Consider the following 674,315-nt stretch of genomic DNA (forward strand, 5'->3'; position numbering starts at 1 on the left):
AATGCCAGGTGATAGAGATATAGAAAGAAAAATTAGGTCTGCTATTAGATGGAATGCTGCTATGATGGTACAAAGAGCTTCAAGAAAGAAATTGGAGCTAGGAGGTCATATTGCTTCATTTCAATCTTCTGCCACATTATATGATGTAGGATTCAATCACTTTTTTAGAGCTCCAAATGAAAAAGATGGTGGAGATTTAGTTTTTTATCAAGGACATATTGCTCCTGGTATTTATGCAAGAAGTTTTGTTGAGGGAAGACTAAGTGAAGAACAGATGGATAACTTTAGACAAGAAGCCTTAAGCGAAGGACTATCATCTTATCCCCATCCTAAACTTATGCCTGAATACTGGCAATTTCCAACGGTTTCTATGGGTCTTGGCCCAATACAAGCAATTTATCAAGCTAGATTTTTAAAGTATTTAACTGACAGAGGTATAAAAGATTGTAGTGAACAAAAAGTATATTGTTATATGGGTGATGGTGAATGTGATGAACCAGAATCATTAGGTGCAATAGGACTTGCAGGACGTGAAGGTTTAGATAACTTAGTATTTGTTATTAACTGTAACCTACAAAGACTAGATGGTCCAGTAAGAGGAAATGGTAAAATCATTCAAGAGCTTGAAGGTAACTTTAGAGGTAATGGCTGGAGAGTTGTAAAAGTTATTTGGGGAAAACAATGGGATGAGTTATTAAGAAAAGACACATCAGGAAAACTTCTTCAACTTATGGAAGAAACGGTTGATGGTGAGTACCAAAACTTCAAACAAAAAGGTGGAGCTTACACAAGAGAAAACTTCTTTAATAAGTACCCTGAAACTGCAAAATTAGTTGAGAATATGTCAGATGATGAGATTTTTGCTTTAAACAGAGGTGGACATGACCCACTAAAAGTTTATGCAGCTTATAAAGCAGCACAAATAACTAAAGATAGACCAACTGTAATCTTAGCTAAAACTGTAAAAGGTTATGGATTAGGTGAAGCTGCTGAGGGTAAAAATATTGCTCACCAAGTTAAAAAAGTTGATATTGATTCTTTAAGACAATTTAGAGATAGATTTAGAATTCCTGTAACAGATGAAGAGTTAGAACAATTCCCTTACTATAAGTTCCCAGAAGATTCTGCTGAAATGAAATATATGAAAGAAAGAAGAGAAGAGTTACATGGTTATCTTCCACAAAGAAAAAGTAAATTTTCACAAAAGCTTGAGCTACCTGAATTAAGTGCTTATGATGCTGTATTAAAAGGTAGTGGAGATAGAGAAATTTCTACAACTATGGCCTTTGTTAGAATCTTAAATGTATTAGTTAAAAATAAAAAGATTGGTAAAAGAATTGTTCCTATTGTTCCTGATGAAGCAAGAACATTTGGTATGGAAGGTATGTTTAGACAAATTGGTATTTACTCAAATGAAGGTCAAAAATATATACCTCAAGATAGAGATCAAGTTGCATATTATAAAGAAGATAAAAAAGGACAAGTACTTCAAGAAGGTATTAATGAATTAGGAGCTATGGGTTCTTGGATTGCAGCTGCAACTTCATACTCAGTTAATGATTGTCCAATGATTCCATTTTATATTTTCTATTCAATGTTTGGATTCCAAAGAACTGGTGACATTTGTTGGGCAGCAGGAGATCAAATGGCAAGAGGTTTCCTAATTGGTGGAACATCAGGTAGAACTACACTTAATGGTGAAGGTCTACAGCATGAAGATGGACATTCACATATTATTGCAAATACTATTCCAAATTGTATTTCTTATGACCCTACTTTTGGTTATGAGCTTGCAGTTATTGTTCAAGATGGTATGGAGAGAATGTATGGGGAAAAACAAGAAGATATTTATTACTACATTACAACACTAAATGAAAACTATAAACAACCTGCAATAATTGAAGGTGCTGAAGAGGGTATTATCAAAGGTATTTATAAGTTAAAAACTGTTGAAGCAAAAGAGAATTTCAAAGTTAAACTATTAGGTTCAGGTTCAATTTTTCAACAAGTATTAAGTGCTGCTGATGTACTAGCAAATGAGTATGGAATTTCATCAGAGATTTACTCAGTTACTTCTTATAATGAACTAACAAGAGAAGCTCAAAATATTGAAAGAGATAATCTACTTGATATTGAAGGTACAAACAAAACAGCTTATGTTGATGAAGTACTAGGAAGTGACGATGAAAATATTATTATCTCTGCTACTGATTATATGAAAGCATACTCAGAGCAAATTGCTCCATTTGTAAAAGGTCACTTTAAAGCACTTGGAACAGATGGTTTTGGTAGATCTGATTCTAGAGGGAACTTAAGAAAATTCTTTGAAGTTGATTCTGACTTTATTGTATTTACAACATTAGCTCAACTTGCAAATGCAGGAAAAATTGAAAAATCAGTTGTATCAGAAGCTATGAAAAAATTCAATATTGATGCAAATAAAATCAATCCATTAAAAGCATAAGGAGTAAATTATGGGAAAATTAATTGATATATTTATTCCAGATTTAGGTGGTGACACTGATGTTGATTTAATCGACATTATGGTTGAAGTTGGAGATACAGTTGAAGAAGAAGATGGACTTATCACACTTGAAACTGAAAAAGCCTCTATGGATGTGCCTACTACTCACGGAGGTCTTGTAAAAGAGATTTTAGTTAAAGTTGGAGATAAAGTAAACTCTGGCGATTTAATAGCTAAAGTTGAAGTTGAAGAAGAATCGTCTACTACTGATGAAGAAAAAGATGAAACTTCTACTGAAAAAGAAAAGAAACAAGAAAACATTCAAGAAGAATCTTCTGAAAATAAAACTGAATCAAAACTTGGTATAGAAGAAGCAGAAAATGAACTAAAAGCAGTTAGTGCAGCAGGAGCTGAAATCTCTTGTCAATTTGTAAATGAGCAAACAATTTGTACAGTAATTGAAAATGTTTATATTCCTGATTTAGGTGATGATAAAGATGTTGACCTAATTGAAGTTATGGTTGAAGTTGGTGAAACAGTTGCAACAGAGTATGGTCTTGTAACACTAGAAACTGAAAAAGCCTCTATGGAAGTGCCAGCGCCTCATGGTGGTGAGGTATTAGAAATTTTTGTAGAACCAGGGATGAAAGTTAACACTGGCGATTTAATTTGTAAAATGACAAAAACAGTTGTAATGGAATCTAAAGTTCCAACTTCTACTAAAAAACCAGAAGAAACAAAGGTTGAAGAGCCTAAAAAACCAGTTACTGTTCAAGAAGTAGCAGCAAAATCAGCACCAGAGCCTAAAGCTGTACTAACTGAAAAGTCAAAGAAAGTTTATGCTTCTCCATCTGTTAGAAAAGTAGCTAGAGAGTTTGGAGTTGATTTAAGTTATGTTAAGGGAAGTGGTAGAAAAGGAAGAATTCTTAAAGATGATATAAAAGCTTATGTAAAAGAGCAGTTATCAAAACCAGCAGTTGCAGCAGCTTCTACGGGGTCTGGACTTGGCTTTAACTTCCCAGAGCAAAAAGACATAGACTTCTCGCAATTTGGCGAAATCGAAACAGTAGAGTTAAATAGAATTCAAAAAATCTCAGGACCTACTCTACATAGAAACTGGGTTTCAATGCCTCATGTAACTCAGTTTGATGAAGCTGATATTACAGAAATGGAAGATTTTAGAAAAACTCAAAATGCACTTGCAGATGGATTTAAGTTATCTCCACTTGTATTTGTAATTAAAGCTGTAACTAAAGCACTAGAAATCCATCCTAAATTCAACTCAACATTGAGTCTTGATGGGCAAAGCTTAATTATGAAAAAATACTTTAACATTGGTGTTGCTGTTGATACACCAAATGGTTTGGTAGTTCCTGTTATAAAAGATGCCAATAAAAAAGGCTTTAAAGATTTAGCAATTGAACTAAAAGAACTTTCTGCTAAAGCTAGAGATGGAAAACTTAAAGCTACTGATATGCAAGGGGCTTGTTTTACAATCTCATCTTTAGGTGGAATTGGTGGAACTAAATTCACTCCTATTATCAATGCTCCTGAAGTAGCAATTTTAGGATTATCGAAATCTGAAATAAAACCTGTTTGGGATGGCGAAGACTTTAAACCTAGACTAATGTTACCATTATCTCTGTCTTATGATCACAAAGTAATTGATGGTGCAGATGGTGCAAGATTTACTACAACACTTTCTAATCTTCTAAAAGATATTAGATTGTTAAGTCTATAAGGATATAAAATGAGTAAAATTGTAGATATTTTAATTCCAGATTTAGGCGGCGATACTGATGTTGATTTAATCGACATCATGGTTGAAGTAGGAGACACAGTTGAAGAAGAAGATGGACTTATTACCTTAGAGACTGAAAAAGCCTCTATGGATGTTCCAACTACACATAGTGGAATTGTAAAAGAAATTTTAGTAAAAGTTGGAGATAAAGTAAACTCTGGTGATTTAATAGCTAAAGTTGAAGTTGAAGAAGCCTCTTCTTCTACTGAAGAAAAAACTACTCCAAAAGAGGTTCAAGAAGAGACTCCTCCTACTATAGAAAAAGAAAAAAGTGAAGTAGCTATATCTTCTGATGCAAATGAAATAAAAGCAGATGTTGTAGTACTTGGAGCTGGTCCTGGTGGATATTCAGCTGCATTTAGATGTGCTGATTTAGGCTTAGATACAGTCTTAATAGAAAGACACCCTACTTTAGGTGGAGTTTGTTTAAATGTTGGATGTATTCCTTCAAAAGCTTTATTACATGTAGCAAAAGTTATAGATGAAGCAAAACATATTGAACATGCAGGTATTAAGTTTTCAAAACCAGAGATTGATTTACCAAGTGTTGCAGCTTATAAAAGTGGTATAGTAAAAAAACTTACTGATGGACTAACTTCTATGGCTAAGATGAGAAAAGTAAAAGTTGTTCAAGGTAATGCTAAGTTTATTGATGACAAAAATATCTTTGTTGAACATACAGATGTTGAAGGTAAACAAACAAAAGTTTCTTTTGATTCTTGTATTATCGCAGCAGGTTCACAAAGCTCTAAAATGTCATTTATTCCCCATGAAGACCCAAGAATTTGGGACTCAACAAATGCCTTAGAAGTAAAAGAAGTTCCTAAAAAACTACTTGTAATGGGTGGAGGAATTATTGGACTTGAAATGGCAACAGTTTATCAAAGACTAGGTTCTCAAATTGATGTTGTTATAAGAGGACCTCAGGTGATGACAGGAACTGATAAAGATATTGTCAAAGTCTATACAAAAGCAAATGAGAAAAACTTTAACTTTATGTTTAAGACTCAAACACAATCTATTATTCCTAAAAAAGAAGGTATCTATGTGGAGTTTAAAGGTGAAAATGCACCTGAACCTCAAACATATGATGCAGTTTTAGTTGCTATGGGAAGAACTCCAAATGGACTAAAAATCGGTCTTGAAAATACTGGTGTTGAAGTGGATGAAAAAGGCTTTATCAAAGTTGATAATCAACTAAAAACTAAAGTACCTCATATACATGCTATTGGTGATATTATTGGTGGTCCTATGCTTGCACATAAAGCTGTTCATGAAGGACATGTTGCTGCTGAAGTTATTGCTGGACATAAAGTCTTTTTTGAACCAAAACAAATTCCTGGTATTGCTTATACTTTTCCAGAAATAGCAACAGCTGGTATGAGTGAGATTGAAGCTAAAGAAGCTGGAATAAACTATGAAGTTTCTTCTTTCCCTTGGTCGGCTTCAGGAAGAGCCTTAGCAGCAGATGTAGCTAGTTCTGGACTTACAAAACTTATTTTTGACAAAGATACAGATCAGTTGATTGGTGGAGCGATTGTTGGAGATAATGCAGGTGAATTACTTGGTGAAATTTCACTAGCACTTGAGATGGATTGTGATGCAGAAGATATAGCACTTACAATTCATGCCCATCCTACTTTACATGAATCAGTTGGAATGGCAGCTGAGATTTTTGAAGGTACTATTACAGACCTACCAAATGCAAAAGCTAAGAAGAAATAATCTTCTTAGCTTAAGTTTATAATTTATTTTTTAGAGTACTACTGCTCTTCTCCACTTAAACACTCACCTTGGAATGTAGAAATTCCATAATCTAAGTTTGCTACTGATTTAAAACCTAAATCAAGCATAATTCTTTGACAATATGCTGATCTACTTCCACTTAAACAGTAAACAACAACAGGTGTGTCTTTTTGATCATCTACTTGCTCTAAAGCTTGATAAAATGCTGTAGTAGGAACTAAATAATCAGTACCTTTGATTCTTTGACTTACCCACTCCATCCACTCTCTTGTATCAATAAGGTTGAATTTTACAAAACCTAAATCTCTTGCTTCAAGTAGTGACTCTAATTCTACTGCATTTACTTCTTGTTTTTCTAAAAGTTTTTCACATTCTTCTTTTGTAAGACCTCTTGAATGAGTAGCAATAGCATCGTGCATTTGCTCTTCTTGTGCAGCTTCTTGTGCAAATTCGGGAGTACAGAAAATACCACAGTGACAACTTCCACTTGTAGGTATTTCTTTTTCTAAAGCTGGTGTACATGGGCATAATCGGTTGTTGGCAGCTTTTTGCTCTTCTTTTGTTTCACCAACAACCATAAAACATGGACAATATCTTTTTCCATAAATCATTTTGTTTCTTGTAAGACCCATTTGAATTGACTCATTTACCTCATCATTTGGGTTATACCTAAAATCAAATCTCTCAACTACTTTATCAGTAAACTGTTTTGTAAGTTCAAGTTGTGTTTGATACTCTTCGCTTTCTATATCAATCTTTTTTATCATTTATAAATCCTAGTTTGTATTTAATAATGACATCTTAATATAATATCACTTAACCTCTATAAACTCTTTGAAAATTTCTGATATATCATTATGTGAAAAAGCATTTATATTTTTCGCTTCTGAGAAATCTATAAGTTTTTTTGTTCTTACTTCATCAAGTTCATTTATAGTTTTATATCCCATATACCAATTTGGAAAATATCTTTTAGAATCTTCTTCTTCTATCACTTCTACTAAAGAGTCATGTCTAGAGTCATTTTTGATTTTCTCAAAAATTGCTAAGACATCCTCTTTTTTACCTTCTAAACACTGTAAAAAACTTCTACCTTTTAATATCAATAAGCCAGTAACATTTTTCTTACTATTATTTTGTCTAGCCTTTAAAAGTAGCTCTTCAAGCTCTTCATCAGAAAATCTAACAACAGCTCTGCTTAAATACATAATTCTATACATAACTATACCTTTAAACTTTTATAAGTAATTATATCATACAAAGAAGATACTGTTTTTTTACTTTTATGGTTATTTATAACTTTTTGTTTTTAAAATATTTTAATTTTTGAACTAAGTGGAAGCTAGTTATAATTTGTTAGCTGGACTATGGTCGTGGTGTTGTTATAATATTTGAGTTTCAAACTAAGTGGAAGCTAGTTATAATTTGTTAGCCTACAGTTAAATTGGTAGGAGTTGGTTCTAAGTGTTTCAAACTAAGTGGAAGCTAGTTATAATTTGTTAGTGAAAAAGAAAAACTAGATAAAGTTTGTTCTTATTAGTTTCAAACTAAGTGGAAGCTAATTATAATTTATTAGCAAATCACCTGACTCTTTAATAGGTGATTTGATTGAAGTTTCAAACTAAGTGGAAGCTAGTTATAATTTGTTAGATACTTATTTTATAACTCAACAATAATATATAAAAGTTTCAAACTAAGTGGAAGCTAGTTATAATTTGTTAGTTGAAACTGAATCAACATTTTACAAACATGATTTCACGTTTCAAACTAAGTGGAAGCTAGTTATAATTTGTTAGTATTAACTAAATAACCAGTACCATCACCTTTCACGGTTTCAAACTAAGTGGAAGCTAGTTATAATTTGTTAGGAATTTTTAGAAGTACCTATAATTAACTTACTAGGGTTTCAAACTAAGTGGAAGCTAGTTATAATTTGTTAGCATGGCTATTATAGCCTATGGTTCTACTATCAACGTTTCAAACTAAGTGGAAGCTAGTTATAATTTGTTAGAAGTTCAGCAGTATCTTACTTGGATGTAGCTACAGCGTTTCAAACTAAGTGGAAGCTAGTTATAATTTGTTAGTTTGTAATATTCCTAGAAGTAAAAACAGTGTTGTTTGGTTTCAAACTAAGTGGAAGCTAGTTATAATTTGTTAGGAAGCTTATTCAGTTGCATTCAATATTACATCAGAGTTTCAAACTAAGTGGAAGCTAGTTATAATTTGTTAGTTCATCCCTTCTGTTTCAATGGATAACGGTGTTGCAGTTTCAAACTAAGTGGAAGCTAGTTATAATTTGTTAGTTCATCCCTTCTGTTTCAATGGATAACGGTGTTGCAGTTTCAAACTAAGTGGAAGCTAGTTATAATTTGTTAGATATACTCTGTTGTCTTTTTCTTCTGATAGTTGTTTGTTTCAAACTAAGTGGAAGCTAGTTATAATTTGTTAGAGCATTTTTTTTGCCCTTTTCATGGGCTTTTAAACTGTTTATTAAACTTATTTTTTCGTAAATAAAAAAAGTTTAAAAAAACTTGCTATTTGTGGAAAATATGATATAATAACAATCTAACAAATTATAACTAGATTTCACCTCTGGTTGAAATCATTATGACGGATAAATACAAATGAAGTGGGTCATCTGGATTTTCCATACCCATCCGTCATCTATTTTTTAAAACCTATCATTACAAAAATTTAGATATTCACATTGGATGCACTTTGATTCATTTGCATCACTATTTGGTAAAATATCATTTCTTACTATTTTTTCTATACTTTTAATTATTTCAAAAAAATCTTTTTTATGTTTATATGTTATATCTATTTTATGAAACTTCATATTATTTGAGTAGACTATAAATGCTTTTGTGAACTTTTTTTGATACTCTTCTTCTAAAAGTAAACCATATCCTACTAATTGCAAAACATGAGAATAGCTTGGTTTCTTTTCAATATGTTTAAACTCTATAGGAATAATTTCATCATCACATAAAAAAGCTAAATCAACTTTTCCACAGATATTTAAATCACCATCTTCAAAATACTTATCTGATATTATCTCATTAAAATCAATATTAAACTTTTTAAATTTTCTTGATTTTAGCATCTCATTTTGTAAATCATGATATTCATTTCCCAAAGAGACTTGTCTTGGAAATATTGGCTTTATATTTGTAAGAAGATTATAGTAAACTATTCTAGGACAAAACTTATATTGTCTTATTAGATTTATAGGTATCATACTATTTCAAAACTTTCAGGATGAGAAAAATCCTCGTTGTCATATCCAAAACTATCATTTAAATCTTTATCTAATGTCACATTTACAATAAAAGCTTTATCTGTTTCTATCTGACAATATTTTTTAAAAAGTTCTTTTATAACTCTTTTTTCACTAGGAAGTACATAACCCCAAAATACAGATTTTTGTATAGATACTAAACCTAAATCTTTTAGTTCATCAAAAAACTTATTTCTTTTTTTTGTTTCACTTATGTCATAACCTACTATTATTTGTGTATACATACTACCACCTAAATATATATGATTTATATTTATTTTGGGAACAAAAATATCCTGATACTTTATATACTTGACGTTGAATAATACTTTCTAAAGTTAATTTTCTATGATTGTATTTATACTTTTTACTTAATGTTTTTAAAATATTTGTAGCTAATTCTTTTTTGATTTTATCAAAGTTTTCAGCTTTTGTTTTTGATAGTTTACTTCTTAGTTTTATAACATTTCTATCTACAACAAAGCTTCTATACTCTTCCATTATATCTAGAATCAATGATGGTTTTGCACTTCTTACACTATGAAGTACTCCATAGTATGGCTCCAAGCCTGCATTTATACAAGCTTTATAAATAAAGTTAAAAAGTATTGCATATCCATAGTTTAAAGCTATATTTGTTATCTCTTCACTATGTCTTTTTGTTCTGTATTTAAAACTACGGGGAAGTAGTTCCATAGATTTTAAATACTCAAAATAATAACTAGCACTAACTCCTTCAATACCTAAAATAAAATCTTTTGAAATATCTTTTTTATTTTTTAATTGAGAAATTGATTTATCAAACTTTTCAATAACATTATGTTTAAATTCATTTTCAAAACCTCTACTACTATAAAGTAAAGTTGCTCTTTGATTTTTCAACTTTCCTATTATTAAAGTTCTTGCAAGTTCTAAGCCCTCTATTAATTCACATTTCTCAAATTGGTATTTTCTTACCATTACTGATTTATGTTCGTATAGCGTATGTAATGCAGAAAAAGAGTTAAAAGTATTGAAAAATATTTTTATTCCTCTTTGAGAACAAGAGTTTATCAAATCACTAGAAAGTGATATACCACGGGATAATACTTGAATAGTTTTTATCCTATTTAAAGCTATTTCATTTTTGATACTTCCATCTTGTTTTATTGTTAGTCTTTGAGACTTTAATCCTAAAAACATTCCGTAATTATTTACTATAATATGCTTCATTATAGTTTACTTATAATATCATCTGCTTTTATTCTCATCTTACTAAAAGCAAATACTTTTTTGCCAAGGTCTTTTAGACTTGCACCTATGGGATATACTTCCTTTTCATCTATGATTATAAATCTATCGTGAAAGTTTTTTGATATTTTTACACTTAGATTATTGTACTGATTATTATACTTTTTTATATCTAGTGTTAGTTTTTTACTTATGTTAGTTGTATATATTTGTATAGATATATTTTGATTTTGAGATAGTAAAGTTAATATAGACTCATCTATATAATTATCTATGATACGTATAGATTTATTTGCACTTTTTACCAAATCATTTAAAAAAACATAAGCATCAAAAATCTCTCCATCATAAAATATACCTTGCTTTACTTCTAATGTTTTATTTGATATTTGGGATTTTATATCTTGAATATCTTTTTCAAGACTGAAAAGTCTTTGTTCTGTTATTTTGTGAGTATTTAAAACATAACCATCTTGAATATATGTTCTCAAAATTTTTGTTGCCCATTGTCTAAACTTTGTTGCTTTTAAAGAATTTACTCTATATCCAACAGATATAACAACATCAAGATTATAATAATCTACTTGGTAAATTTTACCATCATTTCCAGTTGTTGCATTTTTTGCAACAACTGAGTTTTTATCAAGTTCATTTTCTTTAAATATATTTCTTAAATGTCTTGATATTACAGACTTATCCCTATCAAAAAGTTCACAAAGTTGTTTTTGTGATAACCATATAGTCTCACTATCAACTGATATATTTAACTCTAACTCACCGTTGTTGTAGATAACTGTATTTGGCATTTTAGTCCTTAATATTATTTAGGATTATTTGTTTTTTATCTTTTGTTATAGCTGCTTTATATTGAAGTGTTATTGTTTTTGAGTTGTTGTCTATAAGTGTTGCTTTTGCTTTTAGTCCATCTCGTATAGAACCCAAAAAACTATTTAGTTTTAAGTCTTTATTTTCTAAATAGTTCTCTAAAAAAGATTTAAATACTTCATCTTTATCACCATCAAAAACAGTTATCTTAGTAAAATCTATATCAACAAAACTTTGTTTTATAAAAGTAGCTTGGATAGTACATCTTTTTGATTCACTTACTAAATACTTAAGATTTAATAAGTATTTACTTACATCATCAATATCAATATTATCAACTTCATAAACAGGTTTACTATTTTCATCTATCAATAAACAATCCAACAAATCAGCAACTTTTAAAGGTATAGTATTTTTTGTAAAATAAGGAATAGGTTTTATATCGCCATTTATGATATAGTTTTTTGTTGCTATATCTTTATTTCCTAGTACTTGCCAAGTGTTTTTTCTTTTTATTCTAAACTTTGCACTTCCTAGTATTGGTAGAGTATATTTGTGTCTTTTCTTAGCTCTTTTTCTTCGCTGTCTATTTTCTTCTTTTTGTTTAGAATCAAACATATCTTTTAAAAGTTGGTTTAATACTTCACTATTTAAAAAAGTTTTACCATCTTCATTTGTCTTAAAAAGATTTTCACACTCTTGAAGTTTTTTATATACTGCTTTGTATAGTCTCTGGCTAAAGTAAGGGATGTTTTTGATTATACTAAATTCTTTTAGTTTTGTTTGTTTATCATCAAAAAATATAGTTTGTATTTCTTTTCTTGAACTTACATATTGAAGTTTGTCAAGAAATTTTAGACTAGATAATTCAGTTTTATTTTTAGTTACAAATAGCTCATATAAAGTATTTGATACTTTTTGTACATCTATTTTATAAACTCTTTTCTCTTCTAATTCTTCAAAAGAGTTTAGATATATTTTCTTAGCATTTTTAGTATCAAATAATAGTGAATACTCTATAAGCTTATCTATGTCTTTTTTATTGTTTTTATTTGTGATATGTTTATATTGTTCACTATAAATCGTATCATCAAAAAGTTTATATGAACCTAACTCTTTTGTAGGAGAGTTAATAAAGGTCTTTTTTTTAGAAAGGTTGTTTATACCTGATTCACTCAAATAAATATCATCAAAATCAAAAAATGGCACTAGTGAGTCAATATTCTCTTTTTTCTTATCTGCTCTACCTTTTATCGTAGAGTTTGCTAAATAAAATACTACCATAGCATCTATACAGTGTGAGTGGCTGTCTTGTTTCTCTTTTTTTTCTAACTCTGATTTATCTTGAGCAAGTATATTTCTAGTGCTTCTTACTAGTTGGTTATCTATAGTTTTACTATCTACTTCTATATCTTTAAAGCTAGTTCCAAACTTTTTAGATAGTTTTTCATAGATAAATCTTGCTAATCTTTTTTGAGTACCATTTGAAAAAGTTTTTATTTTATCTCTTCGAACTAATTCAAAAGCTTTTTTGAATTCTTCACTATCTCTTAAAAACAGTGCATATCTTAGTGCTATTTGCTGGTGTAGTTTTAGGTTATCAAAGTTTGTGAAGTTATCTATATTTATACTTTCTATTCCTGTTTTTATGATAGCTTTTATCTCTTCAAGTGTTTTTTTACCAAATACTTTTTCAAGATGCTTTTTATGTATCTTCTCTAAAGTATAATCTTGATTAGCTTTTATCTTTTGGTTACCTTCCACAGAACAATAAATCATATTCGCTTTTGAGTTATACACTCCTTTACTTTGAGGCAAGATATGATCCCAATCACCTTTATCAAATGTTTTTCCACTATATGGACATATATCTACATTTAGCTTATCTTTATTCTCTCTTTTATATTTTTTTATAGATGAATCATTTGCCCTTTTTATAGTATTTAAATTTTCTTCAAACTCAAATCTATTTTGTTCTAGCAATATCTCTAATTTTTCTATATTTTTTATATCACTATCATCTATATTTTCACTTATCTCAAAGGCAAGTCTATCTAGCATCATATCAAGCATACCATCTATTGGTTTTGCCACATCTGATAGTAGTCTTTTTCCTATTGTTAAACTCTCATCACTTCTTAGGGCATTTTCTATTGTACAGTGTTTGCAAGTTTTATTAAAGCCACCTAAATCTTTAAAAAGTATTTCATAAGTTTGTTTGAAAATATTTATCACTCTTTTTAGATTAAATTCATCTACACTTTCTATCTCATCTAAATAAGTGTTTTTATCTTTTAGTATCTGTTTTAATTCTAAGAAGTTTTTGTTTATATTTTTTACTATTAGTTTTATATCTTTATCATCCACACATTTCTCATCTTTAAAACAAGCTTCGATAATATGATAAAAACTATTTTGGTATTTTTTAGCTTCATCACTTACTCTTTTTAATGCAGTTTGTAAACCTTTTGTAGCTTTTATATTTTCTAAAAATTCATCAGATTCTTCACTTGAGAAGCTGTAAGAGTATATAGGTTTTAGTAAGATATGCTTTGCATTATTTTTATATGGTGTATTTGTATTACACTTTACAAAGATAGAGTTTGATTCTTCGTAGATACCTTTGTGTATTTTTTCTTCTTCTTTATAGTATTTTATAGCTATATCTTTTAAGCTATTATAAGCTTTTATCCCAAATACTTTTTGAAAGCAAACTATACTATCTATAGTTCCTTTTTCAAACTTTGCTTTATGTTTAAATACATTTCTAGGATTTAGTTCTCTTGTCGTTATTTCACTTGTAGAATCTAGTATTCTTTGGAGATATTTAGAATAAGTAAAGTCTTCTTTTATCTGTTTATTGCCTGATACTACTTTTGTTTTTATTAGCTTCTCTTTTTCAAATACGCCCTCATTTGAAGATATGAGAAGATTTGAAAACTCTGATTTTGAAAGTAGATAATCAATAGTTTTTCTTAGCTCATCAGTTATTAGCTCAGGCTTTATAAGCATAGAGTTACACTTATACGTATCACGGTTGTTCATATCTTCATAAGGTGGGATAGTAAGCTTTGGATTAGTAGTTATTAAAAAATCTTTTATATTTGGCTGAGTATCTAATATTTCAAATAACTCTTTTTTTTGCTTTTTTTCTTTGTCACTTTTATAATGAAATGCTTTAAAATATCTTTGCACTTTTTGCTCTAACTTTAAAGTATCTAATTTATCATCAAACTTTTGATTAAAATATTTTCTTAAAACTCTTAACTGAAAGTTCGAGATATTTCCTATAAGGTTAAAAAATTGTTCTTTTGAATATTCATAAATAAAATCAAAATCTCTTTGTATTTCAGTTTTTATTTCATCAAGATATTTAACTCTTGGTTTACTTCCTGTGTCTAACTCTTTTAAAATATTTGAAAGCAAATCCCTAAGGAGTATCAAATCTTTTTTTATAATACTTGAAAATGAGTTTTGAAACTCTTTATAAAATTCTACTTTTTTCTTTTTCGTTTCTGTATTTATTTTTTTATTTATACTATATATAAACTCTTTTAATTCATCTAAATTTTCAAAAGAACTTATTTTATTTTCAAAATCCTCTTTTGAAATTAATCCTTTAAGTTCTTCAAAATAATTATTTATAAATTTGACTGTTTCATCATTTAGTTTTTCAAAATCTGTAGATGTTGAAATAAAAGTATATCCTCTATTATTCAAAAGTCCTAAAATTAGTTCTTGTTGTTTTTGAGTGTATTTTGATAAGTCAATAAATTCTTCTAAAAGTCTCTTTGCTAATTTTCTTCTTTTGTAGTTTCTATCTTTATGACGATTTTCTCTTCTACTCTTTTTTGAAAAGTTTATATTATCTACTATAATATTTGCAGCTTTTTTATTTTCTATATTATCAGCATTACTCTTTACTATAAAAACACCATTATTCTTTGCACCCATATCTATTGAAATACTTAACTTACTCAAAACAACACCTTTAAAATTTAGTAAATTATATCTAAAAAATTATTTAAAAAAAACTCATTAAGTCACCTTATTTTATACAAACTTCTCATCCTCTTCAAAAAATGTATCATATACCATATATAGTATTCCTACAAATATAAAAAGTTCCATTTTTTATCCTTTTTGAATATTTATAAAAAGTCTACTATACTTACTAGACAATTTAATGTCCGTTTTTATACTAGGAAAAACTTATGAAAAAACATGATTATGATAAGATACTTTTTAGACTAACTTCCATTTGGCAACGCCTACGTGAAGGGGAAATATTAAGTGTAAAAGACTTAGCCAAAGAGTACAATGTATCTACAAAAACCATACAACGTGACTTCAATGAACGCTTAGCTTCAAAGCTACCTATTGAAAAAAGTGGACATAAGTGGAAGGTGAAAGAAGGTCATAGTATTGATAAAAACTTAAGCTTTGAAGAGGACTTGGTTTTAGATATATTAAAAGAGTTGTCTTTATCTATGGGAAATACCTTTAGTTCTAGTACAAATAAACTATTTTCTAAAATACAAAACAGACATGAAACACCTATTTTTTCTAAAATAGAAATAGAAGATATTAGTAATAAAACAGAAATCATAAAAGACATACAAGAAAGTATCAAAAATAAAACACAAATCCAATTTCAATACAAAAATAAATATAGATTTATTGAACCTTATAAAATCACTACCTTTGATGGATACTGGTATCTTTATGGAAATGATATTTTAACAAATAGACTTAAAACCTTTTATATAAAAGATATTGAGTCTTTAAACTCTACAGACAAAACATATAAAGAAAACCCAAATGCTATTGAGAAACTAAAACTTGCAATAAATGTCTGGTTTGAACCAAATGAAGATCTATTTCAAATAAGACTTCTAGTAAAAAAAGAAATCTCTAAATATTTTGTTAGAAGACCTCTTAACTCTTCTCAAATTATTACAAAAAAGTATAATGATGAATCTATTGAAATACTCTTAGATATTACAAGTGAAAATGAGATTTTATTTGAACTAAAAAAGTGGCAACCCCATCTTTTAGTAATAGAACCAAAATCACTAGCTAAAAAAATTCTTATTATAAATAGAGAATTTTTAGACAATCAGTTGGAACTTTTGATTTAAAAATACGAATTTACTATAATAAAAAAAGAAAATATGATAAAATAATTAAAAAACATCTAAAAGAAGATTTCATGAGTAATATAAATAATTATTTTATAAAGTTAAGGCCAACAATTTCATTATTGTTAATTTTTCTTATTTCTACAGTTATAATAACTACACTATTACTGCAGTATCATTTCTCAAAAGACTTAGCATTTAAAGCAACAAATGACAAGTTTAAAGAAATGTCAGAAAAAATAGACCTAAAAGTGAAATCATTAGATAAAAGAAATAATGATATTATATCTACATTTGAGATTTTTGATGAAATAAAAATAACACCAGAAAAAGACTTAAGGCATCCTCTTTTAGCTTTATTTACAACAACCTTAAAAAATAACACTCATATATATGCTTTATACACTGGAAATAAAAATGGAGACTTTTACGAGGTAATAAATCTAGATATAGACGAAAGCTTAAGAAAAAAATATAAAGTATCAAAACAAATAAAATGGCTTGTTGTAAAAATATACAAAGAAAAAAATCAAAGAATAAAATATGAAGAGTTCCTTGATGAAGAATTAAATCAATTAAAAAGTTCAAGACATGTAGCTTCTTACAATCCATCTCTTAGGCCTTGGTTTAAGGAAGCTTTAAAAAGTGACATAATTATAAAAACCAAACCTTACATGTATACAAATCTAGAAGCAAAGGGAATAACTTATGCAAAAGCGATTGAAAATACAAATTTAGTTTTTGGGATTGATGTATCTTTGAAAAGTATGAATAATTATCTAAAAAAGCAGTCCTTATCAAATATAGATCAAATCTTTTTATTTAAAAAAGGTGGAGAGATTTCATCTTATGTAAACTTTAAAAATAAAAAAAATGATATTTCAGTCATGCCATACAGTGAAATCACTAAAAAAGCAAAAATCAATCTTAAAAAACACAATTTTATGATGAAAATAGATAATCAAGATTATTTTGTTCATATCTCACAAATCAAGTCTATTTATAAAGTAAAAGATTACCTTGCGATTTTAACTCCTGTAGATACTATTATTCAACCTTATCTTGATAAAATTTATTCATCATTTTTTATCACTATTCTAATCTTAACATTTACTATTCCATTAATTTACTACTCTACTAGAGTTCTAGTTATTCCAGTGCAAGCTCTGATGAAAGAGAACGATAAAATTTCAAAAAGAGACTTTGATAATGTATCACATGTAAATACAAGAATCAAAGAATTTAAAGAACTGTCAATATCATTAGTTCAAATGGCTAACTCAATAAAAAGTTATCAAGAAAAACAAAAAGAATTAATGGACTCATTTATCAAATTAATTGCAAGTGCTATTGATGCAAAATCAAAATATACAGGTGGGCACTGTGAGAGGGTTCCTATTCTAACAAATTTACTAGCAAATGCTGCTTCTGAGAGCAAAGGTTCTATATTTAAAGATTTTGAGCTTAAAACTAAGGAAGAAAAAAGAGAATTAAACATCGCTGCATGGCTTCATGATTGTGGAAAGGTAACTACACCTGAGTATGTTGTAGATAAGGCTACAAAACTTGAAACTATATACAATAGAATCCATGAAATACGTACAAGATTTGAAGTTATATACAGAGATAAAACAATTGAAATGTATAAAAATATATTAAATGGAGCAAATCAAGAAGAAGAAAAAGATAAGTTGCAAAAAGAATATATTAAATTACAAGAAGAGTTCAAAAAAATTGCTGATGCAAATATTGGTGGTGAATTTATGAAAGATGAGGATATTGAAGAGATTAAAAATATTGCTTCAAGAACTTGGATTAAATATTTTGATGACACAATTGGATTATCAAAAGAAGAAGAACAAAGACTATCAAAAAATAAAGAATTTGAGCCAAAACAAGAAAAACTTCTAGATGATAAAAATGAGCATATTATAAAAAGAGAACATTTTAATCATGAAGAATACAATAAATATAAGTTTAAAATTGATGTACCAAAAGATTTATACAATTTAGGGGAAGTTTATAATTTAACTATAAAAAAAGGAACTCTTACAAAAGAGGAACGATTCAAAATAAATGAACATATGATTATGTCAATTATTATGCTTGAACAACTTCCATTTCCAAATAACTTAAAAAAAGTACCAGAATATGCTGGTGCTCATCATGAAACACTCATAGGTACAGGTTATCCAAGAAAACTTACTAAAAAAGATATGTCAATACCAGCTAGAATTATGGCAATTGCAGATATATTTGAAGCATTAACTGCATCAGATAGACCATATAAAGAAGCAAAAACATTATCGCAATCAATTAAGATACTGAGTTTTATGGTAAAAGATAAACATATTGATGAAGACATATTCAAACTATTTCTAACATCTGGTGTATATAAAGAGTATGCAGAAAAATTTTTAAAAGAAGAACAAATTGATGAAGTTGATATTTCTTTATATATTAAGAGTTAAAACACTTTAGGATTACAAATAGAGTTTTCAACTAAAGACAAAAACTCTTTTCTTGATATATTTTTTGCTCCAAGTGATTCAAGGTGTAAGCTTGGAACTTGGCAATCTATCAGTTTAAAGCCACTTTTTTTAAGTCTTTGAACCAGATAAAACAAAGCAACTTTTGAAGCATCACTTTTTTTAGCAAACATTGATTCACCACAAAATATATTTCCTATATTTATTCCATAACCTCCACCTACTAACTCTCCGTCAAAATAAGCCTCAAAGGAGTGAGCGAAGTTCATATCATGTAGTTTTATATAAGCCTCTACTACCTCATCTAAAATCCAAGTACCCTCTTTATGTTTTCTTGCATTTGCGCACTCTATAATTGTTTGTTCAAAATTCTTATCAAATTTTATTTCATAGATATTTTTGCTTATAGTTTTAGCTAAACTTCTAGAGACTTTAAACTCATCTAATTCTAGTACCATTCTAGGGTTTGGAGACCACCATAATATTGGGTCATTTTGATTATACCAAGGGAATATTCCTTTTGTATATGCTGTGATTATTCTATTTGGATTTAAGTCACCACCATAGGCAATTAGTCCTTCATCATTGCAATACAAAGGGTCAGGAAAGTTAAAAGAGTATTTATCCAAGGGGTATATATTTAGATTCAAAAGTAACCTTCATTTTTGAAGATTATAACAAATAAGTAAAGGAAGTAAAATAAAGTAGGAAAGCCTACTTTATTTATTTTATAAATTTGAGATATAAGTAGCTAATGCGTCAATTTCAGCATCAGTTTTAGTAGCAACTTGTCCAGTCATAACACCTTTCATAGCTCCACCATAAGTTCCATTTTTATATCCATTTAAAGCATCAAGAACTTGTTGTTTATCCCATCCTTTAATAATTTGAGATTTACCTAAAGCAGCTTTTTCACCATTTTGTCCATGACAAGCAGCACATGAAGCAAATAAAGCTTGACCATTTACAGCAGGTTTTGCTTCTTCTTTTTCTTTAGTCATAGAATCAACCATAGCAGCAGCTTCTTTACTTACATTATTAACAACTTCTTTAGTCTTTTCAACTGTATCATTTACAACTTCTTTAGTTTTAGTAACTGTATCTTCAACAACTTTTGGTGTATCTTCAGCTACTTTTGAAGCAGCAGTTGAAACTGATTTAGAAATATCTTCAGCAGCTTTTGTTACAGTATTTTTAACTTCATCAGCAGCTTTTACAACAACTTCTTTTGTTGTAGGTTCAGCTTTTACTTCTTCTGTTTTTACTTCAACAGGTGCTTGAACCTCTTGTTTTACTTCAACACTCGCAGTTGTTTCTTCTTTTTTTTCTTCAGTACAACCTGTAAATAATAACACAGCTACAGCTGAACTTAATAAAATGTTCTTCATGTTTTAAATCCTTTTGATTAATAATTTTTTATTTTACTTTATTTTTGCTAAATAAGCACTAAATTTTTGAAAGTATACTTGCGTATTGTATACTAATTGTGTTAATACTCAAAATGTTTTTATCTAAATAGATATTTAATCATCATATCTTGTATTCTATTAGCTTGGGCAATAGCATACATTCCAGCTTCCATTGCAATTTTTAATCTATTTAAATTCATAACTTCTTTAGCATAATCTACATCTCTAATAGTAGATTCACTAGCTCTAAGGTTTGTTTCCATTGTCATCATATATCGAATAGATGATTCTAATTGATTTTGAGTAGAACCAAAGTCGGACCTAAATGAATTTAAAGTATTTAAAGATTCATCTAAAACACTCATATTTGTAGCTGCTACATCTGCTGTTAAAGCACCCTCACCTAAATTTTTTAAAGCTGTTAGATTTAAACCTGTGCTATTTGATCTAACCCCATTTAGTTTTATAATATCACTTGCACTCTCACCTATTTGAAAAGAGAGCTCATTTGAAAGGGCATTATCATTACTTCCTTGTTGCAGTAAAGAGATTCCATTATAGTTAGTTTGTGAAGCAATATTATCAAGTTGTTCTATATATTTAACAATATCTTTTCGTATAGCTTCTCTACCATCATCAGAAGTTGTTGCTGTTCTTGCTTGAATAAGTTTAGATTTGATTATATCTATTATATTTGATTGCTCATTCATTGCTTTATCTGCAATTTGAGTTAAAGCTATTGCAGAGTTTGCATTTTCAATACTTTGTTTTACTGAATTTGCTTGTGTTCTTAAGTTATCTGCTATTGCTAGACCTGAGGGATCATCACTTGCACTATTTATTCTAAGTCCACTTGATAATCTTTCTAAAGATTTCTGATAAAGATTACTTGTAGTATTATAATTTTCATATGCTATATAAGCTGATATGTTAGTATTTAATCTCATAGTAAACTCCTTTCAAAAAATCTTTAATTAGCTAGTTTTACAAATTGTATTACTAATTATCTCATTTTTTCTTTTAAACAATTCTTAAATTTAGTTTAATTTATTTTTAGAGTTTAAAAAAAGCCACTTGTTAAAGTGGCTTATATTCGAATGTAAAATCTTCTTTATAATCAATCTTAACTTGTCCGCCTTTTTTAAGCTTACCAAATAAAATCTCATCTGTAAGTACATTTTTGATTTTTTCAGAAATAACTCTATTAAGTGGTCTTGCACCCATTGCTTTGTCATAACCTAATAATGCTAACTCTTTTTTAGCTTTAGCTGTAATAGAAATTTTGATATTCTTATCAGTTAAGGCCTCTTCTAAGTCTTCTATAAACTTACCTGCAACTTTTGCAACAACATCTGAACTAAGAGCTGCAAAAGATACAATATTATCAAGTCTATTTCTAAACTCAGGAGCAAAGAATTTATTGATGGCTTTATTCTCATTTAACCCATCATCTTTTGCAAATCCCATAACATTAGCTTCTGTTGCACCTAAGTTTGATGTCATTATTAAAATCACATTTTGGAAGTCCGCTTTATTTCCTGAGTTATCAGTAAGCTCGGCATTATCCATAACTTGAAGTAAAATAGACATTAAGTCAGGATGAGCTTTTTCAATCTCATCAAGTAAAAGTACTGTATGAGGATGTTTTCTAATAGCCTCTGTTAAAAGTCCACCTTGTTCAAAACCAACATATCCAGCAGGAGCACCAATAAGTCTTGAAATTGTATGAGCTTCCATATATTCACTCATATCAAATCTCTCAAAATGTACACCTAATTGATTTGATAACTCTTTTGCAACTTCTGTTTTACCAACACCAGTAGGTCCAGTAAAAAGAAAAGATCCAATAGGTTTTTTATCAAGCCCAAGACCTGCTTTATTTCTTTTAATTGATTGAGTAATTGCAGAAATTGCATCATCTTGTCCAAATACTCTTTTTTGCATATTTTTCTCTAAAGACTTTAATAAAGTTAAATCAGACTTAGTAGCACTTCTAGCTGGAATATGAGCCATTTTTGAAACTGTAAGCTCTATATCTTTTGCTGATACTGTAAGATTGTTTTTAGTTTTTGTTTTACTAGTAGCTAAACCAATCTTCTTTGAAGCTCCAACCTCATCAATAACATCAATAGCACAATCAGGTAAGAATCTATCTGTAATATACTTTTTACTAAGCTCTACAGCACTTTCAATAGCACCTTTTGAGTACTTAATACCATGAAACTCTTCATACTTAGACTTTAAGCCTTCTAAAATAGTGATAGCATCTTCAACAGATGGCTCTTCAACATCTACTTTAGCAAACCTTCTACTTAATGCTTTATCTTTTGAGAAATCATTTCTAAACTCAGCAAAAGTAGTAGCTCCTATACATCTTAGTTTTCCATTTGCTAGCATTGGTTTTAAGATATTTGAAGCATCCATAGCAGATCCTCCAACACTTCCAGCTCCTACTATTGTATGAATTTCATCAATAAATAAAATTGCATTTGGAACTTTTACTACTTCTTTTAAAAGTGATTTTAATTTTTTCTCAAAATCCCCTCTGTATTTTGTCCCTGCAATCATAGAACCCATATCAAGTGAAAATACTTTTGCATTATTTAAAAACTCAGGTACTTTCTCATTTGCGATTTCTAAAGCTAATCCCTCAGCAATTGCAGTTTTACCAACACCTGGTTCACCAACTAAAATAGGATTATTCTTCTTTCTTCTCGAAAGTATTTCAACAACTCTTGAAATCTCTTTTTCTCTTCCAATTACAGGGTCAATCTCACCTTTTTTTGCAAGTTCCACTAACTCTGTTGAGTTTTGATCTAATACTTTATTCTCTTTTTCTTCACCAACTTTAGAATCTTCCATATCTTCATCTAATTCTTTATGAGAGATTTCTTCAAGTATATCTACTTTTTGAATTCCTGATTTTTTTAATAAATAAGAAGAATAAGACTTCTCATCTTTTAAAAGTGCCACAAACATATCTTCTACATTTGCTTTTTGTTTCCCACTTGTTTGAGTATGTGCTACCATATACTCAATTGTTGATGTTAAAGATACAGTCTCAATTGGCTCATCTTCAATACCCTCTGGTAAAACAGGTGTATTTTCATCTATATACTTTTTAGTATCATCAAATAGTTTATTTGAGTCAACACCTAAGTCAATAAATAGATTTTCAATAGTCTCATCATGTAGTAACATTAAAAAAATATGTTCACTTGTTAAATATTCATGTTTACTACTTTTTGCATAGCTTACTGCTTGTGCAAAAATGTTTCTTAATTCATTACTTATCATTTTTCTACTCTTCTTCCATAACAGCTTTTAAAGGAAAGCCCTTTTCTCTTGCCATTGTTTTTACTTGTGCAACTTTTGTTGCAGCAATTTCATGAGTATAAACTCCACAAACTTCCTTACCTTTATTATGTATATTTATCATAATACTTGATGCTTCATCAACAGACTTTCTAAAAACCTTTACTAATACATCTATAACAAAGTCCATTGTTGAGTAATCATCATTTAAAAGTAAGACCTTAAACTTTTTTGGTTCTTCTAAATCTAATTCATCATCTAATTCTATTTCTATTTCGTTACTCACTTCAAACCTTTTCTGTGATAAAATATAATTTATTTTAAAATACATAAATTATACCAAAAAGAAAATTATATGCTAAAACAAAAAGATTATTATAAAAACAAAACAATATTTGTAACTGCTACAAATACAGATGTAGGAAAAACCTATGCAAGTGAAAAACTTTTAAGACACTTTGCAAAGTTAGGTTTAAAAGTAGGATATTTCAAACCCTGTGAAACAGGAGTAGTTGACTCTCCACTTGATGGAACTAAAATGTTAAATTTAGTAAAACAGTTAAATAAAGACTTTGAAGTAACTATAAATGATATAGTTCCCTATCAATTTAAACTACCAGCTGCTCCTTATGTGTCAAAAGGAAATACTACTATAGATATAGAGTTTTTAAAACAAAAACAAAAACAGCTTCAAGAAATGTGTGATGTTCTAATCATAGAAGGAGCAGGAGGACTTATGGTTCCCATTGAAAAAGATATTTTTATTATTGATTTAATAAAAGAGTTTCAAGCTCAAGCTTTTTTAATAACTCCATCAAAGCTAGGATGTATAAATGATACCCTACTTTCAATTCAAGCTTTAGAAGCTAAAAACATTGATTTTGAGTTCTTTATAAATTTATATGAAGATAAAGATAGTTTTGATGAAGTTTCACTTCCATTTTTAAAAGAGTATTTTAGTGAAATAAACTATCTAAATGACCTTTAGATTTTTTATTTAAAATTATGAGAAAAACTGATTTTTTTACAAAAAATTTCAAAATTTGTAAAATTTTAGTTTTTTTCAAACTTTTATTTATAGTTAAAACCTAGCCTTTTCATACACTTTTTATACATTTTTAGCACCTTGAAGTACCATAAATACCTACTTTTATTATAATTCTAAATCTAATCTTAAATAAAATTGCTATTTTAAATAATATGAAAACAATTCATTTTAAATGCTGTATAACTTTCTCGTTCGTTTTTAATAAGCTATAATCAGTGAGCTTAAAAACAAGAAGCAAATACAAAAGCACAAAACAATATAGAAAGGTAAAGCAAGATGACTTCTGCAATAGATTTATCTAAATTAACGGCAAATGATGACTTAACACCAGTTCTTGGTGGACACTGGCCAGGTATTCAAATATACTACCCGCCAATTAAGTTTAATCCATTAGACGGAACATACGAGAGTATGGAGCAAGCAAAGCTTAGATTACAAAAACATGCTTATAAAACAAAAGCACATACTGTACTTTTTGACTTAGAAGATGGTTGTAGACAAAAAGCTATGTCAAGAGAGTTATTAATTCAAGAACTTCCAAAGTTCCCAGAGAGAAACTTTCAAATAGCAATCAGAATCAACCCATTTAGAACAGATGAGTATGAAGAAGATTTAAAGATGTTAAAACAAATCCACAAATATGTTGATGTAATCGTTTTAGCTAAAGCTGGAGAAGTTTATGGTTCAGCTGAAATTAGAGACTTATCTTCTTGGTTAGTATCTATTGGAAGTAACTTAACAATTCAACCAATTATTGAGCACCCTAAATCACTTCAAATTGCTGATAGATTAATGGAGCACTCAACAGTTAAACACGTTGTATTTGGTATTCATGACTTCTCAAAAGCAATGGCATATAAAATTACTCCTACTGGATGGATTAATGAATTAGAGACTTTCTTTAATATGTTAACTATGGAAGCAAGAGTAAAAGGTACAGGTGTAATTGGTGGAGTTGAAGTAATGTTAACACCACACTCTTTACCTGACAATTGTTTAGAGAAAAAAGATATTAGAAGATGGTTAGATTTACATGGTGATGAGGCTTCAAGACAAGTTTATGCTCATGCTAAAAAAGAGTGCGCAATGGGTCTTACAGGTAAGCAAGTAATTACTCCTAATCATATTAATGTATGTAAAGTTGCATTTACACCATCTCCAAAAGAGATTGCTAAAGATGTATCTATCTTAAAAGCTGCTATTGAAGCAGATGCACTATTATCTGGTGCAATTAGATATGAAGGTGAGATGTTAGATCCACCAATGTTTGGTAAGTCATTACAAAACTTATTAAGAGCATATGCATTAAGAGCATTACCAAAAGAAGATGAGTTATTTGCATTAACTGTATTAAACAGAATGCCAATTCATACATTTAAAGAAAACTGGCCATATGGTCAAATCTAATAAGGAGTTATAATATGAGTTCAAATATCAAAATTGAAATACCTGAATTTTTAAATATCGGTGTTGCTTGTACATCTGCTCATGTAGGTACAGCAAAAGAAAACAGCACTGCTATGATTATCGAAGATGATAAGTTAGGTACTGATGAAATTTCATATAAAGATTTAGCACAAAAATCTGACCAAATTTGTAACTTCTTACAAGGTTTAGGTTTTGAAGCTAGAGATAGAGTATTAGTTTGTTTAAAGAACTCACTTGCATACCCTATTTCTTTCTTTGGTGCTATTAAAGCGGGAATTATTGCAGTTCCAACTTCAACGCTTTTATCAGGTTCTGAAGTAAAATATCTTGCAGAAGATTCACAAGCAAGAGCTATTGTATTAAGTGCTACTATGTATGAAAATTTAACTCCATACTTAGAAAACTTAGATAACCTAAAAACAATTATTGTTGCAGGTATTGATAGTGTTGATGAATTAAAAGTACCAAAAGGAATGAATGTTTACGCTTTAACTGAAATTTTAGAGCAAACAGATACAACTCCTAATCACTATAAGTCAAAATCTGGTGAACCAGCATACTTAGTATATACATCAGGTACAACTGGTTATCCAAAGGGTGTTTTACACTCTCATAGATCACTTGTAGGTAGAACTCCTGCAACTGAGTTTTGGTTTGACTTTAAAGAGAATGATAGAATCATGCACTCTGGTAAATTCAACTGGACTTATGTTTTAGGTTCAGCATTAATGGATCCATTATTCAATGGTCATACTGTTATTGCTTATGAAGGTGCAAATGAAGCTGGAACATGGGTTGAATTAATTAAAAAACATAAATGTACTATCTTTATTGGAGTACCTACAATCTATAGACAAATTATTCAAAAGACTGATTTCACAGCTGAAGATTGTCCATCATTAAGATATTGTATGTCTGCTGGTGAACACTTATCTGATGAGATGATTGGTCTTTGGAGAGAAAGATTTAAGCAAGATATTTTTGAAGCTATTGGTATGTCTGAGTGTTCATACTATATTTCACACTCTAAAAACAACCCAATTAGACCTGGTTCTGCTGGATTCGTTCAACCTGGACACACTGTAAAACTACTTGATCCTGATACTTTAGAAGAAGTAGAAGATGGAACTGAAGGTATGATTTGTATTGGTGAAGATGATCCAGGATTATTCTTAGAGTACTGGCAACTAGAAGAAGAGACTAGAAAAGCTAGACATAATGGATGGTTCTTTACTGGTGATTATGCTAAGAAAGATGAAGATGGATATATCTGGTTCATTGGTAGAAAAGATGATATTATCAATACTATGGGATTCAGAGTATCTCCACATGAGATTGAAAGAGTTGTAAAAACTAATAACGATGTAGCTGATTGTGTTGCATTTGGTTTAGATATTGCTAAAGATAAAACACTTGTTGCAATTGCAGTAATTGGACATGAAACTTTATCAGAAGAAAAAGAAGCTGAAATTTTAAAATTTGCTCAAGATAATCTAGCTAAATATAAAGCACCTAAGTTTATTTTTGGATTAAGTGATTACCCAAGAACTAAAAATGGTAAGGTTTTAAGAAAGCAATTAGTTAAAAACTTACATGATCAGTATCATGCAAAAGAGACTGGTGAAGAAGTTGTTGAGTACAAAGCTAGAAGATCTATGTTATTTGTACCATCATATAATAAACACAATGTTGAAAAAGCAAAATCTGTATTAGCAGATACTGTAATTTTTGATCTTGAAGCTATCTTACCAGAACAAAGAGAAGCAGGTAGACAAACAATTAGTACTGTTTACAAAGAGCAAGGTTGCAAGTTTGGTGAATCTGAGAGAGTTCTTAGAATCAACAACTTAGGAAGCGAAGATATTGCAAAAGATTTAGAATTAGCAAAAGAAATTGAATTAGATGCTTTATTATTCTCAAAAATTGAAACAGCAGAGCAAGTAAACGAAGCTGTTAAATTAATTGAAGAAGTAAATCCTAATTTAACACTTATGATTATGATTGAAACACCTTTAGCTGTATTAAATATCCAAGAGATTTGCGCAGCAAGTCCTAAGGTTGCAGTTGTAGTTGCAGGTTCAAATAAATTAGCTAATAGACTTCAAATTGATATCAAAAAAGGTTCTAAGGCGATGTTTAACTACCTATCGCAAATTGCACTTGCTGCAAAAGCATATGGTAAGATTGTTATTGATGGACCACACTTTGATGTTCATGATGAGTTTGCTTGTGAAGATTCAACAAAAGATGCCTTTAACTTAGGATTTGATGGTAAGTCTTTAATCCACCCAATCCAAATTGAATACATCAATGATATCTTTACTCCAAAACAAAAAGAAGTTGAAGATTATGAAACAATGATTGCTTCATATGAAGAAGCTAAAAAAGATGGTAAAGAAGTAATTATGCACAACAATAAACTTGTTGATGGTCCAAGAATTAAATGGGCTAGAAAAATGATTGCTTTATATGAAACATACAAATCATTAGGTCAAAACCTATTTGGTAAATAAGGAGATATAAGTGTCTAAAATTAACGTTGGAAACTTTTTCGAAGATTTTTCAATCGGTCAAAAAATAATACACCCACTTCCAAGAACAGTAAGTGAAGGTGATGTATCTTTATACATCGCTTTTACTGGTTCTAGATTTGCTTTACACTCTTCTGATGTAGTAGCAAATGAAATGGGATATGAAAAAAGACCTATTGATGATACACTAAACTTTCACTTAACTTTTGGTAAGTCAGTGCAAGATATTTCATTAAATGCAATTGCTAACTTAGGTTATGCAGAGATTTCTTTCCCAAATCCAGTTTATATTGGAGATACTGTTTCAATGACTTCAACAGTTATTGGATTAAAAGAAAACTCAAATGGAAAATCTGGAGTTGTTTATGTTCACTCTATTGGTGTAAACCAAAATGGAGCTGAAGTATTAAACTTCAAAAGATGGGTAATGGTTCATAAGAAAGATAAGGAGACTTTAACTGGTATTAAAGAAATCCCTACTTTTGCTGAATCTACTCCAATCTTAGATGAGATTAACCTGCCAGAAATCAAGTGCGTAGACACTGATGCTACTGGTGGAAAATTCTTCTTTGAAGATTATGAAAAAGGTGAAAGATTAAATCACCCAGAAGGTATTACAATTGATAATAGTGACCATACTTTAGCAACTAAGTTATACCAAAACAATGCAAAAGTACACTTCAATGACCATATGATGAAATCTACTCCAATGGGAGAAAGATTAATGTATGGCGGAATTGTAATTTCAATGGCAAGAGCTATTTCATTTAATGGTTTACAAAACGCTCAATGGATGTATGCTATTAACTCTGGAGCTCATGCAAACCCAACTTACGCTGGTGATACTATCTATGCTTACACAGAAGTTTTAGATACTATTGATCATAAAAGAGATGATATTGGATTATTAAGATTAAGAACGATTGCTGTTAAAAATCAGAAATCTTCTGAAATTGAAAATCCAAAAGGTGAAGATGGTAAGTACTTAAAAAATGTAGTACTTGATTTAGATTACACTGTAATCATCCCAAAGAAAAAAACAAAAAAATAAATTTAATTTAAAAAAAGGAAGGAAATTATAATGACACACCCAAACGAAGCACTATTTGAATCTGGTAAATCTTTACCAATTATCCCAACTTGTGAGCACTTTGCAGGTAGCGAGAAACTTATTTTAAAAGGTTTCGAAATGCAAAAGAAACTTGGACCTGTTTTTGATATCACTTGTGATTGTGAAGATGGAGCAGAAACTGGTAAAGAAGTTGAGCATGCTGAAATGATCGTTAGAGTTGTTAACTCTGATGCTAACCCATATGCAATGGCAGGAACTAGAATTCACGATGCTGCACACCCAGATTGGAGACAAGATGTTGATATTTTAGTTCCTGGTGCTGGTGAAAAATTAGCATATATTACATTACCTAAATCAACTTCTTATGAAGATGCTAAAATGCAAATTGAGTATATTCAAGAAGTAGCTGCTAAAGCTGGTATTAAAAGAGAGATTCCAATTCATATCTTAATTGAAACTCATGGAGCATTACAAGATGTAGAAAAAACTGCTACATTACCATGGTTACAAGTATTAGACTTCGGTTTAATGGACTTTGTATCTGGATACCAAGGAGCAATTCCTGCGATTAACATGAGAAGCCCAGGTCAATTTGATCACAGATTAATTGGAGCTGCAAAAGCTAAAGTTGCACAAGCTGCAATCCAAAACCATGTTATTCCAGCACACAACGTAACACTTGATCTTAAAAATCCATACCAAACTTTCAAAGATGCTGAGAGAGCTAGAAACGAGTTCGGATTCATGAGAATGTGGTCAATTTACCCAACACAAGTTCAAGCAATCGTTGATGCTATGAAACCAGACTTCACTGAATTAGAAGCTGCACAAAACATCTTATTAAAAGCGCAAGATGCTGAGTGGGGACCAATCCAGTATGATGGTGAGTTACACGATAGAGCAACTTACAGATACTTCTGGGAATTAGTACAAAGAGCTCATTTCTCTGGTGCTAAATTAATGGACGAAGTTAATACAAGATTCTTCGCTTAATAACTTACAAATAATCTAAGGCTTTTGCCTTAGATTAACTTCTTATATATTACTTAATTTTTTTTCTTATAAAACAAACCCTTTTTTTACTTAATAATCTTTAGTTAAAATATCAATTATTTATATAGCTGTTAAGAGTTAACACTTTTTGAAAATAAAATTGTTAAGATTTTATGAAAAAAGATTTTTTTCATAATTACATAGGTATAATAATTACAATTTCTAAAGAAAAGGGAACAAATGAGCGTTATTACAGAACAAGATATTATTGATAGTGTTGCAGGAGCATGTCAATATATTTCATATTATCACCCAACTGATTTCGTAGAGGGAATGGTTGAGGCTTATGAAAAAGAACAATCTGAATCAGCAAAAAATGCTATCGGACAAATTTTAATTAACTCAAAAATGTGTGCAATGGGTCATAGACCTTTATGTCAAGATACTGGATCAATCAACATTTTTGTAAAAGTTGGTTTAAATGCTAAACTTGATATTTCAAGAGAATTAGAAGATATTTTAAATGACGGTGTAGCTAAGGGTTATACTGATCCAGATAATACTTTAAGGTTCTCAGTAGTTTCTGACCCAGCAGGTGAAAGAAAAAATACTAAAAACAATACTCCAGCAGTTATTCACATGAGTGTAGATAACTCTGATAAAATTGATATTACAGTAGCTGCTAAAGGTGGTGGTTCTGAGAACAAATCTAAATTTGCAGTATTAAATCCATCTGATTCAATCTATGACTGGGTTATGGAAAATGTAAGAAATATGGGTGCAGGATGGTGTCCTCCTGGTATCTTAGGAATTGGAATTGGTGGTAACCCAGAGAAATCTATGTTATTAGCAAAAGAATCATTAATGGATCACGTTGATATTCATGAATTAAAAGAAAGAGGTCCTCAAAATGCTCTTGAAGAGTTAAGACTTAAACTTTATGAAGATATTAACAAAATTGGTATTGGAGCTCAAGGTTTAGGTGGTGTTACTACTGTTTTAGATGTTAAAATCTTAGACTACCCATGTCACGCTGCTTCTTTACCAGTTGCTATGATTCCAAACTGTGCTGCTACTAGACATATTCACTTCGAATTAGATGGTAATGGTGCTGCTAAATTTGAAAAGCCTGATTTAGATATCTGGCCAGACTTAGAAATCCCTATGGATACAGTAAAAAAAGTAAACATTGAAGATTTAACAAAAGAGAACTTATCTCAATTTAAATCAGGTGATACTTTATTATTATCTGGAAAAATCTTAACAGCAAGAGATGCAGCTCACAAAAAAATCGTTGAGTACAAAAATGCTGGTAAAGAACTTCCAAATGGTGTTGATTTAAAAGATAGATTTATCTATTACGTAGGTCCAGTAGATCCAGTAAGAGATGAAAAAGTAGGACCAGCAGGACCAACTACATCTACAAGAATGGATAAATTTACTAAAGACATGATGGAAATTGGTATCATGGGTATGATTGGTAAAGCTGAAAGAAAACAACCAACAATTGATTTAATTAAAGAGTACAAATCTATGTACCTAATTGCAACTGGTGGTGCAGCTTACTTAATATCTCAATCAATTAAAGATGCTAAAGTTATAGCATTTGAAGAAATGGGTATGGAAGCTATTTACGAATTTGAAGTAAAAGACATGCCTGTTACTGTTGCGGTCGACACTGAGGGTGTATCTATTCACACTACAGGTCCTGCAAAATGGAGAACTATTTAATTACGAAGGCTTTTGCCTTTGTAATTAATACTTCTTTTTTCTAACCTTTTTGAAATAATACTCCCTCCTAAAATAATCCTTATACAAAAAAACTAAGTTTTAACTTTGACTTTAAGAAGATAGATTTATGCTATATTCTTATTCAACAAAAAAAGATTGATATATTTATAGGAAAACTCAATATGTTATTAGAAGATTTAAAAGATTATTTAGGATTTGCTGTTGCTGGAAATTTTGCTAACCACTTAGGAGAAGCTGGGGAAGCTGATGAATTTTCAGTTATTAAAACAGAAGAAAAAGATGCTCCAAAAGGAATGTTCCCTTTTTATATTAAAGGTCATGATTCATTTTTAGGAACTTATCCTATTTGTGATGAAGTAATTTATACTCATGGTAGAGAAAAAGACAATTTACAAGTAGAAGCAGAAGTTGCTCTTATTTGCGATTTTGTTTATGAAGATGGAAAAGTAAAAGATATTATTCCTAAATATTTTTCTGCTTTTAATGATTGCTCTATTAGAATTCAAGATGGAAATAAACTAAGTACGAAAAAAAACTGGGGAGAGAATACAAAAGGTATTTCTCAAGATATTATTGAAATTGATAATTTTACAGAAGAAGGCATTCTAAATAGATACCATATTGCATCTTTTATAAAAAGAGATGGTATTGTACATGACTATGGAACTACAAGTGCTGTAAAATCATATAGTTATTTCTTTAATCAACTAAAAGATTGGATGATAGATAAACTAAATACGCAAGAAGATTGTGGTCCACTTGAAGAATTAACACAATTCTTAGATGTAGCAGCTAAAGATGCAAAAGGTATTTTAATAGCTGCTGGCGCTACAGCTTACGCAGACTTTGGAAAGAAAAACTTCTTAGAAAAAGGTGATGAAATATTTGTTTATATTTATGACGCTCACTTCCACTCATTTGATGATATGTACAATGATATGTGTGGAATGGATACTTTCTTAAGTAAGTGTTCTAAGCTTCACCAAGTAGTTCAATAAAGTATAAAAGGATTTACTCCTTTTATACTTATTTTCTTAAAACTTTAGTATTTACAACAGCTATATTATTTAAGCATCCAAATAACTCACCTGTTATATCTTCAACCTCTTTTGCTTTTTGTTTAAGATCTTCATTGCTGGCTTTATTTGCATTTAAATCCATAAACTCTTGCATTAAAATATGGAAGTTCTCTTTTTTAGTTTTAAGTTCTCTCCATTGTGTTGAAGTAGTATAGGGCATGTTTTTTGATTCACTTTCTATAATCCATTTACCTAATTCTGTTTGCTCATTTCTTACTATATCGATATTACTATAAGTATTTAACTGCTTATAATACTCTTTTTTTAGATTAATATTATTGTTTTTGTATTTTGATATTAATTGAATTAAATCAATATCATCAACCATATCATAATATTTTTCATTAATTTTTGTTTTCTTAGTAATTCCAAGTAGTCTTGATGAAAGCTGTGCTACTTCATTTGATAATTGACCTATATTAGCAGAAGTTGCAGCATTTTCTTGTGTCATTCTATCAAGATTGGCAACTGCATTATTTACTTGAATCATACCAGTTTCTTGCTCTTTTATAGCTCCACTTACATTATCGATTATATTCTTAGTATCCACAATTTTTGAAGACAATTCATCATAACCTTTTATCATATTATTGGCAATACTTTTACCTTCATTTGACTTTTGTGTAGCATCTTCTACTAGGGCTTTAATCTCATTTGCAGCCTCAGCACTTCTACTTGCAAGATTTCTTACTTCTTGTGCAACTACTGCAAAGCCTTTTCCTGCTTCACCAGCTGTTGCAGCTTCTACTGCAGCATTAAGTGAAAGAATATTTGTTTGGAATGCAATTTTATCAATAACACTTATTGCTTCATTTATTGCTGTTACTTTATCATTTATTTCATCCATAGAATTAGCAGTTTTATTTGCTAATTCATTTCCTGTTTTTGCTGTGTTATTTAACTCATCTGAAATATTAAGCATACTTACCACATCTTTACTGCTTGATTGCATATTACTTGTGATTTGTTCAATTGATGCTGCTGTTTCTTCTAAGGAAGCAGCTTGTTCATTAGCACTAGTAGATAAATTTTGAGAAGACTGACTTAATGTAATAGTATTTGACTCTAACTCTTTTCCAGCATTTGTAATCATTGCAATTAATTGAGAAATAGATTGTCCTAGTAAAACTGAACCTGCAAATAATGTACCAAAATCACCATATAAACCATCTTTTTCATTTTCATCTAGTCGTGTATCATAAGAACCTTTTGCATACCCATCTAAAACTTTATTTATATTAGCAACTTTATTGCTTGTATTTGAAATCATCTCATTAATACTTACTCTTAAAGACTCCACCTCATCAGTTGCACCATGCTGTTTTATTTGATACTGTAAGAAACCATTTGAAGTTTTAGTAGCTATATCAGATAGTTCACTTACAACTTTTCTATCTTGCTCAATAATATCTTTGATTTTAATAATTTGTTCATTCATATCACGAGTCATTAAAGCAAACTCATCTGAGCCTTTTACTTCCATAGGTTTTAAATAGTCTTTTTGTCTAATGACATATAAAAAAAAGTATTCCAATCCTTGTTTAAACTCTCTAAGAGAACTTACAATTTTTTTTGTCATTAAGAATACCGATGTAAATACAAGAACTAACACAAGTATTATAAGAGCTATTATCAAATAGAAGCCTTTATTAATATCTGCAACAATTAATGTAATAGTATTTTTCAATTTATTTACTATATCTAACTCTAAATCTCTTAATTTTTCTATTCTTTTAAAAGATACTTCATCCCACTTTTTTATATCAGCACCATAAATATTTTTTGTTAGTTTTTCTAATGAATTTAACGCTCTTGTATCATCTACATATATATATTCGTCAATTTGTGTAATTGTTTGTTCTTGATTTCTCAAAGCTTGAATTTCAGAAGCCATTAATAAATAAGAATCAAAAACCCTTTGAATTTTTTTGATAAGTTTTTTTTCAACTTTTGTAAGGCCTTTTACTCTTTTATATGCTTTTAGTTTTCTAATAATAGATACATGCTGTTGCTCAAACTTTTTATAATAAGTTCTATCTCCTCTTAAAACATAGTTTTTAAAGTTATGAATAAGACCACCATATCCAGCTAACTCTCTTATTTGAGTAAGTAAAGCATCTTTTTCGTTTTTAATACTTACAAGTTCTCTAAATTTTTCAACTTGTATATTTTCACTTGTCTCTAAAAATTCTTCTAGCTTTTTTATATCTTCATCAAAAGCTACTTTTTTAAAATTATCCAAATAGGTATTTTGAGAAGCCACAAGAGCACCAAATTTAAAACCATTTTCACTAGAAACAGAAGCTATTTCAAATATTTCTCGTAAAACTAAAGACTCTTTATATGCTTTATCTTTTGCATTTGCTAAAGAAACAAGACCTTCAGAATATTTTGTTAGTTTTGCATTATTTGAAAAACTAACCAACTCATCTAAAAATACTAAAAGTTTTCTAATTAAAGAGTTGTAATAGTCTTGAGTTTTTGTAGCATCTATTTGATTTTCTTTTACCTTATTTCTTAATTCATTTAAAGTGCCTAAATCTTTTTTTAATTTTAACAAATTCTCATCTATTTTGAAACTAAATTTTGTAGAGTTAAATTTCTGTAAAAACTTATTGAAATCCTCTAAACTACTTTTACTTTTTTGTTTTTGTACTTCTAACTCACTTTTAAAACTATTTCCATATGAAGATATATATACTAAAGAATAATATCTCTCTTTTTGAAAGTCATCTAGTAAAGTGCTTACTTTAATATTAAAATCCAAATACTCTTGTGTTGTAAGAATTGACATTTTTGTACTATACTCTTTTTGAAGTATTATCAAAGATAAAACAATAATACTAATTATAGGTAGAACTAATATAAGTAAAATTTTGTTTTGAAGTTTTAGCTTGTTCATTATGTCTCCATGATAAATTTTTTGTACTATAGTATAAACTTTATCAATAGATATTTAACAGTTATTTTTTGTAACCGCATTGTAATCATGGGATTATTAGTAAGTTATTTATTATTAAGTAAGTATTTTTAAGATTTTTTATAACTGTAAATATAACATTCAGAACTTATTATTAAATTGTAGTATTAATTAGGTATTTTAAGAAACAAAAAAGAGTTAAACTCTTTTTTGTATTATAGGTCAACTAAAGCTTTAAACTTAACTCCACATCTTCCTATATTATTAACATTAACATGATTTCTTTCATTGATTTTATCATCTTCAATAAACTGATACTTTACTTCTAAAATAACAGGTGTCGTTTTACTTGGTACTTCATATGTATCGTAATATTCACAAAATAATGCACTTTCACAAGATGAAATCATAGGAGGAAAACCTTCTTTTACAGTTTCCACATCTATTTCAAACTCTTCTATTTCACTTTGACCTTTATCAAGTGGTGTTGCACACTTTTGAACAAGTTCAGCATGTTCTTTTTTCGCAAAACAAATAGTTGCTTTTTTACTTTTATTTATATTTGCTAATGAGTCTTTAGGAGTTCCATCATCTTTTTGTCCAATAGCCACTAAAACTAAAGCAGGATTAGATGATATAGGAATAAAATATGAGAATGGTGCACAGTTTAAAACACCGTTTTCATCTTCTGTAACAATCCAAGCAATTGGTCTTGGAACAACAGTTCCAGACATTATTTTGTATCTATTTAAGTCGTTTACATCTTTATAATCTAAAATCATTTACTTCCCTTGTTTTTCTTTTGAATATACAAGATTATAGCTAAAGATTTAGATTAACAAAAAAATTAGTTGCTATTTTTCAGACTTAATAAATCTATGTTTCTAAAAGTTATTTATTATAAAAATATATGAGTTTTGTTTATTTTATAAGGGTAGTGATATTTTAAAATTTGCACCTTTATAAACTTGCTCTTCTAATACAAACTCTTCATTTTCTACAGTTAAAATACCATTTGAGTGCTTTTCAACAATCTGTTTTGTCATATAAAGGCCAATTCCTGTGCCACTTTTTTCACCTTTAGTAGTGAAATGAGCTTTAAATATATCATCTTTTATATTATCAGGGATTCCCCCTGCACTATCTTTTATACTAATGTATGCGTAAGTATCATCACTATAAATATCAATAACAATAAATCTTTTTGCTTCATCAATATCTAGTAATGCATCCCTTGCATTATTTAAGATATTTAAAGTTGCTTGTAATAGCTCATTTTTAATTGCTTTAATTCTTACACTATTATAGTTTTCAACAATTGTTATATAACTATTTTTCATAGAAGCACTAATTAAAGAAAGATTTTTTTCAAGTAAATCAGTTAAATCAAACTCTTCTATAGTTTTATTCTCATTAAAAAAATTTCTGAAATCTTCTATTGTATCTGATAAATGTTTTGTAGTATCTACAATTTTTGAAAAGTCTTTTTTAAGATCGTTTTTCTCCAAGATATCAAACTCCATTTTCAAAGAGTTTCCACTAGCTATTGTAGAGATAGTACTTAAAGGCTGTCTCCATTGGTGGGCAATGTTTCCAATCATCTCACCCATTGAAGCCATTTTGGATTGACTATAGAGTAATTGATCTTTTTTTCTATTTTTTTTAACTTCTTCTTTAAATCTATTTTTTAATTTATCATTTAACTCTTCAAGTTCTTTTGTTTTTTCTTCTACCTTAAACTCTAAAGTTGCATTTATATTTTTCAAAGCATTTTTTTGATTTTCAATTCTTAGTTTATGTCTATTAAATAACTGATTTAACTTTAAAGAGACAAAATAAGAGATTATTAAAGCAATTATTAAAAAGATCAATACTATTTTAATAGTCTCTTTTATACTTTGTTCAGTCTTTTGCTTATCAACTCCAATGATTTTTTCAATATTCTCATTAATATTATCTATGTTCACTGCTACGCTAATTAACCAATCCCAATGTTTAACATAATTTAGAATATAAAGTTTATAACTATTATTATCTATTTTTTTCCAAATAAATTTGTACTTTTCATTTGATAAACCGACTTTTGATTTTTTTATAAACTCACTAATTGATTCTATTACTTCTTTATTTTTTTCATAAAGTAAAAAACTTCTATTTGTATAAGTATCTTTTCTTGAGTGTTGCAATATTCTTAAATCATTATCTAGAGTAAAGATATATCCATTATCATTAATACTCATCAAATCTAATCTTTTTTTAACTTCATTTTTAGCAATTGAGATATACTCTTTTAAATCAATGCTATAACCAACTACAATGTTTAATTTAGGAAAATCTTTTATATATGAAACCCTAAAGTTATCTTCAGTACTTGAATTGGATTCATTACTTGTATAAAGGATAAAACCTTCACTCTTTTTTTTCATTAATCCATTGAATTTTTTTAGATAATCTTTATTTGTATAGATTGGGTCACCTAAATCTCTATCATAACTAAGTTCAAGAAATTTAGTATTATCTTTGTATGTATAAACAAAATATTTGCCATTATCATTTGATTTTATTTGACTGAGTGATTTTAAAAGCTCTATTTGAATTGAACTTTGAAGAAGTTTATCTTGATTATATAGTCTATTTAAAATTCTATTTGCAAAATCAATTTTTGATTTTACATTATCTTTTATAACATTTAAAGAACTAGCTTTTTTAAATTTTATATATGAGTTAACTGACTCGACTATAGTAAAGATTCTTTGTTCTTCTTTATCTAAAAAATCCTCTTTTAATTTATTATAATCAGTTTCAAATTTTGAGTTGGCTTTTTCTATATGAATAAAAGTAATAATAGATGCTGTTAATATAATAAACACCATTGGTATTATATATATTAAACCAGTAAAATGTTTTTCTTTAAACATCTCTTATCTTAAATCTTAAATTCTTGCTCTACTTGCTTTGCTAAAAGTTCACCTTTTACACTAAGAGATGAATCTAGAACATACTCATCTTTTTTCAAATTTTTAAGTAATTTTTTTCCCTCTTTTAGGGAAAAAAGTCCACTATTTTCAAGCTTTAAAACTACATCATTTAAAGACTCATCATTATCTTTTTTTAGAATACCTAAAAGTAAAACTTTTTCATTTATATCCATGTTTTAATCCTATTAAAATATAGAGCAAATAGCATAAACGCAAGCCCTAGAACAACGGTTATTATAGCAAGAGAAGTTAAAGTTGCCATTAATCCAATAAACATAGTAGTTATTATGCATGCAATCATAAAAAACATGTCATTATATGAAATTACTCTACCTAGGTACTCATCATCACATTTTTCTTGTAAAAGAGCATAAGTTATAGACCATAAAACTGTCGTAAACAGTCCCGTCATAAATACAAATATCAATGACACATAAAAGTTATGCTGAGTTAATCCCCACAGAATAATAGCTATACCTTGAATTATTAACAAATAGTGTATATTTGTTTTATTTACATACTTTGATATAAAAAATGGTCCGATCATTAAAGCAAATGCTCTAACTGCATTTGAAATTCCTATAGCTAAAGGAACTGCAATTACATACTTATATTCATTTTTAGCAAGTAGTGTTACCAATGTGTCAAAAGATGTAAGACCAACACTTGCATGTAAGAAAATCAAGTGCATAATTTTCGGATTTTCTTTAATATAGAAAAAACCATCTTTTATTAAAGCAAATATTTTATGCTTAATTTCACTTTGTTTTACATCAAATTCTATTCTTAAAAGTACTAAAAGAGCTACTAAAAAAAATCCTGCATCTATAATAAAAGCTGTTTTTACACCCACATAATTAACTACAATTCCACTAACTCCCATACCTGCTGAGTAAGCAAAAGACCAAATTATTGAGTGAACCTCGTTTGCTTTTTGTAAGGCAGGTCCTTTTACTAATTTTGCCAGTAAAGACATTTCTGTTGAGAAAAACATTGAAGCACAACTCATTCTAATAAATATAAATATTAAAAGAAGCCATATTTGACTTTTGTCATCAATAAGTAAAAAACAAAGTGTCATTAATAGCTCAACACTTAAAAGTGCTACCATTAAGTTTTTCAGTTTAAATCTATCTATAATAGCCCCTGAAAAAGGAGCTATTAATACAGCTGGTAAAAAATGCATTGCTGTAACAACTGCAATTGCAAGTTCTGAAGATCCAAATTGCACAAGCATCGTATAAATAGCTACATTTGAAAACCAAGCTCCAAAATATGCTATTAACTGAACTACTGATAAATCTCTTATTACCTTATGTTTTGAAAATAACTCACGATAGTTCAATTTGAATTAATACCTCTTGATACATAGCAGAAAAAGAGTCTTCATCCTCTTTATTAGGTGTTAGGTAGTTTACATACTTATTTCCTGCATAAAAAAAGGCACAATTTTCTTTTATATCAACACTTGTTTTTACTTTAAACTGTGAGTTTCCATATTTAGAAGATATTTTCACTTCATTTCCATCTCCAAAACCAACACTTGGATGAAGATATACATGATTGTCATTATTAAACTGTGAGTTTAATGAGTTTTTACTTTTTGCAGTTATTAAATAAAAATTATCATCTGTTTTATTTTTATATAAAGGCTCTACTTCAAGTTCTTCTATAAACTCAAATGTGTCAAATTTTTCATATTCAACATTATGATTTTCATAATAATCAAGAACTTCATCTTCATTTTTTAAAGGTTCATATGAAAATTTTTCTATTAAGTACTTAGCCAAATCATACTCACTAATAGTTTCTTTCGATGCTTCATTTACAACTTCAGATATGGCTATAAATTCATGTCCATAAGATAGTCTAATATCTTTTTTACATAAGAAGTCACTTGAAGGAATAATCAAATTTGCATACTCACAAGTTTCATTATATGTAGTCCCAAAGTAAACTACAAAACTCTTTTTAAGTCCATCAATAACTGCTTGTGTATTTGGTGCAGATACTACGGGATTTGCACCTTGTATAAATACTAAATCATAAGATCCAAAATCAAGTGAAGCTACTGATACTTTTTTATTTTTACCTTTGTGTGCAAATTGTTTCTCATATCCATAATTTGAATCACTTAGATACCAAACTCCACCAGCTTCTTGTTTATGAATACCTAAAAACATTGCAAAACCATCAATTGCTCTCATTATTTGAGCACCCTCAAAATACTTTTGTACTCCAAGACCTAATACCATTGATACTTTTTTACCTTCGATAATGTCAAATAGTTTATAAGCATCATCTAAAGCAACTCCTGTTGTTGCTTCATAAGATACCAAAGGTCTATTTTTTGAAATATCAAAAAACCAATCATGCCCTTCACTATTTTCCTCAAGATACTCTTCATCATCTAATCTATTCATAAAAGTAAGTCTTGTTAAATATAAAGCTAACTCATGGTCTGTTTTAGGATTTAGTTGTAAATGAAGCTCTGATTTTTTAGCAATATCTGTTTTAATAGGATCTATTGTAATAAATGTTTTATCTTTTACTAAATTATACATATGAGAAGAAGTTTGAGTAAAGTTTCTACCCCATACAATAATTACATCAGAATCTATTAAATCTTGAATTGGTGGATTTTGAACACTGCCTCTATTAGCTTCAATTCCAGCACCTCCGCCTCCATCACATAAGCTTCCTTTTGTTAAAACTGCTCCATGCTTAGCAAAAAAGTTTTTAGGGGCACTTTGCATTACACCTAAGTTTCCACTTCCCTTATAAAACAAAGTAGAATTAGCATCTGTTGTTTTTAATTTTTCTTCTAAAATATTTAAAGACTCTTCTAAAGAAATATCAGCCCCTTCATATTTTGATGTTTGTAAATTGTCTTGTTTTAATAAACTTGCAAAGTTTACACATAATTTTCCATTTGTTACACTATTTTCTTTTGAACCTTTTATTACGCCATCAGTACTTTTTGCTTGACATGTATCAAAACAATCTAATGGACAGGCTATTTTTTTATCTAAACTCAATTTTTACTAACCTTGAAAATGTTTTTACCTTATCTACAATAAGCTCAACTTTATATGATGAAATATGAGAGGAATCAGCCACTGAATATATTTTATTTATTTTTATATTTGCTTCTTTCCCATCTAAAAATATCTTTTTATTTTTTATAGTATCAATACTTGAAATTGGTACAAAAAACTCTAATTTACCCTTTGATAAATCTTGAGCTTCATATAAAAGTGTTCCAGGATTAACATAATCCCCTTTTTTTACTGCGATATTAGATATATAATTTGATTTTTCAATCAACCTTTTTTTTGAAATAGTATCTTTTAAACCCTCTATTTTTATAATAATATCAGCTTTTGAGGATTTAAGATTTACTACTTTTAACTTTTGTGAGTCTTTTTCAAAAGCTGGTTTTGAAGATACTCTACTTAATCTTTCATAATTTTTTTGTTCTATATTTATCATTTCATTTATATATGAAAGTTTATTTCTTGATTGTTCTAAATCTATTTTATTTATATTTGAATCAATTTGTACAATCAATGAATTATTTGCTTTTTTCCCTTCAATATCTTCATTTGCATATATAACTTTTCCAGAAACTGAAGATTTTATTTTATAACTTTGAACTGGTTGTAGTTTTGCATAATATTCACTTGCAAAAACTGCTCCAATCAAAAACATACTTATCAACACTGCTTTCATTTATAATCCTTTATATCAATTGTTTTTAAATACTTGATAATATCTTTTTTTAGTATCTCAATATCTTCTTTATTCTCTTCAACACTAAATATAAACTCATTTAGTTTTTTATCTTTATTTATATAAACACTTAAAACTTTTAAAAGTTCACTTGAAGTCTTAGATGATTTAACTTTTTTTATTAAAGGTATATCATCAAGTTTTCTTGATTTTTTTAAATTTATAACATAATAATATAAACCTAATGTTAATAGTGTTGTAATAATACCTAAAGAAAAATATAAAATATTATTGCTTATTGAACTTTTTTCAACAACTTTTACAATTTGTTTTTTTTCTACACTCTTTGGGGCTTTTTCTAAATTTGGTCTTATGTTATTTTGAAGATTCTTATTTTTTAAAATTTCTATATTAAAGCTTTTACTTATCTTTTTTATAATCTCTTTTTTATTTTTATCAAAATATAAAATTTCAAAAGAAGGTATATTATAAGAGTCATTTGAAATTATAGTATAACTCTTTTCATAAAAGCCTTCATATTTACCATCTATATATTTTGTTTCAACCTTTGCTTTATTAGAATATATTTTTGCATTTGGAATATCAAAATCAAAATCTTTTATATCATCAAAATTCCCATTCCCCGAAATTTTAATAGTATAATTCACAGCATCTAAGGCATTTACACTTTTTTTATCTACACTTGCTTTTATATCAAAACTACCAACTAAGTCTACATTTTCAGGTAAAGGCTTTACTTGAAATTTTAAAGTATTTGAATAAATCTTTTTATTTGAGACACTATTTGTAAAAAAGCTCATGCTATTTCTTGAATTATCTACATATTGAGCGTCAATTCTTAAAGGCTCAATTGTAAGCTCACCACTTTTTTGAGGAAAAAGTAAAAACTTTAATTCTGTAACTATATAATCATCATCTTCATAATTCTTTTGATAATCAAGTTTTTTATACCAAAAACCTTTGAAGTTTGGATTTATAAAGGCTAGGTCAATTATTTGCATTTGTGATTTATATTTAAATTTTAACACTAATTCAAAAGTTTCTGATACATATAAATCATTTTTATTTGAAACTATTTCAAAATCAAAAATACCTGATTTACTTTTTTTAGGTATCCCTAAAACTATTTTTTTCTCTTTAGTCTCATAATCTTTACCATCAACACTAAATTTTAATGAAGGGAAAATAAAATCATCTACAGGATAAAAAGAGTAAGCTCTTTTTATTTTCTTTGTAATTGTTGAATTTATAATTGAAGTAGAACTAGAATTTGAAATAGTTGAAACTTTTTGCCCTGCTATCTCATCTATTTTAGGAAACTTTATATCTTCACCTTGAAGCTCCAAACTAAAAGTAAAAGCTTCATTTTTTATTGCAGTGTTTGGTAAATCTAGCTTTACATTTGCAAAAACACTTGAAAGAAATAAAAAAAACAGAATTATAAATCTAATTTTTTTCATGCTTAGAACTCCAATGTTCCTTCAATAGCAAAGTTTGCTCTTGAATCTAATTCAGCGTGTGATAATACAGCTACTTGTAGACCAAATTTTTCATATATTTCAGATATTCTTTTTCTAAGTGATGGATCAACTACCATTGCAACTTTACTATAACCTTTAGCCTCTATTTGCTCAATTAAATCTTTTGTATGAGTCACAAGATTATTTATTTCAGCAATTGATAACATAAGCTGTGTAGCACCGTGTTGGTCTTGTAGTTTTCCTATAAACTGCTGTTCTAATTCAGGCTTGATGGTAACAATATGTAAAATCCCATCATTATCCACGTACTTTTGAGTAATTAGTCTATAAAGTTTTGATCTTACATGCTCAAGTAAAACATCTGGTGCTTTAGTAAATTCTGCAATATCTGCAATAGCTTCAATAATTGTCAACATATCAACAATGGGTATCTTCTCATGAAGTAAATCTTTACTTACTTTTAATAAAGTACCATATGATGTGACTTTCATAGCTTCCTCAACTACTATTGGGAAATCTTTTTTTAACCTGTCGATAATATCAACAATATCTTGTCTTGTGATAATATCTTCAGCGTGCTTTTTAATAATCTCTGAAATATGAGTTGAAATAATTGTTGGCGCATCTACAACTGTAAAACCTTTCATTAAAGCTTCTTCTTTTAAATCTTGTGAAATCCAAGTTGCATCAAGATTAAATACAGGCTCTTTAACTTTTAAACCTCTAAGTTTTTCTGTACCCAATCCACCCATTGCAAGAAGTTTATCAGTCTCTACTCTACCTTTAACTAAAGGAATCCTTTTTAAATATAATTGATACTCATTTGGACCAATACTAGCATCATCAGATATCCTGATTTGAGGAATTATAAAACCTAATTCTCCTGCTATTGTTTTTCTAATTGCTTTAATTTTATCCAGTAATTCTGAGTTTCCTTGAACTAATTGAAGAAGTCTAATTCCAAGCTTTAACTCTAAAACTTCCATTTTCATAATAGTTTCAATATTTTGCTCTTCATTTGCAGCTGCTGCTTGTTTTTTCTTTTCTTTTATAGTTTCAATGTCATCAGTTATTTTTGTTTTAGACTTTGCAGCTTCTTCTGGTTGTGTTTTAAAGAATCTTGTAATAGCATTGTCTTGTTCATTTTCAATCATACTTATCGTATAACCTATAAATATCATCATAGCACCCATAACAACTAAAATACCAGTAGGGAAACCAGGAACAAAACCAAAAAGAATCATACCGATACCAACCAATACTAAAGCTTTTGAGTCTTTAACAAGTTGCATAACTGATTGATTTGCAAACTTATCTTCATCCATATTAGATCGCGTAATAATAATAGCAGTTGCAGTTGATAAAATAAGTGCTGGAATTTGAGCTACTAAACCATCACCAATAGTTAAAATTGTATAAATCTCACCGCTTTCACTAACTGTCATATCATGTTGAAAAAGACCTATTAATAATCCACCAATTAAATTTACTAAAGTAATAATAATACCAGCTACGGCATCACCTTTTACAAATTTAGATGACCCATCCATAGCTCCATAAAAGTTTGCTTCTGATATTAATGATTTTCTTCTTTCTTGTGCTTGTACATCGTCAATAAAACCTGCATTTAAATCAGCATCAATTGCCATTTGCTTACCAGGCATTGAATCAAGATTAAATCTTGCTGTAACCTCAGCAACTCTTGTAGCACCTTTAGTTACAACCATAAAGTTAATAAGTACTAAAATGATAAATACAATAATACCAATTACCATATTTCCACCAACAACAAACTCACCAAAAGCCGAAATAATAGAACTTACAGCATCAGGACCATTATGTCCCTCACTTAAAATAGATCTTGTAGTTGCAATATTTAAGGACAGCCTAAATAGTGCTAATATAAGTATAATTGTTGGAAAAGTTGTTAAGTCTGAGGGTTTATGTATATATAATGAGATTAATAAAATAAGTAATGACAAAGACAAAGATATTACTAAAAAGAAATCTAATATCCCCTTTGAAAGGGGAACAATAATAATTACTAATATAGATACAAATAATGCAACTACAAATAAATCTTTCGAGAATATCTTTCTTATGTTCATTTACGACTTTAACTTTTAATTTAAATAATTATCTAATAAAATTAACTAATGATAATTCATTAGTCTTATTTATTGTTGAATATAAAGCTGTGAAAGTTAACTCTAAAGCTTTAGCTTCAACAGCAACTTTTGCTAAATCAGCTGCTGCAATTTCTTGAAACATAATATCATATTGTGTAATTTTTGCAGAAATTTTCTCTTCTGAAATTTCAAATACTCTGTTTCTTCCACCAAGTTCTGCATGGGCAACGTTTACTGCATCATAAGCACTATTTATACTATCTAGTCCTTCTGTTAAAGCAGCATCAGCAACTGCATCACTTACAGGATTTCCATCTGAATCAACTTTATTCAAAGCATTTACGACATTATCTATTTCATCAAATATATTTGTTTTTGCTTCAAACTTAGTTCCATCTACATTTGGTGTAGTAATTTGATATGGATACTTAGCAGCATTAGCTCCAGCGTTTGGAGTAACCGTTAACTCATCAGTTGTAGCATTTCCATTAAAATCATATCTAACTAACTTTGTAGGAGCAGTCGTAGAATCTGGCTTCCACTCAAAGCCATCTTGGTCAACTATTCTTTGAGATGTTGAGAACTCTAAAGTATCTGCTTTTGTTGCAGTATCTGTAGAATACATCATCATATCAAAACCATTTACACCTTTTTGTCTATATGATCCCTCATCAACTGCAATTTTCCTTAAGTGATTATCTCCATTGTAGCTAACTTCACCAGTTGTAGGATCTTGTGTAAAAGAAGCAATTGAAGAATCTGAACCTGAAAATAAATATTCTCCATCAATTTTTGTATTGGCTAAATCCAAGATATTTTGCTTAACTCCGGCAACACTAACTGCAATTGCTTTTTTACCCTCATCTGTTGTTGTATCTGTATTAGCTTTTAAAAGCTCACTTTTTACTTGCTCTAACAAGTTTTTTATTTCAGCAATAGCTGAATCAGATACATTGTTATGAACAGTTGTTTTATTTAGCTGATCTTGAATTCCTTCAAAAGTTTTTATTTTATCTTCAACAAAAATTTGTCTAGTAAATAAAACAGCATCATCACTACCATTGTCAATTTTTTTACCTGTACTTGATTGATAAGATATTCTTTGTTGTTCAGCATTTAATCTATCTAATCTATGTAATGTTACTTCTGTTTGATTAATCATTGTAATACCTTTCTGAACATTTGTATAATATCATTGAAATTATACCGTTCTTGTGTACCTTGAGTTAGAAACTCTCTTATTTGCTCTTTTTTAGCCATGGCATTATCTAATTCTGGATCCATTCCAGGTTTATATGCACCTACTCTAACTAAAACTTCATTCTCTTTTATTAATGATAATACTCTTTTTAACTTTAAAAAGCCATTATAATGCTCTTTATCAACTACTTTGTCCATTACCCTAGAAGCTGATTTTAGAAGATTTATAGGAGGATAAAAACCTTGCTCGGTTAATTCTCTTGTAAGAACAATATGCCCATCTAAAATAGATCTACTTTGATCAGCAATTGGGTCATTCATATCATCCCCATCTACAAGAACTGTAAAAAATGCAGTTAATGAGCCTTTATCATTATTACCTGCACGCTCCATTAATTGTGGTAAAAGTGCAAATACTGACGGTGGATAACCTCTACTTACAGGAGGTTCACCTGTACTTAAACCTATCTCTCTTTGAGCCATAGCAAATCTAGTAACTGAGTCCATCATAAGTAAAACATCATGACCCTTATCTCTAAAAAATTCTGCAATTGCCATAGCAGTGAAAGCTCCGTATTTTCTCATAAGTGCTGACTCATCAGAAGTTGCTGCAATAATAACAGTGTTTTCTAGATTATTATCAAGATTATAGTGAATAAACTCAGGTATTTCACGACCCCGTTCACCAATAAGTGCTACTACTTTTATTTGTGCTTCACAACCTTTTACAATCATTCCCATAAGTGTTGATTTACCAACACCAGAACCTGCAAAAATACCTACTTTTTGACCTTTTCCTGATGTTAACATTGAGTCAATAGATTTTACACCTGTAGAAAATCTTTCATCAATTATTCCCCTATCAAGTGGAGCCATTGATAGTTTATTTATTGCAGATGTTTCATGTAAATCTTTTATTTTTCCCTTATCATCAATTGGATCACCTAAGGCATTTACAACTCTTCCTAAAAGCCCATATCCACACTTTACTGACAGACCTTCTTTTTGTAAATAAACCTTATCATGTATTCTAAAACCATCAATAAATGAAAATGGAACTATTGTAAAATCACTTCCATTTATAGAAGCAATCATTCCTAAAACTGTGTATAAATGTTGAACTGATTCAATCTTTACAATATCACCAACAGCAACTTCCAAACCAGTTGCTGTAACTGTTGTACTAGAAATGTTTTTAATTCTTCCAAAGGCAACTGATAAATCACTTGATTCAATATTACTAATTAACTTATCTAAATCCATTACATCTCATCACACATTTTTTTATATAAACTATCAACTGAACCCTCTACTTCTTTACATCTTGTAATATACTCTTGTTTTTTTGCTTTATTATTTTGTAAATCATATATATTGATTAAATCATAATAAATCTTTACCTCATCATTTGCTTTTATTCTTCTTGTATTTTCTAAACCTTCAAGCAAATAATCCTTTGATTTATCTATATTATTTTTATCTTCTTCTAATTTAGAAAGAGCCATTTCAACAAATGGTGAGTATATATAAGCTTTTATTTCTTTTTGCTTTTTATAAAGTTTATTTAAAATATCTATTGCTTCATCTTTTTTAGAGTGTTTTAAAAGATAAAAATAGTAATCATAATAAAAATCAACTATTAAAGGATTAGATTCATTTTTCTTTACATAATCTTCATTTCTACTAGTATAAGAGAAAAACTTATCTAAAGCTAAACTATCATTTTGAAGTTTAATGATTTTATATCTAGTCAAAAACTCTTGTGCTAAAACACCTTTATTATTTACCATTTCTACTTTTGCAGAAAAATCTAATGCTTCATCATAAAGATTTAAAGCTAATGCCATTTTTTCTAAATATAAATATATATTTGCATCTCTACTTGTATTAAATGTACTTTTAATTTGGTCATATGCTCTTTCATAAGGTACATCTATTAAACACTCAAAAAATTTATACTTAACACTATCATCTTCAATTAATCTTTCTAAAGTAGAGTTTCTCGATGTTTTTAGTGCATCATTTAAAGCAAAACATTTATCTTCATTTAAAAGCATTTTTATTCTATCTATATTAACTTCATCAAAAATTGCATTCATTGATTCATATCCAAATCTTTTTGCAATTGTATTTGAAATAGTTTTATAAATTTTCTTTTTTCTTAATATATCATCAAATCTTTTTGCTTCTTTTTCATTAATTAGCTCTTGAAGTAATGCTTTTTGTTGCATTGATTCAGAATTTTCATACTTTTGAGAAATAACAGTAGTTTTCAAAATATTCTGTCTCATTAAAATTTCATCTATATACATTTTAGATTTTTGCAAATAAGCACCTTGTGAATAGTCATTAATAATATCAGTATATAAAGCTTTTGCTTTTTCTAAATAGTAATTAGTTCTATCATACATAAGCATATATGTATTTGCAAGCTTAAATTTAAAGTCTTCAATTGACTCTTCTTTTGTAGTTCTATTTAATAACTCTTTTAAAATATTCGCTGCATGTTCTGGCATTCCAGCTTTTATTAGTTTATTTATTTTTCTATTTGCTAAGTATGAATCATTTGCATAAAAGTCAATATTGTTTTTAAGTACTTGCGATATTAATTCATTTGCTTTTTCATAATCTTCTGTAAATATATATAAATCAAATAGCTCATTTGCAACAATTGTTGCAACTTCTTTATCTTTAGTTTTAGCTAAAATTTCATATAAAATCCTAATAGCCATTTTTGGTTCTTGCTGATATTTATAAACCTTAGCTAAAGCTATTTTACCTCTTGTTTTTATAATTTTATCATTAAAGTTATTTACTATAATTTCTGCAAAATATTTAGCATCTTTTGACCTATTTGATTCAAGTTTTAAATCAACTAAAAGTTCATAAGCTTTTGGTAAATCATACTCATTGATTTGCGCTGAGTTAATAGCTTTTTCCAAAACCTTTGCAGCATCAACTATAAACCTTTTTGACTCTTTTTTTAGAGACAATTCACTGTATATAATAATAATATCTGAGTTTAAAACCTTTAATCTATTTTTGTCTTTAAAACTTTTTATTTGGGCATAAGCTTCATCAATTTTTCCATCTTTTGCTAATTGTCTTGCATTTTGTATCAAATCAAAACCATCACTAATTTCTTGTTTTCTTTGCTCTGATATTTGAGCCCCAGAAGAGTTTATAAAACTGTAATAAAAATCTTTTTTTGCATATAGGAAATTTATGAATAAGAAAACTATAATTAAAAATTTCAAAATCTACCTTTTATTCTTTTTTAGTTCATATACATATGAGAAAATTTCTGCCAATGTTTTATAAAATTCACTTGGAACTTGCTGGTCTACCTCTATTTGGTCAAACAATGCTCTTGCTAATGCAGGATTTTCAATAATTGGAATATCATTCTCTTTTGCAATATCTTTTATTTTTATAGCTAAAAAATCGATACCCTTAGCTATCATTTTTGGTGCAGCATCAACACTATTATCATATTTCATTGCTATTGCGTAATGAGTGGGATTTGTAATTACAACATCCGCATCAGGAACATCTGACATCATTCTTTTTTGTGCCATTTGCATTTGTATTCTTCTAATACGCCCTTTAACTTGAGGATCACCATCCATATTTTTAAATTCATCTTTTATCTCTTGTTTACTCATTTTAAGAGACTTAATATAATAATGTCTTGTAAAATAAAAATCAATTATAGCAAAAATAATTATAATAAGTAATATAGCTGCTAGAAAATAGCCCGTTAACTCTATCATAGTATTTATGGTACCCTTCGTTTCTTGATCCATCATCGCAAGCATCATTTCACCTGTAAAAAGGAAAAGTACTACCATTACAGCCATAATAATTATTAGTTTTAATGTTAACTTAAAAGCTTCTATGACCTTTTTTAAACCAAATACATTTTTCATTCCCTTAATTGGGTCTAATTTTTGCAAATCTAATTTTATTGGTGTTACAATCATTCCAAACTGCACCCAATTAAAAATTAAAGCTAAAACAAAAACCAAAATAAAAATAGGTGCTAAAGCTTTAAATGTTGCCATTGTTACAGAATAAGTTAAGGAGTAAAATATTGTATTATCCATTTCTTGACCAATTAAGTTATAACAATACATCATTAGTTTTTTTATTTCAAACATTGCAGATGATGAAAAAAATAATAAATATAAAGACCCAAAGAAAAGTATAGCAGCCCCTGTTACTTCCATGGACTTAGCAACATTACCTTCATTTTTAGCATCTTCTATTTTTTTGGGTGTGGGTTCTTCGGTTTTTTCGTCTTCATCAGCCATTATACTATCCTACTTATTGAAACTTTGAGAGGAAATATTCTGTAAATGTTTCTGTAAATACTTCCATTCCAAACATTAAAAATAAAAAAATTAAACCAAATTTCATTTGAAATGTAATAACAAAAGGTGAAAATGCTGGCATAGATTTTGTTCCATAACCATAATATAAATCCATAATAAAACCAATAAAAAACAAAGGTAAAGCAAAAGCAAAAGCAAAGGCAAACATTCTTTTTATTTCATCAATTGCTAGTTGAATGCCATCATAGGAGAATATATCAAAAGAACCTAAATGAATCATAGAAAAACTTTTAACTAGCATTACTATGGTCATTTCATACATTCCTGTTTGAAAAAACAGTGCAATAATTATCCAATACAAAAGCTTTGATACTAAACCTTCCTGAGAACCCGTAGAGGGGTCAAACATCATAGCCATTGATAAAGCAGTAGAATATCCAACAAAGTCACCAATAATTTTAACAGCAGCAAACATAATTTGGAATAATAAAGAGGCAATAGCTCCCAGTGTTATTTCAGATATAAGTCCTATTATAAAAGTTTCTTGATTAATTGCAGTTGTAATATCTACAACTGGAAATAAAAATACTGTCATATAAAAAGCAAAGGCTATTCTAATTCTAACACTTACAGCGGCATCACCAAATATTGGCATAAATGCAACAAAGGCTAAAATTCTTGCAAGAAGTAGTAGAAATTCATAGACTACATTTTCATTTAGTAAAGAGAGAAAGGCTTCCATTAATTACTACATATAATCTAAGTTTTTATCATCAGTTTTGTTATTTTCTCTTGCTTCTAGTATACTTCTAGTATCTGAATTATTGTTTTGTGAACCTTTATTTTCTTCACTATTACCTTGATTAGATGATGAGTTATCGCTATTTTCATTTGAGTTAAAATCTAAATTAAAACTTGACTCTTCACTAAATGTCTTGCTTAAGGCATTTTTTAAGCCATTTTGACTATCAATAAAGGCTTCAAGAGTGGAGTTATTTGAAATATTCATACTAATATTAATACCATTGTCTTTATCACTTTTCATAATAATTGCAATAGTTCCTAAGTTTGAAGGATTTAAATTAATTCTAAAAGCCGTCACAGGAGGTTTATAATTTTCATACATTTGTCTTGCAACATCTGACATCATTGTAGACATTTGTTGTTTTGCACCGATAATTCTAGCTTGTATACTTTGAGCTAAAGATGGATTAACATTAACAGTAACCTCTTCAATTTTTTCTGTTGAAGTAGATGCTGTATTTACTAAGGTTTCTGTTGCTTTTACAGTATTTGTACTTTCTATATTTCTGTTTATTATATTTTTTATTTCATCTTGTTTAACGCTATTACTCATAGCCAGTCTATCTAAAAAGCTTCTTCTATCTGTATAAGCTTTATCTTCAAGTTTTATTTCTTGTTTATTACTTACTTCAACTTCAACTTTTTGGGCATCTAAATCAAGCTTTTTAGCTGCTTCTTTTACGTCTTCTGTACTTTGAGCATTTTTAACTTGATTTATGGCATCAGCTTTATTTGCTAATGAGCTTTTATTTGCGTTACTTCTTTGTGAACTTAAATAAATATTTGTTAAAAAATCTTTTGAGTCATTACTATTTTTAACAGCAGATGTTGAATCATTTTTTTGTACTTCTACATTTGTTTTTACATCATTTACTGTTTTCTTTTCATCTATTTTCTTACTATCTTCAACTAATTTATCAAGTAAAGATTTTTCTTCTTTTTTGTCCTCTGTTTTTATACTACTAGCTGACTCAAGCTCTTTTTTTGAAATATTTACAGTTTGCTCACTAGTTTTAGAATCAATTGAAGCTAATTCTTTTGCAACTTTTTCATTTTTCACCTCTGATACTTGAGGTGATGATACTTGTTCTTTATTTGTATTATTAGTATTTTCATTTTTGATAATATTTGAAGTTTCATTTGAGCCTTTGCTCTCTTTTACTTCTTTATTGTCATTTATATTAAGATTATTTGTATTTTTAGTTTTTTCAGGATCTAAAATCTCTTTAGGATTTGAAGTATTAAGATCTTTTTTATCTATTACTTCATTTTTAGACTCTGTTGTTTTTAAAGAAGTTTCGATTTTTTCAGTTTTAACTGGAGCAACTGAATCTTCTAGATTATTAACTTTTGTATTTCTATCATTCTTTACTAAAGCTTCATTTTGTGTTTGCTTTTCACTTTTACTAGTTTGAACTAAAGAAGGTTCTTGCGTATTTTGCTCAACTTTTGCATTTACATTTGTATTTTCTTTCGTAGGTTTCTTTTCAATTACAGAAGTTTCTTCTTTTTTGTCATCATTATCAATTTTTATTTTCTTATCTGAAGTTTTACTCTCTTCTTCTATTGCCTTATTACTTAAAATAGAATTATCAACTTTGCTAGAGTCTTTTTTCTCTTCTAAAGATTTATCTTTAGTCGTATTCTCTTTTACTTCTGTTTTATCTAAGTCTTTATTTTCAAGATCTGTTTTTATTTTATTTTCTACTAAAGGCTCAGTTTTATGATTTTTAGCATCTATTATTTTAGTATCTGTATTAGTGTTTTTCTCATTAGTTGTAATGTTAGATGAACTTTTACTAGCATCTTTTTCATTTGAAGAAGTCTCTTTCTCATCTTTGTTAGAGATATTTAAAACAGCATCTTTTTTCTCTTCATTTTTATTTACACTCTTATTTTCAATTTCTTTACTATTTGTTTTAGTCTCATCTAAAGACTTATTTGAAATTTCTTTATTTTCAGTTAATTTTTTTTCATCAGTACTAGTAGTTTCTTTATCAGTTTTTATTTCTTTTTTAGACTCATTTTTTGCTTCCACAATTAATCTATCAAGAAGTGAACTTTGTTTTACTGAATTAATAGGAGAAGGACTAGCATTATTTTTTGAAACATCTTCAGTTGAAGTATCTTTTACATTGTTTTTTGTATTATCACTAGCTAAATCTGAGCTTTTTATATTTGATTGTTTTAAATCTATATCTTTTTGTGATTTATTATTTTCTTGAGTTGTATTATCTAAGTTTTTTTCACTAGTTTTAACTTCTTTTTTTATTTCTTCAGAATTAGTTGATTTATTAACATTACTTTCATTTTGGATGTTTTGCTCTTTTGTGGAAAGTGCAGTTTTATTTTCATTTGAAACTGCTTGTTTCTCTTCTTTCATTCCACTTAACATAGAATCAAAAAGTGAAGCACCCTCTTTTTTTTCACCCTTTGTAGTAGTTTTACTACTAGATGAAGTTTCATTTATACTAGTTTGTTTTGTTAAGAAATCAACTTGTTTACTCATAATCTATGCTTTCAATATATCTAATGTTTTTGTATCAATATTTTTGTGTGTATTAAATGCAGCTACATTTGATTCGTAAGATCTCATTGCTTCAATCATATTAACCATTTCAATAACAGGATTAATATCGGGATAAGCTACATAACCTTCTTCATTAGCATCAGGATGTTGTGGTTCAAATCTCATAACAGGTTTTGCATCTGACTCAACAATAGATTTAACACCTACACCTCTTAAAGCTACTTCTGTTTGATCTTTTGGACTCATTTTATCCAAAGATGAAGCACTGTTATCTTTTGCATTAGTTTTACCAAGTAATATATCTTCAAAAACTACTTCTTGTTTTTTATAAGGTCCACCTTCTTCTGTATGCGTAGTTTTTGCATTTGCTATATTTGCACTTGTAATATTTATTCTTGTTCTTTGAGCACTCATACCAGAAGCTGCTACATCATATCCATCAAAAAAACCCATTGCTAACTCCTAATTATATTTGCATTCTCATAACTTCTTTATATGCATTTAAAGCTTTATTTTTAACTTCTAATCCAAGTTTCATAGAAAGTTCAGCTTCTTCTATTTGTTGTACTGCATGTTGAAGATTTGTTACTTTACCACTTGCTATTTCATCCATAGCTTTATAACCTTGCATTTGTTCTTTATTTACCTCAGAAACAGCATCATTTAACATATTTGAAAAAGTAGAATCTTTTTTATTATCTAAATTTATATTATCTTTTAGTGTTAGTGGATTTATTGAGTCTGCTATTGAAGATATTTTCATCCATTATCCTTTAGCTTGCATTTTGTTTTTCAGCTTTTTCTTCAGCTTTTACTATATCTTGAACATTTAGCTCATTTAACATAGCATCTATTTTTTCTTCATTATAGTTAAAATCAAGTTCTGCTTTTCTATCATCTAAACTAAATAATGAGATTATTAATGAAAGCATCATATTACTGATACCTTTTAAAATTACTGTTACACCTATTATACCTAAAATCATCTCATAAGGCGTAAATAGTTCTGCATTTACTACAAAAAATATTACAGTTGCAAAGAATCCAGTGGCTATATATAATCTAAAGATACCACTGTTTATAACATTTTGAGAAAATCTTTCTACAACCATGTTACTCTTTTTTCTTTAACAATAAAAAAAGTACAATATTTTGTGTGTTCTTGCACTTCAAACAGCCTTTAGTGAATATTTTTTAATAAATAATCAATTATCACCTGCAGTTGTCTTGTAGAATCATCTTGAACAAACTCTTTTGTAAAGAGTTTTCTTAATCTTCCAGTTGTTGATATATTAGCAGATGTTGAAACGTTACCTATGTATTTTACCATAAAATCTTCGCTTAGTCTATTTTTTTTTGCCAAATTAATAAGGGAATTTACAATAGTATTTCCTATCTGGTAGCTCTTAGTATGGTTAAAACATAACATAAGCTTACTTTTATCATTGGATAGCATTTTTATAAGTGAATACACATCTGTAAGGGCACTAGGATCAGTAGTTGTAATAGCTAAAATATTATCAGAAATTGATAGAAATTCTTTTACATAATCATTTAATCCTGCACCTGTATCTACAAGTACTATATCAAATTTATTTAAGTCAATAACATCTTGAACTATTCGTGAAAATATAAAAGAGTTAGAATGATTTGAATATTGAAAACCACTCTTTCCCGCTATTAAATATAAATCTTCATAATCAGTTTTTAAAATAACTTCATCTAAACTTTTCATACCATCAATATAATCAAAAAGTGTCACTTTTGGTTTTAAGTTTAGTAGTACTTGCATATTAGCTAAACCTATATCTGCATCAATTACCGCTACTTTAAAACCTCTTTTTGATAATAAAAAAGCTATATTTGCTGTAAAGGTTGATTTTCCAACACCACCTTTTCCTGATGTTATAGTTACTAGTTTTGTTTTAGATTTATAATTGCCTCTAACTTTATTTGTTAGATTTACAAGCTTACTTGCTTGAGATGAAATCGCATCAAACAAGTCTATCTCCTAACACATTCATTATTCATAAAACAATCAATTAAAAAAGAGCTATCAGAAACAACTAAATCATCTGGTACATTTTGTCCAATTGAAAAATAAGTTATTGATTTTTTTGTTTTATGTGAAAATGAAATTAGATTACCAAAACTTTTTGTTTCATCAAGTTTTGTGAAAGTTAAATAATCAATATTAAGCCTTGAATAATTAGCATATATTTCAAGTAAATCACTTTGTTTAACATTTGCAGGCATTACTAATATTTTCTCAATTGGTAATTCTTCAACTTTCTTTTGATAATCATTAATCATCTCAATTTTATCAACGTCATATTGGCTAGATCCAGCTGTATCTATAAATATATAATTACAATCTTTTAATCTTAAAAGTGCCTCTGATAAATCCTCTGGCTTTTTTACAATCTCTAAAGGAAGTCTCATAATATTAGTATATGCTTGCAATTGCTCAATAGCACCTACTCTAAATGAGTCTAACGTAACAATCCCTACTTTATAACTTTGACCTAATTTATAAGCATATCTAGCAGCTAATTTTGAAATAGTTGTAGTTTTTCCAACGCCTGTTGGTCCTACCATCATAATAATCTTTCTTTGATGTTTTCTTAATGGCATTTCATATTTTACAGGGATGATTCTTCTAAGAATTAATTTAAAAAAATCATTTACTTTTTTAGGATTTGATTTTAAAGAAATAGGCAATTGCTTAATTGTCTTTTTCATAATTGTATATGTCATTTCTTGATCAAACTCATTTTTCTCAAAAAGATTATAAATATCTACAAATTCATGGGGAATTGTTAAATCATATAGCTGACTTTTAGGGTTCCATAAAGATTTTTGAACAAGCTCTAACTTCTCTTGCATTTTTGTAATCTCTTCTTTAAAATCATATACATGTGTATTAATTGGTGTTGAGTCTTGTTTATATTGTTTTGTAACTACTGATTTTTTATAAGGCATGTTATTTTTTTTGTCTTCATCCTCTAAAGCAACAACAACCTCATACATATTTTTACCTGCATCATGAGCATTGGCAATTTTTTTAGTTGATATTACAATTGCTTCTTCACCACACTCATCTTGAGCAGCTCGTAGTGCAGCTGTAGGTGTTTCTCCTAAGAAAGAGAGCATATTCATTTTAATCTTCCATCTTTATAGATTTTTTCAATTGTACCATCAGCCTTTTTTATTCTGATAAAATCATTGTTCTCATAAATAATTTTACCTTTTTTTTCTATTTCCAGTGCACCAAATTTGAATGTCACACTTTGTTTTTTATAAGTTTTTACATTTTTTTGACAAAGAATTGAACCATCATTTATATAATGTTTAGTTACATACTCATTCTCATTTATATCTTTTAAAGTTAAAGGAATACAAGATTTTCTTACTTTATTAACATTAACCAATCTTAGTTTTGATTTGGATAGTTTTTCCTCATAAGCAAATGATTCTTTTGCTATAAGAACCGTTAATGCATAAGAGTGAATTGACAAAAGTATAATCAATAAACTATGCTTTAACATCGAAGATTTGTCCTCCATTTACAACTGTTATTTCATCAACTAAATCACTATACATTTGCTTAATTGGTAAAACGATTGAAGCTAATTTTTTATTTAATTCATAAAGTTCTTTCAAATCATCTTCTAGAGCATCAACTTGATCTCTATAAATATTTACATCAACTCCCTCTTTCATTTCAGAAATCAATTCACGATTTAAATCTGATTTTAAAGAAGCAATTTCATTTATCAAATCATGTTTATGGTCATTTCTTTCAAGAAGAGCTTCATTTTTACCCGCTTTTATATCTGTGATATCTTGCTTAATTGATTCTTTTAATTCATTAACAAGTTTTGTCATATTATTTACTACATCATTAACCATAATTTATCCTTGCTTGTTATTTCTTGATAAAAATTCATAAAGCATATTACTTATTCCCAAACTTCCGGTTGAATTATCTGAAACAGCTTGTGTATACATACCTTTTATAATATCAGAACCAGCACCTTCACCAGCTACTTTTGTTGATTTCAAAGATATATCCATAATTTGCTTTAAAAAAAATGCTTCAAACTCGTCACTTACTTTTTTTAATTGTTCTTCTTCTAACTTATCTGTTTTAATATTATCAAATTTTTTTGTATTATTAATCATAGACATATTTACTAAGTTATTACTATTAATATCCATTATTCCAACCTATCAAAGAAATTTTCTTCACTTAAAATATCATCTTGTGCTTCTTGAGCAAAGAATCTCATTTCTACTCTTCTATTATCTGCTGAAAGTTCACTTTTCGGATGAAATGAGGAGTAAGCAGATACTTTTAAAATTGATGGATCAATTCTATTTTTAATAAGCTCTTTTACAACAGAAATAGATCTTAATGCTGATATATCCCATCCATCCCTTGGTATTTCACTATTGTTTAAATTATTTCTATCTGTATGCCCTATAATTTCTATATTAAAAGTTTGAGGCATTGTTCTAATAACTCTTGCAATTTTTGCAACAAAGTTTTTAGCTGCTGGATTTGTTAAATCATACTCACCTGGGTTAAACATAATAGTTGAGGGAATATCTAAAGTAAATTCATTTTTCCCTTTTTCTATATTTACTTCTTGAAGTTCTGTTGTTGAATTCGAATTTATTTCTTGTACAATTTGAGACATCTCTTCCGCTGCATTTTCAGCTGCACTTTCACTAGAACCATCACTATCATCATCTTCAGATGTACTTTGAGCATTATCATGTTTTTCAGTTTGTGTTTCTACAGAAGTTGTAGTATCAATAAAACCCATTGCTTTTTTCATTACCTCAAAATACTCTTCAACTTTCTTTTTATCCATTACTGCCATAGATAAAAGAAGAATAAAGAATGTTAAAAGTAATGACATAAGGTCACCAAATTGAACTAGCCAACCTGGTAAACACTTAGGACACTCTGGACATTTATTCTTTCCCATTTATTTTCTACTCTTCCACTTCTGTTAAAATCGCATTTAACTGCATTTTGATATTACCTATTGATTCCTCAGCAGCAATCATTGTAGTACCTTTTATAATTACTTCACAAGCAACCATTTCTTTATTATGTTTTTGTTCTAATTTACTTTCAAAAATACCTGCAATTAATGTTCCAACTAAAGCCCCATACATTGTAGTAAGTAAGGCAACGGCCATAGCTGGACCAACAGCAGCTGGATCTGAAAGGTTTGCAAGCATAGCAACAAGACCAACAAGTGTTCCAATCATACCCATTGCTCCTGCTGTTCCACCAATATTTCCAAAAATACCAATCATTGTCTTATGTCTTTTTTCCATATGCTCTAATTTATATTCAAGTAAAGGCTCTAAAACTTCTGGCTTTGTACCATCAACTAAAAGTTGAAAACCTTCTTTGAAAAAAGGGTTTGTTTCTTCCATAACTTTTTGTTCAATCTGCATTACACCATGTTTTTTAATCTCAGTAGCATAAAATATGATTTTTTCAACTAACTCAGGTAAGGGTTCTACAGGAACTTCATTTATTGCAACTTTCATTGAAGCACCAACTCTTTTTAAATCACTTGCTTCAAACTGTCCTGCTGTAACGGCAATTGTTCCACCAAATACGATAACAACAGAAGGTACATCAAGATAAGGTCCAAAACCAACTCCACCTAAAATAATAGCTAAGGCAACTAAACCCCATCCACCACCAAACCCAGCTAAGGTACTTTTATCCATAACTTACATCCCTATGTGACTTAATCTTAAGTCTTCATTTCCAATTTTTTTGATTTTTAAACCAAATTTTCCTTCAACTATAACAGCTTCACCTTCACCAATCTTAACACCATTTACTAAAACTTCTAAAGGCTCATTTACCATTTGTTCAAGTTCAATAATTTCACCAACGTCCCATTTTAAAATATCTTTCAATAAAACAATCTTAGTACCAAGTCTTACACTTAATTTTAATTTTACATCATATAATAATTCTAAATTTTTTGGTGGCTTAAAAGAGCTATCCATACTTGAACTTGAGGGTGAAGGAGTAGCTTGCGGTGCACTTTGAGGTGCTTGATCTTGAACAGGAGCTGTATCTCCAACAATAGTAGAGAAGAAAGGAAGTATAATTTCATCAAAATTTACAATTATTGGTAATTTCTCATCACCTAAAGATACTACAAACTCATGACTATTTTGTTTTGCTTCTAAAACATCAAGTTCAACTATCTTTGAACCTACAACTTCAGCTTTTATTGATTCAACATCTCCAAAACCTTGTGCATTAACAGCAGTACAAAAACTTCCACAAATATTTGATATTATTTCATTTACAGCATCGGTAATCTCATCATCAATATGCTCTTTTAAATCACCCATTCCACCCAGCATTAAGTATTCAAATTTTGTAGCACTTATTGTTGGTACATAAAAAAAGCAAGTTGAAGAGATGGCTTTAAAGTCAAATTTTACTTGTGCTTCTATAAACTGTGAAGATTCATAGTTCTCTATTGATAAAGGGTTTACTGTTTCAACTTGTGAACTATTTGATAATAACTGCTCCAGCGTATTTGCAAGTTCATCTTTGAATATATTTGATAAATCTGATGCCAATTAAACTAACCTTATTTTTTATTTTGTGTTTCTTCTAGTTGTTGAAGGATGTATGCTTTTACTTTCATCATATCTTCCGTAGGATATTTATATTCAGCATCACCTTTAGTAATTTTTACAAAAAAGTCTTTTGAATTCTTGTTATACCCAAATTTTACATTATCTAAAATTACTTCATTTGCTTGTATTTCTTGTTTACTACCAAGTGTTTTTTTATACTCTTCATCTTGAATTAGCTTACTTTTTTCACTCGTTTCGTTTACTTTTTCAACTTTTTCAATATTATTTAGTTTTGCATTATCTATTTCAGCGACTCTACCAAGTTCCATACTAGACTCCTTGAAAGATACTATTTTTAAATATTATAGCAGAAAAAAATTTAAATAATTAGTTGTATAAAAAGTTTTATGTATAAATTATAAAGATTCTAAATATTCATCAAAGCCAATAAGTTTAAAGTCAATAAGGGCATCTTTATAAGCCTGCGTAATATATTGCTTTGCACTTGAAATCTTAAGTTCTTGAATTAGCTGTACAGCCGTTAAAAAGTCTGCATCCTTATCATTCAAAATTGCTTTAATTAATGAAATTTGAATTGAAGCGTCATTATATCTTCCTGCTTCAAGTAAACCAGCAACTAAAAGATACATCGTATACTTATCCTCAAGTTTATACTCTTTTTGCAAATACTCAATTGTTTTGATAGTCTCATCAGGTTTACCCAAATGCAAATCACTTAAAGCCTTAGTTCGAAGATAAGATGGAGACTTTTTACCCACGATTGTTAAATCAGCTTTTTTCATTAAGCCAATTGCTTTTAAAATATCAATATAATATTTTGTGATAATAAGTGGACCTTCTAAAAAATTATTATTAAGAGTTAAAGGAACACTATCTTGTAATCTAGAGAAATACTTATAATTACTCTCATTTTCATTTCTATAGACTAACCTCATTAAATATGTCAAAGGGTCTTTAAAGTGTTTTGATAATAAAGGATGATCTATTGTATGTTCATTATTTTTTAGCTTTTCTAAATAGTCTAAAGCCTTAGAAAAAATAGTGTTTTTATAAGATAATGCTTCTTTTTCAAACTTATATTCTTCATTTATAAATAGTTTATACACTTTTTTAGCAAAATAGTTATAAGTTCCTTCTTTTGATCTTATTATTGCATCAATATAATCTTGATCTTTTAGTTTTTTTCCTAATTTATTTGCTGTTATAAGAGTCATTACAGCATATAATTTATTACCAGGATTTAACTTAAAAGCTTTTTGAAAATGCTTATGAGCATTAAAATAATCTTGAATATGTGTGTACGATAATGCTAAATTATAATATATGTAAGACTTAGTATCTGTGGCTAAAAGTTTTTTTAGTTTAACCACTCTTATTATAGGATCTTCTTTTATAATACTTAAAAATTTATTGTTATACTCTACCATTTCTTCTAAAGAGTCTAGATTACCTTGTGAATTAAAAATAAAGCCTTTTGAACTATCATAAATAATCTCTTGAGAATCTGAAAAAATAAATGGTGCGAAATAGAATAAAAAACTATAATTTCGATCATCATCAAATTTCAATACAAAATCTAAATAGTCTTTTGCTGTGTATTTATTTTCATTAAAAAATATTTCTAATGGTAAATCTTGATTGGCTTTAAAAATAGATTTTCTTTCTTGTATTAAATCCAAATTCTCTCTTAATCTTTCAATATTATTAGATTTTAAATCTATAAAAACTCTAAACCAAAGAATATGATTTAATCTATTAGGATTCAAAGTATTATTTTGAGCTTTTTCTAAAAGAATATTTGCTTTTTCATAATCTTTTAATTTTATATATAAAAGAGCTTTTTTTAAATCCATTGCATAATCCATTGCATTTAAAATTTTTAAAGCACTTTTGTACTCTTTTAATATTATATAAGTATCAGCAAGCATTCTTTTTGAATGTTCAGTTAAATCCTTATATTTCCTTGCAATTTTTACAATAGTGTCTAAGTACTTATTATCTTTTGAAATTTGATATAAATAATAACAAGCTGACATATATGAATAAGTATTAGTATTAGAAGCTGTTTTATTTTCATAAATACTATTTAAATAAACAATTGCTTTATCAATAGCACCTAATTTATAATAAGCAATTCCAATATTTAGTTTTGATGGTATTTCTATTATAGGAGAAGTTCTTTCAAGAATTTCTATAGCTTTTTTATATTCACCTTTTCCTAAAAAAAGCACTGCTTTATTAAACTCAACTTGTATAGCTAAGTTCTCTTGTGTTTTTTTTAATTTATCATATTGAAAAAGTATCTCTGGTTGAGACTCTATTAACTCATTTTTAGCATATAAAGTACTATTAAAAATAGCAAATACTAATACTATTTTATATACTAAAATATTTGTTAATTTATTTTTTCTAAACCATTGTGTTAACTTGTGCATATAACTCTTCATTTCTACTTTCAAGTTCATCAACTCTATGTCTTAGATTCATATTTTCAAGTCTTGCTTCTTGTAAATCATCCCTTGCAACTTGAAGATTATCATGACTATTTGATAATGTGTTTGAACTAATTTTTGCTTGTTTTTCATATCTATCAACTATTTTTTGCAACTTACTAATTTCTTCTTCTAACAAATTCTTTTCTTCATTTACTTTTCGATACAAAGACTTGTATACATTAGCACTTGAGAAAAAATATAATAATAAGATTCCAATAATTGTAATTAATAAAAAATTTTCCAAAACTATCCTACGCAATTTAAGTAAAGTAGTATAATACTACTTCACTTATTATCTTTTTAAGTTGATTAATGTGTTTAATAACTGATCTGAAGTTGTGATTGATTTAGCATTTGCTTCAAAGGCTCTTTGGAATACCATAAGATTTACTAAACTTTCACTTAAATCAGCTGTACTAAGTTCTAAAGTTTTACCTTCAACTTTTGCAGTTTTGTCATTATTTAAGTTATAAATAGGCTCACCTGACTCATTTGTCTTAGCAAGTAAGTTATCACCTGATGGATTTAAGCCTCTATTATTATTAAATAAAGCAATTGCTACTTGACCAATTGCAAAATCAGCTCCATCTTGTTTCATCATAATAAGACCAGTACTATCAACTGAGAACTCACCAAAGGCTGAATCTGAAATACCTAAAGTATCAAGTCTTAATTGTAATGAACCTTTTGTAGCAGTTTGATCTACTTTATTTATAAGTTCAATAAACTCAGCACCGGCACCTTGTCTTCCACTGTAATCATTATTTTTATCAAGTGGAGTATATACAGCTGTTAGGTTTGCACCAGCTGTATCTGTAGTATGATCATCAGCAATTTTCATAGAACCTGTAAATTCTACATCATAATTTTCATTTAATGTTTCAATTACTAAGTGTCCATTTACATTTTTTGCAACTATATGATCAGGTAAGTTATTTGTTACTGTTGATGTAGTACCATCCTCTGATGAATAAGTAATTCTTGAACTATCATTAATAGCTGCAACAATATCATCTATTGATGTAACACCATCTAAGTGAATATTTAAAGCATTTGGAGGAGTTGCACCATCATTTGGAATTGGTACACTTTGACCTAACTCTTTATCATAGATTGTAATACCATATGTAAAGTCTTTTGTAACACTCCCATCTTTTGCCAATGATAAATCACTAGTAGTATAAACATCTCTTTGCTTACCAGTAATAAGTTTAGATAAAGCATCTTTTGATGACTCTAGTGCTCCAATACCTTCACCTTTTTTAGCTGCAATTGTTGTTAAATAATTACCTTGTACTGTTGTGTTACCTGAACTCTCACCCACTTCTGATATTGTAAACTCTTGTCCTGGTATAAGTGATTTAATCTGTATTATACCTTTTGACATTTGGTATAAATCATGAGAATTTGGACTTAATGTATCATCTAATTCTAATACATCATTATTTGTTCCTCCACCCTCATCTGATATATGTGCTACTAAGCCTGGTACTTCATCAGAAATCTTATTTGCTAAACCTTTATATGTCTCAATTCTACTTGCTATCATATTTAAAGTATCTTTTTGTGCACTTGTTAGAGCATCAATTTCTGCATCTGTTGGAGGTGATGATAATGTTCCTGTTGCAGGTAAACTATAATCTGCTAGGTATGCATCTCCAAATGGTGTATTTGCAGCTGCATCTACATAAAAGTCTTTAATCCATTGTTCAGTTGCTGTTGTTGATATATATGTTTGTGATTTTTTTACACCATCTATAAATACATATATTTCTTCACCCTCTTTACTTACTAGTGAGTCTGCATCTGATGTTTTAAAGTTAATATGTGATACTTGTGCTGTTGATGTTGCTGATGCTCCATCTGGCTCTTCTGATAATCTTTGTAGCCACGTAGCATAATCTTTTATTGCAGCTTCAATATCTGATACTTTTGCAGATTTACTTTTATATCCTGCTCCGTCAAATACTGTTTCTGAGTCACCCTTTGCTGTTTGAGTATAATCAGTGGCTTTTGCTGTAATTGTTTCTACATATGTACTATGTTTTATGATTTTTGATGATAAAAGTTTAGTATAATCATTTGTAAATACATTTACATTTGGATTTGTACTTGTTACATCTTTTTGTGGATCAATTGAAGTCATCATCCAACCTTGAACTTCATTTCCTGCTGAATCTTGAAGGGTTCCATTATCACCCATTCTGAAGTTTCCGGCTCTTGTATAGAAGTTCTCAGTTGTTCCTGTTGCTCTTGTATTTGCAACTGTAAAGAAACCCTCACCACTTAAGGCCATATCGTAATCAACACCTGTTAATTTTAGGTTACCTTGTGTGTATAGTTTCTCTGCATCTAATATCTTTGAACCTTTACCAATTCTATCTTGGTACATTTGGTCTGCAAATGATATTCTTGATGACTTAAATCCGATTGTATTTACATTGGCAATATTATTTGATTCATTGTCTAATGCTTGTTGTTGTGAAGATAGTCCAGATATCCCCGTCCATAGTGCGCCAATCATGATTTATCCTTTTTATAAAAATGGTGAACAAAATGTTCACATATTAATACTTTAAAAAGTACTAATATGTAAATATTAATAGCTATTATTTCCTAAGATTAATAGCTGTTTTTAATAACTCATCAGATGTAGTTATTGACTTTGAATTTGCCTCAAATGCTTTTTGATAAGTTAATAAATTAGTCATAGTGTCAGCATTATCTGTATTACTAACTTCTAATGAGTCTTTATGTAAAGTATTAATTTTTCCTGCATACTGTGGTTCTCCTGCTTCTAAACCACTTTTATACAAGTTATTTCCTTGAGGTTCCAAGCCTTGATCATTTCTAAAAAAAGCTGTTTGAACCTTACCTACTACAAACTTATTGTCTCCATCAGATAAATAAATAATACCCTCATCTATACTAATAGAACCAAAAGTATATTCTGAAAGATTTAAATTTGCTAACTTCATTTGTATATCATTAACCTGTAATGCTTCTTGATTTTGTAAGTTTATAGTGCTAGTTATTTCAATAAACTCAGAACCAGCTGCTTCAACAGCTGCTTTTAATGCATCTCTAGCACTTATTACAATTCCATAACCTGTACCTAAACTTTGATTTTGAATTTGATTAATAGAAGCTGCTTTATCATTTACAGCTACATCATATATAGCTATTTCTTTTGCTGGTATCATAGATTCTACAGTAACTTTTCCAATTGTAGTATCTACATAAGAATTCATACCTTGAATACTAGATATTTTATCTGCAAATAATCTCATAGTAGTATCAATATCCGTGTCAAATTGTTGTCTTACTTCTCTATTGTTAATATTAACTTTAATGAAATCGTTTTCATTATTTAATTCTGATAAATAACTACTAAAATCCAAACTTGTGATTTGATTTTGAGAAAGAGTCGCTTCCTGTGTTGATACTGATCTATATAAATCTAATTTATCTTTATAATCAGTAATTAAAGCTTCAATATCAACTACTTTTGAACTAGCTCTCTTAAAACCTTCTCCACTAATTCCACTAGTTTGGGCAGTATTTGAATAGTCACCAATTCGTGCATTTATTGTTTGAATAAAATTTTCATTACCAATATTTTCACTTGCAACAAAATTTGAATGAACTTTGCCTAACTGAATATAATCAGGATTAGTTGTTATTACTTGGGGTTCTTGTGGAATTAAACCTTGAACTTTTAGTCCATCTGGTGTTTGTAATAAGCCATCAGCCCCTAACTGAAAATTTCCAGCTCTTGAATAGTAAAGTTCATTATTTTGGGGGTCATTTACCATAAAATAACCCTTACCCTCAATACCTATGTCTAAACTATGACCTGTTGGTTTAATATCACCTTGTTGGAATCTTTTAAATACTTGCTCAATTTGGACACCACTACCAGTACCATTTTTGTACATTAAATCTTCAAATCTAACATCGTTAGCCTTATATCCAACAGTATTAGTATTTGAAGAATTATTTGATTCAGCTGTTAAAGCTTTTTCATATGTATTTAAGCCAGAATATCCATTCCAAAGTCCACCAATCATAATTTATCCTTAGAATATTTTAGTTAAATTAGAAAATGGTATGGAAGTTAATTGATCAGAGAATACTGGCGTTGTAGCTCCTGCTAACTCATATTTATGATCTGTTATTTCTTCATTATTTTTATCAAGAATAACAAGTTTTCCATCTCTTACTAAAGGAAGGCCTGGCTCTTGTAATACTATTTTATTATCAGTAACATTTCCGTCATTATCTAAAATCTCACCTTTAACATTATAATTAACTAAAGTATCAGATGATTCATCATCAGCAGCAGTTAATTTAACCCTGTCTTCATAATATAATATTTGTTGAGCTTTTACCTGCACTTGACCATCAACTGTTTCAACAGACCTTACAGTATAAGCTTTAGTTATTCCATTTTCGCCAATATTACCATCTTCTACATTTTTTCCTATAACATTAGCAGCATTTGATAATGCAGTTTGTGCATAAGAAGTCTGCAATGAAGCCATAGCTTTTACCATTTCTTGATTTGTACTAATAGTTGACATTTGCATTTGAGAAGCCAACATTTGTTTTGAATCCATAGGTTTTGTAGGATCTTGTAGCTTTAATTCTTGAATCATTAGTTTTAAAAAGTCGTCATTCGTTAATTCATCATTACTAACAGAAGAAGTATAGGCATTTCCATCAACACCTGTACTTGTATTTACTTGAACATTATCAACAGCCATAATATAACTCCTATACTAAATTTTCATCAAAGAAGTATCTAACAACATTGTCTGAATCCATTGCATCTTGAACCCTTACAGCCAACTTATCATCAATTACAATAATATCACCTGTACCAATAATTCTTTGATTTACATATATATCTCCACCAGCTCCCGCTAGCTTGTCCAATGAAATTATGTCTCCATCACCTAGTTTTAAAAACTCAGCAATAGTAATATTAGAATTCCCTAACATTACATCAACAGTAATTTCCGTATCAACTAATATATCATAATCTCTTTCACTTATTTCCATAACCAAACTTTTATAAAAAATATTATTCTATATACATTATAACATAAAATTTTGAGAAATTAAATAGCAGGCAATGTTTAATTAAATAACAGTATCTAGGGTCTCTAGCATTGAAGCAACTTTTGCTTCTATATTTCCATCAAAGTTACCCAAATCACTAGCAATTACTACTCCACCAGCAGCAACATTAGCATCTTCTCTTAATTCTATATAAGGTTCAAGTGCTAATTGATCTTTTAAAAGTTGATAATCTTTTGGATTTAAATGAATCTGAACCTTTGAAGCAGTTTTAATTTTATCAAGTAAATGAGAAATTGTTTGTTTTGCAATTTTAGCTGAATTCTCTCCAACCTCAATACTAATTATTTTTTGTGCAATTGAAATAGAAGTTTTTAAAAGCTTTGATTCCATTTGAAAAGTTGCTTGTTCAAAAAAAGCAGCATAATGCTTTAAATCTTTTATTGCTTGTACAACTTGAGTATCAATATCTCTACCTTGAACCCCACCATTTTCAATACTATTAACTTTTTGTGAAATTTGATTAATTTGTGCTGCAAGATTTCTTACTTCACTTAATACAGGATCAATATGACCATTTAATTCTCTTGTATCTAACACTGCTTGCCTTGTAGGAGCTGGTTCTTCTTGTACATTATTTGAACCATTTACAAAATTACCTAATTCGTACTTTTGAACTTCACCACTTCCATTTAAAACTTTTGCATTTGATCGAACATTATTGCTTGCCATTATTCATCCATTTCTCTATCAATGATTCCATCTTCAATCATTTTTTGTGCAACATCAAGCATCTTTCTTTGAGAAGCTTCAATATCTTTAATTTTAACTTTATTAAGCATCTCAAACTCTTCTTTAAATCTATCTCTAGCTCTTTGAGACATTGCACCTGTAATTTTCTCCATGTCTTCATCTGGAGCATTTTTCATAGCAACAGCTACATCTCCTGTATCTACATTTTGTAAAATCTTCATTACATATTCAGTTTCAAGATTTAATAAATCTTCAAATACAAACATATTTTCCTTAATTTTAGTTGCTAAAGAAGTATCTACACCATTGATATTCTTTAGAATATCTTGTGATTTTGGACCTAATCTATTTAACATATCAGCAACAACTTTTACACCACCAACATCAACAATAGAAGAAAGTAATGATTCAAGCTTTTTCTCAAGTACAACAGAAATAGTTCTTACAACATCTGGTGAAACATCTTTTATTGTTGCCATTTGCATAGTAACTTTAACTCTTACTTCTTCTTCAAGTTGCATTAAAACTTCAGCTGATTTAGGAGCATCCATATGTGATAAAATTACAGCTATCGTATGAGGTGACTCATCTTTAATAAAATCTGATAATTGTTTTGGATTAATAGCATCTAAATAAGAAAACGACTGAGAAGCTAACTGTAATCTTGATAGTTTTGCTAATACTTCATCAGCTTCACCTTTTCCAAGTGATTTATATAAAATATCTCTAGCAAAATCATAACCACCAGAACTAATAAAACCTTTTGTTCTTGTATATAAATGAAACTCTTCTAAAATAGCTAAGGATGTTTCTTTATCAATAGAGTTTATTTGAGTAATTGCAGTTGAAATATCTTCTACTGTATCTTTGGGTAAGTGTTGAAATATCTTTACAGTTGCCTCTTCTCCAATCAAAACAAAGAATCTAGCAACCTTGTCTTTCATAGACATACCTTTTAAAACTTCATGTAAGTTACTATTCGCTTCTGCCATTATTTCTTACCTTTTAAATTTGCATCACCTTCTGATAATAAAAGTTCAATCATGGATGCCATTTCAGCTGGATTATTATTTACTTCTTTATCTAGCTCTTCAACTAAAACTTCATATTTTGCAGCTGATTCTTCATCTAAGCCTTCAATATTATTTAATATCTGACTTTTGATTTTACTTTTTAATCTTCCCTTAGCTGATTCCCTATCAAATTGATCTCCATAATCTCCCAACATATCATCAACAAGATTTTCATCATCTACTTCATCTTTTTTCTTAGTAGTACCATCACCTAAGATCACAACTTCATGGTTTACAATAAATTTTTTATAGAATATAAATAATAAAACAGCTGCTATTAAGTACTGAATATACTCACTAAACTCTTTAAGTATAGTTTTAACCATAGCTAAAGTATTTAATGAAGATGTTGAAGAGTCAACTTCTATTGGATTACCATTTTCATCAAGCTGTACACCGTTTGCTGAAATTGGTTTAACTCCAATAAATTTAAAGTCTCTTACAGTAACCTTATCTCCTCTTTTACTATCATATCCAACAGTGTCCTGAACAATTGATTCAATTGAAGCTAAAAATTCTTCTTTGTTTTCAACATCATTTAATACAGTTGAATCAAAAGTAACCCCAGCTGTAATTCTATTGATTCTTGAATAGTTATTATCTTTTTGTTTTATTATCTTTTTAGAGATCTCATAATTTGTAACAGTATTTGTTCCTTCACTATTTGATTGTGAGTTCCCATTACCAGCTGCACCACCTGGAGTCTGTATATTATTATCAACTCCAGCTGCTCCACCCGCTCCACCTGCTGTACCTTGTGATGAAGATATATTTTCTATTACTTGTTGTGATCGTATAGTTCCTTCTGGATCATAAATCTCTTCTTGAATATCTTGCATAATAAAATCAAGTGAAACTGAAACTTTTGCAACAACTCTACCATGTCCCACAAAAGGTTCTAATAATTCAACTATCTTTTTTTCATAATCATCTTCAATTTTCTTTTTATATTTTGATTGTGAATATGACTTTTGCGTAGCCATATCATCTTTAGATTTCTGAAGTAAACTTCCATCTTGATCAATTAACTTGATATTATCATGAGTTAAATCAGGAACGGCTGATGCTATAAAGTTTTTGATACCATCAATTTGCTTTTGAGTTAAAAAAACACCAGGCTTTAAAGATAAAACTGCTGATGCAGTTGGAAGTGTTTTTCTTTCTGTAAAAATAGTGTCTTTAGGAATAGCTATTTTTACACTTGCTCTTAATACACCAGTTAAAGACTCTAGTGATCTTGAAAGTTCACCTTCAAGTGCTCTTAAATACTTTACTTTATTCTCAAAATTAGTTGTACCCAATGATGACTTTTCAAAAATTTCCCATCCTACATGCTTACTAGTTGAGGCTTCACTTGTCACAAGTTTAATTTTTGCAATATTGATAAACTCTTTTGAGGTTTTTAATGTAAGATTATTACCTGAACCAATAACACTAAAAGCAATTCCTGAAGCCTCAAGCTCATCACTAGCTAACATCACTTGTGATTTTGTTAAATTTGAAGCAATTGTATAGTTTAGTTTTTTATCTTCAGCTTTAATATTTGAATAAACCAATAGACCAATCAATAATATAAATAAAAGAGAAAATCCCCCAATAATAACTGCTCTTTGAGCAGCATTTAAATTATTTATAAATTTTAGAAGTTGATCCATATATTATTTATCCTGATTAATTTTTAGCTGATGATTCAATAACTGATCTAAATAGTCTCGAATCTTTTTTAATTGCTGCTTGCAATGCGTCAAAAATTACTTTATTTTTTGACATTTCACTCATTTGAGTATCTAAGTTTACATTATTTCCATCATTTTGTTCTTCTAAACCTTTTACTTGAACTAATCTAGGATTAGGAATATTAGAATTATGATTTATACTTGGTAAATGCTGACCACTTGTTTGAGCTAAAGCTAATCTAGGCTCTTTTTTTTGACTTGCTAGTTCATCTTCAAAAACTAATTCTTTAGTTTTATAATTTGGGGTATTTATATTAGCAAGATTACTTGATATTACTTTTTGTCTCTCACCCCTAAAGTTTAAATGTGCAAAGAGTGTGTTTGTTACGCTACTTGCTTCCATTATCTAGTATTGTTCCCTATTTTATCAATTAATTTAGAGTTTATTTCATCAATAGTTGAAATTGCCTTTTGAGATTGTTCAAACCTTCTATGAGCATCAATTAGTTCAACCATCGCTGTAACTGAATTTACATTTGATTTTTCAATTGCTCCTTGCTCTAAAAGGCCATCATTATTTTCAAACAATAAAACCTCATTTTCATCTTTAAGTTTATAAGTATTATTGCCTATTTTCTGAAGATTTGTATATGGAATTTGTGCAACACCTATATTGTTTTCAAAACCCTCTTCTAAAAGAACTGGTTCATTATCAGTATTAAGTACATTATTTCCATTTGAATCAACTATAAAACCATCAAAAACTTTAAAGGCACCATCTCTACTATAAACAATGTCTCCATTTTGATTTTGTATTTTAAAAAAGGTATCTGGTTGGTTTAATGCAAAATCTAAATTATTTCCAGTTGGAGCTATTGGTCCCATTTCGCCATTTATATATTTTGCATCAATTTTTGGAATATTATTTGTAACTTCATTAATTTTTGTTGGAACAAAGCCTTCATTTTTTGATCTTTGAAGGTAATGATTAAAAGTAGTTTCTGTTGTTCCTTCTTGTTTAAATCCATTTGTATTAACATTTGCTAAGTTATTACTTATTTGATCTAATCTATTTATTTGATTGACCATAGATGCAGCAAGAGGGTATGTTCCTTGATTCATTAAATGTCCTTACTTCCCAAACTCTTCAATTAATTTATCTAAATCTTCACCAATTAATACTTCACCTTGATCACCATGAATATGTTTTGCAACTGCAATTTCTTGTTCAGTGTAATCATCTTCAAATAAATTGTTAAGATATAATGAAAGCTTTCTAATAACAGACATAACTCTTTCAATTTTTTGTCTATTAATATCATTAAACTGCATAAGCTCCATAGCTTCAAAGATTTTCATATCTTCTTCATTCATTATAGTTTTCATAGCTTCTAAACTTTTATTTACTTCTTCAACTTTTTGAACATGTTGTTTAAAAACTTCTATATTTGGAAATTTTGCATTTAATGATTTTAATAACTTATCTTGAGAAACTAAAAAATCTTCAATATCAGAAACTTTAGTTCTAAATTCATTATTATTATCTAAACCAAGACTTAATACATCAAAAATTTGAGAAACTTTCTCTTCTGAGTCATTTGCTACTTGGTTTAATTGATTTACAACTTTTGTATCTTTTTCAGCAGGTAATGGTATCACACCTTCATTTATTTTTGTATCTGTCCAATCTTGCACAATTTTTTCTGCACTCACTTCTTCTTTCTTAGGTTCAGATTTTTGTGTTACCGCATCTACACTAGGAGCATCTTCTGTAATTCCATCGATTTGAGATAATAAATCATCTATATCGTCAGATGAAGCTTGCTCATTTGAAGTATTTAGTTCCAAGTCATCTAAAATATCATCTGTTTTCACTTCTTCATCTACTTCATCGTTTATGTCAAAATCTTTTAATAAAGCATCAATATCATCATTATCTACAGTTACATTAGGAGTTTCAATATCTTTTGTTTCTTCTATATCTTTTACTTCGGGAACAGAAGGCTCTTCTTGAACTGTTTCAATTTTTTCTTCATTTTGTGTTTGAGAAATTAATTCATCAATTTCACTTGTATCAACTACTTCAGTTGATTCTTCTGATGATTTAGATGTTTCTTCATCGGAAATGTCAAGTCCATTCATCAATGCTTCAATTTCTTCTTGACTCATACTCATAATAATGCCTTATTAACTTATTTTTTTAATACCCCATCAAGCTTCTCTTTTAAAACTTCTGCATTGAATGGTTTTACAATATAATTATTCACTCCAGCTTTTAAAGCTGTAATAACTTCACCCTTACCACCTTCTGTTGTAATCATGATAATAGGAGTCTTTTGATGAGCACCTTCTGCTCTAACTTTTTTTACTAAATCTAAACCATTCATATTAGGCATATTCCAGTCAGTTAAAATAACATCGTAGTTAGACTCACCTAATAGTTTCCAAGCTTTAACACCATCTTCAGCCTCATCAAAATCATCTTTTGCGTAACCTAACTGCATTACAACATTACCAATAATTCTCCTCATAGTAGAACTATCATCAACTATTAGAATTCTCATCATACTACCCTTTAATCTTTATTAATATTCAATTATTGAATATTATATATAATTTGTTTTAAATATCCACTTAATCTAAACTGATAAATAACTATATAGATTTATCTTTTTTTAATTGTTCTTAAAATATAATAAATATAATCTAAAACTCTCAAAGGAAATTCAATGATAAGAGGACTTTACACTGCTGCAACAGGTATGAATTCTATGCAACATCAAATTGATGTTACTTCAAACAATATTGCAAACGTAAATTCAACAGGTTTTAAACAAGATAGAGCTGAATTTCAAGATTTAATTTATGAAACTTTAAACTACACAGCAGGTCAAACTTCACAAACAACTCTAAATCCAACTGGTATTGATGTTGGTTTAGGTGTAAGAATTTCTGGTATTCAAAAAAACTTTACAGAAGGTGACTTAAAACTTACTTCAAATCCTTTAGATATAGCTATAGAAGGAAATGGTTTCTTTCAAATAACTCTGCCAAGTGGAGAGACTGCATATACAAGAAATGGTACATTTAAACTTAATGCTGAGGGAACTGTTGTAAATGGTAATGGCTACCCACTTTCACCACAAATAGTGGTACCTGATAATGTTACTAAATTAACTGTAGGGAAAGATGGAACAGTTACAGCAACAAATCCTCAAACAGAAGAAATAGTAAATTTAGGGCAAATTGAAATTGCTGATTTTATTAATCCAGCAGGATTAGCTCCTATGGGTGAGTCTTTGTTTAGAGAAACAGAAGCCTCAGGTGCAGTTTTAACAGGAAATCCAACTACAGAGCAGTTTGGTAATACTAGACAAGGTATGATTGAGTTATCAAACGTTAAACTTGTAAACGAGATGGTAGATTTAATTACAGCTCAAAGAGCATATGAAGCAAATTCTAAGGCAATTACAACTACTGATGGTATGCTTGATACTGTTAATAGGTTAAAAAGATAGGTAACTAAATAAAATATGGATTTAAATGAATTAAAAAAACTTCGAGAAGAAAAATTTTTAGCTCATAAAAGAAAAAAAAGAGAGTATTACTTAAAAAATAAAGCAAAGAAAAAAAGAGAAGTTATTGATTATGAAAATGAATTAAATGACTTAAACTTTGCAAGTAAAATAAAAGAAATTGCAAAAGTACAAAAAGCTCATGTTGATGATAGAAAAGAGCTTATAGTAGCAAAAATCAATGAATACAAAGACAAGAAAAAAGAGTATTACGAAGAGAATAAAGAAAAAAGATTAGAATACGATAAAGAATATAGAGAAAAGAAAAAAGAAGAATTAAGAGAATATAGACGTCAATATTATCAAAAGAATAAAGAGAAAATATTAGCTAGGCAAAAAGAAAAAAGAAAATATCCCAAAAAGAGTGACTAATGGCAGAAGAACAAAAAGAAGAAGAGTTAGAATTAACGCTAGAAGAGACAGACTCTTCGGGGATAATAATGCAACACAAGATGATGATAATTCAAGTAATGAGTCAAATAAAGAAGAATCATCTGATGAAGAACCAAGCTTTAAAAAGAAAAAAGATGATAATAAAATCAAAAAAATACTTTTTGGAGTAATTGGCTTTTTAGTTTTAGTACTTATAATTGGTCTTATACTTTTCTTAATGGGCTTTTTTGACCCAGAAGAAATAAAAGAAGAAATGCCTGCTAAAACATCAACACAAAAACAAATTGTTCAGCCTCAGAATGAATATAAATTTAGCTTAAAAGACGTAAATACTGATAATCTAAATAAAGAACTTTCAAGACTTACAAATAAAGATATCTTAGCTAAAAAAGAACAAGACAAAATAGAACAACAAAAGCAGATGCTAGAGAAAGAAAAAGAAGAATATAAAGAAAAACTTTCTCAACAAGAAGAAGAACTAACAAAAGAAAAAGAACTACTTCAAGCAAAAAAAGAAAAACTTGAAACTCAAAAAAATGAACTTGAACTTTTAAAAGAGCAAGCAAAGTCTTTAAAAGAAGAAATGTTAAGAGAAAAAGAAATACTTGAAGTTGAAAGAGAAAAATTAATTCTTGCTCAAATGGAAATAGAAAATACTATTAAACATGAAGAGAACAAAAAAGAACAAGAGATGTCAAAACAAACACCATCAAAGGAAATAATAACTACATCTGATGAACAAATGTACACAAATACAAATGAATCTATTGATACAAAGTTTGTAAATCTAATTAATGTGGCAAAAATAAAAGGTGAGCTATTTAAAGAGTATTTAGACAAAGTTCTAGCTATTCATAATGATGTATTATTATGTAGAGATGATTTCAATAATATTGAAGTGTATTTTGGACCATTTGACAACAATAACCAAAGAAGCGAAGTATTTAATAAGTTAAATAATAGTGATTTTTCAAATGCTTATGAAGTTGAATTAACAAGAGAAGAGTTTGATAAAAGATGTAATTATTAGTAAACTCTTATGAGTTTTCTAATATTACAAAAGCCTCTTGTACATTTATAATTTTATTTTTAATGTCCACATTTAAAATATATTTATCAAACAAATGTGGCAATAGAAAGGTTTTAGGTAATTCTTTTTTCACTAATTCATCAGATGTTTTAATCTCAAGATAATCACTTGAAGGATACCTATGAACTTCAACTACAACACCTAACTCTAATCCATTTTCAACTATCTTACAATCCATTAAATCAAACCAAAAATGTTCATTTTCTTCTAGTTTGCAGTTTTGTCTTGTTTGTTCAAAAGTTGAGTATAGTTCTTGATTAGTAAGTTTTTTTGCAAGTTCAACATCTTCATAGTTCTCAAATTGCACAAGTTCTCTATTAGAATTATACTCTTTTATAACTAGCGATGTTTTTTTATTTGTAATAAATTCTGAACCTTTTTTAAATTGTTCAGGGAAATCTGAGTCAATGAAAAGTCTTAAATGACCTTTCAGACCCACAGCTTTTCCAAGCTTAGCTACGTAAATTTTATCATTCATAGAAAACTACTTAGATACCACTTGAATTTTATAAGAAATGCCATCTTTTGCTTTGCAACCATTTGCCATAGTTTTTAAAGCATTAATCATATTCCCATTCTTACCAATTAGTTTACCAATATCAACGCTATTAGCTACAATTGTTATTTCTGCAAATGTATCATCAATCATCTCTTTATAAACCTTAATATCATTAGGTTCACTAACAATTAATTTTGCATAGTTTTCTATAAATTTAGTAATCATTACTTATCTCAATAAATTATTTAGCTGCTAATTTTTTAACTTTTTCAGATGGCTTAGCACCAACACTTAACCAATAGTTATATCTTTCTTCATCTAATTTTAATACTTTTGGCTCAGCTACTGGGTTAAAGTATCCAATTGATTCAATCCATCCTGAATCTCTTCTTTTTCTTGAGTCTGTTACAACGATTCTGTAAAATGGTTTCTTGTTTCTACCCATTCTAGTTAATCTAATTACTGTCATGTTATTTTCCTTTAATTTGTTTACTATTATAGTATTGAATTCTGAACTCCAAAAAGTTCACAGCTCAATACTATTAAGTGTGTTGTTATTTTGGTATTTTTGGCATCCCGCCAGGTCCCATTTGAGACATCATATTTTGAAGGCCTTTCATTCCACCTTTTGATGAAAGTTTTTTAGCCATTTTTGAAGCATTTTTAAATTGTTTCAAAATTTTATTTATTTGCATTTCTGTTAAACCAGAACCTTTTGCAATTCTTTTCTTTCTAGAAGCATTCATTAAACTTGGTTGCTCTCTCTCTTTTGGAGTCATTGAAGCAATTAAAGCTTTAATTCTTTTAATTTCATCAGAGTTTTCAAAATCCATATCTTTTAATGGTCCAGCCATTTGAGAAAGTCCTGGAATCATTCCAATAATAGATTTCATTGAACCTAATTTGCTCATCATAGAAAGTTGATCTAAGAAATCATTAAAGTTAAACTCACCTTTTTTAATTTTCTTAGTTACTTCTTTTGCTTTTTTCTCATCAATTACAGCAGATGTTTTTTCAGCTAAACCTTCAATATCTCCTGCACCCATTAATCTAGATACAATTCTATCAGGAATAAATACTTCAAGGTCTGGCATTTTTTCACCAATACCAACAAATCTTAATGGAATTCCTACTTGATGTGCAATAGATAAAGCAACTCCACCTTTTGTATCTCCATCATATTTAGAAAGAATTACACCATCAATTCCAATTTTCTCTTTAAATGTAGTTGCTGTTTTAGTTGCATCATGTCCTGTTAATGAATCAGCTACATAGAAAATTTCATCCACTTTAATAGAGTCTCTAACTTCTTTTAATTGAAGCATTAACTCTTCATCAATTGCAAGTCTACCAGCTGTATCTACTAATAATACATCATAATGTTCAGCTTTTGCTTTTTCTTGTGCTGCAATTGCAATTTTCACTGGATCTTTTTCATTGTCATCAAAGTAAATATCAACTTCAACCTGCTCAGCAATTTGTTTTAATTGCTCTACGGCTGCTAATCTTTGTAAGTCAGCTGCTGCTACTAAAACTTTTTTCTTTCTTTGTTTTAAATAGTTTGCTAATTTACCTGTAGTTGTAGTTTTACCTGACCCCTGAAGTCCTGTCATTAAAATCGTTGTTGGAGGAGTATTTGAGAATACAAAACCTTGGTTACCATCAGTAGTTAAAAGTTTTGTTAATTCATCTTTTAAAGCATTTAAGAAAGAGTCCTGCCCTATTCCATTTTTCTTTGTTTCTAATTCAACAGCAGTAATTAACTCTTTTGTAGTCTTATGATGTACATCAGATTTTAATAAAGATTTTCTTAGTTCTGTTACTGCTTTTTTTAATGAGGCAGCATCATCTTTATGTCTTATTTTATTAACTGCACTTCTTATTGAACCGGTTATTGAATCAAACAAAACGAAACTCCATGATTTTAAATTTTGTGGATTATACTTATTAAATACTTCAAGTAAGGTTAAAGAAGGTGTAAATTAAGTTTTTTTTCAGAAATAATATTGACGATATTTATTTTAAAAGCCCATATATAGGGCTTTTATTTATATGTATAAAATCATACAAGCTTAATTTTTAATTAAACTCATACACATTGAATTCTCTAGGCTCTCTAGCTTCAAATTCGTAGTCTAAAATTTTAGTCTTTTTTGAATGAAGTAATACTCTATTAATATTAGGTGCTACTTTTCCATAAACTGCATCACCAATGATAGGTAAACCAACAGAGTTTAAATGAACTCTAATTTGATGTGTTCTACCTGATTCAATTACTACTTTAACTTTTGACTTTCTTCCTTCTACTAACATTGGATAAATAGTTGTTTTTGCAGGCTTACCTTTTTTAGTATCAATCTTAGATTTAGCACTACCTTTTCTTTCTCTTGTAGTTAAAATTGGTTTATCAATTTCAATCTCATCAACCACTCTACCCTCAACTATTGCAACATACTCTTTGTAAACTCTATTTGCTGCAAACTCTTTAATAGCTTTTACTCTAAACTCTTCTGTTTTTGCAAACATCATTACACCTGATGTCTCTTTATCAAGTCTGTTTAAAAGTATTGCATCTTTAAATTTCTTTGATACTTCATCTGCTGTTAAGAATGCAGGTTTATCAACAGCAATGATATTATCATCTTGAAAAAGTACTTTTACTTCATTTGGTAATTTAACACTAAATTTTGTATCAGTGCTAATCTCACCTCTTGCTATCATTACTTTTTTACCCTCAGCTCTTACTAAACCCTTATCTATTAAATCTTTTGCTTTTGAATTAGACATGTTTTCTTGTTTTGCTAATACTTTATATGCTTTATCATAAGTTGCCATTTATTTCCTTTATTATAGGTTCTAATGAACCTATTTTTGTTAATTGTGATTTTTCTAAAGTATCTAATTTATATAAATACTCACCTAATTGTTCATTTTCAATTAAATAGTAGTTCTCTACACACTCAAAAAGTGGTTTTTGATTAAATATATTCTGACCACTTATTATTTTACATGAAAAATATGCAGGCTCAATTGGGTTATGTCCTCCAATTTTTTCAAAAGCACCACCTAATACAACAGTATCTGATATTGCAAAAATTTCATTTAAGATACCCATTTTATCTATGAGTATTATATCTGATTCAAAATTCTGCTTTGTAGAAAACTTATGATATGAAATATCACTATTTTCAACAAACTCTTTTATTAGTAAATCTACTTTTTCAAATCTCTCTGGATGTCTTGGAACTATTAAAAGTTTCCCAAAAGATTTTTTATAAGCATTTAATACTAACTCTTCTTCTTTTTCATGTGTACTTGCTGCTGTTATAACATTTGAATCTAATTTATCAAAAATGTTTTCAACTTTTGGAAGTTGAGCTAATTTAATATTACCTATAACTTCCACATTTTTTGCACCTAAACTTTCCAACCTTTTTTTATCAACTTGGCTTTGTGCAAATACTTTATCAATATTTTCAAAAACCTTTTTATAAAAAAATGATAATTTCTTATATGAATTATAAGACCTATCTGAGATTCTCGCATTTATTAAAAAAGTCTTTGCACCTTTTGCTTTTGCACACAAAAACAACATATACCAAAGTTCAGCTTCCATAACAACTAAAACCTTTTGTTTATTTACCCAAAATGGTAAAAAAATCTCAAAAGGTAAATACCTTACATTTGAAGTAGATTTTTCTGCTTCTTCATAACCTGTATTTGTAATTACTGAAACATTAGCAAGAGTGCTAAATTCATCAAGTAAAGGTTTAATTGCTTTTGTTTCTCCCATAGAACATGAGTGAAACCACACACCATTTTCTTTAAACTTTTTATTACTCTTCAAAAAAAATTTTGCTGGAATTGCTTCTTTATATTTTGTAGTTCTTGATTTATAAATTAAATAAGGTAGTGCAAGTATATATATTACAAAAAGTAATATGTAATAGAATATACTAAAAAGGCTCAAAATTAAGCCTCTTCAGTTTCATCTTCTTTATATAGAATTCTTCCACAGTGTGGACAGTTGATAATCTCTTCTGACTTTATTACTTCTGCATATGTCTTATCATTGATTTTCATATAACATCCATAACAAGCTTGTTTTTTTACAGGAACTACAGCTGAGTCTTTTGCCCATCTTTTAATTTTTTCATAGAAAGTTAAAATTTTATTATCAAATTTCTCTAATAATTCACTTCTTTCTTGGTAAACTACATTTCTTTCTTTATTAATTTCTTCAATTGTATTATCAACAGCTAATTGAATATCTTTAATAGATTCTTCTTCTTCAGCAAGATTTTCTTGAAGTTCTTTTAATGTTTCTTCTTTAGCGCTTGCTAAAGTATCAAGTCTTTCAATCTCTTCATTTGCAAATGAAATTTGTTCTTTTGCTATTTCTTCTTCTAACTGTAAAGCTTTTAACTCTTTTTCAGTTTGAATGTCTTTATTTTTCTTAGCAATATCTTCTAATTTAGACTTTAACTCTGCTAAATGGATATTGTTTTTTGTTCTTTTAGATTTGATTTCATCAATTTCTAAATAAATGTCATTTATTGATTTTTTAATTGACTCTGCTGTTTCAATAAATGTTGCTAATTTTGCCTTTTCATTTTCGATTTTAGGCTCAAACATACTAATTGCTTTATCAAACTTTGATAACTTGATTAGATCCTGTAAATACTTATTCAACCGTTTCTCCTTGTTTAAAAAACTCAAATGGATTTTTTGAAGCTGTTATTATAGCTTTTAATTCATTTTTTTTCAAATATTCTGAAAGTAGCGACTCTAAAAGCTCACTAAAAAATCTTTCACTCTCATAATGCCTTATATCAATTAAAGAAATTCCTCTTGCTTTTGCTTCCATTGCATCATGATATTTTATATCACCTGTTAAGAAACAATCAGCTTGAACTTCTCCCAATAAAGACATTCCTGCCCCTGTAACAATAGCAACTTTTTTAATTTCATCACTACATTTAACTGCTTTTGTTGTTTTTAGATTTAGTTTTGCAGATACATACTTTACTAAATCTTCAAATTTCATATTTACATTTGAATATGAAATAAACTCTTCACTATTTAAAATATCAAAACCTAAAACTTCATTTATTACATATTTGTTTAAATGTGTTTTATCAATATTTGTATGCATTGAAATCAAAGCAATATCTTTTTTAATCAATTGCTTTAAAATCTTAGTTGTATACGAGTCATAATTAACTCTTTTAAGTCCTGAAAAAATCAATGGATGATGTGTGATTATTAAACTATTTTCTTCTATTTGATCAACTAAAGCTTCATCTAAATCAATACTAATATGTACTTCTTTAATTTCATCTTCCATTGAACCAACTAATAAACCTGAATTATCCCATTTTTCTTGAAGCTCAAAAGGAGATAGTTCATTTAAATAGTTATAAATATCTTTTACTTTCAAATCCAAGCCTTATGCAAATAGTTCTGGTTTTGTTTCTTTTAGATCAGCCAAAGCTTTTTTAGCCGACTCACTTCCCACTTTTTCTAATCTTTGAACTTCTTGTTCTTTATATAAAACAGCACAACCTTGTGCTAATTCTCTAACTTTTAAGATATAGTTTTGTCTTTCAGTAACAGAAATAGCTTTTCTTGCATCTAAAGTATTAAAAGCATGCGAAGCTATCATACATTGATCATAAGCTGGAAGAGGAAGCCCTGCTTCTAAACAAGATTTACACTCATTAAATGCATCATCAAAGTGTCTAAATAACATATCAGTATTAGCTACTTCAAAGTTATATTTAGAAAATTCATATTCATCTTCTTTATGAACATCAGCATAAGTTGTAATACCATGAGCATTTTCATTCCATACAATATCAAATACTGAATCAACACCTTGTAAATACATAGCAAGTCTTTCAGTTCCATATGTAATTTCAACAGCAACTGGATCACAAGGAAGACCTCCTACTTGTTGGAAGTAAGTAAATTGAGTAACTTCCATACCATCAAGCCATACTTCCCATCCAAGACCCCAAGCTCCAAGAGTTGGTGATTCCCAGTTATCTTCAACAAATCTAATATCATGTTTAGATAGATCTAAACCTAAGTACTCTAAAGATTGTAAATATAAATCTTGAATATTGTCTGGACTTGGTTTAATTAAAGTTTGAAACTGATAATAAGCTCCAAGTCTGTTTGGATTTTCACCATATCTTCCATCAGTTGGTCTTCTACTTGGTGCAACATATGCAGTTGACCAAGGAGTTGAGTCTAAACTTCTTAAAATTGTTGCTGGATGAAATGTACCAGCACCTGCTGGAATATCATAAGGTTGAACAATATTACAACCTTGATTAGCCCAGAACTCTTGTAATTTTAATAGAATTTGTGAAAATGTAACCATTAATTTATTTCCTACTTGTAAATTTTCAAAACCATAGATCTAACAATAATTAAATAAATCTGTTTTATTACATCCATGCTTTTGATTGTTTATTTTTAGTATTTTAAAAGAAGTAGACTAGATATCAAGGGTGATGTCTTTAGGATAAATAGTCTAGTTCATAAAGTGTAAGATTATATCAAAATGTTTCTAATAGTTTTATAATCTTTGATGTTTTAAGTTTTTTCCAAGATTCAAATCTATAAAAAGTCAAGGAATCGTTTTCAAAAATAAATTTAGACATACTCTTTGATGAGTCTTCAATCTTAATAGCTTTTACATAGTCATAATACTTAATTAATTCATCAATTTTTGAACTTGTAGAAATAACCACAGTTGGTATCATAAAAGCATCACTTAAATGCATTGTTGCAGTATGAGTTGTCACCATACAATCCACACATGATACTATATAAGTCAAGTCTTGAAAAGTTTGTGAATCTCTATTAAGATTAACTAATCTATCATCTTTAAATTTTGAATCAATATTTAAAGTTGTCACTATCAAATAATCTTCATTTTTCTTAAGTAATTCTTTCAATATTTTAACAGCAAACTCTTGAGGAATACTCTTTTTAGGATCAGCTGAATAAGGATGATATAAAAGAAGTTTACCTTTTCTTTTTAATTTTGTAAGTTTAAGTTTCAACTCATCTTTTACATTAACTTTTTCGATATTAATTTGATTATACTTATCATATTTACTTATCTTATTAAAATCAATTCCGAACTTATATAACCAAGCATCTATATGATTTAACTCACTATAATAACTTGTATTTTTGCTAACCATACTATTATCAACAAAATAATCATAAGTACAAAATCTTTTAACATTTAAACTTAAGGGATGAACTTTGTTTATAAAGTCTTGATTTAAATATATTTGTTTATCCCTTGAGAAGTAAGTATTATTTGAAGCATTTAAATATACATCAAGTATAACCTCATCATAAACTTCTTTTAACTTATTGTAAAAGATTCTAAGTGCTGTGCAAGAACATATCATTTGCCCTATAGTATGACCTAAACTTCCTATAAAAGCTACATTTATCTTTGATTTTTTAATAGTTAATTGTTTAAATAAATCTACTTTTTGATTATCTTGTAAAAAACTTTCAACATTTGATTTATCATTTATAAAAAACTCACTACTATCTTGTTTATATTTTGCATAGTTTAGATGTTCATTTTCATTTGAAATACCAAGCTCAATTGGAAAATCTTCCAATTGTCTTATTTTATCTTCTTTTAAAAGTCGCGCATGATATAGTTTTGCATCTACATTTTTAAAAACTGTTTTTAAATCTTCAAAATCATCATATGTTGTGATATATGCTGTTTCATTATTTAAATCAGATGGCATTTTAAATTTAAAATACTTTACTAAAGTGCCATCTGTTGTTTTAACATTGATATTTTGAGTTACTCTAAAAAAAACCATTTATGTAAAAACTATACCTCTTCAGTGTTTTCTACTCTTAACATTGTTAAGTAAGGTAGTTTTCCTGGTAGTTGAATCTTATTAGTATTTCCACTATGAACAGAGTCTAATTCTTTATTTGTTTCAGTTAAAATTTTATTAAAATTCACATAGTAAATACCATTTTCATTTTTATAAATTTTACCTATTTCATTTTCACACTCTTCAATAACTGCACCTCTTGGTGCAAAAATCTCTACATCATTACCCGGGTAAATTTTGTATTTACACATAAAGTGATTTTCATCTTCAGTTACTAGTCCACTTACTTCATAAGAACCTGTTGATAGAGCATACTCGTGATTTTGTGTAGTTGTTTTTTCAAATGGTCTATGAACTAAATAAGCATCAGTAAAGCCTCTGTTTTTAGTAGTGTGTAGTTCTCTTTGATACTTTTCTGCTTTAAATTCACCTGCATAATAATCATCAATAGCTTCTCTATATGCATTAGCTGTAACTGCGGCATAATAAGGTGATTTTGTTCTACCCTCAATCTTAAGTGAGTCAACTGCACCTGAATCTAATATTTCTTGAATATGTGAAGCTAAGTTCATATCTTTTGAATTAAAGATATAAGTTCCAACACCTGGTTCTTCTTCTAATCTAAATAATGTATTTTGGTTTGTACTTTCTGCATATAATGTATATTCAAATCTACAGTCATTTGCACATGAACCTCTATTTGGAACCCTACCACTTTGAACTGCTGATACTAAACATCTTCCAGAATATGCAAAACACATAGAACCATGTACAAAAATCTCAATCTCCATATCAGGTAAATGCTCTTTGATTTGTTTAACATCTTTAAGAGAAATTTCTCTTGCTACAACAATTCTTTTTACACCTAAGTCCCAGAATACTTTTGCATCTAAATAGTTAAGTACATTTGCTTGTGTTGATAAGTGAACATCAATATCAGGAGCAATTTCTCTACAAAGTTTAACAACTCCTGGTGCTGCTACGATAAAACCATCTGGTTTTACTTCTGCCATTTTTTCAATATGTTTTGTAAGTAAATCTATTTGATTATTAAAAGGAAAACCATTGATTGTTGCATATACTTTTTTGCCTCTTGCATGTGCATAATCAATTCCCTCTTTAAATGTTTCAAATGTAAACTCTTTTCCAGCTCTAATTCTTAAACTAAAATGACTAACACCTGCATAAACAGCATCAGCACCATAGTTAATAGCAATTTTTAATTTTTCTAAATTCCCTGCGGGGGAAAGTAGCTCTACTTTTTCGCTCATAAAAATCCTTTAATAATATTTATCAATTGTATATATTTTCTAAAATCTGGAATTATATCGAATTTTGCCATAAATATAAATTTAAAATTAAATTTAAGGAAAGCTTTTAAAAGCTTTCCCATTCATCAGTAGTTGAAGACTTAGATAGGTTTGAGGATGTATGTTTTTTTGTTTCATTTTTAACTTGTTTATTAGTAGGCTTTTCTATTTTTACATCATTTTCTTTTTTAATTTGATCTAAACAAGAGAATACTTTTTTCATAGAAATTTCTAAATTTGTAGCTATGTCTTTTAATCTATCATTATTTGTAGAATCACTTGCATTTACATCTACATATTCCTGAACGAATGAATGAACTTTTTCGTGTTCTTCTTTTAAATTACTCCAATTTGTTGTTTTTGTAAAGCTCTTAGCTTTTGATTCAACATCATTTATCCACTTACCAAACTTACACTCACTTGAAGTTTTTACCTTCCATGAACTCTTTGTATTTCCTACTTTTTCAAAATTTTCATTTTTGAATTTAATATGATCATTTTTTAATTCAGAAATTTTATATACTAAGTCAATATCTGAAATCTCTTCATTTGAATACTCATTAAATTGAGCTCTTTTTGCAACTTTTAATAAATTATCAGACAAAGAGCTTACTTCAACAGCTAAGTTACTTATAGTAGTTGCTGAGTTTGCATTTTCTTGTGTTGCTTTATCTAAATCATTTATAGTATCATTTATTTGAACAATCCCTTGTTCTTCTTCACTACTTGATTGAGTAACTTCTTGTATTAACTTAATTGTTTCATTAACTTTTTCATTTAAATTACCATATCCACTAATCATATTATTAGCAATGTCTTTACCTTCATTGGCTTTTGCTGTAGCTTTTTCAACTATCTGCTTAATCTCTTTTGCAGCATCAGCACTTCTATTTGCTAAATTTCTCACTTCTTGAGCTACTACGGCAAATCCTTTACCTGCTTCACCTGCAGTTGCTGCTTCTACTGCTGCATTTAGTGAAAGAATATTTGTTTGGAAGGCTATTTGATCAATTATAGTAATTGCTTCATTTATAGAATTTACTTGCTCATCAATTTCATCCATTGATTTAGTAGTCTGTGATGCTAAACTCTCACCTTGAGAAGATGAATCTTTAAGTTGAGTAGCTAAAATAGACATTTGATTTACTTTTTCTACATTTGATTTAATAATAGAAGTTATTTGCTCAACAGCTGCTGCTGTTTCTTCTAAAGATGCTGCTTGTTGATTTGCAGAAGTTGAAAGACTTGATGCACTTGTTGATAAAACCTTAGTATCGTTATTTAACTTTTTACCACTTGCAGTAATCATTGATAAAAACTCAGAAACACTTCTTCCAATTAGCGCTGTACTTGAATCAATAGAAGCAATAATTCCATTTGTACTACTTGATTCACTATTTGATAGGGCTTTAAAGTTTGAATTTCCATACTCAATTAAAACATTATTTAGCTTTACTAAATTATCATTTGTTCTATCAATCATAGTATTAATAGAATCTCTTAATTTCATAATTTGTGGATTTGAAGAGTTTTGTTCAATTTTATAAACATAAAAACCATTGTTTACTTTAGTAATAACATCATCAACTTCTTCAATTACCTTTGAATCTTCTTTTGATTGATCAATCAATTTTCTAATGTATTTATTAAAGCTTCCTACTAGTTTTCCAAATTCATCTTTTGAGTCAAGTTTAATTTCTTCATTTTTACTATTTACATCACTCATTTTTAAAATAGCTTCATTTAAATTATTGATTGGATTTACAATTGCTCTTCTTACAAAATATGAGTAAATTAAGTACATAATAACTATTGCAATTAAAGAGAAAATCACAATATTTCTAATAATCTCACTTATCTCTGAGTCTGTTTTCTCTTGCATTCTTATAATATCAGCTTCAATATCATCCACATAAGCACCAGTTCCTATTACCCATCCCCAAGGCTCAAAAAGTTGAACATATGAGAATTTCTCTTGAGGTTTATCAAAGCCTGGTTTTGGCCAAAGATAAGGAACTAAACCACCCTCTTTATTTTTCTTAGAAATTTTTACAAACTCTTGGAAAAAGAATTTTCCATTTTTATCTTTTAAGTTTGTTAAATCTTTTCCATTTAAAGCTGGTTTTATTGGGTGCATTATCATTTTTGAAGAGCTATCATTTATCCAAAAATATCCATTTTTACCATATCTCATTTTATTTATAGTGTTTAAAGCTTCTTGTTTTATTTTTGAAGAAACATCATCAACATAAGCCCCAGTTCCTACTACCCAATTAAAAGGTTTAAAAAGCTTTACATAAGAAACTTTTGGCTGTGGTTTTTCAAAACCTGGTTTTGGCCATACATAATCTACAAAACCATCTCCATTTGTTTTAGCAACACTAGCAAACTCTTTAAATATTTGTTTTCCACCTTTATCTTTATAAGAGTATAGGTTCTTACCATTTAATTGGGGTTTTATAGGATGCATCACAATAAGAGCATCAGTGTCATTTATCCAAAAATATCCATTTTTACCATATCTTGATTCTTCAACTATTGTTTTTAATCTAAGTTTTAACTCTTCATTTGAAAGTGTATTTTTATGTCTTTTGTATTCTGCATTTAAAATTGAGAAAATAAAATTTGTTTGCTCTTTTAAGTGGTCTTGAACCTCTAGTTTAATTCTATCAATTGAAGTCCTTTTATGATAAGCGTTTACTGTTTTCATTGCTAATGAAACATAGTTTTTAAGCTCTTCTTCTTTTTTAGAAAATGCTTCTTGCTTATACTCTTCCATATTCTGTTTAGAAAATTTACTTATTGAATAAATAGATTCAATAGCAACAACACTTGAAACAACTAAAATAGTAAATAATGCAAGCATTAAAAGCTTTGCTTTTATTGTTAAATTTGAAAACATAAACAACCCTTGAAATTAAACTAGTTTATAATAGCCTCTAAAATAATAAAATGTCAAGTTTATCTATATGTTATTCTAGTGTATTTTCAAAGTCTTTTACAATAGATTCATCTATTTTATTATTTTTTGCCATCTCGTACATTATTTCAATAGCTTTTTCATGCGAGTACTCATTCCTATATACTTTTTTACTTATTAAGGCATCATAAATAATTGCACATTGAAGTATTCTATCTTTTAAGCTTAAATCTTTAGCTTCATATAAGTAAGGATAACCAGAACCATCGATTCTTTCTTGAACTTTGCTTGCCCAAATGCTAATATCATTAAAGCCTATAATATTGCATAAAAACTTTCTATTGTAGTAAGGATATGCTTTTACTAATTCATACTCTTCTTCATCTAATTTATCTTTTTTATTTAATATATTTGATGGAATTATAAATTTACCAATTTTACTTAATGAAGCTGTTATTAAAAGACTCATTTTATCTTTGTATTCAAAGGCATAATAATCAATAACTTTTTCTAAAATAATTAAAAGTTTTGTATCTTTTGATTCTATTTTTTCAAAAATTGATGTGATTTCTAAAAGTTCATCATAAGATAAAACTTTTGAATAATCTAAAAGGTTTGAGAATATATAAAACAGTATCTCATTCTCATTTTGTAAATCTAACCAAAAGCTTGAGCTTTTACTGTAAGATAAGAAGTGATTTGAAAATTCTTCTTTAAATAAAATATTTGAATTTTTTTCACAAAATTCTTTGATATTATTGATGTTTTCTATACTATTATTTGATAAATCAAAATTAATGTCTAAACTACTTACAAAAGATATAATTTGTGAAAAAAGTGGTATTTTCTCATTCTTTAATCCATAAAAACCACTTCCGTCTATTCTTTCATGGGAATACTTTAATATATCATTATTTTGTGTTAAAAAAGGAAGTCTATTTGCATACTCTTGTGATAGTTCACAAGACTCTTTTGAAAGTTTTTTTCTTTCATATAAACCAATATTTGCACTTAAACAATATGCACATAAATCAAACTTTTGTTCATTTGAAAAATTCAGCTCATTTGCAATTTTCAAACTAATATAAGCAACTCTTTTTGAGTGCCCTAAAGATATATTAAAATACTCTTTTGATGTATAATCAATAGCATTTGAAATTGATAATAAAAAGTTATTTAAATTAAAAACTATTTGTGTTTTTTTATCCATGTAAAATATTCCTAGAGTTTATTTATAAAGGTAGAAAAAAGACTCAAAAGAGTCTTTTTTAATAATCAAGAAGTTCAGATATAGCTTCAACTGAAGTATCATGCATATCTAAATCAAGATGTGGTGCACCCTTAACTTCAATTAGTTTAACTGATAAACCTTTATCTTTTGCTAATTTGTAAAAGTTTCTTGTAACTTCTGGTTTTGATATTTTATCTTCAGTTCCATAAATAAGTAAAATATTTGTATCTTTTGATATCTTATCAATTACATCGATAGCTGAAATAAGATTTTTTTCTTTTGATACCTCATGAATATCATATCTTCCACCAGCTAAAGCAATATTATCAATCAAATCAGGATATAAACCAGTAATAGTTGTACCTAACATAGCCCCTGCTGAATGACCTATGAAGTTAACTGTTTGGGCCTTATACTTTTGCTTTAAAGCTTTTACAACTTCCGCTACAAATCTAACATAATCTTCTTTTGCTGCTAAATTTTTTATTTTATCATTATCTAAACTAGGAAAATTATTTGTTGTTGAGTTTGAATACCCAGGAAGAGCTACTGCTACAGTAGTATAATCTGTAATCATATTTAAACTCTCAGCAAAAGGTGCATATCTTCCAAGAGTATTTGTTCCTCTATCCCAAGTACCATGTACTATTATATTTAAAGAATCACTATCTTCTGTCTCTACAGATGATAACTGTAAACACTCATTTTGAACATAAATATAATCTTCACCTTTTGAAGTACAATTACTTTCATTTGCATATAACACTGATGTGAAAAGTGTAATTAAAAAACCAACTTTAAAAAACTTAATATAATTCATAATAAACTCCTTTTAATTTAATAAGCAATTATGCCAACATAACCATCTACTTGTCTTTCGATAAGTTCAACAATACCTGCTTGAACATATTCAAGATCTTCTATAAAATCATCTTGCGTCCATTTCATAGTTTCCATTGTATTTTTACATACAATAAACTCTACATCGTACTCCATTAAAGAGTTAATTCTTGATAGTGTTTTCTTATCATAATCTTTTTTTAAAGCTCTAACACCATTACCATAAGCAATAACTACAACCTTTAAAGATTCACTTGGATACTCTTTTAATATATTATAAATAGTACTCAGATTATGATTTACTTTTTTTAACTCTGAATCATAAAGCTGAATAGCAACTTTTCTTGGATTATCAAAACTAGGCTTTGGCTCACTAAAAGTTGATTGAGCATATGCAAATATACTTAAAAATATAACTAATAAAACTTTTTTCATAACTTTCCTTTTATACTTTTTGAACTGGCATATCTTTTTGAATAATACCACTTTTTATAATTTTACAATACAAACCTCTACAATCTTTTACAACTACTGGAAGTTTATTGTCAAAAACTACTAGGTGATTACAAATTGTACACTTTTGTGTAACTTCGATAATACTATCACCTATTTTAAATTGTGTTCCTATATCATAATCATGGGGATTAAAATCAAATAAAATATTCTCCCCTAAACTTCCTTCTTGTAATACTATGCTATTTTTTGAAGCTATTTCATACGAAGGTAAACCTACAATCATTACAGTACTATTTAAATCTTTATTTGCAAATTTGTCAAATTCAATTCCATAATCTTTTATAAGGTTTAAATTACCCACCTTAGGTCTAGGAGAACCACTTTGACCTTTTTTTGCGCTAAAAGTATTTATTACTTTACCTATAGTCATTATAGATTTTCCTTTAAAATTTCAATAAAATCTTTTTTAACCCATGCTCCTGGATATGTATTTAAAAGTACTCCATCTTGTGTTAAAACAAAAAATGTAGGCGTCATTCCTTTAAACTTTTTCTTTAAATTAAAAGGAAGAGTTACAAAATCTACATCAACTTCTAAGAAAATATAATCATCATTGATTTTTTCTTGAATTTCTTCTAAGTCTAAAACTTCTCTTTTCATTTTTTTACAAAAATAACAACTTTGAGAAGTTGCATATACTAAGAAATGTTTACCTTGTTCTTGGGCTTCTTTTAATAACTCTTTTTCATTATATTTTTTATCTAAGACTTTTATTTTTTGAGGAGTACTTTTTAATCTATTTTCTTTATATTCCATAAAAAAATATGCTAAATTTACAGCCTCTTCATCACTAATACTCATAGGCTCTTTTTTCTTATAATATTTTAATACATGAGCATCACAAATACTATTATTTATATCAGGATTAGCTAAATACTCTTTTAAATACTCTTCAATTTCTATAACTCTCATCTCAGGGTCACTTGGATCACCGATTTTTCTAGAACTTTCCATGATAGCCCATGCTAGCATATTAACTGTAGGCATTTCAAGATTTAAAAGTTCATTATTTCTTTGGAAATAGTTTTCTTTTAATTTAGAAAAAGATATATAACCCTTATGACAACTTGCACATTTGTTATCAAATATTTCTTTGCCTTCATTATAGTCTGCATTTAAAAATGTAATCATCAATAAAAATGATAATAAAAATTTCATATTTTTTCCTCTTTTGATTTAATAAACCACTTATTAAAAGAGACTTATTAAATCAAAAAAAGTATAAAGAAAAATCTTTATACTTTTATGAATTAAATAATACCCGGATTACCTTTTATACCTACGATATCAGGAGTATCAACTTTTAGATTTTGTATATGCTTAACATTCTTTAGATATGTTTCCACAGTTTCCCATACAGGTTCACCTGGTGATTTAGCACCAACAGTAGACCATCCTGCAACAGAATAATTTTTACTTGGATCTAATTTAGCTCCATTTCTAGTAAGTTGAATTTCAGAAATTCTTTCACCCATTTTTGCAGTTGGATTAATTTTGTATGAAATACCACCAGTTCTTACCATATCTCCACCTTGTTGATAGAATGGATCTTCATTAAATAAGTTATCAGCAACATCTTCTAGAATAAGCTTAATATCTTTTCCTGAAATATCTCTTCTATAAGTTTCTGGATATGTCATAGCTGTTTGAGTCATTAAATCATCAAAAGTAATAGCTTGACCAGGCATTACAGATGTCCCCCATCTAAATCCAGGAGATAAAGAAATTTCAGCATCCTTTACTTCCATTAAAGCATCACAAATAATTTGATCCCACGAACCATTGAAATTCCCTCTTCTAAATAGAGTTTCATCAGTAGTTGCAATCTCTCTTGTTAATTCTTTTAAATAAGGTGCTCTAACATCTTCAATGTATTTTTTCATTTGTTTATCTTCTGGAATTAAATCTGAGAAGATAGGAAGTAATGTAAATTTAAAGTCTTTGATTTTTCCATTTTGAATATCTAAATCAAGTACATTTAAGAATTTACCATTTGACCCAGCATTACAAACATAAGTTGTTCCTGCTTCATTTTTAACAGGATAAGCCTCAGGAACACCGTCATGTGTGTGTCCACCCATAATAAAGTCAATTCCAGTTACAACTTCAGCCATTTTCTTATCAGTATCATAACCATTATGAGAAAGTACAATCACGGCATCAGGTTTTTCTTCTTCTCTTACCTCATCCACTAACTCTTGCATTCCCTCATCATTAATTCCAAATGTCCAATCAGGAATAAATCTTTGTGGGTTAGCAATAGTAGTATAAGGGAAGGCTTGTCCTATAATAGCAACTCTTGCATTACCCATTTTTTTAATTGTATATGGTTTAAATGCATGACCTGTGTCTTCATCGTAAGCCTCAGCTCCATCAAAAAGAGCATCTTCTTTTACTTTTACATTTTGAGCTAAAAATTCTGCATCTAATAGTTTTACATTTTCAAGTACTTCTTCAGCTTTATATGTAAACTCCCAGTGTCCAACTGCAACATCAACACCAAGTAAATTCATAGCACCAACCATATCTTTACCTCTTGTATATAAAGCTGTTGCACTTCCTTGCCAAGTATCTCCACCATCTAATAATAAAGATTTATCTTCACCAAATGATTTTGATAAGAAATCAACTACAGTTTTTATTTGAGAAAAACCACCTGTTCTTCCCATAGCTTTAGCATGCTTTTCAAAGTTTACACAAGAGTATGCATATTCTAATCTTTTATTCCCTTTAATACCATAATAATCAAGAAGCTTTTCACCTACAATATGAGGTGGCTTACCATAGTTACCATAAAATCCTAAGTTAACACTTGGTTCTCTAAAGTATACAGGTAATAATTGGGCATGTGAATCTGTCATATGCATTAATCTTGCATTACCAAATGGCTTTAATTTGTAGTAATCTTCTAATTTGTTTGTATCAGTCATTCTTGTATGAGAATTAGCAAATACAGGAGCAGCTCCTAGCATTGCCATCATATATACAAATTCTCTTCTGCTTAATTTACTCATAAAATTACCTTTTTATATTATTTTCCTGAACCTACTACTGTAAATCCAAATGATGTCCAAGCTTGCATACCACCTCTGTAGTATTTAATTTTTTCAGCAGGATATCCCATATTTAATAGTGAATATTTAACATTTTTAACCATAGCAGGTGTTTGTCCACACCAATATCCATTACAATAAGCAATAATTGTTTTAGCTTCTGAAAAATCAAGTGTACCGTCATCTTTTTCAACAACACCCATTTCATCTTCCATCATTTCAATTGCTGTTTCTTTACTATTAAAGTTTGTAAAAGGAACATTTACAGAACCAGGTATTCTTAGTTTTGCATGCCAACCTGGCTTTCTTGAATCCATAATTAAAATTGAATCATCTTTTTGAGCTTTTTTCATATATTCAATAAATTCTAATTCTCCAACTGTTTCAACACCGTCAGCTATAATCATTGGTTGAGGAGCACCTCTATTTGTTGTATTATATAATTCAGAAATTATATTTCCAGGAGTTTGGTTTCTCATTAAAGTAAATTTTTCACCATTTAAGTTCATTTCAATAGATTTAACACCCTTTGAAATAGGTACAAATTTAGAAGTTTCACCCTCTGCAAATGAACCTGTTGTACACAAAGCAGTAATTGCTGTTGTTAATAATGCTTTTTTAAAAAACTTCATTTTATCCTCCAAATTTTTATTAATTAATAATATTTTTTCTTTACTACGACTAAAAAAAGCCAAGATATAAAATCTTGACTCAAAAAACACTGTTTTTAACTATTTATTAATATTTATATCCCGCACCAGGTTGTGCTAACTTCCAAGTTGATTTTGCTTCATGAGCTTGTTGTAAAGCTCTAATTGCAAACTTACAAGCTCTATGAGCTGCGAAATTTGTTTCTAAAACTGTTTTAGATTTTTTACCTTTAAAAGTTTTAGGATTAACCTCTTTTGCACCTGTTTTAATTGCTTCTTCAACAGCTACAATAATTCCTGAGTTATTAACACCTAATCTTCTAAATTCTAATCCCTCTTTTTGAGAAATAGTATTATATTTTTTTGCAGTTGCAATTACATTTTTAATACCATTTTTTTCAACGCTACAAACTTTTTCAATGTCAATTTTTGAAGCCATTTCAGGAGCTGAAGGAGTCTTTGCACAAGCACTAATAGCAAATGCAGCTGTTAAAGCTAATGATAAATTTAATAATCTTTTCATAATAATCCCTTCTTACTTTCTAATATCTGGGCCATCAACTGGCATTCCATTTGACATATAAGCCATAAAGTATAATAACTCTTTCATTTCTTTTGATTCAGTTCCTGGAGGTACTTGACCTTGATCTTTTACACATCCTGCCATTCTTCTTTCTAAAGTTCCTAAACCATCATTAGAAGGACTTGCTGCGCCCCATTTTAATCTATAAACTGGGAAGTGAGATGTTTGACCTAATAATTGAGATAAACTCTCATTTCTAACTCTTTGCCCTGCTCCTTGAACATGACAAGTTGCACAAGAAAGTTTTAAGTAACCTTTTTGAGAATAGTAATACTCTTTTCCTCTTTCATAAGCATCAGCTGCTGCTTTACTATCAATTTGAATATTTACTTTTTTTTCTGAATCTCTTGATTCATTTGCAAAATAAGCTTGCAAGTGAGCCATTTTACCTTTTTTTGTTTTCCAAGGCTTTTCTCCATTATCTTTAAGACAAGTATTTACAGCAGAAGTTAAAGATACAACTTCTTTTTTCTTATCATCAAAATATGGATAATCTCCAACTACATCTGGGTTAGGAAAACAGTTTTTAAATGATTTACCATTTGCAAAAGGTTTATTATATAACTCTTCTCCATTCTCTAAAAACTCTTCATATGGAGGAAATTCATTTATCTCTTCATATGAAACTTTTCCATTTTTAGAAAAAGCATAGTTTCCTTTAGAGAAGTCTTCATGCTTTAGACCACTTATGATGTTATTTTTTAATTCATCATCAGTTGAATACGGGAAAAATGTATTTTTATTTCCATAAGGATCTTTGAACTTTGCTTCAAAATAATCAATTAAAGCAAGTCTATCTTTTTCAGCTTGAGCATTAAAATCAGCTGCATTTAAAGCACATGATGTAAGTGCTACGAACGCAGTTGTTTTAGCAATTTTTAATAACATAATCTCTCCTTAGGTTTAGTAAGTTACTTTTAAAGTAACTTACTATTTAATCTTACTTGAATCAGTTCTTGAGTCACCTTTTAAATCTACCCAAGAAATCTCAACTTTATCACCTTTTTTAGCACCAACTGCATCTGCATTAAACTTAAATTTTAAGTATGGATTTTTAGATAAGAATTGAGAAGTTGAAGCTTCAAATACGATCTTATCATTTACTTTTGCAGTTAAATAAGTGATGAAATTAGCTTCTTTTTTTGCTCTTTCTGCTTCTTGGTAACTTAACATTGCATGTTTAGCCATAGCTTTAACAGTTACAACACCTTTTTTTAATTTTGCTTTAATTCTAGTTTTACCAGCCATTTTTATTCCTTTTTTATTTCTTTTTTTCTTTTAGCTTTTAAATTTTTTTAGTAGTTGGGGTTAAATCAACCTCCACATCCACCAATTGTAACTTTTACTAATTTTGAATCTGCGTATAATTTTCCATTTTCTTCAACAACTGCTGTTACAGTTCCTGTTTTAGCCATTTTGATTCTAATTGAATAATCAATAATTCCACCTTGTGGTACTGTAAATACAGCTACTGCACTTTCTGGGTTTGCATCTTGGAATACAGCTACTTTAGAACCAGCTAGTTTTGAAGAAACAGTAACAGGAATAACTGCACCATTTTCAGCAATATCAGGAGCTTTTAATTTTACCTTACCTTTAGTAGTAGCCGACGTACCAAAGATTTCATTCATAGCTTCATCAACTTTTGTTGCAGTCCAAGCTTTAGGTTTTGTTTCTCTAAAGTTAACAGCACTTAAAGTTGAAGGTGCCATTGATAATGCTAATGCTCCTAATCCGAATCCTAAAAAATTTCTTCTATTCATAATTTATTCCTTTTCTTTATTTAATTGTTTTTAAAAATGCTACAACAGCTTTAATTTCACTATCACTTAACCATCCATTTTTACCAAATGCAGGCATTGCAGAAATTGGGTTTGTTGTATATGGGTCATAAACCTTGTCATATAAAGCCTCATCCGGCCAGTATTGTAAAGCTTGAAGTTCTGGTCCCATACTTCCTGGTCCATCAACATTCATACCTTTTATTCCATGACATGCAAGACAATTACCTTTATTTTTTGTCATAAAGATTTCTTTACCTTGCTTAATTAAAGCGTCATTTGCTACTGCACCAGTAAAACAAACTGTACTAAGAGCTGATGCAATTAGTAGTTTTTTAACTATCTTCATTCCTTACCCCTTTATTTGCTTGCGTTGATCATATAATCAACAACTTTTTTGAACTCTTCATCAGATAAATGCATAGCACCACCTTTAGGAGGCATTGCGTTTATACCTTTGATACTATTATTATACACTGCTTCTTTGCCTTTTGCAAGTACAGAAGCCCATGCTTCTTTATCACCAACAACAGGAGCACCTATTACTTTATTTCCATGACAAGCAGCACAAGAAGTCTCATAAGCTTGTTTAGCTTTTGGATCAGCTACACTACCTTTTTGTTCTGGAAGTTTCCAGAATCTTTCAGTAGATGCAGGTGGTTCAAAATCACTTAATTCATTTTTAATTCTAAGAACAGGAACTTTACCTTTGATACAATCTTTCATACATCTAGTACCAGTACCATAGTTTTTAGGATCACTTAAAAATGCTCTCATGTTCTCAACTGCTTGCTTAGGATCTTTAGTATTCACATTTGGATAAAAACCATCTTCATTTGGCATTTTGATTTTTAAGAATTTTTCTCTATCAAGCACATACTCTTCATCTAACTCTTCGCCATCAATCTCAATACCATTTTCCATTAATAAATATGCTGTAATTGCATAAACTTCACTATTAGTTAATGATTTTGGATGATTAAATGGCATAGCATCTTTTATATACCAAAAAAGTGTACTTGCATATGGCCAATATGTTCCAATAACCTTAGAAGGACCTTCAGGACTTGGGTTTTCATCTGCCGGGTTTAATAATTGTTTACTTAAAGAGGCAGTTGATGCTTCACCAATAGATAAAGGAGGATAACCTTTTCCACCAGCAGCAAACTCACCATGACACATTGTACATTGTGATTCATATAATTCAATACCTAATTCAACAGAACCTTCAGCTTTTTTTGCTTTTCCATTTTCTAATACAGGTTTTCCATGTTTCATGTCATATTCAGGAAGTCCTGTTCCATCTGGCATAACATCAGTATTCCATACAGCTAATTCACTTTTTGTAGCAGTTCTGAAATGATTGAAGTTTTTAACTTTTTGTGTGTTTACATGATAAGATGTATATTTACCATCTTTTACTTCATATTTTATAGCTCCATCTACAACTTTTTCACTTGCAAACGATGACGTTAATAATGCAGAAGCAGCTATTAAACCTAATAAAGTCTTTTTAAGCTTTGTGTTTTCTAATGTGAACATTATTAACCTCCCCTTTAGAATTAACTTCCCAAGTTACCATACCGTTTCTGTGGTAGATATTTTCAACACCAACAACAGATGTTTCTTGATCAATTGTAGGTTGTACATTTCCTGTATCATCAACAGCTCTACTTGTTAATAATATAGGTTTTCCATCCCACTTATAAATATAACTAAATCTAGTCCATGCTTTTGGTAAAACTAAACCTTTTAAGCTAGCTTCAACCCAGTTATCTCCACCATCAAGTGAGATATCAACATGTTTAATTGTTCCCTGACCAGACCAAGCAATACCTTGAATTTCAACCATATCACCTTTTTTAAGATTAGTCCATGGCTTCTCAGGACATGGAGAAGTGATAACTGAGTTTACTTCATTTATCCAGAAGAACTGTATAGCTTTTCCTGACTTTTGAAGCATTGTATATTTTGATGTTTCTTCTTTTGCATGCCATGGTTTATCAGAAAACTCTAATCTTCTTAACCATTTAGTATTTAAGTTACCTTCCCAACCTGGTACTAATAATCTTAAAGGATATCCTTGCTCAGCCCTTAAAGCTTCACCATTTTGTCCCCATACAAGCATTGCATCATCTAAAGCTTTTTCCACAGGTATAGTTCTAGGATTTGTAGCATTATCACTACCTTCTGCTAACATCCATAAGGCATCTTTTTCTAAACCAATATCTTCAAGAACAGTTTTAAGCATTACACCTGTCCATTCAGCTTGACTCATCATACCTTTCATAAATTGTAAATTATTAAATTGAGGTCCTCTCCATCCTGTACTTCCATTTGCAGGACACTCAATAAAGTAAATTCTACTTTCACTTGGGTATTTTTTTATATCATCTAAAGTTAAAACAACTTCTTTTTTAACTTTACCATGAATCATTAATCTAAATTCTTTAGGATCAACGTGTGCTGTACCACCATGGTTTCTAGTAAAGAATAAACCATTAGGAACTATAATTCCATCTAATTCATGAAGCGGACACATAGATACAGTTGCGTATTTATCACCTGAAGATAAAAGTTCAGTAGTTCTTCTAACAACATTATGTTCATAAGGAGATGGTACTCCATATGGATATTTATCAGTTTTGTCACCAAGCTTTATTCCCCAAGGGGCTTCATTCATAATAGCTGGATCATCTGCTCTTGCTTCAACAGGACCTAAAACACTAGCAGCTGCAATAGCACCAGCTGAATATGCTGTTTTTCTAAAAAAATCTCTTCTACTTAGTTTCTCATTTGAAACGTCTAAAGCTTTTTCAGAATTCTTACTTGCTTTCGTCATCATTCCTCCTTCTATAATATTGGTATTTTCATTATACCAAGACAAACATTCCAATTATAGGTTGCCATGTCTTAATTAAAACTAAATATCTAAATATAAAAAATTCTTATACATAGATATAACCAGCCTATTATTACTATATCATATAGTTATCATAACTAAGATTTATTATAAAATCAATAATAGCATATAAATAGCTGTAAATACTAGTTTTTACAAGATTAAACAGAATTTTTTATATTTATGATAATTTTCATTTATTAATAGTTGTATAAAAAATATTTTTAGAAAAATAAATAATATTTTATAATTTGAGAATTTTTGTAACATTTTAAGATTTATTAGATTAGAAACCTTAAAATCTGAATATCTATTCAGGTTTTAAGATGACATTAATAAATGTAATTTATATAAAGTTGACTGGTAAAATAAAAGTTATTTTAATAAGTTCTTAGCAAATTTAACTGCTTCTTCTGTTATCTTTTCACCACTAATCATTCTTGATATTTCATTTATTCTACCTTGATTATCAAGTTTTTTTACCAGTGATTTTCCATCTTTTTTATCCACCAAAAAGTGTTGATTTGAAGAAGATGTAAGTTGGGGCTGATGAGAAATTGCAAAAATTTGATAAGATTTTGCAAGTTTTGTAAGTACCTTTGAGATTGCTTCACTCTCTTTTCCACTTAGATTAGCATCAATTTCATCTAAAAATAAAACTCCATTATCTACAATATCAAATTCACTCATAGAAGTAAGTAAAGCTAGCCTCAATCTATTAAATTCACCTGAACTTATCGTCTCTAGGCTAACTCCTGCAAGTTCAAATTTTATTAAATCAACCCCAGTTTTATCTAGTTCTTTTTCTTCAAATAAGATTTTTGCATTGTTTAAATATAAATCTTTTAAATATTTATTGATTTTCTCTTCTAGTAGTAAACTTACTTTTTTTCTACTATCACTTAAATCAAGAGCTAGTACTTTAATACTGTTTTGTAATTCATCTTGTTTTTTGATAAGTTTAGTTTTTTCAAAACTTATGTTTTCATAGGATTCCAACTCTTTTATTTTTTCTTCTTTATATTCTAAACACTCTTTTATAGAGCCAAATCTTTTTTGTAAAGAAGCTAGTTTTTCTATTCTATCTAATACATTTTCTATATCTATATCTTCTAACTCGTATAAAGAGTCATTAAACTTTTCAAAAATATTAGTTAATTCATTCATAGTATCATCAAAGAAACTACTGTCAACTTCTAAAAGTTCTAATGCATTATTAACAGCTGAATTGTAATTTAAAACTAAAGAGGCATCTTTTATAGCATCTTCAAGTTTATCTTTTTTTGCAAGCTTTTTTTTAATTTCATTCAAGTCATCATATTCTTCAATCTTGGGATTAATTGATTCTATTTTATCAATCTCGAATTTTGCAAACTCTTTTAAATCTTCAAGTTTTGATTCATCACTATAAATTTTTTCTAGTTTAAGATTTACTTCTTTTAACTCTTTATACAAAGAATCAAATTTTTCTTTTTTATTTATAAAATCTTTATCTTTTTTAATGGCTAAAGTATCTAAAAAGTTGATTAATTTAGTACTTTGGAAATCACTAGTATCTTTTAGATTTAAATGCTTTATTAGTTTTGAACTAAACTCATTAAGTTTCTTTTTTGAGATTGTTTGATTGTTTAGAAAAAATCTAACTTTTTCTTTTTTAATAGTTTTTATAACTATATCATCCTCAATAGAAATATCAAAAGCTTCATTTTTTATATTTGAATTTGTAAGTGTAACTTCACCTAATTTTGATTTTACATCACTTAAAGAAAAAAGTGAAAGTATTGCTTCCATCAAAATAGATTTACCAGCTCCACTTGGACCTGTAAATACATTTAAGCCATTTTGAAAATTAAGCTCAACCTTCTCAAAAGATAAACAATTTTCTAAGTAAACTCTATCAATCATTAGTTACCCCATCTTAACTTTTCATTTAATACATCAAAATAGTTTCGCTCTGTTCTATGAATAAGTCTTGCATTGTCTTGTGCAATCTTTATTTTAATAGAATCATTTTGTCCGATTTCATAAATATCTTGACCATCTACAATAATAACTGCACCTTGATTATCTGAAATAGTAAACTCAATTTCAAAATCAGCGGGCATTACTAATGGTCTTTGAGTTAAAGAGTGAGGAGCAACAGGTGTTATAATAAAAGCTTCTGTTAATGGATATACTAAAGGACCTCCAGCTGAAAGATTATAAGCAGTAGAGCCTGTTGGAGTAGAGATAATAACTCCATCCCCATAATAAGAATTAAAAGGTTTACCATCAATTTTTGCATCAATAGAAATCATTGAAGAAATAGATTTTCTTGAGATAACAATATCATTAAAAGCTACAAAACTATTTAAATTTAAATTACCTTCTATCATCATTCTATTATCAATTCTATAATTTTCTTTTTTGAAGTTAGTTAAAAAATTTTCTAATTCATCCATATTAATATCTGTTAAAAAACCTAATGTACCTAAGTTTATACCCAATATTGGAATATTATGTTTAAAAGATCTTCTTACAACTGATAAAAGAGTACCATCTCCACCAACAGAAACAAGAAAATCAACTTTATTACATAAGCTATTTAAACTAAATCCATCAAAATCAATCATTTTTGCCGAATTGTATTCTAGATAAGTTTCAATTCCTATATCATTAAATATTCTTTTTATTTCTAAGTATTCTTCTTTTAGTTCAGGACTTGAAGGTCTTAAAACTACTCCAGCACTTTTTACATTTTCTAATAAATTAAGACTTTTTTTTAATTTCAATTTTTATCCTAACAAAGATATATTTTTAGGATTTTATCATAATTATATTATGAAGAGTATTATAATTACAAATTGCAATATTTTTATTGGTATTTTTAGTATATAAAAAAAGGGAAGTATGAAAACATACTCCCCTTTTTATTTTTGATAGAATTAACTAATTAGTTAATATTATCCATTTCTTTTAGAAATAATTTCTTCAGAAACATTTTTTGGAACTTCAGCATAGTTATCGAAAAGCATACCGTAAGTTGCTCTACCTTGAGTCATAGATCTTAAGTCAGTAGAGTATCCGAACATTTCAGATAATGGAACCATTGCAGTAACTAGTTTAACACCAGCTCTTTCATCCATAGACTGAACTTGTCCTCTTCTTTTGTTACAATCACCGATAACATCTCCCATATATTCTTCAGGAGTTTCGATTTCAACTTTCATCATTGGCTCTAAGATTATAGGTTGAGCAGCAGCTGTTCTACAACCTTCTTTGAATCCCATAGAAGCAGCTAATTTAAATGCCATCTCAGATGAATCTACATCATGGTAAGAACCATCATATAATGTAACTTCAATATTAACCATTGGGTAACCAGCTAAGATACCACCAGCCATAGCTTCTTCACAACCTTTTTGAACTGCAGGGATATATTCTTTTGGAACAGATCCACCTTTAATTGCATTGTGGAATTTGAAGTTATCTTCTGAATCAGCAGGTAATGGATTAATGTCTAAGTATACGTGACCATATTGACCTTTACCACCAGATTGTTTAGCATATTTGTACTCGTTTTTAACAGGATTCTTAATAGTCTCTCTGTATGCAACTTGTGGAGCACCAACTTCAGCTTCAACTTTAAATTCTCTTTTCATTCTATCAACAAGAATTTCTAAGTGTAACTCACCCATTCCTGAAATAATAGTTTGTCCAGATTCTTCATCAGTATTAACTCTGAATGATGGATCTTCCTCTGCTAATTTACCTAATGCGATACCCATTTTTTCTTGGTCAGCTTTAGTTTTTGGCTCAACTGCAACAGAAATAACTGGCTCTGGGAATTCCATTCTCTCTAAGATTACTGGATCTTTATCAGATGCTAATGTATCACCAGTGATAGTTGACTTAAGACCAACTACTGCACCAATTTCACCTGCGTATAATTGAGAAACTTCTTCTCTATTATTTGCATGCATTTGAAGTAATCTTCCGATTCTTTCTTTTTTCATTTTTGTTGAGTTCATTACGTAAGTACCAGACTCTAATTGTCCTCTATATACTCTTGTAAATGTTAATTGACCAACAAATGGGTCAGTCATAATTTTGAATGCTAATGCTGCAACTTCACCTTCATCAGTAGAAGGAACGATAACAGCTTCACCATCTTGAGTTTCACCATTAATATCAGCAACCTCAGTTGGTGCAGGTAAATACATAGCAACAGCGTCAAGTAAAGTTTGAACACCTTTGTTTTTAAATGCAGTACCACAAGTCATTGGAGTAATTGTCATATTTAAACAAGCAGCTTTTAAACCAGCTACGATTTCATCTTCTGATAATTCACCCTCTTCGAAGTATTTTTCCATTAACTCTTCAGAAGACTCAGCAGCAGCTTCAATCATCTTTTCTCTATATTCTTCAGCTTGGTCTAATAAGTCAGCAGGAATTTCTTCTACATGGTAGTTAGAACCCATAGCAGCATCTTGATCCCATACGATAGCTTTCATTTGTACTAAATCAACTACACCTTGGAAATCTTCTTCAGCACCAATAGGAAGTTGAATTGGAATAGGATTAGCTTTTAATCTCTCAGCTACTTGCTTCTCAACATTAAAGAAATCAGCACCAGTTCTATCCATTTTGTTAACAAAAATCATTCTTGGTACTTTATATTTGTTAGCTTGTCTCCAAACTGTTTCAGATTGTGGTTGAACTCCACCTACTGAACAAAATACAGCTACAGCACCATCTAAAACTCTCATAGATCTTTCAACTTCAATAGTAAAGTCAACGTGACCTGGTGTGTCAATGATGTTAATTTGTAAATCTTCTTTAGACTTTGGGTGAGTCCAGTGACAAGTTGTCGCAGCAGAAGTAATAGTAATACCTCTTTCTTGCTCTTGTTCCATCCAGTCCATAGTTGCAGCACCATCATGAACCTCACCGATTTTGTGAGATACACCAGTATAGAATAAAATTCTTTCTGTAGTTGTTGTTTTACCAGCATCAATGTGAGCAGCAATACCGATATTTCTAACTCTATTAAGAGGTGTTTTTCTTGCCATCTTAAATTTTCCTTTTAAGTTTTAATAGTTTTTGTAATTTTATCCAAATTACAATAAAAAAAAAGGGCGTAAAACACCCTTTTTTATATAGAAAATGATTTATTACAGATTGATTACCATCTGTAGTGAGCAAATGCTTTATTAGCTTCTGCCATTCTATGCATATCTTCTTTTTTCTTGAAAGATGATCCTCTTTCATTAGCAGCTTCGAATAATTCGTTTGCTAATCTTTCAACCATAGTTCTTTCATTTCTTTTTCTTGATGCTTCAACTAACCATCTTAATGCTAAAGTTTGTCTTCTTACAGCTCTAACTTCTACAGGTACTTGGTATGTAGCTCCACCAACTCTTCTAGATTTAACTTCTAAAAGTGGCTTAACATTTTCGATTGCTTTTTCAAATAATTCAATACCAGATTCTTCACCTCTAGCATCTAAATTTGCAATTGCACCGTACATGATTTTTTGTGCTGTAGATTTTTTACCATCTAACATAACTGTATTGATAAACTTAGTGATCACTTTACTATTGTAGATAGGATCAGCCATTACTTCTCTAACTGGAGCTTTTCTTCTTCTCATTCTTCTATCCTTCTACTTATTTCTTTGGCTTTTTAGTACCATATTTAGATCTTGCAACAGTTCTGTTTGCAACACCAGCAGTATCTAAAGCACCTCTAACAACGTGATACTTAACACCAGGTAAATCCTTAACTCTTCCCCCTCTAACTAATACGATAGAGTGTTCTTGTAAGTTGTGACCCTCACCACCGATGTATGAAATAACTTCAAATCCAGTAGTTAATCTAACTTTTGCAACTTTTCTTAAAGCCGAGTTTGGTTTCTTTGGAGTTGTAGTATATACTCTAGTACATACACCTCTTCTTTGTGGACATTTGTCTAATGCTGGTGATTTTGATTTTTTAATCACCTTTTTTCGCTCTTTTCTAACAAGCTGGTTAATAGTAGGCATTCTTTCCCTTTGTTTAAATTGGTTTGAGCAATTAAAGCAATGCTCATGCTTCTCGTGCTAATCAACATACTGTTGAAACGATACTACCATTCTAGGAAACCGTTGAGTTTTCTAAAAAAGTAGGGGATTATACTGAATTTAAACTTAATTATAGTTTAGGTTAGTTTTTTATAGTTTTTGAAGAATCATATTAAATGAATTTGCAAAGTTTTGTGAATCTTTTTGACCAAAAGGCTTAGGGCCTTTTGTTATCTCTCCACTATCTCTTACTTCTTGCATTAGATTTCTCATTGCTAGATAGTGCTTTATGTTATCTTGTGTATATAGTTCACCTCTGTGATCTATTGCTTTTGCATTTTTACTAATAGTTCTATCTGCAAGAGGAATATCAGCAGTGATAACTAAATCATTTTCTTTTAATAGTTCCACAATTTTGTTATCTGCTTCATCTGCTCCTTCATCAACTATTAGATATTTAATATATGATGATTTACCTATATTTATTTTTTTATTTGCTATTACATAAGTGTCTAACTTCTTTTTTTCAATAGCTCTTAAAACAATAGGTTTTAAAATATTAGGAAAAGCATCACCATCAATAAATAAAGTCATTATAAAATCTCTTGCACTCTTCCTACCTGCCCATCTTGTAATCTAACTTTTATTCCATGGGGATGAGAAGGTGAGTTTGTCAAAATATTTTTTACAATACCTTGTGTTAGCTTTCCACTTCTTTGATCTTGTTTTAAAACAATATTAACTTTTTGTCCTTGTTTTATAGAAAATCTTTTTTTTGGATCGTTCATAAATTTAAGCCTTGAAACTTAATGCTTGTTTTGCAAAATCTTTGCCATAGAAAAATATGATTTTGTATGATAAAGATACTTTTACATTTTTTTCATCAGTAATATCAATAAGATTAAAACTAAAACCTTCGTCAGCATTATTTTTACTTCTTACTTTTATTTCTACTGGTTTTAAAGTTCTCATCATATTATCAATATTCTTTTTCTCTTTTGGTTTTACAGTAGATAAGTATTTTTCATCTTTATCCATATTTTTTAAATAGTTGTGAAGTAAAAGCTTTGTATCTTTATAAATTGCTTTACTCCAAGAAACTTTTCCTTTAGAGAAATGATAAACATTACTTTTATTTAAAAGTGGGAAAGTAGCCTCTTTTTTAATATCATCAAGAAGTTGCAAGAAGAAATTTATTCCACCAATTGAGTCTGAATATTTTGTAAGAAGTTCATTGATTTGTTTTTTCTCTTCTATACTTAAATCTTTAAAATTCATTTATTACCTTATTTTTTTCGTAAGTATATCTAAATCTCGAAACTTTTCTACATGTATTGCTTTTTTTTAATTCTGTCTTACTTTTATGTGTTACAATTTTATTATAAATACTTTCCAAAGATTCTATTATGAAAAAACATTTTTTAGAACAATCTCTTATATTTTTTAGTGTAACAAAATGGGTTTTACTATCATCAGCTATTGGTGTGATTATTGGTGCAATAATTACTTTCTTTTTAAATATCATACATAGTGCAAATACTCAAGGTGAACTTCTTCCCTTTCCTTCTTACTATTTATTGCCATTTGGTTTAATGTTAACTATTTTTTTAGTAAAAAAATTTGCCCCCGATGCAAAAGGTCATGGTACAGAAAAAGTTATTGAAGCTGTACATAAAAAAGATGGTTTAATGGATGTAAAAGTTATGCCTATTAAACTTTTTGCCACAGTTATTACAATTTTTACAGGAGGTTCTGTAGGAAAAGAAGGTCCAGGTGCTCAAATAGGAGCTGGTGCTGCTTCTTTTATATCTCAACTTGTGAAATTCTCCGCAAGAGATAGAAAAAAACTTGTAATATGTGGTATTAGTGCCGGTTTTGCTTCTGTATTTGGAACACCAATTTCAGGTGCTATTTTTGGGGTTGAAGTTTTAATTATTGGTATTATAATGTATGATGTATTATTACCCTCATTTATTGCTGGATTTGCAGCCTATACAACAGCTAAACTTTTAGGTATTAATTATACTTACTATCATATGGAGTTTTCAAATGCTATTCCTTTTGATATTGTCTTAATGCTTCAAGTAATAATAGCAGGTCTATTTTTTGGACTAATCTCTTATTTTATGATTGTTACTTTAAAAAATACAGAAATTCAAATAAAAAAAATCAAGCTTAATGTCTATTTGAAGGCATTTCTAGCAGGTACGTTCTTGGTAGTTCTATCTTTTTTTATTGGTGATAAATATTTTGGACTAGGACTTGATACAATCTCTACACTTTTTTATAGTGATCCAAATATGGCAAATGATATACCATGGTACTCATTTATTGCAAAAACAATATATACATCTGTAACCTTAGGTGCAGGAGGAAGTGGAGGAGTTATTACCCCTATTTTTTATGTGGGAGCAACTAGTGGGCAGTTTTTTGGAACTTTAATAGGTGATAACATTGCTTTATTTGCAGCTCTTGGGCTTACAAGTGTTTTAGCAGGAACTACAAATGCTCCAATAGCAGCAACGATTATGGCAGTTGAACTTTTTGGAATAGAGATAGCTCACTATGCAGCAATTAGTGCAATTATTACATTTTTGATTACAGGACATAGAAGTGTATTCCAATCTCAAATTCTAAATATGAAAAAATCTGATATGCTAAATATTGATTATGGAGATAATGTAGATAAAAGCAGTGTAGAGTTATCAGATAAGAACAAAGAGAAGATGAAAAGTTTTTTAAAAAAAGTTAGATTTAAACAGAAGAAATAAGTTTATTTAATACAAACCTTATTTCTTCCACTCTCTTTTGCTTCATATAAAGCATCATCAGCCCTTGAAAAGATAGACTCATAACTTTCATCAGGTTGATAATAAGATGAAATACCCATACTAAAAGTGATATTTATATCATCTTCACATATATTCTTAAAAGGTTTTTTTTCTTGAAATTCTTTTAATCTATAAGCAAACTCTTCTGCTTGAACTATATTTGTACAAGGTAAAATAAAAGCAAACTCTTCCCCACCTATTCTACAGAAGGTATCTTCTTGTCTTTTTAGTTTTTTACATAGTTTTACTATTTCTATTAGAACCTTATCTCCTATTAAATGTCCATAAGTATCATTTACCTTTTTAAACCAATCAACATCTAAGATTAAGATAGATAAATCTAATTTATGCCTGATTGACTTTTTAAACTCTATTTTTGCCTGCTGAACAAAATATCTTCTATTATTTGCCTTTGTTAAATAATCAGTAATTGATTGTTTTTTTAGTTTATCTTTTAATTGTTGAAGCTCAGTAATATCAGTAGATAAACCAATTAAAGACATAAAATCATCCCCTTGCATTTTAAAAGGAATTTTCTTACTCCAATAGTGTCTTTCATTTCCTTCATCATCAAAATACAGTTCTTCTTGACTTTTTGATTTATTTGATTCAAAAACTTTTTTATCCATTTCCCAGAAACTCTCAGCAACATCTTTGTTTAAAACTTCTATATCTTTTTTACCTATTATATAATCAGCCTCGTAACCAAAAAGATTAGCCACTTTAGAATTTACATATTTGAATTTTCTATTTTCATCTTTCATATAAATATACGCATCTACATTATCTAAAATAGTATTTAAGAGTTTTGTTTTCTCTTCAAGTTCTAATTCAAGTTTTTTTCTTTGAGTAATATCTGTTGAAATACCACACATTCCAATAATATTACCCTCTTTGTTATACAAAGGCTTTTTTACGGTCCAATAGATTCTCTCTTCTTTTGTCTCTTTTATATAATTAATTTCTTCTTTTTCAATAATTTTTCCATCTACTAAAACTTCTGAATCATTTTTCTTTAATTCATTTGACATATTTAAATCAAAAAAAGAAGTATCATCTTTTCCTATAACCTCATCTAAAGATTTTTCAAATAAGGATAAAACTAGACTATTTGCAAAGGTATATTTTCCATATAAATCTTTAGTATAAACATAAGCACCTGTTTCATTAATAAGAGTTTTAAAAGATTCTAATTCAATACTTAATTTATTATTTTCTTCTTTACAGTCCATAAGTATTCCTTTTCTTATTACATTTTATTATAAATCAAATAAAAAACTCTTATCGATATGAAGATTTTGAACTTTTTATATCTACATTATAAAAACCGTTATTAGATAAAAAAATCTTAATTTCTTTATCTATAAATCTATTTTTAGGTCCTCTTATAATCTCAATAATAGCTGGAGTATTTTCAATATTTTTATTGAAATCAAATTCAAAATAAGGAATAAGGTTTCCGCAAACTGCACGAAACATCATATTTGACAAATTATTCTTAAAAATAAACTCTTCGTTTTCTTTATCATCTATTATAATTGGATTATGAATAAGCCTTACTTCTTTTTCCTCTTCAAAAAGTTCATTTTTTGATTTTGCAGCAAGATTGTTTATATTTGATATTACTTCTTTACAAATTTCTTTAAACTTTGTACTTTGAAAATCTATATCATTTTCAATATTTTCTAAAGGTTTAAAGATTACATCAATTTGTTCTTCTTGTAAGTTCTCATCATATAAAACTTCTGTTGTATGAACTAAATTGTTTGTTTTAAAATAATCTGAGTTAAAACCAATCGCAACACCATAACCATCATTTGCATATGCTCTCCATTGACTTAACAAATCACTTCCTTGAGAAAAAGAAGCTATGTAGACACTTGGTAATTGCTTATTAAAAATATCTTCAAAGGCTTTATATTTAGAGAAGTTATCTTTATTTCTTACTCTTTCTAATTTACTATTTACCTTATCGTTTATCCAGTGTATTTCCTTGTAATCATTTAGATTATAAACAGAACTTAACCATAATTTCTTATTTTGAATAATTGCACGAAAGGCTTCCACATGACAGTAGTGATATATAATCTTTCCCATTTCAACTCCTATTTGAGCTAGTATAGAATTATATATTAACTAAATTTAGATTAGTTTCAAGCCATTTGATTTTAGTTCATATATTGTTGGTGCTAGCTTTTCAATGAAACTTTTATGATGAGATACAATTACCATAGATTTATTTATAGAGTTTAACAGTTCAATAATTTTTTGCTCTGAGCTACTATCTAAAGCATTAGTAGGTTCATCTAAAAGTAGTATTTTTGGTTTTGTTATCAAAATACCAGCAATAGCTACGATTTTTTGTTCTCCTCCACTTAAGTCATAAATTATTCTATCTTTTAGATGAACTATATTTAACTGCTCTAAAATTACTAATGCCTTAGTGTATGCCTCTTCTTTTTTTTCGCCCCTACATCTAAGATTAAACATTACATCTTCTATTACAGTAGGACAAAGAAAAAAATCACTAACATCTTGAGGAAGATAACCTATATCACTTCTAAATCTTTCATACTCTTTTTTAGAACTAATTTTATTATGAAATAAGTGAAGTTCACCTTCATAGTTTGACTCTAATCCTGCTATTATTTTAAGAAGGGAGCTTTTCCCTGCTCCATTTGAGCCAATAATTGCTACTTTTTGCTCATGTCCTACATCTAAGTTTATATTAGAAAATAGATGTTTCGTATCATTTTTATAGCTTATATTTTTTAAATTAAATGAACAACTCATAAATTACCTTTATTAAAATTATGGAAAAAGTTACGACAATTAAATAGTAATCTTTTATATTTAATGAAAAATCATCATTTAAAAAAATCTCTCCATTAAAGCCTCTATATATAAAAGTCTGTTTTAAAGCATAAGACTTTCTAATTGCTTTTACAAACAATAAACCCAAGATATTACCAAATGTCTCATATGTAAATAAAGAAGTATTTGCCTTAAACCCTCTTGCTTTTAAACTGTTTTTTATTAAAACAAAATCTGTTGATAAAAACTCTATCATTTTCAAAGTAAAATAAGTAGTAGCAACTAAACTCTTAGGCAATTTTAAAATACTTAAAGCTCTTACTATATCATAGCCCTTTGAACTAAAAAATAAACTCAGATTAAAAAGAATTATAGCATTTGCTCTTATATAAATATTTAGTGCATCTTCAAAGGAACTGCTATACAACAAAGTTAAAAAAAGTATAAATATAAAAAGATTTAAAAAAAGTAGTTTTTTGAATATATAGAGTAAATTATCTTTATTTATAAAAAGTAAGAAAATAAGAGGAATTATAAAATATACTTCGAAATAAGAAAAACTTACCAAAAGTGAATAAAAAAATGCACAAACCAAAGATATTGCTGGATTGAAAATACTCACATTAGCTCTTTTTTACTCTTTTTAAAAATGTAAAGATTCCAATAATCACAATTAAAGCAAAGACTATTTTGAAAAACTCAAAGTATGATAATCTCTCTTCTAAAAGCTTAATTTGTAGTTTCAAGTTTTTATTCTCTTCTTGAAGTTTTTGTAATTGATTATTTTCATATCTTTTTTTAGGTTTTATTACTTTTTGTATATCTTTTAATATAGCATGCCCAGAGCCTGCATCAACACTTAAAATAAAAGAGTTATAATTTACTGTGGTTTCAAACTCACCTTTTGTATTAGTTTTATCTTCAATAACCAATTTATCATCTTTTATAATTCTTATCTTACATTTTTGACAAGCATTGCCATTTGCAAAATATGAATTTACATAAAGCTTATTATCTTCAAAATTTGTAAATACATTTAATTTATGGGCATAAATACTACTTATAAATATAAACAAAATACATATAATTCTCATCATACATTGGCCTCTTTTAAAAGTTTTGGAATTGATTTTTTAATATAAAGAAGTAAAAATAGTGTGATTAATCCTTCCAAAATTATAGCAGGAATATTTGCTATTATTAAAGAGTAAGAGGCTATTAAGTATTCATCTTTTGCAAAATATAAAACCAAGGCTAATAATATTACACTAAAAGCAATACCTAAACTTCCATATAAAAAAAATCTAATTTTTTCATTAATTTTTTTAAAAAAGCTTAGTTTATTTAAAAGATAAACTAAAAATGCTGGAAGTGCCATAATAATTATATTTGCTCCTAAAGAAGTTAAACCTCCATATCCTAAAAGTAAGGCTTGTAATAACAAAGCAATAGCAAGACTTAAAAAAACTGCCTTTCCTAAAAATAATCCTATCACACCTATTAAAAGCAAATGTATTTGAGTTGGGCCTAATGGAATATGAATAAAAGATGCGATAAAAAATAAAGCACTCATTGCTGCAACTAAAGATATATTTTCACTTTTAATACTCTTTATAGAGTAAGCACATAAAGCTAAACTTACTACACCTAAAGTACTTGCAACTTCTATACTTAATACTCCATCTGATATATGCATCTTAAATCCTAAATTCTATTTTATTAATATGTTTTTACCCACATTAATGCACCATTTTCGATAGGATACATTTTACCATTAAACTCTTTTTGTCCTTCTTCAATCAGCGCAGCAAATCCCCACCAACCTTTTTGATTCATAACAAAGCTAAATTCACCATTTGAATTTGTTTTAACAACTTGTGTAATATGTGAATCACTAGGAGCTTTTAGTCCTAAAGTATTATAAAATTCTACTTCAACTTCAACATTTGATACAGGTTTACCATCAACTAAAACTTTTCCTGTAAAAATATTTCCAGTATATAAAGCAAATGGTTTTACCATAGGAACAATTTCATATTTTAATCCAATTGGTTCATCCCAGCCCTCTTCTAATCCATAAGCACTTACAATCACTTTTGGAACATGAGAAATAAACTTACCCTCCGCTGGTTCAAAATAAGGTTTAGGAACTGTAAAAAACTTATATACACCTGGTTTTTTTACACTATAGTTCGTACTCCATGCTTTTTCACCAAATAGTTTTATCTCTTTTAAATCTAAAGGATTATTTTTAGTATTTAAGTAAATTCCCTCTGGTTTCTCCATATTCATACCTGTTTGTTCAAAAGGATGAATAAACATAGCTTCAATTTTCAGATTTGCTTCATTTTTATTTTTGATAGTATCTGTATTTGGCAACATTGTAAGAAAATGTGCATTTGAAACTATTGCAAAACAAAAAAGTAAGATTAGGTTTTTCATATATACTCCTATAGTTTTTGTGAATTTTATCTTAAGATTTTTACTGTAAAATAAATTTTAATATTTCTTATATACTTTTGGAACTAAAAATGAAAAATTGTATTTATTGTAATAGTAGTAAACTATACTATCTTAAAAATGAACATATAAAGTGTGCTTCATGCAAAAAGAAGTTTTCACTAAAAAAATACAAACGCGAGTTGAAACTTATTGACTCTTTTTGTGAAAATAAAACAGCATTAGAAACTTCTAAAAACTTAAAACTAAACTATATAACTGTTTCTAAGAAGTTTATGTTATATAGAAAACATATAACCAATTTATTAGATAATGAATATATAAAAAGAAAAGATAATAAATATGAATTTGATGAGTATATATACATAAAAAACAATAATTTAAAAGCAGCACAAAACTTTTTGACATTTAATTATAATGGCTACATTTATAACATTATGCTTCCTTCACTAAGTAAATTTGTAAGTTCCAATAATAAAGATTTATCAAACTTTATAAAATTTAACAAAATTACAAAACTAGAAAGCTCAAATAGTATGATAAATGATTTTTGGAATTTTCTTGAGATTTTTTTGAAAAAATACAAAGGATTAAATAGTGAAAATTTTGTTTTGTATTTAAAAGAGTGTGAGTTTAAATTTAACTATTCTAAAAAAACTCAAGAAGAAATTCTTCTTAAGCTTTTGGCATAACCTTAATAGGAACAACTTGAATTTCTTCCATATTCCATACACCATTTTTAACATATGGTTCATTTACTAACCACTCATCAAATTCATCTTCATCTTCAAAATTTGTAACTACAGATGAACCAACCATTTTATCATCTTCTATTAATGCACAAGCAGATACTATCTTTCCCTCAGCCATTAATTTTTGAGTTTCCTCAACATGAGTAGGTCTTGACTCCATTCTTTTTTCTAAAGCATCTTCATAATCATAAGCGATAATTAAATATTGCATCTTTATCCTTTTTTCTTGATATAAAATTTTAACCAAATAAAATTAAACAATAGTTACAAGGGTATCAAAATAATAACCTTGCACAAAATCACAATCTAAGCTCTTAATCATATCATAATCATATTTTGATTCAACGCCTTCTATAATTGAATATTGCCCATTTAATTTGATTGTTTTTAAAATACCATTTAAATAGTGTATATAATTTTCATTTGAGTTTATTTGTTTGATAAAAGACTTATCTATTTTAATATATTTACTATTATTCATCATAAAAAAAGAAAACATTGAACCATCTTGAGCAAAGTCATCTAATGCTGTATCTATAGACTTCTTTTTTAGCCATAATGAAAAGTTTTTCATAATAGTTGCACTTGTTTCATCATCACTTCCATTTTCTGTAATTTCTACAACTAAGTTTGTTTTATGTTCTAATAAAAAACTCTCCCAAAATTGTTGTTGTTCGCAAGTTACAAAAATATCTGCATCAAAATTTAGAAAAAGCTTACTTTTGAAATCAAAATTTTCAACTTGTAATTGTTTATTTCTTTTCTCAAGTTCAAAAAAAAGTTTATTATTATGGTGAAGTTTTTTGAAAATATCTTCTGTACTTATAACATCATTGTTTATGTCAAATTTTGACAATGCCTCATAACCATATATTTCTAAACTATCTTTATACAAAATAGGTTCATATTTTGTATAGTAGTTTGCGTTTAATATTAATTGTTTAAATTCTATACTATTCATAAATGAATAATAACTAACTAATGCTTATATAAAATTGATAATTACTATTAGTATTGATTAAATAAGATTAAGTGCAAAAATGAAACTTGTAGGGTATATGATTACATTCATGTATCTAAAAATATTAGACATTTGTATATTTAGGGGCATTACTTCTTCAAGAGTAGAGCCATTTAATAATTTTTTCATCATTGATAATTTAAAAGTTATATCTAAAAACTTAATTATCAAAATTGAACTCATCCAAAATCCAAAATTATTTAAATAAAAACATAAAAACATTGTATAAAAGAAAGTAACATGCATAGAAAAGTATAAAAATATATTTTGTTTAAATAAGTAAAAATTGTTTAAAATCAATCCATGTAAAGTATCAGCTTTTTGCCATTTTGATTCAAAAAACTCTAGTAGTATAAATACTGTAAGTAGTAATAAGTATTCCATATTTAAGTGTTAAACAATAAGGCTAAGCCTTATTGTTCGTTAGGTTGTGAAAATTTAATTTTCTTATCTTTATAAAGTCCTGTTCCAACGGGGATAGTTCTACCAATTACAACATTCTCTTTTAAGTCTTCTAGCATATCCATTTTAGCTGAAATTGCAGCTTCTGTTAATACTTTTGTAGTTTCCTGGAAAGATGCTGCTGAGATAATAGAATCAGATGTAACAGCTGCTCTTGTAATACCAAGTAATAATGGTTCTGCAATAGCTGGCTCTCCACCAAGTTTAATAATTCTTTCATTCTCAATTTTAAATCTTTTCTTAGAAATCATATCACCAATAATAAACTTAGTATCTCCACCATCAAGTATAGATACCTGTCTTAACATTTGAGATGTAATAACCTCAATATGTTTATCAGCAATATTTACCCCTTGAGATCTATATACTTGTTGTACTTCTGATACAATAAAGTAATGTAATGCTTTTTCACCTAAAATTCTTAATACATCATGAGGAGATGTTTGACCATCTGTTAATGCCTCACCAGCATGTACAAACTCACCTTCATGTACTAAGATTTGCTTAGATTTTTCAACTAAGAATTCACCTTTATTACCATTTTCATCAGTAATAATTATTCTTTGTTTATTTCTAAGTGGCTTACCAAATGAAACTATACCATCAAATGATGCAAGTACTGCAATATTCTTAGGTCTTCTAGCCTCAAATAACTCAGATACTCTTGGAAGACCCCCAGTAATATCTTTCGATTTTTGAGTTGCTTTTGGTGTTTTACCAATAATATCAGCTACATTAACTTTTTGTCCCTCAGATACATTGATAGATGTTTTAGGATCTAATTGATATCTAATTAACTCTTTATCTTCTGTTGCTAAGATAACAGTTGGTTTATATCCACTTGGAATATACTCATTTACAACTAACTTAGAAGTACCTGTTAACTCATCAAATTGCTCAGAAACTGTTACACCTGGAATAATATCTTCAAATGTAATAGTACCTTCTTTTTCAGCAATTGATGGATTTGAATATGGATCCCACTCAGCGATTACAACTTGTTCTTCACTTTCTGGTACTGCGATAACTGATTCTTTTTCAACTTCTACATCATCATTTAATTCAACTTTTGAACCTCTAGCAACATAGTGTCTTAATGCTTCTCTACCTTCACCATCAACGATTACAGCAAATAAACCTTTTTCATCAACTTTGTCACCAGCTTTAATATCATGTCTTCTTTCTAAATAGTCACCAGTTAATTTATAGTATTTAACAACACCTTTTGCACCTGTTACAATCTTAGAAGTAATAGGAGCTCCATCTGCAACTCTTAATTCAGAAGCGAATGGAATTCTGTTTGGAACATTCCAACCATCTTTAATCATTTCAACAACTGACTCATTAGCTTCAACTTCAACACCATCTGTATATGGTAAATATAATTTACCTTCAATCTTACCAGATACACCAGCAAGCTCATTTGGTTTTGCAACGTCGTTCTTTCTTAAGTAATATTTCTTATCTTCACTTCCATTAGAGATAGTTAAAATAACCTCTTCGTGAATAGTTTCAACAGTAACATTACCTTTGAATGGCGCGTTTATTTTTGGTTCAACTAATAAAATACCTGCATTTCTTCTGTTCGCAACGATATTTTTATTTTCACTATTTTTATAAGTTCTGATGTTATAGTATCTAATGAAACCTTCTTTATCAGCTCTTAATTCTCTTTCTGTTTGTGTAGCAGATGCAGTACCACCAACGTGGAATGTTCTAAGTGTAAGCTGTGTTCCTGGCTCACCAATAGACTGTGCTGCAACAACACCAACAGCTTCACCTGGAGTAGCTTTTCTTTGCTCACCAAGGTTAAGACCATAACATTTAGAACATAAACCATGTTCTACTTTACAAGTTAAAGGTGTTCTAATTACTACTGATTTTACTTCAGCTTCTGCAACAACTTTTGCATTTTCTTCAGTAATTAATGTTCCTTCTGTAAATAAAATCTCATTAGAGATAGGATCAATAATATCTTCAGCAATAACTCTACCAGTGATTCTTTCTTCTAATGATTCAATTAATTCATTACCAAAAGAAATATCTGTAATTTCAATACCCTCATGAGTTCCACAATCTTCAATTGTGATTCTTACATTTTGAGATACATCAATTAGTTTTCTTGTTAAGTAACCTGCATTGGCAGTTTTTAAAGCTGTATCCGCAAGACCTTTTCTAGCACCGTGAGTAGAAATAAAGTACTCAAGTACGTTTAGACCTTCTCTAAAGTTCGAAATAATTGGCGTTTCAATAATAGAACCATCTGGCTTAGCCATAAGACCCCTCATACCCGAAAGCTGTCTAATCTGTGCAGCAGAACCTCTTGCCCCAGAATCGGCCATCATATAAATAGAGTTAAATCCATCTTTATCTTGCTCAACTAAATTCATCATTTCAGAACCAAGTTTATTATTTACTTCTGTCCAAATATCAATAATCTTATTATATCTTTCTTGCTCAGTTAATAAACCTTGTGCAAACTGCTTTTGAACTTCAATAACTTCTTTTTTAGAAGAAGCAATATGACCTTCTTTTGTTTCAGGAACTCTAATATCATCAATAGATACAGAAATACCAGCATCAGTTGCATATCTGAAACCTAAGTTCTTTAAGTTATCTAAGAATCTAGGAGTTACTTCATAACCACCATGCTTATAAATATAGTCTACTAAAGTACCGATATCTTTTTTCTTTAAAATTTTATTCCATAATGAAACAGGAACAAAATCAGGTAAGATTTCGTGAACAATTAATCTACCAACAGTAGTATGAATAACTTTATCATCAATCTTAGTTCTAATTTTTGCATGTAAATTAACTTGAGCCATATCTAAAGCAATTTTAGCTTCATTTACATCTGTAAATAATTTATGCTCACCTTTTACACCATCTTTTTCTAATGATAGGTAGTAAATACCTAAAATCATATCTTGTGATGGTACAGCAATAGCTCTACCTGATGCTGGTAAAAGGATGTTCATTGAAGACATCATTAAAATTTTAGCTTCTGCAACTGCTTCTTGTGATAATGGAACGTGTACGGCCATTTGGTCACCATCGAAGTCGGCATTAAATGCAGCACAAACTAATGGATGTAACTGAATAGCTTTTCCATCAATTAATACTGGGTGGAAAGCTTGAATTGATAATTTGTGAAGAGTTGGTGCTCTGTTTAGCATAACAGGATACTCATCAACAATCTCATTTAAACATTCCCAAACTTCATTAGTTTCAGACTCAATTAATCTCTTTGCAGATTTTAATGTAGTTGCATAACCTTTTTCTTCTAACTTAGCCATTAAGTGTGGTTTAAATAACTCTAAAGCCATTTTTTTAGGAATACCACACTGGTCCATATTTAAAGTAGGTCCAACAACAATTACAGATCTACCTGAGAAGTCAACCCTTTTACCAAGTAAGTTCTGTCTAAATCTACCTTGCTTACCTTTAATAATCTCAGATAAAGATTTTAATGGTCTTTTATTTGCACCCTTAACAGCATTTGCAGTTTTACCATTATCAAATAAAGCATCAACTGCTTCTTGAAGCATTCTTTTTTCATTTCTAATAATAATTTCAGGTGCATCAAGTTCTGTAAGTCTTTTAAGTCTGTTATTTCTGTTAATAACTCTTCTATATAAGTCATTAACATCAGAAACTGCAAATTTACCACCATCTAAAGATACTAATGGTCTTAAATCTGGTGGAAGTACTGGTAACTGAGTTAACATCATCCATTCAGGTCTATTTCCAGAGTTAATAAAGTTTTCAACAACTTTAAGTCTTTTAATAATAGTTTTTCTTTTTGCTTCTGATTTAGTTGCAGACATTTCTTCTTTTAACTTAGTTAATAATTCAAATAAGTCTAAAGTTTCTAGTAAATCTCTTACAACTTGTCCACCCATATCAGCTTCAAAACCAGTATGTTCAAATAAATCAGAAATAGTTCTATATTGTTCTTCATTTAAAATATCAAATTTTGATACTTTTTTAGTTTTCTCATTATCATAATAAGCATCACCTGGCTCACTTACAATATATGCTTCGTAATATAATACTCTTTCTAAATCTTTTAGTTTTACACCTAATAAAGTACCTATTCTTGTAGGTAATGATGAAACCATCCAAATGTGTGCAACAGGAGAAACTAAGTCAATATGACCCATTCTGTGTCTTCTAACTTTCGATGATGTTACTTCAACACCACATTTCTCACAAACTACACCTTTGTATCTCATTTTTTTGTATTTACCACAAAGACACTCATAGTCTTTTACAGGTCCAAAAATCTTAGCACAAAATAATCCATCTCTTTCAGGTTTAAGTGTTCTATAGTTAATAGTTTCAGGTTTCTTTACTTCACCAGAAGACCATGCAAGAATTTTTTCAGGACTAGCAAGTCTTAATTGAAAGGCCGAAAAGTCAGTCGGTCTTTCTAATTCTTTTATTTCAATTGGTTCTAAAATTTTTTCATTATTGCTCATCGTTTTCTACCTCGTCAAATATCTCAACATCTAAACCTAAAGCTTTTAACTCTTTCGTTAATACGAAGAATGTTTCAGGTACACCCGAACTTGGAACATTTTCACCATTAGCGATTGCTCTATATGCTCTTGTTCTACCTTCAACATCATCTGATTTAGTTGTAAGCATCTCTTTAAGAACATTTGTAGCTCCATATGCTTCAAGAGCCCAAACTTCCATTTCCCCAAATCTCTGACCACCAAATAGTGCTTTACCACCAACAGGCTGTTGTGTTACAAGTGAGTAAGGTCCTGTAGATCTTGCGTGAACTTTTTCATCAACTAAGTGATGTAGTTTTAGCATATACATATAACCAACATTAACTCTCTCATTCATAGCAGTACCTGTTTTACCATCATAAAGTCTAGTTTTACCATCAGTATCAATTTTAGCTAATTCAAAAAGTTTTACAAACTCTTCTTCTTTAACACCATCAAATACCTGTGTAGCAAATCTTACACCCTTAGTCCAGTCTTGACCATATTTAATAAGATCTTCATCTGATAATGAATCCATAAATTCTTTACCATTCATAAGCTTAGCAACAGATGCAATTTCACTCATTTTTGCTCTTAACTCAGTTACAAATTCTGCTTTTTTGTTTTCAAACATTTCTTGAATTTGAGCACCAAGCTTCATACCAACTAAACCTAAGTGAACTTCTAGGATCTGACCAATATTCATCCTTGAAGGTACCCCTAGTGGGTTAAGAATTACATCAACAGTAGATCCATCTTTCATATAAGGCATATCAACTTGAGGAACGATATTAGAAACAATACCTTTATTACCGTGTCTTCCGGCCATTTTATCCCCAACCTTGATTTTTCTCTTAGTTGCAATATAAACTTTAACTTGTTTAATTACACCTGAAGGTAAAATATCATCATGCTCTAATACTTGAAGTTTTTCTTCATGTTCATCTCTTAATTGAGCTTTTTGCTTAATAAAGTAATCTTTAATTTCATTGTATTTCTTCTCAACTTCATTTGAATAAGAAGCAACAACTTTTTTCATAGCAAATCTGTTAACATTAGTTAAAATTTCAAAAGGAATTTTTTCACCTTTTTTATAAGTAACCTCTTCAACTTCAACATCTTTAGCTAATTCTGATTTAGATAATAAATCATTGATTTTTAAGATTTCTTCTCTATCTAGCATTAATAGCTTATCATGATGTTTAATATCTAATTCTGCTTTTTCTGCTTCAATCTCAGCTACTGCTCTTTCATCTTTTTCGTATCCTTTTTTAGTGAATACTTTAACGTCAACAACAGTTCCTTCCATAGAAGTAGGAGTTAATAATGATTTGTTAATAACATGCCCAGCTTTTTCTCCAAAGATAGCTCTTAAAAGTCTTTCTTCAGGAGTTGGTTTGATTTCACCTTTTGGAGTTACTTTACCAACTAAAATCATACCTGGCTTAACAAATGTACCAACTTTAACAATACCTGATCCATCTAAGTGAGAAATTGATTCTTCTTTAACACCTGGTAAGTCTCTAGTAATTTCTTCATTACCATGCTTAAGCTCTCTACATTCAACATCTTTTTCATAAATATGAACAGAAGTAAATGCATCTTCTTTAATTAATCTCTCAGAAAGAACAATCGCATCCTCATAGTTATATCCATTCCATGGCATAAAGGCAACACAAGCATTAACACCAACTGCTAACTCACCATTGTCCATAGAAGGACCATCAGCAATAACTTGTCCTTTTTCAACAATATCACCCTCTTTTATGCCAATTCTTTGACCAAATGAAGTATTATTATTTGTTCTAACATTTTTATTTACTGTATAGTGATCAATAAAGGCACCGTTTTCATCTTCACCTCTAACGTAGATATTCTTAGCATCAGCTTTTTCAATAACTCCGCCTCTATCAGCTTTAATAGCTTCCCATGCGTCTCTTGCAACTGTTTTTTCTAAACCAGTTCCAACAACAGGAGCATTAGGTTTTAATAATGGAACAGCTTGTCTCATCATATTCGATCCCATTAAGGCTCTATTGGCATCATCATGCTCTAAGAATGGAATTAAAGATGCAGCAACACCCATAACCATTTGAGAAGAAATATCAATTAAATCAACTTTACTTCTTTCAACTAATAAAATTTCTCCATCTTGTCTAGCTTCAATTAGAGGTTCAACAATTTTTCCATTTTCATCAACTTTAGTTGATCCAGGAGCAATTACTAGTCCCTCTTCTTGAGTTGCTGTATAGTACTTAATTTCATCAGTTATTTGACCATCTTTAACAGTCTTATATGGTGCTTCAATAAATCCTAAATCATTAACTTTAGAGAAAGTTGATAAAGTATTAATAAGACCAATATTTTGACCCTCTGGAGTTTCAACTGGACAAATTCTACCATAGTGAGTTGGGTGAACATCTCTTACTTCAAATCCAGCTCTTTCTTTTACTAAACCACCTTCACCAAGTGCAGAAAGTCTTCTTTTATGAGTAACTTCTGATAATGGGTTAGTTTGATCCATAAATTGAGATAACTGACCAGATGTAAAGAATTCAGTAATAGTTGATGTAATCATTTTAGAGTTAACTAAATCATGAGGCATAATATCTTCTAATGTACCTGATAAAGTAGTCATTTTATCTCTAATAGCTTTTTGCATTTTAATTAAACCAGAATGCATTTCATTTGCTAATAATTCACCAATTGCTCTAATTCTTCTGTTACCTAAGTGATCTCTATCATCAATATGACCATGACCAGATTTAACTTTTACTAAATATTGAACTGTTTTAATAACATCTTCATAAGTTAAAGTCGTTACATATTCAGGAACATTAACACCTAACTTGTGGTTCATTTTCATTCTACCAACTTTAGTTAAGTCATATCTTTCTGGATCAAAGAATAGTTTTTTAACAAATTCTTTTGCAGCTTCTTTAGTTACAGGCTCACCTGGTCTCATAACTTTATAGATTCTAATTGCTGATAAATCATTTTCATCATCAATTTCTTCTGTTTGTTTTAATAATTTTAATGATTCAGCATCAGCTTTAAATGCATTGATAATAGAATCATCAACACCTGTTGCTAAGTCATTTGCGATATCAAAATTTTCAAAACCTAAATCTAAAAGTTTTTTTAATTTAATTTCATCTAAATTAGTTAAAGCATCAAATAACACTTCGCCAGATTCAGGATCAAATATAGTAGATGCAGTTGATCTATCCATTAGTAATTCAATTGGATATTCAACTAGTTTTAAACCACCTTCTTCTAAAGCTTTTGCTTTTCTAGCAGTAAGCCTTTTACCAGCAGCTAATATTAAATTACCTTTTTCATCTTTTAAATCAAATTCAACTCTTCCTGTGAAATCTTCAGGATTAAATTCTGTTAAGAATTTATTGTTTTTGATTTTAACATTTAATATAGGATAGAAAAGTTTGATAATATCTTCTTTAGAGTAACCTAATGCTCTAAATAAAATTGTTACAGGAACTTTTCTTCTTTTATTAATTCTTACATATAATACATCTTTTGCATCATACTCAAAATATAACCACGAACCTCTATCAGGAATAATTTGACCTGTATAGATTAGTTTGTTATCAGATGTATTTGATTCTTCTTCTTTAAAGATAACACCTGGTGATCTGTGTAATTGGTTAACAACTACTCTTTCAACACCATTTACAATAAAAGAAGTTCTATCTGTCATTAATGGAATTTCTCTGATGAATAAAGATTGTTCTTTCATATCTTTAACACCAATTTTTTCACCTGTCTTCTCGTCTAAGTCCCATAAAGTTAATCTAATATTGATTTTTAAAGGAATAGAGTAAGTAAGACCTCTTACCATTGATTCTCTAACATCGTATTTAGGTTTACCTACATCAGAACCAAGATAGTCTAATGTAATCCTATTTTGTGCATCATGAATTGGGAAAATAGATTTGAATACTTTTTCTATACCAGCATCAGCTCTTTCTTCTTGTCCAATCATTAAAAATGAATCATATGAATTTTGTTGTAATTGTAGTAGATTTGGAATTTCAATTTGTTGTGGATTTTTTGCAAAATCAACTCTAAGTCTATTACCAGATTTTAAAGAGTTTAACATTGTCGGCCTTGTTATAAAATTTGGTTTAGTTTTAAGCTTTTTGTATAAAGCACAAAAGCATCCATAAAGGATAGGGTTAAAATTTGAGTAAATTCTAACCTTAGCCTTCAAAGATGCTAATCTTTACACAAGGCCGTCGCCTTGTGTAACGTGTGTAAGATAGGGAGGAGAATTATGCTAATTCTACAGTAGCTCCAGCACCTTCTAATTCAGCTTTTGCAGCTTCAGCGTCATCTTTAGAAACACCTTCTTTTACTTTAGCACCAGCTTCTTCAGCCATTGCTTTTGCTTCTTTTAATCCAAGACCAGTTAACGCTCTAATTACTTTAATTACGTTAATTTTCTTAGCTCCAGCATCTTTAATGATAACATCAAACTCAGTTTGTTCTTCAGCAGCTTCAGCAGCAGCTCCACCAGCAGCACCAGCTACAGCAACAGGCTGTGCAGATACTCCAAATTTTTCTTCGAATTCTTTTACTAATTCAGATAACTCTAATACAGATAAACCAGAGATGTATTCTAATACGTCTTCTTTAGAAATTGCCATTTCGTTATTCCTTAATTTTTTTTATTTTATTTTATATTTATTAATTGCTTAAGTTATTAAGCAGCCTCTTCTTCTTTTTTCTTTGCAAGAGCATCAAGCCCAATAGTAAAGTTCTGAACTGGAGCCATCCAAGTAGCAGCAAGCATACCAAGAAGTTCATCTCTAGATGGTAATTTAGCGAATGCCATAACCGTAGCAAGATCAGCGATCTCACCTTCAATGATACCAGATTTAATTTCGAACTTATCTTTATTAGCAGTAGCGAACTTATCAGCAACTTTACAAGCAGAAATTTGATCTTCAGACCATAAGAAAATGTTATTTCCAGTTAACTCGATATCACCAAGTTCTGCATTTTTAACAGAAACAGCAGCTAAAGTATTTTTAGCAACCTGAACTTTAACACCATTTTCTCTAGCATCGATTCTTAAACTTTCTAATTCTTTGTGTGATACACCGTTAAAATCACAAACTACGATAGCTTGAGACTCTTTGAATTCACCAGTTAAGAAATCAATTATTTCTGATTTTTGTTGTTTAGTCATTTATATATCTCCTTCCAAAACATCCAACTTCAGCAGGTTTTACAAGATACTGGAGTAGTATCTAACCGGCTATCTTCAGTTTTTAATGTAGTGCTTTGAATAACACTCAAAAATATTGATTTGATATCAACACTTTTGAATGTTTATATTAAATAAGGAAAAAATCCTTATTTAATGTCCATTAACTCACTTGTGTCCATTTTAATTGATGGAGACATTGTTAATGATACAGCTGCATTAGTAAAGTATCTACCTTTTGCAGATGCTGGTTTTGCTTTATTGATTGCACTAACAAATGCTTCAATATTTTCTTTTATAGCTTCTGTTGAGAAAGAAATCTTTCCAACTGCTGCTTGCATGTTACCTTTTTTATCAACTCTATATGATACTTGTCCACCTTTAGCATCATTAACAGCTTTTGTAACATCCATAGTTACTGTTCCAGTTTTAGGGTTAGGCATTAAACCTTTTGGTCCTAAGATTCTACCTAGTTTACCAACTAATCCCATACAATCAGGAGTTGCAATTAATACATCAAAATCAATGTTTCCAGCTTGAACAGATTCTACTAAATCATCGTTACCAACAATATCAGCACCTGCAGCTTTTGCTTCATCAACTTTAGCACCCTTAGCGAATACTGCAACTCTTACAGTTTTACCAGTACCATTAGGAAGTACAACAGCACCTCTAATCATTTGGTCAGCATGTCTTGGATCTACATTTAAGTTTAATGCAACTTCAACTGATTCATCAAATTTAGCAGATTTTAATTCTTTTAATAAGTCACAAGCTTCTGCTAAAGCATAGTTTTTTTCTTCAATTTTTTCTGATAATGATTTATATCTTTTTGAAATTTTTGCCATTTTATTCTCCGCAATATTTTATTTTGCTACCGCCTTTTTAAGTCCGGTGGTAAGACTTTTTAAAGAAACTAAAGCTTATGCTTCAGTTTCAATACCCATAGATCTAGCTGAACCTGCAACAATTTTAGCTGCTTGCTCTCTATCGTCTGTATTTAAATCAGCGATTTTCATATCAACGATTTCTAAAACTTGTTCTTTAGTTAACTTTGCAATTTTGTTTTTTAAAGGGTTATCAGAACCTTTTTTAACACCAGAAACTTTTTTAATTAAATCTGTCATTGGTGGTTGCTTAGTTACAAATGTGAAACTTTTATCTGAATAAACTGTGATTTCAACAGGAATGTTAAATCCACCTTTATCTTTTGTCTTTTCATTGAATGCTTTACAGAATTCCATGATATTGATACCTCTTTGACCTAATGCAGGTCCAACTGGTGGTGATGGGTTTGCTGCACCAGCAGGTATTTGTAATTTAAGTGTACCTTCTACTTTTTTAGCCATGCTATTCCTTTTTAAAAATTGATTATAATGTATTTAGGCATTAGGCAAGAAAACTATTAAAGAAGCTAGTTTTTTTGCCTAATGCCTAATAAATTATATTATGCTACTCTTTCTACTTGTGTATAAGAGATTTCAACGGGTGTATTTCTTCCAAATATTGAAACATTAAGTTTTAAAATTCCAGAAGCCATATCAAAGTCTTCTACTATACCATTAAAGTTAGCAAATGGACCTTCATTAATTCTTACCATTTCACCTTCATCAAAAGAAACTTTTGGTTTAGCAGCAGCTCTATTTTGAACTTTTTCTAAAATCATATTAATATCTTTATCAGATAAAGGAGTAGGTTTTTTTGATTCACCAATAAACCTTCCAACTCTAGGCATTGATTGAATTCTATGCCATAATGCAGTGTCTAAATCAATTTTAGCAAATGCATATGCAGGATAAAGTGGTCTTTCAACTATATTTTTTTTACCTTTTTTGATTTCTATTAAATCTTCTGTAGGTACTAAAACTTCAGCAATTTTACCATCATTCATCTCTTCAGATAATTGTTCTAATGCTCTTTTTACAGATAACTCACTCCCTGAGTAAGTTTGTATTGCATACCACTTTTGTGCCATATTCTATTATCCTTAATTCATTATTGATGATAAGCTTAAAGACATAACTGTGTCAATTAATGCTAAAAATAGTGAAATTACAGTTACTACAATAAATACAGATAAATATGCAGATCTAATTTGCTCTTTAATAGGAAATATAACTTTTGAAAGTTCTTCTTTTGCATTCTTGTAATAGTTTTTTAATTTGTTCACAATTGACTCCAGATTTGATGATAATAAGCTTGTAAATTCTTTTAAAAGGAGTCTAAACTTCTTTTAAAAAAATTTAAATGGCAGGCCAGGAGGGACTCGAACCCACAACCGTCGGATTTGGAATCCGGCGCTCTACCATTGGAGCTACTGACCTGTAAGTCAAGGCTTGTCTCCAAGCCTTGATATAAAGTCTTACGACTTAAGTTTTATTTCTTTGTGTAAAGTGTGTTTTTTTAATCTAGGACTATATTTCTTAGTCTCAAACTTTTCAGTATGAGTCTTAGGGTTTTTTGTCGTTGTGTAGTTAATATCACCACATTCTTGACATTTTAATCCGATTTTGATTCTAACTCCGTTTGCCATTAATCAACCTTACTCGATGATTTCAGCAACAACACCAGCACCAACAGTTCTACCACCTTCTCTAATAGCGAACTTAGTTCCCTTATCAAGAGCAATTGGAGCAACAAGTGTAACAGTCATTTCTACATTATCACCTGGCATAACCATTTCAGTACCTTCTGGTAAAGCACAAGAACCAGTTACGTCTGTTGTTCTTACATAAAATTGTGGTCTGTATCCTGAGAAGAATGGAGTGTGTCTACCACCTTCCTCTTTAGATAAGATATATACCTCACCTTTAAATACAGTATGTGGAGTAATAGATCCTGGCTTAACAAGAACTTGTCCTCTTTGTACGTCTTCTTTTTTAATACCTCTTAAAAGAATACCTGCATTATCACCAGCTTCAGCGTAATCCATTTCTTTTCTGAACATTTCAATACCTGTAACTGTAGTAGTTTGAGTATCTTTTAATCCAACGATTTCAATAGTATCACCTAATCTAACAGTACCTTGGTTAATAGCACCAGTTACAACTGTACCTCTACCTGCAATTGAGAATACATCTTCAACAGGCATTAAGTAATCTTTATCAGTAGATCTTTCTGGAGTTGGAATATAAGCATCAACTTCAGCCATTAAGTTATAAATCTTTTCAGACCATTCACCAGCTGTACCAGCTTTAGCTTCTTCTAATGCTTGGAATGCAGAACCTGCAACGATTGGAGTATCATCACCTGGGAAGTCATACTCAGAAAGTAATTCTCTTACTTCCATTTCAACTAATTCTAACATTTCTTCTTTATCTTCGTCATCTAATTGATCTTCTTTGTTTAAGAATACAACGATGTATGGAACACCAACTTGCTTAGATAATAAGATATGCTCTCTTGTTTGAGCCATTGGTCCATCAGTTGAAGCAATAACTAAAATAGCACCATCCATTTGTGCAGCACCTGTAATCATGTTCTTAACATAATCGGCGTGACCTGGACAATCTACGTGAGCGTAGTGTCTAGTTTCAGTTTCATACTCAACGTGAGAAGTAGCAATAGTAATTCCTCTTTCTCTTTCCTCTGGAGCATTATCAATTTGATCATAATCCATTGTAGCTTGACCATTCTTAAGCCCTAAACACATAGTGATAGCTGCTGTTAATGTAGTTTTACCGTGGTCAACGTGACCAATAGTACCGATATTTACGTGCGGTTTCGATCTTTCGAATTTTTCTTTTGCCATAAAATTCCCCTTCTAAATTTGTGGTTATAGCCCTCTGAGTAGATAAGCCCATTAGCTTCTCTATTCAGAGGGGATTACTATTATTTGTTTTGTGACGTGTATTATATTTAAAAAATACTAAAATTTAACTTTAATGGGAGTGTTTTATGTATAGAGTTATAAAAAATATGTGCTTATAACTCAGCTCCCAGTAAACAATAAAATAAATGGAGCGGGAGACGAGACTCGAACTCGCGACAATCTGCTTGGAAGGCAGAGGCTCTAGCCAACTGAGCTACTCCCGCATCATTTAAGTGGTGGTGAGGGAAGGATTCGAACCTTCGAAGCCGTAGGCGGCGGATTTACAATCCGCAGGATTTGACCACTCTCCAACCTCACCGATAAAAAAATTATTGTTCTGGTCAAGCGCTGGTCTTCAAGACTTACGCACGACAATTATTAAAAAATGGAGCTGGTGAAGGGACTTGAACCCCCGACCTGCTGATTACAAATCAGCTGCTCTAGCCAACTGAGCTACACCAGCGCCAATAAATTTGAATGGTGGTTCGAGGCAGAATCGAACTGCCGACACAAGGATTTTCAATCCTTTGCTCTACCGACTGAGCTATCGAACCCTCTCAAATTGGAGTGAAAGTATACACATTAGTTTATTAATTTTCCCTTAAAGTAAAAACCAATCTTTTAAATTCTTCTCCTCTTTGCTTGTATGAGTTAAATTGATCCAAAGAGGCAGCCGATGGAGACAGCATTGCAAGGCTTTTTTGATTATGTGATTTATCTATTAATTTTACTGCGTTTTCTAAAATTTTACATTCATATGCAGTTAAGTTGTATTCATTTGATAAAGAAACTAGTTTATTTGTATTGCTTCCTATTGCATAAATTGTAATATTATACTCTTTAATATGCTCAAAAAGTGGTTTTAAATCAGCTCCTTTATCGTCTCCACCCAAAATTAAATGGATTTTTTCTTCTTTATAAGGTCTAAGAGCATTTATAGTTGCATCAACATTTGTAGCTTTACTATCATCTATCCATAATCTATTATGATTATCTTTAAACTCTTCTACTTTATGCTTGTCTACAATATATGTATTTATATTTTCATAATCAATTACATCAAAAAGAATCTTTTTAGAACATAATGCCAATAAAGCATCTAATAAAAAAGGTTCTTTAAATTTTATCTTTGATTTGTCAATATTGAATTTATCACATAAATCATCACTGTTCTTATATGTAATTAACTTAGCATCAGTTTTTATATATGAGTATTCTTCTGGAATTATCGCTATTTCACCCTCACCCATCATTGATATTGGTTTTAATTTTGCATTTTTGTACTCTTCAAATGAACCATGCCATGAAATATGATCCTCTGATATTGGAAGAAGTAAATATAGATTTGGTTTTGCTTTATTTGTATAATGAAAAGTAAAAGAAGATGTCTCTAGAATCCATATGGCACTATCAAGTGGAAGTTTTGATGTTGGAGTACCTATGTTACCCCCACATACACTATTTTTTTCTTTAAGTATATGTTGACACATTTGTGTTGTAGTTGTTTTTCCATTTGTTCCACTTATCCAAATCGAAAAGGGCATACTCTCACTAAATAAATCATAATCACTTATAATATTTTTAGAGTTTTTAATCATCTCATTATGAGGTGGAATACCTGGACTTACAACTGTTAATTCACTACTTTGTTTATCATAATGATGAAAATCACTTTCATCATATAATAAAGCATTTGGGAACTTTTCTTTAATTGCTTGGGCTGTTAAGCCCTTGCCTAATACTCTTATTTCTTTTTGATAATCCATGCTCTACCTAATTTTTAAACTCATTAATGCAAAAAGATTTGTCATAAAAGATATAATCCAAAATCTAACAATGATTTTATTTTCTTTCCAGCCCTTTTCCTCAAAATGATGATGAATAGGTGCCATTAAAAAAACTCTTTTTTGTCTTAATTTATATGACCCAACTTGTAAAATTACAGATACTGTTTCTAGTACAAAAATAAACCCTATTAGTAATAATAGTATTTCTGATTTAGCAACTATTGCCATATATCCCATAAATGCTCCAATAGGAAGAGAACCGCTATCACCCATGAATACTTGTGCAGGATGAGAGTTAAACCATAAGAATGCTATTAGAGCTCCTGAAATTGCTGCACCCATTACAGCTAGTTCTCCTGCAATTTGAATATTTGGAAGAAGTAAATAGCCTGCAATTATTGCATGACCTGTAACATATACCAAAGCAGATAGTGTAAAAAATGCCATAATAGAAGGAACTGTAGCCAAACCATCTAATCCGTCCGTTAAATTAACAGCATTAGAAGTAGCAACTAATACCAATACCCAAAAGCCTAAAGAGAATATCCCCATATCAAATAAAGGAAGTTTATAAAATGGTGTATATAAAGTTGTAGTATGTTCATAAAAATATAGAACAAGAATTACTATCATTGCACTTAATATTTGAAGCAGTAACTTACCTTTAGCACTTAATCCTGCATCATTTTTGTCATTTGATATTTTTGAATAATCATCTTGAATACCAATAAGTGAAAATAAAGCAATTGTTAAAAGTCCACCAACAATATAAAAGTTATTTAATTTAGCTGTTAATATAGTTGCAACAATAGTAGCAATAATAAATACAATGCCACCCATAGTAGGTGTTCCTACTTTCACTTTATGTGAATCAGGTGCTAAATCATAAATAGGTTGAGATGCTTTTTTTGATTTAGCCCAAGCGATAAATTTAGGCATTAAATACATTGTAAGCAAAAAAGCAATAAAAAAACTAATACCAGCTCTTACTGATATATATTGAAAGATATTAATATCTAGGTGTCTGTAAAACCAATAAAACAATTTAAACCTTCATTTTGTATTAAAATAGATGATATGTTTTCAGCAAACATATTCCTATATTTTGATATAATCCATGCGATTATATTATATTATAGTTTTTAAAAGGTTTAAACAATGGCAAATAAGACAATTCTAGTAATTACTGATGGTATTGGTCACAATGATTCTAATGACTTCAATGCTTTCTCAAATGCACATACTCCTACTTACGATTATTTATTTGAAAATACACCATTTTCGTATATTCATACATATGGTAAACACGTAGGATTACCTGATGGACAAATGGGAAATTCAGAAGTTGGACATATGACAATTGGAAGTGGTAGAACTTTATATCAAGATTTAGTAAAAATCAATATTGCATTAGAAGAGAATACTTTAAAAGATAATAGTGTATTAAAAGATACATTAGATAAATCAAATGATATACATTTAGTAGGACTTTTAAGTGATGGCGGAGTTCACTCTCATATTGAACATATTATAGGCATGGCAAAAATTGCAAAGTCTAATAATAAAAAAGTATTTATTCATATAATCACTGATGGTAGAGACGTTGCACCTGATTGTGCTAATAAATATGTACAAGAAATAATAGATATTTGTGATGAAGATATCAATATAGCAACAATTTCTGGAAGATATTACTCTATGGATAGAGACCAAAGATGGGATAGAGTTCAAAAAGGTCATGATGCAATTGCTCTTGGTTTACCAAAAACAAATAAGTCTCCTACTGATTATGTAAATGATTCATACAAAGAAGATATATATGATGAGTTTTTAATTCCATGTGCTTTTGAAGGATATAATGGTTTGAAAGAAAATGATGGAATTATTTTCTGTAATTTTAGAAGTGATAGAATGAGAGAATTATCATCTGCACTTGGTGATGAAAATTTTTCTGCCTTTCCAAGATTTGCGAATAAATTAAATCTTGCAACAATGACACAATATGATAAGAACCTGCCATTACCTGTACTATTTCCAAAAGAAGCACCGAAAAATACTTTAGCAGAAGTTATTTCAAATGCAGGATTAAAGCAACTTCACACAGCAGAAACAGAAAAATATGCGCATGTTACGTTTTTCTTTAATGGTGGAGTTGAAGAACCATTATTAAATGAAAGTAGAGTTTTAATACCTTCTCCAAGTGTTGCAACTTATGATTTACAACCTGAAATGAGTGCTCCGCAAGTAGGAGAGGCTGTAATAAAGGCTATGGATGAGGATACAGACTTTATTGTTGTAAACTTTGCAAATGGTGATATGGTTGGACATACAGGAGTTTTTGAAGCTGGTATAAAAGCTGTTGAAGCTGTAGATAAAGAATTAGGTCTTATTTTAGAAAAAGCAAAACAAAAAGATTATAATCTTGTATTAACATCAGATCATGGTAACTGTGAAATGATGAGAGATGAAGATGGAAATACTTTAACAAATCATACAGTAGGAGATGTTTTTTGTTTTGTTGTTGCAAAAGAAGTAAAAAAAGTAAAAAATGGTAGTTTAAATAATATAGCACCAACCGTTTTAAAACTTATGAATTTAGAAATTCCTGAAGAAATGGATGAGGCATTAGTTTAATTTACTATGTACAAGCTTGATATTAAAAAACTAAAAATTTCTAATAATGATAATATCTTAGTAGATATATCTTTTAATATTAATAGCTCGACTGCCTTAATTGGAGAGAGTGGAAGTGGAAAGTCTTTAACTTTAAAAAGCTTACTAAATCTACTTCCAGACTCTTTAAACTTAAAAAAAGATATAAATAGCAATTTTACTTTAAATAGCGAAACTATAGGATTAATTCCACAAAACCCATTTACTTCTCTATCGCCTATGACAAAAATCTCTAAGCAATTTTTTTGCTCAAAAAAGAAACAACAAGACCTTTTAAAGTTGGTTGATTTAAATGATGAAGTTTTAAATAAATTTCCTAGTCAATTAAGTGGAGGTCAAATTCAAAGAGTTATAATTGCAATTGCCTTGAGTAAAGATATAAAACTATTACTACTTGATGAGCCAACTACAGCTTTAGATGTAAAAAATAAAGAAAATATAATAAAGTTAGTTGATCAGTTAGTAAAAAGATTAAATATACTTATACTTTTTGTTACTCATGATATAGAATCAATAAAAGACTTATGTGAAAATATAGTCATAATAAATAAAGGAAGAATAGTTGAAAAAGGTTCAACAAAAGAAATTTTAAATAAGCCAAACAATGACTATACTAAAAAATTAATTGATTCAAATTTTAAAAATAAGGATTTCAGGAAATAAATATGATTAAATATATATTTGCTTTCTTCGTAATAGTAGGATTAGCAACATTAGGTTGGCTATATACTTTATATGATGAAATAAAACACGATGTTGACAAAGTTATTAATTACAATCCAAAGCAAAGTACACAATTTTATGATAAAGATGGAAGATTAATAGCAAATATATTCAAAGGTGAAAACAGAGAATATGTAAACTATGATGATATACCTGCAAGAATTATTGAAGGATTGATTGCAATTGAAGATACTCAATTTTTTGAGCATCATGGAGTAAACCTTGATGCCATATCAAGAGCAATGATTAAAAATATTAAAGCAGGTGGGTATGTTGAAGGAGCTAGTACTCTTACTCAACAACTTGTGAAAATGTTAGTTTTATCAAGAGAAAAGAAGTTAATTAGAAAAATTAAAGAAGCCCTACTTTCAATTAGACTTGAAACAATGCTTACTAAAGAAGAAATTTTAGAAAGATACTTAAATAATGTATACTTTGGTCATGGATACTATGGTATTAAAACAGCTGCAAAAGGTTATTTCAAAAAAGATTTATATGAATTAACTTTAAAAGAAATGAGTATTTTAGTGGGACTTCCTAGAGCTCCTAGTTTTTATGATCCTACAAAAAATTTAAAGATTTCATTAGCAAGAGCAAATCAAGTTATTACAAGATTAAATACATTAGGTTGGATAAATAAAGAACAATATGAAAGATCAATAAAAGAAACACCAAAAGTTTATAGTCAAACTCTAACGAAAAATAAAGCTCCATATATTATTGACTATGTCTTAAAACTTTTAAAAGATGATGTTCCTGATATTCAATATGGTGGTTATAATATAAAACTTACTATTGATTTAGATGCACAAGATATTGCAAAAGAAGCTTTAAATAAAGCATATGAAAAAGCGTTAGAAAGAGATGAAGCTTATAGAAAAAAAGAAAAAGATTTAGATAATGATTACTATATAAAAAAGCTAAATGGTGCATTAGTTTCAATTGATAGTAGTACTGGAAAGATTTTAGCTTTAGTTGGTGGAATTGATTATAAAACATCTATGTTTAATAGAGCTGTGCAAGCAAGAAGGCAACCTGGTTCTGCTATTAAGCCTTTTCTTTATCAAACTGCTTTAAATGAAGGATTAAATCCGGCATCAAAATTAGTTGATATTTCAAGAACATATGATTATAAAGATGCAAACGGTAATGATAAAAAATGGCAACCAAAAAATTATGGAGGAAGATTTAAAGGCTTTATTAATTTAAGAGATTCTCTTGTTCAATCAAGAAATCTATCAACAGTTAATCTTGTGACAGATACAGGTACTGGTGTAATGTATCAAGCATTAGAAGATTATGGTTTTAAAGGAATGCCAAATGACTTATCAATTACACTTGGTTCAATGTCTGTATCTCCTTTACAATTAAGTGAATATTTTAGTGCTTTTGCAAATCATGGAACTATCGTAAAACCTTATATTATTGAATCTATTACAAATAGAGATGGCGAAAAAGTTACTTTTGAACCTCAAACAAGAGAATTAAACTCACCTGAACAAACTTATCTTATTACATCAATATTAAATGATGTAGTAAAAAAAGGGACAGGAAGAGGAGCACAAGTTGATGGAATTGAGCTTGCAGGTAAAACAGGAACAACAAATGACAATGTTGATGCGTGGTTCTGTGGATATTCACCATCAATTCAAACTATAGTATGGTTTGGGAAAGATGACAATACTCCAATGAGAAGAAGTGAAACAGGAGGAAAAACTCCAACGCCAGCTTTTGCACATTTTTATAAAGAATATTTAAAAATACATCCTGAAATTCCAAGAAGATTTGAGAAACCTGCAAATGTTTATCAATCAAAAATCAATGGTAAATTAGAATACTATACAGACAAATCTCCATTACCGGAAATAGAAGTAAATATTATTCCTGAAGATCCCCAACAAGAAGTAATAGAGTTTTAAAACTTTATTACTTAATTTTCAATTAGTAACTTCTAATATATTTAACATAAAAAAAGGCAAGTTCAAATGAACTTGCCTTTTTTATTATACTGAAGTTATAATTAACAAGAGTAAGTTGATTTAAATTCAAATGCAGTTGGTCTAGACTCGTCTGGCCAAACTTGTGTTTCAAATTTATAGTGTTGGTATGTATCTACCATTTCTTGAGTAAATACAGGTTTTAAGAAATCATTATCTCTAATTAATGCTTCTAAAGAACCTCTTAAAGTATGAGGCATTTGAGGTATTTCTCTTTCTCTAATTTCATCTAATGGCATTTCAAATAAATCTTCATCCATTGGACCAATAGGCTCAACTTTGTTTGCTATTCCATCAAGACCAGCCATTAACATAGCAGCAAATGCTAAATAAGGACAAGCTGTAGAATCTGGGAATCTCATTTCAATTCTAGTTGCTTTTTCACCAGCTCCATAAGGAACTCTACAAGAAGCAGATCTGTTTTGAGATGAGTAAGTTAAGATTGAAGGAGCTTCAAATCCTGGAATTAATCTTTTGTAAGAGTTTGTTGATGGGTTAGTAAACGCAGCAACTGCACGAGCGTGTTTAAAGATTCCACCTACATAATGTCTCGCCATTTCAGAAAGGTTACCATATTCACCTTCTGTATAGAATAAGTTTTTACCATCTTTCCAAATTGATTGATGTACGTGCATACCATTTCCATTATCACCAAATAATGGCTTAGGCATAAATGTACAAGATTTACCATTTAAATGTGCAACCATTTTACAAACGTATTTATATTTTTGTACATTATCAGCAGCTTCAATTAAATCTCCAAATACGATACCAATTTCACCTTGAGCTTGTGCAACTTCGTGGTGTCCTAAAACAACCTCTAATCCTACTTGCTCTAATACTAGCATCATTTCAGCTCTTAAATCAACCATTGAATCTGTTGGTTGAACTGGGAAATAACCACCTTTAGTTCCTGGTCTATGACCCATGTTTCCTAATTCATAATCAGTTGAAGACGCCCATTCACCCTCTTCTGAATCAACTTTAAAGTATGACTCATTAATATTATCAACAATTTTTACATCATCAAAGATAAAGAATTCATTTTCAGGTCCAAAGTATGCAACATCACCAACACCAGACTCACTTAAATGAGTTAATGCTTTTTTAGCAATAGATCTTGGACATTTTTCATACATATCACCCTTATAAATGTCATAAACATCACAAATTACAATGATTGTAGAATCAGCTGTAAATGGATCTAAGAAAGCAGTTTCAACATCTGGCTTTAAAATCATATCCGATTTATTAATTGGTTGCCATGCATCAACAGATGAACCATCAAAAGGCATACCTAATTCTAATTGGTCTTCAGTAACAGCACTCATCATATATGAAATGTGATGCCACATTCCCTTCATATCTGAAAATCTAAAATCTACAAATTTTACTTCATTTTCTTCACAATATTTAAAAAACTCTTCAGTATTGTTTACAAACTTACCCATAGTTTTAACTCCTTGAAATAATTAATGTAAATATTGTATCAAAAATAAAAAAAACTAAGATAAAAATACTGTATAAAAAATATACAATAGTATAAAATATTATACTTTTTTACAAATATACTTTAAAATGCTACTTCAATTTTATCTCTGTTACTGAAGTACATACACTTTGAATAACCAATTTTCTTAGCAAGACTAGTTACATCATCATATGCAAAACCAATTTGATCAACATTATGTGCATCAGATGAGAAAGTAATAGGTATATCTAACTCAAAGGCCAACTCTAGTAATTCCTTTGAAGGGTAAGGTTGTTCAATTGGTTTTCTCAGACCTGCACTATTTATTTCAATAACCATATTTGATTGTTTAATTTGCTTCATTGCATCATAAGCTATTGATTTAATATCTTTATTAGGTAAAAACTTAAATACTTTTATTAAATCTAAATGTCCTACTATGTCAAACTTTCCACATTTAGCAAGTAACCTCACTGCTTCAAAATAATCAATCCAAATATCATCAATATTTTTCTTTTTATATTTTCCAATAAACTCTGGATTATCAAAGCCCCAAGGTTCATTACCATCTGTATCTTTTTTTGATTCTAAAAAATGAATAGAACCTATTAAGTAATCAACTTTTGCATTTAGAACTTCATCAAGCATCGGGATATTTTGCATGAAATCTACTTCATATCCTAATAGAATATTTATATCTTTTTCATACTTTTTTTTAAAATGAAGAATAGTACTTTCATAGAATTCTTTATAGTCAATTGCCATTCTATATTTAGGATCAAAATCCATTGGTGCATGATCAGTAAAACCATATACATCAATTTCTAGTTCAATTGCTTTTTTTATATACTCTTCTACAGTTCCATTTGCATGATTACAAAGAATAGTATGATTATGTAAATCAACTCTCATTAGCTTAATATTCCTGCACCATTAATAGCTGTACTTCTATCTTTTGCATATACTCTTTGACCATTTAAAATATCATATTTCCAAATTGGGGCTTGTGCTTTAAAATCTTCAACAAATTCATCAATCATCTCTAAGGCAACTCTTCTTTTTGGAGAACAAACAGCTGCAATATATGAACTTTCGTGATTTAATACATCACCTTTTGAGTGTGCCATTAATACAACTGCGTTTTTTTCATTTGCTTTTTTTTGCCATGCTTCAAACCATGACTTTAAAATTGGTTCATAAATATCAAAAGACAAACCATCTATACTATTTTCATCTCTTACAACACCTACAAAGGTAATAATAGCTCCATAATTTGATTCTTTAAACTCATTAAACCATTTAGCATTAATGTCATTTACATTTAATGCCCCTTCACATAAAATAAGTTTGTCATCCATTTTTCATCCTCCACAAACAGGAGGTAATAAAGAGATCTTATCTCCATCATTTAAACTTACATCTTTACTTGACACTAATGTATCATTAATCGCAACTGCGCATGTTTCTAACCAAGTAGATACTTGCTCATCATTTTTTAATATATCACTTAATTGCGAAAGATTATTTATATCAAGTTCTAGTGAGTCTTTATTAATAGGTCCTAAAAATTCTACCTTTACCACTTTAACCCCTTTTTACATATTTTTGAGTATTATATCAAATTAAATTTAATAATAGGATGACTAAAATCAAATGATATTTGCAAAAATTGATTTCATAAATCTATTACCTTTTAATATTTATATAAAAAAAAATATTAAATCTAATCAAATTAAATCTATAATAAATTATAAAAAATCATATCCTTCTGCTATAAATAAAAAATTTAAAAAAAGAAAAGTTGACGCTGCTTTTATTTCTTCAATTGCTTCTAGAAATGAAAAAAGATTTAACCTTGGAATTGTGGCAAAAGATGAAGTACTATCAGTTTTATTAGTTCCAGGAGAGTATGAAAAAGATTATCAAAGTGATACATCAAATGCACTTGCAAAAGTTTTAGAACTTAAGGGGAAAGTAATTATTGGAGATAAAGCTTTAAAATATTATCACAATAATGAAAGTAAAGACTTTATTGATTTAGCAAAAACATGGAAAGATAAATATAATTTACCCTTTGTTTTTGCAGTTTTATGCTTTAACTCAAATAAAAAACTACTTACAAAAATTACAAAAAACTTTGACAAAAGAAAAATAAAAATACCTCAATATATTTTAAAAGAGTATGCAAAAAGAAGTGGTATCTCAACAAGTAATATTTTAGATTATTTAGATAAAATAGATTATGAATTAAATATAAAAGAAAAAAGAGCACTAAAACTCTTTTTAAAATTAACAAAACAAAAAGGTTTATAAATGGATGTATTAGATACTGTCATACTAGGTATCATTGAAGGATTAACGGAATTCTTGCCAATCTCATCAACAGGTCACTTGATTGTAGCAAGTGAATTTTTAGGCTTAGAGCAGTCAAACGTAAATAAAGCTTTTGAAGTTATTATACAATTTGCAGCAATTTTAGCCGTAATTTTAAATTACCCATCAAAGTTTACATTTTCACATATTAGTTTATGGACAAAAGTCTTTATATCATTTTTACCAATAGCAACAATTGGGTTTATATTTGCAGATCAAGTAAAAGCAATGTTTTCAATTGAAATAGTAGCTTGGATGTTTATAATAGGTGGTATTGTTTTCTTAATAGTAGAAAAATTCTACGATGAAAATGAAACACATACTCATGATGTAGAAGACGTAACTTATAAACAAGCTATGTGGATTGGTATTGCACAAATATTTGCTTTAATACCAGGTACAAGTAGAGCAGGATCATCTATTATTGGTGCTATGTTAGTAAAATTAAATAGAAAAACAAGTGCTGAATTTTCATTTCTATTAGCCTTTCCTGTTATGTGTGCTACAACAGGTTATGACTTATTAAAACATCATGAAGAACTATTTGCAGCAGGCAATATACTAAATTTAGTTGTAGGCTTTGTAGTTTCATTTATAGTTGCATACCTAGCAATAAAGCTTTTTATTAAGTTTTTAGAAAACTTCACTTTTGTTGCTTTTGGTATTTATAGAATTGTATTTGGGTTAATTCTTTTAGCTATTTTTGTATAATATCTTTAACAATATTTTCCACAGCATTAGGCTTAATTGAATATTTAAGTCTTTTGCTTATCTCTTTTATATCTATGTCATTTAGAACTTTTAAAAACTCTTTTTCATTTAAATCATCTTCATTACAAATGTAAGCCATTTTTTTAGATTCTAAATCCTTTGCATTAAAATATTGATGATTTGCAGCTGCATATTTATAAGGTACAAAGTATGCAGGAAGATTATTAGCACACATTTCCCAAAGTGTTGAAGCCCCTGCTCTACTTATTACAAAATCTGCTTCATTCATTTTTGAAATTATATCTCTAGTAAAATCAAAAACATCTACATTCAAATCATTTTTTTCATAAAACTCTTTTACTCTTTTGTAATCATTTTTACCAGTTTGATGAATTACTTTTATTCCTCTGTTAATTAATAAGGGTGTTAATTTTAAGGCGAAGTCATTTATTGCAATAGCACCTTGAGAACCACCAAAAAATGCAATAGTTTTAACTTCATCTCTAATTCTTGCTTTATGAAAAAATTCATGAGATACTGGATAATCTTTTATTGGTGAGAAATCATGAAAAGAAGAATAAACAGTACTTGCAAATTTTGAAGTTATTTCATTTAATTTACCCATTTTAGAATTTTGTTCATGAATAAAAAGTTTGCAAAAAGGTTTAAAAATTGAAGCAAAAGTAGCAGATGCAGCTGAAAAACCACCTACAGATATAACTTTTGAAATATTATATTTATAATAAATTCCTAAACAATAAAATGTCTTTTTTAAGATATTAAATAAAGATAAAAATTTTCCTATACCTTTTTTATTTACAACACCTTTTGTATCTAAAAATACTTTCTTATCTATTCTATTATCATTCTCAAACCAAAGTTTATCTTGTCCATTTGTTGAACCAATAAATATAATATTGAAACCTTTTTGATAAAGTTCTTCAATAAAAGCATCTGCTACTTTTAGGTGACCTCCAGTACCACCTCCTGTAACCACTATATATTTACTCATTTATTTTTTACCTTTCTTTTTTTAATATCTTCTTTTTCAACAACTCTACTAATTGACAAAACAAGCCCCATAGCTAAACAAATAGCAAGCATTGATGAACCTCCATAGGAAAGGAAAGGAACAGCAATACCTTTAATTGGAATCATTCCTGAAATTCCATAAGAATTAATCAAAAATGCAATTATAATCATAAGTGCAACACCTAAAGTAAATAAATGATAAATTGGATTTCTTACACGTCTACTTATTTTAAAAATTCTCCAAACAATAATAAACATTAAGGTCACCAATATAAGTAAACCTACTAATCCTATCTCTTCAGTCATTCCAGCTAATACGAAGTCTGTGTGAACCTCAGATAAAAAACCAAGTTTCAAATCACCATTAGATATACCTTGACCAAAAAATCCACCATTATGCATAGCATTTAATGAGTGAGACACTTGATATGGTTCTGGTAATTCATCAATTCGTAAATACTTCTCTGCCCAAGAAGGCATTACAGATAAAATACCATCTTGTACCATTGCCCACCAAGAATAAATCCTTTGGATTCGATGGGGTGCAGCTAATATAAGTCCAATAAGTCCCATCAATGCAACTCCACCTAAAACTACAAAAATTTTAAAAGATCTATTAGCAAAGATAAGAAGAACAACTAATATAACTCCAAGTAAAACAACTTGTCCTAAGTCTTTTTGTAGAAAAGCAACTATAAACACAACAATGAAAAATGTTAAAAAATAAGGAGCTAAAAGTAAAGCTTCATCTTTTAATCCTATCTTTCTTGGTTGATCTATTACTTTTCTATGAAAAGACCATGACAAAAAGTATATAAAACCAATTTTAAAAAACTCTACAGGAGATAGAGAAAATCCAGGTAATCTTATCCATCTATTAGCTCCACCAGATGCTGTTACCATGGAAGCTGGCAAAATTGGCATTATAGCCATTAAAATAAAAAAACTTATGAATAGTGTCATACCAACTTTATTGATTAATTTATCAGGGTCTATTAATGAGCATCCCCACATTAATAAAATTCCAATAACTCCTACAAATGCTTGCCTAATAAAAAAATGAAATTGATTATATCCATAATACTCAACTGTATAAATAGTCAAAGAATATGAAAATACAATACTTGTAACAATCAATAAAGACACTAAAATGAAAAGTGGATAATCTGCATTAACATTATTAATTTTTTTTTGTCGTGATTTAATATTTATTTTGTTAGAATACATACTCTATTATATAACATTATGGATAAATATGTCTTCAAACAATACCGAAAAAATTAATAAAACAAAAAAAATTGCAATTTTATTTATGCTAATCTTTTTCTTTTTATTAATACTTCTAATATCAGTATCAAAAACGATTTCTGACTATAGAAGATTACCAACTTTACAAAGTGAAAAAAAAGAATTATCTGTAAGAGGAGATATAATAAGTGCTGACAATTTTAAAATTGCTTCATCAAAAAAATTATATAAAGCATCAGTTGATACTAGGCACTTAGCAAAAGATAAAAAAGAACTTTTTTTACAATTATTCTCAATTTATAGTGGAATACCATATACAAAATTAAAATTAAAATTAGAAAATGACAAAACACCTGGTTATTTAGTTTTATCATATAATATTGATTCAAGAACAGCTAAAAACTTAAAGGAATTAGCTTTTAAGTTAAGAAAACTTGATGTATTTGTTTCAAGAAAAGTAAGAGGTGGAAAAGTTTTAAGAGGACTTAGTATTGTAGAAAGTGGAGAAAAAAGACTTTTTTCATATGAGGATACCTTAACACCAGTAATTGGTTACGTAAGAAAATATGAGAGTGAAAAAGGTAAAACAAGAGTTAAAGGAATAAAAGGCCTTGAAAGAAGTTATAACAAAGTATTAAATGAATCAAAAGATGGAATATTAAAAGGTAATAGAGATGTACTTTCATATATATCCTTTGATAATAATTCAGTTATTAGAAAAAGAATAGATGGAGCAACATTAAAATTAAATATTCCCTTAAAACTTCAAAAAAATATTGAATTAACCCTTGATTTACATAAGGAAAAGTTAAGTGCTGATGAAATAATTGTATCTGTAGTTGAAAGTAAAACAGGAAAAGTTTTAACTCTTGCTTCATCAAATAGATTTAATCCAGAAAATATCAAACAAAGTGATATTCCCTCATTAAATGTAAATGCCATTGAATACCAATTTGAACCAGGTTCAATTTTAAAACCCATATCAATAGCACTTGTAATGGATAAAGGAAGAATAAAAAAAGATGAACTTCTTTTTGCACATAATACAAAAGGTAAGCCAAATAAAAAAGGTGAATATCCAAAAGGAAGATATAAACTTGGCAAATACACTATTAAAGATGATCACAGGTTTAAAAAACACTATTTAAGCCTTGATGATATTATGATATTTTCATCAAATATCGGTACTTTAAAGTATGCACAAAGATTAACAGGACCTGAGTTTTACAATGGACTTAAAAAATTTGGTATTACAAAGGAAACAGGTATCGATTTACCGTATGAGAGAGAAGGTGTTATGCCAAAAGTTTGGCAATTTGCAGCAGGAGATGACAAAGGAGAAGATAATGTATTTAAAGCAACAGTATCTTATGGTCAAGGAATGACTTCAACATTTATGCAAATGATAAAAGCATATACTGTTTTTCAGAATGATGGATTTATGATTACTCCTAGAATCGTAGATTATTTGAGTCATGATGGGAATAAATATAAACCTTACAATAAAGAACCAGAAAAAGTAATATCTAAAAAAACTGCAAATGAAATTAAAAGACTATTAATAAAAACAGTTGAAGAAGGAACAGGTAGGTCTGCACAAATTGATGGTTTAACAGTTGCGGGGAAAACGGGAACTGCCCAAATAGCAAGAAGAGGTAAATATCTTAAAAAATATATATCATCATTTTTTGGTTTTGTGGAAGATGGAAATAATGCATATACAATTGGCGTTACTGTAATTAATCCTAATTCTACAGGAAGATACTGGTACTATTACTACGCTTCACAATCAGCTGTACCTGTATTTAAAGAGGTAACTAAAAATTTAATTAAATTAAACTATCTTACACCAAAAAACGATATAATTTCAGATAAAAAATAAAAGGATAAAAATGTTTGGTTTTGGATCAAAAGAACTTAAAAAATATGAATATACACAAGAAGAATTAGCAAAATTTAACTATGCAAAAGTAAGTACTGAAAATGGTACTATTTGGTTAAAATTATTTAATGAAGAGACACCAAATACAGTTGCAAATTTTGCTACATTAGCAAATGATGGTTTTTATAATAATTTAAATTTTCACAGAGTAATTGATAACTTTATGGCACAAGGTGGATGCCCAGAAGGTACTGGTACTGGTGGTCCAGACTGGGCAATAGAGTGTGAAACATCAGCAGAAAAACAAGTACATAACAAAGGAAGCTTATCAATGGCCCATGCAGGACCAAATACAGGTGGAAGTCAATTCTTTATTTGTTTTGTTCCTTGTCCTCATTTAGATGGAAGACATACAGTATTTGGAGGAATTGAAGAAAATGATGCAAATAGTTTTGCAACTCTTGACTCAATCCATCAAGGTGATAAAATTGTTTCTATTGAAATTCTAGAAATAAGAGATTAATACTTATCATAAAAGAAACTAGAGCTAAGCTCTAGTTTCATCACTATCATCCTCATAATCTTCTTCAAAACCTTCATTACTCTCTTCTGCATATATTGCAATAAGTTCATCAAAACAAAGTAATAGTTCAGCATTATTTGGAAAATTAAACCAATATACATCTTGTTTACCTGTACTAATATATTTAATATATTCTGTTCTTAATGCATCATAATTATCATCTGTAGCAACAAACTCTAATTCTCGTTCTTCTAAAACTAAATAAATCAATTTCATTTCAACCCCTTTATTAAATTAGAACATTATAAAAATAAATGATGACTTTTTAGTTACAAAAATTATAAACTATAGAATTACCGTAATATAAACATGCTCTAGGAGCGAAGAGATATAGAAGAGAAGAGTTCTTAGAGCGATGGTACAGTTGCATGTAAAGTAAATAAGAAAGTAATAGGAAGAAGAATAAAAGAATATGTAAAATAAAAATAGAAGAATGGGGGCTAAAAAATTCAGCTAAAAAAAAGCTTCTATCTAAAGGAACTTTAGAGAAGTTCAAATAGATAAAAGCTTAATAAATATACTCAAGAGCTGGCAGCGGCCTACGTTTCCACAAGTGAAACCTGCAGTATTATCAGCGATGAAGTGCTTGACTTCCAGGTTCGGAATGGGGCTGGGTATTTCCACTTCTCTGTAACCACCAGCAATATGAGTATAAAAAGTTCTAAATAAACTCTTTATACTCACATTAGGTAATGAGTGTAAAGATAATGTTAAAGTCTTAATGAATGAAACAATTCACACATTTATCAAGTATGCATATACTTAATAAGATAGTAAACCAAGAAATATATTAAAAAAAGCCAAACGATCTATTAGTACTAGTCAGCTAAACGTCTTACAACGCTTACACACCTAGCCTATCAACCAGCTAGTCTTGCTGGGATCTTCAGGGAAAGTTCATCTTGAAGTTGGCTTCGAGCTTAGATGCTTTCAGCTCTTATCACATCCGTACATAGCTACCCAACGATGCCCTTGGCAGAACAATTGGTACACTAGTGGTACGTTCATCCCGGTCCTCTCGTACTAGGGACAAATCTCCTCAACTTTCCTACGCCCACGGAAGATAGGGACCGAACTGTCTCACGACGTTCTGAACCCAGCTCGCGTACCGCTTTAAATGGCGAACAGCCATACCCTTGGGACCTGCTCCAGCCCCAGGATGCGATGAGCCGACATCGAGGTGCCAAACCTCCCCGTCGATGTGAGCTCTTGGGGGAGATCAGCCTGTTATCCCCGGCGTACCTTTTATCCTTTGAGCGATGGCCCTTCCACACAGAACCACCGGATCACTATGACCGACTTTCGTCTCTGTTCGACTTGTATGTCTCACAGTCAAGCTAGTTTATGCCATTATACTCAACTGGCGATTTCCATCCGCCATGAACTAACCTTTGTAAGCCTCCGTTACTTTTTAGGAGGCGACCGCCCCAGTCAAACTACCCACCAGACATTGTCCTAGTAGAGGATAACTCTACGTAGTTAGTAACTCAAATATTCAAGGGTGGTATCTCAAGGATGGCTCATCATATACTGGCGTCTATGAATCAAAGCCTCCCACCTATCCTGCACAAGAATATCCAAGCTACAGTGTCAAGCTGTAGTAAAGGTGCACGGGGTCTTTCCGTCTTTCCGCGGGTAGGAGGAATTTTCACCTCCACTACAATTTCACTGGATCCCTGGTTGAGACAGCTCCCATCTCGTTACGCCATTCATGCAGGTCGGTATTTAACCGACAAGGAATTTCGCTACCTTAGGACCGTTATAGTTACGGCCGCCGTTTACTCGGGCTTCGATCAAATGCTTCGATAAATCTAACATCATCAATTAACCTTCGAGCACCGGGCAGGCGTCACACCTTATACATCCACTTACGTGTTAGCAAAGTGCTGTGTTTTTGGTAAACAGTCGGGAGGGACTCTTTGTTGCAACCTCTTTAGCTTTCGAGAGTAAATCTCTATACCAAAGTAGGCACACCTTATACCGAAGATACGGTGCTAGTTTGCAGAGTTCCTTAACCAGGGTTCTTCCACGCGCCTTAGAATACTCATCCCACCCACCTGTGTCGGTTTACGGTACGGGCAACAAATAATATACTTAGTGGCTTTTCTTGGCACGACAGTATCATCGATTCTCTATCTCCTCCGAAGAGTGTCAAGAGCCTGTAAGATCTCGGCCTAATGTAACCCGGATTTGCCTAAGTTACAGCCTACGTCCTTCGACCCACTATTCCATCAGTGAGCTCGATTAACTCTATGCGTCCCCACATCGCGCTTATTTGTTGGTATTGAAATATTAATCAATTTGCCATCGTCTACCCCTCTCGGACTCGACTTAGGTCCCGACTAACCCTACGATGACGAGCATCGCGTAGGAAACCTTGGGTTTTCGGCGAAGAGGATTCTCACCTCTTTTATCGCTACTCATGCCTGCATGCTCACTTCTATCCGCTCCAGCGCTCCTTGCCGGTACACCTTCAACGCTGAATAGAACGCTCTCCTACCACTCAGATAAATCTGAGTCTAAAGCTTCGGTGCATATCTTAGCCCCGTTATATTTTCCGCGCAGAATCACTAGACCAGTGAGCTGTTACGCTTTCTTTAAAGGATGGCTGCTTCTAAGCCAACCTCCTGGTTGTCACAGTAACTCCACATCGTTTTCCACTTAGATATGACTTTGGGACCTTAGCTGTTAGTCTGGGTTGTTCCCCTCTCGACATAGGATTTTATCACCCTACGCCTGACTCCTGTGATTACACATATAGTATTCATAGTTTGATAGGGTTTGGTACCGCGGTAAGCAGCCCTAGCCCATTCAGTGCTCTACCCCTATATGCTACTACACAAGGCTATACCTAAATATATTTCGGAGAGAACCAGCTATCACGAAGTTTGATTGGCCTTTCACCCCTATCCACAAGTCATCCGAGGACTTTTCAACGCCCACCGGTTCGGTCCTCCACTGGCTCTTACACCAGCTTCAACCTGCTCATGGATAGATCACTTCGTTTCGGGTCTGCAGCATCTGACTAATTCGCCCTATTAAGACTCGCTTTCGCTACGGCTTCGTACTTGACTTAACCTTGCCAGACACCACAACTCGCAGGCTCATTATGCAAAAGGCAGTCCGTCACCCTGATAAATCATAGGGCTCCGAATGATTGTAAGCTAATGGTTTCAGGTTCTATTTCACTCTCCTCACTGGAGTACTTTTCACCTTTCCCTCACGGTACTTGTTCACTATCGATCTGTAAGTAGTATTTAGGATTAGAGGGTGGTCCCCCTAGATTCAGTCAAAATATCACGTGTTCCGACCTACTCAGGATACCAATAAAGTCATTGAAGATTTTAAGTACAGGAGTATCACCTTCTATGCTATAGCTTTCCAACTATTTCCTCTATCTTCTTTGATCTTATATCTTGGTCCTACAACCCCCTATGCAAGCATAGGGTTTGTCCTAATCCGCGTTCGCTCGCCGCTACTAACGGAATCTCATTTGATTTCTCTTCCTCCGGTTACTGAGATGTTTCACTTCACCGGGTTCGCCCACTTTGCAGTGTAATATATATCTCTATATACTGGGTTGTCCCATTCGGAAATCTACGGATCAAAACTTCTTGACAGTTCCCCGTAGCTTATCGCAGTCTAGTACGTCCTTCATCGCCTCTTACAGTCTAGGCATCCACCATTAGCCCTTAATAGCTTATTTTTTATGTTGATAAAGTAATTTACATTACTTCACCGTTTGAATAATTATTCCTTGGCTACTATCTTATTAAATATATTACTATATTCAATAAAAAAGTTGTGTTTTAAAAATTGTTTCTTATTTTAGTTCATATTTAAACTTTCATTTAAATATTCGCTAGAAAAATTTTAAGACTTTAACATTATGTTTTTAAATATCATATCCTTTATTTCTAAAGAACATTTTGGTTATTAAAACCAAATATAAATTCAATTCTTATTGAACTTATATTTAGTTTTCAAATGGTGGAGAATAGCGGGATCGAACCGCTGACCTCCTGCGTGCAAGGCAGGCGCTCTCCCAGCTGAGCTAATTCCCCATCTGTTTTAATCTTTAAAAGTTAATTTCAAATAGATATAAATGGTGGGCCTACCAGGACTTGAACCTGGGACCTCACGATTATCAGTCGAGCGCTCTAGCCAGCTGAGCTATAGGCCCATTATTACCTATCTTTTAAAGTAATCTTTATAAACCGAATATAGAAAAGGTCGATATTCCCTTTTTTTACTAACTTTGTTAGTTTCTGAGATAAGAATCGAATCTTATCTCTTTCTCTGAAAGGAGGTGATCCAACCGCAGGTTCTCCTACGGTTACCTTGTTACGACTTCACCCCAGTTACTGAATCCACTGTGGAGGGTAGCTACTTTAGCATTCCCGCTTCGAATGAGTTCAATTCCCATGGTGTGACGGGCGGTGAGTACAAGACCCGGGAACGTATTCACCGTAGCATTGCTGATCTACGATTACTAGCGATTCCAACTTCAAGTAGTCGAGTTGCAGACTACTATCCGAACTGGGAGATATTTTTGAGATTTGCTCCACGTCACCGTATCGCTGCTCTTTGTATACCCCATTGTAGCACGTGTGTAGCCCTGGACGTAAGGGCCATGATGACTTGACGTCGTCCTCACCTTCCTCCTGGTTACCCAGGCAGTCTCGTTAGAGTTCTCAGCCGAACTGTTAGCAACTAACGACGAGGGTTGCGCTCGTTGCGGGACTTAACCCAACATCTCACGACACGAGCTGACGACAGCCGTGCAGCACCTGTATATAAGCTTCTGCAAGCAGACACCTCATAATCTCTTATAAGTTCTTACTATGTCAAGTCCAGGTAAGGTTCTTCGCGTATCGTCGAATTAAACCACATGCTCCACCGCTTGTGCGGGTCCCCGTCTATTCCTTTGAGTTTTAATCTTGCGACCGTACTCCCCAGGCGGTACACTTAATGTGTTTACTGCATTACTGCAAGGTCTAGCCTCACAACAACTAGTGTACATCGTTTAGGGCGTGGACTACCAGGGTATCTAATCCTGTTTGCTCCCCACGCTTTCGCGTCTCAGCGTCAATAATGTTCCAGTAGATCGCCTTCGCAATCGGTATTCCTTCTGATCTCTACGGATTTTACCCCTACACCAGAAATTCCATCTACCTCTCCCATATTCTAGGTTAACAGTTTTCAAAGCAGTTCTATGGTTGAGCCATAGGATTTCACTTCAAACTTATTAACCCGCCTACACGCTCTTTACGCCCAGTGATTCCGAGTAACGCTTGCGCCCTCCGTATTACCGCGGCTGCTGGCACGGAGTTAGCCGGCGCTTATTCATATAGTACCGTCATTATCTTCCTATATAAAAGGAGTTTACGCACCGAAATGTGTCATCCTCCACGCGGCGTTGCTGCATCAGGGTTTCCCCCATTGTGCAATATTCCCCACTGCTGCCTCCCGTAGGAGTCTGGACCGTGTCTCAGTTCCAGTGTGACTGATCATCCTCTCAAACCAGTTAGGCGTCATTGTCTTGGTGAGCCATTACCTCACCAACTAACTGATACCGTACAGGCCGATCCTAGAGCTATAAATATTTCCCTTGCAGACTTTTGTCTTAAAGGCATATAGAGTCTTAGCATTCGTTTCCAAATGTTATCCTCTTCTCTAGGGCACATTACCTATATATTACTCACCCGTGCGCCACTTAGCTGACAGTTATAGCAAGCTATAACCCGTTCTCGTTCGACTTGCATGTGTTAAGCACGCCGCCAGCGTTCACTCTGAGCCAGGATCAAACTCTCCATAAATGAAGTATTTGAAACTGACAATTTTTGTATTAAATTACAAAATTATCACTCAAAATGCTTTTTACTTTCGTAAAAAACTTAAATAGACAAGAATTGTATTTCTTGTTTTTTATATCGTTTATTCTATATTCGGTTTATAAAAATTACTTCTTATTAACCTTCTGTTTTTAAAGATCATAATCTCTTTTAGAACTTCTTGTCGTTCCTCTGAAATTGGATGGGAATTATAGACAAATATCTCTCGCTTGTCAAGCGATTTTTCTTATTAATAGCTTAAATTTTGGAATTTGTTGACTCCTCGCCTATTTTTATTACTTTTTGCTAACATTCACTACTTTTATATTGTATTTAATATCTTTACATATGAAGTTTCTTTTTTAATTTCTATTTCTTTTGTTTCATTTTTAATATTTGTTAGTATAATCTTACAGTCTTCATCTAATTTGTATGAGTTTTCATCATTAGAGAGTTTTGTATAAATATATCCATTGTAATCAAATGATAGTTGACCTAGTGAGCTTGTATCATTGCAAGTAAGATTTACAGATTTTATATCAAAGTTTTTTGTAAGAAGTGTATATTTACTCGTATCATCACTTTCAACACATGAGTTAGAGTTATAAATATATTTTTTTGACAAGGGATCTTTTAAACTTTCAGTTTTATTTGGATGGCCTTGCATATTTTTATCAGAATAAATAGCATAATATATTCCACCAATATTTTTATTACATCTAAAAAATTTTAAAGTCCATCTTTTTTTATACCATTTATCTTCATTGTTAATTTTTTTAGAATTGATTAAAGCTTTGTATCTCAAATACTTAAGTTGAAGCTCTAACTTTTTAGATATTTCATCTAATTTGTTTTCACTAATTTTGTTTAATTTAAAAGAAGAATAAAGAATTGATATTAAAACAATAACTAATATTAGCTCTAAAAGTGTAAAACTATTTTTTTTCATAAAGATACAATTGTATTAATTCTTTATTATAATAAGAAATAGAAATTACATTTTTATAATTATCATACTTTCTTTTTAATAAATAGTAATCATTTGATTTTTCTATACCATAATACTTTAATCTTAATTGCAGTCTCTCATCATATACATTTACTTTTTTAATTCTATATTTTTTAAGTTCAGCTGCAATCTCTTTTGCAAAGTGGTATTTATATGCAAAATGTTTCTTTTCATTTGGTAAAAATAAATATAATGGTTTATTCACTACTGTTAAAACGCAATTAATCACTAACATAGATAAAACAATAATTGCTCCAATATAATGTTTTTTTCTAAATATTGAGAGTCTTATTCTATAAGAGTGATAAAACATTTTTAACATAAAGGGAATAGATATTACTACGTAAGGTGCAAAATCTTCAATATATACTCTTTGCCTAAAAGAAAACAATAATGATACTAATAATGCTGTTGTAGTTATATACCAAACAAAATTTCTTTTATTTTTTATCCCTGCTCTATATATTGTATAAATAAAATAAATAAATACTAAAGGTGAAAAAATAGTTGCATAAATAGCAAAAGTATCTAAAAAGTAGCCCTTTGGTTTACCATCCGTTTCAAAACCATAAATATACATAGATAATGAAAATAAAAAAAGTGATATATAAATAGTTTTTTTGTCTTTTTCTTTTAAAGAATAAAAAAACAATGCTAAAAAAAAGATAGCAAAAGAATTGTCAATAAATACAAGTAAAAATAATAGCCAATGAGGGTGAGCTTTATTTCTTTCATATAGATAGATATATAACAAGGTAAAGAAAAGAACAATAATTGCACTATTTACGAGTAAAGAGGCACTTAAAACCCCAGGAAGAATCATAAAAATAAGTATTGATAAGAATTGATCTTTTTTGTATTTAAAATAATTATTCGTTAATTCATACATTAAGAGAATACTTAATGTATAAAAAATGATAAAAGGTAATCTAAGTGCAATGTCATTTTGTCCAAATATATAAATTGAACTATTGGTAATATAAGATAAAACTGAGCTATTTTCAAAAACATTTAGCGCTTCTTTATATGAAATACTTAATGTATTTGAAACATAAACTAATATAACTACTAAAAAAGATAGAATTAAGTAGAATAAATAGTCATATTTTATATTTGTCATACTTTACAACTTTAAAAAGTTATCCAATATTTCATATCCATATTCACTCATTATTGATTCAGGATGAAACTGTACTCCATAAATTTGTTTATCTTTAATTTCTAAGGACATAATCTCATCATCATCTAAACTAACTGATGTTGGTATAATTATACTTGGCATTGAATCTTTTTTAACTGTTAAAGAATGGTATCTTGTTTGAGTAAATTCTTTTGGAATATCTTTAAAAATTTTTGAGTTATTGATAACTTTTATTCTTGATGTTTTTCCATGCATCATATTTTTAGCTTTTATTACTTCTGCACCAAAAACTTGTGCGATACTTTGATGTCCAAGACAAATACCAAAAATAGGTGTCTTTTCTGCAAAATGTTTAATCACATCTAAACATACCCCTGCTTCGTTTGGAGTAGCAGGACCAGGAGATAGAATTATTTTTTCAGGATTTAATTTTTCAATTTCATCTACTGTAAATTCGTCATTTCTAATTACTTTTAAATCAGCACCTAACTCTAAACAATATTGAACTATATTATAAGTAAAAGAGTCATAGTTATCTATCATTAATACCATATATTATTTACCTCTGTTTATATCACAAATGATATATTTAAATTATTGAAGTAATTATATCAATAAAATTGTTTTTTTTTATTAAAGCATCTTATTCTTAATTTGATAATCATTCTTACTATTAAGTTAAATGAAAGTTTTACTTCATTATAATTTCGATAACAATTATCAGTATAGTAAAAATAAAAAGGAAAATTATGTTAAAAAAATTAGCATTAACTGCTGTAGTATTAGGAAGTTCACTACTTGCAAGTTCAGAAGTAAACGTATACTCACACAGACATTATGATACAGACAAACAATTATTTAAAATGTTTGAAGATAAAACTGGAATTAAAGTAAATGTAGTAAAAGCAAAAGCTTCAGCTTTAATCAAAAGAATGGAAAGTGAAGGTGCTAAATCACCTGCTGATGTATTAATTACTGTTGATGCTGGAAGACTATATCAAGCAAAACAAAAAGATTTATTACAATCAATTAAGTCAAATTATTTAACAACAAACATCCCTGAAAAATTAAGAGATACAGACAATAAATGGTTTGCATTAACAAAAAGATCAAGAGTTGCAGTATATAGAATTGGTTCAGATGTAGAAAATCAATTAAAAACTTATGAAGACTTAGCAGATCCTAAATTTAAGGGTCAAATTATGGTTAGATCTTCAAATAATATCTACAACCAGTCTTTAATGGCGGCAATGATTGCACATCATGGAGAAGAAAAAGCTTTAGATTGGGCAAAAGGTGTAGTTGCAAATATGGCAAAAGCTCCAAAAGGTAATGATAGATACCAAGTTAAAGCTGTAGCAAATGGTATTGGTTCAATTGCAATTGCAAATACTTATTACATTGGTAAAATGGTAGATAATAAAGATGCTTCTCAAAGAGAATCAGTAAAGAAAGTTAAAATTTTCTTCCCAGAATTTAAAAATGGTGGAACGCATATAAATGTATCTGGTGCAGGAGTGGCTAAATATTCTCCAAATAAAGAAAATGCAATTAAATTTATTGAATTTATGGCATCAAAAGAAGCTCAAGAATTATTTGCAAAAGGAAACTACGAGTACCCTGTATTAGCAGGTGTAAAAAGTTCTGATTTAGTTTCATCTTGGGGTCAGTTTAAAGATGATACAATCTCGATTAACACTTTAGGTGAAAATAACGCAGCTGCTATCAAAGTATTTGATAAAGCAGGATGGAAGTAACAATAATTGATAAATAGTTTTTCAAAATTAAAAATAAGTAGTGTTTTTTTAACACTACTTATTAGTGCACCAGCAATCATAATATTCTTATATCTTTTTTCAGGCTCAAGTGACAATTGGCAGCATTTAAAAGATACTCTATTATTTGAATATATTTTTAATACTTTATATATTATGTTTGGTGTTGCAATTCTTACTGGATTGATAGGCTTTACAACAGCTTACCTAACTTCATTATATACATTTACATTTTCAAGATTTTTTCATTATGCACTGATACTACCCTTTGCAATTCCTACTTATATAATGGCATTTATATACGGAGGTATGTTTGATATAACTGGAAGTGTGACTACTTTTATACTGGATCTTTTCGATACATCATTAAATGAAGTTTATTTCTTTGATATCATGTCAATTGAAGGGGCTATTATAATTATGTCTTTAGTTTTATACCCTTATGTATACTTGATTTGTAAAACATATTTATCTTTCGAATCTGCTTCTATTATTGATGCTGCAAAAACATTTAACTTATCTTCATGGCAAATTTTAAAAAAAGTAATACTACCTGTATCTAGACCTGCAATTGTTGCAGGAGTTACACTAGCTGTGATGGAAGCTATTGCTGATTTTGGAGTTATGGACTACTTTGGTGTAAGTACATTTGTAACAGGAATATTTAGAGCTTGGTTTGGAATGGGTTCTGTTGAAGATGCTGCAAAACTTGCTAGTATTCTAATGACTTTTGTATTTATTATAATTGTACTTGAAAGACTTCAAAGAAGAAATAAAGTATATAAAAGTTCTGGAAAAGACTTTAAACCTATTGATAAAATAAAACTAAGTGGTGGAAAAAATGTAGCTGCTGTTATTGTTTGTTTTATTCCATTTTTCTTAGGGTTTTTATTACCTTTTATTCAATTATGTTATTGGTTTTTATTATCATATGAAGAGATTATTGATGAAGACTTTATGACTTTATTATATCAAACTTTGACATTAGCAATATCATCGGCATTTATTATTACAGGATTAGCATTACTTTTTGTTTATAACGTAAGATTAAATGGTGATAAAACTTCATCTTCATTAAATCAAATAGTAAAAATGGGATATTCAATTCCTGGTGCTGTTGTTGGTGTTGGTATTTTATCATTTTTTGCAGTTCTTGATAAATATGTTTTTGATATTTTTTCTGAAACTTTCATTATTTCTGGAACTATAATAGCTGTGATATTTGGTTACTGCGTGAGGTTTTTAGCCATATCAATTAATAACTTTGAATCAGCTTTTTCAAGAATACCAACGTCTTATGACGATGCCGCTAAAATTTTAAATATAGGTGATAAGAAAACCTTTTTTAAGATTTATGTACCCTTACTAAAAAATGCTTCTTTTTCTGCATTTATAGTAATATTTATTGAGGTTATAAAAGAACTTCCTCTTACTATGATTTTAAGACCTTTTAACTATGATACATTAGCAGTTAGAGCCTTAGAATTAACACAACAAGCACAAATAGTAGAATCATCAGTACCTTCTATGTTTATTATAATTATAGGTATAATTTCAGTTATTCTACTAGCAAGAAATATGAATAAGGTATAAAATGGTTAGTGTAAATAATTTTTCAATCTCCTTTGGTGATACAAAAATAGTTGAGAATATAAATTTTGAAGTACAAAAAGGAGAGATTGTAACTCTTCTTGGAAAAAGTGGTTGTGGTAAGACTACAATATTAAGAGCAATTGCTGGTTTACAAAAAGAACATGATGGTGAAATTTGTATAGGTAATACTTGTGTCTCTTCAAAAGATGTCTATGAAAAAAATAGAGAAGTAGGATATATTTTTCAGGATTATGCACTATTTCCACACTTAAATGTCGAAGAAAATATTGCATTTGCTTTAGATAAGCTATCTAAAAAAGATAGAGAAGCAAAAGTTCAAAAGCTTTTAAATCAATTTGACATAGTTGATCATAGGAAAAAACAGATTCATCAATTATCTGGTGGACAACAACAAAGAGTAGCAATTGCAAGAGCAATGGCAAATAATCCTAAAATACTTTTGCTTGATGAACCTTTTGCAAATCTTGATTCCCAACTTAGATATAAAACAAAAATGTGGGTTAAAAACCTAATAAAGAAATATGAATTAAGTGCTATTCTTGTTACCCATGACAAAAAAGAAGCTTTAAGTATTTCTGATAAAATTGGTATTATTAATAATAAAAAAATGATTCAATTTGATACAGCAAAAAATATGTATAATAATCCTAAAAACTTCTATATTGCAAATTTCTTATCTGAAATAAATATTATTCCAGATACTTTATTAAAAGACTTAGATGTTAAAACAAATGAAAACCAAATTGCAATTGCTTATACTAAAGACTGTAAACTAAGCACGGAGAATAACAGTATTGAAATAGAGATTATTGATTATTCTTACTATGGTGAAAACTATGAAGTTATATATAAATTAAAAAACTTTGAACATGAACAAAACTTGCATTCTCAAGTAGAAAACATAGAGAGTATAATTGATAAAACTTTATTTCTTAATATATCAAAAGATGATATAAAAATAATAGAAAAATAGTATTAATCAAAACACTAGGATAATTTAATATATTTTATGTATAATTGACTTATGAAACTAAAAAAAGTCATTTTATTATTAATAATTCTTTACTCTCATTCTTTTTGTCAAAACTTACAAAAAGTCAATCTACAATTAGATTGGCTACATCAATTTCAATTTGCTGGATATTACATGGCAAAAGAAAAAGGTTTTTATAAACAAAATGGCCTAGATGTAAATATAAAAGAGTTCACCAGTCAAACTAATCTTATTGATGATACAATAAAAAATAAAGCTACTTATGCCATAGGGAAATCATCATTGATTATTGAAAGACTAAAAGGAAAAGAAATAAGCCTTTTAGCGGCAATCTACCAAAATTCTCCAATGGTTTTAATCACAAGAAAAGATACTGGAATAAATAATATTGAAGACTTAATAAACAAAAAAGTAATGCTCACAAATGATGCAAGGGATACTGCAAATATAATATCTATGATTAAATCACAGGGAGTAAAAAGTAATAAAATAAATTTTATACCCCACTCTTTTAATTTAGATGATCTAATAAATAAAAATACTGATGCAATGGCTTGCTATTTATCAAATGAGCCCTATATTCTAGCAGAAAAAAATATTGAATATAATATATTTAATCCTGCTAATTATGGTTTTGATTTCTATGGTGGTATTCTATTTACATCAACAAATGAACTAAAAACTAATCCAAATAGAGTAAAAAACTTTTTTGATGCCACAATAAAAGGCTGGACCTATGCTTTTGAAAATATTGAAGAAACTGCAAATGTTATCTTTGATAACTATAATACTCAAAATAAAACTCTTGAATCTATAATATATGAAGCTAGAGTATTAAAAAAACTCTCAAAGTTTGAAGAGGGATTATTAGGTAATATTAACATAGAAAAAATTGATGAAATAAAAAGACTATACCTATTACTAGAACTTACAAAAAATAGTAAACTTGATGTAGATACTTTTATCTATGATAAAAATAGAATACTATTTAATGACTATGAAAAAAACTTTATAAAAAACAACTCTTTTACACTCCTTGTTAATGATTCTAATATTCCATTCTCATTTAATAAAAAGAATAAAATTGAAGGCTTAGAAATTGATTTTTGGAATCTTATTGCTCAAAAATTAAATACTAATTTTAATATCAGTGAAAAACCAAAAAATGAAGAAATTCTAAAAAATATAAAAACCTTTGATATAAAACTAGAATTTAATTATAAAAATAAAGAATTCTCTACAAAACCTTTGAGTAAGGTAAAGTTAGCTATTGCAACAATGAATGACAAAAACTATATATCAGACCTAAATGTTTTAAAAAATGAAACAATAGCAGTTATCAACAATAGTTTCTTATTTGAGAAACTTAAAACAGAATATTTAGAAGTTAAATTTGTACATATAAAGAGTATAAAAGAAGGTGTTCAACTACTTGAGAGGAATGCTATTTTTGGTCTAATAGATAATGTCTTATCTCTATCACATACAATCATTCAAAACAATTACAATAACATAAAAATAGCTGGAACATTAGATTACAAAACGAATATAAGACTGTCAACTATTGAGAAGAACAAAGATGTCATTCCTATTTTAAATAAAATTATTGACAAAATAAATGAAGATGAAAAAAGAAATATCATAAATAAGTATCAACTAATAGTATACCAAGAAGTAAAAGATTATTCATGGCTTTATAAATATGTAATTCCTCTACTTATTGTGATTCTTTTTACTATATATATAAATAATAAAATGAGAAAAGAGATAAAAAAAAGAAAGATAGCAGAAAATACTCTTTTAGATTACGCTAATAAAGACAGTTTAACAAAAGTTATAAATCGAAGAAAAATTGAAAAAATCCTTTCAAATTTAATAAAGAGAACAAAAGAACATGATTCTATATTTTCAATTATTTTTATTGATATCGATGATTTCAAATCTATAAATGATACTTTAGGTCACTTAACAGGAGATAAGATTTTAGTACAAGTTTCTAAAATAGTTAGTTCACATATTAGAAAAGATGATGTTTTTGGTAGATGGGGCGGAGAAGAATTTATAATAATTCTACCAAATACCTCAGCCTTAGATGCTAAAAAGAGTGCGAATCATCTAAAAGAACTAATTGAAAATAAAAATTTTGGAATAAACAGAAAAGTAACTGCTAGTTTTGGGATAACACAATTCATAGAAAATGATACAAAGAAGGACTTAGTTTTAAGAGCTGATGAAGCCATGTATTATGTAAAGAAAAATGGTAAAAATAATACTAAAATTCTTTAAAAGATAGGTATTACCTATCTTTTAAAGTTGAAACTTTTTGATGAATTCATCATCAATATCTAAAATTCCCCTTTGTCTTAAAGAATCAATTACTTCTTTTGAACAATCAACATCATCAGGCCATCTTCTTTTGAAGTTGTCAAATGAGTTTTTATTTGTTCCATCTAAACACAATGTATTTGAATCTATATATAAATCTCTATTTGAATCTATATTGTTTACAACTCTCCATACTAACATGTATGGATTTTCAACATCATTTTGATTTGCTTCATCAATTATAATTAAAATTTTAATATTTTCATATAAAGGCTTTAAAGCTTCAAATACTTCTTTTTGATTTCTTTTTTTATCTACGGTAATAACAGTAACTGGATTTTTAGTATTTGTATAATACTGCTTAAGATTTTTAACCTCATTAGTAATATCTCTCATCTTAGATAATAATTCTAAATCATCAAGAATAGTAATCCCTAATTCATCTATTTCATCACCCGTACAATCAAGTCCTAATTTACCACCAACTGCGAATTTTGGTGATGAATGATCAAGTGCATCAACTACACCTTTTGAAACCATTAAATCATCTATATCAATTCTATTTAAGATATGCTCAATTACAGCATCATGATCTGTTAAATCAGGTGCATCTTCATTTACAAAAATTGCATGTTTTACAAAAGACATCTGCCCTACTCCCCAAAATGCATGCATCATTTGAGTTGCATGTCCAGGATATAAAGTTTTAATCTTTGCTAGAATTAAGTTATGAAAAACTCCATTTTCTGGCATATAATAATCTATTAAATCAGGTGCTGTAGTTTTAAGTAATGGTAAGAATATTCTTTCAGTTGCATGCCCCATATACTTATCTTCTAAAGGTGGTTTACCAACAACCGTTGCTAAATATGTAGGCTCTTTCTTATGAGTAATAGCAGTTACTTCCATAAAAGGATAATCTTCTTCTAAAGTATAATATCCTGTATGATCTCCAAAAGGTCCTTCAATTCTAGAAGTGGAAGTATCAACAAAACCTTCAATAATAAAGTCATTATCTCTTGGTACATATATGTCATTTGTGATAGATTTTACTAGTTGTGCATTTTTATTTTTTACAAAACCATATAACATTAACTCAAAAATACCAATAGGAAGTGGTGCTTGACCACACCAAATATACATAGGATCCCCACCAATACCAATAGAAACAGGCATTTTTTTTCCAGCTTTTTTATATTCATGGAAGAAATGATTTGAGTCTTTATGAATTTGCCAATGTAAACCTAATGTATTATCTTCATATACTTGAAGTCTATACATACCTAAGTTTTTCATTTCACCATCTAATGAAGTAGTATATACCTGCCCCATTGTAATAAATGGTCCACCATCTTGCTCCCACGTTGTTAAAACTGGTAAATCAGATAATTTTGCATCAGAACCTAATTTTATAACTTGCTGACACTCACCCTTTCCTCTATTTTTCTTAGGAATTGTATTTTTTAATGCAAATAATTTCCCGAAAGTTGATAGTTTTTCACTAAATGTTGTTGGTGGTTTCATTTTAAGCAGTGATTCTATCTCACTACCTATCTTATCACCATCACCTATAAAGAGTTTTACAGCTTTTTCATTACAGAAAACATTCATTAAAACTGGTATGTCAAACTTTTTATTCTTCTTTTTATCTACAACATTTGTAAATAATAAAGCCTTAGAATCTTCTTTTTTCACTTCAACATATGCTATATGAGGTACTTCTAAATAAATATCTAATTCATCATCAATAACTCTTAACAAATCATGTTTTTTTAATAGTTCAATTGCTTCTTTCATAATTTTCCCAAATAACCTTATAATTAGTATAAATCTTATATCATTTTATCAATAAAAAATAGTTTATAATAGAGGTTTTATATATGATTTATAATTTTGATGAACAAATAGATAGAAAAAACACAAATTGCGAAAAACATGATGCTTTAAAAAAAGTTTTTGGACATGAGGATTTACAAGCCTTGTGGGTTGCTGATATGGACTTTAAAACTCCTTGCTTTATTAATGATAAAATAATCGAAGCTGCAAAAAACTCAGTATATGGATATAGTTTTGCAAGTGATGATTTTTATAATTCAATTATTAACTGGCAAAAAAATGAACACAATTGGGAAATAAATAAAGATGAAATATTTGTAGTAAATGGTGTTGTTCCTGCTTATAGTGCTTGTATTGAAGCATTTTGTCCAAATAAAAAGGATGAAGTTATTGTTCAAACTCCTGTTTATCCACCTCTATTCAATTGTGTAACAGCAAATAATAGAAAAGTAGTTGTAAATGAGCTTAAAAATGACAATGGTTACTATACTATGGATTTAGATGATTTAAAATCTAAGATTACTGAAAATACAAAAGTCTTATGTCTTTGCTCACCCCATAATCCAGTAGGAAGAGTTTGGAGTAAAGAAGAGCTAGAGAGTTTAGCTGAAATTTGTATACAAAATAACATAACAATAATTTCAGATGAGATACATGCAGATATTACTTTCAAAAAATTTACTCCACTAGCATCTATTAGTGAAAAAGTAGCAAATATCACAATAACTCTAAATAGTGCAGGAAAAACATTTAATATTGCAGGACTAAATACTTCTTATGCTATATCAAAAAATAATATATTATTAGGAAAATTCAAAAAAATAGCAAGAAAAAGACAAATAAGTTCTGTAAATTTCTTTGGGTATATAGCAACACAAGCTGCTTATGAGAATGGTTCTTCTTATGTAAAACAATTAAAAGAGTATATTCAAAAAAATATTGATTTTACTGATGAGTATTTAAAACAAAATAATTCAAAAATTAAATTCTTCAAGCCAGAGGCTACTTACCTTTTATGGTTAAACTTTGAAGAGTATAAACTTTCACATAATGAAATAAAAGAAAAGTTACTAAGACAATCAAAAGTTGCATTAAATGATGGTGTATCGTTTGGTAGCAATGCAAAACAGCACTTCAGAATCAACTTAGCCCTTAGCAAAGAGCCTTTACAGCAGGCTTTAGAAAAAATCTGTTACTCTTTTTAACATTTTTGTGAGATAAAGTATTACCTTTTTTCTCACAATGTAGATTAAATTTTTTCTATAAGCTAAAAAACTTTATTACTATTTTAAATTACAGTACAATCTTTAAATAATATTAATAAATAGGATTTAACATGTCAACAGAACTTGTTCTTGCATCTGTAATTTTTGTTGCAATTGGTTTAATTCTTGTAGCTGTATTTACTCTTACAAGATTTATTGGACCTAGAAATGAAAATGCGGTTCTTAAAAACAGTGTTTACGAAAGTGGTGTATCTAATCCAGTGGGAAATACAAACATTAGATTTTCTGTTAAATTCTATTTAATAGCCATTTCATTTTTATTATTTGATGTGGAAATCATTTTTATGTTCCCTTGGGCAGTTAATGTTGCCGAACTTGGTGTTACAGGTTTAATTAAAATGTTCATTTTTATTGGACTTTTATTCTTAGGTTTAATTTATATGTATAAGAAAAAGGCATTATCATGGGATTAGGAGCAGAATCGAAATTAGGTGATTCAATTGTAACAACAAAATTAGATCACGCAGTAAACTGGGGAAGATCATACTCTTTATGGCCAATGGCATTTGGTACTGCATGTTGTGGTATTGAGTTTATGTCAGTAGCAGCTGCAAAATATGATCTTTCAAGATTTGGTGCAGAAGTTGTTAGGTTTTCACCAAGACAAGCAGACTTACTTATTGTTGCAGGGACTATTTCATATAAACAAGCCCCTATTTTAAAGAAAATCTATGAGCAGATGTGTGAACCTAAATGGGTAATTTCAATGGGCGCATGTGCATGTTCTGGTGGTTTTTATGATAACTATACAACAGTTCAAGGAATTGATGAAATTATTCCAGTTGATGAATATGTAGCAGGTTGTCCTCCAAGACCAGAAGCTGTTCTTGATTCAATTATGAGAATTCAAGAAAAAGCAAATGATGAATCTGTATTAAAAGATAGAGTCAAAGAGTATAAAGGATTTTTAGATGCTTAAATGTGATATGCTAATTGATTCAAATGATATTTTATCAACTATTTCAAAACTTAAAAATGAAGATAACTACACTTTACTTCTTGATGTAACTGCAATTGATTATTTAAAATATCCTGATGTTATTCCATCTAGATTTGCAGTTGTATATATATTAAGAGACTCTACTTTTAAAAAACAAATAAGTGTAAAAGCCTATGTAAATGATGATACTTTAGAAGTTCAAAGTATTACTTCACTATATGAAGCTGCTAATTGGGGTGAACGAGAAACATATGACCAATATGGTATAAAATTTACAGGACATCCAAACTTAAAAAGAATTTTAAACCATCATCAATTTATAGGGCATCCTTTAAGAAAAGATTATCCAGTTACAAAAGGGCAAATCTGTACTGAAACTGAAAGTTTAATGGACGAAATGTTACCCAGACTTCATGCAAAAGGTTATAGTGACTCAGAAATAAATGATCTAATGATGCTAAATATTGGACCTTCACACCCTGCTTCACACGGTACAATTAGAAACTTTGTAGCAATGGAAGGTGAAACAATTACTACTTGTGTAACTGAAATTGGTTATTTACATAGAGGTTTTGAAAAATCTTGTGAAACTCATACTTACTCACAAGTAATCCCATATACAGATAGACTTAATTACTGTAGTGCAATTTTAAATAACATTGGATTTTCAAAAGCTGTTGAAGAGATGTTAAATATTGATATAACTCCTAGAGCTAAGACTATTAGAGTTGTTATTGGTGAGTTAAGTAGGATTATTGATCATTTAGTATGTAATGCTGCAAATATGGTTGATTTAGGTGGTCTTACTAACTTCTGGTATTTATTTGCTCCAAGAGATGACGCTTATGATTTACTTTCAAAACTTACAGGGGCTAGACTTACAAATTCATATACAAGAATTGGTGGTTTAGAGTTTGATTTATATGATGGTTTTGAAGAAGATTTAAATCAAGTATTAAAAAATGTAGAGATTGCTATTGATGATGCATTAAGCTTAATAGCAAAAAATAGAATATTCCATGATAGAACACAAGATGTGGGAGTTATAAAACCAGACTTTGCAATAAGTGCAGGAGTATCTGGTCCAAATTTAAGATCAACTGGTATAGCACACGACTTAAGAAAAGACAAACCTTACTATGGTTATGAAAACTATGACTTTGATGTTGTAGTAGGAAGTCATGGAGATGTATACGACAGAATGATGTGTAGATTTGAAGAAATGACTCAAAGTATTAGAATTATCAAACAAGCTATGAAAGAACTTCCAGATGGTCCTTTAAATGTAGATCATCAAGGAATCATACTTCCTGATAAAAAAGATGTTTATGGAAATATTGAAGGTTTAATGAACCAATTTAAACTTACTTTTGAGGGTATTAAAGTTCCAAAAGGTGAATATTATGGTTCAACTGAAGCTGGAAATGGTGAGCTTGGATTTTTTATAGTTAGTGATGGAACTGGTAGTTCATATAAAGTAAAATGTAGACCTCCATGTTTTTATTCACTTGGTGCTTATGCAAAAATTGTTGAAGGTACAATGTTGGCTGATGCAATTGTAACAATGGCTAGTATGAACTTTATTGCAGGGGAGTTTGATAGATAATGAGTAAATTTAAATATACAGATGAAAATGAAAAAGAGTTTCAAAGATTACTTAAAAAATATCCTAATTCTGATGCTATGATGCTTCCAGGACTTTGGTTAGTACAAGAACAAGAAGGCTGGGTTAGTCCTGATGCTATGATTTTTATGGCTGATAGACTTGGTAAATCTCCTGTAGAAGTACATAGTTTTGCAACTTTTTATACAATGTTTAATTTAAAACCAATTGGAACATATCATATTGAATTATGTAAAACTCTTTCATGTATGCTTATGGGTGCTCACGAGCTTAAAAAATTTATAAAAGAAACAATTGGAATAGAACCTGGACAAACAAGCGAAGATGGAAAGTTTCATTTTAGTGAAGTAGAATGTCAAGGTGCTTGTGGTGGAGCACCTATGATTGCTTTAAATAATGAATATCATGAAAAAATGAGCGTTGAAAAACTAAAAAATATTATACAGGAGTGTAAAAATGAGTGCTGATGATATGATAGTAAAAATCGTAAGTAAAAATTTTGATATTCCTGATTCTCATAAATTAGAAGTTGCATTAAAAAATGGAAGATATGAATCAATAGATAAATTATTTTCAATGAGTCCAGATGAAGTAACGGAAGAAGTTTGCAAAAGTGGTCTAAGAGGAAAAGGTGGAGGTGGAGCACTGTGTGGTCCAAAATGGAAGCTAATGCCACCTGTTGATGATAGACCAAGATACTTAATAGCAAATGGAGATGAGAGTGAACCTGGAACTTTTAAAGATAGACAAATCTTTGAGTATGATCCACATCTATTAATAGAAGGTATTATCTGTTCATCTTATGCTATTGGAGCGCATGACTGTTATATTTATATTAGAGGTGAATATAAATTCTTTATTGACAGATTAAATGCTGCCATTGAAGAAGCATATGAAGCAGGTATTATAGGTTCTAAAGTTATGAATAAATATGACTATAGAATGGATATAACAGTTCATAGAGGTGGAGGTGCTTATATTTGTGGAGAGAAATCTGCACTTATAGAGTCAATTGAAGGTAAGAGAGGTCATCCAAGACTAAAACCACATGGTAAAGAGTGTGAATGGTTCTTTGGAAATCCAGCAACTGTAAATAATGTAGAAACTATTGCTTCTGTTCCTAATATTGTATTAAATGGCTATGAGTCATATACAAAATATGGAACGGAAAAAGCACCAGGAACTATGTTATTTGCCATGAGTGGTCCAGTTAAAAACCCAGGGGTTTATGAACTAGCTTACGGAAATAAAATGATAGATGTAATAAATAAGATAGGAGGAGGACTTCAAGATGGATTAGAGCTAAAAGCTGTAATTCCAGGAGGAGCTTCATGTCCTATCTTAACTGCACAGGAGGTTGAGAAGGCATATTTAGATTATGAATCAATGTGGGATATTGGTTCAACCTTAGGTACTGGAGGAATGATGATTATTCCACAGGGAGTATCTATGGTTGATGTTGCTAAAAACTTAATTGAGTTTTATCATCATGAGTCTTGTGGACAATGTACACCTTGTAGAGAAGGTTGTGGATGGATAGATAAAATTATCAAAAAGATTTTAGATGGTGAAGGTTCAAACGAAGATTTATCAACAATACTTGATGTGTGTGATACAATGAATGGAAAAACAATCTGTGTATTTGCACCAGCAGTTAAAGATATAATAAAAAGTATTGTTGAGAAATTCGGACATGAGTTTGAAGCACATTTTAAAAATTAAAAACAAAAAAATTAAGTCAATTTATTAAAGGAGAAATTAATGGCAAAAAATACTATGACACTTACTGATAATAGAAATGGTGATAAGTATGAATACAATATTATAGATGGGACAAGAGGACCAAGCGTTGTTGATATTTCAACTTTTTATAAAGATTCTGGAATGTTTACTTATGATCCAGGATACACATCAACTGCTTCTTGTGAATCTAAAATCACATTTATTGACGGTGAGAATTCAGAGTTAAGATATAGAGGTTATGAAATTACAGAATTAGCTGGAAAGCACTCATACCTTGATGTTTGTCACTTATTAATGATGGGAAGATTACCATCTGAAGCTGAATCAAAAAACTTTGATTTAGAGATTAGACATAGATCATTCTTAAATGAAGGTTTAATTAAAATTTTTGCTGGTTTCCCAGATGGAGCACATCCAATGGCAACAATGGGTGCAGCAACTATGGCATTATCAACTTTCTATAAAGACCACTTAAACTTAGAAGATGAAGAAGAATTCAAAACTATGAGAAGAAGAATCTTAGCTAAAATACCTACTATTGCAGCTATGGCTTATAGAAAATCAATAGGAACTCCTCTAATTTACCCAGATGTAAATAGATATTTCACTGAAAACTTCTTATATATGTTAAGAGCTTATCCAGGTGGAAATATGAAGTACTTAGGTGATGGACAAAATGAAGAAATCAAACAAGTTGAAGTTGATGCTTTAGATGCAATTTTAACTTTACATGCTGATCATGAACAAAATGCTTCTACTACTACAGTTAGAAATGTTGGTTCAACAGAGGCTCACCCTTATGTATCTATTGCATCTGGTATTGCAGCTTTATGGGGTTCTGCTCATGGTGGTGCAAATGAAAAAGTAATGGATCAATTAAAATTAATTGGTGATGTTAAAAATGTACCAACTTACATTGCAAAAGCTAAAGATAGAAACGATCCATTTAGATTAATGGGATTCGGACATAGAGTTTATAAAAATAGAGATCCAAGAGCTGAAGTATTAAAAGGTCTTCAAGATAAACTAAAAGAAGAGTTAAACTTAGACTCTAAATTATTAGATGTAGCAGCAGCTGTTGAAAAAGCAGCATTAAATGATGATTACTTCAAAGATAGAGGTCTTTACCCAAATATTGACTTCTATTCAGGTGTAATTTTAACTGCACTTAAAATTCCAGTAGAAATGTTTACTCCAATTTTTGTTATAGGAAGAATTCCAGGTTGGATTTCTCAATGGTCTGAGTTAAAACAAGATCCTAAACATAAAATTGCTAGACCAAGACAATTATATACAGGAAACTAATAGTTAAACTATTAAAAAATAAACACAAAGTGTAAGGGGATAATACTCATGAGTGAAATGATAGAAATTACAGTCAATGGTGCCCAAATGCAAGCTTCCAAGGGAAGCTTGTTAATTGATAAATTATTGGATGAGAATATTCACATACCTCATTTTTGTTATCACCAAGCACTTGGTAAAGATGGCAACTGTAGGATGTGTATGGTTGAAATCGAAGGTCAAAAAAGACCTCAGATTGCCTGTGACACTCCTGTAAAAGATGGAATGGTTGTAAGAACAAAAGGTGAGAATATTGAAAAAGTTAGACGAGATATTCTAGAACTTGAACTTATAAATCACCCTATTGACTGTCCTACTTGTGATCAAGCAGGAGAGTGCAAACTTCAAGATTACTATATGGAATCAGGATTCTATGAATCAAGAATAAATGTAGATAATAAAAATAAGCATAGAAAAAGAGTTGACTTAGGCTCAAATGTAATGCTTGATGAAGAAAGATGTGTACTTTGTACTAGATGTGTTAGATTTTGTAAAGATATTACTAAAACTGGTGAGTTAGGAGTAATAGATAGATCTGACCACTCAACTATTGGTATATTTCCTGGTCGTCCCCTATCAAATCCATATGCAATGAATGTAGTAGACTTATGTCCTGTTGGAGCATTAACTTCAAAGGACTTTAGATTTAAACAAAGAGTTTGGTTCTTAGAAACTTTTAATGCAATTTGTAATGGATGTTCAAAAGGGTGTAATATCTATGTAGATCATAGAAAAGAGAAATATGAAGATGATAAGATCTACAGATTTAGACCAAGAGTAAATAAAAATGTAAATGGTTGGTTTATATGTGATGAAGGAAGATTATCTTATCACAATGAAAATCAAAATAGATTTGAAACACCACTTTTAAATAAAGAGTCATCAAATCTAAGTAATACAATTACAAACTTATTTAAAGAGTTATCAACATCAAAAAGTACTCTTTTTGTATTAAGTGCAAATCTTTCTTATGAAGAAATGTCAAACATCAATAACTTAGCTTCAAAAATAAATGCTAATGTTTCAGGATATGACCCAGATACATATGATGAAAACTTCAAAGATGATTATCTAAAAACAAATGATAGAACTGCTAATAGAGCCTCTTTCAAAGAAATAGGTATAGATGAAACAGAAGAATTTTTCAATAAATCTTTAAAAGAATCTAGCACAGTTGTAATAATAGATAATCACTACTTTGAAAATAGAAGTGAACTATTAAAAGATAAAAAAGTTGTATCTTTATATAGTCATCATTGTTTAACTATAAGTTATTCAAATATAGCTATTCCTATTGCATCATTTTATGAAAAAAGTGGTACATATATTAACTGTGAGGGTGTGAAACAAAAAGTCATTTCACAAATGAATAAAAATGAACCTATGGAAACAGTTACTTCTGTAATTGAGCATTTAAAAGAAATGATTTCAAAAGGAACGCTATGAGTAGTATAACAATAACAATGATAAATATATCCATAGCATCACTACTTGCTGTAGGTTTAACTCCACTTTTTGTATGGTGGGAAAGAAGAATATCTGGACTTATGCAAGATAGAACTGGTCCAAATAGATGTAATATAGGTCCTTTAAGACTTGGTGGTCTTATTCAAAGTTTTGCAGATATGCTAAAACTTATCTTTAAAGAAGACTTTACTCCATCACATATAAAATATAAGTTTTTCTTCTCTATTGCACCTGCAATTGTATTTTTCTGTTCTTTTTTAACATTTGCAACTATACCCTTTGCTGATGTTTTAATAATAGATGGAGAGTCACATATTATGTCAGCTATTCCAAATGAACTAGGTATCATGTGGTTTTTAGCTTTTGCTGGACTATCAATTTATGGAATAATTCTTGGGGGATATGCTTCTCAAAATAAATATGGACTTTTAGGTTCTATTAGAGCAAGTGCACAGGTTATTTCTTATGAAGTTGCTTTAACTTTAGCCGTAGTGTCTATGGTTATTTCATATGGTTCAATTCATTTAACTGATATTGTAAATGCACAAGCTGGAACTTTCCTTGGTGTGATTCCAATGTGGGGTATTTTTATTCAACCGCTTGCTGCTATTATTTTTATAGTATGTGCTTTTGCTGAAACAAATAGAGCTCCTTTTGATATAGCTGAGGGTGAATCTGAAATTGTTGCAGGTTATCATACTGAGTATTCGGCTATGAGATTTGGACTTTTTCAAGTTGGTGAATATGCTGCGATGTCTGCTTCATCAGCTATTATTGTAACTTTATTTTTTGGTGGTTATCAAATTCCTTGGCTTGATACACAAACTATACATAGTAATATAAACTATGTAATAGCAGCTATTATGATTTTACTTCCAATAAAGATATTTATCTTTACAAAATGGATGAAGAAAAACAATAAAACAGTTGGTATGGGTGATAAAAGAAGAGAAAAAGAAACAAAAATTTTAACTATTGCCTTTTGGTCTATTTGTTTAATCATACTTGGTCTTTTAGCAATATTCTTAATCACAGGTCTTGGAACAAATGGAATAAATATTGTTACAGCAATTTTACAAATTGGAACATTCTTAGTTAAATTTTTCTTAGTTGCCTTTTTATATATTTGGGTTAGATGGACAGTTTTAAGGTTTAGATATGACCAATTACAAATGTTAGGATGGAAAGTTTTAATTCCATTAGCACTTTTAAATGTAATCTTAACTGCAACTTTTATAGTAGTAGGAAGTTAAAATGGGAATCAAAGTAGTAAAAAGACATGGTAAGTCGTTTAAAGACAGGCTATATTTACCTGCTATTGCAGGAGGAATGAAAACAACACTTAGACACTTCACTAAAAATTTAAAAGATATAGACAACTTAAAAACTATGCAATATCCTGAAGTTCAACCTGATGATTTAACTGAAAGATATAGAGGTGTTCATAGACTTACAAAATGGGAAGATGAAAGTGAAAAATGTGTTGCTTGTTATATGTGTGCAACAGCATGTCCTGCTGAGTGTATATTTATAGATGCAGAAGAAAGATTTGATGATAAAGCTGAAAAGAGACCAAAAGAGTTTAAGATTGATCTTTTAGAGTGTGTATTTTGTGGATATTGTGTTGAAGCTTGTCCTTGTGATGCCATTAGAATGGATACAGGAATTTTTTCTTTTACAGGTTCTAAAAGAGAAGATTTTGTTTTAGATAAAAAAGCTTTAATGAAAAATGAAAGAGCAAAGGACTTAAGTGATGATTGATTTAGTATTTATTGGCTTATCATTGTTAGCTATATTAGGTGCAGTTGCTATGATAGTTTATGCAAATCCTATGTATAGTGCACTAGGAGTTCTAATCTCGATGTTAAGTGTTGCAGGATTATTTGCACTTTTAAATGCAACTTTTTTATTTTTAGTTCAAATAATAGTTTATGCAGGTGCTATTATGACTCTGATTCTATTTATTTTAATGTTCTTAAATATTAAAGAAGAAGACCTACCAAAAGAGCCTAAAAAATTCCAAAACATAGCAATTGGTGCAGTAATTATGGTTCCTTTAAACTATTTAATTATAAGTGCTGTAGCAAAACTTCCAAAAAAAGATTTAGGTATTTCAGATACTGATTTTGGAGATATAAAACCAATTGGTATTCAACTTTTTGATAATTGGTTAGTTGCCTTTGAACTTATTTCAATTTTACTTCTAATAGCTTTAATTGGTTCAGTAGTATTAGCTAAAAAAAGAAAATCAAAAGTTCACAATGAGATTAACTCACAAGGAGAGGAATCATGATTTCATTAACATCTTATGCCTTTGTATCAATGATGCTTTTCTCACTTGGTGTGATTGGAGTTATTGCAAGAAGAAATGTATTTGTAATTTATATGTCAATTGAAATGATGCTAAATGGAGTAAATCTATTCTTAGTTACATTTGCTAGGTATCATTTTGATATGGATCCACAAATTATCACAATAATGGTTATTGCAATTGCAGCTGCTGAAGCTGCTATTTTCTTATCTGTAATAATTCTTTTATATAGATCAAGAAAATCTCTTGATTCTGATATATTTAATACCTTATCACAAGGAGAGAAGTCATGAGTACATCACTTTTAGTATGGATTATATTATCTCCTTTATTAGGTTCAATATTACTTGGTGCTTTATATTTTTATCATATAAAAAGAAAGCCTATTTCAGAACTAACTTTTAGTTTAATTGGATGTATAACGCCTTTTATCTCATTTTTAATCACATTAACACTGTTCTTACAAATGAAAGAAGAAGGTATCACTTTTTCACAGCATTTATTTACTTGGTTAAATATTGATAAACTGAACATCGATATGGCTCTATTAGGTGATAACTTATCTATTTTCATGTCAATGTTTGTAACTTTTGTAGGATGGTTAATTCATATTTATGCAATAGGATATATGAGAGGTGACAATGGCTTTGGTAAATTCTTCGCATATTTCAATCTTTTCTTAGCATCAATGCTTATTTTAGTTTTAGCAGATAATCCAATTATTCTATTTATTGGATGGGAAGGTGTTGGAGTTTGTTCATACCTTTTAATCAAATTCTACTATGGTAAAAAAGAAAATGTTATTGCAGCAAATAAAGCTTTTATAGTAAATAGAGTTGGAGATTTTGGTTTCTTACTTGGTGTTGTAACACTATTTTTTGCTTTAGGTGGAGTTGATTTATCTTTTGCTTCTTTAGAAAGTAATATTTCAAATGCTTCAAGTGAAATGTTAGTGTTATCAGGCTTTTTATTATTTGTAGGAGCTATGGGTAAATCAGCACAAATCCCTTTATATGTTTGGCTTCCAGATGCTATGGCAGGACCTACACCAATTTCTGCATTAATTCACGCAGCAACTATGGTAACAGCTGGTGTATATATGGTTGCAAGATTCCACTTTATATATGTGGGAACTGAAGAAATAGGTTTATTTATAGCTTATATTGGTGCATTTTCAGCCCTACTTGCTGCAATAATTGCTACAAGACAAACAGATATTAAGAAAATTCTTGCTTATTCAACTATGAGTCAATTAGGATATATGTTTATAGCTGTTGGTCTTGGTTTTTATTCAGCTGGTTTATTTCATGTATTTACACATGCTTTCTTTAAAGCAATGCTATTTATGGGTGCAGGTGGTATTATAATAGCCCTTCATCATAAACAAAATATTTTTGAAATAGCACAACATAGAGCCCAACTTCCGATTATCAAATTTACTTTTCTAATTGGGGTTATTGCAATTTCAGGTATACCTTTCTTCTCAGGATTCTTCTCAAAAGATGCAATTTTAGCAGCTGCATTCCAAGAAGGTCAATATCTAATTTGGCTTATTGCTTTAGGAACAGCTTTCTTAACAGCATTTTATATGTTTAGAATGTACTTCATAGTTTTTGTAGCCCCTACTAAACATAAAGTTGAATACGTTTATACATCTAAAACTATAACTATACCACTTCTTCTACTTGCAGTTGGAGCCGTTTTTGCAGGATACTTAAACTTAGCTCCTATTTTTGGAGGAGAAGCACAAGTTGACTCTTGGCTTAGTCAATTAAATTCTAAAACAATTCATATGAGTCATGCAGTTGAATGGATACTGATTGTCTTATCTGTTGCAGTTGCTGTTGGTGGAATTTTTGTTGCATACAAAAAATATGCAAACTTTGATGTGGAAAAACCAGAAGAAGAAATTGGTCTTATTGGTAATAAATTCTATGTTGATGAAATATACGATACTGTTTTTGTAAAAACATCAAAAAAGCTATCTGTATTTATTGATAAAGTTTTAGATGATAAAATCATTGATGGCTTTATCATGAATTCATCTAAAACATTTATAAATATAGGTAAAAAAGTTGCAATGATACAAAATGCAAACGTAAGATTTTATGCAGTGTTTATGCTAGTTGGTATGACATGCGTATTTATCTATTTAATTAATACACTAGGATTATAGTATGAGTTCAGATATTCTTTCATTTATTATATTTTTACCTGCTGTTGTTGCATTTGGATTAATGCTTACAACAAGAGATGTTAATACAATTAGAAATATCGCATTTTTAACTACTACTGTTATTCTAGCTTTAGTTTTAAAAATCTATATTGAGTTTGAACCAAGTGCTGGTATGCAATTTGTTACAAATGTTCCTTGGATTTCTACATATGGTATAAACTATTATATTGGTTTAGATGGTTTCTCACTTACTATTTTGATGATGATTGCTATCTTAGTTCCTACTTCTTATCTTCTTTTATGGGAAGGTAAAACAAAAGGTTACTGGATTAATATGCTATTAGTTCAAACAGGTGTAACAGGAACTCTACTTTCACTTGATGTTGTACTTTTCTATTTCTTTTGGGAAATCATGTTATTACCTGTATTTTTACTTATAGGTCAATATGGATTTGGAAATAAAGTATTTACAACTATAAAAGTGACTGTTTATACTATGGTTGGTTCACTTTTAATGTTTATTGCCATTTTATATCTAGGTGTTGCATACTATAATGAGTTTGGATTTTGGTCTTTTGCATATGATGAACTAACAAAAATTACAACTCTAGGATATAGCGAAAAGGTTTGGTTATTTTTAGGTTTCCTTGCTGCATTTGCTATTAAAATTCCTATTTTTCCTCTTCATACTTGGATTATGGAAACATACAAAAATGCTCCAACTGGTGCAGTATTTTTATTATCTTCGATTATGGCAAAACTTGGTGTTTATGCAATTGTAAGATTTATGATTCCAATTTTCCCAGATATTTATGTTGAATTTTCAGCTTGGTTTGTAGCTATTGGTCTATTTGGTTTAATCTATTTTGGTATAGCTGCACTTATGCAAGATGATATAAAAAGAATGTTTGCATATTCATCAGCATCACACTTAAGCTTTATAGCTGCTGGTATTTTTTCACTTAATGAATATGGAATTAATGGAGCACTTTATTTAATAATTGCTCATGCAATTGCAACAGGTGCCTTATTTTTACTTATTGGATTACTCCAAGAAGAAACAGGCTTTAAAACTATTAAAGATTTAGGTGGTATTGCTAAACAAGCACCGATTTTTACATTTATTTTTGCCATTATGCTTTTTGCAAATGTAGGACTTCCAGGAACAAATGGTTTTGTATCAGAACTTTTAATTATATTTGGTATTTATGAGTTTAATCATACATTAGGATATATCTCAGCACTAACAGTAATAATTGGGGCTTCATATATGTTATGGATGTTTCAAAGAGCAATTTTGCAAGATAGACCTGAGGGTTCAGCTACTGTAAAAATGAGAGATTTAAAAATCAAAGAGATTGTTGGACTTGCACCTTGGGTATTTTTAGTATTTCTAATGGGGTTTTATCCTGAAATATTCATGGATAAGTTTGAGCCAACAGTTACTCACTACTTAAATGACATATTACAAATTGGAGCAACAAAATGAGTCAATTTATCTATTTAATCCCAGCATTAACAGTATTACTTGGTGCATTGACACTAATGATAATGAGTATGTATGAAAAATATTCAGTTAAAAACTTTATAGTTGTTGCTTCTATATTTTTGATTGTTGCTTTAGGTTTTTCTTTAGCAGATTTAGGAACTTTATATAAAGCACAACCTTATAATGAGCTTTTTTATAATACTTTAGTTTTTGATTCATTCTCAAACTTTTTTAATATTTTGCTAATTTCAGGAACACTTTTAACACTACTTATTGGTGAGCACTACTTCCAACATAGGTCATACTTTAAAGGTGAATTTTTCTGTATTTTACTTTTTGCATTATTTGGAATGATGTTATTAGGACACTCAAATGAGCTTATTACTGCTTATGTAGCTTTAGAAGTAGCATCATTTTCTGTATACATTATGGTTGGATACAACAGCGATGATTCAAAAAGAGTTGAAGCGATTTTCAAGTATTTAGTTTTAGGCTCATTTATTGGAGCATTTTACTTATTAGGTTTAGTTTTAGTATATGGAGCAACTGCAAGTACAAACTTAAATGAAATAGCAACATTTATTGCAAGTGCAAGTGATGAGAATATGGTTTTAGTATATATTGGACTTACTCTTATTTTATTTACATTTTTATTTAAAATTGCAGCATTTCCTTTTCAATCATGGGTTCTTGATGTTTATAGAGGTGCACCAATGGTTATTACTGCGTATATGGCATCTACGTTTAAAATTGCCATATTCTCATTTTTTCTAAGAGCATTTTTACAACATCTTGGATTTACTATTGATTTTTGGGATACTATATTATCTGTGATTATTGTATTTACATTAGTTTTTGGTACATGGTTGGCAGTTACTCAACAAATAATAAAAAAAATGTTAGCAGCATCTTCTATAGTGCACACAGGTTACTTACTTTTAGCATTTATTGCATTAAGCTATAAAGATGGTGAAATCATCAACATTGATTCAGCATATGCAACAATGTTTTATTTAATTGCTTATTTATTATCTGCACTTGGTGCATTTGGTTTAGCATCTCATATTATTTCAGAAACAAATGTAAGAGTAACATATGATGATTTCAAAGGTTTAGCAAAAGAGAGACCTTTCTTAGCTGCAATGATGACTATCTTCTTATTTTCACTTGCTGGAATACCATCAACAATAGGATTTATTGGTAAATTTTACGTATTCACAGAAGCGATTCATGCAGGATATGTAGGTCTCACTATCTTAGCAGTTATTGCAACAATAGTTTCAGTTTACTACTATTTCAAACTAATTGCAATGATGTATTTTTACCCAACAAAGCAAGAATGTGTTTCAAAAGAGTTCAATGATAAAAGGGTTTCAACATATGCAATTGCATTTGTTGCAATCTTGACTGTTTTAGGTGGAATTGGTTCTGCTATTGTATTCTTTATACCTGCAATGAACATTGATCAAATTATTACATTAGCACAAACAGCAGTACAGTCATTGTTTATAAAATAGTTGTATCATATAGTAACAAGACAAATTAAATTGATTTTCTAAGTAAAAATTAATTTACACCTCTCAAGAGCCCTTTTATTGGGCTCGGTATACACCTCAAAACTTTTATCATAAAAATATCATTCAAATATGCTGTATCGTATCTAATCAAAAAACAAGAGCCCTTTAGCTATTATATTGCTATTATTCATATAATCTAAATCACAAGAAAGGATAGGAAATGAGTGACCTAATAGAAGGTTATTTAGGTAAAACGGTTGAGGGAAGAAAGAGTAGATTACCTGCGAAGCTTGATTATCTTCAAAGTGCGACAGGATTATTCTTAGCATTATTCATGTGGGCTCACATGTTATTAGTATCTTCGATATTAATTTCAGAAGACTTCATGTACACAGTAACAAAGCTTTTAGAGGCTAGTTTCATTTTTGAGGGTGGAAACCCATTATTAGTAACAATTGCAGCTGCTGTAATTTTTGTTGTATTTATTGCACACGCAGGTTTAGGTATGAGAAAGTTACCTGGTAACTTTAAACAGTACCAAGTTATGAAAGCTCACGCTAAACATATGAATCACGATGATACAAAATTATGGTTTACACAAGCAGGAACAGGTTTTGCTATGTTCTTCTTAGGTTCTGTACACTTATATATCATCATGACTAACTCTGCTGATATTGGACCTTACGCTTCTGCTGATAGAATCTGGTCTGAGTGGATGTGGCCATTATATATTTTACTTTTATTAGCTGTTGAATTACACGGAACAATTGGTCTTTACAGACTATGTGTAAAATGGGGATGGTTTGACGGAGACAACCCAAGAGAAAACAGAGTAAAACTTAAAAAAGTTAAATGGGGATTAACTGTATTCTTCTTAGTGTTAGGATTTGCTTCACTTGCAGCTTACATGAAAATTGGTATTGATCAAGTTAACAACAATAATGTTGGTAACAAATATCAACCAACTGCAAAAGTAATGGAATACAAAATGCCAAATAAAACTATTGGAGGAATTGCGTAATGAAAATTAATTACTGTGATGCGTTAGTAATTGGTGGTGGTCTAGCTGGTCTTAGAGCTGCTGTTGCTGCACAAAAGAAAGGATTAAACGCTATTGTTTTATCTTTAGTTCCAGTTAAAAGATCACACTCAGCTGCTGCTCAAGGTGGTATGCAAGCTTCATTAGGTAACTCGAAAATGTCTGACGGAGACAATGAAGATTTACACTTTGCTGATACTGTAAAAGGTTCTGACTGGGGATGTGACCAAGAAGTTGCAAGAATGTTCGTACATACTGCACCAAAAGCTATTAGAGAATTAGCTTCATGGGGTGTGCCTTGGTCTAGGGTTGAATCTGGAACAAGAGAAGCAGTTATCAATGCAAAGAAAACTACTATTACTGAAGAAGAAGATAGACATGGTCTAATTACTTCAAGAGATTTTGGTGGTACTAAAAAATGGAGAACATGTTATACAGCTGATGCAACTGGACATACAATGTTATTTGGTGTTGCAAATGAAGCTTTAAAGCATGACGTTGATATTAGAGATAGAAAAGAAGCATTATCATTAATCCATGAAGATGGAAGATGTTATGGTGCTGTAGTTAGAGATTTAATTACTGGTGAATTAGAAGCTTACGTTTCAAAAGGAACTTGTATTGCAACTGGTGGATACGGAAGAGTATTTAGACAAACAACAAATGCAGTTATCTGTGAAGGTACTGGTGCAGCTATTGCTTTAGAAACTGGTATTGCAACATTATCAAATATGGAAGCTGTACAGTTCCACCCAACTCCAATTGTTCCATCTGGTATTTTATTAACAGAAGGATGTAGAGGTGATGGTGGTATATTAAGAGATGTTGATGGTCATAGATTTATGCCAGATTACGAGCCAGAGAAAAAAGAACTTGCTTCAAGAGACGTTGTTTCTAGAAGAATGATTGAGCACATCAGAAATGGTAAAGGTGTTCCTTCTCCATATGGTGAGCATGTATGGTTAGATATTTCTATTCTTGGTAGAGAGCATATTGAAAAGAACTTAAGAGATGTACAAGAAATTTGTCAAATCTTTAATGGTATTGATCCTGCTGATGAGGGTAAAAAAGGTTGGGCTCCAGTTAGACCAATGCAACATTACTCTATGGGTGGAATTAGAACTAAACCAACTGGTGAAGCAACAAGATTAAATGGTTTATTTGCTTGTGGTGAAGCTTCATGTTGGGATATGCATGGATTTAACAGACTTGGTGGAAACTCAGTATCTGAAACAGTTGTTGCTGGTATGATTATTGGTAATTACTTTGCTGATTATTGTTTAGAAAACGATGTTACTATTCCTACTTCTACTGTTCAAAAGTTCATTGATGAGCAAGATGCTTACTTAGAAGAAATCCTTTCTTACACTGGAAATGAAGACATCTTTAGAATTAAAAGAAGAATGCAAGATATTATGGATGACCAAGTTGGTATCTTTAGATCTGGTGAGCCATTAAAAGCAGCAGTTGAAGAATTAAAAGAGCTATTAGCAAAAACTAAACAAATTACTGTTAAATCTAAAGAAAGAGCTGGTAACCCAGAATTAGAAGAAGCTTATAGAGTTCCTAAAATGCTTAAGGTAGCACTTTGTGTTGCTAAGGGTGCTAGAGATAGAACTGAATCTAGAGGGGCACACTATAGAGAAGATTATCTAAAAAGAGATGATGCTAACTGGATGAATAGAACATTATGTTCATGGCCAAATCCTGATGAATTAGAACCAACTATTGAATATGCTGATTTAGATATTATGAAAATGGAAATGCCTCCAGCATTTAGAGGTTATGGTGCTAAGGGTATGATTATTGAAAATGAGCTTTCTATTAAGAGACAAGAAGAAGTTGACTCTATTACTGAAAAACTAGAAGCTGAAGGTAAAGATAGACATGAGATTCAAGATGCCTTAATGCCTTTTGATTTACCAATGAACTATAAAGAGAAAAATGAAAGAGCAGGAGACAAATAATGAGCGTTGAAAAAGGTAGAGAAATAACTATATCAGTTCTTAAATTTAATCCAAGAAGTAAGGTTTCAAAACCTCACTTCGTAGACTATAAATTAGAAGAGACTCCAGGTATGACTCTTTTCATTGCATTAACAAAAATTAGAGAAGAGCATGACCCAGATTTATCATTTGACTTCGTATGTAGAGCTGGTATTTGTGGTTCTTGTGGTATGGTAGTAAATGGTAAACCTGCACTTGCTTGTAGAACACTAATTGCTAACTATCCAACTGGAAAAATCCAATTAATGCCAATGCCTGCATTTGAACTTATCAAAGATTTATCTGTAAACACTGGTAAATGGATGGATGCAATGTCTAAGAGAGTTCAATCTTGGATTGTTGATAATGGTGAAGAAGTTGATATTGCAAAAATGGAAGAAAGAATTGAGCCAGAAGTAGCAAATGAAACTTTCGAACTTGATAGATGTATCGAATGTGGTATTTGTGTTGCTTCTTGTGGTACAAAACTTATGAGACCAGACTTCGTAGGACCTGTTGGATTAAACAGAGTTGCTAGATTTGAAGTTGACCCTCATGATAAGAGAACTGCTGAAGATTTCTATGAGTTAATCGGTGATGATGATGGTATCTTTGGTTGTATGTCTTTAATGGCGTGTGAAGACCATTGTCCAAAACACTTACCATTACAAAATAAAATTGCTTACTTAAGAAGAAAACTAGTAGCATTAAGATAATAACAAAAGAGGATTACCTCTTTTGTTTTATTCATTATATAAGTAGAAAAAGTTAAGTATCAATTTCATTTGATATTTAACTTTTTGTATTTTAGGGAGATATATAATGAGCTTAGCAAATGACTACTTTTTACTTTATCATGGTATTACGTTTGAACAAAATTTAAATGTAGAACCAATTGATACTTTAATAGATGAAGAAACTTTTAGTATTTATGCCTTAATTTTAAGTGCATCAAGAAAAGAGTATGAGAGATTTATTAAATTAAAATCTTTTGAGAAACTATGTAATAAATTAAATGTGGCAACACCACAAAATATAAGTGAATTAAACCACTTACAACACAATATAGTTGAAAATATTCAAGAGAATAAAGAAAAATCATATATTGATGTACTTCACAACTCTTTTGAACACTTAAATAATAATGGTATTATAAATCAAGAAAACTACACTAAACTTAGTTCATTATTTGATTATCAAGAGCTTGATATTGATGATAGTGATTCAAGCTATAGTGATGAAGATGAGCTTGAATATAAATCAACATTTATAGAGCTTAAATCATCTCTTGAAGAGTTTATTAATGAATTAAAAAATGAAAATTCAAATGATGAGATTAATAATGAACTAGATGAATGTAAAAACTACTTAAATAATCAGAAATTCTCTATTGGTATTACAGGTGTAATGAACGCTGGTAAATCTACTATGTTAAATGCACTTATGGGAAGAGAAATTCTAGGAAGTGCAGTAGTTCCAGAAACTGCAAACTTAACTATTGTAAAACACAATCCTACAGAAAATGCAAAAGTATTTTATTGGAATAAAAATGAATGGTCTAGAATAGAAAGTTCTGCTGCTGAGTTAGACTCTATGAAAGATTATGTAAATGAAACAAATAGAATCTTTGGTGATTCTTTAAAAGACTATATAAAAGAAGAGTCAAGATATGATGAAGTTGATATAAATGATTTATCAAGTTATACATCAGCAGAAGCTAGTGGAAAGAAATGTAATCTTGTAAAATATGTTGAATTAGGTTCAAATTTAGAGTTTTTATCAGATGGTATAGAAATAGTTGATACTCCAGGACTTGATGATCCAGTTATTCAAAGAGAAGAGATTACAAAAGAGTATATTTCAGCATGTGATATGATGCTTCACCTAATGAATGTATCTCAAAGTGCAACTTTAAAAGATGTAGAATTTATTATTGATGCCCTACTTTATCAAAATATTTCAAAACTTTTAATAGTTATTACAAGAGCTGATACAGTTTCAAAAGAACAACTTCAAGAAGTTATTGAATATACAAAATCATCTATAAAAAGACAGCTAAAAGCTCAAAACAAAGATTCACAGCTAGACTACATACTAAAAACTATCAAGTTTATACCAATTTCAGGAAAAATGGCTTTACTTCATAGAACAGGTAGAGAACAAGAAGCTTTAGATGCTGGATTTACTATTGAAGATACTGGAATTTTAGAAATTGAAGACTACTTAAAAGAGACACTTTTTGGTTCAAACTCACAAAAAAGTGAGTTAATTGTACAATCTTCTAAAACTCAATTAGCAAGAACTATAGAAAAACAAACAAATGCTTTAAATTACGAGATGAAACTTTTATCAAAATCCAAGGAAGAGCTAAATAAAGAACTTGAAGATTTCAATAAGAAAAAAGCTGTAAATGAAAGAATTTTTACTGCAATGAAAGAAGATATCAACTTTTATAAAAATGATTCAAAAAACTATATTGATTCCCTTGAAACATTTTTACAAAGTGAGCTTATAGATTTACAAACTGTAATAAAACAAAGAGTTATTTCAGATGTGAGATACTCTTTTGAAAAGTTTAGAAAAAAACCTGAAAACTCAAGAATTAAAGTAATTGTTGAAACAGCAATCAAAGATGGAATTATTGATGTAATTAGAGATTATAGATATAAATTTATCAAAAAATCTCAAACTATTGGTGAACAATGTGAGCAGAAATATCATGATTTTGGTTTTTCAATAGGTCACAAAAATGATAACTTTGATGCAAGAGGATTTTTTCAAGATGACTTTAAAACAGGTTTCTTAACATCAAATAATGAAGTTTTAGTAAATCAAATAACTCAAGCTGTATCAAAAGCAAAAGAGAAAAAGCTAAATGAACTAGATAGACAAATAGAAGGTTTTATAAAAGGACAATTTAAAGCAATAGAAGAAGATATAAAATCTAAAGCAAAAAAAGTTTCTACTTTATTAGTTGAATCATTTTTTGAAACACTAAATGCTCCATTAAAAGCCTTTGAGCAAAAGCTTGAAAATGATGAAAAAATTCTACAAAATCAAATTGAATCATTTGAACAAAACAATGAAAATAGAGCTGAACAATCAATTGAAATTCATAAGAAGATAAAAAAACTAGATAATATTTTATCTAATGTAAAAGGACTACACTAATGAGTAAAGCAATAAATATATTAGATAACTTTATTAATGAATTTAAAGATACTTATACAAAAAAAGAAGTAGTTTATGAAAGTGGTTTAGTTGGTGATATAAAGAAAGTTCAAGACAAACTACTAAATGAAAAGTTTTTACCATCAAGACAACTAGAAGGTATTTTAAAAAAACAAATTAGAAGAGCAAGATACCCAATGGAAGTAGCTATTACTGGTCAATTTTCAGCAGGTAAATCAACTTTCTTAAATGCCCTACTTTCTAGAAATATCTTACCAACTGGTATTACACCTGTTACATCAAAGGTAAATTTTATTAACTATGGTGAAGAGTATAAATTAAAAATCACATATTACTCAGGTGCTCATGAATATGCTCCTATTGAAGCTATTGCTGATTTTACAGATCAAAGACAAGACGAGATGCAAGATATAAAATATCTTACACTTTATGCTCCTATGGATATTTTAAAAGAAATCTCTTTTGTTGATACACCAGGTCTTAACTCTCAGTCTCAAAGTGATACAGATACAACAAGAAAAGTTTTAAGAGATGTAGGTGGTATTATTTGGCTTACATTAATTGATAATGCAGGAAAGAAATCAGAAGCTGACATTTTAGATGAATACATGGCTCACTTTAAAGATAAAACTTTATGTGTATTAAATCAAAAAGATAAATTTTCTCAAGAACAAATTGAAACAACTACAAACTATGTAAAAGAAAAGTTTGCAAAATACTTTGCTCAAGTAACTCCAATTTCAGCAAAAATGGCACTTGACTCAAGAGCACATCATAAATCAGTACTTATTGAAAACAGTGTTGAGAAAGTTTTAAAAGAGTTCAAAACTGAACTAAATGAAAATTTAGATTGTACTTCACTTGAGTTTTTTAGACAAAGATATGATGAGTTTCAAAAACAAATAAAAGAGATTAAGTACCAAGATATTACTTCAAATATGAAGCTTTTACATGATTCAAATATTCAAGAAGTTTTAGACTTTATTGAGCATACTATAAGACCAAAAGCTCAAGAATCAAAAGAGTATGCAATTAAAAAAGATTTAAAAGGTATTTGTGATATTTTAATCAAAGAGTATCAAACTATTATTGGGGTATATGATGCCTTAAGTAATATACTAAAAGATTGTGAAAATGATGTTGTAGAAGCCTTAGATAATATTCATAAGAAATACTCAAAAGAACTATTTACTATTTATAACTCATTAGAAACTATTATGGAAAAAATGGCTCATGAAACATATAAAAATATCAAAAGAAAAAAAGCTTACAGATTTGAAGAGTCACAAGGTGGCTTCTTAAAATCTGAGAAAATTGAAAAAATTGAGTATGAAACATATTGGATTGATGCAGATAATATTTATAAAAATCTATTCTACGATGATCAAAAAATAGATAAAATGTTTAAAAGGTCAATCAAACTTTTAAAAAATATAGAATTAAACACAGATGAAGCATTTAGAGAGGTTTACAGAACTATAAAAAGCGAAGTAGCTAAATGGCAAGAGCCTTATGAACTTATCAGAAAACATAGAGAAATAGCTTCTGATTTAGAGTTCTCAAACACTAGACATTTTGCTGCTAAAGTATATGAAAATGTATTAAGATCATACCATAGAGCAATTTTAGAAAATATCTCTGCTTTAAGAAAGAAATTTGCTTATTTTAACGGTGCTTTTCATACTCTTATATTCAAACTACTCAAGCAACAATTGCTCATTTTGAACAGCAAATACAAGAATCAGAAGACCTTTATAAAAAAGAACCTACTAGATTTGCTATTCAACATCCAAGAGAAGATCAAATACTTACAAAGTTAAAAGCAAACTTTGGATTTGAAAAGATTGAAGACTTTTTAACTTCAAAAAGAAACTATTTATATAAAATTGTGAAATACTCAAAAGAGCAGTATTTAGAAATAAATGAAGATAGAATCAAGTTTGTAAGAAATAAAGAAAATGAATATCACGAAAAAATAAATCACTTAGAAAAAATAAAAGAAGAAATCTAATCTTCTTTTATTAAAACTTCAAAGAGTAAATTACTCTTTCCCCTCTTATCTCATCGTAAGCTGTTTTTTCAAGTTTAAAGCCAAGTGAACTTAAGGCCTTATGTGAAGATAGATTATCTTTTGCAGCAGCAGCTATGGCTCTTTTCTGTCCAAGACCTTTTATCTGCTCTATTTGCTCTAATCCAATTTCTTTTGCATAGCCTTTACCCCAAGATTTTTCTTCTAAAATAAAGCCTATTTCATAATCTTGTTCATCCAAATAATCACAAGATAAGATACCAGCTAAACCTATTATACTTTGCTTCTCTTTTTCTATTAATACTGAAAGTCCAGTATTTTTGTCAAAATTTCCTTTATTTTTTAAAAACTCTTTTGTTTCTTCTTTTGAAAAACCTGATGAACCAAAAGTATTTTCTACTACCTTAGTATTTGAAAATATTTTTTCATGTAAAATATCAAAATCTTCTACTCTCATAGTTCTTAAAATTAATCTTTTTGTATTTAGTATTTCCATTATTTCTATTTTTTCCTTTAATCTAATGAATTATAACAAATAGTTTTAATATAATACTTCAATGAAATATTTACAACACTACCCAGCAAACCTACAAGAACAGATAAAAACTCTTCTTGAACAAAACAAACTTGATAAATACATAAAATCAAAATACCCAACAGCTCATACAGTCAAATCTGACAAAGCCTTATATGAATATGTAAATGAACTAAAAAACCAATACTTCAAAAAATACCAAATCTCAAAAGTTTTATATGATGGAAAAATAAATGTAATAAATAATGCTTTAGGCATGCATACTTTTGTATCAAGAGTTCAAGGCAATAAACTAAAAGCAAAAAATGAAATAAGAGTTGCGACTTTATTTAAAAATACACCTGAAAAATTTTTGGAAATGATTGTAGTTCATGAATTAGCTCATTTAAAACAAAAAGAGCATGATAAAGCTTTTTATAATTTATGTACATTTATGATGGAAGATTATCACCAAGTGGAGTTTGATTTAAGAGTCTATCTTTTATATATGGATAGGTTTGGGAAGCTTTACTAAGAAAATTAAATAGAAGGAAAACCTTCTATTTATCTAATTCTACTGTGTTTAAATAGTCTTTAAATGTAGCTTGACCTAAGTTATCAGTTTTATAAGCACTTACTAAATCAGAAATAAAATCAACTACTTTTGTAGCTTCTACTTTTACGCCTGCTTTATGTGCTATTCTACTTCCTTTTTCACCTTCTAAGTGACCACCAAGAAGTACATCATAACCTTCAACTCTATTTCCATCTTCATCTCTAACTTTAGTTCCAACTAAACCTATATCAGAAATTTGTGGTTGAGAACAACCATTTCCACATCCTGAAATAGCAATCATTACAGCTTCATTGAAATCTGGGTTTTTCTCTTCAAGTTCAACTACAACTTTTTTAGCATATTCTTTAGTTTCAGTAATACCAAACTTACAGAACTCTCTTCCTGTACATGATTGAAGTCTTGCTCTAAATACTGATGGTGCATATGGATAGCCAAGTGCATCAAATTCGTCTGCTAAATTTTGAGCAACTTCATCTTTTACACCATATACAATAAAGTTTTGAGTAGAAGTTAAAGCAATACCACCTGCATTATATTTTTTACAAATGTCAGCCATAGCTTTGAAGTCAACACCTGCAACTCTACCTGAGTTTGTAGCAAATCCGACAAATGATTCACCTTCATTTTTAGCCTTATGAATTCCAAACTGATGTCTATCTTCCATAGGAGTAATTTTTGGTTCAACTAAACCTTCTTGTAAAGAGTATCCAAGTTTTGACTCAATTTCTGCTACAAACTTTTCTAATCCCCACTCATTAACTAAGTGTCTAACTCTTGCTTTGTTTCTGTTATGTCTGTTTCCATTATCTCTAAAAATTTCAGCACATACAATAGCCACATCTTTAACTTGCTCAGGTTTTACATATCTATTTGCTCTATATGCAATTTGCTTAGATTTTGAAAGTCCACCTGCAAGTGTTAAGTCAAATAAAACTTCGCCATTTTCATCTTTAAATGCAGTAAACGCTACATCTTGAATCTCATGAGCTGCTGCATGAGTAGAACATCCTGAAACACCAATTTTATATTTTCTTGGGAAGTTACAGAATCTATCTTCATTTTCATCAAAATAAGTATCAACTTCTTTTGCGATAATACTTGCATCTATAATCTCATTTGGATCAATTCCACCAAGAGGTGAAGTCATAATAGGTCTTGGTCCATCACCTGATGCCATTCTTGATGTTAAACCAACAGAATCTAATAGTTCAAAAATTGCAGGAATGTCTTTGATTTCTATAAAGTGAAACTGTACATTTTGTCTATCTGTAAAATCAACTAAACCTTGTGCATAGTCTTGACCGATTTTAGCCATTACATCTAATTGCTCAGTTGTCATTTTTGCATCTGTTAATTTAATTCTTTTCATAAAGTATGCTTTATCTTCTGTACCCTCAGCATTAATATGTGGATACATACCATACCATTTTAAAAGTCCAATGTATTCATCTTTTAAAGGTACACCTTCTTTTGCTTGTTTAAACATATCATCTACTACTCTTAAAGGGTTTCTTGAAGCCTTTAACTGCTCTAAAGCTGATAACTCTTTTTCTGCCATATTATTCTCCTGAATTAAATATCTATTAACTTAATATATCAAAATTTATTGTCATTATAGCTACTTTTTCTAAAAATGTCATTAATATTAATCTTGATTAATTTAATAAAGTATATCCAAAAAGCTATTTTTATAGTATTTATAGAAAGTATTTATATATGATTAATATTGTCAAGTATGACTTTTTTAGGATTTTTATTAATACTTACGATGAAAAAGAGTTTTGCAATTTATAATTTGAATTTAAGGAAGTCTCTTTAAATAGGCTCTTGTAAGTAGTAAAGTCACTTTAAGTTTACTTTCAGCTATATTCATAGATTTATAGTTTATAATTTTACTAAATAAAGCTCTTATTTTATATTAATATGGAGATTAAAATTGTCAATTGTATTTTTAGATAAATATATTGATGGTTACATGATAGAAGATCCTATCATTGAAACTATATATGACATAGTTTTTAATGTAAAAAGAAAAAACTATGACGGTGCATATAAGCTTATGCAACAACACCAAATATCTTTTGAAAACATAGTATCACGAACACAAAAATTAAAACTACATGACCTTACAGAATTTGCAGACTATGTAATAAAATATCTTAAATAAAAAAGAAATAAAATGAAAATTGAAAAAACATTGTCTAATATATTAGATAAAAATAGTATACAAATCAGTAATAATGTGTTCTGTTCAAAGTTTCTATTTGAACTTGATTTAGAAACTAAACTTATTCCAAATAGTTATTATGATTATCCATTTTTAATAATTGATGATTTTTTATCTAAAGAAGAGTATCTTTTAATAAATTATGACCTAATAAATAGTTTTGACTATGAAAAGGCAAAGTTAAAAACACTAGATACTTATCCAAGTAGAGAATTAAATGAAAATATTAGAAAGACAAATATTTATAAACTAAAAAAAAGTCATTTAGAAATATACAATAAAAAATTCAAACAACATCAAGCACAAATAGAAGATTATTTTAAGTTATGTTTAACGAGTTTTTCAAAACTACAAGTATTAGAGTATTTAAAGGATTCTTTTTACTCTATGCATAGTGATGATTCAAGTATGATTTATGAAAATAAAAAACTAATTGCATTTAAACCCGTAGCAAGAAATAGAAAACTTTCAAGCGTTCTTTTTACTACATCTTATAGTGAAGAAATACATGATAACATGAGTTTTAAAGCAGGAGAATTGGTATTTAATTTTTTATTCGATAAAAATGGTGATAATATTACTATCAAACCTAAAGCTGGTCAGATGATTATATTTCCAAGTAATCCAATATTTTGTCATGAAGTAAAAAAAGTAGAAGATGGTAGAAGAATATCTTTAGTTCAATGGCATGATGCAATTTTAAATTAAAGTAGAAATTATGAGTGTTAATTTTAATATAAGCCCACAAATAAAAGTTCTAATTGAACAAATTGTATTTTTGATTAAAATAAAAGGGGATTATCAAAGTGCTGCAAATATTATGTTAGAAAACAATATCGACTTAAGCACTTTAATAGGTTGTACATATAAACTAAAAGATAGAGAACTTGCTATACTAACAGATAAAATTCTATTGAGTAAGTAAAAATTTACTTACTCTCTTAACTCGCTAAGCCTTTTTAATAAGTACTCTAACTCAGCTCTTTTTTCAGTTCTTTCATGAACTTTTTCTTCAATAAAATCAACAACATTTTTATGAAGTTTTAATTTTGAAAGTTTGTTAATATTTGTAATTCCACCTGGATTTAAAACATTCACTTCCAAAATTTTATCACCAATCATATCAAGTCCTGCAAAGAAAATACCATCAGAAGCTAATTTTTTACCCACTTTTGCACAAATTTTCTTTTGTGATTCTGTAAGTGTATATTTGTGAGCTGTTCCTCCTGTTTGGATGTTTGCTCTATGTTCACCATCTGCTGGTTTTCTATGATAAGCTCCAATTGCTTTTCCATCAAGCATAATAACTCTTACATCACCATCTTCTGCTCCATGAATATACTCTTGTAAAATTACATAGTTTTCACCTGAATCATCAATATAAAAATCAAGCAAAGAGTTAATATTTGATGTGGCATTTTTTTCTAATACGATAACTCCTCTTCCACCTGAACCATCAAGAGGTTTTAATATCATCTTTTCTTCTTCTGATTCTTCAATGATTTTCTTTATGTATTTTTTACTTCCAGATACATGAGTTTTAGGAAGATATGTATTTGATGGGTCATGAAAAGTTGTAGTATAAAGTTTATTATTTGCTTTTCTAATACCATCAATATCATTTATTATTAATGTCTCATTTTTCACAGAATCTAAGAAGTTGAAAACCAATGGTGAAATTGGAGGATCCTTTCTTATCATAATACAATCAAAAGCATGTAAAGCTGTAAGCTTAATATCATAAGTAATTTTTTTATAAAAAGCTGTTGCTGATTCTGGTATTTTACCTTCAATTTTAAGGTTTTTTGCAAAACCATGAACAATATTATTTCTTACAGTTAAATCAAATGTATATAAAACAGAGACTTTATGTCCTCTTTGCATACACTCTTTTATAACTGCTAGAGTTGAACTTTTTAGAGGCTCTATATTAGCCCAGTTTTCAATAATAAATGCAATATGCACTTTAATATCCTTATTTTAAATTCGTAAGGATATTATACTATAAATAAAAGTTTTTTTTGCAATATTTTTTCTACAAATGAGTTAAAAAACCCATTTGTAATTTTACTTAGTAGCTTAATGTAGTGTAGTTTGAGTCAAGTAATGAAGCTGCAACCTTTGGTGGTTTAGCAACTGTAATTCCATTTAATAATACATCTTCTTTTAGATTTGCATTTGGTAAATAAAGTGGGCAAACTTGAACTTGTGCACCTTTTTTCATAATAGCTTGTAACATCATTTTTGGTGATTTATTCATTGGTTTTAAAACTGTACTTTTTTTACCTTTTACAGCTAAATCCCCAGCACTTGAACAAAGAGTCATTTTTACTTCTTTTTCTTGTTTTAAAGTCATCATTGATAAAACCATTGCCATTTGCTGTGTTTGTGCATCTTTTGATGTTAAAATTACATTTAAACCTTTTGTATCATTTGCAAATAAATTTGCACCCATTAAAAACATACTCGCTATTAAAGCAACTAATAATCTTTTCATTTAAACTCCTTAAAAATTGTGATTTCATTATATAGTCTAAAACTTATTTTATAATTAAAAATGATTTTATAAATATAATTTTAACTTATAATAAAATAGAAATATATACATTGTTTCTGATAAATAAACTAATAGAAATCCTTTTTTGACTATAATACAAATAAATTAGCTATTAAGAGTAATAAATGCAACTAACACAACAACAACTAGAAGAGTTTAATGAAAATGGTTTTTTAATCATTGAAAACTTCGCAGATGAAAAACTTTGTGATGAGATTTTAGAAAAAGCAAAAGAGCACTTAATCTCAAAACAAGCTCCTATTGAAACAGAGCAAGAGTATATGCAAGTAAGTGATGAAAATATCACTGTTAGAAGACTAAGACAAGTTTATGATAGAGAAGATATTTTCAAAGAGTGGATGACAAATAAAGAAATAAGACCAGTTTTAAAACAAGTACTAAATGACACACCTGTTTTAACACTAGCCCACCATAACTCAATCATGACAAAACTTCCCCATGAAAGTACTAGAACTTATTGGCATCAAGATAGAAGATACTGGCATTTTGAGGGAGATAACTTAGTATCTGTATGGCTAAGTTTAGGTGATGAGTTCTTAGATAATGGTTTATTAGAATTTATTCCCAGAAGTCACAAAATAAAATTTTGTAAAGATTGTTTTGATGAGAACTCAAACTTTTTAGATGAACATGAAGAAAATAAAAAAATCATTGCTAATAAAACTCATAAAAATCTAAAAAAAGGTGATGTTGTACTTTTTCACTGTAAAACACTTCACCATGCAAGTAAAAATAAAACAGATGAAGCAAAAATATCTTTTGTATATACTGTAAGAGCTCAAAGCAATAAACCTTTAAAAGATACTAGAAGTGACTTCAAGGAAGTTGTACTTGACTAATCAATTAACAACTTTAATACAAGAAAAAACAAAACTTAGTTCAAAATCAATCTCAAATATAATCAACCTTCTTGAAGAAGGTTGTACTATTCCATTTATTGCACGATATAGAAAAGATTTTACAGGTGGTGCTACAGATGAAGAGTTAAGAATTTTTGAAGAAACTTACAACTATTCATTAAAACTACTAAATAGAAAAGAAGAGATTTCAAATCTTCTAAAAGAAAAAAATTTCCTTAGTGAAAAAGTAGAAAAACAAATAAAAGAAGCCATTACACTTCAAGCCTTAGAAGATATATATACACCTTTTAAAGATAAAAAATCTTCAAGAACAAGTGCTGCAATAGAAAATGGCTTAGAACCTTTAGCAAATATAATCCAATGTCTAAAATACACAAAAGAAGAGATAGAACAAAAAGCAAAACAATTTCAAAATAAAACTATAAAATCAACTAATGATGCAATACAAGGTGCAAAAGACATAATAGCCCAAAGATACGCAGATGATTTTAAATCAAAAGAGATTATTAGAAACATCATTTCAAACTGGGGAAACTTAGAAATAAAAGAAGCAAAAGAGTTTGATAAAAATGGTGTTTATTCAAGTTTTGCAGGTCAAAATGAAAAAATAAAATATATCAAATCACATAGAACTCTTGCTATTTTAAGAGCTGTAAGCGAAAAACAGCTAAGCATAAAAGTAGATATTGATGAAAAACATATATTAGAAAATATCAAAAAATACAAAATCCCATCATGGGCAAACAGTTCAAAAGACATAGTTTTTGAAGCCTATAAAGATGGTCTTAAAAGACTTCTTCTTCCAACTTTAAAAAGAGAAGCAATAGCAAACTTAAAAGAAAAAGCAAACAAGGAAGCCATTGAGCTTTTTGGAAAAAACCTAAAAGAACTGCTTCAAACAGCACCACTTATAAATCAAGTAATATTAGGTATGGACCCAGGATTTAAAACAGGTTGTAAGTTAGCAGTGATAGACAAAAACGGACAATACCTAGACTCAAATGTAATCTATCCAACAAAACCAAAAGAGGATATAAAGAACTCTTCAAAAGTAGTACTTGAACTAATAAAAAAGCATAACATCACTGCAATAGCCATAGGAAATGGAACAGCATCAAGGGAAACAGCCTCTTTTATAGCTAATCTTATAAAAGAAAATAGCTTAGATATAAACTATGCAATAGTTAGTGAAATAGGTGCAAGTGTATACTCTGCATCTAAAATAGCAATAGAAGAATACCCAAATCTTGATGTTACAATAAGAGGAGCTATCTCAATAGCCCAAAGACTTAGAGACCCAATGGCAGCACTTGTAAAAATCGACCCAAAATCACTAGGAATAGGACAATATCAACACGATGTAAATCAAAAAGAGTTAGCTATAAAGCTAGAAAATACAACAGTTGATTTAGTAAATAAAGTAGGTGTTGATTTAAACTCAGCTTCATATAAACTACTCTCTTTTATCTCAGGTATTAGTGAAAAACTAGCAAAAAACATAGTAGAACATAGAGAAAAAATCACAAAGTTTACAAGTAAAAAAGAACTTTTAAAAGTAAAAGGTATAGGTGAAAAAGCATATATCCAAGCAGTAGGATTTTTAAGAATAAAAGATGGAAAGTCTATACTAGATAATACAGCAATTCACCCAGAAGATTATGAGCTAGTAAAAAAGCTACAAACTTCATATAAAGTAGAAGAGATACTAGATACACAAATACAACAAATATCAAAAGAGCTAAACACAACGCCACTAAAACTAAAAGATATAATAGAAGAGCTTAAAAAACCAGGCTTTGATATAAGAGAAAACTTCAACCAAGTACAGTTTGCAAGTGATGTATGCTCAATAGAAGAGTTAAAAGAAGGCTTTGTCTTAAGTGGAATAGTAAGAAACATCACAGACTTCGGAGCATTTGTAGATATAGGACTAAAAAATGATGCCCTACTTCATATCTCACAAATAAGCAATAAAAGAATTAATCACCCAAGTGAAGTTTTAAGTATCAATCAAAACTTAGAGAAAATAAAAGTTATAAGTGTTGATTTACAGAAACAAAGAGTTGGATTATCATTAAAAATATGAGTTTTAATAATTATATTATTGATATTAATGTATTATATTAAAAATTATTTCGTTAGGAAGCCATGAAAAAATTTATAAATTATATTTTAACTTTTGTAACTATTATTGCAGGTTTAGCAACAATTGCAGGTCTTTACTTACAGTTTTATGAAACGAAACCCATTCTTGAAATAAAAACTATATCAAAAGATAATCTTACAAGACTACCATCAATTGAAGGATTAAATGCAAAATATAATTATAAAGACAAGGAAGTTAAATCCCTATGGAAGCTTCATTATGTTATCACTAATATAGGTAATGAAATAATAATCGGTGAAGGAAGTAAAAAAAATATTATAAAAGAAAATATCTCTTTTGAATTAAATAATAAATTTAAAATCTTAGAAATAGAGAATAGAAATAATAAGCTACCTTTTAAAATGAAAATTTCAAATAATAATATATATGTATCTTTTTTACAGTGGAAACCAAAAGAATCAATTGAAATAATTGTATACGTTGAACAATTAGAAGAAAAATCAGATCCTCAATTAATTACAAATGACAGAGAAATTATAAATTCTGAAATTACATACAATACATTAGAAATAGAGAAATTAAATACCGAAACTTCACTATATTCAAAGTTACCACAACCTCTTCAAACAGCTATATGGTGGTTTTCAATTTTCATGTATGGGCTATTTTTACTTATAATGCCTTTAATTTGGTTAAGTGAATTATATAAAAAAATAAAGTATAAAACTTGGTTAAAATCAAATACAACATATCAAGAATGGATAGATACATTAATTCAAGAAGGTGCATTGAGTAAATATACAGAACCACTTACACTTCCTAGTAAATTATGGGAGCGTTACCCATATGATAAACCGATACTACCAGACAATGATTTCAAAAGTTTAACTTGGGGTGTATTAATATTATCTATATTCTGTTTAATACCTTTACTTTTTATGATATGATTCATTCCATATTTTTTTAAACTTAATATTTGAACTTAAAAACTAGAGATAAATCTCTAGTTTTTAAATGCAATAGCATCCACTTCAACTAAAACATTTTTAGGTAAAGTTCTTACGGCTACTGTAGCTCTTGCTGGTGCGTCATCTGCACCGAAGTATTCTGCATAGATTTCATTAAATGCTACAAAGTTATCCATATCAGATAAGTAACAAGTAGTTTTTAAAACATTGTCAAAAGAAGAATTTGCTTCTTCTAATACTGCTTTTAAATTTTCCATAACTTGTCTAGTTTGTGCTTGTACATCATCTTCTCCAACTAATTCCATAGTTTTTGGGTCTAATGGAATTTGTCCTGATAAAAATACTAGCTTTTCAAATGCTGTTGCTTGATTATATGGTCCAATTGCTGATGGAGCGTCATTAGTTGATATTATAGTTTTCATTTATTTCCTTTATAATTTAAAAAAGTATTATACAATATCTATCTTTCAATTGGGAAAAACAGCTCAAAATCTCTTTTTATATGACACAGTGTTTGATGATTTGCAAGTTTAAAACCTTGGTACTCTAAAGATGCCATAACTACTGCTTTTGAATAAGCAAGTACTGTTTCATCTTCTAAGTACTCTTCTATTTTAACCCACTTTGCATCAACTATCTCTTCTGTATCTTGTATATTTATCTCAAAAGATAGTGGTTTTGCTAAACAAAGTACATACAAGTTTGATTTGTGAAATTGATGGGGATAAAAATGTCCTAATGATATTATAGACTCAAACTCTACATGGATTCCAGTCTCTTCTAAAACCTCTCTTACACAAGCGGTAGAAATCATCTCACAATTATCTATGTGCCCACCTGGAAGTTTAAAGCCTATAGTTGAAATTTTCTCTTTTATAACTAAAAGTTCTTTCTTATCATTTATCACAACTGCACCTACTCCTAAAGTATGATTTGCAGATGTTGGCACTATAGCATTTTCTTTTAGTCTCTTTACGACTAAGATATAATCTTCATCACATGAATGAAAGAAAAAACCTTTTTTTGTTGTAATTGGAATAAAATCAGATCTTTTTATATCTATATATATCCAAATTAAATTTCTTTTATTTATTGTTTCTTCTATTAGAAAATCAAGATTTAACTCAAACTCTTCTTTAGAGTTTGGTAAATCTTTTGCATCAATTGTTATTCCATTATATGGATCAAGAACAGTAGTAAAACAAGCTATTTTTTCAACGCTAGAGTTATTCATATTATCACCTTTTCAATGATAATATGATAACTAAAATGTAATTAAATCTATTAAAGAATATGCAATTACAAGCATTAAAATACCAATAAGAATATCAAGTATTTTCCAAGTAATTGGTTTTTTAAATAAAGGTATTAAAGCTCTTGCTCCAAAACCTAAAAGTGTAAACCAAAAAGCAGAAGCACTAACAGCTCCTAGTAGAAAGTATACTTTCATACTATCTTCTACATTTGCTCCAATTCCACCTATTAGAAGAACTGTATCAAGATATGTATGAGGATTTAAGAAAGTAAAAACTAAAAGCATAGTTATTACTTTTTTTAAAGGATTTGTTTTTATTTCATCATCAATTTTCATGCTTTCATTTTTAAAAGCAGATTTAAAAGATAAAAGTGCATAAACACTTAAAAAAACTATTCCTATTATAGCAATTGAGTTGATTAAAAGTTGATTACCTTTTATAAAAAAGCCAAGTCCTAAAACACCTGCTGAGATAAGTAAAACATCAGAGATTACACAAATTAAAACAGCTACCCATACATACTGTCTTAAAAGTCCAAGTTTTAATACATAGGCATTTTGAGCTCCTATTGCAACTATTAAAGAGATAGTTACAATAAAGCCCTTTAGATATATATCAAGCACCCCAGTAACCTTTTGCAAGGTTAACTATACCACTTACTATAAACTGAACTGCAATAGCTCCAACTATTAAACCCATAAGTTTTGTAATAATATTTTGTCCTGTAAGACCTAAATATTTTTTGATATAAATTGAGTTTTTTAAAATAATATAAAATAAAGCTGCATTTACTAAAAAGGCTAAGGCAATTGATACTAAATCCAAAAAAGTTTCAGCTTGGTGCTTAAAAATGATAATTGTAGTAAAAAGACCTGTACCAAAAGCAATTGGAATTCCAATAGGAATAATTGCTAATTCTTCATCATTTTTTTCTTCTTCTTTACTATTATCATTATTTTTAGGTTTTGATGGTCCACTAACCATAGAAATAGCCATAAGAATAAGAACTAATCCACCCATAACTTTAAGTGAGTTTTCATCAATCCCAAATAGTTTTAGTATAGCTTCACCAAATAGTATTACCACAAAAAATGCGATTATAATAGTAAGTGTTGATTTATACGCAACAGTTGACACTTGCGTTTTTGTAATATTTGTACTCAATAAAGATAGTGCGATTGCACTAATCCCTATTGGGTCCATAATAGCAAAGAATGTTATTGATTGTTGTAAGAAAGTAGAAATGAATTCCAATTAACTCATCCCGCCTTTTGCTTGCATTCTCTTCTCTAATCTATGTCCTACATAACTTAAAGTTGAAGTTATACATAAATAAAGAAGTGCTATAACTATCCATGTTTCAAAGGGAGAAAAAGTGTTAGCAACAATTTCTTTACCAACTTTAGTTAAGTCTGTAATAGCAATAACAGATACTAAAGATGAGTCTTTTATAAGTGCAATCATTTCACCAACTAATGTTGGTAAAGCTCTTTTAAAAGCTTGAGGTAAGATAATATATCTCATAGCTTGATATTTAGAAATACCAAGTGAATTAGCAGCTTCTAACTGCCCTTTATCTATTGATTGAATTGCCCCTCTTAAAATCTCCGCCATATAAGCACCAAAGAAAATACCAAGTGATAATACACCTGCTACAAATCTATCAAGCTCAAAAATATTCGCAACTATAAAATAGAATAGGAATATTTGAACAAGTAAAGGTGTACCCCTAACAATAGTAATATAAACGGACGCAATATCTCTTAAAAATACAAGAGGTGATAACTTCATCATTGCTACAACAATACCAATTACAAAAGTAAGTATTGCAGCTAAAAATGAGATTTTTAGTGTTACCCAAAGTCCATTTAAAATAGGTCCTGCTTTTGTTTCAGTTTTTGAAGCAATATAATCATATTGATATACATCATTTCCAACTTCATAATCAAATAAAAAACTACTATCTAAATTTTTAAGTTCTACTTTGTCATCACCGTCAATGTAGTACTTGCCATCTTCCAATACTAGTTTTCCATCTATAGGAGCTTCAACATTTATTGTTTGCTCATAAGCAAAATACTTAGGAACAGAGTTCCACTTCCATACATAATTCATATTAGCTGCTGCTAAATAGAAAAAGTATCCTACTGCTAGATAAAATGCTAGGGCGATTAAATGCCCTAGATTTTTATTTTGTGTCCACGATTCTTTTCTTGCCATTTATTATTGAACTCTTTTTAACCAGTCAGTATCTTTAAGCCACTTTTGGTTTAATTTGTTGTAGAAATCTACTACTTTGTCTTCTTTCACTTGTCTTAAGAAATTGTTTAACCAGTTTAAGAAATCTGGGTCACCTTTTCTAATAGCCCACCCTAATGGCTCATAAGTTAAAGGTGTATCAAGGTGAACTAATCTTCCTTTACCTTTATCACTCATAAATAAAATATTGTAAGGTTGGTCATAAACGATTGCATCAGCTTTTCCATTTAAAACTTCACTAGCAGCATCTGCTTCTGTTTCAAATGTAATAATCTTTGCATTTTTAAAGAATTTTCTAGTTGCAACTTCACCTGTAACTCCAAGTTTAGTAACTACTGTATACTCAGGTTTATCTAAATCTTTTGCAGATTTAATCTTCCCTTGTAACTCTTTTTTCATCATAATTGTTTGACCTACAACAACGTATGGGTCAGCAAAATTGATTTTTAAGTTTCTTTGTTGAGTAATAGTCATACCTGACATAATAATATCACATTTACCAGTTACAAGTGCAGCAATAATACCATCCCATGCAGTTGGCTTAAGACTTAACTTAACACCCATTTCTTTAGCCATTCTCTTAGCCATATCTACATCATAACCTATGATTCTACCTCTTTTATCTTTCATCTCAAAAGGCATATATCCAGGCTCTAAACAAACTTGTAATTCCCCTCTTTGTAAAATCTGATTTAACGTAGATTTCTTCCATAGATTAATATCATCAGCAAATGAACTAACACTTGCAAATGCACTGATTGCAAATATTGCAACTAACAATTTTTTTATACTTTTCATCTTATCTCTCTCCTTAATTTAAGATTGACTTACTGTACTCTTTGAAGCCATTTTGTATCTACAAACCATTTTTGATATAGTTTTTCATGTAAATTTACTACTTTATCCTCTTTAATTTGTCTTAGAAAGTTATTTAACCAGTTTAAAAAGTCTGGGTCACCTTTTCTAATAGCAAATGCTAAAGGCTCATAAGTTAAAGGTTTATCCATATGAACTAACTTATCTTTACCTTTACCATCCATAAACACTGTATTGTATGGTTGGTCATTTACAAATGCTGCTGCTCTTCCACTTAAAACTTCTGATACAGCTTCACTTTCTGTTTCAAATGTAACAACTTTCGCATTTTTGAAAAACTTTCTTGCAGCAATTTCTCCTGTTTGACCTAAAACAGCAGTGATTGTGTACTTTTCATTATCTAGGTCTTTAGAAGTTTTAATCTCATTTTGATATTGTTTATTTAATAAAATAGTTTGCCCCACAACGATGTATGGGTCTGAAAAGTTAATCTTTAAGTTTCTTTGTTGAGTAATAGTCATACCTGAAATGATGATGTCATATTTATTTGTAAGTAATCCAGCAATAATTCCATCAAATGCTGTTTCTTCTATTTTTAGTTTTACACCCATTGCTTTGGCCATTGCTTTTGCAATATCAACATCATAACCTATAATTCTTCCTCTTTTATCTTTCATTTCAAAAGGCATATAACCAGGCTCTAAGGCAACAACTAGCTCACCTTTTTGAACTATCTTGTTTAATGTTGATTTTTTCCAAAGGTTTATATCATCTGCAAAAACAGATGTTGATACTACTAATAAAAATAAAGCTACAATCTTTTTTATCATTCTTTTTTCTTTCCTATTTTTTAATTTCTAATTTTTATATTTTTAGTGAACTAAGATTTCATTTAAGAACTTTTTAGCTCTTGGAGATTCTGGGTTATTGAAGAACTCATCAGGAGTATTCTCTTCTACGATTATTCCCTCATCCATAAATACAATTCTATCACCTACTTCTTTTGCAAAACCCATTTCATGAGTTACACAAACAAGTGTAAAGTTCTCTTTTGCTAAGTCTTTCATAACAGATAATACATCCCCAATTGTCTCTGGGTCTAAGGCTGATGTAGGTTCATCAAATAATATTACTTTTGGTTTCATTGCTAAACTTCTTGCAATTGCAACTCTTTGTTTCTGTCCACCTGATAAATCAGCTGGATAAGAGTGGGCTTTGTGTTCAAGTTTTACTTTTTCAAGTAATCCCATAGCTACTTTTGAAACTTCTGCTTTAGACATGTTTTTTACAAGTGTTGGTGCAATTGTAATATTTTCTAAAATTGTTAAATGTGGAAATAAATTGAAGTGTTGGAATACCATTCCCACTTCACTTCTAATCTCTTTTAGATTCTTTTTACTAGCATGAATATCAATATCATCCACTATAATTTCACCTGAATCTATCTCTTCAAGTCCATTTATACATCTAATTAAAGTTGATTTACCAGATCCTGAAGGACCACAAACCACAACAATTTCACCTTGTTTTACATTAAAATTAATTTTTTTTAAAACATGGAAATCATCATAGTATTTATCGATATTTGTCATTGAAATTATATTATCACTCATATACTCTCTCTTTTTTGATTGAAGCTTAAATATTACTGAAAATAGTTTTAAAGTTACATTAACTGTTTATTATATGTAAATTTTATACCATTTATATAAATAAATTGTATATAAAGTGATATAATCTCACTTTTATTTTTTAGGAGATTTTATGACTAAATCAAAACTTTATGAATATAGAGCAGATTTATTACTTTTAACAGTTGCTATTGCTTGGGGTGTAACTTTTTTAATGGTTCAAGAAGCCATAAATACTACACCTGTTTACGCTTTTTTATTTTTTAGATTTGCACTTGCTTCACTTTTAATGTTTATTATTGCTTATAAATTTTTGAAAGAAACAAATACTCAAACTGTAGTTTTTGGTATTACTTTAGGACTTATACTTTTTTCAGCTTTTGCCACACAAACCTTTGGGCTTAGTTTTACAAAAAGTTCAATTGTAGCTTTTATTACAGGGCTTAATGTAATATGTGTTCCTTTCTTGGCTTATTTTATATTTAAAGACCATGTAAGAAAAAATGTATTTGTCGCTTCACTTATAGCAGTTGTGGGTTTATATTTACTTACTATGAGTGGAACGTTAACTCTTGGGATTGGTGAATTTCTTACTTTAATTTGTGCTGTATTATTTGCTTTACATATTATCTTTACTGGAAAGTTTTCAGTAAAAGTAAATGTGTTTGTTTTAGTACTAGTGCAGTTTACAACAGTTGCTATTTTATCACTTATATTTTCACTGTGTTTAGATGATAAAACATTTGATTTACCATATGACTATAACTTTTTTAAAGCTGTAATTGTAACAGCTGTGTTTGCAACAGTTTATGCTTTTTTAATTCAAACATATATGCAACAGTTTACAACAGCTACAAAGACAGCTGTAATTTTTACAATGGAGCCTGTAAGTGCTGCTGTGTATGGATATTTTGCAGGTGGAGAGATACTTACACAAATTCAAATTTTTGGAGCAGTGTTAATTTTAGTAGCAACTTTAGTTGCAGAGTTACGATTTAGGAAAATAAACAAATAATATTTATGCTCTTTTAATGCGATACTTATTTGCTACTATCTTAAATATAAAAATTTAAGGAGTAGCAAGTGAGTAAGTTCTTATATATTACTGACCAAGAAGAGTATCACGAACATAGTTTTATTGGCCCTTTATTTGAAAAATATTTAAATAAACACTTTGAGATTGATATTGTTTATTTTTCAAAGTTCACAACAGAATTTGAAGTAAAAAATGAAAATAAATTAATTCTTCCAAATAAGTTTAAAAAAAATCCAATTGAAGAGTTAGAAAAAAATGGCTACAAATTAGAGCAATATGAAGTAGTAGCTGTTAGAAATGACACAGAAATACTAAAAGATGCACTAAAATTTAGAAAAACTGGCAATTTCAAATTGGCTTTTAGACTATCTTTTCCAAAAAGAATTGCTAAAATTCAAACTGATGAAGCAAATAAAAAAGTTAACTTTTTAGATGTAATAAACAATAAAATCAAAACATTTACAGAAACTTCACTTATCAATGAATGTGATATTTTCCTTCCAACATCAATTCAAATGAAAAATGACTATTTCAAAGATGTAAAAACAAGAACTTTTGTAATTCCATCTGCAATAGACCCTGATGTTTTAAGAGAAAATATTCAACATGAAGGCATTGAAAAGAGATTTTTCTACGCTGGAACACTTGATAAATTAAGAGAGTTTGAGACTATACTAGATGCTTTTAGTGAGTTAAGTGATGGAACATATAAACTTATGATTTCTACAAAAGACCCTGAGTATGCAAAAGACTTAATATCAAAATATAAAGATATAGAAGATCATATTGAAATTTATAATGCAAAAACAAAAGGTGAACTTTTAGAATTAATCGCAAAAGCTGATATAGGAATAGGACTACTTCCTGAAATTTCACTATTTAACTCATCAACACCTATGAAAGTACTTGATTATTATTCATCAGCTGTACCATGTATTATGTCAAAAAATGAAAATAACAGCTCAATTTTTGAAGATGATAAAAGTGCTTGGTTTAGTAACTTTACTAAAAAAGATATAAAAGAAAAACTTGATTATATTTTAGGACTAAACAAAGATGAAGTAGCACAAGTGGGAGTAAATGGTCAAAAAAGATTACTTGATGTAAGAAACTACGAAAGAATTGCAGCTGACTTTGCCCATCAACTAAATATTTTATAAGAAGAAGCAAGAGTTAAACTCTTACTTCTTATTCTCACTATAATATTATTAAAAATTAAATCTTATACCAAACGATACTGTATTTAATAAATCATGCTTTAAATCTGCATTATTCGTAGAAGTAGTTGAAAGTTCTGCTTTATGTCCCATATATGCTAATGTATAGTTTAAAACTAAGTCTGTGCTATTTGACATAGGATATAGTATTCCTGCATTTGCTCCTACTATATATGAGCTTGATTTTGTATCATTATTTAAAGTATTTATTGGGGCTTTATTCCATTTAAGTTCTGAGTAGCCTAATATTGCTCCTACATATGGTGTAAAGTTTTTATTTTCAAACTTATATTTTGATTGCAAATATATATTATTTAAATCTACATCATCACTTGAAACCAGTTGATAGTTTACTGACAAATCTATATTTTTACTATACTCATATCCAAACTCTAGGTTTACACTTTCAGAACTACTATCTTGTTCTTCTATTAAGCTTACTGTTCCTGCTGTATCTTTTTTATCATTATTTATATGAGTAAAACCATATTGAATAGATGCAAATAGATTCTTTTCAGAACTATTTGCACTTAAACTTGTAACTAAAAGTGTTGAAGATATTGTGCTTATTAATATTTTTTTCATAAAATTATCCTACTTTCTTACTATATGTGCTTTACCACTATTTAGGCAAACTTTTTTCTCACCATTTACATTATGATAAGTTGTCACAAGTGTTCCTGCTTCATCATTTACTATTTTATCTCCACTATACAATGTCACATAAGTATCAAAGTCATTTGAGCTTGGACTTGCTACACAAGAAACATTTATATCTACTATTGCGTTTTTAAAAGATGAAGAACTTCCTCCACCTCCTCCACAAGCAGTGAACCCTAAGGCTACTGCTATTAGTAATACTATTGAATATATCTTTTTCATACTTTTATCCTTACTCAATCTCTAAGCTACCATCTAGTGGCGTTGTTGTTTTTATATATAAGTTTCCATCATCGTCTTCAGTAATTGTAACTTCATTTCCTGCTTGGAATGGTGTATTTGAAGATACTGTATTATCTACATCATCTTGCTCACCTGTTGACAAGTTAACTCTTACGAATTTAGTTGTAGTTTCACCTGTTGTATTAGTTGATACAACTGCTTTATATACATATCCATCTTTTTTTACTTCTGATGTTGTTTCTACATTTCCATCTTTATCTGATTCTACATTTGAACCCTCTATTGATGAACTTGCTGTTGATGTTTTACCTTCTAAAGTATTTTCTACTACATGAGTTACCGAACCATCACTATTTAGTCTAAGTTTTACTGTTCCACTATTTGTACTTGAAGATGATTCAATATTTCCTTCACCATCTACATTTGTAGTTGAACTTTTACCTTGTGTTTTCATAGAAGCACTTTTACCATCTTTTGTTTCAATTGTTGACTGAGAAGTACCATCCGTATTTAGATATACATTTACTATCTTTTCTGCAAGTTCTATAACACTTTTTACACTTTCTTGAGAGACAATATTTTCAACAAGACCTTTTATAGTATCTGCAAATGTTGATTGTGTTTTTGACTCTTGTCCATCTTTTGTAGTTGTTACTTCTACTTTTGTATCTGTTTGAGTTGCACTTACAAAGCTATTATTGTTTTCTTCTTCTATTTTATTTTGAAGAACAGTTATAATAAACTCTTTTGTTTCAGTAACTTTATTTTCACCATCACCATGAGTAATTGTTGCGGTAAATGTTACTGTCTTATCTGATGAAGAATCTCTTATTACATCACCTTCTTGAGTAATAACATCTGTATTAGAACTACTCCAAATAATAGTTGAACCATTTGCACCTTTTAGAGGTAGTGGTTTTAGTAAGTTATAAACAACATTATTCTTATCAATATTTTTATCTAATATTGAAGTAAGAGTTAATAATTCTTTATCTTTTTGAACAATCTGTTCACTTGAACTTTCATTTTTAAGAACTGTTACTTTAAACTCTTTTTTAACTTCACCTATAAATACAGTGATTGTAACTTCTTTATCTTCATCATTTGGTCTTGTTATATATCCTGAGTATGGAGATATTACGGATTCATCTGAACTTGTCCACTGAATATTTTTATTTAAAAACATTGTTGAAAGATTTAAAGAACTTGTAATTTGAGATTTTAAACTATTCTCTTTTTTTATTATATCAAATGAAATTTTTTCTAAAATCTCTTCATCTGATAAAGTATCTGCCAATACTGTTACTAAGAACTCTTTTTTACTACTAAACTCATCTTTTTTAATAAGTGCAGTAATTAAAAGTGTTGTATTATTTTCACTTTTTGTAACAACACCATTTGTATCAATAATCTCTTCTTTTGTGCTTGACCATGTAATCGAAGCCTCACACACACTTGCAATTGTATTAACTAATTCTAAGTTACTTGTAATTGCATCTTGAGAATTATTATCTTTCTTAATATTATCAAATGTTAATGCTGTTTTTGTATTTTCTACACAAAGTGAAGCATTTGCAGCTTTGATATTAATATTAAAGCTTTCTTTATATTCTAAACCTTCAATATCTTTTACCACAACTGTAACTGTTGTTATTCCTGCGTTATTTCCTGTGACTGTATATTTTAACTGTGCATTTGTATCTGACAGTTTTGAAACTTCTATACTATCATTAGCTAAAAGATTTTCATTTGAACTACTTGCTATTAAACTTGTAATCTCAACATCATCCCAAATATCAAACTCAATTGTTTTTACAATCTCATCTGCACTTTGATCATGTGAAATATCACCAATATTTGAAATAGTTGGTGCATCATTTACATTTGTAAGTGAGTATGTAAATATTTTTGTTGTACTTTTCCCATCAATTGTTGAAGTTAAAGTAATAGTTACATTTCCATTTGCATTTTTCTTTGGAACTACTATTAGTTTTCCATCTCTTATATAAGCTGTTGCTATATTTTCATCTGATGAAGTTACAGTGTATGTTGCAGTACTTGCATCTGAGTCTATATCAGAAGTAGCTAAAGAAATAACTAATCCTTCCCCATCTTCAACTTGTGTTTGATTATTTAAAGTTGTTGTTATTTCAGGTGCATCATCAACTGCTGTTATACTTACATTTATAGTTTTATCTACACTATATCCATTTCCATCTGATAGTGTTACTACAAAGAAATCTTTACCATTATAGTTTGCCCTTGGAGTATAAGTAATAGTTGTATCACTTATAGAAATAGTTCCATTACTTGGGGCTGTTTTTTGTGAAGCTACAACTGTATCTTTATCTTCATCTGTATATGTAAATGACATATCTTTTGATGTATCTTCATTTGTAGTTATTAACTCATCAATTGTAATTTTTGGATCATCATTAACATCATTTATATTAATTGTTAAAGATTGAGTATCACTTAGAGTTGAGCCACCATTATCTGTAACTACTACATCAATACTATATGAAGATTTCATCTCATAATTTGCTGCAGTTTTAAAAGTGATTACACCTGTTTTTGAATCAATATTAAAGGCTTTAGCATCAGTTCCATCAATAGAATAAGTTAATACTTGTCCATCATTTACATCTGTTGCATCTATATCTATAACTGCTGTTTGATTTTCATCTACAGCTACTGTTGCTGTTGGATTAGAATCATTATTTGTGATAATTGGAGCAGCGTTATCTACTGTTGTAAATTTCCATATTGTTTTATTACTAATACCTTCATAGAAGTTACCATCTACATCTTTTAAAGTTGTTTTATCAATGATTACATAATAAGCAGTATTTAATTCTAGTTTTGTTTCTTTATTTATTGCAACTACTGTATTTGTAAGTTTGTTTTCTTCAGTAGGTTTTTCTATAGTAATCTTATCTGATGTTATAGCTATAGTTTCAACTACACTATCATCTGATGATTTATGAATTACTATATTTCCTATATTACCTTCTACTTCTTCATTTTTTATTACTTCTTCACTAAATTCTAGTTTTAAAGCAGAGTCTAACTCAACTCCTGTAGCTCCTTTACTTGGTGTATATTTTACTACACTTGGGAAGATAGTAATTGTCTTTTGAATTGCTTTTGTATTATCATTTCCTGCTTTATCTGTAAATGTTTTTTCATTTACATTTATAGTGATTTGAGAAGTACTTTTGTCATCTATTGTAAGTTTTACTGTATATTCCTTACTATTTGATTCACTTTGAGCAAAGTCACTTAAGCTACCTGCATTTATGCTTATATTTTCTACAGTAAAGTTATCACTCTCTTCTGAAAGAGTAAATGTTAAGTCTATTACTTCACCATTTATTGCTACAGTTTTTGATGTAGAAATTGAGATACTTGGAACTTGCGTATCTATTGAAATAGTTTTTTGACTTGCCTTTGTATTATCATTTCCTACTGCATCTTTAAACTTAGCTGCTGCTACATCTATTGTTCCATCTGTTATTGAGTTTTCACTTGGTGTAAATGTTGCTGTATAAACTTTACCTTCTCCTGAGAAGTTAGTTAATACTCCACCACTTACTACTACATCAGCTACTGCAAAGTCTGTACTGTTTTCAGAAAGTGTAAATGTAACTGTAGCACTTTCACCTGCTTTTAATACTTCTTTATTTGAAGTAATTACAATACTTGGAACTTGCGTATCTATTGAAATAGTTTTTTGACTTGCCTTTGTATTATCATTTCCTACTGCATCTTTAAACTTAGCTGCTGCTACATCTATTGTTCCATCTGTTATTGAGTTTTCACTTGGTGTAAATGTTGCTGTATAAACTTTACCTTCTCCTGAGAAGTTAGTTAATACTCCACCACTTACTACTACATCAGCTACTGCAAAGTCTGTACTGTTTTCAGAAAGTGTAAATGTAACTGTAGCACTTTCACCTGCTTTTAATACTTCTTTATTTGAAGTAATTACAATACTTGGAACTTGCGTATCTATTGAAATAGTTTTTTGACTTGCCTTTGTATTACCATTTCCTACTGGATCTGTAAACTTAGCTGCTGAAACATCTATTGTTCCATCTGTTATTGAGTTTTCACTTGGTGTAAATGTTGCTGTATAAACTTTACCTTCTCCTGAGAAGTTAGTTAATACTCCACCACTTACTACTATATCAGCTACTGCAAAATTTGTACTGTTTTCAGAAAGTGTAAATGTAACTGTAGCACTTTCACCTGCTTTTAATACTTCTTTATTTGAAGTAATTACAATACTTGGAACTTGAGTATCTATTGAGATAGTTTTTTGACTTGCCTTTGTATTATCATTTCCTACTGCATCTTTAAACTTAGCTGCTGCTACATCTATTGTTCCATCTGTTATTGAGTTTTCACTTGGTGTAAATGTTGCTGTATAAACTTTACCTTCTCCTGAGAAGTTAGTTAATACTCCACCACTTACTACTACATCAGCTACTGCAAAGTCTGTACTGTTTTCAGAAAGTGTAAATGTAACTGTAGCACTTTCACCTGCTTTTAATACTTCTTTATTTGAAGTAATTACAATACTTGGAACTTGAGTATCTATTGAAATAGTTTTTTGACTTGCCTTTGTATTATCATTTCCAACTGCATCTTTAAACTTAGCTGCTGCTACATCTATTGTTCCATCTGTTATTGAGTTTTCACTTGGTGTAAATGTTGCCGTATAAACTTTACCTTCTCCTGAGAAGTTAGTTAAGTTTCCACCACTTACTACTATATCAGCTACTGCAAAGTCTGTACTGTTTTCTGAAAGTGTAAATGTTACTGTTGCACTTTCACCTTTCTTCAATGCATCTTTATTTGAAGTAATTACAATACTTGGAACTATATTATCTAAAGTATATCTCTCACCTGTTGTAAAGTTATCAATTCCAGCTCCACCTATTGGTACACCATTTGAATTTTTAACACTATTGTCATCTACAAATTTAACACCCACAGAACCATTATATAAAGCTAAATCACCACCTGATACTGTTACTTCATATCCAATACTAAATCTAGTTACATTTGTAATAGTTGCTGTTGTATTTCCTACTACTTCAAAATCTGCTATTGTGGCATCATTTTCTTGTGGGATATTAGAATCTATATAAACAAAGAATAATAGACTATCACTATTTGTAGTTTCTGAAGCTTGTTCATCTCTTTTTATACTTGTGATTTCTGGTGCATCTAGGATTGAAATTTCAAAACTATTACTTGCACTTACTGTACCATCATTAGTAGTTATACTTATTTTTGATACACCTGAGAAATCTTTATTAGGCTTATATTTACCTATATTAAATGCATTTGTTAAAGCTTGAGCACTTCCCTTGACAGTAATATTACTATCTTCTATACCATCACCTTCTATGAACTCTAAGTTTTCTGTTCCTATAGTTACTAATCCATTTGTAACTGTAATTGTAGCTGTTTGAATATCACCATCTACATCTATTACTTTAAAATCTTGAGGAAGAGCAGGAGCATAGAAATCTTCATAGATTACAATTTCATTTGTAGGAACTGAAATTGTTGGTGCATCATTTGTATTATTTACTGTGATTGTAAAGTTATGTTCTACCTCATTTACTCCATCACTTAAAACAAGACTTACATTATGTTCACCTACATCTGCATTCGTTGGTGTTCCATTTAAAGAGTTTAATTTAAATTTATAAATTGCTCTTTCAGTTCTATCTGAAACATAAATTTCATTATTCCAAAATGCAATACCTTGAACACCACTAAAAGGATTAGATAAATCTTTACCAGCTACTGTTTTAACTTTACCTGTTGGGTCAATCATTCTTATTCTATGATTACCTCTATCAGATACAAAAATAGAACCTTCATTATTTATTCTAAGATATAATGGATTTTTTAATAGTGCATCTCTTGCATTGCCATTGTCTCCTGAGAAACCAGAAGTATTATAAGTTCCCATTACATTAAGCCATTTACTGCTATCTGTAATATCTATTTTTTCTACAACATGATTACTTACTCTCGTGAAATAAATATAACCATTATAATAATCTATACCCCAAGGATAATATAATCCTGTCTTAAAGTCTGTTATATTTCCATCTGGTGTAACCTTTTTAATGATTCCTGCATTTGAATAAATAACTGCATACATATTTCCATCATCATCGAAAGTCACATCTGAAACACCTGCATCATTTGAACCATCACCAAAAACTGCGTAAGTTGTGATTATATTAGTAGTTAAATCAATTTTTCTTACCCTATCATCACTCTTATCACTAATATATAAAGCATTCTTATAATATTTAACTCCCCAAATTTTGTCAAAAAGAGCATCTTTTGCTAAACCATCATCACCAAAACCATTTATTCCAATACTTTTTTCTGAACCTGCAAATATTGTTGTATTACCGTTTATATCTCTTTTATATACAACATTTTGATTTGGCGAGACATAATATAAGTTACCTTTATCATCAAAATCCATACCATAAATATTATATACATCTTCTTCATTTCCAATATCTGAACTAACAAGAGAAGGGTTTGTATTTAAACTCAACCAAGATGGAAGAGAAGTACCATCTTTTACACTCCAAGTTAAATAATCACCTTGAGCATCACTTGCACTTAAATCATAACTATAAGATTCATCTTCATTTACACTTGTAAGTTCTTCACTTGTTATTTTAGGAGCTTTTGGTTTTACTGTAATTGTAAAGTCATGCTCTACTTCATTTATACCATCACTTAAAATAAGTGTTATATTATGTTCCCCTACATCATTAATAGTTGGTGTTCCTGATAAACTTGGAGGTGAAATATTAAACTTTTTAATGGCATTATTTCCTGTATCTGCTATGTATAAATTGTCATTTTCATCTAAAAAGATTCCAGAAGGAGAAGATAAGCCAGTATCTAATATAGTAATTAAATTTGTACCATCAAACTTTTTAATAGCATTATTTCCTGTATCAGCTATATATAAATTACTATTACGATCTATTGCTAAATCTAAAGGAGAATTTAAACCATCATTTACAACAGTAGTAAGCATTTGACCATCAAACTTTTTAATAGTACTACTTCCCGTGTCTGCTATATATAAATCATAATTATCAAAAACTAACGCTGTAGGAGAAGATAATCCTTCATTTATTATAGTATGTGTTTGATATTGAGATGAAATGTCTTTTATAGCATTATTTCCAGTGTCAGCAACTAGAATCATTCCAAAGTTGGTGGCGGCTAGTCCTGTTGGAGAAGATAGCCCGTCATTTACTAAAGGTTCAACACCTTCAACAGTCGACCATTTAATAGAGTTATTATTAGTATCTGATATATAAAATCGACCATAATCTATTAATAAACCTTGTGGTGAATTAAAATTAGGATGATTAAATAAAGTTTGAAGTTGTAAACCATCAAATTCTTTTACTTGATTGTTTCCTGAATCTAAAATATATAGTCTATTCTCAAATATAGATATTTTAGATGGTGCATTTAGTCCACTATCTACGATAGTTGATACAGAATTTTGATTTAGTCTTAACCACGATGGAAGAGAAGTACCATCTTTCACACTCCAAGTTAAAGTATCATCTTGTTCATCTGTAGCACTAAAAATATACTTATAAGCTTCATCTTCATTTACACTTACAACTGGCTCACTAGTTACTTTAGGAGCTTTTGCTTTTACTGTAATTGTGAAGCTATGTTCAACTTCATTTACGCCATCATCTAAAACTAAACTTATATTATGTTCACCTAAATCTGCATTTGTTGGAGTTCCTATAAGTTTAGTAACGGCTGAATCTACTTTTCTTATTGAATGAGTAAAAGAATCTGATATATAAATATTTCCATCATTATCAATTGCTAGTCCAGAAGGCTGATATAGTTTGGCACTTGTTGCATTTAGTCCATCTCCAGTATCACCACTTATTCCCATTATACCTGCAACTGTAGTTATAATACCAGTATTTACATCTACTTTTCTTACAACATAATTTTTTTGATCAGCTACATATATATTTCCTTTATCATCTAGTGTAATTGAAACAGGTGTGTTAAGCTTAGCATTTGTAGCAAGGTCTCCATCTCCACTAGCTCCACTTATACCAAGAGTACCTGCAACCGTAGTGATTATACCTGTTTCAGCATCTACTTTTCTAATAGCATGATTTAAGTAATCTGCTATATAAATATTTCCAATATTGTCTATTGCTAACTTATATGGAAGACTCAGTTTGGCATTTGTAGCAAGACTACCATCTCCACTAGTTCCACTTACGCCAAAAGTACCTGCGATAGTAGAAATAGTACCAGTGTTCACAGTTACTTTTCTAATAACATGATTATTACTATCTGCTATATAAATATTTCCAATATCATCTACAATTAATCCTGTTGGAGCTGTTAACTTAGCACTTAAAGCACTACCTCCATCTCCACTAGAACCTCTTTCGCCAAAAGTACCAGCAACAGTATTTATAATTCCAGTATTTATATCTATTTTTCTAATAGCATGATTACCCTTGTCAGCAATATAAATATTTCCATTACTATCTATATCTATTTCCATTGGAAAATTTAGTTTTGCATTTATAGCAAGCTCCCCATCTCCACTAGTTCCACTTATTCCAAGAGTACCTGCAATAGTAGTTATTATTCCTGTATTAGCATCGACTTTTCTGATAGCATGATTAGCAGTATCTACTACATAGATATTTCCAGAAGAATCTACCTTCACACCTTTGGGAGCAAATAGTTTTGCATTTACAGCAAGTTCACCATCTCCACTTGTTCCTGCATTACTGACACCTAGTGTTCCTGCTACAGTATTTATCTTAGATATAGTAGATAAACTCAACCAATTAGGAAGAGTAGTACCATCTTTTACACGCCAGTTTAAATCATCTCCATCAACATCATTTCCTTTAAGGCTATAACTATATTCACTATCCTCATCAGCACTTATTACTGCTTCATCTTTAAATTCTGGAATATTATCATTTACATTTGAAATATCAACAGTAAGTGTTTTATCAAAAGTTAAGCCAGCAATATCTGTAGTTCTTACACAAATACTATAAGATGACTTACTTTCGTAGTCAAATACTGTATTAGCTTTTAGTTCATCTCCATTTATAGCAAAGTTTGTATCATCAACTCCACCACAAAAACTGTATGTAAATGTATCTTCTACATCGACATCTGTAGAATTAAGTAAGCCTATCGTTATATCACTTGCACTGTTTTCAACTATACTATTTGATGAAAGACTTATGTCAGTTGGCATGTCATTTACATTATTTACTGTGATTGTAAAGTTATGTTCAACTTCATTTACCCCATCACTTAAAATAAGATTTACAGTATGTTCACCTACATCTTCATTTTTTGGTGTTCCTGTAAGTTGTATAGGAGGAGTTATTTTTCTAATGTTATATGTATAAGTTGTATCTCCCATTAAAGATGAAACTGCAGATTGAGTGTTTGTAATATAAAGGTTTCCATCTTTATCAAAAACGCTATTAATTGGAATATAAAAAGTTGCGCTTGAGAGTGCTCCATTGTTCATACCTGTTGTTGTAGGTGAACCCGAATATGTAGAAACAACTCCTAGTTGCGTAATTTTTCTAATTGTATGATTGTTTTTATCCACAACAAAAAGATTGTCATTTATATCTATAGAGATACTCCAAGGAAATTTAAACTTTGCACTTGTTGATTCCCCATCATCTGAACCAAAACTTCCTGATACCCCTGCAAATGTACTTGCAACTCCATTTTGAGTTACCTTTCTAATTATATGATAATTATATGAAGGAATATAAAGGTTATCATTACTATCTAATGCAATGTTTTGAGGATAATAAACTCTAGTATCAGTTATTCCTGCCGTTCCATCTCCAATAAGTGTTGTTACAACACCTTCTTGTGTTATTTTTCTAATTCTATGATTGCTTCTATCTGCTACATATATGTTATCATTTTTATCTATTGCTAATCCATGAGGATAATTAAACTTTGCTAATTCTCCTGTAGCATCATTAAAGCCAGAAATACTTCCTGCAAAAACGCTTATTATACCAGATGGTGTAATCTTTTTGATTTTATGTTCAGAACTATCTGAAACATAAATATTGTCTGAACTATCTATTGTTAAACCAACTATCTTAGTAAAAGAGCTATCACCCCCTACAAAAGTTGTAACAACTCCATTAGGTGTAATCTTTACTATTGAATCTTGAGTATCATTCGTTGTAAAAATATTACCATTACTATCAGTAGCCATCTCAATATAAGTAGATTTTGTACTTAAATAATGTGAACTAAAAGTAGAAACAGTTGGTGCTGTATTATTAAAACTTAGCCAAGTAGGTAACGATGTATTCTCTTTCACACTCCAGTTTAAATCATCCCCTTGCCCATCAACTCCTGTAAGTGTGTAGAGATATTCACTATCCTCATCTACACTTGTCACTGCTTCACTTGTAACTACTGGGGCTAAGCTATTTACAGTTATTTGAAAATTATGTTCAACCTCATTTGTTCCATCACTTAATATAAGGTTTACATCATGTACACCTACATCATCTTTTGTTGGAGTTCCGGTTAGTAGTTTATAAACATTTGATATCTTTCTTATTCTATTATTTAAAATATCTGCTACATAGGTATTACCACTAGAATCAACTGCAACTGAATAAGGATTTTTAAATGAAGCAACTGTAGCATTTCCATCAGTTGAACCACCAAGTCCACTTCCTGCTAGAGTTGTAACATTTCCATCACTTGTTATCTTTCTAATTTTATCATTTCCAAAATCTGCTACATAGACATTACCACTAGAATCAACTGCAACTCCTGAAGGTTTATTAAATGAAGCAGTTGCTCCAACTCCATCAGCAAAAGCAGCATCTCCACTTCCTGCTAAAGTTGTAACATTTCCATTTGTGTCAATCTTTCTTATTCTATGATTTAAAGTATCTGCTACATAAACATTACCACTAGAATCAACTGCAACTCCTGAAGGGCTTTTAAATGAAGCATTTGTTCCAAGACCATCAGCAAAAGTAGCATATCCATTTCCTGCTAGAGTTGTAACAGTTCCATCTGGGCTTATTTTTCTAATTCGATTATTGCTGTAATCTGCTACATAAACATTGCCACTAGAATCAACTGCAATCCCATCAGGATTTTGAAATGAAGCATTTGCTCCAACTCCATCACGAAAAAAGCCATATCCACTTCCCGCTAAAGTTGTAACATTTCCATCTGGACTTATTTTTCTAATTTTATGATTGAAGTTATCAGATACATAAACATTACCACTAGAGTCAACTGCAAGTTGGTTAGGATAATTAAATGAAGCAGCTTCTCCAAGACCATCAGCAAAAGCAGCATTTCCACTTCCTGCTAGAGTTGTAACATTTCCATCACTTGTTATCTTTCTAATTTTATGATTAGAAGAATCAGATACATAGACATTCCCATTAGAATCAACTGCAACTCCATAAGGAAAAGAAAATGAAGCAGTTATTGCACTTCCATCAGATGAACCATTACTTCCACTTCCTGCAAAAGTTGATACTATAGTTTCATGGTTTAAAGTAAGCCAATTGGGTAAACTAGTTCCATCTTTCAGTTTCCATGTTAATTCATCACCATCCTCATCACTTCCTATAAATTCATAACTATAAGCCGTGTTTTCATTTACACTTATTACTGGTTCACTTGTAATTGTTGGACTAGCGGCAAAAACACTTTGAGCTATGAAGAGTATCAATAATGATACAAAACTTTTTAATCTAAAAAATTCCATACACTCTCCCTGATATGTACTTTATTCATTTCCCTTATCTCCCTTTAGGCTAATATTTTTATTTATTAAATAATAAAAGAAACTTTTGGCAACTTCTGGCAATTTAGTTTAAAATAAGGTTTTAGTAATTTAATTATGTGATTTTAAAAGTAGATAACTATATGATAATTAATAGTAAACATATGAGTTTAGGTAATAATGATAGAAAAAATTAATAAGACTCTAAAATATATCCATATTTAAAAGATGATTTTATAAAGCCTTTTGTAGTTTTTTTTCTCACTCTTTTGGCTATAGTAAAAAGAGCATCTAGTGAAAACTGCTCCGTACAATAAATATGATTATGTATATCCTCATAGGATACTGGTTGGTTGATTTTTAAGACAAGAGCATTAATAAAAGCATTTTCATTTTTTGAAAGCTCTATTTTTTGATTTGCTAAAAATAAAGCTTTTTTATCTATGTTCCATTTATAATCATCGATTAGCTTGATATATTTATCTTGTGTTAAATTTTCTACAGCTTGAAATAACACTTGTTTTAGCTGTTCCATCTTTACTGGTTTTACTAAATAGCTCACAAGATTCAAAGGAACTACTTTTAATAAATCTTCTGTATTTGTATGTGCAGAAAATAAAATTAGTTGCGTATTTTTATCCGTCTTTCTAATCTCTTCTACAAGTTCCACTCCACTAAAATGAGGCATGTTTATATCAGTAAAAACTATACTAGGATTATGCTCTTTATAAATTCTTAATCCTTCAAGTCCATTACAAGCCTTATAAACTGTATCACAAAATAAAGATACATATTTTTCAAATCTATTTAATAAAGAGATTTCATCTTCTACAATTAATATTGAAATATTTTTCATCATTTACACCTTATATTATGATGCTAAATTTAGCACCATCTTTTGTATTTTCCACATTTAAAGAACCATTCATGCTATTTTCTATAATACTTTTAGATATGTAAAGTCCCAATCCTGTACCTTCAAACTGATGTTTTGTTGTAAAATATGGTTCAAATATTTTAGATATTATCTCCTCTTTGATACCATCTGCATTATCTTCTATACTTAAAACTACTTTGTTATTTAGTTTTTTAGAAATTATTTTTATAGTTTTACTCTTTTTTTCTTTCAAAGCATATATTGCATTTGATATTATTGAAATCAAAACTTGTGTATATTCTTCTTTTAAACCAAATAGCTTATCTTCTTTACTTACATCTACTATAATCTCTATATCATTTTTATAAAGAGTATTTCCTAATATAATCAAAGCTTTATCCACTGATTGAAAGATATAAAACTCTTTACTTGTTTTATTTGGTTTAAAATATGTCAGAAAATCTTCTACTGTTTGAGACATATGCTCTATGTTTTCATCTATATGATTCAACTCTTCTTCTAAGTCTCTATCTTTAAGTTTACCAAGAAGCTTTTTTTCTCTTAAAATAGCAGATGAAAAACTAATAGTAGATAAAGGCTGTCTCCACTGATGAGCAATATTTGCAACCATTTCTCCCATATCTGCCATCTTTGTTTTTTGATATAATAACAACTGAGACAATTGCTTTTCTTCTTGCATTACTTTAAACTTATATGAAACTAAATATGAAAGAATCAGTGCTTCTATTAATATACCTATGCCTATACCTCGTGATGATACATAGTTGAAATCCACAATTCCCATATAAAATAAAATACCATATACACTAAAAAATATATAGAAAACATGTGCAGCTAAAAAGATTTTTATAATTTTATTACCTTTTAAATATATAGATATACTTATCCACATAAATACAACAAGAATGTAATTTAACAATAAAGATAGAAGTTGTATGGAGTGATTAAGATTAATAAATCCATAAATAACATTTATTAAAAATACTGCAATCACACTATTTAAAAACCAATGTTCTGTTTTATATTTTGATTTAGTATCAAAAATAGTTTGAACAAAAAGAGCTAAAAAAACAGGTACTAACATCAAAGCAAAATTAAATCTAGCAGAGACCACTCCATATATTTGAAAATAGTGTGCCAAAGAACCATACATATAAAATATCCAAACAGTAGCAGAAACTAAATATAAAGAGTAATACAAATACTCTTTATATTGTGATGAAATGAATATAAGAAAATTATATATAGCTAAAGAAAGTAATAAACCAACAAACAAGACTCCATCAATTTTTTGATATATTAAAAATTGACTTGATTCTTTCTGGCTTCTTATTGAAAAATTATAAAAATGATAAGCATAAGTTTTTTGATTTATATATATTATTTTTGTTTGTTTAGGATTTAATAAAAACTCATAAATAGAATCAGCACCATTTATATTCATTTTATCTTTTGGAAAACGTTTATTCATTTCTTTAGTATTTAAAAGATTGTTTTTAGCATCTACTTCAAAATACTTTATACTTGCATGGGCATATGCTAGTTCTTGATGTAAAAAAAGTTTTTGTGTAGTATTGGTATTATTAAAAAGTTTTATTCTAAGCCAGCTATTCGTAACCTTTACTCCTAGACTATCAGCATTTTTACCTTTTGAAAATTCAATAGATTTTAAATCTTCAAATTTTAATTTTCTAGTACTATCTATAAAATAATCTACTTCAAAATTTGTTATATTTGAGCTATTTGAATTTATAATAACTGTTGCATTTGCCATACAAACTAATACAAATAAACAATATATTATAATTCTCATACATCTCTTTTTATTTTTATTATAACATAGTTATTTGTTATTTATAAAGTTATTAATTTGATTTGGGACCTTTAGGGTTGTTGATTCATGTATTTTATACAAAATTTAAATATCTTATAAGAAGAAAGAGTTAAACTCTTTCTTCTAAGTTTTTTTAAAAGATTGTCTCTATTGCCTTTTCTTTAACAATACTTTTGACTATTTTTCCATGTTCGTTTATAGGAAATTTATTAAAGATTACTATAGCTTGGGGTCTATATGAACCAAGGTTTTCAATTGCATAATTCATCAAATCTTTATCTGTAATATTTGAGTCAACTTTGTTAACAATAGCACAAACAGGAACATCCTGATGTATTTGATGATTTAGTGAAAAAGCAAAGGCATCAACTACCTCATCATGTTTTAACATTACTTTCTCAATTTGTGATGGATATATATTGATACCATTTAATATCATCATATTATCACTTCTACCTAGAATTATTAAGTGACTACCTTCAGTAAGCATTCCTAAATCTCCTGGGAAGAACCATTCATCTTTAAAAGCTTTATTTGTAGATTCTGAGTCATTTATATATCCATCTACTAACATATTACTTCTAATTTTTATTTCACCTATTTTATTAGGATCTAAATCATTCCCTTCTTTATCAACAACTTTTAAATCTACCTCTTTAATAGGAAAACCAACTGTATCTTCATGTTCAAAAACTTCTTCAGCTTTACATAAACTAACTGTTCCAACTTCATTAATTCCATATCTTACATATATATTTTTTGTTATACTTTTATATATTCTTTCTCTTAAAGACATAGATACTTTTGAGCCATCTATTACAAGTGCTCTTATATAAGGAAAAACTAGACCCTCAAACTTTTCTTGATTTATTATATTTAGCAACTGTTCAATATGAAATACTGTCATATACATAACAGAGATTTTAAACTCTTTATATAATAAAAACACATCTAAAGGATACTTAGTTAATACGCAACTAGAAGCTGATAACAATGCTTGTATATATAAAACTTTTGATGAATAATAACTTATATTAACCAAAGAATGAGCTACATCATCTTTTGAATTATTTAACCAATCTAATGAAGCTTTTGCCCTTTGAAGTTGTTGAAAATGACTTACTGGAATTATTTTACTTTTACCTGTTGTTCCTGAACCTACAATATAAATCCAAGGGCTTTTTGGATTTTTACAATAATTATCATATTCTTCACTACATTCTAATATAAAATTTTCTTGTGAGACTACAGTATATATATTTTCCTTTTTATTATCATCAGTTAAAATACTTTTTATTTTCAAGGTATCTATTAATTCATCACGTTGAGTTTGAGTAAGACTTTTTAATGATATTAGAGTTGCTCCTATCTTTGAAAGAGCAAACATAACTATTAATTCTGCATATTCGTCTTTACATTCAGAACCAATAATATCTCCTGTTAAAATATCGTTCTCATTTAAAAATATAGAAAAGTTATCTATATGTTTTTTTAATTCCTTATAGCTAATTATGCTATCTCCATAATAAACCGCTTCCTTGTTGGAATATTTTGAAGCTTGTAGTTTTACTATATCATATAAGTTTGTCATTTCATTCATTAATTTTTAATCCTAATTTCTCTTTAACATTACTTGGCTTTGCAATTTCTCTACTTAATTGTTCAGTTATATTTACTAATCTTTGAACTAGTAGTTTATTACTTGCTAAAATCTTTTTTTCATTATCATAATAGATATTATCTTCTATTCCTACTCTTACATTACCTCCTGCAACAATTGATGCAATATTAATTGGTAACTGAAATTGTCCAAGTCCTCCAGCAGACCAAATTGAGTTCTTAGGTAATGATGTATAAATATGGGCTAAGTCTTTTATTGTTCCAGAAGCTGTGTTTAAATTACCGAGTAAAATATTGAAATATTTTACTCCGTCTATTATTTCATATCTTTCTAAATATTTAGCAAGATTTATCATACCTGCATCAAATATTTCCAATTCAGGTTTAATATTTTTTTCTTTCATTTTAAATGCTAATTCAGTAACAGTATCAATATCATTAATACTTGCACCAGAGATAAAATTTAATGACCCTAATGTTAGGCTTGCCATATCAGGCTTTCCTAAACCTATTATATCAAGAACCTCTGATCTTTCTTCAATTGATTGACCATTTCGCCCTGAAGTAGTTGCACAACATATTAATTCAGGTCTTTCTTTTTTTATCCTACTAATAATTTCTTCATAATATCTAGCATCATTTGTCATTACTCCATCTTTATCTCTTGCATGAATATGAACAATTGAAGCTCCCAAATCATGAACTAATATAGCATCATTTACTATTTCTTCAATAGAAACTGGAACATACTTATTCAAAGACTTATTAGGTACAATACCTGTTAACGCTACATTTATAATAAGTGGTTGATATGGCGTTATAGGATAAGATTCATTTTCTTTTTTATACTCTTCTTTAAATTTCTCCTTTTTATCTTTAGCTTTCATATATTCATCTAAATTCATTTCCAAAGTGGTCCAATAATCAACATCGTTTTCTCCAAAAGAAATAAGCTTTTTAATTTTTCCTATTTCTTTGTATTCAAAATGCTTTTTATACCAAACTATAGTTTCTTTTCTATCTGAATTTGTAATAACTGATTTTATGCCTTTTTTATACATAACTTCTAGTCTTTTTAATTGTAGTGCTTTACCAATTCCACTACCTAAATATTCAGGTAGAACCACTAATAATGTAGTTTTTCCCTGCTTTTCATTTAAAATTTTATAACCTGATAAGCCAACTATTTTATTCTCTACTTTAGCCACATAATAACACTCAAAATCAAAATCTTCCATTTCAACAGATGGTATATGATGCATATTCCAATATCTTAAAATATTTAAGAACTCTTTTCTTTGACAAGTATTTGCCTTTTCTATATAAAAATCCAAGTTTACTCCCAAATCATTTTAAACAAAATTTACTTTTTCTATTTTATCAAAAGGACTATACTCACTATAAAAAATATTCTGCGAGTCAATAACTATTAATGCATCAACTTTACTATTTAAAAGTAAAGCATTACATCTTGAAATAAAACTATTATCATAAAAATAAACTTCATCATTTCGTTCATTTAAAGTTATTGATTGAGTTACTAAATAACAGTTGTAGCCTTTTTTTACATACTCTTCATGTTTAAGTTTAGCATTAGAATAAATATTATCATCATTACCTATAAAAATTTCTATTGGAATTCTACCTTCATCACTAATATAATTATCTAAATATTTTCCTAAACTATTTTTTGATATTTCTCCTGCACCTAAAGCTGGTGCATAATTAACTTCATTTATTATTGTTTCAGTTTTATGCCAAGGTTTAGAAATATCCTCAGTAATAATATCAACACCTGCTACATCTAATTCAAATAAATTTGCAGCTTGTATTGCAATATCAATATTATCTTTATGAATAATACTTGTTACATCTTCATCAATACCGCCATCTTCAGTTGTTTCTATTTCTCTCAAAGCAATAAAAAGTCCTTTTTTAGGTATGGAGTTTAGATTAAATCCATTTTGTTCTAAAACACTCAAAGCATAATCATCTTTAAAGAATGAATATTTTTGTTCCCAAAAAAACCTATTACTTTCTTTTTCATTTTCCATATCTATCAAAGTTTCTATACTGTTTACACCATCTGCATAAACTCCTATTGGTAATCTTTTCACAGCATATAAAAGTTTATTATTAGATATAAATACCCTGTGACATACTCCTCTTACTTGTTTCTCTACAATAACTTTTTTACTAATTGATAATGAATAGGCTTTATTAAAAGCATTAAAAAGCTGTTCTTTATTGTAAATATTTACACTTACGCCCTCACCTCTTTCCATATCAATAGGCTTTATAACTACAGGATAAGATATTTGGCTTGCGATAGATAATGCCTGTTCGTGATTGTTTGCAAAGCCATGTATAGGAGCAGGAAGATTTGCCGTTTTTAACATATTTGCAGAAATTACTTTATTTGCTGATATGTTCTGTCCCATAGCACTATCAGAAGAGGTACTACTTCTATCAAATTTTTTACCTTTACTTCCCCATCCAAGCTGGTAAATCCCACTTCCCAAATGAAGATATGGTATATTTTTTCTAAATACTTCTTTAAAAAAAACAACTCTATAACTACCTTGAGGCATAGTGTTTAAAATAGGTTTTAAAAGTTCCTCTGCACAACGATTTATAATAAAATCCATGTTTTCAAAAGTTAGTTCAATATTTAACATTTGGTATAAATATTTAAAAGAATTATTTAAAATATTTATATAATGCTCTAATGGTATTTGATCTATGTAACTTAATCTTAATTGAATATTATAACTATTTTCATCTTCTTCAATTCTACATAGTTCCGAATTATCATAAACAGGTATTTGTACAATATGACAAAATCTTTCAATCAAAAGAATCGCTCTTTGACACATAGAATATATATTATTCTCACTATTTAGATGGCATGTTTCAATATCAAAAACTTTACGAAGCCACCTATCTAATAAATCAAAACTAGTTATATCTATTTTTTCAAGTTTAACAGTAAACTTTTTAGTGTTTCTTAATAGCTTTTTATATATTTCTTCTTTTATTTCATTTAAATTAATTTTTCCTAAATCAGTTCTTGGTATTTTACTTAAAAAAACTATTTCATAGGGAGAACTAAATTTTAATTTACTGGAACAAAAGTTTAATAGCTCAGCAGTGGTTATTTTACTTGGTGAACTAACTTCAACACCGCAAATAGGAATATCTTGTAAGTTTTCATCTTTTAAAGAAATACAAAAAGCATCATTGACTAATTCATGTTCTAAAAGTCTATTTTCTATTAAAGAAGGATGGATATTTATACCATTTACAATCATCATTCGATCAGATCGACCATGATGAATAAGTTCATTAGATTCATTAATCATTCCTATATCTCCAGGATAAAACCAACCATCATTAAAATACTTATTAGTATTAACTTCATCATTTAAATAACTACTTATCATTCCAAAACTTTTAACTCTTATATGTCCAATAGTATTAAGAGGTAATTTATTGTTATTTTCATCAACTATTTGAACTTTTACATTGTTTAGAATAGATCCTACAGTTTTCTCAGTTTTATAAACTGCCTTAGGCTTTGCTGAGCTAATTCCACCAAGCTCATTAGTTCCATAAGTTATATATAAATTTTTACTTAAATGCTTTTTAATTCTCTTTTTCAAATCTTCACTAATTGATGAGCCACCTAAAGATAACACTTTTAAAAAAGATAGATGTTCTTTATTATTATCACTTATCTTTGCTAAGATATTTTCTATGTGATATACACTTGTGTGAAGAACGTTTATTTTATACTTTTTACAATGATTTACAAAATCAAAAACTTCATCTTCAAATATAAAATAACTTCCACCTACAAATAAAGTAGCTAAAAATCTAATCTTTGTACTATTAAAATTCATTTTAATTAAAGATGCAACTATATCGCTTTCAGATATGCTTGTTGATTCTTTAGAAATTTCAATTCTTTTTAATTCTAAAGATTGACTTACCTCAAAAAGTTTAGGTTTTCCTGTTGTTCCTGAACCAACAATTACTTGCCAAATTGAAGATGGCTCAACTGAATAGTCTTTTGATATTTTTTTGCAATTAATAAAATCTTCATATTTTATACTTATTAATTCAAGTTCATCAATCGTACTTAGTGTACTATCTGTTAAAAAATATTTTGCATTGCTTTGTTCAACTAATTCTTCTACTTGTTTATTATTAAATTCTTTAGGCAAACTTATAAAAGTAAGCCCCATTTGTGCAGATGACAACATAGCTAGAATAGTTAAATATTCATCATTAAAACTGTGAAAAACTATATCACCTTTTATTACCCCTTTAGAATCAAGATAAAAACTTAACTTTGAAACATCATTATATAATTGTTGATAACTTATAGAATTAGACTTATAATAAACTGCTGTTTTATTAGGTTTTTTATTTAGTTGAATTTTTATAATATCTACTAGGTTAATGGGCATAAGAGAACTCTTTTTAATTATTTTATCATAAAGTAGTATAATCTACATCTAATAAGTATAAAGAAAATTAATAAATTAATTGTATAATTTAAGTATGAATAAGAAAACATCAAAAAATAACAATCCCGTGGCTTTCATAACTGGTTCTAGTAAAGGTATCGGTCTAGAGATTGCAAAAAAGCTTGCAAAAAAAAACTTTAATATTATACTTAATGGAAGAACAGATTCTAAATATTTAAAAAAAGCAAGACAAGACATATTATCAGAATCAAATGTTGATGTACTTTGTTTACCTTTTGATATTTCAGATGTTTCACTGCATCAAGTAATGGTAAAAAAGATAATAGACAAATTTGGAAGAATTGATTGTCTTATTAATAATGCAGGTATTTCAGTTGACAAAAGAGGTGATATACTAAATGTCACTACAAAATCCTTTGATAAATTAATTTCATCAAACCTAAAATCACATTTTTTCTTAACTCAAAATATTGTAGAACATATGATAAAAAGTGATTCAAAAAACTTTAAAAGTATTATAAATATTTCATCTTCAAATGCTCAAGCAGCATCAATAAATAGAGCAGAATATTGCATATCAAAGTCAGCAATTGAAATGATGGGTAAGTTATTTGCAGTTCGTTTAGCTAAAGAAAATATAAATGTTTATAATATACTTCCAGGGCTTATAAAAACGGATATGACAAAACCTGTAAAAAAGAAGTATAACAAGCTTCTAAAAAAAGGTTTCTCTCCAATTAATAGATGGGGAAAACCAAAAGATATTGCAAAAGTTGTATCTTTTATAGCAAGAGGTAAAATGTCATTTGTAACAGGTGAATCAATTCATATAGATGGGGGATTACTAATCCCTAGGTATTAGTAAGTGATAAAAAATAATGATAAAAAATAATATAGAAGACAATTTATCAAAATTATTTGATAAACTATTTATCAATTGCAAAGAGAGTATCTCAAATAATATTGCAATTATAAATGATGATAGAACAATTACCTATTCACAACTAGATGATATATTAAACCACGTAATAACTAATTTAAATAATTTGAAACTAGATTCAAATGATACAATAGCTTTAAGAATAAATAACCCTTTAATGTTATTTGTCTTTTATCTATCTTTACTAAAGATGAAAATATCTCATATTATAGTTAACCCAAATGTAACTTATGATTTACAAGAAAAAGAACTTAATATAATTAAAACATCAGTTATAATCCAAGATTTTATAGATGATAGAGATCTTACTAAAACAGTATTTATTAATGAACATTTAGGTTTTTCTATTTCTGAAAATGATTTTAAAGTTAAAAAAAATATTAAATCAGAATTAGATAAAAATATAGCTTTTATTTTTTATGGTTCAGGAACAACTAATAATCCAAAAAAAATACCAATAACTTGGTATTCATTCGCAGAACAAGTAAAAAGAGACTCAAGTTTTATTGATTTTAACAAAGGTGAAAAATATTACACTTGGACAGAGTTATACTATAATACCCCTAAAAGAAGACTATTTAGTATGCTCTTAGAAGGATTGACAATTTATATCCCAAGTAAAAAACCAGAGGATATTGTATCTTTTTGTTTAAAACATAATATAAATCATTTAGCTTTAACAACTTCTCAATCTAAAATCATGTTATCAAATATCTTGTCTTCAAATAAAGAAAGTTTTTTGAATAAATTTTCAACATTAAAGTCATTAGTAGTATCTAGTTCAATTATCAATGAAAACTTAAGAAAAAATATTCTTAAATACATTACTAAAAATCTTTATATAGGCTATGGCTGCAATGAAATAGGTGAAGTTACAATCTTAAAACCTAATGAAATAAATCAATATAAACATAGCGTTGGTAAACCATTAGAAGGTATTGAGTTGAAAGTTTTTGATGATAACTATAATATTATAGAACATGAAGAGGTAGGTAATATCGGTATAAAATCTAATCATATGATTAATGCTTACTATCAAAATGAATATGCAACTAGTATTTCATTTAAAAATGGTTTTTATTTTCCTTTTGACTTAGGTTTAAAAAAAGATGATTCAACATTAATATTTCATTCTAGAAAAGATGATTTAATAATATTCTCAGGTGTAAATATTTATCCAAAAGAAATAGAAGAAGTATTAGAGAAACATCCATCAGTATTAGAAGTATCAGTTTTTTCTCTAAAAAGTGAAGATGAAGAAGAGTATCCATTTGCAGCTGTTGTTTTAAAAACTCATAGTACAGAAGAAGATTTGATAAATTGGGCTAAAAAATATCTAGGATGGAAAGTTCCAATGAAAATATTCTTTTTTGATAAACTTCCTAAAAACACTTCAGGTAAAATATTAAAAAGAGAAATTATAAAAACAATCTTTTCATAATTTCAAGAATGAAGCCTAAAAGCTCCATCCTGCTTGAAATATAATTCTACTATTTCTTTCTTTTTCAGTTGTTACATCTTTACTATTTGCTTTCCATGCAACTTGTAATTTTGCAAAGTAGTCTTTATAATTTAAATAATATCCTAAACCAACATCTTGTAATGACTCCCTTGATACAGAAATAGAATTATTATCATCATTTGATATAAATGCATTTGCATAGTCATAGAAGATACCAACTCTACTTGAAATACCATTTGTAGTAGGAAGTGTGTATTTTAATTCAGCATTAAAAACATAACCATTTTCAGCACTAAATTCTCCAGATGGATATAACTTAACCCCATCAGTTCCACCTAAAGACAAATCTTCTGTACCATCTAAGTTTTTATCTGATAAAGCATATTGCATATTTAATCTAGTATCTAGAGTAACTTTGGGAGTTAATTCTAAAACATTTGATAAATTTAAATTAACTTTTGAATAATTACCTTCTGTATCAACTCCAGCCTTGTTTGTGCTCTTATCAGAAGCCTCATCAAAACTTAAATTTCCATATGTAAAGTTAAAACCTACTTCTGAAACACTATTTAGCCCATAGGCTAAATAGTTTTTATCATAAGCCAGTCCTAAATTAATTGATTTTATACTTCTTGGATTGATTTTAGTACCTGAAAATTCATCATTTAAATCTTTATGTGAAACATCCATTGATGCATATAAATTTTCTAATCTTGTTCTTTTAATTGGATAAGTTAAGTTTAAATTAGTAGTTTTAGAATCTCCTGTATATACATCATCTGCTACACCAGATAGTTTAACTAAAGAATAAGTCGTATGAGAATAAGAAACTTCACCTCTTAAACCATTTGGCATTAAGGGCATGCTATAAGCTAATCTTCCATTTTTTAAATCAAACCCATTTGTAGTTAATCCAGTAAAAGACAATTTATCTCCTATTTTAAAAGGAGAGTTTGCATTTAAACCTACAATAAATCTGTTTTTACCGGTATTTTTACCACCTGTGTTATCAACTACAATATAACCATCAAATGCCTTGCTAGCTTGTGTTTGCATATCAAAATCAGAAGTTGCTACTTTCTTACCAGGCATAACATCTGCTTGTGTTACTACTACACCTGGAGTGTCATTTATAATCAGCATAACTCTTTCAAGAGTATCTGTTGATATAATATCACCCCTATTTTTTGCATCATCAAGCATTGCTTGAACAACTTCATCTTTTACTAATGAGTTATTATTTAATAAAAACTCTCCATAATTACCTTCAATAATAGCAATTTCAAGTACATTTTTACTTGCTTTTAAATCTTGTACAGGTACATAAGCTCTTGCAACAAAATAACCTTTTGATCTATAATATCTTGTAATTTTAGCTGTAAGTTCACTAATTTGTGTGAAAGTCAAATTTTTATTAGCATAATCTTTCGTTAAGTCTTGTAACTCTTCACTTTTAATATTCTCATTACCACTAAAACTAAAACCATTTATAAGTACTTTCTTCCCACTATCAGCCATAGGTGCTTTATATGTCTTAGTTTCAAACTGAGGAATTTCAATTTTCTCTTTTTTTATATTTGGAACTTTTGTATCTTTTTCTATATCTGAAATATTTGGTACATTAGCACCAAGTAAAATACTTGATGCTAAAAGTGATACTGATGCTATTTTTAAACTTGTGTTTTTCATATTTTTTATTCCTCTATCCTATTTTTCACTATCTTTTACTAAAAATGTTTTATTACCTACAACAAAGAATACTTGATCTACACCTTCAGGTAAACTAACTCCTCCGTTAACTAATTCAACTATTGAGTTATTTGAAAGAGGAACTTTTACATCTGGATTTACAGGTGCATCATTAGCAACATTGTTATTTGTTTGTTTTTGTTTTATTTGAGTTAAAGTAATTAGTTCAGTAACTAACTGCTCTAATTCTGGTTTTGAAACAATATTTGTATCAATGTTAATTTTTACCTCAGGAGCATTTGGAGGTGTAACAGCTATAAACTCTGGTGCTTTTGGAATAATAACATATTTATCATTATCTTCATTATATGTAATATTATAATTTGAAGCTTCTACTCCATTCCCTAAATATATATCATAACTACCTGTAGCTTCACCTTCTTCTCTACTTAAAGTTCCAGTTACATCACTTAAAGAATCTGTTGAAGCTAAACCTAAACCTTTTGATGAATCAACAAATACATCTAAATCCACTTCTGGATTTCCAAAGATTTTTGACTTAGAGTCAGCTACAATAGTAATATCTCTTAGATTAATATCTGCACTTGTACTTGCTGTTGTATTTACTATATTATAGTTCCCTGCATCTTCTCCACTTTTCCCTAGACTTGATACTGTAACTGCTTTATCTTCACCTACATTTTTATCTGTAAAATATGAACTTCCACTAAAGCTTACTGAATCCTCTCCTATTACTCCACTTGAAGAAAGTGTTGTACTCGCATTGATCCCACCATCATATATCTTATCTTGTGCTACTGCGCTTACTGTGATATCTTTTGCTGTGATTGTTGCTGTTGTATTTGCCGTATTATTTGTAATATTATAGTTCCCTGCATCTTCTCCACTTTTTCCTAGACTTGATACTGTAACTGTTTTATCTTCACCTACATTTTTATCTGTAAAATATGAACTTCCACTAAAGCTTACTGAATCCTCTCCTATTACTCCACTTGAAGAAAGTGTTGTACTTGCATTGATCCCACCATCATATACCTTATCTTGTGCTACTGCGCTTACTGTGATATCTTTTGCTGTGATTGTTGCTGTTGTATTTGCCGTATTATTTGTAATATTATAGTTCCCTGCATCTTCTCCACTTTTTCCTAGACTTGATACTGTAACTGTTTTATCTTCACCTACATTTTTATCTGTAAAATATGAACTTCCACTAAAGCTTACTGAATCCTCTCCTATTACTCCACTTGAAGAAAGTGTTGTACTCGCATTGATCCCACCATCATATATCTTATCTTGTGCTACTGCGCTTACTGTGATATCTTTTGCTGTGATTGTTGCTGTTACATTTCCTGAATCAGTTAAACTATAGTTACTTGAATCTTCACCATTTAATGCAAAATTTAAACTTACAGTTTTATCTTCACCTACATTTTTATCAGCAAAATTTGCATTTGAAGTAAATGACACAGAATCTTCACCTAAAACTCCTGATAAACTTCCTTCATTACTTAAGCTTGCATTAGTTGTTGCATCATATGTTTTATTAGAAGCAATAATTCCAGATACACTTAATTCTTTTTTAGTAATTGATAATTCACCTGTTTGCTCACTATTATCTTCAAATGCATACCCTAGAGCATTTGATAATCCGCTATTATAAGTTACATCATAATCACCAACAACTCTATATCCTGAGCTTGAAACACTACCAGACTCTGTAGTAAATGAAGCAGTTCCTGTTGCACCTAATTCATCAGCTGTATCACCATTTACAAAACCACTATATGAAGCCGAATATTCAGTTGGTACACTCTGTCCATATGTTACTTCTTGTTCTTCAGCAGATACTTTTAAAATAGGTTGTTCTCTATAAATAGCATATGTATCTTCACCTAAAGAAGCAGTAAAGTTACTAGCACTTTCATCACTGTTGTATCTTGAATTACCCTTTGATATAATATTAGATAAACCTAAACTTCCTTCTATACTACCTGAGAAAAGTTTAACTCTTGAATCTTCTCCAGCTGTTATAGTAGAGTTATTATTAATTACAATGTTTCCACCAGTTTTTGTACCAGCTGAACTATCTTTACCTGCATTTAATACTATTGCATTTGAGTAGCCTAATGTAGTTTCAATATTACTATCAACTGTAATGTCTCCAGTTTTTGTTGCAATATCAATTGTACCACTTGCAGATATTCCTTCTGTTGAAGAGATTGTTTTAATATTTAATGCTTTAGTATTTAATAAGTTCACACTGCTTGCTGAACTTACAGCTAATTCATTTAAATTATGACCAGCTGTAGGTGCTAAATTATATGTAGTATTATTTCCTATTAACTCTAAAGAATTTGCAGTAATTGTTCCAGTAGCACTAACAGTTGAATTAGCTGTTTTTGTCTCAACTAATATATCTTCTGCATTTAAATCGCCATTAATATTTACAGTTCCTGATGTATAAGATTGATTACCTTTTGTTGAAATTCCATCCAATGATATAGAACCATCTTCTCCATTATCAAATGAACCTTGATTATAAGAGTCAACAATTAAAGTATTAAGTTGATTAGTCCCTGATGTTGTACTACTAACAATACTTACATCACCTGCATTATGAGAATAATAATCGCTTAATTCATGAGTAGTTCCATCACTAGTATTAAAGTCATCATTTCCAGTGTTTGTTGAAGTATTAATATTTAAAGTTAAGTCCTCTTTTGTAGCTGATAATCCACCATCTATTGTTACATCACCTGCACTTGCATTTTGTTTATTGTTTGTATCACTCCATGTATCAATTTGAACACTGTTTGCAAGCTGAACATCACCAGTTAAAGATATATCAGCTTGGTTTGTGTATAAATTTCCATGAAGAGTAATCGTCTTACCATTATAAGTTTGTGTACCATTTTCATCATTATGAGTTGTATAAACACCAGGTAGTGAAATATCTCCTGCTTGAGCGTCTTCCCCACCAGCTGTATTTATATTTATAGATTTAGTAGATAAATTACTTTTATAATATGTATCCGAAAGTACTACATTTCCACCATTTTTACCGACTGCTGTTGTAGAAGTATCAAATGTAGTATCACCCCAAGTATATGTTTGAAGATTTCTACCAGAAAAAATAATATCACCTGCATCTGCAACATTACCTTGCTCTGTGTCAATTGTAAAATTACTTGTTTGAATTCTTGTATCACCAGTTGATTTAAAATCTCCATTTAAATAAATATTTCTATATAAATAGATATAGCCATCATTTGTATCTGTACTTCCCTTAGAAGTTAAAGTAAGATTTTTTAAGAAACTTCCAGCATTATTTGATAGCTCACTATTTAGTAAAATATAATTTCCACTTGAATCACTCGAACTTGAATCTATTAATAATGAGTTTGCATCCTCACCTACACTTGATATTGTTCCATAAGTATCAATACGTCCAGAGTTACCAGTTGAAGTGCTATTTGACATATCATCAGCATTACTATCGATATTAATAGACCGCATCAATTCAATTCCACTTGAACCATAAAGATTTATACTTCCACCATTTGTTAAAATATCACCATCTAATGTAAGTTTTGAACCTCTAACGTAATAATTTCCTGTACTCAAACTATTTCCACTGAATCCATCAGTTGATTTTGTACCAATTTGAATATTTCTACTATATGCAGTAAAATTAAAACTTTTGTTTCCATTGCTTAATTTAACTTTATCTGAATCTAAAATAATACGTGAACCATCATCTACTATATTTAAAGCATCTCCATTTGCATAATCTACATTTATAGATTGAGCTTTATTTGAGCTTTGTAATGTAATATTAGTATCATCAAAATGATTTTCACTTAATTCATGAATACTTACATTACCACCTGAATATAAATCAACAGATAATGTATCGTTTTGGCTATCATATGAACCTTTTTCGATTTGAATATCATAACCATCATTACCTATACCTTGATTTACATCACTTGAATAATTAGTAAAACTCACTGTTCCTGCAGTAATTTGTTTTACTGGATTTTCTGAATCATATAAGTTTTGAGCTTTGATACTTGAGTTATTACCTGAACTAATAGTTGCTGTGAAATTAGATTTTCCAGTATTTATAGAATCTTCACCAAAAATTATATCTCCATTATATGAAACTATAGAAAGTGATTTTGAGCTACCACTATTATTTGATTTATCATAACTAGTTCCAAGGTTAGTTCCTGTACTATTATTAAAGTTTTCTCCATCTGTACTACCAGATATTGTACTTACAAGTAAGTCTTCACCCGTTGTAGTTAGATTAAAAAAGTCTCCATTTGAAGACAATACACTATGTTGACCTGCTTGATTTCCATATCCACTAAAAGTTAAAGAAGAATAATCACTATTTGCAAGATATGAACTTCCTCCATTATTGAACAATATTAAACTATTTTCACTATCTACTTCAAGAGGATTTGTTATGGTACCAATATTTGTTCCTCTAAGATAAATTGAATTTGCTCCAGAAACTTCACTTATATTATCAAATTTTGCAGAATCAGAACTTACAATATTTGTAGCATACAAAGAGAACGAGGGAGAGTAATAATTTTTTGTAAGCATTGCATTATTTTCTAATTCTATATTTGAAGCTGTTAAAGATACAGATGTTGGGAATACAGATTTTACAGTTTCACTAAATGCATAATTGTTAGAATCATCACCTTTCGTGATTACTCCATCTGTTTGAACTAACATATTTCCATTTGTTACATTTGCTAAAACATGACCTGCACCAGTACTATTTGCATCATCCATTATATTTATACTTTGAGTACCTGTTGTAGAAGAACTAACAGTTAAATCAATACTTCTAAATATCTGCTTATTTATTTCACTTAGATATGTATTACCTAATGTATTTGTAATATTTAAAGTTCTACCATAAGAGTTTATTCTATATGATGAACTTTCTTCTCTATTATTTCTCCCAGCAGTTTGTGAACCTTGAATTTTTATAGGATTTAAAGATGTTCCTATCTCACCTTTTGCTATTAGTCTAACATCAGAAGGAGTTACTATATCAGCAATTGAACTATCAGTACTTCCACCTATTATTGAACCATTTGCAGAAGACAATATTAAATCATCTTGTGAACTTATTTGGTAATAGTAATATCTATTTCCACTGTTGAAATATCTATAATAGTTATCTATATAAAGTTGTGATTTATTTAAACTATAAGTTGGACTATCAGTAGCAGCTGAGTTATCTGCAAGTGTAATATCATCATTTACTTTAATATCTATATTACCAGCACCTACATCAATAAAACTTCCTGTAGACATTGTAAACTTTTCACCTGAAGCAGTTACAGTATCATAAGTTCCACTTACACTTCCTACATAAAAATTACCATCATTTGTAGAGATACTACCTTCTGCTCCAAAGTTTATATCACCTGTATTATTAGAATCAATGTCTGCATTTAATACTACATTTAATCTTCCACTTGTTGAAGATATTGATTTATTAATATTAATATCTTTATTTGCTTTTAAAGTAAGAGTAGTAGCGCTTGAACCAGTTTTTTCAATAGTATCATTGATAGTAATATTACCATCATCTTCTCCAGTACTAGCACCTGTAGCAGTCGTTGTATCAAGTGTAACATTTGTAGTATTTAAAGCTGTAGAAATAGTATCACCTGAAATAGATGTACCACTTGTACTATCAGAACCAGAAGAAGTAACTTCTATATTAACTGGATCTATAAGCCATGTACCAGTTTTACCCTCTTTTGATTTTGTAGAAATTTTTATATCTTCATCAATATTTACTTCTTTACCTGATGTTTCAATAAACCCACCATCAGTTGAAGTATTAGACTCAGCTTTTATTTCACCTGAAATATTTGCTGTCCCACCATGAGCAAACATTTCAACCTTACCAAATAAATCATCAACTGAATTAGCTTCTACAACTCCTGTATTATTTACAACACCCTTTAACAGCTCATTTACAGCATTAGTTGTAAAGTATACTTCTCCTCCATCAGCAATAACTGCACCAGAATTTTCTACGAGTGCATCAAGAACACCCTTGTTTACTTTTAAATTTACTAATGAATTACCATTTAAATTAACTCTATAATCACTAGCACCAACTAAATGCACTTTTCCTCTAACAGCTTTTATTGAACCTGCATTTTTTACTTCATTTGAAGCTAAAACTACAGAACCACTGTTTGATACTTCTATTGTTCCTAAGTTAATTACAGATTCAGAAGAAGCGTTTTTAAAGTCATAATTACCTAAATTAAAATCCTCATCAGATAATTCAGCAGTAGTTGCTAAAAGTCCTGCTGTATTAACTTTTGCATTTTTGCTAAATAAAATTCCATTAGAGTTCAAAATCCAAACTTGACCATTTGCATTTAATGCTCCATCAATAACTGATTTTTCATTACCAACAACCCTATTTAAAGTTATTGATGATGCATTTGGTTGTTTGAAGTTTACAGTTTCATTTGATTTAATAGAAAAATCTTGCCAATTTATAGTAGCTTTATTTGAGCTTTGGGTAATATCAGTAACCGCCCCATTTTGAGAAATATTTGCATTTCCTGAAGTTACTACACCCCCACTAGGTGCAGCGAAACTAAGAGTTGCTCCTCCTAGGAATGCTGATACAATCAAAGATATTTTCCCACCTTTTAATATCCTAAACCTAGATTTATAATCTACAAGTCTTTTCATAAAGAGTCCTTTTTAATATACACAATTATATTATTTTATCTTAAAAAAGGATTTTTTACAAGTTATTTATTGTATAACTAGATTATTTTCATACTTTTTAATAAAACTAGTTTGTTCTAAATAATAAATACATTATTTCTCCCAAGAAATTAAAGCCCACTGCACAAACTCTTCTTTTTGTTTTTTTTCTATATCTAAAGTATCATAGTAATTTTCAAGTCTTTTTATTTCATCTTCACTTAGTCCATCGATACTCCATGAAACTGACTCTATAAACTTCTCTTTTGAAGTATAAATACTACTTCTTCCTTCGCTTTGTATGAAATTTACTGAGGCATTTATTCCCATTTGATATAAGACATTTAGTACATAAATATAATCTGGTTTTTTGATTATTTTTCGCTGCATTACATCTAGTATTTCATCTGATACAAATGAGCCACCTTTTTTATAAGAAATTATTACTTTTTTATTTGCTTTATTATTTAGTTTTGTTAAAGCTTCTTTCATATCTTTTACTTCCATTGACCTTGAAGCTATTACTAAATCTGCATTTGGTATATCATCCCATGAGTCGTACCAAGATTTATTTATAGTTTTTATATTTGATATATTATTCTCTTTTGCATTTTGTTTTAAAATCTCAAGCATACCTGATGAATAATCCAAACAGTAAACCTCATCAAGTTTTGATGAAAGCCTCAAAGATAAGTTTCCAACACCACATCCCACATCAAGTAAGCTATTTATTCCTTCTAAATCAAGTTTTTCTAAAAACTGTTCATTATAAATCGACTTATGTACCCTTTTATTCATAGAAGGTGCCTTTTCATCCCACGCTTCTTTTCCTTTAGCCTTAAAAGATGTAAGTTCTTTTTGTTTTACATACAATTCATTAAAATCTATATCTTCATAATTCATATTTTTCCTTTGAAACAGAATATCAAATAATAAATTAAGAGAAAATATACTATATTGCAACTAAGTTGCAGTTAATAAATATTTAAATATGATTCCAATTATTATTATCTTAAAGGAATTAAAATGAAAAAAATATTTATAATTGCATTTCTTGCAATTTTTTCTATACTAAATGCCAATAATCTTAAAATTGTTGGTCCACTAGAAATTAAAGGTTTAGAACCAAATAAAGCAGGTTATATTTTTTCAAGACTTCAAATAGGTGAAAACCTAATCACAATTGATGAAAAAGGTGAATTAAAACCAGCACTTGCAACAAACTGGCAAGCATCAAAAGATGGATTAACTTGGACATTTAAAATAAGAGAAGATGTTAAGTTCCATGATGACACAAAATTAGATGCAAACATTGTAGCTTTTAATCTAAATAGAGACTCTATTTTAAAAAAAAGTATTCTAAGATATTTACCAATTGAAAAAATAGAAGCTTCAGAAAAATATGAGCTAAAAATAAAACTAAGCTCAAAAGTAAATATACTTCCTGCATATTTTGTACACTATAGCACACTAATTTTAAGTAAAAATTCATTTGATGAAAAAAAGAAAGTTACAAAATTCATAGGAACAGGTGCCTTTGAAATCACAAGTATGACAGCTCCGTTATCTATAAAAGCAAAAAGATTTGCTCCTTGGTGGGGAAAAACAAATGAAGTAGAACAAATCACATACAATGCAGTTGGAAAAAATGAAACAAGAGCTTTAATGATAAAATCAGGAAATGCAGATATTGCATTTTCAATTCTTCCTATTTCACTTAAATCTCTTAAAAAAAGAAAAGATTTAGATATTCAAACAGTAAAGATTTTCAGAACTAGAAAACTAAAAGTAAATGCAGGAGATGAAATACTTAAAGACTTAAATGTAAGAAAAGCTGTAAGTTATGCCATAAATAGAAAAGCAATAGCAAAAGCAATTTTACAAAATGAGTCATTAGCAGCAACACAGATGTTTCCACCAGAGCTTGCTTCTTGGTACAATAAAGATATTGAACCTTTAAATTTCAATATTAAAAAAGCAAAACAACTTCTTGCAAAAAGTAACTGGCAAGAAAAAGATGATGGTTTTGTTTATAAAGATTCAAAAAAATTACAACTTGAACTTATCACTTATCCAAACTGGCCAGAGCTTCCTATTATTTCAACTGCTATTCAAAATCAGTTAAAACAAGTGGGAATTGATTTAAAAGTCTCAGTTACAAATGCCTCTGAAGTGGTTAGAAGACATAAAGACAACTCTTTACAACTTGCACTTATTTCAAAAAACTTTACTTTAATACCAAATCCTTTAGGTGTGATTTTACAAGCTTATGGAAAAGGTGGAAATGACTGGGGTTCTATGAACTGGGAAAATAAAGAGATGTTTAAAAACCTTCACTCTTTATATGAAAATGAAAACCTAGCATTACAAAAGAATATTAGTAAAATTCTAAATGAAGAGTTACCAGCTATACCTGTAACATGGTCAAGCTTAACTGTTGTTTCAAGTAAAAAAATCAAAAATTTAAAAGTTGATTCTTTTGAAATTTCTTATAACTTAACTGATATAAAATTTAAATAAAGGAAAAACTTGGAAAAAATCTTTTTAAAAAGAGCCTTCCAAGTTGTAATAATAGCCTTAATCTCAAGTAGTATTGGATTTTTAATGATGCATTTACTACCAGGGGATATGGCTATGAGAATTGCAGCAGGAAGATATGGACCTGATGGTATAACAGCAGAAATAGCACAAAGTGTAAGAGATGAACTTGGATTAAATAGACCCTTATATGAACAGTACTTTCTTTCTATTTACAACTTCTTAAAACTTGATTTAGGTTATTCTCTTGTTAGTGGTGAAAGTGTTGATAAAGAGCTAAAAATACAATTGGGTTATTCACTTTTATTAACACTTAGTACTTTTATAGTTTCACTGATAATTGCCGTACCTTTAGGTATTTATACAGCTACTACTAAAAATAGATTTGTAAATATAATTGTGATGTATGTATCTATAATTATTAAAGCTATTCCTCCTTTTGTTTTAGGATTGCTTCTTATTTTAGTTTTTAGTATTTGGTTTAATATTCTGCCACCAGCTGGTTTTGATAGTTGGAAGAATTTTATACTTCCATCTTTAACACTTGCTTTAGGTTTAGCAGCAGTATCAAATAGGTTGATAAATGATTCAATGAAAGATGTACAAAATTCATCATATTTTAAATATGGAAGATATAAAGGCTTATCAAAAAGCACAACTATAAAAAGACATGGAATAAAAAATGCTTTGATTCCACTGTTATCTTTTCTAGCTTTACAATCAGTTTACTTAATTGAAGGTGTAGTTGTAGTTGAAACTATATTTGCTTTTCCAGGAATAGGTCATGCTTTAGTTCATGCAATAGTAGCAAGAGATATACCTATGATTCAAGGAACAGTTTTGATTATGGGACTTCTATTTGTATTAATCAATCTTTTAGTGGATATTTTGTCTTATATTTTAGATCCAAGACTAAAGGAGAAAAACTATGCAAAATAGTAAAAAAAGCTTATATATAGGCTCGTTTATATTAATACTATTAGCCTCATTTTCAATTGTCTCACAAATGATTTACAATTATGAAAGTGATCAACAAGATTTAATGAATACTTTTGCAAGTCCTAGTCTAAGTCATCTTTTAGGAACAGACCAATATGGAAGAGATGTGTTAATCAGAATAGCACAAGCCACACAATTGTCTTTTTTCTTAGCTTTTATTACAACAATAACAGCTTTAGTTCCAGGAGTTATATTAGGTATATTAGCTGCTTATAAAGGAGGAATTATAGATAAACTTTTAGGCTTTTTATGTGATGTATTATTAGCTCTGCCAGGTTTACTTTTAGTACTTATCTTTCTAGCATTTTCTCCTGGGAACTTACTATTTTTATATTTAGGACTAGCCCTTACTCTTTGGATAGAGTTTTTTAAAGTAAGTAGAGCCAAAACTAAATCACTTTTAGTTGAACCATATGTTGAAGCTACTAAGTCACTAGGATTTAGCTTTTCTTATATTTTAAAAAAACTTATCTTACCAAAACTACTTCCTTTAGTTTTTACTATTAGTACTTTTTCTATGAGTACTGCTATTATCGCGATTTCCTCACTTAGTGCAATTAGCGTAGGGCTTAGACCTCCTACAGCTGAACTTGGAAGTATGATAGTTGAAGTTTTACCTTATTATGAAGAAGAGCCTTTTTTAGTATTACTTCCTTCACTAATAATATTTTTAATAGTTTTAAGCTTACAACTTATGTCAAAAAGGAGTGAAGATGTCTAAGCATATAATCATAAAAAACTTATCTGTTTCCTCAAAAGATAAAATCCTAGTTGACAATATAAACTTAGAAATAAGTACAAAGAAACCTTTGGTTCTATTAGGAGAATCAGGCTCAGGTAAATCTCTTATTATAGATGCCCTGATGGGTATATTACCAAAAGAGCTAAAAGTAAAAGGTGAGATATTTCTAAATGATATTGACTTACTAAAACTTAATAAAAAACAAAGACAAGAACTTTGGGGAAAAGAAATAGCTTTACTACCACAAGAACCGTGGAGAGCTTTAGACCCAACTATGAAAATAAAAGAACAAGTAAAAGAAGTAAGAGATTTTGTATATCAAGATAAACAAAGTACAAAACGTGTACAAAAAGAGCTAGAAGATGTAAGCCTTGAAGCATTTGAAGATTCATACCCTTTTGAACTTTCAGGAGGAATGTGCCAAAGATTAACTATTGCAATAACACATTGTCAAGAAGCTAAAGTAATTTTAGTTGATGAACCAACAAAAGGTTTAGATAAAGAGCTTTGTGACCAAGTTTGCCAAAAACTTCAAACTCATATAAAAGAGAATAAACTTTTATTTGTAATTACCCATGATTTAGAAATAGCTAAAAGCATTAAAGGTTCTCTTGGAATCATGCTTGATGGGAAATTAATTGAGTACAATACAACAAAAGAAATCTTTGAAAATCCAAAAGAAGAGTATACAAAAGAACTTATAAGTTCAGATGCAGGATTTTGGCAAATAGAAAAAACTATTCCTAAAGATAATCTTATAGTAAAAATAGATAACTTGTCTAAAAACTTTGGAGAAAATCAACTTTTCAAAAATCTCTCTTTTGAAATAAGCAAAGGAGAAATAGTTGCAATTATAGGTAAAAGTGGAAGTGGTAAAAGTTCTCTTGGAAATATAATCCTAGAAAATATAAAAGCATCAAGCGGGAATATAATAAAAAACAATAAATATAAAAAGATTCAATTTCAAAAGATTTATCAAGATCCGCCAAGTGCTTTTTTACCTGAACAGATTTTAAAAGATGGCTTTGATGATTTATTAAAACTTTATGATATTAGTAAAGAAAAGTTAGATGAATATTTAAAAGATTTTAATTTATCAGAAGATTTATTACAAAGAAAGCCAGATGAAATTTCAGGAGGAGAACTACAAAGATTATCAATAATTAGAGTATTACTTTTAAATCCTATTTTTATCTTTGCTGATGAAATAAGTTCACGACTTGACCCTATTTCACAAAAAGAAGTTCTATTTTTATTAAAAAAAATAGTTGAAAGAGACTCTTTATGTGTTTTACTTGTAACACATGATATTCAAATAGCTAAAAAACTATCAAATAAAATCATTGATATTGAAGCTTATAAATAAAGAAGATTTATCTTCTTTATTTTAAAAACTCTCTTATATTTTCAGCCACCATTTCAAGTAGTCTAGTTCTAGCTTCAATACTTGCCCAACCAATATGAGGAGTAAGTAATAATCTTTGTTTATTTTTTACTTTTAGAAGTGGATTATCTTCAAGTATTGGTTCTTTTGAAACTACATCTATTCCTGCATAAATCTCTTTTTCATCTAAAATTTTTGCTAAATCTTTTTCATTTATGATACCACCTCTTCCAAGGTTTAATAAAATTGCTTTATCTTTCATCTTTGACATATTTTCATAGTTTAGTAAATCTTGTGTATTTTCATTTAAAGGACAATGAATAGAGATAATATCACTTGTACTTAAAAGCTCATCTAACTCAACTCTTTTATACTCACTATTTGAGTTTTTTCCAGAAGTTGAATAATAAACTACTTCACAATCAAAAGCCTTCGCTTTTTTAGCAAAATTTCTTCCAATATCCCCAAGACCAATAACCCCTACTCTTTTATTATCAAGTTCATAAAAAGGTTTATCTATATGAGTAAAGATTGGTGACTTTTGCCAGTTGCCATTATCCACATATGATTTATAATAATCAAGTTTTGTAACAAAATGAAAAATCATAGAAAAAGCAACTTGAGCAACAGAGGAACTTGAATAACCTGCTACATTTTTAACAGCTATGTTTTTTTGTTTTGCGTATTGTAAATCTACATTATTCATACCAGTTGCAGTTATACAAATAAGTTTCATAGATGAATCATCCATATGAGAGCTATTTATAACTACTTTATTAGTAAGAACAATATCAACATCTTTTACTCTATCTTGTGTTTGTTCTTCACTTGTCATATCATAAACTATTAGTTCACCAAACTGCTCAAATATAGATACATCTACATCATTTCCAAGTGTTGCTCTATCTAATATTGCTATTTTCATGTTTTTCCTTTATATTTTTTACAAATCCTATCTTTTTTTGACTAATTAGTCAAGTAAATCTATATAAAAAAAGCTTGACACAATGCCAAGCTTTAGATTAATCTTTTTTTACCCATACCTTGAAGTTCCAAGCAGGAGAGATAATATCTCCCTTTTCATTTTTTATAGCTTCATACTCTCTTTGTTCTTGTAAATCCCATGTCGAAAAGTCTATTTCTTTAAGATAAGCATCTGCTTCTCCCTCAAAATCCACCTCAGATAAATACATCTTATCCACATAGTCAAATAGTGATTCATATATATTTGCTCCACCTATGATAAACAGCTCTTCTTCACCTGATTCTCTTGCTTTATCGAAGGCTTCTTGCACATTGTTAAAAGTGTGAACACCCTCATGAGAAAAATCCCCTCTTGTTAAAACAAGTGAAGTTCTATTTGGAAGTGGTTTTCCAATACTTTCAAAAGTCTTTCTTCCCATTAAGATATGATGACCTGATGTGATAGCTTTAAAGTTTTTAAAATCTTCACTTATATGCCATAACATTTGATTATCAAGACCAATTTCCCAGTTTTTACCATATGCTACAATCATTGAAATTTTCATCTTTTATCCTTATACTGCCATTACAGCTTTTATTGATTCGTGAGATTCATACCCAACTAGTTCAAAATCTTCCATTTTAAAATCTTCTATGTTTTTCACATCTGGATTAATTTTCATAGTTGGTTTCTCATAAGGCTCTCTACTTAACTGTAAGTTCACTTGTTCATAGTGATTAGAGTATATATGAGCATCCCCAAAAGTATGTACAAAATCCCCTACTTCTAAATCACAAACTTGTGCAATCATCATAGTAAGTAAAGCATAAGAAGCAATATTAAAAGGAACTCCTAAAAATACATCTGCACTTCTTTGGTATAACTGACAAGATAATTTTCCGTCTGCCACATAAAACTGGAAAAAAGTATGACATGGTGGTAAAGCCATTTTTTCTAATTCACCTACATTCCAAGCTGATAGAATCATTCTTCTTGAATCAGGGTTTGTTTTGATTTGATTTATAAGTTCAGATAACTGGTCAATAGCTTTTCCATCAGTACCCATCCATGATCTCCATTGAGCACCATATACAGGTCCAAGCTCTTTAATAGTGTCAGTATTTACATATCCTAGGTCTTTACCTTGAGCATCTGCATTTGCTGTCCATACTGTTTTTTTACCTATTAAGTTAGAAGCTTTATCTCCATAATGAATTTCAGCAAGTCTTCTCTCATCAGTACTACCCTCAATAAACCATAAAAGCTCAGAAATAATTGCTTTTAAAAATGTCTTTTTTGTAGTTACAAGTGGGAAGCCCTCACTTAAATCAAATCTCATTTGATAACCAAATACAGAAGTAGTTCCTGTACCTGTTCTATCTTCTTTTTTAACACCCTTATCTAAAATATGTTGCAATAAATCTAAATACTGTTTCAATTACTTTCCTTCTTAAAATACTCATACAAATATAAGTATTGTCTTAGTTCTTTTAAACTTTCATACTGCAAACCTTGCTCTATCCATTGTTTTATTTCACTTGGAATTTTAATAGGCTCTAATAACTCTTGTTTTTTGTTTTGTGAAAGCTTTTTATGTTCGTATAATAGTGATAAATGGCTTAATATCGAACTAATCCCTAAATCACGAATTTGTGCTATTTCTTCTAGTGTTTTTTCATTTTCAATTAACTCCAAAGTTTCCAAATAAGTCTTTGTTAACTTCTTTGAAGGAGCTTTATTTTCTATCTCTTCTTTGTTTTCTTCTTTTATTTTTTGACAAGCTTCTAAAAAAGCATTTCCATACTTTTCAAATCTTACTTTTCCAACTCCATTTATTTCAAGGAACTCTTCTTTTGTGATAGGAAGTTTTTGACTTAACTCTTTTAAAGTTTTATCCCCAAAAATCACATAAGCAGGAACTTCATTTTCATTTGCTATTTCTCTTCGCAGAGTTTTAAACTCCTCAAAAACCTTATCATCAAAGCTTAGTTCTAAGTCTTCCTCTTCTTGTTTTACTAAAAGTCCAAGCTTATCACTATCTATGAAAAGTTTCTCTTTTCCTTTTAGTATTTTCATACCCAAATCTGAAATTTTCAAAGCTCTAAACTCACCTAATTCTAAAGCTTGTATGTCTATAAGCTTATCACAAATAGCTATCCATTCATTTTTACTTTTTTGTGATCCAATATTATAAACACTTAACTTATCATGACCAAACTCTAAAAGCTTTTGATTTTTTGAACCTCTTAAAACATCAACTATGTGATTTATTCCAAATCTTTGTTCACATCTAAAAATAGCTGAGAGTAGTTTTTGAGCATCCACACTTACATCAACTTGTTCAACCTCGCCTTTTGTACAGTTATCACATAAAGTTTCACAACTAGGTATTTCATCTTCAAAATATGAAGCTATGATTTTATGCCTACAATTATTTGAAACACAATATCTATACATAAACTCTAATTTTTCTAAAGATGTAGATTTATACCCATCATCAATAGCTTCTTCGATTTGTATTTTTCTTTTTACCTCATCAGCCTTTGAATAAAGTAAATATACATAAGACATATCGCCATCTCTTCCTGCACGACCTATTTCTTGATAGTAATTTTCCAAAGTTTTAGGCATAGAAGTATGTACTACAAATCTAATATTTGATTTATCAATTCCCATACCAAAAGCAATAGTAGCAACAACTATATCAACTCTTTCATATACAAAATCTTCAAAAACTCTATTTTTCACATCTACACTAAGTCCTGCATGATAAGCTGCTGCTTTATAGTTTTCATCACATAAAAACTTAGCAATACCCTCAGCCTCTTTTCTAGTAAAAGTATAGATTATTCCACACATTCCCCTATGAGTTTTTAGGAAATTTAATATTTGTCTTTTTCCATTTGAAACTCTTGGTTCTACTTTTATATCAAGATTATCTCTTTTTGTTTTTGCTCTAAAATGTTTTGGATTATTTAGTCTTAGACTATTTGCTATATCAGCTTCTACTTTTTTTGTAGCAGTTGCAGTAAATGCACATATAGAAGTATCAGGAAAAAACTGTTTTAATCTATCAAGATTTCTATACTCAGCTCTAAACTCATGTCCCCAAGCAGATACACAGTGAGCTTCATCTATTACGAAGTAGTTTATATTTATTCTTTGAAGAACACCTACAAACTCATTTGAAGTAAATCTCTCAGGAGCTACATATAAAAACTTTAACTCCCCTTGCAAAAGCTTTTGTAAAGTAAAACTGTTTTCATCACTACTTTGAAGAGAACTAATCATCTCAGCACTTATATTTAAATCATTAAGAGCTTTTACTTGGTCTTGCATAAGAGCAATCAAAGGAGAGATTACAATTGTAACTCCTTGCATAAGTAAAGTTGGAAGTTGATAACAAAGTGATTTTCCACCACCTGTTGGCAAAATAGTTAAAACATCTTGCCCACCTATAATAGTATCAACAACATCTTCTTGAAATGACCTAAAACTTTCATGTCCAAATATATCTTTTAGTACTTCATATTTACTATTCATTACTTAACTTTTAAAAGATTAAGATAATTATGCAATTGTTCTATACATATATCATAGTATTTAGAATCAGATGATTTTTTGGCAGTTGTTAAGCCACCTTGAATTGTGGCTAAGATGAACATTCCCACAGCTTTTGTATCAGTATCTTTTTTTATCTCACCATTTTCCACAGCTCTATCTAGTGCTGCTTGGAAGATTGCTTCAAATTTAAAGTATGATTTTTCTAAGGCTTTTTTAAAGTCTTCATCTTGATTTGATAATTCATGTACAAGATTATTTAATCTACATCCATAAATGAAATTATATAAAGGTTTGTTTCTTAGTACAGACATGATGGCTTCTATCATATTCTCTTCACTTTCTAAAATAACTCCATATTTTTTTTGAATATATTCATCAACATGAACTTCAATTATTGCTAGAATCAGCTCTTTTTTTGATTTGAAAAAGTGATACATACTTCCTTTATTCATTGAAGCTTTTTTAAGTATTTTATCTACAGATGTTGCATGATATCCATTTTGAAAAATCTCTTCAAAGGCTACTTTTAATAACTTATCTCTACTATTCATTTTTTTCCTTTATTTACTTAAGGCTACTTTTATACCTAAACCTATCAATACCACACCAACAATTCTATCAAACCATACTCCAAAGGAATTAAAGAAAGTTCTTACTTTTTTATGACTTAAAAATAGTGAAAGAAACACAAACCAAATAATACTTGCAATCATACAAAATATTCCATATATAGCTTGTATATACATAGGTGTATCTATGCTTATAACTACTGTAAACATTGATAAGAAAAATAGTGTTGCTTTAGGATTTAAAGCATTGCATAAAAACCCCATACTAAAGGATTTAAAATCACTTATATTCTCTTTTTGTTTTGAACTATCATCTTGTAAGTTCATACCTTTTGATCTTAAACTCATAATCCCAAGATAAATTAAATAAGCAGCACCTAAATACTTCACAATATTAAATAAAACAATTGATTTTGAAATAATAAGCCCTATACCTAATAAAGTATAAACTACATGAACAGAAACACCAAGTCCTATTCCAATACTTGAAACAATAGATGCTCTTTTTCCATAACTAACACTTTGTTTTAAAATCATCGCAAAATCAGGACCAGGTGATAGCAATGCTATAAATAAAGCAGCAGCTAGTATTAAAAACTCATTTACATATAAAGAATAATCAATCAATTTAATTCCTTCTTTGCCCTGATTTTGGATCACTTACTTCTTTTTGTAAGTCTAAACTTAGATTATGATAGAAAAGCTCTCCATAATCTGTAGTTCTATTTATAGTCTCATATGCTTGTTTTATATCATTGTTATATTTTAAAGCTTCTTGTAATATCTTTATAATTTTTACAGATTCCAAAAAGTTCACATGAGAAGGAGCTTCTATGGGTGAGCTATAATACTTGTGCATTCTTTCAACTAAGTTCTTATTTCTGATTTCTATAAATACAGATTCAATTGGTGATTTAAAGAAAAGTATCTTTTGCTTTACATTTATAGATATATATGTTGTTTCCATTCCATAAATTTTTCTTGAAAAACTATCAAATAAGAAAAGCTTTTTATTATAGTTATTGTTAAATAACTCATATATAAGTTCTAATATTTTGATTTTTTCTTCTTTTGTATAGAAGTTTCCAATACTTGCAAAACAAAATGATAAAACAGACTTAATTGAATACCATTCAGTAGTATCATAATCATATCTTAGCATCTGCTCAATTCTTCTTTGTTTTAACTCTTCAATATCTTTTGATGTTTTTGTTCTGTACACTTCTTGTACAGCAGTATCTCTATACATAGGTCCTGGAAACTGTGCTTGAATAACAAATCTTCTATTTTTTTCAACTTCCATGATATATTTTAACCTACCATAATAGTCTTCATCTATTATTCTAACTTCTTTTTGAGGTATTTGTGTTATTGATTTTAAAAACTCCTCATCAACACAACCATCCTCCCATATATAATCTGGGTACCTAAAAATCTGACAAATTTTCTCTTTTACATCATTACTTGGTTCAACTTCTGTTAAATTATCAATCCACGATGTAACAGTCCTTCTATCCTTATTGATTAAAGATGCAAACTTAGATATACTTAAATTTGATCTTTTGAATATCTCTATAAACTTATCTATTGAGTTTTTATAATTCATTTACATTCCTTAGAATTAACTTTATCTAATATTGTACCATTTTAAAGCATAAGAACAAATATTGTACATTTAATATATATTTTAAAAAAAGTTGTGTTTTCTCTTACAAAAATCATACACTGTGCATATGTCTAAATCATGTATAATAATACTCAATTCAAATTAAAGGATGTGTATGAGCGCAGGAAAAAAATTTAGAGAAGCACTTAAGGAAGAGTCTCCTTTACAAATCGTAGGAACAATTAATGCATACCAAGCATTACAAGCTACAAAAGTAGGACATAAGGCAATTTACCTTTCAGGTGGAGGAATTGCAAATGCATCTTACGGTTTACCAGATTTAGGTATGACTATGATTGAGGACGTATGTATTGACATTAGAAGAATTACTTCTATTTGTGATACTCCTGTTATCGTAGATGCTGATACTGGTTGGGGACACGCATTCAACGTTGCTAGAACTGTTAAAGAATTTATCAGATCTGGTGCAGCTGGACTTCACATTGAAGATCAAGTTGCTGCAAAAAGATGTGGACACAGACCTAATAAAGAGTTAGTTTCTACTGAAGAAATGTGTGACAGAATTAGAGCTGCGGTTGATGCAAAAATGCAATTAGACCCAGATTTCTATATCATCGCTAGAACTGATGCACACGCTTCTGAAGGGCAACAAGCTGCAATCGACAGAGCATTAGCTTACGTTGAAGCTGGAGCAGATGCAATTTTCGCTGAAGCAATCCATACATTAAAAGAGTACAAAGAGTTTACTGATAAAATGGATGTTCCAGTATTAGCAAACATTACTGAATTTGGTGCAACTCCAATGTTCACAACTGAAGAATTAGCAGAAGTTGGTATTGACATGGTTCTTTACCCATTATCAGCATTCAGAGCAATGAACAAAGCTGCATTAAACGTATACCAAGAGTTAAAAGACAAAGGAACTCAAGAAGGTGTATTAGATACTATGCAAACAAGAATGGAGCTTTACGATATGTTAGGTTACCATGATTATGAGCAAAAAATGGACGCACTATTTTCAAAAGGTAAAGCTAAGTAATTAGCTTCGCCTTGTAAAACAAAAAAAGCACGAATATAAAATTTTAATTAAAACACAAAGTTTAAGGAGAGAGAAATGAGTGGTTTAGCAGGTGTTACAGCAGGTCAATCATCAATTTGTACATGTGGATTAGGTAATGGTCTTAACTATAGAGGTTATGATATCGCAGATTTAGCATTAAAAGCAGACTTCGAAGAGGTTGCATTTTTATTATTAAATGGTGAATTACCAACTAAAAAAGAATTAAAAGCATTCCAAAATAAAATTATTGAAGCTAGACAACTTCCAGCTGCAGTAAAAGAGGTATTAAGAGCATTACCAGCTTCTTCTCACCCAATGGATATCATGAAAACTGCAACTGCAGCTTACGGATGTGTATTCCCAGAAGCTGAAGATTTTTCTGATCAAATGGATAAAATCACTATGTTACTTGGAGCATTTCCATCGTTCTTAGTTTACTGGCACCACTGGCATGTAAATGGTAAAGAGATTGAATTAGCTTCAGAAGAGCAAACTATGGCTGGTTTCATTGTTGAAAGATTAAAAGAGAAAAAACCTTTTGATGTTGAAGTTAAAGCAATGAACGCAATGTTAACTTTATATGCAGAGCATGAATTCAATGCATCTACATTTGCAAACAGAATTACTGCTTCTACATTATCAGACATCTACTCTTGTATGACTACTGGTATTGGTACATTAAAAGGTCACTTACATGGTGGAGCTAATGAAGTAGCAATTAAATTCGTATTAGGATTTGATGATGTTGATCACGCATTAAAATCTGTAGATGAATTATTCGCTAAAAAAGAAAAAATTATGGGATTCGGGCACAGAGTATATAGAGAAGTAGATCCAAGATCTCCTATCGGATTCGAATTAGCTAAAGAGTTAAAAGAATTAGAAACTTCTGACCCTAAATTATTTGATATTGCAAAAGCAGTAAGAGATAAGGTTAAAGCTGAAAAAGGTTTACCTGATAATATCGACTTCTTCGGTGGATTAATTTACCACTATATGCAAATAGAAAGATTATACTATACGCCATTATTCATTATGTCAAGAGCTGCTGGATGGGCTGCTCACGCATTTGAACAAAGAGCGAATAACAGAATTATCAGACCAAGTTCAGAGTATACTGGACCTGAGCCTAGAGATTTCGTAGCATTAGAAGATAGAGCTTAATTCTTTCTTCTTTTTTTAAAAAAGCACAAGAAACATAAAAAACTTACATAAAAAAATTAAAATAGCCTCTTTATAGAGGCTATTACAACACAAGTGCCACATACAGTGGATAAATTACAATAAAAAATTTAGCACTGTTTGGAAACATAAATTGAACTAAAGTTCATAAAAAATTTAAGAATGGATATAAATAATGACAAACGAAAAATATCTTAAAAACCTTGATGGTGTAGATGGTGTTAAGTACTATGATGTTAAAGCAGCAGTAGAAGACATTACTCCTGGTTCATTTGAAAAACTTAACTATACTTCAAGAGTTTTAGCTGAAAACTTAATTAGAAAGTGTCCTAGTGCAGACTTAAAAGACTCATTAGTACAATTAATTGAAAAAAGAACTGATAAAGATTTCCCTTGGTTCCCATCAAGAGTTATTTGTCACGATATCTTAGGATTAACTGCATTTGTTGATTTAGCAGGATTAAGAGAAGCAGTAGCTTCTAAAGGTGGTAACCCTGATAAAGTTAACCCTGTTGTTCCAACACAATTAATCGTTGACCACTCATTAGCTGTAGAGTGTGGTGGATATGATCCAGATGCTTTCCAAAAAAATAGAGATATAGAAGATAGAAGAAATGCAGATAGATTCCACTTTATTAACTGGACTAAAGAAGCATTTAACAACGTTGATGTTATTCCTCCAGGAAACGGTATTATGCACCAAATCAACTTAGAGAAAATGTCTCCAGTTGTTCACTTAGATGATGGTGTTGCAAGTCCAGATACATTAGTTGGTACTGACTCACATACTCCTCACGTTGATGCACTTGGTGTTATTGCTGTTGGTGTTGGTGGATTAGAAGCAGAAAATGTAATGTTAGGTAACCCTTCTTATATGAGAGTTCCTGAAATTATTGGTGTTGAGATTGTGGGTGAGAGAGCACCTGGAATTACTGCAACTGATATTGCACTTTCTATGACTTCATTCTTAAGAGAAAACAATGTTATTTCTGCTTACTTAGAGTTCTTCGGTGAAGGTATTAAATACCTTAACTTAGGCGATAGAGCTACTATTGCAAATATGACTCCTGAATATGGTGCATCTGCTGGTATGTTCGCTATTGATGAGCAAACTATTTCTTACTTAAAAGTAACAGGTAGAGAAGCAAAACAAGTTGAATTAGTAGAAGCTTATGCTAAAGCAAATGGTTTATGGGCTGATCAATTTGAAGGTGCTACATATGCTAGAACTATTCAATTTGACTTATCAAAAGTAACTAGATCATTAGCAGGTCCTTCTAAACCTCATAAATTAGTTCCAACTTCAACTTTAAAAGAAGAAGGTATTGTAAAAGAGTGGACTCAAGAAGGTGATTTAATTCCTGATGGTGGTATCTTAATTGCTGCTATTACTTCATGTACAAATACTTCAAATCCTAGAAACGTAATTGCTGCTGGACTTTTAGCTAAAAAAGCAAACGAGCTTGGACTACAAAGAAAACCATGGGTTAAGTCTTCATTAGCACCAGGTTCAAAAGTAATTGAAGTTTACTTAAAAGATGCTGGATTATTACCTGAAATGGAAAAACTAGGATTTGGTGTAGTTGGTTTTGCTTGTACTACTTGTAATGGTATGTCAGGTGCATTAGATGAAAAAATCCAACAAGAAGTTATAGATAGAGATATTTATTCTACTGCTGTATTATCTGGAAACAGAAACTTTGATGGAAGAATTCACCCATACGTAAAAGAAGCATTCTTAGCATCTCCTGCATTAGTTATTGCATATGCATTAGCTGGTACTGTAAGATTTGATATTGAAAATGACTCTTTAGGTAAAGATGCAAATGGTAATGACATTAAATTAGCTGACTTATGGCCATCTGATGAAGAAATTGATGCTGTTGAAAAAGAGTGTGTTAGACCTGAAATGTATAATGATATTTATGATCCAATGTTCGCAAGAGATGGATTATCAAGTGTTAAAGTAGATCCATTCTACAAATGGAATACTAACTCTACATATATTAATAAGCCTCCATACTGGGAAGATGAATATATGCAAATGCCAGCATTAAAAGGTTTAAGACCATTAGGTGTATTCCCTGATAATATCACTACTGATCACTTATCTCCATCAAATGCTATCTTACCTGATTCTGCTTCTGGTGAATATTGTATTTCTAAAGGTCTTCCAATTCCTGACCTTAACTCTTATGCTACACATAGAGGGGATCATAATACAGCTTCAAGAGCAACATTAGCAAATCCAAAATTATTTAACGAAATGGTTAAAGATGAAAATGGAAATGTTAAACAAGGTTCACTAACTAAAATCATGCCAGAGGGTACTGAGTCTAGAATGTGGGAAGCTATTGAAGAGTATAACAATAGAAAACAACCATTAATTATCGTTGCTGGTACTAACTATGGTCAAGGAAGTTCTAGAGACTGGGCTGCAAAAGGTGTTAGACTTGCAGGTGTTGAAGTTCTTATTGCTGAATCAATTGAGAGAATTCACAGAACTAACTTAGTTGGAATGGGTGTATTACCATTACAATTCAAAGAAGGTGATACTAGACATACTTACGCTATTGATGGTTCTGAGACTTTTGATATCGAAGGTGAAATCACTCCTAGATGTGACTTAGATGTTGTTATGACAAGAGCAAATGGTGAAGTTGTTAAATTCTCAGTATTATGTAGATTAGATACTTCTGCTGAAGTTGAAGTTTACAAAAATGGTGGTATTTTACAAAAATTCGCTAAAGATGTTGTTGCTGAAACTAAGTAATAAATCTTAATATTTTAGGGGCTTTTGCCCTTAAAATATTTGTTAAAGAAATCAAAGATTTTTTTAATAAATATTTTTTCTAATAGGAACAAATAAAACTGACTCGTCAGTTTCTTTAGAGTTTTGTTTCTTTTAGTGAAAATTAATTTTTCACGATAAAAAGAAATCATAAAATAATAGGTCCCTTTTTAAATGGGACATTTTAAAAGGAGAATATTATTATGGCTTACAAACCACAATTTAAAGTAAAAGCAACATATATGAGAGGTGGTACTTCAAAAGGTACTTTCTTTAATATTGCAGACCTTCCAAAAGAAGCTCAAGAAGATGGAAGAAAAAGAGACAAACTATTACAAAGAATTGTAGGTTCTCCTGATATTTATAAAAAACAAATGGATGGAATGGGTGGAGCTTCTTCATCTACTTCAAAAGCTATCTTAGTTGGGAAATCTGATGTTCCAAATCATGATGTAGATTACTACTTCTGTCAAGTTGCTATTGACAAAGATTTTGTTGATATGAGTGGAAACTGTGGTAACTTAAGTTCAGCAGTTGGTCCTTTTGCTATTAAAGAAGGTTTAGTTGATAATGTACCCCAAAATGGTGTATGTTGTGTAAGAATTTGGCAAGCAAATATCAAAAAAACTATTCTTTGTTATGTAACAATGGAAGATGGAATGGTTAAAGAAATGGGTGACTATGAAATTGATGGTGTTGCTTTCCCTGCTGAAGAGATTGTACTAGAGTTTGTTGAGCCAGTTGACCCAAGTGAAGAGTTATTCCCTACTGGAAACTTAGTAGATGACTTAGAAGTTGAAGGTATTGGTACACTTAAAGCTACTATGATTACAGCAGGAATTCCAACAGTATTTGTAAATGCTGATGAAATCGGATATAAAGGAACTGAGCTTCAAGGTGATATTAATTCTGATACAGCAGCTTTAGAAAAGTTTGAAAAAATCAGAATTGCAGGTGCTTTAAAAATGGGTGTTATGAAAGATGCAAGTGATGCATTAACTCAACAACACACTCCAAAAATTGCATTTGTATCTCCTGCTCAAGACTTTATTACATCTTCTGGTAAAGAAGTAAAAGCAAGTGAGATGGACTTACATGTAAGAGCCTTATCTATGCAACAATTACACCATGCTATGATGGGAACAGCTTCTGTTGCTATTGGTGTTGCAGGTTCTATTCCAGGAACTTTAGTTAATTTAGCTGCTGGTGGTGGAGAAAAAGATACTGTAACATTTGGTCATCCAAGTGGTGCTATTAAAGTTGGTGCTACAATTACTAAAGATGGTGATAAACTTACAGTTCAAAAAGCTTCTATGAGTAGAAGTGCTAGAATTATTATGGATGGAAATGTTCACGTTCCAGCTGGAACTATGGACGTATAACCTAAATACTTTAAAGTAAAAAGAGAATAGCTGGAATAAGATTCCAAGCTATTCTCTTTTTTATTAGTAAAAATTTTAATCACATAAAAGTGGTATTTGTATTTTAAACTCTTCACCTTTATATTTATTTCCTTCATATTCATACTCTACGGTTTTATTTGATAAACTACCATTAAAATGTTTTTTAATGATTTCATTTGACATATAAAGACCAAGTCCTGTACCTTGACTTTGATGTTTTGTAGTAAAATATGGTTCATATATTTTCTCAGAGATTTCACTAGGTATACCCCCTGCATTATCAGTAACTATTAATACTAGATTATCATCAACTACAGATGATTTTATAATTATAAATTTATTTGTGTCTCTTAATGACATTTTAGATATCAAAGCATCTTTTGCATTGTTAATAATATTTATAACAACCTGCATGAGTTCAAATTTGAAACCCAAAACTTTTATACTTTTTAAATCTAAAACCAACTGTATATTACTAGATTTATATGAAGACTCAAATATAACCAAATTCTCTTTTATAAGTTCATCTATATAAAACTCTTCTACTTCATTATTTGGATTGAAAAAGTTTCTAAATTTATCTATTATTGATGATAAATAATTGATATTATTTAAAAGCTTTTCTAAATTTACTTGTGCTTTTTCTTTGTTTAATTTATCTAATTGTATTTGCATACTCATAGAAGAAGATATTACACTCATGATTGTTAGAGGCTGTCTCCATTGGTGAGCAATATTTCCAATCATTTCACCCATAGAGGCTAATTTTGATTGTTGATATAACATTCTTTCTTTTTCTTGATTTTGTTTTTCTAATAAAACTAAATCATTTATATCTGTATGAAAACCAATAAACCTACTTGCCTTATCATCTGAATCATAAAATAGTTTTCCTCTAATTTTTATCCATTTATATGTATTGTTTTTACATTTAAATCTATACTCTGTTTCAAATAAATCAGACTTTTGATTTATATGTTCTTTTAGTTCACTTAGTGTCTTTTTATAATCTTTTTTATGAATACTTCTTTGCCAAAAACTATTATAAGCTATGTCATCATCTAAATCATAATCTAACATAGTTTTAAAGCGTGGAGAATAAAATACTTTTTTATTTTTTAAATCCACATCCCATAAACCATCTTGAACTCCATCAATTGCCCTAGAATATTGCTCTTTTACATCCCTTAGTTCAGAAATAATGTCGTTTAATTCATACGCAAAACTATCAAACTCTAAAACATTTGTATTTTTATACTCTATATCTTTTTGGTCTTTAACTTTATTTGCATAATCAACAAGTTGGCTAAAAGGTTTGATAATAAATTTATTAGATAGATAATATAAAAGAATAAAACAAAAAATAACAAAAAATACTAATAAAAAAGCTTGTTGGATAAAATTGTCTTTTAGAACTTCAAAAGTACTATTTTTCTTTTCATATATAATTTCTAATTTATCAGTATCATATATCTCATAAGGAATACTAGAATATATTTTATCTTGCTTTACAAATATATCTTTTTTTGTAAACTTACTTAAATCAATGTTTTTTTGATTATTCGTAGAAGCAATTAATCCTTTATCAAAATATACATATATATCAAGAAGTTTTGCTCTTGTTTTTATATTCTCTAAAAAACTAAAGTTATCATTTAAAACTTTTGCCCCATAAACTTTAGCTTTAACTCTCCCTGTTAATTCATCAATAATACTATCTTTACTTATCATTAGAATAATATCTTTATTTTCAATCTTTACTCTAATAATTCTATTGTTTATTGATGAGTCCATTTGTTTGATTTTTTCAATTATTAACTTTGAGTCAAATAAAGATGTACTATAATCATAAAATATTCCATCCATCTTGAAAAAAAGTAAATCTACTGTGTCCACATAAGATAAGGTTTCAAGTTTATATATAACCTCATCTTGATTTTCTAAATGGGAAATACTTTTAAACTCATTCGTTACACTTGAAACTATCTCTTGTAAATTTTTTTGTTCATTTTCAATAATTAACTTTGTGATATTATAGGTTTGATTAAAGTAATCACTAATATTTTTATCCACTACTTTTTGTGTATTCATATAACTTGAAAAAAGTACAGCAGTAGTTAATATAATAAAAAATAGTAATAGTAATAAACTATTAATTATAGATAAGGAAAGCTTTTTATTTTGCATTATCTTGTGTATACCTAAAAGCTCTTTGTTCAAGCTCTTCTAATTTCTCTTTTGCAATTCCCTTTTCTACAAGGGCAAAATCTCCTGAAAAAATTGTAGGTACTTTTTGCTTGTCACCTTCTAAATCAAGTTTTATTGCCTCTGCCATTGCTACGCCATTATCATCATTCATTCTCATAACTGTAATGTCCATATATCCATCTTGAATAGCTTGAAGTTCACTACTTCCTCCACCCCATCCATTTACTAATATTTTTCCTACTAAATCTTTTTGTTTAAGTGCTTCTATTACACCTAATGCAATATCAGTAGAACACGCATATATAAACTTAATATCATCATCTTGTTTTAGCAAATCAAGTGTTGCAAGTTTAGCTTTTTCTTTACTTGTATTTGTAAAGTATTCATGAACTACTTTTAAATCTGAGTTCTTAGAAACATAATCAATAAACTTTGTTCCTCTCATATAACTTACATAACCATTTGCTGTATATAAAACAGCATACTTACCAACACCTTTTGTCTTTTTGATATAATAATCAGCTAGCATTTGACTGCCTATCATATGATCAAAACCTACATATAAAAAAGGTTGACTTTTCTGCCATTTTCTAAGGGGTGTTGTTATGTTTTGTAAAATTAGTTTTGGTTTTTCACGACTTATAATTCGCTCAATAAATTTAGCATGTTTACTTGCATCTAATACAAATACTAAATAATCAGTATTATCTTTTATAGCCTTTAAGAGTAGTTTAGATTGAACCCTAGTTTCCACATGAGGTTTAGTAAAGTGAAGAACTAATTCATAATCTATACCTAATTCATCAAGTCTTTTTTCAAAAGAGACTTTACTTTTCATCCAATAATCAGTTAATTGTTTACCCGGATATACTAAAACTATCTTTACTTTTTTATTTTGTTGTTTTATTTTGAGGGCATCTTTTTGTATTTGTTTTATAAAGTCTGTTGTTATTTGTTCTTGATTAGTGAACTTAATATACTCATCTATGTCAAAGTATTTTGAATTTTCTGCATTTAGAAAACTGATAGTGCACATCAAAAGAATCAATTTGATAATGGATTTTTTCATTGTTTACCCTTATATTATAAGTTTAAAATACAATTATTATACCATAACAAATTAATTCTTTTAATATTAATAAATAGCTTTTACTTAACTAATTTAGATATTTCTTTAAATACTGGATTTTTAGCATTTAGTGTTAATTCAAATAAAATTGATTCATATGTAGTTGGAATAACACCTGCTTGAATTAATCTTTGAATTGCTACATCAGTATCATTTTGTTTTCTTGAAGTTACACAATCAGTAACTAGTATTGGTTGAAGTCCCGCTTCTAATAAATCAATACAAGTTTGTAATACACATACATGTGTTTCAATTCCTGCAACAATTACATTTTTCTTTCCACTGTTTTTAATAGCTTCCATTGTTGGTTCATTTTTACAACAAGAAAATGTTGTTTTTTCAAAATGAGGATAATCAACTACTAACTCTTTTAAAGAAGGTATTGTCTCACCTATTCCTTTTTTGTACTGTTCATTTACTATAAAAGGAACTTCTAATACTTTTAAACCCTTAATTAAAGTAATTAATTTTTTTTTAATCTCTTCATTATTCGTTACGTGAGGAAATAGCTTTTCTTGTACATCTACTAAACAAAATAGTGTATCTTCTACATTTATTCTCATATATCACTCCTTAATATATTAATATAAATATGATACTAAAATTATTATTTAATTTTCTTGGAAAATATTGCTTTTTTGAAAGTTTTTGAAGTTATGACAAAAGAGAAACTCTTTTGTCAAATAAGGCAGTTTTTAAGCTTTTTTAACAAACTCTTGTTTAAGTTTAATAGCTCCAACACCTGGAACTTTACAGTCAATATTATGACCGTCATTACCCTCAACTAATCTTATACCTTTTACTTTAGTACCAACTTTAATACCTGATGAGCTACCTTTTACTTTTAAGTCTTTGATAACAGTAACATCATCCCCATCTTCTAAAATAGCACCATTGGCATCTTTTACGATAAGTTTATCTTCATCTTCTTCTAATGATGCATCTTTTGACCATTCATGGGCACATTCTGGACATATATATAAATCCATATCTTCGTAAGTATATTCGCTCCCACATTTTGGGCAGTTTGGTAAATTTTCCATGTTTTCCTTTTCTTGTTAAATTGGGTTTTTATTTAAATGCTATTTCTTCTGCTCTTTTAAGAAGCTCTTTTGCTCCCTTTTCAATAAAGCTTTGGGCTATTTTCTTTCCTATTTCTTTATAGTTTTCAATTGGTTCAATTACTTCTTCTTCTATTCTTTCACTAGCATCTGGCATACCAACTATTGCTTGGAACTTGATGTTTTTGCCATCTTCTAAAATAGTAGCTTTTGAACCAATTGGTACTTGACAACCACCTTCTAATACTCTTACAAAATCTCTTTCAACTGTTGATTCAATATAAGCATTTTCATCATTTAAAACAGATAATAAGTCTACTAATTCTTTATTATCAAGTGTTTCAATACCTAATGTTGCTTGTCCCATTGATGGAATCATTAAATCTGTAGATATTGGAGTAAAGTAGTTTACTTCATCTTCAATTTGAAGCTTTTGTACACCAGTTGCTGCTAAAATAATTGCATCATATTCACCAGCTTTAAGCTTTGCAATTCTTGTATTGATATTTCCTCTTAAGTCTTTAAGTTCAATATCAGGTCTTAGCATTTTAATTTCCATTCTTCTTCTAAGACTAGTAGTTCCTATAACAGCCCCATTAGGTAAAGCTTCAATACTCTCATATTTTTCACTTAAAAAAGCATCTCTTGGATCAAACCTTTTTGTAAGTGCTGCTAATACAAATCCATCTTCAAACACAACAGGAACATCTTTTAAACTGTGAACTGCAATATCTGCTTCTTTATTTAATAGTGCTATTTCTAATTCTTTTGTAAATAAACCTTTTCCACCAATTTTTGCTAAAGGTACATCTAAAATCTTGTCTGCTTTAGTTGAAAATGTTTTTAACTCAATTTGCATATCTGGATAGTGTTTATTTAGTTCTGCTTTTATATATTCACTTTGCCATAGTGCTAATTTACTTTGTCTTGTTGCGATTACTAGTTTTTTCATATTTACTTCCCTAATGTTTGATATTTTTCTTTTGTACTATCTTTTTTACCATTTACAAAAATAGTTGGTGTTCCTTGAACCATCACATCTTCACCCATATTTATATCTTTTTGGATATTTGCTTTTTTTAGCTCTTCTAATGTGATATTTGTTTTAAGTTCTTTATTAAAAGCTTCTAATATTTTATTTGTATCAGTTGATTTTGAATCAAAATATTTATCCCAATCAATCTCATAAACTTTTAATTCTAAATCTTTTATGTTTTTATGTTTTGCTACTTCCATAATTTGAGATAATGGTCCTGCTGCTGGATGTATTCTAAGTAATGGAAAATGGTAATAGTATAAAGCAATATTATCACTATTTTTATTCACATAGTTTATTACATCTGGTACATAGTCCATACAAAAAGGACATAAAGGATCAGAGAAAATCACTATTTTATCTTTTGCATTATGATTACCTGCAATTAATCTATCTTCTTGATAATACTCTTTTGTTAAAGTTGGAGCAACTAAACTTTTTAAAGATTTACCTGTTTTTAAATCTAATAAATCTAAGGATACATACTTTCCATTTGTAAAAACAATATCTTTAACATCTACTACTTTTGAAGTATCTTTAGATGTTGGTATTTGTGCTTGTACATTTAAAATATATCCATACCAATCTTCTAAAGGCATTTGTTTTTTTAAACTAACTTCTACATTTAGAACTTCTACATTAGGATTTAATCCAAGTCTATTTTTTTCAAACTCAATAACTTCTTCGTCATTAATATTTGCAAAAGCCAGTGTACTACATAAACCTAACAGACCTAAAACTTTTAATGCTTGCTTCATATCTCTCCTTTAACTTCTTGATTTAACAGTTATTTTCTTTACATCTAAAAGCTCTTTTGCTCTATTTAACATAGGAGAGTTTAGTATATCATTTAACTGTAACTCTTTTTGTGATGGCTTAGGGTCAGATACCTTTTGCATATCTGCCACACAACCAGAGCCAACTTCAACATCTTCAAGCATAGAACCAGAATCATTTGAGTTGTTTTGTAATGAAGAGTTAGGCTCTTCTTTTACTTGATTATTACTAGGTTTAGGTGTTTTTTCTAAGACCTTGCGGGCCGGCTCCTTTGTAAAATCTAGCTCAATTTCATTTCCAAAAACATCTTGAGCAAATGTTCTTATTAGTCCAAAGTGTTTATATAAAAACTTTCTATCATCACCTTGGGCTCTTGAGATTATATATAGTTTATTATTTTCATGACCATTGAAAATAAAGTTCTTTTCAAAACATTCACCTAAAGTATAATCCCTATCATAAACTTTTTGAGTTAATTTAGCATATAACTCATTTACCACTGGCTCTTCTTGAACTTCTTCTTCAAAAGGAACAGCTTCTACTTCCATATTTGGATTTACAGCTACTTGTTGTTCAATTGTTTCCATATGAATTTCATTTGAGGTATTTGCATTTATAGGCTCAGTTTTAGGTTTTGTATCTTCTATATTTTGAGGTATTGTTTGCTCAAAAGGATTTGAATCAACAAGATTTGAAACTGCTTCATTTTGAGTTACTTGAGGCTCTGCAGGTTTAGCTATAACTTCTTCATTAATACTTTGTGTTTGCTCACTTGGCTTTTGTTCTTGAGTGCTTGCAATAGGAGCACTTGTTGGTAAATCATCAAATGGCGTTGGATAAGATACAGTCTCAATTGCATCAGTAATACCTAAATCAACAATATCAGTTACACTATTAGCATATGCTATATCTTGTATTGTTGGCTCTTCTATCTTAGTTTCAGGTTCATTTTCAAATGGATTATCATTTGGCGTTTGATTTTGTTGTATTTGTGACTGAATAGTTTGCTCAACTTTTTGAACCACATCTTCTACACTTTGTGGTTTTGAAGCTGGAACTTCTTGTGTAAGTGAAGTAGGATTAACTTCTTCTATTTGCACTTGAGGAGCTTCAACTATTTCTTGTGGTTTTACTTCTTGCACTACTGATTGTTGAACCTCTTCAACTTTTGGTGTTTTTATTTCTTCAATCTTTAGAGAAGGTGTTTGAACTGTTTGTTTTACACCTTGATTAACTTGTGGGTCTTCTTTTTCTTTTACTTTTTGAACTTGGTCAATAATTTCATCAATTGTTCTAATATCAACAGCTTCAATCATTTTCATTAAAGTCAAAATAAGTACAAAACCACCATCAGAATTCATAGCTAAAAGATGTTTTGCATCACTTAATATTCTAAAAAATCTATCAAATAAAAGCAAATCAAATCTTGAATCTTTTTCTAACATTCTATGTTTTAAATAAATAGTCATTTCATCACAAACCTGTGATACTTCATAGTTTTCAAGCTCTTTTACAATAGCTGTAATATCACCTTTATTTAAAACTACTTGGAAGATTGTATCCATAACCTCAGGGTCAATAAGTCCTAACATATCAACAACTGCTGTAGTACTTACTCTTCCTCTTGAAAAAATTATAGCTTGGTCAAGCATAGTTAAGGTATCTCTTAAACTTCCTTGTCCACTTCTAGCTAAAATCTCTAAAGCTTCGCTTTCAAAATCAATTCCCTCTTCATTTAAAATATGTGATAAATGATGAATTACATCAGAATTTGAGATTTTATTAAATCTAAAGTGCTGAGTTCTTGAAAGAATAGTAGCAGGAAGTTTTAAAGGATCTGTTGTTGCTAAAATAAATTTTACAAAACCAGGAGGTTCTTCTAAAGTCTTAAGTAAAGCATTAAAAGCTTGAGTAGTAAGCATATGAACTTCATCGATAATAAATACTTTAAATCTAGCACTACTTGGTTTATATTTAGTATGCTCAATTAAATCTTTTATATCATCAATACCTCTATTTGAAGCTGCATCCATTTCTATAATATCTAAGTGTCTTGAAGAGTTTGCACTTTTACAGTTATCACAAACTTCACATGGTTTTGAAGTAGGACCTTCACTACATAAAAGAGCTTTTGCCATAATTCTAGCAGTACTTGTTTTACCACTTCCTCTAAGACCACTAAATAAGTAAGCATGAGATAGTCTATTTGAATCCAATGCCAAAGATAGTGTTTGTGAAACTGTACTTTGCCCTACTAAATCTTCAAATCTGTGCGGTCTATACTTTAAAGCTAAAACTCTTTTTTCTACTGATTCACTCATACTTCACATTTCCTTACCATTATTTCATCTTGTTTTTCATACTCTTTAAAAATCATATTCACCATATTTATATTTAATTCACCTGTATAACAAATGGATATTTTCAAATCTCCTAAATTAGTATGTCCTTTTTGCGAACTTAAACTAATTAGTCTACTTGCTATAGCCTCTCCTGTTTGTATTAAGTTTACACCCTCACCCATAATACTTTTTATAGCTTGGGATACCAATGGATAATGTGTACAACCTAAAACAATAGTATCAACACCATTGTCTTTCATAGGAAGAAGCCAATTTTTTAACATCTCATTTGTGTCATTATGTAAAACTCTTCCTTTTTCAATCTGCTCAACTAAACCAGGACACTCTTGCTCAAAAAGTTTTACTTCTTTATTGCGTGAAAGATTATCAACTAAAGTTTGATACTTATCACCTTTTAGTGTTGCAGGAGTAGCTAAAACTCCTACATTTAAACTTTTTGTATTTTGTATAGCTGGTTTAATTCCAGGTTCTGTTCCTATTACGATTAAAAAAGGAAAGTTTTCTCTTATTTGTTTTATAGCAGCAGAAGTTGCAGTGTTACAAGCGACAATCAAAACCTCTATCTTATGCTCTTTTATAAAATAGTTTGTAAGTTCAATACATCTTTGAAGGATTTGTTCATGGCTTTTTACCCCATAAGGAGCATGGGCTGTATCAGCAATATAAAAAATATCAGCACCATTAAAAACATCTTTGATAGCATTTACAACAGTAAGACCACCAAGTCCAGAATCAAATACACCTACTTTCAACTTTTGCCTTTTATAAATTTATGGGATTATACCTAAAAAGGTCAAAAAAGTAGATGAAAACAATTAGGGTATTTTTATAATAAAAATGTTAAAACTAATAAATCTTTTAAATAATATCTAAATAAAGGCTCGTCTTGTTTTTTCATTTTCATCCCTATGAAGCATTTTTAAATAATGATACAAAAAAAGTAATAATAGGAACACTACCACCACCTAGATTTTGTAATAAAGAGTTTAAAATAAATGATGTTGATTTCTGTTATGGTTCACAAGATGGACTTTTATGGAAATGCTTAGACAAAATATTTGAACTAAATTTGCTTTATAACAATACCCAAGAAGCAGTAAAACAAAGAAAAGAGTTTTTGATAAAAAAGAAAATTGGTATCTGTGATATTGTTGATTCATGTAAAAGAGAAAAAATTGATGCAAGTGATTTAGGAATGAGTGAAGTTAAACTTCGTGATATTCTAGGATATATCAAAAAATATAAAAACATAGAAACTCTAATATTCACAGGTGGAAATAGCAAAAATGGTCCTGAGTATTTTTTAAGAAAAATATTAAAAGATCAAAACATCAAGTATGAATTAATCTCAAAAGAAATACCAAAAATTCATAGTTTTTTCTATGATAATAGACTTATAAAAACCATAAGTTTAACATCACCCTCAAATGCTGCAAATAGATTCATAGGCTCAAATACCTTATATAAAAAAAGAAAACTTGAAGATAAAAACTACACAACTTTTGATTTTAGAGTTGAACAGTATGAAAAAGTATTTAAAGATAAAATTTGACATAAAAAAAGCAGAAAAGAAAACTTTTCTGCTTTTGAATTGAAGTTATAAATTTTTAACTAGAAAGCTTCTACAATAGAACCTTCATATTTTGAAGCAATAAAGTTTTTAATTTCTGTTGAGTTTAATACTTCATTTAAAGCTTTAATAGCTTCGCTGTTTTCATTCCCTTGCTTAACTACTATAATATTTGCATATGGAGAGTCTTTTGGCTCTATAATTAAAGCATCTTTCATAGGATTTAAATTAGCAGCTAAAGCATAGTTTGTATTAATAATAGCACCATCTACTTCATCTAAAACTCTTGGTAATTGAGGAGCATCTAACTCTTTGATTTTTAAGTTTTTAGGATTATCTTTAATATCTAAAGCTGTTTTAAACTGAACATCATTAAATGTTAATAAACCTTTTTTCTCTAAAATATCTAAAGCTCTACTCTCATTTGTTGGGTCATTTGGAACAGCAATTGTAGCACCATCTTGTAATTCATCTAAGTTTTTTAACTTATTTGAGTAAAGTCCCATTGGCTCTAAGTGTACATTTACAGTTTTAACTAATTTTGTGTTTTTACTTTTGTTAAATTCAATTAAGTATGGTTCATGTTGGAAGAAGTTAGCATCTAACTCACCCTCATCAACTGCAATATTTGGAGTTACATAATCAGTAAACTCAACAATTTGTAAATCATAACCTTTAGCTTTTAATAAAGGTTGAGCTATTTCTAAAATCTCAGAGTGAGGAACAGGAGTAGCTCCAACTTTAATAACCTTTGACTCTACTTTCTTCTCTTCTTTTGAATCTGTACAAGCTACTAATCCTAAAGCAACTGCTACAGTAAGTAGTAATTTTAATAAATTTTTTAACATATATTTTCCTTTCTATTTGTTTATTTTTTTGTAATTTTGTATAAATAATCCCCTGCACTTTGACAAGCTTGAACAAGTGCAATAAGAATAATAACCGTGTAAATCATAGTATCAGTTTGGAATCTATAGTAACCATATTTAATAGCTACATCTCCTAAACCTCCACCACCAACAGCTCCTGCCATAGCAGAAAAACCAATAACTGTAATAAGTGTTAAAGTAATAGCTGAAATAATACTTGGTAATGCTTCTACTAGCATCACTTTAAATATGATTTGAGTATCACTTGCACCAAAAGACTTAGCAGCTTCAATTACACCTCTATCCACTTCTTTGAATGCACTTTCAATCAATCTTGCAATAAAAGGAGCAGCACCAATTGTAAGAGGAATAATTGCAGCTGTTGTTCCAATACTTTTTCCAATTAAAAATTTTGTTAAAGGAAATAAAACAATCATCAAAATAATAAAAGGAAATGATCTTAAAGTGTTAATTACAACATCTAAAACAGCATAAACTTTTAAATTTTCTCTTAATCCACCTTTTGAAGTAAAAATAAGAATAATTGCTAAAAAAAATCCAATAACAACAGCTAAAAAAGTAGATACAAATGACATATATACAGTTTCACCAAGTGCAGGTAATAAAATATTAAACATTATAAAACCTCCCATACAATATCATGTTCTTTAATATAGTTTGTAACTACTTGTCTATCTTCATCTTTAATATTAATAACCATGTTTCCAACAATATGAGAATTAATCTCTTCAAGTTTTCCCCATACGATATTAAAATCCATATCTAGCTCTCTAGCCATTTTTGTTATAAATGACTGATAAGCATTATCTTTAGGGAAATACAATTTAATATTTACCCCATCATTAGGAACAACTTCTGTTTCTCCTAAAAAGTCTTTCATTTTTTCATCAGGTTTTAAAAACAACTCTTCTGTGTCATCAAAACCTATAATATTTCCATGCTCTAAAAGCAAAGCTTTTTGAGCTATTTGTTTTACAACTTCCATTTCGTGAGTTACTAAAACTATAGTAATATTTAGTTTTTCATTTATCTCTTTTAATAGATTTAAAATTGATGTAGTTGTATTTGGATCAAGTGCTGATGTTGCTTCATCACTAAGCAAAACATCTGGATTCAAAGTCAAAGCTCTTGCAATTGCTACTCTTTGTTTTTGTCCTCCACTTAGTTGATTAGGATAAGCATTAAGCTTTTGATCTAAACCAACTAAAGCTAATAACTCTTTTACTTTTTTTGAAATTTCTTCTTTACTATATCCCCAAAGTTGCATTGGTAGTGCAACATTTTCGAAAACAGTTTTTCTTTGAATTAGTGAAAAATGCTGAAATATCATTCCAATATTTTTTCTAAATTCTCTTAACTGCTGTTTATTTAAAGATTTTATTTCTTTGTTATTAACTCTTAACGAACCATCACTATAATCTTCAAGTCCATTAATACATCTAAGAAGTGTAGATTTTCCAGCACCACTGTGTCCTACAATGGCAAACATCTCACCTTTTTTAATATCTATAGAAATATCATTTAAAACTTTTACATCACCATAGTATTTATTTAAATTCTCTATAGTTATCATGATAAATCCTTCATTAAGTGATGGAATAGTAGTAAAATTTGAATAAAATATGTGTTAAATATAGAATAAAAATAAAATTTTTTTGAAATTAATTGTAATTTTGTGTAGTTTAAATTTGACTAGTTTTGTATAGTTTATTATTTTGAATAAAAGAGTTAAACTCTTTTATTCATTCATTCCTGCAAAAAACTCTTCATTGTCTTTTGTCTTTTTCATTTTTGAATATAAGAATTTAAGTGCTTCAACTTCATCCATAGATGCAATTGCATTTCTTAAAATCCATGTTTTTTGTAAGATTTCTGGAGTAAGAAGCAACTCTTCTTTTCTAGTACCAGATTTAGTAATATCAAGAGCAGGATATACTCTTTTATTTGCAGCATCTCTACTTAATACAACTTCACTATTACCTGTTCCTTTGAACTCTTCAAAAATAACTTCGTCCATTTTTGAACCAGTTTCAATTAATGCTGTTGAAATAATAGTTAAAGAACCACCCTCTTCAATATTTCTTGCTGCACCAAAGAATCTTTTTGGTTTATGTAAAGCATTTGCATCAACACCACCTGAAAGTACTTTTCCAGAACTTGGTGTAACTGTATTGTAAGCTCTTGCTAGTCTTGTAATAGAATCAAGTAAAATAACTACATCTTTTTTCATCTCTACAAGTCTTTTTGCTTTTTCAATAACAATTTCAGCAACTCGTACATGATTGTGTGCCGGTAAATCAAAAGTAGAACTATATACTTCACCTTTTACACTTCTTTGCATATCTGTAACTTCTTCAGGTCTTTCATCAATTAAAAGAACCATTAAAGATACTTCTGGGTGATTTTTTGTAATACCGTGAGCTAATTCTTTTAAAAGTTCAGTTTTACCAGTTTTTGGAGGTGCAACGATAAGACCTCTTTGACCTTTACCCATTGGAGCAAATAAATCAAGCATTCTACCTGTCATTCTAGTAGATTCATACTCAAATTTAAATTTGTCAGTTGAATATAAAGGTGTTAAGTTATCAAATAATGGTCTATTTTTTGATGCTTTGATAGGTAAGTAGTTAATTGCTTCAATCTTTAATAAAGCATTGTACTTTTCACTCTCTTTGTTTGGAGGTCTTACTTGACCTGTAACAATATCACCTGTTCTTAATGCAAATTTTCTAATTTGTGTAGCACTTACATAAGAATCATTTGATGTATCTGAAAAGTTTCCATCAATTGCTCTTAAGAATCCAAATCCACCCTCTTTAATCTCTAAAATACCTGTGAATAAAATAAATCCACCTGCATCAATTTGATTTTTTAGAATTGAGAACATTAAATCTTGTCTTTTTAATTCTTGGGGGTTTTCTACGTCTAGTTCTTTTGCGATATTTAAAAGTTCTTCTAAAGGAAGTTCCCTTAATTGTTCAATTTTATACCCTTCAACAGGTATATGTGTTCTAGTTTTCCTAGTATTTTTTGTTTTACTTTGAGTTTTAGACTCTTCCATGAGTAATCTTAACCTTTTTTGATTTTTACATATTTTATGTATGTAGTTTTTTGTAGTTTTCGTAGTTTGAAAGTAATAGTGTAATTGTAGTGTTAATTTAAAAAAAAGTCAATAAATTGATTTTTGAAGGTAAAATAAAGGTGCAAATGCACCTTTATTTAATAAAATATATTCAATTATATATTATAAGTCACCCTCGTGCTTACCTAAGTACTCAGCAACACCATCAGTGTTTGGCTTCATACCTTCGTCACCTTTGTTCCATCCAGCAGGACAAACTTCACCGTGCTCATTAGTAAATAACATTGTGTCAACCATTCTGATCATCTCATCAATGTTTCTACCTAATGGTAAGTCATTAATTACTGCGTGTCTTACTGTTCCATCTTTGTCAATTAAGAAAGAACCTCTTAAAGCAACTGAATCTCCGAATAATACATCGAAATCTCTAGAAATTTGTTTAGATAAGTCTGCAACTAATGGGTACTTGATTCTTCCAATTCCACCATTTTCTACAGGAGTTTCTCTCCAAGCAAAGTGAGAGAATTGTGAGTCAACAGAAACACCAATTACATTGATACCTCTTGAAGAAAACTCTTCAATTCTTTTAGAGAATGCAATAATCTCAGAAGGACAAACAAAAGTAAAGTCTAATGGGTAGAAGAATAATACCGCACCATTTTCACCGATGTTCTCATATAAGTTAAAATCTTCAACAATTTGTCCGTCTGCAAGTACAGCTGTAGCTGTAAAATCTGGAGCTTTTTTAGTTACTAACATATTTAATTCCTTTAATAATATTTATTTTGTAGTGTAATTATACATCAAATTTTTATAAATTAAGCTACAAGTTTCCTTAAATTTAAAAATTTGTAAATTTTTATCTTAAGATAATTTTTATCCTCAATATAACTATATTATATATGTATAAAAACAAAAGCTTTTTTATCTCAATAATCATTATCATTTTAAGTTTGAAAAATGCCTAGTGTTACCATAACTACTACATCTCTAGTATCAATTGATAATTTTTATTTTTTAAAGTTAATTTTATATTTACTGTGATAAAGTTTTACTAAATTTATTATAGGAGATTTACTATGGCAGTAAAAATTACTGATATTTGTATTAGCTGTGACGCATGTTTAGATGAGTGTCCAGTAGAAGCAATTGTTGATAACGATGATAACCCAACTGGTGAAGATGTATATTACGTATACGCTGATAAATGTGTTGAGTGTGTAGACCACAATGATGCACCAGCATGTGCTGATGCATGTCCAACTGAGGGATGTATTGTATGGGATGAAGCTGGTTCTGGTTCTATTGAAAAAGAAGACAGAGGTGAAGCTGGAACTCCTGTAGTAGAAGACTAATTTTTAGTTTTTAACTATATACAAACACTATAAAAGGTAAGTAGTTTTTTTAACTACTTGCCTTTTTTTATTTTTTTAGGTATAATCCGCGACTTAAAAAAATATTGAGGGATATACAAATATGGAACAAACACTATCAATCATCAAACCTGACGCGGTAGCTAAAAATGTTGTAGGTAAAATCTTAGACAGATTTGAATCAAACGGATTAAGAATAGCAGCAACTAAAAAAATTCAATTAAGCAAAGCTGATGCAGAAGCATTCTACGCAGTACACGCTGAAAGACCATTTTTTGGTGAATTAGTTGAATTCATGATTTCTGGACCAGTTGTAGTAACTGTTTTAGAAGGTGAAGATGCAATGACTAAAAATAGAGACTTAATGGGTGCTACAAATCCTAAAGAAGCAGCAGCTGGAACAATCAGAGCAGATTTTGCAGAATCAATTGATGCTAATGCAGTTCATGGTTCAGATTCATTAGAAAATGCAGCAAATGAAATTAAATTCTTCTTCTCTGACAGAGAAATTTGTTAATAAATAAGTAAATTTTATAATTTAACATGAAAATAGAATTTAAGAAAGTACCTCAAAACCCTAAAGAATTCAGCTCTTCGCTTGATTCAGTAGAAATTGAAGGTACTTTTTGTAAAATATCGCAATCGTTAGTAAAAATTGATGCTGTATTAAAAGGTAATACTCAAATCAATTGTTGCAGATGTGGTATCACAGATACTATTGCTTTAAATGAAGATGCAAATTTTTTATTAAGCGATGGTATTTATAAAGAAGATTCTAAATCGGAAGATTTAGTAATCGAAATAGACAATAATACAATTGACTTTGATGAAATTATTCAAAGTGAATTAGAATCAATTAAAAGTGATTACTATCTATGTGAAAATTGTTCACATGACGATAGTGAATTTCAAAAAGAATTTTAAGGAGAAAAAAATGGCAGTACCAAAGAGAAGAGTATCTCATACTAGAGCAGCGAAAAGAAGAACTCACTATAAAATAACTTTAAAAAAACCAGTTAAAGATAGTGATGGATCTTGGAAAATGCCTCATTCGGTTAACCCAAACACTGGTGAATACAAAAGCTAATGTTGAAGATCGCAATAGATGCAATGGGTGGGGACTTCGGTCCTGAACCTATTATTCAAGGCCTTGTTGCAGCTTTAAAACAAAATAATAACTTCACTGCAATTGCAGTTGGTAAAAAAGATGAAATAGAACCTTTATTACCAAAACAATTTCAATCAAGAGTTGAAATATTAGATACAGATGATGTAATTAGTATGCACGACTCTGCTACAGATGCACTTAAAAGAAAAGATTCTACAATTTATAAAGCTATTGAATTAGTAAGAGACCAAAAAGCTGATGCTGTTGTTTCTGCTGGACACTCAGGTGCTTCAATGTCATTAGCAACACTTAGAATCGGAAGAATAAAAGGTGTATCAAGACCTGCTATAGCAACACTTATGCCAACTAGTGAAAACCAAAATACTTTAGTATTAGACGTTGGAGCTAATGTTGATAGTGATGCAAAAAACTTATTCGAATTTGCCATTATGGGACAAGTATATGCACAAGATGTATTACAGCTTGATGAACCAATTGTTGGTTTATTATCTAATGGTGAAGAAGAAAGCAAAGGTAATGAAGTTACCAAAGAAGCTTATAAACTTATATCAAGAGTTCCAAATTTTGCAGGTAATGTAGAAGGTAGTGATATCTTCAAAGGAACAGTTGATGTTGTTGTTTGTGATGGTTTTGTAGGAAATATCTTACTTAAAACAGCCGAAGGTGTTGCAGATACTATCGGACAAATCATCAAAAAGAATTTAAAAAGATCTCTAATTTCAATTGCTGGTGCAGTTCTAATGAGAAAAGTATTCAAAAACTTAAAAGTTAGAGTTGACTATGCGGAATATGGTGGAGCACCTTTACTTGGTGTAAAAGCACCTGTAATTATTGCTCATGGAAAATCAAATCCTAAAGCAATTCAAAATGCAATATTCCAAGCAATCAATGCAGCTAGCTCAAACTTAAATAGTCATATTGAAGAGAGATTATCACAGTATAGTAATTAATTTAGATATAATAACTATACTTTTATTTAAGGATATGTAAATGGCATATGCAGCTTTTAGATCTATTGGAGCATATATACCTCCAAAGATTATGACAAATGCAGATTTTGAAAAAATTATTGATACTAGTGATGAGTGGATAACAAAAAGAACTGGTATTAAAGAAAGAAGAATTTCTGAAGAAAATGAAGCTTCATCTGATTTAGGAGCAAAAGCGGCGGAAGTTGCTATTGAAAGATCAGGAATTGCAAAAGAAGATATCGACATGGTAATCTGTGCTACTGTAACTCCTGATTATTTATGTATGCCTTCAACGGCTTGTTTAATCGCATCAAAATTAGATTTACCTCCTGTTCAAGCTTTTGATATTAGTGCAGCGTGTACAGGATTTGTATATGCCGTATCTATAGCAAAAGCATTTATTGAATCAGGAATGAAAAAAAATGTTCTAATCATAGGTGCAGAGACTTATACATCAATTTTAGATTATACTGATAGAGGTACTTGTTTTATCTTTGGAGATGGAGCAGGAGCTGCAATAATATCAGCAACAGATGACAAAAGCGAAGCAATCGTAGATGTTAACTGTTCAAGTGATGGAAATTATGATGATTTAATCAAAACTCCAGGTGGAGGAAGTAAACATCCATGTTCACAAGAAGTAGTTGAGCAAAAAATGGCGTGTATTAGAATGAAAGGAAATGAAACTTTCAAACTAGCAGTTAAAACTTTAACAGCAGATGTTGAAGTAATGATGGAAAAACACAATATTAAAAATGATGATATCGACCATTTTATTCCTCATCAAGCTAATTACAGAATTATAAGTGCAGTTGGAAAAGCTTTAGGACTAAATGATGAGCAAACGGTTATTACTGTAGATAAATATGGTAATACATCAGCTGCATCAATTCCAATGGCTATGAACTATGCTTATGAACAAGGAAAAATCAAAAAAGGTGATAACATCTTATTTGATGCTTTTGGAGCAGGACTTACTTGGGGAAGTGCTTATTTCCCATTTGCACCAAAACAATAAAAATAGATAAAAGGCAAAAGCCTTTTTATCTACTACAAATTCACAAAATATTTAATTTACATTAAATCTCTTACTTATCTTTAATCTTATAAATACTGAACTAAAGCCATATAAAAAATCGTTCCTGAAAAAATAGAAACTAAATAGTTTTTAAAAACTATATGTAAAACTGCAGTAAAAGTAATGCCACCTATTTCTTTTAAACCATAAGGTACAAGGGAAAAATTTACATCTTTTACAGAATATACTATTAAGATAGTCATAATAACAGCAGGAAAAAACTTCTCAATAAACACCACATATGAAGGAAGTTCATTTTTTCTAAAGAATAAAAAAGGAAATACCCTTGTAAAGAAGTTTACAACTGCCATAATAGCAATAGCTATGTATATTTCAATTCCACTCATTGCTCTATCTTTCTTCTAAATGTAAACATTAAAATAAGTGCAATTACAATTGAAACAATTAACATTTTATCACTTGGTATAAATATAAGTGAAAAAAGTGAAGCTAAAGCTCCAACTATAAAAGGCATAGCATTTTGTAAGTTTTTGTACTGTTCTATACATAAAACTACAAAAAGTGCTGTTAATGAAAACTCCAAGCCAGCTGTATTAAACTTAATGTTTGAGCCAATAATAGCTCCTAAAGTACAGCCTACAAACCAATAAGATTGATTAAAAGCTGTTAAAAAAAAGTAATACCATCTTTTCTTTAATTGCTCATCATCTTTTATTGTAGTTAATAAGGCATATGTTTCATCAGTTAAACCAAAAATTAAATAAGGTTTTAGCTTTCCTGTTTTTTTAAATCTTTTTAGTAAAGATAAGCCATAAAAAGATTGTCTAATATTTATAAACCATGTAGCTATTGCAATATCTACAAAACCTGCTTTTGCATTAAAAAAGTTTATTGCTACAAACTGTAATGCCCCTGCATAAATAAAAAGGGACATTATAGGAGCTAAATACCAAGGATAATCAAAAGATACTAAAAGTAAACCAAATGCAAAACCTAAAACTGCATATCCCATCATAACAGGTATTGAGACTTTAAATGCAGTTTTTATCTCTTTTTCATATTTCAATACTTATACCACCTACTTATCAAACTTTTTATTATTTGGATTGTTCTTAAAGATATTCATTGATTTTTCTTTTGGATCTTTATTAAACTTATCAACAGTTGCTACTGAGTTTATATATAAAATTGACTCATCAACTACAATTTGGAAAACACTATGAAGAGGAACTTTTACAACGGCTCCAAAATTTTCACTTCCAAAACCTGCTTCAAAACTAATATAGTTTTCTGTTATTTCAATAGTTGTATATGTGTAGTTACTTAATATGAAAAGAGAAAACTTCTGTAGTTGTTCCTTAATTGCACTTGGTAGTTCAGGAGAAAACTCAATTGGTTCAATGTTTGCTGTTATTGAGAATTCCTGATCTTTTTCTAAAAGAAACTCGATTGTTTCAAATACTTGTTTCTTCACTAAGTTTTTATAATTTACATCTTCTATTATGTTATTTATCATCTTATTAATATCCATTTCAAAATTTTAGTGGTATTATAACCTATGAAACGAATATTTTTGCTTATTTTAATACTTTATAATATTACTTTTGCTTATGAATTCAAATTAAATAAAGACGATATTAAATATATACAAGAGTCAAAGAAACAGTCATTTATAGTTAATAGATTGAAGAAGTACCAATCTTTAAAAAAGAAAGTTGTAGATTATACTTTAATTAGAAAACTATCCCATGTAAACTCGTTTTTAAATAAAATATTACCTAAACATGATATAAATGCAAATTCATCTATTGATTATTGGGCAACACCGAAAGAGTTTTTAATTCAAGGTCATGGTGATTGTGAAGATTATGTAATAAGCAAGTATTTTACCCTTCTTGAACTTGGCATAAAAAAACAAAATCTCTATTTTGCAGTTGTAAAAGTAAAAGGTGAGAGAGATTATCATATGGTCTTACTTTATATTGAAGATAAAAAGAAAAGTCCTTTAGTTTTAGACAATCTAAGTTTTAAAGTTATTCCTTTCAATAAAAGAAAAAAATTAATCCCTAAATTTGCTTTTAATGAAATTGACTCATATAAATTTACAAAAAATGGATTTACTCAAAAAGTAAAAATAAATTGGGGAAAAGAAAATAAATTTGAAAAACTACTTAAAAGAGTTTATGAAAAAAATGAGTAGTTCTCAATCGCATCAAAACCTATCATAGCATTCATTAAGGCTAGTTTTTCACACTTTTGAAGCATTTTTATACTTATATCTTTTTCCTGTAGTTTTCCCTCTTCTATAAGTCTTGTTCTTGTTGTACCTTCAAGTAATGGCTTTTTAGGTGTTAGCCATTTATTATCATAAAATATTGCGATATTTGCTATTGAGGTATCACTTATAAAACCATCTTTTATAATTATGATTTCATCATAATTCTCTTTTTTTGTATATAATTCATCTAAGCTTTTTCTATTTAGATACTTTTTTGAATACTCAATATTTTCATCATATACTAATTTAAAAGTTTTTATATCTCTTTTTTTATATTCAAAATAGTTTACTTCCAAAATTCCTGTTTCATCATAAATTAATTTACATCTTAATAGTTTATTTGAAATAGGATAAACATACTCACTTAAATTTATGTTTAAACCTACAGTTTTTGCAATTCGTTTTTGATGATACTCTAAATTAAAAACTTCATAATCATCACATTTTATAGTTTCAAAATACACATTTTCTTCTTTTATAGTCAATTTAAATTTAAAAGATATAATATCAAAACTTTATTTTAAGGCTTCTCATGCAAAAGAAATATCAAAAGATTATTGATAGTTTTAAAGATTTTGATAATACATATAAATATGCTTATATTGGTATTCCAAAAGGTTTTGGAGGTTTAAAAGAGCCCTACTTTGGAACACTTCAAAAATTTAAAAAACTATATCCTGATTTTAAAGCAAAAAATAAAATACCAACAGTTTTATTTTTACATGGTTCTGCTGGTTTAAATAAAGGAGTGATTTATAGAAAATGGATAGTTGAAAAAGCAAATTTTATTTTCTTTTGTCCTAACTCATTTAAAGTAAAGAACAGACCAATCTATGAAACACCAACAAAACTAAAAAACTATGAAAAAGTACATAAATTTAGACAAGCAGAAATACACTACAACCTACAGAAACTTCAGAATATAAGTTTTATAGATATAAACAATATTTTTCTTATGGGCAATTCTGAGGGTGGTTTGGCTGCTGCTTCCTTTAAAGGTAGAGAATTTAAAGGAAGAATTATTACTGCTTACTCTTGTGAAAACTCATACTACTCAAAAAATTTTGAAATAGGTGCAAATAAATATGAGCCATTTTTAAATATAATAGGAACTCATGATGAATATTTTTCAAATGATGCAAGTCCTACAAAAGAGTATAAAGTAGATGGACATTGTACAAAAGCCCTTAGAAAACATAAAAATGCAAAGGTTATAATATTACCTCAAACTAAACATGATATTACTTCTAATGTCTATGTAAAAGATGACATTATAAGCTTTTTAAGACTTTGGAGCAAAGAAGCCTAAAGGCTTCTTCTATTTTACAAAAACTTGGGCTACATCTTTTGCATATTGTAACTCTGTTGTAATTCCCACACAAGAACAGTTTATTTCTGATAAAACATATTTATCAGTTCCATCTTCATTGTAATCTAAGATATAATCCATCGTCCAAAGCAGTGGATAGTTTTGCCCTCTTAAATATGGTTTTAAAACTTCTAAACCTTCTGTAGTTAAATCAACAACATCTTTCCATTTTGCTTCACTTGGTGACTCGTACTTGTATTTTGCACCTGAAAAAAGTGTAGCTGAAAACTGTCCATCTTGTGGCTTTTTATGAACAACAGATATTGGCTTATCATTTACAAGTAAAACTCTAATTTCACCTTCATTAATTCTTTCTAAATATCTACAACCAACAAAGCCTACTTTATCTTGAAAATACTCAGCATATTCACTATCATCCTCAAAGTTTTTTTCAAATTTTGAAATAAATTCATGAATATCATCAAAAAAGAACTTTTCATTATTTACAGCTTCTGTTGAAATAATAGAACCATCATCTTGTTGTCGTACAAGATAAACACCCTCACCTGTTGAACCATAGTTTGTTTTTAAAACCCTAATTCCATGTTTTTTTAAATCTGCTGGGAACTTTGAAGCAAAATCAGAGAAATCATGATAAAAATAAGACTCATCATCTCCTAAAACAGTACCTTTTAGTTTTGAAAGAATATCTTTAAAATCAAGGTTAATCATAACATCAGGGTGAGTATGAATTTCAACTCCACTATCTCCTAAAGCTTTTAAGAACTGAAAATACTCATCGACTTGCTTTAAATTACCAGGGTTAATTCTTGAAATAACAGCATGTGCATTCTCTTTTAAATACTCTAACAATTGATATTTTTTATTTGGCTTAAAAAATACAATCTCTGTTTTAAAAGATGTTTCTTCTTCAATGGCTCTTAAAATTGGCTTTGTATCAGGTCTAAATCCATCAAAACCTTTATCACTACCTTTTTGATACTCTATAATAAAAACTGTATCTGCTTTTTTCATTTAAACATCCTATTTGAAATATTAAATAGAATAATAAAATTATTTGATTACATTAAAGTTACAATTTTAAAAAGGCAAATATATCTTATCAATCAGCTCTTCATACTCTAAATTGGCATTTGAGTCACAAGTAATACCCCCACCACTTTTATAGAATTGTTTATTATTTTCATCTTCTTCTATAAACCTAATCATTACTGAACTATCAAAACTCTCCCCATCATATACTCCAAATATTCCTGTATAAAAGTCTCTATCATAATCTTCAATATGATTTAAAAGTTCAATTGTTTTTTTCTTTGGAGTTCCTGTAATTGAACCTGCTGGTAGCATTGAAGTTATAATTGTTCCTAGATTTTTTTGCCAATCATCTTCTAATTGTCCAGAAATTTTTGAGCTTACTTGTAAAAGCTTTTTATCTCCTGCATTAATTTTATCAATATATCTAAATTTATCCACTCTTACTTTTGAAGCAACCATACCTAAATCATTTCTAAGTAAATCTACAACCATAGTATGCTCTGCCATTTCTTTTACATCACCTAAGATTTTAGCTTGAGCATTTAGAACTTTTGAATCAATAGTTCCTTTCATTGGATAAGTATAGATTTTATTTTTTTTAATTTTTACAAATCTTTCAGGAGAAAAACATACAAAATTATCATTTTCATTTTTATATCTAAGCTTAAATTTTGCATCAACTTTTTCATAAATTTCATCTAAAGAAAAAGATGTTTCTATTTTTGTTTTAGCAGTAAGGTTTTGTAAATATGTATTTCCTTTTTTTATCTCTTCTTGAAGGAAATCAAACTTTTTTTTATATTCAGCAAAAGAAATAGGATATTTTTTTACATAAGTTTTATGTGTTGAAGTAGAGTTCTTTTTTGAGTTTATATCAAACTTTATATCTTTAGGTAGCTTATTAAGTTTTTCACAGTAAAACTTAGAAAAATCATATGAGACTATAAAGAAAAATGGCTCGTTTAACGAGCCATATTTATTTATTTCTTCTTCTATTAATTTCTTGTTCAAATTATGTTTTTTATTGTAAAACTAATTTTTTTAGGGCAGCCATTCTAATAGCAACACCATTTGTAACTTGTTCTAATACTTTATTTCTAGGGTCTTTTAGCATTTCATCTGAAATATCAACATTTCTATTTACAGGACCTGGATGTAATAATAAAATATCTCTATCACCCATCACTTCACTTGTAATACAAAAGTCTTTTGCATATTCATTTAAAGATTCAAAATATACTTGATTATGTCTTTCAAGTTGAGTTCTTAAACTCATAATAATATCAACATTATCAATCACATCATTTAAACTTGTGTAAGTTTTGAAATCATCACCTTCATATCTAAAACATTCAGGAGATACAAAAGAAACATCAATTCCAAATTTTGGTAATAATCTTTTATTTGATCCAGCAACTCTTGAAGTTCTTACATCTCCAACAATTGCAATACTTTTACCATCAGTTTGACCATCAAAATGCTCATAAATTGTAAACATATCAAGTAGTGCTTGTGTAGGATGAGCGTGTTTTCCATCACCTGCATTTAAGATAGGACACTCTACATAATCTTTTAGTTTATCAGGAAGTCCACACTCTGAATGTCTGATGATTAAAGCATCTGGTTTCATTGCATTTATATTTGCAACAGTATCAAAAATAGTTTCACCTTTTGAAGTTGATGAAGTTCCAACATCAAGTGATACTACCTCAGCACCAAGCCTTTTTGCTGCTATTTCAAAAGAACTTCTTGTTCTAGTTGAGTTCTCAAAAAATAGAGTAACAATAATCTTCCCTTTTAAAACCTCATTATATTCAAACTTTAAAAACTCTCTTGCGTCGTCAAATAAACTAACTATCTCTTCTTTAGAAAAATCTGAAGTTCTAATCAAATGCTGCATTTTTTCCCTTTAATTTTAGTTTTTATTTTACCCAAAATGACTTTAAAGAAAAAACAACTTCACCAAAAACAGTTGTTAATATATGGTTTAAATTTTTTAGATATAATCTTTTTTAATTTATAAAGTATTTAGGAAAAGAAATGTTAGAACAATTAGATAAAGATTATGTACTTCAAACTTATGCAAGAAACTATGTAAACTTCAAAAAAGGTATAAATGCAACTTTATTTGATGAAAATAATAAAGATTATATAGATTTCACATCAGGTATTGGAGTAGTTTCTGTTGGTCATGGTAATAAAGAAGTAGCAGATGCTATTTATAAACAAGTAAGTAATATTACACATATATCAAACCTTTATGCTATTGAACCACAGGCAAAATTAGGTGAAAAAATTGCAAAACTTTCAGGTATGGATGTTGCAACATTTTTTGCAAATAGTGGTGCAGAAGCAAATGAGGGAGCTATTAAACTTGCTAGAAAATATGGTGAAACTAAATTTGAAAATAAAAGATATAAAGTTATCACTTTAGAGCACTCATTTCATGGAAGAACTATTACAACTGTAAAAGCTACAGGTCAAAGCTCTATGCATTCACCTAACTTTTCACCTTATCCAGATGGTTTTTCATATGATAATAAAATTGAAGATATTTATAAGTCAATTGATGAGGAAACAGTTGCTGTTATGATTGAACTTGTTCAAGGTGAAGGTGGAGTTCAGCCTTTTGATAAAGAAGAGATTCAAAAACTAGCAAAATACTTAAAACAAAAAGACATTTTACTTATCATTGATGAAGTACAAACAGGTGCATATAGAACTGGTGAATTTTTAGCTACGAATCTTTATGAGATTGAACCAGATATTATCACTATGGCAAAAGGTTTAGGTGGTGGTGTTCCAATTGGAGCAGTTGTTACAACACATAAAGACTTATTTACATATGGTGATCATGGTTCTACTTTTGGAGGGAACTATTTAAGTACTGCTGCATCATTAAAAGTTTTAGAAATTTTAGATAACTATAAAGACTCAGGAAAACTTGATGAAACAATCATTTATTTCCAAAATAGATTAAACAAAGTTTATGAAGCAAATAAAGAGATATTTACAGGAAGTGTTGGATTAGGACTTATGAGAGGTCTTAGAGTAAAAGATGCAGATACATTAACTGAAATTATAAAAGCGTCTTTAAATGAAGGTTTACTTATTTTAAAAGCAGGAAAAAATACACTAAGAATGTTACCTGTTCTAACTATATCAAAAGAAGAGATTGATGAAGGTTTTAAAAGGCTAGAAAATGCACTTTCAAAAATCAAATAAAATTAAACTACTTTTATGTAGTTTAATTAGTGTAAACCTTTTTGCAAATACTAATTTGGATGAAAGTATTTTATCTGATAGTAGAAAAAAAACTTTTGATTTAGAAAAAGAACAAGCTAAAGAAGATAGCTCAAAACTAAAAAAAGATTGGATAAACCAAGTTATTTTTAAATATACAAAAAATTTAGGTGATGAGTATAAAAGTGAAACTTCTTCAATACGAATTGATCAGCCTATTTTTCAAAGTGGTGGGATTTATCAAGCTATAAAATATGCTAACTCAACACATGATTATGCAAATCTTCAAATACAACAAGAAAGAAAAAATTTAATAAAAGATGCATATAACCTACTTTTTCAAATCAAAAAACTTGATTTAAATATCCAAAAAACAAAACTATCTTTAGCAAATGCAAAAATAGATGTTCAAAGAAAAAAAGAACAAGTTTTAAATGGATTTTTAGATAGTTCATTTTTAGATAATGCACTACTTACTTTAAATAGTTCAAAACATACATTGGTTGATTTAAAATACCAAAAGCAAGAACTTATAAATAGTTTTGAAAACATCGCTTCTGGAAAATACAATAACTTTGAACTTCCAAAATTTGAATTTATTTCTAAAGAAGAGTATTTAGAAAAAAATATAGAACTAGAAAAAGCAAAAGCTTCTATTAAAAAAGATAAAAACTATTCACATATGACTATGGCTAGATATTTACCTAGTGTAAATGTGTACTATAACTATTCTAAAACACACTATTCTGATGGAAAACCAAATGCTGAACAAACCAATGATCAAACATATGGATTATATATTACTATGCCACTTGACTCAAGAGCATTAAATGACATTGAAAGTAAAAGAATTGAATATTTAAAATCTAAACTAAATCTAAAAAATAAGATTGATGACGAAAAAAGTTTTTTTAAAACAAAACTAGATAAACTTAGTATGCTAGAAGACAGATTAAAAATTACTAGTGAAGATTTAAGCCTATATGACTCTATTTTAGAGATTATAAAAGAAGAAAAAGAGGCACAGATTAAAACGCAAAGTGATTATGATACACTTAAGAATTCTAGAGATATTAAACTTTTAGATGCACAAGTATATAAAATTGACAAACAAATAATTTTATTGGAGCTATACTCAAAAGTTTACTAAATAAAAAGGAAGTATATGAAAAAAATCAATAATATCACATATTGGATCATAATACTTCCTATCATTGCAGTACTTTTAACTTCTAGTATTTTAACTTATGAATTTATTTCTTATGAAAATAAAGAGTTTAAAGAAGAAATAGAAAACATTCAAACAAATTATGCAGAAGAAATTAAAAAAACAATAAAAAATAGAGTAAATAGGACTATTAAACTTATTGAAACTCAAACTAAACTAAATACCATTGAAGAAAAAAACAATATTAAGAATATCGTTAATATTGGATATAAAACAATCAAACAGATATATCTACAAAATGAATCAAAATCAAAAGAAGAAATTCTTAATCTGATAATTAAAAGTTTAGACCCTCAAAGATTTTACTCAAATGCTAGTGGCTACTTTTTTATAATCGATTTAAATGATAAAGTTATTATGCAACCTCAAACTCCATCACATGTAGGAAAAACTCTTTCAAATCTACAAGATAAAGAAGGAAAATACTTCATAAAAGAGTTTAAAGAAATTGTAACAACAAAAAAAGAGGGTTTTACAACATGGCATTGGAAAAAACCTAAAACAAACAGAATTGAGAAAAAACTTGGATATGTAAAACTATTTGAGCCTTTAGGTATTTACATAGGAACAGCAAAATATATTGAAGATATTGATAAGAAAATACAAAATCAAGTTCTTAGAATTATAGATACTGTAAGTTATGGAAAAGATGAGTATCTATTTGTTGTTAATCAACACGGAACAACCTTATCTCATATAAATAAGTCTTTTATTAATAAAAAGATAGAAACACTTTCAGAGATTGAACAAAATGTTATTAAAAATATCTTAGAAAAAGGCGCTATTGAAGGTGGTTCATTTTTAGGATATACACCTACTAGCCATAATATCTCAAAAAAACTATCAAAAAAAATCTCTTTTGTAAAAAAAGTTCCAAAGTTAAACTGGGTAATAGGTACAGGACAATACACTACAAAAATTCAAGAGCAAATACAAAAGAAAAAGCTTAATTTAGAAAAAGAAGTAAAAGATGCAAAATATAAAATTATAATTATTTCAGCAGCTATTAGTTTAATTTTAATAATTATATTAGTATTGATATCAAGAAGAATAGACTCACAATTTAAAAAATATGAAAATGAATTGAAACAAAATAATAAGGAATTAAAAAAACTAAACGAGTCTTTAGAAATGCAAGTAAAAGAGCAAGTTTTAAAAATAAGAAAAACAGATGATATGTTAAACCAACAATCAAGATTGGCTTCAATGGGTGAAATGATAGGAAATATAGCTCATCAATGGAGACAGCCACTATCAACAATAAGTACAATTGCTTCTGGTACAAAACTTGAAGATGAACTAAACTTAATGAACAAAGAGAAGCTTTATAAAAATCTAGACTTGATAGTTTCAAATACCCAACACTTATCTAATACAATTGAAGATTTTAGGAACTTCTTTAAAAAAGACAAAGCAAGAGTAAACTTTAATTTAAAAAATACAATTGAAAAAGTTATCAGTTTAATTTCTGCTAGTTTAAAAAATAAAGAGATACATATAGAACTTGATATTGATGATAGTATTGAGCTTTATACTTTAGAAAATGAACTAACTCAAGCTATTTTAAATATCTTAAATAACTCTAAAGATGCTTTATTAGAAAAAGATTTTGACTATAAGATTATTAATATAAAAGCTTTTACTAAAAATGATAAAACATATATTGAAATTTATGATAATGGTGGAGGAATAAAAGATAATATTATAAACAAAATCTTTGAGCCATATTTTACAACAAAATTTCAAGCACAAGGAACGGGAATAGGTTTATATATGACAAGAACAATCATTGTAAATCATATGAAAGGTAAACTCTTAGCTAAAAATATTCAAATAGAAGCTAAAAATAAAAAGTATAAAGCTGCTTTAATACAAATTATATTAGATAAGTAAAAGAGTTAAACTCTTTTACTTACTATTTATTTTTGAAATTTAAATAGTACTCAATTTCAGATGGTGTTAAAATCTTAATAGTATTTGTACTTCCTGGCATTCCTACAGGATAACCTACCGTTGCTACATAAGTCTCACTTTTATCCAATAAACCTTTTGCATCAAGTTCTTTAAGCATTTTTTGGAACATTTTTGAAGCTTGTGCTTCTTTTATTGTACCAATTGGTTTTACACCCCAAATTGCTGTTAAGGCTGATAATATCTTCTTTTTATGAGTAAATGCATAAATAGGAGTTCTTGGTCTATACCTTGACATTTTTATTGCTGATTTACCTGAACTTGTAAGGGCTAAAATACCTCTTGCTCCTAAATCATCAGCAAGTTTTGTAACTGTTGCTTGAATAACATCAAAATGATCTAAATAATCAAATTTTGCTTGTTTATCAAAGTTATAAATATCTTCTGTTCTTGCAATAATATTACTCATAGTATCAACAACATTAATTGGATCTTCTCCAACTGCACTCTCTTCACTTAACATAACAACATCAGTTCCATCAAGTACTGCATTTGCTACATCTGAGATTTCGGCTCTTGTTGCTCTTTCGTTATGAGTCATAGATAGAAGCATTTGTGTTGCTGTAATTACAGGCATTCCAACATTATTTGCTTTTTTAATAAGCATTTTTTGAATAGTTGGTACATCATAATAAGGAACTTCAATACCTAAATCTCCCCTTGCAACCATAAGTCCATCTGATTCTTCAATAATCTCATCAATATTTTCAACTGCATCAAACTTCTCAATCTTTGCTATTAATTTACCTCTGTAGCCATTTAGAAGTTTTCTTGCTTTTTTCATATCCTTTGCATTTTGAACAAATGAAATTGCAAAGTAATCAACTTGGTTTTCAACACCCCAAGCAATATCTTTTTCATCTTTTTTTGTAATTACATCAATATCAATAACTGTATTTGGAAAGTTTACACCCTTTCTTGATGATAAAATACCATGATTTTCGATTTTTGCTTGAACCTCATCACCAGTTTGGATAACCTTTGCTCTAATTGTTCCATCATATAAATAGATATATTCATCTACTTTTACTTTACTTAAAATATCAGGATAATTAATAGATACTATATATTTTTTATCAGCTTGTTTATACCCTACTATTTCATCTTTTAAGAAAGTTATTACATCACCTCTATGTAATTCAAAAGGTTCTTTTAAATCTCCAATTCTAACTTTTGGACCTGAAATATCTTGTAAAACACCAACTGTTTTATTTAAGTTTTTCATTGCTGTTCTAATATTATCAAGTGTTTCTTTATGATACTCATGACTTCCATGAGAAAAGTTTAATCTAAACATGTTTGCACCTGCTTTTATTAAACCTTCAATTGTTTCAATACTATGGCTTGATGGCCCTAATGTTGCCAAAATTTTTGTTCTTTTATCCACAGTTTCTCCTTTTTTTAATGCAAATATTATAGCACAAATATATTACATATTAATTACGATTTTTAACACAATTATTTCACACTACTTATGTTAAAATGTTAAGACTTAAAAATAAAGGTTTTGAAATGAAATATTTTAACTTAAAAACTTTTGTATCATCAATAGCAGCAGTAGCTATTCTAACTGGATGTACATCAGGTTCAACAGGAAATCAAACAATTGACAATAATCAAAGAGCTATTATTGGTACAACAATAGGTGCTTTAGCTGGTATTGCTTTAGGAAACAATGTTGGGGGTGGAAGTAAAAGTAGGAATAAAACAATTGGCGCTTTAGCAGGAGCTGCTATTGGTGGATATGTTGGATACAGAATGGATCAGCAAGCAAAAGAAGTAGCTGATAGCTTAAATACAACAGTAAACAATGACCCAAATGCAGTACTTGATCCAAGCCAAGACTTAATTGTATCACATACAGACAACTACGTAAAGATTATCTTTAGAGATGATATGATGTTTGCTACAAACTCTGCAAACCCAACACCAAGTGCTACAAGTAAAATTGCAAAAGTAAATGGTGTTTTACAAAAATATCCAAACACTATAGTTCAAGTAGTAGGACATACGGATAGTAGAGGAAGCTACGAATATAATAAAACTCTTTCTGAAAAAAGAGCTTCAAATGTAGGAAATACTATTTATAGCGCAGGAATAAAAAACCAGATTTTCTCAAAAGGTTGTTCTTATGACAAACCAGTAGCACCAAATACAAATGAAACAAATATGGCTTTAAATAGAAGAGTAGAAGTATACCTTTATGCAAATGCAAATGCGGTAGTTGATACTTGTAAATAGAAGATTTTTTCTTCTATTTATAATCATTTCACCTTCCATTTCTTCTTCAAATAAACTTTTAGATACAATTGCTTTATGATAAGATTTAATGAATATTTTAACGACTGGCTATATGGAAATAATGGCTACTATGCAAACTATAAACAAATAGGAAAAGAAGGGGATTTTTATACTTCGGTTTCTACAAGTTCTTTTTTTGGTGGAACAATTGCTAAAAGACTAATTGATTCTATTGAAAAAAATATCCTTCCTAAAAATACAACCTTAGTTGAAGTTGGTGCCCATCATGGCTACTTACTTGCTGATATAATTCAGTTTATTTATACTTTAAAACCAAAGCTTCTCGAAACCCTAAATTTTGCAATTGTTGAAAGATTTGAAAATCTACAAGAACAGCAAAAGAACTACTTAAAAGACTCATTTGGTGATGTTATAAAAATCAAACACTACAATGATATCAGTGAAGTAAAATTAAACAATGCCTTTATTGTAGCAAATGAGATTTTTGATGCCTTTGGATGTGATTTAGTTTATACAAATAAAGATGGTATTTTACAAAATGCCTATGTAAATGAGCATAAAATTGAGTTTAAAGATTGCCAAGACGTAGAACTAATTGAGCATTGTAAAAAATATAGTATTGAAAAAGGTGAGGTTTGTTTAAACTATAAAGAGTTTGTTCAAACTATTTGTAAAAATATAAGCTCTTTTGAGTTTTTAACATTTGATTATGGGGATAGATATCCTAGAAATGACTTTTCTACAAGAATATATGAAAGTCATAATGTTTATCCTATCTTTGATGAAGAGATTCACTTAAAAAAATTATTTAAGAAAAGTGACATCACTTACGATGTACATTTCAACTATCTAAAAGACCTATTTTTACAAGAAAATGTAAAAGATGTAAAGTTTAACACTCAACTAAAATCACTTGTTGACTTTGGAATTTTGGATTTATTAGAAATTTTAAAAGCAAATGTTGATGAAAACACTTATTTAAGAGAGACTCAAAAAGTCAAGATACTACTTGAACCAACAGGAATGGGAGATAGATTCAAAACTCTTAGCATAATAAAGTAGATTATATTATACTTTATTATGTCAATAAGTTACAGTTTTTATTCATTGATACATTTTTTCACATTTTTCACATTTTGTAAAATCATAATTTGTTATAATTTCGTATGAAAACCTATAATTATAAAATAGATGATTCTTTTTGTAAAGAAGAAATTGACTTTGAACAATTTAAAAACCATTGTAATATTTTAGTACAAGTTTTTTGTGGACAAAACAAAAAAAATTATAAACAAACACTTGATTATATAAAAGAAAAAATTCCAAATGCAATTTGTATAGGTAGTAGCTCAGATGGTGAGATTTATAAAGAAGAGGTTTTAACAAATTCAATTGTTGTATCTATTAGCATCTTTGAGACAACTTCAATAAAAGCTAGCTTTAGTGAACTTGAAGACTCATATGAAAAAGGTGTTAGTCTAGCAAAAGATCTAATCAGTAAAAACACTAAACTTTTGATACTTTTTACAAACTCTTTAAATATAAATGCAGAAGAGTTTCTAAAAGGTGTAAATAGTATTTCAAAAGATGTGATTATCTGTGGTGCGATGGCTGCTGATAATGGCAATTATAAAAATACTTATATTTCTTTAGATAATAACATATATCAAAATAGTGCTGTGGGAGTATCCCTAAATTCTGATAATCTTGAAGTTAAAAATGATTTTAGATTTAATTGGTCTTGTATTGGAGTAGAACATGAAATAACAAAAGCTTTAGACAATAAAGTTTACGAAATAAACAACTTAAAAGTATGTGATTTTTATAAAAAATACTTAGGTGATGATATTTTAGAATCACTACCTGAGAGTGCAACAACTTTTCCTTTACTTATAAAAACAAATAAAAACCTAACAGCAAGAGCCTTAATGAAAATAAATAAAGATGGAAGTTTTCAGTATACAGGTAATTTTAAAAATAAAGATAAAATCAAATTTGGATTTGGAAATGCTGAAGTAATCTTAAAAAAGCCAATAGTAGCAGATGAAAAAAGATTTGCAAATAGTGAAAGTTTTTTTATTTATTCTTGTTTAGCAAGAAGAAGATATATGCCTAATCTTATTTTTAATGAAAACAAAGCCTATGCAAACATAGCTTCTACAAGTGGTTTTTTTGGGAATGGAGAGTTTTTTTATAAAGACGGAAGTACACAGCTTTTGAATCAAACATTTACAGTAGTATCGCTAAGTGAAAACCAAGAAAACTCAAAAAAAAGTTTCCCTTTAGAGCTTGAACAAAGTAACCTAGATGACTTCTATACAAGAAACATAAAAACCTTAACTCATTTAATAGAAGCATCATCAAAGGATTATGATGAGCAATCTACAAAACTAGAAGTAGAAAAAATAAACTCTCAAATGCTTCTAACATCACAAAAGATTTTTTTAAGACATGCAGTTCATGAAACTAATACTCCCTTATCTGTAATAATGAGTAATATTGAGCTTTTCGAGATGCAACATGGGAAAAATACATATTTATCAACAATTGAAGTTGCCTTAAAAAATGTCTTTAATATCTATGATGACTTAAGTTACCTAGTAAAAAAAGATCAAGTTTTATACCCTAAAAAGAAAATTGATTTAGTAGATTTTATTAGATCAAGAATTGATTTTTTCTCCCAATCGGCTAATCAAATAGGTTCAACTATTAAATTTTTCAGCCAAAAAGAGTCGATTATTTTTAATTTTAATGAAACAAAACTTCAAAGAATAGTAGATAATAATCTAACTAATGCTATAAAATACACAGAGGAAAACTCAAATATTTATATATCATTAAAAAAAGAGAATAAAAACTATGCCTTAACAATTTCAAGTTGTTCTCAATATATTCAATATCCAGAAAAGATATTTAAAGAATATTATAGAGAAACTTCTACGAAAAAAGGTTTTGGTTTAGGACTAAGTTTAGTCAAAAGGATTTGTGACGAAGAAAATATAACTATTAAAATTGATTCAAATGAGTATTTTACTTCATTTAGATATCTTTTTAATGAAAGAGAAATTATATGAGAATTTTATTATTAGAAGATGATGTAATGCTAAATAGAGCAATTACTGAGTTTTTACAATCAAGAAAATATGAAGTTAGAACTGCAAGAGATGGGAATAACTGTCTTAGAATATTAGATATGGAAGAATTTGACTTATTAATATTAGATATTAATGTACCAGATATTAATGGTTTTGAAGTTTTAGAGTTTTTACATAAAAGAAACAAAGTAATTCCAACTATTTATATTTCGGCACTTATTGATATTGAAGATATTTCAAGGGCATTTGAGCTTGGTTGTTATGATTACCTAAAAAAACCTTTTCATCTAAAAGAGCTATCTCTTAGAATTGATAAAATTAGTCAAGCTAAAATATTACCCCAAAAAGATAAAAAATTGTCAGATTCATATAGTTTTAATCCAAATACTTTAACTCTTTTGTATAATAACGAAGTTCAAAGTTTGACAAAAAGACAAATACAAATTATTCAACTTCTAACAAAGTTTAAAAACTCAGTAGTAAACTATGATATGTTTAGAGAGTTTGTTTGGAACGATGAAATTGATAATGCCACTATTAGAGCAGAAGTTAATAGAGTCAAAAAATCTTTAAAAGAAGATTTTATTACAAATGTTAGAGGTCTTGGATATATGATTGAATATGAGAAAGAAAAGGTTTAATATGAATTTAATAGTAAATGGTGAAACAAAGAATTTTGATGAAAACTCAAGCTTACAAGATATTATTACATCATTAAAGATTGAAGATAAAGTTATGGCAGCGGCTGTGAATATGGAAATTGTAAAAAAAGACAATTGGAGTAGTTTTAAGCCAAAAGATGATGATAAAATTGAATTATTGCAATTTGTTGGTGGTGGGTGATTTTTAATGAGTAAAGAAAAAGGAGATTTTGCTGAAAAAAAAGCACTTAGTTTCCTTGAAGATAGAGGTTTTAAAATAATTGAGCAAAACTTCTATGCAAAAAAGCTAGGAGAGATAGATATTATTTGTAAAAAAGATAATGTCTACCACTTCTGTGAAGTAAAATCAGCCCCTGATTATGAAACTGCTATAAATAATATCCACAAAAGTAAACTCTCAAAACTAAAAAGAAGTATAGATTATTATATACAAACTAAAAAAATAAACCCAATATTTTGTATTGATGCAATAATAGTTTGCGATGAGCAAATAGAACACCTAGAAAATATCACTTTGTAAAAAAAATAAACAGTTTTATCTTGTTAAAAAATATACTTTAGGATAAAATATATACATGGAATCAATACTATTTATACTATTTTTATCACTAGCAATCTCATCAATATTAAACATTATTTTAAAAAAATATGAAATTTCTCATATTATTGGATATATAATTACAGGTATAATAATTACCTCTATTTTTAACCTAAGCAAGAACCATAATCTAGATGCCTTAAACCTAATAGCAGAGTTTGGTATAGTATTTTTAATGTTTACTATTGGACTTGAAATGTCAGTAAATAAACTAAAAAAAATAAAAGAGCTCTTATTTGTAAATGGTTTTTTTCAAGTAGCTATTAGTGCTGTTTTAATCTTTGTCATAGCAAAGTTAGTATTTTCTATTGATACGGTATCAGCTATTATAGTGTCCCTTGCTTTTTCTTTATCTTCAACTGCTATTGTCTTAACATACTTAAAACAATCAAAGGATATTTACACTCCTTATGGAGAAAAAACAACAGCTATTTTAATTTTTCAAGACTTAGCTGTGATACCTATACTTTTGCTTATAAGTTTTTTATCAAATGATACTTTAGAACTGCAAGATATTATTCTAAAAACTACTTTAGCAGCTATTGCTATTATAGTTTTTATGTTTACTATTGGTAAAAAAATTGTAAATTGGCTACTACAGTTTTCAACAAAAGCAAGACTTGAAGAGCTATTTATAGGTTCAGTTTTATCTATAGTTTTTGGAGCTTCTATTTTAGCTCATGAATTAGGATTTACTTATTCCCTTGGAGCATTTATTGCAGGTATGATTATAGCTGAGACAAAATATCATATAAAAGTTGAATCAGATATTGCTTCATATAAAGACCTTTTACTAGGAACTTTTTTCTTTACAGTTGGTACGAAAATAGATATTATTTATCTTTTTGAAAATATTGTATATATAGTTCTAGTTTTTATAGCTATTCTTTTATTAAAAGCTATTGTAATTTACTTCTTAATTAGAAGAAAATCAAATAAAAATGACTCAGTAAAAGCAGCTCTTGCCCTATGTCAAGTAGGTGAGTTCTCATTTGCAGTTTTTGCTTTAGCTTCTGCAAATGGAATTTTAGATGAAAACTTAAGTAAATTTTTAATATTAGTTACAGTTTTATCTATGATAATAACTCCATTTATTGTAAACAATATATACAAAATAGCATCATTTTTTGCACAAGAATATTTTGAATCTGATAATATTACACCAATTGATAAAAAGAACCACATAATAGTTTGTGGATACTCTGCACTTGGAAAAAGAGTTGCTAGTAAACTAAATGAAAAAGAAATACCTTTTGTAATAATTACAGATAATTTAAGACATGTATTAAATGCAAGGAAAAGTGGATATATGGCATACTTTGGGCACTTAGAAAAGGTACAAGTTTTAGAATCACTAAAAGCTGATGAAGCTTCTAGTATTATCATCACATTAGATAATCTAGAAAAGAAAAGATTGATTTGTGATGCGATTTTAAAGTATAAAGCAAACTCAAATATAGTTTTAAAAATCAATAATTTTAATGAAAAAAAAGAGTTTGAAGATTTAGATATTGATAATTTTGTTCACGCTCACAATAAAATCGCCTCACTTCTTGTAAAAAAGAGTTTATAGGCTATTTGCCTTTAAACTCTTTAGTATTAGTATCTTCAACAACCTTTAAAGCTATCTTATTTGTTTGCTCTGCGATTGTTTTTGTTTCTGTAGCAATTGCTGCATTTTTTTGCGTTTGACTATCTAACATATTAATAGCATCATTAACTTGCTCAACTCCTGTTTTTTGTTCACTTGAAGCTGAGGCTACATCTTTTATTAGCTCTATTGTTTCTGTAATACTACTATTTAAATCACTATAACCTTTAATCATATTCTCAGAGATATGTTTACCTTCATTTGCTTTAGAAGTGGCATTTTCAACTATTGATTTTATTTCATTTGCAGCTTCTGCACTTCTACTTGCTAGATTTCTAACTTCTTGGGCAACTACTGCAAAGCCTTTCCCAGCTTCACCTGCTGTTGCTGCTTCTACTGCTGCATTAAGTGACAAGATATTTGTTTGGAAAGCAATTTGATCAATTACTAAAATTGCTTCACTTATTGATTGAACTTGCTCATTTATCTCATCCATTGCTAAAGTTGTACTAGTAGCTAAGTTTTCACCCTCTTTTACAGAACTTGTAAGTTGATTTGTTTTGCTACTCATTTCATTTACTTTTTGAGTATTTGTAGTTACTAAACTTGTGATTTCCTCTAAGGCTGCTGCTGTTTGTTCTAATGAAGCTGCTGCTTCATTTGAACTTGTATTTAAAGAATCAACATTACTTAAAAGTTTTTGCGAGCCATTTTGAAGAGTAAGACCATTATTTTTATTCTCAAGTAGCATTCCTGTAATTGAATCACCTAAATCATTAATTCCATCAATTAAACTTGCCAACTCACCTCTTAAGTCTTTTTTGTCAACTTGTTTTAAATAATTATAGTTTGCATATTCGCCTAAAATCTCTAAAATATTATTGATATTATTATCAAGATTTATAAGCATTGTATTAATTAAATCTTTTAGTTCATTTAAACCTTTATTAGAAGAGTTTGAGTTTATTCTTTGGGATAAATCCCCTGAATTTACACTATTAATAACTGTACTTGCATCACTTATTAAGCTTTTTTCCTCTTCTAAACTTTTTTGAGTTAATTCGATATTTTCATTTACAGCTTTTGCCATTAATCCTATTTCATCATTTGATTTAACTTCTAAAAGTTTTATATCCTCTGTCTTTTTATTTACATAATCGAAGAAGCTTAATAAAGAGTTTTGGAACTGCTCTAAAGGTTTTAAAACTAAGGCATTAAAGAAATATAAAGTTACTAAAGCAACTAAAACAATAATAATTAGAGAAAGCACTGATATTATTAATCTTAACTCATGAGCAGGGGCTAAGGCTTCTTCTTCATCAATTTCGGCAATAATTGCCCACTTTGTAGTATCAAAGATATCAATTGTAGATGAAAGACTTAAAACATCTATTCCTCTATAATCAGTAATAATATCTTGAAAGTCTTTATTTTCTAAAGCATTTTGTACAGATGGAGTTTTTATTTCCCAAATACCAATAGTACTTCCAAGGTTTTGAACAACATCATTTTTTATATCTTTTATAAATCTTGAATTGTTTCTCATTTTATAATCACTACCAACTAAATAAACTTCACCACTATTTCCTAATCCTGCTTGTTTAAATTTACCTTCAAAGTTCATAATAGCATTGATGTTATCAACTGGCATTTGAAATATTAAAACACCTTTTTTTACATCATCTACAAAAATTGGTGTTGCAATAAATGAAGCTGCTGCATTATAACTTGGCTCATAAGGTGCGAAATCTTCAAATGCTAAGTCACCTTCTGATAGGTTTAAAGCTTTTTTATAAGCTTTTGCAATACCTGTATTTGAGTAAACACCTGATTTTAAATTTGTAGCAAAATCTTTTTCTTTAAAATCTGTATAAATTAAATTTCCTTTTAAATCAACCATAAAGATATCATATAAAGCAAATTCATTTAAATACTTATCGTAAGTTAAGTGATACTTTTTATGGGCTTTCATATATGAAGAATCAAAGGCTTCATCATAAATAAGTGAATTTTTTTCACCTAATTTTTCTTTATTATTAGTAATAAAAATATATTGAGCAATTAAAGCACTATCTAGTGAGGGTACATATGAAGAAGTACTTCTTCTATTTTGTGAATTTGGTACATCATAATTTACACTATTTAAATAGTTTGCTTCAAAATCATTTTGTAATGATTTTTTGATACTTTGAGTATCTAAATCTATTTCATCACTAAGTTTATAAAAACCGTCTTCAAACTCTAAAAATGCCTCTTGAGTAGATTTGGAGTTTGCAAGTGAAATAAGTAGTGATTTTAATGAATTAAAATAATTATTAATTTCACTTGCTTTAGTTGTTTCAATTGACTTAAGCTTGTTGTACTCAGCTTCTAGTAAAGCTTCTGTTGATTTATTTACAGATAAAACAGTAATAAAAACTCCAAGTATCAGTAGTCCAATAACTGATACTAAAGTAAGTTTTATCTTTATTGACATGTTCTTAAACATATGCTCTCCTTTAATGCTTTCATTATATCTACATATTGTAGCACAAAGGTATCACAAATTTTATAACACTACTTATTTATTACTTTTTTTGAAAATAAAAGCAATAGAACTCCAAAAGAAACAATAGCTGCTGTTAAATAAAGAGCATAATTATAATTACCTGTTAGTTGCGTTAAGCTTACTGCATATAAAGGTGCTGTAACTTGCCCTATTCCATAAGCTGTAGTTAATGCACCCATCAGCATTACAGGGTTTTTCTTTGCTAATTGTCCTCCTAAATTCATAAATAATGCAACTAGTCCAACAAAAGTTCCTCCATACAATACCCCACAAAAAAGGTTTAAATACATATTACTTGTAAGTGTAGGAATTAAAATACCAACAACTTGTAGACTCATTGCAAGTATTATTATATTTACACTTCCATACTTATAAGCTAATCTCATCCAAATAATAGAAGATGGAATTCCAGCAAGACCCACTAAAAGCCAAGACAAAGCTGCGACATCTTCTAATCCTTCAATTGATTTTAAAATAGTTGGTAAGAAAGTTCCTTGAACAACAAAACCAACTCCCTCTGTAAAATAAGCAGCAATTAAAATAACCACAAAAGGTGAGAATATAGCTTTATTAAAAGGGTGTTTTTCATTATTACTTGCTACTTTTTTATCAAAAGATAAAATATATAAAGGATAAAAACAAACAAGAGCGGCACTTAAAGTCAAAATAATCCAAGAGTTTTCCCAAGAAGAGTAAGATAAAACATATCTACTTATAATATCCGAGCTAGCTAGGGCTATACCAATACCAGAAAAGTATATTCCCATTGCTTTTGTTTTATCTTCAAAATTAAGCTTTACCATAACAATAGCAGCACCAACAATCAAAGCCATTGCTGCTGCAAAACCTGCAATTATTCTTGATATAAACCATAAGATTTCATTTGTAGTAATTCCTAAAATAATTGTGGTTAAGATACATAGAACAATCCCTATTCTAAAGTACTTTACTTTTGTATCTATATCTTTTATAAAAATTGCAAATATTGCTCCACTTAAATACCCCACATAATTTACAGAAGCCAAGATTCCAGAGAAAGTTAAAGTCAAAGCTTCATCTTCAAGCATCGCAGGAAGCAAAGAAGTATAAGAAAATCTTGCAACTCCAACACCTATAAAAAGTCCTATAATTCCAGCAAGTAAAATATTAAAATTGCTATTTTTATCAAGTAAATTAATCTTCATTTTTTTCTATTTCCTTTTGATACGCTTTTGGAGTTATTGCAAATACTTTTTTAAATACATTTGTTAAATGACTTTGATCATAGAAGCCAACTTCTAAAGCAGCCTTACTTATATCAAAACCATCAGCTATAAGTTTTTTTGCTCTATGCACTCTTTTATTTACTATATAAGCATTTGCAGATAAACCAAAATCTTGATTACAAACTCTTATAATATGATAAGGGCTATAGCCTAACTCGTTTGAAATTTTTGAAAGTGTTAGTTTTGAAGAGATATTATTTTCAATATACTCTTTGAAATCTTTTGCAATTTGAGTTGTATTATCCATTTTTACAACTTCACTTTTTTTACAATACATAGTGAATATCTCTTTAAAAAAATCTAATAATAAAAGCTCTTTTTTGATACTTTCATTTGAAGAGTTTAAAAATTCAAAAAGTGCAAAAAAACTATCTAAATACCTTTTTTTGACAATTTTATTAGGTAAAAGCAGAGTATCTTCTGTTTTATAAGTTAGTTTCTGTAAATTCATATACCATGATCTATCTATATAAATAACATAATAGTCTTCGTTAAAATCGCTACTTATTGAATAATGTACTTCATTTGGATTTATTACAACTAAAGTATTTTCATCTAATATTGTTTCTTTTTCATTTATAACTATTTTAGCTGTTCCTTTTTTCAAGGCTAAAAAGCATATTAGATTATGATAATGTTTTTGAGAACACTCATGAAAACTTCTTGAGTATTTTAGTTCTAAGTAGTCTAAATCTTTGATTTTTAATATTTTGTTATTCATGGTAAAGATAATACATAATAGTTTGTTAAAAGTCTTGTAAAATATTGCTCTTTATTAGAAAGATGAATGTAATGAGCGATACATTCATCTTTTTAAATGACGTATATAAAATTAGTAAAAAAAGTATAACAAGACAAAATAGCATTAAACTAGCATCTAAATTATTCATTAATTATTCAACTATTTTTTATGGTTTTTTAGATAACATAAATAAACACTTATGGAGAATTTTTTGTATTCAAAAGAACTACTTTCAATTAAAAAATCAAATAGATTTAGAACACGAGATATCTTCAATGAAAACTTAATTGATTTAGCTTCAAATGACTATTTAGGTCTAGCTTCCAATGTAAATATTTTTCAAAATGCTTATGAAAGAGTACTTAAACAAAAGTACTATTCACCCAAAGCTTCTATGCTTGTAAATGGTTACAACCCTATTCATAAAGAGTTTGAAGAGAAGCTTTGTGAAGTAAATAAATTTGAAGCAGCTGTTTGCGTAGGTTCTGGATTTTTAGCAAATATTTCCATGATAGAAGCACTTTGTAGAAAAAATGATACTTTATTTATTGACGATGACTATCATGCAAGTGGTATTTTAGCTACTAAACTTCTAAAAGATGAACAAGTTATTGTATTTAATCATAATGATGAAAAAGACTTAGAGGAAAAACTAAAAGCTTGTGAAAGAAAAGGTAGAAAAATAATCGCCATTGAGGGTGTTTACTCAATGGGTGGAGATCTTGCAAAAGAAGAGATATTCCATATAGCAAAAAAATACGACAGCCTACTAATTGTAGATGAAGCTCACAGTTCAGGTGTTTTAGGAGATAGTTTATTGGGAATTTTTGATTACTATAAAATTAAACCTAATAAGCATCATATCAAAATGGGCACACTAGGAAAAGCCTATGGTTCATATGGAGCTTATATCTTAGCTTCAAAAGAAATTATTGAGTTTTTACAAAATAGAGCTAAGCCTATTATTTACTCTACTGCACCATCACTTTTTGATATGGCAATGGGCTTAGAATCTTTACACTTTATTGTAAACAATAAAAAAGCACTAAAAGAAAAAATAAATAAAAATCTGAAAATAGTTGAAGAAATTTTAAATATCGCATCTGAAAGTTTAATTATTCCAATTGAAATTGCAGATAATAAAAAAGTTAAAGAGATTCAAAAAGAAGTTGAAAAAAAAGGCTTTGTAGTTGGAGCAATTAGGCAACCAACTGTAAAAATAGCCATTATTAGACTTATAGCAAAAATAGATATAGAAGAAGATGATTTAAGAGATGTATGTAAATTAATAAAGGAACTTATGTGAAAATAGCAACTTTATTAAGTTTTCTTTTACATTTTCAAGTGAAGTTGAAATAATAAAAAAATAATAGATAAGAGTAAATAAAATGATTTTAAAACAATTAATAAAAGGTCACAAAAGCTTTCAAGAAAGTAAGGTTCCAAAGTGGCAAGAAGAACTAAATGAATTAGTTCTAAATGGACAAAAACCAGAAGTATTATTTGTGGGTTGTTCAGATAGCAGATTAACACCTGATTTAATGTTAAATACAAAACCAGGTGATATGTTTATTTTAAGAAATGTAGGTAATTTTATTCCTCCATTTAGACATGATGAGGATTTCCATGGAAGTGCTGCTGCTATTGAGTATGCAGTTGCTGTTCTTGGAGTAAAACACATAATAGTATGTGGTCACACTCACTGTGGAGCTTGTAAAAGCTTATATGAATATGATCAAATTCCTGATACGACTTCATTGGTTCATGTTAAAACTTGGCTAAAACTTGGTATGGCTGCAAAAGAAAAAACTTTAGCTGATAAAAAGTTTAATACCCAAGAAGAGATGTATAGAATAACAGAGAGAAACTCTATAAAACATCAATTAAAAAATCTTTTAACTTATCCTGATGTAAAAAAGAAAGTTGAAGATAAAACACTACAAATTCATGGTTGGCACTATGATGTACAAAATGGTGAAATTGATTATTTAGATGAAAAAGAGAATCAATTTAAACCATTAAGTGAAATGAAAATAGAAGAATAGGAAAAGATATGAGTGAAACTGAAGTTAGGAAACTACCAAAGAAAACTGTTATTATAATTAGTATAATTGTAGCTCTTGCAATTGCAATATTTTTTGTACTAAAAGATTTAAAAGAGAAAAAAATGACTGAAATACTTGCTACTTTAGGACACAAAAATATAAATAGTATGGAAGTGATTAATAAATTAAGGGTAGAAGATACTAAGACTAGATATAAAAGTACAGTATATAAAGTAAGATTCTTTGATGGTAATCTAAATAAAACTTGTATTGGTTTTATTCATATTGGAAGACATAAAGAGTTAACTAAAGATTTAGATTGTAAATAGGAAAATTATGAGTATTATTGAAAAATTAGAAAATGGGCAAAGACTAAGCTATGAAGATGGTGTAGAACTTTTTGATTTAGACTTATTTACTTTAGCTCATTATGCAAACAAAATAAGAGAAGAAAAGCACGGTAAAAAAACATATTTTAATATTAATAGACACATAAATCCAACAAATGTATGTAAAGATGTTTGTCAATTCTGTGCCTATAGTGCAAGTAGAAAAAATCCAAATCAATGGACAATGAGTCATGAAGAGATTTTGGATATTGTTAAAAACTCTTCAAAGAATGATATTAAAGAAGTTCATATTGTATCAGCACATAATCCAGATACAGGCTTACAATGGTATATGGATGTTTTTAGAAAAATTAAAGAAAATTATCCTTCAATACATGTAAAAGCCTTAACAGCAGCAGAAATACACTTCTTAAGTAAAGAGTATGATGTATCTTATGAAGATTTAATTTCTATGATGAAAGAGCATGGAATTGATTCAATGCCAGGTGGCGGTGCTGAGATTTTTGATGAAAAAGTGCGAAAAAAAATCTGTGGTGGAAAAGTTAAATCTGATGAATGGCTACAAATTCACAGACTTTGGCATAAAGCAGGAATGCAAAGTAATGCTACTATGTTATTTGGTCATGTAGAATCAAGAGAACATAGAATTGATCACATGATAAGACTAAGAGACTTGCAAGATGAAACAGGTGGTTTCAATGCCTTTATTCCTTTAGTATATCAAACAGAAAACAATTACTTAAAAGTTGAAGAGCCATTAACTGGTCAAGAGATTTTAAAAACTTATGCAATTGCTAGAATTATGCTTGATAATATTTCAAATATCAAAGCATATTGGGCAACATCAACGGTAAAACTTGCACTAATAGCTCAAGAATTTGGAGCAAATGATGTTGATGGAACAATTGAAAAAGAATCAATTCAAAGTGCTGCTGGTGCTTCAAGTGCAGGAGGAGTTGCTTTAAAAGAGTTTGTAGAGCTAATCCAAAATACAGGATTTACACCTGTTGAAAGAGATTCTATTTATAATGAATTAAAGGTTTGGAATTAACCTTTAATTCTTTTTATTTCTATTAATATCTTTAGATTATTGAGGTTGATTAAATTGAATATTAAACTCAATATCTAAATTACCCTCTTCATTTTTTATCATACTTATTGGATAAGAAATACTAATTGAATATAACTCATTATTTATCATATCAATTAAATCAAAAAACTCTTTAGGTGTAGCTACTTCAATATTAACCAAATAGTTGAATACAGTAACTTTCTTATTTTGACTTGATTGAAATTTAACTATTGCATTTTCGGGCATTAAAATCTTTAATTGTTCAGTTACTCTTGAAATAGGAAAAAACTCATCTACAATATACCTACTATTGTATTTTTTATAGTTTATATCTTCTAAATCAAGTAAGTCTTTAGCCATAACTGTACCATCAACGAAATATTTCTTATCTTTTGAGTCCAATTCCACTTCTATTGTTTCATAAAGTGAGCCAAGTTCTGGTTGAAGAGACTTTATAAAAGTATCATCTTTTATAAACTTAGCTCTTAGAAGTAAAGCATCTCCATCTACAACCATTTCACTTAATACTACATCATAAGGAATTGAATCAAAAATAGCTTTTATTCTTTTTATAATTCTGTCATTTTTATTGACATGATCTGGAAGTTTAACTTCACTTCTTAGATTTTTCTCTGTTTTAGTTTCTTGAGTTTTGTTTTGTGATACTTCATCAAATAAAAGATAAACTCCATAAAAAGATAAAGCAAAAAATAGCACAATAAGAATAGTAAAGTAATTACCTTTCTTCTCTTTTTTTCTTGGACTTATAAAGCTTTGTTTTTGATGTTTATCTTTTGATAATTCAAAAATCTCTTCATCAATATTTATTGGTTGATAATCTATTGTAAGTAGTAGCTCATTACTTAAATTATCAATTTGTTCTTGGCTCAATTGCTTTAAAGTATAAAGAATAGTAATTTTATCAATAAATGTTTGTGATTCTTTCTCATAAAACTCATTTAAATTATTGTGAATAATTTCACTTAACTCTAAATAATAAATTTCATCAAAAAGCTTTTGTCCTACTACATCATCATCATAAAAATGTGTTTTTTTAACACTATCAAAATTTGGTAGTTCAACTGTTTTACTGTAAACAATCTTTGATTTGTCATCAAGTATTAATATAAATGCCTTATTATTGAATAAAAAAATTAGAAGTTGATTCTTACATACTTTTTGTTCAATATGTAAATTCAAAATATGAAAAGCAGAATAGATATAATCAATCCCTGTTTTCTCAAAATAGTGTTCTGTCTCAAAAAGAGTAGATTTTAAAACAGCAATATCATAGTCATTATTAAAATGTGCTATTTCACAATCATTTGGTTTTTTACTTGATTTAGGAATTAATTTTGTTGTATCACTAATAAGTAAAGTAGAGATATAAGTTACGGGTGTTTGTTTCTGAGATGCATTAATTTTATGAGCAATTTCATGGGATAATATCTCATCTTTAACTAAAAAAACTGAATTATTCGCTTCACTTATCTGCTCATCATCTAGCTTTTTATAATCTAGTTTTAATTGAGTATCATATTTAATTGCATTAATATATAAAGACTCTTTACTAAACATATATTTCCTATTTAAACTATTTAATTGAATGAACCATTAGTTTTTCTTTAATAAAATCTTTTGCTTCATCTATTTGTAAGTTACTAATATCATAAGGTTCTGACATATAAAAATCTATTTTACCAAAAGGCTTAGGTAAAACAAACTTATCCCAAGAATCAAACTGCCAATACTTACTTGGTTTTGAGTTTAAAACTACAACTTTAGAACCACTTTTTTGAGCAATGGCTACAACACCATTTGCTACAGAAAATCTAGGTCCTCTTGGACCATCAGGAGTAATAGCCACGTCGCTTCCTGATTTAATTTCCTTAATTGTACTAATTAAAACTTTAGCTGCACCTTTAGAAGAAGAACCTCTTATGGCTTCTATTCCTAAAAGTGAAAAAGTTTTTGATAGAATTTCTCCATCTTTATTTAAACTAATCATACCTTTTACTACTTTATTAGCTCTTTGGGCTTTGTAGTTAAAAGGTTGACTTAGCAAATCTCCATGCCACATAACAAAAATATAAGCTTCATCATCTAACTTTGGATGATGATAAACTTTTTTGTTTGTAGCATAGATTAATCTAACTAAAAAATATAAAAAATATGGTAATATTTTTAGTTTAAAGAAAAGCTTCATTAGGCTATTACTTCACCCTTTAAAGCTGTTCTTGTTACATCTGTTACTTTAACATCCACAAATTTACCAAGTAAATCATCACTACCTTTTGCAAATACTTGAAGATAGTTATCAGTATAACCAGAAATCTCACCATTTGGTTTTAATGACTCAACTAAAATATTTACAGTTGAACCAATAAGCTTAGGCATTTCTTGTTCAAGATGTCTTTTATGAAGTTCAATTAACTCAGTTAATCTTGCACTTCCAATTTCATCAGGAATTTCTTGTTCTTTTAGCTCTAATGCTGCTGTTTCAGGTCTAGGTGAGTATTTAAAATTGAATACTTGATCAAAGCCTACTTTTCTAACTACATCTAAAGTATCTTGATAGTCTTCATCTGTTTCACCAGGAAATGCAACAATAATATCAGTTGTAATTCTAAGGTTTGGAACTAACTCTCTCATTTTAGCTGCTCTATTTAAGAACCACTCTTTTGTGTATCCTCTTTTCATAGCTCTTAAAATTGAAGTTGAACCACTTTGTAATGGCATATGAATACATCTAGAGATCTTTTCATTTTTTGCAAACTCTTCAATAAACTCATCATCCATATGTAAAGGGTGAGGAGATGTAAATCTAATTCTTTTTAATTTCTCAATTTTTGAAACATCTTGTAAAAGTTTTGTAAAAGAGTACTTAGGTCTTTTATCTGAAAATCTTCTACCATAAGAGTTTACATTTTGACCTAAAAGCATAACTTCAACTGCACCTTCATCAACTGCATTTTGAACTTGCTTTACAATCATTTCAGGTGGAATAGAAATCTCTTCACCTCTTGTATTAGGAACAATACAGTAAGTACACTTTTTATCACAACCAACTGAGATATTTACACTAGCTCTATATTTGTTTGTTTTTGCAGCAGCAAATTCATACATTGACTCATCATTGTCAATAGCAATTTCAACTGCACCTTTTACATCAACAACGTCTTTTATCTTAGAGATGTTTCTAGCACCAACAACAAAATCTACATATGGTGCTCTTTTAATGATGTCTTTACCTAAATGACTTGCCGTACATCCACAAACACCAATTTTAGCTCCATCTTTTTTCTTTTTATTGAATTGACCTATTTCAGAAAAAAGTTTTTGTACTGGCTTTTCTCTTACTGAACATGTGTTAATGATAATTAAATCAGCATCTTCAATTTGCTCAGTTTGAGTGTAATCTTTATGCTTTTCTAATTCAGATGCAATATGTTGACTATCAGTGTCATTCATCTGACAGCCTAAAGTTTGAATAAATAATTTTTTGTTTGAACTCATTTTGCTAAACTACTTTCTATTAAAGTGCATGAACCTCATACATATATTCTTCATCAGCTAAACCGTATTTAACTTCTCTAAAATATACATTTAAGCCTTCATCTTCTAAAGCATCTACTAATGCCATCATATCTTTGTGAGAATTATCTCTATCAAAATAGAAAATTTTTTCACCCTCTTTTTGTAATTCTTCTTTAATCTTATCTAATTGTACTTTTTTGGGTTTTTCATTTAACTCGTTTCTAGCAAATAATAATTCCATTTATTAAGCCCTTTTCTTTTTTAATCTAACTATACATTTTATCTTAAAATTGCTTTAATTTGTATAAAAGAAGTTTTAGATATAATATCTGCCTACATTACATTGGAAATCAAAACAAATCATTTCAATGTCAACATAAAAAAGGTTATTAATGGACAAAATAATAGATATTTTAGATTCAATTGCCTATGAAAAAGGCTTAAAAATTGAAGATGTTGAAAATGCTTTAAAAGAAGCATTAATCAAAACTGCCCAAAAAATGGTAGATGAAACATTAGTCTTTGATGCAAATATCGATAGAGAAAATAAAAAGTTAGAACTTTCACAAAAAATTGAAGTTGTACCTGATGGGGATAATAGAACTTTAGGTTTAGGTGAAGATGAATGGGGAAATAAACTTAACCCTGAAAACTTTATTGAACTAAGCGAAGCAAAAGAGATTGATCAAGATTTAGAAGTAGGTGATACAGTAGATTACGACCTTGAATTTGAAAATATGGGAAGAAATGCAGCTACGATTTTACATAACAATTTTGAATATAGAATTCAAAGATTTATTGAAGAGAATTTAGTTAGTAAATATAAAAGTAAAATAGGAAGAATCATCTCTGGAACTGTAACTAGAGTAGATAGAGCTGAAAATACATTTATCGAAATTGGTGAAGTTAAAGGTATGCTTGCTAGAAAAAGTAGAATTAAGGGTGAATCTTTCAGAATTGGTGATACAATTAAAGCAGTTGTAAAAGCTGTAAATATTGATAAAACTAATGGTTTAATTATTGAAATTTCAAGAACAAGCCCTAAATTCTTAGAGTCATTATTAAAACTTGAAGTTCCAGAACTTAAAGATGAAAAAATCTCTATTGAAGCAAGTGCTAGAATCCCAGGTTCAAGAGCTAAAATTGCACTTTTAACTACTGATCCACAAATTGATCCTATTGGTTCTGTTGTTGGTGTAAAAGGTGTTAGAATTAGTGCTGTATCTCAACAATTAAATGGCGAAAACATTGATTGTGTTGAATTCTCAACAGTTCCTGAAATGTTCTTATCAAGAGCATTATCTCCAGCTATTATATCATCTGTTAAGATTGATAAAGCTCCTGAGGGGAATGAAAAAGGTAAAGCAACTGTTACAATTCCAAGTGATCAAAAATCTAAAGCAATTGGAAAAGCTGGTTTAAATATTAGATTAGCTTCGATGCTTACAAAATATGATATTGAGTTAATTGAAGTTGAGGGTAAAACACCTACTTCATCTATGGATTCAAATCATAATGAAGAAAAAACAAGAGATACTTCATCTTTAGAAGCACTATTTAAATAACATGAAAACTATAAATATATTTGATTCAGTAAAGAAGAAAAAAGTTCCATTTGAAGCTATCAAGAAAAATCAAGTAAAAATATATGTGTGTGGGCCAACAGTTTATGATGACTCACACTTAGGTCATGCAAGAAGTGCAATTGCCTTTGATTTACTTCATAGGATGTTTAAAATAAACAACTATGAAGTAACAATGACAAAAAACTTTACTGATATTGATGATAAAATCATAAAAAAAATGTACGAAACTTCTAGAACACTTGAAGATATTACTACTTCTTATATCAACGCTTACAAAAACGACATGAAAGCTTTAAATGTATTAGATAATACTTTAGAGCCAAAAGCAACACAAAATCTTGAAATTATGAAAGATATGATTAATAACCTAATGTCTAAAGATGTTGCTTATAAAACTAGCGATGGTATATATTTTGATACATCAAAAGATGAAACTTATGGTTCTATTTCTTCAATGGCTAGTGATGAAAACTCTCAATCAAGAGTAGAAACAAATACTGAAAAAAGAAACCCTTCTGATTTTGCCTTATGGAAATTTGCTAAAGAAAATGATGTAAGTTTTGAAGCTTCTTTTGGTTTGGGTCGTCCAGGATGGCATATTGAGTGTTCTGCTATGATAAAAGAGCATTTAGCTTATGAAGATGGTGATTATCAAATTGATATTCATGGAGGAGGAGCTGATTTACTATTTCCTCACCATGAAAATGAAGCCGCTCAAACTAGATGTGATTCAAAACAGCATTTAGCAAAATACTGGATGCATAATGGTTTTGTAAATATCAATGGTGAAAAAATGAGTAAGTCACTTGGTAATTCATTTTTCTTAAAAGATATTTTAAAATCATACTCAGGTGAAGTTGTAAGATTCTATCTTATTACAGCACACTACAGAGCAAACTTTAATTTCAATGAAGAGGATTTAATAGCTTCTAAAAAAAGATTAGACAAGTTTTATAGAGTTAAAAAAAGAGTTTATGGTGGAGGAAAATCTGCTGTAAACAAAGATTTTAAAGCTGCAATTATTGAAGCTTTAAATGATGATTTAAACACTTCAAAAGCTCTTTCAGTTATAGATGAATTTATCAATAATGCGAATGAAAGACTAAATGAAAACCCAAAAGATAAGGCTTTTAAAAAAGAACTAGTAGCATCTTTAGAATTTATTGAAGAAGCTTTAGGTTTTGGAGGAAGTGACGCCTATGAGTATTTCCAATTTGGAATTGATGAGCAAACAAAAAATAAAATTGAAGAACTTATTTCAAAAAGAACTGAAGCTAAAAAAGCTAAAGATTTTGAAACAGCAGATAAAGTAAGAGATGAATTATCAGCTATGAGTATCAACTTAATGGACACACCAAATGGTGTTGTTTGGGAAAAACAATAGAGCCTAACTTAATTTAGGCTTTATTTCTTAATTTAAATCAACTTCTTAATTATTATCTTAATATTAGATTTTTTCAATATAATATATGTACTTACAAATTATAAAGGAAATATAAAATGACAAGTAAATTAAATAAAACTGTATTTTTTATATCTTCTGCTTTGATTATTACTTTAGCACTTTTTGCTTCTGTTTTTCCAAAAGTAGCAGATAGTTTTTTTAAAGCTTTACAATCTGTAATAGTAGAAAATGGTAGTTGGTTTTATGTACTAACTGTAGCTATTATCTTAATAACTGTTGCTTTTTTAGCTTTTTCAAAATATGGAGACATTAAACTAGGGCCTGATCACTCAACATCTGATTATACGAATTTATCTTGGTTTGCTATGCTTTTCTCAGCAGGTATGGGTATTGGTTTAATGTTTTTTGGTGTAGCAGAACCTGTAATGCACTTTTTAAATCCACCTGTTGGAGATGGAAGTACCGTTGAGGCTGCAAGAGAAGCTATGAGAATTACATTCTTTCACTGGGGATTACATGCTTGGGCTATATATGCAATTGTTGCAATTATTTTAGCCTTCTTTAGTTATAGACATAATCTACCACTTACTTTAAGATCTGCACTTTATCCAATTATAGGGGATAAAATTTATGGACCTATTGGACATGCTGTTGATATTTTTGCAGTTATTGGAACATTATTTGGAGTTGCTACATCTCTTGGATATGGTGTTTTGCAAGTAAATACTGGATTAAACTACTTATGGGATGTGCCTGTTAGCCCTACTGTTCAAGTAATATTAATTCTTGGAGTAACTGCACTTGCAACATTATCTGTAACTACAGGACTGGATAAAGGTATCAAAAGATTATCTGAATTAAATCTTTTATTAGCTGTAGGACTTTTACTATTTATTTTAGTAGTTGGACCAACTGTATTTTTACTTCAAGCTTATGTACAAAACATAGGTTCATATGCCTCAAATATTTTAAGTAGTACTTTTAATCTATTTGCCTATGAAAAAACTGATTGGATTGGAGGATGGACTATTCTTTACTGGGCTTGGTGGATATCATGGTCACCATTTGTAGGTCTGTTTATTGCTAGAATTTCTAGAGGTAGAACAATTAGAGAGTTTACACTGGGTGTTTTATTAGTTCCAACTGGATTTACTTTAATGTGGATGACATTCTTTGGAAATTCAGCTATTAATCTAATTCTAGCTGATGGAATTACACAACTTGGAACAACTGTATCAAATGATGTTACTGTTGCACTATTTGCATTTTTAGAGAACTTTCCTTTTGCTGCTTTTACTTCTGTGATTGCAACAATTATGGTTATTGTATTCTTTGTTACATCATCGGATTCAGGTTCAATGGTAATTGATATGCTTTGTTCAAACGGTAATGATAATACTCCAATTTGGCAAAGAGTTTATTGGGCTGTAGGAGAAGGTGTAGTAGCATCTGTTTTAATCCTTGCTGGAGGCTTAGCTGCCTTGCAGACCATGACCATTGCTAGTGCTTTACCATTTAGTATTGTCTTACTAGTTGCAACTTATGGACTTATAAAAGCATTAAGACTTGATATTGCAAAAAAAGAGAGTTTACAATACTCTACAACTATGGCATCATCAACAACTAATTCAGAAGACTGGGATAAAAGACTTAATAATATTGTAAACTATCCAACTAAAAAGAATGTTAGAAGATTCTTAGAAAAAGTTGTAAAACCAGCTATGGAAGATGTTGCAAAAGTATTAAGAAAAAATGAGTTTGATGTAGAAGTAAAAATGAATGAAACTAACGATACTGTAAGTTTAGTTGTAAACCTTGGAGAAGAGACTAATTTTGGTGAAAATAAAAACTTCTTATATGAAGTAAAAAATATATCAAGAATTAAGCCTGCTTTTGTAAATGAAGATAAAAGTGAAGAAGAAAGAGCAGAGGATGAATTATACTTTTGTGCAATTGTTCACTTAATTGAAGGTGGACAAGACTATGACATTATGGCTTGGGAGAAAGATAGTATTAGAAGTGATATTGTTGATCAATACGAAAAACATATGCACTTTATGCACTTAATTAACTAAAAATAAAAGAGGATTCTTCCTCTTTTATAAACTCTTTTTTAATAACTCTGGCATCTTTTGTGCTATTTGCTTAAAATCATATTTAAAACTTTTTACTACAACTTTATATAAGTCATGGTTTTCATACTTTTTATGCCACTTATCTTCTTTATTTTCATAAAGATTATAATATTCAAATCGCAAACGTAATGCTTCTTTTAATAAATTCTCCATAGTAACATATAAAAAAAAAGGGGAAGAGGTAAAACCTCTTCCCCTTTTAGATTTATAAAAACTTATACTTATCTAGCGTATGCAGAATCAGTAACGTTTTTAGTATCAACAATGTAAGGAACTAAAGCCATGTGTCTAGCTCTTTTGATTGCTTTCTCTACCATTTCTTGAGAGTTTTTAGAGTTTCCAGTAAGTCTTCTAGGCATAATTTTACCTCTTTCAGACATAGAAATCTTTAATAAATCTGTGTTTTTGTAATCAATGAAATCAACTTTCATTTCAGTGTATTTACAATATTTTTTTCCGTATTTTCTTCTTTCAGCCATTTTATAATCCTTTTTTTCTAGAACGGTATTTCATCTTCGTCTATATCTATTTCAGGTATTTTTTGTTCAGGCATTTGTTGTGCTTGATTGTTCATACCACCATAGTTGTTTTGCGTATTACTATTTTGAGAATTCATATTATTGTATTGATTTGCAGCTGGTTGATTATACGATCCACCTTGTGGATTATAACCTTGGTTGTCCCCAGATGTGTTATTCATTGAATCACTCTTAGAATCTAACATTTTCATAGTGTCAACTCTTAAAGAGTGTCTATTTCTGTTAGTTCCATCCTGAGCAGTCCATTGTTCAAATACAAGTCTTCCCTCTAATAAAACTTTAGAACCTTTTCTTAGGTATTGATTAGCAACTTCAGCTGATCTACCAAAAATATTAAAATCTAAAAAACAAACTTCATCTTTTTGTTCACCCGTAGATGTTTTATATTTATATGAAGTTGCAATAGCAGATTTAGCAATAGCTGCACCTGAAGGTAAATATCTTAGTTCAATATCTCTAGTAAGATTTCCAACCATAATTACTTTGTTATACATAAGTAGTTCCTGTCTTTATTTTATTAGTTAGCTTTTTTAGCTGCCTCGTCGCTCATTTTAGTCCATGCAGCGATTTCTTTTTTGTTTTCATATTTAATGAAAATAAATCTAATGATGTTTTCGTTGAACTTGTAGTTTCTTTCAAGTTCTTTGATACTTGTAGGCTCACCTTTGAAGTAAATTACAAAGTAATAACCTCTTTTGTTTCCTTCAATTTCGTAAGCTAATTGCTTAGTTCCCATATCGTCACAAGATACAACTTCTCCACCATTTTTAGCAATATTTGCTTTTACAGTTTCAATTTGAGCTTGAGTCTCTTCTTCAGTTAAAGTAGGTTTAACAATAAACATTGTTTCGTAATGTTTTAATTTTGACATCTATTTTTCTCCTTATAGTGTTTGCCGGTATCTTTACATTTCCTAATATCAGCAAGGATGAATTTTTGTAAAGTCCGTGATTTTATCTAAATAAAACTGTAAACTTTCTTAGAGTTGCTTGTAAATACAAGTTTTGATTAGTGATTTTTGAAGTTTTAAAATCTAGTTCAATATCTAGTAGATATTCCATCATATCAGCAAAGACTTCTGGCTTAATATTTATTGCTAATTTTGATTTCTTTTCCCAAATATTTTTTGGAGGAACAAAACCTAATATCTCTTTTGGATTTGGAGCACCCATTGTTCTAGCATATGAACTTATCATAAATAATTGTTGTACATAAGAAGTTACTTGTGATAAAAGATATATCTCATTTACACCCTCTTCTAATAAAAGTTGTAAATCATCACTTATATCTTTTCCTTGAATTAAATCATTTAAAAAGTCTTCAAAAGATACATCACCTATTCCAAAACAGTGGCTATTTATTATATTTGAAGTAATTTTTACATCTAATACAGCAAGTTTTTTTAAATCATTCATACATAAAGATAAATCATTTTTATGCATAAAAAATAGATGATTTAAAGCAGAAACTTCATAGTTTATACCCAAAGTCCTAGCTTCATTTTCTAAAATTTTTACAGCTTCATGATTTGCAGGAGAGAACATTCTAATACTAACTGAATTTGTTTTATCACTAAAGTAAGTTCCCATAGTTTTAAATTCGCTATCTCCTAAACATGAGAAGATAACTGTACTGTTACTATTTGTATTACAAGCTTCTATAAGCTCCATGATTTCTTTTTTAGGTCTTTTTTTATCTAATTTTATTAAAAGTATATTATTGTCAGAAAATAGTGAAGATTGCAAAAGCTTATCTTTTGCATATTTGAAATCGTAATCATCAAAATATAGTTTTTCTACGTCTTCTTTACTACCATGTAATGCTAATATTTTAGAAGCATAATATTCAACTAAAAAAGTTGATTGACCAAAAAACATATAAGCATTAAATTTTTTATTCTGTTTTAAATGATTATCAAATTCGTTTCTATACATAAAATATATCATATCCTAAGTATACTTTCAATAAAATTGTGTCACTACAAAAAAGGCTTTAAATGTACGAAATTACTATTCCCTTACTGGGATTTGATGAAACTAAAAATGTAAAATTAGAAAAACTAGATGATTATTTTTCAACATTGATTCTTGATAAAGAGAATTTAATCAATTTTACAATAGTAAATATTAAGTATTTACAACATGCCGCTTTTGATTTTAATATTGAAGATGAAATCTTAGAAAAAATGCATATTAGAGCAAGAGAAGATTTTGATATATATTTTTCTGTAGTACTTCAAGATCCTATTGAAAAATCAATAGTAAATCTTGTAGCACCTATCTTAATAAACAAAAGACACAACTTAATAGGTCAATATATTATAAAAGATAAAATACCTAAACTTTTTACAAATTTAAGAGAGTAAATTAATACTTAATTGAAGCAATTATTTGTTTTGTAAGAACATTAGCTTCTTTTATTTTCACTCTTAATTTAGAATATAAAATCTGTCCTTTATAGTTTTCTAAAGTAACTTTCATTCCCTTAGCCTTATCATAACAAACAGCCTTATTCCTTTCAATATCAATAACTTTTACTTTTATTTCTGTTCCAATATTTTTTTCTGCCCATCTAGCATACTTTCTATCTTCAAAATCCCAAACAAGTTTATCAACTTCACGCTCTCTTGTAGAGATATACTCACAAATCTCATCTATGTTTTCAGGAGTATTCTTACTTTTTAGCATTCTATGTAATACTAAATCTGAATACCTTCTAATAGGACTAGTAAAATGAGAATATGACTTAAAGCCTAAACCAAAGTGCCCTAAATTTCTAGAGCTATATTTTGCTTGTGTTTGTGCATGAATAATAAGCTCATCAATCTCTTCACTTAATACACTATGAGAGGCTTTATCTTGAATATGAGTAATTGTATCATGCACATCACTTTTAAGTTTTACTTTAACACCTAAGATATTTACATCATCTACTAATTGAGATATGGCTTTAAAAGGTGGTTCTTCATGTATTCTAAAAATTCCAATGCTATTTACTTTTTTACTAGCTTGAATATTTGCTAAAAGCATACACTCTTCTATCAATTGATGTGAAGCTGTTGATTCTTCTTCATCTATACCAAAAAGCTGTCCATTTTTAAGCTTTAGTCTAAATTCGCTTGTTCTAAAGTCATATCCTTTTTCAAGTCTTTTTGCTCTAAAACTTTTAGTTACATCATACAAAGGTAGTAAGTAATTAAAAATTTCTTTCTCTATATTATTATACTGATCAAGATGTCCTTCTAAAACCCTATCAATTCTTCCATATGAAAACTTCTTATGAGAGTTAATAATAGCTTCAAAAAGTTCTGCTTTTTTTACATCTTTATTCTCTAAATCTAAATGCATTTTAAAAACATAAGAGTACCTATCAACTCCTTCTTTTAATGAACACATATCTTCACTTAATTCATTTGGAAGCATAGGTAAAACTTTGCCAGGAAGATATACAGAAGTTGATTTTTTAAAGGCTAACTTATCAAGTTCACTGCCCTCTTTTACAAAATATGAAACATCAGCAATTGCTACATATAAAATTGCATCTTTTTCATCATAATAGATAGCATCATCATGGTCTTTTGCACTATTTGGATCTATTGTACAAAAAGGTAAATCTCTTAAATCAACTCTTTGTTTTTCATCATCCATAATAGCATTCACTTCTAAAGGTTTTTCAAGTCTTACTGTCTCATTATAAAGATGTAAAGATATAAATTCGTCAACTTTTGGATCTTTTATATTTCCAATGTTTTTTATTAAATCCAATGTTTTATTATCTACTAATAAAACATCCCCTTCTTCATATTTTGAAGCACCTTTGTTTTCAAGTTCTATATTCTCTTTTATTGTATAAAATTTTTTATCTTTTATATAAAGAAGGACTTCTCCATCTTTACCATCTAATACTCTTAATACTTTTGCTTTGACTTTACTTCTAGGATTAAATACTCTTTTTGCTAAAACGAAATCTCCATCATAAGCACCTGATAAGTGCTCAAAATCTAAACTTATATCTTTGTGCTCGTTAGATAAGTCTTTTAATCTTGCTCTTTTGTTTTGTAGCTTTATAAAACCTACTTTATATTTAGAGTTTAATAGATATTTATCATCTTGCTTTAGTATAATCTCTTCTTCTATAAGCTCTTCTAGCTTAATCATTTCATCAGTAGTAAAATCATCTTTATTTTGTAATATTTTTTTAAATATTGAACTATACAATTTATAGCTTCCTTATTTTTTCTAAGTTTTTAATATGTAGTTTATCTAAATTTCTTTTGAATTATTGTTATTTAATGTTATTAAGATGTAATTATTTAGACTAATTAGTCAATTTTAACTACTTTTCCTAAACTTTCAGTTTTTTTTGATATAATTACAAAAATTTTTACTGAGGGTTAAGTAATGGCATTAAATGTATACTACGACAAAGATTGTAATATTGAATTAGTTAAATCAAAAAAAGTAGCAATGATTGGTTTTGGATCACAAGGTCACGCACACGCAGAAAACTTAAGAGATTCTGGTGTTGAAGTTGTTGTTGGTTTAAGAAAAAATGGTTCTTCATGGGCTAAAGCTGAAGCTAAAGGTTTCGCTGTTAAAACTGTTGCTGAAGCAACTGCTGAAGCTGATATCGTAATGATTCTTTTACCAGATGAAAATCAAGCTGATATCTATGCAAACGAAATTAAGCCTAACTTAAAAGCTGATGCTACATTAGCATTTGGACACGGGTTTAACATTCACTATGGAAGAATTGCACCAGAAGCATCTAACGATGTAATTATGGTTGCTCCAAAAGCTCCAGGTCACACTGTAAGATCTGAGTTTGTTAAAGGTGGGGGAATTCCTGATCTTATCGCTATTCACCAAGATGCTTCTGGTTCTGCTTTAGAATTAGCTAAGTCTTACGCATCAGCTGTAGGTGGTGGAAGAACTGGTATTATTGAAACTACTTTCAAAGACGAAACTGAAACTGATTTATTCGGTGAGCAAGCTGTATTATGTGGTGGAGCTACTGCATTAGTTCAAGCTGGATTCGAAACATTAACTGACGCTGGTTATGATCCAATGATGGCTTACTTCGAGTGTTTACATGAGTTAAAATTAATCGTTGACTTAATGTATGAAGGTGGAATCGCTGATATGAGATATTCTATTTCTAACACTGCAGAGTACGGTGATTATATTGCTGGTAAAAGAATCATCAATGATGAGTCTAAAGCAGCTATGAAAGAATTATTAACTGAAATTCAAGATGGTAGATTTGCAAAAGACTTCATCTTAGAAGGTCAAGCTGGTTACCCAAGAATGAACGCTGAGAGAAAGAACTCTAGAGCTTCTAAAATTGAGCAAACTGGTGCACAATTAAGATCTATGATGCCTTGGATTGCATCTAACAAAATCGTAGACTTAGACAAAAACTAATCTAATTTAAGGAAGATTTATCTTCCTTAAATACTTTCTTCCATGACTAAAAAAACAAGAAAAAAATCACCCAAAAAAACTAAAAAAAACGGTTCTATATCAAAAGTAAAACTAATAAATATATTTTTATTAGTATTTTTATTTGCATTTATAGCTTCAGCGCTTAGCTACTTTATTATGCAAAATGAAAAAAAAGATACTCCTAAAAATATTGTAGAAGAAAAAAGTGTTAAACAATTTCAAGAAAAAAAACTTGATGAGTTTTTTAAACTAGAAGAAAACCCAAAAGATGCCTTTGAAGAGTACACACAAGAGTTTAATAAAGACCACATAGATAAACCAATAAAAACTATTAAAGAAGAGATTAAAAAGAAACAAGAAGAAATAGTTACAATAGAAGAAAAGCCTTTAATCAAAGAAGTGATAAAGGAAGAAAAAAAAGATGACAAATCGCAGTTCTTAAAAAAATCTTTATATAAATATGATGGTGTAAGTAAACCTAAAATAGTAATTATGATTGATGATGTAAGTTCAACTAGACAAAAAAAAGCTATTTTAGATATAGGATATAAAGTAAATATGGCCTTTTTACCACCAACAAAGGGTCATCCAAACTCAGCGAAACTTGCTCAAGACTTACCTTTTCATATGATTCATTTTCCTATGCAAGCTTCAAGTAAATTTAAAGGTCCAGAAAAAAATACCTTAAAAATAACTCACTCTTACGAACATATAGAACAAAGAGTTAAAGACTTAAGAAAATGGTATCCAAATGCAGTTTTTACTAACAATCATACAGGTTCAGTATTTACACAAAATGAAGAAGCTATGGATAAACTATTTAGAGCTTTAAAAAAGTATAACTTTATCTTTGTAGATAGTAGAACAACAGCAAAATCAGTTGCTAAAAAAATGGCTAAAAAATATAATATGCCTTATATTGTAAGAAACACTTTTATAGATAATAAAAAAGAGTATGCTTATATTCAAAACCAACTAAAAAAAGCTATTAAAATAGCTAAAAAGAGAGGTTATGCCATAGCTATTGGGCATCCTCACCATATGACTATAAAAGTTTTAAGAGAATCAAAACACCTACTTAAAGGACTAGAGCCAATTTTTGTAAACGAATTGCCTTATTTATAAAATATTGATATAATAACTTACTTTATTATAGTGAGTTATTTATGATTAAAACCATTGATTTAAAAATCCCCCAACTTGAAAATATGAAAAAGTATCCAGAAAATCTTTTTTATATAGGAAATACCCAACTTATTCAAACCCCTATGGTTTCCATAGTAGGTACACGAAAACCAAATTCTTACACTAAAGAGTTTACACATAAACTATCATCAAAGTTATCTTTACATGGTATAACTATTGTAAGTGGTGCTGCTATGGGTGTAGATGCTATTGCTCATAAAGCTTGTCAAGAGTATAGAACAATTGCAGTTGTTGTAACTTACAACAACAAACTTAAATATACAACAACAAACTTAAATATACAAAGGTAAATTTAAATGCATACTTACAGTTTGAGAAAATCTTATAATTCAAGATTTATGATTACTACACATTATTTTCAGAAATTATACAAATTAAATGAAATAGTTGAAATAAAAGATAAAGAGTATTTTAACAAAGAAGAATATGGTTATTTATATATTTTTCCACAATTTAAACTATTCATTCCATGTAAAGAAATTTTGAACAAGTTTTATCTTTCAGATAAATTTATTGAAAAGATGTTATTTTCAGCAAGAATAGAAGAAGTAATTGATTCTTATACATTTTTAAATATAAATCCTACTAATGAAAATACTTGTAATAAAATGCACAGATCTAGTAATATACTTAAGTTAATTTGCAATAAAAATATAAGTAAAGAAGCAATTAAATTTTTATCGAGAATACTTTTTGATAAAAGGATAAAAGAGATGTATAATTATCATTACTTTCAAAAAGTTATAAATCCAAATGAGCAAATAAAAAGCTATTTCCCTTACATAGGAACATTAATGATCCATGCAAATATCTTAACATATGATAATATCCATATTGTAGAAAATTTTACTACAACTATTCCAAATTATTTTTCCCATATACTTTATGCTACAAATAAAAACACACAGATAAGTGCATATAAAACTATAGAACTAGAACACTATTATAGCAATTATATTACAAATGATAAATATGAAACTTTTCATAAAAAAGTTATAGAATCACTTTCAAATAATTACAGTTTTAAACTAATTTCTTATGCTATAGATCAAAATATATTAGACTATTCAACTACACTAATTTACGATAAATCAAGTTATTGTATTTACTTTTCTTATTCATTAATTGAATATAAACAAGAAAGAATTTTAATTATTTATTTTTCAAATGAAGATTATTTGAATAGGAATTATATATTTAGAAACTTTAATATTAATGATGCTGATGAATTTATTAAAAAAATAAGTCATTTAATTAATAAAGGTCAAACTAATTATGATGAAATTAAAAAATATGTAAAAGAATATTATGACGTAAATTTTTATCCATTTAACATCCCTCTAAGCTTTTTTTTCACAGATCGATATAAAGTACAAGATTTAATAGAATATCTTACAAATTTTTTGAATAATGATTTCCAAAAAAACATTAACTATTTTACTTTATATAGAAACTATAAATATGAAGATAAAGATTTTTACTAAAACTTAAATATCTTGAAGATATTAGAAGAATTATTTATACCTCTAACATCATTAAATCTGTTCATAAACAGTTTAGAAAGCTTACAAAAACTAAATGAAAATAGTTTGCTTAAGCTTTTGTATATGACATACAGAATGCTTATGCCCATTTGAAACTGGTCCTTAACTATTTTATAGTTGGCAATATTTTTGAAGGTAGAATAGATGAATCTTTAAACTTAAGACTTAAAAAGTGGTTTTAGCTGTTCAAAAAGTCCTAAGGGTTTAAAAGAATCTCTAAATTCTACTTCTTGAACACTATTTGGAACAAATTACATATCTGAATAAAGGTTATAAATCCAATAAGTAAGATTTTCTAATTTTATTCCAAAATTTAGAGGTTGAGAGAGACTTTAAAGAATTTTGTGTCCTATTTAACGTTGAGATATTAACCATCTTGAAAGTAATTATATGGTGACTTTTGGTTATCCTATCTTAATTTAGAATTCTAAACTTTTAATATAAATTTATCTCTTTTCTATATCTTAACACGAATACCTTTACTTTTAATACTAAAAAAAAGATATGTAATTACTGTTTTTTTAAACACTTAATAATAATTACCTCGTTTATGATTCTATTTTTTCGGCACGAATAATTAATTCAGGAAAGATTTTATTTAATTCTTGAAAATAATCCTCTCTTAATAATAAATCACATCCTTCAAGTGTAGCAATATTTGAATCGTGACCTACAAATGAAGCTCCATTACCTATTAAATCTTTTCTCCATTGTCTAAATTCTAATACAACTTCATTATTTTCATTTATTGCTCTTAATCCTTTGTTAAAATTATCAAGTTTTAACAAAAATTCTTTTATAAAATAACTATTAAACCACAGAATATGAGTTGTTTCAATACTATTCATCAAAGTACATAAACCTACTAAATTCATTTCATTTCTACAAAAGTCATTATTCCAAATATTATTTGATGTTTGATTACAAAATAATCGGTTTATATCTATTGCATGGGGTATAATTCCCTCAAAAAGAATAGATTGCCCTTTTCTTCCTATGTCATGAGAGTCTTTAATTATTTCTCTTTCAAACCTTGCAATTCTTACAAAGTTTTCTTCTACATTAAATTCTTTAATAAAACCCTCTTGAATTTCAGATGGTTTTTTAATATTAGGTCTGTCAATTACAGAATTTTGACTAGCTAAGATACTTTTAATATCGATGCTAACATCTTCTTCAAAAACAACTGAATCTTTATAGTTATCAAACAAAAATTTATTTACTTCTTCAAAAATGATATTTTCAACTAGAATATTAGTAGATAACATTTTATAAATAGGATTAGAAAATACATCATCTAATATATAGCCTTTTTCTTCAATATTTATTTTAATATTGTTAATGACTTCATCTGTATCTATTCCTATATCCTTTAGATATATAATATATTTATGATTTAAAACCATATTTTCTACTCTATCAAATTTAAACATTTTCAATTCTTTTTAATAATTCTTCTAAAATATTTTTTATATATAAATTCTCAAAATTTTGTAATTCTATAATATCATCTTTAAAATTTTGGAAAAAACTTAAATCATCTTCAATTTGTATTAGAAATAGTTCTAATAAACTAGCAATTGAAATATGTGGAAAGTATTTAAGATTATGTAAATACCATTTTATAGGTTTGATTAATAAATCTTTGTTATAGTTAAATATGTAGTTTATGGCAAAAATTATTTCTTTTTGTACTAAAGAATCCAAGTATGTCATTTTAGTTAATATCATTGCTATAGCAAATTCATTATCATTCATATTTTTTAATTCTTTATCTTTCACTTCTTTCCATTTAAATTCACTTTCATTTGGTAGCCTATATTCTACTTGTTCAAATCCAGTTTTATACATAGATAAGACTTCTTCTTTATTTATACCTGCATATTCAAAAGCAATAATTAAATTTGCAGTAGATTTAGCACCATAACCAAAATTTGAAAAGATTTTAAATAAACATTTTGCTAATACATTTAAAATTTCATTTTCATCTATAGCTATAGCATCTTTTAAAGCTTCTTTATTAATAAATTGTCTATACCAACCATCTTTAGAATAAATAAAGATATTAACCAAAAGAAAAATTTTTGTATTATTTTGTATGTCTAATTTATTAATTAATTTTCTTATATTTTCAAAATAAGTTTCTCCTCTTGGAAGTCTTTTATGAATTAAAGAAATTAAGACTTTCTTAATAGTTGAGCTTTCATTATTTTCTTTTAAGAAATGAAATAAATAGTTTAAATCCTTATCTGATAAATCATCCTTATTCTCATAATATTCAATAATATTATCAGTTGTTTTCTCGGTTGAAGAAAAGGTATCAATGCTAAATTGTTTATTTATTGTTTCACTTAAACTATCTTTTGAATAAGATAAAAAATCATTTCTATTTTCTATTTCTTTTATATGTATAGATATATTTAAAATATTTTTTAGCACTTCTATTTTTTTACTTGTTTTTTCAGTTAATTTATCATAAAAATTATTTAAATCTCTGGATAAAATATTTATTAATGATTGCTTAGCTAACTTTTCATCTGTTTGAATAATGTTGTAAATATTATCTACAAAACTATTTATATAGCTATTCTTACAATTTGTTGGAGATAATTTATGTAGAAAATTTAAAATTATGTGATCAATCTTATTGGTATTATATTTAATATAATCTACAAACATAAAGTCTAGTTTCCAAAAGTTAGGACGATTTAACAGCTGATTTAATAAGTACATAGAAGAAAGTTTACTATCAACTTTTAAAAATTCTTCAAACCATTCTGTAGTCAACCAACAAGTATTTTTACCATCATCTGTATGTTTCATTACTGCGTCAGTTAAATATTTTAATTTTTTTGCATATTTTTTTGCAAATTTGTGTTCAATATTATTTATACTATTTAAAGGTTCAATTATTTCTTCTAATGTCCTATCTTTATGAAAAGTATAACTAGTTATTAAAGTAACTGCATCATATAACTCTTTTTTTGCATCATTTATCTCACCAATATTAGATAAAAGAATTGATTTCTTTAACTTATAATCAAGATGGTAATTATAATTCTCACTTCTACCTTCATCTATTTTTCTATAAAGTTCTAAAACATATTCCTTATTATCATCATTTAAATAATTAAACAATATATCCATTAACATTCCATAGGGTAGTACACCACCTTGACTCCCTTTGATATAAGTCATTGTTCCAAAAGAAATTATTTCTAAACATTCAATTATTTCTTTCCAAACAGCAGGAATACGAACATAAGATAAAGCTCTTTCAATACTTTTCTTCATCAAAAAACTTTGATTTCTTGTTAAATCACATGCTCTTGGGGTTCCTTTAAATGGCTCAACATCACTTGCTAAAAATTTGAGTTTTTCTAAAACTTCATTACTTAATGTTTCATTATCTACATTATTAACTAATTCATTTTCAATAATACAGATATCTATTTCAAAATGTATCCAGTTATAAAAGAAATTATAATAAGGGATAGTTTCTTTGAAAGATTTTAATCTTCCTATATCGTGTATACCATATTTATTGATAGTAGAAAAGAAATTTTCTACTATTCCTTCTTGATAATGATTTTGAATAAAATCTAAATTTAAATCATCAAGTTCTATTTCTGAATTAGGGGAAAGTAATCTATCATTTACATTTATCTCTATAAGAACTTTATTAATTAAATTAGGATCTATAGAATATAAATTAGCTACTTCATTGATTTTTTCAATTCCTAATTTAAAATAAATCTCTTCGATTAAAATATTTAAGAATTCAGAATAATTAGGTGTAAATATGTTGTCTTTATTTTCTTTAATAAAGTCATCAATATTATTTAATGAGATTATATAGCATATATAGTATTTGAATTTTTCTAGTTCAATACTTCCATCAAAAAAGTTTTCTATTAAATTCCAATCAATTGGATAATCATAATTATCTAAAATATAAAATGCTTTTGCAGTGATTGAATAACTGAAGTTTTGTTCTCCATCAAAAAATAGCATTTCATATGCTCTATTAAAGCCATAGATTAAACCTACTGCCTCAAAGTATAACTCAAAGTTTTCTAAAAATTCACTATTATAATCTTCTGATATAGTAGTATAAATAGTTCTGTTTATTTCACTAAGATAAACAAATAAAGACCAGTCTAAAGTTTCTTTTGCAATATATAAAAAGTTATCATAATTTATTTTGATAATATCTTCTGAATAACCATTATATAGACTCTTTGTGAGAAAATCTACAGAAGCATATGTTTTTACCTTTTTAAATTTTTTTAATTTAATATAATATTTTAACAAATGTCTATAAGATTTTGCATGTTCATAAAAGTCTTGTTCTTTTAACCATTTAGCGATTACTTTATATATTTCATCTATATTTGCATTTGCTTTAAGCTTTTCAACATTAAATCTCCTAAAACTATCATGGTATAGTTTTATCCCACCCCTTGAAATGTTTTCAGCTATAACTGGAGATAAAATTTTTAAATTATCCTCTAAATGATGAGTAAAAGTAATGATTTCACTTAATTCAGTTCTTGTAACTGAAAACTCTAAACATGCTAATACTTCAGATGTAATATTATTATTAATTTGCTCTGATAAATATTCATAGTAAGATTTTAAATTAAACTCATATTGTGGTAGAGCTTCAATTGCTTCAAGGCTACTTCCTTGAACTAATAAAGTTTTAATAATATATGTCAAATAAAGTGGATTTCCCTCACTTTTTTCAAAAATATATTCTGATAATGACTTAGTATCTATTAAGCCATCTTCTAATAAGTATTTATCCATCAATTCAATAGTGTCATCTATATTCCACTTAGGAATTTTCTCTTCTATATAACTAAAACTTTCTACTAAAGTACGAATTTCATTTACAGGCTGAGAACCTAGAATAATAGAAATATTTTTAGAAATATTTATTTGTGAGATAAAATCAATTATTTTTGTTTTTTCTTGAGATAAAGTAACAGAATTTTTTAATACTCTATCTATATGGTCTAAGCCATCTATTATTATGATTAATTCTTCATCTATATGTGATAAAAGTATATTTAATTCATTTAAGTCTGATGCAAATAATTTATCTTTAACTTCTTTTAAATTAGGAAATTCTTTTATTATATCTGCAATAAGGTTACCAAAGAATACATCTGATGTAACTCTTTTTTCATAAAAGCTTTCATCCTCTGTACTAGTAAAACAATAATGTCTAATAACTTTTTTAGAAGTATCACTTAAATGTTCAATAAAGTTAGTTAAAAACCAAGATTTCCCACTTCCTGGTTCTCCAATTAGTAGTGTTTTATTATTCTCGATAACTTTAGTATAAAAAGAAGAAAACTTATCAAGACTTTTTATATTTTTTGTTTGGTCTATTTCGAATTTCTGTTTAATATTTCCAAAATCTGTTTTAACTCTCAAATCAATTAGTATATCTTCTAATGATTTTTCAGATGAGCTAGCTCTATATTCTCCAATTTTTTTTGCAAATCTTTCTAAAAAATCAACAATGTAAATATCTTCATTGGGGTAAACACCTATTCCTAGTCTTTCTGCTTGTTTAAGTAAAATATTTTCTAAATCACTTGGATTTGATATATTTAGGCTAGCTTTCGGTAATTCTATTTCTATAATAAGTTCATCACAAAATTTTTTAAAATCATCTCTTTCAACACTATTTTCTCGTACATATCTTTTTAGGCTATCCCATCTATTAAATTTTTCAGGGTTTTCTTCCCATAATACATCTAAATCAATTTTGAAAAGTTTTGTTGTAAAATTGGAAAATGATGATTTGCCATCAGATAAAGGAGCTAATACTTTTTTTATGTTATCTTCTGTTGGTTCATCCCAAGCTAAACATAATCTAAATTCACTTTTATCTGAATTCAGTTGTTGCCATGAGTTATAAAGTTCATAAATAGCTAATTTGTAATTGCTATCATTTGAAAAATCATCTTTTGCTAACTCTTTTGCTGTAGTTTCATTACTATATTTAATTTGTTTTCTTTGAATATAAGTTCCACTTGTTATTACTAAATCATCAAACCTATCATTATCAATATGCTTTTTATCAATAGAAAATATACTATCTTTATTTCCTTTCAAAAGTTCATCTAAAATGAAATAAATTGTTAATAAATCTTGGTAAGCATAACCTTCATGTGCAGTATTTAAACTCAAAACAGACCTTTTATAAAATATTAATTTGTATTATAACTAAAAAGCAAATATTACTGAATGTTCCACAAAGTGCACTTTTTGAACATACTCCAAAACTTCAAGTTTCTTTGAGAAAAGCTTTTCATTAGTAAAATGCTCTAAAAGTAAGAGATTATAGAGTGTTAGACTTCATTGACATAACCTATTTACTGCTAAGATTGTTAGAGTTTTGAGTTGTTTTAAAATGATAGACACCTCTCTTTTCTAACTTATCAACAAAAAAATGAACACCTAAAAATTCTTTTTTCATTGACAATTCTTCTCCTTCTGGAATATCATTGTCATCTTGTAAATAATCTTCAAATTCTATATTATAATTTGGAAATATTTTATTTATTTTTTCAAGTTCATTTTTCCCAATAACATTTTGATTTCGCTTTGAGTATTTATTTGGATACAAAAGATTAAACGAAGATGATAATTTCCAATGGTCACATATTCGATGTTCATTGTAATATTTGTAGTGTCTATTGTATATATTCGTCAAACAGACAAAATCAACTCTATCAAATTCACTATGTGATATAAAACTATTATCAGTGAAGAATCCACTGTATCCAAAAAGATAATTTCTCCATGTATGCATATCAACAGTATCATCGCAACATACAACTAGAATATTTATACTTGTCAAAGAAGAGTCCTCAACTTTTGATTGCGTAGATATTAAAAAATCTTTTAATATATTATCAAGATTTTTCTTTTCAATAAAATCAAATTTATCTTTTAATATTTCTTTAATAGCTTCTTCCAGATTATTTTTATCTTTTAAAGAAGGTGCTCTATTTATAAAAGATATTTCGATTGTATTTTTATCTTTTTTATTGTAAACATAACTAGGACATTTAACTTCAATATTATATTGTACGCAGTCTTTTTTAATTGTAAAATCTACATCCTTTGGCGGAGTTATTTTATTTTCATAGATAAATTCAAAATTATCATTTAAAAATTCATTCATTACTGTTAGTTCACAGGCAGTTTGAATATATTGCAATTCATTAAACTTGTTATTTATTTGTAATTTTTTTAACAAGCCATTCATCTTTTTTGAAGAAATTTTTTGATTCAACCTTTGAATAATATCTCTTACACCTTTAATATAATAATCATAATTAATACTTATTTTTCTAAGATAATGTTCCTCTTGTTTTATACTCTTTAGTTGTTCATAAAAATCTAATTGCATTTATATCCTAATAACCGTAGTGAAAGACGATGTAAGCCTAATGACACTTCAAAGTATTTTCTAACTCAACATATTTAAAATAAATTCTTTATCAGATTTTTATTATTTTTTCAATTAATAATATTTTGTTTAGAAATACAATATTTTTTTCAATTTCATTAATTGACATAATTATCTTTTGTCTATATGATCAGAATGAAAGTTACTTAACCCAAATCATTTACAGATACACCTATTTGAACAAATAGCGGTCTTAATTCTTCTTTTGTTAATGGCCATTTTTTTATTAAAGTAGACCTTTTATTAATTATCATATAATAGATGAAAAATATTATAGGTTGTGAATTTAAAAAGGTTTTATTAAACGTTTTTTTTACTAGTTTTTTATATTCTTCATAACTAGATATGTCAATTGAGTTATTATTAAATTCTTCTGCAAAAGAGTCCATAATAAAATAATTATATTTTTCAGAAATAGTTACTTCTTTACCTATTGTCTTTTCTAATAATAGTGTTAGTTTTTGTAAGGAATTAAAAGCAGCAATTTCATTCATTTGTTTATTCACTTCTTCAAAATAATCATCAGTTGCTTCTAAAAAAGCCATACTTTTAGCTACAACTCTTTTAACCTTTGCATCAGGATCAAAACTTGGTTTATAGACTCTACTATGAGAGAGTTCACTATATGCATGTTGAAGTAGAGTTCTTACTTGAACTTCACATGTTGTACCTTTAGGTATTATAACATTATTGTATTCAATATCCAAGTTTGCTGTTAATATATAATGCATTGATTGATAGTCAAATGCTAATGGTTCATCAAGTCTTTCCTTTTCGAAATCTCTATCTTTTGAGCAAACCCATCTTGAATCTGATTTTGTAATTATATCATCGAGAATATGAATTTCACTATTCAATAATAAAACAAAACGAATACCTACTTTATCAGTAATTTCAAGATATGGATTTTTATAGTTTTTGTTTCTATAGTAAGCTTTTGCAATTAAAGATAGCGTATCTTTTATTCTAACTTTTGGTTCTATTTGAAAACTTAAATTATTTGCTTTTGCTTTTACTTTTATTTCTTTTAGTATAAAACTACCCCAATTAAAATAAAGTTCAGACTCTTCTTCATATTTTTTTATAAACTCTTGTTCCGTCACTTATCAAGTCCACTAATTTTACCTGCAATTTCAATACTTGTAATAAATTTATTATCTCTTTCAAATTCATCAATTATTTGTACATTCTCATCAAACGCTTCAGAAGGAGCTGAAATTTTTACTTTATTTGAGAATGTTACTTTTCTAATACGAAGTTTTGATTTAATATCAGTTATATCTTTTGTAATTGTTCTATTAAAATCTTCTTTTCCTACAACATTTTGTAAATGATTATTGAACTCATTTCTTTTGATATCTTCTGCAATGTATTGATCTGCAAACTCAGTTACGTTTATAGTTGCAGATTCAGATTTTAAATATGAATATAAATGGGTATGCATATCTAAAGTATCTTCTTCATCAAAATTGTTATCTATAAACTTTTTTGCCTCATGATAGAATTTACTTGTAAGATATTTATCTGTATGTGAGATCTTACATCCTAAAAATCTATCATAAAAGTAGAGTGCCATTCCATTCTCTTCTGATCTAGACATATTAAAATCATAAACAAATGCACGCAAATCATTATTTGTCTCAGATTCCATAAATATACCAATTTTATATAACTTTTGTTGAGGAGTTAATAATAAGTCTCTAACGTACGTAATTGTATTATTGTTTGATTTTTGAAATCCACCTTGAAGCTCAGCTTTAATAATTGCGACATATTTATTTTCATCTAAACTTGTAACTCCATCAATTACAACAACAATTCCACCTGGCAAATTTCTTGCAGTTTGTGCTCTTGCCAAGTTGTTAGCTATGTTGGCTGATTTCTCAATAAAATTATTTTGAGAATTGTTCTCTAAAATGCTTTTAATATGACTGTATACTGAATTATCTTCTTTATTTTCAATATCCATCTCAATTGATTTAGAATCTTTACCAACAGCTTCTATTATTCTCGTAGCTAACTCTTCTTTTCCATCATCATCTAAGTTTGTTAGTGCAGTTGATATATTTGGTGTTACAATTTCTCTTTGTTCATTTCTTTGAAATATCTCATGTGTAATAATTCTATCTATATTCAAATTTGTAAATTCATGTAGTGGCATACTCATCCTTAAATTTATTTTGTTTATTTTCTAAATATTTTTTCCATTTATCACTTTTACCAAAAATATTTTTATCAAATTTACTTATTAGGTTATCATCTAAGTATTTAATTGGCAAATGCTCAAAAAACTCAAAGTGTTCTAGTAAAGATTTAAATTTTTTTCTTCCTATTTTACTTAAGCAATGATATGCAAGTAAAGTAAGTTCTGATTTTGAGAATAAAGACCTAAAAAGATAAACATATTTTTTAGATTTAAAATCTTGATTATTATCTTCTTCATCTTTAATGAATTTTAAAATTTGATATATGAAGCCATAATAATTGCTAATTTTATCCTCATAATAATTATAAAATTTTTCATATTGTGCTTCTTTAGAAAATAAGTTTAACTTTGTATAAGATTTACATATATCATGAAGTTGTCTTATTGTATCTCTATCTTTTGAATCTTCATTTCTTTCAAGTTCTATGAAGTTGTCAATAAATTTAACCATAAATTTATTATCTACATATTTAGAAACATTAAATTTTTTTAATGATAAATTTAATACAATTGAATTATGAACATCTATCATTTTAAAAAATGTATTTTCAAATATCTGAAGTTTTGCTGATTCACTTTGATCTTGTAAAGCACGAGAAGAAGCTCTAATTTCTTTTCTAGTTTCACTTAATTCTTGAGTTTGAATTTTAATTGTGGTTAAAAGAGCTATAAGACTTAAAAAAGCTAAAAGTGGATTAAGTGATCCACCTACAAAATCTCCAAATGTACCCCAATCACCTTGGTTAGAAGATAATTTATAGAATCCAAACTTAGAAAAATATAATATTAGAACAATTAAAATCATTATTCCGGCAATTATAATATATCTTTTAAAAGGGCTTTTTATTTCTTTAACTTGTTCATCTTGACTATTCATATATACCTACATTGACTTTTTTAATAATAGAATAATATTATAAAATAATTAAATTTGTATTAAAGTTGATTCTTGAATATATAAAGGCAATTAAATAAACATTTTTTAGGTGTATATTTTAAAAATTTTATTGTGCCAAACAATGATCCCAAAATAACTATATTAAAATTTATAGTAATAGTTAATTATTAGTAGTACTTATGTATAAAGATTTATATTTTTTTAAATTTTTACCAAGTCTGTCATTGTTTTATTAGAAAATAGTGTCAATGAAAAAGGATTATTTATGTGTAATTTTATATAGGATGATGTCGAAAAATTAGTTAGAACTATATAATGCGCAGATAGAACATAAAGAGTTAAGTATAAAGTACCCCTATGCTGATTTTATATTAATTAGAATATTTGAAGACTTAGCAGATATTGTACAACAATATAATGGTTTCACAGATAGACATTTACTAACTTATGGAGAATTAGGAGAAATGTTTGCAGAAATAGTTATGGACTTAAAATGCATAAATCTAATACTGAAAGTGCAGAGGAAAAAATAGAAGATGTACCAACTGTGTACCAAATAGAATTTCATATATAATAGTATAAAACTTTATTTATTCTAAAGTATCCTAAAGTAGGGTGTTTTAAAATTTTTTACTATTCGTTATATATAAAATAGCCTAAAATAAATAACTTACACAAAAATTGATATAAAGATAACTTAAAATAACAAGTTCAACAACCTATTATATTTGGCAATCTTTAGCTTTAGGATAGAAATATGCAGAACTACCATAAGTGATTGCAAATACTATAAGACTTATTATTGAGTTACTAGTAAATAATTGTGTAATAGTTACTGCAACTGCTGCTAATGAAAAAATGATAACTAACTTGATTATAAACCCATAGGGTGTGCATTGTCCTAGCATTTAAACCTCTTATATGTTTTTAATGAAGTATAGCAGAATATTCTTCAGTAAATAACTGTATTGCTGGAAAACTTAAGCTTCACAAATAGTTCTTTTATTATGGAGAAATACACTACTTTACATTCCTTCAAATATATGAGATAAATAGTAAATTCAACATAAAGGATTTATTATGAATGTAGGTTATGCAAGAGTTTCAACTTCAAGCCAAAATCTTGAGAATCAAATTGATCAACTCAAGAGTTCAGGCTGTGAAAAGTTCTTCTCAGAAAAAAGATCAGAAAAGAATGAATCAGATCGTGAACAGTTTAATATTATGATGGATTTTGTAAGGGAAGGAGATGTACTTTATATTACAAAACTTGACAGACTAGCAAGGTCTGTAATAGACCTTCCTAATATTGCAAAGTTTTTAGAGAGCAAAGATGTAAATCTTAGAGTATTACATCAAAATATTGATACAACATCTCCAGCAGGTAGATTATTATTTACAATGTTAGGTGCTATTGCAGAATTTGAACGTGATTTAATAAATGAACGTGTTAGAGAAGGAATTGAAGCTGCAAAGAAAAAAGCTGTTCAATTTGGTAGAAAAGCTATTCTTAGTACTAAAGAAAGGAATATTATATACAAACAGCGTGAAAAAAGAAAACCTGTTGCATTCTGTCCAAGATTTTTCATGTAGCACATAATACAATCTATAGAGCAATCAAAGATCTAGCTAAAAAGAAGTAGTCAATTTGACTACTTCCATATGTTCAAAATTTCAAGTCTTTTTGGGAAAAGCTTTATATTACAAAAACTGCTCAAAAAGTAAGAAATTAAGGAATAGACTGCTCAGAATTTTGTGTCCTATTTTCTGTTGATAGATCAGTTTAATTTTAGATGCAAAAGTTAAGTAAATTTACATATTAAATCTCTTTCAGTTTAAAAAAATAGTTTCTTGTCTTAAAAAGTCTTTGTAGATTTGCTTTTGAAATATTAATATTATTTCTTTTGAAATATTTTTTGGCATTCTCAATCTCTTCTTTTGTAATCATATCTCCAAAAGCAGAATATCTAGGAGTTGTATCATTAACTAAAGTATCATACCAAAATGATAAATATTTAATTTCTTTTACCATATCCCAATATGTTAATTGATTCTTGTTAATAAAACTTTTAAAATTTTTTGGATAATTATCAAAAATATCCATTATTAATCCAAATAAAGCAAAAAGTTCTTGATTATTTAATCGATTAAAAACTGGTGGTGATATTTTAATATGTTCAGCTAATTTATTTTTTAAAATTTTAAATAATGGATTCTTATTTACAAAATATGAGTGTTTTCTTAAAAGTATTAATTTTGTAATTTGTATTATTGTTATAAAAAACACAAAAGAGTATACCCATCTATCTTCAAATTTTATATAACCTTTTTTTAAAATATTCATTAATTTGTTTTGAGCATTTATCCCGTTTATTAAATCTCTTTTTAAAATTTGTATTTTTGATTTTCTCAAATCAAATCCACATTTATGACAATATAGAAAACTTTTTTTATTCTGATACATTTTAGTAAGAGAAACTTTACTATTACATTCAGGACATACATCGTATAAAAAGCAATTATGTTTTGCACAAACTGTAATAAATATTAATTTCCAAGTTTGTCTAAAATAAGGAATTTTATCTTTTTTAAGGCATATTGGACAAAACTTCATATTTGAAATAAACATTTTATTGGTTGCATTTACTATTTCATCTTCATATAAATATCCTGTATATTTACCTAAGGTTAAAGATGAAATATCAATTTTATTTCTTGTTTTTTTTGTAAATATTTTAATTAAATCATTATTTAATGCAACATCTAGATCACGCTTGAATATATCTCTATATTCTAATCCAAAATGAGTATTTAAAAACGTTTGAGGGTGAATATAGTGTAAATAAGAAGTTCTTGCAAACCATGACAAAAAGCTTTCATCATGCAATACACTAGGAATAATTAAAAAAAACTTGTCTTTTAAACTTGCCGGTTTTAGGTTTTTACTTATCATTCATAAAATAATTTACTATTTTTATCTGCTTTCTCTAAAGATCTAAATTTACATTTTTTAATTTCTTCTAATGTAATAGTCTCACTTTTCGTTCTTATTGCATATATTGCAGCTTCTTTTAATAATTCTGATATATCCCCAATATATCCTTGTGATATTTCTAAAAGTTCCTTAATTAAACTAGCATTTACAGAAGATTGTTTTTTCAATGGAAAAGATGAAATGAATGTTGAAACTAAATTAATTAGCTCTTTATTTTCTTTCCATCTAGGCAAGAAAACTGGTCGAAATCTACTAATAATCTGTTCATCAGTACTTAAAGCTCTTAATGCATCTTTTATGCCTGATAATACGATTGGAATTTTAAGAGTATTACTTAAATTCTTAATGGCATTCATTATTTGTTTTTGTCTTGCAACAGAGCCACTTAATATATTATGTATCTCATCTATTATTACCATTTCAACATTAAGTATTTTTAAGTAATGTTCTACCAAATGTTGTTTTCTTGAAATTGACATTCCATCGTTAAATGGAGCATCAATTATATGTAGTATTTCACTATATAATCTACTCTCACTTGGTTCTGCAGGAGCAACTACATAAAGTATAGGTATACCTATTGCATTATAGTCATTTAAGAATTTTTCTTTTATTTTCTTATTATCTTTTTCATAGTTATCATATGGGGGATATTTATTAATAAATTCTTCTAATAATGTTGTTTTTCCATTAGTAGATGCCCCAACTAATAGAATACTCGAAATTCGACTTTTATCTTTTTCATACTTTTTTAAATCCTCTAGAATATTAAATATTTCTTGTGCTTTAGGATAATTAACCCATTTATTCTTTTTAATATATTTAATTCTCTCTTCATCTGTTTCATTTAGAAGGGATTGAGCTCTTGGTTTTAAATTTATCTTTACCATATTTAATTTTCCGTAATATCATAAATCTGAATATCTTTATAAAGTTCATCAGTGTTTTCAGTATCTATTTCACTATATTTATCATTGAGTTTTTCATTATTTTTAGAAACCATCTCTTTTATTTTTTTTGATTTGTTTTTGTATTTTTTTAGATGTGCTTTATGCGTTGATTCTATATTATCTTCAATTTCATATAATTTTTCGTAAGCATCAAAAATATCATCTTCATTATAATTTCTAATTTTTTGCTCTTTTAAATATTTTTTTACTGCATAAAGATCCCACAAAGTCATTGCAGGTGCTGATATTTTTCGGTAAGGTACTTCAAAATATTCTTTTAATTCTGAATCATAAAAATATATTCTCTGAATATTCATAGGATCTCTTTTTATTTTATGACTTACTCTTCTATTTTCATCATTTTTAATTCCTATCCAGTGTCTTAAAACATCAGAATAATATGTAACTCCATCAATTGTAATACCATCCTTTTGAACTGTTCTCATTACAGTGGGTAATAAAGATATCTTAACATCTTCGATATTATCTAAAACAGGAGGTAAACCTACACCTGGATTTTCATCATTACCTATAATTCCTTTTAAATATTTTTGTTCAGGAGTCATACATATTTCACTGTGATACTTTTTATGGTAAATATTTACAATATAGTGTAATAACCAAGTAGTAAATTCTTCAATTGTATATGATGCATGTTTATCAGAGTCATAATCTCCTTTTTCAGCAATGTCAGAAAATGTAGTTCCGGGAAGATTATGAATATCTCCATTATGAGTTTTAAACGCTCTTTCAATATGTGGGCCAAATTGTGGTCTGCCAACTGGTCTTTTTTGAAGAGAGATACTATACTCATCACATACTCTTTGCATATCTTCACAAACTAAATCAGGACCATTATCAACGCCAATTATACGTGGTATTCCAAATATTTCCCACTCTCCTTCAACACCATATTTTTTTAATAAATTATCTTTTTTTGTAAAAATATTAAACATACATTGAGATACATTATAAAAAGCTGGACCTAAGAAAGACACATATACACCAACTACCATTCGAGAATAAACATCTATTGCCATTGTTAAAGTAGGACGACCCAAAGGTTTACGATATATACGATCAACTAATCTTATATCAAGTGGTGTATGATCAATTTGAACAAAATCAAAAGGGAATTTACCTGCAGGGAATTTACCATCATAATTTTTAAATTGCTCTTGTGCTTTCTTATATCCATCTCTTCGTTTTACAACTTTTTTAGGCTCAATCTGAGATATTCTATATCTAATTGTATTTCTATGTGGTGCTTTAAGATTTTCATGTCTGCAGGCAAGATAAATTTTATTATAAACTCTATTAAAACTATATCTTTGTTGATTTAAATAGACATTTTCTAAAATATCATTAATAATTTCATCAACTTTTGCATCTAATCTATTTCCTTTTTTCCCTCTTTTTGCAGTTCCTGAAACTAAAGAACTAACTTCTCCAGTTTGCTCATAACGTTTAATCCAATTATATAAAGTAACATAACTATATCCATGCTCTTTTGCAATTTTTTCAACATCATTTTTTGTTCTACTTACAAAAACCAAATCTTTTATAATATCTTCCCGTCTTAATGCCTCTGCCCACTCTTCACGAGAATAACTATCAATATATCTGTTCTTATGAGTCTCTACAACATTAGATTGTAAATCATCTATAGAAACTACAAAAACATCATGGGTGTATATATTTTGAATTTTTAAGCTTTTAAAGTCTACAGTTTTTAATACTTTCCACTGTTCACCCATGTAATTAACAATTGAGCCTGATTTTAAATCTATTTTTCCCATATATCACTTCCTGTTTTAATTACCACTTTGTTTGTTATTTTTTCATCAAGATCTAGAAGATAAGTATTAATAAAAAGATAATTCCATATATAAGGTAGATATTGTAACTGTTCCATTTTATTGTTACTCAATTGAGGTAATAATTGTTCTACAGTAATATCATTATTTAAATTTTTAAGGGTGTTTTCTATTTGTGAATATTTTTCTTCATCTTCTTGAAGGTATGCAAAGTTATATAAAAAGTTTAAATTGTCTAAATAGATACTATCTATATCTTCATCTGTTGCTATTTCAAGTTCTATATCTATTTGTTCAGAAAAATATGTAATTAAAAAATCAAGTTTTTCTTTTAGCTCAATATCATCTCTTATATTATTTGCATATTTAACTTCAAAATATTTTTGTGTATTATCATAATATGTCACCAAACAATCCGGTGTATATCTATAACTAATTCCATCTTTATATTCATAATTAATTCTTAGAGGTTGTTCCTCATAGCTTAGAACTTCATCATCAAATTCTAGTGTCATATAAAAATCTCTTTCTAGGATTGATTCATATGCAATTTGTTTATTGTTCTTAAAGCTCTTAAAATGTCCAGTTGATGAAATATAGCTTTTTTTAATTTTTCTAACACCCATATAAGTATTATACATCTCTTTCTATAATTCTTCAAGTTGAAACTTATTTAAGTTTATTTTTGGATTTATAAATTTATTTAAGTTTTTTATTGTTCATATTTAAATTTATTCTTGTAGGATCATTTATTAAAATATAAATTTTCTGGGAATTTTATTTAAGTTTGTTTTTGTAAACTACAGTTGTTGCAAATGGATTAGATATAAGATACCCTAGTGTAAATAAAAACCTAATTGAAAGTATTGAACAAAAAGGCTTAGTCTTATCTGCTTATGAAGAAAAACAAAAAGCAAGAAACTATACTTTTGTTCTAAGAAATGAAATAGTTGTAGCCTTAGGTGAAGTTCTTATTGTTACACAAGCTGATTTAAATTCAGGAAGTTTAACTTCTGTTGAATATGCACTTAAAATGGGCAAAAAAGTCTATACCCTACCCCATAGAATAAATGAAAGTTTAGGTACACAAAAACTAGTACAAGAAGGCTTAATTGAAGCAATATATGATATTGATACCTTTGTAAATATATTTGCTAAAACTTCTTTTATTAAGCCTTTAAAAGATGATTTTTTAGAATACTGTCAAGGCTCACCTACTTATGATGAAGCTGTTTTAAAATATAGCGATAAAGTTTTTGAATATGAACTTCTTGGAAAAATTCAAATTAAAAATGGAAAAGTTTTTGTTTTATAAAAAGCAATATTTTACTATATAATATTTTTATATTTATATATCATATGCTAAAAAATTCAAGGACTTAATATGAATTTAAAAGTAGCTCAAATAAGTGATGTTGATTCAATTTTAAAACTACATTATAAGTATCAAGTAGATTCAATAAAAGAAGATGATAAAAAAGATGGTTTTGTAACAACTGCTTTTACTAAAGAGCAGTTAGAAGATATTATAAAAAAAGAACAAGGTATTTTTATTGCAGTTGATGAAAAGGAAGAAGTTTTAGCATATGTTATGTCTGCTTCATGGCAATACTGGTCAAAATGGCCTATGTTTGCTTTTATGATTGAAGACTTACCAAACCTTAATATATACAAAGGTAAAAAAATTACAGTAGATAATTCATATCAGTATGGGCCTGTATGTGTAGACAAAAAAGTAAGGGGTACTGGTATTTTAGAAAAGCTATTTGATTTTGCTCTTGATTATATGTCTAAAAGATATGAAATTTTAGTAACTTTTGTGAATAAAATAAACCCAAGATCATATGAAGCCCATAAAAGAAAGCTTGGACTTGAAGTAATCCAAGAATTTCAATACAATAACAATAACTACTACGAATTAGTATATGATACAAGTAAAAGAGTTTCACAAAGGTAAGAATGTCTAAGATTTTTTATATAGATAATCACTTCAAAAATATAACTATGAATAAGCACTTCCATGAGGAGTATACTATTAGTTTAGTATATGAGGGAGTGCATACTTTTATCACTGAAAAAGGTACTTTAAACGCAAGAGCAAACTCACTTCAAATAATCAATCCTTTTGAATACCACAGTACCCAAAAAAGTACTTGGTCTCATTTAAATATAATGATTCCAAAAGCTATCTTTGAACAAACAGCAAAAAACATACTTCAAAAAGAAATAGATTTTAGTATTACTTTAGAAAATATTATAAGTGATGAAGTAAGTATATCACTATTTAAAGACTTGTATGAAAGCTTAGAAAATGAGAATGTAAATGAAATACTAATCGATAGCAATCTTATAAATTTTGTAGAAAATTTACTTGAATTTCATTCACTCATAAAAGAAGAAAATATTAAAGCTACAAATTTAAATAAAGACAAAATAGAAAAGAGTCTTAAGTATATAGAAAAAAATATATACAGACAAGATTTAAATCTTGAAGATATCGCTTCACATATAAACTTATCAAAATATCACTTTTTAAGAGAGTTTAAAAAGAAAACTGGACTAACTGTGAATCAATTTATTCAAGTAAAAAAAGTTGTAAAAATAAGAGAACTTCAAAAACAAAACTTACCTCTTAGTCATATAGCATATGAGTGTGGTTTTACAGACCAATCTCATATGATAAAAGTATTTAAAAAACACGTAGGATATACTCCAAGTAAAGTAAAAAACTCTACTACAAGTTAATCTACACTACAGTGTTTTTTATTTTTTGTTATTCTTAAAATTAAATATCCTAATACCCCTGATAGTACAGAACCTATTAGAATTGCTAATTTATCTGTATAAAAAAAGGCATCTGAATCATTATAAGCTAGTGAGTCAATAAATAAACTCATGGTAAAACCAATACCTGTTAATACTGAAATTCCATATATCTGAAGCCATGTGGTGCATTTAGGAAGTTTTGCGAGTTTTAGTTTCACAGCAAGATAAGTAAAACTTAACACTCCAATTTGTTTCCCTAAAAATAGACCTAAAATAATACCTAAAGATACTGGGTTTGAGATTTTTTCAATAGACATTTCTCTTAAATCAATCCCTGCATTTACAAAAGCAAATATAGGTAAAACATAAAAAGCAACCCAAAAGTGTATATGATGTTGCAAGGTTTTCACAGGTGATATTCTTTTTTGTTTTTCTTCATCTTTTAAATTTAAAGGAATAGCAAAAGCCAATATGATACCAGTTAAAGTAGCATGAACCCCTGATTTTAAAATAAAAATCCATAAGAATATCCCTACAAGTAAATATGCTCCTAAAAGTTTTATTTGCATTTTATTCATAAGGTATAAAATCACAATTGTAAAAAAAGCCAATGATAATGCTTCAAAAGATACATTTGAAGTATAAAAAAATGCAATAATTAAAATTGCTCCTAAATCATCAAATATAGCTAATGCCATTAAAAATATTTTAAGAGAAGTTGGAACTCTATTTCCAAGAAGAGCTACAATTCCTAAAGCAAAAGCAATATCTGTAGCAGTTGGAATTGCCCAACCTCTAAGGGCAAAATCATCATTATAGTTAAAGAATACAAAGAAAAGTGCAGGAACTAACATACCTCCAATAGCTGCAATTCCTGGAAGAGCTATTTTTGAAAAGGAGGATAAATGACCTAATATTAACTCTCTTTTTATTTCTAAACCAATAAGCAAAAAGAAAATAGCCATTAAGCCATCATTTACCCATAGAATTAAGGGTTTTGATATATCTAAGGAATCACCAAATTTAAATACTATTGGTGTATGTAAGAAGGTATTATAAAATTCTGATAAAAATGTATTACTAAAAATCAAAGCAATACAGGTTACTATCATTAATATAATACCTGAGGTAGACTCATTTTTTAAAAATTTTCTAACTAAAACCTTCATTTTATTTCCACCTTTTAAAAAGAGTTGGTTTTAATTATCATTCTATTACAAAAATGTTTATTTTTAGTTAAAAAACAAATTAATGTCTTAACTGATAAGTAATATCTCCTGCTCCAACTCCTAAAATTATTCCTTCATCTAATACAGAAATAATCTTATCATCTTTTATAAGTTCAATCTTTCCATCACTTGTTTTTAATCTATCAACAAAAACTGGATTATATGAAGCAAACTCTTTTTGGAAGTCTATATCAAGTACAACTTCACCTGGAATTGTCCAAATAGGAAGTATAATTAACTCATCACATCTTCTAAAACATTTTTTAAAACCTTCTAAATTATCATGTGTTCTTGAATATTTATGTGGTTGCCAAATTACAACTCTTTTATCTAGATTTGTAAGGTTGTCATAAACTTCAACTGATTTCATAGTGGCTTCAATTTCTGTTGGATGGTGGGCATAATCATCAATTACAACCATTTTATCATGCTTTTGAACTATATCAAATCTTTTTTTAATACCCTTATAGTTTAAAAGATTTTCTCTAATAGTTTCAACATCAAGCTCTTCTAAGGCTGCTAAAATAGCAAGGGAAGCATCTAAGGCAATATGATAACCAAAACCCCAAACTTCAAAAGAACCTAAATCTTTTAAATCAAATCTTGTAAAAGGCTCTCCATCTTTTAGTAAAAAACATAAGTTTTTAATATCAGCACTTGGATATAAAAAGTTTGGATTTTTAATATTTAGTTTCTTGATATATTCATCTTCACCATTTAAAACATTTTTTTGACCTAAATTTATAAACTTCTCATAGGCTTGAAAAAACTTCTCATAATCATAATGATAATATTCCATATGCTCAGGTTCTGCATTTGTAACAATCGAGCAATAAGGATTTGAAAGTAAAAAAGAAGCATCTGATTCATCAGCTTCAAAAGCAACTAAATCATTTACATATCTAAAGTTTGAGCCAAAATCTTTTGATATAGCTCCTATAAGTGCTGAACTATCTAAAATTGAAGCTAAGATAGCTGTTGTTGTTGATTTACCATGAGCTCCTGCAACACAATAGTTTTTCTTATCACCTAAAATAATAGGTAAGGCTTCTTTTCGTGAAAGTGTTCTAATTTGCTTAAGTCTTGACTCAATTAATTCTGGATTTTCATCAGTAACAGCTGCTGAGTAAATTACTAAATCTAAACCATCACTAATATTTGAAGCATCTTGAGGACATGAAACTTTTATTCCCTCTTTTTCTAACTCTTTAGTAATAGGAGTACTTTTCATATCTGAACCACATACTTCATGACCATCATTTTTTAAAAATCTAGCTAAGGCTGAAAGTCCAATTCCACCTATTCCAATAAAATGAACTTTCATCTAGGCATCCAGTAAGGGTTGTAGTTTTTTATATTGTTCTTGTAAAAGCTCTTTATTCTCTTCTAAAAATTTATTTGGAATAAATTTAAAGTCAACTAAGAAATATCCATACTTTTCATTTGAACTATTCATGTCTAAATTAACTTCTGTTTCATAAAAATCATCTAAAGAGATATTTTTAGCAAGTACTACTAAAAGTACATTTAATGCTTGCTCTAAAATTTCATCATCAATAATATTTGCTAAAACAAAAACTAACTCTTTTGCTCCATCAAAGTTATCATATGACCATTTCTCAATTGCATGCTCATAAAAAGCTCTTACATAAAGTAAATTATTATCAACTAAATCAAGTTTTTTATTCTCATTTACTATTTTTTCAACATTTTCAAATGCAGTTATTAAAATAGCTTCATATAAAGAGTTTATTTTCTCTTCATCTAAACCAAGAACAAGCATAGAATCAAGTGTTTCATACATAGCTGAAATGTCTTTATTCTCCATAGATGAAACCCTCGTCTCTTCTAAATATTTTAAAAATTCAGGGTTAGTTCTTGCTTCATTTAACTCATTTTTGTCCATCAATAAAATCCTTTAATCTAGTTAATACCTCTTTAGTTTTTTGTGCATTTTCAACTAATGCAATTCTTACATATCCTTTACCAATACCATTTCTTCCTAGGAAACTTCCTGGTAAAACTTTTATATGTTTTTGTTTATAAAGCTCTTTTGTAAATTCTAGTTCATCTTTTACTTCAAGCCAGATATAAAAAGTTGCTTTTGGAGGATTTATTCCTAAAATTTCTTTTGCTAATTGAAAGTTTTCTTTATAAACTGCTCTAAACTCATCTACGTGCTCTTTATTATTCCAAGCAACTGCAGCAGTTATTTGTAAAGGCACAGGTGAAGCACATCCAACATAAGTTCTATATTTCATATAAGCTTTTAGAATCTCTTCATCACCTGCTACAAAACCTGATCTAAGACCTGGAGCTGAACTTCTTTTTGAAATAGAGTTCATTACAAGTACATTTTTAAAACTAGTGTTTCCAACTTCTATACTTGCTTCTAAAAGTGATGCTGGTTTATCATCTTCATCAAAATAAATCTCTGAATAACACTCATCATTTATTAAAATAAAATCAAACTCTAAAGCTTTTTTAACCCAAAGACCTAGTTCTTCTTTTGTCATTTCAGCAGATGTTGGATTATTTGGATAGTTTAAAATTACTAAATCACATCTTTTAAGTTCTTCATCACTAAGCTGTGCTTTAAAATCATTTTCTTTTGTTAAATCTATGTGAATAACTTCAGCTCTACTAGCAATCGCTGCACCTTCATAAATTTGATAAAAAGGATTAGTAAAAGCAATAACAGGATCTTTTTTATCAAAAAGAGCAAATTGAGGAAAGTTAAAAAGTGCTTCTCTTGTACCAAAAGTAGGAATTACTTCACTTTGTTTAATATCAACATTAAATCTTTCTTTTACAAAATTTACCATTGCTTGTTTTAACTCAGGTAAACCTCCACTTGCAGGATACTTCTTTAAAGAAGCAGTTGTTTCCTTTAAAGTTTTTTGAATAAAACCAGGTGTTTCAAATTTTGGCTCACCTATAGTTAAAGCTGATAACTCATATTCTTCATTAGGAACTACATCAGCTAATAGTTCATTTAACCTTTCAAAAGGGTATTTTTCAAAATTCATTATAAAACTTATCCTTAATTTAATTTTGCTCTTCAACTACTGGAATTAGAAGTTGATTATATTGATTCATATCAAAAGAGATATAATCTGTATTTGTATAAAAAAACTTAATAGAAAATCTTTTTTTAAACATCTCTTTTTTCAATGGTAAAATTTGAAGCATATTTTTTTGCTTTTTTAATTTTCTTATTGGATTTTCAGTACTTGAAATAATCTCTACTTTTTCATTAAAGATTTTTGCAAGATTCTCAAAGTGATCTAAAAGATTTGATTTATCTTCTTCTTCACCAATTGGATCTAAATCAAAAATTTTAGTTTTTGTTTTTATCTGACTTGCAACATCAAAAACCATAGGAGATATTTGTTCATAAGATGGTGTATCATTTAAAACTACAACTGTGCTTTTTACAGATTTTAGTTTTTCATTTCCTAATTTAAAAATAGGTACTTTAAAATCAATTAGTTTTGAAATAGCCTCTTTATTTTTAAACATCTCTTGAGTTAAAATAATCATACCTATGTCGTATTTTCTAAAGTCTTCTCTTAGTATTTTAAAGATTCCTGTATTTCCATAATCAATTATTAGTGTAATTGTAGGGAAATGCCTTAGTTCATCTTTTATAAAATTCATAATACCAACAGTAGTTGGTCTAGTAATTCTTACTATTAATTTTCTATTTTTTAGTCTTTGATTTAAAAACTTAGCTTCTAAAATAGCTTTTCTTACGCTCTCTTCTTTTTGCAAATATAAATCTAAATATAAATAGATGTTATGACCAAAAGGCATAGGAAACTGCCCTTGATTTTTTCCGATTGCATTAAATACTTGCATTAAAACATAAGGCTTACCAACTACTAAAATTACGTCGTTTGGTTTTAGTACAAGTGAGGGTTTAATAGTAAGAAGTTGTTGGTTTCTATATAAGGCAAAAATCTTCCATTTTTTTTGTTCAATCGAACCTATATATCTATAAGCATATGAACTACCAAATGGAATTCTGATTTCCATAATTTCACCTTGTTTAAGACCAATATTTTGGGCAACTACAGGAATATTTGGAAGTCTTTCAACCATTCCATTTGCTAAAACCTCAATACCTTTATAAACATTTACATAAGGATCATCAACCTCTAAACCCCAATAATCAAGTACATTCATTTGAAGATTTTGTTTATGTTCTCTAATATTTTTTATTACACTTATCATCTCATCTTTTGAGTTAAGTGCTATTAAAACTTCTGTGTGAATATTCTTATCTAAAACCATAGATAGTTTAGATTTTGAAGTTGGATCAAATTTATAAAAAGTAAAGTTTGAAGGTTTTTGAACAGGTAATATCAAATCACTCATGTAAATCACATCATATGCATTTTCATTAGTGTTAGCCTCAACAATTCTATGCATCAGCTTCTTAGCAACAATACCATCTAAAATTATCAATATCTTTTTCATTTTGATATTATATCTTAATTAAATTAATAGTAGATTTCAATAAAAACTTCATACATCTCTAAAAAATTATTTATACTTAAATCTACTGTTTTACTGATATCAATTTAATTATTTTAACTAAAATAAATAGCTTAATATATTTAGAAAATCAATTTTAATATGCTATAATATTTTACTAAAGGATAGTCATGAAAAAAGCATTTATTGATCAAATTATGTTAGGGATTTTTCTTTTCGCAACCCTTATAATTATAGGTGCGACTATACTAGATGATATTGAAGCTAGAAATAAATATTATAAACTTAAAGCTTTAACCAATAATGCTGCATTAAGTGCTGCAAAATACTATATTGATGTTGAAAATGATACAGATAATGCGGAAACTATTGCAAATAATATCTTACTTAAAACTTCCCTTGGTGCACAAATAAAAGATGAAATCACATATACTTGGGATTTTATATCTGACCCTTATACAGTAACAGTTTCACTTCCAAATTACACACATGAAACCTTTTGGTATAAATTCCTTGATTTAGCAAGTTTTGATTTAAACACAAGCTCTGTAGCAATAATAGCAGACTTAACAGAGACATCAGACTTATCACCATTTGGAATAAATGGATGTGATGATTCACATTTATTTAAAGACAATATAATAACATTTAATCTAAGTGGTCATAGAGGATATGCAGATACAGATTATGATGAATTTTATGGAGTTGATTTAGGAAATGCTTGTACAGCATCAGGTAATTCAAATTGGTCACATTTCAAAAATGAAATAAAATATTTTTATACTGATGATGGTTTTATAAGTAATGATCAGGATGTATTAGAAACAGACATATATACAGACTTTTGTGTTCCTTTAGTTGATTCTCTAGCAAAAGAACAAGATAATGACCCTAAACAAATAAGTCAATCTTTTAAAAATTTAGAAAACTCTTACGATTTAACAGGTGCAAGAATGCATATGGCACTATTTGAGTGTGGAAGTACAGCTGATAATCTATTAATTAATAAATTCATAGAAGTTGAACTTTTAGCAAATCCAAGTACAACATATAAAAAAGTTAATGGTGATTATGACCAATTTGAATTTCAACTAAGAATCATTGGAACAAAAACAAAAGATACAGTAAAACTAGTTAAGTAATTTTTCTTCATCTTTTTGTTTTAAAGGTATTTCAATAATAAAGCTCACGCCCTTATCTATATTTTTAGCGTAAATTTTACCTTTCATATTTTGTTCAATAATCATTTTTGACATATAAAGACCAATTCCAGTACCCTTTCCTTGCTCTTTTGTAGTGAAATATGGTTCAAATATTTTAAGCATAACTTCTTCGTCTATTCCACCAGCATTATCACTTATAAATATTTTTCCCATATCTTCATGCTTTTTTAGCTTCACACAAACTTCAGGTTTTGCAACTCTTTTTTCGATTAAAGCATCTTTTGCATTTGACAAAATATTTAGTAAAGCTTGAGCAAACTCATTTGGAAAACCAAAAACCTCTAAGCCTTTGTCAATATCTCTTTTCACACTAATATTATAGTTTTTAAATGTAGAACCAATTAGTTCCAATGAGCTATTTAAACTCTCATGAAGTAAAAAATTCTCTTTTTTCTTATTTGGAATAAAGAAGTTTCTAAAATCATCAATAGTTTTTGACATCATAGTAGTTAAATCTAAAGACTCATCAATTGATTTTTTCATAAACTCTTCATTTAGTTTTCCTATTTTATAAGATAAATCAATATTTTGAATAATAATTCCCAAAGCATTTAAAGGCTGTCTCCATTGATGGGCAATATTTCCTACCATTTCACCCATTGCAGCAAGTCTTGATTGTTGTAAAAGCATCTGTTCTTGCTCTTTTCTTTTCTCAATCTCTTTTTTTACTTTTGTATCAAGGTTTTTATTTAACTCTTCTAGTTGTTCTGATTTTTCATTTAGACTTTTATTTGCTTTTTCTAAATCTGCTGTTCTTTCTTGTACTCTTTTTTCTAAATCTGCTTGATATTTTTTAAGACTTTTTTGAGATGTACTAAGCTGTGAAATCATAGAATTAAAAGCTTTAGTTAACTCTCCTACCTCATCATTGCTAACATTATCAACTTTTATAACATCTAAATTATCAGAACTTACTTGAGATACTGTTTTATTAAGTTCAACAATAGGTCGAACGAAAGTTCTTGCTATATAAAAAGAAATTACAAAAGCTAAAAATGTAAAAGAGAAAAATAACACTAAATACTGAGCATAAAGATGCTCTAACTTTTCATAATATTTCTTTAAATCTAAACTAATATGAAGCCAGCCCCAAGTAATACCTGATATTTCCATTGGATATACATAGTGAAAAACTTCTTCATTTAAAAATGGTGAATGAACCATAGAACTTATAGGCGTTTTCTTTTGCATTTTAGTAAAAGTTTCACTAATTTCTTGTTTATGTTCCCAAGACTCTTTTCTAATTATGAAGTAATCTTTTTCATTAGATTTTGAGATTATTACATTTTTTACTTTGTCTGCTTTTTTTATATATTGTTTATTAAAATCAATAATTGAGGAGTCATCATCAATTAATAAAGATTTAGAAATTACAAAAGTAATAGATTGAGCTAAACTTTTTGCTTCTGACTGCATAAGTTCTAATACTGCTTTTTTCTGTAAAGACACTCCAATTACAGCAAAAATAATAGTAATCAAGGTGATTCCTAAAAAAAGAAGAACATATACTTTTTTAAATAGCTTATTTTTACTGTAATTTGTTTCCATATTATTTTAACTCTTTTCCTACTAATTTATCTATTTTTGCTAATGAGATTAAATAATCATGTACATACTTTAAATAATCTGCTTTTACATAGGCTTCTATGTATTGAGCTTGAACTACATCTTTTGGCTCAACTGCTTCTATTTGATAAGCTCTTATATTTAATTCTCTACTGTCTTTAGCAAGTTTTTTTGCTTTTTTAAGTGTTTTGATTTGTTTAAAACCAATCAGTGCATTTGTTAACTCATTTTTTACTTGCATAGCAACAGCATCTTTTAACATATCTTTTATTAGATACATTTTCTTTTTTTCAGCAATTTTTTCTTCAACTTCACTTGTAGTTTTAAAGCCATCAAATAATGGTAAGTTTGCTGCAAAACCTATATTCCATCTATTTCTTTGGTCTTCATTTAAAAAACCATACTCATATGAATTATAAGTTCTTGAAACCTCACCCATAAAAGCAAGAGTTGGATAATGACCTGCTTTTTTCTCTTTTATTTGCTCTCTTGTTATTTTTAAGGCTATATCTATTTCATTTATATCTTTATTTGAAGAGTATGCTTTTTCAACTAATTTTGCAAGAGTATAGTTTGGAGGAACAAGTCTGCTTGTATAAGAGATATTTACATCACTATCCCATGATAAACCCATTGAGTTTATAAGTGCAGATTTTACAAGATTTTTATTTGCTTCAAGTTTTGAAACTATTGATTCTATTAATGTAACTGTAACTTGAACTGATAAATAATCTGTCTTTTTAACAGTTAAAGACTCACCACTTTCATAAAACTTTTTTGTTAAATCAGAAATAAATTGCATTCTCTCATAAGAGTCTTTTGCGATTTTATGTAATTCATTTGTTAGAACATAACCATAGAAATACTTCTTAGTATCAAATACTACGCTTTCTTCTTCTCTTTTCATAGCATTAAAAGCAATTTGCTTATTTAGTTTTGCTTGCTCTATAATAGCTGAGATTTTTCCACCTGTATAGACTGGGTATTGTAGGTTTATTGAGCCTTTTACTGTATCTCTACCGTAACTTGTTGTATCTAAGTCTGCACTAATGCTTCCAGCAGGGAAAGCACTTGCAGGAGTATTTGCAATTGCAGTTTGTTGTGCTTGTCTTACCACTGCATTAGATTCTTTTAAAGTATTAGCTAAAGCCAAAGTCTTAGTTAATTCTGATGAAAGAGTAAAACTACCTCTTTGCTGATAAATAGGACTTTCATCTTTTCTAATACCCACTAACATAGCATTTATAGTTGGATAGTTTGCACTTAATGCTTGATTGTATTGAGCATTTGCAACTTCTAAAGCTAGTTTTGAAACCTTATTTCTTTTATTGTTTTCTAAAGCTATTTGAATAGCTTCTTCTAGTGTGATTGATTTTAATTCTTTTGAGTATAAAAAACTAATACTTAGCATGAAAACTAAAAGTAATTTCATTTATGACCTTTGTGTTAAATATTTATTATTATATCTAAAATTAAATAATATTAATTAAAGCTAGATTTAATAACTTTTTTATACAAGTATAGATACTATAAGATATCAAAAGAGGCCTAAACATAATGATAAATGAACAAATGCTAAAAGACATAACAGTATTATATGTAGAAGATGACAATGCCATACAACAAAACACTATAGTAACATTAGAACTTGTAAATGCCAAAATTATCCCAGCAGTTGATGGAATGGATGGTTTAGAAAAATTTAAAGCCAATGAAGAAGAGATTGATATTATAGTAACTGATCTTTCTATGCCTAATATGGATGGTTTAGAAATGATTGAGGAGATAAAAAAAATCAATAGAGATGTGCCAGTCTTAATCACAACCGCTCACCAAGATATAAGCTACTTAAAACAGGCAATAGAACTTGGTGTTACCTCTTATATAATCAAACCCATTGATATTAGAAATATTATTAAATCAATTTCAAAAGCCATTGAGCCTGTAAATGAAAGAAAAGAATTACTTCTAAAAATCAAAACTCTAAAAGAAGAGAATGAGAGTTTAAAAAAACAACTAGAAGAAAAAATATCAAGATAATTTAGATATAATTGCGAAATTTTAATCAAGGTTGATAGAATATATGCAATTTAAAATCGATGCAACACAAAATAAAGCTAGGGCTTGTACTATAAAAACAGCCCATAGTACTATTGAAACACCTGTATTTATGCCAGTAGGAACTCAAGCAACTGTAAAAGCTATGGATGCAAATGACCTACTTAGTATGGGTGCAAAAATTATACTTGGAAATACATACCATTTATATTTAAGACCAGGAAGTAAAATCATCAAAAAACTTGGTGGACTTCATGGTTTCTCAAAATTTCCAAACTCATTTCTTACAGATAGTGGAGGATTTCAAGCCTTTTCACTAAGTGACAACTCAAAACCTGATGATAATGGTATTATGTTTAAATCACATATTGATGGAAGTAAACACTACTTTACACCGCAAAGTGTACTTGATACACAATATGATTTAGGTAGTGATATTATGATGATTTTAGATGATTTAGTTGCTCTTCCAAATACTAGTGAGAGAATTAAAGAATCAATTGAAAGAACAACAAAGTGGGCAAAAGAAGCTATAACTTACCATAAAAGCCAACAAGAAAAAGGTATAGGTGTTGATCAAAATATCTTTGCAATTATTCAAGGTGGAACAGATAAAGAGTTTAGAAAATTAAGTGCCGAGCAGTTATGTTCTTTAACTGATTATGATGGATATGCTATTGGTGGATTAAGTGTAGGTGAACCAAACCAAGATATGTATGATACAGTTGAGTGGACAACACAGTTTATGCCAGAAGATAAACCAAGATACCTTATGGGTGTTGGACTTCCTGAGGACTTAATAGAAAACATCCATAGAGGTGTTGATATGTTTGATTGTGTTATGCCTACTAGAAATGCAAGAAATGGTACTTTATTTACATCATTTGGAAGAATGAATATAAGAAAAGCTGAATTTAAAGAAGACCCTAGACCTATAGATGAAGAGTGTGATTGTTATGCTTGTCAAAACTTCACAAGAGCATACTTAAATCATCTTTATAGAGCAGGTGAAATGACATACTTTAGACTTGCATCAATTCACAATATTCACTACTATTTAAATCTTATGAAACAAGCAAGAGCTGCTATTTTAGAGAATAGATGGGATGAATTTAGAGCTGAGTTTTATGAAAAAAGAGCTAAATAAGCTCTTTTTTTAATATCCTAAAATCTCTTTTACTCTTTGCTCATGTAAGCTTTGAGAGTCTTCTTTTGTATTTTCTTTGTTATTGAAACTTTTGTTTTTCTCTTTTTGTACTGCTTTTTTATCACTTTCAAATTTTTCATCTATAGCTTTTGTAAATGTAGTTTTTTGTAAGAACTCTTGTTGTTGATTGTTTGCTTTTGGATCAACTATTTCAGGTGTGATGAAAAATACTAATTCACTTTTCCCCTCTTTAAAAGCTTTACTTGTAAATAAAAAGCCTAATACTGGAATATCCCCAAGTAATGGTATTTTTTCTATATCACTTGCATTTTTTCTATTTATTAAACCACCTAAAACTATAGTTGATTTATTTGCTACTACTACATTTGTAGTAATTGATTTTTCTGTAATATTAGGTATTCCATCAACTGTATTTGCAAAATCTGCAGCACTTGATTTAGTAATTATATTTAGTTTTATAAATCTTTCATCTACAATATTTTTAGCTTTTATGTTTAGTTGTAAACCATACTTTATCTCTTTTAACTCTGTTGCAGGAACACCCTGAGAAGTTGTAGTTTGAGTTCTAATATTTAAAGTACCCCCTGCTAAAAAGTCTGCTTCTTGATTTTCTAATGTTAAAAGTGTTGTTTCATCTAAAACCTCAGCTACACCTTTTGAAGATAAGTAGTTTAAAGTAAGACCTGCATTAAAATATTTACCAAGATAGTTTGCAGCACCAGTTAAGCCACCTGTTAGGGATACTGCATCTTTCATAAGATTATCAATAGCTCCATTTACTAATGTATTTCTTTGATTATTAACTAAACTTCTTTTACTACTATCAATTGAAGTCCAAGTATCAGGAACAACTGTTGTATTACCATTATTGTCAACTACTTCCTTATAATTATTTACTTTATAACCTGCACTATACGAGTTTAAAGCTTCATTGTAATATTTCCCATCATCTGTAATAACTTCCATATAGTTCTTGCTTGATACAAACCAATTATTCTTTAAATCAAGCCCTTTATCATTATTTACTTCAACAGCATAAAGCTTTATTCTTACCATCTTATCTGGATTTTCAAGTGTTGCTAAATCTACCAAATCTGTTTCTAGATTTATACCTGCTTTTTTAAATAAATCTAAAATCTTGTCTTTTTGTTTTTGGTTCTTTACACTTCCACTTAAAATTACTTTTCCATTAGTTTGTTTTACTTTTAATTTAGGACTTATTATATGTGCAACTTCAACTATAGTGTTTAAATTCTCAGTGATATTTATATTTATATGTAATGAACTTGAATCATAAAAAGTAACTAGGATATTTCCATTTCCAAGCTTTTTAGTAAACACTTTTATAGCTTGCAATGGTTTTTCATGATTTTCTAAAAAGTCTACATCTATCATAGACTCATCACTTACTTTTATATTCTTAATCATCTTTTTGAACTCAAAGACTTTAAATGAACCCTTACTTACTGATATATTTTTATCATGTAGATTTGTACTTATAAGCTCGTTGGTATTTCCTAGACTTAAAAATATACATAAAATAAATAAACTTTTTAATATTACTTTCATAACTCTCTCCTAGTTAAAGCTAAGTGTTAAACTACACTCTTTTTTATATTCACTACTCTCATTATAAACCACTGCTTTTGAGTTTATATTATTACTTCCTGTTAGAATAATATTATTTGGCAATGTTCCAGATACATTTACTATTACTTGTCTACTTGAATCACTTGTATCTTCTGTACAAGAAATACCAGCTGTTGTAACTGTTTGTACATAATCACCCTTGATTCTATTAATACCATCAGCAATATCGCTTTCAGTTTCATCTAGTGCTACCATCCTTGCTGTATAATTAGCAATTGAATCTGCATTTTCACTAGCTTTTAGTGCATTTGAATAATCAATAATAAAAAATAAAATGCTTACAAAAGATATAAATATCACAATCCATAAAATGATTTGCTCAACTACTGCATCTTTGAAGTTAGGTTTATTTTTTAGAGTTTGACTTTTCATCTTTTACCTGCTTTTTCTACTGCCTTTGAATATGAAATCTCATTTGCAACTTTTGAGCTTACAAATTGACCATCACAAGTCCTATACCAAGTATCTAGTTTTTCCACATAAGGAATAATTGTATTTTTTTCTAAAATACTTTTTTTGCTTGACCTAGTTGTTGGTTCATTCCTTATATAAAATCTAGCAGATGTTCCTATGATAAATTTATCTTTTATAGAATTACATATTTTTTGAGAATCAACTTTTATCTCTACACTTCTTTTTTTAGTTTTACTATCACCTTTATCATTTGTATAATCAATAACTGCACTTTTAGTAATAGTATTTACTTTTGATTTATACCATTGATATTTATAAACTTTTGGTTTATATGCTTTTTTTACTTTCTTTGTCTCTTTATCTAAAGACTTTTTTATTTCTTTTTTAAGCTCTTTTGTTTCTTCTTTTGTCATTTCATCAAGAGCTTTTATTTGTATAGACTCTTTTGTTTTTACCATCCATAATTGATTACCTTTATTGTAATCTTTGATTAGTGAAATTAAAACATTTGGGTTTATATCAAGTATTAGTTCATTTGCTTTTACATTTACTAACTCTTCTACTACTTTTTTCTTTATCACTTTTTTAATTTTCTCTTTGGTAATACTTGAAGACTCGTTTAAACCATCTTTTATAAATCCTAAAACCTTTATATTCTTTGCTACATACTGAACATCAAAATCTAAGTATTTACCTTTACTGTTTGGCTGTCCTTTTGGTAAAACAGATATAATATTTATAAAGTCACCTTGAACAAGAGTATAGTTAGGGTTATCAAACATATCAAATTTCATATTATAACTACTACTTGTAAAGTCAAGAACTTTTGCTCTTTCTCTTTCAATTTGCGTTGATAGTTTTTGTTTTAGGAACATCTCATTTTTAAAGATTTTTTCACTTGTATACTTTCCAATGATCTCTTTTTTCATCAATGGTTTATTTAATAGAAACTGCTTTGCTATTTTTGTTTGGGCCATTTGTTTTACAGTAATTAAAGTACCTTTTGGTATATCAGCTTTTGCAATATAAATTGTGACAAGTTCATTTTTACTTTTTTGGGCTTGCTTATTTTTTTTGAAAAAATAAAAAGCAGCTCCAAGTGCTGAAAATAGCAATGAGGCTAGTATTAGTATTATAATTATTTGTTTGTTAGCTTGCATGTAAAATCCTTATTAAATTTATATTCCAATTGTTAATGTCCCACCCATAATAGGGAAAACAATAAATGCTCCAAATGCTGGTAAAACAAAAAGGAAAATAATCAGCATTAAATACATATTTAAAGTATTAACCTTCCCTTTTATTTTATAGAATTTCTCTTTTCTCATATCATCTGATTGCATTGTAAAAATATTTTTCACTCCAATACCTGTTTCTTCACTAAGTATTAAAAAATCAACTATCTTGTCAAGTTGTCTACTATCAACCCTATTTTTAAGATTTTCATATGCAACTTTAGTAGAGTAGTTTGTCATTTCATATTCTAAAATAGAAATCTCTTTTAATAACTCTTCATCAATTATTCCATGAGCTCTTTTCGAAACTTCAAAAAAGGCATTTTTTAAACTTCCCCCTGCTTCAAGAATTACATTTACTAAATCAAGAAAAATACCTAAATCTCTATCTATTTTTTCGATTCTCTCTGCTTTTGCAATTGATAGGTAAAACTTACCTCCAAATGTAATACATAAAATACCTGCGATTACACTAAATACACCCACTATAAAAGAGAAGAAAAATGGTAACACTCCCATAATAATTATTCCAATCAAAGCAAAAAGCAATCTTGCTTCTGTGTACTCTTTATAAGTAATTCCCGCTTGAATCAATTGCATATTCAAACTATCATTACTTTTATTTTCACCTTTTTTTTGCTCTTCAATAATTGCTTTATTATCTAACTTTGAAAGAAGCACTATATTTTTTTGTTGCTTTTTTCTTTGTAAAATTAGCATAACTACGATTATCGTAACTGCTATTAACATTGGTGCTAATATAAATACAACAAGTGTTTTATCCATCATTTTATCTTTGTTAGTAAGCTATTTACAAATAGTCCAAAAGAAATCCAAACAATAATAAAAAACATTTGGATTTTACCTGTGTCACTACCAAAAAAGTGAGCATTTAGAGAATCATTTAATGCACTATTCATCATAATATATGTAAAAATAATAAGTCCTATAATCATATAAGTACCCACTTTTATCTCTTTTGTAGAAGATGTTATTTCTTGTTTTATTTCCCCTTGGTCATGTAATGTTTTTCTCAATTTTTCTAAAGTATTTGAAAATTTACCACCTGATTTTCTACCAATTGAAATAGTAAGATAAAAAATTCTAAGTTCTTTAGACTCAATAAGTTTAAACATCTTTTCAAAGCATTTATCTTCACCTATAACTGATTTTTCATTTATATAAATACCTAAAACTTTTTGTGCAAGTTTTGACTTTGAGGTAAGAATTGATTTTTTTAAGGCTTGCTCAAACCCTACTCCACTTCTCATCATACTTGTCACCTTATCAATAATCTCTTTTAATGCGAAGTTAAACTCTTCTTGTCTAGCTTTTATAAGATTTACTAAAACCAAGTAAGGAAAACCCATAAATATAAAAAATGTACATATAAATATAAGAATAGATCCTGCAATTAAAAAAATAAAAAAGCTTGTTAGAAGTCCAAAACCAACACAAATAAGTAAAAATACATACTCTGCACCTTGTGTAGAAAAACCAGCAAACCTAAGTTTTTTTCTTAAAAAATTTGTATCATCTTCAAAAGCATTATCAGTTCTATTATTATCTAAAATTTTACTATTTGTATTTACTAATGTATTTATAATTACTTTTTGTTGATTCATTTTTATATAAAATGAGTATAAATAAAAAGCAAAACTTATAAATAATATAGGAATTACTATGATAAAAAATAGAACTAAATTACTCATAACTTACTCTTCTTTCATCTTTAAAAAGTGTGGCCATTTATGGAAAAGTTGAGGATCTCTATCAATAAATACTTTTAAAAACTCATCCTTCCAACCACACATAACTGATGGTAAATCTGTTTCTAATGCTTCAATAAGCATTGATTTTGGCATTTCAAAATTTGGGTCAAATACTCTTTTATCAATATCAACCCCAAACATATTCATTTGATTAATAGTTCTTGTTGGAGTTGCGAGAGTTTGAAACTCTCCTTTTGTTTTTTTAAGATCACTCGTATCTCTTTTAAACTCAAAGATATTATTTAAAGATACGACACCATTATCTTCCATTCTTCGCTCAATCTCTGAAATAGCAACTAACTTTCTCGTACCATCTGGAAATCTAACTAATTGTATTATTAAATCAACTGCTGAGACAATTTGAGTTCTAATAAAGTTTATATTTGCGCTTGGTCTGGCTTCTAAATACATATTTTCAATTCTTACAAGAGCTTCTTTTGTACTATCAGCATGAACTGTTGTCATTGAACCAGGATGTCCAGTATTCATAGCATTTAACATTGTTACAATCTCAGGACCCCTACACTCACCTACAATAATTCTTCTAGGACTTGATCTTAATGCTGATCTTAAAAGATATTCTAAAGGAATAGCACCTTTACCCTCTTCATTTGCCATTCTTGACTCATAAGATCTAATAGAATGACAAGGCATTTGAGGTTGCATCTCTTTTGTATCTTCAATAACCATAAGTTGTTCATTTCCATCTACAAACCTTGTCATTGCATTTAAGAAAGTTGTTTTACCACTTGATGTACCACCAGATACAATAATATTACATTTTCCTTTTGAAACTTTTACTAGGAAATATGCCATTTTCATATCCATCTGACCTGCATCAATTAGCATCTCTAATAAAAGTGGGATTTCATTAAATTTTCTAATTGTCACACAACTTCCGCCATTTGCAGCAATAGGAGGAATTTGAACTTCTACTCTTGAACCATCATTTAACTTACTTGAAATAATAGGATGGGCTTCATCAATTTTTCTATTATTTTCAGCAAGCATTTTATCTATAATTTTTCTAAGTTCTTCTTCACTTCTAAAAGTAAAAGGTGTTTGCTCCGTCTTACCTTTATAAATAATATCAACATAATCTTTTGTATTTATAATTACATCATTTAAGCCATCTTTAGCAATATCAAATATAGTAGAGATATGTCCATAGCCTACAATATTGTTTATAATCATTTGTTTTATATCTTCTAGATATTCTTTAGATAAAGCTCTTGATTCATTATTGTATGATTGAATATAATCAGGTAAAACCTCTTCTAAGTTTTCTTCAGTAATTTTCTGGTCTGATTTTAAGTTCATCATAAAACTATCATTTATTCTTAAGGCTAAATCATACAACTCTTTATTTGTATAAATCTCAGGAAATTCTAATAAAGAGTTTACCGCTTGCTTTTTTATTTTTGTAATTTTCTCTTTTGTCTCTTTTAAAAGTGAATCTTCTTCTGTAGATTCTTCAACAACACTATCATCTAAACTAATGCTATTTTTTTCTTGGTCTTCAATTAAATCTCTTAAACTTCTCATTATTTACTCTTTTTAAATAAAGATGAAAAGAATCCTTCTTTGCTTTTTTTATCTTCACTGTAATAGAACTCTTTTTTCTTTAAAATATCTTCAAGTTTTTCTATAAATAGTGACTCTTTTGCACTTTGACTTGCTAACTCACAGTAATTCCAGCATTTACCTAAAGTCTTATAATCATTTGGTATTTTATAGTCATCAAACTGTATCTTATCTCCACTTGTCATATTTAAAATTGAAGTTACGTCATTTACAGAGATTGCATTTTGTGAATCATATCTATTTACAATAAATGATATTTTCTCTTTTAAACCTGCTCTTTTCATCAAAGAATAAAAAGTTTTTACTTTTGAGATATGAGGAAGGTTCATTTCAGTCAAAAGCCATATTTCATTTACAATATCATATATGGTAGTCTTTAGATTTGAAGCATCTGCTAAACCTAAATCTATAATTATAAAATTGAAATAATCACTTGAATTTGATACATACTCTAAAAGTTTGCTAATAAACACATCTTTTTCTATATACTCTTTATCTATATGCTTTTGTATTCCAGTAACACAATAAAAGTTTTCACGGATTTTAGATAAACCATTTTGTAGATTATTCTCTAAATGAAATTCACTTGTATTTATTAAATCAACTATAGTTTTATTTGGGAGCGGGTTTTTTTGTAAAAATAAATTGCTCACAGCTTTTGTAGTTGATAAATCAATATATAAAATATTTTTATCAGGTAAATTTTGTGATAGTAAATCAGACATATTCATACCAATAGTTGTAGTTCCAATACCCCCAGATATTCCACTTAAAGCTATGATTTTATTACCGTATTTGTTTTTATTTAGAAGTTCATTTCTTGTATTTAAAATTATTTCTTTTATTGCTTCAGCTTTAAATTCATTTATTGAAATATAGTTTTGAATACCTAATTTTCCACAATACATCGATAGTTTATGATCATTTGGACCTATTACAATTATTAATTCATTTAGTGATTTAATTACGGATTCATATTTTTTAATATTTCTTTCATCATCAATCAAATAAACAATTATATGTTTTGTTTCTTTATTTTTAATTGTTGAGATATGTTTTTCAATTGAGTTATCAACTATAACATCTACATTGAAAAGTCCTTCTAAGCCACCTTTTAGATTTTGTGCAAACATATCTAAAGTATCATCGTGGAATAAAAATATATTAAAAGATACATCTGAACCTAAAAGTTTTTTCTCTAACTCTTTTTGTTTATTTAGATATTTTATTAGTTTATTTAGAAGTTTTTTTATAATTGAACTAGATTTTATTCTTTTATTTATTGAAATATATCCATATACAAGCTTATCTTTTCTTAATGTAATTTTGTATTTCTGGTCTTCATGGCTTTTTTCATCAAGAACATTTCCATCTTTATCAATAGTTAAGTTATGAAAGAAATTGTTATATTCATATTCATATTTATAATATGAAATATCATCTAAATTTGTAAGATCTGCAAATAGTTCTAAAGCCTCTTGTATTTGAGTGTTTAAAATACTATTTTCTTTATTTGAATCAAGTTTATCTTTAAAATCATCTAATGTCATATTTCTTCCTAATTTCATCTTTGAAGATTATATTCTTTACAAAAATATATTCAAATAACTTAATATATTTACTATTATAACAGAAATAAACATAACTGGTACCATAGCAGCAACTCTTCTTTTCTTCACCTTTTGCATAAATAATAAAACTATAGTTTGAAGTAAACCTGTAATTATTAGAAAAACCGCAAAGGGTTTTAATCCTAAAAATAGTGCTACAAGCATCATATATTTTATGTCTCCACCACCAAGTATCATTTGCCTATTTATAAGCATAAGAGTAATAAAAAAAAGAAGAACAACTAAAGATAAAACAATAGAACTTATATATATTTTCGATTCAAAAAAACCAAATATTAAAAGCATTATTGCCATTGTAAGTAAAATATTATTTGGTACTAAGTATTTTTTGTAGTCAGTATATGATAAAACTGTAGAAAATATATAAAAGATTATTGCAAACACATTTGTCTTTTCAAGTATTAAGCAAAAGGCTTAAGCCTTTTTACTTAAATACTACTCAGAAGTAGAACCAGTTACTTCAGTAATTTTATTAGTTGCTGCTGTTTCAACTTTTGTTTTTTCACCATCTACCCAAGTATTTAGACCAACTACTGCTCCAACACCAACAATTACTAATAATAAAGTTACAAGAATTTTATCCATTGCACCTTTTTCACTTTTTAATCTTCTTTTTAAAAAATCTAACATTTTGTTCTCCTTGCTTTGATAAGTATTAAAGTTATTTTTAAAGGTAGTCAGTATTGCAATTTTTATTAAATAATAAATAAGAATGCAACCCGGCTATCTCAATCAAGACCCGTGGCTTTCCGTCCTTACCTCACGATAAGTTTGGCTATCACTAATATGTCGTTATTGTAATTGTTACACATATACTCTTAACTATTACTTAAATGTATCATAAAAGTATTATTTACATGTATTTAAATAATTTTTATAACTTTGTTATTTATTATCATTGTAATTATTGTATCTTAGTTATATAAATTGTTTGATTTCTGCTTAAAGCCTCTACAAACTCTTTTTAGATATAATCCCTTTTATATACAAGAATAAGGAAAACTATGACTGTAGATGATAAACTAATTGAGAAATTATCAAGACTTTCTAGTTTAGAGATTGATGAGTCAAGAAAAGAGAACTTAAAATCTGAACTAGCTGATATTATCAACTTCGTTGAAAATTTAAATGAGATTGATGTATCAAAAATTGAAGCTACATTTAGCACTGTTGAAGGTGGAACACCTTTAAGAGAAGATGAGGCTAAACAAGATTTAGAGTTATCAAATCATATTTTAAAAAATGCTCCTGAGTCAGAAGATGGATACTTTAAAGTTCCAAAGATTATTGAGTAATAAATAAAAGGAAAACAATGTTTAAGGTTTACGGAATTAAAACCTGAAACTCTGTTAGAAAAGCCTTAAGGTTTTTTAAGGACAACAATATAGAAGTAGAATTCTTTGATACTAAAAAAGAAACACCTACTTCAACTTCTATCGAGTTTTGGATTGAAAAAGCGGGTATTGATTTAGTTTTCAATAGTAGAGGAACTAAATATAGAAGTTTAAAGTTAAAAGAGCTTAATCTTGACGAGCAAGGTAAGTTTGAGTGGTTATGTAAAGAGCCAATGCTTTTAAAAAGACCTATAGTTGAACTAAGCAATGATGTAGTTATTGGTTTCAATGAGGATGATTATAAAGCTAAATTTTTATAATAAAAAAAAGGGAAAGATTTAAAATCTTTCCCTTTTTTTATGTACTGTAAAAAGATATAAATTAAACTATTATATCTTTTCTTGCTTCTTTTAAAGTATCAGCAATCATAAATGCTAACTCTAAAGCTTGGTCAGCATTTAATCTTGGATCACATTGAGTATGGTATCTACTTGCTAATCCTTCTTTTGTAATAGCAGAACTTGCACTACCTGTACATTCAGTTACATCTTGTCCTGTCATTTCTAAGTGAATACCACCTGCATATGTTCCCTCTGCTCTATGAATTTGGAAGAATTTTCGCACTTCACTTAAAATAGCTTCAAAATCTCTTGTTTTGTAGCCATTATCAGTTTTGATAGTATTTCCATGCATTGGATCAGATGACCATAATACATTTTTCCCTTCTTTTTTAACTCTTGCTAATAATTTAGGGAAGTGATCTTCAATTTTATTTGCACCCATTCTAACAATAAGATTTAATCTTCCTGCTTCATTTTCTGGGTTTAATTTGTCAATTAATTGAATTAATTCATCTTCTCTCATAGAAGGTCCAACTTTACAAGCAATCGGGTTTTTTATACCTCTAAAATACTCAATATGAGCATCTTTTAAATCTCTTGTTCTATCCCCTATCCATAACATATGAGCAGCACAGTTAAACCAATCACCAGTGATTGAATCTTTTCTTGTAAGTGCTTCTTCATAGTTAAGTAAAAGTGCTTCATGTGAAGTAAACAGTGATGTTTCACTTAATTGAGCAGTATTTTCACTTGTGATACCACATGACTTCATAAAATTAAGTGCTTCTGAAATTCTATTTGATACATTTTGGTATCTTTCATCTAGTTCATGGTCTTTTAAGAAACCTAAATTCCATAATTGAACTTGATTTAAATCAGCCATACCACCTCTTGAAAATGCTCTTAAAAGGTTCATAGTTGCAGCACTTTGATTGTAAGCTTTTAATAATTTCTTAGCTTTTGGATTTCTAGCTTTTTCTGTAAAAGCCATATCATTTACAATATCACCTCTATATGAAGGTAAAGAAATACCATTAATCTCTTCAAAGTCTGAACTTCTTGGTTTTGCAAACTGACCAGCAACTCTTCCAACTTTTACTACTGGACATCCACCAGAGAAAGTTAAAACTACTGCCATTTGCATCATAACTTTAAATAAATCTTTAATGTTATTTGCATCAAATGAAGCAAATGATTCAGCACAATCTCCCCCTTGTAAAAGAAAAGCCTTTCCATTTACAACATCTGCTAACTTACTTTTTAGACTTAGTGCTTCACCTGCAAAAATTAAAGGTGGATATGAAGCTAGTTCATTCTCTACTTTTTTTAATTTTTCTAAATCATTATATGTTGGTTGTTGTTTGATTGGAAAATCTCTCCAACTACTTGGATTCCAAGTTTTCATTTCTTTGCCTTTTTTGTTAATTTAATAATAAGTGATTTTATCCAAAGTATACTTAATAAAAAAATTTGATTTTGTTACTAAATTGTAACTATATAGGGGCTTATGTAAGCTTTGGCATATTAGAGTTTCTAATATGCCTAAAATTTATGCTACTAATTTTGAAAGTAATTCTTTAAAAGATACCTTAAAAGCATCAAGTCCTTCTGTTAAAAGTTTTTCATAGATGTCTTTCATATTAACACCTTTTTCTTCTAATAATTGGAAGTACTCATCGCACTGTTTTTCTGTCATAATATCAGACTCTTCTTTTGAACCAACCTGCACCCAATCTTCAATAGTTGCTAAAGGAGCAGTATTCACTGAGTTTGGATAGATTAAATTATCAACATAATAAGAAGGCTCTAAATCGTCACCTTTTACACCAGTACTTGCAAAAAGTGTTCTTATGTTTTTGTTTTCAAACTTATTTACTTCATGGTAACACTTTGTTGCATTTACAATTCCAAGTTTTGAAGCTTCTAAACCTTTTGAAATGAAATCACTGTCACATAATCTATCAAATCTTGAAACAAATACAGAAATTACAGCTTTTATATCTTTATTTGATTCTTTAATTCCCTCATCTAAAGCTTGAGCACATTTAATAGCTTGATCAACTGAGAAAATAAGTGTTGCATTTACATGAATACCTCTTGATGTTAACTCTCTCATTGCAATATACCCAGCTTGTGTAGCAGGAACTTTAATCATTACATTATCAGCACCAATAGAATTATGTAATCTAATACCTTCTTCTATTGTACCATGTGCATCATCACAAAGTGTTGGGTCAACTTCAATAGAGATAAACCCATCATCTGCATCATTTTTATGTAATTCATCAAGTAAACAAGCAGCTCTTTTAATATCAGTTAAAGCTAACTCTTCATAAATTGTTTTAGCATTGTTTGCTTGTAACATATCAAGTTGTTGTTTATATGCAACCGAGTTAGTGATAGATGATGCAAAAATTGCAGGATTTGAAGTAGCCCCTTGGATCACTTCATCTTTAATAATCTCTTGAAATCTATTTTCTAAGAAATCTCTTTCAATAAAATCACACCATAAAGAGTAGTTAATTTCTTCTTTTAAACTCATGTTTGTTTCCCTTATAAATTATCTAAGATTTTTGTTAAGTCTTTTGTGTCGACTATAATATTAGCTTCTTTCTTTAATACTTCTTTAGCACAAAAAGCAACTCTAGTATCAGCATGAGCGAACATTGATAAGTCATTTGCACCATCACCACACACTAAAGTATCAGCTTTTGAAACACCTAAAATATTTTGTAATCTTTGAATCATATCACCTTTTGAATATCCAAACATCATATCTCCACCAACAAGTCCAGTTAAGATACCATCTCTTTCATGTAATACATTTGAGAAATCAGCATCAAGTCCTAGCTTATCTTTTGCAGGAGATGTTCCTATTCTAAATCCACCTGAAAAACATACTACTTTATATCCCATCTTTTTAAGTTCAGGAATAATCTCATATGCCCCTGGCATTAAAGGTAAATCTTTACAAATCTCAACAGCTTTAGCATACTCTAAACCTTCAAGTAAAGATACTCTTTCAATTAAAGATTCAAAAAAGTCTAACTCTCCAGCCATTGCTTTTTCAGTAATTCCTGCAACTTTTTCCTCTAATCCTAAAGGCTTTGCAAGAAAGTCAATAGTTTCTCCATCCATAAGTGTTGAATCAAAATCAAATACAGCTAATTTCATTAATTTTCCCTAGTTTTATTCTTTAAAGGTTATAATAATATCTAAAATTAACTAAAGGAAACTGATTGAAATTAGCTTGCATTGATATAGGACTTAAAAGAATAGGAGTTGCAATTTGTGTTGGCTCAGATATTGTTACGCCACAAGAAGCAATATTGCGAAAAAATAGAAATCAAGCCTCAAATGATGTAAATGCTTTTTTAAAAGAGTGGGAAATAGAAAAATTAATAGTTGGATTTCCAAGTGCCAGTGAAGATATGCAAAAAAGAATAAACCACTTTGTTAAACTACTAGAACTTGATATACCTTATGAATTTCAAGAAGAAAACATGAGTTCAATAGAAGCCGAAGATATGATGAAAGGCCAAATTAAATACAAAAGAGATGGAAGAGTTGACTCCCTTGCTGCAAAAATTATACTAGAGAGATATTTAGCAAAGAACTAATACTAAATATCTCTAAAAAATTCAAGTTTAAACTCTACTTTTTAGTGTTGTGAACCACAGCAATTGCTAAGCCTTGGTCATGAGTAATAGATAAATAAGACTTTTTAATCTTATACTTTTTTCTTATTTCTTTTTTGTATTTTATTTTTGGAGCACCAAGCTTTGATTTTTTGATTTTAATATCATGAAAACCACACTCTTTACCAATACCAGTACCCAAAGCCTTTGAAGCAGCCTCTTTAGCAGCCCAAAAACCAGCAGCGCTTTCAGGTCTTTTTATAAGCGCAATTTCCTCATCATCTAAAAATCTTTCATAAGCCTTTCGCCCAAACTTCTCATGCATTCTTTTTATTCTATCAACAGAAGCTACATCTATACCTATCATTATTTTAACCTATATATTCAATTTAATAATTATAGCGTTGTTTCACATAAATTATATGTAAATTATTTTATACAATAATTAATTTTATTTTAGATAAAATAAAAATAATAAAATAATATAAGGAAACAAAACAATGTCAAAATTAAAAGTTGCTTTAATAACTACAGCTTTAATTACACTATTTAGTGGTTGTGCAACAGAAAGTTCACACTCTATAAAAGTACCAGAAAATAAAGTTGAAAGAGTATCATACAATGGTAAAAAGATGATGATTTCAATTGGTAGATTTGATAATAGATCTGCATACAACAATGGTATATTTTCAAATGGTAAAGATAGATTAGGGAATCAAGCACAAACAATATTAACTACAAGTTTGCAACAAAGTGGTCATTTCTTAGTTCTTGATAGAACAAACTTAAGTGTATTAAAACAAGAAAGTAACTTTTCAAAAGTAAATCAAAATATAAAAGGTGCTAAATATGTTATTACAGGGGATGTAGTAGAATTTGGTAGAAAAACTGTAGGTGATCACCAGTTTTTTGGAATACTAGGAAAAGGTAAAAAACAAGTGGCTTATGCAAAAGTTAATCTAAATGTTATTGATGTTAGTACTACTGCTGTAGTATATTCATCTCAAGGTGCAGGAGAATTTGCATTATCAAATAGAGAGATTATTGGATTTGGTGGAACAGCTGGTTATGATGCAACTTTAAATGACAAAGTTTTAAGTTTAGCAATTAATGAAGCAGTAAATAACTTAACAAAAAAAGTTCATTAAAAAGGTATTATAAGTGAAATATTTTATTAATACTTTTATACTAGGTAGTTTAGTAGTTTTACTAACTGCTTGTGGTAGTAATGCTAATCAAACTATTTATCATTGGGATAAAGCTTATATTGATTCTGTATATGAATCATTAAATGAAGAAGGTGATATAAATACACAAATCTCTAATTTAGAAAAAATAATACAAGATAGTTATACAAATAAGAAAAAAATTGCTCCTGGACTATATGCACAATTAGGACTTTTATACTCTAAAATTGGAAATAATTCTAAATCAATAATGAATTTAGATAAAGAAATGGAAATGTTCCCTGAATCAAAACAGTATATTAGTTTTTTAAAAAATAAAGGGGTAAAATAATGAAAAATATTTTTACTATTGTATTTTCAATTACTATGATGATTTTCTTATCAGGTTGTGCTAAAAATCAAGAGTTATATGATTATAGTTCTTTTACTAAAAATAAACCTAAGTCTATTTTAGTTGTATTACCAACAAATGAGTCTTTAGATATAAAAGGTAGTTCAGCTACACTAGCTAACTCAATTTTACCTTTAAGTGAAGCTGGTTATTATGTTTTTCCTCCTGTATTAGTAAATGAAACATTTAAACACAATGGAGTATATGAAGCAAAAGAAATTAGAAATGTTTCTTTAGAAAAATTAAAAGAGATTTTTGGAGCAGACTCTGTACTTTATATAAATGTTAAAAAATACGGTAATAACTACGCAGTTTTAGCAAGTAAAACTGAAATTGAATTAGAAGCTAAACTAGTAGATTTACATAGTGGCAAAACACTTTGGAATAAAGAAACTAAATTTATCAAATCTTCTGGTGATAGTGGTGGAGGATTAATCGGAATGTTAGTTACTGCTGTAGTTACTCAAATTGTAAATGAATCAACTGATCAAGCATATGAAGCATCAATGATTGCAAATAATATCTTATTTAGAACAAATTGCAATGATTGTATTTTATATGGAAGCTACTCACCAAACTTTAATAAAGACCTACAGCTAAAATAGCTTAAAATAACATCAACTTAAAATTATTAAGAGAGGAATTAAAATAAAACTCTCTTAATAACTAATACTTAATATCTTTTATCTTTTTTAATTATCTCAAAATCATTTTTATTGAAAATTCTATAATAATATTGAATTTTCAATATTATTAGTATAAAATACATCAAAAGGAACTAAAATGAAAGAGATATTAAGAGAGATAGGAATGATTTCTAGATGTTTAGCCACTATTAGCGATATTGAGTTTAAAGACATACAACTGGGAAAAAATCAATACTTATACTTAGTAAGAGTTTATGAGAACCCAGGAATTATTCAAGAAAAACTCTCCCAACTACTAAAAGTAGATAGAACAACTACAGCTAAGGCTGTTAAAAAACTAATAGAGCAAGGCTACCTTGAAAAGGTGCAAACACAAGACAATAAAAAAGAATTTAAGCTATTTTGTACTCAAAAAGGCAAAGATATTTACTCTTTTTTAGAAAAAGAAGAAAACCATAGTTCTAAAATATCCTTAGTTGACTTTAATAAAGAAGAAGAAAAAGAGCTATTAAAAAAGCTTCACTCTATGAGAATACGTATTGAGAATGAGTGGCAAGAAATAAAAAAAGGGAAAAAAAGAGATTATTAAATGAAAATTGAAATAAAAAATTTTAACGAATTAACAAATACTGAGATTTATAATATTTTAAAAATTAGAGCAGAGGTTTTTGTTGTTGAACAAAATTGTCTTTACAACGATATTGATGATAAAGACTTAGAAGCTATTCATATGTTTATAAAAGAAGGCTCAAATATAGTTGCATATTTGCGAGTTTTAAAAAAGTGTGATGAGAAAATATCATTTGGTAGAGTTTTAGTAGAAAGAAACTCTAGAAAAAAAGGTTATGCAATTGAACTTATTTCAAAGGCTCTAAACCTAATAAATGAAAAATGGCCTGAAAAAAACATAATTATTGAAGCTCAATCATATCTAAAGAAATTTTACGAAAGTTTTAGTTTCAAAGCCATAAAAAGTGAGCATCTTGAAGATGGTATTCCTCATTATTGGATGGAAAAATCTTAAGATATTAAATCACAGATAAAAAATGCTAAAATATCTCAAAATAAAATGAAAAAGGTTAAGAATTAGATGCAAGTATTGGGGAAAAAGCTGTTATACCTTATCATCATGCTTTTTATAATTAGTTTGATTTCATTTATAGCTATAAATGCAGCGCCAAACTCTTTTTTTGCAAGTGGGCAGTTAAACCCTAATATTACAGAAGAGTCAATTGCTCAATTAAAAGCTATTTATGGTTTAGACAAGCCTTTATATGTACAGTATTTCTCTTGGCTTATTGCTATGGTTCAACTTGACTTTGGTATTTCCTTTGCTAGTGGTTCGCAAGTAAAAGATGAGATTTTAAGTCGAATTCCAATCACACTTATAATAAATGTGATTTCTATGGTATTTATCTTTTTCATCTCACTATATCTTGGAATAAAAGCAGCTTTAAATAAAAATAGTTTTTTTGATAGATTTACAGGACAGTTATCACTTCTTAGTTTTTCTATGCCTTCTTTTTATTTAGCCTTGCTTTTAGTTTTAATTTTTGCTATAAACTTCGAAGTTTTACCAATAGCAGGATTACACTCAGTACCAGATGATGGAAGTTTAGCCTACTATTTAGACTTTGCATGGCATTTAATACTTCCTATTTCTATTATAATTTTTAGTGGAATTGGAAGTTTGACTTTATATATTAGATCACTAACTATTGAGATTTTAAAGTCTGATTATATTTTCTTTGCAAAGGCTAGAGGTTTAAATAACAAACAAATATTAAGATACTATATCTTACCAAATCTATATCCACCAGTTATTACACTACTTGGATTATCACTTCCAGGAATCATTGGTGGTTCAGTAATACTTGAAACAATTTTTTCTATTGATGGAATGGGACTTTTATTTTTCCAAAGTGCTTTAGCTCATGACTATCCTGTTATTATGGGAATATTAATCATTGGAGCATTTTTAACACTACTTGGAAATATCCTAGCAGATTTATTCTTGCTAAAACTAAACCCAAACTATGATGGAAAATAAAAAATTTAATTAAGGAAACATAATTGAAAGTTTTAAAAACTATAGACGAGCTACAAGAAGTTAGAAAAAATATTAACTCAACAGTTGGCTTTGTTCCAACAATGGGAGCTTTACATGATGGACATATCTCTTTAATCAAAAAAGCAAGATGTGAAAATGAGATAGTTATAGTATCTATCTTTGTAAACCCTACACAATTTCTTCCAGGAGAGGATTTAGATGCATATCCAAGACGTGATGAAGCAGATAAAAAAATCTGTGAGATGTGCAAAGTTGATTATGTATTTATGCCTGAGATTTCTACTATGTATGGAAGTGAAGAGATTTTGATAAAAGCTCCAAATAAAAGCTATATGCTAGAAGGTAAAAGCAGACCAGGTCATTTTGATGGTGTTTTACAAGTTGTTTTAAAACTATTTGGCTTAGTTCAACCAACAAATGCTTATTTTGGAAAGAAAGATGCACAACAACTATCACTTATAGAACAAATGGTTAAAAACCTTTTCTTGCCTATAAATATAGTGCCATGTGATATTGTAAGAGAAAAAGATGGACTTGCTATGAGTTCAAGAAATGTATATCTTGATGAAACTCAAAGAAAAGACGCCTTGCTTATTTCAAAATCACTTTATAGTGCTGCTTCACTTATAGCAAAAGGTGAATTTGAAGTAAAAAAAATAAAAGAGAAAATCCATGAAGTTATGAAAGACTTAGATGTGGAATATGTAGCTATTGTAAATAAAGAGTTTGATGAGATAGAAACAATTGAACTAAAAAACACAGTAATTCTTGTAGTTGCAAGATTTGGGAATACAAGACTACTTGATAATATTTGGCTATAAAGCAGCAAAAAACAAATAAAAAAACCCTATTCTTTTTTCACAATTTTATTTAAATTTAAACTTTTACTAAATTTATGATAAAATTGCGAAAAAAGTAATAGGTAACAAATGAAATTTACAACTCAAAATCCTGATAAATCATTACATCTAGTATCACTTGGCTGTACAAAAAACCTTGTTGATTCAGAAGTAATGCTTGGAAAACTAAAAGATTATACACTTACAGATGATACTTCAAACGCAGATGTTATTATTGTAAATACATGTGGTTTTATTGACTCGGCAAAAGAAGAGAGTATCAATACAATTTTAAATTTACATGATGAAAGAAAAGAAGAATCAGTTCTAGTTATGGCTGGTTGTTTAAGTGAAAGATATAAAGAAGATTTACAAAAAGAACTACCTGAAATCGATGTATTTACAGGTGTTGGTGACTATGATAGAATTGATGAACTTGTAAATGCAAAAAGATCAAACTTTACAAATGATGTATTTTTAGCAAATGATACAAATGATAGAGTAATCACAGGTTCAAACTACCACGCTTATGTAAAACTAAGTGAAGGATGTAATCAAGCTTGTTCTTTCTGTGCAATCCCTAGTTTCAAAGGGAAACTTCACTCAAGAACTCTTGAATCTTTAGAAAAAGAAGTAAAATCACTTATATCTCAAGGCTTTACAGACTTTTCATTTGTATCACAAGACTCTTCTTCATTCTTAAGAGACTTAGGAGAAAAAGATGGTTTAGAACAACTTGTTTCGTGCGTTGAAAAAATTGAGGGTATAAAAACTGCTAGAATCTTATATCTTTATCCATCAACTACTACTTTATCACTTATTGATAAAATTGCAGATTCAAATGTATTTGTAAACTACTTTGATATGCCACTTCAACACATCACACCTTCGATGCTAAAAATTATGAAAAGAGGAAAAGGTGTTGAAAAACTGATTGAACTTATGGATCATATGAAATCAAAGCCAAACTCTTTTGTAAGAACTACATTTATTGCAGGTCATCCAGGTGAAACACAAGAAGACTTTGAAGCTTTAGCAAAATATATTGAAGAGTATAAATTTGATAGAGCAAATGTATTTTCTTACTCTGATGAAGAAGGAACAACAGCTTCAAAATCAGATGCAAAAGTAGAACAAGAAATTATTGATGAAAGAGCTGATATTTTAGGTGAAATCATTGCTCAAACAACTCAAGAATCACTTGAAAAAGAAATAGGTCAAACTTTTGAGGTTTATGTGGATGGTGAGAGTGATGAACACGAATACTTATTAAGTGCTAGAAAAACTATCTGGGCTCCTGATATTGATGGTGAAATTTACATCAATGATAATGAATTAGTAGATGAAAAAGGTGAACAAAAACAGTTAGAGTTTGGGAAAATTTATACTGTAAAAGTCACAGAACTTATAGGTGATAAACTACTAGCAACTGTTATCAAATAACATGAACTTAAACTTTAGTGCAATAAAAGAGTCAAAAAACCTCCTTGCTTTTTCAGCAGGAATAGACTCTTGCGCATTATTCTTTCTTCTTCTTAAAGAAAATATTCCTTTTGATATTGCTATTGTTGATTATAATCTAAGAGAACAATCAAAAGAAGAAGTAACTTATACAAAAAACCTTGCTAAAAAATATAATAAAAAAGTTTTCATAAAAGAAGTATTTTTAGAAGGCTCAAATTTTGAAAAAAAAGCAAGAGATATAAGATATGCTTTCTTTGAAGAACTTATCAAAGAGCATAACTACACTACTTTAATTACAGCACATCAACTAAATGATAAATTAGAATGGTTTATGATGCAATTTTCAAAAGGTGCAGGACTAAGTGAACTTATTGGCTTTAATACATGGGAAGAAAAAGAGTTTTATAAAATCTACAAGCCTCTTTTAAATACTACGAAAGAGGAACTAGAAAACTACCTAAAAACAAATGAATTAAAATACTTTATAGATGAAACGAATAGTGATACAAAATACAAAAGAAACTATTTTAGACACAACTTTAGTGATAAGTTTGTAAATGAGTTTAAACATGGAGTTATAAACTCCTTTGAATATCTACAAGAAGATATAAACTCTTTAAATACAAATAATAAATATATTCAAAAAATTGCTGAGCTTGAAATTTATGAAAACTTAAATGATAATAACTTAAATATTAGACTTATAGACAAAAGTTTAAAAAGAAGAGGCTTTATACTTTCAAAGGCTTCAAGAGATGAGATTTTAAAACAAAAAGAAATTATAGTTTCACATAAAGTATCAGTAAGTATTACAGATAAATATATTTTTATTTGTCCTGCTTCAAAAATAACAATGGATAAAAAATTTAAAGAAAAATGTAGAGTAAGAAAAATACCTAAAAATATAAGATTTTATTTATATGAAAAAAATATAGATTTAGATGAGCTAATTATTTAAAAATTTTTTCATCTTTCTAGTTTCACTTAAATCATCTCTTGCTTGTGTTTTTTGATTTTTTAGAAAGTTTATACTTTTGAAAAAAAGTTCTTCCATTTGTTTAAGATCTTCAAGTTCTAAGTCAAAATCTTCTACACTGTTTTGACCTATATGCTCTTCATACCATAATACAAGAGCATCGGCTTTTTCATAAGATTCTAAGGAATCAATCCTTTTTAGTTCTTCTAAGGCCTTTATTGACCTGTCTCTTCTTTCCATGCTTCAATTAACCCTTGTGCTACTTTCATTACTTGATTTACAGCATTTATATTATCGTCAATACCAGCAGAAAAAAGTGTCTCTATTTGATATAAATATAATCCATCTAAATAATATGCAACATCTCCACCATCAAAGTCTAAAACATTTCTTAACTCATCAAAAATAGCGATTGTTTTATTTATATAAGTGAACTTTGCTTCTATATCACCCTCTTCCATTGCATTTTTTACAAATGAAAGATATTTAATTATACCTTCGTATAATTTAAGTATCAGTACATAAGGGTCATCTGAAACTGCGTTTTGTTGATTATATACATCTAATCCCATAAAGTATCTCCGTTATTCATCTAGTAATAAGTATATTATATATTTGCTTAATTTTAAACAAAAAGAGAAAAAATAATTTTCTCTTTTTCCTAGCTTGTTGTAGATTGTTGAATCATCATTTTTAGACCTGAGAAAGAAGATTCAAATTGTGTAATGAGTGCAGTATAAGCTGCAAACTGATTTGCTAACTGACTATATTTATCATCTAACTTTTCTATAGATTTTTCTTTTTCTTTTTCAAGAGTTTCTTCTCTTGAATCAATACCTTTTTCATAAGCATCTAATAATCCGCCTGTAAAATTCATTTCATCTAAAGTAGCTTTTAACTGTGTTCCAAAACCTTCTTTAGCAGCTGTACCTACAAATATATCTTTCAATTCTTCTGGATTGTCCGATAAAACTTTATTGAAAGCAACTAAATCTAGAGATATTTTACCTGTTTTATCTAACTCAAATCCATAATTAAATAAAGATTTATCAGAATTTTCACCATATTCACCAAAGAATTTTTCTTTTATTTGAGAAAGCATTGTTCTTAATGATGATTTATCCGCAATAGCACTATCCGCACTATCTATTTCTGTACCAACTAAATCAACTAATTCATTATATTTTGAAATAAAATCTGTTATTTGTGTTTCAACAAGAGAAGTATCTTTACTTACATTAATAGATGAAACTCCTTCTTTTGTTGCAGTTATATCTAAACCATCAACAGTAATTTTATTTTCAGCAGAAGAATAAGCAACCCCATCAACTTCTAAACTCATATTTTGTGCTGTTAAAGTATGATTTGTAGCATTTGTTGTTGTACCATCTGTTGTATAACCTAGAGCTTGACTAGCTGCACCTGAAATTGTTAAAGCATTTGCAAGCCCTGAACTTTCACTTTTTAAAACTAATCTATATGAATCATCACCTACTTGATCTAAAGAGGCATTAATACCTGTAGTATCATTTATTGCAGTTGCTAGTTCATCATAAGTTGCATAAGTCGATGTATCAAAAGTATGTGTAGTGCCATCAACTTCAATACTTAAAGTTCCAATATCACCTAAAGCATCTTTTGTAGCACCATTAATAGCATCTGATTGATACACATCTTTTTGAGCTAAACCTTTTACATCAACAGTTGTAATACCTGTGTTTACATTTTTAGAATCGGTTGCATTAAAAACAACAGAATCTCCTGATGTAGTTGCTGATTTTTCTTCAAAAGCATTTGATCCACTTGTAACAAATAAGTCAAAAGGTTTTATTGCTGCCAATAATTCATTTACTTTTGCATCAATAGTGGCAAAAGTTTCTTTTTCTTTTACAATATCTTCTAAATCTGTTTCTAATGGCTCTACTTGGGCTCTTCTCTCTGCTGCTTTTAATTTATCAATTAAATCTTGATTTAAAGCAGTAGATTGTCCTGTTCCTAATCCTAAAATTCCTTCAGCCATAATTTACTCCTTATTATCTTTTAAGACCTAATAAAGTCTGTAGCATTTCATCAATTACAGTTACAATTTTAGCGTTTGCTGTATATGCTGATTGAAACTTAATTAAATTAACCATTTCTTCGTCTTTATCAACTTTCACATGTTCATTATATGAAGATGTTAAAGCTGCTTTAATATCTTTTTGAGTATCTAAAACAAAATCCGTACTTTCTTTATCTTCAGATACAATAGCTCTAATTTCTTGGAAAAACTCTGAAAAAGATGTTCTATCATTATCTGTTGGGTCTTGTGCCCCATCATTAAAAGATAAATCTTTTTTCCATTGTAATTCAGCTAAATAATCTAAATCTTTTTGATCTAAATCATTAATTGCAGTTTCATTAAATTTCAAAGTACCTACACTTGTTCCAGAAAATAGTCCTAGTTTAACAGTATCTCCAACAGTACTATCAAGTTCATCAATTGCTTTTTCTCCAAATTTGTACTCATCTATACCTATTCTTATATATTTATCAGTTACATCGGCTAAAACTTTTGCAAACTTATCAAGCTTATCTTTATAAGTTTCAAGCTTATTGTTTGGTGAATCAGAACTTATGTTATCTGTTTGGATTTTTAAAACACCAGATTTTAAATCAACTTCTTTGTCATAAATTGCAACATAAGTTCTACTTACAGCATCATGACTTTGAAGTTCATCTTTATAAAAACTATTTCTAACTTCATCAAGATTACCATCACCATCTACATCATTACTTTCAGTAATAGTAATTCTTCCTTCAAACTTCCCATTTACACCTGGACTATCTGATTCTATAAGTAGAAATTTATCTTCACCATCGATATCAATTTTATCTCCATGCTCATCAATTCTATAATTACCATTATATGCTGTAATTAATCCTTTTGTACTTGGATTATCATTAATTGCATAAGCCAAAGCTCTTACATAATTATTTGCATCTACAACATCAGGAGTACCATCTTCATCAAAATCAATATCTACTGTATTTCCATCTTTGTCAGTATATTGTGAACTACCAACTGTTATAGTTACTTCTTGGTCATTATTAAGTTTATATGTTATTTTATCACCAGTTTCTGGAGTATTGCTTACTGCACCTGTAGTATTATCTATAAATGTTAAACTACTTCCAGTCCCTGCATCATCCGCAAATCTATCAATCTGAGCCTTATGCTCTTCTTGAACGCTCACATCTCTTACATTCGTGTTGTATCTTACTGCTACATTACCTGCAATTTTAAGTTCATACTCACCATAGGATCTATCTACTTTAATATCAACATAAGAAGATAACTGTTCTTCTAAATAGTCTCTTCTATCAAGTAAGTCATTTGTAGCTTCTGTTTGCTTACCTAACTTTTCATTGATTTGACCTATTTCACTAAGAATATCATTTACTTTATCTACATTCGAACCTAATTCATGTTCTTCTAATTCTTGGGCTCTTTCAATTCCTGTATATAAATTCTGTAAAGATTCAACTAAAAGTTTACCTTCGTTTATAAGTCCATTTTTATATACTTCTGAATTTGGATTTGACCTTAAGTTTTCAACTGCTTGGAAATATCTATTTAAATCTGAAGAGAAACCACTACTGTCAGTCTCTTTAAAAGCTGTCTCTACACTTCCTAAAATGCTTGAAAGTTTAGTATATCCTTGTTCCCTAGTATTTTCAGTCATAAGCCTGTCAAACATATACTGGTTTGTAACCCTATATGCGTTATCAGCACCAACACCACGACCTGTAAATCTAGTGTCAGTTTGCTCAAGCTCTTTTATATCAACAACTCTTTTTTTATAACCAGGAGTATTCTCATTAGCTATATTATTAGAAACATTCTCAACTGCTATCTTTGCAGCTGTTAAACCCGTTTGAGAAACATTTAATGTATTAAGCATAGAGACTCCTTTATAGTATATTGTCTAATTATTGCATTACATTTCTTAAAATTAGATTAAAAAGGCCATATGGCTCTCATGAGTTTAATTCCCCATGGAGTTTCCATAATATCAGCTTCAGTACCTTCTTTATCATACATAAGTTTTAGATTAGCTATTTGGTTTGAGCTAATTGAATTTTCAGAACTAATATCATATGGTCTTATCACACCTGTAACTATTATAACTTGTTTTTGTCCATCAATCAACAACTCTTTAGAGCCTTTAATATAGTAGTTACCATTTTGATATGTTTGTTCTATTATTGCCGAGATTGAAGTAGAAAAACTCTCAGCAAAACTTGTTTTCACTTCCCCTGAATCAGAGTTACTACTTTGTGTTGAAAAATCAACTCCAAGATTTCTATTAAATTTATCTGCAATTCCAGAAGCTGTACCACCTAAAGTATTAGTACCAGTACCTGCTAAAAGTCCTCCACCTAAACTACTATTTCTATCATTTGAAAGTTCTCTTTTATTGTTTGTATTTGATGTTAAATTCTCATCAATGTTTACCTGAATAATATCTCCAATCTGAAGATCTTTTTTATCTGCAAATAATGAAGTCCCTTCCATAGAGTATAGTGAGCCTTTGTTTTTCTTTGGTTTTGGTTGGGGTTTTGGTATTTGAACTTTTGGTTCTTCAAATTTTATTTGGGGTTCATTTGAGGCACAAGCACTAAAAAAAAGTGCTGCTATTAAAGGATAGGTGTATTTATACATTTAGTTTGCTTTTTAATATATATTGAACATCAATAGCAATAATTATTTCATTTAGTGTGTTTTTAACTAAAGCCATTGTTCCATATCTTACCATTAAAGGCTCAAGATTAGTATTTAATTCACAAATTAAAATTAATCTATTTTCTATAATCTTAACATGTCGTACATTTTCTTGACCTATTAACTCAACAGCTTTTTGAACTTCACTAACTATTATACCTTCAACTTTTTTCTTTTCGTCATCTTTTGCTTTTTGCTCTTGAAGTGCTGCTTGTTTAGCTTGAAGTTCAGCTTCTTGTTGTTTTTGCATCTCATTACTCATATGCCAGTAATAACCTGCAAACATAAGAATAACAACAACAAGTGATAAAAACTTTATAAGTTTTTGTTTTTTATTTCTCTTTACAGCAACTATCATTCTTGACTTCTTATTTAATTACAAATGTAGTGAAAAGTATTTGCTTAATGTGATTAGCTTTAATATCTTCATTTGAAGAAGTCGCTTCATTTAATACAGTATTAATTTCTTCAATTAACTCTTCTTTTAATAAGGCTTTTCCACCAACAGTTAATAACTCTTCAGAACTTCTAGCACTTATTTGTCTAATAACAACATCAATAATCTCTGCTCTATAATTTTCTGTTAAAGCAGCAATTGAAGGCTCAACACTTTTAATAGCAAAAGATAGTTTCATTAGTTTTTCTCTACCTTTTGAGTTAGTAATATTTAATACTAAATCATTAAGCTCTGCTTTAAATGTCTCTTTTGAGTCACCTGCTTCTTCTTTTTTAACTGTTTCTTCTTGAGTTTGACCATCTTTTGGAGAAAGTACTCCTTGTGAATATAAGAAATAAGCCCCACCAGCTACAGCTAAAATAAGAATAACAACAAGTGCAATAAGCACTATCATTAATCCTTTTCCACCACCTGAATTATTTCCCTGTGCTTCTGTTTCTTCTGCCATTACTCTCCCTTTTCATCTTTTATATTAAAATTCTCTAACATTTCAGTTAATTGTGCTGCGTTTTGAACACTTAATGATTTAAATAATAGTGTGATATTTTTCTCTTTTAATCTAATGATTATATCAAAAACATCTTCAAGTTTTCCCTCAGCAATCATTTCATCAAAAATTTTCGATGCTACTTTTGGCTTCATTTTGTTAAAAATTTTTGTTGTTTTACTCTCAACTGTTTGATTTATATCTCTTAAAGTTTGTTCATTTTTACTATAAAGTTGCTCAATTTCTTTTTTTTCAGACTCTATTTTTGCTAAAATTGTTTCTAATTCTTTTTTTCTTTCTTGATACTCTTTTTCTTTTTGGTTATAAAAAAGATTTAATTCTTTTTTTAGCTCTTTAATTTCTAATTTTTGCTTTGTAAGAGAACTACTATCATTTGACTGCTGGGCATAAGTAAAACAAAAAGATAAAACCACAAACATTAAAATTCTTATCAAAAACACTCCTTCTTAACCACTTATATATTTACTTTGAATATACTCTTCTGAAGCTTCTTGTTCTGCTAAAAGTAACTTCTTTAAAGCTTCTCTTTTTTCTTCTTCTAAAATATAGGCAAATTGTTCTGTCTCTTTTTGAAGTTCAATTACCTCTTCTACTACTGCTTCCATAAGCTTTTCAAGTTCTTTTTTTTCTTCATCAAGTTTTGATATATGTTGTCTCATTGTATTTTTATGCATCGCTAAGACTGCAAAATCTGATACTGAACCAAATTTATGAAGTGTTGCTGTATCTATTTTATTTTGAGTAAACATAATTTCAGCATCTAAAGTATCAATTTTTGCTTGTAATTGACCTTTTTCCATTAGTTTTTGATCAGTTTGAGTTTGTTTTAAATTATATAGTTTTTCAATCATAATCTAGTTCCCAAATATCAATATCAAATCCCAAAGATCTTTTGTATATGTAGCTATATGATCACCTACCCATGGTAAAGTTACTAATATAAAAGCTGATACAAAAATCATTTTAGGTACAAAGGATAAAGAAGCATCACTTACTTGAGTTACTGCTTGAAATACTGAAATTATTAAACCAATTATCATACTTACAATTAATGATGGCATTCCCAAAATAAGGATGATTTTTACAGTATTCTCTGCAATAGACATTAAATCCATTATTAATCTTTTATCTTGATTGTGATCTCTAATGTTTTATTATTTAAAAGTTTAGTAATAAGTTCTGCAATATCTTGTGCACTAGAACTACTTACTTCAATACTTTGTTCATTTTTACTACTATTTGAAGAAGATGGAAGCTGTGATTCTAAACTCTTAGTATTTATAGATTCCACATCATCTAAATTTTCAATAGCACTTAAAATATCATTTTCATTTAATGAATCTAATTCTGAAAATTCATCACTCATCTTCTCTCCTTGAATTGTTTCGTCAATATCTTTAGTAAAAGACTCATCCTTAGCTAAAAAGTCTTCACTTAATAAGTCCTCTAAATCTTCGTGATCTTCTTCAATATTCTCTTCTATTGGCTTAAAGTCCAATTCATTATCTAATTGACTTATTATATCATCATTTTCTAAATCGTTAATAAGGGAATCTATCTCATTTTCATCATTATTTAACTCTTCTTCAAAGTTTTGAAGTTCACTATCTTCGTTATTGCTGTTTTCATCATAATCAAAAGAACTATTGTTTAAGCCCATATCATCTTCAAAATTCATCAAATTTTCTAACTCTTTTTCAGACATTAGATTATCAGACTCATCAATAAAATCAAAGTTTTCTTCAATTTTGTCATCTTGTGGTGTTTCTTCTTCGATTATTTCAACAGCTGACTCCTCACCTTTTTCAAGTAATGAAGCTAACTCAGCATCTAATTCAAAATCATCTGAAAAATCTAAATCAGTTGAGTTATCTAAATTATCTTTAGTTTCTTCAGTTTTATTATTTTCTTCTTCTTGATTGTATGCATCATCTACAATATCTGCAATTGAGTTTTGAATATCTTGTGTTTCAGTTTTTTTTTGCTGTTCGTATTTTTCTATAATATATTTTGGGATTTCTTTTAAAGAATCTACTGATAAATCAGCAATTCCATTGTCAAGAAGAAACTCTTCTTCAATACCATCTTTAGGGGTAAGAAATTTTATTTTTTTTGAGAAGCCATCTTTTTTGATAATTTTTTCATCATCAATTAGATATATATCATTAGGATTATTTTTAATAATTGTTTTTAATTCTTCTAGGTTATTAATGTCTTTTATAATGCTATTTGCATCAAGTTTAAATTTAATATTGGCATGTTCTAAAGTCTCATGAATTTCTTTTTTAAATCCGCTATTACCATAAATATATACATTCAAACCAAAACCCTATAATACAATCATTTTTATTGTATAGATTATACCTTTTTTTATTAAATTTTTGATAAAATAAATACACTTAATTAGAGGGTGTTTATTTTGAAGTATTTTTTTTTAGTAGTATTATTTATCTCATCGTTATATTCCCAAACTATAAAAGATATATCAAACATAATTGGAATTAGAGAAAACCAACTTATTGGATATGGTTTAGTAGTTGGACTAGCAGGAACTGGTGACAAATCTAAGTTTACCATGCAAAGTTTACAAAACCTTCTTAGAAACTCATATATAAAAATACCAGCAGGGTCAATAAACTCAAAAAATATTGCAGCTGTAATGGTAACAGGGAAACTTCCTCCATTTTCAAGACAAGGTGATAAAGTAAAAATAAAAGTATCTACAATAGGTGATGCAAAATCTGTTGATAAAGGTGAGTTACTAATAACTCAGCTAAAAGGTGTAGATGGAAAAGTTTATGCACTAGCCCAAGGAACTATTGTGGCAGATGCTGATAATGAAACAACAGGCTTTATTTACGATGGTGCAACAGTTGAAAATGAGATTGACTTTAGTTTAAAAGATGAAGATTCAATTAGACTTAGTTTACTTAAAAGTTCTGCAAAAAATGCAGACTTAATTCAAACAAAAATCAATAAAAAATTTGGAAGAAAATTAGCAACGGCTTTAGATACAAGAACAATTGATGTAATAAAACCACCTGAGATGTCTATTGTTAAGTTTATAGCTTTAGTTGAGGGAATTGAATTAGATTCCAGCTTTAAAAAGAAAATCATAATTGACATGAATAGAAAATCTGTTATTACTGGTGGAGATATTATAATAGATCCTGTTACTATTGCAAGAGATTCATTTACGATCAGAATCAAAAAATCTCCACTTAAAGATAATCAATGGAGAGATGAAAAGCTAAATAAAGGTGTAGATGTTGGTGATGGTGTTAAAATCGTAGATAAACCTGTAGTTGATATAAACAATGCAAGAATTGACACAAGAGCACAACCAACTGTTTCTGATTTAGTTAGAGCTATGAAAGTTATGAAGCTACCAATGACAGAGATAATTGATACACTAAAGATGATAAAAGAACTTGGTGCTATTGATGTTGAATTTGAGATAAGAGGATAGTATGGCAGAATTTTTAAGTCAAGATGAAATTGATGCACTTTTAGATATTGCCGAACAAGGTGAGGACATTGATAATGCAACTCCCGCCGATAAAGTTGTATCAAAAGAAAAAAACTATTCAATTTACGATTTTAAAAAACCAAATAGAATATCACCAGAGCAATTTAAAGCCTTTTCAACTATGCATGATAAAATGCTAAGAGACTTTATAACAGATCTTTCAGCCATGCTTCGAAAAATTGTGGATATTAAACTTTACTCAATTGAACAAATGACTTATGGGGAGTTTATTTTATCTATTCCTCAAATTACATCACTAAATACTCTTTCTATTAAACCTATGGAAGGAAGAATTGTAATTGAATCAAACCCAGGAATTTCACATAAAATTATTGCTGAGTTATTAGGTTCAGGTGCAGTTAATACAAGTGATAATCTAGATAGAGAATTAACTGAAATTGAAGTTGAAATACTTGATCATTTTTATGAATTGGTTATTAAAAATCTTTATCGAACATGGGATGATGTATCAACTCTTAACTTTAAAGTTGAATCAAAAGATACAAATGCAAATGCAATCCAAATTATTTCAGATCATGAGATCGTTTTACTTGTTGTACTTGAAGTAACTATTGATGAAGAGTCAGGTTTCCTATCTATTTGTTACCCTATTTCATATATTGAACCCTTACTTGGTAAGGTTGTTGAGAAAGTATTCTCTGAGGGTAAGAATAGAAAATCAAGTAGAAAAAGAGATATTACAACACTTATTTCCGGTGCTAAAATGAAAATTGAAGCTATTATGGCTGAAACAGAATTAACAGCAGAAGAAATAATTAACCTTAAAGAAAATGACATTATAGTATTTAATAAAAATGCCACATCAGCTTCTACAAAAGTTTATATTAATAAAAAAGAAAAATTCCTTACAGTATCAGGAGTTTCAAACAATAGAAAAGCTATACAAATTCAAACTAATCTTGATAAAGAGAAACAAGAGACATTAGATACATTAAGAGTGATGAGAGAAGAAAGAATCACAAAAGCTCAAGAGACTTCCGAAAATATCAGAAGACTTCTAAAAGAAAAAGAAGAAGAGAAAAGAAAAGGGAAATATTAAATTTCCTCTTTAATTTTTAATCCTCTATACTCCAAGATAAAGTTTCCCCTGCGTACATTGGTACTACATTTTCATTTTTATATTCATAAATTTCAGGTACTACAAAATCTTTTTTAACTAATTTTATTTTCTTAGTTAAAGGTTTGAAGTTATATATTTTTTGAGCATTTAAAGATACAAAAGCGTTTAGGTTCTCTAAAGCTTGGTACTTCTCAAATAACTCAGTTAGTACTTGTAATGCAATTGGTGAAGTAAATACACCTGCTGCACAACCACAGCACTCTTTTTTATGTTTTGGGTGTGGCGCAGAATCTGAACCAAACATAAGTTTTGGATGAGCTTTTAAGGCTGCATCTAATAAAGCTGATCTATCTTCAGGTCTTTTTGCAATTGGTTTACAGAAAAGATGTGGTTGTAACATTCCACCTGCAACATCATCAAGTGTAATAAGTAAATGATGTAATGTAACTGTTGCATGAAGATTATCATATTTATCCATTAATTCCACCGCATCCGCAGTAGTAATATGTTCCATAATAATTGTTAAGTCAGGGAAAGCAGCAGCAATTGATTCATAAATTGGCATAAACTCTTTTTCTCTATCCATAACAAAACCATTTGTTTCACCATGAACACATAAAGGAATCCCTAGTTTACTCATTGATTCAAGTGTAGGTCTTAAAACTTCAACATCCATAGAAGAAACACCCGTTTCAGAGTTTGTAGTAATTCCTGCTGGATAAAGTTTAATACCTATAATATCATCTTTAACATCTTCCAAAAATTCATAAGAATAATCATTTTGAAAGAAAAGCGTGCAATAAGGCTCAAAAGTATCACCTTCACATGCTTCTTTAATTCTTTGTTTATAAGATAATAATGCTTCTTTAGTAGTAACTGGTGGTACCAAGTTAGGCATTATTAAAGCACCACTAAAAGTATTTGATGTTAGTGGACCAACAAGCTTTAGCATATCACCATCACGTAAGTGAAGGTGCATATCTAAAGGCTCATTAATTTCAAAAGTAGTAACACTACTCATTAAATCGCTTCCTCATCTTCTTCACCAGTTCTGATTCTTACAATCTTTTCAATTGGAGAAACAAAGATCTTACCATCACCAATTTTCCCAGTTTTTGCAGCTTCTGTGATAACAGAAATTGTAGAGTCAACATCTTCTTCTGAAACAATCAGTTCTAATTTAATTTTTGGTAAAAAGTCAACAACATATTCAGCACCTCTGTAAAGTTCAGAGTGACCTTGTTGTCTACCATAACCTTTTACATCTGAAACAGTCATACCAGTAATACCTGCTTCTGTTAATGCATCTTTTACATCTTCTAATTTAAACGGTTTAATTACAGCTTCAATTTTTTTCACTATTAATCCTTTTTTAAGTTCGTATATTTTAACAAAATTTTTTTAAATTTAAATTATCTAGCCTTTTTTATGACTATTTAATAATAAAACCAAACAAAACTCTACTCACTTTTCTTATCTAAAATTGTAAGAATTGAGTATATTTTGTTTAAGGTCAAGGCGGATTATAAGTTTTACGTAGGAGCTTACTTCAAGTAAGTGAGTAGTAAAACTTATACTCCAACGCAGAGATTAAGCAAAAGATGCTCAATAACTACAATTTTTAGAAGGCTCTTTTGAATTCTGGATACGCCTCTACCCCACACTCTTCAACATCAAGCCCTTGAACCTCTTCATCTTTGTGAGCTCTTAGAGGTAATACTTTATTGATAATGTATAGAAGTATATATGAAACTACAAAGGCAAAGATTGCTACAACAATTACACCTTTTAATTGTCCCATAAATGTAATATCTTCACCATTTGAAGCAAAGATACCTACAGCTAATGTACCCCAAATACCATTTACTAAGTGAACAGATAAAGCACCTACTGGATCATCAATTCTTAATTTATCAAAGAAAGATACACCAAATACAACTAATGCTCCACCAATTGCACCAATTAAGATTGGAGTATAAATATCATATAAATCTGGACCTGCTGTAATTGCTACCAATCCACCTAAAGCACCATTTAAGATCATTGTTAAGTCAAGTTTACCATATCTGATTTGCATAACGATCGCTACCATAATAGCACCTGCAAGACCTGCTGTATTTGTATTCATTATAGTTAAAGCTACTGCATCTGCACCTTCTTTTGAAGCAATTGAACCAACAGAACCACCATTAAATCCAAACCAACCTATCCATAAAAGAAATGCACCTAATGTTACTAAAGGAATATTTGATGCAGGAATAACTCTAATTCCACCAGTTGGTGTGTATCTTCCTTTTCTTGATCCTATGATTAAAATTGCTGCTAATAAAGCCCATCCACCAGTTGAGTGAATAACAGTTGAACCAGCTAAGTCATACATAGATAAAGCTAAAGCTGTACCTTCAAGTAAGTTTGCTCCCCAAGTAACATTTACAACTAAAGGATAAACAACTGCTGCCATGATAATAGTAAATAATGCTAAGGGAATAACTTTAGCTCTTTCACTAACCCCACCACTCATAATATTTACTACTTTTCCTACAAATGCCATTTGGAATAAAAATGCTGCCCATTTACTCATACCATCAGCTCCAAAATCACCAAAAGCTATTGAGTAACCAACAAGTAAAAATGCTAATGAAGCAATAGCATAAATTAAAGTATTAATAGTTAATACTGCTGTAACGTTTTTTGTTCTAACAATACCTGCTTCAAGCATCGCAAAGCCTGGTACCATGAAAATAATAAGAGTCATTGCAAAGATTGCATATAGCGTGTCAATCACGTAAGATACTTCTACACCCATAAAAGATTCCTTTGTTTGTTTTCTTTTATTATATAGGTATAAAAAATATTTGTATAGAAGGTTTGTGTATAAAAAATATACAATCCAAGAAAAAGTATGTCTCTTGAATTGTATTGTATAGATTCTAATCTTTAGAGATTAGATAGCTTCAGAACCTCTTTCTTCAGTTCTAATTCTAACTACATCATCTAAAGAAGAAACAAAAATCTTACCATCACCAATTTTTCCAGTTTTAGCAGATTCAGTAATTGCACTAATAGCTGCATCAACCATTTCTTCTGATACAACCATCTCTATTTTAATCTTTGGTAAAAAATCTACTACATACTCAGCCCCTCTGTAAAGTTCAGAGTGACCTTGTTGTCTACCGTAACCTTTTACATCACTTACGGTCATACCTGTAATTCCTGCTTCAACTAAAGCATCTTTTACATCTTCTAATTTAAACGGTTTTATAATTACATCAATCTTTTTCATCTATTATACTCCTTAGGCTCTTTTGAACTCTGGATAAGCTTCAAGTCCTGTTTCATGAATGTCAAGACCATTAATCTCAGTTTCTTCATCAACTCTAAGTCCAATTGTAATATCTAATATTTTCCATACAATGAATGAAGCGATGAATACGAATGCACCAATTACAACAATACCTTTGATTTGTGCTAAAATAGTCACATCAGGATTAAAGATACCAACAGCTATTGTTCCCCAGATACCTGCTACTAAGTGAACAGATAAAGCACCAACAGGATCATCAATTCTTAACTTGTCAAAGAACGGAACAGCAAATACAACTAAAGCACCACCAACAATACCTTCAACAAATGCAACTAACATACCTAAATCAGGTCCAGCAGTACAAGATACAAGACCAGCTAAAGCACCATTTAAAACCATAGTTAAATCAACTTTTTTGTAAATAAGTTGAGTTAAAAGTGCAGCAGCAATAGCACCAGCAGCAGCAGCCATATTTGTATCAGCTACAACCATAGCAATTCCATCAATATCAACTTTAGAACCTAATGCTAATTGAGAACCACCATTAAATCCAAACCATCCCATCCATAAAATGAATGTACCTAATGTAGCTAATGTTAAGTTTGAACCAGGAATTGGTCTTACTTGTCCATTTTTACCATATTTACCTTTTCTAGCACCAAGAATTAGTACACCAGCTAATGCAGCCCATCCACCAACAGAGTGAACAATAGTTGAACCAGCGAAGTCAGAGAAACCAGCAATTAAACCACCTAATTCAGTTCCTCCCCATGTCCAATGACCTTGAATAGGGTAAATTAAAGAAGATAACACAACAACAAAGATTAAGAATGGCCATAATTTCATTCTTTCAGCTACTGTTCCTGAGATTACCGATGCAGCAGTTGCAACGAACATTACTTGGAAGAAAAAGTCTGCAAATGCAGGATATGCTGCATCTGGTGCATTTTCACCACTAAACATTGAGATAGAACCAATGAAGGCATTTCCATCACCATACATTGCATTATAACCTACGAAGTAGAACATAATACAAGATATTGAGAATAAACCAATATTTTTAGTTAAAACAGTAACGTTATTTTTTGTTCTTGTTAAACCAGCTTCTAACATGGCAAAACCTGCTGCCATCCACATTACTAGTACTCCTGAAAATACAAACAGGAAACCATCTAATATATACTTTACATCAGTAAAATTTTCCATAAGACTCCTTTGTCAATTTATCTACAGTCATTATAAAATAAACTAACAAAAGTGTAAACACACCACTTGTATATTTAATATACATTTAGACAAATATTTATTCAACAGTATATTTTATACTAATTGACTTCCTTCATTTTGTTTAGTAAATCAAATATATTGTCTAAAATTCCTTCTACAATAATAGATAATGACAATATATTTTTCTCATTTCTTTGTTTAATAGCCTCACCATAGTTAATCAAGCTTTCATCTAGTTTTGTTGTTAAACTTTTAAGCTCCTCAAAATCATTGACCAAGATAAGCCCGTTATCTTTATATTCATCTAAAAAACTATATATATTTTGTCTATGTTCTACATTTATATCAATAGAATTAGACTTATTGTTTATTTGATTTAGTATTGCTTGTTTATATTTTGTATACTCTATTTTCGCACTATTTAATTTCTGGGTAAAACTAAAGTTCTTAATTCTTTTTTCTACTTCTAAATCATATTCATTTAATGAAGCAGCTTTTAGCATATCTTGAGCAACACTACTTGTTTCAAGTGCTACATCCTTTGTTTGAGTAGCCATAGAAGCATTTTCTTGGGTTAACTTATCCAAATTATTCATTGTTTCATTTATTTGAGATAAGTTTATCATCTGCTTTTCGTTTGATTTTGCAACATCATCTATAATCCCTGTATTTTCTTCAATCATTGATGATAATTTTTCAAAACTTGTTTTCATTTGTTCTGAATATTTCTTTCCATCCTCTGATTTAATATTTGCAACTTCTACTAAATTTTTTATTACTTTTGCAGCTTCAGCAGATCTATTTGCAAGATTTCTAACCTCTTGTGCAACAACTGCAAACCCTTTTCCTGCTTCTCCTGCAGTAGCTGCTTCTACGGCTGCATTTAATGAAAGAATATTTGTCTGAAATGCAATTTGATCAATAATGGTTATTGCTTCATTTATTGCTTGTGTTGATTCATTTATTTCATACATTGATTTTTGAGTTACTTCTACTAGTTTTATTCCTTCTAAAGAGTAATTTTTAGTAGAGTTTGCAATATCTAACATATTTGAAGCTTTTGTGGAAGTTGATGTAATACTTTGTGTAATCATAGTAACAGCAGCTGTTGTTTCTTCTAATGAACTTGCTTGATTTATTGATGAATTATGTAGTTTTTTAACCAAATTTAAAAGTTCATTAGATTTATCATCTAGAATATTTCCATTTTTATTAACCATTGCTAAAAATTCAGATATATTCATACCTATCATATTTAAACATCTAAGTTGTGTATTTACAATTGCACCTATATCTGTTTTATCGGCTTTTACTGTAAAATCTCTATTTGCATAATCCAAAGATGTCTTAAAAGAGTTCACTATATTAACCCTTAAACTATCTATCATATTATTAAAATTATCTTTTAACTGATTGATATACTCATTATTAGCTACAGAGTTAATCCTGTATACTAAAAAACCTTTCCCCACCATTTTTGAAACAAACTTTGCCTCATTTATTACTTCATTATCTATTGCTAAACCATCTTTAATTTTTTCAATATTAAAGTTTAAATTTTTTGCCATCCTTCCAAAATCGTCATTGGTATTTATATCAATAACATCCAAATTCTTTTCTGTAGAAGTTAAGTATCTAAAAAACTTTTCTAAGCCTTCATTTATTTTAAATAAAGAGCCTACAATGTATTTGATTATTGCATTTAAAAAAATTAAAGTTATAAAGCTTATTAAAATAAATACTATAGAACCTAATATTAATTCATTTTTTGTTTCTTCTATTTTATTTACAAGTGTTTTATTTAGTTCACTTTTTTCATTTTGGCTCAAAGCAATTAGTAATTGATTCACTTTATTTTCTGCATTTAAATTATTACCATTTTCTAAATATTCATATAGATTATTATACTGATTATATTTTTCTATATTTAAATTAAAAATATATAATGAACTGAGTAGATATCCTAGCATTGGTAAAATTATTAATATTATTAATTTTTTCTTTAATGAACTATTATTAAATATTGTTTTCATTTTCTTTCCTTTTTATCATAATGTCCATACATAATATGTAAGTGTTATTATTCAATGTAAACTTTTTTGCAAAAGTTTTACATAAACTTCCAGTAGCATATGAAATGTATTTTTGACTTAAAAATATACCTTTTTTTGATTCTAAAGTAATATAGTAATACTCTTTTAAATAGTGTTCAAAACCATCTTTTGTAGGTCTAAATCTATCATTTATATTTTTAACTAAGACAGTATCATATATCTGTTTTGAGTTTTTTGCATCTATTAAATAAACTGCTTCTATATTTTCATATTTTGTTACAGCTTTGTGTAAATTATTATATATTTTTTCTAAAGAGTCGAGATTTGAGATTATATTTTCTACCATTTTACTATAGAGAATAATTGCTTCTCTTTTATTATTTATTGTCTTTATATTCTTTTCTTTAAAAATATTTGCGATATATCCAATTTTATTAATAATATTATTTATATCATCTTCTTTTATTTCATTTTTGGGTTTAGAAAAGAAATATCCTTGATACAAGTTTATTGAACTTCTTAATGCATTACATATTGACTCTTCTTTTTCAACACCCTCTGCTAAAACTCGAATACCTAAATTATGACTCATTTTAGAAATGGCTTTTACTATTTCTTTATTAATCTGATTTTCATGATCACAAAATAATGATTTATCAATCTTAATAATGTCAGGTTCAATTATATTAATTCTGTGAAAAGTAGAACTTCCTGTTCCAAAATCATCTAAAGCAATTAGAAAACCTAACTCCTTATATCTTTTACAAAACTTATTTAAAACTTCAATATTTGTAATTTCATCCTCTTTTATCTCTAAAACAAAGTTTTTAAATGGTATTTTTAAATCTATAATGTCTTCTAGAAAACTGTTTATTTTTTCAAAAGACTCCAAATCATTAAGTAATGATGACTCAAAATTTAAAAATAGAATTAAATCATTGTTTTTTTCATAATAACTTGAAAATTTTTTAATTGCATTTCTTCTAGCTAATATATCAAGCTCTAACAATAAATTGTTCTGTTTAGCTAATTTAAATAGTAAGTCTGGTGGTATGTTTTGTTCATTATAAGTACATCTACATAATGCTTCAAATGCAAAAATAGTTTTCGTTCTAACTGATATTATTGGTTGAAAATGAATATTGATTAAATTATTCGCCACTATATTATCTATCATTTTTATACCTTATTTCTTTTATTAAATTTAATAAATATAGCATTAAATAATTATTTGATGTGCAAAATTCTGTATAAACTTTAATCATATGAAAAAAAAATTTGATAAGAAATATTTTTTAGACATTTAAAAAAATTTCTTTTATAAAAATTAAACAGATGTATATAAAATAATCATATTTTTCCATCATATTCATAATAAAACTGTATAATAAAGAAAAAATTATCAGGATTTTAAATGAAAGAGTTTATAGAAACCTACAAACAACATAAAGATGATATAGAGTTTTTTATACAAGAGAGTATTAGAAATCTAGGTCATTTAAGTTCTTTAAAAAAAGATAACTTTAAACAACTATTTTCTCTTTTCCCATCATTAGAATTAGTATATATTACAAATAAAGATACTAAGATTCAAACCTCAGCTAATATATACAAAGATAAAATGGATTTAAGTGCAAAAAATAAAGATAGATCCTCTATTATCACAAAACTTGAATTCAAAGATAACAACATGGCATTTTCAAGACCATATATAAGTAGTGCCACAAGAAATAGTTGTATGACAGTTACAGTTAAAGAGGGAGATGAGATTCTTTTTTTAGATTTTAGAATTGATATCTTACTTGAAAAATTAAATCTACTAGAATTAAATAAACCCTTTCATGCTTTAACAAAAGGCTTTTATATTCTAGCAGGTTTCTCAATGGCAATACTTGCAATTATTACTATTGGGTTTTCACTATTTGACTTTGTGTATTATTTGTTTATAAAAGGTGAGATTTCATTGGAAGTTATGTTTAAACCAATTATTGCTTTAACATTAGGTATTGCAATCTTTGATTTGGCAAAAACAATTTTAGAGCAAGAGGTATTTTTCAAATCCTACTCCAAAAACTCAAAAGTTGAAACAAAACTACTAGTTAAGTTTTTAAGTACAATTATTATTGCTTTATCTATTGAAGCCTTAATTGTAGTATTTAAAATTGCATTAAATGGTTATGATGAGATGATAAATGCCTTTTATCTGATAGCTGGTATTGCACTTATTCTAATCTCTCTTACAATATTTGTATACTTTTCAAATAAAAAAAGTAAGTAACCCTATTTTAAGGGTATACTTACTTTAAATCTAGCACCTTTATACTCTTGATTTTTATACATAAACTCATCATTAAATACTTCAATTTTTCCATGCATATGTTTACAGATTATTTCTTCACACATAAAAAGCCCTATTCCTGTACCTTGTGATTGATGTTTAGTAGTAAAGTATGGTTCAAAAATTCTATCTATAATACTTTCATCAACTCCATCAGCACTGTCTTTAATACTTATTATTAAACTTTCATTTTTTGCATATAAATCTAAAAAGATAAATCTTTGAGTATTACTTTTTTTTCTTATAAGTTCATCCCTTGAGTTATTTAATAAATTTATCATAACTTGTAAAAGTTCATTTTCAAAAATGTGTATTTCAAAATCTTCAATTTGAGTAATAACTTCTATATCTTTATTTTGATAATTACTTTTAACTAAGCTAAATACTTTATCTATAAACTCTTTTGCGTTTACTGTATTTTTATCTTTTGTAGGTGAGAAAAAGTTTCTAAAATCATCTATTGTATTAGATAAATAATTTGCTGATTTCACTATCATATTTAAGGAATCGTTATACTCATTATCACTTAAAATCCCTATTTCTTTTTTCATTTTGATACCAGTTGCTGCTGTAGTTATAACAGATAAAGGCTGTCTCCATTGATGAGCAATATTTCCTATCATTTCACCCATTGCTGCCATTTTACTTTGTTGAAAAAGAATTTTATTTTTTTCATAGTTTTTTGTAACTTCTTCTTCAACTGTTTTTTGCAAAGAACTATTTAAGTTATGAAGTTTGTCTTGGTTTTCATTCAATCGGATATATAGTTTTTTAAGTTCTTTTGAATATAAATAGTGACTTGCGCTATATAAAACTAAACCAAGTAAAAGTATAAAGAAAATCAAATATAAAAAGGCATTATGCTTATACTCTTCTATATATTGTATATCAATCTGATTTAATTTTTTAAAGCTTAAAAAATTTCCTAACTTATTATCATCATAAAAAATAGGTGTGTTAACTATCAGATATTCATCTTTAACTTTATAATCTTTTATTTTTAAGAAATTTTCAATATTATTTGTATCTAAATACTCTAAAACTTTTTTATTTGCAGACAAATTAGCTATGTAGTAATCATCAACAAATATTTTTGTAAAAGCATTTTTTTCTAACTGCTTCGTATATTTTTTATCAACTACTATTATAGGCTCGAATAAATCACTTTTTCTAAGACTTCTTGAAATTGAGTTAAAGTGTGTTATTGACTCAATAACACCTTCAAATTTTCCATCTTTATAAATAGGTACCATTGCCTTAAAAGTCATATCGTATTTACCAACACTTATTGTACTTTTAATCTTAGGTGTTTTGATCATATTTTTTAAATCACTTCTTACTTTTGAAAGATCATCTCCTTTTTTCTTGGACCATGAACGATATAAAGATATTCCATTTTTATTGATTACTTGGAACCAAACATTTTTAAAATCTGTTTCTTTCCGAAGAAGTAAAGATAACTTATTTAAACTATCTTTACTATACTCTTTACTATTTAAGACCTCAGATACTTCTGCATTATTTGCTAAAGTTATTGTAAAAGCTAAGGTTGCGTTTTTCTTTTTTTGGATTAATGAATTTATTTTATCGTTAAGGTTACTACTAATAGCATTATATTTTTTGTGTAAAAGTTTATTTTCTTTTTCTAAGATATAGTTTGTTGTAATACTAAAAGCAAGCACAGAGACTATAAAATAGATTATGATTGTAAATATCTTATAAGAACTTTTTTTCATTTAATAGACTCTTTAACTATGACATTATTTAATTATTATTTTACATCATTTAATATTTTTTGTCAAGTTATATGTGGATTTAAACTTTATATAGAAGTGAAATAATTATCAAACTGTTTATTAAGTATACAATAATTATTAAAATAGAGTAAAAATATACAGTATAATAAATTTAATAAACAAATTTTGTATAATATCTCTATGATTACAAAGGTTAAATTATATGCAAGAATATATCGCACAAGATGAAATATCTAAAGAGATTCTAAACTCTGCAAAACTGCTTCAAGCAGTAAATGTAAATGCTTTAATAATTGGTTCAAATGGTGTGGGAAAAAAATCCCTAGCTAAATATATACTTCCAAAATCCCAAATTTTTGAGGCAAAAGCTCTACAGCAAGATATCATTGATGAAGTTATTACTATAAAAAATGATGCAATAATAATTGATAAGATACAAGACCTTACAAATATAAGCTTACTTCTAAAGTGGATTGAAGATAATTCAATAAGAGTAATTGCCATATCAAATAGTGATATTTTAAACCAAAAATTAAAAGATATTTTTTCTATTAACCTTGAAATCCCAGATTTGTCAAAAAGAGAAAATGATACAAAACTATTAGTACAAAAATTCTCAAAAGAAGCTAGTTCAACTTTAGATATGCATACAATTGCTACTTCAAAACTTATTATCAACACTTCAAATAATGCCCATAGTTTAAGAAAATCTATTTACTTTTCATACCTTTTTGAAACTATTGGAGAAGAAGAGATTTTAATGTTTTTAGAAAGGTATTTAAGTGAGCACTTAGATGGTGAAAATGCCTACAAAGACTTAATTTATTTATTTGAAGTACCATTAATAAAAGCTTCTACAAAAAAATATAAATCTCAAGTTCAAGTAGCTAAAAACCTTGGACTTAATAGAATTACCCTTAGAAAAAAAATTGACATACACAAAGAGTTATTATGAGTGAATTAAATATACAAATTGAAGAACTTATTTCAAATGGTGCAAGTGACTTTGAGATTTCAAAGGTCTTTAAAAACTATTTTAAAAACTATGTAAACTCAATTGATACTACCTTTGAAAGCACTGGGGGTAAAGACTTCTTTATAAAACATACAAAACATACTGACAAATTTCTAATCCAACTTTATAAATATATCTTAAGAAAAAACTTTGGTTCATACCAACCTATGAGTACATCTGTACCTATTTCACTAATTGCTTTAGGTTCATATGGAAGAGAAGAGTTATGTATTTATTCTGATATTGATATTATGATTTTATATGAAGATATTAAGGGATATAACCTAAGAGAAATTATGGAAGAGTTTATTACTCTTGCATGGGACTGTGGATTAAAACTAGGTTCAAGAGTGCATGAATTATCAGAAATTGAAGATAGTGTAAAAGAAGATTTAACAATAAAAAGCTCTATTATTGAATCAAGACTTATTTATGGATCGAAATATCTTTGGTTTTCATATGAAAAAGTTCTTACTAATATAAGAAGAACAAAACAAAAAGAGTTTATTCTAGACAAATTAGAAGAACATAAACAAAGACTTTTAAAATACCCACTAAAAATGCAACCAAATATAAAAGATGGTTTTGGGGGATTAAGAGAATCAAATATGATGTATTGGATGGCAAATGTTTTATATGGTGCAACTAATACAAAACAACTAATTGGAATAGAGTATACAGAAGAAGAGTACAAAAAATATAGACAAGCATTAGAATTTATATTTAGAGTTAGAAATGCTCTTCATAATATAGCAAGAAAAAAACAAGACCAAGTAACTTTTGATATTTTACCTGATCTAAGTTCAAAACTTGGATTTATAAATAAACCAAGATATACAAAAGAGCGACAGTGCATGGCAAAGCTTTTAAATAGTTTACATGTAGTTCATAGTTTCTCTGCAACTATGGTAAAAAAGTTTACGAGACCTACTATCTTTAAAGATGAAAATATCTCAAAGTTAAGAGAATCAAGGTTTAAAAAGAATTTATATATAGCAGGAAATACTTTATATACTTCATTTAATGCTAAACCAAAAACCTTAAATGGTTTACTTAAAGAACTTATTTCTCTACCCCAAAATGTTACTAGATTTGATAGATCTTATATTTATTATGCAAGTAAAACTAAGCTTCCGAAAACTCAATCAAAAGAGTTAAAGAAAAATATTAAAACTATATTATTTAAAGCTAGTCTTTATCCCGTAATGAAGCTTTTATACAATGCAAATCTATTTGAGATAGTAATACCTTGGGCAAAAATCATTATTGATCAACCTCAATTTGATGGTTACCACCAGCATCCTACAGATGTACACTCTTTAAAAACTTTAAAATTTGCTCAAAATATTGAAGATGAATATATAAAATCAATTTTTGATTCACTTTCACCTTCACATCAAGTAATAGTAAGACTTGTAGCTCTTTTCCATGATGTAGGTAAAGGAAGAACACAAGACCATCATATAGTAGGTGAAAAAATATTTAAAGAGATGGGTCATGAGTTTGGCTTTGATGAAAAGCTTACACAATTAGGTGCAAGATTAGTTAGATACCACAATATGATGTCTTTTGTGGCAACCCATGAAGACATTTATTCAGAAAAAACTATTTTAAACTTTACAGGTTTAGTAAAAACAGAAGTTGCACTTAAAATGTTATATGTAGTAACTTATTGTGATATTTCAGCAGTTGGTAAAAATATATTTAATAACTCTACCTCATCACTTTTAAAACAACTTTATTTACAATCTTTACCAGCTTTTGAAAATGAAGATTTATTAAATGAAGGAGCTAGAAGAGTTGCAAAATTAAATACCATTAAAAAACTTGATAGATATAAAAGACTTCCAAATATCAAAAGGAAAAAAATCAACTATATTTCATCAAATCAAATGTTCTTAAGACTAAAGGCTGAGGATATTTTAGATATCGCACTACATGCTTTAAATGTAAAAGATTACACATACAAAGTAGTAAATAAACCAACACATCTAACAATTAGAATTATTAGAAAAGTTCCTTTAAACTTAGGATATTTACTTGGTAAGCTAGAGTTTTTAAATATCGCTTCAATGAATATTTTTAAACTATTTGATGATAAAAAAGCCTTTTATATTTCATTTAGTGAGAGAGTTGATGATGAAGATATTCCTTTTGTGGAAAAAATTATCGAAGACTCATTTGATATGAATAGAACTACAAATTTAGTGACGCCTATAATCAAAAAAGTGAATGTAACTGTAAACTGCAACCATACAGCTTATCTTGCATCTATGCAAATAAAAGAAAAAGATCAAAAAGGTTTATTTGCTTATATCGCAAGAATATTTGATGATTTTGGTATTGATATTGAAAGTGCCAAAATTCATACACATAAAAATCTTGCAAGGGATTTAATTCTTATTGAAAAGAATGGAAACTTCTGTTCAAAACAAGATGAAATTTTAGAACTTATGTGTACAAGCGATAAATAAAGCAGTAAACTGCTTTATTCTAAAATTTCATTTATTTTAAGTTTATTAATTTCTTCTTTATTTTTTATATTTAGCTGTTTATCTGCAAGTACTCCCATTGATTTACCTTTTATAGTTACATATTCTTTTTCTTGAGAAAAAGACTCTTCTTCTATAAAATCACTTTGAGAAAGAATATAACAATCTGATAATTCTTCTATAAATTCTACTTTCATATGATAGGAAAAACCAAAACTTAAAGAATCTAAAAAATAAGCTTCACATATACTTTTTAGGTTCTTTTGATTATCCTTTATCTCAAAAAATAATAGGCTTGTATCTTCTAAGTAATTATCATTTATAGACATTGGAAAATCAGACTCTTCATATCCATCTGTTATTGTTCCTGTAAGTACTATATATTTAGGTGCTAGTTCTTTTTTTTCAATTTTCTTGTTACTAATTAATTTTATAGAATAATGATTATTCTTAGAAGTTGTAGAATATAGTATAGTTTTTTTAGGCTCTTTATCTATTACTTCTTTAGCTATTTTTTTTTCAGTTAAAATTACTTTATTTTCTTCTTTTTTAATAATTAATTTCTCTTTATTACTTTCATTTTCATTAAAAATGTTTTCACTTGATATTTCATTTTTTAAGATTCTTTTGCCTACATTTTCTTCTTTATCTGAAAAATAAAAAAAAGAAAATATTAAACTTACTAAAATAATTCCAAATAAAAATATATTTTTTTTATACTCTTTAAAATAATATTTAAGCATAAGAACTAACTTCATTTTTTATATTATAATAGTGTTTTTTAATAATATTGTATCCATCAAGACTTTCTTGATGTTGTTGAATTACTGCAGGGTGTGTTTTAGAATTTGAAATTGCTTTTTCATGTAAATTTATTACATCATTTAAAAATTTATCAAAATCTATATTCATACTATCTACATCATCTTGCCACAAATTTTTCACCTCAGCTCCTGCATTAAAAGAAGATAAAATTTCAAACCCAAAATGAGCTTGAGATAAATTTACTTTTACTTCACCAAAAACTGTACTTCTAAAGTTATCATTACTAATTTCCCTAGCCGTTTCATATAAAGCTTTATTAAAAGTCTTATCATTTGTTGTTCTTGTAGCAAAAAGCATATCAGGAATTTGATTTGGCATAGATACAATAGGAACATTACTCAATTGTTCTTTTGTAAGACTACCTTGAGGGAAAGCAATATATTCAAACTTTTCAGCTTGTTCATAAGATAGACTATCCATCTCTGCTAATGTTATTTTATCATCTTCTAATATTTTTAGAAAAACTTCCCTATCTTCAGATGAGAGTTTACTAAAATGATTAAATTGTTTCATATAATTTATATATTTACCACTTGATTGTGTATTTTCAGTACTTTTTTGATTTTCTAGATCTGTAGAAAAAGAATTAGAAGATGACTTTTCATTTTTTAAAGTTTGATTCACTTGATTATAATTTACATATGAAGTATTTGAAACTTGCATTATATTTCCTTTTTATTAAAAGAAAGAGAATTCTCTTTCTTTTATTTTATATAAGTTACATCTTTTAAAGTTGCACCATCATAAATATCTAAACTACCACTAATATCAATATCAGACACAGTAGATGCTTGTGATACAGGAATATGTCTTATAAAAAACTTATACTCTTTCCCATTAAGAATCTCACCACTGTAACTTCTAATGTTTTTTACTTCCACAAGAACACCTTCTTTATAACCTAATTTTACAACAGGTTGATTCTGAGGAATTCCATGAACTCTAACCCAAACATATGAACCATAATGATTTTCACCATATACTTCTTTTGTCTCAAGAGCAAACCAGTCTGCTGCAGATTGATCTCCTATTAAAGTTTCACTTTTATACCTTTTCCCATCATATATGCCAAATCCTGTTTCAATCTTTGTAGCATCCCAACAAAAAGCTTCTGGAGCAGTACTTGGAGTATTAATTGGTCTACCACCTATTTTAATTACTTGACCGTGTTCCATTTAAGACATTTTGAAGGAAGATCAGCCGCATTTACATTAGCCAAAAACAACCCTAAAGACAACAACATAAAAATTATTTTTTTCATTTTGACCCTTTTAAATAAATATTAAAAGCATAATATAGTTTAAATACTTATATTATTATTAAATGATTATTATATACTCATCTTCATAACTAAATTCTTAGCCTTTTTAAAGTCTTTTTTTCCTGTTCCTAGCTTTGGAATATCATCAACTATTTTAATCACACTTGGAATCATAAGTTTATTATCAAAAGAGCTATTTATTTTTTGTTTTAACTCATTTACAAACTCTTCATTTACATCTGAGATAAGTAAAACAATCTTTTCACCCTTTTTCTCATCTTCAATAGATGTTGCAATATAATCAACTAAACTATCTTCAGATAAATCAATAATAGAAGCTATACCCTCTTCTATTGCACCCATACTTACCATCTCACCACCAAGTTTTGCAAACCTTGAGTATCTATCAACAATAGTTAAGAACCCATGTTCGTCAAGTCTTCCCTTATCTCCTGTGACATAGTATGTTCTTTTTCCAATCTTCACTAAAACTTCTGAAGTTTTCTTTTCATCTTTTAAATAACCTTTCATTACTTGAATACCAGAAATTACAATCATTCCTTCACTCCCTACTTCTAGCTCTTCATGGCTATGGGGATCAACTATTTTTACACTAGTTCCAGGAATTGGCATACCAACACTTCCTACTTTCTGACCAACTTGTACACTATAATCAGGTGCTAAAACATTTGGTAAGTTACAAGCAGCAACAGGTGTTGTTTCAGTAACCCCATAACCTTCTAAAATATCTTTACCAAACTTCTTTTTAAAGTCTTCTCTTACATCAGCTCTTAACTTCTCAGCACCAGCAACAACTAGTCTTAAACTATCAAACATCAAAGGATGAACCTTTGTATTTTTTGTATATAATCTAAAGAAAGTTGAAGTTCCTGTCATAATAGTTGCATTATATTTAGATACAAGTTTTCCTATACCTAAACCATCTGTAGGATCAGGATGGGCAACACATTTAATTCCTTCAATCAATGGCAAGAAAGTAGTAACTGTAATACCAAAAGCATGAAAAATAGGAAGAGAGCCAACTATAATGTCATCATTACTAGCATTTAAAATTGATGCTATTTGCTGTGAATTTCCTAAGATATTATCACTTGTAAGTTCAATTCCTTTTGGTTCCCCTTCACTTCCAGAAGAAAATAAAATCACAACGGTATCATCTTTTTTTATCTTTTTTACATGTAAAGCTTTTAAGATAAAACTTGGCAAAAACTTCACACTAAGAAGAGTCATTAAGCCTTTTAGTTTTGAAATTTTAGGTTTTAAATCTTCTACATAAATCACATCTACTAAATCTAAAAGCTCTTTTAAATCTATACCCTTACTTTCAAGTTTTTCTACAAACTTCTTTGAAGCAACAACAGTTTTAACCTCTGCTTTTGAAACAGCTTTTTTAAGCGAATCTATTTGAGCTGTATAGTTTAAATTTACAGCAGTTTTTCCCATCATCAAAATAGATGTATTTATAAAGGCACCTGCTGCTGTTGAAGGAAGTAAAAGTCCAATATTTTGCCCAATAACTTTAGGCTTTAGTAAATCTTTGAATAAAATAGAAACAGTTAAAAACTTATTACCACTTAACTCTAAACCCGTTGAATCTGCAAAAATAAAATCACTTCCAACTTGTTTTAATCTATCAAAGATAGTTTCACTAATAGTTTCTAAATTTTCTATATGCTCATCCCAAGCTTTTGTAGATAAAGCTATCACTTCATTTTTCACTCTAATTACATTTGCTTTTTGCTTTTTGATTGGTTTTGAAAAAGATACTGTCACACTATTTGTTTTGTATGATTTTTTATACTTTTTACTAGCTCTACTAAACATAGACTCCCATAATCCTCTAATATAAAAAGATACTACTTTTACATCATTCTGTGTCATATCTAAGATTTTCTCAAAACCTCTTTTAAACTCACCTAAGTGACCATTTCTAGTAATAGCTCCTTCTGGAAAAACTACAACTACATGTCCCTCATCTAACTGCCTTGCTATTTCTTTCATAGTTGATTTACTAGAAGCATTAGAAATTGGGATTGCATTAAACATTTTTAGTAACCAGTTTAGATACCACTTATCATATATTGGTTTATGCATTACAAACCTAACTTCCCTTGGTGATGACATTAAAATTACGGCCCAATCAATCCATGAGACATGATTACCTAAAAGTAAAACCCCGCCACTTGAAGGAATGTTTTTCACTCCATTTACTTCAAGTTTATACTTTAATCCAACTACACTTTTTACAAAAAGAAGTAACATTGATTGGGGTAATTTAACAACTGTGTATAGTGTTCCTATAACTGTGATTAATAAAATCAAAAAGATTGTACTTAGTGGATCTAAATTATATAAAGACACAAGAGTAGTTAAGCAAAGCATAAAAAACATTGCTAAGGAATGAAACCAGTTATTACCAGCTAATATTGTTCCTAAAACTCTTTTTCTTGCATTAAATTGGATTAAAGCATTTAACGGAACTACAAACATTCCACCAAAAATACCAAATACTAAAAATGTCATACTTAACATAAATGCTGATTCAACAATTGTTGAAATATAAATCATAAAAGCCATACCAAAAGCAGATAAAGGAATAGTTCCAACTTCTATATAATGTTTTGAAATCTTTGAATAAATAATAGAACCAATTGCAATACCTATTCCTGATGCTGCTAAAACTCCATTTATTACAAATACATCAGTTACGCCTAAATACTGTTTTGCATAAGATGGAAATACTGCCATTAAAGCTTGTGATACACCCCAAAATACAGATAGTCCAATTACTGATAAAAATATCACTTTATTTGATGTAATTGCTTTTATATTTTTTGCTAAAAGTTTACCTTTAAAAAGTTCTTTTTTATCTAATGTTAAAGAGTCATTACTACTATGTGAAGTATTTAATCTTCTTAAAATCACTAAAGATACTAGCATTTCTAAAAATGCAACAGGTGCTATATAATATGTAAGAGTTAATGTAGCTCTTAAAAGTTCTTCTTTTGTCTTTAAAACCTCTAAAGAGTTACTTACATAAAATGTTTCAAAGACATAAGAACCACTTGCAATTGCAAATAAAATAGCTATAATAGACACTGCTTGTAAAGCTGAATTTCCACGTGCTAGATTCTTTTTACCCCAAATATCTATAATAATCCCAAATTTCGCAGGTGAATAAATAGCACTTTGAGCAGCTAATAAAACTAGATTTATCATAGCAAGATAAAAGTTACCACTTAAATAAGAAAAAATCATAAGAACTGATAAGGTAAAAGAGGAAATGGCCCCATAAATTAGAATATTTTTCTTATTATATTTATCTGATAAAAAACCACTTACAGTAAATAAAAGTAAAAACGGCACTAATATTAAAGCATTTATTATAGAAATCCATACAACTTGAATACTACCATCAAATATTTTAAATGCAATGTTTTGTAATAATATTTTATGGGAAACATCTACAATAACATTTCCAAAAACCACAAATAAAAAAGCAAACTTTATTAACATTAGATTGTTAATACCTTTTGATAAACTACTCATTACACATCCTTTTTAAACTCTTCAATAGTTGATCTATTGAAAATGTATGGTTTAAATGAATTTAAAATATCTAAAACTAAAATCTCAGGTAAAAAACCAGTTTTTTCTAAAACTTTTGAGCTAAGTTCTCTCTCTAATAAGGCAAGTTTTTTACTTGTAATTACATACTCATTTATAAGTTGGCTTGAAATATCATATTTTTTTAACTCATTAAAAGTCTTGATTACTTCAACTTCTGTTTTAAAATAAATATCTTTTTTATCAACTAAGTCTAAAGCTATTGCTTCTTCTAAACTAAACTTTTCTAAATCTTTTTTTGAAACTGGATTTTTAATCTCACTTGAAATCATCTGAATTGATTGAAGTATTAAATCTGCTCTATCATTGAAGTTTATATTGTAAAAATCAAATAGTTCTTTTATATAATCTATTGAAAAACTAAGATTATCTTTGAAGTACTTAATCATATTTAATACAGTAATTGTAATCTCAGGATAATACTTCATATTCTTTGAAGTACTTAAACTATTTGGTAGTAAACCTTTTTTATGATAAAAAGAGATTGTGTGATTACTCAAGCTTGTTTGCTCTACTAACTCACTCATTTTATAGTAGTTTTTATTATCTATAACTTTCATTTTAAATTCCTTAAAGTAAAGAGTAATACTCTTTACTTTTACTTTGATTTAAAATGAAAGTTATAGATAAATTAAATTAAAAAGTCAAGAGTAGAACTCTTTACTTTTTAATTTTTATAAGATTTTCTAGCTCATCTGTACTATTGATTTCCTCTTTTATCCAAGGTAATAATACTGTTCTATTAGATAACTCATTTTTTATTTTATTTATATAAGTTAGTTCATTTAAACCTTTTTGACAAATAAGATTGTTTAAACTATTTGTTAAACTAAAACATCTATTTACTAACCATGAATAAGGTTTTATACCAGCTCTTTGTAAATCTTCTTGTAAATCTTGTGCTTCATGTGTTGGTGTAGCTTCTGCTAAACTTGTCAATAAAATCTTAGTGAATTTTTCATCTTTTATTCTAGGAAGTAAATTCTTAAGAGCTTCACTCATATCATCTTTTGTATTTTTTAAAACCTCTTGATGATAAGCTTTTGAGGCATCTAGTAAAAGCAAAGTATGTCCAGTAGGTGCAGTGTCTAAAACAATAAATCTGTCTTGTGCCTGTGCCACTGTATTTGCAAAAGCTTCAAATACTGCTATTTCTTCAATACAAGGTGAGCTTAATTCTTCTTTTAATAAAGCCATATCATCATCACTTAAAACACCCTCATTTTTAGCAATAACATTATCAACATGTCTTTTTATTTCAACTTTTGGATCAATTCTTTTGATTTCTAAGTTTTTATTATTTTGTTTGATATAATCTAAATGAGCAGCAGGATCTGTTGTAGATAAAGTTACTTTATGACCTTTTTTAGCTAATTGTGAAGCGATTAGGCAAGCCATTGTTGTTTTACCAACTCCACCTTTTCCCATAGTCATAATCAAACCTTTTTTATCAGCCTCAATATTTTCTAAAAGCTCATCAAAATTTAAAGTATTATCAATTGTTGTTTTTAACTGTTCATTTAACTCTTCACATGAGTTTTCAAACTCTTTTGCTACTTCATTTTGACCTATTGCTTTTAAACTTTGCATTCCAACTACACCATTTGGATAAAAGCCTACTTTTGTTTTTTCTAAGTTTTCTAAATTTTTAGGTAGTAAGTCTAAAGCTTCTTTTGATTTTTTTTCAAAAGCCTTTGCTACTTCATCATTATCATTTGAAGTAAACACTCCATTTATAATCAAATGTTGATTTCTTAAACCTTGTTTTTTAAGTTCATCACTTGCTTTTGAAGCTTCAAGAAAAGATAGTTTTTCAGCTCTTGAAACTAATATAAGTAAGGTTTTACTTTCATCTTTTAAATTTTCAACTACACTATCATATAATTCTTTATAGTCACTAAGTCCTGATACAGGACCTAGACAAGAACTACCACTACTATTATGCTCTATAAAATCATTCCAAGCACTTGGAAGTTCTAAAAGTCTTAAAGTATGTCCAGTTGGTGCTGTATCTAAAACAATATGGTCATACTCATTTATGATACTTTCATCTCCTACATATTTAGAAAACTCATTAAAACCTGCAATTTCAACAGTACAAGCACCACTTAACTGCTCTTCCATCTGCTGTATTGCTTCTTTTGGTAAAATTCCCCTATATGGTCCCACTATTTTTTCTTTATACTCTTTTGCAGCTATTACTGGATTTATATTCATAGCATAAAGATTTTCAATACTTTTTACTTTTGTGGCACTTGAGTTTAAAGAAGTGTCTAAAACCTCATCAAGGTTTGAAGCAGGATCAGTTGAGATTAAAAGTACTTTTTTTCCCTTAAGAGCTAAACTAACACTAATAGTACAAGACATAGATGTTTTACCAACACCTCCCTTTCCTGTAAAGAAAAGAAATTTTGGTATTTTATTTATTAATTTTTCCATTTTATGTATCTTAAAATTTTGCTACAAAAGAAGCAAGTCCTAGTTTTGCACTTAATTCTGGTATTTGAGGATACTCACCTTTAAAAACCACTTTATCATCAATAAAAAATAAAGGTAGCTTATCAACACCCTCTTCATTTAGAATTCTAGCAACTTCTTTATTACTTACATATTCTGCTGGTTCTGTTGTTAAACCATATCTTTTCACATCAAACTTTGATTTATCAAGTGATTTTAAAAAATTTGCTAGTTGAACTAACTTTGTATCCACATCAGTTCCACAAACTCCTGTAGGACAACACATAGCAGGGTCGTATATTTTTAAAGTTTTCATTATTTTAAAGCCTCCATAACTTTTGGTAACAACACTTCTTCTATTTCTCTATAAGTATCTTCAAAAGCATCAAAACCTTTTCCATCTGGGTCTTCAAATCCAACATGAATTACTTTAGTAGCTTTTGGGAACATAGGACAAGTCTCATTTGCATGATCACATACAGTTACTACTAAATCGTATTCATTATCTATTACTTTATCTATAGTTTTTGAGTGATATTCATCTCTCCAAATTCCTTTTTGCGTTAATAACTCTTGTGCATTTGGGTTAACTCTTCCACTTGCTCTAACTCCACTTGAATCAGAACTAATACCATCTAATTGTGCATTTATTAATGCTTCTGCGATAATACTTCTACATGAATTTCCTGTACATAAAATTAAAACTTTTTTTTCCATAATATTTATCTTCCTTTATATTAAAATTTAAAAAATAGCTAGTGCTAATAATACTATCAATAACACAGGTGGTGTTATGATTAGACCAAACTTACTATATTGAGCAAATGAAATATTTACACCCTTTTTAGCTAAAACATGAAGCCAAAGAAGAGTTGCTAAAGAACCAAAAGGAGTCATTTTGGGTCCTAAGTTACAACCAATAATATTTGCATATGCTAAAGCTTGATTAACATTTTCACCCATATTATCTAAGGCTATATCCATAATCATAACAGTTGGCATATTATTCATAATAGCACTTAAAAAGGCTGATAAAAATCCAGTTGCAACAATAGCAAAGGTATCTCCTCTTGTTGCAAAGTCTTGTAAAAGAAGAGTTAAATAATCAGTTAAACCCTCATTTTCAAGTCCATAAACAACAATATATAAACCTATACTAAACCACACAACCTGCCATGGAGCTTCTTTAATAATACTCTTTGGTTCAACACTTTTAAAAGCAGTTGCAATAAGTAAAAATATAACTCCCCCACCAAGAGCAAAAACGGCTACTGGTAAATCATAAGCATCACCAACAAAGTATCCAACTAAAAGTAAAGCTAAAAATACCCATGAAAGTTTAAACATTCTTTCATCTTTTATAGCAGAACTAGGTTCTTTTAAAAGTGAAATATCAACTTGTTTTGGAATATCTTTTCTTAAAATCAACCATAAAAATAAAATTGAAGCCAAAACACTTACAATATAAGGAATAATCATATTAGCCATATAATCAGCAAAACCTATATCAAAATAGTTAGCAGTTACAATATTTGTAAGGTTTGAGAAAACAAGAGGTAAAGAAGCACTATCAGAGATAAACCCACCTGCAAGTAAAAATGCAACAATTGATTTCATATTTAACTGCAAAATCCTCATCTTAGCTAATAAAATTGGAGTTAAAATAAGTGCTGCCCCATCATTTGCAAAAAGTGCAGAAACAAAAGCCCCTAATAAAATAGAATAAACAAACATCTTCATTCCACTACCATTTGAGAATTTTGCCATTTTTAAGGCACACCATTCAAAAAATCCAATCTCATCTAAAACCATAGATAAAATAATAATACCTATAAAAGATAAAGTTGCATCCCAAACTATATCAGTTACTATCCAAACATCTGAAAGAGAAACAACTCCTAATAAAAGTGCAACTATTGCACCAATAACTGCTGTTGTTCCTATTTGAAGATTTTTGGGTTGCCAAATTACAAAAATAAGTGTAATAATAAATATACTACTTGCTAAAAACATATAAATCCTAATTTCTTTTATTTTTATATATCAAGATATATTGATATGAGAGTTTATAAAAAAAGAGTAACACTTTGGTTACTCTTCCATTTCTTGAACTTCTGGTTTTAAAGTATAAAGAAAAGTATCTACTTCTAACTCATCATACCTTTCAACTGTTACTTCTTTTCTTAAAAACTCATCACCCTCAAACTCATCTAAATAATCCCAATTGTCGATTAAATTATCAGAGTAAAATAAGTACCCATGAACTGTATCATTTCCAGCTTCTAAATTAATTCCTGGATAGCCCATAGAAGCTGACCAACCAGCATCTATTAGTTTCCCTTTTACAGTTGCAGGAACAAATTTTCCTACAATATTTTCTAGAACATGTCCATTTGGACAGTTTGGCATAAGTGTCCCATAAACAAAAAGTGTTTCTTTCATTAACTACAAGCCTTTATTAGATTTGGTAATTGAATATCTAAAGTCATAATCTCTTTTATAGCATGGCTTCTAAACTCATCAAGAGGAGCTCTTACACTATAGTAAGCCCATCTTCCTTGTCTATCAACTCTTAAGAAACCAGCTTCTTTTAAAATTTTTAAATGTCTTGATAATCTTGATTGAATCATATCAAAAGAGTGCTCTAAATCACAAACACAACAAGAGCCGTGAATATTTATAAATTTAAGTATTTTTACTCTTGTTTCATCACTTAATGCAGAAACAGATTTTAAAAAAATATCCATTTAATCTCCTTTGATTTTTAGAATTATATCAAATTATTTCTAATATATCAAGATATATTGATATGTAACTATCAAATTACTTTTAAGAGACTATTCAGTAAAATATATATTATTAAGGACAAAAATGAGATTGAAAAAACTACTACTATTTTATATAACTTTTACTCTGTTTTTTAGTTTCTTATATGCACAGAATTTTAATATTTTAAAAAATAATACAAAAAAAAATATTGATACTTTAGCATATCAACTTAACTTCTTAACACCAAATTATCAAAAAAACGAAAAAAAAATTAGAGACTTACTTAAGTTATACTATGAAAACTACTCAAATATTGTAGCTTTTGAAATAAAACAAGAAAGAAGATATCTTTATAGTTCATATAAAAAAGATGAACAAATGTATCTTTTAAAAAATAGAATTTTAAAAGATCCTAAATATAAAACGAAGCAGTTTTATTCAACAGACATTTTAAATGAAGAAAACAAAATAGTAGCAAAGCTAATAGTCTATTTTAAAGAAGAGATAAAATTCACAAAAGAGGAACTTCTGTACCTTCAAAATAAAAAAGTACTAAAAGTTCAAAATGACTCAAACCTACCTCCTTATAACTTTAATGAAGATGGATTACAAAAAGGTTTTTCTATTGATTATATGAATCTTATTGCAAATAAACTTGCAATTGAAGTTCAGTATATTCAAGGAAACTGGGACAACTTTTTAAATATGCTTGAACACAATGAACTTGATTTAATGTTAAACGTTCTAAAATCAAAAAAGAGAGAAAAAAGATTTCTATTTACAAGCAAAGCTTATGCTAGTTCACCTCTTGCTATGCTTACGAGATTAGATCATAAAGATGTGCATACTTTCAAAGAACTTGAAGGTGAAACTATGGCTTTAGTTAAAGGCTATCATAGTTATGATAGAGTTAAAAATAACTATCCAAAAATCAATATTTTTCCTACAACTAATACTTATAGTATGATTGAAGCTGTTGCAACTAAAAAAGCTGATGCTTCTTATGGTTTAAAAACAGTTCTTGATTACAATATAAATAGGCATCTATTTACAAACTTAAAAACCATGGAAAACCATGATGATAAAGAACTTAGTTTTTATATAACTGTAAATAAAGAAAACAAAATTTTAAAATCAATCATTGAAAAAGTTCAAAAACAAATCTCAAAAGAAGAGATAGAAAAACTAGAAAAAAAGTGGTTTAAAAAAGCAAAACTAGAAAAGATAAAAAGTAAAGACTTTTTATTAACACAAGATGAAATCTCATACTTAACAAAAAAACAGAAAGTAAAAATGTGTGTTGATCCAAACTATTTACCATATGAATATATAGATGAAAATGGCAACTTTATTGGAATAACATCAAACTTTATGGAACAACTTTCAAAAAATAGTGGTATTAATTTTGAGCTTATAAAAACCACTTCATGGAGTGAATCTTTAGAGTTTATTCGTAAGGGTGATTGCGATATTTTACCAAATACAGTTCAAACAAAAGATAGAGAAAACTATCTAAACTTTACTCAAGACTACTTTGAATTTTCAAATGTAATAGCTACAAAAGATAATGAAATATTTATTGATTCAATTGAATCACTAAATGGTAAAAAGGTTGCTGTTATAAAAAATCACTCAATTGCAGAACTAATAAAATTTAGATACCCTGAAATTGAGCTAATAGAAGTATCAAACAGTCAAGAGGGCTTAAAAAAAGTTAAACAAGACAAAACTTATGCTTTTATAGATTCCTTTCCCTCACTAGCCTACAACTTGCAAAATTCAAAAATAAATGATATAAAAATATCAGGGAAGATAAAACTTACAAGTAAATCAAAAATAGCCATAAGAAAAGATGATTTAATTCTTCAAAGTATTCTGAATAAAGCTATTAATTCTATAAAGCCACATGAAAAAGAAGCATTGCTAAATAGGTGGCTAACTATCATAAAAGAGAAGAAGTTAGATATTGAACTTTTAGTAAAAATTGTATTATATATAGTTGCTATTTCTTTATTTATTATTCTATTTATCATATACAGAGCAAATAGAAAACTAAAAAATATGAATAAAGAGTTAGAAAAAATCTCTCAAACAGATAAACTAACATCTATTTTCAATAGAACAAAACTTGATATGATTTTAGAGTTAGAGTTTAAAAATAAAAAAAGATATAAAAAACCTTTATCTTTAATACTTATAGATATTGATTACTTCAAAAAGATAAATGACACTTGTGGACATTTATGTGGAGATGAAATACTTAAAGAGTTCTCAAATCTTCTTAAAATTAATATCAGAGAAACTGATTTTATTGGAAGATGGGGTGGTGAAGAGTTTTTAATAATCACACCATTCACAAATGAAGAAGAAGCTTTTATTTTAGCCCAAAAGTTAAGAGAAAAAATCGAAGATTTTAATTTCTATGAAAATATAAAAGCAACTGCAAGCTTTGGAGTTTATGAAGTAAGAAATGGCTCTATAAATAAATCTTTATCAAATGTAGATGATGCTTTATATGAAGCAAAAAACTCTGGAAGAAACTGTGTAAAAATTTGCAAAGGAGAGTAAGCCTACTCTTCCTTATGCTTTTAGAAACTGAATAATTAAAGGCAAAAATACTGCTGTAAAAATTCCACTTAAGCCCATAGCTAAAGCTGAAAAAGCTGCTGCTTTTTGGCTTATCTCAATTGCTCTTGCTGTTCCTATTCCATGAGAAACTACACCTAAAGCAAAACCTTTTGAAGTATCATGTTTTATTTTTATTACTTTAAAAATAAAAGTCCCTAAAAGTGCTCCTATTATTCCTGTAATAATCACAAAGCCAACAGCAAGTGATGGAATAGCACCTATTTGTTCACTTGTAATAATAGCAATTGGTGCAGTAATTGACTTTGTAGTCATAGATAAAATAGTTGGCATATTTGCATCAAAAACCCATAGCAATAAAACTGCTATTAAAATAGAGAAAATTCCTGCAATAACTAAAGTTATCATAATTGGTAAAAACAAAGACTTTATATATTTTAAGTTCTTATATAAAGGAAGTGCTAAAGCAACAGTTGCAGGTCCTAAAAAGAAATGAATTATCTCAACTCCTTTAAAATACTCTTCATATGAAACACCTGTTATAAACAAGACACTCATTATAATAATATATGAAATGATAATTGGCTGGAGTAAAGTGTGTTTATTAAACTTTTCATAAATAATAATTCCTAATTTAAAAGAGCCTAAAGTAAGTATCAACCAAATAAGTGTTGAGTTTGAGATATAATCTATTAGTGCATCTATATTCATTTTTTACCCTCTTGTCTAATCGTTAAATAATCCATTAATTTTGCGCAAAAAGCTAAAGCTATAATAGTTCCAAAAAATAGTGCAATTGTAATTGCCCAAAACTCTTTAGAGATAATATCAATTTGAGTTATAATACCCATAGCAGCTGGAATAAAAAGCATTGGCAAATATTTTAAGTGAATAAAAACTGCATTATCTAAACTTTCAAAACTACTTTTTCTAAGTATTAAAAAAATAAGTAGTAAAACCATTCCAATAACTGGACCTGGTACTAATAAATCAAATAGTTTTGCAATACATTCGCCTAAAAACTGAAAAACTAAAAGTGTAATAATTCCTTTTAACATATATAAATCCTTAAAAAATGAAATTATACTTTATTGTAGACATTTTGTCAATTTAAAGTTTTATATAGACACTTTGTATTTTAAAGTTCTTTATTGTATCATGCTTTTATGAATAAAGTATTAGAAACATTTACCCCATTATGCGACTCAATAGGCAAACTTTTTTATCCAAATGTTGAAGTTGTCCTTCATGATTTAGAGACTCAAAAATTAGTACATATAGTAAACCCTTTTTCAAAAAGAGAGATTGGTGATGACATGCTAAATGATGTAAAAGATTTTGAGTCCATAAAAGAAGATATTGTAGGACCATATAATAAAACAAATATTGATGGAACAAAATTAAAAAGTGTTTCAACTCTTTTAAGAGATACAAATAGTAAACCAATTGGAATTATCTGTATCAATTTTAAAGTTGAAGTTTTTGAGAAAATGTATGACTCTTTAAAAATGCTTCTAAATATTGAAGATAAAAGTTCACAACCGCAAACTATTTTCTCTCAAGACTGGAAAGAACATACCCATAATACAATCAATAAATTTTTAAAAGAACATAATTTACAACTTGGGGATTTAAAAATAAAAGAAAAAAAAGAGTTAATTATATATTTAAATAAAGAAGGTATTTTCTCTATCAGAAATGTTGTAAGTTACCTTTGTGAAGTTTTAGATATTTCAAGAGCTACTATTTATAAGTGGCTAAAAGAAGATAAATAGTAAAGCCTAAGCTTTACTATTATGATTTAAAAAGTTGATAAATTGAAGAGAAATCTTCATCTCCCTTACCCATCATTTTCATTTTTGAAAATAGCTCTTTTGGCATAGCTGCACTATAAAGTGGCTTTTGCATAGAGTAAGCTAAGTCTTGCAATAAATGTAAATCCTTATTTATTGCATCATTTGAAAAGTGTGCAGAGAAATCCTCATCTATTAACTTCTGTTTTTTAGCATTTAAAACAAGTGAAGTTCCCCCACCTACTCCTAAAATATCTAAAGCTTTAGATTTATCTATATCGCAATCTTGAGCTAAAGAAGTACACTCAGCAATTGTCGCCATAAAAGAACCTAAACAAAGGTTATTAATAAGTTTCATTTTTGTAGCAGCAGAGGGTTTTTCTAAAAAGAAAATCTCTTTTCCAAATTTTTCTAAAAGTGGCTTAACTTCATTAAATACTTCTTCTTTCCCAGAAGCAACTAAAGTTAAAGCTCCTATAAGTGCAGGTGCAACACTTCCAAATACAGGATTTTCAAGATATTTTCCACCTACTTTTTCCACTTGTTCATGAAATTTCAATACATCTTCATAATGGTTTGTAGATAAATCGATAATTGTTTTACCTTTTACTTCATCACATAAAAGTCCATTTTCTCCATTTAAAATATTATCAACAGCAGGAGAATCAAAAAGACATAAAAAAACTACATCACATTTTTTTAAAATATCTTTTGGAGTATCTACTATTTCATAACCTAAATTTTCAACTTTTGATTTTGTTCTATTATAAACTACAAGTTCTTCACCCATTTGAGTTAATCTTGTAGCAATTGCTTGACCTAGATTACCAAGTCCTATAAATCCTATTGCCATTAGTATCCCTTATTTTTTTTAGATGATTATATTAAAATATAGACTTTTAGTCAATATATAGACATTTTGTATTTTTGATATTTTATGATATATTTATTTTCAAAGGATTTTAATGGCAAATTTTACTAATAAACTATCAGAAGATGATATAAATTTTATAAAAAAACAAAAAATGTTTTTTGTATCTACTACACCTAAGGAAGGAAAAATAAACCTTTCTCCAAAAGGTTTAGATGATACATTTAAAATCATAAATGAAAATAAAATTTTATGGCTAAACTACTTTGGAAGCGGAAATGAAACAGCAGCGCACTTACTTGAAGATAAAAGAATGACTCTAATGTTTTGTGCATTTGAAGGTAGTGCTAATATTTTAAGACTTTATTGTATAGCTAAAGTAATACAAGAAAAAGATGAAAACTGGGATGAATATATTTCTCATTTTCCTATTAAAAGAGCTGCAAGACAAGTTTTTGAAGTTACAATAGAAAGTATAAATAACTCTTGTGGTATGGGTGTTCCTCTATATGATTACTTAGGTCAAAGAAAAGAACTTACAGATTTTTATGATAATTCATCAAAAGAAGACCATATTGCTTATATGAAGAAAAAAAATCAGGTAAGTTTTGATGGAAAAGAAACTAAATTATTTGAAAAATAGAAATATAAAAGAGCAATAATGCTCTTTTATACTAAAGGATCTTCTCCACTCTCCCAAGAAGCTAAGAACTTCTCAACTAAGTGAAAATCTTCGCCTTTGTGTTCTGTAAAGGTTAAATATTGATTTTTTGTATCTACTTGAAAGTTTACTTTTACAATCTCCATAAATCTAAGAGCTAATTCTCTTCTTTTTTCTATAGTTCTACCTTCTCTAATATCTAGATTCATTAAACAAATATCATCTTTTGGGTCTGCTCTTCCAATGCTTAAAGAATATTTTTCATATTCTCTTAAAGATATTGCAATGTGGTCTTTTCCTGTATCCATAACTTCGCTAAAAACATCTCTTATTTGCTTTGCAAACTCTTCTTTTGTTTCTTTACAAACTTTTTTGTTTATTTCAAACTGTAAATGAGGCATGAAAATTCCTTTTGTAAAATTTGATATATTTTACAAGTATTATCTAGCAATAAAATAACAATAATAAAAAAGGGGATTTTAAAGAAAGCAAGATGGGCATAAAGCCCATCTAATAAAATTAGTTTTTAAAGTCAGCTACAATGTTAGCTTTTAGTTTGTCAATAGTAAATCCAAACTCTTCAAATAAGTCACCAGCAGGTCCTGATGCACCGAATGTATCCATTCCAAATACAACATCAGCAAATCTGTAGTACTCTAATCCTCTTGCAGCTTCAACAGCATATACTTTAGTATTTTTATCAATTACTTGATCAATATACTCTTTATTTTGCTCAATAAATAAGTCATAACAAGGAACAGAAACAACATTTGCATAAATTCCTTCTTCCTCTAATTTGCAAGCAGTTTGTAATGCTAACATAAGCTCAGAACCAGAAGCCATGATTGTAATGTTTGCATTATCTCTTTTTTTAAGTAAGTAAGCACCATTTGAAACTTCACCAAATGCTTTTTCTTCTTTTAATACTCTTAATCCTTGTCTTGAACAAACAAATGCAGTTGGAGCTGACATTTTTAATGCAGTTTTCCAAGCATCTACATTTTCAGTTGCATCAGCAGGTCTGAATGTATAAAAATTAGGTAATGCTCTAAATTGAGATAAATGTTCAATCGGTTGGTGAGTTGGTCCATCTTCACCTACTCCAATAGAGTCATGTGTCCATATAAAGTGTTGTGGAATTGAAGCTAATGCTGCAATTCTTGCACTTGGTTTTAAGTAATCTGAGAATACAAAGAATGTTGCAGAGTAAACTCTGAATAATCCATATAAATTCATAGCATTTGAGATAGCTGCCATTGCATGCTCTCTAATACCAAAGTGAATGTTTCTTCCTGATGGGAAATCACCCATTTCTTTTAATTCAGTTTTATTTGATGGTCCTAAATCTGCTGAACCACCTAAGAATCCAGGAACAGCTTTTGCGATTGCATTTAAGATTTTACCATTTGAATCTCTTGTAGCAACACTTGAATCAGCTTCAAAAGTTGGGTATTCAACTGCATCAAAATTAGGGTTTTGTAATTCTTCGATTTTAGCTTTTGCATCAGCAGATAAAGAGTCATTCCACTCATTTTCAGCAATAGAACCTTTGATTAATTTATCAAATGCACCTTTTACATCAGCTGGTACATGGAATGTTTCATCAGGATTAAATCCTGCTTTTTTCTTAGATGCTGCAATATCATCGTGACCTAATGGAGCTCCATGAGAATGGTGCGAACCTTCCATAGTTGCAGACCCTTTAGCAATTGCAGTTTTTGCAATAACTAATACAGGTTTAGTAGCATCTTTAGCAGTTACTAAAGCTTTATCAATTTGATCAAAGTTATGTCCATCAATTTCAATTACTTCAAAATCAATACCTTGGAATCTTTTCTTAACATTTTCAGACCAAGCAATAGAAGTATCACCCTCGATTGTAATTGAGTTTGAATCATAAATGATTACTAAGTTATCTAAGTTTAAGTGACCTGCTGTTGAGCAAGCTTCGTAAGAAATACCTTCTTGTAAATCTCCATCACCACATAAACAATAAACTTTATGATTAATTACTTCTTTTCCTAAAGTGTTTTGTGCATATTTCGTAGCCATTGCAAAACCAACTGCATTTGCAATACCTTGACCTAAAGGTCCTGTTGTAATTTCAATACCATGTGTATGACCATACTCTGGGTGACCTGGTGTTTTAGAGTGAGTTTGTCTAAAGTTTTTCATATCATTTACAGATACATCAAATCCCCATAAATGTAGTAATGAATATACTAATCCTGTTGCGTGACCACCTGAGAATACTAATCTATCTCTGTTAAGCCATTTATCATTTGCTGGATTTAAGTTTAAGTGATTACTTAAAACTGTAGCAATATCAGCTAGACCCATTGGTGCACCTGGGTGTCCTGAGTTTGCTTTTTGAACCATATCAGCAGCTAAGAACCTAATCGTATCAGCTTGTTTTTGCAATAGTTGTTTTGACATAATTATCCTAATTTGTAAAATGAAGTTTTCTTGTAAGTCGTGATTATATCTAAATTTATTTAAATAGAATTTGAAGCAAGGTATTTATAGTTTTGGAATAGAAATAATGAACAAAGCCCCATCTTGTTTATTTTTAACTTCAAGCTTGCCACCCATATTATTTTCAATAATAAGTTTTGACATAAAAAGCCCTATTCCTGAACCATTTACTTTCTCATAAGTAAAAAAAGGATCAAAAACTTTTTCAATAGGTTCTATTCTTATACCACCTGCATTATCGTGAATAGAAGTGATAACTAAACCATCTTTTTCTTCTATAATAATATCTATTTTAGGCTCTTCTATTTTTCTTTGTACTAATACATCTTTTGCATTATTTATTATATTTATCAAAGCTTGAGAATACTCGTTTTTATAAGCTAAAATTGTAGGGTTCTTTTTAATAATAATATCTAAACTTATATTATGAGCTTTAAGTCCACCATTGATTATATTTATGGTTGAGTTTATTTGTTGAAGTATTTCAAACTTCATTTTTTCTTTATCTTTTGAAAAAAAGTTTTTAAAATCATCAATTGTAGAAGACATATATTTTGTAATCTCATTCAACTGTTTTATTGAATCTTGAAGTTCGTCATTTTCTATATGAATTCCCATTTTTAATTTTGCTTCAATTGGTAAAAATAAAGATGATATTTCCATAAGAGGTTGCCTCCATTGATGAGATATATTTGCAAGCATTTCACCCATAGATGCCATTTTTGCTTGTCGAAAAAGTAGCTCATCTTTTTTCCTATTTTTTTCTAACTCTACTTTAATTTTTTTTTCAAGTTCTTTATTATGCTCTTCTAGTTCTAAAAAGTCTTCAAGTTTTGTTTGTCTCATTTTACTTCTTTAATGATAATTTTTAAGATAATTTAGAATATCCTAATATTAATAAAGAAAAAATATATTTCAAAGATTAAAAATGAAAGTAGACAATTATAATATAGTAAAACAGATAGCCAAAGGTGCATTTAGTGATATTTATCTTGCAAAAAAAGATAAAAAGTTTTATGTGATAAAAAAAATTCCTAAATATATAGATAACTTTAATAAAATCCAAAATGAAATATCTTCACTTAAAATTATGAATAATTATAAAAACTCTATCAAGTTTTACGAAGCAAAAAAACATGATGATTTTATCTATTTTGTTTTTGACTATGTAAAAGGTGGGGATTTACACTATCAAGTTATGAATAAATATAAATTCTCACCAGAAGAAATCGAAAACTTCATATTTGATATTTTAGAACAAATAGAGTTTATCTTTAAACACCAGCGTCTTCACAATGATATAACCCCTTTTAATATATTGAAAAAAAATAATAAATTTTTTCTAATTGATTGGGGTATAAGCAATAGTGCTAATATCAATAGTTCAGTTTTACATAAAGGACATAAAATATATACTGCACCAGAGGTTTATGCAGGAAGTAGAGGCTTACACTCAGAAATATACTCTTTAGGATGTTGCTTATATTTTTTACTTACAAAAAACACCATTTACAATCTTAAGGATGAGGATTCATTGATTAAAAAAATCTATAATCATGAGTTTATCTTTCCTAACATATCAAAAATTAAAGATGAAAAATACAGATACTTAGTTCTTAGAATGCTTGAAAAAGATTATAGAAAAAGAGCCTCTATAAATGAAATAAAAGAGATTTTAAACAAAGACTTTATAGTTCCTAAAAATTATAAATATATTTGTAAATATTTTCAAAAGAAAATCGAAGAAGTAAATGATTTTGAGCTTTGTAAAGAATTAGCACCTATTAATTATCAAGCAAATGAGACTTTAGCTTTATTTTATGAAGATGGAGTTTTTACTAAACAAGATATGGTTAAATCTTATCTTACATATAAAAAAACAGCTTTTAAAGAGTACATTCCTTCAATATCCAGTCTAGGCGTTCTATATTTTAAAGGAAAAGGAGTTAAGAAAAACTATGAAAAAGCATATGAGTTTTTTATAAAATCAAAAGACTTCCCTAAATCACAATATTTCATAGCTTTAATGCTTGAAAAAAATTTATGCAAAGATAAAAATGATTATATTTATTGGTACAAATTAGCAGCTTTTAATGGTTTTGAATTAGCAGTTAATAAACTCGTCTATTTAAAAATACCTATAGAGTTTGAAAGTTTTAGTTTAGAAGATTAAAGAAAAAGCATTTCTGCTTTTTCTTCATTTTTATAGATCAGGTTCAATTGATACATCTTCATCAATTAGAACTTTGATATTTGATGTTGTTGCACTAGTGCCTTTATAAACACTGTATTTGTCTCCATCAATCTCTTTTGTTCCCTCATTTGACCATAATTCTTCACTATTTTCTAGTGAAATTTTATTGTCACCTTCTTTAAAGATTTTTAACTCTTCACTTGCACTTTCAATAACTTCATCAATATCAATATTTACATCTTCAATATTAGTTGATACTTCATCTTTTGATACTAAAGCATCATTTGGAATAAGTGCCTCTAAATCAACATCTTGAGCAATAAATTCAGTGTTTGAAGCAATATTAAATTCATTTAATTCATCTAAAGTGATTAAGTTATCTTCACCAATAACTGAAGTTTCAACTGTTGCTAATACTTCTCCATCTTTAATAAATGTAATATCATCTTCTTCATTAAATACAAACTCGCCTTTATCACTTGTAACACCTTTAATTCCTGATGTAGTTACATATTCAATATTACTTAGAGGTTTGTTTCCAAGTGTAGCTAAAGTCAAGTCATCTGAGATATGTTCATCAAACTCTTCTTCTTTTAAGTCTGTGTATTCTACAAGCATATCTTTTACGTGTTGCATTGCATCTTCTTCGCTTATATACTCTTTACCAAGTGACTCAACTAAAGTTTTTACTTCCTCTTCTGAAGCTGTTCTTAAATCAATAGAAACACCCTCTAAAGCAGCTCTAATTTCTTGTGAAATTACAATACCATCATATGCATCTGCATTTATATCTAAAGACTGTAAGAATGTTGCTAAGTTTTCTAAATATTCATCATTTAAATCAGTTCTTTCAACATCTGCAATATCTTGTAAGAAAGTTTTTCCACTTGCCACATCTTGGGCAGTTGCCACACCTAAGATAACCCCACCAATTTTAAAGGTAATAGAATCACCCTCTTTATAACTAAAGTTACCATCTTTATCAGTGATACCTTTTACTCCTGAGCTAGTTTCGTACTCAACACCTTCAACAACACCATCAATTAATTGTGCTGTTTTATTACCAAATTTATCTACAGTAATTGTTGCCTCTTCACCATCAATAGAACCTCTATAAACTCCATCGTTTGACTCATGTGCTGTAACCGATGCTCTAATAGAGTTAAACTCATAAGTTGATGGAACTCTATTTATAAGTCCATAAACATCTGCATTATTTGGAACTGTATATGTTCCATCTACATTTGGATGAATTTGAACATTATTTACATAAAGGTTCATTCCATTTGGAATGCTTGACAATGTTACTTTTGAAAGTGTTTCACTTCCATCATTATCATTTAATGAACTCTCAACTGATATTTTATATTTATATGTATTATAACAATAGCCAGTGTTTCCACCCCATGCGAAATATCCTCCACCATAACTATCATCACCATACGAATAACTACCACTTCTATATCCATCGTCACCGTACCAAGATCCATCACTACTATAAGTTCCCATTACATAGTATCCTGATGAACCTGAACCATATTTAATAGTCTCTACATAACAAACTTCCATTGCAAGATTTGGAGAATCTGCTTCATCATCAATACCAACTACATCAACTAAAGCTGTTGCACTATCATATCCACCATTTCCATCTGTAATTTGGTAATTGATTTCTATTGTGTCTCTTTCACCTTTTGTTAAATCAAAGTTTTCATTTGGAGTAAATCTTACTTTATCAACTCCATTTACTGTTACAATTTCTGCTGTTCCTACTATTTTTCCATTTAGCATTACATTTGAGTCAACATTTGTAATTCTTAATGTATCACCATCTGCATCAGTATCATTTGCTAATACATTAATATTTGTTGCTATATTTTCCCATACTGCAACTCTATCATCTACTGCATCAGGAATAGCATTAGATGATTGTGTTCCACTGATATTTATTTTAACTGTACTTGTTGAAGTATCTCCATCTTTATCAGTAATAGTATATGTAAACTCCTCAACTATATTTTGATTAGCAGCAATATTATCTTTTGTATGCTGATTTACTACAAATCTATAGTTACCATTTGCATCTACAGTCATTGTTCCATATTGACTTGTTAAATCTCCCCAAGTAATTGATTCTAATCCATCTGCACCTGCTGCGTAGTTTATACTTCCTGATACTTCTGGAAGTTCAGTAGCAGGTTTAATACTTGCAAAAATTTCAAACTTATTACTTGCTGCTTCATCTGTATATATTGTTTTTACATATTGTCCATTTGAGTTTCTAAATCCTTCAACTGTAAAGGCAAAATCTTTCCCATCAACATTTACATGAATATCGCTATCAGGTAAAGTTATATAATCTCTTGGGTCAGCACCACTATTTGGCGTTTCAGTATGATCAAGTAAAATATTAAAACTAACAGGAACTAGTTTTCCATTTATCATTACATCCATATTCATAGTCATTGTTGTTTTATCTAAGTTCGATGAATTTGCATACGTTGGCCAATTTTCATGAGTAAAGTCTGCAAGTTTAAAAATACCATTTGTATCCACTTGTGAACCTGTACTAGATGTAAACATTGAATTATCTTCTAAAATATACCCTGAACTTTTACCATAATTTGTATTATAACTTCTATATGGTGTTCCCCAATAGATCGAATCTTTATAAGCATCTGAATCCGTATTTTGTTCTAAAGTTTGATATGTTCCATTATTAAATTTCGAATTTACAAACCCTGCTTCTAAATTTTTAATAAATACAGTATCTTTCTCAACGACTATAGTTTCTTCTGATTTATTAGCAACACCTGAATCATCTTCAATATCAACTCTTAAGTTTCCAGTAGATGTAAACTTACCATCACTTACATCAACTTTAAAGTTTAGAGACAACACATCTTCAACATTTTGTACAGGATGTTCAACGTTATCAAATAACTCTACTTTATAATTACCACTATCATCAATAGTAACTTTTAGAACATCTTGAGTTCCTACTTTACCAACTAAAGTATTTGTACCTTGACCACTCCAAGTAATAGCTTGACCATTTGTAGCTCTTAATATTTCAGCTGGAGCTCTTAATGTAACACTTAAACTATCTTCAATATTTGCATCACTTACAGAAACTTTTCCTAAATAAACTTTTGAATTTGTACTATCAGGGTTCCCTTGAGCATCTTTAATTCCAGCAGTTAATGCTTCTTCTGAAACTACAGCATAACCATTTGTAACAACAGGTGCTTCATCAACTTTATTTACTGTAAGAGTAACTGTTGCTGTATCAGTTCCTCCATTACCATCACTAATAGTATATGTAAAGCTATCATTTCCAATATACTCAGAATTAGGTGTATACTTAATTGTACCATCACTATTTATAGAAACTGTTCCATTTGTAGGTTGAGTAACTGATGTTACTGTTAATGTATCATTATCTGGATCAGTATCATTATTCAGAACATTAATATTAATTGCTGAATTCTCACTTAATGATTTTGTATCATCAACTGCATCTGGTCCAATATTTGCAGCATCATTTTCTACAATCTCACCAGTAACACTATTTGCATTAGTATCTACACTAATAATATTTGAATCAATGATATTTGAAGTTACAGAATCTATACTTAATTCATAAGATTCATTTCCTTCATAAATTGTATCATCTATAGTTTTATTAAAGATATATGTTCCACTTGTTCCACCATAAATTCTAACTGTATTTTGAGAGCTATAATCTACATTTTCTGTTGCTCCATTTGGATTAGTAGGAGTATAAGTTAATCTTACTTCAACATATCCTCCAGCTGGAACAGCTACTGGATTTCCATTTTGATCATATAGTTCAACTCTATGAGCTAATGTATCTCCCTCAACAACACTATCATTTTCAACTAATTTTACAATAATAGAATCTGGTAATTCAGGTGTTTTATTCTCTACAGATACTTGAATATTAGTAGTTGCACTATCACCATCACCATCTGTAACTTTTACAGGAACTGAAATATCTCCAAGTGTAGTTGGTTTTAATTGTTCAACAGAATACTCACCATTTGAACTATTCATTCTAACTATTAATGAACCATCATCTTTTGTTAAAGTTGATTTATCAGTGCTTAAAGTCCATCCTGCTTTAGAATCTAATTCATATGAACCTTTTCCATCTGCTCCAAAGTTTACATCTAATCCAGAGTTATCAGATAAGCTTCCAGTATGTGTTATAGAACTTGCTGTCATTTGAATATCATCTAATGCCATACCCCAGTTATCATTACCTTCACCTATTTCTTTAAACTCTAATCTATTAGAACCATCACCTGACCCTCCTTCAACTTGAAGGTTCATAGTTTGCCAAGAACTATTATCACCATCAACAGTTGCGATAACTTCACCATTCCAAATAACTTGCATTTTTCCTGAATCAGCTTCATTTGCTTGAGTGAAGGCTTTGTCTCTAAATGCGAAACTTAAATCATAAGTTACTCCATCTTGAGCACCACTTATAATTTGCCCAATATGAGTATTTTCTATATCAGAATCATTAGAGTTTGTTTCACCTAAATCCATATAATTTTCACCATCATCAGCTCCAACACTTGCATGAGCTTGTTCATGTGGTTCCATCCACATAGATGATTTACTTAATAACTCCCAACCTTCCATAGCTTGAAGACCAATCCATGAACCACTTGATAAATCTTTGTTTTCTACAAACGCATCACTTCCAGAAGTTTTAAATCCTGTAACATTTTCAAAACTTCCATTTATAATCATATTTGTAAACTGTGCATTATCAATACTTACAGTTTCTGCATTTGTATTATCAACAGTTACAATATCATCTGCAATATCAATATTTAAAGTAGCTTCAACATTTCCAGCTACAGTTGTTCCTTCAAGTAAAACAGATAAAGTTTCTAAATCTTCACTTGTAATATCTCCATGATCAATTACATCTTTTAGCATAACTGTATATTCATTATTTGCTTCATCTAATATAATCTCAAAGATTTCTCTTGTTCCTGATTTTCCAACTAATGCGTTTTTATTGGCTGATAACTCAAGAGTTATAGCTTCGCCTTTAGATGTTAAGTTTGTTGTTTGCCCAGCTTTAAATGCAACATCAACATCAAGATTTGTATTGAAACTATATGAGCCTGTAAATGTTTTAACAGTGCTATATCCATCATTATCAGAAGTATTTACAAGTGCATCTTCATCAACTAATGCTCTATCTATATTCATTACAAATGACTCATCATCAGTAATTTCAGTAGTTACAGGAGTATTGTCAATATCAAACTGTTCATAATCTTCTGTATTACTAATAGATAAGATACTTACTTTAAATACTTCATTTCCTTCAAATAAAGTATCAGCAATAGTTTGAATATCAAACTCAACACTACTTGAATCCTTTGGTATTATAACTGTAGCAATTTCAGTAATATCTTCATTTGTAGTTGTATCTACATATGTGTACTCTAAAGTTACTACCATGTCTTCTTTTGCAATTACTGGATTGTCATTTTCATCTTTTAACTCAACTTTGTAAGAAGATTTTTCACCTTCATTTACTGATGAGTCTCCCGTAATACTTGCAGTTACAACATCAGTATTATCTACTATTGTTCCTGTTACACTATTATCTGTTGTGTCAATTCCAATATTACCTAAACCATTTACATTCGTATTAACAGATTTTACACTAAGAGTATAAGACTCAGTTCCTTCTTTAAATAAGTCGTTTACTACTTCATTAATAACTTGTACACTATTAACACCATCAATCGTACCAACTATTTCAACTTGCACAATTTTTGGTGCTGTAAAGTCTTCATTGTTAGTTGAATCATTTGTGTATTCTAATTCTACAGTTACTTTTTGTCCTGCTCTTAAATTAATTGGGGCACCATTTTGATCTACTAACTCTAAATTATGAACTAACTGCGCACCGTCTGCTTCTGTAATAGATGAATCACCAGTTAATTTAATAAAGGCTTGGAAATTTGCATCAATATCAATATTTAAACATCCTGTTGCACCATCACCATCTCCATCTACTACATGGAATGGAACTTCAAGTTTATCAATACCTGTATTTGGAACAAATTGTGTTACTTCATATGTTGGATTGTCATTATTTACATTGTTTGCTTCAAGTTTTACTAAAATTTCACCTGTGTTAGCATCTTTTCCTAATAAAACTTTACCATTATTGTAAACAAGCCATTCTAGGTCTGGACCTGTTCCATCGTTATTATTAACAATAACACCAGTTCCATCACTTAAATCACCGTCTCCCCAAGTAAATGAAAGTTTTCCACCATCAAGTTTAGGTCCATTTTCATCTGCTGGTCCATCTGCACCAAAACTAAAGTCTAGTTTATTTCCACCGCTATTGATAACTAATACACCATTAATATTTACTATAGTTGCTAACATCTCATCTGTTAAGTCATTTACATTTCTAACTACAAATGTATCATGTCCATTTGCAACATCTGCAATTTGATCTAAACTACCTCTATAGTTTCCATCTAGATCAACATTTGTTCCTATACCTATAGAGTATACATCATCAAAGTTTGCTTCTGCAAACGCTTTCCACTCAGGGATTAGACCAGAAATGTTATCTGAACCATTTGCATCACCTGCTGTTGCATTTCCATCAGAAAGCATATAGAAGATTTCTTGATCAGATGATGGTTTTGGATCAGATGAAGTATCATAAGTATCCATTGTATCTCTTAATGTATCTTCATAATTTGTATATCCACCAGAAGTTAAAGCTGAAAGAGCATTTTTAGCATCTGTTGAACTTGTATACCATTGTGAAGCAGATGCATCTGTATTAAATGAAACAATCTTAACATTTACATCACCCATATTTTCATATTTTTCTATAAGTTTAATGGCTGCTTGAATTGCAAGTTGCATCTTACTTCCTAAACCACTACCCATACTTCCAGAGTTATCTATCGCAATAACTAAGTTAGTATCTGTTTCTTTATATTGTGAGTCAGCATCAATTATAGTACAACTAGCTGTTGGAATATCATCTGCGATGTCTATATTAATATCTGCTACTGCAACATGTCCTAACTGTGTTTTAGCAATAACACTAAAACTTAAATCACTAATTAAATCCTCAGATGTGAAATCAGGATGATCAACTACATCTTTTAATTTAAATGTGTAAGTACCCTTATCTTCATTTAATGAAACTTCAAATATTTCTCTTCCATCTGCTGAAAGACCTTTAATCACTTCATTATTAGAAGAGTATCTTAATGAAATACTTTCACCTTTAGATGTTAAAGTTGTATCTTGTCCTCCTGAGAATGCTAAATCTACATCCAACTTAGTATTTAGACCTAAATTTCCTGTAAACTCTTTAATATCTGGATCATATGAATCTTGATCCGAAGTTCCCACTAGTGCATCTTCATCAACTTGAGTTGGATCAATTGACATGTATAAGCTATCATTATCTGTAATTGATGTTGTTACTGCTGTATCATCTACAGTTACATTTTCAAACTGATCTTTTCCTGCTGTTACAGCATTTAATGCAATATCAAACTCTTCTGTTCCTTCTGTATATACATCATCTTTTGTGGCAACTTCTACTGGTGCTTCACTTGAACCTTTTGGAATTGTTACTTCTACAGTCTCTGTGATATCCTCACCTTCTGCTGTTGTATATGTATATGTAAAGTCTACTGTTAAATCTTCTGTAGTTACTACTGGGTTGTCCCTGCATCATCTGTTAATGTTACTTTATATGTTGCACTCTCACCTTCAGTTACATCTGTATCTACACCTACTAATTTAACATTTACATTATCTTTCTCATTTGGTGTATCTGGATCGTTTGGATTATATGGATCGCTCTCATCTGTAATTGATGTTGTTACTGCTGTATCATCTACAGTTACATTTTCAAACTGATCTTTTCCTGCTGTTACAGCATTTAATGCAATATCAAACTCTTCTGTTCCTTCTGTATATACATCATCTTTTGTGGCAACTTCTACTGGTGCTTCACTTGAACCTTTTGGAATTGTTTACTTCTACAGTCTCTGTGATATCCTCACCTTCTGCTGTTGTATATGTATATGTAAAGTCTACTGTTAAATCTTCTGTAGTTACTACTGGTTGTCCTGCATCATCTGTTAATGTTACTTTATATGTTGCACTCTCACTTCAGTTACATCTGTATCTACACCTACTAATTTAACATTTACATTATCTTTCTCATTTGGTGTATCTGGATCGTTTGGATTATATGGATCGCTCTCATCTGTAATTGATGTTGTTACTGCTGTATCATCTACAGTTACATTTTCAAACTGATCTTTTCCTGCTGTTACAGCATTTAATGCAATATCAAACTCTTCTGTTCCTTCTGTATATACATCATCTTTTGTGGCAACTTCTACTGGTGCTTCACTTGAACCTTTTGGAATTGTTACTTCTACAGTCTCTGTGATATCCTCACCTTCTGCTGTTGTATATGTATATGTAAAGTCTACTGTTAAATCTTCTGTAGTTACTACTGGTTGTCCTGCATCATCTGTTAATGTTACTTTATATGTTGCACTCTCACTTCAGTTACATCTGTATCTACACCTACTAATTTAACATTTACATTATCTTTCTCATTTGGTGTATCTGGATCGTTTGGATTATATGGATCGCTCTCATCTGTAATTGATGTTGTTACTGCTGTATCATCTACAGTTACATTTTCAAACTGATCTTTTCCTGCTGTTACAGCATTTAATGCAATATCAAACTCTTCTGTTCCTTCTGTATATACATCATCTTTTGTGGCAACTTCTACTGGTGCTTCACTTGAACCTTTTGGAATTGTTACTTCTACAGTCTCTGTGATATCCTCACCTTCTGCTGTTGTATATGTATATGTAAAGTCTACTGTTAAATCTTCTGTAGTTACTACTGGTTGTCCTGCATCATCTGTTAATGTTACTTTATATGTTGCACTCTCACCTTCCAGTTACATCTGTATCTACACCTACTAATTTAACATTTACATTATCTTTCTCATTTGGTGTATCTGGATCGTTTTGGATTATATGGATCGCTCTCATCTGTAATTGATGTTGTTACTGCTGTATCATCTACAGTTACATTTTCAAACTGATCTTTTCCTGCTGTTACAGCATTTAATGCAATATCAAACTCTTCTGTTCCTTCTGTATATACATCATCTTTTGTGGCAACTTCTACTGGTGCTTCACTTGAACCTTTTGGAATTGTTTACTTCTACAGTCCTCTGTGATATCCTCACCTTCTGCTGTTGTATATGTATATGTAAAGTCTACTGTTAAATCTTCTGTAGTTACTACTGGTTGTCCTGCATCATCTGTTAATGTTACTTTATATGTTGCACTCTCACCTTCAGTTACATCTGTATCTACACCTACTAATTTAACATTTACATTATCTTTCTCATTTGGTGTATCTGGATCGTTTTGGATTATATGGATCGCTCTCATCTGTAATTGATGTTGTTACTGCTGTATCATCTACAGTTACATTTTCAAACTGATCTTTTCCTGCTGTTACAGCATTTAATGCAATATCAAACTCTTCTGTTCCTTCTGTATATACATCATCTTTTGTGGCAACTTCTACTGGTGCTTCACTTGAACCTTTTGGAATTGTTACTTCTACAGTCTCTGTGATATCCTCACCTTCTGCTGTTGTATATGTATATGTAAAGTCTACTGTTAAATCTTCTGTAGTTACTACTGGTTGTCCTGCATCATCTGTTAATGTTACTTTATATGTTGCACTCTCACCTTCAGTTACATCTGTATCTACACCTACTAATTTAACATTTACATTATCTTTCTCATTTGGTGTATCTGGATCGTTTGGATTATATGGATCGCTCTCATCTGTAATTGATGTTGTTACTGCTGTATCATCTACAGTTACATTTTCAAACTGATCTTTTCCTGCTGTTACAGCATTTAATGCAATATCAAACTCTTCTGTTCCTTCTGTATATACATCATCTTTTGTGGCAACTTCTACTGGTGCTTCACTTGAACCTTTTGGAATTGTTACTTCTACAGTCTCTGTGATATCCTCACCTTCTGCTGTTGTATATGTATATGTAAAGTCTACTGTTAAATCTTCTGTAGTTACTACTGGTTGTCCTGCATCATCTGTTAATGTTACTTTATATGTTGCACTCTCACCTTCAGTTACATCTGTATCTACACCTACTAATTTAACATTTACATTATCTTTCTCATTTGGTGTATCTGGATCGTTTGGATTATATGGATCGCTCTCATCTGTAATTGATGTTGTTACTGCTGTATCATCTACAGTTACATTTTCAAACTGATCTTTTCCTGCTGTTACAGCATTTAATGCAATATCAAACTCTTCTGTTCCTTCTGTATATACATCATCTTTTGTGGCAACTTCTACTGGTGCTTCACTTGAACCTTTTGGAATTGTTACTTCTACAGTCTCTGTGATATCCTCACCTTCTGCTGTTGTATATGTATATGTAAAGTCTACTGTTAAATCTTCTGTAGTTACTACTGGTTGTCCTGCATCATCTGTTAATGTTACTTTATATGTTGCACTCTCACCTTCAGTTACATCTGTATCTACACCTACTAATTTAACATTTACATTATCTTTCTCATTTGGTGTATCTGGATCGTTTGGATTATATGGATCGCTCTCATCTGTAATTGATGTTGTTACTGCTGTATCATCTACAGTTACATTTTCAAACTGATCTTTTCCTGCTGTTACAGCATTTAATGCAATATCAAACTCTTCTGTTCCTTCTGTATATACATCATCTTTTGTGGCAACTTCTACTGGTGCTTCACTTGAACCTTTTGGAATTGTTACTTCTACAGTCTCTGTGATATCCTCACCTTCTGCTGTTGTATATGTATATGTAAAGTCTACTGTTAAATCTTCTGTAGTTACTACTGGTTGTCCTGCATCATCTGTTAATGTTACTTTATATGTTGCACTCTCACCTTCAGTTACATCTGTATCTACACCTACTAATTTAACATTTACATTATCTTTCTCATTTGGTGTATCTGGATCGTTTGGATTATATGGATCGCTCTCATCTGTAATTGATGTTGTTACTGCTGTATCATCTACAGTTACATTTTCAAACTGATCTTTTCCTGCTGTTACAGCATTTAATGCAATATCAAACTCTTCTGTTCCTTCTGTATATACATCATCTTTTGTGGCAACTTCTACTGGTGCTTCACTTGAACCTTTTGGAATTGTTACTTCTACAGTCTCTGTGATATCCTCACCTTCTGCTGTTGTATATGTATATGTAAAGTCTACTGTTAAATCTTCTGTAGTTACTACTGGTTGTCCTGCATCATCTGTTAATGTTACTTTATATGTTGCACTCTCACCTTCAGTTACATCTGTATCTACACCTACTAATTTAACATTTACATTATCTTTCTCATTTGGTGTATCTGGATCGTTTGGATTATATGGATCGCTCTCATCTGTAATTGATGTTGTTACTGCTGTATCATCTACAGTTACATTTTCAAACTGATCTTTTCCTGCTGTTACAGCATTTAATGCAATATCAAACTCTTCTGTTCCTTCTGTATATACATCATCTTTTGTGGCAACTTCTACTGGTGCTTCACTTGAACCTTTTGGAATTGTTACTTCTACAGTCTCTGTGATATCCTCACCTTCTGCTGTTGTATATGTATATGTAAAGTCTACTGTTAAATCTTCTGTAGTTACTACTGGTTGTCCTGCATCATCTGTTAATGTTACTTTATATGTTGCACTCTCACCTTCAGTTACATCTGTATCTACACCTACTAATTTAACATTTACATTATCTTTCTCATTTGGTGTATCTGGATCGTTTGGATTATATGGATCGCTCTCATCTGTAATTGATGTTGTTACTGCTGTATCATCTACAGTTACATTTTCAAACTGATCTTTTCCTGCTGTTACAGCATTTAATGCAATATCAAACTCTTCTGTTCCTTCTGTATATACATCATCTTTTGTGGCAACTTCTACTGGTGCTTCACTTGAACCTTTTGGAATTGTTACTTCTACAGTCTCTGTGATATCCTCACCTTCTGCTGTTGTATATGTATATGTAAAGTCTACTGTTAAATCTTCTGTAGTTACTACTGGTTGTCCTGCATCATCTGTTAATGTTACTTTATATGTTGCACTCTCACCTTCAGTTACATCTGTATCTACACCTACTAATTTAACATTTACATTATCTTTCTCATTTGGTGTATCTGGATCGTTTGGATTATATGGATCGCTCTCATCTGTAATTGATGTTGTTACTGCTGTATCATCTACAGTTACATTTTCAAACTGATCTTTTCCTGCTGTTACAGCATTTAATGCAATATCAAACTCTTCTGTTCCTTCTGTATATACATCATCTTTTGTGGCAACTTCTACTGGTGCTTCACTTGAACCTTTTGGAATTGTTACTTCTACAGTCTCTGTGATATCCTCACCTTCTGCTGTTGTATATGTATATGTAAAGTCTACTGTTAAATCTTCTGTAGTTACTACTGGTTGTCCTGCATCATCTGTTAATGTTACTTTATATGTTGCACTCTCACCTTCAGTTACATCTGTATCTACACCTACTAATTTAACATTTACATTATCTTTCTCATTTGGTGTATCTGGATCGTTTGGATTATATGGATCGCTCTCATCTGTAATTGATGTTGTTACTGCTGTATCATCTACAGTTACATTTTCAAACTGATCTTTTCCTGCTGTTACAGCATTTAATGCAATATCAAACTCTTCTGTTCCTTCTGTATATACATCATCTTTTGTGGCAACTTCTACTGGTGCTTCACTTGAACCTTTTGGAATTGTTACTTCTACAGTCTCTGTGATATCCTCACCTTCTGCTGTTGTATATGTATATGTAAAGTCTACTGTTAAATCTTCTGTAGTTACTACTGGTTGTCCTGCATCATCTGTTAATGTTACTTTATATGTTGCACTCTCACCTTCAGTTACATCTGTATCTACACCTACTAATTTAACATTTACATTATCTTTCTCATTTGGTGTATCTGGATCGTTTGGATTATATGGATCGCTCTCATCTGTAATTGATGTTGTTACTGCTGTATCATCTACAGTTACATTTTCAAACTGATCTTTTCCTGCTGTTACAGCATTTAATGCAATATCAAACTCTTCTGTTCCTTCTGTATATACATCATCTTTTGTGGCAACTTCTACTGGTGCTTCACTTGAACCTTTTGGAATTGTTACTTCTACAGTCTCTGTGATATCCTCACCTTCTGCTGTTGTATATGTATATGTAAAGTCTACTGTTAAATCTTCTGTAGTTACTACTGGTTGTCCTGCATCATCTGTTAATGTTACTTTATATGTTGCACTCTCACCTTCAGTTACATCTGTATCTACACCTACTAATTTAACATTTACATTATCTTTCTCATTTGGTGTATCTGGATCGTTTGGATTATATGGATCGCTCTCATCTGTAATTGATGTTGTTACTGCTGTATCATCTACAGTTACATTTTCAAACTGATCTTTTCCTGCTGTTACAGCATTTAATGCAATATCAAACTCTTCTGTTCCTTCTGTATATACATCATCTTTTGTGGCAACTTCTACTGGTGCTTCACTTGAACCTTTTGGAATTGTTACTTCTACAGTCTCTGTGATATCCTCACCTTCTGCTGTTGTATATGTATATGTAAAGTCTACTGTTAAATCTTCTGTAGTTACTACTGGTTGTCCTGCATCATCTGTTAATGTTACTTTATATGTTGCACTCTCACCTTCAGTTACATCTGTATCTACACCTACTAATTTAACATTTACATTATCTTTCTCATTTGGTGTATCTGGATCGTTTGGATTATATGGATCGCTCTCATCTGTAATTGATGTTGTTACTGCTGTATCATCTACAGTTACATTTTCAAACTGATCTTTTCCTGCTGTTACAGCATTTAATGCAATATCAAACTCTTCTGTTCCTTCTGTATATACATCATCTTTTGTGGCAACTTCTACTGGTGCTTCACTTGAACCTTTTGGAATTGTTACTTCTACAGTCTCTGTGATATCCTCACCTTCTGCTGTTGTATATGTATATGTAAAGTCTACTGTTAAATCTTCTGTAGTTACTACTGGTTGTCCTGCATCATCTGTTAATGTTACTTTATATGTTGCACTCTCACCTTCAGTTACATCTGTATCTACACCTACTAATTTAACATTTACATTATCTTTCTCATTTGGTGTATCTGGATCGTTTGGATTATATGGATCGCTCTCATCTGTAATTGATGTTGTTACTGCTGTATCATCTACAGTTACATTTTCAAACTGATCTTTTCCTGCTGTTACAGCATTTAATGCAATATCAAACTCTTCTGTTCCTTCTGTATATACATCATCTTTTGTGGCAACTTCTACTGGTGCTTCACTTGAACCTTTTGGAATTGTTACTTCTACAGTCTCTGTGATATCCTCACCTTCTGCTGTTGTATATGTATATGTAAAGTCTACTGTTAAATCTTCTGTAGTTACTACTGGTTGTCCTGCATCATCTGTTAATGTTACTTTATATGTTGCACTCTCACCTTCAGTTACATCTGTATCTACACCTACTAATTTAACATTTACATTATCTTTCTCATTTGGTGTATCTGGATCGTTTGGATTATATGGATCGCTCTCATCTGTAATTGATGTTGTTACTGCTGTATCATCTACAGTTACATTTTCAAACTGATCTTTTCCTGCTGTTACAGCATTTAATGCAATATCAAACTCTTCTGTTCCTTCTGTATATACATCATCTTTTGTGGCAACTTCTACTGGTGCTTCACTTGAACCTTTTGGAATTGTTACTTCTACAGTCTCTGTGATATCCTCACCTTCTGCTGTTGTATATGTATATGTAAAGTCTACTGTTAAATCTTCTGTAGTTACTACTGGTTGTCCTGCATCATCTGTTAATGTTACTTTATATGTTGCACTCTCACCTTCAGTTACATCTGTATCTACACCTACTAATTTAACATTTACATTATCTTTCTCATTTGGTGTATCTGGATCGTTTGGATTATATGGATCGCTCTCATCTGTAATTGATGTTGTTACTGCTGTATCATCTACAGTTACATTTTCAAACTGATCTTTTCCTGCTGTTACAGCATTTAATGCAATATCAAACTCTTCTGTTCCTTCTGTATATACATCATCTTTTGTGGCAACTTCTACTGGTGCTTCACTTGAACCTTTTGGAATTGTTACTTCTACAGTCTCTGTGATATCCTCACCTTCTGCTGTTGTATATGTATATGTAAAGTCTACTGTTAAATCTTCTGTAGTTACTACTGGTTGTCCTGCATCATCTGTTAATGTTACTTTATATGTTGCACTCTCACCTTCAGTTACATCTGTATCTACACCTACTAATTTAACATTTACATTATCTTTCTCATTTGGTGTATCTGGATCGTTTGGATTATATGGATCGCTCTCATCTGTAATTGATGTTGTTACTGCTGTATCATCTACAGTTACATTTTCAAACTGATCTTTTCCTGCTGTTACAGCATTTAATGCAATATCAAACTCTTCTGTTCCTTCTGTATATACATCATCTTTTGTGGCAACTTCTACTGGTGCTTCACTTGAACCTTTTGGAATTGTTACTTCTACAGTCTCTGTGATATCCTCACCTTCTGCTGTTGTATATGTATATGTAAAGTCTACTGTTAAATCTTCTGTAGTTACTACTGGTTGTCCTGCATCATCTGTTAATGTTACTTTATATGTTGCACTCTCACCTTCAGTTACATCTGTATCTACACCTACTAATTTAACATTTACATTATCTTTCTCATTTGGTGTATCTGGATCGTTTGGATTATATGGATCGCTCTCATCTGTAATTGATGTTGTTACTGCTGTATCATCTACAGTTACATTTTCAAACTGATCTTTTCCTGCTGTTACAGCATTTAATGCAATATCAAACTCTTCTGTTCCTTCTGTATATACATCATCTTTTGTGGCAACTTCTACTGGTGCTTCACTTGAACCTTTTGGAATTGTTACTTCTACAGTCTCTGTGATATCCTCACCTTCTGCTGTTGTATATGTATATGTAAAGTCTACTGTTAAATCTTCTGTAGTTACTACTGGTTGTCCTGCATCATCTGTTAATGTTACTTTATATGTTGCACTCTCACCTTCAGTTACATCTGTATCTACACCTACTAATTTAACATTTACATTATCTTTCTCATTTGGTGTATCTGGATCGTTTGGATTATATGGATCGCTCTCATCTGTAATTGATGTTGTTACTGCTGTATCATCTACAGTTACATTTTCAAACTGATCTTTTCCTGCTGTTACAGCATTTAATGCAATATCAAACTCTTCTGTTCCTTCTGTATATACATCATCTTTTGTGGCAACTTCTACTGGTGCTTCACTTGAACCTTTTGGAATTGTTACTTCTACAGTCTCTGTGATATCCTCACCTTCTGCTGTTGTATATGTATATGTAAAGTCTACTGTTAAATCTTCTGTAGTTACTACTGGTTGTCCTGCATCATCTGTTAATGTTACTTTATATGTTGCACTCTCACCTTCAGTTACATCTGTATCTACACCTACTAATTTAACATTTACATTATCTTTCTCATTTGGTGTATCTGGATCGTTTGGATTATATGGATCGCTCTCATCTGTAATTGATGTTGTTACTGCTGTATCATCTACAGTTACATTTTCAAACTGATCTTTTCCTGCTGTTACAGCATTTAATGCAATATCAAACTCTTCTGTTCCTTCTGTATATACATCATCTTTTGTGGCAACTTCTACTGGTGCTTCACTTGAACCTTTTGGAATTGTTACTTCTACAGTCTCTGTGATATCCTCACCTTCTGCTGTTGTATATGTATATGTAAAGTCTACTGTTAAATCTTCTGTAGTTACTACTGGTTGTCCTGCATCATCTGTTAATGTTACTTTATATGTTGCACTCTCACCTTCAGTTACATCTGTATCTACACCTACTAATTTAACATTTACATTATCTTTCTCATTTGGTGTATCTGGATCGTTTGGATTATATGGATCGCTCTCATCTGTAATTGATGTTGTTACTGCTGTATCATCTACAGTTACATTTTCAAACTGATCTTTTCCTGCTGTTACAGCATTTAATGCAATATCAAACTCTTCTGTTCCTTCTGTATATACATCATCTTTTGTGGCAACTTCTACTGGTGCTTCACTTGAACCTTTTGGAATTGTTACTTCTACAGTCTCTGTGATATCCTCACCTTCTGCTGTTGTATATGTATATGTAAAGTCTACTGTTAAATCTTCTGTAGTTACTACTGGTTGTCCTGCATCATCTGTTAATGTTACTTTATATGTTGCACTCTCACCTTCAGTTACATCTGTATCTACACCTACTAATTTAACATTTACATTATCTTTCTCATTTGGTGTATCTGGATCGTTTGGATTATATGGATCGCTCTCATCTGTAATTGATGTTGTTACTGCTGTATCATCTACAGTTACATTTTCAAACTGATCTTTTCCTGCTGTTACAGCATTTAATGCAATATCAAACTCTTCTGTTCCTTCTGTATATACATCATCTTTTGTGGCAACTTCTACTGGTGCTTCACTTGAACCTTTTGGAATTGTTACTTCTACAGTCTCTGTGATATCCTCACCTTCTGCTGTTGTATATGTATATGTAAAGTCTACTGTTAAATCTTCTGTAGTTACTACTGGTTGTCCTGCATCATCTGTTAATGTTACTTTATATGTTGCACTCTCACCTTCAGTTACATCTGTATCTACACCTACTAATTTAACATTTACATTATCTTTCTCATTTGGTGTATCTGGATCGTTTGGATTATATGGATCGCTCTCATCTGTAATTGATGTTGTTACTGCTGTATCATCTACAGTTACATTTTCAAACTGATCTTTTCCTGCTGTTACAGCATTTAATGCAATATCAAACTCTTCTGTTCCTTCTGTATATACATCATCTTTTGTGGCAACTTCTACTGGTGCTTCACTTGAACCTTTTGGAATTGTTACTTCTACAGTCTCTGTGATATCCTCACCTTCTGCTGTTGTATATGTATATGTAAAGTCTACTGTTAAATCTTCTGTAGTTACTACTGGTTGTCCTGCATCATCTGTTAATGTTACTTTATATGTTGCACTCTCACCTTCAGTTACATCTGTATCTACACCTACTAATTTAACATTTACATTATCTTTCTCATTTGGTGTATCTGGATCGTTTGGATTATATGGATCGCTCTCATCTGTAATTGATGTTGTTACTGCTGTATCATCTACAGTTACATTTTCAAACTGATCTTTTCCTGCTGTTACAGCATTTAATGCAATATCAAACTCTTCTGTTCCTTCTGTATATACATCATCTTTTGTGGCAACTTCTACTGGTGCTTCACTTGAACCTTTTGGAATTGTTACTTCTACAGTCTCTGTGATATCCTCACCTTCTGCTGTTGTATATGTATATGTAAAGTCTACTGTTAAATCTTCTGTAGTTACTACTGGTTGTCCTGCATCATCTGTTAATGTTACTTTATATGTTGCACTCTCACCTTCAGTTACATCTGTATCTACACCTACTAATTTAACATTTACATTATCTTTCTCATTTGGTGTATCTGGATCGTTTGGATTATATGGATCGCTCTCATCTGTAATTGATGTTGTTACTGCTGTATCATCTACAGTTACATTTTCAAACTGATCTTTTCCTGCTGTTACAGCATTTAATGCAATATCAAACTCTTCTGTTCCTTCTGTATATACATCATCTTTTGTGGCAACTTCTACTGGTGCTTCACTTGAACCTTTTGGAATTGTTACTTCTACAGTCTCTGTGATATCCTCACCTTCTGCTGTTGTATATGTATATGTAAAGTCTACTGTTAAATCTTCTGTAGTTACTACTGGTTGTCCTGCATCATCTGTTAATGTTACTTTATATGTTGCACTCTCACCTTCAGTTACATCTGTATCTACACCTACTAATTTAACATTTACATTATCTTTCTCATTTGGTGTATCTGGATCGTTTGGATTATATGGATCGCTCTCATCTGTAATTGATGTTGTTACTGCTGTATCATCTACAGTTACATTTTCAAACTGATCTTTTCCTGCTGTTACAGCATTTAATGCAATATCAAACTCTTCTGTTCCTTCTGTATATACATCATCTTTTGTGGCAACTTCTACTGGTGCTTCACTTGAACCTTTTGGAATTGTTACTTCTACAGTCTCTGTGATATCCTCACCTTCTGCTGTTGTATATGTATATGTAAAGTCTACTGTTAAATCTTCTGTAGTTACTACTGGTTGTCCTGCATCATCTGTTAATGTTACTTTATATGTTGCACTCTCACCTTCAGTTACATCTGTATCTACACCTACTAATTTAACATTTACATTATCTTTCTCATTTGGTGTATCTGGATCGTTTGGATTATATGGATCGCTCTCATCTGTAATTGATGTTGTTACTGCTGTATCATCTACAGTTACATTTTCAAACTGATCTTTTCCTGCTGTTACAGCATTTAATGCAATATCAAACTCTTCTGTTCCTTCTGTATATACATCATCTTTTGTGGCAACTTCTACTGGTGCTTCACTTGAACCTTTTGGAATTGTTACTTCTACAGTCTCTGTGATATCCTCACCTTCTGCTGTTGTATATGTATATGTAAAGTCTACTGTTAAATCTTCTGTAGTTACTACTGGTTGTCCTGCATCATCTGTTAATGTTACTTTATATGTTGCACTCTCACCTTCAGTTACATCTGTATCTACACCTACTAATTTAACATTTACATTATCTTTCTCATTTGGTGTATCTGGATCGTTTGGATTATATGGATTTGTTTCATCAGAAATAAATGAAACTCCCGAAGCTATAGTATTTGTAGTTGTTCCAGAAATAACTGTAGCTTTTAATGAAAATGTTTCTGTTGGTTCTTTATATACATCATCATTTGTTTTTACTCTAACTTGAATACTATCTTCACCAGCAGGTATTGTAGCAGTTGTAGCTACTACCCATTGTCCATTTATAAAAATCTCAGTTACTGGAATATAATCATCTTGAGTTGCTGTTCCATCTTGAGTTGCTAAAGAAACTATAATATCTTCAAAAGTAGAGCCTGTTAAGCTCACATCAAAAATAGCATATTCACCTTCAATTACTTCACTTCCTGAAACACTAATAGTAGGAATATCTGTATCTAAAATAGTTCCTTCACCTTGTGAATCCACAATATTAGCATTTGTAGCATCAACTATATTTAAAAATAGATTTTCACTTACTTCATATATATTATCATTGATAACCGGAATATTAAAAGTAATAGATGTTTCACCTGGTAGGAATACGACATCTCCAGAAGTGGCAATATAATCACTAATCTCTTTGGCTGTTCCTTCTTGAGTCTCTAATGAAACTATTACTGTACTAGTTGATGCTTCACTTAAACTAATTGTAAAAGATATTACACCTTCATCTTCATTTACAACTGCATCAGAAATTGAAAGATCAGGTAAATTTGGGTCTTGTGCTGTATCAACAGGAGTAGTAGAAATAGACTCTGATAAGTTCACCCATCTATCAGTTTCAGCAATTCCTGGTAGTGAATCATCAGTAGGATTTAAAATTGAATTAAAAGTTGAACCATCTGAAGTAGCTTCACCTGCATCTGGACCTGCAGCTGCTGCATCAAGAGATTCAATTAATGTTTGAAAGTCAGAAATTAATGCTAAATTATTAGAAGGTTCAGTATCAACGCCCAAAGAAGCTAGTTGCTCTAATCTATCTAGAATTTCACTTCCATTAAAAGCATTACTATCTAGTGTTTCTTCGATTTGATTATTATCTACATTTTTATTGATAATAATTGCTGTTGGGTTTTCGCTATTAGCATTATCTTGTAAAAATGGTACTATTCCATTTAGTTCAACTTGATAAGTTTTACCTTGTACATTAAATATCAAAAGAATTGATTCTTGATCATCTTTAAAATTTAATACATAATTTGTAAAGCCATTAGAGAATACATATTGCTCCCCTTTGTTTACATTAAATGACAAGTCTTTATTTAAATCAATTTCTTTTAATTGTGATCCAGTTTTTATCGTAAGTTTCATTTTTAATCCTTTACTTTCTACTTTTTATCTTATAAATCTACTACTATTTCTTCATTAATAAATATCTTAACAAGAGAGTTTTGCCCTGTACCTTGATAAACATTGTATGTATTGCTATCAACTACTTGAGAGTTTTCTTGAATCCATTGTGAGTCTACGATTTCTTGACTTTCATCAGAAACCAAAATATCTTCTAAATATAAATCATAATTCATTTCAGACCCTTTTTATAATATACTTATATACTATATAAAAAAAGTCTCTAAAAAGTTTTTTTGGAGTTATTTTTGTGTTTTTTTTAGAATTTAATAATGAGAGATATAATTTTATCTCTCATGAAGTGAGTCTTGTTTTACTTTTAAAATAGGTTTTAAAATAAAATCAAGTATAGTTTTTTTACCTGTTACTATATCAACAGAAGCTACCATTCCTGGAATAATAGGAAGTTTTTTACCTTTTCTTTCTAAATAGTTCTTATCAGTTTTTACAAGTACTCGATAATAACTCTTATCATCTTTAGAGTCTTTATCCTGAATCGTATCTGCAGAAATTTCTATAATCTTACCATCCAATCCACCATAAATAGAAAAATCATAGGCTGTAATTTTTATTATAGCTTTTTGACTAGGATTGATAAATGCAATATCTTTTGGATCAATCTTTGCTTCTACAACTAAAGCATCACTTAAAGGTACTATTTCTACTAAATCCATACCTGATTGAACAACTCCACCAATAGTATTTAAATTTAATTGCTTAATAATACCATCAACAGGAGAAGAGATAATTGTTTTCTCAACCTTATCTTTATCACCAATAAGCTTAGCTTCAAATCTATTTATTTTACTTATTGCCTCTTGTAAACCTTTAGAAGCCTCGGCTTTAAAGGTATTTATCTTTTCATCAATTCTATTTCTTGCTTCTGAGATGGCATATCTTGACCTTGAAATTGAAAGTCTAGCTGTTTCTAAATCACCCTTTGTTTGATTGTACTCTTTTTCAATATCTAATAAATCAAATTTAGACTTAACCCCTCTTGCTACAAGTTTTTTAATAGTTCTTCTTTGTTGTTCAATAAAATCTAAACTTTTAGTTAGCTTTCTAATTGTACTTTGAATTTCTAACAACTCTTGTTTTTTTTGACTTACTTGATTTTCTAAAACTTTTATTGATGATTTTAGTTCATTAACCCTATTTTCAAGAAGTAGTTTTTCTGTTTTATCGTATCTTGAAAAGTCATTTAATACTTTTTTATCAAATTCTAACTTTGGAATTTTTTTGTCTAAATCTAATTGAGATTCTATTTCAAGCCTAGCTTTTAATGCTAATAAAGAAAAATACTCCTGTTTACTCTCTTCTAAAGTTGCTTGAAATCTTGTAGTATCAATTCGCATAAGAGGGTCATTTTCTTTTACTGTTTGTCCCTCTTTTACTAAAATTTCAGATATTATTCCCCCATCAAGAGACTGAACAGTTTGAATTTTATCAGTTGGTATTACTTTTCCATTACCCCTTGCAAGTTCATCTATTTCAGCCAATGCAGCCCATAGTAAAAAAACTGCAAAAATACCTATTATTGAAAAAGTTATTATATTTGATCGAAGAGATGGTTTTTCATTTGCTAAAGAATAAGTAGAGTAAACAAACTCTAAGTCCTCTTCTTCACCAAAACCATATACCTTTTTAATCCCAGAGAATAAACCTTTTTTCTTTTTTTTAGGAGTATCTTTATATACCCTTTGTTCTTCTACTTTTTCATAAGAAGTTATAGGTTCAGGTTTATCATTTCCAAGTATAGTTAAATGCTCTAATTCTTCAGTTGATTTTGATGTTTTTTCTACTTCATTTTCTTTCATTATCTACTCGCTTTTGTAGTAAATACTTCACTTTTAGGACCATCAACAACAACTTGTCCATTTTCTACAATAATAACTCTATCAACTAATTCTAATAAAGATGTTTTATGAGTAACAACTACAAGTGTTTTATCTTCAATTATTGTTTTTAGTTTTCTAATAAATGCCTTCTCTGATTGTCTATCCATTGAGTTTGTAGGTTCATCAAGCATTATAATACTAGGATCAGAAATCAAAGCTCTAGCAAGTGTAACAGATTGTCTCTCTCCACCACTTAAGCCCTCTCCCCTCTCACCAACTAGTAAATCATATCCAGCTTCATGCTTTCCTAAAAAATCATCTAATCCCGCAATTTTAGAAACTCTTAATAACTCTTCATCTGAAACATATTGTTCCCCAATAGTAAGGTTATCCTTAATTGTTCCCATAAATAAAAATGGCTCTTGAGGCACACAGCCAATTGCTTGCCTTAAATCAGTTGGATCAACTTGTCTTGTATCTAAACCATCAATTAAAACTGACCCTTTTGTTGGTTCATATAAATTCATAATAAGCTTTAGTAAGGTAGATTTACCTGAGCCTATTTTCCCTAAAATAGCAACTTTTTCACCCTCTTTAATAGTAATATTAATATCTTTTAAAGTTTGATGATTTTGATCTTTATATGCAAATTGTACATCTTTTAGCTGAATATCTCCTCTTAAATTAGGTCTACTAATATAAGTCTTATTCTCTTTTTCAACTGGCATATTCATAATTTCGTCAAGGTTATTTAAAGAAAGCATTGTTTTATCAAACTTAATAATCATTCCCACAAGTTGAGAAACGGGCGCAATAACTCTTCCATTTAAAATCATGGCTGCAATTATAGCTCCCATAGTAATTTCACCTTCTTGAGCTAAATATACACCACCTGCAACAATAGCTATATTTGAAAATTGAGAAAGAAATGCAGTAAAATAAGTAATACTTTGTGATAAAAAATGCCCTTTATCCGCATAGTGTACTGTTTTATTAATAGATTGATCCCAATGTGTTTTCATTCTATTTTGTGCTTTTACACTTTTAATAATCTCTAAACCTGCAACTGCTTCTATTAAAGTTGTTTGCTTTATTTGCTCTTCTTTTACAGACTTCTCAATCAAAGTTTTTAAAGGTCTTTGTAAATACCAAGATAATGTAATTGAAATAAGTACTGTTACTATTGTTATATATGCCAAAGGCCCTGCAATAAACATGATTACAAGAATAAATATAATTACAAAAGGTAAATCAACAATTGCTGCAATTGTAGCACTTGTAAAAAATTCTCTAACACTTTCAAAAGATTGTAGTCTACTTACAAATTGACCTGTTGAAGAAGGTTTAGCATCCATTTTAATATTAAGCAAGTGAGTAAATATCTTATTTGACATTATTGCATCTGCTCTTTTACTTGCAATTCCTAAGAAATGTGAACGCATAACTTTTAAAAGTAAATCAAAAACCATTACAATAGAAATTCCAATAAATAATGCCCAAAGCGTTTCTATTGCATTATTTGGTAATACTCTATCATATACATTCATTGTAAATAATGGAGTAGCTAATATGAAAATATTAATAAATAAAGATACAATAATTACTTGTTTATAAATACCTTTATTTCTAAGCATTGTTCCCCAAAACCACTCTTTTGGATCATCAACAACTACTTCTTTTTCAATTCTATTATTAAAATTATATTCAGGTTTTATAATTATAACATCACCTGTGAATTCTGATTCAAGCTTTTCAATAGTAATTTGAGTCTCACCGGTACTTAGTCCTGGGATAATTACATTTGCAACACCCTCTTCTAAATCATAATCAAGAAGAACACAAGCTCTATTCTTATCTAAAATTAAAACAGAAGGTAAGGCTAGTTTTGTAACATCTGCAAGTTTTTCTCTTTTCACTGTTTTAGGAACAAGTCCTATTCTTTTAGCAGCTTGATGAAACATAGAGATATTCATAGAAGTTTTATGAATAGGTAGGCCATAAGTTAAAGAGGCTTCAGAAGTTTCTCTTTTATGATATTTAGATAAAAAAAGTAGACAACCTAATAAGTCGTCTACTTTTCTTCTATCTTTTAAATTTGATAAGGTTTCGCTTCTGATTTCATTTGAATCATTATTTTCCATAATCACCTTTTAATCAATTAATGGTACTTTTTATATAATTTTTGATGTTTACTTACATTGTCTATATAAGGCTTAGCTTTTTTTACACCTTCAGGTAATGAAGATAATGCAGCTTTCGCTTCTTTTACTGAATCAAATATACCATAAATTACCTTTGCACTTTTCATAGAAGGTCCAAACTCATATGTATATGTACTTGAAGAGTCTAGTCCATTTATTTGAGCATAATTATTTGCAGCATCAAGTCCTCTAGTTGTAGCAATATTAAGAGTATATGTCTTTTCATCTGCAGTTAAAAGTTCATCAATAGAACCACTTTGAACTATAACTTCTTGAGAAGCTTCATCTTCACCTAATAGATCTTCTGTTAATTCATTAGTATCTTGAGCGATTACATCATCTTTAGGTTCAGTTTCTTCAACTTTTGCTTTTGATTCTTCATCACCCAATAATGCTGTTAACTCTTCCGAAACTGCAAGACTATTATTTTCAACTTTATTAGTAGTCGAAGTATCTTCTAGTTTTGAATTAACACATTGGCTAATATTTGAATTTAATACACTTGGAACTAAAATAGATAAGCTATTTAATAAATCATAGTAGTTTGAATAAAGTTCAAATTCTCTACTAACTAAGCTCTTTTTTGCCTCATATAAATCTGTTTGTGCATTTAAAATATCTACAAATGTTCTAGTACCTGCTTCAAATTCACTTTTATATACATCTACAATATTTTCATTTGCAACTACGTATTTTTTTAAAACATCAATTCTTTTTTTGTTTTTTTGATATCTTTGATAAGTAACTTTTACATTTTCAACTACTTTCTTAGTGATTGCGTCCAATCTTTGCTTTTGCTCAGCTAAAAAAAGTTCTTCTTGTGTTGAAATTGCATGGTCTGAACCACCATTATAAAGATTCCATGCTAAATTTAATCTAGCAAAAGCTTGGTTTTCTACACCCTCTTCATTTAAACTTAAATCATTATCCGTGATTGCTTTTAACTCAAGATTTAAACTAGGCAAAAAACTAGCATCGGCTTGAGCTATTTTTTCTCTTTGAGCTTTTACTCTTTCAATTTGTTCTAAAATCTCATAATTATTTAAAACTGCTTTTTCAACTATTTTTTGAAGAGATGATGGGAATATAGTTTCATCTATACTTGGTCTACACTCATTTCCTTGAGGTTTCCCTCCTATATATCTTTTAAAGGTACTTACTCTTGATGATTTTAAGTCTTGCTCTTCTAAATATTTCTCTTTTACAAAACTTAGTTTTGAGTCAACTTGGTAAGTTTCTAAAACCTCTCCACTAATATCCTCTTTTTGTTTTGCAATTTCTAAATTCTCTTCATTTGTGGCTATCATATCTTTTGTGAGAGCTAAAAATTCTGTATATTGAACAAATCCAGTATAAGCTCCAATAGTTTCAAGTACAATATTTTCAATATTTCTATTTGTTCTATATTTATTTGCTAAATCATTATGTTTAGCTTCATTTACTCTACTTGGAGTTAAATCTCCATCATAAATCATTTGATTTAATGCTATACCAAAGTTATATCCATCTTCTTGATCAGAGCCGTCTTCATTATTATTGTTATTAGGTTGGTCATAGTTTTTCTCAGTATTAACTTTTTCAATTCTACCATCTATATCTATTCTAGGATAGTAATTTCCTTCCCTTTCATCCACATACTTTTTAAATGCCTCTTGATTCTTTTTCTCAGCTATAACTTCTGGATTTTGATCCAATACTTTTTGAACACTTTGTTTTAATGTATAGGCATTTAGTAGTGTAGCACTTGCTAATAATGATACAATTGAATATTTAATAATTCTAAAAGACTTCATATGACGACCCCAATAATAATTTTCTTGTTACTTTATTCATATTAGTCTTAATTATACATTAAAAAACCTTGTATTATAATTTTTTTTTCCACTTTTTTAAAAAAAAGTTACGATAAATAATCTTATATTTAATTTTTTAAAGATATAATATAACACTCATACGTATATAAGGCATTCTATAATGGAAGAGAATATTAAAAAATATCATGAAATTTTAAAGAAATTATGTATTTTATACATAGAAGATGAAGAAAATATAAGAAAAAATATGAAGAAAGTTCTTCTTTTATTATGTAATGATGTTTATGAAGCTTCTGATATAAAAAATGCAAAAGAAATTCTTGAAGAAAATAGAGTTGATATTATTATCTCTGATATAAATCTTCCTGAGGAAAATGGTCTTGATTTTATAGAAGATATCAGACAAATTGACAAAAAAATTCCTGTAATACTTCTTAGTGCCTATACAGAAACAAACTATCTTTTAAAAGCTACAAAACTAAAACTTATTGATTATCTAACGAAACCTGTTGATTTTGATACTTTAAACAATGCATTAATAAAATGTGCAGAAGATATATATGACAATGGAATGTTTATACTTAACTTTGAAAATGGTATCGAATATAATGTATTAAATAAAGAACTAAAAGATATAAACAAAAAAGAAATTAAACTAACATCTAAAGAACTTTTATTGTTAGACTACTTAACAAAAAATAATTCGAGAGTTATATCCCATGATGAGTTAAAAACAAATATTTGGGAAGATTATTTTGAAGCGACAGATTCAGCATTAAAGAACCTTTTAAATAAACTTAGAAAAAAAATAGGCAAGGAATCTATTTCAAATATCTCAGGTGTAGGTTATAAACTAAATATTTAATATAATTTTTTAATACTTATTTTATCTAGTTTTATATAGAATGAATTTTAGATACATATAAAAGAGTCTAAAATGAATAAAATTTTCTTACTTCTAATTTTTATAAATATAAGTTTATTCTCAAAAGATACTACAATTATTGAGTTTTTAAACAAGAACACTGACGTGATGTTTTTAATAAACCCATCTAATGGAAATATTATAAAAGCAAATAAGAGTGCTAGCAAATTTTATGGCTATTCCTTGTCATCTCTTCATAAAATGAACATAAAAGATATAAATACTTTTACGAAAGAACAAGTAAATAAAGAACTGTCATTAGCTAAAACTGAGAATAGAAACTATTTCATATTTACTCATAAGTTGGCATCAAACAAAATTATAAAAGTTGTAGTTCATTCATATCCTATTACTCACAATAACAAAAAACTTTTACTTTCAATAATTCATAAACAATCTCAAACTCAAAATATAAAAGAGTTTAATAAAAGACTTGAAGAGCAAGTTAAGATACAAACAAAAGAGCTAGAAAAAAGTAAAAGTAATATCACACAAATATTTACAGTATCTACAATCATTTTCTTACTTGGAATTTCATATTTATTTTATTTACTAAGACAAAGGGATAAACTATCAAAAGATATGTTAAATAAAAATGCTCAACTAAAAGAACTTAATGAAAGATTTGAATTAGCTATGAATAGTAGCAAAGATGGATTATGGGATTGGAATCCAAAAACAAATGAAGTTTACTTTTCTACAACATGGAAGAAAATGTTAGGCTATGAAGATCATGAAATAAAAGGTTCAGTTGAAGAGTGGGAAAAAAGAATTCATCCAGAAGATAAGGAGAAAGCATTTGAGGATGTATCAAATCATCTTGAAGGAAAAACACAGTTTTATGAAAATATTCATAGGGTTCAGCATAAAAAAGGTCATTGGGTATGGATTTACGATAGAGGAAAAGCAATCTTTGACAAAGATAATAATCCTACTAGAATTATTGGTTTTCATACAGACCTAACAGCTCAAAAAACAATTGAAAAGAAGATAGAAGATCAAAAAGAAGAATTTAAAGCAATCTTTGAAAACTCAATGGATGGTATTGCTATTTTAGATTTAGATACTAAATTCCTAAATTTTAACGATGCATACCTTAAAATAACGAGCTTTACAAAAGAAGAGTTACTTCAAAAATCTTGTTTTGAACTTACAATAGATGAAGAGAAAGATAAAATAAAAAAAGCTTTAAATATTGTAATGAAAAAAGGTCATATTGAAAATCTTGAAAAAAGTTGTATTGTAAAAGATGAATCATTAATAACTGTTAATATGAGTATTACTTTAATGCCTGATAAAAAACGGCTTCTTATAAGTATGAGAGATATCAGCAAACAGAAATTAATTGAAACACAATCAAAACTAATCTCAATGGGAGAGATGATAGGAAATATTTCGCATCAATGGAGACAGCCATTAACAGTAATATCAACACTAGCAAGTTCTCTTCTTGTGAAAAAAGAATGTGGAATCTTAGAAGAAAATGATATAAAAGATAGCTCAGAAGCTATTGTAGAACAAACAAGATATTTATCTCATACTATTGATGATTTTAGAACTTTTATAAAAGACTCACAATCAAAAGAAGATTTAAGTTTAGTTCGAGCTATAAATAAAACAATTTCACTTGTAAGTCCTAGTTTAAAAAACAATTATATTCAACTAATCACACATTTAGATGATGATATAAATATAAATGGTTATGAAAATCAATTAGTTCAAGCATTTATAAATATAATAAATAACTCAAAAGATGCTTTAAAAGAAAATATAGCAGATGATGAAAATAAACTAGTATTTATTCAAACAAAAAAAGTAAAAGATAAACTAATCATAACTATAAAAGATAATGCAAAGGGAATACCGCAAGATATTCTACCAAGAATATTTGAGCCTTACTTTACTACAAAACACCAAAATGTAGGAACAGGGATAGGTTTATCATTAGCAAATGATATTTTAATAAAACATCATAAAGCAAGAGTAAAAGTAATAAATGAAGAGTTTGAATTTGAAGGGAAGAAACAAAAAGGTGCAGTATTTATCATAGAGTTCAAAGAAAACTAAAAGGTAAGTCCCTACATTGAGGGACTATCACCAATAAGCACTATAGTGTATACTTCAATAAAAATTATATTTTTACTAAATATCTACCTACAGCTTTTCCTTCTAATAATGCTGAATAAGCATCTTTAACTTCATCTAAAGAGATTTCATTTGTTAAATCATTTAATGTATCAACTTTAAAATCACTTGCAATTTTTTCCCATGCTGCTTTTTTCTTATCTATCGAACACTCAACAGAATCAATACCAACTAATCGAACACCTCTTAAAATAAAAGGAAATACATTTGTATTTAATTCATGTGAAGATGTTAAACCACAACAAGTTGCAACACCATCATATTTAATGTATTTTAAAGCATTTGCTAATATTTCTCCACCAACAGTATCTATAACACCGTCATATTTTTCACTCATCATTGGCTTAGCTGATTGTTCATTAAAGTCATTTCTTAAAATCACATCACTTGCTCCAATATCTTTTAAGAAAGGTATTTTATTTTCTTTTCCAGAAATTGCAATAACATTAAATCCTAATTTTGAAAGTATAGAAACTGCAATTGAACCAACTCCACCTGTTGCACCAGTAACTAAAACATCTCCTGATGTAACACCATTATTTAATAATTCGTTTACTGATAATGCTGCTGTTAAACCTGCTGTACCATAAGTCATGATTTCTTTATCTGAAATTCCTTCTGGCATTTTTACAAGCCATGAAGCTGGAACTTTAACAAACTCAGCATGTCCACCATTTGTGTTCATACCCATGTCATAACCTGTAACTAATACAGCTTCACCAACTTTAAACTCATCAGAGTTTGATTCTTCAATAACACCTGCCACATCAATACCAGTAACATGAGGGAAAACTCTTGTAACACCAGGATTTCCAACAGAACTTAATGCATCTTTAAAATTTAAAGATGAATAAGATACTTTTATTAATACATCATTTTCTTCAATTGCTGGAACATCAATATCTTGTACACCTGATTCAAATTTTTTACTTTCAATTTTTTCTACTACATATGCTTTCATTTGTATCCTTTTATATGAAAAAACAAAATGAATTGTTTTTATTTTTATTTACTATACTGAAATTCTAGTCTAAATAATATATAAAAGCAAGAACTTACTAAAAAGAAATGTACTATCTAAAAAGATAGTTATGTGATTTTAAGGGTTTTATAGACATAAAAAGAATAAAAAGTAATTTAAATATAGCTAAATTAAAATAGTAAATAGATATAAAAATGGATAATTAACATGTAGATAAAATAGTTTATTTGAGTTTTATTGAAATGTATTTGATAATGATTCTTAAGAAAATGGAGGAGCTAGTCGGACTCGAACCAACGCATACCGGATTTGCAATCCGGGGCATTACCAGCTTTGCTATAGCTCCAAATGTTAGAAAATCATTAACAATGATATAAGTTAGATGATTTTGCTTGCTTGAATAAGAAGTGGCAGAGAGTGGGGGATTCGAACCCCCGGAGGCGTGAACCTCGCCGGTTTTCAAAACCGGTACTTTCGACCAACTCAGTCAACTCTCTACAATTCTAAAAAAGTGGTGCGAATGGTGAGAATCGAACTCACACTCCGAAACCGGAATGGGATTTTAAGTCCCACGCGTCTACCTATTCCGCCACACTCGCACTTTTTAATTTAAGTTTCTTCGGTTTTTGAAGCCGTTCTTCTTAAATTGGACTGGAATTATAATAGATTTTTTTTTCTTTGTCAAGGGTTTTTCAAAAGAATTTCAAAATTCTTCAAAATTTAATGCTTTTAATAAAAAATGAAAATCAATAAATGTATAATATCTACCATAAATATTAGAAGAATTTAAAGGATTATAATTGAGAAGTAATGAGATAAAAAAAGGATATGATAGAACTCCACATAGGTCTTTATTAAGAGCTACTGGATTACAAGATGAAGATTTTGATAAACCATTTATTGGTATAGCAAACTCTTTTATTGAGCTTATTCCTGGTCACTTCTTTTTAAATAAAGTTGGTGAAATTATAAAAGATGAAATTAAAGCAAATGGTTGTGTTCCATTTGAATTTAATACAATTGGTGTAGATGATGGTATTGCAATGGGTCATGATGGGATGTTATTTTCATTACCATCAAGAGAAATAATTGCAAATTCAATTGAAACTGTAATGAATGCTCATAAATTAGATGCAATGATTGCTGTTCCAAACTGTGATAAAATTGTACCTGGTATGATAATGGGTGCATTAAGAGTTGATGTTCCAACTGTATTTGTATCAGGTGGACCAATGGAGAAAGGTTATACGCAAGATGGTAAACCTATTGACTTAGCTACTGCTTTTGAAGCTGTAGGAAAACACGAATCAGGTGAAATGAGTGATGAAGAGTTAAAAGATATCGAATGTAATGCATGTCCAAGTGGTGGTTCATGCTCTGGTATGTTTACAGCAAACTCTATGAACACACTTATGGAAGCTATGGGTATTGCTCTTCCAGGAAATGGAACAATCTTAGCTTTAACTCCTGAAAGAGAAGAGTTATATAGACAAGCAGCTAGAAGAATTTGTGAAATTGCAAAAGATGAGAAAGCAAGAGAAGATTATAAATTAAAAAATATTTTAAATGAAAACGCAGTAAGAAATGCTTTTGCTGTTGATATGGCAATGGGTGGTTCTTCAAATACTGTATTACATATGTTAGCAATTGCTAAAGAAGCTGGTGTTAACTTCAACTTAGAAGATATTAACTCTATTTCTAAAAGAGTTTCTCATATTGCTAAAATCTCTCCATCATTATCTACTGTACATATGGAAGACATCAACAAAGCTGGTGGTGTGAATGCGGTAATGAAAGAGATGACAAAAAGAGGTGATGACATTTTACTTGACAACCCAACTATTAGTGGGGTTTCAACTTTAGAGAAGATCAAAGACTCTGAAATCAAAGATACAAATATTATTCATACTATTGATGATCCATACTCAGAAGTTGGTGGATTAGCTATTTTATATGGAAATCTTGCAGAACAAGGTGCTGTTATTAAAACTGCTGGTATCACTGGGGATAGAGTACTTACTGGAAAAGCTGTATGTTTTGATGGACAACCAGAAGCTATTGCTGGAATCGTTGGTGGTAAAGTTAAAGCCGGTGACGTTGTTGTAATTAGATATGAAGGTCCTAAAGGTGGTCCTGGTATGCAAGAAATGTTAGCTCCTACTTCACTTATCATGGGTATGGGACTTGGTGATAAAGTTGCACTTATTACTGATGGTAGATTCTCTGGTGCTACAAGAGGTGCAAGTATCGGTCACGTATCTCCTGAAGCTGCTGAGGGTGGAATGATTGGATTACTAAAAGATGGTGATGAAATTCACATCGATGTTGACAAATATATCTTATCTGTAAACTTAACAGATGAAGAAATCGAAAAAAGAAAAGCTGAATTTACTCCTCTTAAAAAACCTCTTAACTCTTCTTGGTTAGGACAATATAGAGCACTTGTGACAAATGCAAGTTCTGGAGCAGTTTTAAAAACTGACTTATAATCACTAAAACTAGGGCATTGCCTTAGTTTTAAGTATTAACTATTTATTAACTATTTATTGAAAAATAGTTTACAAACCTACCCTACAATTGTATTATCAAAATTCGAAAGGATGAATTGTGAAGAAAAAACTTTTATTCGCCTCAGCAATGATTGCAAGTCAATTATTTGCCCAATCAATTGACTTTGAAATGATGAATAAAAACCCTCAAAGAGTGGTTCCTAATTCTACTACTGAAATATTATCATTTAACAAAAATATTGAAAACTCTATGTATTCAGTAGTAAATATATCTGCAAAAAGACATGTAAATACAAATGTAAGTAATTTACCATTAGAAATGTTCAACGACCCATTCTTCAAAAGATTTTTTGGAGAGCAGTTTGGAAATCAATTTAAACAAAACAGAGTTCAACGATCTCTTGGTTCTGGTGTAATTGTTTCTAAAGATGGATACATAGTTACAAATAACCATGTTATAGAAAATGCAGAAGAAATCACAGTAACAATAGGTGATAACCCAACAGAATATAATGCAAAACTTATTGGAAGAGATGCTGATAGTGATTTAGCCGTTATTAAAATCGAAGGAAAAGATTTAGAGCCAATGAAACTTGGAGATTCAACTTCTTTAAAAATTGGTGATGTGATTTTTGCTATGGGTAATCCATTTGGTATAGGAAGTACAGTAACTCAAGGTATTATTTCTGCACTTAACAAAAATAAAGTTGGTATTAATAGATATGAAAACTATATTCAAACAGATGCTTCAATAAACCCTGGTAACTCAGGTGGTGCACTAATTGACTCAAGAGGTGCATTAATAGGTATTAATACAGCTATCTTATCAAAAAGTGGTGGTAATAATGGAATTGGTTTTGCAATTCCTGTAAACATGGTAAAAGATGTGGTTAAAAAACTTGTAGCAGATGGTAAAGTAACAAGAGGTTACTTAGGTGTTGCTATTGGTGATTTAGATAAAGATTTATCAAAAGTTTACAACAATAAAAAAGGTGCTTTAGTTCTTGATGTTTCTCCTGGAACTCCTGCTGAAAAATATGGTATTAAAAGAGGTGACTTAATTTATTCTATTAATGGTAAAAAAATCACAGATAGAACTTCTTTACAAAATGTTGTAGCTTCATTTAAACCTAAACAAAAAGTTAAAATTGCACTTGAAAGAGATAGAAAAAACTTAGAACTTGATATAGTTTTAGGAAATAGAGAATCATTAATAAAAATTTCTTCAAATAATAGTAAAGTTCTTGGTGGATTAAGACTAAAAAATATCGATATGAATATCAGAAAACAGTATAGACTTCCATTAAGTGCACAAGGTATTTTAATCTCAGATGTTGAACCAAAATCAAAAGCTGAAAAAACTGGCTTCCAAGCAGGTGATATTATTATTCAAATTGAAGATATTGAGATCAAAGGCTTTGATGATATGGAAAAAGCTTTAAGTAAGTATAATAAGAAACACAAAAGAGTTTATGTAAATAGATATGGTCAAACAATTCTATTTGTAACTAAATAAAAAGGATTCGTCATAATTAAAGTACTAATGATAGAGGATGATTTAGAGTTAGCTCAGATTATCACTGATTACCTAGCCTCATTTGATATAGAAGTAACAAACACTGATAGCCCTTATAATGGGCTATCAATGCTAAGTGTAGATAAGGATTATAAACTTCTTATCTTAGATTTGACACTTCCTGAGATTGATGGATTAGAGTTAATCCCAAAAATTAGAGAAAAGAGTGAAATACCTATTATTATCTCAAGTGCAAGAGATGATATTTTAGACAAGGTTATGGGATTAGAAAGAGGTGCTGATGACTATCTTCCAAAACCATATAATCCAAGAGAGCTTCAAGCTAGAATCAAAACTATTTTGAAAAGAGTAGATACAAATACTGAAACAAAAAATGAAGTAAAAGCTACAAACTCTGTTTTTGAAATAAAAGAAGATGATATGCAAATCAACTTTAAAAATAATGCTTTAACTTTAACTCTTGCTGAGTATGACATTTTGAAACTTCTTATCCAAAGAAATGGTGGTGTTGTATCAAGAGAAGACTTTATTTATGCAAGTGACCATATAGAAGATGATTCATCACTAAAAAACATAGATGTAATTATTTCAAGAATTAGAACAAAATTAGCAAAATTAGATGATACTCAAACATATATTAAGTCAGTAAGAGGTATTGGGTATAAACTAATATGACAAAAAACATCTCTATTTCTGCATTTATAAATATCATTTTTTCTTTAGCTTTTATAGCTGTTATGATTACTTTTGCATTATTTATTAGATTTGATCAGCAAAGATATGAGATAACACTACAAAACAGATATGAACTAGTTGCAGAAAACTTCTTAAGTGCCTTTCAAAACCAACCAACTGTTGAAACCCTTGAGAATCTTTTTAAAAAGTTTAAAGTAGAACCAATAAAAGAAAGAGATGCAAAACTTGAAATCATAAAACAAGCTCAAGAACTTACAATCACACAGAACTATTTAGGAACATATAGAGTTTATAAATATGATGAACATTACTATATCTATGTACAACAGTATGGATATAATATCATGCTAAAAGATATAAGAAATCATAACTATAATGTAGCTATTATAATCCTAGCTATGGTTTTATCTTTAATTACCTTACTATTTTTATATGTAACTTTAAAAAGAAAACTTTTACCTTTAAAGCTTTTAAATAAACAAATTATTGAATTTTCAAATGGGAAAAAAGATGTAAAAATTAAAAGCGTAAGTAATGATGAAATAGGAACTATTGCAAAAAGCTTTAATGAAGCAGTAACAATCATAAGTAATCAAACAAAATCAAAAGATTTATTTATGCGAAATATGATGCATGAGCTTAAAACTCCTATTACAAAAGCTATGTTTATTGCTGAAACACTTGAAGATGAAAAAGCTAGGGACAATCTTCAAAAAGCTTTTAAAAGAATGGATGATATTATCAAAGAACTTGCAACAGTTGAAAAAATCACTTCTCAAAATAGAGCTGTTTACAAAGAGCTAACATCTTTTTTTAATATCTATAATAAAACTTTAGAAATCATGATGATAAACCCTGAAAATATTACTTCAAAAATCAAAGATTTTAAATTTGAAGTTGACACATATATGTTTTCTATAGTTTTAAAAAACCTAATAGACAATGCTATAAAATTCTCTCCAAATAAAAAAGCAATAATAAATGCTTCAAAAGAGCAAATAATAGTAAGTTCAAAAGGTGAGCCTTTAAAACATGAACTTGAATACTACACAGAAGCTTTTTGTCAAGAAGAAAAAAGAAGTGATGGTTTTGGTCTTGGACTTTATATAGTTAAAACTATTGCTAACTTACATGGCTATAAGCTAGAGTATTTTTACAAAGATGAAAAAAATCACTTTGTAATAAATATGAAAAAAGAGAAGAGTTAAACCTCTTCTCTTACATCTTTCATAACTTCAAACCAATCTCTTGAAAACTTGTTTTTAATATACTTTTCCCTGTGAGGCACGATACAGCCTGAACAGTTTTGATGAATATAATCTTCACCAATATATTGAGATCCATCTTTTGAGTTAATATTACATTTTGAAAAAAGTGTTTTTCCTTCAACTTCTTCAAAACCTTCCATTTTAAACCTAAAGTTAGGACAGGCACATAAATAGCAGTTTAAATCTTCGTAATCATGGCATTTTTTATTGTCTTTGTATAAAGGACAAAAATCTGGTTCATTTTTTACCATGTTGTCAAATCTAAAGTATTCTATTACCTCATCCATTGATTTATCTGTAAGTTTTTTCATAACATTTGCGTGTAGCTTACCTTGTTGGTTAAACCACTCTTCGTAAGTCATCATAATACTCCTAAAATTAATACTGTTATTACTAATATATCTAGTTTATTTTTTATTGAAATAGCTTTTAGAACATCACTATTTTCTATAATATCTCTACCTCTTCCAAAAAACGGTTTATCTTTTACTTTTCCAAAATAAGAAGTAGGACCACCAAGTTTAACACCTAAACCTAAAGCAATAGCTGAGATAGGAAGCCCTGCATTTAAACTATCATGTTTTTTACCATATTTCCCAAACTCAAATAGTGCTTCTTTTGAGAAGAAAAATAGTGCTATTAAAACAGCTGTGATTCTTGCAGGGATGTAGTTTAGTATATCATCTACTATTGCACTTACTTTTCCAAACTTCTCATACTTTTCATTTCTATATCCAACCATGGAATCAAGAGTGTTTATAGCCTTATATACAAAAGCCCCAACTATTCCAAAGCATAAAAGATAAAAAAGTGGTGCAATTACTCCATCACTTAGATTTTCACCATATGTCTCAATGGCTGCTTTATTTACATCACTATTATTCATACTACTTGTATCACGACTAACAAGATAAGATATTTTTTGCTTTTTTACATCAAGGTCATCTGAACTTACTATATCTTTAACACTATCATATAGCATTTTAGAAGCTAAAGTAAAAGAGGCTAAAAAGCCTTGAATAAAGATATTATCAATCATTGATAAAAAAGAAGTGATTACAAATACTACTGCAACTAAAGAGATAGTTAAAAGCCCTCCTCTTAAAACTGAGTCTTTATAAAATCTCTTTTCAAACCACTTGATATAATCTCCCATAAAAATAATAGGATGTTTTAAGAACTTTAATTTTTCAAACTCTCCAAAAACTAAATCAAGAACATAGGCTATTAAAGCAATACTATAAAACACTCTGCTCTATCCTATTTACATCAAGTCTGCTTTTCATCTCACCTATAAAAGTATCTAAAGTATCTTTTTTATACTCATCAAACGAGTATCCAATATATTGGCTATTTATACTCTTGAAGTACTTAGTTCTAAAAGCATCATTATCAAAAATACCATGAACAAAGGTACCTTTAAAATTCTCTTTTTCATAAGATAAAGGATATTTCTCACTCATACCATGATGTATCTCAAAACCTTTAATACTCTCTCCAAAAAGCTCATAACTTTGTTTCTTTAAAACTTTTTTCTTTTCAAAAACTATATTTGAAGGGATTATTCCAAACCCCTCTTCCACTAAAGGTTCACTGTTTTCTAAAGCATATTTATCATCAAGTGTTTCAAACATCATTTCATAGCCACCACATATAGCACAAATGTGTCCTTTGTAGTTTTGTATTTGCTCATATAAGCCCATATCTTTTAACCACTTTAAGTCTTTAATGACAAGTTTTGAACCAGGAAGAATAACTAAATCAAATTTATCTAAAGATACATAATGATTTACAAACTCTACAAAGACCTCATCATCTGCTATTAAAGGCTCTATATCATTGTAGTTACTCATATGTGGATATGATATAACTGCAATATCTAGTTTTTTATTTTGAGGTTTTTGAATAAAGTTTTGTAAAGAAGCACTATCTTCAAAACCTAAATTAAATGGAATATAGGGTAAGACTCCTAAAACTGGTATTTTAAACTCTTCTTCGATGATTCTAACACCCTCATCAAATAAAGTTAAATCTCCCCTAAATTTATTTACAATAACCCCTACTACATTCTCTCTTAGTTTAGGGGGTAATAAGTGATAAACCCCATAAATAGAAGCAAACACTCCACCCTTTTCTATATCTGCTACTAGTATAATCTTTGTATTGTATTCATCTGCTATAAAAATATTTGATAAGTCTTTATCCATAAGATTTAGCTCTACTGGACTTCCAGCACCCTCACTTACAACAATATCATACCTTTCATCTAAATACTCATAACATCTTTTAACAGCAGGTTTTAAAAGGTCTAAATCTCTATAATATTCTCTTACATCTTTGTTTGTAACTACTTGTCCTTCTACTATTAGTGAAGCAGAGTTTCCTCTACCTGATTTCAATAGTACTGGATTTAAGTGATAAGAAGTTTCAACTCCTAAAACTTCGCTTTGAAAGTATTGAGCTATTGCTATTTCACTTCCATCATCACATACATGTGAGTTATTTGAGACATTTTGAGCCTTAAAAGGAGCAACACTATAAGCTAAGTCTTGAAGTATTTTTGCTATTACAAAAGTGATAGTTGATTTACCAGCATCTGAGCTAGTTCCGAAGATAGAGATATTTTTCATTTTATTCCTGCGATTATATTTTGTGACATTATAGTAAAAATAAAATTAGAGTAATCGAGGAATAAAATAAAAGCTTTTATTTATGAAGCTATATTATAAGTATAATTGTACTTTTCATACCAGTTTGTAGAAAGTAAAGCCTTTTGTCCTAATTCATTTGTTTGTAAAAACTGTAATAATTCATCATTTTTGTTTTGTTCACACACCTCATGAAAAACCTTAAAAGCAAAGTTCATATGCTCTTTAATATGCTGTGGTGTTGGGTCGTACTTTTTTAAGTCTATATTTCTTTGTGCTCGAAGTTCTAACTCCTGCTCTTTTGAAATATAATCCAAAATAGTTCCAGTTTTAGGAGTCCTAACTGTCTTAGACTCTAAATATTTCATATAATCATCGTGATTAAACACTTCTTTTAAATCAAATTTTTTTAACTCATTTTGAAAGTTCATCCTAAGCCTTTGTCATAAAAAGTAAAAGAAGTATATCAAATCTCAAAAACATTTTGGTTACGCAGTTTGTATAATAAATAGTTTTTTAATCTTCTAGTATTCCTGTTTCTATGAAGGTGTTTATTTGACTAAATATATCACTATCTACATTTTTTCCAATTTTTAAACTATTCGCATAAAACTTTACTTCATAGTTTTTTATATTACTATCAAAAAAATCTTTATATATTTCATACTGTCCTTGAGTAGATACAGTTTTTTCTAACTCTTTCATATAGATTTTTAAAGACTCATATTCTTTGTACTCTCTATTTTTGTTTGAACCATAAATCTGTATATTAGAACTTTTTATACGGTTATAATCATCTGAAATTTTTTCTAACTTATCAAAAAAACCTATTATTCTATACTTATCCTCTTCTTTAAAAAACAGAACATGATATAAAATAAAATATAGATTAACTAAAATCAAACATCTTACAACATCATCATTTTTTTTCTGAGTCTTATCATTTTCTATCCACTCTAAAAGGTTGTCTAATGCCTGTATATATATTCTTGCATTTAAAACTTCTGATTCTTCAAAGGTTTTTAAAATCACATCACTATAATCTTTTAGTACCTCATATTTATTATCAAATATCGAATTAAATAGTTCTTCTATGCTTGGCTTATATTTCAAATACTTAGATACAGTCTTTTCTTTTACATTTGAAAAAATATCTTTTTCTTCACCTTCAAATACATCATCATTTAAAATAATCACAACTTTGCATTTGAAATTCAAAGTTAATTGAGTTATAAAACCAAAAAGGTCATTTAAATCAATATCTTTTGATTTTCTTTCAAAATCATCAAAGCATATCACTCCGCCATTTTCAAGTCTTTTTAGTGCTGTTTTTTCTATATTGTCTTTTTGCTCTTCTTTTAATCCAGATGCAACTTTTTTAGAGCCAAATCTTGACATTCTTTTTGTAAAAGTAGAAAAGCCTTTTGTTACAAAATTTTCTCCACCAATTGCTGAATAGTAAGCTTGAGAAAATATATCATTTTCTATCTCTTCAATTGAACTTTTTCCATATAAACTTATATATGAATAAACTTGACTTTTTTCTTTTAGCTCTTTTTTGAATTCATCACTTGCAATAATATTCTGCCAAAAGTGAGTCTTACCACTTCCCCATTTTCCAGAAAGCATAATGACTTTAGCATTTGAGATTTCATCTTTTAAATAGCCATCTTTATTTTCATTGCCTAATAAATAGTTTTTTAGTTTTTCTTGATTTGACATTTTTTCACTTATATTTTATTTTTTATACTTTATCAAAAGATATTAAAAAACGTATTTAAATATATAAAGTTATCAAAAATTCTACTTGATCTTATACCCTTCATTTACGATGTTATTTATAATATCAACTGGAAGTTTCTTCCTTAAATCTCTAATAAACAGCTTTAAAGCGTTTTGTGTCATAAACTTATCTACCCAAATATACTCTTGAATCATATCATATGTAACAATTTTATTTTTATTCTCATGTAAAAGCTTTAAAAAATGTTTCTCTTTTTTTCTTAAAGCAATAATATCATCTTCATATGTTAATTCATTTGTTTCAAGATTCAAATACAAATCCTCAGCAAGAAGAATTTTTTCACCATTTTCTTTAAAAAGAGCACTAGAAATAGCTTTTAAAAGTTTTTCATTTGTTGCAGGCTTTAAAATATAGTAACTTATATTATCGTTTATAAGTTCAAGTAAATACTCTTCTTTTGAGTAAGCACTTAACATTATAACAGGTGATTCTGGAACAATTTTTCTTATTTTTTTTACTAATTCTATTCCATTTCCATTTTTCATTTCAATATCTAAAATACATAAATCTGGCTTTTCTTCAACAAAAATTTCATAACCGTCTTCACCACAATTTGCTTCAAATACATCTTTAAAATAAAAGCTCATTGTATTTGCTATTCTTTTTCTAATCTCATCATCATCTTCAACCAATAATACACTTAAGTTTTTAACTTTTTTAGCTAACTGTCTCATAATAACTCCTTTATACTTCTATTTTAAAAATTGCTCCATCTTCATAGTTCTCAACACTTAATGATCCCTGCATATTTTTTTCTATAATCATCTTTGACATATACAAACCAAGTCCTGTACCTTGAGATTTTTTTGTTGAGAAGTAAGGTTCAAATACCATCTGAATATTTTCAAGTTCTATTCCTCTTGCATTATCTTTTACTGTAACTATTGATTTATTATCTTGTTCATCTATGATTAGACAAACTTTTTTGTTTTCAATATTTTTTTCTAGCAACTGATCTTTTGCATTAATTAAAAGATTTAGCACTACTTGAGAATACTCTCTTTTATAGCCTTTTATCTTTTTGTCTTTATTTATTTCAAAAATCAAATCAATATTCTCATTTATATAGGTGTCTCGTATTAAGGCAATTGAGTTTTTACAAGCACTTGATACCAAAAACTCTTCTTTTTCTTTTTCAGGCTTAAAAAAGTTTTTAAAATCCTCAATAGTCAAAGACATATGTTCAATTGTATTAGTAGCTTCACTAAGAGAAGATAATATATACTTTTTCTTTGCTTTTTTAAACTCTATTGCTGTTTCTAACTCCATTATTATGCCAGATAATTGGCTCAATGGTTGTCTCCACTGGTGAGAAATCATATTAATCAAAGTTCCCATTCTTGCAAGTCTTGACTGATGAAGCATTGCTCTATCTTTTTCTTTTGCTTCTTTTACTGCTATTTGTACTTTTTTATTTAAATCTTTATTTAGGTTTCTTAATTTTTCTTCCTTACTTTTTAGCTTTTCTTGATACTTTTTTATTGTTGAATTTATTTTTGAAGAGACCTCAACCGCAAAATAAGAAACAAATAAAATTAGAAGTAAAGATATTACAACTGTTGTTCGTATATAATCAAAAATTCTTTTCTCTAAATCCTTCTTTTTTTTCTCGATTACTTCTTGAACATCATCAAAATAAACACCAGCACCTAGAACCCAATTCCATTCTTTATATAATTTTACAAAGGTAAGCTTTTTTATTTTTTCTTTTTTATTTGGTTTATTCCAGTAATACTCTACAAAAGTACCCTCTGGATTTTTAATAGCTTTTTTTATAAATCCTTGAACAAATAAATCACCTTTCCCATCTTTTAGATTTGTATCATCTTTTCCAATAAAATCTTTTCTATATGGATGAGCAAGTAAAATATTCGTATTTTTATAAATTATAAAATAGTTATCATCTCCAAATCTAAGGTACTCACTCCATCTAGCAATAGTCTCTTTTAGACTATCTATATCATAATAAATATCTCTTTTTATAGCAATAATTAAATTTTTCTTTTTAAAATATCTAAAATAGTAAAGATTACTTTTAAATTTAATTTTAAAAACTTCTTTCTTTAAAATAATCTCATTTTTTATTGAAGAAAGCTCGTCTTTATAAAAAAATACATCCATATCTTTATAAAACTCTTCGCTATTCATATCATAAATAACAAAATCCGAATTTTCATTTGAGTGCTGTTTTATAAAATTCAAGTATTCTTTTTCATTAAAATCGCTCTTTTCTAAAAGTTCATAAAAGCTGTTAATTTGAATATTTAAAGCTTTTTTTATATTATCAGCTGCTACCTTTTTATGATATACAATATACTCATAAATATAATCAAGCTCATTTTGAAGTACTTTTTTTTGATTGATTAAATACTCTTTTTCTATTTTTTCAACTTCTTCATTAAGATAGTTTTTTTGCATTGAAATCAAAGTATATAAAATTATCACTGCTGAAATAACAATAGTACAAATAGGTGTAAAGACGATAAGCCTTGGTATGTTCTTTTGTGAAAACATTAAAAACTCCTAATTCTAGTTGTTTTAATTAAATCAATACTATTATATATGAACTTTTTATTTTTTCAAAAAAAAAATACATCTCATTTACATTCTATATGGTTACCATTTGAAATATAGAAACTAAGGAGTCAAAAATGAAAAAAATTCTATTAACAACATTAGCTGGAATTACTCTTGCTACAAGTGCCTTTTCAGCACCAGATAAAATGAGAGTTGTTGGGTCGTGGGGACATCTAACTATGTTTAGTGAATTTGAAAAACCATATTGGAAAAAGACTTTTAAAGAAGAGTTTCCTCAAACAAGAACAAGGGTAACTTCTATAGGTCAAGTAAAATTAAAAGGTGCAGCTGTTTATAGACAACTATCAAAAGGTGCATTTGATGTAGTATCAACTGTTGGAGGATATGTAGTATCAGATTCTCAAACTATTGCAGGCTTAGATTTGCCTGCTATTGCACCTGATATTCAAACTGCAAAAAAAATAGTAGCAGCATATAAGCCTACTTTAGAAAAAGCTTTGAAAAAAGACTTTAACTCAAAACTTTTAGGAGTAAAACCCTATCCTGCTCAAATTTTATTTTGTAATGAAAAAATAGAATCTCTATCAGATTTAAAAGGAAGAAAAGTAAGAGCAGGAAGTTGGACTTTAGCTGAGTACCTAGATGGTTTAGGAGCAACTGGAGTTACACCACCTTTTAGTGAGATTTCATCTGCATTACAAAGAGGTGTATTAGACTGTGCTGTTGCAGGTGGTTTATCTGGATATTCATCTGGTTGGGGTGATATTGCAGGTTATTTATATCCTATTCCTGTTGGAGGATGGGCTTATGTTTTAACAGCTATGAATCTTGATACTTGGAATAAATTCTCAAAAGAAGAACAAGATAAATTATTAGCTTCATATGATAAAAATGTAGTTCAGCCTGTATGGGACAAGTCTGATTTTGAGTCATCTGAGGGTGTAAAGTGTCTTACAGGAGAACAGTGTGCTTATGGAAAAACATATGATATGAAACTTGTTGACTTTAAACAAAAAGATTTAACTATCTCAAAAGAAATTTTAGAGCAGAGAGTACTTCCTAAATGGGCAGAAAAAGTCTCTCTTGAAGTTGTAAATGAATGGAATAGTTCAGTAGGGAAAGTAGTAAATTTAAAAGCAAATAAATAAGGAGCTATTATGATTAAAATCCTAGAAAAAAGCTCTGTTTGTATAGTTTATTTATGTGGTATTCTTTTATTTGTATGTGCTTTTTTAACAGCAATTGAAGTAATACTTAGAAAGTTTTTTTTAATATCATTTGGAGGCATAGATGAAATTTCATCTTATATCTTAGCAATAACTGTATCTTGGTCTATAGCCTATGTACTATTTGAAAAAATGCACATTAGAATTGATATTTTATATCATAAGTTTTCAAAAAAAATACAATATTTTTTAGACTTTTTTGCAATGCTTATGAACTTTGTATTTATTGCATTAATTACATATTATGCATATGAAGTATTTATATATTCATGGGATAAGAATTCTCTTGCAAATACTCCTTTGGGAACGCCTTTATGGATACCTGAGCTATTATGGTTTGCAGGTTTTGGATTTTTTCTATTTGTAATTTGTATCTTACTATATAAAAGTTTTGAAAATATAGTTTCAAAAAGAAAAAATGAATTAAGTACTATAAAAAAGGAGACAGAATGTTAGCTGTAATTTTATCATTTGTAATACTATTATCATTTTTAGCATTATCTGTTCCAGTTGCATCATCTATTGCAGGTGTAGCAATTATAATAGGTACATTTTTCTCTGATTATCCTGTTTTTACCTCAATTGGTGAGCTTACATGGAGTACAAGTACTGAATATATCTTATTGTCTATTCCTTTTTTTGTACTTCTTGGTGAAATTTTACTTCACTCAGGAATGGCTAGAAAAATATACTTTGCTTTAAATGTGTGGTTATCATGGTTACCTGGTGGATTAATGCATTCAAATATCGCAGCATCAACATTTTTTTCATCAATTTCGGGTTCATCAGTTGCCACTGCTGCAACTATAACTACAGTTGCTATGCCTCAAGGAAGAGAATATGGGTATAAAGAAGGTTTATTTGCAGCATCAATTGCAGCAGGAGGAACACTTGGAATATTAATTCCACCTTCTTTAAACCTTATTATTTATGGTTTTTTAACAAATACTTCTATTCCTGAGCTGTTTATGGCTGGATTAATTCCAGGAATTTTACTTGCTATTTTATTTATGTTTTTTATTTATTTAAATTCAAAATATAAAGGTAGTACAACTAAAAAAATTCAAACATATACTTGGAAAGAAAAGTTTAGTGAGCTTAAAAATTTTCTTCCTACTTTATTTTTGTTTTTTGTAATCATGGGATCTATTTATACAGGTCTTGCTACACCAACAGAAAGTGCAGCATTAGGAGTAGTTGGAGCTTTAGTTATTACATATTTTGCTAAGCTACTTACTAAAGATGTATTAAAGAAGGCTATTGAAGGAACTATGAAAACAACTGGAATGATAATGCTTATTATTCTAGCTGCTAACATTTTGAATTTTGTACTTATTTCAATTGGATTGATTGATGAAATTGAGTATTTCTTAGAAGATATGAATATCTCAAAATATACTCTTTTATTTATAGTTACAATTATGTTTATTGTCTTAGGTCTATTTATAGAAACTCTTTCTTTAATGGTGATTACAATTCCTGTAGTTGCTCCTATTATGTTAAATATGGGATTTGACGGAGTTTGGTTTGGTATTTACTTAATCATCCTAATAGAAATGGCCTTGATTACACCACCTGTGGGATTAAACTTGTATGTGGTGCAAAGTATTAGAAAGAAAGGTTCAGTTGTAGAAGTGATGAAAGGATGTACTCCTTTTGTTTTAATAATGTGTCTTATGGCATTTTTATTAGTTTTATTTCCACAACTTGCACTTTTTTTAACTGAATTTGTTTAAAAATGAGGGGATTTTAAAGCCCCTCACTTAAAAATACACCTCAAATACATCTAGCAAATATATAATCTATACATATAAACGAAAGGATTTAAGATGAAAATTACATTTGATCATATTTCATTAAGAGCAAAAGACTTAGAAGGGATGAAAGAATTTATAACTCAACTTCTAGGTCTAAAAGTTGGATATAGACCTAAATTCCCATTTCCAGGTTATTGGTTATATTCAGAAGGAGTTGATGATGCACTAATTCATATGTTTGGAGAAGACGCTTCTTTCTATAAAAAAGGTCTAATAAATGAAGATTTCAATAAAGAAAGTGATGGTAAAAATATAGTAAATCACGTATGTTTTTATAGTGATAACTATGAAGAAGTGATGGATAGAATAGAAAAAATGAACCTTGATTACTCAATAAATACTGTTCCAAATTTACCTATAAAACAGATATTTATAAAAGCTCCTGAAAACTTAATCATTGAGATTCAATCTATTCCAGAAGAAGATATGATAGAAGAGTAAATATCTAATTTAACTCACTACTATCTAAAATAAAAGTCACGGGGCCATCGTTGTGAATAGCAACATCCATATGAGCTCCGAACTTGCCTGTTTGAGTGTGAACTCCTAAAGACTCAAACTCTTTTACAAACTGTTCATACATAGCCTTTGCAATATCAGGCTTTTCACTACTATCAAAACTAGGACGTCTTCCTTTTTTTACATTTCCTGCAAGAGTGAATTGTGAGATAATCAAAGCTTCACCTTTTATATCTAAAAGAGATAAATTCATCTTACCATCACCATCAGCAAAAATTCTAAGGTTTGCTATCTTAGTTACAAGCTTATTTATATCTTCTTTTCTATCACCTTTTTTTACACCAAGTAAGATATTTAAACCCTGCCCTATTTCTCCAACTACTTTTCCTTCAACTGTAACACTTGAGGAACTAACTCTTTGAATTACTGCTATCATTTATACTCCAACTTTTCAATTACTAACTTTTTATTCTCAAAAGGATCGATTATCGCTTCTATTTCATCAAACTTATATTTTAATCTAAAGCCAATTTTAGAACCTGTTGCTGTGCTTTCTAGGATGTAAAACCTTTTGTCATTTACATACAAGGCTTTTTTATTTGCTATTTTTTCTTTTAGACTCACTATTACAAATATATGTTTTGGAACTAGTACAAAATAAGCTTCATAGCCACTTACTTTAAGAAGGGAGATTAAAAGATTTGATTTATCATCACAATCCCCAAAGTTTTGTTTTACTACTTGTTTTGCACTTCTTGCTACAGATTCATTTATCTTATATGGTATTGCCGTTGTGAAATCAAGCATTGCTTGTACTTCACACTTTTCATCACCTTTTATACAATCTTTTGTTAAGTATGAAGCCAGTCTTTTTGTATAATCATCAACTCTTACTTGATTTACATAAGTGCTGTCACCTATATCTATAAACTGGTTTTTTACTATAAAAAATGACGTGATTATCATATAAATCACATAAGCTATAAATATAAAAGATAAAATAAAAGAGAAGTATTTTAAAAACTTATTGTCTATTAACATATCTTTTCTAGTGCCTCTTTAAACACTTCATTACTATGTGAAGACTTTACAGCAATTCTTGCATAAGTACCATCCAAAAAGTCAAAATTGCTACAATCTCTTATCATAATTTTGAAAGGCTTTAGTTTCTGTTGGAACTGTTTTGCTGTTATGTTTTTTAGTTTAACAAGAACATAGTTCGCACTACTTTGATAGATATGCTCTATTAGATTGCAAGATTGTAGTATCTTTTCTAATTGAATTCTATTTTTTACATTTATAGCTTTTGCAATTCTTTTAAAAGTATAATCTTCAAGTGCTGCTTGCAAGTAGTTTGAATCAAACTGTGATAGTTTCCACATAGGCTCAAATCTTCTTAAACTATCTATATTTTGCTCATTTGAAACAATAGTTCCTACTCTAATACCGGCACTTGAATAGAACTTTGTCATTGATTTTAAGATATAAAGTTTGTCATATTTTTTGATATATTTTGTAGCTGACTTTCCATCACAAAAGTCTAAAAAACTCTCATCTATCAAAATAGTACAATTCCTTTTTATCCAATACTCAATAAGCTTATCTATATCATAGTAAGTTCCATCAGGAGTTGATGGATTTACAAAAACTACTAAGCTTCCTTCTTTTACAGGTAAAAAAATATTCTCAAATCTATTTATAGTTCGAAGTTCATAGCCAAAATTTATAGAAGCTTTTTTATACTCCAAATAAGCCGGGCTATAAACAGTACAATGTGTTAAATTAAGATGTTTAAATAAAGCAAAAATAGCACTACTTCCACCATTGAAAAGCTCAATTTGACTTGCCTTTACACTATAGTTTAAAGCTATTTTTTCATATAAACTATCATAAGTTGGATAAGCAGAAATATCAAGTGAGTTAAAATCTAAATTAATATTTGGTTTTATAAAGTTGATATTTGATGATAAGTCTATTATATCTTTTACTTCACACTCAAGCTCTTTTGCAAAAGCTTCTACTTGACCACCATGCTCGAAAGTATTCATACAACTAAAGCCAATGCCACATTAAGTAAGATTAGTTCCACATGCTCTAAAGTAAAGCCTAAACAATCCCCATTTACAAAACCAAACTGTTTATCTAACTTCTTTAAAACCAAATAAAAACTAAGTAGTGAAACAAATAAAAGAACTAAAACATATGAGCCAATGAATAAAGCAAAAACTATATATAAAAGACTAAAAAGTTTAACTTTTCCTACACCCGCATCTTGAAAAGCAAGAGATAAAAAACTATCTTTTGCAAACTTAAAGTAGCCAAGTAAATAAATAAAATTTAGTCTTGAAAACATACATATTATAAAAAAAAGAACATACTGCTCTTCATAAAGTAAATATGTAATAGCCCCTACTTTTAATAATACAAAACTAAAAGTATATAAAGCCCCAATAGCACCAATAGTTGGCTCTTTCATAATCTTATAAGCATCTTTTCCACCATGTGAAGCAAACCAAGCATCAACCACATCACAAACTGCTTCAAGATGTAAAAAACCATATAATGCAAGATATACAACAGCACTTATAAAAGAAGCATATAAAGGATTAAAAAGCTCATTTAATCCTAAATTTAAAACTATTACAAATGCTGAGATAATAGCTCCTACAAGTGGTAAAAGTGCCAGTGTGTATTTGTAAGTTTCATTGTTTATTTCCATATTTTTTACAAAAACTGGAATAGTTGAAAAATATGAAAGTGCAAAATAAAAGGCATTTAAAACTGTTTTCATTTTAGTCTTTTCTCCAAACTATATTTTACTTCATAAACCTCATCACATTTTTGAGCTAAATACTGACCTAAAAGACCTGACATATCTACAAAGTCTCTACTGTATCTCTCCATAGGAATTACGCCATTTCCTATATCATTTAAAATAAAAATTACATTACAATCAAGTTCAAAAATCTTATTTAATTGTATTTTCATATGATTTAAACCATCATCCATATTATTTAATATAAACATTGTCATACAATCAATCAAATAAGTTTCACCCTCTCTTACAACTTTAACTAAATCCTTTGGCTCTTCAATAGATAAAAAGTCATCTTTTCTATCTTCTATATGTCTTGAAATTCGCTCACTCATAGCCTCATCTTCATATGAGTTATCATAAGTTGCCACATAATAGGGCTTTTTATCTTTTGATAACTCTAAAGCTTTAGCACTAGCTTTTGAAGTTTTTCCTGACTTTTGACCGCCAAAGTAAAATATTTTCATTATAATCCTAAAAAGTTTTTAATACCTGTAAATACAATCTGAGCAGATAATGCGGCCAAAAACAAACCTGTGATTTTTGAGATTACAAGAAGTCCTTGTTTTCCAACTACTTTTTCAATTATATTTGACATATAAAGCATAATACCTATTACTAAAACAGCACAAACTAAAGCTAAACTTCCCATAAACATAGAAGAAGTATTATCAAAAGTTGCACCCATAACAAGTAAAATACCAATAGTCCCAGGTCCTATTGTAATAGGAATAGCTAAAGGTACAACTGCTAAATCACTTACATTATCAACGCTTTTTTTACTACCTTCCTTATTACCTTTGATTAGATCAACAGCAGATAAAAATAGTAATGCCCCAGCTCCTATTCTAAAAGCATCTAATGTAATTCCAAAAACCTCAAAAATATGCTTACCAAAAAAAACAAGAACTAAACTGATAATTACAACTGAGATAGTAACTTTTATAGCTAAAGCTTTTTTCTCTTTTACTGTTGCTTCATTTGTAACTGTTAAAAATACTGACAACACAAAAAATGGTGTCATAATAAAAAACATTTTTAAAAATGTTGAAATAAATACTTCCATTGTTTTATCCTAAAAAACTCTCGATTTTATTTGTTAAGACTTGCTTATCAACTCCATTTATAGAAGCATAACAAAGTGCACCTCCACAACCAACACCCTCTTTTGCTTCACCTTCATCATAAAGTTTTAAAGCAGGATGAGAAGATAAACTAAAGTCAAAATCACTTGCGTAAGCATTTATTGAAAAACTTAACTGTTCTAATAAAGCTTTTATATCTGAGTTTTCATCTTCATATATCCATTTTGTTGTACATAATGCAATATTTTTTGAGTCAATCTCTCCACCCATAACCTCAATAATCGAGTTTGCTATAAGCAAAGCACTTGCCATTTGTGTACCTCCTGCAAGAACAACTTTTAAGTCATCTCTTCCAGTTGAACCAAGTACAAACCCTGCTGTAAAAATCAACATATTATCTGATACTTTTGATAATCTTGCAAAGACATCATCTTCTTCATTTATTAAAGCCATAGCTTCATTTATAGTTTTTGTTTTTATATCATCAGGTGAGTTTTTAAATGAACTTGAAAATAGCTTATCAACATTATATCCTAAAGCCTTAGCTGTAGAATGAGCAGTTGTAGTACCACTAGGAACTGATTCACCTAAAATCACATAATCACTTTGAAGTTCTAGCTCTTGTGCAAATTGAACGCCTTTTTGAAAAACTTCCATGGCGTTTATATTTGCATTTTTGTTTATTGCATCACTTGCAGATATAGCAAAATCGTGAACTTTAAAATACTCTATTTTAGGAAGTTCTTCTAATCCTAAATTTAACACTTCAATATTTGAAAAAGGCTTTAATTCATGTACTGCTCTTGTAATAAGTGCAGGTGTTGGAACACCTTTTGGTGTTTGAGCTATATTTTCTAAAGACCTTACTTGTTTTACGCATAAAAACTCACTATCAAGAGTAGGAGTAAGGTACAATTTTCCAGGTATCCCTGCTTGGGAAATATTAGGTATTTCACATGTTTTAGTAACACTAGTATTTAATAAGAAAGAAGCTGTTTTCCCTCGTAAATGTTCGAGGAAGTCTACACTTCCCAAAATAGTATTAAAGTTCATTAAAAACCTTTATTTAAATTTTTAGGAAGTATAACAAATATTAGGTTTAAAGTGCTTTTTCTTAGAAATGTTTATTTACAATTTCTAAGAAATCTTTTGGGTTTTTATAGCCTACAATTTGTGAAGCTTTGATTTCTTTATTGTTTTCATCCCAAAAAATAAGTGCAGGAGGTCCTACAACTCCAAATTTAGCTTGTAGGGCTTTATCTTCATCTGTATTTTTTGTAACATCTGCTTTTAAAAGTGTAAACTCATTTAGTTTTGAAATAACCACAGGATCTTTAAATGTAATTCCTTCTAATTCTTTACAAGACACACACCAATCAGCATAAAAATCTAACATTACAGGTTTAGATGAAGCCTTTATTGCTTCATCTAACTCTTTTAAGTTTTTCACATACTTAAATTTAACACCCTCTTCAACAGCTACGCCCTTTGCTGATGTAAACTTAGAGTAAGGCTCTAGTGGATTTGTAGCACCACTTAAAGCTCCTACCATTAAAGAAGCTCCATATATAAAAATCACAACCGTTATTAGTTGGGCTAAGATGTGCTTATAAATTCGTAAGTATATTCCAGTTGCTAAGAATAGTAAAGCCCATAACCACATTACATATATAGGGTCAAGTACTCTATCAAGCATCCATACAGCAACTGCAAGCATTACAATACCAAAGATTTTTGATACTGAATCCATCCAACCACCAGGTTTTGGCATATATTTTCCTGCTCCTAAACCTATTAGAAGTAAAGGTACACCCATACCAATACTCATTACAAATAGTGCCGCTCCACCAAGCACAGCATCACCTGTTTGACCTATATAAACTAAAGCTCCCGTAAGAGGTGCAGCAACACAAGGACCAACTATTAAAGCTGACAAGAACCCCATAATAGCAATTCCTGAGATACCTTGCTTTCCATCTGTAGTTCTAGTAATCTTATTTTGAAGACTTTGAGGTAGTTCTAATTTATAGTAACCAAACATAGAAAATGCAAGTGCCACAAAAATACCTGCAAAAACTGTTAATACATATGGGTTCTGAAGAGCTACTTGAATATTTGCACCAAAAATTGCTGCAACAACCCCTGCTATTGTATAAGCTATAGACATTGAAACTACATAAACAAAAGACAAGAAGAAACCTCTTGCAGGTGTTATTTCACTTTGATTTCCAGCTTTTACAATAATAGAAGATAAAATAGGAATCATAGGGAAAATACAAGGAGTTAATGAAAGCCCAAGCCCTGCTAAAAAGAAAAATCCAAGTATTACAAAAAAACTTCCATCTTTTAAAATATTTGCTATTTCATCTGTCTCATTTAAAGCTTGTGGTTCTTCTTTTATTTCAGAAGAAGTCTGCTTTTGAATATCTTGAGCTGAACTATTGTTACTTGATTCTCCAAAACCAATTAAATCTAAAGTAAACTTTTTACTCATTGGAGCATAACAAAGACCTGCTTTTGAACATCCTTGAAACTGTACTTCAAGTTCATATGAGTTTGATTCTACTTTTGATTTTAAAAGTGAGATAGGAATATTTACATTTATGTTATCAAATTGTACTATCCACTCTTCATAAGGTACTGGCTTTGGAAGGTTTAACTCTTTAGTAATTTCTATTTTTGATGGTTTTGTAATAAAAAACTTTAATTTATCATCATAAAGATATATATCTTGACCTAAATCTAATTTAAAATTTACTGTTTCTTCACTTTTCGTAAAACTTGTTTTAAAAGCCTCGTCTGGCTCTAAAATAACTCTTTTTTCAATGGCAAAAATTGATTGAAAAAGTAAAGCTACTAAAATTATACTTCTTAATATATACACTTTACTACACTCCTTATTCTAAGTCAAATATTTTTCTTGAACTTTTTAAAAGTTCATCTGGCGATTGTATACCAACTATAGTTTTTAATGCTTTCCCATCTTTAAAATATACAAGTGATGGAAGTTTTGTAATCTTATACTTTTTTGCAAGTGCTAATTGTTCATCAATATTTACTTTAAAAATCTCTACATTATCAGGTTTGATTATCTCAAATTCTTGAAGTTTAGTGTTTAAAACTTTACAAGGTGGACACCAAACTGCATGAAAATCAATAATAGCATTTTTGTTTTTTATCTTTGTTTCAAAATTATCAGTAGTTAACTCTTCAAATGCAAAAAGTGAAACTACTGAAAAAAGAAATAAAATTAATATTTTCTTCATATTATTAGCCTTTAAATAAATCCTTATTATATTAATGACATTATATATAATATTTATAAAGAGTTTGTTAATTTGCTTAACTTATATTATATTTATATTGTATTATAATTTTTTATTATATTTAAAGGAATTTTTAAATGGATGAACTAGTTGATTTACAACCTAAAACTGTAGAAAAAATGATAAATGATTCAAGTGTTGTAATGATTGATGTAAGAAGAGAAGATGAATGGTTAAGAACAGGACTTATCAAAAATGCTCATAAAATGACTTTTTTTGATATGTATGGAAACCACAATGTAGAAAAATGGATGGAAGATTTTAAAAAAATAGTTCCAAACAAAAACACTACAATAGTTCTTATTTGTGCCCATGCAAATAGAACAAGAACTATAGGAAACTTCTTAATTGATCAAGGATATAAAAACACTGCCCATTTATTTGGGGGAATGGCTTTATGGCAACAGGAATTAAGAGAAACTATTAAGCATAAAGCTTAATAGTTTAAAAAATATTAAGCTTCTGATGCTTTTCTATCAGCACTAGCTTTTTGTAAAATTTCAATTACATCATCTAAATTTTCATAAGGAATGTGTGATTTCCATTGTACATCTTGACCATTTAATGAAATACCAATACTTACGATATCTGCTGTATCTTTTCCGTATGGCTCTGTTACATTTGAAACAGAAATTTGTCCTTTTTTTGTTCCCGCTAAAGGAAGTGAACCTAGCTGTGTAATAGTTGACATTTTTAATCCTTAGTATTTAAATTTATCTTTATTTTATTTTACATAAATAAACTTTTGTTTAATTAAAATTAAACTAAATTTTCAGCTGGTTCTCCTAAATAATAACCTTGGAATTCATTTACACCCATTTCTAGTACTGTATCATATACTTCTTCACTATGAATAAATTCAGCAATTACTTTAATATTTAAAGCCTTTGAAAATTCAACAATTGATTTAACAATCTCATAAGAGTTTTTATCCTCTGTAATACTTCTAATTAAAGAACCATCAATTTTTATATAATCAGGTCTTGTCTCTAAAATATGTGCAAAGTTTGAATAACCTGTTCCAAAATCATCAATTGCTATTTTTATTCCCTGAGCTCTATATTTTTTGATAAAATCATCTAATAGTTTATAATCAGAGATAAAATCACTCTCTAATAACTCAAAAACTATTCTTTGCTTATGAATAGTGTCAATATGATTTAAATAACTATCTAACATTTCAATAAAGTTTTTATCTTGAATATCTTTAAAACTTAAATTTAAACTTATTTGCTTATCACAATTTTTTAATGTTTCAAAGGCTTTAGCAAAAAGTTGATTTGCAAGATTTATATACTGTTTTGTTTTAATAGCAACTTCTAAAAACTTATAAGGAAGGATATATTCTTCTTCATTATTCTTATTAACATCCCTTATTCTCATTAGAGTTTCATATTTTATAATCTCTTTTTTATTATTGCATATGGGCTGATAAAAAGGAACTATATTATCAGTTTCAATTGCATACTTAATTTTATCTCGCCAATATATTGCTTTTTTAATAATCTCTTTGGTATCAAACTCGCTTGTGTAAGAAACTGATTTAAGGTTATTTCTTTTTGCCTTTTTTAAAGCAATTCCAGCAGTTTTTAAAGGCTCTGCTTGCCCTAAAGAAATACCAATAGTAATATCAATAACAATCTCTAAATCTGTATCTTCTATATATATAGGATTCTCTTTAAATAAAGAAACAAGTCCATTTATAAAGTTTTGAAATTTAAGAGTGTCAATCATATTGTTTTTCACAATAGCAAATTCATTTCCGTATATTCTATATGCCATTGAGTCATAACTAAAAGCAAAATTCTTTAATATTTTAGATGCTTCAATTAAAACTTTATTACCTGTATTAAATCCATATAACTCATTTATATCATTAAATGAATCAATATCAATTATTACTATAGATACGAATTCTTCTTCTTTTATGCTCTCTTCTAAGGCATATCTATTTTCTAAACCTGTTAATTCATCGAAATAAAGCTTTTCTTGAATCTCTTTTGTCTTAGCTTTTACTTGAACTTCCATTTCTTCTTTATTGTTTTGTATTTGATGAACCATACTATTAAATTGGTTTGCAAGAAAACCAATTTCATCATTTGCTTTTTTGTTTGTATAAAGCTCTTTTAATTTAACATCTTTAAACTCATTTAACATCTTATTTAAAGGAACAATAACTTTGATAGTGATAAATATTCCAATTATTGTAAGTACTGAAAAAAGAAGTAGTGATATATTTAAAAGAAGAGAGTTTATACCTGCTAGGAAAATTGAAAACTCTTCTTTATATACAGAAGAGACTATATACCAATCATACTTTTTATTATAGTTTATCCAAGATATTTTTTCATAAGAGTAATTATTTGGATCATAAACCCTATTCCAGTTATAAGTAAAAACTTTATCTTTTTTATAGGCTTTCATAACCTTTTCAAACATAGATATGTTTTCATCAAATAGCATAACTTCTTTTAAATTATTTGCATTAAAATCAGATGAAGGATTTACTATTAGTTTTCCAGTTTTATCAAAAATATAAACATATCCATTCTTACCTAAATTAATAGTTTTTAATAAAAACTCTATATCTTCTGTAAAACTTTTTAAATTAGTAGATTTTCTAGATTTTTGATTTATAGTTGATACGATTTTTTCAAATTTATCTTGAATTTGAACTTTTTGAGTGTTAGCAAGATATTCATTTATTTTAGGTGATAAGAAAAAAACCACAAAAAATAAATATGCAAGAAGTAGCAGTATTAGCATCCATGCCACTTTAAAAAATATTCTATTAGCCATAATTTCCCTAATTATTTATAAGTTAAGGGAAATTATATCTAAAAACAATTACATTAATATAAAAAATAAGTTTATTTATTACTCGCTATTTTATCTGTATATTTAATGTCTTGATTTAAAAGATCTTCTAGTTGAACAAAATCTTTTTCCCAAAGCATAACAACTGTTGATCCCATCTTAAAATACCCCAAACAATCAGCTTTGTTTATTTTAATATTTTCATATTCATATACTTTAATTTCTGCTGTATCAATGTTTGTTTCAACTCTAGGTTCAAACTCAAATACCATTTGACCAACATTAAGTGCACCTACAAAAACCATGTAGAAGATTTTCCCATTTGCTTCACATTCTAAAATTACTCTTTCATTTTGTACAAATAGTTCTAACTCTTTGTTCAGGTATTTTAAGTTTACTGGATATAATTTTCCTGGCACATGAATAAGTTTCTTTAACTCAAAATCATAAGGAGAGTGGTATCTGTGATAATCTTTTGGAGATAAATAGAAATTCATAAAATTTCCATCTTTTAGCTTATCAAAATTATCTTTACAATAATAAGTTAGTAAATCTTCATAAGAGTATTCCATTCCTTTTATTTGTAGAGCTAAATCTCCTTGAATTTTTCCACACTGTGTTATTAAACTATCAGTTGGCGAAATAAATTCATCAACAGCACTTTTAACTTCTCTTGGTATTTCCAATTCTCTTGTAAATAAAGCATTTAGAGATTTATAATGTTTTGGATGTTTAAACTCACTCATATTTAAGCCTAGAAACTTAACATATCCTCTATTTATCACACTTTGAATAGGTGATGGGAATTGAGTTTTTGCGAATTTTCCGAAACATTGAGAAATTACATTTGTAATGTGCATGGTTTTCCTTTTGTAAATTAGTGATGGAATTTTATCTAGATTTACTTCTTAAACTGCTTTAATTAAGTATAATTAGTTAATGAAAATTATCAAGATAAACTTTTTCTTTGAAAAGTTTTGATAAAGTTTCATTTCACTTAACAAATATTAAGGATTATTTAAATGTATAAAATTGTAGTAGCCAATCAATGTGGTTGCTTTAAAAGAAGTGATTTACAAAATAATTTAACTTTTCCATCGAAAGATGACGCTCTTTTAAAAGCAATTGAAATGAAAAATCATATGAATGATAAATTCTGTCAAAAACATGAATTTGAAGTTCAAGAGATGTACAATAACTTTGTAATCTCATTTTACAGCGATGCTAGAGATAATTGCTGTGGTAATGGATGTTGTTCGTAAGAACAACATCTATATCTTAGGAACTAAAATAAAAAGCCTTCCTTTCTCTTTCATAAGTCCTGCTAACTCTTCAGCACTATTACCATAGCCAAAGAAAAAATCAGCCCTAACTTCACCTTTTATAGCACCACCTGTATCAGCAGCAACTACTAATCTATTTATAGGCTCTTTTGTTTTTGGATTTTTTGTTTGTATAAAAACTGGCATTCCTAAAGGAATATGTCTTCTATCAACTGCTATATTTCTTTTTGCTAAAAGTGGTACTCCTAAACTTCCTGTTGCCGTTTTATCTTTTTTTGTAAAAAATATATAGCTTGGATTCGAGTTTAAAATCTCATCTGTTTTCTTGGGGTTATTTTCTAAAAACTCTTTTATTGATTGAAGTGAGACATTTTTCTTTTCTAAATAACCTTTATCAATTAGTGTTTTACCAATAGCCACATATTTTCTTCCATTTTGATTTGCATAACCAATATTTAAAATTTCACCATTTTCCAATTGAACTCTTCCAGAACCTTGAATATGTAAAAAGAATAAATCAACCTTATTATCTACATATACTATAGGCTCTAAATCCTTTCTTTTTTCAATATACTCTCTTGTGTCATAAGGATATAAAAGTCCATCTTTTACTTTTGCTTTATACTTAAACCTTTTAAAGTTTTGATACTTTTGCTTATCTCTTAGATTTACTAAATCTTTTGGTGTTTTATAAATTGGGTATTTAAATCTAGAAGTTTTTTCTAAACTCCCATAAAGCAAGGGCTCATAATATCCTGTAATTAATCCTAAATCACCCTTATTTGAAACTAATACTCTTGGAGTAAAATACTTTGTAAAAAACTCTTCTCCATTTTCATATAATAAAGAGTTTTCACATACATTTTTAAATATCTCTTTTTTTGAAGCATTAATACAAGCTTTTTTAAAAACAACTAAAGCTTCATCTAAATCATCATCAAAAAAACCATGCATATAATCATAAGTTGATTGTTTTAAAGTAGTAGTTACTTCTTCCTGCTTTGAAGAACACCCTGTAAATATAAAAATAAAAGCTGTGAGTAATACAATATATTTCATAATATACCTATAATTTTTATTTGTTTTCAATTCTAACATTTTTGTGTTTTTATTTTATTTACTTTTATAAAAACAAGCCATAAAAACCAAAAAAGAATAGTTATACCAATGGCAGCTATTAGTGCTGGCATTGGGTTATCAAGATTACTAATTGAACCTGCATAAGTTATCACACTTAAATAAGGAATTGTTCCTATACTCCAAGCTATAAAAAACTTTTTAAAAGACATTTTACAAGTTCCTGCTAAACAAGAAGAGATTTCAGGAAGTAAAGGAACTGCTCTTGATAATACAATCACTAAAACCCCATGCTTATTAAACAACTCTTTCATTTCTAGTTTTTGTGTTTCATTTGATGAAAGTTTATCTAAAACTTTTTCACCATATTTCTTTGATAAAAAATATCCCGTAAAAGAAGCACAAAAAAGACCAATAAAAGTATAAAATACAGCAAGTTCAAAACCTATAAAATATCCTGCTAAAATAATCACAGTCATAGTAGGAACTGCTATAAATAAATCAATAAATAAAAGCAAGACAATTAGTGAGCCTAAAATATAAGAGGGTTGGGATTTTAAATTTGCAAAGATTTCTTTTATATCTTCAACAGTCAATAGTCCACTAAACTTTATAATAAGCAACATACTTGTGAAAATAACAAATAGAATTAGTACTGATTTAATTAATAATTTCATTTTATAATCTTTATTTTTTGTGATTATAAACATAAAAGGTTAATGGTTTGTAATAAAAGCTTCTAAGCTTGAGAATAAACCTCTTTTAAACCACACTCTTTACATCTATACTCTATATCATTTACGCCAGAGCATCCTCCGCTTTTAAGCATTCTAGCACTAATTGCTTCCGATTTGAATGTAGTTTTTGTATTTTCATCATAAAAAGTCTTTGTACTTGCTTTGCAATCTGGGCAAATACCTTGTCTTAGTTTATCAACACGAGAGTGTTTATTTTTGAAGTATAATAAAACTGAGAATATTACTATTAAAAAAACTAATAGTAAAAAAATTAAAGTTTGCATGAAGTAGAGATTACTCTACTTCAGCATCGATAACATCGTCATCGTCTTTTTTAGCTTTTTGGTTTGGTTGTGCACCTTGTGCTCCACCAGCTTGTTGCTCTTTAGCATACATAGCTTCTGCTAATTTGTGAGATTTTTCAGTTAATGCTTTAACTTTCTCTTCAATTTGCTCTTTTGTTGCATTTTCATCTTTTAGAACTTCTTCTAATTCAGCCGCTGCATCAATAATAGCTTTTTTCTCTTCTTCAGAAACTGCACTTTCGTTCTCTTCTAAAGTTTTCTTAGTTGAGTGAAGTAAAGCATCAGCTTGGTTTCTAATTTCAATTACTTCTTTTCTTTTTTCATCAGCTTCTTTGTTTGACTCAGCTTCATTTACCATTTTTTCGATTTCTTCATCAGATAATCCAGATGAACCAGAAATAGTAATCTTATTTTCTTTTCCAGTACCCTTATCTTTAGCAGATACATTTAAAACACCATTTGCATCAATATCAAATGTTACTTCAATTTGAGGAACACCTCTTGGAGCTGCTGGGATATCAGATAATTCAAACATACCTAAAGATTTGTTATCTTTAGCAAATTCTCTTTCACCTTGACCAACGTGAATTGATACAGCTGGTTGGTTATCTTCTGCTGTAGAGAATACTTGAGATTTTTTAACAGGAATTGTTGTACCTTTCTCAATTAACTTAGTCATAACTCCACCTAAAGTTTCAATACCTAATGATAAAGGAGTAACGTCTAATAATAATACGTCTTTTACATCACCTTTTAATACACCAGCTTGAACAGCAGCACCAGCAGCTACAACTTCATCAGGGTTAACGCCTTTATTTAAATCTTTTCCAAAGTAGTTTTTAACAACTTCATTTGCTTTTGGTAATCTAGTAGAACCACCAACCATGATTACTTCTTCGATTTCATTTGTATCTAATCCAGCATCATCAAGTGCTACTTTAATATGATCTAAAGTCTCGTTAATTAAGTGCTCAGTCATAGATTCAAACTTAGCTCTTGTTAAAGATTTAACTAAGTGAACTGGTCCTGCGTTACCCATAGAGATAAATGGTAAGTTAATTTCTGTTGAATCAGCAGAAGATAACTCTTTTTTAGCATTTTCAGCAGCATCTTTTAATCTTTGTAATGCCATTTTGTCATTTTTAATATCAAAACCATTTTCAGATTCGAACTCTTTTGCTAACCAATCAATAATTGCATTATCAAAGTCATCTCCACCTAGGAATGCATTACCATCAGTAGATAATACTTCAAATGTACCATCACCAATTTCTAATACAGTAACGTCAAAAGTACCACCACCTAAATCGTATACTAATACTTTTTCTTCACCTTTTTTATCTAAACCATATGCTAATGAAGCAGCTGTTGGCTCATTGATAATTCTTAATACATTTAAACCAGCAATAGTACCAGCTTCTTGAGTTGCTTTTCTTTGTGCATCATTGAAGTATGCAGGAACAGTAATAACTGCATCAGTTACAGTTGAACCTAAGTACTCTTCAGCATCAGTTTTTAATTTTCCTAAAATTTTTGCAGAAATTTCTTGAGGAGTATATACTTTATCAGCAATCTCAACAGCAGCAGCACCGCTTCTATCAACGATTTTGTATCCTACTTTTGATTGTGCTTCTTTAGCATTTTCTTCATCCATCATAAGACCCATAATTCTTTTAATAGAATAAATAGTCTTTTCAGGATTTGTAATAGCTTGTCTTTTTGCTGGATCACCAACTAAAACCTCACCTTTATCAGTGAATGCTACGATTGAAGGAGTAGTATTTTTACCTTCTTTATTAGGGATTACTTTAGCTTCTCCACCTTCGTAAACTGCCATACAAGAATTTGTTGTACCTAAGTCAATTCCAATTACTTTGCTCATTTTTTTTCCTTATCAATTTTTTATTTTTATTTTCAAATATACATTTTAAAATCTATTAGTTTTATGACATTACGGTCAAACTATCCAAAAAAACTATAAAAGTTCTATTTTGAGGATAGTTCAAGGCGGGCAAAAAATTTAAGGGAGGAGCTTACTTGTAGTAAGTGAGTCTCTTAAATTTTGCAGACCAACGCCGAAATATTCCAAAAGAGGACTTTTATCTATTTCTTACAGATACTTACCATTGCTGGTCTAAGAAGTCTTTCTTTTAACTTATAACCTTTTTGAAGCTGTGCAACAATTTGTCCATCTTCATGATCTGGGCTATCTATTTGCATTACTGCATCGTGGAAGTTTGGATCAAACTCTCCATCTGTATCTACTGTTGAAATATCATGCTTTTCAAATGCTGTATAGAAGTTTTTGATTGTTAGCTCGACACCTTCTTTTAGCTTTCCAAGTAACTCATCGGGTGCTAAATCTTTAGAAGCTTCTTCAGCTGCTAAAGCCATTTCTAAAGTATCAATTGGAGCTAATAAATCTTTTGCAAACTTTTCACTTGCATAATCAATAGCTGCGTATTTTTCTCTCTCTAATCTTTTTTTGATATTTTCAAAATCTGCATGTACTCTTAAGTACTTATCTTCAGACTCTTTTAATTTAGCTTCTAATTGAGCTATTTTTTCTTCAGGGCTTAACTCTTTTTCTTCACATGACTCTTCACAAGTCTCTTGAGTTTCTTGTTCAGCAACTTCTTCGTTTAAAACTTCGTCTTTTTTTTCTTCACTCAATTCTTTCTCCTATTATTAAAAGCTTCTAATTTTTTCATAAAAGAACTCATAATCTTTTGCAAGTTCTCCAATTACTAACATTTTTACATCATTTCCTTCGATGCTACATCTATGACATATTCCCATATAATCTTGAGGTAAAAGATTTTCAAAATAAAGTCCTTCTTCTACTTTATTTAAAATCTCACCTTTTAAAAAACTATCAATTGTTATTTCATCAAAGTTATAACTTAATGCTAAGTTTAAAAACTCTTTGTAATTGAAAACCTCAAAGTTAGAGTTTTGCAATGTATAAATTATTGCATTATATACTTCATATGCGCCTACATCTTTTGAGATCTTTAATATATCTTTCAATGATAAACTTATCATATCAGTTAAAAACCTATAAAGAGCATTAGAATATTTTACATTTATTGCAAATGAAGTAAACTCTAATATCATATATTTATCTTCAACATTTATTATGTTTTGCAGTAAATCAGAGTCCTCTTTTTTTAAGAATACTGTAACTCCTACTTGAGATGCGTAATATTGTAAAGCTTTTAAGTTAATATCATTTAGTTTGAAATTTAACTTCCCTTTCCAATATTGTTTTAAAGCCTCAATAGTTGGTGTTCTACCACTACTGATATGCTCTTGCGCTAAAAAACCTTCATCTCCTAACTTTTTAAAGTAGCCTCTAATTGTTGCGGGAGAATAAGTAATATCATACATTGATTTTAGCTGTGTAGAACCAATTGGTTCTAAATGCTCAATATATGCTCTTATAATAGACTGTAATAAAAACTCTTTTTTATCAATCATATCTCTTTACCATTTTTGATTTTTAGCACTCGTTCTCTCAAACTGCTAAAGAATTATAACTTATTGAGTGCATCTTTGTCAAGTGGTATTTAAAATAATTTTAGAAATTTATAGAAAATATTCAAGTGTGACAATTTTGTATAAATTTTAAAATAGGACACTTTTTATACACAATTGTGAGAATTTTTAAGAAAAGTTTCAATTTTTATATGATAGATTTATGATTAATTGTAACTTATATGCAATTTTTATGTAATTAAACGAAATTGATAGTACTTGTATATTTTATTATATGTGATATAATTATTCAGTGTACTTAACATACATTTAATTTACATAAAAAATCAAAGGAGAAAAAATGAAAAAGATTGCTACAGCTGCTTTATTAGGAGCACTTACTATTCCAGCATTTGCTGCTGAATTTATTACTATTGGTACAGGTGGTGTTACAGGAACTTATTATCCAACAGGTGGTGCTGTTTGTAGATTAGTTAATAAATACAAAAAAGAGACTAAAATCAGATGTTCTGTTGAATCAACTGGTGGTTCTGTTTATAATATTAACACTATTAAAAATGGTGAGTTAGATTTCGGTATTGCTCAATCAGATGTTGTTTACCAAGCTTCTCAAGGTACAAAAAAGTTTGATGGAAAGCCTGTTAAAAAGTTAAGATCAGTTATGGCTATTTACCCTGAACTATTTACATTAGTAACAAGAAAAGATGCTAATATCAATGGTATCATGGATGTAAAAGGTAAAAGAATCAACTTAGGAAACCCAGGATCTGGTAATGAAGCTACAGCTTTAGCATTATTTAAAGCAGTAGGAATCAAAAAAGATGATTTAGCATTTGCAGGTGCTTTAAAAGCTGCTGAGATGCCAGATGCATTAAGAGATAACAAAATTGATGGTTACTTCTACATGGTAGGACACCCAACTGCGAATATTAAAGATGCTTCAAACTCTGTTGATGTAAAAATCACTCCATTAGTAGGTGATAAAGTTGATGCACTAGTTAAAGCAAACCCTTATTTCGCACAAGCAGATGTTCCAGGTGGAATTTATAAAGGTAATGCAGAAGGTACTCCAACATTTGGTGTAAAAGCTGTATTAGTTTCTAGTACTGATGTAAGTGATAAAGCAGTATATACTGTAGTTAAAGCTATCTTAGAAAACTTCGATGCATTTAAAAAACTACACCCAGCATACGCTAATATTACTAAAGAGTCTTTATTAGACGGTCTTTCTGCTCCAATGCATGAAGGTGCTAAAAAATACTTCAAAGAAGCAGGAATTTTAAAATAATTGTTTCTTTCTTAAGAGCTAAAGCTCTTAGAAACTCCACATTTAGATAAGCACTTAGTGCTTATCTAAAAATCTCACACAAAGGATTTACTATGGCTATTTATGAAGAAAAGCCTCATAAACTTAGTGAATTAGAAGAAGAACAAGCTAATGAAACTGAAGCTGTTGTTAATGAACTTGAAGGTCAAAGAGTTTTCGGAAGAGAACATTATGAGTTTTGGCTGATTTCATCAATTGCATTAGCTTGGTCTTTATTTCAGCTTTATATTGTATTAGAACCTGTTAATTCAACTATTACAAGATCTGTTCACCTAAGTTTTGCTATGGTTTTAGCTTTTTTAATCTACCCAATGTTTAAAAAAGATTATTTTTTAAGAAAAATTAGATGGTTTGGTTATATGTTCGCAACACTTGGTCTTATAAGTGCCGGATATATTGCCTTCATGTATGAAGAACTTGCTTTAAGACCAGGTGATTATACAGCAGTTGATATATTTGTTGCTTTATTTGCAATTGTTATTTTAATTGAAGCAGGTAGAAGAGTTTTAGGTTTTGCCCTAAGTTTAATCGCAATTATTTTTATTGCATATGATTTACTTGGACCTTATATGCCTGAACTTATTATTCACAAAGGTGCAAGTTTAAATAAATTAGCTGGACATATGTACTTAACAACTGAAGGTATTTTTGGTGTTCCTCTTGGAGTATCTGCTGGATTTGTATTCTTGTTTGTACTATTTGGTTCACTTTTAGATAAAGCAGGAGCTGGTGAATATTTTATTAACTTAGCCTTTGCGATGCTTGGAAAATATAGAGGTGGTCCAGCAAAAGCTTCTGTTGTTGCATCTGGATTTACAGGTATTATGAGTGGCTCATCTATTGCAAATACAGTAACAACTGGTACATTTACAATTCCATTAATGAAAAAAACTGGATTTAGACCAGAACAAGCAGGAGCTGTTGAAGTTGCTTCCTCTACAAATGGTCAATTAATGCCTCCTGTTATGGGTGCTGCTGCATTTATTATTGCAGAGTTCTTAGGTATGGCGTATACTGATGTAATTTTTGCTGCGTTTATTCCTGCATTTGTTTCATACTTTGCCTTATTTTATATTGTTCACTTAGAAGCCTTAAAATTAGGTCTTAAAGGAATGCATGATGAGGATTTACCTCCAAAATGGAAAACATTTGTTCAAGGTATTCACTATTTAGTTCCTATTTTCTTCTTACTGTATACACTAATGGTATTAAGAGAATCAGCTGCAAGTGCTGCATTTAATGCAATTATGTTACTAATGATTCTAATGGTTGTTCAACATCCATTAAAAGCTGTTATCACAAAACAAAAACTAACAAGAGATATTTGGTTATCTGGATTTGTAGATATTTTAGCAGGTATGATTAGTGGTGCTAAAAATATGGTTCCTATTGCAATTGCTACAGCACTAGCTGGTATTGTAGTTGGAAGTATCACTTTAACAGGACTTGGTCAAGTACTATTAGAAGTTATTGAGACATTATCAGGTGGAAACATCTTCTTAATTCTTATTTTAGCAGCTGTTATCTCACTTATTTTAGGTATGGGATTACCTACAACTGCTAACTATATTGTAATGGCATCATTAACAGCACCAGTTATTTTAATATTAGCTCAAGATAATGGATTCTTAATTCCAGCAATTGCAGCTCATTTATTTGTGTTCTACTTTGGTATTTTAGCAGATGACACCCCACCGGTTGGTCTGGCCGCCTACGCAGCAGCAGGTATTGCAAAATCAGATCCAATTAAAACAGGTATTCAAGGGTTTAAATATGACATTAGAACGGCTATTTTACCGTTTATGTTCTTCTTTAACCCAGAATTACTTTTAATTAGTGGAGTAGATGAGTTAAATCCTTCAAACCCTGCTGGTTGGATATGGATTACAAACCCAGTTGATATTATAGTAATATTCTCAACAGCATTAATTGGTATGTTAGCATTCTCGTGTTTCTCACAAGGGTACTTTATTACAAAAGCAAATGTAATTGAGAGATTTATCTTCTTAAGTATAGTTCCATTTATGTTCTTACCTAAGATAGTTGAATCATTCTTAAATTTACCAACACACTATATCTCTTACGCTATAGGTATTGGAATTTTTGCTATGCTTTTTGTTCTACAAAAAGCGAAAGATAAAGCTTCTAAAGTTTCTGTTCACGAATCAGAACTTTAAAACTTATAAATAAAAAAAGGGGAAAGAGTTAAACTCTTTCCCCTTTTTAATACGAAAATAAATAAAACCTATTTGATAAATGGCTTTTCTATGATATATCCGTAACCCTTATGAGATATAACAAAGTCATCTTCAATAATTTTGTCTTTTAATCTTTTCATTACTGTTCTAAATGCTGAATCATTTGTATCGATATCTCCCCAAACTTGTTCTTTGAAAGTTTCAACTGATACAACTTCACCTAGGTTCTTAATTAATACACCTAAAATATCAGACTCTTTTTTAGAAAGTTTAACTATATTTTCTTGATTATACAGTTTGTCATTTGCAAGATTATATGTATATGTTTTATTTAATTCAATTAAATCGCTATTTTTAGTACTATCTTTTTTATCTTCAAGTACTTCTTTTTTAGCTTTTTGAAGCATTTCCATCATATTATCAATATTTAATGGTTTTACAAAATAACCTAAAACTCTAAGATTAATTAATTTTAGTAAGTCCTCTTCATTTTTATGGGCACTTACTATAATAAACCTTTGTTCTGGTGCAATTTTTAGAATCTCTTCAATCATATCCATACCATTTTTATTTGGCATTTTAAGATCAGTTAGAACTAAATCAAACTCTTTATTATTTTGTAGATTCTCTTTAATAATAGAGTAACCTTCATCTCCATCATTTGCAACAACTACTTCATCAAATATAGTATTTAGATAAAAAGCAAGAGTTTTTCTTGCTACATCTTCATCTTCTACTAATAATACTCTTGTTTTATACTCACTCATATTTCTTCTTTCAAACTTCCCTAATATTATAAATAACTAGTATTATAGCAAAATTTTTATTAAGCTGATAGTTTTATTATAAACTCAACTCCATCATCTTTATTGAATGCTTCAATTTTACCTTTCATATTCTTTTCAACAATTATTTTTGCCATATATAAACCTATTCCAGTACCTTGGTTTTCAAACTTTGTCGTAAAATATGGTTCAAACATTCTATCTAATACTTCTTTTTTCACCTTACCACAGTTATTAGAAATAGAAATAATAAGATCTTCATTTTTTTTAATATTAATTAGAACTTTTGGGTTAAATTTTTCTTCTTTCTTTTTTATAATTGCAGCATCAACTGCATTATTTAAAATATTTACAATCACTTGCTCAAACTCATTTTCATAGTTTTCAATTTCTACCTTATCACCAAGTATTTCTAAATCAACACTATTTTGTTCAAAAGAAGTAGCTACGATTTTTGAACTTTGAACTAAGGATTGTTTTATATCAAATATTTTTTTATCTTTTGTTGGTTGATAAAAATTTCTAAAATCGTCAATAGTTTGACTCATATAATCAATTTGAAGCTTAGCACTAGCAACTGATTCATGTAAGTCTTCTTTTGTAAAGTTTTTAAAATTATCTCTAATAAAGTGAATCAGAAGGTTGATATTATTTAAAGGCTGTCTCCATTGATGAGCAATATTACCAAGCATTTCACCCATAGAAGCCATTTTATTTTGCTGTATTAGCATTCTATCTTTTTCTATATTTTTTTCAACTTCTTCTTTTACTCTAATTTTTAAATCTTCTTCATTCATTTTAATTTTTGTAATATCATTTAAGTAACCATATAAAGAAGTAACTTGTCCATAATCATCTTTTACTAAAATAGTTCTATTATAAACCCATTTAATATTTTTTTGTTTATCAATTACTCTGTGAATACTTGTAAATGAAGACTCATCATTATTAATAGCTTTACTAATTCTATTTTGAAGTTTTAAGACATCTTTTTCATATACAAAAGAGAAGAAGGCACTATTTGTATCAATAAACTCTAAAGGAGAGTATCCATAGGTCTCAATACTTTTTGATACAAATTTAACTGTTAAATCTTCATTGTTTTGCCATCTAAAAATTACAATTCGCCCAAACTCTGTTAGAAGTTCTACATCCCTTAGCTCTTTAGTTAAATTCATTCTGTCATCAATATCCATTGACATCATAAGCATTCTGCTTTCATTCTCATCAATGAAAGCTTTTCCTCTAACTAAAACCCACTTGTAGTCACCTCTTTTATCTCTTAATCTATACTCACATATAAAGTGTTCACTATGACCTTCCACATGTTCACTAAATTTCTTTAAGACTTCTGGTTTATCATCTTCATGAACTAAGGTAAGCCATTCTTTGAAGTTTTGAATTTCATCTCTTTTATAGCCAAACATATTAAGCCATTTATTTGAAAAGAAGATTTTATTTGTTTTAAGATTTACATCCCAAAGCCCATCATTTGAAGCAATAATAGCAAGTTCATATCTATCTTTCCATTTAGTTAATAAAAGATTTTTTCTCTCTAATCTTTTGTTATATCTATTAAAAATAGTATTTATAAACCTACCGAAGATATTTGCTGTTGTAATAAGTAAAATTGCTATAAAAAGAATCAAGAAAATGCCTATTAACATTCTATGTTCTTGGTCAAGTTTTATCTCTTTTTTTCTTTTTTCTATGTAATTATTTTTAACTATGACCTTATAATTATATTTAGGAAAGGTGTACACAAAATTATTGTTATCGAGTAAATCAAATCTATTTATATCTTTTACTAAGATTTTTTTATTTTCACCATTATAATTATAAACAACCTTCTCATTTATATCATAAAAGACAAAATGTGCTTTTTCTTCTAACTTACTTGAATTAGATAGTGAAGTTAATATAGCTTGTTTCGTAAGTGCTTTTAAGTCATCAACCTTTGAATAAACCCCAAGCATTAAGCCATTTGAATCAATAAAATTAAAATAAGAGAGTCTTACTTCTCTTTTTTGACTATCTATCCAATATGTCATATTATCATTACTATTATATTGAATATTTCTAAGCATAAAATGATTGAATTTTTCTGATACTATCTTTGAATTTGTTTGTTTTCTTAAATACTCTAAAATCTTATGTCCATGTAAAACATCATATCTTATTGCATCAAAAAGAATAAACTCAACATTTTGAGTCTGTTCTAAATTATAGATATAGTTTTCTAAAATTTCATAGTCAATAGCTTTATTACTTAAAAGAAAAGACCTTGTATAACCTTTTACTTCATAGACATATTTTATAAGATTGTTTTCTTGGGAGTCAATCTTTTCACTTCTTTTAATATTTATAAGACTTATATATTCACTTAAAATATTTTGATTATAAAAATTTTCTCTTTGTTCTAAAAGTTTTACTTTATTTATTTCTTGATATTTATAAAAAAAGAAGACTACAAAAGATGAAAATACTGCAAGAATTATTACAAAAAGCAAAGGAGTATAAACTATTTGGTTTTTAATATCCGAGAGTGTATAAAACTTCTTTTTTTTAAAAACCATAAATTATCCTTCCTAGTATTTTATTTTTGCCAAATATAAGCCATTAGGCAAGGCTGGTACTTTATATATATGCTTTTTTAGATTTAACTGCTCAATTAAATCCTCTTTTGTAAGTTTTTTTCTTGAAATTTGTAATAAAAATCCTACCATAAGTCTTATTTGTGAACGTAAATAAGAGCTTGCTTCAAACCTAAAAACATAAACTCCCTTATGTTTATAGAAAGAGGCTTTAAAAACTTTTCTTACTGTAATATCTTTGTCACTTCCAATCTTATGAAAATATTTAAAGTCATGTTCACCTATAAACTCTTTTATTGCATCATTTATAAGGTCTTCATTTATATTTTCTTCATAAATTATAAACTTATCATTAAAAGGATTTGTAGGTTTTGCACTTACTAAATATCTATATACCCTTCTTTTTGCATGAAACCTAGAGTGAAAATCATCATCAACTTTCATAAGAGCATTTACTTTAATTGAACCTGGCAATTGTCTATTTAAAACCTCTTTTAATTTACAAAGATTACTCCAAAACAAAGGAATTTGACAATTAAAAACTTGACCCGTTGCATGAACTTCTTTATCAGTTCTTCCGCTTAAAATTATTTTTGTATCTATATTTATTCTTTTAAATGCCTTTAAAAGTTCATCCTCAACAGTTCCACCACCTGGTTGACGTTGAGAGCCTTTATAAATTGAACCATCATAAGAAATAGTAAATTTTACATTCATCTATTAATACTCTTTTTTAACAGTTCTAGTAAAAATAAAATATCCAAGTGCTATCCATATTGCAGGTAATAAATATAAACTATGTAATAATAAATTCTTACCTATAAATTTTGCAACTATATAGTAAATTACAGCTGCCATTATTGAATACATAACTGCTCTATTTTTTTCATATCTTGGATTAAAATAGCCAAAAGATACAACTAAAAATAGAGATAATAAAGGAAACATAGATGTCAAAATAAAGAAAGTAAAATCATCAATATCTTCACCTTTTTTTATCTTTGTTTTCCAATAGTCAATTGTAGTTGTAAACTTTTCCATTCTACTATTTGCAATAGAATCATTAATTAGCATTGATTTAAAATTGATTTGATTTATCTCTTTTTCATCAATAAAAAAGGCTTTCCCTTCATCTAACTTGAAAGTTAAATCACCCTTATCATTTTTTAAAACTGCTGAATCACTTATGATAAATTGATCTTTATTATATTGTGTTTTAAATAGTTTAATTTGATTATATGTCTTATCATCTTTATCTTGAATATAAATCAACCAGTCTCCAAACTTTTGACCAAATTCAGAAGCTTTAATATTGAAATTGGCTTCTTTCTTTTTTACGTCTAAAAACTGTTTTGTTAAAAACTTTGTTTTTGGAATAAGTCCAACAGATACAAAAACTAAAGCAATTGATAAAAGAAGTGTTAAAGGTAAAAATATTTTCATAACCTTTAATGGATTTAAACCAAATGAAGTAATAACTGTAAGTTCATATTCACTTGCTAACTTAGATAAAGTAATAACTAGTGAAATAAAAAATGAAATAGGTAATGTATAAAATACAATTTGAGGTATAACATAACTATATAGTTGAAATAACTCTAAAAAGTTAATCGTAATAATTGATGTTAATGAAGCAATTTTTACTAAAAATACAACTGATGTAATAAAATATAAACCAAAAAATATTGGGAAAAATGTAATTGCTAACTGAGAATATAAATATTGTTTTAATTTCAAATACTAACCTTTAAAAAATCTTCTAGTACAAAAAAATATTCAACATAAAACCCTAAAACTAAATATGGAATAAAGGGAGTTTGAACATCTTTTTTTACAAAACTTGAATAAATTGATGGTATTATAGCAAAAATTGAAGCTAAAAATACAGCTATTATGGCTGCTTTTACTCCAAGGACTACTGCAATTAATGCTAAAATTGGTATATCCCCCTCACCTAAGGCTTCTTGAGTTCTTAAATTTTCATTTTTTGTAAGTTTTGATTTTATATTTTGCACATAAAATGTAAGTACAAAATTTAGTAAAACAAAAGCTCCAGAAAAAATAAAAGCACTTTTAAAAGCTTCTACTAAAGGCTGAGTTGTTACGAAAAAAGATAAAACTAAAGCAATAAGTAAAAGATAATCAGGAACTGCCTTATGCTTAAAGTCAATAAAACAAAGAGTTAGAAGTACATAAAAAAGAGTAATTGAAATAAAAAACTCATAAGAAAGTTGGAACTTTATAAAAAAAACTAAGGTAAGACAAGCACTTAATAGCTCAACTATAAAATAACTTGCAGGAATTTTTTCTTTACAAAATCCACATTTTGCTTTTAAAAATATGTAAGAAATTAAAGGTATATTATAATACCAAGGGATTGTTTTTTTACAGGAAGGACAAAAACTTCTAGGAGTTACTATTGATAAACCTTGAGGCAGTCTTGAAATCAGTACATTTAAAAATGAACCAATAACCGCCCCAAATATAAAACTAAACAGCTCCAAATCTTCGCTCTCTTGAATTAAAATCACTTATAATATCATCTAATTCATGATTGTTAAAATCAGGCCAGTATGTTTGAGTGAAAAACATTTCAGCATAAGCGTTTTGCCATAATAAATAGTTTGAAAGTCTAACTTCACCACTTGTTCTAATCATAACATCAACATCAGGAATACCTGCTGTATCCAAACAAGACTCTAGGTTTTCTTCACTTACTTCTAAGCCTTTTTCATTTAATCTTTTAACTGCTCTTACAATCTCATCTTTTGAACCATAGTTTAATGCTAAAACTTGAGTTAAACCATCACATTTCGATGTTTTTTCTTCTGTTTGCCTAATAGTTTCTTGAAGTTTCTTAGAAAACTTACTTAAATCACCAATGGCTTTAAAACGAACATTATTTTTTAAATATACTTCAAGTTCATTTTTAAGGTACTTATCTAAAAGCTTCATTAAAAACTCTACTTCAAGTTTTGGTCTTTTCCAGTTTTCAGTTGAGAAAGCATACAAAGTAAGATATTTTACACCTATACTCATACAGTATTTTGTAATATTTCTTACTACTTTAGCACCTTCTTCATGTCCTACTGTTCTTTTTAGACCTCTTTCTTTTGCCCATCTTCCATTGCCATCCATTATCATGGCTATATGAGTTGGGATTTTTTGCTCATTATTCATTAGCTACAAACTCATTTTGTAGTCTATTTAAAATTCCCATTGATATATCTAACTTCTCTCCCTTAAAAGAAAAAGAGTTGTTTTTCAAAATAAGTTCTATTTCATTTGTATCAGAACCAAAACTATTCTCATCATTTAAAATATTTAAACAAACTGCATCAAGATTTTTATTTTCTAACATCGAAGAAGCTGAATTTAAAGCTGTCACTTCATCCATTTCAGCTTTAAAACCAATGCTAATCATTTCACTTTTATCAAGAGAACTTAAAATATCAATATTCTTTTTAAGTTCTAAGTTCCAAGATTCACCAATCATTTCTTTTTTCATTTTCCCCTCTTGAGGAAATTTAGGAATATAATCACTAATAGCAGCAACCATAAATAAAAATGGAGTTTTTTGAATAAGTTCAGGTCTTGAAGAATCCATAAGTGTAGTTTTTGTTAAAACACCTTTTTTAGCAACTCTTACTGAATCAACTAAATACTCATACATTTCTTGTGAGCTTTGTACAGGAATAACGTGAATATCACTTGGTAAATTCTCATGACCTCTTGAACTAACTAAACAAACCTCTGCACCTTTTAAATAAAGTGCCATTGCTAAAGAAGAAGCCATTTTCCCAGATGAGAAGTTTGATAAATATCTTACATCATCAATTTTCTCTACTGTTCCACCACCACTTAATACTACTTTTCTATTTACCCAATACTCATCTTTTAGAAGTTCTCTTGCTGTTGCATAAAATATAGCTTGAGGATCAGCCATCGCCCCATCACCAACATCTTTGCAAACAAGCTCTTTTGTTTGAGTTTGAATAATTTCAAAATTACAAAGTTTAAGCATTTTCATACTTGCTTGTGTTATTGGATTTTTAAGCATATTTGTATTAGCAGCTGGTGCTAAAAGCTTCATTCTTGGATATGCAAGTGCAACTTGTGTTAGTAAATTATCTGCAAGTCCATTTGAAAGTTTATTAATTGTATTTGCACTACATGGTGCTATTACAAAAATATCAGACCATTTTCCTATATCAATGTGATTATAATCTTGATTTTTATCCCAACTCTCATTTGATTCTTCTAAAACTTTGCTTTGCGAAATAGCCTCAAAAGTTATGGGTGAAATAAACTTTTTTGCACCCTCAGTCATTATAACTCTAACTTTTGCACCTGCTTTTATATAAAGTCTTATTAAATCAAGTGTTTTGTAAATTGCAATAGAACCTGTTACTGCAACTAAAATTTTTTTATCTTTTAATAACATCTATCTTCTTTTATTTTTTGTTTTCAAAATGTTTATAAAAGTAGCCTTCTACTGCTCTTTTTTTAGCTCTTGTTGTATAAAGCTGACCACTTTTTACATCTTGTGTTACAGTTGAACCTGCACCAATCATCGTATTATCTTCAAGTGTTACAGGTGCTATTAATTGTGTATCTGAACCTACAAATACATTTTTACCTATAATTGTTTTGTATTTAGAAACACCATCATAATTACAAGTAATTGTACCACAACCAATATTTGTACCCTCATCAATTTCACAATCTCCAAGGTATGATAAATGTCCTGCTTTAACACCATTTAATTTTGCTTTTTTAGTCTCTACAAAATTTCCTATATGTGTAGAATTTAGTTCACTTCCTGGTCTAATTCTAGCCATTGGTCCAGCATCACTATCAATTAAAACAGAATCTTCAATTACTGTATTTGTTTTAATATGTGAATTTACAATTTTTGTATTTCCTAAAAGTGTAACTCCATTTTCTAATATAGATTCACCCTCAATCTCTACACCCTCTTGGATATAAATAGTATCTGGTAACCTCATAATAACACCAGCTTTTAAAAACTCTTTTTTTATTCTATTTTGATGAATAACTTCAGCATCTGCTAATTCAACTTTTGAATTAACACCTTTGAAATTCTCTTCATTTACAGCTAATGGTTTTAAAGTTTTACCTTCATTTATTGCCATTTCAATTAAATCAGTTATATAGTACTCTTTTTGAGCATTAGCATTTGAAAGTTTTGGAAGATTTTCTAATAAAAATTTTGTTTCAAATTGATAAATCCCTGCATTTGCTGTTGTTACAGCTAATTCAGCTTCAGAAGCATCTTTTTGCTCAACAATTTTTTTAACATTTCCATTTTCAACAATAACTCTACCATATCCATCTGCACTATCAAGCTCTAATACAGACATTACAATAGTTGCATCTATATCAAACTTCTTTAACTCTTCTGATTGAATTAATGGCATATCTCCATTTAAAACTAGTGTTTGCTCATACTTAGGAGTAATCCCCATAACAGCCCCACCAGTTCCTGGATAATTTGCATGATCTTGTATTACATAGTTAATATTTTCAAAGTATTTTTCCATCTCATTTTGAACTCTTTGGGCTTGATGATATAGAACAACTGTAATATCATCACTTAATTTTAATGCCTCTTTGATTGAGTAATATAACATTGCTTTACCTGAAATCTCATGTAAAACCTTTGGTTTCTCTGATTTCATTCTTGTACCAGCACCTGCAGCTAAAATAATGATTGACTTATTGTTCATATTTATTATCCTTCTAAAACTTCGTTTACTTCTTTGATTAAATTCTCAGCAACTTCTCTTAATGAATGTCGCATTTTATCATCACTAATATTACTTTTTAATAATTTGAGAAGATTTTTTTCCTTATCTTTGAAAAATTGTGCAACTTTTTTACTTTTTGGGTTTCGATTATACATTAAAACACCAGAGGCAACTAGTGCAATTACAAGTTTTGCATGTCCAAAAATAGCAGCATAATTTAAAAGAGTAAAACCTGCATTATCAGGTTCGTTCATATTTGCACCTGCTGCTATTAGCCATCTTGCAATTTTATAGTTACCCGTCCATTGAGTATGATGCAGGGCTGTTCTTCCTTGTTTATCTTTTATATCTAAATTTACTTTTTTAGTTAGAAGCTTTTCTATAAGTTCTAAATCATCAGCAATTACAGCTTTATGATAAACAGTTCTTCCATCTTTATCTTGAGCTTCAAGATTTACTCTAAACTTTAAAAAGAAGACAAGTCTTTCTAAAAATCTCTCTCTTGCTTCTTTGATTTTTAGTTTCACTCCTGTATCTATCATCACAGATAAAGGAGTATTGCCCTCTTTATCTTTTATATTTGGGTTCATTCCATAATTTAAAAGAGTTTTTATTAATTCAAAATGATTATATTTAACCACATCAAAGAGTACATTCCTTCCATCACTTCTAACTTCATCAAGCTTTGGCTTTAAAGGTAATAGTTTTTTAAATAAAATCAAATACCCCTTAGGTTCTGATTCTTCGTTTTGAATAAGATTTTCAGTTTTATAAATTTTCTCTATTAAGTAGTCAAATGCCGTTTTTTCTTCATGGTCTCTAATATTTACATCTACACCATGTTTAACTAAGTAGGAAATCATCTTAAAGTTAGGATAACCTTTTATTACTTCTTTAAAGAAAATAGTTTGACCTTTTTCATCTTTGGTATTAATATTTGCACCACTTTTTAATAAGAATTCTATATTTTCATAATTTTGTTTTTGTATTGCTTTCCATAAAGTAGTATTTCCCTCATCATCAAATCTATCAACTAATAAACCATTTTTGATTAGCAATGAGGCTAAACTTAAATAGTTTTTATCCCCTTTAATAGTTACATATTTTCCATCTAATTCAGATGGTTTTAGTTTTTGAAGCTCTAAAACATACAAAATTTCATCAAGTATAGTTCTATGACTTTTATCAACCGTATTTAAATTTACTCCTTTTTTCACTAGAAGCATAATCAAATCTAAACTATTTTCACCTTGTAAAATAGCATTAAATAAAACAGTTTGACCACTTATATCTTTTTTATTAATATCTATACCATTTAAGATAAGTGTTTTAGCAATCTCAGTATCTTCTTTTAATACAGCAGGGAAGAGTACTGTTTGTTCATTTTCATCTAAAAGATTAATATCATCTATATTATTTATAACCTCTTTAACTATATTTACATTTCCACCCTCAACAGCATCATATAAAACTGTTTTGTTATAGTTGTCTTTTAAATTGTATTCAGGATTGTAATTCATTAGAACTCTAAAAGTTTTATAATCACCTTCAAGAGCCACATCTTGTAAAATTGTTCTATTTGAGGAGTTTTTATCATTTACATTACAGCCATTATCAAGAAGAAATCGAATCATCATTCCATCACCTCTAAAAACAGCTTCAGCTAAAGCATTTCTTCCATACTCATCTTCAATAGTTAAATCTATTTTGTTTTCTAGAAGGATTTTTATTGCATCAATTTTTCTTTTTGCAATTAGAGAAAAAAGAATAGTTCTTCCTTTTTCATCTACTTGATTTATATCTATGCCATCATCTATTATTTTTTGGATTTTACTTTTATCAACATTGTTTTTAAGTAGCTCTTTTTGAAAAATATCTGAATCACTACCTTTAAACAATTTATTAATCATGGCATATTTTCCTTATAATTTAAATACTTTTTATTTTTAGTATTTATTTTATCTAAATTTGTATTTTTTCTACTTAAAACTATCTTTGTTTCTTCTTCTACCATATACTCTTTTTTTATTATTATTTTTATCTCCATAGTCTTTATGTCTAGGCTTAGAAAAATTATTTGACCTGTCTTGTACAAGATTTGATTTTAAAGTTTGCTCTATAAATGAGTTAAAAGAGTTCCTTAAAATAAAAGCTTTATCATGGTCTGGGAAAATGTCTGGCATTTTATACGAAAGCCATAAATATAAAGATATTTTTTTAACTTCGTCCTCTACTAAAAGTAAATCTCTTTGTGTTATTTCAGTCTTTTTAGGAAGGGTAATAGATGGTCTATATCTACAAACTTTTTTTCTAATAACTGCTGCAATATATGCTTGATATGCTTGCAATATAATAGGTGACTTAGTTGTAATTGGAGCTTGAGCTAATAAATACTTATCTTCAAGTTTTAGATTATGTCTTGTGTCTACAATTTTTGAAGCTTCAAGCATTGAAGAGATATTTGAAGCAATAAAAGGTCCACTAAAATACATATTTTTTGCAAAATATATTAAAGTCTTTGTTAAAGATTTTGTTTTTATATGACTTGCTAAACCTTCTAATTGTGCTGCATTAATTTTTACTTTAAAAGGTGGCTTTATAGTTTTTATAGGCTTTTTATACTCACTTTGAATATGCTTTAAAACATCCCTTCTTGTTGCGCCAAAAAGTCCTGCCTCAAAATGCCCATATCTTCCTGCACGTCCTACAATTTGTGTTATTTCATTAACAGTTAGTTTTCTTCTACTAATGCCATCAAACTTTGTATCAGTTGTAAAAAGGATTGTATGAATAGGAAGATTTAGACCCATTGCTATTGCATCAGTTGCTATTAAAATATCACTTTGCCCTTCTCTAAATCTTTTTGCTTCATCACGTCTAACCTCAGGAGATAAATTTCCATAAATTACAGAAACTCTATATTTCTTTTGAAGTTTTTGCTTTAGTTTTAAAACATCTGCTCTTGAAAAAGCAATAAGTGCTGTTCCGCTACTTAAATTATCTAAAGAAGTGTGTCTTTCCATAACTTCTAAAGGTGTTTTTCTTTTATGTTTTACAACTTCTAATTCTTCCCCTAAATAAGAAGCTACTTTTTTTACAGCTTCTAGGGCATTTACACTTCCCGTCATAATTACTTTTTTTGCAGGAGCACCAATAATAGCATTTACCCATGCCCAACCTCTATCATTGTCATCTAGCATTTGAACTTCATCAATTACTGCAACATCAACATCCAAATCAAAATCCAGCATCTCTATGGTTGAACAAACATGTGCAGCATCTTCATCAAAGATTTGCTCTTCACCTGTTACTAAACTTGCATCAATATCTGATGCTTTTAAATCCTCATATCCTTCTAAAGCCAAAAGCCTTAAAGGAGCTAAATATAAACCTGAATTTGCTTGCTTTAACTGTTTCATAGCATTATAAGTTTTTCCTGAGTTTGTAGGTCCTACGTAAAACTCTAATTTTCTGTTTAAACTTCGTGCTAGAGGGTAAAGCTCTTTTAAATCACAATTTAATAGTGTGTGTAGTTGTTCTTGCCAATTTTCTTTCATGGACGTATTATAGTTAATACTATATAATATCGTATTAAATGAAACAGGATTATAAATGAATTGTGAATATTTTGGGCAATGTGGCTCATGTACTTTATATGATAAAAGCTACGAAGAACAACTTGAAGTAAAAATACAAAGAGAAAAAGAAAGATTCTTAAACTTTACAAGTGAAGAGTTTGATATTATCAAAAGCGATGAAGAAAACTTCAGATATAGAGCAGAGTTTAGAATTTGGAAGAATTTCGATGAAAATGATAATCCAACTCTATCTTATGCAATGACAAGTTTTGATAAAACTACACTAGAAATAGATTCATGTCAAATTGTAAGTTTACAAATAAAAGAGTTAATGCCTAAACTTTTAGAAGAAATTCAAAGTTCACATACAATGTCTTTTAAGGTTTATGCCATAGAGTTTTTAGGTTCTACAACGAAAGATATGCTTGTAACAATAATTTATCATAGAAAACTTGATGAACAATGGAGTGAAGAAGCAAAAAAACTTGAAGAAAAATATGGAATAAAAATAATTGGAAGAAGTAGAAAACAAAAAGTAATTTTAAGTAATGATTATATAGATGAGACTTTAAATATTAATAATCAAGACTTTTACTTCCAATATAAAGAAGGTGGTTTTACACAACCTAATACAAAAGTAAATGTAAAAATGATTGAATGGGTATTAAATAACATCAATCGAAGTGAAAGTGACTTATGTGAATTATATTGTGGTGGTGGGAATTTTACAATCCCTTTATCTACAAAGTTTAGAAAAGTTTTAGCAACTGAAATTTCAAAAACATCAATTAATTCAGCTTTAAAAAACTGTGAACTAAATAGTACTTCAAATATCGATTTTGTAAGGATGAGTGCTGAAGAATTTGTAGAAGCACTAGAAGAAAAAAGAGAGTTCACTAGACTTAAAAATATTGATTTAAAAAGCTATGATTTTTCAACTATTTTTGTTGATCCACCAAGAGCAGGACTTGATGACTTAACAAGACAATTAGTTACAAACTATAATCAAATAATTTATATTTCATGTAATCCAGAAACTCTTCACAGAGATTTAGAAGTGCTAACAAAGACTCATAGCATAGAAAAATTTGCATTATTTGACCAGTTTGCATATACAAAACATATCGAAACTGGCGTTATTTTAAACAAAATTTAAACTTAGCTTAGCTAATATATATTTATATATAATGTAATGGAATCCTAAAAAGGGAATAATAAAATGAGAATCAATACAAACGTAGCTTCTTTACAAGCAAGAGAAGCGAATGCAAATACAAATAAAACTTTAAACTCTTCATTAGAGAAATTAAGTTCAGGTCTTAGAATCAACAAAGCAAGTGATGATGCTTCAGGACTTGCAATTGCTGATAAATTAAGAACACAAGCAAGTGGTACAGGTCAAGCTATCTCAAATGGTAACTCTGCTATTGCTTTAACTCAAATTGCTGATAAAGCTATGGCTGAACAATCTAATATTTTAGATATTGTTAAAACGAAACTAATTCAAGCAGCTACTGCTACTACTTCTACTGCTGGTAGACAAGCTATTGGTAAAGATGTAGATAAACTATTAGATCAGTTAGACAATATTGCACAACAAACTAATTACAATGGTATTCAACTTTTACAAGGTGATACTACTTTTAGAACTGGGGCTACTGCTGCTTCACATACATTCCAAATGGGTGATAAAGCTGCTAATACTATTTCTACTAGTGATACTGTGCAATCAAATACAACTGGTTTAAGTTTAGGTGGTTTACTTGGTCAAGTTAGTGCTGGTGTTACTAGTGCTGGTGGAACTGGTCTTACTGCTGCTAATGCTAGAACTCAGATGTTAGAAATTGATCAAGCTTTAGATAAACTAAATGGATGGAGAGCGGACTTCGGTTCTACTCAAAACCAATTAGAATCAGCTGTTAGAAACCTAGCAACACAACAAACTAATATCAAAGCAGCTGAGTCTGTTATTAGAGATGTTGATTATGCTGCTGAAAGTGCTAACTTCAATAAACAAAACATTATCTCACAAGCTGGAACTTATGCTATGAGTCAGGCTAATAATGTATCTCAAAATGTTATGAGACTACTTCAATAGAGATAAATAGTTAAAAAAGATAGATAAGGTCTAGTTTTTTCTAGGCCTTTTTTTATATCTTTGTTTTATTTAATCTAATTTTAAGAATTGGTGTGTAATAATTCTATTATACCTTTAGGAAAAGGAATGACACTTCTGGGTGTTAATCCCTTTCCTAAAGGGAAAATGTATAGGAATCAATTGATTCCGAAGAGTTAAACTCTATGCTTGGTGAAACAAGAATGTTATTAGGCTCCCGTATCAGGGTAAATCTTTTTAATCTCGAAAAGGATTTATTATGAGAATCAATACAAATGTAGCTGCTATGCAAGCTATGGAATCAAACTCAAATACAAACAAAACTTTAGGTACTTCTTTAGAGAAATTATCTTCAGGTCTTAGAATCAACAAAGCTAGTGATGATGCTTCTGGTTTATCTATTGCTGATAAATTAAGAACACAAGCAAGTGGTACTGGTCAGGCTATTTCAAATGGTAGTTCTGCAATTGCTTTAACTCAAATTGCTGATAAAGCTATGGCTGAACAATCTAATATTTTAGATATTGTTAAAACGAAACTAATTCAAGCAGCTACTGCTACTACTTCTACTGCTGGTAGAGTTTCTATTTCAAAAGACGTAGATAAACTGTTAACACAATTAGATAATATTGCTGCTCAAACTAACTACAATGGTATTCAACTTTTACAAGGTGATACTACATTAGCAAGTACAAATACAGCTTCTTCACATACATTCCAAATGGGTGATAAAGCTGCTAATACTATTTCTACTAGTGATAGTGTACATTCTAATACAGTAGGGTTAAGCTTAAATGGTTTATCAGGAATGGTTAGTGCTGGTGTTACTAGTGCTGGTGGAACTGGTATTACAGCAGGAAATGCTAGAACTCAGATGTTAGAAATTGATCAAGCCTTAGATAGACTAAATGGATGGAGAGCAGACTTCGGTTCTACTCAAAACCAATTAGAATCAGCTGTTAGAAACTTAAGTACTCAACAAACTAATATTAAAAATGCAGAATCTGTTATTAGAGATGTTGATTATGCTCAAGAGAGTGCGAACTTTAATAAACAAAACATAATTGCACAAGCGGGGACTTATGCATTAAGTCAAGCAAATGCAATGCAACAAAATGTTACTAGATTATTACAATAATTTGTATTGATTTATTTGTGGAGTTTATGGGGTTGAAACATTTATTATAGGGATCAAGTGATTCCGAAGAAGGCTCTCCTTCTATGCTTGGGTAAAATCAAGAACGTTTCAGGCTCCCGTATCAGGGTAAATCTTTTTATCATATAAAGGATTTATTATGAGAATTAACACAAATGTAGCTGCAATGACAGCTCAAGAATCGGCATCAAGAACTAATTCTAATTTAAGTAATTCATTAGAAAAATTAAGTTCAGGTCTTAGAATTAATAAAGCAAGTGATGATTCATCTGGATTAGCAATTGCTGATAAACTAAGAACACAAGCAAGTGGTACAGGTCAAGCTATATCAAATGGTAATTCAGCTATTGCTTTAACACAAATTGCTGATAAAGCTATGGCTGAACAATCTAATATTTTAGATATTGTTAAAACGAAATTAATTCAAGCATCAACTGCTACAACTTCTACTGCTGGTAGAGTTGCTATTTCAAAAGACGTTTCTAAATTATTAGACCAGTTAGATAATATTGCATCGCAAACAAACTATAATGGTATTCAACTATTACAAGCAAGTGCGACAGGTACTGGAACAGCATCGTCACAAACATTCCAAATGGGTGATAAAGCTGCTAATACTATTTCTACTGGGGATAGTGTTCAGTCAAATACAACTGGATTAAGTTTAGCGCCATTAGATGGTTTAGTTAGTGCTGGTGTTACTAGTGCTGGTGGAGCAGGTATTACTGCTGCTAATGCTAGAACACAAATGTTAGAAGTTGACCAAGCAATTGATAGACTAAATGGATGGAGAGCGGACTTCGGTTCTACTCAAAACCAATTAGAATCAGCTGTTAGAAACTTAGGTACACAACAAACTAACATCAAAAATGCAGAGTCTGTTATTAGAGATGTTGACTATGCTCAAGAGAGTGCGAACTTTAGTAAACAAAATATTGTTGCTCAAGCTGGTACTTATGCTATGAGTCAAGCCAATGCAATGCAACAAAATGTACTAAGATTATTACAATAGTTAATAATTTAAGGCTTGTGTTTAAATTAATATATTTAAACATTTATAAATTAACTTTCAAGGATTTACTCCTTGTAAAGTTATTTATATAAATCTTTAAATTATTGTTGTGAAATATCCGAGTAATATTTGATAAGAGTAATATGTAATTGTATAGGTATAAATTTATGCCGAAGAGTTAAAACTCTATGCTCAGTAATATGAGAAGGTTTTCAGGCTCCCGTATCAGGGTAAATCTTTTTAATCTCGAAAAGGATTTATTATGAGAATCAATACAAACGTAGCTTCTTTACAAGCAAGAGAAGCGAATGCAAATACAAATAAAACTTTAAACTCTTCATTAGAGAAATTAAGTTCAGGTCTTAGAATCAACAAAGCAAGTGATGATGCTTCAGGACTTGCAATTGCTGATAAATTAAGAACACAAGCAAGTGGTACAGGTCAAGCTATCTCAAATGGTAACTCTGCTATTGCTTTAACTCAAATTGCTGATAAAGCTATGGCTGAACAATCTAATATTTTAGATATTGTTAAAACGAAACTAATTCAAGCAGCTACTGCTACTACTTCTACTGCTGGTAGACAAGCTATTGGTAAAGATGTAGATAAACTATTAGATCAGTTAGACAATATTGCACAACAAACTAATTACAATGGTATTCAACTTTTACAAGGTGATACTACTTTTAGAACTGGGGCTACTGCTGCTTCACATACATTCCAAATGGGTGATAAAGCTGCTAATACTATTTCTACTAGTGATACTGTGCAATCAAATACAACTGGTTTAAGTTTAGGTGGTTTACTTGGTCAAGTTAGTGCTGGTGTTACTAGTGCTGGTGGAACTGGTCTTACTGCTGCTAATGCTAGAACTCAGATGTTAGAAATTGATCAAGCTTTAGATAAACTAAATGGATGGAGAGCGGACTTCGGTTCTACTCAAAACCAATTAGAATCAGCTGTTAGAAACCTAGCAACACAACAAACTAATATCAAAGCAGCTGAGTCTGTTATTAGAGATGTTGATTATGCTGCTGAAAGTGCTAACTTCAATAAACAAAACATTATCTCACAAGCTGGAACTTATGCTATGAGTCAGGCTAATAATGTATCTCAAAATGTTATGAGACTACTTCAATAGAGATAAATAGTTAAAAAAGATAGATAAGGTCTAGTTTTTTCTAGGCCTTTTTTTATATCTTTGTTTTATTTAATCTAATTTTAAGAATTGGTGTGTAATAATTCTATTATACCTTTAGGAAAAGGAATGACACTTCTGGGTGTTAATCCCTTTCCTAAAGGGAAAATGTATAGGAATCAATTGATTCCGAAGAGTTAAACTCTATGCTTGGTGAAACAAGAATGTTATTAGGCTCCCGTATCAGGGTAAATCTTTTTAATCTCGAAAAGGATTTATTATGAGAATCAATACAAATGTAGCTGCTATGCAAGCTATGGAATCAAACTCAAATACAAACAAAACTTTAGGTACTTCTTTAGAGAAATTATCTTCAGGTCTTAGAATCAACAAAGCTAGTGATGATGCTTCTGGTTTATCTATTGCTGATAAATTAAGAACACAAGCAAGTGGTACTGGTCAGGCTATTTCAAATGGTAGTTCTGCAATTGCTTTAACTCAAATTGCTGATAAAGCTATGGCTGAACAATCTAATATTTTAGATATTGTTAAAACGAAACTAATTCAAGCAGCTACTGCTACTACTTCTACTGCTGGTAGACAAGCTATTGGTAAAGACGTAGATAAACTATTAGACCAGTTAGACAATATTGCACAACAAACTAACTACAATGGTATTCAACTTTTACAAGGTGATACTACATTTAGAACTGGTGCTACTGCCTCTTCACATACATTCCAAATGGGTGATAAAGCTGCTAATACTATTTCTACTAGTGATACTGTAAGATCAAATACTACTGGATTAAGTTTAAATGGTTTAGTTGGAATGGTTAGTGCTGGTGTTACTAGTGCTGGTGGAACTGGTATTACAGCAGGAAATGCTAGAACTCAGATGTTAGAAATTGACCAAGCAATTGATAGACTAAATGGATGGAGAGCAGACTTCGGTTCTACTCAAAACCAATTAGAATCAGCTGTTAGAAACTTAAGTACTCAACAAACTAATATTAAAAATGCAGAATCTGTTATTAGAGATGTTGATTATGCTCAAGAGAGTGCGAACTTTAATAAACAAAACATAATTGCACAAGCGGGGACTTATGCATTAAGTCAAGCAAATGCAATGCAACAAAATGTTACTAGATTATTACAATAATTTGTATTGATTTATTTGTGGAGTTTATGGGGTTGAAACATTTATTATAGGGATCAAGTGATTCCGAAGAAGGCTCTCCTTCTATGCTTGGGTAAAATCAAGAACGTTTCAGGCTCCCGTATCAGGGTAAATCTTTTTATCATATAAAGGATTTATTATGAGAATTAACACAAATGTAGCTGCAATGACAGCTCAAGAATCGGCATCAAGAACTAATTCTAATTTAAGTAATTCATTAGAAAAATTAAGTTCAGGTCTTAGAATTAATAAAGCAAGTGATGATTCATCTGGATTAGCAATTGCTGATAAACTAAGAACACAAGCAAGTGGTACAGGTCAAGCTATATCAAATGGTAATTCAGCTATTGCTTTAACACAAATTGCTGATAAAGCTATGGCTGAACAATCTAATATTTTAGATATTGTTAAAACGAAATTAATTCAAGCATCAACTGCTACAACTTCTACTGCTGGTAGAGTTGCTATTTCAAAAGACGTTTCTAAATTATTAGACCAGTTAGATAATATTGCATCGCAAACAAACTATAATGGTATTCAATTATTACAGAATAGTGCAACTAATACAGGTACAGCAAGTTCACAAACATTCCAAATGGGTGATAAAGCTGCTAATACTATTTCTACTGGTGACAGTGTTCAGTCAAATACAACTGGATTAAGTTTAGCGCCATTAGATGGTTTAGTTAGTGCTGGTGTTACTAGTGCTGGTGGAGCAGGTATTACTGCTGCTAATGCTAGAACACAAATGTTAGAAGTTGACCAAGCAATTGATAGACTAAATGGATGGAGAGCGGACTTCGGTTCTACTCAAAACCAATTAGAATCAGCTGTTAGAAACTTAGGTACACAACAAACTAACATCAAAAATGCAGAGTCTGTTATTAGAGATGTTGACTATGCTCAAGAGAGTGCGAACTTTAGTAAACAAAATATTGTTGCTCAAGCTGGTACTTATGCTATGAGTCAAGCCAATGCAATGCAACAAAATGTACTAAGATTATTACAATAGTTAATAATTTAAGGCTTGTGTTTAAATTAATATATTTAAACATTTATAAATTAACTTTCAAGGATTTACTCCTTGTAAAGTTATTTATATAAATCTTTAAATTATTGTTGTGAAATATCCGAGTAATATTTGATAAGAGTAATATGTAATTGTATAGGTATAAATTTATGCCGAAGAGTTAAAACTCTATGCTCAGTAATATGAGAAGGTTTTCAGGCTCCCGTATCAGGGTAAATCTTTTTAATCTCGAAAAGGATTTATTATGAGAATTAATACAAATGTAGCTGCTATGCAAGCTATGGAATCAAACTCAAACACAAACAAAACTTTAGGTACTTCTTTAGAGAAATTATCTTCAGGTCTTAGAATCAACAAAGCTAGTGATGATGCTTCTGGTTTATCTATTGCTGATAAACTAAGAACACAAGCAAGTGGTACAGGTCAAGCTATCTCAAATGGTAACTCTGCTATTGCTTTAACTCAAATTGCTGATAAAGCTATGGCTGAACAATCTAATATTTTAGATATTGTTAAAACGAAACTAATTCAAGCAGCTACTGCTACTACTTCTACTGCTGGTAGACAAGCTATTGCAAAAGACTTATCAAAATTACTTGATCAATTAGATAATATTGCACAACAAACTAATTACAATGGTATTCAACTTTTACAAGGTGATACTACTTTTAGAACTGGGGCTACTGCTGCTTCACATACATTCCAAATGGGTGATAAAGCTGCTAATACTATTTCTACTGGGGATAGTGTACAATCAAATACTACTGGTTTAAGTTTAGGTGGATTAGTTGGAGTTGTAAGTGCTGGAGTAATTAGTATTGGTTCGACTTCAGTTATCGCACAAGCAGGTGCTAGAACAGCTATGTTACAAGTTGATAATGCCTTAGATAGACTAAATGGATGGAGAGCGGACTTTGGTTCTACTCAAAACCAATTAGAATCAGCTGTTAGAAACTTAGGTACTCAACAAACTAATATTAAAAATGCAGAATCTGTTATTAGAGATGTTGATTATGCTCAAGAGAGTGCGAACTTTAATAAACAAAACATAATTGCACAAGCGGGGACTTATGCATTAAGTCAAGCAAATGCAATGCAACAAAATGTTACTAGATTATTACAGTAAAGCTTAAAAATGATAAAAGGTTTAATTTACCCTTTTATCATTTTCTTCAATAATATCCTCTAAATAGTCTTTATATTTTGTTAATAATTTACTAAGAATATTTGACCAAGCCTTTATAACTTTTTTGATATTTACCTTATCTTTTTTATCTTTTATTAGAATACAATATGATATATAAGGATTAAAAGCTAATGTATATGTAACATAAATCTCTTTTAAGTAATTAATCTTATTTTCTGGATTCATCAAATATTGAAATATTTCATTAGCAAAAATATTAAATTCATCATATGTTTTTATCTTTTCTGTTAAGTTAAGTTGTTCTAAAATTTCATTTACCATATTGAGATGACTATTTAAACTTTTTAAATCTCTTTTAGATAAGTTTTCAACTACAATAGACTCTAAGTCCTCAGTTAAAGACTCTTTTAAATTCTCTTTATCTATTTTTGTAAAGTCATCAACTTTTAGATCTATACTTTTTAAAGGAATAGTATTTTCAATAAATGCTCCATGATTGCTTAAATTATATGTGCTAACACTATTTAATTTTGTTTGACCTATATAAAATCTTAATGAACCATAAAATTGTCTACTTGTTAAAACTTCTTTTTGAAAGTTACCTCTTATTTTAATTACATCATCTTTAAAAGAGTAGTTTTCATTAACTTCAAGTTTATTAAGGTCTTCAATATCTAATTTCTTATTATATTCGTAGTCAGATGAATGAGTTGAACCCGTATTTTGATTTAATGCCAAGTCTAAACCTAATAAATAAATCTCTTTAATATTAACAAATCTAGAAATTATAGAGTAAGTCAACTCTCCAACAGAGTTACCAGTTAAAGCTTTATGTCCAACTTGAATAGAACCTAATACTTCATATAAATAAACTCTACTTATTTTTGAAAGTTTTTCTAAAACGTTTTCAGCTGTATTAATAGAAGCAAGCACAATAGTATCTGCTAAAAGTTCTTTTAAATCAGGATTACTAAAAAGCTGAATATCAACATAATGCTGTGGATCTAATGTAGTTATAATATCTGGTTTAATTTTATTCTCAAATAATATATTAAGTGTCGCTGCCATAGTTACAATAATAAATCTATCTTGATTTTCATAAACCCATTCTATATTATCATTTAAAGATGGTCCTGCTCCAATATATAAAATAGGCTTATTTTCAAAGGATTTTAATTCAAGATTATCTCTTAATGATAAAGTTTTATATTTAAAGAAATTTTTCGACAAGTTATAAACAACATTATCTAAATTCATATAATAATTGAAAGACATAGGACTTACAGATAATACTCTATCAATTATTCTATCAAAATAATTTTTAACATCATGATTTGTAGTATAGAATTTTAAAATAGAGTTATTATAAACATCCATATTATAAAAATCCAGCACTTTTTCTAATAAAATATTATCATCATCCATTATCGAAAAAATTACCTTTCTTCCTTCTACTGCCAAGGCACTGTAATCACAAACAAATAAAGATAATCTAAATATTTCTAAATTGTTCTCACAAACAAAAAAAGTTTTGGCATTGATCTTTTTCATAATTTTAGGGATATGTCTACCAAGTAATGTCCCAATAAACATAAACTTATCAATTTTATTTATTCTTCTATTTTCTCTATCTATTTTATAATCTAACTCTTCTTTTATTTTAAATAAATCATTCATAAGCTTTTTACCAGCAATTGAATAAATTCCCTCATCTTCATCTAAGCTAAAATCACCATCATTTTCATGATTATAAAACCCTTGATTTAAAGTATTAATACTATTTTTTAAATCAAAATTAGTTTGTACAACTGCTTTATTATTAAACTTTTTTGGTTTTTTGTCATATAAATATTTATCTTTTTCATTATCATAAATATCAAAGTCTCCTGACTCTTTTATAAACTCCAAAAAATATCTTTCTTTATATAAACCTTTACCCATTAAATCACCCAAGTGTGTAACTCTAATAAATAATTCATTATCAAACTCAGATAAAAATAATAGATTTAAATGGTATGTATCCATCATAGCTTTATGTAGTTGTTCTTCAGCAGACAAGTCCATGTTAGTCCTTTTTTAAATATTAATTATTATACTAAGATTTTATTAAATAAGGGTATAATAATAACCATGCAAGAACTACAAGAAACAATAATTCAGATTTATCAAAAAAATATAATTTTTCTAAAAAAGAACTACTTTGAGATTTATAAAAAAATAGAAGATTTAGAAAAAAATCTTCTAGAAACTTATCATCTTGATTACATAGATAATCATTTTGAATTGATTCATCAAGATAAAAAAATATATAATTGTGACCCTTTTTATGATGGCCAATACAGAGCTAAAAATATCTACAACAATGAAAATATAATTTCATTAATTGATCCAAATAAAACTCTTGTATCCTATGGGGATATAGATGAAGAAGTAGAAACATCTGAATTTATAAATGAATATGTAGAGCAGTTAAAAAATATTGAAATACCAAAAGAACAAAGTAATAAATTCATATTCTTAGGTACTTTACTTGGTGTTCATTTAAATGATATCCATAGAGTTTTAAACTCAAAAGTTTATTTAATTATAGAGCCAAATATAGAAATTTTTAGATTATCTTTATTCCTTACTGATTATGAAGAGATTGCTCAAAATAGTCAAATATTTTTTAGTATTTCACAAAATGAAGAAGAACTTAAAAACTGCATTATTAATTTCCTAAAATATAAATCTAGTTACAACAACTTTATTAGATTTGAGCTTGCAAGTTCTAATGAACTTGATTTGGTTTCAAAAGTAAGTGAAATATTAACTTTAGAAAATAAAATAAGATACCCTTTTGCAGAATATATTTATAGTTTAAAAAGAGGTTTTTATTACCTAAAAAACAATCAAAATGGCATTTTAAAAACTATTATAAAAAAAGATTTTTTACAAGAAAAACCTATCTTATTTTTAGCTGCAGGACCTTCTTTAGATAAAAATGTTGACTTTATAAAAGAGTGTAAAGATAGATTTATAATAGTTACAGCAGCTGCCATTTTAAAGTTTTTGGAAAGTCATCAAATACACCCTGATATTATAATCTCAATTGATGCAGGGGAAACAACAGTTAGAAATCAATTTGATGTAAATAAAGAGTTTTTTAAAGACTCTTTAATTATTAGTTCAATTAAAACTGACCCAAAAATCTATGAAGAGATAAATAATAGTAATATATTTTTTATTCAGACATCTATTGAATTTTTGATAAATACAGGCTTGATCCCAGGAGTTACTGTAGGAGATATTGGTTTAAAAATTTTACTTACTCTTGGGGCAAAAGAGATCTATTTATTAGGATTAGATGCAGCTATTGATGAAAAAACAGGAGAAACACACTTCTCTTCATACTATTACAATAAAGAGATTCAAAAAGAAGAAGAGAATAACTATAAAAACTATCTTGTAGATGTAAAAGGAAACTTCAATAATAATGTTAAAACCACATTACTTTATAAAGATATGATTGAAAGTATAAATGAAATAAAAGAAGATTTAATTAAAGGCTCTTCTATATACAATCTATCTAAAGGGGCTTACTTTAATAATACAAAACCTTTAAAACTTTTAGATATAAATACTAGTAATTTCAAAAAGTTTGATAAAAACTCTTATATTAAATCTTTAATAAATCAATTAAAAACTATCACAAGAAAAGAACTTGAAAAAATTGATATAAACGAAATGAAAAAAGAGAGTAAAGTAATTAAAAAACTAAAAACATCTAAAAATATAGAAAAAGATTTTGAAAAATTAAAAAACAATTTCCCAACATCTTTTGTTATTCAAATATTAGATGAATTTTTTCTTCTTACAAATCCTTATAGTTCTTATCTTGAAGATAAGTGTATTCAACTTTCACAGATAAATAGAATTTTAAATACCTTTGAGGAGATTTATAACTAAGACTATTTTCTTACATATAGTCTTAGTTGAGAATGGAAATTATCTTCTGTTTTAAATCCGAAGATTTCACTATCATTTGCTTTTAATTCATATTCAGGTAAAAAACTATCATAGTCATCGCCTAAAATTGGTGTTTCTACACCATAAATTGTATCTTCATCTCTTTTTTTCTTACCCTCTTGAATATTTCTAAGTAATATAAATTGTGGGGCTAAGTCTCTAATATATTTACAATAGTTATTTACAACATCTGGCTCCATTTCTTGAAAAGAAATAAAGTTTACAAATAAATCAATTTTACCTTTTAGTTTCTCAATCTGCCAAGAACATAGATTTACAGCTTTGTAACTCTGTTTTAATTTATCAATCTCTAAAACCTCTTCTTTATGCAAATCACCATAATCAGCAATATTTTCTTTACCAAATACTTCTTTTAAATAGTACGAAGAAACAAAAGAAACAGGAGGAATATCTGCATTTATATAGAAAATATCATTTCTTTCATCACCAAGTAAGATTTCTCCTAAAGTACCAAATCCACCACCTATTTCCATCACATTTTTAATAGTTGATGAATCAACATGTTTCTTTAGAAAATTTAGTCCCAATAAATAATTTAGAAATGACCTAGAGAAATTTCTATTATCGAAGTTAAATTGCTCTAAAGGCTGTCCAACATTACTTTCAGATACTTTACTTGTATAAGGAGAAGATTCTATATTACTTCCTTTAAGAACTCTATAATCACTAAAAGCTTGAAGTTTACCAGACAGTAAAAAATCAAATCTTGTATTTGATTTTGCATCACTTGTAGCTTTTTTTAGTTCTACTTTTGTTTCATTATATAAATTTTCATTTTCATAGTATTCAGAGTAAGAATAATTAGGAACAAAAAAACCTCTTGTAGTTTTTAGAGACCGAAAGTTTTCAACACCTTGCTCTTTAATTTCTTTCACAATTACCTTTGAACCCTCTTCCCAGAATGTAGTTGGCCTATATACTTCTTTTTGTTTAGACATATCCTCGAACATTAAATCCATTAAACTTAAATCAAAACTCTTCACTTATTATCCTCTTTTATAAATCACTAAATGTTAAAGCATCACCAAAATAGTAATCTTTCTTTGCTTTTTTACCTAATATTTCATTTAAATACTTTGGGTGAAGTCCTAATCCAGGTCTTACACTTTTTATATTCTCTTTGCTAAAAAATTCGCCCTCTTTTATATCTTTACTCACATAAAGACTTCGACTAAATGTTCTACTTTTTTTTCTTTTTTCGGTAAGTTTATAATCCACTTTCCCTAATAGCTTTTCAGTATTTCTTATCTCTTTTATCATTTTTGAAAAGTCTTCTTTTTCCATTGAAAACTCACTATCAGGACCACCTATAGATTTATCTAAAATAAAATGTTTTTCTATTACTTTTGCACCTAATGTAGTTGCTACAATTGGAGCTGTTGAACCTATAGTATGATCAGAAAATCCTACTTCAACAGAAAATGTACTTTTCATATTAGGAATTGTTAATAAGTTTGCATCGTCTAAAGGTGCGGGGTATGCACTTGTACATTTTAATAAAACAATTTTATCATTTCCCACACTCTTACAAATATCTACAGCATCTTGAATTTCATCAATTGTTGCAATTCCTGTTGATATAATGATTGGCTTCATTTTTGAGGCTGCATATCTAATTAATTCATAATCTGTAATCTCAAATGAAGCTATTTTATAAGCTGGCGTGTCAAGATCTTCTAATAAATCAATTGCTGTTTTATCAAAAGGTGAAGAAAAAATTATTATATCAATCTCTTTTGCATAATCAAATAGTTGTTTATGCCATTCCCATGGAGTATGAGCTTCTTCATATAAATCGTATAAATACTTTCCATCCCATAAGGTATCTTGAGAGATTTTAAACTCATCTTTTTTACAATTTAAAGTTATAGTATCTGCTCTATAAGTTTGCAACTTAATGGCATTTGCACCTATTTCTTTTGCTGCTTTGATTGTGTCTAATGCATTTTGTAAATTACCATTGTGATTTGCACTTAATTCAGCAATAATAAAAACTCCATCCTTTTTTAAGTCAAAACTTCCTATTTTAAACATAATAATCTTTCTTTATTTTTTTAAATATTCTAATATCTCTACAACTTCTGCTTCTGTTTCTACAGAAGCACTTGAAACACTATCTATTTCTTTTAATGGATGATTAAAAGACTGAGGATGGATAATAATAAGCTTTTTACCTAAAGCACTAGCATAACCTGCATCAAATGCTGCATTCCATTGCTTATATTGTTCCCCAAACTTTACAATTACAATATCACTCTTTTGTATTGAAATATGAGTTTTAATGCTATTTATTTTTGCACTAGCATTATCATTATAAAAAGAACTGCCTTGATCTCCCATAATTACTTTCCCAACATTATCACTTGTACCATGGTCTAATTGAGGAGAGGAAAATGTATAATCTAATTCTTTTTGTTTACAAAGATTTATAAGTTCATCTCTCCAATTTGAATGTATCTCACCTGCTAAATAAATATTCATTTGTACTCCTTAATAAAATTTCTACCACCAATTATTATTTCTTTTGTTTTATTTATTCCCTCATTAAATAATACATCAAGGATTCCTAAATATGGAATAAATTCATCTCCAATTTGACTATAAGTTTTATGACTATAATCTTGATAAAAAACATCTATATCTTCACATGCAAAACTTTCTATATTTTCATCTAAATATACTTTTGAACCTATTGGTGAAATATATTCTAAACAAGATAATTTTTTACAAATACTCAAAATCAAGTCCGACTTTAAACCTTGTATGTCTTTTAAAGAAGAACTGCAAATAAACTTATCTTCATATCCAAGTAAAGAGGAAATCTCTCTTATAAAGTTTATATTATACAAAGATAAACTATTTGTTTGAAAAGATATAATATCAAAAACTCTATTTTCTAACTCTTCGAAATATTTAGCTTTTTTATAATTTCTTAAAAGTAAATTTTTAAGTTTATTTCTAAAATCAAAGTTTTCATAAGAAATTTCTGCATCTTTAAGAATTGTTTTATCTCTTGAATTAGTTTTTTTTATTGGAATACTAAACATGTACTCTTTATTATCTATTTTCAATTTATTTCTTACTTGCCAACTTCTTTTTACCAACTGAACATTATCTAAAAATACAAATTTATCCACATAGTTTATTAAATCAAAATAACCTATCCAGGGATTAAAAGTTGGTTGCATAATTGCTATTTTCAATTAATTTTACCCCAAAGTACCATATCAGAATTCAAAACAATGGTATTTTCACTTTGTGGATTCTGACATTCACAAGAGAGTGTAATAAAATCCTTTAAATCAAGAGTTTTTTTAAGTAAATCTACTAATTCAAATTCACTGTAAAACCTGTTTATACACGAGGCTTCACCAGTAATATCAAATTCTTCTGATAATTTATAAGTATTACATTCTAGTTTTTCACCAATCCCAAATCTAAAATCTTTAGGAGTTCTACATCTTACAAAAATAGAAGCATCTTTTTTTATATTATTGTTTTGAATCATAGTTTTAAGAAAAACTACTAAATCCTCTTTTTTTATATAATTAATAATATTCGGTAATAAAAATACATCTACTTCCAAGTTCTTATTATTATTTGCAAATGCTAACATATCATCACAGTAAAAAGTAAAATTTCCAGTATTTTCATAAATATTTTGAAAATTATAATTTGCATCTGATACAGCTTGATTTGAAATATCTATACCTATTACATCATAGTTATACTGACTAAATAAAGCTAAATTATTTCCATTTGAACATCCAAATTCTATAACTTTACCTTTAGAATTAAAAAGTTTTTCTTTAAAAAAGTATTTGATTATATATTCATCTGGATATTTTAATCCTTTTATATTTTTAACATTCATCTAAAAACCTTTTCACTTTTAAATATAAATCTTTTTTAATATCACTTTCAAAGAATAAATCTTTCTGAGATAAGATACCTAGTAAAGTAAGATTTTTTATATTTCTATTTAAAATACTCTCCCTTACCCTATCCATTGTTTCAATATTATCTTTAGTTAACAAAGGAAAACCGTAATCAAGTACTTCAGTTTTTGCAAACTTTACTTTACAAGCTTTTCCAAAAACATTAAACGCCTTTAATTCATCAATTGCCGTTTGTGTTATTTTATCAATATTTTCTAAATCATTATCTGATGCTAAGGTTTCTATACTTATTGGATATAAACCATTTCTTTTTGCTCCACTACAATAGTTTATATAGTTATCAACCCTGAATGTTTTATATTCACTATCATAATTATAGAAATAGCAAATATCTCCTATTTTAAGTTTTTTATCAATTAATAGATTTGTAATTACAGTTTTTGGAGGTTTTTGAAATTTTAAATTATCTAATTTAATTTTTAAAAGATTTTTTAAAATCAAATGTCCTGCAGACCAAAATAAATGATTAATATTTTTTATTTTTGTATTAGATAAAATAATTTCTTCTATTCTATTATTCTTTTCTACTATATCCTTTACCTCATCTTCTAGATGAATATTCACTCCTTGTTTTTCAAGCTGTTCTTTTAAGGCTTCAATAACTCTATAAATTCCATATTTTTTAGGATAATAAGCTTTCTTTACACCTAAAATATCTGAACCTAAATTCTTTTGCTCAGGATAAGATAAAATTGAACTTAAAAGTTGTGTAGGAAGAAGGTCTTTCATTATTTTTTCATCAAAAAGCCCAACTCTAACAAGTGGAGTTAGAAACATTGCCATATAATCCATGTGCTTTGGATGGATACCATATAAAGATTTAAACACAGGGACTACTGCTTCTTTAGTAATTTTTTTACCAAATAAAGATTTAGAGTATTCATATGCAGTTGTCTTTTTATGTTCTTTTGTTTTTTCAAAGTTTTTAAGAAAATCTATTCTTAATTCATCAATATTCTTTCTTTTTCTTAAATCAATAAAAGGAGAGTTTTGTTGAAGTTTCCCATCAAAATAGATACCTGTCAAAGCCCTTTTTTGACCATTAATTGCAGAAGAGACTTGCCATTCATTAGAAGGAAGTAAATCTCTTAAGATATTATCAAGTTCATTAATTCCTGTTTCTAAAATATTATGAGCACCATAGTCAAACTTCCCATTCTTTCCATAATCAAAACATTTTAATAAACCACCCAAACTGTTAGTTTTTTCAATTAAGTGAATATTATATTTTTTATCTTCTGCTAACAATGATGCAGATAAAAGACCTGCAATACCCCCACCAACAATAACGATATTTTCTTTCATAGCATCTCCTCTTATCTAAATATTGTATTTCTCTTATAAAACTTTTCATAATTTCTAATTAGCTTTTCTATTTCTTTTTCTAATTTTTTATTATGAAACTTCTTTAAAGTACAAAATCTCTTTTCTTTTGAAAAGTTAAACATATCATTTTGATTTGATGCAGTTTTTATAGCTATAAAAGGTAGTTTCATATAAATAACTTCATTTAGAGCTACGCTTGGCGAAATAATTGCAAAATCACTTTTTGACATCAAAGTTGCAACTCTTGCTGTATTAATATGCAAGGTAACTTTTTTTCTATCTTTAACAGTTCTACTTAGTTTGTCTAAATTCTTATTTGATGAACTTGTAACTACATCTATTTTAAAATTATATTTTAACAAAATATCTAAAATCTTAATATTTAAAAAAGAGTGATCAGTCCCACCCATCATCAATAAAACCTTATGCACTTTTTTTGATTTTTTTAGTTTTACTCTTTTAGTCTTTTTAAATTCTTCTCTTAAAAGAGTATATTTACTTCCACATTTAACTTTACAAAAAGAAGGAACAAGATTTTTATACTTCTTTTTTTTAGCACTAATGTTATGATTTAAAACTTCATCACAGTAATGTTTCTCATAAGTATCATCAAAACATAATAGTTTAATATTTAGTTTCTGTTTTATAGATTTTTCATACTTATAGTCAAAATCATAACTATCAATAACTAATAAATCAATTTTATTTGCCTTACAAGTATTTACCAATACATCAATACTTTGATCTTTTAATATTAATAATTCAAAACCCTCTTCAATAATTAAACTATTTGCATTTCCTTTTAACTCTTCACAAGCAAATATTACTCGATTATTTTTCTTTTTATATTTATTTGCAAGAACTAAGCATCTGCTTAGATGTCCTAATCCTATAGAACTTGAAGAGTTCACTCTAATTAGAATATTCATACTTCTTTCTGCTTTACATTAGAATTCATTTCAACTAAAGTAGGATTACTTTTTAATAAATCGATTAACTGTTCATATGAAAAATCTGTTTTATTATCAAACTTTTCATATATCTGTTTTATTAACTCATAATCATCTTCTTCATCTAAAGTTATTCTAAATCTTGAGTCATCATTACTGTTTTTAAACTCTAAAATATTTAGTTTATCTTTGATTGTTGTATGCATATATACTGTTACATGTTCTTTTTCAGTTTTTGTAGTAGCATTTGTATTAGCTTCTTTAAGTAATGAAAATTTAAATATTTCAACATCCATTCCTCTAGGAAAACCAGTTTCATCTCCACAACTTAAATAATCCACAGATGATTTTTTAAAAGTATCTATGCAAGATTTTAATATATCTTTATCCAATAAAGGACAATCAGATGTTAATCTAACCACAATATCATTTTCTTTTGCTTCATACTTTAAAGCTGCCTCATAATATCTACTTAAAACATTATTTGTATCACCTTTATAATATTTTAAATCTAATTTTTCACAAATGTCAACTATTGGTTTTTGTGTTCCATCATTAGTTGTAGCAATAACTATATTATCTTTGAACTCTTTTATTCTATCTATCATTACTTCTAATACTGTTTTATTACATAAAGGAAGCATTACCTTTGCAGCTAATCTTGTACTTGTCATTCTAGCTTGAATAATTATAAATACTCTATCTTCCATTTAAAATCTCAATTATAGTTTTAAGAACATAATCTTGTTCTTCAAATTGAAGTTTAGGATAAATAGGTAAAGAAATAGCCTTTTCATAGTAATCATCCATAATAGGAGTACTTTCATTGCCATAACCTAAAGCTTTATAATAGGGCTGTTTATTAATAGGAATATAATGAAACTGTAAGAAAATAGATTTTTCTCTTAATTTTAAGAATAGTTCCTTTTTAGTAACTGCAAACTTTGAGAAATCAATTTTAACTACATATAAATGATATGCACTTCCATTTGCAAAAGAGTATAAAGGTTCTATATTAACTATAGATTCAAAAAACTCATCATATCTTTTTGCAATATCTTTTCTTTTTTGTAAAAAGAAATCTAATTTATTTAATTGAGAAATACCTAAAGCACATGAAATATCAGTTAGTCTATAATTAAATCCCAATTCTTTCATATCATAATGCCAAGTTCCAATTTCAGGATTAGGTATTGTTCCATGATTTCTTAGTTTTAAAAGCTTTTCATAATATTCTTTATTATTAGTAGTTATCGCCCCACCCTCTCCTGTTGTTAATGTCTTAACAGGATGAAAAGAGAATATTGAAATATCTGAATTTGTGCAAGAACCTGCTTTTATATTTTTATATACTGCCCCAATTGAGTGAGCACAATCTTCTAATATTAAAACATTATATGTATCTTTTAAGTATTTTAGTTTCTCTTGATTTATAGATTTTCCTGAAAAATGTACTGCATATATTGCTTTTATTGAAGAATCTTTTTTTAATTCTTTTTCACATAAATCTAAGTCAATATTTCCATCACTACAAATATCTACAAATATAGGCTTTGCATTTACATATAAAATAGAATTTGATGTTGCTAAAAAAGAGTTTGGAGTAGTTAGTACTTTATCTTCTTTTTCTAATAAAACCATTGATGATAAATGCAATGCGGCTGTTCCATTTGATACACAAACACAATACTTTGCACCACAATACTCTGCAATTTTTTCTTCAAACTCTTTTGCTTTTGGACCTGTAGTTAAAAAGTCACTTTTTAGTACTTCTACTACACTATTGATATCATCATCATCTATAGTTTGTTTTCCATATGGAATAATATTCATTTTACATATCTTCTAAAAGTTCTAAAAATTCTTCTTTATTAAGCCATTTATCATTGTTACCTGAGTTATACTCAAATCCTTGCTTTACATGAGTACCTTTTTCTCCAAAAAGATTTGTTTCATAATCTTTATCACTAGTAAATTTAATTGTTGGAGTTATTACATAATGATCTTCAAATTCATAAGTTAAATGTGAGTCATCAGCAGGACACATAATCTCATGAAGTTTTTCACCTGGTCTAATACCTACAATTTTATGGGGTAAACTAGGAGCTAAAAATTTTGCTAAGTCTACTATTTTTAGAGATGGGATTTTTGGCACAAAGATTTCTCCACCTTGCATTCTTCCAAAGTTCTTAAGTACAAAATCGACTCCATCTTGAAGAGTAATCATAAACCTTGTCATCTTTTCATCAGTAATAGGTAACTCTTTTTCATCATTATCTATAAGCTTTTGAAAATACGGGATTACAGAACCTCTACTACATAAAACATTCCCATATCTAACAACTGAGAATTTAATATCTTGTTCACCAACTAGATTATTTGCTGCAACAAAAAGCTTATCACTTGCAAGTTTAGTAGCTCCATATAAATTCACTGGGTTTGCAGCTTTATCTGTGGATAAGGCAATTACTTTTTTAACTCCATTATCTAATGCTGCATCAATTACATTTTGAGCCCCATTTATATTAGTTTTGATACATTCCATTGGATTATATTCGGCAATTGGAACATGCTTAAGTGCTGCTGCATGTATTACATAATCAACATCTTTAAATGCTTTTTTTAATCTATTTGCATCTCTTACATCACCAATAAAATATCTCATACAAGGATCATTAAACTCTTGTGCCATCTCATATTGCTTTAACTCATCTCTTGAGTATATGATTATTTTTTTAGGCTTATAGTTTTGTAATAAAGTTTTTGTATATTTCTTACCAAAACTTCCTGTACCACCTGTAATTAGTATATTTTTACCATCAAACATTGAAGTATCCCTTGTATTTCTACTATATTATTTAGCTTAATATTGTAGCACAATAAGTTTTATTTATACCTATAAATTAGATTAAAATATATCTCTACGGTAATAAAATAAAAAGTTTAAGTTCCATTTGATTATAATAAATACTATTAAAAATAGGACATTTGATGGACTTCAAAAACTTTACTAAAAACTATATAAAAGAATTAAATAATCTTCTTTTGAATCTAGACTTGGATGAATTTGATAAATTTTATGGATTAATTAAGAATTGTAAAAATAAGATTTATATTATTGGTAATGGAGGAAGTGCGGCAACTGCCTCACATATGGCAAATGATTTATCAATTGGCCTTAAAAGAAAAGATAAACTAACACTACATGCAATCTCTCTAGCTGATAATATCGCTATTAATAGTGCCATTTCAAACGATATAGGTTATGAGAATATTTTTTATATGCAATTAAAAGATATTTTACAAGCAGAAGATATAGTAATTGCTATTTCATGTAGTGGTAATTCTCCTAACATTATCAAAGCTGTAAAGTATGCTAAAGAAGTAAACTCTACAATAGTTGGTTTATCAGGTTTTGATGGTGGAAAGCTAAGAGAACTCTCTGATATTAAACTTCATGTGAAATCAAATAAAGGTGATTATGGTTTAGTAGAAGACATTCACTTAATACTGAATCATATATTATTTTCATATTTACAAAAAGAGAAATAATGACAAAAGAAAACAAACCTTTAGATACGTATTTTTTTAGTGCAGAAAAAGCACTTGAAATTGCTAAAAAGCAAAATAGAGTAGAAACATCAGTAAAAATGATAGATGCTTTACAAATTTGTTATTATGCTAGTGAAAAAGCTATTGAAGATGCACCTTTTAACTGCATTCATGTTCCTCTAGAAAGTGTTTTTGATTACTTTTCTTCTACAACAAATAGATTCCCACAAGCTATCTCATTTGAGGATACTGAATTTTCTATGGTTGAGCAAGCTGAATTAAATGCAGCATTTGGAGAAATACTTGGTGCAGCACAAGAAGAAAGAAGAAAACTATCTCAAGTATATGTAAAAGAAATAAAAGAGAAACACCTTGATTTTAAAGATGAAAAATTAAGAGTTTTCATTCCTGCATGTAGAGAAACTACAGTAATGCAATATGTTTCAAAAAATATTGCCGAAGCATTTGAGAAACTTGGATATAAAGTTTATTATCATATCCAAAATGAATTAGAAGATTGTAATATCCTTTCTCTATTCCATAATATTTGGAAATTTAATCCTCATATTGTTGTTAATATTAACCATCTAGACAATGAACATTTAAATGAAAACACATTTAACTTCTCATGGTTTCAAGATCCTATGCCTATTATGTATGATAAGAAAAAAGAAATAACTATGAGACCTAGAGATTATTTTTTTACATTATTTGAAGAATACAAAGATCTACTAATTAAAAAAGGTATAGATGCAAATCGTATAAAACATCAACCCTTTGCTACAAATCCTAAAATATTTTTTAAAAATAATTCAATAAAAAAAGAGAATAAAATTGTATTTTTAGGCTCTGACTACAATTTTGAAGAAGGTATTGATTTTGATGATTCTTGTATTAATGATATAAATAATCATATTGAAAACAATACTCTTTCAGAAGAACTTATTACTAAGTATGCAAGGGAATATGGATTTGAGCAGTCATATTTTAAAACTTTTTTAATCTCTTCTTTTGTAAGAAGAAAAGTGATACTTTGGCTTTGTTCTTTAAAAGATATTAATATCGAAGTTTATGGAACAGATAAATGGCTTAATACACCAGAAGTTGCGCCATTTTATAAAGGTTTACTTCCTTATGGACCTAAAATGGCAGAAGTTTACAATAGTGCAAAATATTCAATTGCTGCTCACCCTTTATATAGATATCAACAAAGAGTAATTGAAATGTCTGCTTGTGATTGTATCCCAGTTATTTATAACTGTCCTTTAGTTAGTGACATATTCTCACATGAAGAGAATATTCTTTCATTTTCTACTTTTGATGAACTAAAAGAGTGCATAGGAAAAGAGCCTCAAAAAAACTGTACACAAATTGCAGAAGATATCTCTTATGAAAAAATGGCATTATCAATCATTGATACTGTTGAACAACAAATTAAAGGATAAACATGTCAGATCAGTACAATATAGACAGTCACAAGATGATGTATCATCCAATAAGAGTAGCAAAATGGCTTGAAGCAAAAGATGATTGGAGTCTTCAGAAATCTGTTTATCCTATTTATGTAGAGATTACTCCTGTTGGTTCTTGTAATCATAGGTGTACTTTTTGTTCAGTGGATTATATTGGATACAAAAGTATTAAACAAAATGAAATGATTCTAAAAGAGCGAATCAAAGAAATGGGTAAACTTGGCGTTAAAAGTATCATGTTTGCAGGAGAAGGTGAACCAACTTTATATAAACCACTTCCTGAAATTCTAGATATATGTACACAAGCTGGCATTGATACATCCCTTACTACAAATGCTGTTCCTTTTAATGAAAAAAATACTGAAAGCTTTGTTAAAAACTGTTCTTGGATTAAAGTTAGTATTAATGCAGGAGATAGAGAAACTTACTCAAAAATTCATACAACTAAAGAATCTGATTTTGATAAAGTAGTTGAGAATTTAAGTCGAGCAGTTAAGATTAAAAAAGAAAAAAATTACTCTTGTACTATTGGTTCACAGATGCTTCTTCTTCCTGAAAATAAACACACCGCAGTACCCCTGGCTAAAAAGATGAAAGAAATTGGTGTTGATTATCTAGTAATTAAACCTTATACTCAAAGTCTGTATGGAAAATCTAGAATTTATGAGGGTTTAACATATGAAAATATGATGGATTTAGAAAAAGAACTAGATGCTCTTGAAACGAGTGATTTTAAAGTGGTGTTTAGAGCAAATACTATGAAAAAACTTGAAGAAGAAAAACAACCTTATTCTAAATGTTATTCAACACCATATTTCTGGTCATATATTATGGCTGATGGTTCTGTATATGGATGTAGTGCTTATTTACAAAATGAAAAATTCAACTATGGAAATATAAATACTCAAACATTCAAAGAGATTTGGGAAGGTCAGAAAAGAAAAGAAGGAGTATCTTTTATCAAAGATGAATTAGATATTACTATGTGTAGAAGAAACTGTAGAATGGATGAAGTAAATAGATATTTATGGAATCTAAAACATCCAAATTCACATGTAAACTTTATTTAGGACACCTATGCTAAATTCACAAGATATTAGACAAAAAACTATTGAACTTTCATGTAAAACAGGTGCTGGTCACCTTGCACCTTCTTTATCAACAGTTGAGATACTTACTGTTTTATTTGAAAAGTATTTAAATTTCAACAAAAATAATGCTAAAGATGAAACAAGAGATAGATTCGTGTTAAGTAAAGGTCATGGAGCTTATGCTTACTATATTATTTTAAATGAGCTTGAATTCTTACCAGATTGGGAACTTGAAAAATTTAATACGGATGAAGCAACTATTATGGGGTGTCTTACTGAAAACCCTGAATATATGATTGAAGCATCTACAGGTTCATTAGGTCATGGTTTACCACTTGCAATAGGAATGGCACAATCTTTTAAAATCCAAAATAAACCAAATAAAGTTATTTGTATGATTGGGGATGGTGAGATGCAAGAAGGAAGTAATTTTGAGGCTTTAATGCTTGCATATAGATTTAAACTTGATAATCTCCTAGTAATTATAGATGCAAATGACTTACAAGCAATGGGAAGAGTTGAAGATGTAGCACTTCCAAATGATAGATTATCAAAAGTTTTAAGCTCTTTTATAGATGAAAACTATTTTGATATAGATGGGCATGATGAAGAAGAAATAGCAAAATGTTTTGATAGTTTTTACAACAAACAAAATGAAAATTTTTCAATAATGTTTGCAAGAACTATAAAAGGTAAAGGTATTGATTTTATAGAACATTCAGAAAAACACCATTATAGATGTCCTACATTAGATGGTTATGTTTTAAAGGCAGAAGATGAGTAATTTAGTTTCAAAACAAGATGTAATGAAAGAACTATACAACTACTTTACAAGTGATGAAAAAATGGTTTTACTTGCTGGAGACATGGGTTTTGCAGTACTTGACTCATACTTTAATAATCATATAAATAGAGCTTTTAATACAGGTATTAATGAACAAGCAACAGTAGGAATGGCTTCAGGTATGGCTATGACTGGACTTAAACCAATTATTTATTCACAAGTTCCTTTTATTACAATGAGAGCTTTTGAGCAACTAAGATATGATGTAAATGAACATAATTTAAATATCAAAGTTGTAGGAGTTGGAGCAAATAACTATTTTGCTCCACTTGGAAGAAGCCACTGTATGGATGAAGATGATATAAAATTAATTTCTATTTTAAAAAATATTCTTATTATCTCTCCAACAAAAGAGAGTTTACAAGAAGATGTAAAAAAGATGTTTGAATATAATGGTCCTGTTTACATGAGGTCTTTATAATGAAATACCTCGTTTTAGGAAGCAACTCTTTTTCTGCTGGAAGTTTTATAAACTACATTTTAAATGAAGAAAAAGACTCAAAAGTTTTTGCTATAAGCAGATCAGAAGAGTATCATAAAACACAACTAGCATATAAAAACAATGAGAGCTATTCAAATGTAAATTTTTATCAATATGATTTAAATGAAAATATAGATGATATTGTAAAATTAATTCAAGAAGAAAATATAGAATATATCTTTAACTTTGCAGCACAAGGAATGGTAGCTCAAAGTTGGAAAAACCCTGAACAATGGTTTAATACAAATACACTTAGCCTAGTAAAACTTCTTGACAAAATATATAAGTTTAAATTTATCAAAAAATTTGTTCAAATATCAACACCTGAAGCTTATGGGCCTTGTAATAATATAAAAGAGTCTATGAATTTTCATCCCTCATCACCATATGCAGCTTCAAAAGCAAGTGCAGATTTGATTTTATATAGTTATTTTATAACTCATGGTTTTCCTATTAACTATACAAGAGCTTCAAATGTTTATGGTGCATACCAACAACTATATAGAATTATTCCTAAAACAATTTTGATGATAAAAAAAGGTGAAAAGCTAGAGCTTCATGGTGCGGGGAAAGCCATAAGAAGTTTTATTCACATAGATGATGTAAGTACAGCTACACTTAAAATTGCAAAAGAAGCAAAAGCTGGTGAAATTTATCACCTAAGCGATGATAAAACTATTAGTATCTATGATTTAGTTGAACTTATTTGTAATCAAATGAATGTGGATATAAATAATCACATTGAAATAGTAGAAGATAGAGTTGGACAAGATAGTTTATATCTAATGAATAATGAAAAGTTAAAAGATGATTTAGATTTAACAATTCAAAAAAGTCTAAAAGATGGAATAAGAGAAGTTATTTCATGGATAGAATCAAACTATAACACTCTAAAAGATTCTCCAGATTACTATATCCATAAAAAGTGAGAAGTTAATGCAAATAAATACAGAGTTAAATGAATTTATAAATGAAGGCTATGTTGTTCAAAGTTTAGAAAATACTAATTTTTTAAATAGCTTTAAAGAAATCATCCTAGAAACTCTAAAAGATATCACAAATAACAAAGATATAACTCTTGAGACTTTTCACAAATTTATAAAAGAAGATAAAGAAAAACTAGAAATTCAGTACTTAATTAGTAAAAAAATTTGGGATGAAAAACTTCATTTTAATCTTATAAAAGAAAATATTGATTTGTACTATAATATTTTTGGAAAAGATTTAGATATTCAAGCAAAACCTCATCTAAGAATTGCAAGACCAAATTGTCCTCAAGATAATATAGGTTTTCATAGAGATAGTCAATATGGAAATAAAGCTTTTGAATTATCTAACTTTTTTACATTTGTAGATCTTGATGAAAACTCTGCATTACAAGTTGAAGCAAAGTCACACAAAAGAGGCACTTTACCATATATTAAAATTGAAAGTACTTCTGTAAAAAAAGGAAGCATGGAGAATCAATTAGGTTATTTGTACGCACCAAAACTAATTGATGAGACTTTTAAAATAAATGCAAATCCAATACCTCTAAACTTTGGACAAGTTTTGATTTTAGGACTAGGTACTATTCATGGTCAAGAAACAAATAGCTCAAATACAACTAGATGGAGTATTGATATTCGAGTAAAAAATAGTTTTTCAACAAGCAATGTAAAAGAAGGCTATTATACAAACTTAACTTCAAGTATTGTAAGTAAATATGCACAAGAATACTATAAGGCTTGCAATGACTAAATGCAATATATGCCAAGGAGAATTAAATCAAATAATCTCTACACAAAATAGTGTTTCGGTTAGTTCTGATAATAAAATCATCAAAGCTACTTTATTTATATATAAATGCAAAGAGTGTTCACATATTCAAAAGATTAAAGATAATCAAATTCAAAAAGTATATGAAGAGTATAAAAAAGATGATTTAGTAGAAGGACAAGACCAAACAAAGTTTATTGATGGAAAGCCATTTTTCAGAACAGATATTTTAGTATCAACTATTATCTCTTCAATGAAAAACAAAAAAACATTACTTGATATAGGTACAGGAACTGGTGTTTTTTTACTATCTTGTAATAAATATCTAAATTTAGATTTATATGCTTTTGATTTAAATACAAGATATAAATCAAAGATAGAAGCTATGGAAAATGTAAAAAAATTTTATACAAATGACCTTAAAAAAATAGATAAAAGCTTTGATATAATAAGTTTGATTCATGTTTTTGAACATATTGAAAAACCATTAGAAGCATTAAAAGTTTTAAAAAGTAAATTAAATAAAAATGGAATAATTATCATTCAAGTTCCCTCAATAACTGAGAATCCAAATGATATACTTATTTATGACCACTACTCTCACTTTTCTAAAAACTCTTTATTCAATCTTCTAAAAAAAGTTTTTACAAATATAGAGTTTATTAAAACTAATATAAAAAATGAAATTACTGTAATTATAAAAAATGATAATAAAAAAAGCAGTTTTACACAACAAGAAGAACAAGTAGATTTCTCTTTTTTAAATAAAGCTATAACATATTTAAATAATATAGAAAAAGAGATTTATGTTTTTGGAACAGCTCCAACAAGTACATATTACGCTTCAATTCTAAATGAACACAACAAGCTCAAAGGCTTTTTAGATGAAGACCCTCTAAAACAAAACAAAACGCATTTAGATAAAGAGATATTTCATCCAAAAGATTTAAAAGAGATTGTATGCTTCTTCCCTTTAAGTCAAAACATTTATAATGATATTAAAAAGAAGTATCCAAATATTACTTTTATCTCAATACAGGACATATAAAAAGGATTTAAAATGGGAAAAGAAATTGATTTAATGGAAAACTACCCTAAATCAAAAAGGGATTTAACAAAAAGATTAGAAGAAAAAACACCTCAAGATAGACAGCTAGCTAGAAAATTTGGTAAAGAGTTCTTTGATGGTGATAGAAGCCATGGATATGGTGGTTTTTCATACAATTCAAGATTTTGGGAACCAGTAGTTCCAACTTTTAAAGAGTATTACAATCTAGATGAAAATAGTAAGATTTTGGATATTGGTTGTGCGAAAGGTTTTATGCTTTACGACTTTAAAAGATTAATTCCAGGAATAGAAGTTCAAGGTATTGATATATCTTCTTATGCTATTGAAAACGCTAAAGAAGAAGTAAAAGAGTTTTTACAAGTAGGAGATGCAAGAAAACTACCTTTTCCTGATAATCACTTTGATTTAGTAATTTCAATTACTACTTTACATAATCTAACAAAAGAAGATATGAAAATCGCTTTAAAAGAGATTATGAGAGTTACAAAAAAAGATGTTTTTATTACTCTTGATGCATATAGAGATGATGAAGAGAAGAAAAGAATGGATGCATGGAATTTAACAGCACTTACAATGATGCACACAAAAGAATGGGAAGAGTTCTTTAAAGAGTGTGGATATAAAGGTGACTACTACTGGTTTATTCCATAAAATGATAGATAAAAACTCTAAAATTGTTATTTCAGGTGCAAATGGCTCTGTTGGTAAACTTCTTTTTAATAAACTAGAAAAAGAAGATTTTTTAGTAGAGAAATTGGATTTAAATGACTTAAATAATAAAGATATTTTTATTCACCTAGCAGCAAAAACATCAAATACACAAGAGATATTAGACTCTAATATCTCTTATTTAAAAGAGTGTATAGAGTATTGTAAAAAGACTAATATCAAAAACTTTATTTTCTTCTCGACAATGTCAGTTTATGGAAATATAAATCAAAAAAATATAAATGAACAAACTAGCTTTTCTAATACACCAAGTATTTATGGACTTTCAAAACTACTTGGAGAAGAATTATTAAAAGAGTCAGGTTTAAATGTTTTAATTCTAAGACTTCCAGCGATACTAACAAAAAATACAACTAACACCTTTATTTATAAGTTATACGAAAAACTATCAAACAATGAAGATATAACAATTACTAACTACAATAAAACTTTTACTAACATAATAGATATAAACTCTATCTATGATTTTATTTTAACTTATGATTTTAAAAGTAAAAATGAAACTTTTGTTTTAGGAATAAAAAAAGAAAAAGCTTTAAAAGAAGTAGTAGAGTTTTTAAAAAAAGAGTTAAACTCAAAATCCAATATTGTATTAAATGATAATATTTCAAACTTTTACAATATTGATAACTCAAAAGCTATAAAATATGGTTTTAAACAAAGAAATATAAAAGAAGTTTTAAAAGAATGGATAAATTTATTAAGGGCATAAAATGAAAGCAGCAGTTTTAAATAATACAAATCAACCTTTAGCTATTGAAAATATTACATTTAATGAATTACAAGAAGGTCAAGTTCTTGTAGAAATAGCCTATAGTGGTATTTGTCACTCCCAACTTATGGAAGTTAGAGGTAAAAGAGGTGAAGACAAGTGGTTACCTCATTTACTAGGACATGAAGCAACTGGATTTGTTCGAAAAGTTGGGAATGGCGTAACTAAAGTGAAAGAAGGTGACAAGGTTGTATTAGGCTGGATAAAAGGTGAAGGATTAAATGCTCCTTGTGCTTCATATGATAATAATGGTAAAACAATTAACTCTGGACAAGTAACCACTTTTAATGAATTTTCCATTGTATCTGAAAATAGAGTAACAAAACTAGAAGAAGGAATACCTTTAGATGTGGCTGTTTTATTTGGTTGTGCAATTCCAACAGGAAGTGGAATAGTAATAAATGAAATCCAAGCAAAAGAAAACACTACGATTGCAATTTTTGGACTGGGAGGCATAGGATTAAGTGCTTTAATGGCAACAAAACTTTACAACTTCAATAAAGTTATTGCTATTGATATTGAAGAAAATAAACTTCAATTAGCAAAAGAGTTTGGAGCAACACATACTATTAATTCTTCAAAAGAAGATGTAAATGAAAGACTAAAAGAACTAACTTTAAATGAAGGTGTTGACTATAGTGTTGAAGCTACAGGTTTAGCAAAAATAATTGAAATAGCTTTTAAAAATGTAAAAAACAATGGTGGATTATGTGTTTTTGCATCACATCCTCAAAATGGAGACCTAATCAAAATTGACCCATTTGATTTAATTTGCGGAAAACAAATAAAAGGAAGTTGGGGAGGAGCTTGTATCCCAGATAGAGACTTGCCAAAGTTTTATAAGCTTTATAAAGAAGGTAAACTTCCACTAGAAAAGTTACTTGAAAAAAGATATACTTTAGATGAAATTAATGAAGCCCTTGATGATTTAGAGAATCGAAAAGTTACAAGACCATTAATTCAAATAAATCCCGCCTTGGAAAAATAATGAAAAAAACAGCTTTAGTTTATGGTAATTTTAATATCCTACACCCAGGACATTTAAGACTATTAAAATTTGCAAAAGAGAGTTCAGATTATTTAATTGTAGCTGTAAACTCTGATAATCTAACAAAAAATTTAGAGTTATTAGATGAAAAGACTAGATTAGACTCAATAAAAGCTACAAGTTATGTGGATGAAGCTTTTATTCTAGATGAAGATATTATAAATTATATAAAAAGAGTAAAGCCTTCTATCATTGTAAAAGGTAAAGAGCATGAGCAAAAGAAAAATAAAGAAGAAGATATTCTAAAAGAGTATGGAGGAAAACTTCTATTTACATCTGGAGAAATTGGTTTTTCTTCTTTAGATTTATTAAATAAAGATTTTCAAGTTAACAACTCATTTATTCAACACTCATCAAGTTACTTATCAAGACACAAAATAAATAAAGTAAAATTAGAAAATTTTATTGAGAGTTTTTCAAAACTAAATGTATTAGTTATTGGCGATACAATAATTGATGAGTATATCACTTGTAATCCAGTAGGAATGAGCCAAGAAGACCCAACTATAGTTGTTACTCCTTTATCTAATAATAAATTTATAGGTGGTGCAGCAATCGTAGCTTCCCATGCAAAAACTTTAGGTGCAGAAGTTTCATATATTTCAGTTGTGGGAGATGATTTAAACTATACATATACAAAAAAGTATTTACAAAATCTAAATATCAGCACAAAACTATATAAAGACGCTACTAGACCCACTACATTAAAACAAAGATTTAGAGCACACAATAAAACTCTACTAAGAGTAAATCATTTAAAACAACACTATATAAATAAAGATTTTGAGAAATCTATCCTAAAAAAAATAAAAAAAATAAAAGATTTAGACCTTATAATTTTTTCTGACTTTTCATATGGTGTATTAACCAAGAAACTTATAGAAAAAATCTCAGATTTTGCACTAAAAAATAATATCTCTATGGCAGCAGATTCTCAAAGTTCCTCACAAGTTGGAGATATATCAAAATTTAAAAATATGGATATAGTAACTCCAACAGAGAGAGAAATTAGACTATCAATAAATGATTTTGAATCAGGACTTGTTGTATTATCAAAAAAACTATTTAAAAAATCAAAACCTAAATATATTTTCACAACACTTGGAAGTGAAGGGGTTATGATATATAACTCAAAACAAGATGCACTTTTAACAGATAATATTCCTGCTTTAAACAATAATGCAAAAGATGTAAGTGGTGCAGGAGACTCTTTACTTACATGTTCATCAATGGCTAAAGCAATAGGAGCAAATATCTGGCAAGCTGGATATTTAGGTTCACTAGCAGCAGCAATTCAAGTAAGTAGAGTTGGTAATATACCTATTAAAAAAGATGAATTATTAAATGAACTAAGGAAGATAAATGACTAAAATTAATTTTGATGAAAAAGAAGTATATTTAAAAGAGAAGAAAAAAATAAATAACATTAAAAAAGTTGTACTCGTTTATCCTAATCAAAGATGGTTCAAAGAAGATATGCACACAACTTGGAACCTAAATCCTTCAACTTTATGTATTCTTGCAAGTATGATAAAAAATCATGTTGAAGAAATAAAAATCATTGATGCTCAATTTGATAATTTAACACAAGAAGAGTTTAAAAAACAAATAGAAGAAGAGAAACCTGATTTAGTAGGAATCTCTATTTTAACTACAGAATACAGTATTATTGCTGATATTACACTTGACATAGTAAAAGGTTTTGACTCGTCTATTATTACTGTTTTAGGTGGTGTTCATTGTACTTTACACTTTGATGATGTTATGAAAAATGATAAAGTTGACTTTTGTATTAGAGGAGAAGGTGAGTATGTATTCCAAGGTTTAGTAAAATACTTAAACTCTCAAGGAGAGCTTCCAGAAGAAGGCTTAGTATATAGAAATAATTTAAATGAAGTTATAGCTCAAGAAGCAACACTTGTAAAAGATGTTAATAAGATTGCTATTCCTGATTATTCATTTATTGATTTTGAAAAATATACTATGAAATCTCCAAGAGAAGGAATAGAAGCTCCACCTGCCTTACCTTATGCAAGAATACAAACATCAAGAGGTTGTCCTATTGGTTGTACTTTTTGTTTAGTTGAATCAATTTCAGGTAAAAAACTTAGAAAAAGGTCAGCAGAAAGTATTATTGAAGAGTTAGAATATTTAGTTAAAAACTATAAAATCAAGTCTGTTGTCTTTGAAGATGATAATCCATTTGGAGATAAAGTCAGAACAAAAAGAATTTTAAAAGCAATGATCGATAAAAAGCTTAATCTTAAATGGAAAGCAACTGCAGTATTTTTACCAGCTATTGATGAAGAGATATTAGATTTAATGGCTCAGTCTGGTTGTATAATGCTAAATATAGCTATTGAGTCTGGAAATCAAAGAGTTTTAAATGAAGTAATTCACAAACCATTAAAATTAACTAGTGTAGCTCCAAAAGTAGCATTAGCTCATAAATATGGATTATTTGTCGTTGCAAATTTCATTGTTGGACTTCCTAGTGAAACATGGGAGGAAATGAGAGAAACTTTTAGGTTTGCAGAAGAAACAAAAATAGATTATGTGAAGTTTTTTATTGCCAATGTTTTTAGTGGTACAAAACTATATGACTACGCTATGCAACACAATGCAATTGATAAAGAGACATATAGTGAGTTAAATATTAACTGGAGATTTTCTAGAATAAAAAGTGATGAATGGGAGCCGGAAGAAGTATCAATTTTAAGAGCTTATGAATGGGATAGAATTAATTTTACAGATCCAAAAAAAAGAGAAAAAACAGCAAAAATGATGGGTATAAGTCAAGAAGAATTAAATAAAATAAGAAGAGAAACTAGAAAAGCTCTTCATAAAGACTTATATCCAGTGATGAATCTGTAATGAAAGCCTTACTTTTAGCCGCTGGTTTAGGCACAAGACTTAGACCTATTACTAATACTATTCCTAAATGTCTGGTTGAAATAAATAAGAAACCTTTATTGGAGTATTGGCTTCAAAATTTATCAGAAATTGGTGTTAATGAGTTTCTGATAAATACTCATTATTTAAGTGATAAAGTTCAAGAGTTTGTAGAAAATAGTAATTTTAAAAACAACATAACTCTTGTGCATGAAAAAGAGCTTTTAAATACAGGAGGCACACTTCTTGCAAATAAAGAGTTTTTTATTAAAGAAGAAGAGTTTTTTTTGATACATGCTGATAATCTTTGTTTTTGTGATTTTGAAGTTTTTGTAGACACACATAAAAAAAATAAAGATATTTGTGAAATTACTATGATGTTATTTGAAACAGGAACTCCAAAATCCTGTGGAATAGTTGAACTTGATTCAAAAAATATTGTTCAAAAATTTCATGAAAAAGTTGAAAACCCTCCATCAAACTTGGCTAATGGTGCTGTATATATTTGCAATAATACAATACTTGATTACCTAGAAAGCCTAAATAAAAAAGAGATTGATTTTTCACTAGATGTTATTCCTAATTATTTAGGGAAAATAAATACTTTTTTAAATGATGTTTATCACAGAGACATTGGTACAGTTGAAAGCTATAAGCAAGCAGTTAAAGATATAAAGAATTTTGATTTATTTAAAAATAATATTTAAAATAAATCAAACTTTTAGTATAATAAAATAAATTTAAGATAATTACATAGGTGAAGAAATGTCAGAAAACTCTATTCCAGATAATATTATTAAAATTCAAAAAAAACTTGCTTCTTTTGAAAAGGGTTCTAGAAACTATAAAAAGTACACAAAAATACTTGCAAAACATATTAAAAAACACTCTATGAAAAAAAGAGTTACTTCACATATTAAGACAATTGAAACTGTTGAAAAATTTACAGAAAAAAAGAATAAAAATACAGAAGAATAAAAAACATTACAATTTGCAATAAAAATATATACTTTATATTTTTTCTGCTAAAATTCCAACATATTAAAAATAAATGAAATCTACACAGGATAAAAAACAATGGATGATAATCAAAAAAAATCTTTAGACTTAGCAATAAAACAAATTGATAAAGCATTTGGTAAAGGTACTTTAATTAGACTTGGGGATAAAGAGGTTATCCCAACTGAAGCCATTTCAACAGGTTCACTAGGACTTGATTTAGCACTTGGTGTTGGTGGAATCCCAAAAGGTAGAGTTGTAGAAATCTATGGACCTGAGTCATCAGGTAAAACTACACTTACACTTCATGCTATAGCAGAATGTCAAAAAGCAGGAGGAGTATGTGCATTTATTGATGCGGAGCATGCTTTAGATACTGTATATGCGAGAAACTTAGGTGTTGATATTGATAATTTACTTGTATCTCAACCTGACTTTGGGGAACAAGCTTTAGAGATTTTAGAAACTGTTATTAGATCAGGAGCTGTTGATTTAGTTGTAGTTGACTCAGTTGCTGCACTTACTCCAAAAGTAGAAATTGATGGAGATATGGACGACCAACAAGTTGGTGTTCAAGCAAGACTTATGTCAAAAGCTCTTAGAAAAATTACTGGTTTATTAAACAAAATGAATACAACAGTAATTTTCATTAACCAAATTAGAATGAAGATTGGTATGACAGGTTACGGAAGTCCTGAAACTACTACAGGTGGAAATGCTCTTAAATTTTACTCATCTGTAAGATTAGATATTAGAAGAATTGCTACACTTAAACAAGCTGAAAACTCAATTGGTAATAGAGTAAAAGTAAAAGTTGTTAAAAATAAAGTAGCAGCTCCATTTAAACAAGCAGAATTTGATATTATGTTTGGAGAGGGAATTTCAAAAACTGGTGAGCTAGTGGATTACGGTGTAAAACTTGATATTGTAGATAAAGCAGGAGCTTGGTTCTCTTATGGTGATTCTAAAATTGGTCAAGGTAAAGAAAACTCTAAAGTCTTCTTAAAAGACAATCCAGAAATTGCAAATGAAATTGAAAAGAAAATTCTTGATGCAATGGGTGTAAATGATGAAATTATCCAGGGTGAAGCAGAAGAAGATACAGAAGAGTAGAAAACTACTTAAGTATCTAAAAGGGGAGGAATTAATATTCTTCCCCTTTTTTTATGCCTAAAAATCTGTAAAAGCAAAGAGAAATTTAATTTTAGTTATAATATAGCAAATTATATGAATATAGGAGACCTAAGTGGTATTTATTGACAATGTATATGCTGATGAAGTATTAGATTCAAGGGGAAATCCAACAGTTAGAGCTACAGTAATCTTAAGTGATGGTACTAAAGAGAGTGCTATTGTTCCAAGTGGTGCAAGTACTGGTAAAAGAGAAGCTTTAGAGCTAAGAGATGGTGATGATAGATTTTTAGGTAAAGGTGTATTAAAAGCAGTTGAAAATGTAAATACTGTTATTGCTGATGAATTAATGGGATTAAGCCCATATAATCAAGCAGAAGTTGATGCAACTATGAAAGATATCGATGGAACTGCTAACTATTCAAACTTAGGTGCAAATGCAGTATTAGGTGTATCTATGGCAGTAGCTCGTGCAGCAGCAGCTTCTTTAAATATTCCTTTATACAGATATTTAGGTGGTGCAAATGCAATGACTATGCCTGTACCAATGTTTAATATCATCAATGGTGGAGAGCATGCAAATAACTCTGTAGATTTCCAAGAATACATGATTATGCCAGTTGGATTTGAAAACTTCAATGATGGATTAAGAGCTACAGCTGAAATTTACCAACACTTAAAAAAAGTAATTGATGGTATGGGTGAATCAACTGCAGTTGGTGATGAGGGTGGATTTGCTCCAAACTTAAAATCAAACGAAGAACCAATTCAAGTTATCATGGAAGCTATTGAAAAAGCTGGTTACAAAGCTGGTGAGCAAATTGCAATAGCTTTAGATGTTGCTGCATCTGAGCTTATTGATGAAGATGGTTTATATGTATTAAAATCAGAAGATAGAAAAATCACTTCAGAAGAACTTGTAAACTATTATGCTGATTTATGTGCTAAATACCCAATCGTATCTATCGAAGATGGTTTAAGCGAAGATGACTGGGATGGTTGGAAAATCTTAACTGAAAAATTAGCTAATAAAGTACAATTAGTAGGTGATGATTTATTTGTTACTAATGCAAATATCTTAGCAGAAGGTATCCAAAAAGGTATCGCTAATTCAATCTTAATTAAACCAAATCAAATTGGTTCTGTTTCTGAGACTATGTTAACTATCAGATTAGCACAAAGAAACAACTACAATTGTGTAATGTCTCACAGATCAGGTGAGAGTGAAGATGCATTTATTGCTGACTTTGCTGTTGCATTAAATTGTGGTCAAATTAAAACAGGTTCTACTGCAAGATCTGATAGAATCGCTAAATACAATAGATTATTAGAAATTGGTGCAGAAATCGGATATGCTGAATATTTAGGTAAGCAACCATTCTCTAAATAATTAGATATTTAGTAGTTTATGAAAAAAAAGCAACGTGGACTAAAAAAGTTTTTTGTAATTGTAATTATCTCAGTAATAGTTACAATCTTTTTAAGCTACCATGTTGCAAATATTCTGTTTGGGGATAACTCTTTAAAGGTTTATAACTCTTTAAAACATAAAAGAGATTATCTTCAAAATGAAATCAAAAGATTGCAAAAAGAGAATGCATATTTACAAAAAGAGTATTTTGAATTAAAAAACTTGGAGCCCGAACAATGAAAACTTTATCTTTATTTACATCAGCACTTATTTTAACAGTAAGCTTAGAAGCAAGAGAAAATCCATTTAATACTACAGCTGCATACGAAGAAGAAGCAGCAAGAATTATAGAGCTAAATGAAGAGAGCTTCTATAACCCTAGTGAAGAAGATTATGCTCAAAGAATGCAAGAAAAACTTGCAGTAGAAGGTGAAAATAAAAATGAAGTTGAAAAACAAATAGAAAAAATTGTTCCTATGATGCAAGAGAAACCAAAACAAGAGCCTAAATACTCAAAAGATGAAGTAGAAAAACTTATCAAGAAAGCTCAAAAACAAGCTGAATACAAAACAAAAAAATTAATAGAAAAGAAACTAGAAGAAACAAAAAAAGCTGAGCCAAAACAAGTTGTATTTGTAAAACCTAGACCTGATGTTATAGTTGAGGATATGACAAAAGAGGTTCAAATTCTTCCTTTTGTTAAACTTGAATACTCTGATAATGATCTTATGATTCATACAGATTATAAAGTATCTAAGAAGTTTAGTATAAGTAAAGAAAACAAACTAATTATTGACTATAAAGCGAATCTGAACTTTTATACAAAAAGAGAAAATTTAGATTCAAAGAACTTCAAAAAGGTTGCAATCGGAAACCATAAAAAGAATGGTTTTTTTAGAGTTGTAGTAGAACTAGATAAAAATCCATCTTCTTATAAAGTTGATTATAAAAACAACTTAATTACGATCTTTAATAGTGATGAAATGTGATAGTATTCTAATTAATACCATCACTATTAATACTTCTAGAATAGCTGCTAAAATAAACGCATAATAATACTCTTGATCAATTGAATGGTTATTATACGCCAATGTTGTTACTGCAATAAGTAAAGTAATTGGCATTGAGTGAGAAAGTCCAATCATAAAAAACTTATTCCAACCCATCTCTTTTATAAATAACATAGAAGCTACAAATCTTATTCCAACCATAGCAGCAACTATCAATAAAGCTTTTATTAGTAAACCATCTTGAAGCAGAGCTGTTAGCTCAAATGAAGCCCCAACTGAAATAAAGAAAATAGGAACTAACCAACCAAAGCCAAAATGCTCTAACTTGTGCGAAAGCTGTTTATTATGCTTCTCAAAAAATGTAGTAATAAAAGTTCCAGCAATAAATGCTCCAAATGCAACTTTTAAATGTAATACCATCATTACAGCAATCATTAAAAAGAAAATCGCCATTGAAATTCTAATATCTTGTTCTTGATGGTCTTGCTCTGGCATTAAATAAGCTTTAATCTCAGGGAACCACCAGATAAGATTGTGGAAAACTTTATATATCAATAACATTGATAATAAGAACATTACGAATAAAAACATGGTTCGATAGAACTCAAAGTTAATTCCAAACTCTAAAGCAGCAGATACTGTTGTAAGGGCAAAGATTGATACTATCTCACCTATAAGACCAACTATAATAGATAGCCTAATCCACTCTACATCCCCATATTCTTTTTTTAAAGCAGCTAACAATCCAATTGATATTAAAGGTAAAATTACAATAAATATATTTCCAAGCCCTAAATATACGGATATTATCGTAGATAAGGAAAAGAGTATTACATTGTAAATAAGGGACTTTTTGAGTATTGTAGGCGAGATATTAGCAAGCTTTTTTAAATCTACTTCAAGTCCTGCTAAAAACATCAAATATAAAAATCCAAGCTTAGAGGCTAACTCTAAAATGGCATGATCAGAGATAAATGCAAAATACGAAGCAATAGCTCCTAAGATAATCTCTACAGTTACAGTAGGAAGTTTTAATAACTTTCCTATTAATGGTGAAGAAAATATAATTAAGGAAATTGTTACAATTATTAAAATCTCTTCACTCATTAATTTAAACCTTTTATATTATTTATAAATCTATTTTTCGTTTGGCATTTTAACTACATGTTTTGCAATCTTATACCCTAATGCTTCTAAAGCTGCAACATCATCTTTTGGAGTTTTACCCTCTGTTGTTAAATAATCACCAATTACAAAAGCATTAGCACCTCTTTCAAAGATTTCATACTGTTGCTCACCAAACATAAGTTCTCTTCCACCTGCTACCATTATTTTATGTGCATTTGGAATCATTTCTCTTGCTAATTCAATTAATTCGAAAGCTTGTTCTCTTGAAATTGAGTTTTCTACAAGAGGTAATGCTTCATTTGGATGGAAGAAGTTTAAAGGAACATTCATAGGATCTAAAGAAGCAATAGATTTTATCATAGAAATTCTATCTTCTTGTGTTTCACCCATTCCAAAAATTCCACCACATACAAGTTGTAAACCTGCTTCTTTTACATTTAAACAAGTTTGGTATCTTTCATCCCAAGAGTGTGTAGTACAAATTTCTGGATAATACTCTTTTGAAGCTTCTAGGTTATGGTTGTAGTTGTCAACACCTGCTGCTTTTAGTTTTTTTAATTGCTCAACTGTTGCTGTACCATTACAAGCAATTAGTCTTAAACCTAAGTTTTCAGCCTTAACAGCTTTTGCAACCTCGGCAATATATTCAGTTTTTTTATCTGTAAGGCCAAGTCCTGCTGTTACTAAACAGAAACCAACAGCTCCATTATCTCTGGCTTTTTTAGCCTCTTCAATAATCTGCTCAACAGTTTTCATTTTATATCTTTGAATATCTGCTTTATATCTTACACTTTGTGTACAGAATTTACAGTCTTCATTACAAGTACCACTTTCTACATTACAAATAGCACATAAAAATATTTCATCAGTTACTTTAAATTTTTCGCTCATATTTATACTCTTCTTTCTTAAAAAATTGTTCGTTTGTATTTTTAAAATAGTATGAGATTATATACTCATTTTCATTAATTTCTAAAAAGACACACTCAATTAATGGCTTTTCCCTTGCACAAACCTCCCCAGGGTTTACAAAAAGTGTCTTATTTTTATAATCATGCTCAAACATATGAGTATGTCCAAAAATAACCACATCTGTATCAGGAGTTAAATGATAAGGCAAATGCATTAGTTTAAATTTTATATCTTTAATTTTAAAGTAATAAGGTTCTTGTTTGATTCTATATTTATTTGAAAAAGGAATCAATCCCATATCATTATTACCAAAAACTGAAACATAAACTAGACCTGATTGCTCAAGAAGTTTTAGATTTTCTTCCACACATAAATCTCCTGCATGGATTAAATATTGACTTCCTTTTTCTTTTAAGAAGTCAATTACTTCTTTTGTATAGCCTACCTGATGGTGGCTATCTGATAAGATTCCTATTTTCATTAGCTTTTAGAAGGGCTCTTTTTTGCTGTTGTTTTTTTAGTAGTAGTCTTTTTCGTTGTAGTTTTCTTAGCTGCTGTCTTTTTTGCAGGAGCTTTTTTTGCTGTTGTTTTAGACTTTGGATCTTTAGCTATTATTTCCTGACACTCTTCTAATGTTAAATCTTCAGCAACTTTACCCTTTGGTATTTTAAAGTTCTTTCTACCTTGCTTGATATATGCTCCATATCTACCATTTAAGATTTGAATTTTCTCTTCTTCAAACTCTTTAATTGTAGCTTTTGCTTTTGCTTCGTCAAGCTCTTTGATTACTTCTTTTGCTCTTGCTTCTTCAATCGTATATGGATCATCAGTTTTTAATGAATAATATTTAGTTTTTACTTGTAAATATGGTCCAAATCTTCCAATATTTGCTTTAATATCTTCACCCTCAGTAGTTTGTCCTACAACTCTTGGTAAAGTAAATAAGAATAATGCTTCATCTAAAGTAATTGTATCCATATTTAAGTGATCTGGAATTGCAACAAACTTTGGCTTTTCTTCATCATCTTTTGTTCCAATTTGAACAAAAGGTCCATATCTTCCCACTCTAGCACTAATTGGCTTTCCAGATTCAGGGTCTGTTCCAATCTCTCTTATTTGAAGATAATCTTCTTTATTAACACTCTCTTCTTTTTCAACAATAGTCTTTTTGAAATCTCCATAGAAATCAGTCATTACTTGTTCCCAAGCAATTTTACCCTCAGCAATTTCATCAAACTCTTCTTCAATTTTTGCTGTAAATCCTAAATCTACAATATGAGAGAAGTGGTCATTTAAAAATGAGTTTACAATCTCTCCTGTTGGAGTTGGTGCAAGTTTTTTATCTTCTGTTTTTACAACATATTCTCTTTGTTGTATTGTTGAAATAGTTGGAGCATATGTTGATGGTCTTCCTATTCCTTCACTCTCTAGTTTTTTAACTAGTGAAGCTTCTGTATATCTTGCAGGTGGCTTTGTAAATAACTGCTCTAACTCTAATTTTGAAAGATTTAAAACTGTTCCTTTTTTAATAGTTGGAAGAATTTTTTCACTACTATCAAGTGCAGATTCAGGATTATCACTTCCTTCTGTATAAGCTTTCATAAAACCTGGGAATACTATTCTTTGTCCCTTTGTTTGAAACTCATACTCTCCATCTTTTCCTGCTTGGATTTTATATGTAGTGTTTGCAATTTGAGCTGGTGCCATTTGTGTGGCAAGTGTTCTTTTCCATATTAAACTATAAAGTTTGTATTGCGAAGCATCCACATAAGCTTTTATATCACTTGGTTTTAATGCAAGATTTACAGGTCTAATAGCTTCGTGAGCCTCTTGTGCTCCTTTTGCTTTAGATTTATAAGTTCTTGGTTTATTTAGTGAATACTCTTTTCCATATTCAGCTTCAATTACTTCTTTAGCTGCACTTGTTGCTACTGTTGATAAGTTTAATGAGTCAGTTCTCATATAAGTGATTAATCCACCTGTATGATCTGGGATATTTCCTACATTACCTTCATATAATTGCTGTGCAATAATCATAGTTTGTTTTACAGAATATCCAAGTTTTCTACTAGCTTCTTGTTGTAAAGTAGATGTTGTAAATGGAGCTGCTGGGTTTCTTTTTGAATCTTTTTCTTCAATCTCAACTAAAGTAAAATTCCCTAGTTTTAAAGAAGCTTCAATAGTTTTAGCTTGAGCTTCATTTGTAACTTTTACATTTTTACCATTTTCTTTAGCTAATTCTGATTTAAGTGATGGGTCAATAAACTCAGATTTAATTTTCCAATACTCTTCTGGTTTAAACTCTCTAATTTCATTTTCTCTATCAACTATGATTTTAACTGCAACAGATTGAACTCTTCCTGCACTTAAACCATATCTTACTTTTTTCCATAATAATGGTGAAAGTTCATAACCAACGGCTCTATCTAAAATTCTTCTAGCTTGTTGGGCATCAACTAAATTTTGATCAACATCTCTTGGGTTTTCTAATGCTTTTATAATTGCATCTTTAGTAATTTCGTGAAATACAATTCTTTTAATAGGGTTTTTTTCAATTTTTAGTGCGGGGATTAAATGCCATGCAATAGCCTCTCCCTCTCTATCTTCATCGGCCGCTAGATAGATTGTTGTATCTTTAGTAATTTCTTTTTTCAAATCACTTATTACTTTTTTCTTATCTGTTGATACTAAATACTTTGGCTTAAAATTATCTTCTGGGTCAAACCCTAATTTTGATTTTGGTAAGTCTCTTACATGCCCCATTGAAGCCATTACCTTAAAATCTTTACCTAGAAATTTCGATATTGTCTTTGCTTTGGCGGGAGACTCCACTATTACTAAATTCTTCACTAAAAAACCTCATTTCACTTTTTAAATTCGTGCATTCTAACATAAATTAATTAATATTTTTAATAAACTATAATCTCTTTTTTAATATCTATATTAAACTGCTTTTTTATCTTCTTCTGGGCTAAATCAATCATATAAATAGCCTCTTCATATGTTCCACCACCATAGTTTACTAAAAAGTTAGCATGTTCTTGGGAAAATCCCATTCCACCTTTTTTAAAACCTTTTAGTCCAACTGCTTCTATCAATCTTCCTGCATAATCATCTTTTGGATTTTTAAAGCAAGATCCAGCACTTGGTAATTGTGGCTGATTATCTCTCATTTTTTTAAATTTCTCGGCCATTTGCTTAGAATAGCCATATTCAATATTAAATACTACCTCATAAACAATAGTATCTATTTTTGTGTTTCTATAAGAGTATTCTATATTCTCTTTTTTAATATAACCTTTATTTGTCTTAATAGAGTGAATATAATTGAAAATTTCCCATTCTTTTAATCCAGCATTCATTTTAACAAGACCTCCAAGACAACCTGGAAGTTTTCCTAAAAACTCTAAATTAGCTAAATCATTTCTTTTTGCATAAGATAAAAGCTTTCCTGATTTTGTTGCACAGCCTACATATAAAAGTCCATCTTTTTGCTCAATATACTCAAAAGCTTCACCTAAAACAGCAAACTTTGGTGGATTATTTGATATTAGTGTATTATTAGCTCGTCCTAATATTTGGTAATCTTCATACTCACCTATTTCATTAATTACTAAAACCTCACAAGTAGGTCCTATATGTAGTGATGAGTATTTACTAAAATCTATTTGTTTAAAATAATTTTCCACTTTTACCTTTACTATCTTGCTCTTAACTCTTCATAATCATCAGGAATTAAATAATCCTTTGATTTTATCAAGCTATCATAAAATCCATGTTTATAACCTAATTCATATAGTTTATCTAAGGCTTTGTATTGAATATCACTTAATTTAACAGAATTATCATTTGCATATAAATCTAAGTAATTATCTAAAGTATCAGCATCAACTCTAATAAGTCCTTTTTCAAGAAGCATTGGAGCTAAAACTTTTCTATTTTTATTGGCTACATCAACTGCTTTGATTAAAGTTTTTTCATAATCAATTGCATTGTGTAAAGGAAGAGATCTTCTTAAACACATTCCACCAAGTGGTAGAGGTAAATCTCCACCGCTTAATTCAACCCAAACATCCCACATCTCTTTTTCAACTTCTAGGGCATCATCATAAGTTAAAATTGATTCATGAATCAATACACCTGCATCAACTTCACCATCAATTACTGCTTTTTCAATATCTAAGAAGTTCATATATGTAATTCTTGCATCAGGATAAGCTATTTTAAATAAAAGTGCATTAGTTGTAAACTCTCCACTAAGAGCTACTTTGAAATTTCTTTTAAGCTTAGCACCTTTTCTTTTCATAAGTTTAGGACCATAACCTTCACCAAAAGATACTGCTGTTTTTAATAAAGCATAATCATTTTTTACAAAAGGATATAAGGCAAATGAAATTGCGCAAATATCATATTGTCCTTTTAATGTAGCTTGGTTTAATGTCTCAATATCCTCTGCAATATTTTCAAACTCTGCATCTTTTGGCGTAACCCAACCAAATTTAATTGCATAGTACATAAAAATATCATCAGCGTCCGGTGAATGTGCAACAGTAATTTTTTTCAAAATCTTTCCTTATGATTAATTAATTGGATTTTAGCAAGATATGGTTTATCTTTTGATTATATTGAATTAAAGTCTGTATTCTAGCTTAAGTTTTTTAATGATTTCAAAAATACTATTTGCATATTTAAAACCTGTTTTACCATCATATCTCCAACCTGTATTATAAGATGCCCATGTTTTAGCCCAATTATCTTTATGAACCTTTCTCCAATACTCAAGCTCTATTATTGCATTTGCAGTGGAAAAAGAAACATCATTTATAAGTTTGTTAGCAAAAAACTCTCTGTTTTCTTTTGTGTCTTTTACTTTTTGTCTTGATATTACAGTTTTGATATTTGCTTGAAAAAGTCCATAATCTTTTGTTTTATGATTTACTACATATTTACCTAATTTTGATTCTTTTATAGCTATTGCCATAAGTGAATAAGATAACATTTCATCATCACTTAGTGATTTTATTTTTTTTAGAATCACTAAATCCTTCTTATTTAGGTTTAAACTATTTGAAAAAAGAAATGTTGAAAAAAGTAGTAAATAAAAAAAAGCTTTCATAAATTGATTTTACTATATTCCTAGCCATTTAAATATTAAATGGCTAGATTATATACTAAAATCCTGCACTAGCTACATAGTGAGAAATAATGTCTAATAGTGGTTGAATATAGAATATAGAAGTAATAGTTAAAAATACTGCAAAACCAACAACTGATTTCATTGGAGTTGTTGCATTTTGCATAAATTTAGTATTAGCTCCTTGTTCTGGGTCTCTTAAGAACATATAAGAAACTGGTCTTAAGTAGTAGTATGCTGCAATTGCAGAGTTTAATACGATAACAACTGCTAAAGCAATTTCTCCTGCATTTACTGCACTTGAAACTAAATACATTTTTCCCCAGAATAATGCAAATGGAGGAAGACCTGTAAGTGCAAATAAGAACAATCCTAAGATTGCAGCTGTAAATGGTGAAATTTGAGCAAGTCCTGAGAACTTTTTAAATGAATATGGTGAATCATAATCTTTATACTCTTTACCTCTATTAAGCCACAACATACCAAAGGCACCAAAGTTAGTAACTGTAAATAAAATCCAGTATAAAAATAGTGCATTAGTTGACTGATGTGTTCCTATTAAAATTGCTGCCATTGCCATACCTGCATTTGAAATTGAAGAGTATGCAAGCATTCTTTTAATATCTGTTTGCTGTAATGCTATTAAGTTTGGAATAGTCATAGTTAAAATTACAGTGATATATAACATAAAGTAAATAATAGTATCACCACTATGTACAAATACATCAAAGAATCTAAGTGCTACAACAAATCCTGCCATTTTTGGAATAACAGACATAAATCCAGCTAAAGCTGATGTTGAACCTTGGTAAACATCTGGTACCCATGTATGAAATGGGAATAATGATAATTTGAACCCAAGTGCGGCAAACATAAATACAAATCCAACTAAGACCATAATATAGTTAGAGAAGTTATCACTTGATAAGTAATTTTGATCACTTAATACTTGTGAAATCTGTGCTAATTCTAAAGATCCAGTTAAAGCATAGAAAATCATAGAACCAAATACAAAGAAAGCAGCTGCTAATGCACCCATAGTGAAGTACTTAACAGCAGCTTCAATTGATACCATTCTATTGTGCATAGCAATCATTGTATATAAAGCTAATGATGCCGTTTCAAGTCCTACAAAAATCATAATTAAAGAATCAGAACTTACCATAAACTGGAACCCTGCAACCATAAATAAATATAGTGCGAAGTACTCAGCATGTCTAAAGTCTTGGAATCTTAACTTTGAAAGTCCTAAGAAAATAAATAGAATTGATCCACCAATAATAATACATTGAGATAGTATTGCAATACCATCAAGTAGCATTATGTCAAATAAACCTCTCTCATTTCCTGAGAAGGCTAATAGTGTAAATAAGTCAAATACTAAGAAAAGAGTAACAATCATTACATATAATGATTTATGCTTATTCTTATTAAATAGGTCTGTTAATATAATACTAATTGCACCAATAATTGCAATAACCATAGGTGCTAAAGTACCTAGGTTTAAACTCTCTAAACTAATTGAAATAGGCTCTAGCATCTATTTAACCTCCCCTATTGTATTTAAAGCTTTTAGCTTCTCTTTTGTATCTTCATTTACTGCTTTTACTTGCATAACATGAGTTAAATGATTTACAGAAGTGTTAAGCGGATCTAGTACAACTTTTGGATAAACACCTAGTGCAATAATTAAAGCAACTAAAGATCCAAGTGCAACTAATTCTCTTCCAAAAATATCTTTTAATGGTTTGTTCTTTGGATTAGTTAACTCTCCAAAGAATGTTCTTTTGTACATTGATAACATATAAATTGCACTTAATACAATAGTTAAAGAAGCAATAAATGTTAAAATTGGAGATGCTTTAAAGAATCCAAGTAAAGCTAAGAATTCACCAACAAATCCAGCTGTTAAAGGAAGTCCAACAGACCCCATTAAAACAACTGCATAAACTAGTGCAAACATTGGCATATTATGAGCTAATCCACCAAACTCTTTAATCATCTTAGTTTTTCTTCTATCATATAAAACACCTACACACATAAATAGTGCTCCTGAAACAATTGCATGTCCAAGCATCAGATATACAGCCCCTGCTATACCTTCAGTGTTTAAAGCAAACACACCTAAAGTAATAACACCCATATGTGATACTGATGAGTAAGCTATCATTTGCTTCATATCTTCTTGTGCGTATGCAAGCATAGCTGTGTAGATAATTGCTAAAATAGCAAGTCCTGCCATAAACCACATAAAGAACACAGCTGCATCAGGGAATAATGGAAGCGAGAATCTAATAAATCCGTATGTTTCCATTTTTAATAATACAGCAGCAAGAATAATAGAACCAATAGTTGGTGCTTCACCATGAGCTAATGGAAGCCATGTATGGAATGGAATCATTGGAACTTTTACAGCAAATCCAAAGAAGAAGGCAATAAATAACCATAATTGAACATCAAATGGTAAAATAGCCCCATACCAATCAAGTAAGTTAAAGCTCCAAACTCCTGTTGTTTCGTGATATACATATCCAAAGTATAACATACCTACAAGCATGATTAATGAACCAATAAATGTATATAAGAAGAACTTCATTGCAGCATAGAATCTTCTCTCTGCTCCCCAGAAACCAATGATATAGAACATTGGAATAAGTGTTAATTCCCAGAAAACATAGAACATGATTACATCTAAAGAAACGAAAACACCAACCATTGTCATTTCTAAAAAAAGCATAGTAATGATTAGGTTTTTAATATTTCTTTTTTCAGTTAATCCAATAACAGCAATCATAGTCATAAATGTAATCATAATAAGTAAGAATAATGATACACCATCAACACCAGCAACATAACCTATACCCATAGAGGAGATTATTGGTAAATTTTGAACAAACTGCATTCCAGCCATACTTGGGTCAAAGTGATACCATAAAAGTAAAGCTAAAACAAACTCAACAACAGTTACAACTACACCATATTGTCTCATTGAATCCTTATGAATTAAGAATCCAACAGTTGCAGCTGCTGCTGGGAAGAATATCAGCATCGATAAAATATTTTCCATTTACATAACCCCTTATATTACCGCTAAAACTAAGGCGAAAACTAGACCCATAATAAGTCCAGTAACCATTAGTCTTAATGATGTTGATAAATTACCTGATTGAATAACTCTAATATTAGTACCTAGTTTATAAATAAATCTAGCAATTGAATCAATCGTATTATCAATTATTTTAATTTCTACAACTTTAAAGAACCATACTGACATTGCATAATATGGTTTAGAAACAAACTTCTCATAGAACTGTGGAACATAGTATTGGTTAATTAAAAGCTTGTAGATTGCTTTATTCTCCCACTCTTTACTAAATCCATCGCCTTTGAAGTACTTCACATAAGCAACTGCAATACCACCAATTGCAATAGCACTTGTAACTAGTATTAAAATCCAAACCGTTGAGCTTGCTGTATTTGAAGCTTCCCATGAAGGAAGAATTTTAGTTACAAAATCAATAAAGGCATGTTCAAACCAACCTGCAATTACTGCTAGAACTGCTAATGGCAACATAGCAGCGATAACAAAACTTTTTGCTTCGTGAGGATGGAACTGCTCATCTGAATAGTTTTGTTTTCCAAAGAAGATTTTAAATACAAGTCTAAATGAATAAAATGCAGTTAAACCAGCAGTTATCCATAATGTTGCCCATAAAATATAAGCATCAGCATTAAATGCAGCTTCTAAAATCTTATCTTTTGAGAAGAACCCAGCTAATGGGAAAATACCAGCAAGAGCAAGTGAAGCTACAAACATAATAATCGAAGTTGCTTTCATCTTTTGGTGTAATCCACCCATCTTTCTAATATCTAATTCATCATCCATTGCATGCATAACATTACCTGCACCTAAGAATAATACTGATTTGAAGAAGGCGTGAGTTGCTAAGTGGAAAAGTGCTACCCAGTATGCACCAAGACCAGCTGCAACAAACATATATCCTAATTGTGATAATGTTGAGTAAGCAATAATTCTTTTCATATCATTGTTTACTAAAGCCATAGTAGCTGCAAAGATTGCAACAAATGCACCTAAACAAGCGATACCATATCCAACTTCTGGAATTAATGCATATAATTCATTTGATCTAATTACTAAATAAACACCAGCTGTTACCATAGTTGCTGCGTGAATAAGTGCTGATACAGGAGTTGGTCCTTCCATTGCATCTGCAAGCCATGTATGTAATGGGAATTGTGCTGATTTACCCATAGCACCTACAAATAATAAGATACCAATCCAAGTAAGTGTAGAAGTCTCTAAACTTGCAACATTAGCAAATACTACATCATATTGTAAACTTCCAATATTCCAGTAAATTAAGAACATACCAAGTAATAAACCTAAATCCCCTACTCTATTCATAATAAATGCTTCATTTGCAGCCCATGATGCTGATTCTTTGTGATACCAGAATCCAATTAGTAACCATGAACAAACACCAACACCTTCCCATCCAATAAATAGTACAGCGAAGTTATCAGACATAACAAGTACAAGCATTGAGAATACGAATGCTGAAAGGTAAGAGAAGTATCTATTAAAACCTTTGTCATGTTCCATATAACCAATTGAGTGAATATGAACCATTGTTGAAACTACAGTTACAACTGTCATCATTACAACTGATACATGATCAACTACAAATCCCATAGGAATATTTAAACTTCCTGATACAATCCATTCAAATAAAACTACATTTAAAGTCTCATCTGTTGTATAAACATGTTGTAAAAGGTTTAGTGAAGCTATCATAGAAACAGCTAACATAAATGATGTAAACCAACCTGTAAAAGCATTTTTTGGCTGCATTGAGAATAGTGCAGCTACAAGTGAACCTACAAGTGGGGCAAAAAGTGCTATATATATAAATTTTTCCATTATTACCCCTTCATCCCTTGAATATCATCTAAGTTAATAGAACCCGTTCTTTTATACCAAAGAATTAATAATCCAAGACCAATAGCAACTTCAGCAGCAGCAACTGCAATAATAAAGAAGGCAAACATTTGTCCTGATAAATCCCCATGGAATTTAGAAATAGCTGCAAGTCCTACATTTACAGCATTTAACATAATTTCTGTTGAGAAGAAAAGCATTAATACATTCTTTCTTCTAATTACTCCAATCAGTCCTATACAAAATAGAAGTGTTGAAAGTATCAAATAGGCATTAAGTGTCATTTTGCCTCCTTAGATTCTTTTTGAGCTTCAGCTTTAGCTTCTGCTTCGATATGTGCATCAATCTCATCTTCTGGCATTTCAGAATAAGATTCATTCATTTTTTTACCAGCAAGTACAATACCACCAATCATTGCAACAACTAACATAATACCTGCCACTTCAAATGGGACTAAATACTTAGTAAATAAAACTAAACCAACATCTGCTGAATTACCAGCTCCAGGAGTCATTGGGTAGTTAGCTTGAACATTTTCTCCAATTACAGGTGCTATAAAAATAACCACAACAATTAAAGCCACCATTCCTGAAAGTAAAAATACTAATCTTGGGTTATTTACTTTCTCTTTTACAACAGAAAGTGAATCAAAGAACATCATACCAAAGGCATAAAGTGCCATTACTGCACCTGTATAAACCACAATTTGTACTGCACCTAAGAAGTCTGCACCCAATAAAAAGAAAAACGCAGAAATAAAAATCATTCCTGCTGCCATAGCACTTAGTGCATATAAGGCATTATTTGTAAGTACTGTAATTAGGAACATTCCTATTGTAAGTACTGAAAAGACTATAAAAGCTACTATTTCAAACATTCAGACTCCTTAGTATGATAATGGAGTTTTCTTGATTTTTTCATCAGCATCAGGAGATACTGAACCAAAACCTGCAAACTCTGTTTGTTGATTTAATTGATCAAATGGCGTTATAATATCCTCTTTTAATGAGAAGTGTGCTCTTTGTTCAGAAGAGTTTTCATATCTTCCTCCGTGAACAATTGCAAGCTCTGGACAAACTTCTGCACAATATCCACAGAAAATACATCTTCCCATGTTAATTGTATATTCAGTTACTGCCTTTCTTGAGCCTTCATCAATTTTAGTTTCCATTCTAATACAATTTGCAATACAAATCTTTTCACATAAACCACAACCAATACATCTTTCACTTCCAGATTCTAAAAGAACTAATAACTTATGTACTGCTCTATATCTTGGACCAATAGGTAACTTTTCAGCTGGATATTGAACTGTTGCCATTTCACCTTTGAAAAGTGCTCCTGTCATCATTTTCCATGTAATTTTAAGACCTGTTAAAAGTTCACCTTTTACAGATCTTTTCATTACTTGTTTAAAAGATTCCCATTCTGTTTTTGGATAATTATCTTCTTGAACTGTTACGTAATCTTCAGATATATTTCTATTTTTAAACTCTTTAAAACTCATAATTACCCCTTATATCATCATCACTAAACCAGTAACTAAAATATTTAGTACTGCTAGTGGCATTAATACTTTCCAACATAACCACATTAACTGATCAGGTCTAACATGTGGCCATGCTGCTCTTGTCCATAAGAAAATGAAAATTAACAACATTACTTTTAATACAATCGCTAATCCACCAGGAATAAACCATAATGGCTCAAATCCACCTAAGAAGATAAGTGCAATTAAGAATGAAATTGTAAATAATGCAGCATATTCACCAATAAAGAACATACCCCATCTCATACCTGAATACTCAGTTGCATAACCTGCAACTAATTCAGCTTCATGTTCAAGTAAGTCAAATGGTGTTCTATTTGTTTCAGCAAATCCAGCAATTACAAATAAAATAAATGCTAAAGGCTGATACCAAATAATCCACTCAGATATCCCACCTGCTTGGTAGTTATTAATATCAATTAATGATAATGAACCAACCATCATAATAGGAGCAAGTAAAGCAAGTCCTGATACGATTTCATACGAAAGCATTTGAATGGCTGTTCTAGCCCCACCAATTAAAGCCCATTTATTTGCAGAACTCATACCACCTAATAATGGTCCATAAAGTCCAATAGCTCCAACTGATAATACAAATAAAACCCCAACATTTACATCTGAGATAATAGGTCTTACTGTATATCCAAAGATTTCAAACTCTGGGAAAAAAGGAACTGCTGACATTGCAATAAATGCAGTTGCAGCTGTAATAATTGGCGCTATCATAAAGATAGGTTTATTTGCATTTGCAGGGATAAAATCCTCTTTTGTAAATAGCTTAATACCATCCGCTGCAATTTGTAAAAGACCATAAGGACCAACATTTGTAGGTCCTAATCTTCTTTGCATAAATGCTAACACTTTTCTTTCAATATACGTAGTAAATCCAGCTAATGCAGAAAATACTAAGATTACTGTGAAAACTTTTACAATTGTTTCTATAATAATTCCAGTTTCCATATTATGCCTTTGTCACTTTTGCTTTACTATATCTGTAAGTATCAAATAAAGCTTTTGAAGCTGAGTTTTTCTCAAAAGTAGATACATATGCAACTTCACCAGTAATTTGAATATCAACATATGCGTTTAACTCTAAAGTTTGTCCATTAGCTTCAACTTTTACCTTATCGCCCTCTTGTAACTCTAATTTATCAAATGCACTTTGAGAGAAGAAAACACCTGATTTTAAATCATCTTTAAACTCATGAGCAATTGCTGTGAATTCATTGAATTGGTTAATAGGATTTGCTTTATAAATAACTGTTTCATCTTCTACTAACTCTATCTTAGATGACAAGTCTAATTCAACATCATCACTAGCTTCGCTTACTAATACAGATAAGTCATATCCTCTATATTCAACTCTATCATTTCCAAATTCATTTGGTAATGAGTCAAAATCTACTGCTTTAAATCCACCAGTTAAAGGTAACTGCTCTGTATATTCAATAGTATATTCAATCTCATCATTTAAAACTACATTTGCAATATCATTTAGGTTGTAACCTTTATGAGCAAGTGCTGCGTTTGTAGGAATAACTTTCTTATCTACATTTGTGAAAGTTCCCTCTTGTTGGTTAAGTGCAGGAATATCTAAATCTCCATCACCTAAAGCAGATAATTCAAAATCAGCTTTTTCATTGTAACCTACAACAAAACCATTTTCTTCATCTGCTAAATCACAAATTAAAGATACTCCAAGAGTATTTGTTTGAGTTGGTAAAATTACAATATCAAAAGCAGTATATCTATCAATAATTCCACATAATTTTGCTAAATTTGCTGCATTTGGATGAGTGATTAAATCTTCACCAACAATTAGTGAGAAGTTATCTTTTTTAGCAAGCATTGAATCAACTAACTCTAAGAAATTTTCATCTTTTCCAAACTCTTCAATAAATGAGTTGTATTCAAATTCAACTTCTTTTTCTACTTTCTTAGGAACCATTTTTGAAACTTCTTTTTCTTCACCTGTTTCTTCATCTTTTACGATTTCAACAACTTTTTCTTTTACAGTTTCAACTACAGTTTTAGTTCTTTTCTCAGTTTTTGAGTCTATAAACTCTTTGATTGATGCTGGTAAGTCTTTTCCAAATTTATATAAAATAAAGTATAAGATAGCTTCTTGAGCCATTGCATCATGATAAATAAAGTCTGTTGTTTTACCTTTTTTACCAATTTTTTCCATAACAGGATCTGCAACTGGATGGAAGTATAATGCAGCACCTTTATTCATAATAACTGAGTTATTAAAGGCATATCTTGCATTTGGTAAATCAGATTTTAAATATGAACCAACAGAAATTACAAAGTTAGATGAATGAACATCTGTTAATGTTGAAGAGTATAAAGATCTTCCAGATGTTGATGCATAGTTTTTTAAGAACTCTTGGTATCTTCTAGCATCTTCATTTACTAATCTTGCACCTCTTTGTTTTGCAAGTTTTTGTAAGATTAAAGCTTCTTCATTTGTGATATATGAGTTAAATTTAATAGTATCAGCTTTACTAAATGCTTCAATAGCTTTATTAAATGCTACTTCATCTTTAGCTTCAACTTTATTTTCAAAATCATACGCAAATCTTCCTGCACCATTTACAGTTGAGAAATGAGGTTCATTTGTAACTCTATAAATCTTCTTTTGAGCATGATTGTCAATAGATTCTTGCTTGATTTCATAATACATAAATGCACAATCAGAAGAGTGTGGATTTGCTGCTGGAATTTTCTTTAATTCCCAAGCGTTTGAAGTATATTGGAAGTCATGAGATACTAAAGCTCCAACTGGACATGCTGAAATACACTCACCACAATCAGTACAGGCATCAGCATCATAACCAATTAATGACTTGTTTAATTTATTCCACATTGCATAAGCATCTTTTGGCATTTCTGCTTTAAATGTCTTATCAATTGCATCTGCACCTCTTTTTACAGTAGATAGTGCATTTGATCCAACCATATCTTTACATACAGTTACACATCTTTCACATACAATACAAAGTGCTGGGTCATAGTTCATAACACCCCAGTGCTGTGTTGGTCTATGAATATCTTTTATACTATAGCTTTGTGAGTCAACGTTCATGTATAAAGAGTAGTTTTGTAATTCACACTCTCCACTTTGGTCACAAACACCACACTGTAATGGATGGTTTACATCGTAAACTTCCATAATTGCGCGTCTTTCTTTAGCAATATTAGGAGTAACAGTTGAGATTTCCATCCCCTCTTTAATCTTAGTATTACAACCATAAACTTGTTTTCCATCTGCTTCAACAAGACATAGTCTACATGCTAAAGTTGGTGAACATCTAGTTAAATAACAAACCGCAGGAACAAATATATCATTTGCTCTTGCTGTATTTAAGATAGTTTCACCATCTTTTGCCTCTACAGACTTACCATCTATTGTTAATGTAATCATATCACTCATTATGCATCAACCTTTTCTATTTTTACTTGCTTATATCTATAACCTTTAAAAAGTTCACTCTCGCAGTTTGAACCTTTTGCTATTGATACAGTACCGTTTAACTTATCATCAACTTTTAAAACTCTTTTTACTTTTTCACTTGCAAAGTTAATAAAAATTTCATCACCATTTTGAACCTTAGCAATATTTGCAAAAGATTGACTACATGATAAAATATCATTCTCTTCTTCATCAATCAATCTATAAACTAGTGTTCCGTTATATGATTTCAAATCCTCAATCTCTTCTAAATCAAAGTTTTCACAAGAGTTAACTTTTTGTTCTAAATCATCATTTAAAACTACAATATTTAAATCTGAATACTTTTTAATTACAGCTAGAAGTCTTACAATATTTTCAACTCTATCATGCTCAATAATATCATCACCAATAATTAGTGTTTTGAAAGTAGACTCTTTTGATGCCTCGAAAGCCTCTTCAAACTCTTCTTCCCCTGCACTACTTTCTGCTGAAATATACCCTAAGTCTAAATCATCAATGTAAGCTTTTATATTTTCATCACAATTTTTTACAAAAGCGTCAAGAAGTAAGGCGCAAATACCCTCTTCACTTCCCACTTCATATTTTATAAATTGTGTGTAATAAAGCTTGATATCGATGTTATCAATTGGGTGCATATAAACAAATTTTGCATTTGTTTTTGCTATTGATTCAATAATTGAGTCTACGTAAACCTCTTTATTATTAGAAAGCATTGTTCCTAAAGTAATTACAAAATCACTTTTAGCAATAAGCTCTTTTTTATTCATTATTTAGCATCCTGTGAAGCTTCTTCTTCAACTTCTTTTGCTTCTGGTTTAACTTTCTTTACAACTAAAGTCCAGTCAACTTCATTGAATTTAATAGAGTTCATTAAAGTATAACCTGCTTCATAAACAACATCAGCAGATTTTTGGATATTTTCAAAGTCACCAATCTCAAACATAATAATAGCTGTTTCACCATCAGCAATTTGAGTATCCATAAGCTCTAACATTCTGTCATAGAAGTCGTTTTTTAAATGTCTTAAATCAAATCTTTTCATACTTCTATTCCCCTATCTATCAATTTCACCAAATACGATGTTTAGGTTACCAATAATAGTAACAACGTCAGCTAATTGTGTTCCAACTAAAATCTCTTCTAAAATAGCTGTATGTTGGAAACTTGGTGTTCTCATTTTAAGTCTATAAGCGTAAGGCGTTCCATCACTTACAACAAAATATCCTAACTCACCCTTTGGTGACTCAGTTGCAACATAAACTTCACCTTTTGGTGGTCTCATTCCTTGTGTTACAAGTACGAAGTGTTGCATTAAAGAGTAGTTTTGAGTCATAATTTGCTCTTTTGGAGCTGAAATATACTCAGGTGCATGAGCCATAAGTTGAGACTCACTTTCCATGTACATTGGGAATAATTGTCTTAAAATCTTTGCAGACTCTCTAATCTCAGCAATACAAAGTTTGTATCTACCATAAGAATCACAAGTTTTAGAAATAGGTACATCGAAATCTAATTCATCATAAATTCCATAAGGCATCTCTTTTCTTAAATCCCATTTAATACCAGCACCTCTTAAAGCAATACCTGAACATCCCCAGTCTTTTGCCATTTGAGGTGTAATAACACCTACATTTTCAAGTCTCATTTTCCAGATTCTATTTTCTGTTAATAAACCTTCATATTTTTCTAATTCTTCATGTAAGATTTTTAAGAATGACTCACAATCATCAATCCAGTTAGATGGTAAGTCTAAAGGAACTCCACCAATTCTAACAGCTGAGTGAGTAAGTCTTGCACCACAATAGTCTTCAATTAAGTCCATTGCGTATTCTCTTTCTCTAAAACAATATAAGAACATAGACATAGCACCAACATCAAGTGCGTGAGTTGCTAGCCAGAAAAGATGCGAAGTAATTCTATTTAATTCTAAAAGCATAGTTCTAATAATCTCTGCTCTTCTTGGTGCTTCAATACCAAGTAATTTTTCAATAGCTAAAGCATAACCATAGTTATTTGAAGTTGCAGCGATATAATCCATTCTATCTGTAGTTGGTAAGAACTCATTATAAATCATATTCTCAGCCATCTTTTCCATACCTCTGTGAAGGTATCCAATTAATGGTCTTGATTTTACAACTTCCTCACCTTGTAATTCTAAAGCAAGTCTTAACTGACCGTGAGCTGATGGGTGTTGAGGCCCGAAGTTCACCATCATAGTGTTATCTTCTCTCTCGAAGTTTATATTTTCAAAAAAAGGTTTTAATCTATTTGGTTGTTGTGTTTGCATATTTTATTACCTTCTTCTTTTTAAAACAACTGATTCTTCAGGTTTTAATTTTTTCATAATTGGTGTGGCATTATCTTCTTGATAGTTAATAGATGTTTCAGGCTCAAACTGCGAAATATCAGTATCAAATGGTACTTCATGTCCAAGTCTTGCAAATCTAGTTGTGTCATATCTATCAATTGCAGCTGGATCTCTTTGTTCAGGTCCTATAATATCTCTAGCTTCTTTTCCGAAGATTTTATCAACTTCATACCATGAAGCCGCCTCATCACCTTGAAGTGGATAAGTTTTTCTAAGTGGATGGTCATACCAATCATCTGGCATAATAATTCTTTTCATATTAGGGTGATTTACTACTTTTACACCTAACATATCATACATTTCTCTCTCAGACCAGTTTGCTGATTTAAATAAAGAAGTTACAGATTCAATAGCATCATCTTTTCCTAAGAAACATTTAATTCTTAATCTTTTATGTTTTGATAATGATAGCATTTCATAAAATAGTTCATAACCATCTCTTTTAGCTAAATAATCAATAGCTGATAACTCCATTAACATATCATATTCAAGCTCATCTTTTAAAAGAGTCATTGCATCAACAATAGAGTTTTTATCTATATGAATTACTAAGTGAGTATGCTCAATATATGCTTCTTTTACATCAATTTTTGATGCAAAAGTTTCATAATCTTTGGCAAACTGCTCATCTTCATTTGTATCAAGTCTTGGTAAACTTGGTGTTACATAAAATCTATCTGAGAAGTATGACTTTCTTTGTACATCATCTTTTGGTTTATACTGTCTCATTAAATTAACCTTTTTTTCTTCTTAGCTCTAAAGATTGATTCTTTTCTAATCTTCTTTTGTAGAGTCATTAATGCATACTGTAATGTTTCAGGTCTTGGAGCACAACCTGGCAAGTAAATATCAACAGGTACAATTCTATCTGCACCTTGAACTGTTGCATAAGTATTAAACATACCACCAGTGTTAGCACATGATCCCATAGAAATTACCCATTTTGGGTCAGGCATTTGGTCATAAAGTCTTCTCATGAACTCAGCGTGTTTCTTTGTTAATGTACCTGCAATGATAATACAGTCAGATTGTCTTGGAGATGCTCTAAAAATAGTACCAAATCTATCGAAGTCATATCTTGATGCACCTGTTGCCATCATTTCAATGGCACAACATGCTAAACCGTATGTCATAGGCCAAATTGAGTTTGACCTACCAAAATTTACAAGCTTATCAATAGTTGTTAATTTTATAGGCGCTCCGCCATCTTGTAAATAATTTACTTTATGCTGTGCCATTCTAAGGCTCCTTTCTTCCATTCATATAAGAATCCTATAGATAAAATAGTGATAAATAAAATCATTGCTACAAACCCAAACCAACCTAATATCTTAAAGTTGATAGCCCATGGGAACATAAAAATAATTTCAACATCAAATAGAATGAATAGCAATGCAACTAAGTAGAACTGCGTAGAGATTGTATTTGGTTGCTTTGTAACTTCTGGTCCACACTCATAAAGTGTAGTCTTAAGTTTTTCAGTATCAAGTCTAGCAATCTTCCTACTAACAAACCTTGATAACCATACAGTAGCACCAAATGCAGCAAATGTTACCACAAACATAACAAATGCACCGAAATAAGGATGTGCAAAATCCATATGTGTCATATCGTATATCCTTTATAAAACTTTCTAAAAAAGTTTACTTGAAGCTTAAATATAGTACCTAAATAGTATTAAATAGCCACTTTAATAGTTATGCAATGATATTTCTATCCCCATAAAAAAAAGCTTATTGGCTATTTTTTTGCTACACATGTAATCAAATTGACACCAAATGAAACACTATACTTCTATACCAACTTTTTATAGTCTTTTAAAACCATTATAAAAGAAGTATCTAAAATTGGTATGATAAACTTACATATAATTATCATAAAAAATATAGTTCACTTGTTTTAAAATCTCAATGTTTCAAAATTTCACATATTTTCTTTTTTTTCTAACTTTATATATTCTTTAAATTTTTACATTAGTTTATTTTTTTAATTTGTAAGCTTTTTATAATTTTTGTTTTATTTTATGACTAAAATCAACTTTTGTTATATTTATTATAACTTTTAACAATATATTATGTAACTTTTATGTAAAATACGTAAAATTTTTTTTACTTTATTATTTTAAGGAGTTCCATTGTTAAAAAGTATCAAATTTAAACTACTTGCCCTTAGTATGTTTCCTGTCTTATTAACAGTATTAATTATTAGTATTGTTACTATTAATTTAATAGAAAACAAGTCTCAAAACACAATCAAAGATTTTGAACAAGTAATCTTAAATGAAAAAAAAGATTTACTAAAAAATGAGGTCTTAACTGTTACAAGTATTGTTGAAGATATAATAAAAAAATCTCCTTCAAAAGAAATTGCAAAACAAAAAGCAAAAGAGATTTTAAGTAGTGCTAGATACTTAAATGGTAGTGGCTATTTCTTTGCATATGAAAACAAGGGAACTGACTATTATTTCGCCTTTCATGGAACAAAACCACAATTAAATGGCAAAAAAACAAATATCAATAAACCTGATATAAAAGGTTTCGCTTTTAGAAAAGCTTTAATTGATTCTAAAAATGATAATAACAAATTTGTAGAATACTATTATCAAAAACCTAAAACAGACAAACTTATAAAAAAGATTGCTTTTTCAAAATATATTCCTGAATTTAACTGGACAATTGTAACAGGAATTTATATAGATGATATTGCAAAAAAAGTTCAAGTTATGGAAGACAAAACAATTGAGACTTATAACTCTTTAGTTTATACATTAGTTGGAATTACTTTTTTTGTTCTTGTTATTTTATGTATTATAATTCCTATTATTTCTAAGATTTCAATAATTGAGCCTATAAAAACTTTAGAAAAAGGTTTAATAGAATTCCTCATGTTCATAAACGGTAAAAAAGATGATACAAGTTTAATTAAAGTTACTACAAAAGATGAAATTGGGAAACTTACAAGTGAAATAAATGAGAATATCAAAACAATTAGAGTAAACCTAAAACAAAACAATGAAGTTCTTAAAAATGTATCAAATGTTGTAGATAGTGTGGCAAGAGGTGATTTAAGTCAAAAGATAAGTGCTTCTACAAGTGACGAGACAATAAATCACTTAATTGAGGGGTTAAATACAATGATAAACTCTTTACACAATTTAAGTACACATACACTTGAAGTTCTTAAATCATATGAAAATAAAAACTTTACAAAAAGAGCAAATATAGATTGTGAAGCTCACTTTGAAGAACTTATGCTTGGAGTAAATAGTTTAGGTAAAGAAATATCTGCTTTACTTAAAGATAATCTAGAAAATGGACAAACTTTATATAGTAACTCAAAAGAGTTAAATGAAAATGTAAACAAACTCTCAAAGGCTTCAAGTGAACAAGCAGCCTCTCTAGAAGAAACAGCAGCTTCACTAGAAGAAATTACAGAAACAATGAGAGATAACTCAAAAAGTATGAACTCATTATTGAGTAATGCAAATGACTTAGAATCATCAGTACAAAATGGCAAAGATTTATCAAATAAAACAAGTAAATCTATGCAAGAGATAAATGAGCAAGTAGGTTTGATTAATGAAGCTATAAAAGTTGTTGATCAAATTGCTTTCCAAACAAATATCTTATCTTTAAATGCGGCTGTTGAAGCAGCAACAGCAGGTGAGGCTGGAAAAGGTTTTGCAGTAGTTGCTCAAGAAGTTAGAAACCTAGCAAATAGAGCCTCAAATGCAGCAAGTGAAATACAAAACCTAGTGGAAAAGGCTACTTCAAAAGCAAATGAAGGTGATGAAATTGCATCACTTATGTATACAGGTTATGAAAAACTAAATGAGAATATTTTAGAAACAACACAAATCATAAATACAGTTAGTTCAAGTTCAAAAGAGCAAATGGCAGGAGTTGAGCAAATAAACAACGCTGTATCACTTCTTGACCAAGTAACACAAGAAAATAGTTTGGTTGCCCTAAAAACAAAAGAGATTGCGAACCAAACTTCAAATATGGCTAGTTCATTAGTTGAAGAAACATCTAAAAATAAGTTCTAACACTCTCATCCCCTTTTTTAATTCAAGTTTTCTTAAGGTGGCGACTGCCACCTATTTTTAGTGTAATAACTATAAGTTGATGTTGACCATAAATATACTACGTAACCTTTAAAAACAAATTTTTCTTTAAGTGTTACAGTACAATCTCCAACTGCTACAGCTATAAAACCTTCACCATTTTCTATATAAAGAGTTACTTAAAACTAATGTAGTACTTGTAGCAAAAAGCTTTTTTTTAATATTTTCCTTTTAAAAAAATTCATGACATCATATAATAATAAGATAAATATTTAAAAATAAGTAAATACTTGTTATCATTTTCTAGAATTTATAAGTAAGGTTAATTTATGAAAGTAGATACACAAACAATTTATAATAAACACCATGTCAACACACAAGAATCAAAAACAACTAATAAAAATACTTCTTACAATAAAGATACTATACCTATAGAAAATGATAGTAAATATAAAAATGCTCCAGAATTTAAAGCTTTTATACAAAAATGGATGGATAAGGGAGACTCTGAAATTATAGCTAGAGAAAGGGCAACTTTTTATGCTCAAGCTGGTTTATTAGAATATGGCGATTTGAAACTTGAAGATTTAGAATATGGAAACAAAAAACATGGTTTAAATTTAATAAATAATAGTGTTTTAAAAAATGCCATACTTGAGACTTTTGATTCTTTAGATAATGAAGGAGTTGGGATATTAGTACGACGATTATTCAAGCATGATGTAGAACTAAATCCTAATAAAAATAAAGATTATGAAAGCATAGCCTTCCAAGAGCTTATAGATGAATTTGCTTCTAAATTGAATAAATTAGGAGGCTTATATAACATAGATGATAAAAAGTATTCAAATTATAAAGATTTACAGTTTGATGGAAATATCAATATATTAGAGAATATGAGTCAGCTAGAAAAAAACTTCATCTATGATACATTAGTAGAATATTTTAAAGAGCATATAAATAAAATATCTTTAATTGAGCAGATACATAATGAACCTTGGACGGAAGCAAAAGATGCTTTTAATGTTCTAATTAGTAATTTTGAAAAAAAAGTAAGTGAAGAAAATGATAATCATAAAGCCTTAAATCAATATACTAAAAATAATAAACCTATTCCCTATTAGTGTTATCTAAAAAGAGTTTATTATTAAGAAGTAGTAAACTACTTCTTAAACTCTAAAAAAAGCCTACTTTATTTTCAGAATCAAACTGACCTTTTTGCTCTTTTTGAATCTGTTCTTTAAAGTCTTCTACTTTAAATACTGGCTCATCACTTACAGCTAATTTATACGCTGTATTTTTTATAACAAGCTCAATTTGTCCACCTGTTAACTCATAAGAAGCTAAGTCTTCAATATCAAAGTTTTCATCAAGTGGTAAAGCCTCAGGTAAAAGCTTTTCCCAAAGTAGTACTCTTTGAGCTTTATTTGGTTTCATAAACTCAATTTTATAGTTAAATCTTCTTGAAAATGCCTTATCTAAGTTTTCAAGTAAGTTTGTTGTAGCTATTAAAATTCCGTCAAATCTCTCAATCTGCTCTAAGAAAATATTTTGCATTTGGTTATGCATTTTATCACTACCACTTCCAGCACCTGTAGTTCTTGAACTTAAGAATTGGTCTGCTTCATTTAAAAGTAAAATTGGCTCAGATTTTGAGATTTCTCTAAGCTCATAATACTTATCAAAAATAGCTCTTACATTCTTTTCACTCTCACCTACATACATAGAAAGTATTTTTGAACAATCAAAACTAAGAACTTCTTTTTTAAGGGATTTTGCCATTGCTAAAGCTGTTAATGTTTTACCAGTTCCTGCAACTCCATAGAAAATGATTTTTGCATCAATTCCTCTTTTTTTGTCTTTTATTCCCCACTGCTTAAGTCTGTTTGCAACTGTTTTATCAACTTGTTGTAAAAGTGCGTCTAAAGTCTCTTTTGTTTTATCATTTAAAACCACATCATCTAAACTTTTAGATGTATTTACAAGCTCAAACATATCTTGGTCTTTTATAACTGAGTCTAGTTTTATTTTTGTTCTTCTAGTCTTTTTCTTTGTTGGGTGAGAGATTTTATATAAAATCTCATCAGGAATATAGAAGTTTCTATTTATTCCACCAAAGGCTGTAAGAACTTCATCATAATCAACTAAACCTTTTGATACAAGGTTTGAGCTTTCTTCAAGTAAACTTCTATATTTTATCTTTTCATAATCATCAGATGAGATTAGTTCAATTAAAGCATTCATATCTCTAATTGATCCATCACCACCTGAATACTCTTCTTTTAGTAAAGCTAAAAATAACGTTTGCTCTTGATCACCCAAATCATTTTCTTTAAAAAAATCTTCAAGCATAATAGAGCTATTTGTTACTTTTACTCTCTCTTTAATTCTATTTTCTAGTAAAACAAGTTTTGATTTTAGCCTGTTTGAACTAGGAGAGTTAATATCAAAGTTTTTTCTAACTACATTTAATTGTTGTACTAAATCTATCTTGAAAAACTGATCTTGTAAGTACTCTAAGTGATCTGTATAACTTTTAATTTCAGGAAGAATAAAGTCCCCTGAAAGATTCTCAAATAGTTTTAAATATGAGCTTGAAAGTGCAATATTTGAGTTTAATAATTCAAGTTTTGAAACTTCATTTAATTTTATTTGATCAAAGGCAACTTGAACTAACCAACCACACTCCAAAAGGGATTTAATTATGTCTAATTTATCTAAGTGTTCATACTCTTTTATGTCACAAAATTCAGATAATACATCTATTACTACTAAAGTGTCTCTACCCTTTACATACTCTTTTGTTAAGTACTGAAGTAAAAGACCTTCATCTTTTTTACATTTTAACCTTTTATAAAAATTCGTCTTTGTAATATCCGAAGCTTTTATAAAATTAACTAATTCTTTCATCTATTTAAAATATCCTATATAATATATGTGTAACCTTTGATAATACATTAAAGTCTCTTAACTATTAATAAGCCGTAAAAATTAATAAAAAATTATAGAATTGTTTCATATAAATTATTTATTAAGAATTATTTACCTAAGATGTCATCTTTTTAAATTATAATTATTATAAGGAAAACTCATGAGAAACACTCTAATAGCTTTTTTTGCTTTGATTTTTTTCACTGCTTGTTCGATTTCTAATCCAAATCAAAACAGCATTACATCAAAAGAAGAGTTAATAAAAGCATCACAAAATGGTGATTTAAATGCGATGAAGGAACTAAAAGAGCATTATAAATTTCCAGAAACAAAAGAAGGTTTATACTACTTTGATAAATGGTATAAAAATATAGATAAAAAAAATAATCCCCAAGAAATTACAAAAGTGGCAAAAATCTATGATGAATATGCTGATATGTTTATCAATGGAAATCAAAAAGCCCATGAACTTTTTAAACTAGCAGCAAGCCTTGGTGACAATGGGGCAAATATTGAACTTATTAAATCTTATTTAAAGGTTTATAAAAGAGAAGAAGCTAAAGCTTTAGAAGATAAAATCATAGATTCTTTAAGTGAAGAGCAAATGCAAGAGCTTTACTTATTTTACTCTAAAAACTACTTTTCAAGACAAACTGAAAATATTGAAAAGATTATGAAAGAAAAATCTTTTGAACTTCCTGTTGAAGCTGTTTTAACAAAAATTAGAAGAAGTAGCTATAGAAAAAGTGAAGAGAAAAAAGTAAATGAACTAATCAAATCTATTTTAGATAAAAAAAATAGTGAAGATATTTATAAAGTAGCAAATCTTTTTTATAAAAAATATAGATTTAAAAAAGCCATTCCTTTATATGAAAAAGTTTTAGAACTTAATCCAAAAGATGAAAAAGCACTACTTGAATTAAGTGCTATTTATACAAGAGGAAACTATAGAGAAAAGCTAAAGAAAAACATAGATAAAGCACAAGTTTACCTTGAAAAAGCTGCGAAACTAGGAAACGAAGAAGCAACTTCTAGCCTTCTTAAAAACTATTCAAGTAAAAAAGAGTATATATCTAAATATATAACTTTAAAAGAAAAACTACAAAACTCAAAAGACGGACAGCTTACACTTGCAAAATTTTACAAAAGTAAAAGAGAGTATGTAAAAGCCTACAATACTTTTGAAGAGTTAGCAGAAAATGGTAACCATGAGGCTATATTAGAACTGGCAACTTATAAAACATTTAGATATAGATTTGATCCAGAAACGCACATCAGAACTAAAAAATGGCAAGACTATATTTACAACTCAAAAAATGAAGCCTTAAAGCAAAAATATAAAGAGAAAATTTCAGACCCTTATGTAAAAAGATACTTCAAAGAAGAAAACAAAAAATACTCAAAGAGCAAACTTGATACAAATAATATTTTGGAATTAAGAACAATATTTGGAAAAAATAAATATAAAAATAAAGAACTTGCCTTAGAAGCCATAAAAAAAGCTGTAGAGTTTGGAGATGTAAAAAGTACTTATTCACTTATAGATTTTTATAAAAGAGATAGAGATTACAAAGACTTCAACAAAGCACTAGAACTTTTAAAAACTTTAGAAAAAAGAGGTGAGAAAAAAGCTACAAAAAAACTTGCTGATTTATACTTTAAACCACCATATGGATTTAAAGAATATAAAGATGAAGAAAAAGCTATCAAGCTTTATGAAAAACTAGCAGAACAAGGAAACTTTCAAGCTTTAAGAAAACTTGTAGACATATATCTTTGTGGAAGATGTGAAGGGAATAGAAAAGATCACAAAAAAGCAAAATACTACCTTGAAAAATTAGTTCCTAAAGGATACTCATATGATTTAGCTAATCTAGGATGGGTAAATCAGTATGGAGTTGGAGTAAAAAGAGACCTTCAAAAGGCAAAAGAGTTATATGAAGAAGCTGCAAAAAAAGGCTACAAAACTGCATACTACTATCTTACTTGGCTTTACTACCAAGATGAAGAATCTCCAAAAGATACAATGATAAGACTTGATTATAAAAAAGCCTTAGAGTACTTAAAAAAAGGTCATGCAAAAAAAGATTATAGAGCTACAAACCTAATAGGTGTTTTTTATGAAAAAGGTTACGGTGTAAAAAAAGATAGAGAAGCAGCTGTGACTTTATATAAAATGGCTGCTGACTATGATATGTTTGCTGCACATCATTTAGCTCAATATTACTATGATATAAAAGAGTATAAAAAAGCAGAAGAACTATATGTAAAAGCTGAAGCAAAAGGTCATAAAGCGGCTATTGTTAAACTTGGAATCATGCATGAAAAAGGCGTTCTAGGAAAAGTTGATATAGAAAAAGCTTTAAACTACTATGCAAAAGCATATAAACAATATGATGATAAAGTAGCAGCTTATAATATAGGTCTTATTTTTCACTATGGAAAAGGTGGAACTAAAAAAGACAAAAAAGAAGCTAAGAAATGGTATGAAAAAGCAGGTACGAAAAAAGCAAAAAAGCAACTAAAACTTTTGAAATAAAGAAGTAATTTTACTTCTTTATTTCATCTTTTAGCTTTTTATAAAAATCATCAAGTTCATCTTTTTTCTTAAACTCTAACTTCTCTTTGTCATTTAGTAAGATATCCAAGTTCTCAACTGTGATATTTTTAATATCACTATACTTATACTCTTTAGTATTTTTTTCTAAATCAATTGTAAAACTATTTGATATTTCTAAAATCTTGTCATTACATAAGCCTTTGTATGAGCCTTTTGTGTAAATAATAGATGTACAGTTTTGTGATTTTAAGTGATCTTCTATCTGCTGTAAATTTGATGAGTTCATCATATTTAAAGCTACTGCAATTAAAGCTATAAATAAAAAGAAACCTATAAAAATCATATAAAATCTCCTAAATAAATATATGTAAATATTACAAGAATAACTCTTAACTTCGTATAATTATCTAAAATTAGATAAAATATTATTCAAAAATTACAAGTTGTATCTACAAGGAATAAAATATGTTAAAAAGCACTACAAAACTTTTAGTGACTTCTGCAATAGCTTCTATACTTTTAACAGGATGTAATAACTATGAGCAGTCACTAAAAGTTTTACCAACAGAATTAGCCCAAGCAAATCAGTGTATCAGTCAAGATAAAGAGTTTGAAGAGAACTGCTATGATTTAATCTCTTACAAAAATACAATTGCTATTTTAAGACTTGGAATAAAAAAATATTCTGAGGGAAAATACAAAGATGCCTTTACTCTTTACACATTAGCACAGCAAAGAGGCAACTTCTATGCAAATGCACTACTTTCTGAGTTATACCTAAAAGGAAGAGGTGTAGTAAAAAATGAAGAGCTTGGAATAGACTTGCTAAAAGATACAAAAAAAGTAGACCCTATGGCTGCATATAAACTATCTTTTTACTATCTAAATGAAAAAGACTACGATGAAGTAATAGAGCTTTTAACATTTGCAGCAAACAACAATGTAAAAAATGCCCAACTAGAATTATCTAAAATCTATGCAAATGGAAAAATAGTAAAACCAGATACTCAAAAGAGTATCTTTTGGTTAGAAAAGTTTGAAAATAAAACAAATAGTTTTATGATGAAAATCTACGGTATTTGATAACCTTCAAGTATCATAAGTATAGCTGAAATTGAAAATATCGAAAGTAGTGTCTGCATGGTAATAATCGCAGACATTAGCTTTAAATCTCCTCCAAGTTCCCTTGCCAAAATATAAGCACTAGAAGCTGTAGGCATAGCTCCAAAAAGTACAAGTACTAGCAAAGGAAGTCCAGTAACACCTAAATTTACAGCTGTAAAGAAAATAAGCACAGGGAAAAGAGCAAGTTTTATAAATACAGATGAAAACAGCTCAAACTTAACTTCTTTTAAGTGAGTAATATGTAAACCAACTCCAACAGATAAAAGACCCAAAGGAAGTGCAGCAGCACTTAAAATGGCAAGAGTTTTTTCCACAGGTGCTACAAGTGAAATATCTAAAAAGTTTAAACTTCCACCAATAATACAAGCTACAATCAAAGGATTTTTAAAAATTGATTTTACAAAAGATATAAATGTAATCTTATCACTTGACGCATAAATAGAGAAAATTCCTATACAAAATACATTTATGCTAGGTATTAAAAAAGTCATCAAAAGAGCAGCTAAAACCAAGCCACCATCTCCATAAATAGCATCTGTTAAAGCTAAAAATACATAAGTATTAAATCTAATCGAGCCTTGATAAACAGAAGTAAAAGAAGGCCCATCAAAAAAGAACATAATCTTATCAGTAATCATAAGTAAAACTGTGATAATCCCCACAGTTAAAAGAGCTGAAAAGACAAAGTTTACACCAGCTATATCATCTAAAGAAGCAGTTGAAAGCTTATAAATCAAAAGTGCAGGAAACAGTATATAATAAGTAAATTTATCAGCATATTGCCAAAACTGCTCATCAGGAAACTTTATACGCTTTAGAAAATATCCTAAAGATATAAGTAAAAAAATTGGTATTAGTGCTAGTAGTATATTTTGCATGTTTATCCTAATAATCTATATATTATTAGAACATTATATTTAAGTTGTTTTATTTTTTGTTTAAAGCACCAGCAAAGAAGTAAAACTACTTCTCTACTAAGTCATATAAGGCTTGGATTTCTTCTGCCCAGATAGTTTCATCGATTGTTTCTAGTACTAATGGAATATCATCCATTCTATCATCATTCATGATGAACTTAAATGCATCCCATCCGATCTGTCCCATACCTAAACTATGGTGTCTGTCTACTCTACTTCCTAGTTCTGGTTTTGAGTCATTTATATGCATTCCCATAAGGTATTGTCTTCCCACTACCTCATCAAACTCTTTCCAAGTTTTATCGTAAGCTTCTCTTGTTCTGATGTCATATCCAGCTGTAAACATATGACATGTATCAATACATACACCAATTCTTGATTTGTCTTCAACTTTGTCAATTAAGTATGCTAAATGCTCAAACTTATAACCTAAGTTACTTCCTTGACCTGCTGTATTTTCAATAACTAGTTTTATGTCATTTGTAGCATCAATTGCTTGATTTAAAGATAGTGCGATTCTATCTAAACACTCTTCTTCACTTATCTTTCGTAGATGCGAACCTGGGTGAAAATTCAGTCTATCAAGTTTTAAGATTTCACATCTCTCAATCTCATGTAAAAAGCCATCAAGTGATTTTTGTCTTTTTTCTTCTTCTGGATGACCTAAATTGATTAAGTATGAATCATGAGGTAAGATATGTTTTGCCTCTATTCCTGTTTCATCCATCTCTTTAAACCATTTATCTAAAACCTTTGTTTCAAAGTCTTTTGCTCTCCATTGTCTTTGGTTTTTTACAAAAAGTGCAAAGGCCTTACATCCTATTTCTCTTGCATTTATTGGGGCGTTAAATACTCCACCTGTTGCGCTTACATGAGCTCCTACATATTTCATATATTTGTCCTATTAATTTAGTATTATTTATACTTATTAGATTAATAACATAAGCTTAACTTAATAAGTTAATTTATTTTCATAATAATTGTATTATTTTAAGCTTGCATAAAGTGTCATTTATTAACACTAGTTAATACTTTTATAATCTTTAGCAAGTTTTTATCATATCCTAAAACGGCTAAGTATAGAATAATTGAATATTTTAAGTTTGGCTCGCTACATAAGGGCTATAAAATTTCTGTAACATTACAAATACATATTTGTTAGGGCTTATGTTATGTTAGGGAATATTCAATAACTTAAACTTCAAACACAAGATTAAAATATTAAAAAAGGTTTATTTGATGGAAAAAGTTGTAATAATTGGCGGCGGCTATGCTGGTATTTATGCATTAAGAGAGTTAGTTAAAAACAAAAATATCAAAATTACATTGATTGATAAGCATACGTTTCATAATCTGCAACCCGAAGTGTATGATCTTATTGCGAACAAATCTAATATTGCTGATGTAACTATTGATTTAACTACTTTGTGTTTAGGATTTAATCACAATTACTTAGAATATAAAAACTTAAAAGTTAGAAAAATAGACCAAGAATCAAAAAAAATTTTTACAGAAGAAGAAGAGATAGTTGAATTTGATTATTTAATTATGGCAGCAGGAACTAGAACATTTTTCCCTCCACAAATTCCAGGATTAAATAATGCCCATGATATTAAAAAACTTCATTGGGCTATGTTTTTCAAACAAAGTTTTGAAAACCAACTTTTCAAGAAAATTCAAGATGAAGCAAAGAAATGTGATGACACACACATTGTAGTTGTTGGGGCTGGTCTATCAGGTGTAGAAATCGCAGCAGAAATGGCATATAATTCAAAGATGTTCTTTCAAAGAGGTAACTTCTCTTGTGATAATCTAAAGATTTCACTTGTAAGTAGTTCAGACACTATTCTTCCAGGACTTACTCCTGAACTTATTAGTATTTCACATAAAAGATTAAAGTCTCTTGGAATTAATGTAATCACAAATACAAAACTTCAAAAATGTGAAGATGGTTATGCTCATCTTTCAAATGGTACAAAAATCTACAACTCTTTTCTAATCTTCACAGGTGGAGTTGAAGCCAATAAAATCACAGAAGAGCTTGATGTATCAAAAAATCCTAAGGGACAGATTATTGTAAATGAATTCATGCAAAGTGATAAAGACCCAAAAATATTTGCTATTGGAGATGCGGCTGAAATCAAAAACAAAAAAGGCGAAATCATGCCTCCAAATGTTACTATTGCAAGAATCAGTGGAACAAATGCTGGTAAAAACATCTTAAGAATGATAGATAAAAAGAAACTTGTTAAATGTGACCCAAAACTAGATGGTATTCTAATTGCCTTAGGTGGTAAATACGCAGCTGGAAATATAGCTGACTTATTCCATGTAAAAGGAAGAATTGCCTATGAGATTAAAAAGTATGTATTTAGCTCATATAGAAAACCTTTACTAGGTCTTATCAAAACAGGATATTCAAAGCTAAAGAAAATGGCATAAATATGAATTAGTTTAGTCTTATATGACTAAACTAATCTTTTCTTATTTTTATAAGTATTCTATTATCTCTATCCCTATGAATTATCTCTTTTTCATTTTTATTAAAAAGTTCTCTTAAAAAATCTTTATTATATGACTCATGTAAATTCTTTGCATTAAAAACTTCTAGTTTTTCACATCTAAAAGTAGAACTACAAACTCTATCTTCATAGATTTTCATATCAAGTACTGCGGTACCTGCACTAAAAATTTGAACTTGTGTATAATCGTCATATTTGAAAATGAAGCCCCTATCATAAAACTTCATAGTTGGTGTTTTTATAAGTATTGTAGCACTTGAACTAAGACTTGGTTTTTGATTAAAACACCCTGTAAAAAGAAAAATAGTGATAAGTAATATTGATAAGTTTTTGATGTCTAATCCTTTGTTTTAAAATATTTTACTATAATATCCATAAATTATAAAATCAAAGGTTATTTATTGTTAGTACATATTTGTTGTGCAGTCGATAGTCACTATTTTTTAGAAAGAATACAAGAAGAATATCCAGATGAAAAGTTAGTAGGATTTTTTTATGATCCAAACATTCATCCATATAGTGAATATAGACTAAGATACTTAGACGTAGAATACTCATGCCAAAAACTAGGAATTGAATTAATTGAAGGTCCTTATAACCTAGAAGCATGGCTAAAAAAAGTTAAAGGTATGGAGCATCTTCCAGAAAAAGGGGATAGATGTACAGTTTGTTATGATGATAGACTTGATAACACAGTTGCAAAAGCAAAAGAGTTAGGACATGATAAGTTTACAACTACTTTACTTATCTCACCAAAAAAGTCCCAAGAAAAGCTAGATAAAATCGGTCACAATCTTCAAAGTTTACATGGGATAGAGTTTATTTTTAGAGATTACAAAGCTGGAAATGGTGCAGAAATCCAAGGTAAAAAAGTAAAAGAAAACCAACTTTATAGACAAAACTATTGTGGTTGTTTATTTGGATTATCAGCTCAAAGAGAAGCTCAAAAGAAAATCATGGATGAAATGTTTAACCCTATCTCAAATCAGATTTTACCTGAATCAATTGAAGAGAGATTAGAGCTTTATAAAAGAAGAAATACCCTTGAAGCAAATGGTGATGAGTATAAAATCATAAAAAATAGATTTTTAAATTATAGGCTTTTAAGTGGAAAAGTTTTTGTAAAAAAACAAATCAAAGCTTCATATATCTTCCCTTACTCGATGATAAATAGAGGGAAAACAAATGGAAGAATTGATTATAAAAAAGGTGGTATAAATTATCTAAATAGAGATGAAGTAAAAATCATAAGTTTAGAGAAATACAATGAACTTAGCAACACAAATTATACAAGTGTAAAAGAGCTTATGTATAATCCACCACTATTTGAAGAAGAACTTCAAATAAGAGCAAAAATAATCAAAAGCCCTTATGATTTAAGTGCTATTATAGTCTTAGATGAAATTCTTGATGAAAAGTATGAGATTTTTATGGATGCTCAAACATATGATGATGTAAGGGAAGAGATAATATGAAACTTTTAGTATGTGCTATGGAAACTTCTTCAAATATTCACTTAAAGGAGCTTAAAAAGCACCTAAGTGATGATATAGAGCTTGTAGGAGTGTTTGATAAAGAACTTGGCAATCCTATGTACGATTTAACAGCTTTGGCTATTATGGGCTTTATAGATGCTCTAAAAAAGCTTAGATTCTTTTTTAAGTTAAGAGATGAACTTGTAGAAGCTGCTGCTACTTGTGATAAAGTTCTTTTGATGGACTCATCAGGTTTTAACCTTCCCCTAGCAAAAAAGCTAAAACAAAAGTACCCAAACAAAGAAATTATCTATTATATTCTTCCACAAGCTTGGGCTTGGAAAAAAGGAAGAGTTAAAAAACTTGAAGCATATTGCTCGAAGCTTTGCTCAATCATACCATTTGAGAGTGAACTTTATACACAAAAAGATAAAATCACCTATGTAGGTCATCCTTTACTTGATGAAATACATCACTTCAAAGAAAAACTTACTCAAAGCAATAAAATTGCTTTCATGCCAGGAAGTAGAAAAACAGAGATAAAAAACTTAATGCCTATTTTCAAAGAACTAATAAAACTTATTCCAAACAAAGAGTATATTTTAATAATTCCTTCAAAATTTGATGATGAATATATTAGTAGAACTTATGGAGATATATCAAATTTTACTATTTCACGACAAGCTCATGAGACCTTACAACAAAGTGAATATGCCTTTATCTGTTCAGGAACAGCAACCCTAGAAGCTGCTCTTATTGGAACACCATTTACACTAAGTTATATAGCTAAAAAACTTGATTATAAGATAGGAAGAACCTTTGTAAAACTGCCATATATTGGTCTTGCAAACATCTTCTTTGATAAGATGGGAAAAAAGTGCATACACTCTGAATTTTTACAAGAAGATGTAAGTGTAGAAGCCTTACTAGATGACTATAACAATATGAATAAAGACAAGTTTTTTGAGGATTCAAAACTTCTAAGAGAGTATTTGAAAAATGGAAGTTCAAAAAACGTAGCAAACATAATTCAAAACTAATTTTTTTTTCGATAAAATATCTACCATTAATTAAATTTTAGGATAATAAATGTTAGATGTTACAGAAATTCAAGAAATTCTTCCTCACAGATACCCATTCTTATTAGTTGATAGAATCACTGATATGGAAAAAGGTAAAAATATTGTAGGTTTTAAAAATATCTCAATTAGTGAGCCAGCGTTTATGGGTCACTTCCCAGGACACCCAATTTACCCAGGTGTTTTAATCTTAGAAGGTATGGCACAAGCTGGTGGTATTTTAGCATTAAAAAGCAATGATTTAACAACAGAAGAGTTAAAAAATAAAGTTATTTATTTCATGAGTATTGACAAAGCAAAATTCAGAACTCCTGTAAAACCAGGTGATAAATTAGAGTATAGAATCGAAGTTAAAAAACTAAGAGGTACGCTAATCGTTCTTGAGGGTAAAGCCTATGTTGATGATGCACTTGTTGCTGAAGCTGAATTAAAAGCTATGGTAGTAGATAAGTAATTAGGTAAATGATGAATAATATTCACAAAACAGCAATAATTGAAGATGGCGCGCAATTAGGTGAAAATGTAACTATTGGTGCATATACAATTATTGGAAAAAATGTAAAAATCGGTGATGGAACAATCATTGATTCACATACAGTTGTAGAGGGTAAAACTACAATTGGGAAAAACAATCATATTTTTTCACATGCAGCAATTGGAACAATTCCACAAGATTTAAAGTTTGATGGTGAAGATGTAGAACTAATCATTGGTGATAACAATAAGATTAGAGAATTTACACTATTTAACCCAGGTACTAAAGGTGGTGGTTCAATCACTAAAATTGGTAGTAACAACTTATTTATGGGATACACTCACGTAGCTCATGATGTTATTATTGGTGATAACTGTGTATTTGCAAACTGTGCTACACTAGCAGGACATGTTGAAATAGATGACTTTGTTGTAGTTGGTGGCTTAACACCAATACACCAGTTTTGTAAAATAGGAACTCAAGTTATGATTGGTGGTGGGTCTGTAGTAACACAAGACATTCCTCCATTTTGTTTAGCTGAGGGTAACAAAGCTGTTTTAAGAGGTCTTAACTTAAATGGTTTAAGAAGAAGATTTGACAACAGAGAAGATATAAATGCTGTAAAAACAGCTTATAAAGCCTTATTTGAAGGTGGAAGACCTTTATCTGATGTAGCAAATGAATTATTAGAAAATGAAAATAAATATGTAAAAGAATTAGCATCTTTTTGTTTAAGTACAAAAAGAGGAATTCCATTTAACAGAAAATAAAAAAATAGGTTTGGTAGAATGAGTAAAGTAACATGCGATTTTTGTGGAGCAACAGATAGTCCTAACAATCCAGTAATAGCAGGTGATAATGCTTGTATTTGTAAGGCTTGTGTTGGTGCTGCTCACGAAATAATGAATGGTGGTGCCCCTGAAGATATGGAGCATTTGCCAGCAACGGTTCAAGAAGAAAAAGTTCAAGAAGAGATAAAACTTAGAACTCCAGCTGAGTTAAAAGCTATCTTAGATGACTATGTAATAGGTCAAGAAAGAGCAAAAAAAGTTTTATCAGTTGCAGTTTATAATCACTATAAAAGAATCTTTAGACATGACGAGATTGATGATGATACAGAGTTAAACAAATCAAATGTTCTTTTAATTGGACCTACAGGTTCAGGTAAAACACTATTAGCTCAAACTATTTCTAAATATTTAGATGTGCCTTTAGCAATTGCTGATGCTACATCTTTAACAGAAGCTGGTTATGTTGGTGATGATGTTGAAAATGTGGTTACTAGACTGGTACAAGCTGCTGATGGTGATATTGAAAAAGCTCAAAGAGGAATTATCTTTATTGATGAAGTTGATAAAGTAGCTAGAATGAGTGAAAACAGATCAATCACTAGAGATGTTTCAGGTGAAGGTGTTCAGCAAGCATTACTTAAAATAGTAGAAGGTTCAGTTGTAAATGTTCCACCAAAAGGTGGAAGAAAACACCCTGGACAAGATGCACTTCAAATTGATACTACAAATATTTTATTTGTTTGTGGTGGAGCTTTTGATGGTTTAGAAGATATTATCAAGAAAAAGCAAGGTGCGAATGTACTTGGTTTTAATCAAGATAAAAAATCTAAAAAAGAAGAAGAGAAAATCATCTCACAAGTGGAAACTGATGATTTAGTAAAATATGGTTTAATTCCTGAATTAATTGGTAGATTACATATGGTAGCCACTTTAAATGAAATCACAGAAGATGATATGGTACATATTTTAACTGAACCCAAAAATGCCCTTATCAAACAATACATCAAACTATTTGAAATGGATGATGTAACTTTAGAATTTGATAAAGAAGCCCTAAAAGAGCTTGCAAAACTTGCAATTGAGAGAAAAACAGGAGCAAGAGGTCTTAGATCAATTTTAGAAGATATTATGCTTGATATTATGTATGATCTTCCAAAATATAAAAATAAAACTATTACTATTACTAAAGATGTAGTAAAAAAAGAAAAAGAACCAAAAATCGCATAATAGAAGAGAGGGAAAATAAAGTGTTTTTAGATAAATTAATTGGTCTATTTTCAAGTGATATGGCAATTGACCTTGGAACTGCTAATACTATTGTTTCTGTAAGAGGAAAAGGTATTATCATAAATGAACCATCTGTTGTTGCTGTACAAAATGACAAATATGGTAGAGATAAAATTTTAGCAGTTGGTCAAGAAGCTAAACAAATGATTGGTAAAACACCACTTAATATTCAAGCAGTTAGACCTATGCAAGATGGTGTTATCGCTGATTTTGAAATGACTGAAAGAATGATAAGATACTTTATTGAAAAAGCCCACTCTAGAAAATCTTTTATTAGACCTAGAATTATTATATGTATTCCATATGGTATTACACAAGTTGAAAGAAAAGCTGTTGAAGAATCAGCAATGAGCGCAGGAGCTAGAGAAGTATTCTTAGTAGAAGAGCCTATGGCAGCTGCTATTGGTGCTGGTATTCCTGTATCAGATCCTTCTGGTTATGTAGTTGTTGATATTGGTGGTGGTACTACTGAGATTGGGGTAACTTCTCTTGGTGGACTTGTGCTTTCAAAATCAATCAAAGTTGCAGGTGATAAGTTTGATAAATCAATTATTGATTATGTTAGACAAAACTACAACTTATATATTGGTGAGAGAACTGCTGAGAATATCAAGATTGAAATCGGTACTGCTATTAAACTTGATACCGAACTAAAAATCAAAGTAAAAGGTAGAGATAACTCTGGTTTACTTTCAACTATTGAGCTTGGAAGTGAAGGTGTTAGAACTGCTATAAAAGAGCCATTAAAAGAGATAGTTTCTGCTGTAAGAAGTGTCTTAGAAGATATGCCGCCTGATTTAGCAGGTGATGTTGTAGATAATGGTGTAATTCTTACAGGTGGTGGTGCTTTAATCAGAGGAATTGATGAGTATATCGCTGATATTGTAAAGCTTCCTGTTAAAGTTGCAGAAGATCCACTTCTAGCCGTAGCTTATGGTACAAGCAATGTATTAGATGAGGATGCACTTTTAAAACTAATCACTAATGCGTAAATTCTTTTTTGTTGTACTTTTTTTAGTAGTTGGTTTATCTTACCTTTTTGAGGTAGATAAACTAGTTGCTAGAAACTTCACTTTTTTAAATGATATAAAACTTTCATATATTAACTCTGTTATCGATATTTCAACTACTATTGAAAAGTATTTTGATCAAATCACAACTATAGAAGAGTTAGAAAAAGAAAATGAAGAGCTTAAAAACTACAAAGCCTTATACCTTACTACTCAAAAAAAACTTGATGGTATAGATAGATTTCTTACTACAAATGAACAACATCAAACAAGAATAGATATAAAACAAACAAAGGTTTTATCATATATAAACTTCAATGACTTTACAAAAGTATGGCTTGATTATGAAAAAAAAGATGACACTATCTTAGGACTTATTAGCCAAGACTATGCAGCAGGTATTGTAGTAAAAGAGCAAGGAAGGGCAGTAGCCCTTCTAAATGGAAATGAAAAGTGTTCTTACGCTGTATTTATAGGAAAGACTAAAACTCCTGGTATTCTAACAGCAAAAAAAGATGGAAGTATCTTAATAAAATTTATTCCTATGTGGTCTGAACTAAATGTAGGTGATGAAATAGTAACATCAGGAATGGATAATATCTTCGTAGAAGGTCTAAAAGTAGGAAAAGTAAAAGATATACAAATACTTCCACAAATGAAAACAGCAACAGTAGAAATGTACGCAAATGTACTAAAGAAAAAATACTTCTATGTATATAAACAAGCTGCTAAAACTTCAGATGAAAAAGAAAAATTAAATAAAGAAGAAAAAGAAGAGGAAGAGACTACTAGTAAGTAGCCATAATCCTATCTACATCACCCCAAGAAAGTTCGTCTTTCTTATCTTTACTTCCTTTAAACATATTATAAACATATCTAGCAAACATATCTGTTTCTAGATTTACTTTTGTTCCAACTTTATACCTTTTAAATAAAGTGTTCTCAACAGTATGGGGAATGATTGTAAGTCTAAATGAATCTTTCATCACATCATTTACAGTCAAAGAAACTCCATCTATTGTCACACTTCCTTTCGGGATGATATATTTTGAGTATTCACTTGGAAGTGATACATAAAAGTCAGTTGAGTTTCCATTTTTTTTGATAGAACTAATAGTTCCTAAACAATCCACATGACCTTGTACAATATGACCTTCAAACCTATCGCCCATCATCATAGCAGGTTCTATATGAACCTCATCTTTATAGTTTTGCATTGCTAAAATTTGTTGAGATTCAGGTGATAATTCAACTGTAAAAGTATCACTTGTATGTCTTACAACTGTTAAACATGCACCATTTACAGCTATAGAATCCCCTATTTTTGGGCTATACTCTGCTTTTAATGTTAAGAAGTTATTTTTAAAGCTCACCACATGAGCCATTTCTCTTATAAGTCCAGTAAACACTGTATTCCTTCATATTTTATATACGATATAGTATCTAATAACATTTAATTTCTAAATTAAGCATTAAATCTTAAAAAAATTAAAATATATTTGGAATAATCATATTTTTTTGGTATTATACGAAAAAAATATTCTGAAGCTTATTTTCAATAAAATCACTATTCAAAAATGCTTCATTTAACTTAAAATATATTAATAATTACTATTCAATTTTTGGAGAACTTATGAAATACGATATTATCGTTGTGGGTGGAGGACATGCTGGTATTGAAGCAGCCTTAGCATCTGCAAGAATGGGTAAAAAAACCCTACTTATTACAATGTTAGTAGAGCAAATCGGTGCTGCTTCTTGTAATCCTGCTATTGGTGGACTTGCAAAAGGTCACCTAGTTAGAGAACTAGATGCCTTAGGTGGAGAGATGGGTCTATGTACTGATGCCACAGGTATTCAGTTTAGAATCCTAAATGCTTCAAAAGGTGCAGCAGTTCAAGGAAGCCGAGCTCAAATTGATATGGATAAATACAGAGAGTATATGAGAAAAGTTTGTCATAATACTGACAACCTTGAAGTATACCAAGATGAAGTAAGTGAACTTCTAATCAATGAAAATAAAGAAGTTTACGGTGTAAAAACTAGACTTCAAGAAGAATTCGAAGCTTCAAAAGTTATCCTTACAACTGGTACATTTATGAAAGGACTTATTCACATTGGTGAGAATAAGTACGATGCAGGTAGAGCATGGGAGTTACCATCTTCAACTTTATCTATTCAACTAAAAGAACTTGGATTAAATGTAGGAAGACTAAAAACAGGAACACCTGCAAGAATTGATGGAAAATCAATCAATTATGAAAACATGGAAATGCACGGAGGAGATGTAAACCCAGCACCATTCTCTTTTAGAACAAACAAAGAAGAGTTTAGCCCTACTCAATACCCATGTTATATCACATATACAAACCTTGGTACTCATGATACTATTAGATCAAACTTTGATAGAACTCCACTATTTACAGGTCAAATAGAAGGAACAGGACCTAGATACTGTCCTAGTATTGAAGATAAAGTAAATAGATTTGCTGAAAGAGATAGACACCAACTATTCTTAGAGCCACAAACATCTATGTGTACAGAATACTACATAAATGGTCTATCAACTTCACTTCCTATTGATGTACAAAAAGAGATGATTCACTCAATCGTTGGACTTGAAAATGCAAAAATCATTAGATATGGATATGCTATTGAGTATGATTATGTAGACCCAACAGAGTTAAAGCATACACTAGAAACTAAAAAAATTAAAAACCTATATAATGCAGGTCAAATAAATGCAACTACAGGTTACGAAGAAGCAGCAGCACAAGGTCTAATGGCTGGTATCAATGCTTGTTTAGCAATAGATGGAAAAGAGCCATTTGTACTAAGACGTGATGAAGCATATATAGGGGTTTTAATTGATGACTTAGTTACAAAAGGAACAAATGAACCTTATAGAATGTTCACAAGTAGAGCTGAGTATAGACTTCTTTTAAGAGAAGAAGGAGCTGATTTAAGACTTAGCCCTTATGGTCATGAACTAGGACTTATCAATGATGAAACAATTGAAAAAGTAAACTTCAAACAAAAAGTTATTGATGAATCAATAGAGTTTATGAAAAATGAATGGTTCACATCTAAAAAAGAAAACCTTGAACTACTTGAAAGATTAGGACAAGACAAAATCAAAGATAGAGTACTTTTAATTGATATTGTTGGAAGAAGTACAGTAAAGATTGAACACCTTAATGAGTTCTTACCTCAATTTGCTGATTTATCAGATTATTTAAAAGAGCAAATCTTAGTAGAAGCAAAATACTATAGATATGTTGAAAAACAAAAAAAACAAATAGATAAAATGAAAAGAATGCTTAAGATGACAATCCCAGAAGACTTTGACTTTAGTCAGATTTCAGGCTTATCAAATGAAGCAGTGGAAAAACTTCAAAAGTTCAGACCACCTACTCTTTTCAATGCAAGTGAAATTTCAGGAATTACACCTGCTGCTATTGATGTTATTCATATGTATATGAATTTAAAAAACAATCAAGAACAATAAACCCCAAAACCAAGTTTAGGCATACCCTAAACTTGGTTTACTTCTTTACAAATAAAACTGCCTCTATATAAGTAATCATATCTTTTTTATTTTTTTTAATAGTAGAAAAATATTTTATAAGAAGCTTTATTTCACTACTTTTTTTATTTTGTACAATTAAAAGCTCTTTATAGTTGTCTTTATTGAACTCTTGTATCTTTTTTTCTTTTAGATTTTCCAACAATAAAGCTAAATCCACTTCAAATAAATTTTCTTCTAAATCTATAAAGATTTTATTATCTTTTAACTCTATATCAAAACTTTTTTGCTCATAAAATATACTTTTTTTATCCTTAGCAAGATTTAGATTTACTACAAAATCATAACCTTTCGTAGGCAAAGCTATATCATGTAGATTAAATATAGGAAGATAAAAATCTTCACTATTTTTAGAAGATTCACTTGCATACTTAACATTTAAATATCTTAACACCTCATCTTGATTTTTAAAGTTTGTATCAAAGTAATTATTGAAAAAATCTTTTTTTGCTTGTGTATTTGTAAAATAGCTAACAATAGAAGAAACTTGAACTCTTGTATCAAAAGATAAATCTTTTTTATTAGCAAGTAGTTGATTATCTTTTAGCATTTCATTTTCTAATAAAATGTTTTCAAATCTTGATATTTGAGATTTTGTAGATACATTTGTTGCATTAAAAGGAGACAATGAAGCAAATAGCAAAAGAGTAAACAAACTTGCGAAACTTGTCTTTATACAAAATTGTCTTTTAAAAATTGTAAATACAAAAATAGATATAAACCACAAAAATAGAACAATCAAAGCATATCGAGGCTCAGTTATACCATACTGCTCAATTCTTGTGTAAATAGCCAAGCCTAAAAAAGCTACAGGTAAAATCAGAGTTATCAAAAAGTTTTTATCTAATACTGTAAGTAAAAGATTTTTTTGCATAACGACACTTAAAAATATTTTTAAGAATATTGCTAAACATAGATAAATACTTATTATCCAAGACATCTCACCCTTTGGTAATTCATATAAAAAAACAATTTTTATAAAATATGCATATAAAATCAGTGTATAAATAAATACTAAAGGTGTAAGAATATTTTTTATCAAAATTAAAAGAGCTTTTTTTATTTCAATACTCTCTTTATATATTTCATACTCTTTTGGAATATGAGACAAAATTAAAGTTGGGAAAATTACTGTACTAATGAACAAATAAATATCTTCAAGATTATCTTTAAAAAAACTAAATGAAAATAAAAAATCCAAACTAGCAACAATAGCTAAAATACCCAAAGCTAAAATTGCTGAGCTTAAAAATGCAAAACTTATACTATATAAACCATGTAAATTAAAATCAAAGATTGCATTATTGTTTGAGTTCTTTGACAAAAATGCAGAAAACATTAAAGATATTATAGATGCAATAAAAAGAAAAACAAAAGAGTCTAAAGAACTGTATATAATATGATATAAAACTATTATTGAAAATATTGTAAAAAAAATTGCATAATTTTTACTCTTTTTTCTTTTTTCAGTAAAAAGATACAGTGAAGTAAAAAAAGGAATTGAAACAACAAAATAAAAAAGCACCCTTTCTTGTATATCCTCTTCAAAGACATAAATGGAATGATTTTCAAAAACTGCAAATATGAATGTCGAAACAATAAAGAAAAAGACAATAGGGAATCTTAAAAAAACATCTTTGGAGATAGGATTTAATAAAATATTTAAATTATTCATAAGAGCACCTTTTTATTTTTATTAGTTTATAGAAAAACTATGTAAAACTAATGTGTATCAGGTAAAAATAAATTTTTTTTTGATTTTTATATAAGTAAACTTTGAGAAAACTCCCCTATAATAAAGCCATTAAATAAAAAGAGAGTACTAAATGAAAACTTATGACCTAATCATCATTGGAGGAGGAAGAGCCTCAAATCTTGCAAAGAAAGCTGGAAATCTAGGCAAAAAAGTTGCCTTGATAGAAAAATCAAGTCTAGGTGGAACTTGTGCAAATAGAGGTTGTGTCCCATCAAAACTTCTTATTGCTTATGCAGATGTAATTAGAAGTATAGAAAGCTCTCAAAAGCACTTTATATCAAGTGAAATTAAAGAAATTGATATAAAAAAGATTTTTGAGAATAATAACTCTTTTATAGATAGTGTTGATGATAGCTATAAATCAAAATTAAATGAAAATGTAGATTTATATAGGGGAATAGGTTCTTTTATCTCTGATAAAGTTATCAAAGTAAATGATGAAAAACTAACAGCTTCAAAAATCATCATTGCAACTGGAACAAAACCTCTTAAACCACCTTTTGAAAATGCTTGGACTAGTGATGATATTTTTCCTTTAGATAATATTCCTAAGTCTATTACTATTGTAGGTTCTGGTTTTATTGCATGTGAACTTGCAAATGTATTTAATGCTTTGAAAATAAATACTACGCTTATTGTAAGAAGTGAAACTCTTTTATCAAGTGAAGATAAACAGATTCAAGAAGTATTTAAAGAAGAGTTTAGCAAATATGTAAATATAGAGTTTAATACTACTATAAAAGATGCTAAGTATCAAGAAAGTGGTTTTACTATTGAACTTGAAAACAAAGACAAAAGCACAAAACAACATAAAAGCCAAGCCTTACTTTATGCAATAGGAAGAGAATCAAATGCAAAAGATTTAAAACTTGAAAACACTTCTATCCAAGTAGATGAAAGAGGTTTCATAAAAAGAGATGAATACTTTCAAACAAATGCAAAAGATGTATATGTAGTAGGCGATGCAACAGGGAAATACATGCTACAACATGCAGCAGCATACGAGATGAATCATCTTTTCAAAGTTTTATATGAAGATGAAAAGCAAGCCTTAAAATTTAAATACATGCCCCATGCAGTTTTTACTCACCCAGAAATAGCAAGTGTAGGTTTAACGCAAAAACAAGCCCAAGAACAAAATCTTGATTTTATAGCTTCGAAGAGTATTTGGAAAGCAAGTGCTAAAGCTCAAGGTATGAAAATAGATTATGCTTTTACAAAATTTATTGTAGATAAAAACACTTATGAAATTTTAGGATGTCATATGATAGGACCACAAAGTTCAACTATGATACATCAAGTTTTAACACTTATGCATATAGACAATGACATAAGACACTTAAAAAATATGCTTTACATTCATCCTGCACTAAGTGAAGAGTTACTTCCAGCAGCTATTAATGCCATAAAAAAAATAGAAGAGTCAAATGAAAAAAACTAAATTCTTGATACTTTTTATAAGTATATTTTTACAAACTATATTACTAGCAAAAAGTAATGATGAACTATCTTTTATGAAAGATATTAAACCTATACTTGATAATAGATGTGTAGTTTGCCACTCTTGCTACAACTCCCCTTGTCAATTAAAACTTAGTAGTTTTGAAGGAATTTTAAGAGGTGCTACAGGGGAAAAGATATATGACAATAGAATAGAACCAGCTAAGCCCTCTAGGCTTTTTATTGATGCCTCAACACAAGAAGAATGGCAAGATTTAGGTTTTCACTCTGTTTTAAAAAAGCAAAATCAAGAAAGTATCATGTCAAGAGTTTTAAAACAAAAACAAAAAAGACCTGAAAATATTGGAAGCTATGCTCCTGAAACAGATGAACTTCAATGTAGCAAAGACTTAGATGAACTAAATAAATATTTAAAAGAAAAACCAAATCATGGTATGCCCTATGGTTTTCCTGCACTAGAAAAAAAAGAACATGAACTACTTATTTCCTGGCTAAATGGTAAAATCAAAAAAGATAAAAACAAAAAAAGTAAAGAGTCAGTCTTAATAAAAGAGTTTGAAGAGTTTTTCAATAATCCTGATTTAAAACATCAAGTAAGTGCAAGATATATTTATGAACATCTTTTTTTAGCTCATATAAAATTTCCAAAAGATGATAGTTTTTACTCATTAGTTAGAACTTATAATAAAGATGGCTCAAGTCCAGTAAAAACAAGAACCCCTTATGGTAAACCTAAACAAAAGTTTTACTATAAATTTAAAAAAATTGAATCTACAATTGTTCACAAAACTCATATGGTCTATAAACTAGATAAACAAAAACTTCAAAGGTATAAAGAACTTTTCATAAACACATATTGGGATGAAAAACCATATATGCCAAGTTATAAACCTGCGATTGCTTCAAATCCACTTATTGCTTTTAAACAAATTCCAAAAAAAACTAGATATGAATTTATGCTTGATAATGTTCACTATTTTATTATGACTTTTATTAGAGGTCCAGTTTGTAAAGGACAAGTTGCACTAAATGTAATAAATGATCATTTTTGGGTAGCTTTTAAAAACCCAAATTATGACTACACCATAAAAGATAAAAATTTCTTAGATGAAAATCAAGAAAACCTATCTTTGCCAAATGAATATGGTGGTAATAGTGATATATTAGATGTATTTAGTATTTATAAGTACAATAATGTAACAATAGATTACTATAAAAACAAAAATAAGTTATATAAAAAATATGCTAATCATTTAGACTTTAATACCATTTGGAAAGGCAATAATTATGGTAAAAATAATAACGATGCCATTCTTACTATTTACAGACACTTTGATTCTTCTTCTGTTCACAAAGGAGCCTTAGGAGATATTCCTAAAACCATGTGGATGATTGACTATCCATTATTAGAAAGACTATATTACTCACTAGTTGCTGGTTTTGATGTATATGGAAATACTCAACACAAAGTTCTTGTTAGAAAATATATGGATAGATTAAGAATTGAAGGCGAAAGCAACTTTTTAGAGTATTTACCAAAAGAAAAAAGAAAAGAGATTTTTAATAGTTGGTATAAAGGAGCTTTAGCAAAACATCTAGTTACATATACACCATCAAATTCTGATGCTACATTAAACTATGATTATAAAGAGTTTATTACAAGGCTTCTAAGTTATACAAAAACAAAAAAAGATGAAATCAATTTTATTGATAAAAAAATAGATAACTATGAAGATATTAAAGAGTTTAAAACAAAAGAGCAGATACAAGAAGCACTTAAAGCATTAAGCTTCAATAATCAAATAAAAAGATTTAAAAAGTTTTCAAGTAACAACTTCAATCTTGCATATATAAGATTTAAGATGAAAGAAAAAGACTTAGTATATACAGCAGTAATAAATAGATGGCATGATAGCGTAGCATTTTTATTTAATGAAGAATCAAGACTTGATGTAAAAAAAGACAAGATCAACTTTATTGAGGGCTTTATAGGTTCATATCCAAACTACTTTGTTGTGGTTGAAGAAGATGATATAAAAGAGTTTTTTGATTTACTTAAAGGAAAGGTTGATGAATCAAAATTATCAAAGTTTTTTATAAATAGGAACCATAAAGATTTTTGGCAAATATATGATTGGTTTCAAAATGAGTTTTATAAAACAAATGGAATTAAAGCAGGTTTATTTGACCTAAATAGATACTATAAAAAAGCTTTAGAAGAAGGAGAAACAAATGAGTAATTTTCTAAATCCTAAAATCACAAATAACTATGAAAATAAAATAAGACATGTGGGTTTTGAAATAGAGTTTTCAAATATTGACTTAGATGAAATCTTAAATATCTTAAAAAACGATTTTCAATTTAAAGAGAAAAAGATAAATAACTTCTTTTATAAACTAGAATCAAAGTATGGAGATTTTATTTTAGAGCTTGATTTTGAGCTTCTAACTAAACAGAAAATAAAAAAAGGTGCAAAAAAACTTTCTCAAACAATTGGTATTGATATAAAAACAAATGATATTGAAGCTATTGAAAAAACAATTGGTGATTTATCAAAAGATATAGTTCCATATGAAATAAGCACACCACCCTTACCTTTGGATAAAATTTCACTTGTTGATGAACTTACTAATAAACTCGCAATAAATGAAGCAAAAGGTACAAAACATAAATTGTATTATGCCTTTGGTTTACATATAAATATTGAAGTAGTATCACTTGAAGTACAGAGTTTATTAAACTATACAAAAGCCTATTTAATTCTTCAAGACTTTATAAATAAAGATGCAAAAATTGATATTGCAAGAAAAATAAGCCCTTTTATTGACAATTTTAAAACTGATTATATAAAACATATTTTAGACGATTCTTATAAACCAACAATACAAGAGTTTATAGATGATTACTTAAAATTCAATCCTACTAGAAATAGATCTTTAGATTTACTTCCTATTCTAACTTTTATTGATGAAAAAAAAGTAAGAAATAAATTGCCAAATGAAAAAATAAAACCAAGACCAGCTTTTCACTATAGATTATCAAACTCTATGGTAGGCTCTTCTAATTGGCAAATTAGTGAAGAGTGGAATAGATGGATTTTAGTAGAAAACCTAGCAAATGACATAGAAAACTTAGAGTTGTTATCAAAAGAATATCTTACACACCTTGATAATCTAATAAATCTTACAAGTTGGGAAGAAAGAGTTGAAAAATGGATACAAAACCACTAATAGGAATATGTTTACCTGATAATGGCAACTATTTTGCCTACATATTTATAAAATTAAATCTAAAAATACAAGGGGCTTCTTGTGTTAGATTAAAACCATCAAAAGATAATATCAATTTCAAAAAACTAGATGGTCTAATCCTTAGTGGAGGAAATGATATAGACCCCACTTTATATGGTGCTCACAAAGATGCCCACAATACTGAACTTGATAAAAAAAGAGATGCCTTTGAATTAGAAATGATAGATAAAGCATATAAAGAGGAGTTACCAATTCTTGGTATATGTAGAGGGGCTCAACTTATAAATATCTATTTTGAGGGGAATTTATATGCAAAAATACTTGATTTGGATGAATATATAATTCATCAAAACTCAATATTTCCAATAAAAGAAGCAAAAGTAAAAACAAACAGCTCTTTACATAAAACAGTAAAGGAAGATAAAATCATAATCAATAGTATTCACAATCAAGCTATAAATAAAGTTGGTAAAGATTTAGATGTATCTTCTACCCATAAGTCTATAATTGAATCTATTGAAAAAAAAGATTACCCTTTTTTATTAGCTTTACAGTGGCACCCTGAATACTTGATATATTTAAAAGAGCATAGAAAGATTTTTGAGAAGTTTGTAAAAGCTGCTATTTCATATAAAGCTTAGTTTTTAAAAAACTTATAAAACTAATATTTTACTTTAAACTTAGTTTAACCAAAAGCTATGTAGCTTTTTAGTATACTAAAGTCTTAAATACATACAAACTATTATAAGAGGTAATTAATATGCAAGTTTATTTTTATGCAAAAAGTGGTCATGCTATTGGTCTAGAAGGTGCAAAAAGATGTGCAGCAATAGCAAATGAATTAAAAGAGTTTGATCCTATTTTATGTACTAGTGATTTTAGAGCAGGAGCTTTTGCGAAAGACTTATTAGGTATTAGAAGATATGTGAATATTGATGTTGTAAGAAATCTTCACAATATCATGCAAAAAAGAGACATTTTACTTTACAATACAGATGAAACAAATGAGTTAATGCAAGAAGGAATGAGCGAGTTTTGTTCACTAGTTTATAACCTAGAAGAATTAGGTGAGATTATTGTAGATAAAGAACTTTATACAAAAATCGAAAACCCAAGTATTAAAAAAGCTATTTTCTTTGGTGATGATGATTATAATGAGCTATTTTTACAAGGAGTAAAAGAGTCATCAAAGCATGATATTACACTTCTTATGGGACACTATTTCTTTTTAGGAAATGAAAAAATATTTACACAACACTTTAATGAAGTAATTGATGAAGAAGAGTACGTAGAAACTATTCAAAATAGTAAATATCTATTAACAGCTTCACTTCAAACAGCATTAGAGTCTATTTCATGTGGGAATAGCCCTGTTTTATTTAAAAGAGAAGATAAATCATACAATGAAGAGTTAATAAAAAAGCTAAATATCCCTGTAATTGAAAGTAAATCAATTGATGATACGATAGCTGAATTTGAAAATATTATAAAATCTTATCCAAGTATAGAAAACTTTGAAATTTACGATGTTTCAGAAGTAAAAAATGAAATTTCTAAAAAAATAGAAGACTATAAAAAGCTTACTCAAGGCTGATTATGAATACTCTTTCACTATATAAGTTTTACTTATAGTTGTTTATGGTTATTATAAGGAAGCTTTATATATAATTAAGCTTATAATCACAAACGAAAGGTTTTACAGTGAAAGAGAAAAATGAATTTTTAAGTAAGACTCCATATAGAATTAAAAGGTATTACGGATATATAGTTGCAACTATTATATCTCTATCCTTACCTTTTATTACTATTGGTGGTAACCACATTTTCTTATTATCTTTTGATAAAAAACAATTACATCTATTAGGTACAGCATTTGATATGCAAGAGTTATATCTTATGCCATTTTTATTAATGCTTCTATTCTTAGGAATTTTTGCAGTTACTTCACTAGGTGGTAGAGCATGGTGTGGTTGGGCCTGTCCTCAAACAATCTTTAGGGTTGTATATAGAGATTTAATAGAAGGTAAACTTTTAGGTCTTAGAAGAATCAAAAACAAACAAAAAGACCCAGACTACTCAAAACCAAAAAATGCTTCTAAAAGATTGATTGCTATTATCATCTGGTCATGTTTAGCCCTTCTTGCAGCATCTAACTTTATGTGGTATTTCGTACCTCCTGAAGACTTCTTTGCTTATATTCAAAACCCTACAGAACATATGTTCTTAATAGGATTTGTTTTAGCAATTGCAGCATTTTTAGTTTATGATGCAGTATTTTTAAAAGAAGATTTCTGTGTGTATATTTGTCCTTACTCAAGAGTTCAATCGGTACTTTATGATGACAATACTTACCAAGCTATTTATTCAACAAATAGAGGTGGGGAGATTTATAATGAGAGTAAAGAAAAGATAATTTTTAAAGCAAAAGATTTACCAAGCCAAACTGATGAGTGTACTACTTGTGAATCATGTGTAACAGTTTGTCCTACACATATTGATATTAGAAAAGGTTTACAACTTGAATGTATAAACTGTTTAGAATGTGTAGATGCTTGTACTACAGTTATGGGAAAACTTGGAAAACCTTCACTTGTTCAGTGGTCAAGTACAAATGAAATCAAAAATGATAAACCAACAAAGATGTTAAGAAAGCAAACTATTATGTATGCTGCTGCTCTTACTATTGTTTTAGGTTTACTTTTTGCAATGGGTGGAACAAAAGAGTATATGCTTTTAAATGTTAATAAAACAACTCAGCTATATAAAATCAAAGAAAACAATGTAGTTGCAAATAACTTTGTATTCTTATTCCAAAATACTGAATCAAAACCTTTAACTTATCACTTAGAAATAGTTGATAATAAAGATATTGAAATCAAAAGATTTAAACCATTTACACTACAACCTGGAAAACTTAGAAAAAAAGTTGTAATTTTACAAACTGAAAAAGTTTTAGTAAAAGATAACACAAAAGACACACCAATAGCTATAACAATTAGAGCTTATGCTAAAGAAGACCCTGAAAGAGTTAGTGTTCTAAGAAAAGCTGTATTCATTTATCCAAGAGCAGATAAACTTAAATAATTTATTAAATCTTAAAAGTTAGCTAGAAGCTAGCTTTTAAGTAACTCACATAAGCCTAGCTTAACTTATCTATCAACAAACTTTAGCTAAAATCGCGAAATATATTTATGACTATTTAATTTAATTGGAGTATTTTTAATGACTAAATTCATCTTTGTAACTGGTGGGGTATTAAGTTCACTTGGTAAAGGTATCACTTCTGCATCTGTTGCAACAATCTTAAAACAATCAGGGTTCAAAGTAAGTATGCTTAAAATTGACCCTTACTTAAATGTTGACCCTGGAACAATGAGTCCACTAGAACATGGGGAAGTTTTTGTTACTGCTGATGGTGCTGAAACTGACCTTGACCTAGGAAACTATGAAAGATTTATCGACACAACATTAACTGCTAAAAACTCTTTTACAACTGGACAAGTTTACCAAAGTGTAATTAAAAGAGAAAGAGAAGGGGGATACTTAGGTAAGACTATTCAAGTTATTCCTCATGTTGTTGATGAAATCAAAGATAGAATCTATGCAGCTGCAGATGAAAAAGACTTTTTAATCATCGAGCTTGGTGGAACAGTTGGTGATATCGAAGGTCTACCATTTATGGAAGCTATTAGAGCTATCAGACATGAAAAGCCTAAAGATAAAACTATGAACATTCATGTAAGTTTAGTTCCTTATATCAAAGCAGCAGGTGAGCTTAAAACAAAACCAACTCAACACTCAGTTCAAGAGTTAAGAAGAATTGGTATCACTCCTCATATGTTAGTTTGTAGAACGGAAAAAGAGTTACCTAAAAACTTAAAAGACAAGTTAGCATTATCTTGTGACATAGATAGAAATGCAGTTATTGAAGCAGGTGATGCGCAATCAATCTACCAAGTTCCATTACATTTTATTAAAGAAGGGATTTTAACTCCTTTATCAGATCACTTCAATATAAAATTTAAACCAAACATGGAAAGATGGGATACTTTAGTTAAAAATATTTTAGTTCCAAAAGATGAAGTTACAATTGCATTTGTTGGTAAATACTTAGATTTAAAAGAGTCATATAAATCATTAATTGAAGCCTTAATTCATGCAGGTGCACACTTAAATACAAAAGTAAATATTCACTGGTGTGATTCAGAAAAAATTGAAGACATAGGTGCATATGAAGTTATTGGAAATTCTGATGGTATTTTAGTTGCAGGTGGATTTGGACACAGAGGTGTTGAAGGTAAACTTAAAGCTATTAGATATGCTAGAGAAAATAAAGTTCCATATTTAGGTATTTGTTTAGGTATGCAACTTTCAGTTATTGAGTATGCTAGAAATGTATTAGGTATAGAAAATGCTAACTCAATTGAATTTGATGAAAATACACAAGAACCATTAATCTACTTAATTGATGAATTTATGGATCAAAGTGGTAACAAACAATTAAGAACTCATAAATCACCAATGGGTGGAACTATGAGACTTGGTGAATATCCATTTGAGCCATTAAAAGGAACAAATCTTCAAAAAGCTTATGGAAATGAAGAGATTTACCATGAGAGACATAGACATAGATATGAAGCAAATCCAGCTTATAAAGAAAAATTAGAAGAAGCAGGTATGATTATTTCTGGACAATCAAATGGTTTAATTGAAGCTGTTGAAATTAAAGACCATCCATGGTTTGTAGGTGTACAATTCCACCCTGAATTTACATCACATTTAGAGACTCCGAATCCAATTATTTTAGAGTTTGTTAAACAAGCAAATAAAAAAGACTAATGTCTAAAATTACAAAAAATAGACTTTTTGAAATTCTATCAGCAAGACATGTGGATAATCCTTATTCACGTCTTGCTGACATCCCCTCACCAAATAACTTTAAAGACATAAAAAAAGCTTCAACTAGAATAAAAGAAGCTGTACTAAACAATGAAACTATTACCATAGTTGGCGATTATGATGTTGATGGAGTAGTCTCAACTACTATTATGTTAGACTTTTTTAATAAAGTTGGATACAAAGTAAATCACATAATTCCAAATAGATTTGTACATGGCTATGGTTTATCCCCAAAAATAGTTGATATGATTGATAAGGGCTTAGTTATAACAGTTGATAATGGTATCTCAGCAGTTGAGGCAGCTAAAAAGCTTCAAGAAAAAGGCATTGATTTAATCATAACAGATCACCATACAGTAGGGGAACAATTACCACCAGCAATAGCAATTGTAAACCCAAAACAAGCAGATTGTAATTTTGAGTTCAAAGATATTTGTGGTGCTCAAGTTGCTTGGTATTTATGTGCAGCAATTAAAAAAGAGTTAAATCTAAATATTAATATGACGGATTTTTTAGACCTTTTAGCTTTAGCTATCGTTGCTGATATTATGCCAATGACTGCACTTAATTATACAATGGTAAAGCAAGGTCTAAAAAAAATCAAAAGCTCACAAAGAGAAGCCTTTAAAAAACTAAATGAAGTTATGAGTAAAGAAGCCTTAGTATCCGATGATATTGGCTTTTTCATTGCTCCAAAGATAAATAGTGCAGGAAGAATGGATGATGCCTCAGTAGCACTATCTTTTTTACTTTCAAATAGCTCTTTTAGTGCAAATGAATCTTTACAATTATTAGAAGAGTTAAACAATTACAGAAAAACTTTACAAGAAGAGATTTCTCAAAAAGCTTTAAATGCTTCAAAAAAAGAAGACAATGCTGTTGTTGTTTGGGGTGAAGATTGGCATGAAGGTGTTATTGGTATTGTTGCTTCTAAAATGTCAAACCATTTCAAAAAACCTGCTTTTATCTTCTCACTAAACAATGGAATTGCAAAAGGAAGTGCAAGAGCAAATGCAGACATAAATCTATATGATTTAATCACAGAAGCAAAACATTTATTATTAGGCTACGGTGGTCACAAAAATGCTGCTGGTTTATCTATGAAGCAAGAGAACCTAGAAGAGTTTAAAGCTATCATAAATAAACAATTAGAAGATAAAAAAGATAAGCTACATATTGAACCTAAAACATTAGGTGAATTAGATGTTTCATCTGTTGATTTAGAGTTTTTATCTATTATTGAACAGTTTGAACCATATGGTCTACAAAATCATAAACCAATCTTTAAACTATCAAATGTAAACTTAGTAAAATATGATTTAATAGGAAGAGATAAAAACCACTTAAAACTTACACTTAATAGTGAAGGTGTTATATTTGAAGCTTTAAAATTTAATGATAGTAATACGAACCTATCAAATACACTTGATATTATTGTATCAGTAAATAAAAATGAATTTAGAGGAGAGCTAAGCGCTCAGTTCTTAATCCAAGATATTTTATAAAACTACTCTTGGTCTAAGAACAATACTTCTTTTTTCTTCACCCTCTAAATCTAAAATCTCTTGATCTATTGATGTTCTTTCATGGGAAGAGGCTAAAATATTTCCAGTTTGAACATCAATCAATTTTATAAAGATATTTAAACTTCTAGTTGATATAGAGTAAGTTCCAACAACAGCATACCTAGCTTTTGAAACCTCATCAGAGATGATCTTATTTTTATCTCTAATAAGCATATTAAAACCTTGCTGTCCTAACTGAAACTCTTTTCCAAAGATTACTTCTCTTACAACTATATCTAAAGACACAAGTTTATCTTTTAACATATTTGAAAGTAAAAAACCTAATTGTGATTTATTTTCTAAGTCTTGTATATTCACAAAATCAGAAACTAATACAACTTCTTCATAAGCTACATTTTTTTTAATCTTTACAGCTGATTCATCAACTAGTTTTGATACTAGTGAGTGAAAGTCATTTGCACCATCAATTGGAATTTTATAGTATGAACATGAAGTTAGAAAAAGAGTTAAAAAACTAAGAAGTAAAATACTTCTTAAGCTTTTAAAATAAGAGGGTTTCATTTAGATTGTTATTCTTTTACGATTTTTACAGTTCTTGCAGGTCTACAATCATTGAACATCATACAATCATTTGCTCTTCCATGATGATAAGTAGATCTAGCACTTGTGATAATTCTTCCTGTGATGTTATCGATAACTCTTGCGTTTAATATCACTTTTTTGTATTGTCTAGAGTAAGTACCAACTACAACATAAGTATTTGGTGTTTTACCTTTCATTTGTCTAACTTTTCTAGTGATAAAATATTCACCATTATTATCAACAGATACAGCTAATTGACCTCTAAATTCGATTATATTAAAACCTTTGTTTGAAAGCTCATTAATTAAACTTTCACTTACAATTCTACCAAATTCAGTTGTTTTTTTAAATTGGTCAAGTCTTACAAAAGAAGTAATTATTACAGGTTTATTTGTTGCAAGTTTTTGATTTCTCATCATTTGTGTTGCTAAAGAGTTAATAGTACCTTCTAAAGTATACTGCTTTGTTACAAATCTTTCTTGGTCATTTGCAATTTTTAAGTACTCTTTAGTAACTTGTACTTCATCATTTGTTTGTTGAAGGTGGTTAGTGCTTAGATTAGCACTTCCTGAATTATTATTTATTGATTGACCTTTTACATTGGCTAGTTGTTCTTTTTGTACAATCGTTTGATGTATTTGACACCCCGAAAATAACATAGCAGCTGCGGCTAATAAACAAGTCTTTGCAAAAGTTTTCAACATAAAATTCCCCTTAGTATAATTGTTTAAATTTTATTTAAATCTAGCTTACAAAATCTTGAAGAATACCCTAAATATCAATTTTCTTTTGTTATTCAATTGTAATCAAAGTACTCTAAAATTCGAATATGAAATACAAAAGCATCTTTATATCAGATATTCACCTAGGAACAAGGTTTTCTAAGGCAAAAAAATTATTAGATTTTTTAAAACACAATGAGAGTGAAAACCTAATTTTAGTAGGAGACATTATAGATGGTTGGGCTATAAAAAGAAAATTTGTATGGCCTCAAACTCACTCAGATGTTATTCAAAAAGTTTTAAAAAAAGCCAGAAAAGGGACAAATGTACACTTCATAACTGGTAACCATGATGAGTTTATAAGACCCTTTGTACCACTTGTTTTAGGAGATTCTTTAAATATCTCCAATGAACTTGATTATAAAGGAATTAATGGCAAAAAGTATTATATTACCCATGGAGACTTTTTTGACTCTATTACCATGACTAAAAAATGGTTAGCAATTCTAGGTGATTATGGATATGATTTGCTGTTATACTTAAACGCAGCATTAAACTTCACAAGACAAAAACTTGGAATCAAAAAATATTGGTCTTTATCAAAATATGTAAAAGACTCAGTTAAATCCTCAGTTTCATTTATAAACGACTTTGAAAGCGTTTTATCAAACCACGCAAAAAATAAAGGATATGATGGTATTATATGCGGACATATCCACAAAGCTGAAATAAGAGATATAGATGGGATAGAATACCTCAACTGCGGTGATTGGGTCGAGAGTTGTACTGCTATAGTTGAAACCTTTGATGGAGAGTTTAAAATAATAGATTGGTTAGATAAAAATGATAAATAATTTGAGTTTAGCTCTTGGTGGAGGTGCTGCTAGAGGCGCTTTTCATTTAGGGGTTCTACACTTCTGTGAAGAACAAAATATAGACATTAAAGCCTATAGCGGCTCATCAATTGGAAGTATTATAAGTGCTTCTCATGCGAGTGGGATTCCTGCAAAAGAACAACTAAAAATTTTTGGAAGTAAAGATGTAAGACAAGCTTTAAAATTTAACTATTTTAGAAATGGTTTACTAAAAATTGATTCCTCAAATAAGATTATAAAAGAGTTATTACCAATAGAAAAACTTGAAGATATTCCAAAACCTGTTTATGTAAATGCCTATGATATAAAAGAAAAAAAGCTTCACTACTTTAATAATGGTGATACTATAACTTTATGTATGGCTTCATCTGCCTTAGTTCCTCTTTTTAAACCTGTAAAATATAAAGGTATGCACTTAATAGATGGGGGTTTATTTGATAATGTTCCTATCAAACCTTTATTAGAAAAAAATTATCATATTTTTAGTGTAGATTTATTTCCAAAATCTAGCAAACAAAACATCAAAAGACTTAACCCAATTAAAACAATTCATAAAAAACTTTTTAAACAGTTATATGAAAATCATGCCCACTCAATTGCTCATACACACCAGTATTTAGGAAGTCCACATATTAGAGGTTTTTCTTTGTTCACTTTTAAAGAACTTGAAGAGTGTTTTAATCTTGGTTTTAAAGAGGCTCAAAATCATTTTTTAGATATAATATAAACTATTAAAAAACAAAAATTATTTTAAAAAGATTATATTATGTCTGATACACCACAATTTACACATTTACATTTACATACAGAATATTCACTACTAGATGGTGCAAATAAAATTAAACCCCTAGCTAAAAAAGTAAAAGATCTTGGTATGACCTCTGTTGCCATGACTGACCATGGTAACATGTTTGGAGCAATTGACTTTTACAATGCCATGAGAAAAGAAGGTATTAAACCTATCATTGGAATGGAAGCTTATATTCATAACTCAGAAGAGTTAGGAGATAAGACAAATAGACAAAGATACCACTTATGTTTATATGCAAAAAATGATACAGGATATAAGAACCTAATGTACCTAAGCTCACAAGCTTACATGCACGGTTTTTATTACTATCCAAGAATCAATAAAAAGCTTTTAAGAGAAAATAGCGAAGGTCTAGTTTGTTCTGCTGCTTGTCTACAAGGTGAAATAAACTGGCACCTAAACTTACAAAACGAAAGGAATGTAAGAAATGGTGCAAAAGGTTATGAAAGGGCAAAAGAAGTTGCCTTAGAGTACAAAGATATTTTTGGGGATGATTTCTACCTTGAAATTATGAGACATGGAATTGGTGACCAACACTTTGTTGATGACCAGATTTTAAGAATTGCACATGAAACTGGAATAAAAGTAGTTGCTACAAATGATACACACTACTTAAATCCAAAAGATGCTGATGCACATGAGGCTTTTATGTGTATTGCAATGAATAAACTTTATGATGATCCAAATAGATTAAGACACTCAGTTCATGAGTTTTATTTAAAATCCCCAGAACAAATTGCAAAACTATATGCAGATATTCCAGAAGCTATTGAAGCAACACAAGAAATATCTGATAAGTGTAATTTAGAGATAAAACTAGGAAACCCAACTCCTCCAAACTTTAAGTTTACAAGAAATAAACTAGAAGAACAAAATGTAGAAATTCCTTTTCCAGAGGAAGAATATTCACTTGAAAATGATAAAGCTTTATTTATTTATGAGTGTTGGAAGGGTTTAGAAAAAAGACTTGAAATAGTTCCTGCTGAAAAACATGAAGAGTATAGAGATAGACTTCAAGTAGAAATTGATATTATCAACAACATGAAATTCCCAGGATATATGCTTATTGTATGGGATTTTGTTATTGTTGCAAAACAAATGGGAATTCCAGTAGGACCTGGTAGGGGTTCTGCTGCTGGTTCACTGGTAGCATATTGTTTATTTATTACGGATATTGATCCTATGCCTTATGGTTTACTTTTTGAGAGATTCCTAAATCCAGAGAGGGTATCAATGCCCGATATTGATATGGATTTCTGTCAAAGTAGAAGGGGTGAGATTATTGACTATGTTGTTCAACAATATGGTCGTGCCAATGTTGCTCAAATTATTACCTTTGGTAAACTTCTTGCAAAAGGGGTAATTAGAGATGTTGCAAGAGTACTTGATATGCCTTATGCAAAAGCTGATGCAATGGCAAAACTTATTCCTGATGAACTTGGTATTAATCTTACTGATTCATATGAAAAAGAACCAAAAATCAAAGAACTTTGTGACTCAGATCCACTATCAAAAAGAGTTTGGGAGTTTGCTCTAGCATTAGAAGGACTAAATAGAAATGCAGGTACTCACGCAGCAGGTGTGGTTATCTCAAATGAGCCTTTATGGAAAAAAACACCTTTATTTAAACCTTCAGGACTTGATACTTTAGCCACTCAATATAATGGTAAGTATGTAGAAGATGTTGACTTAATTAAATTTGACTTCTTAGGTCTTAAGACCCTTACAGTTATTGAAGAAGCAAATAAATTAATTGAGAAAAGACATGGAAAAAGAGTTGATTTCTTAACTACAGATGTAAATGATAAAGGTGTTTATGATCTTATTCAAACAGGTAATACAATTGGGTTATTCCAAATAGAATCCGATGGTATGCAAGACTTATGTAAAAGACTAGCTCCTTCAAACTTCGAGGATATTATTGCCGTTCTAGCCTTATATAGACCAGGTCCAATGGAGTCAGGAATGCTTGATGACTTCATCGATAGAAAACATGGTCGAGCAAAGATTGACTACTTTCATGATGAGTTAGAACCTGCACTTAAACCCATATTGGAAACGACATACGGAGTTATTGTATATCAAGAGCAAGTTATGCAGATTGTACAAAGTATTGGTGGCTTCTCACTTGGTGGTGCGGACTTAGTTAGACGGGCTATGGGTAAAAAAATTAAAGAAGAAATGGACAAACTTAAAACAGAGTTTGCCGATGGTGCTCAAGAAAAAGGTTATACAAGAGCTTATGCAGAAGAACTGTTTGACCTTATTGTAAAGTTTGCTGGATATGGATTTAATAAATCTCACTCAGCAGCCTATGCCCTTGTAACTTTCTATACTTCTTATCTTAAATGTTATTATCCATCTGAGTTTATGGCAGCACTACTTACTCTTGAAAAAGATAATACAGACAAAGTTGTAAAGTATGTGGATGAAGTAAAAAGATTAGGACTTGATTTATTCCCACCTGATATTAATAAATCAGATTTAGTTTTCTCTGCTAAAAAGCTAGATGAGGAAGAAGAAGTAGTAATGTTTGGTATGGGAGCAATTAAAGGTGCTGGAGATATTGCCATTAACTCAATTCTAAAAGAAAGAAAAGAAAATGGAGAGTTTACTAGTCTTTCCAATTTTATTTCAAGAATTGATGGAAGCAAAGTAAATAAAAGAGTAATTGAATCACTTATTAAAGCAGGTGCTTTAGATGGTTTCCACTATACAAGAAAAGCCATGCTAGATCAAATTGAGCAAATAGGTGAAGCAGTTGGTAATGTAGCAAAAGCTAAGAAAATGGCTGTTGGCTCTTTATTTGGAGATAGTGAAGAATTAACTTCTGTTGAAATCCAATTAGAAGAACTACCAGAGTTTGACAATAAAGAGCTTCTTGAACTTGAAAAAGCTTCTTTAGGTTTTTATGTATCAGGTCACCCACTTGATGATTATAGAGAGCAATTAGATCAAATCAAATATACTTTATCATCAGAAATTGATGAGATTGCTGATGGTTCACAAGCTTTATTTGTAGGTAAAATAGAGAGTATTACTGAAAAGATTTCTAAGAAAGGAAATAAATTTGGTATTGCTTCAATCATGGACTTACATGGAAATATTGAGCTTATGATGTTTGAAAATAGACTAAAAGAGCTTGAGGATAACTTCGGTATTGATTTAAGAAGTCCAAGTGACTCTGAACCAATAGCTTTTAAAGTAAGAATTTCAAAAGACGAAAACTTTACAAGAATGAACATCTTAAAAATAGAAAGTCTTCAAGATGCAAAAAGAGAAAAAGTAAAAACAAAACAAGTAGAAAAAATAGAACCACCTTTAACTGTAGCTATTCCCTTTGATGATAAAGATGATGTAATGTATAGGTTATTTGATATTATTGCAAACAATCAAGGAAGAAGAGAGTTTAAGGTACTTGTTAAGTCAAAACTTGCAGATATTGAACTAGAAACAGGTTTTAAAGTAACTTCAAATGTAGAAAATTTAATCAAACAAATAGAAGGAGCATATGTAGTAGCATGATGAAAAAACATATTTTACTTACAAATGATGATGGCTTTGATGCCATTGGACTAAAAGCTTTAATTGAGGCTTTAAGCCCAATTGCAAAACTAACAATAGTTGCTCCTGCTAAAAATAAATCAGCATGTGGTCACTCATTAACTTTAGATAGACCTCTAAAACTTGACAAAGTTGATGATGACTTTAGACCTGATTTAGTAATAAGTGGTATTAATATTGGTGCAAATATGGGAGAAGATATCACATATAGTGGAACAGCAGCAGGAGCAATGGAAGCTGTACTTCAAGGAGTTCCTTCAATTGCTATTTCACAAGTTTGTAGAAACAAGTGTCTTGATATAAAAGATGGCTGGGATTTTGCTTTAGCAAAACAAACTATTGCCAAATTAGCATCAAAAATACTAAATAATGAGTTCCCATTAGATGAAAGAAAGCTATTAAATGTTAATATCCCACCTATCAAACCCGATGAATGTGAGGGTATAAAAATCACAAAAGCTGGATATAGAGAGTATGGAAATGATACACATAGACATCTTAATCCAAGAGGTGAAGAGTATTACTGGATTGGTTTACACCCTTTAATCTGGCAAGAAAGCTCTGATAAATCATGTGATTTTGAAGCAATAAAAGCAAATTATGTATCAATAACTCCAATAATGCTTGACTTAACATCTTATAAAGATATAAACACATTAGAAAATTGGATAAATAAGTAAAAGGAAAAAAATGAACTATACAGAAGCTGTTTTTAAACATATTGATAAACTAGTAGGTGTATTAAGACCTGAAGATGAAATCAAAGATGTATTAAAAAGAAAATTTACAAAAAAAGAGTTTAAAACTTTTGTAGCTTTTGAAGAAGGTAAATCTTTGGAAGAAGTAGCACAAATCGTAAAAGATGAAGAAGAGAGAGTTGAAAAACTTTATAAAACTGCTTGTAAAAAGTTAAATCAAGAGCTTTTCAAAAAAGAACTTGTATCTTTCGACTAATTAAAAAATAGAGTTTAAAACTCTATTTTTCAAATCCTAAAAGAACCATCCCTATAAACTTATCTTTTTTATAGAATTCTATTCTAAATAAATCCCCATCTTTATCAACTGAAAATCTTTTTTGAATTTCATTTTTATTTACAAGAACTCCAACTTCACTATTTAAAGATTTATTTACATACCCAATGATATTCACTCTTAAATCATCAATAGGCTCAATTAAAAAGCTTTCTTGCGCATAAACTATGTCTCCAAGTTTTACACTTTTTTTCTCTCCATCAATCGTAAAATTAATATCTCTATCATCTTTTACAACTTTGATATAATCAGGATGAAGTTTTGCTAACTTTCTATTTCCATAATGAATAACATACTCTTTACCTTGTTTAACTATGGTCATTAAAGGATTTGAGGGAGTGAACTCTAAGATACCATCTTTGTTAATTGGAAAATACTTTAAAATACTTCTAACCTTACTAAGTGGAAGTTTAATTTGTTCATCATAAAAAGAAATATAAATATCATGGTCAATTACATTTTTAATAGAAGCAGTAGTAACCTCAAATTTTCTTTCAAACTCTATTCCCATAATATCCATATATGCTTCAATAGCTAAAAGGTGATAGTAAACTCTTTCATGTAATGGTAAGTCTTTACTAGCTTCATTTGCAAAAGCAGCTTTTTTATTGTTTATTGCAAAATAAGTAAGAGTTTTTTCCATCTCTTTATCACCCTGTCTTGTTTTTGTGTTTTTTACACCATAAACATCTTTTTGTCTTAAAAGCTTTTCATTTATACTATTTACCACTTTTGTTGAAATTTCTTGGAGGTTACCATACTTAGGAATATCAAGTTTTGATTGATCAATAATAGAGCATTGTCCCCATCTTTTAGGTGAATAGAGATTATTAATATGGTTTTTTCTATAGTAACCACTTCCATCATGTAAATTAAGTATTAACTTAACCTCGGGAGCTTTTATATACTTTTTTATACGTTGAATTGTTTCATAATCAGGATCAGAAGAAGAAAGATCAGCAAACTTTCTATTCATATCCCCATAAGGACCTCTTGATCTTTTAATTATTGAATAAAAATTAAGATTTGGAATAACCCAAACAGAACCTTTTTTAATATCATAATGAGTTGCTATTAAAGATGCCGCCATAAATGCCCCAGGTTCATCACCTTGAATACCTCCAATTAAAAGAAGAGTATTATCGTCTAATTCACCTTTTTTGATAAAATCAAAGTCGTATGTTTGAACTTGTGCATATAAATTTTGAATTAGTATAAATATTATAGAAATCTTAAACAGTCGTAATATGCCAAGGTTCATACCTTACACCATCCTTATTATTAATTGTGTATCTAACATCAACATATTTTAATGATCTAATTTTCTTGAATTCATCAGTTAATGCAAATCTTGATGTAAAGTTTGCATGACCAAAACCTCTTTTACCTACATCAAAATCTCCAACAAAATGATAAGTATAAGCAGGAGGAGCTAAAGAAATTGCAGCAATTGTAATATTTCCATTTACAGAAGCAATTTTATCAAAGAATAGTTTTGTTTGCTTCATAACACTTCTAATTCCAGAAGTTAAGGTAAGTGTACTTCCAATGTCATCTACCATATCATTATAAGTTTCTAAAGGTTTACCCTTAAAAAGATAGTGACCTGTTCTAGGAACTTTTACAATCTCTTTTTTGTTTATTTCATCAGTAATACTATTTGTAATTCTTTTTCCATAAAAGCCATGTGAAGAAGGATTGTAATAAAACATAAACTCTAAAAACTCTAACTGGGATTTTGTAAATTCCCCAATATTAGAAACTCTCTTTGCTATTTTTAAAGCTTCATCAAATCCTAAAATATTAAAATTTCCATAGCCAACATGTCTTTGAATAAGATTTAGCTTTCTTCTTATTTCTTGAAAATCACTTTCATCTTTTTGTTCTACGTAAAAATATGATGATCTTATTTCAGGAGGTTCAAAAGCTAATAAGTCCTTAGCAAAAAATGCAGAAGTAACTATTCCAGCTTTCGAAATATTTAGAAAGTCTCTTCTATTCATAATCTATAAAACCATTTTTATATCAGAATGATTTCCAAGGTTTTCATATAAACCTGTTCTATCATCGTCACTATGTACAAGTAATTCTAAAGTATAACTTTTAAATTTACCTTTTTTACTGACCTTTGATTCTTTTACACTATGTTCTCTTTGAGAAATCACATCTGTAAGAACTTTTTTGATACTAATAGTTTCTAATACAACAATTTTGTACTTCCAGTTACAAGGATAATCTAACTTTAGTTTTTCTTTATTTAAATCAATCATTTAACCTCCTTTATACCTATTTCTCATTTCTTGAAAAGTCACCACTTTTACCACCAGACTTCTCTTCTAATTGTACTTTTGAAATAACCATTGATTTATCAATTGCCTTAACCATATCGTATATTGTAAGTAAACCAACACTAACACCTGTTAAAGCTTCCATTTCAACACCTGTTTGACCATTTAACTTTGCAGTTACAATAAGCTTAAATCCAGGCAATTCAGGTAATTCATTTACGTCACAATTTATACCACTTAAAAGAAGTGGATGACACATAGGAATTAAATCACTTGTTTTCTTTACACCCATAATTGCAGCAATTACAGCTGTCTGAATAACAGGACCTTTTTTTGTATTATTTTCCATAATAGCATTATATGCTTCTTGACTCATAGAAATCTCACCTGAAGCAACTGCTATTCTTGTAGTTTCATTTTTATTTGAAACATCGACCATTTTTGGTCTATTATTATCATCTAAGTGTGTTAAATTCAAAATAGTACCTTCTTTCTTAGTATATTTATTATATTCAAACTTTAGTTAAATTGAAATTAAGTATATTTTAAATATAATGCACGTCTAAATTAAAAAGAAAGTAGGTGAACTTTACATGCCAGGCATTAAAGTAAAAGAGAGCGAATCTTTTGACGAAGCGTACAGAAGGTTTAAGAAACAATGTGATAGAAATCTTATTGTTACTGAAACTAGAGCTAGAAGATTTTTTGAGCCAATGACAGAGATCAGAAAAAAGCAAAAAATCAATGCTAGAAAGAAAATGCTTAAAAGATTATATATGCTTAGAAGATATGAATCTAGGTTATAAGAATTCGTTCTTTCCGATAAAAAAGGTCAGTTGTTTACAACTGGCCTTTTTTTATGGGTAATTTAATCTCAAAACAAGCACCAAAATACACTTCATTTTTATACTCAAAATTACAATTATGAACTTTAATATCACCATAAAAATGTTTTGTAATAATCTCTTCACTCATAAATAAACCAATACCAGTACCCTGAGCTTGATGTTTAGTTGTAAAGTATGGTTCAAATACTCTATCTATTATCTCATTTGGTATTCCACCTGCATTATCTTTAATAGATATATTAATTAACTCTTCATCTTTTGTAATATTAATTAAGATCAACTTATTATTTTGCTTTTTAAAAGCATCAATTGCATTATTTACAATATTTATTATTACTTGAATTAATTCATTTTTTAAAGCTTTATATTCGTAATCTATAGAATCAAATATCAATACAATATTTTTATTTTTTAATTTGAGAGAAATAATATCAATACTATCTTGTACAGCAGTTTTAATATTAAAGTTTTTTTCTTCTTTTTCATTTTTATAAAAATTTCTAAAATCATCAATAGTTTTAGAAAGATATATAGTAGATTTCATAATTACAGCAACCGTATCATTTATACTATTTTCATCTAATATTTTATAATCATGTTTTAGTTTTAATCCACTTGCAGCTGTTGAAATTACAGATAGGGGTTGTCTCCACTGATGGGCAATATTTTGAAGCATTTCTCCTAAAGAAGCCATTTTAGATTGTTGGAACAGTAATTTATCTTTTTCATGATTTGATTTAATTTCATCTTCTATTTTTCTACTTATTAAATCAAATTTATTTTTTAAATACTTTACATTATATAAAATAGTAAAAACTAATATAGTAGTAATAATAATACTAATTAATATGATTTTAAAAGCAAGTTCTCTATTCTCATCTTCAAGTTTTTTTTGATTAAATGAAATAGTCTCATATAAATCGTTTTTATAAAAACCTTTTCCAACTACCCAATTCCATTTATCAAGACCTTTTATATATGAAGTTTTATAAATATTCTTTTTATATAAACCTAAAAAATCAGAAGAATAAGTAATATATCCATCACCCCTTTTAGCTATTTCTATAATTGATTTAAGATTGTATTTATCTCTATGCTCTAAATCATTAATATTACTTTTCTTCAAATCTTCATTTGGATGAAGTAAAACATTACCTTCATGATTTAAAATAAAAATATAATTGCCTGTTTCATAATCAAAAGTAGAAAGATATGTTAAAACTTTTTGTTTAATTACACTTTCAAAATCATCTATGTAATCACCAGTTCCAACATACATATCAAGTTCTTTTATATACTTATTGAAAGATAACTTTTTATATTGTGTTTTACTAGAACCAGGCTTGTACCACCACCAGTGCATAAACTCTTCTTTTCCATCCTTTAAAGAATCAATAATCGATCTAGTAATGTACTTACCTCTTTTATCTTTAATATCTAAAAAAGAACTTCCTTCAAGGCTTTTTTGAATAGGAAGAAGTACACATTCCCCTTGCATACTATAAATATAATAGTAACCTCTACCATCATTAAATCTAACATCTCTTAAAGCATTTTTAATAAGCTTTACTTGTTCATCTTTACTCAAATGTGGATTATTCTTAATAATACCATTGATAACCATATATGCTTCATTTACTCTGTTTTTTAGATCTTTCTTTAATCTTTCTTCTGTATTATTATATTCATATTCAATATATTTAATTACATTATTAACTTCATTATATATTTTCTCTCTACTATCTTTTAAGTAACTTTTTTTTAATTCAAAAGATTCTTCTTCAAATTTATTTTGATTCTCATATATTATATATGTAGTAATAATAATTGATAATAAAATTATCAAAAGAGGAGGAAAAATAGTTAGTACATTTAAAACTTTATAAATAGATCTTTTTAACAAGTATTACCTTAAAAAATTAGATAAAAGACAATTTCTTTTATATATTATATTAAAATAAAATAAAAAAGGGATGATAAAAGAGGAGAAATAATAAAAAGAGAAGAGTTCTTAGAGCGATGGTACAGTTGCATATAAAGTAAATAAGAAAGTAATAGGAAGAAGAATAAAAGAATATGTAAAATAAAAATAGAAGAATGGGGGCTAAAAAATTCAGCTAAAAAAAAGCTTCTATCTAAAGGAACTTTAGAGAAGTTCAAATAGATAAAAGCTTAATAAATATACTCAAGAGCTGGCAGCGGCCTACGTTTCCACAAGTGAAACCTGCAGTATTATCAGCGATGAAGTGCTTGACTTCCAGGTTCGGAATGGGGCTGGGTATTTCCACTTCTCTGTAACCACCAGCAATATGAGTATAAAAAGTTCTAAATAAACTCTTTATACTCACATTAGGTAATGAGTGTAAAGATAATGTTAAAGTCTTAATGAATGAAACAATTCACACATTTATCAAGTATGCATATACTTAATAAGATAGTAAACCAAGAAATATATTAAAAAAAGCCAAACGATCTATTAGTACTAGTCAGCTAAACGTCTTACAACGCTTACACACCTAGCCTATCAACCAGCTAGTCTTGCTGGGATCTTCAGGGAAAGTTCATCTTGAAGTTGGCTTCGAGCTTAGATGCTTTCAGCTCTTATCACATCCGTACATAGCTACCCAACGATGCCCTTGGCAGAACAATTGGTACACTAGTGGTACGTTCATCCCGGTCCTCTCGTACTAGGGACAAATCTCCTCAACTTTCCTACGCCCACGGAAGATAGGGACCGAACTGTCTCACGACGTTCTGAACCCAGCTCGCGTACCGCTTTAAATGGCGAACAGCCATACCCTTGGGACCTGCTCCAGCCCCAGGATGCGATGAGCCGACATCGAGGTGCCAAACCTCCCCGTCGATGTGAGCTCTTGGGGGAGATCAGCCTGTTATCCCCGGCGTACCTTTTATCCTTTGAGCGATGGCCCTTCCACACAGAACCACCGGATCACTATGACCGACTTTCGTCTCTGTTCGACTTGTATGTCTCACAGTCAAGCTAGTTTATGCCATTATACTCAACTGGCGATTTCCATCCGCCATGAACTAACCTTTGTAAGCCTCCGTTACTTTTTAGGAGGCGACCGCCCCAGTCAAACTACCCACCAGACATTGTCCTAGTAGAGGATAACTCTACGTAGTTAGTAACTCAAATATTCAAGGGTGGTATCTCAAGGATGGCTCATCATATACTGGCGTCTATGAATCAAAGCCTCCCACCTATCCTGCACAAGAATATCCAAGCTACAGTGTCAAGCTGTAGTAAAGGTGCACGGGGTCTTTCCGTCTTTCCGCGGGTAGGAGGAATTTTCACCTCCACTACAATTTCACTGGATCCCTGGTTGAGACAGCTCCCATCTCGTTACGCCATTCATGCAGGTCGGTATTTAACCGACAAGGAATTTCGCTACCTTAGGACCGTTATAGTTACGGCCGCCGTTTACTCGGGCTTCGATCAAATGCTTCGATAAATCTAACATCATCAATTAACCTTCGAGCACCGGGCAGGCGTCACACCTTATACATCCACTTACGTGTTAGCAAAGTGCTGTGTTTTTGGTAAACAGTCGGGAGGGACTCTTTGTTGCAACCTCTTTAGCTTTCGAGAGTAAATCTCTATACCAAAGTAGGCACACCTTATACCGAAGATACGGTGCTAGTTTGCAGAGTTCCTTAACCAGGGTTCTTCCACGCGCCTTAGAATACTCATCCCACCCACCTGTGTCGGTTTACGGTACGGGCAACAAATAATATACTTAGTGGCTTTTCTTGGCACGACAGTATCATCGATTCTCTATCTCCTCCGAAGAGTGTCAAGAGCCTGTAAGATCTCGGCCTAATGTAACCCGGATTTGCCTAAGTTACAGCCTACGTCCTTCGACCCACTATTCCATCAGTGAGCTCGATTAACTCTATGCGTCCCCACATCGCGCTTATTTGTTGGTATTGAAATATTAATCAATTTGCCATCGTCTACCCCTCTCGGACTCGACTTAGGTCCCGACTAACCCTACGATGACGAGCATCGCGTAGGAAACCTTGGGTTTTCGGCGAAGAGGATTCTCACCTCTTTTATCGCTACTCATGCCTGCATGCTCACTTCTATCCGCTCCAGCGCTCCTTGCCGGTACACCTTCAACGCTGAATAGAACGCTCTCCTACCACTCAGATAAATCTGAGTCTAAAGCTTCGGTGCATATCTTAGCCCCGTTATATTTTCCGCGCAGAATCACTAGACCAGTGAGCTGTTACGCTTTCTTTAAAGGATGGCTGCTTCTAAGCCAACCTCCTGGTTGTCACAGTAACTCCACATCGTTTTCCACTTAGATATGACTTTGGGACCTTAGCTGTTAGTCTGGGTTGTTCCCCTCTCGACATAGGATTTTATCACCCTACGCCTGACTCCTGTGATTACACATATAGTATTCATAGTTTGATAGGGTTTGGTACCGCGGTAAGCAGCCCTAGCCCATTCAGTGCTCTACCCCTATATGCTACTACACAAGGCTATACCTAAATATATTTCGGAGAGAACCAGCTATCACGAAGTTTGATTGGCCTTTCACCCCTATCCACAAGTCATCCGAGGACTTTTCAACGCCCACCGGTTCGGTCCTCCACTGGCTCTTACACCAGCTTCAACCTGCTCATGGATAGATCACTTCGTTTCGGGTCTGCAGCATCTGACTAATTCGCCCTATTAAGACTCGCTTTCGCTACGGCTTCGTACTTGACTTAACCTTGCCAGACACCACAACTCGCAGGCTCATTATGCAAAAGGCAGTCCGTCACCCTGATAAATCATAGGGCTCCGAATGATTGTAAGCTAATGGTTTCAGGTTCTATTTCACTCTCCTCACTGGAGTACTTTTCACCTTTCCCTCACGGTACTTGTTCACTATCGATCTGTAAGTAGTATTTAGGATTAGAGGGTGGTCCCCCTAGATTCAGTCAAAATATCACGTGTTCCGACCTACTCAGGATACCAATAAAGTCATTGAAGATTTTAAGTACAGGAGTATCACCTTCTATGCTATAGCTTTCCAACTATTTCCTCTATCTTCTTTGATCTTATATCTTGGTCCTACAACCCCCTATGCAAGCATAGGGTTTGTCCTAATCCGCGTTCGCTCGCCGCTACTAACGGAATCTCATTTGATTTCTCTTCCTCCGGTTACTGAGATGTTTCACTTCACCGGGTTCGCCCACTTTGCAGTGTAATATATATCTCTATATACTGGGTTGTCCCATTCGGAAATCTACGGATCAAAACTTCTTGACAGTTCCCCGTAGCTTATCGCAGTCTAGTACGTCCTTCATCGCCTCTTACAGTCTAGGCATCCACCATTAGCCCTTAATAGCTTATTTTTTATGTTGATAAAGTAATTTACATTACTTCACCGTTTGAATAATTATTCCTTGGCTACTATCTTATTAAATATATTACTATATTCAATAAAAAAGTTGTGTTTTAAAAATTGTTTCTTATTTTAGTTCATATTTAAACTTTCATTTAAATATTCGCTAGAAAAATTTTAAGACTTTAACATTATGTTTTTAAATATCATATCCTTTATTATCAAATAAAGAATGTTTAAAGATTATAAATAATCTTTATAAACCGAATATAGAAAAGGTCGATATTCCCTTTTTTTACTAACTTTGTTAGTTTCTGAGATAAGAATCGAATCTTATCTCTTTCTCTGAAAGGAGGTGATCCAACCGCAGGTTCTCCTACGGTTACCTTGTTACGACTTCACCCCAGTTACTGAATCCACTGTGGAGGGTAGCTACTTTAGCATTCCCGCTTCGAATGAGTTCAATTCCCATGGTGTGACGGGCGGTGAGTACAAGACCCGGGAACGTATTCACCGTAGCATTGCTGATCTACGATTACTAGCGATTCCAACTTCAAGTAGTCGAGTTGCAGACTACTATCCGAACTGGGAGATATTTTTGAGATTTGCTCCACGTCACCGTATCGCTGCTCTTTGTATACCCCATTGTAGCACGTGTGTAGCCCTGGACGTAAGGGCCATGATGACTTGACGTCGTCCTCACCTTCCTCCTGGTTACCCAGGCAGTCTCGTTAGAGTTCTCAGCCGAACTGTTAGCAACTAACGACGAGGGTTGCGCTCGTTGCGGGACTTAACCCAACATCTCACGACACGAGCTGACGACAGCCGTGCAGCACCTGTATATAAGCTTCTGCAAGCAGACACCTCATAATCTCTTATAAGTTCTTACTATGTCAAGTCCAGGTAAGGTTCTTCGCGTATCGTCGAATTAAACCACATGCTCCACCGCTTGTGCGGGTCCCCGTCTATTCCTTTGAGTTTTAATCTTGCGACCGTACTCCCCAGGCGGTACACTTAATGTGTTTACTGCATTACTGCAAGGTCTAGCCTCACAACAACTAGTGTACATCGTTTAGGGCGTGGACTACCAGGGTATCTAATCCTGTTTGCTCCCCACGCTTTCGCGTCTCAGCGTCAATAATGTTCCAGTAGATCGCCTTCGCAATCGGTATTCCTTCTGATCTCTACGGATTTTACCCCTACACCAGAAATTCCATCTACCTCTCCCATATTCTAGGTTAACAGTTTTCAAAGCAGTTCTATGGTTGAGCCATAGGATTTCACTTCAAACTTATTAACCCGCCTACACGCTCTTTACGCCCAGTGATTCCGAGTAACGCTTGCGCCCTCCGTATTACCGCGGCTGCTGGCACGGAGTTAGCCGGCGCTTATTCATATAGTACCGTCATTATCTTCCTATATAAAAGGAGTTTACGCACCGAAATGTGTCATCCTCCACGCGGCGTTGCTGCATCAGGGTTTCCCCCATTGTGCAATATTCCCCACTGCTGCCTCCCGTAGGAGTCTGGACCGTGTCTCAGTTCCAGTGTGACTGATCATCCTCTCAAACCAGTTAGGCGTCATTGTCTTGGTGAGCCATTACCTCACCAACTAACTGATACCGTACAGGCCGATCCTAGAGCTATAAATATTTCCCTTGCAGACTTTTGTCTTAAAGGCATATAGAGTCTTAGCATTCGTTTCCAAATGTTATCCTCTTCTCTAGGGCACATTACCTATATATTACTCACCCGTGCGCCACTTAGCTGACAGTTATAGCAAGCTATAACCCGTTCTCGTTCGACTTGCATGTGTTAAGCACGCCGCCAGCGTTCACTCTGAGCCAGGATCAAACTCTCCATAAATGAAGTATTTGAAACTGACAATTTTTGTATTAAATTACAAAATTATCACTCAAAATGCTTTTTACTTTCGTAAAAAACTTAAATAGACAAGAATTGTATTTCTTGTTTTTTATATCGTTTATTCTATATTCGGTTTATAAAAATTACTTCTTATTAACCTTCTGTTTTTAAAGATCATAATCTCTTTTAGAACTTCTTGTCGTTCCTCTGAAATTGGATGGGAATTATAGACAAATATCTCTCGCTTGTCAAGCGATTTTTCTAAATTAAAGCTTAAATTTTACAAATTGTCATTTAATTTAACTATTATTATTAAAGTAATGCATAAACACAATATATATATTGTTTATTAAAATAAATTTAAATTGTTTCTGTTTTATATTTTGAATTATTCTTTAATTTCTTTATAAAAAAAGGCAATTTTTTTACTTTGTTTGTGTTTATTTTTGATTTTTTGAGAATAAGATAGTGATTTCTTTAGAAAATCATAGAAAAGAATTTTCAAATTTGTATTTTTCTCTTTTAATTTATCTATCAAAGTAAAAAACTACTCATTTTTTATTAAAAAAATCTAAGTATTTTTATAAATTTATTCATTGAAAGTAGATAAAAATCTATAAATACTATGTATTTTTAAATAGACTTTCTAGATTTTACATAAGAGAGAAGAGTTCTTAGAGCAATGGCACAGTTGCATGTAAAGTAAATAAGAAAGTAATAGGAAGAAGAATAAAAGAATATGTAAAATAAAAATAGAAGAATGGGGGCTAAAAAATTCAGCTAAAAAAAAGCTTCTATCTAAAGGAACTTTAGAGAAGTTCAAATAGATAAAAGCTTAATAAATATACTCAAGAGCTGGCAGCGGCCTACGTTTCCACAAGTGAAACCTGCAGTATTATCAGCGATGAAGTGCTTGACTTCCAGGTTCGGAATGGGGCTGGGTATTTCCACTTCTCTGTAACCACCAGCAATATGAGTATAAAAAGTTCTAAATAAACTCTTTATACTCACATTAGGTAATGAGTGTAAAGATAATGTTAAAGTCTTAATGAATGAAACAATTCACACATTTATCAAGTATGCATATACTTAATAAGATAGTAAACCAAGAAATATATTAAAAAAAGCCAAACGATCTATTAGTACTAGTCAGCTAAACGTCTTACAACGCTTACACACCTAGCCTATCAACCAGCTAGTCTTGCTGGGATCTTCAGGGAAAGTTCATCTTGAAGTTGGCTTCGAGCTTAGATGCTTTCAGCTCTTATCACATCCGTACATAGCTACCCAACGATGCCCTTGGCAGAACAATTGGTACACTAGTGGTACGTTCATCCCGGTCCTCTCGTACTAGGGACAAATCTCCTCAACTTTCCTACGCCCACGGAAGATAGGGACCGAACTGTCTCACGACGTTCTGAACCCAGCTCGCGTACCGCTTTAAATGGCGAACAGCCATACCCTTGGGACCTGCTCCAGCCCCAGGATGCGATGAGCCGACATCGAGGTGCCAAACCTCCCCGTCGATGTGAGCTCTTGGGGGAGATCAGCCTGTTATCCCCGGCGTACCTTTTATCCTTTGAGCGATGGCCCTTCCACACAGAACCACCGGATCACTATGACCGACTTTCGTCTCTGTTCGACTTGTATGTCTCACAGTCAAGCTAGTTTATGCCATTATACTCAACTGGCGATTTCCATCCGCCATGAACTAACCTTTGTAAGCCTCCGTTACTTTTTAGGAGGCGACCGCCCCAGTCAAACTACCCACCAGACATTGTCCTAGTAGAGGATAACTCTACGTAGTTAGTAACTCAAATATTCAAGGGTGGTATCTCAAGGATGGCTCATCATATACTGGCGTCTATGAATCAAAGCCTCCCACCTATCCTGCACAAGAATATCCAAGCTACAGTGTCAAGCTGTAGTAAAGGTGCACGGGGTCTTTCCGTCTTTCCGCGGGTAGGAGGAATTTTCACCTCCACTACAATTTCACTGGATCCCTGGTTGAGACAGCTCCCATCTCGTTACGCCATTCATGCAGGTCGGTATTTAACCGACAAGGAATTTCGCTACCTTAGGACCGTTATAGTTACGGCCGCCGTTTACTCGGGCTTCGATCAAATGCTTCGATAAATCTAACATCATCAATTAACCTTCGAGCACCGGGCAGGCGTCACACCTTATACATCCACTTACGTGTTAGCAAAGTGCTGTGTTTTTGGTAAACAGTCGGGAGGGACTCTTTGTTGCAACCTCTTTAGCTTTCGAGAGTAAATCTCTATACCAAAGTAGGCACACCTTATACCGAAGATACGGTGCTAGTTTGCAGAGTTCCTTAACCAGGGTTCTTCCACGCGCCTTAGAATACTCATCCCACCCACCTGTGTCGGTTTACGGTACGGGCAACAAATAATATACTTAGTGGCTTTTCTTGGCACGACAGTATCATCGATTCTCTATCTCCTCCGAAGAGTGTCAAGAGCCTGTAAGATCTCGGCCTAATGTAACCCGGATTTGCCTAAGTTACAGCCTACGTCCTTCGACCCACTATTCCATCAGTGAGCTCGATTAACTCTATGCGTCCCCACATCGCGCTTATTTGTTGGTATTGAAATATTAATCAATTTGCCATCGTCTACCCCTCTCGGACTCGACTTAGGTCCCGACTAACCCTACGATGACGAGCATCGCGTAGGAAACCTTGGGTTTTCGGCGAAGAGGATTCTCACCTCTTTTATCGCTACTCATGCCTGCATGCTCACTTCTATCCGCTCCAGCGCTCCTTGCCGGTACACCTTCAACGCTGAATAGAACGCTCTCCTACCACTCAGATAAATCTGAGTCTAAAGCTTCGGTGCATATCTTAGCCCCGTTATATTTTCCGCGCAGAATCACTAGACCAGTGAGCTGTTACGCTTTCTTTAAAGGATGGCTGCTTCTAAGCCAACCTCCTGGTTGTCACAGTAACTCCACATCGTTTTCCACTTAGATATGACTTTGGGACCTTAGCTGTTAGTCTGGGTTGTTCCCCTCTCGACATAGGATTTTATCACCCTACGCCTGACTCCTGTGATTACACATATAGTATTCATAGTTTGATAGGGTTTGGTACCGCGGTAAGCAGCCCTAGCCCATTCAGTGCTCTACCCCTATATGCTACTACACAAGGCTATACCTAAATATATTTCGGAGAGAACCAGCTATCACGAAGTTTGATTGGCCTTTCACCCCTATCCACAAGTCATCCGAGGACTTTTCAACGCCCACCGGTTCGGTCCTCCACTGGCTCTTACACCAGCTTCAACCTGCTCATGGATAGATCACTTCGTTTCGGGTCTGCAGCATCTGACTAATTCGCCCTATTAAGACTCGCTTTCGCTACGGCTTCGTACTTGACTTAACCTTGCCAGACACCACAACTCGCAGGCTCATTATGCAAAAGGCAGTCCGTCACCCTGATAAATCATAGGGCTCCGAATGATTGTAAGCTAATGGTTTCAGGTTCTATTTCACTCTCCTCACTGGAGTACTTTTCACCTTTCCCTCACGGTACTTGTTCACTATCGATCTGTAAGTAGTATTTAGGATTAGAGGGTGGTCCCCCTAGATTCAGTCAAAATATCACGTGTTCCGACCTACTCAGGATACCAATAAAGTCATTGAAGATTTTAAGTACAGGAGTATCACCTTCTATGCTATAGCTTTCCAACTATTTCCTCTATCTTCTTTGATCTTATATCTTGGTCCTACAACCCCCTATGCAAGCATAGGGTTTGTCCTAATCCGCGTTCGCTCGCCGCTACTAACGGAATCTCATTTGATTTCTCTTCCTCCGGTTACTGAGATGTTTCACTTCACCGGGTTCGCCCACTTTGCAGTGTAATATATATCTCTATATACTGGGTTGTCCCATTCGGAAATCTACGGATCAAAACTTCTTGACAGTTCCCCGTAGCTTATCGCAGTCTAGTACGTCCTTCATCGCCTCTTACAGTCTAGGCATCCACCATTAGCCCTTAATAGCTTATTTTTTATGTTGATAAAGTAATTTACATTACTTCACCGTTTGAATAATTATTCCTTGGCTACTATCTTATTAAATATATTACTATATTCAATAAAAAAGTTGTGTTTTAAAAATTGTTTCTTATTTTAGTTCATATTTAAACTTTCATTTAAATATTCGCTAGAAAAATTTTAAGACTTTAACATTATGTTTTTAAATATCATATCCTTTATTTCTAAAGAACATTTTGGTTATTAAAACCAAATATAAATTCAATTCTTATTGAACTTATATTTAGTTTTCAAATGGTGGAGAATAGCGGGATCGAACCGCTGACCTCCTGCGTGCAAGGCAGGCGCTCTCCCAGCTGAGCTAATTCCCCATCTGTTTTAATCTTTAAAAGTTAATTTCAAATAGATATAAATGGTGGGCCTACCAGGACTTGAACCTGGGACCTCACGATTATCAGTCGAGCGCTCTAGCCAGCTGAGCTATAGGCCCATTATTACCTATCTTTTAAAGTAATCTTTATAAACCGAATATAGAAAAGGTCGATATTCCCTTTTTTTACTAACTTTGTTAGTTTCTGAGATAAGAATCGAATCTTATCTCTTTCTCTGAAAGGAGGTGATCCAACCGCAGGTTCTCCTACGGTTACCTTGTTACGACTTCACCCCAGTTACTGAATCCACTGTGGAGGGTAGCTACTTTAGCATTCCCGCTTCGAATGAGTTCAATTCCCATGGTGTGACGGGCGGTGAGTACAAGACCCGGGAACGTATTCACCGTAGCATTGCTGATCTACGATTACTAGCGATTCCAACTTCAAGTAGTCGAGTTGCAGACTACTATCCGAACTGGGAGATATTTTTGAGATTTGCTCCACGTCACCGTATCGCTGCTCTTTGTATACCCCATTGTAGCACGTGTGTAGCCCTGGACGTAAGGGCCATGATGACTTGACGTCGTCCTCACCTTCCTCCTGGTTACCCAGGCAGTCTCGTTAGAGTTCTCAGCCGAACTGTTAGCAACTAACGACGAGGGTTGCGCTCGTTGCGGGACTTAACCCAACATCTCACGACACGAGCTGACGACAGCCGTGCAGCACCTGTATATAAGCTTCTGCAAGCAGACACCTCATAATCTCTTATAAGTTCTTACTATGTCAAGTCCAGGTAAGGTTCTTCGCGTATCGTCGAATTAAACCACATGCTCCACCGCTTGTGCGGGTCCCCGTCTATTCCTTTGAGTTTTAATCTTGCGACCGTACTCCCCAGGCGGTACACTTAATGTGTTTACTGCATTACTGCAAGGTCTAGCCTCACAACAACTAGTGTACATCGTTTAGGGCGTGGACTACCAGGGTATCTAATCCTGTTTGCTCCCCACGCTTTCGCGTCTCAGCGTCAATAATGTTCCAGTAGATCGCCTTCGCAATCGGTATTCCTTCTGATCTCTACGGATTTTACCCCTACACCAGAAATTCCATCTACCTCTCCCATATTCTAGGTTAACAGTTTTCAAAGCAGTTCTATGGTTGAGCCATAGGATTTCACTTCAAACTTATTAACCCGCCTACACGCTCTTTACGCCCAGTGATTCCGAGTAACGCTTGCGCCCTCCGTATTACCGCGGCTGCTGGCACGGAGTTAGCCGGCGCTTATTCATATAGTACCGTCATTATCTTCCTATATAAAAGGAGTTTACGCACCGAAATGTGTCATCCTCCACGCGGCGTTGCTGCATCAGGGTTTCCCCCATTGTGCAATATTCCCCACTGCTGCCTCCCGTAGGAGTCTGGACCGTGTCTCAGTTCCAGTGTGACTGATCATCCTCTCAAACCAGTTAGGCGTCATTGTCTTGGTGAGCCATTACCTCACCAACTAACTGATACCGTACAGGCCGATCCTAGAGCTATAAATATTTCCCTTGCAGACTTTTGTCTTAAAGGCATATAGAGTCTTAGCATTCGTTTCCAAATGTTATCCTCTTCTCTAGGGCACATTACCTATATATTACTCACCCGTGCGCCACTTAGCTGACAGTTATAGCAAGCTATAACCCGTTCTCGTTCGACTTGCATGTGTTAAGCACGCCGCCAGCGTTCACTCTGAGCCAGGATCAAACTCTCCATAAATGAAGTATTTGAAACTGACAATTTTTGTATTAAATTACAAAATTATCACTCAAAATGCTTTTTACTTTCGTAAAAAACTTAAATAGACAAGAATTGTATTTCTTGTTTTTTATATCGTTTATTCTATATTCGGTTTATAAAAATTACTTCTTATTAACCTTCTGTTTTTAAAGATCATAATCTCTTTTAGAACTTCTTGTCGTTCCTCTGAAATTGGATGGGAATTATAGACAAATATCTCTCGCTTGTCAAGCGATTTTTCTAAATTAAAGCTTAAATTTTGGAATTTGTGGGTTTTTGTATTGAAAACTCTATATTTTATTACTTTTTACTAGCTTTTATGCAATCTGCTTTCTTTTTGTCTAAAATTTATGCATTTTTATTAATTTTCTATTTACTTTTTTATCCTAATATATAAGTAATTTAATATTAATGTAAATATTAAAGATGTAATTAAACAGTAAGATACTAAAATTACACAAAAAAATATAAAGGATTAATATGTATAATAGAGATTATCTATCAAACGAAAGCTCTCATCATACACAAGAATCATCACAAGCGCAGCTGATGAGTTTCTTAAAAGCTACATACCAGTTATTTGCAGGTTCTATGTTAGCTGCAACAGCTGGTGCATATATAGGTTTAGGAATTGTTCATTTGTTAATGGGTCCTGTTAAATGGGTTTTATTCGCAGTTGAACTAGCATTAATTTTCTTTGTTATTCCAAAAACTAAACATATTCCAGGTGTTAACTTAGCCGTATTATTTGGATTTACTTTTATTTCTGGTTTAACAATTGCTCCATTATTAGCATCAATTATGAATATGCCTGGTGGTGCTTCTATTGTAGGTCAAGCATTTTTAATGACTTCTGTTGCATTTGGTGGAATTTCTATGTTCGCTATGACAACTAAAAGAGATTTCTCTTCTATGGGTAAATTCTTAATGATTGCATTAATTATTGCTATTGTTGGTGCTATAGCTAATATTTTTATTGGTTCACCGATTTTACAACTATTTATCTCTGGTGGTATTGCTTTATTAATGTGTGCGTTTATTTTATATGACACACAGAACATTATTAAAGGTTTATATGACTCTCCAGTTGAAGCTGCTTTATCTTTATACCTAAGTTTCTTTAACTTATTTGTATCTTTATTACAAATTTTAGGAATTATGAATAGTAGTGATGACTAAAAACTAACTCCTTTGGAGTTAGTTTCATCTTTATTAAAACTTTTTAATATGAACTCAAATAAACTAAGACTAATCGATGCTAATCTAAATAGACTACGTGAAGGTATTCGTGTGGTTGAAGATATCTTCAGATATATTTATAATGACAAAGATACTGCTATTAAACTTAAAACTCTAAGACATTTAGCTAGAACAGATAATTATACAGAACTATTAGAAACAAGAGATGTAAAAAATGATGTTCTTAGATCCTCTATTAAAAGTGAACAAAATAGAGATGATTTATATTCAATACTAATAGCTAATTTTAAAAGAGCTCAAGAGAGTTCTCGTGTCCTTGAAGAGTTTACTAAACTAACATCTATAGATGATAGTGAGAATTTTAAATATATAAGATATGAACTTTATAATTTAGAAACTGTTTTAACAAAGATTACTTCAAATTCTAAATAGTTTAATTTATACTCTTTATAAAGTTTTTTTGCTGTTTTGAAATCCATATTAGAACTTCCTCCACTAACTCCTGATTTCTTTATATAATCAAATAAATCTTTTTTATTATCAAATTCTAATTTATACATTATTGTTTCAAATTCACATTGGAAGTATTTAGAAAATGCTTTTTTTATTGAGCTTTCATCTAAAATCGGTGATTTTGTAGCTGATATTTCTTGAATTGATTTAAAAGTATTTGATGTAAATAATACTGCATTAATTTCATTTGTAATAAGAGATAGATGTTTTACAATTTTTGATAAGTCTTTTGACCATTGTAAAGCAGATGAAGATAAAACTACATCATAAGTATCATTTTTTATTTCTTCTAAAAACTCTTTTGTATCAAAATCATAACATTTTACTTCAATATTATTAGCCTTTGGATGAAGCTGACACATAGATGAAGAAAAATCGATTGCTTTATAAAAATCAATATCCCATGTAATTTGTGAATAAACTTGACCTGAACCACAACCTAATTCTAGTATTTTTTTAGGTTTTGTTTTAAGTTCTCTGATTAGTGATTTTGCACAGATTTGCTGGATGATATTGTGAGATTGATACTCTTTTGCGTATTTGGAAAATTCATTTTTAATTGACATAAGGGTCATTTTAACTAGTATTTAATAAATTTTAGATAAAATATATCCCATTTTTCAAAAAGGAAATAGATTATGACATCTACACTTCTAATAGTTCAGTTAGTTTTAGCAATTTTAATCACAATTGTAATTTTACTTCAAAAAAGTTCAAGTATAGGTCTTGGAGCTTACAGTGGAAGTAATGAATCATTATTTGGAGCTAAAGGACCTGCTAATTTCTTATCAAAAGCTACTATGGCCTTAGGTCTAGCATTTGTAATTAATACAGTAGTTTTAGGTTACCTATATAATGAGCAAAGAAATCAAAGTGCGATTGATTCAGTTAAAACTGATACATTAATCCCTGCGACACCAATTGAAAAGACTGAACAAGCTGCACCAGCAGCACCAGGTTCTGCACCAGTAGTTCCTTCAAACAACTAATACAAAGAACAGTAGAATTATGAAGTATCTACTACTTCTTTGTATTTCTTATTTTTATCTTAGTGCAAATGCACATGTATTTGTTTATCATAGATTTGGAGATGATAGACATCAAAGTACAAACACTACACTAAAAGAGTTAGAAAAAGAGTTTCAATACTTTAAAGATCATGGGTACAAAGTTGTACCTATGATGGATATTGTAAATAAACTTAAAAACAATCAAGAAATTCCTGATAATTGGGTGGCTTTTAATATTGATGACTCATACAAAAGTTTTTACGAAAATGGATTACCTCTTTTTAAAAAATATAACTATCCTTTTACTCTTTTTGTTTATGTTGAAGCAACACAAAAAAAATATGGTGATTTTATGAATTGGGAGCAAATAAAAGATGCTTCTAAATATGGTGAAATAGCTTTACATTCATATGCCCATAAACATCTTACAAAACAAAATAGTAAAGATATTTATGAAGATACAAAACTATCTTATGAAATCTTTGAAGAAAAAATGGGATTTAAACCAAAAGGTTATGTATATCCTTATGGAGAGTATGACCAAAGAGTAAAAGATGTAATCAAGCAATTTGATTTTGAATATATAGCAAACCAAAGCTCAGGTAGTGTAAATAAAAAAAGTGATAGATTTGATATAAATAGAGTTGCACTAGTAGGAGAGGTAAATCTAAAAGAGAAACTTCGATACAAAACACTAGATGCAACTTGGATTGAGCCAAAAGTAACTCCTAAAGATGGAATACTAAAAAGAATAAAAGTAAAAGTTAATCCAAATATAAAAAATATAAAATTATATCTTTCTGGTTATGGATGGCAGGATATAAAAGTAAAAAATGGTATAATAGACGTCATTTTAAATAAGAAGCTAAAGTTTTCTCGTAATCGAGTAGCCATTAGCCCTAACTACTATACAATTTCAAGTAAATTACTAATTAAATAAAGGAGACTAAATGTTAGAAGAGATTTATGCTGAAACAACTGAGCATATGGAAAAGTCAATTGAGGCTTTAAAAAGAGATTACAAAACATTAAGAACAGGAAAAGTAAATACTGCTATTTTAGATGGTATTTCTATTGATTATTATGGAACACCAACTCCATTAAACCAAATTGGTTCAGTAACTGCTACAGACGCAACTACTATTGTAGTTAATCCATGGGAAAAAAACCTTTTAAGTGATGTTGAAAAAGCTATTCAAAATGCTAATATTGGTGTAAACCCAAATAATGATGGTGATCTAATCAAATTATTCTTCCCTCCTATGACTGTTGAGCAAAGACAAGAAACTGCTAAGCAAGCTAAAGGTATGACTGATAATGCAAAAGTTGCAATTAGAAATATTAGAAAAAACTCTAATGACAAAGTAAAAGTTTTACATAAAGACAAAGAAGTAACTGATGATGAGAGCAAAAAAGCTCAAGAAGAAATCCAAAAAATTACTGATTCTTTCGTAACTAAAGCTGATGAAACTTTAAAAACAAAAGAACAAGAAATTTTAACGGTATAATTTGATGAATGTAGAACAAATTTATAAAGATGCTGATGCATTATTAGAAGGTCATTTTAAATTAAGTAGCGGTAATTATTCTAATTTTTATTTACAATCTGCGAAAGTTTTAGAAGATCCTAAAACTGCAAAACTTTTAGCTGAGGCTTTAGCTGAACAAATAAAAACTGCTGGTATTAAAGTTGATGCTGTTTGTTCACCTGCTCTTGGTGGATTAGTTGCTGGTTTTGCACTTGCAACTGCTTTAGATGTAAGATTTATTTTTGCAGAAAGAGTTGATGGGCAAATGACTATTAGAAGAGGTTTTGAAGTACAAGAAGGTGAAAACTATATCATTTGTGAAGATATTATTACAACTGGTGGTTCTGCACTTGAAGCCGCAAAACAAGTAGAAAATGCTGGTGGAAATATCACGGCATATGCTGCTTTAGCAAATAGAGGCTTTTGTAGTAGAGAAGGAAGTGATTTAGACAGACAAGACAACTGTAAACTTCCTTTAGATAAACCACTTTTTGCACTTGATGACTTTACATTTAAAATGTATACTCCTGATGAGTGTGATTTCAAAGATATTGCTTATAAACCAGGTAGTAGAGGTAACTAATGGCAAAATGGAGAGATGTAAAACAAAATAAAGTTAAACAAAAAACTAACTCTATTAATAATCAAGAAAAAGTAACTACTTCTTCTTGTGCATCTCTTGGCTTGCGACTAAAAGCCTTTTTAACAGACTCATTTTTAATTACCACTCCTATTACTTATATAGTAATGTATTTAGTTTTAGGTGGGGGAGATGAGTTTTCACATAATAGAGCTTTTGGATGGACTTTGATTTTAGGTGTTAGTGCTACCATAATCACATTTTTTTGGTATGTGAAATTTCAAACACCTGGAATGAAAGCCTATGGAGTCAAAATTGTAAATGAAGACAAGCAAAGAATAACTTTTATTCAAGCTGTCATTCGATATTTGGCAACATTAATCTCAATGGTATCTATATTTTTAATGTTCATGCCATTTCTTCATAAAGAAAAGAAAACTTTCCAAGACTTAATTTCTAAGACTATTATCATTGACGAGTAGAATTCAATTTTTCAACCTTTCTGCTTTTTACTTTTTTTACTTTGCAGCTGTTGGAGTATATATAATATTCCTACCAAAAGTTCTACATGATATAGGTTATACTGCTTTTGAAATTGGTATAATTTTTGCCCTTGCTCCATTAATGAGGTTTGCTACTCCCTTTTTATTTTTAAAACATATAAAACTTGATCAAAAAGTATTTAAAACAGCTTTATTTATGTCCATTGCAAGCTCTATTATGTTTTATTTTACATTAGAAAATTTTTATGCATTTATGATTAATAATGCTATTCTTGGGGTATGTTTATCTTTGATTCTTCCTTTTTTAGAAGTATCAGCAGTAAAGAACCTAGGAAAAGAAAAATATGGAAAGTCAAGACTATTTGGTTCTATTGGTTTTATGATTATATCACTTGTTTTAGCTAAGTTTTTAACACAAGCACATATTGCACTTCACTATTATTTAGCAACAAATATATTAACTGTAATCTTTGCTTTACTACTTATGCGAAGTGATGTTGAACATAAAGCACAAAAGATTAGTGAAGAGTTTTCATTTTTAAAATACTGGCCTTTTTGGATAAGTCTATTTTTTATGCAAATGAGTTTTGGAGGCTTTTATAACTTCTTTACAATTTATGAAACAGAACATGGAATAAGTTTAGAAATGACATCATACCTTTGGTCTTTTGGTGTTATTTGTGAAATACTAATGCTTTATTTTCAAGCTCCACTTTTGAAGAATAATCTACTTAATATCATAAAATTTTGTGTTGCAATCACAGTTATTAGATGGTTAATGCTTTATTCATATCCTGATTCATTAACTATAACTTTTATTTCACAAAGTATTCATGCCTTTTCTTTTGGGCTTTATCATAGTGCTGTAATTATTTATCTTTACTCTTTATATGAAGATAAAAAGCTAGCTCAACAGTTTATGTATGGGGTAGCATATGGACTTGGAGGCTTTATAGGAGCAATTATTGCAGGATGGGTTTATGGTGAATATCTATTTATTTTTAGTGCACTTTTTGCACTTATTTCTTTTGGAAGTTTATTTGCAATAAAAAAAAGAGTAAATTAACTCTTTTTTAATTCACTTCACCTAGCTCTTTTTCTTTAAAGTTTATTACATCTTTTAAATCTTCAATATATTTATTCTTTTGAGTCAGTCTTTGCTCTAAATCAATTAAGACTTTTTTCTTCATTTCTATTTCTTTTTTCAAAATTTTATTCTCTTCTTGTAATTTTGTATTTTCATTTTTTAAATTTATTGCGATTACTGAAGCTTTTTTAACTTTAGTATTTGCTGTAGTTGTGATATTTGAATTTTTGTCTTTTAAGTTTTTTAGTTCGTCTTCATAATAATTTAACTGTATATTTTGAGAATCGCACTTTTGTTTTAAATCAAATATATCTTTATTTAAAGAACTTAAATCTATATTTGTATATGTGGTTAACTGCTCTTCTAAAAGCTTTATTCTTTTTTGACTACTTAAATGTTGTTTTTTTGTTTCTTGAATATTTTGAAGAACTTTCTTTTTAAACTCTCTTTTTTCTAACTCATCATTTGTAGTTAAAAATCTAATCCCTACATACTCTATAATTTCATCTCCAAAATCATCAAAAATTGGAATAATTGTTGCATTTACATAATAAGCACTTCCATCTTTCGCTCTGTTTTTAACTTTTCCTTGCCAAGTTTCACCACTTTTTATTGTTTTCCATAAATTTTCAAAAGCAGCCTTTGGCATATCAGGATGCCTTACAATATTATGAGGTTTTCCATATAACTCATCTATTGAGTATTGAGCCATTTTACAAAAAATATCATTTGCAAATTTAATTTTTCCTTTAGTATCTGTCTTTGATACTATTGCAACATTGTCAATTGCATTTAGATATTTTTCTAACTCTTTTTTCTGTTTAATAATAGTGTCTTGCTGATGAAAAGAGTGAGAAGCTTTATATATTTTATCTATTAAGTTTCTAATATCTATTGGTTTTAAAATATACTCTGTTGCATTATGAGTTATAGCTTCAAGCAAATACTTCTCTTCTGTAAAAGCTGTAGTAAAAATAAAGGGTAAATCTTCATTTTTTGTTCTGATTTCTTTTAGTAATTCTATTCCATTAAGTTTAGGCATATTAATGTCACTTATGATGACATCAACCCTTTGCTTTTTTTCGACTAAGCTATCATAAATTTCAATAGCTTCTTGTCCATTTTTGGCAGTGTAAAGCTCTTTAAAAAGGTCTTTTATAGCTTCACTTGTATATTCTCTAACTGAAGTATCATCTTCCACATAAATCACTGTTAATAACTTAAAAAAATCAACTCTTTTCATTAGCTACTCCTTATGCATTGATAAATATTAGCGATAAAGAGTATTATAAAAGTATCATTTTATAATAAAAAAAATTTAATTCTTCATAGGAATACTTATTTCAAAACAAGCTCCAAAATAGTTTTTACCCTCATACTCAATTTGAGTGTTATAACATTTTATTTTACCATTCATATGTTTTACTATTATTTCTTGAGACATATAAAGTCCTATTCCTGTACCTTGGGATTGGTGTTTTGTAGTAAAGTAAGGTTCAAAAATTCTATCAATAATCTCTTCTTTTATTCCTCCACCATTATCAGTGATTTTAATATTTGCTATTGAGTTGTCTTCTTTTACTTCTATTAATAATATTTTATTTTCTATTTTTTTATTTTCTAAAGCATCTTTTGCATTGTTAAAGACATTTAAAAAAACTTGAACTAATTCATTTTCTATACCATATAAACTAACATTCTCAATATCTTTATGAATATTTATCTCTCTGTTTTTAAATTTTGAACTAATTAATTTTAAACTTTTATCAAAGGTATTTATTATATTAAATAAGGATTTAGGTTTGTCAGTTCTTAAGAAATCTCTAAAGTCTTCAATTGTTTCTGATAAATATTGAGAAGATTCATTGATTTTTTCAAGTTCTAAAAACTCTTCTTTTTCATCATAGATACCTAACTCTTTTTTAAACTTAATTCCTGTAGCAATAGTTGAAATAACAGATAAAGGTTGCCTCCACTGATGGGCAATATTTTCTATCATCTCTCCCATAGCTGCCATTTTAGATTGTTGATGAAGCAGTTGTTCTTGCTCTTTTAATCTCTCTTCTTGCTTTTTCTGATTAGTAGTATCTGAAAAAATTCCTATATAGTTTTTAACATTCTCTTCTTCATCATAAACTGCACTAATTGTAATATATTCATTGAAAACTTCACCATTTTTCTTTTTATTAATTAAATCACCTTCCCAAAATCCAAACTCATTTAATTCTTGCCACATTTTTGAATAAAACTCATTTGTATGTATACCTGATTGTAGAATATTAGGAGACTTCATATATACATCTTCTATTGAAAATCCTGTTGATTTTTCAAAAGCACTATTTACATTTATAATATTTGTATCTTTATTAGTAATCATGATTCCATCATGAGCATTTTGAAATACAATATATGCTTGTTTTAACTCTTCTTCCCTTTGTTTTCTTTGAGTAATATCTAAACCTAAAGCTACTAATTCTAACTCCCCATCAATATTTAAAGGTATTAAAGATAATTCAAGTACTCTCTTTTCACCCCTTGTATTTTTTAAAGTGATTTCATCTTGAAATACTTCTGCTTGTAAATCCATATTCAATATAATCTGTTTTAAATATTCACTTTGTTCTTTTTCCCAACATGAAAGTTCCCAAAACTTCTTAGTTAAGGCCTCTTTTAAATCTTCTTGTAAATACTCTAAGCCTTTATTATTAACTTGCGTTAAGTCTGCATTTCTTTTCATTATTGCAGCAAGAAAAATTGTTTGTTCAAATAGTGTTTGGAACTTTTTTTGCTCTTTGATTTGTTTTCTTTGAAATTTTAATTCTACTTCTTTTTCTAAATGATATTTAAAAATTAATGCTACAACTAAAATTGCAGATACAAGAACAAGTGATATTATTAAAATTGAAATATTAGAAGTTTTTTCTTCCCAATCTTTTAAAGACTCTTCTACATCAATTCTTATTGCAATATTTAAGGGAAATACATTTGTAAGTTTATATGATGTGATATATTCTTTTGTTTTAAAACTTTCAATTCCCCATGATTGTGAACTTTTTAAAGATTCATTATAAAGATTTCTTTTTTTTATTAATGTACCAGGGCTTATATTTTCATCAGAAGAAAAAAGTAAAAAGCCATCTATTCTATATAAATCAATATATGCAAAAGAGTTATCAAGGTTTTCAATATATCTATTTACAAAATATTCACTATTTATAGCTATAAGAATATAAAACTCTTTTTGTTCTAACTCAAAATATTTAAGTACAGGAATAAAAGATAAATCTTTTTTATCAATGCTATCCATATGTGTCACATTTGATGCGTCAATTAAATCTCTACCAATCCAAGGTAAACCAAATCTTAGAACAGATTGATTAAATAAAGGCTTTGGATAAAAATCGTTTATTTTTATATGTAGACCCTTATTTAGCTCATTTGAACTATATATAATATTTCTATTTGAGTCTAAAATATTAATTGATCTAACAAAAGGATTGTTATACAAAATTTTATTAAATCTACTATTTAAAGTAGAAAACTCTTCTTGAGTATTAATAACTGATATAAGATTTGAACTTAATAAATTTATATTATTAAAAGTTTGTGTCACTTGATCTGAAAGTGTATTTGCATGTAGTTTTGCAATTTCTAGGTGCGTTTTTATTGCTTCATCTTTTAATAAAGATAAAGAAGAAATAATAGCAGTAACTACTGTTACTACTATTATTAAAGAAAGAAAAAGTGTTTTTCCTAAAGAAGTAGTTTTATTCATAACTTATTGAAGTTTAGCAATAGGTCCTAATCCATTTTTTTTTGCTAAATCTAAAAGTCTTCCATCTTTTTTGATATCAGAAATAAACTGCTCAACTCTTTGGTAAAACTTATCATTTCCATAAGCCATAGCCCATGCATATGGTGTTTTGTGATAAGTTGAATCAGGAGTAATTAACCTAGCCCAGTTTGTTTGAGCAATCATTCTTTTTCCAAAAGGATAATCTGTCATAAAAACATCCGCTCGACCTGCTTTTACTTCTTGTTGTCGTGCTTTAAAACTATTTAATACAAGTAAATCTGCATTTTTTAGTTTCTTTTTCATTACAGGCTCATGATAAGTACCCTTTGCTACAGCTACAACAATCCCTTTTTTATCTATATCATCCCAAGAACTTACTCTTTTATTTGTTTTTGTAGTAATAGCATAAATATCACTAGACAAATGAGGAGTTGTAAATCTCATTTTTGCTCTTCTTGATTCAGTATTTCCAATAGCAAACATTGCAATATCACACTTATCATTTGTTACATCTTTTATTAATGTAGCAAATGAACTTTGCACATATTTTAGTTTTACATTTAAATCTTTAGCTAATTCTTTAGCTAAGTCACTATCAATTCCAACTAACTTTTGTGTTCTTGAATCTAAGTATGAAATACCATAATACTCTGGCCAAATACATACTTTAAGTTCATTACTTTTTTTAATAACATCAAGTTTACTCTCTTGTGCAAATAGCCCAATTACACAAAACAATAAAATACATAGCCCTCTTTTTAAGCCCATTCTACAGTCCTATTTTTAAAGTACATCATTATACAGACTATAAAATTAATACTATGTAAATATTATGTATCAAACATCAAAAATAATTATTTTTTACAACAAATAACATTAAGCTTCAATTTCCATGATTAAAAGTTTTATATTTTTCTTCTCTTGAATCTCTACTAATTTTAAACCTTCAATAGAACTTTCCATAAATTCTGATAAATTATTTATATTATTAACTGCTAAGTGCTTTAATAAAACACCTCGATAATGTTTCGCCCAGTGACTAACAACCTTTCCATCTTTTATAAATTTGAAAGTTAAAACATTTGCTTTTTTTACTTTATAAAACTTTTCATAATGCCCTGCTCTTAGATCAAGTACCTCTTCACCTATATAATCATCTAAAGCATCTGTAAAGTTCTCCAAATAAAACTTTTCAACAGCCAAATTAGGAAGTTTTGCACCTTGTTTATATTTGTAATCAGGGATTAAATCATTTGCTTTTATAGGACCAAAAAGATTTGAAAATAAAACCACATTTTCATCTATATACTCTTGAGCTTTTTTATCCAAACTTTCATACTCTATAGCATCAAAAGCAACACCATTGTATCTTTGGATTGCTTTCATAGTAGGCTTTTCTTTTAAGCTCTCTTTATATCTCTCTACCTCTTCAAGTTTTTTTAAACCAAACCATTTAGATAATTCTTCAATAGAAGACTCTTCAAGTAACTGTTCATAACTTTGAAAGATTTCATCTCTTTTTTCAAATAACTCTTTTAAAAAGAAGTTTCCTTTACAATAAGGCTTTTGTGTTCCACCTTGATTTTTTGTTTCTGCTGGGGCTAATAGAATTTTCATTTTTTCCCTTTATTAAATATTTCTTGAATTTTACCTAAAATCACTTTTTTAAACCTAAATATCAAAAGTGCACTAACACATACAAAAAGCAATAGCCACACTATTTGTGAATCAAAACTTATAAGTAAATGAATAATTTCTTGAAGAAAAATACCCCATAGTGTAATAGAAACTATAGTTGCAATAAAAACTGTAAATATAATAGTATAATGTTTCATACCTATTAAATAACCAATCATTGAACCAACAATAGGTCCTGTCATCCAAAAAGGAATAAACACAAAAATAAAAAGTCCAAATCTACCATACTTATCAAACTTTTCTTTATGTATAACTTTTTTTCTTTCAACTTGAGAAAAAAACTTTTCCAGACTTTGCACTTTTACAATCCCTTTTATACTTAATATAAATAAAGGATATAAAATAGTAACCATTATAAATTCAGTATAAATATTTGTGCTAATTACCCAAAAATGATTAAGCTCGGCTGCATAACCAAAAGATAAGGAAGGAACTCTACCTACTAAAAGATTTGAAAAAACCATTCCTGTAATTTTACTTGCAAGAAGTGGATTTATAAAGTATAAAACAATAATAAATACACCTAAAATAAAAATCAAAAAAAGACCTAGTAGAAAAATATTTCCCTCTTTGCCTTTAAATAGTTTTTCCAAAAGCTGTTTCATCAGCTTATTTGACCACTATGATATAACCACATACCATCAATTTTTTCAAATCTACTCTTTTCTATAAAAGAAGCATCTTGAGCATTTTGTTTAATTAGGGCATTAAAAGTTACAAAAGATACATTGATATCTTCTTTAAAATCTAAAATTGATAATCCTAAAAACTCACTATTTTGAGAAAACTCTTTTATTGAAGAAGCCCATGTTTGAGTATCTTTTGTATACTCTATATTTTCGGGATGCGTGGTTTTAATTATATATTTAGCATCACCTATAACATATGCACAATATCTTGACTTCATAAGTTCTAGAGCAGTTTTTGGTTTTGATCCATTGTGAAAGATTTTACAACATTTTTTATATTTTTTTGAAGAGCCACAAGGGCATAAACTATTTGCAGATATTTTCAAAGCAAACCTTTTAATATTTTTATAATTAAAAGATTTTAACATAAGCTAACTTAGTGGGTTTTCCCACTAAATTAGTTTTTGTTTACTTGTTTTTTAGCTTGATTAGCTTTATTTTGTGTTTTTTGTTTAAAGTTCTTGTTCATTTTTTCATTTTTACTTTTGAACTCTTTTTTAGAAGAAGCAGTTTTTTTAGCATTATTCATTTTTGCTTTACTTTTTTCTTGCATTTTAGCTTTTTGATTTTGCTTAACTTTTGAAACTTTTTTATTTCCTTTTACATTAGAAATAATTCCTGGACCAAAACCTTTGATGTTTTTAAGATCATCTACACTTTTAATCTTATTTGTTTTTCTATAATTAATGATTTGGTCAGCTTTTTTAGGACCAATCCCTTTTATAGACATTAATTCTTGCTTACTTGCTGTTTGTAAATTTAAAGCAGCAAATAAAAACGATGTACTTAACATCAGTAATACTAATAATTTTTTCATGTTAATCCTTTTTAAATAACTTATAAAATTATAACATACATTTAATAAATGTAATTTTAAATTATTTGTTTTTTATCTTTATATATGTTAATAAGCTTTTTTTTGTATAATAATCCAATAATTTTACAGGATAAGGAAGCACATGCCCTCACAATTTCCATTAGAACTAGTATCTAACTTTTTATCTGTTATCTTACTTTTAGGTTTATTTTATAAATACCTGCAATATAAGAAGAAACTTGATGTTATAAAAGGTTTAGACAAACTAAAAGATGAGAAAAAAGTAACAAGAGAAGATTATGAATTCATAAGAAACAATGAAAGAGAATATAAAGATAAGCTAGCTAAAACAGAAGCAAATATCAAAATAGCACAACCTGTTTTTATCATAATTGCAGGTATTTTGATACTTTCATTTGAATTTCAAGAAGCAATGATTCATTTAAATGTAGTTGTTGTTGCATTTATTTTTATGCAAGTTGATAAGATTCATAAAAGAAATATGTACTCTTTTCTAAATGAACTTAGAAAAGGAACAAAAGATCAAATAGAGCCACAAGAAGATTAGGCTCTATTTAGAAATAAACTCAGATAAACTCTTATAGTCTAAGATTTTGATATATCCCTTTTCATTTTGAATTATTCTATCTTTTTTAAGTTTTGATATTTTTCTTGAAAATGTTTCAGGAGTTATATTTAGAAGTTGAGCAATTTTGACTTGCTTTAGATTTTTTAATAAAGCTTCATTATCCAGGAAAAACTTAGCAATTTTCTCAATACTATTTGAACTTATATTATAAGAAATAAAACTCTCTAAAGCTTTTATTTTTTTAGTTAAGGATTTAATAAAAAACATTGAAATTTCAGGCTTCAATAAAAACTCTTCTTTAAATTTTTCATAATCTATTAATAAAACCTCTGCCTTTGTTTCAAAAGCACAGTTAGCAGGGAATCCTATCTCTTCATAGTTAGCAATCTCTGCTATTAGTGAGGGAGGCATTAAGTTATGAATTATAACCTCATTGTCTTTATGATCATGGGTGTATAGTTTTACTATTCCACTTAAAAGAACATGTAAATATCTTGGTTTATCACCTTTATAAAAAAGTATTTCATCTTTATTAAAAAACTTTTTTATCGAAATCTCTTTTAAGCGTTCAAGCTCTTTTTCTTTTAAGAAGTTAAAAAGATAAAAATCTTCAAACTCATTTTTATGCATATTATCTCTTTTTATTGATATTTATCAATGAATATTTTTAAATTTTATATAATAATTATATTAGGTTCTTTAAATAAGACAAATTTTACCCTAATTAAATTAAAGAGACATTTTATGAAAATAGAAAAATTTAATACTGAAATTGACACACTAAATAGTTTTTTTAAGACTTACTGTCAAGATAACCATGATAGGCAAGAAAAAAGAAATCTTGTTTTGATGTATAATGACAAAATTTTTGATTTAGAACTTTCTTTATGTTCTCAATGCTATATGGATATAAAATACTGTTTTGATAGACTAAAACAATGTCCTCATGAAGAGAAGCCAAAATGTAGAAAATGTTCGAATCCTTGCTATGAAAAAAATCAATGGAAAAATACTGCGAAAGTTATGAGATATAGTGCTGTAAAACTAAAGCTTGTTGAAGTAAAAAAAAGAGTAAAAAGCTTTTTTACCAATTAATCTCTTTTTTTCCTAAGTTTTTTAGTATTTCATTTGTTTTAGAAAAATGCTTACATCCGAAAAAACCTCTATATGCAGACAGTGGACTTGGATGAACACCTTTTAAAATATGATGTGTAGTAGTATCTATAATCTTCTCTTTTTTTATAGCACTACTTCCCCATAAAATAAACACTATATCTTTACAATTTGCACTTATAAATTTGATTAGATTATCTGTAAATATTTCCCATCCCATTTTATGATGTGATTTAGCTTTTGCTTCTTCTACTGTTAAAATTGCATTGATTAATAAAACACCATCTTTTGCCCATGAATTTAAATCCCCATGTTCACAAGTTGAAGTCTTACCTAAATCTTCTTGTATCTCTTTTAACATATTTCTCATTGATGGAGGATTTTTAATCTCAACTGGCGTTGAAAAGGCTAAACCCTGTGCTTGGCCTGCTCCATGATATGGATCTTGCCCTAAAAGTACAACTTTTGTATTTTCAAGTGGTGTTAAAGTAAAAGCATTAAAAATTTTATCTTTTGCTGGGAAAACTGTAGTTGTTTCATAAGCTTTATTAACTTGGCTCATCAAGTTTTGATAATACTCTTTTTTTTCTTCTTCTTTAAAAAAATCATCCCAAGTCATGTACGTTCCTATAAATAAAATGATTAAACTAAGAGTTAAACTCTTAGTTTAAAATATTTCGTATCTTATAATACAGGAGATTTAATTACCATTAATTTTTCATTAGTCATCTCTTCCATTGAGTTTGAAATACCTCCAAGACCAAGTCCTGAAGCTTTTGCTCCTCCAAATGGCATCCAGTCAACTCTAAATGCAGTATGGTCATTTACCATCACAGCAGTACCATTTAATCTTTTTACAGCTTTTAATGCTGTATCAATATTTTTTGTAAATACAGCTGCTTGGAAAGAAACTTCTAAAGCATTTGCTCTATCAAAAGCTTCTTCAATATCACTATATGAATAAATACAAACAACAGGTCCAAAGACCTCTTTTGTAGATACTAAAGCATCATCAGCAGGGTTTAAAATAACTGTTGGTTCATAACAAGAATCTGAGATTCTTGAACCACCTGTTAAAATTTTTCCACCTTTTAGAACAGCCTCCTCAACCCAAGACTCTACTCTATCAACTTCAGCATTATTAATTAAAGGCCCTACTTCTGTTTTTTCATCTAGTTGATTTCCAACTACTAGTTTAGAAGCATATTCACTTAGTTTATTTGCTACCTCATCAACTATATCTTCATGTACATATACTCTTTGTACAGATACACAAACTTGCCCTGCGTGATAGAAGCCACCTTTACCAATAGAAGGAATTAAATCCTCAATATCAGCATCTTTTTCTACAATCACTGGTGCAACTCCACCATGTTCAAGTGCTACTCTTGTACCTTTTGCTACTTTTGAGTTTAAATACCAACCAACATCTCCAGAACCTATAAATGTTAAGAAATTAACCTTTGGAGAAGTTGCTAATAACTCCCCTGCATTTCTATCACAAACAACTGCTTGAGCCCAACCTTTTGGAAGACCTGCTTCTTCTAATATCTCAACTAATCTAATAGCTGACATTGGAGTTTGTGTAGCTGGTTTTATAATAACTGGACAACCAACAGCAAGTGCTGGTATTACTTGATGAACAGCTAAGTTAAAAGGATGATTAAAAGCAGAAATTGCAGCAACTACCCCAATTGGTTCTTTGAAAGTATATGCCATTCTATTTACACTACTTGCTGTATGACCCATAGCTATTTCTTTACCTTCATGGGCACCTAAATGCTCAATAGCAAGTTTCACACCATTTATAGCTCTATTTACTTCTACTTGTGAATCCACCCAAGGTTTACCACCCTCACTTGCACAAAGCTTAGTTAATTCATCTACTTGTGAACTCATAATCTTCATAACTTTTTCTAAAATCTCTATTCTTTTAAACTTAGGTAAGGCATTTTCATGGTCCAAAAATGTTGCCTGCGCTAAATCAATAGCCTCTTGAACTTCTTGCGTTGTAGAAAAAGGAACTTCTCCTACCTTACTTCCATCAAATGGTGATGTTACTTCAATTTTACTCATGCTTTCTCCTTTATTTATATTAAACATTGTTTTTTAGCTAATAGTTCATTTAAAATTTCATGATTTAAAGAGTAATCAACTGCTAAATCTATTAAATGAACACCTTTACCATTTACACACTCTTCAAATGTTTTCTCAAACTCTTCACAAGAACTTGGCCTATGTCCTGTAGCACCATATGATTTAGCATACTGAACAAAATCAGGATTATCTAAATCAAGTCCGTATGTATCAAAGCCCATTCCTGTTTGTTTCCACTTAATCATTCCATATGCATTATCATTTAGAATAATTACAGTTAAATCAAGTTTTAGTCTAACTGCTGTTTCTAACTCTTGGGAGTTCATCATAAATCCACCATCTCCACAAACTGCTACAACTTTTTTATCTGGATTTACCATCTTTGCAGCCATTGCTGATGGAAGTCCCGCTCCCATAGTTGCAAGTGCATTATCAAGTAAAAGTGTATTTGGGTATGAACATCTATAGTTTCTTGCAAACCAGATTTTATAAACTCCATTATCTAAAGTTACTATATCTTCATAATCTAAAACTTTTCTAATAACTCTTACAACTCTTTGAGGAAGTGCAGGAAATCTATTATCTTCAAAGTATTTATTTAAATGAGTTTTTATCTCTTTTACCATTCTTTTATAATAATCAAAATCCCAATGGTCTTGAACAGAAATAGCTGTTGTTAAAGAATCAACGCTACTTGCAATATCCCCTAATATATCAAGTTGTGGGAAATATGTATCATCTACATCTGATGGGAAGAAGTTTACATGAATTACTTTTGTAGCATCTTCACTATTATCCATAAAAAATGGTGGTTTCTCAATTACATCATGTCCTACATTTATGATTAAATCAGCTCTTTCAATAGCACAATGAATAAAATCATCTTGAGATAGTGCTGCTGTACTTAAACATAGTTTATGATTTTCATCAACTACTCCCTTACCCATTTGAGTTGAGAAGAAAGGTATTCCTGTTTCATTTACAAAGTTTGTAAGGGCATTTCCAATTCTGTTTCTATTTGCTCCTGCACCTATTAAAAGAAGTGGTCTTTTTGCTTTTTCAATCATCCTAACTGCATCTAAAATTACATCTTTATTTGCATGGGGATACTTTACATCCCTAACTGGGTAAATATTATGTTCAACCTCTTCTTCTGCTATATCTTCTGGTAACTCAATAAGTGCAGCTCCTGGTCTTTCAGTTGTTGCAACTTTAAAAGCTTCTCTTACCATAGATGGAATATTGTTTCCATTTACTACTTGTTTTGAATATTTAGTCATAGGTTTCATCATATTTACAATATCTATGATTTGAAATCTACCTTGTTTTGATTTTTTAATAGGCTTTTGCCCTGTAATCATAAGTATTGGCATACCACCAAGTTGTGCATAAGCTGCACTTGTTGCAAAATTTGTTGCTCCTGGGCCTAAAGTGGATAAACAAACTCCAACTTTTCCAGTAAGTCTTCCATATGTTGCAGCCATAAAACCTGCTGCTTGTTCATGTCTTGTTAGTATAAGTTTAATTTTGGATTGTCTTAACGACTCTAATAAATCTAAATTCTCTTCACCTGGTATTCCAAAAATATACTCAACATCCTCATTTTCTAAAGCTTTTACAAATAAATCTGATGCTTTCATAGTGTTATCACCTTTTAATATATTTATTATTGATAATCATATTCAATATCTATTAAACTCTTTCTTAATAAACCCCCATTTATTAGAAAAAGTACCTAAAGTGTTTCAACCATTAGTCTATTTGCTCTCCATAAATAATATTGTATCACTTTTTTTTAATATTTATACAAAGTTAATTATATTTAATATAGTATTGAGTCCATAATTATATAAAGGACTATTTTGAAAAATAAAGCCATAATTTTTGACTTAGATGGAACATTGATAGATTCATTAGAAGATATTGCTATTTGTATGAATCAAGTTCTCATCGAATTAAACCTACCACATCATGAATTAAACGATTATAAAAACTTTGTAGGTGGTGGTATTGATTTTCTTGTAAACAATGCTTTAGCTGATGATACAAACGAAAAAGTAAAAGAAGAAGTTACAAATAGATTTAAAGTTGTATATGACCAAAAACTTCATGCTAAAACTAAGCCTTATGATGGAATTTATGAGCTATTAGAAGAGCTTGAAAAAAGAGATTATAAGATAGGTATTTTATCAAATAAACCACATGAATTTACTATTGCTTATGCAAACTCTTTATTCTCTCAATTTAATATTGAAGAAATTCATGGACAAAAAGCTCATATTGAAAAAAAGCCAAATCCAAGTGCAGCTATACAGATTGCAAATAGTTTTGAAACTCCTTGCGAAGAAGTATATTTTGTGGGAGATACACAAGTAGATATGCAAACTGCAAAAAATGCAAAGATGAAAGGAATAGGTGTTCTTTGGGGCTTTAGAACTAAAGAAGAATTACTTGAAAGTGGAGCTGATTTTCTAGTTAAAAAACCACTTGATATACTGGATATTATAGAATAATGAGTGATTATAAACCTGTTGCGTGTCACTTTTACGATGAGCTTGAGAGTGCCGCTGTTAAAAGAAAATTAAATACTATTGTTTTTATAAATGATGAAAATAAAGAAGAGAGTATTAAGGATTTAATAGTTGACTTTAAAACACTAAACAAAGAAGAATTTGCTCTTTTAAAAAGTGGTTTAAAAATAAGACTTGATAAAATCATAAATTTTAACGAGCTAGACCCTAAAGGGTTCTAGTTCTTTTTATTTGCTTCAAAGGTTGCATATGCAACTATTGCATATACAATTTAAGGAATATTATGAAATATGAACTACACGAATCAATCGGATTTAAAATAAATCAAACAGTAAATAAAATAAATAGTAAGTTCTCGCAAGTTTTACAAAAGTATGAGATAGCTCCTGAACAAAGGGCTACATTAGAGATTATAAAATATGAAGAGGATGTAAACCAAACTAAGATTTCACAAACTCTAGGAAAAGATAAAACTACTATAAGTAGAGCCCTTAGAACATTGGAAAACAAAGAACTTATTATAAGAAATAAAGCTGATAGAAGAACAAATATAATAAAACTAAGCCCTAAAGGTGAAGAGATTTTAGAAAAAAGTCAAAAAGAGGTAAAAGAATTTAGAGAAAGTATAATACAAAATTTATCAAATGAAGAGTTTAATACTTTAAAAACACTACTTGAAAAAGTAGCTTCAAATGTAGAGTGCAAATAATGAGAAAATCAATAAATCATATTTATCTTATAATTCTTTTATCTGCTCTATCATCAGTTGCTCCAATGGGAGTGGATACTTACCTTCCCTCAATTCCACAAATAGCAAAATACTTTAGTGTAAGTATTGAAAAAATTGAGCTTTCTTTATCTATTTTTCTTATAGGTTTTGCGATAGGTCAAATTTTTGGAGGACCTATTTCGGATAGATATGGGAGAAGAAAAGGCTCAATAATCGGACTTCTAGGCTTTAGTTTCTTTAGTTTTCTAATAATCTTTTCTACAAATATTTATGAACTATGGTTATATAGATTCTTTGAAGCCTTTTTTGGAGGAATAGTTGTAGTAAACGCAGCAGCAAGTGTAAGAGATAGATTTCATGGGAAAGAAGCTGCTAAAGTATTTTCACTAATGGGAATGGTAAGAAGCCTTGCACCGATGGTTGCTCCTTTTATTGGTGCATTTATTATTCACTTTTATAGTTGGAAAGCTGTGTTTATATTTTTAACTGTTTACTCACTTGTAGTTGCTTTTTTAGTTTATAAGGATTTAGAAGAGAGTTTTACTTATGTAAAACAAAATGTATTTAACTCTTTTAAAATTGTACTAAGTAATTATGATGCTGTAAAATATATGTTAGTTCTTGGTCTGTCTTTTGGAGGTTTTTTTATACTTATTTCAAAGAGTTCTTTTATTTATATAGAGCATTATGGAATTTCAACTGATTATTTTCCTTTGTTTTTTGGAATAAACTTTGTAGTTTTAATGGCACTTATTAGAGTAAATGTCTCTTTACTTAAAAGCTTTACTACAAAACAAATAGTTAAGTTTGCCCTACTTGTACAAATAGTTTCAGGAGGTTTATTTTTACTGAATCACGAGTCTATTTCACTTGTGTTTACAGTTGTTTTAATAGCTTGTTATATGGGTGTGATGGCTTTTGTTTTTGGTAATTGTTTAGCTTTAGCTATTGAATTTTTTCCTAAAAATGCTGGGGTTGCTTCAAGTGTTATTGGGGTTTTACAGTTTGGATTAGGAGCGATTGTTTCATCAATTTCTCTAAGTTTTTCAAATCATACTTTCTTGCCAATTGCAATAAGTATAACTATCTCTTCAATTTTAGCTATTTTGCTTTTAAGAAAGTAAGTATAAAGTCTTTTAGACTTTATACTTCTAAATCAAAAAACAGTTCTTCTGTTTTTTGGTATTTTGCTACTGAACAAGAGATTTTAATAGCATTATCATAATCCTTGAACTCATCTAAAAATAGTTTCTTTAGTTTTTCCACATCTGTAGTTCTAAAAATAAAATATCCTAAAATATCAGAACTTCTTGAACCTGGTTTTTCTATACCAAAACTATCAAACTTCCAATGAATACCTTTTGTAAAAAAGAAAACTTCTTTAATTCTTTTTTTTAGGTCTGCTCTAACATTGTCATTAAAAGCTTTTAAGTGTACATAAAAAGCAACATTTGTATTAAATTCATCTTGAATTAATTTTTTCTGACTATCAGTAACTGGTTCTTGTGTTATTTCACCACTCATAAAATACCTTTTTACTATAATATTTTTGTAATTATATAGAATAAACATAAGAATAAGGATAAATCTGCAACTTAATTATAAATTTAATACAACTTTTCTATCATACTTTATTATTATTTTAATATCTTAGGTATATAATAAATATAACTTCTTTAAAAAGGCTTCATTATGGACTTTGAAATAGATGCAGAAGAACTAATATGGAAAAGTGAATATAACATTGGCAATTTACAAATAGATAAAGAACATCAACAACTTTTTAATATTGCAAGAAAAGCATTTAATGTAAATAAACTACAAGATGAAAAAACAAAACTACAAGAGTTAAAATCTATAATAACTGAGTTATTTGAATATGTGGGTCAACACTTTAATGATGAACAAAAACTTATGGAAAGAATTAAATATCCACATCTAAAAGATCACAAAAAACTTCATGTACAAATGATTGATATGTTAAAGAAAATCATAAAAGATTTTAACACTCTTGAAATAGCACAAATTGAAAAGAGACTTTTTTTATTTATAGATGATTATTTTGTAAAACATATTATTTTAGAAGATAAAAAAATCCAACTTTGGCAAACCCCTTTAGATGAACTAAGAAAAAATTTTGGATGGAAGCATGTTTATAGTGTAAACAACTCAAAAATAGATCAAGAGCATAAACAACTCTTTGATATTGCAAAAGAAGCCTTTAAAACAGTGGATGATAAGGATAGAAATAAAAAAATCAAATCTATATTAGTTGAACTTTATGATTATATGAAAACTCACTTTAGCGATGAAGAAACATATATGCAAGAAGTAAACTATCCAGAACTGCAAAATCATAAGAAAATTCATAAAGGAATAATTAGTGAGTTAAATAGTTTTGTAAAAGAGCTTCCTAATTTAAAACCTGAAGTCTTTGAAAAAGAGCTTGCAATTATAATTGACTTAACACTTGTCCAACATATAATTCAAGAAGATAGAAAAATCATAAGATGGCAACAAAGCAAAAGTTAAACTATAATCTAAGCTTATGATTTAAATATAATCTTTTTATATAATTCTTAAAGAAAGATTAAAGTATTTTCCTATATGATATGTAAAAATATAAGGAAAACTAATGAAACTAAAATCACTTTTATTAATGTCATTCTTAAGTATAAGTTCTATTTTTGCTCAAGATTTTATCAGTTACAAGCAGTTAACAAGTAAGCTTATAAATGAAGACAAAAAAGCTGGAAACTATGCTAGTGATGAAGATGTAAAGAAAGCTCTAAAAGCAAAAGATTGGCTAGTTGTAGATGTAAGAACAAAAGAAGAATGGTCATCAGCACATATAAAAGGAAGTGCTAGAGTTGGAAGACAAGCCCCTGAAAAAGCCTTAGAACTTTTCGTATATGATATGGATGATAACTTTGTAAAGAAAAATCTGATTGTTGTTTGCAATACTGCAAAAAGAGCTTCACTTGAAGCACAAACTTTTAGAAAAATGGGCTTTAAAGAAGTAAAAATTTATGATATTTATTCATGGATTGATAATTGTAATCCTGTTGCAACTGGATATTCATCAAAAAAACATAAGACTGGTACAAAAAATAAGTTTGGATTTTACTACGCAGAACACTGTAAGAAATAGAGTTCTCCCAAGTTTACTTGGGAGAAAGCTCTACTAAGCTTCATTAAAAACTTCTTTTTTAACTTCTTGGGACATTTTATGATAATCGATAAAAGAACTACTTCTTCTATCTAACCAAGTTTTTATATAATTATCACCACCATAGGTATGTGACTGCTTAATAGGGTCAAAAACTCTATATGTCTTATCATTACCCACATGGGCTTGATAAGCGAAGTTGCCATAGTTAGAAGCTGGATTATAATCTACTAGGTAGCTTTCAAAAAACGCAGCACAAACACGCCAATCTAAGCCTAGATTCTTAACAAAATAACTAGCTACTAACTGTCTATTTCTATTTGATAACCAACCGCTACTTTTTAACTCAATAATACTTGCATCAATAATATCAATGCCTGTATTTGCACTAAAAAACTTATCTAAGCTTTCTTTATCATTTCTAAAATTAAAATTTTTACCTTTTAATCCTGATTTTAAAAAAAGCCTATTCTTGGAATATAACATTACTAAATGAAAAAAATCTCTCCATAAAAGCTCAAAATAAATCCAATAAGAAGATTGACTTTGATAGCCTCTTCTTTCTTCTTCTTTTAACCTGTGATAAATCATTCTAGCTGAAATATTACCTGCTGATAAATAAGGTGAAAACTTAGTAGAGTTATCAAAACCACTCATAGCATTTCTAGTGTCCTTATAGCTATGGATATTATTCATATAATCTTCTAATCTTTGTTTAGCTCTATGTTCACCTGCTTCGAAAAATATGGCATCATTAGGGTATGAAATCATAGCTTTACTAAACTGTTCTGATTCAAACTCTACTGTTTTTACCTTATTTGGTAATCCTAAGGGTTTTGGAATTTCTAACTTTTCAGCTTTATTTCTAAAATGACTAAAACTTTTTGTAAAATCAAACTCAAATGGCTCTATCATAGTTTGATTAAAATAGCTTTTATGTTTATATTTGGCAAAAACTCTTTGTAGGTGTTCTTCTTCAGATCCCACTTCTTCATCAAAATATACGCTTATATCAAATTTGTCTGACAGTTTAGCTAGTGTATTTGAAAAATCATTTGTAAAACACAGATTTATCCCATATGCTTTAAGGTCTTTATAGAGTTGCTCTAATGAACTTTTTACAAAGGCTTCCCTAAATTTTCCACACTTTTTAAATCCAAATAGGTGGCCTTGTAAAATCTCAAAACTGTAAAGTCCTAGAACTCTATCATTACTCTTTGAGGCATAATATAAGCTTGGGTTGTCTTCTACTCGAAGATTGTTTCTAAATATAACTATGGCTAACTTCATGAAAACATTTTAATATAAATTCCTTTTTGTTGATAGGGAAAAAATGTCTTTCAAAATGGTTTATTTATGCAATTGAAACTTTTTCTTTATCTATATAGTTTCTACAATCAATACAATATTTTGCATGGGGTTTTACTCTAAGTCTTTTGATAGTAATCTCACTATCACACATCTCACAAAGCCCTGTGTATGTTCCATTTTCTATTTTTAGTAGTGCGTGGTTGATTAAACTTAGCTCTTTTAGTTGCTGATTCTTAATATGAGTATCGTTTGTGTAGTCTCTACTTGCTGCTGCGAAATCTGCTTCGTCATTTAAATCCATATTACTTAATGAGTCATGTTCATTTGAAATACTTTGCAGTGTAGATTCTATTTTAGCTTTATTTTCTAAAAGAAGATTCTTAATCTCTTCAATATGTTTTTTGCTTAAAGCTTTTTTTGGCATTTGTTTTCCTATAATTTCTTTATACTTTACAATAATGCAACTTAGTTGCAAATAAAGAAAGATCTTATGAATATATTTTTGAGTTTTATAAAAAAAGCAATAGATGATAAAAACTATGTAAGTTTTACCTATGAAAATAAATTATATAAAAGTGTAAAACCATTAAAACTATCTAATGAAAACTTACTTCATACAAACAAAGGTGTTTTTGAATTTTCAAAAATCAAAAACCTAACTGTTTTAAAAGATAGATTTTAATATTATCATTGCTTATTATTGATGGAATTATACTGTTTTAAAAACTATTACCTATACATAAACTGTATATTTTTTACATAGTTTTGACATAAAAAAATAAAGATGGTGAGAAAAATGAATACAAATGATTTAATGAACAAAGCCTTAGAGCTTGCCAAACTAGACGAAATGCCTTATGATACAAATATTATAGTAGAAGGTGAGGATATAAAAAAAGTACTTATTGGTGTTGATATGGAAACTCCTGAGCTACTTTTAGCACAACAAATGGGCTATGATTGTGTAGTATCACATCATCCTAAAGCTGACTCATGCTTAGTTGATTTTGCAAAAGTAATGGATGTACAAATTGATAGAATGGTAAAAGCAGGTGTTCCTATAAATAAAGCACAAAAGGTTCTTAAAAAAAGACAAGCAAGTATAGATTTAGGAAGTCATGCTTTAAACTACGATAGAGTAAGTTCTGCTGCACGACTTATGAAAATGCCTTATTTAAACATACATATTCCTGCTGATTTTATAACAGAAGAGATAGTTCAATCAAGACTTAACAAAGCCTTTGATGATAAGCCAAAAACAAAACTAAAAGATATAATTGAAGAGCTTAATTCATGGGAATACTACCAAGGAAAAGTTGCACAGCCAGTTATTAGAGTTGGTTCAAATGATGATTATGCTGGAAGAATAGAAGTTCTTATGGCAGGTGGTACAAATGGTGGAGCTGACGTGTATAAATCATATTTTGAAGCAGGAGTTGGAACTATTATAGCTATGCACATACCAGAAGATGTAAAAAAAGCTGTAATTGAACAAAATATAGGAAATATCATCATAGCACCTCATATGCCAAGTGATAGTATAGGTTTACTTGAAATTACAAAAGCATGGAGAAAAGAAGGTATAGAAGTTACTTGTATGAGTGGGATTGTAGAATAGTTTTAATACTTAATCAATGAGTTTTTTAATAACTCATTGATCCAGCATTTAATAATCCAATAGAAATTGATAAAAATGCCATTAATATACCAACAGAAATTACTCCATCAGATATCTTAGTTTTAAACGAATACTTACCACTAAGTCTTGTTACAATAAATGCAAAAATCAATTGAATCAAGATAGCAATAAAACCCCAAATTGCAAAATCAAAATAAGATGTAGAGTGTACTAATGCACTATATAATGGAATAGATACTCCAATAATAGCTCCACCAAAACCTAAAGAAGCTGCTAGATTATTGTCCTCAAAAATAAGCTTGTAATCATCATAAGGTGTAACAATTGCATATAAGTAAAGAAAGATAATCACTAATAATACAGCTGTAAGAAAAAAGCCAAGAAAGCCTGTAAATAATCCTAATTCCATTTTAAATCCTTTTTGGGAAGTTTAGCCAAAATTAGCTATGTGATTTATTATTGTAATATATAATTTTAGGGATTGTAAGATTAGTAAGATTAAGAAGTTTGTTAATTAGAAGTAAAACTGTGGACAAAGCCCACAATTTTAAATGTTTGATTTAAGAGTTGAAAATCTTAGTAATTAACTCTTTATAAGCTGAGTCTATTTTAGAATTTGCTTCTTCCACACACTCACTATCACTTAATTGTGTTGATAGAACTATATTTAAACTATCTTCAATTGAGTCTTCATCAGCAAAAACTTCAACTTCATTGATTTTTGAAAATTCCTCAGCAATAAGCTTATTAAAATCTTCAATTGAAATCACTTCATCTTTATCTAAAATCTCAATAGATTTTGAGATAAAAGACTTATTGTCTTCTCTAAACATATTTAAAGAGTAAGTGTCATTATCACAATAAACTTCCACATTTTCGCAGATATCTGTGTTTTTTAATCTATAAAAATCGCTTATGTGTTCTTTTTGAATATTTACTACTTCAACTATACTTTGATCTATAAAATCTCTTGTGCTGATAACCGTATCATTAAGATATACATCCTTATCAATAATTCTTAGACTCATTTATGGCTCCTATGTTTTTATAGTATAATTTTACCATGAATAGGCGCAAGGGTGTGTCGCAAAACTGCTATAAATTGTAATTTACAAATTAGTGTGTATTTGAAAATATTATCACAGACCTCGTTATTTGCTAGTTATATTTGATGTTATTTAGCACTTTTAAAATAATTAAAATATAAATTTATTGACTTCTTTATTTATGTTAATGCTTTGTTTTTAATGGATATTTGAATATAAGTTGTGTTTATAGCTTGAATTGCTATTTTATTTTTGGGTTTTTGTTAGAAGTTTTGCTTTATTTTGAAGAATTTATTTTAGTTTGGGCTTTTAGTTTTTATTTGTTTTGATACTTCTTTCTTTTCTTTTTAGTAAAGAAAAGAAGCAAAAGAAAAGCGTGAGCTAGGTTCCAAAATAGCTAAAAAATATATCTAAATTCTAAAGTTTTGAAACTCGGCTCGTGCCTCACCTCAAACAGTCAAAACTTCTTCACGAATTTATATAGATTTTTCTTTACGCTATTTTGAAAATGCTCACTCATAAGATTACTGTTTTTTTGAAACAATACAAGATAAACCTGTTCCCTCATTAACCCATTGATAACATGAAACATTTAATTCTCTCCTATCTTCTGAAATAACACTATTAAATATATCAGAAGCTTCAAACACAATACTTTCTTGAATTCTAACTTTATTATGACAATACACATTTAATTGAAACCCATCAGTTGGTTGTAATGCTTTAAAATTCACATTTAGCCAGTGATCATGTCCATATTCTATCATTCTTAATTCAATATCTAAATGTCCATGACCATTACCAAATTCTTGTATATCAACTTCATATTCTGTAATGCCATTTTCTTCTTTTGGAACCAATTCATCAATATTGACATCTTTAGTTTTACCATCTGGACTATTGATAATTATTGATTTGATTTTAGAATCTTTATCTGCAATTACAAAACCTAAAATTATAGGATTATAACCATTTTCACTAGGAAATAACCTATAACTATATACTCCATCAGAATAAATCCTTTTTTTTCTCTTATCTTCATAGACATTTATAAAAATTCTATAATTACTTCTAACATTTTTTTCTGCAACACTCATAATATCATGGATAAAATAATTATAATAACTTTCTATATTGGAATAACTATCTAACTGTTTTTGATTAGGCTTGATTATATTTGAAAGAACTTCTTTCTTATTTTCATTAGTCATATCAGCTAAAAAATCTTTACCTATAACTACTTTTTCAATAATTGCTCTTACTTTATTTATAAAACTTGGTAATTCTAAAGAGTAACTAAATATAGAAGCAACTAATAGGGCTACACCTAATGTTGATAAAAAACTAATTAATAAAAATAAACCCACATTATTCCCATAGTTAGGAAAATAATATCCCAAAATAAAAGAAACCAATATTGATGAAACACCAAGAAAAAATTGTTTACTAAAAATACTTAACCACAAAGATAAATCCCTTCAAATTTAATAATAATTAAATATTATACTAAATAAAGATTAAAATAAACAATTTAAATAGCTTTCCCAACCATATAACCTGAAGCCCACGCAAAATGTAGATTAAATCCACCCCTATTTCCTACTATATCTAGTACTTCTCCTGCGAAGTATAGGTTTTTGCATTTTTTGCTTTCGTATGTTTTTGGGTCTACCTCATCAGTTCGAACCCCTCCTCCACTGGCTTCTGCGTGTTTGAAGCCTTGGGTATCTGTGATTTTGAATCGCCAGTTTATTAGGTTGTTTACTATTGCTCTTATTTGTTTTGCGTTTATGTCTTTTGCTAGGGTTTCTGTTGGGATTTTACATTTTTCTAGGATTATTGGGGCTAATTTATTTGAAATTAGTCCTGTTAGAAGTAGTGAGGTATTTTGATTTGGTAGAGATTTTAGTAAACTCTCAATAGAAGCTAAAAGCTCATTTCTATTTATAGTTGGGAAAAGATTTACTGCTATTTGTACATCTTGGTATAAACTTAGAGGATATACTGCATATTGAGATATATCTAAGATAGCAAAACCTGATACTCCGTATTTTGTAAATAACACATCTCCTACTATTGAAGCTTCTTTGTTTCCATCTATATAAAGTGTAACTTCTGATTCTTTTTTTACACCTTGAAGTCTACTTTTTTGCTCATAGTCTGTATGAAGTCCTACCAGTGAAGGATATGTTAGATTTGAAGAGTGTCCAAACTTTGAAGCAAAATCCATACCTAACTCCGTTGCATTTAGCTGAGGAGCTGCTGCTAGTCCACAGCTGATTACTACTTTGTCATAATCTTTATAGATTTTTTCTTCTGTTTTTAGTTCAAACTTATCATTTTGTTTTTCTATATCTTCTACTTTTACACCTAAGTTTAGGTTTATACCAAGTGAAACACATGCACTTTCTAGTAAGTTTACTACTGACTTGGCTTCATTTGATAGAGGATATACTTTGCAAGTCTCTTTTATATCTAGTAAAAGTCCTATACTTTTACAAAACTTTTCAAAATCATTAAAAGTAAACTGTTTTAGAGCATCTTTTACAAAAGAGGGATTTTCACCAATATAGTTATTATATGTGATATTTGAGTTTGAGATATTACATCTTCCATTTCCTGATGCTAATATCTTCTTTCCTATGCCTTTGTTTATATCAAATATATCTATTGACAAGTCTTTGTTTAATCTCTTAGCAGTAATACCTGCCATAATACCAGCAGCCCCTGCTCCAATAATCGCTATTTTCAAAATCTATCCTCTTTTTATTTCTTGTTGGAATTATACTTTATATATGATGACAGCAAGGTTTAGTAAAATACTGCTAACCAAATAGTTGGATTATTAGTGTCTGTATATTTTACTCTATGCTTCACATGAGCTTTTATATCTATATAGTCATTTTTATTTAATTTTACTTCTTTTACTTTATCTTCTTCTTTAAATTCTAAAATAGCTTCACCCTCAAGTAGTAAAACAAACTCATTTTCATCTTGGTCATACCAAAAATCTTTTGGGCTTGTTTGACCAGTAGAAACAATTCGTTCAATTCTTACATTTTTATTCTTTAGTAAATCACTAAAGATTTCTTCTTTGCTATTTAAATCAATATCGTTTAAAATCGAGTGTTTTTCCATATCTGACCTCTTTAATTTAGTATAAATTATAGCATTTTTTTGTGAAAATAGTCTGTTTTTATTCTATACTAAAGTAATCAACTTTACTTTTTTACACCTTTTTTTAAAAATTTTTATCTTTTTGTCTATTTTTTTACTCAAGATTACTTTTAACTTGTTAAAATAGTATTGTAAGTACCATCTTATGGTACTTTAGTAATATGTTCAAGATTAGTGTTTTTTAGCCAAAATTAGCTCAAAAAGCCTAAATAATAGTAATTTAGTAAAGAATATCAAGTTAATTATGATTAAATCACTTGACATTAATTTTAAAATATATTACAATTTCGACATAAAACAAAAGAAAGAAGAAAAAATATAAAGGATACAAAATGCATAAAGAAACGATTGCAGTACATGGAGGCTACAACAATAAAGAGGGTTGGGGTACTATGTCTGTGCCGATTGCTCAAACAACTGCGTACGCATTTAGAGATGCTGAGCACGCTGCAAACTTATTTGCATTAAAAGAGTTAGGTTCAATCTATACTAGATTAACAAATCCAACTACTGATGTATTAGAGCAAAGACTTGCTCAACTTGAAGGTGGAGCTGGAGCTATTTGTGTATCTAGTGGTCAAGCTGCTATTTTCTACGCTATTTCAAACGTAGCAGAAGCAGGTGACAACATCCTTATCTCTGATAAATTATATGGTGGAGCTGTTACACTTTTAACTCACACTATAAAAAGATTTGGAATTACAGCAAAAGTATTTAAAAGTGCAGATGCTTCAAATTTAGAAGAGCAAATTGATGATAAGACAAAAGCAATTTTCTTTGAATCTTTATCAAACCCACAAATTGCAATTGCAGATGTGGAAAAAATCGTAGAGATTGGTAAAAGAAATGGAGTTTTAACTATTTGTGATAACACAGTAGCAAGTCCAGCTTTATTTAATCCAATCAAATGGGGAGTTGATGTAGTAGTTCACTCAACATCTAAGTTTATAAATGGTCAAGGTACTGCTGTTGGTGGTGCTATTATTGAAAGAGATGGTTTAGCAGATTTCTTTAAAGAAAACTCTAAAAGATACTATCACTTTGTAGAGCCAGATGCAAGTTACCATGGTTTAGTTTATACTGATGTGCCATTGCCAAACTTTTGTTTAAGAATTAGGTTAGCACTATTAAGAGATATTGGGGCTTGTCAATCTCCAAATACATCTTGGTTACTATTACAAACTATTGAAACTTTAGAAATTAGAATGGAAAAACACTCTAAAAACTCTTTAGAGGTTGCTAAATTCTTAGAAGCTCATCCAAAAGTTAAGTCTGTTAACTACCCTGGATTAGAATCAAGTCCATATTATGATAAAGCTCAAAAGTACTTTGAAGGTGGAAAAGCTTCTGGTCTTATCTCTTTTGAAGCCGAGTCTTACGAGGAAGCAAAAAAAGTGATTGATAGTACTAAACTATTTAGTGTTGTTGTAAATATTGGTGATTCAAAATCACTTATTGTACAACCTGCTTCTACAACTCACTCTCAGTTAAGCCCTGAGGAGTTAGAAAAAGCTGGTGTAAACCCTACTACGGTTAGATTATCAATTGGTTTAGAAAATCCTGCTGATTTAATAGAAGATTTAAATCAAGCATTAAATTAAGAGAGAAATAAAATGCCGTTAATATCCACAAAAGGTGTATATGGTCTTACAGCCATGTACGAACTAAGCAAGCATGACAAAGAGACTCCTATGCAAATCAAGGAGATCTCTTCAAATGCTAATATTCCTCAAAACTACTTAGAACAACTTCTAAGTAAGTTAAGAAGAGCCGAACTTGTAAAAAGTATTAGAGGTGCTAAGGGTGGATATATCCTAGCTCATAATGCTGAAGATATCAAGGTTGTTGATATTTTAATAGCATTAGAGGATGATTTAAAGATTGTTGATGCTAAAGCTTCGAATCCAATTTTGAATATCTTTTTTGATGATTCGAAGCAAAGCATGAAAAAAATATTTGATGTGACTCTAGCTGGTCTAGATGATTATCAAGATAAATACAATGAATTTTTACATTATAGTATATAAAGGAAATAAATTATGAATTACGCTGAAAATTTAACACAATTAATTGGAAACACTCCATTAGTAAAATTACAAGGTTCTAGTAACGCAAGTGGTGCTACTGTATTAGGTAAGTGTGAGTTTATGAACCCATCTCACTCTGTTAAAGATAGAATTGGTACAAACATGATTAACACTGCTTTAGAGCAAGGTTTAATCAACAAAGATACAACTGTAATTGAGCCAACTTCTGGTAATACAGGTATTGCTTTAGCTTCTGTTTGTGCAGCTTTAGGAATTAAATTAGTTCTTACTATGCCTTCATCAATGAGTATTGAAAGAAGAAGATTATTAAAAGCTTTAGGTGCTGATTTAGTATTAACAGAGCCAGAAAAAGGTATGAAAGGTGCTATTGAAAAAGCAAGTGAATTAGCAGAGCAAACAGAAAACTCTTTCATTCCACAACAGTTTAACAATGGTGCAAATCCAGAGATTCACAGACAAACAACTGCACAAGAAATCTTAAAAGATACAGATGGAAAAATTGATATTTTAGTTGCAGCTATTGGTACTGGTGGAACTATTACAGGTGTTGGTGAAGTATTAAAACAACACAACCCTGATATTAAAGTAATTGCAGTTGAGCCAGAAGCATCTCCTGTATTAAGTGGTGGTAAACCAGGACCTCATAAAATCCAAGGTATTGGTGCAGGATTTGTTCCAGGTGTATTAAATACTGATGTATTTGATGAAGTTCTTACAGTTGGAAATGATACTGCTATTGAAGCATCTAGAAAATTAGCTCAAACTGAAGGTTTATTAATTGGTATTTCAGCAGGAGCAAATGTTCACGCAGCAGATGTAATTGCAAACAGACCTGAAAATAAAGGTAAAACAATTGTTACTATCCTTTGTGATACAGGTGAAAGATATTTAAGTTCAGGACTATATAACTATGATGAAGAGTAATAACTCTTCATCAGTATATAGCCCTTTAAAAAGAAAGGGAAAATAAATATGCATGAAAAACCTTATAGATCTATCGTAAAGACTATATCTTGGAGAACTCTAGGAACTCTTGACACAATCATCATCTCTTATTTTATTACAGGAAGTTTAGGTATGGCTGCCTCAATTGGTTCAATCGAACTTGTTACAAAGATGATTTTATACTACTTCCATGAAAGAGCATGGAATAAGATAAATTTAGGAAGAGTTAAACCAGCAGAAAATGATTATCAAATTTAGGTAAGGTATTTATGAGTAAAGAAATAGTAAATAGATTAAATAAAGATTTAGAAAATAAATCAACACAAGAAGTAATAGCTTTCTTTTTAGAAAACTATAAAGGTAAAGTTGCTCTAAGTTCTAGTTTAGCAGCGGAAGATCAAGCTGTAACAGACATAATGTTAAAACAAGACAAAGAAGCCAGAATTTTCACACTTGATACAGGAAGACTACACCCAGAAACTTACGATGTGATGGATGCAACAAACTTAAAATACAATATTAAAATTGATGTATTTTTTCCAGATAGCCAAAAAGTTCAAGAATTATACCAAGACCAAGGTGTAAATGGACATTTTGAAAGTATTGAGAAAAGAAAAAACTGTTGTGGAATTAGAAAAATTGAGCCTTTAAAAAGAGCACTAAAAGATTTAGATGTTTGGATTACAGGACTTAGAGCAGCTCAAAGTGTAACAAGAACTGATATGCCAGTAATTGAATGGGATGAAGCTTTTGAAGTTATTAAAGTAAATCCTATTATCAACTGGAATGAAGAAGATGTATGGAACTACATCAAAGAAAATAGAGTTCCATACAACAAGTTACATGACCAAGGCTTCCCAAGTATTGGATGCGCACCATGTACAAGAGCCGTAAAAGAAGGTGAAGACATAAGAGCCGGAAGATGGTGGTGGGAGAACCCAGAACACAAAGAGTGTGGTTTACACAAGAAATAAAGGAATAAAATGGAAATTAGTAATGAAAGATTAACACATTTAAAACAGCTTGAAGCTGAGTCTATGCATATTATGAAAGAAGTTGTAGCAGAGTTTTCTAACCCTGGCATGCTTTATTCAGTAGGAAAAGACTCTTCTGTAATGCTACATATTTTACAAAAAGCATTTTACCCAGCACCTCCTCCATTACCTTTAATGCACGTGGATACAAAATGGAAATTCAAAGAAATGATTGAATTTAGAGACAGACGTGCTAAAGAAGTTGGAATGGAATTAATTGTTTACTCAAACCCTAAAGGTTTAGAGATGGATATTTCTCCATTTGAACATGGAAGTTCACTACATACAGAAGTTATGAAAACAGAAGGTTTAAAAAACGCTTTAAATATCCAAAAGTTTGACGCTGTATTTGGTGGGGCTAGAAGAGATGAAGAAAAATCAAGAGCGAAAGAGAGAATCTACTCTTTTAGAGATAAAAACCATAGATGGGATCCAAAGAACCAAAGACCAGAATTATGGAATATCTACAATGGTAAACACACACAAGGTGAGTCTATTAGAGTATTCCCATTATCAAACTGGACAGAACTTGATATTTGGCAATATATCTATTTAGAAAATATTGATATTCCTGATTTATACTTCTCAAAAGAAAGAGAAGTTGTAGAGTACATGGGTACAAAAATCATGGTAGATGATGATAGAGTTCCTGAAGAGCTTAGAAAAACAGCTAAAAAAGAGAAAGTTAGATTTAGAACACTTGGTTGTTATCCTTTAACAGGAGCAGTTGAGAGTGAAGCTTCTACTTTACCAGAGATTATTCAAGAGATGTTAACTTGTACTACATCTGAGAGACAAGGTAGACTAATAGATAGTGATGGTGACGCATCAATGGAAAAAAAGAAACAAGAAGGGTATTTTTAAGATGGCACATCAATCAGATTTAATTTCAAAGAATATTGAAGCATATTTAAAAGAGCATGAAAACAAAGAGATTTTAAGATTTATTACTTGTGGTTCAGTTGATGACGGTAAATCAACTTTAATTGGAAGACTATTATATGATTCAAAAATGATTTTTGAAGATCAATTAGCAAGTATAGAAAAAGATAGTAAAAAAGTTGGAACAACTGGTGAGAAGATTGACTTAGCACTTTTAGTTGATGGTTTAGCATCTGAGAGAGAACAAGGTATTACTATTGATGTTGCTTATAGATTCTTCTCAACAGATAAGAGAAAGTTTATTATTGCAGATACTCCAGGTCATGAACAATACACAAGAAACATGGCAACAGGAGCTTCAACAGCTGATTTAGCAATTATCTTAGTTGATGCAAGACAAGGTATTTTAACTCAAACTAAAAGACACTCTTATATTGCATCACAATTAGGAATTAAAAACCTAATCGTTGCTATTAATAAGATGGACTTAGTTGATTTTAGTGAAGAAGTATTTGAAGATATTAAAAAAGGTTATCAAGAAATTATTGAATATCTTCCACATAATGAAGATTTAAATATTCAGTTTATTCCAATTTCTGCATTAGATGGAGATAATATCTTAACTAACTCAGATAAAGCACCTTGGTATACAGGTAAGCCGTTAATGGAGCTACTAGATAATACTCCTATTAATAAAAAAGAGTCTGATTCATTTAGATTACCAGTTCAATATGTTGTAAGACCTCACTTAAACTTTAGAGGTTTCTCTGGAACAATTGCAAGTGGTTCAATTAGCGTTGGAGATGAAATTACTGTATTACCTTCAAGAAAAACATCTAAAGTTAAATCTATTGTATCAAATGATATTAAAGATTTAAGACCTATTGGAAAAGATGAAGAAGTTGAAACTATTCAAACTGCATTTGCTCCAATGGCTACAACAATTACACTTGAAGATGAAATAGATATTTCAAGAGGTGATATGATTGTAAAGTCAAGTGATATTCCAAAAGTATCAAATCACTTATCAGCGATGATTGTATGGATGGATGAAAAGCCATTAACTTTAAATCAAAACTATGTAATCAAAAGAGCAACTTCTGTATTAAACGGTGCTGTTAATTCAATTGAGTTTAAAAAGAACATCAATACTTTTGAAGAAGTAGAAGCCGATAAATTAGAGTTAAATGACATTGCAAAATGTACTATTTCACTTGATAGAGAAATTGCAGTTGACCCATATCATGAAAATAGATATACTGGAAGTTTCATTATTATTGATAAGTACACTAATGCTACAGTTGGTGCTGGTATGATTGTATCTTCTGTTGAAGGTTTTGCTCATTTAGAAGAAGAGACTAAAGAGTATACTCAAGCAGAAAAAGAATTAAATGAATTCATTAGAAGAAACTACCCAGAATGGAACTGTAAGGCTATCTAATGTCAAGGAACCTAGCTATGGATATAGAACAAATCAAAAAAAATAAGGATGGATTAGATGTTATAAGTGACATCTATATCTATGCTGTTTTAGGTGAAAAAGCCAGTGAAGAGGATTTAGTAAGATTTAAATGGTATGGTATTCACAAACAAGAGGATACTCAAGATCATTTTTCTTTAAGAGTTCCTCTTCCTTTAGGAGAATTAAACCTAGAACAATTAAAAACTTTACAAACTATATCCACAAAATTTGCAAAAGATAGCCTATTTTTTAACACTCATCAAAAAGTAGAGTTTAAATGGCTGAAAATGCATAATTTGCCAGAGGTTTTTAATCTTTTACAAAATGTGGGATTAAAAACTATCTTTGAAGCTGGACATAATGTAAAAAATATCATTACTTGTCCTGTAAATGGAATAGATAAAACACAAATTGCAGATGTTAGTAAAATAGCTGATAAATTAAATGAAACATTTATAGGCAATAAAAGTTTCTCTAATTTACCAAATGAACTAACAATTGCTGTAAGTGGTTATGCTCAAGGCTGTGCTTTGACATATACTCCTGATGTTAGCTTCAATGCAACAAAAAATGAAAAGGGTAAAATCGTTTACTCTGTAAGAGTTATAGGTGAGCATTTAGGATTTATTACTTCTTCTCAAATTGTTCCAACAGCAAGAGCTATTGCTAAAATCTATAAAGATTTTGGAATAAGAGATGATATTGAAGATAGTACTTTTCAATATCTAGTTGGGTCTTGGGGATTTAGTAAATTCTTTGATATTTTAGATTCAACTGTAACATTTAGAATAAAAGATTTTGATATTGATGAAGAGTTCGTAGAAGGAAAAGCACCTAGACTTGGAATCAATGAAAGCAAGATTGATAACCAAAGTTATATTGGATGTAAACTAAAAACTTTAGATATTGGTTCACAAAAGATTCAAGAACTTATAAACTTACTTGAAAAATATAAAGCAACAAAAGTAAAACTTACACATAAAGCAAATGTTATAGTTTTAGATGCACCAACAAATAAAGCCCAAGATTTTGCAAAAGATCTAGAAGCAATAGAATTTAATCCTTTCGTATAAGAGCTATATAAACGCTCTTATACAAAGTACAAGCAAACTCTTATATAAAATAACTTAAAATTATAAAACTAATAATCCTAACTAATTTAATGAGCAAAAATGACACGAGATATATTTAAACCTTTTTTTAACGAAAATACAAAAAAATTAGACTTTTTAAAATACAACACTATTGGAAAAAGTAAAAGTGAGTATTTTGACTATACAGCATCAGGACTTGCTTTTAGACCTATTGAAAATAGAATAAGAGATGTTTTAGAAACTTACGCAAATACGCACTCTATGGAATCAACTAATGCAAAAGCAACAACTTACTATTATGAACAAGCAAGAACTAACTTAGCTAAAAGTCTTGATGTAAATGAAGAGTTTGCAATACTTCCAAGTGGCTGTGGAACTACTGCTGCGATTAAGCATTTACAAGAACTGCTTGGACTTTATATTCCTCCTGCAACTAAAAAGAGATACAAAATAAAAGTAGATAAATCAAAATTACCTTTAGTTATAGTTGGACCTTATGAACATCACTCAAATGAAGTATCATTTAGAGAAGCATTATGTGAAATAAAAAGGGTTAAACTTGATGATGAAGGTTTAATCGACATGAAACACTTAAAGAAGATTTTGAAGAAAAATGAAGGAAGAGAAATTATTGGTTCTTTTTGTATTGCTTCAAATGTAACTGGGATCATTACCCCTTTCAAAAAAATTTCAAAGCTTCTTAGAAAGTATAATGCTTTAGTATGTTTTGATGCAGCTGCAAGCTCGCCATACATGAATGTACCATGTGAACTTTATGATGCTATGTTTATGTCACCACATAAACTTCTAGGAGGTCCTGGTTCATGTGGACTTTTAATAGTTAGAAAGTCTTTAATTGATACTAAACTATCCCCTACTTTCGCTGCAGGTGGGACTGTTGAGTATGTAAATAAAGAAAGCCAAGTTTATCAAAAAAGTATCGAGTTAAGAGAAGATGCTGGAACACCTGGAATTTTACAGTTTATTAGAGCTTCATTAGCTTATCAACTAAGAAATGAAGTAGGTTTTGAGTTTATAAATGAACAAAAAACAAAACTAAAAACACTATTTATAAATGAGTTAAATAAACTTCCAAATTGTGAAATTTATGGAAATCAAGAAGAGGACAATATAGGTATTGTATCTTTCAATATAAATAATATTGACCCTTATGAGCTATGTGCAAAAATCTCTGCTACTGATGGTTTCCAAACAAGAGCAGGATGCTCATGTGCAGGACCTTATGGACATGACTTACTAGGTATTGATGATGCAAATATCTCAAATAAACCAGGCTGGCTTAGAATCTCAATACACTATACACAAACTGAAGATGAAATACTAAATTTAGTTAATTGTATTTCAAAACAAAGTAAATAAAGAACCTATTTTTAAGGTTTCTTTATTTCTTTAGGATAAATTTTCTTATTTAATATAAATTTTATTTTTTGTTAAATATCTATTAATTTTTACTATATATAATCTTCCATGAGTTTTATAATATTTATAACTGTTTTTTTATCAGTATTTGCTTTTCAAACATATATAATAAAAAAACGTCTTATTGATAAACTTGAGTTTAAAGATAAGACCAAAAAGTATCTTAGCACATTTTTATATATTACATTTTTTGGGGTATGTATGTACCCAGTTGCTAGATACAACCCAGTTTTCCCTAACTGGCTATATTTCTTATTATCTTTACCTATTGGGGTGATTTTCCTTACATTTATCATAACAATTATTCACGAAATCATCTCATTTGGTGTTAAAAAAACTCCTTTTAAAGAAAATAGAAGAGCTTTTTTTAAAAAATCCTTAGATATTGGGGCTGTTTCACTTGTAGTTGGAACAAATGCAAAAGCAATGCAAAATGCCAAAACTATTGAACTTGAAACTATAGATATAAAAATCAAAAAACTTAAGAAATCATATGAAATAGTACAACTAAGTGATATACATATTGGAGGTCTTATTGATAAAGAGTTTATAGCAAACCTTGTAAGAAGAGTAAATTCTTTAAAGCCTGATACTATTGTAATCACAGGTGATTTGGTTGATACGAAACTGGAGTTTGCAAAACCTGCTTTAGAAGAACTATCAAAACTAAATTCAAAATATGGAACTTATTTTATAGTGGGAAATCATGAATACTTCCATGATGTGTACACTATCATAAACTATGTAAATTCCTTAGGTATAAAAGTACTTGAAAATGAGTCAGTTTATATAGGAGATGAAAACAAAGGTTTCAACCTAGCTGGTGTTTATGATGTTTTTGGTCATAAATATGGACACTTTATTCCTAATCTTGATAAAGCATTAGAGAAAAAACAAAATTCTCCTACTATACTTTTAGCTCATCAACCAAGATACCTAAATGATATAGATACCAAAGATATAGACTTAGCTCTTTGTGGACATACCCATGGAGGTCAAATCTTTCCTTTTAACTATTTAGTTAAACTACAACAGCCTTATGTAAGAGGTCTTAATAAACACAATGAAACTACCCAAGTTTATGTAAACAAAGGTACAGGCTTTTGGGGTCCACCTATGAGACTTGGAGCTAGTTCAGAAATTACTCATATAAAATTATCTTAAATTAAAAAGTAAACATGTATACTTTTACTTATTAATAATAATTGGTATATAATATAACAATTTATAAAAAGGAATTATTATGAGTGGTAAAGAAATACTTTTAGATAGCAACTCATTTATTGTTTCAGAGACAGATGAAAAAGGCTTTATAAAGTACGCAAATGATGAGTTTTGCGAGATTAGTGAGTTTACACTTGATGAACTAATAGGTAAACCACACAATATTTTAAGACATCCAGATATGCCAAAAGCAGCCTTTGCCGATCTATGGGAAACTGTACAAAGTGGTAAAATTTGGAAAGGTTTTGTAAAAAACAAAACAAAACTTGGAAATTACTATTGGGTTTATGCAACTGTTTATCCACTTGAATCAAGTGATGGTTCAAAAGGTTACATGTCATGTAGAAAAGTAGCTTCAAGGGATGAAATAGAAAAAGCTATAGAGCTATACAAAACAATGAAATAAGGAAAAAGTAATGAACTTCTTAAAAAACTTACCAATCAAAAAAAAGTTATTAGTCTCTATAATAATTCCAATGCTTGCCATTTTAGTAGTATCATCTATTTTACTTTTTCAAGGTTTTAATAAATATAAAAACTATGATAAACTAGAAGTTCTTATGAATTTAAATGCAAGTATTTCTCACTTAGTACATGAAACACAAAAAGAAAGAGGTGCAACTGCTGGCTTTATTGGAAGTAAAGGGGATAAATTTAAAAATATTCTTGCTAATCAAAGAGAGCTTACAAATAAAAAATTAAATGAACTAAATAGCTTTATATCATCAAATAATTTATATACTATTTTGAATGAAGAAAATTCAAATAGATTAAAAAAAGTTTTAAATGAAATTGGGAAAGTTAATAATATCAGAAGTCAAGTTGATGGCTTCAACATTAGTTTAAAAAATGCCTTAGGGTACTATACAAACCTAAACTCTATGTTTTTAAAGTATATTACATTAACTGCAAAACAATCCCTTGATAATAAAATCACACTTGAAACTATGGCTTATTACTCTTTCTTGGAATCAAAAGAGAGAGCTGGTATTGAAAGAGCTGTAGGGTCTGCTATATTTGGAGCGAACAAACTTCTTCCTGGACTTCAAGCAAAATTTATTACTCTTATAGCCCAACAAGACGCACATATGTCTACATTTGAAACTTTAGCAATAAAAGAAGCAGTAAGTTTTAAAAATAGTTCTATTCAAGGAGAAGCAGTAGAAGAAGTAAATAGATTAAGAAAATTAATTATTACAAATAACAATGGGCAAGGTGATTTTAGTATAGATGCTACACATTGGTTCAAAACAATAACTAAAAAAATTAATCTTCTTAAAAAAACTGATGACTATTTATCTGAAATGGTAATAAATGATACTATCACAAAAAAAGAAGAAGCTTTAAATAAGTTTATTTTATTAACAACGTTTTTAGTAATTGTTATTGTTCTAACTCTTTTAATTGCTTCATATAATACAAGAACTATGATTGAATCAATTATGAAAATAAGACATGGGATTGAAGTATTCTTTGACTTTATGAATAGAAAAAGAAATACCTTTGAGCATATTGATGTTAGATCAAAAGGTGAGTTAGGTGAAATTGCTCAATTTATCAATAAAAACTTAGAAGTCTTAGAAGAAGAACTAGAGCAAGATATGAAATGTGTTGGTGAAGCTATTTTAGTTTTAAATAAACTAGAACAAGGAAGTTACCATAACCAAGTTATGTCAATGCCTGCAAACCCTCAAATTAGAACTTTTGCAAAAACAATAAATAAAATGCTTTTAAATCAAGAAGCCCTAATGAATAATATCTTAGATGAGTTAAATAAGTATACAAACTATAACTATTTATCAAAGATTGAAAATAAAGATATTCATGGGGAGACTAAAAAGCTAATTGATGGTATAAATGCCCTTGGTGAAGCTATTACTTCGATGTTAAGAGAAAATAAAAACAATGGTGATACCTTAAGTCAAAACTCTAAAGAGCTTTCTTCAAATGTAGAACATCTAAATAGTTCTGCTTTATCTCAAGCTGCATCAATTGAAGAAACAGCAGCTTCTGTAGAGGAAACAACAGCATCAATTAGAGAAATCTCATCTCAAGCTATTACGATGCAAGAGCTATCAAAAGAGACCTTAACTTATGCAAATGAAGGTAAAAACCTTGCAAGTCAAACACAAAAATCCATGGAAGAAATAAATAGTGCTACACAAGAGATAAATGAAGCTATTACAATTATTGACCAAATTGCCTTCCAAACAAATATTCTTTCACTAAACGCTGCTGTAGAAGCTGCAACAGCAGGTGAAGCAGGGAAAGGCTTTGCAGTAGTTGCACAAGAAGTAAGAAACCTTGCAGGAAGAAGTGCAGAAGCTGCAAAGGATATAAAAGAGCTAGTTGAAAAAGCAAATTTAAAAGCAGGTGAAGGTAAAAATAGTTCTGAAAAAATGATTGAAGGCTTTAGTAAACTTAATGAAAAAATAGAAAGCACTAGTGAAATCATCTCATCTGTAACTGATTCAACACAAGAGCAAAGTAGAACAATCTCACAAATTAATGAAGCTATTACAAAAATAGATCAATTAACTCAAGAAAATGCAAAAGTAGCTACAAATGCAAAAGATATTGCTTCAAAAACAAATGATATAGCCTTAGAAATTATAAAAAACACTGATAATAAAAAATTCAACTAAAAAGAGATCTTCTCTTTTTAGTTAGCATTCTTAATAAAATATGAAATGAAATAAATGTACAATGTGTAACTAAGAAAATAACTTTAGGGCTAAAATGAAGCATTTCAAAATTTTATTATTTTTCATTATTTTTAATAACTCTCTACTACAAGCAACTGAAACTAAAAAAATTGTATATATTACTGCTGATATGAAAATTCCTTTTTGGAGTATTATGTCAAAAGGTATTAATAATATTACAAAAAAGCATGCTTATGACTTTAAAGTATATGACTCTCAAAATAGTGCCAAAATGGAACTAATGCATACTATTAGTGCTATAAAAAGTGAAGTTGATGGTATTGTTGTTTCACCTACGACTTCTTCTGCTTGCGTAACTATTTTAAAGCTTGCAAAAAAAGCTAACATACCTGTAGTTATTGCAGATGTAGGAAGTGATAATGATAACTATGTATCATATATTTCTTCAAATAATAAACTTGGTGCGTATAATATCGGAAAGACTTTAGCAAAAGAAATGAAAAAAAAAGGTATTGATAATAAAAAAGTAGGAATTATTGCCATACCTCAAAAAAGACTTAATGGACAGCAAAGAACAGCAGGTTTTATGGAAGCTTTAAATCAAGCAAATATAAAAGGTGCTGATATAAAGCAGTTAATTACTTGGAGTGATGAAGAGACCTATACATATACAAAGGAGTTAATAAACAGATTCCCTGAACTTGGTGCTATTTGGTTACAAACTTCAAATATATATAAAGGTGCAATTAAAGCCCTTAAAGATTCAAATAAGGAAAAAGAAATATTACTTATTGCTTTTGATGCAGAGCCTGAATTTATTGAATTAATAAAGAAAAATACTATACTTGCCTCAGGGATGCAACAACCCTATCTTATGGGACAACAAGCAGCTATTTCTATGCATAAATATCTAAATAATCAAAGTATAGTAAAAAACATACAAATCCCCATATTAAACGTATCAACAGCAAATATAAAACAGAAAAAAAATGAAATAAATCTAAATGTTTTAGGAATAGAAAATTAATGAAAAAATTTAAATTATCTTTATATTTTGCATTAGCTATAACTATTATTTCAACTGTTGTTTTAACTATGAGTATTAACTCTACTTATAGCTATATGTCTACAAAAGATAAGATAATTCATAACATGAAAAATGACTCTAAAACCACTATTTTATCAATCAAAGATAATATTAAAAATCTTATTTCAGCATATGCTATTAATGAGTATAATAACCTAATTTATAATGAACTAAGTAGAAAAGATATTTTTGCAATTATAATAAATGACTATAATATGGGAAAAATCTTAGGTGAAGAGTTTTTATCTAGTGGTAAAATCAAACAAAATGGTAAAATTATAGATTATGACCCCACAAATCTAAAACATAACCAAGAACTTCAAGGTGCTTTTTATTCTGATACATATAAAATTGTTTCATCTTTTGGTACTGAAATAGGAACTATTAGTATTTATATTACAGATGAAAAAATGAATAAAGAGTTAAAAGAGATCATTATAGAGAATATAAAGAATACTTTTATTCTTTCACTATTTCTGATTTTATTTCTATTTTTAACAATTAAAGCCTTTATTTTAAAACCTATCGCTGACATTACAAAAACAGTAAGTGTAGTTGATAAAAATGGTATTCCAACAAAACTTCTTGAAGATAATACCTTTATCGAAATTGATAATTTATCTAGTAGTATAAATAAAATGATAAATACAATCAAAAAATCTACAGATGTTTTAAAAAATGAACAAAATAAACTAGAATATCTTCTTCAAAATAGTCCAATTGCAGTAAGAATAGCTAAAGATAATAGTGAAGACGTGGTTTTTGCTAATCATGCATACAAAAAACTAATAAAAAAAGATAATGATTTTAGAAAACCAAAAAACTATTATGAAAATAAAAAAGAGTATAACGAAATATTAGAAAAGTTAAAAAACAATGAAACAATTTACAATAAACTTATTGAACTAAATATAGATAATAAAAGAGTTTGGGCATTAGCTTCTTATATGAATATTGATTTTGATAATGAAAATGCAGTTATTGGATGGTTCTATGATGTTACAAATGAAAAAAATAGCGAAAACAGATTATATGAAGCACTAGAGTTACAAACAACAATTTTCGATAATTCAGGATATATGATAACAAGAACTGATAAAAAAGGTATTATAAAACAAGTAAATAAAGAAGTAGAAAAAACTACAGGTTATACGCAAGAAGAACTTATAGACAAACAAACACCTCTGATTTTCCATTTAGAAGATGAACTTAACATGATGGCAGAAGAGTTTAGTAAAAAATTAAGAGAGAAAATAGAACCCAACTTTAATATCTTTATTGCAAAATCAGCGCTAAGACATAATGAGCTAGAATGGACTTATAAAACTAAAGATGGAAAACACATTCCTGTAAGTTTAAATGTTACAGCTTTAAAAAATAAAAATAATGAGATTTATGGATACTTAGGAATTTCGAGAGATATTTCTCAAAATAAAGTAATGGAATCCCAATCAAAACTAGCTTCAATGGGAGAAATGATAGGTAATATCGCTCATCAATGGAGACAGCCTTTAAGTGTTATTACTTCAATATCAAGTGCTACTATTTTAAAAAGTGAAGTAAATAAACTAGATAAAGAAGATTTATACAAAAGTATGGAAAATATTACTAAACAAGCTAAGTATTTATCAAATACAATTGAAGACTTTAGAGATTTTATACGAAATAAAGAGCAAAAAGATATTGTAAAAATATCTCAGCTTGTAAATAAAACAATAAATATAATTAAATCAACCCTAAGTAGTAATGAAATTGAACTGGTTTTAAATATTAAGGAAGATATGGAAATACCTGCTTTTGAAAATCAATTAATTCAAGGGCTTATAAATATAATAAACAACTCGAAAGATGCTATGAATGAACACATTAAAAAGCATGAGAAAAAGCTTATTTTTATTGAAACTCAAGAAACGCCTACTGGTTTAGACTTAATAATTGTAGATAATGGTGGGGGTATAAAAAAAGATATTTTGAATAAAATCTTTGAGCCTTATTTTACAACAAAACATAAGAATATAGGTACAGGTATTGGTTTATCTATGACTTATCAAATTATCACAGACCATCATGATGCCAAAATCATAGCATCTAATAGCACATATGTACATAATGATATTGAGTACACAGGTGCTAAATTTAAAATCTCTTTTAACAATTAGTTTGTAATAGCTAAAAAACTAGTAGTAATTGTTAAAAAATATATTGTTATTAAAATTATATAATCTTTTTTATTTGTATTAATATTGTTTTTCATTTTTTCTCCTTTTAATAGGAGAAAAAAATCTCCTATTAATATAAATTTATTTTTAAATTGTTTAAAATCCTAAGCCACATATCATCAGACATGAAATCTATTCCTTTTATTTAATTTTTTGCATAAAAAAAGGGGAAGAGCAAAAGCTCTTCCCCTTAATAAGATTGTTTAGTTAAATCTTATTCAGCGAATTTTGCTTTCTTTGCTGATCTTTTTCTTACGTTTGGATCAAGGTCTCTTTTTCTTACTCTAACACTTAAAGGAGTAACTTCAACTAGCTCATCTTCTTCAATCCACTCTAAAGCATTCTCTAAAGACATCACTTTTGGTGGAACAAGTTTAATAGACTCATCTGCACCTGAAGATCTTACGTTTGACTGTTGTTTAGCTTTTACTGGGTTAACATCTAAATCATTAGATTTTGCATGTTGTCCGATTACCATTCCATTATAAACTTTATCTTGAGGTGCAATATACATAACTCCTCTATCTTGTAAGTTAAAGATAGAATAACCAACAGCTTCACCATTTTCCATAGAAACTAATGCTCCATGTTTTCTAGATTCAACAGTACCTGAATGTGGTCTAAACTCTAAGAATGAATGGTTCATAACACCCTCACCTTTTGTTTCAGTTAAGAACTCAGTTCTAATACCAATTAAACCTCTTGCAGGAATTTCAAACTCTAATCTTGTATAACCAGCACCCATTGGTACCATGTTTGTCATATTAGCTTTTCTTTTTCCAAGTTTCTCAATAATTGCACCTGAGAACTCATCTGGAGTATCAATTACTAAGTGCTCAAATGGCTCCATAGTTACACCATTTTCTTCTTTTGTAATTACTTCTGGTCTACCAATAGAGAACTCAAAACCTTCTCTTCTCATATTTTCAGCTAAGATACAAATTTGAAGTTCACCTCTTCCGTTAACTTTAAATTTACCCTCACCAGTTTGCTCATAATTCATAGCAATATTAGTGTTCATCTCAGCACTTAATCTTTCATCAATTTTATTTGATGTTACAAACTTACCTTCAGTTCCTGCTAATGGAGAATCATTTACTGCAAATGTTACAGATAGTGTTGGCTCTTCAATATGCATAGGATCAAGTGGCATTGGGTTTGCTGGATCACAAAGTGAATCACCAACATCAATAGTTTCAAAACCTGCAACAGCAACAATATCACCAGTACCAGCTTTATCAATGTCAAATCTATCAACACCTTTAAATCCAATAAGTTTTGTTACTCTACCTTTAACTTTTTCACCGTCAGCTTTAACTAAAGTTACAGTCTCACCCATAGAAATAGTACCGTTGAAAATTCTAGCAATACCAATTTTTCCAATGAAGTTGTCATAATCAAGTGTGAATACTTGAAGTTGAAGACCATTTTCATCATCACCTTTTGGCTTTGGAACTTCTGCTAAAATAGTCTCAAATAATGGTGTTAAGTTCTCTTTTGGGTCTTCTAAAGCAGTCATTGCATAACCATCTCTAGCTGCTGCGTAAATAACAGGGAATTCTAATTGTTCTTCATTAGCACCCATTTGGTCAAATAGGTCGAATACTTCATCAACAACTCTATCTGGATCTCCACCTGGTTTATCAATTTTGTTAATAACAACAATTGGTCTATGACCTAATTGTAATGCTTTTTTTACAACAAATTTTGTTTGAGGCATAGTACCTTCTTGCGCATCAACTAGTAATAATACTGAGTCAACCATCTTAAGAACCCTCTCAACTTCTCCACCAAAGTCAGCATGGCCCGGAGTGTCGATGATATTAATTCTTACACCTTCGTAATCAATAGCAGTATTCTTAGAAAGAATTGTAATTCCTCTTTCTTTTTCAATATCATTACTATCCATAACTCTTTCATCTACTTCTTGGTGCGAAGAAAAAGTTCCTGATTGTTTTAATAATTCATCAACAAGTGTTGTTTTACCATGGTCAACGTGCGCAATAACTGCAATATTTCTAATGTCTCTCATTTATTCTCTTTATAATAATTTTAAAGGAAGTTTTAAGTTTAGCTAAAATTTTCCTGATATGTTTTCGCGATTATACTAAAAACTTGCTTAAACTATAGATACATTGTCTTAACAATTACAAATTGATGACATATACACTTTTTATCTTCCCAGTCTTTGGTACAATACTCAAATTTATTTTTAGTATATAAAGGTTATATATGAATTATCAAGAAGTTTTAGAAGAGATTAAAGAAGAAATTAAACCTCACCTAAAAAAAGGTGAAGTTGCAAACTATATTCCAGCTTTACAAAAAGTAAAGAAAAATGATTTTGCTATGAGTATTATTGATGTAGATTTAAATGAATATCATATAGGCTCACACAAAAAGCCTTTTTCTATTCAAAGTATCTCAAAAGTATTTACCTTTGCTTTAGCCTTACAAAATTATAGTAAAGAGCTATATAAAAGAGTAGGACATGAACCATCAGGTGATCCTTTTAACTCTTTAGTTCAACTAGAGTATGAAAATGGTGTTCCTAGAAACCCTTTCATAAATGCAGGAGCAATAGTAACAACAGATTCTTTAATATCTTTATATAAAGAGAATACATTTGATTATATACTTCATTTTATACAAGATGCAACAAATGACCATAGCATTACATATAATAAAGAAGTATTTAAATCAGAACTAAAACATGGACATAGAAATCTAGCACTTATTAATATGATGAAGAGTTTTAAAAATATAAAAAACTTTACAGATAGTGTAATGCAAACATATTTTAAACAATGTTCTATTGATATGAGTACAACTCAACTAGCAAAATCTATGCTATTTCTAGCAAACCATGGAGTAAATCCTATAACAAATGAACAGCTTATAAATGAAAGCAAAGCAAAAAGAATAAACTCTTTAATGTTAACTTGCGGACATTATGATGCTTCAGGTGATTTTGCCTACAGAGTTGGTCTTCCTGGTAAAAGTGGTGTTGGAGGAGGAATTGTAGCTATTGTTCCTAAGAAAATGGCTATTTGTGTTTATTCTCCAAGATTAAATAAATTTGGAAACTCATATGCAGGAACAAAAGCATTAGAACTTTTTACAGATAAGACAGGTTTATCCATCTTTTAAAAAGGCTGTAGTATAATCTCATCATCAAAAATCACAAAGGTTTATATATGACAGCACTGCAATTAGCAGATATTATTGGTGTAATTTGTTTTGCCCTATCGGGGTTTTTAATTGCAGTACATTATAAACTAGATATTTTAGGTGTTTTTATATCAGCATTTTTAACTGCACTTGGTGGAGGAATGACAAGAGATGTACTAGCAAATAAAACACCATATGTATTTACCGATGTATTACCGGTAACCTTAGTGGTAGCCACTGTTTTAATTTCACTTGTATTAAAACTTCATAAAATAGATGATCTAGAAGGTAAAACTGCTTTCATTGTATCTGATGCTATAGGGCTTGTATCCTTTGCTATTACGGGTTCATTGGTTGCTATTGAAAATGATTTTAATTTTCTTGGGGTATTGATTTTAGCCTTTATTACAGCTGTTGGTGGTGGTACGATTAGAGATATTTTAATTAATAGGGTACCATCTATTTTGGTCTCAGAGTTTTATGCAACAGTTGCTATTATAGTTGGGCTTATAACTTATGGTTTATATTTAATAGATTTAAAAAATATATATACATTAATCATAGTTTTTGTATTTGGCGTTGCTTTAAGACTACTTGCTTACTACAAAAACTGGCAACTTCCAACCTTATCTAAATAGATTAGTTTTTATCTTAACCTTTCATTTACTTTTTATAGGTAAAATTTCGCAATTTAAATTTAGGAGAAAAAATGAAGAAAATTTTATTTGTTGCTGCTTTACTTATTGCAACATTCGCAAACGCATTAAATATTGGAGACTCAACACCAACATTTGAAATAAAAGATCAATTTGAAAAAATGCACAAGATTTCTGCAGATGCTAAAACTATTATAGTTGCAGAAAGTAGAGGTACAAGTGTTATTATTAGAGAATATCTATTAACTAAAGATACAAACTTTTTAGAAACTAACAAAGCACATTATATAGCAGATATTTCTGGTATGCCAAGTTTAATTTCAAAGTTTATTGCCTTACCTAAAATGAAAAAATACCCATTTTCAATCCTTTTAGTTAATGAAGAACAAGCTAAATCATTTTCAACAAAAGAAGATAAAATTACTGTTTATTCTGTAGAGAATGGAAAAGTTACAAACGTAAAATACATTACTACAACTGAAGAGTTAGACGCAGTATTTAAATAGTTCTATTAGCCTTTTGGCTAATAGTTAAAATTTAAGAAGATACTAATTTTAATCCCACTATAGAACTAACTAAAGTAAACAAGAAAAACAATCTTAAAACCCCTGCTGGTTCATTATAAAATAAAATTCCAATAACAATAGTACCAAAGGCCCCTATACCTGTCCAAATTGCATATGCAGTTCCTATAGGAATTGTTTGTACTGCTTTTGTAAGAAAATAGAAACTCCCTGTGGCAAATATCAAAAATATAACTGTTGGTAGTAATTTTGTAAAGTTTTCTGTTAGTTTTAACATAGAAGCAAAACCAATCTCTAATAATCCTGCTAATATTAAATATATCCATGCACTCATAAATAATCCTTTAAAAAATATCTTTTGTGGAAAGATACCTAAAGAATAAGAAGAGTTTGCTAAAGTTTTAAACAAACTCCTTGATTAGTTTTATAAAAGCTTTTTAAATGTATCTACAATAGCCGTAGATTCTAAATCTTTGATTCTATTTTCTAATGAATCAACTGTTTCATTGTCATCTAATACAAGCTCTTTTGTAAGAATAATCTTTCCATCATCATATTTTTCATTTACATAATGAATAGTAACCCCTGATTTCTCTTCACCATTTTTAATAATAGCTTCATGCACATATCTTCCATACATACCTTTTCCACCATATTTTGAAGGTAAAAGTGCAGGATGAGTATTAATTATCTTATTTTCAAAAGCATTGATAAGTTTAGGTCCTATCATTTTCATATAGCCAGAACAAAAAACATAGTCACAATCAAATTCTAAAAGCAATCTAGCTATTTTATCATCACAATCTTGATTAGGATACCTTTTATCATTTATTACAAAATTTGGTATATCTAAAGACTCTGCTGTTTCTAAAACATTTGCATTTGAGTTATTTGAAATAACTACAACTACTTTTGCTTCTAAAATCTTATCTTCTATTGCTTTTTGTATTGTTTGAAAACCACTTCCATTGTATGAGGCAAGTATACCTATTCTTTTCATTTTACTATTCCTACTTATAATTAAGGCGAAAGTATAACAAATAAAAAGTATTTATAATATAAGTTAAATATTTTTTACCAATTATCTTATTCTTTGAGCATGGGTTAAAGCAATTGCTATTGCATCTGTAATATCTAAAGGTTTTATTTCTTTCTTAATTCCTAGCAATCTTTTTACCATAAAAGCAACTTGAGTCTTATCTGCTTTTCCATTTCCTGTTACAGCTTGTTTTACTTGAAGGGGAGTATACTCAGCAAAATTTCCAAATACTTGTAAGACTTTAAGTGAGATTGCTCCTCTAAATTGAGCTAGTTTGATTACGGTTTTAGGGTTAAAAGCGTAGAACATATCTTCGATTGATACCTCATCAATTGTATGCCTCTCAAATATCAAATCAAAGCCCTCAGTCATTTCTACAATTTGCTCTTGTAATATTTTTGTTTTAATTTTTATAAGTCCTGCTTCAATAAGCTTTAAATTTCTACCATTTTTTTCAATAATTGCATATCCACAGTTTCTTGTACCTGGGTCAATTCCTAATATTTTCACGTAATTTACTCTTTTTTTCTCTTATTTTTATTCACATGCTTTCAAGCACGGTATAATGGTATTTTTTACCTGAATATTCACTTAATAAACATTAGTTATTCACTACTTATTCACTATGTGAACAACATTTATTCATCATTTTATTCACTTTAATTTTTGCTTATTTTTAACATGTGAATAACTTTTATCAAAAATTCGTTATAATAGCTACTATTTATAAAATAAAGAGTTAATGATAT

General features: G+C 29.2%; 594 protein-coding genes, 12 tRNA genes, 9 rRNA genes, 4 pseudogenes, 1 CRISPR repeat array and 1 riboswitch (1 of these 621 running past the window's edge). Of the genes and pseudogenes, 233 read left to right on the plus strand and 386 right to left on the minus strand.

Annotated elements, in window-relative coordinates; translation table 11 throughout:
• The 3 genes in view from aceE to lpdA are tightly spaced (at most 10 nt apart) and all read left to right on the plus strand, a layout consistent with a single transcriptional unit that may run on beyond the window.
• Nucleotides 1-2,464 carry the 3' portion of a pyruvate dehydrogenase (acetyl-transferring), homodimeric type gene (gene aceE, locus NJU99_RS11810; RefSeq protein ID WP_254576111.1) on the plus strand. The gene continues 221 nt to the left of window position 1, outside the view, so 2,464 of the gene's 2,685 nt are visible here — the last part of the coding sequence; the start codon falls outside the window, past its left edge; the stop codon is at nt 2,462-2,464.
• A 10-nt stretch (nt 2,465-2,474) separates the two neighbouring features.
• Entirely contained in the window at nt 2,475-4,205 is a 1,731-nt protein-coding gene (gene aceF / locus NJU99_RS11815) for a dihydrolipoyllysine-residue acetyltransferase (RefSeq protein WP_254576112.1), read from the plus strand.
• Between the two features lie 9 nt (nt 4,206-4,214).
• Nucleotides 4,215-5,990 (plus strand): dihydrolipoyl dehydrogenase, encoded by a 1,776-nt coding sequence (gene lpdA / locus NJU99_RS11820; RefSeq protein WP_254576113.1) that lies wholly within the window; start codon nt 4,215-4,217, stop codon nt 5,988-5,990.
• Nucleotides 5,991-6,028: 38 nt separating this feature from the next.
• Here the strand turns inward: lpdA and NJU99_RS11825 are convergent, their stop codons facing one another.
• From NJU99_RS11825 to NJU99_RS11855, 7 genes are all read right to left on the minus strand, one after another.
• On the minus strand, nt 6,029-6,778 hold the full coding sequence (locus tag NJU99_RS11825) for a ferredoxin-thioredoxin reductase catalytic domain-containing protein (protein WP_254576114.1): 750 nt from the start codon (nt 6,776-6,778) through the stop codon (nt 6,029-6,031).
• A 45-nt stretch (nt 6,779-6,823) separates the two neighbouring features.
• Entirely contained in the window at nt 6,824-7,231 is a 408-nt protein-coding gene (locus NJU99_RS11830; RefSeq protein ID WP_254576115.1) for a BLUF domain-containing protein, read from the minus strand.
• Between the two features lie 103 nt (nt 7,232-7,334).
• Nucleotides 7,335-8,460: a CRISPR direct-repeat array (repeat unit 37 nt; unit sequence GTTTCAAACTAAGTGGAAGCTAGTTATAATTTGTTAG).
• Nucleotides 8,461-8,682: 222 nt separating this feature from the next.
• On the minus strand, nt 8,683-9,252 hold the full coding sequence (gene cas4, locus NJU99_RS11835; RefSeq protein ID WP_254576116.1) for a CRISPR-associated protein Cas4: 570 nt from the start codon (nt 9,250-9,252) through the stop codon (nt 8,683-8,685).
• Entirely contained in the window at nt 9,249-9,536 is a 288-nt protein-coding gene (gene cas2, locus NJU99_RS11840) for a CRISPR-associated endonuclease Cas2 (RefSeq protein WP_254576117.1), read from the minus strand. The genes cas4 and cas2 overlap by 4 nt, the downstream gene beginning before the upstream one ends.
• Nucleotide 9,537: 1 nt before the next feature.
• The gene (gene cas1 / locus NJU99_RS11845; protein ID WP_254576118.1) at nt 9,538-10,503 is read right to left on the minus strand and encodes a CRISPR-associated endonuclease Cas1; all 966 of its coding nucleotides are present in this window, start codon (nt 10,501-10,503) and stop codon (nt 9,538-9,540) included.
• Entirely contained in the window at nt 10,503-11,327 is an 825-nt protein-coding gene (gene rhuM, locus NJU99_RS11850) for a RhuM family protein (protein ID WP_254576119.1), read from the minus strand. The genes cas1 and rhuM overlap by 1 nt, the downstream gene beginning before the upstream one ends.
• A 1-nt stretch (nt 11,328) precedes the next feature.
• Nucleotides 11,329-15,327 carry a hypothetical protein gene (locus NJU99_RS11855; RefSeq protein WP_254576120.1) on the minus strand — a complete coding sequence of 1,333 codons (3,999 nt, stop codon included), beginning with the start codon at nt 15,325-15,327 and terminating at the stop codon, nt 11,329-11,331.
• 233 nt (nt 15,328-15,560) lie between these two features.
• On the opposite strand from NJU99_RS11855, the gene NJU99_RS11860 reads away from it, so the two are divergent.
• Complete coding sequence (locus tag NJU99_RS11860) at nt 15,561-16,487, plus strand: helix-turn-helix transcriptional regulator (RefSeq protein WP_254576121.1); 927 nt, start codon at nt 15,561-15,563, stop codon at nt 16,485-16,487.
• A 122-nt stretch (nt 16,488-16,609) separates the two neighbouring features.
• A complete protein-coding gene (locus NJU99_RS11865) occupies nt 16,610-18,958 on the plus strand; it encodes an HD domain-containing phosphohydrolase (protein WP_254576122.1) in 2,349 nt (782 codons plus the stop codon).
• On the opposite strand, the gene aat is transcribed toward NJU99_RS11865, so the two are convergent.
• The 5 genes from aat to NJU99_RS11890 form a co-directional block, all read right to left on the minus strand.
• A complete protein-coding gene (gene aat, locus NJU99_RS11870) occupies nt 18,955-19,626 on the minus strand; it encodes a leucyl/phenylalanyl-tRNA--protein transferase (protein WP_254576123.1) in 672 nt (223 codons plus the stop codon). The two genes, NJU99_RS11865 and aat, sit on opposite strands and share 4 nt — an antisense overlap.
• 78 nt (nt 19,627-19,704) lie before the next feature.
• Nucleotides 19,705-20,364 (minus strand): c-type cytochrome, encoded by a 660-nt coding sequence (locus NJU99_RS14965; RefSeq protein ID WP_346731809.1) that lies wholly within the window; start codon nt 20,362-20,364, stop codon nt 19,705-19,707.
• A 119-nt stretch (nt 20,365-20,483) separates the two neighbouring features.
• Entirely contained in the window at nt 20,484-21,332 is an 849-nt protein-coding gene (locus NJU99_RS11880) for a flagellin (protein ID WP_254576124.1), read from the minus strand.
• A gap of 130 nt (nt 21,333-21,462) precedes the next feature.
• Nucleotides 21,463-23,682 carry an ATP-dependent Clp protease ATP-binding subunit ClpA gene (gene clpA, locus NJU99_RS11885; protein ID WP_254576125.1) on the minus strand — a complete coding sequence of 740 codons (2,220 nt, stop codon included), beginning with the start codon at nt 23,680-23,682 and terminating at the stop codon, nt 21,463-21,465.
• A 4-nt stretch (nt 23,683-23,686) separates the two neighbouring features.
• Complete coding sequence (locus tag NJU99_RS11890; RefSeq protein WP_254576126.1) at nt 23,687-23,986, minus strand: ATP-dependent Clp protease adaptor ClpS; 300 nt, start codon at nt 23,984-23,986, stop codon at nt 23,687-23,689.
• Nucleotides 23,987-24,055: 69 nt separating this feature from the next.
• Between NJU99_RS11890 and bioD the strand changes: the two genes are divergently transcribed.
• The 7 genes from bioD (at nt 24,056) to NJU99_RS11925 (ending at nt 33,522) form a co-directional block, all read left to right on the plus strand.
• Entirely contained in the window at nt 24,056-24,688 is a 633-nt protein-coding gene (gene bioD / locus NJU99_RS11895) for a dethiobiotin synthase (protein ID WP_254576127.1), read from the plus strand.
• A gap of 336 nt (nt 24,689-25,024) precedes the next feature.
• The gene (locus tag NJU99_RS11900; protein ID WP_254576128.1) at nt 25,025-26,155 is read left to right on the plus strand and encodes an HpcH/HpaI aldolase/citrate lyase family protein; all 1,131 of its coding nucleotides are present in this window, start codon (nt 25,025-25,027) and stop codon (nt 26,153-26,155) included.
• Nucleotides 26,156-26,169: 14 nt separating this feature from the next.
• Nucleotides 26,170-28,689 carry an aldolase/citrate lyase family protein gene (locus NJU99_RS11905; RefSeq protein ID WP_254576129.1) on the plus strand — a complete coding sequence of 840 codons (2,520 nt, stop codon included), beginning with the start codon at nt 26,170-26,172 and terminating at the stop codon, nt 28,687-28,689.
• 10 nt (nt 28,690-28,699) lie between these two features.
• Nucleotides 28,700-29,758, plus strand: a complete 1,059-nt coding sequence (locus NJU99_RS11910; RefSeq protein WP_254576130.1) for a MaoC family dehydratase — start codon at nt 28,700-28,702, stop codon at nt 29,756-29,758.
• A gap of 30 nt (nt 29,759-29,788) precedes the next feature.
• A complete protein-coding gene (locus tag NJU99_RS11915) occupies nt 29,789-30,772 on the plus strand; it encodes an HpcH/HpaI aldolase/citrate lyase family protein (RefSeq protein WP_254576131.1) in 984 nt (327 codons plus the stop codon).
• Between the two features lie 240 nt (nt 30,773-31,012).
• Nucleotides 31,013-32,503 (plus strand): fumarate hydratase, encoded by a 1,491-nt coding sequence (locus tag NJU99_RS11920; protein ID WP_254576132.1) that lies wholly within the window; start codon nt 31,013-31,015, stop codon nt 32,501-32,503.
• 182 nt (nt 32,504-32,685) lie between these two features.
• Nucleotides 32,686-33,522 carry a DUF5718 family protein gene (locus tag NJU99_RS11925; protein ID WP_254576133.1) on the plus strand — a complete coding sequence of 279 codons (837 nt, stop codon included), beginning with the start codon at nt 32,686-32,688 and terminating at the stop codon, nt 33,520-33,522.
• A 28-nt stretch (nt 33,523-33,550) separates the two neighbouring features.
• Here NJU99_RS11925 and NJU99_RS14935 read toward each other — a convergent pair whose 3' ends face one another.
• From NJU99_RS14935 to NJU99_RS12130, 40 genes are all read right to left on the minus strand, one after another.
• Nucleotides 33,551-36,505, minus strand: a complete 2,955-nt coding sequence (locus tag NJU99_RS14935; RefSeq protein WP_283256427.1) for a methyl-accepting chemotaxis protein — start codon at nt 36,503-36,505, stop codon at nt 33,551-33,553.
• A gap of 233 nt (nt 36,506-36,738) precedes the next feature.
• Nucleotides 36,739-37,305 carry a flavin reductase family protein gene (locus NJU99_RS11940; protein WP_254576134.1) on the minus strand — a complete coding sequence of 189 codons (567 nt, stop codon included), beginning with the start codon at nt 37,303-37,305 and terminating at the stop codon, nt 36,739-36,741.
• 144 nt (nt 37,306-37,449) lie between these two features.
• Nucleotides 37,450-39,441 (minus strand): sensor histidine kinase, encoded by a 1,992-nt coding sequence (locus NJU99_RS11945; RefSeq protein ID WP_254576135.1) that lies wholly within the window; start codon nt 39,439-39,441, stop codon nt 37,450-37,452.
• An 8-nt stretch (nt 39,442-39,449) separates the two neighbouring features.
• On the minus strand, nt 39,450-39,674 hold the full coding sequence (locus NJU99_RS11950) for a hypothetical protein (protein ID WP_254576136.1): 225 nt from the start codon (nt 39,672-39,674) through the stop codon (nt 39,450-39,452).
• Complete coding sequence (locus NJU99_RS11955; protein WP_254576137.1) at nt 39,665-40,846, minus strand: MFS transporter; 1,182 nt, start codon at nt 40,844-40,846, stop codon at nt 39,665-39,667. The genes NJU99_RS11950 and NJU99_RS11955 overlap by 10 nt, the downstream gene beginning before the upstream one ends.
• Nucleotides 40,833-42,539, minus strand: a complete 1,707-nt coding sequence (locus tag NJU99_RS11960; protein WP_254576138.1) for a molybdopterin-dependent oxidoreductase — start codon at nt 42,537-42,539, stop codon at nt 40,833-40,835. Before NJU99_RS11960 ends, NJU99_RS11955 begins: the two co-directional genes overlap by 14 nt.
• Nucleotides 42,526-43,233 carry an HlyD family secretion protein gene (locus NJU99_RS11965; protein ID WP_254576139.1) on the minus strand — a complete coding sequence of 236 codons (708 nt, stop codon included), beginning with the start codon at nt 43,231-43,233 and terminating at the stop codon, nt 42,526-42,528. The genes NJU99_RS11960 and NJU99_RS11965 overlap by 14 nt, the downstream gene beginning before the upstream one ends.
• Nucleotides 43,230-44,714: a BatD family protein gene (locus tag NJU99_RS11970; protein ID WP_254576140.1), complete on the minus strand. Its 1,485-nt coding sequence runs from the start codon at nt 44,712-44,714 to the stop codon at nt 43,230-43,232. Before NJU99_RS11970 ends, NJU99_RS11965 begins: the two co-directional genes overlap by 4 nt.
• A 2-nt stretch (nt 44,715-44,716) precedes the next feature.
• Complete coding sequence (gene flhA / locus NJU99_RS11975; RefSeq protein ID WP_254576141.1) at nt 44,717-46,843, minus strand: flagellar biosynthesis protein FlhA; 2,127 nt, start codon at nt 46,841-46,843, stop codon at nt 44,717-44,719.
• 28 nt (nt 46,844-46,871) lie between these two features.
• Nucleotides 46,872-48,026, minus strand: coding sequence for a flagellar hook-associated protein FlgL (gene flgL / locus NJU99_RS11980; RefSeq protein ID WP_254576142.1), 1,155 nt, complete (start codon nt 48,024-48,026; stop codon nt 46,872-46,874).
• Entirely contained in the window at nt 48,023-49,327 is a 1,305-nt protein-coding gene (gene fliI / locus NJU99_RS11985; protein WP_254576143.1) for a flagellar protein export ATPase FliI, read from the minus strand. Before fliI ends, flgL begins: the two co-directional genes overlap by 4 nt.
• Nucleotides 49,327-51,321 (minus strand): tetratricopeptide repeat protein, encoded by a 1,995-nt coding sequence (locus tag NJU99_RS11990; RefSeq protein WP_254576144.1) that lies wholly within the window; start codon nt 51,319-51,321, stop codon nt 49,327-49,329. The genes fliI and NJU99_RS11990 overlap by 1 nt, the downstream gene beginning before the upstream one ends.
• 3 nt (nt 51,322-51,324) lie before the next feature.
• On the minus strand, nt 51,325-52,377 hold the full coding sequence (flhB, locus tag NJU99_RS11995; protein WP_254576145.1) for a flagellar biosynthesis protein FlhB: 1,053 nt from the start codon (nt 52,375-52,377) through the stop codon (nt 51,325-51,327).
• A gap of 13 nt (nt 52,378-52,390) precedes the next feature.
• Entirely contained in the window at nt 52,391-53,140 is a 750-nt protein-coding gene (locus tag NJU99_RS12000) for a flagellar biosynthetic protein FliR (RefSeq protein ID WP_254576146.1), read from the minus strand.
• Between the two features lie 6 nt (nt 53,141-53,146).
• A complete protein-coding gene (gene fliK, locus NJU99_RS12005) occupies nt 53,147-55,711 on the minus strand; it encodes a flagellar hook-length control protein FliK (protein ID WP_254576147.1) in 2,565 nt (854 codons plus the stop codon).
• A gap of 3 nt (nt 55,712-55,714) precedes the next feature.
• A complete protein-coding gene (gene flgC, locus NJU99_RS12010) occupies nt 55,715-56,185 on the minus strand; it encodes a flagellar basal body rod protein FlgC (protein WP_254576148.1) in 471 nt (156 codons plus the stop codon).
• Nucleotides 56,186-56,198: 13 nt separating this feature from the next.
• Nucleotides 56,199-56,495: a flagellar hook-basal body complex protein FliE gene (fliE, locus tag NJU99_RS12015; protein ID WP_254576149.1), complete on the minus strand. Its 297-nt coding sequence runs from the start codon at nt 56,493-56,495 to the stop codon at nt 56,199-56,201.
• A 10-nt stretch (nt 56,496-56,505) separates the two neighbouring features.
• On the minus strand, nt 56,506-56,844 hold the full coding sequence (locus NJU99_RS12020) for a hypothetical protein (RefSeq protein WP_254576150.1): 339 nt from the start codon (nt 56,842-56,844) through the stop codon (nt 56,506-56,508).
• 68 nt (nt 56,845-56,912) lie between these two features.
• Nucleotides 56,913-57,734 carry a P-loop NTPase gene (locus NJU99_RS12025; RefSeq protein ID WP_254576151.1) on the minus strand — a complete coding sequence of 274 codons (822 nt, stop codon included), beginning with the start codon at nt 57,732-57,734 and terminating at the stop codon, nt 56,913-56,915.
• 2 nt (nt 57,735-57,736) lie between these two features.
• Entirely contained in the window at nt 57,737-58,891 is a 1,155-nt protein-coding gene (flhF, locus tag NJU99_RS12030) for a flagellar biosynthesis GTPase FlhF (RefSeq protein WP_254576152.1), read from the minus strand.
• Nucleotides 58,888-59,280 carry a hypothetical protein gene (locus NJU99_RS12035; RefSeq protein ID WP_254576153.1) on the minus strand — a complete coding sequence of 131 codons (393 nt, stop codon included), beginning with the start codon at nt 59,278-59,280 and terminating at the stop codon, nt 58,888-58,890. Before NJU99_RS12035 ends, flhF begins: the two co-directional genes overlap by 4 nt.
• Nucleotides 59,267-59,644, minus strand: a complete 378-nt coding sequence (locus tag NJU99_RS12040) for a hypothetical protein (protein ID WP_254576154.1) — start codon at nt 59,642-59,644, stop codon at nt 59,267-59,269. The genes NJU99_RS12035 and NJU99_RS12040 overlap by 14 nt, the downstream gene beginning before the upstream one ends.
• Before the next feature lie 3 nt (nt 59,645-59,647).
• Entirely contained in the window at nt 59,648-59,953 is a 306-nt protein-coding gene (locus tag NJU99_RS12045) for a hypothetical protein (protein ID WP_254576155.1), read from the minus strand.
• The gene (locus NJU99_RS12050) at nt 59,953-60,729 is read right to left on the minus strand and encodes an OmpA/MotB family protein (protein WP_254576156.1); all 777 of its coding nucleotides are present in this window, start codon (nt 60,727-60,729) and stop codon (nt 59,953-59,955) included. The genes NJU99_RS12045 and NJU99_RS12050 overlap by 1 nt, the downstream gene beginning before the upstream one ends.
• 7 nt (nt 60,730-60,736) lie before the next feature.
• Nucleotides 60,737-61,492, minus strand: a complete 756-nt coding sequence (locus NJU99_RS12055) for a motility protein A (RefSeq protein ID WP_254576157.1) — start codon at nt 61,490-61,492, stop codon at nt 60,737-60,739.
• Between the two features lie 3 nt (nt 61,493-61,495).
• Nucleotides 61,496-62,368: a FliM/FliN family flagellar motor switch protein gene (locus tag NJU99_RS12060; protein ID WP_254576158.1), complete on the minus strand. Its 873-nt coding sequence runs from the start codon at nt 62,366-62,368 to the stop codon at nt 61,496-61,498.
• Between the two features lie 11 nt (nt 62,369-62,379).
• Nucleotides 62,380-62,697, minus strand: coding sequence for a flagellin (locus tag NJU99_RS12065; protein ID WP_254576159.1), 318 nt, complete (start codon nt 62,695-62,697; stop codon nt 62,380-62,382).
• 87 nt (nt 62,698-62,784) lie between these two features.
• Nucleotides 62,785-64,824, minus strand: a complete 2,040-nt coding sequence (locus NJU99_RS12070; RefSeq protein ID WP_254576160.1) for a tetratricopeptide repeat protein — start codon at nt 64,822-64,824, stop codon at nt 62,785-62,787.
• Nucleotides 64,799-65,128 (minus strand): hypothetical protein, encoded by a 330-nt coding sequence (locus NJU99_RS12075; protein ID WP_254576161.1) that lies wholly within the window; start codon nt 65,126-65,128, stop codon nt 64,799-64,801. The genes NJU99_RS12070 and NJU99_RS12075 overlap by 26 nt, the downstream gene beginning before the upstream one ends.
• 48 nt (nt 65,129-65,176) lie before the next feature.
• On the minus strand, nt 65,177-67,408 hold the full coding sequence (locus tag NJU99_RS12080; protein WP_254576162.1) for a flagellar hook-basal body complex protein: 2,232 nt from the start codon (nt 67,406-67,408) through the stop codon (nt 65,177-65,179).
• An 85-nt stretch (nt 67,409-67,493) separates the two neighbouring features.
• The gene (locus tag NJU99_RS12085; protein ID WP_254576163.1) at nt 67,494-68,954 is read right to left on the minus strand and encodes a flagellar hook-basal body complex protein; all 1,461 of its coding nucleotides are present in this window, start codon (nt 68,952-68,954) and stop codon (nt 67,494-67,496) included.
• A 9-nt stretch (nt 68,955-68,963) separates the two neighbouring features.
• On the minus strand, nt 68,964-69,650 hold the full coding sequence (locus NJU99_RS12090) for a flagellar hook assembly protein FlgD (protein ID WP_254576164.1): 687 nt from the start codon (nt 69,648-69,650) through the stop codon (nt 68,964-68,966).
• Nucleotides 69,651-69,660: 10 nt separating this feature from the next.
• Nucleotides 69,661-69,948 (minus strand): FliM/FliN family flagellar motor switch protein, encoded by a 288-nt coding sequence (locus NJU99_RS12095; protein ID WP_254576165.1) that lies wholly within the window; start codon nt 69,946-69,948, stop codon nt 69,661-69,663.
• A gap of 81 nt (nt 69,949-70,029) precedes the next feature.
• Complete coding sequence (locus NJU99_RS12100) at nt 70,030-70,698, minus strand: FliH/SctL family protein (RefSeq protein ID WP_254576166.1); 669 nt, start codon at nt 70,696-70,698, stop codon at nt 70,030-70,032.
• On the minus strand, nt 70,698-71,711 hold the full coding sequence (gene fliG / locus NJU99_RS12105; protein ID WP_254576167.1) for a flagellar motor switch protein FliG: 1,014 nt from the start codon (nt 71,709-71,711) through the stop codon (nt 70,698-70,700). Before fliG ends, NJU99_RS12100 begins: the two co-directional genes overlap by 1 nt.
• Nucleotides 71,711-73,447, minus strand: a complete 1,737-nt coding sequence (fliF, locus tag NJU99_RS12110; RefSeq protein ID WP_254576168.1) for a flagellar basal-body MS-ring/collar protein FliF — start codon at nt 73,445-73,447, stop codon at nt 71,711-71,713. Before fliF ends, fliG begins: the two co-directional genes overlap by 1 nt.
• A gap of 16 nt (nt 73,448-73,463) precedes the next feature.
• Nucleotides 73,464-73,871: a flagellar basal body rod protein FlgB gene (flgB, locus tag NJU99_RS12115; RefSeq protein ID WP_254576169.1), complete on the minus strand. Its 408-nt coding sequence runs from the start codon at nt 73,869-73,871 to the stop codon at nt 73,464-73,466.
• Nucleotides 73,871-74,590, minus strand: a complete 720-nt coding sequence (locus NJU99_RS12120; RefSeq protein ID WP_254576170.1) for a flagellar hook-basal body protein — start codon at nt 74,588-74,590, stop codon at nt 73,871-73,873. Before NJU99_RS12120 ends, flgB begins: the two co-directional genes overlap by 1 nt.
• Nucleotides 74,591-74,599: 9 nt before the next feature.
• Nucleotides 74,600-75,643 (minus strand): hypothetical protein, encoded by a 1,044-nt coding sequence (locus NJU99_RS12125; RefSeq protein ID WP_254576171.1) that lies wholly within the window; start codon nt 75,641-75,643, stop codon nt 74,600-74,602.
• A gap of 17 nt (nt 75,644-75,660) precedes the next feature.
• Nucleotides 75,661-76,032 carry a response regulator gene (locus NJU99_RS12130; RefSeq protein WP_254576172.1) on the minus strand — a complete coding sequence of 124 codons (372 nt, stop codon included), beginning with the start codon at nt 76,030-76,032 and terminating at the stop codon, nt 75,661-75,663.
• 165 nt (nt 76,033-76,197) lie between these two features.
• Here NJU99_RS12130 and flgG point away from each other — a divergent pair, with 165 nt between their 5' ends.
• The 3 genes from flgG to NJU99_RS12145 are packed head-to-tail and all read left to right on the plus strand — an operon-like array spanning nt 76,198 to nt 78,466.
• Nucleotides 76,198-76,986, plus strand: coding sequence for a flagellar basal-body rod protein FlgG (gene flgG / locus NJU99_RS12135; protein ID WP_254576173.1), 789 nt, complete (start codon nt 76,198-76,200; stop codon nt 76,984-76,986).
• 15 nt (nt 76,987-77,001) lie between these two features.
• Nucleotides 77,002-77,415, plus strand: a complete 414-nt coding sequence (locus tag NJU99_RS12140) for a hypothetical protein (RefSeq protein ID WP_254576174.1) — start codon at nt 77,002-77,004, stop codon at nt 77,413-77,415.
• Entirely contained in the window at nt 77,408-78,466 is a 1,059-nt protein-coding gene (locus NJU99_RS12145) for a hypothetical protein (protein WP_254576175.1), read from the plus strand. The genes NJU99_RS12140 and NJU99_RS12145 overlap by 8 nt, the downstream gene beginning before the upstream one ends.
• Nucleotides 78,467-78,473: 7 nt before the next feature.
• Here the strand turns inward: NJU99_RS12145 and rimM are convergent, their stop codons facing one another.
• From rimM to NJU99_RS12315, 34 genes are all read right to left on the minus strand, one after another.
• On the minus strand, nt 78,474-79,004 hold the full coding sequence (gene rimM / locus NJU99_RS12150) for a ribosome maturation factor RimM (RefSeq protein WP_254576176.1): 531 nt from the start codon (nt 79,002-79,004) through the stop codon (nt 78,474-78,476).
• A gap of 6 nt (nt 79,005-79,010) precedes the next feature.
• Nucleotides 79,011-79,250 (minus strand): KH domain-containing protein, encoded by a 240-nt coding sequence (locus tag NJU99_RS12155; protein ID WP_254576177.1) that lies wholly within the window; start codon nt 79,248-79,250, stop codon nt 79,011-79,013.
• Nucleotides 79,251-79,266: 16 nt separating this feature from the next.
• Complete coding sequence (gene rpsP, locus NJU99_RS12160; RefSeq protein WP_254576178.1) at nt 79,267-79,494, minus strand: 30S ribosomal protein S16; 228 nt, start codon at nt 79,492-79,494, stop codon at nt 79,267-79,269.
• Nucleotides 79,495-79,579: 85 nt separating this feature from the next.
• Nucleotides 79,580-80,932: a signal recognition particle protein gene (ffh, locus tag NJU99_RS12165; RefSeq protein ID WP_254576179.1), complete on the minus strand. Its 1,353-nt coding sequence runs from the start codon at nt 80,930-80,932 to the stop codon at nt 79,580-79,582.
• A gap of 172 nt (nt 80,933-81,104) precedes the next feature.
• Nucleotides 81,105-81,860, minus strand: coding sequence for an RluA family pseudouridine synthase (locus tag NJU99_RS12170; RefSeq protein WP_254576180.1), 756 nt, complete (start codon nt 81,858-81,860; stop codon nt 81,105-81,107).
• Nucleotides 81,847-82,995, minus strand: a complete 1,149-nt coding sequence (waaA, locus tag NJU99_RS12175; RefSeq protein WP_254576181.1) for a lipid IV(A) 3-deoxy-D-manno-octulosonic acid transferase — start codon at nt 82,993-82,995, stop codon at nt 81,847-81,849. The genes NJU99_RS12170 and waaA overlap by 14 nt, the downstream gene beginning before the upstream one ends.
• A gap of 2 nt (nt 82,996-82,997) precedes the next feature.
• Nucleotides 82,998-83,717: a zinc ribbon domain-containing protein gene (locus tag NJU99_RS12180; RefSeq protein WP_254576182.1), complete on the minus strand. Its 720-nt coding sequence runs from the start codon at nt 83,715-83,717 to the stop codon at nt 82,998-83,000.
• On the minus strand, nt 83,710-84,465 hold the full coding sequence (locus tag NJU99_RS12185; protein WP_254576183.1) for a Nif3-like dinuclear metal center hexameric protein: 756 nt from the start codon (nt 84,463-84,465) through the stop codon (nt 83,710-83,712). The genes NJU99_RS12180 and NJU99_RS12185 overlap by 8 nt, the downstream gene beginning before the upstream one ends.
• Before the next feature lie 9 nt (nt 84,466-84,474).
• Nucleotides 84,475-85,413 carry a glycine--tRNA ligase subunit alpha gene (glyQ, locus tag NJU99_RS12190; RefSeq protein WP_254576184.1) on the minus strand — a complete coding sequence of 313 codons (939 nt, stop codon included), beginning with the start codon at nt 85,411-85,413 and terminating at the stop codon, nt 84,475-84,477.
• Nucleotides 85,414-85,591: 178 nt separating this feature from the next.
• Nucleotides 85,592-86,896, minus strand: coding sequence for a glycosyltransferase family protein (locus tag NJU99_RS12195; protein ID WP_254576185.1), 1,305 nt, complete (start codon nt 86,894-86,896; stop codon nt 85,592-85,594).
• Between the two features lie 11 nt (nt 86,897-86,907).
• Nucleotides 86,908-88,188, minus strand: coding sequence for a peptidase U32 family protein (locus NJU99_RS12200; RefSeq protein WP_254576186.1), 1,281 nt, complete (start codon nt 88,186-88,188; stop codon nt 86,908-86,910).
• 106 nt (nt 88,189-88,294) lie between these two features.
• On the minus strand, nt 88,295-91,129 hold the full coding sequence (locus tag NJU99_RS12205; RefSeq protein ID WP_254576187.1) for a methyl-accepting chemotaxis protein: 2,835 nt from the start codon (nt 91,127-91,129) through the stop codon (nt 88,295-88,297).
• Nucleotides 91,130-91,199: 70 nt separating this feature from the next.
• Nucleotides 91,200-92,357, minus strand: coding sequence for an HD-GYP domain-containing protein (locus NJU99_RS12210; protein ID WP_254576188.1), 1,158 nt, complete (start codon nt 92,355-92,357; stop codon nt 91,200-91,202).
• A gap of 58 nt (nt 92,358-92,415) precedes the next feature.
• Nucleotides 92,416-93,198 carry an alpha/beta hydrolase gene (locus NJU99_RS12215; protein ID WP_254576189.1) on the minus strand — a complete coding sequence of 261 codons (783 nt, stop codon included), beginning with the start codon at nt 93,196-93,198 and terminating at the stop codon, nt 92,416-92,418.
• 17 nt (nt 93,199-93,215) lie between these two features.
• Nucleotides 93,216-93,653, minus strand: a complete 438-nt coding sequence (locus tag NJU99_RS12220) for a DsrE family protein (RefSeq protein ID WP_254576190.1) — start codon at nt 93,651-93,653, stop codon at nt 93,216-93,218.
• Nucleotides 93,654-93,663: 10 nt separating this feature from the next.
• Nucleotides 93,664-94,104 (minus strand): MOSC domain-containing protein, encoded by a 441-nt coding sequence (locus tag NJU99_RS12225; RefSeq protein ID WP_254576191.1) that lies wholly within the window; start codon nt 94,102-94,104, stop codon nt 93,664-93,666.
• A complete protein-coding gene (locus NJU99_RS12230) occupies nt 94,104-94,892 on the minus strand; it encodes a thioredoxin family protein (protein WP_254576192.1) in 789 nt (262 codons plus the stop codon). The genes NJU99_RS12225 and NJU99_RS12230 overlap by 1 nt, the downstream gene beginning before the upstream one ends.
• A gap of 92 nt (nt 94,893-94,984) precedes the next feature.
• Nucleotides 94,985-96,748 (minus strand): thiosulfohydrolase SoxB, encoded by a 1,764-nt coding sequence (gene soxB / locus NJU99_RS12235; protein WP_254576193.1) that lies wholly within the window; start codon nt 96,746-96,748, stop codon nt 94,985-94,987.
• A 17-nt stretch (nt 96,749-96,765) separates the two neighbouring features.
• Nucleotides 96,766-97,419: a rhodanese-like domain-containing protein gene (locus tag NJU99_RS12240; protein WP_254576194.1), complete on the minus strand. Its 654-nt coding sequence runs from the start codon at nt 97,417-97,419 to the stop codon at nt 96,766-96,768.
• Between the two features lie 106 nt (nt 97,420-97,525).
• A complete protein-coding gene (locus NJU99_RS12245) occupies nt 97,526-97,960 on the minus strand; it encodes a hypothetical protein (RefSeq protein ID WP_254576195.1) in 435 nt (144 codons plus the stop codon).
• A 12-nt stretch (nt 97,961-97,972) separates the two neighbouring features.
• Complete coding sequence (soxA, locus tag NJU99_RS12250) at nt 97,973-98,908, minus strand: sulfur oxidation c-type cytochrome SoxA (protein WP_254576196.1); 936 nt, start codon at nt 98,906-98,908, stop codon at nt 97,973-97,975.
• 42 nt (nt 98,909-98,950) lie between these two features.
• A complete protein-coding gene (soxZ, locus tag NJU99_RS12255; protein WP_254576197.1) occupies nt 98,951-99,268 on the minus strand; it encodes a thiosulfate oxidation carrier complex protein SoxZ in 318 nt (105 codons plus the stop codon).
• A 65-nt stretch (nt 99,269-99,333) separates the two neighbouring features.
• Nucleotides 99,334-99,783 carry a thiosulfate oxidation carrier protein SoxY gene (gene soxY, locus NJU99_RS12260; RefSeq protein ID WP_254576198.1) on the minus strand — a complete coding sequence of 150 codons (450 nt, stop codon included), beginning with the start codon at nt 99,781-99,783 and terminating at the stop codon, nt 99,334-99,336.
• Between the two features lie 16 nt (nt 99,784-99,799).
• Entirely contained in the window at nt 99,800-100,150 is a 351-nt protein-coding gene (soxX, locus tag NJU99_RS12265) for a sulfur oxidation c-type cytochrome SoxX (protein WP_254576199.1), read from the minus strand.
• An 11-nt stretch (nt 100,151-100,161) separates the two neighbouring features.
• On the minus strand, nt 100,162-101,343 hold the full coding sequence (locus NJU99_RS12270) for a c-type cytochrome (protein WP_254576200.1): 1,182 nt from the start codon (nt 101,341-101,343) through the stop codon (nt 100,162-100,164).
• Nucleotides 101,315-102,643, minus strand: a complete 1,329-nt coding sequence (gene soxC / locus NJU99_RS12275) for a sulfite dehydrogenase (RefSeq protein ID WP_254576201.1) — start codon at nt 102,641-102,643, stop codon at nt 101,315-101,317. The genes NJU99_RS12270 and soxC overlap by 29 nt, the downstream gene beginning before the upstream one ends.
• A gap of 435 nt (nt 102,644-103,078) precedes the next feature.
• A complete protein-coding gene (locus NJU99_RS12280; RefSeq protein ID WP_254576202.1) occupies nt 103,079-104,608 on the minus strand; it encodes a DNA repair protein RecN in 1,530 nt (509 codons plus the stop codon).
• Nucleotides 104,608-105,474: an NAD(+)/NADH kinase gene (locus NJU99_RS12285; protein WP_254576203.1), complete on the minus strand. Its 867-nt coding sequence runs from the start codon at nt 105,472-105,474 to the stop codon at nt 104,608-104,610. Before NJU99_RS12285 ends, NJU99_RS12280 begins: the two co-directional genes overlap by 1 nt.
• 171 nt (nt 105,475-105,645) lie before the next feature.
• Nucleotides 105,646-107,754, minus strand: coding sequence for an elongation factor G (fusA, locus tag NJU99_RS12290; protein ID WP_254576204.1), 2,109 nt, complete (start codon nt 107,752-107,754; stop codon nt 105,646-105,648).
• A 113-nt stretch (nt 107,755-107,867) separates the two neighbouring features.
• Complete coding sequence (gene rpsG, locus NJU99_RS12295) at nt 107,868-108,335, minus strand: 30S ribosomal protein S7 (RefSeq protein ID WP_254576205.1); 468 nt, start codon at nt 108,333-108,335, stop codon at nt 107,868-107,870.
• A 16-nt stretch (nt 108,336-108,351) separates the two neighbouring features.
• Nucleotides 108,352-108,726, minus strand: coding sequence for a 30S ribosomal protein S12 (gene rpsL / locus NJU99_RS12300; RefSeq protein WP_152190696.1), 375 nt, complete (start codon nt 108,724-108,726; stop codon nt 108,352-108,354).
• 168 nt (nt 108,727-108,894) lie between these two features.
• Nucleotides 108,895-109,338, minus strand: a complete 444-nt coding sequence (locus NJU99_RS12305; protein ID WP_254576206.1) for a YaiI/YqxD family protein — start codon at nt 109,336-109,338, stop codon at nt 108,895-108,897.
• On the minus strand, nt 109,338-109,532 hold the full coding sequence (locus tag NJU99_RS12310) for a YwbE family protein (protein ID WP_254576207.1): 195 nt from the start codon (nt 109,530-109,532) through the stop codon (nt 109,338-109,340). The genes NJU99_RS12305 and NJU99_RS12310 overlap by 1 nt, the downstream gene beginning before the upstream one ends.
• Nucleotides 109,533-109,536: 4 nt before the next feature.
• Nucleotides 109,537-110,022 (minus strand): hypothetical protein, encoded by a 486-nt coding sequence (locus tag NJU99_RS12315; protein ID WP_254576208.1) that lies wholly within the window; start codon nt 110,020-110,022, stop codon nt 109,537-109,539.
• 128 nt (nt 110,023-110,150) lie between these two features.
• On the opposite strand from NJU99_RS12315, the gene NJU99_RS12320 reads away from it, so the two are divergent.
• The gene (locus tag NJU99_RS12320; protein ID WP_254576209.1) at nt 110,151-111,515 is read left to right on the plus strand and encodes a chloride channel protein; all 1,365 of its coding nucleotides are present in this window, start codon (nt 110,151-110,153) and stop codon (nt 111,513-111,515) included.
• 2 nt (nt 111,516-111,517) lie between these two features.
• Here NJU99_RS12320 and NJU99_RS12325 read toward each other — a convergent pair whose 3' ends face one another.
• Genes NJU99_RS12325 through NJU99_RS12355 form a run of 7 tightly spaced genes read right to left on the minus strand, consistent with a single transcriptional unit; the run spans nt 111,518 to nt 116,831 of the window.
• Complete coding sequence (locus tag NJU99_RS12325; protein WP_254576210.1) at nt 111,518-112,807, minus strand: sensor domain-containing diguanylate cyclase; 1,290 nt, start codon at nt 112,805-112,807, stop codon at nt 111,518-111,520.
• A gap of 49 nt (nt 112,808-112,856) precedes the next feature.
• Complete coding sequence (locus NJU99_RS12330) at nt 112,857-113,672, minus strand: DUF2971 domain-containing protein (protein WP_254576211.1); 816 nt, start codon at nt 113,670-113,672, stop codon at nt 112,857-112,859.
• Between the two features lie 45 nt (nt 113,673-113,717).
• Nucleotides 113,718-114,368 (minus strand): energy-coupling factor ABC transporter ATP-binding protein, encoded by a 651-nt coding sequence (locus NJU99_RS12335; RefSeq protein ID WP_254576212.1) that lies wholly within the window; start codon nt 114,366-114,368, stop codon nt 113,718-113,720.
• Nucleotides 114,352-115,011 (minus strand): energy-coupling factor transporter transmembrane component T family protein, encoded by a 660-nt coding sequence (locus NJU99_RS12340; RefSeq protein WP_254576213.1) that lies wholly within the window; start codon nt 115,009-115,011, stop codon nt 114,352-114,354. The genes NJU99_RS12335 and NJU99_RS12340 overlap by 17 nt, the downstream gene beginning before the upstream one ends.
• A 1-nt stretch (nt 115,012) precedes the next feature.
• Complete coding sequence (locus NJU99_RS12345) at nt 115,013-115,486, minus strand: hypothetical protein (protein ID WP_254576214.1); 474 nt, start codon at nt 115,484-115,486, stop codon at nt 115,013-115,015.
• Nucleotides 115,483-116,085 carry a cobalt transporter CbiM gene (gene cbiM / locus NJU99_RS12350; protein ID WP_254576215.1) on the minus strand — a complete coding sequence of 201 codons (603 nt, stop codon included), beginning with the start codon at nt 116,083-116,085 and terminating at the stop codon, nt 115,483-115,485. The genes NJU99_RS12345 and cbiM overlap by 4 nt, the downstream gene beginning before the upstream one ends.
• A gap of 23 nt (nt 116,086-116,108) precedes the next feature.
• Nucleotides 116,109-116,831 carry a DUF4198 domain-containing protein gene (locus NJU99_RS12355; protein WP_254576216.1) on the minus strand — a complete coding sequence of 241 codons (723 nt, stop codon included), beginning with the start codon at nt 116,829-116,831 and terminating at the stop codon, nt 116,109-116,111.
• 89 nt (nt 116,832-116,920) lie between these two features.
• Between NJU99_RS12355 and NJU99_RS12360 the strand changes: the two genes are divergently transcribed.
• Nucleotides 116,921-117,541, plus strand: coding sequence for a transposase (locus tag NJU99_RS12360; protein WP_254576217.1), 621 nt, complete (start codon nt 116,921-116,923; stop codon nt 117,539-117,541).
• Here the strand turns inward: NJU99_RS12360 and NJU99_RS12365 are convergent.
• The 20 genes from NJU99_RS12365 to mraY all read right to left on the minus strand — a co-directional run bounded on the left by NJU99_RS12365 (nt 117,525) and on the right by mraY (nt 135,458).
• Nucleotides 117,525-117,812, minus strand: a complete 288-nt coding sequence (locus tag NJU99_RS12365; RefSeq protein WP_254576218.1) for a YciI family protein — start codon at nt 117,810-117,812, stop codon at nt 117,525-117,527. The two genes, NJU99_RS12360 and NJU99_RS12365, sit on opposite strands and share 17 nt — an antisense overlap.
• A 42-nt stretch (nt 117,813-117,854) precedes the next feature.
• On the minus strand, nt 117,855-118,562 hold the full coding sequence (locus tag NJU99_RS12370; protein ID WP_254576219.1) for an EAL domain-containing protein: 708 nt from the start codon (nt 118,560-118,562) through the stop codon (nt 117,855-117,857).
• Nucleotides 118,563-118,619: 57 nt separating this feature from the next.
• Entirely contained in the window at nt 118,620-119,006 is a 387-nt protein-coding gene (locus tag NJU99_RS12375; protein ID WP_254576220.1) for a hypothetical protein, read from the minus strand.
• A gap of 29 nt (nt 119,007-119,035) precedes the next feature.
• Complete coding sequence (gene rpoC / locus NJU99_RS12380) at nt 119,036-123,568, minus strand: DNA-directed RNA polymerase subunit beta' (RefSeq protein ID WP_254576221.1); 4,533 nt, start codon at nt 123,566-123,568, stop codon at nt 119,036-119,038.
• Nucleotides 123,558-127,706, minus strand: a complete 4,149-nt coding sequence (gene rpoB / locus NJU99_RS12385; protein WP_254576222.1) for a DNA-directed RNA polymerase subunit beta — start codon at nt 127,704-127,706, stop codon at nt 123,558-123,560. The genes rpoC and rpoB overlap by 11 nt, the downstream gene beginning before the upstream one ends.
• Nucleotides 127,707-127,878: 172 nt before the next feature.
• Nucleotides 127,879-128,253 (minus strand): 50S ribosomal protein L7/L12, encoded by a 375-nt coding sequence (gene rplL, locus NJU99_RS12390; RefSeq protein WP_254576223.1) that lies wholly within the window; start codon nt 128,251-128,253, stop codon nt 127,879-127,881.
• Nucleotides 128,254-128,309: 56 nt separating this feature from the next.
• Nucleotides 128,310-128,798, minus strand: a complete 489-nt coding sequence (gene rplJ, locus NJU99_RS12395; RefSeq protein WP_254576224.1) for a 50S ribosomal protein L10 — start codon at nt 128,796-128,798, stop codon at nt 128,310-128,312.
• A gap of 167 nt (nt 128,799-128,965) precedes the next feature.
• Entirely contained in the window at nt 128,966-129,664 is a 699-nt protein-coding gene (rplA, locus tag NJU99_RS12400) for a 50S ribosomal protein L1 (RefSeq protein ID WP_254576225.1), read from the minus strand.
• A gap of 75 nt (nt 129,665-129,739) precedes the next feature.
• Nucleotides 129,740-130,165 carry a 50S ribosomal protein L11 gene (gene rplK, locus NJU99_RS12405; RefSeq protein WP_254576226.1) on the minus strand — a complete coding sequence of 142 codons (426 nt, stop codon included), beginning with the start codon at nt 130,163-130,165 and terminating at the stop codon, nt 129,740-129,742.
• 98 nt (nt 130,166-130,263) lie between these two features.
• Nucleotides 130,264-130,791: a transcription termination/antitermination protein NusG gene (gene nusG, locus NJU99_RS12410; RefSeq protein ID WP_254576227.1), complete on the minus strand. Its 528-nt coding sequence runs from the start codon at nt 130,789-130,791 to the stop codon at nt 130,264-130,266.
• Nucleotides 130,792-130,803: 12 nt separating this feature from the next.
• Entirely contained in the window at nt 130,804-130,986 is a 183-nt protein-coding gene (secE, locus tag NJU99_RS12415; protein ID WP_254576228.1) for a preprotein translocase subunit SecE, read from the minus strand.
• 78 nt (nt 130,987-131,064) lie between these two features.
• A tRNA-Trp gene (locus NJU99_RS12420) sits at nt 131,065-131,140 on the minus strand.
• 38 nt (nt 131,141-131,178) lie between these two features.
• On the minus strand, nt 131,179-131,349 hold the full coding sequence (gene rpmG / locus NJU99_RS12425) for a 50S ribosomal protein L33 (RefSeq protein WP_254576229.1): 171 nt from the start codon (nt 131,347-131,349) through the stop codon (nt 131,179-131,181).
• 9 nt (nt 131,350-131,358) lie between these two features.
• Entirely contained in the window at nt 131,359-132,567 is a 1,209-nt protein-coding gene (tuf, locus tag NJU99_RS12430; protein ID WP_254576230.1) for an elongation factor Tu, read from the minus strand.
• A gap of 207 nt (nt 132,568-132,774) precedes the next feature.
• Nucleotides 132,775-132,851, minus strand: a tRNA-Gly gene (locus NJU99_RS12435).
• Between the two features lie 10 nt (nt 132,852-132,861).
• Nucleotides 132,862-132,946: transfer RNA gene (locus tag NJU99_RS12440), tRNA-Tyr, on the minus strand.
• A 67-nt stretch (nt 132,947-133,013) separates the two neighbouring features.
• Nucleotides 133,014-133,090 (minus strand) — tRNA-Thr (locus tag NJU99_RS12445).
• A 15-nt stretch (nt 133,091-133,105) separates the two neighbouring features.
• Nucleotides 133,106-133,181, minus strand: a tRNA-Phe gene (locus tag NJU99_RS12450).
• Between the two features lie 36 nt (nt 133,182-133,217).
• A complete protein-coding gene (gene murD, locus NJU99_RS12455; RefSeq protein WP_254576231.1) occupies nt 133,218-134,393 on the minus strand; it encodes a UDP-N-acetylmuramoyl-L-alanine--D-glutamate ligase in 1,176 nt (391 codons plus the stop codon).
• 3 nt (nt 134,394-134,396) lie between these two features.
• Complete coding sequence (gene mraY, locus NJU99_RS12460; RefSeq protein ID WP_254576232.1) at nt 134,397-135,458, minus strand: phospho-N-acetylmuramoyl-pentapeptide-transferase; 1,062 nt, start codon at nt 135,456-135,458, stop codon at nt 134,397-134,399.
• A gap of 114 nt (nt 135,459-135,572) precedes the next feature.
• On the opposite strand from mraY, the gene gpmI reads away from it, so the two are divergent.
• The 3 genes from gpmI to NJU99_RS12475 are packed head-to-tail and all read left to right on the plus strand — an operon-like array spanning nt 135,573 to nt 139,729.
• Entirely contained in the window at nt 135,573-137,048 is a 1,476-nt protein-coding gene (gpmI, locus tag NJU99_RS12465; protein ID WP_254576233.1) for a 2,3-bisphosphoglycerate-independent phosphoglycerate mutase, read from the plus strand.
• 6 nt (nt 137,049-137,054) lie between these two features.
• Nucleotides 137,055-137,750 carry an ATP-binding cassette domain-containing protein gene (locus NJU99_RS12470; RefSeq protein WP_254576234.1) on the plus strand — a complete coding sequence of 232 codons (696 nt, stop codon included), beginning with the start codon at nt 137,055-137,057 and terminating at the stop codon, nt 137,748-137,750.
• A 2-nt stretch (nt 137,751-137,752) separates the two neighbouring features.
• Nucleotides 137,753-139,729, plus strand: coding sequence for a transglycosylase domain-containing protein (locus NJU99_RS12475; protein ID WP_254576235.1), 1,977 nt, complete (start codon nt 137,753-137,755; stop codon nt 139,727-139,729).
• 101 nt (nt 139,730-139,830) lie between these two features.
• Here the strand turns inward: NJU99_RS12475 and glnA are convergent, their stop codons facing one another.
• The 4 genes from glnA to NJU99_RS12495 form a co-directional block, all read right to left on the minus strand.
• Nucleotides 139,831-141,258: a type I glutamate--ammonia ligase gene (gene glnA / locus NJU99_RS12480; protein WP_254576236.1), complete on the minus strand. Its 1,428-nt coding sequence runs from the start codon at nt 141,256-141,258 to the stop codon at nt 139,831-139,833.
• Between the two features lie 122 nt (nt 141,259-141,380).
• Complete coding sequence (locus NJU99_RS12485; RefSeq protein WP_254576237.1) at nt 141,381-142,190, minus strand: histidinol-phosphatase; 810 nt, start codon at nt 142,188-142,190, stop codon at nt 141,381-141,383.
• Nucleotides 142,190-142,636 (minus strand): molybdopterin synthase catalytic subunit, encoded by a 447-nt coding sequence (locus tag NJU99_RS12490; RefSeq protein ID WP_254576238.1) that lies wholly within the window; start codon nt 142,634-142,636, stop codon nt 142,190-142,192. Before NJU99_RS12490 ends, NJU99_RS12485 begins: the two co-directional genes overlap by 1 nt.
• Before the next feature lie 3 nt (nt 142,637-142,639).
• On the minus strand, nt 142,640-142,861 hold the full coding sequence (locus NJU99_RS12495; protein ID WP_254576239.1) for a MoaD/ThiS family protein: 222 nt from the start codon (nt 142,859-142,861) through the stop codon (nt 142,640-142,642).
• A gap of 70 nt (nt 142,862-142,931) precedes the next feature.
• On the opposite strand from NJU99_RS12495, the gene NJU99_RS12500 reads away from it, so the two are divergent.
• Together NJU99_RS12500 and NJU99_RS12505 are read left to right on the plus strand one after the other, a co-directional pair.
• Complete coding sequence (locus NJU99_RS12500) at nt 142,932-143,591, plus strand: MqnA/MqnD/SBP family protein (RefSeq protein ID WP_254576240.1); 660 nt, start codon at nt 142,932-142,934, stop codon at nt 143,589-143,591.
• Nucleotides 143,592-144,362 (plus strand): undecaprenyl-diphosphate phosphatase, encoded by a 771-nt coding sequence (locus NJU99_RS12505; RefSeq protein ID WP_254576241.1) that lies wholly within the window; start codon nt 143,592-143,594, stop codon nt 144,360-144,362. It begins immediately after the preceding gene.
• Here NJU99_RS12505 and NJU99_RS12510 read toward each other — a convergent pair.
• Nucleotides 144,349-145,374, minus strand: coding sequence for a UDP-N-acetylglucosamine--N-acetylmuramyl-(pentapeptide) pyrophosphoryl-undecaprenol N-acetylglucosamine transferase (locus NJU99_RS12510; protein WP_254576242.1), 1,026 nt, complete (start codon nt 145,372-145,374; stop codon nt 144,349-144,351). The two genes, NJU99_RS12505 and NJU99_RS12510, sit on opposite strands and share 14 nt — an antisense overlap.
• Nucleotides 145,371-146,621 carry an FtsW/RodA/SpoVE family cell cycle protein gene (locus NJU99_RS12515; protein WP_254576243.1) on the minus strand — a complete coding sequence of 417 codons (1,251 nt, stop codon included), beginning with the start codon at nt 146,619-146,621 and terminating at the stop codon, nt 145,371-145,373. Before NJU99_RS12515 ends, NJU99_RS12510 begins: the two co-directional genes overlap by 4 nt.
• A 28-nt stretch (nt 146,622-146,649) precedes the next feature.
• Here NJU99_RS12515 and NJU99_RS12520 point away from each other — a divergent pair, with 28 nt between their 5' ends.
• Nucleotides 146,650-148,524 (plus strand): peptidoglycan D,D-transpeptidase FtsI family protein, encoded by a 1,875-nt coding sequence (locus NJU99_RS12520; RefSeq protein ID WP_254576244.1) that lies wholly within the window; start codon nt 146,650-146,652, stop codon nt 148,522-148,524.
• A gap of 10 nt (nt 148,525-148,534) precedes the next feature.
• A complete protein-coding gene (locus tag NJU99_RS12525; RefSeq protein WP_254576245.1) occupies nt 148,535-149,047 on the plus strand; it encodes a peptidylprolyl isomerase in 513 nt (170 codons plus the stop codon).
• A gap of 24 nt (nt 149,048-149,071) precedes the next feature.
• On the opposite strand, the gene NJU99_RS12530 is transcribed toward NJU99_RS12525, so the two are convergent.
• The 9 genes from NJU99_RS12530 to NJU99_RS12570 form a co-directional block, all read right to left on the minus strand.
• Nucleotides 149,072-149,323 (minus strand): hypothetical protein, encoded by a 252-nt coding sequence (locus NJU99_RS12530; protein ID WP_254576246.1) that lies wholly within the window; start codon nt 149,321-149,323, stop codon nt 149,072-149,074.
• Nucleotides 149,324-149,633: 310 nt separating this feature from the next.
• Nucleotides 149,634-149,749 (minus strand): 5S ribosomal RNA (rrf, locus tag NJU99_RS12535).
• Between the two features lie 149 nt (nt 149,750-149,898).
• Nucleotides 149,899-152,813 (minus strand): 23S ribosomal RNA (locus NJU99_RS12540).
• A gap of 282 nt (nt 152,814-153,095) precedes the next feature.
• Nucleotides 153,096-153,171: transfer RNA gene (locus tag NJU99_RS12545), tRNA-Ala, on the minus strand.
• 42 nt (nt 153,172-153,213) lie between these two features.
• Nucleotides 153,214-153,290, minus strand: a tRNA-Ile gene (locus tag NJU99_RS12550).
• Nucleotides 153,291-153,409: 119 nt separating this feature from the next.
• A 16S ribosomal RNA gene (locus NJU99_RS12555) occupies nt 153,410-154,926 on the minus strand.
• Together the 16S, 23S and 5S rRNA genes with 2 tRNA genes alongside form the textbook arrangement of a ribosomal RNA operon.
• A gap of 337 nt (nt 154,927-155,263) precedes the next feature.
• The gene (locus tag NJU99_RS12560) at nt 155,264-155,890 is read right to left on the minus strand and encodes a type II secretion system protein (protein ID WP_254576247.1); all 627 of its coding nucleotides are present in this window, start codon (nt 155,888-155,890) and stop codon (nt 155,264-155,266) included.
• Nucleotides 155,877-157,070 carry an ArnT family glycosyltransferase gene (locus NJU99_RS12565; RefSeq protein ID WP_254576248.1) on the minus strand — a complete coding sequence of 398 codons (1,194 nt, stop codon included), beginning with the start codon at nt 157,068-157,070 and terminating at the stop codon, nt 155,877-155,879. Before NJU99_RS12565 ends, NJU99_RS12560 begins: the two co-directional genes overlap by 14 nt.
• Nucleotides 157,071-157,073: 3 nt before the next feature.
• A complete protein-coding gene (locus NJU99_RS12570) occupies nt 157,074-157,643 on the minus strand; it encodes an anthranilate synthase component II (RefSeq protein ID WP_254576249.1) in 570 nt (189 codons plus the stop codon).
• A 197-nt stretch (nt 157,644-157,840) separates the two neighbouring features.
• Here NJU99_RS12570 and NJU99_RS12575 point away from each other — a divergent pair, with 197 nt between their 5' ends.
• The 4 genes from NJU99_RS12575 to NJU99_RS12590 are packed head-to-tail and all read left to right on the plus strand — an operon-like array spanning nt 157,841 to nt 163,760.
• Complete coding sequence (locus NJU99_RS12575; RefSeq protein ID WP_254576250.1) at nt 157,841-158,848, plus strand: Fe(3+) ABC transporter substrate-binding protein; 1,008 nt, start codon at nt 157,841-157,843, stop codon at nt 158,846-158,848.
• Nucleotides 158,849-158,854: 6 nt separating this feature from the next.
• A complete protein-coding gene (locus NJU99_RS12580; RefSeq protein ID WP_254576251.1) occupies nt 158,855-160,459 on the plus strand; it encodes an ABC transporter permease in 1,605 nt (534 codons plus the stop codon).
• A gap of 1 nt (nt 160,460) precedes the next feature.
• Entirely contained in the window at nt 160,461-161,453 is a 993-nt protein-coding gene (locus NJU99_RS12585) for an ABC transporter ATP-binding protein (protein ID WP_254576252.1), read from the plus strand.
• Between the two features lie 51 nt (nt 161,454-161,504).
• The gene (locus tag NJU99_RS12590; RefSeq protein WP_283256428.1) at nt 161,505-163,760 is read left to right on the plus strand and encodes a transporter substrate-binding domain-containing diguanylate cyclase; all 2,256 of its coding nucleotides are present in this window, start codon (nt 161,505-161,507) and stop codon (nt 163,758-163,760) included.
• 21 nt (nt 163,761-163,781) lie between these two features.
• Here NJU99_RS12590 and NJU99_RS12595 read toward each other — a convergent pair whose 3' ends face one another.
• Complete coding sequence (locus tag NJU99_RS12595) at nt 163,782-165,596, minus strand: menaquinone biosynthesis decarboxylase (protein WP_254576254.1); 1,815 nt, start codon at nt 165,594-165,596, stop codon at nt 163,782-163,784.
• A gap of 83 nt (nt 165,597-165,679) precedes the next feature.
• On the opposite strand from NJU99_RS12595, the gene NJU99_RS12600 reads away from it, so the two are divergent.
• The 21 genes from NJU99_RS12600 (at nt 165,680) to NJU99_RS14940 (ending at nt 189,759) form a co-directional block, all read left to right on the plus strand.
• On the plus strand, nt 165,680-166,840 hold the full coding sequence (locus tag NJU99_RS12600; RefSeq protein WP_254576255.1) for a MalY/PatB family protein: 1,161 nt from the start codon (nt 165,680-165,682) through the stop codon (nt 166,838-166,840).
• A gap of 131 nt (nt 166,841-166,971) precedes the next feature.
• Complete coding sequence (locus tag NJU99_RS12605) at nt 166,972-167,334, plus strand: NADH-quinone oxidoreductase subunit A (protein WP_254576256.1); 363 nt, start codon at nt 166,972-166,974, stop codon at nt 167,332-167,334.
• Nucleotides 167,325-167,840 (plus strand): NADH-quinone oxidoreductase subunit B, encoded by a 516-nt coding sequence (locus NJU99_RS12610; RefSeq protein WP_254576257.1) that lies wholly within the window; start codon nt 167,325-167,327, stop codon nt 167,838-167,840. The genes NJU99_RS12605 and NJU99_RS12610 overlap by 10 nt, the downstream gene beginning before the upstream one ends.
• A complete protein-coding gene (locus NJU99_RS12615; protein WP_254576258.1) occupies nt 167,833-169,467 on the plus strand; it encodes an NADH-quinone oxidoreductase subunit D in 1,635 nt (544 codons plus the stop codon). Before NJU99_RS12610 ends, NJU99_RS12615 begins: the two co-directional genes overlap by 8 nt.
• A complete protein-coding gene (locus NJU99_RS12620) occupies nt 169,467-169,952 on the plus strand; it encodes an NADH-quinone oxidoreductase subunit NuoE family protein (RefSeq protein ID WP_254576259.1) in 486 nt (161 codons plus the stop codon). Before NJU99_RS12615 ends, NJU99_RS12620 begins: the two co-directional genes overlap by 1 nt.
• Nucleotides 169,953-169,956: 4 nt before the next feature.
• Nucleotides 169,957-171,207 carry an NADH-quinone oxidoreductase subunit NuoF gene (gene nuoF / locus NJU99_RS12625; protein WP_346731823.1) on the plus strand — a complete coding sequence of 417 codons (1,251 nt, stop codon included), beginning with the start codon at nt 169,957-169,959 and terminating at the stop codon, nt 171,205-171,207.
• Nucleotides 171,208-171,246: 39 nt separating this feature from the next.
• Nucleotides 171,247-172,533 carry a citrate synthase gene (locus NJU99_RS12630; protein ID WP_254576261.1) on the plus strand — a complete coding sequence of 429 codons (1,287 nt, stop codon included), beginning with the start codon at nt 171,247-171,249 and terminating at the stop codon, nt 172,531-172,533.
• Nucleotides 172,534-172,581: 48 nt separating this feature from the next.
• Complete coding sequence (locus NJU99_RS12635) at nt 172,582-174,018, plus strand: NADH-quinone oxidoreductase subunit G (RefSeq protein WP_254576262.1); 1,437 nt, start codon at nt 172,582-172,584, stop codon at nt 174,016-174,018.
• On the plus strand, nt 174,015-175,292 hold the full coding sequence (locus NJU99_RS12640; protein ID WP_254576263.1) for a complex I subunit 1/NuoH family protein: 1,278 nt from the start codon (nt 174,015-174,017) through the stop codon (nt 175,290-175,292). Before NJU99_RS12635 ends, NJU99_RS12640 begins: the two co-directional genes overlap by 4 nt.
• A 1-nt stretch (nt 175,293) precedes the next feature.
• Nucleotides 175,294-175,800, plus strand: a complete 507-nt coding sequence (locus NJU99_RS12645; RefSeq protein WP_254576264.1) for a NuoI/complex I 23 kDa subunit family protein — start codon at nt 175,294-175,296, stop codon at nt 175,798-175,800.
• Nucleotides 175,793-176,332 (plus strand): NADH-quinone oxidoreductase subunit J family protein, encoded by a 540-nt coding sequence (locus NJU99_RS12650; protein ID WP_254576265.1) that lies wholly within the window; start codon nt 175,793-175,795, stop codon nt 176,330-176,332. The genes NJU99_RS12645 and NJU99_RS12650 overlap by 8 nt, the downstream gene beginning before the upstream one ends.
• Nucleotides 176,329-176,643, plus strand: coding sequence for an NADH-quinone oxidoreductase subunit NuoK (gene nuoK, locus NJU99_RS12655; protein WP_254576266.1), 315 nt, complete (start codon nt 176,329-176,331; stop codon nt 176,641-176,643). The genes NJU99_RS12650 and nuoK (NJU99_RS12655) overlap by 4 nt, the downstream gene beginning before the upstream one ends.
• Nucleotides 176,640-178,526, plus strand: coding sequence for an NADH-quinone oxidoreductase subunit L (gene nuoL, locus NJU99_RS12660; RefSeq protein WP_254576267.1), 1,887 nt, complete (start codon nt 176,640-176,642; stop codon nt 178,524-178,526). The genes nuoK (NJU99_RS12655) and nuoL (NJU99_RS12660) overlap by 4 nt, the downstream gene beginning before the upstream one ends.
• 1 nt (nt 178,527) lies before the next feature.
• Complete coding sequence (locus NJU99_RS12665; RefSeq protein ID WP_254576268.1) at nt 178,528-180,015, plus strand: complex I subunit 4 family protein; 1,488 nt, start codon at nt 178,528-178,530, stop codon at nt 180,013-180,015.
• Nucleotides 180,012-181,532: an NADH-quinone oxidoreductase subunit N gene (locus NJU99_RS12670; RefSeq protein ID WP_254576269.1), complete on the plus strand. Its 1,521-nt coding sequence runs from the start codon at nt 180,012-180,014 to the stop codon at nt 181,530-181,532. Before NJU99_RS12665 ends, NJU99_RS12670 begins: the two co-directional genes overlap by 4 nt.
• 220 nt (nt 181,533-181,752) lie before the next feature.
• Nucleotides 181,753-182,553, plus strand: a complete 801-nt coding sequence (locus tag NJU99_RS12675; protein ID WP_254576270.1) for a fumarate reductase cytochrome b subunit — start codon at nt 181,753-181,755, stop codon at nt 182,551-182,553.
• Nucleotides 182,553-184,538, plus strand: coding sequence for a fumarate reductase flavoprotein subunit (locus tag NJU99_RS12680; RefSeq protein ID WP_254576271.1), 1,986 nt, complete (start codon nt 182,553-182,555; stop codon nt 184,536-184,538). The genes NJU99_RS12675 and NJU99_RS12680 overlap by 1 nt, the downstream gene beginning before the upstream one ends.
• Entirely contained in the window at nt 184,538-185,272 is a 735-nt protein-coding gene (locus NJU99_RS12685) for a fumarate reductase iron-sulfur subunit (RefSeq protein WP_254576272.1), read from the plus strand. The genes NJU99_RS12680 and NJU99_RS12685 overlap by 1 nt, the downstream gene beginning before the upstream one ends.
• Nucleotides 185,273-185,378: 106 nt before the next feature.
• Entirely contained in the window at nt 185,379-187,727 is a 2,349-nt protein-coding gene (locus tag NJU99_RS12690) for a dynamin family protein (protein ID WP_254576273.1), read from the plus strand.
• Nucleotides 187,727-189,568 carry a dynamin family protein gene (locus tag NJU99_RS12695; RefSeq protein ID WP_254576274.1) on the plus strand — a complete coding sequence of 614 codons (1,842 nt, stop codon included), beginning with the start codon at nt 187,727-187,729 and terminating at the stop codon, nt 189,566-189,568. Before NJU99_RS12690 ends, NJU99_RS12695 begins: the two co-directional genes overlap by 1 nt.
• A gap of 68 nt (nt 189,569-189,636) precedes the next feature.
• A complete protein-coding gene (locus NJU99_RS14940) occupies nt 189,637-189,759 on the plus strand; it encodes a hypothetical protein (RefSeq protein ID WP_283256429.1) in 123 nt (40 codons plus the stop codon).
• Nucleotides 189,760-189,769: 10 nt separating this feature from the next.
• Here the strand turns inward: NJU99_RS14940 and NJU99_RS12700 are convergent, their stop codons facing one another.
• On the minus strand, nt 189,770-190,273 hold the full coding sequence (locus NJU99_RS12700) for a GNAT family N-acetyltransferase (RefSeq protein ID WP_254576275.1): 504 nt from the start codon (nt 190,271-190,273) through the stop codon (nt 189,770-189,772).
• 61 nt (nt 190,274-190,334) lie between these two features.
• On the opposite strand from NJU99_RS12700, the gene NJU99_RS12705 reads away from it, so the two are divergent.
• Nucleotides 190,335-190,826 (plus strand): YgjP-like metallopeptidase domain-containing protein, encoded by a 492-nt coding sequence (locus NJU99_RS12705; RefSeq protein WP_254576276.1) that lies wholly within the window; start codon nt 190,335-190,337, stop codon nt 190,824-190,826.
• Nucleotides 190,827-190,851: 25 nt separating this feature from the next.
• On the opposite strand, the gene NJU99_RS12710 is transcribed toward NJU99_RS12705, so the two are convergent.
• A complete protein-coding gene (locus NJU99_RS12710; protein WP_254576277.1) occupies nt 190,852-192,426 on the minus strand; it encodes a nitrite/sulfite reductase in 1,575 nt (524 codons plus the stop codon).
• A gap of 378 nt (nt 192,427-192,804) precedes the next feature.
• Between NJU99_RS12710 and NJU99_RS12715 the strand changes: the two genes are divergently transcribed.
• Genes NJU99_RS12715 through NJU99_RS12725 form a run of 3 tightly spaced genes read left to right on the plus strand, consistent with a single transcriptional unit; the run spans nt 192,805 to nt 194,020 of the window.
• The gene (locus tag NJU99_RS12715; protein WP_254576278.1) at nt 192,805-193,035 is read left to right on the plus strand and encodes a hypothetical protein; all 231 of its coding nucleotides are present in this window, start codon (nt 192,805-192,807) and stop codon (nt 193,033-193,035) included.
• A 12-nt stretch (nt 193,036-193,047) separates the two neighbouring features.
• Nucleotides 193,048-193,803, plus strand: a complete 756-nt coding sequence (locus NJU99_RS12720) for a 2OG-Fe(II) oxygenase (RefSeq protein WP_254576279.1) — start codon at nt 193,048-193,050, stop codon at nt 193,801-193,803.
• Nucleotides 193,804-193,813: 10 nt separating this feature from the next.
• Entirely contained in the window at nt 193,814-194,020 is a 207-nt protein-coding gene (locus tag NJU99_RS12725) for a hypothetical protein (protein WP_254576280.1), read from the plus strand.
• 8 nt (nt 194,021-194,028) lie between these two features.
• Here the strand turns inward: NJU99_RS12725 and gshB are convergent, their stop codons facing one another.
• Nucleotides 194,029-195,060: a glutathione synthase gene (gene gshB, locus NJU99_RS12730; protein WP_254576281.1), complete on the minus strand. Its 1,032-nt coding sequence runs from the start codon at nt 195,058-195,060 to the stop codon at nt 194,029-194,031.
• A gap of 106 nt (nt 195,061-195,166) precedes the next feature.
• On the minus strand, nt 195,167-195,592 hold the full coding sequence (locus NJU99_RS12735) for a DsrE family protein (protein WP_254576282.1): 426 nt from the start codon (nt 195,590-195,592) through the stop codon (nt 195,167-195,169).
• A gap of 185 nt (nt 195,593-195,777) precedes the next feature.
• On the opposite strand from NJU99_RS12735, the gene NJU99_RS12740 reads away from it, so the two are divergent.
• The 3 genes from NJU99_RS12740 (at nt 195,778) to NJU99_RS12750 (ending at nt 199,587) form a co-directional block, all read left to right on the plus strand.
• Nucleotides 195,778-196,512, plus strand: coding sequence for a phytanoyl-CoA dioxygenase family protein (locus NJU99_RS12740; RefSeq protein ID WP_254576283.1), 735 nt, complete (start codon nt 195,778-195,780; stop codon nt 196,510-196,512).
• On the plus strand, nt 196,505-198,619 hold the full coding sequence (locus tag NJU99_RS12745; protein WP_254576284.1) for a helix-hairpin-helix domain-containing protein: 2,115 nt from the start codon (nt 196,505-196,507) through the stop codon (nt 198,617-198,619). The genes NJU99_RS12740 and NJU99_RS12745 overlap by 8 nt, the downstream gene beginning before the upstream one ends.
• 62 nt (nt 198,620-198,681) lie before the next feature.
• Nucleotides 198,682-199,587, plus strand: coding sequence for a hypothetical protein (locus NJU99_RS12750; protein ID WP_254576285.1), 906 nt, complete (start codon nt 198,682-198,684; stop codon nt 199,585-199,587).
• Between the two features lie 56 nt (nt 199,588-199,643).
• Here the strand turns inward: NJU99_RS12750 and NJU99_RS12755 are convergent, their stop codons facing one another.
• From NJU99_RS12755 to NJU99_RS12790, 8 genes are read right to left on the minus strand one after another with little or no spacing between them, the layout of a single operon-like run.
• The gene (locus tag NJU99_RS12755) at nt 199,644-200,030 is read right to left on the minus strand and encodes a RidA family protein (protein WP_254576286.1); all 387 of its coding nucleotides are present in this window, start codon (nt 200,028-200,030) and stop codon (nt 199,644-199,646) included.
• Nucleotides 200,031-200,068: 38 nt separating this feature from the next.
• A complete protein-coding gene (locus NJU99_RS12760; RefSeq protein ID WP_254576287.1) occupies nt 200,069-200,842 on the minus strand; it encodes an NUDIX hydrolase in 774 nt (257 codons plus the stop codon).
• Nucleotides 200,843-200,872: 30 nt separating this feature from the next.
• Nucleotides 200,873-201,487 carry a LysE/ArgO family amino acid transporter gene (locus NJU99_RS12765; protein ID WP_254576288.1) on the minus strand — a complete coding sequence of 205 codons (615 nt, stop codon included), beginning with the start codon at nt 201,485-201,487 and terminating at the stop codon, nt 200,873-200,875.
• Nucleotides 201,480-202,118 carry a MarC family protein gene (locus NJU99_RS12770; RefSeq protein ID WP_254576289.1) on the minus strand — a complete coding sequence of 213 codons (639 nt, stop codon included), beginning with the start codon at nt 202,116-202,118 and terminating at the stop codon, nt 201,480-201,482. The genes NJU99_RS12765 and NJU99_RS12770 overlap by 8 nt, the downstream gene beginning before the upstream one ends.
• On the minus strand, nt 202,119-203,084 hold the full coding sequence (locus NJU99_RS12775; protein WP_254576290.1) for an amino acid ABC transporter permease: 966 nt from the start codon (nt 203,082-203,084) through the stop codon (nt 202,119-202,121). It lies immediately after the preceding gene.
• A 3-nt stretch (nt 203,085-203,087) separates the two neighbouring features.
• Nucleotides 203,088-203,921 carry a transporter substrate-binding domain-containing protein gene (locus tag NJU99_RS12780; protein ID WP_254576291.1) on the minus strand — a complete coding sequence of 278 codons (834 nt, stop codon included), beginning with the start codon at nt 203,919-203,921 and terminating at the stop codon, nt 203,088-203,090.
• A gap of 29 nt (nt 203,922-203,950) precedes the next feature.
• On the minus strand, nt 203,951-204,769 hold the full coding sequence (locus NJU99_RS12785; protein ID WP_254576292.1) for a transporter substrate-binding domain-containing protein: 819 nt from the start codon (nt 204,767-204,769) through the stop codon (nt 203,951-203,953).
• Between the two features lie 42 nt (nt 204,770-204,811).
• On the minus strand, nt 204,812-205,540 hold the full coding sequence (locus NJU99_RS12790; protein WP_254578101.1) for an amino acid ABC transporter ATP-binding protein: 729 nt from the start codon (nt 205,538-205,540) through the stop codon (nt 204,812-204,814).
• Between the two features lie 163 nt (nt 205,541-205,703).
• On the opposite strand from NJU99_RS12790, the gene NJU99_RS12795 reads away from it, so the two are divergent.
• Together NJU99_RS12795 and NJU99_RS12800 are read left to right on the plus strand one after the other, a co-directional pair.
• Entirely contained in the window at nt 205,704-206,585 is an 882-nt protein-coding gene (locus tag NJU99_RS12795; RefSeq protein ID WP_254576293.1) for a DMT family transporter, read from the plus strand.
• 68 nt (nt 206,586-206,653) lie between these two features.
• A complete protein-coding gene (locus NJU99_RS12800) occupies nt 206,654-207,766 on the plus strand; it encodes a glycosyltransferase (protein ID WP_254576294.1) in 1,113 nt (370 codons plus the stop codon).
• A 48-nt stretch (nt 207,767-207,814) separates the two neighbouring features.
• On the opposite strand, the gene NJU99_RS12805 is transcribed toward NJU99_RS12800, so the two are convergent.
• From NJU99_RS12805 to NJU99_RS12840, 8 genes are all read right to left on the minus strand, one after another.
• The gene (locus NJU99_RS12805) at nt 207,815-208,408 is read right to left on the minus strand and encodes an outer membrane protein (RefSeq protein WP_254576295.1); all 594 of its coding nucleotides are present in this window, start codon (nt 208,406-208,408) and stop codon (nt 207,815-207,817) included.
• Between the two features lie 9 nt (nt 208,409-208,417).
• Nucleotides 208,418-208,705, minus strand: a complete 288-nt coding sequence (locus tag NJU99_RS12810; protein WP_254576296.1) for a hypothetical protein — start codon at nt 208,703-208,705, stop codon at nt 208,418-208,420.
• A gap of 10 nt (nt 208,706-208,715) precedes the next feature.
• Nucleotides 208,716-220,592, minus strand: coding sequence for an Ig-like domain-containing protein (locus NJU99_RS12815; protein WP_254576297.1), 11,877 nt, complete (start codon nt 220,590-220,592; stop codon nt 208,716-208,718).
• Between the two features lie 211 nt (nt 220,593-220,803).
• On the minus strand, nt 220,804-221,466 hold the full coding sequence (locus NJU99_RS12820) for a response regulator transcription factor (RefSeq protein ID WP_254576298.1): 663 nt from the start codon (nt 221,464-221,466) through the stop codon (nt 220,804-220,806).
• Between the two features lie 10 nt (nt 221,467-221,476).
• Nucleotides 221,477-223,321, minus strand: a complete 1,845-nt coding sequence (locus tag NJU99_RS12825; RefSeq protein ID WP_254576299.1) for a sensor histidine kinase — start codon at nt 223,319-223,321, stop codon at nt 221,477-221,479.
• 154 nt (nt 223,322-223,475) lie between these two features.
• A complete protein-coding gene (locus tag NJU99_RS12830) occupies nt 223,476-224,942 on the minus strand; it encodes a class I adenylate-forming enzyme family protein (RefSeq protein WP_254576300.1) in 1,467 nt (488 codons plus the stop codon).
• Complete coding sequence (locus NJU99_RS12835; protein WP_254576301.1) at nt 224,935-226,296, minus strand: GNAT family N-acetyltransferase; 1,362 nt, start codon at nt 226,294-226,296, stop codon at nt 224,935-224,937. Before NJU99_RS12835 ends, NJU99_RS12830 begins: the two co-directional genes overlap by 8 nt.
• A gap of 18 nt (nt 226,297-226,314) precedes the next feature.
• Nucleotides 226,315-229,434, minus strand: coding sequence for an AMP-binding protein (locus NJU99_RS12840; RefSeq protein ID WP_254576302.1), 3,120 nt, complete (start codon nt 229,432-229,434; stop codon nt 226,315-226,317).
• Between the two features lie 94 nt (nt 229,435-229,528).
• On the opposite strand from NJU99_RS12840, the gene NJU99_RS12845 reads away from it, so the two are divergent.
• Nucleotides 229,529-230,317, plus strand: a complete 789-nt coding sequence (locus NJU99_RS12845; RefSeq protein ID WP_254576303.1) for a 3-ketoacyl-ACP reductase — start codon at nt 229,529-229,531, stop codon at nt 230,315-230,317.
• Nucleotides 230,318-230,333: 16 nt separating this feature from the next.
• Nucleotides 230,334-231,836, plus strand: coding sequence for a class I adenylate-forming enzyme family protein (locus NJU99_RS12850; protein ID WP_254576304.1), 1,503 nt, complete (start codon nt 230,334-230,336; stop codon nt 231,834-231,836).
• 15 nt (nt 231,837-231,851) lie between these two features.
• Here NJU99_RS12850 and NJU99_RS12855 read toward each other — a convergent pair whose 3' ends face one another.
• The 3 genes from NJU99_RS12855 to NJU99_RS12865 all read right to left on the minus strand — a co-directional run bounded on the left by NJU99_RS12855 (nt 231,852) and on the right by NJU99_RS12865 (nt 241,241).
• The gene (locus NJU99_RS12855) at nt 231,852-233,546 is read right to left on the minus strand and encodes a ShlB/FhaC/HecB family hemolysin secretion/activation protein (protein ID WP_254576305.1); all 1,695 of its coding nucleotides are present in this window, start codon (nt 233,544-233,546) and stop codon (nt 231,852-231,854) included.
• Between the two features lie 18 nt (nt 233,547-233,564).
• On the minus strand, nt 233,565-240,320 hold the full coding sequence (locus NJU99_RS12860; protein ID WP_254576306.1) for a YDG domain-containing protein: 6,756 nt from the start codon (nt 240,318-240,320) through the stop codon (nt 233,565-233,567).
• Between the two features lie 132 nt (nt 240,321-240,452).
• Entirely contained in the window at nt 240,453-241,241 is a 789-nt protein-coding gene (locus tag NJU99_RS12865; RefSeq protein WP_254576307.1) for a class I SAM-dependent methyltransferase, read from the minus strand.
• A gap of 123 nt (nt 241,242-241,364) precedes the next feature.
• On the opposite strand from NJU99_RS12865, the gene NJU99_RS12870 reads away from it, so the two are divergent.
• From NJU99_RS12870 to NJU99_RS12885, 4 genes are read left to right on the plus strand one after another with little or no spacing between them, the layout of a single operon-like run.
• Entirely contained in the window at nt 241,365-242,858 is a 1,494-nt protein-coding gene (locus tag NJU99_RS12870) for an ABC transporter substrate-binding protein (protein ID WP_254576308.1), read from the plus strand.
• 9 nt (nt 242,859-242,867) lie between these two features.
• Nucleotides 242,868-243,815, plus strand: a complete 948-nt coding sequence (locus NJU99_RS12875) for an ABC transporter permease (protein ID WP_254576309.1) — start codon at nt 242,868-242,870, stop codon at nt 243,813-243,815.
• Complete coding sequence (locus tag NJU99_RS12880) at nt 243,805-244,596, plus strand: ABC transporter permease (RefSeq protein ID WP_254576310.1); 792 nt, start codon at nt 243,805-243,807, stop codon at nt 244,594-244,596. The genes NJU99_RS12875 and NJU99_RS12880 overlap by 11 nt, the downstream gene beginning before the upstream one ends.
• Nucleotides 244,589-245,983: an ABC transporter ATP-binding protein gene (locus NJU99_RS12885; protein ID WP_254576311.1), complete on the plus strand. Its 1,395-nt coding sequence runs from the start codon at nt 244,589-244,591 to the stop codon at nt 245,981-245,983. Before NJU99_RS12880 ends, NJU99_RS12885 begins: the two co-directional genes overlap by 8 nt.
• Before the next feature lie 16 nt (nt 245,984-245,999).
• Here NJU99_RS12885 and NJU99_RS12890 read toward each other — a convergent pair whose 3' ends face one another.
• The 7 genes from NJU99_RS12890 to NJU99_RS12920 all read right to left on the minus strand — a co-directional run bounded on the left by NJU99_RS12890 (nt 246,000) and on the right by NJU99_RS12920 (nt 252,704).
• Complete coding sequence (locus tag NJU99_RS12890; RefSeq protein WP_254576312.1) at nt 246,000-246,926, minus strand: D-2-hydroxyacid dehydrogenase; 927 nt, start codon at nt 246,924-246,926, stop codon at nt 246,000-246,002.
• Nucleotides 246,927-247,023: 97 nt separating this feature from the next.
• Nucleotides 247,024-247,530 carry a dihydrofolate reductase gene (locus NJU99_RS12895; protein WP_254576313.1) on the minus strand — a complete coding sequence of 169 codons (507 nt, stop codon included), beginning with the start codon at nt 247,528-247,530 and terminating at the stop codon, nt 247,024-247,026.
• Nucleotides 247,531-247,539: 9 nt separating this feature from the next.
• A complete protein-coding gene (locus tag NJU99_RS12900; protein ID WP_254576314.1) occupies nt 247,540-248,403 on the minus strand; it encodes a thymidylate synthase in 864 nt (287 codons plus the stop codon).
• A complete protein-coding gene (gene recQ / locus NJU99_RS12905; RefSeq protein ID WP_254576315.1) occupies nt 248,400-250,508 on the minus strand; it encodes a DNA helicase RecQ in 2,109 nt (702 codons plus the stop codon). The genes NJU99_RS12900 and recQ overlap by 4 nt, the downstream gene beginning before the upstream one ends.
• Nucleotides 250,508-251,080: a TetR/AcrR family transcriptional regulator gene (locus NJU99_RS12910; protein ID WP_254576316.1), complete on the minus strand. Its 573-nt coding sequence runs from the start codon at nt 251,078-251,080 to the stop codon at nt 250,508-250,510. Before NJU99_RS12910 ends, recQ begins: the two co-directional genes overlap by 1 nt.
• A 9-nt stretch (nt 251,081-251,089) precedes the next feature.
• Nucleotides 251,090-251,725 (minus strand): LysE family translocator, encoded by a 636-nt coding sequence (locus NJU99_RS12915; RefSeq protein ID WP_254576317.1) that lies wholly within the window; start codon nt 251,723-251,725, stop codon nt 251,090-251,092.
• A 1-nt stretch (nt 251,726) separates the two neighbouring features.
• On the minus strand, nt 251,727-252,704 hold the full coding sequence (locus NJU99_RS12920; RefSeq protein ID WP_254576318.1) for a hypothetical protein: 978 nt from the start codon (nt 252,702-252,704) through the stop codon (nt 251,727-251,729).
• Nucleotides 252,705-252,879: 175 nt separating this feature from the next.
• Between NJU99_RS12920 and prpB the strand changes: the two genes are divergently transcribed.
• The 4 genes from prpB (at nt 252,880) to prpF (ending at nt 259,140) form a co-directional block, all read left to right on the plus strand.
• The gene (gene prpB, locus NJU99_RS12925) at nt 252,880-253,764 is read left to right on the plus strand and encodes a methylisocitrate lyase (RefSeq protein WP_254576319.1); all 885 of its coding nucleotides are present in this window, start codon (nt 252,880-252,882) and stop codon (nt 253,762-253,764) included.
• Nucleotides 253,765-253,839: 75 nt separating this feature from the next.
• Complete coding sequence (locus tag NJU99_RS12930) at nt 253,840-254,949, plus strand: citrate/2-methylcitrate synthase (protein ID WP_254576320.1); 1,110 nt, start codon at nt 253,840-253,842, stop codon at nt 254,947-254,949.
• Between the two features lie 193 nt (nt 254,950-255,142).
• Nucleotides 255,143-257,740, plus strand: coding sequence for a Fe/S-dependent 2-methylisocitrate dehydratase AcnD (gene acnD, locus NJU99_RS12935; protein WP_254576321.1), 2,598 nt, complete (start codon nt 255,143-255,145; stop codon nt 257,738-257,740).
• A 221-nt stretch (nt 257,741-257,961) separates the two neighbouring features.
• The gene (prpF, locus tag NJU99_RS12940) at nt 257,962-259,140 is read left to right on the plus strand and encodes a 2-methylaconitate cis-trans isomerase PrpF (RefSeq protein WP_254576322.1); all 1,179 of its coding nucleotides are present in this window, start codon (nt 257,962-257,964) and stop codon (nt 259,138-259,140) included.
• Nucleotides 259,141-259,215: 75 nt separating this feature from the next.
• On the opposite strand, the gene NJU99_RS12945 is transcribed toward prpF, so the two are convergent.
• From NJU99_RS12945 to murI, 8 genes and pseudogenes are all read right to left on the minus strand, one after another.
• Entirely contained in the window at nt 259,216-261,252 is a 2,037-nt protein-coding gene (locus NJU99_RS12945; protein ID WP_254576323.1) for a LuxQ periplasmic sensor domain-containing protein, read from the minus strand.
• A gap of 85 nt (nt 261,253-261,337) precedes the next feature.
• Nucleotides 261,338-262,438, minus strand: a complete 1,101-nt coding sequence (locus NJU99_RS12950) for a substrate-binding domain-containing protein (protein ID WP_254576324.1) — start codon at nt 262,436-262,438, stop codon at nt 261,338-261,340.
• 80 nt (nt 262,439-262,518) lie between these two features.
• On the minus strand, nt 262,519-263,061 hold the full coding sequence (locus NJU99_RS12955; RefSeq protein WP_254576325.1) for a hydrolase: 543 nt from the start codon (nt 263,059-263,061) through the stop codon (nt 262,519-262,521).
• A 132-nt stretch (nt 263,062-263,193) separates the two neighbouring features.
• Nucleotides 263,194-263,541 carry a zinc ribbon domain-containing protein YjdM gene (locus NJU99_RS12960; protein WP_254576326.1) on the minus strand — a complete coding sequence of 116 codons (348 nt, stop codon included), beginning with the start codon at nt 263,539-263,541 and terminating at the stop codon, nt 263,194-263,196.
• A 28-nt stretch (nt 263,542-263,569) separates the two neighbouring features.
• On the minus strand, nt 263,570-264,511 hold the full coding sequence (gene hemC / locus NJU99_RS12965; protein WP_254576327.1) for a hydroxymethylbilane synthase: 942 nt from the start codon (nt 264,509-264,511) through the stop codon (nt 263,570-263,572).
• A 2-nt stretch (nt 264,512-264,513) separates the two neighbouring features.
• Complete coding sequence (locus NJU99_RS12970) at nt 264,514-265,353, minus strand: DsbA family protein (RefSeq protein WP_254576328.1); 840 nt, start codon at nt 265,351-265,353, stop codon at nt 264,514-264,516.
• Between the two features lie 1,199 nt (nt 265,354-266,552).
• Nucleotides 266,553-267,693, minus strand: a pseudogene (locus NJU99_RS12975) (DNA polymerase III subunit gamma/tau); the annotation flags it as partial.
• The gene (gene murI / locus NJU99_RS12980) at nt 267,690-268,487 is read right to left on the minus strand and encodes a glutamate racemase (protein WP_254576329.1); all 798 of its coding nucleotides are present in this window, start codon (nt 268,485-268,487) and stop codon (nt 267,690-267,692) included. The gene murI and the pseudogene NJU99_RS12975, both read right to left, overlap by 4 nt.
• A gap of 134 nt (nt 268,488-268,621) precedes the next feature.
• Here murI and NJU99_RS12985 point away from each other — a divergent pair, with 134 nt between their 5' ends.
• Complete coding sequence (locus NJU99_RS12985; protein ID WP_254576330.1) at nt 268,622-269,287, plus strand: uracil-DNA glycosylase family protein; 666 nt, start codon at nt 268,622-268,624, stop codon at nt 269,285-269,287.
• A 59-nt stretch (nt 269,288-269,346) separates the two neighbouring features.
• Here the strand turns inward: NJU99_RS12985 and NJU99_RS12990 are convergent, their stop codons facing one another.
• From NJU99_RS12990 to NJU99_RS13010, 5 genes are all read right to left on the minus strand, one after another.
• Nucleotides 269,347-270,153 (minus strand): MetQ/NlpA family ABC transporter substrate-binding protein, encoded by an 807-nt coding sequence (locus NJU99_RS12990; protein WP_254576331.1) that lies wholly within the window; start codon nt 270,151-270,153, stop codon nt 269,347-269,349.
• Between the two features lie 20 nt (nt 270,154-270,173).
• On the minus strand, nt 270,174-270,827 hold the full coding sequence (locus NJU99_RS12995; protein ID WP_429726336.1) for a methionine ABC transporter permease: 654 nt from the start codon (nt 270,825-270,827) through the stop codon (nt 270,174-270,176).
• Nucleotides 270,812-271,768, minus strand: a complete 957-nt coding sequence (locus NJU99_RS13000; protein ID WP_254576333.1) for a methionine ABC transporter ATP-binding protein — start codon at nt 271,766-271,768, stop codon at nt 270,812-270,814. The genes NJU99_RS12995 and NJU99_RS13000 overlap by 16 nt, the downstream gene beginning before the upstream one ends.
• A gap of 165 nt (nt 271,769-271,933) precedes the next feature.
• Complete coding sequence (rho, locus tag NJU99_RS13005) at nt 271,934-273,256, minus strand: transcription termination factor Rho (protein ID WP_254576334.1); 1,323 nt, start codon at nt 273,254-273,256, stop codon at nt 271,934-271,936.
• Nucleotides 273,257-273,439: 183 nt separating this feature from the next.
• Nucleotides 273,440-274,036 carry a peroxiredoxin gene (locus tag NJU99_RS13010; protein WP_254576335.1) on the minus strand — a complete coding sequence of 199 codons (597 nt, stop codon included), beginning with the start codon at nt 274,034-274,036 and terminating at the stop codon, nt 273,440-273,442.
• A 320-nt stretch (nt 274,037-274,356) separates the two neighbouring features.
• Between NJU99_RS13010 and NJU99_RS13015 the strand changes: the two genes are divergently transcribed.
• From NJU99_RS13015 to NJU99_RS13040, 6 genes are all read left to right on the plus strand, one after another.
• A complete protein-coding gene (locus tag NJU99_RS13015) occupies nt 274,357-274,632 on the plus strand; it encodes an NADH-quinone oxidoreductase subunit I (protein ID WP_254576336.1) in 276 nt (91 codons plus the stop codon).
• A gap of 121 nt (nt 274,633-274,753) precedes the next feature.
• The gene (ndk, locus tag NJU99_RS13020) at nt 274,754-275,167 is read left to right on the plus strand and encodes a nucleoside-diphosphate kinase (RefSeq protein ID WP_254576337.1); all 414 of its coding nucleotides are present in this window, start codon (nt 274,754-274,756) and stop codon (nt 275,165-275,167) included.
• 26 nt (nt 275,168-275,193) lie between these two features.
• Nucleotides 275,194-275,574 carry a hypothetical protein gene (locus NJU99_RS13025; RefSeq protein ID WP_254576338.1) on the plus strand — a complete coding sequence of 127 codons (381 nt, stop codon included), beginning with the start codon at nt 275,194-275,196 and terminating at the stop codon, nt 275,572-275,574.
• 10 nt (nt 275,575-275,584) lie between these two features.
• Entirely contained in the window at nt 275,585-275,737 is a 153-nt protein-coding gene (gene rpmF / locus NJU99_RS13030; protein ID WP_254576339.1) for a 50S ribosomal protein L32, read from the plus strand.
• A complete protein-coding gene (plsX, locus tag NJU99_RS13035) occupies nt 275,737-276,729 on the plus strand; it encodes a phosphate acyltransferase PlsX (protein ID WP_254576340.1) in 993 nt (330 codons plus the stop codon). The genes rpmF and plsX overlap by 1 nt, the downstream gene beginning before the upstream one ends.
• 40 nt (nt 276,730-276,769) lie before the next feature.
• Complete coding sequence (locus NJU99_RS13040; RefSeq protein WP_254576341.1) at nt 276,770-277,768, plus strand: beta-ketoacyl-ACP synthase III; 999 nt, start codon at nt 276,770-276,772, stop codon at nt 277,766-277,768.
• Nucleotides 277,769-277,854: 86 nt separating this feature from the next.
• On the opposite strand, the gene NJU99_RS13045 is transcribed toward NJU99_RS13040, so the two are convergent.
• Genes NJU99_RS13045 through NJU99_RS13055 form a run of 3 tightly spaced genes read right to left on the minus strand, consistent with a single transcriptional unit; the run spans nt 277,855 to nt 279,305 of the window.
• Entirely contained in the window at nt 277,855-278,175 is a 321-nt protein-coding gene (locus NJU99_RS13045; protein WP_254576342.1) for a branched-chain amino acid transporter permease, read from the minus strand.
• Nucleotides 278,172-278,855, minus strand: a complete 684-nt coding sequence (locus NJU99_RS13050; RefSeq protein WP_254576343.1) for an AzlC family ABC transporter permease — start codon at nt 278,853-278,855, stop codon at nt 278,172-278,174. The genes NJU99_RS13045 and NJU99_RS13050 overlap by 4 nt, the downstream gene beginning before the upstream one ends.
• A gap of 12 nt (nt 278,856-278,867) precedes the next feature.
• A complete protein-coding gene (locus NJU99_RS13055; RefSeq protein ID WP_254576344.1) occupies nt 278,868-279,305 on the minus strand; it encodes a hypothetical protein in 438 nt (145 codons plus the stop codon).
• 42 nt (nt 279,306-279,347) lie between these two features.
• Here NJU99_RS13055 and NJU99_RS13060 point away from each other — a divergent pair, with 42 nt between their 5' ends.
• Complete coding sequence (locus NJU99_RS13060; RefSeq protein ID WP_254576345.1) at nt 279,348-279,989, plus strand: transglutaminase-like cysteine peptidase; 642 nt, start codon at nt 279,348-279,350, stop codon at nt 279,987-279,989.
• Here the strand turns inward: NJU99_RS13060 and NJU99_RS13065 are convergent.
• A complete protein-coding gene (locus tag NJU99_RS13065; protein ID WP_254576346.1) occupies nt 279,971-280,531 on the minus strand; it encodes an aminotransferase class IV family protein in 561 nt (186 codons plus the stop codon). The two genes, NJU99_RS13060 and NJU99_RS13065, sit on opposite strands and share 19 nt — an antisense overlap.
• 68 nt (nt 280,532-280,599) lie before the next feature.
• On the opposite strand from NJU99_RS13065, the gene NJU99_RS13070 reads away from it, so the two are divergent.
• The gene (locus tag NJU99_RS13070; protein ID WP_254576347.1) at nt 280,600-281,376 is read left to right on the plus strand and encodes a hypothetical protein; all 777 of its coding nucleotides are present in this window, start codon (nt 280,600-280,602) and stop codon (nt 281,374-281,376) included.
• 9 nt (nt 281,377-281,385) lie between these two features.
• On the opposite strand, the gene NJU99_RS13075 is transcribed toward NJU99_RS13070, so the two are convergent.
• The 3 genes from NJU99_RS13075 to NJU99_RS13085 all read right to left on the minus strand — a co-directional run bounded on the left by NJU99_RS13075 (nt 281,386) and on the right by NJU99_RS13085 (nt 284,332).
• Nucleotides 281,386-282,411 (minus strand): Cj0069 family protein, encoded by a 1,026-nt coding sequence (locus NJU99_RS13075; protein WP_254576348.1) that lies wholly within the window; start codon nt 282,409-282,411, stop codon nt 281,386-281,388.
• Between the two features lie 66 nt (nt 282,412-282,477).
• Nucleotides 282,478-283,443: an aminodeoxychorismate synthase component I gene (locus NJU99_RS13080; RefSeq protein ID WP_254576349.1), complete on the minus strand. Its 966-nt coding sequence runs from the start codon at nt 283,441-283,443 to the stop codon at nt 282,478-282,480.
• A gap of 10 nt (nt 283,444-283,453) precedes the next feature.
• Entirely contained in the window at nt 283,454-284,332 is an 879-nt protein-coding gene (locus NJU99_RS13085; RefSeq protein ID WP_254576350.1) for an aspartate carbamoyltransferase catalytic subunit, read from the minus strand.
• Nucleotides 284,333-284,472: 140 nt separating this feature from the next.
• Between NJU99_RS13085 and NJU99_RS13090 the strand changes: the two genes are divergently transcribed.
• From NJU99_RS13090 to NJU99_RS13100, 3 genes are read left to right on the plus strand one after another with little or no spacing between them, the layout of a single operon-like run.
• Nucleotides 284,473-285,657 (plus strand): aspartate aminotransferase family protein, encoded by a 1,185-nt coding sequence (locus NJU99_RS13090; RefSeq protein ID WP_254576351.1) that lies wholly within the window; start codon nt 284,473-284,475, stop codon nt 285,655-285,657.
• Nucleotides 285,635-286,825: a TolC family protein gene (locus NJU99_RS13095; protein WP_254576352.1), complete on the plus strand. Its 1,191-nt coding sequence runs from the start codon at nt 285,635-285,637 to the stop codon at nt 286,823-286,825. The genes NJU99_RS13090 and NJU99_RS13095 overlap by 23 nt, the downstream gene beginning before the upstream one ends.
• Before the next feature lie 15 nt (nt 286,826-286,840).
• The gene (locus tag NJU99_RS13100) at nt 286,841-288,796 is read left to right on the plus strand and encodes a sensor histidine kinase (protein ID WP_254576353.1); all 1,956 of its coding nucleotides are present in this window, start codon (nt 286,841-286,843) and stop codon (nt 288,794-288,796) included.
• 22 nt (nt 288,797-288,818) lie between these two features.
• Here the strand turns inward: NJU99_RS13100 and pyk are convergent, their stop codons facing one another.
• Nucleotides 288,819-290,261, minus strand: a complete 1,443-nt coding sequence (pyk, locus tag NJU99_RS13105; protein ID WP_254576354.1) for a pyruvate kinase — start codon at nt 290,259-290,261, stop codon at nt 288,819-288,821.
• 125 nt (nt 290,262-290,386) lie between these two features.
• Between pyk and NJU99_RS13110 the strand changes: the two genes are divergently transcribed.
• The 7 genes from NJU99_RS13110 (at nt 290,387) to NJU99_RS13140 (ending at nt 297,064) form a co-directional block, all read left to right on the plus strand.
• On the plus strand, nt 290,387-291,115 hold the full coding sequence (locus tag NJU99_RS13110; protein ID WP_254576355.1) for an OmpA family protein: 729 nt from the start codon (nt 290,387-290,389) through the stop codon (nt 291,113-291,115).
• Between the two features lie 75 nt (nt 291,116-291,190).
• Nucleotides 291,191-292,198 carry an SAM-dependent methyltransferase gene (locus NJU99_RS13115; RefSeq protein ID WP_254576356.1) on the plus strand — a complete coding sequence of 336 codons (1,008 nt, stop codon included), beginning with the start codon at nt 291,191-291,193 and terminating at the stop codon, nt 292,196-292,198.
• Between the two features lie 104 nt (nt 292,199-292,302).
• Entirely contained in the window at nt 292,303-294,210 is a 1,908-nt protein-coding gene (locus tag NJU99_RS13120; RefSeq protein ID WP_254576357.1) for an FIST N-terminal domain-containing protein, read from the plus strand.
• Nucleotides 294,207-294,872: a response regulator transcription factor gene (locus NJU99_RS13125; RefSeq protein WP_254576358.1), complete on the plus strand. Its 666-nt coding sequence runs from the start codon at nt 294,207-294,209 to the stop codon at nt 294,870-294,872. The genes NJU99_RS13120 and NJU99_RS13125 overlap by 4 nt, the downstream gene beginning before the upstream one ends.
• Nucleotide 294,873: 1 nt before the next feature.
• Nucleotides 294,874-295,074, plus strand: a complete 201-nt coding sequence (thiS, locus tag NJU99_RS13130) for a sulfur carrier protein ThiS (protein ID WP_254576359.1) — start codon at nt 294,874-294,876, stop codon at nt 295,072-295,074.
• 6 nt (nt 295,075-295,080) lie between these two features.
• Complete coding sequence (locus tag NJU99_RS13135) at nt 295,081-295,413, plus strand: YraN family protein (RefSeq protein ID WP_254576360.1); 333 nt, start codon at nt 295,081-295,083, stop codon at nt 295,411-295,413.
• A 55-nt stretch (nt 295,414-295,468) separates the two neighbouring features.
• On the plus strand, nt 295,469-297,064 hold the full coding sequence (locus NJU99_RS13140; protein ID WP_254576361.1) for a cation:proton antiporter domain-containing protein: 1,596 nt from the start codon (nt 295,469-295,471) through the stop codon (nt 297,062-297,064).
• 1 nt (nt 297,065) lies between these two features.
• On the opposite strand, the gene NJU99_RS13145 is transcribed toward NJU99_RS13140, so the two are convergent.
• The 3 genes from NJU99_RS13145 to NJU99_RS13155 all read right to left on the minus strand — a co-directional run bounded on the left by NJU99_RS13145 (nt 297,066) and on the right by NJU99_RS13155 (nt 301,616).
• A complete protein-coding gene (locus tag NJU99_RS13145) occupies nt 297,066-299,570 on the minus strand; it encodes a methyl-accepting chemotaxis protein (RefSeq protein ID WP_254576362.1) in 2,505 nt (834 codons plus the stop codon).
• Between the two features lie 68 nt (nt 299,571-299,638).
• Nucleotides 299,639-300,814: a YbfB/YjiJ family MFS transporter gene (locus NJU99_RS13150; protein WP_254576363.1), complete on the minus strand. Its 1,176-nt coding sequence runs from the start codon at nt 300,812-300,814 to the stop codon at nt 299,639-299,641.
• Nucleotides 300,804-301,616 carry an AraC family transcriptional regulator gene (locus tag NJU99_RS13155; protein ID WP_254576364.1) on the minus strand — a complete coding sequence of 271 codons (813 nt, stop codon included), beginning with the start codon at nt 301,614-301,616 and terminating at the stop codon, nt 300,804-300,806. The genes NJU99_RS13150 and NJU99_RS13155 overlap by 11 nt, the downstream gene beginning before the upstream one ends.
• 232 nt (nt 301,617-301,848) lie before the next feature.
• On the opposite strand from NJU99_RS13155, the gene NJU99_RS13160 reads away from it, so the two are divergent.
• The 4 genes from NJU99_RS13160 to mqnE all read left to right on the plus strand — a co-directional run bounded on the left by NJU99_RS13160 (nt 301,849) and on the right by mqnE (nt 305,083).
• A complete protein-coding gene (locus tag NJU99_RS13160; RefSeq protein ID WP_254576365.1) occupies nt 301,849-302,943 on the plus strand; it encodes an aminotransferase class I/II-fold pyridoxal phosphate-dependent enzyme in 1,095 nt (364 codons plus the stop codon).
• Between the two features lie 82 nt (nt 302,944-303,025).
• Nucleotides 303,026-303,682 carry a carbonic anhydrase gene (locus NJU99_RS13165; RefSeq protein WP_254576366.1) on the plus strand — a complete coding sequence of 219 codons (657 nt, stop codon included), beginning with the start codon at nt 303,026-303,028 and terminating at the stop codon, nt 303,680-303,682.
• Between the two features lie 8 nt (nt 303,683-303,690).
• Nucleotides 303,691-304,011, plus strand: a complete 321-nt coding sequence (locus NJU99_RS13170; RefSeq protein WP_254576367.1) for a hypothetical protein — start codon at nt 303,691-303,693, stop codon at nt 304,009-304,011.
• Between the two features lie 7 nt (nt 304,012-304,018).
• Complete coding sequence (mqnE, locus tag NJU99_RS13175) at nt 304,019-305,083, plus strand: aminofutalosine synthase MqnE (RefSeq protein ID WP_254576368.1); 1,065 nt, start codon at nt 304,019-304,021, stop codon at nt 305,081-305,083.
• Nucleotides 305,084-305,119: 36 nt separating this feature from the next.
• On the opposite strand, the gene NJU99_RS13180 is transcribed toward mqnE, so the two are convergent.
• Genes NJU99_RS13180 through NJU99_RS13195 form a run of 4 tightly spaced genes read right to left on the minus strand, consistent with a single transcriptional unit; the run spans nt 305,120 to nt 308,882 of the window.
• Nucleotides 305,120-306,682 (minus strand): hypothetical protein, encoded by a 1,563-nt coding sequence (locus NJU99_RS13180; protein WP_254576369.1) that lies wholly within the window; start codon nt 306,680-306,682, stop codon nt 305,120-305,122.
• Between the two features lie 16 nt (nt 306,683-306,698).
• Nucleotides 306,699-307,310, minus strand: coding sequence for a lysophospholipid acyltransferase family protein (locus tag NJU99_RS13185; RefSeq protein WP_254576370.1), 612 nt, complete (start codon nt 307,308-307,310; stop codon nt 306,699-306,701).
• Complete coding sequence (miaB, locus tag NJU99_RS13190; RefSeq protein ID WP_254576371.1) at nt 307,310-308,620, minus strand: tRNA (N6-isopentenyl adenosine(37)-C2)-methylthiotransferase MiaB; 1,311 nt, start codon at nt 308,618-308,620, stop codon at nt 307,310-307,312. The genes NJU99_RS13185 and miaB overlap by 1 nt, the downstream gene beginning before the upstream one ends.
• Nucleotides 308,621-308,639: 19 nt before the next feature.
• Nucleotides 308,640-308,882, minus strand: a complete 243-nt coding sequence (locus tag NJU99_RS13195; protein WP_254576372.1) for an HP0268 family nuclease — start codon at nt 308,880-308,882, stop codon at nt 308,640-308,642.
• Between the two features lie 151 nt (nt 308,883-309,033).
• On the opposite strand from NJU99_RS13195, the gene nusA reads away from it, so the two are divergent.
• From nusA to NJU99_RS13210, 3 genes are all read left to right on the plus strand, one after another.
• On the plus strand, nt 309,034-310,206 hold the full coding sequence (gene nusA / locus NJU99_RS13200; RefSeq protein WP_254576373.1) for a transcription termination factor NusA: 1,173 nt from the start codon (nt 309,034-309,036) through the stop codon (nt 310,204-310,206).
• A 1-nt stretch (nt 310,207) separates the two neighbouring features.
• The gene (gene cysS, locus NJU99_RS13205; protein ID WP_254576374.1) at nt 310,208-311,611 is read left to right on the plus strand and encodes a cysteine--tRNA ligase; all 1,404 of its coding nucleotides are present in this window, start codon (nt 310,208-310,210) and stop codon (nt 311,609-311,611) included.
• A gap of 116 nt (nt 311,612-311,727) precedes the next feature.
• Nucleotides 311,728-313,707: a BCCT family transporter gene (locus tag NJU99_RS13210; RefSeq protein ID WP_254576375.1), complete on the plus strand. Its 1,980-nt coding sequence runs from the start codon at nt 311,728-311,730 to the stop codon at nt 313,705-313,707.
• A gap of 24 nt (nt 313,708-313,731) precedes the next feature.
• Here the strand turns inward: NJU99_RS13210 and NJU99_RS13215 are convergent, their stop codons facing one another.
• The 5 genes from NJU99_RS13215 to holA form a co-directional block, all read right to left on the minus strand.
• Nucleotides 313,732-313,890, minus strand: coding sequence for a hypothetical protein (locus tag NJU99_RS13215; RefSeq protein WP_254576376.1), 159 nt, complete (start codon nt 313,888-313,890; stop codon nt 313,732-313,734).
• A gap of 98 nt (nt 313,891-313,988) precedes the next feature.
• Nucleotides 313,989-314,246 carry a 30S ribosomal protein S18 gene (gene rpsR / locus NJU99_RS13220; RefSeq protein WP_254576377.1) on the minus strand — a complete coding sequence of 86 codons (258 nt, stop codon included), beginning with the start codon at nt 314,244-314,246 and terminating at the stop codon, nt 313,989-313,991.
• Between the two features lie 17 nt (nt 314,247-314,263).
• Nucleotides 314,264-314,800 carry a single-stranded DNA-binding protein gene (locus NJU99_RS13225; protein ID WP_254576378.1) on the minus strand — a complete coding sequence of 179 codons (537 nt, stop codon included), beginning with the start codon at nt 314,798-314,800 and terminating at the stop codon, nt 314,264-314,266.
• Nucleotides 314,801-314,823: 23 nt separating this feature from the next.
• Complete coding sequence (rpsF, locus tag NJU99_RS13230; protein ID WP_254576379.1) at nt 314,824-315,177, minus strand: 30S ribosomal protein S6; 354 nt, start codon at nt 315,175-315,177, stop codon at nt 314,824-314,826.
• A gap of 82 nt (nt 315,178-315,259) precedes the next feature.
• Complete coding sequence (gene holA / locus NJU99_RS13235; RefSeq protein ID WP_254576380.1) at nt 315,260-316,240, minus strand: DNA polymerase III subunit delta; 981 nt, start codon at nt 316,238-316,240, stop codon at nt 315,260-315,262.
• 62 nt (nt 316,241-316,302) lie between these two features.
• On the opposite strand from holA, the gene fliW reads away from it, so the two are divergent.
• Nucleotides 316,303-316,671 carry a flagellar assembly protein FliW gene (fliW, locus tag NJU99_RS13240; protein WP_254576381.1) on the plus strand — a complete coding sequence of 123 codons (369 nt, stop codon included), beginning with the start codon at nt 316,303-316,305 and terminating at the stop codon, nt 316,669-316,671.
• Between the two features lies 1 nt (nt 316,672).
• On the opposite strand, the gene NJU99_RS13245 is transcribed toward fliW, so the two are convergent.
• The gene (locus NJU99_RS13245; RefSeq protein ID WP_254576382.1) at nt 316,673-318,523 is read right to left on the minus strand and encodes an RNB domain-containing ribonuclease; all 1,851 of its coding nucleotides are present in this window, start codon (nt 318,521-318,523) and stop codon (nt 316,673-316,675) included.
• A gap of 183 nt (nt 318,524-318,706) precedes the next feature.
• Here NJU99_RS13245 and ilvC point away from each other — a divergent pair, with 183 nt between their 5' ends.
• The 5 genes and pseudogenes from ilvC to NJU99_RS13270 all read left to right on the plus strand — a co-directional run.
• The gene (ilvC, locus tag NJU99_RS13250; protein WP_254576383.1) at nt 318,707-319,729 is read left to right on the plus strand and encodes a ketol-acid reductoisomerase; all 1,023 of its coding nucleotides are present in this window, start codon (nt 318,707-318,709) and stop codon (nt 319,727-319,729) included.
• A gap of 42 nt (nt 319,730-319,771) precedes the next feature.
• Nucleotides 319,772-320,875 (plus strand): divergent polysaccharide deacetylase family protein, encoded by a 1,104-nt coding sequence (locus NJU99_RS13255; protein WP_254576384.1) that lies wholly within the window; start codon nt 319,772-319,774, stop codon nt 320,873-320,875.
• 41 nt (nt 320,876-320,916) lie between these two features.
• Complete coding sequence (locus NJU99_RS13260) at nt 320,917-321,246, plus strand: DNA-processing protein DprA (RefSeq protein ID WP_254576385.1); 330 nt, start codon at nt 320,917-320,919, stop codon at nt 321,244-321,246.
• A 6-nt stretch (nt 321,247-321,252) separates the two neighbouring features.
• On the plus strand, nt 321,253-322,440 hold the full coding sequence (locus NJU99_RS13265) for a hypothetical protein (protein ID WP_254576386.1): 1,188 nt from the start codon (nt 321,253-321,255) through the stop codon (nt 322,438-322,440).
• Nucleotides 322,441-322,445: 5 nt separating this feature from the next.
• Nucleotides 322,446-322,682 (plus strand): annotated as a pseudogene (locus tag NJU99_RS13270) (IS256 family transposase); the annotation flags it as partial.
• A 366-nt stretch (nt 322,683-323,048) separates the two neighbouring features.
• Here the strand turns inward: NJU99_RS13270 and NJU99_RS13275 are convergent.
• The 7 genes from NJU99_RS13275 to NJU99_RS13305 form a co-directional block, all read right to left on the minus strand.
• Entirely contained in the window at nt 323,049-323,933 is an 885-nt protein-coding gene (locus tag NJU99_RS13275; protein WP_254576387.1) for a hypothetical protein, read from the minus strand.
• Nucleotides 323,926-328,707, minus strand: coding sequence for a P-loop domain-containing protein (locus NJU99_RS13280; RefSeq protein ID WP_254576388.1), 4,782 nt, complete (start codon nt 328,705-328,707; stop codon nt 323,926-323,928). The genes NJU99_RS13275 and NJU99_RS13280 overlap by 8 nt, the downstream gene beginning before the upstream one ends.
• Nucleotides 328,708-328,888: 181 nt before the next feature.
• Nucleotides 328,889-329,935 (minus strand): hypothetical protein, encoded by a 1,047-nt coding sequence (locus tag NJU99_RS13285; RefSeq protein WP_254576389.1) that lies wholly within the window; start codon nt 329,933-329,935, stop codon nt 328,889-328,891.
• A gap of 206 nt (nt 329,936-330,141) precedes the next feature.
• Nucleotides 330,142-331,098, minus strand: coding sequence for a GTP pyrophosphokinase (locus NJU99_RS13290; protein WP_254576390.1), 957 nt, complete (start codon nt 331,096-331,098; stop codon nt 330,142-330,144).
• Nucleotides 331,095-332,156: a nucleoid-associated protein gene (locus NJU99_RS13295; protein ID WP_254576391.1), complete on the minus strand. Its 1,062-nt coding sequence runs from the start codon at nt 332,154-332,156 to the stop codon at nt 331,095-331,097. Before NJU99_RS13295 ends, NJU99_RS13290 begins: the two co-directional genes overlap by 4 nt.
• Nucleotides 332,143-333,078, minus strand: a complete 936-nt coding sequence (locus NJU99_RS13300) for a putative phage abortive infection protein (protein WP_254576392.1) — start codon at nt 333,076-333,078, stop codon at nt 332,143-332,145. Before NJU99_RS13300 ends, NJU99_RS13295 begins: the two co-directional genes overlap by 14 nt.
• 743 nt (nt 333,079-333,821) lie before the next feature.
• Complete coding sequence (locus NJU99_RS13305) at nt 333,822-334,007, minus strand: hypothetical protein (protein ID WP_254576393.1); 186 nt, start codon at nt 334,005-334,007, stop codon at nt 333,822-333,824.
• Nucleotides 334,008-334,179: 172 nt separating this feature from the next.
• On the opposite strand from NJU99_RS13305, the gene NJU99_RS13310 reads away from it, so the two are divergent.
• Nucleotides 334,180-334,692: a recombinase family protein gene (locus NJU99_RS13310; RefSeq protein ID WP_254576394.1), complete on the plus strand. Its 513-nt coding sequence runs from the start codon at nt 334,180-334,182 to the stop codon at nt 334,690-334,692.
• Nucleotides 334,693-334,918: 226 nt separating this feature from the next.
• Here the strand turns inward: NJU99_RS13310 and NJU99_RS13315 are convergent, their stop codons facing one another.
• From NJU99_RS13315 to NJU99_RS13330, 4 genes are read right to left on the minus strand one after another with little or no spacing between them, the layout of a single operon-like run.
• Complete coding sequence (locus NJU99_RS13315) at nt 334,919-336,052, minus strand: TniQ family protein (RefSeq protein ID WP_254576395.1); 1,134 nt, start codon at nt 336,050-336,052, stop codon at nt 334,919-334,921.
• The gene (locus tag NJU99_RS13320; protein WP_254576396.1) at nt 336,049-336,984 is read right to left on the minus strand and encodes a TniB family NTP-binding protein; all 936 of its coding nucleotides are present in this window, start codon (nt 336,982-336,984) and stop codon (nt 336,049-336,051) included. The genes NJU99_RS13315 and NJU99_RS13320 overlap by 4 nt, the downstream gene beginning before the upstream one ends.
• 2 nt (nt 336,985-336,986) lie before the next feature.
• A complete protein-coding gene (locus NJU99_RS13325; RefSeq protein ID WP_254576397.1) occupies nt 336,987-338,843 on the minus strand; it encodes a Mu transposase C-terminal domain-containing protein in 1,857 nt (618 codons plus the stop codon).
• Nucleotides 338,831-339,502 carry a TnsA endonuclease N-terminal domain-containing protein gene (locus NJU99_RS13330; protein WP_254576398.1) on the minus strand — a complete coding sequence of 224 codons (672 nt, stop codon included), beginning with the start codon at nt 339,500-339,502 and terminating at the stop codon, nt 338,831-338,833. The genes NJU99_RS13325 and NJU99_RS13330 overlap by 13 nt, the downstream gene beginning before the upstream one ends.
• A 215-nt stretch (nt 339,503-339,717) precedes the next feature.
• Between NJU99_RS13330 and NJU99_RS13335 the strand changes: the two genes are divergently transcribed.
• The 3 genes from NJU99_RS13335 (at nt 339,718) to NJU99_RS13345 (ending at nt 341,606) form a co-directional block, all read left to right on the plus strand.
• Entirely contained in the window at nt 339,718-340,176 is a 459-nt protein-coding gene (locus tag NJU99_RS13335) for a DNA-processing protein DprA (protein ID WP_346731824.1), read from the plus strand.
• A gap of 69 nt (nt 340,177-340,245) precedes the next feature.
• On the plus strand, nt 340,246-340,818 hold the full coding sequence (locus tag NJU99_RS13340) for a GNAT family acetyltransferase (RefSeq protein ID WP_254576399.1): 573 nt from the start codon (nt 340,246-340,248) through the stop codon (nt 340,816-340,818).
• A gap of 2 nt (nt 340,819-340,820) precedes the next feature.
• Nucleotides 340,821-341,606: an AraC family transcriptional regulator gene (locus NJU99_RS13345; RefSeq protein WP_254576400.1), complete on the plus strand. Its 786-nt coding sequence runs from the start codon at nt 340,821-340,823 to the stop codon at nt 341,604-341,606.
• Here the strand turns inward: NJU99_RS13345 and nhaA are convergent.
• From nhaA to NJU99_RS13370, 5 genes are all read right to left on the minus strand, one after another.
• The gene (nhaA, locus tag NJU99_RS13350; protein WP_254576401.1) at nt 341,603-342,796 is read right to left on the minus strand and encodes a Na+/H+ antiporter NhaA; all 1,194 of its coding nucleotides are present in this window, start codon (nt 342,794-342,796) and stop codon (nt 341,603-341,605) included. The genes NJU99_RS13345 and nhaA overlap by 4 nt on opposite strands.
• A gap of 79 nt (nt 342,797-342,875) precedes the next feature.
• Nucleotides 342,876-344,180, minus strand: coding sequence for a UDP-N-acetylmuramate--L-alanine ligase (gene murC, locus NJU99_RS13355; protein WP_254576402.1), 1,305 nt, complete (start codon nt 344,178-344,180; stop codon nt 342,876-342,878).
• Complete coding sequence (locus NJU99_RS13360) at nt 344,181-344,762, minus strand: hypothetical protein (RefSeq protein ID WP_254576403.1); 582 nt, start codon at nt 344,760-344,762, stop codon at nt 344,181-344,183.
• Nucleotides 344,749-345,885 (minus strand): succinyldiaminopimelate transaminase, encoded by a 1,137-nt coding sequence (locus NJU99_RS13365; protein WP_254576404.1) that lies wholly within the window; start codon nt 345,883-345,885, stop codon nt 344,749-344,751. Before NJU99_RS13365 ends, NJU99_RS13360 begins: the two co-directional genes overlap by 14 nt.
• Nucleotides 345,886-345,904: 19 nt before the next feature.
• Nucleotides 345,905-347,338, minus strand: a complete 1,434-nt coding sequence (locus NJU99_RS13370; protein WP_254576405.1) for a COG3400 family protein — start codon at nt 347,336-347,338, stop codon at nt 345,905-345,907.
• A 188-nt stretch (nt 347,339-347,526) separates the two neighbouring features.
• Between NJU99_RS13370 and NJU99_RS13375 the strand changes: the two genes are divergently transcribed.
• Complete coding sequence (locus NJU99_RS13375; RefSeq protein WP_254576406.1) at nt 347,527-348,498, plus strand: hypothetical protein; 972 nt, start codon at nt 347,527-347,529, stop codon at nt 348,496-348,498.
• Here NJU99_RS13375 and NJU99_RS13380 read toward each other — a convergent pair.
• Both NJU99_RS13380 and NJU99_RS13385 read right to left on the minus strand, forming a co-directional pair.
• Entirely contained in the window at nt 348,487-350,058 is a 1,572-nt protein-coding gene (locus NJU99_RS13380) for an ATP-binding protein (protein WP_254576407.1), read from the minus strand. The genes NJU99_RS13375 and NJU99_RS13380 overlap by 12 nt on opposite strands.
• Nucleotides 350,059-350,128: 70 nt before the next feature.
• On the minus strand, nt 350,129-351,577 hold the full coding sequence (locus NJU99_RS13385; protein WP_254576408.1) for a TolC family protein: 1,449 nt from the start codon (nt 351,575-351,577) through the stop codon (nt 350,129-350,131).
• A gap of 125 nt (nt 351,578-351,702) precedes the next feature.
• Between NJU99_RS13385 and NJU99_RS13390 the strand changes: the two genes are divergently transcribed.
• Both NJU99_RS13390 and tgt read left to right on the plus strand, forming a co-directional pair.
• A complete protein-coding gene (locus tag NJU99_RS13390) occupies nt 351,703-352,185 on the plus strand; it encodes a response regulator (RefSeq protein WP_254576409.1) in 483 nt (160 codons plus the stop codon).
• Between the two features lie 43 nt (nt 352,186-352,228).
• The gene (gene tgt, locus NJU99_RS13395; protein WP_254576410.1) at nt 352,229-353,350 is read left to right on the plus strand and encodes a tRNA guanosine(34) transglycosylase Tgt; all 1,122 of its coding nucleotides are present in this window, start codon (nt 352,229-352,231) and stop codon (nt 353,348-353,350) included.
• 9 nt (nt 353,351-353,359) lie between these two features.
• Here tgt and NJU99_RS13400 read toward each other — a convergent pair whose 3' ends face one another.
• From NJU99_RS13400 to NJU99_RS13440, 9 genes are read right to left on the minus strand one after another with little or no spacing between them, the layout of a single operon-like run.
• Entirely contained in the window at nt 353,360-354,940 is a 1,581-nt protein-coding gene (locus NJU99_RS13400; protein WP_254576411.1) for a type II and III secretion system protein, read from the minus strand.
• A 9-nt stretch (nt 354,941-354,949) separates the two neighbouring features.
• Nucleotides 354,950-355,393, minus strand: a complete 444-nt coding sequence (locus NJU99_RS13405) for a TadE/TadG family type IV pilus assembly protein (RefSeq protein WP_254576412.1) — start codon at nt 355,391-355,393, stop codon at nt 354,950-354,952.
• Nucleotides 355,390-356,595, minus strand: coding sequence for a hypothetical protein (locus tag NJU99_RS13410; protein WP_254576413.1), 1,206 nt, complete (start codon nt 356,593-356,595; stop codon nt 355,390-355,392). The genes NJU99_RS13405 and NJU99_RS13410 overlap by 4 nt, the downstream gene beginning before the upstream one ends.
• Nucleotides 356,596-356,613: 18 nt before the next feature.
• On the minus strand, nt 356,614-357,456 hold the full coding sequence (locus tag NJU99_RS13415) for a type II secretion system F family protein (RefSeq protein WP_254576414.1): 843 nt from the start codon (nt 357,454-357,456) through the stop codon (nt 356,614-356,616).
• Nucleotides 357,456-358,382, minus strand: coding sequence for a type II secretion system F family protein (locus NJU99_RS13420; protein WP_254576415.1), 927 nt, complete (start codon nt 358,380-358,382; stop codon nt 357,456-357,458). The genes NJU99_RS13415 and NJU99_RS13420 overlap by 1 nt, the downstream gene beginning before the upstream one ends.
• A gap of 3 nt (nt 358,383-358,385) precedes the next feature.
• Nucleotides 358,386-359,987, minus strand: a complete 1,602-nt coding sequence (locus tag NJU99_RS13425; protein ID WP_254576416.1) for a TadA family conjugal transfer-associated ATPase — start codon at nt 359,985-359,987, stop codon at nt 358,386-358,388.
• A complete protein-coding gene (locus NJU99_RS13430; protein ID WP_254576417.1) occupies nt 359,987-361,576 on the minus strand; it encodes a CpaE/TadZ family protein in 1,590 nt (529 codons plus the stop codon). The genes NJU99_RS13425 and NJU99_RS13430 overlap by 1 nt, the downstream gene beginning before the upstream one ends.
• Before the next feature lie 36 nt (nt 361,577-361,612).
• On the minus strand, nt 361,613-362,041 hold the full coding sequence (locus tag NJU99_RS13435; protein WP_254576418.1) for a prepilin peptidase: 429 nt from the start codon (nt 362,039-362,041) through the stop codon (nt 361,613-361,615).
• Nucleotides 362,042-362,092: 51 nt separating this feature from the next.
• Entirely contained in the window at nt 362,093-362,287 is a 195-nt protein-coding gene (locus tag NJU99_RS13440; RefSeq protein ID WP_254576419.1) for a hypothetical protein, read from the minus strand.
• An 80-nt stretch (nt 362,288-362,367) separates the two neighbouring features.
• A riboswitch (cyclic di-GMP riboswitch) is annotated at nt 362,368-362,443 on the minus strand.
• Nucleotides 362,444-362,661: 218 nt separating this feature from the next.
• Between NJU99_RS13440 and gatC the strand changes: the two genes are divergently transcribed.
• A complete protein-coding gene (gene gatC / locus NJU99_RS13445; protein WP_254576420.1) occupies nt 362,662-362,952 on the plus strand; it encodes an Asp-tRNA(Asn)/Glu-tRNA(Gln) amidotransferase subunit GatC in 291 nt (96 codons plus the stop codon).
• A gap of 62 nt (nt 362,953-363,014) precedes the next feature.
• Nucleotides 363,015-363,311: pseudogene (locus NJU99_RS13450) on the plus strand (arsenate reductase family protein); the annotation flags it as partial.
• Nucleotides 363,312-363,372: 61 nt separating this feature from the next.
• Here the strand turns inward: NJU99_RS13450 and NJU99_RS13455 are convergent.
• From NJU99_RS13455 to serB, 3 genes are all read right to left on the minus strand, one after another.
• Nucleotides 363,373-364,737, minus strand: coding sequence for a class II 3-deoxy-7-phosphoheptulonate synthase (locus tag NJU99_RS13455; protein ID WP_254576422.1), 1,365 nt, complete (start codon nt 364,735-364,737; stop codon nt 363,373-363,375).
• A 144-nt stretch (nt 364,738-364,881) separates the two neighbouring features.
• On the minus strand, nt 364,882-365,874 hold the full coding sequence (locus NJU99_RS13460) for a transaldolase (RefSeq protein ID WP_254576423.1): 993 nt from the start codon (nt 365,872-365,874) through the stop codon (nt 364,882-364,884).
• Between the two features lie 11 nt (nt 365,875-365,885).
• Nucleotides 365,886-366,506, minus strand: coding sequence for a phosphoserine phosphatase SerB (gene serB / locus NJU99_RS13465; RefSeq protein WP_254576424.1), 621 nt, complete (start codon nt 366,504-366,506; stop codon nt 365,886-365,888).
• A 65-nt stretch (nt 366,507-366,571) separates the two neighbouring features.
• Between serB and ruvX the strand changes: the two genes are divergently transcribed.
• A complete protein-coding gene (ruvX, locus tag NJU99_RS13470; protein ID WP_254576425.1) occupies nt 366,572-366,952 on the plus strand; it encodes a Holliday junction resolvase RuvX in 381 nt (126 codons plus the stop codon).
• A 34-nt stretch (nt 366,953-366,986) separates the two neighbouring features.
• On the opposite strand, the gene acpS is transcribed toward ruvX, so the two are convergent.
• Nucleotides 366,987-367,337 carry a holo-ACP synthase gene (acpS, locus tag NJU99_RS13475; RefSeq protein ID WP_254576426.1) on the minus strand — a complete coding sequence of 117 codons (351 nt, stop codon included), beginning with the start codon at nt 367,335-367,337 and terminating at the stop codon, nt 366,987-366,989.
• 133 nt (nt 367,338-367,470) lie between these two features.
• Between acpS and NJU99_RS13480 the strand changes: the two genes are divergently transcribed.
• The 9 genes from NJU99_RS13480 (at nt 367,471) to tilS (ending at nt 374,527) form a co-directional block, all read left to right on the plus strand.
• A complete protein-coding gene (locus tag NJU99_RS13480; protein WP_254576427.1) occupies nt 367,471-368,118 on the plus strand; it encodes a CsgG/HfaB family protein in 648 nt (215 codons plus the stop codon).
• A gap of 13 nt (nt 368,119-368,131) precedes the next feature.
• Nucleotides 368,132-368,488: a DUF4810 domain-containing protein gene (locus NJU99_RS13485; RefSeq protein ID WP_254576428.1), complete on the plus strand. Its 357-nt coding sequence runs from the start codon at nt 368,132-368,134 to the stop codon at nt 368,486-368,488.
• Nucleotides 368,488-369,153, plus strand: coding sequence for a DUF799 domain-containing protein (locus NJU99_RS13490; RefSeq protein ID WP_254576429.1), 666 nt, complete (start codon nt 368,488-368,490; stop codon nt 369,151-369,153). Before NJU99_RS13485 ends, NJU99_RS13490 begins: the two co-directional genes overlap by 1 nt.
• A gap of 178 nt (nt 369,154-369,331) precedes the next feature.
• Nucleotides 369,332-369,784, plus strand: a complete 453-nt coding sequence (locus NJU99_RS13495) for a MarR family transcriptional regulator (protein ID WP_254576430.1) — start codon at nt 369,332-369,334, stop codon at nt 369,782-369,784.
• Nucleotides 369,785-370,219: a GNAT family N-acetyltransferase gene (locus NJU99_RS13500; protein ID WP_254576431.1), complete on the plus strand. Its 435-nt coding sequence runs from the start codon at nt 369,785-369,787 to the stop codon at nt 370,217-370,219.
• Nucleotides 370,220-370,285: 66 nt separating this feature from the next.
• Nucleotides 370,286-371,245, plus strand: a complete 960-nt coding sequence (locus NJU99_RS13505; protein WP_254576432.1) for an ABC transporter permease — start codon at nt 370,286-370,288, stop codon at nt 371,243-371,245.
• A gap of 23 nt (nt 371,246-371,268) precedes the next feature.
• A complete protein-coding gene (panC, locus tag NJU99_RS13510; protein ID WP_254576433.1) occupies nt 371,269-372,087 on the plus strand; it encodes a pantoate--beta-alanine ligase in 819 nt (272 codons plus the stop codon).
• Nucleotides 372,088-372,195: 108 nt separating this feature from the next.
• Nucleotides 372,196-373,548 carry a 30S ribosomal protein S12 methylthiotransferase RimO gene (rimO, locus tag NJU99_RS13515; protein WP_254576434.1) on the plus strand — a complete coding sequence of 451 codons (1,353 nt, stop codon included), beginning with the start codon at nt 372,196-372,198 and terminating at the stop codon, nt 373,546-373,548.
• A 1-nt stretch (nt 373,549) separates the two neighbouring features.
• Nucleotides 373,550-374,527, plus strand: a complete 978-nt coding sequence (gene tilS / locus NJU99_RS13520) for a tRNA lysidine(34) synthetase TilS (protein WP_254576435.1) — start codon at nt 373,550-373,552, stop codon at nt 374,525-374,527.
• On the opposite strand, the gene NJU99_RS13525 is transcribed toward tilS, so the two are convergent.
• The 11 genes from NJU99_RS13525 to NJU99_RS13575 all read right to left on the minus strand — a co-directional run bounded on the left by NJU99_RS13525 (nt 374,516) and on the right by NJU99_RS13575 (nt 382,595).
• A complete protein-coding gene (locus NJU99_RS13525) occupies nt 374,516-374,785 on the minus strand; it encodes a hypothetical protein (protein WP_254576436.1) in 270 nt (89 codons plus the stop codon). The two genes, tilS and NJU99_RS13525, sit on opposite strands and share 12 nt — an antisense overlap.
• Nucleotides 374,761-375,117, minus strand: coding sequence for a flagellar export chaperone FliS (fliS, locus tag NJU99_RS13530; protein ID WP_254576437.1), 357 nt, complete (start codon nt 375,115-375,117; stop codon nt 374,761-374,763). Before fliS ends, NJU99_RS13525 begins: the two co-directional genes overlap by 25 nt.
• Before the next feature lie 89 nt (nt 375,118-375,206).
• Nucleotides 375,207-376,565 (minus strand): flagellar filament capping protein FliD, encoded by a 1,359-nt coding sequence (gene fliD, locus NJU99_RS13535; RefSeq protein WP_254576438.1) that lies wholly within the window; start codon nt 376,563-376,565, stop codon nt 375,207-375,209.
• A gap of 13 nt (nt 376,566-376,578) precedes the next feature.
• The gene (locus NJU99_RS13540; RefSeq protein WP_254576439.1) at nt 376,579-378,489 is read right to left on the minus strand and encodes a flagellar hook-associated protein FlgK; all 1,911 of its coding nucleotides are present in this window, start codon (nt 378,487-378,489) and stop codon (nt 376,579-376,581) included.
• A 56-nt stretch (nt 378,490-378,545) separates the two neighbouring features.
• The gene (locus NJU99_RS13545) at nt 378,546-379,250 is read right to left on the minus strand and encodes a flagellar basal body L-ring protein FlgH (RefSeq protein WP_254576440.1); all 705 of its coding nucleotides are present in this window, start codon (nt 379,248-379,250) and stop codon (nt 378,546-378,548) included.
• A complete protein-coding gene (locus NJU99_RS13550) occupies nt 379,243-379,668 on the minus strand; it encodes a hypothetical protein (RefSeq protein WP_254576441.1) in 426 nt (141 codons plus the stop codon). Before NJU99_RS13550 ends, NJU99_RS13545 begins: the two co-directional genes overlap by 8 nt.
• Nucleotides 379,669-379,678: 10 nt before the next feature.
• A complete protein-coding gene (locus NJU99_RS13555; RefSeq protein ID WP_254576442.1) occupies nt 379,679-380,215 on the minus strand; it encodes a flagellar basal body-associated FliL family protein in 537 nt (178 codons plus the stop codon).
• Nucleotides 380,215-380,709 (minus strand): MotE family protein, encoded by a 495-nt coding sequence (locus NJU99_RS13560; RefSeq protein WP_254576443.1) that lies wholly within the window; start codon nt 380,707-380,709, stop codon nt 380,215-380,217. The genes NJU99_RS13555 and NJU99_RS13560 overlap by 1 nt, the downstream gene beginning before the upstream one ends.
• A gap of 12 nt (nt 380,710-380,721) precedes the next feature.
• The gene (locus NJU99_RS13565) at nt 380,722-381,126 is read right to left on the minus strand and encodes a hypothetical protein (protein WP_254576444.1); all 405 of its coding nucleotides are present in this window, start codon (nt 381,124-381,126) and stop codon (nt 380,722-380,724) included.
• Between the two features lie 3 nt (nt 381,127-381,129).
• The gene (locus NJU99_RS13570) at nt 381,130-381,390 is read right to left on the minus strand and encodes a flagellar biosynthetic protein FliQ (protein WP_254576445.1); all 261 of its coding nucleotides are present in this window, start codon (nt 381,388-381,390) and stop codon (nt 381,130-381,132) included.
• A 2-nt stretch (nt 381,391-381,392) separates the two neighbouring features.
• Entirely contained in the window at nt 381,393-382,595 is a 1,203-nt protein-coding gene (locus NJU99_RS13575) for a hypothetical protein (RefSeq protein ID WP_254576446.1), read from the minus strand.
• 90 nt (nt 382,596-382,685) lie between these two features.
• Between NJU99_RS13575 and NJU99_RS13580 the strand changes: the two genes are divergently transcribed.
• Together NJU99_RS13580 and fliM are read left to right on the plus strand one after the other, a co-directional pair.
• Nucleotides 382,686-383,744, plus strand: a complete 1,059-nt coding sequence (locus NJU99_RS13580) for a flagellar basal body P-ring protein FlgI (RefSeq protein WP_254576447.1) — start codon at nt 382,686-382,688, stop codon at nt 383,742-383,744.
• A gap of 1 nt (nt 383,745) precedes the next feature.
• The gene (fliM, locus tag NJU99_RS13585; protein WP_254576448.1) at nt 383,746-384,864 is read left to right on the plus strand and encodes a flagellar motor switch protein FliM; all 1,119 of its coding nucleotides are present in this window, start codon (nt 383,746-383,748) and stop codon (nt 384,862-384,864) included.
• Nucleotides 384,865-384,880: 16 nt separating this feature from the next.
• On the opposite strand, the gene pyrC is transcribed toward fliM, so the two are convergent.
• From pyrC to NJU99_RS13620, 7 genes and pseudogenes are all read right to left on the minus strand, one after another.
• Nucleotides 384,881-385,906: a dihydroorotase gene (pyrC, locus tag NJU99_RS13590; RefSeq protein ID WP_254576449.1), complete on the minus strand. Its 1,026-nt coding sequence runs from the start codon at nt 385,904-385,906 to the stop codon at nt 384,881-384,883.
• Nucleotides 385,906-386,244 carry a P-II family nitrogen regulator gene (locus NJU99_RS13595; protein ID WP_254576450.1) on the minus strand — a complete coding sequence of 113 codons (339 nt, stop codon included), beginning with the start codon at nt 386,242-386,244 and terminating at the stop codon, nt 385,906-385,908. The genes pyrC and NJU99_RS13595 overlap by 1 nt, the downstream gene beginning before the upstream one ends.
• Before the next feature lie 262 nt (nt 386,245-386,506).
• Complete coding sequence (locus NJU99_RS13600) at nt 386,507-387,691, minus strand: ammonium transporter (RefSeq protein WP_254576451.1); 1,185 nt, start codon at nt 387,689-387,691, stop codon at nt 386,507-386,509.
• Between the two features lie 138 nt (nt 387,692-387,829).
• A complete protein-coding gene (locus NJU99_RS13605) occupies nt 387,830-388,168 on the minus strand; it encodes a P-II family nitrogen regulator (RefSeq protein WP_254576452.1) in 339 nt (112 codons plus the stop codon).
• A 12-nt stretch (nt 388,169-388,180) separates the two neighbouring features.
• Nucleotides 388,181-389,395: an ammonium transporter family protein gene (locus tag NJU99_RS13610; protein WP_254576453.1), complete on the minus strand. Its 1,215-nt coding sequence runs from the start codon at nt 389,393-389,395 to the stop codon at nt 388,181-388,183.
• Between the two features lie 653 nt (nt 389,396-390,048).
• A pseudogene (locus tag NJU99_RS15005) lies at nt 390,049-390,399 on the minus strand (methyl-accepting chemotaxis protein); the annotation flags it as partial.
• A gap of 1,033 nt (nt 390,400-391,432) precedes the next feature.
• The gene (locus tag NJU99_RS13620; RefSeq protein WP_254576455.1) at nt 391,433-392,647 is read right to left on the minus strand and encodes a sensor domain-containing phosphodiesterase; all 1,215 of its coding nucleotides are present in this window, start codon (nt 392,645-392,647) and stop codon (nt 391,433-391,435) included.
• Between the two features lie 237 nt (nt 392,648-392,884).
• On the opposite strand from NJU99_RS13620, the gene NJU99_RS13625 reads away from it, so the two are divergent.
• The gene (locus tag NJU99_RS13625) at nt 392,885-393,748 is read left to right on the plus strand and encodes a hypothetical protein (protein ID WP_254576456.1); all 864 of its coding nucleotides are present in this window, start codon (nt 392,885-392,887) and stop codon (nt 393,746-393,748) included.
• Nucleotides 393,749-393,750: 2 nt separating this feature from the next.
• Here the strand turns inward: NJU99_RS13625 and NJU99_RS13630 are convergent, their stop codons facing one another.
• Nucleotides 393,751-395,544 (minus strand): ATP-binding protein, encoded by a 1,794-nt coding sequence (locus NJU99_RS13630; protein ID WP_254576457.1) that lies wholly within the window; start codon nt 395,542-395,544, stop codon nt 393,751-393,753.
• A 223-nt stretch (nt 395,545-395,767) separates the two neighbouring features.
• Between NJU99_RS13630 and NJU99_RS13635 the strand changes: the two genes are divergently transcribed.
• Nucleotides 395,768-396,520: a P-loop NTPase family protein gene (locus tag NJU99_RS13635; protein WP_254576458.1), complete on the plus strand. Its 753-nt coding sequence runs from the start codon at nt 395,768-395,770 to the stop codon at nt 396,518-396,520.
• Entirely contained in the window at nt 396,517-399,054 is a 2,538-nt protein-coding gene (locus tag NJU99_RS13640) for a [protein-PII] uridylyltransferase family protein (protein WP_254576459.1), read from the plus strand. Before NJU99_RS13635 ends, NJU99_RS13640 begins: the two co-directional genes overlap by 4 nt.
• Nucleotides 399,055-399,068: 14 nt before the next feature.
• Here NJU99_RS13640 and NJU99_RS13645 read toward each other — a convergent pair whose 3' ends face one another.
• The 11 genes from NJU99_RS13645 to NJU99_RS13695 all read right to left on the minus strand — a co-directional run bounded on the left by NJU99_RS13645 (nt 399,069) and on the right by NJU99_RS13695 (nt 410,010).
• Nucleotides 399,069-399,830 (minus strand): hypothetical protein, encoded by a 762-nt coding sequence (locus tag NJU99_RS13645; RefSeq protein WP_254576460.1) that lies wholly within the window; start codon nt 399,828-399,830, stop codon nt 399,069-399,071.
• The gene (locus tag NJU99_RS13650; RefSeq protein WP_254576461.1) at nt 399,808-400,560 is read right to left on the minus strand and encodes a hypothetical protein; all 753 of its coding nucleotides are present in this window, start codon (nt 400,558-400,560) and stop codon (nt 399,808-399,810) included. The genes NJU99_RS13645 and NJU99_RS13650 overlap by 23 nt, the downstream gene beginning before the upstream one ends.
• 41 nt (nt 400,561-400,601) lie before the next feature.
• Entirely contained in the window at nt 400,602-401,072 is a 471-nt protein-coding gene (locus tag NJU99_RS13655; RefSeq protein ID WP_254576462.1) for a hypothetical protein, read from the minus strand.
• A 155-nt stretch (nt 401,073-401,227) separates the two neighbouring features.
• The gene (locus tag NJU99_RS13660; protein WP_254576463.1) at nt 401,228-404,728 is read right to left on the minus strand and encodes an acyl-[ACP]--phospholipid O-acyltransferase; all 3,501 of its coding nucleotides are present in this window, start codon (nt 404,726-404,728) and stop codon (nt 401,228-401,230) included.
• Nucleotides 404,728-405,366, minus strand: a complete 639-nt coding sequence (locus tag NJU99_RS13665; protein WP_254576464.1) for a MerR family transcriptional regulator — start codon at nt 405,364-405,366, stop codon at nt 404,728-404,730. Before NJU99_RS13665 ends, NJU99_RS13660 begins: the two co-directional genes overlap by 1 nt.
• A 100-nt stretch (nt 405,367-405,466) precedes the next feature.
• Nucleotides 405,467-407,245 carry an arsenical pump-driving ATPase gene (gene arsA / locus NJU99_RS13670; protein ID WP_254576465.1) on the minus strand — a complete coding sequence of 593 codons (1,779 nt, stop codon included), beginning with the start codon at nt 407,243-407,245 and terminating at the stop codon, nt 405,467-405,469.
• Nucleotides 407,246-407,255: 10 nt separating this feature from the next.
• Nucleotides 407,256-407,579, minus strand: a complete 324-nt coding sequence (gene arsD / locus NJU99_RS13675) for an arsenite efflux transporter metallochaperone ArsD (RefSeq protein ID WP_254576466.1) — start codon at nt 407,577-407,579, stop codon at nt 407,256-407,258.
• Nucleotides 407,579-407,980 carry an arsenate reductase ArsC gene (locus NJU99_RS13680; protein WP_254576467.1) on the minus strand — a complete coding sequence of 134 codons (402 nt, stop codon included), beginning with the start codon at nt 407,978-407,980 and terminating at the stop codon, nt 407,579-407,581. The genes arsD and NJU99_RS13680 overlap by 1 nt, the downstream gene beginning before the upstream one ends.
• 27 nt (nt 407,981-408,007) lie before the next feature.
• A complete protein-coding gene (locus NJU99_RS13685) occupies nt 408,008-409,276 on the minus strand; it encodes an arsenic transporter (protein ID WP_254576468.1) in 1,269 nt (422 codons plus the stop codon).
• A 78-nt stretch (nt 409,277-409,354) separates the two neighbouring features.
• Complete coding sequence (locus NJU99_RS13690) at nt 409,355-409,705, minus strand: gamma-glutamylcyclotransferase family protein (protein WP_254576469.1); 351 nt, start codon at nt 409,703-409,705, stop codon at nt 409,355-409,357.
• Nucleotides 409,705-410,010, minus strand: coding sequence for an ArsR/SmtB family transcription factor (locus tag NJU99_RS13695; RefSeq protein WP_254576470.1), 306 nt, complete (start codon nt 410,008-410,010; stop codon nt 409,705-409,707). The genes NJU99_RS13690 and NJU99_RS13695 overlap by 1 nt, the downstream gene beginning before the upstream one ends.
• A 124-nt stretch (nt 410,011-410,134) precedes the next feature.
• Between NJU99_RS13695 and NJU99_RS13700 the strand changes: the two genes are divergently transcribed.
• A complete protein-coding gene (locus NJU99_RS13700) occupies nt 410,135-412,600 on the plus strand; it encodes a transporter substrate-binding domain-containing diguanylate cyclase (RefSeq protein ID WP_254576471.1) in 2,466 nt (821 codons plus the stop codon).
• Nucleotides 412,601-412,612: 12 nt separating this feature from the next.
• On the opposite strand, the gene NJU99_RS13705 is transcribed toward NJU99_RS13700, so the two are convergent.
• Entirely contained in the window at nt 412,613-413,329 is a 717-nt protein-coding gene (locus NJU99_RS13705; RefSeq protein WP_254576472.1) for an LrgB family protein, read from the minus strand.
• Nucleotides 413,326-413,676, minus strand: coding sequence for a CidA/LrgA family protein (locus NJU99_RS13710; protein WP_254576473.1), 351 nt, complete (start codon nt 413,674-413,676; stop codon nt 413,326-413,328). Before NJU99_RS13710 ends, NJU99_RS13705 begins: the two co-directional genes overlap by 4 nt.
• Nucleotides 413,677-413,784: 108 nt before the next feature.
• On the opposite strand from NJU99_RS13710, the gene NJU99_RS13715 reads away from it, so the two are divergent.
• Nucleotides 413,785-414,393 (plus strand): helix-turn-helix transcriptional regulator, encoded by a 609-nt coding sequence (locus NJU99_RS13715; RefSeq protein WP_254576474.1) that lies wholly within the window; start codon nt 413,785-413,787, stop codon nt 414,391-414,393.
• A 19-nt stretch (nt 414,394-414,412) separates the two neighbouring features.
• On the opposite strand, the gene NJU99_RS13720 is transcribed toward NJU99_RS13715, so the two are convergent.
• Entirely contained in the window at nt 414,413-415,264 is an 852-nt protein-coding gene (locus NJU99_RS13720) for an NAD(P)-dependent oxidoreductase (protein ID WP_254576475.1), read from the minus strand.
• A gap of 112 nt (nt 415,265-415,376) precedes the next feature.
• Between NJU99_RS13720 and NJU99_RS13725 the strand changes: the two genes are divergently transcribed.
• Nucleotides 415,377-415,925: a pyridoxamine 5'-phosphate oxidase family protein gene (locus NJU99_RS13725; RefSeq protein ID WP_254576476.1), complete on the plus strand. Its 549-nt coding sequence runs from the start codon at nt 415,377-415,379 to the stop codon at nt 415,923-415,925.
• Between the two features lie 26 nt (nt 415,926-415,951).
• Here the strand turns inward: NJU99_RS13725 and NJU99_RS13730 are convergent, their stop codons facing one another.
• The 3 genes from NJU99_RS13730 to NJU99_RS13740 all read right to left on the minus strand — a co-directional run bounded on the left by NJU99_RS13730 (nt 415,952) and on the right by NJU99_RS13740 (nt 419,264).
• On the minus strand, nt 415,952-416,344 hold the full coding sequence (locus NJU99_RS13730; RefSeq protein ID WP_254576477.1) for a tautomerase family protein: 393 nt from the start codon (nt 416,342-416,344) through the stop codon (nt 415,952-415,954).
• Between the two features lie 118 nt (nt 416,345-416,462).
• Nucleotides 416,463-418,379 (minus strand): transketolase, encoded by a 1,917-nt coding sequence (gene tkt, locus NJU99_RS13735; protein WP_254576478.1) that lies wholly within the window; start codon nt 418,377-418,379, stop codon nt 416,463-416,465.
• An 84-nt stretch (nt 418,380-418,463) separates the two neighbouring features.
• Nucleotides 418,464-419,264: a sensor histidine kinase gene (locus NJU99_RS13740; protein WP_254576479.1), complete on the minus strand. Its 801-nt coding sequence runs from the start codon at nt 419,262-419,264 to the stop codon at nt 418,464-418,466.
• An 82-nt stretch (nt 419,265-419,346) separates the two neighbouring features.
• Here NJU99_RS13740 and NJU99_RS13745 point away from each other — a divergent pair, with 82 nt between their 5' ends.
• The gene (locus NJU99_RS13745) at nt 419,347-420,591 is read left to right on the plus strand and encodes a Sel1-like repeat-containing protein kinase family protein (RefSeq protein WP_254576480.1); all 1,245 of its coding nucleotides are present in this window, start codon (nt 419,347-419,349) and stop codon (nt 420,589-420,591) included.
• A 30-nt stretch (nt 420,592-420,621) separates the two neighbouring features.
• Here NJU99_RS13745 and NJU99_RS13750 read toward each other — a convergent pair whose 3' ends face one another.
• Nucleotides 420,622-428,100 carry an Ig-like domain-containing protein gene (locus NJU99_RS13750; protein ID WP_429726337.1) on the minus strand — a complete coding sequence of 2,493 codons (7,479 nt, stop codon included), beginning with the start codon at nt 428,098-428,100 and terminating at the stop codon, nt 420,622-420,624.
• Nucleotides 428,101-428,369: 269 nt separating this feature from the next.
• A complete protein-coding gene (locus NJU99_RS15010) occupies nt 428,370-428,690 on the minus strand; it encodes a hypothetical protein (RefSeq protein WP_429726357.1) in 321 nt (106 codons plus the stop codon).
• Between the two features lie 364 nt (nt 428,691-429,054).
• On the opposite strand from NJU99_RS15010, the gene NJU99_RS13755 reads away from it, so the two are divergent.
• Nucleotides 429,055-429,270, plus strand: a complete 216-nt coding sequence (locus tag NJU99_RS13755) for a hypothetical protein (protein WP_254576481.1) — start codon at nt 429,055-429,057, stop codon at nt 429,268-429,270.
• Between the two features lie 423 nt (nt 429,271-429,693).
• On the opposite strand, the gene NJU99_RS15025 is transcribed toward NJU99_RS13755, so the two are convergent.
• From NJU99_RS15025 to NJU99_RS13785, 7 genes are all read right to left on the minus strand, one after another.
• Nucleotides 429,694-429,906 carry an immunoglobulin-like domain-containing protein gene (locus NJU99_RS15025; protein WP_429726359.1) on the minus strand — a complete coding sequence of 71 codons (213 nt, stop codon included), beginning with the start codon at nt 429,904-429,906 and terminating at the stop codon, nt 429,694-429,696.
• Entirely contained in the window at nt 429,876-430,148 is a 273-nt protein-coding gene (locus tag NJU99_RS13760) for a hypothetical protein (protein WP_254576482.1), read from the minus strand. Before NJU99_RS13760 ends, NJU99_RS15025 begins: the two co-directional genes overlap by 31 nt.
• Nucleotides 430,102-441,948, minus strand: coding sequence for a Calx-beta domain-containing protein (locus NJU99_RS13765; protein ID WP_254576483.1), 11,847 nt, complete (start codon nt 441,946-441,948; stop codon nt 430,102-430,104). Before NJU99_RS13765 ends, NJU99_RS13760 begins: the two co-directional genes overlap by 47 nt.
• Nucleotides 441,949-441,977: 29 nt before the next feature.
• A complete protein-coding gene (locus NJU99_RS13770) occupies nt 441,978-442,163 on the minus strand; it encodes a hypothetical protein (protein WP_254576484.1) in 186 nt (61 codons plus the stop codon).
• Nucleotides 442,164-442,274: 111 nt separating this feature from the next.
• A complete protein-coding gene (locus NJU99_RS13775; protein WP_254576485.1) occupies nt 442,275-443,804 on the minus strand; it encodes an HlyD family type I secretion periplasmic adaptor subunit in 1,530 nt (509 codons plus the stop codon).
• The gene (locus NJU99_RS13780) at nt 443,804-445,966 is read right to left on the minus strand and encodes a type I secretion system permease/ATPase (RefSeq protein WP_254576486.1); all 2,163 of its coding nucleotides are present in this window, start codon (nt 445,964-445,966) and stop codon (nt 443,804-443,806) included. Before NJU99_RS13780 ends, NJU99_RS13775 begins: the two co-directional genes overlap by 1 nt.
• Before the next feature lie 17 nt (nt 445,967-445,983).
• Nucleotides 445,984-447,819 carry a TolC family protein gene (locus tag NJU99_RS13785; RefSeq protein ID WP_254576487.1) on the minus strand — a complete coding sequence of 612 codons (1,836 nt, stop codon included), beginning with the start codon at nt 447,817-447,819 and terminating at the stop codon, nt 445,984-445,986.
• A gap of 181 nt (nt 447,820-448,000) precedes the next feature.
• Between NJU99_RS13785 and NJU99_RS13790 the strand changes: the two genes are divergently transcribed.
• Complete coding sequence (locus tag NJU99_RS13790; protein WP_254576488.1) at nt 448,001-448,705, plus strand: response regulator transcription factor; 705 nt, start codon at nt 448,001-448,003, stop codon at nt 448,703-448,705.
• 72 nt (nt 448,706-448,777) lie between these two features.
• Entirely contained in the window at nt 448,778-450,832 is a 2,055-nt protein-coding gene (locus NJU99_RS13795) for a PAS domain S-box protein (RefSeq protein ID WP_254576489.1), read from the plus strand.
• A gap of 64 nt (nt 450,833-450,896) precedes the next feature.
• Here the strand turns inward: NJU99_RS13795 and NJU99_RS13800 are convergent, their stop codons facing one another.
• From NJU99_RS13800 to NJU99_RS13815, 4 genes are all read right to left on the minus strand, one after another.
• Nucleotides 450,897-451,871: a YhdH/YhfP family quinone oxidoreductase gene (locus NJU99_RS13800; protein ID WP_254576490.1), complete on the minus strand. Its 975-nt coding sequence runs from the start codon at nt 451,869-451,871 to the stop codon at nt 450,897-450,899.
• Nucleotides 451,872-452,162: 291 nt separating this feature from the next.
• Nucleotides 452,163-452,238: transfer RNA gene (locus NJU99_RS13805), tRNA-Cys, on the minus strand.
• Nucleotides 452,239-452,300: 62 nt separating this feature from the next.
• Nucleotides 452,301-452,389: transfer RNA gene (locus NJU99_RS13810), tRNA-Ser, on the minus strand.
• A gap of 15 nt (nt 452,390-452,404) precedes the next feature.
• Nucleotides 452,405-452,491: transfer RNA gene (locus NJU99_RS13815), tRNA-Leu, on the minus strand.
• A 201-nt stretch (nt 452,492-452,692) separates the two neighbouring features.
• Here NJU99_RS13815 and ilvD point away from each other — a divergent pair.
• The 4 genes from ilvD (at nt 452,693) to NJU99_RS13835 (ending at nt 457,843) form a co-directional block, all read left to right on the plus strand.
• Complete coding sequence (gene ilvD, locus NJU99_RS13820) at nt 452,693-454,381, plus strand: dihydroxy-acid dehydratase (RefSeq protein ID WP_254576491.1); 1,689 nt, start codon at nt 452,693-452,695, stop codon at nt 454,379-454,381.
• Nucleotides 454,382-454,499: 118 nt separating this feature from the next.
• Nucleotides 454,500-455,918: a Do family serine endopeptidase gene (locus tag NJU99_RS13825; RefSeq protein ID WP_254576492.1), complete on the plus strand. Its 1,419-nt coding sequence runs from the start codon at nt 454,500-454,502 to the stop codon at nt 455,916-455,918.
• Nucleotides 455,919-455,930: 12 nt separating this feature from the next.
• Nucleotides 455,931-456,614 carry a response regulator transcription factor gene (locus NJU99_RS13830; protein ID WP_254578104.1) on the plus strand — a complete coding sequence of 228 codons (684 nt, stop codon included), beginning with the start codon at nt 455,931-455,933 and terminating at the stop codon, nt 456,612-456,614.
• Nucleotides 456,611-457,843, plus strand: a complete 1,233-nt coding sequence (locus NJU99_RS13835; RefSeq protein ID WP_254576493.1) for an ArsS family sensor histidine kinase — start codon at nt 456,611-456,613, stop codon at nt 457,841-457,843. The genes NJU99_RS13830 and NJU99_RS13835 overlap by 4 nt, the downstream gene beginning before the upstream one ends.
• Here NJU99_RS13835 and NJU99_RS13840 read toward each other — a convergent pair.
• From NJU99_RS13840 to NJU99_RS13870, 7 genes are all read right to left on the minus strand, one after another.
• Complete coding sequence (locus NJU99_RS13840; RefSeq protein WP_346731810.1) at nt 457,840-458,268, minus strand: hypothetical protein; 429 nt, start codon at nt 458,266-458,268, stop codon at nt 457,840-457,842. The two genes, NJU99_RS13835 and NJU99_RS13840, sit on opposite strands and share 4 nt — an antisense overlap.
• A complete protein-coding gene (gene cbiB, locus NJU99_RS13845; RefSeq protein WP_254576494.1) occupies nt 458,265-459,152 on the minus strand; it encodes an adenosylcobinamide-phosphate synthase CbiB in 888 nt (295 codons plus the stop codon). Before cbiB ends, NJU99_RS13840 begins: the two co-directional genes overlap by 4 nt.
• The gene (locus tag NJU99_RS13850) at nt 459,142-460,533 is read right to left on the minus strand and encodes a cobyric acid synthase (protein ID WP_254576495.1); all 1,392 of its coding nucleotides are present in this window, start codon (nt 460,531-460,533) and stop codon (nt 459,142-459,144) included. Before NJU99_RS13850 ends, cbiB begins: the two co-directional genes overlap by 11 nt.
• A gap of 80 nt (nt 460,534-460,613) precedes the next feature.
• Nucleotides 460,614-460,982 (minus strand): hypothetical protein, encoded by a 369-nt coding sequence (locus NJU99_RS13855; protein ID WP_254576496.1) that lies wholly within the window; start codon nt 460,980-460,982, stop codon nt 460,614-460,616.
• A gap of 85 nt (nt 460,983-461,067) precedes the next feature.
• Nucleotides 461,068-462,273 carry a KAP family NTPase gene (locus tag NJU99_RS13860; protein ID WP_254576497.1) on the minus strand — a complete coding sequence of 402 codons (1,206 nt, stop codon included), beginning with the start codon at nt 462,271-462,273 and terminating at the stop codon, nt 461,068-461,070.
• Nucleotides 462,274-462,354: 81 nt separating this feature from the next.
• Nucleotides 462,355-463,029, minus strand: coding sequence for a response regulator transcription factor (locus tag NJU99_RS13865; protein WP_254576498.1), 675 nt, complete (start codon nt 463,027-463,029; stop codon nt 462,355-462,357).
• Between the two features lie 10 nt (nt 463,030-463,039).
• The gene (locus tag NJU99_RS13870; RefSeq protein ID WP_254576499.1) at nt 463,040-464,869 is read right to left on the minus strand and encodes a sensor histidine kinase; all 1,830 of its coding nucleotides are present in this window, start codon (nt 464,867-464,869) and stop codon (nt 463,040-463,042) included.
• 137 nt (nt 464,870-465,006) lie between these two features.
• Here NJU99_RS13870 and NJU99_RS13875 point away from each other — a divergent pair, with 137 nt between their 5' ends.
• The 4 genes from NJU99_RS13875 to NJU99_RS13890 all read left to right on the plus strand — a co-directional run bounded on the left by NJU99_RS13875 (nt 465,007) and on the right by NJU99_RS13890 (nt 468,377).
• Nucleotides 465,007-466,041: a TRAP transporter substrate-binding protein gene (locus tag NJU99_RS13875; protein WP_254576500.1), complete on the plus strand. Its 1,035-nt coding sequence runs from the start codon at nt 465,007-465,009 to the stop codon at nt 466,039-466,041.
• A gap of 9 nt (nt 466,042-466,050) precedes the next feature.
• A complete protein-coding gene (locus NJU99_RS13880) occupies nt 466,051-466,575 on the plus strand; it encodes a TRAP transporter small permease subunit (protein ID WP_254576501.1) in 525 nt (174 codons plus the stop codon).
• Complete coding sequence (locus NJU99_RS13885) at nt 466,569-467,855, plus strand: TRAP transporter large permease (protein ID WP_254576502.1); 1,287 nt, start codon at nt 466,569-466,571, stop codon at nt 467,853-467,855. The genes NJU99_RS13880 and NJU99_RS13885 overlap by 7 nt, the downstream gene beginning before the upstream one ends.
• Before the next feature lie 93 nt (nt 467,856-467,948).
• Nucleotides 467,949-468,377: a VOC family protein gene (locus NJU99_RS13890; protein WP_254576503.1), complete on the plus strand. Its 429-nt coding sequence runs from the start codon at nt 467,949-467,951 to the stop codon at nt 468,375-468,377.
• 4 nt (nt 468,378-468,381) lie between these two features.
• On the opposite strand, the gene dtd is transcribed toward NJU99_RS13890, so the two are convergent.
• The 9 genes from dtd to NJU99_RS13935 all read right to left on the minus strand — a co-directional run bounded on the left by dtd (nt 468,382) and on the right by NJU99_RS13935 (nt 475,561).
• The gene (gene dtd / locus NJU99_RS13895; protein WP_254576504.1) at nt 468,382-468,831 is read right to left on the minus strand and encodes a D-aminoacyl-tRNA deacylase; all 450 of its coding nucleotides are present in this window, start codon (nt 468,829-468,831) and stop codon (nt 468,382-468,384) included.
• The gene (locus tag NJU99_RS13900; RefSeq protein WP_254576505.1) at nt 468,828-469,436 is read right to left on the minus strand and encodes a transglutaminase-like domain-containing protein; all 609 of its coding nucleotides are present in this window, start codon (nt 469,434-469,436) and stop codon (nt 468,828-468,830) included. The genes dtd and NJU99_RS13900 overlap by 4 nt, the downstream gene beginning before the upstream one ends.
• A complete protein-coding gene (locus tag NJU99_RS13905) occupies nt 469,430-470,443 on the minus strand; it encodes an aminotransferase class I/II-fold pyridoxal phosphate-dependent enzyme (RefSeq protein WP_254576506.1) in 1,014 nt (337 codons plus the stop codon). Before NJU99_RS13905 ends, NJU99_RS13900 begins: the two co-directional genes overlap by 7 nt.
• Complete coding sequence (locus NJU99_RS13910; protein WP_254576507.1) at nt 470,440-471,186, minus strand: adenosylcobinamide-GDP ribazoletransferase; 747 nt, start codon at nt 471,184-471,186, stop codon at nt 470,440-470,442. Before NJU99_RS13910 ends, NJU99_RS13905 begins: the two co-directional genes overlap by 4 nt.
• Entirely contained in the window at nt 471,183-471,677 is a 495-nt protein-coding gene (locus NJU99_RS13915; RefSeq protein WP_254576508.1) for a bifunctional adenosylcobinamide kinase/adenosylcobinamide-phosphate guanylyltransferase, read from the minus strand. Before NJU99_RS13915 ends, NJU99_RS13910 begins: the two co-directional genes overlap by 4 nt.
• A complete protein-coding gene (locus NJU99_RS13920) occupies nt 471,677-472,276 on the minus strand; it encodes a MarC family protein (protein ID WP_254576509.1) in 600 nt (199 codons plus the stop codon). The genes NJU99_RS13915 and NJU99_RS13920 overlap by 1 nt, the downstream gene beginning before the upstream one ends.
• A 4-nt stretch (nt 472,277-472,280) precedes the next feature.
• Nucleotides 472,281-473,348, minus strand: a complete 1,068-nt coding sequence (locus NJU99_RS13925; protein ID WP_254576510.1) for a nicotinate-nucleotide--dimethylbenzimidazole phosphoribosyltransferase — start codon at nt 473,346-473,348, stop codon at nt 472,281-472,283.
• Between the two features lie 61 nt (nt 473,349-473,409).
• Nucleotides 473,410-475,179: a protein-disulfide reductase DsbD gene (gene dsbD, locus NJU99_RS13930; protein WP_254576511.1), complete on the minus strand. Its 1,770-nt coding sequence runs from the start codon at nt 475,177-475,179 to the stop codon at nt 473,410-473,412.
• Nucleotides 475,180-475,192: 13 nt separating this feature from the next.
• Nucleotides 475,193-475,561, minus strand: coding sequence for a thioredoxin family protein (locus NJU99_RS13935; RefSeq protein WP_254576512.1), 369 nt, complete (start codon nt 475,559-475,561; stop codon nt 475,193-475,195).
• Nucleotides 475,562-475,698: 137 nt separating this feature from the next.
• Here NJU99_RS13935 and NJU99_RS13940 point away from each other — a divergent pair, with 137 nt between their 5' ends.
• Nucleotides 475,699-476,061 (plus strand): rhodanese-like domain-containing protein, encoded by a 363-nt coding sequence (locus tag NJU99_RS13940; RefSeq protein ID WP_254576513.1) that lies wholly within the window; start codon nt 475,699-475,701, stop codon nt 476,059-476,061.
• Nucleotides 476,062-476,075: 14 nt separating this feature from the next.
• Here NJU99_RS13940 and NJU99_RS13945 read toward each other — a convergent pair whose 3' ends face one another.
• The 3 genes from NJU99_RS13945 to NJU99_RS13955 all read right to left on the minus strand — a co-directional run bounded on the left by NJU99_RS13945 (nt 476,076) and on the right by NJU99_RS13955 (nt 479,298).
• A complete protein-coding gene (locus NJU99_RS13945; protein ID WP_254576514.1) occupies nt 476,076-476,312 on the minus strand; it encodes a hypothetical protein in 237 nt (78 codons plus the stop codon).
• A 68-nt stretch (nt 476,313-476,380) separates the two neighbouring features.
• Nucleotides 476,381-478,420, minus strand: a complete 2,040-nt coding sequence (locus tag NJU99_RS13950) for an EAL domain-containing protein (protein WP_254576515.1) — start codon at nt 478,418-478,420, stop codon at nt 476,381-476,383.
• A 71-nt stretch (nt 478,421-478,491) separates the two neighbouring features.
• Nucleotides 478,492-479,298 carry a phosphatidylserine decarboxylase gene (locus tag NJU99_RS13955; RefSeq protein WP_254576516.1) on the minus strand — a complete coding sequence of 269 codons (807 nt, stop codon included), beginning with the start codon at nt 479,296-479,298 and terminating at the stop codon, nt 478,492-478,494.
• A gap of 270 nt (nt 479,299-479,568) precedes the next feature.
• Between NJU99_RS13955 and NJU99_RS14945 the strand changes: the two genes are divergently transcribed.
• A complete protein-coding gene (locus NJU99_RS14945; protein ID WP_283256431.1) occupies nt 479,569-479,700 on the plus strand; it encodes a hypothetical protein in 132 nt (43 codons plus the stop codon).
• Between the two features lie 9 nt (nt 479,701-479,709).
• On the opposite strand, the gene mltA is transcribed toward NJU99_RS14945, so the two are convergent.
• The 6 genes from mltA to NJU99_RS13985 form a co-directional block, all read right to left on the minus strand.
• Complete coding sequence (gene mltA, locus NJU99_RS13960) at nt 479,710-480,780, minus strand: murein transglycosylase A (protein WP_254576517.1); 1,071 nt, start codon at nt 480,778-480,780, stop codon at nt 479,710-479,712.
• 32 nt (nt 480,781-480,812) lie between these two features.
• Nucleotides 480,813-481,475 (minus strand): TVP38/TMEM64 family protein, encoded by a 663-nt coding sequence (locus NJU99_RS13965; protein ID WP_254576518.1) that lies wholly within the window; start codon nt 481,473-481,475, stop codon nt 480,813-480,815.
• Nucleotides 481,476-481,537: 62 nt separating this feature from the next.
• Nucleotides 481,538-481,819: a hypothetical protein gene (locus NJU99_RS13970; protein WP_254576519.1), complete on the minus strand. Its 282-nt coding sequence runs from the start codon at nt 481,817-481,819 to the stop codon at nt 481,538-481,540.
• Between the two features lie 10 nt (nt 481,820-481,829).
• The gene (dnaK, locus tag NJU99_RS13975; protein ID WP_254576520.1) at nt 481,830-483,722 is read right to left on the minus strand and encodes a molecular chaperone DnaK; all 1,893 of its coding nucleotides are present in this window, start codon (nt 483,720-483,722) and stop codon (nt 481,830-481,832) included.
• 221 nt (nt 483,723-483,943) lie between these two features.
• Nucleotides 483,944-484,513 carry a nucleotide exchange factor GrpE gene (grpE, locus tag NJU99_RS13980; RefSeq protein ID WP_254576521.1) on the minus strand — a complete coding sequence of 190 codons (570 nt, stop codon included), beginning with the start codon at nt 484,511-484,513 and terminating at the stop codon, nt 483,944-483,946.
• Nucleotides 484,514-484,528: 15 nt separating this feature from the next.
• Complete coding sequence (locus NJU99_RS13985; RefSeq protein ID WP_254576522.1) at nt 484,529-485,320, minus strand: heat-shock protein; 792 nt, start codon at nt 485,318-485,320, stop codon at nt 484,529-484,531.
• 358 nt (nt 485,321-485,678) lie between these two features.
• Between NJU99_RS13985 and NJU99_RS13990 the strand changes: the two genes are divergently transcribed.
• Nucleotides 485,679-486,626 carry a TAXI family TRAP transporter solute-binding subunit gene (locus NJU99_RS13990; RefSeq protein ID WP_254576523.1) on the plus strand — a complete coding sequence of 316 codons (948 nt, stop codon included), beginning with the start codon at nt 485,679-485,681 and terminating at the stop codon, nt 486,624-486,626.
• Between the two features lie 92 nt (nt 486,627-486,718).
• Nucleotides 486,719-488,842: a TRAP transporter permease gene (locus NJU99_RS13995; RefSeq protein WP_254576524.1), complete on the plus strand. Its 2,124-nt coding sequence runs from the start codon at nt 486,719-486,721 to the stop codon at nt 488,840-488,842.
• Between the two features lie 68 nt (nt 488,843-488,910).
• Here NJU99_RS13995 and NJU99_RS14000 read toward each other — a convergent pair whose 3' ends face one another.
• The 10 genes from NJU99_RS14000 to NJU99_RS14045 all read right to left on the minus strand — a co-directional run bounded on the left by NJU99_RS14000 (nt 488,911) and on the right by NJU99_RS14045 (nt 501,570).
• Nucleotides 488,911-489,630 carry a response regulator transcription factor gene (locus tag NJU99_RS14000; RefSeq protein ID WP_254576525.1) on the minus strand — a complete coding sequence of 240 codons (720 nt, stop codon included), beginning with the start codon at nt 489,628-489,630 and terminating at the stop codon, nt 488,911-488,913.
• A gap of 59 nt (nt 489,631-489,689) precedes the next feature.
• Nucleotides 489,690-492,224, minus strand: coding sequence for a PAS domain-containing sensor histidine kinase (locus NJU99_RS14005; RefSeq protein ID WP_254576526.1), 2,535 nt, complete (start codon nt 492,222-492,224; stop codon nt 489,690-489,692).
• A gap of 12 nt (nt 492,225-492,236) precedes the next feature.
• Nucleotides 492,237-492,959 (minus strand): tRNA pseudouridine(38-40) synthase TruA, encoded by a 723-nt coding sequence (truA, locus tag NJU99_RS14010; protein ID WP_254576527.1) that lies wholly within the window; start codon nt 492,957-492,959, stop codon nt 492,237-492,239.
• A gap of 3 nt (nt 492,960-492,962) precedes the next feature.
• The gene (locus NJU99_RS14015) at nt 492,963-493,979 is read right to left on the minus strand and encodes an LptF/LptG family permease (protein WP_254576528.1); all 1,017 of its coding nucleotides are present in this window, start codon (nt 493,977-493,979) and stop codon (nt 492,963-492,965) included.
• Nucleotides 493,976-494,773: a prepilin peptidase gene (locus tag NJU99_RS14020; protein ID WP_254576529.1), complete on the minus strand. Its 798-nt coding sequence runs from the start codon at nt 494,771-494,773 to the stop codon at nt 493,976-493,978. Before NJU99_RS14020 ends, NJU99_RS14015 begins: the two co-directional genes overlap by 4 nt.
• A complete protein-coding gene (locus tag NJU99_RS14025) occupies nt 494,733-495,422 on the minus strand; it encodes a di-trans,poly-cis-decaprenylcistransferase (RefSeq protein WP_254576530.1) in 690 nt (229 codons plus the stop codon). The genes NJU99_RS14020 and NJU99_RS14025 overlap by 41 nt, the downstream gene beginning before the upstream one ends.
• Nucleotides 495,415-496,686: a bifunctional phosphopantothenoylcysteine decarboxylase/phosphopantothenate--cysteine ligase CoaBC gene (coaBC, locus tag NJU99_RS14030; protein WP_254576531.1), complete on the minus strand. Its 1,272-nt coding sequence runs from the start codon at nt 496,684-496,686 to the stop codon at nt 495,415-495,417. The genes NJU99_RS14025 and coaBC overlap by 8 nt, the downstream gene beginning before the upstream one ends.
• Nucleotides 496,687-496,696: 10 nt before the next feature.
• Nucleotides 496,697-497,992: a bifunctional UDP-N-acetylglucosamine diphosphorylase/glucosamine-1-phosphate N-acetyltransferase GlmU gene (glmU, locus tag NJU99_RS14035; protein ID WP_254576532.1), complete on the minus strand. Its 1,296-nt coding sequence runs from the start codon at nt 497,990-497,992 to the stop codon at nt 496,697-496,699.
• Between the two features lie 5 nt (nt 497,993-497,997).
• A complete protein-coding gene (locus NJU99_RS14040; RefSeq protein ID WP_254576533.1) occupies nt 497,998-499,923 on the minus strand; it encodes an ankyrin repeat domain-containing protein in 1,926 nt (641 codons plus the stop codon).
• Nucleotides 499,924-499,992: 69 nt separating this feature from the next.
• Nucleotides 499,993-501,570 carry a helicase-related protein gene (locus NJU99_RS14045; protein WP_254576534.1) on the minus strand — a complete coding sequence of 526 codons (1,578 nt, stop codon included), beginning with the start codon at nt 501,568-501,570 and terminating at the stop codon, nt 499,993-499,995.
• Nucleotides 501,571-501,625: 55 nt separating this feature from the next.
• Here NJU99_RS14045 and trmA point away from each other — a divergent pair, with 55 nt between their 5' ends.
• The 8 genes from trmA to NJU99_RS14085 all read left to right on the plus strand — a co-directional run bounded on the left by trmA (nt 501,626) and on the right by NJU99_RS14085 (nt 510,346).
• Nucleotides 501,626-502,747, plus strand: a complete 1,122-nt coding sequence (gene trmA, locus NJU99_RS14050; protein ID WP_254576535.1) for a tRNA (uridine(54)-C5)-methyltransferase TrmA — start codon at nt 501,626-501,628, stop codon at nt 502,745-502,747.
• A gap of 63 nt (nt 502,748-502,810) precedes the next feature.
• Nucleotides 502,811-503,689, plus strand: coding sequence for a flagellin N-terminal helical domain-containing protein (locus NJU99_RS14055; RefSeq protein ID WP_254576536.1), 879 nt, complete (start codon nt 502,811-502,813; stop codon nt 503,687-503,689).
• A gap of 277 nt (nt 503,690-503,966) precedes the next feature.
• On the plus strand, nt 503,967-504,845 hold the full coding sequence (locus NJU99_RS14060) for a flagellin N-terminal helical domain-containing protein (protein ID WP_254576537.1): 879 nt from the start codon (nt 503,967-503,969) through the stop codon (nt 504,843-504,845).
• Nucleotides 504,846-505,002: 157 nt separating this feature from the next.
• The gene (locus NJU99_RS14065; protein ID WP_254576538.1) at nt 505,003-505,875 is read left to right on the plus strand and encodes a flagellin N-terminal helical domain-containing protein; all 873 of its coding nucleotides are present in this window, start codon (nt 505,003-505,005) and stop codon (nt 505,873-505,875) included.
• A 262-nt stretch (nt 505,876-506,137) separates the two neighbouring features.
• The gene (locus NJU99_RS14070; RefSeq protein ID WP_254576536.1) at nt 506,138-507,016 is read left to right on the plus strand and encodes a flagellin N-terminal helical domain-containing protein; all 879 of its coding nucleotides are present in this window, start codon (nt 506,138-506,140) and stop codon (nt 507,014-507,016) included.
• Nucleotides 507,017-507,293: 277 nt separating this feature from the next.
• Nucleotides 507,294-508,172, plus strand: coding sequence for a flagellin N-terminal helical domain-containing protein (locus tag NJU99_RS14075; RefSeq protein WP_254576539.1), 879 nt, complete (start codon nt 507,294-507,296; stop codon nt 508,170-508,172).
• A 157-nt stretch (nt 508,173-508,329) separates the two neighbouring features.
• Nucleotides 508,330-509,202, plus strand: coding sequence for a flagellin N-terminal helical domain-containing protein (locus NJU99_RS14080; protein WP_254576540.1), 873 nt, complete (start codon nt 508,330-508,332; stop codon nt 509,200-509,202).
• Between the two features lie 262 nt (nt 509,203-509,464).
• On the plus strand, nt 509,465-510,346 hold the full coding sequence (locus NJU99_RS14085; protein ID WP_254576541.1) for a flagellin N-terminal helical domain-containing protein: 882 nt from the start codon (nt 509,465-509,467) through the stop codon (nt 510,344-510,346).
• Between the two features lie 21 nt (nt 510,347-510,367).
• On the opposite strand, the gene NJU99_RS14090 is transcribed toward NJU99_RS14085, so the two are convergent.
• Nucleotides 510,368-512,431 carry a 6-hydroxymethylpterin diphosphokinase MptE-like protein gene (locus NJU99_RS14090; protein ID WP_254576542.1) on the minus strand — a complete coding sequence of 688 codons (2,064 nt, stop codon included), beginning with the start codon at nt 512,429-512,431 and terminating at the stop codon, nt 510,368-510,370.
• Nucleotides 512,432-512,497: 66 nt separating this feature from the next.
• Between NJU99_RS14090 and NJU99_RS14095 the strand changes: the two genes are divergently transcribed.
• The gene (locus tag NJU99_RS14095; protein WP_254576543.1) at nt 512,498-514,315 is read left to right on the plus strand and encodes a motility associated factor glycosyltransferase family protein; all 1,818 of its coding nucleotides are present in this window, start codon (nt 512,498-512,500) and stop codon (nt 514,313-514,315) included.
• Nucleotides 514,316-514,317: 2 nt separating this feature from the next.
• Here NJU99_RS14095 and NJU99_RS14100 read toward each other — a convergent pair whose 3' ends face one another.
• Genes NJU99_RS14100 through pseB form a run of 10 tightly spaced genes read right to left on the minus strand, consistent with a single transcriptional unit; the run spans nt 514,318 to nt 523,458 of the window.
• The gene (locus NJU99_RS14100; protein ID WP_254576544.1) at nt 514,318-515,379 is read right to left on the minus strand and encodes a putative sugar O-methyltransferase; all 1,062 of its coding nucleotides are present in this window, start codon (nt 515,377-515,379) and stop codon (nt 514,318-514,320) included.
• A gap of 13 nt (nt 515,380-515,392) precedes the next feature.
• Nucleotides 515,393-516,430, minus strand: coding sequence for a pseudaminic acid synthase (gene pseI, locus NJU99_RS14105; RefSeq protein ID WP_254576545.1), 1,038 nt, complete (start codon nt 516,428-516,430; stop codon nt 515,393-515,395).
• 12 nt (nt 516,431-516,442) lie between these two features.
• Nucleotides 516,443-516,877 carry a YtoQ family protein gene (locus tag NJU99_RS14110; RefSeq protein ID WP_254576546.1) on the minus strand — a complete coding sequence of 145 codons (435 nt, stop codon included), beginning with the start codon at nt 516,875-516,877 and terminating at the stop codon, nt 516,443-516,445.
• A complete protein-coding gene (locus NJU99_RS14115) occupies nt 516,874-517,599 on the minus strand; it encodes a WbqC family protein (RefSeq protein ID WP_254576547.1) in 726 nt (241 codons plus the stop codon). Before NJU99_RS14115 ends, NJU99_RS14110 begins: the two co-directional genes overlap by 4 nt.
• Complete coding sequence (locus NJU99_RS14120) at nt 517,596-518,270, minus strand: class I SAM-dependent methyltransferase (RefSeq protein ID WP_254576548.1); 675 nt, start codon at nt 518,268-518,270, stop codon at nt 517,596-517,598. Before NJU99_RS14120 ends, NJU99_RS14115 begins: the two co-directional genes overlap by 4 nt.
• Complete coding sequence (locus NJU99_RS14125) at nt 518,260-519,660, minus strand: NAD(P)-binding protein (RefSeq protein ID WP_254576549.1); 1,401 nt, start codon at nt 519,658-519,660, stop codon at nt 518,260-518,262. Before NJU99_RS14125 ends, NJU99_RS14120 begins: the two co-directional genes overlap by 11 nt.
• An 11-nt stretch (nt 519,661-519,671) precedes the next feature.
• On the minus strand, nt 519,672-520,610 hold the full coding sequence (pseG, locus tag NJU99_RS14130) for a UDP-2,4-diacetamido-2,4,6-trideoxy-beta-L-altropyranose hydrolase (protein WP_254576550.1): 939 nt from the start codon (nt 520,608-520,610) through the stop codon (nt 519,672-519,674).
• Nucleotides 520,607-521,341 carry a cytidylyltransferase domain-containing protein gene (locus NJU99_RS14135; RefSeq protein ID WP_254576551.1) on the minus strand — a complete coding sequence of 245 codons (735 nt, stop codon included), beginning with the start codon at nt 521,339-521,341 and terminating at the stop codon, nt 520,607-520,609. The genes pseG and NJU99_RS14135 overlap by 4 nt, the downstream gene beginning before the upstream one ends.
• On the minus strand, nt 521,331-522,464 hold the full coding sequence (gene pseC, locus NJU99_RS14140; RefSeq protein WP_254576552.1) for a UDP-4-amino-4,6-dideoxy-N-acetyl-beta-L-altrosamine transaminase: 1,134 nt from the start codon (nt 522,462-522,464) through the stop codon (nt 521,331-521,333). Before pseC ends, NJU99_RS14135 begins: the two co-directional genes overlap by 11 nt.
• Before the next feature lies 1 nt (nt 522,465).
• The gene (gene pseB / locus NJU99_RS14145; RefSeq protein ID WP_254576553.1) at nt 522,466-523,458 is read right to left on the minus strand and encodes a UDP-N-acetylglucosamine 4,6-dehydratase (inverting); all 993 of its coding nucleotides are present in this window, start codon (nt 523,456-523,458) and stop codon (nt 522,466-522,468) included.
• A 164-nt stretch (nt 523,459-523,622) separates the two neighbouring features.
• Here pseB and NJU99_RS14150 point away from each other — a divergent pair, with 164 nt between their 5' ends.
• From NJU99_RS14150 to NJU99_RS14240, 19 genes are all read left to right on the plus strand, one after another.
• Nucleotides 523,623-524,183: an SIS domain-containing protein gene (locus tag NJU99_RS14150; protein WP_254576554.1), complete on the plus strand. Its 561-nt coding sequence runs from the start codon at nt 523,623-523,625 to the stop codon at nt 524,181-524,183.
• Nucleotides 524,183-525,628, plus strand: a complete 1,446-nt coding sequence (locus NJU99_RS14155; RefSeq protein WP_254576555.1) for a glycosyltransferase family protein — start codon at nt 524,183-524,185, stop codon at nt 525,626-525,628. The genes NJU99_RS14150 and NJU99_RS14155 overlap by 1 nt, the downstream gene beginning before the upstream one ends.
• Nucleotides 525,629-525,630: 2 nt before the next feature.
• Nucleotides 525,631-526,725 (plus strand): radical SAM protein, encoded by a 1,095-nt coding sequence (locus NJU99_RS14160; RefSeq protein WP_254576556.1) that lies wholly within the window; start codon nt 525,631-525,633, stop codon nt 526,723-526,725.
• 7 nt (nt 526,726-526,732) lie between these two features.
• Nucleotides 526,733-527,530, plus strand: a complete 798-nt coding sequence (locus NJU99_RS14165) for a transketolase (RefSeq protein WP_254576557.1) — start codon at nt 526,733-526,735, stop codon at nt 527,528-527,530.
• Nucleotides 527,523-528,011 (plus strand): transketolase family protein, encoded by a 489-nt coding sequence (locus NJU99_RS14170; RefSeq protein ID WP_254576558.1) that lies wholly within the window; start codon nt 527,523-527,525, stop codon nt 528,009-528,011. Before NJU99_RS14165 ends, NJU99_RS14170 begins: the two co-directional genes overlap by 8 nt.
• Nucleotides 528,011-529,000, plus strand: a complete 990-nt coding sequence (locus NJU99_RS14175; protein WP_254576559.1) for a GDP-mannose 4,6-dehydratase — start codon at nt 528,011-528,013, stop codon at nt 528,998-529,000. The genes NJU99_RS14170 and NJU99_RS14175 overlap by 1 nt, the downstream gene beginning before the upstream one ends.
• Nucleotides 529,001-529,007: 7 nt before the next feature.
• Nucleotides 529,008-529,811, plus strand: coding sequence for a phytanoyl-CoA dioxygenase family protein (locus NJU99_RS14180; protein ID WP_254576560.1), 804 nt, complete (start codon nt 529,008-529,010; stop codon nt 529,809-529,811).
• A complete protein-coding gene (locus NJU99_RS14185; protein WP_254576561.1) occupies nt 529,804-530,877 on the plus strand; it encodes a class I SAM-dependent methyltransferase in 1,074 nt (357 codons plus the stop codon). Before NJU99_RS14180 ends, NJU99_RS14185 begins: the two co-directional genes overlap by 8 nt.
• Nucleotides 530,878-530,889: 12 nt before the next feature.
• Nucleotides 530,890-531,549, plus strand: a complete 660-nt coding sequence (locus NJU99_RS14190) for a class I SAM-dependent methyltransferase (RefSeq protein ID WP_254576562.1) — start codon at nt 530,890-530,892, stop codon at nt 531,547-531,549.
• Entirely contained in the window at nt 531,524-532,339 is an 816-nt protein-coding gene (locus NJU99_RS14195) for an SDR family oxidoreductase (RefSeq protein ID WP_254576563.1), read from the plus strand. The genes NJU99_RS14190 and NJU99_RS14195 overlap by 26 nt, the downstream gene beginning before the upstream one ends.
• Nucleotide 532,340: 1 nt before the next feature.
• Complete coding sequence (locus NJU99_RS14200; RefSeq protein ID WP_254576564.1) at nt 532,341-533,387, plus strand: zinc-binding dehydrogenase; 1,047 nt, start codon at nt 532,341-532,343, stop codon at nt 533,385-533,387.
• Nucleotides 533,387-534,817 carry a PfkB family carbohydrate kinase gene (locus tag NJU99_RS14205; protein ID WP_254576565.1) on the plus strand — a complete coding sequence of 477 codons (1,431 nt, stop codon included), beginning with the start codon at nt 533,387-533,389 and terminating at the stop codon, nt 534,815-534,817. The genes NJU99_RS14200 and NJU99_RS14205 overlap by 1 nt, the downstream gene beginning before the upstream one ends.
• The gene (locus NJU99_RS14210) at nt 534,810-536,321 is read left to right on the plus strand and encodes a B12-binding domain-containing radical SAM protein (RefSeq protein WP_254576566.1); all 1,512 of its coding nucleotides are present in this window, start codon (nt 534,810-534,812) and stop codon (nt 536,319-536,321) included. The genes NJU99_RS14205 and NJU99_RS14210 overlap by 8 nt, the downstream gene beginning before the upstream one ends.
• Entirely contained in the window at nt 536,321-537,046 is a 726-nt protein-coding gene (locus tag NJU99_RS14215; protein ID WP_254576567.1) for a nucleotidyltransferase family protein, read from the plus strand. The genes NJU99_RS14210 and NJU99_RS14215 overlap by 1 nt, the downstream gene beginning before the upstream one ends.
• Before the next feature lie 58 nt (nt 537,047-537,104).
• Nucleotides 537,105-537,317: a hypothetical protein gene (locus tag NJU99_RS14220; protein WP_254576568.1), complete on the plus strand. Its 213-nt coding sequence runs from the start codon at nt 537,105-537,107 to the stop codon at nt 537,315-537,317.
• Nucleotides 537,318-537,416: 99 nt separating this feature from the next.
• Complete coding sequence (gene recA / locus NJU99_RS14225; RefSeq protein ID WP_254576569.1) at nt 537,417-538,451, plus strand: recombinase RecA; 1,035 nt, start codon at nt 537,417-537,419, stop codon at nt 538,449-538,451.
• Nucleotides 538,452-538,584: 133 nt separating this feature from the next.
• Nucleotides 538,585-539,859 carry a phosphopyruvate hydratase gene (gene eno, locus NJU99_RS14230; protein ID WP_254576570.1) on the plus strand — a complete coding sequence of 425 codons (1,275 nt, stop codon included), beginning with the start codon at nt 538,585-538,587 and terminating at the stop codon, nt 539,857-539,859.
• Nucleotides 539,860-539,877: 18 nt separating this feature from the next.
• The gene (locus tag NJU99_RS14235) at nt 539,878-540,120 is read left to right on the plus strand and encodes a septum formation initiator (RefSeq protein WP_254576571.1); all 243 of its coding nucleotides are present in this window, start codon (nt 539,878-539,880) and stop codon (nt 540,118-540,120) included.
• Entirely contained in the window at nt 540,117-540,869 is a 753-nt protein-coding gene (locus NJU99_RS14240) for an AMIN domain-containing protein (protein ID WP_254576572.1), read from the plus strand. Before NJU99_RS14235 ends, NJU99_RS14240 begins: the two co-directional genes overlap by 4 nt.
• On the opposite strand, the gene NJU99_RS14245 is transcribed toward NJU99_RS14240, so the two are convergent.
• The 21 genes from NJU99_RS14245 to NJU99_RS14345 all read right to left on the minus strand — a co-directional run bounded on the left by NJU99_RS14245 (nt 540,837) and on the right by NJU99_RS14345 (nt 562,028).
• A complete protein-coding gene (locus NJU99_RS14245) occupies nt 540,837-541,997 on the minus strand; it encodes a cation:proton antiporter (RefSeq protein ID WP_254576573.1) in 1,161 nt (386 codons plus the stop codon). The two genes, NJU99_RS14240 and NJU99_RS14245, sit on opposite strands and share 33 nt — an antisense overlap.
• Before the next feature lie 30 nt (nt 541,998-542,027).
• A complete protein-coding gene (locus NJU99_RS14250; protein WP_254576574.1) occupies nt 542,028-542,909 on the minus strand; it encodes a biotin synthase in 882 nt (293 codons plus the stop codon).
• A complete protein-coding gene (locus NJU99_RS14255; RefSeq protein WP_254576575.1) occupies nt 542,893-543,411 on the minus strand; it encodes a metallophosphoesterase family protein in 519 nt (172 codons plus the stop codon). Before NJU99_RS14255 ends, NJU99_RS14250 begins: the two co-directional genes overlap by 17 nt.
• Nucleotides 543,411-545,780 carry a type I DNA topoisomerase gene (gene topA / locus NJU99_RS14260; protein WP_254576576.1) on the minus strand — a complete coding sequence of 790 codons (2,370 nt, stop codon included), beginning with the start codon at nt 545,778-545,780 and terminating at the stop codon, nt 543,411-543,413. Before topA ends, NJU99_RS14255 begins: the two co-directional genes overlap by 1 nt.
• Nucleotides 545,781-545,839: 59 nt before the next feature.
• Nucleotides 545,840-546,619, minus strand: a complete 780-nt coding sequence (locus tag NJU99_RS14265; RefSeq protein WP_254576577.1) for a UDP-N-acetylmuramate dehydrogenase — start codon at nt 546,617-546,619, stop codon at nt 545,840-545,842.
• Between the two features lie 11 nt (nt 546,620-546,630).
• Nucleotides 546,631-547,497: a menaquinone biosynthesis family protein gene (locus NJU99_RS14270; protein WP_429726360.1), complete on the minus strand. Its 867-nt coding sequence runs from the start codon at nt 547,495-547,497 to the stop codon at nt 546,631-546,633.
• 63 nt (nt 547,498-547,560) lie between these two features.
• Entirely contained in the window at nt 547,561-548,046 is a 486-nt protein-coding gene (locus NJU99_RS14275) for a transglycosylase SLT domain-containing protein (protein WP_254576579.1), read from the minus strand.
• A gap of 55 nt (nt 548,047-548,101) precedes the next feature.
• Entirely contained in the window at nt 548,102-549,604 is a 1,503-nt protein-coding gene (gene nuoN, locus NJU99_RS14280) for an NADH-quinone oxidoreductase subunit NuoN (protein ID WP_254576580.1), read from the minus strand.
• Nucleotides 549,605-551,131, minus strand: coding sequence for an NADH-quinone oxidoreductase subunit M (locus NJU99_RS14285; RefSeq protein ID WP_254576581.1), 1,527 nt, complete (start codon nt 551,129-551,131; stop codon nt 549,605-549,607).
• Nucleotides 551,132-551,143: 12 nt separating this feature from the next.
• Nucleotides 551,144-553,006: an NADH-quinone oxidoreductase subunit L gene (gene nuoL, locus NJU99_RS14290; protein ID WP_254576582.1), complete on the minus strand. Its 1,863-nt coding sequence runs from the start codon at nt 553,004-553,006 to the stop codon at nt 551,144-551,146.
• A gap of 2 nt (nt 553,007-553,008) precedes the next feature.
• Nucleotides 553,009-553,308 carry an NADH-quinone oxidoreductase subunit NuoK gene (gene nuoK / locus NJU99_RS14295; protein ID WP_254576583.1) on the minus strand — a complete coding sequence of 100 codons (300 nt, stop codon included), beginning with the start codon at nt 553,306-553,308 and terminating at the stop codon, nt 553,009-553,011.
• Nucleotides 553,305-553,901 carry an NADH-quinone oxidoreductase subunit J gene (locus NJU99_RS14300; RefSeq protein WP_254576584.1) on the minus strand — a complete coding sequence of 199 codons (597 nt, stop codon included), beginning with the start codon at nt 553,899-553,901 and terminating at the stop codon, nt 553,305-553,307. Before NJU99_RS14300 ends, nuoK (NJU99_RS14295) begins: the two co-directional genes overlap by 4 nt.
• 9 nt (nt 553,902-553,910) lie before the next feature.
• The gene (gene nuoI, locus NJU99_RS14305) at nt 553,911-554,531 is read right to left on the minus strand and encodes an NADH-quinone oxidoreductase subunit NuoI (RefSeq protein ID WP_254576585.1); all 621 of its coding nucleotides are present in this window, start codon (nt 554,529-554,531) and stop codon (nt 553,911-553,913) included.
• A gap of 9 nt (nt 554,532-554,540) precedes the next feature.
• Complete coding sequence (gene nuoH, locus NJU99_RS14310; protein WP_254576586.1) at nt 554,541-555,533, minus strand: NADH-quinone oxidoreductase subunit NuoH; 993 nt, start codon at nt 555,531-555,533, stop codon at nt 554,541-554,543.
• 1 nt (nt 555,534) lies between these two features.
• Nucleotides 555,535-558,009, minus strand: a complete 2,475-nt coding sequence (locus tag NJU99_RS14315; RefSeq protein WP_254576587.1) for an NADH-quinone oxidoreductase subunit G — start codon at nt 558,007-558,009, stop codon at nt 555,535-555,537.
• Entirely contained in the window at nt 558,009-558,818 is an 810-nt protein-coding gene (locus tag NJU99_RS14320) for a hypothetical protein (RefSeq protein WP_254576588.1), read from the minus strand. The genes NJU99_RS14315 and NJU99_RS14320 overlap by 1 nt, the downstream gene beginning before the upstream one ends.
• Nucleotides 558,818-559,093 (minus strand): NADH-ubiquinone oxidoreductase subunit E family protein, encoded by a 276-nt coding sequence (locus NJU99_RS14325; RefSeq protein ID WP_254576589.1) that lies wholly within the window; start codon nt 559,091-559,093, stop codon nt 558,818-558,820. The genes NJU99_RS14320 and NJU99_RS14325 overlap by 1 nt, the downstream gene beginning before the upstream one ends.
• Nucleotides 559,094-559,105: 12 nt before the next feature.
• On the minus strand, nt 559,106-560,338 hold the full coding sequence (nuoD, locus tag NJU99_RS14330) for an NADH dehydrogenase (quinone) subunit D (RefSeq protein ID WP_254576590.1): 1,233 nt from the start codon (nt 560,336-560,338) through the stop codon (nt 559,106-559,108).
• Nucleotides 560,339-560,344: 6 nt separating this feature from the next.
• Entirely contained in the window at nt 560,345-561,148 is an 804-nt protein-coding gene (locus NJU99_RS14335) for an NADH-quinone oxidoreductase subunit C (protein WP_254576591.1), read from the minus strand.
• The gene (locus NJU99_RS14340; protein ID WP_254576592.1) at nt 561,148-561,657 is read right to left on the minus strand and encodes a NuoB/complex I 20 kDa subunit family protein; all 510 of its coding nucleotides are present in this window, start codon (nt 561,655-561,657) and stop codon (nt 561,148-561,150) included. Before NJU99_RS14340 ends, NJU99_RS14335 begins: the two co-directional genes overlap by 1 nt.
• A complete protein-coding gene (locus NJU99_RS14345) occupies nt 561,639-562,028 on the minus strand; it encodes an NAD(P)H-quinone oxidoreductase subunit 3 (protein ID WP_254576593.1) in 390 nt (129 codons plus the stop codon). The genes NJU99_RS14340 and NJU99_RS14345 overlap by 19 nt, the downstream gene beginning before the upstream one ends.
• 525 nt (nt 562,029-562,553) lie before the next feature.
• Here NJU99_RS14345 and NJU99_RS14350 point away from each other — a divergent pair.
• Entirely contained in the window at nt 562,554-564,467 is a 1,914-nt protein-coding gene (locus NJU99_RS14350) for a methyl-accepting chemotaxis protein (protein WP_254576594.1), read from the plus strand.
• Between the two features lie 347 nt (nt 564,468-564,814).
• Complete coding sequence (locus tag NJU99_RS14355; protein ID WP_254576595.1) at nt 564,815-565,609, plus strand: hypothetical protein; 795 nt, start codon at nt 564,815-564,817, stop codon at nt 565,607-565,609.
• 52 nt (nt 565,610-565,661) lie between these two features.
• Here the strand turns inward: NJU99_RS14355 and NJU99_RS14360 are convergent, their stop codons facing one another.
• The gene (locus tag NJU99_RS14360) at nt 565,662-567,395 is read right to left on the minus strand and encodes an ATP-binding protein (RefSeq protein ID WP_254576596.1); all 1,734 of its coding nucleotides are present in this window, start codon (nt 567,393-567,395) and stop codon (nt 565,662-565,664) included.
• Nucleotides 567,396-567,576: 181 nt separating this feature from the next.
• Here NJU99_RS14360 and NJU99_RS14365 point away from each other — a divergent pair, with 181 nt between their 5' ends.
• Nucleotides 567,577-569,955 (plus strand): SEL1-like repeat protein, encoded by a 2,379-nt coding sequence (locus NJU99_RS14365; RefSeq protein ID WP_254576597.1) that lies wholly within the window; start codon nt 567,577-567,579, stop codon nt 569,953-569,955.
• A 10-nt stretch (nt 569,956-569,965) separates the two neighbouring features.
• Here NJU99_RS14365 and NJU99_RS14370 read toward each other — a convergent pair whose 3' ends face one another.
• Entirely contained in the window at nt 569,966-570,319 is a 354-nt protein-coding gene (locus tag NJU99_RS14370) for a hypothetical protein (protein WP_254576598.1), read from the minus strand.
• 122 nt (nt 570,320-570,441) lie between these two features.
• Here NJU99_RS14370 and NJU99_RS14375 point away from each other — a divergent pair, with 122 nt between their 5' ends.
• The gene (locus NJU99_RS14375) at nt 570,442-571,059 is read left to right on the plus strand and encodes a tetratricopeptide repeat protein (protein ID WP_254576599.1); all 618 of its coding nucleotides are present in this window, start codon (nt 570,442-570,444) and stop codon (nt 571,057-571,059) included.
• Here NJU99_RS14375 and NJU99_RS14380 read toward each other — a convergent pair.
• Both NJU99_RS14380 and nfo read right to left on the minus strand, forming a co-directional pair.
• Nucleotides 571,047-571,979 carry an AEC family transporter gene (locus NJU99_RS14380; RefSeq protein WP_254576600.1) on the minus strand — a complete coding sequence of 311 codons (933 nt, stop codon included), beginning with the start codon at nt 571,977-571,979 and terminating at the stop codon, nt 571,047-571,049. The genes NJU99_RS14375 and NJU99_RS14380 overlap by 13 nt on opposite strands.
• An 85-nt stretch (nt 571,980-572,064) precedes the next feature.
• Nucleotides 572,065-572,910 (minus strand): deoxyribonuclease IV, encoded by an 846-nt coding sequence (gene nfo, locus NJU99_RS14385; RefSeq protein WP_254576601.1) that lies wholly within the window; start codon nt 572,908-572,910, stop codon nt 572,065-572,067.
• 347 nt (nt 572,911-573,257) lie between these two features.
• Between nfo and NJU99_RS14390 the strand changes: the two genes are divergently transcribed.
• Entirely contained in the window at nt 573,258-574,460 is a 1,203-nt protein-coding gene (locus NJU99_RS14390; protein WP_254576602.1) for an NAD(P)/FAD-dependent oxidoreductase, read from the plus strand.
• 31 nt (nt 574,461-574,491) lie between these two features.
• On the opposite strand, the gene NJU99_RS14395 is transcribed toward NJU99_RS14390, so the two are convergent.
• Complete coding sequence (locus NJU99_RS14395; protein ID WP_254576603.1) at nt 574,492-574,767, minus strand: hypothetical protein; 276 nt, start codon at nt 574,765-574,767, stop codon at nt 574,492-574,494.
• A 174-nt stretch (nt 574,768-574,941) separates the two neighbouring features.
• On the opposite strand from NJU99_RS14395, the gene NJU99_RS14400 reads away from it, so the two are divergent.
• Genes NJU99_RS14400 through mreC form a run of 7 tightly spaced genes read left to right on the plus strand, consistent with a single transcriptional unit; the run spans nt 574,942 to nt 581,456 of the window.
• Nucleotides 574,942-576,015, plus strand: a complete 1,074-nt coding sequence (locus tag NJU99_RS14400; RefSeq protein ID WP_254576604.1) for an epoxyqueuosine reductase QueH — start codon at nt 574,942-574,944, stop codon at nt 576,013-576,015.
• The gene (lpxB, locus tag NJU99_RS14405) at nt 576,012-577,055 is read left to right on the plus strand and encodes a lipid-A-disaccharide synthase (RefSeq protein ID WP_254576605.1); all 1,044 of its coding nucleotides are present in this window, start codon (nt 576,012-576,014) and stop codon (nt 577,053-577,055) included. The genes NJU99_RS14400 and lpxB overlap by 4 nt, the downstream gene beginning before the upstream one ends.
• Nucleotides 577,056-577,104: 49 nt before the next feature.
• Nucleotides 577,105-577,548 carry a 3-hydroxyacyl-ACP dehydratase FabZ gene (gene fabZ / locus NJU99_RS14410; protein ID WP_254576606.1) on the plus strand — a complete coding sequence of 148 codons (444 nt, stop codon included), beginning with the start codon at nt 577,105-577,107 and terminating at the stop codon, nt 577,546-577,548.
• A gap of 11 nt (nt 577,549-577,559) precedes the next feature.
• The gene (lpxA, locus tag NJU99_RS14415; RefSeq protein WP_254576607.1) at nt 577,560-578,339 is read left to right on the plus strand and encodes an acyl-ACP--UDP-N-acetylglucosamine O-acyltransferase; all 780 of its coding nucleotides are present in this window, start codon (nt 577,560-577,562) and stop codon (nt 578,337-578,339) included.
• 18 nt (nt 578,340-578,357) lie between these two features.
• A complete protein-coding gene (gene clpX / locus NJU99_RS14420) occupies nt 578,358-579,587 on the plus strand; it encodes an ATP-dependent Clp protease ATP-binding subunit ClpX (protein ID WP_254576608.1) in 1,230 nt (409 codons plus the stop codon).
• 20 nt (nt 579,588-579,607) lie between these two features.
• Nucleotides 579,608-580,639: a rod shape-determining protein gene (locus tag NJU99_RS14425; protein ID WP_283256432.1), complete on the plus strand. Its 1,032-nt coding sequence runs from the start codon at nt 579,608-579,610 to the stop codon at nt 580,637-580,639.
• Nucleotides 580,632-581,456: a rod shape-determining protein MreC gene (mreC, locus tag NJU99_RS14430; protein ID WP_254576609.1), complete on the plus strand. Its 825-nt coding sequence runs from the start codon at nt 580,632-580,634 to the stop codon at nt 581,454-581,456. The genes NJU99_RS14425 and mreC overlap by 8 nt, the downstream gene beginning before the upstream one ends.
• Here the strand turns inward: mreC and NJU99_RS14435 are convergent.
• Nucleotides 581,446-582,066: a riboflavin synthase gene (locus NJU99_RS14435; RefSeq protein WP_254576610.1), complete on the minus strand. Its 621-nt coding sequence runs from the start codon at nt 582,064-582,066 to the stop codon at nt 581,446-581,448. The genes mreC and NJU99_RS14435 overlap by 11 nt on opposite strands.
• A gap of 224 nt (nt 582,067-582,290) precedes the next feature.
• Between NJU99_RS14435 and mnmG the strand changes: the two genes are divergently transcribed.
• Nucleotides 582,291-584,165 carry a tRNA uridine-5-carboxymethylaminomethyl(34) synthesis enzyme MnmG gene (gene mnmG / locus NJU99_RS14440; protein ID WP_254576611.1) on the plus strand — a complete coding sequence of 625 codons (1,875 nt, stop codon included), beginning with the start codon at nt 582,291-582,293 and terminating at the stop codon, nt 584,163-584,165.
• 37 nt (nt 584,166-584,202) lie between these two features.
• On the opposite strand, the gene NJU99_RS14445 is transcribed toward mnmG, so the two are convergent.
• Nucleotides 584,203-585,918: a DUF4153 domain-containing protein gene (locus tag NJU99_RS14445; RefSeq protein ID WP_254576612.1), complete on the minus strand. Its 1,716-nt coding sequence runs from the start codon at nt 585,916-585,918 to the stop codon at nt 584,203-584,205.
• A gap of 151 nt (nt 585,919-586,069) precedes the next feature.
• Here NJU99_RS14445 and NJU99_RS14450 point away from each other — a divergent pair, with 151 nt between their 5' ends.
• The 8 genes from NJU99_RS14450 (at nt 586,070) to recJ (ending at nt 597,116) form a co-directional block, all read left to right on the plus strand.
• A complete protein-coding gene (locus tag NJU99_RS14450; protein WP_254576613.1) occupies nt 586,070-587,440 on the plus strand; it encodes a dihydrolipoyl dehydrogenase family protein in 1,371 nt (456 codons plus the stop codon).
• Nucleotides 587,427-589,700, plus strand: a complete 2,274-nt coding sequence (locus tag NJU99_RS14455) for a fatty acid cis/trans isomerase (protein WP_254576614.1) — start codon at nt 587,427-587,429, stop codon at nt 589,698-589,700. The genes NJU99_RS14450 and NJU99_RS14455 overlap by 14 nt, the downstream gene beginning before the upstream one ends.
• The gene (locus NJU99_RS14460; protein WP_254576615.1) at nt 589,693-590,691 is read left to right on the plus strand and encodes an amidoligase family protein; all 999 of its coding nucleotides are present in this window, start codon (nt 589,693-589,695) and stop codon (nt 590,689-590,691) included. Before NJU99_RS14455 ends, NJU99_RS14460 begins: the two co-directional genes overlap by 8 nt.
• A complete protein-coding gene (locus tag NJU99_RS14465; protein WP_254576616.1) occupies nt 590,673-591,353 on the plus strand; it encodes a gamma-glutamyl-gamma-aminobutyrate hydrolase family protein in 681 nt (226 codons plus the stop codon). Before NJU99_RS14460 ends, NJU99_RS14465 begins: the two co-directional genes overlap by 19 nt.
• A gap of 119 nt (nt 591,354-591,472) precedes the next feature.
• On the plus strand, nt 591,473-592,306 hold the full coding sequence (locus tag NJU99_RS14470; protein WP_254576617.1) for a hypothetical protein: 834 nt from the start codon (nt 591,473-591,475) through the stop codon (nt 592,304-592,306).
• Between the two features lie 107 nt (nt 592,307-592,413).
• Nucleotides 592,414-593,796: a cytochrome c oxidase accessory protein CcoG gene (gene ccoG / locus NJU99_RS14475; protein WP_254576618.1), complete on the plus strand. Its 1,383-nt coding sequence runs from the start codon at nt 592,414-592,416 to the stop codon at nt 593,794-593,796.
• Nucleotides 593,797-593,934: 138 nt separating this feature from the next.
• Complete coding sequence (pyrG, locus tag NJU99_RS14480) at nt 593,935-595,551, plus strand: CTP synthase (protein ID WP_254576619.1); 1,617 nt, start codon at nt 593,935-593,937, stop codon at nt 595,549-595,551.
• A complete protein-coding gene (gene recJ / locus NJU99_RS14485) occupies nt 595,551-597,116 on the plus strand; it encodes a single-stranded-DNA-specific exonuclease RecJ (RefSeq protein WP_254576620.1) in 1,566 nt (521 codons plus the stop codon). The genes pyrG and recJ overlap by 1 nt, the downstream gene beginning before the upstream one ends.
• Here recJ and NJU99_RS14490 read toward each other — a convergent pair.
• Both NJU99_RS14490 and NJU99_RS14495 read right to left on the minus strand, forming a co-directional pair.
• On the minus strand, nt 597,111-597,698 hold the full coding sequence (locus NJU99_RS14490; protein WP_254576621.1) for a FlgO family outer membrane protein: 588 nt from the start codon (nt 597,696-597,698) through the stop codon (nt 597,111-597,113). The two genes, recJ and NJU99_RS14490, sit on opposite strands and share 6 nt — an antisense overlap.
• A gap of 8 nt (nt 597,699-597,706) precedes the next feature.
• Nucleotides 597,707-598,423: a FlgO family outer membrane protein gene (locus NJU99_RS14495; RefSeq protein ID WP_254576622.1), complete on the minus strand. Its 717-nt coding sequence runs from the start codon at nt 598,421-598,423 to the stop codon at nt 597,707-597,709.
• A gap of 125 nt (nt 598,424-598,548) precedes the next feature.
• On the opposite strand from NJU99_RS14495, the gene NJU99_RS14500 reads away from it, so the two are divergent.
• Genes NJU99_RS14500 through NJU99_RS14520 form a run of 5 tightly spaced genes read left to right on the plus strand, consistent with a single transcriptional unit; the run spans nt 598,549 to nt 604,645 of the window.
• Nucleotides 598,549-599,295, plus strand: coding sequence for a UDP-2,3-diacylglucosamine diphosphatase (locus NJU99_RS14500; protein ID WP_254576623.1), 747 nt, complete (start codon nt 598,549-598,551; stop codon nt 599,293-599,295).
• Nucleotides 599,285-600,043, plus strand: coding sequence for a patatin-like phospholipase family protein (locus tag NJU99_RS14505; protein ID WP_254576624.1), 759 nt, complete (start codon nt 599,285-599,287; stop codon nt 600,041-600,043). Before NJU99_RS14500 ends, NJU99_RS14505 begins: the two co-directional genes overlap by 11 nt.
• Before the next feature lie 39 nt (nt 600,044-600,082).
• Entirely contained in the window at nt 600,083-603,652 is a 3,570-nt protein-coding gene (dnaE, locus tag NJU99_RS14510) for a DNA polymerase III subunit alpha (protein WP_254576625.1), read from the plus strand.
• Nucleotides 603,652-604,371: a 5'/3'-nucleotidase SurE gene (gene surE / locus NJU99_RS14515; protein ID WP_254578107.1), complete on the plus strand. Its 720-nt coding sequence runs from the start codon at nt 603,652-603,654 to the stop codon at nt 604,369-604,371. Before dnaE ends, surE begins: the two co-directional genes overlap by 1 nt.
• Before the next feature lie 10 nt (nt 604,372-604,381).
• Nucleotides 604,382-604,645, plus strand: coding sequence for a hypothetical protein (locus tag NJU99_RS14520; RefSeq protein WP_254576626.1), 264 nt, complete (start codon nt 604,382-604,384; stop codon nt 604,643-604,645).
• Nucleotides 604,646-604,667: 22 nt separating this feature from the next.
• Here the strand turns inward: NJU99_RS14520 and NJU99_RS14525 are convergent, their stop codons facing one another.
• The 4 genes from NJU99_RS14525 to moaC are packed head-to-tail and all read right to left on the minus strand — an operon-like array spanning nt 604,668 to nt 607,489.
• Entirely contained in the window at nt 604,668-605,984 is a 1,317-nt protein-coding gene (locus NJU99_RS14525) for a M99 family carboxypeptidase catalytic domain-containing protein (RefSeq protein WP_254576627.1), read from the minus strand.
• Nucleotides 605,956-606,726 carry a D-alanyl-D-alanine carboxypeptidase family protein gene (locus tag NJU99_RS14530; protein WP_254576628.1) on the minus strand — a complete coding sequence of 257 codons (771 nt, stop codon included), beginning with the start codon at nt 606,724-606,726 and terminating at the stop codon, nt 605,956-605,958. Before NJU99_RS14530 ends, NJU99_RS14525 begins: the two co-directional genes overlap by 29 nt.
• Nucleotides 606,727-606,729: 3 nt before the next feature.
• On the minus strand, nt 606,730-606,993 hold the full coding sequence (locus tag NJU99_RS14535; RefSeq protein ID WP_254576629.1) for an HP0495 family protein: 264 nt from the start codon (nt 606,991-606,993) through the stop codon (nt 606,730-606,732).
• A 16-nt stretch (nt 606,994-607,009) separates the two neighbouring features.
• Complete coding sequence (gene moaC / locus NJU99_RS14540; protein WP_254576630.1) at nt 607,010-607,489, minus strand: cyclic pyranopterin monophosphate synthase MoaC; 480 nt, start codon at nt 607,487-607,489, stop codon at nt 607,010-607,012.
• Nucleotides 607,490-607,604: 115 nt separating this feature from the next.
• Between moaC and rpsU the strand changes: the two genes are divergently transcribed.
• Nucleotides 607,605-607,817: a 30S ribosomal protein S21 gene (gene rpsU / locus NJU99_RS14545; RefSeq protein WP_254576631.1), complete on the plus strand. Its 213-nt coding sequence runs from the start codon at nt 607,605-607,607 to the stop codon at nt 607,815-607,817.
• A gap of 34 nt (nt 607,818-607,851) precedes the next feature.
• Here the strand turns inward: rpsU and NJU99_RS14550 are convergent, their stop codons facing one another.
• The 9 genes from NJU99_RS14550 to NJU99_RS14590 all read right to left on the minus strand — a co-directional run bounded on the left by NJU99_RS14550 (nt 607,852) and on the right by NJU99_RS14590 (nt 621,230).
• Nucleotides 607,852-609,762, minus strand: coding sequence for a sensor histidine kinase (locus tag NJU99_RS14550; RefSeq protein WP_254576632.1), 1,911 nt, complete (start codon nt 609,760-609,762; stop codon nt 607,852-607,854).
• Between the two features lie 287 nt (nt 609,763-610,049).
• Nucleotides 610,050-610,165 (minus strand): 5S ribosomal RNA (rrf, locus tag NJU99_RS14555).
• Nucleotides 610,166-610,314: 149 nt separating this feature from the next.
• Nucleotides 610,315-613,229: ribosomal RNA gene (locus tag NJU99_RS14560) — 23S ribosomal RNA — on the minus strand.
• Nucleotides 613,230-613,567: 338 nt separating this feature from the next.
• Nucleotides 613,568-615,084: ribosomal RNA gene (locus NJU99_RS14565) — 16S ribosomal RNA — on the minus strand.
• Between the two features lie 853 nt (nt 615,085-615,937).
• Nucleotides 615,938-616,053 (minus strand): 5S ribosomal RNA (gene rrf / locus NJU99_RS14570).
• Nucleotides 616,054-616,202: 149 nt separating this feature from the next.
• Nucleotides 616,203-619,117, minus strand: a 23S ribosomal RNA gene (locus NJU99_RS14575).
• Nucleotides 619,118-619,399: 282 nt separating this feature from the next.
• Nucleotides 619,400-619,475: transfer RNA gene (locus NJU99_RS14580), tRNA-Ala, on the minus strand.
• 42 nt (nt 619,476-619,517) lie between these two features.
• Nucleotides 619,518-619,594, minus strand: a tRNA-Ile gene (locus tag NJU99_RS14585).
• Between the two features lie 119 nt (nt 619,595-619,713).
• Nucleotides 619,714-621,230, minus strand: a 16S ribosomal RNA gene (locus NJU99_RS14590).
• Nucleotides 621,231-621,731: 501 nt separating this feature from the next.
• Here NJU99_RS14590 and NJU99_RS14595 point away from each other — a divergent pair.
• The gene (locus NJU99_RS14595; protein ID WP_254576633.1) at nt 621,732-622,430 is read left to right on the plus strand and encodes a Bax inhibitor-1/YccA family protein; all 699 of its coding nucleotides are present in this window, start codon (nt 621,732-621,734) and stop codon (nt 622,428-622,430) included.
• Between the two features lie 48 nt (nt 622,431-622,478).
• Nucleotides 622,479-622,883 carry a thiamine-phosphate pyrophosphorylase gene (locus NJU99_RS14600; protein ID WP_254578108.1) on the plus strand — a complete coding sequence of 135 codons (405 nt, stop codon included), beginning with the start codon at nt 622,479-622,481 and terminating at the stop codon, nt 622,881-622,883.
• Here the strand turns inward: NJU99_RS14600 and NJU99_RS14605 are convergent.
• Nucleotides 622,835-623,530 carry a methyltransferase gene (locus NJU99_RS14605; protein ID WP_254576634.1) on the minus strand — a complete coding sequence of 232 codons (696 nt, stop codon included), beginning with the start codon at nt 623,528-623,530 and terminating at the stop codon, nt 622,835-622,837. The two genes, NJU99_RS14600 and NJU99_RS14605, sit on opposite strands and share 49 nt — an antisense overlap.
• Before the next feature lie 72 nt (nt 623,531-623,602).
• Here NJU99_RS14605 and secG point away from each other — a divergent pair, with 72 nt between their 5' ends.
• The 6 genes from secG to NJU99_RS14635 are packed head-to-tail and all read left to right on the plus strand — an operon-like array spanning nt 623,603 to nt 627,652.
• A complete protein-coding gene (secG, locus tag NJU99_RS14610) occupies nt 623,603-623,953 on the plus strand; it encodes a preprotein translocase subunit SecG (RefSeq protein ID WP_254576635.1) in 351 nt (116 codons plus the stop codon).
• Between the two features lie 19 nt (nt 623,954-623,972).
• On the plus strand, nt 623,973-624,914 hold the full coding sequence (locus tag NJU99_RS14615) for a polysaccharide deacetylase family protein (RefSeq protein WP_254576636.1): 942 nt from the start codon (nt 623,973-623,975) through the stop codon (nt 624,912-624,914).
• Between the two features lie 10 nt (nt 624,915-624,924).
• Complete coding sequence (gene frr / locus NJU99_RS14620; protein ID WP_254576637.1) at nt 624,925-625,482, plus strand: ribosome recycling factor; 558 nt, start codon at nt 624,925-624,927, stop codon at nt 625,480-625,482.
• A 4-nt stretch (nt 625,483-625,486) separates the two neighbouring features.
• Complete coding sequence (gene pyrE, locus NJU99_RS14625; RefSeq protein ID WP_254576638.1) at nt 625,487-626,086, plus strand: orotate phosphoribosyltransferase; 600 nt, start codon at nt 625,487-625,489, stop codon at nt 626,084-626,086.
• On the plus strand, nt 626,086-626,565 hold the full coding sequence (locus NJU99_RS14630; protein WP_254576639.1) for an RDD family protein: 480 nt from the start codon (nt 626,086-626,088) through the stop codon (nt 626,563-626,565). The genes pyrE and NJU99_RS14630 overlap by 1 nt, the downstream gene beginning before the upstream one ends.
• Nucleotide 626,566: 1 nt before the next feature.
• Nucleotides 626,567-627,652, plus strand: a complete 1,086-nt coding sequence (locus tag NJU99_RS14635) for an MFS transporter (RefSeq protein WP_254578109.1) — start codon at nt 626,567-626,569, stop codon at nt 627,650-627,652.
• Between the two features lie 7 nt (nt 627,653-627,659).
• Here the strand turns inward: NJU99_RS14635 and NJU99_RS14640 are convergent, their stop codons facing one another.
• From NJU99_RS14640 to NJU99_RS14670, 7 genes are all read right to left on the minus strand, one after another.
• Nucleotides 627,660-628,916 carry a response regulator gene (locus NJU99_RS14640; RefSeq protein ID WP_254576640.1) on the minus strand — a complete coding sequence of 419 codons (1,257 nt, stop codon included), beginning with the start codon at nt 628,914-628,916 and terminating at the stop codon, nt 627,660-627,662.
• A gap of 75 nt (nt 628,917-628,991) precedes the next feature.
• On the minus strand, nt 628,992-631,448 hold the full coding sequence (locus NJU99_RS14645; RefSeq protein WP_254576641.1) for a PAS domain S-box protein: 2,457 nt from the start codon (nt 631,446-631,448) through the stop codon (nt 628,992-628,994).
• Nucleotides 631,449-631,451: 3 nt separating this feature from the next.
• Nucleotides 631,452-632,237, minus strand: coding sequence for an ABC transporter substrate-binding protein (locus NJU99_RS14650; RefSeq protein WP_254576642.1), 786 nt, complete (start codon nt 632,235-632,237; stop codon nt 631,452-631,454).
• Nucleotides 632,238-632,345: 108 nt separating this feature from the next.
• Nucleotides 632,346-633,086 (minus strand): YaaA family protein, encoded by a 741-nt coding sequence (locus NJU99_RS14655; RefSeq protein ID WP_254576643.1) that lies wholly within the window; start codon nt 633,084-633,086, stop codon nt 632,346-632,348.
• Nucleotides 633,083-633,706, minus strand: a complete 624-nt coding sequence (locus tag NJU99_RS14660; RefSeq protein WP_254576644.1) for a small multi-drug export protein — start codon at nt 633,704-633,706, stop codon at nt 633,083-633,085. Before NJU99_RS14660 ends, NJU99_RS14655 begins: the two co-directional genes overlap by 4 nt.
• Nucleotides 633,707-633,771: 65 nt before the next feature.
• The gene (locus NJU99_RS14665) at nt 633,772-634,182 is read right to left on the minus strand and encodes a YchJ family protein (protein WP_254576645.1); all 411 of its coding nucleotides are present in this window, start codon (nt 634,180-634,182) and stop codon (nt 633,772-633,774) included.
• Between the two features lie 71 nt (nt 634,183-634,253).
• On the minus strand, nt 634,254-634,673 hold the full coding sequence (locus NJU99_RS14670) for a ComEA family DNA-binding protein (protein WP_346731811.1): 420 nt from the start codon (nt 634,671-634,673) through the stop codon (nt 634,254-634,256).
• Nucleotides 634,674-634,815: 142 nt separating this feature from the next.
• On the opposite strand from NJU99_RS14670, the gene NJU99_RS14675 reads away from it, so the two are divergent.
• Complete coding sequence (locus tag NJU99_RS14675) at nt 634,816-635,241, plus strand: hypothetical protein (protein WP_254576646.1); 426 nt, start codon at nt 634,816-634,818, stop codon at nt 635,239-635,241.
• 3 nt (nt 635,242-635,244) lie between these two features.
• On the opposite strand, the gene NJU99_RS14680 is transcribed toward NJU99_RS14675, so the two are convergent.
• Complete coding sequence (locus NJU99_RS14680; RefSeq protein WP_254576647.1) at nt 635,245-635,892, minus strand: Crp/Fnr family transcriptional regulator; 648 nt, start codon at nt 635,890-635,892, stop codon at nt 635,245-635,247.
• 114 nt (nt 635,893-636,006) lie between these two features.
• On the opposite strand from NJU99_RS14680, the gene NJU99_RS14685 reads away from it, so the two are divergent.
• Complete coding sequence (locus NJU99_RS14685) at nt 636,007-636,357, plus strand: nitrous oxide-stimulated promoter family protein (RefSeq protein WP_254576648.1); 351 nt, start codon at nt 636,007-636,009, stop codon at nt 636,355-636,357.
• On the opposite strand, the gene ung is transcribed toward NJU99_RS14685, so the two are convergent.
• From ung to NJU99_RS14700, 3 genes are all read right to left on the minus strand, one after another.
• Complete coding sequence (gene ung / locus NJU99_RS14690) at nt 636,347-636,994, minus strand: uracil-DNA glycosylase (protein WP_254576649.1); 648 nt, start codon at nt 636,992-636,994, stop codon at nt 636,347-636,349. The genes NJU99_RS14685 and ung overlap by 11 nt on opposite strands.
• 65 nt (nt 636,995-637,059) lie before the next feature.
• Nucleotides 637,060-638,451, minus strand: a complete 1,392-nt coding sequence (locus tag NJU99_RS14695; RefSeq protein WP_254576650.1) for an aldehyde dehydrogenase family protein — start codon at nt 638,449-638,451, stop codon at nt 637,060-637,062.
• A gap of 14 nt (nt 638,452-638,465) precedes the next feature.
• Complete coding sequence (locus NJU99_RS14700) at nt 638,466-640,112, minus strand: acetolactate synthase large subunit (protein WP_254576651.1); 1,647 nt, start codon at nt 640,110-640,112, stop codon at nt 638,466-638,468.
• Nucleotides 640,113-640,334: 222 nt separating this feature from the next.
• Here NJU99_RS14700 and NJU99_RS14705 point away from each other — a divergent pair, with 222 nt between their 5' ends.
• The 4 genes from NJU99_RS14705 (at nt 640,335) to NJU99_RS14720 (ending at nt 642,857) form a co-directional block, all read left to right on the plus strand.
• Complete coding sequence (locus NJU99_RS14705; RefSeq protein WP_254576652.1) at nt 640,335-640,985, plus strand: HAD family hydrolase; 651 nt, start codon at nt 640,335-640,337, stop codon at nt 640,983-640,985.
• Nucleotides 640,985-641,224, plus strand: coding sequence for a hypothetical protein (locus NJU99_RS14710; protein ID WP_254576653.1), 240 nt, complete (start codon nt 640,985-640,987; stop codon nt 641,222-641,224). The genes NJU99_RS14705 and NJU99_RS14710 overlap by 1 nt, the downstream gene beginning before the upstream one ends.
• Nucleotides 641,225-641,286: 62 nt before the next feature.
• Nucleotides 641,287-641,712 (plus strand): MarR family winged helix-turn-helix transcriptional regulator, encoded by a 426-nt coding sequence (locus tag NJU99_RS14715; RefSeq protein WP_254576654.1) that lies wholly within the window; start codon nt 641,287-641,289, stop codon nt 641,710-641,712.
• Nucleotides 641,712-642,857 carry a multidrug effflux MFS transporter gene (locus tag NJU99_RS14720; RefSeq protein ID WP_254576655.1) on the plus strand — a complete coding sequence of 382 codons (1,146 nt, stop codon included), beginning with the start codon at nt 641,712-641,714 and terminating at the stop codon, nt 642,855-642,857. The genes NJU99_RS14715 and NJU99_RS14720 overlap by 1 nt, the downstream gene beginning before the upstream one ends.
• Before the next feature lie 19 nt (nt 642,858-642,876).
• Here NJU99_RS14720 and NJU99_RS14725 read toward each other — a convergent pair whose 3' ends face one another.
• Nucleotides 642,877-643,257, minus strand: coding sequence for a hypothetical protein (locus NJU99_RS14725; RefSeq protein ID WP_254576656.1), 381 nt, complete (start codon nt 643,255-643,257; stop codon nt 642,877-642,879).
• A 168-nt stretch (nt 643,258-643,425) separates the two neighbouring features.
• On the opposite strand from NJU99_RS14725, the gene NJU99_RS14730 reads away from it, so the two are divergent.
• Together NJU99_RS14730 and NJU99_RS14735 are read left to right on the plus strand one after the other, a co-directional pair.
• Nucleotides 643,426-644,265: a bacteriohemerythrin gene (locus tag NJU99_RS14730; protein ID WP_254576657.1), complete on the plus strand. Its 840-nt coding sequence runs from the start codon at nt 643,426-643,428 to the stop codon at nt 644,263-644,265.
• Between the two features lie 103 nt (nt 644,266-644,368).
• The gene (locus tag NJU99_RS14735; protein WP_254576658.1) at nt 644,369-644,884 is read left to right on the plus strand and encodes a rhodanese-like domain-containing protein; all 516 of its coding nucleotides are present in this window, start codon (nt 644,369-644,371) and stop codon (nt 644,882-644,884) included.
• 33 nt (nt 644,885-644,917) lie between these two features.
• Here the strand turns inward: NJU99_RS14735 and NJU99_RS14740 are convergent, their stop codons facing one another.
• Nucleotides 644,918-646,192, minus strand: a complete 1,275-nt coding sequence (locus tag NJU99_RS14740; protein WP_254576659.1) for a DASH family cryptochrome — start codon at nt 646,190-646,192, stop codon at nt 644,918-644,920.
• A gap of 64 nt (nt 646,193-646,256) precedes the next feature.
• Nucleotides 646,257-646,637, minus strand: a complete 381-nt coding sequence (gene dksA / locus NJU99_RS14745) for an RNA polymerase-binding protein DksA (protein ID WP_254576660.1) — start codon at nt 646,635-646,637, stop codon at nt 646,257-646,259.
• 66 nt (nt 646,638-646,703) lie between these two features.
• Between dksA and NJU99_RS14750 the strand changes: the two genes are divergently transcribed.
• Nucleotides 646,704-646,895: a hypothetical protein gene (locus tag NJU99_RS14750; RefSeq protein WP_254576661.1), complete on the plus strand. Its 192-nt coding sequence runs from the start codon at nt 646,704-646,706 to the stop codon at nt 646,893-646,895.
• Nucleotides 646,896-647,009: 114 nt separating this feature from the next.
• Entirely contained in the window at nt 647,010-647,831 is an 822-nt protein-coding gene (locus NJU99_RS14755; protein ID WP_254576662.1) for a hypothetical protein, read from the plus strand.
• Nucleotides 647,832-647,856: 25 nt separating this feature from the next.
• Here NJU99_RS14755 and NJU99_RS14760 read toward each other — a convergent pair whose 3' ends face one another.
• The 5 genes from NJU99_RS14760 to NJU99_RS14780 form a co-directional block, all read right to left on the minus strand.
• On the minus strand, nt 647,857-648,261 hold the full coding sequence (locus tag NJU99_RS14760) for a DUF350 domain-containing protein (RefSeq protein ID WP_254576663.1): 405 nt from the start codon (nt 648,259-648,261) through the stop codon (nt 647,857-647,859).
• Nucleotides 648,262-648,412: 151 nt separating this feature from the next.
• Nucleotides 648,413-648,880: a hypothetical protein gene (locus NJU99_RS14765; RefSeq protein ID WP_254576664.1), complete on the minus strand. Its 468-nt coding sequence runs from the start codon at nt 648,878-648,880 to the stop codon at nt 648,413-648,415.
• A 542-nt stretch (nt 648,881-649,422) separates the two neighbouring features.
• On the minus strand, nt 649,423-650,265 hold the full coding sequence (locus NJU99_RS14770; protein ID WP_254576665.1) for a hypothetical protein: 843 nt from the start codon (nt 650,263-650,265) through the stop codon (nt 649,423-649,425).
• Between the two features lie 164 nt (nt 650,266-650,429).
• On the minus strand, nt 650,430-651,650 hold the full coding sequence (locus tag NJU99_RS14775; protein ID WP_254576666.1) for a BaiN/RdsA family NAD(P)/FAD-dependent oxidoreductase: 1,221 nt from the start codon (nt 651,648-651,650) through the stop codon (nt 650,430-650,432).
• A gap of 59 nt (nt 651,651-651,709) precedes the next feature.
• Nucleotides 651,710-652,036: a cupin domain-containing protein gene (locus tag NJU99_RS14780; RefSeq protein WP_254576667.1), complete on the minus strand. Its 327-nt coding sequence runs from the start codon at nt 652,034-652,036 to the stop codon at nt 651,710-651,712.
• A gap of 371 nt (nt 652,037-652,407) precedes the next feature.
• On the opposite strand from NJU99_RS14780, the gene NJU99_RS14785 reads away from it, so the two are divergent.
• From NJU99_RS14785 to NJU99_RS14850, 14 genes are all read left to right on the plus strand, one after another.
• The gene (locus tag NJU99_RS14785; RefSeq protein WP_254576668.1) at nt 652,408-653,676 is read left to right on the plus strand and encodes an O-acetylhomoserine aminocarboxypropyltransferase/cysteine synthase family protein; all 1,269 of its coding nucleotides are present in this window, start codon (nt 652,408-652,410) and stop codon (nt 653,674-653,676) included.
• Nucleotides 653,677-653,688: 12 nt separating this feature from the next.
• Entirely contained in the window at nt 653,689-654,102 is a 414-nt protein-coding gene (locus NJU99_RS14790) for an RrF2 family transcriptional regulator (RefSeq protein ID WP_254576669.1), read from the plus strand.
• A 12-nt stretch (nt 654,103-654,114) separates the two neighbouring features.
• Entirely contained in the window at nt 654,115-655,047 is a 933-nt protein-coding gene (gene cysK, locus NJU99_RS14795) for a cysteine synthase A (RefSeq protein WP_254576670.1), read from the plus strand.
• Between the two features lie 48 nt (nt 655,048-655,095).
• Entirely contained in the window at nt 655,096-655,326 is a 231-nt protein-coding gene (locus NJU99_RS14800; protein WP_254576671.1) for a DUF2061 domain-containing protein, read from the plus strand.
• Between the two features lie 11 nt (nt 655,327-655,337).
• A complete protein-coding gene (locus NJU99_RS14805; protein WP_254576672.1) occupies nt 655,338-656,042 on the plus strand; it encodes a phosphoadenylyl-sulfate reductase in 705 nt (234 codons plus the stop codon).
• 9 nt (nt 656,043-656,051) lie between these two features.
• Nucleotides 656,052-656,966: a sulfate adenylyltransferase subunit CysD gene (gene cysD / locus NJU99_RS14810; RefSeq protein WP_254576673.1), complete on the plus strand. Its 915-nt coding sequence runs from the start codon at nt 656,052-656,054 to the stop codon at nt 656,964-656,966.
• A 1-nt stretch (nt 656,967) separates the two neighbouring features.
• The gene (gene cysN / locus NJU99_RS14815) at nt 656,968-658,425 is read left to right on the plus strand and encodes a sulfate adenylyltransferase subunit CysN (RefSeq protein WP_254576674.1); all 1,458 of its coding nucleotides are present in this window, start codon (nt 656,968-656,970) and stop codon (nt 658,423-658,425) included.
• Entirely contained in the window at nt 658,425-659,519 is a 1,095-nt protein-coding gene (locus tag NJU99_RS14820; protein ID WP_254576675.1) for a sulfite reductase, read from the plus strand. The genes cysN and NJU99_RS14820 overlap by 1 nt, the downstream gene beginning before the upstream one ends.
• A gap of 99 nt (nt 659,520-659,618) precedes the next feature.
• Nucleotides 659,619-660,920, plus strand: coding sequence for an aminotransferase class V-fold PLP-dependent enzyme (locus tag NJU99_RS14825; protein WP_254576676.1), 1,302 nt, complete (start codon nt 659,619-659,621; stop codon nt 660,918-660,920).
• Nucleotides 660,921-661,181: 261 nt separating this feature from the next.
• On the plus strand, nt 661,182-662,144 hold the full coding sequence (locus tag NJU99_RS14830; RefSeq protein ID WP_346731812.1) for a metallophosphoesterase: 963 nt from the start codon (nt 661,182-661,184) through the stop codon (nt 662,142-662,144).
• Nucleotides 662,145-662,223: 79 nt separating this feature from the next.
• Nucleotides 662,224-662,610 (plus strand): PAS domain-containing protein, encoded by a 387-nt coding sequence (locus tag NJU99_RS14835; protein WP_254576678.1) that lies wholly within the window; start codon nt 662,224-662,226, stop codon nt 662,608-662,610.
• Nucleotides 662,611-662,620: 10 nt separating this feature from the next.
• Nucleotides 662,621-664,849: a methyl-accepting chemotaxis protein gene (locus tag NJU99_RS14840; RefSeq protein WP_254576679.1), complete on the plus strand. Its 2,229-nt coding sequence runs from the start codon at nt 662,621-662,623 to the stop codon at nt 664,847-664,849.
• Between the two features lie 94 nt (nt 664,850-664,943).
• On the plus strand, nt 664,944-665,897 hold the full coding sequence (locus NJU99_RS14845; RefSeq protein ID WP_254576680.1) for a substrate-binding domain-containing protein: 954 nt from the start codon (nt 664,944-664,946) through the stop codon (nt 665,895-665,897).
• Nucleotides 665,897-668,116: a PAS domain-containing sensor histidine kinase gene (locus tag NJU99_RS14850; RefSeq protein ID WP_254576681.1), complete on the plus strand. Its 2,220-nt coding sequence runs from the start codon at nt 665,897-665,899 to the stop codon at nt 668,114-668,116. Before NJU99_RS14845 ends, NJU99_RS14850 begins: the two co-directional genes overlap by 1 nt.
• A gap of 274 nt (nt 668,117-668,390) precedes the next feature.
• Here the strand turns inward: NJU99_RS14850 and typA are convergent, their stop codons facing one another.
• A complete protein-coding gene (gene typA / locus NJU99_RS14855; protein ID WP_254576682.1) occupies nt 668,391-670,208 on the minus strand; it encodes a translational GTPase TypA in 1,818 nt (605 codons plus the stop codon).
• Between the two features lie 200 nt (nt 670,209-670,408).
• Here typA and NJU99_RS14860 point away from each other — a divergent pair, with 200 nt between their 5' ends.
• From NJU99_RS14860 to NJU99_RS14870, 3 genes are all read left to right on the plus strand, one after another.
• The gene (locus NJU99_RS14860; protein WP_254576683.1) at nt 670,409-671,326 is read left to right on the plus strand and encodes a glutaminase; all 918 of its coding nucleotides are present in this window, start codon (nt 670,409-670,411) and stop codon (nt 671,324-671,326) included.
• 47 nt (nt 671,327-671,373) lie between these two features.
• Nucleotides 671,374-671,985, plus strand: coding sequence for a trimeric intracellular cation channel family protein (locus NJU99_RS14865; protein WP_254576684.1), 612 nt, complete (start codon nt 671,374-671,376; stop codon nt 671,983-671,985).
• A 71-nt stretch (nt 671,986-672,056) separates the two neighbouring features.
• Complete coding sequence (locus NJU99_RS14870) at nt 672,057-672,509, plus strand: hypothetical protein (protein ID WP_254576685.1); 453 nt, start codon at nt 672,057-672,059, stop codon at nt 672,507-672,509.
• Between the two features lie 31 nt (nt 672,510-672,540).
• On the opposite strand, the gene NJU99_RS14875 is transcribed toward NJU99_RS14870, so the two are convergent.
• The 3 genes from NJU99_RS14875 to ruvC all read right to left on the minus strand — a co-directional run bounded on the left by NJU99_RS14875 (nt 672,541) and on the right by ruvC (nt 674,076).
• Nucleotides 672,541-672,861, minus strand: coding sequence for a DMT family transporter (locus NJU99_RS14875; RefSeq protein ID WP_254576686.1), 321 nt, complete (start codon nt 672,859-672,861; stop codon nt 672,541-672,543).
• Nucleotides 672,862-672,951: 90 nt separating this feature from the next.
• Entirely contained in the window at nt 672,952-673,527 is a 576-nt protein-coding gene (purN, locus tag NJU99_RS14880) for a phosphoribosylglycinamide formyltransferase (protein WP_254576687.1), read from the minus strand.
• Nucleotides 673,528-673,608: 81 nt separating this feature from the next.
• Nucleotides 673,609-674,076 carry a crossover junction endodeoxyribonuclease RuvC gene (ruvC, locus tag NJU99_RS14885; protein ID WP_254576688.1) on the minus strand — a complete coding sequence of 156 codons (468 nt, stop codon included), beginning with the start codon at nt 674,074-674,076 and terminating at the stop codon, nt 673,609-673,611.
• Between the last annotated feature and the right edge of the window lie 239 nt (nt 674,077-674,315).

The organism is Arcobacter roscoffensis, assembly GCF_024267655.1.
Classification (GTDB): Bacteria; Campylobacterota; Campylobacteria; order Campylobacterales; family Arcobacteraceae; genus Arcobacter_B; species Arcobacter_B roscoffensis.

Coding starts and splice junctions, on each gene's coding strand:
- NJU99_RS12740 (WP_254576283.1), top strand. CDS start 195,778: ATGCAACTAACACAACAACAACTAGAAGAGTTTAATGAAAATGGTTTT.
- NJU99_RS13375 (WP_254576406.1), top strand. CDS start 347,527: ATGAAAAAAGCATTTATTGATCAAATTATGTTAGGGATTTTTCTTTTC.
- NJU99_RS13600 (WP_254576451.1), bottom strand. CDS start 387,691: ATGGGTGTAGAAGTATCTTACGTGATTGACACGCTATATGCAATCTTT.
- NJU99_RS14135 (WP_254576551.1), bottom strand. CDS start 521,341: ATGGAAGATAGAGTATTTATAATTATTCAAGCTAGAATGACAAGTACA.
- NJU99_RS12695 (WP_254576274.1), top strand. CDS start 187,727: ATGAGTAAAGCAATAAATATATTAGATAACTTTATTAATGAATTTAAA.
- NJU99_RS13210 (WP_254576375.1), top strand. CDS start 311,728: ATGACAAGTAAATTAAATAAAACTGTATTTTTTATATCTTCTGCTTTG.
- fliS (WP_254576437.1), bottom strand. CDS start 375,117: ATGGGATTAGATGTATATAATCAACAAAACGCAGTTTCAGATGACCCT.
- NJU99_RS14390 (WP_254576602.1), top strand. CDS start 573,258: ATGGAAAAAGTTGTAATAATTGGCGGCGGCTATGCTGGTATTTATGCA.
- NJU99_RS14445 (WP_254576612.1), bottom strand. CDS start 585,918: ATGAATAATTTAAATATTTTATTAAATCCTATCTCCAAAGATGTTTTT.
- NJU99_RS13125 (WP_254576358.1), top strand. CDS start 294,207: ATGAGAATTTTATTATTAGAAGATGATGTAATGCTAAATAGAGCAATT.
- NJU99_RS13505 (WP_254576432.1), top strand. CDS start 370,286: ATGCAAGTATTGGGGAAAAAGCTGTTATACCTTATCATCATGCTTTTT.
- NJU99_RS14365 (WP_254576597.1), top strand. CDS start 567,577: ATGAGAAACACTCTAATAGCTTTTTTTGCTTTGATTTTTTTCACTGCT.
- NJU99_RS13645 (WP_254576460.1), bottom strand. CDS start 399,830: ATGAAGTTAGTTCTTATGCTTAAATATTATTTTAAAGAGTATAAAAAA.
- NJU99_RS13460 (WP_254576423.1), bottom strand. CDS start 365,874: ATGAGTTTAAAAGAAGAAATTAACTACTCTTTATGGTGTGATTTTATT.
- NJU99_RS14165 (WP_254576557.1), top strand. CDS start 526,733: ATGCTAAATTCACAAGATATTAGACAAAAAACTATTGAACTTTCATGT.
- aceF (WP_254576112.1), top strand. CDS start 2,475: ATGGGAAAATTAATTGATATATTTATTCCAGATTTAGGTGGTGACACT.
- NJU99_RS12735 (WP_254576282.1), bottom strand. CDS start 195,592: ATGAAAAGATTATTAGTTGCTTTAATAGCGAGTATGTTTTTAATGGGT.
- NJU99_RS14335 (WP_254576591.1), bottom strand. CDS start 561,148: ATGAGACAGTATAAACCAAAAGATGATGTACAAAGAAAGTCATACTTC.
- NJU99_RS12650 (WP_254576265.1), top strand. CDS start 175,793: ATGATTGATTTAGTATTTATTGGCTTATCATTGTTAGCTATATTAGGT.
- NJU99_RS13330 (WP_254576398.1), bottom strand. CDS start 339,502: ATGTATAATACTTATATGGGTGTTAGAAAAATTAAAAAAAGCTATATT.
- NJU99_RS13405 (WP_254576412.1), bottom strand. CDS start 355,393: ATGAAAAGTCAAACTCTAAAAAATAAACCTAACTTCAAAGATGCAGTA.
- NJU99_RS11925 (WP_254576133.1), top strand. CDS start 32,686: ATGTTATTAGAAGATTTAAAAGATTATTTAGGATTTGCTGTTGCTGGA.
- NJU99_RS12865 (WP_254576307.1), bottom strand. CDS start 241,241: ATGAATTATGAAGATATAGATTTTAATGAATTGTATGTAAAACAAAAA.
- NJU99_RS14320 (WP_254576588.1), bottom strand. CDS start 558,818: ATGAATAAAAAAGAGCTTATTGCTAAAAGTGATTTTGTAATTACTTTA.
- dksA (WP_254576660.1), bottom strand. CDS start 646,637: ATGCCAAAAAAAGCTTTAAGCAAAAAACATATTGAAGAGATTAAGAAT.
- NJU99_RS13915 (WP_254576508.1), bottom strand. CDS start 471,677: ATGAAAATATTTTACTTTGGCGGTCAAAAGTCAGGAAAAACTTCAAAA.
- NJU99_RS13765 (WP_254576483.1), bottom strand. CDS start 441,948: ATGAAACTTACGATAAAAACTGGATCACAATTAAAAGAAATTGATTTA.
- rpsF (WP_254576379.1), bottom strand. CDS start 315,177: ATGTCAAAATTAAAACATTACGAAACAATGTTTATTGTTAAACCTACT.
- mreC (WP_254576609.1), top strand. CDS start 580,632: ATGCGTAAATTCTTTTTTGTTGTACTTTTTTTAGTAGTTGGTTTATCT.
- NJU99_RS14210 (WP_254576566.1), top strand. CDS start 534,810: ATGACTAAAATTAATTTTGATGAAAAAGAAGTATATTTAAAAGAGAAG.
- clpX (WP_254576608.1), top strand. CDS start 578,358: ATGAGTAAAGTAACATGCGATTTTTGTGGAGCAACAGATAGTCCTAAC.
- NJU99_RS14200 (WP_254576564.1), top strand. CDS start 532,341: ATGAAAGCAGCAGTTTTAAATAATACAAATCAACCTTTAGCTATTGAA.
- NJU99_RS12755 (WP_254576286.1), bottom strand. CDS start 200,030: ATGAAAACTATAATATCAACTAATGACGCTCCATCAGCAATTGGACCA.
- nuoF (WP_346731823.1), top strand. CDS start 169,957: ATGATAGTAAAAATCGTAAGTAAAAATTTTGATATTCCTGATTCTCAT.
- NJU99_RS12595 (WP_254576254.1), bottom strand. CDS start 165,596: ATGAAAGAAGCAATTGAACTATTAAAAAAACATGATTTGTTAAGAGTT.
- dnaK (WP_254576520.1), bottom strand. CDS start 483,722: ATGAGCAAAGTAATTGGAATTGACTTAGGTACAACAAATTCTTGTATG.
- NJU99_RS13665 (WP_254576464.1), bottom strand. CDS start 405,366: ATGAAAGTTATAGATAATAAAAACTACTATAAAATGAGTGAGTTAGTA.
- frr (WP_254576637.1), top strand. CDS start 624,925: ATGTTAGAAGAGATTTATGCTGAAACAACTGAGCATATGGAAAAGTCA.
- NJU99_RS14805 (WP_254576672.1), top strand. CDS start 655,338: ATGAGTAAAGAAATAGTAAATAGATTAAATAAAGATTTAGAAAATAAA.
- flgL (WP_254576142.1), bottom strand. CDS start 48,026: ATGATTAATCAAACAGAAGTAACATTACATAGATTAGATAGATTAAAT.
- fliK (WP_254576147.1), bottom strand. CDS start 55,711: ATGAGTAAACAAGTTGATTTCTTAACAAAACAAACTAGTATAAATGAA.
- NJU99_RS12000 (WP_254576146.1), bottom strand. CDS start 53,140: ATGGAAGCCTTTCTCTCTTTACTAAATGAAAATGTAGTCTATGAATTT.
- NJU99_RS13635 (WP_254576458.1), top strand. CDS start 395,768: ATGCAAGAATATATCGCACAAGATGAAATATCTAAAGAGATTCTAAAC.
- NJU99_RS14175 (WP_254576559.1), top strand. CDS start 528,011: ATGAAATACCTCGTTTTAGGAAGCAACTCTTTTTCTGCTGGAAGTTTT.
- ndk (WP_254576337.1), top strand. CDS start 274,754: ATGGAACAAACACTATCAATCATCAAACCTGACGCGGTAGCTAAAAAT.
- rimO (WP_254576434.1), top strand. CDS start 372,196: ATGAAATTTACAACTCAAAATCCTGATAAATCATTACATCTAGTATCA.
- NJU99_RS11950 (WP_254576136.1), bottom strand. CDS start 39,674: ATGGATATAAATGAAAAAGTTTTACTTTTAGGTATTCTAAAAAAAGAT.
- NJU99_RS12210 (WP_254576188.1), bottom strand. CDS start 92,357: ATGGATAAAAAAACACAAATAGTTTTTAATTTAAATAACTTTTTATTA.
- NJU99_RS12725 (WP_254576280.1), top strand. CDS start 193,814: ATGAGTGTTAATTTTAATATAAGCCCACAAATAAAAGTTCTAATTGAA.
- NJU99_RS14735 (WP_254576658.1), top strand. CDS start 644,369: ATGAAACTAAAATCACTTTTATTAATGTCATTCTTAAGTATAAGTTCT.
- NJU99_RS13855 (WP_254576496.1), bottom strand. CDS start 460,982: ATGAACTTTCAAAATGAGTTAAAAAAATTTGATTTAAAAGAAGTGTTT.
- NJU99_RS13145 (WP_254576362.1), bottom strand. CDS start 299,570: ATGTTTAAGAACATGTCAATAAAGATAAAACTTACTTTAGTATCAGTT.
- NJU99_RS14850 (WP_254576681.1), top strand. CDS start 665,897: ATGAAAAAATTTAAATTATCTTTATATTTTGCATTAGCTATAACTATT.
- NJU99_RS14345 (WP_254576593.1), bottom strand. CDS start 562,028: ATGACACATATGGATTTTGCACATCCTTATTTCGGTGCATTTGTTATG.
- NJU99_RS14535 (WP_254576629.1), bottom strand. CDS start 606,993: ATGATTGATTTAAATAAAGAAAAACTAAAGTTAGATTATCCTTGTAAC.
- NJU99_RS13090 (WP_254576351.1), top strand. CDS start 284,473: ATGTTAGAACAATTAGATAAAGATTATGTACTTCAAACTTATGCAAGA.
- NJU99_RS14715 (WP_254576654.1), top strand. CDS start 641,287: ATGAAATATGAACTACACGAATCAATCGGATTTAAAATAAATCAAACA.
- rplL (WP_254576223.1), bottom strand. CDS start 128,253: ATGGCAATTTCTAAAGAAGACGTATTAGAATACATCTCTGGTTTATCT.
- NJU99_RS13425 (WP_254576416.1), bottom strand. CDS start 359,987: ATGAGAAGTTTAAGAGATTTAATTGAAGACCAAGAAAAAAATAGCATT.
- flgC (WP_254576148.1), bottom strand. CDS start 56,185: ATGGGTTTTTTTGATGGATATGATGTAGCAGCTTCTGGTATGAGTGCT.
- NJU99_RS13010 (WP_254576335.1), bottom strand. CDS start 274,036: ATGTTAGTAACTAAAAAAGCTCCAGATTTTACAGCTACAGCTGTACTT.
- soxB (WP_254576193.1), bottom strand. CDS start 96,748: ATGAGTAAATTAAGCAGAAGAGAATTTGTATATATGATGGCAATGCTA.
- NJU99_RS12910 (WP_254576316.1), bottom strand. CDS start 251,080: ATGAATAGTAGAGATAAGTTATTAAAAGTAGCCTTTGAAGAGATTTTT.
- serB (WP_254576424.1), bottom strand. CDS start 366,506: ATGAAATTAGCTGTATTTGATTTTGATTCAACACTTATGGATGGAGAA.
- NJU99_RS13650 (WP_254576461.1), bottom strand. CDS start 400,560: ATGCAAGTTTCAAATACTTCATATGTAAATTATAATCAAGTGAATCAA.
- NJU99_RS14495 (WP_254576622.1), bottom strand. CDS start 598,423: ATGTTGAAAACTTTTGCAAAGACTTGTTTATTAGCCGCAGCTGCTATG.
- ilvC (WP_254576383.1), top strand. CDS start 318,707: ATGGCATTAAATGTATACTACGACAAAGATTGTAATATTGAATTAGTT.
- NJU99_RS13260 (WP_254576385.1), top strand. CDS start 320,917: ATGATTAAAACCATTGATTTAAAAATCCCCCAACTTGAAAATATGAAA.
- NJU99_RS12880 (WP_254576310.1), top strand. CDS start 243,805: ATGCAAAATAGTAAAAAAAGCTTATATATAGGCTCGTTTATATTAATA.
- NJU99_RS12505 (WP_254576241.1), top strand. CDS start 143,592: ATGGATGTATTAGATACTGTCATACTAGGTATCATTGAAGGATTAACG.
- NJU99_RS12890 (WP_254576312.1), bottom strand. CDS start 246,926: ATGAAAATAGCAATATTAGATAGAGCAACACTTGGAAATGATGTAGAT.
- NJU99_RS12795 (WP_254576293.1), top strand. CDS start 205,704: ATGACTAAATCAAAACTTTATGAATATAGAGCAGATTTATTACTTTTA.
- NJU99_RS13455 (WP_254576422.1), bottom strand. CDS start 364,737: ATGAAAACTTGGAATCCAAGTAGTTGGAGAGATTTTCCAATCAAACAA.
- NJU99_RS13860 (WP_254576497.1), bottom strand. CDS start 462,273: ATGTCAAATCAAGAAAAACTAAAAAACTATTTATTAGGCAATGAAAAT.
- NJU99_RS11880 (WP_254576124.1), bottom strand. CDS start 21,332: ATGAGATTAAATACTAACATATCAGCTTATATAGCATATGAAAATTAT.
- rplK (WP_254576226.1), bottom strand. CDS start 130,165: ATGGCTAAAAAAGTAGAAGGTACACTTAAATTACAAATACCTGCTGGT.
- lpxB (WP_254576605.1), top strand. CDS start 576,012: ATGAAACTTTTAGTATGTGCTATGGAAACTTCTTCAAATATTCACTTA.
- NJU99_RS13795 (WP_254576489.1), top strand. CDS start 448,778: ATGAATAAAATTTTCTTACTTCTAATTTTTATAAATATAAGTTTATTC.
- NJU99_RS12360 (WP_254576217.1), top strand. CDS start 116,921: ATGAAAAATTGTATTTATTGTAATAGTAGTAAACTATACTATCTTAAA.
- NJU99_RS12665 (WP_254576268.1), top strand. CDS start 178,528: ATGAGTTCAGATATTCTTTCATTTATTATATTTTTACCTGCTGTTGTT.
- plsX (WP_254576340.1), top strand. CDS start 275,737: ATGTTGAAGATCGCAATAGATGCAATGGGTGGGGACTTCGGTCCTGAA.
- NJU99_RS12600 (WP_254576255.1), top strand. CDS start 165,680: ATGATTTATAATTTTGATGAACAAATAGATAGAAAAAACACAAATTGC.
- dtd (WP_254576504.1), bottom strand. CDS start 468,831: ATGATAGCAGTAATTCAAAGAGTTAGTTCCTCAAGTGTTACAGTTGAA.
- NJU99_RS13690 (WP_254576469.1), bottom strand. CDS start 409,705: ATGAAAGAAACACTTTTTGTTTATGGGACACTTATGCCAAACTGTCCA.
- NJU99_RS13440 (WP_254576419.1), bottom strand. CDS start 362,287: ATGTTAGATTTTTTAAAAAGAAGATTAAAAAGTGAAAAAGGTGCAATG.
- nfo (WP_254576601.1), bottom strand. CDS start 572,910: ATGAAATATGTAGGAGCTCATGTAAGCGCAACAGGTGGAGTATTTAAC.
- pseI (WP_254576545.1), bottom strand. CDS start 516,430: ATGTTTAAAATAGGAAGTTTTGACTTAAAAAAGGATGGAGTTTTTATT.
- NJU99_RS12785 (WP_254576292.1), bottom strand. CDS start 204,769: ATGATAAAAAAGATTGTAGCTTTATTTTTATTAGTAGTATCAACATCT.
- soxA (WP_254576196.1), bottom strand. CDS start 98,908: ATGTTATTAAAAATTGCTAAAACAACTGCGTTCGTAGCACTTACATCA.
- NJU99_RS12585 (WP_254576252.1), top strand. CDS start 160,461: ATGGTTAGTGTAAATAATTTTTCAATCTCCTTTGGTGATACAAAAATA.
- NJU99_RS12320 (WP_254576209.1), top strand. CDS start 110,151: ATGAAAAAACATTTTTTAGAACAATCTCTTATATTTTTTAGTGTAACA.
- rhuM (WP_254576119.1), bottom strand. CDS start 11,327: ATGCCAAATACAGTTATCTACAACAACGGTGAGTTAGAGTTAAATATA.
- NJU99_RS13685 (WP_254576468.1), bottom strand. CDS start 409,276: ATGTTTTTAGCAAGTAGTATATTTATTATTACACTTATTTTTGTAATT.
- NJU99_RS12760 (WP_254576287.1), bottom strand. CDS start 200,842: ATGAATAACTCTAGCGTTGAAAAAATAGCTTGTTTTACTACTGTTCTT.
- rpsP (WP_254576178.1), bottom strand. CDS start 79,494: ATGACAGTAATTAGATTAACTAGAATGGGTAGAAACAAGAAACCATTT.
- soxZ (WP_254576197.1), bottom strand. CDS start 99,268: ATGGCTGGTAAAACTAGAATTAAAGCAAAATTAAAAAAAGGTGTTGTA.
- NJU99_RS14685 (WP_254576648.1), top strand. CDS start 636,007: ATGAAAATAGAAAAATTTAATACTGAAATTGACACACTAAATAGTTTT.
- NJU99_RS11830 (WP_254576115.1), bottom strand. CDS start 7,231: ATGTATAGAATTATGTATTTAAGCAGAGCTGTTGTTAGATTTTCTGAT.
- NJU99_RS14380 (WP_254576600.1), bottom strand. CDS start 571,979: ATGCAAAATATACTACTAGCACTAATACCAATTTTTTTACTTATATCT.
- NJU99_RS13500 (WP_254576431.1), top strand. CDS start 369,785: ATGAAAATTGAAATAAAAAATTTTAACGAATTAACAAATACTGAGATT.
- NJU99_RS12945 (WP_254576323.1), bottom strand. CDS start 261,252: ATGAATACACAAAAAGTAGTGGATAAAAATATTAGTGATTACTTTAAT.
- NJU99_RS12485 (WP_254576237.1), bottom strand. CDS start 142,190: ATGAGAGTTGATTTACATAATCATACTATTCTTTGTAATCATGCAAAT.
- NJU99_RS14965 (WP_346731809.1), bottom strand. CDS start 20,364: ATGAAGAACATTTTATTAAGTTCAGCTGTAGCTGTGTTATTATTTACA.
- pseC (WP_254576552.1), bottom strand. CDS start 522,464: ATGAATATTATTCCATATGGAAAACAAACTATAGATGATGATGATATC.
- thiS (WP_254576359.1), top strand. CDS start 294,874: ATGAATTTAATAGTAAATGGTGAAACAAAGAATTTTGATGAAAACTCA.
- NJU99_RS14040 (WP_254576533.1), bottom strand. CDS start 499,923: ATGATTAATAAATTGTTTAAAGGTAGTGATTCAGATATTTTTCAAAAA.
- NJU99_RS14185 (WP_254576561.1), top strand. CDS start 529,804: ATGACTAAATGCAATATATGCCAAGGAGAATTAAATCAAATAATCTCT.
- NJU99_RS14070 (WP_254576536.1), top strand. CDS start 506,138: ATGAGAATCAATACAAACGTAGCTTCTTTACAAGCAAGAGAAGCGAAT.
- NJU99_RS13135 (WP_254576360.1), top strand. CDS start 295,081: ATGAGTAAAGAAAAAGGAGATTTTGCTGAAAAAAAAGCACTTAGTTTC.
- NJU99_RS12570 (WP_254576249.1), bottom strand. CDS start 157,643: ATGGTATTAATGATAGATAACTATGACTCTTTTACTTATAATATAGTT.
- NJU99_RS14695 (WP_254576650.1), bottom strand. CDS start 638,451: ATGAGTAAAATTGAAGTAACATCACCATTTGATGGAAGTAAGGTAGGA.
- NJU99_RS11970 (WP_254576140.1), bottom strand. CDS start 44,714: ATGAAAAAAATTAGATTTATAATTCTGTTTTTTTTATTTCTTTCAAGT.
- NJU99_RS12645 (WP_254576264.1), top strand. CDS start 175,294: ATGGGAATCAAAGTAGTAAAAAGACATGGTAAGTCGTTTAAAGACAGG.
- NJU99_RS14215 (WP_254576567.1), top strand. CDS start 536,321: ATGAAAGCCTTACTTTTAGCCGCTGGTTTAGGCACAAGACTTAGACCT.
- rpsL (WP_152190696.1), bottom strand. CDS start 108,726: ATGCCTACTATTAACCAGCTTGTTAGAAAAGAGCGAAAAAAGGTGATT.
- NJU99_RS14460 (WP_254576615.1), top strand. CDS start 589,693: ATGAGTAATTTTCTAAATCCTAAAATCACAAATAACTATGAAAATAAA.
- NJU99_RS13750 (WP_429726337.1), bottom strand. CDS start 428,100: ATGTCAATTGATCCAACTCAAGTTGATGAAGATGCACTAGTGGGAACT.
- flhF (WP_254576152.1), bottom strand. CDS start 58,891: ATGAATATGCTCTCTTTCTTAGGAGAAACACCTACAGCTGCACTACGA.
- NJU99_RS14875 (WP_254576686.1), bottom strand. CDS start 672,861: ATGAGTGCATGGATATATTTAATATTAGCAGGATTATTAGAGATTGGT.
- NJU99_RS13120 (WP_254576357.1), top strand. CDS start 292,303: ATGAAAACCTATAATTATAAAATAGATGATTCTTTTTGTAAAGAAGAA.
- nuoN (WP_254576580.1), bottom strand. CDS start 549,604: ATGCTAGAGCCTATTTCAATTAGTTTAGAGAGTTTAAACCTAGGTACT.
- NJU99_RS13170 (WP_254576367.1), top strand. CDS start 303,691: ATGAGTGAAACTGAAGTTAGGAAACTACCAAAGAAAACTGTTATTATA.
- NJU99_RS11965 (WP_254576139.1), bottom strand. CDS start 43,233: ATGAAAGCAGTGTTGATAAGTATGTTTTTGATTGGAGCAGTTTTTGCA.
- NJU99_RS13705 (WP_254576472.1), bottom strand. CDS start 413,329: ATGAATATAGATGCACTAATAGATTATATCTCAAACTCAACACTTATT.
- NJU99_RS13700 (WP_254576471.1), top strand. CDS start 410,135: ATGAGATTGAAAAAACTACTACTATTTTATATAACTTTTACTCTGTTT.
- NJU99_RS13070 (WP_254576347.1), top strand. CDS start 280,600: ATGCAAAAGAAATATCAAAAGATTATTGATAGTTTTAAAGATTTTGAT.
- tuf (WP_254576230.1), bottom strand. CDS start 132,567: ATGGCAAAAGAAAAATTCGAAAGATCGAAACCGCACGTAAATATCGGT.
- miaB (WP_254576371.1), bottom strand. CDS start 308,620: ATGAGTTCAAACAAAAAATTATTTATTCAAACTTTAGGCTGTCAGATG.
- NJU99_RS14505 (WP_254576624.1), top strand. CDS start 599,285: ATGATAAATAATTTGAGTTTAGCTCTTGGTGGAGGTGCTGCTAGAGGC.
- NJU99_RS14530 (WP_254576628.1), bottom strand. CDS start 606,726: ATGAATAGAAGAGACTTTCTAAATATTTCGAAAGCTGGAATAGTTACT.
- cas1 (WP_254576118.1), bottom strand. CDS start 10,503: ATGAAGCATATTATAGTAAATAATTACGGAATGTTTTTAGGATTAAAG.
- NJU99_RS12330 (WP_254576211.1), bottom strand. CDS start 113,672: ATGGGAAAGATTATATATCACTACTGTCATGTGGAAGCCTTTCGTGCA.
- NJU99_RS14700 (WP_254576651.1), bottom strand. CDS start 640,112: ATGAAAGCATCAGATTTATTTGTAAAAGCTTTAGAAAATGAGGATGTT.
- NJU99_RS14670 (WP_346731811.1), bottom strand. CDS start 634,673: ATGAAAAAATTATTAGTATTACTGATGTTAAGTACATCGTTTTTATTT.
- NJU99_RS13045 (WP_254576342.1), bottom strand. CDS start 278,175: ATGAGTGGAATTGAAATATACATAGCTATTGCTATTATGGCAGTTGTA.
- NJU99_RS12620 (WP_254576259.1), top strand. CDS start 169,467: ATGAGTAAATTTAAATATACAGATGAAAATGAAAAAGAGTTTCAAAGA.
- NJU99_RS13225 (WP_254576378.1), bottom strand. CDS start 314,800: ATGTATAACAAAGTAATTATGGTTGGAAATCTTACTAGAGATATTGAA.
- NJU99_RS12200 (WP_254576186.1), bottom strand. CDS start 88,188: ATGAGCGAAAAAGTAGAGCTACTTTCCCCCGCAGGGAATTTAGAAAAA.
- glnA (WP_254576236.1), bottom strand. CDS start 141,258: ATGGGTAAGTTTGTAAACAATACTGAAGAGTTTTTTAAATATTGTGAA.
- NJU99_RS13905 (WP_254576506.1), bottom strand. CDS start 470,443: ATGAATACTTTCGAGCATGGTGGTCAAGTAGAAGCTTTTGCAAAAGAG.
- NJU99_RS13365 (WP_254576404.1), bottom strand. CDS start 345,885: ATGAATTTTGAAAAATACCCTTTTGAAAGGTTAAATGAACTATTAGCT.
- nusA (WP_254576373.1), top strand. CDS start 309,034: ATGGACAAAATAATAGATATTTTAGATTCAATTGCCTATGAAAAAGGC.
- NJU99_RS12720 (WP_254576279.1), top strand. CDS start 193,048: ATGAAAATTGAAAAAACATTGTCTAATATATTAGATAAAAATAGTATA.
- NJU99_RS12140 (WP_254576174.1), top strand. CDS start 77,002: ATGGATTTAAATGAATTAAAAAAACTTCGAGAAGAAAAATTTTTAGCT.
- NJU99_RS14640 (WP_254576640.1), bottom strand. CDS start 628,916: ATGAAAAGAGTTGATTTTTTTAAGTTATTAACAGTGATTTATGTGGAA.
- nuoK (WP_254576266.1), top strand. CDS start 176,329: ATGATTTCATTAACATCTTATGCCTTTGTATCAATGATGCTTTTCTCA.
- NJU99_RS12315 (WP_254576208.1), bottom strand. CDS start 110,022: ATGAATTTTAAAGATTTAAGTATAGAAGAGAAAAAACAAATCAATGAA.
- NJU99_RS13300 (WP_254576392.1), bottom strand. CDS start 333,078: ATGAATAGTCAAGATGAACAAGTTAAAGAAATAAAAAGCCCTTTTAAA.
- NJU99_RS13110 (WP_254576355.1), top strand. CDS start 290,387: ATGAAATATTTTAACTTAAAAACTTTTGTATCATCAATAGCAGCAGTA.
- NJU99_RS14725 (WP_254576656.1), bottom strand. CDS start 643,257: ATGAGTGGTGAAATAACACAAGAACCAGTTACTGATAGTCAGAAAAAA.
- NJU99_RS13875 (WP_254576500.1), top strand. CDS start 465,007: ATGAAAAAAATTCTATTAACAACATTAGCTGGAATTACTCTTGCTACA.
- typA (WP_254576682.1), bottom strand. CDS start 670,208: ATGAGAGACATTAGAAATATTGCAGTTATTGCGCACGTTGACCATGGT.
- NJU99_RS14500 (WP_254576623.1), top strand. CDS start 598,549: ATGAAATACAAAAGCATCTTTATATCAGATATTCACCTAGGAACAAGG.
- nuoH (WP_254576586.1), bottom strand. CDS start 555,533: ATGGAAACTGGAATTATTATAGAAACAATTGTAAAAGTTTTCACAGTA.
- NJU99_RS13800 (WP_254576490.1), bottom strand. CDS start 451,871: ATGAAAGCATATGTAGTAGAAAAAATTGAAAGTAAAAAATTTGAATCA.
- NJU99_RS14645 (WP_254576641.1), bottom strand. CDS start 631,448: ATGAATAAAACTACTTCTTTAGGAAAAACACTTTTTCTTTCTTTAATA.
- NJU99_RS14655 (WP_254576643.1), bottom strand. CDS start 633,086: ATGAAAATTCTATTAGCCCCAGCAGAAACAAAAAATCAAGGTGGAACA.
- cas2 (WP_254576117.1), bottom strand. CDS start 9,536: ATGTATACACAAATAATAGTAGGTTATGACATAAGTGAAACAAAAAAA.
- NJU99_RS13140 (WP_254576361.1), top strand. CDS start 295,469: ATGGAATCAATACTATTTATACTATTTTTATCACTAGCAATCTCATCA.
- NJU99_RS13925 (WP_254576510.1), bottom strand. CDS start 473,348: ATGAACTTTAATACTATTTTGGGAAGTGTAGACTTCCTCGAACATTTA.
- NJU99_RS13695 (WP_254576470.1), bottom strand. CDS start 410,010: ATGGATATTTTTTTAAAATCTGTTTCTGCATTAAGTGATGAAACAAGA.
- NJU99_RS14300 (WP_254576584.1), bottom strand. CDS start 553,901: ATGTTTGAAATAGTAGCTTTTATAGTCTTTTCAGTACTTACAATAGGA.
- NJU99_RS13150 (WP_254576363.1), bottom strand. CDS start 300,814: ATGAAGATTAATTTACTTGATAAAAATAGCAATTTTAATATTTTACTT.
- NJU99_RS13305 (WP_254576393.1), bottom strand. CDS start 334,007: ATGCTAGGACAATGCACACCCTATGGGTTTATAATCAAGTTAGTTATC.
- NJU99_RS12995 (WP_429726336.1), bottom strand. CDS start 270,827: ATGGGAGGTTTTATAATGTTTAATATTTTATTACCTGCACTTGGTGAA.
- tkt (WP_254576478.1), bottom strand. CDS start 418,379: ATGTCAAAACAACTATTGCAAAAACAAGCTGATACGATTAGGTTCTTA.
- NJU99_RS13390 (WP_254576409.1), top strand. CDS start 351,703: ATGATAAATGAACAAATGCTAAAAGACATAACAGTATTATATGTAGAA.
- NJU99_RS12055 (WP_254576157.1), bottom strand. CDS start 61,492: ATGGATAAAAGTACCTTAGCTGGGTTTGGTGGTGGATGGGGTTTAGTT.
- rpoC (WP_254576221.1), bottom strand. CDS start 123,568: ATGAGCAATAATGAAAAAATTTTAGAACCAATTGAAATAAAAGAATTA.
- NJU99_RS13840 (WP_346731810.1), bottom strand. CDS start 458,268: ATGATGACTTACGAAGAGTGGTTTAACCAACAAGGTAAGCTACACGCA.
- NJU99_RS12680 (WP_254576271.1), top strand. CDS start 182,553: ATGAAAATTAATTACTGTGATGCGTTAGTAATTGGTGGTGGTCTAGCT.
- nuoL (WP_254576267.1), top strand. CDS start 176,640: ATGAGTACATCACTTTTAGTATGGATTATATTATCTCCTTTATTAGGT.
- NJU99_RS13970 (WP_254576519.1), bottom strand. CDS start 481,819: ATGCAAACTTTAATTTTTTTACTATTAGTTTTTTTAATAGTAATATTC.
- purN (WP_254576687.1), bottom strand. CDS start 673,527: ATGAAAAGAATAGGTATACTTGCCTCATACAATGGAAGTGGTTTTCAA.
- NJU99_RS14255 (WP_254576575.1), bottom strand. CDS start 543,411: ATGAAAATAGGAATCTTATCAGATAGCCACCATCAGGTAGGCTATACA.
- NJU99_RS13625 (WP_254576456.1), top strand. CDS start 392,885: ATGAAAGAGTTTATAGAAACCTACAAACAACATAAAGATGATATAGAG.
- NJU99_RS13325 (WP_254576397.1), bottom strand. CDS start 338,843: ATGGGAAAAATAGATTTAAAATCAGGCTCAATTGTTAATTACATGGGT.
- NJU99_RS12240 (WP_254576194.1), bottom strand. CDS start 97,419: ATGAAGTTTTTTAAAAAAGCATTATTAACAACAGCAATTACTGCTTTG.
- NJU99_RS13410 (WP_254576413.1), bottom strand. CDS start 356,595: ATGCAAGCTAACAAACAAATAATTATAATACTAATACTAGCCTCATTG.
- NJU99_RS13720 (WP_254576475.1), bottom strand. CDS start 415,264: ATGGCAATAGGATTTATAGGACTTGGTAATCTAGGTCAAGCAATTGCT.
- trmA (WP_254576535.1), top strand. CDS start 501,626: ATGAATTGTGAATATTTTGGGCAATGTGGCTCATGTACTTTATATGAT.
- NJU99_RS14190 (WP_254576562.1), top strand. CDS start 530,890: ATGGGAAAAGAAATTGATTTAATGGAAAACTACCCTAAATCAAAAAGG.
- NJU99_RS12820 (WP_254576298.1), bottom strand. CDS start 221,466: ATGAAAAATATTTCAATATTAATTGTAGAAGATGAAATCTCTTTATTA.
- NJU99_RS13955 (WP_254576516.1), bottom strand. CDS start 479,298: ATGCACATTACAAATGTAATTTCTCAATGTTTCGGAAAATTCGCAAAA.
- NJU99_RS12045 (WP_254576155.1), bottom strand. CDS start 59,953: ATGGATATTAATAGTAATAACTTAGTAAATATGTCTATGATTAATAAT.
- NJU99_RS11945 (WP_254576135.1), bottom strand. CDS start 39,441: ATGTTTAAAGAAAAACATTTTACTGGTTTAATATATATAATACCAATG.
- NJU99_RS13000 (WP_254576333.1), bottom strand. CDS start 271,768: ATGATAACTATAGAGAATTTAAATAAATACTATGGTGATGTAAAAGTT.
- cas4 (WP_254576116.1), bottom strand. CDS start 9,252: ATGATACCTATAAATCTAATAAGACAATATAAGTTTTGTCCTAGAATA.
- soxY (WP_254576198.1), bottom strand. CDS start 99,783: ATGAATAGAAGAAATTTTTTAGGATTCGGATTAGGAGCATTAGCATTA.
- coaBC (WP_254576531.1), bottom strand. CDS start 496,686: ATGTTATTAAAAGATAAAAAAATTTTAGTTGCAGTAACAGGTTCTATT.
- NJU99_RS13940 (WP_254576513.1), top strand. CDS start 475,699: ATGGATGAACTAGTTGATTTACAACCTAAAACTGTAGAAAAAATGATA.
- NJU99_RS13780 (WP_254576486.1), bottom strand. CDS start 445,966: ATGGAAAATAATGATTCAAATGAAATCAGAAGCGAAACCTTATCAAAT.
- ung (WP_254576649.1), bottom strand. CDS start 636,994: ATGACTTGGGATGATTTTTTTAAAGAAGAAGAAAAAAAAGAGTATTAT.
- NJU99_RS13285 (WP_254576389.1), bottom strand. CDS start 329,935: ATGCAATTAGATTTTTATGAACAACTAAAGAGTATAAAACAAGAGGAA.
- NJU99_RS13865 (WP_254576498.1), bottom strand. CDS start 463,029: ATGAGACAGTTAGCTAAAAAAGTTAAAAACTTAAGTGTATTATTGGTT.
- NJU99_RS14835 (WP_254576678.1), top strand. CDS start 662,224: ATGAGTGGTAAAGAAATACTTTTAGATAGCAACTCATTTATTGTTTCA.
- NJU99_RS12080 (WP_254576162.1), bottom strand. CDS start 67,408: ATGATTGGCGCACTATGGACGGGGATATCTGGACTATCTTCACAACAA.
- NJU99_RS12040 (WP_254576154.1), bottom strand. CDS start 59,644: ATGGTTAATGATGTAGTAAATAATATGACAAAACTTGTTAATGAATTA.
- NJU99_RS12525 (WP_254576245.1), top strand. CDS start 148,535: ATGTTTGGTTTTGGATCAAAAGAACTTAAAAAATATGAATATACACAA.
- NJU99_RS14075 (WP_254576539.1), top strand. CDS start 507,294: ATGAGAATCAATACAAATGTAGCTGCTATGCAAGCTATGGAATCAAAC.
- NJU99_RS14000 (WP_254576525.1), bottom strand. CDS start 489,630: ATGAGTGAGTATAAAACAAGAGTATTATTAGTAGAAGATGAAGATGTA.
- flhA (WP_254576141.1), bottom strand. CDS start 46,843: ATGAACATAAGAAAGATATTCTCGAAAGATTTATTTGTAGTTGCATTA.
- NJU99_RS13945 (WP_254576514.1), bottom strand. CDS start 476,312: ATGTCAACTATTACACAGCTAGGTTCACTTCCTTTAGCGGGAACAAAA.
- NJU99_RS12020 (WP_254576150.1), bottom strand. CDS start 56,844: ATGGTTGTAGAAAGATTTTCTCAAAATGTTATAAACAGTGGTATCTTT.
- lpdA (WP_254576113.1), top strand. CDS start 4,215: ATGAGTAAAATTGTAGATATTTTAATTCCAGATTTAGGCGGCGATACT.
- fliM (WP_254576448.1), top strand. CDS start 383,746: ATGGCAGAATTTTTAAGTCAAGATGAAATTGATGCACTTTTAGATATT.
- NJU99_RS13985 (WP_254576522.1), bottom strand. CDS start 485,320: ATGATTGATAAAAAAGAGTTTTTATTACAGTCTATTATAAGAGCATAT.
- NJU99_RS13195 (WP_254576372.1), bottom strand. CDS start 308,882: ATGGAATTATTATTTGCTAGAAACGAGTTAAATGAAAAACCCAAAAAA.
- NJU99_RS14595 (WP_254576633.1), top strand. CDS start 621,732: ATGTATAATAGAGATTATCTATCAAACGAAAGCTCTCATCATACACAA.
- flgB (WP_254576169.1), bottom strand. CDS start 73,871: ATGGAAGCAAGTAGCGTAACAAACACACTCTTTGCACATTTAAACTTT.
- NJU99_RS13040 (WP_254576341.1), top strand. CDS start 276,770: ATGGCATATGCAGCTTTTAGATCTATTGGAGCATATATACCTCCAAAG.
- NJU99_RS12345 (WP_254576214.1), bottom strand. CDS start 115,486: ATGATGAGAATTATATGTATTTTGTTTATATTTATAAGTAGTATTTAT.
- recQ (WP_254576315.1), bottom strand. CDS start 250,508: ATGAATAGTAAATATGAAGTACTAAAAGATATATTTGGACATGAAAGT.
- NJU99_RS13610 (WP_254576453.1), bottom strand. CDS start 389,395: ATGGAAAATTTTACTGATGTAAAGTATATATTAGATGGTTTCCTGTTT.
- prpB (WP_254576319.1), top strand. CDS start 252,880: ATGAGCGCAGGAAAAAAATTTAGAGAAGCACTTAAGGAAGAGTCTCCT.
- NJU99_RS12930 (WP_254576320.1), top strand. CDS start 253,840: ATGAGTGGTTTAGCAGGTGTTACAGCAGGTCAATCATCAATTTGTACA.
- NJU99_RS14085 (WP_254576541.1), top strand. CDS start 509,465: ATGAGAATTAATACAAATGTAGCTGCTATGCAAGCTATGGAATCAAAC.
- NJU99_RS12470 (WP_254576234.1), top strand. CDS start 137,055: ATGTACAAGCTTGATATTAAAAAACTAAAAATTTCTAATAATGATAAT.
- acnD (WP_254576321.1), top strand. CDS start 255,143: ATGACAAACGAAAAATATCTTAAAAACCTTGATGGTGTAGATGGTGTT.
- NJU99_RS11825 (WP_254576114.1), bottom strand. CDS start 6,778: ATGATAAAAAAGATTGATATAGAAAGCGAAGAGTATCAAACACAACTT.
- NJU99_RS14065 (WP_254576538.1), top strand. CDS start 505,003: ATGAGAATTAACACAAATGTAGCTGCAATGACAGCTCAAGAATCGGCA.
- NJU99_RS13180 (WP_254576369.1), bottom strand. CDS start 306,682: ATGTTTAGTAAAGAGTCTTTATATATTAATGCAATTAAATATGATACT.
- NJU99_RS13370 (WP_254576405.1), bottom strand. CDS start 347,338: ATGAAAAAGATATTGATAATTTTAGATGGTATTGTTGCTAAGAAGCTG.
- NJU99_RS14750 (WP_254576661.1), top strand. CDS start 646,704: ATGAATATATTTTTGAGTTTTATAAAAAAAGCAATAGATGATAAAAAC.
- NJU99_RS12815 (WP_254576297.1), bottom strand. CDS start 220,592: ATGGAATTTTTTAGATTAAAAAGTTTTGTATCATTATTGATACTCTTC.
- NJU99_RS12775 (WP_254576290.1), bottom strand. CDS start 203,084: ATGGCAAGAAAAGAATCGTGGACACAAAATAAAAATCTAGGGCATTTA.
- NJU99_RS14860 (WP_254576683.1), top strand. CDS start 670,409: ATGAATTATCAAGAAGTTTTAGAAGAGATTAAAGAAGAAATTAAACCT.
- NJU99_RS13835 (WP_254576493.1), top strand. CDS start 456,611: ATGACAAAAAACATCTCTATTTCTGCATTTATAAATATCATTTTTTCT.
- NJU99_RS14785 (WP_254576668.1), top strand. CDS start 652,408: ATGCATAAAGAAACGATTGCAGTACATGGAGGCTACAACAATAAAGAG.
- NJU99_RS12690 (WP_254576273.1), top strand. CDS start 185,379: ATGAGCTTAGCAAATGACTACTTTTTACTTTATCATGGTATTACGTTT.
- NJU99_RS14470 (WP_254576617.1), top strand. CDS start 591,473: ATGCAAGTTTATTTTTATGCAAAAAGTGGTCATGCTATTGGTCTAGAA.
- fliD (WP_254576438.1), bottom strand. CDS start 376,565: ATGGCTGAAGGAATTTTAGGATTAGGAACAGGACAATCTACTGCTTTA.
- dnaE (WP_254576625.1), top strand. CDS start 600,083: ATGTCTGATACACCACAATTTACACATTTACATTTACATACAGAATAT.
- truA (WP_254576527.1), bottom strand. CDS start 492,959: ATGAATGTAAAATTTACTATTTCTTATGATGGTTCAATTTATAAAGGC.
- NJU99_RS14325 (WP_254576589.1), bottom strand. CDS start 559,093: ATGAAAAGATTTGATTTAAGACATTTAAAAAACGACTTCTATGACAGA.
- fliF (WP_254576168.1), bottom strand. CDS start 73,447: ATGGATCAACTTCTAAAATTTATAAATAATTTAAATGCTGCTCAAAGA.
- cysS (WP_254576374.1), top strand. CDS start 310,208: ATGAAAACTATAAATATATTTGATTCAGTAAAGAAGAAAAAAGTTCCA.
- NJU99_RS12860 (WP_254576306.1), bottom strand. CDS start 240,320: ATGAAAAGACTTGTAGATTATAAATCTAGGTTTAGGATATTAAAAGGT.
- NJU99_RS13085 (WP_254576350.1), bottom strand. CDS start 284,332: ATGCAGCATTTGATTAGAACTTCAGATTTTTCTAAAGAAGAGATAGTT.
- NJU99_RS12310 (WP_254576207.1), bottom strand. CDS start 109,532: ATGAACGATCCAAAAAAAAGATTTTCTATAAAACAAGGACAAAAAGTT.
- NJU99_RS13880 (WP_254576501.1), top strand. CDS start 466,051: ATGATTAAAATCCTAGAAAAAAGCTCTGTTTGTATAGTTTATTTATGT.
- NJU99_RS13660 (WP_254576463.1), bottom strand. CDS start 404,728: ATGAGTAGTTTATCAAAAGGTATTAACAATCTAATGTTAATAAAGTTT.
- NJU99_RS13995 (WP_254576524.1), top strand. CDS start 486,719: ATGGCTATTTATGAAGAAAAGCCTCATAAACTTAGTGAATTAGAAGAA.
- NJU99_RS14630 (WP_254576639.1), top strand. CDS start 626,086: ATGGCAAAATGGAGAGATGTAAAACAAAATAAAGTTAAACAAAAAACT.
- NJU99_RS12630 (WP_254576261.1), top strand. CDS start 171,247: ATGGCAAAAAATACTATGACACTTACTGATAATAGAAATGGTGATAAG.
- NJU99_RS14170 (WP_254576558.1), top strand. CDS start 527,523: ATGAGTAATTTAGTTTCAAAACAAGATGTAATGAAAGAACTATACAAC.
- NJU99_RS14340 (WP_254576592.1), bottom strand. CDS start 561,657: ATGGCACAGCATAAAGTAAATTATTTACAAGATGGCGGAGCGCCTATA.
- nuoK (WP_254576583.1), bottom strand. CDS start 553,308: ATGACACTTAATGCCTATTTGATACTTTCAACACTTCTATTTTGTATA.
- fliG (WP_254576167.1), bottom strand. CDS start 71,711: ATGGCAGAAGCGAATAGTAACTTACATGAAGTTTTAAAAGGTATGTCT.
- NJU99_RS12895 (WP_254576313.1), bottom strand. CDS start 247,530: ATGAAAATTTCAATGATTGTAGCATATGGTAAAAACTGGGAAATTGGT.
- NJU99_RS14285 (WP_254576581.1), bottom strand. CDS start 551,131: ATGGAAAATATTTTATCGATGCTGATATTCTTCCCAGCAGCAGCTGCA.
- NJU99_RS13055 (WP_254576344.1), bottom strand. CDS start 279,305: ATGATAAATAACATAATAGAAGATGTAAATTATAAAAACTTAGTGAAG.
- NJU99_RS12125 (WP_254576171.1), bottom strand. CDS start 75,643: ATGAGTATGAGTCAAGAAGAAATTGAAGCATTGATGAATGGACTTGAC.
- NJU99_RS12050 (WP_254576156.1), bottom strand. CDS start 60,729: ATGGGAAAGAATAAATGTCCAGAGTGTCCTAAGTGTTTACCAGGTTGG.
- NJU99_RS14080 (WP_254576540.1), top strand. CDS start 508,330: ATGAGAATTAACACAAATGTAGCTGCAATGACAGCTCAAGAATCGGCA.
- NJU99_RS13950 (WP_254576515.1), bottom strand. CDS start 478,420: ATGGCTAATAGAATATTTTTTAAAGTGGCATGGATGCTAATACTGCTA.
- NJU99_RS12955 (WP_254576325.1), bottom strand. CDS start 263,061: ATGAGAATAAATGTAGAAGATACACTATTTTGTTTAGTAGATGTACAA.
- rpsG (WP_254576205.1), bottom strand. CDS start 108,335: ATGAGAAGAAGAAAAGCTCCAGTTAGAGAAGTAATGGCTGATCCTATC.
- NJU99_RS13630 (WP_254576457.1), bottom strand. CDS start 395,544: ATGAAAAAAAGTTCTTATAAGATATTTACAATCATAATCTATTTTATA.
- NJU99_RS14395 (WP_254576603.1), bottom strand. CDS start 574,767: ATGAAGTTTTATGATAGGGGCTTCATTTTCAAATATGACGATTATACA.
- glyQ (WP_254576184.1), bottom strand. CDS start 85,413: ATGGTTACATTTTCACAAATTCTATTAAAATTACAAGAGTTCTGGGCT.
- NJU99_RS13115 (WP_254576356.1), top strand. CDS start 291,191: ATGATAAGATTTAATGAATATTTTAACGACTGGCTATATGGAAATAAT.
- prpF (WP_254576322.1), top strand. CDS start 257,962: ATGGCTTACAAACCACAATTTAAAGTAAAAGCAACATATATGAGAGGT.
- NJU99_RS12750 (WP_254576285.1), top strand. CDS start 198,682: ATGAAAAAATTTATAAATTATATTTTAACTTTTGTAACTATTATTGCA.
- NJU99_RS13565 (WP_254576444.1), bottom strand. CDS start 381,126: ATGATTGAAAAACTATATAATTTAAAACAAACTCAAACTGATCAAAAA.
- NJU99_RS12530 (WP_254576246.1), bottom strand. CDS start 149,323: ATGAAATTGATTTATTTAGTTTTAGAAGAACGAGAATTAGAGTTTGTT.
- NJU99_RS14355 (WP_254576595.1), top strand. CDS start 564,815: ATGAAAGTAGATACACAAACAATTTATAATAAACACCATGTCAACACA.
- NJU99_RS14730 (WP_254576657.1), top strand. CDS start 643,426: ATGGACTTTGAAATAGATGCAGAAGAACTAATATGGAAAAGTGAATAT.
- nuoI (WP_254576585.1), bottom strand. CDS start 554,531: ATGAGTTTTAAAGAGTTTAAAAATAGAAATATATCTGAAGATTACGTA.
- NJU99_RS12855 (WP_254576305.1), bottom strand. CDS start 233,546: ATGAAAAACACAAGTTTAAAAATAGCATCAGTATCACTTTTAGCATCA.
- NJU99_RS14150 (WP_254576554.1), top strand. CDS start 523,623: ATGGACTTCAAAAACTTTACTAAAAACTATATAAAAGAATTAAATAAT.
- NJU99_RS14830 (WP_346731812.1), top strand. CDS start 661,182: ATGTACCCAGTTGCTAGATACAACCCAGTTTTCCCTAACTGGCTATAT.
- NJU99_RS12090 (WP_254576164.1), bottom strand. CDS start 69,650: ATGGCTGTTGATAATGTTCAAGTAAATACAAGTACAGGTGTTGATGGA.
- cysD (WP_254576673.1), top strand. CDS start 656,052: ATGGAAATTAGTAATGAAAGATTAACACATTTAAAACAGCTTGAAGCT.
- NJU99_RS12640 (WP_254576263.1), top strand. CDS start 174,015: ATGAGTAGTATAACAATAACAATGATAAATATATCCATAGCATCACTA.
- mltA (WP_254576517.1), bottom strand. CDS start 480,780: ATGAAATATATTGTATTACTCACAGCTTTTATTTTTATATTTACAGGG.
- NJU99_RS14675 (WP_254576646.1), top strand. CDS start 634,816: ATGCCCTCACAATTTCCATTAGAACTAGTATCTAACTTTTTATCTGTT.
- NJU99_RS13715 (WP_254576474.1), top strand. CDS start 413,785: ATGAATAAAGTATTAGAAACATTTACCCCATTATGCGACTCAATAGGC.
- NJU99_RS12070 (WP_254576160.1), bottom strand. CDS start 64,824: ATGCACAAGTTAACACAATGGTTTAGAAAAAATAAATTAACAAATATT.
- NJU99_RS13495 (WP_254576430.1), top strand. CDS start 369,332: ATGAAAGAGATATTAAGAGAGATAGGAATGATTTCTAGATGTTTAGCC.
- NJU99_RS12670 (WP_254576269.1), top strand. CDS start 180,012: ATGAGTCAATTTATCTATTTAATCCCAGCATTAACAGTATTACTTGGT.
- rho (WP_254576334.1), bottom strand. CDS start 273,256: ATGGAAGAGTCTAAAACTCAAAGTAAAACAAAAAATACTAGGAAAACT.
- rpsR (WP_254576377.1), bottom strand. CDS start 314,246: ATGGCTGAAAGAAGAAAATACGGAAAAAAATATTGTAAATACACTGAA.
- NJU99_RS14180 (WP_254576560.1), top strand. CDS start 529,008: ATGCAAATAAATACAGAGTTAAATGAATTTATAAATGAAGGCTATGTT.
- NJU99_RS12605 (WP_254576256.1), top strand. CDS start 166,972: ATGTCAACAGAACTTGTTCTTGCATCTGTAATTTTTGTTGCAATTGGT.
- NJU99_RS12035 (WP_254576153.1), bottom strand. CDS start 59,280: ATGTTAAAGCATAGTTTATTGATTATACTTTTGTCAATTCACTCTTAT.
- NJU99_RS13415 (WP_254576414.1), bottom strand. CDS start 357,456: ATGGATAAAACACTTGTTGTATTTATATTAGCACCAATGTTAATAGCA.
- NJU99_RS13740 (WP_254576479.1), bottom strand. CDS start 419,264: ATGAGACAAACAAAACTTGAAGACTTTTTAGAACTAGAAGAGCATAAT.
- NJU99_RS13015 (WP_254576336.1), top strand. CDS start 274,357: ATGGCAGTAAAAATTACTGATATTTGTATTAGCTGTGACGCATGTTTA.
- NJU99_RS12990 (WP_254576331.1), bottom strand. CDS start 270,153: ATGTTAAAAAATTTATTAAAATTACTACTTACTGTAGCAGTTGCTTTA.
- NJU99_RS14780 (WP_254576667.1), bottom strand. CDS start 652,036: ATGGAAAAACACTCGATTTTAAACGATATTGATTTAAATAGCAAAGAA.
- fabZ (WP_254576606.1), top strand. CDS start 577,105: ATGTTAGATGTTACAGAAATTCAAGAAATTCTTCCTCACAGATACCCA.
- nuoD (WP_254576590.1), bottom strand. CDS start 560,338: ATGCAAACACAACAACCAAATAGATTAAAACCTTTTTTTGAAAATATA.
- NJU99_RS12615 (WP_254576258.1), top strand. CDS start 167,833: ATGCTTAAATGTGATATGCTAATTGATTCAAATGATATTTTATCAACT.
- NJU99_RS14155 (WP_254576555.1), top strand. CDS start 524,183: ATGACAAAAGAAAACAAACCTTTAGATACGTATTTTTTTAGTGCAGAA.
- NJU99_RS12220 (WP_254576190.1), bottom strand. CDS start 93,653: ATGAAAAAAGTTTTATTAGTTATATTTTTAAGTATATTTGCATATGCT.
- NJU99_RS12810 (WP_254576296.1), bottom strand. CDS start 208,705: ATGAAAAAGATATATTCAATAGTATTACTAATAGCAGTAGCCTTAGGG.
- pseG (WP_254576550.1), bottom strand. CDS start 520,610: ATGAATATTCTAATTAGAGTGAACTCTTCAAGTTCTATAGGATTAGGA.
- NJU99_RS14945 (WP_283256431.1), top strand. CDS start 479,569: ATGAAAAATCATATGAATGATAAATTCTGTCAAAAACATGAATTTGAA.
- rpsU (WP_254576631.1), top strand. CDS start 607,605: ATGCCAGGCATTAAAGTAAAAGAGAGCGAATCTTTTGACGAAGCGTAC.
- fliW (WP_254576381.1), top strand. CDS start 316,303: ATGTACGAAATTACTATTCCCTTACTGGGATTTGATGAAACTAAAAAT.
- NJU99_RS12850 (WP_254576304.1), top strand. CDS start 230,334: ATGATAAAAAATAATATAGAAGACAATTTATCAAAATTATTTGATAAA.
- NJU99_RS13900 (WP_254576505.1), bottom strand. CDS start 469,436: ATGTTAATAGACAATAAGTTTTTAAAATACTTCTCTTTTATTTTATCT.
- rimM (WP_254576176.1), bottom strand. CDS start 79,004: ATGAATGATAAAATTTACGTAGCTAAGCTTGGAAAAGCTGTGGGTCTG.
- NJU99_RS13620 (WP_254576455.1), bottom strand. CDS start 392,647: ATGATAGATAATATAGTGGCGAATAATTTAATCAATATTCATTTTCAA.
- flgG (WP_254576173.1), top strand. CDS start 76,198: ATGATAAGAGGACTTTACACTGCTGCAACAGGTATGAATTCTATGCAA.
- NJU99_RS11905 (WP_254576129.1), top strand. CDS start 26,170: ATGAGTTCAAATATCAAAATTGAAATACCTGAATTTTTAAATATCGGT.
- NJU99_RS12325 (WP_254576210.1), bottom strand. CDS start 112,807: ATGGACTGTAAAGAAGAAAATAATAAATTAAGTATTGAATTAGAATCT.
- nhaA (WP_254576401.1), bottom strand. CDS start 342,796: ATGAAGGTTTTAGTTAGAAAATTTTTAAAAAATGAGTCTACCTCAGGT.
- NJU99_RS14765 (WP_254576664.1), bottom strand. CDS start 648,880: ATGAGTCTAAGAATTATTGATAAGGATGTATATCTTAATGATACGGTT.
- NJU99_RS12195 (WP_254576185.1), bottom strand. CDS start 86,896: ATGGTTTTTTTTAGAGTAACTCAAAATATCAATGTTAAAACAACAGAT.
- NJU99_RS14865 (WP_254576684.1), top strand. CDS start 671,374: ATGACAGCACTGCAATTAGCAGATATTATTGGTGTAATTTGTTTTGCC.
- NJU99_RS14615 (WP_254576636.1), top strand. CDS start 623,973: ATGAAGTATCTACTACTTCTTTGTATTTCTTATTTTTATCTTAGTGCA.
- NJU99_RS13790 (WP_254576488.1), top strand. CDS start 448,001: ATGGAAGAGAATATTAAAAAATATCATGAAATTTTAAAGAAATTATGT.
- NJU99_RS12825 (WP_254576299.1), bottom strand. CDS start 223,321: ATGAGAATTATAATATATTGTTTATTTGTATTAGTTTGTATGGCAAAT.
- NJU99_RS12475 (WP_254576235.1), top strand. CDS start 137,753: ATGATTAAATATATATTTGCTTTCTTCGTAATAGTAGGATTAGCAACA.
- NJU99_RS14650 (WP_254576642.1), bottom strand. CDS start 632,237: ATGGGCTTAAAAAGAGGGCTATGTATTTTATTGTTTTGTGTAATTGGG.
- NJU99_RS12710 (WP_254576277.1), bottom strand. CDS start 192,426: ATGGCAGAAAAAGAGTTATCAGCTTTAGAGCAGTTAAAGGCTTCAAGA.
- NJU99_RS14525 (WP_254576627.1), bottom strand. CDS start 605,984: ATGAACCTTGGCATATTACGACTGTTTAAGATTTCTATAATATTTATA.
- NJU99_RS14455 (WP_254576614.1), top strand. CDS start 587,427: ATGAAAAAAACTAAATTCTTGATACTTTTTATAAGTATATTTTTACAA.
- NJU99_RS12230 (WP_254576192.1), bottom strand. CDS start 94,892: ATGAAATTTTTATTATCATTTTTATTGATGATTACATTTTTAAATGCA.
- NJU99_RS12170 (WP_254576180.1), bottom strand. CDS start 81,860: ATGGCAACTTATGATAAAGCATATAAAGTATTAGCAAAACAAGAAAAC.
- NJU99_RS12375 (WP_254576220.1), bottom strand. CDS start 119,006: ATGGAATACTTATTACTACTTACAGTATTTATACTACTAGAGTTTTTT.
- NJU99_RS13025 (WP_254576338.1), top strand. CDS start 275,194: ATGAAAATAGAATTTAAGAAAGTACCTCAAAACCCTAAAGAATTCAGC.
- NJU99_RS12355 (WP_254576216.1), bottom strand. CDS start 116,831: ATGAAAAACCTAATCTTACTTTTTTGTTTTGCAATAGTTTCAAATGCA.
- NJU99_RS11900 (WP_254576128.1), top strand. CDS start 25,025: ATGACTTCTGCAATAGATTTATCTAAATTAACGGCAAATGATGACTTA.
- NJU99_RS12305 (WP_254576206.1), bottom strand. CDS start 109,338: ATGACTTTATTTATTGATGGTGATGCTTTTCCTAATATTTTAAAACCT.
- NJU99_RS12370 (WP_254576219.1), bottom strand. CDS start 118,562: ATGAATAGTATAGAATTTAAACAATTAATATTAAACGCAAACTACTAT.
- NJU99_RS12065 (WP_254576159.1), bottom strand. CDS start 62,697: ATGGAACTTGGTAGAGTCGCTGAAATAGATAATGCAAAACTAAATAAT.
- NJU99_RS13525 (WP_254576436.1), bottom strand. CDS start 374,785: ATGGAAAGAAGAGACAGGTCAATAAAGGCCTTAGAAGAACTAAAAAGG.
- NJU99_RS14605 (WP_254576634.1), bottom strand. CDS start 623,530: ATGTCAATTAAAAATGAATTTTCCAAATACGCAAAAGAGTATCAATCT.
- NJU99_RS14490 (WP_254576621.1), bottom strand. CDS start 597,698: ATGAAACCCTCTTATTTTAAAAGCTTAAGAAGTATTTTACTTCTTAGT.
- NJU99_RS13255 (WP_254576384.1), top strand. CDS start 319,772: ATGACTAAAAAAACAAGAAAAAAATCACCCAAAAAAACTAAAAAAAAC.
- NJU99_RS12155 (WP_254576177.1), bottom strand. CDS start 79,250: ATGATTACTAAATTTATAGAAAACTATGCAAAATTAATTGTTAGTGAA.
- NJU99_RS13385 (WP_254576408.1), bottom strand. CDS start 351,577: ATGAAATTACTTTTAGTTTTCATGCTAAGTATTAGTTTTTTATACTCA.
- NJU99_RS12610 (WP_254576257.1), top strand. CDS start 167,325: ATGGGATTAGGAGCAGAATCGAAATTAGGTGATTCAATTGTAACAACA.
- NJU99_RS13095 (WP_254576352.1), top strand. CDS start 285,635: ATGCACTTTCAAAAATCAAATAAAATTAAACTACTTTTATGTAGTTTA.
- NJU99_RS12085 (WP_254576163.1), bottom strand. CDS start 68,954: ATGATTGGTGGACTTTGGAATGGATATTCTGGCTTAAATACATATGAA.
- NJU99_RS14870 (WP_254576685.1), top strand. CDS start 672,057: ATGAAGAAAATTTTATTTGTTGCTGCTTTACTTATTGCAACATTCGCA.
- NJU99_RS14235 (WP_254576571.1), top strand. CDS start 539,878: ATGAAAAAAAAGCAACGTGGACTAAAAAAGTTTTTTGTAATTGTAATT.
- NJU99_RS14110 (WP_254576546.1), bottom strand. CDS start 516,877: ATGAATATTTATTTAGCAGGTGAGATACATTCAAATTGGAGAGATGAA.
- NJU99_RS12970 (WP_254576328.1), bottom strand. CDS start 265,353: ATGAAGCAAGCATTAAAAGTTTTAGGTCTGTTAGGTTTATGTAGTACA.
- soxX (WP_254576199.1), bottom strand. CDS start 100,150: ATGAAGATAGTTAAAAAACTACTAATTGCATCAGCTCTTAGTACAGTT.
- rpoB (WP_254576222.1), bottom strand. CDS start 127,706: ATGTTAAACTCTTTAAAATCTGGTAATAGACTTAGAGTTGATTTTGCA.
- NJU99_RS13295 (WP_254576391.1), bottom strand. CDS start 332,156: ATGCCACTACATGAATTTACAAATTTGAATATAGATAGAATTATTACA.
- NJU99_RS13725 (WP_254576476.1), top strand. CDS start 415,377: ATGGCAAATTTTACTAATAAACTATCAGAAGATGATATAAATTTTATA.
- NJU99_RS11915 (WP_254576131.1), top strand. CDS start 29,789: ATGACACACCCAAACGAAGCACTATTTGAATCTGGTAAATCTTTACCA.
- NJU99_RS13540 (WP_254576439.1), bottom strand. CDS start 378,489: ATGCTTAATACATTAAATGTTTCTCAAACGGGTTTAACAGCTGCAAAG.
- NJU99_RS14060 (WP_254576537.1), top strand. CDS start 503,967: ATGAGAATCAATACAAATGTAGCTGCTATGCAAGCTATGGAATCAAAC.
- NJU99_RS14125 (WP_254576549.1), bottom strand. CDS start 519,660: ATGAAAGAAAATATCGTTATTGTTGGTGGGGGTATTGCAGGTCTTTTA.
- NJU99_RS14090 (WP_254576542.1), bottom strand. CDS start 512,431: ATGGACTTGTCTGCTGAAGAACAACTACATAAAGCTATGATGGATACA.
- NJU99_RS12280 (WP_254576202.1), bottom strand. CDS start 104,608: ATGATTGATAGAGTTTACTTAGAAAATTGTTTATCTTTTGAGAAGGTT.
- NJU99_RS14055 (WP_254576536.1), top strand. CDS start 502,811: ATGAGAATCAATACAAACGTAGCTTCTTTACAAGCAAGAGAAGCGAAT.
- NJU99_RS14205 (WP_254576565.1), top strand. CDS start 533,387: ATGAAAAAAACAGCTTTAGTTTATGGTAATTTTAATATCCTACACCCA.
- NJU99_RS14160 (WP_254576556.1), top strand. CDS start 525,631: ATGTCAGATCAGTACAATATAGACAGTCACAAGATGATGTATCATCCA.
- NJU99_RS12780 (WP_254576291.1), bottom strand. CDS start 203,921: ATGAAAAGTATAAAAAAATTGTTAGTTGCAATATTTGCAATCAGTGCA.
- NJU99_RS11920 (WP_254576132.1), top strand. CDS start 31,013: ATGAGCGTTATTACAGAACAAGATATTATTGATAGTGTTGCAGGAGCA.
- NJU99_RS13710 (WP_254576473.1), bottom strand. CDS start 413,676: ATGTTAAAAGGAATTATTACACTTTTAGTTTTTCAGTTTTTAGGCGAA.
- NJU99_RS14095 (WP_254576543.1), top strand. CDS start 512,498: ATGCAAGAACTACAAGAAACAATAATTCAGATTTATCAAAAAAATATA.
- NJU99_RS12365 (WP_254576218.1), bottom strand. CDS start 117,812: ATGCAATATTTAATTATCGCTTATGATTATGAAGATGCTTTAGAAAAA.
- NJU99_RS12675 (WP_254576270.1), top strand. CDS start 181,753: ATGAGTGACCTAATAGAAGGTTATTTAGGTAAAACGGTTGAGGGAAGA.
- NJU99_RS12700 (WP_254576275.1), bottom strand. CDS start 190,273: ATGGAAATACTAAATACAAAAAGATTAATTTTAAGAACTATGAGAGTA.
- NJU99_RS12830 (WP_254576300.1), bottom strand. CDS start 224,942: ATGAATGAAATGACAAACTTATATGATATAGTAAAACTACAAGCTTCA.
- gatC (WP_254576420.1), top strand. CDS start 362,662: ATGACTGTAGATGATAAACTAATTGAGAAATTATCAAGACTTTCTAGT.
- NJU99_RS14120 (WP_254576548.1), bottom strand. CDS start 518,270: ATGAATGTTAAAAATATAAAAGGATTAAAATATCCAGATGAATATATA.
- pyrG (WP_254576619.1), top strand. CDS start 593,935: ATGACTAAATTCATCTTTGTAACTGGTGGGGTATTAAGTTCACTTGGT.
- NJU99_RS13060 (WP_254576345.1), top strand. CDS start 279,348: ATGAAACGAATATTTTTGCTTATTTTAATACTTTATAATATTACTTTT.
- glmU (WP_254576532.1), bottom strand. CDS start 497,992: ATGAACAATAAGTCAATCATTATTTTAGCTGCAGGTGCTGGTACAAGA.
- NJU99_RS12500 (WP_254576240.1), top strand. CDS start 142,932: ATGATATTTGCAAAAATTGATTTCATAAATCTATTACCTTTTAATATT.
- NJU99_RS14045 (WP_254576534.1), bottom strand. CDS start 501,570: ATGAAAGAAAATTGGCAAGAACAACTACACACACTATTAAATTGTGAT.
- NJU99_RS12095 (WP_254576165.1), bottom strand. CDS start 69,948: ATGGAAATAAGTGAAAGAGATTATGATATATTAGTTGATACGGAAATT.
- arsA (WP_254576465.1), bottom strand. CDS start 407,245: ATGGAAAAATTAATAAATAAAATACCAAAATTTCTTTTCTTTACAGGA.
- NJU99_RS13605 (WP_254576452.1), bottom strand. CDS start 388,168: ATGAAAAAGATTGATGTAATTATAAAACCGTTTAAATTAGAAGATGTA.
- NJU99_RS14250 (WP_254576574.1), bottom strand. CDS start 542,909: ATGAGCGAAAAATTTAAAGTAACTGATGAAATATTTTTATGTGCTATT.
- NJU99_RS13345 (WP_254576400.1), top strand. CDS start 340,821: ATGTCTAAGATTTTTTATATAGATAATCACTTCAAAAATATAACTATG.
- NJU99_RS11940 (WP_254576134.1), bottom strand. CDS start 37,305: ATGATTTTAGATTATAAAGATGTAAACGACTTAAATAGATACAAAATA.
- NJU99_RS14740 (WP_254576659.1), bottom strand. CDS start 646,192: ATGAAGTTAGCCATAGTTATATTTAGAAACAATCTTCGAGTAGAAGAC.
- NJU99_RS12225 (WP_254576191.1), bottom strand. CDS start 94,104: ATGACTATAGGTAAAGTAATAAATACTTTTAGCGCAAAAAAAGGTCAA.
- NJU99_RS12870 (WP_254576308.1), top strand. CDS start 241,365: ATGAAAAAAATATTTATAATTGCATTTCTTGCAATTTTTTCTATACTA.
- NJU99_RS13400 (WP_254576411.1), bottom strand. CDS start 354,940: ATGAAAGTAATATTAAAAAGTTTATTTATTTTATGTATATTTTTAAGT.
- rplA (WP_254576225.1), bottom strand. CDS start 129,664: ATGGCAAAAATTTCAAAAAGATATAAATCATTATCAGAAAAAATTGAA.
- bioD (WP_254576127.1), top strand. CDS start 24,056: ATGCTAAAACAAAAAGATTATTATAAAAACAAAACAATATTTGTAACT.
- NJU99_RS13340 (WP_254576399.1), top strand. CDS start 340,246: ATGAATTTAAAAGTAGCTCAAATAAGTGATGTTGATTCAATTTTAAAA.
- nusG (WP_254576227.1), bottom strand. CDS start 130,791: ATGGCACAAAAGTGGTATGCAATACAAACTTACTCAGGGAGTGAGTTA.
- NJU99_RS14755 (WP_254576662.1), top strand. CDS start 647,010: ATGAATACAAATGATTTAATGAACAAAGCCTTAGAGCTTGCCAAACTA.
- NJU99_RS12885 (WP_254576311.1), top strand. CDS start 244,589: ATGTCTAAGCATATAATCATAAAAAACTTATCTGTTTCCTCAAAAGAT.
- NJU99_RS14600 (WP_254578108.1), top strand. CDS start 622,479: ATGAACTCAAATAAACTAAGACTAATCGATGCTAATCTAAATAGACTA.
- NJU99_RS12845 (WP_254576303.1), top strand. CDS start 229,529: ATGAATAAGAAAACATCAAAAAATAACAATCCCGTGGCTTTCATAACT.
- NJU99_RS13420 (WP_254576415.1), bottom strand. CDS start 358,382: ATGAGTAATTTAGTTCTATTTTTTATCATAGTAATTCCTATATTATTT.
- rpmG (WP_254576229.1), bottom strand. CDS start 131,349: ATGGCAAACGGAGTTAGAATCAAAATCGGATTAAAATGTCAAGAATGT.
- NJU99_RS13545 (WP_254576440.1), bottom strand. CDS start 379,250: ATGTATAAATACACCTATCCTTTAATAGCAGCACTTTTTTTTAGTGCT.
- NJU99_RS13550 (WP_254576441.1), bottom strand. CDS start 379,668: ATGATAGTTGCTGTAAAGAGAAATAAAAAACAAAAACTTATAAAGTTT.
- NJU99_RS13165 (WP_254576366.1), top strand. CDS start 303,026: ATGATTTTAAAACAATTAATAAAAGGTCACAAAAGCTTTCAAGAAAGT.
- NJU99_RS13320 (WP_254576396.1), bottom strand. CDS start 336,984: ATGGTAAAGATAAATTTAAAACCAAGAGCTCAATCCCTTCTAAATGAA.
- NJU99_RS14315 (WP_254576587.1), bottom strand. CDS start 558,009: ATGAGTGATATGATTACATTAACAATAGATGGTAAGTCTGTAGAGGCA.
- NJU99_RS14820 (WP_254576675.1), top strand. CDS start 658,425: ATGTCAAGGAACCTAGCTATGGATATAGAACAAATCAAAAAAAATAAG.
- NJU99_RS14845 (WP_254576680.1), top strand. CDS start 664,944: ATGAAGCATTTCAAAATTTTATTATTTTTCATTATTTTTAATAACTCT.
- arsD (WP_254576466.1), bottom strand. CDS start 407,579: ATGAAAACTTTAAAAATATACGACCCTGCTATGTGTTGTCCTACAGGA.
- NJU99_RS12960 (WP_254576326.1), bottom strand. CDS start 263,541: ATGGAAAATTTACCAAACTGCCCAAAATGTGGGAGCGAATATACTTAC.
- cbiM (WP_254576215.1), bottom strand. CDS start 116,085: ATGCATATATCAGATGGAGTATTAAGTATAGAAGTTGCAAGTACTTTA.
- clpA (WP_254576125.1), bottom strand. CDS start 23,682: ATGATAAGTAATGAATTAAGAAACATTTTTGCACAAGCAGTAAGCTAT.
- NJU99_RS14275 (WP_254576579.1), bottom strand. CDS start 548,046: ATGAAAGCTTTTTTTTATTTACTACTTTTTTCAACATTTCTTTTTTCA.
- NJU99_RS14760 (WP_254576663.1), bottom strand. CDS start 648,261: ATGGAATTAGGATTATTTACAGGCTTTCTTGGCTTTTTTCTTACAGCT.
- NJU99_RS14935 (WP_283256427.1), bottom strand. CDS start 36,505: ATGAACAAGCTAAAACTTCAAAACAAAATTTTACTTATATTAGTTCTA.
- pyrC (WP_254576449.1), bottom strand. CDS start 385,906: ATGAGTAGTGTTACTACTTTTGAAATTAATGAGCCTTTAGATATGCAC.
- NJU99_RS12685 (WP_254576272.1), top strand. CDS start 184,538: ATGAGCGTTGAAAAAGGTAGAGAAATAACTATATCAGTTCTTAAATTT.
- NJU99_RS12705 (WP_254576276.1), top strand. CDS start 190,335: ATGAAATATTTACAACACTACCCAGCAAACCTACAAGAACAGATAAAA.
- NJU99_RS12270 (WP_254576200.1), bottom strand. CDS start 101,343: ATGTTCACATTAGAAAACACAAAGCTTAAAAAGACTTTATTAGGTTTA.
- NJU99_RS13075 (WP_254576348.1), bottom strand. CDS start 282,411: ATGAAAAAAGCAGATACAGTTTTTATTATAGAGTATCAAAAAGGTAGT.
- nuoL (WP_254576582.1), bottom strand. CDS start 553,006: ATGGAAAAATTTATATATATAGCACTTTTTGCCCCACTTGTAGGTTCA.
- NJU99_RS12920 (WP_254576318.1), bottom strand. CDS start 252,704: ATGAATTATAAAAACTCAATAGATAAGTTTATAGAGATATTCAAAAGA.
- NJU99_RS13655 (WP_254576462.1), bottom strand. CDS start 401,072: ATGGAACACGGTCAAGTAATTAAAATAGGTGGTAGACCAATTAATACT.
- NJU99_RS12515 (WP_254576243.1), bottom strand. CDS start 146,621: ATGTATTCTAACAAAATAAATATTAAATCACGACAAAAAAAAATTAAT.
- NJU99_RS14370 (WP_254576598.1), bottom strand. CDS start 570,319: ATGATTTTTATAGGTTTCTTTTTATTTATAGCTTTAATTGCAGTAGCT.
- fliI (WP_254576143.1), bottom strand. CDS start 49,327: ATGGATTTAGATAAGTTAATTAGTAATATTGAATCAAGTGATTTATCA.
- tilS (WP_254576435.1), top strand. CDS start 373,550: ATGAACTTAAACTTTAGTGCAATAAAAGAGTCAAAAAACCTCCTTGCT.
- NJU99_RS13310 (WP_254576394.1), top strand. CDS start 334,180: ATGAATGTAGGTTATGCAAGAGTTTCAACTTCAAGCCAAAATCTTGAG.
- NJU99_RS12215 (WP_254576189.1), bottom strand. CDS start 93,198: ATGAATTATATTAAGTTTTTTAAAGTTGGTTTTTTAATTACACTTTTC.
- NJU99_RS14710 (WP_254576653.1), top strand. CDS start 640,985: ATGAGTGATTATAAACCTGTTGCGTGTCACTTTTACGATGAGCTTGAG.
- NJU99_RS13155 (WP_254576364.1), bottom strand. CDS start 301,616: ATGAATAACAAAATATTAAAAATCAAAGATTTAGACTACTTAGAACTA.
- NJU99_RS12510 (WP_254576242.1), bottom strand. CDS start 145,374: ATGAGTAAATATATAGTGGTTACAGGAGGTGGTACTGGAGGTCACCTA.
- NJU99_RS14680 (WP_254576647.1), bottom strand. CDS start 635,892: ATGCATAAAAATGAGTTTGAAGATTTTTATCTTTTTAACTTCTTAAAA.
- NJU99_RS14360 (WP_254576596.1), bottom strand. CDS start 567,395: ATGAAAGAATTAGTTAATTTTATAAAAGCTTCGGATATTACAAAGACG.
- mqnE (WP_254576368.1), top strand. CDS start 304,019: ATGAGTATTATTGAAAAATTAGAAAATGGGCAAAGACTAAGCTATGAA.
- fusA (WP_254576204.1), bottom strand. CDS start 107,754: ATGGCAAGAAAAACACCTCTTAATAGAGTTAGAAATATCGGTATTGCT.
- NJU99_RS12560 (WP_254576247.1), bottom strand. CDS start 155,890: ATGAAAAAAAATAGTTTTACACTTTTAGAGCTAATATTAGTTATTGTT.
- NJU99_RS14790 (WP_254576669.1), top strand. CDS start 653,689: ATGCCGTTAATATCCACAAAAGGTGTATATGGTCTTACAGCCATGTAC.
- NJU99_RS12950 (WP_254576324.1), bottom strand. CDS start 262,438: ATGAAAAAATCCATTATCAAATTGATTCTTTTGATGTGCACTATCAGT.
- NJU99_RS14465 (WP_254576616.1), top strand. CDS start 590,673: ATGGATACAAAACCACTAATAGGAATATGTTTACCTGATAATGGCAAC.
- murD (WP_254576231.1), bottom strand. CDS start 134,393: ATGGATTATCAAAAAGAAATAAGAGTATTAGGCAAGGGCTTAACAGCC.
- holA (WP_254576380.1), bottom strand. CDS start 316,240: ATGTATAGAAACGAATTTGATAATCATTTAAAACAGAATAAAAAATTT.
- soxC (WP_254576201.1), bottom strand. CDS start 102,643: ATGACGAAAGCAAGTAAGAATTCTGAAAAAGCTTTAGACGTTTCAAAT.
- NJU99_RS13490 (WP_254576429.1), top strand. CDS start 368,488: ATGAAAAATATTTTTACTATTGTATTTTCAATTACTATGATGATTTTC.
- surE (WP_254578107.1), top strand. CDS start 603,652: ATGAAAAAACATATTTTACTTACAAATGATGATGGCTTTGATGCCATT.
- NJU99_RS13870 (WP_254576499.1), bottom strand. CDS start 464,869: ATGTTTTCACAAAAGAACATACCAAGGCTTATCGTCTTTACACCTATT.
- pseB (WP_254576553.1), bottom strand. CDS start 523,458: ATGTTTGATGGTAAAAATATACTAATTACAGGTGGTACAGGAAGTTTT.
- NJU99_RS13775 (WP_254576485.1), bottom strand. CDS start 443,804: ATGAAAGAAAATGAAGTAGAAAAAACATCAAAATCAACTGAAGAATTA.
- fliE (WP_254576149.1), bottom strand. CDS start 56,495: ATGAAAATATCTTCAATAGCAGACTCAATAAATCCACTAACACTAAAA.
- NJU99_RS12590 (WP_283256428.1), top strand. CDS start 161,505: ATGAAACTAAAAAAAGTCATTTTATTATTAATAATTCTTTACTCTCAT.
- cysK (WP_254576670.1), top strand. CDS start 654,115: ATGAATTACGCTGAAAATTTAACACAATTAATTGGAAACACTCCATTA.
- NJU99_RS12840 (WP_254576302.1), bottom strand. CDS start 229,434: ATGCCCATTAACCTAGTAGATATTATAAAAATTCAACTAAATAAAAAA.
- rplJ (WP_254576224.1), bottom strand. CDS start 128,798: ATGACTAAACAACAAAAATCAGAAATAATTGATTTCTTAACTGGTGAA.
- NJU99_RS13910 (WP_254576507.1), bottom strand. CDS start 471,186: ATGAAAACAGTTTTAAATGCCTTTTATTTTGCACTTTCATATTTTTCA.
- NJU99_RS14220 (WP_254576568.1), top strand. CDS start 537,105: ATGTCAGAAAACTCTATTCCAGATAATATTATTAAAATTCAAAAAAAA.
- NJU99_RS12130 (WP_254576172.1), bottom strand. CDS start 76,032: ATGAGAATTCTAATAGTTGATGATAGTTCTACTATGAGGAGAATTATT.
- NJU99_RS13745 (WP_254576480.1), top strand. CDS start 419,347: ATGAAAGTAGACAATTATAATATAGTAAAACAGATAGCCAAAGGTGCA.
- NJU99_RS12335 (WP_254576212.1), bottom strand. CDS start 114,368: ATGAGTTGTTCATTTAATTTAAAAAATATAAGCTATAAAAATGATACG.
- NJU99_RS12100 (WP_254576166.1), bottom strand. CDS start 70,698: ATGGCAAGCAATAATGTTCGATCAAATGCAAAAGTTTTAAATGGAAGT.
- NJU99_RS12520 (WP_254576244.1), top strand. CDS start 146,650: ATGTCTTCAAACAATACCGAAAAAATTAATAAAACAAAAAAAATTGCA.
- NJU99_RS14720 (WP_254576655.1), top strand. CDS start 641,712: ATGAGAAAATCAATAAATCATATTTATCTTATAATTCTTTTATCTGCT.
- NJU99_RS13770 (WP_254576484.1), bottom strand. CDS start 442,163: ATGAATTATGATTTATATTTAGAAGATATTTTGGTTTCTGATGAAAGT.
- NJU99_RS12575 (WP_254576250.1), top strand. CDS start 157,841: ATGTTAAAAAAATTAGCATTAACTGCTGTAGTATTAGGAAGTTCACTA.
- NJU99_RS13890 (WP_254576503.1), top strand. CDS start 467,949: ATGAAAATTACATTTGATCATATTTCATTAAGAGCAAAAGACTTAGAA.
- NJU99_RS13275 (WP_254576387.1), bottom strand. CDS start 323,933: ATGTTTAAATTTGATAGAGTAGAAAATATGGTTTTAAATCATAAATAT.
- NJU99_RS14450 (WP_254576613.1), top strand. CDS start 586,070: ATGAAAACTTATGACCTAATCATCATTGGAGGAGGAAGAGCCTCAAAT.
- NJU99_RS13640 (WP_254576459.1), top strand. CDS start 396,517: ATGAGTGAATTAAATATACAAATTGAAGAACTTATTTCAAATGGTGCA.
- secG (WP_254576635.1), top strand. CDS start 623,603: ATGACATCTACACTTCTAATAGTTCAGTTAGTTTTAGCAATTTTAATC.
- NJU99_RS14375 (WP_254576599.1), top strand. CDS start 570,442: ATGTTAAAAAGCACTACAAAACTTTTAGTGACTTCTGCAATAGCTTCT.
- pyrE (WP_254576638.1), top strand. CDS start 625,487: ATGAATGTAGAACAAATTTATAAAGATGCTGATGCATTATTAGAAGGT.
- hemC (WP_254576327.1), bottom strand. CDS start 264,511: ATGAAAAAACTAGTAATCGCAACAAGACAAAGTAAATTAGCACTATGG.
- NJU99_RS13480 (WP_254576427.1), top strand. CDS start 367,471: ATGTCAAAATTAAAAGTTGCTTTAATAACTACAGCTTTAATTACACTA.
- NJU99_RS12205 (WP_254576187.1), bottom strand. CDS start 91,129: ATGTTTTCAAATTTAACAATAAAAGCAAAGCTTTTAATGCTTGCATTA.
- NJU99_RS14825 (WP_254576676.1), top strand. CDS start 659,619: ATGACACGAGATATATTTAAACCTTTTTTTAACGAAAATACAAAAAAA.
- NJU99_RS13265 (WP_254576386.1), top strand. CDS start 321,253: ATGCATACTTACAGTTTGAGAAAATCTTATAATTCAAGATTTATGATT.
- murC (WP_254576402.1), bottom strand. CDS start 344,180: ATGAAAGTTCATTTTATTGGAATAGGTGGAATTGGACTTTCAGCCTTA.
- NJU99_RS14005 (WP_254576526.1), bottom strand. CDS start 492,224: ATGGTTTTTAAAAAAAAGAAGTTTTATACACTCTCGGATATTAAAAAC.
- NJU99_RS11860 (WP_254576121.1), top strand. CDS start 15,561: ATGAAAAAACATGATTATGATAAGATACTTTTTAGACTAACTTCCATT.
- NJU99_RS13430 (WP_254576417.1), bottom strand. CDS start 361,576: ATGACATTAGATGATTTTAAAGATAAACTTGATTCAAATAAAGAAAAT.
- NJU99_RS13990 (WP_254576523.1), top strand. CDS start 485,679: ATGAAAAAGATTGCTACAGCTGCTTTATTAGGAGCACTTACTATTCCA.
- NJU99_RS13555 (WP_254576442.1), bottom strand. CDS start 380,215: ATGGCAGAAGAAACAGAAGCACAGGGAAATAATTCAGGTGGTGGAAAA.
- NJU99_RS12635 (WP_254576262.1), top strand. CDS start 172,582: ATGAGTGAAATGATAGAAATTACAGTCAATGGTGCCCAAATGCAAGCT.
- NJU99_RS13680 (WP_254576467.1), bottom strand. CDS start 407,980: ATGGAAAAAAAAGTTTTAATTTTATGTACAGGAAATTCATGTAGAAGT.
- NJU99_RS13315 (WP_254576395.1), bottom strand. CDS start 336,052: ATGATAAGTAAAAACCTAAAACCGGCAAGTTTAAAAGACAAGTTTTTT.
- NJU99_RS12120 (WP_254576170.1), bottom strand. CDS start 74,590: ATGAATCAAGGAACATACCCTCTTGCTGCATCTATGGTCAATCAAATA.
- NJU99_RS14025 (WP_254576530.1), bottom strand. CDS start 495,422: ATGAATAATGAGCAAAAAATCCCAACTCATATAGCCATGATAATGGAT.
- NJU99_RS12565 (WP_254576248.1), bottom strand. CDS start 157,070: ATGACAAATATAAAATATGACTATTTATTCTACTTAATTCTATCTTTT.
- recJ (WP_254576620.1), top strand. CDS start 595,551: ATGTCTAAAATTACAAAAAATAGACTTTTTGAAATTCTATCAGCAAGA.
- NJU99_RS14520 (WP_254576626.1), top strand. CDS start 604,382: ATGAACTATACAGAAGCTGTTTTTAAACATATTGATAAACTAGTAGGT.
- NJU99_RS13885 (WP_254576502.1), top strand. CDS start 466,569: ATGTTAGCTGTAATTTTATCATTTGTAATACTATTATCATTTTTAGCA.
- NJU99_RS13185 (WP_254576370.1), bottom strand. CDS start 307,310: ATGAAGCTTTTCTTTAAACTAAAAATATTACCATATTTTTTATATTTT.
- NJU99_RS14800 (WP_254576671.1), top strand. CDS start 655,096: ATGCATGAAAAACCTTATAGATCTATCGTAAAGACTATATCTTGGAGA.
- NJU99_RS13935 (WP_254576512.1), bottom strand. CDS start 475,561: ATGAAGAAAATATTAATTTTATTTCTTTTTTCAGTAGTTTCACTTTTT.
- cysN (WP_254576674.1), top strand. CDS start 656,968: ATGGCACATCAATCAGATTTAATTTCAAAGAATATTGAAGCATATTTA.
- flhB (WP_254576145.1), bottom strand. CDS start 52,377: ATGGCTGATGAAGACGAAAAAACCGAAGAACCCACACCCAAAAAAATA.
- NJU99_RS13785 (WP_254576487.1), bottom strand. CDS start 447,819: ATGAAGTCTTTTAGAATTATTAAATATTCAATTGTATCATTATTAGCA.
- gpmI (WP_254576233.1), top strand. CDS start 135,573: ATGGCAAATAAGACAATTCTAGTAATTACTGATGGTATTGGTCACAAT.
- acpS (WP_254576426.1), bottom strand. CDS start 367,337: ATGATAGGTATAGATGTAGCTTCTGTTGATAGAATAAAAAGAATGCAT.
- NJU99_RS14240 (WP_254576572.1), top strand. CDS start 540,117: ATGAAAACTTTATCTTTATTTACATCAGCACTTATTTTAACAGTAAGC.
- tgt (WP_254576410.1), top strand. CDS start 352,229: ATGCAATTTAAAATCGATGCAACACAAAATAAAGCTAGGGCTTGTACT.
- NJU99_RS13920 (WP_254576509.1), bottom strand. CDS start 472,276: ATGGAAGTATTTATTTCAACATTTTTAAAAATGTTTTTTATTATGACA.
- NJU99_RS13965 (WP_254576518.1), bottom strand. CDS start 481,475: ATGAAATTATTAATTAAATCAGTACTAATTCTATTTGTTATTTTCACA.
- NJU99_RS13760 (WP_254576482.1), bottom strand. CDS start 430,148: ATGAGAGCGATCCATATAATCCAAAACGATCCAGATACACCAAATGAG.
- NJU99_RS13730 (WP_254576477.1), bottom strand. CDS start 416,344: ATGCCTCATTTACAGTTTGAAATAAACAAAAAAGTTTGTAAAGAAACA.
- NJU99_RS13570 (WP_254576445.1), bottom strand. CDS start 381,390: ATGGATTTAATGTCTATTGCAGAGAATACTGTAAAAATCATCCTTATT.
- NJU99_RS14245 (WP_254576573.1), bottom strand. CDS start 541,997: ATGAGTGAAGAGATTTTAATAATTGTAACAATTTCCTTAATTATATTT.
- mnmG (WP_254576611.1), top strand. CDS start 582,291: ATGAAATACGATATTATCGTTGTGGGTGGAGGACATGCTGGTATTGAA.
- lpxA (WP_254576607.1), top strand. CDS start 577,560: ATGAATAATATTCACAAAACAGCAATAATTGAAGATGGCGCGCAATTA.
- NJU99_RS12490 (WP_254576238.1), bottom strand. CDS start 142,636: ATGGATGACAAACTTATTTTATGTGAAGGGGCATTAAATGTAAATGAC.
- NJU99_RS12245 (WP_254576195.1), bottom strand. CDS start 97,960: ATGAAAAGATTATTAAATTTATCATTAGCTTTAACAGCTGCATTTGCT.
- NJU99_RS14840 (WP_254576679.1), top strand. CDS start 662,621: ATGAACTTCTTAAAAAACTTACCAATCAAAAAAAAGTTATTAGTCTCT.
- rpmF (WP_254576339.1), top strand. CDS start 275,585: ATGGCAGTACCAAAGAGAAGAGTATCTCATACTAGAGCAGCGAAAAGA.
- NJU99_RS13360 (WP_254576403.1), bottom strand. CDS start 344,762: ATGGACAAAAATGAGTTAAATGAAGCAAGAACTAACCCTGAATTTTTA.
- recA (WP_254576569.1), top strand. CDS start 537,417: ATGGATGATAATCAAAAAAAATCTTTAGACTTAGCAATAAAACAAATT.
- NJU99_RS12805 (WP_254576295.1), bottom strand. CDS start 208,408: ATGAAAAAAATATTAATAAGCACAATATCTTCAACACTTTTAGTTACA.
- NJU99_RS13100 (WP_254576353.1), top strand. CDS start 286,841: ATGAAAAAAATCAATAATATCACATATTGGATCATAATACTTCCTATC.
- NJU99_RS13850 (WP_254576495.1), bottom strand. CDS start 460,533: ATGAAAAATATCTCTATCTTCGGAACTAGCTCAGATGCTGGTAAATCA.